852 protein-coding genes, 21 tRNA genes, 16 rRNA genes, 5 pseudogenes, 2 riboswitches and 1 other annotated feature (2 of these 897 cut by a window edge) are annotated in these 922,746 nt (G+C 55.0%); of the genes and pseudogenes, 402 read left to right on the top strand and 492 right to left on the bottom strand.

Annotated elements, in window-relative coordinates; genetic code table 11:
- Positions 1-242, bottom strand: partial view of an NAD(P)H-binding protein gene (locus AM410_RS09910; protein WP_020883547.1) — the 5' end (the start) only. Its footprint begins 403 nt before the window's first position; only the first 242 of its 645 coding nucleotides appear in the window; its start codon is at positions 240-242; its stop codon lies off the left edge, out of view.
- A gap of 130 nt (positions 243-372) precedes the next feature.
- Between AM410_RS09910 and AM410_RS09905 the strand changes: the two genes are divergently transcribed.
- A complete protein-coding gene (locus AM410_RS09905) occupies positions 373-891 on the top strand; it encodes a type 1 glutamine amidotransferase domain-containing protein (RefSeq protein WP_014171767.1) in 519 nt (172 codons plus the stop codon).
- Here AM410_RS09905 and AM410_RS09900 read toward each other — a convergent pair.
- Positions 871-1,305, bottom strand: coding sequence for a YhbP family protein (locus AM410_RS09900; RefSeq protein WP_020883546.1), 435 nt, complete (start codon positions 1,303-1,305; stop codon positions 871-873). The genes AM410_RS09905 and AM410_RS09900 overlap by 21 nt on opposite strands.
- 14 nt (positions 1,306-1,319) lie before the next feature.
- Here AM410_RS09900 and AM410_RS09895 point away from each other — a divergent pair, with 14 nt between their 5' ends.
- Positions 1,320-1,649: a GIY-YIG nuclease family protein gene (locus AM410_RS09895; RefSeq protein ID WP_014171769.1), complete on the top strand. Its 330-nt coding sequence runs from the start codon at positions 1,320-1,322 to the stop codon at positions 1,647-1,649.
- On the opposite strand, the gene AM410_RS09890 is transcribed toward AM410_RS09895, so the two are convergent.
- Together AM410_RS09890 and ubiT are read right to left on the bottom strand one after the other, a co-directional pair.
- Positions 1,636-2,139, bottom strand: coding sequence for a GNAT family N-acetyltransferase (locus AM410_RS09890; protein WP_014171770.1), 504 nt, complete (start codon positions 2,137-2,139; stop codon positions 1,636-1,638). The genes AM410_RS09895 and AM410_RS09890 overlap by 14 nt on opposite strands.
- Positions 2,133-2,657, bottom strand: a complete 525-nt coding sequence (gene ubiT / locus AM410_RS09885; protein ID WP_020883544.1) for a ubiquinone anaerobic biosynthesis accessory factor UbiT — start codon at positions 2,655-2,657, stop codon at positions 2,133-2,135. The genes AM410_RS09890 and ubiT overlap by 7 nt, the downstream gene beginning before the upstream one ends.
- Positions 2,658-2,868: 211 nt before the next feature.
- Between ubiT and ubiU the strand changes: the two genes are divergently transcribed.
- The 3 genes from ubiU to AM410_RS09870 all read left to right on the top strand — a co-directional run bounded on the left by ubiU (position 2,869) and on the right by AM410_RS09870 (position 5,847).
- Positions 2,869-3,864 (top strand): ubiquinone anaerobic biosynthesis protein UbiU, encoded by a 996-nt coding sequence (ubiU, locus tag AM410_RS09880; protein ID WP_047956158.1) that lies wholly within the window; start codon positions 2,869-2,871, stop codon positions 3,862-3,864.
- 7 nt (positions 3,865-3,871) lie between these two features.
- Positions 3,872-4,750 (top strand): U32 family peptidase, encoded by an 879-nt coding sequence (locus AM410_RS09875; protein WP_073396316.1) that lies wholly within the window; start codon positions 3,872-3,874, stop codon positions 4,748-4,750.
- Positions 4,751-4,839: 89 nt separating this feature from the next.
- Positions 4,840-5,847, top strand: coding sequence for a luciferase-like monooxygenase (locus tag AM410_RS09870; protein WP_032679044.1), 1,008 nt, complete (start codon positions 4,840-4,842; stop codon positions 5,845-5,847).
- 45 nt (positions 5,848-5,892) lie between these two features.
- On the opposite strand, the gene mtr is transcribed toward AM410_RS09870, so the two are convergent.
- From mtr to AM410_RS09810, 12 genes are all read right to left on the bottom strand, one after another.
- Positions 5,893-7,137 carry a tryptophan permease gene (gene mtr / locus AM410_RS09865; RefSeq protein ID WP_032681935.1) on the bottom strand — a complete coding sequence of 415 codons (1,245 nt, stop codon included), beginning with the start codon at positions 7,135-7,137 and terminating at the stop codon, positions 5,893-5,895.
- A gap of 142 nt (positions 7,138-7,279) precedes the next feature.
- A complete protein-coding gene (locus tag AM410_RS09860) occupies positions 7,280-9,184 on the bottom strand; it encodes a DEAD/DEAH family ATP-dependent RNA helicase (RefSeq protein WP_020883539.1) in 1,905 nt (634 codons plus the stop codon).
- Complete coding sequence (gene yrbN / locus AM410_RS24335) at positions 9,177-9,257, bottom strand: protein YrbN (RefSeq protein ID WP_100122156.1); 81 nt, start codon at positions 9,255-9,257, stop codon at positions 9,177-9,179. The genes AM410_RS09860 and yrbN overlap by 8 nt, the downstream gene beginning before the upstream one ends.
- Positions 9,258-9,364: 107 nt before the next feature.
- Positions 9,365-10,249: a lipoprotein NlpI gene (gene nlpI, locus AM410_RS09850; RefSeq protein WP_013098912.1), complete on the bottom strand. Its 885-nt coding sequence runs from the start codon at positions 10,247-10,249 to the stop codon at positions 9,365-9,367.
- A gap of 108 nt (positions 10,250-10,357) precedes the next feature.
- Positions 10,358-12,496 carry a polyribonucleotide nucleotidyltransferase gene (gene pnp, locus AM410_RS09845; protein WP_014171780.1) on the bottom strand — a complete coding sequence of 713 codons (2,139 nt, stop codon included), beginning with the start codon at positions 12,494-12,496 and terminating at the stop codon, positions 10,358-10,360.
- A 242-nt stretch (positions 12,497-12,738) separates the two neighbouring features.
- Positions 12,739-13,008, bottom strand: a complete 270-nt coding sequence (gene rpsO / locus AM410_RS09840; protein WP_013098914.1) for a 30S ribosomal protein S15 — start codon at positions 13,006-13,008, stop codon at positions 12,739-12,741.
- Positions 13,009-13,163: 155 nt separating this feature from the next.
- Entirely contained in the window at positions 13,164-14,114 is a 951-nt protein-coding gene (truB, locus tag AM410_RS09835) for a tRNA pseudouridine(55) synthase TruB (protein ID WP_014171782.1), read from the bottom strand.
- Entirely contained in the window at positions 14,114-14,518 is a 405-nt protein-coding gene (gene rbfA, locus AM410_RS09830; protein ID WP_014171783.1) for a 30S ribosome-binding factor RbfA, read from the bottom strand. Before rbfA ends, truB begins: the two co-directional genes overlap by 1 nt.
- A gap of 88 nt (positions 14,519-14,606) precedes the next feature.
- On the bottom strand, positions 14,607-17,294 hold the full coding sequence (gene infB / locus AM410_RS09825; protein ID WP_014171784.1) for a translation initiation factor IF-2: 2,688 nt from the start codon (positions 17,292-17,294) through the stop codon (positions 14,607-14,609).
- 24 nt (positions 17,295-17,318) lie between these two features.
- Positions 17,319-18,821 carry a transcription termination factor NusA gene (gene nusA, locus AM410_RS09820; RefSeq protein WP_014171785.1) on the bottom strand — a complete coding sequence of 501 codons (1,503 nt, stop codon included), beginning with the start codon at positions 18,819-18,821 and terminating at the stop codon, positions 17,319-17,321.
- 28 nt (positions 18,822-18,849) lie between these two features.
- The gene (rimP, locus tag AM410_RS09815; protein ID WP_014833432.1) at positions 18,850-19,302 is read right to left on the bottom strand and encodes a ribosome maturation factor RimP; all 453 of its coding nucleotides are present in this window, start codon (positions 19,300-19,302) and stop codon (positions 18,850-18,852) included.
- Positions 19,303-19,509: 207 nt separating this feature from the next.
- Positions 19,510-19,586: transfer RNA gene (locus AM410_RS09810), tRNA-Met, on the bottom strand.
- 287 nt (positions 19,587-19,873) lie between these two features.
- Between AM410_RS09810 and argG the strand changes: the two genes are divergently transcribed.
- Entirely contained in the window at positions 19,874-21,220 is a 1,347-nt protein-coding gene (gene argG / locus AM410_RS09805; protein ID WP_020883538.1) for an argininosuccinate synthase, read from the top strand.
- A gap of 165 nt (positions 21,221-21,385) precedes the next feature.
- On the opposite strand, the gene AM410_RS09800 is transcribed toward argG, so the two are convergent.
- The 6 genes from AM410_RS09800 to rlmE all read right to left on the bottom strand — a co-directional run bounded on the left by AM410_RS09800 (position 21,386) and on the right by rlmE (position 26,978).
- A tRNA-Leu gene (locus AM410_RS09800) sits at positions 21,386-21,472 on the bottom strand.
- Positions 21,473-21,481: 9 nt separating this feature from the next.
- Positions 21,482-21,814: a preprotein translocase subunit SecG gene (secG, locus tag AM410_RS09795; protein WP_020883537.1), complete on the bottom strand. Its 333-nt coding sequence runs from the start codon at positions 21,812-21,814 to the stop codon at positions 21,482-21,484.
- 223 nt (positions 21,815-22,037) lie between these two features.
- Positions 22,038-23,375, bottom strand: a complete 1,338-nt coding sequence (glmM, locus tag AM410_RS09790; RefSeq protein WP_014171789.1) for a phosphoglucosamine mutase — start codon at positions 23,373-23,375, stop codon at positions 22,038-22,040.
- Positions 23,368-24,216, bottom strand: coding sequence for a dihydropteroate synthase (folP, locus tag AM410_RS09785; RefSeq protein ID WP_020883535.1), 849 nt, complete (start codon positions 24,214-24,216; stop codon positions 23,368-23,370). Before folP ends, glmM begins: the two co-directional genes overlap by 8 nt.
- A 98-nt stretch (positions 24,217-24,314) precedes the next feature.
- A complete protein-coding gene (gene ftsH, locus AM410_RS09780; RefSeq protein WP_025202925.1) occupies positions 24,315-26,249 on the bottom strand; it encodes an ATP-dependent zinc metalloprotease FtsH in 1,935 nt (644 codons plus the stop codon).
- A 102-nt stretch (positions 26,250-26,351) separates the two neighbouring features.
- Positions 26,352-26,978: a 23S rRNA (uridine(2552)-2'-O)-methyltransferase RlmE gene (rlmE, locus tag AM410_RS09775; RefSeq protein WP_014171792.1), complete on the bottom strand. Its 627-nt coding sequence runs from the start codon at positions 26,976-26,978 to the stop codon at positions 26,352-26,354.
- A 127-nt stretch (positions 26,979-27,105) separates the two neighbouring features.
- Here rlmE and yhbY point away from each other — a divergent pair, with 127 nt between their 5' ends.
- A complete protein-coding gene (gene yhbY / locus AM410_RS09770; protein WP_003861814.1) occupies positions 27,106-27,399 on the top strand; it encodes a ribosome assembly RNA-binding protein YhbY in 294 nt (97 codons plus the stop codon).
- A gap of 151 nt (positions 27,400-27,550) precedes the next feature.
- Here the strand turns inward: yhbY and greA are convergent, their stop codons facing one another.
- Entirely contained in the window at positions 27,551-28,027 is a 477-nt protein-coding gene (gene greA, locus AM410_RS09765) for a transcription elongation factor GreA (RefSeq protein WP_014171793.1), read from the bottom strand.
- A gap of 227 nt (positions 28,028-28,254) precedes the next feature.
- Between greA and dacB the strand changes: the two genes are divergently transcribed.
- From dacB to pmrB, 3 genes are read left to right on the top strand one after another with little or no spacing between them, the layout of a single operon-like run.
- Positions 28,255-29,688, top strand: coding sequence for a serine-type D-Ala-D-Ala carboxypeptidase (gene dacB, locus AM410_RS09760; protein ID WP_025202924.1), 1,434 nt, complete (start codon positions 28,255-28,257; stop codon positions 29,686-29,688).
- 2 nt (positions 29,689-29,690) lie between these two features.
- Positions 29,691-30,353: a two-component system response regulator PmrA gene (gene pmrA, locus AM410_RS09755; protein WP_014171795.1), complete on the top strand. Its 663-nt coding sequence runs from the start codon at positions 29,691-29,693 to the stop codon at positions 30,351-30,353.
- On the top strand, positions 30,350-31,393 hold the full coding sequence (gene pmrB / locus AM410_RS09750) for a two-component system sensor histidine kinase PmrB (RefSeq protein WP_014171796.1): 1,044 nt from the start codon (positions 30,350-30,352) through the stop codon (positions 31,391-31,393). Before pmrA ends, pmrB begins: the two co-directional genes overlap by 4 nt.
- Before the next feature lie 32 nt (positions 31,394-31,425).
- Here pmrB and cgtA read toward each other — a convergent pair whose 3' ends face one another.
- The 4 genes from cgtA to rplU form a co-directional block, all read right to left on the bottom strand.
- Positions 31,426-32,598 (bottom strand): Obg family GTPase CgtA, encoded by a 1,173-nt coding sequence (gene cgtA / locus AM410_RS09745; protein WP_014171797.1) that lies wholly within the window; start codon positions 32,596-32,598, stop codon positions 31,426-31,428.
- 15 nt (positions 32,599-32,613) lie between these two features.
- Complete coding sequence (locus AM410_RS09740) at positions 32,614-33,579, bottom strand: DMT family transporter (RefSeq protein ID WP_014171799.1); 966 nt, start codon at positions 33,577-33,579, stop codon at positions 32,614-32,616.
- Positions 33,580-33,675: 96 nt separating this feature from the next.
- Positions 33,676-33,933: a 50S ribosomal protein L27 gene (gene rpmA, locus AM410_RS09735; RefSeq protein ID WP_004385076.1), complete on the bottom strand. Its 258-nt coding sequence runs from the start codon at positions 33,931-33,933 to the stop codon at positions 33,676-33,678.
- Positions 33,934-33,952: 19 nt separating this feature from the next.
- Positions 33,953-34,264, bottom strand: a complete 312-nt coding sequence (gene rplU, locus AM410_RS09730) for a 50S ribosomal protein L21 (protein WP_003025032.1) — start codon at positions 34,262-34,264, stop codon at positions 33,953-33,955.
- A gap of 256 nt (positions 34,265-34,520) precedes the next feature.
- Here rplU and ispB point away from each other — a divergent pair, with 256 nt between their 5' ends.
- Together ispB and sfsB are read left to right on the top strand one after the other, a co-directional pair.
- Entirely contained in the window at positions 34,521-35,492 is a 972-nt protein-coding gene (gene ispB, locus AM410_RS09725) for an octaprenyl diphosphate synthase (RefSeq protein ID WP_020883532.1), read from the top strand.
- 231 nt (positions 35,493-35,723) lie between these two features.
- Entirely contained in the window at positions 35,724-36,011 is a 288-nt protein-coding gene (sfsB, locus tag AM410_RS09720; RefSeq protein ID WP_014171802.1) for a DNA-binding transcriptional regulator SfsB, read from the top strand.
- Between the two features lie 61 nt (positions 36,012-36,072).
- On the opposite strand, the gene murA is transcribed toward sfsB, so the two are convergent.
- The 7 genes from murA to mlaF all read right to left on the bottom strand — a co-directional run bounded on the left by murA (position 36,073) and on the right by mlaF (position 40,866).
- Positions 36,073-37,332, bottom strand: a complete 1,260-nt coding sequence (gene murA, locus AM410_RS09715) for a UDP-N-acetylglucosamine 1-carboxyvinyltransferase (protein WP_020883531.1) — start codon at positions 37,330-37,332, stop codon at positions 36,073-36,075.
- Between the two features lie 50 nt (positions 37,333-37,382).
- Positions 37,383-37,637 carry a BolA family iron metabolism protein IbaG gene (ibaG, locus tag AM410_RS09710; RefSeq protein ID WP_008501458.1) on the bottom strand — a complete coding sequence of 85 codons (255 nt, stop codon included), beginning with the start codon at positions 37,635-37,637 and terminating at the stop codon, positions 37,383-37,385.
- Positions 37,638-37,763: 126 nt separating this feature from the next.
- Entirely contained in the window at positions 37,764-38,057 is a 294-nt protein-coding gene (gene mlaB / locus AM410_RS09705; RefSeq protein ID WP_014171806.1) for a lipid asymmetry maintenance protein MlaB, read from the bottom strand.
- A complete protein-coding gene (gene mlaC, locus AM410_RS09700; RefSeq protein WP_014171807.1) occupies positions 38,057-38,692 on the bottom strand; it encodes a phospholipid-binding protein MlaC in 636 nt (211 codons plus the stop codon). Before mlaC ends, mlaB begins: the two co-directional genes overlap by 1 nt.
- Before the next feature lie 18 nt (positions 38,693-38,710).
- The gene (mlaD, locus tag AM410_RS09695) at positions 38,711-39,259 is read right to left on the bottom strand and encodes an outer membrane lipid asymmetry maintenance protein MlaD (RefSeq protein ID WP_025202923.1); all 549 of its coding nucleotides are present in this window, start codon (positions 39,257-39,259) and stop codon (positions 38,711-38,713) included.
- A 4-nt stretch (positions 39,260-39,263) separates the two neighbouring features.
- Positions 39,264-40,046, bottom strand: coding sequence for a lipid asymmetry maintenance ABC transporter permease subunit MlaE (gene mlaE, locus AM410_RS09690; protein WP_010436044.1), 783 nt, complete (start codon positions 40,044-40,046; stop codon positions 39,264-39,266).
- A gap of 7 nt (positions 40,047-40,053) precedes the next feature.
- Positions 40,054-40,866 carry a phospholipid ABC transporter ATP-binding protein MlaF gene (gene mlaF / locus AM410_RS09685; RefSeq protein WP_073396306.1) on the bottom strand — a complete coding sequence of 271 codons (813 nt, stop codon included), beginning with the start codon at positions 40,864-40,866 and terminating at the stop codon, positions 40,054-40,056.
- 231 nt (positions 40,867-41,097) lie between these two features.
- On the opposite strand from mlaF, the gene AM410_RS09680 reads away from it, so the two are divergent.
- The 11 genes from AM410_RS09680 to npr all read left to right on the top strand — a co-directional run bounded on the left by AM410_RS09680 (position 41,098) and on the right by npr (position 49,017).
- Positions 41,098-42,075 (top strand): calcium/sodium antiporter, encoded by a 978-nt coding sequence (locus AM410_RS09680; RefSeq protein WP_108647761.1) that lies wholly within the window; start codon positions 41,098-41,100, stop codon positions 42,073-42,075.
- A 13-nt stretch (positions 42,076-42,088) separates the two neighbouring features.
- Complete coding sequence (gene kdsD, locus AM410_RS09675) at positions 42,089-43,075, top strand: arabinose-5-phosphate isomerase KdsD (protein ID WP_020883527.1); 987 nt, start codon at positions 42,089-42,091, stop codon at positions 43,073-43,075.
- 14 nt (positions 43,076-43,089) lie between these two features.
- Positions 43,090-43,656, top strand: coding sequence for a 3-deoxy-manno-octulosonate-8-phosphatase KdsC (gene kdsC, locus AM410_RS09670; protein ID WP_014171813.1), 567 nt, complete (start codon positions 43,090-43,092; stop codon positions 43,654-43,656).
- The gene (gene lptC / locus AM410_RS09665; RefSeq protein WP_014171814.1) at positions 43,653-44,228 is read left to right on the top strand and encodes an LPS export ABC transporter periplasmic protein LptC; all 576 of its coding nucleotides are present in this window, start codon (positions 43,653-43,655) and stop codon (positions 44,226-44,228) included. Before kdsC ends, lptC begins: the two co-directional genes overlap by 4 nt.
- Positions 44,197-44,751: a lipopolysaccharide ABC transporter substrate-binding protein LptA gene (gene lptA, locus AM410_RS09660; RefSeq protein ID WP_020883526.1), complete on the top strand. Its 555-nt coding sequence runs from the start codon at positions 44,197-44,199 to the stop codon at positions 44,749-44,751. Before lptC ends, lptA begins: the two co-directional genes overlap by 32 nt.
- Positions 44,752-44,757: 6 nt before the next feature.
- Positions 44,758-45,483 carry an LPS export ABC transporter ATP-binding protein gene (gene lptB / locus AM410_RS09655; protein WP_014171816.1) on the top strand — a complete coding sequence of 242 codons (726 nt, stop codon included), beginning with the start codon at positions 44,758-44,760 and terminating at the stop codon, positions 45,481-45,483.
- Positions 45,484-45,530: 47 nt separating this feature from the next.
- On the top strand, positions 45,531-46,964 hold the full coding sequence (gene rpoN, locus AM410_RS09650; RefSeq protein ID WP_014171817.1) for an RNA polymerase factor sigma-54: 1,434 nt from the start codon (positions 45,531-45,533) through the stop codon (positions 46,962-46,964).
- A 22-nt stretch (positions 46,965-46,986) separates the two neighbouring features.
- Complete coding sequence (gene hpf, locus AM410_RS09645; protein ID WP_014171818.1) at positions 46,987-47,274, top strand: ribosome hibernation promoting factor; 288 nt, start codon at positions 46,987-46,989, stop codon at positions 47,272-47,274.
- Between the two features lie 82 nt (positions 47,275-47,356).
- Positions 47,357-47,848: a PTS IIA-like nitrogen regulatory protein PtsN gene (ptsN, locus tag AM410_RS09640; protein ID WP_014171819.1), complete on the top strand. Its 492-nt coding sequence runs from the start codon at positions 47,357-47,359 to the stop codon at positions 47,846-47,848.
- Positions 47,849-47,893: 45 nt separating this feature from the next.
- Positions 47,894-48,748, top strand: a complete 855-nt coding sequence (rapZ, locus tag AM410_RS09635; protein ID WP_014171820.1) for an RNase adapter RapZ — start codon at positions 47,894-47,896, stop codon at positions 48,746-48,748.
- Positions 48,745-49,017 (top strand): PTS phosphocarrier protein NPr, encoded by a 273-nt coding sequence (gene npr / locus AM410_RS09630; RefSeq protein ID WP_003861872.1) that lies wholly within the window; start codon positions 48,745-48,747, stop codon positions 49,015-49,017. Before rapZ ends, npr begins: the two co-directional genes overlap by 4 nt.
- A 38-nt stretch (positions 49,018-49,055) precedes the next feature.
- Here npr and mtgA read toward each other — a convergent pair whose 3' ends face one another.
- The 5 genes from mtgA to lptF form a co-directional block, all read right to left on the bottom strand.
- Positions 49,056-49,781, bottom strand: a complete 726-nt coding sequence (gene mtgA / locus AM410_RS09625; protein ID WP_073396304.1) for a monofunctional biosynthetic peptidoglycan transglycosylase — start codon at positions 49,779-49,781, stop codon at positions 49,056-49,058.
- On the bottom strand, positions 49,778-50,431 hold the full coding sequence (gene elbB, locus AM410_RS09620; RefSeq protein WP_032670144.1) for an isoprenoid biosynthesis glyoxalase ElbB: 654 nt from the start codon (positions 50,429-50,431) through the stop codon (positions 49,778-49,780). Before elbB ends, mtgA begins: the two co-directional genes overlap by 4 nt.
- A 230-nt stretch (positions 50,432-50,661) precedes the next feature.
- Positions 50,662-52,995, bottom strand: a complete 2,334-nt coding sequence (gene arcB, locus AM410_RS09615; RefSeq protein ID WP_032679053.1) for an aerobic respiration two-component sensor histidine kinase ArcB — start codon at positions 52,993-52,995, stop codon at positions 50,662-50,664.
- A gap of 135 nt (positions 52,996-53,130) precedes the next feature.
- Complete coding sequence (lptG, locus tag AM410_RS09610) at positions 53,131-54,213, bottom strand: LPS export ABC transporter permease LptG (protein WP_020883523.1); 1,083 nt, start codon at positions 54,211-54,213, stop codon at positions 53,131-53,133.
- Positions 54,213-55,313, bottom strand: a complete 1,101-nt coding sequence (lptF, locus tag AM410_RS09605; RefSeq protein WP_014171825.1) for an LPS export ABC transporter permease LptF — start codon at positions 55,311-55,313, stop codon at positions 54,213-54,215. Before lptF ends, lptG begins: the two co-directional genes overlap by 1 nt.
- 266 nt (positions 55,314-55,579) lie before the next feature.
- On the opposite strand from lptF, the gene pepA reads away from it, so the two are divergent.
- The 5 genes from pepA to ahr all read left to right on the top strand — a co-directional run bounded on the left by pepA (position 55,580) and on the right by ahr (position 62,231).
- Entirely contained in the window at positions 55,580-57,091 is a 1,512-nt protein-coding gene (pepA, locus tag AM410_RS09595) for a leucyl aminopeptidase (protein ID WP_014171826.1), read from the top strand.
- A gap of 111 nt (positions 57,092-57,202) precedes the next feature.
- Positions 57,203-57,646, top strand: a complete 444-nt coding sequence (gene holC, locus AM410_RS09590; RefSeq protein ID WP_008502815.1) for a DNA polymerase III subunit chi — start codon at positions 57,203-57,205, stop codon at positions 57,644-57,646.
- Positions 57,646-60,501 carry a valine--tRNA ligase gene (locus AM410_RS09585; protein ID WP_108647759.1) on the top strand — a complete coding sequence of 952 codons (2,856 nt, stop codon included), beginning with the start codon at positions 57,646-57,648 and terminating at the stop codon, positions 60,499-60,501. Before holC ends, AM410_RS09585 begins: the two co-directional genes overlap by 1 nt.
- Positions 60,502-60,624: 123 nt before the next feature.
- Positions 60,625-61,128: a GNAT family N-acetyltransferase gene (locus AM410_RS09580; protein WP_020883521.1), complete on the top strand. Its 504-nt coding sequence runs from the start codon at positions 60,625-60,627 to the stop codon at positions 61,126-61,128.
- Between the two features lie 83 nt (positions 61,129-61,211).
- On the top strand, positions 61,212-62,231 hold the full coding sequence (gene ahr, locus AM410_RS09575; protein WP_020883520.1) for an NADPH-dependent aldehyde reductase Ahr: 1,020 nt from the start codon (positions 61,212-61,214) through the stop codon (positions 62,229-62,231).
- Positions 62,232-62,312: 81 nt separating this feature from the next.
- On the opposite strand, the gene AM410_RS09570 is transcribed toward ahr, so the two are convergent.
- Positions 62,313-63,959, bottom strand: a complete 1,647-nt coding sequence (locus AM410_RS09570) for a glycerone kinase (protein ID WP_032680191.1) — start codon at positions 63,957-63,959, stop codon at positions 62,313-62,315.
- 137 nt (positions 63,960-64,096) lie between these two features.
- Between AM410_RS09570 and AM410_RS09565 the strand changes: the two genes are divergently transcribed.
- Positions 64,097-65,599, top strand: a complete 1,503-nt coding sequence (locus AM410_RS09565) for a helicase HerA-like C-terminal domain-containing protein (protein ID WP_108647757.1) — start codon at positions 64,097-64,099, stop codon at positions 65,597-65,599.
- Here AM410_RS09565 and AM410_RS09560 read toward each other — a convergent pair.
- Positions 65,579-66,520: a TIGR01212 family radical SAM protein gene (locus AM410_RS09560; protein WP_106504349.1), complete on the bottom strand. Its 942-nt coding sequence runs from the start codon at positions 66,518-66,520 to the stop codon at positions 65,579-65,581. The genes AM410_RS09565 and AM410_RS09560 overlap by 21 nt on opposite strands.
- 682 nt (positions 66,521-67,202) lie before the next feature.
- Between AM410_RS09560 and gltB the strand changes: the two genes are divergently transcribed.
- Positions 67,203-71,663 (top strand): glutamate synthase large subunit, encoded by a 4,461-nt coding sequence (gene gltB / locus AM410_RS09555; RefSeq protein WP_032679060.1) that lies wholly within the window; start codon positions 67,203-67,205, stop codon positions 71,661-71,663.
- A gap of 9 nt (positions 71,664-71,672) precedes the next feature.
- The gene (locus AM410_RS09550) at positions 71,673-73,091 is read left to right on the top strand and encodes a glutamate synthase small subunit (RefSeq protein ID WP_014171835.1); all 1,419 of its coding nucleotides are present in this window, start codon (positions 71,673-71,675) and stop codon (positions 73,089-73,091) included.
- Between the two features lie 105 nt (positions 73,092-73,196).
- Here AM410_RS09550 and AM410_RS09545 read toward each other — a convergent pair whose 3' ends face one another.
- From AM410_RS09545 to sspA, 6 genes are all read right to left on the bottom strand, one after another.
- Positions 73,197-73,757, bottom strand: coding sequence for a hypothetical protein (locus AM410_RS09545; RefSeq protein ID WP_108647756.1), 561 nt, complete (start codon positions 73,755-73,757; stop codon positions 73,197-73,199).
- Positions 73,754-76,174, bottom strand: a complete 2,421-nt coding sequence (locus tag AM410_RS09540; protein WP_108647754.1) for a fimbrial biogenesis usher protein — start codon at positions 76,172-76,174, stop codon at positions 73,754-73,756. Before AM410_RS09540 ends, AM410_RS09545 begins: the two co-directional genes overlap by 4 nt.
- 9 nt (positions 76,175-76,183) lie before the next feature.
- Complete coding sequence (locus tag AM410_RS09535; protein WP_032680186.1) at positions 76,184-76,888, bottom strand: fimbria/pilus chaperone family protein; 705 nt, start codon at positions 76,886-76,888, stop codon at positions 76,184-76,186.
- Positions 76,889-77,008: 120 nt separating this feature from the next.
- Positions 77,009-77,692 (bottom strand): DUF1120 domain-containing protein, encoded by a 684-nt coding sequence (locus tag AM410_RS09530; protein WP_020883513.1) that lies wholly within the window; start codon positions 77,690-77,692, stop codon positions 77,009-77,011.
- Between the two features lie 379 nt (positions 77,693-78,071).
- The gene (sspB, locus tag AM410_RS09525; RefSeq protein ID WP_025202910.1) at positions 78,072-78,563 is read right to left on the bottom strand and encodes a ClpXP protease specificity-enhancing factor; all 492 of its coding nucleotides are present in this window, start codon (positions 78,561-78,563) and stop codon (positions 78,072-78,074) included.
- A gap of 5 nt (positions 78,564-78,568) precedes the next feature.
- The gene (gene sspA / locus AM410_RS09520; RefSeq protein ID WP_025202909.1) at positions 78,569-79,207 is read right to left on the bottom strand and encodes a stringent starvation protein SspA; all 639 of its coding nucleotides are present in this window, start codon (positions 79,205-79,207) and stop codon (positions 78,569-78,571) included.
- On the opposite strand from sspA, the gene AM410_RS23885 reads away from it, so the two are divergent.
- On the top strand, positions 79,206-79,508 hold the full coding sequence (locus AM410_RS23885; RefSeq protein WP_136342246.1) for a hypothetical protein: 303 nt from the start codon (positions 79,206-79,208) through the stop codon (positions 79,506-79,508). The two genes, sspA and AM410_RS23885, sit on opposite strands and share 2 nt — an antisense overlap.
- Positions 79,509-79,519: 11 nt before the next feature.
- Here the strand turns inward: AM410_RS23885 and rpsI are convergent, their stop codons facing one another.
- The 3 genes from rpsI to zapE all read right to left on the bottom strand — a co-directional run bounded on the left by rpsI (position 79,520) and on the right by zapE (position 81,770).
- On the bottom strand, positions 79,520-79,912 hold the full coding sequence (gene rpsI / locus AM410_RS09510; RefSeq protein ID WP_003860436.1) for a 30S ribosomal protein S9: 393 nt from the start codon (positions 79,910-79,912) through the stop codon (positions 79,520-79,522).
- A gap of 15 nt (positions 79,913-79,927) precedes the next feature.
- The gene (gene rplM / locus AM410_RS09505) at positions 79,928-80,356 is read right to left on the bottom strand and encodes a 50S ribosomal protein L13 (protein ID WP_003860434.1); all 429 of its coding nucleotides are present in this window, start codon (positions 80,354-80,356) and stop codon (positions 79,928-79,930) included.
- 289 nt (positions 80,357-80,645) lie between these two features.
- Positions 80,646-81,770, bottom strand: coding sequence for a cell division protein ZapE (zapE, locus tag AM410_RS09500; RefSeq protein WP_040018734.1), 1,125 nt, complete (start codon positions 81,768-81,770; stop codon positions 80,646-80,648).
- Positions 81,771-81,959: 189 nt separating this feature from the next.
- Here zapE and zapG point away from each other — a divergent pair, with 189 nt between their 5' ends.
- The 3 genes from zapG (at position 81,960) to degS (ending at position 85,055) form a co-directional block, all read left to right on the top strand.
- Entirely contained in the window at positions 81,960-82,358 is a 399-nt protein-coding gene (gene zapG, locus AM410_RS09495) for a Z-ring associated protein ZapG (protein ID WP_014171843.1), read from the top strand.
- A gap of 169 nt (positions 82,359-82,527) precedes the next feature.
- Positions 82,528-83,895 (top strand): serine endoprotease DegQ, encoded by a 1,368-nt coding sequence (degQ, locus tag AM410_RS09490; RefSeq protein WP_014171844.1) that lies wholly within the window; start codon positions 82,528-82,530, stop codon positions 83,893-83,895.
- Positions 83,896-83,987: 92 nt separating this feature from the next.
- Positions 83,988-85,055, top strand: coding sequence for an outer membrane-stress sensor serine endopeptidase DegS (gene degS / locus AM410_RS09485; protein ID WP_025202907.1), 1,068 nt, complete (start codon positions 83,988-83,990; stop codon positions 85,053-85,055).
- Between the two features lie 83 nt (positions 85,056-85,138).
- Here degS and mdh read toward each other — a convergent pair whose 3' ends face one another.
- Positions 85,139-86,077 carry a malate dehydrogenase gene (gene mdh / locus AM410_RS09480; RefSeq protein ID WP_014171846.1) on the bottom strand — a complete coding sequence of 313 codons (939 nt, stop codon included), beginning with the start codon at positions 86,075-86,077 and terminating at the stop codon, positions 85,139-85,141.
- A gap of 397 nt (positions 86,078-86,474) precedes the next feature.
- Here mdh and argR point away from each other — a divergent pair, with 397 nt between their 5' ends.
- The 3 genes from argR (at position 86,475) to yhcN (AM410_RS09465) (ending at position 87,963) form a co-directional block, all read left to right on the top strand.
- A complete protein-coding gene (argR, locus tag AM410_RS09475; protein WP_014171847.1) occupies positions 86,475-86,945 on the top strand; it encodes a transcriptional regulator ArgR in 471 nt (156 codons plus the stop codon).
- Between the two features lie 377 nt (positions 86,946-87,322).
- Entirely contained in the window at positions 87,323-87,586 is a 264-nt protein-coding gene (yhcN, locus tag AM410_RS09470) for a peroxide/acid stress response protein YhcN (protein WP_014171848.1), read from the top strand.
- A gap of 110 nt (positions 87,587-87,696) precedes the next feature.
- Positions 87,697-87,963 (top strand): peroxide/acid stress response protein YhcN, encoded by a 267-nt coding sequence (yhcN, locus tag AM410_RS09465; RefSeq protein ID WP_014171849.1) that lies wholly within the window; start codon positions 87,697-87,699, stop codon positions 87,961-87,963.
- Positions 87,964-88,030: 67 nt separating this feature from the next.
- Here yhcN (AM410_RS09465) and AM410_RS09460 read toward each other — a convergent pair whose 3' ends face one another.
- The 5 genes from AM410_RS09460 to aaeX all read right to left on the bottom strand — a co-directional run bounded on the left by AM410_RS09460 (position 88,031) and on the right by aaeX (position 93,009).
- Positions 88,031-88,303, bottom strand: a complete 273-nt coding sequence (locus AM410_RS09460) for a barstar family protein (RefSeq protein WP_014171850.1) — start codon at positions 88,301-88,303, stop codon at positions 88,031-88,033.
- A 45-nt stretch (positions 88,304-88,348) separates the two neighbouring features.
- Positions 88,349-89,803, bottom strand: a complete 1,455-nt coding sequence (locus tag AM410_RS09455) for an NAD-dependent succinate-semialdehyde dehydrogenase (protein WP_025202906.1) — start codon at positions 89,801-89,803, stop codon at positions 88,349-88,351.
- Positions 89,804-89,892: 89 nt separating this feature from the next.
- Complete coding sequence (gene aaeB / locus AM410_RS09450) at positions 89,893-91,860, bottom strand: p-hydroxybenzoic acid efflux pump subunit AaeB (protein WP_108647752.1); 1,968 nt, start codon at positions 91,858-91,860, stop codon at positions 89,893-89,895.
- Positions 91,861-91,865: 5 nt separating this feature from the next.
- The gene (gene aaeA / locus AM410_RS09445) at positions 91,866-92,798 is read right to left on the bottom strand and encodes a p-hydroxybenzoic acid efflux pump subunit AaeA (RefSeq protein WP_020883509.1); all 933 of its coding nucleotides are present in this window, start codon (positions 92,796-92,798) and stop codon (positions 91,866-91,868) included.
- A 7-nt stretch (positions 92,799-92,805) separates the two neighbouring features.
- Positions 92,806-93,009, bottom strand: coding sequence for a p-hydroxybenzoic acid efflux pump operon protein AaeX (aaeX, locus tag AM410_RS09440; RefSeq protein ID WP_003860416.1), 204 nt, complete (start codon positions 93,007-93,009; stop codon positions 92,806-92,808).
- 179 nt (positions 93,010-93,188) lie between these two features.
- Here aaeX and aaeR point away from each other — a divergent pair, with 179 nt between their 5' ends.
- Complete coding sequence (gene aaeR / locus AM410_RS09435) at positions 93,189-94,115, top strand: HTH-type transcriptional activator AaeR (protein ID WP_014171854.1); 927 nt, start codon at positions 93,189-93,191, stop codon at positions 94,113-94,115.
- Between the two features lie 218 nt (positions 94,116-94,333).
- Positions 94,334-94,948, top strand: a complete 615-nt coding sequence (locus tag AM410_RS09430) for a YagU family protein (RefSeq protein ID WP_020883508.1) — start codon at positions 94,334-94,336, stop codon at positions 94,946-94,948.
- 51 nt (positions 94,949-94,999) lie between these two features.
- Here the strand turns inward: AM410_RS09430 and tldD are convergent, their stop codons facing one another.
- From tldD to csrD, 8 genes are all read right to left on the bottom strand, one after another.
- Positions 95,000-96,445 carry a metalloprotease TldD gene (gene tldD / locus AM410_RS09425; protein WP_014171856.1) on the bottom strand — a complete coding sequence of 482 codons (1,446 nt, stop codon included), beginning with the start codon at positions 96,443-96,445 and terminating at the stop codon, positions 95,000-95,002.
- 84 nt (positions 96,446-96,529) lie between these two features.
- Positions 96,530-100,330 (bottom strand): AsmA2 domain-containing protein YhdP, encoded by a 3,801-nt coding sequence (gene yhdP, locus AM410_RS09420; protein WP_049021931.1) that lies wholly within the window; start codon positions 100,328-100,330, stop codon positions 96,530-96,532.
- 42 nt (positions 100,331-100,372) lie between these two features.
- Positions 100,373-101,842 carry a ribonuclease G gene (rng, locus tag AM410_RS09415; RefSeq protein WP_014885432.1) on the bottom strand — a complete coding sequence of 490 codons (1,470 nt, stop codon included), beginning with the start codon at positions 101,840-101,842 and terminating at the stop codon, positions 100,373-100,375.
- Entirely contained in the window at positions 101,832-102,425 is a 594-nt protein-coding gene (locus AM410_RS09410) for a Maf family protein (protein WP_014171859.1), read from the bottom strand. The genes rng and AM410_RS09410 overlap by 11 nt, the downstream gene beginning before the upstream one ends.
- A 9-nt stretch (positions 102,426-102,434) precedes the next feature.
- A complete protein-coding gene (gene mreD, locus AM410_RS09405; protein ID WP_014071997.1) occupies positions 102,435-102,923 on the bottom strand; it encodes a rod shape-determining protein MreD in 489 nt (162 codons plus the stop codon).
- Entirely contained in the window at positions 102,923-103,939 is a 1,017-nt protein-coding gene (gene mreC / locus AM410_RS09400) for a rod shape-determining protein MreC (RefSeq protein WP_014171860.1), read from the bottom strand. Before mreC ends, mreD begins: the two co-directional genes overlap by 1 nt.
- A 61-nt stretch (positions 103,940-104,000) precedes the next feature.
- Entirely contained in the window at positions 104,001-105,044 is a 1,044-nt protein-coding gene (gene mreB / locus AM410_RS09395; protein ID WP_000913396.1) for a rod shape-determining protein MreB, read from the bottom strand.
- Positions 105,045-105,325: 281 nt separating this feature from the next.
- Complete coding sequence (csrD, locus tag AM410_RS09390) at positions 105,326-107,266, bottom strand: RNase E specificity factor CsrD (protein ID WP_073396292.1); 1,941 nt, start codon at positions 107,264-107,266, stop codon at positions 105,326-105,328.
- A 182-nt stretch (positions 107,267-107,448) separates the two neighbouring features.
- Here csrD and acuI point away from each other — a divergent pair, with 182 nt between their 5' ends.
- The 14 genes from acuI to AM410_RS09315 all read left to right on the top strand — a co-directional run bounded on the left by acuI (position 107,449) and on the right by AM410_RS09315 (position 120,391).
- On the top strand, positions 107,449-108,423 hold the full coding sequence (gene acuI, locus AM410_RS09385) for an acrylyl-CoA reductase (NADPH) (RefSeq protein WP_073396290.1): 975 nt from the start codon (positions 107,449-107,451) through the stop codon (positions 108,421-108,423).
- Positions 108,424-108,500: 77 nt separating this feature from the next.
- Positions 108,501-109,502 (top strand): protein-methionine-sulfoxide reductase catalytic subunit MsrP, encoded by a 1,002-nt coding sequence (gene msrP / locus AM410_RS09380; RefSeq protein ID WP_020883504.1) that lies wholly within the window; start codon positions 108,501-108,503, stop codon positions 109,500-109,502.
- Positions 109,503-110,102, top strand: a complete 600-nt coding sequence (gene msrQ / locus AM410_RS09375) for a protein-methionine-sulfoxide reductase heme-binding subunit MsrQ (RefSeq protein WP_020883503.1) — start codon at positions 109,503-109,505, stop codon at positions 110,100-110,102.
- A 234-nt stretch (positions 110,103-110,336) separates the two neighbouring features.
- Positions 110,337-110,789 carry a type II 3-dehydroquinate dehydratase gene (gene aroQ / locus AM410_RS09370; protein ID WP_014171865.1) on the top strand — a complete coding sequence of 151 codons (453 nt, stop codon included), beginning with the start codon at positions 110,337-110,339 and terminating at the stop codon, positions 110,787-110,789.
- A 21-nt stretch (positions 110,790-110,810) separates the two neighbouring features.
- Complete coding sequence (gene accB / locus AM410_RS09360) at positions 110,811-111,272, top strand: acetyl-CoA carboxylase biotin carboxyl carrier protein (protein ID WP_014171866.1); 462 nt, start codon at positions 110,811-110,813, stop codon at positions 111,270-111,272.
- Positions 111,273-111,282: 10 nt separating this feature from the next.
- Positions 111,283-112,632 carry an acetyl-CoA carboxylase biotin carboxylase subunit gene (accC, locus tag AM410_RS09355; RefSeq protein ID WP_020883502.1) on the top strand — a complete coding sequence of 450 codons (1,350 nt, stop codon included), beginning with the start codon at positions 111,283-111,285 and terminating at the stop codon, positions 112,630-112,632.
- Positions 112,633-112,742: 110 nt separating this feature from the next.
- Positions 112,743-112,985, top strand: a complete 243-nt coding sequence (locus tag AM410_RS09350; RefSeq protein WP_006178860.1) for a YhdT family protein — start codon at positions 112,743-112,745, stop codon at positions 112,983-112,985.
- Positions 112,975-114,426, top strand: a complete 1,452-nt coding sequence (gene panF, locus AM410_RS09345) for a sodium/pantothenate symporter (RefSeq protein WP_020883501.1) — start codon at positions 112,975-112,977, stop codon at positions 114,424-114,426. Before AM410_RS09350 ends, panF begins: the two co-directional genes overlap by 11 nt.
- An 11-nt stretch (positions 114,427-114,437) precedes the next feature.
- Positions 114,438-115,319, top strand: coding sequence for a 50S ribosomal protein L11 methyltransferase (gene prmA / locus AM410_RS09340; RefSeq protein WP_014171869.1), 882 nt, complete (start codon positions 114,438-114,440; stop codon positions 115,317-115,319).
- A 137-nt stretch (positions 115,320-115,456) separates the two neighbouring features.
- A complete protein-coding gene (locus AM410_RS09335; RefSeq protein WP_108647750.1) occupies positions 115,457-116,197 on the top strand; it encodes a carbonic anhydrase in 741 nt (246 codons plus the stop codon).
- A 330-nt stretch (positions 116,198-116,527) separates the two neighbouring features.
- Positions 116,528-117,493 carry a tRNA dihydrouridine synthase DusB gene (gene dusB, locus AM410_RS09330; RefSeq protein WP_014171871.1) on the top strand — a complete coding sequence of 322 codons (966 nt, stop codon included), beginning with the start codon at positions 116,528-116,530 and terminating at the stop codon, positions 117,491-117,493.
- Between the two features lie 23 nt (positions 117,494-117,516).
- On the top strand, positions 117,517-117,813 hold the full coding sequence (gene fis / locus AM410_RS09325; RefSeq protein WP_000462905.1) for a DNA-binding transcriptional regulator Fis: 297 nt from the start codon (positions 117,517-117,519) through the stop codon (positions 117,811-117,813).
- 180 nt (positions 117,814-117,993) lie between these two features.
- A complete protein-coding gene (locus AM410_RS09320) occupies positions 117,994-118,158 on the top strand; it encodes a DUF2556 family protein (RefSeq protein ID WP_020883498.1) in 165 nt (54 codons plus the stop codon).
- A 139-nt stretch (positions 118,159-118,297) separates the two neighbouring features.
- Positions 118,298-120,391, top strand: coding sequence for a putative bifunctional diguanylate cyclase/phosphodiesterase (locus tag AM410_RS09315; protein ID WP_108647748.1), 2,094 nt, complete (start codon positions 118,298-118,300; stop codon positions 120,389-120,391).
- Here AM410_RS09315 and envR read toward each other — a convergent pair.
- The gene (envR, locus tag AM410_RS09310) at positions 120,295-121,014 is read right to left on the bottom strand and encodes an acrEF/envCD operon transcriptional regulator (RefSeq protein WP_108647746.1); all 720 of its coding nucleotides are present in this window, start codon (positions 121,012-121,014) and stop codon (positions 120,295-120,297) included. The genes AM410_RS09315 and envR overlap by 97 nt on opposite strands.
- Before the next feature lie 383 nt (positions 121,015-121,397).
- Here envR and AM410_RS09305 point away from each other — a divergent pair, with 383 nt between their 5' ends.
- The 7 genes from AM410_RS09305 to AM410_RS09275 all read left to right on the top strand — a co-directional run bounded on the left by AM410_RS09305 (position 121,398) and on the right by AM410_RS09275 (position 130,828).
- On the top strand, positions 121,398-122,537 hold the full coding sequence (locus AM410_RS09305) for an efflux RND transporter periplasmic adaptor subunit (RefSeq protein WP_047355525.1): 1,140 nt from the start codon (positions 121,398-121,400) through the stop codon (positions 122,535-122,537).
- Positions 122,538-122,548: 11 nt separating this feature from the next.
- Positions 122,549-125,662: an efflux RND transporter permease subunit gene (locus AM410_RS09300; protein WP_108647744.1), complete on the top strand. Its 3,114-nt coding sequence runs from the start codon at positions 122,549-122,551 to the stop codon at positions 125,660-125,662.
- Between the two features lie 303 nt (positions 125,663-125,965).
- Complete coding sequence (locus AM410_RS09295; RefSeq protein WP_008502867.1) at positions 125,966-126,187, top strand: lipoprotein; 222 nt, start codon at positions 125,966-125,968, stop codon at positions 126,185-126,187.
- 487 nt (positions 126,188-126,674) lie between these two features.
- The gene (locus tag AM410_RS09290) at positions 126,675-127,700 is read left to right on the top strand and encodes an amino acid ABC transporter substrate-binding protein (protein ID WP_014171877.1); all 1,026 of its coding nucleotides are present in this window, start codon (positions 126,675-126,677) and stop codon (positions 127,698-127,700) included.
- Between the two features lie 67 nt (positions 127,701-127,767).
- A complete protein-coding gene (locus tag AM410_RS09285; protein ID WP_044857902.1) occupies positions 127,768-128,949 on the top strand; it encodes an amino acid ABC transporter permease in 1,182 nt (393 codons plus the stop codon).
- Positions 128,950-128,958: 9 nt separating this feature from the next.
- A complete protein-coding gene (locus tag AM410_RS09280; protein ID WP_047743809.1) occupies positions 128,959-130,062 on the top strand; it encodes an amino acid ABC transporter permease in 1,104 nt (367 codons plus the stop codon).
- Positions 130,063-130,069: 7 nt separating this feature from the next.
- On the top strand, positions 130,070-130,828 hold the full coding sequence (locus AM410_RS09275; RefSeq protein ID WP_047743810.1) for an amino acid ABC transporter ATP-binding protein: 759 nt from the start codon (positions 130,070-130,072) through the stop codon (positions 130,826-130,828).
- A gap of 103 nt (positions 130,829-130,931) precedes the next feature.
- On the opposite strand, the gene rrf (AM410_RS09270) is transcribed toward AM410_RS09275, so the two are convergent.
- The 6 genes from rrf (AM410_RS09270) to AM410_RS09245 all read right to left on the bottom strand — a co-directional run bounded on the left by rrf (AM410_RS09270) (position 130,932) and on the right by AM410_RS09245 (position 136,159).
- Positions 130,932-131,047 (bottom strand): 5S ribosomal RNA (gene rrf / locus AM410_RS09270).
- A 43-nt stretch (positions 131,048-131,090) separates the two neighbouring features.
- A tRNA-Thr gene (locus AM410_RS09265) sits at positions 131,091-131,166 on the bottom strand.
- Positions 131,167-131,180: 14 nt separating this feature from the next.
- A 5S ribosomal RNA gene (gene rrf, locus AM410_RS09260) occupies positions 131,181-131,296 on the bottom strand.
- Positions 131,297-131,360: 64 nt separating this feature from the next.
- A 23S ribosomal RNA gene (locus AM410_RS09255) occupies positions 131,361-134,266 on the bottom strand.
- A gap of 192 nt (positions 134,267-134,458) precedes the next feature.
- A tRNA-Glu gene (locus tag AM410_RS09250) sits at positions 134,459-134,534 on the bottom strand.
- An 85-nt stretch (positions 134,535-134,619) separates the two neighbouring features.
- Positions 134,620-136,159 (bottom strand): 16S ribosomal RNA (locus tag AM410_RS09245).
- Positions 136,160-136,631: 472 nt separating this feature from the next.
- Between AM410_RS09245 and AM410_RS09240 the strand changes: the two genes are divergently transcribed.
- Positions 136,632-137,186 carry a gamma carbonic anhydrase family protein gene (locus AM410_RS09240; RefSeq protein WP_073397841.1) on the top strand — a complete coding sequence of 185 codons (555 nt, stop codon included), beginning with the start codon at positions 136,632-136,634 and terminating at the stop codon, positions 137,184-137,186.
- Here AM410_RS09240 and AM410_RS09235 read toward each other — a convergent pair.
- The 6 genes from AM410_RS09235 to dprA are packed head-to-tail and all read right to left on the bottom strand — an operon-like array spanning position 137,162 to position 140,945.
- Entirely contained in the window at positions 137,162-137,410 is a 249-nt protein-coding gene (locus AM410_RS09235) for a DUF1488 domain-containing protein (RefSeq protein WP_014171883.1), read from the bottom strand. The genes AM410_RS09240 and AM410_RS09235 overlap by 25 nt on opposite strands.
- Positions 137,407-138,225 carry a shikimate dehydrogenase gene (gene aroE / locus AM410_RS09230; RefSeq protein ID WP_073397839.1) on the bottom strand — a complete coding sequence of 273 codons (819 nt, stop codon included), beginning with the start codon at positions 138,223-138,225 and terminating at the stop codon, positions 137,407-137,409. Before aroE ends, AM410_RS09235 begins: the two co-directional genes overlap by 4 nt.
- Before the next feature lie 4 nt (positions 138,226-138,229).
- Positions 138,230-138,802 carry an L-threonylcarbamoyladenylate synthase type 1 TsaC gene (gene tsaC, locus AM410_RS09225; RefSeq protein WP_020882978.1) on the bottom strand — a complete coding sequence of 191 codons (573 nt, stop codon included), beginning with the start codon at positions 138,800-138,802 and terminating at the stop codon, positions 138,230-138,232.
- Positions 138,792-139,349: a DNA topoisomerase family protein gene (locus tag AM410_RS09220; RefSeq protein WP_040018167.1), complete on the bottom strand. Its 558-nt coding sequence runs from the start codon at positions 139,347-139,349 to the stop codon at positions 138,792-138,794. Before AM410_RS09220 ends, tsaC begins: the two co-directional genes overlap by 11 nt.
- A 26-nt stretch (positions 139,350-139,375) precedes the next feature.
- Positions 139,376-139,849 carry a DUF494 family protein Smg gene (smg, locus tag AM410_RS09215; RefSeq protein ID WP_014171887.1) on the bottom strand — a complete coding sequence of 158 codons (474 nt, stop codon included), beginning with the start codon at positions 139,847-139,849 and terminating at the stop codon, positions 139,376-139,378.
- Positions 139,821-140,945 (bottom strand): DNA-protecting protein DprA, encoded by a 1,125-nt coding sequence (dprA, locus tag AM410_RS09210; RefSeq protein ID WP_063157245.1) that lies wholly within the window; start codon positions 140,943-140,945, stop codon positions 139,821-139,823. Before dprA ends, smg begins: the two co-directional genes overlap by 29 nt.
- Before the next feature lie 128 nt (positions 140,946-141,073).
- Here dprA and def point away from each other — a divergent pair, with 128 nt between their 5' ends.
- The 5 genes from def (at position 141,074) to mscL (ending at position 145,854) form a co-directional block, all read left to right on the top strand.
- Complete coding sequence (gene def / locus AM410_RS09205; RefSeq protein ID WP_008503479.1) at positions 141,074-141,583, top strand: peptide deformylase; 510 nt, start codon at positions 141,074-141,076, stop codon at positions 141,581-141,583.
- A gap of 25 nt (positions 141,584-141,608) precedes the next feature.
- Positions 141,609-142,556, top strand: coding sequence for a methionyl-tRNA formyltransferase (fmt, locus tag AM410_RS09200; RefSeq protein ID WP_014171889.1), 948 nt, complete (start codon positions 141,609-141,611; stop codon positions 142,554-142,556).
- A gap of 52 nt (positions 142,557-142,608) precedes the next feature.
- Positions 142,609-143,895 carry a 16S rRNA (cytosine(967)-C(5))-methyltransferase RsmB gene (gene rsmB / locus AM410_RS09195; RefSeq protein ID WP_032680167.1) on the top strand — a complete coding sequence of 429 codons (1,287 nt, stop codon included), beginning with the start codon at positions 142,609-142,611 and terminating at the stop codon, positions 143,893-143,895.
- A 22-nt stretch (positions 143,896-143,917) separates the two neighbouring features.
- Positions 143,918-145,294 carry a Trk system potassium transporter TrkA gene (gene trkA, locus AM410_RS09190; RefSeq protein WP_014171891.1) on the top strand — a complete coding sequence of 459 codons (1,377 nt, stop codon included), beginning with the start codon at positions 143,918-143,920 and terminating at the stop codon, positions 145,292-145,294.
- Between the two features lie 146 nt (positions 145,295-145,440).
- The gene (gene mscL / locus AM410_RS09185; RefSeq protein ID WP_014171892.1) at positions 145,441-145,854 is read left to right on the top strand and encodes a large-conductance mechanosensitive channel protein MscL; all 414 of its coding nucleotides are present in this window, start codon (positions 145,441-145,443) and stop codon (positions 145,852-145,854) included.
- Here mscL and AM410_RS09180 read toward each other — a convergent pair whose 3' ends face one another.
- The 31 genes from AM410_RS09180 to rpsJ form a co-directional block, all read right to left on the bottom strand.
- On the bottom strand, positions 145,855-146,070 hold the full coding sequence (locus AM410_RS09180) for an alternative ribosome-rescue factor A (protein ID WP_014171893.1): 216 nt from the start codon (positions 146,068-146,070) through the stop codon (positions 145,855-145,857). It abuts the gene before it with no gap.
- 57 nt (positions 146,071-146,127) lie between these two features.
- The gene (zntR, locus tag AM410_RS09175) at positions 146,128-146,550 is read right to left on the bottom strand and encodes a Zn(2+)-responsive transcriptional regulator (protein ID WP_014171894.1); all 423 of its coding nucleotides are present in this window, start codon (positions 146,548-146,550) and stop codon (positions 146,128-146,130) included.
- Between the two features lie 2 nt (positions 146,551-146,552).
- Positions 146,553-146,921, bottom strand: a complete 369-nt coding sequence (locus AM410_RS09170) for a DUF1992 domain-containing protein (RefSeq protein ID WP_073397830.1) — start codon at positions 146,919-146,921, stop codon at positions 146,553-146,555.
- A gap of 107 nt (positions 146,922-147,028) precedes the next feature.
- Positions 147,029-147,415 (bottom strand): 50S ribosomal protein L17, encoded by a 387-nt coding sequence (rplQ, locus tag AM410_RS09165; RefSeq protein WP_001216372.1) that lies wholly within the window; start codon positions 147,413-147,415, stop codon positions 147,029-147,031.
- 40 nt (positions 147,416-147,455) lie between these two features.
- Complete coding sequence (locus tag AM410_RS09160; protein WP_002919219.1) at positions 147,456-148,445, bottom strand: DNA-directed RNA polymerase subunit alpha; 990 nt, start codon at positions 148,443-148,445, stop codon at positions 147,456-147,458.
- 25 nt (positions 148,446-148,470) lie between these two features.
- Positions 148,471-149,091, bottom strand: a complete 621-nt coding sequence (gene rpsD / locus AM410_RS09155) for a 30S ribosomal protein S4 (protein ID WP_004868345.1) — start codon at positions 149,089-149,091, stop codon at positions 148,471-148,473.
- 32 nt (positions 149,092-149,123) lie between these two features.
- A complete protein-coding gene (gene rpsK / locus AM410_RS09150; protein ID WP_003863312.1) occupies positions 149,124-149,513 on the bottom strand; it encodes a 30S ribosomal protein S11 in 390 nt (129 codons plus the stop codon).
- A gap of 16 nt (positions 149,514-149,529) precedes the next feature.
- Positions 149,530-149,886, bottom strand: a complete 357-nt coding sequence (gene rpsM, locus AM410_RS09145) for a 30S ribosomal protein S13 (RefSeq protein WP_003863308.1) — start codon at positions 149,884-149,886, stop codon at positions 149,530-149,532.
- A 146-nt stretch (positions 149,887-150,032) separates the two neighbouring features.
- Positions 150,033-150,149 carry a 50S ribosomal protein L36 gene (gene rpmJ, locus AM410_RS09140; RefSeq protein ID WP_000868187.1) on the bottom strand — a complete coding sequence of 39 codons (117 nt, stop codon included), beginning with the start codon at positions 150,147-150,149 and terminating at the stop codon, positions 150,033-150,035.
- 31 nt (positions 150,150-150,180) lie between these two features.
- The gene (gene secY / locus AM410_RS09135) at positions 150,181-151,512 is read right to left on the bottom strand and encodes a preprotein translocase subunit SecY (RefSeq protein WP_014171896.1); all 1,332 of its coding nucleotides are present in this window, start codon (positions 151,510-151,512) and stop codon (positions 150,181-150,183) included.
- Positions 151,513-151,519: 7 nt separating this feature from the next.
- Entirely contained in the window at positions 151,520-151,954 is a 435-nt protein-coding gene (gene rplO / locus AM410_RS09130; protein ID WP_003863304.1) for a 50S ribosomal protein L15, read from the bottom strand.
- A gap of 3 nt (positions 151,955-151,957) precedes the next feature.
- Complete coding sequence (gene rpmD, locus AM410_RS09125; protein WP_003863301.1) at positions 151,958-152,137, bottom strand: 50S ribosomal protein L30; 180 nt, start codon at positions 152,135-152,137, stop codon at positions 151,958-151,960.
- A 6-nt stretch (positions 152,138-152,143) separates the two neighbouring features.
- A complete protein-coding gene (rpsE, locus tag AM410_RS09120; protein WP_003863299.1) occupies positions 152,144-152,644 on the bottom strand; it encodes a 30S ribosomal protein S5 in 501 nt (166 codons plus the stop codon).
- Between the two features lie 14 nt (positions 152,645-152,658).
- On the bottom strand, positions 152,659-153,012 hold the full coding sequence (rplR, locus tag AM410_RS09115; protein ID WP_013099023.1) for a 50S ribosomal protein L18: 354 nt from the start codon (positions 153,010-153,012) through the stop codon (positions 152,659-152,661).
- 9 nt (positions 153,013-153,021) lie between these two features.
- Positions 153,022-153,555, bottom strand: coding sequence for a 50S ribosomal protein L6 (gene rplF / locus AM410_RS09110; RefSeq protein WP_003863296.1), 534 nt, complete (start codon positions 153,553-153,555; stop codon positions 153,022-153,024).
- Between the two features lie 12 nt (positions 153,556-153,567).
- Entirely contained in the window at positions 153,568-153,960 is a 393-nt protein-coding gene (gene rpsH / locus AM410_RS09105; protein ID WP_006178918.1) for a 30S ribosomal protein S8, read from the bottom strand.
- A gap of 30 nt (positions 153,961-153,990) precedes the next feature.
- A complete protein-coding gene (gene rpsN, locus AM410_RS09100) occupies positions 153,991-154,296 on the bottom strand; it encodes a 30S ribosomal protein S14 (protein ID WP_003863291.1) in 306 nt (101 codons plus the stop codon).
- A 14-nt stretch (positions 154,297-154,310) separates the two neighbouring features.
- Complete coding sequence (gene rplE / locus AM410_RS09095) at positions 154,311-154,850, bottom strand: 50S ribosomal protein L5 (RefSeq protein ID WP_001096206.1); 540 nt, start codon at positions 154,848-154,850, stop codon at positions 154,311-154,313.
- A 14-nt stretch (positions 154,851-154,864) separates the two neighbouring features.
- Positions 154,865-155,179, bottom strand: coding sequence for a 50S ribosomal protein L24 (gene rplX / locus AM410_RS09090; protein ID WP_000729185.1), 315 nt, complete (start codon positions 155,177-155,179; stop codon positions 154,865-154,867).
- A gap of 10 nt (positions 155,180-155,189) precedes the next feature.
- Positions 155,190-155,561 (bottom strand): 50S ribosomal protein L14, encoded by a 372-nt coding sequence (rplN, locus tag AM410_RS09085; protein WP_002919748.1) that lies wholly within the window; start codon positions 155,559-155,561, stop codon positions 155,190-155,192.
- Between the two features lie 166 nt (positions 155,562-155,727).
- On the bottom strand, positions 155,728-155,982 hold the full coding sequence (gene rpsQ, locus AM410_RS09080; protein WP_008503489.1) for a 30S ribosomal protein S17: 255 nt from the start codon (positions 155,980-155,982) through the stop codon (positions 155,728-155,730).
- On the bottom strand, positions 155,982-156,173 hold the full coding sequence (rpmC, locus tag AM410_RS09075) for a 50S ribosomal protein L29 (protein WP_003863282.1): 192 nt from the start codon (positions 156,171-156,173) through the stop codon (positions 155,982-155,984). Before rpmC ends, rpsQ begins: the two co-directional genes overlap by 1 nt.
- A complete protein-coding gene (gene rplP, locus AM410_RS09070) occupies positions 156,173-156,583 on the bottom strand; it encodes a 50S ribosomal protein L16 (protein WP_002919759.1) in 411 nt (136 codons plus the stop codon). The genes rpmC and rplP overlap by 1 nt, the downstream gene beginning before the upstream one ends.
- Before the next feature lie 12 nt (positions 156,584-156,595).
- Entirely contained in the window at positions 156,596-157,297 is a 702-nt protein-coding gene (gene rpsC, locus AM410_RS09065; RefSeq protein ID WP_000529945.1) for a 30S ribosomal protein S3, read from the bottom strand.
- Between the two features lie 17 nt (positions 157,298-157,314).
- Complete coding sequence (gene rplV / locus AM410_RS09060) at positions 157,315-157,647, bottom strand: 50S ribosomal protein L22 (protein ID WP_002919773.1); 333 nt, start codon at positions 157,645-157,647, stop codon at positions 157,315-157,317.
- A 14-nt stretch (positions 157,648-157,661) separates the two neighbouring features.
- Complete coding sequence (rpsS, locus tag AM410_RS09055) at positions 157,662-157,940, bottom strand: 30S ribosomal protein S19 (protein ID WP_001138117.1); 279 nt, start codon at positions 157,938-157,940, stop codon at positions 157,662-157,664.
- A 16-nt stretch (positions 157,941-157,956) separates the two neighbouring features.
- Complete coding sequence (gene rplB, locus AM410_RS09050; protein ID WP_000301859.1) at positions 157,957-158,778, bottom strand: 50S ribosomal protein L2; 822 nt, start codon at positions 158,776-158,778, stop codon at positions 157,957-157,959.
- Between the two features lie 17 nt (positions 158,779-158,795).
- Positions 158,796-159,098 carry a 50S ribosomal protein L23 gene (rplW, locus tag AM410_RS09045; RefSeq protein WP_000617546.1) on the bottom strand — a complete coding sequence of 101 codons (303 nt, stop codon included), beginning with the start codon at positions 159,096-159,098 and terminating at the stop codon, positions 158,796-158,798.
- Positions 159,095-159,700: a 50S ribosomal protein L4 gene (gene rplD / locus AM410_RS09040; RefSeq protein WP_000424395.1), complete on the bottom strand. Its 606-nt coding sequence runs from the start codon at positions 159,698-159,700 to the stop codon at positions 159,095-159,097. Before rplD ends, rplW begins: the two co-directional genes overlap by 4 nt.
- A 10-nt stretch (positions 159,701-159,710) precedes the next feature.
- Entirely contained in the window at positions 159,711-160,340 is a 630-nt protein-coding gene (gene rplC / locus AM410_RS09035) for a 50S ribosomal protein L3 (RefSeq protein WP_006178923.1), read from the bottom strand.
- Positions 160,341-160,372: 32 nt separating this feature from the next.
- Positions 160,373-160,684: a 30S ribosomal protein S10 gene (gene rpsJ, locus AM410_RS09030; protein ID WP_001181005.1), complete on the bottom strand. Its 312-nt coding sequence runs from the start codon at positions 160,682-160,684 to the stop codon at positions 160,373-160,375.
- 379 nt (positions 160,685-161,063) lie between these two features.
- On the opposite strand from rpsJ, the gene AM410_RS09025 reads away from it, so the two are divergent.
- Entirely contained in the window at positions 161,064-161,537 is a 474-nt protein-coding gene (locus AM410_RS09025) for a prepilin peptidase (RefSeq protein WP_073397828.1), read from the top strand.
- Here the strand turns inward: AM410_RS09025 and bfr are convergent.
- From bfr to fkpA, 11 genes are all read right to left on the bottom strand, one after another.
- Positions 161,521-161,997, bottom strand: coding sequence for a bacterioferritin (gene bfr / locus AM410_RS09020; protein WP_014171902.1), 477 nt, complete (start codon positions 161,995-161,997; stop codon positions 161,521-161,523). The genes AM410_RS09025 and bfr overlap by 17 nt on opposite strands.
- Before the next feature lie 72 nt (positions 161,998-162,069).
- Positions 162,070-162,264 carry a bacterioferritin-associated ferredoxin gene (gene bfd / locus AM410_RS09015; protein ID WP_008503493.1) on the bottom strand — a complete coding sequence of 65 codons (195 nt, stop codon included), beginning with the start codon at positions 162,262-162,264 and terminating at the stop codon, positions 162,070-162,072.
- 179 nt (positions 162,265-162,443) lie between these two features.
- On the bottom strand, positions 162,444-163,628 hold the full coding sequence (gene tuf / locus AM410_RS09010; RefSeq protein WP_014171903.1) for an elongation factor Tu: 1,185 nt from the start codon (positions 163,626-163,628) through the stop codon (positions 162,444-162,446).
- Positions 163,629-163,697: 69 nt separating this feature from the next.
- A complete protein-coding gene (gene fusA, locus AM410_RS09005) occupies positions 163,698-165,812 on the bottom strand; it encodes an elongation factor G (protein ID WP_014171904.1) in 2,115 nt (704 codons plus the stop codon).
- A gap of 96 nt (positions 165,813-165,908) precedes the next feature.
- Positions 165,909-166,379: a 30S ribosomal protein S7 gene (gene rpsG / locus AM410_RS09000; RefSeq protein WP_003861706.1), complete on the bottom strand. Its 471-nt coding sequence runs from the start codon at positions 166,377-166,379 to the stop codon at positions 165,909-165,911.
- A 96-nt stretch (positions 166,380-166,475) separates the two neighbouring features.
- Entirely contained in the window at positions 166,476-166,850 is a 375-nt protein-coding gene (gene rpsL, locus AM410_RS08995; protein WP_000246815.1) for a 30S ribosomal protein S12, read from the bottom strand.
- A 124-nt stretch (positions 166,851-166,974) separates the two neighbouring features.
- Positions 166,975-167,262 carry a sulfurtransferase complex subunit TusB gene (gene tusB, locus AM410_RS08990; protein ID WP_014171906.1) on the bottom strand — a complete coding sequence of 96 codons (288 nt, stop codon included), beginning with the start codon at positions 167,260-167,262 and terminating at the stop codon, positions 166,975-166,977.
- A 7-nt stretch (positions 167,263-167,269) separates the two neighbouring features.
- Complete coding sequence (gene tusC / locus AM410_RS08985; protein WP_073397611.1) at positions 167,270-167,629, bottom strand: sulfurtransferase complex subunit TusC; 360 nt, start codon at positions 167,627-167,629, stop codon at positions 167,270-167,272.
- Entirely contained in the window at positions 167,629-168,015 is a 387-nt protein-coding gene (tusD, locus tag AM410_RS08980) for a sulfurtransferase complex subunit TusD (RefSeq protein ID WP_014171908.1), read from the bottom strand. The genes tusC and tusD overlap by 1 nt, the downstream gene beginning before the upstream one ends.
- Positions 168,015-168,737, bottom strand: coding sequence for a helix-turn-helix transcriptional regulator (locus AM410_RS08975; protein WP_014171909.1), 723 nt, complete (start codon positions 168,735-168,737; stop codon positions 168,015-168,017). The genes tusD and AM410_RS08975 overlap by 1 nt, the downstream gene beginning before the upstream one ends.
- 166 nt (positions 168,738-168,903) lie before the next feature.
- Complete coding sequence (gene fkpA, locus AM410_RS08970) at positions 168,904-169,725, bottom strand: FKBP-type peptidyl-prolyl cis-trans isomerase (protein ID WP_014171910.1); 822 nt, start codon at positions 169,723-169,725, stop codon at positions 168,904-168,906.
- Positions 169,726-169,962: 237 nt separating this feature from the next.
- On the opposite strand from fkpA, the gene AM410_RS08965 reads away from it, so the two are divergent.
- The gene (locus AM410_RS08965) at positions 169,963-170,181 is read left to right on the top strand and encodes a protein SlyX (protein ID WP_020884603.1); all 219 of its coding nucleotides are present in this window, start codon (positions 169,963-169,965) and stop codon (positions 170,179-170,181) included.
- Between the two features lie 54 nt (positions 170,182-170,235).
- Here AM410_RS08965 and slyD read toward each other — a convergent pair whose 3' ends face one another.
- From slyD to kefG, 4 genes are all read right to left on the bottom strand, one after another.
- Positions 170,236-170,826, bottom strand: coding sequence for a peptidylprolyl isomerase (slyD, locus tag AM410_RS08960; protein WP_014171912.1), 591 nt, complete (start codon positions 170,824-170,826; stop codon positions 170,236-170,238).
- 94 nt (positions 170,827-170,920) lie between these two features.
- Positions 170,921-171,121, bottom strand: a complete 201-nt coding sequence (locus tag AM410_RS08955) for a YheV family putative zinc ribbon protein (protein WP_013099038.1) — start codon at positions 171,119-171,121, stop codon at positions 170,921-170,923.
- Between the two features lie 13 nt (positions 171,122-171,134).
- The gene (gene kefB, locus AM410_RS08950) at positions 171,135-172,940 is read right to left on the bottom strand and encodes a glutathione-regulated potassium-efflux system protein KefB (RefSeq protein WP_020884602.1); all 1,806 of its coding nucleotides are present in this window, start codon (positions 172,938-172,940) and stop codon (positions 171,135-171,137) included.
- On the bottom strand, positions 172,940-173,491 hold the full coding sequence (kefG, locus tag AM410_RS08945; protein WP_020884601.1) for a glutathione-regulated potassium-efflux system ancillary protein KefG: 552 nt from the start codon (positions 173,489-173,491) through the stop codon (positions 172,940-172,942). Before kefG ends, kefB begins: the two co-directional genes overlap by 1 nt.
- A 138-nt stretch (positions 173,492-173,629) precedes the next feature.
- Here kefG and AM410_RS08935 point away from each other — a divergent pair, with 138 nt between their 5' ends.
- Together AM410_RS08935 and AM410_RS08930 are read left to right on the top strand one after the other, a co-directional pair.
- The gene (locus tag AM410_RS08935) at positions 173,630-175,534 is read left to right on the top strand and encodes an ABC transporter ATP-binding protein (protein ID WP_073397612.1); all 1,905 of its coding nucleotides are present in this window, start codon (positions 173,630-173,632) and stop codon (positions 175,532-175,534) included.
- Between the two features lie 15 nt (positions 175,535-175,549).
- On the top strand, positions 175,550-176,500 hold the full coding sequence (locus tag AM410_RS08930) for a LysR family transcriptional regulator (protein WP_014171916.1): 951 nt from the start codon (positions 175,550-175,552) through the stop codon (positions 176,498-176,500).
- Here AM410_RS08930 and mdcH read toward each other — a convergent pair.
- From mdcH to mdcA, 8 genes are all read right to left on the bottom strand, one after another.
- On the bottom strand, positions 176,489-177,385 hold the full coding sequence (gene mdcH / locus AM410_RS08925; RefSeq protein WP_083599694.1) for a malonate decarboxylase subunit epsilon: 897 nt from the start codon (positions 177,383-177,385) through the stop codon (positions 176,489-176,491). The two genes, AM410_RS08930 and mdcH, sit on opposite strands and share 12 nt — an antisense overlap.
- Positions 177,385-178,002 (bottom strand): malonate decarboxylase holo-ACP synthase, encoded by a 618-nt coding sequence (locus AM410_RS08920; protein WP_044857565.1) that lies wholly within the window; start codon positions 178,000-178,002, stop codon positions 177,385-177,387. The genes mdcH and AM410_RS08920 overlap by 1 nt, the downstream gene beginning before the upstream one ends.
- A gap of 2 nt (positions 178,003-178,004) precedes the next feature.
- Entirely contained in the window at positions 178,005-178,964 is a 960-nt protein-coding gene (locus AM410_RS08915; RefSeq protein WP_014171919.1) for an AEC family transporter, read from the bottom strand.
- 122 nt (positions 178,965-179,086) lie between these two features.
- Positions 179,087-179,887: a biotin-independent malonate decarboxylase subunit gamma gene (mdcE, locus tag AM410_RS08910; protein ID WP_032670503.1), complete on the bottom strand. Its 801-nt coding sequence runs from the start codon at positions 179,885-179,887 to the stop codon at positions 179,087-179,089.
- On the bottom strand, positions 179,887-180,720 hold the full coding sequence (locus AM410_RS08905; RefSeq protein ID WP_047954760.1) for a biotin-independent malonate decarboxylase subunit beta: 834 nt from the start codon (positions 180,718-180,720) through the stop codon (positions 179,887-179,889). Before AM410_RS08905 ends, mdcE begins: the two co-directional genes overlap by 1 nt.
- A complete protein-coding gene (gene mdcC, locus AM410_RS08900; RefSeq protein WP_020884595.1) occupies positions 180,713-181,012 on the bottom strand; it encodes a malonate decarboxylase acyl carrier protein in 300 nt (99 codons plus the stop codon). Before mdcC ends, AM410_RS08905 begins: the two co-directional genes overlap by 8 nt.
- A 9-nt stretch (positions 181,013-181,021) precedes the next feature.
- Positions 181,022-181,879 (bottom strand): triphosphoribosyl-dephospho-CoA synthase, encoded by an 858-nt coding sequence (locus AM410_RS08895; RefSeq protein ID WP_041162887.1) that lies wholly within the window; start codon positions 181,877-181,879, stop codon positions 181,022-181,024.
- Positions 181,879-183,534: a malonate decarboxylase subunit alpha gene (gene mdcA / locus AM410_RS08890; RefSeq protein ID WP_014171924.1), complete on the bottom strand. Its 1,656-nt coding sequence runs from the start codon at positions 183,532-183,534 to the stop codon at positions 181,879-181,881. Before mdcA ends, AM410_RS08895 begins: the two co-directional genes overlap by 1 nt.
- Before the next feature lie 228 nt (positions 183,535-183,762).
- Here mdcA and AM410_RS08885 point away from each other — a divergent pair, with 228 nt between their 5' ends.
- The 3 genes from AM410_RS08885 to AM410_RS08875 are packed head-to-tail and all read left to right on the top strand — an operon-like array spanning position 183,763 to position 185,900.
- Positions 183,763-184,785: a hydrolase gene (locus AM410_RS08885; RefSeq protein ID WP_014171925.1), complete on the top strand. Its 1,023-nt coding sequence runs from the start codon at positions 183,763-183,765 to the stop codon at positions 184,783-184,785.
- Entirely contained in the window at positions 184,782-185,000 is a 219-nt protein-coding gene (locus tag AM410_RS08880; RefSeq protein WP_003861664.1) for a YheU family protein, read from the top strand. The genes AM410_RS08885 and AM410_RS08880 overlap by 4 nt, the downstream gene beginning before the upstream one ends.
- 30 nt (positions 185,001-185,030) lie before the next feature.
- Entirely contained in the window at positions 185,031-185,900 is an 870-nt protein-coding gene (locus tag AM410_RS08875; protein ID WP_014171927.1) for a phosphoribulokinase, read from the top strand.
- 66 nt (positions 185,901-185,966) lie between these two features.
- On the opposite strand, the gene AM410_RS08870 is transcribed toward AM410_RS08875, so the two are convergent.
- A complete protein-coding gene (locus AM410_RS08870) occupies positions 185,967-186,371 on the bottom strand; it encodes an OsmC family protein (protein ID WP_025202873.1) in 405 nt (134 codons plus the stop codon).
- 311 nt (positions 186,372-186,682) lie between these two features.
- On the opposite strand from AM410_RS08870, the gene crp reads away from it, so the two are divergent.
- Both crp and AM410_RS08860 read left to right on the top strand, forming a co-directional pair.
- Positions 186,683-187,315 carry a cAMP-activated global transcriptional regulator CRP gene (crp, locus tag AM410_RS08865; protein WP_000242758.1) on the top strand — a complete coding sequence of 211 codons (633 nt, stop codon included), beginning with the start codon at positions 186,683-186,685 and terminating at the stop codon, positions 187,313-187,315.
- 57 nt (positions 187,316-187,372) lie between these two features.
- Positions 187,373-189,460: a YccS/YhfK family putative transporter gene (locus tag AM410_RS08860; RefSeq protein ID WP_073397615.1), complete on the top strand. Its 2,088-nt coding sequence runs from the start codon at positions 187,373-187,375 to the stop codon at positions 189,458-189,460.
- Here AM410_RS08860 and argD read toward each other — a convergent pair.
- The 5 genes from argD to ppiA all read right to left on the bottom strand — a co-directional run bounded on the left by argD (position 189,457) and on the right by ppiA (position 192,797).
- A complete protein-coding gene (argD, locus tag AM410_RS08855) occupies positions 189,457-190,677 on the bottom strand; it encodes a bifunctional acetylornithine/succinyldiaminopimelate transaminase (RefSeq protein ID WP_171032977.1) in 1,221 nt (406 codons plus the stop codon). The two genes, AM410_RS08860 and argD, sit on opposite strands and share 4 nt — an antisense overlap.
- A gap of 86 nt (positions 190,678-190,763) precedes the next feature.
- Positions 190,764-191,327: an aminodeoxychorismate synthase component 2 gene (gene pabA / locus AM410_RS08850; protein ID WP_073397617.1), complete on the bottom strand. Its 564-nt coding sequence runs from the start codon at positions 191,325-191,327 to the stop codon at positions 190,764-190,766.
- 30 nt (positions 191,328-191,357) lie between these two features.
- Positions 191,358-191,960, bottom strand: coding sequence for a putative adenosine monophosphate-protein transferase Fic (locus AM410_RS08845; RefSeq protein WP_025202869.1), 603 nt, complete (start codon positions 191,958-191,960; stop codon positions 191,358-191,360).
- Positions 191,950-192,117, bottom strand: coding sequence for a YhfG family protein (locus AM410_RS08840; RefSeq protein ID WP_014171935.1), 168 nt, complete (start codon positions 192,115-192,117; stop codon positions 191,950-191,952). The genes AM410_RS08845 and AM410_RS08840 overlap by 11 nt, the downstream gene beginning before the upstream one ends.
- Before the next feature lie 107 nt (positions 192,118-192,224).
- Positions 192,225-192,797 (bottom strand): peptidylprolyl isomerase A, encoded by a 573-nt coding sequence (gene ppiA, locus AM410_RS08835; protein ID WP_014171936.1) that lies wholly within the window; start codon positions 192,795-192,797, stop codon positions 192,225-192,227.
- 278 nt (positions 192,798-193,075) lie between these two features.
- On the opposite strand from ppiA, the gene tsgA reads away from it, so the two are divergent.
- Positions 193,076-194,260: an MFS transporter TsgA gene (gene tsgA / locus AM410_RS08830; protein WP_073397619.1), complete on the top strand. Its 1,185-nt coding sequence runs from the start codon at positions 193,076-193,078 to the stop codon at positions 194,258-194,260.
- Between the two features lie 4 nt (positions 194,261-194,264).
- Here tsgA and AM410_RS08825 read toward each other — a convergent pair whose 3' ends face one another.
- Entirely contained in the window at positions 194,265-195,581 is a 1,317-nt protein-coding gene (locus AM410_RS08825; protein ID WP_032679098.1) for a cytosine deaminase, read from the bottom strand.
- Between the two features lie 240 nt (positions 195,582-195,821).
- Between AM410_RS08825 and nirB the strand changes: the two genes are divergently transcribed.
- The 4 genes from nirB (at position 195,822) to AM410_RS08805 (ending at position 200,514) form a co-directional block, all read left to right on the top strand.
- Positions 195,822-198,365, top strand: coding sequence for a nitrite reductase large subunit NirB (gene nirB, locus AM410_RS08820; protein ID WP_073397621.1), 2,544 nt, complete (start codon positions 195,822-195,824; stop codon positions 198,363-198,365).
- Positions 198,362-198,688, top strand: coding sequence for a nitrite reductase small subunit NirD (gene nirD, locus AM410_RS08815; protein WP_020884585.1), 327 nt, complete (start codon positions 198,362-198,364; stop codon positions 198,686-198,688). The genes nirB and nirD overlap by 4 nt, the downstream gene beginning before the upstream one ends.
- Before the next feature lie 136 nt (positions 198,689-198,824).
- Positions 198,825-200,198 (top strand): siroheme synthase CysG, encoded by a 1,374-nt coding sequence (gene cysG / locus AM410_RS08810; protein WP_020884584.1) that lies wholly within the window; start codon positions 198,825-198,827, stop codon positions 200,196-200,198.
- A gap of 145 nt (positions 200,199-200,343) precedes the next feature.
- Complete coding sequence (locus tag AM410_RS08805) at positions 200,344-200,514, top strand: YhfL family protein (RefSeq protein WP_020884583.1); 171 nt, start codon at positions 200,344-200,346, stop codon at positions 200,512-200,514.
- Between the two features lie 100 nt (positions 200,515-200,614).
- Here AM410_RS08805 and trpS read toward each other — a convergent pair whose 3' ends face one another.
- From trpS to AM410_RS08740, 12 genes are all read right to left on the bottom strand, one after another.
- Entirely contained in the window at positions 200,615-201,619 is a 1,005-nt protein-coding gene (gene trpS / locus AM410_RS08800) for a tryptophan--tRNA ligase (protein WP_032680154.1), read from the bottom strand.
- Entirely contained in the window at positions 201,612-202,373 is a 762-nt protein-coding gene (gene gph / locus AM410_RS08795; protein WP_020884582.1) for a phosphoglycolate phosphatase, read from the bottom strand. Before gph ends, trpS begins: the two co-directional genes overlap by 8 nt.
- Positions 202,366-203,043 (bottom strand): ribulose-phosphate 3-epimerase, encoded by a 678-nt coding sequence (gene rpe, locus AM410_RS08790; RefSeq protein ID WP_014885523.1) that lies wholly within the window; start codon positions 203,041-203,043, stop codon positions 202,366-202,368. The genes gph and rpe overlap by 8 nt, the downstream gene beginning before the upstream one ends.
- A gap of 41 nt (positions 203,044-203,084) precedes the next feature.
- A complete protein-coding gene (gene dam, locus AM410_RS08785; protein ID WP_014171946.1) occupies positions 203,085-203,897 on the bottom strand; it encodes an adenine-specific DNA-methyltransferase in 813 nt (270 codons plus the stop codon).
- A 67-nt stretch (positions 203,898-203,964) separates the two neighbouring features.
- Positions 203,965-205,284, bottom strand: coding sequence for a cell division protein DamX (gene damX / locus AM410_RS08780; protein ID WP_032680152.1), 1,320 nt, complete (start codon positions 205,282-205,284; stop codon positions 203,965-203,967).
- A 92-nt stretch (positions 205,285-205,376) separates the two neighbouring features.
- Positions 205,377-206,465 carry a 3-dehydroquinate synthase gene (gene aroB / locus AM410_RS08775; RefSeq protein WP_032680151.1) on the bottom strand — a complete coding sequence of 363 codons (1,089 nt, stop codon included), beginning with the start codon at positions 206,463-206,465 and terminating at the stop codon, positions 205,377-205,379.
- Between the two features lie 57 nt (positions 206,466-206,522).
- The gene (gene aroK, locus AM410_RS08770) at positions 206,523-207,044 is read right to left on the bottom strand and encodes a shikimate kinase AroK (protein WP_003861630.1); all 522 of its coding nucleotides are present in this window, start codon (positions 207,042-207,044) and stop codon (positions 206,523-206,525) included.
- A 286-nt stretch (positions 207,045-207,330) separates the two neighbouring features.
- Entirely contained in the window at positions 207,331-208,569 is a 1,239-nt protein-coding gene (gene hofQ / locus AM410_RS08760; protein WP_032680150.1) for a DNA uptake porin HofQ, read from the bottom strand.
- Positions 208,481-208,885: a HofP DNA utilization family protein gene (locus tag AM410_RS08755; RefSeq protein ID WP_073397627.1), complete on the bottom strand. Its 405-nt coding sequence runs from the start codon at positions 208,883-208,885 to the stop codon at positions 208,481-208,483. Before AM410_RS08755 ends, hofQ begins: the two co-directional genes overlap by 89 nt.
- A complete protein-coding gene (locus AM410_RS08750) occupies positions 208,875-209,336 on the bottom strand; it encodes a HofO family protein (RefSeq protein WP_073397629.1) in 462 nt (153 codons plus the stop codon). Before AM410_RS08750 ends, AM410_RS08755 begins: the two co-directional genes overlap by 11 nt.
- Before the next feature lie 3 nt (positions 209,337-209,339).
- The gene (locus AM410_RS08745) at positions 209,340-209,834 is read right to left on the bottom strand and encodes a PilN domain-containing protein (protein ID WP_073397631.1); all 495 of its coding nucleotides are present in this window, start codon (positions 209,832-209,834) and stop codon (positions 209,340-209,342) included.
- On the bottom strand, positions 209,831-210,607 hold the full coding sequence (locus AM410_RS08740; RefSeq protein WP_032679109.1) for a hypothetical protein: 777 nt from the start codon (positions 210,605-210,607) through the stop codon (positions 209,831-209,833). Before AM410_RS08740 ends, AM410_RS08745 begins: the two co-directional genes overlap by 4 nt.
- A gap of 119 nt (positions 210,608-210,726) precedes the next feature.
- On the opposite strand from AM410_RS08740, the gene mrcA reads away from it, so the two are divergent.
- Complete coding sequence (gene mrcA, locus AM410_RS08735) at positions 210,727-213,279, top strand: peptidoglycan glycosyltransferase/peptidoglycan DD-transpeptidase MrcA (RefSeq protein ID WP_073397632.1); 2,553 nt, start codon at positions 210,727-210,729, stop codon at positions 213,277-213,279.
- A gap of 72 nt (positions 213,280-213,351) precedes the next feature.
- On the opposite strand, the gene nudE is transcribed toward mrcA, so the two are convergent.
- Positions 213,352-213,912 carry an ADP compounds hydrolase NudE gene (gene nudE / locus AM410_RS08730; protein ID WP_014171956.1) on the bottom strand — a complete coding sequence of 187 codons (561 nt, stop codon included), beginning with the start codon at positions 213,910-213,912 and terminating at the stop codon, positions 213,352-213,354.
- Between the two features lie 326 nt (positions 213,913-214,238).
- Here nudE and AM410_RS08720 point away from each other — a divergent pair, with 326 nt between their 5' ends.
- The 5 genes from AM410_RS08720 (at position 214,239) to pckA (ending at position 220,399) form a co-directional block, all read left to right on the top strand.
- Positions 214,239-216,374, top strand: coding sequence for an intracellular growth attenuator family protein (locus AM410_RS08720; RefSeq protein WP_025202859.1), 2,136 nt, complete (start codon positions 214,239-214,241; stop codon positions 216,372-216,374).
- A 67-nt stretch (positions 216,375-216,441) separates the two neighbouring features.
- A complete protein-coding gene (gene yrfG / locus AM410_RS08715; RefSeq protein WP_025202858.1) occupies positions 216,442-217,125 on the top strand; it encodes a GMP/IMP nucleotidase in 684 nt (227 codons plus the stop codon).
- Positions 217,122-217,523, top strand: a complete 402-nt coding sequence (hslR, locus tag AM410_RS08710) for a ribosome-associated heat shock protein Hsp15 (protein ID WP_020884572.1) — start codon at positions 217,122-217,124, stop codon at positions 217,521-217,523. Before yrfG ends, hslR begins: the two co-directional genes overlap by 4 nt.
- A gap of 24 nt (positions 217,524-217,547) precedes the next feature.
- Positions 217,548-218,426 carry an Hsp33 family molecular chaperone HslO gene (hslO, locus tag AM410_RS08705; RefSeq protein WP_014171960.1) on the top strand — a complete coding sequence of 293 codons (879 nt, stop codon included), beginning with the start codon at positions 217,548-217,550 and terminating at the stop codon, positions 218,424-218,426.
- A 353-nt stretch (positions 218,427-218,779) separates the two neighbouring features.
- Positions 218,780-220,399, top strand: coding sequence for a phosphoenolpyruvate carboxykinase (ATP) (gene pckA, locus AM410_RS08700; protein ID WP_014171961.1), 1,620 nt, complete (start codon positions 218,780-218,782; stop codon positions 220,397-220,399).
- A gap of 47 nt (positions 220,400-220,446) precedes the next feature.
- On the opposite strand, the gene envZ is transcribed toward pckA, so the two are convergent.
- Together envZ and ompR are read right to left on the bottom strand one after the other, a co-directional pair.
- Positions 220,447-221,793, bottom strand: a complete 1,347-nt coding sequence (gene envZ, locus AM410_RS08695; protein WP_014171962.1) for a two-component system sensor histidine kinase EnvZ — start codon at positions 221,791-221,793, stop codon at positions 220,447-220,449.
- Positions 221,790-222,509, bottom strand: a complete 720-nt coding sequence (gene ompR, locus AM410_RS08690; protein WP_006177890.1) for an osmolarity response regulator transcription factor OmpR — start codon at positions 222,507-222,509, stop codon at positions 221,790-221,792. The genes envZ and ompR overlap by 4 nt, the downstream gene beginning before the upstream one ends.
- Before the next feature lie 232 nt (positions 222,510-222,741).
- On the opposite strand from ompR, the gene greB reads away from it, so the two are divergent.
- The 5 genes from greB to feoC all read left to right on the top strand — a co-directional run bounded on the left by greB (position 222,742) and on the right by feoC (position 228,753).
- Positions 222,742-223,215 carry a transcription elongation factor GreB gene (greB, locus tag AM410_RS08680; protein ID WP_014171964.1) on the top strand — a complete coding sequence of 158 codons (474 nt, stop codon included), beginning with the start codon at positions 222,742-222,744 and terminating at the stop codon, positions 223,213-223,215.
- An 88-nt stretch (positions 223,216-223,303) separates the two neighbouring features.
- Entirely contained in the window at positions 223,304-225,634 is a 2,331-nt protein-coding gene (locus tag AM410_RS08675) for a Tex family protein (protein ID WP_108647742.1), read from the top strand.
- A 292-nt stretch (positions 225,635-225,926) separates the two neighbouring features.
- Positions 225,927-226,154, top strand: coding sequence for a ferrous iron transporter A (gene feoA, locus AM410_RS08670; RefSeq protein ID WP_020884570.1), 228 nt, complete (start codon positions 225,927-225,929; stop codon positions 226,152-226,154).
- A 30-nt stretch (positions 226,155-226,184) separates the two neighbouring features.
- Positions 226,185-228,503: a Fe(2+) transporter permease subunit FeoB gene (gene feoB, locus AM410_RS08665; RefSeq protein WP_014171967.1), complete on the top strand. Its 2,319-nt coding sequence runs from the start codon at positions 226,185-226,187 to the stop codon at positions 228,501-228,503.
- 10 nt (positions 228,504-228,513) lie between these two features.
- Positions 228,514-228,753 (top strand): [Fe-S]-dependent transcriptional repressor FeoC, encoded by a 240-nt coding sequence (feoC, locus tag AM410_RS08660; RefSeq protein ID WP_014171968.1) that lies wholly within the window; start codon positions 228,514-228,516, stop codon positions 228,751-228,753.
- Positions 228,754-228,783: 30 nt separating this feature from the next.
- On the opposite strand, the gene AM410_RS08655 is transcribed toward feoC, so the two are convergent.
- The gene (locus AM410_RS08655; protein WP_025202855.1) at positions 228,784-229,053 is read right to left on the bottom strand and encodes a YdgH/BhsA/McbA-like domain containing protein; all 270 of its coding nucleotides are present in this window, start codon (positions 229,051-229,053) and stop codon (positions 228,784-228,786) included.
- Positions 229,054-229,164: 111 nt separating this feature from the next.
- A complete protein-coding gene (gene bioH, locus AM410_RS08650; protein WP_020884568.1) occupies positions 229,165-229,938 on the bottom strand; it encodes a pimeloyl-ACP methyl ester esterase BioH in 774 nt (257 codons plus the stop codon).
- Between the two features lie 36 nt (positions 229,939-229,974).
- On the opposite strand from bioH, the gene gntX reads away from it, so the two are divergent.
- The 3 genes from gntX to gntT all read left to right on the top strand — a co-directional run bounded on the left by gntX (position 229,975) and on the right by gntT (position 232,919).
- Entirely contained in the window at positions 229,975-230,658 is a 684-nt protein-coding gene (gntX, locus tag AM410_RS08645; RefSeq protein ID WP_108647741.1) for a DNA utilization protein GntX, read from the top strand.
- 61 nt (positions 230,659-230,719) lie between these two features.
- The gene (nfuA, locus tag AM410_RS08640; RefSeq protein WP_003861601.1) at positions 230,720-231,295 is read left to right on the top strand and encodes a Fe-S biogenesis protein NfuA; all 576 of its coding nucleotides are present in this window, start codon (positions 230,720-230,722) and stop codon (positions 231,293-231,295) included.
- A gap of 307 nt (positions 231,296-231,602) precedes the next feature.
- Positions 231,603-232,919, top strand: coding sequence for a gluconate transporter (gene gntT / locus AM410_RS08635; protein WP_108647738.1), 1,317 nt, complete (start codon positions 231,603-231,605; stop codon positions 232,917-232,919).
- Between the two features lie 52 nt (positions 232,920-232,971).
- Here gntT and malQ read toward each other — a convergent pair whose 3' ends face one another.
- Positions 232,972-235,053: a 4-alpha-glucanotransferase gene (malQ, locus tag AM410_RS08630; protein ID WP_108647737.1), complete on the bottom strand. Its 2,082-nt coding sequence runs from the start codon at positions 235,051-235,053 to the stop codon at positions 232,972-232,974.
- A gap of 9 nt (positions 235,054-235,062) precedes the next feature.
- Positions 235,063-237,456, bottom strand: a complete 2,394-nt coding sequence (malP, locus tag AM410_RS08625; RefSeq protein ID WP_108647735.1) for a maltodextrin phosphorylase — start codon at positions 237,454-237,456, stop codon at positions 235,063-235,065.
- A 585-nt stretch (positions 237,457-238,041) separates the two neighbouring features.
- On the opposite strand from malP, the gene malT reads away from it, so the two are divergent.
- Positions 238,042-240,747: an HTH-type transcriptional regulator MalT gene (malT, locus tag AM410_RS08620; RefSeq protein WP_020884564.1), complete on the top strand. Its 2,706-nt coding sequence runs from the start codon at positions 238,042-238,044 to the stop codon at positions 240,745-240,747.
- Positions 240,748-240,830: 83 nt separating this feature from the next.
- Here malT and AM410_RS08615 read toward each other — a convergent pair whose 3' ends face one another.
- Genes AM410_RS08615 through glpE form a run of 3 tightly spaced genes read right to left on the bottom strand, consistent with a single transcriptional unit; the run spans position 240,831 to position 242,816 of the window.
- Positions 240,831-241,589, bottom strand: coding sequence for a DeoR/GlpR family transcriptional regulator (locus tag AM410_RS08615; RefSeq protein WP_008503060.1), 759 nt, complete (start codon positions 241,587-241,589; stop codon positions 240,831-240,833).
- 16 nt (positions 241,590-241,605) lie between these two features.
- Positions 241,606-242,436, bottom strand: a complete 831-nt coding sequence (gene glpG, locus AM410_RS08610) for a rhomboid family intramembrane serine protease GlpG (protein ID WP_032679123.1) — start codon at positions 242,434-242,436, stop codon at positions 241,606-241,608.
- A 47-nt stretch (positions 242,437-242,483) separates the two neighbouring features.
- Positions 242,484-242,816 carry a thiosulfate sulfurtransferase GlpE gene (gene glpE, locus AM410_RS08605; RefSeq protein ID WP_041162890.1) on the bottom strand — a complete coding sequence of 111 codons (333 nt, stop codon included), beginning with the start codon at positions 242,814-242,816 and terminating at the stop codon, positions 242,484-242,486.
- Positions 242,817-243,068: 252 nt separating this feature from the next.
- Here glpE and glpD point away from each other — a divergent pair, with 252 nt between their 5' ends.
- On the top strand, positions 243,069-244,577 hold the full coding sequence (glpD, locus tag AM410_RS08600; protein ID WP_025202849.1) for a glycerol-3-phosphate dehydrogenase: 1,509 nt from the start codon (positions 243,069-243,071) through the stop codon (positions 244,575-244,577).
- A gap of 87 nt (positions 244,578-244,664) precedes the next feature.
- On the opposite strand, the gene glgP is transcribed toward glpD, so the two are convergent.
- The 6 genes from glgP to asd form a co-directional block, all read right to left on the bottom strand.
- Entirely contained in the window at positions 244,665-247,112 is a 2,448-nt protein-coding gene (gene glgP, locus AM410_RS08595; protein ID WP_014171981.1) for a glycogen phosphorylase, read from the bottom strand.
- Between the two features lie 18 nt (positions 247,113-247,130).
- A complete protein-coding gene (gene glgA / locus AM410_RS08590; RefSeq protein WP_014171982.1) occupies positions 247,131-248,564 on the bottom strand; it encodes a glycogen synthase GlgA in 1,434 nt (477 codons plus the stop codon).
- Positions 248,564-249,859, bottom strand: a complete 1,296-nt coding sequence (gene glgC, locus AM410_RS08585; protein ID WP_020884559.1) for a glucose-1-phosphate adenylyltransferase — start codon at positions 249,857-249,859, stop codon at positions 248,564-248,566. The genes glgA and glgC overlap by 1 nt, the downstream gene beginning before the upstream one ends.
- 17 nt (positions 249,860-249,876) lie before the next feature.
- Complete coding sequence (glgX, locus tag AM410_RS08580; RefSeq protein ID WP_059305702.1) at positions 249,877-251,850, bottom strand: glycogen debranching protein GlgX; 1,974 nt, start codon at positions 251,848-251,850, stop codon at positions 249,877-249,879.
- Positions 251,847-254,033 (bottom strand): 1,4-alpha-glucan branching enzyme, encoded by a 2,187-nt coding sequence (gene glgB / locus AM410_RS08575; protein ID WP_047954779.1) that lies wholly within the window; start codon positions 254,031-254,033, stop codon positions 251,847-251,849. The genes glgX and glgB overlap by 4 nt, the downstream gene beginning before the upstream one ends.
- 231 nt (positions 254,034-254,264) lie before the next feature.
- Positions 254,265-255,368 carry an aspartate-semialdehyde dehydrogenase gene (gene asd / locus AM410_RS08570; RefSeq protein ID WP_014171986.1) on the bottom strand — a complete coding sequence of 368 codons (1,104 nt, stop codon included), beginning with the start codon at positions 255,366-255,368 and terminating at the stop codon, positions 254,265-254,267.
- A gap of 177 nt (positions 255,369-255,545) precedes the next feature.
- On the opposite strand from asd, the gene yhgN reads away from it, so the two are divergent.
- Complete coding sequence (gene yhgN / locus AM410_RS08565; protein WP_003861574.1) at positions 255,546-256,139, top strand: NAAT family transporter YhgN; 594 nt, start codon at positions 255,546-255,548, stop codon at positions 256,137-256,139.
- 50 nt (positions 256,140-256,189) lie between these two features.
- Here the strand turns inward: yhgN and gntU are convergent, their stop codons facing one another.
- The 5 genes from gntU to AM410_RS08540 all read right to left on the bottom strand — a co-directional run bounded on the left by gntU (position 256,190) and on the right by AM410_RS08540 (position 261,139).
- Positions 256,190-257,530, bottom strand: a complete 1,341-nt coding sequence (gene gntU, locus AM410_RS08560; protein ID WP_014171987.1) for a gluconate transporter — start codon at positions 257,528-257,530, stop codon at positions 256,190-256,192.
- Between the two features lie 3 nt (positions 257,531-257,533).
- Entirely contained in the window at positions 257,534-258,061 is a 528-nt protein-coding gene (gntK, locus tag AM410_RS08555) for a gluconokinase (RefSeq protein WP_020884556.1), read from the bottom strand.
- Between the two features lie 126 nt (positions 258,062-258,187).
- Positions 258,188-259,183, bottom strand: a complete 996-nt coding sequence (gntR, locus tag AM410_RS08550; protein WP_014171989.1) for a gluconate operon transcriptional repressor GntR — start codon at positions 259,181-259,183, stop codon at positions 258,188-258,190.
- Positions 259,184-259,283: 100 nt separating this feature from the next.
- Positions 259,284-259,979 (bottom strand): pirin family protein, encoded by a 696-nt coding sequence (locus AM410_RS08545; protein ID WP_014171990.1) that lies wholly within the window; start codon positions 259,977-259,979, stop codon positions 259,284-259,286.
- 122 nt (positions 259,980-260,101) lie between these two features.
- Positions 260,102-261,139 carry an oxidoreductase gene (locus AM410_RS08540; protein WP_073397643.1) on the bottom strand — a complete coding sequence of 346 codons (1,038 nt, stop codon included), beginning with the start codon at positions 261,137-261,139 and terminating at the stop codon, positions 260,102-260,104.
- Positions 261,140-261,447: 308 nt separating this feature from the next.
- Between AM410_RS08540 and yhhY the strand changes: the two genes are divergently transcribed.
- Entirely contained in the window at positions 261,448-261,936 is a 489-nt protein-coding gene (gene yhhY, locus AM410_RS08535; protein WP_014171992.1) for an N-acetyltransferase, read from the top strand.
- A gap of 39 nt (positions 261,937-261,975) precedes the next feature.
- On the opposite strand, the gene ggt is transcribed toward yhhY, so the two are convergent.
- A complete protein-coding gene (gene ggt, locus AM410_RS08530; RefSeq protein ID WP_025202845.1) occupies positions 261,976-263,718 on the bottom strand; it encodes a gamma-glutamyltransferase in 1,743 nt (580 codons plus the stop codon).
- Between the two features lie 126 nt (positions 263,719-263,844).
- Here ggt and AM410_RS08525 point away from each other — a divergent pair, with 126 nt between their 5' ends.
- Positions 263,845-264,231 carry a DUF2756 family protein gene (locus AM410_RS08525; RefSeq protein ID WP_020884553.1) on the top strand — a complete coding sequence of 129 codons (387 nt, stop codon included), beginning with the start codon at positions 263,845-263,847 and terminating at the stop codon, positions 264,229-264,231.
- On the opposite strand, the gene ugpQ is transcribed toward AM410_RS08525, so the two are convergent.
- The 10 genes from ugpQ to livK form a co-directional block, all read right to left on the bottom strand.
- A complete protein-coding gene (gene ugpQ / locus AM410_RS08520; protein ID WP_073397647.1) occupies positions 264,212-264,961 on the bottom strand; it encodes a glycerophosphodiester phosphodiesterase in 750 nt (249 codons plus the stop codon). The genes AM410_RS08525 and ugpQ overlap by 20 nt on opposite strands.
- Entirely contained in the window at positions 264,958-266,028 is a 1,071-nt protein-coding gene (locus AM410_RS08515) for a sn-glycerol-3-phosphate import ATP-binding protein UgpC (protein WP_020884551.1), read from the bottom strand. Before AM410_RS08515 ends, ugpQ begins: the two co-directional genes overlap by 4 nt.
- A 1-nt stretch (position 266,029) precedes the next feature.
- Positions 266,030-266,875, bottom strand: a complete 846-nt coding sequence (ugpE, locus tag AM410_RS08510; protein WP_108647733.1) for a sn-glycerol-3-phosphate ABC transporter permease UgpE — start codon at positions 266,873-266,875, stop codon at positions 266,030-266,032.
- Positions 266,872-267,759, bottom strand: coding sequence for a sn-glycerol-3-phosphate ABC transporter permease UgpA (ugpA, locus tag AM410_RS08505; protein WP_014171998.1), 888 nt, complete (start codon positions 267,757-267,759; stop codon positions 266,872-266,874). Before ugpA ends, ugpE begins: the two co-directional genes overlap by 4 nt.
- Before the next feature lie 73 nt (positions 267,760-267,832).
- Positions 267,833-269,149 carry a sn-glycerol-3-phosphate ABC transporter substrate-binding protein UgpB gene (gene ugpB, locus AM410_RS08500; RefSeq protein WP_025202842.1) on the bottom strand — a complete coding sequence of 439 codons (1,317 nt, stop codon included), beginning with the start codon at positions 269,147-269,149 and terminating at the stop codon, positions 267,833-267,835.
- 227 nt (positions 269,150-269,376) lie between these two features.
- Positions 269,377-270,090 carry a high-affinity branched-chain amino acid ABC transporter ATP-binding protein LivF gene (livF, locus tag AM410_RS08495; protein WP_020884549.1) on the bottom strand — a complete coding sequence of 238 codons (714 nt, stop codon included), beginning with the start codon at positions 270,088-270,090 and terminating at the stop codon, positions 269,377-269,379.
- Between the two features lies 1 nt (position 270,091).
- Positions 270,092-270,859 carry a high-affinity branched-chain amino acid ABC transporter ATP-binding protein LivG gene (livG, locus tag AM410_RS08490; RefSeq protein WP_014172002.1) on the bottom strand — a complete coding sequence of 256 codons (768 nt, stop codon included), beginning with the start codon at positions 270,857-270,859 and terminating at the stop codon, positions 270,092-270,094.
- Positions 270,856-272,133: a branched chain amino acid ABC transporter permease LivM gene (gene livM / locus AM410_RS08485; protein ID WP_014172003.1), complete on the bottom strand. Its 1,278-nt coding sequence runs from the start codon at positions 272,131-272,133 to the stop codon at positions 270,856-270,858. The genes livG and livM overlap by 4 nt, the downstream gene beginning before the upstream one ends.
- Positions 272,130-273,056 carry a high-affinity branched-chain amino acid ABC transporter permease LivH gene (gene livH, locus AM410_RS08480; RefSeq protein ID WP_020884547.1) on the bottom strand — a complete coding sequence of 309 codons (927 nt, stop codon included), beginning with the start codon at positions 273,054-273,056 and terminating at the stop codon, positions 272,130-272,132. The genes livM and livH overlap by 4 nt, the downstream gene beginning before the upstream one ends.
- A gap of 46 nt (positions 273,057-273,102) precedes the next feature.
- A complete protein-coding gene (gene livK, locus AM410_RS08475) occupies positions 273,103-274,212 on the bottom strand; it encodes a high-affinity branched-chain amino acid ABC transporter substrate-binding protein LivK (protein ID WP_020884546.1) in 1,110 nt (369 codons plus the stop codon).
- Positions 274,213-274,636: 424 nt separating this feature from the next.
- On the opposite strand from livK, the gene panM reads away from it, so the two are divergent.
- Positions 274,637-275,029 (top strand): aspartate 1-decarboxylase autocleavage activator PanM, encoded by a 393-nt coding sequence (panM, locus tag AM410_RS08470; protein ID WP_020884545.1) that lies wholly within the window; start codon positions 274,637-274,639, stop codon positions 275,027-275,029.
- An 86-nt stretch (positions 275,030-275,115) separates the two neighbouring features.
- Here the strand turns inward: panM and livJ are convergent, their stop codons facing one another.
- From livJ to ftsY, 6 genes are all read right to left on the bottom strand, one after another.
- Positions 275,116-276,216, bottom strand: a complete 1,101-nt coding sequence (gene livJ, locus AM410_RS08465) for a branched chain amino acid ABC transporter substrate-binding protein LivJ (RefSeq protein WP_072126534.1) — start codon at positions 276,214-276,216, stop codon at positions 275,116-275,118.
- Positions 276,217-276,412: 196 nt separating this feature from the next.
- Positions 276,413-277,678: a 4-aminobutyrate--2-oxoglutarate transaminase gene (locus AM410_RS08460; protein ID WP_032679136.1), complete on the bottom strand. Its 1,266-nt coding sequence runs from the start codon at positions 277,676-277,678 to the stop codon at positions 276,413-276,415.
- Between the two features lie 135 nt (positions 277,679-277,813).
- On the bottom strand, positions 277,814-278,671 hold the full coding sequence (gene rpoH / locus AM410_RS08455; RefSeq protein WP_014172011.1) for an RNA polymerase sigma factor RpoH: 858 nt from the start codon (positions 278,669-278,671) through the stop codon (positions 277,814-277,816).
- A gap of 251 nt (positions 278,672-278,922) precedes the next feature.
- Positions 278,923-279,978, bottom strand: coding sequence for a permease-like cell division protein FtsX (gene ftsX / locus AM410_RS08450; protein WP_014172012.1), 1,056 nt, complete (start codon positions 279,976-279,978; stop codon positions 278,923-278,925).
- On the bottom strand, positions 279,971-280,636 hold the full coding sequence (gene ftsE / locus AM410_RS08445; RefSeq protein ID WP_014172013.1) for a cell division ATP-binding protein FtsE: 666 nt from the start codon (positions 280,634-280,636) through the stop codon (positions 279,971-279,973). The genes ftsX and ftsE overlap by 8 nt, the downstream gene beginning before the upstream one ends.
- A gap of 2 nt (positions 280,637-280,638) precedes the next feature.
- Positions 280,639-282,105 carry a signal recognition particle-docking protein FtsY gene (ftsY, locus tag AM410_RS08440; RefSeq protein ID WP_040018227.1) on the bottom strand — a complete coding sequence of 489 codons (1,467 nt, stop codon included), beginning with the start codon at positions 282,103-282,105 and terminating at the stop codon, positions 280,639-280,641.
- A gap of 127 nt (positions 282,106-282,232) precedes the next feature.
- Here ftsY and rsmD point away from each other — a divergent pair, with 127 nt between their 5' ends.
- Both rsmD and AM410_RS08430 read left to right on the top strand, forming a co-directional pair.
- Positions 282,233-282,835: a 16S rRNA (guanine(966)-N(2))-methyltransferase gene (gene rsmD / locus AM410_RS08435; RefSeq protein WP_020884541.1), complete on the top strand. Its 603-nt coding sequence runs from the start codon at positions 282,233-282,235 to the stop codon at positions 282,833-282,835.
- Positions 282,819-283,100, top strand: coding sequence for a DUF1145 family protein (locus tag AM410_RS08430; RefSeq protein ID WP_014172016.1), 282 nt, complete (start codon positions 282,819-282,821; stop codon positions 283,098-283,100). Before rsmD ends, AM410_RS08430 begins: the two co-directional genes overlap by 17 nt.
- A 47-nt stretch (positions 283,101-283,147) precedes the next feature.
- On the opposite strand, the gene AM410_RS08425 is transcribed toward AM410_RS08430, so the two are convergent.
- Positions 283,148-283,507: a DUF2500 domain-containing protein gene (locus tag AM410_RS08425; RefSeq protein WP_014172017.1), complete on the bottom strand. Its 360-nt coding sequence runs from the start codon at positions 283,505-283,507 to the stop codon at positions 283,148-283,150.
- Between the two features lie 129 nt (positions 283,508-283,636).
- Here AM410_RS08425 and AM410_RS08420 point away from each other — a divergent pair, with 129 nt between their 5' ends.
- A complete protein-coding gene (locus AM410_RS08420; protein WP_014172018.1) occupies positions 283,637-284,263 on the top strand; it encodes a lysoplasmalogenase in 627 nt (208 codons plus the stop codon).
- Positions 284,264-284,339: 76 nt separating this feature from the next.
- Positions 284,340-286,526, top strand: coding sequence for a Zn(II)/Cd(II)/Pb(II) translocating P-type ATPase ZntA (gene zntA, locus AM410_RS08415; RefSeq protein WP_108647731.1), 2,187 nt, complete (start codon positions 284,340-284,342; stop codon positions 286,524-286,526).
- Positions 286,527-286,568: 42 nt separating this feature from the next.
- On the opposite strand, the gene AM410_RS08410 is transcribed toward zntA, so the two are convergent.
- From AM410_RS08410 to tusA, 4 genes are all read right to left on the bottom strand, one after another.
- Positions 286,569-287,855 carry a TRAP transporter large permease gene (locus AM410_RS08410; RefSeq protein ID WP_020884539.1) on the bottom strand — a complete coding sequence of 429 codons (1,287 nt, stop codon included), beginning with the start codon at positions 287,853-287,855 and terminating at the stop codon, positions 286,569-286,571.
- A 10-nt stretch (positions 287,856-287,865) separates the two neighbouring features.
- Positions 287,866-288,375 carry a TRAP transporter small permease gene (locus tag AM410_RS08405; protein ID WP_108647729.1) on the bottom strand — a complete coding sequence of 170 codons (510 nt, stop codon included), beginning with the start codon at positions 288,373-288,375 and terminating at the stop codon, positions 287,866-287,868.
- An 11-nt stretch (positions 288,376-288,386) separates the two neighbouring features.
- A complete protein-coding gene (locus tag AM410_RS08400; protein ID WP_108647727.1) occupies positions 288,387-289,358 on the bottom strand; it encodes a TRAP transporter substrate-binding protein in 972 nt (323 codons plus the stop codon).
- Positions 289,359-289,549: 191 nt separating this feature from the next.
- Positions 289,550-289,792 carry a sulfurtransferase TusA gene (gene tusA / locus AM410_RS08395; protein WP_108647725.1) on the bottom strand — a complete coding sequence of 81 codons (243 nt, stop codon included), beginning with the start codon at positions 289,790-289,792 and terminating at the stop codon, positions 289,550-289,552.
- A 166-nt stretch (positions 289,793-289,958) separates the two neighbouring features.
- On the opposite strand from tusA, the gene AM410_RS08390 reads away from it, so the two are divergent.
- Positions 289,959-290,624, top strand: coding sequence for a 7-cyano-7-deazaguanine/7-aminomethyl-7-deazaguanine transporter (locus tag AM410_RS08390; RefSeq protein WP_020884536.1), 666 nt, complete (start codon positions 289,959-289,961; stop codon positions 290,622-290,624).
- A 72-nt stretch (positions 290,625-290,696) separates the two neighbouring features.
- On the top strand, positions 290,697-291,254 hold the full coding sequence (locus AM410_RS08385) for a DcrB family lipoprotein (RefSeq protein ID WP_014172025.1): 558 nt from the start codon (positions 290,697-290,699) through the stop codon (positions 291,252-291,254).
- 4 nt (positions 291,255-291,258) lie between these two features.
- Here the strand turns inward: AM410_RS08385 and AM410_RS08380 are convergent, their stop codons facing one another.
- Positions 291,259-292,476 carry an MFS transporter gene (locus AM410_RS08380; protein WP_020884535.1) on the bottom strand — a complete coding sequence of 406 codons (1,218 nt, stop codon included), beginning with the start codon at positions 292,474-292,476 and terminating at the stop codon, positions 291,259-291,261.
- A gap of 144 nt (positions 292,477-292,620) precedes the next feature.
- Between AM410_RS08380 and AM410_RS08375 the strand changes: the two genes are divergently transcribed.
- The 20 genes from AM410_RS08375 to acpT all read left to right on the top strand — a co-directional run bounded on the left by AM410_RS08375 (position 292,621) and on the right by acpT (position 309,674).
- Positions 292,621-293,670, top strand: coding sequence for an AI-2E family transporter (locus AM410_RS08375; protein WP_014172027.1), 1,050 nt, complete (start codon positions 292,621-292,623; stop codon positions 293,668-293,670).
- A gap of 323 nt (positions 293,671-293,993) precedes the next feature.
- Positions 293,994-294,383, top strand: coding sequence for an LptM family lipoprotein (locus tag AM410_RS08370; protein WP_032679147.1), 390 nt, complete (start codon positions 293,994-293,996; stop codon positions 294,381-294,383).
- 67 nt (positions 294,384-294,450) lie between these two features.
- A complete protein-coding gene (locus AM410_RS08365) occupies positions 294,451-295,515 on the top strand; it encodes a methyltransferase (RefSeq protein WP_108647723.1) in 1,065 nt (354 codons plus the stop codon).
- 64 nt (positions 295,516-295,579) lie between these two features.
- Positions 295,580-296,302, top strand: a complete 723-nt coding sequence (locus AM410_RS08360) for a beta-ketoacyl synthase chain length factor (protein ID WP_108647721.1) — start codon at positions 295,580-295,582, stop codon at positions 296,300-296,302.
- Positions 296,299-297,114, top strand: coding sequence for a lysophospholipid acyltransferase family protein (locus AM410_RS08355; protein WP_044858006.1), 816 nt, complete (start codon positions 296,299-296,301; stop codon positions 297,112-297,114). Before AM410_RS08360 ends, AM410_RS08355 begins: the two co-directional genes overlap by 4 nt.
- On the top strand, positions 297,095-297,352 hold the full coding sequence (locus tag AM410_RS08350; protein WP_020884530.1) for a phosphopantetheine-binding protein: 258 nt from the start codon (positions 297,095-297,097) through the stop codon (positions 297,350-297,352). Before AM410_RS08355 ends, AM410_RS08350 begins: the two co-directional genes overlap by 20 nt.
- A gap of 13 nt (positions 297,353-297,365) precedes the next feature.
- On the top strand, positions 297,366-297,617 hold the full coding sequence (locus AM410_RS08345; protein WP_014172033.1) for an acyl carrier protein: 252 nt from the start codon (positions 297,366-297,368) through the stop codon (positions 297,615-297,617).
- A gap of 6 nt (positions 297,618-297,623) precedes the next feature.
- Positions 297,624-298,211 carry a hypothetical protein gene (locus AM410_RS08340; RefSeq protein ID WP_108647719.1) on the top strand — a complete coding sequence of 196 codons (588 nt, stop codon included), beginning with the start codon at positions 297,624-297,626 and terminating at the stop codon, positions 298,209-298,211.
- Entirely contained in the window at positions 298,204-299,565 is a 1,362-nt protein-coding gene (locus tag AM410_RS08335) for an acyl-CoA synthetase (RefSeq protein ID WP_108647717.1), read from the top strand. The genes AM410_RS08340 and AM410_RS08335 overlap by 8 nt, the downstream gene beginning before the upstream one ends.
- Positions 299,552-299,905, top strand: a complete 354-nt coding sequence (locus AM410_RS08330) for an ApeI family dehydratase (RefSeq protein WP_020884527.1) — start codon at positions 299,552-299,554, stop codon at positions 299,903-299,905. The genes AM410_RS08335 and AM410_RS08330 overlap by 14 nt, the downstream gene beginning before the upstream one ends.
- The gene (locus tag AM410_RS08325; protein ID WP_108647715.1) at positions 299,896-301,587 is read left to right on the top strand and encodes a glycosyltransferase family 2 protein; all 1,692 of its coding nucleotides are present in this window, start codon (positions 299,896-299,898) and stop codon (positions 301,585-301,587) included. Before AM410_RS08330 ends, AM410_RS08325 begins: the two co-directional genes overlap by 10 nt.
- 3 nt (positions 301,588-301,590) lie before the next feature.
- Positions 301,591-302,013: an acyl-CoA thioesterase gene (locus AM410_RS08320; RefSeq protein ID WP_014172038.1), complete on the top strand. Its 423-nt coding sequence runs from the start codon at positions 301,591-301,593 to the stop codon at positions 302,011-302,013.
- A complete protein-coding gene (locus tag AM410_RS08315) occupies positions 302,010-302,615 on the top strand; it encodes an outer membrane lipoprotein carrier protein LolA (RefSeq protein WP_108647714.1) in 606 nt (201 codons plus the stop codon). Before AM410_RS08320 ends, AM410_RS08315 begins: the two co-directional genes overlap by 4 nt.
- Entirely contained in the window at positions 302,584-304,908 is a 2,325-nt protein-coding gene (locus AM410_RS08310; protein WP_108647712.1) for an MMPL family transporter, read from the top strand. The genes AM410_RS08315 and AM410_RS08310 overlap by 32 nt, the downstream gene beginning before the upstream one ends.
- Positions 304,905-305,483 (top strand): DUF3261 domain-containing protein, encoded by a 579-nt coding sequence (locus AM410_RS08305; RefSeq protein ID WP_014172042.1) that lies wholly within the window; start codon positions 304,905-304,907, stop codon positions 305,481-305,483. The genes AM410_RS08310 and AM410_RS08305 overlap by 4 nt, the downstream gene beginning before the upstream one ends.
- Position 305,484: 1 nt before the next feature.
- Positions 305,485-306,654, top strand: a complete 1,170-nt coding sequence (locus AM410_RS08300) for a beta-ketoacyl-[acyl-carrier-protein] synthase family protein (RefSeq protein WP_108647710.1) — start codon at positions 305,485-305,487, stop codon at positions 306,652-306,654.
- The gene (locus AM410_RS08295) at positions 306,651-307,124 is read left to right on the top strand and encodes an ApeP family dehydratase (RefSeq protein ID WP_020884522.1); all 474 of its coding nucleotides are present in this window, start codon (positions 306,651-306,653) and stop codon (positions 307,122-307,124) included. Before AM410_RS08300 ends, AM410_RS08295 begins: the two co-directional genes overlap by 4 nt.
- Positions 307,121-307,852: a 3-ketoacyl-ACP reductase FabG2 gene (locus AM410_RS08290; RefSeq protein ID WP_020884521.1), complete on the top strand. Its 732-nt coding sequence runs from the start codon at positions 307,121-307,123 to the stop codon at positions 307,850-307,852. Before AM410_RS08295 ends, AM410_RS08290 begins: the two co-directional genes overlap by 4 nt.
- Positions 307,849-309,078, top strand: coding sequence for a beta-ketoacyl-ACP synthase (locus AM410_RS08285; protein ID WP_014172046.1), 1,230 nt, complete (start codon positions 307,849-307,851; stop codon positions 309,076-309,078). The genes AM410_RS08290 and AM410_RS08285 overlap by 4 nt, the downstream gene beginning before the upstream one ends.
- Before the next feature lie 2 nt (positions 309,079-309,080).
- Positions 309,081-309,674 carry a 4'-phosphopantetheinyl transferase AcpT gene (acpT, locus tag AM410_RS08280; RefSeq protein ID WP_014172047.1) on the top strand — a complete coding sequence of 198 codons (594 nt, stop codon included), beginning with the start codon at positions 309,081-309,083 and terminating at the stop codon, positions 309,672-309,674.
- Here acpT and arnF read toward each other — a convergent pair.
- The 8 genes from arnF to AM410_RS08240 form a co-directional block, all read right to left on the bottom strand.
- On the bottom strand, positions 309,631-310,035 hold the full coding sequence (gene arnF, locus AM410_RS08275) for a 4-amino-4-deoxy-L-arabinose-phosphoundecaprenol flippase subunit ArnF (RefSeq protein WP_025202826.1): 405 nt from the start codon (positions 310,033-310,035) through the stop codon (positions 309,631-309,633). The genes acpT and arnF overlap by 44 nt on opposite strands.
- The gene (gene arnE, locus AM410_RS08270; protein WP_014172049.1) at positions 310,032-310,370 is read right to left on the bottom strand and encodes a 4-amino-4-deoxy-L-arabinose-phosphoundecaprenol flippase subunit ArnE; all 339 of its coding nucleotides are present in this window, start codon (positions 310,368-310,370) and stop codon (positions 310,032-310,034) included. The genes arnF and arnE overlap by 4 nt, the downstream gene beginning before the upstream one ends.
- Positions 310,367-312,022, bottom strand: a complete 1,656-nt coding sequence (gene arnT, locus AM410_RS08265; protein ID WP_108647708.1) for a lipid IV(A) 4-amino-4-deoxy-L-arabinosyltransferase — start codon at positions 312,020-312,022, stop codon at positions 310,367-310,369. Before arnT ends, arnE begins: the two co-directional genes overlap by 4 nt.
- The gene (arnD, locus tag AM410_RS08260) at positions 312,019-312,921 is read right to left on the bottom strand and encodes a 4-deoxy-4-formamido-L-arabinose-phosphoundecaprenol deformylase (RefSeq protein ID WP_020884517.1); all 903 of its coding nucleotides are present in this window, start codon (positions 312,919-312,921) and stop codon (positions 312,019-312,021) included. The genes arnT and arnD overlap by 4 nt, the downstream gene beginning before the upstream one ends.
- A complete protein-coding gene (gene arnA, locus AM410_RS08255) occupies positions 312,918-314,900 on the bottom strand; it encodes a bifunctional UDP-4-amino-4-deoxy-L-arabinose formyltransferase/UDP-glucuronic acid oxidase ArnA (RefSeq protein ID WP_047355829.1) in 1,983 nt (660 codons plus the stop codon). Before arnA ends, arnD begins: the two co-directional genes overlap by 4 nt.
- Positions 314,897-315,880: an undecaprenyl-phosphate 4-deoxy-4-formamido-L-arabinose transferase gene (gene arnC, locus AM410_RS08250; protein ID WP_020884516.1), complete on the bottom strand. Its 984-nt coding sequence runs from the start codon at positions 315,878-315,880 to the stop codon at positions 314,897-314,899. Before arnC ends, arnA begins: the two co-directional genes overlap by 4 nt.
- Position 315,881: 1 nt before the next feature.
- Entirely contained in the window at positions 315,882-317,021 is a 1,140-nt protein-coding gene (arnB, locus tag AM410_RS08245) for a UDP-4-amino-4-deoxy-L-arabinose aminotransferase (RefSeq protein WP_041162895.1), read from the bottom strand.
- A 322-nt stretch (positions 317,022-317,343) separates the two neighbouring features.
- Entirely contained in the window at positions 317,344-317,850 is a 507-nt protein-coding gene (locus AM410_RS08240; RefSeq protein ID WP_020884514.1) for a phenolic acid decarboxylase, read from the bottom strand.
- Between the two features lie 99 nt (positions 317,851-317,949).
- Here AM410_RS08240 and AM410_RS08235 point away from each other — a divergent pair, with 99 nt between their 5' ends.
- Together AM410_RS08235 and AM410_RS08230 are read left to right on the top strand one after the other, a co-directional pair.
- Positions 317,950-318,831 (top strand): LysR family transcriptional regulator, encoded by an 882-nt coding sequence (locus tag AM410_RS08235; protein ID WP_020884513.1) that lies wholly within the window; start codon positions 317,950-317,952, stop codon positions 318,829-318,831.
- A 33-nt stretch (positions 318,832-318,864) separates the two neighbouring features.
- The gene (locus tag AM410_RS08230) at positions 318,865-319,659 is read left to right on the top strand and encodes an SDR family NAD(P)-dependent oxidoreductase (RefSeq protein WP_025202822.1); all 795 of its coding nucleotides are present in this window, start codon (positions 318,865-318,867) and stop codon (positions 319,657-319,659) included.
- Positions 319,660-319,663: 4 nt separating this feature from the next.
- Here AM410_RS08230 and AM410_RS08225 read toward each other — a convergent pair whose 3' ends face one another.
- Positions 319,664-320,191, bottom strand: a complete 528-nt coding sequence (locus tag AM410_RS08225) for an NlpC/P60 family protein (RefSeq protein ID WP_073397697.1) — start codon at positions 320,189-320,191, stop codon at positions 319,664-319,666.
- Between the two features lie 240 nt (positions 320,192-320,431).
- Here AM410_RS08225 and AM410_RS08220 point away from each other — a divergent pair, with 240 nt between their 5' ends.
- A complete protein-coding gene (locus AM410_RS08220) occupies positions 320,432-321,094 on the top strand; it encodes an HAD family hydrolase (RefSeq protein WP_014172059.1) in 663 nt (220 codons plus the stop codon).
- A gap of 45 nt (positions 321,095-321,139) precedes the next feature.
- Here AM410_RS08220 and AM410_RS08215 read toward each other — a convergent pair whose 3' ends face one another.
- The gene (locus tag AM410_RS08215; protein WP_025202820.1) at positions 321,140-322,168 is read right to left on the bottom strand and encodes a TerC/Alx family metal homeostasis membrane protein; all 1,029 of its coding nucleotides are present in this window, start codon (positions 322,166-322,168) and stop codon (positions 321,140-321,142) included.
- Between the two features lie 165 nt (positions 322,169-322,333).
- A complete protein-coding gene (locus tag AM410_RS08210) occupies positions 322,334-322,732 on the bottom strand; it encodes a potassium channel family protein (protein WP_020884509.1) in 399 nt (132 codons plus the stop codon).
- Positions 322,733-323,066: 334 nt separating this feature from the next.
- Here AM410_RS08210 and AM410_RS08205 point away from each other — a divergent pair, with 334 nt between their 5' ends.
- Positions 323,067-324,389, top strand: coding sequence for an MFS transporter (locus tag AM410_RS08205; RefSeq protein ID WP_108647706.1), 1,323 nt, complete (start codon positions 323,067-323,069; stop codon positions 324,387-324,389).
- A 37-nt stretch (positions 324,390-324,426) separates the two neighbouring features.
- Here AM410_RS08205 and AM410_RS08200 read toward each other — a convergent pair whose 3' ends face one another.
- Complete coding sequence (locus tag AM410_RS08200; protein ID WP_073397699.1) at positions 324,427-325,164, bottom strand: IclR family transcriptional regulator; 738 nt, start codon at positions 325,162-325,164, stop codon at positions 324,427-324,429.
- Between the two features lie 169 nt (positions 325,165-325,333).
- On the opposite strand from AM410_RS08200, the gene AM410_RS08195 reads away from it, so the two are divergent.
- Both AM410_RS08195 and AM410_RS08190 read left to right on the top strand, forming a co-directional pair.
- The gene (locus tag AM410_RS08195; protein ID WP_025202818.1) at positions 325,334-326,026 is read left to right on the top strand and encodes an RraA family protein; all 693 of its coding nucleotides are present in this window, start codon (positions 325,334-325,336) and stop codon (positions 326,024-326,026) included.
- Complete coding sequence (locus AM410_RS08190) at positions 326,026-326,964, top strand: NAD(P)-dependent oxidoreductase (protein WP_108647704.1); 939 nt, start codon at positions 326,026-326,028, stop codon at positions 326,962-326,964. Before AM410_RS08195 ends, AM410_RS08190 begins: the two co-directional genes overlap by 1 nt.
- A 32-nt stretch (positions 326,965-326,996) precedes the next feature.
- Here the strand turns inward: AM410_RS08190 and AM410_RS08185 are convergent, their stop codons facing one another.
- Entirely contained in the window at positions 326,997-328,193 is a 1,197-nt protein-coding gene (locus AM410_RS08185; protein ID WP_078774787.1) for an NAD(P)/FAD-dependent oxidoreductase, read from the bottom strand.
- Positions 328,194-328,422: 229 nt separating this feature from the next.
- Between AM410_RS08185 and pitA the strand changes: the two genes are divergently transcribed.
- Positions 328,423-329,922 carry an inorganic phosphate transporter PitA gene (gene pitA / locus AM410_RS08180; RefSeq protein WP_014172068.1) on the top strand — a complete coding sequence of 500 codons (1,500 nt, stop codon included), beginning with the start codon at positions 328,423-328,425 and terminating at the stop codon, positions 329,920-329,922.
- Positions 329,923-329,976: 54 nt separating this feature from the next.
- Here the strand turns inward: pitA and uspB are convergent, their stop codons facing one another.
- Positions 329,977-330,312 carry a universal stress protein UspB gene (gene uspB / locus AM410_RS08175; protein ID WP_003861224.1) on the bottom strand — a complete coding sequence of 112 codons (336 nt, stop codon included), beginning with the start codon at positions 330,310-330,312 and terminating at the stop codon, positions 329,977-329,979.
- Positions 330,313-330,595: 283 nt separating this feature from the next.
- Here uspB and uspA point away from each other — a divergent pair, with 283 nt between their 5' ends.
- Positions 330,596-331,033 carry a universal stress protein UspA gene (gene uspA / locus AM410_RS08170; protein WP_003861223.1) on the top strand — a complete coding sequence of 146 codons (438 nt, stop codon included), beginning with the start codon at positions 330,596-330,598 and terminating at the stop codon, positions 331,031-331,033.
- 86 nt (positions 331,034-331,119) lie between these two features.
- On the opposite strand, the gene rsmJ is transcribed toward uspA, so the two are convergent.
- Positions 331,120-331,881, bottom strand: a complete 762-nt coding sequence (rsmJ, locus tag AM410_RS08165; RefSeq protein ID WP_040018266.1) for a 16S rRNA (guanine(1516)-N(2))-methyltransferase RsmJ — start codon at positions 331,879-331,881, stop codon at positions 331,120-331,122.
- 7 nt (positions 331,882-331,888) lie between these two features.
- Positions 331,889-333,931 (bottom strand): oligopeptidase A, encoded by a 2,043-nt coding sequence (gene prlC / locus AM410_RS08160; protein WP_050737714.1) that lies wholly within the window; start codon positions 333,929-333,931, stop codon positions 331,889-331,891.
- Between the two features lie 214 nt (positions 333,932-334,145).
- On the opposite strand from prlC, the gene AM410_RS08155 reads away from it, so the two are divergent.
- The 3 genes from AM410_RS08155 (at position 334,146) to AM410_RS08145 (ending at position 338,333) form a co-directional block, all read left to right on the top strand.
- Entirely contained in the window at positions 334,146-334,988 is an 843-nt protein-coding gene (locus tag AM410_RS08155) for a 23S rRNA (adenine(2030)-N(6))-methyltransferase RlmJ (protein ID WP_020884500.1), read from the top strand.
- 71 nt (positions 334,989-335,059) lie between these two features.
- Positions 335,060-336,412, top strand: a complete 1,353-nt coding sequence (gene gorA / locus AM410_RS08150; protein WP_073397703.1) for a glutathione-disulfide reductase — start codon at positions 335,060-335,062, stop codon at positions 336,410-336,412.
- Positions 336,413-336,683: 271 nt separating this feature from the next.
- Positions 336,684-338,333, top strand: a complete 1,650-nt coding sequence (locus AM410_RS08145; protein WP_020884498.1) for an alpha,alpha-trehalase — start codon at positions 336,684-336,686, stop codon at positions 338,331-338,333.
- A gap of 60 nt (positions 338,334-338,393) precedes the next feature.
- On the opposite strand, the gene AM410_RS08140 is transcribed toward AM410_RS08145, so the two are convergent.
- On the bottom strand, positions 338,394-339,983 hold the full coding sequence (locus AM410_RS08140; RefSeq protein ID WP_014172075.1) for an STY4199 family HEPN domain-containing protein: 1,590 nt from the start codon (positions 339,981-339,983) through the stop codon (positions 338,394-338,396).
- Positions 339,984-340,131: 148 nt separating this feature from the next.
- Here AM410_RS08140 and AM410_RS08135 point away from each other — a divergent pair, with 148 nt between their 5' ends.
- Entirely contained in the window at positions 340,132-340,671 is a 540-nt protein-coding gene (locus tag AM410_RS08135; RefSeq protein WP_063925801.1) for a GNAT family N-acetyltransferase, read from the top strand.
- 71 nt (positions 340,672-340,742) lie between these two features.
- The gene (locus AM410_RS08130; RefSeq protein ID WP_014172077.1) at positions 340,743-341,081 is read left to right on the top strand and encodes a lysozyme; all 339 of its coding nucleotides are present in this window, start codon (positions 340,743-340,745) and stop codon (positions 341,079-341,081) included.
- On the opposite strand, the gene AM410_RS08125 is transcribed toward AM410_RS08130, so the two are convergent.
- Both AM410_RS08125 and AM410_RS08120 read right to left on the bottom strand, forming a co-directional pair.
- Positions 341,060-341,662 carry a response regulator transcription factor gene (locus AM410_RS08125; protein ID WP_032680112.1) on the bottom strand — a complete coding sequence of 201 codons (603 nt, stop codon included), beginning with the start codon at positions 341,660-341,662 and terminating at the stop codon, positions 341,060-341,062. The two genes, AM410_RS08130 and AM410_RS08125, sit on opposite strands and share 22 nt — an antisense overlap.
- Before the next feature lie 173 nt (positions 341,663-341,835).
- A complete protein-coding gene (locus tag AM410_RS08120; protein ID WP_044857220.1) occupies positions 341,836-342,594 on the bottom strand; it encodes an SDR family NAD(P)-dependent oxidoreductase in 759 nt (252 codons plus the stop codon).
- A gap of 119 nt (positions 342,595-342,713) precedes the next feature.
- Here AM410_RS08120 and AM410_RS08115 point away from each other — a divergent pair, with 119 nt between their 5' ends.
- The 3 genes from AM410_RS08115 to AM410_RS08105 all read left to right on the top strand — a co-directional run bounded on the left by AM410_RS08115 (position 342,714) and on the right by AM410_RS08105 (position 346,273).
- Positions 342,714-343,613 carry a LysR family transcriptional regulator gene (locus tag AM410_RS08115; RefSeq protein WP_047954799.1) on the top strand — a complete coding sequence of 300 codons (900 nt, stop codon included), beginning with the start codon at positions 342,714-342,716 and terminating at the stop codon, positions 343,611-343,613.
- Between the two features lie 50 nt (positions 343,614-343,663).
- Positions 343,664-344,689: an inner membrane protein YhjD gene (gene yhjD / locus AM410_RS08110; RefSeq protein WP_020884492.1), complete on the top strand. Its 1,026-nt coding sequence runs from the start codon at positions 343,664-343,666 to the stop codon at positions 344,687-344,689.
- A 261-nt stretch (positions 344,690-344,950) separates the two neighbouring features.
- Positions 344,951-346,273, top strand: a complete 1,323-nt coding sequence (locus tag AM410_RS08105; RefSeq protein WP_108647702.1) for an MFS transporter — start codon at positions 344,951-344,953, stop codon at positions 346,271-346,273.
- A 60-nt stretch (positions 346,274-346,333) separates the two neighbouring features.
- On the opposite strand, the gene AM410_RS08100 is transcribed toward AM410_RS08105, so the two are convergent.
- Together AM410_RS08100 and pdeH are read right to left on the bottom strand one after the other, a co-directional pair.
- Complete coding sequence (locus tag AM410_RS08100) at positions 346,334-348,376, bottom strand: AsmA family protein (protein ID WP_073397706.1); 2,043 nt, start codon at positions 348,374-348,376, stop codon at positions 346,334-346,336.
- Between the two features lie 65 nt (positions 348,377-348,441).
- Positions 348,442-349,215: a cyclic-guanylate-specific phosphodiesterase gene (gene pdeH, locus AM410_RS08095; RefSeq protein WP_020884490.1), complete on the bottom strand. Its 774-nt coding sequence runs from the start codon at positions 349,213-349,215 to the stop codon at positions 348,442-348,444.
- A gap of 228 nt (positions 349,216-349,443) precedes the next feature.
- Between pdeH and AM410_RS08090 the strand changes: the two genes are divergently transcribed.
- Positions 349,444-350,373, top strand: coding sequence for a sugar kinase (locus AM410_RS08090; protein ID WP_047954801.1), 930 nt, complete (start codon positions 349,444-349,446; stop codon positions 350,371-350,373).
- A 45-nt stretch (positions 350,374-350,418) separates the two neighbouring features.
- Here the strand turns inward: AM410_RS08090 and AM410_RS08085 are convergent, their stop codons facing one another.
- From AM410_RS08085 to bcsR, 9 genes are all read right to left on the bottom strand, one after another.
- Positions 350,419-351,912 (bottom strand): M16 family metallopeptidase, encoded by a 1,494-nt coding sequence (locus AM410_RS08085; RefSeq protein WP_014172086.1) that lies wholly within the window; start codon positions 351,910-351,912, stop codon positions 350,419-350,421.
- Positions 351,913-352,138: 226 nt separating this feature from the next.
- Positions 352,139-353,425 carry a dicarboxylate/amino acid:cation symporter gene (locus AM410_RS08080; protein WP_014172087.1) on the bottom strand — a complete coding sequence of 429 codons (1,287 nt, stop codon included), beginning with the start codon at positions 353,423-353,425 and terminating at the stop codon, positions 352,139-352,141.
- Positions 353,426-353,584: 159 nt separating this feature from the next.
- A complete protein-coding gene (gene hmsP / locus AM410_RS08075; RefSeq protein ID WP_025202803.1) occupies positions 353,585-355,591 on the bottom strand; it encodes a biofilm formation regulator HmsP in 2,007 nt (668 codons plus the stop codon).
- Between the two features lie 119 nt (positions 355,592-355,710).
- Positions 355,711-359,193 (bottom strand): cellulose synthase complex outer membrane protein BcsC, encoded by a 3,483-nt coding sequence (gene bcsC / locus AM410_RS08070; protein ID WP_108647700.1) that lies wholly within the window; start codon positions 359,191-359,193, stop codon positions 355,711-355,713.
- On the bottom strand, positions 359,175-360,281 hold the full coding sequence (gene bcsZ / locus AM410_RS08065) for a cellulose synthase complex periplasmic endoglucanase BcsZ (RefSeq protein WP_020884485.1): 1,107 nt from the start codon (positions 360,279-360,281) through the stop codon (positions 359,175-359,177). The genes bcsC and bcsZ overlap by 19 nt, the downstream gene beginning before the upstream one ends.
- Before the next feature lie 6 nt (positions 360,282-360,287).
- Positions 360,288-362,708, bottom strand: coding sequence for a cellulose biosynthesis cyclic di-GMP-binding regulatory protein BcsB (bcsB, locus tag AM410_RS08060; protein ID WP_032670490.1), 2,421 nt, complete (start codon positions 362,706-362,708; stop codon positions 360,288-360,290).
- Positions 362,709-362,718: 10 nt separating this feature from the next.
- Positions 362,719-365,334, bottom strand: coding sequence for a UDP-forming cellulose synthase catalytic subunit (bcsA, locus tag AM410_RS08055; RefSeq protein ID WP_047355815.1), 2,616 nt, complete (start codon positions 365,332-365,334; stop codon positions 362,719-362,721).
- On the bottom strand, positions 365,331-366,083 hold the full coding sequence (gene bcsQ, locus AM410_RS08050) for a cellulose biosynthesis protein BcsQ (RefSeq protein WP_025202798.1): 753 nt from the start codon (positions 366,081-366,083) through the stop codon (positions 365,331-365,333). Before bcsQ ends, bcsA begins: the two co-directional genes overlap by 4 nt.
- An 11-nt stretch (positions 366,084-366,094) precedes the next feature.
- The gene (gene bcsR, locus AM410_RS08045; protein WP_020884481.1) at positions 366,095-366,283 is read right to left on the bottom strand and encodes a cellulose biosynthesis protein BcsR; all 189 of its coding nucleotides are present in this window, start codon (positions 366,281-366,283) and stop codon (positions 366,095-366,097) included.
- A 173-nt stretch (positions 366,284-366,456) separates the two neighbouring features.
- On the opposite strand from bcsR, the gene bcsE reads away from it, so the two are divergent.
- From bcsE to bcsG, 3 genes are read left to right on the top strand one after another with little or no spacing between them, the layout of a single operon-like run.
- A complete protein-coding gene (gene bcsE, locus AM410_RS08040; protein ID WP_020884480.1) occupies positions 366,457-368,019 on the top strand; it encodes a cellulose biosynthesis c-di-GMP-binding protein BcsE in 1,563 nt (520 codons plus the stop codon).
- Positions 368,013-368,210: a cellulose biosynthesis protein BcsF gene (bcsF, locus tag AM410_RS08035; RefSeq protein WP_025202797.1), complete on the top strand. Its 198-nt coding sequence runs from the start codon at positions 368,013-368,015 to the stop codon at positions 368,208-368,210. The genes bcsE and bcsF overlap by 7 nt, the downstream gene beginning before the upstream one ends.
- Positions 368,203-369,882, top strand: coding sequence for a cellulose biosynthesis protein BcsG (gene bcsG / locus AM410_RS08030; RefSeq protein WP_108647698.1), 1,680 nt, complete (start codon positions 368,203-368,205; stop codon positions 369,880-369,882). The genes bcsF and bcsG overlap by 8 nt, the downstream gene beginning before the upstream one ends.
- A 45-nt stretch (positions 369,883-369,927) precedes the next feature.
- Here bcsG and AM410_RS08025 read toward each other — a convergent pair whose 3' ends face one another.
- From AM410_RS08025 to pepQ, 12 genes are all read right to left on the bottom strand, one after another.
- The gene (locus AM410_RS08025; RefSeq protein WP_040018274.1) at positions 369,928-370,923 is read right to left on the bottom strand and encodes a glycosyl hydrolase family 8; all 996 of its coding nucleotides are present in this window, start codon (positions 370,921-370,923) and stop codon (positions 369,928-369,930) included.
- Positions 370,924-370,929: 6 nt separating this feature from the next.
- A complete protein-coding gene (gene birA, locus AM410_RS08020; RefSeq protein WP_032680102.1) occupies positions 370,930-371,892 on the bottom strand; it encodes a bifunctional biotin--[acetyl-CoA-carboxylase] ligase/biotin operon repressor BirA in 963 nt (320 codons plus the stop codon).
- Positions 371,889-372,917 carry a UDP-N-acetylmuramate dehydrogenase gene (gene murB, locus AM410_RS08015; RefSeq protein ID WP_014172099.1) on the bottom strand — a complete coding sequence of 343 codons (1,029 nt, stop codon included), beginning with the start codon at positions 372,915-372,917 and terminating at the stop codon, positions 371,889-371,891. Before murB ends, birA begins: the two co-directional genes overlap by 4 nt.
- Positions 372,918-373,051: 134 nt before the next feature.
- Positions 373,052-373,167: ribosomal RNA gene (rrf, locus tag AM410_RS08010) — 5S ribosomal RNA — on the bottom strand.
- A 63-nt stretch (positions 373,168-373,230) separates the two neighbouring features.
- Positions 373,231-376,137 (bottom strand): 23S ribosomal RNA (locus AM410_RS08005).
- A 180-nt stretch (positions 376,138-376,317) separates the two neighbouring features.
- Positions 376,318-376,393 (bottom strand) — tRNA-Ala (locus tag AM410_RS08000).
- Between the two features lie 38 nt (positions 376,394-376,431).
- A tRNA-Ile gene (locus AM410_RS07995) sits at positions 376,432-376,508 on the bottom strand.
- A gap of 70 nt (positions 376,509-376,578) precedes the next feature.
- Positions 376,579-378,118 (bottom strand): 16S ribosomal RNA (locus AM410_RS07990).
- 381 nt (positions 378,119-378,499) lie between these two features.
- On the bottom strand, positions 378,500-379,045 hold the full coding sequence (gene hemG / locus AM410_RS07980) for a menaquinone-dependent protoporphyrinogen IX dehydrogenase (RefSeq protein ID WP_020882866.1): 546 nt from the start codon (positions 379,043-379,045) through the stop codon (positions 378,500-378,502).
- Positions 379,046-379,055: 10 nt separating this feature from the next.
- On the bottom strand, positions 379,056-380,507 hold the full coding sequence (gene trkH / locus AM410_RS07975) for a Trk system potassium transporter TrkH (RefSeq protein ID WP_025202793.1): 1,452 nt from the start codon (positions 380,505-380,507) through the stop codon (positions 379,056-379,058).
- A gap of 41 nt (positions 380,508-380,548) precedes the next feature.
- On the bottom strand, positions 380,549-381,163 hold the full coding sequence (locus tag AM410_RS07970; RefSeq protein ID WP_020882868.1) for an IMPACT family protein: 615 nt from the start codon (positions 381,161-381,163) through the stop codon (positions 380,549-380,551).
- A complete protein-coding gene (gene pepQ, locus AM410_RS07965) occupies positions 381,163-382,494 on the bottom strand; it encodes a Xaa-Pro dipeptidase (RefSeq protein WP_020882869.1) in 1,332 nt (443 codons plus the stop codon). The genes AM410_RS07970 and pepQ overlap by 1 nt, the downstream gene beginning before the upstream one ends.
- A 190-nt stretch (positions 382,495-382,684) precedes the next feature.
- On the opposite strand from pepQ, the gene fadB reads away from it, so the two are divergent.
- Together fadB and fadA are read left to right on the top strand one after the other, a co-directional pair.
- Positions 382,685-384,874 (top strand): fatty acid oxidation complex subunit alpha FadB, encoded by a 2,190-nt coding sequence (gene fadB, locus AM410_RS07955; RefSeq protein ID WP_073397791.1) that lies wholly within the window; start codon positions 382,685-382,687, stop codon positions 384,872-384,874.
- Between the two features lie 9 nt (positions 384,875-384,883).
- A complete protein-coding gene (gene fadA / locus AM410_RS07950) occupies positions 384,884-386,047 on the top strand; it encodes an acetyl-CoA C-acyltransferase FadA (protein ID WP_108647694.1) in 1,164 nt (387 codons plus the stop codon).
- A 182-nt stretch (positions 386,048-386,229) separates the two neighbouring features.
- Here the strand turns inward: fadA and fre are convergent, their stop codons facing one another.
- Both fre and ubiD read right to left on the bottom strand, forming a co-directional pair.
- Positions 386,230-386,931 carry an NAD(P)H-flavin reductase gene (fre, locus tag AM410_RS07945; RefSeq protein WP_014172106.1) on the bottom strand — a complete coding sequence of 234 codons (702 nt, stop codon included), beginning with the start codon at positions 386,929-386,931 and terminating at the stop codon, positions 386,230-386,232.
- A 30-nt stretch (positions 386,932-386,961) separates the two neighbouring features.
- A complete protein-coding gene (ubiD, locus tag AM410_RS07940; protein WP_181012752.1) occupies positions 386,962-388,467 on the bottom strand; it encodes a 4-hydroxy-3-polyprenylbenzoate decarboxylase in 1,506 nt (501 codons plus the stop codon).
- A 170-nt stretch (positions 388,468-388,637) separates the two neighbouring features.
- Here ubiD and rfaH point away from each other — a divergent pair, with 170 nt between their 5' ends.
- Positions 388,638-389,129 (top strand): transcription/translation regulatory transformer protein RfaH, encoded by a 492-nt coding sequence (rfaH, locus tag AM410_RS07935; RefSeq protein WP_020882871.1) that lies wholly within the window; start codon positions 388,638-388,640, stop codon positions 389,127-389,129.
- On the opposite strand, the gene tatD is transcribed toward rfaH, so the two are convergent.
- The 9 genes from tatD to udp form a co-directional block, all read right to left on the bottom strand.
- On the bottom strand, positions 389,126-389,908 hold the full coding sequence (gene tatD, locus AM410_RS07930; protein ID WP_047742250.1) for a 3'-5' ssDNA/RNA exonuclease TatD: 783 nt from the start codon (positions 389,906-389,908) through the stop codon (positions 389,126-389,128). The two genes, rfaH and tatD, sit on opposite strands and share 4 nt — an antisense overlap.
- A gap of 41 nt (positions 389,909-389,949) precedes the next feature.
- The gene (tatC, locus tag AM410_RS07925) at positions 389,950-390,720 is read right to left on the bottom strand and encodes a Sec-independent protein translocase subunit TatC (protein ID WP_014172110.1); all 771 of its coding nucleotides are present in this window, start codon (positions 390,718-390,720) and stop codon (positions 389,950-389,952) included.
- Between the two features lie 2 nt (positions 390,721-390,722).
- Positions 390,723-391,265, bottom strand: a complete 543-nt coding sequence (gene tatB / locus AM410_RS07920) for a Sec-independent protein translocase protein TatB (RefSeq protein WP_073397794.1) — start codon at positions 391,263-391,265, stop codon at positions 390,723-390,725.
- A gap of 3 nt (positions 391,266-391,268) precedes the next feature.
- The gene (gene tatA, locus AM410_RS07915; RefSeq protein WP_020882874.1) at positions 391,269-391,523 is read right to left on the bottom strand and encodes a Sec-independent protein translocase subunit TatA; all 255 of its coding nucleotides are present in this window, start codon (positions 391,521-391,523) and stop codon (positions 391,269-391,271) included.
- Between the two features lie 76 nt (positions 391,524-391,599).
- Complete coding sequence (gene ubiB, locus AM410_RS07910) at positions 391,600-393,240, bottom strand: ubiquinone biosynthesis regulatory protein kinase UbiB (protein WP_073397796.1); 1,641 nt, start codon at positions 393,238-393,240, stop codon at positions 391,600-391,602.
- On the bottom strand, positions 393,237-393,842 hold the full coding sequence (gene ubiJ, locus AM410_RS07905; RefSeq protein ID WP_073397798.1) for a ubiquinone biosynthesis protein UbiJ: 606 nt from the start codon (positions 393,840-393,842) through the stop codon (positions 393,237-393,239). Before ubiJ ends, ubiB begins: the two co-directional genes overlap by 4 nt.
- A gap of 13 nt (positions 393,843-393,855) precedes the next feature.
- Positions 393,856-394,611, bottom strand: a complete 756-nt coding sequence (ubiE, locus tag AM410_RS07900) for a bifunctional demethylmenaquinone methyltransferase/2-methoxy-6-polyprenyl-1,4-benzoquinol methylase UbiE (protein WP_014172115.1) — start codon at positions 394,609-394,611, stop codon at positions 393,856-393,858.
- Between the two features lie 66 nt (positions 394,612-394,677).
- Positions 394,678-396,135, bottom strand: coding sequence for a DNA recombination protein RmuC (gene rmuC, locus AM410_RS07895; RefSeq protein WP_108647691.1), 1,458 nt, complete (start codon positions 396,133-396,135; stop codon positions 394,678-394,680).
- A 137-nt stretch (positions 396,136-396,272) separates the two neighbouring features.
- Positions 396,273-397,034 carry a uridine phosphorylase gene (gene udp / locus AM410_RS07890; RefSeq protein ID WP_003860792.1) on the bottom strand — a complete coding sequence of 254 codons (762 nt, stop codon included), beginning with the start codon at positions 397,032-397,034 and terminating at the stop codon, positions 396,273-396,275.
- Between the two features lie 255 nt (positions 397,035-397,289).
- Here udp and AM410_RS07885 point away from each other — a divergent pair, with 255 nt between their 5' ends.
- On the top strand, positions 397,290-398,096 hold the full coding sequence (locus AM410_RS07885; protein WP_014172118.1) for a dienelactone hydrolase family protein: 807 nt from the start codon (positions 397,290-397,292) through the stop codon (positions 398,094-398,096).
- A 45-nt stretch (positions 398,097-398,141) separates the two neighbouring features.
- Here AM410_RS07885 and metE read toward each other — a convergent pair whose 3' ends face one another.
- The gene (metE, locus tag AM410_RS07880) at positions 398,142-400,403 is read right to left on the bottom strand and encodes a 5-methyltetrahydropteroyltriglutamate--homocysteine S-methyltransferase (protein WP_073397800.1); all 2,262 of its coding nucleotides are present in this window, start codon (positions 400,401-400,403) and stop codon (positions 398,142-398,144) included.
- 116 nt (positions 400,404-400,519) lie between these two features.
- Between metE and metR the strand changes: the two genes are divergently transcribed.
- The gene (gene metR / locus AM410_RS07875) at positions 400,520-401,473 is read left to right on the top strand and encodes an HTH-type transcriptional regulator MetR (RefSeq protein WP_014172120.1); all 954 of its coding nucleotides are present in this window, start codon (positions 400,520-400,522) and stop codon (positions 401,471-401,473) included.
- Here the strand turns inward: metR and AM410_RS07870 are convergent.
- The 3 genes from AM410_RS07870 to pldB all read right to left on the bottom strand — a co-directional run bounded on the left by AM410_RS07870 (position 401,361) and on the right by pldB (position 404,168).
- Positions 401,361-402,260, bottom strand: coding sequence for a carboxylate/amino acid/amine transporter (locus AM410_RS07870; protein ID WP_014172122.1), 900 nt, complete (start codon positions 402,258-402,260; stop codon positions 401,361-401,363). The genes metR and AM410_RS07870 overlap by 113 nt on opposite strands.
- Positions 402,261-402,342: 82 nt before the next feature.
- Positions 402,343-403,143 carry a sugar/pyridoxal phosphate phosphatase YigL gene (gene yigL / locus AM410_RS07865; RefSeq protein ID WP_020882878.1) on the bottom strand — a complete coding sequence of 267 codons (801 nt, stop codon included), beginning with the start codon at positions 403,141-403,143 and terminating at the stop codon, positions 402,343-402,345.
- Between the two features lie 32 nt (positions 403,144-403,175).
- Entirely contained in the window at positions 403,176-404,168 is a 993-nt protein-coding gene (gene pldB / locus AM410_RS07860; protein ID WP_020882879.1) for a lysophospholipase L2, read from the bottom strand.
- Between the two features lie 109 nt (positions 404,169-404,277).
- Here pldB and rhtB point away from each other — a divergent pair, with 109 nt between their 5' ends.
- Positions 404,278-404,898 (top strand): homoserine/homoserine lactone efflux protein, encoded by a 621-nt coding sequence (rhtB, locus tag AM410_RS07855; RefSeq protein WP_014172125.1) that lies wholly within the window; start codon positions 404,278-404,280, stop codon positions 404,896-404,898.
- Here rhtB and rhtC read toward each other — a convergent pair.
- From rhtC to pldA, 3 genes are all read right to left on the bottom strand, one after another.
- On the bottom strand, positions 404,895-405,515 hold the full coding sequence (rhtC, locus tag AM410_RS07850) for a threonine export protein RhtC (RefSeq protein ID WP_014172126.1): 621 nt from the start codon (positions 405,513-405,515) through the stop codon (positions 404,895-404,897). The genes rhtB and rhtC overlap by 4 nt on opposite strands.
- Positions 405,516-405,576: 61 nt before the next feature.
- Positions 405,577-407,406, bottom strand: coding sequence for an ATP-dependent DNA helicase RecQ (gene recQ / locus AM410_RS07845; protein ID WP_025202782.1), 1,830 nt, complete (start codon positions 407,404-407,406; stop codon positions 405,577-405,579).
- Positions 407,407-407,496: 90 nt separating this feature from the next.
- Positions 407,497-408,366 carry a phospholipase A gene (gene pldA / locus AM410_RS07840; RefSeq protein ID WP_020882880.1) on the bottom strand — a complete coding sequence of 290 codons (870 nt, stop codon included), beginning with the start codon at positions 408,364-408,366 and terminating at the stop codon, positions 407,497-407,499.
- Positions 408,367-408,527: 161 nt separating this feature from the next.
- Here pldA and yigI point away from each other — a divergent pair, with 161 nt between their 5' ends.
- Both yigI and rarD read left to right on the top strand, forming a co-directional pair.
- On the top strand, positions 408,528-408,995 hold the full coding sequence (yigI, locus tag AM410_RS07835; RefSeq protein ID WP_014172129.1) for an acyl-CoA thioesterase YigI: 468 nt from the start codon (positions 408,528-408,530) through the stop codon (positions 408,993-408,995).
- Positions 408,996-409,046: 51 nt separating this feature from the next.
- Entirely contained in the window at positions 409,047-409,943 is an 897-nt protein-coding gene (rarD, locus tag AM410_RS07830; protein ID WP_014172130.1) for an EamA family transporter RarD, read from the top strand.
- A gap of 42 nt (positions 409,944-409,985) precedes the next feature.
- Here the strand turns inward: rarD and corA are convergent, their stop codons facing one another.
- From corA to lptM, 8 genes are all read right to left on the bottom strand, one after another.
- Positions 409,986-410,936: a magnesium/cobalt transporter CorA gene (gene corA, locus AM410_RS07825; protein WP_020882881.1), complete on the bottom strand. Its 951-nt coding sequence runs from the start codon at positions 410,934-410,936 to the stop codon at positions 409,986-409,988.
- A gap of 151 nt (positions 410,937-411,087) precedes the next feature.
- On the bottom strand, positions 411,088-411,144 hold the full coding sequence (gene ysgD / locus AM410_RS24030) for a YsgD/CorL family protein (RefSeq protein ID WP_212743980.1): 57 nt from the start codon (positions 411,142-411,144) through the stop codon (positions 411,088-411,090).
- Positions 411,145-411,293: 149 nt separating this feature from the next.
- A complete protein-coding gene (uvrD, locus tag AM410_RS07815; protein ID WP_020882882.1) occupies positions 411,294-413,456 on the bottom strand; it encodes a DNA helicase II in 2,163 nt (720 codons plus the stop codon).
- 80 nt (positions 413,457-413,536) lie between these two features.
- Positions 413,537-414,253, bottom strand: a complete 717-nt coding sequence (gene yigB / locus AM410_RS07810; protein WP_014172133.1) for a 5-amino-6-(5-phospho-D-ribitylamino)uracil phosphatase YigB — start codon at positions 414,251-414,253, stop codon at positions 413,537-413,539.
- Positions 414,253-415,155, bottom strand: a complete 903-nt coding sequence (gene xerC, locus AM410_RS07805) for a tyrosine recombinase XerC (RefSeq protein ID WP_032679215.1) — start codon at positions 415,153-415,155, stop codon at positions 414,253-414,255. Before xerC ends, yigB begins: the two co-directional genes overlap by 1 nt.
- Entirely contained in the window at positions 415,152-415,859 is a 708-nt protein-coding gene (locus tag AM410_RS07800; RefSeq protein ID WP_014172135.1) for a DUF484 domain-containing protein, read from the bottom strand. Before AM410_RS07800 ends, xerC begins: the two co-directional genes overlap by 4 nt.
- The gene (gene dapF / locus AM410_RS07795; protein ID WP_020882883.1) at positions 415,856-416,680 is read right to left on the bottom strand and encodes a diaminopimelate epimerase; all 825 of its coding nucleotides are present in this window, start codon (positions 416,678-416,680) and stop codon (positions 415,856-415,858) included. Before dapF ends, AM410_RS07800 begins: the two co-directional genes overlap by 4 nt.
- 35 nt (positions 416,681-416,715) lie before the next feature.
- Positions 416,716-416,919: an LPS translocon maturation chaperone LptM gene (lptM, locus tag AM410_RS07790; protein ID WP_025202779.1), complete on the bottom strand. Its 204-nt coding sequence runs from the start codon at positions 416,917-416,919 to the stop codon at positions 416,716-416,718.
- Between the two features lie 135 nt (positions 416,920-417,054).
- On the opposite strand from lptM, the gene cyaY reads away from it, so the two are divergent.
- On the top strand, positions 417,055-417,375 hold the full coding sequence (cyaY, locus tag AM410_RS07785; RefSeq protein WP_014172137.1) for an iron donor protein CyaY: 321 nt from the start codon (positions 417,055-417,057) through the stop codon (positions 417,373-417,375).
- 43 nt (positions 417,376-417,418) lie between these two features.
- On the opposite strand, the gene cyaA is transcribed toward cyaY, so the two are convergent.
- Positions 417,419-419,962, bottom strand: a complete 2,544-nt coding sequence (cyaA, locus tag AM410_RS07780) for a class I adenylate cyclase (protein WP_014172138.1) — start codon at positions 419,960-419,962, stop codon at positions 417,419-417,421.
- A 346-nt stretch (positions 419,963-420,308) separates the two neighbouring features.
- Here cyaA and hemC point away from each other — a divergent pair, with 346 nt between their 5' ends.
- The 5 genes from hemC (at position 420,309) to AM410_RS07750 (ending at position 425,786) form a co-directional block, all read left to right on the top strand.
- Positions 420,309-421,250 carry a hydroxymethylbilane synthase gene (gene hemC, locus AM410_RS07770; protein ID WP_032669623.1) on the top strand — a complete coding sequence of 314 codons (942 nt, stop codon included), beginning with the start codon at positions 420,309-420,311 and terminating at the stop codon, positions 421,248-421,250.
- Positions 421,247-421,987 carry a uroporphyrinogen-III synthase gene (gene hemD / locus AM410_RS07765; protein WP_014172140.1) on the top strand — a complete coding sequence of 247 codons (741 nt, stop codon included), beginning with the start codon at positions 421,247-421,249 and terminating at the stop codon, positions 421,985-421,987. The genes hemC and hemD overlap by 4 nt, the downstream gene beginning before the upstream one ends.
- 21 nt (positions 421,988-422,008) lie before the next feature.
- On the top strand, positions 422,009-423,202 hold the full coding sequence (gene hemX, locus AM410_RS07760) for a uroporphyrinogen-III C-methyltransferase (protein ID WP_108647689.1): 1,194 nt from the start codon (positions 422,009-422,011) through the stop codon (positions 423,200-423,202).
- A 2-nt stretch (positions 423,203-423,204) separates the two neighbouring features.
- The gene (hemY, locus tag AM410_RS07755) at positions 423,205-424,404 is read left to right on the top strand and encodes a protoheme IX biogenesis protein HemY (RefSeq protein WP_073397804.1); all 1,200 of its coding nucleotides are present in this window, start codon (positions 423,205-423,207) and stop codon (positions 424,402-424,404) included.
- 170 nt (positions 424,405-424,574) lie between these two features.
- On the top strand, positions 424,575-425,786 hold the full coding sequence (locus AM410_RS07750; RefSeq protein ID WP_073397806.1) for an MFS transporter: 1,212 nt from the start codon (positions 424,575-424,577) through the stop codon (positions 425,784-425,786).
- A 506-nt stretch (positions 425,787-426,292) separates the two neighbouring features.
- Here the strand turns inward: AM410_RS07750 and AM410_RS07740 are convergent.
- The 17 genes from AM410_RS07740 to trxA all read right to left on the bottom strand — a co-directional run bounded on the left by AM410_RS07740 (position 426,293) and on the right by trxA (position 441,448).
- Positions 426,293-426,369: transfer RNA gene (locus tag AM410_RS07740), tRNA-Pro, on the bottom strand.
- A gap of 44 nt (positions 426,370-426,413) precedes the next feature.
- Positions 426,414-426,500 (bottom strand) — tRNA-Leu (locus AM410_RS07735).
- Between the two features lie 21 nt (positions 426,501-426,521).
- Positions 426,522-426,597, bottom strand: a tRNA-His gene (locus AM410_RS07730).
- Positions 426,598-426,664: 67 nt separating this feature from the next.
- Positions 426,665-426,741 (bottom strand) — tRNA-Arg (locus AM410_RS07725).
- Between the two features lie 102 nt (positions 426,742-426,843).
- A complete protein-coding gene (gene thrP / locus AM410_RS07720; RefSeq protein ID WP_014172144.1) occupies positions 426,844-428,229 on the bottom strand; it encodes a bifunctional threonine/serine APC transporter ThrP in 1,386 nt (461 codons plus the stop codon).
- Positions 428,230-428,426: 197 nt separating this feature from the next.
- A complete protein-coding gene (gene wecG, locus AM410_RS07715) occupies positions 428,427-429,167 on the bottom strand; it encodes a lipopolysaccharide N-acetylmannosaminouronosyltransferase (RefSeq protein WP_020882887.1) in 741 nt (246 codons plus the stop codon).
- 12 nt (positions 429,168-429,179) lie between these two features.
- On the bottom strand, positions 429,180-430,532 hold the full coding sequence (gene wzyE, locus AM410_RS07710) for an ECA oligosaccharide polymerase (RefSeq protein WP_020882888.1): 1,353 nt from the start codon (positions 430,530-430,532) through the stop codon (positions 429,180-429,182).
- The gene (locus tag AM410_RS07705) at positions 430,529-431,608 is read right to left on the bottom strand and encodes a TDP-N-acetylfucosamine:lipid II N-acetylfucosaminyltransferase (protein ID WP_032679220.1); all 1,080 of its coding nucleotides are present in this window, start codon (positions 431,606-431,608) and stop codon (positions 430,529-430,531) included. The genes wzyE and AM410_RS07705 overlap by 4 nt, the downstream gene beginning before the upstream one ends.
- On the bottom strand, positions 431,605-432,855 hold the full coding sequence (gene wzxE / locus AM410_RS07700) for a lipid III flippase WzxE (RefSeq protein ID WP_014172149.1): 1,251 nt from the start codon (positions 432,853-432,855) through the stop codon (positions 431,605-431,607). The genes AM410_RS07705 and wzxE overlap by 4 nt, the downstream gene beginning before the upstream one ends.
- A 1-nt stretch (position 432,856) precedes the next feature.
- On the bottom strand, positions 432,857-433,987 hold the full coding sequence (rffA, locus tag AM410_RS07695) for a dTDP-4-amino-4,6-dideoxygalactose transaminase (protein WP_049023038.1): 1,131 nt from the start codon (positions 433,985-433,987) through the stop codon (positions 432,857-432,859).
- A 4-nt stretch (positions 433,988-433,991) separates the two neighbouring features.
- Positions 433,992-434,669 (bottom strand): dTDP-4-amino-4,6-dideoxy-D-galactose acyltransferase, encoded by a 678-nt coding sequence (rffC, locus tag AM410_RS07690; protein ID WP_049023039.1) that lies wholly within the window; start codon positions 434,667-434,669, stop codon positions 433,992-433,994.
- On the bottom strand, positions 434,666-435,928 hold the full coding sequence (wecC, locus tag AM410_RS07685; protein ID WP_014172152.1) for a UDP-N-acetyl-D-mannosamine dehydrogenase: 1,263 nt from the start codon (positions 435,926-435,928) through the stop codon (positions 434,666-434,668). Before wecC ends, rffC begins: the two co-directional genes overlap by 4 nt.
- Positions 435,925-437,055 carry a non-hydrolyzing UDP-N-acetylglucosamine 2-epimerase gene (wecB, locus tag AM410_RS07680; RefSeq protein WP_014172153.1) on the bottom strand — a complete coding sequence of 377 codons (1,131 nt, stop codon included), beginning with the start codon at positions 437,053-437,055 and terminating at the stop codon, positions 435,925-435,927. The genes wecC and wecB overlap by 4 nt, the downstream gene beginning before the upstream one ends.
- Positions 437,056-437,111: 56 nt before the next feature.
- A complete protein-coding gene (wzzE, locus tag AM410_RS07675; protein WP_020882894.1) occupies positions 437,112-438,158 on the bottom strand; it encodes an ECA polysaccharide chain length modulation protein in 1,047 nt (348 codons plus the stop codon).
- A gap of 13 nt (positions 438,159-438,171) precedes the next feature.
- Positions 438,172-439,275 (bottom strand): UDP-N-acetylglucosamine--undecaprenyl-phosphate N-acetylglucosaminephosphotransferase, encoded by a 1,104-nt coding sequence (wecA, locus tag AM410_RS07670; RefSeq protein WP_014172155.1) that lies wholly within the window; start codon positions 439,273-439,275, stop codon positions 438,172-438,174.
- 242 nt (positions 439,276-439,517) lie between these two features.
- Positions 439,518-440,777 (bottom strand): transcription termination factor Rho, encoded by a 1,260-nt coding sequence (gene rho, locus AM410_RS07665; protein WP_008501566.1) that lies wholly within the window; start codon positions 440,775-440,777, stop codon positions 439,518-439,520.
- Between the two features lie 341 nt (positions 440,778-441,118).
- The gene (gene trxA, locus AM410_RS07660; protein WP_004386384.1) at positions 441,119-441,448 is read right to left on the bottom strand and encodes a thioredoxin TrxA; all 330 of its coding nucleotides are present in this window, start codon (positions 441,446-441,448) and stop codon (positions 441,119-441,121) included.
- A gap of 144 nt (positions 441,449-441,592) precedes the next feature.
- Between trxA and rhlB the strand changes: the two genes are divergently transcribed.
- Both rhlB and gppA read left to right on the top strand, forming a co-directional pair.
- Positions 441,593-442,858: an ATP-dependent RNA helicase RhlB gene (gene rhlB / locus AM410_RS07655; RefSeq protein ID WP_014172158.1), complete on the top strand. Its 1,266-nt coding sequence runs from the start codon at positions 441,593-441,595 to the stop codon at positions 442,856-442,858.
- 6 nt (positions 442,859-442,864) lie between these two features.
- Positions 442,865-444,349 (top strand): guanosine-5'-triphosphate,3'-diphosphate diphosphatase, encoded by a 1,485-nt coding sequence (gene gppA, locus AM410_RS07650; RefSeq protein ID WP_073397810.1) that lies wholly within the window; start codon positions 442,865-442,867, stop codon positions 444,347-444,349.
- 48 nt (positions 444,350-444,397) lie between these two features.
- Here the strand turns inward: gppA and rep are convergent, their stop codons facing one another.
- The gene (gene rep / locus AM410_RS07645) at positions 444,398-446,422 is read right to left on the bottom strand and encodes a DNA helicase Rep (RefSeq protein WP_014172160.1); all 2,025 of its coding nucleotides are present in this window, start codon (positions 446,420-446,422) and stop codon (positions 444,398-444,400) included.
- 85 nt (positions 446,423-446,507) lie between these two features.
- Here rep and ppiC point away from each other — a divergent pair, with 85 nt between their 5' ends.
- The gene (gene ppiC, locus AM410_RS07640) at positions 446,508-446,789 is read left to right on the top strand and encodes a peptidylprolyl isomerase PpiC (RefSeq protein WP_008501570.1); all 282 of its coding nucleotides are present in this window, start codon (positions 446,508-446,510) and stop codon (positions 446,787-446,789) included.
- Between the two features lie 66 nt (positions 446,790-446,855).
- Here the strand turns inward: ppiC and ilvC are convergent, their stop codons facing one another.
- Positions 446,856-448,331 (bottom strand): ketol-acid reductoisomerase, encoded by a 1,476-nt coding sequence (gene ilvC, locus AM410_RS07635; protein ID WP_108647687.1) that lies wholly within the window; start codon positions 448,329-448,331, stop codon positions 446,856-446,858.
- A gap of 153 nt (positions 448,332-448,484) precedes the next feature.
- On the opposite strand from ilvC, the gene ilvY reads away from it, so the two are divergent.
- Positions 448,485-449,375 carry an HTH-type transcriptional activator IlvY gene (gene ilvY / locus AM410_RS07630; RefSeq protein ID WP_108647685.1) on the top strand — a complete coding sequence of 297 codons (891 nt, stop codon included), beginning with the start codon at positions 448,485-448,487 and terminating at the stop codon, positions 449,373-449,375.
- Here the strand turns inward: ilvY and ilvA are convergent.
- From ilvA to ilvL, 7 genes are all read right to left on the bottom strand, one after another.
- Positions 449,372-450,916 carry a threonine ammonia-lyase, biosynthetic gene (gene ilvA, locus AM410_RS07625; protein ID WP_025202773.1) on the bottom strand — a complete coding sequence of 515 codons (1,545 nt, stop codon included), beginning with the start codon at positions 450,914-450,916 and terminating at the stop codon, positions 449,372-449,374. The genes ilvY and ilvA overlap by 4 nt on opposite strands.
- A gap of 2 nt (positions 450,917-450,918) precedes the next feature.
- On the bottom strand, positions 450,919-452,769 hold the full coding sequence (gene ilvD, locus AM410_RS07620; protein WP_014172164.1) for a dihydroxy-acid dehydratase: 1,851 nt from the start codon (positions 452,767-452,769) through the stop codon (positions 450,919-450,921).
- 60 nt (positions 452,770-452,829) lie between these two features.
- Positions 452,830-453,759 (bottom strand): branched-chain-amino-acid transaminase, encoded by a 930-nt coding sequence (gene ilvE / locus AM410_RS07615; protein ID WP_025202772.1) that lies wholly within the window; start codon positions 453,757-453,759, stop codon positions 452,830-452,832.
- An 18-nt stretch (positions 453,760-453,777) separates the two neighbouring features.
- Positions 453,778-454,041, bottom strand: a complete 264-nt coding sequence (gene ilvM / locus AM410_RS07610) for an acetolactate synthase 2 small subunit (RefSeq protein WP_014172166.1) — start codon at positions 454,039-454,041, stop codon at positions 453,778-453,780.
- Positions 454,038-455,684 carry an acetolactate synthase 2 catalytic subunit gene (gene ilvG, locus AM410_RS07605; RefSeq protein ID WP_014172167.1) on the bottom strand — a complete coding sequence of 549 codons (1,647 nt, stop codon included), beginning with the start codon at positions 455,682-455,684 and terminating at the stop codon, positions 454,038-454,040. Before ilvG ends, ilvM begins: the two co-directional genes overlap by 4 nt.
- Positions 455,685-455,686: 2 nt before the next feature.
- A complete protein-coding gene (ilvX, locus tag AM410_RS07600; RefSeq protein ID WP_102046757.1) occupies positions 455,687-455,737 on the bottom strand; it encodes a peptide IlvX in 51 nt (16 codons plus the stop codon).
- Between the two features lie 86 nt (positions 455,738-455,823).
- Positions 455,824-455,922: an ilv operon leader peptide gene (gene ilvL / locus AM410_RS07595; protein WP_001311244.1), complete on the bottom strand. Its 99-nt coding sequence runs from the start codon at positions 455,920-455,922 to the stop codon at positions 455,824-455,826.
- 339 nt (positions 455,923-456,261) lie between these two features.
- Here ilvL and AM410_RS07590 point away from each other — a divergent pair, with 339 nt between their 5' ends.
- Positions 456,262-457,782 carry a YifB family Mg chelatase-like AAA ATPase gene (locus AM410_RS07590; RefSeq protein ID WP_073397814.1) on the top strand — a complete coding sequence of 507 codons (1,521 nt, stop codon included), beginning with the start codon at positions 456,262-456,264 and terminating at the stop codon, positions 457,780-457,782.
- A gap of 27 nt (positions 457,783-457,809) precedes the next feature.
- On the opposite strand, the gene AM410_RS07585 is transcribed toward AM410_RS07590, so the two are convergent.
- Positions 457,810-458,148, bottom strand: a complete 339-nt coding sequence (locus tag AM410_RS07585) for a DUF413 domain-containing protein (RefSeq protein ID WP_014172168.1) — start codon at positions 458,146-458,148, stop codon at positions 457,810-457,812.
- 118 nt (positions 458,149-458,266) lie between these two features.
- Here AM410_RS07585 and hdfR point away from each other — a divergent pair, with 118 nt between their 5' ends.
- Positions 458,267-459,088, top strand: a complete 822-nt coding sequence (hdfR, locus tag AM410_RS07580) for an HTH-type transcriptional regulator HdfR (protein ID WP_014172169.1) — start codon at positions 458,267-458,269, stop codon at positions 459,086-459,088.
- A gap of 97 nt (positions 459,089-459,185) precedes the next feature.
- On the opposite strand, the gene AM410_RS07575 is transcribed toward hdfR, so the two are convergent.
- The 9 genes from AM410_RS07575 to btuB form a co-directional block, all read right to left on the bottom strand.
- A tRNA-Trp gene (locus AM410_RS07575) sits at positions 459,186-459,261 on the bottom strand.
- Positions 459,262-459,314: 53 nt separating this feature from the next.
- Positions 459,315-459,391 (bottom strand) — tRNA-Asp (locus tag AM410_RS07570).
- Between the two features lie 55 nt (positions 459,392-459,446).
- Positions 459,447-459,562: ribosomal RNA gene (gene rrf, locus AM410_RS07565) — 5S ribosomal RNA — on the bottom strand.
- Positions 459,563-459,626: 64 nt separating this feature from the next.
- Positions 459,627-462,533, bottom strand: a 23S ribosomal RNA gene (locus tag AM410_RS07560).
- Positions 462,534-462,713: 180 nt separating this feature from the next.
- A tRNA-Ala gene (locus AM410_RS07555) sits at positions 462,714-462,789 on the bottom strand.
- A 38-nt stretch (positions 462,790-462,827) separates the two neighbouring features.
- Positions 462,828-462,904, bottom strand: a tRNA-Ile gene (locus tag AM410_RS07550).
- Positions 462,905-462,974: 70 nt separating this feature from the next.
- Positions 462,975-464,514, bottom strand: a 16S ribosomal RNA gene (locus tag AM410_RS07545).
- A gap of 383 nt (positions 464,515-464,897) precedes the next feature.
- Positions 464,898-465,749 (bottom strand): glutamate racemase, encoded by an 852-nt coding sequence (gene murI / locus AM410_RS07540; protein WP_020883936.1) that lies wholly within the window; start codon positions 465,747-465,749, stop codon positions 464,898-464,900.
- On the bottom strand, positions 465,694-467,544 hold the full coding sequence (gene btuB, locus AM410_RS07535) for a TonB-dependent vitamin B12 receptor BtuB (protein ID WP_049022990.1): 1,851 nt from the start codon (positions 467,542-467,544) through the stop codon (positions 465,694-465,696). The genes murI and btuB overlap by 56 nt, the downstream gene beginning before the upstream one ends.
- Positions 467,545-467,610: 66 nt before the next feature.
- A riboswitch (cobalamin riboswitch) is annotated at positions 467,611-467,786 on the bottom strand.
- Positions 467,787-467,890: 104 nt separating this feature from the next.
- On the opposite strand from btuB, the gene trmA reads away from it, so the two are divergent.
- Positions 467,891-468,991: a tRNA (uridine(54)-C5)-methyltransferase TrmA gene (gene trmA, locus AM410_RS07530; RefSeq protein ID WP_073397782.1), complete on the top strand. Its 1,101-nt coding sequence runs from the start codon at positions 467,891-467,893 to the stop codon at positions 468,989-468,991.
- Positions 468,992-469,032: 41 nt separating this feature from the next.
- Here trmA and AM410_RS07525 read toward each other — a convergent pair whose 3' ends face one another.
- Entirely contained in the window at positions 469,033-469,392 is a 360-nt protein-coding gene (locus AM410_RS07525) for a YijD family membrane protein (protein WP_020883939.1), read from the bottom strand.
- Positions 469,393-469,401: 9 nt separating this feature from the next.
- Complete coding sequence (gene fabR / locus AM410_RS07520) at positions 469,402-470,040, bottom strand: HTH-type transcriptional repressor FabR (protein ID WP_008501784.1); 639 nt, start codon at positions 470,038-470,040, stop codon at positions 469,402-469,404.
- 196 nt (positions 470,041-470,236) lie between these two features.
- On the opposite strand from fabR, the gene sthA reads away from it, so the two are divergent.
- A complete protein-coding gene (sthA, locus tag AM410_RS07515; protein ID WP_014172175.1) occupies positions 470,237-471,637 on the top strand; it encodes a Si-specific NAD(P)(+) transhydrogenase in 1,401 nt (466 codons plus the stop codon).
- Here sthA and oxyR read toward each other — a convergent pair.
- The 4 genes from oxyR to argC all read right to left on the bottom strand — a co-directional run bounded on the left by oxyR (position 471,620) and on the right by argC (position 476,102).
- A complete protein-coding gene (gene oxyR, locus AM410_RS07510; RefSeq protein ID WP_014172176.1) occupies positions 471,620-472,537 on the bottom strand; it encodes a DNA-binding transcriptional regulator OxyR in 918 nt (305 codons plus the stop codon). The two genes, sthA and oxyR, sit on opposite strands and share 18 nt — an antisense overlap.
- Before the next feature lie 325 nt (positions 472,538-472,862).
- Positions 472,863-474,236, bottom strand: coding sequence for an argininosuccinate lyase (gene argH / locus AM410_RS07505; protein WP_014172177.1), 1,374 nt, complete (start codon positions 474,234-474,236; stop codon positions 472,863-472,865).
- Positions 474,237-474,314: 78 nt separating this feature from the next.
- Complete coding sequence (argB, locus tag AM410_RS07500) at positions 474,315-475,091, bottom strand: acetylglutamate kinase (RefSeq protein WP_086462987.1); 777 nt, start codon at positions 475,089-475,091, stop codon at positions 474,315-474,317.
- A gap of 6 nt (positions 475,092-475,097) precedes the next feature.
- Positions 475,098-476,102, bottom strand: a complete 1,005-nt coding sequence (gene argC, locus AM410_RS07495; RefSeq protein WP_047366313.1) for an N-acetyl-gamma-glutamyl-phosphate reductase — start codon at positions 476,100-476,102, stop codon at positions 475,098-475,100.
- 88 nt (positions 476,103-476,190) lie between these two features.
- On the opposite strand from argC, the gene argE reads away from it, so the two are divergent.
- The 5 genes from argE (at position 476,191) to gldA (ending at position 482,999) form a co-directional block, all read left to right on the top strand.
- The gene (gene argE / locus AM410_RS07490) at positions 476,191-477,342 is read left to right on the top strand and encodes an acetylornithine deacetylase (protein WP_020883942.1); all 1,152 of its coding nucleotides are present in this window, start codon (positions 476,191-476,193) and stop codon (positions 477,340-477,342) included.
- A gap of 270 nt (positions 477,343-477,612) precedes the next feature.
- A complete protein-coding gene (gene ppc / locus AM410_RS07485) occupies positions 477,613-480,264 on the top strand; it encodes a phosphoenolpyruvate carboxylase (RefSeq protein ID WP_014172182.1) in 2,652 nt (883 codons plus the stop codon).
- 63 nt (positions 480,265-480,327) lie between these two features.
- The gene (locus AM410_RS07480) at positions 480,328-481,092 is read left to right on the top strand and encodes a helix-turn-helix transcriptional regulator (RefSeq protein WP_040018280.1); all 765 of its coding nucleotides are present in this window, start codon (positions 480,328-480,330) and stop codon (positions 481,090-481,092) included.
- A 128-nt stretch (positions 481,093-481,220) separates the two neighbouring features.
- Positions 481,221-481,883 (top strand): fructose-6-phosphate aldolase, encoded by a 663-nt coding sequence (gene fsa, locus AM410_RS07475; RefSeq protein WP_032679238.1) that lies wholly within the window; start codon positions 481,221-481,223, stop codon positions 481,881-481,883.
- A 12-nt stretch (positions 481,884-481,895) separates the two neighbouring features.
- Positions 481,896-482,999: a bifunctional L-1,2-propanediol dehydrogenase/glycerol dehydrogenase gene (gene gldA / locus AM410_RS07470; protein ID WP_032680077.1), complete on the top strand. Its 1,104-nt coding sequence runs from the start codon at positions 481,896-481,898 to the stop codon at positions 482,997-482,999.
- Between the two features lie 49 nt (positions 483,000-483,048).
- On the opposite strand, the gene katG is transcribed toward gldA, so the two are convergent.
- From katG to metB, 4 genes are all read right to left on the bottom strand, one after another.
- Positions 483,049-485,229: a catalase/peroxidase HPI gene (gene katG / locus AM410_RS07465; RefSeq protein ID WP_108647683.1), complete on the bottom strand. Its 2,181-nt coding sequence runs from the start codon at positions 485,227-485,229 to the stop codon at positions 483,049-483,051.
- Between the two features lie 209 nt (positions 485,230-485,438).
- A complete protein-coding gene (gene metF, locus AM410_RS07460) occupies positions 485,439-486,329 on the bottom strand; it encodes a methylenetetrahydrofolate reductase (RefSeq protein ID WP_014172187.1) in 891 nt (296 codons plus the stop codon).
- Positions 486,330-486,555: 226 nt separating this feature from the next.
- Positions 486,556-488,988, bottom strand: coding sequence for a bifunctional aspartate kinase/homoserine dehydrogenase II (locus AM410_RS07455; RefSeq protein WP_020883947.1), 2,433 nt, complete (start codon positions 488,986-488,988; stop codon positions 486,556-486,558).
- Between the two features lie 2 nt (positions 488,989-488,990).
- Positions 488,991-490,151, bottom strand: coding sequence for a cystathionine gamma-synthase (gene metB, locus AM410_RS07450; protein WP_014172189.1), 1,161 nt, complete (start codon positions 490,149-490,151; stop codon positions 488,991-488,993).
- A gap of 276 nt (positions 490,152-490,427) precedes the next feature.
- Between metB and metJ the strand changes: the two genes are divergently transcribed.
- On the top strand, positions 490,428-490,745 hold the full coding sequence (gene metJ, locus AM410_RS07440) for a met regulon transcriptional regulator MetJ (RefSeq protein WP_007369220.1): 318 nt from the start codon (positions 490,428-490,430) through the stop codon (positions 490,743-490,745).
- Positions 490,746-490,793: 48 nt separating this feature from the next.
- On the opposite strand, the gene rpmE is transcribed toward metJ, so the two are convergent.
- Entirely contained in the window at positions 490,794-491,006 is a 213-nt protein-coding gene (gene rpmE / locus AM410_RS07435; protein ID WP_003862040.1) for a 50S ribosomal protein L31, read from the bottom strand.
- Between the two features lie 200 nt (positions 491,007-491,206).
- Here rpmE and priA point away from each other — a divergent pair, with 200 nt between their 5' ends.
- The 7 genes from priA (at position 491,207) to rraA (ending at position 499,169) form a co-directional block, all read left to right on the top strand.
- Complete coding sequence (gene priA, locus AM410_RS07430; protein ID WP_106503576.1) at positions 491,207-493,402, top strand: primosomal protein N'; 2,196 nt, start codon at positions 491,207-491,209, stop codon at positions 493,400-493,402.
- 119 nt (positions 493,403-493,521) lie between these two features.
- The gene (gene cytR, locus AM410_RS07425; RefSeq protein ID WP_108647681.1) at positions 493,522-494,547 is read left to right on the top strand and encodes a DNA-binding transcriptional regulator CytR; all 1,026 of its coding nucleotides are present in this window, start codon (positions 493,522-493,524) and stop codon (positions 494,545-494,547) included.
- A 93-nt stretch (positions 494,548-494,640) separates the two neighbouring features.
- Entirely contained in the window at positions 494,641-495,636 is a 996-nt protein-coding gene (gene ftsN / locus AM410_RS07420; RefSeq protein WP_108647680.1) for a cell division protein FtsN, read from the top strand.
- Between the two features lie 94 nt (positions 495,637-495,730).
- Complete coding sequence (hslV, locus tag AM410_RS07415) at positions 495,731-496,261, top strand: ATP-dependent protease subunit HslV (protein ID WP_014172194.1); 531 nt, start codon at positions 495,731-495,733, stop codon at positions 496,259-496,261.
- A 9-nt stretch (positions 496,262-496,270) separates the two neighbouring features.
- Positions 496,271-497,602: an HslU--HslV peptidase ATPase subunit gene (gene hslU / locus AM410_RS07410; RefSeq protein ID WP_014172195.1), complete on the top strand. Its 1,332-nt coding sequence runs from the start codon at positions 496,271-496,273 to the stop codon at positions 497,600-497,602.
- Positions 497,603-497,670: 68 nt separating this feature from the next.
- Complete coding sequence (gene menA / locus AM410_RS07405; RefSeq protein ID WP_014172196.1) at positions 497,671-498,591, top strand: 1,4-dihydroxy-2-naphthoate polyprenyltransferase; 921 nt, start codon at positions 497,671-497,673, stop codon at positions 498,589-498,591.
- 92 nt (positions 498,592-498,683) lie between these two features.
- Entirely contained in the window at positions 498,684-499,169 is a 486-nt protein-coding gene (gene rraA, locus AM410_RS07400) for a ribonuclease E activity regulator RraA (RefSeq protein ID WP_014172197.1), read from the top strand.
- A gap of 60 nt (positions 499,170-499,229) precedes the next feature.
- Here the strand turns inward: rraA and zapB are convergent, their stop codons facing one another.
- Positions 499,230-499,469 (bottom strand): septal ring assembly protein ZapB, encoded by a 240-nt coding sequence (gene zapB, locus AM410_RS07395; protein WP_008501806.1) that lies wholly within the window; start codon positions 499,467-499,469, stop codon positions 499,230-499,232.
- Positions 499,470-499,867: 398 nt separating this feature from the next.
- Here zapB and AM410_RS07390 point away from each other — a divergent pair, with 398 nt between their 5' ends.
- The 4 genes from AM410_RS07390 (at position 499,868) to fpr (ending at position 504,206) form a co-directional block, all read left to right on the top strand.
- Positions 499,868-500,713 carry an MIP/aquaporin family protein gene (locus AM410_RS07390; protein WP_014885705.1) on the top strand — a complete coding sequence of 282 codons (846 nt, stop codon included), beginning with the start codon at positions 499,868-499,870 and terminating at the stop codon, positions 500,711-500,713.
- Positions 500,714-500,734: 21 nt separating this feature from the next.
- Positions 500,735-502,243: a glycerol kinase GlpK gene (gene glpK, locus AM410_RS07385; RefSeq protein WP_014172201.1), complete on the top strand. Its 1,509-nt coding sequence runs from the start codon at positions 500,735-500,737 to the stop codon at positions 502,241-502,243.
- Positions 502,244-502,352: 109 nt separating this feature from the next.
- Positions 502,353-503,363 carry a class II fructose-bisphosphatase gene (gene glpX, locus AM410_RS07380; protein ID WP_047742293.1) on the top strand — a complete coding sequence of 337 codons (1,011 nt, stop codon included), beginning with the start codon at positions 502,353-502,355 and terminating at the stop codon, positions 503,361-503,363.
- 96 nt (positions 503,364-503,459) lie between these two features.
- On the top strand, positions 503,460-504,206 hold the full coding sequence (gene fpr / locus AM410_RS07375) for a ferredoxin--NADP(+) reductase (protein WP_014172203.1): 747 nt from the start codon (positions 503,460-503,462) through the stop codon (positions 504,204-504,206).
- Here fpr and AM410_RS07370 read toward each other — a convergent pair whose 3' ends face one another.
- A complete protein-coding gene (locus AM410_RS07370; RefSeq protein WP_025202755.1) occupies positions 504,207-504,626 on the bottom strand; it encodes a DUF805 domain-containing protein in 420 nt (139 codons plus the stop codon).
- Positions 504,627-504,738: 112 nt separating this feature from the next.
- Between AM410_RS07370 and AM410_RS07365 the strand changes: the two genes are divergently transcribed.
- Together AM410_RS07365 and tpiA are read left to right on the top strand one after the other, a co-directional pair.
- On the top strand, positions 504,739-505,335 hold the full coding sequence (locus tag AM410_RS07365; protein ID WP_041162910.1) for a DUF1454 family protein: 597 nt from the start codon (positions 504,739-504,741) through the stop codon (positions 505,333-505,335).
- A 111-nt stretch (positions 505,336-505,446) separates the two neighbouring features.
- On the top strand, positions 505,447-506,214 hold the full coding sequence (tpiA, locus tag AM410_RS07360) for a triose-phosphate isomerase (RefSeq protein ID WP_014172206.1): 768 nt from the start codon (positions 505,447-505,449) through the stop codon (positions 506,212-506,214).
- Between the two features lie 33 nt (positions 506,215-506,247).
- On the opposite strand, the gene AM410_RS07355 is transcribed toward tpiA, so the two are convergent.
- The 6 genes from AM410_RS07355 to cpxP all read right to left on the bottom strand — a co-directional run bounded on the left by AM410_RS07355 (position 506,248) and on the right by cpxP (position 512,367).
- Positions 506,248-507,552: an SLC13 family permease gene (locus tag AM410_RS07355; RefSeq protein ID WP_108647678.1), complete on the bottom strand. Its 1,305-nt coding sequence runs from the start codon at positions 507,550-507,552 to the stop codon at positions 506,248-506,250.
- A gap of 73 nt (positions 507,553-507,625) precedes the next feature.
- Positions 507,626-508,369, bottom strand: coding sequence for a CDP-diacylglycerol diphosphatase (locus AM410_RS07350; RefSeq protein WP_108647676.1), 744 nt, complete (start codon positions 508,367-508,369; stop codon positions 507,626-507,628).
- Positions 508,370-508,478: 109 nt separating this feature from the next.
- Positions 508,479-509,468 (bottom strand): sulfate ABC transporter substrate-binding protein, encoded by a 990-nt coding sequence (locus tag AM410_RS07345; protein ID WP_032680073.1) that lies wholly within the window; start codon positions 509,466-509,468, stop codon positions 508,479-508,481.
- A gap of 209 nt (positions 509,469-509,677) precedes the next feature.
- The gene (gene pfkA / locus AM410_RS07340) at positions 509,678-510,640 is read right to left on the bottom strand and encodes a 6-phosphofructokinase (protein ID WP_014172210.1); all 963 of its coding nucleotides are present in this window, start codon (positions 510,638-510,640) and stop codon (positions 509,678-509,680) included.
- 173 nt (positions 510,641-510,813) lie between these two features.
- Positions 510,814-511,707, bottom strand: a complete 894-nt coding sequence (gene fieF / locus AM410_RS07335; RefSeq protein ID WP_020883958.1) for a CDF family cation-efflux transporter FieF — start codon at positions 511,705-511,707, stop codon at positions 510,814-510,816.
- Positions 511,708-511,860: 153 nt separating this feature from the next.
- On the bottom strand, positions 511,861-512,367 hold the full coding sequence (cpxP, locus tag AM410_RS07330) for a cell-envelope stress modulator CpxP (RefSeq protein ID WP_108647675.1): 507 nt from the start codon (positions 512,365-512,367) through the stop codon (positions 511,861-511,863).
- A 150-nt stretch (positions 512,368-512,517) separates the two neighbouring features.
- Between cpxP and cpxR the strand changes: the two genes are divergently transcribed.
- Together cpxR and cpxA are read left to right on the top strand one after the other, a co-directional pair.
- Positions 512,518-513,216 (top strand): envelope stress response regulator transcription factor CpxR, encoded by a 699-nt coding sequence (cpxR, locus tag AM410_RS07325; RefSeq protein WP_014172213.1) that lies wholly within the window; start codon positions 512,518-512,520, stop codon positions 513,214-513,216.
- Positions 513,213-514,586 (top strand): envelope stress sensor histidine kinase CpxA, encoded by a 1,374-nt coding sequence (gene cpxA / locus AM410_RS07320; RefSeq protein WP_010436910.1) that lies wholly within the window; start codon positions 513,213-513,215, stop codon positions 514,584-514,586. Before cpxR ends, cpxA begins: the two co-directional genes overlap by 4 nt.
- A gap of 54 nt (positions 514,587-514,640) precedes the next feature.
- Here the strand turns inward: cpxA and yiiM are convergent, their stop codons facing one another.
- Together yiiM and sodA are read right to left on the bottom strand one after the other, a co-directional pair.
- Positions 514,641-515,315, bottom strand: coding sequence for a 6-hydroxyaminopurine reductase (gene yiiM, locus AM410_RS07315; RefSeq protein WP_079231567.1), 675 nt, complete (start codon positions 515,313-515,315; stop codon positions 514,641-514,643).
- Between the two features lie 70 nt (positions 515,316-515,385).
- Complete coding sequence (gene sodA / locus AM410_RS07310) at positions 515,386-516,006, bottom strand: superoxide dismutase [Mn] (protein ID WP_014833772.1); 621 nt, start codon at positions 516,004-516,006, stop codon at positions 515,386-515,388.
- A gap of 289 nt (positions 516,007-516,295) precedes the next feature.
- Here sodA and rhaT point away from each other — a divergent pair, with 289 nt between their 5' ends.
- Entirely contained in the window at positions 516,296-517,330 is a 1,035-nt protein-coding gene (gene rhaT / locus AM410_RS07305) for an L-rhamnose/proton symporter RhaT (protein ID WP_073397766.1), read from the top strand.
- Here rhaT and rhaR read toward each other — a convergent pair whose 3' ends face one another.
- Entirely contained in the window at positions 517,331-518,179 is an 849-nt protein-coding gene (gene rhaR / locus AM410_RS07300; protein WP_073397764.1) for an HTH-type transcriptional activator RhaR, read from the bottom strand.
- Between the two features lie 73 nt (positions 518,180-518,252).
- Positions 518,253-519,089 carry an HTH-type transcriptional activator RhaS gene (rhaS, locus tag AM410_RS07295; protein WP_108647673.1) on the bottom strand — a complete coding sequence of 279 codons (837 nt, stop codon included), beginning with the start codon at positions 519,087-519,089 and terminating at the stop codon, positions 518,253-518,255.
- Between the two features lie 301 nt (positions 519,090-519,390).
- Between rhaS and rhaB the strand changes: the two genes are divergently transcribed.
- From rhaB to rhaM, 4 genes are all read left to right on the top strand, one after another.
- A complete protein-coding gene (gene rhaB, locus AM410_RS07285; protein WP_020883964.1) occupies positions 519,391-520,860 on the top strand; it encodes a rhamnulokinase in 1,470 nt (489 codons plus the stop codon).
- A complete protein-coding gene (gene rhaA / locus AM410_RS07280; protein WP_020883965.1) occupies positions 520,857-522,116 on the top strand; it encodes an L-rhamnose isomerase in 1,260 nt (419 codons plus the stop codon). The genes rhaB and rhaA overlap by 4 nt, the downstream gene beginning before the upstream one ends.
- Before the next feature lie 108 nt (positions 522,117-522,224).
- Positions 522,225-523,055 (top strand): rhamnulose-1-phosphate aldolase, encoded by an 831-nt coding sequence (gene rhaD / locus AM410_RS07275; protein ID WP_047356014.1) that lies wholly within the window; start codon positions 522,225-522,227, stop codon positions 523,053-523,055.
- Positions 523,056-523,082: 27 nt separating this feature from the next.
- Positions 523,083-523,397 (top strand): L-rhamnose mutarotase, encoded by a 315-nt coding sequence (rhaM, locus tag AM410_RS07270; RefSeq protein ID WP_073397762.1) that lies wholly within the window; start codon positions 523,083-523,085, stop codon positions 523,395-523,397.
- A 36-nt stretch (positions 523,398-523,433) separates the two neighbouring features.
- Here the strand turns inward: rhaM and AM410_RS07265 are convergent, their stop codons facing one another.
- The 4 genes from AM410_RS07265 to AM410_RS07250 all read right to left on the bottom strand — a co-directional run bounded on the left by AM410_RS07265 (position 523,434) and on the right by AM410_RS07250 (position 528,533).
- Complete coding sequence (locus AM410_RS07265; RefSeq protein WP_032680067.1) at positions 523,434-524,699, bottom strand: MFS transporter; 1,266 nt, start codon at positions 524,697-524,699, stop codon at positions 523,434-523,436.
- A gap of 44 nt (positions 524,700-524,743) precedes the next feature.
- Positions 524,744-526,867, bottom strand: coding sequence for an alpha-galactosidase (locus AM410_RS07260; protein WP_073397760.1), 2,124 nt, complete (start codon positions 526,865-526,867; stop codon positions 524,744-524,746).
- Positions 526,868-526,971: 104 nt separating this feature from the next.
- Positions 526,972-527,967, bottom strand: coding sequence for a substrate-binding domain-containing protein (locus tag AM410_RS07255; RefSeq protein WP_014172224.1), 996 nt, complete (start codon positions 527,965-527,967; stop codon positions 526,972-526,974).
- A gap of 17 nt (positions 527,968-527,984) precedes the next feature.
- Entirely contained in the window at positions 527,985-528,533 is a 549-nt protein-coding gene (locus AM410_RS07250; protein WP_014172225.1) for a helix-turn-helix domain-containing protein, read from the bottom strand.
- Between the two features lie 104 nt (positions 528,534-528,637).
- On the opposite strand from AM410_RS07250, the gene AM410_RS07245 reads away from it, so the two are divergent.
- Positions 528,638-529,297, top strand: a complete 660-nt coding sequence (locus AM410_RS07245; RefSeq protein ID WP_108647671.1) for an AzlC family ABC transporter permease — start codon at positions 528,638-528,640, stop codon at positions 529,295-529,297.
- Positions 529,297-529,620 carry an AzlD domain-containing protein gene (locus AM410_RS07240; RefSeq protein WP_020883971.1) on the top strand — a complete coding sequence of 108 codons (324 nt, stop codon included), beginning with the start codon at positions 529,297-529,299 and terminating at the stop codon, positions 529,618-529,620. Before AM410_RS07245 ends, AM410_RS07240 begins: the two co-directional genes overlap by 1 nt.
- Positions 529,621-529,660: 40 nt before the next feature.
- On the opposite strand, the gene AM410_RS07235 is transcribed toward AM410_RS07240, so the two are convergent.
- The gene (locus AM410_RS07235; protein WP_008501827.1) at positions 529,661-529,873 is read right to left on the bottom strand and encodes a DUF1471 domain-containing protein; all 213 of its coding nucleotides are present in this window, start codon (positions 529,871-529,873) and stop codon (positions 529,661-529,663) included.
- A gap of 114 nt (positions 529,874-529,987) precedes the next feature.
- A complete protein-coding gene (fdhD, locus tag AM410_RS07230) occupies positions 529,988-530,824 on the bottom strand; it encodes a formate dehydrogenase accessory sulfurtransferase FdhD (protein ID WP_108647670.1) in 837 nt (278 codons plus the stop codon).
- A gap of 383 nt (positions 530,825-531,207) precedes the next feature.
- On the opposite strand from fdhD, the gene fdnG reads away from it, so the two are divergent.
- The 5 genes from fdnG (at position 531,208) to AM410_RS07205 (ending at position 537,911) form a co-directional block, all read left to right on the top strand.
- On the top strand, positions 531,208-534,258 hold the full coding sequence (fdnG, locus tag AM410_RS07225) for a formate dehydrogenase-N subunit alpha (protein WP_088202997.1): 3,051 nt from the start codon (positions 531,208-531,210) through the stop codon (positions 534,256-534,258).
- 12 nt (positions 534,259-534,270) lie between these two features.
- Positions 534,271-535,173, top strand: a complete 903-nt coding sequence (gene fdxH, locus AM410_RS07220; RefSeq protein ID WP_014172231.1) for a formate dehydrogenase subunit beta — start codon at positions 534,271-534,273, stop codon at positions 535,171-535,173.
- A complete protein-coding gene (gene fdoI, locus AM410_RS07215) occupies positions 535,170-535,805 on the top strand; it encodes a formate dehydrogenase cytochrome b556 subunit (RefSeq protein WP_014172232.1) in 636 nt (211 codons plus the stop codon). Before fdxH ends, fdoI begins: the two co-directional genes overlap by 4 nt.
- Positions 535,802-536,731 (top strand): formate dehydrogenase accessory protein FdhE, encoded by a 930-nt coding sequence (gene fdhE / locus AM410_RS07210; RefSeq protein ID WP_014172233.1) that lies wholly within the window; start codon positions 535,802-535,804, stop codon positions 536,729-536,731. The genes fdoI and fdhE overlap by 4 nt, the downstream gene beginning before the upstream one ends.
- 265 nt (positions 536,732-536,996) lie before the next feature.
- Entirely contained in the window at positions 536,997-537,911 is a 915-nt protein-coding gene (locus AM410_RS07205; protein WP_086533035.1) for an alpha/beta hydrolase, read from the top strand.
- A gap of 28 nt (positions 537,912-537,939) precedes the next feature.
- Here AM410_RS07205 and fabY read toward each other — a convergent pair whose 3' ends face one another.
- The 6 genes from fabY to AM410_RS07175 form a co-directional block, all read right to left on the bottom strand.
- Positions 537,940-538,881: a fatty acid biosynthesis protein FabY gene (gene fabY / locus AM410_RS07200; protein ID WP_020883976.1), complete on the bottom strand. Its 942-nt coding sequence runs from the start codon at positions 538,879-538,881 to the stop codon at positions 537,940-537,942.
- A gap of 44 nt (positions 538,882-538,925) precedes the next feature.
- Positions 538,926-539,363, bottom strand: a complete 438-nt coding sequence (gene dtd / locus AM410_RS07195; protein ID WP_020883977.1) for a D-aminoacyl-tRNA deacylase — start codon at positions 539,361-539,363, stop codon at positions 538,926-538,928.
- A complete protein-coding gene (locus tag AM410_RS07190) occupies positions 539,360-540,241 on the bottom strand; it encodes a virulence factor BrkB family protein (RefSeq protein WP_014172237.1) in 882 nt (293 codons plus the stop codon). Before AM410_RS07190 ends, dtd begins: the two co-directional genes overlap by 4 nt.
- The gene (gene yihX / locus AM410_RS07185) at positions 540,235-540,834 is read right to left on the bottom strand and encodes a glucose-1-phosphatase (protein WP_014172238.1); all 600 of its coding nucleotides are present in this window, start codon (positions 540,832-540,834) and stop codon (positions 540,235-540,237) included. Before yihX ends, AM410_RS07190 begins: the two co-directional genes overlap by 7 nt.
- A 122-nt stretch (positions 540,835-540,956) precedes the next feature.
- Positions 540,957-541,757, bottom strand: coding sequence for a DeoR/GlpR family DNA-binding transcription regulator (locus tag AM410_RS07180; protein WP_032679260.1), 801 nt, complete (start codon positions 541,755-541,757; stop codon positions 540,957-540,959).
- A gap of 34 nt (positions 541,758-541,791) precedes the next feature.
- Complete coding sequence (locus tag AM410_RS07175) at positions 541,792-542,688, bottom strand: sugar kinase (protein WP_083599704.1); 897 nt, start codon at positions 542,686-542,688, stop codon at positions 541,792-541,794.
- Positions 542,689-542,843: 155 nt separating this feature from the next.
- Here AM410_RS07175 and yihU point away from each other — a divergent pair, with 155 nt between their 5' ends.
- The 7 genes from yihU (at position 542,844) to ompL (ending at position 551,581) form a co-directional block, all read left to right on the top strand.
- Positions 542,844-543,734, top strand: coding sequence for a sulfolactaldehyde 3-reductase (yihU, locus tag AM410_RS07170; RefSeq protein WP_073397752.1), 891 nt, complete (start codon positions 542,844-542,846; stop codon positions 543,732-543,734).
- 17 nt (positions 543,735-543,751) lie between these two features.
- Entirely contained in the window at positions 543,752-544,627 is an 876-nt protein-coding gene (gene yihT, locus AM410_RS07165; RefSeq protein WP_083599703.1) for a sulfofructosephosphate aldolase, read from the top strand.
- 14 nt (positions 544,628-544,641) lie between these two features.
- On the top strand, positions 544,642-545,883 hold the full coding sequence (gene yihS, locus AM410_RS07160) for a sulfoquinovose isomerase (RefSeq protein ID WP_014172243.1): 1,242 nt from the start codon (positions 544,642-544,644) through the stop codon (positions 545,881-545,883).
- Positions 545,884-545,899: 16 nt separating this feature from the next.
- Positions 545,900-547,924 carry an alpha-glucosidase gene (locus AM410_RS07155; protein ID WP_050737754.1) on the top strand — a complete coding sequence of 675 codons (2,025 nt, stop codon included), beginning with the start codon at positions 545,900-545,902 and terminating at the stop codon, positions 547,922-547,924.
- A 45-nt stretch (positions 547,925-547,969) separates the two neighbouring features.
- On the top strand, positions 547,970-549,352 hold the full coding sequence (locus AM410_RS07150) for an MFS transporter (RefSeq protein ID WP_050737755.1): 1,383 nt from the start codon (positions 547,970-547,972) through the stop codon (positions 549,350-549,352).
- Between the two features lie 43 nt (positions 549,353-549,395).
- Positions 549,396-550,820 (top strand): MFS transporter, encoded by a 1,425-nt coding sequence (locus tag AM410_RS07145; protein ID WP_050737756.1) that lies wholly within the window; start codon positions 549,396-549,398, stop codon positions 550,818-550,820.
- 74 nt (positions 550,821-550,894) lie between these two features.
- Positions 550,895-551,581, top strand: a complete 687-nt coding sequence (gene ompL, locus AM410_RS07140; protein WP_032680058.1) for a porin OmpL — start codon at positions 550,895-550,897, stop codon at positions 551,579-551,581.
- An 83-nt stretch (positions 551,582-551,664) separates the two neighbouring features.
- Here ompL and typA read toward each other — a convergent pair whose 3' ends face one another.
- Positions 551,665-553,488: a ribosome-dependent GTPase TypA gene (gene typA, locus AM410_RS07135; protein ID WP_014172248.1), complete on the bottom strand. Its 1,824-nt coding sequence runs from the start codon at positions 553,486-553,488 to the stop codon at positions 551,665-551,667.
- Positions 553,489-553,875: 387 nt separating this feature from the next.
- Here typA and glnA point away from each other — a divergent pair, with 387 nt between their 5' ends.
- The 4 genes from glnA (at position 553,876) to AM410_RS07105 (ending at position 558,165) form a co-directional block, all read left to right on the top strand.
- Complete coding sequence (gene glnA / locus AM410_RS07125; protein ID WP_014172249.1) at positions 553,876-555,285, top strand: glutamate--ammonia ligase; 1,410 nt, start codon at positions 553,876-553,878, stop codon at positions 555,283-555,285.
- Between the two features lie 185 nt (positions 555,286-555,470).
- A complete protein-coding gene (glnL, locus tag AM410_RS07115; protein ID WP_014172250.1) occupies positions 555,471-556,520 on the top strand; it encodes a nitrogen regulation protein NR(II) in 1,050 nt (349 codons plus the stop codon).
- Positions 556,521-556,531: 11 nt separating this feature from the next.
- Positions 556,532-557,944 (top strand): nitrogen regulation protein NR(I), encoded by a 1,413-nt coding sequence (gene glnG / locus AM410_RS07110; RefSeq protein WP_020883985.1) that lies wholly within the window; start codon positions 556,532-556,534, stop codon positions 557,942-557,944.
- Positions 557,945-558,054: 110 nt separating this feature from the next.
- Positions 558,055-558,165: a YshB family small membrane protein gene (locus AM410_RS07105; protein ID WP_032670298.1), complete on the top strand. Its 111-nt coding sequence runs from the start codon at positions 558,055-558,057 to the stop codon at positions 558,163-558,165.
- Between the two features lie 64 nt (positions 558,166-558,229).
- Here AM410_RS07105 and hemN read toward each other — a convergent pair whose 3' ends face one another.
- A complete protein-coding gene (gene hemN / locus AM410_RS07100; RefSeq protein ID WP_108647668.1) occupies positions 558,230-559,603 on the bottom strand; it encodes an oxygen-independent coproporphyrinogen III oxidase in 1,374 nt (457 codons plus the stop codon).
- Positions 559,604-559,791: 188 nt separating this feature from the next.
- On the bottom strand, positions 559,792-560,307 hold the full coding sequence (yihI, locus tag AM410_RS07090; RefSeq protein WP_014172254.1) for a Der GTPase-activating protein YihI: 516 nt from the start codon (positions 560,305-560,307) through the stop codon (positions 559,792-559,794).
- Between the two features lie 578 nt (positions 560,308-560,885).
- On the opposite strand from yihI, the gene yihA reads away from it, so the two are divergent.
- Positions 560,886-561,515: a ribosome biogenesis GTP-binding protein YihA/YsxC gene (gene yihA / locus AM410_RS07085; RefSeq protein WP_014172255.1), complete on the top strand. Its 630-nt coding sequence runs from the start codon at positions 560,886-560,888 to the stop codon at positions 561,513-561,515.
- A 98-nt stretch (positions 561,516-561,613) separates the two neighbouring features.
- Here the strand turns inward: yihA and AM410_RS24330 are convergent, their stop codons facing one another.
- The 3 genes from AM410_RS24330 to AM410_RS24095 form a co-directional block, all read right to left on the bottom strand.
- Positions 561,614-561,661: a spot 42 RNA, inhibition of DNA synthesis gene (locus tag AM410_RS24330; RefSeq protein ID WP_071892919.1), complete on the bottom strand. Its 48-nt coding sequence runs from the start codon at positions 561,659-561,661 to the stop codon at positions 561,614-561,616.
- A gap of 166 nt (positions 561,662-561,827) precedes the next feature.
- Positions 561,828-564,620, bottom strand: a complete 2,793-nt coding sequence (gene polA, locus AM410_RS07080) for a DNA polymerase I (RefSeq protein ID WP_041162918.1) — start codon at positions 564,618-564,620, stop codon at positions 561,828-561,830.
- Positions 564,621-564,942: 322 nt separating this feature from the next.
- The gene (locus AM410_RS24095; protein WP_226864116.1) at positions 564,943-565,221 is read right to left on the bottom strand and encodes a hypothetical protein; all 279 of its coding nucleotides are present in this window, start codon (positions 565,219-565,221) and stop codon (positions 564,943-564,945) included.
- Between AM410_RS24095 and AM410_RS07075 the strand changes: the two genes are divergently transcribed.
- Positions 565,118-565,969 (top strand): acyltransferase, encoded by an 852-nt coding sequence (locus tag AM410_RS07075; RefSeq protein ID WP_229216791.1) that lies wholly within the window; start codon positions 565,118-565,120, stop codon positions 565,967-565,969. The genes AM410_RS24095 and AM410_RS07075 overlap by 104 nt on opposite strands.
- 24 nt (positions 565,970-565,993) lie before the next feature.
- Here the strand turns inward: AM410_RS07075 and dsbA are convergent, their stop codons facing one another.
- The 3 genes from dsbA to AM410_RS07060 all read right to left on the bottom strand — a co-directional run bounded on the left by dsbA (position 565,994) and on the right by AM410_RS07060 (position 567,976).
- Positions 565,994-566,617, bottom strand: coding sequence for a thiol:disulfide interchange protein DsbA (gene dsbA / locus AM410_RS07070; protein WP_020883990.1), 624 nt, complete (start codon positions 566,615-566,617; stop codon positions 565,994-565,996).
- Positions 566,618-566,644: 27 nt separating this feature from the next.
- Complete coding sequence (locus tag AM410_RS07065; protein ID WP_020883991.1) at positions 566,645-567,631, bottom strand: serine/threonine protein kinase; 987 nt, start codon at positions 567,629-567,631, stop codon at positions 566,645-566,647.
- A 75-nt stretch (positions 567,632-567,706) separates the two neighbouring features.
- The gene (locus tag AM410_RS07060) at positions 567,707-567,976 is read right to left on the bottom strand and encodes a YihD family protein (protein WP_010436801.1); all 270 of its coding nucleotides are present in this window, start codon (positions 567,974-567,976) and stop codon (positions 567,707-567,709) included.
- Between the two features lie 68 nt (positions 567,977-568,044).
- On the opposite strand from AM410_RS07060, the gene mobA reads away from it, so the two are divergent.
- Complete coding sequence (mobA, locus tag AM410_RS07055) at positions 568,045-568,629, top strand: molybdenum cofactor guanylyltransferase MobA (protein ID WP_073397745.1); 585 nt, start codon at positions 568,045-568,047, stop codon at positions 568,627-568,629.
- Complete coding sequence (gene mobB, locus AM410_RS07050; protein ID WP_014172262.1) at positions 568,626-569,129, top strand: molybdopterin-guanine dinucleotide biosynthesis protein MobB; 504 nt, start codon at positions 568,626-568,628, stop codon at positions 569,127-569,129. Before mobA ends, mobB begins: the two co-directional genes overlap by 4 nt.
- A gap of 74 nt (positions 569,130-569,203) precedes the next feature.
- Here mobB and rrf (AM410_RS07045) read toward each other — a convergent pair.
- The 4 genes from rrf (AM410_RS07045) to AM410_RS07030 all read right to left on the bottom strand — a co-directional run bounded on the left by rrf (AM410_RS07045) (position 569,204) and on the right by AM410_RS07030 (position 574,181).
- A 5S ribosomal RNA gene (gene rrf, locus AM410_RS07045) occupies positions 569,204-569,319 on the bottom strand.
- Between the two features lie 63 nt (positions 569,320-569,382).
- Positions 569,383-572,288, bottom strand: a 23S ribosomal RNA gene (locus tag AM410_RS07040).
- A gap of 192 nt (positions 572,289-572,480) precedes the next feature.
- Positions 572,481-572,556, bottom strand: a tRNA-Glu gene (locus AM410_RS07035).
- An 85-nt stretch (positions 572,557-572,641) separates the two neighbouring features.
- Positions 572,642-574,181 (bottom strand): 16S ribosomal RNA (locus AM410_RS07030).
- Positions 574,182-574,634: 453 nt separating this feature from the next.
- Between AM410_RS07030 and AM410_RS07025 the strand changes: the two genes are divergently transcribed.
- Together AM410_RS07025 and mdtD are read left to right on the top strand one after the other, a co-directional pair.
- Entirely contained in the window at positions 574,635-575,342 is a 708-nt protein-coding gene (locus AM410_RS07025; protein ID WP_020882776.1) for a FadR/GntR family transcriptional regulator, read from the top strand.
- Positions 575,339-576,772, top strand: a complete 1,434-nt coding sequence (gene mdtD / locus AM410_RS07020; protein ID WP_049021939.1) for a multidrug transporter subunit MdtD — start codon at positions 575,339-575,341, stop codon at positions 576,770-576,772. Before AM410_RS07025 ends, mdtD begins: the two co-directional genes overlap by 4 nt.
- Here mdtD and rbsR read toward each other — a convergent pair.
- The 7 genes from rbsR to kup form a co-directional block, all read right to left on the bottom strand.
- Complete coding sequence (gene rbsR / locus AM410_RS07015) at positions 576,738-577,730, bottom strand: ribose operon transcriptional repressor RbsR (RefSeq protein WP_072255737.1); 993 nt, start codon at positions 577,728-577,730, stop codon at positions 576,738-576,740. The two genes, mdtD and rbsR, sit on opposite strands and share 35 nt — an antisense overlap.
- A 3-nt stretch (positions 577,731-577,733) precedes the next feature.
- Positions 577,734-578,663, bottom strand: coding sequence for a ribokinase (gene rbsK, locus AM410_RS07010; RefSeq protein WP_083599693.1), 930 nt, complete (start codon positions 578,661-578,663; stop codon positions 577,734-577,736).
- A gap of 107 nt (positions 578,664-578,770) precedes the next feature.
- Positions 578,771-579,661: a ribose ABC transporter substrate-binding protein RbsB gene (gene rbsB, locus AM410_RS07005; protein ID WP_108647666.1), complete on the bottom strand. Its 891-nt coding sequence runs from the start codon at positions 579,659-579,661 to the stop codon at positions 578,771-578,773.
- 27 nt (positions 579,662-579,688) lie between these two features.
- Positions 579,689-580,654 (bottom strand): ribose ABC transporter permease, encoded by a 966-nt coding sequence (rbsC, locus tag AM410_RS07000; RefSeq protein WP_020882772.1) that lies wholly within the window; start codon positions 580,652-580,654, stop codon positions 579,689-579,691.
- 4 nt (positions 580,655-580,658) lie between these two features.
- Entirely contained in the window at positions 580,659-582,164 is a 1,506-nt protein-coding gene (rbsA, locus tag AM410_RS06995) for a ribose ABC transporter ATP-binding protein RbsA (RefSeq protein ID WP_073397481.1), read from the bottom strand.
- Between the two features lie 7 nt (positions 582,165-582,171).
- On the bottom strand, positions 582,172-582,591 hold the full coding sequence (rbsD, locus tag AM410_RS06990) for a D-ribose pyranase (RefSeq protein WP_020882770.1): 420 nt from the start codon (positions 582,589-582,591) through the stop codon (positions 582,172-582,174).
- Between the two features lie 216 nt (positions 582,592-582,807).
- Complete coding sequence (gene kup, locus AM410_RS06985) at positions 582,808-584,676, bottom strand: low affinity potassium transporter Kup (RefSeq protein WP_014172271.1); 1,869 nt, start codon at positions 584,674-584,676, stop codon at positions 582,808-582,810.
- Between the two features lie 222 nt (positions 584,677-584,898).
- Between kup and ravA the strand changes: the two genes are divergently transcribed.
- A complete protein-coding gene (gene ravA, locus AM410_RS06980; protein ID WP_073397483.1) occupies positions 584,899-586,395 on the top strand; it encodes an ATPase RavA in 1,497 nt (498 codons plus the stop codon).
- Positions 586,389-587,840 carry an ATPase RavA stimulator ViaA gene (gene viaA / locus AM410_RS06975; protein WP_014172273.1) on the top strand — a complete coding sequence of 484 codons (1,452 nt, stop codon included), beginning with the start codon at positions 586,389-586,391 and terminating at the stop codon, positions 587,838-587,840. Before ravA ends, viaA begins: the two co-directional genes overlap by 7 nt.
- Here viaA and asnA read toward each other — a convergent pair whose 3' ends face one another.
- A complete protein-coding gene (gene asnA / locus AM410_RS06970; protein ID WP_073397485.1) occupies positions 587,841-588,833 on the bottom strand; it encodes an aspartate--ammonia ligase in 993 nt (330 codons plus the stop codon).
- A gap of 151 nt (positions 588,834-588,984) precedes the next feature.
- Here asnA and asnC point away from each other — a divergent pair, with 151 nt between their 5' ends.
- From asnC to phoU, 20 genes are all read left to right on the top strand, one after another.
- Entirely contained in the window at positions 588,985-589,443 is a 459-nt protein-coding gene (gene asnC / locus AM410_RS06965) for a transcriptional regulator AsnC (protein ID WP_014172275.1), read from the top strand.
- Positions 589,444-589,533: 90 nt separating this feature from the next.
- Positions 589,534-589,983: an FMN-binding protein MioC gene (mioC, locus tag AM410_RS06960; protein WP_020882767.1), complete on the top strand. Its 450-nt coding sequence runs from the start codon at positions 589,534-589,536 to the stop codon at positions 589,981-589,983.
- 374 nt (positions 589,984-590,357) lie between these two features.
- Positions 590,358-592,247, top strand: a complete 1,890-nt coding sequence (mnmG, locus tag AM410_RS06955) for a tRNA uridine-5-carboxymethylaminomethyl(34) synthesis enzyme MnmG (protein ID WP_032679278.1) — start codon at positions 590,358-590,360, stop codon at positions 592,245-592,247.
- A gap of 100 nt (positions 592,248-592,347) precedes the next feature.
- Positions 592,348-592,971, top strand: coding sequence for a 16S rRNA (guanine(527)-N(7))-methyltransferase RsmG (gene rsmG / locus AM410_RS06950; protein WP_032679279.1), 624 nt, complete (start codon positions 592,348-592,350; stop codon positions 592,969-592,971).
- Positions 592,972-593,587: 616 nt separating this feature from the next.
- Entirely contained in the window at positions 593,588-593,968 is a 381-nt protein-coding gene (gene atpI, locus AM410_RS06945; RefSeq protein WP_008500194.1) for a F0F1 ATP synthase subunit I, read from the top strand.
- 8 nt (positions 593,969-593,976) lie between these two features.
- Positions 593,977-594,792: a F0F1 ATP synthase subunit A gene (gene atpB, locus AM410_RS06940; protein WP_014172280.1), complete on the top strand. Its 816-nt coding sequence runs from the start codon at positions 593,977-593,979 to the stop codon at positions 594,790-594,792.
- A 49-nt stretch (positions 594,793-594,841) separates the two neighbouring features.
- Positions 594,842-595,081 (top strand): F0F1 ATP synthase subunit C, encoded by a 240-nt coding sequence (gene atpE, locus AM410_RS06935; protein WP_000429386.1) that lies wholly within the window; start codon positions 594,842-594,844, stop codon positions 595,079-595,081.
- A gap of 48 nt (positions 595,082-595,129) precedes the next feature.
- Positions 595,130-595,600, top strand: coding sequence for a F0F1 ATP synthase subunit B (atpF, locus tag AM410_RS06930; protein ID WP_003862370.1), 471 nt, complete (start codon positions 595,130-595,132; stop codon positions 595,598-595,600).
- Between the two features lie 14 nt (positions 595,601-595,614).
- Positions 595,615-596,148: a F0F1 ATP synthase subunit delta gene (gene atpH / locus AM410_RS06925; protein WP_014172281.1), complete on the top strand. Its 534-nt coding sequence runs from the start codon at positions 595,615-595,617 to the stop codon at positions 596,146-596,148.
- A gap of 12 nt (positions 596,149-596,160) precedes the next feature.
- Entirely contained in the window at positions 596,161-597,702 is a 1,542-nt protein-coding gene (atpA, locus tag AM410_RS06920) for a F0F1 ATP synthase subunit alpha (protein ID WP_014172283.1), read from the top strand.
- Between the two features lie 51 nt (positions 597,703-597,753).
- On the top strand, positions 597,754-598,617 hold the full coding sequence (gene atpG, locus AM410_RS06915) for a F0F1 ATP synthase subunit gamma (protein WP_020882764.1): 864 nt from the start codon (positions 597,754-597,756) through the stop codon (positions 598,615-598,617).
- A gap of 31 nt (positions 598,618-598,648) precedes the next feature.
- Positions 598,649-600,031 carry a F0F1 ATP synthase subunit beta gene (atpD, locus tag AM410_RS06910; RefSeq protein ID WP_006177559.1) on the top strand — a complete coding sequence of 461 codons (1,383 nt, stop codon included), beginning with the start codon at positions 598,649-598,651 and terminating at the stop codon, positions 600,029-600,031.
- 20 nt (positions 600,032-600,051) lie between these two features.
- Complete coding sequence (locus tag AM410_RS06905) at positions 600,052-600,471, top strand: F0F1 ATP synthase subunit epsilon (protein WP_006177560.1); 420 nt, start codon at positions 600,052-600,054, stop codon at positions 600,469-600,471.
- A 305-nt stretch (positions 600,472-600,776) separates the two neighbouring features.
- Positions 600,777-602,147 (top strand): bifunctional UDP-N-acetylglucosamine diphosphorylase/glucosamine-1-phosphate N-acetyltransferase GlmU, encoded by a 1,371-nt coding sequence (gene glmU, locus AM410_RS06900; protein ID WP_073397489.1) that lies wholly within the window; start codon positions 600,777-600,779, stop codon positions 602,145-602,147.
- A 228-nt stretch (positions 602,148-602,375) separates the two neighbouring features.
- Positions 602,376-604,205 carry a glutamine--fructose-6-phosphate transaminase (isomerizing) gene (gene glmS / locus AM410_RS06895; RefSeq protein ID WP_044857050.1) on the top strand — a complete coding sequence of 610 codons (1,830 nt, stop codon included), beginning with the start codon at positions 602,376-602,378 and terminating at the stop codon, positions 604,203-604,205.
- Between the two features lie 321 nt (positions 604,206-604,526).
- On the top strand, positions 604,527-605,567 hold the full coding sequence (gene pstS / locus AM410_RS06890) for a phosphate ABC transporter substrate-binding protein PstS (protein WP_108647664.1): 1,041 nt from the start codon (positions 604,527-604,529) through the stop codon (positions 605,565-605,567).
- An 80-nt stretch (positions 605,568-605,647) separates the two neighbouring features.
- The gene (gene pstC, locus AM410_RS06885; RefSeq protein WP_014172288.1) at positions 605,648-606,607 is read left to right on the top strand and encodes a phosphate ABC transporter permease PstC; all 960 of its coding nucleotides are present in this window, start codon (positions 605,648-605,650) and stop codon (positions 606,605-606,607) included.
- Positions 606,607-607,497, top strand: coding sequence for a phosphate ABC transporter permease PstA (gene pstA / locus AM410_RS06880; protein WP_014172289.1), 891 nt, complete (start codon positions 606,607-606,609; stop codon positions 607,495-607,497). The genes pstC and pstA overlap by 1 nt, the downstream gene beginning before the upstream one ends.
- A gap of 47 nt (positions 607,498-607,544) precedes the next feature.
- Positions 607,545-608,318 carry a phosphate ABC transporter ATP-binding protein PstB gene (pstB, locus tag AM410_RS06875; protein WP_014172291.1) on the top strand — a complete coding sequence of 258 codons (774 nt, stop codon included), beginning with the start codon at positions 607,545-607,547 and terminating at the stop codon, positions 608,316-608,318.
- A gap of 14 nt (positions 608,319-608,332) precedes the next feature.
- Positions 608,333-609,058 (top strand): phosphate signaling complex protein PhoU, encoded by a 726-nt coding sequence (gene phoU / locus AM410_RS06870; RefSeq protein WP_008500182.1) that lies wholly within the window; start codon positions 608,333-608,335, stop codon positions 609,056-609,058.
- Between the two features lie 85 nt (positions 609,059-609,143).
- Here phoU and yieH read toward each other — a convergent pair whose 3' ends face one another.
- Positions 609,144-609,809 (bottom strand): 6-phosphogluconate phosphatase, encoded by a 666-nt coding sequence (gene yieH, locus AM410_RS06865; protein ID WP_073397491.1) that lies wholly within the window; start codon positions 609,807-609,809, stop codon positions 609,144-609,146.
- Between the two features lie 166 nt (positions 609,810-609,975).
- Between yieH and AM410_RS06860 the strand changes: the two genes are divergently transcribed.
- A complete protein-coding gene (locus AM410_RS06860; protein ID WP_138614807.1) occupies positions 609,976-611,313 on the top strand; it encodes an NCS2 family permease in 1,338 nt (445 codons plus the stop codon).
- Positions 611,314-611,400: 87 nt separating this feature from the next.
- Here the strand turns inward: AM410_RS06860 and AM410_RS06855 are convergent, their stop codons facing one another.
- From AM410_RS06855 to rpmH, 9 genes are all read right to left on the bottom strand, one after another.
- Positions 611,401-611,967, bottom strand: a complete 567-nt coding sequence (locus tag AM410_RS06855) for an NADPH-dependent FMN reductase (protein WP_020882759.1) — start codon at positions 611,965-611,967, stop codon at positions 611,401-611,403.
- A gap of 36 nt (positions 611,968-612,003) precedes the next feature.
- Entirely contained in the window at positions 612,004-612,750 is a 747-nt protein-coding gene (locus AM410_RS06850) for a 4'-phosphopantetheinyl transferase family protein (protein WP_014172296.1), read from the bottom strand.
- 122 nt (positions 612,751-612,872) lie between these two features.
- A complete protein-coding gene (gene yidZ / locus AM410_RS06845) occupies positions 612,873-613,844 on the bottom strand; it encodes an HTH-type transcriptional regulator YidZ (RefSeq protein ID WP_040018322.1) in 972 nt (323 codons plus the stop codon).
- Positions 613,813-614,988 (bottom strand): MFS transporter, encoded by a 1,176-nt coding sequence (locus AM410_RS06840; RefSeq protein ID WP_047742678.1) that lies wholly within the window; start codon positions 614,986-614,988, stop codon positions 613,813-613,815. Before AM410_RS06840 ends, yidZ begins: the two co-directional genes overlap by 32 nt.
- A gap of 111 nt (positions 614,989-615,099) precedes the next feature.
- The gene (gene mnmE, locus AM410_RS06835) at positions 615,100-616,464 is read right to left on the bottom strand and encodes a tRNA uridine-5-carboxymethylaminomethyl(34) synthesis GTPase MnmE (RefSeq protein WP_014172299.1); all 1,365 of its coding nucleotides are present in this window, start codon (positions 616,462-616,464) and stop codon (positions 615,100-615,102) included.
- 72 nt (positions 616,465-616,536) lie between these two features.
- On the bottom strand, positions 616,537-618,180 hold the full coding sequence (gene yidC, locus AM410_RS06830) for a membrane protein insertase YidC (protein ID WP_014172300.1): 1,644 nt from the start codon (positions 618,178-618,180) through the stop codon (positions 616,537-616,539).
- Positions 618,181-618,182: 2 nt separating this feature from the next.
- Complete coding sequence (gene yidD / locus AM410_RS06825) at positions 618,183-618,440, bottom strand: membrane protein insertion efficiency factor YidD (RefSeq protein WP_001307474.1); 258 nt, start codon at positions 618,438-618,440, stop codon at positions 618,183-618,185.
- Complete coding sequence (gene rnpA, locus AM410_RS06820) at positions 618,404-618,763, bottom strand: ribonuclease P protein component (protein ID WP_014172301.1); 360 nt, start codon at positions 618,761-618,763, stop codon at positions 618,404-618,406. Before rnpA ends, yidD begins: the two co-directional genes overlap by 37 nt.
- Before the next feature lie 16 nt (positions 618,764-618,779).
- Positions 618,780-618,920: a 50S ribosomal protein L34 gene (gene rpmH, locus AM410_RS06815; RefSeq protein ID WP_000831330.1), complete on the bottom strand. Its 141-nt coding sequence runs from the start codon at positions 618,918-618,920 to the stop codon at positions 618,780-618,782.
- Positions 618,921-619,520: 600 nt separating this feature from the next.
- Here rpmH and dnaA point away from each other — a divergent pair.
- The 4 genes from dnaA to gyrB all read left to right on the top strand — a co-directional run bounded on the left by dnaA (position 619,521) and on the right by gyrB (position 625,684).
- Positions 619,521-620,918 carry a chromosomal replication initiator protein DnaA gene (dnaA, locus tag AM410_RS06805; protein ID WP_020882755.1) on the top strand — a complete coding sequence of 466 codons (1,398 nt, stop codon included), beginning with the start codon at positions 619,521-619,523 and terminating at the stop codon, positions 620,916-620,918.
- 4 nt (positions 620,919-620,922) lie between these two features.
- The gene (gene dnaN / locus AM410_RS06800; protein ID WP_014167956.1) at positions 620,923-622,023 is read left to right on the top strand and encodes a DNA polymerase III subunit beta; all 1,101 of its coding nucleotides are present in this window, start codon (positions 620,923-620,925) and stop codon (positions 622,021-622,023) included.
- Positions 622,024-622,170: 147 nt separating this feature from the next.
- Positions 622,171-623,244 carry a DNA replication/repair protein RecF gene (gene recF / locus AM410_RS06795; RefSeq protein WP_025202644.1) on the top strand — a complete coding sequence of 358 codons (1,074 nt, stop codon included), beginning with the start codon at positions 622,171-622,173 and terminating at the stop codon, positions 623,242-623,244.
- Positions 623,245-623,272: 28 nt separating this feature from the next.
- Positions 623,273-625,684, top strand: a complete 2,412-nt coding sequence (gene gyrB, locus AM410_RS06790; RefSeq protein ID WP_020882753.1) for a DNA topoisomerase (ATP-hydrolyzing) subunit B — start codon at positions 623,273-623,275, stop codon at positions 625,682-625,684.
- A gap of 33 nt (positions 625,685-625,717) precedes the next feature.
- Here gyrB and AM410_RS06785 read toward each other — a convergent pair whose 3' ends face one another.
- Positions 625,718-626,665 carry a LysR family transcriptional regulator gene (locus AM410_RS06785; protein WP_073397493.1) on the bottom strand — a complete coding sequence of 316 codons (948 nt, stop codon included), beginning with the start codon at positions 626,663-626,665 and terminating at the stop codon, positions 625,718-625,720.
- A 109-nt stretch (positions 626,666-626,774) separates the two neighbouring features.
- On the opposite strand from AM410_RS06785, the gene AM410_RS06780 reads away from it, so the two are divergent.
- The 8 genes from AM410_RS06780 to AM410_RS06745 all read left to right on the top strand — a co-directional run bounded on the left by AM410_RS06780 (position 626,775) and on the right by AM410_RS06745 (position 634,956).
- Positions 626,775-627,800, top strand: a complete 1,026-nt coding sequence (locus AM410_RS06780) for a zinc-dependent alcohol dehydrogenase family protein (RefSeq protein WP_073397495.1) — start codon at positions 626,775-626,777, stop codon at positions 627,798-627,800.
- Between the two features lie 113 nt (positions 627,801-627,913).
- Complete coding sequence (gene yidA, locus AM410_RS06775; protein WP_032679289.1) at positions 627,914-628,726, top strand: sugar-phosphatase; 813 nt, start codon at positions 627,914-627,916, stop codon at positions 628,724-628,726.
- Between the two features lie 226 nt (positions 628,727-628,952).
- Positions 628,953-629,642 carry a D-galactonate utilization transcriptional regulator DgoR gene (dgoR, locus tag AM410_RS06770; protein ID WP_006177594.1) on the top strand — a complete coding sequence of 230 codons (690 nt, stop codon included), beginning with the start codon at positions 628,953-628,955 and terminating at the stop codon, positions 629,640-629,642.
- Entirely contained in the window at positions 629,639-630,517 is an 879-nt protein-coding gene (locus AM410_RS06765) for a 2-dehydro-3-deoxygalactonokinase (protein ID WP_073397497.1), read from the top strand. The genes dgoR and AM410_RS06765 overlap by 4 nt, the downstream gene beginning before the upstream one ends.
- Positions 630,501-631,118, top strand: coding sequence for a 2-dehydro-3-deoxy-6-phosphogalactonate aldolase (locus AM410_RS06760; RefSeq protein WP_014167963.1), 618 nt, complete (start codon positions 630,501-630,503; stop codon positions 631,116-631,118). Before AM410_RS06765 ends, AM410_RS06760 begins: the two co-directional genes overlap by 17 nt.
- The gene (gene dgoD / locus AM410_RS06755; protein WP_014167964.1) at positions 631,115-632,263 is read left to right on the top strand and encodes a galactonate dehydratase; all 1,149 of its coding nucleotides are present in this window, start codon (positions 631,115-631,117) and stop codon (positions 632,261-632,263) included. The genes AM410_RS06760 and dgoD overlap by 4 nt, the downstream gene beginning before the upstream one ends.
- 74 nt (positions 632,264-632,337) lie before the next feature.
- A complete protein-coding gene (locus AM410_RS06750; RefSeq protein WP_080271857.1) occupies positions 632,338-633,675 on the top strand; it encodes an MFS transporter in 1,338 nt (445 codons plus the stop codon).
- 51 nt (positions 633,676-633,726) lie between these two features.
- Positions 633,727-634,956: a DUF3748 domain-containing protein gene (locus AM410_RS06745; protein WP_073397608.1), complete on the top strand. Its 1,230-nt coding sequence runs from the start codon at positions 633,727-633,729 to the stop codon at positions 634,954-634,956.
- 10 nt (positions 634,957-634,966) lie between these two features.
- Here the strand turns inward: AM410_RS06745 and AM410_RS06740 are convergent, their stop codons facing one another.
- Positions 634,967-635,284, bottom strand: a complete 318-nt coding sequence (locus AM410_RS06740) for a YceK/YidQ family lipoprotein (RefSeq protein WP_025202651.1) — start codon at positions 635,282-635,284, stop codon at positions 634,967-634,969.
- A 248-nt stretch (positions 635,285-635,532) separates the two neighbouring features.
- Positions 635,533-635,605 (top strand) — a sequence feature (ROSE (Repression Of Heat Shock gene Expression) occurs in the 5'-region of heat shock genes and acts as an RNA thermometer to modulate expression.).
- Here AM410_RS06740 and ibpA point away from each other — a divergent pair.
- The 3 genes from ibpA to AM410_RS06725 all read left to right on the top strand — a co-directional run bounded on the left by ibpA (position 635,599) and on the right by AM410_RS06725 (position 638,388).
- The gene (ibpA, locus tag AM410_RS06735) at positions 635,599-636,009 is read left to right on the top strand and encodes a small heat shock chaperone IbpA (protein ID WP_008500162.1); all 411 of its coding nucleotides are present in this window, start codon (positions 635,599-635,601) and stop codon (positions 636,007-636,009) included. Its footprint overlaps the feature before it by 7 nt.
- Before the next feature lie 136 nt (positions 636,010-636,145).
- Positions 636,146-636,574: a small heat shock chaperone IbpB gene (gene ibpB / locus AM410_RS06730; RefSeq protein WP_025202652.1), complete on the top strand. Its 429-nt coding sequence runs from the start codon at positions 636,146-636,148 to the stop codon at positions 636,572-636,574.
- A gap of 152 nt (positions 636,575-636,726) precedes the next feature.
- A complete protein-coding gene (locus tag AM410_RS06725) occupies positions 636,727-638,388 on the top strand; it encodes a putative transporter (RefSeq protein ID WP_020882744.1) in 1,662 nt (553 codons plus the stop codon).
- On the opposite strand, the gene AM410_RS06720 is transcribed toward AM410_RS06725, so the two are convergent.
- Positions 638,356-639,102 carry a GntR family transcriptional regulator gene (locus AM410_RS06720; protein WP_047742691.1) on the bottom strand — a complete coding sequence of 249 codons (747 nt, stop codon included), beginning with the start codon at positions 639,100-639,102 and terminating at the stop codon, positions 638,356-638,358. The two genes, AM410_RS06725 and AM410_RS06720, sit on opposite strands and share 33 nt — an antisense overlap.
- A gap of 223 nt (positions 639,103-639,325) precedes the next feature.
- On the opposite strand from AM410_RS06720, the gene AM410_RS06715 reads away from it, so the two are divergent.
- From AM410_RS06715 to AM410_RS06700, 4 genes are all read left to right on the top strand, one after another.
- The gene (locus AM410_RS06715) at positions 639,326-640,948 is read left to right on the top strand and encodes an alpha-glucoside-specific PTS transporter subunit IIBC (RefSeq protein ID WP_073397501.1); all 1,623 of its coding nucleotides are present in this window, start codon (positions 639,326-639,328) and stop codon (positions 640,946-640,948) included.
- Entirely contained in the window at positions 640,945-642,267 is a 1,323-nt protein-coding gene (locus tag AM410_RS06710) for a 6-phospho-alpha-glucosidase (RefSeq protein ID WP_108647663.1), read from the top strand. Before AM410_RS06715 ends, AM410_RS06710 begins: the two co-directional genes overlap by 4 nt.
- 91 nt (positions 642,268-642,358) lie before the next feature.
- Positions 642,359-642,706, top strand: a complete 348-nt coding sequence (locus AM410_RS06705; protein WP_020882741.1) for a YidH family protein — start codon at positions 642,359-642,361, stop codon at positions 642,704-642,706.
- Positions 642,696-643,043, top strand: a complete 348-nt coding sequence (locus tag AM410_RS06700; protein WP_014167977.1) for a DUF202 domain-containing protein — start codon at positions 642,696-642,698, stop codon at positions 643,041-643,043. Before AM410_RS06705 ends, AM410_RS06700 begins: the two co-directional genes overlap by 11 nt.
- On the opposite strand, the gene dsdA is transcribed toward AM410_RS06700, so the two are convergent.
- Together dsdA and dsdX are read right to left on the bottom strand one after the other, a co-directional pair.
- Positions 643,027-644,319 carry a D-serine ammonia-lyase gene (dsdA, locus tag AM410_RS06695; protein WP_044867174.1) on the bottom strand — a complete coding sequence of 431 codons (1,293 nt, stop codon included), beginning with the start codon at positions 644,317-644,319 and terminating at the stop codon, positions 643,027-643,029. The two genes, AM410_RS06700 and dsdA, sit on opposite strands and share 17 nt — an antisense overlap.
- A 17-nt stretch (positions 644,320-644,336) precedes the next feature.
- Complete coding sequence (gene dsdX / locus AM410_RS06690; protein ID WP_014167979.1) at positions 644,337-645,674, bottom strand: D-serine transporter DsdX; 1,338 nt, start codon at positions 645,672-645,674, stop codon at positions 644,337-644,339.
- Between the two features lie 204 nt (positions 645,675-645,878).
- Here dsdX and dsdC point away from each other — a divergent pair, with 204 nt between their 5' ends.
- Together dsdC and AM410_RS06680 are read left to right on the top strand one after the other, a co-directional pair.
- Positions 645,879-646,805 (top strand): DNA-binding transcriptional regulator DsdC, encoded by a 927-nt coding sequence (gene dsdC, locus AM410_RS06685; protein ID WP_025206531.1) that lies wholly within the window; start codon positions 645,879-645,881, stop codon positions 646,803-646,805.
- Positions 646,806-646,890: 85 nt separating this feature from the next.
- Positions 646,891-647,979 carry a cellulase family glycosylhydrolase gene (locus tag AM410_RS06680; RefSeq protein ID WP_073397503.1) on the top strand — a complete coding sequence of 363 codons (1,089 nt, stop codon included), beginning with the start codon at positions 646,891-646,893 and terminating at the stop codon, positions 647,977-647,979.
- Here AM410_RS06680 and emrD read toward each other — a convergent pair.
- The 4 genes from emrD to tisB form a co-directional block, all read right to left on the bottom strand.
- Entirely contained in the window at positions 647,882-649,066 is a 1,185-nt protein-coding gene (gene emrD / locus AM410_RS06675; protein WP_020882737.1) for a multidrug efflux MFS transporter EmrD, read from the bottom strand. The two genes, AM410_RS06680 and emrD, sit on opposite strands and share 98 nt — an antisense overlap.
- Positions 649,067-649,241: 175 nt before the next feature.
- The gene (locus tag AM410_RS06670; protein ID WP_073397505.1) at positions 649,242-650,075 is read right to left on the bottom strand and encodes an EamA family transporter; all 834 of its coding nucleotides are present in this window, start codon (positions 650,073-650,075) and stop codon (positions 649,242-649,244) included.
- A gap of 62 nt (positions 650,076-650,137) precedes the next feature.
- Positions 650,138-650,584 carry a GNAT family N-acetyltransferase gene (locus AM410_RS06665; protein ID WP_014167984.1) on the bottom strand — a complete coding sequence of 149 codons (447 nt, stop codon included), beginning with the start codon at positions 650,582-650,584 and terminating at the stop codon, positions 650,138-650,140.
- Between the two features lie 64 nt (positions 650,585-650,648).
- The gene (tisB, locus tag AM410_RS06660; RefSeq protein WP_020684667.1) at positions 650,649-650,738 is read right to left on the bottom strand and encodes a type I toxin-antitoxin system toxin TisB; all 90 of its coding nucleotides are present in this window, start codon (positions 650,736-650,738) and stop codon (positions 650,649-650,651) included.
- A gap of 525 nt (positions 650,739-651,263) precedes the next feature.
- On the opposite strand from tisB, the gene ivbL reads away from it, so the two are divergent.
- From ivbL to AM410_RS06615, 9 genes are all read left to right on the top strand, one after another.
- On the top strand, positions 651,264-651,362 hold the full coding sequence (gene ivbL / locus AM410_RS06655) for an ilvB operon leader peptide IvbL (protein ID WP_071605430.1): 99 nt from the start codon (positions 651,264-651,266) through the stop codon (positions 651,360-651,362).
- Positions 651,363-651,469: 107 nt separating this feature from the next.
- A complete protein-coding gene (ilvB, locus tag AM410_RS06650; RefSeq protein ID WP_041162347.1) occupies positions 651,470-653,158 on the top strand; it encodes an acetolactate synthase large subunit in 1,689 nt (562 codons plus the stop codon).
- Between the two features lie 3 nt (positions 653,159-653,161).
- The gene (ilvN, locus tag AM410_RS06645) at positions 653,162-653,449 is read left to right on the top strand and encodes an acetolactate synthase small subunit (protein WP_014167986.1); all 288 of its coding nucleotides are present in this window, start codon (positions 653,162-653,164) and stop codon (positions 653,447-653,449) included.
- Positions 653,450-653,522: 73 nt separating this feature from the next.
- Positions 653,523-654,116, top strand: a complete 594-nt coding sequence (uhpA, locus tag AM410_RS06640; RefSeq protein WP_014167987.1) for a transcriptional regulator UhpA — start codon at positions 653,523-653,525, stop codon at positions 654,114-654,116.
- Positions 654,113-655,618, top strand: a complete 1,506-nt coding sequence (gene uhpB / locus AM410_RS06635; protein ID WP_025206526.1) for a signal transduction histidine-protein kinase/phosphatase UhpB — start codon at positions 654,113-654,115, stop codon at positions 655,616-655,618. Before uhpA ends, uhpB begins: the two co-directional genes overlap by 4 nt.
- Positions 655,611-656,930 carry an MFS transporter gene (locus tag AM410_RS06630; protein WP_014167989.1) on the top strand — a complete coding sequence of 440 codons (1,320 nt, stop codon included), beginning with the start codon at positions 655,611-655,613 and terminating at the stop codon, positions 656,928-656,930. Before uhpB ends, AM410_RS06630 begins: the two co-directional genes overlap by 8 nt.
- Positions 656,931-657,062: 132 nt before the next feature.
- Entirely contained in the window at positions 657,063-658,454 is a 1,392-nt protein-coding gene (gene uhpT, locus AM410_RS06625) for a hexose-6-phosphate:phosphate antiporter (protein ID WP_020882733.1), read from the top strand.
- Between the two features lie 154 nt (positions 658,455-658,608).
- Positions 658,609-659,613 carry an alpha/beta fold hydrolase gene (locus AM410_RS06620; RefSeq protein ID WP_073397507.1) on the top strand — a complete coding sequence of 335 codons (1,005 nt, stop codon included), beginning with the start codon at positions 658,609-658,611 and terminating at the stop codon, positions 659,611-659,613.
- A gap of 186 nt (positions 659,614-659,799) precedes the next feature.
- A complete protein-coding gene (locus tag AM410_RS06615; RefSeq protein WP_014167992.1) occupies positions 659,800-660,252 on the top strand; it encodes a DUF1198 domain-containing protein in 453 nt (150 codons plus the stop codon).
- On the opposite strand, the gene AM410_RS06610 is transcribed toward AM410_RS06615, so the two are convergent.
- Positions 660,249-661,169: a LysR family transcriptional regulator gene (locus AM410_RS06610; RefSeq protein WP_063925788.1), complete on the bottom strand. Its 921-nt coding sequence runs from the start codon at positions 661,167-661,169 to the stop codon at positions 660,249-660,251. The genes AM410_RS06615 and AM410_RS06610 overlap by 4 nt on opposite strands.
- A 258-nt stretch (positions 661,170-661,427) precedes the next feature.
- Positions 661,428-661,721, bottom strand: coding sequence for a hypothetical protein (locus AM410_RS24025; RefSeq protein ID WP_219822381.1), 294 nt, complete (start codon positions 661,719-661,721; stop codon positions 661,428-661,430).
- Here AM410_RS24025 and AM410_RS06600 point away from each other — a divergent pair.
- From AM410_RS06600 to AM410_RS06575, 6 genes and pseudogenes are all read left to right on the top strand, one after another.
- Positions 661,713-661,922, top strand: coding sequence for a hypothetical protein (locus AM410_RS06600; RefSeq protein ID WP_236900113.1), 210 nt, complete (start codon positions 661,713-661,715; stop codon positions 661,920-661,922). The two genes, AM410_RS24025 and AM410_RS06600, sit on opposite strands and share 9 nt — an antisense overlap.
- A gap of 14 nt (positions 661,923-661,936) precedes the next feature.
- Positions 661,937-662,530 carry an HAD family hydrolase gene (locus AM410_RS06595; RefSeq protein WP_047954854.1) on the top strand — a complete coding sequence of 198 codons (594 nt, stop codon included), beginning with the start codon at positions 661,937-661,939 and terminating at the stop codon, positions 662,528-662,530.
- A 21-nt stretch (positions 662,531-662,551) separates the two neighbouring features.
- Positions 662,552-663,772, top strand: a complete 1,221-nt coding sequence (locus tag AM410_RS06590; protein WP_073397510.1) for an MFS transporter — start codon at positions 662,552-662,554, stop codon at positions 663,770-663,772.
- A complete protein-coding gene (locus AM410_RS06585; RefSeq protein WP_108647661.1) occupies positions 663,759-664,172 on the top strand; it encodes a carboxymuconolactone decarboxylase family protein in 414 nt (137 codons plus the stop codon). Before AM410_RS06590 ends, AM410_RS06585 begins: the two co-directional genes overlap by 14 nt.
- Entirely contained in the window at positions 664,169-664,372 is a 204-nt protein-coding gene (locus AM410_RS06580) for a thiolase (RefSeq protein WP_020882726.1), read from the top strand. The genes AM410_RS06585 and AM410_RS06580 overlap by 4 nt, the downstream gene beginning before the upstream one ends.
- A pseudogene (locus tag AM410_RS06575) lies at positions 664,342-664,497 on the top strand (acetyl-CoA C-acetyltransferase); the annotation flags it as partial. The gene AM410_RS06580 and the pseudogene AM410_RS06575, both read left to right, overlap by 31 nt.
- Positions 664,498-664,562: 65 nt before the next feature.
- On the opposite strand, the gene AM410_RS06570 reads toward AM410_RS06575, so the two are convergent.
- Positions 664,563-665,561, bottom strand: coding sequence for an aldo/keto reductase (locus AM410_RS06570; RefSeq protein ID WP_073397513.1), 999 nt, complete (start codon positions 665,559-665,561; stop codon positions 664,563-664,565).
- 207 nt (positions 665,562-665,768) lie between these two features.
- On the opposite strand from AM410_RS06570, the gene nepI reads away from it, so the two are divergent.
- Positions 665,769-666,959: a purine ribonucleoside efflux pump NepI gene (nepI, locus tag AM410_RS06565; protein ID WP_073397515.1), complete on the top strand. Its 1,191-nt coding sequence runs from the start codon at positions 665,769-665,771 to the stop codon at positions 666,957-666,959.
- 48 nt (positions 666,960-667,007) lie between these two features.
- Here nepI and AM410_RS06560 read toward each other — a convergent pair whose 3' ends face one another.
- The 6 genes from AM410_RS06560 to AM410_RS06535 all read right to left on the bottom strand — a co-directional run bounded on the left by AM410_RS06560 (position 667,008) and on the right by AM410_RS06535 (position 672,937).
- Complete coding sequence (locus AM410_RS06560) at positions 667,008-667,913, bottom strand: DMT family transporter (RefSeq protein ID WP_020882723.1); 906 nt, start codon at positions 667,911-667,913, stop codon at positions 667,008-667,010.
- Between the two features lie 152 nt (positions 667,914-668,065).
- Positions 668,066-669,445, bottom strand: a complete 1,380-nt coding sequence (locus AM410_RS06555; RefSeq protein ID WP_047954859.1) for a carbohydrate porin — start codon at positions 669,443-669,445, stop codon at positions 668,066-668,068.
- 138 nt (positions 669,446-669,583) lie between these two features.
- Positions 669,584-669,886: a PTS lactose/cellobiose transporter subunit IIA gene (locus AM410_RS06550; RefSeq protein WP_014168006.1), complete on the bottom strand. Its 303-nt coding sequence runs from the start codon at positions 669,884-669,886 to the stop codon at positions 669,584-669,586.
- Positions 669,886-671,268, bottom strand: coding sequence for a glycoside hydrolase family 1 protein (locus tag AM410_RS06545; protein ID WP_073397517.1), 1,383 nt, complete (start codon positions 671,266-671,268; stop codon positions 669,886-669,888). The genes AM410_RS06550 and AM410_RS06545 overlap by 1 nt, the downstream gene beginning before the upstream one ends.
- Before the next feature lie 17 nt (positions 671,269-671,285).
- On the bottom strand, positions 671,286-672,611 hold the full coding sequence (locus AM410_RS06540; RefSeq protein WP_073397519.1) for a PTS sugar transporter subunit IIC: 1,326 nt from the start codon (positions 672,609-672,611) through the stop codon (positions 671,286-671,288).
- Positions 672,612-672,622: 11 nt separating this feature from the next.
- Positions 672,623-672,937: a PTS sugar transporter subunit IIB gene (locus AM410_RS06535; RefSeq protein WP_014830072.1), complete on the bottom strand. Its 315-nt coding sequence runs from the start codon at positions 672,935-672,937 to the stop codon at positions 672,623-672,625.
- A 293-nt stretch (positions 672,938-673,230) separates the two neighbouring features.
- On the opposite strand from AM410_RS06535, the gene AM410_RS06530 reads away from it, so the two are divergent.
- Positions 673,231-674,181: a LacI family DNA-binding transcriptional regulator gene (locus tag AM410_RS06530; RefSeq protein ID WP_014168010.1), complete on the top strand. Its 951-nt coding sequence runs from the start codon at positions 673,231-673,233 to the stop codon at positions 674,179-674,181.
- 26 nt (positions 674,182-674,207) lie between these two features.
- Here AM410_RS06530 and AM410_RS06525 read toward each other — a convergent pair whose 3' ends face one another.
- The 5 genes from AM410_RS06525 to AM410_RS06505 all read right to left on the bottom strand — a co-directional run bounded on the left by AM410_RS06525 (position 674,208) and on the right by AM410_RS06505 (position 680,946).
- Entirely contained in the window at positions 674,208-674,504 is a 297-nt protein-coding gene (locus AM410_RS06525; protein WP_020882719.1) for a YicS family protein, read from the bottom strand.
- A gap of 130 nt (positions 674,505-674,634) precedes the next feature.
- A complete protein-coding gene (locus AM410_RS06520) occupies positions 674,635-675,999 on the bottom strand; it encodes an efflux transporter outer membrane subunit (protein WP_108647659.1) in 1,365 nt (454 codons plus the stop codon).
- Positions 675,999-679,109 (bottom strand): efflux RND transporter permease subunit, encoded by a 3,111-nt coding sequence (locus AM410_RS06515; RefSeq protein ID WP_073397524.1) that lies wholly within the window; start codon positions 679,107-679,109, stop codon positions 675,999-676,001. The genes AM410_RS06520 and AM410_RS06515 overlap by 1 nt, the downstream gene beginning before the upstream one ends.
- Positions 679,109-680,230 carry an efflux RND transporter periplasmic adaptor subunit gene (locus AM410_RS06510; RefSeq protein WP_083599692.1) on the bottom strand — a complete coding sequence of 374 codons (1,122 nt, stop codon included), beginning with the start codon at positions 680,228-680,230 and terminating at the stop codon, positions 679,109-679,111. Before AM410_RS06510 ends, AM410_RS06515 begins: the two co-directional genes overlap by 1 nt.
- A 146-nt stretch (positions 680,231-680,376) precedes the next feature.
- On the bottom strand, positions 680,377-680,946 hold the full coding sequence (locus AM410_RS06505) for a TetR/AcrR family transcriptional regulator (RefSeq protein ID WP_073397528.1): 570 nt from the start codon (positions 680,944-680,946) through the stop codon (positions 680,377-680,379).
- 186 nt (positions 680,947-681,132) lie between these two features.
- On the opposite strand from AM410_RS06505, the gene AM410_RS06500 reads away from it, so the two are divergent.
- The gene (locus AM410_RS06500; protein WP_014168016.1) at positions 681,133-681,552 is read left to right on the top strand and encodes a GNAT family N-acetyltransferase; all 420 of its coding nucleotides are present in this window, start codon (positions 681,133-681,135) and stop codon (positions 681,550-681,552) included.
- On the opposite strand, the gene AM410_RS06495 is transcribed toward AM410_RS06500, so the two are convergent.
- On the bottom strand, positions 681,549-682,196 hold the full coding sequence (locus tag AM410_RS06495; protein WP_073397530.1) for a TetR/AcrR family transcriptional regulator: 648 nt from the start codon (positions 682,194-682,196) through the stop codon (positions 681,549-681,551). The two genes, AM410_RS06500 and AM410_RS06495, sit on opposite strands and share 4 nt — an antisense overlap.
- A 78-nt stretch (positions 682,197-682,274) precedes the next feature.
- On the opposite strand from AM410_RS06495, the gene AM410_RS06490 reads away from it, so the two are divergent.
- Together AM410_RS06490 and nlpA are read left to right on the top strand one after the other, a co-directional pair.
- Positions 682,275-683,792, top strand: a complete 1,518-nt coding sequence (locus AM410_RS06490; RefSeq protein WP_073397532.1) for an MDR family MFS transporter — start codon at positions 682,275-682,277, stop codon at positions 683,790-683,792.
- A 108-nt stretch (positions 683,793-683,900) separates the two neighbouring features.
- Complete coding sequence (nlpA, locus tag AM410_RS06485; RefSeq protein WP_020882712.1) at positions 683,901-684,701, top strand: lipoprotein NlpA; 801 nt, start codon at positions 683,901-683,903, stop codon at positions 684,699-684,701.
- Positions 684,702-684,742: 41 nt separating this feature from the next.
- Here the strand turns inward: nlpA and AM410_RS06480 are convergent, their stop codons facing one another.
- Both AM410_RS06480 and AM410_RS06475 read right to left on the bottom strand, forming a co-directional pair.
- On the bottom strand, positions 684,743-685,771 hold the full coding sequence (locus AM410_RS06480; protein WP_032679306.1) for an alpha/beta hydrolase: 1,029 nt from the start codon (positions 685,769-685,771) through the stop codon (positions 684,743-684,745).
- A gap of 2 nt (positions 685,772-685,773) precedes the next feature.
- Positions 685,774-686,970, bottom strand: a complete 1,197-nt coding sequence (locus AM410_RS06475; RefSeq protein ID WP_073397534.1) for an MFS transporter — start codon at positions 686,968-686,970, stop codon at positions 685,774-685,776.
- A gap of 198 nt (positions 686,971-687,168) precedes the next feature.
- Here AM410_RS06475 and AM410_RS06470 point away from each other — a divergent pair, with 198 nt between their 5' ends.
- The 5 genes and pseudogenes from AM410_RS06470 to AM410_RS24280 all read left to right on the top strand — a co-directional run.
- Positions 687,169-688,056 carry a LysR family transcriptional regulator gene (locus AM410_RS06470; RefSeq protein WP_073397535.1) on the top strand — a complete coding sequence of 296 codons (888 nt, stop codon included), beginning with the start codon at positions 687,169-687,171 and terminating at the stop codon, positions 688,054-688,056.
- A gap of 94 nt (positions 688,057-688,150) precedes the next feature.
- Entirely contained in the window at positions 688,151-688,930 is a 780-nt protein-coding gene (locus AM410_RS06465) for an MBL fold metallo-hydrolase (RefSeq protein WP_108647655.1), read from the top strand.
- Between the two features lie 26 nt (positions 688,931-688,956).
- Positions 688,957-689,910, top strand: coding sequence for a GlxA family transcriptional regulator (locus tag AM410_RS06460; RefSeq protein ID WP_073397539.1), 954 nt, complete (start codon positions 688,957-688,959; stop codon positions 689,908-689,910).
- Between the two features lie 5 nt (positions 689,911-689,915).
- Positions 689,916-690,281, top strand: a pseudogene (locus tag AM410_RS06455) (hypothetical protein); the annotation flags it as partial.
- Positions 690,259-691,134, top strand: a pseudogene (locus AM410_RS24280) (VENN motif pre-toxin domain-containing protein); the annotation flags it as partial. The pseudogenes AM410_RS06455 and AM410_RS24280, both read left to right, overlap by 23 nt.
- Positions 691,135-691,243: 109 nt before the next feature.
- On the opposite strand, the gene AM410_RS24020 reads toward AM410_RS24280, so the two are convergent.
- The 5 genes from AM410_RS24020 to AM410_RS06425 all read right to left on the bottom strand — a co-directional run bounded on the left by AM410_RS24020 (position 691,244) and on the right by AM410_RS06425 (position 695,212).
- Positions 691,244-691,453, bottom strand: a complete 210-nt coding sequence (locus AM410_RS24020; protein ID WP_219822380.1) for a hypothetical protein — start codon at positions 691,451-691,453, stop codon at positions 691,244-691,246.
- Between the two features lie 225 nt (positions 691,454-691,678).
- Positions 691,679-692,767 carry an AAA family ATPase gene (locus AM410_RS06440; RefSeq protein ID WP_044867713.1) on the bottom strand — a complete coding sequence of 363 codons (1,089 nt, stop codon included), beginning with the start codon at positions 692,765-692,767 and terminating at the stop codon, positions 691,679-691,681.
- Between the two features lie 147 nt (positions 692,768-692,914).
- On the bottom strand, positions 692,915-693,874 hold the full coding sequence (locus AM410_RS06435) for a YbgA family protein (RefSeq protein ID WP_020882705.1): 960 nt from the start codon (positions 693,872-693,874) through the stop codon (positions 692,915-692,917).
- A gap of 102 nt (positions 693,875-693,976) precedes the next feature.
- Positions 693,977-694,387 (bottom strand): hydroxyisourate hydrolase, encoded by a 411-nt coding sequence (gene uraH / locus AM410_RS06430; RefSeq protein WP_014168029.1) that lies wholly within the window; start codon positions 694,385-694,387, stop codon positions 693,977-693,979.
- A gap of 99 nt (positions 694,388-694,486) precedes the next feature.
- Positions 694,487-695,212, bottom strand: coding sequence for a MerR family transcriptional regulator (locus AM410_RS06425; protein ID WP_014168030.1), 726 nt, complete (start codon positions 695,210-695,212; stop codon positions 694,487-694,489).
- Positions 695,213-695,329: 117 nt separating this feature from the next.
- Here AM410_RS06425 and AM410_RS06420 point away from each other — a divergent pair, with 117 nt between their 5' ends.
- Together AM410_RS06420 and AM410_RS06415 are read left to right on the top strand one after the other, a co-directional pair.
- On the top strand, positions 695,330-695,854 hold the full coding sequence (locus tag AM410_RS06420) for a lipocalin family protein (protein ID WP_108647653.1): 525 nt from the start codon (positions 695,330-695,332) through the stop codon (positions 695,852-695,854).
- A 77-nt stretch (positions 695,855-695,931) separates the two neighbouring features.
- Positions 695,932-696,978, top strand: a complete 1,047-nt coding sequence (locus tag AM410_RS06415) for a class I SAM-dependent methyltransferase (RefSeq protein ID WP_108647651.1) — start codon at positions 695,932-695,934, stop codon at positions 696,976-696,978.
- Between the two features lie 76 nt (positions 696,979-697,054).
- Here AM410_RS06415 and AM410_RS23875 read toward each other — a convergent pair whose 3' ends face one another.
- Complete coding sequence (locus AM410_RS23875; protein WP_154815906.1) at positions 697,055-697,210, bottom strand: hypothetical protein; 156 nt, start codon at positions 697,208-697,210, stop codon at positions 697,055-697,057.
- 62 nt (positions 697,211-697,272) lie between these two features.
- Here AM410_RS23875 and AM410_RS06410 point away from each other — a divergent pair, with 62 nt between their 5' ends.
- Entirely contained in the window at positions 697,273-697,710 is a 438-nt protein-coding gene (locus AM410_RS06410; RefSeq protein WP_073397543.1) for a GNAT family N-acetyltransferase, read from the top strand.
- A gap of 321 nt (positions 697,711-698,031) precedes the next feature.
- Here AM410_RS06410 and AM410_RS06405 read toward each other — a convergent pair.
- Positions 698,032-698,126: transfer RNA gene (locus tag AM410_RS06405), tRNA-Sec, on the bottom strand.
- Positions 698,127-698,412: 286 nt separating this feature from the next.
- On the opposite strand from AM410_RS06405, the gene AM410_RS06400 reads away from it, so the two are divergent.
- Both AM410_RS06400 and yicI read left to right on the top strand, forming a co-directional pair.
- Entirely contained in the window at positions 698,413-699,804 is a 1,392-nt protein-coding gene (locus tag AM410_RS06400) for a glycoside-pentoside-hexuronide family transporter (RefSeq protein WP_073397545.1), read from the top strand.
- Positions 699,805-699,816: 12 nt separating this feature from the next.
- Complete coding sequence (gene yicI, locus AM410_RS06395) at positions 699,817-702,135, top strand: alpha-xylosidase (RefSeq protein WP_073397547.1); 2,319 nt, start codon at positions 699,817-699,819, stop codon at positions 702,133-702,135.
- Between the two features lie 60 nt (positions 702,136-702,195).
- Here the strand turns inward: yicI and AM410_RS06390 are convergent, their stop codons facing one another.
- Together AM410_RS06390 and xanP are read right to left on the bottom strand one after the other, a co-directional pair.
- Entirely contained in the window at positions 702,196-703,899 is a 1,704-nt protein-coding gene (locus tag AM410_RS06390) for an AsmA family protein (protein WP_108647649.1), read from the bottom strand.
- Positions 703,900-704,018: 119 nt separating this feature from the next.
- Positions 704,019-705,410, bottom strand: a complete 1,392-nt coding sequence (xanP, locus tag AM410_RS06385; protein ID WP_032679316.1) for a xanthine/proton symporter XanP — start codon at positions 705,408-705,410, stop codon at positions 704,019-704,021.
- Between the two features lie 225 nt (positions 705,411-705,635).
- Between xanP and gltS the strand changes: the two genes are divergently transcribed.
- Complete coding sequence (gene gltS / locus AM410_RS06380) at positions 705,636-706,838, top strand: sodium/glutamate symporter (protein WP_047954870.1); 1,203 nt, start codon at positions 705,636-705,638, stop codon at positions 706,836-706,838.
- Between the two features lie 2 nt (positions 706,839-706,840).
- Here the strand turns inward: gltS and recG are convergent, their stop codons facing one another.
- The 5 genes from recG to gmk are packed head-to-tail and all read right to left on the bottom strand — an operon-like array spanning position 706,841 to position 712,707.
- A complete protein-coding gene (recG, locus tag AM410_RS06375) occupies positions 706,841-708,922 on the bottom strand; it encodes an ATP-dependent DNA helicase RecG (protein ID WP_108647648.1) in 2,082 nt (693 codons plus the stop codon).
- A 3-nt stretch (positions 708,923-708,925) separates the two neighbouring features.
- Positions 708,926-709,615 carry a tRNA (guanosine(18)-2'-O)-methyltransferase TrmH gene (gene trmH / locus AM410_RS06370; RefSeq protein ID WP_014168042.1) on the bottom strand — a complete coding sequence of 230 codons (690 nt, stop codon included), beginning with the start codon at positions 709,613-709,615 and terminating at the stop codon, positions 708,926-708,928.
- A gap of 4 nt (positions 709,616-709,619) precedes the next feature.
- Positions 709,620-711,734, bottom strand: coding sequence for a bifunctional GTP diphosphokinase/guanosine-3',5'-bis pyrophosphate 3'-pyrophosphohydrolase (gene spoT, locus AM410_RS06365; RefSeq protein WP_014168043.1), 2,115 nt, complete (start codon positions 711,732-711,734; stop codon positions 709,620-709,622).
- Between the two features lie 19 nt (positions 711,735-711,753).
- On the bottom strand, positions 711,754-712,029 hold the full coding sequence (gene rpoZ / locus AM410_RS06360; protein WP_000135058.1) for a DNA-directed RNA polymerase subunit omega: 276 nt from the start codon (positions 712,027-712,029) through the stop codon (positions 711,754-711,756).
- Positions 712,030-712,083: 54 nt separating this feature from the next.
- On the bottom strand, positions 712,084-712,707 hold the full coding sequence (gmk, locus tag AM410_RS06355; RefSeq protein WP_014168044.1) for a guanylate kinase: 624 nt from the start codon (positions 712,705-712,707) through the stop codon (positions 712,084-712,086).
- Between the two features lie 251 nt (positions 712,708-712,958).
- Here gmk and ligB point away from each other — a divergent pair, with 251 nt between their 5' ends.
- A complete protein-coding gene (gene ligB, locus AM410_RS06350) occupies positions 712,959-714,629 on the top strand; it encodes an NAD-dependent DNA ligase LigB (RefSeq protein WP_108647646.1) in 1,671 nt (556 codons plus the stop codon).
- 68 nt (positions 714,630-714,697) lie between these two features.
- Here the strand turns inward: ligB and AM410_RS06345 are convergent, their stop codons facing one another.
- Positions 714,698-715,315: a trimeric intracellular cation channel family protein gene (locus AM410_RS06345; protein WP_020882694.1), complete on the bottom strand. Its 618-nt coding sequence runs from the start codon at positions 715,313-715,315 to the stop codon at positions 714,698-714,700.
- 251 nt (positions 715,316-715,566) lie between these two features.
- On the bottom strand, positions 715,567-716,430 hold the full coding sequence (locus tag AM410_RS06340) for a YicC/YloC family endoribonuclease (RefSeq protein ID WP_020882693.1): 864 nt from the start codon (positions 716,428-716,430) through the stop codon (positions 715,567-715,569).
- Between the two features lie 125 nt (positions 716,431-716,555).
- Here AM410_RS06340 and rph point away from each other — a divergent pair, with 125 nt between their 5' ends.
- Positions 716,556-717,272, top strand: coding sequence for a ribonuclease PH (gene rph / locus AM410_RS06330; RefSeq protein ID WP_013094888.1), 717 nt, complete (start codon positions 716,556-716,558; stop codon positions 717,270-717,272).
- A gap of 68 nt (positions 717,273-717,340) precedes the next feature.
- The gene (gene pyrE / locus AM410_RS06325; protein ID WP_014168048.1) at positions 717,341-717,982 is read left to right on the top strand and encodes an orotate phosphoribosyltransferase; all 642 of its coding nucleotides are present in this window, start codon (positions 717,341-717,343) and stop codon (positions 717,980-717,982) included.
- A 39-nt stretch (positions 717,983-718,021) separates the two neighbouring features.
- Here the strand turns inward: pyrE and slmA are convergent, their stop codons facing one another.
- The 3 genes from slmA to coaBC form a co-directional block, all read right to left on the bottom strand.
- Positions 718,022-718,618, bottom strand: coding sequence for a nucleoid occlusion factor SlmA (gene slmA / locus AM410_RS06320; RefSeq protein ID WP_020882692.1), 597 nt, complete (start codon positions 718,616-718,618; stop codon positions 718,022-718,024).
- A 120-nt stretch (positions 718,619-718,738) separates the two neighbouring features.
- Positions 718,739-719,197 (bottom strand): dUTP diphosphatase, encoded by a 459-nt coding sequence (dut, locus tag AM410_RS06315; RefSeq protein ID WP_014168052.1) that lies wholly within the window; start codon positions 719,195-719,197, stop codon positions 718,739-718,741.
- Positions 719,175-720,386 carry a bifunctional phosphopantothenoylcysteine decarboxylase/phosphopantothenate--cysteine ligase CoaBC gene (gene coaBC / locus AM410_RS06310; RefSeq protein ID WP_108648574.1) on the bottom strand — a complete coding sequence of 404 codons (1,212 nt, stop codon included), beginning with the start codon at positions 720,384-720,386 and terminating at the stop codon, positions 719,175-719,177. Before coaBC ends, dut begins: the two co-directional genes overlap by 23 nt.
- Positions 720,387-720,558: 172 nt before the next feature.
- Between coaBC and radC the strand changes: the two genes are divergently transcribed.
- The 4 genes from radC to mutM all read left to right on the top strand — a co-directional run bounded on the left by radC (position 720,559) and on the right by mutM (position 722,752).
- Positions 720,559-721,224 carry a RadC family protein gene (gene radC, locus AM410_RS06305; RefSeq protein ID WP_020882690.1) on the top strand — a complete coding sequence of 222 codons (666 nt, stop codon included), beginning with the start codon at positions 720,559-720,561 and terminating at the stop codon, positions 721,222-721,224.
- 217 nt (positions 721,225-721,441) lie between these two features.
- Positions 721,442-721,678 (top strand): 50S ribosomal protein L28, encoded by a 237-nt coding sequence (gene rpmB, locus AM410_RS06300; RefSeq protein ID WP_002436699.1) that lies wholly within the window; start codon positions 721,442-721,444, stop codon positions 721,676-721,678.
- A 22-nt stretch (positions 721,679-721,700) separates the two neighbouring features.
- Entirely contained in the window at positions 721,701-721,868 is a 168-nt protein-coding gene (gene rpmG, locus AM410_RS06295) for a 50S ribosomal protein L33 (protein WP_003024094.1), read from the top strand.
- Between the two features lie 74 nt (positions 721,869-721,942).
- Positions 721,943-722,752 (top strand): bifunctional DNA-formamidopyrimidine glycosylase/DNA-(apurinic or apyrimidinic site) lyase, encoded by an 810-nt coding sequence (gene mutM, locus AM410_RS06290; protein WP_032679319.1) that lies wholly within the window; start codon positions 721,943-721,945, stop codon positions 722,750-722,752.
- A gap of 2 nt (positions 722,753-722,754) precedes the next feature.
- Here the strand turns inward: mutM and coaD are convergent, their stop codons facing one another.
- The 7 genes from coaD to rfaQ all read right to left on the bottom strand — a co-directional run bounded on the left by coaD (position 722,755) and on the right by rfaQ (position 729,646).
- Positions 722,755-723,234 carry a pantetheine-phosphate adenylyltransferase gene (gene coaD / locus AM410_RS06285; protein WP_014168056.1) on the bottom strand — a complete coding sequence of 160 codons (480 nt, stop codon included), beginning with the start codon at positions 723,232-723,234 and terminating at the stop codon, positions 722,755-722,757.
- Positions 723,235-723,237: 3 nt separating this feature from the next.
- The gene (locus tag AM410_RS06280; protein WP_032679320.1) at positions 723,238-724,008 is read right to left on the bottom strand and encodes a glycosyltransferase family 2 protein; all 771 of its coding nucleotides are present in this window, start codon (positions 724,006-724,008) and stop codon (positions 723,238-723,240) included.
- Positions 724,008-725,282, bottom strand: a complete 1,275-nt coding sequence (waaA, locus tag AM410_RS06275) for a lipid IV(A) 3-deoxy-D-manno-octulosonic acid transferase (protein WP_014168058.1) — start codon at positions 725,280-725,282, stop codon at positions 724,008-724,010. The genes AM410_RS06280 and waaA overlap by 1 nt, the downstream gene beginning before the upstream one ends.
- 65 nt (positions 725,283-725,347) lie before the next feature.
- Positions 725,348-726,337, bottom strand: coding sequence for a glycosyltransferase (locus AM410_RS06270; RefSeq protein WP_073397556.1), 990 nt, complete (start codon positions 726,335-726,337; stop codon positions 725,348-725,350).
- Positions 726,338-726,351: 14 nt separating this feature from the next.
- A complete protein-coding gene (locus tag AM410_RS06265) occupies positions 726,352-727,449 on the bottom strand; it encodes a glycosyltransferase (protein WP_032679322.1) in 1,098 nt (365 codons plus the stop codon).
- Between the two features lie 2 nt (positions 727,450-727,451).
- The gene (locus tag AM410_RS06260) at positions 727,452-728,579 is read right to left on the bottom strand and encodes a glycosyltransferase family 4 protein (protein ID WP_108647644.1); all 1,128 of its coding nucleotides are present in this window, start codon (positions 728,577-728,579) and stop codon (positions 727,452-727,454) included.
- Entirely contained in the window at positions 728,579-729,646 is a 1,068-nt protein-coding gene (gene rfaQ, locus AM410_RS06255; RefSeq protein ID WP_073397560.1) for a putative lipopolysaccharide heptosyltransferase III, read from the bottom strand. Before rfaQ ends, AM410_RS06260 begins: the two co-directional genes overlap by 1 nt.
- Before the next feature lie 150 nt (positions 729,647-729,796).
- Between rfaQ and AM410_RS06250 the strand changes: the two genes are divergently transcribed.
- Positions 729,797-730,759, top strand: a complete 963-nt coding sequence (locus tag AM410_RS06250; protein ID WP_108647642.1) for a polysaccharide deacetylase family protein — start codon at positions 729,797-729,799, stop codon at positions 730,757-730,759.
- A gap of 14 nt (positions 730,760-730,773) precedes the next feature.
- Here the strand turns inward: AM410_RS06250 and AM410_RS06245 are convergent, their stop codons facing one another.
- From AM410_RS06245 to rfaD, 6 genes are read right to left on the bottom strand one after another with little or no spacing between them, the layout of a single operon-like run.
- On the bottom strand, positions 730,774-731,937 hold the full coding sequence (locus AM410_RS06245) for an O-antigen ligase family protein (protein WP_073397563.1): 1,164 nt from the start codon (positions 731,935-731,937) through the stop codon (positions 730,774-730,776).
- The gene (locus AM410_RS06240) at positions 731,924-732,829 is read right to left on the bottom strand and encodes a sugar glycosyltransferase (protein WP_049023112.1); all 906 of its coding nucleotides are present in this window, start codon (positions 732,827-732,829) and stop codon (positions 731,924-731,926) included. The genes AM410_RS06245 and AM410_RS06240 overlap by 14 nt, the downstream gene beginning before the upstream one ends.
- Position 732,830: 1 nt before the next feature.
- The gene (locus tag AM410_RS06235) at positions 732,831-733,925 is read right to left on the bottom strand and encodes a glycosyltransferase family 9 protein (RefSeq protein WP_049023113.1); all 1,095 of its coding nucleotides are present in this window, start codon (positions 733,923-733,925) and stop codon (positions 732,831-732,833) included.
- Between the two features lie 3 nt (positions 733,926-733,928).
- Complete coding sequence (gene rfaC, locus AM410_RS06230) at positions 733,929-734,912, bottom strand: lipopolysaccharide heptosyltransferase RfaC (RefSeq protein WP_073397565.1); 984 nt, start codon at positions 734,910-734,912, stop codon at positions 733,929-733,931.
- 3 nt (positions 734,913-734,915) lie between these two features.
- Positions 734,916-735,962, bottom strand: coding sequence for an ADP-heptose--LPS heptosyltransferase RfaF (gene rfaF, locus AM410_RS06225; RefSeq protein WP_020882677.1), 1,047 nt, complete (start codon positions 735,960-735,962; stop codon positions 734,916-734,918).
- 2 nt (positions 735,963-735,964) lie between these two features.
- The gene (gene rfaD, locus AM410_RS06220; protein ID WP_008502707.1) at positions 735,965-736,897 is read right to left on the bottom strand and encodes an ADP-glyceromanno-heptose 6-epimerase; all 933 of its coding nucleotides are present in this window, start codon (positions 736,895-736,897) and stop codon (positions 735,965-735,967) included.
- Positions 736,898-737,112: 215 nt separating this feature from the next.
- Here rfaD and kbl point away from each other — a divergent pair, with 215 nt between their 5' ends.
- Both kbl and tdh read left to right on the top strand, forming a co-directional pair.
- The gene (kbl, locus tag AM410_RS06215; RefSeq protein WP_020882676.1) at positions 737,113-738,309 is read left to right on the top strand and encodes a glycine C-acetyltransferase; all 1,197 of its coding nucleotides are present in this window, start codon (positions 737,113-737,115) and stop codon (positions 738,307-738,309) included.
- A gap of 9 nt (positions 738,310-738,318) precedes the next feature.
- Positions 738,319-739,344, top strand: coding sequence for an L-threonine 3-dehydrogenase (gene tdh, locus AM410_RS06210; protein ID WP_020882675.1), 1,026 nt, complete (start codon positions 738,319-738,321; stop codon positions 739,342-739,344).
- A gap of 39 nt (positions 739,345-739,383) precedes the next feature.
- On the opposite strand, the gene AM410_RS06205 is transcribed toward tdh, so the two are convergent.
- Positions 739,384-740,517, bottom strand: coding sequence for a glycosyltransferase family 9 protein (locus AM410_RS06205; protein WP_231106630.1), 1,134 nt, complete (start codon positions 740,515-740,517; stop codon positions 739,384-739,386).
- Positions 740,518-740,841: 324 nt separating this feature from the next.
- Between AM410_RS06205 and AM410_RS06200 the strand changes: the two genes are divergently transcribed.
- On the top strand, positions 740,842-741,600 hold the full coding sequence (locus AM410_RS06200) for a glycosyltransferase family 2 protein (RefSeq protein WP_073397567.1): 759 nt from the start codon (positions 740,842-740,844) through the stop codon (positions 741,598-741,600).
- 69 nt (positions 741,601-741,669) lie between these two features.
- On the opposite strand, the gene AM410_RS06195 is transcribed toward AM410_RS06200, so the two are convergent.
- From AM410_RS06195 to gpmM, 3 genes are read right to left on the bottom strand one after another with little or no spacing between them, the layout of a single operon-like run.
- Positions 741,670-742,602 carry a divergent polysaccharide deacetylase family protein gene (locus AM410_RS06195; RefSeq protein ID WP_044866024.1) on the bottom strand — a complete coding sequence of 311 codons (933 nt, stop codon included), beginning with the start codon at positions 742,600-742,602 and terminating at the stop codon, positions 741,670-741,672.
- A 3-nt stretch (positions 742,603-742,605) separates the two neighbouring features.
- Positions 742,606-743,865, bottom strand: coding sequence for a murein hydrolase activator EnvC (gene envC / locus AM410_RS06190; protein WP_236900120.1), 1,260 nt, complete (start codon positions 743,863-743,865; stop codon positions 742,606-742,608).
- A gap of 33 nt (positions 743,866-743,898) precedes the next feature.
- Entirely contained in the window at positions 743,899-745,443 is a 1,545-nt protein-coding gene (gpmM, locus tag AM410_RS06185) for a 2,3-bisphosphoglycerate-independent phosphoglycerate mutase (protein ID WP_020882671.1), read from the bottom strand.
- A 246-nt stretch (positions 745,444-745,689) separates the two neighbouring features.
- On the opposite strand from gpmM, the gene AM410_RS06180 reads away from it, so the two are divergent.
- The 5 genes from AM410_RS06180 to cysE all read left to right on the top strand — a co-directional run bounded on the left by AM410_RS06180 (position 745,690) and on the right by cysE (position 748,803).
- On the top strand, positions 745,690-746,121 hold the full coding sequence (locus AM410_RS06180) for a rhodanese-like domain-containing protein (RefSeq protein WP_014168077.1): 432 nt from the start codon (positions 745,690-745,692) through the stop codon (positions 746,119-746,121).
- Between the two features lie 11 nt (positions 746,122-746,132).
- Positions 746,133-746,384 carry a glutaredoxin 3 gene (gene grxC / locus AM410_RS06175; RefSeq protein WP_014168078.1) on the top strand — a complete coding sequence of 84 codons (252 nt, stop codon included), beginning with the start codon at positions 746,133-746,135 and terminating at the stop codon, positions 746,382-746,384.
- 32 nt (positions 746,385-746,416) lie between these two features.
- Complete coding sequence (gene secB, locus AM410_RS06170) at positions 746,417-746,884, top strand: protein-export chaperone SecB (protein ID WP_014168079.1); 468 nt, start codon at positions 746,417-746,419, stop codon at positions 746,882-746,884.
- A complete protein-coding gene (gene gpsA / locus AM410_RS06165) occupies positions 746,884-747,903 on the top strand; it encodes an NAD(P)H-dependent glycerol-3-phosphate dehydrogenase (RefSeq protein ID WP_014168080.1) in 1,020 nt (339 codons plus the stop codon). The genes secB and gpsA overlap by 1 nt, the downstream gene beginning before the upstream one ends.
- Positions 747,904-747,981: 78 nt before the next feature.
- A complete protein-coding gene (gene cysE / locus AM410_RS06160) occupies positions 747,982-748,803 on the top strand; it encodes a serine O-acetyltransferase (protein WP_008502718.1) in 822 nt (273 codons plus the stop codon).
- Here cysE and trmL read toward each other — a convergent pair.
- The 9 genes from trmL to AM410_RS06115 all read right to left on the bottom strand — a co-directional run bounded on the left by trmL (position 748,800) and on the right by AM410_RS06115 (position 758,901).
- Positions 748,800-749,273 carry a tRNA (uridine(34)/cytosine(34)/5-carboxymethylaminomethyluridine(34)-2'-O)-methyltransferase TrmL gene (gene trmL, locus AM410_RS06155; protein ID WP_014168081.1) on the bottom strand — a complete coding sequence of 158 codons (474 nt, stop codon included), beginning with the start codon at positions 749,271-749,273 and terminating at the stop codon, positions 748,800-748,802. The two genes, cysE and trmL, sit on opposite strands and share 4 nt — an antisense overlap.
- Before the next feature lie 45 nt (positions 749,274-749,318).
- Positions 749,319-750,659, bottom strand: coding sequence for an MFS transporter (locus AM410_RS06150; protein WP_073397571.1), 1,341 nt, complete (start codon positions 750,657-750,659; stop codon positions 749,319-749,321).
- Between the two features lie 183 nt (positions 750,660-750,842).
- Positions 750,843-752,030, bottom strand: a complete 1,188-nt coding sequence (gene lldD, locus AM410_RS06145) for an FMN-dependent L-lactate dehydrogenase LldD (RefSeq protein ID WP_073397573.1) — start codon at positions 752,028-752,030, stop codon at positions 750,843-750,845.
- On the bottom strand, positions 752,027-752,800 hold the full coding sequence (gene lldR / locus AM410_RS06140; protein WP_014168084.1) for a transcriptional regulator LldR: 774 nt from the start codon (positions 752,798-752,800) through the stop codon (positions 752,027-752,029). The genes lldD and lldR overlap by 4 nt, the downstream gene beginning before the upstream one ends.
- On the bottom strand, positions 752,797-754,452 hold the full coding sequence (gene lldP, locus AM410_RS06135) for an L-lactate permease (RefSeq protein WP_032680001.1): 1,656 nt from the start codon (positions 754,450-754,452) through the stop codon (positions 752,797-752,799). Before lldP ends, lldR begins: the two co-directional genes overlap by 4 nt.
- 285 nt (positions 754,453-754,737) lie before the next feature.
- On the bottom strand, positions 754,738-755,100 hold the full coding sequence (locus AM410_RS06130; RefSeq protein WP_014168086.1) for a YibL family ribosome-associated protein: 363 nt from the start codon (positions 755,098-755,100) through the stop codon (positions 754,738-754,740).
- 58 nt (positions 755,101-755,158) lie between these two features.
- Positions 755,159-755,746, bottom strand: a complete 588-nt coding sequence (gene mtlR / locus AM410_RS06125; protein WP_192879999.1) for a mannitol operon repressor MtlR — start codon at positions 755,744-755,746, stop codon at positions 755,159-755,161.
- Positions 755,746-756,894 (bottom strand): mannitol-1-phosphate 5-dehydrogenase, encoded by a 1,149-nt coding sequence (gene mtlD, locus AM410_RS06120; protein ID WP_020882667.1) that lies wholly within the window; start codon positions 756,892-756,894, stop codon positions 755,746-755,748. Before mtlD ends, mtlR begins: the two co-directional genes overlap by 1 nt.
- 99 nt (positions 756,895-756,993) lie before the next feature.
- Positions 756,994-758,901, bottom strand: a complete 1,908-nt coding sequence (locus AM410_RS06115) for a PTS mannitol transporter subunit IICBA (RefSeq protein ID WP_014168089.1) — start codon at positions 758,899-758,901, stop codon at positions 756,994-756,996.
- Positions 758,902-759,556: 655 nt separating this feature from the next.
- On the opposite strand from AM410_RS06115, the gene AM410_RS06105 reads away from it, so the two are divergent.
- The 6 genes from AM410_RS06105 (at position 759,557) to exaC (ending at position 766,708) form a co-directional block, all read left to right on the top strand.
- A complete protein-coding gene (locus tag AM410_RS06105; protein WP_014168090.1) occupies positions 759,557-759,913 on the top strand; it encodes a DUF3302 domain-containing protein in 357 nt (118 codons plus the stop codon).
- 2 nt (positions 759,914-759,915) lie between these two features.
- Positions 759,916-761,052, top strand: a complete 1,137-nt coding sequence (locus tag AM410_RS06100) for an HlyD family secretion protein (protein ID WP_014168091.1) — start codon at positions 759,916-759,918, stop codon at positions 761,050-761,052.
- A gap of 89 nt (positions 761,053-761,141) precedes the next feature.
- The gene (locus tag AM410_RS06095) at positions 761,142-761,750 is read left to right on the top strand and encodes a glutathione S-transferase (RefSeq protein WP_032679336.1); all 609 of its coding nucleotides are present in this window, start codon (positions 761,142-761,144) and stop codon (positions 761,748-761,750) included.
- A gap of 103 nt (positions 761,751-761,853) precedes the next feature.
- Positions 761,854-763,239 (top strand): L-seryl-tRNA(Sec) selenium transferase, encoded by a 1,386-nt coding sequence (gene selA, locus AM410_RS06090; RefSeq protein ID WP_032679999.1) that lies wholly within the window; start codon positions 761,854-761,856, stop codon positions 763,237-763,239.
- The gene (gene selB, locus AM410_RS06085; protein ID WP_073397576.1) at positions 763,236-765,083 is read left to right on the top strand and encodes a selenocysteine-specific translation elongation factor; all 1,848 of its coding nucleotides are present in this window, start codon (positions 763,236-763,238) and stop codon (positions 765,081-765,083) included. Before selA ends, selB begins: the two co-directional genes overlap by 4 nt.
- An 86-nt stretch (positions 765,084-765,169) precedes the next feature.
- Positions 765,170-766,708, top strand: coding sequence for an acetaldehyde dehydrogenase ExaC (gene exaC, locus AM410_RS06080; protein WP_073397579.1), 1,539 nt, complete (start codon positions 765,170-765,172; stop codon positions 766,706-766,708).
- Here the strand turns inward: exaC and AM410_RS06075 are convergent.
- Positions 766,705-767,670 (bottom strand): LysR family transcriptional regulator, encoded by a 966-nt coding sequence (locus AM410_RS06075; RefSeq protein WP_073397581.1) that lies wholly within the window; start codon positions 767,668-767,670, stop codon positions 766,705-766,707. The two genes, exaC and AM410_RS06075, sit on opposite strands and share 4 nt — an antisense overlap.
- 117 nt (positions 767,671-767,787) lie before the next feature.
- On the opposite strand from AM410_RS06075, the gene AM410_RS06070 reads away from it, so the two are divergent.
- Positions 767,788-768,528, top strand: a complete 741-nt coding sequence (locus AM410_RS06070) for a MipA/OmpV family protein (protein WP_014168097.1) — start codon at positions 767,788-767,790, stop codon at positions 768,526-768,528.
- A 95-nt stretch (positions 768,529-768,623) separates the two neighbouring features.
- Here AM410_RS06070 and AM410_RS06065 read toward each other — a convergent pair whose 3' ends face one another.
- Both AM410_RS06065 and AM410_RS06060 read right to left on the bottom strand, forming a co-directional pair.
- Positions 768,624-770,579: a glycoside hydrolase family 127 protein gene (locus AM410_RS06065; protein WP_047742786.1), complete on the bottom strand. Its 1,956-nt coding sequence runs from the start codon at positions 770,577-770,579 to the stop codon at positions 768,624-768,626.
- A gap of 10 nt (positions 770,580-770,589) precedes the next feature.
- Positions 770,590-771,990, bottom strand: a complete 1,401-nt coding sequence (locus AM410_RS06060; RefSeq protein ID WP_047355987.1) for an MFS transporter — start codon at positions 771,988-771,990, stop codon at positions 770,590-770,592.
- A 224-nt stretch (positions 771,991-772,214) separates the two neighbouring features.
- Between AM410_RS06060 and AM410_RS06055 the strand changes: the two genes are divergently transcribed.
- Entirely contained in the window at positions 772,215-773,033 is an 819-nt protein-coding gene (locus tag AM410_RS06055) for a helix-turn-helix domain-containing protein (RefSeq protein WP_025206441.1), read from the top strand.
- Here AM410_RS06055 and araD read toward each other — a convergent pair whose 3' ends face one another.
- From araD to yiaK, 8 genes are read right to left on the bottom strand one after another with little or no spacing between them, the layout of a single operon-like run.
- Entirely contained in the window at positions 773,034-773,729 is a 696-nt protein-coding gene (gene araD / locus AM410_RS06050; protein WP_047355988.1) for an L-ribulose-5-phosphate 4-epimerase, read from the bottom strand.
- Positions 773,723-774,583, bottom strand: a complete 861-nt coding sequence (locus AM410_RS06045; protein WP_073397584.1) for an L-ribulose-5-phosphate 3-epimerase — start codon at positions 774,581-774,583, stop codon at positions 773,723-773,725. Before AM410_RS06045 ends, araD begins: the two co-directional genes overlap by 7 nt.
- Complete coding sequence (ulaD, locus tag AM410_RS06040) at positions 774,565-775,239, bottom strand: 3-keto-L-gulonate-6-phosphate decarboxylase UlaD (protein WP_040018411.1); 675 nt, start codon at positions 775,237-775,239, stop codon at positions 774,565-774,567. The genes AM410_RS06045 and ulaD overlap by 19 nt, the downstream gene beginning before the upstream one ends.
- Positions 775,236-776,741: an FGGY-family carbohydrate kinase gene (locus AM410_RS06035; RefSeq protein WP_073397586.1), complete on the bottom strand. Its 1,506-nt coding sequence runs from the start codon at positions 776,739-776,741 to the stop codon at positions 775,236-775,238. The genes ulaD and AM410_RS06035 overlap by 4 nt, the downstream gene beginning before the upstream one ends.
- 48 nt (positions 776,742-776,789) lie before the next feature.
- Positions 776,790-778,109: an MFS transporter gene (locus AM410_RS06030; RefSeq protein WP_047742797.1), complete on the bottom strand. Its 1,320-nt coding sequence runs from the start codon at positions 778,107-778,109 to the stop codon at positions 776,790-776,792.
- Between the two features lie 43 nt (positions 778,110-778,152).
- Positions 778,153-779,079 carry a DUF4862 family protein gene (locus tag AM410_RS06025; RefSeq protein WP_108647640.1) on the bottom strand — a complete coding sequence of 309 codons (927 nt, stop codon included), beginning with the start codon at positions 779,077-779,079 and terminating at the stop codon, positions 778,153-778,155.
- Positions 779,080-779,106: 27 nt separating this feature from the next.
- Positions 779,107-779,574, bottom strand: a complete 468-nt coding sequence (locus AM410_RS06020; RefSeq protein ID WP_020882655.1) for a YhcH/YjgK/YiaL family protein — start codon at positions 779,572-779,574, stop codon at positions 779,107-779,109.
- A gap of 10 nt (positions 779,575-779,584) precedes the next feature.
- Positions 779,585-780,583 (bottom strand): 3-dehydro-L-gulonate 2-dehydrogenase, encoded by a 999-nt coding sequence (gene yiaK, locus AM410_RS06015; RefSeq protein WP_014168108.1) that lies wholly within the window; start codon positions 780,581-780,583, stop codon positions 779,585-779,587.
- A gap of 224 nt (positions 780,584-780,807) precedes the next feature.
- Between yiaK and yiaJ the strand changes: the two genes are divergently transcribed.
- Together yiaJ and AM410_RS06005 are read left to right on the top strand one after the other, a co-directional pair.
- A complete protein-coding gene (gene yiaJ, locus AM410_RS06010; protein ID WP_020882654.1) occupies positions 780,808-781,626 on the top strand; it encodes an IclR family transcriptional regulator YiaJ in 819 nt (272 codons plus the stop codon).
- A gap of 3 nt (positions 781,627-781,629) precedes the next feature.
- Entirely contained in the window at positions 781,630-782,085 is a 456-nt protein-coding gene (locus AM410_RS06005; RefSeq protein WP_073397593.1) for a 4Fe-4S binding protein, read from the top strand.
- A gap of 4 nt (positions 782,086-782,089) precedes the next feature.
- Here AM410_RS06005 and avtA read toward each other — a convergent pair whose 3' ends face one another.
- On the bottom strand, positions 782,090-783,346 hold the full coding sequence (avtA, locus tag AM410_RS06000; protein WP_020882652.1) for a valine--pyruvate transaminase: 1,257 nt from the start codon (positions 783,344-783,346) through the stop codon (positions 782,090-782,092).
- 180 nt (positions 783,347-783,526) lie between these two features.
- Entirely contained in the window at positions 783,527-785,557 is a 2,031-nt protein-coding gene (locus AM410_RS05995; protein ID WP_073397595.1) for an alpha-amylase, read from the bottom strand.
- Positions 785,558-785,871: 314 nt separating this feature from the next.
- On the opposite strand from AM410_RS05995, the gene AM410_RS05985 reads away from it, so the two are divergent.
- The gene (locus AM410_RS05985; protein ID WP_020882650.1) at positions 785,872-786,696 is read left to right on the top strand and encodes a protein bax; all 825 of its coding nucleotides are present in this window, start codon (positions 785,872-785,874) and stop codon (positions 786,694-786,696) included.
- A gap of 47 nt (positions 786,697-786,743) precedes the next feature.
- On the opposite strand, the gene xylR is transcribed toward AM410_RS05985, so the two are convergent.
- The 4 genes from xylR to xylF form a co-directional block, all read right to left on the bottom strand.
- Positions 786,744-787,922, bottom strand: a complete 1,179-nt coding sequence (xylR, locus tag AM410_RS05980) for a D-xylose utilization transcriptional activator XylR (RefSeq protein ID WP_020882649.1) — start codon at positions 787,920-787,922, stop codon at positions 786,744-786,746.
- Between the two features lie 33 nt (positions 787,923-787,955).
- The gene (gene xylH, locus AM410_RS05975) at positions 787,956-789,137 is read right to left on the bottom strand and encodes a xylose ABC transporter permease XylH (RefSeq protein WP_014168116.1); all 1,182 of its coding nucleotides are present in this window, start codon (positions 789,135-789,137) and stop codon (positions 787,956-787,958) included.
- On the bottom strand, positions 789,115-790,656 hold the full coding sequence (locus AM410_RS05970) for a xylose ABC transporter ATP-binding protein (protein ID WP_108647638.1): 1,542 nt from the start codon (positions 790,654-790,656) through the stop codon (positions 789,115-789,117). Before AM410_RS05970 ends, xylH begins: the two co-directional genes overlap by 23 nt.
- A gap of 71 nt (positions 790,657-790,727) precedes the next feature.
- Complete coding sequence (xylF, locus tag AM410_RS05965) at positions 790,728-791,720, bottom strand: D-xylose ABC transporter substrate-binding protein (protein WP_032679983.1); 993 nt, start codon at positions 791,718-791,720, stop codon at positions 790,728-790,730.
- 371 nt (positions 791,721-792,091) lie between these two features.
- Here xylF and xylA point away from each other — a divergent pair, with 371 nt between their 5' ends.
- The 4 genes from xylA to AM410_RS05940 all read left to right on the top strand — a co-directional run bounded on the left by xylA (position 792,092) and on the right by AM410_RS05940 (position 796,503).
- Positions 792,092-793,414, top strand: a complete 1,323-nt coding sequence (gene xylA, locus AM410_RS05955; protein WP_086462926.1) for a xylose isomerase — start codon at positions 792,092-792,094, stop codon at positions 793,412-793,414.
- A gap of 71 nt (positions 793,415-793,485) precedes the next feature.
- Entirely contained in the window at positions 793,486-794,940 is a 1,455-nt protein-coding gene (gene xylB, locus AM410_RS05950; protein ID WP_025206427.1) for a xylulokinase, read from the top strand.
- 103 nt (positions 794,941-795,043) lie between these two features.
- Entirely contained in the window at positions 795,044-795,583 is a 540-nt protein-coding gene (locus AM410_RS05945; protein ID WP_108647637.1) for an isochorismatase family protein, read from the top strand.
- Complete coding sequence (locus AM410_RS05940) at positions 795,583-796,503, top strand: GlxA family transcriptional regulator (RefSeq protein WP_108647635.1); 921 nt, start codon at positions 795,583-795,585, stop codon at positions 796,501-796,503. The genes AM410_RS05945 and AM410_RS05940 overlap by 1 nt, the downstream gene beginning before the upstream one ends.
- Here the strand turns inward: AM410_RS05940 and AM410_RS05935 are convergent.
- Positions 796,496-797,491, bottom strand: a complete 996-nt coding sequence (locus tag AM410_RS05935) for an acyltransferase (protein WP_020882643.1) — start codon at positions 797,489-797,491, stop codon at positions 796,496-796,498. The genes AM410_RS05940 and AM410_RS05935 overlap by 8 nt on opposite strands.
- A gap of 184 nt (positions 797,492-797,675) precedes the next feature.
- Here AM410_RS05935 and AM410_RS05930 point away from each other — a divergent pair, with 184 nt between their 5' ends.
- The 4 genes from AM410_RS05930 to AM410_RS05915 all read left to right on the top strand — a co-directional run bounded on the left by AM410_RS05930 (position 797,676) and on the right by AM410_RS05915 (position 803,025).
- On the top strand, positions 797,676-797,981 hold the full coding sequence (locus AM410_RS05930) for a YsaB family lipoprotein (RefSeq protein ID WP_014168124.1): 306 nt from the start codon (positions 797,676-797,678) through the stop codon (positions 797,979-797,981).
- Between the two features lie 161 nt (positions 797,982-798,142).
- Positions 798,143-799,054 (top strand): glycine--tRNA ligase subunit alpha, encoded by a 912-nt coding sequence (glyQ, locus tag AM410_RS05925; protein WP_014168125.1) that lies wholly within the window; start codon positions 798,143-798,145, stop codon positions 799,052-799,054.
- Positions 799,055-799,063: 9 nt separating this feature from the next.
- Positions 799,064-801,133 carry a glycine--tRNA ligase subunit beta gene (gene glyS / locus AM410_RS05920; RefSeq protein ID WP_014168126.1) on the top strand — a complete coding sequence of 690 codons (2,070 nt, stop codon included), beginning with the start codon at positions 799,064-799,066 and terminating at the stop codon, positions 801,131-801,133.
- A gap of 272 nt (positions 801,134-801,405) precedes the next feature.
- A complete protein-coding gene (locus tag AM410_RS05915) occupies positions 801,406-803,025 on the top strand; it encodes an ABC-F family ATP-binding cassette domain-containing protein (RefSeq protein ID WP_047954901.1) in 1,620 nt (539 codons plus the stop codon).
- 46 nt (positions 803,026-803,071) lie between these two features.
- On the opposite strand, the gene AM410_RS05910 is transcribed toward AM410_RS05915, so the two are convergent.
- Positions 803,072-803,359, bottom strand: a complete 288-nt coding sequence (locus tag AM410_RS05910) for an HTH-type transcriptional regulator (RefSeq protein WP_014168128.1) — start codon at positions 803,357-803,359, stop codon at positions 803,072-803,074.
- A gap of 331 nt (positions 803,360-803,690) precedes the next feature.
- Here AM410_RS05910 and AM410_RS05905 point away from each other — a divergent pair, with 331 nt between their 5' ends.
- Both AM410_RS05905 and cspE read left to right on the top strand, forming a co-directional pair.
- Positions 803,691-804,401, top strand: coding sequence for a DUF3053 domain-containing protein (locus tag AM410_RS05905; RefSeq protein WP_020882641.1), 711 nt, complete (start codon positions 803,691-803,693; stop codon positions 804,399-804,401).
- Between the two features lie 245 nt (positions 804,402-804,646).
- Positions 804,647-804,859 carry a transcription antiterminator/RNA stability regulator CspE gene (cspE, locus tag AM410_RS05900; protein ID WP_014168131.1) on the top strand — a complete coding sequence of 71 codons (213 nt, stop codon included), beginning with the start codon at positions 804,647-804,649 and terminating at the stop codon, positions 804,857-804,859.
- Positions 804,860-804,917: 58 nt separating this feature from the next.
- Here cspE and ghrB read toward each other — a convergent pair whose 3' ends face one another.
- From ghrB to AM410_RS05870, 6 genes are all read right to left on the bottom strand, one after another.
- The gene (gene ghrB, locus AM410_RS05895; protein WP_014168132.1) at positions 804,918-805,892 is read right to left on the bottom strand and encodes a glyoxylate/hydroxypyruvate reductase GhrB; all 975 of its coding nucleotides are present in this window, start codon (positions 805,890-805,892) and stop codon (positions 804,918-804,920) included.
- Between the two features lie 26 nt (positions 805,893-805,918).
- Positions 805,919-807,199: an MFS transporter gene (locus tag AM410_RS05890; protein ID WP_020882640.1), complete on the bottom strand. Its 1,281-nt coding sequence runs from the start codon at positions 807,197-807,199 to the stop codon at positions 805,919-805,921.
- 108 nt (positions 807,200-807,307) lie between these two features.
- Entirely contained in the window at positions 807,308-808,246 is a 939-nt protein-coding gene (locus AM410_RS05885; RefSeq protein ID WP_014168134.1) for a sugar kinase, read from the bottom strand.
- A gap of 3 nt (positions 808,247-808,249) precedes the next feature.
- Positions 808,250-808,999, bottom strand: coding sequence for a sugar phosphate isomerase/epimerase family protein (locus AM410_RS05880; RefSeq protein WP_078775036.1), 750 nt, complete (start codon positions 808,997-808,999; stop codon positions 808,250-808,252).
- A 103-nt stretch (positions 809,000-809,102) separates the two neighbouring features.
- Positions 809,103-810,119, bottom strand: coding sequence for a LacI family DNA-binding transcriptional regulator (locus AM410_RS05875; RefSeq protein ID WP_032679356.1), 1,017 nt, complete (start codon positions 810,117-810,119; stop codon positions 809,103-809,105).
- A gap of 123 nt (positions 810,120-810,242) precedes the next feature.
- The gene (locus AM410_RS05870) at positions 810,243-810,905 is read right to left on the bottom strand and encodes an OmpA family lipoprotein (RefSeq protein WP_014168137.1); all 663 of its coding nucleotides are present in this window, start codon (positions 810,903-810,905) and stop codon (positions 810,243-810,245) included.
- Positions 810,906-811,117: 212 nt separating this feature from the next.
- Between AM410_RS05870 and AM410_RS05865 the strand changes: the two genes are divergently transcribed.
- A complete protein-coding gene (locus AM410_RS05865) occupies positions 811,118-813,397 on the top strand; it encodes a molybdopterin guanine dinucleotide-containing S/N-oxide reductase (protein ID WP_236900119.1) in 2,280 nt (759 codons plus the stop codon).
- Here the strand turns inward: AM410_RS05865 and AM410_RS05860 are convergent.
- Both AM410_RS05860 and tag read right to left on the bottom strand, forming a co-directional pair.
- Complete coding sequence (locus tag AM410_RS05860; protein WP_014168139.1) at positions 813,366-813,806, bottom strand: N-acetyltransferase; 441 nt, start codon at positions 813,804-813,806, stop codon at positions 813,366-813,368. The two genes, AM410_RS05865 and AM410_RS05860, sit on opposite strands and share 32 nt — an antisense overlap.
- Complete coding sequence (tag, locus tag AM410_RS05855) at positions 813,784-814,365, bottom strand: DNA-3-methyladenine glycosylase I (RefSeq protein ID WP_014168140.1); 582 nt, start codon at positions 814,363-814,365, stop codon at positions 813,784-813,786. The genes AM410_RS05860 and tag overlap by 23 nt, the downstream gene beginning before the upstream one ends.
- A 162-nt stretch (positions 814,366-814,527) precedes the next feature.
- Between tag and AM410_RS05850 the strand changes: the two genes are divergently transcribed.
- The 9 genes from AM410_RS05850 (at position 814,528) to dppF (ending at position 825,113) form a co-directional block, all read left to right on the top strand.
- Positions 814,528-815,226, top strand: a complete 699-nt coding sequence (locus AM410_RS05850; RefSeq protein ID WP_020882635.1) for an autotransporter domain-containing protein — start codon at positions 814,528-814,530, stop codon at positions 815,224-815,226.
- Positions 815,227-815,464: 238 nt separating this feature from the next.
- Positions 815,465-816,667 (top strand): L-lactate MFS transporter, encoded by a 1,203-nt coding sequence (locus AM410_RS05845; RefSeq protein WP_025206420.1) that lies wholly within the window; start codon positions 815,465-815,467, stop codon positions 816,665-816,667.
- Between the two features lie 261 nt (positions 816,668-816,928).
- Complete coding sequence (gene eptB / locus AM410_RS05840) at positions 816,929-818,620, top strand: kdo(2)-lipid A phosphoethanolamine 7''-transferase (protein ID WP_032679360.1); 1,692 nt, start codon at positions 816,929-816,931, stop codon at positions 818,618-818,620.
- A 91-nt stretch (positions 818,621-818,711) separates the two neighbouring features.
- A tRNA-Pro gene (locus tag AM410_RS05835) sits at positions 818,712-818,788 on the top strand.
- A gap of 620 nt (positions 818,789-819,408) precedes the next feature.
- Positions 819,409-821,016, top strand: a complete 1,608-nt coding sequence (gene dppA / locus AM410_RS05825) for a dipeptide ABC transporter periplasmic-binding protein DppA (RefSeq protein WP_014168145.1) — start codon at positions 819,409-819,411, stop codon at positions 821,014-821,016.
- Positions 821,017-821,177: 161 nt separating this feature from the next.
- A complete protein-coding gene (gene dppB / locus AM410_RS05820; protein ID WP_020882632.1) occupies positions 821,178-822,197 on the top strand; it encodes a dipeptide ABC transporter permease DppB in 1,020 nt (339 codons plus the stop codon).
- A 9-nt stretch (positions 822,198-822,206) separates the two neighbouring features.
- The gene (gene dppC / locus AM410_RS05815) at positions 822,207-823,109 is read left to right on the top strand and encodes a dipeptide ABC transporter permease DppC (protein WP_014168147.1); all 903 of its coding nucleotides are present in this window, start codon (positions 822,207-822,209) and stop codon (positions 823,107-823,109) included.
- 10 nt (positions 823,110-823,119) lie between these two features.
- Positions 823,120-824,103, top strand: coding sequence for a dipeptide ABC transporter ATP-binding protein (dppD, locus tag AM410_RS05810; RefSeq protein WP_014168148.1), 984 nt, complete (start codon positions 823,120-823,122; stop codon positions 824,101-824,103).
- A complete protein-coding gene (dppF, locus tag AM410_RS05805) occupies positions 824,100-825,113 on the top strand; it encodes a dipeptide ABC transporter ATP-binding subunit DppF (RefSeq protein WP_108647632.1) in 1,014 nt (337 codons plus the stop codon). Before dppD ends, dppF begins: the two co-directional genes overlap by 4 nt.
- Before the next feature lie 51 nt (positions 825,114-825,164).
- Here the strand turns inward: dppF and coaA are convergent, their stop codons facing one another.
- Positions 825,165-826,115, bottom strand: coding sequence for a type I pantothenate kinase (coaA, locus tag AM410_RS05800; protein ID WP_025206418.1), 951 nt, complete (start codon positions 826,113-826,115; stop codon positions 825,165-825,167).
- Between the two features lie 315 nt (positions 826,116-826,430).
- Here coaA and AM410_RS05795 point away from each other — a divergent pair.
- From AM410_RS05795 to rpoC, 13 genes are all read left to right on the top strand, one after another.
- Positions 826,431-826,506 (top strand) — tRNA-Thr (locus AM410_RS05795).
- A gap of 8 nt (positions 826,507-826,514) precedes the next feature.
- Positions 826,515-826,599, top strand: a tRNA-Tyr gene (locus AM410_RS05790).
- Between the two features lie 116 nt (positions 826,600-826,715).
- Positions 826,716-826,790: transfer RNA gene (locus tag AM410_RS05785), tRNA-Gly, on the top strand.
- Between the two features lie 6 nt (positions 826,791-826,796).
- Positions 826,797-826,872, top strand: a tRNA-Thr gene (locus AM410_RS05780).
- 118 nt (positions 826,873-826,990) lie between these two features.
- The gene (gene tuf, locus AM410_RS05775; RefSeq protein ID WP_014830236.1) at positions 826,991-828,175 is read left to right on the top strand and encodes an elongation factor Tu; all 1,185 of its coding nucleotides are present in this window, start codon (positions 826,991-826,993) and stop codon (positions 828,173-828,175) included.
- Between the two features lie 229 nt (positions 828,176-828,404).
- A complete protein-coding gene (secE, locus tag AM410_RS05770; RefSeq protein ID WP_003862342.1) occupies positions 828,405-828,788 on the top strand; it encodes a preprotein translocase subunit SecE in 384 nt (127 codons plus the stop codon).
- Position 828,789: 1 nt separating this feature from the next.
- The gene (gene nusG, locus AM410_RS05765; RefSeq protein ID WP_003862341.1) at positions 828,790-829,335 is read left to right on the top strand and encodes a transcription termination/antitermination protein NusG; all 546 of its coding nucleotides are present in this window, start codon (positions 828,790-828,792) and stop codon (positions 829,333-829,335) included.
- Positions 829,336-829,490: 155 nt separating this feature from the next.
- Entirely contained in the window at positions 829,491-829,919 is a 429-nt protein-coding gene (gene rplK / locus AM410_RS05760) for a 50S ribosomal protein L11 (RefSeq protein WP_008808007.1), read from the top strand.
- A 3-nt stretch (positions 829,920-829,922) separates the two neighbouring features.
- On the top strand, positions 829,923-830,627 hold the full coding sequence (gene rplA, locus AM410_RS05755) for a 50S ribosomal protein L1 (protein ID WP_006810530.1): 705 nt from the start codon (positions 829,923-829,925) through the stop codon (positions 830,625-830,627).
- 291 nt (positions 830,628-830,918) lie between these two features.
- Positions 830,919-831,416 (top strand): 50S ribosomal protein L10, encoded by a 498-nt coding sequence (rplJ, locus tag AM410_RS05745; protein WP_004097644.1) that lies wholly within the window; start codon positions 830,919-830,921, stop codon positions 831,414-831,416.
- A gap of 66 nt (positions 831,417-831,482) precedes the next feature.
- Positions 831,483-831,848 (top strand): 50S ribosomal protein L7/L12, encoded by a 366-nt coding sequence (gene rplL, locus AM410_RS05740; RefSeq protein ID WP_014168154.1) that lies wholly within the window; start codon positions 831,483-831,485, stop codon positions 831,846-831,848.
- Positions 831,849-832,167: 319 nt separating this feature from the next.
- The gene (gene rpoB / locus AM410_RS05735) at positions 832,168-836,196 is read left to right on the top strand and encodes a DNA-directed RNA polymerase subunit beta (protein ID WP_020882980.1); all 4,029 of its coding nucleotides are present in this window, start codon (positions 832,168-832,170) and stop codon (positions 836,194-836,196) included.
- A 76-nt stretch (positions 836,197-836,272) separates the two neighbouring features.
- A complete protein-coding gene (gene rpoC, locus AM410_RS05730; RefSeq protein WP_014168156.1) occupies positions 836,273-840,496 on the top strand; it encodes a DNA-directed RNA polymerase subunit beta' in 4,224 nt (1,407 codons plus the stop codon).
- 59 nt (positions 840,497-840,555) lie between these two features.
- Here rpoC and AM410_RS05725 read toward each other — a convergent pair whose 3' ends face one another.
- The 10 genes from AM410_RS05725 to AM410_RS05680 form a co-directional block, all read right to left on the bottom strand.
- Positions 840,556-840,873, bottom strand: coding sequence for a PTS lactose/cellobiose transporter subunit IIA (locus AM410_RS05725; RefSeq protein WP_014168157.1), 318 nt, complete (start codon positions 840,871-840,873; stop codon positions 840,556-840,558).
- A gap of 3 nt (positions 840,874-840,876) precedes the next feature.
- Positions 840,877-841,182 carry a PTS sugar transporter subunit IIB gene (locus AM410_RS05720; RefSeq protein ID WP_014068453.1) on the bottom strand — a complete coding sequence of 102 codons (306 nt, stop codon included), beginning with the start codon at positions 841,180-841,182 and terminating at the stop codon, positions 840,877-840,879.
- A gap of 180 nt (positions 841,183-841,362) precedes the next feature.
- A complete protein-coding gene (locus AM410_RS05715) occupies positions 841,363-842,904 on the bottom strand; it encodes a sensor domain-containing diguanylate cyclase (RefSeq protein ID WP_108647630.1) in 1,542 nt (513 codons plus the stop codon).
- Positions 842,905-843,233: 329 nt separating this feature from the next.
- Positions 843,234-844,367, bottom strand: coding sequence for a 2-iminoacetate synthase ThiH (gene thiH, locus AM410_RS05710; protein ID WP_108647628.1), 1,134 nt, complete (start codon positions 844,365-844,367; stop codon positions 843,234-843,236).
- The gene (gene thiG, locus AM410_RS05705) at positions 844,364-845,134 is read right to left on the bottom strand and encodes a thiazole synthase (protein ID WP_049022680.1); all 771 of its coding nucleotides are present in this window, start codon (positions 845,132-845,134) and stop codon (positions 844,364-844,366) included. The genes thiH and thiG overlap by 4 nt, the downstream gene beginning before the upstream one ends.
- Position 845,135: 1 nt before the next feature.
- Positions 845,136-845,336, bottom strand: coding sequence for a sulfur carrier protein ThiS (gene thiS / locus AM410_RS05700; protein WP_014168161.1), 201 nt, complete (start codon positions 845,334-845,336; stop codon positions 845,136-845,138).
- A complete protein-coding gene (locus AM410_RS05695; protein WP_014168162.1) occupies positions 845,320-846,075 on the bottom strand; it encodes a HesA/MoeB/ThiF family protein in 756 nt (251 codons plus the stop codon). Before AM410_RS05695 ends, thiS begins: the two co-directional genes overlap by 17 nt.
- Positions 846,068-846,703 (bottom strand): thiamine phosphate synthase, encoded by a 636-nt coding sequence (gene thiE / locus AM410_RS05690; RefSeq protein WP_108647626.1) that lies wholly within the window; start codon positions 846,701-846,703, stop codon positions 846,068-846,070. Before thiE ends, AM410_RS05695 begins: the two co-directional genes overlap by 8 nt.
- On the bottom strand, positions 846,703-848,598 hold the full coding sequence (gene thiC, locus AM410_RS05685; protein ID WP_025206413.1) for a phosphomethylpyrimidine synthase ThiC: 1,896 nt from the start codon (positions 848,596-848,598) through the stop codon (positions 846,703-846,705). The genes thiE and thiC overlap by 1 nt, the downstream gene beginning before the upstream one ends.
- A gap of 78 nt (positions 848,599-848,676) precedes the next feature.
- A riboswitch (TPP riboswitch) is annotated at positions 848,677-848,786 on the bottom strand.
- 98 nt (positions 848,787-848,884) lie between these two features.
- A complete protein-coding gene (locus tag AM410_RS05680; protein WP_014168165.1) occupies positions 848,885-849,382 on the bottom strand; it encodes an Rsd/AlgQ family anti-sigma factor in 498 nt (165 codons plus the stop codon).
- A 95-nt stretch (positions 849,383-849,477) separates the two neighbouring features.
- Between AM410_RS05680 and nudC the strand changes: the two are divergent.
- Positions 849,478-850,230: pseudogene (nudC, locus tag AM410_RS05675) on the top strand (NAD(+) diphosphatase); the annotation flags it as partial.
- On the opposite strand, the pseudogene AM410_RS24325 reads toward nudC, so the two are convergent.
- Positions 850,199-850,288: pseudogene (locus tag AM410_RS24325) on the bottom strand (hypothetical protein); the annotation flags it as partial. The pseudogenes nudC and AM410_RS24325 overlap by 32 nt on opposite strands.
- Before the next feature lies 1 nt (position 850,289).
- Between AM410_RS24325 and hemE the strand changes: the two are divergent.
- The 5 genes from hemE (at position 850,290) to AM410_RS05650 (ending at position 853,830) form a co-directional block, all read left to right on the top strand.
- Entirely contained in the window at positions 850,290-851,354 is a 1,065-nt protein-coding gene (hemE, locus tag AM410_RS05670) for a uroporphyrinogen decarboxylase (protein ID WP_108647624.1), read from the top strand.
- Positions 851,355-851,363: 9 nt separating this feature from the next.
- On the top strand, positions 851,364-852,032 hold the full coding sequence (gene nfi / locus AM410_RS05665) for a deoxyribonuclease V (RefSeq protein ID WP_025206412.1): 669 nt from the start codon (positions 851,364-851,366) through the stop codon (positions 852,030-852,032).
- 44 nt (positions 852,033-852,076) lie between these two features.
- The gene (locus tag AM410_RS05660) at positions 852,077-852,667 is read left to right on the top strand and encodes a YjaG family protein (protein WP_014168169.1); all 591 of its coding nucleotides are present in this window, start codon (positions 852,077-852,079) and stop codon (positions 852,665-852,667) included.
- A 186-nt stretch (positions 852,668-852,853) separates the two neighbouring features.
- Entirely contained in the window at positions 852,854-853,126 is a 273-nt protein-coding gene (gene hupA / locus AM410_RS05655) for a nucleoid-associated protein HU-alpha (RefSeq protein WP_002445246.1), read from the top strand.
- An 11-nt stretch (positions 853,127-853,137) separates the two neighbouring features.
- A complete protein-coding gene (locus AM410_RS05650; protein WP_020882988.1) occupies positions 853,138-853,830 on the top strand; it encodes a DUF1481 domain-containing protein in 693 nt (230 codons plus the stop codon).
- Positions 853,831-853,873: 43 nt separating this feature from the next.
- Here the strand turns inward: AM410_RS05650 and purD are convergent, their stop codons facing one another.
- Both purD and purH read right to left on the bottom strand, forming a co-directional pair.
- On the bottom strand, positions 853,874-855,166 hold the full coding sequence (gene purD, locus AM410_RS05645; protein ID WP_020882989.1) for a phosphoribosylamine--glycine ligase: 1,293 nt from the start codon (positions 855,164-855,166) through the stop codon (positions 853,874-853,876).
- A gap of 15 nt (positions 855,167-855,181) precedes the next feature.
- Positions 855,182-856,771: a bifunctional phosphoribosylaminoimidazolecarboxamide formyltransferase/IMP cyclohydrolase gene (purH, locus tag AM410_RS05640; protein ID WP_108647622.1), complete on the bottom strand. Its 1,590-nt coding sequence runs from the start codon at positions 856,769-856,771 to the stop codon at positions 855,182-855,184.
- Between the two features lie 562 nt (positions 856,772-857,333).
- On the opposite strand from purH, the gene AM410_RS05635 reads away from it, so the two are divergent.
- The 7 genes from AM410_RS05635 (at position 857,334) to aceK (ending at position 868,299) form a co-directional block, all read left to right on the top strand.
- Positions 857,334-858,873 (top strand): 16S ribosomal RNA (locus tag AM410_RS05635).
- Positions 858,874-859,081: 208 nt separating this feature from the next.
- A 23S ribosomal RNA gene (locus AM410_RS05630) occupies positions 859,082-861,988 on the top strand.
- Positions 861,989-862,051: 63 nt separating this feature from the next.
- Positions 862,052-862,167, top strand: a 5S ribosomal RNA gene (rrf, locus tag AM410_RS05625).
- A 178-nt stretch (positions 862,168-862,345) separates the two neighbouring features.
- Positions 862,346-863,275 (top strand): homoserine O-acetyltransferase MetA, encoded by a 930-nt coding sequence (gene metA / locus AM410_RS05620; RefSeq protein WP_073397740.1) that lies wholly within the window; start codon positions 862,346-862,348, stop codon positions 863,273-863,275.
- A 270-nt stretch (positions 863,276-863,545) separates the two neighbouring features.
- Entirely contained in the window at positions 863,546-865,147 is a 1,602-nt protein-coding gene (aceB, locus tag AM410_RS05615) for a malate synthase A (RefSeq protein ID WP_073397738.1), read from the top strand.
- 31 nt (positions 865,148-865,178) lie between these two features.
- On the top strand, positions 865,179-866,483 hold the full coding sequence (gene aceA, locus AM410_RS05610) for an isocitrate lyase (protein ID WP_040018675.1): 1,305 nt from the start codon (positions 865,179-865,181) through the stop codon (positions 866,481-866,483).
- 88 nt (positions 866,484-866,571) lie between these two features.
- A complete protein-coding gene (gene aceK, locus AM410_RS05605) occupies positions 866,572-868,299 on the top strand; it encodes a bifunctional isocitrate dehydrogenase kinase/phosphatase (RefSeq protein ID WP_020882863.1) in 1,728 nt (575 codons plus the stop codon).
- A 43-nt stretch (positions 868,300-868,342) separates the two neighbouring features.
- On the opposite strand, the gene iclR is transcribed toward aceK, so the two are convergent.
- Positions 868,343-869,170 (bottom strand): glyoxylate bypass operon transcriptional repressor IclR, encoded by an 828-nt coding sequence (gene iclR, locus AM410_RS05600; protein ID WP_020882862.1) that lies wholly within the window; start codon positions 869,168-869,170, stop codon positions 868,343-868,345.
- A 194-nt stretch (positions 869,171-869,364) separates the two neighbouring features.
- Here iclR and metH point away from each other — a divergent pair, with 194 nt between their 5' ends.
- From metH to rluF, 3 genes are all read left to right on the top strand, one after another.
- Positions 869,365-873,048 carry a methionine synthase gene (gene metH / locus AM410_RS05595; protein WP_073397736.1) on the top strand — a complete coding sequence of 1,228 codons (3,684 nt, stop codon included), beginning with the start codon at positions 869,365-869,367 and terminating at the stop codon, positions 873,046-873,048.
- A 114-nt stretch (positions 873,049-873,162) separates the two neighbouring features.
- Positions 873,163-874,794 carry a Na/Pi cotransporter family protein gene (locus AM410_RS05590; RefSeq protein ID WP_020882860.1) on the top strand — a complete coding sequence of 544 codons (1,632 nt, stop codon included), beginning with the start codon at positions 873,163-873,165 and terminating at the stop codon, positions 874,792-874,794.
- Between the two features lie 134 nt (positions 874,795-874,928).
- Entirely contained in the window at positions 874,929-875,798 is an 870-nt protein-coding gene (rluF, locus tag AM410_RS05585; protein ID WP_025206405.1) for a 23S rRNA pseudouridine(2604) synthase RluF, read from the top strand.
- On the opposite strand, the gene AM410_RS05580 is transcribed toward rluF, so the two are convergent.
- From AM410_RS05580 to lysC, 3 genes are all read right to left on the bottom strand, one after another.
- On the bottom strand, positions 875,799-876,071 hold the full coding sequence (locus tag AM410_RS05580; RefSeq protein ID WP_014168182.1) for a DUF3811 domain-containing protein: 273 nt from the start codon (positions 876,069-876,071) through the stop codon (positions 875,799-875,801).
- Between the two features lie 50 nt (positions 876,072-876,121).
- Positions 876,122-877,066 carry a ketopantoate/pantoate/pantothenate transporter PanS gene (gene panS / locus AM410_RS05575; RefSeq protein ID WP_014168183.1) on the bottom strand — a complete coding sequence of 315 codons (945 nt, stop codon included), beginning with the start codon at positions 877,064-877,066 and terminating at the stop codon, positions 876,122-876,124.
- A gap of 92 nt (positions 877,067-877,158) precedes the next feature.
- Positions 877,159-878,508: a lysine-sensitive aspartokinase 3 gene (gene lysC / locus AM410_RS05570; protein ID WP_014168184.1), complete on the bottom strand. Its 1,350-nt coding sequence runs from the start codon at positions 878,506-878,508 to the stop codon at positions 877,159-877,161.
- 375 nt (positions 878,509-878,883) lie between these two features.
- Between lysC and pgi the strand changes: the two genes are divergently transcribed.
- From pgi to AM410_RS05545, 5 genes are all read left to right on the top strand, one after another.
- Positions 878,884-880,533, top strand: coding sequence for a glucose-6-phosphate isomerase (gene pgi, locus AM410_RS05565; protein ID WP_020882856.1), 1,650 nt, complete (start codon positions 878,884-878,886; stop codon positions 880,531-880,533).
- Between the two features lie 367 nt (positions 880,534-880,900).
- Positions 880,901-881,143 carry an exopolysaccharide production protein YjbE gene (gene yjbE, locus AM410_RS05560; protein WP_014168186.1) on the top strand — a complete coding sequence of 81 codons (243 nt, stop codon included), beginning with the start codon at positions 880,901-880,903 and terminating at the stop codon, positions 881,141-881,143.
- Positions 881,144-881,261: 118 nt separating this feature from the next.
- Positions 881,262-881,900 carry a YjbF family lipoprotein gene (locus AM410_RS05555; RefSeq protein WP_025206403.1) on the top strand — a complete coding sequence of 213 codons (639 nt, stop codon included), beginning with the start codon at positions 881,262-881,264 and terminating at the stop codon, positions 881,898-881,900.
- Complete coding sequence (locus AM410_RS05550; protein ID WP_032679376.1) at positions 881,897-882,634, top strand: capsule biosynthesis GfcC family protein; 738 nt, start codon at positions 881,897-881,899, stop codon at positions 882,632-882,634. The genes AM410_RS05555 and AM410_RS05550 overlap by 4 nt, the downstream gene beginning before the upstream one ends.
- Positions 882,634-884,730 (top strand): YjbH domain-containing protein, encoded by a 2,097-nt coding sequence (locus AM410_RS05545; protein ID WP_014168189.1) that lies wholly within the window; start codon positions 882,634-882,636, stop codon positions 884,728-884,730. The genes AM410_RS05550 and AM410_RS05545 overlap by 1 nt, the downstream gene beginning before the upstream one ends.
- Before the next feature lie 38 nt (positions 884,731-884,768).
- Here AM410_RS05545 and AM410_RS05540 read toward each other — a convergent pair whose 3' ends face one another.
- Both AM410_RS05540 and AM410_RS05535 read right to left on the bottom strand, forming a co-directional pair.
- Positions 884,769-885,224 carry an acyltransferase gene (locus AM410_RS05540; RefSeq protein ID WP_063157172.1) on the bottom strand — a complete coding sequence of 152 codons (456 nt, stop codon included), beginning with the start codon at positions 885,222-885,224 and terminating at the stop codon, positions 884,769-884,771.
- Between the two features lie 8 nt (positions 885,225-885,232).
- Positions 885,233-885,748, bottom strand: a complete 516-nt coding sequence (locus tag AM410_RS05535) for a GNAT family N-acetyltransferase (RefSeq protein ID WP_047366137.1) — start codon at positions 885,746-885,748, stop codon at positions 885,233-885,235.
- A gap of 129 nt (positions 885,749-885,877) precedes the next feature.
- Between AM410_RS05535 and psiE the strand changes: the two genes are divergently transcribed.
- The gene (gene psiE, locus AM410_RS05530) at positions 885,878-886,288 is read left to right on the top strand and encodes a phosphate-starvation-inducible protein PsiE (protein WP_020882851.1); all 411 of its coding nucleotides are present in this window, start codon (positions 885,878-885,880) and stop codon (positions 886,286-886,288) included.
- A gap of 96 nt (positions 886,289-886,384) precedes the next feature.
- On the opposite strand, the gene malG is transcribed toward psiE, so the two are convergent.
- The 3 genes from malG to malE all read right to left on the bottom strand — a co-directional run bounded on the left by malG (position 886,385) and on the right by malE (position 890,091).
- Positions 886,385-887,275: a maltose ABC transporter permease MalG gene (malG, locus tag AM410_RS05525; RefSeq protein ID WP_014168193.1), complete on the bottom strand. Its 891-nt coding sequence runs from the start codon at positions 887,273-887,275 to the stop codon at positions 886,385-886,387.
- 14 nt (positions 887,276-887,289) lie between these two features.
- A complete protein-coding gene (gene malF, locus AM410_RS05520) occupies positions 887,290-888,834 on the bottom strand; it encodes a maltose ABC transporter permease MalF (RefSeq protein ID WP_020882850.1) in 1,545 nt (514 codons plus the stop codon).
- A 66-nt stretch (positions 888,835-888,900) separates the two neighbouring features.
- Positions 888,901-890,091 carry a maltose/maltodextrin ABC transporter substrate-binding protein MalE gene (gene malE, locus AM410_RS05515; RefSeq protein WP_020882849.1) on the bottom strand — a complete coding sequence of 397 codons (1,191 nt, stop codon included), beginning with the start codon at positions 890,089-890,091 and terminating at the stop codon, positions 888,901-888,903.
- Positions 890,092-890,463: 372 nt separating this feature from the next.
- Here malE and malK point away from each other — a divergent pair, with 372 nt between their 5' ends.
- The 5 genes from malK to ubiA all read left to right on the top strand — a co-directional run bounded on the left by malK (position 890,464) and on the right by ubiA (position 895,554).
- Entirely contained in the window at positions 890,464-891,573 is a 1,110-nt protein-coding gene (malK, locus tag AM410_RS05510; protein ID WP_014168196.1) for a maltose/maltodextrin ABC transporter ATP-binding protein MalK, read from the top strand.
- A gap of 42 nt (positions 891,574-891,615) precedes the next feature.
- Positions 891,616-892,926, top strand: coding sequence for a maltoporin (locus tag AM410_RS05505; protein WP_020882848.1), 1,311 nt, complete (start codon positions 891,616-891,618; stop codon positions 892,924-892,926).
- A gap of 114 nt (positions 892,927-893,040) precedes the next feature.
- Entirely contained in the window at positions 893,041-893,994 is a 954-nt protein-coding gene (gene malM, locus AM410_RS05500; protein WP_073397732.1) for a maltose operon protein MalM, read from the top strand.
- Positions 893,995-894,174: 180 nt separating this feature from the next.
- Positions 894,175-894,672: a chorismate lyase gene (gene ubiC, locus AM410_RS05495; protein ID WP_014168199.1), complete on the top strand. Its 498-nt coding sequence runs from the start codon at positions 894,175-894,177 to the stop codon at positions 894,670-894,672.
- A 12-nt stretch (positions 894,673-894,684) separates the two neighbouring features.
- On the top strand, positions 894,685-895,554 hold the full coding sequence (gene ubiA / locus AM410_RS05490; RefSeq protein ID WP_025206398.1) for a 4-hydroxybenzoate octaprenyltransferase: 870 nt from the start codon (positions 894,685-894,687) through the stop codon (positions 895,552-895,554).
- 65 nt (positions 895,555-895,619) lie between these two features.
- Here ubiA and plsB read toward each other — a convergent pair whose 3' ends face one another.
- Entirely contained in the window at positions 895,620-898,040 is a 2,421-nt protein-coding gene (gene plsB / locus AM410_RS05485) for a glycerol-3-phosphate 1-O-acyltransferase PlsB (RefSeq protein ID WP_073397730.1), read from the bottom strand.
- Between the two features lie 154 nt (positions 898,041-898,194).
- On the opposite strand from plsB, the gene AM410_RS05480 reads away from it, so the two are divergent.
- The 4 genes from AM410_RS05480 (at position 898,195) to AM410_RS05465 (ending at position 901,010) form a co-directional block, all read left to right on the top strand.
- Positions 898,195-898,563, top strand: coding sequence for a diacylglycerol kinase (locus AM410_RS05480; protein WP_014168202.1), 369 nt, complete (start codon positions 898,195-898,197; stop codon positions 898,561-898,563).
- Positions 898,564-898,671: 108 nt separating this feature from the next.
- Positions 898,672-899,280 (top strand): transcriptional repressor LexA, encoded by a 609-nt coding sequence (gene lexA, locus AM410_RS05475; RefSeq protein WP_014168203.1) that lies wholly within the window; start codon positions 898,672-898,674, stop codon positions 899,278-899,280.
- Positions 899,281-899,343: 63 nt separating this feature from the next.
- Positions 899,344-900,681, top strand: a complete 1,338-nt coding sequence (dinF, locus tag AM410_RS05470; RefSeq protein ID WP_063925901.1) for an MATE family efflux transporter DinF — start codon at positions 899,344-899,346, stop codon at positions 900,679-900,681.
- Between the two features lie 119 nt (positions 900,682-900,800).
- Entirely contained in the window at positions 900,801-901,010 is a 210-nt protein-coding gene (locus AM410_RS05465; protein WP_014168205.1) for a CsbD family protein, read from the top strand.
- A gap of 48 nt (positions 901,011-901,058) precedes the next feature.
- On the opposite strand, the gene zur is transcribed toward AM410_RS05465, so the two are convergent.
- Positions 901,059-901,571 carry a zinc uptake transcriptional repressor Zur gene (zur, locus tag AM410_RS05460; protein ID WP_014168206.1) on the bottom strand — a complete coding sequence of 171 codons (513 nt, stop codon included), beginning with the start codon at positions 901,569-901,571 and terminating at the stop codon, positions 901,059-901,061.
- Positions 901,572-901,686: 115 nt separating this feature from the next.
- On the opposite strand from zur, the gene AM410_RS05455 reads away from it, so the two are divergent.
- The 4 genes from AM410_RS05455 to pspG all read left to right on the top strand — a co-directional run bounded on the left by AM410_RS05455 (position 901,687) and on the right by pspG (position 905,113).
- A complete protein-coding gene (locus AM410_RS05455; protein WP_020882843.1) occupies positions 901,687-902,175 on the top strand; it encodes a cupin domain-containing protein in 489 nt (162 codons plus the stop codon).
- Positions 902,176-902,396: 221 nt separating this feature from the next.
- The gene (traF, locus tag AM410_RS05450) at positions 902,397-903,656 is read left to right on the top strand and encodes a conjugal transfer protein TraF (RefSeq protein WP_153853120.1); all 1,260 of its coding nucleotides are present in this window, start codon (positions 902,397-902,399) and stop codon (positions 903,654-903,656) included.
- Positions 903,657-903,738: 82 nt separating this feature from the next.
- Positions 903,739-904,734: a tRNA dihydrouridine(20/20a) synthase DusA gene (gene dusA, locus AM410_RS05445; RefSeq protein WP_014168209.1), complete on the top strand. Its 996-nt coding sequence runs from the start codon at positions 903,739-903,741 to the stop codon at positions 904,732-904,734.
- Between the two features lie 136 nt (positions 904,735-904,870).
- Positions 904,871-905,113 carry an envelope stress response protein PspG gene (gene pspG / locus AM410_RS05440; RefSeq protein WP_020882842.1) on the top strand — a complete coding sequence of 81 codons (243 nt, stop codon included), beginning with the start codon at positions 904,871-904,873 and terminating at the stop codon, positions 905,111-905,113.
- Between the two features lie 184 nt (positions 905,114-905,297).
- On the opposite strand, the gene AM410_RS05435 is transcribed toward pspG, so the two are convergent.
- Positions 905,298-906,281: a quinone oxidoreductase gene (locus AM410_RS05435; RefSeq protein ID WP_014168211.1), complete on the bottom strand. Its 984-nt coding sequence runs from the start codon at positions 906,279-906,281 to the stop codon at positions 905,298-905,300.
- A gap of 66 nt (positions 906,282-906,347) precedes the next feature.
- Here AM410_RS05435 and dnaB point away from each other — a divergent pair, with 66 nt between their 5' ends.
- The 8 genes from dnaB to AM410_RS05395 all read left to right on the top strand — a co-directional run bounded on the left by dnaB (position 906,348) and on the right by AM410_RS05395 (position 913,565).
- Positions 906,348-907,760, top strand: a complete 1,413-nt coding sequence (gene dnaB, locus AM410_RS05430; RefSeq protein WP_008503375.1) for a replicative DNA helicase — start codon at positions 906,348-906,350, stop codon at positions 907,758-907,760.
- Positions 907,761-907,776: 16 nt separating this feature from the next.
- Positions 907,777-908,856: an alanine racemase gene (alr, locus tag AM410_RS05425; RefSeq protein WP_050737729.1), complete on the top strand. Its 1,080-nt coding sequence runs from the start codon at positions 907,777-907,779 to the stop codon at positions 908,854-908,856.
- 22 nt (positions 908,857-908,878) lie between these two features.
- Positions 908,879-909,436, top strand: coding sequence for a nicotinamide riboside transporter PnuC (pnuC, locus tag AM410_RS05420; RefSeq protein WP_108647620.1), 558 nt, complete (start codon positions 908,879-908,881; stop codon positions 909,434-909,436).
- The gene (locus AM410_RS05415) at positions 909,433-910,443 is read left to right on the top strand and encodes an AAA family ATPase (RefSeq protein ID WP_025206390.1); all 1,011 of its coding nucleotides are present in this window, start codon (positions 909,433-909,435) and stop codon (positions 910,441-910,443) included. Before pnuC ends, AM410_RS05415 begins: the two co-directional genes overlap by 4 nt.
- A 75-nt stretch (positions 910,444-910,518) precedes the next feature.
- The gene (gene tyrB, locus AM410_RS05410; RefSeq protein WP_108647619.1) at positions 910,519-911,712 is read left to right on the top strand and encodes an aromatic amino acid transaminase; all 1,194 of its coding nucleotides are present in this window, start codon (positions 910,519-910,521) and stop codon (positions 911,710-911,712) included.
- Positions 911,713-911,965: 253 nt separating this feature from the next.
- Positions 911,966-912,679, top strand: coding sequence for an acid phosphatase AphA (gene aphA / locus AM410_RS05405; RefSeq protein ID WP_106503638.1), 714 nt, complete (start codon positions 911,966-911,968; stop codon positions 912,677-912,679).
- 113 nt (positions 912,680-912,792) lie between these two features.
- Positions 912,793-913,209, top strand: coding sequence for a secondary thiamine-phosphate synthase enzyme YjbQ (locus tag AM410_RS05400; RefSeq protein WP_014168218.1), 417 nt, complete (start codon positions 912,793-912,795; stop codon positions 913,207-913,209).
- A gap of 2 nt (positions 913,210-913,211) precedes the next feature.
- On the top strand, positions 913,212-913,565 hold the full coding sequence (locus AM410_RS05395; protein WP_014168219.1) for an MmcQ/YjbR family DNA-binding protein: 354 nt from the start codon (positions 913,212-913,214) through the stop codon (positions 913,563-913,565).
- Positions 913,566-913,568: 3 nt separating this feature from the next.
- Here the strand turns inward: AM410_RS05395 and uvrA are convergent, their stop codons facing one another.
- Positions 913,569-916,391, bottom strand: coding sequence for an excinuclease ABC subunit UvrA (gene uvrA, locus AM410_RS05390; RefSeq protein WP_108647617.1), 2,823 nt, complete (start codon positions 916,389-916,391; stop codon positions 913,569-913,571).
- 251 nt (positions 916,392-916,642) lie between these two features.
- On the opposite strand from uvrA, the gene ssb1 reads away from it, so the two are divergent.
- Complete coding sequence (ssb1, locus tag AM410_RS05380) at positions 916,643-917,170, top strand: single-stranded DNA-binding protein SSB1 (protein ID WP_014168221.1); 528 nt, start codon at positions 916,643-916,645, stop codon at positions 917,168-917,170.
- Positions 917,171-917,233: 63 nt separating this feature from the next.
- Here the strand turns inward: ssb1 and AM410_RS05375 are convergent, their stop codons facing one another.
- Complete coding sequence (locus tag AM410_RS05375; RefSeq protein WP_020882839.1) at positions 917,234-917,515, bottom strand: YjcB family protein; 282 nt, start codon at positions 917,513-917,515, stop codon at positions 917,234-917,236.
- Positions 917,516-918,004: 489 nt separating this feature from the next.
- On the opposite strand from AM410_RS05375, the gene AM410_RS05370 reads away from it, so the two are divergent.
- Both AM410_RS05370 and AM410_RS05365 read left to right on the top strand, forming a co-directional pair.
- On the top strand, positions 918,005-919,405 hold the full coding sequence (locus AM410_RS05370) for a sensor domain-containing diguanylate cyclase (RefSeq protein ID WP_020882838.1): 1,401 nt from the start codon (positions 918,005-918,007) through the stop codon (positions 919,403-919,405).
- 339 nt (positions 919,406-919,744) lie between these two features.
- Entirely contained in the window at positions 919,745-921,310 is a 1,566-nt protein-coding gene (locus AM410_RS05365) for an EAL domain-containing protein (protein ID WP_108647615.1), read from the top strand.
- Between the two features lie 6 nt (positions 921,311-921,316).
- On the opposite strand, the gene soxS is transcribed toward AM410_RS05365, so the two are convergent.
- Positions 921,317-921,643: a superoxide response transcriptional regulator SoxS gene (gene soxS, locus AM410_RS05360; RefSeq protein ID WP_013095071.1), complete on the bottom strand. Its 327-nt coding sequence runs from the start codon at positions 921,641-921,643 to the stop codon at positions 921,317-921,319.
- 98 nt (positions 921,644-921,741) lie between these two features.
- On the opposite strand from soxS, the gene soxR reads away from it, so the two are divergent.
- Together soxR and AM410_RS05350 are read left to right on the top strand one after the other, a co-directional pair.
- Positions 921,742-922,200: a redox-sensitive transcriptional activator SoxR gene (soxR, locus tag AM410_RS05355; RefSeq protein ID WP_014168225.1), complete on the top strand. Its 459-nt coding sequence runs from the start codon at positions 921,742-921,744 to the stop codon at positions 922,198-922,200.
- A 302-nt stretch (positions 922,201-922,502) separates the two neighbouring features.
- Positions 922,503-922,746, top strand: partial view of a glutathione S-transferase family protein gene (locus AM410_RS05350; RefSeq protein WP_020882836.1) — the 5' end (the start) only. The gene runs 428 nt beyond the window's last position; 244 of the gene's 672 nt are visible here — the first part of the coding sequence; its start codon is at positions 922,503-922,505; the stop codon falls past the right edge of the window.

Genomic DNA, 922,746 nt, shown 5'->3' with positions numbered 1-922,746 from the left:
TCTTTACTGCCCGCTTCACGCAGCGTTGTACCGAGGCAGCAAAAGGCGATATCAACAGGATCCTGTACCTGCGCCAGTGCATCGGTAAGCTGCGGGTCGTGGGGGTTAAAGACGCCGGAGATATCCGCGAGAGGCCGACGCGTCGGGGCGGCAATATAGTTAACCCGGTGCTCCTGAAGCAGCAGCCGCAGCAGATGCCCGCCCACCAGCCCGGTCGCGCCGGTAATCAGTACCTGACTCATTTCATCTCCCCTTTACAGAATTGTCCGTTTGCGAACTCAGCGTCGTCGACCACACTTAGAAGTCTGTTACAGGTAAGTATTTACCACAAGCGGAGAAAAATCTGTCTGAAGCCAAAACAACGGAGGAAGCATGGGCAAGAAAATCGCAGTCTTGATCACCGACGAGTTTGAAGATTCAGAATTCACCTCGCCAGCCGAGGCATTTCGCAAGGCAGGACATGAGGTCATCACCATTGAGAAAGAGGCGGGTAAAACGGTGAAAGGCCATAAGGGCGAAGCCAGCGTGACCATCGATGAAACCATCGATAACGTCAGCCCGTCAGATTTCGATGCCCTGCTGTTACCCGGCGGTCATTCACCGGATTCCCTGCGCGGGGATGAACGGTTCGTGACCTTCACGCGAGACTTTGTCTCGACGGGCAAACCGGTCTTTGCCATCTGCCACGGTCCGCAACTGCTCATCAGCGCAGATGTCGTGCGCGGGCGTAAACTCACGGCCGTGAAACCGATCGTTATCGATCTGAAAAATGCGGGGGCTGAGTTTTACGATCAGGAGGTTGTGAACGACAAAGACCAGCTGATCACCAGCAGGACCCCGGACGATCTGCCCGCGTTTAACCGTGAAGCGCTACGCCTGCTCGGCGCGTAGCCAGTGAAGCTTTGTGCCAAAGCCCAGGGTGTTGTCGGTAAATTTCAGCTCATCAAGGCGGATTTCCCACACCGGAGCTTTTAGCGCAATGGCAACCGGAAAGCGGCGCGTGTAGCGTTTTCGCTGCGCGTCGCTCTCTTCTCCGTCCAGGCGGCGGATCTCCCCTTTAAACTGCAGGCCACGAATCAGCGCGACCGTTTTAGGCTGGCCGTTCACCGTGCCCGCCACCTTCGCCTGCGGACCCGACATTTGCGCATGACGGGTTTTATCCTCGCTCAGGACATAAAAGGCGACGCGCTCTGGATCGTAGTAATAAAACGCGTTTGCACACCACATTTCACCTTCGTCATACACGCACCAGGTGACGACATGCTGTTTTGCCAGCCAGCGGTTAATGGTGGTCAGAGTTTCCATTTTCGCTCTCTCTCATGCTAAGGTGCGTTCACCTTAACATACTGAATCTGTTTACCGTGTGCTGGTTTCTCTATCTTGTTCGTACCGCCGATAACGCCCTGTACACCGGGATCACTACCGATGTGGCGCGGCGTTTTCTGCAACATCAAACGGGGAAAGGTGCCAAAGCGCTGCGGGGGAAAGGGGAATTACAGCTCGCCTTTTCGGCGCCCGTTGGCGACAGATCGCTGGCGCTCAGAATGGAATACCGCATTAAGCAACTGACGAAGCGTCAGAAAGAGCGCCTCGTCACCGGAGACGGCTCCTTTGAGGCGCTTCGCGAGAGCCTGATTAAAAGCGATTGAAATGGTCGTGGTACTCAACCAGACCGTTCACGCCGTTAAACGCGTCATCCGCCAGACGGTGCACCTGGAAGGCGGATTCCGTTCCCGGCCAGCGGCAGCGGAGATCGTAATGCGCTGCCGGTTCGAAGCCTAAACGGCCATAGAACGTAGCATCTCCCAGCGTCACCACGGCGGCATAGCCAAATTCGTTGAGCGAGTCCAGCCCTTCGTAAACCAGCTGGCGCGCCAGCCCCTGGCCGCGGTAGTGCTCATCAACCGCCAGCGGTGCCATTCCTACCCACTGTAACTCTTCGCCCTGAACGGTAACCGGGCTGAAGGCAACATAGCCCACCACCTGACCTTCGTCATCGGTGGCAACCAGCCCCAGCGTAATCAGGCCGTCTTCGCGGAGATCGTGGACCAGTTGCGCTTCGTCATCCCGCGCAAAAGAGCGGCGTAACAACGCATCGATACCCGGTGCATCAATCCCAATTTCGACTCGAATCAGCATGGCTCACCTACTGAAGTGTGTTTACTTTCCGGCGGGGTTTTCAGCCCCGCCTCAACGAAGTCTGCCATTTGCATCAACATCACACGCAGCGCTTTCGGCATCTGCTCCAGCTCAATGGCATCCATTAAATTCTTCACGTACAGACCAAGTTCCGTATCGCCTTCGATAACCAGGCGGCGCTGGAAGAAGAGTGTGTCCGGATCCTGCTTACGCGCGGCGATCATCAGCAGATCGCTGGCGCTGGCGCTAAAGCTCACATCCGCGTCGGCGGACTCACGGACGATCAGTTGGTCATTCTCAACAGAGGTAAACCAGCGCAGCCCGATATCGTGGACGTCAATGCTTAACCAGCGCCCTTCCAGGAACGCCAGCTCACCGTCCTGCAGTGCCTGGCGGAATTGCCAGCTCAGCACCTGCTCCAGCACCTGGCGTTTAAGCGCGAACGGGGCCAGTTTTACCGGCACGCTCAGCATTGATGGACCAAATTGTACGAGACGTGAACGCAGTTTATCCAGCACGAGCTTTACTCCCTGATAGCTATAGTCCTGCTATTTTGCCATATCCGAAGCACAACATAGCGGCGTAAATCAACAAACTGTCGTCAGGTGTACCTCATTATTGGTGCCATCAATACGCCATTAGCTGCCTTAAATCAAAAATTGTCGCGTATGGGTTAATTAAAATCCCAGCTCGTTAACAAATTTGCGATCGACTACATCAGGATAAATTATGGAGCTGCTCTGCCCAGCCGGAAATCTTCCGGCGCTTAAGGCGGCCATCGAAAATGGGGCCGATGCGGTCTATATCGGGCTGAAAGATGATACCAACGCCCGCCATTTTGCTGGCCTCAACTTTACGGAGAAAAAGCTTCAGGAAGCCGTTACCTTCGTCCACCAGCACCGCCGCAAACTGCATATCGCCATCAATACCTTCGCCCATCCTGATGGCTACGTCCGCTGGCAACGCGCGGTGGATATGGCAGCACAGCTGGGCGCCGATGCGCTGATCCTCGCCGACCTCGCTATGCTTGAGTATGCGGCAGAACGCTATCCCCATATTGAGCGTCACGTCTCCGTTCAGGCATCTGCCACTAACGAAGAGGCGGTGCGTTTTTATCATCGTCACTTTGATGTTGCCCGCGTGGTGCTGCCACGCGTGCTCTCTATTCATCAGGTTAAGCAACTCGCGCGCGTCACGCCAGTACCACTGGAAGTTTTTGCCTTTGGCAGCCTGTGTATCATGGCCGAAGGCCGTTGCTATCTCTCTTCCTATTTAACCGGCGAATCCCCCAATACCGTTGGGGCCTGCTCGCCCGCCCGCTTTGTTCGCTGGCAACAAACGCCGCAGGGGCTGGAATCGCGCCTGAACGACGTGCTGATTGACCGCTATCAGGATGGCGAAAATGCCGGTTACCCGACGCTGTGCAAAGGCCGCTATCTGGTAGACGGCGAGCGTTACCACGCGCTGGAAGAGCCAACCAGCCTTAATACGCTGGAACTGCTGCCAGAACTGCTGGCCGCCAATATCGCCTCGGTGAAAATTGAGGGCCGCCAGCGCAGCCCGGCGTACGTAAGCCAGGTGGCGAAAGTCTGGCGCCAGGCTATCGATCGCTGCATGGCAGACCCGCAGAACTACGCACCGCAACCGGCGTGGATGGAGACACTCGGTGCGATGTCCGAGGGTACACAAACCACGCTTGGCGCGTATCACCGTAAATGGCAGTGAGATAATCATGAAATATTCATTAGGGCCGGTGCTCTACTACTGGCCAAAAGAGACGCTGGAAGATTTTTACCACCAGGCCGCAACCAGCAGCGCAGATGTGATTTACCTCGGTGAAGCGGTATGCAGCAAGCGCCGCGCCACCAAAGCGGGCGACTGGCTGGATATGGCGAAAAGCCTCGCCGGAAGCGGTAAACAGGTGGTGCTCTCAACGCTCGCCCTCGTCCAGGCCTCCTCCGAACTGGGTGAACTCAAACGCTACGTAGAGAACGGTGAATTCCTGCTGGAAGCCAGCGATCTGGGCGTAGTGAACATGTGCGCCGAACGCAGGCTGCCGTTTGTCGCAGGCCATGCGCTGAACTGCTATAACGCCGTGACGCTGCGCCTGCTGCTTAAACAGGGGATGACGCGCTGGTGCATGCCGGTCGAACTCTCGCGCGACTGGCTGGCTAACCTGCTCAACCAGTGCGAAACGCTGGGCATTCGCAATCAGTTTGAGGTGGAAGTACTGAGCTATGGTCATCTGCCGCTGGCCTATTCTGCCCGCTGCTTCACCGCCCGCTCTGAAGACCGTCCGAAAGACGAGTGTGAAACCTGCTGCATCAAGTACCCGAACGGGCGCAGCATGCTGTCGCAGGAAAATCAGCAGGTGTTCGTCCTGAACGGTATTCAGACCATGAGCGGCTATGTGTATAACCTCGGCAATGAACTGGCGTCGATGAACGGTCTGGTCGACATGGTGCGCCTGTCACCGATGGATACGGGCGTATTCGCCATGCTGGATGCCTTCCGCGCCAATGAAAACGGTGATGCTCCGCTGCCGTTAACCGCTAGCAGCGACTGTAACGGCTACTGGAAACGCCTCCCCGGGCTGGTGTTACAGGGCTGAAGAAGAAATGTAAAAGCTCACTTTGTTAACAACGGTTATTAAATTTTAATGCACTATTAAAAGATTCACCGTCGACAAAGTGAGCTGTTATGACTGATAAAACCATTCCGTTTTCGGTGCTGGATCTGGCGCCGATCCCTCAAGGGTCCTCAGCACGAGAAGCCTTTACCCACTCTCTCGATCTCGCTCGCCTGGCAGAAAAACGCGGTTATCACCGTTACTGGCTGGCTGAGCACCACAATATGGTTGGTATCGCCAGTGCGGCGACCTCCGTGCTGATTGGTTACCTGGCGGCGAACACCACCACGCTGCACCTTGGCTCCGGTGGCGTGATGTTGCCGAACCACGCCCCGCTGGTGATTGCCGAGCAGTTTGGTACGTTGAATACCCTCTATCCTGGCCGTATCGACCTGGGTCTTGGCCGTGCGCCGGGCAGCGACCAGCCGACCATGCGCGCCCTGCGTCGCCATATGAGCGGCGACATCGATAACTTCCCGCGCGATGTGGCTGAACTGGTGGACTGGTTTGACGCGCGTGACCCTAACCCGCACGTGCGCCCGGTGCCAGGCTACGGTGAGAAGATCCCGGTGTGGCTGCTGGGCTCCAGCCTGTACAGCGCGCAGCTTGCCGCGCAGCTGGGGCTGCCGTTCGCCTTTGCCTCACACTTCGCGCCAGATATGCTCCACCAGGCGCTTCACCTCTATCGCACAAACTTCAAACCTTCAGAGCGTCTGGAAAAACCGTATGCGATGGTGTGCATCAACATCGTTGCCGCCGACAGCAATCGCGATGCGGAATTCCTATTCACCTCTATGCAACAGGCTTTTGTGAAGCTGCGTCGCGGTGAGACCGGCCAGCTGCCGCCGCCGGTGGAGAATATGCATCAGCTGTGGTCGGCATCCGAACAGTATGGCGTTCAGCAGGCGTTGAGCATGTCGCTGGTGGGGGATAAGGCAAAAGTGCGTCACGGGCTGGAGGCGGTGCTGCGTGAGACGCAGGCGGATGAAATTATGGTTAACGGCCAGATTTTCGATCATCAGGCACGCTTGCATTCGTTTGACCTGGCGATGCAGGTGAAAGAGGAAGTGTCAGGTTAGCGCGGTTTGTCACCCTCTCCCGTCGGGAGAGGGTGACAGGTGGTGTTACTGATACACCGGCAGCAGGTTAAAACTCGACAGGACATGCACCAGCGCGTTGCCAATACCGAACACCAGAATCAGCGCAATCATCGGCTTTCCGCCCCAGACGCGGAATTTCGGGCTGCCGAAGCGTTTACGTGATTTGCGTGCCAGCAGCGCAGGCACAATCGCCGCCCAGATGGTCGCCGCCAGCCCGGCATAGCCGATGGCATAGAGGAAACCATTCGGCCACAGCAGACCGCCAACAATCGGTGGCAGGAAAGTCAGCAGCGCGGTTTTAAAGCGCCCCATAGCGGAATCATCAAAACCAAACAGATCGGCCAGGTAGTCAAACAGGCCCAGTGTCACGCCGAGGAAAGAGCTCGCGACGGCAAAGTTAGAGAACACCACCAGCAACAGATCCAGACTGCGGCTGTTCAGTACGCCGCTCAACGCCTGTACCAGCACATCAATGTTACCGCCCTTCTGCGCAATGCCGATAAATTCAGGACGCGGGATATTGCCCATCGTCCCCAGCAGCCAAATCACGTACAGCGCCAGCGCCAGCAGCGTGCCGTAGATCAGGCACTTCACAATCGTGCGGGGATCTTTACCGTAATACTTCATCAGGCTCGGCACATTACCGTGGTAACCAAACGATGCGAGACAGAACGGCAGGGTCATCAGCAGGTACGGCGTGTAAGCGGTATTCGTCTCCGCCACGTTGAACAGCGTGGCCGGCGTAACGTGCCCAAGCAGGCTGCCGAAGGTCAGGAAAAAGGTGATCACCTTCGCGCCCAGCACAATCGCCGTCATGCGGCTCACCGCTTTGGTGCTCATCCAGACGATAAACGCGACGCCAAGCGCGAAGCACAAGCCCGCCACTCTTGCCGGCACGTTCAGCGACAACTCCGAGAATGTGTGATGCAGAATGGAGCCACTCGCTGAGATGTACGCGTAAGTCAGGATGTAGAGCACAAAGGCAATGGAGAGGCCGTTTACCAGGTTCCAGCCTTTGCCTAACAGGTCTTTAGTGATGGTGTCGAAGCTGGAGCCAATGCGGTAGTTCAGGTTGGCTTCGAGGATCATCAGCCCGGAATGAAGCATACAGAACCAGGTAAACACCAGTGCCGCCAGCGACCAGAAGAACCACGCACCGGACATAACCACAGGCAGGGAGAACATCCCGGCACCAATGATGGTTCCGCCGATGATCACCACGCCGCCAAGCAGCGAAGGTGACGTTTGGGTGGTGGTAAGTATCGCCATACAGCCTTTTCTCCAGTCAATAATGCGGTTATGCATGTTAATGCGCAGCACTGTACCAGTACAAGAGTACAAAAGAAATAAAAAAAGCCCCGACAGTGTTTATCGGGGCTGTATAGATTACTTTACGTCAGAAACGAAAGGCTTACGCGTCACCGAAACGACGACGAGCGGTACCTTCTTCACGACGTGGGCCGCGGCTTTCGCGACGCTCGCCAGAGAAACGACGACCTTCGCCTGCGCCAGCGCGGTTGCCTTCGCTACGACCGCCTTCACGACGTTCGCCACCGAAACCACGACCACCGCCACGACGTTCGCCACCACGGTCAGTACGTGGCTGGGCATCACCCATCAGCTGCATGTTCATCGGCTTGTTCAGGATGCGGGTGCGAGTAAAGTGCTGCAGTACTTCGCCCGGCATGCCTTTTGGCAGCTCGATAGTAGAGTGAGATGCGAACAGCTTGATGTTACCGATGTAACGGCTGCTGATGTCGCCTTCGTTAGCGATCGCGCCAACGATATGACGAACTTCAACACCATCATCACGGCCCACTTCAATGCGGTACAGTTCCATTTCGCCAGCGTCACGACGCTCACGACGTGGACGCTCTTCGCCACTGCGCTCTGGACGGTCAGCACGTGGACCACGATCGTTACGGTCGCCACGACGTTCGAAACGCTCGTCACGGTCACGGAACTCACGCTTAGGACGCATCGGTGCATCTGGTGGCACGATCAGGGTACGTTCGCCCTGTGCCATTTTCAGCAGTGCTGCGGCCAGCGTTTCCATATCCAGCTCTTCGCCTTCAGCGGTAGGCTGAATCTGTGCCAGCAGCGCACGATACTGGTCCAGGTCGCTGCTTTCCAGCTGCTGCTGTACTTTCGCGGCGAATTTTTCCAGACGGCGTTTGCCCAGCAGTTCTGCATTTGGCAGTTCCGCTTCTGGAATGGTCAGCTTCATGGTGCGTTCAATGTTACGCAGCAGACGACGCTCGCGGTTCTCAACGAACAGCAGAGCACGACCTGCACGACCCGCACGACCGGTACGACCGATACGGTGAACGTAGGACTCGGAGTCCATTGGAATATCGTAGTTCACAACCAGGCTGATACGCTCAACGTCCAGACCACGTGCTGCCACGTCGGTTGCAATCAGGATATCCAGACGACCGTCTTTCAGGCGCTCCAGCGTCTGCTCACGCAGAGCCTGGTTCATGTCACCGTTCAGCGCTGCGCTGTTGTAGCCGCTACGCTCCAGCGCTTCAGCCACTTCCAGGGTCGCGTTTTTGGTACGAACGAAGATAATCGCCGCATCAAAATCTTCCGCTTCCAGGAAACGAACCAGCGCTTCGTTTTTACGCATACCGTATACAGACCAGTAGCTCTGGCTGATGTCCGGGCGAGTGGTCACGCTGGACTGAATGCGCACTTCCTGCGGCTCTTTCATGAAGCGGCGGGTAATGCGACGAATCGCTTCTGGCATGGTTGCAGAGAACAGAGCGGTCTGATGACCTTCCGGGATCTGCGCCATAATCGTTTCTACGTCTTCGATGAAGCCCATACGCAGCATTTCATCTGCTTCATCCAGTACCAGACCGCTCAGTTTAGAGAGGTCAAGGGTACCGCGCTTCAGGTGATCCAGCAGACGGCCCGGCGTACCGACAACAATCTGTGGACCCTGGCGCAGGGCACGTAACTGCACGTCATAACGCTGGCCACCGTACAGGGCCACCACGTTTACGCCGCGCATATGTTTAGAGAAATCAGTCATAGCTTCTGCAACCTGAACAGCCAGTTCACGGGTTGGAGCCAGGACGAGGATCTGCGGTGCACGCAGTTCCGGATCGATGTTGTGCAGCAGCGGCAGCGAGAACGCTGCGGTTTTGCCGCTACCAGTCTGGGCCATGCCCAGCACGTCACGACCAGACAACAGATGTGGGATACATTCTGCCTGGATCGGAGATGGTTTTTCGTAACCCAGATCGGTAAGGGCTTCAAGGATAGGAGCCTTCAGGCCCAGATCTGCAAAAGTGGTTTCGAATTCAGCCATGTAGTACGAGTGCCTCAATGTCAATGGCGGCCAGTCTACTTAGCTCATCGTGAAAATGATTAGCAATTTTCATTGAAAAGTGTGAACCGGCTCAAAGTAGATGTATTGACGAACAACAACGCCCTCACCAGTTAAGGTGATGGCAATCAAAAGATTACGGGCTGATGTTTATGTCGTCAGCTATTGCTGGTCCGATTCTGCCAGGTCGTCTTGCTCCTGGCCCAAGAGCGATAATTCCAACAATGCATAACGGTGCTCAACGAAGTTGTGTACGTTGTTAGCAACCGCTAATTTGAACAGTGCCGTAGCGCTGTCCTTATCCCCCAGACTTAGGTAGTACTTACCTAAATAGAAGTTGGTTTCACTGAGATGCTCAGCGAGCGAGGTGTTATCCGTTGCGTCCGCCTTGAGGCGTTCCATCAGCGTTGCTTCGCTAATGTTGCCCAGGTAGAACTCGACAATGTTCCATCCCCACTGTTCCTTGTCCGATTTATCGAAGCGCTGTTTCAGTGCTTCTTTTGCCTGCTTCTCATCGAGCTTCTGCTCAACGATGTATAACCACAGACTGCGGAAAGGATCATTAGGATCGTCTTGATAAAACGCCAGCAGATCATCTTGCGCTAACTTATCACGACCGCCGTAATACAGGGCGATACCGCGATTCAAGTGCGCGTAGTTGTAAGTTGGATCAAGCTCAAGTACAGAATCAAACGCTTCATAGGCAGCATCAAAATTGCCTGCCTGCGTTAAATAAATGCCTAAGTAATTGAATACTTCAGGCATATCAGGTCGGATTGCCAGCGCTTGTGAGAAATCATTCCGCGCTAATGCCCTCAGACCGAGACTATCATACAACACTCCGCGCTCATATAAAAGCTGTGCGCGTTCGTCATCGGTTAAAGCCCGACTGGCAAGAATTTGTTCCATGCGTGCCAGAATCACTTCCTGCTGCAAAGTCGGTTGCAATGGCACTGCGAGGACTTCGCTCTTACGCCAGGCAGAGTTGCTGCATCCTGCCAGCGTTAAAGCTGTCGCAACGAAACACCAGCGCAAAAAAGGCTTCATTTCCCACTCCCGAAGACAACTATTGGATGAACGTCCTGTCCCCCGGCGGCTTAACAAGGCGTCCTGCCTGATAATAGGCCCTCCGCCGAAGCGGAGGGCAAATGCAACTTACTCGCCTTGCTGTTCTGCTGCCGATGCTTCTGGCGCAGCAGCCGGCTGAGACTGCTCGGTTGCTTCTTTAATGCTCAGACGGATACGGCCCTGGCGGTCAACTTCCAGAACTTTAACCGGGACTTCCTGACCCATCTGCAGGTAATCGGTCACTTTCTCAACGCGCTTGTCAGCGATTTGAGAGATGTGAACCAGACCTTCTTTACCGCCACCGATGGCAACAAACGCGCCAAAGTCAACGATACGGGTCACTTTACCATTGTAGATACGGCCCACTTCGATTTCTGCAGTAATTTCTTCGATGCGACGAATAGCGAATTTCGCTTTCTCGCCGTCGGTCGCTGCAATTTTCACCGTACCGTCATCTTCGATTTCGATAGTGGTGCCAGTCTCTTCGGTCAGAGCACGGATAACGGAACCGCCCTTACCGATAACATCTTTGATCTTGTCTGGATTGATCTTGATGGTGTGGATACGCGGAGCGAACTGAGAAATGTCGCCACGTGGCGCGTTGATCGCCTGTTCCATCACGCCCAGGATGTGCAGACGAGCACCTTTAGCCTGGTTCAGCGCAACCTGCATGATCTCTTTGGTGATACCTTCAATTTTGATATCCATCTGCAGCGCAGAGATACCGTCGCGGGAACCCGCAACTTTGAAGTCCATATCGCCCAGGTGGTCTTCGTCGCCCAGAATGTCAGACAGAACAACAAAGTTCTCGCCTTCTTTCACCAGGCCCATTGCGATACCCGCAACGGCGGCTTTGATTGGCACGCCTGCATCCATCAGCGCCAGAGATGCACCACACACGGAAGCCATGGAAGAAGAACCGTTAGATTCGGTGATTTCAGAAACCACACGAACGGTGTACGGGAATTTGTCAGCATCCGGCATCACTGCCAGCACACCACGCTTCGCCAGACGACCGTGACCAATTTCACGACGCTTAGGCGAACCCACCATACCGGTTTCACCTACGGAGTATGGAGGGAAGTTGTAGTGGAACAGGAAGCTGTCAGTACGCTCGCCCATCAGTTCGTCGATGTTCTGCGCGTCACGTGCTGTCCCCAGGGTCGCGGTAACCAGCGCCTGCGTTTCGCCACGGGTGAACAGTGCAGAACCGTGAGTACGTGGCAGAACGCCAGTACGCACGTCCAGACCACGGATCATGTCTTTTTCGCGGCCATCGATACGCGGCTCACCCGCCAGGACGCGGCTACGAACCACGTTTTTCTCGATAGCGTGCAGAATTTCGCTCAGCTCGTTAGCATCCAGCGTTTCGTCTTCAGCAATCAGCGTTGCGATAGTTTCGTCTTTGATCACGTCAACCTGAGCATAACGCTCCTGTTTGTCGGTGATGCGATAAGCATCGCTCAGACGAGATTCAGCCAGCGCAGCAACGCGTGCATTCAGCGCGTCGTTGACGGCTTCAGGCTGCCAGTCCCAACGTGGTTTGCCCGCTTCTTTAACCAGATCGTTGATGTTCTGAATAACGATCTGCTGCTGATCGTGGCCAAAGACCACCGCGCCCAGCATCTGGTCTTCGCTCAGCAGTTCCGCTTCGGATTCAACCATCAGCACAGCCGCTTCAGTACCAGCAACAACCAGGTCCAGCTTACTTTCTTTCAGCTCTTCCTGCGTTGGGTTCAGCACGTACTGGTCGTTGATGTAACCAACGCGTGCAGCACCGATTGGGCCATTGAATGGAATACCAGACAGTGACAGGGCCGCGGAAGCACCGATCATCGCAACGATATCCGGGTTAACCTGTGGGTTAACGGAAACAACGGTCGCGATAACCTGCACTTCGTTCACGAAGCCTTCCGGGAACAGCGGACGAACCGGGCGGTCAATCAGACGCGCAATCAGGGTTTCGCCTTCGCTTGGACGGCCTTCACGACGGAAGAAGCCACCCGGAATTTTACCGGCAGCGTAGGTACGCTCCTGGTAGTTAACGGTCAGTGGGAAGAAGTCCTGACCTGGTTTTGCTTTTTTCTGGCCAACTACGGTTACGAATACCGCAGTGTCATCCATGCTTACCATAACGGCAGCAGTAGCCTGACGTGCCATCATGCCGGTTTCCAGCGTGACGGTGTGTTGACCATACTGGAATTTACGAACGATCGGATTCAGCAAAGTTCTGTCCTTTCTTAAATGTATGACAGCACACCACCGGTGTGCTGACGTTTTAACCCGACCTTCTTCGCATCCTCGCGACTAATGACAACCAACACCCCCATGGGTGAAGCCTCTCATTAGCCGCGCGAACCTCTGCAATGAAGATCATTTATAGCAACAATACAATAGTTTCCAGTGAATTGCTGCCGTCTGGTTGAAAAAAGGGGCCATCAGGCCCCCTTTTCTGAAACTCGCAAGACTTAGCGACGCAGACCCAGACGCTCGATCAGCGCGGAGTAACGTGCAACATCTTTACGTTTCAGGTAGTCGAGCAGTTTACGACGCTGAGAAACCATACGCAGCAGACCACGACGGCTGTGGTGATCTTTTTTGTGCTCTGCAAAGTGACCCTGCAGGTGGTTAATCTGTGCAGTCAGCAGTGCAACCTGAACTTCGGTAGAACCGCTGTCGTTAGTACCACGACCAAACTCAGAAACGATTTTAGCTTTAGCTTCAACGCTTAGAGACATTTTCAAACTCCAGAATATAAAGAATGTAAGGATGCCGATCTCTAATTCAGCAATCCCAGTATACGTCCCGCAATATGTTAAACAATTTGCCGAACGTTAAGCCGCGATATTCTACTCGTCTCCCCTGCTTATCGCAAGGCGAGCCGTTATCGCTATCAGGCTTCAACCGGATACTCAACGACCAGGCGACGCGGCGCGACGCGCCCTTCGCCATCCATTTCACCCATGCCGATAAACTTACCTTCATCCCCCTCGGTCACGCGTACCAGACCTTCAGAAGGAGCACTGGTGGTACGAACCGGGTTTCCGTTCTTAAAGTAAACGGAGGATGTTAAAGGAAGATTAACAACCGGGAAATCGGCCGCCGGGCTGTCCATTGGCATCAGCAGCGGATCGAGCAAATCGGCCGGCGCAATCTCCTGCGCTTCCGCCTGCTCAACCAACTCGCGCAGATGTTCAAGGGTGACCATTCGCTCAACCGGGTACGTGCTGACAGCCAGGCGACGCAGGTAAATCACGTGCGCACCACAGCCCAGTTTTTCACCCAGGTCGTCAATGATGGTACGAATATAGGTGCCTTTCGAACAGTGTACTTCCAGCTCCAGCTCATCGCCTTCGTGACGAATAAAGAGCAGTTCGTACACGGTAATCGGACGGGGTTCACGAGGAACGTCAATGCCCTGGCGTGCATATTCGTACAGTTTTTTACCCTGGTACTTCAGCGCCGAATACATTGACGGTACCTGCAGCGTGTCGCCACGGAAACTTTCCAGCGCGGCATCAAGTTGCTCTGCGCTGAAGGTCACCGGACGCTCTTCTACCACCTGACCATCGGCATCGGAGGTGTCCGTGCGCTGGCCTAATCGGGCGATGACCCGATAGCGCTTATCGGAGTCCAGTAGGTACTGGGAAAACTTTGTCGCTTCCCCCAGGCAGATCGGCAACATGCCGGTCGCCAGCGGATCGAGCGCGCCCGTGTGGCCCGCACGGTTGGCGTTAAAAATACGCTTAACTTTTTGCAGCACATCGTTGCTGGAAGCGCCCTGGGGTTTATCCAGCAGCAGCACACCATGCACGTCGCGACCGCGACGACGAGGACGACTCATTAGTCCTCCTTGCTGTCGTCCGTTGGGTTAACACGACGTTCGTCGTCATGTTTCACCACGCTGGTCACCAGGTTGGACATGCGCATACCTTCGACCAGAGAGTTGTCGTAGAAGAAGGTCAGCTCAGGCACGATACGCAGACGCATCGCTTTGCCGAGCAGAGAGCGGATGTAGCCAGAGGCTTCCTGCAGCGCTTTAATGCCGTTTTTTACCGCGGCTTCGTCCTGATCGTTCAGGAAGGTCACGAACACTTTGGCATACGCCAGGTCGCGGGACATTTCCACGCCGGACACGGTGGTCATCACACCCACGCGTGGATCTTTAATTTCACGTTGCAGGATGAGGGCGATCTCTTTCTGCATTTCTTGCGCTACGCGCTGCGGGCGACCAAATTCTTTCGCCATAATAAATTCTCCAGACAAAAAAGGGGCAAAAAGCCCCTTTTAAAATTATTACCGGGTGGCGCTTTGCTTACCCGGCCTGCATCGATGATTAAGCAATCGTACGCTGAATTTCGATGATCTCGAACACTTCGATCATGTCGCCAACGCGAACGTCGTTGTAGTTCTTCACGCCGATACCACATTCCATGCCGTTACGGACTTCGTTAACGTCATCTTTGAAGCGGCGCAGGGATTCCAGCTCGCCTTCGTAGATAACCACGTTGTCACGCAGTACGCGGATTGGGTTGTGACGTTTGATGATACCTTCGGTAACCATACAGCCCGCGATCGCACCAAATTTCGGTGATTTGAACACGTCACGCACTTCAGCCAGACCGATGATCTGCTGTTTCAGCTCTGGAGACAGCATGCCGCTCATCGCTGCTTTCACTTCGTCGATCAGGTTATAGATGACGGAGTAGTAACGCAGATCCAGACTTTCAGCATCAATCACTTTACGTGCAGACGCGTCAGCACGTACGTTGAAGCCGACCAGGATTGCATTGGATGCAGCAGCCAGGGTGGCGTCGGTTTCGGTGATCCCCCCTACGCCAGAACCGATGATCTTCACTTTAACTTCGTCAGTAGACAGTTTCAGCAAGGAGTCGGAGATCGCTTCCACAGAACCCTGAACGTCGGCTTTCAGAACGATGTTCACTTCGTGAACTTCGCCTTCGGTCATGTTCGCAAACATGTTCTCGAGTTTAGATTTCTGCTGACGAGCCAGTTTAACTTCACGGAATTTGCCCTGACGATACAGTGCAACTTCGCGCGCTTTCTTCTCGTCACGTACGACGGTCACTTCATCACCCGCAGCCGGCACACCGGACAGGCCCAGGATTTCCACTGGAATGGACGGACCTGCTTCCAGAACTTCCTGGCCCAGTTCGTTACGCATCGCACGAACACGACCGTATTCGAAACCACACAGGACGATATCGCCTTTATGCAGGGTACCTTCACGAACCAGAACAGTTGCAACCGGACCACGACCTTTATCCAGGAAGGATTCGATAACCGCGCCGCTCGCCATACCTTTACGAACCGCTTTCAGCTCCAGAACTTCAGCCTGCAGCAGGATAGCGTTCAGCAGGTCGTCGATACCGGTACCGGCTTTCGCAGATACTGGGATGAACTGCGCTTCACCGCCCCACTCTTCCGGCATAACACCGTACTGGGAGAGTTCGTTTTTAACGCGATCCATGTCAGCTTCTGGCTTATCGATCTTGTTCACTGCAACCACCAGAGGCACCTGCGCCGCTTTCGCGTGCTGGATAGCTTCAATGGTCTGTGGCATCACGCCGTCGTCTGCAGCAACAACCAGTACAACGATATCCGTTGCCTGAGCACCACGAGCACGCATAGAGGTAAACGCTGCGTGGCCCGGGGTATCCAGGAAGGTGATCATGCCGTTGTCGGTTTCTACGTGGTACGCACCGATGTGCTGGGTAATACCACCCGCTTCACCGGAGGCCACTTTCGTCGAACGAATGTAGTCGAGCAGAGAGGTTTTACCGTGGTCAACGTGACCCATGATGGTCACTACAGGCGCGCGCGGTTCTGCCGCTGCGCCGGTGTCACGGTCGCTCATTACTGCTTCTTCCAGCTCGTTTTCACGACGCAGGATAACTTTATGGCCCATCTCTTCGGCTACCAGTTGCGCAGTTTCCTGGTCGATAACCTGGTTGATGGTGGCCATTGCGCCCAGTTTCATCATCGCTTTGATGACCTGAGAACCTTTAACCGCCATTTTGTTGGCCAAATCGCCAACGGTGATGGTTTCACCAATCACTACGTCACGGTTAACAGCCTGAGCTGGCTTCTGGAAGCCCTGCTGCAGTGCGGAACCTTTACGCTTGCCGCCTTTACCACCGCGGATCGCTGCACGTGCTTCTTCACGGTCAGCTTTAGATTCAGCGTGCTTGTTGCCTTTTTTGGCTGGGCGAGCAGCTTTGGTGCTGCGAGTACGGCCACGACCGCCTTCAACTTCACGGTCGTTATCGTCTTCTGCCTGGCGCGCATGCTGAGAAGTGGTGACGTGATAATCGCTGGTGTCTTCAGACGCTTCAGCAGGGTTCACACCGTTCTTCTCGTTTTCTTCAGCCATACGGCGCGCTTCTTCAGCTACACGGCGAGCTTCTTCTTCAAGCTTGCGGCGGGCTTCTTCTTCCGCTTTACGCTTCAGCTCGGCAGCTTCATTTTCACGGCGGGCTTTTTCAGCCTGGGCGGTTTTTGTCATTTCGTCGGTCTGTTGATTGCTCACTTTGTCTTTTTCCGCAGCTTCACGCTTCACTTTATCACTTGCGTCGCGTTTCGCTTTTTCTGCGGCCTCACGTTCAGCTTTTAATTCTGCTTCACGTTTGGCAGTCGCTTCTGCCTCACGCTGAGCTTGTTCTTCCGCTTCACGCTGTGCCTGCTCTTCCGCAGCAAGGCGTTCTGCCTCTTGCGGATCACGTTTTACAAAGGTGCGTGTCTTGCGGACTTCAATTTGTACCGATTTGCTTTTACCACCGGTACCAGGGATATTCAACGTGCTACGCGTTTTGCGCTGCAGCGTCAGCTTGTCAGGCGTCGAACCGTGTTCACGGTTCAGGTGCGCTAACAAGGTTTGTTTTTCTTGCGCGTTCACCGAGTCATCAGCGGACTTCGGGATCCCTGCATCAGCAAATTGCTGTACCAGGCGGTCCACGGAGGTCTGAATCTCGGCAGCCAGCGATTTTACAGTTACATCAGTCATGCTGTTCCTTCCTGCTACAGTTTATTACGCTTCGTCGCCGAACCAGCAAATATTACGTGCGGCCATGATGAGTTCGCCGGCTTTCTCGTCGGTTAAACCTTCGATATCGGCCAGGTCATCAACGCCTTGCTCAGCGAGATCTTCCAGCGTACAAACACCACGGGCAGCCAGCTTGAACGCAATCGCACGATCAAGACCTTCCAGATTCAGCAGGTCATCAGCCGGCTTCTTATCGCCAAGGCTTTCTTCCTGAGCCAGTGCCAGGGTGGTCAGTGCGTTTTTAGCGCGTTCACGCAGGGCTTCAACGGTGGCTTCATCAAGACCGTCGATTTCCAGCAGCTCTTTCATTGGCACATAGGCCAGTTCTTCAAGGGTAGAGAAACCTTCTTCAACCAGAACAGTGGCGAAATCTTCGTCAATATCCAGGTATTTCGTGAAGGTATCGATCGCCGCATGGGCTTCAGCCTGATGCTTAGCCTGCAGGTCATCAACGGTCATTACATTGAGTTCCCAGCCGCTCAGCTGTGACGCCAAGCGTACGTTCTGACCGTTACGGCCGATTGCCTGCGCCAGGTTGCCCGCTTCAACAGCGATATCCATGGTGTGTTTGTCTTCGTCAACAACGATAGACGCCACATCCGCCGGAGCCATTGCGTTAATCACGAATTGCGCCGGGTTGTCGTCCCACAGGACGATATCGATACGCTCACCGCCCAGTTCGGTAGAAACCGCCTGAACACGCGCACCGCGCATACCTACGCAAGCACCGACCGGGTCGATACGCTTGTCGTTGGTTTTCACTGCAATTTTCGCGCGTGAACCCGGATCGCGGGCAGCCGCTTTAATCTCGATAACTTCTTCGCCGATTTCCGGTACTTCGATACGGAACAGTTCAATCAGCATCTCTGGCTTGGAACGGGTCACAAACAGCTGTGCACCACGCGCTTCAGGGCGTACGGCATACAGAACGCCACGAATACGGTCACCCGGGCGGAAGTTTTCACGCGGCAGCATGTCTTCACGCAGGATAACGGCTTCAGCGTTACCTGGCAGCCCTTCAGACTTGATTTCCAGAGAGATGTTGTCGCGGTTTACTTTCTTCACCACGCCGGTAATGATCTCACCTTCCTGATCGCGGAACTGATCGACAACCAGCGCGCGCTCAGCTTCACGGACTTTCTGGACGATAACCTGTTTTGCGGTTTGCGTGGTGATACGGTCGAAGGTGACAGATTCAATCTGGTCTTCAACATAGTCACCCACGTTCAGGCTTTCGTCTTCAAAACGCGCCGCTTCCAGGGTGATCTCTTTCGTCGGCTGGGTCACCTCTTCAACGATTACCCAACGACGGAATGTATCGAAGTCACCGCTTTTACGATCGATTTCTACGCGAACATCGATCTCTTGTTCGTATTTTTTCTTGGTTGCTGTAGCCAGTGCACTTTCCAGCGCTTCGAAAATCTTCTCACGCGGCAGTGATTTCTCGTTGGAGACGGCTTCAACAACAGCCAAAATTTCTTTGTTCATCGCGGGCTTTTCACCTCAATCCAGACTGTTAAAAGTGGGGAACCAGGTTCGCCTTCTGGATATTACTCAGCGCGAACACTTCATCTTTGCCTTCGACTGTAACCGTGATCATTTCACCATCAACGGCTTTGATAATTCCCTGCCATTTACGGCGGTTCTGTACGGCCATACGCAGAACGAGAGCCACTTCTTCACCGGTAAAGCGCACATAGTGCTCGGCCGTGAACATCGGGCGATCGAGGCCGGGTGAGGAAACTTCCAGGTTGTACGCAACGGTAATCGGGTCTTCAACATCAAGAACCGCACTCACCTGGTGGCTAACATCAGCACAATCATCAACATTGATGCCATCTTCACTATCAATATAGATGCGCAGCGTCGATGTACGGCCGCGAACGAATTCGATGCCGACCAGTTCGTAGCCCAGTGCTTCGACCGGTGCAGTAATCATCTCTGTTAATTTTTGCTCTAATGTGGACAAGCCCACCCCCAAGACATAAAAAAAGGGCGTAAAGCCCAGTTATTCTGTAGTCAGATAACAAAAAACCCCGATAAATCGGGGCTTTAGATAACTGAACCCTATAGCCGCAACTGCGGCCTGGAGCACTCTCCGAAAGAATTTTTTCAAATCCAGCTACGAAGGCTCTAAGTCTTCACAGTATATTTGAAAAAGAACTTTATGGGAAAGTGGTTGCGGGGGCCGGATTTGAACCGACGACCTTCGGGTTATGAGCCCGACGAGCTACCAGGCTGCTCCACCCCGCGCCTGAAACGTGGCAAATTCTACGCGTTTTGGAGAGAATTTGCAAATAATGCTGGGATTTGGTACCGAAGACGGGACGTAAAATCGGCGTTTAGTATATTGATAGTGAACCCCACCTGTCAAGCCAGTTTCCGCCAGGTCAAACAAAGGGAAAATTTTACAAAAAACGCACGAGTCTCTTCCGGTCATCGACAAAAGATGATTAAATGAATACTCACTTATTTTGCATAAACATGCATCGAGAGCGAAAGCGGTCTCTTAATCAGTCAATCAAGCAGGGTTTTATTTTATGACGACGATTCTCAAGCATCTTCCGGTAGGACAACGTATTGGCATCGCTTTTTCAGGCGGCCTGGATACCAGCGCTGCACTGCTGTGGATGCGCCAGAAGGGAGCGGTTCCGTATGCATATACTGCGAACCTGGGTCAGCCGGATGAGGACGATTATGATGCAATCCCTCGTCGCGCTAAAGAGTATGGCGCAGAGAACGCGCGCCTGATTGACTGCCGTAAGCAACTGGTCGCTGAAGGTATTGCTGCTATTCAGTGTGGTGCTTTCCATAATACTACCGGCGGCCTGACCTATTTCAATACCACCCCGCTGGGCCGTGCAGTGACCGGTACCATGCTGGTTGCCGCCATGAAAGAAGATGGCGTAAACATCTGGGGTGATGGCAGTACGTATAAAGGAAACGATATCGAACGTTTCTATCGTTATGGCCTGCTGACCAACGCCGAGCTGCAGATTTATAAACCGTGGCTCGATACCGACTTTATCGACGAGCTGGGCGGCCGTCATGAAATGTCCGAGTTTATGATCGCCTGCGGCTTCGACTATAAGATGTCCGTTGAGAAAGCCTACTCTACCGATTCCAATATGCTGGGTGCGACGCACGAAGCGAAGGACCTGGAATTCCTGAATTCCAGCGTGAAGATCGTTAACCCGATCATGGGTGTGAAGTTCTGGGACGAAAACGTCAAAATCCAGGCGGAAGAAGTTACCGTGCGTTTCGAGCGCGGCCATCCGGTTGCCCTGAACGGCAAGACCTTCTCTGACGATGTGGAACTGATGCTGGAAGCTAACCGTATCGGTGGCCGTCACGGTCTGGGCATGAGCGATCAAATTGAAAACCGTATTATCGAAGCAAAAAGCCGTGGCATCTATGAAGCCCCTGGGATGGCGCTGCTGCACATCGCTTATGAGCGTCTGCTGACCGGTATTCACAACGAAGACACCATCGAGCAGTATCACTCTCATGGTCGTCAGCTGGGTAAACTGCTGTACCAGGGCCGTTGGTTCGACCCACAGGCCCTGATGCTGCGTGATGCACTGCAACGTTGGGTGGCAAGCGCGATCACCGGCGAAGTGACGCTGGAGCTGCGTCGCGGGAATGACTACTCGATTCTGAACACCGTGTCCGACAACCTGACTTATAAAGCAGAGCGTCTGACCATGGAGAAAGGTGAATCCGTGTTCTCGCCGGACGATCGTATTGGCCAGCTGACCATGCGTAACCTGGACATCACCGATACCCGTGAGAAGCTGTTCAACTACGTTGAGAATGGCCTGCTCTCCGCAAGCGCCGGTAATGGCCTGCCGCAGGTTGAAAACCTGGAGCACAGCGTTAAGAAGTAATGCTTACGCAGAAATGCAAAAGGCGCCCACTGGGCGCCTTTTTTACGACCGCTACAGAACCGGTCCCGCTGGCACGAACGTACCCGCCGACGAAAACGCCCCTTCTACAGACGAAATCTACAGACGAAAAAAAAGACGTCTTTCGACGTCTTTCTTCTGGAATATTGGTACCGAGGATGGGACTCGAACCCACAAGCCCGTTAGGGCACTACCACCTCAAGGTAGCGTGTCTACCAATTCCACCACCTCGGTACTGAATACTTAGTGCGGGATATCGCTGGTCGGCTTAGCCGGTGCAGCTGGCTGAGTCTGCTCAGTTTTCGCTGGCGCGCTCAGATTTTCCCACTCGCTTCCTTTGCTGGTCTTGTTGCTGTTGATATTGCCAAGCGCCAGACTGATGATGAAGAACAGCGTAGCCAGAATCGCCGTTGTGCGGGTCATGAAGTTCGCAGAACCACTTGAACCAAACAGCGTACCGGAAGCGCCTGCTCCGAAGGAGGCTCCCATATCAGCGCCTTTACCTTGCTGCAGCATGATCAGCGCTACGAGAGCGATGGCTACAATAAGGAAAATAACTAAAAGAGCTTCGTACATAATCAACCTGTTCCTTGCGGATTTGCCGCATACCAATGCTTCGACCAATTAGCAGGATTTTTGTTTCCCACTGAAGCGGGTGTGAATACTAACCAAAGCGAATGTGCTTCGCAAGGGCAATTTTGACGCATTGTATCAACTGCGGAAAAAAACAGCAAAAAGCCATCAATTGCTCACAACAAAGGCGGCAAGCGCCGCCTTTTTAATCACTTAACGTGAAAAACTATGCAGCTTTTACGGCATCCGCAATACGGTGTGCAAATTCATTTACCTGCGCCTCATCTTCGCCTTCCACCATTACGCGGATCAGCGGTTCGGTTCCAGATTTACGCAGCAGAACACGCCCACGGTTGCCCAGGGCTGCTTCAACGTCAGCCATCACCGCTTTCACATTTTCATTTTCCAGCGGATCGCCTTTACCGGCGGTGAAACGCACATTCACCAGGATCTGCGGGAACATTTTCATGCCGCTGCAGAGATCGTGCAGGCTCATATGGTTGCGCGCCATGGCGGCAACAACCTGCAGCGCAGCGACGATACCGTCTCCGGTGGTGGTTTTATCCAGCAGGATCACGTGGCCTGAGTTTTCAGCCCCGATGCGCCAGCCTTTTTCCTGCAGTTTTTCCAGCACATAGCGGTCGCCCACTTTTGCACGGACAAACGGAATACCCAGCTGTTTCAGCGCCAGCTCCAGACCCATGTTGCTCATCAGCGTGCCTACTGCACCACCGCGCAACTGGCCCTGACGCAGACCTTCACGCGCAATGATATAGAGGATCTGGTCGCCGTCGACCTTATTACCTTCGTGATCGACCATGATCACGCGATCGCCGTCGCCATCCAGTGCGATGCCCAGATCGGCTTTTTCCGCCAGAACTCGCGCCTGCAGAGCACGAACGTCAGTCGCCCCCACCTGTTCGTTAATATTCAGGCCATCAGGCTCACAGCCGATGGTAATCACGTTCGCACCCAGTTCGCGGAAAACATTCGGCGCAATGTGATAGGTCGCACCGTTGGCGCAGTCCACCACAATTTTAAGATGGGCCAGGCTCAGTTCGTTCGGGAAAGTACCTTTGCAGAATTCGATGTAACGACCCGCGGCATCGACAATGCGGTTCGCTTTGCCCAGCTCGGCGGAGTCGACACAGGTGATCTCTTTTTCCATCTCTGCTTCGATCGCCTCTTCCACTTCATCCGGCAGCTTGGTGCCATCGATGGAGAAGAATTTAATGCCGTTGTCATAAAACGGGTTATGCGAGGCCGAAATCACAATCCCTGCTTCAGCACGGAAAGTACGCGTCAGATATGCCACAGCAGGCGTTGGCATTGGGCCAGTGAAGGAAGCGGAAAGCCCCGCGGCAGCCAGACCGGCCTCCAGCGCTGACTCCAGCATATACCCGGAGATACGGGTATCTTTACCAATGATGATTTTACGGGAGCCATGACGCGCAAGGACTTTACCCGCTGCCCAGCCCAGTTTCAGTACAAAATCAGGGGTGATTGGCGCATCACCCACGCGCCCACGAATACCATCGGTACCAAAATATTTACGATTACTCATAGCGTTTGTTTTCCTTCGCTGCCAGTGTAGCTTCCACTACACGCATGGCTTCTACTGTTTCTTTAACGTCATGGACACGAATAATGTGCGCGCCCTGCATCGCCGCAATTACAGCGCAGGCCAGACTTCCGCTCAGACGTTCGCTCGGCCCTACATTCAGTAACTGACCAATCATCGACTTTCTCGACATACCAACCAGCAATGGCAGGTCGAAATGATGGAATTCCGATAAGCGCGCAAGCAGCTCATAATTGTGAGAGAGATTTTTACCGAAACCGAACCCCGGGTCGAGCAGCAATTTCTCTTTTGCGATACCCGCACGTTCACAACGTGCAATATGCTCAATAAAGAAGCGATTTACGTCGGCATAAACATCGTCATACTTTGGCGCTTCCTGCATGGTTTTCGGCTGTCCTTGCATGTGCATCAGGCAAACCGGTAGCCCGGTCTCCGCGGCCGCCTCCAGTGCGCCAGGCTCCGTCAGCGAGCGAATATCATTGATGATGTGAGCACCCACTCTCGCGACTTCACGGATCACTTCAGGTTTAGACGTATCGACGGAGATCCACACCTCGAACCGCTGTGCGATAGCTTCAACCACAGGCACCACGCGCGCCAGTTCTTCTTCCACCGAAACGTCTGCCGCCCCAGGGCGCGTCGATTCCCCGCCTACGTCAATGATGGTGGCGCCCGCGTTAATCATCAAATTTGCGTGCTTCACAGCCTCGATAAGCGTGTTATGCGTGCCGCCGTCAGAGAAGGAGTCAGGCGTGACATTCAGGATACCCATCACATGCGGATGTGAGAGATCGAGATGCGAGTCCTGGGCGAATAGTTTCATGGTCAAATCCCTGGTATCAATATGGTTTTACAGAAAAGAAAAACCCCGGAGCAAGCTCCAGGGTTTGAGGTGCAAACATAGATTTCAACAGCAGTGACTTACTTGTCGCCCAACTGTTCTGACATGGTGTTGCCCGGGTTCGGCGTACGCGGTTCATCGACCGGACGCGGCGCACGCGGTGTGCCATTGTTGTCAGAATTGTTGGAAGCGCCTGGGTCTTCCCAACCCGCTGGCGGACGCACTTCGCGGCGAGCCATCAAGTCGTCAATCTGCGGAGCATCGATGGTCTCATATTTCATGAGCGCATCTTTCATCGAATGCAGAATGTCCAGGTTATCGTTCAGGATCTGACGGGCGCGATTGTAGTTACGCTCGATCAGCAGCTTCACTTCCTGGTCAATGATACGTGCGGTTTCATCGGACATGTGTTTCGCTTTCGCCACGGAGCGGCCCAGGAACACTTCGCCTTCTTCTTCCGCATACAGCAGGGGACCCAGCTTCTCGGAGAAGCCCCATTGGGTCACCATGTTACGCGCCAGGTTGGTCGCGACTTTAATGTCGTTGGACGCACCGGTCGAAACATGCTCCGCGCCGTAAATAATCTCTTCAGCCAGACGACCGCCGTAAAGGGTTGAAATCTGACTTTCCAGCTTCTGACGACTGGCGCTGATGGCATCGCCTTCCGGCAGGAAGAACGTCACACCCAGCGCACGACCGCGCGGAATAATCGTCACTTTATGCACCGGATCGTGTTCCGGCACCAGGCGACCGATAATCGCGTGACCGGCTTCGTGGTAAGCCGTGGACTCTTTCTGCGCTTCCGTCATCACCATGGAGCGACGTTCCGCACCCATCATGATTTTGTCTTTCGCTTTCTCGAACTCCACCATCGACACAACGCGTTTGTTACCGCGAGCAGCAAACAGTGCAGCTTCGTTGACCAGGTTTGCCAGGTCAGCACCGGAGAAGCCCGGCGTACCACGCGCGATGATTGCCGCGTCGACATCAGGTGCCAGCGGTACGCGACGCATGTGAACTTTCAGAATCTGTTCACGACCACGTACATCCGGAAGACCAACCACAACCTGACGGTCGAAACGGCCTGGACGCAGCAGCGCAGGGTCAAGAACGTCCGGACGGTTAGTCGCCGCGATAACAATAATACCTTCGTTACCTTCGAAGCCATCCATCTCAACCAGCATCTGGTTCAGCGTCTGTTCACGTTCATCGTGACCACCGCCCAGGCCTGCGCCACGCTGGCGGCCTACGGCGTCGATTTCATCGATGAAGATAATGCACGGTGCTGCCTTCTTGGCCTGCTCGAACATGTCACGCACACGAGATGCACCAACACCCACGAACATTTCAACGAAGTCAGAACCTGAAATAGTAAAGAACGGCACCTTCGCTTCACCCGCGATGGCTTTCGCCAGCAGGGTTTTACCGGTACCCGGAGGCCCCACCATCAGAACGCCTTTCGGGATCTTACCGCCCAGTTTCTGGAAACGGCTCGGCTCGCGCAGGTATTCAACCAGTTCGCCCACTTCTTCTTTTGCTTCGTCGCAACCTGCAACGTCGGCAAATGTGGTCTTGATCTGATCTTCCGTTAGCATACGCGCCTTGCTCTTACCGAACGACATGGCACCTTTGCCACCGCCGCCCTGCATCTGGCGCATAAAGAAGATCCAGACGCCAATAAGAAGCAGCATCGGGAACCAGGAGATGAAGATAGAAGCCAGCAGGCTTGGTTCTTCTGGCGGCTCGCCTACCACCTTGACGTTTTTGGTCAGAAGGTTATCAAGCAGCTTAGGATCGTTCACCGGGATGTAAGTCGTGTAACGGTTACTATCTTTCTTGGTAACGTTGATCTCACGTCCGTTGATACGCGCTTCGCGAACCTGGTCCTGATTGACCTCCTGCAGGAAGGTAGAATAATCCACCTTGCGGCCATTCGACTCGCTGGGCCCAAAGCTCTGGAATACTGACATCAGCACAACGGCAATGACCAGCCAGAGTATTAGGTTTTTCGCCATGTCACTCAAGGGATTAACCTCATATTACAACTGTGTTAAAAACAGCGTCAGGATACTCTATATCCCGTGTCATTCAAACTTTCGTCTGAAAGACGCGGGTTATCATTTTCGCCCGGTCGCTACAATATACACTTCTCGGGAACGGGCCCGGGAAGAGTCCGGCTTACGAACTTTAACCTTCGCAAACAGGGAGCGAATTTCCTTAAGATACTCCTCGAAACCTTCGCCCTGAAACACCTTCACAACAAAACTACCACCAGGCGCTAGTACATCACGACACATTTCTAACGCTAGCTCCACCAAATACATGGCGCGGGGGATATCCACCGCCGGTGTTCCACACATATTTGGTGCCATATCTGACATGACAACCTGGACCTTACTATCACCTACACGCTCAAGTAGCGCTTTCAGCACTAATTCATCACGAAAGTCGCCCTGAAGGAAGTCGACACCGACGATGGGATCCATTGGTAAAAGGTCGCATGCGATGATTCGGCCCGTTCCGCCGATCTGCGTAACCGCATACTGGGACCATCCGCCAGGTGCTGCACCGAGATCGACAACCGTCATTCCCGGCTTAAAAAGTTTGTCACTTTGCTGTATTTCATCAAGTTTAAACCAGGCACGGGAACGCAACCCCTTTTTCTGTGCCTGTTGAACATATTTATCGCTAAAGTGTTCCTGAAGCCAGCGGCTGGAGCTGGCAGAACGCTTTTTACCTGTCATTTAACATTTCCGTCCTGGTTCATCGTTACTTGCCTGTGACGTAAATTTCTACGCAGCTATTTGGCGATATAAGGGAGATGGCGGTAGAATGAACCGTTTTCAATCCCAACGTAAGCAAAAATATACGATGAATCTGAGTACTAAACAAAAACAGCACCTTAAAGGTCTGGCACATCCGCTCAAGCCTGTAGTCATGCTTGGCAACAATGGTTTGACCGAAGGGGTGCTTGCCGAGATTGAACAAGCGCTGGAACACCACGAGCTGATCAAGGTGAAAATCGCCTCTGAAGACCGAGACACTAAAAACCTGATCGTGGAAGCCATCGTGCGTGAAACGGGTGCCTGTAATGTACAGGTCATCGGTAAAACGCTGGTGCTCTATCGCCCATCTAAAGAGCGTAAAATCTCGCTGCCACGCTAAGGATATCCTGAATCGAACACATTTTCTGTGTAAAACGAGGGATTTCTGTCAGCAGGTGAGCAAAATGCCACGCTCCTTGAGTTGATAAAAGGCCGCTATGCGGCCTTTTTCTTTTCTTTACAATGTATCAACATCTTAGTCGAGATGCGAATTACAGGTATTCAACCTTAATAATTTCGTATTCCACTTCGCCACCCGGGGTGCGGATAGTGACAACATCATCCTGCTCTTTGCCAATCAGGCCGCGAGCAATCGGGGAGTTCACCGAAATGAGATTCTGTTTAAAGTCCGCTTCATCATCACCCACGATGCGATAAGTCTGCTCTTCGTCATTGTCCAGGTTCAGCACGGTAACGGTTGAACCAAAAATGACGCGGCCATTGTTAGGCATTTTGGTGATATCGATAACCTGCGCATTGGACAGTTTTGCTTCGATATCTTTAATACGCCCTTCACAGAAGCCCTGCTGCTCACGCGCCGCGTGGTATTCAGCATTCTCTTTCAGGTCGCCATGCTCACGCGCATCCGCGATAGCGGCGATGATTTCAGGGCGACGAACGGATTTCAGAAAATCCAGCTCTTCGCGCAGTTTTTCGGCACCACGTAAGGTCATCGGAATAGCTTGCATTTGTTATACCTCTTAAACATTCCTGTTGGGAGCAGTGTTCCCTGCCCCGGCCCCCATGAGCGGGCCAGAAGCAAAAAGAAAACCGACCCGGGAGCGAAGCCCCAGGTCAGCAACAATTTTCAATTTGATACGCATTTTACCGCGAAGTTCACTATGGGTCATCGTTTACTTTGCAGTGCTATGCACCGTAGTATGACGGTTTGTTTTCGGGTTGTTAGCGCGAGATTATGCGATTTTCCAGATTTATCATCGGATTGACTACCAGTATAGCGTTCAGCGTTCAGGCCGCGAATGTTGATGAGTACATTAATCAGCTACCCGCAGGTGCCAACCTTGCCTTGATGGTGCAGAAGGTCGGGGCGCAGTCGCCAGAGATTGACTATCACAGTCAACAGATGGCGCTGCCTGCCAGTACCCAGAAGGTGATCACCGCACTCGCCGCCCTGCTTCAGCTTGGGCCTGACTTCCGTTTTACCACCACGCTCGAGACCAAAGGCAACATCGAGGGTGGCGAACTGAAAGGCGATCTTATCGCCCGTTTCGGGGGAGATCCTACGTTTAAACGCCAGGATATCCGCAACATGGTCGCGTCGCTGAAAAAATCTGGCGTGCAGAAGATTGATGGCAATGTGTTAATCGACACCTCTATTTTTGCCAGCCACGATAAAGCACCAGGATGGCCGTGGAACGACATGACACAATGCTTTAGCGCTCCGCCAGCCGCCGCGATTGTGGATCGTAACTGCTTCTCCATTTCACTTTACAGCGCGCCAAAACCGGATGATTTAGCGTTTATTCGCGTGGCGTCTTACTACCCGGTGACGATGTTCAGCCAGGTTCGTACCCTCGCAAAAGGCTCCCCGGATGCGCAGTATTGCGAGCTGGACGTGGTGCCAGGCGATCTTAACCGCTTCACGCTGACCGGGTGCCTGACACAGCGCGCCGACCCATTGCCGCTGGCCTTTGCGATACAGGATGGCGCAAGCTATGCGGGTGCCATTCTCAAGGATGAACTGAAGCAAGCGGGAATAACCTATTCCGGTACCCTGCTGCGCCAGACGCAGGTCAATCAACCCGGTACGGTGATCGCCAGCAAACAATCTGCGCCGCTGCACGATTTGCTACGGATTATGCTGAAAAAGTCTGACAACATGATTGCTGACACGGTGTTCCGCATGATTGGTCACGCGCGTTTCGGCGTGCCAGGAACCTGGCGTGCGGGTTCCGACGCCGTACGTCAGATCCTGCGCCAACAGGCGGGGATCGATCTTGGCAACACCATTGCCGTCGATGGCTCTGGGTTATCGCGGCATAATTTGATCTCCCCGGCAACGATGATGCAAGTACTTCAGTACATTGCACAACATGACACTGAGCTAAACTTTATTTCGATGCTGCCACTTGCCGGACATGACGGTTCACTTCAGTACCGTGCCGGCCTTCATGCGGCCGGGGTGGATGGAAAAGTTTCAGCCAAGACAGGTTCACTGCAGGGGGTTTATAACCTTGCAGGCTTCATCACTACCGCCAGCGGGCAACGCATGGCATTCGTGCAGTATCTTTCCGGCTATGCCGTCGAACCGACCGACCAGCGTAATCGTCGTATTCCACTGGTTCGCTTCGAAAGCAGGCTTTATAAGGACATCTACCAGAATAACTAGCGATGAAACTACTCATAGTTGAAGACGATCTGTTATTGCAGGAAGGGCTGGCTCTGGCGCTGGCCAATGAAGGATATGCCCTCGACTGCGCCGCCACGGCGGCTGAGGCGGATGCCCTGATCCAGAGCGGCGAATACAGTCTGGTGATCCTCGATTTAGGCTTACCGGATAAAGACGGCGCTACGCAGTTAAGCCAGTGGCGCCGCCGGGGTATCGCCAATCCGGTATTGATCCTGACAGCACGGGATGCCATTGAAGATCGTATCAACGGCCTCGATTCTGGCGCTGATGATTACCTGGTGAAACCGTTTGCCCTTGCGGAGCTTCAGGCGCGGGTAAGGGCGTTGATTCGTCGTTATCAGGGACACAGCGATAACTTACTGACCGACGGCGATATTACGCTGAATCTGCAAACCCAGCAGGTGCTGTGCCAGTCCCTGCCGGTTGAAGTAACCCCTAAAGAGTTTGCGCTGCTGACGCGCCTGATTATGCGCAGCGGACAAACGGTACACCGCGAAACCCTGCAGCAGGATATTTATTCCTGGCAGGACGATCCCGGCTCAAATACCCTCGAAGTGCATATTCACAATCTGCGTCGCAAACTGGGTAAAGACCGGATTAAAACTGTCCGAGGCGTAGGCTACCGTCTGGAGAGCCAGAAATGAACAGCATGCGTCGGCGATTAATGGTTCTGCTGGCGGTCATTCTGTTATTTTTCCAGCTGATAAGCGTGATCTGGCTCTGGCATGAAAGCCGTGAACAGATTGGTTTTCTGGTCAACGAAACGCTCTCGGCGAAATCGCGCAATAATCATGTCGAGAAAGAGATCCGTGAAGCGATTGCCTCGCTGCTGGTCCCCTCTCTGGTGATGGTCGGTTTTACGCTGTGCTTCTCATTCTGGGCGGTCACCTGGATAACCCGGCCGCTGAATCAACTGCGCGTCAGCCTGGCGAACCGCTCGGCGGATAACTTAACCCCACTCCCTGTCTATTCCGACATGGAAGAAATTGGTGCCGTCACAACCTCGCTCAACCAGCTCCTCGCCCGTTTGGATCACACCATTCAACAGGAACGTCTCTTCACCGCGGACGCCGCTCACGAGCTGCGAACGCCGCTTGCGGGGATCAGACTGCATCTGGAACTGATGGCGCAGTCCGGCTCTCCACAGGCCACGACGTTAATTACCCGTATCGATCAGCTGATGCACACGGTTGAGCAACTGCTGATGTTGTCCCGTGCCGGACAGGCGATGGCGAGCGGTCACTATGAAACCGTCAACTGGACAGACGATATCATCATGCCGCTCGGTCTTGGACATGAAGCCAAAGAGCATACGGTGATATGGCCGGACAAAAGTCCGCTCACGGTGCAGGGTGATGCGGTACTTCTGCGTTTGATGCTGCGCAATCTGCTTGAGAACGCCGGGCGCTACAGTCCGTCAGGCACAACGATTCGCGTGACTCTGGCCGACGTTGACGGGGGGACACAGGTCAGCGTTATCGATCAGGGGCCGGGAATAGATGAAGCGCACCGCCAGTCGATTACTGAACCGTTCCGTCGTCTTGACCAGCGCTATGGTGGCAGCGGCCTGGGGCTGAGCATTGTGCAACGTATCGTGCAGCTCCACCACGGCAAGCTGACGCTGGAGAATGGTGCTGAGGGCGGCTTAATCGCCAGCTGCTGGCTGCCGTCCAGCCTGCAATAAAAAAGCCCCCTTCCGGGGGCTTTAAACTGCGATTAGTGCTTGTAGATGAACTCGACACCTTCTTCGTCGTCTTCATCCCAGTCGTCGTCCCAGTCTTCTTCCTCTTCCACTTCCAGCTCTTCGAGCTGTTGGCGGTGGTAGTCATCCCACATGAATTCGACTTTTTCTGGCTGTTTCGCTTCTTCAGCCTGAACAACCGGGTTCTCGATGATAAAGGTCATCACATCCCAGCACAGATCTTTCACGCCAACCTGGCTTGCCGCGGAGATCAGGTAGTATTTATCTTCCCAGCCCATCGCTTCAGCAATGGCTTTCGCTTTCGCTTCCGCTTCGGCTTTATCCATCAGATCGATCTTGTTAAAGACCAGCCAGCGCGGCTTGTTCGCCAGTTTTTCGCTGTATTTTTCCAGCTCGCCGATAATGATGCGGGCATTTTCTACCGGATCGGAACCGTCGATTGGATCGATATCGATGAGATGCAGCAGTACGCGGCAGCGCTCAAGGTGTTTCAGGAAGCGGATACCCAGACCGGCACCTTCTGCAGCACCTTCAATCAGACCCGGGATATCAGCAACCACAAAGCTCTTCTCGTTATCCATACGGACAACGCCCAGGCTTGGTACCAGCGTGGTAAACGGATAATCCGCCACTTTTGGCTTAGCTGCAGAGACCGCGCGAATAAACGTCGATTTACCGGCGTTTGGCATACCCAGCATCCCGACATCGGCCAGAAGCATCAGCTCCAGCTGCAGATCGCGCTTGTCGCCCGGCGTACCCATCGTTTTCTGACGCGGGGTACGGTTTACGGACGATTTGAAACGGCTGTTACCCAGACCGTGCCAGCCGCCTTTCGCCACCATCAGACGCTGACCGTGTTTGGTCATATCGCCCATGGTTTCGCCCGTCCCCTGGTCAATCACACGCGTACCGACCGGAACCTTAATGGTCACGTCTTTACCGCGTTTGCCCGTACAGTCACGGCTTTGACCGTTCTGACCACGCTCAGCGCGGAAGGATTTTTCGAAACGGTAGTCGATCAGCGTGTTGAGGTTCTCATCCGCCTCCAGCCACACGTCACCGCCGTCCCCACCGTCACCGCCGTCAGGACCGCCACGTGGAATATATTTCTCACGGCGGAAGCTCACGCAACCATTGCCGCCATCACCTGCCACGACCAGGATTGTCGCTTCATCAACAAACTTCATTTTACTCTCCGTAACTCATTCGCCTGAGCGGGGGACTACTACGACCGCTTCATTTTTGCGCCAACGCCCCCAAAGACGATGACCAATGGCGGAATACATCGCGCCCGCAACCACGACAAACGCACCGAGATAGCCCAACATGTTGAGCATCGGTCTGACGAAGACATCGGGCCAGGCCATTGATAACAAATCTGAAAATAACAGCGTAAACAGCGGGGTAAGCGTAATGAGTGCGCTCACCTGTGCTGCCTGCCAGCGCGCCATCGCTTCGGCCAGCGCGCCATAACCGACCAGCGTGTTCAGCCCACAAAAAATGAGGCACGCCAGTTGCCAGTCGCTAAGCTGGGTGATCACACCCGGTTTTGCTAACGGCAATAATGCTATTGTACACAAAGTGTACAGCAAAAAGAGGATCTGCTGTGAGGCCAAACGACGCAATAACACCTTTTGCGCGACGCCATAACTCACCCAAACCGTTGCTGCTCCCACACCGAAGATCACACCCCAGGTGTAATCCGTCAGTCGGGTAAAAATCTCTATCAGACTGGTGTTGAAGAACATCACCAGACCACAGAGCAACATGCTCGCCCCGATAATTTGCGTGCCACGCATCTTCTCCTTGAGGATAAAGACGCTGGCGACCATCATGCCGACCGGTGAAAGCTGACCAATCACCTGCGACGCCGTGGGGCTAAGATACTGCAGGGAAGAACTGAACAGTATGAAGTTACCGAACAGGCCACCCGTCGCGATAGCCAGCAACACCAGCCAGCGCGGTTTACGGAAGATACGCAACGGCGGAAGCTTACCTTTGATCGCGAGGATGGCCCCAAGGCCGATACTTGCCATCAGAAAGCGATAAAACACCACCGTTGGCGGCTCCATCACTTCCAGTACCTGCTTCATTGCAATTGGCAGCGCACCCCAGCACATTGCGGTCGTGAGCGCCAAAAGAATACCAATGCCGGCCTGCTGCTTCATGCCCGTTTTCCCTACAGAAAAAATTACCGGGTTTCCAATGTAAAAAGCCCCGCAACAGGTTGCGGGGCTTTAATCCGTTACCGGACCGAGAAAACCTTACTCAGCAACGATGCTGATGTATTTACGGTTGTTCGGGCCTTTAACTTCAAATTTCACTTTACCGTCTGCTTTAGCAAACAGAGTGTGGTCACGACCGCAACCTACGTTGTTGCCAGCGTGGAATTTGGTGCCACGTTGACGAACAATGATGCTACCCGCCAGAACGGATTCGCCACCGAAACGCTTAACGCCCAGGCGTTTAGCTTCTGAATCGCGACCGTTACGTGTGGAGCCGCCAGCCTTTTTATGTGCCATTTAAATCTCTCCTCAGGTCTTAGGCGCTGATGCCAGTAATTTTCACATCAGTGAACCACTGACGGTGGCCCTGCTGCTTACGGTAGTGTTTACGACGACGAAACTTAACGATTTTAACTTTCTCGCCACGACCGTGAGCAACAACTTCAGCTTTGATAACGCCGCCATCAACGAAAGGAACGCCGATTTTGACTTCTTCACCGTTTGCGATCATCAGAACTTCTGCGAACTCAACAGATTCGCCAGTTGCGATGTCCAGCTTTTCCAGGCGAACGGTCTGACCTTCGCTTACTCGGTGTTGTTTACCACCACTTTGGAAAACCGCGTACATATAAACTCCGCTTCCGCGCACATCCTCGTATGAATCAGAGTGCGCTATAAATATTCACAATAGGGCGCGAATATTACGCAAAACGCGAGCCTTTGACAAGTGCTACCATCAATACATGAAGAAAAAAAACACAACGCGTAAGGTAACGTTTATCTGAGCCGTTTTTTCAGTACAATCAGCACTACTATTGATAAACCTAACCCTTCGTTACCCCATTGAAGATGGGATAAACAGGATAAAAAGCCCGGCTTTTGCGATGAATTTAGAAAAAATCAACGAGTTAACCGCGCAAGATATGGCGGGTGTGAATGCAGCAATCCTGGAGCAACTCAATTCTGACGTTCAGCTGATCAATCAGTTGGGCTATTACATCGTCAGCGGCGGCGGTAAACGCATTCGCCCGATGATTGCCATCCTGGCTGCCCGAGCCGTCGGCTATCAGGGAAATGCTCACGTCACGATCGCGGCACTGATCGAATTTATTCACACTGCGACGCTTCTTCATGATGATGTTGTGGATGAATCAGACATGCGCCGGGGTAAAGCCACCGCCAACGCCGCCTTTGGCAATGCTGCCAGCGTCCTGGTGGGGGATTTTATCTATACCCGTGCCTTCCAGATGATGACCAGCCTGGGTTCGCTGAAAGTGCTGGAGGTCATGTCTGAAGCCGTTAACGTGATTGCTGAGGGCGAAGTGCTTCAGCTGATGAACGTCAACGACCCTGACATCACCGAAGAAAACTACATGCGCGTGATTTACAGCAAAACTGCGCGCCTGTTTGAAGCGGCTGCACAGTGTTCCGGCATTCTGGCTGGCTGTAGCGAAGCCCAGGAAAAAGGGCTGCAGGACTATGGCCGTTATCTGGGTACCGCATTCCAGCTGATTGATGATTTGCTGGATTACAGTGCAGACGGCGAAACGCTCGGCAAAAACGTGGGTGATGACCTGAACGAAGGCAAACCGACGCTGCCGCTACTCCATGCGATGCGCAACGGGTCAGCCGACCAGGCGAAAATGATCCGTGAAGCGATCGAGCAGGGAAATGGTCGTCATCTTCTGGAACCCGTGCTGGAAACAATGGCCATTTGCGGATCGCTGGACTGGACGCGTCAGCGTGCCGAAGAAGAGGCGGATAAAGCCATCGCCGCACTTCAGGTTATCCCGGACAGCCCATGGCGCGATGCGCTCATTGGTCTTGCCCATATCGCCGTTCAGCGCGACCGTTAATCCTGCTCTCCCCTCCCCGCGGCCCTCGCGGGGAGATTCCAGTACACACCTGTATATTCCTCTTTCACGTAAACGCACCGGTTTACAGACCGCATGAATAAAGCCATGCCTTATTCTGAATATCCCTACCAGTAACGCGAACTTTTTAGAACAAGAAATTGAAATGGGTATAGTAAGGCCAGTCGTTTCAGACGAAATGGCGTAAGTGAATCCGAACTTAAGGACAGCGTTATGGACACGAAATTTATCGACTGGCACACAGCAGATATCATTGCGGCACTGCGCAAAAAAGGCACATCACTGGCTGCGGAATCTCGCCGCCATGGCCTGAGTTCTTCAACCCTGGCAAATGCCCTTACGCGCCCCTGGCCGAAGGGAGAGTTGATCATTGCGACGGCGCTGGATACGCATCCGTGGGTGATCTGGCCTTCGCGTTACCACGATCCCATTACCCATGAATTTATCGACAGATCGCGCATGATCCGCCAGAGGAAAGTGAAGAAAGACCCGCAGGAATAGCGGTTTTTTTGACAGGAACAGCAACCCCCCGGTCATTTCTGGCAGGGGGCTGCCGGAACGATTACTCGCCCTTCACACGCTCGATATTCGCACCCAGCGCGCGCAGTTTATCTTCGATACGTTCATAGCCACGATCAATGTGATAAATACGATCAACGACCGTCGTCCCTTCCGCAATACAACCCGCCAGCACCAGGCTTGCAGATGCACGCAGATCGGTTGCCATCACCTGAGCACCAGACAGTTTCTCAACGCCGTGGCAAATCACGGTATTACTCTCGATCTCAGCATGTGCGCCCATACGGATCAGTTCCGGTACGTGCATAAAGCGATTTTCAAAGATGGTCTCGGTAATGAACCCCGTCCCTTCCGCCACCAGGTTTAACAGGGTGAACTGCGCCTGCATATCGGTCGGGAAAGCAGGATGCGGAGCTGTACGCACGTTTACCGCTTTTGGACGGTTGCCGTGCATGTCCAGGCTGATCCAGTCTTCACCGATTTCGATATCAGCGCCTGCGTCACGCAGTTTCGCCAGCACCGCATCCAGGGTATCTGGCTGCGCGTTGCGGCAGGTAATTTTCCCGCCTGAAATCGCGGCAGCAACCAGGAACGTCCCGGTTTCGATACGGTCTGGCAGGACGCGGTACACGCCGCCGCCCAGACGCTCAACGCCTTCGATGGTGATACGGTCGGTGCCCTGGCCGGTGATCTTCGCACCCAGCGCCACGAGGAAGTTCGCGGTATCCACAATCTCCGGTTCACGCGCGGCGTTTTCGATGATGGTAGTACCTTCTGCCAGCGTTGCCGCAGACATGATGGTGACGGTGGCACCAACGCTCACTTTGTCCATGACAATGTGCGCGCCTTTCAGGCGGCCATTCACAGACGCTTTAACATAACCTTCTTCGAGTTTGATCTCGGCGCCCAGTTTCTCCAGGCCAAAGATGTGCAGGTCAACCGGACGTGCGCCGATTGCGCAGCCACCCGGCAGGGAAACCTGACCCTGACCAAAACGTGCCACCAGCGGGCCAAGCGCCCAGATGGATGCACGCATGGTTTTCACCAGATCGTAAGGTGCAGAGAAGTTGTTTACGTTGCTGGCGTCGATCCAGACGGAACCGTTACGCTCAACTTTGGTGCCCAGCTGGCTGAGCAACTTCATGGTGGTGTCGATATCTTTCAGCTTCGGTACGTTCTGAATTTCTACCGGCTCTTCCGCGAGCAGCGCAGCAAAGAGGATGGGCAGCGCGGCATTTTTTGCGCCAGAAATTGTGACTTCGCCCTGGAGACGCGTTGGCCCCTGTACACGAAATTTATCCATTGTGTGCTCTCTTATAAATTCAACCGTGCTGCGGGCGTGTCGCCCACAACTCAAAAACCGTTTAGTTTGCGATCGCGTGCCCACTCTTGAGGGGTGAACGCTTTAATCGACAGGGCGTGGATGCGGTTATCCGCAATGTATTCCATCAGCGGCGCGTATACAGCCTGCTGTTTCTTCACACGGCTCATACCGTCGAACATCTCACCCACAGCAATAACCTGGAAGTGACTGCCATCGCCAGTGACGTGGGCTTCCTGAAGGGAGAGTGCATTCATCAGCACTGTCTGGATTTCATGATTTTCCATGGGTTCTTAATCATCTGATAGTGAAAACAAGCCCAACATCTTAGAGCAAAGTGGCGTCGTCTTAAACAAGCAAAAAGCCCCGACGTTGAATCTGTCAGGGCTTTCAGAAGTAACGCACTGAAAATATTAACGAGGCAGTACGTCCTGAGGGAGATTATAGAGCTGGGCCAGGGTGACCACATTATCGCTCGCCGCGTGCAGCGTAACGCTTGTCCCCTGCTTTTTCCCCACGGCAACAAGATGGGCCAGCAGCGCGACGCCTGCCGTGTCCACCCGTGAAATGCCGCTCAGATCGATAACCGTCACGCCCTGCATCGCTTCAAAACGTTTGTCCCAGAGCGGGTTCAGCAGATCCTGGTCGAGTTCACCCGTCAGCTTCAACGTCTCACCCTCACGCGACCAGCTCAGTTGATCCGACATTACTTCTTCTCGTCCAGAGAGATTTTCTGACGCGAGATAGACTGCAGCTGTGCGGTCAGGCCATCAATGCCTTTGGTGCGCAGCAGGTCACTCCACTCGTTCTGTTTAGTGGTGATCATGCTCACCCCTTCGGCAATCATGTCATAGGCCTGCCAGTGACCGGTCTGGCTGTTTTTACGCCACTGGAAGTCCAGGCGTACTGGCGGACGGCCATTAGGATCGATAATCGTGACGCGGATAGGAATGATAGTCGCGTCGCCCAGCGGCTGCTCTGGCGCAATCTGATAGGTCTGACCGTGATACATCGCCAGTGCCTGACCGTAAGCCTGTTTCAGGTATTCACGGAACGCGGCGAAATAGGCATCGCGCTGCGCCGGGGTCGCGTCTTTGTAATAACGGCCCAGAACCAGCGCACCCGCATATTTGATCTGCACGTACGGCAGCAGCTCTTGATCAACCACGTCGCGCAGATAATCAGGATTGGAACGAATTTTCGGCTGTTCGTTTTTAAGCCGGTCGAAGGTCTTCTTCGCAGCCTCATCCATCAGTTTGTACGGGTTACTCTGATCCGCAGCATGCGCCGCGGTGAGAGGGGCAATGACCAGCATGGCAACCATTAACAGTCGTTTAAACATGAATGACTTCTCCTGAAATTAATTCGTCGTGCCTGGTGTCGGTGCGACACTGGCAGGATCTTCGCTCTGCGCAGGGGCAGCGTCGGACTTCTTATCATCTCCTTTACTGTTATAAAGGAACTGACCAATCATATCCTCCAGTACCATCGCGGACTTCGTATCCTGGATTACGCTACCGTCTTTAAGGATAGTCGTTCCCAGCTCCGGGTCTTCAAAACCGACGTTAAGCGCCAGATATTGCTCACCCAACAGGCCGGAAGTGCGGATAGAAAGCGAGCTGGTGTCCGGGATATGGTTGTAACGCTCTTCAATATCCATCGACACGCGCGGCAGATAGGTTTTCTCATCAAGCGTAATGTCAGAGACACGTCCGATGACCACCCCGCCTATACGTACCGGCGAGCGCGCCTTCAGCCCGCCGATGTTATCAAAGGTCGCATAAATGCGATAAGTCGGCTCGGTGCGCACAGACGTGATATCCGCCGCTCTCAGGCAGATAAACAGCGCGGCCAGCAACGCCAGTAACAGGAACACGCCGACCCAAATTTCATTTTTTCTCGTTTGCATGAACTCAATTCCCAAACATCAGTGCGGTGAGCACAAAATCCAGACCCAGTACGGCCAGCGACGAATGTACGACAGTACGTGTAGTTGCACGGCTGATGCCCGCCGAGGTCGGGATCGCATCATAGCCATTGAACAAGGCGATCCAGGTGACCGTAATGGCAAATACCACGCTTTTAATCAGACAGTTAACCAGATCCATTCGCAGATCGATGGCGTCCTGCATGGCCGACCAGAAGAAGCCCGCATCGATGCCCTTCCAGTGAACGCCAACCAGCGAGCCGCCCCAGATACCCACGGCGACAAAGAGGATCGTCAGGAGCGGTAAGGAAATCACCCCCGCCCAGAAGCGTGGCGAGATCACGCGACGCAGCGGGTCGACCGCCATCATCTCCATGCTGGAAAGCTGCTCGGTCGCACGCATCAGGCCAATTTCAGCGGTCAATGCTGACCCTGCACGCCCGGCGAACAACAGCGCCGCCACCACCGGCCCCAGTTCACGCAGCAGCGACAGCGCCACCAGCATGCCGAGGCTGGTTTCGGCACTGTAGGTCGTCAGAACGAGGTAGCCCTGCAGCCCCAACACCATGCCGATAAACAGACCGGAGACAATGATGATGAGCATCGACAGCACGCCGACATTATAGAGCTGCCGCACCAGTAGCGGTGCATGCTTACGGAATTCCGGCTTGCCGACCAGCGCGTTGAACAACATCAATCCGGCACGCCCGAACGTCCTGATGGTTTTTATGCCACGGTGTCCAAGAGCGGCCAATGCATTTAACAGCATCAGTGGCTTAACTCCCTATTCCCAGTAAATCGTCACGATAGTCGCCCGCCGGGTAGCGGAACGGCACAGGCCCATCCGCAATGCCGTCGAGGAACTGCCGTACACGCGGATCGCCGTTTTCCTGCAACGCCTGAGCGCTGCCATGCGCGACGATCCTTTTGTCTGCCACAATGTAGGCATAGTCGGCGATGCTCAGCACTTCCGGTACATCGTGAGAAACCACTATACAGGTTACACCGAGCGCGCTGTTCAGTTCAGAGATGAGCTTCACCAGCACGCCCATCGTGATAGGGTCCTGCCCGACGAACGGTTCGTCGAACATGATTAAATCGGGTTCTAAGGCGATGGCGCGTGCCAGCGCGGCGCGGCGTGCCATACCGCCGGACAACTCTGAGGGCATCAGTTTTGCAGCCCCTCGCAGCCCCACGGCCTCAAGCTTCATCATTACCGTACTTTTCAGCAGCTCTGGCGGCAGACTGGTGTGCTCGCGCAGCGGATAGGCCACGTTATCGAAGACGTTCATGTCCGTGAACAACGCTCCCGACTGGAAAAGCATACTCATGCGTTTACGAACAGTATACAGGCGCGATCGTGACATCTCGGGGATGTTTTCGCCGTCAAAGAGGATTTCACCGCTATCGGGTGGGATCTGGCCACCAATAAGGCGCAGCAGGGTCGTTTTACCGATCCCGGACGGCCCCATGATGGCAGTGATCTTGCCACGCGGTACGGTCAACGAAATATCATCGAATATCAATCTGTTGGCGCGAGAAAAACTCACACCCCGGACATCAACTAAATTCGCCATAGTGTGGCTCATTTATGGTTCCTTTCTTACCCTGCTCACGTTAAGCATGCAGACTGAATCAGCCCTAAACTCAGCATTTTTACAGAATATTAGCCGTTGAGGTTAGCGAAAGCTGGCATTTGTTTTACTTTTCCGGCGCATAAAGTCAAAATTAGGAATTCGTTACGCCTCAGACTGTATGCAGTCCTGCCATTCCATTCCTGCGCGATGGACCGACGAGTATACCTGAAGAAAGGACTTTTGATGCTTTTAGCAATAGCACTGTTAATAATTGGTTTACTTTTGGTGGTCTACAGTGCTGACCGTTTGGTATTTGCTGCATCTATCCTGTGCCGCCTGACTGGCGTACCGCCTGTCGTCATCGGGATGACCGTGGTCAGTGTCGGCACCTCGCTTCCTGAAATCATCGTCTCTGTCACGGCATCACTGCACGGTCAGTTAGACCTTGCCGTCGGCACCGCGATTGGTTCCAACATCGTCAATATCTTACTGATCCTTGGCCTGGCGGCCCTGCTCCATCCATTTCGCGTGCATTCTGATGTTCTGCGCCGTGAATTGCCGCTAATGTTAATCGTAAGCCTGCTGGCAGGGTGCGTATTTTATGATGGCGTACTGAGCTACGGTGACGGCATTTTCTTGCTGGCGCTGGCCGTTATCTGGCTGCTGTATAGTGTTAAAATCGCCCGTCTGGCAGAAAAACAGGGCCAGGATAGCCTGACGCGAGAGCAGGTCGCCGAACTCCCGCGTGAAGGCACGCTGCCTGTAGCGCTGCTGTGGCTCGGCGTCGCGCTGATCATCATGCCGATGGCCACGCGCATGGTCGTCGATAACGCCACGGTGCTGGCGAACTATTTCGCCATGAGTGAGCTCACCATTGGCCTGACGGTCATTGCCATTGGCACCAGTCTGCCGGAACTTGCCACCGCTATCGCAGGGGCACGTAAAGGTGAAGATGACATTGCCATAGGCAATATTATCGGTTCAAACATTTTTAATATCGCCATCGTGATGGGCCTGCCGGCCCTGATAACGCCCGGGCCTTTTAACCCCCTGGCATTCTCACGCGATTACGGGGTGATGTTGCTGGTCAGCGTCATTTTTGCCCTGCTCTGCTGGCGGCGGCAACGACAGATCGGCAAAGGCGCAGGGGCGCTGCTGACGGGTGGATTTATCGTATGGATGGCGATGCTGTACTGGCTTTCGCCTCTTCTCTCTGGGTAAACGGAAACGCATTATGTCGCAAATAGAATTGCAGCCGGGTTTTGACTTTCAGAAAGCAGGCAAAGAGGTTCTGGAGATTGAACGTGAAGGTCTGGCGCAGTTAGATCAGTACATTAATCAGGATTTTAGTCTGGCATGTGAGAAGATGTTCTACTGTGCCGGTAAAGTCGTGGTGATGGGCATGGGCAAGTCCGGTCACATTGGGCGCAAAATGGCGGCAACGTTTGCCAGCACCGGAACCTCTTCCTTCTTTGTACACCCGGGGGAAGCCGCGCACGGCGATCTGGGCATGGTAACGCCGCAGGATATCGTCATCGCGCTATCGAACTCCGGTGAGTCTAATGAGATCCTGGCGCTGATCCCCGTGCTGAAGCGGCTGCGGGTTCCGCTTATTTGCATGACCAGCCGCCCGGAAAGTAGCATGGCGCGCGCGGCGGATATTCACCTGTGCGTGAAAGTGCCTAAAGAAGCCTGCCCGCTGGGTCTTGCTCCAACGTCCAGCACGACCGCTGCGCTGGTCATGGGCGATGCGCTTGCCGTTGCGTTGCTGGAAGCCCGCGGTTTTACCCCGGAAGATTTCGCGCTTTCCCACCCAGGTGGCGCGCTCGGGCGTAAGCTTCTGCTTCGGGTTAACGATATTATGCACACTGGCGATGAGATCCCTCACGTCAGTAAAGAGGCCTCCCTGCGCGATGCACTGCTGGAGATCACCCGCAAGAATCTGGGTATGACGGTTGTGTGTGACGACCTGATGAAGATCCAGGGGATCTTCACCGATGGCGACCTGCGCCGCGTGTTCGACATGGGTGTTGATGTTCGCACGCTGGGCATCGCTGATGTGATGACGTCCGGCGGTATCCGTGTTCGTCCGGGTACGCTGGCGGTGGATGTGCTGAACCTGATGCAGTCCCGTCATATCACCTCAGTGATGGTTGCCGATGGCGACCAGTTGCTGGGTGTGGTACATATGCATGATCTGCTGCGCGCAGGCGTAGTGTAATGAAGGATAAGACAATGAGTAATGCGGGTGCATCCCTTGCAACCTGTTATGGTCCGGTCAGTACCCATATGATGGCAAAGGCGGAAAACATTCGCCTGCTCATCCTGGATGTGGATGGGGTACTCTCTGATGGCCTGATTTACATGGGCAATAATGGTGAAGAGCTGAAAGCGTTTAACGTTCGCGATGGCTACGGTATTCGTTGTGCGCTCACATCAGGCATCGACGTTGCCATTATCACCGGTCGGAAAGCTAAACTGGTTGAAGACCGTTGTGAAACGTTAGGCATTACCCATCTGTATCAGGGTCAGTCCGATAAGATGGCGGCGTTCAACGATTTACTGGGTAAACTGGCTGTCGCGCCGGAAAACGTGGCCTATGTCGGGGACGATCTGATTGACTGGCCGGTGATGGCTGAAGTCGGTCTGAGTATCGCCGTGGCCGATGCGCATCCGCTGCTGATCCCGCGCGCTGACTATGTCACCCATATCAACGGTGGCCGTGGTGCCGTACGTGAAGTCTGCGATCTGCTTTTGCTGGCGCAGGGCAAGCTTGATGAGGCCAAAGGGCAATCGATATGAGTAAAACCAGACGTTGGGTTATCATTCTGCTTTCGCTTGTCGCACTGGTATTGATTGGCGTGAACCTTGCCGATCGCGACGATACGCAGACGGAAGTGGTCAATACGAGCGAGCCAACCTATAAAAGCGATCACAGTGACACCGTGGTCTACAGCCCGGAAGGTGCGCTGAACTATCGCCTGATTGCCCAGCATGTTGAATATTTTTCAGATGACGGTATTTCGTGGTTTACCCAGCCAGTCATGACCACGTTTGATAAAGACAAAGTGCCGACGTGGTCGATTAAATCTGACCGGGCAAAACTGACGAATGACCGTATGCTTTATCTGTATGGCCACGTTGAAGTCAACGCCCTGACCGCTGACTCACAACTGCGCAAAATCACGACGGATAATGCACAGATCAACCTCGTGACCCAGGACGTGACGTCGCAGGATCTGGTCACACTGTATGGCACAACATTTAATTCCAGCGGTTTAAGAATGCGCGGGAACTTACGCAGCAAAAACGCCGAGCTGATTGAAAAGGTTAGAACCTCCTATGAAATTCAAAACAAACAAACTCAGCCTTAAAGTAATTATCGCCAGTGCGATGCTGGCGACCAGTCTTCCCGCGCTTGCTGTAACGGGCGATACTGACCAGCCTATCCATATCGAGTCCGACACGCAGTCGCTTGATATGCAAGGCAATGTCGTTACCTTTACCGGTAACGTCGTCATGACCCAGGGCACCATTAAAATCAACGCCGACAAAGTGGTCGTTACCCGTCCCGGTGGCGAGCAAGGCAAAGAGATCATTGATGGCTATGGCAACCCGGCAACCTTCTACCAGATGCAGGATAACGGCAAACCCGTGAAAGGCCGCGCCACACATATGCACTATGAGCTGGCGAAGGACCTGGTCATCCTGACCGGTAACGCTTATCTGGAACAGCTGGACAGCAACATCACCGGCGACCAAATCACCTATCTGGTGAAAGAGCAAAAAATGCAGGCCTCCAGCGAGAAAGGCAAACGCGTAACCACCGTGCTGGTTCCGTCGCAGCTGCAGGACAAAGGTAAGGGTCAGGCCCCGGCACAGAAGAAGAGTAACTAATTCGTTATGGCAACATTAACTGCAAAAAATCTCGCGAAGGCCTACAAGGGCCGCCGTGTCGTAGAAGATGTCAGTCTGACCGTCAACTCCGGCGAAATTGTAGGCCTGCTTGGCCCTAACGGTGCGGGCAAAACCACAACTTTCTACATGGTCGTTGGTATCGTGTCGCGCGATGCGGGCAACATCGTCATTGATGATGAAGATATCAGTCTTCTGCCGCTGCATGCGCGTGCGCGTCGCGGTATCGGCTATCTGCCGCAGGAAGCCTCCATTTTCCGCCGCCTGAGCGTCTTCGATAACCTGATGGCCGTCCTGCAAATTCGTGACGATCTGACCAGCGAACAGCGTCAGGACCGGGCTAACGAGCTGATGGAAGAGTTCCATATCGAACATCTTCGCGACAGCCTCGGTCAGGCGCTGTCCGGCGGTGAACGCCGTCGCGTTGAGATTGCGCGTGCGCTGGCTGCAAACCCGAAATTTATCCTTCTGGATGAACCGTTTGCAGGCGTTGACCCCATCTCCGTTATCGACATTAAACGTATCATTGAGCATCTGCGCGACAGCGGGCTTGGCGTACTGATCACTGACCATAACGTCCGTGAAACGCTGGCCGTGTGCGAACGCGCATACATCGTGAGCCAGGGCAATCTGATCGCCCACGGTACGCCGCAGCAGATCCTCGAAGATGATCATGTTAAGCGTGTCTACCTTGGGGAAGACTTCAGACTCTGATAGGGTAGAGGTAATGTAACGCCGAACCGGAGAAAAATGCTCTGAACATGAAGCAAGGTTTGCAATTACGGCTCAGCCAACAACTGGCGATGACGCCGCAGCTACAGCAGGCGATTCGCCTGTTGCAACTGTCCACCTTAGAACTCCAGCAGGAGCTCCAGCAAGCGCTGGATAGCAATCCGTTGCTGGAGCAAGCCGATCTTCATGAAGAGGTAGATACCCAGCAGTCGCAGGATACTGAAGCACTCGACACCGCCGATGCGCTCGAACAAAAAGAGATGCCGGACGAGCTTCCGCTGGATGCCAGCTGGGATGAAATCTACACCGCCGGAACCCCTTCCGGTACGCGTGCAGACTACCAGGACGATGAGCTACCGGTTTATCAGGGTGAAACTACCCAGTCACTGCAGGATTACCTGATGTGGCAGGTGGAACTTACCCCCTTCTCCGATACCGACCGCGCGATCGCGACATCCATTGTCGATGCCGTGGATGACACCGGTTATCTGACCGTCACGCTGGACGAAATTCTGGAAAGCATGGGTGACGAAGAGATTGAACTCGAGGAGATAGAAGCCGTTCTGAAGCGCATTCAGCGTTTCGATCCGGTTGGGGTGGCCGCAAAAGATCTGCGCGACTGCCTGCTTATCCAACTTTCTCAGTTCAGCAAAGAGACGCCATGGCTTGATGAAGCCCGCTTGATCATCAGCGACCATCTGGATCTTCTGGCCAATCACGATTTCCGCAGCCTGATGCGCGTCACGCGCCTGAAAGAAGAGGTGCTGAAAGAGGCGGTCAATCTGATTCAGTCCCTCGATCCGCGCCCCGGTCAGTCCATTCAGACCAGCGAACCCGAGTACGTCATCCCGGATGTGCTGGTCAGAAAACACAATGACCGCTGGGTCGTTGAACTGAACTCGGACAGCATCCCTCGCCTGCAAATCAACCAGCAGTATGCCTCCATGTGCACCAGCGTGCGTAACGACTCCGATAATCAATACATTCGTAGCAATTTGCAGGAAGCGCGATGGTTGATCAAAAGTCTGGAGAGCCGAAATGATACGCTGCTCCGCGTAAGCCGCTGTATTGTCGAACAGCAGCAGGCGTTCTTTGAGCAGGGTGAAGAGTATATGAAACCGATGGTGTTGGCGGATATCGCCCAGGCCGTCGAGATGCATGAATCAACCATTTCCCGCGTGACCACGCAGAAGTATCTGCACAGCCCACGCGGTATTTTTGAGCTTAAGTATTTCTTCTCCAGCCATGTGAATACCGAGGGCGGCGGTGAAGCGTCGTCAACGGCCATTCGCGCCCTGGTGAAGAAGTTGATCGCCGCGGAGAACCCCGCGAAGCCACTGAGCGACAGTAAGTTAACCACCATACTGTCCGACCAGGGTATTATGGTGGCACGCCGAACTGTTGCGAAGTATCGAGAGTCTTTATCCATTCCGCCGTCTAACCAGCGTAAACAGCTGGTCTGACACAACCGATAAGGAAGACACTATGCAGCTCAATATCACAGGACATAACGTCGAGATTACTGAGGCTTTACGTGATTTTGTGAATGCTAAATTCGCGAAACTCGAGCAGTATTTCGAAAGGATCAACCAGGTCTATGTTGTATTGAAAGTGGAGAAAGTGACTCATATCTCGGATGCGACCCTGCATGTCAACGGGGGTGAGCTCCATGCCAGTGCGGAAGGGCAAGACATGTACGCTGCTATCGACGGCTTGATTGATAAGCTTGCACGACAGCTCAATAAACATAAAGACAAACTGAAACAACACTAATTGTCCGGGCAGTTAACGGGTGCAGGAAGGCCTGTTGTGAAACACAACAGGCCGTTTGTACAGTTAGCGCTTAGGTGAAATTATGATGAACAACGATTCCGCTCTTCAACTGAGCAATGTCCTTAACCAGGAATGTACGCGCAGTGCTGTTCACTGCCAGAGCAAAAAACGTGCGCTGGAGATCATCAGTGAACTGGCCGCAAAACAGCTGGGCCTGCCGCCGCAGGTCGTGTTCGAAGCGATCCTGACCCGTGAAAAAATGGGCAGTACCGGCATCGGCAACGGCATCGCGATCCCGCACGGCAAACTGGAAGAGGACACCCTGCGTGCCGTCGGTGTGTTTGTGCAGCTGGAGACGCCTATCGCCTTCGATGCCATCGATAATCAGCCCGTCGATCTCCTCTTCGCGCTGCTGGTGCCTGCCGACCAGACGAAAACCCATTTGCATACGCTTTCGCTGGTCGCAAAACGCCTGGCCGATAAAACCATTTGCCGTCGACTGCGCGCAGCCCAAAGTGATGAAGAGCTATATCAAATTATCACTGAAGCAGAAGGCAATCAGGATGATGCATAACCAGGAGATGGCCTTCACATCTGTTGTCCTGAGGAGAAACGGAACATGGTGCTGATGATTGTCAGTGGCCGTTCAGGGTCCGGGAAATCCGTGGCCCTGCGCGCGCTGGAAGACATGGGGTTTTACTGCGTAGATAACCTGCCGGTCGTGCTGTTGCCCGACCTGGCACGCACGCTTGCGGAGAGGCAAATCTCTGCCGCCGTCAGTATCGACGTTCGTAACATGCCTGAATCGCCAGAAATCTTTGAACAGGCAATGAGCAACCTGCCTGATTCATTCTCGCCTCAGCTGCTGTTCCTCGATGCAGACCGCAATACTCTGATCCGTCGCTACAGCGATACCCGTCGTTTGCACCCGCTTTCCAGCAAGAACCTCTCGCTGGAAAGTGCTATCGACGAAGAGAGCGATCTGCTGGAACCGCTGCGTTCCCGTGCTGACCTGATTGTCGATACGTCCGAAATGTCCGTGCATGAGCTGGCGGAAATGCTGCGTACCCGTTTACTGGGCAAACGCGAGCGTGAACTGACGATGGTGTTCGAGTCATTCGGCTTTAAGCACGGTATTCCTATCGATGCGGATTATGTTTTCGACGTGCGCTTCCTGCCGAACCCGCACTGGGATCCGAAGCTGCGTCCAATGACCGGTCTCGATAAGCCCGTCGCGGCCTTCCTCGACAGACACACAGAAGTTCACAATTTTATCTACCAGACGCGAAGCTACCTTGAGCTATGGTTACCTATGCTGGAGACAAACAATCGTAGCTACCTGACCGTGGCGATTGGCTGTACCGGCGGTAAACATCGTTCGGTCTATATCGCCGAACAGCTGGCCGACTATTTCCGTTCACGCGGAAAGAACGTTCAGTCCCGTCATCGCACGCTGGAAAAACGTAAAACATGACCGTAAAACAAACCGTTGAGATCACCAATAAGCTGGGCATGCATGCACGTCCGGCGATGAAACTGTTTGAGCTGATGCAGGGTTTCGATGCAGAAGTTCTGCTGCGTAACGATGAAGGTACCGAGGCGGAAGCGAACAGCGTAATTGCGCTACTGATGCTGGACTCCGCCAAAGGCCGCCAGATTGAAGTAGAAGCTACCGGTCCACAGGAAGAGGAAGCGCTGGCGGCGGTGATTGCGCTGTTTAACGCCGGGTTTGACGAAGACTAACGCCTCTTTCATGGCGGGTAGCGCTACGCTTACCCGCCTTACATCAATTTATTTCTCGCCATAAACTCTTCTCCTCCCAGCTGCCGCATCTGGCGCATGATCCACGCCTGTCGGTTTCGCACATAGCCTGAGGGGGCATCAGCCTTAAAGCGAATTGGGTTAGGCAAGACCGCGGCCAACAGCGCAGCTTCAGAGAGGCTCAGCCGGCTGGCAGGTTTATTGAAATATCGCTTCGACGCGGCTTCGACACCAAACACGCCATCACCAAACTCGGCAATGTTCAGATAGACCGTCAGAATACGTTTCTTGCTCCAGACCGTTTCCATCCCCAGCGTCAATCCGGCTTCCAGCCCTTTTCGCACCCAGCTGCGGCCATCCCACAAAAACAGGTTTTTGGCCGTCTGTTGTGACAGCGTCGATGCGCCGCGCACGCGGTTTTCATGGCGTTCATTATGGGCGAGCGCTTTCTCGATTGCCGCCACGTCAAACCCCCAGTGCTCCGGGAATTTCTGATCCTCCGCCGCTATCACCGCCAGCCCCATCCACGGGGAGATTTCATCTGTGCTCACCCAGTCAGAGTGGGCAACATAGCTGAAGTCACCGGTGAACCACGCGCTCAGCTGACGCTCAACCATCACGGCAGAAAACGGAACCGGCAGAATGCTGAATAATGCCAGTCCGCCGCCCCAGAACACCGCCAGCACCAGCACGGCACGCCAAAGAATACGTTTTACCCAGGCGCCTGCGGCGAATTGACGCCTCATTCAGTCAGCACCAGCACTCTGGCCACCAGCTTTTCAATGCCTGAAGCGGCTTCCGCGATAGTCTGCGCCAGCATATACGCAGGTGTGGTGACGATTTTATTGTCTTCATCCACCACAATGTCATCCACCGGACAAGGGATGTGCTCGCCTCCCATCTCCTCGATGATTTCCGCTGTATCAATATCGGTCCCGATGGTCAGGCGCAGCGGGAAATCAAAAATTGTGGGAAGCATGGCCGGAGCGATGCAGATAAAGCCCTGCGGTTTACCCGCCGCATGCATGGCCTGTGATAACGCTTTTAAATGCGGATCAACCTGACACCCGGCGCCTTGCGTGGCAAACGTGCTGAGGTTTTTAGCCGCCCCAAACCCGCCCGGCACAATTAACGCATCAAGCTCTGCGGCGTCCGCCTGAATCAGAGGATGAATTTCGCCACGCGCAATACGCGCGGCTTCAATCAGGACGTTACGGGTTTCCGCCATCGGCTCCCCGGTCAGATGATTAATGACATCAGCCTGATTTTTGTCTGGCGCGAAGCAAATGACTTCAGCCCCCTCTCTTGCCAGGGCCAGCAATGTGATGACGGCTTCGTGTATCTCAGAACCATCGTAAACGCCACATCCGCTCAGTACGACACCAATCTTTTTCATCATGACGATCCTTCTCTGCAACTCGCTGAAGCACATAATTAATTTTGATTAAAACGCTATGCTTCACACATTTCACTGATTCCTGTAACAAACCATTTAAGATTTGCTATCTTATTTGCGTGCGGCCTAAATTTTCAGGCGGCGTCCATACGAAAACAACACAAAAAACAGGCGCAGCCACAATTTCCCTGGTGTTGGCGCAGTATTCGCGCACCCCGGTTAAGCCGGGGTCATTTTTTTCTGGCGTCCACCCAGGCTTTAAGCACCGCCACATCGTTCTGCCACTCTTGTTTCATCTCTTCAACCCAATCACCTACGTTATCTTCCCAGGCAGGTAAATCAGGTGACTGAATCTGTTGTCCCAGCTGCTGCAGGTGACGTAAGCCGACCGAGCCGGCCGCACCTTTGATTTTATGTCCTTCTTCCACAATGCCTTTCTGATCCCGCGCTGTCAGATTTGACTCCAGCACGCTCAGATAGCCCGGCATCATTTTTTCAAATACCGCCAGACCGTCGGTAATCAGTTTTGGACCAACCAGATCGATGTACTGCTCCAGCATCGCGGTATCGAGTATCGTTTGGGCTTTCGCGCTATCCACAGACGTCATGGTGTTCTCCTCTTCATCATGGGTATCCCAGAACTTCTTGATCATGGCGGTCAGGGCAGGCACCGCCAGCGGCTTGCTAAGTACATCATCCATACCGGCATCGAGGTACTCTTTTTTATCTTTCAGCACGTTCGCCGTCAACGCCACCAGCGGCGGCAGTTCGTCGGCAGCGTACTGGCTCGTCAGTTCACGGGAAATATCCAGCCCGGTCATGTCCGGCAACTGAATATCCAGCAGAACGAGATCATATTCACCCGGCTTAAACATCTCCAGCGCGGCTTTACCGGTCATCGCCACATCCACGCTGTTGCCCAGTTTTTCCAGGACAGAGCGTGCGACAATTACGTTAAGCTCAATATCTTCCACCAGCAGGACATGCAGCGCAGGCAGCGGCATATCGTCGTTTTCGAAGGTATCTTCCACCTCTTCCGCCACCGCCGGCGCGTGCACCGTCAGCGTGAAGGTTGAGCCTTTGCCCGGATGGCTGGCGACGGTAATATCACCGCCCATGCTCTTCGCAAGGCGTTTAGACACCGCCAGACCAATTCCCGTGCCGGTAGCGGGCTTGCCGCCGTTGCTGTCCTTCACCTGATAGTACATCGCAAAGATTTTGTCCTGCTCTTCCTGCGGAATACCAATGCCGGAGTCTTCCACCTCAAAGTGCAGCATGTCGCCCTGGTCATAGCGGATACGAACCGAGACCTGCCCCTTCTGGGTAAATTTGACCGCATTGCTGATAAGGTTCCACAGGATCTGGCGCAGACGCGTGCCGTCGGTAACGACCTTGTGCGGCAGCGGCAGCGTGGGATCCATGACAAAGCTCAGCCCCTTCTGCTGCGCCTGCAAACCCGACAGGTTTTCCAGATCGGCAAGGAAACCGGTGAAATCAACCGGCTGGTTATCAAGCTGCACTTTGCGGCGTTCCATCTTATCCATATCGATAATATCGTTGAAGATATTCCCCAGCGTGACCGCTGAGACATGGATGGTTTTAAGGTATTTTTCCTGTTCTGCGGTGAGATCGGTGTCCAGCAGAATGCGGCTCAGGCCGACAATTCCGTTAAGTGGCGTACGCAGTTCATGGCTGATGGTGGAGATGAAGGTGGTTTTATCGCGGCTGGCACGTTCAAGGGCATCCTGATAGCGCTTACGCTCGGTGATATCGCGGCCAAACCCCATCAGACCGTGGCGTTTCCCCACGCGGTCGTAGTACGGCACCTTACGGATCTCAAAGCAGGCTTTGCGCCCGTCGGGGTAATCCAGCCACTGTTCATAGGTCAGCGAAACGTTATGACGGAACACTTTTTCGTCCGTCTCCATCACTTTGGCGGCCGCCTCTTCGGAGTATACGTCCTGCGGCTTCAGGTGAATCAGCTGCTTCTCGCTCTTCCCGGTCAGCAGTTCCATCGCCCGGTTACAGCCGGAAAACTCTTTATCTTCATTACGGTAGAAAACCAGATCCGGTGATGCATCAAGGAACGAGCGCAGGAAAGAGGATTGCTGCTCAAGCTGGATCTGCGTCACCTCGCGCTCTTTCATTTCGATTTTCAGTTGCTCCAGCGTCGCCTGGCGCTCAGCCTCCGCCTTCTCACGATCCGAAATCTCCTGGTTCAGTTGGGCGATATTATCCTTTAGCTGAACGTTGAGCTTCAGATCGCGATCGCGCATCTCTTCCAGTTTATCGACCAGTTTTGACAGGCGCTGACGGGACTCCTCCAGTTGTTCAACCACCACGGAGAGGAAATAGACCGCCCAGGGTGTAATCAGCAAGCCAAAGAAGATGGAGCGGATCACGTCGATACTCTCGACCTGACCGTGCAGAACCATGGTTACGGCCATCTGTACGACAATGGCCAGAACGACCAGCGCCAGTGCCAGCAGCATGGAGAAACGCACCAGCCCAAGCTTCATCATCAGATCGACGTAGTACTGGGCCAGCATTCGAATTTGCTTCATAGAGGATCCCTTCACGACTTTATCGCTCAATAATACTCAAATTCGCGGCGGGGCGTTGAAGGTTGTGAGAAAAAGTGCGGGGTGAAACAGGAGATTAGCCTCGCTTCCGGTTCTCCGGAAGCGAGGAGAGGTCTGTCAGGAGCGTTTCAGCATCAGCCAGAGGCTGATCAGGAAGAAGCTGGCGCTCGGCAGCAGCGCGCCGATAACAGGCGGAATACCATAAACCAGCGTCAGCGGGCCGAAGATCTGATCGAGAACGTAGAACACAAAGCCGAAGCTAATCCCGGTCACCACGCGCACGCCCATCGGCACGCTACGCAACGGGCCAAAGATAAACGACAGTGCCATCAGCATCATCACCGCCACGGACAACGGCTGGAAGATTTTGCTCCACATGTTGAGCTGATAACGTCCGGCGTCCTGTCCGCTCGACTTCAGGTATTTCACGTAGTTGTGCAAACCACTGATGGAGAGAGCGTCAGGATCCAGCGCCACCACGCCGAGTTTGTCCGGCGTGAGTTTGGTTTTCCACATGCCCGACACCGTCTGAGAGCCGGAGATCTGTTTTGGATCGGTCAGGTCTGACTCATCCACCTGCGACAACCGCCATTGCTTATGCTCGGCGTCAAACTTGGCCGAAGAGGCGTGACGCACGGAGAGCAAACGACGATCGTCATTGAAGGTGTAAATACTCACGCCCCCCAGTTCGTCATCGCCCTTCACACGTTCGATATAGACGAAGCTGTCACCATCTTTTGCCCACAACCCTTGCTGCGTTGAGAGCAATGAGCCACCGTACATCGCCTGCGCACGATAGTTACGCGCCATCTGCTCACCCTGCGGTGCCACCCACTCGCCAATTGCCATGGTCAACAGAACCAGCGGGATCGCGGTTTTCATCACCGACAGTGCAACCTGCATACGGGTGAAGCCCGAAGCCTGCATAACAACCAGTTCACTGCGCTGTGCCAGCATCCCTAAGCCCAACAGCGCACCCAGCAGGGCCGCCATCGGGAAGAAGATCTGCACATCTTTTGGCACGCTGAGCAGGGTATACATGCCCGCACCCAGCGCGTCATAGCTCCCCTGCCCGGCTTTTTTCAACTGATCGACAAATTTGATAATGCCGGAGAGCGACACCAGCATGAACAACGTCATCATGATGGTGGAAAAAATAGTTTTACCGATATAGCGGTCAAGAACGCCAAACGCCTGCATTAGAGGGCTCCTTTACGCGAGAAGCGGGCACGAATGCGGCGCACAGGCACCGTATCCCACAGGTTGAGTCCCACCGCCAGCAGCAGATACAGACCATTGACCACCCAGGTCCAGACGAATGGGTCAATTTTACCCTTACCACCATTAGACTTAATTGAGGTCTGCAACAGGAAGAACACCAGGTACAGCAGCATGGCTGGCAACATTGACAGCACGCGTCCCTGACGTGGGTTAACCACACTCAGCGGAACGACCATCAGAGCCATCATAAATACGGCGAATACTAGCGTGATACGCCAGTGCAATTCGGCACGCGCACGGTTGTTGTCCGTATTGAACAGGGTACGCATATCCATTTGCTCGGTATCACTTGGATCGAGCGCCACGGTCTGGTGACCAATAATGGCCTGGTAGTTCTGGAAATCGGTGATGCGGAAATCGCGCAGCATCGCAGTGCCTTCGAAGCGCGTGCCTTTATTCAGCGTCACTACCTGAGAGCCATCTTTACGCTGTGACAGTTGACCCGAATCGGCCACCACGACGGAAGGACGGGCATTCCCTTTGGTGCGGAGCTGCGCAAGGAACACATCGTTAAAGCGGCTACCATCCACGCTTTCGATAAAGAGAACAGAATTCCCGTCCGTCGCCTGCTGGAACTGGCCCTGCGCCAGTGCGGCCATACCCGGGTTTGCTTTGGCTTCTGCCAGCACTTCATCCTGGTGACGGGAAGACGTTGGGCCCGCCCACATCACATTCACCGCCGCAACGATACCTGTGAAAAGCGCCAGAACCATAGCGGCTTTCACCAGTACGGCTTTACTCAAGCCGCAGGCGTGCATCACGGTGATTTCACTCTCGGTATAAAGCTTGCCGAGCGTCATGAGCAGACCGAGGAAAAGACTTAGCGGCAGGATAAGCTGCGCCATTTCCGGGATCCCTAAACCAAGCAGGGAAAGCACCAGATTCGTAGGAATTTCGCCGTCAACGGCCGCACCGAGGATCCTGACCAGCTTCTGACAGAAAAAAATCAGCAGCAGGATGAAGAGGATCGCCAGCTGGCTTTTGAGCGTCTCCCGCACCAGATATCTTATGATTATCACTTTAAATACGCCCGTAAAAACCCGTCTCTTTGCTGGAAAATCGCTTGTTTCATGGCTTAAACGTCATTTATTCTCTTGAGTCGTCGAAATCATCGCTAAGATTAAAACATCCGGCGGATTCACGCTTCAGGACTTTTTCTGACGTGTCGAAACCGTAGTAACGTAAGATTAACACGAAGTCACCACAACAGCGGACATGAGTTACGAAAGGTTTCAATTCTATCTGTAGCAGCCGCTGTTGTCTTTAAGATTCAGGAGCGTAGTGCATGGAGTTCAGTGTAAAAAGCGGTAGCCCGGAGAAACAGCGGAGTGCCTGCATCGTTGTGGGCGTCTTTGAACCACGCCGACTCTCCCCGATCGCCGAGCAACTCGATAAGATCAGTGATGGCTACATCAGCGCCCTGCTGCGCCGTGGCGAACTGGAAGGCAAACCTGGGCAGACGCTGTTACTGCACCATGTTCCAAACGTACTGTCCGAACGTATTCTGCTGATTGGCTGCGGTAAAGAGCGCGAGCTGGATGAACGTCAGTATAAGCAGGTTATTCAGAAAACGATTAATACGCTGAATGATACCGGCTCAATGGAAGCCGTTTGCTTCCTGACCGAGCTGCACGTCAAAGGCCGTAACACCTACTGGAAAGTGCGTCAGGCGGTCGAAACGGCAAAAGAGAGCCTGTACAGCTTCGATCAGCTGAAAACCAACAAAAGCGAGCCACGTCGTCCGCTGCGTAAGATGGTCTTTAACGTACCGACCCGTCGCGAGCTGACCAGTGGTGAACGCGCTATCCAGCACGGTCTGGCGATTGCTGCCGGGATTAAAGCCGCAAAAGATCTGGGCAATATGCCGCCTAACATCTGTAACGCAGCCTATCTGGCCTCTCAGGCACGTCAGCTGGCTGACGCCTACAGTAAGAATGTCATCACCCGCGTCATCGGCGAACAGCAGATGAAAGAGCTGGGAATGCACTCCTATCTGGCAGTCGGCAACGGCTCCCAGAATGAGTCGCTGATGTCGGTTATCGAGTACAAAGGTAATCCGTCTGAAGATGCGCGTCCGATTGTGCTGGTTGGTAAGGGTCTGACCTTCGATTCCGGCGGTATCTCCATCAAGCCTGCCGAAGGCATGGACGAGATGAAGTACGACATGTGTGGTGCAGCAGCAGTGTATGGCGTGATGCGTATGGTGGCGGAACTTCAGCTGCCGATTAACGTCATTGGCGTGCTGGCGGGCTGTGAAAACATGCCTGGCGGTCGTGCGTACCGTCCGGGTGACGTTCTGACGACCATGTCCGGCCAGACCGTTGAAGTGCTGAACACCGACGCCGAAGGCCGTCTGGTGCTGTGCGACGTGCTGACCTACGTTGAGCGCTTCGAGCCTGAAGCGGTCATTGACGTGGCCACGCTGACCGGTGCCTGTGTGATTGCGCTGGGCCATCACATCACAGGGCTGATGTCGAACCACAATCCTCTGGCGCACGAGCTGATTGGCGCGTCCGAACAGGCCGGCGACCGCGCATGGCGTCTGCCGCTGGGTGACGAGTACCAGGAACAGCTGGAGTCTAATTTCGCCGATATGGCGAACATCGGCGGTCGTCCTGGCGGGGCAATTACTGCGGGCTGCTTCCTGGCGCGCTTTACCCGTAAGTACAACTGGGCGCATCTGGATATCGCAGGTACCGCCTGGCGTTCCGGTAAGGCCAAAGGCGCAACCGGTCGTCCGGTCGCGTTACTGTCACAGTTCCTGCTCAATCGTGCGGGTTTTAACGGCGAAGAGTAATTGCCGTCAGATGCCCGGTAGCGCTACGCTTACCGGGCCTACGGAAAGATGCCGTTTGTAGGCCGGGTCAGCCCGGCCTTGCATTTAAATCCACAACAAGAAGCCCCATATATGAAGAATGCAACGTTCTACCTTCTGGACAACGACACCCATCAGGACGGCCTCAGCGCAGTTGAACAGCTGGTGTGTGAAATTGCCGCAGAACGTTGGCGCGCAGGTAAACGCGTTCTGATTGCCTGCGAAGATGAGCAGCAGGCCATCCGCCTTGACGAAGCACTCTGGGCACGCCCGCCGGAGAGTTTTGTTCCGCATAATCTGTCTGGCGAAGGCCCTCGTGGCGGCGCACCGGTAGAGATTGCCTGGCCGCAAAAGCGCAACAGCAGCGCGCGCGATATTCTGATTAGCCTGCGGATAGATTTTGCAGATTTTGCCACCGCTTTCACAGAAGTGGTAGACTTTGTCCCTTACGAAGAATCTTTGAAACAACTGGCGCGCGAACGCTATAAAGCGTACCGCCTGGCTGGTTTTAACCTGAATACGGCAACCTGGAAATAATGGAAAAGACATATAACCCACGCGATATCGAACAGCCGCTTTACGAGCACTGGGAACAGCAGGGCTATTTCAAGCCTAACGGCGATGAAAGCAAAGAGTCCTTCTGCATCATGATCCCACCGCCGAACGTCACCGGCAGTTTGCATATGGGTCATGCCTTCCAGCAGACCATCATGGATACCATGATCCGCTACCAGCGCATGCAGGGCAAAAACACCCTGTGGCAGGCGGGGACAGACCACGCGGGTATCGCGACCCAGATGGTGGTTGAGCGTAAAATTGCCGCTGAAGAAGGTAAAACCCGCCACGACTACGGTCGCGACGCGTTCATCGATAAAATCTGGCAGTGGAAAGCAGAATCCGGCGGTACCATCACCCGTCAGATGCGCCGTCTTGGCAACTCCGTGGACTGGGAGCGCGAGCGCTTCACCATGGACGAAGGCCTTTCCAACGCCGTTAAAGAAGTGTTTGTCCGTCTGTACAAAGAAGACCTGATTTACCGTGGCAAGCGCCTGGTAAACTGGGACCCTAAACTGCGCACCGCTATCTCCGACCTGGAAGTGGAAAACCGTGAGTCTAAAGGCTCCATGTGGCATATCCGCTATCCGCTGGCCGACGGCGCTAAAACGGCAGACGGTAAAGATTACCTGGTGGTAGCGACCACCCGTCCGGAAACCCTGCTGGGCGATACCGGCGTGGCCGTTAACCCGGAAGATCCGCGTTATAAAGACCTGATTGGCAAATTTGTGGTGCTGCCGCTGGTTAACCGCCGCATTCCCGTTGTGGGCGATGAACACGCCGACATGGAAAAAGGCACCGGCTGTGTGAAAATCACCCCGGCACACGACTTCAACGACTACGAAGTGGGTCGTCGTCACGCCCTGCCAATGATCAACATTCTGACGTTCGACGGTGATATCCGTGAAAGCGCGGAAGTGTATGACACCAAAGGTAACGAATCCGACGTTTACTCCAGCGACATTCCGGCTGAATTCCAGAAAATGGAACGTTTTGCCGCGCGTAAAGCGATTGTCGCTGCAGTGGATGCACTCGGCCTGCTGGAAGAGATCAAACCTCACGATCTGACCGTGCCGTACGGTGACCGTGGGGGTGTTGTTATCGAGCCAATGCTGACCGACCAGTGGTACGTGCGCGCCGACGTGCTGGCGAAACCGGCTGTTGAAGCGGTTGAGAACGGCGACATCCAGTTCGTGCCGAAGCAGTATGAAAACATGTACTTCTCCTGGATGCGTGATATTCAGGACTGGTGTATCTCCCGTCAGCTGTGGTGGGGCCACCGTATCCCGGCCTGGTACGACAGCGAAGGCAACGTCTATGTTGGCCGCAGCGAAGATGAAGTTCGTCAGGAAAACAACCTGAGTGCCGATGTTGCCCTGCGTCAGGACGAAGACGTACTGGACACCTGGTTCTCCTCCGCACTGTGGACCTTCTCCACGCTGGGCTGGCCGGAGAACACCGACGCGCTGCGTCAGTTCCACCCAACCAGCGTGATGGTGTCCGGCTTCGACATCATCTTCTTCTGGATCGCCCGCATGATCATGATGACCATGCACTTCATCAAAGATGAAAACGGCAAGCCGCAGGTTCCGTTCCATACCGTCTACATGACCGGTCTGATTCGTGACGACGAAGGCCAGAAGATGTCCAAGTCCAAGGGTAACGTTATCGACCCGCTGGACATGGTTGACGGTATCTCCCTCGAAGAGCTGCTGGAAAAACGTACCGGCAACATGATGCAACCGCAGCTGGCAGAGAAGATCCGCAAGCGTACTGAGAAACAGTTCCCGAATGGGATCGAACCTCACGGTACTGACGCCCTGCGTTTCACTTTGGCGGCACTGGCTTCAACCGGTCGTGACATCAACTGGGACATGAAGCGTCTGGAAGGTTACCGTAACTTCTGTAACAAGCTGTGGAACGCCAGCCGCTTCGTGTTGATGAACACGGAAGATCAGGATTGCGGCTTCAACGGCGGCGAGATGACCCTGTCTCTGGCCGATCGCTGGATCCTGGCAGAGTTCAACCAGACGGTGAAAGCCTTCCGCGAAGCGCTGGACAGCTACCGCTTCGATATCGCGGCGGGCATTCTGTATGAATTCACCTGGAACCAGTTCTGTGACTGGTACCTGGAGCTGGCAAAACCGGTAATGAACGGCGGTTCTGAAGCGGAACTGCGCGGTACGCGCAACACGCTGATTACCGTTCTGGAAGGTCTGCTGCGTCTGGCGCACCCGATTATTCCATTCATCACCGAAACCATCTGGCAGCGTGTGAAAGTGATTGCCGGCATCAACGCCGACACCATCATGCTGCAGCCGTTCCCGGAATTCGATGCAGCGAAGGTCGATGAAGCGGCGTCAGCCGATACCGAATGGCTGAAACAGGCGATCGTGGCGGTACGTAATATCCGTGCCGAAATGAACATCGCCCCGGGTAAACCTCTGGAGCTGCTGCTGCGCGGTTGCAGTGAGGCTGCTGTTCGCCGTGTCACCGAGAACAACACCTTCCTGAAAACCATGGCGCGTCTGGAAAGCATCACCGTGCTGCTTGCGGATGACAAAGGTCCGGTATCCGTGACCAAAATCATCGACGGCGCCGAGCTGCTGATCCCGATGGCAGGTCTTATCGACAAAGACGCTGAGCTGGCTCGTCTGGCAAAAGAAGTGGCTAAGGTCGATGTGGAAATTGGCAAAATCGAAAGCAAACTGGCGAATGAAGGCTTTGTTGCCCGCGCGCCGGAAGCGGTTATCGCGAAAGAGCGTGAGCGTCTGGTTGCCTTCGCCGATGCTAAGACCAAACTGATCGAGCAGCAGGCGGTTATTGCAGCCCTGTAATGCTTTTACCCCTTACGCTTCAGGGCGTAAGGGGTATCCTTCCTGAAAACTCCTCGCTTGCGCTCCCTTTACTGCGGTGCTATTAACAGCAGTTGTGTGTCAATTTTTGTAATGAGTAAGACTATGAGCGTGATTACCCCCGTCGCGACGACGATGCGTCGGATCACTGAGCAGGACAACCCGGCTATTGCCGCCGTTATCCGAACGGTTTCCGCAGAGTATGGCCTGACCGCCGACAAAGGTTATACCGTTGCCGACCCGAATCTGGATGAGCTGTTTCAGCTGTACAGCCAGCCGGGCTACGCCTATTGGGTTATTGAGCAGAACGGCCAGGTCGTGGGCGGCGGTGGCGTGGCGCCTTTAAGCTGCAGCGAGCCGGATATCTGCGAACTGCAAAAAATGTATTTCCTGCCGTCGGTACGCGGGCAAGGGCTGGCGAAAAAGCTGGCGCTTATCGCCCTTGAACATGCGCGTACTCAGGGTTTTAAACGCTGTTACCTGGAAACAACCGCCTTCCTCAAAGAGGCCATTGGCCTGTATGAACATCTGGGCTTTACGCATATTGATGCGCCGCTGGGCTGTACCGGCCACGTCGATTGCGAAGTCAGGATGCTGAAAACTCTGTAAAGGGCATTCCTGCCCTCTTCTGTTAAGCGACTGTAAACTGAATGCTCTACACTCTCAGTTCACACCATAACGGGGGAAACACGATGTCGAAGATAAAAAGCTACGCCGCACCGCAGGCGGGTGCAGAACTTGAGCTGTACGAATACGATGCGGGCGACCTAAAAGCAGAAGACGTCGAAGTGCAGGTTGATTACTGCGGGATCTGCCACTCCGATCTCTCCATGATCGACAATGAATGGGGCTTCTCACAGTATCCACTGATTGCCGGCCACGAAGTCATTGGCCGCGTAGTGGCGCTCGGTAGCGCCGCACAGGACAAAGGGCTGAAGGTCGGCCAGCGCGTGGGTATTGGCTGGACGGCGCGCAGCTGTGGTCACTGCGATGCCTGTATCAGCGGTAACCAAATCAACTGCCTCGAAGGCGCAGTCCCTACCATTCTGAACAAAGGCGGTTTCGCCGATAAACTGCGTGCCGACTGGCAATGGGTTATTCCCCTGCCGGACAGCATTGATATCGAATCTGCCGGTCCGCTGCTGTGCGGCGGTATCACCGTATTCAAACCGCTGCTGATGCATCATGTCACCGCCACCAGCCGTGTGGGTGTCATCGGGATTGGTGGTCTGGGCCATATCGCAATTAAACTGCTGCACGCGATGGGCTGTGAAGTCACGGCGTTTAGCTCGAACCCGGCCAAAGAGAAAGAAGTGCTGGCGATGGGGGCGGATAAGGTAGTCAACAGCCGCGATCCGCAAGCGCTCAAATCGCTGGCAGGTCAGTTTGATCTGATCATCAATACCGTTAACGTCGATCTCGACTGGCAACCGTACTTTGAAGCGCTGGCCCACGGCGGTAACTTCCACACCGTCGGTGCGGTGATGAAACCGCTGCCGGTGCCTGCGTTTACGCTGATCGGGGGGGATCGCAGCGTCTCCGGTTCAGCAACCGGTACGCCGTTCGAATTGCGCAAACTGATGAAGTTTGCCGGACGCACTAAAGTGGCGCCCACCACCGAACTGTATCCGATGTCTAAAATCAACGAAGCTATCCAGCATGTGCGTGACGGTAAAGCTCGTTATCGCGTGGTGTTGAAAGCGGATTTTTGATGTGAACTCGCGGGATGCGTGCGGCCTGATTGCACGCATCGCCACCCTCTCCCGTCGGGAGAGGGTGTAATACTCAAAACGCTACCGTTTTGCTGCGGTCATTGCCTTGAACACCTCTGCTACCGCCACGGCCCCCGGGTCGGTCACACCCTCCAGGTTCTCTTTGTTGACATACGACGAACGTCCAGCACCCGCTTTCACCATATTCGCTGTCGCCTCAGCGCCCGCGTTCGCAGCCTGCGCAGCAGCCTGAAGGTCGCCTTTCTGCAATGCCTCCAGCGCCGGTTGCAGGGCATCGATCAAGGTGCGATCGCCAAGATCTGCCCCACCATACTGCTTCATCTGCGCCAGCCCGCTTAAGAGTGCTTCCGGCAACGGCTGACCGTCGTGCAACGTCTGCCCGGCAGCGGTAAAGAAGATCGACATCAGCACACCGCTTGAGCCCCCCATAACCGTTGCCAGCCGCTCGCCAACCAGCAGCAACAGCGTCGACACATCATTTAGCGGAAGCTGTTTCTTCTCCAGACGCTGCGCAATATCCCGCGCCCCTTGCGCAAAGGTAGAGCCCGTATCGCCATCACCCACTTTGGCATCCAGCGCATTGAGGCGGTTTTCCAGCTGGATCAGCGTCTGCGTGACCGTGGAGACGATCTCTGCGACCCGTGGATTATCCGAGGCGGTATATTCCACGCGGTCATGGATCGCGCTATGTTCCTGCACGCGCAGCGGCGCAAACGCCACCGGCTTCTGCCAGCCCAACGTCTCCACCTCTTCATGGAGAGCTTTTTCGAACAGATCGTTAAGCTTCAGCAACGTCAGCGAAAAGCCTTTCATATCCAGGGCACTCACCAGCGGTGCCGGACCAATCAGATAAGCGATATTCTCTTTCAGCGCCGAGTGGGCCAGCTCTTTGGTGAGCAACGCCATCTCCAGCGCCGACACGCCGCCGAGGTTATTGATAAGCACCGCAAAACGCCCGTTACCGGCCTGCGCTTTGAGCGGCTCGACCAGCGTGTCGATAATGGCTTTGCTGTTTTGCGTATCGACAACCGAGGCACCAGGCTCGCCGTGGATCCCGAGCCCCAGCTCCACGTGCCCCTGCTTGATCCGCCCCTCTTCATCATCACTGCCCGGCAGGTTACAGGTTTGCATTGCCACGCCCAGGCTCCAGAGATTATCGCAAGCCTGTTGCGCGATATCGCGCACCTCGGTCAGCGATTTGCCGTGCTCTGCCGCATAGCCCGCAATTTTATGAACCAGTGCCGTACCGGCGATACCGCGCGGCTGCTTGTTATCCGGCAGGGCAATATCATCGGCGACAATGACCATCTCGACCTTCAGGCCATAGCGCTTGGCTTTTTCTGCCGCCAGGCCGAAATTAAGCCGGTCGCCGGTGTAATTTTTCACGATCAGCAGACAACCCCGATCGCCCGTTACCGCCACAATGGCGTTCAGCACCGCATCAACGCTCGGCGAAGCAAAAAGATCACCGCACACCGCTGCCGTGAGCATCCCTTTGCCGACAAACCCGGCGTGTGCAGGTTCGTGACCAGAGCCACCACCTGAAATAACCGCCACCCGGCTTTTATCCCAGTCGCTGCGCGCCACCACCCGAATGGCCGGATCGATATCAAGTTTGACGAGATTAGCGTGTGGTGCCGAAATCAGTATGCCTTCGATGGCGTCGTTGACCAGCTGTTTGCGATCGTTAAAGAAGAATCTGGACATAGTTTTCCAAAATTTTGTGAACCGTATGCAAAAGCATAGTCCGCGCTGGATAATGCGCCGCAAAGTCAGCAATTTACTCAGCCATTTTGCCGTCAGGTTGCCTATACTCGACCGAGGACTAAGAGAGGAAGCGCATTATGAGTACACCATTGTTAATTGCCCGCACGCTGGACAAAGAGCTGTTTTTACTGTCCGCGATGGCCAACCGCCACGGTCTCATCACCGGGGCCACCGGGACGGGGAAAACCGTGACCCTGCAGAAGCTGGCAGAGTCGCTTTCAGAGATCGGCGTACCGGTCTTTATGGCCGATGTAAAAGGCGATTTAACCGGTGTGGCTCAGGAAGGCACTCCGTCCGAAAAACTGCTCGACCGACTCAAAAATATCGGCATCACGGACTGGACACCGCACAACAATCCGGTCGTGTTATGGGATATCTTTGGTGAGAAAGGTCACCCGGTACGTGCAACCGTCTCCGATCTCGGTCCGCTGCTGCTGGCTCGTCTGCTCAACCTCAACGACGTGCAGTCCGGTGTGCTGAACATCATCTTCCGTATTGCCGACGACCAGGGTCTGCTGTTACTTGATTTCAAAGATCTGCGGGCCATTACCCAGTACATCGGTGATAACGCCAAATCGTTCCAGAACCAGTACGGTAATATCAGCAGCGCCTCAGTCGGGGCCATCCAGCGCGGGTTACTGACCCTGGAGCAACAGGGTGCCGAACATTTCTTTGGCGAGCCGATGCTGGATATCAAGGACTGGATGCGCACCGACAGTAACGGGAAAGGCATCATCAATATTCTGAGCTCAGAGAAGCTTTACCAGATGCCGAAGCTCTACGCCGCCAGCCTGCTGTGGATGCTCTCTGAACTGTACGAGCAGTTACCTGAAGCCGGCGATCTCGACAAACCCAAGCTGGTCTTCTTCTTCGACGAGGCGCACCTGCTGTTTAACGATGCGCCTCAGGTTCTGCTGGATAAGATTGAACAGGTGATCCGCCTGATCCGCTCTAAAGGCGTCGGCGTCTGGTTTGTTTCGCAAAACCCGTCCGATATTCCTGACAACGTGCTGGGACAGCTTGGCAACCGCGTACAGCATGCCCTGCGCGCCTTTACGCCGAAAGATCAGAAGGCCGTCAAAGCCGCCGCACAAACCATGCGAGCGAACCCGGCATTTGATACCGAAGCGGCCATCCAGGCGTTGGGCACCGGTGAAGCGCTTATCTCTTTCCTGGATGCAAAAGGCAGCCCGTCCGTTGTGGAGCGCGCAATGGTGATTGCCCCCTGCTCCCGGATGGGGCCCGTGACGGACGATGAACGCAACGGCCTGATTAACCGCTCCCCGCTGTATGGTAAGTATGAGGACGACGTGGATCGCGAGTCGGCATTCGAGATGCTGCAAAAAGGGGTACAGGCCACCACCGAATCCCAGGACGCGCCTGCCGCCAAAGGCCAGTCTGTTGCCGTGGACGACGGCATCCTGGGCGGGCTTAAGGATATCCTGTTTGGTACAACCGGACCACGCGGCGGCAAACGCGATGGCGTCGTGCAGACCATGGCGAAAAGTGCAGCACGGCAGGTCACGAATCAGATTGTACGCGGCATGCTGGGGAGCCTGTTAGGCGGTCGCCGCCGGTAAGCGGGGAACCCAGGGGCGACCAAGCGCCGATCCCTGTACGCCGTGCTCTTGCAGATAACGGTCGATTTCCACCATCCCCGTCCAGCGGTTCTCACACCAGAGCGGTGCAAGAAGCGTTGGACGACGGGCGCTGGCGGAGATGCGGTGGTAGACAATCTCCGGTGGGGTGTGCCGAATCATCTCCCCCGCCGTCATCGTATACGCATCAAGCTCAATACCGGTTAAGCGCCCGGCTTCCCAGGCTTTGGCCATGATACTGCCCTTTACGATGTGCAGTGGATGCAGCTTAATTCCGTCCACACCGGTCTCGACCACCTTTTCCAGTGTCTCAAGACCGTGCTGCTGCCCTTCGCCTGGCAGGCCGACAATCAGGTGCGAGCACACCTTCAGCCCACGCTCACGCGCGAGACGTGTGGTGCGCTGGTAACAGGCAAAATCATGTCCACGGTTGATGCGGTGCAGAGTTTTGTCGTGCGCACTTTGCAGGCCCAGCTCCAGCCAGATCTCATACCCCTGCTCCTTGTACTCGCTAAGCAGGTCCAGTACCGCTTCCGGCACGCAGTCCGGGCGGGTGCCCACACACAGCCCTACGATACTGGCCTGGCTTACCGCCTGCTGATACATGGAACGCAAGACCTGTACTTCCGCCCATGTGCTGGTGTAGGCCTGGAAATAGGCCAGATACTGTTTCGCACGGTTGACCAGACTCGCCTGATGGGACAGCTGTTCGACGATGGAACGATGCTGCTGCGCTTCGTCAGCAAAAGACGCCACATTACAGAAAGTACAGCCACCGCGCCCGATCGTCCCGTCACGGTTCGGGCAGCTAAAACCGCCATGCAGCGTCAGCTTGTGAACCTTTTGCCCATAACGCTGCAAAAGATCCCCACCAAACATATTGACTAATTTCTGTAACTGCATAATCTGATAGACCGTCCCAAAGAAAGGGGACAAGCCTGCCATTTTTAGCCTCTGTCGGCGATGACCTGGATCAATCGCCCTGGACGGCCTTTATCTCTATGAATAAATACTCAAGATTACTGCAATTTCATTCACGCCAGTTGTGATTACTTTTCCTTATGTTCTGATTGTTTTTTTCACTTATAGCGTCAGCACTGAAAAACAGTGACTTTATGCGGGTTTGCATTTCATCGTAGAGAATTATTCTGCTAAAAAACGGCTATTCAGCACGCTACATCGATAATACCGCTTTCATATAGTGAGTCAGATCACACTCCGCTGCGTCTCACCACAGCTTACAAACGTTGTAAATAGAGTTGAATTTCTTTTATATACAAATAGTTAATAGCTCTTTAGCACATTTTTGTATAAATAAGATTGCCATTTGACCTGTGTACCAATTCCCGATAAGTTGGAAATCCGCTGGAAGCTTTCTGGATGAGCAGCCTGCTCATCATATTTATGCAGTAATTGAGATTCCCTCTGAAGCAAGTCCTCAAACTTGTTTACCTGCGCGAAAGGATGAAAAAGAGGGCGAATGCGAGGTACGCGTATGAAACGCAAACCCCGTCGCCATGCTCTTTCTGTGCCTGTGCGCCACGGTTCAGTGGGAAGCCCGACGAGCCTGGGGAGGTTCACTGATATGTTGTACGATAAATCCCTTGAGAAGGATAACTGTGGTTTCGGCCTGATCGCCCACATAGAAGGCGAACCTAGCCACAAGGTAGTGCGTACTGCTATTCACGCACTGGCCCGCATGCAGCACCGTGGTGCCATCCTTGCTGATGGTAAAACCGGCGACGGTTGCGGTCTGCTGCTGCAAAAACCGGATCGTTTCTTCCGTATCGTTGCGGAAGAGCGCGGCTGGCGTTTAGCCAAAAACTACGCTGTCGGTATGCTGTTCCTGAATCAGGATCCTGAAAAAGCTGCCGCCTCACGCCGCATCGTCGAAGAAGAACTTCAACGTGAAACCCTGTCTATTGTTGGCTGGCGCGATGTGCCAACCAACGAAGGGGTACTCGGCGAAATCGCCCTCTCCTCGCTGCCTCGAATTGAACAGATTTTTGTTAATGCCCCTGCGGGCTGGCGTCCGCGTGATATGGAACGCCGTCTGTTTATCGCCCGTCGTCGCATTGAAAAACGTCTCCAGGACGACAAAGAGTTCTACGTCTGTAGCCTCTCTAACCTGGTGAACATCTATAAAGGTCTGTGTATGCCGGCTGACCTGCCGCGCTTCTACCTGGACCTGGCGGACCTGCGTCTGGAATCGGCCATCTGCCTCTTCCACCAGCGCTTCTCCACCAACACCGTCCCTCGCTGGCCGCTGGCACAGCCGTTCCGCTACCTGGCGCACAACGGCGAGATCAATACCATTACCGGTAACCGCCAGTGGGCGCGTGCTCGTACCTATAAGTTCCAGACGCCACTGATCCCTGACCTGCACGATGCCGCGCCGTTCGTTAACGAAACCGGCTCTGACTCCAGCTCCATGGATAACATGCTGGAGCTGCTGCTGGCAGGCGGTATGGATATCGTGCGCGCCATGCGTCTGCTCGTGCCACCGGCATGGCAGAACAACCCGGATATGGATCCAGAGCTGCGCGCGTTCTTCGACTTTAACTCCATGCACATGGAGCCGTGGGATGGCCCGGCGGGCATCGTTATGTCCGACGGTCGCTTTGCTGCCTGTAACCTGGACCGTAACGGTCTGCGTCCGGCACGCTACGTCATCACCAAAGATAAGCTCATCACCTGCGCCTCTGAAGTCGGTATCTGGGATTACCAGCCTGACGAAGTGGTTGAGAAAGGCCGCGTTGGCCCGGGCGAGCTGATGGTTATCGACACCCGCGGTGGGCGCATTCTGCACTCTGCTGAAACCGATAACGATCTGAAGAGCCGCCATCCGTACAAAGAGTGGATGGAGAAAAACGTTCGTCGCCTGGTGCCATTCGAAGATCTGCCGGATGAAGAAGTGGGCAGTCGTGAGCTGGACGACGATACGCTCGCCAGCTTCCAGAAACAGTTTAACTACAGCGCCGAAGAGCTGGATTCCGTGATCCGCGTACTCGGTGAAAATGGCCAGGAAGCGGTCGGCTCCATGGGTGACGATACCCCGTTTGCCGTGCTCTCCAGCCAGCCACGCATCATTTATGATTACTTCCGTCAGCAGTTTGCGCAGGTGACCAACCCGCCAATCGATCCGCTGCGTGAAGCACACGTGATGTCACTGGCCACCAGCATCGGTCGCGAGATGAACGTCTTCTGCGAAGCTGAAGGCCAGGCGCACCGCCTGACCTTTAAATCGCCGATCCTGCTGTACTCTGATTTCAAACAGCTCACCACCCTGAAAGAGGATCACTACCGCGCCGACACGCTCGATATCACTTTCGACGTGACCGAAGCGACCCTCGAAGAGACGGTGAATGCGCTGTGTGACAAAGCGGAACAGATGGTGCGTAACGGTACCGTTCTGCTGGTGCTCTCTGACCGCAATATTGCGAAAAACCGTCTGCCGGTACCGGCCCCAATGGCGGTAGGTGCTATCCAGACGCGTCTGGTCGATAAGAGCCTGCGCTGCGACGCCAACATCATTGTTGAAACCGCCAGCGCCCGCGATCCGCACCACTTTGCCGTGCTGTTAGGCTTTGGTGCGACGGCTATTTACCCGTACCTGGCCTACGAAACGCTGGCGCGTCTCGTGGATACCCGTGCTATCGACAAAGATTACCGCACGGTGATGCTGAACTACCGTAACGGCATCAACAAAGGCCTGTACAAAATCATGTCCAAAATGGGCATCTCGACCATCGCCTCCTACCGCTGCTCGAAGCTGTTTGAAGCGGTCGGTCTGCATGACGACGTGGCGACACTTTGCTTCCAGGGTGTTATCAGCCGTATCGGCGGTGCCGGATTCGCTGACTTCCAGCAGGATCTGATGAACCTGTCGAAACGCGCCTGGCTGGCACGTAAGCCGCTGGATCAAGGTGGTCTGCTGAAGTATGTCCACGGCGGTGAATATCACGCTTATAACCCGGACGTGGTGCGTACGCTGCAACAGGCCGTTCAGAGCGGCGAGTACAGCGATTACCAGCAGTATGCTGAACTGGTGAACAGCCGTCCGGCGGCGACGCTGCGCGACCTGCTGGCGCTGAACCCGGGTGATGAAGCCGTCAGCATTGACGACGTTGAGCCTGCCACTGAACTGTTTAAACGCTTTGACACCGCGGCAATGTCCATCGGTGCGCTCAGCCCGGAAGCTCACGAAGCGCTGGCTGAAGCGATGAACAGCATCGGCGGCAATTCAAACTCCGGTGAAGGTGGTGAAGACCCTGCCCGTTATGGCACCAACAAAGTCTCACGTATCAAGCAGGTTGCATCCGGTCGCTTTGGCGTCACGCCAGCGTATCTGGTTAACGCCGACGTGATTCAGATTAAAGTCGCTCAGGGTGCAAAACCGGGCGAAGGCGGCCAGTTACCGGGTGATAAAGTCACGCCGTATATCGCCAAATTACGCTACTCCGTACCGGGTGTGACGCTGATTTCTCCGCCACCGCATCACGATATTTATTCTATCGAGGATCTGGCGCAGCTGATTTTCGACCTGAAACAGGTCAACCCGAAAGCGATGATCTCCGTGAAGCTGGTTTCCGAACCGGGCGTTGGCACCATCGCGACCGGTGTGGCAAAAGCCTATGCGGACCTGATCACCATCGCCGGTTATGACGGTGGTACCGGGGCAAGCCCACTCTCCTCCGTGAAATACGCGGGCTGTCCGTGGGAGCTTGGCCTGGTGGAAACCCAGCAGGCGCTGGTGGCTAACGGTCTGCGTCATAAGATCCGTCTGCAGGTGGATGGCGGCCTGAAAACCGGCCTCGACATCATCAAGGCGGCGATTCTGGGTGCGGAAAGCTTTGGTTTCGGCACGGGCCCTATGGTCGCGCTCGGCTGTAAATACCTGCGTATTTGCCACCTGAACAACTGTGCTACCGGTGTTGCAACCCAGGACGAGAAGCTGCGTAAGAACCATTACCACGGCCTGCCGTTCAAAGTGACGAACTACTTTGATTTCATCGCCCGCGAAACCCGTGAGCTGATGGCACAGCTGGGCGTGAAACGCCTGGTGGATCTGATTGGCCGTACCGACCTGCTCAAAGAGCTGGAAGGTTTCACAGCCAAACAGCAGAAGCTGGAGCTGTCTAAGTTGCTGGAAACTGCCGAGCCACATCCTGGCAAAGCGGTCTACTGCACCGAGAACAACCCGCCGTTCGACAATGGCGTGCTGAACGCGCAGCTGCTGCAGCAAGCGAAGCCGTATGTGGATGACAAGCAGAGCAAAACGTTCTGGTTTGATATTCGCAACACTGACCGTTCTGTCGGTGCATCGCTTTCCGGTTACATCGCGCAAACGCACGGTGACCAGGGCCTGGCGGCCGACCCGATTACCGCGCACTTCAGCGGTACCGCGGGTCAGAGCTTCGGCGTGTGGAACGCCGGCGGCGTTGAACTGTATCTGACCGGTGATGCCAACGACTATGTCGGTAAAGGCATGGCGGGTGGTCTGCTGGCGGTGCGTCCGCCGGTCGGTTCAGCCTTCCGTAGCTGCGATGCCAGCATCATCGGTAACACCTGTCTGTACGGCGCGACCGGCGGTCGTCTGTTTGCAGCGGGTCGTGCAGGTGAACGTTTTGCCGTACGTAACTCCGGTGCCATCACCGTGGTTGAAGGTATCGGTGATAACGGTTGTGAATACATGACGGGCGGGATTGTGTGCGTCCTGGGTAAAACCGGCGTGAACTTTGGCGCAGGCATGACGGGCGGTTTTGCTTACGTCCTGGATGAAGACGGTGAGTTCCGCAAACGCGTGAACCCTGAACTGGTGGAAGTGCTGGACGTTGAAACGCTGGCTATCCACGAAGAACACCTGCGCGGTTTGATTACCGAACACGTGCAGCATACCGGTTCTTCGCGCGGCGAAGAGATCCTGGCCAACTGGCCGGCGTTCTCTGCGAAATTCGCGCTGGTTAAACCGAAGTCCAGCGATGTTAAAGCCCTGTTGGGTCACCGTAGTCGTAGCGCAGCAGAGCTGCGTGTGCAGGCGCAGTAAGGAATTCAGATGAGCCAGAACGTATACCAGTTTATCGACCTGCAGCGTGTTGATCCGCCAAAGAAACCGCTGAAGATCCGTAAAATTGAATTTGTAGAAATCTATGAGCCGTTTTCAGAAGGCCAGGCCAAAGCACAGGCAGACCGCTGCCTGTCCTGCGGTAACCCTTACTGCGAATGGAAATGTCCGGTCCATAACTACATCCCGAACTGGCTGAAACTGGCCAACGAAGGACGTATTTTTGAAGCTGCCGAGCTGTCTCATCAGACAAACACCCTGCCGGAAGTGTGCGGCCGCGTGTGTCCTCAGGACCGTCTGTGTGAAGGTTCCTGTACGCTGAACGACGAATTTGGCGCGGTGACCATCGGTAATATCGAACGCTATATCAACGATAAAGCCTTCGAAATGGGCTGGCGTCCGGATATGACCGGCGTGAAGCAAACCGACAAGCGTGTGGCGATCATCGGTGCGGGCCCGGCGGGCCTGGCCTGTGCGGACGTTCTGACCCGTAACGGCGTGAAGGCGGTGGTCTTTGACCGCCATCCGGAAATCGGCGGTCTGCTGACCTTCGGTATTCCGGCCTTCAAGCTGGAAAAAGAGGTCATGACCCGCCGCCGTGAAATCTTCACCGGTATGGGCATTGAGTTCAAACTGAATGTGGAAGTGGGTCGCGACGTGCAGCTCGACGACCTGCTGAAGGATTACGACGCCGTCTTCCTGGGCGTGGGAACCTATCAGTCCATGCGCGGTGGTCTGGAAAACGAAGATGCGCCGGGCGTATTCGACGCACTGCCATTCCTGATTGCCAATACCAAACAGATCATGGGCTATGGCGAAACCGCCGATGAGCCGTATGTCAGCATGGAAGGCAAACGCGTGGTGGTGCTGGGCGGGGGTGATACCGCGATGGACTGCGTGCGTACCTCCATTCGCCAGAATGCGGCACACGTGATCTGCGCCTATCGTCGTGACGAAGAGAACATGCCGGGCTCTAAACGCGAAGTGAAAAACGCGCGTGAAGAGGGCGTGGAATTCCAGTTCAACATCCAGCCTCTGGGTATTGAAGTGAATGCCAATGGCAAAGTGAGCGGCGTGAAAATGGCGCGTACTGAGATGGGTGCGCCGGATGCGAAAGGTCGTCGTCGCGCAGAGATCGTGGCAGGCTCCGAGCATGTGATCCCGGCCGATGCCGTAGTAATGGCGTTCGGTTTCCGTCCTCACAGCATGGAGTGGCTGGCGAAGCACAGCGTAGAGCTGGACTCTCAGGGTCGTGTTATTGCGCCGGAAGGCAACGAAAACGCGTTCCAGACCAGCAACCCGAAAATCTTTGCTGGCGGTGATATCGTTCGCGGTTCCGACCTGGTCGTTACCGCGATTGCCGAAGGCCGTAAAGCCGCTGACGGTATTCTGAACTACCTGGAAGTGTAAGAAATAAGCCGGATGGCAAATACCATCCGGCTTTTTTTATGCGGTTAACCGCCTTTGATTTTCCCCCTGCAGCTCCGCTTTTCTGTGGTGCCGCAAAAAGAAGGGTTACTTCGTCAATAAGCTCCAGGTCAAATCACTTTCCAGCGTAGTTTGATCTGTCAGATGGCTGAACGCGCTTTCGTTGAGAACCGGTGAGAGCGTTACGTTGAAACTCATCTGCTGGCCGGAAGGGACCTGGTTATTCTCAAGCGCAATCACCGCCTCGTTATTACGCAGATAGAACGGCGTCGGTGTACCGTTTTCCGGCGTAAAATTCAGCTGATCGACCGTTTTACCCACGGTGTAACTTTTGCCATCGACGGTCATGTTGTCAATTTTGACTGCGACACCGCCGGACTGCCCAAAAAGAAACCGCCCCTTATCTCCCGCTGTACCGCGCAGTATCACCGCCATCTGCTGAGACTGAGGGCAGAAAACGTTTACCGTGATGTCACGATCGGCCATTTTATGCCAGTCCTGCTGCGTCGTTTCGATCGTATCCCGGCGCATCTCATGATAATCCACCACCGGCTGTGAGAGACTGAGCTGGCAATCTTCAGCATGGGTTATTCCTATCACACCGAGCATCAGCAAGGCCACTAAGCCCGATAAGTGTCGACTGTTCATCGGCAGACTCCGTTCACTTCTTCATAGAAGGCATTTTCGTCACGCTTATCAGCCAGGGTGTAATCAATCTTACACAGTCGGTTATTGTCACCGTCTAGCGCGTAGAGCGCGCTCAGCTGATCGGCATCGTTAATAAAGACGTGGCCATCATCAACCGTGGTCACGATATAGTTACCTTTCTCATCAACAATCGAGATCCCTTTACTCAGGGGCTGACCGTCAGCCTGCTTAACGCTTAGCATGACGCGGCGGCTGTTGAGTACTTTGAAATCAATCTCGCTGACCGAGGCATGGCCTGCGGCAATATATTTCGTGCCGTTAGCCAGCGTCATACTCTGCGGCAGCTTATTAGCATCAATTTCTATGCGGGAGTTATGCCATTCGTTGAGTGAAGGTACCACGGCCTGGCCCCATGGATCGGTCCAGACGGTACCTTGCGGAGTGGAGATTTCAACGCCGCTCTTCTTCTCGCTCAGTCTGGCAATCGCGAAGGTGTCCTGAATCGTATACGGCGAGAAAGTCACACCCTCTTTATGCATGGCCACGCCACCCGACAATGTCGCATTGTAGTTCCGCTGATTATCCCCACTGGTTCCGCCCCCCACGCTCAGTTGCGTATAGCGCAGGTTAGTGTTGATGTTGCCGTTGAAGCTGTTGTCTTTCGAATCCTGATCGCGATCGGCTGAGATGTAATAGTTCGTATTGTCTCCCAGCGAGCCGCTGTTAGACGCGCCATAGGAGGTGCTATCACCCTGTTTACGCATATAGGTACTGATGGACTGACTGCCGCCGAGCGGGATGCTCACGTTGACGTAGAACATCTCATTGTCCTGATCGTCATCGACATTACCGACCGCACTTTGCCAGTTCATGGATACTGACGCGTACGTAAAGGTCTTGCCCCATGACAGCAAGAGGTAACGTGAATCTTCACCGTCACCGCTGGTCTGGTTGTAGTTGAACCCTGCGCTAAACACCCCCGCCAGAGGGGAGGAGAAACGAACGTTGCCGGAATAGGTGTTGTCATATCCCTGATAATCATCGTCCATCGCATCAGCCAGTTCGCGATACTCTCCGCTGTAATGCGTAGCACTGCCTGAAAGACCGACGTACTCGTTCAGAATGTAATCACTTTGCAGCTCGGTTTTTACCCCGCTGCTGCTGTCACCAAAGCTCGCATTGCTGACTGCCGCACCCGTTGAAAGGGTCCAGTCATCGCTTACCAGGAACTCTGTCCTGCCGCCTGCCGCCTGGTAGTTTTCCGCAGCGGCACCTGAAGCCAGGAGATTCATCCACGGGGAGACACGCCAGCCGTCAGAGATGTTCATCACCAGCGGATCGTTATAGTCGCTGTCGATGCTGCGCACCTGACCTACAGAAAGGGTTAGACCCTGCGGGCGTGAAAGGTTGCGCGCCCTTACCTGAGACGCCGGGACGATGAAACGGTTAGTTGCGCCGTCGGATTCCACCACCGAGACGTCCAGATCCACATTGTTGCGAACCACGGGCACGTCATCCAGCGTGAAGGGGCCGGCTGGCACAAGGGTACTGAAGACCAGTTGACCGTTCTGGCGGGTTTCGACACGTGCCTGGGAAGACTGGGCAATACCGGAAACGCTCACGCCAGAGCTTGCTCTCGCCAGACCGCTGGTCGGCATAAACTGAACGCCGGTAATCGGCACCCCGCTCAACACGTTGGACATGGCGTTGATTTCACCCACCTGCATCGTCATTTTTTGCGCGGTAAAGACATGCTCTGCATAGGTGTAAATGCTTTCGGCATTCCGGCTACCGTCGTCATCCGTCAGGATATAACGGCTGCGCAGCGCCCAGTCCATCGTGTTGAATCCGGCTTCCAGGCTGGCCTGAGAGTAGCGGCTGCTGTCATTGTCACCATAGTCGTTATGGGTGCTGAACAATGAATAGTTCAGCAGCGCCGCCGTTCCGCCATGCTGGAAGTTTTTGATATCCGACGACAGACTGTTCACCGCTTCAGCTGGCAGATAGAGTTCAACGGCCTCCTGGTTAGGCAAGGCGTTGATGACGGCTTTAGGATAGTTATCCCGAATATCATGACACTCCTCACCGGACTTTATTGACACAGGCATCAGCCCAGCAAACTCCATGAGATCGTTATCAAAGCAAAGCATGCCGTCTTTGTTGAAACGAACTGCAGCCATTCCTCGCTCTTTCCCGTTGACCTTCACCGAAACGGAGTGGGTTCCGGGTAAAAAGCGCGGTGCTTCTGCGAAGTAATGGTTGAGATCTTTATTCAACCCCAGCGTTTGCATTATCCCCGTGTCGAAGGTGACCTCCCTCGCCAGTACGGATGTTGAATCAAGTAACACCAGAGGTAATGTGCCGCAAAGAATGGCGCGGACACAAAGTGCAAGGCGGCTTTGTTTACTCACCGTCATATCCCTATTTTATTTATTTAATTCCGACGTAAAGCTCGGGACCTCAACGCCATAGCGGCTGGCCGGGAAAAACTTAACGCTGCTGTCACCACTGACTTTCTTACTCATATCAGCCGTTAGCGTTTCGCCAGGAAGAATGTAGGTTTTGGACAGAGAGGCACTCACCCCTGAAGGCAGCAGCATCACGTTCTGCCCAAGACGGACCACATATTTGCTGGGATTGTTCACGGTGACGGACGTGCCGTTTGAGGACCACTTCAGGAACTTCCAGGCATCAGTGACCACACCCAGAGATGCCGGTCGAATAAGCACGGGGATATCCTGGCGAATGTTAATGCCAATCTTTATTTTTTTATCATCGTTTTTAGGCGGAATACCGTCGAATGTGACGCGTTTATAATGCTCTACATCCAATGGCTGTTTGTTCTGAAGAATAAAGCGCAGCTGCTGCGTCTGACCTGGCTCAAGACGTACCACCGGCTGCGTTGCAATAAGCTTAAGACCGGTATCGTCCGGCAGGTCAACGACATTTGTATATAAAAGTGAAGGATGCGAATCGGTATTCTTGACGTTAATCGTTCCACTGTGCGTCGCTTCATCAATGATTAACAGACTGGTTTCAGGCACCATGCCTTCTGCATGTACAGCAACACTGGAAGATAATAACGCGGCAGTAATCAGCGTGTTAAATAAAGTGGATTTTAAACAATGCATAATAATATCTCCTTGAAAGCAACAACAGAACAGTCCATGTTTATCGCGCCGTTAAAAAGAGAGTAAATGCAGCGCATTTACTCTCCGGTTAATTAAATTACGTTTACTCGATTAAAAGTCTTACAGATAACGCAGGCTGATAGTCACCTGACCATCAAGCTGGGTGTCATCAGTGATCGCCAGCGTGGTGGTATCCTGGATCGCCAGAGAGGTCACCAGTGGGAAGGTTGCGGTCTGGAACGCCAGTGGAGCCAGGGTGCCAACAGTCGCAACGGTGAAATCACGATAGTTATCGCCCTGAGTTGTACCGTTGGTGCTCTTTGACCAGTTACCGGTAGCATTCTGCTGGTAAATTGGGTCAACTTTAGCGCCGTCAGCCATTACGCTGTCAGTTTTAACGAACAGCGAGTATGTTCCGATGTTCACTGGTGTTGTACCTGTTGTTTTACCTACACCGTAAGTCTGGCTTTCAGACGAATTAGAACCACCACCAAACATGCCATTCTCAACGGTGAGTTTCGCGTTAGAATCAGCGCGATCGTCAATCATATTCCAGGACACTTTTGTTGCTGCGGTGCAGGTAATAGTCAGATCGATGTCTTTCTGGCCCAGCTGGTTAACTGCCGTTGAGCTTAAACCACCCAAACTAACTGTGCCGTAGTCAACCGTTCCGCCGTTGCTTAACTGAGGCGTACAGGCTGAATTAGTCAGCGTACCTTTGACTTTCAGAACGGCAGTCGGGTTAGCCGCAAAAGCGGATGTCACACACAGAGAGAGCGCAGTAGCGAGTAAAACCTTTTTCACTTGTTATTCCTTAACATATGAGTAATTGCAATATTAAATACAGCAGGGATAAATAAATTTACCCCATACTGTTTATCGTCATGCTTGAGAGCATGCGTAGATAATATAATCTTTATAAATACAAGCAATTTAGAAAAATTAATTTATGGATTTAGAATAACGTTATCAATAAGTGATATTTATTTATAAGAGTGTATATAGCTTTAAAACGACATATTATATTCAGCGGAGATATAGCTTGAAATTATCCGAACGGTGGGGGCAAGCAAAAAAGAAGGGATGTATATAATTTACTTTATTAAACGTTTTGACATAAAAAGACATAAAAAAATCCAGCTAGTCTGAATAACTAACTGGATAGTCGATAAAAATGCTTTTACTACTTCACAACGCGCAGTGCCGGACGGCCTCCGCGCGGCGGCGGATCGTCATCAGGATCGTCATTGTGATCGGGCTTGTCACCCTCAATGACCGACATCAGCGTTTCGCTTTCGTTTTCCGAAGCGCCGTTTTCGTCATTCAGGCCGACAACATCCTCGTCATAAGCCGCTTCCGGCTCAAACATGGTGCCTGCACCGTTTTCACGCGCATAAATCGCCAGCACCGCAGCCAGCGGTACAGAAACCTGACGCGGCACACCGCCGAAACGCGCGTTAAAGCGCACTTCGTCGTTGGCCAGTTCAAGGTTACCCACCGCGCGCGGCGCGATGTTCAGTACGATCTGCCCGTCACGTGCATATTCCATAGGAACCTGCACGCCCGGCAACGTCACATCCACAACCAGGTGCGGCGTGAGCTGGTTATCCAGCAGCCATTCATAGAAGGCGCGCAGCAGATACGGACGGCGTGGGGTAAGTTGTGACATTTCCACAGTCATTAGCCTCGGCCGAGACGCATTTCACGTTCCGGTTCAGTTAAAGATGCCAGGAAAGAATCGCGTTCAAATACGCGAGTCATGTAGCCCTTCAGCTCTTTCGCGCCCGGACCGCTGAACTCTACGCCCAGGGTTGGCAGACGCCAGAGCAACGGCGCCAGGTAGCAATCTACCAGACTGAACTCATCGCTCAGGAAGAATGGTTTCTGACCAAACACAGGGGCAATCGCCAGCAGCTCTTCACGCAGTTGCTTACGTGCAGCGTCTGCTTCAGCAGAGGAACCGTTGACGATAACGTTCATCAGCGTGTACCAGTCTTTTTCGATACGCTGCATGTACAGGCGGCTTTCACCACGTGCAACAGGGTAAACAGGCATCAGTGGTGGATGCGGGAAACGCTCATCCAGATATTCCATAATGATACGGGATTCCCACAGGGTCAGCTCGCGATCCACCAGCGTCGGTACGCTTTGGCTCGGGTTGAGATCGATCAGATCCTGAGGTGGGTTATCCTTTTCCACATGCTCGATCTCAAAACTGACACCTTTCTCGGCCAGCACGATACGAACCTGATGGCTATAAATGTCAGTAGGACCAGAAAACAGCGTCATTACCGAACGTTTGTTGGCAGCGACAGCCATGAAAACCTCCAGGTATATTCAGAATTTTTACTGCTACCAGCCCAAACAGGGCCAGCCAGATGTTGTATCGCCCATCCCAGAGAAAACACATTGTTCAAGAATCGAACAAAAAACGAGTATTCACCGATATTTGGGCAGAAAATTGGATGATAGTTTACCAGATTTTGATGGCTTTGTGGTGAGGGGATTCTGGAAATGTGGAAAAAGAGAAGATATATGCAGTGATGCTGTGGATAACCTGCACATTATCCATAAAAAAAAACCCGCCGAAGCGGGTTTTTCGCCAATCGTTTCTGCGTAAGCAGAAAAGGATTAACGTTTGGAGAACTGTGGACGACGACGTGCTTTACGCAGACCCACTTTCTTACGTTCAACCTGACGAGCGTCACGAGTAACGAAGCCAGCTTTACGCAGTTCAGAACGCAGGGATTCGTCGTACTCCATCAGAGCGCGGGTGATACCGTGACGGATCGCACCTGCCTGACCGGAGATACCACCACCTTTAACGGTGATGTACAGATCCAGTTTTTCTACCATATCAACCAGTTCCAGCGGCTGGCGAACTACCATGCGGGCAGTTTCACGACCGAAGTACTGTTCCAGAGAACGTTGGTTGATTACGATTTTACCACTGCCCGGTTTGATGAACACGCGAGCTGCGGAACTTTTGCGGCGACCAGTGCCGTAGTATTGATTTTCAGCCATTGCCTATAATCCCGATTAGATGTCAAGAACTTGCGGTTGCTGTGCCGCGTGGTTGTGCTCGTTACCTGCGTAAACTTTCAGTTTACGGAACATAGCACGACCCAGCGGGCCTTTTGGCAGCATGCCTTTAACCGCGATTTCAATCACACGCTCAGGACGGCGAGCAATCATCTCTTCAAAGGTCGCTTCTTTGATACCACCGATGTGGCCAGTGTGATGGTAGTACATTTTGTCTGTACGCTTGTTGCCGGTTACAGCAACTTTATCTGCGTTCAGAACGATGATGTAATCACCCGTATCAACGTGCGGAGTGTATTCCGCTTTATGCTTACCGCGCAGGCGACGAGCCAGTTCAGTAGCCAGACGGCCCAGAGTTTTACCGGTCGCGTCAACAACATACCAGTCGCGCTGTACGGTTTCTGGTTTAGCTGTAAAAGTTTTCATTAAAAGCTTACCCAAATAATAAGTTACACGTTGGTGAACACCCAAACGTTTAGTCAGTTGAGGTTCACACGACAAAGTCCGGCAAACCTACCCCTTCGAATAGCTAATGCCGACACATAGAAAGTTTCGGGAAAAAAACCTTCTCGTAACGTGGGGTCGCAAGATTATAGAGAAGTTGAGGTCAAAGATCGACCCTTAAATGTGATTCGAGGCGGGTTTTTCGGGGGTAAGGTTTTTGCGGTCTGCCGCCCTCACCCCCAGCCCCTCTCCCACAGGGAGAAGGTCGCATTTATGGCATATGCTGAAGCTTAAGATACTCCTCGCTTTGCATCTCCTGCAGGCGCGACAGACAGCGCTGGAACTCAAACTTCAGCCGCTCGCCTTTATACACCTCATATAAAGGTACCTCGGCGCTGACCACAAGCTTCACGTGACGCTCATAGAACTCATCGACCAGCGCAATGAAGCGGCGCGCTTCGCTTTCCATCAGCGGCGTCATGACCGGCACGTTGAGCAGCATCACGGTATGGAACAAACGCGAGAGCGCGATGTAGTCATGCTGACTGCGGGCATCCACACAGAGCGTTGCAAAGGAGACGGCCAGGGTTTGATTTTCGACACCCAGGGTTTGCAGAGGGCGATGGTTAATCTCGAGCTCAGGGGCATGAGCCCGTTTTGCCCCCGCCAGCGCCAGCCACAGTTTATCCATCTGCTGCGTGGTCTCATCGTTTAAGGGAGAGAGCCACAGATGCGCCTGAGTTAAGGTACGCAGGCGGTAATCCACCCCGGCATCAACATTCATGATGTCGCAGTGCTGTTTGATGGCATCAATAGCGGGCAGGAAACGCGCGCGCTGCAGGCCATTGCGGTAAAGCTCATCCGGCGGGATATTCGAGGTCGCCACCAGCGTTATCCCGCGTGCGAACAGCGCTTTCATCAGGCCACCCAGCAGCATGGCGTCGGTAATATCGGAGACAAAAAACTCGTCAAAACAGAGTACGTCCGTTTCCGCCTTGAACCTGTCGGCCACAATCTCCAGCGGATCGCTTTTGCCCTGCAGTGCCGTCAGCTCTTCGTGAACCCGCAGCATAAAGCGGTGGAAATGCAGACGCTGCTTACGGGTACCCGGCAGGCTCAGATAAAAGAGGTCCATCAGCCAGGTTTTCCCGCGCCCGACGCCGCCCCACATATACAAACCGCGCACCGGCGCATGAGTTTGTGGCTCTTTTTTTCCGAGCAACCGCCCCAGAGCCGCCTTCAACCCACCGCTCTGTTCACCCTCTGCAGGTTTTGCCGTGAGCTCCTGATAAATCGTATCCAGACGATTCACCGCTTCACGCTGAACGTCATCCGGCTGATGTGTACCCTCATTAAGGGCAAGTTGGTATCGCGATGCAGGGGACAGGTTTTGCATAAACGTATTGTTATTCCTTCAAATAATACTCACCAGCAGACGTGACTGATGAAAAAAAGGCCGTTCTACACTACGCGATGATACGTCAGGATTCCACTTCTGCGGAAATAGCGGTTATAGTGGCAATATCAGGCACAGGCAGGAGCCGAGCCAACACCCTACGGAACAACAAGACAACGGGAGAAGTTCATGACCTGGGAATATGCGCTAATCGGTTTAGTCGTCGGCATCGTCATTGGTGCTGTGGCCATGCGTTTCGGTAATCGCAAATTGCGTCAGCAGCAGTCACTGCAGTACGAACTGGAAAAGAACAAAGCCGAACTGGAAGAGTATCGTGAAGAGCTGGTCAGCCACTTTGCCCGTAGCGCCGAGCTGCTGGACAACATGGCGACCGACTATCGTCAGCTCTATCAACATATGGCAAAAAGCTCCAGCAGCCTGCTGCCAGAAATGACCGCGGAATCCAATCCATTCCGTAACCGTCTGGCCGACTCTGAAGCCGGTAACGATCAGGCCCCTGTTCAGATGCCACGCGACTATTCAGATGGCGCGTCTGGCCTGCTGCGCGGCGGTGCAAAACGCGATTAATCGCACAACCTGAATTTATTTTACGGGCGCTGCTATTGCGCCCGTCCTTTCTTCATGACCCCAGCTATTATTGAGTAAGCACTTCATTGTTCAGCGGTTTAAAATTCAATAACATCAACGTGTTTTAGGGCCGTTTTTCCTTTATTCCAGGTTACGAGAGTCAGCATCGATGAAGAAAAAAAACCAGCTGTTGAGCGCTATAGCGTTAAGTGTCGGGTTATCTCTCTCGGCGTCCTTCCCTGCATCTGCCGCCCTGCCTTCACAGGTACCCGGCCAGGCGGCAATTCCAAGTCTTGCGCCAATGCTGGAAAAAGTTCTGCCTGCGGTAGTGAGCGTGCAGGTAGAAGGCACGGCATTACAAAATCAACGCGTACCTGAAGAACTGAAAAAATATTTTGGCGATGAGTCGCCCGACCAGCAGGCGCAGCCTTTTGAAGGTCTGGGTTCTGGCGTCATTATTGATGCGGCCAAAGGTTATATTCTGACCAACAATCATGTTATCAGTCAGGCCGATAAAATCAGCGTACAGCTGAACGATGGGCGTGAGTTTGAGGCCAAACTGATTGGCGGCGATGACCAGAGTGACATCGCGCTGCTGCAGGTGCAAAACCCGAGCAATCTGACTCAGATTGCCATTGCGGACTCCGATAAACTGCGTGTTGGTGATTTTGCTGTCGCCGTGGGAAATCCGTTTGGTTTAGGGCAAACCGCCACCTCCGGGATAATCTCGGCGCTGGGTCGCAGCGGTCTGAATCTGGAAGGCCTGGAAAACTTTATCCAGACCGATGCCTCAATCAACCGCGGGAACTCCGGCGGGGCCTTACTCAACCTCAACGGCGAGCTGATAGGGATTAACACCGCTATCCTGGCGCCGGGCGGCGGCAGTATCGGCATCGGTTTTGCTATCCCCAGCAATATGGCCAAAACGCTGGCGCAGCAGCTCATTCAGTTCGGTGAGGTCAAACGCGGGCTGTTGGGCATCAAAGGGATGGAGATGAGCGCTGACATCGCGAAAGCGTTCAACATCAATGTGCAGCGCGGTGCGTTTGTCAGTGAAGTGCTGCCAAACTCCGGCTCGGCAAAAGCTGGCGTGAAGTCGGGCGATGTGATTGTCAGCCTGAACGATAAACCGCTGAGCAGCTTTGCGGAACTGCGCTCGCGTATTGCCACCACCGAACCGGGTGCCAAAGTGAAGTTAGGCCTGATTCGTGATGGTAAGCCGCTGGATGTCGAAGTGACGCTTGATAAGAGCACCTCATCCTCTGCCAGCGCGGAGCTTATCGCCCCGGCGCTGCAAGGGGCAACGCTGAGCGATGGGCAGCTGAAAGACGGGACGAAAGGGATTAGCGTCGATACCGTCGAGAAGAGCAGCCCTGCCGCGCAGGCCGGATTGCATCAGGATGATGTGATCATCGGAGTGAACCGCAATCGCGTGCAATCCATCGCAGAACTGCGCAAGGTGCTGGAAAGCAAACCGGCGGTCATTGCCCTGCAGGTTATGCGCGGCAACGAGTCTATCTATATTCTGTTGCGCTAAGCATTTGCGATTCCGGACATCACCGCTGCGTGTGATGTCCGGATAACTCATGTTATGCTGCAAATCGTTCCTTTATTAACGACACGCGCATCATGCTTTTAAAGCTCTTTCGTTCAATTGTCATCGGTTTGATTGTTGCCGGCCTGCTGCTGGTCGTCATGCCGTCTTTACGCCAGTTCAATAAGCTGTCGGTGCCTCAGTTCGACAGTGCGGATGAAACGCCTGCGACCTACAACCAGGCCGTTCGCCGTGCCGCGCCTGCCGTGGTTAACGTTTATAACCGTGGCCTCAATAGCTCAGCCCATAACCAGCTGGAGATCCGCACTCTCGGCTCCGGGGTAATTATGGACGAGCGCGGCTACATCATTACCAACAAACACGTGATTAACGATGCCGACCAGATCATCGTTGCCCTGCAGGATGGCCGCGTGTTTGAGGCCCTGCTGGTGGGCTCGGATAGCCTGACCGACCTGGCCGTGCTGAAGATCAACGCCACGGGCGGTTTACCGGTTATTCCTATTAACCGTAAACGAACCCCTCATATTGGCGACGTCGTGCTGGCTATCGGTAACCCTTATAACCTGGGCCAGACGATCACGCAGGGGATTATCAGCGCCACTGGTCGCATTGGCCTCAACCCGTCGGGACGGCAGAACTTCCTGCAAACCGATGCGTCCATCAACCACGGTAACTCCGGCGGTGCGCTGGTCAACTCGCTGGGCGAACTGATGGGTATCAATACCCTCTCGTTCGATAAGAGCAATGACGGTGAGACGCCGGAAGGGATTGGGTTCGCCATTCCATTCCAGCTGGCGACCAAGATCATGGATAAGCTGATCCGCGATGGCCGTGTGATCCGCGGTTATATTGGTATTGGCGGTCGTGAAATTGCGCCTATGCATTCGCAGGGCGGTGGCATCGATCAGATTCAGGGCATCGTGGTCAACGAAGTGTCGCCTGGCGGCCCGGCGGCTAACGCGGGAATTCAGGTTAATGATGTCATCGTGTCGGTCAACGGCATACCAGCGGTATCGGCGCTGGAGACCATGGATCAGGTTGCGGAGATCCGTCCTGGCTCTATCATCCCGGTTGAAGTCATGCGTAACGATAAGAAGCTGACGCTGCAGGTGACGATTCAGGAATACCCGGCCACCAACTGACAGGCATAAAAAAACGGAGCGCATTGCTCCGTTTTTTTTGCCGGGCGGCATGACTGCTTACCCGGCCTGTGGGGACATCCGTTTTACTTGTTAACGAACTCTTCGCCCAGAGTGATATCTTTCTTCAGCGTATCCAGCATGCCTTCCATCGCGTTCTGTTCAAACGCGCTCAGCTTGCCAATCGGCTGATGTTCTTCGATACCGTTTTTACCCAGCAGCAGCGGCTGAGAGAAGAAACGAGCGTGTTCTCCGTCGCCTTCAACATACGCGCATTCAACAACGCCTTTCTCGCCCTGCAGTGCACGAACCAGTGACAGACCAAAACGTGCCGCCGCCTGACCCATAGACAGGGTTGCAGAACCGCCACCCGCCTTCGCTTCCACCACTTCGGTGCCCGCGTTCTGGATGCGTTTGGTCAGGTCAGCCACTTCCTGCTCGGTGAAGCTAACACCAGGGATCTGCGACAGCAGAGGCAGAATGGTGACACCAGAGTGACCGCCGATAACCGGCACTTCAACTTCTGAAGGCTGTTTGCCTTTCAGTTCAGCCACGAAGGTGTTGGAACGGATGATGTCCAGCGTGGTTACGCCGAACAGTTTGTTCTTATCGTAAACACCGGCTTTTTTCAGCACTTCTGCCGCGATAGCAACCGTGGTGTTCACCGGGTTGGTGATGATACCAATGCACGCTTTCGGGCAGGTTTCAGCAATCTGCTGGACCAGGTTTTTCACAATACCCGCGTTGACGTTGAACAGGTCTGAACGATCCATGCCTGGCTTACGCGCCACGCCAGCGGAGATCAGCACCACGTCCGCGCCCTGCAGGGCAGGACGAGCATCTTCACCGGAGAAGCCTTTGATTTTCACAGCTGTCGGGATGTGGCTCAGGTCAACCGCCACACCTGGGGTTACCGGAGCAATATCGTACAGGGAGAGTTCTGAGCCTGAAGGCAGTTGGGTTTTCAGTAGTAGGGCAAGCGCCTGGCCGATACCACCAGCAGCGCCGAGGACTGCGACTTTCATCCTAAACTCCTTATTATGGTTAACTTAAGTATCTGTAACTCCGTTGCGGCGACCATAATTCAGCAGGTAATTAATTACAATTTTCGTCACTAAATAATTTGAGGTCGCGCGACTTTATCTCTCACCAGAAGACTATCTGACGACAGACGACAACGAATTAAGAGGGGGTTACAATACACCCTGCCACGCCACCAAAACAACATCATTTTGATAACATTTAATTTACTTTTAAGCTTATTTGCTTGCCGTGACCCAGGCATGTTTTCTGATAACGAAATCTGATAAAATCACTCCCTTTCATAACATTATTTCAGCCTAACCGCTGGCAGATAATTTGCATAAAAATTCATCCACATGCATAATAATGTTGTTTCTTTCGTCATATTCCGGGTGACTTATGCGAAGCTCGTCTAAGCAAGAAGATTTAGTGAAGGCGTTTAAAGCGCTACTCAAAGAAGAGATATTCAGTTCTCAGGGAGAAATTGTTCAGGCTTTACAGGAACAAGGCTTCGATAACATCAACCAGTCGAAAGTCTCCCGCATGTTAACCAAATTTGGTGCGGTACGTACGCGTAACGCCAAAATGGAGATGGTCTACTGCCTGCCTGCAGAACTTGGCGTGCCAACCACCTCCAGCCCGTTGAAGAATCTGGTTCTCGATATCGATTACAACGATGCCGTTGTTGTGATCCATACCAGCCCGGGTGCTGCACAGTTGATTGCACGTATGCTGGACTCGCTGGGTAAGCCTAAAGGCATCCTTGGGACGATTGCGGGTGACGATACCATCTTCACTACCCCCGCCAATGGCTTCTCAGTGAAAGATCTCTACGAAGCAATTCTGGATCTGTTCGAGCAGGAACTCTGATTACCCTCCCCGTGGCGTCCTGCTACGGGGATCATTCTGCTTCTGCTGCATTTCCCCCTGTTTTATCCCGCCCTTTACTTTAACAAATAGTGCTTTTTACCGCTCATTAACATTCACTTGGTGAATGATAAATCAAAAAATCGCACAAAAAATCAAAAGCTGATATCCATATGATTTTCTTAGATATACAGCCACACACTGAACAATAAACGCACAATTTTATGCCATTAGGTTATAAAAAACAGGCTAGTTAATACGTAATAACAACAGAAATAATTAGTCTGGTATTAATTTTTACCGTTATTAGTGTATACTTGATTTTGTGATGAGGGTCACGAAACAAAGACCCCACTAAAAATTCGACGAGGTAAAGAATCATGAAAATCAAAACTACTGTAGCGGCGCTCAGCGTCCTGTCTGTCCTGTCATTCGGTGCTTTCGCCGCTGACGCTATCAATGCCGAGCAGGCACAATCCCGCCAGGCAATCGGTACGGTTTCTGTCGGCGCAATCGGCACGTCTCCAATGGACATGCATGAGATGCTGAACAAAAAAGCGGAAGAACAAGGTGCGTCATCTTATCGCATCATTGAAGCGCGTTCAGGTGACCACTGGCACGCAACCGCTGAGCTGTACAAATAAGTTTTAGTAATAACTGAAGACCAAAATCTCTACTCAACGGCACCAGGCATAAAAATAGCAGTTCAACCCTTCTCGCCGTTGAGCAAAAACCCTATTCAGGAGCAAAAACTATGAAAACCAAATTCATCATCGCAACCCTCGGTCTGGCATCCGTTCTCTCTTTCGGCGCAAGTGCAGCCGTACAGCAAGTGAACGCTGACCAGGCGCAGAATCTGCAGTCTATGGGGAGTGTGTCTGTGACGTCCGTTACCGGCTCTCCAATGGATATCCGTCAGGCACTGGCCGCTAAAGCTGAAAAAGCAGGCGCCAGCAGCTATCGCGTCACCGAGCTGAACCAGGGTGACCACTGGCATGCAACGGCTCAACTGTATAAATAAACCCTCGTCGTATCTCATCATACGACTTGCCCCTGGCCTTCTGGTCAGGGGCTTTTTTATGGCTTGATCAATGGCGCGCGTTGAAGCGTAGCTGCCCTTCCAGCTCTTCTTCCGCTTCATCAAACAGCAAAATGAGTGCGCCAAACCGTCTGCGCAACTTTTCAGGCAGATGGATAAACTCAATTTCCAGCGGTAACGGCAGCAGGCTGCCGGTCACCACGTCCCACAGCGTGTCCAGATTGGTGACGCTTTCCCGTTCAAGATCAAACACCCGGATAAATTCACGATAGAAGTCATCCTGACTGTCGATCTCGTCAAAATCAAAGGTATAGGTTTTCATTGCCAGTCACCCAGTCCAGGCGAGCGGCCTTCGCCGCCCTGATTATTATAATCCCCCAATATGCAGGGTTTTGACTTCCAGATACTCTTCCAGTCCCAGCACGGACCCTTCACGCCCAAGGCCAGACTCTTTTACCCCACCAAACGGCCCCAGCTCTGTGGAGACGGCACATTCGTTAATTCCTATCATCCCGCTTTCGATGGCCTGCGACACGCGGAAGACACGTGCCAGATTTTGGGTATAGAAGTAAGCCGCCAGGCCATATGGCGTGTTGTTGGCACGCTGGATAACCTCATCTTCCGAGGTAAAACGGAAGCAGGCCGCAACCGGGCCAAACGTCTCTTCTTCAGCCAGTTTCATGCCTTCATGGCAATCGCCCAGGACAGTTGGCATCCAGAAATTGCCGCCAAGCGAATGGGGTTTACCGCCCGCCAGAACGGTCGCCCCCCGGGCCACGGCATCTTCAACGTGTTCACGCACCTTATCGACGGCGGAGGATTCGATCAGCGGCCCCACGATGACGCCCTCTTCGAGACCATTCCCGACCTTCAGGGCCTTCACCGCATCGGCAAGCTTATTCACAAATTTGTCGTAGACGGTTTCCTGGATATAGAAACGGTTAACGCTGACGCAGACCTGGCCGGCATTGCGGAATTTATTGGCGATAGCCCCTTTAACGGCAGCCTCAATATCCGCATCTTCAAAGACGATATACGGCGCATTGCCTCCCAGCTCCATCGACACTTTCTTCATGGTTTCTGCGGCGTTACGCACCAGCGTTTTGCCGACAGAAGTCGAGCCGGTAAAGGAGATTTTCCGCACCTCATGGCTCGCCATAATCGCGTCACTGATTTCATGCGTATTCCCGGCTACGGCGTTGAGTACCCCATCCGGTACACCGGCCTGTTTTGCCAGCGTAAGCAGCGCGAAGGCGCTGAGAGGTGTGTTATTTGCCGGTTTGATTACCCCGGTACACCCTGCCGCCAGCGCCGGACCTAATTTACGGGTGAGCATGGCCATCGGGAAGTTCCACGGCGTAATCGCCGCGACCACGCCGATGGGCTCGCGGGTCGCCAGGATGCGGGAGCCCGGTTTGATCGGTGGAATAATTTCACCGTTCGCGCGCTTGGCCTCTTCGGCGAACCACTGGATAAAACTCGCGGCGTATTCCACCTCGCCTTCCGCTTCTTTCAGGGGCTTGCCCTGTTCGGTGGTCATTAAACGCCCGAGCCAGCTTTTGTTCTCAATGATCAGTTCGTACCAGCGGTAGAGAATTGCCGAACGCGCTTTCGCGGTTTTGGCGCGCCATGCCGGGAAGGCTTTGGCCGCCGCGGCAATGGCGTCTTCGGTTTCTGCTTTGCCGGCTTTGGCTACTCTGGCGATGACCTCACCGGTAGCCGGGTTCAGCACATCAAACGTCGTGTCCAGCGTTTTCCATATGCCGTTGACCAGATAACCGGTCTGAAAAAGGTGATTATCCTGAAGCGCCTGGGTTGTCATGTGTCCTCCCTTCCTGAATGTAAGAGCATGCTGGAATAAGTATAGCCACAAAAAAACCGACGCTTTTGGCGTCGGCTTTTTTACTTCAGTCAGTTATCCGTAAGGGCGTTCTGATAGCGATGCAGCATAAACACCAGCCGTCCTACCGGCTCTGTCACCTGAGGCGGTGCTTCCCAGACTTTCAGCTTCTCCTGGTAGATATCCAGCTCTTCAAGCAGTTGCTTAAAGTAACGACGTCGTTTGTCATCGCTGGAGGCAGAAAGCACGTGGTCGGCCGTCCGACGCAGCTGGCGGTGGAAAGCCGACAGATCGTCATTGATGGGCACGGGGGCATTACGTAAACGCTGGTGCGCGATAATCATGGTCAAGGCCAGACGGAACTTGGCGATGTCACCCGGGAACTTGTTCAGCAGTAAAAACAGCTGCTGATAGAGCGCCGGCAGGTGGTTCTCTTTGCGACGCGCGGTATTGGTGGTCATGGACGACACGGCAGCCGAGACAAACTGATTCAACAGCACGCGGCCCGTCCGTGCCTGAGAGTTATCCCGCACCAGCAGAATGACCATCATCGCCAGGAAACAACCCACCAGCTGACCTAAGGCGCTGTCTAAGAACTGGCTGAAATGGAAGGTTATCGGGTTATCCAGCACAATGATGTTAATCGTACTGGCCAGGGCACCCAATGAACCCAGCCGGCGCTTTTGCACTTCGATTCCGATAAAGAATGCCATCACCGCGAGGCTAATACAGAGCAGTAACATGCTCTGCTGGGTTGAGGGAATGATCACCAGAAAATAGAACGCGCCAATCGGCAGTGCAGCAATTGTGCCGAACAGGAAATCAATGGCCACCATGCGCGGATTCGGAAGACGCATCGCCAACGCGGTAACGACGGCGATCATCACCATCGCGCCGCTGCCGGAGGTCCAGCCGGTCCACAGCCAGAACAGCGTGCCGAGCATACAGGCAAGCGTTGTTCGCCAGAAGTTAACCATTGCGTGATGGCGTTCGGCGGATTCTGCCTTGATCACCACTTCACCCTGCAGCACCTCTTCTTCTACCGCGCTGATTTTGGTGTTACTGATCACACCGCGTTTCAGCAACAGGTAGCGCGTCGCGGCCCCGACCCAGGTATAGATCGTCACTGGCGTATCACGATCCCCGGTCCAGGCAATGACCCGGCGCATGCGTTTAAGCTGTTTGTGTACGTCCTGCACGGTTTCCACCGGCTCAGCAAACAGCTCGCGGAAGGTATCGGTTACCGCGTCCGGGCGGGTGTTTTGGATCAGATAGGTTTCACACGCCTGGGTAATCAGCGTTAAGGAGACGGTGTTGATGGCTTTAAGGCGGCGGTTGGCACGGGCCCAGCGCGAAGACTCCATGTTCAGATTGCTGCGCATTCCTTCCAGCGCCGTGGTGCGGCGCACCAGAGCGCTCCAGGCTTTATCGACCTCTTCGCTGTCACCATGCTTAATACAGAGCTGCATCAACTGATACTGGGCAACAATCAGCGCATCCAGTTCACGATCCACTTCCTGCTTAATGGAGCGAGGAGAGAAAAGCAGGTCAGCGACAATGGCACTGACAATACCGATGACAATCTCACTGCAGCGCTCTACGGCAAACTGTGGGGCAAGCAGCGGTTCGCTTTGAATGGTGATGATAATAATCAGCGCGGTATAACCGGCCAGCCCCCAGGCGTAGGAGTTCTCCACCTTCACCAGTGACGAGAGCCAGGTGCAGAAGCCCGCCCAGATACAGCACACCATCAGCATCAGCAGCGGCGTGCGGATCATCAATATGATGATGGTCAGTGCGGCGAAACAGCCAATAAATGTCCCGATGATGCGCAGCATCCCACGGTAGCGGATCGCCCCGGAGTAAGGTTCCCCGCCCGCAGCAAAGGCAGGCCCTGCCGCGACAATCGCCGCCGTCAGTACGGCCCAGCGGGGGGTTTCCAGCTGAAAGTGGAAGCCGACAAACAGCGCCAGCACAATGGCACACGCCAGCTTAACGGCGAAGCGAATGTGCTGGCTGGCGATGGAAAAGATACCCATAACGATTAACCAAACTCGCGCAGGCGATGGGCAATTTTACGGAAGATGGAGTCCTGGCTGGCGTCACGGTCTTTTTCACCGGTGATCACCACCGTCGCCGTGGTCCCGGCAGGCCACAGATTGCCCTGCTGTTCATCCAGATGGATACGCACCGGCACACGCTGGGCCAGACGTACCCATTCCAGGTTGGAATCCACCGTCGCCATCCCTTTAGTATCGTTAGAGCTGCTGGAGTTAGTGACCCCCGCGGCTACGCTGTCGACGGTGCCTTTCAGCACACGATTGCTGCCAAGCGGCGTAATTTCAGCCCGGAACCCCGGACGCACGCCTTCCAGTTTGGTCTCTTCCATATAGGCGAGCACGTAGAAGGAGTTCTGTTTAACCAGCGCCACGGCGGTTGAGCCGCGGGTGATAAACTCCCCGGCATAAACATTCAGGTTGGTGATCCAGCCGTCGGCAGGTGCGCGGATCACGGTGCGCTCAAGATCGAGCCGGGCAAGATCGCGCGTCGCTTGCGCTTTGGCCAGCTGATGCAACACGGTTTGCAGGACGTTATTGGACTGGTCAATCTCTTCGCGGGACATCGCCTGAACACCCAGTTGGTTACGGCGACCTGCCTCACGGCGTTTCTCGGAAGCCAGCGCCTGATAATAGGCCACATCCGCTTCAGCTTCTTCTAACGCTTTCTGATAACGCGGCTGGTCGATGGTGAAGAGTACCTGATCTTTTTTCACCAGCTGGTTATCGTGGACATTGACCGCAGTGATGAGACCCGCCACGTCGGGGGCGATTGCCACGACATCGGCGCTAAAGCGCGCATCTCGCGTCCACGGTGATTCAGTGTAATAGACCCAGGCGCGGAAAATAGCGATGAACGCGAGGATAACGAGCGCCATGGTGATGGCAGTGCGGGAGATTTTTCTTGTTAGCGTTTTCACATCAACCTCAGACAAACATGCGCGATATCAGGTAAAACAGGCAGCAATACAGCGCGGTATTGAACAATGCAGGATGCCAGACAAAATCGTAGATCCCGGTGGGGACCAGCACCTTGCGCACCAGCCAGAAAATCGCCAGTGATAAAAGAAGCTCGAAAAATATCGGTGGGAACGACAAACCGAACACCACGATAACGGGAAACAGACTCATGTTGACCTTGATTAGAGAGAGTGCAGGCTTCAGACTTTTTTAGCGCACGCCACCGCAGGAGAGCAAGAAACGCCGGGCGAGAATGGCGCAGCCGTTATGTAATTAATAATATATTAACGTAACTGTTATGCTGTTATCTATAATATGTGATCTAAATCACTTTTAAGTCAGAGTTAACAATGGAACGTCTAAAACGGATGTCGGTCTTTGCCAAAGTGGTTGAACTTGGCTCTTTTACCGCCGCTGCACGTCAGCTTCAGATGAGCGTCTCTTCCATCAGCCAGACCGTGTCCAAACTGGAAGATGAGCTGCAGGTCAAGCTACTCAACCGTAGCACCCGCAGCATTGGGCTGACGGAAGCGGGTAAGATTTACTATCAGGGTTGTCGCCGCATGCTGCTCGAAGTGCAGGATGTGCACGAACAACTTTACGCCTTCAACAACACGCCTATCGGTACGCTGCGCATCGGTTGTTCTTCAACTATGGCACAAAATGTTCTCGCCGCCATGACCGCTGACATGCTGAAAGAGTACCCGGGATTAACCGTCAATCTGGTCACGGGCATTCCCGCCCCGGACCTGATTGCCGACGGGCTGGACGTGGTGATCCGCGTGGGGGCATTGCAGGACTCCAGCCTCTTCTCCCGGCGGCTGGGCAGTATGCCAATGGTGGTCTGCGCCTCGAAAAGCTATCTGGCTCAGTACGGGGTGCCGGAGAAACCCGCCGATCTCACCAACCACTCCTGGCTGGAGTACAGCGTTCGCCCCGACAATGAATTTGAGCTGATTGCCCCGGAAGGGATTTCCACCAGACTGCTGCCGGAAGGACGGTTCGTCACCAACGATCCGATGACTATTTCGCGCTGGCTGGTGGCCGGTGCCGGGATCGCGTATGTGCCGTTAATGTGGGTGATCAACGAGATCAACAGCGGTGTACTGGAGATCCTCTTCCCGCGCTATCAATCCGATCCGCGTCCGGTGTACGCGTTGTATACCGAGAAAGACAAACTGCCGCTCAAGGTTCAGGTGTGCATAAACTATCTGACCGAGTATTTTGTGGACGTGGCGGAGTTGTTTCAGGGAATGCGCGAAAGACGAAAGGAATAACCTTTAATTTCCGAAATGTATATTTGTGATGAATATTCCAGGATGATACAGACCGTCATTCAGGAATATTCCTTCACCCCTGCCAGGAATAGCGAATTGACACTGCCGCCATCTGCGCCTTACCTTATAAACAGTCTGACAGTCAGGCTGTTATTAATTTGTTACCGATATGAATAATAAAATGTATTTCTCAGGATGACGTTAAACAAGGAAAAGAAATGAATATATTTGAACAAACACCGCCTTCACGCAGGCGCTATGGACTCGCCGCGTTCATTGGTTTGATTGCAGGGATTGTCTCCGCCTTCGTAAAATGGGGAGCAGAGGTGCCGCTTCCGCCGCGAAGCCCTACCGATTTATTCACCAGCGCATGCGGACCGGAGCAATTAATAAGAGCCGCAGGTCAGATTGATTGTTCCCGCAATTTTTTAAATCCTCCTTATGTATTTTTACGCGACTGGCTGGGCATTGCTGACCCTAACGCCGCGGTTTATACCTTTGCCGGACATATATTTAACGCGGTCGGCGTAACACATATTATTTTCTCTATCGTCTTTGCTGTAGGGTATTGTGTAGTTGCTGAAGTCTTCCCAAAAATTAAACTCTGGCAAGGTTTACTGGCGGGTGCGTTAGCTCAGCTTTTTGTTCACATGATCTCCTTCCCGCTGATGGGGCTGACACCCCCGCTGTTCGAACTGCCCTGGTACGAACACGTCTCAGAGATCGTGGGGCATTTGATCTGGTTCTGGTCGATTGAAATCATTCGTCGTGACCTACGTAACCGCATCACGCACGAGCCCGACCCGGAGATCCCGCTGGGTAACGCACGTTAAAAAAATGGCGCGACTTTTACAGTCGCGCCATTTTTTTCAGATTGGTTCAGGTCAGGCGGTGCCGCCCACCGTCAGGTTATCCACTTTCAGCGTTGGCTGACCGACGCCAACCGGCAGGCTCTGGCCCTCTTTACCGCAAACACCAACGCCGTTATCCAGTTTCAGATCGTTACCGACCATGGAGATCTGCTGCATGGCTTCAATACCGGAGCCAATCAGGGTCGCCCCTTTCACCGCTTTGGTCACTTTGCCTTTCTCAATCAGATACGCTTCTGAAGTGGAGAAGACGAACTTACCAGAGGTGATATCCACCTGACCGCCACCAAAGTTTGGCGCGAAGATGCCGTAATCAACGGACTCGATGATCTCCTGCGGTGTGGATTTACCCGGCAACATGTAGGTGTTCGTCATACGCGGCATCGGCAGATGTGCGTAGGATTCACGACGGCCGTTGCCCGTTGGCGCAACGCCCATCAGACGCGCGTTGAGTTTGTCCTGCATGTAGCCTTTCAGTACGCCATTTTCGATCAGCACGTTGTACTGCCCGGGCGTACCTTCATCGTCGATTGAAATCGAGCCACGGCGATCCTGCATCGTGCCGTCATCAACCACGGTACAGAGTTCAGAAGAGACGCGTTGTCCCATCTGGCCGCTGAATACGGAGGTGCCGCGACGGTTAAAATCGCCTTCCAGGCCGTGGCCCACCGCTTCGTGCAGCAGCACGCCAGGCCAGCCTGCGCCGAGTACCACCGGTAATGTACCGGCGGGTGCCGCCACGGCAGACAGGTTCACCAGCGCCATGCGCACGGCTTCTTTTGCCCACGCGTCAGCGCGTGCTTCACCGTCAACATCGCCCAGGAACCAGTCATAACCAAAACGACCGCCGCCACCACTTGAACCGCGCTCACGTTTACCGTCGTCTTCAACCTGCACGCTGACAGAAAGACGTACCAGCGGACGCACATCCGCTGCCAGCGTGCCGTCTGTCGCCGCGACCAGGATCAGTTCATAGACACCGCTCAGGCTGGCAGAGACTTCCTGCACGCGTTTATCCGCAGCGCGTGCGACTTTATCCACGCGACGCAGGATATCCAGTTTCTCTTCACGGCTCATGCTCTGCAGGGGATCGATACTGGTATAGAGCGCAGAGTGCTGCACTTCGCCCAGCGTCTTCACGCGACCGTCACCGGTTTCGCGCACGATAGTCCGCGCAGCCAGCGCGCTCTGCTCCAGTGCGGCCAGGCTAATCTGGTCGGCATAAGCAAAACCGGTTTTCTCGCCGCTGACGGCACGTACACCGACACCCTGGTCAATGTTATAAGAGCCATCTTTAATGATGCTGTCTTCTAAAACCCAGGATTCGTGATAGCTCGACTGGAAATAGAGATCGCCGTAGTCGAGACGGCGTTCGGTCAGTTGACCAAGAATGGAGAACAGGTCCTGATGGCTCAGGCCGTTCGCTGCGAGCAAATGTTCACTTACCAGGTTCAGACTCATTGTATTGCTACTCGTTCGTTGCCGCCCGTGGCGGTATATAAATCGTATTTATTGAGAGTGAGGCAATTACCTGCCCACGTCAAATCATTGCTGTGCATCTTTGCGCGGCTGGCGCAACACTTCATTAATCTGCGGTTTATCCACCGGCCCGGTGATGCGATAGCGCAGAATAGAGACTTTGCTCCACAGCGGCCCCAGCACTTTACTGGCGGCAAACACCGCCGCACCGACAATCGGGTTCACCACAAAAGCCGCCGCGACGCCGACGGTGGCAGAAATTTCAGGTGCTACCACCGCTTCCATATCCAGTTCGCGGCGCACGAGGTTGACCGAGCCTTTCATCGCAATATCCGCTTCCAGGCCGTCCACCAGCGTATCGTCGGTATGCAGCACCCCGTCTTTGATCCATGCCGTACTGCGGATAGAGTCGTAATAGAAACCTTCGCTGAAGGTATCGCTAAAGTCGAAACGCAGCTTACGCAGCAGTGCATCAAAGCTCAACAGACGCAGTATCTGGCCCGCATGCCCGGTACTCACATCGGCAATTTCACCCTTGCCAAAGCGGGTTTTCAGAATGCCGTTCAGCGAGGCTTCATCCGGCGTCCACGGTGCCGCACGCCAGTGGAGATCGTAATTCACGTCAAATGATGACCCCCGCAGCGGCGTGCTGATGCCAAAGAAGTTAGCCACGGAATCCAGTTTATTGCCCTTGATGTCGCCCTTCAAAGAGGTTCGCTGCTCGCCCGGGTTATTAACCCACTCCCCGGCGGCCCTCAGACGGCCAAAGCCGGTGTCGATAAGCCCGCCCGCAAGGCTCAGCGTATTCCCCTTAATGGCGAAATCGCCGTCAATACGGCCATACTTTTGACCCCAAAGCCAGCACTCAGCACAGCGTAGCTGGAGATCGGGCCAGCCGCTGAAGTCGATACGGGTTGGGTTATTCAACGGCGCCGTATTTGACGGACGATCTTTTCCGCTCGCGGTGGCCGGGTTGTAGTAAAGATAGCGAATCGCCGCCTGCCACGGCGCGTTGTCGCGCATGGTCAGCGTGCCATTGATCTCCCGGCCCTGGGCTTCGACTTTTGAACCGTTCGCCGTCGGCTGCGAAACAATGCTCAGGTTATTCCACTGCTGTCCACCCAGCATCAGCGACGGCGTACGAACAGTAATGCTCTGCGGGAACTGGGCAGCCTCATCAACGTTTTGGCCCACGCCCTTCTGGAACAGGGCCAGCCACTCGGCCCCGTCCATTGGCGGCAGATTAAGCTCAATGCCGGTGTGATCGGGCAGCGGCGGCGTGGTGCGGCTGTCCGTCGTCCAGATGGCTCTGTCGAGCGTGAGCTTACGGTTAAGCAGCCAGCGGCTGTTGAAATGGTTTTTCTCACCCGCACTACCGGTCAGCGCGAAGCTGTTAAGATTGCCATCGACGTTAACCTTTATTGGCAGCGGTTGACCGGACGATTTATCCAGCGGTGCAGGCAACTGGCTCTGAATGTTTTTCAGATCGCCAGTGATATCAACTTTATAGCGCGCACCGGCGTGATAAGGCAGTTCAATTGCCACCTTGCCATTCCAGGAGACTGCACCGTTAACGGACTCCTCAATCGGCTTCGGCAGAACATCCATGCGCGATGGCTGCCAGTTGCCGTCCAGGTTGACGGCTACCTGATAAGCTTTCTCTCCCTCGGTGGTCGAGAAATCGATATTCACAGGCTGATTAAACCAGCTGGCCGTGAGCGGCTCGCTCTTCAGGTTACCGTTCTCAAAGCTAAACTGCCCGCTGAGGTTCTTCAGGGTGCTTTCAAGCGGCTTAATATACAGACTGTTGTTATTGAGACGGACGTCGCCTTTGGCGGTGGTCATTTCACCGTCGAGCGGGATATCAAGATGTAAGCGAGCACTCACATCGCCATCCAGCTGCAGCTGCTGAAGGGTGGCTGCCAGTGACTCTTTCAGCGGCGTGTCTTCAAAATAGGGGCCGACCGCTTTCCCGGGGCCGTTAATGTCGGCATCGATCAAAAGCTTCTCTTTTGAGTAATCCGGAATGTTTGCCGTCAGGTTACTGGCCGTTACGCCGCCCAGCGCCACGTTGTCTGCCTTCATCCATAATCCGTCATTGATAAAATTAAGTTCAATGTCGAGATTTTTCAGCGCAGGCCAACCCGGCTGGAAGGCGAAGGTGGCGTTGTGCAGCGGCACCAGCACCTGGAATTGACCTTCATTGTGCTTGTACGGGAAAAGATGCGGATTACCGCCGTAGACCAGGGTGGCATTATCCGCCTGACCGCCCTGGATCGCGCCGCTCAGATAGTCCACCAGCGCTTTGCCCATCAGGTTCTCGGGGAAGTAGCGCCAGGCCTGAGAACCGTCGTTAGTGCTGATCCCGGCCAGAATACCCAGCCACGGCTCTTCACCTTCAGGCTGCAGATAGCGGAAATCGCCACGCGCATGCACCGCTTTGGCTTTCACATCGATATGGCGCCCATCCAGCTGGAAGCCTTTATCGTTACGCAGCCAGTTGAGCACCGCATTGCCTTGTTCAATTTCCAGCGGCGCACGGAAGACCGTTTCGTAAGGCATTCTGGCGTCATGCATATCGACCGTTAGCCTGCCGTTCTCAACGCTCCCTTCCAGCTTACCGCTGAAGTTTTCCGCGCCCGGTAACATCTTCCACTGCTTCCAGGCCAGACCTTTCCATGCGGCCTGAAAACGGGTCTTTTCCGTGGCCTGAAGCGGGATATCCAGCGCCAGCGAATCTATCTTTCCGCTTGGCTGCGTTGCCAGCCAGATCTCACCCAGGTCCGGAGAGAGCTTGGCGGCCATCGAGCGCAGACCTTCTATTGCGGCCAGATCAAGGTTGCTGGCGCGAATACGCAGCTCGTCACTGCGTTTGCTGGTCGCCCCACCGACATCCTGCTCCGGCATCCAGGCCAGCGTCAGAGCACCGCGCGGCCAGGGTTTGTTATCCATGGTGATGCGTGTGTCCGGAATGGCAAACTGCCAGCCCTCTTTCTCTTTCGTCACGTGCGCGGTGAGGTTATCGACCGAAAGTTGATGCTGCTGTTTTTCGCCCTTCCAGCTTGCGCCACCCTGCTTAAGCCAGATATCGCCGCTGGCAAATACCCCTTTCGTCAGGGTCATCCAGCCTTCAAGGCTAAAACGGGCGGTTTCCAGCTGCATATTTTGCTGTAACCAGTCGCCGAGCCACGGCTTAACATCCACGTCGTCGGCCTGCAGCCATACCTTGCCGTTATTTAACAAACCGTCGTCGTCGCGCAGATCCATACGAACCTGCATCACGCCATGCTGGCCGTTCAGGCTGGAGAGATTCACCTGTCCTTCCGCGCGATGGCGTTCTTTGCCGTTAAGCCAGGTCAGCTGTGGGATCGCCAGTTCAGCGCGCTGCCCGGAGAGGGTAATAAAGCTCACTTCGCTGTCGCGCAGATCGAAATGATCGAACTGACGCAGGAAGAGATCGCTGAAGCGGTTGGTTTCAAGGCTCTGATTGCTATCGCCGCCGGACAGCGGGGTATTGGTCAGAAACTGAAGCTGATAAAAGGTGAGATCGCGGAACTGCCAGCGAAAATGGAGCAGGCTTTGCCAGACATCCAGCGCCAGGGTGACGCGTTTGATTTTCAGATAGCCGCCATCTTTCAGGCTGGCATTGATATCCCGGACATCAAGCGTCGGACCAAAATTCTGCCAGCTGGCGCTTATCTGGCTCACGTCAACCGGGACACCGGTGGTGGATTCGATTTTTGCCAGCAGCTGCGGACGCCAGCTGTCCAGATGCGGTAAAACGAGGCGCAGCCCGCTCACGAGCAACGCGACAATCACGACCAGCGTTGCCCCTGTAAGCAATAAAATCCCCGGCAATCGCCTCACTCATCTCTCCTTGTCAGCTTTGGTCACGCGGCGTACCGCGTCTTACATCATCACGACGTCAAACTGCTCCTGGTTATAGAGCGGTTCGATTTGAACTTTTACCTGTTTGCCGACAAAGATTTCCACTTCCGCCAGCGCGTGCGACTCTTCGCCTTTCAGCGCTTCAGCCACCGCAGGGGAAGCATAGACCAGAAAACGATCGGAGTCGTAGGCATGATGAACGCGAACGATTTCACGCATGATCTCGTAGCAGACGGTCTCAACCGTCTTTACTGTGCCACGTCCGTGGCAGGTTGGGCATTCATTGCACAGCACATGCTCCACGCTTTCGCGGGTACGCTTACGCGTCATTTCCACCAGCCCCAGCTGTGAGAAGCCGTTGATGCTGGTTTTCACGCGATCTTTACTCAGCGCCTGCTCCAGCGAGTGCAGCACACGACGGCGATGGTCTTCATTACTCATATCGATAAAGTCGATGATGATAATGCCACCCAGATTGCGCAGGCGAAGCTGGCGGGCGATGGCCTGCGTGGCTTCGATGTTGGTATTAAAGATGGTGTCATCCAGGTTGCGATGGCCGACAAACGCGCCGGTGTTGATATCCACCGTCGTCATCGCTTCGGTCTGATCGATGATCAGATAGCCGCCAGACTTCAGTTCAACCTTGCGTTCCAGCGCTCGCTGGATCTCATTTTCGACGTCATAGAGATCGAAGATAGGCTGACGCCCCGTGTAATGCTCCAGCAGGCCAGGCATTTCGGGAATGTATTCGGCAGTAAATTCCAGCAGTGCTTCATAGGTCAGGCGGGAATCCACGCGAATTCTGTCGAGCTGTGCATCGGCAAAATCACGCAGGACGCGCTGAGCAAGCGCCAGTTCGCCGTAAAGCTGGTAGCGGGTCTGGTTGCGTTTTTTACGCTCCATGACTTTGGTCCAGACGCGCTTGAGGTAGGCCGCATCAGACGCCAGATCGTCTTCACTGATCCCTTCTGCGGCGGTACGGATGATAAACCCGCCCTGTTCATCGCAGTAAGCGCTGACCACTTTTTTAAGACGCTCGCGCTCGCTTTCGCTCTCAATGCGCTGCGAAACGCCCACGTGCGACGCGCCAGGCATAAAGACCAGATAACGGGAAGGCAAGGTAATGTCGGTAGTCAGACGGGCGCCTTTCGTGCCCAGCGGATCTTTGACGACCTGCACCATCAGATCCTGGCCCTGACGCACCAGTTCGGAGATATCGCGCACGGCAAACTGCTTTTGCTCTTCGCCCGCGACGCACTCGGTATGCGGCATAATGTCGGAGGCATGTAAAAATGCCGCCTTATCCAGTCCAATATCTACAAAAGCCGCCTGCATACCCGGTAGTACACGACTGACACGACCTTTGTAGATATTGCCTACTATTCCGCGCCGCGCTTCACGCTCAATATGAATTTCCTGAAGAATGCCACCATCAATATAGGCCACACGGGTTTCCGATGGCGTTACGTTTACCAACAATTCAGCCGTCATAATTATCCCTTCCCTCACGCAGTGAGTTAAAATTGCTCAGCAACTCATACGTTTCCACCAGCGGTAAGCCGACTACGGCGTGATAGCTGCCATTAATCTTCCTGACAAAACAGCCACCCAGCCCCTGAATACCGTATGCACCTGCCTTATCCATCGGTTCACCGCTGGTGATATAAGCGGCGATCTCGTCGTCGGTAAGTACTCTGAATGTCACGTCCGTCACCACAAGGCAATCCAGCACGTGCTGGCTGTCCGCCAGCGCGACGGCGGTCATTACCTGATGTGTTTGTCCGGACATTTTGCGCAGCATGCGCGCCGCATGTTCAGCGTCGTGCGGTTTCTCAAGCACTTCACCGTTAAGAATAACGATGGTATCTGCCCCCAGCACCGGCAAGTCACGCGGCGTTTGCGCCACGCCTGCCTGCGCTTTCTCACGCGCCAGTCGAGAAACGTACTGCTGGGCACTTTCGCCTTCAGCGCGTTTCTCTTCGATGCCCGTAACGATGCGTTCAAAGGAGACGCCCAGCTGAGTGAGCAACTCCTGACGACGCGGAGAACCAGAAGCAAGATATAGAGACGTCATAGAAACCTTTTATTGCACAGCAAACTGCTGGCGAACCTTACGCATCAGCAGGAACAGCCACGGCCAGAGCACACCATTTACTACACTACTCCAGAACACTTCCGGTCGGAAAGAGACGTTGATCACTAAAAACTCTGCCCAGAAAACAACGATATCCGCAGCAAGCGACAACAACATCACCACCAGCGCCTGTTGCCAGAGCGCGAGGTTACGAAAGAGCTGGAATTTAAGTGCGACGAGGTACGCAATAATACTCATGGACAAGGCGCGCACGCCAAGCGTAGAGCCACTAATGAGATCCAGTATGGCACCCATCACAAAACCTGTGCCGACATTTACGCGGTGCGGCAGGGCAAGGATCCAGTAGAGCAAAATGAGCAATACCCAGTTTGGCCGGAAAACGAGAATGTCGTCCGGCCAGGGCATGATTTGCAGTAACAGCGCAATGAGAAATGAGAGCCAGATAACCCAGCGTCCCTGGCTACGGTAACTTGCCACTACTGCCCTCCCGAGGAGAGTTTAGGCGGTGGCGGTGCATCCGGCAGCGGCTGCGTTAGCCCCGTAGCAGGGGCCGGTACTGGCGCAGGGGGTCCCATGGCATCCGGTGCCGGCAGAACCTGCGGCATCATTTGCATCAGGCGTTCATTCGCGACGCGATGAACATCTTCAGGCGTCATGGGGTTAGCACCATTGCGGTCGGCGCCCCACAGCAGCAGCAGGTAGCGAAGACGCTGTAAACCCGCGGTTGGACGCGCCTGAATCACGGTATAGGCACGCTGCGTATCAAGCTTCACCGAAGAGACAACCGCAACCGGATACCCTTCAGGGAAACGTCCACCCAGACCCGACGTCACCAGAACGTCGCCCACACGAATGTCCGTGTTAGCCGGCAGATGTTCCAGCTGGAGATCGTCGGTACACCCGTTACCGGCCGCGATGACGCGAATGTCATTACGCAGTACCTGAATCGGCAACGCATGCGTGGCATCGCAGATCAGCAGAACGCGGCTGGTCAGTTTGGCCACAGCAACAACCTGGCCTACAACGCCTTTATCACTGATAACAGGCTGACCTTCATACACACCGTTCACGCTTCCTTTGTCGATCACAACCTGATCGCTGTAGGGATCGTTGACGGTGGAGATCACCTGCGTCACCATCTTCTGCTCATCCTGACGCAGCGGCGAGCCAAGCAGCTCACGCAGACGCGCGTTTTCCTGCTTATATTGTCCCAGCATCAGCAGCTCGCTGTTTTTCAACAGCAGTTCCTGACGTAATGCCCGGTTTTCGAGTTCGAGTTGGTCACGTGAAGACAACGTTTGGGAAACGGAGTCGAGCAACTCACGGGGACCATTTGAAATAAAGTAGAAAGGACTGACGGCGGTATCCATGTACGTTCTGATCTGACTGAACGTACCGAGGCGGCTATCGGCAATAATGACCCCAAGCGCAACCAGGACCGCCAGAATGAGGCGAAACTGTAGCGATGGGCCACGGCTAAAAATTGGCTTCATAGGCTATGCGTATTCTCGTGTCAGAGAGAAAGGGTAGCGATACGCTACCCTTTCACAATGACTACTCTTCGCTGAACAAGTCGCCGCCGTGCATGTCGATCATTTCCAGCGCCTTGCCACCACCACGGGCGACGCAAGTCAGTGGATCTTCTGCAACTACGACAGGAATACCTGTCTCTTCCATTAACAGGCGGTCGAGGTTACGCAGCAGCGCACCACCACCGGTCAGAACCATACCGCGCTCGGAGATGTCAGACGCCAGTTCTGGTGGGCACTGTTCCAGAGCAACCATCACTGCGCTCACGATACCGGTCAGAGGTTCCTGCAGCGCTTCCAGAATTTCGTTGGAGTTCAGGGTAAAGCCGCGTGGAACACCTTCAGCCAGGTTACGGCCGCGAACTTCGATTTCACGCACTTCATCGCCCGGGTAAGCGGAACCGATTTCATGCTTGATACGCTCAGCGGTCGCTTCGCCGATCAGGGATCCGTAGTTACGACGCACATAATTAATGATGGCTTCGTCGAAACGATCGCCACCGATACGCACGGAAGAGGAGTACACCACGCCGTTCAGGGAGATAACGGCCACTTCAGTGGTACCACCACCGATATCCACCACCATAGAACCGGTCGCTTCAGAAACAGGCAGACCCGCACCGATTGCCGCCGCCATTGGCTCTTCAATCAGGAACACTTCACGCGCGCCTGCACCCTGGGCTGATTCACGGATTGCGCGACGTTCAACCTGGGTGGCGCCAACCGGCACACACACCAGAACACGCGGGCTTGGGCGCATGAAGCTGTTGCTGTGAACCTGCTTGATGAAGTGCTGAAGCATTTTTTCAGTCACGAAGAAGTCAGCGATAACGCCGTCTTTCATTGGGCGGATTGCGGCGATGTTGCCAGGGGTACGTCCCAGCATCTGCTTCGCGTCATGACCCACAGCGGCTACGCTTTTCGGCGAGCCGGCACGATCCTGACGAATGGCCACAACGGAAGGCTCATTCAATACGATGCCTTGTCCTTTAACGTAAATAAGGGTATTCGCGGTACCCAGGTCAATGGACAGGTCATTGGAAAACATGCCACGAAATTTTTTCAACATACTAAGGGATAATCCTGAAAGCTGGGGCGGAAAACAAAATCCGCTTACTTTACCAACCACACGCAGCAGCGACAAGGCGCAAAAATCATCTGCAGCGGTGAAAATTTGTGCAGTACGTATCCTGATGTTACAAATCTTTCCCTGATTCCCTCAGGGCTGAGTACACAGTAGCGTCCCTCACTGACATTTGTAACCCGCTAAAGGTCGTTCACTGGCTTTTTGCTCGTCATACTCAAAGCTACAGGCGCGATATTCTACGTGAAAACGGATTAAACGGCAGGTCAAACAGAGTATCTTTGCAAATATTTTTTCACATTGGTGTCAAGCGGCTGAGAGGAAGCAAAAAAATCCCCCTGACCGCCCGTCACACCGCGCTCTGTCAACATCTGCCATTCGCTTCTGGAGCGCACGCCCGTGGCAAAGACTTGTGTTCGCGTTCCCTTGCACGCTTCCACCAGACTCTGTACCAGCAGCTGGTTTTCCGTGCGCTTTTCAATGTTCCTTACCAGCCCTGGATGCAGCTTTAATAACTCCACATCCAGTTCCTTAATCCAGTTAGTACTGACCAGCGTTAAACCCGCCTGCGTGACCGCGACACGGGCACCTAGCGCATTAATCAACCGTACTACCGGACGTAACCGGCTGATGTGTTGACCCACATCCGCCTCAGCAAGTTCAAAAATAATGTGTTTGCGTTGCGATTTTTCGCATTGCATTAATGTATCACGCAACCAGCGCTGAAAACGCGGGCGAATTAACGACTCCACGGTAACCTGTAGCGCCAGGTTTTCTTCGGGCCAGAAGGACAAAAACGGCATGAGTCGGGTGATCTGCTGGCGGTCATACTCTTCAGAAAGCCCAAACTGCAGCACCATTGGCAAATATTCCGCGGAGATGACCTCTTCCGTACCGTCAAAAATACGGCACATCAGCTCACGGTGATGAACGTTCCCGTTTTTCATCACCGCCGGTTTTTGATAAATGCGCGGCCCGCCGCGGCTGAGCATTTGCTCTATTAACGTTCTCCAGCGCACATTGCCGCGCCCTTTTTCCGGTAACGAATCGTCGTATACTGCCCAGCCGTTAGCGCCCTGCAACACGGCGTTGCGGGTTGCCGCTTCAGCATGTTCCATCACCTGTTCCGTCGACTGGCCGCCGCGCCAGGCACAGATGCCCATATGAACCATATCGTCCCTGTCGAGCATTTTGCTCTGCGGCAGCGCATCCACCGCTTTCAGCAGCTGGCTGGCGATGCTTTCTGACTCTTTCAGCGTACGGTGAGGCAGCAGCACGGCAAAGTCGCTGCGGTGATAACGGGCCAGCAGCGCACCCGGATAACGCATAATAAAGGTGGAGAGCAGGTTGATCAGCGTAAAGAGATTCTCTTCCGCCACGCGCTGTCCCCAGGTGTCGCGCAGCAGATCGAAATCGGGCAGGCGAATCATCATGACAACACCGTGCGTCCCGACTTTTTCCGGATCGTCCAGCAACGTGGCCAGTTGATTATCAAAGAAAAGACGGTTGTTCAGCCCGGTTTTATTATCCTGCGCAGCGTAAGAGCGGATCAGCGTGTCCATACGGCTGCGCTGGTCGCTGGCGAACTGAATTTCTGAGAGCAGCATATCCAGCGCACTGCTGGCACGTGCAGGCCATTCATGGATCGAGCCACGCACCTGCGGGCCGCGTTCACCGTTCAGTATTCGCACGGAACGCATCTCCAGCAGTTCCTGACCAGAGAGCTGACGGCGCAGCCAGCGAACCGCGAGAAAAATCAGCAGGACAATAAACGCGACGGCGACGGTGAGCGGCGCGGTGGTCATCATCGAGCGGAAGTAGCTGGCCATTGGATCGAGGTAGACCATGTTTATGGTCATGCCCGGGTTTTTAAGGGAGTGCACCGTCACTTCCCGGTACTGGCTTACCACGCCCGCAGGCCGATAGCTGTCCTGCCGGGCATGGCTTAAAACATTATGCTTTCCCTGCAGAATGTCGATTTGGACAATATCGACAGGCACCATCAACTCATCCAGCTCGCGGGACAGCGCCGGCAGCGGGGTGGTGAGGAGACGATTATCAATCACCGACGCGACAGACTGCACCCGATTAACCAGCTTGTCCTGAATGGCGTTATAAAAGCTCAGAGAACAGCCAAGGAGCGTGACAAAAATGGTCAGCCCCGTCAGTAAGGTGATAAAAGCCGAGAACTTCGTCGTTAATCGCATCCTTGAGATAACTCCGTGGGTTGAGGGGTTAGCGAGTAAGCGCTAACTTGCATTTCAAATGCGGCATACTATCAAACCTGGCGTATCTGGCAATTTATTGCGTTAAATCGGCATTGCTTTTCCCTGAGGGAGTATAGTCTTCAGGAGCTATTTTCCAATCATCTGAGTCGTGAGGACCCTGTATGCAGGCTTTGATCTTAGAACAGCAGGACGGCAAAACGCTTGCCTCGGTGCAGGCCGTTGAAGAGAGCCGACTGCCGGCAGGCGAAGTGACCGTCGACATCGACTGGTCCAGTTTAAATTATAAAGATGCGCTGGCTATTACCGGGAAGGGTAAAATCATCCGAAATTTCCCTATGGTGCCAGGTATCGATTTTGCGGGCCGGGTTCATGCGAGCGAAGATCCGCGCTTCCATGCCGGCCAGCAGGTGCTGCTCACGGGCTGGGGCGTGGGTGAAAATCACTGGGGTGGGCTGGCGACACAGGCGCGCGTGAAAGGCGACTGGCTGGTGCCGATGCCACAAGGCCTGGATGGTCGTAAAGCGATGATCATCGGTACCGCAGGCTTTACCGCCATGCTGTGCGTGATGGCGCTGGAAGATGCCGGTATTCGCCCTGAATCGGGTGAGATCGTCGTGACCGGTGCCAGCGGTGGTGTGGGCAGCACGGCGGTGACATTGCTGCACAAACTGGGTTACCAGGTTGCGGCAGTTTCCGGGCGCGAGAACACCCACGCGTACCTGCGTCAGCTCGGCGCTAATCGCATTCTGAGCCGCGACGAGTTTGCCGAAACCCGTCCACTGGAAAAACAGCTCTGGGCAGGTGCGGTAGATACCGTCGGTGACAAAGTGCTGGCAAAAGTGCTGGCGCAGATGAACTACGGCGGCTGCGTGGCAGCCTGTGGTCTGGCGGGCGGTTTTGCCCTGCCCACCACCGTGATGCCCTTTATTCTGCGTAACGTTCGCCTGCAGGGTGTTGATTCCGTGATGACCTCGGCGGCGCGCCGCATTGCAGCCTGGGAACGTCTGCAGCGCGATTTGCCGGACACGTTCTTTACTCAGAGCGCAACCGAAATCACGCTTAGCCAGGCGCCTGAATATGCCAGCAAGATCATGGACAACCAGTTCCACGGCCGCGCGCTGGTGAAAATTGCCTAATCTTCAAATTTTCGTGACATATTCGCGCTAATCCCTCTCCTCCGTCATGCTTAGAAAAACGCATGACGGAGGATGCCATGAAAACCCGAAAACTGACGGAAGCCGACGTAACGTCTGAATCTGTCTTTATGTTACAGCGCCGCCAGATCCTGAAAATGCTTGGCATCAGCGCCACCGCACTGACGCTTTCCCCTGCGGCTCATGCCGACCTGCTCGACTGGTTTAAAGGTAACGATCGCCCCAAAGCCCCTTCTGGCGCCCCACTCACCTTTACGAAGCCCGCTCAGTGGCAAAACACACTGACGCTCACGCCGGAAGACAAAGTGACCGGCTATAACAATTTCTACGAATTTGGTCTCGATAAGGCCGATCCTGCGGCCAACGCGGGGAGTATGAAAACCGATCCGTGGACGCTGAAAATCGACGGTGAAGTGGCAAAACCGCTGACGCTGGACCATCACGATCTCACCACCCGTTTTCCACTGGAAGAGCGTATCTACCGCATGCGCTGCGTGGAAGCCTGGTCGATGGTTGTGCCCTGGGTAGGCTTCCCGCTGCATAAACTGCTGGCGATGGTTGAACCCACCAGCAACGCAAAATATGTCTCTTTCCAGACGCGCTACGCCCCGGACGAGATGCCGGGCCAGAAAGATCGGTTTATCGGCGGTGGGCTTGCGTATCCGTATGTCGAAGGGTTACGGCTCGACGAAGCGATGCATCCTCTTACGCTGCTGACCGTCGGTGTTTACGGCAAAGCACTCCCGCCGCAGAACGGCGCGCCTGTTCGCTTAACGGTGCCGTGGAAGTATGGTTTTAAAGGGATTAAATCTATCGTCAGCATTAAGCTCACCCGCGAACGTCCACCCACGACCTGGAACCTGGCGGCGCCCGACGAATATGGCTTTTTTGCCAATGTGAACCCGCACGTCGATCATCCCCGCTGGTCGCAGGCCACCGAGCGATTTATCGGTTCCGGCGGCGCGCTGGATGTGAAGCGTCAGCCGACACTGCTGTTTAACGGCTACGCTGATGAAGTGGCGTCGCTTTACCGTGGCCTTAATTTACGGGAGAACTTCTGAGTGCGTTTAACGGCAAAACAGATAACCTGGCTGAAAGTGCTGTTGCACTTAGCCGGGTTGCTTCCTTTTATCTGGTTATTCTGGGCCGCCAGCCAGGGGCTTTTTAGCGCTGATCCGGCAAAGGATATCCAGCACTTTACCGGTCGGATGGCTCTGAAATTTTTACTGGCGACCTTGCTGGTGTCACCGTTAGCGCGCTACGCTAAACAGCCATTATTGATACGCACCCGCCGGCTTTTGGGGCTATGGTGTTTTGCCTGGGCGACGCTCCATTTGACCAGCTACGCCTTGCTGGAACTGGGCGTTAACAACCTGGCACTGCTGGGCCGCGAACTGGTTACCCGTCCGTACCTGACGTTAGGTATCGTGAGCTGGCTGGTGTTACTGGCATTAGCACTGACATCAACGCAATATGCACAACGTACATTGGGCAGGCGCTGGCAACTGCTGCACAACTTCGTCTATCTTGTCGCGATCCTCGCACCCATCCATTATCTGTGGTCGGTGAAGATCCTCTCCCCGCAGCCCATACTCTACGCGCTGCTGGCTGTGGCGCTTTTAGCATGGCGTTACAAGAAGTTCCGTCAGTGGTTGCGATAATTCGCGAAACTGTGCGTTTTCCCGCAGAATCCCTGTCAACCGCGAATCTTTTTCGGATAGCGGTTGATAATCTTCCCTGATAAGACCAGTATTTAGCTGCCAAATGCTACGAAATCGTTATAATGTGCGACTTTGGTTTACCCGACAGCGGTTTTAGGCCTCTGAAAAGGTGACAATCGTGCTTCGAAGGTATATTTTGTTTTTTACCGGAGAATCGCAGGAGATAGCGGCACAATGGCTGATAAGTTCCATATCTTAGTTTTAAACGGACCGAACCTGAACATGCTCGGCACCCGCGAGCCCGAGAAGTATGGCTCGCTAACATTGAGTGAAATTGTTAACCGTCTGAGCACGGAAGCAACGTCGCTGAATGTGGATTTGGATCATTTTCAGTCGAACGCGGAGTACGCAATCATCGACCGTATTCATCAGGCTAAAGACACTGTGGACTATATCCTGATCAATCCGGCCGCGTTTACGCACACCAGTGTTGCTATTCGCGACGCACTGCTCGCAGTGAGTATCCCGTTTATCGAGATCCACCTGAGCAACGTGCACGCCCGAGAGCCGTTCCGCCACCATTCCTATCTATCAGATATCGCCGCTGGCGTTATTTGCGGACTGGGCGCTGACGGCTATTCATACGCTTTACAGACAGCGGTAAAACGCTTGTCACAATCACACTAAACAAGAGTACGGAACCCACTCATGGATATTCGTAAGATTAAAAAACTGATCGAGCTGGTTGAAGAATCAGGCATCTCCGAACTGGAAATTTCTGAAGGCGAAGAGTCTGTACGCATCAGCCGTGCAGCCCCAGCCGCTAGCTTCCCGGTAATGCAGCAGGCTTATGCTGCGCCAGTGCAGCAGCCTGCGCTTTCCGCAGCCGTTGCACCAGCAGCTGAAGCCGCACCTGCCGCTGCAGCAGAAATCAGTGGTCACATCGTACGTTCCCCAATGGTTGGTACTTTCTACCGCACCCCGAGCCCGGACGCGAAAGCGTTCATCGAAGTGGGTCAGAAAGTCAACGCAGGCGATACCCTGTGCATCGTTGAAGCGATGAAAATGATGAACCAGATCGAAGCAGACAAATCAGGCACTGTGAAAGCGATTCTGGTCGAAAGTGGTCAGCCGGTTGAATTTGACGAGCCGCTGGTCGTCATCGAGTAACGAGGCGAACATGCTGGATAAAATTGTTATCGCCAACCGCGGCGAGATTGCACTGCGTATTCTTCGTGCCTGTAAAGAACTGGGCATCAAGACCGTCGCTGTGCACTCAAGCGCGGATCGCGATTTAAAACACGTATTGCTGGCGGATGAGACGGTCTGTATTGGCCCGGCTCCGTCCGTAAAAAGCTATCTGAACATCCCGGCTATCATCAGCGCCGCTGAAATCACCGGCGCGGTGGCAATTCATCCGGGTTATGGCTTCCTCTCTGAGAACGCCAACTTTGCTGAGCAGGTTGAGCGCTCTGGCTTTATCTTCATCGGCCCGAAAGCTGACACTATCCGCCTGATGGGCGACAAAGTGTCCGCAATCACCGCGATGAAAAAAGCCGGTGTTCCAACCGTACCGGGCTCTGACGGTCCTCTGACCGACGACATGGATGCTAACCGTGCTCATGCGAAACGCATTGGCTATCCGGTTATCATCAAGGCGTCCGGCGGCGGCGGCGGTCGCGGTATGCGCGTTGTGCGTAGCGATGCTGAACTGGCTCAGTCCATCTCCATGACCAAAGCGGAAGCGAAAGCAGCTTTCAGCAATGACATGGTGTACATGGAAAAATACCTGGAAAACCCACGCCACATCGAAATTCAGGTGCTGGCTGACGGTCAGGGTAACGCTATCTATCTGGCAGAACGTGACTGCTCCATGCAGCGTCGTCACCAGAAAGTGGTTGAAGAAGCGCCAGCACCGGGCATTACGCCGGAACTGCGTCGCTACATCGGCGAGCGTTGTGCTAAAGCCTGTGTCGATATCGGCTATCGCGGTGCGGGTACTTTCGAGTTCCTGTTCGAAAACGGCGAGTTCTACTTCATTGAGATGAATACCCGTATTCAGGTAGAACACCCGGTTACCGAAATGATTACCGGCGTTGACCTGATCAAAGAACAGCTGCGTATCGCTGCGGGTCAGCCTCTGTCCATCAAACAGGAAGAAGTTGTGGTCAAAGGCCATGCGGTGGAATGCCGTATCAACGCCGAAGACCCGAATACCTTCCTGCCAAGCCCGGGTAAAATCACGCGTTTCCACGCGCCGGGTGGCTTTGGTGTGCGTTGGGAGTCTCATATCTACGCGGGTTACACCGTACCGCCGTACTATGACTCCATGATCGGTAAGCTTATCTGCTACGGCGAAAACCGTGACGTGGCAATTGCCCGCATGAAGAACGCCCTGCAGGAGCTGATCATCGACGGTATCAAAACCAACGTTGAACTGCAGATGCGTATCATGAGCGACGAGCACTTCCAGAATGGTGGGACTAACATCCACTATCTGGAGAAAAAACTCGGTCTGCAAGAGAAGTAATCGCGCAGTCACGCCAAAAAGGCCGGATAATCCGGCCTTTTTTTATTTCTGGGGATCGGAAAGCCCCATCATGTACAATCCCCGCTTTATTCATCCACAAGGGACAAAAAATGGACAAGCGTTTTGTTCAGGCCCATAAAGAAGCGCGATGGGCGCTGTGGCTGACCCTTCTCTATCTTGCCGCATGGTTGGTGACCGCTTACTTACCTGACTCGGCTATTGGCATTACCGGCCTGCCTCACTGGTTCGAAATGGCCTGCCTGCTGGTGCCGCTGGTCTTTATCCTGCTGTGCTGGGCAATGGTGAAATTTATCTACCGGGATATCCCGCTGGAGGATGATGATGCAGCTTGAAGTCATTCTGCCGCTGGTCGCGTATCTGGTGGTCGTGTTTGGTTTGTCCGTTTATGCAATGCGTAAGAGAACCACCGGCACTTTCCTGAATGAGTATTTCCTCGGCAGTCGCTCGATGGGCGGTGTCGTGCTGGCCATGACGCTTACCGCCACCTATATCAGCGCCAGCTCGTTTATCGGTGGCCCCGGTGCAGCCTATAAATACGGGTTAGGTTGGGTGCTGCTGGCAATGATTCAGCTGCCTGCCGTCTGGCTCTCGCTGGGTATACTGGGTAAAAAGTTTGCCATTCTGGCACGCCGTTATAACGCCGTGACGCTCAACGATATGCTGTTTGCGCGCTACCAGAGCCGTCTGCTGGTGTGGCTGGCAAGCTTAAGCCTGCTGGTCGCGTTTATTGGTGCAATGACGGTGCAGTTCATCGGCGGGGCACGTCTGCTGGAAACCGCTGCAGGGATCCCCTATGAGACGGGCCTTATCATCTTTGGAGTGAGCATTGCGCTGTATACCGCCTTTGGCGGATTTCGCGCCAGCGTGCTGAACGATACGCTGCAGGGGATGGTGATGCTCGTTGGCACAATCGTTCTGCTGGTGGGAATTGTTCACGCCGCAGGTGGTCTGAGCCATGCCGTTGAAACTCTGGAAGCGATTGACCCGAAACTGATTTCCCCACAGGGTGCGGATGATATCCTTTCGCCAACATTTATGACGTCGTTCTGGGTGCTGGTGTGCTTTGGTGTTATTGGCCTGCCGCATACCGCCGTGCGTTGTATCTCGTATAAAGACAGCAAAGCCGTTCACCGGGGTATTATTATCGGGACGGTCGTTGTTGCAATCCTGATGTTCGGCATGCATCTGGCGGGTGCGTTAGGACGTGCGGTGATCCCCGACCTTACGGTTCCCGATTTGGTGATCCCGACCCTGATGGTCAAAGTGCTTCCGCCTTTTGCCGCGGGGATATTCCTCGCCGCGCCAATGGCCGCCATAATGTCGACCATTAACGCCCAGCTACTGCAGAGTTCCGCTACGATCATTAAAGATCTCTATCTGAACCTGCGTCCTGAGCAGGTTCAAAATGAACGACGCCTGAAGCGTATGTCGGCGGTGATTACGCTCGTTTTAGGCGCGCTGCTGCTGTTAGCCGCATGGCGTCCGCCGGAGATGATCATCTGGCTGAACCTGCTGGCGTTTGGCGGCCTTGAAGCCGTCTTCCTGTGGCCGCTGGTTTTGGGCCTCTATTGGGAGCGCGCCAACGCTGCCGGCGCCCTGAGCGGCATGATTGTCGGCGGTGTGCTGTATGCCGTGCTAGCTACATTTAAAATTCAGTACCTGGGCTTCCATCCTATTGTGCCTTCGTTACTGTTAAGTTTACTGGCGTTTGTGGTCGGGAACCGTTTCGGTCAGCCTGTCCCACAGCCCGCTACGATTTCTACTGATAAATAAAGAGTTTTGCCATGCCGTGGATCCAACTAAAACTGAATACAACCGGCGCTAACGCCGAAGAGCTAAGCGATGCGCTGATGGAAGCCGGTTCGGTCTCCATCACCTTCCAGGACACGCATGACACGCCGGTGTTTGAGCCACTGCCGGGCGAAACCCGCCTGTGGGGTGATACCGACGTTATTGGCCTGTTTGATGCAGAAACTGACATGAAAGAGGTTGTCGCGATCCTGGAAAATCATCCGCTGCTGGGTGCGGGTTTTGCACACAAAATCGAACAGCTGGAAGACAAAGACTGGGAACGTGAGTGGATGGATAACTTCCACCCAATGCAGTTCGGTAAACGTCTGTGGATCTGCCCGAGCTGGCGTGACGTTCCGGATGAAAACGCGGTAAACGTGATGCTGGATCCGGGCCTGGCATTTGGGACCGGTACTCACCCGACGACTTCTCTGTGCCTGCAGTGGCTGGACAGTCTGGATCTGGACGGCAAGACGGTGATCGACTTCGGATGCGGATCCGGGATCCTCGCTATCGCGGCGCTGAAACTGGGCGCGGCCAAAGCCATTGGGATCGATATCGATCCACAGGCTATTCAGGCCAGCCGTGATAACGCTGAACGCAACGGCGTTTCTGACCGCCTTGAACTGTATCTGCCGGATGCGCAGCCAGAAGCCATGAAAGCCGATGTGGTGGTGGCGAACATTCTGGCTGGCCCATTACGCGAACTGGCCCCGTTAATCAGCGTACTGCCCGTTGACGGCGGTCTGCTGGGACTTTCCGGGATCCTGGCAAGCCAGGCTGACAGCGTTTGCGAAGCCTATGCCGATCTTTTCGCCCTCGACCCGGTGGTCGAAAAAGAAGAGTGGTGTCGTATTACGGGCCGTAAAAAGTAAGCCATTGGCGTGGTCATCTGACCACGCCTCTCTTCCTCCGATAATCCTCTCCTCCCGCGCCCTTCTCCGGTAAAATACCCACACAAATCATATTGATAAAAATGGTTTGAACCACAATAATTCACCGGAAGAATACTATGACCCACTTTACTGGCAAGGCTGCGCTCTTTGCGCTGAGCATTATCTCGGCTTCAGCCTGCGCATCACACTGGAGCTACGAAGGCGAAGGCGCACCGGAACACTGGGGCGAACTGGACGAGGCCTACAAAACCTGTCAAAGCGGGATGAACCAGTCCCCCATCAACATTCAATCCACCGCGAACGCGCACCTCTCGCCGCTGCAAACACATTACATTGATGGCCCTGTGACGCTGACGAACAACGGCCACACCATTCAGGCAAGTGAAAAGCCGGAAACCCGCGATACCCTTACCCTCGATAAGCAAACCTGGACCCTGCAACAGTTCCATTTCCACGCGCCGAGCGAAAACACCGTGCATGGCAAGAAATTTGCGATGGAAATGCATCTGGTGCACAAAAACGCGGCCGGTGAGCTGGCGGTGGTGGCGGTCATGTTCGATAAAGGGGCCGCGAACCCGGAACTGAATAAGCTGTGGAGCGTCATGCCTGAGCAGGCCGAACAGAACGTCTCCATTAAGCAGGATCTCAATCTGAACAAGCTGATTCCAAAAGATAAAACGTACTGGCGCTTTAGCGGCTCGCTGACCACACCGCCGTGCTCAGAGGGGGTAACCTGGATTGTACTGAAGCACCCGCTGACCGTCTCTGCAGAGCAGCTTGAGAAATTCTCCCACACGATGCACCACGAAAATAACCGCCCGGTACAACCCCTTCATGGTCGCGTAGTGGTCGAATAATGCGCATTTTTCGCATGCAGATCATGTTCTAAAATGCGACTCAGATCGCAAACAAGCGGGATAATCTGCTGCTAAAAACAGCAGATTATCCCGCTCAAGTGATGCATTTATTCAGAAATGATGAGAAGTTACGGGAAATTGTAAGCGGCTATAAAATAATCATTCCATCATAACTTTATGATTTAACAGGTTTATAATTTTCACCTGAAGGACAGAGCGGCGATTCCTTGATCTACAACAGTGGATTGTTCAAAGTTTGGCCTTTCATCTCGTGCAAAAAATGCGTAATATACGCCGCCTTGCAGTCACAGTATGGTCATTTCTTAACTCATGCGCATCGGACACTACCAGCTCAGAAATCGCCTGATCGCAGCCCCAATGGCAGGTATTACCGACCGGCCGTTCAGGACGCTGTGCTATGAGATGGGGGCAGGTTTAACCGTTTCCGAGATGATGTCGTCTAACCCACAGGTGTGGGAAAGCGATAAGTCCCGCCTTCGGATGGTGCACGTTGATGAACCAGGTATTCGCACCGTGCAAATTGCCGGAAGCGTGCCTGAAGAGATGGCAGATGCCGCGCGGATTAACGTGGAAAGTGGCGCCCAGATTATTGATATCAATATGGGTTGCCCGGCCAAGAAAGTGAATCGCAAGCTTGCAGGTTCAGCCCTTCTGCAATACCCCGACCAGGTGAAGTCTATCCTGACCGCGGTTGTCAGCGCAGTGGACGTTCCTGTTACGTTGAAGATTCGCACGGGTTGGTCGCCGGAACACCGTAACTGTGTAGAGATTGCCCAACTGGCCGAAGACTGTGGCATTCAGGCCCTGACCATCCATGGACGCACTCGCGCCTGTTTGTTCAATGGTGAAGCTGAATACGACAGCATTCGGGCAGTTAAGCAGAAAGTTTCCATTCCGGTTATCGCGAATGGTGACATTACTGACCCGCTTAAAGCCAGAGCTGTGCTCGACTATACGGGAGCTGATGCTCTGATGATAGGACGTGCCGCTCAGGGAAGACCCTGGATCTTTCGGGAAATCCAGCATTATCTGGACACTGGGGAGTTGCTTGCCCCACTGCCACTGGCAGAGGTAAAGCGCTTGCTTTGTTCGCATGTTCGGGAATTGCATGACTTTTATGGTCAGGCAAAAGGGTACCGAATTGCGCGTAAACACGTATCCTGGTATCTCCAGGAGCACGCTCCAAATGACCAGTTTCGGCGCACATTCAACGCCATAGAGGATGCCAGCGTACAGCTGGAGGCGTTGGAGGCATACTTCGAAAATCTTGCGTAATGAAATAAAGAGCTGACAGAACTATGTTCGAACAACGCGTAAATTCTGACGTACTGACCGTTTCTACCGTTAACTCTCAGGATCAGGTAACTCAAAAGCCCCTGCGTGACTCGGTTAAACAGGCACTGAAGAACTATTTTGCTCAACTGAACGGTCAGGATGTTAATGACCTGTATGAGCTGGTACTGGCTGAAGTTGAACAGCCACTGTTGGACATGGTGATGCAATACACCCGCGGTAACCAAACCCGCGCTGCCCTGATGATGGGTATCAACCGTGGTACACTGCGTAAGAAACTGAAAAAATACGGCATGAACTAATTTCGGTTAGCGAAATGCTTGTTTAAAAAGGCGCTACCTGGCATGGGGATGCGCCTTTTTTATTGCCCGCGCCTGTCACCGTCAAGGCTGTGTAAACCTTCGTTTATCCCCCTTTTAAACCGCAACTTTTCGTGTATATTTCCACCACCTCACTGAACCTCTTTACCCGGAATGACACGCATGATTCGTAAATACTGGTGGCTGGTTGTATTTGCTGTCTCGGTTTTCCTCTTCGACGCGCTCCTGATGCAGTGGATTGAACTGATGAGCACTGAAGCCGATAAGTGTCGCAATATGAATTCCGTAAATCCGCTAAAATTAGTGAACTGCTCAGAACTCGACTAACCGCCTGACGCCGCTAAACTCACTGTTATGACCCACTAAAAACGGGGATTTAAATCCCTTTGAGCCGTTACCTTACGATGATAATGTCTCGCCCTTCTCAACCGCGCCTGCGTAACCTCACACTCGAGTAGAACCGATCATGCTGGTTAGCCAATACAACCATATCCTCGTCGTCCTCTCCTTTGTTGTTGCTATCCTTGCTGCCTATACCGCGCTGAATATGGCTGCACGTGTTGCCGGGAGTCAGGGCGTGGCTGCGCGCGTCTGGCTGGCCGGCGGCGGTATTGCCATGGGGATTGGCGTGTGGGCCATGCATTTTATCGGCATGCTGGCGATGGACCTCTCCATGAGCATGCGCTACAACGCGACCCTGACGGTGCTATCCATGGTTATCGCCGTGGGCTCGTCACTGTTTGCGCTGTGGCTCGTTAGCTGTGAGCAGTTACGTTTGCGCCGTCTGCTGCCCGGTGCGTTAGTGATGGGCTGTGGCATTGTGGCGATGCATTACACCGGCATGGCGGCGCTGGAAGTCTCTCCCGGTATTATCTGGGACAAAAAATGGGTGGTCATTTCGGTTGTCATTGCGCTTGCGGCTTCGCTTGCCGCATTATGGCTGACGTTCCGCTTGCGGCATGAAGCATCTCAGGTGTCGCTGATGCGTCTTGCCGCCGCCGTTACGATGGGGATCGCCATTGCCGGTATGCACTATGCCGGGATGAAAGCCGCTCAGTTCCCCATGTCGACCATGACACACCATGAAGGTATTAACGGCAGCTGGCTGGCAGTACTGGTCAGCGTCGTCGCACTCGCCATACTGGGGATCACGCTGCTGGTCTCGATGCTGGATGCCCGCCTTCAGGCACGGACCTCTCTTCTGGCCTCATCCCTTGCAGAAGCGAACCGCGAACTCGCTCAACTGGCTTTGCAGGATACGCTGACGCGTCTGCCGAACCGTGTTTTGCTGGAGGACCGACTCGATCAGGCCATCAGCAAAGCTGACCGTGAAGGCACCCATTTTGCACTGATGTTCATGGATCTCGACGGGTTTAAAACCATCAACGATGCGTACGGCCATGATGTCGGTGACAGACTGCTTGTCGCCGTGACGCAGCGCCTGCTCACGCCCCTGAAGGGTCAGTTCACCCTTGCCCGTATCGGTGGTGATGAGTTTGTTCTGCTGGCTGAAGGAGAAGGTCCGGATGATGCGGCCTCACTGGCCAACTCGCTGGTTCGCGCTATCGATAGCCCATTCAATCTGGATCCCTATGAACTGGTGGTAACCCTTAGCATTGGTATCGCGCTCTATCCCCACGACGGTAAAACCGAGCGCGAGCTGATGTTTAACGCCGATGCGGCGATGTACCACACGAAGCACATGGGCCGAAACGGTTATCATTTTTTCCAGCCCTCCATGAACACCCTGGCGCAGACCCATCTCCAGTTGATGAACGATCTGTGGCTGGCTATCGATCGTAATGAACTGCGCCTGCTTTATCAGCCAAAATTCCACGCACCGGCGGGTCCTGTCCTTGGGTTCGAGGCGCTATTGCGCTGGCAACACCCGAAGCAGGGATTGCTGACGCCAGACCTGTTCCTGCCGCTGGCGGAAAAAACGGGGCTGATCATCCCGATTGGCAACTGGGTACTTAATGAGGCCTGCCGTCAGTTGCGGGAGTGGCACCTTCAGGGGCATCAAAACTGGTCGATGGCGGTGAACCTGTCGACACTGCAGTTTGAACAACCTTCACTGGTTAAAACGGTGCTCGACTGCCTGACGCGTCACAACGTACCGCCGGAGATGCTGATCCTTGAAGTGACGGAAACCACGGCGATGAGCAACCCGGATGAGAGTGTGCGCGTGCTGACAGAGCTGACGGACGCGGGCGTGAAAGCGTCCATTGATGATTTTGGTACCGGTTATTCCAGCCTGCTTTATCTCAAGCGCCTGCCGGCCTGTGAATTGAAAATCGACAGAGCGTTCGTGAAAGAGTTAAGCGGTGAAAGCGAAGACGCCACCATTGTCTCAGCGATTGTGGCCCTGGCAAAAACGCTAAATCTGAAAGTCGTGGCGGAAGGGGTGGAAACCGAAGCACAGCAAACCTTTTTGACGGCGCTGGGCTGCAACACGCTTCAGGGCTATCTGTTGGGCAAACCGGTCAGTGCACAGACCATCGAAACGCTCTGCGCGCAAGGGGAAATGTTACCTGGCGCTGAGCTAAAATCATCCTCATGAGGCGACACCCGCACGACAGGGAGTGTCGCCAGAATGCTATCGACCAGCGCAGGAGCCTGCTGATAAAGATTAAAGCTGCTGTTATTCATTAACCAGTTTTTAATGATTCCGCTGAAAAAACCGTGGAAAACAATCAGGGTCAGATCAACATTTACCTGTGACGAAATGAGGTTCCGCGAAATACAGTCCTGCAACGTGGCACGTAAAGACTCATAATTAAAACCAATACGTTTTCTGATTTCATACTCTGAAATCATATCGCTATTAAATTCACACTTATGATACAAAATTTCCAAAAGAGCGCATTGCCGAGGCTCATGTGCAATATATTGCAACGCAGCAATAAATTGCTCACGAAGCATTAGCAACGGATCGCTGCCCGCAGAAAGAGAAAGTCTGTCACAAATGATGTCACGAAACGGTAATTGCTGTTCCCAGATGGCATTAAATATTTCTGATTTACTGGTAAAATGCCAATAGATGGCACCCCGTGTAACATTTGCTGCATCCGCGATATCCGTCAGCGTCGTGTTCGCCACGCCCCGCGTCGCAAACTGCCCGATAGCCGCTTCAATCAGCTGCTGACGGGTCTGTTGAGCCTCTTCTTTCTTTTTACGCGCCATAAACGACTACTCGTTACTCACAAGGTTTATATTTACACAGATCAGGTACACGAAAGTATTCACTACTTTGCGTTTTAATTTTGCACAAAAAAAGTCAAATCGCTTAATTAATAATTTAGACAAATGCATAGATATAATTAAATTCATGAGATGAATAATTGAGCCACGTTAAATGCCATTTATCTGATTAACCAGCCAGAAGTATATCCCCGCTAACACCAGGTTTGATTCTGATTTTTGCCTTAAGGCCTGTTCATTCGCACTTATAAATTAAAAAACATTAATTACCCTCATTATTATACGCCCTACATTTTATTTTTATCCCTCTGCCCTGCTACCGATTCACGGCAAATATCGGTTCATGGGTATTTAAAGGAACAGTAATGACGAATTATTTCAGACGTTTGCCCTTATCCGGTTTTATTGTCTGCGCGGTACTGCTCGCTGGATGCGATGGTCAGGAAAACCAACCACCACATCCGCAGGCGCCTCAGGTCAGCGTGCATATAGTGAAAAGCGCCCCTCTGGCTGTCACCACCGAACTCCCGGGCAGAACAGATGCCTTTCGCGTTGCGGAGGTTCGTCCTCAGGTGAGCGGCATCATATTGCGTCGTAACTTCACAGAGGGAAGTGATGTAAAAGCCGGCGAGTCACTTTATCAGATCGATCCTGCCACCTATCAGGCCGCGTATGACAACGCGAAAGGTGAACTCGCGAAGGCCCAGGCGGCGGCTAACATTGCGCACCTGACGGTAAAACGTTATCTCACGCTGGTTGGCACGCAGTATGTCAGCAAGCAGGAATACGACCAGGCCGTGGCGACAGCGCAGCAAGCAGATGCCAGCGTCGTTGCCGCACAGGCAGGCGTTGAAAGCGCGCGCATTAATCTTGCCTATACCAAAGTGACGTCTCCCGTCGAGGGTCGCATCGGTAAATCCAGCGTCACCGAAGGCGCACTGGTGACCAACGGGCAAGCCGCAGCCCTGGCAACGGTTCAGCAGCTTGATCCGATGTATGTCGACGTTACCCAGTCCAGCAGTGATTTTATGCGTCTGAAGCAGACGAGCCTGCAAAAAGGAGAGGCCACCAGCACCGTTGAGCTGGTGATGGAGAATGGTCAGCCCTACCCGTTGAAAGGTACGCTACAGTTCTCGGATGTCACGGTCGACGAAAGTACCGGCTCTATCACCTTGCGCGCGATTTTCCCAAACCCACAGCACCTGCTGTTGCCTGGCATGTTTGTCCGGGCCCGCATTGATGAAGGCACACAGCCTGATGCGATTCTGGTCCCACAACAAGGCGTGACCCGCACGCCGCGCGGTGATGCATCCGTTCTGGTGGTTAACGATAAAAACCAGGTTGAGTCACGTACCGTCGTTGCCCCTCAGGCGATTGGCGATCGCTGGCTGGTGACGGAAGGGCTGAAAAATGGCGACCGCGTCATTGTCAGCGGCTTACAAAAAGTCAGACCGGGCGCTACCGTCGTCGCGACGCCTGATACCACCACGACTCCAGCCGGTTAAGGGACGACGACATGGCTAATTTCTTTATCCAACGGCCGGTTTTCGCCTGGGTGCTTGCCATCATTTTGATGATTGCAGGCGGGCTGGCCATTCTCAAACTGCCCATCGCGCAGTATCCGACCATTGCCCCTCCCGCCGTGGCTATCACCGCAACGTATCCGGGTGCTGATGCGCAAACGGTGCAGGATACCGTAACGCAGGTTATCGAACAGAACATGAACGGTATCGATAACCTGATGTATATGTCATCCACCAGCGATTCCGCAGGTAATGTCACCATCACGCTGACCTTCCAGTCCGGAACAGACCCGGACATTGCGCAGGTACAGGTGCAGAACAAACTGCAGCTCGCCATGCCGCTGCTCCCCCAAGAGGTCCAGCAGCAAGGGATCGGTGTTGAGAAGTCCAGCAGCAGCTTCCTGCTGGTCGCAGGCTTTGTTTCCGATAACAAAGACCTCACACAGGATGACATCTCTGACTATGTCGCATCTAACGTGAAAGATGCCATTAGCCGCACCACGGGAGTGGGTGATGTGCAGCTGTTTGGTGCCCAGTATGCGATGCGCATCTGGCTCGACAGCAACGCGATGAACAAATACCAGCTGACGCCACTGGATGTGATTAATCAGCTGAAAACGCAGAACGACCAGATAGCGGCCGGCCAGTTAGGCGGAACGCCGTCAGTACCGGGGCAGCAGTTGAACGCCTCGATCATTGCACAAACGCGTCTGAAATCTCCGGAAGAGTTTGGCCGCGTGACGCTCAAGGTGAACCAGGACGGCTCCATGGTTCATCTGAAAGATGTGGCCCGCATCGAGCTGGGTGGCGAAAACTACAATATGGTCACCAAAATCAACGGGCAAGCGGCAACCGGCCTGGGGATTAAGCTGGCTACCGGTGCAAACGCACTGGACACGGCCGCCGCCATCAAGAGCAAACTGGCCCAGCTCCAGCAGTTCTTCCCGCAGGGGCTGAAGGTTGTCTACCCCTATGACACCACGCCTTTTGTGAAGATCTCTATCCACGAAGTGGTGAAAACGCTATTCGAAGCGATCATTCTCGTCTTCCTGGTGATGTATCTTTTCCTGCAAAACCTGCGGGCGACGCTTATCCCGACAATTGCGGTGCCGGTCGTGCTGTTGGGTACGTTTGCGATTCTGGCGGCGTTCGGTTTCTCCATCAACACCCTTACCATGTTCGGTATGGTGCTGGCGATTGGCCTGCTGGTTGATGACGCCATCGTGGTGGTTGAGAACGTCGAACGCGTCATGGTTGAGGACAAGCTGCCGCCAAAAGAGGCGACGCAGAAGTCGATGGGGCAGATACAGGGCGCACTGGTGGGTATCGCCATGGTGCTCTCGGCGGTCTTTATCCCCATGGCCTTTTTTGGCGGTTCAACGGGAGCCATCTATCGTCAGTTCTCGCTGACCATTGTCTCGGCTATGGCGCTGTCAGTGCTGGTCGCTCTGATTCTGACACCGGCACTGTGCGCCACCTTGCTTAAGCCCGTTTCCAGCGATCACCACGAAAAGAAAGGTGGCTTCTTCGGCTGGTTTAATGCGCTCTTTGACCGGAGCGTGGAGCATTACAGCAACAGCGTAAGCGGCATTTTGCGTAAGACCGGGCGCTATCTGGTGGTATACGTCATCATCGTCGGTGGTATGGCTGTACTGTTCCTGCGCTTACCCACCTCCTTCCTGCCCGAAGAGGATCAGGGGGTATTTATGACTATGGTCCAGCTCCCCGCCGGAGCCACCCAGATGCGTACCCAGCAGGTGCTTGACCAGGTTCAAAATTATTATCTCAACAACGAGAAGGCTAACGTTGATTCGGTGTTTACCGTGAACGGCTTTAGCTTTAGTGGTCAGGGTCAGAACTCCGGTATTGCATTTGTTAGCCTGAAGCCCTGGGAAGCGCGTCCTGACGCAGAAAATAGCGTTGAGGCGATTGTAAGGCGTGCGACAAAGGCCTTCAGTCAGATTAAAGATGGCCTCGTGTTCCCGTTCAACCTGCCTGCGATTATCGAGCTGGGTACCGCAACGGGCTTTGACTTTGAGTTGATTGATCAAGCTAACCTGGGGCATACCCAACTGACCCAGGCGCGTAATCAACTGCTCGGCATGGTGAGAGCGCACCCCGATCTGCTGGTTCGCGTTCGTCCTAACGGTCTGGAAGATACCCCACAGTTCAAACTGGATGTCGACCAGGAGAAGGCACAGGCGTTGGGCGTCAGCCTCTCTGACGTCAACCAGACGATCTCGACGGCATTGGGGGGAACCTATGTGAACGACTTTATCGATCATGGACGCGTGAAAAAAGTGTACGTCCAGGCCGACGCTCACTTCCGTATGTTGCCAGGGGACATCAACAACCTCTACGTGCGCAGCGCGAATGGTGAAATGGTGCCGTTCTCCTCCTTTAGCAGCTCGCACTGGGTGTATGGCTCGCCTCGCCTGGAGCGCTACAACGGAATGCCTTCGATGGAGATCCTCGGTGAGTCCGCGCCGGGTAAAAGTACCGGTGAGGCGATGGCCTTGATGGAGAACCTCGCCGCAAAACTGCCTTCCGGTATCGGCCATGACTGGACGGGAATGTCTTATCAGGAACGACTTTCTGGTAACCAGGCACCTGCACTGTACGCCATTTCATTGATTGTAGTGTTCCTGTGCCTGGCTGCGCTTTATGAAAGCTGGTCTATTCCCTTCTCGGTCATGCTGGTTGTGCCGCTGGGTGTCACGGGCGCGCTTCTCGCCGCATCGATTCGCGGGTTAAACAATGATGTCTATTTCCAGGTCGGCCTGCTGACAACGATTGGTCTGTCGGCGAAAAACGCCATCCTGATCGTCGAGTTTGCTAAGGATCTGATGGATAAAGAAGGTAAAGGGATCATTGAAGCCACACTGGAAGCATCCAGAATGCGTCTTCGACCGATCCTGATGACGTCGCTGGCCTTTATCCTTGGCGTGATGCCGCTGGTCATCAGCAGAGGAGCCGGGAGCGGCGCGCAAAATGCTGTCGGGACAGGCGTTATGGGAGGGATGCTTTCCGCAACGCTTCTGGCAATTTTCTTCGTGCCCGTCTTCTTTGTGGTTGTCCGGCGCCGGTTTACGAAACATAAAGAGTAATGTTTCTCAAAAAAGGCACCTCAGGTGCCTTTTTTATTTTTAGCATAAACAATGAATTAGATATGTCATAATCACAGCATTAATAGTTAACCATTTGCATTAAGTAAAAACGCCGCGTTACGTCTTCATATTTTCTCCATTAATTCATCCTGACAGCGACTTTTCTCCACGATTTTTACAAACAACATAATTTGAGATTATTCCCCGTGCAACGTTGCCTTATCCCGGTGGTAAAATAGTCTCCAGTTCGTTAATAGCCCTCCTGGCTGTATAGCGAATGAGAAATAATACTGAGGTAACATCATGAAAAGATTCATTTCCGTTGCACTACTCGCTGCGCTGCTTGCTGGATGCGCGCACGACTCTCCATGTGTACCGGTATACGACGATCAAGGCCGACTGGTTCATACCAATACCTGTATGAAAGGCACCACTCAGGACAACTGGGAAACAGCAGGTGCTATCGCCGGTGGTGCTGCCGCAGTGGCAGGTTTGACGCTGGGTATCGTTGCTCTGACGAAGTAACATCAGAACGTATCATGTGTGTAGAAAGCGCGGCTCTGTCCGCGCTTTTGCTTTTAAAGAGTGCAGCGTTTTCAGATAAGTAAAAAAATAGCCCTGTCTTTACCCACCTTGTTTATTTCATCCTGCGGACAGTCACATATTTTTAATGCACAGCGTTAAATTACATATTCTATCGTGATGATTTTCACATATTAATTACATTTAATACCCTGCCAATATTCACCCCAGAAACTATATCTTCTTTTTAAGGTATAGCCGCTGAAAGTTTTGCTCCGATTTGTGGCACAGGTTGTAATTTCGCACCGTTTCGGGGCGCTCTATTTATTTAACCCTGTCTACACTCAGCATTATGCGCTCACTGGTCACCTATTTTGTTGAGCGCAAAACCTGGCATTACGTTTGCTTTATAAACGTTGGCCAAAGCCACAGACAGGTAAAGCGTTTAAAACGCCTCTATAACGATAAATTTCGCCACACAGGATGCATTATGAAAAAGACGATGATAGCCAGCCTGGCCGCCGCGGGCATGTTGTTTGCTGTAGCCGGTCAGGCCCATGCGGGTACGACACTGGATGCCGTTAAAAAGAAAGGGTTTGTTCAATGTGGGATCAGTGACGGTTTACCTGGCTTCTCTTATGCCGATGCAAACGGCAAATTTACCGGTATTGATGTCGATGTCTGCCGCGGTGTCGCCGCCGCCGTTTTCGGTGACGACAGTAAAGTAAAATATACCCCGCTGACGGCGAAAGAACGTTTTACTGCATTACAGTCTGGCGAAGTTGACATGCTTTCCCGTAATACCACCTGGACCTCCTCCCGTGATGCAGGCATGGGAATGGCATTTACTGGCGTGACCTATTATGACGGTATCGGTTTCCTGACCCACAATAAAGCGGGCCTGAAAAGCGCCAAAGAGCTGGATGGCGCGACCGTTTGTATCCAGGCCGGTACCGATACCGAGCTGAACGTCGCGGATTATTTCAAAGCAAATAACATGAAATATACCCCTGTGACATTCGATCGCTCCGATGAATCGGCCAAAGCGCTGGAATCCGGTCGTTGCGACACGCTGGCTTCTGACCAGTCACAGCTGTACGCCTTGCGTATTAAGCTGAGCAACCCGGCGGAGTGGATTGTCCTGCCCGAAGTGATCTCCAAGGAGCCTCTTGGACCGGTTGTGCGTCGTGGCGATGAAGACTGGTTCTCCATTGTTCGCTGGACGCTGTTTGCCATGCTGAATGCCGAAGAGATGGGCATCAACTCGAAAAACGTCGACGAGAAAGCCGCTAAACCGTCCACGCCGGATATGGCTCATCTGCTGGGAACAGAGGGCGATTTCGGGAAGGATCTGAAGCTGGATAACAAGTGGGCTTACAACATCATCAAACAGGTGGGTAACTACGCTGAGATCTTTGAGCGCAACGTGGGATCGGAAAGCCCTCTGAAGATCAAACGCGGCCAGAACAATCTCTGGAACAACGGCGGTATTCAGTACGCGCCACCAGTACGTTAAGTCATTGCTGTAACGGGCACTGTTAAGGCAGTGCCCGCCCCAGAGTCATGGTTACCGAGGTTTCTTTATGTCCCATCGCCGCTCAGCCGTAAAAGGATCGCTATCCTTTTCTCATCCCGCGGTCCGCGCCTGGCTATTCCAGGTTATTGCGATTATTGCGGTTGTTCTTATCGCCGTGTATCTCATCCATAACACTATAACCAACCTGAATAATCGCGGTATTACTTCCGGCTTTGCTTTTCTGGATCGCAGCGCGGGGTTTGGCATTGTTCAACACCTTATTGATTATCAGGAAGGCGACACGTATGGACGCGTGTTCGTGGTCGGTTTACTGAATACGCTGCTGGTCTCTGCACTTTGTATTGTTTTTGCCTCCATACTGGGCTTCTTTATTGGTCTGGCACGTTTGTCCGAAAACTGGCTGCTGCGCAAACTGTCTACTTTTTATATTGAGACGTTCCGTAATATCCCGCCGCTGCTGCAGATCTTTTTCTGGTATTTTGCCGTGCTGCGCAACCTGCCGGGGCCACGTCAGGCTATTGATGCTCTTGATCTGTTTTTCCTGAGTAATCGCGGGTTGTATATTCCTTCTCCGCAGTCGGGTGAAGGGTTGTATGCCTTCATTGCCGCCCTTGTAATAGCGCTTGCTCTCTCAGCCGCCATGTTCCGCTATAACCGCAAGCATCAGTTCAAAACCGGGCAGCTTCGTAAAACCTGGCCAACCGCCGCCATCCTTATCATTGGCCTGCCACTTCTGACACACTGGCTGTTTGGGGCCGCCCTTCACTGGGATATTCCGCAGCTGCGTGGCTTTAACTTCCAGGGCGGAATGGTTTTAATTCCTGAGCTGGCAGCACTGACGCTGGCGCTTTCGATTTATACCTCTGCATTTATCGCCGAGATTATTCGTGCGGGGATCCAGGCCGTTCCTTACGGACAACACGAGGCGGCACGCTCGCTGGGATTACCCCATACGGTGACGCTTCGTCAGGTCATTATTCCGCAAGCGTTACGGGTCATCATTCCGCCGCTGACCAGTCAATACCTCAATATTGTCAAAAACTCATCGCTGGCGGCCGCCATTGGTTACCCCGATATGGTGTCGCTGTTTGCCGGAACCGTGCTTAACCAGACCGGACAGGCCATTGAAACTATTGCCATCACAATGTCTGTTTATCTGATCATCAGCCTGGTGATTTCGTTGCTGATGAACCTTTATAACCGTCGTATAGCACTGGTCGAGCGCTAAGGATCTATGATGACAAAAGCGATACTGTCGCACTCCTCGCGCCCTGCCAGTTCGACAGGCGGCCGTTTTATTCTCTGGGCGCGTAAGAATCTGTTCTCCAGCTGGAGTAACAGCCTGCTGACAATTGTATGTTTGTGGCTTATGTGGGAATTAATTCCACCGCTGCTGAACTGGGCTTTTTTACAGGCTAACTGGTCGGGATCCACTCGCGCAGACTGTACAAAAGCAGGGGCCTGCTGGGTGTTTATCCATGAGCGTTTTGGCCAGTTCATGTATGGATTGTATCCGCATGAACAGCGCTGGCGGATTAATCTGGCACTGGCCATCGGGCTGCTCTCCATCGCCGTAATGTTCTGGAAAAAACTGCCTCATCGGGGGCGTTATATTGCCTGTTGGGCAGTGGTGTATCCCATTATTGTTTGGGTGCTGTTGTATGGCGGCTTCCTGGGGCTGGAACGTGTTGAAACACGTCAGTGGGGTGGGTTAACGCTGACGCTGATTATCGCGTCCGTTGGGATAGCCGGCGCACTGCCATGGGGTATTTTGCTCGCGCTTGGGCGGCGCTCAAAAATGCCTGTCGTACGTGTGCTTTCCGTTATTTTCATTGAATTCTGGCGTGGCGTACCGCTTATCACCGTTCTGTTTATGTCTTCGGTCATGTTGCCGCTGTTTATGGCAGAAGGGACAACGATAGACAAACTGATCCGTGCCCTGGTCGGGGTCATCCTTTTCCAGTCCGCTTACGTTGCGGAAGTGGTGCGTGGGGGCCTGCAGGCTCTGCCTAAAGGTCAGTACGAAGCGGCGGAATCACTGGCGCTTGGCTACTGGAAAACGCAGGGACTGGTGATATTGCCACAAGCACTCAAGCTGGTTATCCCGGGCCTGGTCAATACCATCATTGCCCTCTTCAAAGATACCAGCCTGGTGATCATCATCGGGCTGTTCGATCTCTTTAGCAGCGTGCAACAGGCGACCGTTGACCCTGCCTGGCTGGGTATGTCCACCGAGGGATATGTCTTTGCTGCTCTGATCTACTGGATCTTTTGTTTTAGCATGTCGCGCTATAGCCAGCATCTGGAAAAGCGCTTTAACACCGGGCGTACACCGCACTGAGGAAATTATGAGCCAGATTACTATGACACCTGCCGACGCGATGATTACGCTGGAAAACGTGAATAAATGGTACGGGCAGTTTCATGTTTTGAAAGACATTAACCTCAAGGTTAAGCAGGGAGAACGGATCGTTCTTTGTGGCCCTTCCGGGTCCGGAAAATCCACGACCATTCGCTGTATTAACCACCTTGAAGAACATCAGCAGGGGCGTATTGTTGTTGATGGCATCGAGCTGAATGAAGATATTCGTAACATCGAACGGGTGCGCCAGGAAGTGGGAATGGTGTTCCAGCACTTTAACCTGTTTCCCCATCTGACCGTTCTGCAGAACTGTACGCTTGCGCCAATTTGGGTACGAAAGATGCCTAAAAAGGAGGCTGAAGCACTGGCGATGCACTACCTGGAACGGGTACGAATCGCAGAGCACGCCAATAAATTTCCCGGCCAGATATCAGGCGGTCAGCAGCAGCGCGTGGCTATCGCCCGTTCGCTCTGTATGAAACCGAAAATTATGCTTTTTGATGAACCGACATCCGCCCTGGATCCGGAAATGGTGAAAGAGGTACTGGATACCATGATTGGACTGGCGCAGTCCGGGATGACCATGCTGTGTGTGACGCACGAAATGGGGTTTGCCAGAACCGTGGCCGATCGGGTGATCTTTATGGATCGTGGGGAAATCGTTGAGCAGGCACCGCCGGATGAGTTCTTCGCACAACCTAAATCTGAACGTACGCGGGCTTTCCTGTCACAAGTGATCCATTAAGCGTGTCTTAGCCCGGTGGCGTTTCGCTTACCGGGTCTGACTTTTTCCGGGAAACATAACGCAAAAAGGCCATCCTTTCGGATGGCCTCTTCACTTGTTTGATGTCTGGCAGTTCCCTACTCTCACATGGGGAGACCCCACACTACCATCGGCGCTACGGCGTTTCACTTCTGAGTTCGGCATGGGGTCAGGTGGGACCACCGCGCTAAAGCCGCCAGACAAATTCTTTTACTTCTTGCCGAACTTTAACCTAAGTATAAAGTGGTGCTGATACCCAGAGTCGAACTGGGGACCTCACCCTTACCAAGGGTGCGCTCTACCAACTGAGCCATATCAGCACGCTAAATTTGATGCCTGGCAGTTCCCTACTCTCGCATGGGGAGACCCCACACTACCATCGGCGCTACGGCGTTTCACTTCTGAGTTCGGCATGGGGTCAGGTGGGACCACCGCGCTAAAGCCGCCAGGCAAATTCTGTTAATCTGTATCAGCTGAAAATCGTCTCTCATCGCCAAAACATCTTCGGCGTTGTAAGGTTAAGCCTCACGGTTCATTAGTATCGGTTAGCTCAACGCATCGCTGCGCTTACACACCCGACCTATCAACGTCGTAGTCTTCAACGTTCCTTCAGGAGACTTAAAGTCTCAGGGAGAACTCATCTCGGGGCAAGTTTCGTGCTTAGATGCTTTCAGCACTTATCTCTTCCGCATTTAGCTACCGGGCAGTGCCATTGGCATGACAACCCGAACACCAGTGATGCGTCCACTCCGGTCCTCTCGTACTAGGAGCAGCCCCCCTCAATTCTCCAGCGCCCACGGCAGATAGGGACCGAACTGTCTCACGACGTTCTAAACCCAGCTCGCGTACCACTTTAAATGGCGAACAGCCATACCCTTGGGACCTACTTCAGCCCCAGGATGTGATGAGCCGACATCGAGGTGCCAAACACCGCCGTCGATATGAACTCTTGGGCGGTATCAGCCTGTTATCCCCGGAGTACCTTTTATCCGTTGAGCGATGGCCCTTCCATTCAGAACCACCGGATCACTATGACCTGCTTTCGCACCTGCTCGAGCCGTCACTCTCGCAGTCAAGCTAGCTTATGCCATTGCACTAACCTCCTGATGTCCGACCAGGATTAGCTAACCTTCGTGCTCCTCCGTTACTCTTTGGGAGGAGACCGCCCCAGTCAAACTACCCACCAGACACTGTCCGCAACCCGGATTACGGGTCTACGTTAGAACACCAGCCATTAAAGGGTGGTATTTCAAGGTTGGCTCCACGCAGACTGGCGTCCACGCTTCAAAGCCTCCCACCTATCCTACACATCAAGGACCAGTGTTCAGTGTCAAGCTATAGTAAAGGTTCACGGGGTCTTTCCGTCTTGCCGCGGGTACACTGCATCTTCACAGCGAGTTCAATTTCACTGAGTCTCGGGTGGAGACAGCCTGGCCATCATTACGCCATTCGTGCAGGTCGGAACTTACCCGACAAGGAATTTCGCTACCTTAGGACCGTTATAGTTACGGCCGCCGTTTACCGGGGCTTCGATCAAGAGCTTCGCGTTGCCGCTAACCCCATCAATTAACCTTCCGGCACCGGGCAGGCGTCACACCGTATACGTCCACTTTCGTGTTTGCACAGTGCTGTGTTTTTAATAAACAGTTGCAGCCAGCTGGTATCTTCGACTGATTTCAGCTCCACCCGCAGGGGCTTCACCTACATATCAGCGTGCCTTCTCCCGAAGTTACGGCACCATTTTGCCTAGTTCCTTCACCCGAGTTCTCTCAAGCGCCTTGGTATTCTCTACCTGACCACCTGTGTCGGTTTGGGGTACGATTTGATGTTACCTGATGCTTAGAGGCTTTTCCTGGAAGCAGGGCATTTGTTACTTCAGCACCGTAGTGCCTCGTCATCACACCTCAGCGTTAATAAGGTACCGGATTTACCTGGAACCTCCGCCTACATGCTTAAACCGGGACAACCGTCGCCCGGCTAACATAGCCTTCTCCGTCCCCCCTTCGCAGTAACACCAAGTACAGGAATATTAACCTGTTTCCCATCGACTACGCCTTTCGGCCTCGCCTTAGGGGTCGACTCACCCTGCCCCGATTAACGTTGGACAGGAACCCTTGGTCTTCCGGCGAGCGGGCTTTTCACCCGCTTTATCGTTACTTATGTCAGCATTCGCACTTCTGATACCTCCAGCACCCCTCACAGGACACCTTCAACGGCTTACAGAACGCTCCCCTACCCAACAACGCATAAGCGTCGCTGCCGCAGCTTCGGTGCATGGTTTAGCCCCGTTACATCTTCCGCGCAGGCCGACTCGACCAGTGAGCTATTACGCTTTCTTTAAATGATGGCTGCTTCTAAGCCAACATCCTGGCTGTCTGTGCCTTCCCACATCGTTTCCCACTTAACCATGACTTTGGGACCTTAGCTGGCGGTCTGGGTTGTTTCCCTCTTCACGACGGACGTTAGCACCCGCCGTGTGTCTCCCGTGATAACATTCTTCGGTATTCGTAGTTTGCATCGGGTTGGTAAGCCGGGATGGCCCCCTAGCCGAAACAGTGCTCTACCCCCGAAGATGAGTTCACGAGGCGCTACCTAAATAGCTTTCGGGGAGAACCAGCTATCTCCCGGTTTGATTGGCCTTTCACCCCCAGCCACAAGTCATCCGCTAATTTTTCAACATTAGTCGGTTCGGTCCTCCAGTTAGTGTTACCCAACCTTCAACCTGCCCATGGCTAGATCACCGGGTTTCGGGTCTATACCCTGCAACTTAACGCCCAGTTAAGACTCGGTTTCCCTTCGGCTCCCCTATACGGTTAACCTTGCTACAGAATATAAGTCGCTGACCCATTATACAAAAGGTACGCAGTCACCCCATAAAGAGGCTCCCACTGCTTGTACGTACACGGTTTCAGGTTCTTTTTCACTCCCCTCGCCGGGGTTCTTTTCGCCTTTCCCTCACGGTACTGGTTCACTATCGGTCAGTCAGGAGTATTTAGCCTTGGAGGATGGTCCCCCCATATTCAGACAGGATACCACGTGTCCCGCCCTACTCTTCGAGTTCACAGCCTGTGTGCTTTCGTGTACGGGACTGTCACCCTGTACCGTGCGACTTTCCAGACGCTTCCACTAACACACAAGCTGATTCAGACTCTGGGCTGCTCCCCGTTCGCTCGCCGCTACTGGGGGAATCTCGGTTGATTTCTTTTCCTCGGGGTACTTAGATGTTTCAGTTCCCCCGGTTCGCCTCGTTAACCTATGTATTCAGTTAACGATAGTGTGTCGGAACACACTGGGTTTCCCCATTCGGACATCGCCGGGTCAAAGGTTCATATCACCTCGCCGGCGCTTTTCGCAGATTAGCACGTCCTTCATCGCCTCTGACTGCCAGGGCATCCACCGTGTACGCTTAGTCGCTTAACCTCACAACCCGAAGATGTTTCTTTCGATTCATCACCGGTTTGCGAAAATTTGAGAGACTCGAACACACATTAACTGTGTGTCGTTTCAATTTTCAGCTTGATCCAGATTTTTAAAGAGCAAATATCTCAAACGTCACCCTAAGATGAGTTTTGAGATATGTCGGCAGGTGACTTTCACTCACGAACCAGCAAGTGGCGTCCCCTAGGGGATTCGAACCCCTGTTACCGCCGTGAAAGGGCGGTGTCCTGGGCCTCTAGACGAAGGGGACACTGAAGTCTCAATCGCAAGACGCCTTGCTATTTACTTTTCATCAGACAATCTGTGTGGACACTACAAAGGCAGGTTCTTTAAGGTAAGGAGGTGATCCAACCGCAGGTTCCCCTACGGTTACCTTGTTACGACTTCACCCCAGTCATGAATCACAAAGTGGTAAGCGCCCTCCCGAAGGTTAAGCTACCTACTTCTTTTGCAACCCACTCCCATGGTGTGACGGGCGGTGTGTACAAGGCCCGGGAACGTATTCACCGTAGCATTCTGATCTACGATTACTAGCGATTCCGACTTCATGGAGTCGAGTTGCAGACTCCAATCCGGACTACGACGCACTTTATGAGGTCCGCTTGCTCTCGCGAGTTCGCTTCTCTTTGTATGCGCCATTGTAGCACGTGTGTAGCCCTACTCGTAAGGGCCATGATGACTTGACGTCATCCCCACCTTCCTCCAGTTTATCACTGGCAGTCTCCTTTGAGTTCCCGGCCGGACCGCTGGCAACAAAGGATAAGGGTTGCGCTCGTTGCGGGACTTAACCCAACATTTCACAACACGAGCTGACGACAGCCATGCAGCACCTGTCTCAGAGTTCCCGAAGGCACCAATCCATCTCTGGAAAGTTCTCTGGATGTCAAGAGTAGGTAAGGTTCTTCGCGTTGCATCGAATTAAACCACATGCTCCACCGCTTGTGCGGGCCCCCGTCAATTCATTTGAGTTTTAACCTTGCGGCCGTACTCCCCAGGCGGTCGACTTAACGCGTTAGCTCCGGAAGCCACGCCTCAAGGGCACAACCTCCAAGTCGACATCGTTTACGGCGTGGACTACCAGGGTATCTAATCCTGTTTGCTCCCCACGCTTTCGCACCTGAGCGTCAGTCTTTGTCCAGGGGGCCGCCTTCGCCACCGGTATTCCTCCAGATCTCTACGCATTTCACCGCTACACCTGGAATTCTACCCCCCTCTACAAGACTCTAGCCTGCCAGTTTCGAATGCAGTTCCCAGGTTGAGCCCGGGGATTTCACATCCGACTTGACAGACCGCCTGCGTGCGCTTTACGCCCAGTAATTCCGATTAACGCTTGCACCCTCCGTATTACCGCGGCTGCTGGCACGGAGTTAGCCGGTGCTTCTTCTGCGGGTAACGTCAATTGCTGCGGTTATTAACCACAACACCTTCCTCCCCGCTGAAAGTACTTTACAACCCGAAGGCCTTCTTCATACACGCGGCATGGCTGCATCAGGCTTGCGCCCATTGTGCAATATTCCCCACTGCTGCCTCCCGTAGGAGTCTGGACCGTGTCTCAGTTCCAGTGTGGCTGGTCATCCTCTCAGACCAGCTAGGGATCGTCGCCTAGGTGAGCCGTTACCCCACCTACTAGCTAATCCCATCTGGGCACATCTGATGGCAAGAGGCCCGAAGGTCCCCCTCTTTGGTCTTGCGACGTTATGCGGTATTAGCTACCGTTTCCAGTAGTTATCCCCCTCCATCAGGCAGTTTCCCAGACATTACTCACCCGTCCGCCACTCGTCACCCGAGAGCAAGCTCTCTGTGCTACCGTTCGACTTGCATGTGTTAGGCCTGCCGCCAGCGTTCAATCTGAGCCATGATCAAACTCTTCAATTTAAGTTTGATGCTCGTGAATTAAACTTCGTAATGAATTACGTATGTTCACTCAGAGACTTGGTATTCATTTTTTGTCCGAAGACATTAAGAATCCATGTCACTTTGAGTGCCCACACAGATTGTCTGATAAATTGTTAAAGAGCAGTTGCGACGCGGCTTACAGCTCACCGTCGCGAGGTGGCGTATATTACGCTTTCCTCTTTCAGAGTCAACCCTGAAGTTCAGGATTTTTTCTCTTCAACCGACCGGGTTAACTGTGAAGTGATTCACATCCGCCGTGTCGATGGAGGCGCATTATAGGGATCCCAATTTTTAGCACAAGTACTTTTTGGATCTTTTTTTCCAACTGTCGATTTTCCGCGCTTTTCGCTGAAATCCCACCCAATATGCTTAAATATTGACGCTTTTTGCCTTGCCTCGATCCATTAATATGATCAAGTCTTCTATATAGTGCTCATCGTTCGAGGTAGATATGTCCGCAGTATTACGTCCTTATAAAGATCTTCTCCCCCAAAAAGGCGATCGCGTGATGATCGATGCCAGCAGCGTGGTCATCGGCGATGTTCGAATGGCCGATGACGTCAGTATCTGGCCGCTCGTCGCCATTCGGGGGGATGTAAACCATGTGGCCATTGGTGCACGCACCAATATTCAGGACGGTAGCGTTCTGCACGTAACCCACAAATCCTCCTATAACCCCGAGGGCAATCCACTCAGCATTGGAGAAGATGTCACCGTCGGCCATAAAGTGATGCTTCACGGCTGCACTATTGGTAATCGGGTTCTTGTTGGCATGGGGTCGATTTTGCTGGATGGCGTCATTGTAGAAGATGACGTGATGATTGGCGCAGGCAGCCTTGTTCCCCAGAACAAAAGACTGGAGAGCGGCTATCTCTATTTGGGAAGCCCGGTAAAACAGATCCGCCCCCTGAAGGAGGCAGAGATCGAAGGATTAAAATACTCAGCGAATAACTACGTTAAATGGAAGAATGACTATCTGAGTCAGGATACCCAGACCCACCCCTGATCGTCTTCCTGCTGATCGCGGATTAAATCGCTGGCTTCCTCTTCAAGATCCCAGCGATTTTCACAAAACACCTCTAACGGGTCTGAACCACCAAAGCGACGCAACAGCGTTTCCCCACGAATGGCACAGGTAAGTTGCATTCCATGCACCAGCACCGGGAAACAGACCGCCTGTTTACTCTCGTCCCAGCTTTCCCTGTCCGGAAAATGAATTGCCTGATTCACGCCGTGAGCTCCCTTTTCAGCTTTTCAATGACCGGTTCGACCAAAGGCAATACACCGTGCCAGAGCAGCACCGCGTGTGCCGCCTGTCCCACCAGCATTCCCAGCCCATCGGCTACGTGTTTTCCGCCGTGCTGTTCACACCAGTTCAAAAAAGGTGTCTTCCCTTTCTGATAGAACATGTCGTAGAAGTAAATATGGGCACTTACCAGCGAAGCAGGGATCGCCGGCACGTCACCACCGATACCGCTGGAGGTGGCGTTGATGATCAGATCAAACTCACGATCGGCAAGTTCATCCAGGGCGACCGCGCTCACGCTGCCGGTATGTGCGAACAACGCAGCCAGCGCTTCTGCCCGCGAGAAGGTCCTGTTTGTAATGGTCACCGCGCAATCCAGTGACAGCAGAGGCAGCAATACTCCCCGCGACGCTCCGCCCGCACCAATCAGCAGAACCCTGAAACCAGGTTTAATAAACGAGAGCCTTTCCAGATCGCTCAGTAACCCAATTCCGTCAGTGTTATCTCCCAGCAGGCGTCCATCCTCAAGCCGTTTTAAGGTATTCACTGCACCCGCAAGGGAAGCACGCTCGGTGAGTTCATCCGCACGTTCGAAGGCTTCCTCTTTAAACGGTACCGTTACATTCGCACCTTTGCCACCCGCGTTGAAGAAACCCTCCAGCGCAGGAATAAATGCATCAACGGGTGCCATCACGCGGCCATAGGGATGATTTATTTGCAGTTGCTCGGCAAACAGTTGATGGATTAACGGTGACTTGCTGTGTGCTATCGGATTACCAAAAACAGCATAGGTTTCCATTGGATTACCCCTGGCGAAAACGTTCGCCGGTCAAGGCGTCGCGGATTTCAGACGGATTGAGGCGCCCTCCCGTCTCACCGACGGCAACCGGGAAATCATTCCCAAACTGCGCCCGTACTTCGTCGGTTGTGCGGCAAGGTGGCTGCCCGGTCAGATTCGCGCTGGTTGAGACCAGTGGTTTCCCAAAGGCCAGGCAAAGCTCGACCACCAGCGGATGGTCCGTTACGCGCACGGCGAGGGAATCAAAGCGCCCGGTCAACCAGCGCGGCGTTGTCGGCTTCGCCGGGAAAACAAAGGTCACGGGGCCGGGCCATGCTGAGAAAATAGTCTCCCGCTGCTCCGGCGTTAGCATGGAATCATCGATATAAGGCTTAAGCTGCTCATAGTTAGCAGCGATTAAAATAAGCCCTTTTTCGACTGGCCTCTGTTTAAGTGTGAGCAGTCGGCCAACGGCCGTTTCGCTGTCAGGATCGCAACCGACCCCAAAAACAGCTTCAGTTGGATAGGCGATGACTTCTTCATTTTTCAGGACATCCACCGCATGAGCAATGGAGCCTGATGGCAGGTTATTCTTCACTGTTTTGATCCGCCGGAACCGGCTTTCCACATTGTTTACTGGCGCAGAAGCGTTTCAAACCTTGCGCCGCTTTTTTCTCTATAAGTAGCGGATAATTGCAATGAGAGCAGACACCCGCTACCGGTTTGAAATTGATAACAAACTGACATTCAGGATAGCGATCGCAGGAATGAAAGGTCTTACCAAAACGAGAACGGCGCTGCACGAGCTGTCCACGCTGGCATTGAGGACAGGCAATAGCCGTTTCATCAGGTTTATCAATTTGTTCTGTATGTTCACATTCAGGATAGTGGCTACAGCCAATAAACATGCCGAAACGGCCCTGACGTAGCGCTAACTCGCCGCCGCAAAGAGGGCAAAGCTGTCCCTCCAGAATTTTGACGATATGTCCATCCGCCTGGCTTTTCAGGGGACGGACATAATCACATTCCGGATAGTGGGAACAACCGAGAAACGGGCCGTGTTTCCCGGACCGAATAACAAGTTCAGCCCCGCACTGCGGGCAGGGCTCATTTTTATGCACCGTGAATAGTGCTGATTTGGCCATAACAACTCTTGGTGCTGCACATTGAATTAATGCAGCATACCTTCATTCACTTCAAAGAGTAATTCTTCCATTTGCTGATAGGCATTTTCACAGCCTGGAATATTAAACAGAACCATCAGGATGACCCACTTGAGGTCTTCCAGTTCGAAGTCTGCCGTATCCAGCGCCATAACGCGCTCTATCACCATCTCTCTCGTTTCGAGGTTTAGCACCTGAATCTGCTCAAGGAATAAAATGAATCCCCGGCAGCTCGCGTCCAGCCTTTCACACTCTTCAGCTGTGTAGATGCGCACAGACAATGGGTCAGAAGCTAACTGCATCGGTTCGGCGAGGCCTTCCTGATAATCAGCCAGTTTTTCCAGCCACATCAACGCATTATAGATATCTTCCCGCTCAAACCCCGCATCGGTAAGATCCTGTGTCAATTTGTCCTGATCCACTCGCATTTCTGCTTCGTTATGGATGTAAGTCTCAAACAAATACATCAGTACGTCGAACATGGCTTGCCCTCCTTAATCGGACATAGCCGCCGGGTACAGCTGCGATCCATCCTGCTAACTCCAGTTCGAGTAGCTGTGCTACCGTAACTGGCACAGGTTGGCCGGCACGTTCAGCGACAACGTCAACAGGTGTTACCTCATCTCCTACGTTAGCCAGGAGCTTGGGAAATGGCAATGCCACCTTTCCCTGATCTGATGAATAATGTCGCTTTTCGGGATCTTCCTGCAGCCATTGCAATCCATATTGCAAATTTTCAAGAATGTCCCTGACTTCCGTTACCGGTGTTGCACCCTGCTTTATCAGCCAGTGCGGCCCTTCGCATCCCGGGTTACCAATTGGGCCGGGTAAGGCAAACACGTCTCGCCCCTGCTCAAGCGCGCACCGTGCGGTAACAAGCGAACCGCTGCGTACCGCTGCTTCAACCACGAACACCCCCTGACTTAGCCCGCTGATAATTCGATTACGCCGGGGAAAGTGTCCCGGCCGGGGCTGCGCTGATAGCGGAAACTCAGACACTATCGCGCCACCAGAATCGATAAGCCGCGCAGCCAGCGCCTGATGCCGACGAGGATAAATACTAAAGAGACCGTTACCCAGCACCGCAACGCTACGCCCTTTTGCCGATAGCGCAGCGTTGTGGGCGACACCGTCAATACCGCAGGCCAGCCCGCTGGTGATCGTTAAACCACTTTGAGAAAGCTGTTCACAGAGAATTTTTCCCCATCGCTCGCCGTACCATGACGGCGCACGGCTGCCAACAACCGCCAGTTGAACTGCATTCAGTACATTAGGGTTGCCTTTAACAAAGACTGCGCCTGGATAATCCGGGATCGTCCGGAGTAAGGGGGGATAAAGGGGGTGATCCGCCGTGATCAGATAGTTACCCGGCAGCTCAAGCCATAGCAGGCTACTTTCCAGCTCACTTTCTCTGAGCGCAAAGAACCGTGCAGCCTGTTTGACAGACAGACCGGCGTCTCTGACAACAGGACCATCAATGGTTGTCTGGTTGTGCAATCGTGCTGCCGCTTCCAGCATCACATCGCCATAAAGAGAACCGGTGTGTATTAACCGTAGCCATAACTCAGTCGATGTCATCCTTTCCCCTGCCATAAGCGGCCTCCGCAATCATTGCGATTGGTCACTGATGCTGTCAATCGATGGGGGTTTTGTCTAGAATAGGAGATAATATTCTTATCAACTCCTGAACACGACTCTGGAAATTTATGGCAGTTTTGCAAGTGTTACATATTCCGGACGAGCGCCTTCGCATCGTCGCTGAACCGGTAAAAGAAGTGAATGCAGAAATTCAGCGTATCGTTGATGATATGTTCGATACCATGTACGCCGAAGAAGGTATTGGTCTTGCGGCCACTCAGGTCGACATTCACAAGCGTATCATCGTGATCGACGTATCTGAAAATCGCGATGGCCGCCTGGTATTAATCAATCCTGAGCTGCTCGAGAAGAGTGGCGAAACAGGTATTGAGGAAGGTTGTCTGTCTATTCCGGAACAGCGTGCTTTAGTGCCGCGCGCCGAAAAAGTGAAAATTCGCGCCCTGGATCGTGACGGCAATCCGTTCGAACTGGAAGCTGACGACCTGCTGGCGATCTGTATTCAGCATGAGATGGATCATCTGGTCGGTAAACTGTTTATCGATTATCTCTCGCCGCTGAAGCAGCAACGAATTCGTCAGAAAGTAGAGAAACTGGATCGTTTGCGTTCTCGCGCATAACGTCCCCCCGGATACAAGGATCATCGTGTCTAAATCACTACGTATTATCTTCGCGGGAACCCCTGATTTTGCAGCGCGTCATCTTGACGCGCTGTTATCTTCTGGCCACCAGGTTGTTGGCGTGTTTACCCAACCGGATCGCCCGGCTGGCCGTGGTAAAAAACTGATGCCAGGTCCTGTTAAGGTGCTGGCAGAAGAACATGGGTTACCTGTTTTCCAGCCAGCATCCTTGCGCCCTCAGGAAAACCAGCAGCTTGTCGCTGACCTGAATGCCGATGTAATGGTGGTGGTGGCTTATGGTTTAATTCTGCCAAAAGCTGTGCTTGATATGCCTCGCCTGGGTTGCATTAACGTGCATGGTTCTCTGCTTCCACGCTGGCGCGGGGCAGCACCTATTCAGCGCTCTTTATGGGCGGGTGATGCTGAAACGGGCGTCACAATCATGAAGATGGATGTAGGTTTAGACACCGGTGACATGCTTTATAAACTGGCCTGCCCCATTACGGCCGAGGATACCAGTGCCACCTTGTATGACAAGCTGGCAGAGCTTGGCCCGCAAGGGCTGATTGAAACCCTCCAGCAGATTGCGAATAATACGGCGAAACCTGAAGTTCAGGATGAAGCGCTGGTCACTTACGCTGAAAAACTGAGTAAAGAAGAAGCCCGGATTGACTGGTCTCTGTCAGCGGCTCAACTTGAACGCTGCATTCGCGCCTTTAATCCATGGCCGATGAGCTGGATGGTTATCGACGAGCAGCCGGTGAAAGTCTGGAAAGCCTCCCTTATTGACGGTCACACAACGGCTGAGCCCGGTACGATTATCGACGCCAGCAAGAACGGTATTCAGGTAGCTACCGCACAAGGGATCCTGAATCTGGAATCGCTACAACCTGCGGGTAAGAAGGCGATGAGCGCACAGGATTTGTTAAATTCTCGTCGCGAATGGTTTATCCCGGGCAATCGCCTTGCCTGACCTCATTTAATTTTAGCGCCCGGTGTTTCCGGGCATTTTTATTTTTACGGTTATGAAAAAACAAAATTTACGCAGTATGGCGGCTCAGGCCGTTGAGCAGGTTGTCGAGCAGGGCCAGTCATTGAGCAATATCCTGCCAGCTTTGCAGCAAAAAGTGTCCGACAAAGACAAAGCCCTGCTTCAGGAGCTCTGTTTTGGCGTCCTACGCACGCTTTCTCAGCTCGAGTGGCTGGTTAATAAGCTGATGTCACGTCCAATGACCGGCAAGCAGCGCACCGTGCATTATTTGATTATGGTTGGCTTCTACCAGCTTCTTCACACGCGTATCCCGCCTCATGCCGCACTGGCTGAGACAGTGGAAGGTGCCGTTGTGATTAAACGTCCTATGCTGAAAGGGTTGATTAATGGCGTTCTGCGCCAGTTCCAGCGACAGCAGGAAGAGCTTCTGGCTGAGTTCGGACAAAGTGAAGCACGTTATCTGCATCCTGAGTGGCTCCTGAATCGCCTTAAAAAAGCCTGGCCAGAGCAGTGGCAGGCAATTGCCGACGCGAATAATCAGCGTCCGCCGATGTGGTTACGCGTCAACCGTAATCACCATACGCGCGACGCCTGGCTGGCTTTACTGGAAGAGGCTGGAATGAGCGGCTTCACACATGAAGCATATCCTGACGCTGTGCGTTTAGCCTCTCCTGCTCCGGTACATGCTTTACCCGGTTTTGATGAAGGTTGGGTGACCGTACAAGATGCTTCCGCGCAGGGCTGCATGGCCTGGCTGGAACCTAAAAACGGCGAGCACATCCTCGATCTCTGCGCCGCACCAGGCGGCAAGACGACGCATATTCTGGAAGTGGCCCCTCAGGCAAACGTCATGGCCGTGGATATCGATGAGCAGCGTCTTTCACGCGTCTATGACAACCTTAAGCGCCTGGGAATGAAAGCGCAGGTTAAGCAAGGCGATGGCCGCAAACCCGCAGAATGGTGTGGTGAAACGCAATTCGATCGCATCTTGCTGGATGCGCCATGCTCGGCAACCGGCGTTATTCGTCGCCACCCGGATATTAAGTGGTTACGTCGCGATCGCGATATCAAGGAACTGACTCAACTGCAATCCGACATTCTTGATGCCATTTGGCCACACCTGAAGCCAGGAGGCACGCTGGTCTATGCGACCTGTTCGGTCCTTCCGGAAGAAAACAGCCAGCAGATTGCAGCCTTCCTTAAACGTACCCCGGATGCAGTGCTACACGACACGGGCACGCCTGAACGCCCAGGCCTGCAGAATCTGCCGGCCGCTGAAGAAGGTGATGGCTTCTTTTACGCTAAGCTAATCAAAGAGTGATGTTGAGAACAGGTCACGAGATATGAAGATAATCATTCTGGGCGCCGGACAGGTTGGTGGGACGCTGGCTGAAAACCTTGTTGGCGAAAATAATGACATCACGATTGTCGATACCAATGGCGATCGGCTGCGTGTTTTACAGGACAAATTTGACCTTCGCGTCGTGCAAGGTCATGGCTCGCACCCGCGTGTCCTGCGTGAAGCGGGCGCCGACGATGCTGACATGCTGGTTGCGGTGACCAGTTCTGACGAAACCAACATGGTGGCATGTCAGGTGGCCTATTCGCTGTTCAACACGCCGAACCGGATCGCGCGCATCCGCTCCCCGGACTATGTCCGGGATGCAGAGAAGCTGTTTAATTCCGAAGCGGTCCCTATCGACCATCTTATCGCTCCAGAACAGCTGGTTATCGACAATATCTACCGCCTGATCGAATATCCTGGTGCGCTGCAGGTGGTGAACTTCGCCGAAGGTAAAGTGAGCCTGGCGGTCGTTAAGGCCTATTACGGCGGCCCATTGATCGGTAATGCGCTCTCCACCATGCGTGAGCATATGCCGCATATTGATACCCGCGTTGCAGCCATTTTCCGCCATGACAGGCCAATTCGCCCACAGGGTTCAACCATAGTCGAGGCAGGTGATGAAGTCTTCTTCATCGCGGCATCTCAGCATATTCGCGCGGTAATGAGCGAACTGCAGCGTCTCGAAAAACCGTATAAACGCATTATGCTCGTTGGCGGTGGTAATATCGGCGCGGGACTGGCGCACCGGCTGGAAAAAGACTACAGCGTGAAGCTGATCGAGCGCGATCAACAGCGCGCGGCTGAGCTGGCTGAAAAGCTGCAAAACACCATCGTGTTTTATGGCGATGCCTCTGATCAAGAGCTGCTGGCAGAAGAGCATATTGATCAAGTTGATCTGTTTATTGCTGTCACTAACGACGACGAGGCGAACATTATGTCCGCCATGCTCGCCAAACGTATGGGGGCAAAAAAGGTCATGGTGCTTATTCAACGCCGCGCCTATGTTGACCTGGTGCAGGGAAGCGTTATTGATATCGCGATATCACCGCAGCAAGCAACCATTTCTGCCCTGCTGAGCCATGTTCGTAAAGCGGATATTGTTGGCGTATCCTCCCTTCGCCGCGGTGTGGCTGAAGCCATTGAGGCCGTTGCTCATGGTGATGAAACCACATCACGCGTTGTGGGCCGCGCTATCGATGAAATTAAACTGCCACCGGGAACAATTATTGGTGCCGTGGTGCGTGGAAACGACGTGATGATTGCGAATGATAATTTACGTATCGAGCAAGGCGACCACGTCATTATGTTCCTTACCGATAAAAAATTTATTACCGACGTCGAACGTTTATTCCAGCCAAGTCCATTCTTCCTGTAATCAATCAGGTGCTTATAAAAGGGCACCTGATTATTAACCCTCTTATTCCCATGCCTTTTATTTTTCATAACGATTAATTATCCCCAATGGAAATTAACTAATCATTTGTTAAACTTATAATCGTCAGTTGGCTCAAGGAGAAGAAAATGAGTTTAGTTAAAGAATTTCGCGAATTTGCGATGCGCGGGAATGTGGTGGATCTGGCAGTGGGTGTCATTATCGGTGCAGCGTTCGGTAAGATCGTTTCATCATTGGTAGCCGACATTATTATGCCTCCCCTCGGGCTGTTAATCGGGGGCATTGATTTTAAACAGTTTGCCGTGACGCTTCGGGATGCACAGGGTGATGTCCCTGCCGTTGTTATGCATTATGGCGTTTTCATTCAGAACATATTTGATTTCGTGATCGTGGCGTTCGCCATTTTTATGGCTATCAAGCTTATCAATAAGCTTAACCGTAAAAAGGCTGAAGAACCGGCTGCGCCGCCTGCTCCGACAAAAGAAGAAGTGTTATTGACTGAAATTCGCGATCTGTTGAAAGAGCAAAATAACCGCTCTTAATCAGACGTTGAAAAAAGGAAGGCCAGTGGTAAAAAAGCGATTCGCTTGCTTGCCACTGGCCTCCCAGTTACCCCGTTTTGCATGTTTCCCTTTTCGTAAATAACTCCCTTTTCCTTTTTTATTCTTCTCAATACGCTGCCTGAAAAGCGGGTCGTGGAGCAGTGCCTCAATGGCATTATCCTGAATTTGCCCTTTCGTATGCTGATAGCGGCTCATAAATTCTCCTGAGCATGGTGTATGTCGACGGGAGTCTAGTCCCGGATGAAGTAAAAATCAACAGCCCTGGGTTCCACTGGCCCCCTGTTCAAGGGCTTCAAGAATTGAACAATAAATACTGCTATGGGCTGTACCGCAGCAGGCGTCATTCAACCGTTGCAGAGAACGCTGCATGGTCTGCAGTTCCTGTATACGCGCTTCAACTTCATCAAGCCTTGCCTGTACGATGCTCTTCGACTCCTGGCAAGTATGGTGTTCAGGATCGATGCGGATCGAAAGTAACTCGCGGATCGAGTCCAGCGTGAAACCAAGCTGGCGAGCGTAGCGGATAAACCGTAAGCGCTGCAGGTCATGATCGGTATAGAGTCGAAATCCACCTTCAGTACGAACCTCGTGATCAATCATCTGCTGCTTTTCGTAATAGCGGATAGTGTCCGGCGTTACGTTAGCAAGCCTGGCAAGTTCACCGATACGGTACATGGTTATTCCTCATTTATTTTCTGCATTAGCCTGTCACTGTACTCACCGTGCAAAAAGTCTGTGCTCATTCCGGCCTGACGCATTTTGAGTTCGATGAGAGCCAGTCGACGGCTAATTTCACGGTGGCTGGGATCATCCTTGCGAATCCCTTTCAGCAGGTCAGCCAGTTGCATGGCCTCTTTACGCTGCTCCAGTTCCGGTGGTAAACAACCGGCATTTTTGAGTAAGCGATATCCAGCCCGTAATTCAGGGGCAACATACGAATCATCATCAAGCACTAACGGCTCACCGCGTCCCGCAAGGTTATCAAATTCGCCTTTTCGCTGAGCATCGCTGATATGGCGTTCTGCCCACTGGTCGAGCAACCACATGAATAACTCCAGAAGATGAACAGAAAAGATACAGATATTGTAGAGAAGTGGGGATTCAGCGGATATAAAAAAACCCGCCGAAGCGGGTTTTTTTACGTTACTACAGATTACTCTGCAGCAGCTTCTGCTTTAGATTCTGAACGATCAACCAGCTCGATGTAAGCCATCGGAGCGTTGTCGCCTGCACGGAAGCCACACTTCAGAATACGAGTGTAACCACCGGCACGGCTCGCGAAACGCGGACCCAGTTCGTTAAACAGTTTTGCCACGATCTCGTTATCACGAGTACGGGCGAATGCCAGACGACGATTTGCAACGCTGTCAGTCTTGGCAAGAGTAATCAGCGGCTCAACTACGCGACGCAGCTCTTTCGCTTTAGGCAGGGTCGTCTTGATGATTTCATGACGAACCAGTGAACCTGCCATGTTGCGGAACATAGCCTGGCGATGGCTGCTGTTGCGGTTCAGTTGACGACCACTCTTACGATGGCGCATGACCTTATCCTTCTCAGTAAAACCTTAACCTGTGATCCGGTTACTCGTCAGCAATGCTTGCTGGTGGCCAGTTTTCCAGGCGCATGCCCAGAGACAGACCACGTGAAGCCAGCACGTCTTTAATCTCGGTAAGAGATTTTTTACCCAGGTTCGGCGTTTTCAGCAACTCAACCTCGGTACGCTGTACCAGATCACCGATATAGTGGATAGCTTCTGCCTTGAGGCAGTTAGCAGAGCGGACAGTCAATTCGAGATCGTCAACAGGGCGCAGCAGGATCGGATCGAATTCTGGTTTCTCTTCTTTCACTTCCGGCTGACGAACATCACGTAAGTCAACGAAAGCTTCCAGTTGTTCTGCCAGGATGGTTGCCGCACGACGAATCGCCTCTTCAGGATCGATTGTGCCGTTGGTTTCCATTTCGATGACCAGCTTGTCCAGGTCGGTACGCTGTTCTACACGCGCTGCTTCAACATTGTAGGCAATACGCTCTACAGGGCTGTAGCATGCGTCGACCAGCAGACGGCCGATTGGGCGCTCATCTTCTTCCGAATGAATTCGGGCAGAAGCCGGCACATAACCACGACCGCGCTGAACTTTGATACGCATGCTAATCGCTGCGTTCTCATCGGTCAGGTGGCAGATCACGTGCTGCGGCTTGACGATTTCAACATCACCGTCGTGGGTGATGTCGGCTGCAGTCACAGGGCCAATGCCAGATTTATTCAGAGTAAGAATAACTTCATCTTTACCCTGAACTCTCACCGCCAGCCCTTTCAGGTTGAGCAGGATTTCAAGGATATCTTCCTGAACGCCTTCTTTGGTGCTGTACTCATGAAGTACACCATCAATCTCAACCTCGGTCACCGCGCAACCCGGCATCGATGAGAGCAGAATACGGCGCAGTGCGTTACCCAGAGTATGGCCAAAGCCACGCTCTAAAGGCTCAAGGGTCACCTTGGCGTGCGTCGAACTCACTTGCTCGATATCTACCAGGCGCGGTTTTAGAAACTCTGTCACAGAACCCTGCATTGTGTCCTCTCTTTGGTACTAAGCTTTACTTGGAGTAAAGCTCGACGATCAGGTGTTCGTTAATGTCCGCAGACAGATCAGAACGTTCTGGCTGACGCTTGAACGTACCTTCCATCTTGCCAGCATCAACTTCCAGCCAGGTTGGCTTTTCACGCTGCTCAGCCAGCTCCAGAGCGGCTTTCACGCGAGATTGCTTTTTCGCTTTCTCACGAATGCTAACAACGTCATTCGCTTTAACCTGATAAGAAGCGATGTTAACAACACGACCGTTTACCATGATTGCTTTATGGCTAACCAACTGGCGTGATTCAGCACGAGTCGCGCCGAAGCCCATACGGTAAACAACGTTGTCCAGACGACCTTCCAGCAGAGCCAGCAGGTTTTCACCTGTGTTGCCTTTCAGACGTGCTGCTTCTTTATAGTAGTTACGGAACTGACGCTCCAGCACACCGTACATACGGCGAACTTTTTGCTTTTCACGCAACTGCACACCATAGTCAGACAGACGCGGTTTACGCGCACCGTGCTGGCCAGGAGCTTGTTCAATTTTACACTTGGTATCGATCGCGCGAACGCCAGACTTAAGGAATAAGTCGGTGCCCTCACGACGGCTCAGCTTGAGCTTAGGACCCAAATATCTTGCCATTTTCTATCTCCAACTAACCTAAAAAACGAGCGTTATACGCGACGTTTTTTCGGCGGACGACAACCGTTATGAGGGATCGGAGTCACATCAGTAATATTCGTGATGCGGAAACCAGCGGCGTTCAGAGCGCGAACAGTAGATTCACGACCCGGACCCGGACCTTTAACCATAACTTCCAGATTCTTGATGCCGTATTCTTTTACGGCTTCTGCGCAACGCTCTGCTGCAACCTGAGCTGCAAACGGAGTGGATTTGCGAGAACCACGGAAACCGGAACCACCGGCTGTTGCCCAACCCAAAGCGTTACCCTGACGATCAGTAATAGTAACGATGGTGTTGTTGAAAGAAGCATGGATATGAGCCACGCCGTCAGAGACTTGTTTTCTTACACGTTTACGTGCACGAACTGGTGCCTTTGCCATTATTCAATCACCCCGATTATTTCTTGATCGGTTTGCGCGGACCCTTACGGGTACGTGCGTTGGTCTTAGTACGCTGACCGCGCACTGGCAGACCACGACGATGACGCAAACCGCGATAGCAACCAAGATCCATCAGGCGCTTGATGCTCATGCTGATTTCACGGCGCAGATCACCTTCAACGACAAATTTGGCAACTTCGTCACGCAGCGTGTCGATTTGTTCTTCAGACAGCTCACTGATCTTAACATCTTCAGCGATACCCGCTGCAGCCAGAATGGCTTTGGAACGGGTCTTGCCGACGCCATAGATCGAAGTTAATGCGATCACAGCATGTTTCTGATCAGGAATGTTAATGCCTGCTATACGGGCCACTATGCACTCCTACTATTTAATATGTACGCACCATGCTGAAAAGCCCGTTTTCAGGATACTCAAATGGAAACGTACAGACATACAAAAGATTGGCTGGCTAATCTAGCCAGCTCAACCCAACTTTGCAAGAAAAATATGCGAAATAATCAGCCTTGGCGCTGTTTATGCTTCGGCTCGGCACTGCAAATCACACGGATGACACCATCACGCTTAACGATTTTGCAGTTACGGCATAATTTCTTGACGGAAGCACGAACTTTCATTTTTACTCTCCGTAACTTCTCAGGCGACCATTTAGCGGCCGTAGCCTTTCAGGTTCGCCTTCTTCAATGCAGACTCATACTGACTGGACATCATCAGAGTTTGCACTTGAGCCATAAAGTCCATAATCACGACAACAACGATAAGCAGTGAGGTCCCACCGAAGTAGAACGGTACCTTCATTGCATCACGCATGAACTCCGGGATCAGGCAGATAAAAGTAATATAAAGCGCACCAACCAAAGTCAGGCGAGTCATTACTTTATCGATATACTTCGCCGTTTGCTCTCCCGGACGAATTCCTGGTACAAATGCACCGGACTTCTTCAGGTTATCTGCTGTTTCACGCGGGTTGAAAACCAACGCCGTGTAGAAGAAACAGAAGAAGATGATCGCAGACGCATAGAGTAACACATAAAGTGGTTGCCCAGGCTGCAAATACAGCGAAATTGTTGTCAGCCAGTTCCAACCAGTACCGCCCCCGAACCATGACGCGATGGTTGCCGGGAACAGAATAATACTGGAAGCGAAGATAGCCGGGATAACCCCCGCCATGTTCACTTTCAGCGGTAAATGTGTGCTCTGTGCAGCATAGACACGACGACCTTGTTGACGCTTAGCGTAGTTCACCACAATGCGGCGTTGACCACGTTCAACGAAGACAACAAAGAACGTCACTGCAAATACTAATACTGCAACCAACAGCAACAGGAGGAAGTGCAGGTCGCCTTGACGCGCTTGCTCGATAGTGTGGGCAATGGCTGGCGGGAGACCCGCAACAATACCAGCGAAGATAATGATTGAGATACCGTTACCGATACCACGCTCAGTAATCTGTTCGCCGAGCCACATCAGGAACATTGTTCCTGTGACCAGACTTACAACAGCGGTGAAATAGAATGCAAAGCCTGGGTTTAATACCAGGCCCTGCATACCAGGCATATTCGGCAGACCGGTAGCAATACCGATCGACTGGAATATTGCCAGCACCAGAGTGCCGTAACGGGTGTACTGGCTTATCTTACGACGTCCAGACTCCCCTTCTTTCTTCAGTTCTGCCAGGGCCGGATGAACGACCGTCAGCAGCTGGATAATAATCGATGCCGAAATATACGGCATGATACCCAGAGCGAAGATAGAAGCACGGCTGAGAGCACCACCAGAGAACATGTTAAACATTTCAATGATGGTGCCTCGCTGTTGCTCAAGCAGTTTGGCAAGTACAGCGGCATCGATACCAGGGATCGGAATAAAAGAGCCAACACGGAACACAATCAGCGCGCCGATAACAAACAGCAGTCTGCGTTTCAGCTCGCCAAATCCACCTTTGGCACTTTGAAAATCTAATCCCGGTTGCTTAGCCATCTGCTACTTATTCCTCAATTTTACCGCCAGCGGCTTCGATAGCAGCACGAGCACCTTTAGTAACACGCAGGCCACGAACAGTTACCGGAGTAGAAACTTCACCAGCCAGGATCACTTTCGCGAACTCGATCTGGATACCGATAATGTTTGCCGCTTTCAGCGTGTTCAGGTCTACAACGCCGCCTTCAACTTTCGCCAGGTCAGACAGACGGATTTCCGCTGTAATCGCTGCTTTGCGAGAAGTGAAGCCGAACTTCGGCAGACGACGGTACAGTGGCATCTGGCCACCCTCGAAACCGCGACGTACGCCACCGCCAGAACGAGAGTTCTGACCTTTGTGACCACGACCACCGGTTTTGCCGAGGCCAGAACCGATACCACGACCCAGGCGTTTACCCGCCTTTTTAGAGCCTTCGGCCGGAGACAGAGTATTTAAACGCATCTCTTACTCCTCAACTTTAACCATGAAGTAAACCGCGTTGACCATACCACGAACAGCGGGAGTATCCTCGCGCTCAACGGTATGACCAATACGACGCAGACCCAGGCCAAGCAGCGTTGCCTTGTGTTTCGGCAGACGACCGATTGCACTGCGGGTTTGAGTGATTTTAATAGTCTTTGCCATGGTCAATTACCCCAGAATTTCTTCAACGGATTTACCACGCTTGGCAGCGACCATTTCTGGAGAATTCATATTTTCCAGGCCATCAATAGTTGCACGAACCACGTTAATCGGGTTGGTGGAACCGTATGCTTTAGCCAGAACGTTATGAACCCCAGCAACTTCCAGAACGGCGCGCATTGCACCACCGGCGATGATACCGGTACCTTCTGAAGCTGGCTGCATGAATACACGAGAACCCGTGTGAACACCTTTAACTGGGTGCTGCAGGGTACCGTTGTTCAGCGCGACGTTAATCATATTGCGACGGGCTTTTTCCATCGCTTTCTGGATCGCTGCTGGAACTTCACGCGCTTTACCGTAACCAAAACCAACGCGACCGTTACCATCGCCAACTACAGTCAGAGCTGTGAAGGAGAAAATACGACCACCTTTAACGGTTTTAGATACGCGGTTAACCGCGATCAGCTTTTCCTGCAGTTCGCCAGCCTGTTTTTCGATGTGAGCCATCTTACACCTCTACCTTAGAACTGAAGGCCAGCTTCACGGGCAGCATCTGCCAGTGCCTGGACACGACCATGATATTGGAACCCGGAACGGTCAAAGGAAACATTGCTGATGCCTTTTTCCAGAGCGCGTTCTGCAACAGCTTTACCTACAGCTGCAGCGGCGTCTTTGTTACCGGTGTACTTCAATTGCTCTGCAATAGCTTTTTCTACAGTAGAAGCAGCTACCAGAACTTCAGAACCGTTTGGTGCAATGACCTGTGCGTAAATATGACGCGGGGTACGATGTACCACCAGGCGAGTTGCACCCAGCTCTTTGAGCTTGCGGCGTGCGCGGGTCGCACGACGGATACGAGCAGATTTCTTATCCATAGTGTTACCTTACTTCTTCTTAGCCTCTTTGGTACGCACGACTTCGTCGGCGTAACGAACACCCTTGCCTTTATAAGGCTCAGGACGACGGTAGGCGCGCAGATCTGCTGCAACCTGACCGATCAGCTGTTTATCAGCGCCTTTCAGCACGATTTCAGTCTGGGTCGGACATTCTGCAGTGATACCGGCCGGCAGCGGATGCTCAACAGGGTGTGAGAAGCCCAGAGACAGGCCTACTGCATTCCCTTTGATAGCTGCACGATAACCTACACCAACCAGTTGAAGCTTTTTAGTGAAGCCTTCGGTAACACCAACAACCATTGAGTTCAGCAGGGCACGCGCGGTACCAGCCTGAGCCCATCCATCCACGAAACCATCACGTGGACCGAAGGTCAGAGCATTATCTGCATGTTTAACTTCAACAGCTTTGTTGAGGGTACGAGTCAGCTCGCCGTTTTTACCTTTGATCGTAATAACCTGACCGTCGATTTTTACATCAACGCCGGCAGGAATAACGACCGGTGCTTTAGCAACACGAGACATTCTTTCCTCCGATTAGGCTACGTAGCAGATAATTTCGCCACCAAGACCAGCCTGGCGCGCTGCACGATCAGTCATAACACCTTTAGAGGTAGAAACAACTGCGATACCAAGACCAGCCATAACTTTAGGCAGCTCATCTTTTTTCTTATAGATGCGCAGACCTGGGCGGCTGACACGCTGAATGCTTTCTACAACAGCTTTACCCTGGAAATACTTGAGAGTAAGTTCCAGTTCCGGCTTGGTGTCGCCTTCAACTTTAAAATCTTCGATAAAACCTTCTTCCTTCAGCACGTTGGCAATTGCCACTTTCAGCTTGGCGGAAGGCATGGTGACCGCAACTTTGTTCGCGGCCTGACCGTTACGGATACGGGTCAGCATATCCGCGATCGGATCTTGCATGCTCATCTGTCTTTACTCCCGTGATTCAATTGGTAATTACCAGCTAGCCTTTTTCAAGCCTGGTACTTCACCGCGCATGGCGGCTTCACGCAGTTTGATACGGCTCAACCCAAACTTGCCCACATAACCATGTGGACGACCTGTTTGACGACAGCGGTTACGCTGACGAGACGGGCTGGAATCACGCGGCAGAGACTGCAGCTTGAGAACCGCATTCCAACGATCTTCGTCGGAAGCGTTCACATCAGAAATGATCGCTTTCAGTTCAGCGCGTTTAGCGAAGAATTTATCAGCTAAAGCTACGCGTTTTACTTCGCGTGCTTTCATTGATTGCTTAGCCATTCAGTAACCCTACCTTACTTGCGGAACGGGAAGTCAAAGGCAGCCAGCAGAGCACGGCCTTCTTCATCAGATTTCGCAGTAGTGGTAATGGTAATATCCAAACCACGCACGCGGTCGACTTTATCGTAGTCGATCTCTGGGAAGATGATCTGCTCACGGACACCCATGCTGTAGTTACCACGACCGTCGAAAGACTTAGCGGACAAGCCACGGAAGTCACGGATACGTGGTACAGCAATAGTGATCAGGCGCTCAAAGAACTCCCACATGCGTTCGCCACGCAGAGTTACTTTACAGCCGATCGGATAGCCCTGACGGATTTTGAAGCCTGCAACAGATTTGCGTGCTTTGGTGATCAGCGGTTTTTGACCGGAGATTGCTGTCAGGTCAGCTGCTGCGTTATCCAGCAGTTTCTTGTCAGCGATCGCTTCACCAACACCCATGTTCAGGGTGATCTTCTCGACCCGAGGGACTTGCATGACAGAATTGTAGTTAAACTCAGTCATGAGTTTGTTAACTACTTCGTCTTTGTAGTAATCATGCAGTTTCGCCATCGTACTACTCCAAATTACTTGATAGTTTCGCTGTTAGACTTGAAGAAACGGACTTTTTTCCCGTCTTCGAATCTAAAGCCTACACGGTCAGCCTTGCCGGTTGCCGCATTGAAGATTGCAACGTTAGAAACCTGAATAGCAGCTTCTTTTTCAACGATGCCGCCTGGTTGGTTCAGGGCCGGAACCGGCTTCTGATGTTTCTTAACCAGGTTGATACCTTCAACAATGACCTTGCCGGAAGACAGGACATTTTTTACTTTACCGCGTTTACCTTTATCTTTACCGGTTAACACGATAACTTCGTCATCACGACGGATTTTCGCTGCCATGATTCGCTCCTTAGAGTACTTCTGGTGCCAGAGAGATAATTTTCATGAACTTTTCAGTACGAAGTTCACGAGTTACCGGCCCAAAGATACGCGTGCCGATTGGCTGCTCACTGTTATTGTTCAAAATAACGCATGCATTACCATCGAAGCGAATGACAGAACCGTCAGGGCGACGAACACCCTTCTTGGTGCGCACCACTACCGCTTTCAGCACATCACCTTTTTTGACCTTACCACGTGGAATTGCTTCTTTGATGGTGATCTTGATGATGTCGCCTACGCCTGCGTAGCGACGGTGCGAGCCACCCAGAACCTTGATACACATTACGCGACGTGCACCGGAGTTGTCGGCGACGTTCAGCATAGTCTGTTCTTGGATCATTTTAGTGCTCCGCTAATGTCAACTACTACCTGAGACTCTAAAATCAGAGCCGTTAAAAAGCCCCATATCGAGGGCGCGGCATTATAACACCGCTTCTACAATATGGGTAGAAAAAATAAACGGCTCATCGCTGAGCCGTTTATTCGTATTGAGAATGCGTACTCTATTACAGAACCGCTTTCTCTACAACGCGAACCAGCGTCCAGGACTTAGTCTTGGACAGTGGACGGCATTCACGGATTTCAACCTTGTCGCCGATACCACATTCGTTGTTCTCGTCATGTACGTGCAGTTTGGTCGTACGTTTGATGAATTTACCGTAGATCGGGTGTTTCACAATACGTTCGATAGCTACAACGATGGATTTCTCCATTTTGTCGCTAACAACACGACCTTGCAGAGTACGGATTTTATCGGTCATTACGCACCCGCCTTCTGAGTCAGTAAAGTCTTAACGCGCGCAACATTGCGACGCACTTGCTTCAGCAGGTGAGTCTGTTGCAGCTGGCCACTTGCAGCCTGCATACGCAGGTTGAACTGCTCACGCAGCAGGTTCAGCAGCTCAGCGTTCAGCTCTTCAACGCTTTTTTCACGCAGCTCTTTTGCTTTCATTACATCACCGTCTTAGTTACAAAGGTGGTTTTGATAGGCAGTTTCGCTGCTGCCAGGCCGAAGGCTTCACGGGCCAGCTCTTCCGGAACGCCGTCCATTTCATAAAGGACTTTGCCCGGTTGGATCAAGGCAACCCAGTACTCCACGTTACCTTTACCTTTACCCATACGAACTTCCAGCGGCTTCTCGGTGATCGGTTTGTCCGGGAATACACGGATCCAGATCTTACCTTGACGCTTAACTGCACGGGTCATTGCACGACGTGCTGCTTCGATCTGACGTGCAGTCAGACGACCACGGCCAACAGCTTTCAGACCGAAAGTGCCGAAGCTAACATCCGTACCCTGCGCCAGACCACGGTTGCGGCCTTTGTGCACTTTACGGAATTTTGTACGCTTTGGTTGTAACATCAGCGACGCTCCTTATTTACGGCCTTTACGCTGCTGCTTTTTAGGTTGAGCAGCCGGTTTTTCCGGTTGTTCAACAGCAGCCATACCACCCAGGATCTCACCTTTGAAGATCCATACCTTAACGCCGATTACACCGTAAGTGGTGTGCGCTTCAGAGGTGTTGTAGTCGATGTCAGCACGCAGAGTGTGCAGCGGTACGCGACCTTCGCGGTACCATTCGGTACGTGCGATTTCCGCGCCGCCCAGACGGCCGCTAACTTCAACTTTGATACCCTTAGCGCCCAGACGCATTGCGTTCTGTACAGCACGCTTCATAGCACGACGGAACATAACACGACGTTCCAGCTGTGAAGTGATGCTGTCAGCAACCAATTTAGCGTCCAGTTCAGGCTTACGAACTTCAGCGATATTGATCTGTGCAGGAACGCCAGCGATATCCGCTACGACCTTGCGCAGTTTTTCTACGTCTTCGCCTTTCTTACCGATAACGATGCCAGGACGAGCAGTGTGAATGGTTACACGAATGCTCTTAGCTGGACGCTCGATAACGATACGAGATACAGACGCTTTAGCCAGTTCCTTAGTCAGGTACTGACGTACTTTAAAATCGCTGTCCAGGTTGTCAGCGAATTCTTTGGTGTTCGCAAACCAGGTAGAGTTCCATGGTTTTACAATACCCAGGCGAATACCATTAGGATGTACTTTCTGACCCATTGCTAGTCTCCAGAGTCTCAGCGATCGGACACAACCACAGTAATGTGGCTGGTGCGCTTCAGGATGCGATCTGCACGACCTTTCGCACGCGGCATAATGCGCTTCATGCTTGGGCCTTCATCTACGAAAATTTTCGCGACTTTCAGATCGTCGATGTCAGCGCCATCGTTGTGTTCAGCGTTAGCAATGGCAGATTCCAGTACTTTCTTGACCAATACCGCAGCTTTCTTGTTGGTATAGGTCAGGATGTCCAGGGCCTGCGACACTTTCTTACCGCGAATCAGGTCAGCAACAAGGCGAACCTTCTGAGCAGAAGAACGAGCATGGCGATGTTGAGCTAAAGTTTCCATCTCTTCCTCCTACCTTATTTCTTCTTCGCTTTTTTATCAGCAGCGTGGCCGCGATAAGTACGAGTCGGTGCGAATTCACCCAGTTTGTGACCAACCATTTCGTCGGTAACAAAGACTGGAACGTGCTGACGACCATTATGGACAGCGATGGTCAAACCGATCATGTTAGGAAAGATCGTTGAACGACGGGACCAAGTGCGCAGGGGCTTCTTGTCTCCGCTTTCCACCGCTTTCTCTACCTTCTTCAGCAAGTGCAGGTCAATAAAAGGACCTTTCTTGAGAGAACGTGGCATGGCTTATCCTCTAAAATTATTTGCTACGGCGACGTACGATAAATTTATCAGTACGCTTGTTGCTGCGGGTCTTCTTACCTTTGGTCTGAACGCCCCACGGAGTTACCGGGTGCTTACCAAAGTTACGACCTTCACCACCACCATGTGGGTGGTCTACTGGGTTCATCGCAGTACCGCGAACGGTAGGACGAACACCACGCCAGCGTGCAGCACCAGCTTTACCCAGAACGCGCAGCATATGCTCAGCATTGCCAACTTCGCCCAGAGTAGCGCGGCAATCTGCTTCGACTTTACGCATTTCACCAGAACGCAGACGCAGGGTGACATAAGCACCGTCACGAGCAACGATCTGAACGTAAGTACCCGCGGAACGCGCCAGCTGACCGCCTTTACCTGGTTTCATTTCTACGTTATGAACGGTAGAACCAACCGGGATATTGCGCATCGGCAGGGTGTTGCCTGCTTTGATTGCAGCATCAACGCCAGACTGAATCTGGTCGCCAGCTTTCAGGCCTTTAGGGGCCAGGATGTAACGGCGTTCACCGTCTTTGTACAGAACCAGCGCGATGTTCGCGGAACGGTTCGGATCGTACTCAAGACGTTCAACAACTGCTGGGATACCGTCTTTGTTGCGTTTGAAGTCAACAATACGATAAGCCTGCTTGTGGCCACCACCGATGTGACGAGTGGTGATACGGCCATTGTTGTTACGACCACCGGATTTGCTGTTTTTTTCCAGCAACGGAGCAAAAGGTTTGCCCTTGTGCAGCTCAGGGTTAACCACTTTAACTACGTGGCGACGACCCGGAGATGTCGGTTTACATTTAACAACTGCCATTGTATTACTCCTCCGACTTACTCAGCGCCGCCAACGAAGTCCAGGTTCTGGCCTTCTTTAAGGGTGACGTAAGCTTTTTTCCAGTCGCTACGACGACCGATACGCTGTCCGTGACGTTTAACTTTCCCTTTAACAACCAGGGTGTTAACGACTTCGACTTCGACTTCAAACAGTTTCTGCACAGCAGCTTTGATCTCTGCTTTGGTCGCGTCTTTAGCAACTTTGAGAACGATGGTGTTTGTTTTTTCCATCGCAGTAGACGCTTTTTCAGAAACGTGCGGTGCGCGAAGCACCTTCAGCAGACGTTCTTCACGAATCATGCCAGCATCTCCTCAACTTGCTTAACAGCATCAGCAGTCATTACGACTTTGTCGAAGGCGATCAGGCTAACCGGGTCGATACCAGTCGCATCGCGTACGTCAACCTTGTGCAGGTTACGTGCGGCCAGGAACAGGTTCTCGTCCAGCTCACCGGTGATGATCAGCACATCTTCCAGAGCCATGTCTTTCAGTTTCTGTGCCAGCAGCTTAGTTTTAGGCGCTTCTACAGAGAACTTCTCGACAACGATCAGACGATCCTGACGTACCAGTTCGGACAGAATGCTTTTCAGCGCGCCGCGGTACATCTTTTTGTTAACTTTTTGACTGTGGTCCTGTGGACGCGCAGCGAAGGTTACGCCACCTGAACGCCAGATCGGGCTCTTGATAGAACCTGAACGCGCACGGCCGGTACCTTTCTGGCGCCATGGCTTTTTGCCAGAACCAGTTACTTCAGCACGAGTCTTCTGAGCACGAGTACCCTGACGAGCACCAGCTGCATAAGCAACAACAACCTGGTGAACCAGCGCTTCGTTGAAATCACGACCGAAGGTAGTTTCGGAAACAGTCAGCGCGCTCTGCGCGTCTTTCAATACTAATTCCATTGCTATCCCCTTACGCCTTCACAGCTGGTTTAACGATCAGGTCGCTACCGGTAGCACCCGGAACAGCACCCTTAACCAGCAGCAGGTTGCGCTCAGCGTCAACACGTACTACGTCCAGGCTCTGAACGGTTACACGTTCGTTACCCAGCTGACCTGCCATTTTCTTGCCTTTGAACACTTTGCCCGGAGTCTGGTTCTGACCGATAGAACCCGGAACGCGGTGAGACAAGGAGTTACCGTGAGTAGCGTCCTGGGTACGGAAGTTCCAGCGCTTAACGGTACCAGCAAAACCTTTACCTTTAGAGGTACCGGTTACGTCAACTTTTTTAACGTCAGCAAACAGCTCAACGCTAATGTCTTGACCTACGGTGAACTCTTCGCCTTCAGCAAGACGGAATTCCCACAGACCACGGCCAGCTTCAACGCCAGCTTTAGCGAAGTGACCCGCTTCTGGTTTGGTTACACGGTTAGCTTTTTTAGCACCGGTGGTAACCTGAACAGCGCGGTAGCCATCGTTAGCCAGATCTTTAACCTGAGTAACGCGGTTTGCTTCAACTTCGATTACGGTTACTGGGATAGAAACGCCATCTTCAGTGAAGATGCGGGTCATTCCCACTTTTTTACCGACTAAACCAATCATTGTTTCAACCTCTCAATCGCTCGATGACCTGATTAACCCAGGCTGATCTGCACGTCTACACCGGCAGCCAGATCCAGACGCATCAGAGCATCAACGGTTTTCTCAGTTGGCTCAACGATGTCAACCAGACGCTTGTGAGTGCGGATTTCGTACTGATCACGCGCATCTTTGTTAACGTGCGGAGAGATCAGAACGGTAAAGCGCTCTTTGCGGGTCGGCAGCGGGATCGGACCACGGACTTGCGCACCAGTGCGCTTAGCAGTCTCGACGATTTCCGCGGTTGATTGATCGATCAGACGATGATCAAACGCTTTAAGGCGGATACGGATTCTTTGGTTCTGCATGAGACCAGAGCTCCAATTATTTTATAAACGAAAATGATTACTCCTCAAACCCATTACGATTGATGGGAGAGTGTAACCGTTCTTACGTAGCTCCCCGATTGGGAGCATTGTTGAGTAACAAAATTAGCTACTCCGGTTCAGATTGAACCCGCCGTCAACTACGACAAGCCCGCGCATTATACGTAAATCTGAGCAAGACGCAAGTGCCGTTTAGAAATTAAGCGCCAAAGACATGCGATGCGTAGGGCATTCCATTATTTGCAGCAACCTGTCTGCTTTCATCTCTTCTTATGAACCCCTCACGCAATTCCTGTGTACGGACGTTGCTGGCCTTGCATCATGAGAAGAGTATGCACCAAACATCTTTGAGGCTTTGCGTATGCTGATTCCCCTCCCCTTTCTGCTCGTTTACTTCGCACTCTCCGGTTTACTGGTACGTGAAGATATTCGTGCCGGCCTTCTCCCGGATAAATACCTCTGTCCCCTCTTATGGACCGGCCTGCTCTTCCAGCGTTGCCTTCATCCTGACTTTCTTTCGAACGCAGTGGCTGGCGCGATGGCAGGGTATGTGAGCTTTGCGATTATCTACTGGGGCTACCGGCTTCTGACTGGACGTGAAGGGATGGGCTATGGCGATGTGAAATATCTTTCGGCACTGGGGGCGTGGCACGGTTGGCACATATTGCCCGCACTGGTGTTAACCGCCGCATTGTTGGCGCTTCTTTACCAGCTGATTCTCGCTTTACCGGCTCCTGATAAACAGGCATTAAAAAACCCACTGCCTTTTGGGCCATTTCTGGCGGCAGCGGGTTTAAGTGTTGGTTGGCAGACGCTGTTTAGTCAGCCACTTTAATCTGGGATTGAAGATAATTCTGCAGACCAATTTTACTGATGAGATCCAGCTCAGTTTCAAGCCAGTCGATATGCCCTTCTTCATCGGCCAGAATCTGGATCATCATATCGCGGCTGACGTAGTCATGAACACTGTCCGCATAGGCAATGGCTTCGCGGAGATCTTTTGCGCCTTCAAGCTCGAGCCTGAGGTCGGACCGAAGCATCTCTTCAACATCTTCACCGATGCCGAGTTTGCCGAGATCCTGCAGGTTAGGAATGCCTTCAAGGAATAAAATACGCTCGATGTATTTATCGGCATGTTTCATCTCATCGATGGATTCATGGTATTCAACATCGTTGAGGCGCATCAGGCCCCAGTTTTTGAACATTCTCGCATGGAGAAAATACTGATTGATCGCGACAAGCTCATTTCCCAATAATTTATTGAGATAACTTATGATTTTAACATCACCTTTCATTATATAGTCCCTCCGCTTCCACTCATTGAAGCGTAGATCGGGCTACAGGGATGTCAAAAAAAAGATGGGCGCTTACGCAATCTCTTTGTATTCCGGGATCTGCATCAATTCGTCCTGCATGATCTCACGTGCAGCACGTACACATTTACCGCATTGATTTCCCACTGGAACAAATTTGCGAAGCTGCTGGAAGGACTGTGGCTGAAACTGGCGAACGGCCTGACGTATTTTTTTGTCGCTTACACCATTACATAAACAAACGTACATAAAGACTCCCGTTCAAAATATGCGCAAAGTGTAAGTGAGAATGGTTATGATTACAATAGCACAAACACCCGTATACGGGGCGGGAGAGGACGAAAAATGCGAAAATTTGTGACAGACACATAACGGCAGAAAACAAAAAAGGACGCCGAAGCGTCCTTTTTTAATTCAGGGATAAGTAATTAGCCCAGAACTTTAGCAACAACGCCCGCGCCAACGGTACGGCCGCCTTCACGGATTGCGAAACGCAGACCGTCGTCCATCGCGATTGGGTGGATCAGCGTCACAACCATCTTGATGTTGTCGCCTGGCATTACCATCTCAACGCCTTCTGGCAGTTCGATGGTACCGGTCACGTCAGTTGTACGGAAGTAGAACTGTGGACGGTAGCCTTTGAAGAACGGAGTATGACGGCCGCCTTCGTCTTTGGACAGGATATACACTTCAGATTCGAACTTGGTGTGTGGCTTGATTGAGCCTGGCTTAGCCAGTACCTGACCACGTTCGATTTCTTCACGTTTGATACCACGCAGCAGAACACCTACGTTCTCACCAGCACGGCCTTCGTCCAGCAGTTTGCGGAACATTTCAACGCCAGTACAGGTAGACTTAGCAGTCTCTTTGATACCAACGATTTCAACTTCTTCGCCAACTTTGATGATACCGCGCTCAACACGACCGGTAACAACGGTACCACGACCGGAGATGGAGAATACGTCTTCGATTGGCAGCAGGAACGGCTTGTCAATCGCACGCTCTGGTTCTGGGATGTAAGAATCCAGGAAGCCAGCCAGTTCGATGATTTTCTCTTCCCACTCTGCTTCGCCTTCCAGCGCTTTCAGCGCGGAACCACGAACGATTGGGGTGTCGTCGCCTGGGAAATCGTACTGAGACAGCAGTTCACGAACTTCCATCTCTACCAGTTCCAGCAGCTCTTCGTCATCAACCATGTCACATTTGTTCAGGAACACGATGATGTAAGGAACGCCTACCTGACGACCCAGCAGGATGTGCTCACGGGTCTGAGGCATTGGGCCGTCAGTCGCAGCAACAACCAGGATCGCGCCGTCCATCTGCGCAGCACCGGTGATCATGTTTTTAACATAGTCGGCGTGGCCTGGGCAGTCTACGTGTGCGTAGTGGCGAGTCGGGGTGTCATACTCAACGTGAGAGGTGTTGATGGTGATACCACGCGCTTTTTCTTCTGGTGCGTTATCGATCTGGTCGAATGCACGAGCAGCACCGCCGTAGGTTTTAGCCAGTACGGTAGTGATTGCAGCGGTCAGGGTAGTTTTACCATGGTCAACGTGGCCGATAGTACCAACGTTGACGTGCGGTTTTGTACGTTCAAATTTTTCTTTAGACACGGCTATATTCCTTACTATAGTGCTCTCCCCTTCGGAGAGAGCACGGGACTTAGGTTTTAATCCTGTGGATTACTTACCACGGGCTTCGATAACGGCCTGAGCAACGTTGTTAGGCGCATCATCATACTTCAGGAATTCCATGGTGTATGATGCACGACCTTTGGTCAGAGAACGCAGCTGAGTTGCATATCCGAACATTTCAGACAGCGGAACTTCAGCATGGATCTTAACGCCAGTTACTTCGGATTCCTGACCGCGCAGCATACCGCGACGACGGCTCAAGTCACCGATAACGTCACCGGTGTTCTCTTCAGGAGTCTCTACTTCAACCTTCATGATTGGCTCAAGCAGAACTGGTTTTGCTTTCTTAAAGCCTTCTTTAAAGGCAATAGACGCAGCCAGTTTAAACGCCAGTTCAGAGGAGTCAACGTCGTGGTAAGAACCGAAGTGCAGACGGACACCCATGTCAACAACCGGATAGCCAGCCAGAGGGCCCGCTTTCAGCTGTTCCTGGATACCTTTATCAACGGCTGGGATGTATTCGCCAGGAATTACACCACCTTTGATGTCGTTGATGAACTCGTAACCTTTAGGGTTAGAGCCCGGCTCCAGTGGGTACATGTCGATCACAACGTGACCGTACTGACCGCGACCACCAGACTGCTTAGCGTGTTTACCTTCAACATCGGTAACTTTCGCACGAATCGCTTCGCGGTAAGCAACCTGAGGTTTACCCACGTTCGCTTCAACGTTGAATTCACGCTTCATACGGTCAACGATGATGTCCAGGTGCAGTTCACCCATACCAGCGATGATGGTCTGGTTAGATTCTTCATCAGTCCATACGCGGAATGATGGGTCTTCTTTCGCCAGACGGCCCAGAGCCAGACCCATTTTTTCCTGGTCAGCTTTGGTTTTTGGTTCAACCGCGATGGAGATTACCGGCTCAGGGAATTCCATACGCTCCAGAATGATCGGGTGATCCGGGTCACACAGGGTGTCACCAGTAGTCACGTCTTTCAGACCGATTGCTGCAGCGATGTCGCCCGCACGAACTTCTTTGATCTCTTCACGTTTGTTAGCGTGCATCTGTACGATACGGCCAAAACGTTCACGCGCCGTTTTCACGGAGTTCAGGATGGTGTCACCGGAGTTAACCACACCAGAGTAAACGCGGAAGAAGGTCAGGTTACCCACGAATGGGTCGGTAGCAATTTTGAACGCCAGTGCAGAGAACGGCTCTTCGTCGCTTGCGTGACGTTCAGCCGGAGTATCTTTACCGTCGTCCAGGATGCCGTTGATCGCAGGAACGTCAACCGGGGATGGCAGGTAATCAATTACCGCATCCAGCATCGCCTGAACACCTTTGTTCTTGAATGCAGAACCACAGGTTACCAGGATGATTTCGTTGTTCAGAACACGCTGACGCAGAGCTTTTTTGATCTCTTCTTCAGTCAGTTCTTCACCACCCAGGTATTTCTCCATCAGCTCTTCAGAAGCTTCAGCAGCGGATTCGATCAGGTTCTGGTGCCATTCGTCAGCCAGGTCCTGCATCTCAGCTGGGATATCTTCGTATTCGAAGGTAACGCCCTGGTCTGCATCGTTCCAGTTGATGGCTTTCATTTTCACCAGGTCGATAACGCCGGTGAAGCCTTCTTCAGCACCAATTGCCAGCTGCAGCGGAACAGGGTTCGCGCCCAGACGGGATTTGATCTGACCAACAACTTTCAGGAAGTTAGCACCCATACGGTCCATTTTGTTAACGAACGCGATGCGTGGAACTTTATATTTGTTCGCCTGACGCCATACGGTCTCAGACTGTGGCTGAACACCACCAACTGCGCAATAAACCATTACCGCGCCGTCAAGAACACGCATGGAACGTTCTACTTCGATGGTGAAGTCAACGTGCCCTGGGGTGTCGATGATGTTAACGCGATGCGGTTCGTACTGCTTAGCCATACCTGACCAGAATGCAGTAGTCGCTGCGGAGGTGATAGTAATACCACGCTCCTGCTCCTGTTCCATCCAGTCCATGGTGGCTGCGCCGTCATGAACTTCACCGATTTTATGGTTTACACCGGTGTAGAACAGAATACGTTCGGTAGTAGTGGTCTTACCGGCGTCGATGTGCGCACTGATACCAATGTTACGGTAACGTGCGATGGGTGTTGTACGAGCCATTTGATTCCTCGTTTGTTTCTTTAGGCGTTCAGTTAAGTAACCCAGGACGGGCAGCTTCGCTGAAGCGCCCGCCTGGTGACTAATACTCCGAAGGGATTACCAACGGTAGTGTGCGAACGCCTTGTTGGCTTCTGCCATACGGTGAACGTCTTCACGTTTCTTAACTGCAGTACCTTTGTTTTCTGCAGCATCAGAAAGTTCGTTCGCCAGACGCAGAGCCATGGATTTATCACCGCGTTTACGAGCAGCTTCAACGATCCAACGCATTGCCAGAGCATTACGACGAACCGGACGAACTTCAACTGGAACCTGATAAGTAGAACCACCAACGCGGCGAGACTTAACTTCTACAGTCGGGCGCACGTTGTCGAGAGCGACTTCGAAAGCTTCCAGTTCATTTTTACCAGAGCGCTGAGCCAGGGTCTCCAGCGCGCTGTATACGATTGCTTCTGCAGTAGATTTTTTACCATCTACCATCAGGATATTTACAAATTTTGCCAGCAGTTCTGATCCGAATTTCGGATCTGGAAGAATTTTACGCTGACCAATGACGCGACGACGTGGCATGGGAATACTCCGTTGTTAATTCAGGATTGTCCAAAACTCTACGAGTTTAGTTTGACATTAAGATAAATCAGTTTGGCCTTACTTAACGGAGAACCATTAAGCCTTAGGACGCTTCACGCCGTACTTGGAGCGAGCCTGCTTACGGTCTTTAACACCTGAGCAGTCCAGCGCACCACGAACGGTGTGGTAACGAACACCCGGAAGGTCTTTAACACGACCGCCACGGATCAGGATCACGGAGTGCTCCTGCAGGTTGTGACCTTCACCACCGATGTAGGAAGTCACTTCGAAACCGTTAGTCAAACGCACACGGCATACTTTACGCAGTGCGGAGTTTGGTTTTTTAGGAGTGGTGGTATATACACGAGTACATACGCCACGTTTCTGCGGGCAGGCTTCCAGTGCAGGCACGTTGCTTTTTGCAACTTTGCGCGCACGTGGTTTGCGTACCAGCTGGTTAACTGTTGCCATTAAATAGCTCCTGGTTTTAGCTTTTGCTTCGTAAACACGTAATAAAACGACCTCATACAATATGAGGACGCGAAATTTTAGGGCTACGTCGAAAAGGTGTCAAGAAATATACAGCGATCTCGGATCACCAGTTCATTTGACTGGCGTGCGTCACAGTAAGATTGACGAAATCAGTATAGCCAACCACGTCAATTTTGGCTGAAATTTGACCAGAAAGACCTCGCGCCTCAAGATCGTCTTTCAGCGCAGAGACGGATATGGGGGCATTGCTGAGAATTTCAACGAAACGACTTCCTTCAAGCGCAGCCAGTACGCCATCCTGAATCAGCAGCAGGTCATCACCTTCGCGCAGCATACTCAGTAATGCGTCGATATCACAATGCCACGGTGAACGGCTCAGGGTATGGAGCATGTCAGCCTCAGAAATTCAGAACAGTGTCGTAATGGGAAAGTTGGTCGCGCAGCGCGTCGGCCGGGAGGAGTGTTATATCCAGCACGAAAGACGTCTTATCGCGCAGACCGCGCGCAGCCAGAGAATCAGCGCAGACAAAAAAGGTTTCAATGTCGTAAAGCGGCAGCACTTTAAAGGTCGCGATGTAATCCCGCGCCAGAATAGCCTGCGGCTGCTGGCCTGCCAGAAGCTGAAACACGCCATCCCCTAAAAAGAAGACACCGATGTCTTCGGTCAGTGCTGATGTTGCGAGCAACGCATCCAGCCCTTCTCTGCCGGACGCACTACCGTGCGGAGCAGATGAAAAAACAAACGCCACGCGTTTCATCAGAATTGCACCACTCTGTCGCAGGTTAACGCAGCCTGTGCCAGTGCGCCCAGACCGCTCAACGAAAACCCCGGCTGCAGGTTGGCCCCTGGCAAGCCAAGACGTTCAGCTTCGGTGGCATCGGTCACGCCGCGACGCAGGGCTGCCGCCACGCAGATATGCAGCGCAACCCCCCTTGTCTCGTTCAGCGTCTGCCAGGCGCGCACCAGATCAAATTCATCGCTGGCCGGTGAGGTAAACTGGTTGGCGTTATACACCCCTTCCCGATAAAAGAAGACGCTCACCAGCTCATGTCCGGCAGCCAGTAACGCATGCGCAAACTGCAGCGCGCTGCTGGCCTGCTGAGTACCATACGCCGGGCCTGTCACCATCAGCGAAAAACGCATTACTTGTCTTGCCCCTGGAAATCACCGCTTTTGAACTGGCGGATGTAGAGGTAGACCGTATGCTTGGAAATGTTCAGGCGATCGGCCACCTGGTTAATGGCGTCTTTGATGTCAAAAATCCCTTTCTCATAGAGATTCAGCACGATCTGACGATTCTTGGCGTTGTTCGATACGTTGCGATCGGCATTCACCTCTTCGATAGTGAACTCAAGCGTCTGCGTCACCAGATCTTCAACCGAGGAGGCAAAGTTAACTGAGGAGCCAACGTCCGGCGTTTCAGGCGGTATGAAAGTGCTCATGATTTGCGAGAACGGCACATCAAGGTTCATGTTGATGCACAACAGACCGATCACGCGATGCTCGCGATTTCGAATCGCGATGGTTTCTGATTTCATCAGTACGCCGCTTTTGGCGCGAGTGAAATAACATTTGGAGACACTGCTGTCCGCGCCGGTCATGTCATGCAGCATACGCAATGCAAGGTCGGTGATTGGCGAACCAATTTTACGGCCAGTATGCTCACCATTAGCAATGCGGATGGCGGAACACTTAAGATCTTGCAGGGAGTGCAATACGATTTCGCAGTGGGACCCAATGAGCATCGCTAACCCGTCCACTACCGCCTCGTAGGATTTCAGAATATCGAAGTCGGTCTGGTCGAAAGGACGTTGATCCAGTAAATCAAGTTCACTGGTTTCGTTGGTTAAAAGCGACCTGGACATGAAAAAAACACTCCTTTTCAGGAGCCTGTCGTTAGGTTTTCAGGGCAGGCTCATTATCTACACGGACAACTAAATTAATACAGCGTGCATAACGCTTTCCAGTGTTAATTATATCTGCCCCACAATAAAAAAAACCGCCGCCTTAAAGGCGGCGGTTTTCATTCCATTACTTCTTCGCGTCTGTCGCAGCTTTCTGTTCTGCCTGCGCTTCTGGTTTCGCATCAGCTTTCGGTGCTGGCTTGATGTCCAGCAGCTCTACGTCAAAGACCAGGGTAGAGTTAGCAGGGATACCTGGAACGCCGGTTTTGCCATATGCCAGATCCGGTGGAATAACCAGTTTGATCTTGCCACCTTTCTTGATGTTTTTCAGACCTTCAGTCCAGCCTGGGATCACACCATCCAGACGGAAGGAGAGAGGCTCACCACGGGTGTAAGAGTTATCGAACTCTTTACCGTCGATCAGCGTACCTTTGTAGTTAACCACGACAGTATCGCTGTCTTTAGGCGCATCACCGGTACCTTCTTTCTCAACTTTATACACCAGACCCGTAGAGGAGGTTTTCACGCCCTTCTCTTTAGCAAAGGTATCGCGGTAAGCTTTGCCTTTCGCTTCGTTGTCTTTTGCATCCGCTTCCATCTTGGTCTGAGCGGCACCTTTCACACGTGCTTCGAACGCCTGCAGAGTCTGTTCAATTTCCTGGTCAGACAGTTTGCTCTTATCTGCAAATGCGTCCTGAACGCCCGCGATCAGCTGAGCTTTGTCCAGTTTAATGCCCAGTTTCTCTTGTTCTTTCAGAGAGTTTTCCATGTAACGACCCAGAGATGCGCCAAGTGCGTAGGCGGATTTCTGGTCGTCATTTTTGAACGCCGCTTTGCTGTCTGCAGTTGCAGCAGGCTTCGCAGCAGTATCAGCAGCGAAGGACAGCGGCGCGTTCAGCGCAACAGCCATCGTCGTCGCCAGCAGCGTTACTTTAAACAGTGATTTCATCCATATCTCCAGGGCCTGGGGACTCTCACCCCAGCGTTAAACGTAAATGAGTTACGTACTATAAAACGTTGCGGAAGAAATCTACAGACAGACTCTCCCGATTCTCGCCACTTTTCAGACTATTTTTGTTTAAATAAGTTTCTTGCCAAGGGGATAGATACTGAACTTAAGGATAAACTCAGTTAAACTTCGCCGCCGCTGGCCGATTGTGGTTAATGAGATACAACGAGGTGAATGATGAAGGACACAATGTTAGAAGCGAGAATGGCTGAGCTGGAAAGCCGCCTGGCTTTCCAGGACATCACCATCGAAGAGCTAAACCAGACTGTGACCGCACATGAACTGGAAATGGCGAAACTGCGGGATCTCATGCGCCTGCTGACGGACAAACTGAAGGCCACACAGCCGTCACATATTGCCTCTCAGTCAGAAGAGACGCCACCACCTCATTATTGAGGCGTAAAAAAAGCGGGATTATTATCCCGCTTTTTTATTTTCCGCATAACGGAATTAGTGGCAACCGCAGCCGCCGTTACCGCAACCACCTTTACCGTGGTCGTGACCATGGTCGTGATCGTGGCCGTGACCACCGCAGCAGCCGTCGTGGCCGTGATCGTGGTCATGGTCGTGACCGTGCGCACCGTGAACGTGGCCATGAGCCAGCTCTTCTTCGGTCGCTTCACGGATCGCAACAACTTCTACGTTGAATTTCAGGTTCTGGCCAGCCAGCATGTGGTTGCCGTCAACCACAACGTGGTCGTCTTCCACTTCAGTGATTTCAACAGGAACCGGACCCTGGTCAGTTTCCGCCAGGAAGCGCATGCCAACCTGCAGTTCGTCAACGCCCATGAACACGTCTTTAGGAACGCGCTGCACCAGGTTGTCGTCGTACTGACCGTAAGCGTCGTTCGCGCCAACAGCAACGTCGAATTTGTCGCCAACGTCGTGACCTTCCAGCGCGTTTTCCAGGCCGGAAATCAGGGAACCGTGACCATGCAGGTAGTCAAGCGGCGCACTCACCGGAGACTCATCAACCAACACACCGTCTTCTGTACGTACCTGATAGGCCAGGCTGACCACCAGGTCTTTTGCTACTTTCATGATATCTCCTGAGCAAGGGAAAATTGCTGGCGCAGATTGTAGCGGAAATCTGCACCCGTGTACCCTTTAGCTTAAAAAAACTCAGGGCATATCGCTAGTCCGGATGAAAAATCCCGATAACTTGCTCTTCTTTGCGAACATGATCGCGGGCTTCTTTATCCGCCTCGCGCATCTGATGACCGCACTTAACACACTCTACGACATCAATATTATTTTCCCGCCACATCGCCAGCGTATCTTGCGCCTGGCAGCTCGGGCATTTTGCGCCCGCAATAAAGCGTTTACGTACAGCCATCTTTCGTTACCCTTTATTCAAATTCATCCCAGCCATCGAGCTGGCGTCGTTCCTGTTGCATCTCTCGCTGGAAAATTTCTTCCAGCTCGCGACGCGCTTCCCGCACGCGGGAGATCTGCGCCGTATCAGAGTGTACCGGCATTAATTCGCGCAGCATTCGCATGTCCAGCCGGCGAAAATGCATCTGGGCCCGCTGAGCCTGATGGGGATGCATGCCCAGCGAAATCAGCGCTTTACGTCCCAACTCCAGCGCACTGGAAAATGTCTCACGGGAGAAGTGCTTCACACCTGCCTGCAGCAGTTCGTGCGCTTCAACACGTCCACGCGCACGCGCCAGAATATGCAGATGCGGGAAATGCTGCTGGCACAGTTCCACCAGCTTCATCGTATCTTCCGGATCGTTGCAGGTAATCACGATGGATTCTGCTGCTTCTGCCCCCGCTGAACGCAACAGTTCGAGCTGGGTCGCGTCGCCGTAGTAAACCTTGTAGCCGTATTTACGCATCAGGTTCACCGCGCTGATATCGCGCTCCAGTACCGTAATGCGCATTTTGTTCGCCATCAGCAGACGTCCAATCACCTGCCCAAAGCGGCCAAAGCCCACCACAATCACCTGCGGCTTATCATCCTCCACCCACGGCATCTCATCTTCATCCTCTGTCGGATTTAAACGCCGTGAGAGCAGCTTATCCACCAGCCTGATGAGCAGCGGGGTGGTCATCATCGACAGCGTGACCGTCACCAGCAACAGCGCCATCTGATCGTCTTTAAACAGCTTCTGGGAGGAGGCGGTGGAGAACAGCACGAACGCGAACTCTCCGCCCTGACTTAAGACGCTGGCAAACTGCATGCGTTCGGAACTGCGCAGCCCGTATATCCGTGCCATGACGTACAGCACCAGCGTTTTTACCGCCACCAGTACAACAACGCTCATCACCACCCACAGCAAATGGGTATAGAGCACGCCCAGGTTGAGCGCCATTCCCACCGAAATAAAGAACAGCCCTAACAGCAGCCCTTTAAACGGATCGATAGCCGTTTCCAGTTCGTGACGATATTCGCTTTCGGCAAGGAGCACCCCGGCGATAAACGTACCGAGCGCCATCGACAGCCCCAGCGCGTCCATAAACAATGCCGAGCCCAGCACCAGCAGCAGCGTCGCGGCAGTAAACACCTCGCGCACGCCAGAGGCGGCAATAAAACGAAACACCGGCCGCAGCAGGAAACGTCCGCCAATCAGCATGCCGGCGAAGGCCAGCACCTTCATGGAGATTTTGACCCAGTCAAAATGATCGTCACCAGAGCCTGCCAGTAACGGCACCAGTGCCAGCGCCGGGATCACGGCCAGGTCCTGAAACAGCAGTACCGAAAAGCCCAGCTGTCCTGCCTCGTTGCGGTTCATCCCTTTGTCACGCATTAACTGCAGCGCCATCGCTGTCGACGACATCGCAAGACCTATTCCGCCGATCACTGCCGCCTGCCACGAGAAGTTGGTCAGCATTAACAGCCCGGCCAGAATCGCGGCACTGAACAAGACCTGCGCCGCCCCCACGCCAAATATCGATCGCCGGAGCTGCCACAGTTTTGACGGGTTCAGTTCGAGGCCAATGATGAACATCAGGAACACCACGCCCAGTTCAGAGAAGTGGAGAATTTCATCCACATCGCTGATGAACCCCAGCCCCCAGGGGCCAATGGCGATACCGGCCAGCAGGTAGCCCAGCACCGCGCCAATGCCCAGCCGGGCGGCCAGCGGAACCGCCACCACTGCGGCAAATAAAAACAGCACGCCGGCCAGGAGTAAATTCGATCCTTCCATTAGCGACCTCCCGCCGAAATCGGTGATGCCAGCCAATCGCCATACGCTCTGGCGTGGCTCGCCAGCGCTTCAGGCTTCTGGCGACGCGCCCAGTAGACAATAATCGGGCTCATCCAGTGCATGCGGCACATCGCGGCCGTCAGCTCAAACGGTCGCAGGATATCGCTCATGGGATAACGGTTAAGACCGTCGTGGCGGTAAGCGCTCTCTGGCTCACCGGTCGTAATGACACTGCGCCAGTACTTTCCCGCCAGCTGGTTGCCCCCCACCCCGCTGGAGAACCCCCGGCTCAGCACACGGTCCAGCCACTCTTTCAGCAGTGCCGGACAGCTATAGGTATAAAGCGGATGCTGGAACACAATCACGTCATGCTGACGCAGCAGTTCCTGCTCGTAAGGAATATCAATAAAGAAATCAGGATAGTGCGCGTAGAGATCGTGCACCGTCACATTGCTGAGCTGAGTAGCCGGCTTAAGCAGAACCCGGTTTGCCACCGAGTCCTGAGATTCCGGATGGGCATACAGCAGCAGCACTTTCGCTGTCTGAGACATCACTCCCCTCCCGGTTCTGTTTCTGTTTTTGTGTATCGTCGTTGTTTTGGGCTACCATGGCGGCCCGGTGCGGAAAATGGCCCACACCTTACATTATCATAATGACAAATTAACATAGTCGGAACATACGGCGCTTCTATGATTGTTTTCTCCTCGTTACAAATTCGCCGCGGCGTGCGCGTCCTGCTGGATAACGCCTCCGCCACCATCAATCCCGGTCAAAAAGTGGGTCTGGTCGGCAAAAACGGCTGCGGAAAATCGACCCTGCTTGCGCTGCTGAAAAACGAGATTAGCGCTGACGGCGGTAACTTTACCTATCCGGGCAACTGGCAGCTTGCCTGGGTAAACCAGGAGACGCCTGCCCTGAGCGAACCCGCTCTCGACTATGTTATCGACGGCGATCGTGAATACCGTAAGCTGGAAGCTGAACTGAACGCTGCCAACGAGCGTAATGACGGTCATGCTATCGCCACCGTCCACGGTAAGCTGGACGCCATCGACGCATGGACCATTCGCTCCCGCGCCTCCAGCCTGCTGCACGGTCTGGGTTTCAGCAACGAACAGCTTGAACGCCCCGTCAGCGACTTCTCCGGCGGCTGGCGTATGCGCCTTAACCTGGCGCAGGCACTGATTTGCCGTTCCGACCTGCTGCTGCTTGATGAACCCACTAACCACCTCGATCTCGATGCGGTTATTTGGCTGGAGAAGTGGCTCAAGAGCTATCAGGGCACTCTGATTCTGATCTCCCACGACCGCGACTTCCTCGACCCGGTGGTGGATAAAATCATTCATATCGAACAGCAAAACCTGTTTGAATACACCGGCAACTACAGCTCATTCGAGCGCCAGCGCGCGACGCGCCTTGCTCAACAGCAGGCGATGTACGAAAGCCAGCAGCAGCGCGTGGCGCATCTGCAAAGCTTTGTTGACCGCTTCAAGGCAAAAGCCTCTAAAGCCAAGCAGGCCCAGAGCCGCATCAAGATGCTGGAACGCATGGAGATGATCGCCCCGGCGCACGTCGATAACCCGTTCCACTTCAGTTTTCGCGAGCCCGAGAGCCTGCCGAACCCACTGCTGAAGATGGAAAAGGTGAGCGCTGGCTACGGCGATCGCATTATTCTCGACTCCATCAAGCTCAACCTGGTGCCGGGTTCACGTATTGGTCTGCTGGGGCGTAACGGCGCCGGTAAATCGACGCTGATTAAACTACTCGCGGGCGAGCTTAACCCGGTCAGCGGCGAGATCGGCCTGGCAAAAGGCATTAAGCTTGGCTACTTCGCCCAGCATCAGCTGGAATTCTTACGCGCAGATGAATCGCCCATCCAACACCTCGCGCGACTGGCGCCGCAGGAGATGGAGCAGAAGCTGCGCGATTACCTTGGCGGCTTTGGCTTCCAGGGCGATAAAGTCACCGAAAACACCGAACGTTTCTCCGGCGGCGAGAAAGCGCGTCTGGTGCTGGCGCTTATCGTCTGGCAGCGTCCGAACCTGCTGCTGCTCGATGAACCTACAAACCACCTCGATCTCGACATGCGTCAGGCGCTGACCGAAGCGTTAATTGAGTTTGAAGGCGCGCTGGTTGTCGTCTCGCACGATCGTCACCTGATCCGCTCTACAACGGACGATCTCTATTTAGTGCACGATGGCAAAGTCGAGCCGTTCGATGGCGATCTGGAAGACTATCAGCAGTGGCTAACGGACGTGCAGAAGCAGGAAAACCAGCCGGACGACTCGTCGAAAGATAACGCCAACAGCGCCCAGGCGCGTAAAGACCAGAAGCGCCGTGAAGCGGAACTGCGTACTCAAACCCAGCCGCTGCGTAAAGAGATTGCCCGTCTCGAAAAGGAGATGGAGAAACTTAACGCTCTGCTGGCTACCGTTGAAGAGAAGCTGGGCGACAGCGGTCTGTATGACCAGAGCCGTAAGGCAGAACTGACCGACTGCCTGCAGACACAGGCGAAAACGAAATCCAGCCTCGAAGCGTGCGAGATGGCGTGGCTGGACGCCCAGGAACAGCTGGAAGCCATGCTGCAGGCCGACTAAATCCCCGGGAGGGTTATGAGTTTCGATATCACGAGCGACATTACATTTCGTAAACTCAGCATCTTCATGACCTTTATGGAGAAGGGCAATATCGCCCGTACCGCCGAAGCGCTTGGCCTGAGCGGCGTTAGCGTGCACCGCGCGCTGCATACTCTCGAAGAAAATGTGCGCTGCCCGCTCTTTACGCACAAAGGTCGTAATCTCATTGCGCTGCCTTCAGCCTGGACGCTGCTGGAATATTGTCAGGAAGTAATGCAGGTAATGGCGCGCGGGCTGGAAGAAGCGCGCAAAACGGCCGGCGTTGGCCAGGGACGACTGCGCGTCGGCACGCTCTACTCGCTGACGCTGGAAACCGTGCCACGCCTGATTATGGGGATGAAACTGCGCCGTCCGGACCTGGAGATGGACCTGACGATGGGCTCTAACGAGACCCTGTTGCGTATGCTGGACGACGGTTTGCTCGACGCCATCCTCATCTCTATTTCCGAAAGCGATATCGACCGCAACAGTCTGGAAGTGCTCCCCCTGTTCCATGACGACATTTTTCTTGCCGCACCGGCCTCTGCCACGCTGAACACCAGCGGGCCTGCCGACTTACGTGATTACAAAGACCAGAAGTTTGTCGCGCTGTCGGAAGGGTTTGCCACCTACGCCGGGTTTCAGGAGGCGTTTCATATTGCCGGTTTCGAACCGGAAATCGTCACCCGCGTAAATGACATTTTCTCAATGCTGAGTCTGGTGCAGGCGGGCGTGGGCTTTACGCTCATGCCAGGCAGAATGAAGAAAGTGTATGAGAACTCAGTACAGCTACTGAAGCTGGCTCAGCCGTATCAAATGCAGCAGTTGATTGCCATTGTGTTTGCCCGCAACCGCGAGCAAGACCCCAGCCTGCGGGCACTGGCAGCCGAAGGGCGAATGTATGCCCGCAGTATCGCCACCGACCCTGCGCAGACCCTACCTTTGTAGCCGCTTAGCGAGGTGTACCGCCACGTCTACACCACTGCGCTCCAGCGAAACCGACTCCCCTTTCCAGGCCGCCTGACGCGTCAGGCAGGTCAGTACTCCGCCAGGTGGCATTTCAATCGCCAGCCGGGCTTCACGCTCGTTGGCAGAAATCACCGCTTCCTGCCAGCGCACCGTGCGCGCCATATTCATCGCCAGATCGTCCGCGATTTTCTCAGGCGTCCAGAGCACGCGTCCTGTGCTGCCGCTCAGGTAAGCACAGCGCGGGCGTGTGAGCGTGACGGATGTGAATGCCTCCACCAGCTTGTGCGCCGGCTCCGCCAGCAGTCCGCAATGGGAAGGCACGCTGACGGTCAGCCGATGCGCCTTATTAGCCCCTTTTGCCAGCGCGCGTTTCGCCACCTGCGCCATCCCCTCATCGGTGCCGGCGATCACAATCTGCGTTTCCGCGTTCAGATTGGCGATATACGTTCCGGTGCCTTCCAGCAACGCTTCAACCTGAGGCAGGGTCAGCCCCATTATCGCGGTCAGGCCATAACCGTGCGGATAGGCTTGCTCCATGAGATCGCCACGCAGCGCGACCAGCTTCAGCGCGTCGGCAAATTCCAGCGCACCGGCAATGACCGCGGCCGGATACGCGCCAATAGACAGACCGCTGACGATATCCGGTGCCACGCCGCGTTGTTCAAGCTCACGCGCCCAGGCAACACCGGCAATTAACAACGAAAGCTGAACGGCTCGCGTGTGGGTTAACGCTGCCGCGGTATCCAGCGTATCGACTTCGCCACCCAATACCTCGCGGGCCTGCTCCAGCGTCGTGCCAGGCAGGTTTTGCAGCATACCGACATGCTGGGTGCCCTGCCCTGGAAAGGTAAACAGTATTTTCATCACTCCTCCCTGTGCCACGGGTCCGCCACCAGACGTGGCCCACGGCGGGTCTTCAGCAACGTTTTGCCGTCGCGCAGCCACTCCGTCAGCGCAAAGCCGCCTTCAGGGGTGTCGACCTGGGTGTCTGCCCGACATAACGCGCGGCTGAGCTGTGACGCCCAGACACGAAAAGCGTCAGCCGACAGAGGCTGAGGGGCTCGCACCAGCAAATCGAGATCGCTGTCGGCATGAATGACCGGAATACCGGTCGCCAGGGCGTAGCCCGTGCTGCCCGTAATTCCCCACGTCCACGGCCATGCCTGCTGAGAAAGTTGCAACGCCACCTGCACCGGTGGCTGAGTCACAAACGGTGAACGCAGAAGATCGGCGGTCACGCTCAACGCCTCGGGTGAGACCACCCGCACGACGTTGTCTGGCTTCACCCAACCGGCCGCCCGCTGGTCGCGGCGTAAACCGCGTACCCCAACGGGAATACGGCCAGCGTTATCAACATCACGCCGCACGACCACCGGCAAACCGGTATGCCATACCGCATCCACCCAGTCGTCAGTGATGCCTTCCAGCGCGTCACGCGCGTTAAGCCAGATGAGGTCGTGAGGGCGTAATGTTGTGGTCATGATTACATTCCTGAAGTCAGCGAGATAAACAGCGGCAGCGACAGGATACACAGTACCGAGCTTAACAGCAGCACCGCTTCCGCATCCGGAGACTGCACGCCAAAGCGGTTACCGAACACCACGCCGAAGAAACCGGCGGAGAGCGCAATCATCAGGATAGCGGTGATCGCCACGGAGCCGTGCAGACCGAAGATCAGAACGATACCCCAGGCAATCGCAGGCTGGATCAGCAGCTTGGCAACGGTTGAGGTAATCACCATGGTGTTGATCTGCAGCTTACGCGCAGAGAGGATCACCCCGGTCAGGAACAGCGCGGCAGCCGTTGCAGAAAGCCCCAGTGGCTTAATGGCGGCCAGAACAAGTTCAGGCATTTTGATGCCGATAGCAGACAAAATCACACCCAGCAGGGGACCCATCACAATCGGTTTTTTAATCGAGCGCCACATCAGCACCGGCAGCATCGAGAGCGTTGAACCGGAGTTATTGCCTTCGGCACGCGCTTTTTCACGTTCCAGAATCAGCAGGCAGAACGGCGTCATCAATACCGAACCACAGGCAATAGAGACCGCCACGGACAGTGAGGTTGAAGAGCTTTCACCCAGCACGCTGCCCAGAATCGGCAAGCCAAGCGCGGCATAGTTTGGCAGCGCAACCGTCAGCGTAAGCACGGCGGCATCCTGTGGGGATTTTTTAAAGACGCTGGTCGCGAGGAAGTAAATGGCCGCGTAGGTTATCCACATCGCCAGGGTCAGCACCAGAATCAGCGGCGACTGGGCTACGATGCCGGTCCACGGGGTTTGCACCGTGGCGCTGAACAGCGCGGCAGGCAAAGCAAAATCCATGACGAAAATATTGAGCAGGGAGACATTTTTGTTATCGACCATCTTTGCCTTACCGGCCCAGAATCCCAGCAGCATGATGACGAAAATCGGTGCAAGAGCATGAACAATTACGTAAGTCATAATTCACCTGTAGTAAAAAAGTTTAAGCACTGGCGCGATGATTATTATTTTCAGGATGCAGGTTCCCGCGCGGACGTAACGGTTACGTCCGCGGGGAGTGCATCTGGCAGGTCTCTTTTTACTTACCAGCTTGCCCGCATGCGTTCGCGTACGAGGGCAGAGCTGCGGCGATTGTCAGCACCGAGACGGTTTTTCAGGGTGTTGTCCTGACGAGCGTCATGGATGGCCTGTTGCAGCGTGGTTTTCACCTGCGTCAGATCGTTTTCAGAAGGGGCATCCGGGTTGCTGATGTCCAGCAGGTTGGAAAGCAGCCCCAGTGTGGCGTAGTTGCTGATGTCATAGGCCATTGGCGGGATCGTTGCCGCCAGTTTTTCCAGCGCATCCACGGTACGTAGCGTAATACGCGCCGCAGACTCTTTACCCATGGCATGGATCAGCACGCCTTTATCGTTAAAGGCAATCAGGCGGTTTGCCTGGTACCCGTGCGCCAGAAACGCGCCGGACATCGCTTTACCAACGATAAGCCCAATCACCGGATGACCGGCCAGACGCGCGTTAGCATAGGCCGCCGCCGCGCCGGCCAACGCCTGGTGAATACCAAATGCCTCTTCACGACGGCCATAGGCCTGGCTTGGCACGTCAATCACCGCCACGATCGGGCGCTTCACGGCGCTGTTGGCATCGGCGGCAACGGTTTCGCTCACCACTTTCGCCAGCGTCCAGCCTTCCAGCAGACCGACTTCCCCTTTCGCCGCGCGCGGGAAGTGGTTGTTGGCATCCGGTACCACGGCAACAAAACGTACCGTTTCACCGTTAAGTTCACCATCGGCCGCCTGTACGGACGGGCATAACCCTTCCAGGCGTCTGGCGTTCGGCGCGAGCGTTTGCAGCCAGAGTTCGCCACGGCTTACTGAGTTAGTCATCATTTCACCTCCCGGGCAAAGAGCGCTTTAATCTGTTCGGCATCGGCCTGTTTGCGGGTGTCGAAATTCGTCAGACGGTTCAGGTAATCGTCATAGTTATCGGTGCGATGTTTTGCAGGCACGCCTTTGGCAATCGCGTCGTTCATCGCCGCTTTCACCGCATTCACGCCATCGCCAACCAGTGCATCTACCAGGCCGCTTTCATAGCGGACTTCGCCACCGGTCATGCTCCAGATAAACGGACGGTCGCGGGAGTCATACTCGTCAATCCCCGCTTCCTGCTCGATAACCTGAGGACCATTCAGACCGAGACGCGCTTCGCGGGTGACAATCAGGTAGCTGCACAGTGCAGCAGCGATAGACATCCCACCGAAGCAGCCCACGGTCCCGGCCACAATCCCGACCACCGGGGTGTAACGGCGCAGGTCAACAATTGCTGCATGAATATCGGCAATGGCCGCCAGGCCCAGGTTGGCTTCCTGCAGACGCACGCCGCCGGTTTCGAGACACAGTACCGCCTGCGTCGGGATCCCGTTGCGGTTATCTTCTGCCGCCAGCTCCAGCGCGGCCGCCATTTTGGCGCCGGACACTTCGCCCATACTGCCGCCCTGGAACGCACCTTCGATCGCCACCACTACCGCAGGCTGACCGTTGAGGGTGCCTTTGGCGACCACCATGCCGTCATCGGCCTGAGGAACGATGCCCTGCGGCCCCAGCCACGGGGAGATAATGCCTTCAAAAGGATCCAGCAGTTCGCGATAGCTCCCGTCGTCCAGCAATGCCTGCGCACGCTGGCGAGCTTTTAATTCAATAAAACTCCGATCATCACGCATGGCTCACCCCTTCAAAAACCTGTTCGATACGAATGCGTGCCACCCCCGGCGTCGCGCCAAAGTCGTGGATCGTCAGTTTTCCTGCAGGCAGGCTGCTGACGGTGTGCAGGCGGTTGAACAACGCCTCCCAGCGACCGCGGCTGTTGTCGACGGACGTGGTGATATCAATGGTTAACGTCTGGCCCGGTTCGGCGGCAAACAGCACCTCCATATCCCCGGAACCAACAACCCCTGCGAGCGCTTTGCCGCTTAACGCGCGGCTCGCTGGCATGGTTAATGTGATTTTTTCCATAACATCCTCTTAATGCTTTGAATAAGGCGTTTCGATGCGATCGAGAAACAGCGTGGCGGCAAGCAGGTCGGCAGCTCCGCCCGGTGAGGCATTGAGTGCCAGCATGTGACGGTCTAATCTCGCCAGCGCCATCTGGCCTGCGGATGTCGCGCATCCTCCGGCGCTCAGCACCGCACGCGCACCGTTCTGCATGGCCTCCAGCCCCGCCATCCCGGCGCGCGACAGCACGCAGGTGTCGGTAAGCGACGTCATGATGGCCATCAGCGCATCGAGCCTTGCGTACGTTTCGCTGCTGCCGTTAAGACGGCTCAGACGAAGCCGCGGCAGAGCACGCTGCATCACGTGTGGAAATGCCTGCTGAGCCTCTTCACGTGCGCCCGGAACCCGGTAGCGGCGCGTGGCGCGTAGCCCTTTGCTGAACACTTTCGGCGCCGCGTCATCGGGCAGTTTCGCCAGCTGTGCCGCGGTATTCGCTACCGCCTGCGCGCTGGCATCGCCACCGAGCATCGCCACGGCACTGACCAGCAGCCCTAGCGCCCAAATCGCGCCGCGGTGGGTATTTACACCGTCGGTAGCCGCCATCATCTGCTGCTCACCTTCACGGCCGAGTCGCCCTATGGTTTGCCTGAGCGCAATATCCGCCGGACGCTGCCAGCTGTGTTGCGCCAGCGCCTGAAACGTGGGGGTCAGGCTGCGCGCGGAACGCTCCATCAACGCGAGCGACAGATCGTGGTGCGCGCCGTTCCCCCGACTGTCCACCAGACCGGGTTTCGGGCTTAACTGTGCTTCGTCAATCAGACACTGCGTGGCGGTTCGCGCCAGCCATTCGGCACCGCCTTCAACCTGAATCTGGGGCAGAAGTTTCATTACCAGCTCCGGAATTTCGCAGGTGGGTTGTAAAGACCGCCAGACCATTCAACCAGGTCTGACACGCTGCCTGCTGCCAGCAGAGAACGGGTGGCATCGGTGCGGCGAATCCCCATATCTTCCGGGTAAACCACTTTGCCGCTCTGGCGCAACTGCGCCACGCGCTTGGCATCGACGCCCAGACCGATATCGGTGATCCCCGCGACGGCCGCAACCATCGCCCGGCGCTCTTCAAGACTTTCTGCGCGATAGAGGTAAGCAATCCCCTCTTCCGTCAGCACATGTGTCACGTCGTCGCCGTAGATCATGACCGGAGCCAGAGGCATCCCGGACGCTTTCGCAACGTCAACAGCATCGAGTTTTTCCACAAAGGTCGGTTTCACGCCTGCCTGGAAGGTTTCCACCATCTGGACGACGAGTTTTTTACCGCGCTGCATCGGATCAGGTTCGGTGATCATGTTCAGCCAGGCCGGGGTGGCATGACGACGACCATGCGGGTCATGGCCCATGTTTGGCGCACCGCCGAAACCAGAGAGACGACCACGGGTCACGGTTGAGGAGTTGGCATACCCGTCAACCTGCAGGGTTGAGCCGATGAACATATCAACGGCGTACTGGCCTGCCAGCTGACAGAAGGCGCGGTTGGAACGCATAGAGCCGTCGGCACCGGTAAAGAAGATGTCCGGACGTGCACGAATGTACTCTTCCATCCCCAGTTCGCCGCCGAAGCAGTGCACGCTTTCCACCCAGCCGCTTTCAATCGCCGGGATCAGGGTTGGGTGCGGGTTAAGGGTCCAGTGTTTACAGATTTTGCCTTTCAGGCCGAGCTGTTCACCGTAGGTCGGCAGCAGCAGTTCAATCGCCGCGGTATTAAAACCAATCCCGTGGTTCAGGGATTGCACCTGATGTTCCGCATAAATGCCCTTAATGGCCATCATCGCCATCAGGATATGTTCTTGTTTGATGAGACGCGGGTCGCGGGTAAACAGCGGTTCGATAAAGAACGGTTTGTCGGCCACCACCACGAAGTCAATCCAGGAGCCGGGAATATCAACGCGCGGCAGGTCGCATTCGTCGTCCACCAGCTCATTCACCTGTGCGATGACAATGCCGTCATGGAATGCGGCCGCTTCCACCAGCGCGGGGGTATCTTCAGTGCTTGCGCCGGTATAAAGATTACCTTTTCGGTCCGCTTTAAAGCCGGCAATCAGCGCCACGTTTGGCGAGAGATCCACGTACAGACGTGAATAGAGCTCTATGTAGGTATGGATAGCGCCAATTTCGAGCTGACCATCTTCCAGCAGCTGCGAGATACGCAGGCTCTGGGTACCGGAGAAGGAGAAGTCCAGCTTGCGGGCGATACCTTTCTCAAAGATATCCAGATGCTCGCTACGGCCCACGCTTGGCATAATCATGTGCAGGTCATGCACGATTTGCGGGTTCACTTCAGCCAGCGAGCGTGAAAGGAAATCGGCCTGCTTCTGGTTATTACCTTCCAGAACGACTTTGTCGCCAGGCGCGATCAGTTTTTCCAGCATGGCGACAAGATCGCCGGTTGGCAGTACCTTGCCCTGCACCGGTACGGAGGCCAGACGACGCGCTTTCTCGGTGCGTCGTGTGTTCCATTGCCGGGTGGGTGTTTGCCCAGATAACATTATTAACCTCCTGATTCAGCACATCATTCTGATTTGCTTAACGTTGAGTAAAGTGTGCGCTGTGGCGAGGAAGTCATCAATTAAGCGCAGGGCGGAATCATTAGCCTGAGAGTAATAATCAAGGTAAATATTTGTGATCGAGATCAGTTCATGTTTCGGAAAACCAGGCTAAACGGGGTACAATTCGGAAAGAACAGAAAATAACTGACAAGAATTAGCATCGCCGTTATGAGCCAAATCATTCCATCAGACTTCGACATCATCGCCGAAGACAGCACCGAGTTCGTGCCCATGCGCGGCGTGGCCAATTGCCATCTGCAGACCATGCTGCCGCGACTCATCCGCCGTAAGGTTCAGTTCACGCCGCACTGGCAACGGCTGGACTTACCGGACGGTGACTTTCTGGACCTGGCATGGAGCGAAGAGCCAGAACAGGCGCGCCACAAGCCGCGTCTGGTGGTCTTTCACGGTCTGGAAGGCAGTCTGCACAGCCCCTATGCACACGGGCTCATCCAGGCAGCCAAAGCGCGGGGCTGGCTCGGCGTGGTGATGCACTTTCGCGGCTGTAGCGGCGAACCGAATCGCCAGAAGCGCATCTATCACTCGGGTGAAACCGAAGACGGCACCTGGTTTTTACACTGGTTACGGGAAAACTTTGGTACCGTCCCGACAGCGGCCGTGGGCTACTCGCTGGGCGGCAATATGCTGGCCTGCCTGCTGGCAAAAGAGGGCGACACCGTGCCGCTGGATGCGGCCGTCATTGTCTCCGCGCCCTTTATGCTGGAGCAGTGCAGCTACCATATGGAGAAAGGCTTTTCCCGGGTCTATCAGCGTTACCTGCTCAACCTGCTGAAAGCCAACGCGGCGCGCAAGTTGAAGGCCTATCCGGATACGCTGCCGGTGAGCCTGCGTCAGTTGAAAAAGGTCCGTCGCATCCGCGAATTCGACGATCTGATCACCGCCAAAATTCACGGTTTTGCCGATGCGATTGACTACTACCGTCAGTGCAGCGCCATGCCGCTGCTCAGCAAGATCACGCAACCGACGCTTATCATTCATGCCAAAGATGACCCGTTTATGGATCATCACTCTATCCCCGCGCAGGAATTTTTGCCTGCCAACGTTCACTACCAGCTGACAGAGCATGGTGGTCACGTGGGGTTCATCGGTGGAACGTTGCGTCGCCCGAAAATGTGGCTGGAGTCGCGTATTCCTGACTGGCTTACCCCTTATCTGGACGGTGCAAAATGATTATTCCATGGCAGGACCTCTCCCCCGAAACGCTCGATAATCTGATTGAAAGCTTTGTCTTGCGCGAAGGTACCGATTATGGTGAACATGAACGTTCGCTTGAGCAAAAGGTCAACGATGTGAAGCGCCAGCTCAAAAGCGGCGACGTGGTGCTGGTATGGTCTGAACTGCATGAGACGGTCAATATCATGCCCCGCAACGCGTTTCATGGCTGATCTTTAAACCTTTCCAGTCAGGGAGTTGCTATGTCTGCCAGACATCCGGTTATTGCCGTTACGGGTTCGAGTGGTGCGGGAACCACCACGACCAGCCTCGCTTTTCGTAAGATTTTCGCCCAACTGAATCTCCGTGCGGCGGAGGTCGAAGGCGATAGCTTTCACCGCTACACGCGCCCGGAGATGGATATGGCTATCCGCAAGGCGCGCGATCTGGGTAAACACATCAGCTACTTCGGCCCGGAGGCCAATGACTTCGGCCTGCTGGAGCAAACCTTTCAGGAGTACGGCCAGAGCGGCAAGGGGCAGTCACGCAAATATCTGCACACCTACGATGAAGCCGTTCCCTGGAACCAGGTGCCCGGCACCTTTACGCCCTGGCAACCGCTGCCGGAACCAACCGACGTCCTGTTTTACGAAGGGTTGCACGGTGGCGTGGTGACGCCGCAGCATGACGTGGCGCGTCACGTGGATCTGCTGGTTGGCGTGGTGCCCATCGTGAACCTTGAGTGGATCCAGAAGCTGACGCGTGACATCAGCGAGCGCGGCCATTCACGTGAGGCGGTGATGGATTCCGTCGTGCGCTCCATGGAAGACTACATTACTTATCTGACGCCGCAGTTCTCCCGCACGCATATCAACTTCCAGCGCGTACCGACAGTGGACACCTCTAACCCGTTCGCCGCCAAAAGTATCCCGTCGCTGGATGAGAGCTTTGTGGTTATCCACTTCCGCAATCTCGACGGCATTGATTACCCCTGGCTGCTGGCGATGCTGCAGGGCTCGTTTATTTCGCACATGAATACGTTAGTGGTTCCGGGCGGAAAAATGGGGCTGGCAATGGAATTAATTATGATGCCGCTGGTACAGCGGTTGATAGAAGGGAAGAAAATCGCCTGATGATTTCCCTCTCCGCGTGGGAGAGGGTTTCGGTGAGGGCATCAGGGTGAACGATGCCCCCCAATATCAGGCGTCGATCACTTCATACGAATGCGTAATTTTTACCGCTTTCTCGAGCATTAAGGCGACCGAGCAGTATTTCTCCGCTGAAAGATCGACCGCGCGTGAGACCGCCGCGTCTTTCAGTTCTTTCCCGCTGACGATGAAATGCAGGTTAATGTGGGTGAACAGGCGTGGTGCCTCTTCGCGGCGTTCTGAGGTGAGTTTTACTTCGCAGTCGGTCACATCGTGACGGCCTTTTTGCAGGATCGACACCACATCAATTGCGCTGCATCCACCTGCTGCCATCAGCACCATTTCCATTGGGCTTGGTGCTTTATCGCCGGAGTTACCATCCATCAAAATCTGGTGTCCTGAAGCGGACTCGCCCAGGAACGTTAAACCTTCAACCCATTTCACACGCGCTTGCATATTCACTCACTCCAACGTTGCATTTTTGGTGACAGATTACGCGTGCGTTACATTTCTCGCAATGGAAGGCGACCTGCGTCATGCTGAAGCGAGACACCAGGAGACACGCGGCGAAAGCTATGCTAAAACACTCAGGATGCTACAGTAATACATTGACGTTACACATGTATGCAGAGGACATCAAACTTTACTGGCTGCGAAACGTTACGATAGCCGACTTCCCAGGGTATGGGTAAGAATTCGATTGCAACCCCAGAGTCCGGATGCATCTTATGACTCTGGTGACAGCTTATAACAGAGGATAACAGCGCATGGTGCTTGGCAAACCGCAAACAGACCCGACTCTCGAATGGTTCTTGTCTCATTGCCACATTCATAAGTACCCATCGAAGAGCACGCTGATTCACCAGGGTGAAAAAGCGGAAACGTTGTATTACATCGTCAAAGGCTCGGTGGCAGTGCTGATCAAAGATGAAGAAGGGAAAGAGATGATCCTTTCTTATCTGAACCAGGGCGATTTCATCGGTGAACTGGGCCTGTTTGAAGAAGGCCAGGAACGTAGCGCCTGGGTTCGTGCAAAGACAGCATGTGAAGTGGCTGAAATTTCCTACAAGAAATTCCGTCAGTTGATTCAGGTTAACCCTGACATCCTGATGCGTCTTTCTTCGCAGATGGCACGCCGTCTGCAGGTGACATCTGAGAAAGTGGGTAACCTCGCCTTCCTGGACGTGACCGGCCGTATCGCTCAGACCCTGCTGAATCTGGCGAAACAACCCGATGCGATGACTCACCCTGATGGCATGCAAATTAAAATTACCCGTCAGGAAATCGGTCAGATTGTCGGTTGCTCCCGTGAAACTGTGGGCCGTATTCTGAAAATGCTGGAAGATCAGAACCTGATCTCCGCACACGGTAAAACCATCGTGGTTTACGGAACGCGTTAATTCCGCTCAAACGGCGTGCCATCGCAAGGTGTCACGCCGTTTTTGTCTCTATTCCCCATGTGGCGCAGGCTGATTTATCACCCGGAAGTTAACTACGCACTGCGACAAACGCTGGTGTTGTGCCTTCCTGTGGCCGTGGGCCTGATTCTGGGCCATCTTCAGCAAGGTCTGCTCTTCTCTCTCGTTCCCGCCTGCTGCAACATTGCCGGTCTGGATACACCGCATAAGCGCTTTTTCAAACGGCTGATCGTGGGCGGCTCGCTGTTTGCGGGTTGTAGCCTCGCCGTGCAGCTTTTGCTGGCCCGCGATATCCCGCTGCCGCTGATCCTCACCGTCCTGGCGATGACCCTGGGCGTAACCGCTGAAATCAGCTCACTGCACGCGCGTTTGCTTCCCGCGTCGCTGATTGCCGCCATCTTCACGCTGAGCCTTGCGGGCAACATGCCGGTGTGGGAGCCGCTGCTGATCTACGCCCTCGGTACGCTGTGGTACGGGCTGTTTAACTGGTTTTGGTTCTGGCTGTGGCGGGAACAGCCGCTGCGGGAATCCCTGAGCCTGCTCTACGTGCAGCTGGCGGATTACTGTGAAGCCAAATACACCTTGCTCACCCAGCATACCGATCCAGAAAAATCACTGCCGCCGCTGCTGACGCGTCAGCAAAAGGTGGTGGACCTGATAAGCCAGTGTTATCAACAGCTGCATATGCTCGCCGCCAATAAGAACCACGAATATAAGCGGCTGCTGCGCGTCTTCCAGGTGGGGCTGGACTTACAGGAGCATATCTCCGTGAGCCTGCACCAGCCGCAGGAGGTGCAAAAACTGGTCGAGCGCAGCCATGCCGAAGCGGTGATCCGCTGGAACGCGCAAACCGTCTCCGCGCGCCTTCGGGTGCTGGCTGACGATATTCTGTATCACCGCAACCCCACGCGCTTTAACATGGACAAACAGCTCGGCGCGCTGGAGAAGATTGCCCGTCAGCATGAAGACAACCCGGTGGGTCAGTTTGCCGCCTGGCACTTCAGCCGTATCGCCCGCGTGTTACGAACCCAGCGTCCGCTTTATCCGCGCGACCTGATGGCCGACAAACAAAAACGCCTGCCGCTGCTGCCGGCGCTCAGAAGCTACCTCTCCCTTAAATCATCTGCCCTGCGCAACGCCGCGCGAATTAGCGTGATGCTGAGCATTGCCAGCCTGATGGGCATGGCGCTGCATCTGCCCAAACCGTACTGGATTTTAATGACCATCCTGTTTGTCACCCAGAACGGCTATGGCGCGACGCGGGTGCGCATTCTGCACCGGGCAGGCGGAACGATGGCGGGGCTGATCATTGCGGGCGTTACGCTGCACTTTCACGTGCCGGAAGGCTATACGCTGGCAGGGATGCTGGTGATCACGATGGTGAGCTACCTGATCATCCGCAAAAACTACGGCTGGGCGATGGTGGGCTTTACGGTAACGGCGGTGTATACCCTGCAGTTGCTCACGCTCAACGGCGAGCAGTTTATTATCGCCAGGCTGGTCGATACCCTGATTGGCTGCCTGATTGCCTTTGGCGGCATGGTCTGGCTGTGGCCTCAGTGGCAAAGCGGGCTGCTCAGACAGAACGCCCACGATGCGCTGGAGGCCGACCAGCAGGCCATTCGCCTGATCCTGAGTGACGACCCGCAGCCCTCCCCGCTGGCGTATCAGCGGATGAAGGTCAACCAGGCGCATAACGCCCTGTTTAACTCGCTGAATCAGGCAATGCAGGAGCCCGGCTTTAACTCGCACTATCTGGCGGACATGAAGCTCTGGGTGACGCACAGCCAGTTTATCGTTGAGCATATCAACGCCATGACCACGCTGGCGCGGGAACATACGATGCTGACGCCCGATCTGGCGCAGCGCTACCTGCAGTCGTGTGAGATTGCCCTGCAGCGGTGTCAGCAGCGACTCGAGTATGACGCGCCTGGCGAGTCAGGGGATTCGAACATTCTGGAGGCGCCAGAGACGCTCACCCACGGGCCAATGAGTACCCTGGAGCAGCATCTGCAGCGCGTTCTCGGGCATCTGAACACCATGCACACCATTTCGTCGGTAGCATGGCGTCAGCGCCCTCACCATGGGATATGGTTAACCCGTCGCTTAACGCGAACGGAGTCTTAAGCGTTTACGATCTTCGCGACCGCCGCGGCAAAACGGTTTAACCCGTCTTCAATGTCCTGATTTTCGACCACCAGCGACGGCGCAAAGCGCATCACGTCCGGCCCGGCATTGAGCACCATCACCCCTTCATGGGCGGCGGCGTGCAGGAAATCGCGCGCACGGCCTTTGTACTGTGGCTTCAGCTCCGCGCCGATCAGTAACCCCATCCCGCGGATCTCGCTGAAGACGTCATACTGGTCATCAATCTGCTGCAAATGCTTCACGAAAAGCTCACGCTTCGCGTTGACGCCGCTCAGAACCTCAGGGGTGTTGATAATGTCGAACGCGGCACCCGCGACGGCACTCGCCAGCGGGTTACCGCCGTATGTGGAGCCGTGGGAACCCACGTGGAACGCGGAGGCAATCTCCTGCGTCGTTAATACCGCACTGACCGGGAAGCCGCCGCCGAGCGCTTTGGCGCTGGTCAGAATATCCGGCGTCACGCCGTAATGCATGTAGGCAAACAGGGAGCCGGTACGGCCCATCCCGCACTGCACTTCATCAAATACCAGCAGCGCCTGATGCTCATCGCACAGGTCGCGCAGCCCTTTCAGGAACTCAGGCGTGGCAGCCGTTACGCCGCCCTCTCCCTGGATCGGCTCCACCACCACCGCACAGGTGTGGTCATCCATTACCGCTTTTACCGCATGCAGATCGTTAAACGGCACATGGATAATATCGGCCGGTTTTGGTCCAAAACCGTCGGAATACTTTGGCTGTCCACCGACGGAAACGGTAAACAGCGAGCGACCGTGGAAGGCGTTGTGGAAAGCAATGATTTTGGTTTTGTACGGGCTGTGGCGCGTGGAGGCATAGTAGCGCGCCAGTTTGAAGGCGGTTTCGTTCGCTTCGGTACCGGAGTTCATAAACAGCACGCGTTCGGCGAAGGTCGCGCTGATTAACTTGCGGCCCAGACGCAGCGCCGGTTCGTTGGTAAAGACGTTGCTGGTATGCCACAGGGTTTCCCCCTGGGTTTTCAGCGCCTCCACCAGCGCAGGATGGCAATGACCCAGCGCCGTCACCGCAATCCCACCGGCGAAATCAACATACTCTTTCCCCTGCTGATCCCAGACTCGGCTGCCTTTCCCTTTTACCGGGATAAACTCAGCCGGTGCATAAATCGGCAGAATGACTTCATCGAATGTCGCGCGGGTAATTGCAGATTGTTCAGTTGCCATGTCATGACCATCCATTTTATGTCACAGTGATTGTGAAAATATAATCACAAAATATGCATAAAAAATCACAGCAAGGCAACCACTATTCAACGATTGAGGAAATTTGCCAGCAGCTGGTGTCCCTGCTCGCTGAGGATACTCTCCGGGTGGAATTGCACCCCTTCGAGGTCCCATTCACGATGTCGGATCCCCATGATCTCCCGGGTATCGCTCCAGGCGGTAACCTCAAAGCATTCCGGCAGCGTTGACGGGTCAATGACCAGCGAATGGTAGCGCGTCACGGTAAGCGGATTATTAAGCCCCATAAACACGCCCGTGCCGGTATGGGTCACCGGCGCGGTTTTGCCATGCATCACTTTGGCGGCGCGCACAATGGTGGCACCAAACACCTGCCCAATGGCCTGGTGGCCCAGGCAGACGCCAAGAATGGGCAGCTTACCGGCGTAATGATGAATGACATCCAGCGAAATGCCCGATTCCGACGGCGTGCAGGGCCCCGGCGAGATAACGATTTTCTGCGGGGCAAGCGCGTCGATTTCGGCCAGGCTGATGTCGTCGTTGCGGCGGACCACCACCTCTGCACCCAGTTCACAAAAATACTGGTAAAGGTTCCAGGTGAAGGAATCGTAGTTATCAATCAGCAGAATCATGGCGGCTCCAGAAAAACGTGCCGCCCTATTCTACTCAGTTTCCCGCGCTTCGCTCACTACTTTGGCAAAGATGGCGTTCAGGGCCGTTAAATCGCCCATTGCGCCGCTCTGGTTGGCCGCCGCCCATTTGCCCGGGTCGATATCTTTCCAGCTCAGCTGATAGCCTGCATGGATGGCGAGCTGTTCGAAGAAGATCCGCTGAGCGATACCGTTGCCAATCCGGAAGGGATGGAGCACGTTGATCTCACAGTAGTAGTGACTCAGGCGGGCCACAAACTCCTCTTTCTGCAGACCGTTGAGATACCCCTCTTCCTCGAGATCCTGCATCAGGACATTGCCCTCTTTCTCGATGTAGGCGAAGTGGCAGAAGCGGGTGTCGCCCTGATAAATATCGATTTCGCGGATATCGCCCGCCCAGTCAAAAATATCCTGATAAAGGTGGCGGTGGATTGCACAGAGATGCGGCAACCCCGGCGCCGACGGGCCTAAGCCGAGCGTCGCCACCCGCAGCGCGGTGATCTCATAGGATGCCTTTGCAAGACGGTCAGCCTGGCGGATATTCAGACGGTTACGCATCACATTCAGACCCGGGTAGAGATACGGGTCACGATCGTCACCGATTTTATCGCTCATAGTGCCTCCTGAGTTCTTCAAGACGGCTTTGCGCATCCTGGGCGTTTAGCGTAACGAGCGGGCTATCAACCCCCTCAAGGCGGCGGCTGGCCTGGAAATTACTGTTTCGCTGCTGCTCCCAGAGACGGGATTTTTGCTTATCGGTGAGTTTTTTCACTTAACGCCTCCCTGAAGATGTCCGTGTGCCACAAGTATAAGCAGCAAAACGCGCTTTCGCAGGGAGGGGAGCGAAACACGGGCGAGAAGCGCCCGTGTCAAAGAAGGTTACGGCAGAACTTTTGCAGAGAGGATCACAACCGGTTTCGTCGGCACATTCTGGTATGGGCCAACGTCATGGGACTGCACCTGAGAAATCTTGTCAGCCACATCCATCCCTTTCACCACTTTACCGAAGACCGCGTAACCGAAGTCGCGCTGACCGTGGTCGAGGAAGGCGTTATCCGCCACGTTGATAAAGAACTGGCTGGTGGCGCTGTCTTTATCTGCCGTACGCGCCATAGAGATGGTACCGCGGGTGTTGCGCAGGCCGTTATCCGCTTCATTTTTAATCGGTGCGTTAGGCTGCTTTTGCTGCATTTGCTCGTTAAAACCACCGCCCTGCACCATAAAGCCCGGGATCACACGGTGGAATGTGGTGCCGTTATAGAAACCGTTATTCACGTAGTCGAGGAAGTTTTTCACAGAAACCGGAGCTTTCTGGCTATTCAGTTCCAGCTCAATATTCCCGGCGGAGGTGGTCAGCAGAACGTGAGGGTCTCCTTTGGCTGCCAGCGCAGCAGGGGAAACGGCAGAAAGAGCAAACACAGCTGCGACAGCCGCCAGCGTTGATTTGAGCATGAGAATTCCTTAACAAAGCGCAGTATAAAAAGCGAATGGCTTGATTCTAAAGAGCAGTATGAACGGAGACCAGCCTTTTACCTAATTTTACGAAATTGAAACAGTTGTAACCACGCAAACGATTGGTTATGAAGTCTATTGATGTGATCTGAATCACATAAAAACCTGCAATAGTGTTCGAATTTCTCTTAAAAGATATGAATGGATCACTTTAATGTCTAAAATCTGCCCGCTCTCAGCGCCCCTCGGGCGCTTTTCTTTTCCTGAACAGGCCAGACATGACTAACAGCAATCGTATCAAGCTCACATGGATCAGCTTCTTCTCCTACGCCCTGACCGGCGCGTTGGTGATCGTCACCGGGATGGTGATGGGTAATATCGCAGACTACTTCCAGCTGCCCGTTTCCAGCATGAGTAACACCTTTACCTTCCTCAACGCCGGGATCCTGATCTCCATTTTCCTGAATGCCTGGCTGATGGAAATTGTTCCACTGAAAACGCAGCTGCGTTTTGGTTTCGTGCTGATGGTCGCCGCGGTAGCGGGTTTAATGGTGAGCCACAGCATCGCTCTGTTCTCTGCCGCCATGTTTGTGCTGGGTCTGGTGAGCGGTATTACGATGTCCATCGGTACGTTCCTGATTACCCACATGTATGAAGGCCGTCAGCGTGGCGCACGTCTGCTGTTTACCGACTCCTTCTTCAGCATGGCGGGGATGATTTTCCCGATGGTAGCGGCCGTTCTGCTGGCACGCAGCATTGAGTGGTACTGGGTTTATGCCTGTATCGGTCTGGTCTACGTGGCAATCTTTATTCTGACCTTCGGCTGTGAATTCCCGGTTCTGGGCAAAAAAGCGCAATCCACGGACGAGCCGGTCGCGAAAGAGAAATGGGGTATCGGCGTACTGTTCCTCTCCGTTGCCGCACTGTGCTACATCCTCGGTCAGCTGGGCTTTATCTCCTGGGTACCGGAATACGCCAAAAGCCTGGGCATGAGCCTGAACGACGCGGGTAAACTGGTGAGCGATTTCTGGATGTCTTACATGTTCGGCATGTGGGCGTTTAGCTTCATCCTGCGCTTCTTCGACCTGCAGCGCATTCTGACCGTGCTGGCAGGCATGGCAACCGTGCTGATGTACCTGTTCATTAACGGTTCACCGGAGCATATGCCGTGGTTCATCCTGACCCTGGGCTTCTTCTCCAGTGCGATTTACACCTCTATCATTACGCTGGGCTCTCTGCAGACCAAAGTGGCGTCACCGAAACTGGTGAACTTCGTGCTGACCTGCGGCACCATCGGTACCATGCTGACCTTCGTGGTCACCGGCCCGATCGTCGCCCACAGCGGCCCGCTGGCCGCGCTGCATACCGCTAACGGTTTGTACGCGGTGGTGTTTGTGATGTGCCTGGTTCTGGGCTTTGTGACCCGCCACCGCCAGCATAATACGGCAGCGGCGTCCCACTGATCCCCTACGCCCCTTTGCGCTCAGCGAAGGGGCTGTTTTTCGTGAAGATGTGCTCTTCCGCAACGTCGTCCATTTTGATCCACGTCTGCGCAAGCTGCGTCGTGGCAATCACTCGCCCCTCCCGAATCGACCAGCGCGCCGGCACCTGGCAGCGCACCGCCTCAAACCCGCTCTCCGCAGGCAGCACGATCAGGTTAGCCAGATTTCCCGTTTCGATACCGTAATCCGTCAGGCCGAAGGTTCGGGCGCTGTTGTGGGTTATCAGGTTCAAACCGTTGTCGATTTGCGAATACCCCATCATCTGACACACATGCAGCCCCATATGCAGTACCTGCAGCATATTGCCGGTGCCAAGCGGGTACCACGGGTCGAAGACATCATCATGCCCGAAACAGACGTTGATCCCCGCCTCCAGCAGCTCCTTCACTCGGGTAATCCCGCGTCGTTTGGGATAATCGTCAAAGCGTCCCTGTAAATGGATATTCACCAGTGGATTGGCGACAAAGTTGATGCCTGACATCTTCAGCAGGCGGAAAAGCCGCGAGGTGTATGCCCCGTTATAGGAGTGCATCGCCGTGGTATGGCTGGCCGTGACCCGCGGGCCCATCCCTGATTCATAAGCCAGGGTGGCCACCGTTTCCAGAAATCGGGACTGCTCATCGTCAATTTCATCGCAGTGGATATCCAGCGGACGGTCGTATTTCTTCGCCAGTTCAAAGGCAATGTGCAGCGATTGCACGCCATACTCGCGGGTGAATTCAAAATGCGGGATTGCCCCGACCACATCGGCACCTAGCTTCAACGCCTCCTCAAGCAGCGCCGCGCCGTCCGGGTAAGAAAGGATGCCTTCCTGCGGGAACGCCACGATTTGCAGCGTGATCCACGGCGCAACCTCCTGCTTCACCTCCAGCATGGCCTTCAGGGCGGTGAGCGTCGGGTCAGAGACGTCCACGTGGGTGCGCACAAACTGAATACCGTTGGCAATTTGCCCTTTCAGCGTTTTCCAGGCGCGCGCTTTTACATCCTCATGGCTAAGCAGTGCCTTACGCTCCGCCCAGCGCTCAATGCCTTCAAACAGCGTACCGGATTGGTTCCAGCTCGGCTCGCCTGCCGTCTGGGTGGTATCAAGGTGGATATGCGGTTCTATAAACGGGGGGATGGCAAGGCCGCCACGCGCGTTTAAGATTCTTACGTTTTCGTCTTCGGTATCGCCCATCGGCGTTATGCCACCAAAACGACCCTGCTCAATGGCGATTTGCCACAGCCCTTCGCGACCCGGTAAGCGAACATTCTGAATAAGCCCAAGCGGTGTTGTAGACATGCCTTTCCCCTGAAAAACGCGGCTGAAATTTGGGAGTACGCATTTTTGACAACGCGCCCCTTAATTTGTACACAAAATCGGCGACCTCGAAAAGCCAGCGATTTCCACAACTTATAAAAATCCTGACAAATCAGTCATATACCACCTAAGGAGTAGGCGAAGGCGTATTTGATTTGCATCAATAAGTGCCCCTGCTGAATCGTTAAGGTAGGCAGTAATAGAAAAGAAATCGAGGCAAAAATGAGCAAAGTCAGACTCGCTATCATCGGTAACGGCATGGTCGGCCACCGCTTTATTGAGGATCTTCTCGATAAAGCCGATGCTAACCAGTTCGATATTACCGTGTTCTGTGAAGAACCCCGCAAGGCGTACGACCGTGTGCACTTGTCTTCCTACTTCTCCCATCATACCGCTGAAGAGCTCTCTCTGGTGCGCGATGGTTTCTACGAGAAGCATGGCGTGAAAGTGCTGGTGGGCGAACGCGCTATCACCATCAACCGTCAGGAAAAAGTGATCCACTCCAGCGCCGGACGTACGGTTTTTTACGACAAGCTGATCATGGCGACTGGCTCGTACCCGTGGATCCCGCCGATCAAAGGCTCGGAAACGCAGGATTGCTTCGTTTATCGTACCATCGAAGATCTCAATGCGATCGAATCATGTGCACGCCGCAGTAAACGTGGCGCCGTGGTCGGGGGGGGGCTGCTGGGTCTGGAAGCCGCCGGTGCGCTGAAAAACCTCGGTGTTGAAACCCACGTCATCGAATTTGCCCCCATGCTGATGGCAGAGCAGCTTGACCACATGGGTGGTGACCAGCTGCGCCGTAAAATCGAAAGCATGGGCGTGAAGGTTCACACCAGCAAAAATACCAAAGAGATTGTGCAGGAAGGCACCGAAGCGCGGAAAACCATGCGCTTTGCCGATGGCAGCGAACTGGAAGTGGACTTCATCGTCTTCTCTACCGGTATTCGCCCGCGCGACAAGCTGGCCACCCAGTGCGGTCTGGCCGTCGCTCAGCGCGGCGGGATCATGATTAACGATACCTGCCAGACCTCCGACCCGGATATCTACGCCATCGGCGAATGCGCCAGCTGGAACAACCGCGTGTACGGTCTGGTCGCGCCTGGCTACAAAATGGCGCAGGTTGCCGTTGACCATATCCTCGGCAACCAGAACGCCTTCGAAGGGGCTGACCTGAGCGCCAAGCTGAAACTGCTGGGCGTAGACGTAGGCGGTATTGGCGATGCGCATGGCCGCACGCCGGGCGCACGCAGCTATGTTTACCTCGATGAAAGCAAAGAGGTGTACAAACGTCTTATCGTCAGTCAGGACAACAAAACCCTGCTCGGCGCGGTGCTGGTGGGCGATACCAGCGACTACGGTAACCTGCTTCAGCTGGTCTTGAACGCCATCGAACTGCCGGAAAACCCGGACGCGCTGATCCTTCCGGCGCATGCGTCCAGCGGTAAGCCGTCCATCGGCGTGGATAAACTGCCCGACAGCGCGCAGATTTGCTCCTGCTTCGATGTGACCAAAGGCATGCTGATTTCGGCCATCAATAAAGGGTGCCATACCGTCGCGGCCCTGAAGGCAGAAACCAAAGCCGGTACCGGCTGCGGTGGGTGTATCCCGCTGGTCACACAGGTTCTGAACGCAGAACTGGCGAAACAGGGTATCGAAGTCAACAATAACCTGTGCGAGCATTTCGCTTACTCTCGCCAGGAGCTGTACCACCTGATCCGCGTGGAAGGCATCAAATCCTTCGACGAACTGCTGGCGAAACACGGTCAGGGTTATGGCTGTGAAGTGTGTAAACCTACCGTGGGTTCCCTGCTGGCCTCCTGCTGGAACGAGTACGTTCTCAAACCAGAACATACGCCGCTGCAGGATACCAACGATAACTTCCTGGCGAACATTCAGAAAGACGGGACTTACTCCGTCATCCCACGCTCCGCCGGTGGCGAAATCACCCCGGAAGGGCTGATCGCCGTTGGCCGTATCGCGCGCGAATTTAACCTGTATACCAAAATCACCGGCTCTCAGCGTATCGGCCTGTTTGGTGCACAAAAAGATGACCTGCCTGAAATCTGGCGTCAGCTGATTGACGCGGGATTCGAAACCGGCCACGCCTACGCGAAAGCGCTGCGTATGGCAAAAACCTGTGTGGGCAGCACCTGGTGCCGCTACGGCGTAGGCGACAGCGTCGGCTTCGGTGTGGAGCTGGAGAACCGCTACAAAGGCATCCGTACACCGCACAAAATGAAGTTTGGCGTCTCCGGCTGTACCCGCGAATGTGCGGAAGCGCAGGGTAAAGATGTGGGTATCATTGCCACCGAGAAAGGCTGGAACCTGTACGTCTGTGGTAACGGCGGCATGAAACCACGCCATGCAGACCTGCTGGCTGCAGACCTCGACCGCGATACGCTGATTCAGTATCTCGACCGCTTTATGATGTTCTACATCCGTACCGCCGATAAGCTGACCCGTACCGCGTCCTGGCTCGATAACCTGGAAGGCGGCATCGAGTACCTGAAATCGGTCATCATTGACGACAAACTGGGCCTGAACGACCATCTGGAAGCGGAAATGGCGCGCCTGCGCGAGGCGGTGATCTGCGAGTGGACTGAAACCGTCAACACCCCGGCGGCGCAGACTCGCTTCAGACACTTTATCAACAGCACTCAGCGCGACCCGAATGTGCAGGTTGTGGCAGAACGCGAGCAGCATCGTCCGGCGACACCTTATGAACGTATTCCGGTGACTCTGGTGGAGGAAAACGCATGAGCCAGTGGGTAAACATCTGCAACATTAACGACATTCTGCCTGCCACCGGGGTCTGTGCCCTGCTGGGTAACGAGCAGGTCGCGATATTCCGCCCTCGCCATGATGAACAGGTTTTTGCCATCAGCAATATCGACCCGTTCTTTGAGGCCAGTGTCCTGTCCCGGGGATTAATCGCGGAGCATCAGGGTGAACTCTGGGTCGCCAGCCCGTTGAAGAAACAGCGTTTTCGTTTACGCGACGGGTATTGCATGGAAGATGAGCATTATTCCGTGAAGCCCTACGATGTCCGCGTGAAGGACGGTAAGGTGCAGCTGAAAGGCTAATCTCTCGCCTTTTCAATATGAAAAGCTTATGACCCCTTATGGGTAACGGCAGGAAAAACCGTATGTTCTGTACGATTCCTGCTGTTATCCTGACCTCAATTTCTTACCCCCTCCTTGAATGCTGTGAGGTAATGTCGTGGACCACCTGCCGATTTTCTGTCAATTACGCCATCGCGACTGTCTGCTTGTAGGCGGCGGCGATGTGGCTGAACGCAAAGCGCGCTTGCTGTTAGAAGCAGGAGCCCGACTCACCGTTAACGCCCTGGCTTTTGCCCCGCAGTTTGAGGCCTGGGAAAAAGAAGGGATGCTCACGCTGGTGCAGGGGGGGTTTAATGAATCCCTGCTTGATACCTGCTGGCTGACCATTGCCGCCACGGATGACGATGAAGTGAATCAGCGCGTCAGCGACGCCTGTGAAGCGCGCCGCATCTTCTGTAACGTGGTGGATGCTCCGAAGGAAGCCAGCTTTATCATGCCGTCGATCATTGACCGTTCGCCGCTGATGATTGCGGTATCGTCCGGCGGCCGCTCTCCCGTTCTGGCCCGCCTGCTGCGGGAAAAACTGGAAGCCATCCTGCCGCAGCATCTTGGCCAGATTGCCCACTATGCCGGGCAGCTGCGTTCCCGGGTTAAGCAAACCTTCGCGACCGTGGGCGAACGCCGTCGCTTCTGGGAAAAATTCTTTGTGAATGACAGGCTGGCCCAGTCGCTGGCGAATCAGGATCATAAAGCGGTGGAAGAGACGACGGCGCAGTTGCTCTGCGAGCCGCTGGATCATCGTGGTGAAGTGGTGCTGGTGGGTGCCGGCCCGGGCGATGCCGGTTTGCTGACGCTGAAAGGGCTGCAGCAGATCCAGCAGGCGGATATTGTGGTTTATGACCGTCTGGTCTCCGATGAGATAATGAACCTGGTCCGCCGCGATGCTGACCGCGTATTTGTCGGTAAACGTGCCGGGTACCACTGTGTGCCGCAGGAGGAGATTAACCAGATCCTGCTGCGCGAAGCGCAAAAAGGAAAACGCGTGGTGCGCCTCAAGGGTGGCGATCCGTTTATCTTTGGTCGCGGCGGTGAAGAGCTGGAAACGTTGTGCAACGCGGGTATTCCGTTTTCCGTGGTGCCGGGCATCACGGCAGCCTCCGGCTGCTCAGCTTACTCGGGCATTCCGCTGACCCACCGTGACTATGCCCAGAGCGTACGCCTGGTGACGGGACACCTGAAAACCGGCAGTGAGCTGGACTGGCATAACCTGGCCGCCGAAAAACAGACGCTGGTGTTCTATATGGGGTTAAACCAGGCCGCGACCATTCAGGCCAAACTGCTTGAGCACGGCATGGAAGAGGATATGTCCGTCGCGCTGGTGGAAAACGGCACGTCCATTAAGCAGCGCGTGGTGAACGGCGTGCTGACCCAGTTAGGTGAGCTGGCACAGCAGGTTGAAAGCCCGGCGCTGATTATTGTCGGACGCGTGGTGGAGCTGCGCGATAAACTGAATTGGTTCTCGAATCACTAACGCATATTCCCCCTTCCCGGAGTAGTCCTTATGCGGACTACTCCCCTCTTACCGCTCTCGATAACATACCGCCCGCGAAATGGAATTTTTCCATTTATTCCCTCACGTTAGATCCAATTTTCGGTTTTTCAGACAAGGAATGCGTATGTTTAAACTGGCAAAAGCCGCCGTTCTGGTAGGCATGTTATCGACTCTGACCGCCTGCACCGGTCACGTTCAAAATACCAAAAATAACTGCAGCTATGATTACCTGCTGCACCCGGCAATTTCCATTTCTAAGATCATCGGTGGCTGCGGCCCGGCCGCACAGCAGTAAGCGTTTTTCAGGCGTAAAAAAACCGGGAATGTCCCGGTTTTTTGTCTGGCTCAGCGCGTTTTTTGTCGGGGAGCGCTCATGCTTACCCGACAAAACAGGGTTACGGTTTACCCACAAACCCAATCGCCTGGTACACCGCTTTAAGGGTTTCAGACGCGCGGGCACTGGCTTTTTCCGCGCCCTCTTTCATCACTTTCTGCAGGAAAGCTTCGTCGTTACGGTAGCGGTGATAACGCTCCTGCAGCTCGGTCAGCATGCCGGAAACAGCATCCGCCACTTCCCCTTTCAGGTGACCATACATCTTGCCTTCGAAGTGTAGTTCCAGCTCAGGAATGCTCTGACCCGTCACACCGGAGAGGATATCCAGCAGGTTGGAGACGCCCGCTTTGTTCTGCACGTCGTAACGCACAACAGGTGGCTCATCGGAGTCGGTCACCGCACGCTTGAGCTTTTTAACCACCGATTTCGGGTCTTCCAGCAGGCCGATAACGTTGTTGCGGTTATCGTCAGACTTGGACATCTTCTTGGTTGGCTCCAGCAGCGACATTACGCGTGCGCCGGATTTTGGAATGAACGGCTCAGGCACTTTGAACACGTCGCCATACAGCGCGTTAAAGCGCTGGGCGATATCGCGGCTCAGTTCCAGATGCTGTTTCTGATCTTCGCCAACCGGCACCTGGTTGGTCTGGTACAGCAGAATGTCTGCTGCCATCAGTACCGGGTAATCAAACAGACCGGCGTTGATGTTTTCTGAGTAGCGCGCGGATTTATCCTTGAACTGCGTCATGCGGCTCAGTTCGCCGAAGTAGGTGTAGCAGTTTAGCGCCCAGCCCAGCTGCGCATGCTCTGGAACGTGAGACTGAACGAAAATGGTGCTCTTCTCAGGATCAATTCCGCAGGCCAGATACAGCGCCAGGGTGTCCAGGGTGGCTTTACGCAGCTTCTCAGGATCCTGACGTGCAGTGATAGCATGCAGATCTACGATGCAGTAAATGCAATGGTAATCATCCTGCATGCTGACCCACTGACGTAACGCACCCATGTAGTTACCAATGGTCAATTCACCTGACGGCTGTGCGCCACTAAAAACGATGGGCTTAGTCATTATTCAATTCCTGATTATCACTGTGCGAAAGCCCGAGTGCGGGCAACAAATCTTTGAAGTGGTCGAACACGACGTCCGGCTCACTCAGCGTGATGGCCTCACCGTAGTTGTAGCCATAGGTTAATCCCACTGAAGGACAACCCGCCGCCCTGGCAGCCAGAATATCATTGCGGGAATCACCGACAAAGAGCAGCTCCGCGGGCGTTAAGGATAATTTTCCTGCCACCAGCAGTAACGGTTCCGGATGCGGCTTTTTGTTCTGCACATCATCACCGCCAACAATGACGGAAAAATACTTTGCGATGTCCAGCGCTTCCAGCAGAGGGGCGACAAAAGGTGTCGGTTTGTTTGTCACCAGTCCCAGCGGAATGCCGTTGGCATGAAGCGCACTCAGCGTTTCTGCGACATCCGGGAACAGGAAACTGCCCTCTTCGACCGTCTCTTCATAGAAACGATTAAACAATTTACGCAGGATACGCAGCTGTTCTTCCTGCGGGATATCCGCATGATCCACGCTCGGTTTACCCTGTGCGGAACGCTGGGACACACGCTCCTGGCGGGCCCATGTCAACGCGCGCTCCATCAGGACATCGGCGCCATTGCCAATCCACGTGATGACACGCTCTTCGCCCGCAACGGGCAGTTCAAGAGCATACAGCGCCTGGTCTACGGCGCTGGTTAAGCCCGGCGCGCTGTCGACCAGCGTGCCGTCGAGGTCAAATGCGATACCCCGTGTTGCCTGCAATTTATCCATGACTTACCTTCGCCAGTTCACGGCGCATTTCATCAATGACTTTTTTGTAATCCGGTTGGTCGAAAATCGCTGAACCTGCAACGAACATATCCGCGCCCGCTGCCGCAATTTCACCAATGTTATTCACTTTTACGCCACCGTCGACTTCCAGACGAATGTCGTAACCTGACTCATCAATACGACGGCGCACTTCACGCAGTTTATCCAGCGTATGAGGGATAAACGACTGACCGCCAAAGCCCGGGTTAACGGACATCAGCAAAATGACATCCAGCTTATCCATCACATGGTCGAGATAGCTCAGCGGCGTAGCCGGGTTGAAAACCAGACCCGCTTTACAGCCATTCTCTTTGATGAGCTGCAGCGTGCGATCCACATGTTCAGACGCTTCAGGGTGGAAGGTGATGATACTGGCTCCCGCAGCGGCAAAATCAGGCACGATACGGTCAACCGGTTTCACCATCAGATGAACGTCAATCGGCGCGGTAATACCGTAGTTACGCAGCGCTTTAAGCACCATCGGGCCAATGGTCAGATTAGGAACGTAGTGGTTATCCATAACGTCGAAATGGACGACATCCGCGCCCGCCGCGAGTGCTTTTGCAGTGTCTTCACCCAGGCGGGCAAAATCGGCCGACAGAATTGAGGGAGCAATCAAAAACTGTTTCATCCGCATCTCCTTGAAATGTGTTTACCGGCGGGCAAAACGGCTCAGGGGCGATAAAGCGCCAGGAGTTCGTCCACCTTTTTACGTGTGCCGCCGTTGCTGCTTATGCTACGCCGCACTTTAACCTGAAAATGCTTCGCGGCTTTGTACCATTCGCGCGTATCAGGGGTATCGTGATTCGAAATTAACACCGGAATTCTTTTGCTGACCAGCTTTTCCGCCATCTCCGCCAGACGGGCCTGCTCGGCCGGACTGAAGCTGTTGGTGTGATAAGCGGTGAAATTTGCCGTCGCGGACAGCGGTGCGTAAGGCGGGTCGCAATAGACCACCGAGTTTACACCAGCCAGCTCCATGCACTCTTCATAGGAGAGGCAGTGGAATTCGGCATTCTGCGCTTTTTTAGCAAAGTGATACAACTCATCCTGTGGGAAATACGGACGCTTATAACGGCCAAACGGCACGTTAAATTCACCACGAAGATTATACCGGCACAGACCGTTGTAGCCGTGTCGATTGAGATAGAGGAACAACAGCGCCCGGCGGAACGGATCCTGACTCTGATTAAACTCAGTGCGGAACTGGTAGTAAACGTCCGGATTATTGTGCTCGGGTGTAAACAGCTTCCGAGCCTCTTCCACGTACTCGTCGGTCCGCAGCTTGACGATGTTGTAGAGGCTGATGAGGTCGCTGTTGATATCCGCCAGGATATAACGAGAAAAATCGGTATTCAGGAATACCGATCCAGCGCCCACAAAGGGCTCGATAAGACACTCGCCTTTCGGCAGGTGCTTTTTAATATCATCAAGCAGGGGGTATTTCCCCCCTGCCCATTTCAGAAAAGCGCGATTTTTTTTCATGCTGACTAACTGATTACACCTTCTCCGGCTGTGGAGAAAGCTCCGACAGCATCCTGCGCTTTAAACATTACTTCAGATCAGCCTGAACCTGATGAATTGGCTTAGCCCATGGGTTTTTCGCCTGAACGTCGGCTGGCAGCGTTGCGACAGCACGTTTCGCTTCATCTTTTGAAGCATAAACGCCACTTACCAGCACGTACCACGGCTGACCATTACGGGTGGTCTGATAAACCACATAGTTTTTCAGATTCGTTTTCTTCGCCCAACCGTTGAGGTTGTCATAGTTAGACGAACTGCTCAGCTGCAGCGTGTAATTGCTGGACGGGGCTGACTTCAGCGAACCGACGTTACCTGCAGTCTTGCCTGCTGCGGCGCTGGTTGTTGCCGTTGCTGCAGGTGCAGTAGGTGCAGTTGCAGCTGGTGCCGAAGTGGCAGCCGGTGCCGTGGTGGTCGCCGTTGCTTTCGGTGCTGTCTGCGTAACCGGTGCTTTTGCCGGTTCGCTCACCGTGGCCGTTTCAGTACGTTTTGTCTGAGCTGGCGCTTTCACTTCAGGCGCTTTGACGACTGCCTGAGGTTTGGTTTCACGCTTAGGTTCAATCACAGCCTGCTTACGTTCAGGACGGGTCGCAGGTTGCGTCTGGCGCGGTTTGGTTTCGGTTGCAGCCGTTTGCGGCTGAGCGTTACCACCGCGGATCGGTGCAACGGTCGCAGGTTCAGTTGGCAGCGTAGAGTTAACCACGGCATTGTCCACCTGCGCCTGATTTTGCGGCTGCGTCAGGGCATTGTTCAGGTCGCCCTGAACTTCTACACGCTGCTGGCCTTCCGGCGTGGCAGGTGCCTGACCCTGTGCGGGGGTAGAAGAAACTGGCGGCAGAGAAACATCCTGCGGCTGTGTTGTATTTCCGGCAGTCTGCTCGGCGGAGGTGGTACCCGGCGCTGGCTGCGCACCATTCGCCTGATCGGTCGCATCGTTACCAGAGAGGCTGATGCTCTTCTCAGTGGATGCCGCTTGCTCACCGGAAGGGGTCGAAGGCGCTTTTAGCGCAGAACCAATACCGACAATCAGCAGCACGAGCACCAGAACGCCGAGTCCCATCATGATGTACTGGCGGGAGGCGGGTTTCTGCGCAGCGGCTTTTTTACGTTTACGTGGGCGACGCTCTACAGGCTCTTCGTCCATTGAATCTTCTTCGGACTCATAACCCTCTTCTTCTCGCTCATCACGCGCGTTGCGGCTACGCGAAGGGCGACGATCGTCTGCATCCAGATCAACATCGTCAAAGTTGATCTGCGGCTCGTTATCACGTTCTGAAGATTGACGAGAACGACCAGTACGACGATCGCTGGGATCGGGTTTCAGCTCGTCTTCTGGTTTGAATTCATCCATTTAACACCCCACTCAAAGGCTTATGCCAACGACTTTGCATTTCGCCTGAAGCTAAACGACCACCTGTAACAGTGGCCTGACCTTTCTAGTTGTTACGCCTGCTGACAGTCAGCAATAGCGCCAAGAACCACATCATGCGGCACTCCGCCGCGTACTTCACTCTTCCCTATTGCAAGCGGGAGTACAAGACGCATCTCACCTGCCAATACTTTTTTATCGCGCATCATGTGGGGTAAATACGCTTGTGCCGACATCTCTTTCGGCCCGGTTACCGGCAAGCCCGCACGCCCAAGCAGCGTGATGATGCGTGCCGTCTCTTCCGGTTTAAACTGCCCCAGACGTTCAGAAGTTCGGGCAGCCATTACCATTCCGGCAGCGACTGCTTCACCGTGAAGCCAGTTACCGTAACCCATTTCGGCTTCAATCGCGTGACCAAACGTATGCCCAAGATTCAGTAAAGCACGTAAGCCCGTTTCACGCTCGTCTGCAGCGACAACTTCCGCTTTCAGCTCACAACAACGACGAATGCAGTAAGCCAGTTTCGCCTCATCCAGGCGCAGCAACGCATCCATATTCTCTTCCAGCCAGTCAAAGAACTCGCCATCCAGAATAATGCCGTATTTGATCACTTCAGCCAGGCCAGAAGACAGCTCGCGTTTCGGTAGGGTTTTCAGACAGTCGAGATCCACCACCACCGATGCCGGCTGGTAGAACGCGCCAATCATATTTTTACCGAGCGGATGGTTAACGGCCGTTTTGCCGCCGACAGAAGAGTCGACCTGAGACAGTAACGTGGTAGGGATTTGAATAAAACGCACACCACGTTGATAACTTGCAGCCGCAAAGCCCGTCAGATCGCCCACAACACCGCCGCCCAGGGCAAGCAGTGTTGTATCGCGACCATGCGGTTTTTGCAGCAATGCGGTAAAGACGGTATCCAGTACCGCCAGGCTTTTATACTGCTCGCCATCGGGCAGAATCACACTGTCGACTTTAACGCCCGCCTGTTCAAGCAGGTGGCGAACGCAGTCGAGATAAAGCGGAGCCAGCGTCTCATTGGTGACCAGCATCGCCTGATCACCCGCTTTCAGTGGTAAAAAGGAAGCTGGGTCGTTAAACAAACCAGCCGCGATGGTGATTGGGTAACTACGTTCCCCGAGAGTAACTGTAATCCTCTCCATGACGCGACATCCACCTTTAATGCTTTTACCCGCAGGCGATTGTATATAAAGCCAGAATCAGTTGCTTTCCAGCATATGAATAATCTGGTTTGCAACCACTTTAGCGCTCTGATCGTCAGTACGAATGGTCACATCAGCAATCTCTTCGTACAGCGGATTGCGTTCATCGGCCAACGCTTCCAGAACTTCGCGTGGTGGCGTTTCAACCTGCAGCAACGGGCGCTTTTTATCGCGCTGCGTACGTGCCAGCTGTTTTTCGATGGTCGTCTCGAGATAGACCACTACGCCACGGGCGGAGAGACGGTTGCGGGTTTCGCGAGATTTGACAGAGCCACCGCCTGTTGCCAGAACAATGCCCTGCTTTTCCGTGAGTTCGTTGATCACTTTTTCTTCTCGGTCACGGAAACCTTCTTCGCCTTCTACGTCGAAAACCCAGCCCACATCAGCTCCGGTTCGTTTCTCAATCTCTTGATCAGAATCGTAAAATTCCATATTGAGTTGTTGAGCTAACTGACGCCCAATAGTGCTTTTGCCGGCACCCATAGGCCCAACCAGAAAGATATTGCGTTTCTCTGCCATTTTATCGGTACTACTAAGACTATTCGTTAATGGTAATCCCCGCTTCGCAGACACCCGGCGTAGCAGGACATGAACTGAAACCTCATATGCAATAGAGCGAGAGTCAGACTAAAAATTATCTCAATACTCCGGCTTGTTTGGCAACTGATTAAATCACCGCACCAGACGCATAAGGCAATAAGACGTAAGTCCAACTCAAATCGGTACTCCTTGTATGCTAATTCATGCCCCACGTCAAACATCTGCAACAATCTGAATGCAAAATCATTGGGAGGATCGTGACTCTTCAGCGAATACCGACCAGTCGTGGTGTAATAAACACCACTAACTCCCGTCGTTCATTGTCCTTTCCGTCATGGCGAAAAAGCTGTCCAAGCCACGGGATGTTGCCCAGCCCGGGCACGCGATCGCTTCCGGTTTTATTCTTTTGCGAAAAAATTCCGCCCAGCGCCAGCGTTTCTCCACTTTTTACTTCCACCTGGGTTTCAATTTCTTGTTTATCGATGGCGAGCGTTTCACCATCGGCCTGCTGCAGCACCTGTCCTGGCATATTTTCACTGATGTGCAGCTTCAGGCGTACGCGACCGCCGGGCAGCACCACCGGCGTCACCTCCATGCCTAACACCGCCTCTTTAAATTCCACGGAGGTCGCCCCGCTGTCACCGCTGGAGACCTGATATGGGATCTCACTGCCCTGCTTAATACTGGCCGGTTGCATATGCGAGGCCAGCAGTCGCGGGCTGGCGATGATATCGACCTGCTGCTTTTGCTCCAGCGCCGACAACTCCAGATCCAGCAGCCTGCCGTTAATCCGCCCAATGTTAAAACCCACATGGGTGGTGGCGTTTGCCACGGACAGATCGCTGCCAAGCGTTGTGAGTTGCCCGACTTTGCCCGCCTCCGTTGCGTCGGCGAGATTCCACTTCACCCCCAGCTCACGCAGGCTTTTTTCATTGATGGTCACGATATGCGCCGCCAGTTCCACCTGCTCGACAGGGATATCCATCTGTGTCGCCCAGTGCTGCAGCGTATCAAGCACCGCCTGGTTATCCCGTATCAGCAGACGGTTCGTGCGCTTGTCGACAGACAAACTCCCCTTTGGACTGAGCAGTTTTTCCGCCGCTTTTTGCAGCTCCCCGGCGTCAGCGTAAGAAAAAGGTATGCTGTGCGAGACCAGCGGCGCATCAAGCTGTCGGCGTGTCCGCTCCTGCTCTTTGCGCTCCAGCTGTTCACGCTGCCAGGCTGCGGTGTGAACATAAAAAATGCCCCCTTCTTCATGCAGAACAAGCCCGGCGCTGGTGACGACCGTCTGTAGCGCCTGTCGCCAGGGGACGCGTGTCAGATTGAGCGACAGCGTGCCGCTGACATCTGGCGATACCACCAGATTACGGTTCTCCTGTGCGACCAGCGCCTGTAGCACCTGCACCACCGGTACCTCATCCACCACCAGCGTGACCGGCTTTGGCGCGGCGGCCCACAGCGGATGACTGAACGCCAGCAGCCACAGCGTTATCCTTATGTTCATTCTTTTTCGTTCCTTCTCGTTGCCACGTCCATTGTCTGGGTTCACATGCATCCCCCACATCGACGACCAGTTCCCTTTCATTGAGGGCCGTTACCCGCCAGCCCACCGGGAGATGCTGTTGCGGTGTCAGGCGATGCCAGCGCTTTTGCCCGTCCTGTAAAATGCCAGTGTCCTGCGTGCTGCCCACCATCCCGTGGTAATGCCACTGCGCCAGTTGCCCTACCGCACAAGGGTCATCCGGCGGGCGAAAAGGATCCCGCATCCCGGTCACTAACAGGGCGCAACACACCAGCAGGCAACGCGCGCTATTTTGCATGCTGCTCCTCCAGCTCCACCCGCAGGCGTAATGCCGAACCCTGTGCAGAGAGAGCAAAGGCGGCAACCTGAACATCCCACTGCGCCAGCCGGGTGAAAACAGTCGGGATGGCCTGCCATTCAGCATCCAGCGTCAGTTCCCCTCCGTTTTGCAACGGCTTCCAGTGAACCAGTCTTGTACCCGCCCCATGAAACTCGAGTGGCGAAAAAGGCGTCATTACCGTGGCTTCACGGGGGGCGTGACGCCGCGGCACATGACTGGCGGCGGGCCATAGCGAGACATTAGCCTGTGCGGCCTCGCTGACCTGCCGCTGAAGTTCAGCCACCTGCTTTGTTACCGGTCGAATCACCATGCCCCACGTCATACTCCCCAGAAAGAGAACGCTCAGACACCAGCACAGCACCCGCCATCGGGGGCTACTTTCGCACCAGCGTTCGAACAAGATTTCCACGCATTAGCCCTCGCTTCGCAGATGAAAGGTGAACCTCCAGCGCCCCTGGTCGTCCTGCTGTAATTCCCCCGTCGGCCCCGGGGTAAACCCCACCATCTTTCCGAGCCCATCCCGCAGAGCAGAGAGCGCGGGGAGTGTTGCGGCATATCCGGTTAACATCAGTGAAGGGGGCTGATAGCGCAGTTCGGTCAGCCAGACCTGGGATGGCATCATCCCGGCAAAGGACTCCAGCACCGGCTGCCAGGCGCGTCGTTGAGGCGCTGGCGCGGGCGTCGGCGTCTCCGTGCCTGACCTTGTACGAGACACCAGCGCCTGCTGCACGGACTGCATGCCCGCCAGTTGAATATGCAACGCACGCGTCATCACGAGAGGATTCATCCGCAGGCTGAAAACCCCCATCAGTATCAGCAGCCACGTAGCGACAAACAGTACGCCCCAGAATCGCAGGCAGCGCACGCGTCGCTGCCGCCGCCACGGCAGAAAGTTCGTCATGCTCATTCCGGTACCTCACTCATGGCCAGCGCCAGCGCGACGGTATAATCAGCGCCGCACGCCGGCAGAGGAGCATGGCAACGAACCAGCGCGTCCCAGGGGTCTCGCTGACTATCAAAGAGGGCAATGTCCTGCGGCGTGAGGGCCAGCAGTGCCGCGAGATCGGCCACGTTTTCCGCTTCCGTGGTAAAACGCCGTCCCCACTGATGGCGCATCGCCCACAGCCACTGATGCCCATCCCGCCAGGCGACACACTGCGCCGGCGCTACCGCAGGGAGAAGATTCGCCAGCGCACTGGCATCCGGGGTGATCGTCACGAGCCGTAAACGCAACATCTTTGCCAGCGTCAGCAGGGGGTGAATTTCGTTGTTTTGTGCCGCGGTGACATGGAATGTATTGCTGAATGTATCCTGCGCATAATCAAAACAGAGCGTGTCAGCAGCCATCTCCAGTTCACGCGCGAGCGTCGCCCCCAGCCAGGAGAGCTGTTCGCTGTCGCGCAGCGCCACGCCCGGACGGGGGAGCGATCGTTGCAGCGTGCGGGCCGCCGGAAATGAGAGAAACACCCGGTGGGAGTGGGGCAACGTTTTCCGCCAGTCGCGCAGGGCGTCAACCAGTTGTTCAGGCTGGCAAATTTTGCCATCCCGGATAATCCCGTCGGCCAGAGTGATCGCCCACCAGCGGCACAAACGCCAGCCCGACCGCTCCCGGGCCAGCGCCACTATCTGCACCCTATCCTGTTGAATATGAACGCCTGTTTGCCATGTTTTAAAAGCCATGCTTCACGATCTCCTTATCGCCCGTCAGGTGACGGCTATATCAATGAATCAGGCTTGCCTTTATACTACCGCGCGATTGTTTAGAAACTGCCCAAGTGAAACCAAATGGGAAATCTCCGGTGAAGTTCGTAAAGTATTTATTAATCCTTGCAGTCTGTTGCATTCTGCTGGGAGCAGGCTCGATTTATGGTTTGTACAAATATATTGAGCCGCAGCTGCCTGATGTCGCTACGCTTCGCGATGTGCGACTCCAGATCCCGATGCAGGTCTACAGCGCCGATGGCGAGTTAATGGCGCAGTACGGCGAAAAGCGTCGTATCCCGCTGACCTTAAATCAATTTCCGCCCGTAATGGTCAAAGCCTTTATCGCTACCGAGGACAGCCGTTTTTACGAGCACCACGGTGTCGATCCGGTGGGGATTTTCCGTGCTGCAAGTATTGCGCTGTTCTCCGGTCATGCCTCTCAGGGGGCAAGTACCATTACACAGCAGCTGGCGCGTAACTTCTTCCTTAGCCCAGAAAAGACCCTGACCCGTAAGATCAAAGAGGTGTTCCTTGCGATCCGTATTGAGCAGTTGTTAAGCAAAGACGAGATCCTTGAGCTGTACCTCAATAAAATCTACCTCGGCTACCGCGCCTACGGTGTTGGTGCGGCCGCGCAGGTGTACTTTGGTAAACCTGTCGAGCAGCTGACGTTAAGCGAAATGGCGACCATTGCCGGTCTGCCTAAAGCGCCATCGACCTTCAACCCGCTCTACTCGCTTGAACGCGCTACGGCGCGTCGTAACGTCGTTCTGTCACGTATGCTGAGCGAAGGCTATATCAGCCAGAGCGAGTACGAACAGGCGCGCAACGATGTCATCGATGCCAACTACCATGCGCCGGAGATTGCCTTCTCTGCCCCTTATCTCACCGAAATGGTGCGTCAGGAGATGGTGAGCCGCTACGGCGATAAAGCCTACGAAGATGGCTACCGCGTTTACACCACCGTGACCCGCAACGTTCAGCAGGCGGCTCAGGAAGCGGTGCGTAACAACGTGATGGATTACGACATGCGCCACGGTTATCGCGGCCCGTCGAATGTGCTGTGGAAAGTCGGCGAAAGCGCCTGGGACAGCAAAAAAATCACCAGTACGCTGAAAGCGCTGCCCACCTATGGCCCGCTCCTTCCTGCCGTGGTGACTCAGGCCGATCCGCAGGAAGCGGTGGCAACGCTGGCGGATGGAACGTCTGTCTCCCTGCGTATGGACGGGATCCGATGGGCTCGCCCGTACCGCTCAGACACCCTGCAAGGCCCGACGCCGCGTAAAGTGACGGATGTCGTCCAGACCGGACAGCAAATCTGGGTACGCAAGGTGGGCGACAGCTGGTGGCTGGCGCAGGTGCCAGACGTTAACTCGGCCCTGGTGTCTATCAATCCGCAGAACGGTGCCGTGCTGGCCCTGGTCGGTGGGTTCGATTTCAACCAGAGCAAATTTAACCGCGCCACCCAGGCGTTGCGTCAGGTTGGCTCTAACATCAAGCCGTTCCTCTACACCGCAGCCATGGATAAGGGACTGACCCTCGCCAGTATCCTGAACGACGTGCCTATCTCCCGCTGGGATGCCGGTGCCGGTTCTGACTGGCAGCCGAAGAACTCACCGGCGGAATATTCAGGCCCTATTCGTCTTCGTCAGGGTCTTGGGCAGTCGAAAAACGTGGTGATGGTGCGCGCAATGCGTGCGATGGGTGTCGACTATGCCGCGGAATATCTGCAACGCTTCGGTTTCCCGGCTCAGAACATCGTGCGCACCGAATCGCTGGCGTTAGGCTCTGCGTCCTTTACGCCGCTTCAGGTGGCGCGGGGGTACTCGGTGATGGCTAACGGCGGCTTCCTGATTGACCCGTACTTCATCAGTAAAATCGAGAACGACCAGGGTGGCGTGCTGTTTGAAGCGAAGCCGAAAATTGCCTGCCCTGACTGCGATATTCCGGTCATTTACGGCAATACGCCAAAATCTGAAGTGATTGAAAACAAGGACATGGAAGACGTTGCCGTGTCTCAGGAGCAGACGAACCCTGTGTTGCCGCAGCCGCAGCTGGAACAGGCTAACCAGTCGCTGGTGGCGCAGAGCGGGGCACAGGAGTATGCACCGCATGTCATCAACACGCCGCTGTCGTTCCTGATAAAGAGCGCGCTGAACACCAACATCTTCGGCGAACCTGGCTGGCAAGGGACCGGCTGGCGGGCAGGACGTGATTTACAGCGCCATGATATCGGCGGTAAAACGGGGACAACAAACAGCTCGAAAGATGCGTGGTTCTCCGGTTACGGCCCGGGCGTGGTGACGTCAGTCTGGATCGGTTTTGACGATCATCGCCGTGATTTAGGCCGCACCACGGCTTCAGGCGCGATTAAAGATCAGATTTCTGGCTACGAAGGCGGCGCGAAGAGTGCGCAACCGGCCTGGGATGCCTATATGAAATCCGTGCTGGAAGGCGTTCCGGAGCAACCGCTGACGCCACCACCGGGCGTGGTTACCGTCAATATCGACCGCAGCACCGGGCAGCTCGCCAATGGCGGCAATAGCCGTGCAGAGTATTTCATCGAGGGCACGCAGCCGACCACACAGGCGGTGCATGAGGTGGGTACAGAAATCATTGATAACGGCGAAACGCACGAGTTGTTCTAACGGGCAACGTAAAAACGGCAACCTCAGGTTGCCGTTTTTTTTGTTCTGTCATAAGTTGCGGACATCAGGCTGTTATAACCGCCCCTGCCCCTTCAGCCATTCGCGTACCAGGAACAGCGCGCTCACGTTGCGGGCCTCGTTAAAGTCAGGGTCTTCAAGCAGGTCCATCATATGGGCCAGCGGCCAGCGAACCTGTGGCAGTGGCTCCGGCTCGTCCCCTTCCAGCGATTCTGGATAGAGATCCTCAGCAACCACAATGTTCATTTTGCTGGAAAAATAGGAGGGTGCCATGCTCAGTTTTTTCAGGAACGTCAGTTCGTTCGCGCCAAAACCGACCTCTTCTTTCAGCTCGCGATTGGCCGCCTCAAAGACCGTTTCACCCGGATCGATGAGCCCTTTCGAGAACCCAAGTTCGTAAGATTCGGTTCCCACGGCATACTCGCGGATTAAGATCAGATGGTCGTCGACGACAGGAACAATCATCACCGCTTCGCGCGAAGAAGGGCGCATACGTTCGTAAACGCGACGCACACCGTTGCTGAACTCCAGATCCACACTTTCGACATTAAACAGGCGCGATTTTGCGACTGTTTCAACATTCAGAATGGTGGGTTTTTGTAGTGGTTTGCTCATCGTGATGGGGTCTTAGCAGTGGGAACTGGCTTTATTGTGCGATACACCGCACGGTTTCGGCAATGTCAATTGTTCTGTATTTACATTTATGCAACGTAACAGGAATCAATCCTCAATTCAAAACAAATGTCAAGAGGTTGAAATGTTTCCAGGAATTTGCTGATATCGCGCCATAACAGGCTTTGCTATCATCATCGGTCACTGGGATGCGCTTCAGAATGCTCAAGTTCGACTCCATACTTGCCGATAGCCAACCACAGACTCTCATTCAATGTTAAAGGTGCTACTGACTACACCTGTAAGAAGATAAGTAAGATGGGGAAAGCATGAGCACCATTTTGATTGTTCTCGCTGCTATGCTGGCCGGCGCATTGGTTGCAGGGTGGGTATACAGGCGTCGCGTAAGGCGTCGTTACCGGCTGCCCTTTTTAAACGCCTTTGCCGGTGCGACGACGCGTAAACTGACGCAAGAAGAGCGCGATGCAGTAGAAAACTATCTCGAAACACTGAACCGTTCTCAGTTAACACCTGGGCCGACGGGGGCAACTGCTGCGCCGGTGGCGATCAAGTTAAATGCGCAAAGTGACACAGTGCTCAGTGTGACGCGCTCCATCACCCGCTATGGCATCACCACAGACGATCCCAATAAATGGCGCTATTACCTGGATTCGGTTGAAGTGCATCTGCCCCCGTCCTGGGAGCAGTACATTAATGACGAAAACAGCGTAGAGCTGATCCATACCGATTCGTTGCCGCTGGTTATCTCGCTCAACGGCCATACGTTGAATGAATATCTTCAGGAAGCCCCGCGTTTTGCGCTGGAACGCGCAAGCTCAACGCAGGCCTCCATTCGTGGCGAAGAGACAGAGCAGATCGAGCTGTTGAACATTCGCCAGGAGACGCATGAAGAGTACGCCCTGAGCCGCCCTGACGGCATTCGCGAAGCGATTCTGATCGTGGCCGCGTTCCTGCTCTTTTTCATCTGCCTGCTGACGCCGGATGTGTTTGTCCCCTGGCTGGCTGGCGGTGCGGTGCTGTTGCTGGCAGCCGGACTGTGGGGGCTCTTTGCCCCGCCGGCAAAAACCTCGCTACGTGAGATCCACTGCCTGCGCGGTACTCCTAAGCGCTGGGGTCTGTTCGGTGAGAGTGACCAGGAGCACCTCAATAATATCTCGCTCGGTATTATCGATCTTATCTACCCGCGCCACTGGCAGCCGTGGATTGCCCAGGATTTAGGGCAGAAAACCGATATCGATATCTATCTTGACCGCCATGTGGTGCGCCAGGGGCGCTTTTTATCCCTGCATGATGAAGTAAAAAATTTCCCGCTTCAGCACTGGTTACGCAGTGCGGTCATTGCCGGGGGGGCAGCGCTGGTCTTTATCATGCTTCTGCTGTTTGTCCCGCTGGATATGCCCATTAAATTTACCCTGTCATGGATAAAAGGGGCGCAAACCATTGAGGCAACCAGCGTCAACCAACTGGACGAGGCTGGCGTGCGGGTCGGTGATACGCTGCGCCTGAAGGGCACCGGGATGTGTAACATTCATACGCCTGGCGCATGGAATACGCGTCAGAGCTCGCCGTTCATGCCGTTCGATTGCTCGCAAATTATCTGGAATGATGCGCCGCCGCTGCCGCTGCCTGAATCTGAGGTTGTCAATAAAGCCACGTCGCTTACCCAGACGGTCAACCGCCAGCTGCACCCGAAACCCGATGACGACTCACGCGTGAGCCCTGCCCTGCGCTCGGCCATTCAGAAATCGGGGATGGTGCTTCTGGACGACTTTGGTGACATCGTTCTGAAAACGCAGGATTTGTGTTCCGCTCAGGACGAATGCGTACGTCTCAAAAACGCCCTTGTGAACCTGGGTAACAGTAAAGACTGGGATTCGCTGGTGAAACGCGCGGAAGCGGGCCGGCTGGATGGCGTTAACGTGCTGCTGCGTCCGGTCAGCGCCGAGTCGCTGGATAATCTGGTCGCCACGTCAACCGCACCCTTCGTGATGCGCGAAACCACCCGCGCGGCGCAGGCGTTGAACAGCCCGGCACCGGGTGGCTTTGTGATCGTCAGTGATGAAGGGAGCGACCTGGTCGATCAGCCATACCCGCAGGTCGCACTTTATGACTACCCGGCTCAGGAACAATGGGGCCAGTTCCAGCGCCTGGCGCAGATGCTGATGCAGACGCCGTTTAGCGCTGAAGGGATTGTGACGAGTATCTTTACCGATGCCAACGGCACGCGCCACATCGGCCTGCACCGCATGCCGGACAGCGCAGGCCTGTGGCGCTACATCGGCACCTCGCTGCTGATGATTGCGATGCTGGTATGCATTTGCTGGAACGGTTTTATGGCGCTGCGTCGCTATCAGCGCTCACGCACCAGGCTTGCCGACATCCAGCAGTATTACGAAAATTGCCTTAACCCTAAGCTGATCCCCTCCTCTGAGAGCCTGATCTGATAACGTCGATGCGCGACAAGATGTGCTACCCTGTCGCGCACGTTTCTTCAGGCTGGAGTTCCCCCTTATGCATCTTGATATCGCCTGGCAGGAGGTTGATACCGTTCTGCTGGATATGGACGGCACGCTGCTCGATCTCGCCTTTGATAACTATTTCTGGCAAAAGCTGGTTCCGGAAACCTATGGTGAACAGCAGGGGATCTCCCCGGCAGAAGCGCAGGAATTCATTCGTTCGCAATATAGCGCGGTGCAGCATACGCTAAACTGGTACTGTCTTGACTACTGGAGCGAGCGCCTCGGTTTGGATATTTGTGCCATGACCACCGCCCAGGGCCCGCGCGCCGTACTGCGTGAGGATACCGTGCCTTTTCTGGATGCGCTGAAAGCGAGCGGCAAGCGCCGTATCTTGCTGACCAACGCCCATCCTCACAATCTGGCCGTGAAGCTGGAGCATACGGGTCTTGCTTCGCACCTTGATTTATTACTTTCCACCCACACATTTGGTTATCCGAAAGAGGATCAGCGGTTGTGGCATGCGGTGGCGGAAGAGACCGGTTTGCAGCCGGAACGCACGCTGTTTATTGATGACAGCGAGCCTATTCTGGATTCCGCGGCCAGGTTTGGCATTCGCTATTGTCTGGGCGTTACCAATCCTGACTCTGGCCTGGCTGAAAAAAGCTATCTGCGCCATCCGGGGCTGAACGACTATCGCCAGATGATCCCCTCACTGACCGTGAAGGAGAGGCCATGAAAGAAAAACCCTCTGAAGGGGTAAGACTGGATAAATGGCTGTGGGCGGCCCGTTTTTATAAAACGCGCGCCCTTGCCCGCGACATGATCGACGGCGGTAAAGTGCATTACAACGGCCAGCGCAGCAAACCGAGCAAGCTGGTCGAACTGAATGCCACCTTAACGCTGCGTCAGGGCAACGATGAACGTACCGTGGTGATTAAAGCCATTACTGAACAACGACGGCCCGCAACCGAAGCCGTACTGCTGTATGAAGAGACGGCTGAGAGCATTGAAAAACGCGAGAAGACCGCGCTGGCGCGCAAAATGAATGCGCTGACAATGCCCCACCCGGACCGGCGTCCGGATAAAAAAGAGCGCCGCGATCTGATGAAATTTAAACACGGTGAGACCGAGTAACCCTCACCTGCACGAGAGACTATTATGGCCCAACACGACCAATTACACCGCTATCTGTTTGAACAATTCGCCGTGCGCGGCGAGCTGGTCACCGTATCCGAAACCTGGAAACAGATTCTGGAAAACCACAACTACCCGCTGCCGGTGAAAACCCTGTTGGGCGAACTGCTGGTTGCCACCAGCCTGCTGACTGCCACCCTGAAATTTGCCGGGGATATCACCGTGCAATTGCAGGGTGATGGCCCTATGACCCTGGCGGTCATCAACGGTAATAACCAGCAGCAGATGCGTGGCGTGGCGCGCGTACAGGGCGATGTTCCTGAAAACGCGGACCTGAAAACGCTGGTGGGTAATGGCTATCTGGTCATCACCATCTCCCCGGAGGAAGGTGAGCGCTATCAGGGCGTGGTTGGCCTCGAAGGCGATACGCTGGCGGCCTGCCTGGAAGATTACTTCATGCGTTCTGAACAGCTGCCGACGCGTCTGTTCATCCGCACCGGTGAAGTAGACGGTCAGCCTGCTGCTGGCGGTATGCTGCTGCAGGTTCTGCCTGCGCAGGACGCGCAGACCAACGACTTCGAGCACCTCGCGACTCTGACGGAAACCGTCAAAGCAGAAGAGCTGTTCACCCTGTCGGCGACCGATGTCCTGTGGCGTCTTTATCACGAAGAAGAAGTGACGGTTTACGATCCACAGTCGGTGGAATTTAAGTGCACCTGTTCACGTGAACGCTGCGCTGGCGCGCTGAAGACCCTGCCGGATGAAGAGATCGACAGCATCATGGCGGAAGACGGCGAAATCGATATGCACTGTGACTACTGCGGTACGCACTACGTGTTCAATTCGATGGATATTGCTGAGATCCGCAACAACGCCTCCCCGGCGGATCCTCAGGTCCACTAAGCAAAGCCTGCCCTCACTTTGCCCTCTCCCTTTTGCGAGAGGGCAAAGTGCAAAAAAGCCCTCTCTGGCTGAATCGTTTTTAACACTGTAACTCTTACGTAATTTTCTTACGTGTATGCGATTACATTCACATTCCTTCCGATAAAATCACCAGCCATTAACCTTTTCGGAACATTTTCCCCAACCAAAAAGCGATTCCTGCGATAATCCGCCTGCCCTGTGACTGGAGTCGCAGCGTTTTCCGTTAGTAAGGGTTTTGTCCAGATGCGTAAATCTATGAGCCCCGTCGCGGTTAACAACCTCACAAAAACCCTACAATTTCAGACAGTACATATTGGCTAAGGAGCAGTGATATGCGTGTTACTGGTTTAACCCCGCAAGATCTCAAGGCTTATGGTATTCACGACGTCCAGGAAATCGTCTACAACCCCGATTACGATACGCTGTATCAGGAAGAGCTCAATCCAGCACTGGAAGGATACGAGCGAGGTGTGTTGACTAACCTTGGTGCTATCGCCGTCGATACCGGTATCTTTACCGGTCGTTCGCCGAAAGATAAATACATCGTCCGAGACGAGACCACCCGCGACACGCTGTGGTGGGCTGATAAAGGCAAAGGGAAGAACGATAACAAACCGCTCTCTCCGGAAACCTGGCAGCATCTGAAAGGGCTCGTTACCCATCAACTTTCCGGCAAGCGTCTGTTTATCGTTGATGCTTTCTGCGGCGCTAACGCCGACACCCGTCTTTCCGTGCGGTTTATCACTGAAGTGGCCTGGCAGGCGCATTTCGTGAAAAACATGTTTATTCGTCCTGACGACAAAGAGCTGCAGGATTTCACCCCTGACTTCATCGTGATGAACGGGGCGAAATGCACGAACCCACAGTGGAAAGAGCAGGGTCTTAACTCCGAGAACTTCATCGCCTTCAACCTGACCGAGCGTATTCAACTGATCGGCGGTACCTGGTATGGCGGCGAAATGAAGAAAGGGATGTTCTCGGTGATGAACTACCTGCTGCCGCTGCGCGGTATCGCCTCCATGCACTGTTCGGCAAACGTCGGTGAAAAAGGGGATGTGGCGGTGTTCTTCGGCCTGTCCGGCACCGGTAAAACCACCCTTTCTACCGATCCGAAACGTCGTCTGATTGGCGATGACGAGCACGGCTGGGATGATGACGGCGTGTTTAACTTCGAAGGGGGCTGCTACGCGAAGACCATTCGCCTGTCTGAAGAAGCGGAGCCAGATATCTTCCATGCCATCCGCCGCGATGCGCTGCTGGAAAACGTCACCGTGCGTGCCGATGGAACGATCGACTTCGACGATGCTTCGAAAACCGAAAACACCCGCGTGTCTTACCCTATTTACCACATCGACAACATCGTGAAGCCGGTGTCAAAAGCGGGCCACGCGACGAAGGTGATTTTCCTGACGGCAGATGCGTTCGGCGTGTTGCCTCCGGTGTCCCGCCTGACCGCCAGCCAGACGCAGTACCACTTCCTGTCTGGTTTTACCGCCAAACTGGCCGGTACCGAGCGCGGCGTGACGGAGCCAACGCCAACCTTCTCCGCCTGCTTCGGCGCAGCGTTCCTGTCGCTGCACCCGACGCAGTACGCGGAAGTGCTGGTCAAACGCATGCAGGCGTCCGGTGCACAGGCGTACCTGGTGAATACCGGCTGGAACGGCACCGGCAAACGTATCTCCATCAAAGATACCCGCGCCATTATCGACGCCATTCTGGATGGTTCACTCGATAACGCCGAAACCTTCACGCTGCCGATGTTTGATCTGGCAATCCCGACGGCGCTGCCGGGCGTAGAGACCCGTATTCTCGACCCACGCAATACCTACGGCTCACCGGAGCAGTGGCGTGAGAAAGCAGAATCGCTGGCGAAACTGTTTATTGAGAACTTCGAGAAGTATACCGATACCCCGGCAGGTGAAGCGCTGGTGAGTGCGGGACCGAAGCTGTAATACCTGACCCGACCTGCAAAAAAAAGGGTGGCTTTTGCCACCCTTTTTTAACTCTCTCTCACCTGCCCGCGCGTCACCGGCACCGGTAACCATGCGCGAATGCTTAAACCACCCCGCTCACTGGTCCCAATCTCCAGCAAGCCGTTATGGTTATCTACAATACGCTGCACAATCGCCAGGCCTAAGCCGGTTCCGCTGGTACTGCGCGCGCTATCGCCCCGCACAAACGGCTGGAACAGATGCTTACGCTGCTCTGGCTTAATGCCCGGACCGTCATCTTCGACCTGGAACCAGGCGCGGTTGAGCTCAGACCCGCTGCTGACTTTAATCCAGCCATTGCCATAACGGGCCGCGTTAACCACCATATTGGCCACCGCACGTTTAATGGAAAGCGGGTGCATCCGCACCTGAATTTCACCGGCCTGCAGGTCGGTGTCGATTTCTCGCTCGTAGCCGCTTTCCGCCGCGACCACTTCACCGAGTACCGCATTCAGATCGGCCATCTCCATCGGCATCTCCTGCCCGGTGCGCAGGTAGTCAATGAACTGCTCGATGATGGCGTTACACTCTTCGATGTCCTTGTTAATGGACTCCGCAAGATAACCATCCTCTTCGCCCATCATCTCCGTCGCCAGGCGGATACGCGTGAGCGGCGTGCGCAGGTCATGACTCACGCCCGCCATCAGCAGCGTACGGTCGTCTGCCAGCTGCTTCACGCCGGCCGCCATATGGTTAAAGGCCCGCGTCACGGAACGCACTTCCGAGGCGCCGTACTCACGCAGTGGCGGAGGAATAATCCCTTTACCGACCTGCAGCGCAGCGTGCTCCAGGTCGACCAACGGTCGGTTCTGTATACGAATAAACAGCCACGCGCCGCCTATCGCCAGCAGCATAATGGCAAGGGTGTAGCGGAACAGCGGTGAGAAGTCACCCTGGTGAATTTCGGTCAGCGGGACGCGCACCCAGATATTGGGTGACAGCCAGGTTTTCAGCCAGACGACCGGCGAGCTTTTGTTGACCTCAACGCGCACTTCCGTCGGGCCACCTAACTGCTGCGCCATCTGCTGACTGAGGAACTCATAATGCTGCGCCCAGCGCAGGCCAGCGTCTTCTGCCGCTTCGTTGGAGTAAAGCGAAATACCCAGCTCACGGTAGATTTCACGGCGAAACGCCGGGGGAACAACTAACTGCGTGCCGTCCTCCAGTTGCAGTTTATCGGTCATCAGCATACGCACTTCGTATGCCAGAACCTTATTGAACTGCTGGAGGCTCGGCAGGATCGCAAAGTTCAGCACCACCAGATAGGTTGTCACCAGGCTGACGAACAGCAGGGTGACAATCAGTAACAGCGTACGGGCAAATGAGCTTCGCGGAGAGAAGCGCATTCGCCTCATGCTTTAGCGCCGTCCGGGACAAACACGTAGCCCAGACCCCATACGGTCTGAATATAACGAGGATGCGCCGGATCTTCTTCCACCATGCGGCGCAGACGGGAGATCTGCACGTCAATAGAACGTTCCATTGCGGAGTATTCACGGCCGCGCGCCAGGTTCATCAGCTTGTCACGTGAAAGCGGCTCACGCGGGTGGCTGACCAGCGCTTTCAGCACCGCGAACTCACCGCTGGTGAGCGGCATAGGTTCATCTTCACGGAACATCTCACGGGTACCGAGATTCAGCTTGAACTTACCAAACGCAATCACCGCTTCTTCCTGCGACGGTGCGCCAGGCAGTTCGTTCGCCTGACGGCGCAGCACGGCGCGAATACGGGCCAGCAGTTCACGCGGGTTGAACGGTTTTGGAATGTAGTCGTCAGCGCCGATTTCCAGACCAACGATGCGGTCAACCTCTTCCCCTTTCGCCGTCACCATGATGATCGGCATAGGGTTGCTCTGGCTACGCAGACGGCGGCAGATGGAAAGCCCGTCTTCACCAGGCAGCATCAGGTCGAGTACCATAAGATGGAATGATTCGCGGGTCAGCAGACGGTCCATCTGCTCAGCGTTGGCCACGCTACGAACCTGGAAGCCCTGCTCGGTCAGATAACGCTCAAGCAGCGCACGCAGGCGCATGTCGTCATCCACGACCAGAATTTTGTAGTTCTCTTGCATTGTGTGTACTCCCAAAGGTTCGGATAGTCTAATAACAGCGTATTCTAAAAAAGTGCACGTGTTCGACCAGCTAATTCTGGTATAAATTCTAGTCGAAATTGTTACAAAGCATATTTAACAGCAGCTTATCTGCACATTTCATCACATAAATCATTATTAACGTTGTCTGTTAGACTACGTGATACGTAATGTGCGCAAAGAATGCAATGATGTCGAGTCTTAAGGTCACCCCATGAAAACGCCCCTGATCACCCGCGAAGGGTATGAGAAACTCAAAAAAGAGATGGATTACCTGTGGCGCGAAGAGCGTCCTGAAGTGACCAAAAAAGTGACCTGGGCCGCAAGCCTGGGCGATCGCAGTGAAAATGCTGACTACCAGTACAACAAAAAACGGTTACGTGAAATCGACCGCCGGGTCCGCTATCTGACCAAATGCCTTGAGAACCTCAAAATAGTGGATTACTCCCCACAGCAGGAAGGCAAAGTGTTTTTCGGCGCGTGGGTCGAGATTGAGAACGACGATGGCGACACCCTGCGTTTTCGCATCGTCGGCTATGACGAAATTTTTGGTCGTAAGGATTACATCTCTATCGACTCACCAATGGCCCGTGCGCTGCTGAAAAAGGAAGTGGGCGATTTGGCCGTCGTGCAGACCCCTGGCGGCGAAGCCAGCTGGTACGTCAACGAAATTACGTACGTTAAATAGTCCGAGAGCGCCCTCCGCGGCTGGCATTTTGCCGTGTCAGCCCGTATAACTATCCCCTGATTTTTTCGACTCAACAGATGATAAAGCCATGATGAAAGATTCGCTCTGCCGCATTATTGCGGGTGAACTTCAGGCCAGAGCCGAACAGGTAGAAGCTGCCGTTCGCCTGCTTGATGAAGGGAACACCGTGCCGTTTATTGCACGTTATCGTAAGGAAGTCACCGGCGGTCTGGATGACACGCAGCTGCGTAACCTGGAGACCCGTCTCGGTTACCTGCGCGAACTGGAAGACCGTCGTCAGGCGATCCTCAAATCCATCGGCGAACAGGGAAAACTGACCAGCGAGCTGGAAACCGCAATCAACGGCACCCTGAGCAAAACCGAACTCGAAGACCTTTATCTGCCGTACAAACCGAAGCGCCGCACCCGTGGACAGATTGCCATTGAGGCAGGCCTGGAGCCGCTGGCCGAACTGCTGTGGAACGAACCGTCCCACGACCCGGAAACCGAAGCCGCGAAGTTTATCGATGCCGATAAAGGGGTCGCAGACACCAAAGCCGCACTCGACGGCGCGCGCTACATTCTGATGGAGCGCTTCTCCGAAGATGCCGCCCTGCTCGCGAAAGTACGTGACTATCTGTGGAAAAACGCCCACATCGTCTCTAGCGTGGTCAGCGGGAAAGAGGAAGAAGGCGCCAAGTTCCGCGATTATTTCGATCATCACGAACCCATCTCTACCACCCCTTCACACCGCGCGCTGGCGATGTTCCGCGGCCGCAACGAAGGCGTGCTCCAGCTCTCCCTGAATGCCGATCCACAGTTTGACGAGCCACCAAAAGAGAGCCACTGCGAGCAGATCATTATCGACCACCTCGGCCTGCGCCTGAACAACGCGCCGGCAGACAGCTGGCGCAAAGGCGTGGTGAGCTGGACGTGGCGCATCAAGGTGCTGATGCACCTCGAAACCGAACTGATGGGCACCGTGCGTGAACGCGCCGAAGACGAAGCAATCAACGTCTTCGCCCGTAACCTGCACGACCTGCTGATGGCCGCACCTGCCGGCCTGCGCGCCACCATGGGTCTCGATCCGGGTCTGCGTACCGGCGTAAAGGTGGCCGTGGTTGACGGTACCGGCAAGCTGGTGGCTACCGACACCATTTATCCGCATACCGGCCAGGCGGCGAAGGCTGCCGTCGTGGTTGCGGCGCTGTGCGAGAAATACAACGTGGAGCTGGTGGCCATCGGCAACGGTACGGCCTCCCGTGAAACCGAGCGTTTCTACCTCGACGTGCAGAAACAGTTCCCGAAAGTCACCGCACAGAAAGTGATTGTCAGCGAGGCGGGCGCTTCCGTCTATTCGGCGTCTGAACTGGCCGCCCTGGAGTTCCCGGACCTGGACGTTTCGCTGCGCGGTGCAGTTTCTATCGCCCGTCGTCTGCAGGATCCGCTGGCGGAGCTGGTTAAGATCGACCCGAAATCCATCGGCGTCGGCCAGTATCAGCATGACGTGAGCCAGACTCAGCTGGCCCGTAAGCTGGATGCGGTCGTGGAAGACTGCGTAAACGCCGTCGGCGTTGACCTGAACACGGCCTCTGTTCCCCTGCTGACCCGCGTGGCGGGCTTAACCCGCATGATGGCGCAAAACATCGTTGCCTGGCGTGATGAAAACGGCCAGTTCCAGAACCGCCAGCAGTTGCTGAAGGTGAGCCGTCTGGGGCCAAAAGCGTTTGAGCAGTGCGCGGGCTTCCTGCGCATCAACCACGGCGATAACCCTCTGGATGCCTCAACCGTTCACCCGGAAGCGTACCCGGTAGTGGAACGCATTCTGGCCGCAACCCAGCAGGCGCTGAAAGACCTGATGGGCGACAGCAGCGCGCTGCGTAACCTGAAGGCGGTCGATTTTACCGACGAACAGTTCGGGATGCCGACGGTCACGGACATCATCAAAGAGCTGGAAAAACCGGGCCGCGATCCGCGTCCTGAGTTTAAAACCGCGACCTTCGCCGACGGCGTTGAAACCATGAATGACCTGCTTCCGGGCATGGTACTCGAAGGGGCGGTCACTAACGTCACCAACTTTGGCGCGTTTGTCGATATCGGCGTGCACCAGGATGGTCTGGTCCACATCTCTTCCCTTGCCGATAAATTCGTTGAAGATCCGCATACCGTGGTCAAAGCGGGCGACATCGTGAAGGTGAAGGTGATGGAAGTGGATCTGCAGCGTAAGCGTATTGCCCTGACGATGCGTCTGGACGAGCAGCCAGGTGAAACCAGCGCGCGCCGCGGCAGTAACGGCGGCGGACGCGAGCAGCAGCGCCCGGCCGCAAAAGCGGCGAAGCCACGCGGACGTGACGCCCAGCCTGCGGGCAACAGCGCCATGATGGATGCGCTGGCGGCAGCAATGGGTAAGAAACGCTAACCGCATAAAAAAGGCCCGGTGATGCGTCACTCACCGGGCCGATATCCCGCCGAAATTAATTGTAAAATATGAAACCGGTTGTATATCTATATTTCAACCATCAGTGATCACACTATTAACAAATAAGCCTTTCCTCTCCCTGCCGCAGAATCAGTAAATATTGAGCAAGGTCAAACAGGCCGTAAATTAATACCGCAAACAACATTCCGTCACAGTTTTATTATTGCTGATAAAAACTATTCTCATTATCATCCCATAGTAGATATTTTAACCTCTCGTGGAATCAGGCATTATGCAATTCACTCCAGACAGTGCATGGAAAATTACCGGTTTTACCCACGAAATTAGCCCGGCCTATCGACAAAAGCTGCTGTCGCTGGGCATGCTGCCCGGCTCGTCATTTCAGGTCGTGCGCGTCGCCCCGTTAGGTGATCCGGTGCATATCGAAACCCGACGCGTAAATCTGGTATTGCGTAAAAAAGATCTCGCATTAATAGAAGTCGAAGCCTTATCCCGATAACAAGCCAGCGGTTTCAGTGAGTCCAGAAAAATGAAAAAATTAACTATTGGCTTAATTGGCAATCCTAATTCCGGCAAGACAACGCTATTTAACCAGCTCACGGGTGCGCGCCAGCGCGTCGGTAACTGGGCTGGCGTAACGGTTGAACGTAAAGAAGGCCTGTTCTCAACAACAGATCACCAGGTCACGCTGGTTGACCTGCCCGGCACGTACTCCTTAACCACGATCTCCTCGCAAACTTCGCTCGATGAGCAGATTGCCTGCCACTATATTCTTAGCGGCGACGCGGATCTGCTCATCAACGTGGTTGATGCCTCAAACCTTGAGCGTAACCTCTACCTGACGCTGCAGCTGCTGGAGCTGGGCATTCCCTGCATCGTGGCGCTCAACATGCTCGACATTGCTGAGAAACAGAAACTGCGTATCGACGTCGATGCCCTCTCCGCACGGCTGGGGTGCCCGGTCGTTCCGCTGGTGTCGACGCGCGCCCGCGGTATTGATGCCCTGAAACTGGCTATCGATCGCCACGCGGGAAATCGTAACGTTGAGCTGGTGCACTACGCCCAGCCGCTCCTGCGCGAAGCGGATCTGCTGGCGCAAGAGATGGACAAAAGCATGCCCGCAAAACAGCGCCTGTGGCTCGGCCTGCAAATGCTGGAAGGGGATATCTACAGCCGCGCCTATGCTGGTCATGCGGCAGATAAACTGGACGTGGTCCTCGCCCGTCTGAGCGACGAGCTGGATGACCCGGCCCTGCATATCGCTGATGCTCGCTATCAGGCCATCGCCGCGATTTGCGACGTGGTCAGTAACGCCCTGACGGCGGAACCGAGCCGCTTCACCGCTGCCGTGGATAAGGTTGTGCTTAACCGTTTCCTCGGTTTGCCGGTCTTCTTGCTGGTGATGTACCTGATGTTCTTGCTCGCCATTAACATTGGTGGCGCACTCCAGCCGATTTTCGATGCCGGTTCCGTTGCTATCTTTGTTCATGGCATTCAGTGGGTGGGTTACACCCTGCATTTCCCGGAATGGCTGACCATCTTCCTTGCCCAGGGGATTGGCGGTGGTATCAACACCGTACTGCCTCTGGTGCCGCAAATCGGCATGATGTATCTGTTCCTCTCCTTCCTTGAGGATTCCGGTTACATGGCGCGCGCCGCCTTCGTCATGGATCGCCTGATGCAGGCGCTCGGTCTGCCGGGCAAATCCTTCGTGCCGCTGATCGTGGGCTTCGGCTGTAACGTGCCCTCGGTTATGGGTGCCCGTACGCTGGATGCGCCGCGTGAACGTCTGATGACCATTATGATGGCACCGTTTATGTCCTGCGGTGCGCGACTGGCTATCTTCGCGGTCTTTGCCGCGGCCTTCTTTGGGCAGCAGGGGGCGCTGGCGGTCTTCTCGCTGTACGTGCTGGGTATCGTCATGGCCATCCTCACGGGGCTGATGCTGAAACACACCATCATGCGCGGCGAAGCGTCGCCGTTCGTTATGGAACTGCCGGTCTACCACGTCCCCCATCTTAAAAGCCTGGTGATCCAGACCTGGCAGCGCCTGAAAGGCTTCGTCCTGCGTGCCGGTAAAGTGATTGTTATCGTGAGTATTTTCCTGAGCGCGCTGAACAGCTTCACCCTGAGCGGACAGGCTGCGGATAACATCAACGACTCCGCCCTCGCCTCCGTCAGCCGCGTCATAACCCCGGTCTTCAAACCGATCGGCGTCCATGACGATAACTGGCAGGCGACCGTCGGTCTGTTCACCGGTGCGATGGCGAAAGAGGTGGTCGTCGGGACCCTGAATACGCTCTACACCGCGGAGAACATCCAAGAGCAAGCGTTCAATCCGGCAGAGTTTCATCTCGGTAACGAACTGCTGGGCGCCGTCGAAGAGACATGGCAGAGCCTGAAAGACACCTTCAGCCTGAGCGTGCTGGCGAACCCTATCGAGGCCAGTAAAGGTGACGGCGAAATGGCAACGGGTGCCATGGGCGTGATGAGCGAGAAATTTGGCAGCGCCTCTGCGGCCTACAGCTACCTCATCTTTGTTCTGCTCTATATTCCGTGCATCTCCGTCATGGGTGCGATTGCCCGCGAGTCCAGCCGTGGCTGGATGGGCTTCTCCATTCTGTGGGGGCTCAACATCGCGTACTCACTGGCGACGCTCTTTTATCAGACCGTTAACTTTAGCCAGCACCCGCGTTATAGCCTGGTGTGCATCCTGGCGGTTGTGCTGTTTAACGTGCTCGTTCTCGGCCTGCTACGCCGGGCACGCAGCCGGGTTGATATCAACCTGCTGGCAAACCGCAAAACGGCTGCCACCTGCTGCAACAGCCCGGCGGGCGACTGTCACTAAGGGGTAAGCCATGGCATCGTTGATTCAGGTACGTGACCTGCTGGCGTTACAAGGGCGAATGGAGGCGAAACAGCTAAGCCTCACCCTGCATACGCCACAGCCGATGATCGATGCCATGCTGGAAAGACTGGAAGCCATGGGAAAAGCGGTGCGTATTCAGGAAGAGGCGGAGGGCTGCCTGTCCGGCAGTTGTAAAAGCTGCCCGGAAGGAAAAGCCTGCCTCAGAGAGTGGTGGGCACTGCGCGCATAAAGCCGGGCATCGCTGCCCGGCATTATCGTATTACTTATAGACGTCCGCCGTTGCGCGCACGTTTTTGGTCTGTTTTTCTGCACTGGTGACGACGTAGTACTTCCCACCCAGCTCATCCGCTTTCTTAGACAGCTCTTTTTTGGCGTCCATCGGCGCGGTCGTGTCAGACGTAGAAATCTCACCAACTTTGGTCAGATTCATCCCGGCAACTTTATCTTTTTCCAGCTCTTGTGCCGCAAAGGCGCCAAATGAAAGTGACCCAATAACCAGAGAAGTGACGATACCTGTAACAAGTTTCATAGCCTGACTCTCCATAGGATTGTTGTTTTGATTATCGTAGGCAGAACAACCGCAACGACATCTGGAGTATGGTTGCGGTGTGAAACTTTTTCCAGGCTGGATAGAAAATAATCAGTCTAAACGTTGACTTAACGCAACGAGCGCTGAACAAAACTCCGCCGGATGAGAGATAAACGGCGCATGCGCGGCTTTGTTTATCACCAGAGACTCACTTTGTGGCCAGAGTGAATCCAGCACTGGAACCACTTTGCGCGGCACCAGCCCGTCGAGGTAGCCGTAGATACGCAGGTGCGGCATCGCCAGCGCGGCCAGCGGCTCACGCAAATCGACAGTTTTGAGGATCTCAAGCCCCCCGTTAAGCACCTCAACGTCCGGCATCGGCAGGGAAAGCACGGTCTGCTTCAGCGCTCTGGCATCCTGACGCGCGGTGTCGGTTCCCATTGTCTGCAGGGCCAGGAAACGCTCAACGGTCCGCTGGAAGTCTTCGCTCAACTGTTTCTGGAACCCGGCCAGCACATCCGGCTTTATGCCCGGCCAGTCGTCCTTTGCACTGAAGCACGGTGACGAGGCTACCGTGACCAGCGCACGCACGCGCTCGGGATGGGTCAACGCAATCTGGCTCGCCACCAGCCCGCCCAGGCTCCAGCCCAGCCAGATGGCGTGTTGCGGCGCAGCGTCCAGCACCTGCTGCGCCATCTCCTCGACCGACATTGCCCCAAAGCCGCGGCTGCGGCCAAAGCCCGGTAAATCCACCAGATGCAGGGTAAATTGCGAGGCGAGTTCCCCGGTTATGCAATTCCATACTTCGGCATTCAGTCCCCATCCGTGCAGCAGCACAAGATGGCAATTTCCCGTCCCTACGGTCTGCCACCACAGCGTCTTCATCAGTTACTGTTCTCTTTTTTCACATGGAGGTTGCACATGTTAACAGTGCCTGGCTTGTGCTGGCTATGCCGGATGCCGCTTGCCCTCAGCGCATGGGGCGTCTGCTCCGTTTGCACCCGCTCGCTGAAAAGGCAGGCGATGACGTGTCCGCAGTGTGGGCTAGCGGCCACCGGGCGAGACGTTCCCTGCGGCCGCTGCCTGAAAAAAGCGCCGCCGTGGTGTGCCCTGGTGGCTGTGGATGATTATGTTGCGCCGTTAAGCGGCCTTATACATGCGCTGAAGTTTGCCGGCCAGAGTGTGCTGGCGCGTCCCCTCGCCCGCCTGTTACTGCTGGCCGTTTTACAGACGCGACGCACCCGCGGTCTGCCGAACATCGATATGGTGGTCAACGTGCCTTTATACCGTCGCCGATACTGGCGACGCGGCTACAACCAAAGTGACCTGCTCTGCCGCCCGCTCGCCCGATGGCTCGGTTGTCGGTACGACGCCCGTGCGCTCAAACGCGTCCATAACACGGCTATCCAGCATCAGCTCACGGCCCGGCTTCGCAAAAGGAACCTCAAAAATGCCTTTCGTCTTGAATTCCCGGTCAAAGGCCTCCATATCGCGATTGTGGATGATGTCGTCACCACAGGCAGTACCGTTGCTGAACTTTCCCGACTGCTTTTGCAAAGCGGCGCCGCGTCGGTTCAGGTATGGTGTCTGTGCCGTACCTTGTAGCCCTTCTTCAATGGGCGTATGATTATACCCAGGTAATTTAGTCAACTATTAGGCCAAAGCTATGATCCGTATTTCCGATTCTGCACAAGCGCACTTTGCCAAACTGCTGGCAAATCAGGAAGAAGGGACGCAGATCCGCGTGTTTGTGATCAATCCAGGCACTCCGAATGCAGAATGTGGTGTCTCTTATTGTCCTCCGGACGCAGTGGAAGCGACTGACACTGCCCTTAAATTTGAACAGCTCACGGCTTACGTTGATGAGCTGAGCGCACCGTATCTTGAAGATGCGGAGATCGACTTCGTCACCGATCAGCTGGGTTCTCAGCTGACCCTGAAAGCGCCAAACGCCAAAATGCGTAAAGTGTCTGACGATGCCCCCCTGATGGAGCGCGTCGAGTACCTGCTGCAGTCTCAGATCAACCCGCAGCTGGCGGGCCACGGCGGTCGTGTTTCCCTGATGGAAATCACTGAAGACGGCCTGGCGATCCTGCAGTTCGGCGGCGGTTGTAACGGTTGTTCAATGGTTGATGTCACGCTGAAAGAAGGGATCGAGAAGCAGCTGCTGAACGAATTCCCGGAACTGAAAGGTGTGCGCGATCTGACCGAACACCAGCGCGGCGAGCACTCTTACTACTAAGCGTCCGCCTGCTTTTGCCCGGTGGCGCTATGCTTACCGGGCCTGTTTTCCCCTCCCTGCCTTGCCTCCCCATATGTTGACCTGCGTCTCATAATTCAAATTTAGCCCCCTAGGGTGATTCTCAACCACGGCATGTTACCCGTATCATTCTCGTGGGCACTAAGCACCTTCATAACAGCCGACTAAACTTAGTAGTTTCCAAGGCAACAGTATTAGTGCCGTTAACACTCTGTTCCCAGTTGGGACAATCGGAATTTGTCGTTGAAACAATGACGTTACCCATAACAATTCAAAGGCCAGGTAAATCATGCCATTAGTCATCGTTGCTATCGGTGTTGTGTTATTACTGCTCTTGATGATCCGTTTCAAAATGAACGGGTTTATCGCTCTGGTTCTGGTGGCACTTGCAGTCGGTCTGATGCAAGGGATGCCGCTGGTGAAAGTCATCAGCTCCATTAAAGCCGGTGTCGGCGGCACGCTCGGTAGCCTGGCACTGATCATGGGCTTTGGCGCTATGCTCGGCAAAATGCTGGCGGACTGTGGGGGCGCCCAGCGTATTGCCACCACGCTGATTGCCAAATTTGGTAAGAAGAATATCCAGTGGGCAGTTGTGTTAACCGGGTTTACCGTCGGTTTCGCACTGTTCTATGAAGTGGGCTTCGTGCTGATGCTGCCACTGGTGTTCACCATCGCAGCGGCAGCGAACATTCCACTGCTGTATGTCGGTGTACCGATGGCCGCCGCGCTGTCCGTTACGCACGGTTTCCTGCCACCACACCCGGGTCCAACCGCGATCGCCACCATCTTCCATGCCGATATGGGTAAAACCCTGCTGTTCGGTACGATTCTGGCAATCCCGACGGTGATCCTGGCCGGCCCGGTTTATGCCCGCTTCCTGAAAGGGATTGATAAGCCTATCCCGGAAGGTCTGTACAGCGCGAAAACCTTCACGGAAGAAGAGATGCCTGGTTTTGGCGTCAGCGTCTGGACCTCTCTGGTGCCGGTCATCCTGATGGCGATGCGTGCCGTGGCGGAAATGATCCTGCCAAAAGGCCACCCGTTCCTGTCCGTTGCCGAGTTCCTGGGCGACCCGGTGATGGCGACGCTGATTGCGGTGCTGATTGCGATGTTCACCTTCGGCCTGAACCGTGGTCGTTCAATGGATCAGATTAACGACACGCTGACCTCTTCCATCAAAATCATTGCCATGATGCTGCTGATTATCGGTGGTGGCGGTGCGTTCAAGCAGGTGCTGGTCGACAGCGGCGTGGATAAATACATCGCGGCCATGATGCATGAAACCAATGTGTCACCGCTGCTGATGGCGTGGTCTATCGCTGCGGTGCTGCGTATCGCGCTCGGCTCTGCAACCGTTGCGGCAATCACCGCCGGTGGTATCGTTGCGCCGCTGATTGTGACGACGGGCGTGAGCCCTGAGCTGATGGTTATCGCGGTAGGTTCCGGTAGCGTGATTTTCTCTCACGTGAACGATCCGGGCTTCTGGCTGTTCAAGGAATATTTCAACCTGACTATCGGTGAAACCATCAAGTCCTGGTCTGCACTGGAAACCATTATTTCAGTGTGTGGTCTGGTCGGGGTTCTGCTGTTGAACATGGTTATCTGATATCAAAAAGCCGGGTAGCTTGCGCTTACCCGGCTTTCTTCTCTCTGCGAGACTACCGCGTTTTACCCACCGCTTTTCTGCGCTTATCCAAATCCTTAATCAGCCTGTTCACCCCGTCATCGGCAAACATCTTCTCAAGCGTGATGGACAATTTGCGACGCCAGTTCTTGTACTGATAGCTGGTACCCGGAATGTTCACCGGCTCCGCCATATCAATCCAGTCTTCCGGCTGCAGACCCAGCAGGGCACTGTTGCTGTCGGCAATATAGCGCTGCAATCCGCGGTTGAGCGTAGGCGTCATCGACATCAGTGATGCCTTATGCCCGGCGCGTTTCGGCAGGCAGCCATGCTTGTGTAACGCATCAAGCAACCCTTGCTTCGCCAGCTCGCGATCCTGATACAGCCCACGTAAGACCTCTTCATCCGGATACAGACCCAGCGTTTTACCGAGCGTCAGATCGCCGCTTTCCCAATAGCCACGAAGCGTAGGAAGGTCATGCGTCGTCGCGACTGCCATTGACTGTTCAGGGTACGCTTTCGGCGCGCGGAAGGTTTTCTCATGGTCGTTTTCAAAATAGAGCACTTTATAGGAGTAAACGCCGCTGTCGCGGAGCTTACTGACAATCTCAACCGGCACGGTACCGAGATCTTCGCCGATCACCATGCACTGATGACGTTTACTCTCCAGCGCCAGGATCGAGAGCAGATCGTCAACCGGATACTGTACATACGCGCCGTGGTCAGCCGTTTCACCATAAGGGATCCACCACAGACGCAGGACGGACATCACGTGGTCAATTCGCAGCGCGCCGCAGTTTTGCATGTTGGCGCGCAGCAGGTCGATAAACGGCTCGTAAGCCCGCGCAGCCATGACGTGCGGATCCATCGGCGGCAAGCCCCAGTTCTGGCCGAGCGGGCCAAGAATATCCGGCGGTGCGCCCACGGAGGCCTTCAGGCAATAAAGCTCGCGGTCACACCAGGTTTCCGCCCCGCCTTCCGCCACGCCAACGGCCAGATCGCGGTACAGGCCGATCGGCATTTTATAGCCCTGGCTCACCTGCCAGCAGGCGGCAAACTGGCTGTAAGCCAGCCACTGCAGCCAGAGGAAGAAATCCACCTCGTCAGCATATTTTTTGCAGAACGCCTGCACTTCGGGCGTATCGACAGATTGATACGCTTTCGGCCATACCGGCCAGCCCCAGCGCATTTCGTCCTCTTTTACCTGATAAGCATGCAATGCATCGAACGCCGCCTGCCAGTAAAGGCTCTCGCCTTCCTGAGCTACAAACTGGCGGAAAGCCGACATCTGCTCGTCATCACGCTGCGAAAAACCTTTCCACGCCAGACGTAACGCGGCCATTTTCAGTGCGGTGACGGTGGCATAGTCTACCCAGTCCGTCTCGCGCGCCTGCTTCAGCGACTGCTGAGTGGTCGTGAGGTTCCACCACGCCTGCGCCTCTTTGCTGCTTTTGAAATCGTCTAAGGCATTCACGTCAATGTAAATCACGTTCAGCCAGCGACGGGATGATGGGCTGTACGGACTGGCACTTTCCGGGTTCGCCGGATAGAGCGCATGAATGGGGTTGAGGCCGATAAACGCACCGCCGCGCGCGCCCACATCCGCCAGCATCTTTTTCAGGTCGCCAAAATCGCCGATACCCCAGTTGCTGTCAGAGCGCAGCGTGTAGAGCTGCACGCAGGCCCCCCACAGCTTTTTACCCTCGAGCAACGCCTGCGGCTCATAGCAGCGTTTTGGCGCAACAATCACCCGACAATGAAAACGCTGGTCGTCCTGCGTGAGGGTTAACGTGTGATAGCCCTCCGGCAGTTTTGCCGGAAGGTTAAGCGCTTTGCCACCGGTGGCGTGGCCTTTGTGCTGTTGCCCCTCTTCGGTCGTGAGCAGCCAGCTAAATTCGCCGCGCCCGTTTACCGTAAGCGGCATCTTTTTACCGGCGGTAAACACCTTCACGTTCGGCACCGGAGCAACCGACGCTTTCGCGTCGGTCTTGTGCATGGCATCCAGCAAACGTCTTTTGGTGTCGGCGCCAATAGACTGTGGTTTGCCGTGAGCATTAATGTAACTGAGGCTGATCCCCGCCGCCTGCGCGGCACTGTCCAGACGTTTACTCTCCATCGCGCTTCCTTAGCGTTTTGCCTGCCAGATACGAGCCTGATAATCACGGATTGAGCGGTCAGAACTGAACATCCCGCAGCGGGCGGTGTTCAGAATGCACGCCCGGGTCCACGCTTCCTGGTCGCGATACAGCACATCGACCTGTTTTTGCGCGTCCACATAGGCCGTAAAGTCCGCCATGACCAGATACGGGTCACCGCCGTGTTTGTCCATGCTGTGCAGCATCTGGTCAAAGGCATGTTTATCGCCATCGCTGTACTTACCGCTTTCCAGCTCTTTCAGAACCGCATCAAGAACTTTGTCTTTCTTACGCCATTTCACCGGGTCGTAACCTTTGGCCTTGAGGGCTTTCACTTCTTCGACGGTATGGCCGAAGATAAAGATGTTCTCTTCCCCCACCTTTTCGGCGATCTCGACGTTCGCGCCGTCGAGCGTACCGACGGTCAGCGCACCGTTCAGCGCCAGCTTCATGTTGCCGGTACCGGAAGCTTCTTTCCCTGCCGTGGAGATCTGCTCGGAGATATCCGCCGCCGGGATCAGCATCTCAGCTGCAGAGACGCAGTAGTCCGGCAGGAACACCACCTTCAGCTTGTCACCCACTTTCGGATCGTTATTGATGGCCGCGGCCACTTTATTAATGGCGAGGATAATGTTTTTCGCCAGGTAGTAGCCCGGTGCGGCTTTCGCCCCAAACAGGAACACGCGCGGTACGCGGTCAGCCTGCGGGTTCTCGCGGATCTCTTTATACAGCGCCAGAATGTGCAGCAGGTTCAGGTGCTGGCGTTTGTACTCATGCAGACGTTTGATCTGAATATCGAAAATGGCGTTCGGGTTGATCTCAATCCCGGTACGCGCTTTGACAAAATGCGCCAGACGCACTTTGTTTTCGAGCTTAATGGCGCGGTACTGCTCGCGGAATGCCGCGTCGTCGGCATACTTTTCCAGATTGATAAGCTGGTCCAGATCGTTGGTCCACTCTTTCTTCAGGGTTTTGTCCAGCAGGCCGGCCAGCAGCGGGTTGCACTGCTTAATCCAGCGACGCGGCGTGATGCCGTTGGTCACGTTATGGAATTTGGTCGGCCACAGCTGGTGGTATTCCGGGAACAGGTCTTTCACCACCAGATCCGAGTGCAGCGCCGCCACACCGTTCACCGCAAAACCGCTCACCACGCACATGTTCGCCATGCGCACCTGTTTGTCATGTACCACAGCCAGCTTCGCCCACACCGCTTTGTCGCCCGGCCAGGTTTTATCCACTTGCTTTTTAAACGCGTCGTTAATCTTGTTGATGATCTGCATATGACGTGGCAGCAGGGCTTTCACCAGCTTCTCATCCCAGCACTCCAGCGCTTCAGGCATCAGGGTGTGGTTGGTATAGGCAAACGTACGGCTGGTGATCGCCCACGCGTCATCCCAGCTCAGTTGGTGCTCGTCAATCAGCACGCGCAGCAGTTCAGGAATCGCAATCGTCGGGTGCGTATCGTTAAGCTGGATCACTTCGAAGTCCGGCAGCTGCGCCAGCTTGCGGCCCGCCAGGTGATGACGACGCAGAATATCCGCAATGGAACAGGCACACTGGAAGTACTGCTGCATCAGACGCAGTTTCTTGCCCGCCAGATGGTTGTCGTTCGGGTAAAGGACTTTGGTCAGTTTCTCAGCGTCGATCCCCTGCTGCTCGGCACGCAGGAAATCGCCGTCGTTGAATTTGGTCAGGTTGAAGGGATGAGCATGCTTTGCCTGCCACAGACGCAGCGGTTGCGCCACGCCGTTACGGTAGCCCAGCACCGGCAGATCCCAGGCTTCGCCGGTCAGGGTAAACGCAGGCTCCCACAGCCCCTGCTTCGTGACTTTACCACCAATGCCCACCTGCACATCAAGCTGTGCATTGTGGCGGAACCAGGGGTAAGTATTGCGGTGCCAGTCATCCGGCGCTTCCATCTGATGACCATCAGCAAACGACTGACGGAACAGGCCGTACTGGTAGTTCAGACCGTAGCCAATGGCCGACTGACCGACGGTGGCCATCGAGTCAAGGAAACAGGCCGCCAGACGTCCCAGACCACCGTTACCCAGCGCCGGGTCAATCTCTTCTTCCAGCAGGTCAGTCAGGTTAATGTCATGCTCTTTCAGCACATCACCCACCTCCTGATACCAGCCGAGGTTCAGCAGGTTGTTACCTGTCAGACGGCCAATCAGGAACTCCATTGAGATGTAGTTAACGTGGCGCTGGTCTTTCGCCGGTTTTGCCAACGGTTGAGCATTCAGCTGCTCCGCGAGCGCACCGCTCACTGCCTGCCACCACTGGTGAGGCGTCATCTCGTTTGCAGCGTGAAGGCCAAAACGCTGCCACTGACGCGTCAGGGCAGCCTGGAATTGAGCTTTGTTAAAGGTAGGCTGTGACATAGGGAATTGGCATCCTGTAGAGAGAAAACACATGTTGGCGCTAGTGTGCCAGGCTCATTTCGCCTCTTCCTCATCCCGCAGGGGATTAGGCAGGGAGGAGTAGCGGGGATGAGCATAAAAGTGTGATCAAGGCCACTCTGAGAGCATAGTGTGAGTGTGCCAGGAAGAAAAAAAGATAACCGGGGAGAATGTCAAAAAAATGAAATACAGTTTCGGATGAAATTAATCCGCGCCGAAATGATTACTTACGCAGAATAATATTTCTGCAATGGGGCCTTACCTAAGGGGATTATTAATCTCACTCAACTTTACCCGAACTTTATTAAATTTGACGTCACTATACCTTTCTGAAACCAGTTTCAGCGTAACCGTGTGACACTGGGACAAGCCAGCGCTGACGCGGTGTTAAAGCCATTCTGGAAAAGTTCCGGTACTCGCCTGAATGTTTTGTGACAGAGTGCAAATTCAGAGCCACAAAACCCAGACATAACTTGCAATAGTTCTCTTTCTGGCCGACCTTATAGCTATTAATTACGAAGCGCAAAAAAAATAAATTCTCTCGTTCCCCACAGTGAAGTGAAAACTATGTTGATTCCGTCTAAATTAAGTCGCCCGGTTCGTCTTGACCATACAGTGGTCCGCGAGCGTCTGCTGGCTAAACTTTCCGGCGCGCATAATTTCCGACTGGCGCTGGTTACGAGCCCTGCAGGTTATGGAAAAACAACGCTCATTTCGCAATGGGCCGCAGGTAAGAGCGACCTTGGCTGGTACTCCCTTGATGAGGGCGATAACCAGCAAGAGCGTTTTGCCAGCTATCTGATTGCTGCCATTCAGCAGGCAACCAACGGACACTGCGTTGCCAGTGAGGTCATGGTGCAAAAACGCCAGTACGCCAGCCTGTCTTCCCTTTTCTCACAGCTGTTTATCGAACTGGCCGAATGGCATCGCCCGCTGTACGTGGTGATTGATGATTATCATCTCATCACTAACCCGGTTATCCATGAATCGATGCGTTTCTTCCTGCGTCATCAGCCGGAAAACCTGACCCTGGTCGTGCTGTCGCGTAACCTGCCGCAACTGGGCATCGCCAACCTGCGCGTGCGCGATCAGCTGCTGGAAGTCGGCAGCCAGCAGCTGGCCTTTACCCATCAGGAAGCCAAACAGTTTTTTGACTGTCGACTGAACTCGCCAATTGAGGCCTCCGAAAGCAGCCGCCTGTGTGATGATGTCGCCGGCTGGGCGACGGCGCTGCAGCTGATTGCTCTCTCTGCCCGGCAAAATAACAGCCCGACGCACCAGTCTGCGCGTCGCCTGGCGGGGATTAACGCGAGCCATCTTTCTGATTATCTCGTCGACGAAGTGCTGAACAGCGTTGATCCGTCGACCCGAAATTTCCTGCTCAAAAGTTCTCTGCTGCGTTCCATGAACGACGCGCTGATCGTGCGCGTGACCGGCTGTGAAAACGGCCAGCTGCAGCTGGAAGAGATTGAACGCCAGGGCCTGTTCCTGACCCGAATGGACGATCCCGGCGAGTGGTTCAGCTATCACCCACTGTTTGGCAGTTTCCTGCGCCAGCGCTGTCAGTGGGAGCTTGCGACGGAACTGCCGGAAATCCATCGCGCCGCCGCCGAAAGCTGGATGGCACAAGGTTTCCCGAGCGAGGCGATTCACCACGCGCTTGCCGCCGGTGATGCCGGCATGCTGCGCGATATCCTCCTTAACCACGCATGGGGCTTGTTTAACCACAGCGAGCTGACGTTGCTTGAAGAGTCACTGAAAGCCCTGCCGTGGGAGAGCCTGCTGGAGAATCCGCGCCTGGTGCTGCTGCAGGCCTGGCTGATGCAGAGCCAGCATCGCTACAGTGAAGTAAATACCCTGCTGGCACGTGCCGAGCAGGAGATGGAAAGCGATATGGATGCCACCCTGCACGGCGAATTCAACGCCCTGCGGGCGCAGGTGGCGATTAACGACGGTGATCCGGAAGAGGCAGAGCGCCTGGCGATGGTTGCGCTGGATGAACTGCCGCTGGCCAATTTCTACAGCCGTATTGTGGCCACCTCGGTACACGGTGAAGTTCTGCACTGCAAAGGCGAGCTGACGCGCTCCCTTTCGCTCATGCAACAAACTGAACAGATGGCCCGCCGCCACGATGTCTGGCATTACGCGCTGTGGAGCCTGATCCAGCAAAGTGAAATTTTGTTTGCGCAGGGGTTCCTGCAGGCCGCCTGGGAAAATCAGGAAAAGGCCTTCCAGCTGATTCGTGAGCAGCATCTGGAACAGCTGCCGATGCACGAGTTCCTGCTGCGCATTCGTGCACAGCTCCTTTGGGCATGGTCGCGTCTGGATGAAGCGGAAAGCTGCGCCCGTCAGGGTGTGGACGTTCTCTCCAGCTTCCAGCCACAGCAGCAATTGCAGTGTCTGGCACTGCTGGTCCAGTGCTCGCTGGCGCGTGGCGATCTCGATAACGCCCGCAACCACCTTAACCGTCTGGAAAACCTGCTCGGTAACGGTCAGTACCACAGCGACTGGGTGTCCAACGCCGATAAGGTGCGGGTGATTTACTGGCAGATGACCGGCGACAAAAAATCCGCCGCCAACTGGTTACGTCAGACCCCTAAACCGGAATTTGCCAACAACCACTTCCTGCAGAGCCAGTGGCGCAACATTGCCCGCGTCCAGATCCTGCTCGGTGAATTAGAACCTGCCGAAATCGTGCTGGAAGAGCTTAATGAAAACGCCCGCAGCCTGCGGCTAATGAGCGATCTCAACCGCAACCTGCTTCTGCTGAACCAGCTTTACTGGCAGGCGGGCCGCAAAAACGATGCCCAGCGCGTCCTGCTGGAAGCGCTGCAGCTGGCGAACCGCACCGGGTTTATCAGCCACTTTGTCATTGAAGGTGAAGTGATGGCCCAGCAGCTGCGACAGTTGATTCAACTCAATACGCTGCCAGAGCTGGATCAGCATCGTGCCCAGCGTATTCTGCGTGAGATTAACCAGCACCATCGCCATAAGTTTGCGCACTTTGATGAGAACTTTGTTGAACGTCTGCTGAACCATCCGGAAGTACCGGAACTGATCCGCACCAGCCCGCTCACTCAGCGCGAATGGCAAGTGCTGGGGCTGATCTACTCAGGCTACAGCAACGAGCAGATCGCCGGTGAACTGGCGGTGGCGGCGACCACCATCAAAACCCATATCCGCAATCTCTATCAGAAGCTGGGCGTCGCCCATCGTCAGGATGCGGTGCAGCATGCACAGCAGCTGCTGAAGATGATGGGGTACGGCGTGTAATTCTGGTGCGCGTGGGTGCCCTCACCCGGCCTGTTTTGCACAAACTAAAAACGGCAACCTTCGGTTGCCGTTTTGCTTTTACGTCAGCACAGTTCCAGTTGCAGATTATTATCCTTAATCACCTGCATCACGCCTGCCGGCGGCATCACGTCGGTATAAACCGCATCAACCATGCTGATGCTGCCCATATTCACCATCGCGTTACGGCCAAACTTGGAGTGGTCCACCACGAGCATAACGTGGCGTGAATTCTCAATAATCGCGCGCTTGGTGCGGACTTCATGATAATCAAACTCCAGCAGGGAGCCATCGCTGTCGATACCGCTGATCCCGAGAATGCCGAAATCGAGACGGAACTGAGAGATAAAGTCGAGCGTCGCTTCACCGATGATGCCGCCGTCGCGGCTACGTAACTCGCCGCCCGCAAGGATGATGCGGAAATCGTCTTTCTGCATCAGGGTATTCGCGACATTCAGGTTATTGGTCACGACGCGCAGGTTTTCATGATCCAGCAGCGCATGGGCGACCGCTTCCGGCGTGGTGCCAATATCAATAAACAGCGTCGCCCCGTTAGGGATCTGGCTGGCGACTTTCCGCGCAATGCGCTCTTTCTCCGCCGTTTGCGTGGCTTTACGGTCATGCCATGAGGTGTTGACCGAGCTGGACGGCAACGCCGCCCCGCCGTGGTGGCGCAGAATACGGTTTTGATCGGCAAGGTCGTTCAGGTCACGACGAATGGTCTGCGGGCTGACGGCAAACTGCTCGACCAGCTCTTCGGTGCTGACATATCCCTGTTTTTTAACCAGTTCGATAATGGCGTCATGACGTTGTGTTTGTTTCATCAATTATCCCTGAGAATTATGTTCGTTTTCGCGCATGGAGCGTGTCGGCAAACGCCATCGCCAGCCCAACAGCCAGCCCGGTGACGTGTGCACCATTGGCGATAGACATACCAAACAGATCAAACCATCCAGCAATTAGCCATATTAACGCAAAGGTTATTAACCCGCGTTGCAGATAGATGCCACTTTCAGGATCGCGCTCACCTCTGAGCCAGACGTAGCCCATCAGGGCATACACAACACCTGATAATCCGCCAAACCACGGGCCGCTGAATTTGTGCTGCACATAGCCACTCAACAGGGCACTGATGACGGTGATCACAATCAGCTTCCCGCTGCCCAGACGCTTCTCGACGGCACCGCCGAGGTACCACCACCACAGCAGGTTAAAGAGAATATGCATCACCGAGAAGTGCATCAGCGCGTGGGTAAAATAGCGCCAGACGTCAACGTCCAGTGAAGGGTCATAGGGCCATGCCAGGGCGATCATGACGCTCTGGTCGCCGACCACGTTCATCATAATGAACACGATAATGCAGGCCGCCATCAGCAGCAGCGTAAACGGACCCGCGCGTTCGCGCACGGTGGCAAAGAAGGGAAAACGACGATAGTGCAGCCCGCTGCCCGTCTGGCCTGATTGCCAGCTTGCGGCCAGATAGCGCGGGTCGCCGGGGTTCTCAAGGAATCGCGCCAGCTCCTCATTTACCCTCGCGGCCTGGCTCTCGTCGGCCAGCCACACATCGGTCTGATGATGTTGCTGGATGGTCAGAATAACGCCCTGCGTCGCCATATAGTCGACAAACGCCTGGGCGACGCGCGGGTTGGTAAAAGAGGTGATCATCAACATGGGCAGCCGTCGCTTATTTCCACACAAAAGGGGACAGTATAGCGGTATCAGCGCTCAAACGCGTATTCAACTTCTGCCGGGAAATGACGATGCCAGGCATCGAAGCCGCCATCGACGCTGTAAACCGCATCGTAGCCCTGCTGAAGCAGGTACTGCGCTGCACCTTTACTGCTGTTGCCGTGGTAGCACATGACCATCACCGGCGTGTCGAAGTCGTTATCGCGCATAAACGCGGCCAGGGAGTCGTTGGTCAGGTGGAACGCGCCTGGCGTGTGGCCCATCGCAAAGCTCTGTGGATCGCGGATGTCCACCAGCACAGCCGTTCCCTGGTGCATTTTCTGATGGGCTTCTTCTACGTTAATACATTCAAACTGATCCATGGTGCTCTCATCTTATATTCAGGTGTGGTGCGCTTCCTCTCGCCCCCACTCTCTCCTGAAGTGAGACGGTTGGGCGAGGGCATCAAGCGGCACTATTTTACCCCGTAGTGTACGTCCTGGCGGCGGGTAAACGCCATTATGTTATCCATATCACTCTAAATTGTTTTTTTGATGTTACCAAAAGCGCGTTCCTTTGCTATTATGAGCGATATCGAACATTTCTGAGCTTTAACGAAAGTGCGTGAGGGTGTTATGGAAACCAAAGATCTGATTGTGATAGGCGGTGGCATCAACGGTGCCGGGATTGCGGCCGATGCTGCAGGACGCGGTTTATCCGTGCTGATGCTGGAAGCTAACGATCTCGCCTGCGCGACCTCGTCCGCCAGCTCCAAACTGATCCACGGTGGCCTGCGCTACCTGGAACACTACGAATTCCGCCTGGTCAGCGAAGCCCTGGCCGAACGTGAAGTGCTGCTGAAAATGGCCCCGCATCTGGCGATTCCGATGCGCTTTCGCCTGCCCCACCGCCCGCATCTGCGTCCGGCGTGGATGATTCGAATCGGTCTGTTTATGTACGATCATCTGGGCAAACGTACCAGCCTGCCAGGATCGACCGGTTTGCGTTTTGGCTCAGAATCGGTCCTTAAACCTGAAATCGTGCGCGGATTCGAATATTCCGACTGCTGGGTAGACGATGCGCGTCTGGTCCTTGCCAATGCGCAGATGGTGGTGAAAAAAGGCGGCGAGGTGAAAACCCGCACCCGCGCCACGGCTGCCCGTCGTGAAAACGGCCTGTGGATTGTTGAAGCGGAAGACGTGGATACCGGCGAGAAGTTCAGCTGGAAAGCGCGCGGCCTGGTGAACGCCACCGGGCCGTGGGTGAAACAGTTCTTTGATGAGGGAATGCACCTGCCTTCACCGTACGGCATCCGCCTGATCAAAGGCAGCCACATTGTCGTGCCACGCGTGCATACCCAGAAGCAGGCCTATATCCTGCAAAACGAAGATAAACGTATCGTGTTTGTGATCCCGTGGATGGACGAGTTCTCCATCATCGGCACCACCGACGTGGAGTACAAAGGCGATCCGAAAAATGTCGAGATCGACGAAAGTGAAGTCAGCTACCTGCTGAAAGTGTATAACGCGCACTTCAAAAAACAGCTGGCACGCGATGACGTGGTCTGGACCTACTCCGGCGTGCGTCCGCTGTGTGATGACGAATCGGACTCACCGCAGGCCATCACCCGCGATTATACGCTGGATATTCATGACGTGGACGGCCAGGCACCGCTGCTGTCGGTCTTTGGCGGCAAGCTCACTACCTATCGTAAGCTGGCCGAACACGCGCTGGAAAAACTGGTGCCGTACTACAAAGGCATTGGCCCGGCCTGGACTAAAGGTGCCGTATTGCCTGGCGGCGATATCGGGGATAACCGCGATGATTATGCCGCGAAACTGCGCCGTCGCTACCCGTTCATCACCGAAGGGATGGCACGTCACTACGCCCGTACCTACGGCAGTAATACGGAATGGATCCTGGGTGAAGCCAAAACGCTTGCCGACCTGGGTGAACATTTCGGTCACGAACTCTACGAAGCCGAACTGCGCTATCTGGTTGAGAACGAGTGGGTGCGCCGCCTGGATGATGCCATCTGGCGTCGTACCAAAGAAGGGATGTGGCTGGATGCCGAGCAGCAGTCGCGCGTGGCGCAGTGGCTGGCGCAGAACGCGGGAAAGCGTGAGCTGTCATTAGCATCGTGATGTAAAAAAGCCCGGTGGCGTTACGCTTCCCGGGCCTGCAAATCGCACAAGCCGGGTCAGGCGAAGCCGCCACCCGGCTCTGTTTTTTTATAACCGCACGGGATCGATATGCCAGATAGTTTCAGCATATTCTTTGATAGTACGGTCTGATGAGAAATACCCCATATTGGCGATGTTATGCATCGCGGCGCTGGTCCACTTCTCCTGCTGACGGTACAACTCGTCCACGTTGTCCTGGCAGTCGACATAGCTGCGGTAATCCGCCAGCACCTGATAGTGGTCACCAAAGTTAATCAGTGAATCGACCAGATCGCGATAGCGGCTCGGCTCTTCAGGGTTAAACACGCCGGTGGCGATTTGCGTCAACACCTGGCGCAGCTCTTCATCTTCTTCGTAGTACTCGCGCGGCGAGTAGCCCTTCCTGCGAAGCGCCTCCACCTCCTCCGTCGTGTTACCGAAGATAAAGATATTCTCTGCCCCGACATGCTCCAGCATCTCAACGTTCGCGCCATCCAGCGTACCGATGGTCAGTGCGCCATTCAGGGCAAACTTCATATTACTGGTGCCTGAGGCTTCCGTACCGGCCGTGGAAATCTGCTCAGACAGGTCCGCCGCCGGAATGATCAGCTGCGCCAGACTCACACTGTAGTTCGGGACAAAGACCACCTTCAGCTTGTCACCAATATCCGGATCGTTGTTGACCACCTTCGCCACATCATTGATGAGATGAATAATGTGCTTCGCCATGTAGTATGCCGACGCCGCCTTACCGGCAAAGATTTTCACCCGTGGCACCCAGTCGGCCGTTGGGTCGGCTTTGATGCGATTGTAGTGCGTGATGACGTGCAGCACGTTCATGAGCTGTCGCTTGTACTCATGGATACGCTTGATTTGCACATCAAACAACGCTTTCGGGTTGGCCACCACGTTCAGGTGCAGCGCAAGATACACCGACAGCCGCTTCTTGTTCAGAAGCTTGGCTTCACGCACGGCTTTGTTCACCGCCGGGAAATCCAGGTGCTGTTCAAGCTCGCCCAGCTGACTCAAATCGGTACGCCAGGTGCGGCCAATATGTTCGTCCAGGACATCGGAGAGCGGCTGGTTAGCCAGCGCCAGCCAGCGACGCGGGGTAACACCGTTCGTCACGTTGCAAAAACGCGTCGGGAAGATCTTCGCGAAATCAGCAAACAGCGACTGCACCATCAGGTTCGAGTGCAGTCCGGAAACCCCGTTCACCTTGTGGCTGATCACCACCGCCAGCCAGGCCATACGCACGCGGCGACCGTTGGATTCATCAATGATTGAGGCCCGGCTCAGCAGGCCAGTATCGTTTGGATACTGCTCCTGCAGCGTCTTCAGGAAGTAGTCGTTAATCTCAAAGATAATCTGCAGATGGCGCGGCAAAATTTTACCGAGCATGTCGACCGGCCAGGTTTCCAGCGCTTCGCTCATCAGGGTGTGGTTGGTGTACGAGAAGACCTGGCAGGTCACTTCAAACGCATCATCCCAGCTGAACTTGTGCTCGTCGATCAGCAGACGCATGAGCTCGGGGATCGAAAGCACCGGGTGGGTGTCGTTGAGGTGAATCGCGGTTTTTTCCGCCAGGTTGCTGTAGGTTTTGTGCAGCTGATAATGACGGCTCAGGATGTCCTGAATCGTCGCGGACACAAGGAAATACTCCTGACGCAGACGCAGTTCGCGTCCGGAATAGGTCGAGTCGTCCGGATAAAGTACGCGGGAGACGTTTTCAGAGTGGTTTTTATCTTCCACCGCCGCAAAATAGTCGCCCTGGTTGAATTTACCGAGGTTGATTTCGCTACTGGCCTGGGCGCTCCACAGGCGCAGGGTGTTGGTGGCATCGGTGTCGTAGCCGGGGATAATCTGGTCATAGGCCACGGCCAGGATCTCTTCCGTCTCAACCCAGCGGGATTTTTTTCCCTCCTGCTGAATACGGCCACCAAAGCGCACTTTGTAGCGCGTGTTGTGTCGTTTGAATTCCCACGGGTTGCCGTACTCAAGCCAGTAGTCCGGAGACTCTTTCTGTCGGCCTTCCACAATGTTCTGTTTGAACATGCCGTAGTCGTAGCGAATCCCGTAGCCGCGGCCCGGCAGGGCCAGCGTCGCCAGCGAGTCCAGGAAACAGGCGGCCAGACGCCCCAGGCCGCCGTTACCGAGGCCCGGGTCATTCTCTTCGTCAATCAGCTCTTCTAAATCTAACCCCATCTCTTCCAGTGCGGTTTTGACGTCGTCATAGATACCGAGCGACAACAGCGCATTGGACAGCGTGCGGCCAATCAAAAATTCCATCGACAGGTAATAAACCTGCCGCGTTTCCTGCGAGAGCTGGGCGCGGTTAGAGCGCAGCCAGCGTTCCACTAAGCGGTCACGCACGGCAAACAGCGTGGCGTTCAGCCACTCGTGTTTGTTGGCGATGACCGGGTCTTTCCCGATGGTAAACATCAGCTTATAGGCGATAGAGTGCTTTAACGCCTCAACGCTGAGCGTGGGTGAAGAATAGCTAAAAGGAGCATTCATATCAGTAACTTCGCCTCGTTACATCAAGCGTTGATAAAGGTCGCGGTATGACTGCGCCGCAACGTGCCAGCCAAAGTCCAGAGACATCGCCTGACGCTGAACGTAACGCCACAGAGATGGACGGGACCACAAGACGAAAGCACGCCGAATCGCCCGCAGCAGCGACCAGGCATTACTGTCCTCAAAGACAAACCCGCTGGCGATACCGTCCGCAAGGTTTTCCAGAGAACTGTCCGATACGGTATCCGCCAGCCCGCCAGTACGACGTACCAGCGGCAGCGTGCCGTATTTCAGGCCATAGAGCTGCGTCAGGCCACACGGTTCGAAACGGCTCGGCACCAGAATGACGTCAGCACCGCCCATAATCCGGTGCGAAAACGCTTCGTGATAGCCAATCTGCACCCCTACCTGCCCGGGGTGTTCCGCCGCTGCCGCAAGGAAACCTTCCTGCAGCACCGGGTCGCCGGCACCGAGCAGCGCCAGTTGCCCCCCCTGCTCCAGTAAGCCCGGCAGCGCCTCCAGCACTAAATCCAGCCCTTTCTGGCTGGTCAGACGGCTGACGACGGCGAACAGCGGCACTTTATCGTTCACCTTCAGCCCCATCGCAATCTGCAGCTGGCGTTTGTTTTCCGCTTTGTCTTCCACGGAATCGCGGCCATAGCGTGCCGCCAGCAGAAGATCGGTCTCCGGATTCCAGATCTGCTCATCAACGCCGTTGAGGATCCCCGACAGGCGGCCCTCACGATGGCGCTGTCGCAGCAGCCCTTCCAGACCGTTACCAAACTCCGGCTGGGTAATTTCCCGGGCGTAGGTCGGGCTCACGGCCGTAATGTGATCGGCGTAGTAGATGCCGGCTTTCAGGAACGAAATCTGCCCGTTAAACTCCAGCCCGTGCATGTTATAGAACGACCATGGCAGATCGATGTCATTCATGTGATGGGCATAGTACATGCCCTGATACGCCAGGTTGTGAACGGTAAAGACCGATTTCGCCGGGTGGCCGCGCGCCGCCAGATACGCCGGTGCAAGCCCGGCGTGCCAGTCGTGAGCGTGTACCACATTCGGGCGCCAGAACGGATCCAGCCCGGTTGCCATTTCAGCACCGACCCAGCCGAGCAGTGCGAAACGCAGCACGTTGTCGGTATAGGCGAACAGGTTCGTATCGTGATACGGGCTACCCGGTCGATCGTATAAATGCGGCGCATCAATCAGGTAAATGCCTACGCCATTGTAATGTCCAAACAGCAGGGTGATGCGTCCGGCGAAGGTTTCACGACGAGTGACCACCTTTGCATCTGGAATACCACGCCGGATATCCGGAAAAGCGGGCAACAGAACTCGGGTATCTACCCCCCCGGCGATTTGCGCCGCAGGCAATGCGCCAAGAACATCCGCCAGACCGCCCGTTTTTAACAACGGGAACATCTCAGAACATACATGTAAAACCTGCATTATCGCTCCTGTTTGACCTGCAGCTTCCGCAACATTTCCCGTGTTACTAACACGATCCCCTCTTCCGAACGGTAGAAACGACGCGCGTCTTCTTCCGCATTTTCACCAATCACCATGCCTTCAGGTATGACGCAGGCACGGTCGATAACGCAACGGCGCAGACGGCATGAGCGTCCGACCCAGACATCCGGCAGCAGCACCGCCGAATCGATATTACAGAATGAGTTCACGCGCACGCGGGGGAACAGCACCGACTGCACCACCACCGACCCCGAGATAATGCATCCGCCGGACACCAGTGAGTTCAGCGTCATGCCGTGACTGCCGGAGCGGTCCTGAACGAATTTCGCCGGCGGCAGCGATTCCATGTGGGTACGGATTGGCCAGTTCTGGTCGTACATATCCAGTTCAGGCGTCACCGACGCGAGATCGAGGTTTGCCTTCCAGTAGGCCTCAAGCGTTCCGACGTCGCGCCAGTAAGGTTCAGCATTCGGATCAGACTGCACGCAGGACAACGGGAAGGGATGTGCATACGCCATGCCAGCTTTGGTAATTTTCGGAATGATATCTTTGCCGAAGTCGTGGCTGGAGTTTTCGTCTTTGTCGTCTTCTTCCAGCAGCGCGTAAAGATAATCGGCATCAAAGACATAGATCCCCATGCTGGCGAGCGATTTGGTATCGTCCCCTGGCATTGTCGGTGGGTTCGCCGGTTTTTCGACAAAATCGATAATCTTGTCGTCGGCGTCGACGTGCATCACCCCAAATGCCGTCGCCTCAGCAACAGGCACGGGCAAGCATGCCACGGTGCAACGCGCCCCTTTTTCGACGTGGTCGATCAGCATGTGGGAGTAGTCTTGCTTGTAGATATGATCGCCCGCGAGGATCACAATGTATTCCGCGTTATAACGGCGAATAATGTCGAGGTTTTGCGTCACCGCATCCGCCGTCCCGCGATACCAGTTCTCACCGTGAACGCGCTGCTGGGCAGGCAGAAGATCGACAAACTCATTCATCTCTTCACTGAAGAATGACCAGCCGCGCTGGATGTGCTGCACCAGAGTATGCGACTGATACTGCGTAATGACGCCAATGCGGCGAATGCCTGAGTTCAGGCAGTTGGAGAGCGCAAAGTCGATAATACGGAACTTACCACCAAAGTGGACGGCAGGTTTGGCGCGTTTGATGGTCAAATCTTTCAGACGAGTACCACGCCCGCCTGCGAGTATCAGGGCAACAGTTTTTAATGGTAGCTGGCGTGCCAACATTAAGGGATCGTTCTTCTCTAATCTAACCATGACTAACTCCTTTTTTATCATCTTTGGAATACGCACACTCCGTGCGCAGGCCCGTGCCAGACAGCCATTACTACCGGATTATCCGCTCCGGCAAATGGGGGAACAGCGCGCCATTCCCCGTCAGGTAAAACAATCTCAGCGACGTCATCCGTCGCGTTCAGCGTGACCAGCCACCTCTCCGAAAGCAGGATTTGCAGGCGTGGTACGCCGTGTTGCCACTCTTGCGCGCTTAAGGGTTGCGCGTCTTGATTCAGCCAGCGGACATTACCGTCGCCCTCTTCCCACCAGCGATCGGCGGTGAGCGCGGGAATTTGCTGGCGAAGATGGATCAGCGCAGCGGTAAAGTGAATCAACCCGCTGTTCGCTTCACCCCAGTCGAGCCAGGTCAACGTGTTGTCCTGGCAATACGCATTGTTGTTACCATGCTGACTGTGACCATGTTCATCGCCTGCCAGCAGCATCGGCGTGCCCTGCGACAATAACAGCGTTGTCAGCAGCGCATGCACGCTGGCGCGTCGCCGCTCGATAACATCAAGGCTTCCGCCTAACCCTTCTATACCATGATTGAAGCTATGGTTATTGTTAGTACCATCGCGATTCTCCTCACCGTTCGCTTCATTGTGTTTCTGATTGAAACAAACGCAGTCCCGGAGCGTAAAACCGTCGTGCGCCGTCAGCAGGTTGATCGTCGCAGACGGTCGTTTGCCATCGCGCTTAAAAAGATCGCTGGACCCGGCAAAGCGTCCGGCGAACTCCCCCAGCGACAGATTCCGTTCCAGCCAGAAGCGGCGCGCGGCATCGCGATAGTGATCGTTCCACTCGGCAAACAGGGGCGGGAAATTCCCGACCTGATAACCCCCTTCACCGATGTCCCACGGCTCGGCAATGAGCTTAACCTGTGACAGCACCGGACAGTTTTTGATCGCTTCAAACAGCGGCGCCTGCTGGCTGAAGGCCGGCGTACGCCCCATAACCGGTGCCAGATCAAAACGAAAACCGTCGACGTGGAACGTGTCCACCCAGTACTTCAGGCATTCATACGCGAAATGCATGACCGCCGGGTGGCTGAGATTGAGCGTGTTACCGCAACCGGTCCAGTTGAAGTAATCGCCATCGTCCCTGATCCAATAATAGCTACGGTTATCAATTCCGCGCATGGAGAGCGTCGGTCCATCGAGATCGCTTTCCGCACTGTGGTTCAGTACCACGTCCAGAATGACCTCAATACCTGCCGCATGAAGCGCCTTTACCGCATCACGAAACTCGTCCCGCGCCTTGTCCGGATGAGCGGCATAGCGGGGTTCAAGCGCAAACATCGCCAGCGGGTTGTAGCCCCAGTAGTTACTGAGCCCCAGCCGCTGCAGACGAGGTTCACTGGCAAAATGCGCGACGGGCAACAGCTCCAGGGCCGTGATCCCGAGGTGCTTGAGGTAGGCAATCATGGTCGGATGACCGAGCGCCTTATAGGTGCCGCGCATCTCTTTCGGGATCGACGGATGCAGATACGTCAGCCCTTTAACATGCGCCTCGTAGATAACGGTGTTGCCCCACGGCGTGCGCGGCGGGGCATCGTCTTCCCAGTCGTAGAGATCGTTCACCACCACGCTTTTAGGCGCCACGGGGGCGCTGTCGCGGTGGTCGGGTTCACCGTAGCCGACATGGAAAATAGGGTCGTCTTTAAACTCGCCATCCACGCGGTGCGCACACGGATCGATCAGCAGCTTCGCCGGGTTAAACCAGTGCCCCTGCGCAGGTGCCCACGGGCCGTGTACGCGATAGCCGTAGTGCATTCCTGGCCGTCCCCCGGCCAGGTAGCCGTGCCAGGTATCTCCTGTGCGAGACGGCAGGTCGTAACGATGTTCATTACCCTCGCCGTCAAATACGCACAGTTCAACCCGCTCCGCATGGGCAGAAAAGAGCGTGAAATTCACCCCCTTTCCATCAAAATGTGCCCCGAGCGGTTCGGGTTTACCTGCCGTAAGCTGGGTCATTCCCCCTCCCGGATCAGCCAGATGGTACTGAGCGGCGGTAGCGTAAGGCTCAGGGAATTCGGTCGCCCGTGGCTTTCAATGGCATCGCTTTGCACCAGACCACCGTTACCGGCATTGCTGCCGTGGTAGTGCGTGGAATCGGTATTCAGGATTTCACGCCACTTGCCGGCCTGGTTAATCCCGAAGCGATAATGATGGCGCGGTACAGGGGTAAAGTTGCTGGCGACGATAATTTCGTTGCCGGCTTTATCCCGCCGCACAAAGACAAACACCGAGCGCTCATGGTCATCCACCACCAGCCACTCGAAACCGTACGGGTCAAAATCAAGCTCATGCAGAGCTTTGTGGTGACGGTAGGTCAGGTTCAGGTCCCGCACCAGACGCTGTACGCCGTGGTGCCAGTTGTCTCCCCCTTCCAGCAGATGCCAGTCGAGGCTGGTGTCGTGGTTCCACTCGCGCCCCTGGGCGAACTCATTGCCCATAAACAGCAGTTTTTTACCCGGGAAGGCGAACATCCAGCCGTAGTAGGCGCGCAGGTTGGCGAACTTCTGCCATGCATCGCCCGGCATGCGGTCGAGAATGGATTTTTTGCCATGCACCACTTCGTCATGCGACAGCGGCAGCATGAAGTTCTCGGTGTAGTTGTAGAGCAGCCCGAAGGTGAGTTTGTCATGGTGATACTGACGGTAGACAGGATCCAGCTTCATGTAGTCGAGCGTGTCGTGCATCCACCCCAGGTTCCATTTGTACCAGAACCCCAGTCCGCCGGTTGACGGTGGACGGGAGACGCCAGGGAAGTCGGTGGACTCTTCCGCCATCGTCACCGCACCGTCTACCTGCTCGCCGATAATACGGTTGGTGTTGCGCAGAAACTCAATCGCTTCCAGGTTTTCACGGCCGCCATACTCGTTCGGGATCCACTCGCCTTCTTTGCGGCTGTAGTCGCGGTAGATCATCGACGCCACGGCATCAACGCGCAGGGCATCAATGCCAAAGCGCTCAATCCAGTACAGCGCATTGCCCACGAGGTAGTTTGCCACTTCACGACGACCGTAGTTGTAGATCAGCGTGTTCCAGTCCTGGTGATAGCCTTCGCGCGGGTCGCTGTGCTCGTACAGCTTAGTGCCGTCAAACTCTGAAAGACTAAAATCATCGGACGGGAAATGGCCCGGCACCCAGTCGAGGATCACGTTTAACCCGGCGGCGTGCGCGGCATTGATAAAATAGCGGAAGTCATCGCGCGTGCCGAAGCGACGCGTCGGGGCATACATCCCGGTCGGCTGATAACCCCAGCTTCCGTCGAACGGGTGTTCATTAATTGGCAGCAGCTCAAGGTGGGTAAAGCCCATCCATTTCGCGTACGGAACCAGCTGGTCGGCAAGCTCCCGGTAGCTGAGCCAGAAGTTGTTATCAGTATGGCGACGCCAGGAACCGAGATGCACTTCGTAGACGGAAATTGGCGCATCAAAGCGGTTGGCCTGCTTGCGTTCTTCACTCTGGACAACTTTTTCCGGCAGGCCGCAAATCATTGACGCGGTTTCCGGACGCATTTGCGCTTCGAAGGCGTACGGGTCGGACTTAATACGCAGCTTGCCGTGCGCATCGATCATCTCGAATTTATACAGCTGGCCGTTGTGCGCGCCGGGGATAAACAGCTCCCAGATACCGCTTTCACGGCGCAGACGCATCGGGTGACGACGGCCATCCCAGTAGTTGAACTGGCCGACAACGGAGACTCGCTGGGCGTTAGGCGCCCACACGGCAAACCGCGTGCCGGTGATGCCATCCATCGTATCGGCATGGGCACCCAGCGTTTCATAAGGTCGCAGGTGGGTACCTTCAGACAGCAGCCACGCGTCCATCTCCTGTAAAAGAGGCCCAAAACTGTAGGGATCATCGATGAGATTTTGCTGACCATGCCAGATAACGGCAAGCTGATAACGAAAAGGGTTTTTACGACGGGGCATTACGCCCGAAAAGAAGCCACGAGAATCGAGGCATTCCAGATTGCCGACCTTGCGGCCGGTTTTGGGTTCGATAACCCACACTTCTGTGGCATCCGGTAACAGTGCCCGGACTTCCAGCCCGGCCTCGGTACGGTGCATCCCCAGTACGGAAAAGGGGTCGGCAAAATGACCCGCAATAAGCGCATTAATCACGTCTCTATCCACACGATCGGACATGGTATTCATCCTGTTTTTTATGTCGTCCTTTTTTAGCGCCTGGGACGACTTTAATGTGACCTGAACGGGCATCCTCTCAGCCCCGTCCTAACCTCAGGTAAGAAATAACTCTTCCTTAAAGCATAGCCAACGCTCTAAATGACTCCTGATAAAAAATAAGACATATGCGTTTTACTCCATGTAGTACGCGGAAAAGGGGGTGAAAATCACCCCCCGGGGTTTAACAAATTATTACGCCAGCTGGCGCAGCATGCGACGCAGCGGCTCGGCTGCGCCCCACAGAAGCTGGTCGCCGACGGTGAATGCAGAAAGGAACTCCGGCCCCATGTTCAGCTTACGCAGACGACCAACCGGGGTGGTCAGCGTGCCGGTGACGGCAGCCGGGGTCAATTCACGCATGGTGATGTCGCGATCGTTTGGAACCACTTTCGCCCACGGGTTGTGTGCAGCCAGCAGCTCTTCCACGGTCGGAATCGACACATCTTTTTTCAGTTTAATCGTGAAGGCCTGGCTGTGGCAGCGCAGCGCGCCGATACGTACGCACAGACCGTCAACTGGAATGGTGTTCGCGGTATTGAGTATTTTGTTGGTCTCAGCCTGACCTTTCCACTCTTCGCGAGTCTGGCCGTTATCCAGCTGTTTGTCGATCCACGGGATCAGACCACCGGCCAGCGGTACACCAAAGTTATCCACCGGCAGCTCGCCGCTGCGGGTCAGCTCGGTGACTTTACGCTCGATATCGAGAATAGCGGAGGCCGGATTTGCCAGCTCGGTCGCAACGCTGTGGTGCAACTGGCCCATCTGCGTCAGCAGCTCGCGCATATGGCGCGCACCGCCGCCGGACGCGGCCTGGTAAGTCGCCACGGAGACCCACTCCACCAGGTCCTGCGCGAACAGGCCGCCGAGGGACATCAGCATCAGGCTGACGGTGCAGTTACCGCCGACAAAGGTTTTTACGCCGTTGTTCAGGCCGTCGGTGATGACGTCCTGGTTGACCGGGTCGAGAATGATGATGGCATCGTCTTTCATGCGCAGTGAAGACGCCGCATCAATCCAGTAGCCCTGCCAGCCGCTTTCACGCAGCTTTGGATAAATTTCGTTGGTATAATCGCCGCCCTGGCAAGTGACAATAATGTCGAGTGCCTTCAGCGCTTCCAGATCGAAAGCATCCTGCAACGTACCAGTGCTGCCGCCAAAAGAAGGTGCAGCCTGGCCGAGCTGGGAAGTGGAGAAGAAGACCGGGCGGATGGCGTCAAAATCGCGCTCTTCAACCATGCGTTGCATGAGAACAGAGCCGACCATACCGCGCCAGCCGATAAAACCAACGTTTTTCATAGCATTTTTTTCCTGCAGAGGGTGTGTGCTGATTGTGCAAACCAGTATTCAACTGGGATATGCTTCACATTACAAAATGCTGCCAAAGTCGCAAGCGAAATTAATCGATGATGGCCCGCCAATCAGAAATAGCGCTAATCATCATAATAACCATAGAGAGTTTCAGGGATAATTTTAATGAGTGAAATCATATCCGCGGCGGTTTTATTGATCCTGATAATGGATCCTCTGGGCAACCTGCCTATCTTCATGTCGGTGCTGAAGCACACCGAACCCAAACGCCGTCGGGCGATCATGATCCGCGAGCTGCTTATCGCGCTGCTGGTGATGTTCATCTTCCTGTTTGCCGGTGAGAAAATCCTCGCCTTCCTGAATCTGCGTGCCGAAACGGTTTCGATTTCCGGTGGGATTATCCTGTTCCTGATAGCGATTAAGATGATTTTCCCGAGCGCCGAAGGCAGCAGCAGCGGCCTGCCCGCGGGGGAAGAGCCGTTTATTGTGCCGCTGGCGATTCCCCTCGTCGCCGGACCGACGATTCTGGCAACGTTGATGCTGCTGTCGCATCAGTACCCCAATCAGATGAGCCATCTGGTGATTGCCTTGCTGATTGCCTGGGGCGGGACGTTTATCATTCTGCTGCAGTCGTCGTTGTTCCTGCGTCTGCTGGGTGAGAAAGGCGTAAACGCGCTGGAGCGCCTGATGGGGTTGATTCTGGTGATGATGGCGACGCAGATGTTCCTGGACGGGATCCGCGCGTGGATGAAGGGCTAGGTAAAAACAAAAAAGGACAACTCACGTTGTCCTTTTGCTTTTAGCCGGGTTTAACTCAGCAGCGTAAACGCAATCATCCCGACAATGGCACCCGTCGTGCCGAGGATGGTTTCCATCAGCGTCCAGGTTTTCAGGGTTTGCGCTTCGGTCGCACCGGTAAATTTACCGAACAGCCAGAAGCCGGCGTCATTGACGTGTGACACCACAATCGAACCGCCCGCAATACAGATTGAGAGCGCGGCCATCTGGGCACCGGAGTAGTTAAGCTGTTCAATCACCGGCATCACCAGACCCACGGCGGTTAAACATGCCACCGTCGCAGAGCCCTGGATGATACGCACCGCCGCAGCCAGTACGAAACAGGTCACCGCAATGGGCAGCCCCATGCCGGTCAGGGCTTCGCCCAGCGCCGGACCCACGCCGGAATCCACCAGCACCTGTTTGAACACGCCACCGGCACCGATCACCAGCAGAATGATACCCGCAGGCTGCAGCGCATGGCCGCAGATTTCCATCACTTTGTCTTTCGGCATGCCCTGGCGCATCGCCAGGCCGTACATCGCCACCAGACACGCCACCAGGATCGCGGTGAACGGGTGGCCGATAAACTCAAACCATTCGTACGCGGTAGACCCCACCGGCACGAAACGCGCGGCGATGGTTTTCAGCCCCACCAGCACCAGCGGCAGCAGGATCAGCGCCAGGCTGAAGCCGAAGGACGGCATTTTGCCTTCGCCAAGGTGCGGCTCGGTGACGTCATCCGGAATGTGAAGCTCAACGTAACGGCTGATGAAGTTGCCCCACAGCGGGCCGGCAATAATCATTCCCGGGATTGCCGCACACAGGCCAATCAGGATCATCCAGCCAAAATCGGCGTGCATCTGAGAAGCCAGCAGCATCGGCGCAGGCCCAGGCAGCAGGAACGCCGCCGCAGCCGCCACGCCCGCAAACAGCGGAATCACCAGCTTCACGAGGTTAGTGCCGGTATGGCGCGCCATCGAGAACGCCACGCTAATCAGCAGCACCACGGCCACTTCGAAGAACAGCGGCAGCGCACAAATCAGACCGGCGAGGCCAATCGCGTAGTGCGCACGGCTGTGTCCGAAGGATTTGAGCATTTTGACGGCAATCTGGTCGACTGCGCCCGTCTCATGCAGGATCTTGCCAAACATCGCGCCCAGCGCGACCACAATGGCCAGGAAACCCAGCGTGCCTCCCATCCCTTTTTCCATCGTCGCTGCGATCTTATCGAGCGGCATACCGGAAAAGAGACCTGCACCAATAGACACCACCATTAAGGCAACGAAAGCATGCATACGCGCTTTCATCACTAAAAACAGCAGCAGCAATACGGAACCAACTGCTGTTAAAACTAGCGTTAATGTACTCAAAACTTACTGCCTTTTATTAATGACCTCGATGGTGCTGGCAACAACACCCTCCAGTGACTGATCGATATCAACCACTAAGACGTCTTTCTCATCGTCACCCGGCTCCTGCAGCGCTTCGAACTGCGTCACCAGCATCTGGGTTTTGAAGAAGTGGCCTTTACGCGCCTTCAGACGGCTTTCAATCACCTCGAAATCGCCTTTCAGGTAGATGAAAGAGAGGTTCGGGTTGCCGTCACGCAGCAGGTCGCGGTAGGTTTTTTTCAGCGCGGAGCAGACGATCAGGGAAACCTTGTTGGTACGCTGCATCGCGAACGCGGCGTCATTCAGCGCCTGCAACCACGGTTTGCGGTCGTCATCGTTCAGCGGCTCGCCGGAGGCCATTTTCATGATATTGCTGCGCGGATGGAGGAAGTCGCCATCAAGAAACGCCGCATGAAGTTGATGCGCCACTTCGCTGGCCACGGCAGATTTACCGCTACCGGAAACGCCCATCAGGACGTAAACGTGGTGATCATGATTAGTCGTGCTCAAAGGGTGTCCCTCAGTCAATTGTTACGGGTAACAGTTATCGGTAACATTGTCCTGCCGGGGCAAAAGAGAAGCAATATCCAAACGTGCGCGAAGTGAATAAGTGTGACCCACTTCAAATTTGTCAGCTTAAATAGATCCACCCGGTGACAAGGTGAAACCTAAATCTAACATTTTCGGCGTCACCGTCTCGCCACGTATGCGCGCCAGCAGGCGTTCTGCGCCAATACGGCCCATACGTTCACGCGGTGTCAGGACGCTCGCCAGACGGGGTTCCATCACCTGGCCGATGTCGTGGCCGTGGAAACCGGCAATCGCCATGTCTTCAGGGATCTTCAGCCCCAGACGCTGGCATTCGAACGCTGCACCGACCGCAAGGTCATCGTTGGTACAGAAAATACCGTCCAGTTGCGGATACTCGCGTCGTGCCTGACGCATCAGCTCAATACCCGACGTATAGGATGAGGACTGCTCAACCATCACGCTGTACGGTGTTAAACCGGCGTCGAGCATTGCCTGCTCGTATCCCTTCTGTTTGATGATAGTACGTTCATCCAGACGTGCACCCAGGTAGGCAATATGCCGATGGCCGCGGGCGATGATGGCCGCCGTCATCTGGCGCGCCGCTTCGAAGTTATCAAAGCCCACCGCAATATCGAGACACGGCGACTGGCTGTCCATCAGCTCCACCACCGGAATGCCTGCCACTTCAATCATTTTTAGCGTACGGGGGGTGTGAGTACGTTCGGTTAAAATCAGGCCGTCGATGTTCCAGGAGAGCATGGACTCAAGACGTTCTTCTTCCAGTTCCGGCTTGTACCCATAGTGGGCGAGCATGGTCTGATAGCCAAAGGCATCGGTCACGCTTTCAATGCCGCGCAACACCTCGGCAAAAACCTGGTTGGTTAAGGAAGGCAGGAGGACGCCAACCGCGCGGCTGGTCGCATTCGAAAGAATATCGGGGGCGCGGTTAGGGATATACCCCAGTTCATCGAGGGCAGCGGCAATCTTGCCACGCAACGCCACGGAAACCTGTTCCGGGTTACGTAAAAACCGGCTGACCGTCATTTTGGTCACACCGACGCGATCGGCTACATCCTGAAGTACGGGGCGTTTCTTTTTCATCGTCCTGAGAAATCGTAAGTGATAGATTTGCTCAGTTTATCACGGACAAAGCCCATCCTTCCCCTGTCAAAGGGAAGGATGGGCATTTATTTATGATTTATTACACCGGTGGCAGATCAAACAGCAGAATTTCGCTTTCACTGTCGGCATGCACGGACAGTGCCTGCTCATCCCAGATTGCCAGACCATCCGCCGTGGTAGCTTTCGTGCCGTTAATAGACACCTCGCCTTTCACCACTTGGATCCAGACGCGGCGGTTAGCGGCAATCTGATGGACAGACTGTTCGTCTTTTGCCAGCGCCCAGCGGTACAGTTCCATATCCTGGTGCACTTTCAGCGAACCGTCACGCGCATCCGGAGAGAGCACCAGCTGTTTGCCCTGTTTAGCATCAAAGCGGCGCTGTTCGTAGCGCGGGGTGATGCCGGTTTCTTCCGGAATGATCCAGATTTGATACAGGTGCAGTTTTTCCGTTTTGCTTGGGTTGTATTCAGAGTGACGCACCCCGGTACCCGCACTCATAATCTGGAACTCGCCCGCCGGAACCTGCTCTTTGTTGCCCATGCTGTCCTGGTGCTCAACCGCCCCTTCCAGCACATACGTCAGGATTTCCATGTCTTTGTGCGGGTGGGTACCGAAGCCCTGGCCTGCATCAATCACGTCATCGTTAATGACGCGCAGTGCGGAGAAGCCCATAAAGTTCGGGTCGTAGTAGTCAGCAAACGAGAATGAATGCCATGAGTCCAGCCAGCCATGATTCGCGTGACCACGTTCGTTTGCTTTGCGTAAGTAGATCATTGTTTCACCCTCAGTTCGTTTCGATGGAGTAAGTGTGGACGCAAACGGCCTGGGATCATAGAGGGTGAAAATTGACTCCTCTGTTCAAAAATTTAGAACAAGCAAAGAGGAGTTATAATTTCTTATCTGGCGAGGGTTATCGTGGCAGGAGAGGCCTGTTCGAAGGCCCGTTCAAGGAGTTCGAGATTGGTCATAACTTCAGATTCCTTGACGTAATTGGGTACACCGTTAGTCAGGGTCTCATACAGCGCATCGTAAACGCGGCCATAGTCACCCGCTTCGGGTTTCACGTCCTCTTTAACGGTGATGCCCTCTGCGTTGACATACTCCAGCACGCCCACGGAGTCATCCGCCGCAAACCCCGGGTCGCCGGGCATAATGTTCGCCTTCAGGCTGGTCTCCTGCTGGTCGATACCGTACTTGATAAACGAGCCTCTGGTGCCATGCACAATAAATTTCGGGTAGTCAATTTTCACCAGATGGCTGGTTTTGACGATGGCTTTCAGGTCGCCGTAAAACAGCTGGGCTTCGAAGGTGTCATCCGGATTGGCTTTGTTGCGCAGGCTGCGGATGTCGTACGCCATGTGGTCCGGTCGGCCAAACAGAGAGATGATTTGATCGAGCGTATGCACGCCCAGACCATAGAATGAGCCATCCTGCGGCAGGCCGGGATGCGTTTCGGCCACCGGGCGGTAGTAATCAAAGTGGCTTTCAATCTCGACGATGTCACCCAGTTTACCGCTCTCAATCACTTTTTTTGCCGTCAGGAAGCAGCTGTCAAAGCGGCGGTTTTGGTACGGCGTGACGGTCAGCCCTTTGCGCTTCGCCAGGTCAAACAACGTTTTCGCCTCTGCCATTGTCGGGGTAAACGGCTTTTCCACCAGCACGTTTTTGCCCGCCTCCAGCGCGCGTTTTGCGTACTCGAAATGGCTGTCAGCGTGGGTACAGACAATCACAAGTTTGACCTGCGGATCGTTGAGGACCTCATCAAGATCGCAGGTGAAATGAATATGGGAGTACTGGGGAGACTGCTCTTCCGGCTTCGCGCGACGCCGGTAGATATGGGCAACGTGCCAGCTGTCTTTGCGGTTGAGAACATACGGAAGGTGGTAACGCGTGGTGCTTTTGCCAAATCCAATAAATGCGCAATGTAATGTCATGGCTCAGTCCTTTTTAAGGTTACTGAGTGCAACCATAGCGCAAGTTTTGCCCTCACCCCAGCCCTCTTCCACGGGGAGCGGGCGAAAAAAGACAAAAAAAAGCCAGCGAAAAGCTGGCTAAAGTAATACTGGAAGCAATGTGAGCAATGTCGTGCTTTCAGGTTCCCGTAGGGGTCTTCCTGAACGCAGAGCAATAATAATCATTCTCATTCGCACTTGTCCAATCTTTTTTGCAAAAATTAGCAGTTGACTCAAATTTTAATCTCACTGATGTTGGAATGGACGTTTAACTGACTGAGGATGAAGGAATGAGTGAGATTGTGATACGCCATATCGAAGCCCGCGATGCAGAAGCGTTACGTGACATTATGTCGCATCCTGGGGTGTATCACGACACGCTACAACTTCCCCATCCCTCAATGGATATGTGGCATGACCGGGTCGCGACGAAACCGGGAAGACGGCATCTCGTCGCCTGTCTTGACCAGCGAGTGGTTGGCCATATGGCACTCGATGTGATGGAAAATCCCCGCCGCAGCCACGTTGCAACGTTCGGCATTAGCGTGGCCGCTGATGTACAGGGACGCGGTGTGGGTCGTGCGCTCATGCGCGAAATGGTCAATCTCTGCGACAACTGGTTGCGCATTGAACGCATTGAGCTCACGGTTTTTGCGGATAACCCAGCGGCACTGGCGCTGTATAAGAAGTTTGGGTTTGAAATCGAAGGGACCGGCAGGAACTTCGCCCTGCGTAACGGCGACTATGTGGACGCGTATTACATGGCGCGGCTGAAGTGATAAATTGCCCGGTAACGCGACGCTTACCGGGCAATAAAATCAGAACCCCGCCGTCAAATCGTCCACCGAACGCGGATCCGAGGCCCCAAACAGCGTGCCGTCCGGGCCGACCATAATGCTCTGGGTGCTGCCCATTGCCTCTTTCAGCGCCACCTTCTGTCCGCGCTGCTCCAGCAGTTTTAAGGTGTCCGGGCTAAAGCCCTTCTCAACGCGCAGCTCATCCGGCAGCCACTGATGATGGAAACGTGGTGCGTTCGTCGCTTCGGCAACATTCATTCCAAAGTCGATGCTGTTCACCACCATCTGCAGTACCGTGGTGATAATACGGCTGCCGCCAGGGCTACCAGTCACCAGCCAGGTTTTACCGTCTTTGACCACGATGGTAGGCGACATGGACGACAGCGGACGCTTCTTCGGTCCGACCGCATTCGCATCCCCGCCCACCAGCCCGTAGACGTTCGGCACGCCCGGTTTGGCCGAGAAGTCATCCATCTCGTTATTGAGCAGAATCCCGCTGTTGCCTGCCACGATGCCTGTACCAAAGGTGGTGTTGAGGGTATAGGTCACCGCCACCGCGTTACCGTCTTTATCCACCACCGAGAAGTGGGTGGTCTGGTTGCTCTCATACGGTGCCAGCTTGCCCGGGCGGATCTCGCTCGACGGTTTGGCCTTGTTGATGTCAATCTCATCAGCAATCGATTTGGCATAGGCTTTATTGGTCAGCGCCTGCCACGGCACCTTCACGAAGTCCGGGTCGCCCAGGTATTCTGAACGGTCGGCGTAGGCGCGTTTTTCCGCCTCTGCCATCACCTGCATGGCATCCGCGCTGCCGAAGCCGAACTTGTGCATATCGAAGTTTTCAAGAATGTTAAGGATCTGCACGATGTGAATGCCGCCGGAAGACGGAGGCGGCATCGAGAAAACGTCATAGCCGCGATAGCTTCCGTGAATCGGCTCACGCTCGACGGCCTTGTACTCCGCGAGATCCGCTTTGGTGATAAGCCCACCGTTTTTTTGCATCTCTTCGGCAATCTGGTCGGCAATCGCCCCTTTGTAGAACGCATCCGGGCCGTGCTCCGCAATCAGCTCCAGACTTTTCGCCAGGTTCTTCTGCACCAGCTTATCGCCCTTCTTCAGCGGTTCGCCGTCTTTCCAGAAGATAGCCTTGCTGTTTTCGTGATTCGGAATCACTTCGCTGCCATAGGTTTTAAGATCGTCAGCCAGGGCGTCATTCACCACAAAACCTTCGCGGGCGAGCTTAATCGCAGGCTGTACCACTTTGTTGAGCGGCAGGGTGCCATATTTTTCCAGCGCCAGGGAGAAGCCTGCGACGGTGCCCGGCGTACCGGAGGCGAGGTGCGAGGTCAGGGATTTTTTGCTATCCGGGTTGCCTTGATCGTCAAGGAACATATCGCGGGAAGCCTGTCCGGGGGCCATCTCACGGAAGTCGATGGCGGTGGTTTTGCCGTCTTTGGTCCGCAGCATCATAAAGCCGCCGCCGCCCAGGTTCCCCGCCTGCGGATGCGTCACCGCCAGCGCATAGCCCACCGCGACTGCCGCATCCACCGCATTACCGCCCTGCCGGAGAATATCGACGCCCACTTTCGTTGCCAGCGCATCCACCGACGCCACCATCCCCTGCGTTGCCCGCACGGGATGAAAAACATCTTCCTCCACGCCGTACGAAACTGGCGGAGCCGCTGGCGGGTTGGCCGCCACGCTAAATGTGCCGCCTGCCATCAGCGCGGCGATCGCTATCCAGCGCAAAAACGTTGGTTTCATCATTATTGTTCTCCAGGTGAAGAGGGCCATATTCCCCGCTTAAGCCTGGTTCACAACTCCTAAAAAATCATCGTCATGGTGAAATCAGGGTAAACTTAAGAGAAGCCTCAAAAGAAGGAGATGACAATGAAACGCTTACTGATTCTTACGGCGCTGCTTCCGTTTGCCGCGCTCGCACAGCCACTCAATACGATGAACAACCCGAACCAGCAGGGCTACGTCATTCCAAGCCAGCAGCGTATGCAAACGGAGATGATGAGCCAGCAGCAACAGCAGAAAGGGATGCTGAACCAGCAGTTGAAAACGCAGACCCAGATGCAGCAGCAAAGCCTGCAAAACCAGATGAACACCAACACCCAGCGCATACAGCAGGGTCAGGTGCGTGAGCAGCCGCTGCCTAACCCGAACGGCGGAATGCTGGGCGGCATGACCTCGTCGGGCAGCGGACAGCAGCATATGCTGCCGTCCCAGTCACCGTCGAATGGCGGGATGCTTAATTCTTCGCAGAACTAAAGTTCGGGCCGATCGCGTCAATCGCATCGGTACAGATACTGTCCACCCCCCAGCGCAGCAGCTCCGCCGCGCGCTGGGGTTTGTTGACGGTATAGACCAGAATATGCAGCCCCGCCGCTTTCAACATTTTTACCCGTGCCTCATCCAGCAGCGCGTGGTTCAGGTGAATCGACACACACCCTAAACGGCTGGTCAGCTCACGCCAGTCATCACGCCACGTGTCGAGCAGCAGTCCGCGCGGCAACGCCGGAACGGACGCCTGCGCCGCCTCCAGGGCATCAATGTCAAACGACGACAGCAGGGGTGGCGTCATGCCCTCCCACAGCTCACGCGCGGCCAGCGCAATGACTTTACCTGTGAGCGGCCCGGTGCCGGTGGTTGGTTTGATTTCGATATTGGCCATCATGCCGTGCAGGCGACAGCGGTCGGCCACTTCCGCCAGCAGCGGCAGCGGCTCGCCTTTGAACTCGCTGCTGTACCAGCTTCCGGCGTCGACGTTCAGCAGATCGCGCCACGGCAGGTCTCCCGCCACGCCCCAGCCATTGCTGGTGCGTTCGAGGTTGTCATCATGCAGAAGGAAAATCTCGCCGTCTTTCGATAGCTTGGCATCGAACTCGATCATCGTGTGACCGTAATGCGCGCCCATATCGATAGCCGCCAGCGTGTTTTCCGGCGCCAGTTTACCGCCGCCCCGGTGGGCGACGATGTGGGGATAAGGCCAGTTACTCATATACGTTGTCCTGTTTCACCGTCGAATACGTGCAGGTGATTTTCCGGCAGATGCAGCCACAGCGTGCTGCCTGCTTTAGGGCGCTCCTGATGGGCCAGACGCACCACCATTTTTTGTTCACCCCAACGTCCGTGCGCCAGGTTGTCAGCCCCCAGCATCTCCAGCGTGTCCATGACCAGCGGCACGCCGCCTTCCGCCTGTGAGGTTAACCCAATATGTTCCGGGCGGATACCAAGCGTCATCTTACGCCCGGCATAGCCACGATAGTACCCGTTTACGGGCAGCGCCATCCCACTTTCCAGCTCAAAGTGCGTACCGGCGCTGCTGATCCGCCCTTCCAGCAGGTTCATCGCCGGACTGCCAATAAAGCTCGCCACAAAGCGGGAGGCCGGTTTCTCGTATACCTCCACCGGGGTGCCAATCTGTTCGGCGACGCCTTTGTTCATCACCATCACGCGCTGGGCGAGGGTCATCGCTTCCACCTGATCGTGCGTCACATACAGGGAGGTGGTTTTCAGACGACGGTGCAGCTGCTGCAGCTCAAGGCGCATCTGCACGCGCAGCTTGGCATCAAGGTTTGAGAGCGGCTCGTCGAACAGGAACACCGCAGGGTCACGCACAATGGCGCGCCCCATCGCCACGCGCTGGCGCTGTCCGCCGGACAGTTCACGCGGACGTCGCTTGAGCAGGCCATCCAGTTCCAGAATACGCGCCGCCTCTTTCACGCGCTCATCGATATGGCTTTTGCCCATCCCGCGGATTTTCAGCCCCCAGGCCATGTTCTCTTCCACGCTCATGTGCGGGTAAAGGGCGTAGTTCTGAAACACCATCGCGATGCCCCGGTCCTTCGGCTCCATCTCGGTCACGCGCTGGCGATCGATCCAGATATCGCCGCTGGTCACACGTTCAAGCCCGGCAACCATGCGCAGCAGCGTCGATTTTCCGCAGCCTGACGGGCCAACCATCACGATAAATTCCCCGTCCGCCACGTCGAGCGTTAACGGCTGAATGACCTGGGTTTTGTTGTCCCAGCTTTTGGTCACTGCCTGTAATTTTAAACCTGCCATCTTATTTCTCACTGTCCACTAAACCACGCACGAACGCACGCTGCATGGCTAAAACGATAACGACCGGGGGGATAAGGGTGAGCAGCATCGCCGCCATCACCTGGTTCCAGAGCGTGGTGCCTTCACCGGTGGCGATCATGCCTTTGATGCCCGCCACGGCGGTGCCAAGATTGACGTCCTGAATAATCAGCAGCGGCCACAGATACTGGTTCCAGCCGTAGATAAAGGTGATGACAAACAGCGCCGCAAGGTTGGTTTTCGACAGCGGCAGCACGATGTCACGGAAGAAGCGCATCGGCGAGGCTCCGTCAATACGCGCGGCCTCAATCAGCTCGTCCGGCAGGGTCATAAAGAACTGGCGGAACAGGAAGGTGGCGGTGGCCGAGGCCATCAGCGGCAGGGTTAAACCTGCGTAGCTGTCCAGCATCTTCAGGTTGGCGATCACTTCCACCGTCGGGAAGATACGCACTTCTACCGGCAGCATCAGGGTGATGAAGATCATCCAGAAGAACAGGTTACGCAGGGGAAAGCGGAACCAGACGATGGCGAAGGCCGAGAGCATCGACACCGTGATTTTGCCCACCGTAATACCGAACGCCATGATGAAGCTGTTCAGCATCATCAGCCAGAATGGCGCGCTGTTAGCGCCCACGCCCTGGGTCCAGATGGTTTTCATGTTTTCGAAAAGATGCCCGCCTGGGATCAGCGTCATCGGCGTATCAAACACCGCTTTGGTGTCCAGCGTGGCGGCAACGAAGGCCACATATAGCGGCAACAGAATGACGATGATGCCCAAAATCAGCATGGTGTGGCTGAACATCGTCAGCCCGCGACGGTTCTCGATCATTGGTAGCGCACCTTACTTTCGACATAACGGAACTGCACTACCGTGAGAAGGATGACGAGGAACATCAGCACGACCGACTGGGCGGCGGATGCCGAGAGATCCAGACCGGCAAAGCCTTCGCGATAGATCTTATAGATAAGCGTCGTCGTGGCCTGCACCGGGCCACCGGCCGTGGCGGCGTCGATCACCGGGAAGGTGTCGAAGAAGGCGTAAACCAGGTTGACCACCAGCAGGAAGAAACTCACCGGGGCAATCAGCGGCAGCGACAGCCTAAAGAAACGACGGACCGGCCCTGCACCATCAATCGCCGCGGCTTCAACCAGCGAGCGCGGAATAGACTGCAGCGCAGCAAAGAAGAACAGGAAGTTGTAGCTGATCTGTTTCCACACCGACGCGAAGACCACCAGGAACATCGCCTGACCGCTGTTCTGGGCGTGGTTCCAGTCGTAGCCGAACTCCGCCAGGAAATGGGTAATCAGCCCGCGCCCTGGGTTAAACAGGAAGATCCACAGCACGGCGGCGACGGCAGGCGCCACGGCGTAAGGTAGCAGCATCAGCGTCTGATACAGACGGCTGCCGCGCACCACGTAATCCACCAGCGCCGCGAAAAAGAGCGATGCGACAAGGCCGCTGACAGTGACCAGCGCGCTGAACTTCATGGTCGTCCAGAAGGCGTCGAGGTAATAGCTGTCATGGAACAGCGCGGTAAAGTTATCCAGCCCGACAAACTGGCTGGAAAGCCCAAACGGATCGACGCTTTGTACCGAGTACCAGAGCGCCTCGCCCGCAGGCCAGATAAAGAAGATAACGGTGATGACCAGCTGCGGCGCGACCAGCAAATACGGCAGCCAGCGCGAACGGAACACCGGACGGGATGAGGACATAGTTTAGCTCAGCATAGGTAGCCCTCACCCCAGCCCTTCCCGCAGGGAGAGGGACAGGATGAGGGTAAAATGATTAAGACTTTGTTGATTGCTCAAAGCGGCGCAGCAGCTGATTACCGCGCTCTACCGCAGAATCCAGGGCCTGCTGTGGGGTTTTCTTCCCGGTCCACACGCTTTCCAGCTCTTCATCTACGATGGTACGGATCTGCGGCATGTTCCCCAGACGCAGGCCTTTGGTGAACGGCAATGGCGGCTTGTTGAGCATCTGACGCGTCGCGATATCCGCGCCCGGGTTTTTGCTGTAGAAGCCCTGCTCGCGGGTCAGGTCATACGCGGCCGTGGTGATAGGCAGGTAGCCGGTTTTCTGATGCCATTCGGCGGCATTCTCTGGTTTCGCCAGGAAGTCGAGGAACTCGGCCACGCCCTTGTAGGTGCCCTTGTCTTTGCCCTGCATGACCCACAGGCTCGCCCCACCGATGATGGCGTTCTGCGGTGCGCCTTTCACGTCAGCGTCGTAAGGCATCATGCCTACGCCGTAGTTGAATTTTGCGTAATGACGGATATCCGCCAGAGAGCCGGAAGAGGCGGTCGTAATCGCACAGTCACCGTTGTAGAACTTCTCGGTGGATTCGTCTTTACGCCCGAAGTAGCTGAAATCGCCCTTCTTGTTGAGATCGGCAAGCAGAGCGATGTGCTTCACCTGCTCTGGCTTGTTGAACGCCAGTACCGCGTCGGTGCCGTCGAAGCCGTTGTTTTTAGTGGCCACCGGCAGGCCGTGCCAGGCGCTGAAGTTTTCAATCTGGATCCAGCCCTGCCAGCCGCTGGCGTAGCCGCACTTCATCCCCGCCGCTTTCAGCTTAGCGGTGTACGCCGCCAGATCCTGCCAGGTTTTTGGCGGTTGTTCCGGATCTAAACCGGCTTTCTTGAAGGCGTCTTTGTTGTAGTACAGCACCGGCGTGGAGCTGTTAAACGGCTGAGACAGCAGATGACCGGTTTTGGAATCGGTGTAGTAACCCGCCACGGTCGGCACGAACTGCGATTCGTCGAAGTTGATACCTGCGTCTTTAAACACTTCGTAGACCGGTTTAATGGCTTTAGAGGCCATCATGGTCGCAGTACCGACTTCGTAAACCTGAAGCAGCGCAGGTGCATTACCGGTACGGAAAGCGGCAATGCCCGCGCTCAGGCTCTGCTCGTAGTTACCTTTGTACACCGGCACAATTTTGTAATCCGGATGGGTGTCGTTGAAACGCTGCGCCAGGGAGTCAACTTCTTTACCCAACTCCCCTTCCATGGAATGCCAGAACGGAATGGTGGTGACAGCCATTGCGTTCGCCGCAAAAGTCAGCCCCATTGCCAGACCCAAAGCTGTGTGTCGTAACGATGTCATTGTCATCTCTCTTATTGTGCCGGATGCGCGATATCACGCGTTTTTATGCTCGCGAGGTAACATGACATGCTCGAATGACAGAAAAATAACTGTTTCTTTACAGTGAGATGACAACAAAACGTCAGGCGGATGATGGTTGTGTGAAGGCGGTTGGGGTAAGTTCGGTGCGGTCTGGTGCCCTGCATGAAAAAAGGCAACTGACGTTGCCTTTTTGCTTTTGCTTTTATCTAGCCGCCGAGATAGGCACTTCGCACCGCTTCGTTTGCCAGCAGCGCGTCGCCGGTATCGGAGAGCACCACGTGGCCGTTTTCCAGCACGTAGCCGCGGTCGGCGAGCTTCAGCGCCTGGTTGGCGTTCTGCTCGACGAGGAAGATAGTCATCCCCTCTTTACGCAGCTGTTCGATGGTGTCGAAGATTTGCTGAATGATGATCGGCGCAAGACCGAGCGACGGTTCATCCAGCAGCAGCAAACGCGGCTGGCTCATCAGCGCGCGACCAATCGCCAGCATCTGCTGTTCACCACCGGACATCGTGCCGGCCCGCTGAATACGGCGCTCCCACAAACGCGGAAACAGCTCATAGACCCATTTGATGCGGGACTGGTACTGGTCGCGGTCAGCAAAGAAGCCGCCCATCGCAAGGTTCTCTTCCACCGTCATGCGTGAGAAGACGCGACGCCCTTCCGGGACAATCGCTACCGCTTCACGCATGATTCTGGCGGTTTGCCAGTCGGTAATATCTTTGCCATCAAAGACAATCCGCCCGCTGGTGGCGCGCGGGTCGCCGCACAGGGTGCCGAGCAGCGTGGTTTTACCCGCACCGTTCGCGCCAATCAGGGTGACGATTTCGCCCTGATTGATATGCAGGCTGACATCGTGCAGCGCCTGTATCTTGCCGTAGTGAGCATTAACCTTGTCGAACGTTAACATCGCTTTTTCCATCTTATGCCTCACCCAGGTATGCACGGATCACGTCCGGGTTGTTGCGGATCTCTTCCGGCGTCCCGTTTGCCAGCGGCGTGCCCTGGTTCACCACGTAGATACGGTCAGAAATGCCCATCACCAGCTTCATATCATGCTCAATCAGCAGGATGGTGGTGTCGTGATGATCGCGCAGTTCGGCAATCAACTCGTCCAGCTCTTTGGTCTCTTTCGGGTTAAGCCCTGCCGCCGGTTCATCGAGCATCAGGATTTCTGGCTGCGTCACCATGCAGCGCACGATCTCCAGACGACGCTGGTCACCGTAGGCCAGGTTGCTGGCCTGACGGTTCGCATGCTGCAGCAGGCCGATACGGTCGAGCCAGGTGGCAGCGCGGTCGAGCGCTTCATCCTGAGCACGGCGGAAGGCCGGGGTTTTCAGCAGGCCAGAGAAAAGGCCGGTTTTGAGCTGCAGGTGTTGCGCCACCAGCAGGTTCTCTATCACCGTCATCTCGCGGAACAGACGCACGTGCTGGAAGGTACGCACCACCCCCATGCGGGCAATCTGCTGGCCCGGAAGCCCTTCCAGATGCTGGTCGCGCAGCTTGATGGTGCCACCCGTCGGCTTGTAGAAACCGGTCAGGCAGTTAAAGACCGTGGTTTTCCCCGCGCCGTTAGGGCCAATCAGGGAGACAATCTCTTTCTTGTGCAGATCCAGATTCACGTTGTTGACGGCCAGCAGGCCGCCAAAACGCATCATCAGGCCGTTAACGGATAATAATGGCTGGCTCATGCCTGCTCTCCTTTCGCTTGCCCGTTTTTCAGCTTCAGCTGTGGACGGGTCATCGGCAGCAAGCCCTGCGGACGCCAGATCATCATCAGCACCATCAAACCACCCAGCATCAGCATGCTGTATTCGTTAAAGTCGCGCATCAGCTCACGAGAGACCACCAGCAGAATGGCCGCCAGGATAACGGCAAACTGCGAGCCCATACCGCCGAGCACCACAATCGCCAGTACAAAGGCAGATTCAGCAAAGGTAAACGATTCGGGGCTGACAAAGCCCTGACGCGCGGCAAACAGCGTACCGGCAAATCCGGCAAACGCGGCGCTGATGGTAAACGCGGTCAGCTTGATGCGGGTCGGGTTGAGGCCCAGTGAACGGCAGGCGATTTCATCTTCACGCAGCGCTTCCCACGCACGGCCCAGCGGCATACGCAGCAGACGGTTAATCACAAACAGGGTAAGCACCACCAGCAGCAGCGCCACCAGGTAGAGCCAAATCACCCGGTCGGACGGATCGTACTTCACGCCAAAGAAGTTGCTGAAGGTATCCCAGCCCCCTTCGCGAGCCGTACGGCTGAACTCCAGACCAAAGAAGGTCGGTTTCGGGATCTGGCTGATCCCGTTCGGGCCGCCGGTCACTTCGGTGTTGTTGAGCAGCAGGATACGCACGATTTCGCCGAAGCCTAAAGTCACAATCGCCAGGTAGTCACCGCGCAGGCGTAAGACCGGGAAGCCCAGCAGGAAGCCCGCGGCGGCGGAGACCAGGCCCGCCAGCGGCAGACAAGTCCAGAAGCCGAGACCGTAATAGTGGTTCAGCAGCGCGAAGGTATAGGCCCCGATGGCGTAGAAACCACCGTAGCCCAGCACCAGCAGGCCAGACAGCCCCACCACCACGTTCAGGCCCAGACCGAGGATCACGTAGATCATGGTCAGGGTCGCGATATCGACCGTACCGCGAGAGACCACAAACGGCCACGCCACCGCAGCCACCAGCAGCGCCACGAAGAACAGCTTCTGCTTAACGGTTGAGCCGTCGAGAGCCGGCAGAACGAATTTCGGACCGGAGACACTTTTCAGCGTCTTCTGGAACACAGGACGCAGCATCTGGAACAGAAACACGACCGCGGTGCCAATGAATATCCACTGCCAGCGAATGTCGGCGGCGGTATCCACCACCAGTTTTGTGCCGTCCAGCTCTAACTGGACGCCCATAAAGACGCCTGCCAGCACGAAGAACATGGCGGCTGAGAGGAGCGCCATTGCGAAATGCATCGGTTTCATACTTTCTCTACCTCCGGACGACCCAGAATACCGGTAGGCATTACCAGCAGAACCAGAATCAGCAGGGCAAACGACACCACATCTTTATATTCCGTACTCAGATACGCGGAGGAGAGCGCTTCGGCCACGCCCAGGATCAGGCCGCCAATCATCGCGCCTGGAATACTGCCGATACCGCCCAGGACCGCCGCGGTGAAAGCTTTCATCCCGGCCATAAAGCCGATGTACGGGTTGATAACGCCGTAGAACTGCCCCAGCAGGACACCCGCGACCGCCGCCATCGCTGCCCCAATCACAAAGGTCAGGGCGATAACGCGGTCGGTGTTGATGCCAAGCAGGCTCGCCATCTTCAGATCTTCTGCGCAGGCACGGCAGGCGCGTCCCATACGCGAGTAGCGGATAAAGACCGTCAGGGCGAGCATTGCAACGAAGGTCACCACCCAGATCACCAGCTGCATGGTGGTGATAGAGGCAGAGAAGTTCTCGCTGGCACCGACCACCCACTGACCGTTGAACAGGCTTGGCAGCGCCACGTCGCGCGAGCCTTCCGTCAGGCTGACGTAGTTTTGCAGGAAGATCGACATCCCGATGGCGGAGATCAGCGCAATCAGGCGTTTGGAGCTACGCACCGGCCGGTACGCCACGCGTTCAATGCTCCAGCCATAGGCGCTGGCAATAACAATCGCGCCGACAAACCCGGCGGCGACCAGCAGCCAGCTGCTGTCGATACCCATCATCATCAGGGCGGCGATAATCATAAAGGAGACATAGCTACCGATCATGTAGACCTCGCCGTGGGCGAAGTTAATCATGCCGATAATGCCGTAAACCATCGTGTAGCCAATGGCGATCAGCGCGTAGGTGCTTCCCAGCGTGACGCCGTTAAACATCTGCTGCAGGAAATAGAGAAACTGCTCGGACATATGCAAACCTTTTTATACCCGCCCGGCGGTCCGGGCGGTGGGATAATTATTTGGCGACCGAGGACGAACCGTCGGCGTGCCACTTAAAGACACCAAACTCAAATCCCTTCAGATCGCCTTTCTCATCCCAGTTCAGCGGCCCAATCACGGTGTTCGCCCCGTGTGCTTTTAAATCTTTCACCAGATCCAGCGGTTCTTTGCTGCCGGTGCGATCCAGCGCGGTTGCCAGAGACTGCACCGCCGCGTAGGTGATCCAGACGTACGGACCACTTGGATCTTTCTTCTGCGCCTTGAGCGCGTCTACGATAGCCTTGTTCGCAGGATCCTGGTCATAGCGTTTTGGCATCGTCACCAGCATGCCTTCGCCTGCGTCCCCGGCGATGTTCGACAGGGAGGCGTTACCGACGCCTTCTGGCCCCATAAACTGGGTTTTCAGCCCGACCGAACGCGCCTGACGCAGCATCTGACCCATTTCCGGGTAGTAGCCGCCGTAGTAAACAAAATCGATATTCTCTTTTTGCAGGCGGGCGATCAGCGCGGAGAAATCTTTCTCGCCAGCGGTGATGCCATCAAAGAAGACGATATTCGCGCCGCCTTTTTTCAGCCCGTCCTGAACGGAACGCGCCAGGCCTTCGCCGTACTGCTGTTTGTCATGAATAATGGCGATGCGCGTCGGCTTGACGGTATCGAGGATGTATCGGGCGGCGGTTGGTCCCTGAGACGAGTCCAGACCGGCAGTACGCATGATGTGCTGATAACCGCGCTGAGTCAGTTCAGGGTTGGTTGCGCCCGGGGTAATCATCAGAATGCCTTCGTCTTCGTAGATATCAGACGCAGGCTGGGTGGACGACGAGCACAGGTGGCCAATCACGTACTGGATGCCATCGTTCACGATTTTGTTAGCGACCGCGACGGCCTGTTTGGGATCGCAGGCGTCGTCATATTCCACGCCAACCAGCTTGTCGCCTTTGATGCCGCCTTTGGCGTTGATGTCTTTGATTGCCTGGCGAGCACCGTTGAACTCCATGTCCCCCCACTGGGCAACAGGACCGGACATCGCACCCACTACAGCAACCTTAATATCTTCCGCCATGGCTGCATGCGAAATCGCCAATGCAACCATCCCCGCGATTAACGTCTTCGCGTTCCTTTTCATCTCTGAATCCCCATTCGTGATGTCGTGTATATATTTTGTTTTATTATGGTTAAAAAGCATTCTGTACTTTTAATGCACAACGCTATTTTTACCAGCGCCTTTAATGGTTTAGCGCAGTTTTTTCATAAAAACCAGACTAAAATCTCTATTTTTCAGGCGATTAAGCAAAGATAATATTCTGAAACAAGGCAGAGATAAACAAATAAAATTGCAGTTTGCAGCATAAAATAACGGTACAAAGCGCCGAATAATTCACTGCCATTCAGGTTAAAATTCTGCTTATTTTTCGATCCATGTGTTTTCAAACTGCCCTTTGCGCTGCCAAAAAACTAATCACCTGGTGAGCCGGGATAAAAAGAGGAAGCCGCTGAGGGAATAAATTGAGTACACTGCCCCTACTCAATTTGATTTGGACAAGCAGCTAATGAAACTGACTATCGTGCGTCTGGTGACCTTTAGCGACCAGGATCATATCGACCTGGGCAAGATCTGGCCGGAATATTCCCCTTCTTCACTCCGCGTCGATGAGACACACCGCATCTACGCCGCACGCTTTAACGAGCGTCTGCTCGCCGCGGTTCGCGTGACCCTGAGCGGCACCGAAGGGGCGCTGGACTCACTGCGCGTACGTGACGTGACCCGTCGTCGCGGTGTGGGGCAGTATTTAATTGAAGAGATAATCCGTGAAAACCCGAACGTTACCTCCTGGTGGATGGCCGACGTGGGCGTGGAAGACCGCGGCGTGATGGCGGCGTTTATGCAGGCGTTAGGGTTTACGGCGCAGGAGAACGGGTGGGAGAAACGTCAGGTTTGCTGAATGCCGCCTGATGCCCTCACCCCGCCCCTCTCCCACAGGAGAGGGAGCAAATACTAAAACGGCAACCGAAAGGTTGCCGTTTGCTTTTATTTGGCGTCGGTCGCCGTTCCGTTAGCATGCCAGTCAAACACGCCGAACTCGAAGCCTTTCAGATCGCCCTTCGCATCCCAGGAAAGCGGACCCATCACGGTATCGACAGAGTTGGCTTTCAGCCAGGTGGCAATCTCAGCCGGATCGGCTGACTGGTTCAGACCCGCCTGCAGAGACTGCAGCGCAGCGTAGGTGGTCCAGACAAACGCGCCGCTTGGATCCTGTTTCTTCGCCTTGATGGCATCCACGATCGGTTTGTTCGCAGGCACCTGGTCGTAGTTCTTCGGTTTGGTCACCAGCAGGCCTTCAGCAGACTCACCGGCGATGTTAGACAGGGAAACGTTCGCAACCCCTTCCGGGCCCATAAACTGGGTTTTCAGGCCGGCCGCACGTGCCTGACGCAGGATCTGTCCCATTTCAGGGTGATAGCCACCGTAGTAAACGAAATCAATATTCTCTTTCTTCAGACGTGCCACCAGAGTGGAGAAGTCTTTCTCACCGGCGGTGATACCGTCGAAGAAGACCACATTGGCATTGCCTTTCTTCAGACCATCCTGCACGGCACGCGCCAGACCTTCACCGTACTGCTGTTTGTCGTGAACAATCGCGATACGCTTCGGCTTCACGTTGTCCAGAATGTATTTTGCCGCGGTTGGGCCCTGGTCTGAATCCAGACCGGTGGTACGCAGGGTCAGCTTATAGCCACGAGCGGTCAGCTCCGGCGCCGTTGCAGCCGGGGTGATCATCAGAATGCCTTCGTCTTCGTAGATATCAGACGCGGGCTGCGTGGAAGAGGAGCACAGGTGACCGATAACGTATTTGATCCCGTCGTTCACCACTTTGTTCGCCACGGCAACCGCTTGTTTCGGGTCACAGGCATCATCATATTTTACGATCTGCAGTTTTTCGCCCTTGATGCCGCCCTTAGCATTAATGTCTGCAACCGCCTGTTCTGCGCCGGTAAATTCCTGGTCGCCGTACTGTGCTACCGGACCGGACATCGCGCCCACGACAGCCACTTTAATATCGGCCTGTGCCATCGTGCTGAATGCCAACGCAATACATCCTGCCAGTAACGCTTTACCCTTCATATTCATCCTGAGATTCCCCATTATTATGGTTATTACGATTGTCGTGATGTTGTTGTGTAGCGCTTTATTTCAGTTATAGGTATGACAGTCGCGCTTTTTCAGCATACTCTGCTAAAACATACCCCATTTTTATGATTTTGGAATAGCTAATTTGAAATGAATATATGATAAGCCCGGCAGGGATCACCGCCGGGCCAGGGCTTTAACGTGTCAGCGACGCGGAGATAATATCCAGCGCTTTACGGAACTGAACTTCGGGGATGGTAAGCGGATAGAGGAAACGGATAACGTTGCCGTACACGCCGCAGCTCAGCAGCAATAGACCTTCCTGTAACGCACGCTCCTGGACCTGACGCGTGAATTCCGGCGACGGCAGCCCGGTTTGCGGGTCGTTAAACTCCACCGCCACCATTGAGCCCTGGGCACGAATATCAGCGATAAACGGACAGTCGCCCTTCGCTTTGTTCAGCACTTCCACCAGATGATGGCCAAGATGCGCCGCGCGCGTGCAGAGATCCTCTTCATCAATCACATCCAGCACGGCATGGGCTGCGGCAATCGCCAGCGGGTTGCCGGCGTAAGTCCCGCCCAGCCCGCCAGGAGCGGGGGCATCCATCACTTCCGCCCGGCCAGAGACCGCCGAGAGCGGCATCCCGCCGGCCAGGCTTTTCGCCATGGTGATCAAATCCGGCTTCACGCAATGGTGTTCCATCGAGAACAGCTTGCCGGTTCGCGCAAAGCCACTTTGCACTTCATCGGCAATCAGCAAAATTCCGTGCGTATCGCACAGTTCGCGCAGGGCCTGCATAAAATCGGCGGGGGCAATGTTGAATCCCCCCTCCCCCTGAACCGGTTCCAGGATAATGGCCGCCACCTGGTCCGGCGCAATGTCGGCTTTGAAGATGCGTTCGAGGCTTTTTAACGCTTCTGCCGTGCTGACGCCGTACAGATCATTTGGATAGTGTGCGTGATAAACCGATCCGGGAAACGGACCGAAACCGAGTTTGTACGGCGCCACTTTCCCCGTCAACGCCATCGTCATAAAGGTACGGCCGTGGAAGGCACCGCCAAAGGCGATCAGGCCAGGACGACGGGTATACGCGCGGGCAATTTTTACCGCGTTTTCGACCGCCTCTGCTCCCGTAGAGAAGAAAGCCGTTTTGGCAGGCCCATCAACGGGTACACGTTGGTTGATGCGCTCGGCAAGCGCCACATAGCCTTCGTACGGGACAATCTGATATGCCGTATGGGTAAATGCGTGGAGTTGTTTTTCGATGGCGGCAATAACTTTTGGATGCCGATGGCCGGTATTCAGCACCGCAATCCCGGCGGCGAAGTCGATATACTCGTTACCCTCGACGTCCCACACCGTGGCATTTTCGGCTTTATCGGCGTAGAAGTTACACATCACGCCGATACCGCGCGGCGTCGCCTGCAAACGCCGGTCATTCAGTTCACTGTTTTTCACCCTGTCCCCCTGAGAAATTCACCTGCTTAGCGCATCTGTAAGTGTTTGCCAGGGGGAGGGAATTCGCCAGAGCGGGAGATAAAAAAACAAAACCCCCGAATTTGCATTCGAGGGTTATCGGGAACATCGCGGAAATTACGCTTCGATAGCGGCGCGAAGTTTTTTCATGGCGTTCTTTTCAAGCTGACGCACACGTTCAGCGGAGACGCCGTAGCGATCGGCCAGCTCCTGCAGCGTGGACTTGTTGTCTTCGTCCAGCCAGCGGGCGCGGATAATATCCTGGCTACGTTCGTCGAGGCCTTCCATTGCTGAAGTCAGCTTGTTCGCGGCCTGATCTTCCCAGTTATCCTCTTCAATGCCGTCAGCAAAGTTAGAGGTTTTATCCTGCAGATACAGAACCGGTGCCATTGGCTGGCTGTCAGAGCCGTCGTCGTCGGAGGACATATCGAAGGTCATGTCCTGCGCGGCCATACGGGATTCCATCTCACGCACGTCTTTGCTGGATACGCCCAGCTCGCGCGCCACCATTTCAACTTCATCCTGGTTGAACCAGCCCAGACGCTGCTTGGTTTTACGCAGGTTGAAGAACAGTTTACGTTGCGCTTTTGTCGTGGCGACTTTCACGATACGCCAGTTGCGCAGCACGTATTCATGAATTTCTGCTTTGATCCAGTGCACGGCGAAGGAGACCAGTCGCACACCCACTTCCGGGTTGAAGCGACGTACAGCCTTCATCAGACCGATGTTACCTTCCTGAATCAAGTCCGCCTGCGGCAGGCCATAGCCCGCATAATTACGAGCAATGTGAACAACAAAGCGCAGGTGAGACAGGATCAGCTTTTTCGCTGCTTCCAGATCGCCCTGGTAATGCAGCTTTTCAGCAAGCTCCTTTTCTTCCTCGGCCGTTAACATCGGCCAGGTGTTCGCAGCCCGGATATAAGATTCCAGGTTACCAACAGGGGCTAAAGCTAAAGTTTGCATTTCTTTGGTCATTCATTCCTCTCAATGTTTCTTCTGGTCCAGGCTGTCCCCATCAGGCAACAACCATGCCAAAGCGTTTGAGCCACGAGATTAGCATTCACTCTTTTATCAGACAGTGATTTTATCCACAAGTTCCAGGTGCAACGGTGAATAAATTACGCACAAATTGTGACATGGAGATGATAACAGGGGAAGAGACAACAGGGACGCTTTCCCTGCAGAGCGAACATCTCGGTGCAGGGAAAGATTATATCACGCTTTTATTAGTCGGGAGTAAAGTGACGTAAATGTTGCACGGTTGCCAGCCATGCTGCCACCCAGCCGATCATCGAGCACACCAGCAGCAGTAACAGGCACTCATCGAACCCTAAGCCGCTGATATCAAACTTCGTTCCGAAAACCTGCGCCACCTCGGTTACGGCAGAGGACAGCCGCATCACCAAAATTTCTGACAATATCAGTGAAAGAAATGCGCCGGAAAAACCGAGCAATGCGCCGCCGTACAGGAACGGACGCAGGATGAAGCCATCCGTCGCACCAATCAGTTTCTGCACGTTGATGGTGTCGCGACGCGCGAAAATGCTCAGGCGCACGCTGTTACCGATGACGAGGAAGACCGCCGCCACCATCAGCACACCAATCATCGCCGCCACGCGCCCTACCAGCCCGGTCAGCGCAGCAAGACGCGCAAACCAGCTGTCATCCATGCGCACTTCATCAATCCCGTTGATACGGGTGATGCGGTCACGCAGGGTGTTGAGCGAATCGGTCCCCTGGAAATCGAGTTTCGGGATCACCACCGCCACGGCCGGGAGGGGGTTCTCTTCAAGCATGTCCAGCGCACCGCCAAAGCCTGACCAGTTACGGAACTCACCCAGGGCTTCTTCACGAGAGAGATAATTCACTTTCTCTACGCCCTGTTCGGCCTGGATTTGCCCCACAACCTGCGCCGCCGCGTTATCGTCGAGCGCCTTATCCAGATAGACCGTGATCTGCGGAGAAGGATAGTACTGCGACGCCGCCTGGTTAACGTTTTTATAGACCATGTAGCAGACGCTTGGCAGCGTCAGGGAGATGGCAATCACCATCACCGTCAGGAACGTCGCCAGCGGTTTGCTTTTCAGGTCCTGCAACGCACCGTGGAACGCATAACGCACCTGCTCGTTGAACACGTTGGTTTTGCGGGAGTTCGGCTTAGGCGCCGCTTTCGCACGCTTTGGCGCATTACGATTGCCGTCACCGCCGCCCTGCGGCTTACGGAAGCGGTCAAACCGGTTTCCGAACTGCCGAATCTGGTTTATTGCATCACGCTTATTCACCGAGGCCTCCGTGCAAATGACCGTCGCTCAGGGTCAGCATGCGGTACGAACGACGGGAAATCAGCCCGATGTCGTGCGTTGCCATCAATACCGTCACCCCAACGCGGTTAAATTCCTCAAACAGACGCAAAATCCCTTCTGACAGGGCGTCGTCCAGGTTACCGGTCGGTTCATCCGCCAGCAGTACCGCAGGTTTGTTCACCACCGCACGGGCAATCCCCACACGCTGCTGTTCACCGCCAGACAGCTGGATCGGGAAGTTCTTCGCTTTGTCCAGCAGCCCGACTTTATCCAGCGCCGCAGAGACGCGACGACGGATATCATCATAGCTGGCACCGGCAATAATCAGCGGAATGGCCACGTTATCGAAAACGGTGCGATCCATCAGCAGGTGGTGGTCCTGGAAAATCATGCCAATCTGACGACGCAGGAACGGCACCTCACGGTTTTTCAGACGGCTAATATCATGGCCGCTGAACCAGATTTTCCCGGCGCTCGGCCGCTCGATCCCACAGATAAGCTTGAGCAGGGTACTTTTCCCCGCGCCGGAATGGCCGGTCAGGAATGCCATCTCGCCTGGCTGCAGGTGGAATGTCACCCCCTGCAGCGCTTGTCTCCCACCGAGATAGGCCTTGCTGACGTGTTCAAAGCGAATCATTGTTAGTCCTCTCGGGCAAATAGTGCCTCAATAAAGTCGTCCGCTTTAAACGGACGTAAATCCTCAATACGTTCGCCTACACCGATGTAACGGATAGGAATATTGAACTGATCGGCCACGGAGAAGATCACCCCGCCTTTCGCGGTGCCGTCCAGTTTGGTCAGCGTGATCCCGGTCAGCCCTACCGCTTCATGGAACAGCTTCGCCTGGCTAATGGCGTTCTGTCCGGTGCTGGCATCAATGGTCAGCATAATTTCATGCGGTGCCTCTTCGTCCAGCTTCTTCATGACGCGGACGATTTTCTTCAACTCTTCCATCAGGTGCGCTTTGTTCTGCAAACGCCCTGCGGTATCGGCAATCAGCACATCCACGTTACGCGACTTCGCCGCCTGAATAGCGTCAAAGATAACGGAGGCGGAATCCGCACCGGTATGCTGCGCAATCACCGGGATGTTGTTACGCTGGCCCCAGACCTGCAGCTGCTCAACCGCCGCCGCACGGAAGGTATCACCTGCCGCCAGCATCACCGATTTGCCCTGCTGCTCAAACTGTCGCGCCAGCTTGCCGATGGTGGTGGTTTTCCCCACACCGTTCACGCCAACCATCAGAATAACAAATGGCGTTTTGCCTTCAATATTAAGCGGTTCGTCAACTTTTGCGAGGATTTCGCCCATCTCGTCTTTCAGCAGACCGTACAGCGCTTCGGCGTCACGCAACTCCTTGCGGCTCGCCCCTTCGGTCAGACTGGCGATGATCTTACGGGTTGTTTCCACCCCAACGTCGGCGATCAGCAGTTGCTCTTCCAGCTCTTCAAAGAGATCGTCGTCGATCTTCTTGCCGCGGAACAGACTGATAAATCCGGAACCTAAGTTTTCTTTGGTTTTGAGCAGGCTACGCTTCAGGCGGGCGAAGAAACCTTCTTTGGTGGGTTTTTCCTGCTCCTGAGCAACCTCTTCACCCTGCTCTGGTTGCGCTTCCACCGGCACAACGATAACCGCTTCTTCCGCCGCTTCTGCCGCCAGCGCCTGGGCTTCCAGCTCTTCGTCGGTAAGCGCTGGCTCGTCTTGTGCTTCTTCTTCCACCGCCTCAACAATTTCGACGGTTTCTGCCTCGGCCTGCCACTCCTGCGCTGAAACCTCTTCGGCTTTCACCTCTTCCGGCAGCGGCAACGTTTCATGCTCGATAATCGCCTGCGGCGTATCGATAACGTCTTCTACCACAACGGGTTCTGGCTTCTCGCTTTCCTGAACCTGTTCGGTAACTTCCACCACCTCTTCAGCAAAGGCTTCGGTCTCTTCTTTGCTGTGCGCGTGCTCTTCCGCGTCGACAACGGCGGCAGTTTCTACCGGCGTTTCAGGCTGAGACTGCTCTTCAACGGCTTGTTGTTCTTCGGTTTTCTGCTCTGTTTCTTGCTCTTTTTCACCGAAGCCCAGCCAGGAAAAGAAGCCACGTTTTTTTTGTTTTGCCATCTGCGACTACACTCCTCGCGGCGCTATATACATGGAAGCTAAAAAAATGATGAAATAGTCTAACACTTTACTTAATTGACATCACCGCCCGCAATCGCAGGCCAATTGTTAACAGAGCTTTCCAGAGATGAAGAAACCCAACCGCGCCCCAGCCGGTCAAATTCGTATTATCGGCGGCCAGTGGCGAGGCCGGAAATTACCGGTGCCGGATAGCCCCGGACTACGCCCAACCACGGACCGCGTACGCGAAACGCTGTTTAACTGGCTGGCCCCCTCAATGGTGGATGCCCACTGCCTGGACTGCTTCGCGGGCAGCGGCGCGCTGGGTCTGGAGGCGCTGTCGCGCTATGCCGCCAGCGCCACGCTGCTGGAAATGGAGCGCGGCGTTGCGCAGACGTTGCAGCAAAATCTGGCAACGCTGAAAGCGACCAACGCCAAAGTAGTGAATACCAACACACTGAGCTTCCTCGCGCAAAAGGGCACGCCGCACAACGTGGTGTTTGTCGACCCGCCGTTCCGCAAGGGGCTGCTGGAAGAGACGTTATCCCTGCTGGAAAACAACGGCTGGCTGGCGGATGACGCGTTAATCTACGTCGAAAGCGAAGTCGAAAATGGTTTACCGCCGGTCCCGGTACACTGGGATCTGCACCGAGAAAAAGTGGCAGGTCAGGTCGCTTATCGTCTGTATCACCGTCAGGCACAAGGAGAATCCAATGCCAGTACTGATTAATGTGGGACGTTTGTTGATGCTGGGCGTCTGGGCATTTCTGCTCCTCAATCTGGTGCACCCGTTCCCGCGCCCGATGAACATCTTTGTGAACGTGGCCTTTATCTTTACCACCTTCATGCACGCCCTGCAGATGGTGATGCTGAAAAACGGCCTGCCAAAAGACGGTCCGCAGATGACCGGCTGGCAGCAGCTGCGCGTGTTTATTTTTGGCGTATTTGAACTGCTGGTGTGGATGAAGAAATTTAAGGCCCAGGCGAAGAAGTAAGGCGCCTCAAGCCTCAGCTTACCCCTCTCCCTGCGGGAGAGGGAACATTACCGATCTGGCGTAAACCCTTCAAACCGCGACCCTTTGTAACTCAGCATCCCTTTTTCTCCCACCGTCAGTTGATGGTACTGCTGCGCCTCCAGACGGTAGGTCATCTCCAGCCCGCCGGTTTCCGGCTTAAAGCTCGCTTCATAGCGCATGGTGGCTCCCGCCGGCGTAACCTGCTGCTGGCGCGAGCGTCGGTCATTGAGGGCTTTCTCGCGTTTATTGCTTACCACCACGCGTTTTTGCATCAACGGCGCGGCATCGTTGTCCGCCTTCTCACGGCGCTGCTGCACGAAACGAAAGGAGGCGGCAATGACGATAATCGCCACCACGATAACGAAAAAAAGCGGCATCTTGCTCATTCAAAAATCCCATCAGATTATACGGAATTCAGGATACCTTGCCTTCCCCGGCATTGCCAAACGCCTGCCCCCATCACTACACTGAATAAGAAACTGATTATTCAGACTCAACAGTTACAGGGAGTTAATATGCTTTGGTCATTTATCGCTGTCTGTTTTTCCGCATGGCTTTACGTCGATGCATCCTATCGCGGCCCTGCCTGGCAGCGATGGTTGTTTAAACCCGTCACGCTGTTGTTACTCCTGCTGCTTGCCTGGCAAGCGCCCATGTTTAACGCCGTCAGCTATCTGGTTCTTGCCGGTCTGTGTGCGTCCCTGATTGGTGATGCCTTAACCCTGTTGCCGCGACAGCGCCTGCTGTATGCCGTTGGGGCATTTTTCCTGTCGCATCTGCTTTATACCATTTACTTCGCCAGCCAGATGACGCTCTCCTTCTTCTGGCCGCTGCCGCTGGTGCTGCTGGTCATTGGCGCGCTGCTGATCGCGGTGATCTGGACGCGTCTGGAAGAGATGCGCTTGCCTGTCTGCACGTTTATCGCCATGACGCTGGTGATGGTATGGCTGGCGGGTGAACTGTGGTTCTTCCGTCCGACGGCACCGGCAATGTCCGCGTTCTTTGGTGCCACGCTGCTGTTACTCGGGAATATCGTCTGGCTGGGCAGCCACTATCGTCGCCGCTTCCGTGCGGATAACGCGATTGCCGCCGCCTGCTACTTTGCCGGGCACTTCCTGATTGTGCGTTCACTGTATATCTAAATAAGCCTTGACTCTGGAGTCGACTCCAGAGTGTATGCTGCGGTTAATGAGAAAATTATCATTACCGGAGACTGCCATGTCGACTCCAGAAACACCTAAAAAAGTTCCACAATTCTCGGCACTTAAGCTCAGCCCCGTTCCCGCGAAGGACGACTGCTGCTGCGACGGCGCATGCGAAACGCAAAACACGCTGCCGCTCCCGGAAAGCGCAAACTGCTACAGCTGGGTGGTCAACGGTATGGACTGCGCGGCCTGCGCCCGTAAAGTCGAAAACGCGGTAAAACAGGTCCCGGGCGTCAGCCACGTCCAGGTCCTCTTCGCCACCGAAAAGCTGCTGGTCAGCGCCGATAATGACATCAGCACGCTGGTTGAAGCCGCCGTCAGTAAGGCCGGTTACAGCCTGCGCAGCGAAACCGCACCTGTCGAAAAGACGTCAGCCCTGCGAGAAAACCTGCCCATTATCACCCTTGTCATCATGATGGCCCTGAGCTGGGGTCTGGAACAGTTTAACCACCCGTTCGGTAACCTGGCGTTCATCGCCACGACGCTTGTCGGACTGTTCCCGATTGCCCGTCAGGCCGTGCGGCTGATGAAAAGCGGAAGCTGGTTCGCCATCGAAACGCTGATGAGCGTGGCGGCGATCGGCGCGTTGTTTATTGGCGCGACGGCGGAAGCGGCCATGGTGCTGTTGCTGTTCTTAATTGGCGAGCGCCTTGAGGGCTGGGCGGCGAGTCGGGCACGGAAAGGGGTCAGCGCGCTGATGGCGCTGAAACCGGAAACCGCAACGCGGGTGACAGGCAGCGAACGCCAGACGGTGGCAATTAACACGCTGCGCCCGGGTGATGTGATTGAGGTCGCCGCCGGCGGGCGTCTGCCTGCGGACGGTGAACTGCTTACCGCCACGGCGAGTTTCGATGAAAGTGCCCTCACCGGCGAGTCGATTCCGGTTGAACGCTCAGCGGGCGAGAAAGTGCCTGCAGGCGCCACCAGCGTCGATCGTCTGGTACAACTCACGGTCCTCTCCGGACCGGGTGAGAGCGCCATCGACCGCATCCTGAAGCTGATTGAAGAGGCCGAGGAGCGTCGCGCACCCGTTGAGCGCTTTATCGATCGCTTCAGCCGGATCTACACCCCCGCCATCATGCTGGTCGCCCTGCTGGTGACAATTATTCCACCGTTATTCCTGGGCGCAGCCTGGGAAGGCTGGGTTTATAAAGGTCTGACGTTGCTGCTGATTGGTTGCCCGTGCGCGCTGGTGATCTCCACGCCGGCGGCCATTACCTCCGGTCTGGCGGCCGCGGCGCGTCGTGGAGCGCTGATTAAAGGTGGCGCGGCGCTGGAGCAGCTGAGCCAGGTGCAACATATCGCCTTCGATAAAACCGGTACGCTGACGGTGGGTAAACCGCAGGTCACGGGCATTTATCCTCAGGAGGTCAGTGAAAATACGCTGCTCGCCCTGGCCGCTGCCGTCGAACAAGGCTCCACCCACCCGCTGGCACAGGCGATAGTCCGCGAGGCGCAGTCGCGTGGGCTGGACATCCCTGCCGCCACCGCACAGCGGGCGCTGGTCGGGTCCGGGATTGAAGCCGACGTTGAAGGGAATAACGTCCTGATCGTTGCCGCGAATACATTTCCGGCGGCCGGGCTGAGCCAGCCAGTCCAGGCGCTGGAACAGGCCGGGCAAACCGTGGTGATGGTGGTGCAAAACGGCGTGGCGATAGGGATGCTGGCACTGCGTGATACCCTGCGTGACGATGCAAAAGACGCCGTCGCCGCGCTGCATCAACTGGGCGTGCAGGGGGTGATCCTCACCGGGGATAACCCGCGAGCCGCGGCAGCGATTGCCGGTGAACTGGGGCTGGCGTTTAAAGCCGGGTTATTGCCTGCGGATAAAGTGAGCGCCGTAACGGAACTGAACAATCATGCACCACTGGCAATGGTGGGTGACGGAATCAACGATGCCCCGGCGATGAAAGCCGCCACCATTGGCATTGCAATGGGCAGCGGCACCGACGTGGCGCTGGAAACCGCCGACGCGGCGCTCACCCACAACCGCCTGACCGGGCTGGCGCAGATGATTGCTCTGGCGCGCGCCACGCGGGCCAATATCCGTCAGAACATCGGGATTGCGCTGGGCCTGAAGGGGATTTTCCTGGTCACCACGCTGCTCGGTATAACCGGCCTGTGGCTGGCGGTACTGGCGGATACCGGCGCGACGGTACTGGTGACGGCGAACGCGCTCCGCTTATTACGTCGACAATAACACGAGATGCCCTCTCCCACCGGGAGAGGGCGGAAAACGGCGTCACTGCATCCCTAACACGCGCGGCAGCCACAGCGAGATGGCCGGGATGTACGTCACCATCGCCAGCACCACCAGCAGCATGCCGTAAAACGGCAGCATGGCGCGAACCACATGCTCGATTTTCTGTTTACTTACCGCGCTCGCCACAAACAGCACCGAACCGACCGGCGGCGTAATCAGCCCGATCCCCAGGTTCACCATCATGATCATCCCAAAATGCACCGGATCGATGCCCAGCGAATTGGTTACCGGCAACAGCACTGGCGTCAGGATCAGGATGATCGGCGCCATGTCCATTAACGTGCCGATCAGCAGCAGCATGATGTTGAGATACATCAGGATCACGTACTTGTTATCGGAGAGCGAGGTGAAGAACTCGGTGATACGGCTCGGGAGCTGCATGTAGGTCATCACCGCGCCAAACGCCGCCGCAAAGCCAATCAGTATCATCACGATGGTGACGGTTTTCACCGTCCTGCACATCAGCTTCGGCAGTTCGTTCCATTTGTAGTCCCGGTAGATAAACATGGTGACAAAGAACGCCCACAGACAGGCCACGGCAGCGGATTCCGTTGCGGTAAATATCCCGGACAGTATCCCGCCGAGAATAATCACTACAGTCATCAGCCCCCACAGCGCGTCCAGCGTGATTTTCAGCGCCTGCTTAAAGGGAATTTTTTCCCCTTTCGGGTAGCCACGTTTGCGGGCAAAGCCCAGACACATTGCCATCAGGCTTACGCCGAGCAGCAGCCCTGGCAGCACCCCCGCGATAAACAGCGTCGCGATAGAGACCGTCCCGCCTGCCGCGAGGGAATAAATTACCGAGTTGTGGCTGGGCGGGATCAAAATCGCCTGTACCGACCCGCTGGCGGTCACCGCCGCCGCATACTCGCGCGGATAGCCCTTCTTCTCCATCTCCGGGATCATTACGCTGCCAATGGAGGCCGTATCCGCCACCGACGAGCCGGAAATCGCGCCGAAGAACGTGGAGGCCACAATATTCACCAGCGACAGCCCACCGCGAATAAAGCCAACAAACACGTAGGCGAAATTGACCAGCCGTCGGGCAATCCCCCCTTCCGCCATAATCGCACCCGCGAGAATAAAGAAGGGGATCGCCAGCAGCGTGAATTTATTCACCCCGCTGGTTATCTGAATCATCAGCGCCTCGAGGGGTAAATCTATCCACAACGCGCCCGCGACGGCGCTTAGCCCGACGGCAAAAGCCACCGGCATCCCCAGCGCCAGCAAAATGGCGAGGGTGAATAACAAAACGAATGCATCCATTGTTCACCCCTTAACTGTGGTTGCCGATCAGCACGACGGGACGGTTTTCCTGCGAGCCAAACAGCAGGCGCTCAATCACAAACAGGATCAGAACGGCAGAGCCCACCGGCAGCGGCAGATAGCTCTCGCCGGAGGTCAGGACCGGAAATTCGGCGACCGGTTGCTCCCAGAGTTCGACGCACAGCCAGTAGCTGTACCAGAACATCAGGCCAGCGATCAGCAGCATCAGCAGATCAACGGCCCGTGCGCAGACGGTTTTTAACGACCCGGGCAGCCGGTCGGTGAGCATATTCACCGCAATGTGCGAACCGGCACGGTAGCTGACCGCCGCGCCGATAAAGGTGAAGGTCACCATGCAGATGATGGCAACCGGCTCCGGCCAGGATTCACCGCGGTTAAGCACATAGCGCGAAAAGATGCCGATGGGGATCACAATCGTCATCACCAGCAGCGAGATGCCCGCCACGGCCATCGCCAGCAGGTAGAGACGGTCCATCCACTTCAGATAGAGTTCGGACATACGTACTCCGGTTACTTGACGTCAGCGATGGCTTTCATCAGATCCTGATGCTTTTCGCCATACTGGGCGCGCACCGGCTCTGTGGCTTTGATAAATACCGTTTTGTCGATCTCGTGGAACTGCACCCCGCCAGCCTTCATTTTTTCCAGCGCCTGGGCGTTATAGGCTTCCCACAACTTACGTTGTTCAAACTGGGCTTCACGGGCCAGGGTCAGGATCTTTTTCTGCTCGTCGGCGCTGAGTTTGTCCCACTTCACTTTTGAATAGAGCAGCATTTCCGGGGTGATAAAGTGGCCGCTGAGGGTGTAGTTTTTGGCGACCGGCATATAGTTATGCGCGACATAGGTCGGTGGATTATTCTCCGCGCCGTCAATCACGCCGGTTTGCATCCCGCTGTAAACTTCGCTCACCCCCATTGCCACCGCGTTAGCGCCCATATCTTTCAGCGTCGCCAGCGCCACCGGACTGCCCTGTACGCGGATTTTCTTCCCTTTCAGATCGTCGGGTTTAACAATCGGATCTTTGGTGATCAGGTTGCGGGTGCCGGAGTCCATCCAGCCGAGGAACACCAGTCGTGATTTCGGGTTGGCGGTCAGCTTATCGCCAATTTGCTTGCCGATATCCCCGTCGATCACTTTGTGCATGTGGTCTTCATCGCGGAAAACGTAGGGCAGTGTGAAGACTTCGATATCGGGCAGGATGGCCGCCACCGGCGCCATCGAGACGCGGATCATATCGATCGCCCCCATCTGCGCCTGCTCAATCATCTGTTTTTCATCCCCCAGCACGCCGCCGGGGAAGACCTTAATCTCCAGCTTGCCGTCGGTTTGTTGTTTGAGTTTTTCACCCATTTGCTGAACCGCCACCACGTTCGGGTAGCCTTCAGGGTGCACATCGGCGGCTTTGATGGTTTGCGCAGCGACAGAGCAGGCAAAAGCGGAGAGGCACATGGCGGCCAGTAACGGCTTGAGGGTCGTTTTCATCGGGTCAACTCCAGGGTAGTGAGATAAGCGTTAAAACAGTGTTTTATTTTTGTACGCTTAAAAACTAGACTACGGCCGGAAAAGCGGAGGTGAAGCGCCTCACAAAAGCGTGAAATTTTGAAACGATGGTTTAGAAAAGTTTTCTCCCTCTCCCGGTGGGAGAGGGTCGGGGTGAGGCCATCAGGCCGCATTTACCCCTTGCGGATCACATACCGGTACGGCAGCATTTCGGTCTGCTGTGCCACCAGCTCATGTTCCATAAAGGTACAAAAACCGGGAATGTCGCGGGTGGTGGCGGGGTCGTCGGCGATGATCAGCAGCGTCTCACCGGTCTGCATGTTGCGCACGGTTTTACGTACCATCATTACCGGCTCCGGGCAGCGAAGGCCCTGAGCATCAAGGGTGTGGTCTGGGCTGGAAAACAGATCGGTCATGTTCTTCTCGGTCAGGTAAAAACGGCTGTAGTTTACGCCCCATCGTCGGCAATGCAACCAGGTTAACGATTGCGTAAAAACTAACCATTGCAATGTCCGGCCAAAGCAGTATCATGCTGCGGTTTTTATTGGGTTCCCTCACCCCAACGTATAAAAAGGTTACAACATGATGCAGTTTTCTGATTCGCAGCGCGTTAAAGCGTTGTTCTGGCTTTCGCTTTTTCATTTGCTGGTGATTACCTCCAGCAACTATCTGGTGCAACTCCCGATCTCCATCTTTGGTTTTCATACCACGTGGGGCGCGTTCAGTTTCCCGTTTATTTTTCTCGCCACTGATTTGACCGTGCGTATTTTCGGCGCACCGCTGGCTCGCCGCATTATTTTTGCGGTCATGCTGCCGGCGCTGTTCATTTCGTACGTGATCTCTTCCCTGTTTTATATGGGAAGCTGGCAGGGGTTCGAGGCATTAACGCACTTCAACCTGTTTGTCGCCCGTATCGCCTCCGCCAGCTTTATGGCCTACGCGCTGGGGCAGATCCTCGACGTTCACGTGTTTAACCGCCTGCGTCAAAATCATCGCTGGTGGATGGCACCCACGGCGTCCACGCTGTTCGGCAACGTCAGCGACACGCTGGCCTTCTTCTTTATCGCATTCTGGCGTAGCCCGGACGCATTTATGGCCCAGCACTGGATGGAAATCGCCCTTGTGGACTACTGCTTCAAGGTGCTTATCAGCATTGTGTTCTTCCTGCCGATGTACGGCGTCCTGCTGAATATGCTGCTGAAAAGACTCGCAGATAAATCTGAAATCACAGCATTGCAGGCTGGTTAAGGGTTCGCTTTATCAGTTGTGATAAGATGAGCCAATCAGCCGTTATGGCCGTTTATCGAAAGGAAGAAGTTAATGCGCAATCTGGTTAAATATGTCGGGATTGGCCTGCTGGTTGTGGGCCTTGCAGCCTGTGATAACAGCGACACGAAAACGCCTGCTCAGGGCGCGTCTGCAGAGAGCAACGCCACCGGTCAGCCGGTGAGTCTGCTGGACGGTAAACTCAGTTTCTCTCTGCCGGCAGATATGACTGACCAGAGCGGCAAGCTGGGTACCCAGGCGAACAATATGCACGTTTACTCCGATGCAACCGGGCAGAAAGCCGTTATTGTGATTGTGGGCGACGACACCAGCGAAGACCTGGCCGTCATGACCAAACGTCTGGAAGATCAGCAGCGCAGCCGCGATCCGCAGCTGCAGGTCGTGACCAATAAATCTATCGAACTGAAAGGCCACACGCTGCAACAGCTGGACAGCATCATTTCAGCAAAAGGCCAGACCGCTTACTCTTCCGTGGTGCTTGGCAAGGTCGATAACAAACTGCTGACCCTGCAGATCACTCTGCCGGCGGAAAATCAGCAGAAAGCGCAGACAGCTGCTGAAAACATCATTAACACCATCGTGATCCAGTAATTCTTCACGATGATGACGTGGCCTCCGGTGCCTGCACCGGGGGCCATTTTTTTAGCCGCCATGTCAGCATCAATGCGATAACCACCAGACCCGCCGCGGCAAGATAGATTACCGGAACCCCTGCCCACGCCATCACCAGCCCCGCCAGCGGCCCGGTAATGCCCAGCGACATGTCCATAAACACCGTGTAGGTCGCCAGCGCCGACCCCTGGTTCTGCTGCGGCACGGCTTTTACCGCGACCACGCCGAGTGCCGGGAAGACCAGCGAAAAGCCAGCGCCGGCGAGGAAAACGCCCATTTTCGCCATCCACGGTGCGGTGGCAATCCCGGTCAGCACCAGCCCGACAATCTCTACCGCAAAGCAGATCAACGCCACATTCAGTCCCCCCAGACGGTTGATACCGTTCGGGAAGAGCAAACGCGCGCCGACAAACGCACAGCTAAACAGCGTCAGGGCAAAGGCTGCGCCGTCCCAGCCTTTGGCGTCATAGAAGAGAGTGATGAACGTGGCGATCACGCCGAAGCCGGTGGTTGCCAGCGCCAGCGCCATACCATAAGGCCAGACGCGCCCTAACACCGCCCTGAACGGCAGTGGCTTGCCTTTGCTGGCCTTCACCTTCGGGCGCGGCAGGGCAAACAGAATCGCGAGCAGCGCGACGACCATAATGGTGATAGCCAGCCCGGATAGCCCGCCATAGGCATAACAAATCACCCCCAGCGGTGCGCCCAGCGCCATTGCGCCGTAAGTGACGATACCGTTCCAGGAGATCACCCGGCCAATATGGGACGCACCCACCACACCCACGCCCCACAGCGTCGAACCGGTACCCGCCAGACTTTGTCCGATACCCAGAATCACTCGCCCCAGACAGAGCAGCGCCAGGCTGACCAGCGGCCAGTGGCTGGTGGTAGCGGCCAGCAGGTAGCCCAGACCACTCAGAAAACAGCCGCAGAGCCCCACAATGACGATGCGCTTTGGCCCAAACAGATCCGCATAGCGCCCGGCATGCGGGCGGCTCAGGAGCGTGGCGAAATACTGCAGGCTGATGACCAGCCCCGCCCAGAATGCGCTAAAACCCATGACGTCATGGACATAGCCCGGCAACACCGCCAGCGGCAGGCCAATCGTCAGATAACTGGCGAAGTTAAAAATCACAACGGAAACAATGCGCAGATTGAGGCGCAATCCGCTCAGCGCCGGTTCGGCGGCATGCTCTGGCATGGGGTTTAACCTGAATTTTTACAACAGTGTTTCACTATTACCACGGCAGGATAAGAAAATCAGCACTGACTTTCAGATTATCGGCTCCAGACGAAGCGGCCACCGGGCACTACACTTAACGGGCTATCACATTAAGGAACCCGCATGATACCGAACCAGTCCGACAAAGCAGGACTTCACATCTTATTAAAACTCGCCTGCCTGGTGGTTATCCTCGCAGGTATCCATGCTGCCGCTGACATCATTGTCCAGCTCCTGCTGGCGCTCTTTTTTGCCATTGTGCTTAATCCGCTGGTGACCTGGTTTTTGCGCCGGGGCATCAGCCGTCCGGTAGCCATTACTATCGTGGTCATCGTGATGATGATTGCCCTGACGGCGCTTTTCGGCGTGCTGGCGGCGTCGCTCAGTGAATTCTCCACCATGCTTCCACAGTACAACAAAGAGCTGACGCGTAAGATCGTTTCGCTTCAGGAGATGATGCCTTTTCTTAACCTGCATATCTCACCCGAGCGGATGTTACGCCGCATGGATTCAGAGAAGGTCATGACCTACGCCACCACCCTGATGACCGGCCTTTCCGGCGCGATGGCCAGCATCCTGCTGCTGGTGATGACGGTGGTGTTTATGCTGTTCGAGGTCCGCCATGTTCCTTATAAGCTGCGCTTTGCGCTGAATAACCCGCAAATTCATATTGCGGGTTTACACCGGGCCCTGAAGGGCGTGTCCAAATATCTGGCCCTGAAAACGCTGTTAAGCGTCTGGACCGGGGTGATTGTCTGGCTGGGACTGATGCTGATGGGCGTGCAGTTCGCGCTGATGTGGGGCGTACTGGCGTTTCTGCTGAACTACGTACCCAACATCGGCGCGGTGCTTTCCGCCGTGCCGCCGATGATTCAGGCGTTTCTGTTCAATGGCTTTTACGAGTGCATGCTGGTGGGGGCGCTGTTCCTGGTCGTGCATATGGTGCTGGGCAATATCCTTGAGCCGCGCATGATGGGCCACCGTCTCGGAATGTCGACGCTGGTGGTGTTCTTGTCGTTGCTGATCTGGGGATGGCTGCTGGGGCCGGTCGGGATGTTACTGTCAGTCCCGCTGACCAGCGTGTGTAAGATCTGGATGGAAACCACCAAAGGTGGCAGCAAACTGGCGATCCTGTTGGGTCCAGGGCGACCGAAAAGCCGTCTGCCGGGATAACGGGTCCCACAACGCGTAACTGTGCAACACACCGAAAATTACCGCGACGCTCACCGCGCGGTAATTTTCATTTTCGGTAAGGAGGATTTCGCGTTATTTATTCCGCCCTAATAAATGAATCGTCATGCAAATATTTATTTAACGCAAATTACATGGCATATAATTCTCACCCTTTCGTTTCAATGCATTACACCTCCCCTCACGTAAAATAAACACCCACTTTTATATCGACAAAAATTATCTTCATTAGCGATAATACCCCGCCAAAATATAATTTTTTAAAATTTCTGATTTAAATTGTTATTATTGATACGGAGTTGTTGATGAAAAAGATCATTAAATGGTTTGCTACTGTTGCTGTCGTCGGCGCACTGGCCGGTTGCGCGCGTACCGCCCCAATCGATCAGGTTCACGCTACTGTCAGTACAGGCCACACCGCTGAGCAGGTGAAAACCGCCATTCTGAAAGCAGGCCAGAAGCGCGACTGGATCATGAGCGAAGCGGGCCCGGGCGTAATTAAAGGCCGTCTGCAGGCACGCGACCATTCGGTCGAAATCCGTATTCCTTATTCTGCGACAAGCTATTCAATTAATTACGAAAGCAGTATGAACCTGAAAGCCGCCGACGGTAAAATCCACAAGAACTATAACCGCTGGGTTCATAACCTCGACCACGATATTCAGATGAACCTCTCTGCAGGCGCCGCGCTGTAATATTTTCCTCATGTCGGGCCGAAATGGCCCGATAACGTTTTTCTCGGCCTCATAAGGTTACGCACGCATGTACGAAAAGGACACCCTCAACGCGCTGGACGCCATTACCGAAGCGCAACGCATCGCTTTTGCGCCGATGCTGTTTCAGACCGCGCGTTGTCTGCGTAATTCGGGCGTGCTTTCCTGGCTGGATAAAAAAGGGAAAACAGGGGCAAGTCTCGAGGAAATAACCGAAAACAGTACTCTGAGCAATTATAGCGTAAGCGTATTGCTGGATATGGGATTAAGCGGGCGGATCGTTACCTGTAAAGAAGGGCGCTATTTCCTGGCAAAGGTGGGCCATTTCTTATTGCATGACACCATGACCCGCGTGAATATGGATTTCACGCAGGATGTTTGTTACCAGGGGTTATTCCATCTGGCCGATGCCCTGCAGGAAGAAAAACCGGCGGGATTATCCGTGTTTGGCAACTGGCCAACCATCTATCCGGCATTATCACAATTACCCGCGCAGGCAAAAGAGAGCTGGTTCGCTTTTGATCATTACTATTCTGATGCCGCTTTCGACGCGGCGCTGCCATATATATTCGCAAGCTCGCCGACAAAATTGTACGATGTGGGCGGAAATACGGGTAAATGGGCGTTACGCTGCTGCCGCTATGACGACAATGTTGCCGTGACGATCCTTGACCTGCCACAGCAGATAACGCTGGCGCAGGAAAACATCGAAAAAGCAGGTTTATCTCATCGCATTGGCTTCCATGCTGTCGATATGCTTAGTCATGCGACATTGCCGGGCGAAGCAGATATCTGGTGGATGAGCCAGTTCCTGGATTGTTTCTCTCCGGACCAGATTGTCGCCATGTTGACTCGCGTTGCACAGGTTATGAAGCCCGGCGCGCGACTGTGCATCATGGAACTGTTCTGGGATGCCCAAAAATTTGAAGCCGCCTCATTCAGCCTGAATGCTACCTCGCTTTATTTCACCTGTATGGCGAACGGCAACAGCCGGTTTTACAGTGTAGAGAAATTTTATCACTACCTGGAGCGGGCCGGTTTCCACGTAGAACAGCGGCTGGACAACCTTGGGGTAGGCCATACCCTATTGATTTGTCAAAAAATTGAACAATAGAGCAGTTGAACTGCCCGGCAGGCTTGCCTGTCTTTTAATGATGGTTTTCCGCGGACGCGCGTAGATGAAATTTTCACTGAACATAATTGACTGGCAGGCAAGAGCGCCAGGCCTGAGCGATGCCGCAGAGTGGCAGGCGTGGTCACGCCAGCACCTTACCCTCGACCCGGCTGCGCCGCTGCCTAAGCTTACCGAACTGCCAATGATGACCGCGCGCCGCCTCAACTCGGGCAGTAAGCTGGCGGTAGACCTCGGACTCACCCTGCTTCGCCGCCACGCGATTGATGCCGTTGTCTATTCCAGCCGTCATGGCGAACTGGAGCGTAATTTCCGCATCCTGCACTCCCTGGCGACCGGTCAGGCCGTCTCGCCGACAGACTTTGCCATGTCCGTGCACAATTCGGCGGTGGGCAACCTGACGATCACTGCGCGACACCCCATCGTCTCGTCTTCTGTTTCTGCCGGGCTGGACACCTTCCAGCAGGCATTATGTGAAGTGTTGAGCCTGCTTCAGGCGGGCTATTCCCGCGTCTTGCTGGTCGATTTTGACGGCGCCCTGCCCGATTTTTATCATCCGGGTTTACCGCCGCATATGCCTACCTGGCCCTACGCACTGGCCCTGGTGATTGAAGCCGGGAGCACACTGCAGTGCGAAACCCGCAGCGGCAGCACGGGTGAAGAACCTCTCCTGCCGCAGAGCCTGATGTTCCTGCAACGGTACCTCCGCGATGAACGGCAGTTTGTGGTTTCAGGCGAACGTCTGCTGTGGCAATGGACACGCGAATGAGCCGCCTGACTGCCCGTATCAACTGGTTATGGCGTCTGATGATGACCGGCTTCTGCTTCGTGCTGTTTGGCACGGGCGGGTTGCTGCTGTCGCTGGTGTGGTTCAATCTGCTGTTGCTGGTTCAGCGCGACCGCGCCAGACGCCGTCGCCTGGCGCGTCGCAGTATCGCGGCCAGCTTCCGCTTTTTCTTACATGTCGCCCGTGGCACCGGGGTACTGGACTATCGCATTCACAATCTTGACGCCCTTCGCGGGGACCGTGGTTGTCTGGTGGTGGCCAATCACCCGACGCTGATTGATTACGTGATCCTGGCGTCCGTCATGCCCGAAACCGACTGTCTGGTGAAAGGTGCGTTGCTCCGCAATCCCTTTGTCAGCGGCGTCATTCGCGCAGCGGATTACCTGATTAACAGCGAAGCGGAAACGCTCCTCAGTGCAAGCCAGCAGCGTCTGGCCCAGGGCGACACGCTGTTAATCTTCCCGGAAGGCACACGAACCCGGTCGGGAGAGGCAATCTCCCTCCAGCGCGGCGCGGCAAATATTGCCGTGCGCTGCCACAGCGACCTGCGCATCGTGGTGATCCACTGCAGCGAACCTCTGCTGGATAAAAAAAGTCACTGGTACGACGTACCGCCCGTAAAACCTGTTTTCACCGTAGATGTTCGCGATCGCGTGAATATCGACGCTTTTTACGATGCGAAGACACAAGAACCGGCACTGGCGGCAAGGCAGTTAAACCGGCATCTGCAGCATCGATTAACATCAGGCCTTCAATCTTTGTCAGGAATTAATGATGCAAGCGCTTCATCTTGAAATTAAAAATCTCATCATCACCACGCTGAATCTGGACGAGCTTACCGCCGAGGATATCGATACCGATGCTGCGCTGTTTGGTGATGGACTGGGTCTCGACTCTATCGACGCCCTCGAACTTGGCCTGGCCGTGAAAAACCAGTATGGCGTGGTGCTGTCTGCCGAAAGCGAAGAGATGCGTCAGCACTTCTTTTCCGTCGCCACGCTGGCTTCTTTTATCAACGCTCAACGCGCCTGAGATGTGATCCGTTATGACTGAACAAGAAACCATTTATCAGGAAGTCTGCGAACTCCTGGCTACGCTGTTTGAACTCGACCCACAGGAAATCACGCCTGAGGCTCGCCTGTACGAAGATCTGGATCTGGACAGTATCGATGCAGTGGACATGATTGTTCACCTGCAGAAGAAAACGGGGACGAAAATCAAACCGGAAACCTTCAAATCTGTCCGTACCGTGCAGGATGTGGTTGACGCTGTCGCTCAGCTTTTGCGCGACGAGTAAACCACCGTGCCTGGAGGACGAGCGTTTCCGGCGATCCCACTCCTGACGGGAGTCGTGTTGCTGGCGTGGCCATTCCTGATTGGATTGGGGCTGACGCACAACGGTCTGCACTGGCTGTTGCCGCTAATGGCCCTGGTGCTGGTGCTGCGTCTGCATCAGGCGCGGCGAAACGCAGGCCCGATGCGGTATGTGGTGCAGTGCGTTGCGCTGGCAGGCCTGGCGCTCTGCGCGGCGAGCTATCTGCTGAAAGCGCATCAGTGGCTGCTGCTCTATCCGGTGGTGGTTAATCTCGTGATGCTGGCCGTGTTTGGCGGCTCACTGTGGACAACCATGCCGCTGGTTGAACGGCTGGCACGTCTGCGTGAACCGAATTTGCCTCCGGCGGGTGTGCGATATACCCGTAAGGTGACGCTGGTGTGGTGCGGTTTTTTCCTCGGTAACGGTGCGATAGCCCTGTTTACCGTGCTACACGGCGATATGCATGTCTGGACAGTGTGGAACGGTATGGTGGCTTATTTTCTGATGGGCACGCTGATGGCGACAGAGTGGCTGGTGCGTCAACGGGTGATGAAAAAAGAGAAGCTCGATGAATAAACCCCTCCCGCTTGGCCAGTGGTTAAATGCTCCACGCCCTGACGACATGCCGATCGCCTGGCTTGACGATCGCACCTGGACGCTGGGTGAGTTGCGCCACGATGTCACCTTGCTGGTAGAAGCATTGCGACAGCAGGAGGGTGAACGCTGGGCGCTGTGCTTTGAAAACAGCTACCTGTTTATTGTTGCGCTGCTGGCCTCACTGCATGCCGGTAAAACCCCGGTCATTCCAGGCCATAGCCGGGTCTCTCTGCTCGACGAACAGCAGTCGCTGTTTAGCGGTGTCCTGAGCGATAAGACGCTGGATATTCAGGGAAAGGTCATTGTGGTGACCTCCTCCCCCCAGACCGCGCGCCAATGGGCACCGTTGTCCGTCATTGACGACGCGCGCTTTGTTGAGCTTTTTACATCGGGCTCCACGGGCACCCCGCGCCGGGTCATTAAGCACATCGCCAGCCTGGACCGTGAAGCGTGCCTGCTGGCGAACCGTTTTGGCGAACGCCTGGCGGGCTGCAGCATTGTGGCCTCGGTCGTACCACAACATCTCTATGGCCTGACGTTCCGCATCATGTTGCCAATGGCGATGGGGCTTCCGCTGCACGCCGCCATGCTCTATTACGCTGAGCAGCTGGCGGCACTCCCTCACGACAGGCAGTACCTTTTTATCAGCAGTCCGGCGTTCCTGAAACGGCTGGATACCGAGCTGACTGCCCCTCCCGTCGTGATGCTGATCTCCGCCGGGGGAATGCTGCCCTGGTGCGATGTCACGGAGACCCATGGCTGGCTTAACGTCTGGCCGGATGAAATCTACGGCAGCACCGAAACCGGGATCCTCGCCTGGCGGCACCGTCAGGCGGACAGCGTTCCCTGGCTCGCCTTCCCCGGCGTGGTGTTCCAGAGTGAAGGGGAAATCTGCCGCGTGACCTCCCCGCTCATTCACGAAGCCGCAGGGTTAGAGCTGGACGATATCCTGCACTTCGACAGTAACGGTTTTTTTAGCATTGCCGGACGTCGTGGTCGGGTGGTCAAAATCGAAGAAAAGCGTATCTCACTGAACGAGATTGAACGTCGCCTGCTGGAGCTTGAGGGCATATGTGAAGCCGCAGCGTTACCGGTTACTCGCGGAGGTCGTCAGGGTATAGGTGTCCTGCTGGTTCTGGATGAGAAGACCCGTCAGCGCTGGCATCAGCAGGGCAAAAAAACGCAGGAACTGGCCTGGCGCCGCGCCCTGCGGCCCTGGCTTGAACCGGTCGCCGTCCCCCGCTACTGGCGCATTATCGATGAGATGCCGGTAAACAGTATGAATAAGCGTGTCTATGCGCAGTTACAGGAGTTGTTTCATGAAAATTCATGAAATCGAACGCCACCAGGCACAGCCGCAGCACCTGGAAATCGTTTTGCATCTTGACCCCTCCCTGTTCTGGTTCCAGGGGCATTTTGCCGTACAGCCGTTGCTGCCAGGTGTGGCACAGATTGACTGGGTCATGCACTACGCCACCACGCTGCTGGCGCCGGGTTACCGTTTTCACAGCATCCAAAATGTGAAATTCCAGGCCCCTCTGCTGCCGGATACCACGGTCACGCTGGTCCTTAACTGGCATGCCGAACGTCAGATACTGACCTTCAGCTACCAGCGCCATGCCGGTGACGATCGCCATACTGCCAGCAGCGGGAAGATTCGCCTGTGTCAGTAACCTTCCGCCCCTGCGTGCTGATCCCGTGCTACAACCATGGCGCGATGATGGCAAAAGTACTGTCGCGGCTGGCACCGTTCGGCTTGCCCTGTCTGGTGGTCGATGACGGAAGTGACGAGCAGACGCGCCGCATTCTGGAGCGTCTGGCCGCCGGGCAGCCCCAGGTTACGCTGGTACGTCTGGCGCAAAACGCAGGTAAAGGTGCCGCGGTCATTAAGGGGCTGGAAGAGTCTGCCCGCGCGGGCTATACCCACGCCGTACAGGTGGATGCCGACGGCCAGCATGCTATTGAGGATATCCCCAAAATGCTGGCTCTGGCTGAGCGTCACCCGGAGGCGCTGATTTCTGGCCAGCCCATTTACGATGATTCCATTCCGCGCTCCCGCCTCTACGGTCGCTGGATAACGCACGTCTGGGTATGGATTGAAACCCTGTCCCTGCAACTTAAAGACAGCATGTGCGGTTTTCGGGTCTACCCGGTCTCGCCCACGCTGCAGCTGGCCGCACGCGTGCCGCTTGGCAAACGTATGGACTTTGACACCGAAGTGATGGTCCGTCTCTACTGGCAGGGCAATACCAGCTATTTTCTGCCGACCCGCGTTACCTATCCGCCGGACGGGTTATCCCATTTCGACGCGCTCAAAGACAACGTGCGGATCTCGCTGATGCACACCCGGCTGTTCTTCGGCATGCTGCCCCGCATTCCCGCCCTGCTGTTTCGTCGTCGCCGCCAGCACTGGGCGCAGCAGGACGAGGTGAAAGGCCTGTGGGGTATGCGCCTGATGCTGCGCGTCTGGCAGCTGTTTGGCCGCCGGGCCTTTACCGTGCTGCTGTGGCCGGTTATCGGGGTGTACTGGCTTACGGCCCGACCGGCGCGACAGGCTTCACAGCAGTGGACAGCACGAGTGAAGCAGGTGCTGACGCAGCGGAACATGCCTGTTCCGCCACGCCTTAACAGCTTTTTCCATTTTATGCGCTTCGGTAACGCCATGCTGGATAAAGTCGCCAGCTGGCGCGGCGAACTGAAGTTTCATCGTGACGTGGTCTTTGCTCCCGGTGCGTATGACGTGCTGGATGCTGACGCATCGCAAGGCAAACTGCTGCTCGCGTCGCATCTTGGCGATGTGGAAGCCTGCCGGGCACTGGCTCAGCTGGAAGGCAGCAAAGTCATCAACGCGCTGGTCTTTAGCGATAACGCGCAGCGCTTTAAACAGATCATGACCGAGATGGCACCCCAGGCGGGGATTAACCTGATGCCCGTGACGGACATTGGGCCGGATACCGCCATCGCCATCAAAGAGAAGCTTGAGCGCGGTGAATGGGTCGCCATTGTGGGCGATCGCATAGCGGTCACGCCACAGCGCGGCGGCGACTGGCGGGTGATCTGGAGTTCATTTATGGGACAGCCCGCCCCGTTCCCGCAAGGGCCGTTTATTCTCGCCTCCATTCTGCGCTGCCCGGTGGTGCTGATTTACGCCCTGCGTCAGCAGGGTGCGCTCACGATACACTGCGAGCCGTTTGCCGACCCGCTGCTTCTGCCACGCGGGGAGCGCCAGCAGGCGCTGCAACAGGCCGTCGATCGCTATGCACAGCGGCTTGAGCATTACGCCTTAATGTCACCGCTCGACTGGTTTAATTTTTTCGATTTCTGGCACCTGCCGGATGCCAAAGAGAAGGAGTAAAGGGTGCTGACCGATCCCCGCTTTACGACCGAAGTAGAAATCACCGTTCCGTTCCACGACGTCGATATGATGGGCGTGGTCTGGCACGGCAACTATTTCCGCTACTTTGAGATTGCCCGCGAGGCGCTGCTCAACCAGTTTAACTACGGCTATCGACAGATGAAGGCGTCAGGCTATGTCTGGCCGGTAGTCGATACCCGGGTGAAATACCGCGATGCGGTGACCTTTGAGCAGCGCATCCGTGTGCGCGCGCACATCGAAGAGTATGAAAACCGTCTGCGCATCGCCTATCAAATTTTCGACGCGCAAACCGGTAAACGTACCACCACCGGCTATACCATCCAGGTGGCCGTCGAAGAAGCCAGCCGTGAAATGTGCTTTGTCAGCCCGGCTATATTGTTTGAACGAATGGGAGTTACGCCATGAAATGGTTGCCTGTGCTGGCACTGATGATCAGCCCGCTGGTGAGCGCCGTAACGCTGGATGAGCTGCAGCAGCGGTTTACCGGGCAACCTGTCGTGCGTGCGCATTTCGAACAGGTCCGGACGATTAAGGATCTGCCGCAGCCGCTGCGCTCGCAGGGCGAAATGTTGATCGCACGCGACAGCGGCCTGCTGTGGGATCAAAAAGCGCCTTTCCCCATGACGTTGTTGCTGGATGATAAACGGATGATCCAGACGATCAACGGCCAGCCTCCGCAGACCATTACCGCCGACAATAATCCGCAGATGTTCCAGTTCAACCACCTGCTGCGGGCGCTGTTCCAGGCCGACCGCAAGGTGCTGGAAGAGAACTTCCGCATCGATTTTCGCGATCTCGGCGAAGGCCGCTGGTCGCTGGTGCTGACCCCCACAACGACACCGCTGGACAAAATTTTCGCCACCCTCGATCTGGGCGGCGCGACCTACCTTGAGACGATTCGCCTCAACGATAAGCAGGGCGACCGTACCGATATCGTCCTTTCCCGCCACACACTGACGCCCGCCAGACTGACCGATGACGAACGCCAACGCTTTGCCGCACCGTAAATCCCTGCGCCCGGCGCTGCTGTGGGCGACGGTATGCCTGATTCTGTTGGGCGTGTTGCTGTCGCTGCTGCCCGGCGCGCGCCTGAACAGCAGCGTACTGGCTATGCTGCCGAAGCAGACGCTCGGGGCAATCCCGCCGGCACTCAACGACGCGTTTATACAGCGTCTTGACCGCCAGCTTGTCTGGCTGGTCAGTCCCGGTAAAGAACCTGATCCACGGGTGGCGCAGCAGTGGCTGGATCTGTTGAAAAACAGCCATTCGCTCAGGGAGGTTAAAGGCCCGATGGACGCCGCCGGGCAAAAGGCCTGGGGCGAGTTCTTCTGGCAGCATCGCAACGGCCTGATTGATTCGGCCACCCGGGCCCGCCTGCAAAACGGCGGTGAGGCGCAGGCGCAGTGGATTTTATCCCAGCTCTACTCGGCCTTTTCCGGCGTGAGTGGCAAAGAGTTGCAAAACGATCCCCTGATGCTGATGCGCGGCTCGCAGCTGGCGCTGGCGCAAAACAGCCAGAAGCTACGGCTGATGGACGGCTGGCTGGTCACCCAGGATGCCAGTGGAAATTACTGGTATATGCTGCACGGTGAGCTGGCGGGATCATCGTTTGATATGCAGCAAACCCATCAGATGGTAACCACCCTTACCGCCCTGCAGGAGACGCTGAAAACGCGCTTTCCGCAGGCGCAGCTGCTCTCACGCGGTACCGTGTTTTACAGTGATTACGCCAGCCAGCAGGCAAAACGGGACATCTCCACGCTGGGCATCGTCACGATCCTTGGGGTTATCCTGCTGATCGTGGCAGTGTTTCGTTCCCTGAAACCCCTGCTGCTGTGTCTGATTTCCATTGCCACAGGTGCGCTGGCGGGCACGGTGGTGACGCTGCTGCTGTTTGGCGAACTGCATCTGATGACGCTGGTGATGAGCATGAGCATCATCGGAATTTCAGCGGATTACACGCTCTATTACCTCACCGAACGCATGGTGCACGGCGCAGAACATTCCCCGTGGCAAAGCCTGGCCAAAGTGCGTAATGCGCTGCTGCTGGCGCTGCTGACGACCGTTGCCGCCTACCTGATTATGATGCTGGCCCCCTTCCCCGGGATCCGCCAGATGGCGGTGTTTGCCGCGGTGGGGCTGAGCGCCTCCTGCCTGACGGTGATTTTCTGGCATCCCTGGCTGTGCCGTGGTTTGCCGGTGCGTCCGGTTCCGTTTATGGTCCTGATGTTGCGCTGGCTGGCCGCCTGGCGACGCAATAAAAAACTCTCTGTGGGCCTGCCTGTGGTACTGGCGCTGGTCTCGGCTGCCGGGCTTGCCACCCTGAAGGTCAACGACGATATCGCCCAGCTACAGGCGCTGCCCAAAGACATTCTGGCACAGGAGAAAACCATTACCGCCCTGACCGGGCAAGGTGTCGATCAGAAATGGTTTGTGGTGTATGGCGCATCGCCGCAGCAAACGCTGGAACGGCTGGAAGCCTTTACCCCGGCGTTAGCCCAGGCCCAAAAAGCGGGGGATATTACCCGCTGGCGTACCCTTCCCTTAAATTCGCTGGCGCGCCAGAAAAGCGATCTGCTGCTGTTGCAGCAGGCCGCGCCAGCCATAACGAACGCGCTGCGAAACGCGGGACTGAGCACCGTCACACCGAATCTGAATGCCATGCCCGTGAGCGTGGAGGCGTGGCTCGCCAGTCCGGCCAGCGAAGGCTGGCGTCTGCTGTGGCTGACCCTGCCTGACGGCGAAAGCGGTGTGTTAGTGCCGGTGGACAACGCCCGGAACAGCACCGCACTCAGCGAAGTAGCCGCCCGTCATGCGGGCGTCGTCTGGGTCGATCGCAAGGCCAGTTTTGACAGCCTGTTTGCGCTCTACCGCACGCTGTTAACGGGACTCTTGTTTGTCGCGCTGGCGGTGATTGCCTGCGGGGCGATGGTACGCCTCGGCTGGCGAAAAGGGCTTATCAGTCTGGTCCCGTCCGTGCTGTCGCTCAGCTGCGGGCTGGCCGCGCTGGCCGTCACGGGGCATCCGGTAAATCTGTTTTCACTGCTGGCGCTGGTCCTGGTGCTCGGCATTGGCATTAACTACACGCTGTTTTTCGGCAACCCGCGCGGTACGCCGCTGACGTCGATGCTGGCCATCACGCTGGCGATGATGACCACGCTGCTGACGTTAGGCATGCTCGTGTTCAGCGCCACGCAGGCCATCAGCAGCTTCGGTATTGTGCTGGTGAGCGGCATTTTTACCGCCTTCCTGCTGGCGCCGCTGGCGATGCCTGTTAAGAAAGAGAGAAAACGAAAATGAATGCTTTTTACCGCGCAGCCGCGCTGGTCGCGACGCTGCTGCTGGCAGGCTGTAGCCATTCGACCGATACTGAAGGGACACGTCCGCAGGCCTGGCTTCAGCCAGGAACCCGAGTGACGCTGCCGCCGCCCGGTATTACCCCGGCGGTCAGTTCGCAGCAGCTGCTGACCGGAACCTTCAACGGACAAACGCAGTCCCTGCTGGTCATGCTCAACGCGGATGATCACAAAGTGACGCTTGCCGGGCTCTCTTCCGTCGGTATCCGTCTGTTCCTGGCGACTTACGACGACACCGGGATCCACACCGAACAGTCGATCGTTGTGCCGCAGCTGCCTCCCGCCAGCCAGGTACTGGCCGATGTGATGCTCAGCCACTGGCCACTCAGCGCCTGGCAGCCACAACTGCCAAAGGGCTGGACGCTTAAAGACAAGGGCGATCGGCGCGAGCTACGCAATGCCAGCGGCAAGCTGGTGACTGACATTGTCTACCTGCAACGCAAAGGCAAGCGCGTGCCAATCAGCATCGAGCAACACGTCTTTAACTACCACATCACCATTCAATATCTGGGTGACTGAGATGATTTACATTTCTGCTGTTGGCATGGTCAACGCGCTGGGTAACTCGCTGGATGAGATTGCCGCTAACCTGACGGCGGGCGTAGCCCCCGGCATGCATTGTCGGTCCGGGTGGTTGCAGGATGCGCCCGACGCCGTGCTGGGTGGCGTGGAAGGCGAGTTGCCGTCCATTCCGGATACCCTGTCCGCGCACCGCACCCGCAATAACCAGCTGCTGCTGGCCGCGCTGGCACAGATTCAGTCCACCGTTGACGACGCGATTGCCCGGGTCGGCCGCGACCGCGTGGCCGTGGTTTTGGGTACCAGCACCTCCGGCCTCGATGAAGGGGATGAGCACGTACGATTAACGCTCAACGGCGAAGCCAGCACCCGGTGGCAGTATCCGCAACAGGAGCTGGGCGATCCGTCCCGCTTTCTGGCTAACTGGTTACAGCTTGAGGGCCCGGCATATACCCTCTCGACCGCCTGCTCCTCCAGCGCGCGGGCAATTATCAGCGGCCGGCGTCTGATTGATGCCGGGCTGGTGGATATTGCCATTGTGGGCGGCGCAGATACCCTGAGCCGGATGCCCGTCAATGGCTTTCACAGTCTGGAATCGCTTTCTCCAACGCTCTGCGAGCCGTTTGGCCGCGACCGTCGGGGTATCACCATTGGTGAAGCCGCTGCGCTGATGGTGTTGACCCGTGAACCCGCCGGGGTCGCGCTGCTGGGAACAGGCGAGTCCAGCGATGCTTACCATATTTCGGCGCCGCATCCGCAGGGTGAAGGCGCCATTCGCGCCATTACCCAGGCGCTCAATGACGCGGGTCTGCAGCCGGAGGATATTGGCTATATCAACCTGCACGGCACCGCCACACCGCTCAACGATCAGATTGAATCACACGTGGTACACGACCTCTTTGGAGAAAACGTGCCCAGCAGTTCTACTAAACACCTTACCGGCCATACGCTGGGCGCTGCCGGAATCACCGAAGCGGCGTTGAGCTGGCTTATTCTGACGCGTGACCTGCCGTTACCCCCACAGGATTTCGCCCGCTACGCGCCGGACGAAACGCTGTTGCCGTGCGGCGTGCTGCACCAGAGCACCGCGCTGAAAAAACCGGTCATTTTATCTAACTCGTTCGCGTTTGGTGGCAACAACGCCAGCATCCTGCTGGGGAGAGTGTCATGAGCTACTTATCACCCGTCGACTATCTGCCGCACGATGCGCCAATGATGCTGCTGGGATCCGTTGAACGCGTCACCGACGATTCCGCCGTATGCCGTGTCGCGGTCAACGGCCAAAGCGTACTGGCGCCCTTTTTGAATGCCGAGGGCGATTTGCCTGGCTGGTACGCGCTCGAACTGATGGCGCAGACCGTTGGCGTCTGGTCAGGCTGGCATCGCCAGCAGAAAGGGCAAGATCATATTGCGCTGGGCATGGTGCTGGGTGCGCGCGAGTTGGTCTGCGCCAGTGGACATTTCGCAAAAGACGCGACGCTGGACATCACCGTCAGACTGCTGATGCAGGATGAACGCTTCGGCAGTTTTGAATGTACGATCTCCTCAGGTGAGGAGACGCTGGCCACGGGCCGGGTCAATACCTTCCAGCCGAGCGCAGAAGAATTAACATCGCTTTTTAATCAGGGATCCCACGCATGAGTCGTTCCGTACTGGTCACCGGGGCCAGCAAAGGCATTGGTCGTGCCATCGCCTGCCAGCTTGCCGCTGACGGGTTTACCGTAGGCGTACATTACCACCGTGACGCCGCAGGCGCGCAGGCGACGCTGGATACCATCACACAGGCGGGCGGTCAGGGTCGCCTGCTCTCTTTCGATGCAGGTAACCGCGAACAGTGCCGTGACGTGCTGGAGCAGAATATCGAGGCCCACGGCGCATGGTATGGCGTGGTCAGTAATGCCGGTATCACCCGCGACGGTGCGTTTCCGGCCCTCAGCGAAGACGACTGGGACAGCGTCATCCATACCAACCTCGACAGTTTTTATAACGTTATTCAACCCTGCATTATGCCGATGATCGCCACCCGAAAAGGGGGGCGCATTATCACCTTATCCTCCGTGTCCGGCATGATGGGCAACCGCGGTCAGGTGAACTACAGCGCGGCAAAAGCGGGCATTATTGGCGCGACCAAAGCACTGGCAATTGAGCTGGCAAAACGCAACATCACCGTGAACTGCATTGCGCCGGGGCTGATTGATACCGGCATGATTGAAATGGAAGAGGCTGCGCTGAAAGAGGCAATGTCCATCATTCCCATGAAACGGATGGGCCAGGCCGAAGAGGTTGCAGGACTTGCCAGCTATCTGATGTCAGATATTGCAGGCTACGTTACCCGCCAGGTCATTTCCATTAACGGAGGAATGCTATGACGCGTCGCGTGGTGATTACCGGTATGGGCGGCGTTACCGCCTTCGGTGAGGACTGGCAATCCGTTTCCCGCAGGCTGCTGGCGTATGACAACGCGGTACGCAAAATGCCGGAGTGGCAGGTTTACGATGGCCTGCACACCCTGCTGGGCGCGCCGATTGATGATTTCACCCTGCCGGAACACTATACCCGCAAGCGTATTCGCGCCATGGGCCGCGTGTCGTTGATGTCGACCCGCGCCACCGAGCTGGCGCTGGAGCAGGCAGGGCTGATTGGCGAGGCGGTGCTCACGAATGGCCAAACCGGTATCGCCTATGGCTCCTCCACAGGCAGTACCGGGCCGGTCAGCGAATTCGCCACCATGCTCACCGAAAAACACACCCACAACATCACCGGTACGACCTATGTGCAGATGATGCCGCACACGACCGCGGTGAATACCGGCCTGTTCTTTGGCCTTCGGGGTCGCGTTATTCCGACGTCGAGTGCCTGTACGTCGGGCAGTCAGGCCATTGGCTACGCCTGGGAAGCCATTCGTCACGGTTATCAGACCGTGATGGTCGCAGGCGGAGCAGAGGAGCTTTGTCCGTCAGAGGCGGCGGTATTTGACACCTTATTCGCGACCAGCCAGCGCAACGATGCGCCGAAAACCACCCCTTCGCCATTTGATACGCAGCGTGATGGTCTGGTCATTGGGGAAGGCGCAGGCACCCTGATTCTGGAAGAGCTTGAGCATGCCAGAGCACGCGGTGCAACTATCTATGGCGAGATCGTTGGCTTCGCCACCAACTGTGATGCAGCCCATATCACCCAGCCACAGCGAGAAACCATGCAAATTTGTATGGAGCAGTCGCTGGCGTTAGCAGGGTTAAGCGCGCGAGATATGGGGTACATCTCCGCGCACGGTACCGCCACCGATCGCGGTGATATCGCCGAAAGCCAGGCCACCGCCGCCATCTTTGGCGACAACGTGCCAATTTCGTCGCTGAAGAGCTATTTTGGCCACACGTTAGGCGCCTGTGGGGCGCTGGAAGCCTGGATGAGCCTGCAGATGATGCGTGAGGGCTGGTTTGCCCCGACGCTCAATTTAAGACAACCGGATGAGCAATGTGGTGCTTTAGATTATATTATGGGTGAAGCCCGTCAGATTGACTGCGAGTATCTGCAAAGCAATAACTTCGCATTTGGCGGCATCAACACGTCGATAATCATCAAACGCTGGGCGTAACTATGTACCAGTTTATACTGGGAAAGATCTCCACCCTGAGCGCAGACCCGCTGGCGTCGACGCTTGCACATATGGCACCTGCGGGTGCACGAAATGCATCCTGGCTGGCGGGGAGAACCTTGCTCGCCAAAACGCTTTCTCCTTCTCCGTTACCCGAGATCGTCTATGGTGAGCAAGGGAAGCCGACCTTCGTGGATGCGCAGCCCTTCTGGTTTAACCTGAGTCACAGCGGCGATAATATCGCGCTGCTGCTGAGCGACGAAGGCGAAGTGGGGTGTGATATCGAAGTTATCCGCCCACGTGAAAACTGGCAGGCGCTGGCTAACGCCGTCTTCAGCGTGGCGGAACATGCGGAGCTGGAGCGCGAAGACCCGGAGACAAAGCTTTCTGCTTTCTGGGGGATCTGGACGCGTAAAGAGGCCATCGTGAAGCAGCGAGGCGGTAGCGCCTGGCAGATTGTCAGCATCGACAGCACGTCGCAGACGCATTCGGTAAGCCAGCTCCAGTTCGGCTCGCTCAGTCTTGCCGTCTGCACCTCAACGCCTTATACCCTTACCGCCGGGACGATTGCTCACCACGGGATGTCCGTGGCATAAAAATCACCAGCACGCCGAGAATAATCATCCCGACTCCCGCCAGCCCGTGCCAGGAAAAGTGTTCGTTCCAGCCGGGCAACAAAATGGCCGCGGCCCACACCAGAATGTAACTGAGGCTCAGCAAGGCATACGCTTTGCTGAGCGCCATGCGATGCAACGCCAGATACCAGCAGCCCATCGAGGCCACATACCCCATGAGTCCCAGCAGCAGCGCGCCAGTACCGGATGATAAGTGCCAGAGCGCGGAGACAAACGCATAAAGCTCGCTGACTGGCGGCAGAGCCTGCATGGCATAGCGCAGCAGCAGCTGCGCCGCGCTGACCAGCATTACGCTGCATAACGCCCAGAACGTTCCTCTCACAGGCTTCCTCCGAGGATAACAATGCCGATGATGATGAACCCGACGCCCAGCCAGTGATGCAACGCGACTTTTTCATGCCAGAATGCTTTCGCCGCCAGGGTCACCCAGACAAAATTGAGGCTCAGCATAGGGTAGGCAACGCCGACAGGCAGGCGCTGCAGGACCACCAGCCAGACCAGCATGCCGCTGCCCAGCGCCAGCAATGCCAGGCCCAGCCACAGCATAATATGCGCGCCACGCCGCCCGGCTTTCGCCGGACGGGTGGCCTGCTTCTGACACAGCTGCCCTGCGCAGGTCAGCAGGCTTGCCAGTATCAACCAGAGCCAGGTCGTCATTGCGGTAAATACTGCAGCCAGGCCAGACGGCCCTGAATATACAGGCTGTCCGGTTCTGGCAGATGAGCCCGCTTAATATCGTCGTGTTTTGACAGCAGGATCACCAGTGACACGCCCCCCTGCTGGCGATGCGTTGCCAGCCACTGCGCAAAATTATCTTTCTCAACAAACCGGTCTTTCACATCCGGGTACGCTAGCCCGTAGCTCAGCTCGCCGCTCTGACCAAACAGAATGATGTCATTACGCTTAAGCTCCCACGCCAGCCCGGAGGCCACGCCAACATTGTTCGCCAGCACAAACCGGCTGCTCTGAAGCGGGTCACGGATGGTATCCACCAGCGACTGCGGCTGTTTGGAATCTACCACCAGGTTAGGAATGGCAAACCCAATCAGCAGCGCCACGCCAGCAGGACACAACGCCGCCAGCCACCAGCGCTGCGCGCTTTGCCGCACGGTAAACCAGCCGACAGCCGCCCAGACGAGAAACGCCAGCACCGCGCAGAAGACTTTATACAGCTCAACGGATGTCCAGACCGGATGCTTAGCAACCCCCCACGGCGAGACCACCAGCGCCGCTACTACGCCAATCACACCAAACGCCAGGTTAATCCCGCCGTTAATGCGTAACGCTCTGGCCCCTTTGTCCGCCGCGATGCAGGCATAGCGCGCCATCAGGATAGCCAGCGGAGCAAAACACGGCAGGATGTAGGTTGGCAGTTTGCCTTTGGCAATGCTGAAGAACAGCAGCGGCATCACGACCCACCCAAGCAGATAAAAGCCACCGCCCGTGTTGTCTCTTTCGCGCCAGCCCAGCCGAAACGCGCCGGGCAACAGCGCCAGCCACGGCAGACTGCCGGCCAGCAGGAACGGCAGGTAGTACCAGAACGGCGCTTTGTGCTGAGCATCGCTCTGGGCAAAGCGCTGAATATGCTCAACCCAGAAGAAGTAGCGCCAGAAATCAGGCTCTCGGTGCGCAATGGCCAGCGCCCAGGGCAGGACGATCAGCACACAGCTCACGATGGCCATCCAGCCAAAGATCAGCACCTCTTTCCAGCGCTTCTGCGCAATCACCCACGGCAGCACGCCTATTACCGGCACCGCCAGCGCCAGGAATCCTTTGGTCATCACCCCCATGCCGCAGGCAAGCCCGAGCAGCACGTAGCCACCCGCTTTTCCGGCCACGGTTTCAGCCTGCGAGGCCAGCCAGAAGCTGCACATAGCGGCCACCAGCCACAGGGTAATGATGGGATCCAGCACGGCGTACGTACCAATGCCATACACCAGGAACAGGGTCAGGAAGATAAGGCCGGAGAAAATGGCAACGCGCTTATCCCGCCACAGGCGCCACGCCATCCAGATCACCAGCAGAGCCGTCAACCCGGTTGAGAATATGGCGCCGGCGCGCACGGCAAAGTTAGTATGCCCAAACAGCAGTTGCCCGATACTGTTGATCCAGTAGCCCGCAATCGGCTTTTCAAAGTAACGCAGCCCCAGAAAATGCGGGACAATCCAGTCTCCAGACGCCAGCATTTCGCGGCTGATTTCCGCATAGCGCGTTTCATCAGGCTGCCACAGCAGGCGGATATCGATCGGAATGAGGTAGTAAACGATAAACAGTGCGAGAAGCGCTAAGCCATAACGGGCTGCTTTCATGATACCGGACTCACGGTTTGTTGATAGCCAAGCCAGCCTTCCCGGCCAGCCAGTTCATTACGCACAATTTTGCCCACGGGCAGGACGCTAAGATCCTCTGGCAGCAATTCGCTCAATGGACAAAACTGAATGCCCTCCTGAGCGGCCATCGTCAACAGTGCATCGAAATCATGCTGATACGCAATCCCTTCCACTTCCGCGTGGATGGTATAGACGGGCGTACCAGTGTCGCGATGAATGCAGTCCAGAATATAGCGATTGAACCCTCCGGCACTAACCTCGCGCCCAACCACTTCATCCCAGGTGGGAAGCGTGACCGGGATTTGTACCGTCCCCAGGCGATTCTCCCCGATGAGCGGCAAAAAAGGCCCGGTGCCGCGGCAATCGCTGTTGTAGCGAAACGCGAAGGGTTCTTTGGCTTTCACTACGCGTTGGTCGGCACGCCATCCCGCCACGGCGGAGCAGCGAATCGTCTGACCGGTGATGGCCTCCAGCTCCAGCATGCCGCGCTCAACTTCACGCGACAGGCGTGGAATATCCCAGACGCCAGCCCAGGCCTGCCAGGCATGGTGATCCCAGGCATGCAGTCCAACCTCATGGTGCTGCGCCGCGTCGCGGATAACGGCTTCATTACCCGCGCCAATGCGCCTGCCGGGCCATGCGGTTCCGGCCAGCAAAATATCCCAGCCGTAGAGAGAGGCTGCGCGTGAGCGCAGCATTTTGAACAGAAATGCCGGTTTAACCAGACGCCATAAATGACGTCCCATATTGTCAGGCCCCACGCTGAAGAAAATGGATGAGCGCACGTTGTGCTTGCTCAGCAGTTCCAGCAGTTTGGGTACGCCGTCACGCGTCCCCCTGAAGGTGTCGACATCAATGCGTAAACCGACTTTTCTCATGAGACCTGTTCCGACAGCTCCACGGTGCGCAGGAAGAAATCGAGCGTTTCATCAATGGTCTGATCCATCTTCACCGTCGGTGTCCAGTTCAGGCAGCGTTTCGCATTACGAATGCTGGGTTTCCGGTGCTCAACGTCCTGATAACCTTTACCGTAGTAGCTGCTGCTTTCCACTTCACGGAAACCGGCAAACGGCGGGAAGCGATCGCGCAGCGGATGACGTTCAAAGCTTGCCAGCAGCATCTCAGCCAGTTCGCGAATGCTCGCTTCGTTATCCGGGTTACCGATGTTGATGATCTCTCCGTTGCAGCGACCCTCTTTGTTTTCGATGATGCGGAACAGCGCCTCGATACCGTCGCTGATATCCGTAAAGCAGCGTTTTTGTTTACCGCCTTCGATAAGCTTGATGGGCGAGCCTTCCACCAGGTTCAGGATCAGTTGGGTGATGGCACGTGAGCTGCCGATACGCGCCGCGTTAAGGTTATCCAGACGTGGCCCCATCCAGTTAAACGGACGGAACAGCGTAAAGCGCAGACCCGCTTTCTCGCCGTAGGCCCAGATCACGCGGTCGAGCAGCTGCTTGGAGACGGAATAAATCCAGCGCTGTTTGTTGATCGGCCCGACGACCAGGTTAGAAGTGTCTTCGTCGAAGTTTTTGTCAGTACACATGCCGTACACTTCAGAAGTTGACGGGAAGATAATGCGCTTGTCGTATTTCACACAGTCGCGGATGATCTTCAGGTTCTCTTCGAAGTCCAGCTCGAACACGCGCAGCGGGTTACGGGTGTACTCAATCGGCGTGGCAATCGCCACCAGCGGCAGCACCACGTCACATTTTTTAATGTGATATTCAATCCACTCGGAGTGAATGCTGATATCCCCTTCCACAAAGTGGAAACGCGGGTTGTCGAGGAAACGACTGATGGCATCAGCACCGATATCCAGACCATAAATTTCGTAGTTATCGTCTTTCAGCAGACGCTCGGTCAGGTGGTTGCCGATAAAACCGTTGACGCCGAGGATCAGCACGCGGGTGCGGCGTTTGATGGCCACAACCGGTGCGCTGGTGATGAGTGCGCCAGTGACCAGCCCCAGAGACTGAGCCAGCTGCGCGCCCTGAACATAAACGCCGTTATCGGTTTGCCCGGTAACGATCTCCAGCGCCTGCTCGCCGCAGCTGACAATCAGCGGGGAAGCCGAGACAACGGTGCCCGGTTTGGCGGCAGGAATGTCGTCGCGTACGCGGGATTTCCAGACGATAAATTTACTCACGCCGGCAAAGCTGTACGCCCCCGGCCAGGGGTCGGTAACGGCACGCACCAGGTTGTGCAACTGACGAGCCGGCTTGTTCCAGTCCAGGCGACCATCTTCTGGCCGGCGACGGCCAAAACAGCTCGACTGGCTCTCATCCTGCGCGGTCTCGCTGAAGGTGCCGTTAAGGATCGCCGGCAACACATCACGTAGCAGGCTTTGCGCTACGGTGCAGAGCTTCTGATGAAGCTGCAGCGCAGTTTCATCCGCGTCGATAGCCACGCGCTGCTGCGCGATGATGGCACCGGCATCTGCGCGGTGCACCATACGGTGCAGAGTGACGCCGGTTTCCGTTTCACCGTTCACCAGCACCCAGTTCAGCGGTGCGCGGCCACGGTAGGCGGGCAGCAAAGAGCCGTGAAGATTAAATGCCCCTTTTGCGGCCAGACTTAAAATCTCATCGCAAATCAGGTTGCGATAATAGAACGAGAAGATGGCATCAGGCGCGAGCGCCCGGATGCGATCCACCCACAGCGGATGGTTGACATCGTCCGGGGCGTAAACCGGAATACCGCGCTCTGCGGCGATACGCGCCACCGAGCCAAAGAAGTTATTCTCTCCGGCCGTGTCCGGATGCGTGAAGATTGCAGCGATTTCATAGCCCGCTTCCAGCAGGGCCAGCGTGCCCGCACACCCCATATCGTGATAGGCAAAGACAACAGCTTTCATGGGTGAATTTCCTCTTGAGATGCTTTGTGTTCCTGGCGGACAACACGTTGAATAAAGTAGCGCGGACGTGCGCGAACATCGTTATAAATACGGCCAATGTATTCCCCGAGCAGGCCCATCCCGACAAACTGGGCGCCGATGAACATAAACAGCACGGCAAAGAGCATGAAGACCCCTTCCGCCGCCCACTGGGGACCGTAGATCAGGCGGAGTAACACCAGCAGCACGGAGAGCGCGAAGCCGAACACGGCAATGATGCTGCCGAAAACGCTCAACAGGCGCAGCGGCGTGGTGGTCAGGCAGGTGATAAGGTCGTACATCAGGTTGATGAGACGCATAAAGCTGTACTTCGACTCCCCGTGCTCGCGCTCGGCGTGCAGTACCGGGATTTCCGTCGCCTTACGGGCAAAGGTGTTCGCGAGAATGGGAATAAACGTGCTGCGTTCATGGCAGTGCAGCATGGCGTCGACAATATGGCGGCGGTAGGCGCGCAGCATGCAGCCATAATCGCCCATCGCTTTGCCGGTGGTTCGCTGGATCAGACGGTTGATTGTGCGGGAAGCCAGCTTACGGAACAGGCTGTCCTGACGGTTTTGCCGCACCGTGCCGACCACGTCGTACCCTTCATCGGCCTTTGCAACCAGACGCGGGATCTCTTCCGGCGGGTTTTGCAGATCGGCATCAAGCGTAATAATCAGATCGCCCGTCACGTGGCTGAACCCGGCCATAATGGCGGAGTGCTGGCCGTAGTTACGGTTAAGCAGCACGGCAACAATATGGCTGCCCTCGGCCTGCGCGGCTTCGGTCAGCATCAGCGCGGAATTATCGCTACTGCCATCATCCACCAGCAGTATTTCATAGGCTTTGCCGAGCGTGTCGCAGGCGGCCGTCGTGCGGCTGATCAGTTCGGGCAGGCTCTCCTGTTCGTTGTAAACGGGGATTACCACAGAAACTTTTTGTACAGGCGGTGCGCTGAACATATCAATTTCCTGCAAGCTGATGGAGCGCGGTAATGACGCGGGTTGTGTCGTCATGAGTCATGTCCGGGAAAAGGGGGAGAGAACAAATACGCGCGCTATTCCATTCAGAATTCGGGAGCGATACATCAGGAAAACGCTCGCGGTAGTATTTTTGCGTGTGCGCCGCGCGGAAATGCAGGCCGGTGCCAATGCCTTTTTCCTTCAGGGCTGCCATCAGGTTGTCGCGAGAAATCCCGCAGCGGGCTTCATCCACGCGAATGATGAACAGATGCCAGGCGTGGACGTGCGGCCATGAAGGAATACGCAGCGGCTGGAACGGCGTATCGGCAAGCTCGCGCAGATAGCGTTCAGCAATGTCATGACGTCGTGCGTTGGCCTCTTTCAGTTTGCCCAACTGCACCAGCGCCAGCGCGGCGTTGATATCCGCCAGGTTGTATTTGAAGCCGGGCGTGATAACTTCTGCCTGCGGCGCACGACCGTGCGTCTGGCGGTCGTAGGCATCCACACCCAGGCCGTGGAATTTCAGGCTACGGATCCGCTGCGCCAGTTGCGCATCGTCCGTGACCACTAACCCGCCTTCGGCGCAGGTCATGTTTTTAATGGCGTGGAATGAGAAAATCGCGGTGCCCTGCCAGCCCACGTGACGCGAGTGGTAGTACGTGCCGGCTGCATGCGCCGCATCTTCAATGACTGGGATACCGTGACGTTCCCCGATGGCGCGAATGGCGTCGATGTCACACGGCGCGCCGGCATAATGAACCGGAACAATCGCTTTTGTACGTGGCGTAATGGCGGCGTCGACCGCATCCGGCGTGACCATCAACGTATCCCGGTCCACATCAATCATCACCGGGGTTGCGCCCAGCAGCACAATCATATTCAGTGTGGATACCCAGGTCAGGGAGGGGGTAATCACTTCATCGCCTGGACCAATACCCAGCGCCATCAGCGTGACATGCATTCCCGCGGTCGCTGAGCTGACGGCAATCGCATGTTGATTCCCGGTTAGCTGACAGAATGCCTCTTCAAGCGCCTGATTTTTCGGTCCTGTGGTGATCCAGCCGGAGGTTAATACCTCCTGCAACGCCGCTAATTCCTCGCTACCCATGGACGGCCGGGAAAAAGGCAAAAAATCACTCATCATTAATTTCCTTGAAATAAGAATGGCACGCTGTTGATATTAACCAAATGCCGGCTCGTTTATTTCAACGAACCATAAACTTATATCAAGGTAGCTAACATTTCTTAGGGAAAAATTAAGAAAGACATTCCATTCACTTTGCCCACCCATTAACCACTTAAAATACAAAGAGTTAAATTATTATGAATTATTTATTGTGTGATCAAACTCGACCTTTGCCTGCAATTTTTTAAACCTAACATCAACAAACAAAAAAAATCCCGGCTATTTCTTTTAAAAGAATAAATAGCCGGGAACTTTTCTTTTTAGTTAATTGTCGCGCTTATTTTAAATTATCAGGAAAGTTTTTTGGTAACTCGCTCGCCGCACAGGCAATAACGCTTTCATTATTCGCCCCACAGTCGCGAACAAAGGTGATCGTCGCAAATTCATCAATGACTTCAGTGGGGTATGCCGGACCCGCATCACGATACGCATTCATCAATGGAATATGATCGTTCTGGAAGCAGACGGTTTTTTCTGGATTGTTGATCACCCAACGTGGGAAGAAGATGGTGCCGTGGAACAGTTTGTCACCCAGGTTTGCAATCAGGCTCACGTCGGTACCGGTTGGTTCTGTCCAGGAAATTTTATAGATGCTCTCCCCTACGCGAACAATATAAGCCTGCTGATCTTTCACCCAACGGTTCGCCACAATCCCGCTGTGAATACGGTAATCAAGGGTGGTTTCATTTTTGACATAAATCTCGTAGTTCCAGCCATTATCGTAGGTATATACAAGGTGTTTGCCGACGAAGCCGCTTAAGTCATGTTTGTCGAAGGTGTTCATAATGTGTCTCCTTTGTTTTGATGAGACGATCGTACCCCTTCAAAAAATGAATGAATAACGCTATGTTTGAATCAAATTCATCCAAATTTTAGATTAATCATGCATAAGACGACGCTTGAACAATGGTCATTACTGGAAAGAGTGGTCGAGGCAGGTAGCTTTGCCAAAGCAGCGGAAGAGACCAACCGCAGCCAGTCCTCGGTCAGCTATAACCTGTCGCTGCTGCAGGAGCGGCTGGGCGTGGCGCTGCTGGTGCCCGAGGGGCGGCGGGCTGTCTTAACCCCGGCCGGCGAACTCCTGCTCAACCAGGTTAAACCGTTGCTGAAAGCCTTCGCCTATGTTGAGACCCGTGCGGCAAGCCTGCGTAATGGAATGCGCACGCGGTTAGATCTGGTGGTGGACAGCATTTTCCCGCGCCGACGCCTGTTTGCTATTTTGCGTCAGTTCCAGCAGCTGTATCCGCAAACGCAGGTCCGCCTCACCGAAGTGCTGGAAAATAGCCGCACCGATGTCATTAATGATGAAGCCGACGTGATGGTGTTAACCCGCCGCCAGGACATAACCGGTCTTGGCGAATGGCTGATGAATATCGACTTTGTTGCCGTGGCGCATCATCAACATCCCCTCTTTAGCCTCGACGCGCCGCTTAACGACGATATGCTGCGCCCGTGGCCGCTCATTCAGATAGCCGACAGCCAGACCGCCGCGCGTGCGGCCGGTGAGTCGTGGACCTTTTCCACCATTGACGCAGCCATAGAGGCGGTGATGTCCCAGGTCGGCTATGGCTGGCTGCCAGAGGAGCGTATTCAGACCCAGCTTGATCTGGGGGTGCTTAAACGCCTGCCGCTTAGCCATGGCGCACGCCGGGCTACGCCGCTGCACCTGATTGTGAAACGCTCCCTCGGCCCGCTGGATGAACAGGTTGAGACCCTGCTGCGCCTTTTTAGCCAGGAGCCGCCATCCTCACCTGCTACGCTTTAAGGTCCGAACGTTAAACACGATAAGGAGCAGATGATGAAGATCGATTTTACGGGGAAAGTCGCGCTGGTGACCGCCTCTACCGGCGGGATCGGCTTCGCCATAGCCCGAGGGCTGGCTGAAAGCGGTGCGGAAGTGATCATCAATGGCCGTAGCACGGAGTCTGTGAATAAAGGTATCCAGCAGCTACAACAGGTTGTGCCTGGGGTGCAGGTACGCGCTGCGATTGCCGACCTCAGCACGGCTGAAGGGGTGGAATCGCTGCTGAACGTGGCGACCCACGTCGACATCCTGGTCAACAATGCCGGCATTTACGGCCAGCAGGATTTTTATGGCACCGACGATGACACCTGGGAGCGTTACTGGCAGACAAACGTGATGTCCGGCGTGCGTATCTCCCGTGCGTTGCTGCCGGGTATGGTGCAGAAAGGCTGGGGACGCGTGGTGTTTATTTCGTCCGAGTCGGCCTGCAATATTCCGGCAGACATGATCCACTATGGCGTGACCAAAACGGCGCAGCTGTCGCTCGCTCGCGGGCTGGCGAAGTTCGTGGCGGGAAGCGGTGTCACGGTGAACAGCGTATTGCCCGGTCCCACCCTTTCAGACGGTTTTGCCGGCATGATGAAAGACGAGATCGAGAGAACCGGCAAATCGCTGGAGGAACTGGCGAAAGAGTTTGTGATGACTCACCGCCCGAGCTCGGTTATCCAGCGTGCCGCGACGGTGGAAGAAGTCGCCAATATGGTGGTGTATGTCTGCTCGCCCCAGGCCTCCGCCACCTCGGGCGCGGCACTGCGCGTCGATGGCGGCGTGGTGGATGACATCATCTGATCCCTCAGACAGAACGGTCTGTGACCCGTCGGGCAGTAATATAGTGCGCCTGCCAGTAGTCATCAGTCAGGGTTGAAACGGTTACGCCCTGGCTGCGTGAGGCATGAATAAACTGGCTATTGCCGATGTACACGCCCACGTGCCTTCGGTCTGGACCGGTCAGAAAGAAGACCAAATCCCCCGCCTTCAGACGGTATTGCGCCACCTTCACGCCGCGATGGATCTGTTCGCCCGTCGTGCGCGGCAGATTAAGGTGCGCCGCATCGCTGAACAGATGCTGCATCAGCGCGGAGCAGTCCACGCCCCGATGTGTGGTCCCGCCCCACTGATAGTGGGTGCCTTTCCACTTCTGGTATTGATCAAGGATCCGGGTACGCAGTGGTCCTGTTTCCTGGTGCAGCAGCGCGGATTTTGCCGGAGAAAGGGCGAGCTCGCGGTTCATTGACAGCATCGACGCCGGCAGTTGAAAACTCAATGCCGAAAACGAAGCCAGACTTAACGAGAGGATTGAAATAAGCGATCTAAACGTCATATCAAAATAGATTCAGTGAGTGAATATTTTCCTTACCGGTGGGGGCCAACGTTCCCCCGAAATAGCGCTCAATGTGGCGATAATATAGACAGCTCGCTTTTCAACCAATTATTATTGAGACCAAAAATGGACTCACTTTCCGATCGCAAGATCGCGAAAAAAATGCTCAAGACAGAAGGACAGACAGGGTAAAGCAGGTAAACTAATCAACAGAATGTGTATTTTAGCTAAGACGTATTTATGACCAATATGATTGCCGACGAGGCCGTGGCCAAATCCAACGTGCTCTCCGTCTTCGACTTTGATGGAACACTGACGCACCACGACAGCTTTATCCCTTTCCTGCGTTTTGCCTTTGGTAAACGTTACTTCGCGGGCCGCCTGGTGCGTATGGCCTTGCCCACGCTCCACTGCGTGCGTCGTAAGCTGACGCGCGATGAGCTGAAGGAAGTGTTGATTAAAACGTTCCTGACGGGCGTGGATGAACACTGGCTACGCCAGCAGGCGGAAGCGTTTTGCGAAAAATACTGGGACAAGCTGATGCGCCCTGCCGGCGTACTGGCCGTCGCCGCAGAGGTGAATTCCGGTGCGGAAGTGACCATCTGCTCCGCCTCTCCGGCGCTGGTGCTCCAGCCGTGGGCTGACAAGCTGGGGATTAAGCTGATTGGCACACAGCTGGAAGTGAAAGACGGCAAGCTGACCGGGCGTATCACCGGCAACAACTGCCGCTGTGCCCAGAAGGTGGCGAGGCTGGAAAAAGTGTATGGCGATCTGAATAGCTACCACCTGCGCGCGTGGGGCGATACCCGCGGCGACCATGAACTGCTGGCGGCGGCGCAGGATGCACACTGGCGGCACTTCCATCCACCGCGCAAGCGTCGACATTCACCGATTAAGTGTTAGACACTGTCTACCCGAAAACGGCAACCAAAGGTTGCCGTTTTGCTTTTAATGGGCTTCTTTCTTACCCGGGAACATCACGCTGGTGATAATCCCCAGCGCCAGCACGCCAAGCACCACAAACAGGCTTGCCGTGGCACCAATGCTGTAACCGTGGTGCCAGAAGTGATCGGTGGCATTTAATCCGAGCTTGAACGCCACGAAGAACAGCAGCAGCACCACCGCTTTCTCCAGATGCACCAGATACTGCTTCAGCGCTTCCAGCACGAAGTAGAGCGTACGCAAGCCGAGGATGGCGAACATCATTGCGCTGTAAATAATAAGCGGCTCACGGCTGACGGCAATAATGGCCGGCACGGAGTCAAACGCGAACATCACATCAGAGAGTTCCACGACCGCCACGCAAAGCAGCAGCGGCGTTGCGTAGCGTTTCGCCTTCTTCACGCGTCCAACCGTTACGTCCTGGTTTTCAGGTTTCTCCAGCTCCGCGTCCACCTCTTTCTGGGTCAGAATAAAGGCATTGCTGCTGATTTTAGGCCAGACAGGATAGAAGCGTTTCACCAGACGGTAAGCCAGATGGCCGGAGTAATCTTCAACCTCGTCACTCTCTTCATTACGTCTGAGCATCATCACCGCCGTCCAGCCGACGACCAGCGCGAAGATAACCTCGACGTAAGGCCCCAGACTTAACAAGCTGGTCCCAATGGCCACAAAGATACCGCGGAAAACAATCGCCCCCAGCACGCCCCAGTAGAGGACGCGGTGACGATATTTATCCGGCACGCCGAACCAGGCAAAAATCGCCATCATCACAAACAGGTTATCGACGGAGAGCACCTCTTCCAGCGCGTAACCGGTGAGGAACAGGCTCGCCATCTCTGCGCCGTGGTGAACATACAGGAACCCGGCGAAAGCCATGGCCATCATGACCCAGAAGAGGGACCACATGGCAGCGCTTTTCAGCGAGATCGGTTTATCGTGACGGTGCATAAAGAGGTCGATAAACATCGCCCCGACGGCCATCACTACAAAGACAACAACGGTTTCAGTCGGGAAACCGAGATGAGCAGCAGACATACACAACCCTTTTGGCAGACAAAACACAGCACCATGCAAACTGGCGTAAACCAGGAACGGAAAGGGGCAGGCTGTTTACCAGCCTTTAACCCTTAAAGCCGCGGCCTTCCAGGCCCGGCAAAGAGAGGTACTTTACCGCACTCCATGGGGTCGCGCATCTGCCGTTTAGGCGCTCATGCCGCGCAAACGCTGCAGTACGGCCACCAGAACCGCCACTGACCAGCCCACCATCAAGGCGCCGACCAGACCTTCCACACCCCCAATCAGCCGCCAGTGCTGAGGCAACGTGACATCGCCGTATCCCACCGTGGCGTAACTGACCAGCGAAAAGTAGAAGCTGGTGTTCCAGTCGTTAAATGCATCAATAACAAAATAAAACCCGGCGAAGAGACCGGCTTCAAGAAGATGGGCGAAGATCATGGAGATAACGATCCCGACGTTACGCAAAACCACACGCACCGCAGAGTCGACCTCTAAGTTAATGAATTTTAAAACGCAAAACATCCACAGCGAATGGATGACCACCGTAAGGGTAAGCAAAATAATGATGCTGAGTAGCTGCATGAAAGGTGCTCTGACCGGGAAGAAAAATGACCCCGCGAACGCAGCGGGGCACCTGGAGTTGTCTGGCCTGGTCGAAGCTTAGTGGATCGGAGGAAAAAAGTTGGTGCAATAATTGCGCTGCGTGATTATCACCCTTTTAGAGTCTCCTCTTTGCGGCTGGTTCGACTGCTGTGAGCGATATATCTGGAGCGCACTATCTGTGAGTCACCTCTTATTTACATCATTTAAACCTTCCATTAACTGGATAAAAAGAACGCGCCGTCGCTATAGTGGTTTTGTTTAATAAAACTCAGTTGTACCTAATAAAACAAAGAACATACCCTGCGAGGACACAATGACAGAACATTTACGTAACGGTGCTACCGCCACCGAGGACATAGAAAGAGAGACGATGCGGAAGGTGATCTGGCGTATTCTCCCGTTTCTGATTGTCAGTTACCTGGTCTCCATTATCGATCGCGGGAATATCGGCATGGCTTCGCTGCAGATGAATGAGGACCTTGGCCTCAGCAAAGCTGCATTTGGCTTCGCCAGCAGTCTTTATTTCGTGGCCTATTTTCTGTTTGAAGTACCCAGCAACCTGGCCATGCAGAAAGTCGGCGCCCGGCTGTGGATCCCGCGCATTATGATCAGTTGGGGCATCGTCTCCATGTGTATGTCCCTGGTGCAGAACACCACGTCGCTCTATATCGTCCGTTTTCTTCTCGGTGCTGCAGAGGCGGGCTTCTTCCCGGGCGTCGTGCTGTATCTGACCTGGTGGATCCCGTCCCGCTACCGCGCACGCATTATTGCGTCCTTTATGGTCGCCATCCCACTCGCTAACTTCATTGGCTCCCCGCTTTCCGGGTTGATACTGTCACTGGATGGCTGGCTGGGTCTTCGCGGCTGGCATCTGCTGTTCATTATTGAAGGCTTGCCGGCGGTGCTGCTGGGTATTGCCGCCTGGTTTATTCTCCGGGATCGCCCTCATCAGGCGAGCTGGCTTAGCAGTGAACAGAAACAATGGCTGGAAACCACGCTGGAAACCGAGCGCAATCAGCAAAAGAATATCGGACACCAGACCACCTGGCAGTTGTTAAAGCATCGCCAAATCTGGCTGATGGCGCTTATTTACGCGGGTGCATCGTCCGCGGGTACCACCATCAGCGTCTGGTCTCCTCAACTGCTGAAATCCTTCCATCTCGATAATCTTGAGACAGGTCTGCTTAACGCCATTCCTTACGGTCTGGCATCTGTTCTCATGATTGTATGGGGACGGAATTCCGATCGTACCAACGAACGCCGCTGGCATACCGCACTCACGCTATTCATAATTGCCGCCGGCGTGTTCGCCGCCTTTGTGAGCGTTTCGCTGTCTGCCACGATCGTTATCCTCAGCATTATGCTGATAGGCGCCTATTCAATGAAAGGGCCTTTCTGGGCGCTGGCGTCCGGTTGGATGAGCAGTACCTCAGCGGCGGCGGGACTGGCCGCGATTGGTGCCATCGCAAACCTGATAGGCGGGGCGGTGATGGTAAACGCGTACGGCATTATCAATGAGCGTACGGGCAGCTACACGCTGGCGATGCTTCCGCTGGCCGCGCTGTGCGTGGCCGGGGTCATTATGGGCCGACAGGCCCGCAACGCTCAGCTACACGAAAAACAGGTCACGCATTAGCGTTGACAGAAGCGGGACAACTGTCCCGCTTCTGCATTTAAAGATTTTCTTCCGCCGTATCGCTCGTTTCCCCAAAAAACTGCTGACAGAAGAGCTTACTGGCTCCCATTTTCTGCGACAGACGGCTTGCTGCCGCCTTCATCAACTGACCTATCTCCTTCTCACGACGATCTTCCGTCAGCCGTGAGATGGGGCCGGTCAGGGCTAACGCCGCAACCAGCTTGTCGTGAACGCCGAAGACAGGCATCGCAAACGCAGCGGTATGGGGATCGCGTGCACCTGACGTGTAGAAAGGGAGTTCAGCGTCTCCCTCCGGCAGGCTCTCATTGAGCCCCCAATGGCGTAATACCTTACTGATGGCCGAATTATCGAGCGGAAACTGGCTACCGGGAAGATTGCTGTGTCGCAGGCCATGCGACGCTTCAGCGCGAAACAGGCAAAGCCGCTGCCCTCCCTCCAGCACATACCAGCTGGCACTCTCCTGAGACGCCAGGGATAAGGCCTGGAGCTCTGGCTGAACCACTCGGGAAAGATGGAAAGATTGTTCATACAGCTTGCCGAGGTAAAGCAGACGTGGGCCCAGCGCATAATTGCCGTCTTCATGCCTGACGACGTAATTCATCCGTTCAAGAGAATTCATCAAGCGGTAAACCGTGGTTTTGTGATAACCCGATAGCTGTGCCAGCGCGGTCAGCGTCAGGCTCTCATCTCCAGGACGGAAGCAATCCAGTAAAGCCAGCGCTTTTTCAACCGCTACAACGCCTTCATTCCCCATCATTATCTCCTTGTTAGCCCGGCAGTGAGTGTACCTCAAATTTTGTGAGTCACTTCGTGTTTACATCACAAACGCCATCTCGGGTCTGGCTAAAAGGAAAGCAACACCGCTATAGTTGTTTTGCACTGTACACCTACATTTTACTTAGTAAAACAATATGGAGGCATTCATGTCCGTTACTGAAAAAAAACCGATTAATCGCCAGTTTGATCGCGTTTCTGCCGAGGACGTTCGTCGGGCTGCCGAGTATCAGGCCGCTATTCTGGCCGACGTGGCCGGTCGCCGCGGTACGCTTCATGGCCGCATCAAACCGCTGGCCCCACACATGTCCGTTGCGGGTCCGGCCATCACCGTTGAAGTCCGTCCGGGTGATAATCTGGCGATTCATGCCGCGATGGCGGTGGCGCAGCCCGGCGATGTCCTGATCGTCGATGGCAAAGGCGACCTGAGCTGCGCGCTGCTTGGGGAAATCATGGCCACTCAGGCTCAGGCGAGCGGCATTGCGGGCATTATTATTGACGGCGCTGTACGAGACGCCGATACCTTGAGCAAAGGTCACTACCCTGTCTTTTCTGCCGGTCTGAACCCCTGCGGCCCGACAAAGCTAATTTCTGGTCGGGTTAATCATCCCATTTCAGTCGCCGGGGCGACGGTTCAGGCCGGGGATCTGGTTGTCGCGGATATCGACGGCGTGGTAGTCATCCCGCGCGATGAGGTTCAGGAAGTTATCGCGCTGGCAAAAGGAAAGCTGGAGATGGAGACCCGACGCCTTGCCGCCATCCGTGAAGGCGATTTACGTCCACACTGGCTTGATGACGCGCTGCGTAAGGCAGGTATGTTAGATGACGGGGAGACGCTGTGATGGGGGGCAAAGACGTAGTTCTGGTTACCGGAAGCGACCTGGCGGAGCAGGCCATGGTAATGTTGCAGGGCTTTGAGGTGGTGTTTGCGGGCCGCCAGCCCACAGAAGATGAACTGATCGCGCTGTGTGAACGACACAATCCTGTGGCGATTCTGGTACGTTACGGCAAGATTACCGCGAAAGTCATGGATGCCGCCCCCGCTCTGCAGGTTATTTCCAAGCACGGAAGCGGGATCGATGTGATAGACCAGACGGCAGCGGCCGAGCGCAACATCGCCGTCCGCGCTGCGCCAGGTGCAAACGCGGCGGCAGTGGCTGAACATACCTGGGCGCAGATCCTCGCCTGCGCAAAGTCGGTGGTGCCTCTGGACAAGCGCCTGCGAGACGGGCACTGGGATAAGGCGACGCATAAATCCATTGAACTGGAGGGCTTAACGTTAGGGCTCATCGGATTGGGTGCTATCGGCTCGCGTGTGGCACATATTGGCCACGCATTCGGCATGAAGGTGCTGGCTTACGATCCCTATGCTAAGTCCATGCCTGCCCTGTGCGAACGCGCAGAAACGCTGAATGGACTTCTTTCCCGTTCCGATGTCATCTCTTTGTACTGTCCGCTGACCGATGAGAATCGGGGGATGATCAATAGCCAGACGCTCGCACACTGCAAGCGGAACGCAATTCTGGTAAATACGGCACGCGGCGGACTGATCGACGATGAATCGTTACTGGCGGCGCTCAGGGATGGCACGCTGCACAGCGCAGCGCTGGACAGCTTTACCCACGAGCCGCTGACGGCGCCGCACCTCTGGCAGTCCGTAGAAAACGTGGTTATTTCACCGCATATTGGCGGCGTTACCGCAGCGTCATATATCAAGATGGGGACCGTGGCCGCGAGCAATATTCTTGCTGTAACAGACGTAACCATCGTCAGCCCGTAAAGCCATCTGTGACGAGTGGCAGTGCTCTTATGTCACTTGTCTTCTGCCAGCGCCTGAGCGCACGCCCAGGCACTTGCCCATGCCCACTGGAAATTGTACCCGCCGAGCCAGCCGGTCACATCCATCACCTCACCAATAAAATAGAGCCCCGGCACGTTGCGCGCTTCCATGGTGCGTGAGGAGAGTTCATTCGTGTCGACCCCGCCAAGCGTCACTTCCGCCGTGCGGTAGCCTTCGGTGCCGTTGGGCTGCACCCGCCAGGCTGTCAGCGTCTCAACCAGCACCTCCTGTTCGCGGCTGTTAAGCTGCTTGAGCGACACATCGGGGATCTGACCCAGCACCTGCAAACATTCCACCAGACGTTTTGGCAACTGCATGGCCAGCGTGTTTTTCAGGCTTTGATTCGGGTGCGCCGCGCGTTGCTCGTTGAGGAAAGCCTCCAGGTCGCAATCGGGTAGCAGGTTAACCGTGACAAACTCCCCCGGCTGCCAGTAGCTGGAGATTTGCAGTACCGCCGGGCCGGAAAGACCACGGTGGGTAAACAGCAGGTTTTCACGGAACACCGTACCGTCTTCAGCCGTAATGACCGACGGAACCGAGACGCCAGAAAGCGTCTGGAGCTGTTCCAGCAGGGGCTTATGCAGGGTGAACGGTACCAGCCCCGCACGGGTGGGCAGCACGTTCAGGCCAAACTGTTCGGCAATCTTGTAGCCGAATGGTGAAGCACCGAGCCCCGGCATGGAGAGGCCACCGCTGGCAATCACCAGGTTATCGGCGCTGACGCTTTCCCCGTTTAACTGCAGCGTGTAGCCCTGCTCATCGCGGGACACCTCCAGCACTTCCGTGCGCAGGCGCATCACCACGCCGCCCTTCTCACACTCGGCCACCAGCATATCGACAATCTGCTGGGCGGAGTCATCACAGAACAGCTGGCCCAGCGTCTTCTCATGCCATGCGATACCGTGCTTACCCACCAGGTCGATAAAGTCCCACTGGGTGTAACGCGCCAGGGCCGATTTGCAAAAATGACGGTTCTGGCTCAGATAAGCTGCAGGTTCGACATAGAGATTTGTAAAGTTGCAGCGCCCGCCACCGGACATCAGAATTTTACGTCCTGGCTTTTTACCGTTATCCAGCAACAGCACGCGACGACCCGCCTGTCCGGCCATCGCCGCACAAAACATACCCGCCGCACCGGCGCCAATTACCACGGCATCAAACCTTTCCACGTCAAAATCCTCTTCGTTAACTGCCGCGGATTGTAAAGTTTCCTCTGTGGTCACACCAGCGCAATTAACCGAGATATCAGTCATATACTTGAAATATAAAATATATTTCTTTACCTAACGCCAACAAAGCCGAAGTTATATCAAAAAAAAGCTATATTTCACTTTGCCCGCCGCGCATTTGTCCTGGATAATGCGCCGCGTTCATGTCCTCAAAATGGCGTAACGTCCTATGCTACATTTGTTTGCTGGCCTGGATTTACATACCGGGCTTTTATTATTGCTTGCTCTGGTTTTTGTACTGTTTTACGAAGCGATCAACGGCTTCCACGACACTGCAAACGCAGTAGCAACGGTTATCTACACTCGCGCAATGCGATCGCAGCTCGCGGTTGTTATGGCGGCGGTATTTAACTTTTTTGGTGTTCTTCTGGGTGGACTGAGCGTTGCATATGCGATCGTGCATATGTTGCCAACGGATCTGCTTCTCAACGTTAGTTCTGGCCATGGCCTCGCTATGGTGTTCTCAATGCTGCTTGCTGCAATTATCTGGAACCTCGGTACCTGGTATTTCGGCCTGCCTGCATCCAGTTCTCACACCCTCATCGGCGCGATTATCGGTATTGGGTTAACGAATGCCCTCATGACCGGTACCTCGGTTGTTGATGCGTTAAACATCCCGAAAGTGCTGGGAATTTTCGCCTCACTGATTGTCTCCCCTATCGTGGGTCTGGTGGTCGCAGGCGGATTGATTTTCATCCTGCGTCGTTACTGGAGCAATACGAAAAAACGCTCCCGTATTCACCTGACGCCGGCAGAGCGTGAGAAGAAAGACGGCAAGAAAAAGCCGCCATTCTGGACGCGGATTGCCCTGATCCTTTCCGCTATCGGCGTTGCCTTCTCTCACGGCGCGAACGACGGTCAGAAAGGCATTGGTCTGGTAATGCTGGTACTGATTGGCGTCGCACCGGCGGGATTCGTGGTCAACATGAACGCCTCCGGTTACGAAATCACCCGTACCCGTGATGCGGTGAACAACGTTGAAATCTATTTCCAGCAACACCCTGAGCTGCTGAAGAAGGCAACCGGCGTTGACCAGTTGATCCCTTCTCCTGAAGCAGGCGCTACCACTGCGCCGGGCGAATTCCACTGCCATCCGGCAAACGCGATTAACGCGCTGGAACGTGCCAAAGGCATGCTGGGTAATATCGAAAGCTACGACAAACTGTCCGTTGAGCAACGTGGTCAACTGCGTCGCATTATGCTGTGCATCTCTGATGTCACGGATAAAGTGGCGAAGCTGCCAGAAGTGAATGCTGACGACCAGCGTCTGCTGAAGAAACTGAAAGGCGATATGCTCAATACTATTGAGTACGCGCCAATCTGGATCATCATGGCTGTCGCACTGGCTCTCGGTATCGGTACGATGATTGGCTGGCGTCGTGTGGCGACCACCATCGGCGAGAAGATCGGTAAGAAAGGCATGACGTATGCGCAGGGTATGTCCGCGCAGATGACGGCGGCGGTTTCAATCGGTCTGGCGAGCTATACCGGTATGCCAGTTTCGACCACCCACGTACTCTCCTCTTCCGTGGCAGGGACCATGATTGTTGACGGCGGCGGTCTGCAACGCAAAACCGTGACCAACATTCTGATGGCCTGGGTATTTACCCTTCCGGCCTCTATCCTGCTGTCGGGTGGGTTGTACTGGATTTCGCTGAAGCTTATCTAATCGGCAGAACGCGATAAAAAAGCGGGTCCGGAAACTGACCCGCTTTTTTTATGCTCAGTGCCAAATCATCAAGGCAATCATGCTGACCACAACCAGACCACACAGGGCGCTGGTTAAAATGAACTGACGGCGAAGACGCTCGCAACGGCGAATAAACTCTTCATCGTGGTGATCGCGATAGCGCTGGTAATAGATATACCCTACCAGACGCATCTGCTTGCTGGGCTGTCCGTGCGAGGTGAAGAACCCTCCACCGTCCACATACTGATAAAGCAACGGATCGCAACCACGAAGTACCACTAACAGCGCACGTAACGATGAGAAGTAGCGCGCCATATTCACTATGCAAACCACGCATAACGCCCAAAACAATGCGACGGTGCTAATCATACATCCTCCCCGGCGTACGCCCACGAAGCAAGGCCTCTGAGCTACCGCACTCCAGTGCCCTGACAGACAGTTCAGTGAAAGAATGAACAAAAGTCGATCCGGTTCGCGTTTTAATATCCGAACGGCTCATTAAATAGTGTAGGAGATCCGTTAATTTTTTTGCCACAAGGTTAATCGTTATCAACACCAAAGCTTGAAAAATATGTTTTACTGGGCCGTAATGAAAGCATCAGACGACGGCTTTTCCATTTAGTCATCGATAACTTAAGGAAGGAGTAACACTATGGCTTACAAACACATTCTCATCGCGGTAGACCTCTCTCCGGAGAGTAAAGTGCTGGTTGATAAAGCGGTATCCATGGCACGCCCTTACAACGCGAAAGTTTCTCTTATCCACGTTGATGTGAATTACTCCGACCTCTATACCGGTCTGATTGACGTCAATCTCGGTGATATGCAGAAACGCATCTCTGAAGAGACACACCACGCCCTGAGCGAACTGTCCACCAACGCGGGCTACCCTATCACCGAAACCTTAAGCGGCAGCGGCGATCTGGGTCAGGTGCTGGTTGATGCGATTAAGAAATACGATATGGACCTGGTCGTTTGTGGTCACCACCAGGACTTCTGGAGCAAGCTGATGTCTTCCGCGCGTCAGCTGATTAACACCGTTCATGTGGATATGCTGATTGTTCCACTGCGTGACGAAGAAGACGAGTAAGTCTGCTTTCCCTCTCCCAAAGGGAGAGGGAACCGTTCGAGCCTCTTTCCAGCGCGGGTTGGGGTGACAGCATCAAACTGCACACCCTAACCTTCCTGTTCCGGCGTCCCCGAATAAATATCAAACCGGTGCCCTTTGGTAACCACCGCATTGGCCGTGGCCACGTCCGCCAGCGGCGGCGCATAGTCCGGGCGTTTCACCACCACGCGCTTCGTGGCTAGCTGACGAGCAGGCGCCAGCAAACCATCCGCGTCTAAATCCGGTCCGACCAGCGACTGGAACACCCGCATCTCTTTCTTCACCAGCGCGCTTTTCTGCTTATGCGGGAACATCGGGTCGAGGTAGACCACCTGCGGACGCGGAGTGATATCGGTCAGCGCCGTCAGGCTGGAGGCGTGAATCAACTGCAAGCGCGCCTGCAGCCACAGTCCAATCTCCGGGTCGGCATAGCCGCGCGTCAGCCCGTCGTCGAGCAGCGCGGCCACGACCGGATTGCGCTCCAGCATCCGCACGTGACACCCTACCGAGGCCAGGACAAACGCATCGCGCCCTAAACCCGCCGTGGCATCCACCACGTCCGGAAGATAGCTTCCTTTGACGCCAACCGCTTTGGCAACCGCTTCACCGCGACCGCCGCCGAACTTGCGCCGGTGCGCCATGGCGCCCCCCACAAAATCGACAAATATCCCGCCGAGCCTGGGTTCGTCACGCTTACGTAATTCCAGATGCGCCGGCGTCATCACCAGCGCCATCAGGTTTTCATCATCATGCTCCAGCCCCCAGCGGGCGGCCAGAACAGATAAGGCGCCGTCTCCGGCGCCTGTTTCATCGACTAAACAGATCTTCACGTAACGGTTAGCCTTTAATTCCGTAGTGCTCAAGCATCGCATCCAGCTGCGGCTCGCGGCCACGGAAGCGTTTGAACAGCACCATTGGCTCTTCAGAACCGCCGCGCGTCAGGATGTTATCAAGGAACGACTGGCCGGTTTCACGGTTGAAAATGCCCTCTTCTTCAAAGCGAGAGAACGCATCCGCCGCCAGCACGTCGGCCCACAGGTAGCTGTAATAGCCTGCCGCATAGCCGCCCGCGAAGATATGGCTGAACGCGTGCGGGAAGCGGCCCCAGGTTGGGCCAGGAATAACGGCGACCTGCTTTTTAATCTCGGCCAGCGTCTCGAGGATTTTCGCCCCCTGCTCCGGACTAAACTCGGCGTGCAGACGGAAGTCGAACAGGCCGAACTCCAGCTGACGCAGGATAAACATCGCCGCCTGGTAGTTTTTCGCCGCCAGCATTTTATCCAGCAGTTCTTTCGGCAACGGCTCGCCGGTTTCGTAATGGCCGGAGATGAACGCCAGCGCGTCCGGCTCCCAGCACCAGTTTTCCATAAACTGGCTTGGCAGTTCGACCGCATCCCATGGCACACCGCTGATACCGGCAACGCCTGCGGTTTCGATACGGGTCAGCATATGGTGCAGGCCGTGGCCGAACTCGTGGAACAGGGTAATCACTTCGTCATGGGTAAACAGTGCAGGCTTGCCATTCACCGGACGGTTGAAGTTACAGGTCAGGTACGCTACCGGCTTCTGCAGGGAGCCGTCCGCTTTACGCATCTGCCCGACACAATCATCCATCCATGCACCGCCGCGTTTGTTCTCGCGAGCGTACAGATCCAGGTAGAAGCTCCCGCGCAGCTCGTTCTTCTCGTCATACAGTTCGAAGAAGCGCACGTCCGGATGCCAGACGTCGATGTCGGTACGTTCTTTGGCGGTGATCCCGTAAATGCGTTTAACCACTTCAAACAGACCGTTAACGGCTTTGTTTTCCGGGAAGTAAGGACGCAGCTGCTCATCGCTGATGCTGTAAAGGTGCTGTTTCTGTTTTTCACTGTACCAGGCGATATCCCACGGCTGCAGCTCATCGACACCGTATTCCGCTTTCGCGAAGGCGCGCAGCTGTGCCAGCTCTTTCTCGCCCTGCGGACGCGCACGTTTCGCCAGGTCAGTCAGGAAATCGAGGACCTGCTGTGGATTTTCCGCCATTTTGGTGGCGAGGGATTTGGAAGCGTAGCTCTCAAAGCCCAGCAGCTGTGCCAGCTCGTGACGCAGCGCGAGGATTTCAGCCATCACCGGGCTGTTATCCCACTTACCGGCATTCGGACCCTGATCGGAAGCGCGGGTGCTGTACGCACGGTACATCTCTTCGCGCAGCGCCTGATTGTCGCAGTAGGTCATGACCGGCAGGTAGCTCGGGATGTCCAGGGTTAAGAGGAAGCCTTCCTGCTCTTTCGCTTCGGCCTGCGCTTTCGCCGCCGCCAGCGCGCTTTCCGGCATACCGGCCAGCTCGGCTTCGTCGGTAATCAGCTTCGTCCAGCCCATGGTCGCGTCCAGCACGTTGTTGCTGTACTGGTTGCCCAGCTCAGACAGACGGGCCGCAATTTCACCGTAACGGGTCTGTTTCTCTTTCGGCAAACCAATGCCGGAGAGTTCGAAATCACGCAGAGCGTTATCGACCGATTTTTTCTGCGCGGTGTTGAGTTCGGCATAGTGGTCGCCATCGCGCAGGTCGCGATAGGCTTTGTACAGCCCCTCGTGTTGACCAACCCAGGTGCTGTACTCAGAGAGCAACGGCAGGGTTTGTTCATACGCTTCACGGAGTTCCGGGCTGTTTTTCACTGAATTCAGATGGCTTACCGGGGAGAAGAGGCGTCCCAGCACGTCATCCACTTCGGCCAGCGGCTGACACAGATTTTCCCAGGTGTACGGCGCGCCCTGCGCCACCACGCTTTCTACCGCCGCACGGCAGTTGTCCAGCGCCTGTGTTACGGCTGGAACCACATGCTCAGGGAGGATTTTAGAAAACGGTGGCAACGAAAAAGGCGTCAGTAATGGATTGGTCATAAACGCTGTCCTGTTGAATAAGATGAATGAAGCGCGCATCCGGCGCTGTGCATATGCGATCTAGAATGGGGATAAGTGTAGAGGATTTCAATGCCAGACGTTGCGCTTTCGCGGCAGGATAAACTTTTCTGTATACTGTGGCGATACGCTCTATTTTTGCCCGATGGCGCTACGCTTATCAGGCCTACGTTTACTACCTGGAACACATTCATTCATGCTCAGTTATCGCCACAGCTTTCACGCAGGCAACCACGCCGACGTCCTTAAACACACCGTTCAGAGCCTGATCATTGAATCACTCAAAGAGAAAGATAAACCGTTTCTCTATCTGGACACCCACGCGGGCGCGGGACGTTATCAGCTGAGCGGCGAACATGCCGAACGCACCGGGGAATACCTGGAAGGGATCGCCCGCATCTGGCAGCAGGACGACCTGCCGGCAGAGCTGGAGCCCTACATTGGTGTGGTGAATCATTTTAACCGCAACGGCCAGCTGCGCTACTACCCTGGCTCGCCGTTGATTGCCCGCCAGCTGCTGCGCGAGCAGGACAGCCTTCAGCTGACCGAGCTGCACCCAAGCGACTTCCCGCTGCTGCGTTCTGAATTCCAGAAAGACAGCCGCGCCCGTGTGGAAAAGGCGGATGGCTACCAGCAGCTGAAGGCCAAACTGCCGCCGGTATCCCGTCGCGGTCTGGTGCTGATCGACCCGCCTTATGAGATCAAAACCGATTATCAGGCGGTAGTGAGCGGTATTAACGACGGCTACAAACGCTTTGCGACGGGCACCTATGCCCTGTGGTATCCGGTGGTGCTGCGTGCGCAAATTAAACGCATGATCAAAGACCTGGAAGCGACCGGTATCCGCAAAATTCTGCAAATTGAACTGGCCGTGCGCCCGGACAGCGACCAGCGCGGCATGACCGCTTCCGGCATGATTGTGATCAACCCGCCATGGAAGCTCGAAGCGCAGATGAACAACGTGCTGCCGTGGCTGCACAAGACGCTGGTGCCGGCCGGAACGGGCCATGCCACCGTCAGTTGGATCGTGCCGGAGTAATCGCAGTCATCGGTGGAAACTATTGATTTCAGGTATACAATCGCGGCAATTCACGATTAAGGATAAAAGCTATGACTAAGCATTATGACTACATCGCAATCGGCGGCGGCAGCGGCGGCATCGCCTCCATCAACCGCGCGGCCATGTATGGCCAGAAATGTGCGCTGATCGAAGCCAAAGCGCTGGGCGGCACCTGCGTCAACGTGGGTTGTGTACCGAAGAAAGTGATGTGGCATGCGGCCCAGATCCGTGAAGCAATCCATATGTATGGCCCGGATTACGGCTTTGACACCACCCTCAATAACTTTGACTGGAACAAGCTGATCGCCAGCCGTACTGCCTATATCGACCGTATTCATACCTCGTACGACAATGTGCTGGGCAAGAACAACGTCGATGTTATTCATGGTTTTGCGCGCTTTGTTGATGCGAAGACGATAGAAGTTAACGGTGAGACGATCACTGCCGATCACATCCTGATCGCGACCGGCGGGCGTCCGAGCCACCCGGATATTCCCGGTGTGGAATACGGTATCGACTCCGACGGTTTCTTCGAGCTGCCTGCTCTGCCAGAACGTGTTGCCGTGGTGGGCGCGGGATACATCGCCGTAGAACTGGCCGGTGTGATTAATGGCCTGGGCGCAGAAACGCACCTGTTCGTGCGTAAACACGCGCCGCTGCGCAACTTTGACCCGCTGATCGTCGATACGCTGGTCGAAGTGATGAATACCGAAGGCCCAACGCTGCACACCCACGCCGTGCCAAAAGCGGTCGTGAAAAATGCAGACGGTAGCCTGACGCTTGAGCTGGAAGATGGCCGTAGCCAGACTGTGGATTGCCTGATCTGGGCGATTGGTCGTGAACCGGCTAACGACAACTTCAACCTGGCGGCGACGGGCGTTAAAACCGATGAGAAAGGGTATATCGTTGTCGATAAATTCCAGAACACCAGCGTTCCGGGCATTTACGCGGTGGGCGATAACACCGGTGCGGTCGAACTGACGCCGGTTGCGGTTGCCGCGGGCCGTCGCCTCTCTGAGCGTCTGTTTAACAACAAACCGGAAGAGCATCTGGACTACAGTAACATTCCGACCGTGGTCTTCAGCCACCCGCCAATCGGCACAGTGGGCTTAACAGAACCTCAGGCGCGCGAGCAGTATGGCGACGACCAGGTGAAAGTGTATAAATCTGCATTCACCGCGATGTATACCGCCGTCACCTCTCACCGTCAGCCATGCCGCATGAAGCTGGTCTGCGTGGGTCCGGAAGAGAAGATTGTCGGTATCCACGGCATTGGCTTTGGCATGGACGAGATCCTGCAGGGCTTCGCCGTGGCGCTGAAAATGGGTGCCACCAAGAAAGACTTCGATAACACCGTTGCGATCCACCCGACAGCGGCCGAAGAATTTGTCACCATGCGTTAAGCAAAATGCCCCTCTGCGGAGGGGCGTTTGTTTCAGACATAAATCGTTGCACAACGAATGCTCTGAATTATTTGCCCCATAAATCTGTCTAAAAATCCCTTTTAGCCTTTATTTTTCAGCCAATTGCTGTTCTAACTCCGCAAATACCTCGCGTTTAAAAACGTGATCAACCGCACATTTCCCTCAGCCAACACCGAAGCGAATGTCTACGCTTATAAGACGCCCGGAAAAAACTGTTATTTTGAACACACAACCGGAGGTCCTTATCGCCATGTTCAACCAGAAACTACAGGCTGCCGAGAACATCGAGTTCGAGATTGCAGAAGAGCTGCGCTACGAGACCGATCCCTGCGAGTTAAAACTGGATGAAATGATTGAGGCGGAGCCGGAACCCGAAATGATTGAGGGGCTACCCGCCTCTGATGCTCTGACGCCCGCCGATCGCTATCTGGAACTGTTCGAGCACGTGCAGTCGACACGGCTGTTTGCGGACAGCAAAACCTTCCCCGACTGTGCCCCGAAGATGGATCCTCTGGATATTCTGATCCGCTATCGCAAGGTCAGACGCCACCGGGATTTCGACCTGCGCCGGTTCGTGGAGAACCACTTCTGGCTGCCAGAGACCTATACCACGGAATATGTCTCCGACCCCGGCCTGTCGCTAAAAGAGCACATTGACAGCCTGTGGCCCGTGCTGACGCGCGAGCCGCAGGACCACATCCCCTGGTCTTCTCTGCTGGCGCTGCCGCAGGCCTATATCGTGCCCGGCGGGCGTTTTAGCGAGACCTATTACTGGGATTCCTACTTCTCCATGCTGGGTCTGGCAGAGAGCGGACGTAACGATCTGCTGAAATGTATGGCGGATAACTTCGCGTGGTTGATTGAACGCTACGGCCATATCCCGAACGGTAACCGTACCTATTATCTCAGCCGCTCCCAGCCGCCAGTATTTGCCCTGATGGTAGAGCTGTTTGAAGAGGATGGTGTGCGCGGTGCAAAGCGCTACCTTGAACACCTCAAAATGGAGCACGCCTTCTGGATGGACGGGGCGGAATCGCTGCTGCTTAATCAGGCCTATCGCAGCGCGGTGCGTATGCCGGATGGCTCGCTGTTAAACCGCTACTGGGACGACCGTGACACGCCGCGTGATGAATCATGGATTGAGGATGTGGAAACCGCCCGTCACTCTGGCCGTCCGCCGAATGAGGTTTATCGCGATTTGCGCGCAGGCGCGGCCTCCGGCTGGGATTACTCCTCGCGCTGGCTGCGGGAGCCTGGCCGACTTGCCAGCATCCGCACCACGCAGTTTATCCCTATCGATTTGAACGCGTTCCTGTTCAAACTGGAAAGCGCGATCGCCAATATTTCGGCATCGAAAGGGGATAAAGAGACCGCGGAACTGTTCCGCCAGAAAGCCAGCGATCGCCGCGCCGCGGTGAACCGGTATCTGTGGGATGACGAGAATGGCTGTTACCGTGACTACGACTGGCGCCGCGAGGTCATGGCGCTGTTCTCAGCGGCGAGCATTGTGCCGCTGTACGTTGGCATGGCGACCCACGAGCAGGCTGAACGCTTGTCTGATGCGGTAAAAGCACGTCTGCTGACGCCGGGCGGGATTCTGGCCACCGAGTACGAGACCGGCGAGCAGTGGGATAAACCCAACGGCTGGGCGCCGCTGCAGTGGATGGCGATTCAGGGCTTCAAACAGTACGGCAATGACTCGCTGGGCGATGAGATTGCCTGGAGCTGGCTGCAGACGGTGAATCATTTCTATAAAGCCCACCATAAACTGATTGAGAAATATCACATCGCCAGCAGTACGCCGCGCGAAGGGGGCGGGGGTGAGTACCCGCTGCAGGATGGCTTCGGCTGGACTAACGGCGTGGTACGGCGGTTGATTGGGTTGTATGGGGAGCCGTGACCTTCTGCGGTCTGATGCCCGTATCCATCCCTCTCCTCCCGGGAGAGGGAGAAGACAGGATTAACGAATCACTTCATAAATGGCGGTCTGGATGGACTGCCATTTTTTTGTGGTGGCATCCGGCTGTGATTGTGCCCGACGCGTCGCCAAATCCAGATCATGCTGCTGGCGCTTCACCACGGCAGGCACGGTACAAAACGCCTTCAGATACTGTTTACGCATTGACGTCAGGGACTCGCCATTCGACATGGCATGGCTGAGCGTGTTGATAAAGCGCCGGCACGGCTTCTGTTCCACCATGTTCTGTCGGTAGCGCAACATCAGCTCCAGAACGTCGTCATAGTCAGCCGACATCGCCTCTTCCGTCCAGGAGAGCTTCCAGTCCATCCCTCCCTGCAAAAACAGCAGTGCCACCCGGGTATCATTGCGGTTAATCGCCGAGCGGAAATTATTCTCGTCCCAGGTCACGCCCATGCGCGACAGCGTCTCGCGCGAGGAGGGGGTTTCGCGCATCTCCTGAGGCTGGGCCGTTTCTGCAACGTTCCCGGCTGCAGGCTGGGGTTTACTGCTGGTTACCAGCCAGAAGCCGCCCGCCACAATGGCAATCACCATCACGCCAACCGCCCCCCATAACGCGCCGGAAATAAGCTGCTCACGCTGTTCTGGCGTGCGCGGTGCGCGCTGGGTCGGTTTTTCAATCGTGTCACGAACCTCAAAGAGATCCCCGCCGGTCACACGATCCATTTTCTGCGCCTTTTCCCAGAAAGCATGCAGCTCGCTGGCATCCACCGCCATCAGTCCGGCCGGGTTGACGCGGGTTCTCCCCTCTTCAAAAGCACGTTGAACCGGTCGGGTGATCTGCGTGTAGTAGTTATCCAGCAGCTGGATTTGCGCCGAACTTAACGCTTTCTGCACGGTAATATTGTTGCGGATTTGCCGAATATCATCGAGGAAGGTTTGCAGGGTTTTCCGCGGTTCCACCATCAGCGTGAGCATTGACGGATCGTTAAACAGCGAGGCGTAGTAGCGGCTGAACTCTTTTTTATCCACCAGCATCTGTGCCAGCTCACTGAACATCATGCCACTCAGCACATCATTGATGTCACCAAGCTTCAGCCAGCGCCGCACGCGGTCCGCGTTAAACAGGGTTTTAAGATGGTTATTCAGCCGCACCTGATCGGGCCAGGCCTGCTGGATGAGCCCTTTTATCATCAACTCAATCGTACGCACCTGCTTGTGCGCCTGTTGCTGCTGGAGTTCACTGCCAGGCGCCACTTCGGTGCTGTAGGTCAGAAGAGGCTGTTGCAAACGAAGGTGCTCCAGCGTAGTCACAAACCGCATCGCGGCAATCAGCTGGTTTTCACTGACATCCTGACCGCTTTCGTACTGAGGAACACGCTGCTGAAGCAGGCGCAATTGCAGCGTGAATTCGGACATCTCCGCGTCATTCAAATTGAGCGTCTTCGCAACCGCATTCCAGCCCCCCAGGCCTAAACGCGCGCTGTCCAGTTGTTCCAGAAACCAGCGTGGATCTTTTCCCTCAGAAACATGTACATTCAGGAGAAGTAAAATTTCAACCGAGGCCTGGCGAATAACCGCCAGACAGTGTTCGAACTGTTCGCGGATAGGGTGTGCTGTGCTGAGAGTCATTGTTTTCCTTAAGCGACAACGAAGACAACCAGAATGGGCCCGTAATGGCCGTTTTTCTTTTTATTTATACGAGGTTAACCATACCTGACTTTCTGTTGAAATAAAGTGACACCACGAAAATCATTTTAAATGTTTCAGGAGAATCTGAATGCCTGTCTTAACGACATCGCGTCTTATCTGTTCACCGCTGCAAGACCATGACTGGCCCTTTTTCCAGGCGTTACAGCACGACCCCGAGGTGATGCGTTTTGTCGCGGAAGATCGCCCCGTGGAGGCGATCCGCGAGGCGTTCGACTCTCGTCTGACGCCCTGGACGCCGGGCAGCGCGCACTGGCTTTGCCTCGTTGTGCGTGACGCCACCTCCGGCGTACCGCTCGGCGTCACCGGTTATATTCATCGCGATGACGATTGCGCGGAAGTGGGTTTTCTTTTTGCACCTGCGGCCCAGGGGAAAGGTTACGGCTTCGAATCGCTGCAGGCGCTGTGCGGTTACGCCTTTCATCAGGGCGGCATACGCCGCCTCACCGCCACCGTCACGGCGGGGAATATCGCCTCCAGACGCCTGCTGGAAAAAACGGGCTTTCGTCTGGAGGGCGAGTTACGCGAGAGTTATTACCTTGGCGGACAATGGCATAATGACTGGCTGTTCGGTTTATTGAAGCAGGAATATCTCAGCAATTATTCCTGACCTATAGCCATTTGGCGGATATTTCGCGTGTGTCGTTTCCTCTACAATATTGCCATTAAGAGGAAACGAATATGAAAGGTCATGCGCTGAAGATATCTTCTGCCGCCATTGCGTTAATAAAAAAACACCAGGGGCTTTCTCTGGAGAAATATCGTGATGAAAACGGTTTATGGGTTATTGGCTATGGCCATGTTATTCGCCAGGGCGAATGTTTTCAGCGTCTTATCACGCCGCTACAGGCTGAATATTTACTTCACGATGATATTCAGCTGTGCGAAACGCTGCTGCGGGAAAAATTTAAACGCCCGTTAACCCAACAGCAGCACGACGCGCTGGTGTTGATGATGCTCAGTTTCGGTGAGACGACCTCACTCCCGACCGCAATTCTTCAGGCCGTCGCCCGGGTATAGTACATCGCGGCCTGGGTTCTGTTTTTCACCTCCAGGCGGCGGAAAAGCGCTTCCAGGTGCGCTTTCACCGTGGCGGCGCTGATGTTGAGATTGCGTCCGATCTCTTTGTTGGACTCCCCCGCCGCCAGTAATTTCAGGACTTCGCGCTGGCGTTCGCTTAAGGATAATAACGCCTGCGGCGCCGACGGTTGCCTCACCCACTCACCGGGGAAGCACACCATTCCTCGGGAGACCGAATCCAGCACCGCGGAAAAGCGCTCCGGGTGCGCATTGCGGGGAATAATGGCCATCACGTTTCGCTGCAGCAATTGCTCAACCCATCGGGCCTCTTTTTTAGCCAGAACCATTACCACGCGTATCGTCGGAAAACGCTGCATGATCGCTTCCAACCAGGCGATCCCCTCATCCTCAATTAAATTCCCGTCAATCATGACGATAGCCGAGGGTGACGCTGAAATTTGCGCCCGTAAATCTTCTGCCTGACAGCTTCCCGTAATATTTATTTCCGGAATTAATTTCTGAAGACTGTGTATCGCTCCGTGAATAAACAGGGACTGCCTGTCAAACATAATTACCCGCATCGTTTTTCTCCCTCTGAGAGTCGCGAAGGGAGATTCTACAGAGGCATTATTTAAGAAAAAACTCAATGAACGGAGACGTTACAAATCCACCAGTGTTATTTATATCTCCCATTATCTGGACACATTCAATTTGAGGATTTCCTTAAGAGGTTCCATCCCCTTAAGCGAAGGCATCACAGGAACATACCGCCTGATACTTCAATACGCTGCGCATTCATCCAGCCCAGTTTATCGCTGAGCAGCGCCGCAATGGCATCACCGATATCATCCGGCAGCCCTACGCGCCCGAGCGCCGTCTGCGATGCCAGCATCTGGTTAAGCTGCGCGTTGTCACGCACGCGTCCGCCGCCAAAGTCGGTTTCTATCGCACCGGGAGCAATGATATTGACGGAGATACCGCGCGCACCCAGCTCTTTCGCCTGGTAGCGGGTCAGCACTTCCATCGCCCCTTTCATTGCTGCATAGGTGCCGGAACCGGGTTGCGTAAAACGGGCCAGCCCGCTGGAGACGTTCAGGATCCGCCCACCGTCGTTCAGCAAGGGAAGCAAACGCTGCGTCAGGAAAAAAGGCCCTTTGAAATGGATATTCAGCGCCTCATCAAACTGGGCTTCCGTTGTCTCGGCATAGGGCGCGTACAAGCCCGTCCCGGCGTTGTTTAATAAATAATCAAAGGTTTCACGCTGCCATACGGTCTTAAGGATTTCCTGAAGCTGAGCGGCAAAAAGGTCGAAACTGGCAACATCTCCGACGTTGAGCTGCAATGCGGCCGCGTTAACGCCTTTTTGCTGAATTTCGCGCACAACATCCAGCGCGTCCTGTTGGCTTCGGTTATAGGTCAGGATAATTCCCGTTCCGTCTGCTGCCAGCTTTAAGGCCGCGTTTTTACCCAGACCACGGCTACCACCTGTGACTAATGCAATACGTTCAGACATAAGAAACCTCGTTTTGACTGTCGTGGAGATTGAGAAAGAGCTTATTAGGTGATAGAAGATCAATAAAGATGTCGCAGAGCGCTTCACTGTTTCAATTGCAACAACAATGAGCTTCGTCTATGGATAAAATTCACGCAATGCAGCTGTTTGTTCGTGTCGCGGAACTGGAGAGTTTTTCCCGGGCGGCGGAGTCACTGACGCTGCCGAAAGGCAGTGTTTCGCGGCAAATTCAGGCGCTGGAAAACCGACTGGGAACCCAGCTATTGCACCGAACCACGCGTCGCGTAAGCCTGACGCAGGACGGCATGGTGTATTACGAGCGGGCAAAAGATCTTCTGACAAACCTGGATGAACTGGACGGTATGTTCCAGCATGACCCCTCCACCATCAGCGGTCGGTTACGCGTGGATATGCCCGTCAGCGTTGCTCGAAATTTAGTCATCCCCAAACTGCCTGCTTTTCTGCAGCAATATCCGGGCATCGAGCTGGAACTTAGCAGCAGCGATCGCCTGGTGGATGTTATTCGTGAAGGGTTTGATTGTGTGGTACGCGTCGGCGCGCTCAAAGACTCGGGACTTATCGCCCGCCCGCTGGGCAAGCTGTCGGTGATTAACTGCGCCAGCCCGGATTATGTCACGCGTTTTGGCTATCCGGAAACGCTGGAAGATTTGGGTTCACACGCCGTCATTCACTACGCCGCCACGCTGGGAACACGTCCCCAGGGCTTTGAGTTTTATAACGGTACGTCGACGCAGTGGGTGAAGACGGGCGGGGTTTTGACCGTCAACAGCACAGAAACGTATCAGGCGTCGTGCATCGCCGGGCTGGGTATTATCCAGGTGCCGCGCGTTGGCGTGCGTGACGCTCTGCGCACCAGGAAGTTGATTGAAGTTCTCCCACAGTACCGGGCGGAACCGATGCCGGTATCGCTGATTTATCCCCACCGGCGCAATCTCTCCCGTCGGGTACATCTGTTTATGGAGTGGCTGACTGCACTCACAAAAGCTTACGTGGATTAGTCGCAAGCTATAATTCAATAACATCCAGCCAAACGAAAAGGAAAAGTCGCGTGACGCCGGAAAACAACCCGCAACGACCTACCCAACATTTAGATTACGAACCCATCCAGAAGATGGAAACCGGGCCTGAAGAAGTAAAAATGCCAGGCACCGCCAGCAAAGCGCTGGGGACTGTCACCAGCCTGGCAGAGCGGATACAGCAGTTCCCCATGATTGCGCACCTGATACGCGCAACAGAGCGGTTTAATGACCGCATGGGTAACCAGTTTGGTGCTGCCATCACCTATTTCTCTTTTTTATCGATGATCCCGATCCTGATGGTGTCTTTTGCCGCAGCCGGTTTTGTGCTCGCGTCACACCCAACGCTGCTGCAGGATATCTTCAATAAAATCCTGAATAACGTCAGTGATCCGACCCTTGCCACCACGCTCAAAAACACCATTAATACCGCCGTACAGCAACGTACGACGGTCGGTATCGTCGGTCTGTTGATTGCCCTTTACTCCGGGATTAACTGGATGGGCAACCTCCGCGAGGCCATTCGTGCCCAGTCGCGCGAGGTGTGGGAGCGTAAGCCTCAGGACCAGGAGAAAATCTGGGTTAAGTATCTTCGCGACTTTGTTTCGCTGATTGGCCTGCTCGTCGCGCTGATTGTGACGCTCTCCATCACCTCTGTCGCCGGTTCGGCGCAGCAGATGATTATCTCTGCGCTCTATCTGGACTACATCGAGTGGCTGAAGCCCGCATGGCGCGGCATTGGACTGGCTATTTCCATCTTCGCCAACTATCTGCTGTTCTTCTGGATCTTCTGGCGCTTGCCCCGCCATCGTCCGCGTAAGAAGGCGCTGATCCGCGGCACATTGATTGCGGCGATAGGCTTTGAAGTGATCAAAATTGTGATGACTTACACTCTGCCATCGCTGGTGAAATCCCCTTCTGGCGCGGCGTTTGGCTCGGTGCTGGGGCTGATGGCGTTCTTCTACTTCTTCGCCCGCCTGACCTTGTTCTGCGCGGCATGGATTGCCACCGCCGAGTACAAAGACGACCCGCGCATGCCGGGTAAAACACACCGATAACGTCTCTCCCGGGCTGAAACTTCAGCCCGATTCATCATTTCAGCATATAAATCCAGTCCGTAACTTTTATTTAACCAAAAACCAGTTTTATCAGCTGATATTTGAAAACTGTGAAGCATTTCATAGAAGTGTTTTGTCTGGCCTGAACATTATCCGCTTTTTGTTGCTTTTATCACCAGTGCGCGGCTTTGTTACAGATTGAAATGTCGCTTTTGCTGTGCGTAATATGGCCTTTCGTCCGACTAAAAATAAGAAAATATTATGCAAGCAACAGCCACAACACTCGACTCCGGCGCGGAAACCGCGCCGGTTAACTCGCGAAACAAAGTTGTCGTCGCCTCGCTGATTGGCACCGCCATTGAGTTCTTCGACTTTTACATTTATGCCACCGCAGCGGTCATTGTCTTTCCGCATATTTTCTTCCCGCAGGGTGACCCGACGGCAGCCACGCTGCAGTCTCTGGCTACCTTTGCGATCGCGTTTGTTGCGCGTCCGATTGGCTCTGCCCTGTTTGGACACTTCGGCGATCGCATCGGCCGTAAGGTCACGCTGGTGGCCTCGCTGCTGACGATGGGGATCTCCACCGTCGCTATCGGCTTGCTGCCTACCTACGAAACCATTGGTATTCTGGCCCCGATGCTGCTGGCGCTGGCGCGTTTTGGTCAGGGTCTGGGGCTGGGCGGTGAATGGGGGGGTGCGGCGCTGCTGGCCACGGAGAACGCACCGGCACGCAAACGCGCGCTGTACGGTTCATTCCCGCAGCTTGGCGCACCGATTGGCTTCTTCTTTGCGAACGGGACTTTCCTGCTGCTCTCCTGGCTGCTGACGGACGAACAGTTCATGAGCTGGGGCTGGCGTATTCCGTTCGTCTTCTCCGCCGTGCTGGTGCTGATTGGCCTGTATGTCCGCGTGTCGCTTCACGAAACGCCGGTTTTCGCTAAAGTTGCCGCCGCGAAAAAACAGGTAAAAGTGCCGCTGGGTACGCTGCTGACTAAACACGTCCGCGTGACGGTACTGGGCACGTTTATCATGCTCGCGACCTACACGCTGTTCTATATCATGACGGTCTACTCAATGACGTTCAGCGCCGCCGCCGCGCCGGTTGGGCTCGGCCTGCCGCGTAACGAAGTGCTGTGGATGTTGATGATGGCGGTCATTGGGTTTGGCGTCATGGTGCCGATTGCCGGCCTGCTGGCGGATAAGTTTGGTCGTCGCTCAAGCATGATTGTTATCACCACGCTGATCATTCTGTTTGCCCTGTTCGTCTTCCCGCCGCTGCTGGGTTCAGGTAGCCCTGCGCTGGTCATGGCGTACCTGCTCATTGGTCTGAGCCTGATGGGCCTGACCTTCGGCCCGATGGGCGCGCTGCTGCCAGAGCTGTTCCCGACGGAAGTGCGTTATACCGGCGCGTCGTTCTCCTATAACGTTGCCTCTATTCTGGGTGCGTCCGTTGCGCCTTATATCGCCACCTGGCTGCAGGCAAATTATGGCCTGTTCTACGTGGGCGTTTACCTGGCCGCCATGGCAGCACTGACGCTGATTGCCCTGCTGCTGACCCACGAGACGAAGCACCAGTCTCTGTAATTCACCGCGGCCTGATACCCTCTCCCCCAGGGAGAGGGTAAAGGTCCCGAAAGCCGCACGTTATTTTTTCATCTGCGACAAAATGTTCCGGCACTGATTCGCATCCCCTTCTGACGGCGAAATTAACGCCAACAGCGCCGCCGCTGGCGTAACCAGCGTCGCGAGTGCTGCCGCCACCGCGCCGCGCGCAATCAGCGGACCGGGTTTCACACCCGCCTGCGGATTTTTAAAGGTCCCACGCACGTAGAGCGGCGAACGCAGGGTGATGATACGAATCCCCTTACTTTCCGGATCGATGGTTAAATCAAGCTGCTCGGAGGCCATACTGGCGGTACCGGTCACGTTGATAACCGCGTTCTCCGTATCGAAAGCAAAAATCTGCGGGCGCGCCACGCCGTTGACCAGATCCAGGTTGGCCGCCGCACAGTTCACCCGCACCTCATCATCACCGAAGATTTGCCCGATGACGTAGTTCCCGACGTTCAGCCCCAAGATCTCCATCAGGTTACGGCTCACCAGCCCGTCATTCATCAGAAGCTTCAGGTTACCGTTACTGCTCCCGAGCAGTGCAGCCACGGAATTCCCCACGCCGCGGATATCCGCATCGCCGTTCATTTCACCCAGGGTTTTCTGCATCAATTCCACGTTCGGCATCAGCTCTTTCAGTTTGAGCCGGCGGGCCTTAATATCGGCACGCCCCTGCATCGGCTTTTTATCGCCTTCGAGGTGAATGTTCGATGAGATGGTCCCACCCGCCATACCAAACTTCAGCGGCTGCAGGCGTAAATCGGCATTTTTAAGCAGGATATGGGTCGAAAGATTGCTGATCGGCAGCGTACTGCCATGTTCGATTTTGCCCCCTTTAAAGCGAACATCCGCATCCATTACGTCCCACTTATCGGTTTCAAAGCGATCGTAAGGCAGGACTTTCCCCGCCGGCTGGCGATCTTTCTTCACCTCTTTTGATTTTGTGCCTTTACCTGAATCAATCCCGATCAGCGGCCCCAAATCGGCCAGGCGCAGCTGGCGAGACTCCACATCGCCTTCCAGTTTCGGGCGCGGTTTTCCGGTGGTATAGGTCAACGAGCCATGGATATCGCTGTCGCCAATACGGCCATTGAAATCGCGATAATCAAATACCGACGATTTTTCCGTGTCGATTTTTGCCACCAGATGCCCGTCCGTCTCAAACGGTGGCGTATCTGGCAGCAGGACGCCAGTGAGTTCATACAGTTCACCCAGCGAATCACCGGCAAATTTCAGCCGCAGATCAACGCCCCCCATGTTCATAGGGTCGTTGACGGTCCCGGTGAAGGCCACCCGCGTGTTCCCGGAGCGGAAATCCCCCTGCACAGGAAATGGCGTCGAGTCGCTTCGAAGCGCCAGCATGCCGCCAATTTTGCCGGTGCCGGTCAGGGGCTGCCCTTTGTAGCGCCCTTCGGCCTTCAGGCCGAAAACATAATCCCCGGCTTTGGCATTATCGCCCTTCGCTTTTGCGCCGGTCACTTCGATAAACGGCAGCGGTTTGCCCAACGGATCGACCAGGATCTCGATATCAGCTTTGCTGACCTTGTCGTCGATGGCGATCCGCCCGCGATCGAAGAGAATATTGTCGAGACGGAATGACCATGATGAGGGCTGCGCATTGGGATCTTTTTCGTCGCTGCTGGCGAGATCAAACGTCCAGTTGTTGTTCTTTTCGGAAAGGCGGATCAGGCGCGCATCGGGCTGCTGAAGCTTGATCCACGGCAGGTAAACCGTTTTGGTCAGTAGCGCTAACGGGGCCAGCGTGGCTTCTACGCGGGGCAGATGCACCATTGTCACGTCAGGAATATCCGGCGGGTTGCCGAGAATGATGTCGTCGGCGTGGACATGCGGCCAGGGGATCCAGCTTCGCCAGCCGGTCTCCTCTTTCTGGCGTTCCCACACCACCCCGAGATCGCCGCGTATGGCGAAGGGGCGATTGAGTTCGGTGGAGACTTTCTGGTTGATGGTCGGCTTAAGGCGGTTCCAGTCAAACGTCGCGATAATGACGACGGCGACCACGATCAACAACAATAAAATCCCTGCTGTCCAGGCGATTACCCTGGTTGTTTTTGTCATTGTTATCCCCTTTCCTGATGACCTTACCTGTAAAACTATAGTTCAGACAAAGGGAAGCGGGCAGATCAGAGGATCGTTATCACGGAATCGAGGGTATCCATTGGGACCGGACGAGAGAGGAAATAGCCTTGTGCCGCCGCCGCGGGAGAATTTTGCACATCACGCCACTCTTCCAGCGTTTCCACGCCTTCCACTATCACGCCCTGGCAGTAGCGGTTCATCAGCTGTAATAACAGCGTAAACAGATTCCGCCCTTCCGGGGTCTGGCGCAGCATAATGAACAGGTCGCGGGCCACTTTAATGTAGTCGTAACGCACTTCGCTGAGGGCAGAGAAGTTCGCCATCCCGGTGCCAAAGTCATCCAGCCACAGCGGGCCGAATTCGCACATTGAGGCAAATGATGAGTCCTGTGGCAGACGAACATGCTCCACCAGCTCAAAGCGCATCCACGGTAAGGAGGCGATCAGCTCCTGTAATTTCGCGTTCTGGCGCAGCGCCAGCAGGGTGGGTCCATCGACGTTGACCGAGGCGAGGATGGCGTGCTGTTCGAAAAAGGCCTGTTTGGTTGCCAGCATACGGAGCTGTTCTTCCAGCACATCCAGGCGCTGGCGCACGGCAACTTCGGCAAAATAGCGGTCCGGTGCGATACGCTGTGAGGGGTTTGACGGGTGCGTCACGACGGTCAAAATTTCAATAGCCATCAGTCGACCGTCCGTTCGGTAGATCGGCTGATAGGTGTACGCACGCTCACATTGCAGCCAGTAGCGATGCTCCTGCAAGTTCTCAATACTTGCCTCAGGCGTAGTGCTCAGCCGCTGGATAACCTGCTCTGACTTCATTTCAGATGTCCTGTTGTTGGATGGCCTTTCTGGACTCGTCAAAGGGTTATCGGCCCGGCAATTGAGAACTTTATGTTCAATTCACCGGGAAAATGAAATTAAGCGGGCAGAAATTAACAGGAACACGCGCTGGCTCAAATAAAATAATGGAACGTCGTTTTAATATAGTTGACCACATAATTCACTCAGCGCACACTACCGAAAATTACTCTGTTCAGGTTCACGACTATGACCAAGAAAATTGCCGTGATTGGCGAATGCATGATTGAGCTGTCACAAAAAGGCGCGGAAGTCAGCCGCGGTTTTGGTGGCGATACGTTAAACACCTCCGTTTATATTGCCCGTCAGGTTGCCCCTGAGGCCCTTACCGTGAACTACGTCACCGCCCTGGGGACGGACAGTTTCAGCCAGCAAATGCTGGAAGCCTGGCAGAGTGAGCAGGTGGACACCTCGCTGATACAGCGTATGGAAAACCGCCTGCCGGGGCTTTACTACATTGAAACCGACGCTACCGGCGAGCGGACCTTCTACTACTGGCGTAACGAAGCCGCGGCCAAATTCTGGCTGGAGAGCGACGCTGCGGCTGCCATCTGCGAAGCGTTAGCCACCTTTGATTATCTTTATCTGAGCGGGATTAGCCTGGCTATTTTAAGCTCAGCCAGCCGTGAAAAGCTGCTGTCGTTACTGCGTGAATGCCGCGCCAATGGCGGCAAGGTTATTTTCGATAATAACTACCGTCCGCGCCTGTGGGCCAGCCGTGAAGAGACGCAGCAGGTTTATCAGCAGATACTGCAATGCACCGATATCGCCTTCCTGACGCTTGATGATGAAGATGCGCTGTGGGGTGAGAAACCCGTTGATGAGGTGATTGCGCGTACGCAGGCCGCCGGCGTAAGTGAAGTGGTGATTAAGCGCGGGGCTGATTCATGTCTGGTCGCCATCGCAGGTGAAGCCGTCATCGACGTTCCTGCGGTGACGTTGCCGAAAGAGAAAGTGATTGATACGACGGCGGCGGGTGATTCATTCAGTGCGGGCTATCTGGCGGTGCGTTTGACGGGCGGGACGCCAGAAGCGGCGGCCCAGCGTGGACACCTGACGGCGAGCACCGTGATCCAGTATCGCGGGGCAATTATTCCGCGTGAGGCAATGCCACAGTAAAAACAAAACCCTCTCCGACAGGGAGAGGGTTCTGGATGAGGGGCATTACTGCCCCTGCGGGATATCCGTTGCGTCCTGGTGCAAATCATCTGCCGTAGCAGCCTGCGATGGCTGCGGCGCGGAGGCCATAATGGTATTCCAGGTCGACTGAAGTTCCTTCATGTCATATTCCGGCTCGCCTTTCGGCTGCAGAAGAATCAACGCCATTTCCTGCGACAGCTGCTGACGTAAGTCCTGATTCAACATATCGACGGTCAACCCCTCCAGGAAGTCCTGACGAAGCTTCTGGTACTGCTCCGGCGCGATATCCACCACCTGATTCTGCAGTGAGCGAATACGCTGGCTGATCAGAATGTCGGTATCGGCGCGGGCATACGTTGCAAACAGCTTCTGCAGCTCAAGTTTTTTCTGTGCGACCAGCGCATTGAACTCTTCTTCCGACAGACCCTCTTTGCGCACTTTTGCCAGCTCTTTTGCCACCACGCCCAGATTCGCATTCAGCTTATCGCCCGGCGATTCAACGTTAATGGCACACTGTGCACGCTGGAACAGCACGCGGCAGTCAAAGCCGAGACCGATATTCTTCACGTTATTCTTGCTGAGCGTCTGCTGAACGTGCCAGAACAGCGCTTCACGTGCCAGATCGGCACGCCAGTAGCGCAGCAGCGCCGCTGACTCACGGATTGGTTGCCAGGCGTTATCCCACATGACGGAGAGGCGATCCTGACGAACGGTATCCGTCATAATGCTGACAGGCTCTGCACGCAGCGGAGAGAGCGTTGGGACAGGGGCCGGTGTTTCGCGTTTGCCTTTCAGTTCGCCAAACGCTTTGTTGATCTGCTCCACCACCGCACGGCTGTCCACATTCCCCACCACGATAAGCGTCATCGCGTCCGGGGTGTACCATTTCTGGTAGAACGATTTTACCTGCTCAGCGTCCACCGGCTGTTTCAGCGGCTCGGCCGGGTCATGCCCAAGCAGCGTTGAACCCTTCAGGCGGTAACGCCACCAGCCCTCTTTGGTGTCCACAGGCCAGGTGGCAACCATGTCACTGTTGCTCAGCGCATAGTTAACGGTTTCCGGCGTAATCGCCAGATTGCCCGACGCATCGGCGAGATACGTAAGGGCTTCTTTGAGCAGGTCGTTACGGTTATTTGGCAGGCTCAGGTTGAACATGGTGTAGTCATACGAGACCACAGCCGGAGGAAGCGGGCGTTTCGGATCAATGGCCTGTTGCCAGAGCGAACGCACCTGAACTGCTTGTAAACTGCCGCTCTGCGTGAGCGCCAGTCGAGGAATAAAGTGGCTAAAACCGGTTTGCTGAGTGCTTTCCGTGAGGGAGCCGGTATTAACAGACAGACGGATTTCAACACGGTCACTTGGACGTTGTGGGGTGGCTAAAACCTGCCACTGAAAACCGTTCGCTAGTGTCCCTTGTTGCCAGGCCGGGTCTGGCTGGAGCGCATCTGCCTGCACATAACTGGCTGCTGCCATCATCAGCAAACCGCCGGTTAAGAGTCGAATTTTTGTGCCCTGCATGTGAACCCCTGATCAACATTCCTGGTTAAAGAGAGTGTCTCGCGACGCGTTTCACTCTAAAAGATGACGATGAAAACACGTCGATTAGACCGCGTGTTCTACAAAACGTCACGGTCAGAAGTGAAATATACCCAAAAAAAATCTTGTCGAATTATGACAGGTACGAACAGTTATTATGCGCAGGAGCCCGCATCCCGACAAGGGAATGCGGGCATTTGTGACAATATTAAGAGGATAAACCAGGAGTTTTGCTGTCTGACTGGCGATTATTTAACGTATCGTCGAGCTTTTTGTGATCCAGCTCTTTCACCCATTTTGCCACGACTACCGTTGCCACACCGTTACCTACGAGGTTGGTCAAGGCACGGGCTTCAGACATAAAGCGGTCAATACCGAGAATCAGCGCCAGACCCGCCACCGGCAGGTGTCCGACCGCGGAAATGGTGGCTGCCAGCACGATAAAACCACTGCCAGTAACACCTGCGGCCCCTTTAGACGAGAGCAGGAGCACCACCAGCAGGGTAACCTGATGGAAAATGTCCATATGGCTGTTGGTCGCCTGAGCGATAAACACGGCCGCCATTGTCAGGTATATCGAGGTGCCATCAAGGTTGAAGGAGTAGCCCGTCGGGATGACCAGCCCCACCACCGATTTACGGCAGCCCAGCTTTTCCATCTTATCGAGCATGCGCGGCAGGGCCGATTCGGATGAAGAGGTCCCCAGAACAATCAGCAACTCTTCGCGGATATAACGGATAAATTTGAAAATGCTGAACCCTGCCGCGCGGGCGATTGAGCCCAGCACCACCACCACGAACAGAATACAGGTGATATAGAAGCAGATGATGAGCTGACCCAGCTGCACCAGGGTACCCACGCCGTACTTACCGATGGTGAATGCCATCGCACCGAAGGCCCCAATAGGCGCCAGGCGCATGATCATATTGATGATGCCGAAGATGACCTGCGAGAAGCTTTCAATGACGTTAAAGATCAGCTGGCCTTTGTTGCCCAGACGGTGCAGGGCAAAGCCAAACATGACGGCAAACAGCAGCACCTGCAGAATGTTACCGCTGGCAAATGCACCGATGACGCTGCCTGGGATAACGTCCAGCAGGAAGGCCACTACCCCCTGGTCTTTCGCCTGATCGGCATACACCGCGACCGCTTTGGCATCCAGCGTCGACGGGTCAACGTTCATCCCCGCGCCGGGCTGCACCACGTTCACGATGATAAGACCAATAATCAGCGCAAGGGTACTGACCACTTCGAAATAGAGAAGCGCCACTGCACCGGTACGGCCTACCGCCTTCATGCTTTCCATGCCAGCGATGCCCGTCACGACGGTACAGAAGATCACCGGGGCGATGACCATTTTGATGAGCTTAACGAATGCGTCGCCAAGCGGTTTCATTTGTGCGCCAAGTTCAGGGTAATAGTGACCAAGCAAAATACCGATTGCGATGGCTGTCAGGACCTGAAAATAGAGACTTTTGAAGAGTGAGGTTTTCATAGGGTGTCCTTGGGAAGAAAAACCACAGGCTTTGTAAGATTATGGTTAACCTGCGGCTCTAAAATAACACCCGTATAACAGGACAGAAATAAACCCAGTTCAAATTTGAAACACAAATGTTAAGAACTTTGAGCTGGCTCGCACAAGCCAGCAACAAAATTACACGTTTGCGCTATTGTCCCCACCGGAAAGGTAGCGTTGTTCAAAGACATCCGACGGAACAGCCGGTGCAAACAGGAAGCCCTGTCCGCCCTCCACGCCCGCTTCAGCCAGCCAGGTGCGCTGCGCGTCTGTCTCAATCCCTTCGGCAATCAGCTGCAGTTTCAGGCTGCGGGCCAGCTGGATAATGGCCTGGACCATGCTGCTGTCTTCCGGCAACCCTTCAACAAAGGCTTTGTCGATTTTCAGCACATCCACCGGCAGGGTTTTCATATGCTGGAGCTGACGCAGCCCGGCATAACCCATACCGAAATCGTCCAGCGCGATGCGTATACCGGCATTACGCAGCGGTTTCAGAATCGCGACCGCCTCATTAGGATCGTCAATACGCCGGCTTTCCGTGACTTCCAGCGTTAGCGTATCAGGCTTGATCCGGTAACGATGGATCAGCTCCAGCATCTCAGACACCATGGTCGGATGCATCAGCTGCAGGGCGGACAAGTTGACCGACAGCGGGAGCGTCACGCCTCGTTCCTGCCAGGCAGCAAGCTGTCGGCACGACTCCTCCAGCACCCAGTAACCGACGGTGACCATCAGGCCACAGGATTCGATGCGCTCAATGAGCCCTTCCGGCAATTCCCATGAACCATCCGGCTGCTGCACGCGCAGCAGCGCTTCCGCGCTGATCACCTCGCCCGTCAGCAAATTCACCTGCGGCTGGAGCCAGAGGGCAAACTGACGGTTATCCAGCGCGGTCAAAATGTCGCTCTCTTCCGTCAGGCGCTGCTGCGCCCTTTCCATCTGTTCCGGGTCGAAGAACTGGATCTGATTTTTCCCTTTGCGCCGGGCGGTAAACGCCGCCGAGAAAGCACGACGGTAAAGCTGTTCCGCCGTTAAGTCACCGTAGTACATCGCAATACCGATACTGGCGCTTGGACGAAGCTGGATGCCCTGAATGGGCAGCCGCTCATTAATGACAGTGAGTACTTGCTGACCTAACGTGATCGCATGCCACGGCTCTTTCACGCCGTTGGCAATTACCACCAGGTCATACCCGCTGACCTGGGTCAGCACCATGCGCGGGGCCAGCACGGACTTCACTTTCTCCACCAGCGTCAAGAGCAGCATTTCACGCTGGTTCTCTTTGAGCACGCCGGCGGTGTCCTGCAGGGTTTCACAGGCGATCACCATCAGCGCGGTGGTTTGCTGGCGGGCGACAGTCTGTTCCAGCATCGCCATCAGGAAGGCTTTATTGGGCAGCTCCGACACCGGGAAGCGCGTGGCGCTGCTGTTCAGCTCATCCTGCTGGCGCTGCATCCGCTGCTGGTTGAGGTTATAGCTGCGTACCAGCATACCAATCTCGTCATCATGATGAAGACGCGGCAGCGGAAGCTGATGCCCCACCTGGTCCTGCGGTGAAAGCGTGTTCAACTCCCGGGCAATCCGGCGTAGCGGATGCACAATCAGACGGTTAATACACCAGGTCAGCGCCACGCTCAGAATAAGCGTCATAAGTAAGCAAGTGGTCACTAACGTGACAACCCAGCTCATGACGAACTTGTACATGCGGTACGAGTCTGCCTGCAGAACAAGGTAGGCCAACGGCTGTGGATTCGCGGGACGCTCAAGCGAATAGACCGGCAGCGAAATCTGCACCGGCAGTTCAAACAGTCGCATCACCATCATGGGGACCGGGCGCTCGGGGATAAAACTCATCCGCAGCGCCTGAAACTGATTGGGTAACACCACGTCTGCGCGGCTCACGACACCGGCAGGCTGAATGCGTTTTAAAATGGTTTCCGCTTCGGGAATATCCCCTTTCAAAATAGAGGCAGAGAGCGGGCCACGCACCGAGCGGGCAATACTTTCTAATTGCGAAGCCGTGTTATAGCGATTCTGCTGTACGGAATGAAACAGCAAAATTACGCAAAAAAGGAGTACAAACAGCATTGTGACGGCAGAAACCATCGCCATCTGTTTGATAGTTAAGGAACGGCTGACACGCAAAATGACTCTCCACAAAACTCGAAGCGCAGGGCGCACCAGGGTGTAAACCTGGTGCGCCTGAGTATACCCGATTGCTGTACTTTTAAGAGAGACTTACAAATGGATTAAGTTAAATCCGATTACCAGTCCGCGTAAGGGATAAGCGGCTGCGGCGGTAAGTCCATATCGCCCTGCCAGCCTGCAGCAGAGTAGCGTACATAAAGCAGTGCGTGGCTTGGGGTATAATCTTTTGCTTCCTGAATATCCACACCGAGGCCCACAAACCAGTTGGACGTGACCCGGCGCTCGATAATGGCCCGTGCGGTATAACCCGTGCCAGAGGAGCTGCTGCCGGTTTCCATTTCGCCTCTGTCGGTGTAGCGACCGGGCTCATCGGTCGGAATCAGTCCCTGAATGGGGTAGCGCATCACGTCGTTAGTTTTAGAATGAGACCATGACACCGATCCGCCCAGCTCCCAGGACCAGTTCTCGGTACGTTTACGCCAGGTGACAGGCAACGCGAAGGAGACATACTCCTGCGGGCTGTAATAACCGCCCTGACCCAGGGTATAACCGCTCAGATCTTTATCGTAGTGCCAGAGCATGTTGCTCACGCCGACGGTCAGACGCTCATTGTTTTTATTGATGAGCTTGTAGTAGTAACCGGTCATCCAGCGGACGCGCCAGTTATCTTCCACATTTTTACCCGTCAGCGTTTCCGCATTCAGGCTCGACCAGACGCCGTGCGCCTCACCTTTGTCATAACTGATGCTCGCGCCACCGCCGGTTGCGCGCACGCCGCCCCAGGTGGTGCCGGTGTTGGTATCTTTTTGCCCGGCAAAGGCGAGCAGAGAGCTGGAGATCGGGCGACGATGGGCGTTAACGGTATAACCGATTGGCCCCAGGTCGCTGCTGTAGCTTACACCACCGACCACGTCAACAACGTCAAAGCCCATCGGCGTGGTACCAATATCCCACGCCCAGGTTTTGTTCTGCCAGCCCACAGCAATACTCGCGCCATTTGCTGACTGATGCGTGTTGCCACTACACGGCGTTTCGGCACAAGTGCCCCATTTCGGATCGTAGGTACCGTTATCGGTGGAAAAGGACCCGGCATCCATATTGACCAAATCGCTACGCAGGAACATACGGCCATCCGCCAGTGGTGCATCCGCCTGTAACATGGTGGTATGCGCTTTAAGATCGGAATAGCCGCCGGTGCCGCTGGAGCCCCAGTAATCATGCTGCAGCGTGACGTTAACATCCTGCTGACGGTACAAATCACCGGCGTCGCTACGCACGCCGCGTTTCAGCCAGTCGTCTTTTTCGTCGTTACGCGTCAGGCGGGTAAAGCTGTCATTGTCAGCCGGACGTGTCGTCGTGACGCCTGACGACACCATCGCATCTTTATACGTTTCCAGTGCCTGCTGAGGCTGACCATTTTGCGTCTGGAAACGGGCGGCATCACGTAATACCAGCGCGTTTTCCATAGATGCAGGCTGTGATTTCGCCTGAGGAATAATCTTGCTGAACGTCTGCTCTGCGGCGGCGGAATCCCCAAGGCCTGCCTGCGCCATCGCGATCCGGCGCTGCATATTGAGCGACAGCGGCTCTCCGTTTTGCGCAGCAGGCAGTTTTGCCAGCGCGGCACGGGCTGCCTCTTTGTTGCCCTGGGCGCTATACACTTCGGTCAGACCGAGGATCGCATCTTCGTTCTGCGGTTCACGCTCCAGCACGGTGTTGTAAGCCGTTTTCGCGGCCTCCAGATCGCCACGCTGCTGCGCCCAGTCCGCAAGGGTTAAGTCGATACGGGTAGAGGACGGCTGCTGGCGAAGGAGGTTTTCCGCCTCCTGCTCTTTGCCGCTGTCGCGCAGTCGGTTTGCCGTTTCCAGCGTCTGGTTACTCTGCAGGCGGTCGGCAAGCTCCTTAATATTGGCGTTCCACTGGCTGCGCGGAAGCGTCTCCAGATGCGTGAGCGCGGCCCGGTCCTGATCGTTTCCGGAGAGATACAGCCCACTGGCATACACCTGTTCCGGATCGGACGGTTTCTGGCTGGCAAGCTGGCGCATCAGGTTATCCGCCTGGCTGCGCTGGCCCGCGCTATAGAGATCGCGCGACAGACGGTAGGTTATCCAGACGTCGCCCGGAGAGAGTGCCAGACGACGACGCTGAATTTCCGCCGCCTGAGCGTATTGGCCCTGGTTTTCCAGCTGTTCTGCCTGGGCTGACAGCTGCTCGTTGGTCAGGCTGCGTTCAATGTCATCAATGCTTCGGCGCTGGCTGGCAGAGAGCGACTGGATAAACTGCGCGGCCTTTTCCGGGGACTGCGCACGATAAACATTGGCAAGGCCACGAACGGCATTGCTGTTACCGCTGTCCATACGCAGCGCCTGACGGTAATAACGTTCCGCCGCAGCCGTGTCTTTACGCGCCGCTGCGGCATCTCCCAGCCCCAGCACCGCATAACTGTCGGTATTGTCGAGGGTACGCGCCTGCTGGTAATAACGTTCCGCCTGCGCCGTATTGTTCGCTTTCAGGGCGGTATCACCCTGCTGTATCAGCAGCCAGTAGCGGTTAACTTTCAGCAAACTGTCCCATTTGCCGCGGTTATCGCTCTGCGGATCGAGGGCGATCGCCTTTTCAAACTGCGCCACCGCACGGGCGCGATCGCCTTTCTGAGAGTACGCCTGTCCAAGCGCGCCCACGGCTTCGCTGTCGGCATGATTTGCGCTGACCGCTTTTTGCAGATCCGCCACCGCCTTATCGCCCTGCCCGGCATCCACCGCCGCCAGCCCTTGTGCTTTTGCACGGAACGTTGGGTCGGCGAGCTGTTTTTGCTGCGTATCAAGTTGAGTACGCGCCGCCGCTACGCTGTCGCCGTCGCTGAAGACGCTCAGGTATTTTTGCAGCGCGCTGACGCTGGCGTTACTGACAGGCTGATCTTTGATCTGCTCATACCACATATCAGATGCCTGGCTGCGGCCATTGCTGGATTTGGCCATCTCCTGCAACACCGCAAAGCCTTCATCGCGGCGTCCGGTCTGGAACAGCAGCTGGGCCAGTGTACCCTGCAGCTGCGTATTGCCCGGGCTGCTGGCGTTAATTTTCTTCAGTTGGTTAATGGCGACACCACGGCGGGCAGGATCTTTCGCCACAACATTCCAGTATTCCGTCGCCACGTCACCGCCCGGCGGATTACCGTCAAAAAGCTTGTCATAGGCCGCAATGGCCTCCTGAGTATGACCCGTTGTAGCCAGTAACCGGGCCTGCTGTAACTGCTGACGGCCTTCAGGCGTAGAAAGCAGCATCGTATTGCGCGAGGACTGATACGCACTGGAGCGCGGCGCGATCCCTTTCAGACGATCCAGCTCTTTTTGCGCACCGGCGTTATCACCCTGACGAAGCAGGTAACGAAAGCGCGCCGCAATGACGTCGGGGTTGTTCGGGTCAATCAGCTCAAGGCGGTAGAGCGACTGACGAACCAAATCCTCACGCTGCGTCGATTCACCCAGCCGCACCTGTTGCAGCAGCTGTTGCTGCTGCGGGGAGTTAGCGGCCTGAGCCAGCGGCATCAGTGCCAGGCCAAGCGATAAACTGAGTAGATTTACTGTGAAGTTGCGCATTCCTGGCCCCAGTCCGGTATTAATTCACCTTGAGCGGTGAAGCGAAAACGATGCTGATCCCATCCTTGCCCGAAGAGAGTCAGTACGTAGCTGTAATAGGCATTATTATCGGGAAAATTATCTGCAACGCGCTGGCGCTGTACCGCCTGCGCATCACGCTGCTGTAAAAAAGGCAGCATCGCAGCGGAAAAGCCGACCGGCCCCTTGCCCGCAGGCTTCCCGCTCGCCACATCCACTTTTTCCGGCGGTACACCGTGTTTCGTTGTCATTGTCGCCATCGGCCGGAAGCGCGTAAGCAACCGGGCTTTCTGGGCGTCTTTGTCACTCATCATTCCGACCCAGAGGTAGACGCGGATGGCGTCGTAGCCGCCCACCAGCGATTTATCCTGCTGCAAATGCCAGCCTCTGTTTTTCTGATACTGCACCCAGTCCGGCGAAAACCCCTTTGGCGCCGTTTCCAGCAACAAGCGCAGATTGGTTTCACGAAGGGTCGTCCACGGGGCACCAAAGCGCGTGAAATAGCTCGCTATCTGCGGAGGAAGATAGCTGGGGTTAAAGCGCCAGGCTTTCTCCTCGGCAAAACCGACCTTCCCGGGCAGCAGCATGGAGCCGAGTCCCGGTACTTTCACCACTTCCTCATGGGCAATGCGTTTAAGGAGCGCCTTACCCGTGCGGGTATAGTCCGGATGTTTCCACAGCCGACCCGCCTCAAGCAGTGACCAGGCAATCCAGACATCGGCATCCGAGGCGGAGTTGGTATCGATTATCGCCCAGTTGTCGTGGTCTTTCTGACCCCATAGCCAGGCGGGCAAATTATCGTTCAGATTGCCCCCGGCCAGGTTGTCGCGCGTCCACGTCAGCAATTGATCAAAGGCTTTGCGATCGTTCGCGGCCAGGGCAAAGAACAACGCATAGCTTTGCCCTTCCGACGTGGTGATTTTGCGCGTGTCGCTGGGATCAATGACACGCCCGCTCTCACTGATGTAATCCTTTTTAAACTGCTCCCAGGCAGGCCAGGTGCAGGCGGCGCGAAGAGGGATCGCCGCCAGCATCAACGCTGCTAACACACACCAGCGAAACGCTTTCATCACCTGTTACTCATCCGGGTTAAGGCGACGACGGCTGATGATACGCAGCAGACGCCACAGCACCCACGCCAGCAACACCACGCTGACGGCGGCCAGGATAGCCAGCAGAACCGGATGGTTAGCCAGCGCATACCACAGACGCTCGAACCACGGCAGATGGCCCACATAGTACACATCGCCCACGCGCAGGCTATTGACCCCAGACTCGCGGATCACCGCCACCGAACCATACATCGCGGCACGTTTGCCGCTGTCGTTCATCGCGCTGTTGAGTAACGCATACCCACGCGGGCTGTCCGCCAGGAGCGCCACTACGCTACGCTGCTCGTTGTAAGGTGACTGGAAGCCAACCACCGCGGCCATTGGCCCCTGAGACGTAACGGTTGTCTGCACGCTGGCCTGACGATCGTTGATATCCGGCATAATGCTCGGGAACTCGGTCTGACGCAGTGGCGTGTTAACCCAGGACTGGGCTGCTTTGACCAGCAGATCGATACGCTTGTCATCCTTCAGCTTATCCGGGATGTTACCGATCACCATGATGTCCGCGTCTTTGTTTTGGATCTGGCTACCATCGTCAGTCAACGTGACGTTAATTGCCGGTAATCCGGTCTGCGCACCCACGGACGCCATGGTGTCCAGCAGGGTCGTCACCTGGCCCTCATTTGGCGCTTTTGGCATGACGACAATGGATTCAGAGAGATCGGCCATACGGCTGAACGGGAAGCTGGCATTGGCAAATGCACGCAGGTCCGGCATGGCAAGGAAGTGATAATACTTCGAGAAGTCGATGGTTGACTCATCCCCAATCACAACGTGGTTCTGTACTTGCTGGAAGGTGATGCAGTTATCCACCGAGCCGCCGGGCATCGGGTTCATGTACTGGAAATCAAAGCGCAGCTGGTTGATCGCCCCAAGCTTCAGCGCCGGAATAGAGACGTCCGTTTTCCCGTCCAGCAGCCCCTGCAACACCGGCAGACGGAGCATCAGTCGGTTAGTATCCTGCGTGCTTGTCAGACTGAAAGATTGCAGGAACTGGTTGTTCAGGCTGATATCCATGCGCGAGCTGTCTTTGGTTGCCGGCGCGGTGTAACGGTAGCTCAGATTGATATCAATACCGTTGGTGCGCAGCAGGTACAGGTCTGGCGGCAGATTCAGTGACAGACTAATCGGGGCTGGCTCAAGCCCCGTCGCCTGCAGCTGTTCTTCATACGTTTTCAATTCGCCAAACGTGACGGCACGGTCAGTACGCACCCAGTTTGGTGCATCATAAGGTTTACGCGGCAGCAGCGGTTTAACCTCATCCACCACCACGCTGTTTCCACGGAACAGAACGTTACCCTGGGCAATGCCCTTGGCCGCCTGCACCAGGTCTTTATCATCACGCCCGAAGACCACCAGCAGCTTCACGTACGGGTTATCCGGGTGGCTCATCATCTCAATGGTCGGCGCTTTTACGTCCGGGTGATCGCGCAGGAAGGCAGGACGTTTCGCGTTGGTCGCAAACACGATCGCGTTTCTGTCCGGCATTTTGTCGTACATCACCGGGAAGTTCTGCCCGCGCCAGCCGGAACGTGAACCAAACCACGATGCCACAATGGTGGCCGCCAGCTGCTCGGTGACGTCCGGAGACGCCGCAAACACCATTGGCAGCACTAACTGACGATTATCACGCGGATCAAAGAACGGAACCGGGAACGACGAGAGGTCGTTTTTCAGCGCCAGCGACTGGTAGGTCATCTGCAGCGAAGAGTTGCGTCCTACGTCTACCCAAAGGGTATTGCTGGCAGGGTTCTCACAGACGTCACGGTAGTGACCGACAAACTCAAGACGTATGCGGTTAAAGTCGGTGATGAAAAGGGGGTTAATTGGCACCTGGGCCTGTGTTTTCTTACCCAGTTGCTCTTTCGTGACGGGCAGGACGTCCATCAGCTCATCATTCAGGTAAACCTTCAGCTGAGACTGTACCGGCAACAGCGACGGTGATGGCGTGTATTCAAGGTTCAGCATGGCGTGAGAGACAACCTCATCGCTGCGCATACCGAACTCAATGCCGCCGTTAGGGTTAATACCGCGCAGCACCATGCTGCCCGGCGGCGGCGCAATCTGCGCAAAGCTCAGCTTCACGTCCCGTGACGGGGCATCTTCCGCGACAATAGGCGCGTTTGCTCCCTGTACGCCCGGCATCACCTGACCGACGACATTGCTGTCTGCCGGTAGGGTGTTGCCGTCCGTAGGCTGGTTCGGAATGACGTTTTCCGTTTGACCGGGTGCCGCGGTGATAACCGGATCGGTCGCCTGGGCGACCACAGGCACCGTCGGAGCAGGCGTTGCCGCTGCGTTATCGGGTGCTGCGTTAGCCATCGTTGTGGGGAGCGCACTTACCCCCATTGCCACTGCACATAACCAGGAAAGTTTAGTTTTCATCGCGTTATCATCATTGTTGAGCCATAACCGGGTCCGCCTGCTTCGCCTCATCCCGCTCGGGACGACGAGGAACGAACGATACGATCCAGGAAACCAGCGAAGTAAGGGACCGGAAAATTAATTTCACCGACGACGGGGCAAATTCTGCAAGGTGACGATAGCCACGGAACCCCAGCTTCAGAATATCCAGCAGGCTTTCCAGAGGTTTATCTTCCGGGAAGCTGTCCTGCCAGAGAGCCCACGTGTCCGCGCGGGCAAACGTACACTGCACAAAATCAATATGTTGCTTTTTCGTCAGCGGCATCAGTTGCAGACCGACTTCATTACCGGCTACACGCACCACCTGCGTCGGGAAGACGTACTCCTGCTGGCCGCGTTTCAGCAGCAGGTTAACCTTCTGCCCTTCCAGCACCTTCGCCTGACCGTTGATTTTTATCCCCAGACCACCGTCTGAGAAGTCGTGCACGGTACAGGAGAAGAGGTGACCATCTTCACGGGCGATTGCCGCAGGCATGCAGATTTCCACGCGATGCGCACGGCGGACCTGTTTGCTCTCCACCGACACCGCAACCGCGCCGCCGAGGATAATCAGGTTGTAGAACACCCATGCCATACTCACGAACACGGTCAGGATCTCGTTTTCCGGGCCGTAGAAGTAGCGCCAGATACCGGCAATCACGCCCACGATATTCAGCAACACCAGGAAGATGTACGGCCGGGAGATGACCCAGTCGACATACTCCTCTTCCACCAGACCGCCCTTCGCAGTGACGTTGAATTTACCTTTGTGCGGGTTGATCAGCGCCACCATCGTCGGCGGCGCGATGTACCAGGCCAGCACCGTTTCGTAGATTTCACTCCAGAACGAATGGCGGTATTTACCCTGAATCTTCGAGTTCGTCAGGCTCGCGTGAATCATGTGCGGCAGAACGAACAGCGCAATCATCAGCGCAGGCGCGTAGATGATATAGGCGTGAAGAAGCAGGAACGCCAGCGGCGCGGTCAGGAAGATGAGGCGCGGGATACCGGACAGGAAGTGGAACATGGCGTTGACGTAGCACAGACGCTGCGCGAGTTTCAGCCCTTTCCCAATCAGGGGGTTATCGAGACGGAAAATCTGCACCATGCCGCGCGCCCAGCGAATACGCTGGCCGATGTGCGCCGAGAGAGATTCCGTTGCCAGACCCGCGGCCTGCGGAATACGCATATACGCGGAGGTGTAGCCCCGACGGTGCAGGCGCAGCGAGGTATGCGCATCTTCGGTGACCGTTTCGACGGCAATGCCACCGATCTCATCCAGCGGTTTACGACGGATAACCGCACAGGAACCGCAGAAGAAGGTCGCATCCCACATGTCGTTCCCGTCCTGCACCAGGCCATAGAACAGCGTGCCTTCGTTAGGGGTTTTACGGAAACGGCCAAGGTTACGTTCAAATGGATCCGGCGAGAAGAAGTGGTGCGGCGTCTGCATCATCGCCAGCTCTTTCTCCTTCAGGAACCAGCCCATCGTCATCTGCAGGAACGAGCGCGTCGGCACGTGGTCGCAGTCAAAGATTGAGACAAACTCACCTTTGGCATATTTGAGGGCGTTGTTGATGTTCCCGGCCTTGGCGTGTTCATGGGTGGTACGGGCGATGTACTCGACACCCACCTCTTCCGCGAACTGACGGAACGCCGGGCGGCCGCCGTCATCCAGGACCCAGATTTTGAGTTTATCTTTCGGCCAGTCGATACCCAGCGCGGCGTAAATCGTGTTTTTTACCACGCTCAGGTCTTCGTTGTAGGTCGGCACGAAGAGATCGACAGACGGCCATTGTGACGTGTCTTTTGGCAGCGGAACCGGCTGACGGTTGAGCGGCCAGATGACCTGGAAATACCCCAGCACCAGTACAACCCAGGCGTACGTTTCCGCAAACAGCAGAACCAGACCGCACACCAGGCTGACCGGGTCATCCCAGTTAAGCGTTGAGGTGTAACGCCACCAGATGTAGCGACAGGAGACGGTCAGCGACAGCACTATCAGCATCAGGGCGGAGAAGCGTCCCGGAATACGGCGCACCAGCAATGCCACGCCCCACAGCAGGATCAGGAAGGTGAACTGCGCCAGAGGGTTAAAGGGCTGCGTAATACAGACCAGGGCCAGAATGAGCGAGAAAACGACGATTACGCCGAGTATAAAACGCCGCAAGCCCGGGTGCAGATGCCCGAGCTCTTTATGGTTATCCAGATGGCTGGTCTTGTCACCCACGCGGTCAGGCAAACTGTCCAGCCACTGGTGGTAGCGCTCACGTAAATGTTGCACGCGGGAGAAGCTGCGCCAGCGCGGCGCTTTGTGTTCTGAGCGGGACGACGTGGCCACCAGCCAGACAGCCTGAATGATATAACGCGCCGGATCCAACGGCCGCGGGCGGTCGGGATGAATATGCGGATATAACTCACTGTGCTGCGCACGAATGCGCTGCCAGCGCGGGTGTTCGAGGGGAATGAACGTCCAGGCCAGAATCATCCAGAAGCAGCCGAGCGCGGCGCTGAATGCCGAAGCTCCGTGCCGGCGAAAATGCCGGTAATGTTCGCTCAGACGCGAACTGACCGGCGGGATGAGTAACCAGCTGGCGAGACGGCTCATACAGAACTCCCTGCAGGCTCTGCCCCTTTGGCAAAGTGCAGCAGACACCAGTTCGCCAGCGTCAGGATCTCTTCTGCCGCCAGGGAATCGCTGCGGTATTCACCGAGTGGCTGTTTGGAGGCAAGGCATTCCGCCATGCCCTCATCACGATGGATAACAATCGGCAGCAGACGGCGCTGGCTTTGCAGCCAAACCTGATACAGATCGTCCTGGATCTGGCTGCCAATGCGTAAATCGTTAATCAGGATATGACCATTTTCAGGCAACCCTTGCTGATGCAGACGGATATGGCAATTCGCGTCGACGTTCACAATCGACAGCACGCGATCGCACTGCGCCATAAGCTGTCGGGTCAGCGTGCCGGCGCCGTGCGGCAGATCCAGAAGGATCCACTTATAATGGCCTTTTTCTTTCAGCTCCTGCAGCGCGACGGTGAACTGGGAAAACAGACGCTGATAGGCAGCTTCATTTTCACGCTCGGTAGTGGTCAATTGGCCAAAGGGCAGTACATCAAGCTGCGAGGTATAACGCATACCCGCATCGCGCCAGTCTTTATCATCAAGCAGCGCGCGAGCCCAACCCTCTGTACGCGTAAAGTCGACATTAAACGACATGCGCAGCAAATTATCGGCACAGGCGTCAATCACCAATACCGATTCACCTAAAAGCTGTAATGACCACGCCAGCGCCGCGGTAACGGATGTTGTACCTACTCCACCACGGACGCCCTGTAATCCTAGTATGGCCATCAATGGCTCCCTTATTGTTGTTGGGCAAATTCAGCTAATAGCGGCCAACGTTTAATAGCCGCGGCCAACTGTTCCCGCTGGGAAATGTCGGTGTAATCTATTTCAGGTAATGAAAACGCCTGCGTCAGCGCCAGAAAGTCGTTCTGGAATGTGTAACCCAGGGTTGAGTCGACTGGGGTGCCGGGTTCGTTATTATCCATTCTATTCCATCCCTTTGAGTAAAATCGCACAATCAGAAGTAGCGAGGCTTCCTGCCCTATCAAATTTCATTTACATGCTAAATCTGATGTTCTTTAATTTCAATGTTAGGTTTATTTCTACGCTTTCGCTAGTAAACTGAGATACAGAGAAATTAAACGAAAAGAGGGACACCGTGGACTCCATATTTTCTATTGGCATCCAGTCATTATGGGACGAATTGAGCCACATGCCAGTCGGAGGAGTCTGGTGGATTAATACGGATCGTAATGAAGATGCTATCAGTCTGGTAAACAAGACAATTGCCGCTCAGGGCAAGGATTCCCGCGTGGCCGTCGTGAGCATGGGCGAAGAGCCAAAGAAAATTATCACCCTTGAAAACGATCGCGGTCCGCAGACGGTGCGATTATTTTCCATGCCTGCGGAGGCCGATAGTCTATACTTTTTGTCCCGCGACATTCAGTGCTCTATTGATCCGGATCACTATCTGGTGATTCTGAAATGCTCAAATAACGCCCTGCAAAATATCCCTGCTGAAAAACTACTGCCCTGGCTGGAAAAAATCAATAAATGGGCAAAATTTCAAAATTGCACGCTATTGATAGTCAATCCTGGCAGTAATAATGACAAACTGTTTTCCCTTTTAATGGGCGAATATCGCTCCCTGTTTGGTCTGGCGAGTCTTCGGAACCAGGCAGACAGCTATCTCTACGATATTGCGTTCTGGTGTAATGAAAAAGGCGTAAGCGCCAGACAACAGCTCACCCTTAAACATATTGAGGGCGAATGGCACCTGGCGCAGCAGGAAGAAACCGTGGTGCAACCGCGCAGCGATGAAAAACGAATCCTGAGCCATATTGCCGTTTTAGAAGGGGCACCTGCGCTCTCGGAAAATTGGTCGTTGTTTGATTCTAACGAAGCGCTTTTTAATGAAGCTCGCACAACTCAGGCGGCAACCATTGTTTTTTCGCTCATGCAAAATAACCAGATTGAAACGCTGGCGCGACAGATCCACACCTTACGTCGCCAGCGCGGAAGCGCCTTAAAAATAGTGGTGCGCGAAAATAACACCAGCCTTCGCGCCACGGATGAGCGCCTGCTTCTGGGCTGCGGTGCCAATATGGTGATTCCGTGGAATGCGCCGTTATCACGCTGCCTGACGCTTCTCGAAAGCGTTCAGGGTCAGCAGTTCAACCGTCACGTACCGGAAGATATCTCCACCCTGCTCTCCATGACGCAGCCGATGAAGCTGCGTGGATACCAGAAATGGGATACCTTCTGCGACGCCGTCGGCAACATGATGAGCAACACGCTGCTTCCTGCAGACGGGAAAGGGGTGATGGTTGCCCTGCGCCCGGTACCGGGTATCCGCGTTGAACAGGCGCTCACCTTGTGCCGCCCGAACCGCACAGGAGACATCATGACCATCGGCGACAACCGCCTGGTGCTGTTCTTGTCTTTCTGCCGGATAAACGATCTTGATACCGCCCTTAACCATATCTTCCCCCTGCCAACCGGGGATATTTTCTCGAACCGTATGATCTGGTTCGAAGATAATTCTATCAGTGCAGAGCTGGTGCAGATGCGCGCCCTTGAGCCTGAACAATGGGCGAAACCGCTCACCGTGAAGAGCGATGCCAAACCGATTCTCAACGCCCGACATGACGGACACGTCTGGCGGCGAATACCGGAACCCCTTCGCCTGTTAACTGAGAATGGGGAGAACGCACCATCATGAATATCAGCGATATCATTCAACTGGTCGTATTCTGTGCGCTGATCTTTTTCCCGCTTGGCTACTATGCACGCCATTCCATACGCCGTATCCGCGATACGGCCAGAGTGCTGTTTGTAAAACCTCGCTATGTAAAACCAGCCGGAACACTGACACGGGCATCACACGTCAAGGCAGACCGAAAACATGACTAATTCTACCTATACCGCTTCGTCACCATCGCCGCTCTGGCAATACTGGCGCGGCCTTTCCGGCTGGAACTTCTACTTTCTGGTGAAGTTTGGTCTGCTGTGGGCAGGCTATCTGAATTTCCATCCCCTGCTCAACCTGGTGTTTATGGCTTTCCTGCTGATGCCTTTACCCAATATCAGGCTGCATCGCTTGCGTCACTGGATTGCTATCCCTGTCGGCTTTGCTCTGTTCTGGCATGACACCTGGCTGCCGGGACCGGACAGCATTATGAGTCAGGGTTCGCAGGTGGCAGGGTTTAGCGCCAGCTATGTCCTTGACCTGACCGAGCGCTTTATTAACTGGCAAATGATAGGTGCCGTCTTTGTGCTGCTGGTAGCCTGGCTGTTCCTGTCACAATGGATCCGCGTCACGGTATTTGTCGTCGCCATTATGATCTGGCTGAACGTGCTGACGCTTGCAGGTCCAGACTTCTCCCTGTGGCCCGCGGGTCAACCCACGACCACGGTGACCACTACCGGGGGAAGTGCAGCGGCAACCGTCACGACAGCAGGTGATACGCCTGTGGTCGGCGATATCCCGACGCAGACCGCACCGCCGACGTCCACTAACCTGAACGCCTGGCTCTCCAGCTTCTATACCGCGGAAGATAAACGTCAGACCAAATTCCCGGAAGCCCTGCCGGCGGATGCTCAGCCGTTTGAGCTGCTGGTGATCAACATCTGTTCACTCTCCTGGGCTGACGTCGATGCCGCGGGTTTGATGTCTCACCCGCTGTGGTCCCATTTCGATATCCAGTTTAAAGACTTTAACTCTGCCACCTCGTACAGCGGCCCGGCGGCAATTCGCCTGCTTCGTGCAAGCTGCGGTCAGACATCGCATAAGAACCTGTATCAACCCGCCGGCAACCAGTGTTATCTGTTCGATAACCTCTCAAAACTGGGCTTCACGCAGCATCTGATGCTGGGACATAACGGCCAGTTCGGTAACTTCCTGAAAGAGGTGCGCGAACAGGGTGGTATGCAGGCACAGCTGATGGATCAAACCGGACTGCCGGTCACTCTGCTGGGCTTTGACGGTTCACCTGTTTATGACGATACCGCCGTGCTGCAACGCTGGCTGAAGACCATCGAAAAAGACAGTAATCCGCGCAGTGCAACGTTCTACAACACGCTGCCGCTTCACGATGGTAACCACTTCCCTGGCGTGAGCAAAACGGCAGATTATAAAGTTCGTGCGCAGAAATTCTTCGATGAACTGGACGCGTTCTTTACGGTGCTGGATAAATCGGGCCGTAAAGTGATGGTGGTTGTGGTACCTGAACACGGCGCCGCGCTGAAAGGCGACAGAATGCAGGTGTCAGGTCTGCGTGATATCCCTAGCCCGTCTATTACCAACGTACCGGCAGGCATTAAATTCTTTGGTATGAAGGCACCTCATCAGGGCGCACCGATTGAGATCGCTCAGCCAACCAGCTATCTGGCCATTTCAGAACTGGTTGCCCGCGCGGTTGACGGCAAACTGTTTGTGGAAGACAGCGTGAACTGGGATCAGCTCACCAGTAACCTGCCGCAAACTGCCGAAGTCTCTGAGAACGCGAACGCGGTTGTGATTCAGTATCAGAATAAACCGTACGTTCGCCTGAACGGTGGAGACTGGGTACCTTATCCGCAGTAAACCGCATTTCCCTCTCCCCCCAAGGGAGAGGGCTCACCCGTTCCGTTATGGCTGCTCAGCAAGCCATACAAGCATTTTCAGGCTTGCGGAGTAGTAATCATCCTTTGCAGTGATCTCGGGTTCTCCGGATGGCTGTCCCATCGTTAAATCACGTACCGCCAGCAGCCCCCCTTCCATCATGTAAGGCGCATATTCATTGGTCGTCACGTTTACCCATGCGGGAGTTTGTTCGCGGGGGAACTGACCGAACCAGGCTCGCCACGGCGTTAACAGCGGGCTCTTCTTATCAGACCAGGCCAGGTAAAGTGGAATGCGGATCGCGTCGTAGCTCATCCGTGGCGGCCAGGCTTTGGCCGGGGACAGCGTGCCCGTAGAGCCCAGTGAGACCCAGTCCGTGGGAAGTCTGGCTTTACCCGATCCCATTTTTGCCAGCAAGCGATGGCCATCCTGAATCAACTTGCCCCAGACCGGCGAATGGCTGCGGCTGGCAAAGGCCTGCCAGGCCGGGAAGACGAAATAAGAGGGGTTTAGCACGATCTCACCGTCGAGGGTAAACCCCTGAACGCCGGGCAGCATCACGCGGTAACCCGCATAACGGGTCACGGTGTGGCTAATGAGTGCTTTCGTTATCGCATCCGATGCGGCGCTGTACTGTTTGTCATGCCAGCGCGTATCCGCTTTCAACAGCGCCCAGGCAATCAGGACATCGCCATCGGCGGCGTTATTTTTGTCAGCAATCGGGTTGGACTCGGCAGGGTTATAACGCCAGTAAAACAGACCATTTTCTTTGTTCTTCAGCGTACTGTCAGTCCATTTCCAGAGCTTATCAAACGTGGTTTTATCGTCGTTAGCCACCGCCATCAGCATAGCGAAGCCCTGGCCTTCAGTATGCGAAACATTGCCGTTGCCGGTATCGACAATCCGCCCTTCCGGCGTAAAGAAGCGTGCTTTGTAACTCTCCCAGGCCTGGCCCGCCTGAGAGAGGGGGGAGAACAGTAAACTCATCATGACGGCCAGAGCGGCGCATGCGGGTTTTCGCATAATGGGTTATTCCGCGCTGCGCAGTGAAATCTCACCGCCCACCCAGGGTTTAATCACGCCATCCTGTTCCAGGAGCAACGCGCCCTGTGCGTCGATGCCGCGGGAAATACCGTAGATCTCTTTATCACCAATCAGCAATTTCACCGGACGGTTAATAAAGTTATCCAGCTTTTCCCAACGGGACAGGAAGGATGCCAGCCCCTCTTGTTCAAAGAGCGAAAGCGAACTGCGTAATTCTTTAATCATACGCACGGCAAGGGTGTTGCGATCGATGGTGATCCCCGCTTCCTGCAGGTTGGTCCACGCCTGATTCACCACGTCATTTTGTACATTGCGCATCACCATATTGAGGCCGGCACCAATGACAATTTGCGCCGCGTCGCCTGTTTTACCCGTTAATTCAACGAGAATACCGGCAAGTTTACGATCGTTCAGATAAAGATCGTTTGGCCATTTCACCCGCACCTTATCAGCGCCCAGATCGTGCAGCACTTCTGCCATCACAATCCCGATGACCAGACTCAGGCCAACAGCAGCAGCGGGCCCCTGCTCCAGACGCCAGTACATGGAGAGATAGAGGTTGGCACCAAATGGCGAAAACCACTTGCGGCCTCGACGGCCACGCCCGGCCTGCTGGTACTCGGCTACACAGGCATCCCCGGAGGATAATTCGCTGAGTCGATCCATAAGGTACTGGTTGGTCGAATCGATCACCGGCAAGACCGCAACATTGCCATGCTCTACCTGGCTGCGGATCAGCTCTTCATTCAGCAGCTGAATCGGCTCCGGCAGGCTGTAGCCTTTTCCGGGTACCGTAAAGACATCGACACCCCAGTCGCGGAGGGTCTGGATATGCTTATTAATGGCGGCACGGCTCATGCCCAGGTGTTCACCCAGCTGCTCGCCGGAATGGAATTCACCGTCGGCAAGAATGCTTATCAGGGTTAAAGGGATAGTATTGTCCTTCACGCGATAACCTCCACGGCATTCACTTCACCCGTACGGCCAATGAAGCGGACCTCTGGCTCCAGCCAGACGTTAAATTTTTCGCCCACTTGCTGACGGACGTGATGGGCCAACCGGACAACATCCTCGCTGGTCGCATCGTTTTGATTAATCAGCACCAGAGCCTGCTGACGATGAACGGCCGCACCGCCCACGGAGGCGCCTTTTAACTGGCATTGATCGATAAGCCAGCCCGCGGCCAGCTTCACGCTACCATCCGCCTGTGGGTAATGGGGTGCGGCAGGCCAACCTGCAAGAAACGCTTGGGCGTTTTCGCTGCTGATAACCGGGTTTTTGAAGAAGCTTCCCGCATTTCCATTCACTTTAGGATCAGGAAGTTTGGTCGTGCGCATATGGCACACCGAGTCAAAAACATCACGGGCAGTCGCCGTTTCGGGATCGAGACGCGTTAAATCACCGTAGGTCAGCACCGGCTGCCAGTTTTTTGACAGACGCAGGCCTACGGCGACAATCACGTAGCGATCCTGATATTCATGCTTGAAAATACTGTCACGGTAGCCAAAACGGCACTGTTCAGCGGTTAAACGCTGAGCCGCGCCGGTCGCCAGCTCAATACAATCTACGTATTCACAAACGTGTTTCAGTTCGATGCCATAGGCACCGATATTTTGAATGGGGGATGATCCGGCGCAGCCAGGGATAAGGGCAAGGTTTTCCAGTCCTGGCATCCCTTTGTCCAGGGTGTATTGCACCAGATGATGCCAGTTTTCACCGGCGCCAACGTGCAGATGCCAGCTATCGGCGCGCTCTTCCACATCAATTCCCATGATGCGGTTAACGATCACCGTTCCCGCAAAATCATCGAGAAACAGGACATTACTTCCTTCGCCCAGAATCAGTACAGGTTCGTCTTGTTCTGTTGCGCTTTGCCAGGCATCCAGCAGCTGCTGTGCAGTATCGGCACGTACAATTTTATTAGCATTACGTTGAATGCCAAAGGTATTCCAGGGCTTAAGGGAGTGATTCATAGACGCTATCCTGAGACAAAAACCGGGATAGTTTACCGTATATACGGGGGGATAGGTGATTAGTTTAGAGCAACGAGGAAGGGATAAAAACGCAAAAAGGCCATCCTTTCGGATGGCCTCTTCACTTATTTGATGCCTGGCAGTTCCCTACTCTCACATGGGGAGACCCCACACTACCATCGGCGCTACGGCGTTTCACTTCTGAGTTCGGCATGGGGTCAGGTGGGACCACCGCGCTAAAGCCGCCAGGCAAATTCTGTTATCTGTATCAGCTGAAAATCGTCTCTCATCGCCAAAACATCTTCGGCGTTGTAAGGTTAAGCCTCACGGTTCATTAGTATCGGTTAGCTCAACGCATCGCTGCGCTTACACACCCGACCTATCAACGTCGTAGTCTTCAACGTTCCTTCAGGAGACTTAAAGTCTCAGGGAGAACTCATCTCGGGGCAAGTTTCGTGCTTAGATGCTTTCAGCACTTATCTCTTCCGCATTTAGCTACCGGGCAGTGCCATTGGCATGACAACCCGAACACCAGTGATGCGTCCACTCCGGTCCTCTCGTACTAGGAGCAGCCCCCCTCAATTCTCCAGCGCCCACGGCAGATAGGGACCGAACTGTCTCACGACGTTCTAAACCCAGCTCGCGTACCACTTTAAATGGCGAACAGCCATACCCTTGGGACCTACTTCAGCCCCAGGATGTGATGAGCCGACATCGAGGTGCCAAACACCGCCGTCGATATGAACTCTTGGGCGGTATCAGCCTGTTATCCCCGGAGTACCTTTTATCCGTTGAGCGATGGCCCTTCCATTCAGAACCACCGGATCACTATGACCTGCTTTCGCACCTGCTCGAGCCGTCACTCTCGCAGTCAAGCTAGCTTATGCCATTGCACTAACCTCCTGATGTCCGACCAGGATTAGCTAACCTTCGTGCTCCTCCGTTACTCTTTGGGAGGAGACCGCCCCAGTCAAACTACCCACCAGACACTGTCCGCAACCCGGATTACGGGTCTACGTTAGAACACCAGCCATTAAAGGGTGGTATTTCAAGGTTGGCTCCACGCAGACTGGCGTCCACGCTTCAAAGCCTCCCACCTATCCTACACATCAAGGACCAGTGTTCAGTGTCAAGCTATAGTAAAGGTTCACGGGGTCTTTCCGTCTTGCCGCGGGTACACTGCATCTTCACAGCGAGTTCAATTTCACTGAGTCTCGGGTGGAGACAGCCTGGCCATCATTACGCCATTCGTGCAGGTCGGAACTTACCCGACAAGGAATTTCGCTACCTTAGGACCGTTATAGTTACGGCCGCCGTTTACCGGGGCTTCGATCAAGAGCTTCGCGTTGCCGCTAACCCCATCAATTAACCTTCCGGCACCGGGCAGGCGTCACACCGTATACGTCCACTTTCGTGTTTGCACAGTGCTGTGTTTTTAATAAACAGTTGCAGCCAGCTGGTATCTTCGACTGATTTCAGCTCCACCCGCAGGGGCTTCACCTACATATCAGCGTGCCTTCTCCCGAAGTTACGGCACCATTTTGCCTAGTTCCTTCACCCGAGTTCTCTCAAGCGCCTTGGTATTCTCTACCTGACCACCTGTGTCGGTTTGGGGTACGATTTGATGTTACCTGATGCTTAGAGGCTTTTCCTGGAAGCAGGGCATTTGTTACTTCAGCACCGTAGTGCCTCGTCATCACACCTCAGCGTTAATAAGGTACCGGATTTACCTGGAACCTCCGCCTACATGCTTAAACCGGGACAACCGTCGCCCGGCTAACATAGCCTTCTCCGTCCCCCCTTCGCAGTAACACCAAGTACAGGAATATTAACCTGTTTCCCATCGACTACGCCTTTCGGCCTCGCCTTAGGGGTCGACTCACCCTGCCCCGATTAACGTTGGACAGGAACCCTTGGTCTTCCGGCGAGCGGGCTTTTCACCCGCTTTATCGTTACTTATGTCAGCATTCGCACTTCTGATACCTCCAGCACCCCTCACAGGACACCTTCAACGGCTTACAGAACGCTCCCCTACCCAACAACGCATAAGCGTCGCTGCCGCAGCTTCGGTGCATGGTTTAGCCCCGTTACATCTTCCGCGCAGGCCGACTCGACCAGTGAGCTATTACGCTTTCTTTAAATGATGGCTGCTTCTAAGCCAACATCCTGGCTGTCTGTGCCTTCCCACATCGTTTCCCACTTAACCATGACTTTGGGACCTTAGCTGGCGGTCTGGGTTGTTTCCCTCTTCACGACGGACGTTAGCACCCGCCGTGTGTCTCCCGTGATAACATTCTTCGGTATTCGTAGTTTGCATCGGGTTGGTAAGCCGGGATGGCCCCCTAGCCGAAACAGTGCTCTACCCCCGAAGATGAGTTCACGAGGCGCTACCTAAATAGCTTTCGGGGAGAACCAGCTATCTCCCGGTTTGATTGGCCTTTCACCCCCAGCCACAAGTCATCCGCTAATTTTTCAACATTAGTCGGTTCGGTCCTCCAGTTAGTGTTACCCAACCTTCAACCTGCCCATGGCTAGATCACCGGGTTTCGGGTCTATACCCTGCAACTTAACGCCCAGTTAAGACTCGGTTTCCCTTCGGCTCCCCTATACGGTTAACCTTGCTACAGAATATAAGTCGCTGACCCATTATACAAAAGGTACGCAGTCACCCCATAAAAGAGGCTCCCACTGCTTGTACGTACACGGTTTCAGGTTCTTTTTCACTCCCCTCGCCGGGGTTCTTTTCGCCTTTCCCTCACGGTACTGGTTCACTATCGGTCAGTCAGGAGTATTTAGCCTTGGAGGATGGTCCCCCCATATTCAGACAGGATACCACGTGTCCCGCCCTACTCTTCGAGTTCACAGCCTGTGTGCTTTCGTGTACGGGACTTTCACCCTGTACCGTGCGACTTTCCAGACGCTTCCACTAACACACAAGCTGATTCAGACTCTGGGCTGCTCCCCGTTCGCTCGCCGCTACTGGGGGAATCTCGGTTGATTTCTTTTCCTCGGGGTACTTAGATGTTTCAGTTCCCCCGGTTCGCCTCGTTAACCTATGTATTCAGTTAACGATAGTGTGACGGATCACACTAGGTTTCCCCATTCGGACATCGCCGGGTCAAAGGTTCATATCACCTCGCCGGCGCTTTTCGCAGATTAGCACGTCCTTCATCGCCTCTGACTGCCAGGGCATCCACCGTGTACGCTTAGTCGCTTAACCTCACAACCCGAAGATGTTTCTTTCGATTCATCACCGGCTTGCGAAAATTTGAGAGACTCGAACACACATTAACTGTGTGTCGTTTCAATTTTCAGCTTGATCCAGATTTTTAAAGAGCAAAACTTCGCAGTGCACCTTTTCAGGTTCACTCTGAAGTTTTCTTGTTTTCGCAGTAAAAGATGGTGGAGCTATGCGGGATCGAACCGCAGACCTCCTGCGTGCAAAGCAGGCGCTCTCCCAGCTGAGCTATAGCCCCATCGTATGACCAACCTCTTCAAATCTGCATGACAGATTTGGTAGGCCTGAGTGGACTTGAACCACCGACCTCACCCTTATCAGGGGTGCGCTCTAACCACCTGAGCTACAAGCCTGTAGAGGTTTTTTACTGCTGTTTTTCATCAGACAATCTGTGTGAGCACTACAAAGGCAGGTTCTTTAAGGTAAGGAGGTGATCCAACCGCAGGTTCCCCTACGGTTACCTTGTTACGACTTCACCCCAGTCATGAATCACAAAGTGGTAAGCGCCCTCCCGAAGGTTAAGCTACCTACTTCTTTTGCAACCCACTCCCATGGTGTGACGGGCGGTGTGTACAAGGCCCGGGAACGTATTCACCGTAGCATTCTGATCTACGATTACTAGCGATTCCGACTTCATGGAGTCGAGTTGCAGACTCCAATCCGGACTACGACGCACTTTATGAGGTCCGCTTGCTCTCGCGAGTTCGCTTCTCTTTGTATGCGCCATTGTAGCACGTGTGTAGCCCTACTCGTAAGGGCCATGATGACTTGACGTCATCCCCACCTTCCTCCAGTTTATCACTGGCAGTCTCCTTTGAGTTCCCGGCCGGACCGCTGGCAACAAAGGATAAGGGTTGCGCTCGTTGCGGGACTTAACCCAACATTTCACAACACGAGCTGACGACAGCCATGCAGCACCTGTCTCAGAGTTCCCGAAGGCACCAAAGCATCTCTGCTAAGTTCTCTGGATGTCAAGAGTAGGTAAGGTTCTTCGCGTTGCATCGAATTAAACCACATGCTCCACCGCTTGTGCGGGCCCCCGTCAATTCATTTGAGTTTTAACCTTGCGGCCGTACTCCCCAGGCGGTCGACTTAACGCGTTAGCTCCGGAAGCCACGCCTCAAGGGCACAACCTCCAAGTCGACATCGTTTACGGCGTGGACTACCAGGGTATCTAATCCTGTTTGCTCCCCACGCTTTCGCACCTGAGCGTCAGTCTTTGTCCAGGGGGCCGCCTTCGCCACCGGTATTCCTCCAGATCTCTACGCATTTCACCGCTACACCTGGAATTCTACCCCCCTCTACAAGACTCTAGCCTGCCAGTTTCGAATGCAGTTCCCAGGTTGAGCCCGGGGATTTCACATCCGACTTGACAGACCGCCTGCGTGCGCTTTACGCCCAGTAATTCCGATTAACGCTTGCACCCTCCGTATTACCGCGGCTGCTGGCACGGAGTTAGCCGGTGCTTCTTCTGCGGGTAACGTCAATTGCTGCGGTTATTAACCACAACACCTTCCTCCCCGCTGAAAGTACTTTACAACCCGAAGGCCTTCTTCATACACGCGGCATGGCTGCATCAGGCTTGCGCCCATTGTGCAATATTCCCCACTGCTGCCTCCCGTAGGAGTCTGGACCGTGTCTCAGTTCCAGTGTGGCTGGTCATCCTCTCAGACCAGCTAGGGATCGTCGCCTAGGTGAGCCGTTACCCCACCTACTAGCTAATCCCATCTGGGCACATCTGATGGCAAGAGGCCCGAAGGTCCCCCTCTTTGGTCTTGCGACGTTATGCGGTATTAGCTACCGTTTCCAGTAGTTATCCCCCTCCATCAGGCAGTTTCCCAGACATTACTCACCCGTCCGCCACTCGTCACCCGAGAGCAAGCTCTCTGTGCTACCGTTCGACTTGCATGTGTTAGGCCTGCCGCCAGCGTTCAATCTGAGCCATGATCAAACTCTTCAATTTAAGTTTGATGCTCGTGAATTAAACTTCGTAATGAATTACGTATGTTCACTCAGAGACTTGGTATTCATTTAGTGTCCGAAGACATTAAGAATCCATGTCACTTTGAGTGCCCACACAGATTGTCTGATAAATTGTTAAAGAGCAGTTGCGACGCGGCTTACAGCTCACCGTCGCGAGGTCACGTATATTACGTTTTCCTCATTCAGAGTCAAGCATTTATTTTTGCTTTTCTCTGTTGGTGTTCATCTCTGAACCCCGCTAACCCGGCGGCGTGTGTGCCGTTGTTCCGTGTCAGTGGAGGCGCATTATAGGGAGTTATTCTGAAGTGACAAGCACAAAATACAAAAAACTTTTCGTTCGCTCACTTTTCAAACTTCACGCCTATTTAAGCCGCGAATCGCCTGATAAATGTGCGATCTCCCGCGCAAAACTGGCGACCTGCGACCAGTCGGTATACACCACCTCTTTGCGCGTATCGGTTTCGCCACCGGTCATCTTCATAATGAGGCGAATCATAAAGCGGTCATACCAGCGATAGCGCGGATAACGCAGCGCGCCGGCAAAGACGGCGCTGATGTCCGGCTGCCACGGAGAGCTCAACAGAAACTTGCGCGTATAGCTGTTGGTCTGCGGCGTACGTTTCTCAGGTTTACGCGCCACCAGATTGACCGAGTAAAAAGCCCCGGGCAGTTTATTGAGCACTGCCGTATGCTTTTTCACAAAACGATCCAGCGCCGGATGGAAATGCCCGTAACGAATAGACGCGCCAATAACCACACGGTCGTAATCCTGCCAGGCTATCTGCTCCGTGCGGTTCAGGTTCACCACATCAGAGTAAATCCCCAGCTCTTTTAATTCTGAAGCCAGATATGAGGCAATCTCACGCGTTTGCCCATCCCGCGTAGAGAAAAGAATAAGTGTTTTCACCGACGACTCCTTACTCGCGCCAGAATGTTGGGGTGAACAGCACCAGCAGCGTAAAGACCTCCAGACGACCAAACAGCATGTTGGCGATGAGGATCCATTTCGCGACCGGGTTCATACTGGCAAAGTTATCCGCCACAACCCCCAGGCCAGGCCCGAGGTTATTCAACGTTGCAACGACGGAAGCAAAGGCAGAGAAATCATCCACCCCCGTCGCGATAATCGCCAGCATACTGACGATGAAGACCAGCGCATAGGCCGAGAAGAACCCCCACACCGCTTCAAGAATACGTTCCGGCAGGGCACGGTTACCCAGTTTGATGCTGTAAACCGCGTTCGGGTGGACCAGACGTTTAAGTTCACGGTTCCCCTGCTTAAACAACAGCAGAATACGAATCACCTTCAGGCCACCGCCCGTCGACCCCGCACAACCCCCGATGAACGCAGAACACAGCAGCAGTACCGGCAGGAACAGCGGCCAGCGCGCAATACTGTCCGTTGTAAAACCGGCGGTGGTTGCCATCGACACCACCTGGAAGAATGCCTGATTTAACGTAGTCAACGCGGAGTTATAGACATCGTGGAACCACAACACCACGGTACAGATGATGACCAGCGTAAGCTGGACACCAATGAACATGCGAAACTCCGGGTCACGCCAGTACACCTTCAGGCTACGCCCGCTGAGTAAGGAGAAGTGCAGACCGTAGTTACAGCCGGAAATCAGCAGGAAGATGGCAATGATCGTGTTAATGGTGGGGCTGTCGAAGTAACCCACGCTGGCATCGTGGGTCGAGAACCCGCCGATGGCGATCGTCGCAAAGCTGTGCCCGATAGCGTCGAATGCAGGCATCCCGGCAAACCATAACGCTAACGCACAGGCGACCGTCAGTAAGACATAGATAAGCCACAGGGTTTTCGCCGTCTCGGCTATGCGCGGGCGCATCTTGTTATCTTTCAGTGGGCCCGGCATTTCCGCACGGTAGAGCTGCATCCCCCCGACGCCGAGAATAGGCAGGATGGCCACGGCCAGGACGATGATCCCCATCCCCCCGAACCATTGCAGCATCTGGCGATAAAAGAGAATGGCGTGCGGTAAGGAATCTAGCCCGACTAGCGTGGTCGCCCCGGTCGTCGTTAAACCCGAGAACGATTCAAAAAACGCATCCGTGACGGTCAGATTAGGCTGCTCAGAGAAGATAAAGGGTAGCGCACCCACGCTTCCCAGCACTGTCCAGAACAGAACAACAATCAGAAACCCTTCGCGAGATTTCAGCTCACCCTTTTGACGACGGTTTGGCCACCACAGCAGAGAGCCAATCGCCAGCGCGACAAAGAAGGTCTGGGTAAATGCCCGCCCCGCGCCGTCCCGGTAGATAAGCGCTACCAGTCCTGGGAGAATCATCGTCCCGGAAAAAAGTATGACCAGCAGTCCAACGATTCGGGTAATGGCACGAAAATGCATCTCTGCCGCTTCCTTTGGTATTCAAAAAAGTGAGGTGGGGATTATTCTTCAATCGGCAGCAATTGCAACGAACCGCGACTAAAATCCGCCAGCTTTGCTGAAAAAGCAGCCAGTTCCGCCTGCGGAAGCGCCACACGCAGTTGCACCATTGCCTGATAGTCACTGTGCGCGATGACGCCGTTAAACTGCTTTAGCAATGCCTCAATGCCGGATAACTGGCCATAATCGCACAGTAAAGTATATTCGGTGAGCGGCGTTTTGCGGGTGGTAATCAGCATATTCAGTGCCTGCTGAACCCCACCGCCATACGCTTTAACCAGTCCACCCGTGCCTAATAAAATACCGCCGTAGTAGCGAACGACCACGGCGGTGATTTCACCCACGCCGCTGCCCATCAACTGGGAGAGCATGGGTTTACCGGCTGTGCCTGCCGGTTCACCGTCATCGGAAAACCCCAGCTGTTGTGAATCGTTCGGCGGCCCTGCCACCCACGCCACGCAATGGTGACGTGCGTCAGGGTGCTGCGCGCGAACGGACTCAACAAACGCTTTTGCCGCCTCAACGCCGTCGGTATGTGCCAGCAGCGTAATGAATCGACTCTTCTTAATTTCCTCAACAAAGGTGACCGGTTCAGCCGGTATCAGCCAGCTATCCATCAGGCCAGCTTCAGGTCTCGCGTCATATTCTCAATACCGTTTTCGTGGATCACCACGTTATCTTCGATACGAATACCGCCAAACGGTTTCAGCGCTTCAATTTTGTCCCAGTTGAAGTGCTTGCTGAACGGGCCTTCACGCCATGGCGCTAACAGCGATTCGATAAAGTAGATACCCGGCTCGATGGTCAGCACCATACGCGGCTCAAGAATACGCGTGCAGCGCAGGTAAGGATATTTAGACGGCGCGGCCAGGTGCGTACCGGTATCATCCTGCATAAAACCGGCAACATCATGAACCTGCAGACCCAGCGGGTGACCAATACCGTGCGGCATGAACGGCCCGGTCAGATCGTTTTCTACCATCGCCTCTTCGCTCATATCTTTCACGATCTGGTGCTTACGCAGCAGTTTAGCGATGCGCTGATGGAACTGGATGTGGTAATCCACATAGCTGGTTCCCGCTTTCATGGTGCCAATAAGTGCCAGTTGCTCATCGTTAACGTCTTTAATCAACTGTGCAAAATCGGTATCCGCATTTGCCGCCCAGGTGCGGGTCAGGTCGGCCGCATAGCCGTTGTACTCTGCCCCGGCGTCCAACAGGAAGCTGCGCATCTCGGATGGCACCTGGTGATCGAGCCTGGTGTAGTGCAGAACGGACGCATGCTCATTCAGCGCGACGATGTTGCTGTAAGGGACATCAGTGTCACGGTGGCCGGTGGCGGTCAGATACGCCTGGTTAATATCGAACTCGCTCATGCCAGACTGGAACGCTTCATGCGCAGCACGGTGACCATTTACCGCCGTTTTTTGCGCTTCACGCATGCAGTAAAGTTCGTAGTCGGTCTTATAAGCGCGATAGTAGTGCAGATAATCCAGAACCCCTTTCGGATTGAGTTTATCCGCCGGAATATCCAGACCGAGCGCACGCTCGGGAACCGGGCCAATATAAGCAATGTTGCCGCGCCCGGCTGGCAGGAGGCTGCCAATGCCATCGGCTTTTGGTAAAGCGATAACGTCCACTTCTTCCGTCCAGAAGCTGGTCGGCAGCGGCTCAACGTTGTGCCAGTAATCGACAGGCAGATAGAACCACAGTTTCGGCTTGTTCACCCCGTCCACCAGCAACCAGCAATTTGGGACCTGCGTGACCGGCACCCAGGCTTTGAACTGCGGGTTGACCTTAAACGGATACGCATGGTCATCCAGGAAGGTGTTAATCAGCTCTCCGGAGTGGATTAACAGCGCATCCAGCTTAAAGCGCGCCAGTACATCACGGGTACGTTCCTGTAGGGTAACGATATGATTTTTATAAAGCGAAGCCAGTGAGTCCATCTTTCTTCCTTTCATTTTTCTGAGCTCAAGTCATCGCATCTTAGCACACCTGACTCCGACTGCGTGATTTCCACCGACCGTGATCAATGCAGCAATTTCTTAATGAGAAATTTGCATTTTATTAACATAAATCCCACACTCCGTCTCATCTGGTATGACCAGATCCACTTGCTGGATTCAGGAGACTGACATGCTCTACAAAGGCGACACCCTGTACCTCAACTGGCTGGAAGATGGCATTGCCGAACTGGTGTTCGATGCCCCCGGCTCAGTCAACAAGCTTGATACCGCGACGGTGGCCAGTCTTGGCCAGGCGCTGGATGTGCTTGAAAAACAATCTGAATTAAAAGGACTGCTGCTGCGCTCAAACAAAGCGGCTTTTATTGTCGGTGCAGATATCACCGAATTCCTTTCACTGTTCCAGGTCCCGGAAGAACAGCTGAGCCAGTGGCTGCACTTTGCCAACAGCGTCTTTAATCGTCTGGAAGATTTGCCTGTTCCGACAGTCTCCGCCGTTAACGGCTACGCGCTGGGCGGCGGCTGCGAGTGCGTGCTGGCAACCGACTATCGTCTGGCCACGCCAGACCTGCGCATCGGCCTGCCGGAAACAAAGCTGGGCATCATGCCAGGCTTTGGCGGTTCCGTACGTATGCCACGCATGCTGGGTGCCGATAGCGCCCTGGAGATTATCGCCGCCGGTAAAGATGTCGGGGCGGAACAGGCGCAGAAAATAGGCCTGGTGGACGGTGTGGTTAAACCAGAAAAACTGATTGAAGGCTCCCTCGCCATTCTGCATCAGGCCATTAATGGCGACCTCGACTGGAAAGCCAAACGTCAGCCGAAGCTGGAACCGTTGAAACTCAGCAAAATTGAAGCCGCCATGAGCTTCACCATCGCCAAAGGGATGGTGTTGCAGACGGCAGGCAAACACTACCCCGCGCCCATTACCGCCGTTAAAACGATTGAAGCCGCAGCCCGCTTTGGCCGTGATGAAGCGCTGAAACTGGAAAACCAAAGCTTTGTTCCGCTGGCGCACACTAATGAAGCTCGCGCACTGGTGGGCATCTTCCTGAACGATCAATTCGTGAAAGGTAAGGCGAAACAGCTGACCAAAAATGTTGAGACGCCAAAACAGGCGGCGGTACTCGGTGCAGGCATTATGGGCGGCGGCATCGCTTATCAGTCGGCCTGGAAAGGCGTGCCTGTGGTGATGAAAGACATCAACGAGAAATCCCTGACGCTGGGCATGACCGAAGCGGCCAAGCTGCTGAATAAACAGCTGGAACGCGGCAAAATTGACGGTCTGAAACTCTCAGGGGTGATCTCGACAATCCACCCGACCCTGGACTATAGCGGTTTCGACCGTGTGGATGTGGTCGTTGAAGCGGTCGTTGAGAACCCGAAAGTCAAAAAAGCGGTGCTGGCGGAAACCGAAGAGAAGGTTCGTCCTGATACCGTACTGGCCTCAAACACCTCCACCATCCCGATTAGCGAACTGGCAGGCGTTCTGAAGCGCCCGGAAAAGTTCTGCGGTATGCACTTCTTTAACCCGGTGCACCGTATGCCGCTTGTCGAAGTGATCCGTGGGGAAAAAACCTCTGACGAAACGATCGCCAAAGTCGTGGCATGGGCCAGCAAAATGGGCAAAACCCCAATCGTGGTCAACGACTGTCCGGGCTTCTTCGTCAACCGCGTGCTGTTCCCGTACTTCGCCGGTTTCAGCCAGCTCCTGCGCGACGGTGCGGATTTCCGCAAAGTCGACAAAGTGATGGAAAAACAGTTCGGCTGGCCGATGGGTCCGGCGTATCTGCTGGATGTGGTCGGCATTGACACCGCACACCACGCCCAGGCGGTGATGGCGGCAGGCTTCCCGCAGCGCATGCAGAAAGATTACCGCGACGCCATTGACGCCCTGTTTGACGCCAGCCGCTTTGGTCAGAAAAACGGCCTGGGCTTCTGGCGCTATAAAGAAGACAGCAAAGGTAAACCGAAGAAAGAAGAAGACGAGGCGGTGGATGGCCTGCTGGCCGACGTCAGCCAGCCGAAACGTGACTTCACCGACGATGAAATCATCGCCCGAATGATGATTCCAATGATCAACGAAGTGGTGCGTTGCCTGGAAGAAGGCATTATCGCCAGCCCGGCAGAAGCCGATATGGCGCTGGTGTACGGCCTCGGCTTCCCTCCGTTCCACGGCGGCGCGTTCCGCTGGCTGGATACGCTCGGCAGCGCCCGTTATCTCGATATGGCTCAGCAGTACCAGCACCTCGGCCCGCTGTATGACGTGCCGGAAGGTCTGCGTAACAAAGCGCGCCATAACGAACCCTATTACCCAGCAGTTGAGCCAGCCCGTCCGGTTGGCGAGCTGAAAACGGCTTAAGGAGTCACAATGGAAAAGGTTGTCATTGTTGATGCGATTCGCACCCCGATGGGCCGTTCAAAAGGCGGTGCATTCCGTAATGTGCGCGCGGAAGACCTCTCCGCGCACCTGATGCGTAGCCTGCTGGCGCGTAACCCGGCACTGGATCCCGCTGCGCTCGACGATATTTACTGGGGCTGTGTACAGCAAACCCTCGAACAGGGCTTTAACATCGCCCGTAACGCTTCGCTGCTGGCGGAGATCCCGCATTCAGTTCCGGCGGTGACCGTTAACCGTCTGTGTGGTTCGTCAATGCAGGCGCTGCACGACGCGGCACGCATGATCATGACCGGTGATGCGCAGGCCTGTCTGGTCGGCGGCGTGGAGCACATGGGCCACGTGCCGATGAGCCACGGGGTTGATTTCCACCCGGGTATGAGCCGTAACGTGGCGAAAGCGGCGGGAATGATGGGCCTGACCGCTGAGATGCTTTCCCGCCTCCACGGCATCAGCCGCGAAATGCAGGATACCTTTGCCGCGCGCTCCCACGCACGCGCCTGGGCCGCAACGCAGTCCGGCGCATTTAAGCATGAGATCATCCCAACCGGTGGTCACGATGCTGACGGCGTTTTGAAGCAGTTCAGCTACGATGAAGTGATTCGCCCGGAAACCACTGTAGAAACCCTTTCTACGCTGCGCCCGGCGTTTGACCCGGTCACCGGTACGGTAACGGCAGGCACCTCGTCTGCCCTATCTGACGGGGCCGCCGCGATGCTGGTGATGAGTGAAAGCCGTGCCCGCGAGTTAGGCCTGACGTCTCGTGCCCGGGTGCGTTCGATGGCGGTGGTGGGTTGCGATCCGTCCATTATGGGTTACGGTCCGGTGCCGGCCTCGAAGCTGGCGCTGAAAAAAGCAGGCTTAACCACCAGTGATATCGATCTGTTTGAGATGAACGAAGCCTTTGCCGCGCAGATCCTGCCGTGCATCAAAGATCTGGGCCTGATGGATCAGATAGACGACAAGATTAACCTCAATGGCGGCGCGATCGCCCTCGGTCACCCGCTGGGTTGTTCCGGGGCACGCATCAGCACCACGCTGATTAACCTGATGGAACGCAAAGACGCTCAGTTTGGTCTGGCGACGATGTGTATCGGGCTGGGTCAGGGTATCGCGACGGTATTTGAGCGAGTGTAAATCTTCGAGGGGTTCTTACAGCCAGTGTCGCCAGAACACGGCGGCACGCGAGCGGCGCCCGATGCGCTTACGGAAGTAAGGGATTCGGGTGAGCACGCGCAGCCATCGCAGTTATGGCGCCAGTGGCGAAGAGATAAAGTTTAGTTGCCGTTCTTCCCGCCTGTCAGGGGCGGGTTTTTTATTTAAATGAACGCGAACGCATCGCCGAAGAGACGGTCTTCACGCGCGTCACGTTCGTTGCAGAACAGGTCACGGGCAATTTTCGCCATCTCAAAACGGCCAGCAATATAGATATCATGTCCCGCCAGCGTGCCGTGATCCTGCAGCACCGCCGTCAGTACCGTACCGCTGCGCCCACGCCAGCCCTCTTCAGGCTGCTCCACCACCGGCTCAATGCGCAGGTGTGGATGATTGACGCTTAATGCTTCCAGTTCAGAGAGGTCGTAGAGATGTTTCTCTTCGCGGCCGCCCCAGTAGATGGTGATATCGCGATCCGGGTTACGCGCCAGGGCCGTCAGCAGGATAGAGCGCACATAAGAGAAACCCGTTCCCCCCGCAATCAGGATCAGCGGACGGTCTTCATCTTCACGCAGCCAGGCATCACCGTGAGGAATATCCACCACGATTTCACGTTCTTTCAGAATGCGGTCCATGACGGCCATCGCATACAGGTTAAGCTCAGACGCACCAATATGAAGCTCAATAAATTCCTGCTCTGCTGGCGTAGAAGCCATAGAGAAGGGACGCTTATCACGCTCATCCATCACGACCATCAAGTACTGACCGGCGCGGAAAGAGAATGCCGCTTCAGGCACTAAACGGACGCGATATACGGTGTCGGTGATAGCATCTACCGAGGTCACTTTACAGCTTAAGGTTGTCATTCGCTCTCTCTGTCGTGAAGTCTATAGGGCTTAACGGCCTGTTTCAGGTTTACCGTTATTCATTATGGCCAGTTCATCCCAGATCGCGTCAATGCGCGCGGTCACGGCAGGATCTTTTTTGATCGGTCGACCCCATTCACGCTCGGTTTCGCCGGGCCATTTGTTTGTGGCATCCAGTCCCATTTTTGAGCCAAGGCCGGAGACCGGCGAGGCAAAATCCAGATAATCTATCGGCGTGTTTTCGACTAACACCGTATCGCGCGCCGGATCCATTCGCGTAGTAATGGCCCAGATAACGTCATTCCAGTCGCGGGCGTTAACATCATCATCGCAGACAATAACAAATTTGGTATACATAAACTGGCGCAGGAAAGACCATACGCCCATCATCACGCGTTTAGCGTGACCAGGATATTGCTTCTTCATCGTCACCACCGCCAGGCGATACGAACACCCTTCCGGTGGCAGGTAAAAATCAACAATTTCCGGGAACTGCTTTTGCAGGATCGGCACAAACACTTCGTTCAGCGCCACTCCCAGTACCGCCGGTTCATCCGGTGGACGTCCGGTATAGGTGGAGTGGTAAATCGCATCTTCACGCTGGGTGATGTGCGTGACGGTAAACACCGGGAAGTTATCAACTTCGTTGTAATAGCCGGTGTGGTCACCGTATGGCCCTTCCGGTGCCATTTCGCCCTGCTCAAGGTAACCTTCCAGAACGATCTCCGCGCTGGCAGGAACTTCAAGGTCATTAGAAATACACTTCACGACTTCGGTTTTGGTTCCGCGCAGCAGGCCTGCAAAGGCATATTCGGACAGCGTATCCGGCACTGGCGTTACCGCCCCCAGAATCGTGGCCGGATCGGCGCCTAACGCAACGGAAACCGGGAAACGCTCGCCCGGGTGTTCAGCACACCACTCCTGGAAATCCAGGGCGCCGCCACGATGTGACAACCAGCGCATGATGAGCTTATTCTTGCCAATCAGCTGCTGGCGGTAAATACCCAGATTTTGTCGCTCTTTGTGCGGACCACGCGTGACGGTGAGCCCCCAGGTGATAAGCGGCGCAGCATCTTCAGGCCAGCATTGCATGACAGGAATTTTTGTCAGATCCACCGCATCGCCTTCCAGCACTTTCTGCTGACACGGTGCGCCGCGCAGACGTTTGGTTGGCATGTTTAGCACCTGCTTAAACTGCGGCAGTTTATCGAACAGATCGCGGAAACCTTTCGGTGGCTCTGGCTCTTTCAGAAACGCCAGCAGTTTACCCACTTCGCGCAGCGCCGTGACGTCCTCCTGTCCCATCCCCAACGCCACACGGCGCGGTGTACCAAACAGGTTGCATAGCACCGGCATCGAATACCCTTTTGGGTTTTCAAACAGTAAAGCGGGGCCACCGGCACGCAGGGTGCGGTCAGCAATTTCTGTCATTTCCAGATAAGGATCAACAGGAAGTGTAATGTGTTTGAGTTCGCCCTGCTTTTCCAGCAGCGTCAGGAAGTCGCGGAGATCGTGGTATTTCATGCAGTTAGTCATGGCCTCTCTGTAAGCGCTTCATTATACGGCGTAAGCCTGCTTGATGCTGTAATTTTGTTAAATTAGCGTGAACTTATGCATTCTGTTCCCTTTTCCCCCATTATAATCAACTTAGCGATCCCGCCAGGGTTTTGATATGCTTGCGCCCCGAACTAAGGGAAAGAGTGATTATGCAGGCCTGGTATTTACTGTATTGCAAACGCGGGCAACTTCAGCGCGCGCAGGAACATCTTGAACGTCAGTCTGTAAATTGCCTGACACCCGTGATCACGCTTGAAAAAATGCAGCGCGGGAAGCGCACGACCGTCAGTGAGCCATTATTCCCGAACTATCTGTTCGTTGAGTTCGACCCGGAAGTGATTCACACCACGACCATCAGCGCCACACGCGGTGTCAGCCACTTTGTGCGTTTTGGCGCTCACCCGGCCACGGTCCCGTCAACGGTGATTCATCAGCTTTCGGTGTACCAGCAACCTGAAGGCATCACCGATCCGGAAACCCCCTACGCAGGCGACAGCGTCGTCATCACTGAAGGGGCTTTCGAGGGCTTACAGGCGATTTTCGCCGAGCCTGACGGTGAAGCACGCTCCATGCTGTTGCTCAACCTGCTGAATAAGCAAGTATTGCAGAGCGTGAAAAACACCGACTTCCGCAAAGTTTAAACGTCTATCCCGAACAGGCGACGCACGTTGTCATCCGTCTGTGCGCAAAGCCAGTGCGGGTCTTCTCCGCGCCAGCGCGCTACGCTCTCAAGAATATGCCCCAGATAGGCCGGTTCGTTACGTCGAGAAGCCGGTTTGGGTTGCATATCTCGCGGCAGCAGATAAGGTGCGTCGGTTTCAACAAGCAAGCGGTCCGCCGGGATCACCGGCAACAGCTCGCGAAGCTCAAGCCCGCGACGTTCATCGCAAACCCAGCCGGTAATGCCCAGATATAACCCGCGTTCCAGACAATCCAGCGCTTCCTGCCGTGAACCGGTAAAGCAGTGCAGTACCGCACCGGGCAGTTTATCGAGCCAGGGTTCCAGTAAGGCGAGGAAGCGCTCATGCGCGTCACGGCAGTGCATAAACACAGGCATTCCAAGCTCCGCCGCCAGGGCGAGCTGGGCGGTGAAGGCGTTTTCCTGTTCGGCTGGTGTGGAAAAGTTACGGTTGAAATCGAGACCACATTCGCCAATGGCCACGACTTCAGGGGTTTTCGCCAGCCTGTGTATGATTTCAGCGCTCTGCGGCGTCCACTGGCTGCTGTCATGAGGATGCACGCCAGCGGTTGACCAGCAGCGATCATAGCGCTGAGCAAGCTGCTGCGCCTGCTCGCTTTCTTGCAGGTTGGTTCCCGTCAGGAGCAGCCCTTTCACCCCGGCGGCAAAAGCACGCGCGACGACTTCATCGCAGTCTTTCGCAAACTGCGAGCTGGTCAGGTTGAGTCCGATATCAAACATGCGATTCCCCATAGCACAACCGCCCTGACGGGCGGCTGGTTTTACTCTTCAGTGGTCTTTTCCGACGTATCGTCTTCGTCATCCGACCGACGCCCTTTTCCCACGTAGAAACGCGAGAAGAATACGCCGACTTCAAACAGACAATACATCGGTATTGCCAGCAGTGTTTGTGAGAAGACGTCAGGTGGTGTGAGCAGCATGCCAACCACAAACGCGCCGACCAGGATATACGGGCGCTTCTTACGCAGGTCATCAGGGGTCGTCACTCCTACCCAGCAAAGCAGCACAATGGCTACCGGCACTTCGAATGCCACGCCGAACGCCATAAACAGCGCCATCACAAAGCTGAGGTAGCTGGCGATATCCGTCGACACCTGAACCCCTTCCGGCGCGGTATGCGTCAGGAAGCCAAAGGCCAGCGGGAAGACAACAAAGTAGGCGAACGCCATGCCGATATAGAACAGCAGCGAGCTGGATACCAGCAGCGGGATCACCAGCTTGCGTTCATGCTTGTACAGCGCTGGCGCCACAAACGCCCACACCTGATAAAGAATGACCGGCGCAGAGGCAATCAGCGATACCCAGAAGGTGAGCTTAATAGGGGTAAAGAACGGTGATGCAACGTCGGTTGCGATCATCGTTGCCCCCAGCGGCATCTGCTTGATCAGCGGCGCAGAGACAACCTGGTAGATATCATTGGCGAAATAGACCAGGCATAAGAAAATGAGGAAAACCGCGATAATGCAGTTTAACAGGCGCTTACGCAGCTCTATGAGGTGCGTAATCAGCGGTTGGGTATCATCTACTGCCATGTTTACGCTTTATCACTCGACGAGGGGGATGATTCGGAAACAGGCTCGGCAGGCTTAACGTCAGCCGCTTTTACTACCGGTTCTTCCGGCTGCGCCTGTTTTTTCGGTTCAGATTCCTGCGGCGTTTGTTCAGGCGCGGTAGCCTGATGCTCCGCGCTGGCAGGCGTAACGCCCTCGCGCTGCGCTTCGCTGTCCTTCACCACCGGGTTGTGGATGGTGTTGGCTTCATCGCTCGCCTTTTCAGGATCGTTGACGCTGTAGGAGCGCTTCATGGATTCTGCCGCTTCACGCAGTTCATCCATTGAGGCTTTCAGTTCAGGCGTCAGGTTATCCATGCTCGCCTTTTCCACCTTTTTCAGGCTTTCCTGAAACTCCTGCAGCTTAAGTTCCTGCGCCAGCTCATTTTGTACGGTCGAAGCCAGCGATCTCAGCGCGCGTACCCAGCCCACAACGGTTTTCACCGCCACCGGCAGACGCTGGGGTCCTAACACTATCAGGCCAATCACAAAGACCAGCAGCAGCTCACTAAAACCAATGTCGAACACGAATTACACCTGCTCTTTATCGTGGCGTTTAGCGTCTTCTTTTTTCGCCTCTTCCTGCTTGTCGGAGATGGATTTAGCAGTAAAGTCAGCATCCTGGCTGGTTTTATCCTGCTTGCTCTCATCATCGCTCATCGCTTTCTTGAAGCCTTTGATAGACGCGCCCAGATCGGAGCCGATAGAACCGAGCTTTTTCGTGCCAAACAGCAGCACGACGATGACGGCAATGATCAACAATTGCCAGATACTGATACCACCCATACATGTACCTCAGGGATAGATGATTAATGAGTCAGGTCGCATTATACGTAGGCGACCCGTCGATAGCGACGCAAAATCAGCGCGTTTTTCTCCAGCCGGCGAGCCAGACCACAACACCGCCAGCCATCAGCCAGGCGGGCATCATCTGCCAGTCAGGGCGAGTAATCAGCAACAGCGTACCACTCAGCAGCAGCGTTGCTCCAATGCCAAAGAGATAGCGCGACTGCCCCTGTCGAACACGGCTGGACTGAAGCTCGCGGGCGATTTTATCCATGCTGTGCTGAAGGTTCTTGCTCTGACGCAAACTGTCGTAAATCAGTTCAGGAATATCAGGCATTTTTTCTATCCAGAACGGGCCTTTCTCTTTAATAGAGCGCACCAGCGCCGGAATGCCCACCTGATCCTTAATCCAGGATTCAAGGAAAGGTTTCGCAGTCTTCCATAAGTCTAACTGAGGATAGAGCTGTCGACCTACACCTTCAACGTAAAGTAATGTTTTCTGAAGTAAAACTAACTGTGGCTGCACTTCCATGTTGAAGCGGCGTGCCGTGTTAAACAGGTTCAGCAATACGTGTCCGAAGGAAATTTCTGCCAGCGGCTTTTCAAAAATCGGCTCGCAGACGGTACGGATAGCAAACTCAAATTCTTCGACGTTGGTGTCCGGCGGAACCCAGCCAGAATCAACGTGCAGCTCGGCCACCTTGCGGTAATCACGGTTAAAGAAGGCAATAAAGTTCTCAGCGAGATAGCGCTTATCTTCTTTGTTCAGCGAGCCCACAATACCGCAGTCAATACCGATATATTTCGGGTCTTCCGGGTGCTCATAACTGACGAAGATATTCCCCGGGTGCATGTCCGCGTGGAAAAAGCTGTCGCGGAATACCTGGGTAAAGAAGACCTGTACACCACGCTCGGCCAGCAGCTTCATGTTGGTTCCCTGCTTTTCCAGGGCTGCCACATCCGAGACCGGAATACCGTAAATCCGCTCCATTACCATCATGTTCTGGCTGCAGTAGTCCGAATACACTTCCGGCACATAGAGCATCGGGCTGTTTTCAAAGTTCCGGCGCAGCTGGATGGCATTTGCCGATTCACGCAGCAGGTTTAATTCATCAATCAGCGTTTTTTCATACTCCCGCACAACTTCCATTGGGCGCAGACGGCGTCCGTCGGGGAGCAGGCGCGGAACCCAGCGTGCAAGCCGATAGATAAGCTTCATGTCCGCTCGGATTACCGGCAGGATGTCCGGGCGGATCACTTTGATAACCACCTCTTTGCCGTTCTCTTTCAGACGTGCTGTATGCACCTGGGCGATAGAGGCTGAAGCAAGAGGTTCTATTTCGAAATCGTCAAACCAGGTCTCGACAGGAATATTGCCCATCGCCTCTTCGATCTGTTTTTTCGCTCTCACACCGTCAAACGGTGCAACGCGGTCCTGCAGCAGTGCCAGTTCATCGGCAATCTGAGGCGGGAAAAGATCGCGGCGAGTCGAGAGCATTTGCCCGAACTTAATCCATACCGGGCCCAGTTCCTGGAGCGCCAGGCGAAGACGTTCACCCAGCGGCTGATCTTTATGACGATTAGGCATCCAGAACAACATCCGCCGCCAGATGCGAAGCAGCAGCGTGATACGCATTTTGGGGATAAGCTCGTCGAGCCCGTAACTCAAAAAGGTGTGGATGATAAAATAGAGGCGCCGAATTTCACCAGGCGTCATTTGCCCTCCAGTTTTTCCAGCCGTTTGGTTAAGGCATCCACCGCGCGTTCAACCGCTGCGGTCTCTTCCGCAAACCATGCAACTTCAAGCGCGCCAGGGGCCATACGCCACTCTTCAGTCAGCACTTCCGCCGCATAGCGTTGCTGCCGTTGCAGACTCTTGCGAAGGAAAGCCGTACCGCCATGAATGGCTTTACCGATCCCTTCGGCAGCAATGTCGCCAATGAAAGGCGCAAGCAGCTCTGCCGGGTCAAACTCGGCCAGATCGCTGAGCGCAACGAAATTCTGTACGACCTGAATGTCGCCTTCCACTTCCAGCTCACCACTGCGGATAAGCGCCGTAAGCTGCTGACGGTCACGTAATTTTGGCAGCACGCTCATGTGCGTAATCACGGAGCAGTCGGCTTCACCTTCCCACTCACCCAGAACGTCAAGCTGGCGTTCACTGAAAACCAGCACAAGCGGTGTCGAGAACTCTTTCAGAACAACACGCAGCACCTTGCCGTTAAGCCGCTGACGTGCGACTTTTAGCGCCGGTGCGCGGTAAAGAAAGGCATTCAGGACATTCTCGATGCCTGCGGTGACTAAGGGTTTAAAGGGCACGGGAAACCTCCACTCAGAACTTATAACCACGATGCAGCGCGACGACACCTGCCGTCATGTTGAAATACTCAACGTTCTCGAATTCCGCATCCTGCATCATGGCCTTTAAGGTGTCCTGATCCGGGTGCATACGGATAGATTCCGCCAGGTACCGATAGCTTTCCGCGTCGTTTGCCACCAGCTCACCAATGCGCGGCAGCACATGGAATGAGTATGCGTCGTAAGCTTTGCTTAACGGCTCAAGAATCGGTTTGGAGAATTCGAGCACCAGCAGGCGTCCACCCGGCTTTAACACGCGGTACATGGAGCGCAGCGCTTTTTCTTTATCGGTGACGTTACGCAGGCCGAAGGAGATAGTGATGCAGTCAAAGGTATTATCCGGGAAAGGCAGCGCTTCGGCGTTCGCCTGCACATACTCGACATTACCTACCACGCCGATGTTACGCAGCTTCTCACGTCCCATTTTGAGCATTGAGTCGTTAATATCTGCCAGAACAACGCGACCGGTTTCGCCCACCAGACGGGAGAATTTTGCTGTCAAATCGCCTGTACCGCCGGCTAAATCCAGTACCGTTTGTCCACGACGCACACCGCTACAGTCGATGGTGAAGCGCTTCCACAAGCGATGAATGCCGAACGACATCAAGTCATTCATCACATCGTACTTCGCCGCCACGGAATGAAATACGTGGGCCACCATATCAGCTTTCTGCGCTTTGGCGACAGTCTGAAAGCCAAAGTGCGTCGTGTCTTGTGAATCGTCAACCATCTCAGAGCCTGCTTATCAGTAAAATGTTCGTGAAGTGTAACAGATTGGGCGCGTTTGCCCTACGTTTCAACCTTCGCGAAAGAAACGTGCCGGACGCTCGTCTGACGTTAAATCTGTCGCTAACGTATTGTCTTCACTGTTTGTCTTTTGTTCGCCAGCGCCTTCGCGCAGGCGAAACTCTTCATCCTGGGCGGTGGCCTGCTCAACTAATTCCGGATTAATCTCGCGCTTCACCTCCACACCCAGGGAACGAAACGCTTCGGCCTGCGCCAGTAAGTTGCCACGCCCGGAAGAGAGTTTTTTCATCGCCTGGCGATAGTTATCCTGGGCGCGGTCAAGGCTTTGCCCAACCGAGGACATATCATCCACAAAAAGGCGCATTTTGTCGTAAAGCTTGCTGGCACGATCGGCAATCTGCTGCGCATTGCGGCTCTGATGTTCATAGCGCCACAGGTTGGCAATGGTGCGCAATGCCACCAGCAGCGTGGTGGGGCTCACCAGCATAATGTTATTTTTTAGGGCTTCGGTAATCAGTTCAGGCTGTCTGTCGAGCGCCAGCAAGAACGCGGGTTCAACCGGAATAAACATCAGGACGTAATCCAGCGAGCGCAGGCCGGGTAACTGCTGGTAGTCTTTTCTGCCCAGCAGACGAATGTGGTTACGCACGGAGGCGATGTGCTCCTGCAACGCCGACTCGCGGGTGTAGTCATCTTCCGCATTGAAATAGCGCTCATAAGCCACCAGCGTCATTTTGGCGTCTATCACCACATCTTTGCCCTGCGGCAGCCGCACAATCACATCAGGCTGCATACGCGAGCGGGCATCGTTCTCGATACTCACCTGCGTTTCGTATTCATACCCTTCCCGCAGGCCAGAGGCCTCCAGCACGCGGGTCAGCACCACTTCTCCCCAGTTGCCCTGGGTTTTGTTATCGCCCTTCAGCGCACGGGTCAGGTTGACCGCTTCCTGCGCCATTCGCGCATTCAGCTGCTGAAGATTGCGAATTTCATGCGCCAGCGTGTGCCGCTCGCGAGCCTCCTGGCCAAAGCTGTCCTGTACCTGACGACGAAAGCCGTCCAGCTGTTCACGCAGGGGCGTTAGCAGGCTATTCAGGCTTTGGCGGTTTTGTTCGTCTACGCGGCGGTTGCTGTGTTCAAAAATGCGGTTCGCGAGGTTCTCGAACTGCTCGCTGAGGCGTTGCTCGCTGTTCATCATCTGGCGGATTTTATCTTCCGCATGCAGCTGGGTGGATTCGAGGCGGGTAGTCACTTCGCGGAGATCGGCCTCCAGCGAGGTGTTGATATCGCGAAGATTGCGCAGCTCGTTGTTGAGCAGTTCGCATTCGTCACGCCAGTGTTCGCTCAGCGCAACCTGCTGTTTTGCCGCGCTTAAATCGGCGACTATCTCTTCGCGCTCGGCCAGCTGATCGGCCTTTTGTTGCGCGTGCTGGTAGCTGGAAATCAGCCAGCCTGCCCCCACGCCCACCAGCGCAATCACTGCATAAATCAGGATTGAGATATCCACAATGCCCCCTGCATCAACGTATTACCTGCACAAAATAGAATTGTGCTGTATAAACGTCCAGTTTGAAAGGGTTTTCCTGCGAGGCGCTACGCAAAAAAAAGGCCGAACGGGTCGGCCTTTTTTCGTATAACAAGGGATTAGATCAGGCGACGCGCTGCTTCAACCACGATTTTCACAGCATGACTTTCGGTCTGCTTCATGGTTTCCGCGTTCGGGATCTCCTGCTGGGTACGGTTGACGATAACGCCCGCCACCATACCGGCACGCAGACCCTGGCTTGCGCACATGGTCAGCAAGGTTGCAGATTCCATTTCGTAGTTCATTACGCCCATAGACTGCCACTCTTCCATAGAACCTTTGAAACGGCTTACCACGCGGCCGGAGAAGGTGTCATAACGCTCCTGGCCTGGGTAGAAGGTATCAGAAGAGGCGGTCACGCCTACGTGGGTGGTTGCGCCAACGGATTTCGCGGCTTCAACCAGTGCGGTGGTGCATTCGAAATCCGCCACCGCCGGGAATTCCATAGGGGCAAAGTGCAGACTCGCGCCGTCCAGACGCACGGAAGCGGTTGTCACCAGCACGTCGCCAACGTTGATATGCGGCTGAATGGCACCGGTAGTCCCGATACGCAGGAAAGTACGAATGCCCAGCTGCGCCAGCTCTTCAACAGCAATTGAGGTGGACGGGCCACCGATACCGGTAGAACAGACGATCACCGCTTTGCCATCCAGCTCAGCGCGCCAGGTGGTGAATTCACGATGGGCAGCAAGCTTAACCGGCTTATCCATCAGCGCGGCGATCTTTTCCACACGCTCAGGATCGCCCGGGACGATAGCCAGCGTAGCCCCTTGTAAATCGTTTTTAGTGAGGCCGAGATGAAAAACATCAGACTTAGACATAGGTGACTCCTCTGTGGGTCGGTTAGTCAGAAGAAGTAAAAAGGTACTTTACAGAAGCAGTAAGCAGAATTACGTGACACATCTCACCATGAATGAAAATGATTGCAGTAAATTTCCATGAAATAGTGATTCACATCACATTAACAAGTTATATCGTCAGGTGCTGCACAAAAGATAGACCGTTTCAGGCACTGTGAATTGTTAACCTGGTGACTATATTTACCTTTGCGCTAACTCATTGGTACGGAGAATGCCATGACTGAAAAAACCGGTTTTGCACCTGCAGCGGCCCCTCATGCATCAACCATCGTCTCAACACCTGAAGAGGCCATTACGGCAGGTGAGACCTCCATCCCCTCGCAGGGGGAGAATATGCCTGCTTACCACGCGCGGCCAAAATCGGCCGACGGCCCGCTGCCCATCGTGATTGTGGTTCAGGAAATTTTCGGCGTTCACGAACATATTCGCGACCTTTGCCGCCGTCTGGCGCTGGAAGGTTATCTGGCCGTTGCGCCAGAGCTCTATTTCCGTCAGGGCGATCCGAACGACTACAGTGATATACCGACGCTGTTCAGCAACCTGGTCAGCAAAGTGCCGGATGCACAGGTACTGGCCGATCTGGACCACGTGGCCAGTTGGGCTGCGCGCAATGGCGGCGACGCACATCGTCTGATGGTGACGGGTTTCTGCTGGGGAGGACGTATCAGCTGGCTGTATGCCGCACATAATCCGCAGCTTAAAGCCGCCGTTGCCTGGTACGGCAAACTGGTGGGGGAGAAAACGCTGAACTCGCCGAAGCATCCCGTTGATATCGCCACCGAGTTAAATGCCCCAGTCTTAGGGCTGTATGGCGGCCAGGACACCGGGATCCCGCTTGATACGGTAGAGACCATGCGCCATGCGCTCCGTGCAGCCAATGCAAAAGCTGAAATCATCGTTTACCCGGATGCCGGCCACGCCTTTAATGCCGACTATCGTCCGAGCTATCACGCGGAATCGGCTAAAGATGGCTGGCAGCGGATGCTGGCATGGTTCAGCCAGTACGGCGGGAAAAAAGCGTAAAACAAAAGCCCGGTCGCGGCTACGCCTTGCCGGGCTTCGGATTTATCAGGCCTGACGCAAATTCTGCGCCGCCCTGACCATGTTCGCGAGTGCCGCGCGGGTCTCCGGCCAGCCGCGGGTTTTCAGTCCGCAGTCCGGGTTGACCCACAGGCGCTCAGCCGGGATCCGCTGGGCGGCTTTTTTCAGCAGGCTCTCAATCCACTCCACGCTCGGTACGTTCGGGGAGTGGATGTCGTAGACACCCGGCCCAATTTCGTTTGGATACTCGAACGCTTCGAAGGACTCCAGCAGTTCCATGTCTGAACGCGACGTTTCGATGGTGATCACGTCGGCATCCAGCGCGGCAATCGAATCCATAATGTCGTTAAATTCGCAGTAACACATGTGGGTGTGGATCTGCGTGTCGTCTTTCGCGACCGCGGCGTTGAGGCGGAAAGCCTCCACACCCCACTTCAGATAAGCATCCCAGTCACTGCGACGCAGCGGCAAACCTTCGCGTAGCGCCGGTTCATCAATCTGGATGATGCCGATACCCGCCGCTTCCAGATCGGCCACTTCATCACGCAGCGCGAGCGCAATCTGTTTGGCGATGGTTTCACGGGTCACATCTTCACGCGGGAAGGACCAGCAGAGGATCGTCACCGGGCCGGTCAGCATCCCTTTCACCGGTTTGTCGGTCAGGGACTGGGCGAATTTTGCCCACTCTACGGTGATTGCTTGCGGGCGGCTGACGTCACCAATCACCACCGGTGGCTTCACACAGCGGGAACCATAGCTCTGCACCCAACCGTTCTGCGTAAAGACGAAACCGTCCAGATGTTCGCCGAAGTATTCCACCATGTCGTTACGCTCGGCTTCACCGTGTACCAGCACGTCCAGACCTAAACGTTCCTGCTCAACAATCGCCTGTCTGATGTGCTCAGCGATGCCGGTGCGGTAGTGATTCGCATCGAGGTTGCCTTTTTTGAAATCCAGACGCAGGCCGCGGATCTCCGTCGTCTGCGGGAAGGAGCCGATGGTGGTGGTTGGCCACGCTGGCAGGTTGAAGCGGGCACGCTGGGCTTCGGCACGTACCTCATAGGGGCTCTGACGCTGGCTGTCCTGCGCGGTAATGGCCGCCAGACGTTTTTCGACCGCCGGGTTGTGGACGCGTGCCGAATGACGACGCGCCTGAATGGGGGCGCTCCAGTAGGTAATGGCCGTGGTGTCACCGCTATTTAACGCATCACGCAGCAGCGCCAGCTCTTCACATTTTTGCAGCGCAAAGGCAAACCAGCTCTTCACCTCGGGATCAAGGCGGGTTTCCACACTCAGATCGATTGGGCTGTGCAGCAGAGAGCAGGAGGAGGCCACCCACAGCTCACGTTTGCCGACGATATCTTTAATCTGTGCATATTTCTCGGTCAGATCGGCGCGCCAGACGTTACGGCCATTCACCAGTCCGGCCGAAAGCAACCACTCTTCAGGCAGACGTTTGTGCAGTTCGGCCACGTCATCTTTGCCGTGGACCAGGTCAACATGAAGACCCTGAACCGGCAGCGCAGTAATGGTACTCAGGTTCGGCGTCACGCCTTCAAAATAGGTGGTCAGCAATAGCTTCACCTGACCAGTAAGGGCATCGTAAGCGGGTTTAAACGCTTTCAGCCACGCCTGCGGCAGCTCCAGCACCAGCGCAGGCTCATCGATTTGCACCCACTGAATTCCGCGTTTACCCAGTTCAATCAGCACCTGTTTGTAGACCGGCAGAATATCGTTCAGCAGGCTGAGACGGTCAAACTGCTCGCCTTTCACTTTACCCAGCCACAAATACGTTACCGGCCCCAGCAGTACCGGTTTCACCTGGTGGCCCAGCGCCAGCGCTTCATCGACTTCGTCGAGCAACTGGGTCCAGCTCAGTTTGAACTGCTGGCCTTTCACAAATTCCGGCACCATATAGTGATAGTTGGTGTTGAACCACTTGGTCATTTCCGCCGCTGCCGCAGGCTCTCCTGTTGGCGCACGGCCACGGCCAATGCGGAACAGGGTGTCGATATCTACCGATCCATCTTTGTTCTGATGACGAGCCGGCACGTTGCCAAGCAGCAGGCTGGTGGTTAGAACATGGTCGTACCAGGCGAAATCGCCCACGGGCAGCAGGTCAATGCCCGCCTGCTTTTGCTGTTCCCAGTGGCGCGCACGCAGTTCGCGGCCCACGGCCAGCAATTCTTCACGGCCAGAGGTACCTGCCCAGTAACTTTCCTGCGCTTTTTTCAGCTCGCGGCGAAGGCCAACGCGAGGGAAACCGAGAGTGTGATTGCGAATTGTCATGGTGTGTCCCCTGTGAATTTTTCGTATTTAGCCATCCAGATGTTTACACATCCATAATTGGCAGTTACTGTATATTCCTCAAGCGCAAAATGTTCATGGCGAAGTGAAGGACTTTCATGATCGAGATTAAACACCTGAAAACGCTACAAGCGTTGCGAAATTGCGGTTCTCTCGCGGCGGCGGCAGCCACGCTGCACCAGACCCAGTCCGCCCTTTCTCACCAGTTCAGCGATCTGGAACAACGCCTCGGCTTTCGTCTTTTTGTGCGTAAGAGCCAGCCGCTACGCTTTACGCCTCAGGGCGAGATCCTGCTGCAGCTGGCTAATCAGGTGCTGCCGCAAATAGCCAGCGCGCTGCAGTCCTGTAACGAGCCGCAGCAAACCAGGCTGCGTATCGCCATTGAGTGTCACAGCTGTATTCAATGGCTGACACCCGCGCTTGAGAACTTCCGCCAGAGGTGGCCGCAGGTGGAGATGGATTTCAAATCCGGCGTGACGTTCGACCCGCAGCCGTCGCTCCAGCAGGGCGAACTGGATCTGGTGATGACCTCAGACATTCTGCCCCGCAGCGGCCTGCACTATTCACCAATGTTTGATTATGAGGTACGTCTGGTGCTGGCTCCGGATCATCCGCTGGCCAGTAAAACGCGTATCACCCCGGAAGATTTAGCCAGTGAAACGCTGCTGATTTACCCGGTACAGCGCAGTCGGCTGGATATCTGGCGTCACTTCCTGCAGCCGGCCGGCATTAGCCCGCAGCTCAAAAGCGTGGATAACACCCTGCTGTTGATTCAGATGGTTGCCGCCAGAATGGGCATCGCGGCGCTGCCACACTGGGTTGTGGAGAGTTTTGAACGCCAGGGTCTGGTTGTCACCAAAACCCTGGGTGAGGGACTATGGAGCCGGCTGTACGCCGCCGTGCGCGATGGCGAGCAGCGTCAGCCGATTACGGAAGCGTTTATTCGCTCTGCGCGGAACCACGCGTGCGACCATCTTCCGTTTGTGCGGAGCGCGGAGCGACCCAACGGCGATGGACCCACAGCGAAGCCAGAATCACTGCTCCCCCAATAAGGAAGCTCGGCCAGTGAGGCTGCTGCTGCCAGATGGCAAGGTTCACCAGCAGCCCTGCAGGCACATGCACGTTGTTCATGATCCCCAGCGTACCGGCGTCTACCTGCGTAGCGCCGTAGTTCCACATGAAGTAACCCAGCCCCGATGCCACCACGCCCAGCCAGACCAGAACGCCCCACTGCAGGGTTGTCGTCGGGAGCTTTTGCGGGTTACCGAGCATAAACCATGCCGCCACCGCGACGATCGCTGCCCCCATATAGAACCAGGCGAACGCGTTATGCTGTGGCATCGGGCGGGTTTCCATCAGGCGCTTGTACCCGACCATACCGATGGCAAAGCTGAGGTTCGCCAGCTGCACGAACATCAGCCCGGTCCAGAAGTGGTCGCTCACTTTGTCGTAGCGAATAATCGCCGCCCCGATCACCGCCAGCGCCGCGCTCAACAGATATCCCCAGCGCAAACGACGTTTGCTGAGCAGATCGTAAATCAGCGTGATATAGAGCGGCGTAAGCACGGTGAAAAGCAGAAATTCAGAGACAGACAGGTAGACGTAAGCCCGGAAGCTGAACAGGTACATGATGCCGAGCTGCATCGCCCCCACCAGCATGTACAGCAAAATGGTCTTCAGCGATTGCCCGCGTGTACGCAGGAAGGGCAGGAATACCAGCGCCGCCAGCCCCACGCGCATCAGCACCGAGAAGTAGCTGTCGACGTGCCCGGCGAGGTATTCGCCAATCAGGCTAAAAGAGAAGGCCCACAGGATAGTGGTAATAATGAGTAGCGCCACAATGCTTGTCTCTCAGAAAGAAGGACAGGCATTGTAGCGAACTCTTTAGTTGACAACTGAGCAATAAACAATCAAATGAAGATTATTCAAGGAACAGTTTGCGCAGGTATTTTGGTACCGCGTTGTCAGCGTTAGACCCAATCACTTCCAGTTCCGGGTGCAGGTCTTTCAGACGCTGGTGTGCATTCTGCATAATGCAGCCTTTGCCCGCCATAGAGAGCATCTCGGCGTCGTTCATGCCATCACCGAAGGCGATACAGTCTTTCAGTTCGAAGCCAAGACGTTTCGCCACGGCTTCCAGCGCGTGCCCTTTGGAAACACCCCCCGCCATAACTTCCAGACAGGTCAGGGTCGAGAAACTCACGTTGACGCGGTCACCCCAACGCGCATTAATCGCCTGTTCCAGCGGCAGCAACGCTTCGTGGCTTTCGCAGGTAAAGAACACCTTGCTGATCCCTTCCGGCTCCAGCAGGCCTGGCTCGTACAGGGAATAGTTAAATACCGCTTCCTTGAAGAAACGCATTTCATCCGGGCGATGGCGATTCATGAACCAGTCGTCATCGCGATAAACGTTAGTGATAATGTCCGGGTTGTTATGCACTACGCCGAACAGATCGGCGGCAATGTCGCGATCCAGGTTATGCGTAAAGATCAGGTTGCCATCGGTATCGTGCACGCGCGCACCGTTGGAGGTGATCATGTACGATTTGATCTCAAGATTATCGCGGATCTGCCCCACGTCCACGTGGTGGCGGCCGGTGGCAAACACGAAGTTCACCCCGCGGGCGGTCAGAAGCTTTAAGGTCTCTTTCGCGTAAGGCGACAAGGTATGGTCGGGCGAAAGCAGCGTGCCATCTAAATCAGATGCAACAACCTGGTACATAGGGATTTCAACCTCTGGTGGTAAAACAACAATCAATTATGCCTGTCGAAAAATTCAACAATGGCGTTTAGCGCGACTGAGCGCATAGCGTCCTTTTCAAAAAGGATCTCATGGTACGCGCCGTTGATGACCAGCGGTTTACCCCCTTCGCAAGGGTGACCGGCCGCAGCGCGGAGTTCACAAAAGCGGTCATGCATGCGGTTATCCACCACACGCTCTTCTTCAGCCTGAATCAGAAGTGTCGGCGTATCATCTTTACCAACACCAGCAAGCACCTGTTCACCGGCAAGGATCCCTTCCCGCACCCAGTGATATGTCGGGCCACCGACGCGCAGGCGCGGTTCATCGGCATAAAAACGCAGGTTACGGCGATAACGCTGCCGGCTATGGGTCAATACGTTGAGGGCAAACGGCAGCGCGCGCCAGCGCCCTGTCCCAATGGCATACCCTTCACGAATGCGCTGATGGCCCTCAGCCCAGTCGAGAATATGGCGCACCATCCAGTCCGGAAAACGCATGACGATGCCATACATCGGCGCGGTAAGCGCAATGGCATCACACTGGTGGTCATAGCGCTGTAAAAACAGCGTCGAAATCGCCCCACCCATGGAGTGCGCCAGAATATAGCGCTTACGCCATGGGCCCGGCTGAACCTCCTGCTGCCAGAAGGCGGCAAGATCGTCGACGTAATCGCTGAAGTTATCCACATGACCGCGATGCGTGTCCGACAATAAGCGGCCAGAAAGCCCCTGCCCGCGATGGTCGATAATCAACACATCGAAGCCCAGATGGAACAGGTCATAGGCCAGTTCAGCGTATTTGATGTAGCTCTCGATACGTCCCGGACAGACCACGATCACCCGATCGTTTTTCTCATCATGGAAACGCACAAAGCGTACCGGAACATCGCCAACACCCGTAAACTCATCTTCCTCACGCTGACGCCAGAAATCGGTCAGCGGCCCCATAGAGAAAGCAGCAAATGCGTTTTCTCGTGTTTCCCAGTCCTTTTTCTGCTGAAACATCGGGTTTCCACCCCCGTAAGCCAAGGAATATCGTTTTTTCGTCACCGGTCACAAAATGACGTAACAATAGCGTATTGTGGCATAAAAACAGACAATTCGGGAGTTTCAAATGACCTTCGAGTGGTGGTTCGCTTATCTGCTGACATCCATCATCCTTAGCCTTTCCCCAGGTTCAGGCGCCATTAACACCATGACCACCTCCATCAACCACGGCTATCGCGGTGCCGCGGCGTCCATTGCCGGTTTGCAGACCGGTCTGGGCATTCATATCGTGCTGGTGGGCATTGGTCTGGGTACGCTGTTCTCCCGCTCGGTACTGGCCTTTGACGTGCTGAAATGGGCCGGTGCCGCGTATCTGATTTGGCTCGGTATTCAGCAGTGGCGTGCGGCAGGCTCAATTGATCTTAATACGCTCGCCCAGACGCAAACACGCGGGCGCCTGTTTAAACGCGCGGTGTTTGTGAACCTGACCAACCCGAAAAGTATTGTTTTCCTCGCCGCGCTGTTCCCGCAGTTTATCGTCCCGCATCAGCCACAGGTTATGCAGTACGTGGTGCTGGGTGCGACCACCATTGTTGTCGATATCATCGTGATGATTGGTTACGCGACGCTGGCGCAGCGGATTGCGGTGTGGATTAAAGGGCCTAAGCAGATGAAGGCCCTGAACAAAATCTTTGGTTCGCTGTTTATGCTGGTAGGCGCGCTGCTTGCGTCAGCGCGTCATGCTTAGCGAGAAATAATGAGATGAATGCCAAAGCCGGCGAACAACGCGCCGGCGAAGCCGTCAATCCACTTCGCAATACGCTGGTAACCGCGGCGCATCGCCGGTAAGGCAAACAGGCTGGCAACCACGGTAAACCACGCAAAAGTTTCCACCACGATCAGCAGGAAGATGCCCCAACGCGCACCCGCACCCACGTTGTCACCCACAAAAAGGGAGAACACGGAGCCGAAATAGATAATCGCTTTTGGGTTCGCCAGGTTGGTGAGCAGCCCTTTAATAAAACTCCGGCCGCCCGTTGCCAGCTCAACTTTCGGCTCTTCCGGCTTTTTCTCTTCTTTCTTCAACGCCCCGCGCAGCATCTGGTAGCCCATCCAGCAAAGGTAAAGCCCCCCGCCAACCATGATGATGTTGTGCAACCAGGCCATCTTCGCCAGAATCAGGTTCAGACCAAGCAGCGCCACAGCCGCCCAGACCATAACGCCCATGGTGATACCCAGCACCCCCATCATCGCTTCTTTGCGGGAGCGGCTGACGGCGGTTTGGGACACGAAGAAAAAGTCAGGACCCGGGCTCATGAGCGCAACGATGTGCACTAACGCCACGGTAAGAAATAGCATTAACATAATTAACTCGCAGGGAAATAATTAAGTGAGTCACCATCCTGACATTTTTTAGGCTGGCTGACTACTCCTCATCGTCACCGTCGACATGAGCACGGATAAGCGCCATAAACTCTTTGCCAAAGCGTTCCAGCTTGCGCGTACCAACACCGTTGACGCTGAGCATTTCGCTGGCGCTGAGCGGCGTCTGCTCTGCCATCTCGATAAGCGTCGCGTCGTTGAAGACCACGTAGGGCGGAATGTTCTCTTCATCAGCAATGGCTTTACGCAGCTTGCGCAGTTTGGCAAACAGCTTGCGGTCGTAATTGCCGCCGTACGATTTTTGCATCACCCGCGGCTTCAGGGCGACAACGCGCGGAACCGCGAGCTTCAGTTCGATATCCCCGCGCAGCACCGGACGTGCCGCTTCGGTAAGCTGAAGCGCGGAGTGTTGGGCAATGTTTTGCGTGGCAAAGCCCAGGTGAATCAGCTGACGGATGATGCTCACCCAGTGCTCGTGGCTCTGGTCTTTGCCGATACCGTAGACGGGCAGCTTATCGTGTCCCATGTCGCGGATACGCTGGTTATTCGCCCCACGTAACACTTCCACCACGTAGCCCATGCCGAAGCGCTGGTTCACACGATAGATGGTCGAGAGCGCTTTGCGCGCATCCATCAGGCCATCGTATTGCTTTGGTGGGTCAAGACAGATATCGCAGTTGCCGCACGGCTCCTGACGCCCCTCGCCAAAGTAGTTGAGCAGCACCAGACGGCGGCAGGTTTGCGCTTCGGCAAACGCGCCCATCGCGTTGAGCTTGTGACGTTCGATATCCTGCAGTTGGCCCTGCGGTTTCTCTTCCAGACAACGGCGCAGCCACGCCATGTCGGCCGGATCGTAAAACAGCATGGCTTCTGCAGGCAGTCCATCACGCCCGGCGCGGCCGGTTTCCTGGTAGTACGATTCGATATTGCGCGGAATGTCGAAGTGTACGACGAAGCGCACGTTCGGCTTGTTGATCCCCATTCCGAACGCCACCGTCGCCACCACAATCTGCAGGTCATCGCGCTGGAATTTCTCCTGCACATCGGCGCGAACTGCGTTTTCCAGCCCGGCATGGTAGGCGGCGGCGCTAAAACCACGGTTCTGCAGGCGCGCGGCCGTGTCTTCCACCTTCGCGCGGCTGTTGCAGTAGATGATGCCGGACTTCCCGCGCTGCTCCTGCACGTAGCGCAGAAGCTGATCCAGCGGCTTGAATTTTTCCATCAGCATGTAGCGGATGTTCGGGCGGTCGAAGCTGCTGACCTGAATCAGCGGATCGTTCAGCCCCAGCAGCCGGACGATATCCTGACGCGTGGTGTCATCTGCCGTCGCGGTGAGTGCCATAAACGGCAGTTCGGGAAAACGCTGACGGAGCTGGCCGAGCGCCGCATATTCCGGGCGGAAATCATGTCCCCACTGGGAGATACAGTGGGCTTCATCCACCGCCAGCAGGACCGGATTCCAGTGCGACAGATGATCGAGGAAGTTATCCAGCATCAGACGTTCCGGCGCGATATACAGCAGGCGAACCTGCCCGGTACGGCAACCGGCCATAACCTCTTGCTGCTGCTCGCGGGTCTGGCTGGAGTTAAGGCAGGCTGCCGCCACGCCGTTGGCAAGGAGCTGATCGACCTGATCTTTCATCAGGGAAATAAGAGGCGATACCACGACCGTCAGGCCGTTGAGCACCAGCGCGGGCACCTGATAGCAGAGGGATTTACCGCCGCCGGTAGGCATGACCACCAGACAATCGCGGCCTTCCAGCACGGTTTCAATGATGGTTTCCTGGCCAGGGCGGAACTGCTGGTAGCCAAAGGTTTCATGCAAAACCTGTTTAGCCAGCGATTCCTGATTCAATACTTCCGCCTGCGCCACGTTAACCCCATTTGCCAGAAATAAAACAGGCGCTATTTTCAGCGCCTGAGAGAGAAACTTCAACGTTTAACGAAAAAACATTCGAGCTGCCTAGAAAATATCGTTCAGCATCACGCCCACACCTACACGGGTCTGGTTGAAGTTGTAATCGATAAGCGACTCGCCGTAACCGCTGTAAACCTGAGTATAGAGGCGAACGTGCTTGCTCACCGGATAACTGAGACCCAGTTCCGCACCACCGTAACCGGTGTTCCAGTTGTACTGACCTTTGGCGCTCAGCACCGCGTCACCCAACTGATAGCCGATTTTGAGCTGATAGTAACCCATATATTTGGTTATATCCGGGTTGTCGTCGGTATCGCCCACCACAAACCACGGCTTCACTTCCGCCATCCAGTTGCCGTTTTGCGCCATCAGTCGCGTATAGGCACGGTTCCAGCTGCGCGAGGTAGGGTCGGAGCGTCCGTTTGAATCGTGGTTAAAGCCCACCTCAATGTCACGCAGCGTCCAGCCCGCGAATTCATAATCGGTCGCAAAACCGAGGAACAGCTGCGGCTCATAGTTGGTTTCACGGAACGGTGAAGATTCGCCACTGTTGGAAAGCTGCCACCAGGATTTCTGCGTGTAAGAGGCGCCGAGCACCGAATTCGGTCCCAGAATGCCGCGCCAGAACGGGAACGCGAGACTTAACTGGAACTTCACTTCGTCTTTACGCGCATTATCGGACCAGTTATAGGAGCTTATCGCCTCTTTGTTGAGATCGCTGGTCTGCGTGTATATCACGTAGTTGGTGTCATACGGATACAGCGTGAACGGATTATCATGTTCCTGAAGAAGGTTCGCGATAATGCTGCCCTGCACGGCAGGTTGATCGTGAACTTCTTTAATCGTCGCTTCCTGGGCATATGCTGTGAGGGGCAGCGCAACCGCCGCCAGTAACCAGGCCAGATACGTCCGCATCGGTGGTGTTCTCCTGCAAAGAGTTAATTAGTTGAATTGTTATGTGGCGGATATTCTACATACTTCTGCGACAACTGCTGCATCCTCGTTTCTGAAAGTGGAATTCCTTATTGCTGAAGCATAAAATCAACATTTTATTAACAATAAGGATGTGATGCCTCATGTCAGCCATGCTTACCGCCGAAGAAGCGTTAAAACTCGTGGGCGAGATTTTTGTTTACCATATGCCGTTTAACCGTGCACTGGGTCTGGAGCTCGAGCGCTACGAAAAGGCGTTTGCCCAGCTCAGCTTCAACAACCAGCCGATGATGGTAGGCAACTGGGCGCAGAGTATTTTGCACGGCGGGGTGATTGCCTCAGCGCTGGATGTGGCGGCGGGCCTGGTTTGTGTGGGCAGTACGCTGACGCGCCATGACACCATCAATGAAGACGAGTTGCGCCAGCGTTTGTCGCGTATGGGCACCATCGATTTACGCGTCGATTACCTGCGTCCCGGGCGCGGAAACCGTTTTACCGCCACCAGCAGCCTGCTGCGCGCCGGGAATAAGGTTGCCGTCGCCCGCGTTGAATTGCATAACGAAGAGCAGGTCTATATCGCCAGCGCAACTGCCACTTATATGGTGGGTTGAAACCCTAAAATCGGGTAAAATTAATTCACTTTTTTGTAACGGATTATCCCGATGGATGCTAAACAAACGCGGCAGGGCGTACTACTCGCCCTTGCCGCTTATTTTATTTGGGGTATCGCACCGGCGTACTTCAAGTTTATCGCTTACGTACCCGCTGACGAGATCCTCACACACCGTGTGATTTGGTCGTTTTTCTTTATGATCGCGCTGATGAGCGTTAGCCGTCAGTGGTCTGGCGTCAAAACGCTGCTGAAAACGCCGAAAAAGGTGTTCCTGCTGGCCCTCTCAGCCGTGCTGATAGGCGGCAACTGGCTGCTCTTTATCTGGGCAGTCAATAACCATCACATGCTCGAAGCGAGCCTGGGCTATTTTATTAATCCCCTGGTCAACATTGTTCTGGGCATGATTTTTCTGGGCGAGCGTTTCCGTCGTATGCAGTGGCTGGCGGTCATCCTCGCTTTTTGCGGCGTGCTGGTCCAACTGTGGACCTTCGGTTCGCTGCCCGTGATCGCTCTGGGCCTGGCGTTCAGCTTTGCGTTTTACGGGCTGGTCCGGAAGAAAATAGCCGTGGAAGCGCAGACCGGGATGCTGTTTGAAACCCTGTGGCTATTGCCGGTCGCGGCGATTTACCTGTTTGGTATTGCCGACAGCGCAACCAGCCATATGGGCAGTAACCCGTTGTCGTTGAATCTGATGCTGATGGCGGCCGGTGTGGTAACCACCATTCCTCTGCTGTGCTTCACCGGTGCCGCAACGCGCCTGCGTCTCTCCACGCTGGGCTTCTTTCAGTACATCGGTCCGACGCTGATGTTCCTGCTGGCAGTGGTGTTTTACGGCGAAGTACCGGGCGCAGATAAGATGGTGACGTTTGCCTTTATCTGGGTGGCGCTGGCGATTTTTGTTGCAGACGCCCTTTATACCCAGCGCAGAACGCGCAAAGGATTGTAAGCGGTGATGAGGCGGGCAGGCACAACGCCACCCGCCTGAAGTTTACAGCCAGTTACGGCGCTTGAAGTAGAGGTACGGCGCCAGCCCGGCGAGGATCATAAAGATAATCGCGCCAGGGTAGCCAAAGCTCCACTTAAGCTCCGGCATAAACTCAAAGTTCATCCCGTAGCTCGAGGCCACCAGCGTTGGTGGCAGGAAGACCACCGAGACCACCGAGAAGATCTTGATGATGCGGTTCTGCTCGATATTGATAAAGCCCATCGCCGCCTGCATCAGGAAGTTGACCTTCTGGAACAACGATTCATTGTGCGGCAGCAGGGATTCGATATCGCGCAGGATCTCACGCGCCTGCTCCAGCTGACCGCCCGGCAGACGCGCCTTACGCACCAGGAAGTTCAGCGCGCGCTGGGTATCCATCAGACACAAACGCACCTTCCAGCCGATATCTTCCAGCTCTGCCAGCGTCGAGAGCGCTTCGTCGTATTCATCGCCCTGATGACCTTCCATGATGACGCGGCTCAGCTTTTCCAGGTCGCTGTAGATGTTTTCAATTTCATCCGCCAGCTGTTCGATTTTGGTTTCAAACAGGTCCAGCAGCAGTTCGTAGGCATTACCGTCGACCATCGCCTGGCTACGGGCGCGCATGCGGTAGAGACGAAACGCGGGCAGCTCACGTTCGCGCAGGGTAAACAGGCGACCGTCACGAATGGTAAACGCCACGGTGGAGTTACCTGCGTGATCGTCGGCGTCTTCAAAGAAGAAGAAGGAGTGAATATGCAGACCGTCTTCATCTTCAAAAAAACGAGCAGATGCTTCGATGTCTTCCAGTTCCGGGCGGGTTGCCAGGCTTTGCCCCAGCTCAGATTGTACGCGAAGGCGCTCATCGTCGTCCGGCTCGACCAGATCCACCCATACGGCATCAATGAGGGGCTGTGACTCTTCGGCTTCAAGCCGAGTCAGTCGGTTATTTTCGAGTTGAAATGCGCTCAACATGACCGGGACTCCCAATGCAAAAAATATCGGACAGTTCGGTGGGCACACAGAAACAAATTGGGTTTCAGACCATTAAACAGCCTGACTCAGCGCGACGGGAATAATGCAGGTCGCTGACAACCACTAAGGCCATCAGCAAGAGGAGATAGCCTTAGGAGTTGTTCCTGGATGACAGGGAATTGAGCCAGTATCTACTGGGTGTGTCCAAGGCGAATGTCCTCTTAGCGTAATCGTGCGCGCATGTTACGCCAGCAGTAATAGTGGCGTCAACACGCAACGGAACGCTGAAGGGCATTAATTGACCTTCAACGTATAAGGCTAGCAGATTATTACAAAATAATGATATTTTTCTGAAAGTTACACAGTTTCCAGCCTGGCGTAGGCTGCCACCAGCCATTTGATACCTTGCCCCTGGAACGCCACCTGCAGGCGGCTGTGCTCGCCGCTACCTTCCAGATTGACGATGGTGCCTTCACCAAACTTAGCATGACGCACGCGCTGACCCAGCTTGTAGCCGGTGTCCGTTTCAGCAATCGGCGAGCCCATACGCTGATGGCTGACCGGGCGGCTGATACTGGCGCGCAGGCGTACCTCTTCCACGCACTCTTCCGGCAGCTCGCCGATAAAGCGCGACGGACGGTGATACACCTCTTTACCGTACAGGCGTCGGGTTTCGGCATAGGTCAGCGTCAGCTTTTGCATCGCGCGCGTCACGCCAACATAGGCCAGACGACGCTCCTCCTCCAGACGCCCACCTTCATCCAGCGACATCTGGCTCGGGAACATCCCCTCTTCCATCCCGACGATAAACACCTGCGGGAACTCCAGACCTTTGGCGGAGTGCAGGGTCATAAGTTGAACCGCATCCTGCCAGGTGTCTGCCTGCCCTTCGCCCGCTTCCAGCGCCGCGTGGGAGAGGAACGCCTGCAGCGGCATCAAATCTTCGTCTTCTTCGTTGTAGCTGAACTGGCGCGTCGCCGTCACCAGTTCCTCTAAGTTCTCAATACGGGTCTGGCCCTTTTCGCCTTTCTCCTGCTCATACATGGTGCGCAGACCGGAGTCTTTAATCACCCGGTCAGTCTGTACGTGCAGAGGCATATCGGCCGTTTCCTGTGCCAGGGCATCAATCAGCTCCAGGAAGCGTTGTAAGGCGCTGGCTGCACGTCCGGCGAGCGCTTTCTCCTGCAACAGCTCGCGGCACGCCTGCCAGAGTGTCAGCTGGCGATCGCGGGAGGCCTGACGCACCACGTCCAGCGTACGGTCACCGATGCCGCGAGTTGGGGTGTTCACCACGCGCTCAAACGCCGCATCGTCATTACGGTTTGCGATCAGACGCAGATACGAGAGTGCGTCTTTGATCTCCTGACGTTCGAAGAAGCGCATGCCGCCGTAAATACGGTACGGCATACTCACCTGCAGCAACGCCTCTTCCAGCACGCGCGACTGGGCGTTGCTGCGATAGAGAATGGCACACTGCTCCAGCGCGCCGCCGTTGTCCTGCCAGGTTTTAATACGGTTCACCACAAAGCGCGCTTCATCAAGTTCGTTGAATGCGCAGTAGATAGAGATCGGTTCACCGTCAACGCCATCGGTCCACAGCTTTTTACCCAGACGCCCGTTGTTGTTCTCAATCAGGGCGTTGGCGGCGCTCAGAATGTTGCTGGTCGAACGGTAGTTCTGCTCCAGACGGATGGTTTGAGCACCGGGGAAATCATTGAGGAAGCGCTGAATGTTTTCCACCTGCGCCCCACGCCAGCCATAGATAGACTGATCGTCATCACCGACGATCATCACCTTGCCGGTATCACCGGCCAGCAGGCGGATCCATGCATACTGGATGTTGTTGGTATCCTGGAATTCGTCCACCAGAATATTGGTGAAGCGTTCACGATAGTGCTGCAGGATATGCGGTTTGTTGAGCCACAGCTCATGCGCACGCAGCAGCAGCTCAGCAAAGTCCACCAGACCTGCGCGATCGCACGCCTCCTGATAGGCTTTATAAACGTTCTGCCAGGTTTGCTCGACCGGGTTGCCGAAGCTCTGAATATGGTGCGGACGCAGCCCTTCGTCTTTCTGGCCGTTGATGTACCACATTGCCTGACGCGGCGGCCACTGCTTCTCGTCGAGATTCATCGCCTTGATAAGACGCTTCAGCAGACGCAGCTGATCTTCGCTGTCGAGGATCTGGAAATCCTGCGGCAGGTTAGCGTCCATATGGTGCGCCCGCAGCAGGCGATGCGCCAGACCGTGGAAAGTCCCCACCCACATGCCGCCCTGGCTGGTGCCCATCAGCTGTGCGATTCGGTGGCGCATCTCTGCCGCCGCCTTGTTGGTAAACGTCACCGCCATAATGGAGTACGGCGAGCAGTTTTCCACGCTCTGCAGCCACGCAATACGGTGTACCAGCACGCGCGTCTTACCACTGCCCGCCCCAGCCAGCACCAGCATGTTGGTGCGCGAAGCGGCAACCGCGTCACGCTGTTTGTCATTAAGGCTGTCGAGCAGGTAAGAAACGTCCATTGGCACCGTCACGTAATGTCAGGCAGGCGAATGTGATTCCTTCGCCAAAACCCTGTTAATTTATACAGAACAATTGATGATTATATCAGCGTCGTGAGGGATGCCAACCGTGAAATTTCCACGTGCGGCAGAAGACGGCTGTCCGGCGTTGTCATCAGGTCAGCGTTTTCCGGCTTGATCCAGCAGGCCTGCATGCCGCAGCGGATCGCCCCGGCCACGTCCGTGGTCAGGTCATCACCCACATGCAACATTTCGCCGAGCGGCAGGTTCAGTTTTTCCGCCGCCAGGTGATACATATCGTTAAACGGTTTCGAGCGCCCGTGCGGGCCCGCGCGCAGCACAAACTCAAAATAATCGCCAAGACCAAACAGCTCAGGCTGGGCATTGCCATTGGTAATCGCCACCAGCGGCCACTTCTCTGCCAGCGCGGCCAGCGTATCGTGGGTTTCCTGTGGCACATCAATACGGCTGCGCCATTTGGCGAAGTTTTCCATGGACGCTTCAGCCCCTATCGCCGCATCACGCGCGCTCATGCCAACATTCAGCATCGCCTGTTCAACCGCACGTCGACGCCATTCGGTCACGTCATGGTAAATGTCCGGCTCGGTCTCCCGCAGGGACTGACGCAGCTGCTGGAAGTCCTTGTTCTGCATCGTCTTCAGCGCCGGGTGATAGTTCTGCACAAACGCCAGCGACTCCTGCTCGGTACGCAGGATCACCTGGCGGTTATCATAAAGGGTGTCATCAAGGTCAAAGGTAAGGGCTGAAATCTGACCCAGTGGGCGGTAAAAACGCATTATTTCCCCCGTTTGGCGCGTGGATGCGCCGCGTCATACACCGAGGCAAGGTGCTGGAAGTCTAAGTGGGTATAAATTTGGGTGGTGGACAAATTCGCGTGGCCGAGCAGTTCCTGCACGCCGCGCAGATCGCCGCTTGATTCAAGCATATGGGTCGCAAAAGAGTGGCGCAGCTTGTGCGGGTGAACATGGCTGTTCAGCCCCTGTTTAATGCCCCACTCCGCAAAACGCTTCTGCACGTTACGCGCCGAGATCCGCTTGCCGAGTTTCGACAGGAACAGCGCCTCTTCTTCCGCGCCAAACAGCCCGCGCAGGTCAAGCCAGTGCTCAATCCAGGCGACAGCGTTGCGACCAATCGGCAGGCGGCGCTCTTTGCTGCCCTTGCCCATCACCCACACTTCGCCGGTGTCCAGATCGAGATGTTTTATATCGAGATTGACCAGTTCAGACAGACGCAGTCCGGCACCGTACATCACCTCCAGCATCGCGCGGTCACGCACCGCCAGCGGATCGTTAAGATCGATATCCAGCAGGCGATTGACATCATCGACGTCGATATTTTTAGGCAGATGACGCGGTGCTTTTGGCGTGGCAATGCCTTTCGCCGGGTTGGCTTTAAGGCTGCCCTGGCTCACCAGCCAGTCGAAGAAACTGCGCAGGGCAGAGAGCCTGAGCGCCAGACTCGCCGGGCCTAACCCTTTCCTGCGGCTACGCACGACGACGCCACGAACCGTCGCAGCGTCACATTGTTGCCAGCTTTTCAGGCCGATTTCATCGGCAATCTGCATGATGGCATCAAGCTGACGCTGATAGTTCAGCAGCGTTATGGGGCTAAGCTGACGTTCAACCCCCAGGTAGCGCAGAAATCGCGCGACGTCAGTGGCAAGAAGTCCGTCCGTCATACGCGCTCAATCCAGCGCTCCAGCAGCTCAGGCAGCATCAGGGCGATCTCCTGCAACAGGTGCGTACCTTGCCCCTGCTCATAGTGATGCGCGTCGCGACTGGTAAATAACATCACGCCTAAGTCACCATCGCGCCCCATCAGTGACATGGCCACCGAACCAATCGCTTTGGCTTCTGGCAATACCACCAGCAATTCAGGTCCGTTCAGCGGCCCCAGATAGTGATGTTGATGCCCCAGACGCTGAATACGTAGCGGCTCAAACGCCTGACGGCTGAGCGCCAGATGGGTGAAACCAGACGGTGCACCAATGCGCCAGCGGTCGGGGAAGAGACGAAGGGTTGCGCCTGCAAGCCCCAGTTCTCGCGCCCAGCGGTGGAAACGGCTGAGAAACTCGTCAAGGCTGTGGGCCGAGGCCAGACGCGCCTGCAGATGCAGCAGTCGATAGAACAGGCTTTCGTTATTGTTCGCCTGTTCCATGAGCAGCGTCATGTTCTCTTCAAGCTGATTGATGTGGTTGCGCGCGCGGGCCATGTGCCATTCGACCAGCGACACGGTCCCGCGCACCGGATGCGGCACGCGCATCTGTTCGACAAGACGTGCATTGCGAATAAAAAACGCGGGATTGTTCAGCAGATAATCAACAACAGCACTGTCGTCCAGTTCCGTCACCGTTTCCTGCAGTTCTTCCCCTGGTTGCTTCATAGATGGATAAACCCGTCATAGACATGTACCGCCGGGCCAGTCATAAACAGCGGATGACCCGGTCCTTTCCAGGCGATATCAAGACGACCGCCTGGTAACTCCACGCGAACCTCTTCTGCCAGTAACCCCTGAGCGATGCCGACGGCCACTGCCGCGCAGGCACCGCTTCCGCAGGCCTGGGTTTCGCCCGCGCCGCGTTCATACACCCGCAGACGGATGTGTTCACGCTTCACCACCTGCATAAAACCAATGTTCGCGCGTTCCGGGAAGCGTTCATGGCTTTCCAGCACCGGGCCGAGGGTTTCAACGGCGGCGGTCTCCACATCATCAACCTGAATCACGCAGTGCGGGTTTCCCATCGAGACGACGCCACACAATACTGTCTGCTCGGCCGCACGCATAATATAGGTCTTTTCCGCTTTGTTTGCGCGAAACGGCACGGCGGAAGGTTCAAAGTTCGGCTCGCCCATATTCACACGAACCAGATCGTCATCGGTGACGCTGAGCACCATGCGACCATTCGCGGTACTGACGCGGATATCGCGCTTGTTCGTCAGCCCTTTCAGGCGGACAAAGCGGGCAAAACAGCGCGCACCGTTGCCACACTGGGAGACTTCACTACCGTCAGCGTTAAAAATACGGTAGTGGAAATCGAGGTCAGGATCGTACGGCGGCTCAACCACCAGCAGCTGATCGAACCCCACGCCCAGATGCCGATCCGCCAGGCGGCGGATCAGTTCCGGGGAGAAAAAGACATTCTGCGTTACCGCGTCGACGACCATAAAATCGTTGCCAAGGCCATGCATCTTAGAGAACTGCATCATTCGCTCCATTGCGCGGGTACAGAACGTAATCGTCAGAGATTAACCTGAGTCGGACCACCATTATTGCCACGATCGTTCGTGTCTGGCGTGGAAGACTCAATACCGCTTTGCACAGGTTTCGTCGGCGGCGGCGCCGTTTTATCCGCTGGCGGGAAGTAAAGCGGTCCCTTCAGTCCACAGCCCGTCAGACTAAACAGCGTGATGAGAACGGCAAGCGTTCGGAAAACGTTTTTCATTATAAAGTTGCCCGTAAGTTCAAATCTGTTTCTATCATCGCAGGAGAAGACACAAAAGCAAGAGTTTGCCGCTTTCCTGCAACGGGAATTATTTAGCGTTATACTGCCGGCATCACGAAAAACAGGAACAAAACCATGAACGACAGTGAATTCCATCGCCTTGCAGACACCTTATGGATGACCATCGAAGAGCGGCTTGACGACTGGGACGGCGACAGCGATATCGATTGTGAGATCAACGGCGGCATTCTGACCCTGAGCTTCGAAAACGGCAGCAAAATTATTATTAACCGCCAGGAGCCGCTTCACCAGGTCTGGCTGGCCGCCAAACAGGGTGGCTACCATTTCGATCTGAAAGAGGGCGAATGGGTGTGTGACCGTAGCGGCGAAACGTTCTGGGATCTGCTGGAACAGGCGGCGACCGCGCAGGCAGGCGAAGACGTGCGTTTTCGTTGAGTCTGTTTTGCCCGGTGGTGCGCTGCATACCGGGCAAAAACTGTCAGGAGAAATACTGCTGCAACAGCGGGGTAGTGTCCTGGCTGGCGGGAACCGCTGGCGTAACGGCCTGCGTACGGAACGGAATGACCTGCGAACGTCCGTCTACATTCACAATCTGGTAGAACTGCGGCAGGTTAAAGTTGATGAAGCTGGAGCCGTAGGTAAAGCGGTCATGTGAGGACGAATAGAAGCGACTGACGTCGCGCACCAGCTCCTCTTTACTGCCTTCACAGTGGTGATAAACCTCAGCGCGGTTCGTCTCATCCAGGATGTAGATGTTGAAACCGGCATCATCACCCGACTCTTCAAAGAAGAACTGAATAATCCCTTCGCTCGCAAAGCCATCCACGACCTGTGGCAGTTTCACGTGGTTGGTTTCCACCTGCACTGACAGGCCATGCAGCTTGTTGTGCGAAATAGCGCCGTAGAACTCGATGGCGTTTTCCAGCTTCTGTACTGAAACATTCAGGCGCTCGAAGAACAGGCCCCAGGTCTGTCCGGAGACGCGCAGTGCTTTAAAGCGACCGGTTTCCTGACGGGTACTGGAGAGGCGCAGTTCGATGCACTCCGAAACCAGCTGCTGCACACGGGTACGGATCAGACCGCGCAGATGCTGGCTATAGCAGAACACCTCAACGCTGTCCGGCGGCGCAGCGTCCTGATGCATCTTGCCGAGAATCGTTTTCAGCGCTTCGATCATCGCCTGCTCGCCGTTGAAGTGCAGAGTACGCACTTCGTTCCACGAGTTGCGGTACAGCAGGTCTACGCTGCCCACCAGGCAGTTTTGCTGCTCGCCAAAACTAAAGACGTCCAGCTTGCGGAAATCAAAATGGACCACCTGATTGCGGAAGGCCGCTGTCGGGTCATATTCCAGGTTGACGATAATCGCCAGATGGCGAATTTCACACGGGCTGTAGAGCGCTTTTGGCGTCGGCGCCGGCAGACGCAGCGGGAAGTGGTGGGAGACATCCGCCACCATCTCCTGCAGTTTGGCTAAATCGACAACCTCGTTGCCTTTGATAAACAGCCGGGTACGCGAGGTCAGCAGGCCGTTGAACCAGGCCCAGGCCACCAGCTTGTTCAGGTAGCGGTTATATTCCAGCGGCTGATGGCTGATGATCGAGTCCATGCTTGGCGCACGGTTGTACAGGTACCAGCCGGTGCGGTTTGCGCGGCCCGGCGGCACATAGATAAAGGTCAGGTTCGGTTCTGACAGGTCCGGTGAAATCTGCGGGTTAACCAGCGTGACTTTACCCGGCAATGCTTCAAACGCCGCATACAGTTTACGCGTCAACACCCCGATGTCCTGCGGGCTGGCGGAAACGCTGAGATTGTTACGACGCGCAAAGCGGATAAGGTTGCGGTAGCTTTGCATCATGGCGTCGAGCAGTTCGTTGTGCGCTTCACGCACCTGATCGATTTTCCAGTTGGCGCGGTTATCAAGCATCGACAGACGTTCTTCGTCCCATCCCCACTCTTTAACCAACTGACTGACCACTTCACGACGCCAGCCCACGCATGCGCGTTCGCGGCTGAGTTTTTCACAGACTTTGAGGTAGAAACATCGACGCACCAGATCGAGACGCGTGGTGTCATCAATGGCTTTCAGGTATTCGGTGACGCGTTCAAGCATCATGCAGTAAGCATCCAGCCCGTAGGAGACAATTTCTCCGTCGTGCAGACGCTGTTTGATATCTTTCGCCAGCAAACGCGGCGTGGGGTATTCCCAGGAATAGGCTTCCAGCAGCAGGGTTTTCAGCACGGCCTTATACGGCGAATCAATGCTTTTATAGAGCTGCCAGAGGCTCGCGCCAAAGTACTCTTCGGCGGAAAGCGAACTGAGGCCACCCAGATCCAGCCATTCATTTGGTGTCAACACACCCTGGGAGTACAACGACATTACGTAATCGTCGTAATGCTCTTCTTCGTCGCACGGCACCATATTCCACAGAATACGCTTACCGGCCAGGCGTACGGCAGTACGGTAAAACTCGTCCAACAGTAAGATGTGCTGGGTTGAGCCGCAGTCTTCACCACCCAGACTGCCACTTTCGTTATGACGGAAACGGTTTTCATCAATCAGGAAGAAACTGACTTCTACGCCAAGCGACGCGGCCCAGCTTTCCAGCAGGCTGCACTTTCGCTGCAGCAGCTGACGCTCGTCGTTATCGAGCCAGGACTGATGACAGACCCAGATGTCCAGATCCGAAGAACAGCTTTGCCCAACCGAGGAGGTGCTGCCCATGGTGTAAACGCCTGTAATCGGCAGTTCGCCTTTCGGTGATTCCTGCGGCGGCATGCCACGGTAGAGTTCAAGTTCGGTCAGGTAGTGTTGTTGGGTTTCATCAGGCGTGAAAAGACAGATGCCTCTGGGAACGTTACCGTCAAGGTAGCCAGGCATCAGCGGATGGTGATAGTGCAATAATGTCGGCAGAAGACTGTATACCTGCTGGAAAGCAGGGCCCATAGCAGCAAGCGCGCGATCGACACGCAGTTGGTTTATGGCATCCAGTCTCTGTTTCAGAGTCTCAATATAGAGGTACAAGACGTATCGCCTGATGTTTCCGGGTGTCGCACGCTATTCAAAACAGAAATAACAGCGGACCCGCAGTATTACAAAAAGAGAACCGTTACCTTTTTTCGCCCTTATCATTATGGTGGTACCGACGAAAAAATGGTCTAAAACGTGATCAATTTAACACCTTGCCGGTTGACCGTAAAGAAAGATGCGCTACATACAGTGTAGCACCGTTCTGTACGTGTAAATTCCTTAATACGGCTGTGGCTGACGAGAACCCCGCCCTGTCCCTCTCTTCTTCATCACCGTAAAACTGCCATCCCAGAGTCAACAATGTTAGGATGGTTAGCGATTGATAATGACGGTAACAAGCATGTTAGACAATGTTTTGAGAATTGCCACACGCCAAAGCCCTCTTGCGCTCTGGCAGGCACATTATGTTAAGCAGCGCCTTGAAGCCTGCCACAGTGGATTGTGCGTCGAGCTGGTGCCGATGGTCACGCGCGGTGACGTGATCCTTGATACGCCACTGGCTAAAGTGGGCGGCAAGGGCCTGTTTGTCAAAGAACTGGAACTGGCATTGCTTGAGAACCGCGCCGATATCGCCGTACATTCGATGAAAGATGTGCCCGTCGAGTTCCCAGAAGGGCTGGGGCTGGTGACCATTTGCGAGCGTGAAGATCCGCGCGATGCGTTTGTCTCCAATCACTATGATTCGCTCGATGCGTTGCCAGAAGGCAGCGTGGTTGGCACGTCCAGTTTACGTCGTCAGTGTCAGCTGGCAGAACGTCGTCCGGACCTGATCATTCGTTCGCTGCGCGGTAACGTTGGTACGCGTCTGAGCAAGCTGGATAACGGCGATTACGATGCCATTATCCTCGCGGTTGCGGGTCTGAAGCGCCTGGGGCTGACGTCGCGCATTCGCGTCGCGTTGCCGCCTGAGCTGTCGCTGCCGGCTGTGGGTCAGGGTGCCGTCGGCATTGAATGCCGTCTGGATGATGAGCGTACCCGCGCGCTGCTTGCCCCACTGAACCATGATGAGACCGCTATCCGCGTTAACGCCGAGCGCGCCATGAACACCCGCCTCGAAGGAGGGTGTCAGGTGCCGATTGGCAGCTATGCTGAATTAATTAACGGTGAACTGTGGCTGCGAGCGCTGGTTGGCGCACCGGACGGTTCACAGATGGTCCGCGGCGAACGTCGCGGTAAAGCGCAAGATGCCGAACAGCTTGGCGTGTCGCTGGCAGAAGAGCTGCTGGATAACGGCGCCCGTGAGATCCTGGCTGAAGTTTATAATGGAGAACCCCCTGCATGAGTATTCTTGTCACCCGCCCTTCTCCCGCAGGAGAGCAATTAGTGAGCCGTCTGCGCGCACTGGGGCAGGTGGCCTGGAGTTTTCCGCTCATTGAATTCTCCCCCGGTCGGGAGCTGTCCGCGCTTGCCGACCATATGAATACCCTCCAGCAGGGCGACTTGCTGTTTGCGCTGTCGCAACATGCGGTGGAATTTGCCCAGGCGCAGCTACAACAGCAGGGGCTTAACTGGCCAACCGCCCCTCACTATTTTGCGATTGGTCGTACAACGGCACTGGCGTTGCATACCGTAAGCGGAACAGACGTTCGTTACCCGTTAGATCGGGAAATCAGCGAAGTCTTGCTACAATTACCTGAATTACAAACTATTGCCGGAAAGCGTGCACTCATTTTACGCGGTAACGGCGGGCGCGAACTGTTGGGTGAAACGCTGCGGGAACGCGGGGCTGAGGTCACGTTCTGCGAATGCTATCAGCGTTGTGCAAAACATTACGATGGTGCGGAAGAGGCGATGCGCTGGCATATGCGCGGCATTACGACCCTGGTGGTGACCAGCGGTGAAATGCTGCAGCAGCTCTGGTCGCTGGTGCCCCTTTGGTATCGTGAAAACTGGTTACTCCACTGCCGGCTTCTGGTCGTCAGTGAGCGTCTGGCGAACCAGGCCCGGGAACTGGGCTGGCAAGATATTCGGATCGCTGATAACGCTGACAACGATGCGCTGCTGCGCGCATTACAATAACTCTCATAATGGGAAGCCATAATGACGGAACACGATAAATCCTCCGCCGTGGTTGAAGAGACCAGGGAGACTGTGGACATCACGCCGCAGTCAGAAACGACTGAGAAAACCGTTGAGAAGAAGAACGGCAGCAATAAAACCAGCCTCGCGCTGAGCGCGATAGCCATCGCCATTGCGCTGGCCGCAGGCGTTGGCCTCTATGGCCTGGTGAAACAGCAAGGTTCCAGCCAGACGGCGACCAACGACACGCTGGTCAATCAGCTTACCGCCCTGCAAAAAGCGCAGGAGACGCAGAAAACTGAACTGGAAACGGTGATTAAACAGCAGTCCGCGGCGCTCGCTGAGGCGAACAGCAAACAGGAAGATCTGACCAAACAGCTGGACGACGTGCAGCAGAAAGTCGCCACGATTTCCGGTACCGATGCCAAAACCTGGCTGCTCTCGCAGGCCGATTTCCTGGTGAAGCTGGCCGGACGTAAGCTCTGGAGCGATCAGGACGTCACCACCGCCGCCGCGCTGCTGAAAAGCGCTGATGCGAGCCTGGCAGACATGAACGATCCGAGCCTCATTACCGCGCGTCGTGCCATTACCGAAGATATCGCCAGCCTCTCTGCCGTTTCGCAGGTGGACTACGATGGCATCATCCTGAAGGTCAATCAGCTTTCAAACCAGATTGATAACCTGCAGCTGGCGGATAACAACGACGATGACTCCCCGATGGATTCTGACGGCACCGAGCTTTCCAGCTCCCTGAGCGAATGGCGCGTGAATCTGCAAAAAAGCTGGCAGAACTTTATGGATAGCTTCATTACTATCCGCCGCCGCGACGAAACCGCCGTTCCGCTGTTAGCGCCGAATCAGGACATTTATCTGCGCGAAAACATTCGCTCCCGCCTGCTGGTGGCGGCCCAGGCCGTGCCGCGTCATCAGGAAGAGACCTACAAACAGGCGCTTGATAACGTCTCGACATGGGTACGTGCTTACTACAATACCGATGATGCCACGACCACGGCTTTCCTCGATGACATTGATAAACTGAGCCAGCAGAACATCACCATGAACGTGCCGGACAAGCTGGAAAGCCAGCCGATTCTGGAAAAACTGATGCAGACGCGCGTGCGCAACCTGCTGGCGCAGCCGGGCGTTCCGGCAGAACCTCACGCCCAGGCCCCTGCCGCCGCGCCAGCGCCTGAAAGCGCGCCACAAGGAGAGTAATGATGCTTAAAGTACTCTTACTCTTCATCCTGCTGATCGCCGGGATCGTCCTGGGGCCGATGCTTGCCGGTCATCAGGGTTACGTCCTGATCCAGACCGATAACTACAACATCGAAACCAGCGTAACGGGTCTGGTGATCATCCTGATCCTCGGTGTGGTGGTGCTCCTTGCGGTTGAGTGGATCCTGCGCCGAATTTTCCGTACCGGTGCGCATACGCGTGGCTGGTTCGTTGGCCGTAAACGCCGCCGCGCCCGTAAGCAGACTGAGCAGGCACTGCTTAAGCTGGCCGAGGGTGACTATCAGCAGGTTGAAAAGCTGATGTCGAAAAATGCTGACCATGCCGAACAGCCGGTGGTGAACTATCTGCTGGCCGCCGAGGCAGCGCAACAGCGGGGTGACGAAGCCCGCGCCAACCAGCACCTGGAACGCGCGTCAGAACTTTCTCCGAAAGACCCGATTCCCGTTGAGATCACCCGCGTTCGCCTGCAGCTGGCCCGCAACGAAAACCACGCCGCGCGTCACGGTATCGACCGTCTGCTGGAAGTCTCGCCACGCCACCCGGAAGTGCTGCGTCTTGCCGAGCAGGCCTATATTCGCACCGGTGCCTGGGGTTCACTGCTGGATATCATTCCGTCGATGGCCAAAGCCGACGTCGGTGATGATGAGCATCGTGATGAACTCCAGCGTCTGGCATGGATTGGCCTGATGGATCAGGCGCGTGCCGATCTCGGCAGCGATGGTCTGAAAACCTGGTGGAAGAATCAGAGCCGGAAAACGCGTCAGCAGGTTCCGTTGCAGGTTGCGATGGCAGAACATCTGATTGAATGTGACGATCATGACACGGCGCAGGAGATCCTCCTCGACGGACTGAAGCGACAGTATGACGATCGCCTGGTTATGGTGATCCCGCGTCTGAAAACCAATAACCCTGAGCAAATTGAAAAAATGCTGCGTCAGCAGATTAAAGCCGTCGGCGACCGTCCACTGCTGTGGAGTACGCTGGGCCAGTCGCTGATGAAGCACGGTGAATGGCAGGAAGCGAGTCTCGCCTTCCGTGCAGCGCTGAAACAGCGCCCGGACGCGTTTGACTACGCGTGGCTCGCCGATTCGCTGGACAAGCAGCACAAGCCGGAAGAGGCTGCTGCCATGCGCCGCGATGGGCTGTTATTAACGCTGCAAAATAATGGCAACCAGCAATAAATAACAAGGAGGCCAGACGGCCTCCTTTTTTTATTCCCCTTCGCCTGCTACATTCTTTACCACGTCATCTGAAAACGAACCCGCCAATGTAACGACGTCTTTTCATTAACTTTTTTCCATACACGCGACGAGTGCCGCGTGGACTGAATCGTTTTTGAAAGGAAATCGTCATGAACTCCCTTTTGTACGCGCTTATTGAAGCGCTGCGCTGCCACCGCTGGCTGCGCCTGCTGGCCTGTGCCTTTATCTTTACATCACTGGGAAATGGCGTCACCCAGGTGGTGGTCTTCGGCTTACTGTTAGCATGGTCCGCCCCGCCCGCACTGCTTACCCTCGCCTTTCTTTTCGCCACGCTACCTGGCTTTATCGGCAGCCTCATCAGTGAAAAGCTGTGTGTACGCTATTCTCCGATACCCCTGTTGATGCTCACCGAGGGGCTTGGCTTACTGGCCCTGCTCTTTCCCCTTCTCGGCGTGCACTATCACAGTATCCCTGCGTTACTGGCCGTGCAGTCCACCGAAGCACTGCTTAGCGGAATGAGCTGGCCTGCCCTGACGCTGCTCTTTAAACGCGGACTCAGAGAAGCAGAACTGCCTGCCGCAACCTGCCTCGAGAATGTGATTTTTGCCGCTCAGGTTTTGTTAGGCACCGGGTTGGGGATGGTACTTTTCCAGAAGATCGCCATCCTCGCCTTGCTGGCCATTGATGCCATCAGCTTTCTCGGATCGCTGTTCATGCTCTGGCTGGCAGGTCGTGTATTTTTAGCGCCCACACTGGCAGTCCCCACTGAAGAGAAAGCGCCTGCGGCTTTACGCTGGCAGATGTTGACCATCCGGCAGAAACGCAGTTTGCTGATTTTGCCTGCGCTGGCCGCCGTCGGTTCACCGGCCATGGCGCTTCTTCCGGCAATGGCACAGCAGATCCATCCTCAGGATGCGGCCAGCCTTGCTTTGCCACTGCTTTTTGCAAGGAGCATGGGACAACTTTGCGGTCCCCTGCTGCTAAAAAGAGACAGCCTGACGCGTTTTGCAGCACGCACGCCACGGATTTTACTGTGTCTCGGCATCTTCCTTGCTGCGTATGGGATGCTCCCGCTGTTGTCCGGGTGGATGGCATGCGCGCTGGGGATGATATTTGTCGCACACCTGGCCTCAAATGTTCTCTTTGCGGCCGGCACGTTTGCCGTACTCAGCAGTTTTCAAACCACGCACATGGCTTCGGCCAGCAGTAAAGCCTGGCGCTGGCAAACGCTCAGTGCCTCGCTTTTCACCGGTATTGCCGCGATGGCGGCGGCAGGGTTTGGCTCCATACAAGCGCTTTACAGCGTTTCGTCAGCCGCTCTGATACTGGTCGCCCTGATCATGTACGTTTACCGGGAATAAGGCATAAAAAAACGCCTGCTATAAAAGCAGGCGTTAAAACAGGTCTGTAAGACAACATATTTGGTGCTTCACTCAACGTTATGCCCATGGTGTCTGATGAGGCCGAAGCGACATCTGTCAGTGGACGATAAGCACCGTAAATGGCTCTGCGTCATTCCTGAGTTTATGAGGCACTAAGGCGAACATAAGAGATGGAATGAGCATCTACACGTATATTATTGCACGTAACGTGCCAACTTAACACGCAGAACTTTTACATCGCGCAACATTTTAAGATAAAAGGAAATTATGTTGTTGAGCGGTATCTTAGACCCGACAACCTGCTGATAAACACGACGAAATGTCGTCTGGAGGAGACACGAATGCCGCCAAATTATTATATCTTTTACTTTCAGTGTGTTATGTGTCGCTGAATCGCGACAAGGAAGCCGGCTGTTGTCGTGGAATCACTACAGAGGGGGAAAGGCGCAGAAAACAAAAAACCCCGCCGAAGCGGGGTTCAAAATTGGTCGGCGAGAGAGGATTCGAACCTCCGACCCACTGGTCCCAAACCAGTTGCGCTACCAAGCTGCGCTACTCGCCGATGTACTGCTTTTTGAATTTTTAGTTCAATTCATTAAAAAGTCGTGGTGCGAGGGGGGGGACTTGAACCCCCACGTCCGTAAGAACACTAACACCTGAAGCTAGCGCGTCTACCAATTCCGCCACCTTCGCAATTCACAACTCTTTCAATAATGGGGTGGCTAATGGGATTCGAACCCACGACAACTGGAATCACAATCCAGGGCTCTACCAACTGAGCTATAGCCACCACTGTATTCTTTCACGCGGTACTGACTACTTCTCAGACCACCGCAGCTCTAGCGCCGGGACTAAAATGGCGCGCCCGACAGGATTCGAACCTGAGACCTCTGCCTCCGGAGGGCAGCGCTCTATCCAGCTGAGCTACGGGCGCTTAGCGCCGTTGCGGGGCTGGATATTACGTACCTCCGACCCCGCTGTCTAGTGCTTTTTTGAAAAAAATGCGCGTTTGGTTATGGTTTGCACATTTTGCCGCTTATTCCTCCACTTTCTGCGAGGTAGCGCGGCGGCCCAGACCAAAAAGCTTATACGCCGCGGTCACCGCCGCCAGGAAGATCATCCCGACAAACAGCGACATGCGCGTATCTTCATTAAAGTACATTCCGATTAATACGCAAACCAGGAACGCCATCGTCAAATAGTTGGCGTACGGGAACAGAATGGAACGGAACGGATGGCTGGCGATGGCCTTTTTATGTGCCTGACGGAAACGCAGCTGGCTAATCAGGATAACAAACCAGGGCACCATACCTGGCAGCACGCTGGCGCTGTAGACATAAACGAACACGCGCTGCGGATTCGGGATGATGTAGTTCAGGCAGGAGCCAATCAGCAGGATCACAATCGACACCGCCACACCCGCAACCGGTACGCCCGCACGCGAAACTTTCGCCATTGCCGCTGGCAGCTGGTTGTTTCTGGACAGCGCGTAGAGCATACGTCCGCAGCTGTACATCCCGCTGTTGCAACCTGACAACGCCGCCGTCAGAACCACAAAGTTAATGATGCCTGCTGCTGCCGTGATGCCAATCTTCGCGAAGGTCAAGACAAACGGGCTACCGGTCGTGCCAATTTCATTCCACGGGAAGATGGTTACGATAACGAAGATCGCCCCCACATAGAAAATCAGGATACGCCACAGCACCTTGCCTACGGCGCTTCGCAGCGTAACCTGCGGGTTTTTCGCTTCACCCGCGGTAATACCGATAAGCTCGACCCCCTGATAAGAGGCCACAACGATACACAGTGCCGTCAGGAAGCCCTTCCAGCCGCCCGCAAAGAAGCCGCCGTTTTCGGTCAGGTTACCAAAGCCAATGGCGTGCCCGCCGTTGCCAAAGCCGAAGAAGATAACGCCCAGCCCGACCACAATCATCACGATGATGGTGGTGACTTTGATCATCGCAAACCAGAATTCGATTTCACCATAAAGACGAACCGCGGCAAGGTTTGCCAGTGCCACCAGCCCCACGGCAATCAGCGCCGGTATCCACTGGACCATGTCCGGGAACCAGAACTGCACATAGACCCCTATCGCCGTGATTTCAGAGATGCCAACCGCCATCCACATAAACCAGTATGACCATGCCGTCAGGTAGCCAAAGAACGGGCTCATATATCGGTGCGCGTAAACGGCGAAGGAACCCGTGACGGGCTCCATGAAGAGCATTTCGCCCATCGAACGCATGATGAAGAAAACGAACAATCCCGCAATGATATAAGCCAGCAAGACCGAAGGTCCTGCCCATTTGAGCGTGCTTGCGGAGCCCATAAACAGGCCCACGCCGATAGTGCCGCCCAGCGCTATCAGTTCAATATGACGAGCCTCCAGCCCACGCTGTAGCTCCGGTTTTTTCTCTGCCATAGATCCTCGATTGTGTTTGCTGTTTCCCGACTTCAGGCCAGGTATTGTTTTTTAGGGGTACTAAAATACGGGGCGAATGGTTTCTTAAAATGCGGCAAATGGCAAACGATGCATAAAAAAAATGAATGCATTGCACAGATTCGCAGCAGTTTTGCAGGGGAGTTGCAGCGCGAACAGCATATCGCGCTACATTTTGATTACATTTTCCCGGTGTAGTGCCAGGTAAGGTAGCGAAGCAGACGGATCTGTCGTGTAATCCGCGTCGGCTGAGATAGCAGGCGATACAGCCACTCCAGCCCCAGGTTTTGCCAGACTTTGGGCGCACGCTTAACATGGCCGGTAAAGACGTCATACGTTCCGCCAACGCCCATATAAAGGGCATCCGGACACACCTGACGGCAGTCACGCATCAGGATCTCCTGGCGTGGGGAGCCCATCGCCACGGTGATGATTTTCGCTCCACTGTCGCGAACGCGTTCAAACAGCGCCTGCCGGGCCTCTGGTTTGAAGTAGCCATCCTGGCTGCCCACGATGTTAACATTCCATTGACTGCGCAATTTCGCTTCGGTCTGCGCCAGTACCTCCGGCTTACCGCCAATCAGGAATACCGGCGTGCCTTCCGCCCCTGCGCGTGCCATCAGTTGCTCCCAGAGATCGGCCCCTGCCACGCGAGATACATTAGCGCCAGGATACTTTTTGCGGATTGAACGCACCACGCTGATACCGTCGGCATATTTAAATTCAGCCGCTTCTATCAGGCTTCTTACTTCGGCGTTGTCTTCCACCGCCAGCATCTTTTCCGCATTGATGGCGACCAGCGTACCGGATTTCATCTGACCACCAGCGAACAGAAAATCCAGCGCGTGTTGCATATCGCGCCAGCCAATAAGCTGCAGACCGCGCAGCGTATAGCGCGGTGCAGAAGTTTTATCCGTCATGACTTTCCCTACTCACACTTGCGACAGCGTTGTGCTGCCCTGCGGCTCGCGCTTATGCACAAGCCCTGCACTGTCAAACAGCCAGTACAACAGTTTGGCCAGTAACAGGCAGATGCCAAAAACGACCATGAAGAAAACTACGCGCGACACGAATGAATCCAGCCCTTCACGCGCCAGAACGATCATATTGAAAATGGCACCAAAGCAGAAACTGTGCAAAATAGCCGCCTTATAGCGGTTTGTTTCTTCGTTGCCGCGCACGTAGAGCCAGTCAAACCACTTGATGATCAGCCCCACCACCACCGCCCCCGGCAGGATAAACCAGCTTCCCCCCATCACCACCAGCGAGCCAATCAACGTAGGTGAGATCGCAAGGCCTGAGTGGTTGTTCAGCACTTCCCAGGTAAAATAGTTTGCCGTGTTGAGTACGACGCCGGGGCGGTCTGGCCACAGCCAGGTTGGGATAAAGACATAAAAGTCGCGCACAATAGGCGCAAGGCCCTGGAAATCGATTTTGTCGTAGTTTTGCAGCAACAACGCCAGGTTTTCCCACGGCGAGAAGGTGTCGCGCGTGAGATAGAGGAATGTGTAAAACGCCTCGTCACCGGCTACGTTGAGCCCGTAGCGCTTCAGGGCAAGCCAGAACATACCAACAATGCCAAACACCCCAGCAGCCACCAGCATCCATAAAGAGATCCACCCGCGGATGATGCCGATAAACAGGAAGATTGCGAAAGCGATGATGATGTTTGCACGCGTCCCTCCCACAATCATGTAGGTCAGGAAACCGAAGGCGACGGTACTCACCAGGAAAAACAGCCAGGCTTTGCTGTCCTGACGCAGGAAAAAGATCACCAGCATCGCCGGAATGAAGAAGTAGAAGAAGCGCTTAAGCGCCACGCCCGACACTTCGGCAGAAAAAATCTGGCTGTAGGACTGGAGCTTGAACAGCAGAAAACCATTGTGCATGAAGAAGATACCCACGCTTACCAGCGCGATCGTCATCAGCATCACCCACGTCAGGTGCGTCTCCACCCGGTTCATGGTGAAGAGCGCCCGGCGCGGCGCGGTGGATTGCGCTGAACGCAGGCGCGTTTTATAGGTGGCGTAATAGACGGCGTAGAAGCAGGTCGCTGCCAGGATCGCCTGGAGCAGGATCTCGGGTGGGGCAACGCTCACGTCAAACCGGAAGACCAGAATGCTGGTCAGCGGGAATCCGAAAAAGAAGGTCAGAAGAAACAGTAACGAGAAGAAGACGTTAAAGTTAAAACGCACCCGGCGAAACTCGAACCAGGTGAGCGTGGCGATAAATAAAGTGCTCAGAAGCCAAACGATCAGTAAGCCGCTGAATTGCAACTGGCTCATGCTTTGTCTCCTGCAGCGATACGCAGCGCGCGGTGCCACGGCGTGAGGTAGTTCGGGCTAAAGAAGTCGATGGCACTTTTGTCCACCAGCGCCAGTTGTCTCTGCGCTTCGCGGACCACCTCTTCGTTAAGCACATCGGAAGTAAACAGCACCGGCAGATGCTGCTCCGCCATGTCCTGCCAGAATGGGTTTTCGCGATTGAGTACGCAGGGCACACCCGCCTGAATCAGCAGACACAGCGTGCCAATTCCTTGCTGACGCGCAAAGATGAAATAGCCCAGATCGCACCGACGCAGCAGCGCAAGATACTCATCAAATTCCAGCTTATCGTGGAGAATGTGCACATTCGCGGCGCTAAATAACGCGAGTGCCTGCTGGCGGACCTCATTGATATAGGCATCGTTATTGGCCGGATACCCCATCGGCACAATCACATTGACGGTGTCGCCAAACTGCTGATGTACCGCCCTGAGCGCGGCAAGATGTTCATTGCTGCGATCGCCTGAGTTACCCACCAGAATCGTCAGTTTACCCTCGCGCGGCGTATCATTCGCCATGTTGTTCAGCGCCGGGTTCATTCGGGTCGGGAAATAGAGTAGCTCACCGCGTACGTCAGGGTGGCGTTTAGCAAAATAATTGAGATCGCCACGGGTCGCGAAAACGCATCCCACACGCCCCTGCGCCATGCGCCGCAACGGGTAGAAAAGACGGAATTTCCAGCCGCTGGAGACTTCGTAGAGATCGGCTCCCCAGATATGCCAGCTGCACTGCGAAGGTTTGATCCCCCCGCTCAGGAGCGCCAGCCACAGGCCGGTATTAAACTGCCCATGGAAAAAGAAACGTTGCTCACGATCCGCTTTGGCTTTGGCAACAACCGCCTTCGCCAGCGCAGCCTTGTCCGGCCAGAAAGAGAGTGTCAGCGTCGGACACGCCACGCTCAGGCCATTATCCTGACCAGCAACCATAAACTCACGAGCGTCGGGATCCCCCGATGCCAGTTCATCATTGAAGAACCGTAACACGGTCTGGTTATGGTGTGGGATATCCGATCCCAGTATGTGAATCAGTGCAGTCATGCGCGTTTACGCCAAAGTAAAAATACGCCGCAACAGGCAGCGAAATAAACGATATAGGTTGCCATATAGGCCTGAGCCGCCCCCAGCGCACCGTGTGCCGGGATCAACCAGTGTGAGAATGCGGTCAGTAATGCAAACTGGCTGATTTCCGCCAGGATATACAACCGTAGCGAGGCTTTCGCAATCACCAGATAACCAAAAACGTAAGCCCCCACTTTCAGTACATCGCCCACCAGTTGCCAGGCAAACAGATCGCGCATGGCGGTAAACTTCGCGGAGAAGAGCAGCCAGATGGCGACATCGCGCAATAGCCATACGGTTAAACTGGCTGCCGCAACGGCGGGAAGGACAAACCGCAGTGAGCGGGAAATTTCGCGCGTGATATCCTGCCTGGAGGTCAGGCGCGATAAGGTTGGCAGCAAATAGACGCTAAAGGAAGCCGTTATAAATTGGAGGTAGGCATCGGAAATACTGCTCACCCCTTGCCAAATCCCAACTTCGTCCCAGCTGTAATGCGCCGCCAGCAGGTTTCGCATCATCACATAGGCGACGGGGAGCGTGACGGAGGTGATGAGCGCCATCAGGGTAAATTTTCCCAGCTGGCTTGCCAGCACCTTATCCCATTGAGGTTTCAGGTAACTCAACGGAATGGTGCCCCGACGCATTAGCATGAACGCCGCCGGAACGACCACTAATGCCGGTACCAGCGCCAGCCCCAGCAACGCGCCTTCATAGCCGCCCAGCCGATAGCAAAAATAGTAGGCAATCACGCCGATGACGCTGCCGAGGATTAACGCCAGTGCGTTCCCGGCCGCATCACGAAAGCCTTTCATCAGCGCCAACAACAGGTTAGCCCAGGCAATGCCCAGCTGAACCAGCGCGACCAGACGAACCAGCCCCTGATAATGGGTGTGACCAAATAACCCCTGGCTTATGGGTGCCGCTGCCAGCAGGAAAATAACCGCCATCAGGGTCGAAAAGCCGGTGACCATCGCCGAGGATGTACCGACAACACGGCGAAGCTGGGCCGCATCATCATGGTACTGCGCAACGTATTTCGTGACGCCGTTGAAAATCCCTGCGCCGGCCAGTACCCCAAGGACGGTCACAAGCTGACGGAAATTCCCCGCCAGCCCGACGCCTGAAGGGCCGAATGAGACGGCCAGCAGCTTGACGACCAGTAGCCCGGCGCCAATTTTGACAAGTGTGGACGCGGCGGTCCACACCGATGCTTTTGCCAGAGACATATCAGCCGAAATAACTCAGAAGGGTGTTAATCACCGTACGCTGGTTAACAGGCGCGAGGTTGTAGAACAGTGGCAAACGAAGCAAACGCTCACTTTCTTTCGTGGTGTAGCGATCTTCACCCGCGAAGACCCCAAATGCCTCTCCTGCAGGGCTGGAGTGCAGCGGGATATAGTGGAACACCGCCAGAATTTCGGCTTCTTTTAGCCAGGCAATCAACTTGCTGCGATCGTCGTTATCGCGCAGTTTGATATAGAACATATGGGCATTATGGACGCAATCAGCCGGAAGGGTCGGCAACTCAATTCGTCCGGCTTGAGCCAGCGGTTGCAGCGCGTCGTAATAAGTTTGCCACAGGGACAGGCGCTGAAGATTAATGCGGTCCGCTGCCTCCAGTTGCGCCCACAGGTATGCCGCCTGCAGATCGGCCATCAGATAGCTTGAGCCAATATCGCGCCAGGTATATTTGTCTACCTGTCCCCGGAAGAACTGGCTGCGGTTGGTGCCTTTTTCACGGATCACTTCCGCACGCTCGACCAGCGCACGGTCGTTAATCAGCGTCGCACCACCTTCGCCACCGGCGGTATAGTTTTTGGTTTCGTGGAAGCTAAAGCAGCCGATATGGCCGATCGTTCCCAGCGCTCGCCCTTTATAGGTCGACATCACGCCCTGAGCGGCATCTTCAACCACGAACAGGTCATGTTTTTTGGCGATCGCCATGATGGTGTCCATCTCACACGCCACACCCGCGTAGTGAACCGGCACAATCGCACGCGTTTTGTCCGTGATTGCCGCTTCAATCAGCGTCTCATCGATGTTCATGGTATCCGGGCGAATATCCACAAAGACAATTTTCGCACCACGCAGGACAAAGGCATTCGCTGTAGAGACGAAGGTATAGCTCGGCATGATCACTTCATCGTCCGGCTGGATATCCAGCAACAACGCCGCCATTTCCAGCGATGCGGTACAGGACGGGGTCAGCAGGACTTTAGCGCTGTGAAACCGCTGTTCCATCCACTGCTGGCAGCGACGGGTAAAACCACCGTCACCACAGAGTTTGCCGCTGCCCATAGCAGACTGCATATAGTCGAGTTCAGTGCCCACGACGGGTGGTGCGTTAAATGGAATCATCTTGTCACCTGTATAACCAGTAAGCGGTGGCGTCGATGTTGGCACCACTCGCGATATAACGTTTAAGCGCGGCGGTGTTGCCCATCTGGGTTGCCACCCGCAGAGTCAAAAGCTGTTGCTGCTGCGCCCAGTGAAGCGCCGCCTGCATGAGTTTTTCGCCCATGCCGCGCCCGGCTAATAAACCAATACGCCCCTCGTTCGCGTTGAGCTTACGAAGCGAGACAAATCCCTCAATCTGGCCGCCTGCAGTGCGAAACACCAGGCACACATGGTCAAAGGTGCCTTTTACCGCGTTCTCTACCCACTGGGCGTAGAAACGCCCGCTGTCGTCCGGTGCATACCACGGTGCACGAAAGCGGCTCCGGGCAAACGCCTGCGCCGCCATCTGACGCAGCGCGGGGATATCCTGCTCCGTTGCCACTTCCGCACCGGGCGAATCATGGCAGACGAGCGTAATGGACAGATCAACCTCGCCTTCAACCAGCTGAAAACCTTGTTGCTGGAGCGCATCGAGCAGGTCGGCACGGTCTGCGGGGATCCTGGCCTGTACCCGCGGCCAGGCGGTGAAGTCGGCGTCAGTCAGAACCGGCGCATCGTCGCGCAGGCGTACGATGGCTGATGGCAGACCAAAAAAGGCACTCTCCCACTCAAGGGACTCGAGAACCCCCTTCAGGTGGCTCAACGCCAGACACCTTTCGTATCAACCACATACTGTTGGCGTACGGCATCACCGGACGTCGCTTTAAATTCTTTATGATCCACCAGCAGCACCAGCACATTCGCCGTCGCCAGCGCCTCATCCAGCGCGGTCAACGTACAGTGGCCCGCCAGTTTTGCCGGCAGTTCATGAATATTGGGTTCAACCACCAGCGTTTCGCCGGTGTGCCAGCCAGCGATCATCTCTGCAATCTCCATCGCCGGGCTTTCGCGTAAGTCGTCAATATTCGGTTTGAATGCCAGACCAAAGCAGGCAATTTTCAGCTCACTGGCGCGTTTGCCGCTCTCAGCCAGACAGTCCGCTACGGTGGCTTTCACCTGACTGAGCACCCAGTGTGGCTTGCTGTCATTCACTTCACGCGCGGTGCGGATCAGGCGGGCCTGCGCCGGGTTTTGCGCCACAATAAACCACGGGTCGACAGCGATACAGTGACCGCCCACGCCCGGGCCAGGCTGGAGGATATTCACGCGCGGATGGCGATTCGCCAGGCTAATCAACTCCCAGACGTTAATCCCCTGATCGGCGCAAATCAGCGACAGTTCATTCGCGAAGGCGATATTCACGTCCCGGAAACTGTTTTCCGTGAGCTTGCACATTTCGGCGGTGCGGGAGTTGGTCACCACACATTCGCCTTCAAGGAAAATCTTGTAAAGCGCGCTGGCGCGTGCTGAACAGACTGGCGTCATGCCGCCGATCACGCGATCGTTTTTAATCAGCTCTACCATCACCTGACCTGGCAGCACGCGCTCAGGACAGTAAGCAATATTGATATCAGCCTCCTCGCCCGCCTGCTGCGGGAAGCGTAAGTCAGGTCGGGCTTGCGCCAGCCACTGCGCCATCTGTTCGGTAGCGCCGACGGGCGAAGTGGACTCCAGGATCACCAGAGCCCCTTTTTTCAGGACCGGTGCAATCGATTTTGCCGCCGCTTCGACGTAAGCCATGTCGGGCTCATGGTCACCTTTAAAGGGGGTTGGCACCGCAATCAGATATGCATCCGCCTCGACCGGCGTCGTGCTGGCACGCAGGAATCCGCCATCAACCGCCTCTTTCACCACGCGGTCGAGATCGGGCTCCACGATATGAATTTCGCCACGGTTAATGGTTTCCACCGCACGCGCGTTGATATCCACGCCCACAACCTGTTTTTGACGGGAGGCAAACGCTGCCGCTGTGGGCAAGCCAATGTAGCCAAGACCAATGACAGAGATGGTAGTAAAACTCATAGCGATACCCGATTGTGTTTAAGTGCATGCAAAATACGGCCACAAGCCTGCCCATCGCCATACGGGTTATGGGCCCGGCTCATCGCCTGATACTCCTCGTCGTCGTGAAGCAGGCGCGTTACCTCTTCGACGATCAGCTGTGCATTGGTGCCGACCAGACGTACCGTGCCCGCTTTCACCGCTTCCGGGCGTTCGGTCGTTTCACGCATGACCAGCACAGGCTTGCCGAGAGACGGCGCCTCTTCCTGAATACCACCGGAATCGGTCAGGATCAGCCAGGCGTGGTTCATCAGCCAGACAAACGGCAAGTAGTCCTGCGGTTCAATCAGCAGGACGTTTTCTATATGCCCAAGGATACGATTGACCGGCTCGCTGACGTTAGGATTAAGGTGTACCGGGTAGACAATCTGCACATCCTGATTCTGCGCGGCGATTTCCGCCAGGGCATGACAGATTTGCTCAAAACCGCGTCCAAAGCTCTCGCGACGGTGGCCGGTGACCAGAATGGTTTTTTTGCCATTGTTCAGGAAGGGGTAGCGTGCGGCGAGTTCTTTCTGAAGATCGTTGTTTGACAGCACGCGGTCACGAACCCAAATCAGGGCATCAATCACCGTATTCCCGGTGACAAAGATTTTGTTGTCGGCAATATTTTCACGCAGCAGGTTCTGTCGTGAGTTTTCGGTGGGCGCAAAATGGTACATCGCCAGATGGCCGGTGAGTGTGCGGTTGGCCTCTTCGGGCCACGGCGAATAAAGGTTGCCGGTACGCAGACCCGCCTCAACGTGGCCGACAGGAATTCGCTGGTAAAACGCAGCCAGGCTGGTTGCCACCGTGGTGGTGGTATCGCCATGCACCAGAACCACGTCAGGTTTGAAGGACTCCAGAATCGGCTTGAGCTCTTGCAGAATACGGCAGGTTATCTCCGTTAACCCCTGCCCCGGTTTCATAATATTGAGATCGTAATCCGGGACGATAGAAAAGAGAGTTAAGACCTGATCGAGCATCTCACGGTGTTGGGCAGTGACGCACACTTTCGCTTCAATATCAGGATCACTGGCCAGCGCATGAACCAGAGGTGCCATCTTAATGGCCTCCGGCCTGGTGCCAAATACGGTAAGTACTTTCACATCGATTCTCTTCGATTAAACGATGAAGGCCGCAGCCTTCATCGTAGACGGCGTTCTTAGTTAGTGCGACGACGCGTTAACGCCACGCCTGCGCCAGTCAGCGCACCCACAATCCCCCACATGATCATCAGGAATGCGCGGCGCGGACTATCGCGTTTTACAGGTTCTTCAGGCGTTCGCAAATAACGATAGGTCTGAAAACGCGGGTCCATTGTTGGACCGACATTCAGGGTGTTCAGCATCGCGCGGTTTTGATCGTAGTCGAGGTCAAAATCAGGGCCAACGGCCTGGAGGTTTTCCAGTCGAGCCTGCAGCATTGGGCGCCCGAGAAGGAACATTTCTGAATCAGGCAGTTCATCTGCCGGCACGTCCGTCTCGGTGCGGGAAATATTGTGCTGTTCGGCAATTTTCAGCGCCTGCTCAATATTGTGTACACGGCGGGCGAAGATGGCTTTAGCCACCTCTTCCTGACGTTTAACCTGCGCTTTCATCTGTATAGTACGGGCAGCCCAGGCACCTTTCAGCTCTTCATTAAGGTGGCTTGCCGCACGCTGGCTGGCAAAGGCAACGTACTGGCGCAACAGGTTATTGGCATCCGGCGCGGTTTCGGCAATCAGCTTGACGCTGTCGTTGACGTTACGCAGTGCATCTCCCGGCATAAACTGAATGTTGTTAATCATATCATCCAGCAGCGCGGCATCGGCTTTACTGTTGCCCACCATCCGTTGCTTGTAATAATCCGTCTGGCTCCAGAAATCACGGCGCGTATCCCAGGAAGCCAGCTGCATCACAAACTCTTTATAGGCCTCATCCATGACGGAAGCCTGATCTGGGGTGGCCAGATTGGCTTTGATATCCAGGTTACGCAGGAACTGCTGCTGGGAATAGAACCCCCCGAGCATATTAACCGTTGGTTTATCAGTGATTGCCGTAGCGCTCCACTCTTGTTTTGCAAAGAAGGTGTAGGCCAGCGCTAACAATGCAAACCCCAGCGCGATCCCCGCAATCCAAAGTTTGCCTGCCCACAACACGCGAAACAAACCCCGAATATCCAGCTCATTCTCAGTTACCACTGATTTCGCTCCCGCCAACGGTTGAGTCATCATAGTCCCGGTTTTACTTAGTTAATGTTGTATTGTTGCCACTGTTGCGACGCATCCTGCGTTTAAGACGTTTAATAAACCGCGCCACTTTCCATGCGCGCTTAATGCAGTAGCCGTACAGGAAAAACGCTAGCAAGAATAATACCAACATGACCCATTCAGGGATGAAATGAGCATATTCCGCAGCCACCCCAATTGCGGCCAGAATAGCGGCAGCCAGGGTAATCAGCACAAACGCCTGACGTGAAGTAAAACCGGCACGCATGATGAGATGGTGAATATGCTGGCGATCGGGAGAGAAAGGACTCATTCCTTTACGCAGACGACGATACATAATCGCCACCATATCCATTAGCGGAATGGCAATAATCCACAGCGCTGTTACCGGGCTAATCGGGTGAGTTTTACCCTGTGTGGTCTCCAGCAAAATCCAGATAACGGTAAAGCCGATCAGCGTACTGCCCGCATCACCCATAAACACTTTATAGCGACGACCGAGCGCACCGAGATTTAAGAGGATATAAGGCAGAATGGCGGCAATCATGGCAAAACACCACATCGACAGGCTGTACTGACCATCGAACCATAAAATGATGCCGATTGCGGCAAACGAAACCGACGACAATCCACCGAGCAGGCCGTCAATACCATCCACCATGTTGAAAGCATTTATCGCCGCCCAGACGGCAAACAGTGTCAGGAAGAAACCAAAGGGACCCAGTACTAACTCCCAGGGTCCGAACACATAACCGAGGCTTCTCAGGTATAGCCCACCAACGACCATCATGATCACGCCAATGGCGGCCTGGACGGTGGCGCGAATTTTTACCGCGATATCGAACCGATCATCCAGCGCCCCGACTAACACCAGGACACCGGCGCAGGCAAGGTAGAGGGCGGCGTGTGGAATATAATAATCCGCAATACCAAACGTGAAACAGATACCAGCGTAAACAGAAATCCCTCCAACCAGAGGAATAAGTCCCTGATGACGTTTACGAAAATTAGGCTTATCCACCAACCCTATTCTTTTGGCCACCTTACGCGCGATGAACAAAAAACAGGTTGTGAATAAAAAAATACTGATTAGCTCAGTAACGGCGGTGAGTAGATTCACAATGGATTGCTCTCAACAAAAGTTAGTCCCGGAAGTATAACCATGAAGCCCCTGCCTCAGAAGTAATAAAGAAGGCTTCTTACAACTCCCTTTGTATATTTTTCAATCAATTATTTCATTAACTGCACAAACAGTCTTATTGTCGCACTGACTGATCTGAAATGGGAGTCTGCATTAATAGCGTATAAGCCATAAAAGAAAAACGCCACGTAAAAACGTGGCGCTTGCTGGCTTTATTTGCGTTACGAGCGTTTCATCATATCGAAGAAATCGTCGTTAGTTTTGGTCATCGCCAGTTTGTTAATGAGGAACTCCATTGCGTCGATTTCACCCATTGGATGGATGATTTTGCGCAGGATCCACATTTTCTGCAGCTCTTCCTGGGTGGTGAGCAACTCTTCTTTACGGGTACCGGAACGGTTGTAGTCGATTGCCGGGAAGACGCGTTTCTCAGCAATTTTACGAGAGAGGTGCAGCTCCATGTTACCTGTACCTTTAAACTCTTCGTAAATAACTTCGTCCATTTTGGAACCCGTATCGATCAGCGCCGTAGCGATGATGGTCAGGCTGCCGCCCTCTTCCACGTTACGTGCCGCACCGAAGAAGCGTTTTGGACGATGCAGGGCGTTAGCGTCCACACCCCCCGTCAGCACTTTACCGGAAGCCGGAACGACGGTGTTGTAGGCACGCGCCAGACGGGTGATGGAGTCGAGCAGGATGATCACGTCTTTCTTGTGTTCAACCAGGCGTTTCGCCTTCTCGATAACCATTTCCGCAACCTGAACGTGGCGAGATGCGGGTTCGTCAAAGGTAGAAGCAACCACTTCACCTTTAACCAGACGCTGCATCTCGGTCACTTCTTCCGGACGTTCGTCAATCAGCAGTACCATCAGTACGCAGTCTGGGTGGTTATAAGCGATGCTCTGCGCGATATTCTGCAGCAGCATGGTTTTACCCGCTTTTGGCGGTGCGACGATCAGACCACGCTGGCCACGACCGATTGGCGATGCCAGATCCAGGACGCGAGCGGTTAAATCTTCAGTTGAGCCGTTACCACGTTCCATGCGCAGGCGAGAGTTCGCGTGCAGCGGCGTTAAGTTCTCAAACAGGATCTTATTACGGGAGTTTTCCGGTTTGTCGAAGTTAACTTCATTCACTTTCAACAGCGCAAAGTAGCGTTCACCCTCTTTTGGAGGACGAATCTTACCTGAAATGGTGTCACCAGTGCGGAGGTTGAAACGGCGGATTTGGCTAGGGGATACGTAGATGTCGTCAGGGCCGGCGAGGTAGGAGCTGTCTGCAGAGCGGAGGAAACCAAATCCGTCTTGCAATATCTCCAGCACACCGTCGCCAAAGATATCTTCGCCACTCTTAGCGTGCTGCTTCAGGATGGCGAAAATGATGTCCTGCTTGCGCATACGAGCCTGGTTTTCCAGCCCCATATTTTCGCCGAGAGTGATCAGCTCAGAAACCGGCGTATTCTTTAATTCGGTAAGATTCATAATGGTGTGGGTTCTTAAACTCGGGGTGATACTCGAACTTAATGTTGTGAATGGTATGGCAGGGTCATCCATGCCTGTTTAGCGGCCATCAACTCATGTCTGTTCGCTGTCTGGTCACAGGGAAAAAACGCAGAACTGAAACGACAAGACGGATTGAGTGACAAGCCCGGAATTTAGCAACTTCACGCACTGTTTGTGTCAACAACGGGAAGTATCGGGTAAAACAAGATTCAAACAACAAGATATGTTTAAAACGAAGTCATAGCTAACTTAGCACGACTTCAGCCGGGCGTCCAGAGTTCCACATAATTTAGGCGCTCTGGACGCGCAGCAAAGAAACCTTACGCCAGGTTAGCGTCGAGGAACTCTTTCAGTTGACCTTTGGACAGTGCGCCCACTTTGGTCGCTGCCACTTCGCCGTTTTTGAACAGCAGCAGGGTCGGAATGCCACGGATACCGTATTTTGGTGCGGTGCCCGGGTTCTGGTCGATGTTCAGCTTGGCAACGGTCAGTTTGCCCTGATATTCGTCAGCGATCTCATCCAGAATCGGGGCGATCATTTTGCAAGGACCACACCATTCAGCCCAGAAATCGACGAGTGTCAGCCCGTCAGCCTTAAGTACGTCCGTGTCAAAACTGTCGTCAGTCAGGTGAATAATTTTATCGCTCATATATAACTCCACAGGAATAAGCCTGGTGCGTTGGTTTCGCCCTCATCAACGACGTGTTGATGTCGCATTAACCAACTAAAGGTTGACTTTATTTCACCGGATACGCTTTCGTAAAGCAATAGTAAGCTGATATTCTACCACACTATGAGCAAAACACATTTAACAGAACAGAAGTTTTCCGACTTCGCCCTGCACCCAAAAGTCATCGAAGCCCTTGAAAATAAAGGGTTTCATAACTGCACGCCCATTCAGGCTCTCGCCCTGCCGCTGACGCTGGCGGGACGTGACGTAGCAGGACAGGCGCAAACCGGTACTGGCAAAACGATGGCGTTTTTAACGTCAACGTTTCATTATTTACTTTCTCATCCAGCGATTGCAGACCGCAAAGTTAACCAGCCGCGCGCGCTAATTATGGCCCCGACGCGAGAACTGGCGGTACAGATCCACGCAGACGCTGAACCCCTGATGCAGGCTACGGGCCTGAAAATCGGCCTGGCTTATGGCGGCGATGGTTACGATAAGCAGCTGAAAGTGCTGGAAAGCGGTGTGGATATCCTGATCGGTACCACCGGCCGTCTTATCGACTACGCAAAACAGAACCACATTAACCTTGGTGCCATCCAGGTTGTGGTGCTGGATGAAGCTGACCGTATGTACGATCTGGGCTTCATTAAAGATATCCGCTGGCTGTTCCGCCGCATGCCACCCGCGAATCAGCGCCTCAACATGCTGTTCTCTGCGACCCTGTCGTATCGCGTACGCGAACTGGCATTCGAGCAGATGAACAACGCCGAATATGTGGAAGTGGAACCCGAGCAGAAAACCGGCCACCGCATCAAAGAAGAACTCTTCTATCCTTCCAATGAAGAGAAAATGCGTCTGCTGCAAACGCTGATCGAAGAAGAGTGGCCAGACCGCGCCATTATCTTCGCGAACACCAAGCACCGCTGTGAAGATATCTGGGGCCATCTGGCTGCAGACGGTCACCGTGTTGGCCTGCTGACGGGCGATGTTGCGCAGAAAAAACGCCTGCGTATTCTTGAAGAATTCACCCGTGGCGATCTCGATATTCTGGTCGCCACCGACGTCGCAGCGCGCGGCCTGCACATTCCAGCCGTTACGCACGTCTTTAACTATGACCTGCCGGATGACTGCGAAGACTATGTACACCGTATCGGTCGTACCGGTCGTGCGGGTGCAAGCGGCCACTCTATCAGCCTCGCGTGTGAAGAGTATGCGCTGAACCTGCCGGCGATTGAGACGTACATCGGCCATTCTATTCCGGTGAGTAAGTACAACCCGGATGCGCTATTAAGCGAACTGCCGCCGGCTAAGCGCCTTACCCGCGCCCGCTCCGGCAATGGCCCGCGTCGATCTGGCGCGCCGCGTAATCGTCGTCGCTCAGGTTAAACAATTATGCTCAGCTCCACCTCGCTTTATGCGGCAATTGATCTCGGTTCGAATAGTTTTCATATGCTGGTTGTGCGCGAGGTGGCGGGAAGCATACAAACGCTGACGCGCATTAAGCGCAAGGTCCGCCTCGCGGCGGGCCTGAGCAGCGATAATCACCTCTCTCCTGAAGCCATGGAACGTGGCTGGCAGTGCCTGCGACTCTTTGCAGAGCGTCTGCAGGATATCCCGCATTCCCAAATCACCGTCGTCGCCACTGCAACACTCCGCCTGGCGGTTAACGCCGTGGATTTTATTGCCAAAGCGCAGGAAATTCTCGGTTGTCCGGTGCAGGTTATCAGCGGTGAAGAAGAAGCGCGCCTGATTTATCAGGGCGTTGCGCACACCACGGGAGGCGACGATCGTCGTCTGGTTGTGGATATCGGGGGCGCCAGTACCGAACTCGTGACCGGCACCGGTGCGCAGGCAACGTCGCTATTCAGCCTGTCGATGGGTTGCGTAACCTGGCTTGAGCGCTACTTTACTGACCGCAATCTGGGTCAGGAAAACTTCGACGAGGCGGAAACTGCCGCACGCGAGGTGTTACGCCCGGTGATGGACGAACTGCGCTACCACGGCTGGAAAGTCTGCGTGGGGGCCTCCGGTACCGTGCAGGCATTGCAGGAAATTATGATGGCGCAGGGCATGGATGAGCGGATCACGCTTGCCAAGCTTCAGCAGCTTAAACAGCGTGCCATTCAGTGCGGACGTCTGGAAGAGCTGGAAATTGAAGGCCTGACGCTTGAACGCGCGCTGGTATTCCCGAGCGGGCTCGCGATCCTGATCGCCATTTTCACCGAGCTGAACATCACATGTATGACGCTGGCGGGCGGCGCGCTGCGTGAAGGTCTGGTCTACGGGATGTTGCACCTGTCGGTCGATCAGGACATTCGCAGCCGTACCCTGCGAAACGTGCAGCGTCGTTTCCTGGTTGATATCGATCAGGCAGGCCGCGTGGCACAGCTGGCGTCACGCTTCGCCGATCATGTGGCTAATGCCTGGGATCTGGACCCTTTGAGTCGCGATCTGCTGCTAAGTGCCTGTGCACTGCATGAAATCGGGCTGAGCATTGATTTTAAACAGGCTCCGGCTCATGCCGCTTATCTGGTGCGTAACCTCGATTTACCCGGCTATACCCCTGCGCAGAAAAAGTTGCTGGCAACGCTGCTGCTGAACCAGACCAATGCCGTTGACCTCTCCTCTTTGCATCAGCAAAACGCCGTACCGCCGCGCGTAGCCGAGCATATGTGCCGCCTGCTGCGTCTGGCTATTCTGTTTGCCAGCCGCCGCCGCGATGATTTGCTGCCGGCACTCAATCTGGTGGCGGATGACGAGAAACTTTCGCTGACGTTGCCAGAAAACTGGCTGGATAATCATCCGCTTGGGGCGGAGATGGTCGAGCAGGAGTGTCAGTGGCAGAGCTACGTACACTGGGTGCTTGAGGTGAAATAATGGGTCGGACATGCCCGGTAGCGCTACGCTTGCCGGGCGTGTAACAACCTACCCCTTCTCTTTGGCTTTCGCCAGCATGGCGCGGATGTTAGCGACGTTCGCCTGCCCCTTATGCATCCGCTCTTCAGCCGTAATCACTTTACGCTCCTGCTCCCAGATGAGGTCGTCCTGCGGAAGTTCCAGCAGGAAACGGCTCGGCTCCGGGCGCACCAGTTCACCATATTGTCTACGCTCTTTGCACAGCGTGAAGGTCAGCTCTTTCTGAGCGCGCGTGATGCCTACATAGGCCAGACGGCGCTCCTCATCGACGTTATCTTCATCAATGCTGCTCTGGTGCGGCAGTAACCCCTCTTCCATGCCAACCAGATAGACATACGGGAATTCCAGACCTTTTGATGCATGCAGCGTCATCAGCTGAACCTGATCGGCCTCTTCTTCGCTCTCGCCTCGCTCCATCATATCGCGCAGGGTAAAGCGGGTAACCACCTGCGTCAGGGTCATCGGTTCATCAATCTCCGAGCCTTCCAGCATTTCAGTCATCCAGCTGAACAGCTGGTTAACGTTTTTCATGCGCATCTCGGCCGCTTTCGGACTGGCGGAGGTTTCATACAGCCAGGACTCGTAGTCGATACCGTGGATAAGGTCGCGCACGGCGGCGATAGGTTCGCGCTCTGCCAGCCGCTGCACTTCACCAAGCCAGTGTGTAAAGCGGGTTAATGAATCGTAGCCGCGTCCGGTGAGCGTCTGACTCAGCCCCATATCGAAGCTGGCGGTAAACAGACTCTTATTACGCGTCATCGCCCACTCGCCAAGCTTTTGTAGCGTCGCCGGGCCAATTTCTCGTTTCGGGGTATTCACGATACGCAGAAACGCGCTGTCATCATCCGGGTTAGTGAGCACACGCAGGTAGGCCAGAAGATCTTTGATTTCGGGCCGCGAGAAGAAGGAGGTTCCGCCTGAAATTTTGTACGGGATGCGGTTTTGCATCAGCATCTTTTCAAAGACGCGTGACTGGTGGTTGCCGCGATAGAGGATCGCGTAATCTTTGTATTCGGTTTTATTGACGAAGTGGTGGGCTATGAGTTCGCCTGTGACCCGCTCCGCTTCGTGCTCTTCATTGTTGGCGCTGAGCACTTTTAGCTCTGTACCGTAACCCAGTTCGGAGAACAGGCGTTTTTCGAACACGTGCGGGTTGTTGGCGATCAGGATATTCGCGGCTTTAAGGATACGCCCGGAGGAACGGTAGTTCTGCTCCAGTTTGATCACCTGCAGCGCCGGGAAATCTTTACTCAGCAGGACCAGGTTTTGCGGACGCGCACCGCGCCAGGAGTAAATGGACTGATCGTCATCTCCGACCACCGTGAAACGCGCGCGCTGTCCCACCAGCAGTTTCACCAGTTCATACTGGCTGGTATTGGTGTCCTGATACTCATCCACCAGCAGGTAGCGGATTTTATTCTGCCAGCGCTCACGCACCTCTTCATTACGCTGCAGCAGTAGCGTGGGAAGCAGGATCAGGTCGTCGAAATCCAGTACGTTACAGGCTTTCATATGCGCATCGTACAGACCGTAGCAGTGGGCGAAGATCCGATCCCGCTCGCCTTTGGCGATCGCCGCGGCCTGGGCCGGGGTCATCAGATCGTTTTTCCAGTTGGAGATCGTCGAGATCAGCTGTTGCAGCAGAACCTTATCATCTTCGATCAGCCCCTCGGTGAGCTCCTTGAGCAGGGCCACCTGGTCGGTATCGTCAAACAGTGAGAAGTTGGATTTCATCCCCAGCGCGGCGTATTCACGTTTGATGATATCCAGCCCCAGCGTATGGAAGGTGGAAATCATCAGACCGCGCGCCTCTTTACGCCCCAGCGTCTGGCCGACACGCTCTTTCATCTCGCGCGCTGCTTTGTTGGTGAACGTCACCGCCGCGATGTGGCGAGCCTGATACCCGCAGCCGCGGATCAGGTGGGCAATCTTATTGGTAATGACGCGCGTTTTGCCGGATCCCGCGCCCGCCAGCACCAGACAGGGTCCAGTGACAAATTCGACGGCTTGTTGTTGTCCGGGGTTTAAACGCATAAATGATCACTCAATGAAAGTCAGGAGGGGAGAATAACAGCGTGGTAGTATAGCGAGCCTAATCCATACCACTCAAGGCACGATCATGGCAAAAACCGCGGCAGCACTGCATATCCTTGTAAAAGAAGAAAAACTGGCTCTGGATCTTCTCGAGCAGATCAAAAACGGCGCCGACTTCGGCAAACTGGCGAAGAAACACTCTATTTGTCCGTCAGGTAAACGCGGCGGTGATTTAGGTGAATTCCGTCAGGGTCAAATGGTTCCGGCGTTCGATAAAGTGGTCTTTTCCTGCCCGGTGCTGGAACCCACAGGCCCACTGCACACGCAGTTTGGCTACCATGTTATTAAGGTTCTGTACCGCAAATAACAGCAAGGCCTTCTCTCAGAGAAGGCCTTGTACGTTTAGTCAGGTCAGGGCAAGCCCGCCCGGGTATTAACCTGCTACCGCGATACGTTTCATATCGGTCATGTAGCCACGCAGTTTCTGGCCCACTTTCTCGATTTCATGGCCGCGAATGGCTTCGTTTACATCACGCAGCTGCGCGTTATCCACTGCACCTTCCGCAATCGCTTTGCCCAGGTCGCCCGGCTGCAGAGTCGTCATGAACTCTTTCAGCAGCGGTACGCAAGCGTAAGAGAACAGGTAGTTACCGTACTCGGCGGTATCAGAGATAACCACGTTCATTTCGTACAGACGCTTACGGGCGATGGTGTTCGCAATCAGCGGCAGCTCGTGCAGTGATTCATAGTAGGCAGACTCTTCGATGATGCCGGAATCCACCATGGTTTCGAACGCCAGCTCAACGCCAGCTTTCACCATCGCAATCATCAGAACGCCTTTATCGAAGTACTCCTGCTCGCCGATTTTACCTTCAAACTGTGGGGCGGTTTCAAAAGCGGTTTTACCGGTCTCTTCACGCCAGGTCAGCAGTTTCTTATCGTCGTTAGCCCAGTCCGCCATCATGCCGGAAGAGAACTCGCCGGAGATAATGTCGTCCATATGTTTCTGGAACAGCGGTGCCATGATCGTTTTCAGCTGTTCAGACAGCGCGTAAGCACGCAGTTTCGCCGGGTTGGACAGACGGTCCATCATCAGCGTGATACCGCCCTGCTTCAGCGCTTCGGTGATCGTTTCCCAGCCGAACTGAATCAGTTTTTCTGCGTATGCCGGGTCTGTACCCTCTTCCACCAGCTTGTCGAAGCACAGCAGAGAGCCCGCCTGCAGCATACCGCACAGGATGGTTTGCTCACCCATCAGGTCAGATTTAACTTCCGCGACGAAAGACGATTCCAGAACGCCCGCACGGTGGCCACCCGTTGCTGCAGCCCATGCTTTGGCGATCGCCATACCTTCGCCTTTCGGATCGTTTTCCGGGTGAACGGCGATAAGCGTTGGCACGCCGAAGCCACGTTTGTACTCTTCACGTACTTCTGTACCCGGGCACTTCGGCGCCACCATCACAACGGTGATGTCTTTACGGATCTGCTCGCCCACTTCAACGATGTTAAAGCCGTGGGAGTAACCCAACGCCGCACCGTCTTTCATCAGCGGCTGCACAGAACGCACAACGTCAGAGTGCTGTTTGTCTGGCGTCAGGTTAACCACCAGGTCTGCCTGGGGGATCAGTTCTTCGTAGGTACCGACTTTAAAACCATTTTCGGTCGCTTTGCACCAGGACGCACGCTTCTCAGCAATCGCTTCTTTACGCAGGGCGTAGGAGATATCCAGACCGGAGTCACGCATGTTCAGGCCCTGGTTCAGACCCTGGGCGCCGCAGCCGACGATGACCACTTTTTTACCCTGAAGGTAGCTCGCGCCATCGGCAAATTCGTCGCGCGCCATAAAGCGGCATTTGCCCAGCTGCGCCAGCTGCTGGCGCAAATTCAGTGTATTAAAGTAGTTAGCCATAATGGACTCCGTGATGTTGTGTTGTTGTGCTTATTGTTCGGTTCGCTTTTGCGAGAATGAACTTACTATATGACAGGAAATTTATTGCGGAAATTGATATATTCACAACGTCACGTTGCAATATTTGCAATGTAAAAAGGGGGAGTGAAATCAGTGGATTTACGCGATCTGAAAATGTTCCTGCATCTGGCGGAAAGCCGTCACTTTGGGCGCAGCGCCCGGGCGATGCACGTCAGTCCCTCCACGCTTTCGCGCCAGATCCAGCGCCTTGAGGAAGACCTCAGCCAGCCTCTGTTTGTACGCGACAACCGTACCGTCACCCTGACGGAGGCCGGTGAGGAGTTACGGGTCTTTGCCCAACAAACGCTGCTGCAGTATCAACAGCTGCGACACACCATTGACCAGAAAGGGCCATCGCTGTCCGGCGAGCTGCATATTTTCTGCTCCGTGACCGCGGCCTATAGCCATCTGCCGCCGATTCTTGACCGCTTTCGCGCAGAACAACCGTCGGTGGAAATTAAACTCACCACCGGTGATGCCGCCGACGCAATGGAAAAAGTGGTGACAGGCGAGGCGGATCTCGCCATTGCCGGGAAACCCGAAACCCTGCCAGGCGCTGTCGCGTTCTCAATGCTGGAAAACCTGGCGGTCGTGTTGATTGCCCCCGCGTTACCCTGCCCGGTGCGTAATCAGGTGTCGGTGGAAAAACCGGAGTGGTCCACGGTGCCTTTTATCATGGCCGATCAGGGGCCGGTGCGCCGTCGTATTGAGCTCTGGTTTCGTCGCCAGAAGATCAGCAACCCGTCGATTTACGCGACGGTTGGCGGGCATGAGGCGATGGTGTCAATGGTGGCGCTGGGCTGCGGCGTGGCACTGCTGCCGGAGGTGGTCCTGGAGAACAGCCCGGAACCGGTGCGTAATCGCGTGATGATTCTGGAGCGCAGCGACGAAAAAACGCCGTTTGAGCTTGGCGTATGCGCACAAAAAAAGCGGCTGCAGGAGCCGCTTATTGATGCCTTCTGGCAGATACTGCCTAACCACTAGCCCGCCAGGAAGAACCTGAACGCCGGGTTATGGGTTTCATCGTGACACTCATAGCCCAGCTCGTTCAGCCGCGTTTCGAAATCAGGCTCGTGCTCGCCCAGTTCGAAGGCGGCCAGCACGCGTCCATAATCGGTACCGTGGCTGCGGTAGTGGAACAGAGAGATGTTCCAGTGCGTGCCCAGCGTATGCAGGAACTTGAGCAACGCGCCCGGTGACTCCGGGAACTCGAAGCTGTAGAGACGTTCCTGCAGCGGCTTCGACGGACGCCCGCCCACCATATAACGCACGTGCAGTTTCGCCATCTCATCGTCGGAGAGATCCACGACGCTGTAACCACCTTCGTGGAGCAGGTGGAGGATCTCTTTACGCTCTTCCAGACCACGGCTTAACCGTACGCCGACAAAAATGCAGGCATCTCGGGCGTCGGCAAAACGGTAGTTAAACTCCGTGACTGAACGGCCGCCCAACAGCTGACAAAACTTCAGGAAGCTGCCCTTCTCTTCCGGGATGGTAACCGCCAGCAGCGCTTCGCGTTGCTCACCCAGCTCGCAGCGTTCGGAAACATAGCGCAGACCGTGGAAGTTCACGTTGGCACCAGAAAGGACATGCGCCAGACGCTCGCCGCGGATGTTGTGCTGCGCGATGTATTTCTTCATCCCCGCCAGCGCCAGCGCGCCGGAAGGTTCCGCTACCGCACGCACATCTTCGAACAGATCTTTCATTGCGGCGCAAATGGCGTCGCTGTCGACGGTGATAATATCGTCAAGATACTCCTGGCAAAGACGGAAGGTTTCATCGCCAATGCGTTTAACCGCCACGCCTTCAGCAAACAGCCCGACGCGTGGTAAGTCCACCGGATGACCGGCATCCAGCGCCGCTTTCAGACAGGCCGAGTCTTCCGCCTCAACGGCAATCACTTTGATTTGCGGCATCAGCTGTTTGATCAGCACCGCTACGCCCGCCGCGAGGCCGCCACCGCCAACCGGCACGAAGACGCGGTCGAGATGCGCATCCTGCTGCAGCAGCTCAAGCGCCAGCGTCCCCTGCCCGGCAATGACCATCGGATGATCGAACGGCGGCACCCAGGTAAACCCCTGTTGCTGCGCCAGCTCTATCGCTTTTGCTTTGGCTTCGTCAAAGTTTGCGCCGTGGAGCAACACTTCACCGCCGAAACCGCGTACGGCATCCACTTTGATATCGGCAGTAGCAACCGGCATAACAATCAGCGCTTTCAGCCCCAGGCGCGCAGAGGAGAACGCGACGCCCTGCGCGTGGTTGCCCGCAGAGGCGGTAATTACCCCCCGCGCTTTTTGCTCGTCGGTCAACCCGGCCATCATCGCGTAGGCGCCACGCAGCTTGAAGCTGTGTACCGGCTGGCGGTCTTCGCGTTTCACCAGAATCACGTTGTCGAGGCGCGAGGAGAGTTTCTCCATTTTCTGCAGCGGCGTAACCTGCACGGCTTCATAGACCGGTGCACGTAGCACCGCCCTGAGGTATTCCGCCCCCTCAGGGGCGGCGGATAACGGTTGCGACTCGGCCATCATTAGCCCCCAAGTTTCGATTTGTCGCGCACCGCGCCTTTATCTGCACTGGTGGCAAGGCTCGCATAGGCACGCAGGGCGAAGGAGACGTCGCGCTGGCGATCTTTTGGCGTCCAGGCTTTGTCACCGCGAGCTTCCTGGGCTTCACGACGCGCCGCAATATCCTGGTCGCTCAGTTTCAACTGAATACCGCGATTCGGGATATCAATTTCGATCAGATCGCCATCCTCAATAATCGCGATGTTGCCGCCGCTTGCCGCTTCCGGTGACACGTGGCCAATGGAGAGACCAGACGTACCGCCAGAGAAACGTCCGTCGGTGATCAGCGCACAGGCTTTACCGAGGCCCATGGATTTCAGGAAGGTGGTGGGATAGAGCATCTCCTGCATACCCGGCCCGCCTTTCGGCCCTTCATAGCGAATGACAACCACGTCGCCTTCCACCACTTTACCACCGAGAATAGCCTCTACCGCGTCGTCCTGGCTTTCGTACACTTTTGCCGGGCCGGTGAATTTGAGAATGCTGTCATCCACACCTGCGGTTTTTACAATACAGCCGTTTTCTGCAAAGTTACCGTAGAGCACGGCCAGACCGCCGTCCTTGCTGTAGGCATGTTCCAGTGAGCGAATACAGCCTTCTGCACGATCGTCATCCAGCGTGTCCCAGCGGCAATCCTGTGAGAAGGCCTGGGTGGTACGAATACCTGCCGGGCCGGCGCGGAACATCTTTTTCACCGCATCGTCTTTCGTGAGCATGACGTCGTATTTGTCCAGCGACTCCGGCAGCGTCAGGCCGAGCACGTTTTTGACGTTGCGGTTCAGCAGCCCGGCGCGATCCAGTTCACCGAGAATACCCAGTACGCCACCCGCACGGTGGACATCTTCCATGTGGTATTTCTGGGTACTCGGCGCAACTTTACAGAGCTGCGGTACTTTGCGGGACAGCTTGTCGATATCGCTCATGGTGAAGTCGATTTCAGCTTCCTGCGCAGCGGCCAGCAGGTGGAGAACGGTGTTGGTGGAACCGCCCATGGCAATATCCAGCGTCATGGCATTTTCAAACGCGGCTTTGCTGGCGATATTACGCGGCAGCGCGCTTTCATCATCTTGCTCATAGTAGCGTTTGGTCAGCTCAACGATGCGTTTACCGGCATTGAGGAACAGCTGTTTACGGTCGGCGTGGGTCGCCAGCAGCGAGCCGTTGCCCGGCTGAGACAGACCCAGCGCTTCGGTCAGACAGTTCATGGAGTTCGCGGTGAACATACCTGAGCAGGAGCCACAGGTTGGGCACGCAGAACGTTCAACCTGATCGCTTTGCTCATCAGAAACTTTTGGATCCGCGCCCTGAATCATCGCATCGACCAGGTCGAGCTTGATGATTTTATCGGAAAGCTTGGTCTTACCCGCTTCCATTGGACCGCCGGAGACGAAGATCACCGGAATGTTCAGACGCAGGGAAGCCATCAGCATCCCTGGGGTAATTTTGTCGCAGTTGGAGATACAAACCATGGCATCCGCGCAATGGGCGTTCACCATATACTCCACCGAGTCGGCGATCAGCTCACGCGACGGCAGTGAATAGAGCATACCCCCGTGACCCATCGCGATACCGTCATCCACCGCAATGGTGTTGAACTCTTTCGCCACACCGCCGGAGGCTTCGATTTGCTCGGCAACGAGTTTGCCGAGATCGCGCAGGTGCACGTGGCCCGGCACAAACTGGGTGAAGGAGTTCACCACGGCGATAATAGGCTTACCGAAATCGGCGTCGGTCATCCCGGTGGCGCGCCACAGTGCGCGGGCACCCGCCATGTTACGGCCATGAGTGGTGGTGGCGGAACGATACTTAGGCATGCTTTATTTACTCCCGTCTGACTATTGAATGGGACGGTGCGTGCCGTCCCATATTTATGCTTATTGATTAACCTGATCCAGCCAGCCGTATTTATCTTCCGTTTCACCGGTGAAGAGGCCAAAGAAGGCTTGCTGAATACGTTTGGTGACCGGACCACAGCGGCCAGCACCAACCTGAATACCGTCTACGCTACGAACCGGCGTAATTTCTGCCGCGGTACCGGACATGAACACTTCATCGGCCAGGTACAGGGATTCGCGGGACAGGACCTGCTCACGGACTTCGATACCCAAATCTTTTGCCAGCTTGATGATGGCGTCACGGGTAATGCCCGGCAGAGCGGAAGAGGTAAATGGCGGCGTAAACAGAATGCCGTCTTTCACTTCGAACAGGTTTTCACCTGCACCTTCAGAGATATAGCCATTCACGTCCAGCGCGATACCTTCCTGATAACCGTGACGGCGCGCTTCGCTACCGACCAGCAGTGAGGAGAGGTAGTTACCGCCCGCTTTTGCCGCCGTCGGGATCGTGTTTGGTGCCACGCGGTTCCAGGAAGAAACCATTGCGTCGATCCCCTGCTCCAGGGCTTCAGCCCCCAGATAAGCACCCCACGGGAACGCAGCAATGATCACATCGGTGGTATAACCGGCTGGCGGGTTCACGCCCATGCCCACATCACCTACAAACACCAGCGGACGAATATAGGCACTGGTGAGGTTGTTCTTACGAATCACGTCGCGGCAGGCTTCCATCAGCTCATCCACGCTCTGAGAAACCGGGAAACGATAAATTTTGGCTGAGTCATGCAGACGCTGCATGTGTTCGCGATGACGGAACACCACTGGCCCTTTGTGTGAGTCGTAGCAACGGATACCTTCGAAGACAGAGGTACCGTAATGCAGCGCGTGGGACATAACGTGGACTTTCGCGTCCTCCCAGCGAACCATCTCACCATTGAACCAAATGTAATCAGCTTTTTTTGTCGTCATTTTCTCTTCCTGTCGCGCTTAAGCACGGATCTGTTGTGATGTGGTTGTGCTCTGGCAGATAGCAACATGTGCAACGTCTACCAGTTTTGTTAACTGACTAAACAGTAAGTCGACCGACCGCGGGCTGGCAACGGTTAATTCGATACTGATATTTTGAGCATCAGTGGCCGTCTCCATATTCATAGAGCAAATCTGAAAGCCACGGTGACGTACCACACGCAAAACGCGTTCTAATGTCTCTGGATTGAAGCGAGCCTGCACGGCGACCTGATGTTGCATCATGATAATTTCTCCAGCATTTGTGAGTTACTGGCACCTGGCGGTACCAACGGCCAGACATTCTCAAGCTCGTCGATTGAGACATGAAGCAGGTACGGCCCTTCGCTTGACAGCATGGTGTCGAGTGCCGCTTCAACCTGGTCTTTACGGGTGATGTGCTGGCCAGGGATACCAAAGGCGCTGGCCAGAATGAGGAAATCGGGGTTATCCGTCAGGGTAGTCTCACTGTAGCGTTCCTGGAAAAACAGCTGTTGCCACTGACGAACCATTCCTAAACGCTGGTTATCGAGCAAGACGATTTTCAACGGTAACTGCTTGCGCTTAACGGTGCCCAGCTCCTGAACGTTCATCATGAAAGAGCCGTCACCGGAGATACAGATAACCGTATCGTTCGGGCGGGCAACCTGCGCCCCTACCGCGGCAGGGAGACCGAAGCCCATCGTCCCTAAGCCGCTGGAGGTAATGAAGTTTTCCGGGCGCGTGTAAGTCATGTGCTGTGCTGACCACATCTGGTGTTGGCCTACATCCGTCGTGACCACACAGTCTGCCGGTTTACGGTCGGACAATTGCTTTAACAGCAGTGGCGCATAGATGGCGTCACCAGGATGGTCGTAACGCCAGGTATGTTCAACGCGCATATCGGCGGTGTGCTGACGCCATGCGTCGATTTTCAGAGGCTGCTGTAAAGCCGGTAATAACGCGTTGAGATTGCCCTGCAGGGCCACATGCGCCTGACGCAGTTTGTTCATCTCCGCCGGGTCGATATCCATGTGGATCACGTTGGCATTCGGCGCGAAGGTATTCAGCTTGCCGGTGACACGATCATCAAAACGGGCACCTACGGCGATCAGCAAGTCACACGCCTGCACGGCCAGGTTCGCCGCTTTGGTACCGTGCATCCCCAGCATGCCCAGATAGTACGGATAGTCCGCATCTACCGCGCCAAGACCTTTCAACGTACAGGTGGCGGGCATTTGCGTAACCGCGATGAATTCGCGCAGGGCGGGAACGGCCTGTGCCATACCAACCCCACCCCCTACGTACAACATCGGTTGTTTAGCGTGGGCAATCATCTGCCGCGCCTCTTCCACCGCGGCGTGCGGGAATGCATCGTCGCTTTCAACGGTGGAGAAGTGCGGTTCCAGATCGCCCAGAGCAACCTGGATATCTTTCGGGATATCAACCAGAACCGGTCCAGGGCGACCAGAGTTTGCCACCTCAAACGCCTCTGCCATCACACGCGGCAGCTCTTCCAGAGACTGAACGAGGAAGCTGTGTTTGGTGCAGGCCAGTGACAAGCCGAGCACGTCCACTTCCTGGAAGGCATCAGTGCCAATGAGGGGAGAAGCCACCTGACCGGTGATGGCGACAACGGGAACGGAATCAAGCAGTGCATCCGCCAGGCCGGTGATCAGGTTTGTGGCGCCCGGCCCTGAGGTTGCCATGCAGACACCGGTTTTACCGGTGGCACGTGCATAGCCAATGGCGGCCATCGCTGCGCCCTGCTCGTGTCGGCACAAGAGGTGTTCCACGCCGCCGTCATACAATGCATCGTAAATCGGCATTATTGCGCCCCCCGGATAACCGAAGACAGTGTCGACTCCCTGTGCGCGCAACGCATGTACTACCCACTGTGCACCATTCATAGTTAGTTCCCCGTCATAAATCGGGAGAAACAGAATTTTGTGCTATTAGTCATTCTCTGCTCCTCATGTAAGTTTTTTAGTCATAAAAAAACCCCCGGACCTTTCGGTGCGGGGGTCTTAGTTCGTTAAGGCTTGATTTCTAAGCCTTTCCTCGTCCAAGTGCAGCCCCGCACGGTGGGATAATAATCACCACCACGCTAATCACGACCAGGCTAATCACTCGTAGAAGGGCTGTCATTTTCAGTTCTTTTTGCATCTTGTTCGAAGGAATACCTAAAGAGTTATCACAGTTTTTAAATCAAACACAAGATTTATTTATGGCTGGTTTCGATAGCCTGCGAATCATATTTTATGAACGCATTGTTTTATATGAAGAAATTAGATAGTGAATATTTTTCATTTTTTCAGCACGGACAGAGCGGTATATCGCCTGTACATTTTTTTGCGAGCAGGGTTCCGCAGAAAAGAAAAGATTACATCTTGACGTTAAAACCTCGGAAGAGGATGCGTAAATCCGCTAAATGTGGCTAAACATGCATATCGGTCACGGGCATAGTCATCTCCTGAGGAGGTGCTTATGTCACTGTCAGTTGTTTATACCCGAGCGGCCATTGGAGTAAAAGCACCGCTTATTTCGGTAGAAGTTCATCTCAGCAACGGGCTGCCCGGGCTGACGCTGGTTGGATTGCCGGAGACCACGGTAAAGGAAGCCAGAGATCGGGTGCGCAGTGCGATTATTAATAGCGGTTATACCTTTCCGGCAAAGAAAATCACCATCAACCTTGCGCCTGCAGACTTGCCTAAAGAGGGAGGGCGATATGATTTACCTATCGCTATAGCGCTCCTCGCCGCCTCTGAGCAGCTTAACAGCTGCAGACTAGGCGCATATGAGTTCATCGGTGAACTGGCGCTCACAGGCGCGCTGAGGGGCGTTCCTGGTGCCATCTCGGGTGCACTGGAGGCTATTCGCGCAGGTCGACAAATCATTGTTGCCAATGAAAATGGTGCAGAAGTGAGCCTGATAGCCGAGAGAGGATGTCTGCTAGCCGGGCATTTACAGGAAGTGTGCGCGTATCTTGAGGGGCAACATGTGCTGTCAGAGCCGGAAGAATCAGGCGATCCCCTGGCAGAAAGCCCGGACGATCTGAGCGATATTTACGGCCAGGAGCAGGGGAAGCGGGCGCTGGAGATCACCGCTGCCGGCGGACATAACCTGTTGTTGATTGGCCCACCGGGTACAGGAAAAACGATGCTGGCGAGCAGGTTGAATGGTTTACTGCCTCCACTTAATAACCATGAAGCGCTGGAAAGCGCGGCGATATTTAGTCTGGTGAGTTCAGTGTCATTGCAAAAACAGTGGCGACGTCGCCCGTTTCGCTCTCCGCACCACAGTGCCTCACTGGCGGCCATGGTCGGCGGTGGCACCATACCAGGGCCGGGAGAGATCTCTCTGGCGCACAACGGCATCCTGTTTCTGGATGAACTGCCTGAATTTGAACGCCGCGTTCTGGATGCGCTGAGGGAGCCCATCGAATCGGGTGAGATCCACATCTCCCGTACACGCGCCAAAATAAGCTATCCCGCGCGGTTCCAGCTGGTAGCGGCAATGAACCCCAGCCCATCGGGCCATTATCAGGGAAACCACAATCGCTCCACGCCTGAACAGATGCTGCGCTACCTGGGGAAGTTATCTGGTCCTTTCCTGGATCGTTTCGATTTGTCGCTGGAAATCCCCTTGCCTCCTCCCGGCCTGCTCAGCCAGAGCAGCGCCAGAGGAGAGAGTACGGTGGAGGTTCGCGAGCGGGTTATCGCCGCGCAGGCCCGGCAGTATATGCGTCAACATAAGCTGAATGCCCGTCTTGATAACGCTGAGATTCGGCAGTTTTGTCCTCTTAATACTGAAGATTCATGCTGGCTGGAGGATACGTTGACGCGCTTTGGGCTTTCCATTCGCGCATGGCAGCGTCTTATAAAAGTCGCCCGCACTATCGCCGATGTGGAAAAGTGCCCTGACATTGAGAGGCGGCATCTGCAGGAAGCGTTAAGCTATCGTGCGATCGATCGCTTGCTCCTGCACCTGCAAAAGTTACTGGCATAAAAAAAGGGGCCACAGCCCCTTTTCTTGTTAGTCGTCAGACTCAGTGTAGTCTTCAGCACCTTCCATCTGCGGCTTACCGCCAGACAGCGTATGGAAACGCTTTGGACGCTTAATGCGTGCCATATACTTGATCCATACACGTTCTGCTTCAGACTGTGGCTCACGCTCGCCACGGCAGACTGCGACAAACTGTTTTTCGTCTTCAGTTGCAGGCTCACGTTTACCCAGATCCAGCTCGTTAAAGGCATAACCATGACGCTCAAGCATCTGCGCCTCTTTGATGGTGAAATCGCCGTGACGAGAGAACCCGCGTGGATAATTTTTATTGTCGAAAAAACGATTAGTCGTCGTAAAGCTTTCCGCCATCCTACACGCTCCTAATTCTTTGGCCGAGCTATTTATGGCGCGGAGTATTAGTTACGCTTGACAGAGTGTAAAACAAAACATTTAAATCATAACGACAAATTATTTTGCGGAGAAAGATGTGGATACGGAATTGCTAAAAACTTTCCTGGAAGTGAGCAGAACGCGCCACTTTGGGCGAGCAGCGGAAGCCCTTTACCTGACGCAGTCAGCGGTCAGTTTTCGTATTCGACAGCTGGAAAATCAACTGGGTGTGAATCTTTTTACCCGCCACCGCAACAACATACGCCTCACGCCAGCCGGTGAAAAACTGCTGCCGTATGCAGAGACCCTGATGAATACCTGGCAGGCGGCACGTAAAGAGGTTGCGCACACCTCGAGGCATAACGAGTTTTCCATTGGGGCCAGCGCATCGTTGTGGGAATGTATGCTCAGTCAGTGGCTGACCCGGCTCTACCCTTCCCACAACCATTTGCAATTTGAAGCGCGGATTGCGCAACGTCAGTCGCTCGTTAAGCAACTGCACGAGCGCCAGCTGGATCTTCTGATCACGACCGAAGCCCCCAAAATGGACGAATTTAGCAGCCAGATTGTTGGCCAGTTTGGCCTTGCGCTTTATGCCTCCGAGCCTTCAATGATGAAAGCCGACCTGACCTATCTGCGTCTGGAGTGGGGGCCAGATTTCCAGCAACACGAGGCGGGATTGATTGCTCCGGATGATGTGCCACAGTTAACAACCAGCTCTGCGGAGATCGCCTGTCAGCAGCTCTCCTTGCTGAAGGGGTGCACCTGGTTACCTGTTCGCTGGGCAGACACGAAACCCGGGTTGCATACCGTTGTGGACTCCACCACGCTTTCCAGACCGCTGTATGCCATCTGGCTCCAGAACAGCGATAAGCAATCGCAGATAAAAGATCTTCTAAAAATCAACATTATGGATTGATGCATGCGCCAGCAGAAATGCTGGCTGCAACGTCTGAAGAGGGGACTGGCGTCTTTCAGGCAAAAAAAAATCCTTTGCCGAAGCAAAGGATTATATATGGCAGGGGCGGAGAGACTCGAACTCGCGACACCCGGTTTTGGAGACCGGTGCTCTACCAACTGAGCTACGCCCCTAAAGTCTTTTTCCATTAAGCCTGCCGGGTAGGCAGGCTTAATGTCTTAATAAGTGGCGGAACGGACGGGACTCGAACCCGCGACCCCCTGCGTGACAGGCAGGTATTCTAACCGACTGAACTACCGCTCCACCGAAGACTGCTGTAACCACCGGATTTATGCACCGGCTTACTACGTAATTTGATGCCTGGCAGTTCCCTACTCTCACATGGGGAGACCCCACACTACCATCGGCGCTACGGCGTTTCACTTCTGAGTTCGGCATGGGGTCAGGTGGGACCACCGCGCTAAAGCCGCCAGGCAAATTCTGTTAATCTGTATCAGCTGAAAATCGTCTCTCATCGCCAAAACATCTTCGGCGTTGTAAGGTTAAGCCTCACGGTTCATTAGTATCGGTTAGCTCAACGCATCGCTGCGCTTACACACCCGACCTATCAACGTCGTAGTCTTCAACGTTCCTTCAGGAGACTTAAAGTCTCAGGGAGAACTCATCTCGGGGCAAGTTTCGTGCTTAGATGCTTTCAGCACTTATCTCTTCCGCATTTAGCTACCGGGCAGTGCCATTGGCATGACAACCCGAACACCAGTGATGCGTCCACTCCGGTCCTCTCGTACTAGGAGCAGCCCCCCTCAATTCTCCAGCGCCCACGGCAGATAGGGACCGAACTGTCTCACGACGTTCTAAACCCAGCTCGCGTACCACTTTAAATGGCGAACAGCCATACCCTTGGGACCTACTTCAGCCCCAGGATGTGATGAGCCGACATCGAGGTGCCAAACACCGCCGTCGATATGAACTCTTGGGCGGTATCAGCCTGTTATCCCCGGAGTACCTTTTATCCGTTGAGCGATGGCCCTTCCATTCAGAACCACCGGATCACTATGACCTGCTTTCGCACCTGCTCGAGCCGTCACTCTCGCAGTCAAGCTAGCTTATGCCATTGCACTAACCTCCTGATGTCCGACCAGGATTAGCTAACCTTCGTGCTCCTCCGTTACTCTTTGGGAGGAGACCGCCCCAGTCAAACTACCCACCAGACACTGTCCGCAACCCGGATCACGGGTCTACGTTAGAACACCAGCCATTAAAGGGTGGTATTTCAAGGTTGGCTCCACGCAGACTGGCGTCCACGCTTCAAAGCCTCCCACCTATCCTACACATCAAGGACCAGTGTTCAGTGTCAAGCTATAGTAAAGGTTCACGGGGTCTTTCCGTCTTGCCGCGGGTACACTGCATCTTCACAGCGAGTTCAATTTCACTGAGTCTCGGGTGGAGACAGCCTGGCCATCATTACGCCATTCGTGCAGGTCGGAACTTACCCGACAAGGAATTTCGCTACCTTAGGACCGTTATAGTTACGGCCGCCGTTTACCGGGGCTTCGATCAAGAGCTTCGCGTTGCCGCTAACCCCATCAATTAACCTTCCGGCACCGGGCAGGCGTCACACCGTATACGTCCACTTTCGTGTTTGCACAGTGCTGTGTTTTTAATAAACAGTTGCAGCCAGCTGGTATCTTCGACTGATTTCAGCTCCACCCGCAGGGGCTTCACCTACATATCAGCGTGCCTTCTCCCGAAGTTACGGCACCATTTTGCCTAGTTCCTTCACCCGAGTTCTCTCAAGCGCCTTGGTATTCTCTACCTGACCACCTGTGTCGGTTTGGGGTACGATTTGATGTTACCTGATGCTTAGAGGCTTTTCCTGGAAGCAGGGCATTTGTTACTTCAGCACCGTAGTGCCTCGTCATCACACCTCAGCGTTAATAAGGTACCGGATTTACCTGGAACCTCCGCCTACATGCTTAAACCGGGACAACCGTCGCCCGGCTAACATAGCCTTCTCCGTCCCCCCTTCGCAGTAACACCAAGTACAGGAATATTAACCTGTTTCCCATCGACTACGCCTTTCGGCCTCGCCTTAGGGGTCGACTCACCCTGCCCCGATTAACGTTGGACAGGAACCCTTGGTCTTCCGGCGAGCGGGCTTTTCACCCGCTTTATCGTTACTTATGTCAGCATTCGCACTTCTGATACCTCCAGCACCCCTCACAGGACACCTTCAACGGCTTACAGAACGCTCCCCTACCCAACAACGCATAAGCGTCGCTGCCGCAGCTTCGGTGCATGGTTTAGCCCCGTTACATCTTCCGCGCAGGCCGACTCGACCAGTGAGCTATTACGCTTTCTTTAAATGATGGCTGCTTCTAAGCCAACATCCTGGCTGTCTGTGCCTTCCCACATCGTTTCCCACTTAACCATGACTTTGGGACCTTAGCTGGCGGTCTGGGTTGTTTCCCTCTTCACGACGGACGTTAGCACCCGCCGTGTGTCTCCCGTGATAACATTCTTCGGTATTCGTAGTTTGCATCGGGTTGGTAAGCCGGGATGGCCCCCTAGCCGAAACAGTGCTCTACCCCCGAAGATGAGTTCACGAGGCGCTACCTAAATAGCTTTCGGGGAGAACCAGCTATCTCCCGGTTTGATTGGCCTTTCACCCCCAGCCACAAGTCATCCGCTAATTTTTCAACATTAGTCGGTTCGGTCCTCCAGTTAGTGTTACCCAACCTTCAACCTGCCCATGGCTAGATCACCGGGTTTCGGGTCTATACCCTGCAACTTAACGCCCAGTTAAGACTCGGTTTCCCTTCGGCTCCCCTATACGGTTAACCTTGCTACAGAATATAAGTCGCTGACCCATTATACAAAAGGTACGCAGTCACCCCATAAAAGAGGCTCCCACTGCTTGTACGTACACGGTTTCAGGTTCTTTTTCACTCCCCTCGCCGGGGTTCTTTTCGCCTTTCCCTCACGGTACTGGTTCACTATCGGTCAGTCAGGAGTATTTAGCCTTGGAGGATGGTCCCCCCATATTCAGACAGGATACCACGTGTCCCGCCCTACTCTTCGAGTTCACAGCCTGTGTGCTTTCGTGTACGGGACTTTCACCCTGTACCGTGCGACTTTCCAGACGCTTCCACTAACACACAAGCTGATTCAGACTCTGGGCTGCTCCCCGTTCGCTCGCCGCTACTGGGGGAATCTCGGTTGATTTCTTTTCCTCGGGGTACTTAGATGTTTCAGTTCCCCCGGTTCGCCTCGTTAACCTATGTATTCAGTTAACGATAGTGTGACGGATCACACTGGGTTTCCCCATTCGGACATCGCCGGGTCAAAGGTTCATATCACCTCGCCGGCGCTTTTCGCAGATTAGCACGTCCTTCATCGCCTCTGACTGCCAGGGCATCCACCGTGTACGCTTAGTCGCTTAACCTCACAACCCGAAGATGTTTCTTTCGATTCATCACCGGCTTGCGAAAATTTGAGAGACTCGAACACACATTAACTGTGTGTCGTTTCAATTTTCAGCTTGATCCAGATTTTTAAAGAGCAAAACTTCGCAGTGCACCTTTTCAGGTTCACTCTGAAGTTTTCTTGTTTTCGCAGTAAAAGATGGTGGAGCTATGCGGGATCGAACCGCAGACCTCCTGCGTGCAAAGCAGGCGCTCTCCCAGCTGAGCTATAGCCCCATCGTATGACCAACCTCTTCAAATCTGCATGACAGATTTGGTAGGCCTGAGTGGACTTGAACCACCGACCTCACCCTTATCAGGGGTGCGCTCTAACCACCTGAGCTACAAGCCTGTAGAGGTTTTTTACTGCTGTTTTTCATCAGACAATCTGTGTGAGCACTACAAAGGCAGGTTCTTTAAGGTAAGGAGGTGATCCAACCGCAGGTTCCCCTACGGTTACCTTGTTACGACTTCACCCCAGTCATGAATCACAAAGTGGTAAGCGCCCTCCCGAAGGTTAAGCTACCTACTTCTTTTGCAACCCACTCCCATGGTGTGACGGGCGGTGTGTACAAGGCCCGGGAACGTATTCACCGTAGCATTCTGATCTACGATTACTAGCGATTCCGACTTCATGGAGTCGAGTTGCAGACTCCAATCCGGACTACGACGCACTTTATGAGGTCCGCTTGCTCTCGCGAGTTCGCTTCTCTTTGTATGCGCCATTGTAGCACGTGTGTAGCCCTACTCGTAAGGGCCATGATGACTTGACGTCATCCCCACCTTCCTCCAGTTTATCACTGGCAGTCTCCTTTGAGTTCCCGGCCGGACCGCTGGCAACAAAGGATAAGGGTTGCGCTCGTTGCGGGACTTAACCCAACATTTCACAACACGAGCTGACGACAGCCATGCAGCACCTGTCTCAGAGTTCCCGAAGGCACCAAAGCATCTCTGCTAAGTTCTCTGGATGTCAAGAGTAGGTAAGGTTCTTCGCGTTGCATCGAATTAAACCACATGCTCCACCGCTTGTGCGGGCCCCCGTCAATTCATTTGAGTTTTAACCTTGCGGCCGTACTCCCCAGGCGGTCGACTTAACGCGTTAGCTCCGGAAGCCACGCCTCAAGGGCACAACCTCCAAGTCGACATCGTTTACGGCGTGGACTACCAGGGTATCTAATCCTGTTTGCTCCCCACGCTTTCGCACCTGAGCGTCAGTCTTTGTCCAGGGGGCCGCCTTCGCCACCGGTATTCCTCCAGATCTCTACGCATTTCACCGCTACACCTGGAATTCTACCCCCCTCTACAATACTCTAGCCTGCCAGTTTCGAATGCAGTTCCCAGGTTGAGCCCGGGGATTTCACATCCGACTTGACAGACCGCCTGCGTGCGCTTTACGCCCAGTAATTCCGATTAACGCTTGCACCCTCCGTATTACCGCGGCTGCTGGCACGGAGTTAGCCGGTGCTTCTTCTGCGGGTAACGTCAATTGCTGCGGTTATTAACCACAACACCTTCCTCCCCGCTGAAAGTACTTTACAACCCGAAGGCCTTCTTCATACACGCGGCATGGCTGCATCAGGCTTGCGCCCATTGTGCAATATTCCCCACTGCTGCCTCCCGTAGGAGTCTGGACCGTGTCTCAGTTCCAGTGTGGCTGGTCATCCTCTCAGACCAGCTAGGGATCGTCGCCTAGGTGAGCCGTTACCCCACCTACTAGCTAATCCCATCTGGGCACATCTGATGGCAAGAGGCCCGAAGGTCCCCCTCTTTGGTCTTGCGACGTTATGCGGTATTAGCTACCGTTTCCAGTAGTTATCCCCCTCCATCAGGCAGTTTCCCAGACATTACTCACCCGTCCGCCACTCGTCACCCGAGAGCAAGCTCTCTGTGCTACCGTTCGACTTGCATGTGTTAGGCCTGCCGCCAGCGTTCAATCTGAGCCATGATCAAACTCTTCAATTTAAGTTTGATGCTCGTGAATTAAACTTCGTAATGAATTACGTATGTTCACTCAGAGACTTGGTATTCATTTAGTGTCCGAAGACATTAAGAATCCATGTCACTTTGAGTGCCCACACAGATTGTCTGATAAATTGTTAAAGAGCAGTTGCGACGCGGCTTACAGCTCACCGTCGCGAGGTCACGTATATTACGTTTTCCTCATTCAGAGTCAAGCATTTATTTTTGCTTTTCTCTGTTGGTGTTCATCTCTGAACCCCGCTAACCCGGCGGCTTGTAAGCCGTTGTTCCGTGTCAGTGGAGGCGCATTATAGGGAGTTCTCAGACGTTGACAACCCCTCTTTTAAAAAAAACGTTCAACCGTCTCTTTTTTGCTCAAAATCGTGCTACAGCGCCAGTTTTTCGAGCGTTTCAAAGCCATAACGGCGTAAAACGGGCAAAAGTTGCTCGGTCTCGTTGGTGATGGCCATACAAAAAGCGATGTTTGCATCGGCAGATTTTGCATCCGGGGCTTCATGTTCCAGCAACCAGGCCGTACGTCGGGCTATAGCCGCCCCCGAATCCACCAGCCGCGTGCCCTCAGGCAGAACTTCTAATAACTCTTCCTGTAATAGAGGGAAATGGGTACACCCCAGCACAACGGTGTCCGGTGGCTCCGGCATCCGCAGCCACGGGCGGAGAATACGGCGCAACTCTTCAAGCGGCACTGCCTTTCCGTGCAGCTTCGCTTCGGCGATCTCGACCAGTTCCGCCGAACCGAGCATCGCAATCTGGCATTCGTTGGCAAAGCGGTCGATTAACTCGCGCGTATAAGGACGCTTCACCGTGCCTCGCGTTGCCAGTAAACCAACAATGCCATTTGCCGTCAGACGTGCGGCAGGCTTTATTGCAGGAACAACGCCTACAACCGGGAACTGGAATTTTTCGCGCAATGCAGGAAGCGATACTGTACTGGCCGTGTTACAGGCGATGACCGCCAGCGAGAGGGGATAACGCTTTTGTACCGCGGTGACGATTTCAACCACACGCTCAACAATAAAGTCTTCACTCTTTTCCCCATACGGGAACGCGACGTTATCAAAGGCGTAAATGTAATGGAGATCCGGCAGAAGATGTCGGATCTCATCATAGACCGAAAGCCCACCGACGCCGGAATCAAATACCAGCACGGTGGGACGCGGATTAGAAGGTGTAGCTGCCAGACAAGGTGTATTCCCGTCCTGCAGTTTGGTAGCCATAAACTGTCTCGTAATCTTTATCGAACAGGTTGGCTATTTTACCACGAACTGTAAGGTGAGAGGTGACAGGATATGAAACTGCGACATCCCACAGGCTTACGCCGCCCATTTTCACACGTTCTGTAGAATAGGTATTCGGATCGACCGCAACGTCATAGCGTGTACCCAAATAACGATAGGAAACGTTCCAGTCAAGATCCCATACCTGCCAATCAAGCTGATACTTAACCTGTTGCTTAGAACGGCGAGCCAGAACTTCATTGGTTTTGGTGTTACGTGGGTCAACATAGTCATAGGAAATCTGGTGCCCTACCGGACCTGTTTCAAACTGCGCCGTGGCCTCAATGCCTTTGATACGGGCTTCGTCCACATTGTAGTAACGGTAGTTTGCGTCGTAGCCAATGAGGTTATCAATGTCGTTACGATAACCTGTTACGCGCCAGTTAACCGGCCCCGTCAAACCTTCAAAGCCCCCTTCCCACTGTTTACTCTCTTCAGGCTTAAGGTCAGGATTGCCATATTTCTCACTGTGAATCTGGCTCATTGTCGGTGCTTTATAAGCCGTGCCATATGAACCAATAATCCGGTAACCATCGATAAACTCCCACGCAGCACTGGTTTGCCACGTAGCATGATTGCCAAAATTCGAGTTATCATCGTTACGTGCCGCAGCTTCTAGCGTGATGCTATCAAATTGCTGCATCGCCGAGAGAAAGACGCCCGTATTGCGCTGCTCATAGCCGTTATCCATAGTACTAGAACCAGCCTGAGTTTTTTGTTTCTGCCAGTCCAGGCCCGCACCTATATTACCATGACCTACTTCAAGGGAATTTAACCACTGTGTGGTGTACTGCTTCACATCGTCCGTCGTTGCGGAATCTGAATAACGCCCTTTCTTCGGGTCATAGTTCTGATCTTTGCTGCGACCATAACCTATGGCCAACTGCGATTTAAATATCCCCTGACTGTAGCGCAGGCCCGTATCCCAGTTTTGACTGTAGAGTTGGCGCGTATCCGGTCGTCCATCAACGTTAAAGTTAGCATCGTAATGGTCATAGCCGTCGTACGCAGTGCGATTGTCGTAACCAAAGCCGCGGAAAAAACCACTTACGCTATCGGTAATTTGCTGTTCCACAGAACCGTAAAGTGACTTACTCATAAAACCGTCACGATCCGGTTGACGCGGAGCATCTTTCGCACCGATATCGAAACCACGGGTATAAGTGTAATTACCCGCCATGGTGATTTTGGTTTTTTCCAGTACTTGCTGGAAAGAACCATCATAGGTCTGATACCCCTTAGAACCTACGCCTGCAGAAATTTCTGCACCCGGTTTATCTCGCCCTGTGATGATATTGATCACGCCACCAATCGCGTCAGAGCCATACAGCGCAGAACGCGGACCGCGAATATATTCGATGCGTTGAATCAGCGATGTTGGAATTTGGCTAAGGTCAGGAACATTGCTGATCCCTGCATTGTTTAGAGGAATACCATCAATCAATACCAGAACATGACGGGATTCCGTACCGCGAATAAATGTAGAAGAGGTTGCGCCCAAGCCGCCACTTTGCGCGATATCTACCCCGGGTAAACGCGACATCACTTCAACAACACTCTTTGCCTGCCAGCGATCAATATCCTCGCGCGTCACCACAGACGTTGGTGCAAGAACGGTATTAACAGGTTGCTCAAAACGGTTTGCTGTCACCACCAACGAGTCGTCGCTATCCTGCGCCCAGCCCGAAAATGCCGTGACGGACAACGCCGTCAACAGCGATACTTTTTTAATCATTGTTAAAGCATCCACAATATAAGAAGGATGCCGCAGGCTTCATCTATAGCACGCGATGACGAAACCAAATGCGACGTGATCCCGGCAGGTCTTCGGGCTAGGTGGCGTTTTGCGGATGAAGACTTCCCATTTTCACAGTGTCTACAATTCTCATCCCGCCAGTCTTTACCGCTGCGCGTCAGCTCCAGATTTTCACTGGATTCCCTTTTCACTCTCAGGAGACCGGAAACAGAATGCTACAATTAGACACGTATAGATGTCCAGATAGCTATTGGCCATTAAATCTGGACATCCACTGCACAATCCCTACAATCCCCGCGTAATTCTTTATCACTCAGGACGCATCATGACCCCCGAACACCTCCCAACAGAACAGTACGACGCACAGCTGGCAGAGAAAGTTGTCCGCCTGCAAAGTATGATGACGCCTTTCAACGCGCCCGTTCCTGAGGTGTTCCGCTCGCCCGTTAGCCACTACCGCATGCGTGCGGAATTCCGCATCTGGCACGAAGGTGACGACCTGTACCACATCATTTTCGATCAGCAGACGAAGTCCCGCATTCGGGTTGACAGTTTCCCGGCGGCGAGTGAACTCATCAACCAGCTCATGACGCTGATGATCGACGGCGTACGCAACAACCCTGTGCTGCGCCACAAGCTGTTCCAGATTGATTATCTGACCACACAAAGCAACCAGGCGATTGTCTCTCTGCTGTATCACAAAGCGCTGAATGACGAATGGCGCGAGCAGGCAGAAGCGCTGCGCGATGCCCTGCGCGCGCAGAACATCAACATTCACCTGATTGGTCGTGCGACAAAAACCAAAATCATGCTGGATCAGGATTTCATCGACGAACGTCTGTCGGTGGCGGGAAAAGAGATGGTGTACCGCCAGGTTGAGAACAGCTTTACCCAGCCAAACGCAGCAATGAACGTACAGATGCTGGACTGGGCGCTGAAGGCGACCGAAGGGTCAAAGGGCGATCTGCTTGAGCTGTACTGCGGGAACGGCAACTTCTCCCTGGCGCTGGCGCGTAACTTTGAGCGCGTCCTGGCGACGGAGATTGCCAAGCCGTCCGTTGCCGCTGCACAGTACAACATTGCCGCCAATCACATCGACAATGTGCAGATCATCCGTATGTCTGCAGAAGAGTTCACGCAGGCCATGAATGGCGTACGTCAGTTTAATCGCCTGGAGGGGATCGATCTGAAGAGCTACCAGTGTGAGACGATTTTTGTCGATCCGCCGCGCAGTGGCCTGGACAGCGAAACCGAGAAGATGGTGCAGGCGTACCCGCGTATTTTGTACATATCCTGTAACCCGGAAACGCTGTGCAAGAATCTCGAAACATTAAGCCAGACGCACAATGTTGAACGTCTGGCTCTCTTCGATCAGTTCCCGTATACGCACCATATGGAGTGCGGCGTACTTCTCACCGCGAAGTAACGTGATGGCAGGCAGGTCAACCTGCCTGCAACCCCACTCTCTTACTCCGGCAGCTCGTGCTTGCGGCTACGCATGCGCGAGCCAATCCAGAACACCAGCGCCACGGAAAGTACCGCCGGCAGGAAGTTAGAACCGATATCCGGATACTCTGCACGCACCACGGTGCTATACAGCAACACGCCAAGAATAAAGCAGGCCGCGGCCAGCCCAGGCAACCCGACCGGCATGGTGCGGTTCAGGTAACGCTGATGCAGACAGTACACCGTCAGCACCAGCGCAATGAGCGGGAAAATAGAAAATGGAACGATCGAGCTGAACACAGCCGCAAACGTGCCATTAATTGATAAGCCAGCGATCAATGCCAGCAACAGCGTACCCTTATCCTGACCTGACTGTTTCATTACTCACCTTCACTCTTCGGTTTGATGTGCCAGTTTCTCTTGTTCACGGCGATACCAGTAGTACGCGCCTTTGGAGATCATCCTGAGCTGTAATACCAGTCGCTCTTCGAGCTGCTTGCGTTGTTCGATGCTGACATCCAGCGCTTCGGCACCCGCGCTGAAAACAATCGTCACCATCGCCTCAGCCTGTGCTTCAGTGAACGCACGCGGCATATGGTTTTCGAGTTCAAGATAATCGGCAAGTTCCGCGATAAAATGCTGAATTTCACGCGCCACAGCGGCACGGAACGCGGCTGATGTTCCGGAACGTTCCCGCAACAGCAGGCGAAACGCGTTGGGGTTATTGCCAATAAATTCCATAAAGGTCGACACAGAGGTGCGGATCACGCTCCCCCCTTTAGCAATACGCTGCCGCGCCTGGCGCATAAGCTGACGCAGCATCAGCCCGCTCTCGTCGACCATGGTCAGACCCAGTTCATCCACATCACGGAAATGACGATAGAAGGACGTTGGCGCAATCCCGGCCTCGCGCGCAACTTCACGCAGGCTTAAACTGGCAAAACTACGCTCGGCACTCAGTTGACTGAATGCGGCTTCCACCAGCGAACGCCGGGTTTTCTCTTTTTGTTGTGCTCTTACGCCCATCACGATAGTTGAATCCTTCCAAAGGCCTGATGGCACTATACCAGAGAATAAAATTAATCTGTTTGCCTGGCTTTGTGAATGATTGTTTACGTACGGTTTGTGCTCCACTGCCGGAAAAAAGCACAACGATAATTGGGTTACTCGGGCAATGATGTTATGATTCTGTTGCTTTTATGTATAAGAACAGGTAAGCCTTACCATGCCACATTCCTACGATTACGACGCAATTGTGATAGGTTCCGGCCCCGGCGGCGAAGGCGCTGCTATGGGACTGGTGAAACAGGGAGCCAGAGTAGCGGTGATAGAGCGCTACCATAACGTTGGCGGTGGTTGCACCCATTGGGGCACCATCCCTTCCAAAGCCCTCCGCCATGCCGTTAGCCGCATTATTGAATTTAACCAGAACCCTCTTTACAGCGACCACTCCCGACTTCTTCGTTCCTCCTTTGCTGACATCCTGAATCATGCGGATACCGTTATTAACCAGCAGACACGGATGCGCCAGGGGTTTTATGAGCGTAACCACTGTGAAATTTTGCAGGGCAATGCGCACTTTGTTGATGAACACACCCTGGCACTCGAATGCCACGACGGGTCGGTCGAAACCATCACGGCGGAAAAATTTGTCATCGCCTGTGGTTCACGCCCGTACCATCCGGCAGACGTGGACTTCTCCCACCCGCGCATTTACGACAGCGACTCCATCCTGAGCCTGCACCACGAACCCCGTCATGTGATTATCTATGGCGCAGGGGTGATTGGCTGCGAATATGCGTCGATCTTCCGGGGTATGGACGTGAAAGTTGACCTGATCAACACCCGCGACCGCCTGCTGGCCTTCCTCGATCAGGAAATGTCAGACTCGCTCTCTTACCACTTCTGGAACAGCGGCGTGGTGATTCGCCACAACGAAGAGTACGAGAAAATTGAAGGCTGCGACGACGGTGTGATCATGCATCTGAAATCGGGCAAGAAGCTGAAAGCAGACTGCCTGCTGTACGCCAACGGCCGTACCGGTAACACTGATTCTCTGGCTCTGGAAAATATCGGGCTCGAAACCGACAGCCGCGGTCAGCTGAAGGTGAACAGCATGTACCAGACAGCCCTGCCGCATGTGTATGCTGTCGGTGATGTTATCGGTTATCCAAGCCTGGCTTCTGCAGCATACGATCAGGGACGCATCGCGGCGCAGGCGCTGGTGAAAGGCGAAGCGACGGCACATCTGATCGAAGATATTCCGACAGGTATTTATACTATCCCGGAAATCAGCTCCGTCGGGAAAACCGAGCAGCAGCTGACGTCAATGAAGGTGCCTTACGAGGTGGGTCGCGCACAGTTTAAACATCTGGCGAGGGCGCAAATCGTGGGAATGAGCGTGGGTACGCTGAAGATCCTGTTCCATCGCGAGACGAAAGAGATCCTCGGTATTCACTGCTTTGGTGAACGCGCGGCGGAGATTATTCATATCGGCCAGGCGATCATGGAGCAAAAAGGTGGTGGTAACACCATCGAGTACTTCGTTAACACCACCTTCAACTACCCGACCATGGCGGAAGCCTATCGGGTCGCGGCACTGAACGGCTTAAACCGCCTGTTTTAACGCATTGTCAAAATGGCCATCCATCGAACCACGGATGGCCTCTGCCAGCTGCTCATAGCGGCTGCGCAGCGGTGAACCCGGACGATAAACCAGACCAATGGTACGACGTGGCTCTGGTTTAATGCATGGCAGATAAACCACGCCGTCACGTTTACGTTCGCGCGGCACGGCCAGTGCCGGCAGCAATGTGATCCCACTGCCCGCCGCCACCATATTCCGCAGCGTTTCAAGGCTGGTTGCGCGGAAATGGGTATCCTCGTCAGCACCCGCTTCGAAGCAGAAGCCCATCGCCTGATCGCGCAGGCAGTGACCATCTTCCAGCATCAGCAGTTTTTCACCGGCCAGATCGGCCATCGGCACGCGATCGCGGTTCGCCCACGGGTGATCTTCATAGATCGCCAGCATCATGGGCTCATCAAACAGCGGCACTTCGATAAAAGCTTCGCTCTCTTTGACCAGCGCCAGAATGGCACAGTCGAGCTTGCCGCTGTCTAACTGCGCCAGCAGCTGATGGGTTTGCGCTTCATGCAGATACATTTCGAGTTTCGGGAACGTCTGATGCAGCATTGGAATGATGTGCGGTAACAGGTACGGGCCAACGGTTGGGATCAGGCCAATATGCAACGGGCCGGACATCGCCTCCCCCTGCTGGCTTGCCATTTCCTTGAGCACTTTGACCTCGCGCAGCACGGTGCGCGCCTGATCCACCAGCAGCAGACCTGCCTGGGTGAACAGTACCTTACGACTGGTGCGCTCCAGCAGCATCACGCCCAGCTCGTCTTCCAGCTTGCGGATCTGGCCGCTCAGGGTAGGCTGGCTGACGTGGCAGGAATCTGCCGCGCGGCGAAAATGGCGGTGCTCGGCTAACGCTACCAGGTATTCAAGATCACGAATATTCATTATTCATCCTCCGTCGCCACGATAGTTCATGGCGATAGATAGCATAGCAACGAACGATTATCCCTATCAAGCCTTCTGTTGAATAATACACCACATAGACGAGGCGGAACGTGTTTGACCCTTGACGTCCCCGCACCGTCAGCGAGTTTCTCTCAAAACTCGAACAACTAAAGCCAACGTGAACTTTTGCGGACCCCGTGGTCCGCATTTTTTTTGCGTAAAAAGGCCGGGGATAAAAGCAAAATGGCAACCGAAGTTGCCATTTTTAGTGTTTACGCCCTCTCCCCGTGGGAGAGGGCGGGGTGAGGGCACCAGCCCGCACTCATCAAACCAGCCGGTTTTTCGCATCCGCAATCGCCTGCGCGACCTGCTTCGGTGACACGCCGCCTTTCGCTGCACGCTTATCCAGACAAGACTGCAACGCCAGAATCGGATACACATCATCACCGATAACAGCACTGAATTTCTGCAGGTCGGTCAGCGGCAACGCTTCCAGCGCCTTACCCTGACGAATGGCTTCAACCACCGCTTCACCGACAATATGGTGCGCTTCACGGAACGGTACGCCTTTCGCCACCAGGTAATCGGCAAGCTCGGTCGAGTTTGCATAGCCCTGCTGCGCCGCTTCCTGACAACGCGGGCGTTTCACCTGAATGCCATCCAGCACCAGCGCGCCCATATGCAGGCAGTCCAGCCAGGTATCGAGCGCGTCGAACAGCCCTTCTTTGTCTTCCTGCATATCTTTGTTATACGCCAGCGGCAGCCCTTTCAGGGTCATCATCATGCCGGTCAGCGCGCCCTGCACACGGCCACACTTACCGCGGATAAGCTCCAGCGCATCCGGGTTTTTCTTCTGTGGCATCAGGGAGGAGCCTGACGTCACGCGGTCAGACAGCTCAACAAACCCGGCTTCACCGGAGTTGAAGAAAATCAGGTCTTCGGCAAAGCGCGACAGATGCACCATGCCGATAGACGCATTGGAAAGCAGCTCCAGCACGTGATCACGGTCAGAGACACTGTCCAGGCTGTTACGGGTGGCTGAAGCAAAGCCCAGCCAGCCTGCCAGCTGATCACGGTCGATTTCATAGGCCGTCCCTGCCAGCGCACCGCTGCCCAGCGGGCTCACGTCCAGACGCTTCAGGGTATCCTGCAGACGGCTTTCATCACGCGCCAGCATCTCAACGTAGGCCAGACACCAGTGCGCAAAGGTTACCGGCTGCGCACGCTGCAGGTGGGTATAACCCGGCATCACCGCATCCTGGTTGTTCTGCGCGGTTTCCACCAGCGCGCCCTGCAGCTGACGGTTGGCTGCCAGCAGTTCACCAACGGTATCTTTACACCACAATTTCAGATCAGTCGCGACCTGGTCGTTACGGCTACGCCCGGTATGCAGTTTTTTACCCAGTTGGCCGACTTTATCGATGAGTTTCCCTTCCACCCAGCTGTGAATATCTTCCGCATCGCTGGCGAGGATCTGCTGCGGGTCAAGACGCACCTCTTCCAGCAGGTTATTCAGCGCCTCTTCCAGCTGCAGCTGTTCGTCTGCGGTCAGAACGCCCACGGTGACCAGCGCTTTGGACCAGGCCACAGAGCCGACGATATCCTGCTCGGCCAGGCGGTAGTCGAAGCGCAAAGAGTCGTTGAACTGTTTGAACCGTTGATCCGCTGCCTGTGTAAAACGCCCACCCCAAAGTGCCATAACATGCTTCCTTAATATCTTTGAATTTCATTGCCCGGCTGCGCTGCGCTGACCGGGCCTGCAGAATCGGTAAATTGCTTACGCCAGAATACGCGTGCCAATCGGCGTGCCGTTAAACAACGCCGGGAGTTGCTCCGCGTGGCGCCAGGAGGCGATGTCCACCGGACGTCCGAGCGTACGCGCAGCATCCAGCGCCGCATTGACTTTGACGATCATGCCGTCGGTAATAATGCCCTGCTCGATAAGCTGTTCGGCTTTCGCTGCGGTCATTTCCGCAATACGCTGGCCTTTGCCGTCGAGAATACCGCTTACGTCAGAGAGCAGAATCAGGTCCGCGCCCAGCGTAGCCGCCAGAGCCGTTGCCGCCTGGTCTGCATTGACGTTCATCAGCTCGCCCTCTTCGGTCACCCCGATAGAGCTCACCACCGGCAGAAATCCTCCTTCCAGCAGCATGTTAATCAGCTTAGGCGAACCAGGCTGTGCCAGTCCAACGTGTCCGAGCTCTTCGTCGAGCTGGGTCACTTTTACGCTGTCACCATCGCCCAGGCACAGACCGACTGAGGCGATATGGTGTTTCTTCGCCCACGCCAGCAGCGTTTTGTTCGCCGTCCCCGCCAGGGCACCGGTAATAATATCAATCTGGTCAGCAGGCGTGACGCGCAGGCCATTTTTCTTTTTCACCGGCAGGTTGAGCCCTTTCATCAGCTCATCAACCACGCAGCCGCCGCCGTGCACAATCACCAGCGGACGTTGGTGTGATTCGCGATAGTTCACCAGCGCGGTAAAAAGACGCTCCAGCGCTTCTTCGCTGTCCAGCAGTACACCACCGAGTTTGATAATTAATGGGTTCATCATCACACCTTAAATAAGAGCCTGGGTTTCCGGGAAACCGAAACGAATATTTGCACACTGCATTGCCTGCGCGGCAGCGCCTTTAAGTAAGTTATCTTCCGCAGCCACCACAATCAGGTGCTCACCCTGCACGGCAAAGCCAATGTCGCAGAATGGCAGGCCAACCACGTTTTTCAGCGCCGGCACGCCTTTGTCGTACAGGCGCACCAGCGGTTTGTCCGCATAGGCCTGCGTAAAGGCTTCGCTCACCTGTTCGTGGGTCACGCCGGGTTTCAGGCGGCAGGTGATGGTTTCGAGGATCCCACGCGGGAAGCTGCCCAGATGCGGCGTGAAGATGACATCCGCACCCAGATGCGTCGTGATTTCAGGGTGATGGCGGTGATTGAACACGCCATACGGCTGAAGGCTCACTTCGCAGAAGCTGTTGGCAATAGCGGCTTTACGCCCCGCGCCGCTGACACCACTGGTGGCGTTGATCACCGGCCACTGGTTCAGATCCAGCAGGTCTGCGTCGATCAGCGGCTTCAGAGAAAGCTGTGCCGCCGTCGGATAACAGCCCGGCACGGCAACCAGATCCGCTTCCTTCAGTTTATCTGTGCTCCACTCCGCCAGGCCGTATACCGCTTTTTCCAGCAGCTCAGGGTGTTGATGGGTGAAACCGTAATATTTTTCGTAGAACGCGCCGTCATTCACACGGAAGGCGCCGGAGAGGTCGAACACCACACAGCCGGCCACCAGACAGTGCGGAACCAGGTCGTGGCTGACTTCGTGCGCGGTAGCTAAAAACACCACGTCAACGCCGTCGGTGAACGCGCGGATGTCAGACATTGGCTGCAGCGGCAGATCAACAATGCCTTTAAGTTGCGGATGCAAATCGGAAATTAACTTTCCTGCATCATTGCTTTGCGCTGACACGGTCAAAGCGGTTATGGTCATATGAGGATGGCGATTCACGTAGCTTACAAGCTCTGCGCCCGCATAACCGCTAGCGCCTACAATCAGCGTATTCAACATCGGGTTCCTTTATGCTCAACGTTAATGTATTTTTATTCACATTTATTGCATGAATATTGATACTATCACGACCTAAGGTGTGTCAACAATGAAAATGAACTTACCGCCATTTATCGAGATTTACCGCGCCCTGATTGCCACACCCTCCATCAGTGCGACCGAAGAAGCGCTGGATCAGAGCAATGAGTCTTTAATCAATCTGCTGGCAGGTTGGTTTAGCGATATTGGGTTTAACGTTGAGGTTCAGCCCGTTCCCGGAACACGCCATAAATTTAACCTGCTCGCCAGTACCGGACAGGGTGCCGGCGGCCTGCTGCTGGCCGGTCATACCGATACCGTTCCCTTTGACGATGGCCGCTGGACGCGCGATCCGTTCACCCTGACCGAGCATGACAACAAGCTTTACGGTCTGGGCACCGCCGACATGAAAGGCTTTTTTGCTTTTATCCTCGATGCGCTGCGTGACGTGGACGTGACAACGCTGAAGAAACCGCTCTACATTCTGGCCACTGCCGATGAAGAGACCAGCATGGCCGGCGCGCGCTACTTCTCTGAAAACACCTCAATTCGCCCGGATTGCGCCATTATTGGTGAACCAACGTCACTGCAGCCAATCCGCGCCCACAAAGGCCATATCTCCACGGCGGTGCGCGTGCTGGGCCAGTCAGGCCACTCCAGCGATCCGGCGCGCGGCGTCAACGCCATCGAACTGATGCACGACGCCATCGGCCGCATCATGCAGTTGCGCGACTCGCTGAAAGAGCGTTATCACTACGACGCATTCACCGTGCCTTACCCGACGCTGAACCTCGGCAGCCTGCACGGTGGCGATGCATCCAACCGTATCTGCGCCTGCTGCGAACTGCATATGGATATCCGTCCGCTGCCGGGCATGACGCTGAGCGATCTCGACGGCCTGTTGACCGAAGCGCTGGCGCCGGTCAGCGAGCGCTGGCCGGGCCGCCTGACGGTCTCCGAGCTTCATCCGCCGATCCCTGGCTACGAATGTCCGCCGGATCATCAACTGGTTGAAGTCGTGGAAAAGCTGCTCGGCGAGAAAACCGACGTGGTGAACTATTGCACCGAAGCACCGTTTATTCAGACCCTGTGTCCTACGCTGGTGCTTGGCCCGGGTTCCATCAACCAGGCTCACCAGCCGGATGAATATCTGGAAACGCGCTTTATCAAACCGACCCGTGAACTGATTACCCAGGTCGTGCATCACTTCTGCTGGCATTAAAATGCCCCTGAGGGTTCCCTCTCCCGGTGGGAGAGGGTCAGGGTAAGGGCAACAAATCCCGCGATCTTCGTCACATTCCCATAAGCATCTCTTATCTGACGCAAAGCGAATTAAATTTCGTAAATTACCCACATTTATTCGTTTGCTGAACCGTTTTCGCAGCAATTGACGACGGGGGTTTTACGTGGCTTTATAAAGGGAGATGACAAAATATTGTCCAAAAGATTTTCGATTGGGCATAAACAAAAATGATGGGGTGACTGGGTTTTTATGAACGAACAATATTCCGCGTTGCGTAGTAATGTCAGTATGCTCGGCAAAGTGCTTGGAGATACCATCAAAGATGCGTTGGGGGAAAACATCCTCGACCGCGTTGAAACCATCCGCAAGCTGTCAAAATCTTCCCGTGCAGGTAACGAGGCCAGTCGTCAGGAGCTGCTCACCACCTTGCAGAACCTTTCTAACGATGAGCTGCTGCCCGTTGCCCGCGCCTTCAGCCAGTTTCTGAACCTGGCAAACACCGCTGAGCAATACCACAGCATTTCGCCGAATGGCGAAGCTGCCAGCAACCCGGAAGTCATTGCCCGTACGCTTCGTAAACTGAAAGACCAGCCAGACCTCAACGAAGACATCATCAAAAAAGCGGTGGAGTCCCTTTCGCTGGAGCTGGTTCTGACCGCTCACCCAACCGAAATCACTCGCCGCACCCTGATCCACAAAATGGTGGAAGTGAACAACTGCCTCAAACAGCTGGATAACAAAGACATTGCTGACTACGAGCGCAACCAGCTGATGCGCCGTCTGCGCCAGCTGATTGCCCAGTCCTGGCACACCGATGAAATTCGTAAGCATCGTCCAAGCCCGGTCGACGAAGCCAAATGGGGCTTTGCGGTGGTGGAAAATAGCCTGTGGGAAGGGGTGCCGAACTACCTGCGTGAGCTGAACGAGCAGCTGGAAGCGAATCTGGATTACCGCCTGCCGGTCGATTTTGTGCCGGTACGCTTCACCTCCTGGATGGGCGGCGACCGTGACGGCAACCCGAACGTCACCGCGGAAATTACCCGCCACGTGCTCCTGTTGAGCCGCTGGAAAGCAACCGACCTGTTCCTGAAAGATATTCAGGTATTGATCTCCGAGCTGTCGATGGTAGAGGCCACGCCTGAACTGCGCGCGCTGGCCGGCGAAGAAGGTGCCAGCGAGCCGTATCGTTTCCTGATGAAAAAACTGCGTGGCCAACTGATGGCGACGCAGGCCTGGCTGGAAGCGCGTCTGAAAGGCCAGCGCCTGCCGAAGCCGGAAGGCCTGCTGAGCCAGAACGAGCAGCTCTGGGAGCCGCTGTATGCCTGCTATAAATCACTGCAGGCCTGCGGAATGGGCATCATCGCGAATGGCGAACTGCTCGACACCCTGCGTCGCGTGAAGTGTTTCGGCGTGCCGCTGGTGCGTATTGACGTCCGTCAGGAAAGCACCCGTCATACCGAAGCGCTGGGCGAACTGACCCGCTATCTCGGCATCGGCGACTATGAAAGCTGGTCCGAAGCGGACAAACAAGCCTTCCTGATCCGCGAACTGAACTCCAAGCGTCCCCTGCTGCCACGTAACTGGGAGCCAAGCAACGAAACCCGCGAGGTGCTCAACACCTGTAAAGCGATCGTTGATGCGCCGAAAGGATCGGTGGCTGCCTATGTGATCTCCATGGCGAAAACGCCGTCTGACGTGCTGGGCGTTCACCTTCTGCTCAAAGAAGCCGGTATCGACTATGCCCTTCCGGTTGCACCGCTGTTTGAAACCCTTGATGACCTGAACAACGCCAACGACGTCATGACGCAGCTGCTGAATATCGACTGGTACCGCGGCTTTATTCAGGGCAAACAGATGGTGATGATTGGCTATTCCGACTCCGCAAAAGACGCGGGCGTCATGGCGGCATCCTGGGCGCAGTATCAGGCACAGGATGCGTTGATCAAAACCTGTGAAAAAGCGGGCATCGAACTGACGCTGTTCCACGGACGCGGCGGCTCGATTGGCCGTGGTGGCGCGCCAGCGCATGCGGCACTGCTGTCACAACCGCCGGGAAGCCTGAAAGGCGGCCTGCGCGTGACCGAACAGGGCGAGATGATCCGCTTCAAGTACGGCCTGCCGGAAGTGACCATCAGCAGCCTGTCGCTCTATACCAGTGCAATTCTGGAAGCGAACCTGCTGCCACCACCAGAGCCGAAAGAGTCCTGGTGCCATATCATGGACGAGCTGTCAGATATCTCCTGCGATCTGTACCGCGGCTATGTGCGTGAAAACAAAGATTTTGTGCCTTACTTCCGTTCAGCTACCCCTGAGCAGGAGCTGGGTAAACTGCCGCTGGGTTCACGCCCGGCTAAACGCCGCCCGACCGGTGGTGTAGAGTCTCTGCGTGCCATCCCGTGGATCTTCGCCTGGACCCAGAACCGTCTGATGCTGCCCGCCTGGCTGGGCGCAGGCGCGGCGCTGCAGAAAGTGGTGGAAGATGGCAAACAGAACGAACTGGAAACCATGTGCCGCGACTGGCCATTCTTCTCCACCCGTCTGGGTATGCTGGAGATGGTCTTCTCGAAAGCAGACCTGTGGCTGGCGGAATACTACGATCAGCGTCTGGTGAAGCCTGAGCTGTGGACGCTGGGTAAAGAGCTGCGCGAACTGCTGGAAGACGACATCAAAGTGGTGCTGGACATTGCTAACGACTCGCACCTGATGGCGGATCTGCCGTGGATTGCCGAGTCCATCCAGCTGCGTAACATCTACACCGACCCCCTGAACGTCCTGCAGGCGGAGCTGCTGCACCGTTCACGTCTGGCGGAAGAAGAAGGTAAAGAGCCGGATCCACGCGTCGAACAGGCGTTGATGGTGACGATTGCAGGCGTTGCGGCAGGTATGCGTAACACAGGCTAATCCATTGGCTTCATACAGGCCCGGCAGCGCTAACGCTGCCGGGCGATATCCGGTATTCACGCCATGCACCACGACATCAGCACCCTTCTGACCGACCTCATTAATGGCACCGTCGCGCTACGTGACGTACGGTTTGTCGCCCCGCCCGACCCACACTCCCGCACAACGCCTTGCCTGGTCATTAACCTCGATAATGCCTGCGAAGCGTGGTTTTCTTCCTCTGCGGAGGGGTTACTTCATACCGGTCACGCGCTCAGCATCAGCTTCGGTAAACAGCAGCTGTCGCTTCGTCTTTATCGGGATAACGTGCTTATACAGCACCAGCAGGTTGCCCGGCGCGGCCCCCGAACCGGAGCGTTTCTCCTGCAAACGCTGGCCGAGCTGCAGATGCAGCCTGATGAACAGGAAACGGCCAGACTGGTGGTACTGAGTATGCTCAGCCACTGTCGCGATCTTCTTGGCAGCGACATTCATACTGACAGCCGCAGTCGTGCTTTGTTTGAAGCCATCCGGCGCTATCTCGATGAACATCACGCCTCACCGCTGACCCGCGATTCCGTGGCGCGGGCGTTTTATATTTCACCCAACTACCTTTCACATCTGTTTCAGAAGACCGGGAACGTGGGGTTCAATGAATACCTGACCCAAACGCGTCTGGAACACGCGCGCCAGTTGCTCAAGGGTTATGATCTAAAAATCAAAGACATTGCCGCCCGCTGCGGCTTTACAGACAGCAACTACTTCTGCCGCCTCTTTCGTAAACATACCGAACGCTCCCCTTCCGAGTACCGCCGCCAGTATCACAGCCAGCTGACTGCCAAAAACTAGCATTGTGATCGCCCTCTCACTTCACTAAGCACATTACATTTGTCCAGTATTTGGCAAAATTGACCTGTATCCCCGGCCAGCAGCCCCACCTTATCCTTAAGTTAACCCTTCTGACTTAAGGAAAAATAATGGAACTGTATCTGGATACCGCCAACGTGGCAGAGGTTGAGCGCCTGGCGCGCATTTTTCCGATTGCCGGCGTCACCACCAACCCGAGCATTGTAGCCGCCAGCGGCGAAACCCTCTGGAACGTACTGCCGCGTCTGCAAAACGCCATCGGGCCACAGGGTACGCTGTTTGCCCAGACCATGAGCCGTGAAGCCGAAGGGATGGTGGCAGAAGCCAAACGCCTGAGTAACGCCATTCCTGACATCGTGGTGAAAATCCCGGTGACCGCGCAGGGCCTTATAGCGATAAAAATGCTGAAAAAAGAGGGCATAACCACGTTGGGCACGGCCGTTTACAGCGCCGCTCAGGGTTTACTAGCCGCGCTGGCGGGAGCGAAATATGTCGCACCGTATGTTAACCGCGTCGACGCTCAGGGCGGGGACGGCATTCGTATGGTACAGGAGCTGCAATCCCTGCTCGAACGGCACGCCCCAGAAAGCAGCGTACTGGCCGCCAGCTTCAAAACACCACGTCAGGCGCTGGACTGCCTGCTCGCCGGATGTGAAGCAATCACGCTTCCTTTAGATGTAGCGCAACAAATGCTCGGCACCCCGGCGGTAGAGTCAGCCATAGAGAAGTTTGAGCACGACTGGAAAAACGCGTTTGGTAACCTCAACCTCTAAGGGAGATCTGTTATGGACCGTATCATTCAATCGCCGGGGAAATATATCCAGGGCGCTGATGTTCTCACCCGTCTCGGCGACTATCTGAAACCACTGGCAACACGCTGGCTGGTTGTGGGTGATAAGTTTGTGCTGGGTTTTGCACAAGAGACCTTGCTTGAGAGTTTCAAAAAAGCGGAAATTCATGCTGAAATCGTGCCCTTCGGGGGCGAATGTTCGCAAAACGAAATCGATCGCCTGAAAAAACGGGCCGACGGCGCCGACTGTATGGCGGTGCTCGGTATCGGCGGCGGGAAAACGCTGGATACCGCCAAAGCGCTGGCGCATTTTATGGACGTACCCGTTGCCATCGCCCCGACTATCGCCTCCACCGACGCCCCGTGCAGCGCCCTTTCCGTCATTTATACCGACAGCGGTGAATTCGATCGCTACCTGATGCTGCCGCATAACCCGAACATGGTGATTGTCGACACCCGGGTGGTGGCTGGCGCTCCGCCGCGTCTGCTGGCCGCCGGGATAGGCGATGCCCTTGCCACCTGGTTTGAAGCGCGCGCCTGTTCCCGTAGCGGCGCAATCACGATGGCGGGCGGAAAATGTACCCAGGCTGCGCTAGCCCTCGCCGAGCTGTGCTACAACACGTTAATTGAAGAGGGTGAGAAAGCGATGCTCGCGGCCGGGCAGCACGTGGTCACACCGGCGCTGGAGCGCATCATTGAAGCCAATACCTATCTGAGCGGCGTTGGATTTGAAAGCGGTGGACTGGCGGCCGCACACGCCATTCACAACGGAATGACCGCCGTGCCGGAGGCACATTCGTTCTATCACGGTGAAAAAGTGGCGTTTGGGACGCTGACGCAACTGGTGCTGGAAAATGCCCCGGTAGAGGAAATTGAAACCGTCGCGGCGCTGTGTCACAGCGTAGGTTTGCCCATCACGCTGGCACAACTGAATATTAAAGAGGATATTCCGCTTAAAATGCGGCTGATTGCCGAGGCTGCCTGCGCAGAGGGGGAAACCATTCACAACATGCCAGGCGGGGTGTCACCTGATCAGGTTTACGCGGCGCTGCTGGTGGCCGATCAGTACGGGCAACGGTTCCTGCGGGAGTGGGCGTAACCGGTATGGCCGGATAATAAAAAAATCCCCGCCGAAGCGGGGATTGTATTTACTGCAGATCAAACCGATCCAAATCCATCACCTTCGCCCAAGCGGCAACAAAGTCGCGGACGAATTTCTCATGGGCGTCGCTGCTGGCGTAAACCTCGGCCAGCGCGCGCAGCACGGCGTTCGAACCGAATACCAGATCGGCACGCGTGGCGGTGTATTTCACTTCACCGCTGGCGCGATCGCTGCCGGCAAACAGCTCGTTTGATTCATTGGTCGCTTTCCACTGGGTATTCATGTCCAGCAGGTTCACGAAGAAATCGTTACTCAGCACGCCTTCACGATGGGTGAACACGCCGTTCTGACTGCCATCGAAGTTCGCCCCCAGTACGCGCAGACCGCCAATCAGCACAGTCAGTTCTGGTGCAGTGAGCGTCAGCTGCTGGGCCTTATCAATCAACAGAGACTCGGTAGTGGAGGCATCAACCTGTGCACGGTAGTTACGGAAGCCATCGGCAATCGGTTCGAGCAGGTTAAACATCTCGATATCCGTCTGATCCTGGCGCGCATCAACGCGGCCCGGCGTGAACGGTACATTGACGTAAACGCCGGCCTCTTTCGCCGCCTGTTCAACACCCACCACACCTGCCAGCACGATGATATCGGCCAGTGACGCTTTATTCGTGGTACGCTGAATAGCTTCCAGAGCGGGTAACGCGCGAACCGCTGCGGCGTTAACTTCCCAGTCGCGCTGAGGTGCCAGTGCCAGACGCGCACCGTTGGCGCCGCCACGCTTATCGCCACCGCGGAAGGTCGATGCAGACGCCCAGGCAACGGAAACCATGTCGCTCACGGACAGACCCGAGGCAATGATTTCCGCTTTCAGACTCTCTATGTCCTCTTTGGTCGGGTTGAACACCGCCTGCGGCAGTGGATCCTGCCAGATGAGATCTTCTTTCGGCACTTCCGGACCAATGTAACGCGCTTTTGGCCCCATATCACGGTGGGTCAGCTTGAACCACGCGCGCGCAAAGGCTTCGTTAAAGGCCTGCGGATCGTTCAGGAAGCGGCGGGAGATTTTCTCGAACTCGGGGTCAAAACGCAGCGTCAGATCGGTGACCAGCATCGTCGGTTTGCGCTTTTTCGACGGGTCGAACGGATCAGGCATAATGTCTGGTGCATCCACGGCTTCGAACTGAATCGCACCCGCCGGGCTGCGGGTCTGCACCCACTCGTATTTGAACAGGTTCTCGAAGAAGTAGTTACTCCACTGGGTCGGCGTTTGTGACCAGATGACTTCCAGCCCGGAGGTGATCGCATCTGCGCCAACGCCGGTACCGTGCGTACTGGTCCAGCCCAGACCCTGCGCTTCAATTGGCGCGGCTTCCGGGTCGGCGCCGACATGGGTCGCCTCACCTGCACCGTGGGTTTTACCGAGGGTATGACCGCCTGCAATCAACGCAACGGTCTCTTCGTCGTTCATCCCCATGTTGCCAAAGGTGGCACGGATCGCCGCGGCCGCTGACAGCGGTTCACCGCTGGCGTTTGGCCCTTCCGGGTTAACGTAAATCAGCCCCATTTCGGTGGCTGCCAGTGGGCGCTTCGCCAGTGCTTCCGGGTCACGGTGGGTGAGCCAGGCTTTTTCATCACCCCAGTTCACGTCCATATCCGGCTCCCAGACATCTTCACGCCCGGCCCCAAAACCAAAGGTACGGAAGCCAGAGTTCTCCAGCGCCACGTTACCGGCAAGGATGAAGAGGTCAGCCCAGGAAATTTTTTGACCGTATTTTTGCTTGATAGGCCACAGGAGACGGCGCGCTTTATCCAGACTTACGTTATCTGGCCAGGAGTTCAGGGGGGCAAAGCGCTGTTGACCGCGCCCTGCGCCACCGCGACCGTCAACGGAGCGATAGGTACCTGCGCCGTGCCAGGCCATACGGATAAACAGGCCCGCATAGCTGCCCCAGTCGGCTGGCCACCACGGCTGAGAGTCGGTCAGAAGTGCTTTGAGATCGCCCTTGAGCGCTGAGTAATCGAGTTTGCTGAATTCTTTGCGGTAGTCAAAGTCTTCACCCAGAGGGTTAGAACGGTTGGAATGTTGATTAAGAAGATCGACGCGGAGTTGTTTTGGCCACCAGTCGCGGCTGCCTGTGCCTGCCCCCGCGCTGTGATCGACGCTGCCCTGATGGAACGGGCACTTGCCGATTGATGCCGCATTATTGCTGTCGTCTGACGTGCTCATCGCTATGCTCCCTTTTACAGTGTTACGGTTACGATATACGCCCTTGTTGATAAGGTATAGTTGAGATAACCCACAGATTCGATAGTTAATTCCGTTTAATTTCCCATTGAAAGTATGTGCGTTCTGTACGTCAAAGGCAGCATTGCTGATATGGCGGGTAAATAAAACCCTTATAAATCAAAAAACCCTCCGAAGAGGGCTTCTATTTGTTATGCGCCAGGCCGAACACCCAGCGTATGGCAAATGGCGTAACTCATTTCCGCGCGGTTGAGCGTATAGAAGTGGAAATCCTTCACCCCTTCACGACTCAAGATCTTCACCATGTCCATCGCGATGTTTGCGCCCACCAGCTTGCGTGTTTCCGGGTCATCGTCCAGCCCTTCGTACATTTTAGACATCCAGTGCGGAATGCGCACATTGGTCATATCGGCAAATTTCTTCGCCTGTTTGAAGTTAGAGACCGGCAAAATTCCCGGGATAATTTCGACGTCGATGCCCGCGGACACACAGCGGTCACGAAAGCGCAGGTAGCTTTCCACATCAAAGAAGAACTGGGTAATGGCGCGGTTCGCACCGGCGTCAACTTTACGCTTCAGGTTAAGCAGATCCGCCTGGGCGCTTTTCGCTTCCGGGTGAACTTCAGGGTAAGCGGCAACGGAAATGTCGAAGTCTGCGACCTCTTTCAGCAGCGCGACCAGATCGGTAGCGTACATGTCCGGTTTACCGCTCCCCGGCGGCAGGTCACCGCGCAGGGCGACGATATGGCGAATACCGTTGTTCCAGTAGTCCTGGGCAATGGCACGCAACTCATCGCGCGTCGCGTCGATACAGGTCAGGTGCGGAGCCGCTTCCAGACCCGTACGGTCCTTAATGCCTTTAATGATGCTGTGCGTACGGTCACGCTCACCGGAGTTGGCACCGTAGGTGACGGAGACAAACTTCGGTTTCAGGCTGCTCAGGCGATCGATAGAGCTCCAGAGGGTTTGCTCCATTTCACTGGTGCGCGGCGGGAAAAATTCAAAAGAGACGTTAATCTGACCATTTACTTCGGCCAGGCTCTGATTCAGGGCTTCCCGCTGGTTGGCGTGAAAAAAGCTCATACCTTACCTCATCAATCGCGTGTCATTGTGTGTTGTGTTTCGAACTTCTATACGTTTAGACGTCCAGATGTAAAAATGACGGAAAAGCGGAGGGACGTCAACAGAAATAATCGCCAGGAATGGTGAGGAATGCTCAGGGAAGATGAAGGGAGTTCATGATGGCGGGTGAGTGCGGTCTGATGCCCTCACCCTGTCCCTCTCCCACCGGGAGAGGGAACAAGAAAGATTACAGCAGTTTAGCCAGACGGTTAATGTCGGACTGGATAGCCCCGGCGGTCACATCGCGCCCCGCACCCGGGCCACGGATCACCAGTGGGTTATCACGGTACCAGCGGCTTTCAATGGCGAAAACATTATCGCACGGCAGCAGTGCCGCCAGCGGATGTTCAGGACGAACCGCCTCGACACCCACACGTGCTTTTCCGTTCGCTTCGAAACGCGCCACGTAGCGCAGCACCAGCCCCATCTCGTTTGCCGCTTCCAGACGTTGCACCATCTGCTCGTTCAGCTCTTCGCCGTTCTCGAAGAAATGGTCGACAGAGTCGTCCTCACAGCCAGCAGGCACCAGCGACTCAACGCGGACGGCATCAGGTTCGATGTCATAACCGGCTTCACGCGCCAGGATCACCAGCTTACGCATAACGTCTTTACCGGAGAGGTCAACGCGTGGGTCAGGCTCCGTTAAGCCCTGCTGCCATGCCTGATCCACCAGGTCAGTGAACGGTACGGTGCCATCAAACTGCAGGAACAGCCAGGAGAGCGTGCCGGAGAAGATGCCACTCAGCGCCAGAATGCTGTCGCCGCTTTCAATCAAATCACGCACGGTATGGTTAACCGGCAAGCCAGCGCCCACCGTGGCGTTATACAGCCAGTGACGGCCTGTCTTTTCAAACGCGTCGTGGATTTGACGGTACTTGTCCGTGCTGCTCGCCCCCGCCAGCTTATTGGCGCTAATAACATGGAAACCGTGGCTGGCAAAATCAAGATACTGATCGGCAAGCTGTTCACTGGCGGTCACGTCCAGTACCACCAGATCGTCATACGGGTGCGCGCGCATCCAGAGGAACAGCGACTCTTCGTCCTGTTCAACCGCTTCATCGTTAAAGAAGGCCAGCGCCCGGCTGGCGTCCAGCCCTTCGTAGTTCAACAGGCTGCGGCGGCTGTCCACCACGCCCGCGAGAATAAATTCAAACCCGGTACGCGCTGAGAGGGTCACCTGCTCGCGAGCGAACAGCTCCAGCCAGCGTGAGCCGATGTTTCCTTTGCCAAACAGCACCAGTCCAATGCGTTTCTCCGCACGGAACAGAGAGGTATGCAGCCCCTGAATCAGACTCTCGGTGGGTCCTTTACGCAGTACGGCCACCAGGCTGATGCCCTCTTCCGACTGCCAGGTGAATTCAACCGGCTGGCCTTTCAGCTGCTGCCAGAAACGGTGGCAGTGCAGCGGGTTGCGGGTAACGCCCGCCCCCACCATCGCCACCAGCGCCAGACCCTGACGCAGGCGAAGCTCGCCCGGCAGGCCCGCTTCATCAAGAATTTTCAGGGCGCTGTCCGCCACTTCAGCGGTGTAGCAGAACTGCAGCAGCTGGCGATCGTTATGCACGCCAACGGCGAGCGGACGCACCTGGGCGCGTTTGAGGATCAGGTCGATGTCTTTGTGTGCCAGTTTGAAATCCTGGCCCGCCGGGACCTGGAACTCAATCAGGCAGATGTCGTCATGGCTGGTCACAATTCGCGCCCCCGTACCGGACGCCAGGACGCGTTCGATACGGGTAGAGCCTTGATCCGGGGTGTAACTACAGCGCAGCTGCAGGTCGATGTCGCTCCCGGAAACGGGCTGTAGCGTGCGCGCATGCAGAACCGGTGCCGCCAGGCGGGCCAGCTCGCTGGCCTCGTCCAGACGCAGCAGCGGCAACAGGCAGGCATCTTTCACTTTACGCGGGTCAGCACTGTAGACACCGGCCACGTCGCTCCAGATGGTGACGCGGGAAACGCCTGCCAGCGCACCAATTTGCGTCGCTGAGTAGTCAGAGCCGTTACGTCCCAGCAGCACGGTTTCACCGGCACTGCTGCGGCTGATAAAGCCGGTCACCACAATACGTTTGCCCGGATGCTGAACCAGCAGCTGTTGCAGCAGCGGATATGACAAGCCTTCATCCACCTGCGGCTGAGCGGCGCGTTCGGCGCGCAGGAAGTCGCGCGCGTCAAGCCAGGCCGCATCCACGCCCAGGTGTTGTAGCACGGCCGCCATCAGGCGCGCAGACCACACTTCACCGTGACCGACCACCTCGGCATACACCGCGTCGGTAATACCGCTGTCCAGCAGGGCAGCCAGACGCTCAAGGTCATGCGTAAAGGCGCTAATCAACCCGTCCGCGACGTCCGCTGGCAGTAAGCCGGCAATCAGCTCACTCTGGTAACGACGTAAGGACTGTTGCACCTGATGCGCAGAAAGGCGATCGGTCTGACTCAGTTTGAGCCAGCTAATCAACTGGTTGGTGGTGCTGCCAGCCGCGGAGACAACCATCATGTCCCCCGGCTGCGAATACTCTGTCATGATCCCTGCGACACGCAGGTAACACTTCACATCAGCAAGACTACTACCACCAAACTTGTGCAGTTGACGACCCTTCGCCCCTGCCTGCGCTATCACACTCATGATTACCCCTTGGCTGCGACCCGGAAGCCATTTTCCAGATCGGCAATTAAATCTTCAGAATCTTCAATACCGGTCGAGATACGCAGCAGCGTCTCAGAAATACCGGCGGCGGCACGTGCTTCTGGTGCCATACCTGCGTGCGTCATGGTCGCGGCGTGGGAGATCAAGCTTTCAACCCCACCTAATGATTCCGCCAGCGTAAACAATGACAGCCCGCTCAGGAAGCGACGCAGCGTTTGCTCGTCACCGTCCAGTTCAAAACTTAACATCGCGCCAAATCCCTTTTGTTGACGCGCGGCAATCTCGTGCCCCTGGTTTTCCGGCAGCGACGGGTGATAGAGCTTTTTCACCAGCGGCTGGGTCTTCAGGAAATCGACAATCGCCTGAGCATTGCGCTGCGCCACTTCCATGCGCGGCGACAGCGTGCGGATACCGCGCAACAACAGGTAGCTGTCGAAAGCGCTCGCAGTGACGCCAATGTTATTGGCCCACCATGCCAGTTCGGTGACAACGTCGGGATCTTTTGCAATCACCACGCCCGCTACCACATCAGAATGACCGTTCAGATATTTTGTGCATGAATGCAATACCAGATCGGCACCCAGCGCAAGCGGGTTCTGAAGGGCCGGACTGAGGAAGGTATTATCCACTACACTTATCGCTCCCGCATCCCTTGCGCGCTGACAAATTTTCGCAATATCGACGACACGCAACAATGGATTGCTTGGACTTTCCACCAGCACCAGCTTCGGTTTCTCTGCCAGCGCCTGTTTCAGCGCCTGTTCGTCGTTTTGATCGACAAACAGCACGCGGTAGCACCCGCGTTTTGCGAGGCTGTCAAACAGACGATAGCTACCACCGTAACAGTCGTGCGGTGCCACCAGCAGGTCGCCCGGCTTCAGAAATACCGTCGTCACCAGGTGAATCGCAGACATCCCGGTGTTGGTTAACACGGCGCCTGCACCGCCTTCCAGCTCCGCCAGCGTGCGCTGGGTTACGTCACGCGTCGGGTTGCCGCGACGGGAGTAGTCATGCGCACGGGGTTCATTAAAACCGGTAAAATTGTAAGTACTGGAAAGATGAATTGGCGGGACAACACAGCCGTACTGCTCGTCATCATTTAATCCGCTACGCACTGCGATGGTGGCCTGTTTACGCGTCATGGTGAAGGCTTCCTGGCTAAAAGAGGTGAAAAGTCAGGCACCAGAGTAAACACTGAAAGTATGGACGTCAATACATCTGGACATCTAAACTTCTTTGCGTATAGATTGAGCAATGCGCAAATAGCCGTTAAAATTATATGCTTTAGTGCACGCTGCAGCGGCAATATCCGTGCCACGGTATCGTCTCTACGGTAAACTACGCTGGATTACGGTCAAAACTGGCGATGACGGGTTTTGCACCTTTAGATTAATGACTGAGAGGATTAAAGGTATCTCATGGCTGAATGGAGCGGCGAATATATCAGCCCATACGCTGAGCACGGTAAGAAGAGTGAGCAAGTAAAGAAAATTACGGTTTCCATTCCTCTGAAGGTGTTGAAGATCCTCACCGATGAACGTACGCGTCGTCAGGTGAACAACCTGCGCCACGCGACCAACAGCGAACTGCTGTGCGAAGCGTTTCTGCATGCGTTTACCGGTCAACCGTTGCCAAACGATGAAGATCTGCGCAAAGAGCGTAGTGATGAAATTCCGGAAGAGGCGAAGGTGATCATGCGTGAACTGGGTATCGACCCGGATACGTGGGAATACTGAGAAGCGGATACAAAAAAGGCACCTTGCGGTGCCTTTTTTTCGGGAAACTTACTTAGCGCCCGGGATGCTGAAACGCTTGTTGAAGCGGTCAACACGGCCACCGGTTGCAACATCACGCTGCTTACCAGTGTAGAACGGGTGGCATTTGCCGCACACGTCCAGGTTCAGATCGTGACCCACGGTAGAGCGGATCTGGATAGAGTTACCGCAAGAACAGTTTGCAGTAATCATTTCGTATTTCGGGTGAATATCTTTTTTCATGGGAGAACCTCAGTTAAGGCCGCGTCGCTCTTCCAGCCCTAACGCCAGACACCACGCGATGTTGAATGTAAGTTCTTTGGCGTAAAGTACACCAAAGGCGGCGAATCATACAGAATTTGACCAACGTATGCAAACTGATCCGCACGCCGCTTTCACTAATGTGTATACTAACGCGCCACTTTTCAAGTCAGGAAGATTCGATGCCCGTCGCTCACGTTGCCCTGCCCGTTCCGCTTCCCCGCACCTTTGACTATCTGCTGCCTGACAGCATGAGCGCCAAAGCGGGCTGTCGCGTGACCGTGCCATTTGGCAAACAGCAGCGTATTGGGATTGTGGTGTCGGTAAGCGATAAGAGCGAATTGCCGCTCAATGAGCTGAAAGCCGTCGCGGAGGTACTGGACAGCGAGCCCGTTTTCTCCACCAGCATCTGGCGGCTCCTGCTGTGGGCGGCAGATTACTACCATCACCCCATCGGCGATGTCCTGTTCCACGCCCTGCCTATTATGCTTCGTCAGGGTAAAAGTGCCAGCCACGCTCCCCTGTGGTACTGGTTTGCCACTGAAGAGGGTCAGGCGGTCGATATCAATAGCCTGAAACGCTCGCAGAAACAGCAGCAGGCGCTGGCGGCCTTGCGTCAGGGGAAAATCTGGCGACATCAGGTTGACGAGCTTGAGGTGAGCGAAACGGCGCTACAGGCCCTGCGCAAAAAAGGGCTGAGCGAACTGGCAAGCGAGGCGCCTGCCCTTTATGACTGGCGGGACAGTTTCTCCGTTTCAGGGGATCGTCTGCGACTCAACACCGAGCAGGCCACCGCCGTAGGAGCCATTCACAGCGCCTCCGATCATTTCTCCGCCTGGCTACTGGCAGGGGTCACCGGCTCCGGCAAAACAGAAGTGTATCTCAGCGTACTGGAAAACGTGCTTGCGCAGGGTAAACAGGCGCTGGTGATGGTTCCGGAAATCGGCCTTACACCACAAACCATCGCCCGTTTTCGCGAGCGGTTTAATGCGCCGGTTGAAGTGTTACATTCGGGCCTGAACGACAGCGAGCGCCTCAGCGCCTGGCTGAAAGCCAAAAACGGCGAAGCGGCGATTGTGATTGGCACCCGTTCCTCGCTGTTTACGCCGTTTAAAAACCTCGGCGTTATCGTCATCGATGAAGAGCATGACAGCTCCTATAAGCAACAGGAAGGCTGGCGCTATCACGCCCGCGATCTGGCCGTTTATCGCGCCCACAGCGAGCAAATCCCGATTATTCTTGGCTCCGCGACGCCCGCCCTCGAAACGCTGCATAACGTTCGCCAGCGTAAATACCACATGCTGCGCCTGACGCGGCGCGCAGGGAACGCGCGCCCTGCTATTCAGCATGTGCTGGATCTAAAAGGCCAGCAGGTGCAGGCGGGGTTAGCGCCTGCGCTTATCACCCGGATGCGCCAGCATTTGCAGGCCGGTAATCAGGTCATTTTATTCCTTAACCGCCGCGGGTTTGCCCCGGCGCTGTTGTGTCACGACTGCGGCTGGATTGCCGAATGCCCGCGCTGCGACCACTACTACACGTTCCATCAGGCCCAGCGCCATTTGCGCTGCCACCACTGCGACAGCCAGCGGCCGGTACCACGCCAGTGTCCGTCATGTGGCTCAACGCATATCGTGCCGGTCGGCCTGGGGACGGAGCAACTGGAAGAGGCCCTTAAGCCTTTCTTCCCTGACGTTCCTCTTTCCCGCATCGACCGTGACACCACCAGCCGCAAAGGGGCGCTGGAACAGCAGCTGGCGGAAGTGCATCGCGGTGGCGCACGCATTCTGATTGGCACGCAGATGCTGGCCAAAGGGCACCACTTCCCGGACGTAACGCTGGTCGCCCTGCTGGACGTAGACGGCGCGCTGTTTTCGGCCGATTTCCGCTCTGCAGAACGTTTTGCCCAGCTTTATACCCAGGTTGCCGGACGTGCCGGTCGCGCAGGCAAACAGGGTGAGGTGGTTTTACAGACCCACCATCCTGAACATCCGTTACTGCAAACCCTGCTGCATAAAGGCTATGACGCGTTTGCGGAGCAGGCGCTGGCAGAACGCCAGACGATGCAGCTTCCGCCGTGGACCAGCCACGTCATCATTCGCGCAGAAGATCACAACAACCAGCAGGCACCGCTTTTCCTGCAGCAGCTGAGAAACCTCCTGCAGGCCAGTCCGCTGGTGGATAACCCGCTGTGGATACTGGGGCCGGTGCCGGCGCTGGCACCAAAGCGTGGTGGACGTTTCCGCTGGCAGATTTTGCTCCAGCACCCTTCGCGCATCCGCCTGCAACATATCGTCAGCGGCGCGCTGGTGCTGATCAATACCCTACCGGAAGCGCGCAAAGTGAAGTGGGTGCTGGACGTTGATCCTATCGAAGGCTGAAGACGGATCGAAAAATTTAACGCTCCTCACACTTTTTATGAAAATTCTGTAACCGATTCCATTAACTATCTGTAAAAATGGTGGCGTCAGAAGTTCGGTGTTCAGGCGAGGAGAAGACGTTGAAGTCCAGGAAAGAGGTTGCCACGGCGACCATGAAAGACGTTGCCCAGAAAGCACAAGTCTCTACGGCAACCGTGTCCCGCGCATTAATGAACCCGGATAAAGTCTCCCAGGCGACCCGTAACCGGGTAGAGCAGGCTGCGCTGGAAGTGGGCTATTTCCCGCAGGCGATGGGACGAAACGTTAAACGCAATGAGTCGCGCACCATCCTGGTGATTGTGCCGGACATCTGCGATCCCTTCTTCAGCGAGATTATTCGCGGTATCGAAGTGACGGCCGCAGAGCAAGGTTATCTGGTGCTGATTGGCGACTGTGCTCACCAGAACCAGCAGGAAAAAACCTTTATCGACCTCATTATCACCAAGCAGATCGACGGCATGTTGCTGCTTGGGTCTCGCCTGCCGTTTGATGCCAGCATTGAAGAGCAGCGCAATTTACCGCCGATGGTGATGGCCAACGAGTTTGCACCCGAGCTGAAGCTGCCGACGGTACATATTGATAACCTGACCGCCGCGTTCAACGCCGTCAACTATCTTCAGGAGCTGGGGCACAAGCGTATTGGCTGCATTGCCGGGCCGGAAGAGATGCCATTGTGCCACTACCGCCTGCAGGGCTACGTTCAGGCGCTGCGCCGTACCGGTGTCACCGTCGACCCGCACTACATTGCTCGCGGGGATTTCACCTTTGAAGCCGGTGGACAGGCGCTGGAGAAGCTGCTGGATCTGCCTGAGCCGCCGACCGCGGTGTTCTGTCACAGCGATGTGATGGCACTGGGGGCATTATCGTATGCGAAGCGCCGCGGCCTGCGCATACCGAAAGATTTGTCGATCATCGGATTCGATAATATTTCGCTGTCAGAATTTTGCGATCCTCCACTCTCGACCGTGGCGCAGCCGCGCTATGATATTGGGCGTGAAGCGATGCTTCTTCTGCTGGATCAGCTGCATGGTCAAACAGTTAACAGCGGCTCGCGGTTGCTGGACTGTGAATTGATTGTGCGCGGTTCTACCCAGGCATTGACTTAAAGTAAATGTCTTTCAGACACCCTTATCTGGTCAAAGCCCCGCCGCTTAAGTAACATGGCGGGCTGACGAACGAATAAATACAGCGAAACGATAGTGGCACAACGAGATTATGTACGTCGCGGCCAGCCGGCACCTTCGCGACGCAAAAAGAGTAGCTCAAGGAAAAAGCAACGTAACCTGCCTGCTGTCTCGCCAGCGATGGTCGCTATTGCTGCGGCTGTAGTCGTGGCCTTTATTGGTGGTCTGTACTTCATCACGCACCATAAAAAAGAAGAGTCCGAGGCGCTTCAGGCCAGCAAGGTTGCCGGAAACGGCCTTCCGCCGAAGCCTGAAGAGCGCTGGCGCTATATCAAAGAGCTGGAAAGCCGTCAGCCTGGCGTACGTGCGCCGACCGAACCTTCAGCGGGTGGTGAAGTGCAAAATGCCAGCCAGTTGACGGATGAACAGCGTCAGTTGCTGGCACAAATGCAGGCCGATATGCGCCAGCAGCCTACGCAGCTGAATGAAGTGCCGTGGAACGAGCAGACGCCGGAACAGCGTCAGCAAACGCTGCAGCGTCGTCAGGCGCAGCAGCAGCTCCAACAGCAGCAACAACAGCAGTGGGCGCAAACCCAGCCAGTGCAGCAGCCTAAAACGCAGCCGCGGGTGACGGAACAGCCGTATCAGCAGCAAACGCGAACGGCGCAGTCCCAGCCAGTGCAGCAACCGCCGAAGGCCCAGCCGCAGAAGCAGGCGGCTCAGCCGTATCAGGATCTGCTGCAGACGCCGGCGCATACCACTGCGCAGCAGCCGAAAATGCAGCAGGCCGCACCGGTAACCAAAGAGACCGATGCGCCGAAACAGACTGCTGAGAAAAAAGACGAACGCCGCTGGATGGTGCAATGTGGTTCATTCAAAGGTGCTGAGCAGGCGGAAACGGTGCGCGCACAGCTGGCTTTTGAAGGGTTTGATTCACGCATTACCACCAATAACGGCTGGAATCGCGTGGTGATTGGCCCGGTCAAAGGCAAAGAAAATGCCGACGGAACCATTTCCCGTTTGAAAGTGGCGGGACACACAAACTGCATTCGACTCGCTACCGGGGGTTGAAACCCCCAAATTCCCCCCCATCTATCATTCTATTCAGCCCTGAGCACAGGCTCAGGGCTTCTGTTTCCCGATTCTGTAACCAGGGGGTCTGCTCGTGACAACAATAGTAAGTGTACGCCGTAACGGCCACGTGGTAATCGCCGGTGATGGCCAGGCCACGCTGGGTAATACCGTAATGAAAGGCAACGTGAAGAAAGTTCGTCGTTTATACAACGACAAAGTGATCGCCGGTTTTGCAGGCGGCACGGCTGACGCCTTCACGCTGTTCGAACTGTTTGAACGCAAACTGGAAATGCACCAGGGTCACCTGGTGAAAGCCGCCGTTGAGCTGGCGAAAGACTGGCGTACCGATCGCATGCTGCGCAAACTTGAAGCGCTGCTGGCGGTGGCCGATGAAACCGCTTCGCTTATCATCACCGGTAACGGTGACGTTATTCAGCCTGAAAACGATCTGATTGCTATTGGCTCTGGTGGCCCGTACGCCCAGGCTGCAGCCCGTGCGCTGTTGGAAAATACCGACATGAACGCGCGCGATATCGCGGTGAAGGCGTTGGATATTGCAGGTGATATCTGCATCTATACCAACCACAACCACACCATCGAAGAATTACCGTCTAAAGCGTAAGGATCTCCCATGTCTGAAATGACCCCACGCGAAATTGTCAGCGAACTGGACAAACATATTATCGGCCAGGACAACGCCAAGCGTTCCGTGGCTATTGCCCTGCGTAACCGCTGGCGCCGCATGCAGCTCGAAGAAGAGCTGCGCCATGAAGTGACGCCAAAAAACATTCTGATGATCGGCCCGACCGGTGTCGGTAAAACCGAAATCGCCCGTCGTCTGGCGAAACTGGCTAACGCCCCGTTCATCAAAGTCGAAGCCACCAAGTTCACCGAAGTGGGCTATGTGGGTAAAGAAGTGGACTCCATCATTCGCGATCTGACCGACTCGGCGATTAAAATGGTGCGCGTCCAGGCGATTGAGAAAAACCGCTACCGCGCCGAAGAGATGGCGGAAGAGCGCATTCTTGACGTCCTGATCCCACCGGCGAAGAACAACTGGGGCCAGGCTGAACAGCAGGCTGAGCCGTCAGCGGCGCGTCAGGCGTTCCGCAAAAAACTGCGTGAAGGCGAGCTGGACGACAAAGAGATTGAGATCGATCTTGCTGCTGCCCCTATGGGTGTGGAAATCATGGCACCGCCTGGCATGGAAGAGATGACCAGCCAGCTGCAGTCCATGTTCCAGAACCTGGGCGGCCAGAAGCAGAAAGCGCGTAAGCTGAAAATCAAAGACGCCATGAAGCTGCTGATCGAAGAAGAAGCGGCGAAACTGGTGAACCCGGAAGAGCTGAAGCAGGATGCTATCGACGCGGTTGAGCAGCACGGTATCGTGTTTATCGACGAAATCGACAAAATCTGTAAGCGTGGCGAATCCTCAGGCCCGGATGTCTCCCGTGAAGGCGTTCAGCGCGACCTGCTGCCGCTGGTTGAAGGCTGCACCGTCTCCACTAAACACGGTATGGTCAAAACGGACCACATCCTGTTTATCGCCTCTGGCGCATTCCAGGTGGCGAAACCGTCTGACCTGATCCCGGAACTGCAGGGTCGTCTGCCGATTCGCGTGGAGCTGCAGGCGCTGACCACTGAAGATTTCGAACGCATCCTGACCGAGCCAAATGCCTCTGTGACCGTACAGTACAAAGCGCTGATGGCAACCGAAGGTGTGAACATCGAGTTCACTGAAGACGGTATCAAACGCATCGCCCAGGCCGCCTGGCAGGTCAACGAAACCACCGAGAACATCGGTGCCCGTCGTCTGCACACCGTGCTGGAGCGCCTGATGGAAGATATCTCTTATGATGCGAGCGACCTGAACGGTCAAAGCATTACCATTGACGCAGAATATGTGGGTAAACACCTGGATGCGTTAGTGGCAGATGAAGATCTGAGCCGTTTTATCCTATAATCGCGGTTACTGCATTCTCATCACGTTTAATGGGGGCTAAAGCCCCCATTTTTATTGGCTAAATTACTATGACTGACATCAGCCGTACTCAGGCGTGGCTCGAAAGTCTGCGCCCTAAAACTCTTCCTCTGGCCTTTGCCGCCATTATCGTCGGTACGGCGCTTGCCTGGTGGCAAGGCTATTTCGATCCGCTGGTTGCCGGGCTGGCACTGATTACCGCCGGTCTGCTGCAAATTCTCTCCAATCTCGCCAACGACTATGGCGATGCGGTTAAAGGCAGCGACAAACCCGACCGTATCGGGCCACTGCGCGGTATGCAGAAAGGGGTCATTACCCAGGCGCAGATGAAGCGCGCGCTGATCATCACCGTGGCGCTGATTTGTCTTTCCGGCCTGGCGCTGGTAACGGTGGCGTCTAAAACCCCCAGCGATTTCATTGGGTTCCTGGTACTGGGTCTGCTCGCCATTATTGCCGCCATTACCTATACCGTCGGTACCCGCCCTTATGGGTATATTGGGCTGGGTGATATCTCCGTGCTGGTGTTCTTCGGCTGGCTGAGCGTGATGGGGAGTGGGTACTTACAGGCACATACCCTGATCCCGGCCCTGTTCCTGCCGGCAACCGCCTGCGGCATGCTGGCGACGGCGGTGCTTAACATCAACAACCTGCGCGATATCGACAGCGACCGTGAGAACGGCAAAAACACGCTGGCCGTGCGTCTGGGGCCCGTTAATGCACGCCGTTATCATGCGTGTCTGCTGCTGGGCGCTCTGCTGTGCCTGGCGCTGTTTAACGTTATCTCGCTGCACAGCATATGGGGCTGGCTGTTTGTACTCGCCGCACCGCTGCTGATTAAGCAGGCGCGATTCGTCATGCGTGAACTCAGCCCTGCGGCCATGCCGCCAATGCTGGAGCGTACGGTAAAAGGGGCGCTGCTGACTAACCTGTTGTTCGTCATCGGGATTGTCTTAAGTCAGACGCTGGGTTAACTGACAAATATCAATTAACAATTGATGATTTTGCCAACAACGCATTTAGCACGATATACTGAACACATTCGCAGCAACTGAGCGTTAAACCTATGAAATACGATACCTCCGAGCTTTGTGACATCTACCAGGAAGATGTCAACGTCGTTGAACCGCTGTTCTCCAACTTTGGTGGGCGGTCGTCGTTTGGCGGACAAATCGTCACGGTGAAATGTTTCGAGGATAACGGGTTGCTCTATGATCTGCTCGAACAGAACGGCCGTGGCCGCGTTCTGCTGGTTGATGGCGGGGGCTCCGTACGTCGTGCCCTCATTGATGCTGAGCTCGCCCGTCTTGCCGTACAGAACGAGTGGGAAGGCATTGTGGTGTATGGCTCAGTGCGCCAGGTGGACGATCTCGAAGACCTGGACATTGGCATTCAGGCTATCGCGGCCATTCCGGTGGGTGCTGCGGGTGAAGGTATCGGCGAAAGCGACGTGCGCGTCAATTTCGGCGGCGTGACCTTCTTCTCCGGTGACCATCTCTATGCCGATAACACCGGGATTATCCTTTCCGAAGATCCGCTGGATATCGAGTAATAAAAAAAGCCGGGTGGCGGCGACGCCTTACCCGGCCTGTTCTGCATTTCCCGAAAGAAATTACACTTCTTCCATACGCCCCAGCAGCGCCTGCAGACGATCCTGCCAGCCATTCTGCTGTTCACGCAGCTGGTTGTTTTCGCGCTCCAGTTCTTCACGGCTGTGCTGGGCGTTCTGAACTTCCTGCGCCAGGCTGTTGTTCTTCTCTTTCAGCTCTTCAATTTCCATCTGCAGCAGCGTGATGGTGTCAATCGCCTGCTGTACTTTCGATTCCAGTTTCTCAAACACTTCTAAAGACATGATCCTACCTCTCCTGAATTGCAAGGCGACGCTTTAACGTAAACGCGCACAACAGATATGCCGATTGTATGAAGCCCCGTCGCCCCTGTCCAGCGGCAGACCGCGCAGATCGTGGTTTGCAACACTTTTCGGCCTCGTCCTGGTGCGTTCGCGGCATATACCCCTAAATTGTTAACTGATTCGTTAATGAAATGATTCAGCTCACATTTTGCTATTGGTGTAAAAATGCGCTTTATGGCGCGAAAACGCTCATTTTATTGACGCAGACCACACATTTTGATTTCGATATTTCTCGTTTTTGCTCGTTAACGATAAATTAACACTATGTCTACAGGGCATCGTGGCTGTCACGGGCGGTCATGCTAACAATAAACATCAATTTCTTCAGGATTCCGATTATGAGTCAGACATCAACCTTAAAAGGCCAGTGCATTGCCGAGTTCCTTGGTACCGGGTTGTTGATATTCTTCGGAGTGGGCTGTGTTGCTGCACTGAAAGTGGCGGGTGCCAGTTTCGGTCAGTGGGAAATCAGTATTATCTGGGGTCTGGGCGTGGCGATGGCCATCTACCTGACCGCAGGGGTTTCCGGCGCACATCTTAACCCGGCGGTGACCATCGCGCTGTGGCTGTTCGCGTGCTTCGACGGACGCAAAGTTGTTCCCTTCATCCTTTCTCAGTTTGCCGGCGCGTTTTGCGCAGCGGCGTTAGTTTACGGGCTTTATTACAATCTTTTCATCGACTTCGAACAGACACATCATATGGTGCGTGGCAGTGTCGAAAGTCTGGATCTGGCAGGCATTTTCTCAACCTATCCCAACCCGCATATCAATTTTGTGCAGGCGTTCGCAGTTGAAATGGTGATTACCGCTATTCTGATGGGCGTTATCCTGGCGCTGACCGACGACGGAAACGGCATTCCGCGCGGCCCGCTGGCACCGCTGCTGATTGGCTTGCTGATTGCGGTGATCGGTGCATCCATGGGCCCGCTGACCGGGTTTGCGATGAACCCGGCGCGTGATATCGGACCTAAAGCTTTTGCCTTTATCGCAGGATGGGGCGACGTGGCCTTCACCGGCGGTAAAGATATCCCTTACTTCCTGGTACCGCTGTTTGCACCGGTTGTCGGGGCTGCGCTGGGTGCATTTAGCTACCGCAAATTAATTGGTCGCCATTTACCGTGCGACACCTGTGTGGAAGAGGAGAAGGAAACGACTTCTACCGCACAACAAAAAGCTTCGCTGTAATCTGACTACGGGACACATACCATGACCGAAAAAAAATATATCGTTGCGCTCGACCAGGGCACTACCAGCTCCCGCGCTGTCGTAATGGATCATGACGCGAATATCGTCAGCGTGTCACAGCGCGAATTTGAGCAAATCTATCCTCGTCCAGGCTGGGTCGAACACGATCCTATGGAGATCTGGGCTTCTCAAAGCTCCACGCTGGTAGAAGTGCTGGCGAAAGCCGATATCAGTTCCGACGAGATTGCCGCTATCGGTATTACCAACCAGCGTGAAACCACTATCGTCTGGGAGCGCGAAACCGGTAAGCCCATTTACAATGCCATCGTCTGGCAGTGCCGCCGTACATCAGAAATCTGCGAACAGCTGAAGCGCGACGGTATGGAAGACTATGTGCGTAGCGCAACCGGTCTGGTCGTTGACCCGTATTTCTCCGGTACCAAAGTGAAATGGATCCTCGACCACGTTGAGGGTTCACGTGAACGTGCAAAACGCGGTGAGCTGCTGTTCGGTACCGTCGACACCTGGCTTATCTGGAAGATGACCCAGGGGCGTGTCCACGTCACTGATTATACCAACGCCTCGCGCACCATGCTGTTCAACATCAATACCCTGGAGTGGGATGACAAGATGCTGGACGCGCTGGATATCCCGCGCGCGATGTTGCCAGAAGTCCGCAAATCTTCTGAAGTTTACGGTCAGACCAATATCGGCGGTAAAGGCGGCACGCGTATTCCAATTGCCGGTATTGCCGGTGACCAGCAGGCGGCGCTGTTTGGCCAGCTGTGCGTTAAGGAAGGGATGGCGAAAAATACCTACGGTACCGGCTGCTTTATGCTGATGAACACCGGTGAGAAAGCGGTGAAATCAGAAAACGGCTTGCTGACCACCATCGCCTGCGGCCCACGCGGTGAAGTGAACTATGCGCTGGAGGGTGCGGTGTTCATGGCAGGTGCGTCTATTCAGTGGCTGCGTGACGAGATGAAACTCATCAGCGATGCGTTTGACTCCGAGTATTTCGCAACCAAAGTGAAGGACACCAACGGCGTGTATGTGGTTCCGGCCTTTACCGGTCTGGGCGCCCCCTACTGGGACCCGTATGCACGCGGCGCGATTTTCGGCCTGACCCGTGGGGTAAACTCGAACCACATTATCCGCGCGACGCTGGAATCCATCGCTTATCAGACGCGCGACGTACTGGAAGCAATGCAGGCTGACTCCGGCATTCGTCTGCACGCCCTGCGCGTGGACGGCGGCGCCGTTGCCAACAACTTCCTGATGCAGTTCCAGTCCGACATTCTGGGCACCCGCGTAGAGCGCCCGGAAGTACGTGAAGTCACCGCGCTGGGTGCGGCGTATCTCGCAGGTCTGGCTGTCGGCTTCTGGCAGAATCTGGATGAACTGCAGGAAAAAGCGGTTATCGAACGCGAATTCCGCCCTGGCATCGAAACCACTGAGCGTAACTATCGCTACAGCGGCTGGAAGAAAGCGGTGAAACGCGCCCTGGCGTGGGAAGAGCACGAGCAGTAATTTCTCCCCTCACCCTTCCCCTCTCCCCGCCGGGGAGAGGGGACCGACCGCACCCACTCCCACTCTGTGATAAACTTCGTGCAATTCCTTTTGATTGCACGAGTACCTCATGAAACGTGAACTGGCTATCGAGTTTTCCCGCGTCACCGAAGCTGCCGCACTGGCGGGCTATAAATGGCTCGGCCGTGGCGACAAAAATACCGCAGACGGTGCGGCTGTCCATGCCATGCGCATTGTGCTTAACCAGGTCAATATCGATGGCACCATCGTCATTGGCGAAGGCGAGATCGACGAAGCGCCAATGCTCTATATCGGTGAGAAAGTGGGCACCGGCAAAGGTGATGCCGTGGATATCGCCGTCGACCCGATTGAGGGTACCCGCATGACGGCAATGGGCCAGGCCAACGCGCTGGCCGTGCTGGCGGTAGGGGACAAAGGCTGTTTCCTCAACGCACCGGATATGTACATGGAAAAGCTGATTGTCGGCCCCGGAGCCAAAGGGGCTATCGACCTGAGCCTGCCGCTGGAAGAGAATCTGCGTAACGTTGCCAGGGCGCTGGAAAAACCGCTTAGCGCGCTCACCGTGACCATTCTGGCGAAACCGCGCCACGATGCCACCATTGCCCAGTTGCAACAACTCGGCGTGCGCGTCTTTGCCATCCCGGATGGCGACGTGGCAGCATCTATCCTGACCTGCATGCCAGACAGCGAAGTGGATGTGCTTTACGGCATCGGCGGCGCACCGGAAGGTGTGGTCTCCGCCGCGGTGATCCGCGCTCTGGATGGCGACATGCAGGCCCGTCTGTTGCCCCGTCACGAAGTCAAAGGCGACAGCGAAGAGAATCGCCGTATTGGCGAAGAAGAGCTGAAACGCTGCGAAGCGATGGGTATTGAAGCCAACAAGGTGCTTGCGCTGGATGACATGGCGCGCAGCGACAACGTTGTCTTCTCCGCAACCGGCATCACCAAAGGTGACCTGCTGGATGGCATCACCCGTAAGGGCAATATGGCCACCACCGAAACCCTGCTGATCCGCGGTAAATCGCGCACCATTCGCCGCATTCGGTCTGTTCACTATCTGGATCGTAAAGACCCTGACGTGCAGGCGCACATTCTGTAAAACCGTTTGATCGATAGAGCTTTCCGGCCCAAATGGGCTGGAAATCTTCACCACAAGTCCGGAAGATAGACCAGAGAAAAAGCACAGGAGAAGATCATGGCGGACTGGGTAACAGGTAAAGTCACAAAAATACAGTTCTGGACCGATGCGCTATTTAGTCTCACCCTGCATGCTCCCGTCCACCCGTTTACGGCCGGGCAATTTGCGAAGCTGGGGCTGGATGTTGACGGCGAGCGCGTGCAGCGCGCCTATTCCTACGTTAATGCCCCCGATAACCCGGATCTCGAGTTCTATCTGGTTACCGTCCCGGACGGCAAACTCAGCCCACGCCTTGCCGCGCTTAAGCCCGGTGACGATGTGCAAATTGTGAGTGAAGCGGCCGGTTTCTTCGTGCTGGACGAAATCCCGGACTGCGACACCCTCTGGATGCTGGCAACTGGCACGGCCATTGGCCCCTATCTCTCTATTTTGCAGTACGGCAAAGACCTTGAGCGCTTTAAAAATATCGTGCTGGTTCACGCCGCGCGCTATGCCGCAGACTTGAGCTATCTTCCGCAGATGCAGGCGCTGGAAAAGCAGTACGGCGGGAAACTGAAAATTCAGACCGTGGTCAGCCGCGAAACCGCAGCAGGTTCACTGACGGGCCGCGTACCGGCATTGATTGAGAGTGGTGCACTGGAAGACGCAATTGGCCTGCCGATGAGCGCTGAAACCAGCCACGTCATGCTGTGTGGCAACCCGCAGATGGTTCGCGACACGCAGCAGCTTCTGAAGGATACCCGGCAGATGACGAAACATCTTCGCCGCCGGCCGGGCCATATGACCGCCGAACACTACTGGTGATCAGCGGTATTTCACCTCAAGGGTGTCTTTGCCGTATTTGTTTTCGCTCTGGGTGCCGATAAACGCGCCCAGATCGACCACCATCATGACAAAAATAATGGTTGGTAGCAGTCTGCCCACCACCCAGGGAAGGATGGACGGAAGTATCGACCAGTTCCCGGCCACCAGCATCCACGCCAGAATAATCAGAAAAGCCCACGCGCCGGAACGGCCGCGATCGTGCAGACGTTTCACCACCACGGCCGCGGTTGGCCACAGTAAACAGACCAGCGCAAACGCCGCCGTTTGTGTGCTGAGCCATGCGTTGAAGGCCACGAAAAACAGAAGCAGCATGGCAACGATCCACGTCGCCATCCAGATCCAGAAGTCACGGCGTCCAATACGCCCTTTGAATGAAAACAACCACTGCTGTATGGTCATGTAAGGTTCCTTATTATCATATAGCGCGCATTTTACCCTGGAGTTGTGACCTTTTGACAAGCCGACCAGATATCGATTTAATCATGAACACTTACGGCCAGGGGCAATGTTGATGAAAAGTTCGGCACGTTCTCTTTTCCTGTGTTTAGCGATGCTCATCGCGGGTGTTCCCCTGCACGCCGCCGAAACCACTGCCCCGACGACAGCCCCCTATCTGCTGGCAGGTGCGCCCTCGTTCGATCAGTCAATCAGCCAGTTTCGTGAAACCTTCAATAAAACCAACCCCACGCTACCGCTGGATGAATTCCGCGCCATTGACAGCTCCCGGGATACGCCAACCCTGACCCGGGCTGCGAGCAAGATTAACGAGAATTTATATGCCTCCACTGCGCTGGAGCGCGGCACGCTAAAAATCAAAAGCATGCAGATAACCTGGCTGCCGATTCAGGGGCCAGAGCAGAAAGCCGCTAAGGCAAAAGCGCTCGAGTACATGAGCGCGATACTGCAGGCTTTTACGCCCGCACTGACCAAAAAGCAAAGCCAGCAAAAGCTGCAAAAACTTCTCACCGCCGGTAAAAACAAGCGTTACTACGCCGATACCGAAGGGGCCATACGCTATGTGGTGGCAGATAACGGCGAAAAAGGACTGACCTTCGCTGTTGAACCGATTAAGCTGGCACTATCAGACACACTCGGCGGGTCGAATTAATGACAAAAAGCAAAGCCTTTCGAGGGAAAATCTCTATACTGATTCACAGACCATGCTGCCCGACAGGGCGGCCATATTCCTTAATTCGCTAATTTAGCGTGGAGAATTGAAATGCGACATCCTTTAGTGATGGGTAACTGGAAACTGAACGGCAGCCGCCACATGGTAAACGAACTGGTTGCGAACCTGCGTAAAGAGCTGGCGGGCGTGACGGGCTGCGCGGTTGCTATCGCTCCGCCGGATATGTACCTGGATCTGGCTAAACATGCCGCTGATGGCAGCCACATCATTCTGGGCGCACAGAACGTTGACGTTAACCTGTCAGGCGCATTCACCGGTGAAACCTCTGCTGAAATGCTGAAAGATATCGGCGCGAAATACATCATCATCGGCCACTCTGAGCGTCGCACTTACCACAAAGAATCCGACGAATTTATCGCGAAGAAATTCGCGGTGCTGAAAGAGCAGGGTCTGATCCCGGTTCTGTGCATCGGTGAAACCGAAGCCGAAAACGAAGCAGGCAAAACGGAAGAAGTGTGTGCTCGTCAGATCGACGCCGTGCTGAAAACGCAGGGTGCTGCAGCATTCGAAGGCGCGGTTATCGCGTACGAACCAGTCTGGGCGATCGGTACCGGCAAATCAGCGACCCCTGCGCAGGCGCAGGCGGTTCACAAATTTATCCGTGACCACATTGCTAAAGCGGACGCGAAAGTGGCTGAGCAGGTAATTATTCAGTACGGCGGTTCCGTTAACGCATCCAACGCTGCTGAGCTGTTCACCCAGCCAGACATCGATGGCGCGCTGGTTGGCGGCGCATCCCTGAAAGCTGACGCTTTCGCGGTGATCGTTAAAGCAGCAGAAGCGGCTAAACAGGCGTAAAAACCGACTTCCCTCCCCCACCGGGGAGGGAAATTACACTTTCCCCAGCACGCTAAACCACAGATAATCCAGCGGCAGCAGCACCAGATACGTTGCAATCGCCAGCGCCAGACAGAGCAACATCCCCGCCTTTGCAGGCACCTTCCCTAAACCCATTGCCACCACAATCGGCGACGCCTGATACGGCAGCAGCGGCGTGGAATACCCCAGTACCTGAATCATGATCACCGACAACAGCGGGAAACCGGTGGCGTCCGAAAAACTCTGTGCCAGCGTGGTGTACAACGCCGGTACACCGTTCGCGGTCATAATGAAGTTGAGCGCCGTGGTAATACCGGTAAGCGCCAGGAAGCTGGTGAACGGTCTGTTGGCATCAAGCGGCATAATCCGCAATAACGCCTCCCCCACCGCGGAACCGATACCCGTTTGGGTCACTACAATCGCCAGCCCGAGAATCCCCGCCACGTAAATGCAGGTGCGCATGTTCACTCCCGCAGAAAACTCTTCACCGGTGATAAACCCGACGCGTGGCAGCATGACGATGACCGACGCCGCAAGACCCGTCCACGCCGGTCCAATGCCATGCCAGCTCTCTGTCACCCACATCCCCAGCACCACCGCCAGCAGCCAGGCGAGACGCTTTTCATCCCGGCCCATCGGTTCAGGCGGCGTAAGATCGGTGGCCGGTTTCGGGTTGCCGGGGAACAACCAGCAGATCAGGCCGATCAGAATGCCCCCTTTCAGGATCCCGAGGACGGGTGTATGCAGCAGCAGATACGGGACATAGTTCAGATGGATCCCGTACGAGCCCTCCGCGGCGCCACTCATCACCAGATTCGGCACGTTGGCAGGCAGGATGGTCGCCGAGAGCTGGAAGGTTCCGAACCCGACGGCCAGCGCCAGGCCATACCACGCGCGGGAACCGTCGGGGATGGCGGCCCTTTTGGCCATGGCGGCGACAATCGGCATCAGCAGCGCGATACGGCCCATATTCGACGGCATCACAAACGCCAGCGCGTAGCTCAGCCCCACCACGCTTGCCACCATCAATACCCACGAATCAGTGAGTTTTGCCGACAACGCCCGTGCGGCCCTGTCCGCCAGACCGGTTTTACGGATTGCCACCCCCAGCACGAAGCCGCTAAACACTAACCAGAATGCAGACGAGGCAAAACCACCAAAAATCACCTCCGCCGGGGCGATTCTGGCGGCCATCGCCGCCGTGAAAAACAGCAGCGCGGTGATAAATTCCGGCAATAGCGACGTCGCCCACAGCACGATGGTGACGCCGACTATCAATGAGGGCACAAACAGAGGATGCGTTAACCAGAGCGACATTCCTGTCTCCTGTCGTTTTTTTCAGCAAGTCTACGGCGACAGGCAGGACGAGTAAACGCTATTTATGGTGATGTCACTTCAGGATATCGCATTGATGATCCTGCAATTCCTCAGCCGACGCGCGATTCAGGGTCAGCAAGTTACGTTCGGTCGCCAGTAAGACAAACGATCCATCCGACTGCTGCGCCATGGCCAGCGCGAAGCGCCCCATATGGTCACGCGCTTCCGGCAGCTCTTCAGCCAGCATCATAAACGGACTGCGCTGTACCAGCTCATTTTCCGTCACGCGACGGGCGAGGTACTCATGCCCTTCCAGCCCGCCCGGGAACGGTAACCACTGGGTACTGATTTGCCCCTGCGCAGCATTAAGCTTCTCGCGCACGTCCGGGCGCAGGCAGGAGATATGGATATGAAAATGGTTCTGCGTACGGCCTGTCGGGGAGTTAATGGCGAGCGAAATTGCACTGTCCGGCACCTCGGCCCCGCGCTTCATGCTCATAAAGTTGCGTGACTGCCAGGCCAGCCAGAAGAAGTTGGGCGTATTCGGCTCGGTCAACAGCGGGCTTTCGGTTCCTTTGATACGGTAAGTCGGCATCAGGAGATACTGCAGCGGCCCGTTGCGGTCTTTAAACACCACATAACCCGCATCAGGCTTCACCTGCGCGCACGGGGCCGGGTTACGGTGCTGGAGTTGATTCGGCAGACACTGGTCGAGAACGATATGACGCAACGCATTCGGATTACCCGCTTTCATCCAGTACCAGCCACCCGCGGCAAGAATGATGACAACCAGAATCAGTAATAGTATTTTTTTCACAATGCGTTCCCTGTTTTCGATAGTGGCGAAAGAGTAACGCAAAATGATGACCAAATAAAAAACCCGGCGGATTTCTCGCGCCGGGTCACCGGGTCTGTCCTGCTAACGTTTAGCGCTTGCTGATCTGGTCGAAAGTTCCGCCGTTAGAGAAGTGCTCTTTCTGCGCTTTCGCCCAGCCGCCGAACTCTTCATCAATGGTGAAAAGCTTCAGTTTCGGGAAGACGCTTTCATATTTCTTCGCCACTGCCGGATCGCGTGGACGATAGTAGTTTTTCGCCGCAATTTCCTGGCCTTCTGGCGAGTAGAGATACTTCAGGTACGCTTCCGCCACCGCTTTGGTCTCTTTCTTCTCAACCACTTTATCAACCACAGAAACGGTAGGTTCGGCGAGGATAGATTCGCCTGGCGTAACGATCTCGAACTTGTCTTTACCCAGTTCGTGGGTGGCGAGCAGGGCTTCGTTTTCCCATGCGATCAGCACGTCGCCAATCCCACGCTCAACGAAGGTGTTCGTGGCACCACGTGCGCCAGAGTCCAGCACCTCAACGTTTTTATACAGCGCTTTCACGAACGCCTGGGCTTTCGCCTGGTCACCGTTGTTGTGATGCAGCGCGTAGCCCCAGGCCGCCAGGTAGTTCCAGCGTGCGCCACCCGAGCTTTTCGGGTTCGGGGTGATAATGGAAACGCCCGGCTTAACCAGATCGTTCCAGTCATGAATTTGTTTTGGGTTGCCCTTACGCACCAGGAAAACAATGGTCGAGGTGTAAGGCGCTGAGTTGTCTGGCAGGCGTTTGATCCAGTTTTTATCGATACGCCCACGCTCGGCGATGGCGTCGACGTCATAGGCCAGCGCCAGGGTAACCACGTCGGCTTCAATCCCGTTGATGACTGAAGTCGCCTGCTTACCGGAGCCACCATGCGACTGACGCACCACCACGTTGTCGCCGGTTTCCTGTTTCCAGTGTGCCGCGAAGGCTTTGTTGTACTGCTCGTACAGCTCACGCGTCGGGTCGTATGACACGTTCAGTAACTGGATGTCCTTAGCCAGAACGCTGGTCGATGCCAGCAATAATGTTAACCCCACGCCCCATTTATTCATCGCCCGGATCTCTTGTGTAGTGTTTTGATGCTTGCAGCGTGCCAGAAAGCTAACCAATGATTAAAGAATAAAAAAAGATTGGCTATAACGTAGAGGAATAAAAAACGAGCAGGCATAAAAAAACCGGGCGGCGATATCGCCTTACCCGGCCTTTATGAGCGTGGACTGCGGACCCGGTTAACTCAGCGCGACCGGGGGAAAGTCACCGCTCAGTACAGTTTTTTTGCGCAGTCCAGCCAGTCACCCTTGAACGGACGCTTCATGTTTTCAATGGCGTCGATGATGTCATGGTGAACCAGTTTTTCGTTCTGAATACCGACGCAACGACCGCCATGACCCTGCAGCAGCAGTTCAATGGCGTATGCACCCATACGTGATGCCAGGATGCGGTCGTATGGACCCGGGGAACCCCCACGCTGGATGTGGCCCAGAACGGTAGCGCGCGTTTCACGTTTGGTTTCGGTTTCGATGTACTTCGCCAGCTCGTCAACGTCACAGATATGCTCGGTGATGGCTACGATGGCGTGTTTCTTGCCTTTTGCGATACCCGCTTTGATTTCAGCCACCAGATCTTCACGGCTGAATTCCACTTCCGGAACCACCACGAACTCACAACCGCCGGCGATGGCCGCAGCCAGCGTCAGATCACCACAGTAACGGCCCATCACTTCCACGATGGAGATACGCTGGTGGGAAGAAGAGGTGTCGCGCAGGCGGTCAATCGCTTCAACAACGGTGCCCAGTGCGGTGAAATAACCGATGGTGTAGTCAGTGCCTTTGATGTCGTTGTCGATCGTACCCGGCAGACCGATGCACGGGAAGCCCATTTCAGTCAGACGTTTTGCACCCATGTACGAGCCGTCACCACCAATAACAACCAGTGCGTCGAGGCCACGTTTTTTCATGTTCTCAATAGCCACTTCACGGACGTGTTCATCACGGAATTCCGGGAAGCGCGCAGAACCGAGGAAGGTACCGCCACGGTTGATCATGTCGGACACGCTGTAACGGTCGAGCTGAACCATGCGATCTTCATACAGGCCCAGATAACCATCATAGATACCAAAAACTTCCAGGCCTTCCGTCAGCGCTGAACGGACAACCCCACGAATTGCCGCGTTCATGCCCGGCGCATCACCGCCGCTTGTCAACACACCGATTTTCTTAATCATGACTACCTCTGAACTTAGGAATGCAAAATTGAAATCTGTTGCCGGAAGAATTTATCGACCAACGAATACTGCAAATAGTATATCAATCACTTCCAGCTGAATTGATTCAGGTCAGACCAAATGGCGGTAATTTATACACAAAATGCTGGCCTGGCTCACTTTTTTACAACCAATTACGAAAGCTCAACATGTCCGGGTACAACCGAGCAGGGATCCTGGTGAATAATGACGTCTGAACCAGGAAAACGCTGCAAAATCGCCTGCTCGACCTGCTCAGCAATAACGTGAGCCTGAACCAGTGGCAGGTTGTCTTCCATTTCAATATGAATCTGAATAAAGCGGGTCGGCCCTGACTGCCGCGTTCGAAGATCGTGTGCACCTCTGACACCAGGCCAGGAGGTCACGATAGAAAAAATTTCATTACGTTCTGAGTCCGGGAGGGCGCGGTCCAGAAGCGATTGCACCGCTTCATACCCCATCCGTAAGGCGCTATATAAAATATAGATGCCAATCCCTAACGCAAACAACGCATCGGCCCGATGCCAGCCATACCAGGCCAGACCGAGCGCAATAAGAATAGCGCCATTCATCATAACATCAGATTGATAATGAAGCATATCCGCCCGTACAGCCTGGCTTTGCGTTTTGCGAACAACCCAGCGCTGGAACGTTACCAGAACAAGTGTGCATATAAGTGCCACAATCGTCACGACCACGCCCACGCCGGGATCGTTCATCGGTGACGGCGAGACGAGATGCTGAATACCGGTTAAAAACAGAAACAGCGCGGAGCCGGAAATAAACATGCTTTGCGCCAGCGCGGCCAGCGATTCGGCTTTCCCGTGCCCAAACGTGTGTTCTTCATCCGCCGGTTGCAGCGAGTAACGCACAACCAGCAGGTTCGTCAGCGAGGCGGCAATATCCATCAACGAGTCCACCAACGCCGCGAGAATACTGACTGAGCCGGTATACCACCACGCAAAAATTTTAATCACTAACAGGCTTGAAGCCACGATGGTCGCTGCAATCGCTGCCCGACTTACCAGTCTTCCATAGGATTGATTCATAAACGCTCCTGTCATGTCATGCCGCTAGTATAACGGAAGCATGGGGAGTCAAAGGATGAATAAACGGTTAACAAAGCAGAATGAAGGGCAAAAAAAACCCCCACATCATGTGGGGGAAGACAGGGATGGTGTCTATGGCAAGGAAAACAGGGTTTACTGGTTACTACGGGTACTGCTATTGCTACTGAAAAACGTTGTTTCTGAGCTTCGCTGCATCCGTGCAACCTCACGCAACTGGTCCATTCGCTGCTGATGTCTTGTGTTCAAAACCGCTTGCTGCTCGGCCGTTAGCAGGTGGAACATCTGGTTGCGGACCTTCGCCATCTCTACCTGGCGGGCAACCTGCTCCTGTGCCATTTTTTCGGCCTGAGCGCGTACAGCGCTTTCGTCAAATTTTTCTGCGGTGACAAGGCGGTGCATTGTCTCCATTTCGCTAACATTAACAGGGGGCTGGTCGTGTCGTGCCCTCTGCATCAGATCTCGCATCTGTTGACGCTGATGTTCGGTTAAACTTATGCCATCAAACATATGGCTTTGGCTGCTGTGCTGCGTTGCCCCCTCCGTTGAGGGCCCGTTATCGCCGGGGATAGCTACAGCGGCCTGGCTTAATGTACTGAACGCCAGCGTTGAGGCCATGACGGCAGCGGTAACTTTGCGCATCACTTGCTCCCAAAATCTTTCGTGTCGCGATTCAACGAGAGACAGTCTACGATTCAGGCTGCAAACATGCGTCAGGGGGTGTAAAACAACGTAAAGTCATGGATTAGATAGCCTTGATGTCGTAATTTCTGCCTCGGAGGTATTTAAACAATGAATAAAATCCTGTTAGTTGATGATGACCGAGAGCTCACATCCCTTTTAAAGGAGTTGCTCGACATGGAAGGTTTCAACGTTCTGGTTGCCCATGATGGCGAGCAGGCGCTGAGTCTCCTTGACGACAGCATCGATTTACTTTTGCTCGACGTTATGATGCCGAAGAAAAACGGCATTGATACGTTGAAAGAGCTTCGCCAGACACACCAGACGCCCGTAATTATGCTGACCGCTCGCGGCAGCGAACTTGACCGTGTACTTGGCCTTGAGCTGGGCGCGGATGACTATTTACCAAAGCCGTTTAACGACCGTGAACTGGTTGCCCGTATTCGCGCTATCCTGCGTCGTTCTCACTGGAGCGAACAGCAGCAGAACAGCGACAACAGTTCACCGACGCTGGAAGTCGACTCCCTGAGCCTGAATCCGGGCCGTCAGGAAGCGAGTTTTGACGGTGAAACGCTGGAACTGACTGGCACCGAGTTCACCCTGCTGTATCTGCTGGCCCAGCACCTCGGCCAGGTGGTATCGCGTGAACATTTGAGCCAGGAAGTGCTCGGCAAACGCCTCACCCCGTTTGATCGCGCCATCGATATGCATATCTCGAACCTGCGCCGCAAGCTGCCGGAACGCAAGGACGGGCACCCGTGGTTTAAAACCCTGCGTGGTCGCGGTTATCTGATGGTTTCCGCTTCATGATAGGAAGCTTAACAGCCCGCATCTTCGCCATTTTCTGGCTGACGCTGGCACTGGTTTTAATGCTGGTTTTGATGTTGCCAAAACTCGACTCACGCCAGATGACGGAGCTTCTCGACAGCGAGCAACGTCAGGGCGTGATGATCGAGCAGCACGTGGAAGCCGAGCTGGCAAACGACCCGCCGAACGATTTAATGTGGTGGCGCAGGCTGTTTCGCGCTATCGACAAATGGGCACCGCCAGGACAGCGCCTGTTGCTGGTGACCAGCGAAGGGCGCGTGATTGGCGCCGATCGCAATGAAATGCAGATCATCCGTAACTTCATTGGTCAGGCGGATAACGCCGACCATCCTCAGAAGAAAAAATACGGTCGGGTTGAGATGGTGGGCCCCTTCTCCGTCAGAGATGGCGAGGATAATTACCAGCTTTACCTGATCCGCCCGGCGAGCAACTCCCAGTCCGATTTCATCAACCTGCTGTTTGACCGTCCGCTTCTGCTGCTGATTGTCACCATGCTGGTTAGCTCACCGCTGCTGCTGTGGCTGGCGTGGAGTCTGGCGAAACCGGCGCGTAAGCTGAAAAACGCGGCGGACGAAGTGGCGCAGGGTAACCTGCGACAACACCCTGAACTGGAAGCCGGTCCGCAGGAGTTCCTTGCCGCCGGGACCAGTTTTAACCAGATGGTGAGCGCCCTCGACCGCATGATGACGGCACAGCAACGCCTGCTGTCGGATATCTCGCACGAGCTGCGCACGCCGCTCACGCGCTTACAGCTCGGCACCGCGCTGCTGCGTCGCCGCAGCGGTGAGAGCAAAGAGCTGGAACGTATTGAAACGGAAGCGCATCGTCTGGACAGCATGATTAACGACCTGCTGGTCATGTCGCGCAATCAGCAGAAAAACGCGCTGGTGAGCGAAACGGTGAAAGCCAACCACCTGTGGCATGAAGTGCTGGATAACGCGGCGTTCGAAGCGGAGCAGATGGGGAAATCCTTTACCGTCAACTTCCCGCCAGGGCCATGGCCGCTGTACGGTAACCCCAACACGCTGGAAAGCGCGCTGGAGAACATCGTGCGTAACGCCCTGCGCTATTCGCACACGAAGATTGAAGTAGCCTTCTCGGTGGATAAAGACGGGATCACCATCATCGTTGATGACGATGGTCCTGGGGTAAGCCCGGAAGACCGCGAACAGATTTTCCGTCCGTTCTACCGTACCGACGAGGCGCGTGACCGTGAATCTGGCGGCACGGGGTTGGGTCTGGCGATTGTGGAAACCGCCATGCAGCAGCATCGCGGCTGGGTGAAAGCCGACGACAGCCCGCTGGGTGGGTTGCGGTTAACGCTGTGGCTGCCGTTGTATAAACGTTCGTAGCCGTTTAGCCGGGCGGCGGTATCGCTGACCCGGCTTGCCTCTTCTGCGGGGAAACTATTTCCCCCACAATCTCCGCGAATTATCTTCGATCTTGCTACTTAAACGGCGTTTCTGCATCGTTCGGGTCCAGCTCGTGGACAGCCCTGCAGCGGACAAAAGCCGATGGTACTGGTCGTCATCAAACGGCATATGCCAGGCGATCGCGCAGGCGTCATATACCGAGACATCACTCAGGCGCGATGCCAGCACCAGCGGCGCATCTGCCGATACCTGTCCTGCCAGCACCACCCGATATAACCAGCCCGTTTTACCCGCGCTCTGTAGCCGGGCAGACATGTCGCTGATGCCGAAATGATAGTTTAGTTTGAAGCACGGCGAGCGCGGCTGCGTCACCTGAATCAGGGCATCGCCCCAGCGGTAGATATCGCCGATAAAGACGTTTTTCTCGGTCAGCCCTTCCGTTGAGAGATTCTCACCAAACGCTGGCGCGACAAACATATCCGCCTGTTCGGGAAACTCGGTTATCCAGTGCTGATAGTGTTCCCGCGGATAGTGGCACAGCGCGCGGTCAGGCCCGCCATGGATTTTCTTTTCGGCCTGCTCATCGCCCGCCAGCCCGAGGTCGGTTAACGTCAACTCGCCGTCGACCTGAATTTTGGCGATGGCGCTCGGGCGGCTGCCGTCGTACTCCCTTACCTTGCCTGTAAAGACATTCACCGGAAAATGCATCGCTGCTCCTTTCTGCAGATACAAAAAAAGCGAGTCATCAGACTCGCTTCTCACAGGCGTCAATGCAACCTTATTTTTTCGCGGCGAAACGCGCTGCTGCTTCGTCCCAGTTCACCACGTCCCAGAAGGCTTTGATGTAGTCCGGGCGACGGTTCTGGAATTTCAGGTAGTAAGCGTGTTCCCACACGTCCAGACCCAGGATAGGGAAACCGGATGCGCCAGAGATTGCTTCACCCATCAGCGGGGAGTCCTGGTTAGCCGTTGAAACAACCGCCAGTTTGTCACCTTTCAGAACCAGCCACGCCCAGCCAGAGCCGAAACGGGTCGCAGCGGCTTTTTCGAATTCCGCTTTGAAGTTGTCTACAGAACCGAAATCGCGCTCGATAGCCGCTTTCAGGTCGCCCTGCAGGGTGGTACCGGTTTTCAGGCCTTTCCAGAACAGGCTGTGGTTAGCGTGACCACCTGCGTTGTTACGCAGAACGGTTTTCTTGTCAGCTGGCAGCTGGTCCAGTTTGGTGATCAGCTCTTCAACAGGCAGGCTAGCGAACTCTGGCAGGCTTTCCAGCGCGGCGTTCGCGTTGTTCACATAGGTCTGGTGGTGTTTAGTGTGATGGATTTCCATCGTCTGCTTGTCGAAATGCGGTTCCAGTGCGTCGTAGGCATACGGCAGGGATGGCAGTGTATAACTCATAATCCTCTCCATTATTGTCGGGCGGCACAGCTGTTAATGCCGCGTAAGCAGTTGGTTCATTATAGTTAATTAAATGATATTGAAAATGATTATCAATGCCGTAGTTTTTATAAGGTTATTCGGTTTTCGATTATTGCTGAAATTGTGAGTCTGCTCACCCGGTTAACGCGTTGATTGCCATTCAAAACCAAAGTGCGGCAACCTTCCGAAGGTTACCCGACTGCTTAATTTTTACACTCATCGGGTTGGTGGGAAGCCACCGGCATATAAAAACGATGAGGATGTAAACATGAATCATGCGATTACGATGGGTATTTTCTGGCATCTGATAGGCGCGGCCAGTGCAGCCTGTTTCTATGCCCCGTTTAAACAGGTCAAACAGTGGTCATGGGAAACCATGTGGTCCGTCGGCGGTGTGGTCTCGTGGATAATTCTTCCCTGGACCATCAGCGCCATGCTGCTCCCGGATTTCTGGGGCTACTTCTCCTCCTTTAACGCCTCCACCCTGCTGCCGGTCTTTCTCTTTGGCGCCATGTGGGGCGTCGGTAACATTAACTATGGCCTCACCATGCGCTACCTCGGCATGTCGATGGGCATTGGCATCGCGATTGGTATTACGCTGATTGTCGGCACTCTGATGACGCCAATCCTCAACGGCAACGTTGACGTGCTGATCAACACCAAAGGCGGCCAGATGACGCTGCTGGGCGTGCTGGTGGCCGTTATTGGCGTGGGCATTGTCACCCGCGCAGGGCAGCTGAAAGAGCGCAAAATGGGCATCAGAGCCGAAGAGTTCAACCTGAAGAAAGGCCTGCTGCTGGCGGTGATGTGCGGGATCTTCTCCGCAGGCATGTCATTCGCGATGAACGCCGCCAAACCGATGCATGAAGCCGCTGCCGCACTGGGCGTCGACCCGCTGTACGTGGCACTGCCAAGCTACGTGGTGATCATGGGTGGCGGAGCGGTGGTTAACCTCGGTTTCTGTTTTTTCCGTCTGGCAACCGTGAAGACCTTGTCACTGAAAGCCGACTTCTCGCTGGCTAAACAGATGATTATCGGGAACGTGCTGCTCTCGGCGCTCGGTGGGCTGATGTGGTATCTCCAGTTCTTCTTCTACGCGTGGGGTCACGCCAGTATTCCGGCGCAGTATGACTATATGAGCTGGATGCTGCACATGAGCTTCTACGTGCTGTGCGGTGGGCTGGTGGGTCTGCTTCTGAAAGAGTGGAACAACGCCGGGCGTCGCCCGGTGGGCGTGCTGAGTCTGGGGTGCGTGGTGATCATTATTGCAGCCAACATTGTGGGCCTCGGCATGGCGAACTGATTACGCCGCTTTACGACTGCGATGACGCCACTGAACCGGCGTCATCCCCACCTCGCGGTTAAAGACCACCGAAAAATAGTTACTGTCCTCAAAGCCGCAGCGCATCGCCACATCGCTAACCATCAGTTCCGTATGCTGAAGCAGGTACTGGGCATGGCAGATGCGCAGCTGGCGCAGATAGTGGTTCACCGTCATCCCGGTCTGGGTGCGGAATTGCTGGCGCAACGCGCGCTCGCTGCACTGCGCCTGCTCGCAGAATTTCTCCAGCACAAAGCTTTTGTTAAGGCTGCCCGCCAGGGTGGTAATGAGCTTATCGAGCAGGGCTTCCTGCGCGGTAGCCGACGGGTTATCAATGGCGTAGCGATGGCGCGTCAACGTCATGACCAGCTGGGCGAAAAGCAGTTCTGCCATCTGATGAGCCTCAGGATCGCTTTTCTGGCTCTCCTGCTCCAGCTGAGAAATCACCTGTCGCACCTGCGTCATGCCGTTACTGCTCAGTCGCCAGTGCGCCGCGCACTTCGTATCATTAAAACCCGGAATGTAAGCCGCCCAGTCGACGTTGAGTTTCAGCCTGTCAGGGCAGTAAATCACGTTCTGCAGGACCAGGTCGTTGACCGAAGCGTAGGCGTGTTTGTCTTCAGCACGGATGTAAAACAGATCCCCACGCGTAATGCGGTAGGGCCGATCGTTGAGGATATGCAAGCCATTGCCCCGCCACACCAGCACCAGCTCGCAGAACTCATGGGTGTGCTCGGCAAAGACGTTTTGCGGATAGCGATCCGCCACCGCGACGGCCTGGCCGGCGGAGGCAAAAAAATCCACTTTGCGAAGCATTAGCTGAGCAACCACGACACAACCTCGACAGCAAATAACCTGACATTATTAGCGTTTTTGCCCACGGGAAACGGTGACAACCCTCGCGTTACTGCAGTGACGCGTCCTTTCCCTGGCGAATATCGCGCGGTGACCAGCTAAATTCCCGGCGAAACAGGGTCGAAAAGTGGTTACTGTCGCCGAAGCCGCAACGATAGGCGATATCCGTGACGCTCTCATCGGTATGACGCAGCAGATGGCGCGCTTTAATCAGGCGCAGACGGTTCAGATAGCGCTGGGGCGTCAGTCCGGTTTGTTGCTTCAGCTGACGATGCAAGGTCCGGAGCGACAGCGAAAAATCATCCGCCAGCGTTTCCCAGCAGACATCCTCGGCGAAATGGTACTCCAGCCAGGCCATCAGTTGAGTCAAACGCGCATCGTTATTCTCCAGCCCGGCCACCATGCTACTGCGGCGCAGCAGCACCAGCAGCTGCATAAACAACAGCTCACGCGTGGCGATGACGTGGGTCTCCTGTCCCTCGTCGCGCTGTTCCATCTGGCTCACCAGCTGACGCACCTGCTGCAGCGTGGACTGATTCACCCGCCAGTGCGAAGGATAGATGCCGTCCTTCTCCTGCGGCAGGAGATGGTTCAGCCCGGACAGGAACTGGAACGCATCGGGCGAACGGTAGAGCACGTTAGTCAGGCACAGGTTGTCGGTATGTTCATATAAGTGCCGGTCATGATCGCGCACAAAGCAGACCGTCCCACCACTGATGGTATACGGCTGGCCGTTAAACACATGGATCCCCGTTCCGTGTTCAACAATCACAATTTCGTGAAAATCATGATGATGCTCAGGAAACGCCACCTGAGGGAGTCGCGGTTCAATCGCGACAGACGACCCACCCGAAGGAAAAAAATCCACGCTGTGCAGTACGGTCATAACGGCCCCCACCAATGAGAAATGTTCTCAAAATAGTAATTAAGGCCCCGTCCCCTCACCTTAAATTTTCGACCGTAAACCTCGCAAAAACTGTCCGTTTTTCAAGAAACAGGCTGAAAGATCAGGAAATGCGGTAAGCGTCACACTGCCTGCAAACCCCGTCACGCCTGGAAACTGTGAACTCCCTCACGTTCACCTTTGCTTTCTTGCCAGCCCCGGAAAACCGCTGTCACTGGCGAGAAGGTGGTGATGGGTTCCTTTTTTTACACTCACCGCTAATGACTTTAAGAAGGACACAACCATGACTTTTCGCCATTGCGTGGCTGTCGATCTCGGCGCATCCAGCGGCCGTGTAATGCTGGCCACTTATGACGGCAAGCGGCAGACGCTTTCGCTTCGCGAGATGCACCGCTTTGTTAACTGCCTGCAAAAGCAGGACGGCTGTGAGGTATGGGATATCGACAGCCTTGAGGCAGCGATCCGCACCGGACTGCAGAAGGTCTGCGATGCGGGGATCCGTATCGACAGTATCGGCATCGATACCTGGGGCGTCGATTACGTACTGCTGGACAGCAACGGTGAACGCGTTGGTTTGCCGATAGCCTATCGCGACAGCCGCACCGACGGCCTGATGGCGCGTGCGATTGCCGGGCTTGGCAAAGAGAATATTTATGGCCGCAGCGGCATTCAGTTCCTGCCATTCAATACCCTCTATCAACTGCGCGCGCTGGTCGAACAGCAGCCGGCGCTGGTTCCCCGCGTGGCGCATGCACTGCTGATCCCGGACTACTTCAGCTACCGCCTGACCGGCAACATGAACTGGGAATACACCAACGCCACCACCACGCAACTGGTGAACATCAACTCCGATAACTGGGATGAACACCTGCTGGCCTGGACCGGGGCTTCACCCTCCTGGTTCGGTACGCCGACGCATCCTGGCAATGTGATCGGGCAATGGATGTGCCCGCAGGGTAATGCGATCCCGGTGGTGGCGGTTGCGAGTCACGATACCGCCAGCGCCGTCATTGCGTCACCGCTTGCCGGTAACGACGCGGCCTACCTCTCTTCCGGGACCTGGTCGCTGATGGGCTTTGAGAGCAAAACCCCCTACACCAGCGATGCCGCGCTGGCCGCGAACATCACCAACGAAGGCGGTGCCGAAGGGCGCTACCGCGTGCTGAAGAACATCATGGGTCTGTGGCTGCTCCAGCGCGTGCTTAAAGAGCAGAACATTACCGACCTGCCCGCGCTTATTGCCGACACGGAAAGACTGAAAGCCTGCAGTTTCCTGATCAATCCCAATGATGACCGCTTTATCAACCCGGCGGACATGAGCGCCGAAATCCAGGCCGCCTGCGTCGACGCCGGGCAGCCCGTGCCATCGAAACCGGCAGAGCTGGCACGCTGTATTTTCGACAGCCTCGCCCTGCTGTATGCCGAGATCCTGAGCGAGCTGGCCGACCTTCGTGGCCGGCCGTTCACTCAGCTGCATATTGTCGGCGGCGGCTGCCAGAACCAGCTTCTGAACCAGCTCTGCGCCGATGCCTGCGGGATCACCGTGGTGGCGGGCCCGATTGAAGCGTCGACGCTCGGCAATATTGGCATTCAGCTCATGACCCTGGACGAACTCGCCAGCGTGGACGATTTCCGCACGGTGGTGTCGGCGAACGCCACGCTGACCACGTTCATTCCCAATCCCTGCCATGAAATTGCCCGCTATCGGGCGCAGTTTCAGCAAAACCGACTGACTAAGGAGCTTTGCGCATGACCACTCAACTTGAACAAGCCTGGGACCTGGCTAAACAGCGTTACGCCGCCGTCGGCGTGGATGTCGATGAGGCGCTGCGCCAGCTCGATCGTCTGCCGGTCTCCATGCACTGCTGGCAGGGCGACGACGTTGCCGGTTTCGAGAACCCGGGCGGCTCGCTGACGGGGGGCATTCAGGCCACCGGCAACTATCCGGGCAAAGCGCGTAACGCCACCGAACTGCGCGCCGACCTGGAGCTGGCGCTGAGCCTGATCCCGGGGCCTAAGCGGCTGAACCTGCATGCTATCTATCTGGAATCTGACACGCCGGTCGCGCGTAACGAGATCAAACCTGCGCATTTTAAAAACTGGGTGGCGTGGGCGAAAGCCAACCAGCTGGGCCTGGATTTCAACCCATCCTGCTTCTCGCACCCGTTGAGCGCCGACGGTTTTACCCTTGCCCACGCGAACGACGATATCCGCCAGTTCTGGATTGACCACGTAAAAGCCAGCCGCCGCGTCTCCGCGTACTTTGGCGAGCAGCTCGGCACGCCGTCGGTGATGAACATCTGGATCCCGGACGGCATGAAAGACATCACCGTTGACCGTCTGGCCCCGCGTCAGCGCCTGCTGGCGGCGCTGGATGAAGCCATCAGCGAAAAACTGAACCCGGCGCACCACATCGACGCCGTAGAGAGCAAGCTGTTCGGTATTGGTGCGGAAAGTTACACCGTTGGCTCGAACGAGTTTTACATGGGTTACGCCACCAGCCGCCAGACCGCGCTGTGCCTGGATGCCGGCCACTTCCACCCGACGGAGGTGATCTCCGACAAAATCTCCGCCGCCATGCTCTACGTACCCCGCCTGCTGCTGCACGTGAGCCGTCCCGTACGCTGGGACAGCGACCATGTGGTGCTGCTGGATGACGAAACCCAGGCCATTGCCAGCGAAATCATTCGCCACGATCTGTTTGACCGCGTGCACATTGGCCTCGACTTCTTTGACGCCTCCATCAACCGCATCGCGGCCTGGGTGATTGGCACCCGCAACATGAAAAAAGCCCTGCTGCGTGCGCTGCTGGAGCCCACCAGCGCCCTGAAGCAGCTGGAAGAGAACGGCGATTACACCGCGCGCCTGGTGCTGCTGGAAGAGCAGAAAACCCTGCCGTGGCAGGCGGTGTGGGAGATGTACTGCCAGCGTAACGACACCCCAGCGGGCAGTCAGTGGCTGGATAACGTGCGGATGTATGAGAAAGACGTGCTGAGTCAGCGCGGATAAATATGCCCTCACCCTCTTTCTGTAGAAGAGGCCACTTTTACCCCCTCTCCCTGTGGGAGAGGGCGGGGTGAGGGAAACGCTCACCACGATCACGGGAAATGAAACACTATGCAGACCATCACTAACGCCTGGTTCGTCCAGGGCATGATTAAAGCCACCTCCGACGCCTGGCTGAAAGGCTGGGACGAGCGCAATGGCGGTAACCTGACGCTGCGCCTGGATGATGCCGACATTGAACCGTTCGCCGCCGAGTTCCATCAGAAGCCGCGCTATATCGCCCTGAGCCAGCCAATGCCGCAGCTCGCCAGTACGCCGTTTATCGTCACCGGTTCCGGTAAATTCTTCCGTAACGTGCAGCTCGACCCGCAGGCCAACCTCGGGGTGGTGAGAGTGGACAGCGACGGCGCAGGCTATCACATCCTCTGGGGGCTGACGGACGATGCAGTGCCCACGTCTGAACTCCCGGCGCACTTCCTCTCTCACTGTGAGCGTATCAAGGCAACCCACGGCAAAGACCGGGTGATCATGCACTGTCACGCCACTAACCTGATAGCCCTGACCTACGTGCTGGAAAACAGTAGCGATTACCTCACGCGAAAGCTGTGGGAAGGCAGCACCGAATGTCTGGTGGTCTTCCCTGACGGGGTCGGCATTCTGCCGTGGATGGTGCCGGGTACCGACGAAATCGGCCAGGCCACCGCCATCGAAATGCAGTCCCACTCCCTGGTGCTGTGGCCGTTCCACGGGGTATTCGGCAGCGGGCCGACGCTCGACGAAACGTTTGGTCTGATTGATACCGCCGAGAAGTCCGCCGAGGTGCTGGTGAAGGTCCTGTCGATGGGCGGCATGAAGCAGACCATCACCCGGGAAGAGCTGATTGCACTCGGTAAACGCTTTGGCGTCACGCCGATGCTGTCGGCACTGGATTTGTACCCATAGCGGCCCGCGAAAGCGGCTGGAGGCATGATGATCCGCAAAGCATTTGTGATGCAGGTGAACCCTGACGCGCACGACGAGTACGCGCGTCGCCATAACCCCATCTGGCCAGAGCTGGAGGCGGTATTAAAAGACCACGGTGCGCACCACTACGCTATCTATCTCGATGAGGCGCGTAACCTGCTGTTTGCGAGCGTTGAAATTGAATCGGAAGCGCGCTGGAACGCGGTGGCAACGACCGACGTTTGTCAGCGCTGGTGGAAATACATGGGTGAGGTAATGCCCTCGAACCCCGACAACAGCCCCGTGAGTGCCGAACTGAAAGCGGTGTTTTACCTGCCCTAAGCGTTAATGCTGCCGCATCCGCGGCAGCGTCCTGCGTTAGTTTGCCTCCACCGCAGCGCGGCGCGCCGCAATCTCCTGCTTACTGCTCAGCGTAAAGGCCGAGACCACCGTAATCGCCAGTACAAAACACCCCAGCATCAGGTAGGTCTCCTGGAAACCGATCCGGTCATACATATTCCCGGCAAAAGCAGAGAGGAAAATCGCCGCCGACTGTTTGGCAAACTGGAAGCCAATCAGATAGATAGTGGCCGACAGACGGGTATCGAACACGCCAGTGATGTATTTGAACGCCCCCACCAGCAGGAACGGAACCTCCAGCGCGTGCAGCATCTTCAGGGCAATGACCTCCACCGCGGTGGTGGCGAACGACGAGCCGATAATGCGCGTCGCCATAATCAGCCCGGCAATCAGCAGCGTATTCTTCGCGCCGATACGGTTGATGATCCACGGCGAGCAGAACATGATGATCGCGTTGCAAATTTCCCCCGCCGTGGTGGCAAAACCAAAGGCTCGCGTTCCCTCCTGCGGCGTTGCGAAGAAGGTTTTAAAGAAGGTGGCAAACTGCTGGTCAAAAACGTCATACACGCAGGCCACACCGATGACGTACAGAATGAACATCCACATTCTGCGCTGACGGAACAGGTTAAAGACCGTCCTGGCGGTGATCTGCGGCTGGTTAGCCCCCAGCGCATTCATCACCTGCGCAGTCTGGTTTGGCTTCGGTTTCGCAACCACCAGCAACAGCATCAGCAGCAGCGCAGCCGCTGATCCCATCCAGAAGACATACGACGGGTCGATGCCAAACAGAATACCGCCCGTTGAAGCGCACAGCCCCCAGCCGAGACAGCCGAACATGCGCGCCTTGCCGTATTCAAACACGCTGTTACGGCTCACGCGTTCGATGTAGGCCTCAATCGCGCCTGAACCTGCGGAGAAGACAAAACCGATATACAGACCACCGCTCAATGCCCCCAGCCAGATACTGCTTTTCAGCAGTGGCGCAAAGACATACAGGAAGAACGGCGCGAACAGAAACAGCAGCACCGTGATAATCCACAGCAGGTGTTTTTTCAGCCCCAGCTTATCCGAAATGACCCCAAGCACGGGCTGGAAGGCGATGGCCGAAAGCGAGATACAGGAGAATACGATCCCGGTATGGGTTTTGTTCAGGCCAATGACATCCGACAGCCAGATCGGCAGAAACGGAAAGCAGGTGGCCATAATGAAGAAGTAGAGAAAGAAGAACAGCCCGAAGATCCAGAAGTTAGGGTTGTCTTTGTGGGTACAGGTTGTTGTGTTCATTATTTTTATCCTCAACGGAGGGCCAGTCTCCCGGCCCATCACCCTTACACGCGTTCAACGCCAATCAGAATGGCGGTTTCCGGGTCCAGAATCGGCAGTGCGATCCCCGCCTGCATCAGCCACTCACCGCTGGCCGTCTGGGACGTTTCCATCCACGCCGGCAGCTTGCGCATGGTGTGCCCGCCCTCACCGGTGAGTCGAATGTTGGGGTGATCGAGCAGCGTGATGCGGTACTGCGCCTGCGCGTCGAGCCCCGGCATGCGCAGCGGCATCATGAGCGTGTAATCCGGCATGGCCAGTTGGCTGACCATAAACAACCCCTGCGTTTTGTCTTCGCTCACTATACCCTGCGCCAGCGTGCTGGCATCCGGCATATCCACGCGCCACTGGGTACCGTGATGGATGACTTCCCGCCACTGCTTGTGCAGCGCGGCGTAATGGCGATAGCCTTCACGCTCCTGAGCATCGACGGTGAGCGGATCAAGCTCCAGTCCCATGTGGCCAAACAGTGCCGTCAGGCCGCGGAAAGCAATGCTGTGCTGGCGGAAGGTGGCGTGACATTTATGATGACCGATATGCGCGCCCATCACTTCCGGCGGGAAGAAGTAGCTCATGCCACGCTGGATGGTATTGCGCTCCAGCGCGTCGTTGTTGTCAGAGGCCCAGAAGCGGTGACTGCGGGTCAGGACTTCATAATCGATACGCCCACCGCCCGAGGAGCAGGACTCAAATTCAATGTGCGGGAAACGCTCGCCCAGCACGTCTAACAGACGATAAAACTGCCGCGTCTGCGCATCCGCGGCGGCTTTGCCGTGGTGCCCGGGCTGTACCAGTTCGCGGTTCATATCCCACTTAACGTAGTCGATGGCATGTTCGCCCAGCAGCCAGCTCATGCGCTCGACCAGATATTCAAAAGCCTGCGGAATATTCAGGTTGAGCACCAGTTGATGACGGCCCGTTGCCTGGGTGTAGCCCGGCAGCGCCAGAATCCAGTCGGGATGGGCACGATACAGATCCGAGTCCGGGTTAATCATCTCCGGCTCAATCCAGATACCAAATTCCATGCCGCGCTTTTTCACATGGTTAATCACCGGCGTCAGCCCGTCCGGGTATTTTTTCTCGTCCAGGTACCAGTCACCCAGCGCCGCGTGGTCATCGTTACGGCCTTTGAACCAGCCGTCGTCGATGATAAAACGCTCTACGCCCAGCGCCGCAGCCTCATCGGCCATGCGCATGATGTACGCCGGGTCATGGCTGAAGTAGATCCCCTCCCAGGTATTGAGATGTACCGGGCGCGGTTTGTTTTCAGGGAAGCGGATAACGTTCTCGCGCAGATACCGGTGGAACGACTGGCTCATGCCGTTCAGACCCCGTGCGGAGTAGCTCGCATACAGGCGCGGTGTCCAGAGCGTTTCCCCCTCTTCAATCGCCATTTCTCCCGGCAGGTAGAGGGCTTCGGCCTGCAGATAGCGGCGTCCGTCGGTTTTGACTTCCGCACGCAGGCGGTGGTTGCCGCTCCAGCCCAGATGCACGCCCCAGACGTCGCCGTGCATTTCGTTAAATGAGGACGTACCGGCGATCAGCGCCGGGAAGTGTTCGTGAGAGGTCCTGCCGCGGCGGTTTTCAATCACAACGCTGTCGTGTTCAAGCTTCACGCGATGCGGCTGGAACTCACGGATCCAGCGTCCGTGGAACGCCATCACGTCCTGCGCGCGTTCGGCGACCGGTAGCGTCACGGCGAAACGATCAACCTGCCACGCCTGCGCCCGCAGGTTAGTTAAACCGTGACGCACCACCAGAACCCCGCTTGCATCAAGTGCCAGCTCGCTGGTCAGACGCAACCCGGCATGTTCATCTTCCGCCGTTAACGTCAGGGTTTGCCCCTGGTGCTGCACATGGGTAGTTTTAAAGACAGGCGACCCGTCCAGCCCCTGGCGGTGCCCTTCAATACCGGGCGAACCAAACAGACCGTGTCCCAGCTCCGCCATCAGCGTCACCGGGGCGTCAACGTCGAGCCTGCCGTTCGCCACCGGACGAGCAAGACTTACCACATCTTGCGGTGAAAAGTGGTTAAGGTGCGGCCCCCAGTAGAGAATTTCGGCGAACGGGTGCGTGGTGATCACCAGGTCAACCGCCTTACTTTCGAGTCGAAAAATGGAATCGTGCATCAGACCTCTCCTGTCATCGGGATGATCTGAGTGTTGATCCGAAACGTTTCGGATACAAACCAAAACGTTTCGGATCTGTGATCGGCTTTGGAATTTTGCTGTGTTTAGGCCGTCTGGCCCGGGAAGAACTCTGGCTGCCAGAGCACCTGTAGCTGAGCGATATCGTCGCCGTTAATCAACTGACGCACCATGTCAGCGATCTGTTTCCCGACGCCCTGGCGGGTGGACTGAATAACCGCCGCCACATCAACATCGACAATGCTGTCCTGCGGTAAGCCGTCGTAAACCACCAGCGAAACGGCGTTTTCACCGCAGAGAAGACCCCGCTGCGCCAGCGCCATGGCCGCGCCGTCGCCGTGAGTGTTGCAGTCGGTAATGATGGCCGTGGGGGGCTGCGGCAGCGAGAGAAGTTCATTCGTCGTGGCGTAACCCACGCGGCGCGAAGGCGGCATGGCGCGCAGCCATTCGCTGGATAACCCGGCTTCGCGTAGCGCATCCAGATAACCCTGGCGGCGCTGGGTGATGAAGGCCTGATTGTTGCTTTCACCCAGCAAAGCGATGCGGCGATGTCCCTTTTCAATCAGCCAGCGGGTGGCATTGTACGTGCCGGCATAGTTGTCAAAATCAAACCACGCATAGGGCTGCGGCAGCTGGCTGCGCCCGAGCGCGAGAAAGGGAAAACCGGCGGCCTGAAGCTGTTCCAGCCGCGGGTCATGATCCAGCGTGTGCGCCACAATCAGCGCATCCACGCGACGACTTTGCACCATACGCATATAGCTGTGCTTGTCCGCCAGATCGTCATCGGCAATCAGCAGGAGATCGATTTCATGTCGCGCCAGTTCGTGGCTAATTTCGCCGACCATGTCCATAAAGACGCTGTTATTGAGCGGAACAGGATGCACCGGAAAAACCAGACCCACGGCGTCGATTTTGCCCATCTTCAGGCGACGCGCGAAGGTGTTTGGCCGGTAGCCACGGCGCTGAGCCTCCGCTTCGACGCGGGCGCGCGTCTCGCGGGAGACATCGTCATACCCGTTAAGGGCGCGGCTGACGGTGGTAACAGACAGCCCCAGTTCTTTGGCAATGGCTTTAAGCGACATGATTTTCCGTATCTGCGTTAATTTTGTTCAGCCACCAGAAGCGCGTGCGTATCCGGCTCCAGGGCCTTAAAGATATGCGGCTGGTCAGCGGGATAGCAAATGTAATCCCCCGGGCCAAGCTCTTCCGCCGCGTCGATCAGACCAACCAGCGCTCTACCCTGCGTCACAATAATATGCTCCACTGAGCCTGCCGGATGTGGCTGAGAAATGCGGTCGGCACCCGGCTGGGTGAGTAACAGGTAGATGTCACGACGCGCGCCCGGCGGGCACGCCGCCAGCAAAATGGCTTCATAATTGGCCTGTCCGGCAACCACCTTCGTTCCTTCTCCACGGCGGATCACCTGAGTGGTCGGCTGCTGCGGTTCAAGCAAACGGGCAAAAGGAATGTCCAGCGCCACACAGAGTGACCAGAGCGTCTCCAGGCTGGGATTCCCGTTGCCGGATTCCAGCTGCGACAGCGTGGATTTAGCGATCCCGGCACGGCGCGCGATTTCCGCCAGTGAAAGTCCGGTTCGCAGGCGTTCTCGCACCAGACTTTTAGCGATCACGCTGATTGGCTGCGTCATAAAAACGGCCCCTTTGTTCTATAAATCGAACGAATCGTTCGTCTTGAAAAACGGCTCTGATGCGTTCATTATAATGGAAATACGTTCGATATGGCTAAAATAGTATGAAGCATCCTCTCTCCACCCTGAAAGGCGACACGATAAAAGCAATCATCCTGGTGTGTCTCGCGGTAGGCGTCGTCGGGATGTCCTATGGCTCGCTGGCAATGGCCTACGGTTTCCCGGTCTGGGTCCCGTTTTTACTCTCTATTACCGTGCTGGCAGGTGCCTCTGAATTTATGTTCATCGGCATTGTGGCAAGCGGCGGTAACCCTCTGGCGGCGGCAGCTGCCGGATTACTGGTTAATGCACGTCATGTACCGTTTGGAGTGACGGTGCGTGAACTGGTGGGTAAACGTGGCCTGAGTTTTCTGGGTTGCCACATTATGAACGACGAAAGCGTGGTGTTCGGGTTGTCGCAAAAAACGCCCGAACAGCGTAAGGCGGCATACTGGTTATGCGGTTTAGGCGTGGCGATCGTCTGGCCGCTGGGTACATTGCTGGGCACCATAGTTGGCAAACTGTTGCCGGACCTTGAAACCATCGGGCTGGATGCGGTATTCCCGGCGATTTTACTGGCGTTAGTGGTGCCGGCTTTTAAAAATCGCACCACCCTGATCCGCGCCTGCAGCGGTGCTGCATTGTCACTGGCCGCCGTGCCGTTTGCCCCGGTGGGTTTACCGGTTCTGCTCTCTTTACTGGGTCTTGCTGCGAGGAAAAAATAATGGGGAATATGACGGTCTTTATTCTCGGTATCGCCCTTCTTTCTGTGGGAACCTATTTAATGCGTCTCGGCGGGGCAAAACTCGGCAACCGACTGGCGCTGTCAGACCGCTCTCAGGCTCTGCTTTCAGATGCGGCAACGGTTTTGCTGTTTTCCGTCGCGCTGGCGACCACTTTCTATGAAGGTGAGCATTTTGCCGGTATGGCGCGCGTACTGGGCGTGGCGTTTGCAGTATTTCTGGCATGGCGAAAAATGCCATTAATTGTGGTGATCGTGGCGGCAGCGGTCGTGACTGCATTGCTGCGCCTGGCGGGTATCCAATAAAAAAAGCGCCCCGGGGGCGCTCTTTCGACGGTGTGGCAGCTTATTTGTTCAGTTCAGCGGTCATGTGTACGCGGTTACCGGTAAACGCCTGCGTAATTTTGTAAGATGACGCGCCCGCTTCCTGAGCCTGTGCAGCAATTTTCGCTTCTGCGCCATCAATGGTAGAGGCGGTTGCGGTCACAGTCTGTGCAGCGAAAGAACCGAAAGATGTAGCCAGAGCGATTACTGCGACAAAAGTTTTGATGCTTTTCATGATATAAACCCTTTCAATTAGTTGTTTGTTTAAGGCACCGTGCCTTGATGAGATAAATAGTAGACCTCATCATGAACAACTAAAAGCGGAAGGATTTGCTATTCTTTTTCAAATTTACTGATCAACTATTAATCGCTGCGGATGGGTATAAATCGTCGCCCTTCCCGGCTTACAGAACCCCACCAGCGTCAGGTTACAGCGCTCCGCCACTTCCACCGCCAGCGTGGTCGCGGCCGATACGGCAAAAAGGATTTCAACGCCGCACATCGCCGACTTTTGCACCATCTCGTAGCTGGCGCGGCTGGAGACCAGTGCCGCCCCCTGCTGCCAGAGTTCGCTTTCGCGCGCCCGGCGGCCCATCAGTTTATCCAGCGCCACATGGCGGCCGACATCCTCATGCCCCCCGGCAATATCGCCCGATGGCAGAACCCATGCCGCCGCATGCGTGCATCCGCTCAGCTGGCCGACAGGTTGCACGTCATTCAGATGTTCAAGGGCATGGTCGAGATGGGCCAGATTGAAGGTCTGGGTAAACGGCAGAGGTGCGACAGGCTTACCGATATCATTGAGCTGCTCTACCCCGCAAACCCCACATCCGGTACGCCCGGCCAGCGCGCGTCGCCGCTCTTTGAGCCCCATAAAGCGGCGGCTTGAGAGTTCGATTTGCACTTCAAGGCCGTTGCAGGCCTTCACCACATCCATACCGTAAATTTCTTGCGGGTGCTCAATGATGCCTTCCGAGAGGGAAAAACCAATCGCGAACAGCTCCAGATCTTTCGGCGAGGCCATCATCACCACATGGGAAATACCGTTGTAAACCAGAGCAACGGGCACTTCCTCCGCCAGAAAATCAGGCGTGGTGTGGGTAATGTGGGGCGGTCTGTGTACCGACAGTTCCACGATACCGGCAGGCAGTGGCGACGAGTGGGTAACACGGTTTTGTTTAGACACAGCGGTATTCCTGAACAACCACGGAGGTGAGCCTGCTATTGCATCACAAACCGCAGGCCATACGCATAGTATGGATCAACTTTTCAGCACCCATCCTCATCAAGTTTACCTACTCATTTGGGAGAGGCGCAACCGAGGCGGTGATACAGCCCTTTAACATGCCGGGGCAATAATGTGACTCGTGTCACACTTTATAATCAACACAGTGATAATACGTTCACTTTGTATTAACGCCATTGGAACAGGCGTACCGACATTGTGGTATTCTGATGATATCCCTCGTAGAACTGAGGGATTAACGCAAATTTTTCTCCTTTGCGGTCACCGTTCAACCGCGAAGTCAAAACTACATATGTAAGCAATGTCGAAACAAGGAGTGACCCATGCAGGTCAGCAGAAGGCAGTTCTTTAAGATCTGCGCTGGCGGTATGGCAGGCACCACGGCGGCGGCACTGGGTTTTGCACCCGGTGTAGCGCTGGCGGAGACGCGGCAATATAAACTGCTGCGCACCCGTGAAACCCGTAATACCTGTACGTACTGCTCTGTCGGTTGCGGGCTGTTGATGTATAGCCTCGGCGACGGTGCTAAAAACGCCAAAGCGTCTATCTTCCATATCGAAGGTGACCCGGACCATCCGGTCAACCGCGGCGCGCTGTGCCCGAAAGGTGCCGGCCTGGTTGACTTTATCCACTCCGAAAGCCGCCTCAAATTCCCTGAATATCGTGCGCCAGGTTCCGATAAATGGCAGCAAATCAGCTGGGAAGACGCATTTGACCGCATCGCTAAACTGATTAAAGAAGACCGCGATGCCAACTTTATTGCGAAGAACGCTGAAGGCGTCACCGTCAACCGCTGGCTCTCCACCGGGATGCTGTGTGCCTCTGCTTCCAGTAACGAAACCGGCTATTTAACCCAGAAATTTACGCGTGCACTCGGTATGCTCGCGGTCGACAACCAGGCGCGTGTCTGACACGGACCAACGGTAGCAAGTCTTGCTCCAACATTTGGTCGCGGTGCGATGACCAACCACTGGGTCGACATCAAGAACGCCAACCTTATTGTGGTGATGGGTGGTAACGCCGCTGAAGCGCACCCTGTCGGGTTCCGCTGGGCGATGGAAGCCAAAATCCACAACGGTGCGAAACTGATTGTGATCGATCCCCGCTTTACGCGTACTGCGTCAGTGGCGGATTTCTACACCCCTATTCGTTCAGGTACTGACATCACTTTCCTGTCAGGCGTATTGCTGTACCTGATGACCAACGAAAAATATAACCGCGAATACACCGAAGCCTATACCAACGCCAGCCTGATCGTGCGTGAGGATTACCACTTCGAAGATGGACTGTTCAGCGGTTATGACGCCGAAAAACGCAAATACGACAAGACCAGCTGGAACTATGAGCTGGACGAGAAAGGCTTTGCGAAGCGTGATACGACGCTGCAGCATCCGCGCTGCGTGTGGAACCTGCTGAAAGAGCACGTCTCCCGCTACACGCCGGACGTTGTTGAAAACATCTGTGGTACGCCAAAGGAAGACTTCCTGAAGGTGTGCGAGCTTATCGCCGAAACCAGCGCGAAAGACAAAACGGCGTCGTTCCTCTACGCGCTCGGCTGGACCCAACACTCTGTCGGCGCGCAGAACATCCGTACCATGGCGATGGTTCAACTGCTGCTCGGCAACATGGGGATGGCTGGCGGCGGCGTGAACGCCCTGCGTGGTCACTCCAACATTCAGGGTCTGACCGACCTTGGTCTGCTGTCTCAAAGCCTGCCAGGTTACATGAACCTGCCAAGCGAAAAACAGACCGACCTGCAAACCTACCTCACAGCCAGCACGCCTAAACCACTGCTCGAAGGTCAGGTGAACTACTGGGGCAACTATCCGAAGTTCTTCGTCTCGATGATGAAAGCCTTCTTCGGTGACAAAGCGACAGCGGAAAACAGCTGGGGCTTTGACTGGCTGCCGAAGTGGGACAAAGGTTACGACGTTCTGCAGTACTTCGAGATGATGCATCAGGGCAAGGTGAATGGCTATCTGTGCCAGGGCTTTAACCCGGTCGCCTCATTCCCGAACAAGAACAAGGTGGTTGAATCGCTGTCGAAACTGAAGTTCCTGGTGACGATTGACCCACTCAACACCGAGACGTCGACCTTCTGGCAGAACCACGGTGAGTCGAATGACGTTGACCCATCGAAGATTCAGACTGAAGTGTTCCGTCTGCCTTCTACCTGCTTCGCGGAAGAGAACGGTTCCATCGTGAACTCCGGCCGCTGGCTGCAGTGGCACTGGAAAGGTGCGGACGCCCCGGGCATCGCCATGAACGACGGCGAGATCCTGGCCGGTATCTTCTTACGCCTGCGTAAGATGTATGCGGCAGAAGGCGGTGCGAACCCGGAACCGGTGCTGAACATGACCTGGAACTACTCGACGCCGGAAAACCCAGCGCCGGAAGAAGTGGCGATGGAGAGCAACGGTAAAGCGCTGGCAGATGTTATCGACCCGGCCACCGGGACGGTGCTGGCGAAGAAAGGCGATCAGCTCAGTACCTTCGCGCACCTGCGTGATGACGGCACGACCGCCAGTGGCTGCTGGATCTTTGCCGGTAGCTGGACGCCGAAAGGTAACCAGATGGCCAACCGCGATAATGCTGACCCGTCAGGCCTCGGCAATACGCTGGGCTGGGCCTGGGCATGGCCGCTGAACCGCCGCATTCTCTACAACCGTGCTTCCGCTGACCCGCAGGGTAATCCGTGGGATCCGAAGCGTCAGTTGCTGAAATGGGACGGCGCGAAATGGGGCGGTGTGGATATTCCGGACTACAGTACTGCCCCTCCAGGCAGCGATGTCGGGCCGTTTATCATGCAGCCTGAAGGGATGGGACGCCTGTTTGCTATCGATAAGATGGCGGAAGGGCCATTCCCGGAACACTACGAGCCGTTTGAGACGCCGCTGGGCACCAACCCGCTGCACCCGAACGTGGTCTCTAACCCGGCAGCCCGCATCTTTAAGGGCGATTTCGACGCGCTGGGTAAAAAAGACAAGTTCCCGTATGTGGGCACCACTTACCGTCTGACCGAACACTTCCACTACTGGACCAAGCACGCGCTGCTTAACGCTATCGCGCAGCCGGAACAGTTTGTGGAGATCGGCGAGAAGCTGGCGAACAAGCTCGGCATTGCCCATGGCGATACCGTGAAGGTCTCTTCTAACCGTGGCTACATCAAGGCCAAGGCGGTGGTGACCAAGCGTATTCGCACGCTGAACGTTCACGGTCAGCAGGTGGATACCATCGGTATTCCGATTCACTGGGGTTATGAGGGCGTGGCGAAGAAAGGGTTCATTGCGAACACCCTGACGCCGTTCGTCGGTGATGCGAACACGCAGACGCCGGAGTTTAAGGCCTTCCTCGTGAACGTGGAAAAGGTGTAACGGAGACGACTTATGGCTTATCAATCTCAAGACATTATCCGTCGTTCCGCGACTAACGGTTTCACGCCCGCGCCTCAGGCGCGGGACCACCAGCAGGAAGTGGCGAAGCTTATCGACGTGACCACCTGTATCGGCTGTAAAGCCTGCCAGGTGGCCTGTTCTGAGTGGAACGACCTCCGTGATGAAGTGGGTCACAACGTCGGGGTGTACGACAACCCGGCTGACCTGACCGCCAAGTCCTGGACGGTGATGCGTTTCTCGGAAGTGGAACAGAACGACAAACTGGAATGGCTTATCCGCAAAGACGGCTGTATGCACTGTGCGGATCCGGGCTGCCTGAAGGCATGTCCGTCAGAAGGGGCTATCATTCAGTATGCTAACGGTATCGTCGACTTCCAGTCCGAACAGTGCATTGGCTGCGGCTACTGCATAGCGGGCTGCCCGTTCGATGTCCCTCGCATGAACCCGGAAGACAACCGCGTCTACAAATGCACGCTGTGCGTAGACCGCGTAAACGTCGGCCAGGAGCCTGCGTGCGTGAAAACCTGTCCGACGGGCGCTATCCACTTTGGTTCCAAAGAGGATATGAAAACGCTGGCGGCTGAACGCGTGGGCGAACTGAAAACCCGTGGCTACGACAACGCAGGCCTGTACGATCCGGCCGGCGTGGGCGGCACGCACGTGATGTATGTGCTGCACCACGCAGACAAGCCGAATCTGTATCACGGCCTGCCGGAGAACCCGGAAATCAGCGCGACCGTGAAGTTCTGGAAAGGCATCTGGAAACCACTGGCAGCGGTGGGTTTTGCTGCCACCTTCGCAGCGAGCATCTTCCACTATGTCGGTGTCGGTCCGAACCGCGCGGAAGAGGAAGACGACAACCTGCATGAAGAGAAAGACGAGGTGCGCAAATGAAAAAACGTGACACCATCGTGCGCTATACCGCGCCGGAACGCATCAACCACTGGGTCACCGCCTTCTGCTTCATGCTGGCGGCGATAAGCGGGCTGGGGTTCTTCTTCCCCTCCTTCAACTGGCTGATGCAGATCATGGGGACACCACAGCTGGCGCGTATACTGCACCCGTTTGTTGGCGTCATCATGTTCGCGTCGTTCATCATCATGTTTTTCCGATACTGGCACCATAACCTAATCAATCGGGATGATATCTTTTGGGCGAAGAATATTCGTAAGATCGTCGTCAACGAGGAAGTGGGTGATACCGGGCGTTATAACTTCGGCCAGAAGTGCGTATTCTGGGCGGCGATTATCTTCCTGGTCCTGTTGCTGGTGAGCGGCGTGATCATCTGGCGTCCGTATTTTGCGCCTGCTTTCTCAATCCCGGTGATCCGATTCGCGCTGATGCTGCATTCATTTGCCGCAGTGGCGTTAATTGTGGTTATCATGGTGCATATTTACGCCGCCCTCTGGGTGAAAGGCACCATTACCGCGATGGTGGAAGGCTGGGTAACCAGTACGTGGGCGAAGAAACATCACCCGCGCTGGTACCGAGAGGTCCGCCAGAAACAGGAAAAGTCATCTGAATGAGTATTCGCATAATCCCGCAAGATGAGCTGGGTTCGAGCGAGAAACGCACGGCGGATTATATTCCGCCGTTGTTATTCCCCAGACTCAAGAACCTCTATAACCGCCGCGCAGAGCGTCTGCGCGAGCTGGCAGAGAACAACCCACTGGGCGATTTTCTGCGTTTTGCCGCGCTGGTTGCCCATGCGCAGGAAGTGGTGCTATACGACCACCCGCTGCAAATTGACCTGACCGCGCGCATCAAAGAGGCCAGCGAGCAGGGTAAGCCTCCGCTGGATATCCACGTTCTGCCGCGCGATAAGCACTGGCATACGCTGCTGCACTCCCTGATTGCCGAGCTGAAACCCGAGATGAGCGGTACCGCGCTGGCGGTCATTGAGAATCTGGAAAAAGCCTCCGATCAGGAGCTGGAAGAGATGGCGAGCGCGCTGTTTGCGTCCGATTTCTCCCTGGTCAGCAGCGACAAAGCGCCGTTCATCTGGGCGGCGTTGTCGCTTTACTGGGCGCAAATGGCCAGCCTGATCCCGGGTAAAGCCCGCGCCGAATACGGTGAAGCGCGTCAATTCTGCCCGGTATGCGGCTCAATGCCGGTGTCCAGCATGGTGCAGATCGGTACCACTCAAGGGCTGCGTTATCTGCACTGCAACCTGTGTGAAACCGAGTGGCACGTGGTGCGCATTAAATGCAGCAACTGCGAGCAGACGCGCGATCTCAACTACTGGTCGCTGGAAAATGAAGACGCGGCGGTCAAAGCTGAAAGCTGCGGCGACTGCGGTACCTACCTGAAGATCCTTTATCAGGAAAAAGACCCGAAAGTCGAAGCCGTCGCCGACGATCTCGCCTCGCTGATTCTGGACGCCAAAATGGAGCAAGAGGGCTTTGCCCGCAGCTCTATTAACCCGTTCCTGTTCCCGGGTGAAGGGGAGTAATCCCCACTCACAGTGCCGGGCAACGTTGGTTTGCCCGGCCTGTATCTGGTTGACTGCAACATCCTCGCCTTCCTCTCGCATATCTTCCAGCATCACTGTGCAGGCAAACTACACGTGCGTTATTCAGGACTAAAGCCAAATTTAATATCCATGTTTACTTTTGCGAGCCGCTTTCCAGAATCGTTTTCAGCCTCGTTTTCCCTGTTTCACTCGACAACAAACTGAGTTATAACACTGTATATTCATACAGATTAAAGGGACCCACATGGCACTCGAAAAAGGGATTGATACGCTGGTTCAGGCGTTCATCGCAGCAGGACGTCCTTCTGCGCGTAGCCAAAGTATTGATGACCGGAGAGCAGGCTATATTGCCAGCACGGCGCTTGCCGGTGAGACAGAAACGCGCGTTGACGTAGAGACGCTGAACCTCGAAGGCATCACATATCGCGTCTTCTCTCCGCCAGATGCTGCTGAAAAGCTGCCGACCGTTATTTACTACCATGGGGGATGCTTTATCAGCGGCGGCTTCGATACTCACGATAATCAACTGCGCCAGTTAGCGTTTTATGGCAACTGCCGCGTCATTGCGATCCAGTACAGACTTGCTCCTGAACATACCTACCCTGCCGCCCATGATGATGCAGAAAGAGGCGCACATCTGATCTGGCAATACGCGGATATGTTTGGCGTGGATAAAAACCGTATCACCCTGTGCGGGGACAGCGCGGGAGGCCATCTGGCACTGGTGACGGCTCTGCGGCTCACGTCTTCCGGACTCTGGCAGCCTGCTCAGCTCATTCTTATCTACCCGATGCTGGATGCCACGGCCTCTTTTGAAAGCTATACCCGTAATGGCGCGGATTACGTCATCACCCGCGATACGCTGCTGAGCGGATATGAGCTCTATCTGGCCAACACGGAACGCCAGCATCCTGAAGCGAGCCCGCTCTGGCGAAAGGATTTTAGCGGCCTGCCTCCCGTGCACATCATTACTGCCGAGTTTGATCCGCTTTGCGACGAAGGTGAGGCGCTATATCAGCGCCTGACTGAGCAAGGCGTCACGTGTACGGCTCAGCGGTGGCTGGGGGTTATCCATGGATTTTTCCAGCTTGGCGGGGTCAGCCCGTCTGCGCGCGATCTTCTGAGGGATATTGCCAGACGGATCGGCGCGGGGAATTAGCCCGGCAATCATGCCGGGACGCCGGAGCCTACTCTTCTTCGTTTCCACCCTCTTCAAACGCGCCAAACGGCTTCGCAGGAAGAACGATGTAGGTACCTTCAAAGACGGCACCCGGCGTTTCATCGCCGAACAGCTCAACGCGCATCTGTACGCGCGCTTTACGCCCGCGCGCCAGGCGGTCGAGATCGCCCCCAAGTGCGCCCAAATCGGCAACGGCGCTCGGCTTACCACTGATCGGCGCGCTGTAACGAATATGGGCATCGGCCAGAATAATGGTGCCGCCAAGATGGCGTTCGCGGAGCATCAGCCAGATTAGCCCCCAGCCGGTCAGCGTGGCGAGTGAAAACAGGCTGCCGGCAAACAGGGTGTGATGGGGGTTCTGATTGCCGATTTCCGGCATGGTGGTAATGAATTTTTGCCCGGTGTACTGCTGAATACGCACGCCCATTTTTTCACTCAGGGGAATGTGCTGATACCAGGCCTGCTGGAGCTGCCCACACCAGTCGGCGCGATGGAGAATATCATCCAGCGTAGCGATGGGTTTGATCATCAAAAAGTGACGAATCGGCGTGGTTTGCGGGGCGGTGATTTCCCCCTGGTTAACAAAACCGAGTTTGGCGAAGAATTCGACGGCGTCTTCGCGGGCACTACAGGTGACGCGCTTAACCCCTTCCTGACGGGCGACGGACTCAAGGGTCATCGCCATCAAGGTGCCGAGGCCTTTATCCTGCACGGAAGGATGAACCGCCATAAAGCGGATTGAAGCTTCGTTATCGGCATTGATGTACAAACGCCCGACGGCGACGAGGTTACCCTCTTCGTCCATCACCATCTGGTGATGGGCCATCGCATCCCAGGCGTCGCGCTCAGACCCTTTTGGCTGATGTAATGGCTTGCGTAACATTTCCCAGCGGAACTGGTAATAGGCTTCTAACTCTTCTTCCGTTTGCGGTACTCGAAGGTGATACATAGCTGTACTCTCTCTTGTTACCCGCGGCCACGCCGCCAGTTGGCTCATACCTGGAGCCAGAATGTGACGGGGCCATCGTTCACCAGCGATACCTGCATATCTGCAGCGAATCGTCCGGTTTGCGTATTCATGTCCTGTTGACGACAACGCGCCACAAAGTACTCGTAAAGGGCTTCTGCACGATCCGGTGCGGCACCTTTAGAGAAACCCGGGCGCATGCCGCGCTCGGTATCGGCCGCCAGCGTAAACTGGGAGACCACCAGCACGCTGCCACCCGCCTGCTGAACGTTCAGGTTCATCTTACCTTCCGCATCGCTGAAAATGCGGTAGCCCAGCACGCGCTCGCACAAGCGGTTGGCTTTCTGTTCGTCATCATCCTTTTCGACACCTAACAACACTAAAAGTCCTGGGCCAATTTCACCCGTCACCTCTCCCTCCACGGTGACGCTGGCACGGGTTACGCGCTGTATCAATGCAATCATGGTTGGTCTGCTTCTTGTTGTTTTTCAGCTTCTGCTGCTTTTTTAAGTTCGCGGTATACGCCGAGAGTGACAGTTATTTCGGCACCAAGCAAGACGATACACCAGGTCCAGTAGACCCAGACAAATAAAATGGGGATCACCGCCAGCACGCCGTAAATCAGCTGATAAGACGGGAACATGGTGATGTAAAGGGCAAACCCTTTTTTGCCCAGTTCAAAGAGCAATGCCGCGACCAGCGCGCCCACGACCGCATCGCGGTTAGGCACGCGCGTGGTCGGTACCACGCTGTAAAGCAGCCAGAAAGAGAGCCACGATAAAATCAGCGGGAAGATACGCAACAGGTTATCGATAACGCCGTTGAGATCGCTGGCCCAGCGCAGCGAAAGCAGATACGAACTGATAGCCAGACTCGCTCCGGCCAGCAAGGGCCCCAGCGTTAAGATCATCCAGTACACCGCAAAGGAATAAACCTTGGGCCGCGCCTTTTTACTCCGCCAGATGGCATTCAGCGCGTTATCTATGGCGTACATCAATAACAGCGCCGTGACGATCAGGCCACACGCCCCAACCGCCGTCATTTTGCTGGAGTTAGCGACAAACTGTTCAATGTAGTTCTGTATGACGTCCCCGGTGGCGGGAATAAAATTCGCAAAGACAAAGTGGCGAAGCTGCAGGCTGACATCTGCAAACATTGGAAAAGCGGAAAATAGCGCAAAAATGACGGCCACCAGCGGCACAAGCGAGAGCAGTGACACGTAGGCGAGGTTACCCGCTAGCGTGGTCATGTTGTCCTCATCAATGCGATGCCAGAGCAGTTTCAGCCACGCCCTGAGCGGACGAGTATGATGCGTGGCTTTTTGATGAACGGTTTTTAGCATAACTGCTTCGCAAAATAGTTTGGTATCGTCTCCTTTCCGGTCACCAGAATTGACGTGATACCCAACTGGTTAGCTCCCTCTATATTATCGGCATTGTCGTCGAAAAAGACCGCATCGGCCGCGGTGAATCCTTCCGCCTGCAGAACCGCCTGATAGATACGCGCTTCGGGTTTACGCATCCCCATCTCCTGGGAGAGGTAGATTTTATCGGCCGCCGCCTGCACCTCAGGATACTCGTCAGGCCAGAACGTGGTATGCAGACGGTTAGTATTCGACAGCACCACAACCCGATGCCCCTGCTCGCGGAGTTTATGCATAATGGCGATCACGTCCGGGCGGATCGCGACGAATACTGCCTGCCAGCCATGGGAAAACTGCTCGTAACTTAACGGCACATCCATTTCATGACACAGACGTTCAGCAAATTCTTCATCGCTAATTTCGCCGCGCTCGTGCTGATGGAAGGTCTCGCCCATGGCGAAACTCTGCTTTAACGTCGCCAGCGGGACACGGCTAAAGTCGCTCCATGCGCCCAGCACCCGATTAAAATCGATATCGACGATTACATTTCCTAAGTCAAAGATATAAAGCATTTTTTATCTCCTGCTCGCCGTGGAAAAGTAACTGTAGCGGGAAAGATAAGGTTTGGCTATGCGCCAGATTCAGCTTACAGAAAGGAAAGGCCCGAGCCTGAATATCGGGCCATTAAGAAGGGTTAGCCTGCCTGCTGTTCGTCGCCTGAATTCACCTCAACGACTTCAACCTTGCTGGATTTGAGATGATTGTGCAGCGCAGATCCCGGTAGCTCATCGGTGAAGAGCGCGGTTGCCTGCGACACGTTACCAATTTCAACGGCAGCAGAGGCGTGGTATTTCGTATGATCGGCCGCCAGTAAAATATGTCGCGCGTGGGCCATCATGGTTTTCACCACGCTGGCTTCATTAACGTCAAACTCCATCATCGCGCCGTCGTGTTCAATTGCTCCGACGCTGGTCACCAGGTAATCGGCACGGAAGCCTGACACGAACGCCGTCGCTGCAGGCCCGATAATGCCTCCGTTATGCGGACGCAGCGTACCGCCAGGCACCATCACTTCAAAGCGCGGGTTCTTATACAGAATATGCGCCACCCGCAGGCTGTTGGTGATGATGCGCAGATGATTATGGTTGAGCAGCGCCCGGGCAACGTGCTCCACCGTCGTCCCGATAGTAATGAAGATGGTTGAACCATCGGGAATGTAGTCGGCAATCGCTTCGGCAATGGCCCGCTTCTCTTCGGTCAAGGAGACTTCACGTTGCTCAAATGCGGTGTTCACCACGCTGGATGCCCTGCCCGCGCCGCCATGATGACGCGTGATCAGCCCCTGCTCACTCAGCTTGCGGATATCCCGGCGCACGGTTTGCGTTGAGACGTCCAGCAGTTGCGCCAGTTCATCAATGTTCATATAGCCGCGGTCAGCAATCAACGTAAGCAGTTGATCGTGCCGCGGGTTGCCGGTCAGTTCGGTAAGGCTCATGGGCTGTCCTCTGAAAACCATCACGCCCCGCATTTTATACAAAAAGTGACAAAAAAGAGCGGATTTGATCACAGTCAGGTATACCCGCCCGTCCGCCGGGCCGGGTACATTTCAGTGCCGCAACCGCGCTCGCGAAACGTACCGCGTCTGGTGACGCCCCCTGCTGCGCCAGACTCACCGCCAGCGCGCCGTGAAAGACATCCCCTGCACCTGTGGTATCCACCACGTCGACCGCAAATCCCGGCTGATGACGAAGCGCGCCCTGCTCCAGCCAGTAACACCCTTCACGCCCTTGCGTGACGTAGACATGTCCATTTGTGAGCGTTTGTGCTTTTCTCAGCGCGTTTTCCGTATCGTCCAGCTGGCTTAAACGCCGCAAACCCGGCGCGGAGAAGGCCGCGTGATCGCTTAAGGCGACCAGTTCAGCAATGTCCTGCGGGGTGACATCGGCATCAAGCAGCGTGCTGACGCCCTGCTGGCGGGCAAGGGTGAACGCCTGTTTAGCCCCTTCGTGCCAGCGCACGTCGGCTAATACGATATCCCATTGCGAAAAATCGATATCCTGCAACCATGCCGCTGTAGTCGGGAGATCGGGGCTGGGGTAGTTAGCAATAACACGCTCCCCGTGGCCATCCACCAGCACGGCCGATTGCGATGAACGGGCTCCTTTCACCATCCGCGTATAGCGCGTGTTTACCCCCAGGGACTCCAGCTCCGCGAGCAGTCTTCTGCCGGTATCGTCATCACCCACCCGGCCAATAAAGTCCACCTCAGCCCCCAGTTTCGCTGCCGCCACCGCCGCAGTCGCCGCTGGACCGCCGCCCACCTCCGTATAGTCTTTTGCGACATATTTGCCACCTTCTTTCGGTAAATCATCGAGATACCAGATGCGATCCAGCACGGTAATGCCGACACAAACGATGCGAGTCATGGTGATTCCTTCTGCGTTTTCTGATGCTCTCATTTTAATTTCACGAAATGTTTAAAAAGTGACCCCTGTCAATTTTTTGACTATAAATTACAAATACGATCAAAAACAGACAACACAAACGCTCAATAATTGACACGATGTGACAGGAGAGAAGCATGTCAGCAATTGCCTTTATCGGGTTAGGACAGATGGGTGCGCCTATGGCAACGAATCTGCTTAAACAGGGCCACCAGCTTCACGTTTTTGATGTAAACCCACAGGCGATACAGGCCCCGGTGGCGCGTGGAGCCCTGGCTGCAGCCACGCCTGCACAGGCAGTAAAGGAGGCCGAATTTGTCATCACCATGCTGCCAAACGGAGACCTGGTTCGCACAGTCTTGTTTGGTGAGCAGGGCGTCTGCGAAGGGTTATCCCGCGAAGCGCTGGTCATTGATATGTCCACCATTCACCCGCTACAGACCGATGCCCTGATCCACGACATGGCTGAACGTGGTTTCAGCATGATGGATGTGCCTGTCGGACGCACATCGGACCATGCCGTCGCCGGAACATTACTCCTTCTGGCTGGCGGCACCGCGCAGCAGGTTGAACGTGCCACGCCGGTGTTGATGGCGATGGGCAATGAACTGATAAACGCAGGTGGGCCAGGCATGGGCATCCGCGTGAAGCTTATTAACAACTACATGAGCATTGCCCTGAACGCGCTGTCCGCTGAAGCCGCCGTGCTGTGTGAAGCCCTCGGCCTCTCTTTCGATGTGGCGCTCAGCGTTATGAGCGGTACGCCAGCAGGCAAAGGCCACTTCACCACCTCATGGCCTAACAAGGTGCTCAAAGGCGATCTTACACCGGCCTTTATGATCGACCTCGCGCATAAAGATCTGGGGATCGCGCTGGACGTGGCAAACCAGCTCCACATCCCGATGCCGCTGGGCGCGGCCTCCCGTGAAGTCTACAACCAGGCGCGGGCCGCCGGACGCGGGCGCGAAGACTGGACAGCCATTCTTGAACAAGTTCGCGCATCCGCCGGGCTGAAAAAAACACACTGATACGAAAGGACTGAGGAATGACGATGTACACCCTGAAAGATATCACCCGACCTTCCGGCGGTTTTGCGATGCTGGCCGTTGACCAGCGCGAAGCGATGCGCCTGATGTTTGCTGCGGCGGGCGCACCGGTGCCGGTCACCGATCGGCATCTCACCGACTTTAAGGTCAACGCGGCCAAAATTCTGTCGCCGTATGCCTCCGCCATTCTTGTCGATCAGCAGTTTTGCTACCAGCAGATCGTAGAGCAACAGGCCGTTGCCAAAAACTGCGCGATGATTGTGGCAGCAGACGAATTTATTCCGGGGAACGGGATCCCCGTTGACAGCGTCGTCATCGATAAAAACGTTGATGCCCAGGCGGTCAGGCGCGATGGCGGTAAAGCGCTGAAGCTACTGGTGCTGTGGCGTAGCGACGAAGATCCGCAGCAGCGTCTGGAGATGGTGAAGGCGTTCAATCAGCTGTGCCATAACAATGGACTGCTCAGCATTATTGAGCCGGTAGTCCGCCCGCCGCGTCGCGGCGCGACGTTTAATCGTGAACAGGCCATTATCGACGCGGCAAAAGAGCTGGGAGACAGCGGAGCTGACCTTTACAAAGTGGAGATGCCCCTGTTCGGCAAAGGCTCTCAGCAGGAATTGCTGACTGCCTCGCAAAAACTGAACGAGAACATCGCCATGCCGTGGGTGATCCTCTCATCCGGCGTGGACGATAAGTTGTTCCCAAGGGCGGTGCGTGTTGCGATGCAGGCGGGTGCATCCGGCTTTTTAGCCGGCCGCGCCGTCTGGTCATCAGTGATTGGCCTGCCGGACACGGAACTGATGCTCCGTGATATTTCTGTGCCGAAACTGCAGCGTTTGGGTGAGATCGTCGACGAAATGATGGCTCGCCGTTAAAAAAGGACCCGAACATGAAATGGTTTAACACCCTGAGCCATAACCGCTGGCTTGAACAAGAGACTGACCGCATTCTCGATTTCGGTAAAAACGCCGCCGTGCCGACCGGCTTTGGCTGGCTGGGCAATAACGGTCAGGTGCGCAGCGATATGGGCACGCATCTGTGGATCACCGCCCGTATGCTGCACGTTTATGCCGTGGCGGCAAACATGGGGCGTCCCGGCGCATATGCCCTGGTGGAGCATGGCATCAACGCCCTGAATGGTCCGCTGCGTGACCCGCAATATGGCGGCTGGTACGCCTGTATTAACGATGAAGGCGTTATGGATGCCTCCAAGCAGGGCTATCAGCACTTCTTTGTTTTGCTGGGCGCGGCCAGCGCCGTCACCACCGGCCATCCGCAGGCTCGCAAGTTACTGGACGATGCCATTGAGGTGATTGAGCGTTATTTCTGGAGCGAACAGGAACAGATGTGCCTGGAATCCTGGGATGAGGCCTTCAGCAAAACCGAAGAGTACCGTGGCGGCAACGCCAATATGCACGCTGTCGAAGCCTTCCTGATTGTGTATGACGTGACGCATGACCGTAAATGGCTCGACCGCGCCCTGCGCATTGCCTCGGTGATCATTCACGACGTGGCACGCAAGGGCGAGTACCGGGTTAATGAGCATTTCGATACACAGTGGAACCCCATCCGCGATTACAACATTGATAACCCCGCTCACCGTTTTCGCGCCTACGGCGGTACGCCAGGCCACTGGATCGAGTGGGGCCGCCTGATGCTGCACCTGCGCGCTGCGCTGGAAGCGCGTTTTGAAACACCACCCGCATGGCTGCTGGAAGATGCAAAAGGGTTGTTCCACGCCACAATCCGCGACGCCTGGGCACCCGATGGTGCCGACGGTTTTGTCTATTCCGTTGGCTGGGACGGTAAACCCATCGTTCGCGAGCGCGTGCGCTGGCCGATTGTCGAAGCGATGGGAACGGCCTATGCGCTCTATACCGTCACCGGCGAGGCGCAGTACGAAGCCTGGTATCAGAAATGGTGGGATTACTGCATCAAATACCTGATCGACTACGAGAACGGTTCATGGTGGCAGGAGCTGGATATCCATAACGAAGTGACCACCAAAGTCTGGGACGGCAAGCAGGATATTTATCATCTGCTGCATTGCCTGGTGATCCCTCGCTTACCGCTGGCGCCAGGGTTAGCCCCGGCCGTTGCCGCCGGATTACTGGATAGCCAGGCCAAATAATAAAAACGGAGATCTTATGCGTACCCTACACAATATTATTCTTAAAAGCAGTGAACATGGTTTCACCCTGAGCTGGCAGGATCGTCTGATTCTGTCCCACACCGCCGACACCCCGTGCCTGTGGATCGGCGCAGGTGAAGCCGATATCGAGATGTTTCGCGGCAACTTCAGCATCAAAGACAAACTTAATGAAAAAATTGCCCTGACCGAGGCCACCGTCGCGCCGCAAAATGCGGGCTGGGCGATTCGCTTTACCCGGGGTGACGCCGTCAGCGCCACGCTACTGGTGGGTGTGGATGCCGAAGGACGCCTGGAGCTGAAACTCAAAAATGATGCCACCTGCCATAACCGCATCTGGCTGCGGCTGGCGGCCCAGCCCGAGGATCATATCTATGGTTGCGGAGAGCAGTTCTCCTACTTCGACCTGCGCGGCAAGCCGTTCCCGTTGTGGACCAGCGAGCAGGGCGTGGGCCGTAATAAGCAGACCTACGTCACCTGGCAGGCAGACTGCAAAGAGAACGCGGGCGGCGATTACTACTGGACCTTCTTCCCGCAACCCACCTTTGTGAGTACCCAGAAGTACTACTGCCACGTGGATAACAGCTGTTATATGAATTTCGACTTCAGCGCGCCGGGGTTCCACGAGCTGGCCTTCTGGGAGGATAACGCCACGCTGCGCTTCGAATGCGCGCAATCGTATGTCGATCTGCTGGAAAAACTGACCGGGTTACTGGGTCGTCAGCCCGAACTGCCGGACTGGGTTTACGACGGGGTAACGCTGGGCGTTCAGGGCGGCACCGACGTGTGCCAGCAAAAGCTCGACACCATGCGCAACGGCGGAGTGAAGGTGAACGGTATCTGGGCGCAGGACTGGTCCGGCATCCGGATGACCTCCTTTGGCAAACGCGTGATGTGGAACTGGAAGTGGAACAGCGATCTGTATCCGCAGCTGGATACACGTATCCCGCAGTGGAAGCAGGAAGGCGTGCAGTTCCTCTCCTATATCAACCCTTACGTGGCCAGCGACAGAGACCTCTGTGAAGAGGCGGCGAAACGCGGCTATCTGACCAAAAACGCCGACGGGCAGGACTATCACGTCGAGTTCGGCGAGTTCTACGCGGGCGTTATCGACCTGACGAATCCGGAAGCCTACGACTGGTACAAAGAGGTCATCAAAAAGAACCTGATAGCGCTGGGCTGTGGCGGCTGGATGGCTGATTTTGGTGAATATTTGCCGACTGATACCTTCCTGCACAACGGCGTGAGCGCGGAAATCATGCACAACGCCTGGCCTGCGCTATGGGCGAAATGTAACTACGAGGCGCTGGAAGAGACCGGCAAGCTCGGCGAGATCCTGTTCTTTATGCGCGCGGGTTATACCGGCAGCCAGAAACACTCGGTGATGATGTGGGCCGGCGATCAGAACGTCGACTGGAGCCTGGACGACGGTCTGGCGTCAGTGGTTCCTGCGGCACTCTCACTGGCAATGACCGGGCACGGGCTGCATCACAGCGACATCGGCGGTTATACCACGCTGTTTGAGATGAAACGCAGCAAAGAGCTGCTGCTGCGCTGGTGCGACTTCAGCGCCTTCACACCGATGATGCGTACCCACGAGGGCAACCGCCCTGGCGATAACTGGCAGTTTGATGGCGACGGCGAAACCATCGCCCACTTTGCGCGTATGACGACCGTCTTCACTACCCTGAAGCCCTACATCAAAGCCGCCGTTGCGCAGAACGCGAAAAGCGGCCTGCCGGTGATGCGTCCGCTGTTCCTGCATTACGAAAACGATGCGCGCAGCTACACGCTGAAATACCAGTATCTGTTTGGCCGCGATCTGCTGGTGGCACCGGTCCATGAAGAAGGCCGTCGTGACTGGACGCTCTATTTGCCTGAGGACACCTGGGTGAATGCCTGGACGGGTGAAACGCATGAGGGCGGTGACATCACCGTTGACGCTCCGCTCGGCAAACCGCCGGTGTTTTATCGCCAGCAAAGCGAATGGGCAGACCTGTTTAGCACCTTACGTCATATCTGATAAGGCTCGCCCGCGGGGAAACCTGCGGGCAGATGGAGAACAATAATGCGTCAACACGCTTCCGATCCGGCAACGCTACGCCTGCCGTTTAAAGAGAAACTCGCCTACGGGATGGGCGATCTCGGCTCTAACATCCTTCTGGATATCGGCACGTTGTATCTGCTGAAGTTCTACACCGACGTTCTTGGCCTGCCTGGTACCTACGGCGGGATCATCTTCCTGATTGCCAAGTTCTTCACCGCCTTCACCGATATGGGCACGGGTATCATACTCGATTCCCGACGCAAGATCGGTCCTAAGGGCAAATTCCGCCCGTTCGTGCTGTATGCGGCGTTCCCGGTGACGTTACTGGCCATCGCAAACTTTGTCGGCACGCCGTTTGAAATCACCGGCAAAACGGTGATGGCGACCGTGCTGTTCATGCTTTACGGCCTGTTCTTCAGCATGATGAACTGCTCCTACGGTGCGATGGTGCCGGCCATTACCAAAAACCCGGACGAGCGCGCTTCGCTGGCCGCCTGGCGTCAGGGCGGCGCCACGCTTGGCCTGCTGCTCTGTACCGTCGGGTTTGTGCCGGTAATGAACCTGATTGAAGGCAATGACCAGCTTGGGTATATCTTTGCCGCGACCCTCTTCTCTCTGTTCGGGCTGTTCTTTATGTGGTGGTGCTATAAGGGCGTGACCGAGCGTTACGTTGAGATGCAGCCCGCCAATCCAGCCCAGAAGCCCGGCCTGCTGCAGTCGTTTCGCGCCATCGCCGGTAACCGACCGCTGTTTATTCTCTGCATCGCCAATCTGTGCACGCTGGGGGCCTTTAACGTCAAGCTCGCCATTCAGGTTTACTACACGCAGTACGTGCTGAACGACCCTATTCTGTTGTCCTACATGGGCTTTTTCAGCATGGGCTGCATTTTTATCGGCGTCTTTATGATGCCCGGCGCGGTGCGTCGCTTCGGCAAGAAAAAGGTCTATATCAGCGGGCTGCTGATTTGGGTGGCAGGCGACCTGCTCAACTACTTCTTTGGCGGTGGTTCGGTGAGCTTTGTGGCGTTCTCCTGTCTGGCCTTCTTCGGCTCAGCCTTTGTGAACAGCCTCAACTGGGCGCTGGTGTCCGATACCGTGGAGTACGGCGAGTGGCGTACCGGCGTGCGATCCGAAGGGACGGTCTATACCGGCTTTACCTTCTTCCGGAAGGTCTCACAGGCGCTGGCCGGCTTCTTCCCCGGCATCATGCTCACGCAAATCGGCTATGTGCCAAACGTGGTGCAATCCGCCGGAACGGTTGAAGGGCTGCGGCAACTGATATTTATCTACCCCAGTCTGCTGGCCGTCATCACCATCGTGGCGATGGGCTGTTTCTACAACCTCAACGAGAAGATGTATGTGCGCATCGTGGAAGAAATTGAACTGCGCAAACGTACAGCATAACTGACTTGAGAGAGCGCCCTGCGGGGCGCTGTGAGGATCGACCATGACACACAAGAGTGATCCGTTAATCCTGAAGCTGAGCCTGCGCGAAAAGTGCGCCTACGGGATGGGCGATTTTGGCTCTAACCTGATGCTCTGTATTGGCACGCTGTATCTGCTGAAGTTTTATACTGATGAACTGGGCATGCCCGCTTTTTATGGCGGCATTATTTTCCTGGTGGCGAAGTTCTTTACCGCATTCACCGACATGCTGACCGGGGTGTTGCTGGATTCGCGGCGTAACATCGGTGCCAGAGGCAAATTCAGGCCGTTTATTCTTTATGCCTCGGTGCCGGTTGCCCTGGTGGCCACGGCGCAGTTTGTGGCCACCGATTTTAGCCTGACGGTGAAAACCGCTATTGCCACCCTGCTCTTCATGATGTTTGGCCTCTGTTATAGCCTGATGAACTGCTCTTACGGCGCGATGGTTCCCGCCATCACTAAAAATCCGAACGAGCGGGCGCAGCTTGCGGCCTGGCGCCAGGGCGGCGCAACGGTTGGTTTATTGCTCTGTACCGTGGGGTTTATGCCAATCCAGGCGCTGTTTGTCAGCCAGCCCTCTCTCGGCTATCTGGTGGCCGCACTGGTGTTCGTCACCGGCGGTCTGTTCTGCATGTGGTGGTGCTACAGCGGTGTGAAAGAGCGCTATGTGGAGGTTACGCCCGATCATCATAAGCCCGGCATCCTGAAATCCTTCTGTGCCATTTTCCGCAACCCGCCGTTGCTGGTGTTGTGTATCGCCAACCTCTGCACCCTCGCTGCGTTTAATATCAAACTGGCGATTCAGGTCTACTACACCCAGTACGTGCTAAACGATCTGCATCTGCTGTCGTGGATGGGTTTTTTCAGTATGGGCTGCATTCTGGTTGGCGTGTTTCTGGTGCCTGGCGCGGTTAAGCGCTTCGGCAAGAAGCCGGTCTACCTTGGCGGGCTGACGCTGTGGGCCGTGGGCGACGTGATGAACTTCCTCTGGGGAACCAGCTCCCTGCTCTTTGTGCTCTTTTCCTGCATGGCCTTTTTCGGTACGGCATTCGTAAACAGCCTCAACTGGGCGCTGGTGCCCGATACCGTGGATTATGGCGAGTGGAAAACAGGCATTCGCGCCGAAGGGTCGGTTTATACCGGTTATACCTTCTCGCGCAAAATCTCCGCCGCCCTCGCCGGTTTCCTGCCGGGCATTATGTTGACGCAGATTGGCTACATTCCACATGCCGTGCAGAGTCCGGGCACGCTACTGGGGCTCCGTCAGCTAATTTTTCTCTGGCCGTGCGGCCTGGCGATCGTTGCCGCGATAACCATGGGACTCTTTTATAAACTCAACGAAGCACGCTTCGCCTTTATTATTGAGGAGATTGGAAAACGGAAAAAACAACCCGCAAAACCCCCTGAGTTAACCACCAACAATAAAGCGTCAGCAGTCACTTTATAACAATAAATCCGGCCCTGATTCCCTTCCTGTGTAACAGGAGGGGGGCCTTTCTGTACCTCATACATGGACTGATTATGAAAAGAATCGTTACTGCACTGGTTGTGTCGTCTGTGTCCTGCTCGGCAGTTGCCAGCGCCTATGTCGAAACGCGCGAAGCCTATAATACGGCCTCTGAACTGCACGAAGTGATCCTGCGTGCCGGCTATAACTTCGATAACGGCGCGGGGCTGATGTTCACTAACGCCTATAACGTGGGCAAATGGGACGAACTTAAGCACAGCTATAACGAAATTGAAGGGTGGTATCCGCTTTTTAAACCGACCGATAAACTCACCTTTCAGCCTGGCGGTTTACTGAATGACAGCAGCGCCGGGTCCGGAGGCGCTATCTATCTGGATACCAATTATAAATTTCTCGACTGGTTTAACCTGACCTTCCGTTATCGCTATAACCACAACAATTACGATACGCCGGACTACAATGGCCAGATGGATAAAAACGACACCCACGAATTCGCTAACTACTGGAATTTCAAGGTCACGGATGCGTTTTTCTATACCTTTGAACCGCATTTTTTCCAGCGCGTGAACGATTACCACAGCAAAAATGGCAAAGACCATCACTGGGAAATCACCCACAAATTTAGCTATAAAATCGATAAAAACTGGCTGCCCTATCTCGAGCTTCAGTGGCTGGACAGATGGAATGATTACAACCGCGAGCAGTACCGTATCCGCCTGGGGTTAAGGTATTCGTTCTGATAATAAAAAAAGCCGCTGATCGCTCAGCGGCTTTTTACGTGCCGGGTGGCGCATGCGCTTACCCGGCCTACGGATTGACCGTATTACTCTTCTTTCGCACCGCGCATTGCACGTTTACGATCGTTCTCGGTCAGGTGACGTTTACGGATACGGATAGACAGTGGGGTCACTTCTACCAGTTCGTCGTCATCGATGAACTCCAGAGCTTGCTCCAGGGTCATCTTGATCGGTGGAACCAGAACCGTTGCTTCGTCAGTACCGGACGCACGCATGTTGGTCAGTTTCTTACCGGTCAGGCAGTTTACAGTCAGGTCGTTAGAACGACTGTGAATACCGATGATCTGGCCTTCATAAACTTCAGCACCGTGACCCAGGAACAGCTTACCGCGATCCTGCAGACCGAACAGCGCAAACGCAACCGCTTTACCCTGACCGTTGGAGATCAGAACGCCGTTGTTACGCTGACCAACTTCACCCGGACGCACGTCGTCGTAGTGGCTGAAGGTGGAGTACAGCAGACCGGTACCGGACGTCATGGTCATGAACTCTGAACGGAAACCGATCAGACCACGGCTTGGGATCACGTAGTCGAGACGTACGCGGCCTTTGCCATCTGGATTCATGTTTTTCAGGTCGCCTTTACGCTCACCCAGAGCCTGCATAACAGAACCCTGATGCTGCTCTTCAACGTCCAGCGTTACGTTCTCGAACGGCTCTTGTTTACGGCCGTCGATTTCGCGGAAGATAACTTTCGGACGGGAAACCGCCATTTCGAAACCTTCACGACGCATGTTTTCGATCAGAACAGACAGGTGCAGCTCACCACGACCAGAAACGCGGAATGCGTCAGCATCCTGAGTTTCTTCAACGCGCAGCGCAACGTTGTGCACCAGCTCTTTGTTCAGGCGGTCAAGGATCTGACGAGAGGTAACGAATTTACCTTCTTTGCCACAGAACGGAGAGGTGTTGACGTTGAAGAACATGGTTACCGTTGGTTCATCAACGGACAGGGCTGGCAGCGCTTCCACATTCTGCGGGTCGCAGATGGTGTCAGAGATGTTCAGCTCGCCCAGACCGGTAATCGCGATGATGTCGCCCGCTTCAGCCAGTTCGCTGTCGATACGCTCCAGACCCAGGTGAGTCAGCACTTTGCCCACTTTACCGTTACGGGTTTTGCCTTCGCTATCGATGATAGTAACCTGCTGGTTCGGCTTCACTTTACCGCGTTTGATGCGGCCGATACCGATAACGCCAACGTAGTTGTTGTAGTCCAGCTGGGAGATCTGCATCTGCAGCGGACCATCAAGATCAACATCCGGAGCCGGTACGTGATCGACAATCGCCTGATACAGCGGAGTCATGTCTTCCGCCATATTTTCGTGATCCAGACCCGCGATACCATTCAGCGCCGAAGCGTAAATGATAGGGAAGTCCAGCTGCTCGTCGGTCGCGTCGAGGTTAACGAACAGGTCGAACACCTGATCAACAACCCAGTCAGGACGCGCGCCCGGACGGTCAACCTTGTTGATAACAACAATAGGTTTCAGGCCATGGGCAAATGCTTTTTTGGTCACGAAGCGCGTTTGCGGCATTGGGCCGTCAAATGCGTCAACCACCAGCAGCACGGAATCCACCATGGACATCACGCGCTCAACTTCACCACCGAAGTCGGCGTGCCCTGGGGTATCAACGATGTTGATACGGTAGTCATTCCATTTGATAGCGGTGTTTTTCGCGAGGATAGTAATCCCACGCTCTTTCTCCAAATCGTTGGAGTCCATCACACGCTCTTGAGTTTCGGCACGAGCATCAAACGTACCGGACTGCTGCAGCAGCTTATCAACCAGGGTGGTTTTACCATGGTCGACGTGCGCGATGATGGCGATGTTACGCAAATTTTCGATCACAACTTTGCCTCAGGCATTAGAAATAGCGCGTTATTGTACACGGATTAATCGCACTACAAAACAGGATCACAAACATCCCCCGCAAACAAGTATTGCAGAGATGCTTTGTGATCGCTTTCACGGAGCGTAAAAAGGGCACTTTAACGAAAATTGCACCAATATGGTGCTCAGTGTTCACACTGAAGCACTATACTGGTGCAACATAACCATTGTGGTGCAGCACTTTTGCACTATGGTGCGCATGATAACGCCTTTTTGGGGTGTTTTAAAAGTTGGCACAGATTTCGCTTTATAAAAATACGGCAAAAAAATGGCACACAGCCAGCCCAAGACAGAAATTGAAGACCTCGTTACCACGACGACAATGACCAATCTGGAGAGTTAAGTATGTCCGCTGAACACGTTTTGACGATGCTGAACGAACATGAAGTGAAGTTTGTTGATCTGCGCTTCACCGATACCAAAGGTAAAGAACAGCACGTCACTATTCCTGCTCATCAGGTAAACGCCGAATTCTTTGAAGAAGGCAAAATGTTTGACGGCTCCTCCATTGGCGGCTGGAAAGGTATCAACGAATCTGACATGGTTCTGATGCCTGACGCTTCCACTGCGGTCATTGATCCGTTCTTCGAAGAACCAACCCTGATCATCCGTTGCGACATCCTCGAGCCAGGCACACTGCAGGGCTACGACCGCGACCCACGCTCCATCGCGAAACGCGCTGAAGAGTACCTGCGTTCAACCGGTATCGCAGACACCGTACTGTTCGGGCCAGAGCCAGAATTCTTCCTGTTTGATGACATCCGTTTCGGTGCCTCTATTTCTGGCTCCCACGTTGCCATCGACGATATCGAAGGTGCATGGAACTCCTCCACCAAATACGAAGGTGGTAACAAAGGTCACCGTCCTGGCGTTAAAGGCGGTTACTTCCCGGTTCCTCCGGTCGACTCCGCTCAGGACATCCGTTCCACCATGTGTCTGGTTATGGAAGAGATGGGCCTGGTGGTTGAAGCTCACCACCACGAAGTGGCGACTGCGGGTCAGAACGAAGTGGCAACCCGCTTCAACACCATGACCAAAAAAGCAGACGAAATTCAGATCTACAAATACGTTGTGCACAACGTTGCGCACCGTTTCGGTAAAACCGCGACCTTCATGCCAAAACCAATGTTTGGCGATAACGGTTCCGGTATGCACTGCCACATGTCTCTGTCCAAGAACGGAACCAACCTGTTCTCTGGCGACAAATATGCCGGTCTGTCTGAGCAGGCTCTGTATTACATTGGCGGCGTAATCAAACACGCTAAAGCGATCAACGCCCTGGCGAACCCAACCACTAACTCCTACAAGCGTCTGGTCCCAGGCTACGAAGCACCGGTAATGCTGGCGTACTCTGCGCGTAACCGTTCTGCTTCTATCCGTATCCCTGTGGTAGCGTCTCCTAAAGCGCGTCGTATCGAAGTTCGCTTCCCGGATCCAGCTGCTAACCCATACCTGTGCTTCGCAGCACTGCTGATGGCGGGTCTGGACGGTATCAAGAACAAGATCCACCCAGGCGAAGCCATGGACAAAAACCTGTACGACCTGCCGCCAGAAGAAGCGAAAGAGATCCCACAGGTTGCAGGCTCTCTGGAAGAAGCCCTGCAGGCGCTGGACGCAGACCGCGAGTTCCTGACTGCGGGTGGCGTGTTCACTGACGACGCTATCGATGCTTACATCGCCCTGCGTACTGAAGAGAACGACCGTGTGCGTATGACGCCACACCCGGTTGAGTTCGAACTGTACTACAGCGTTTAAGTTTCAATGAGTTTCGCGCGCCCTTTTACGCGCGATCTCACAAGCTTTTATTTGTTGCCGTGGAAACTTTCAGCCCATCTCCGGATGGGCTTTTTTCTCCACCAACAAACTGATTTCACGCGCTTTTTACGACGAAAAAGCTATACTGCACTAAATTAGTGCAACCAACTCCAGGAGACTGCTGAATGGCAACTGGCACGCTGCCCGATGCTGGGCAGATCCTCAATTCTTTAATTAACAGTATTTTGCTGGTCGACGACGAGCTGGCCGTACATTACGCCAACCCGGCGGCGCAGCAGCTGCTCGCCCAGAGCTCACGCAAACTGTTTGGCACCCCGCTTCCGGAATTATTGAGCTATTTCTCGCTGAATATTGGCCTGATGCAGGAAAGTCTGCAGGCCGGTCAGGGCTTTACCGATAACGAAGTCACGCTGGTGATCGACGGGCGCTCACATATTTTATCGCTTACCGCACAACGGCTTCCAGAAGGGCTGATCCTGCTTGAAATGGCGCCGATGGATAATCAGCGCCGCCTGAGCCAGGAACAACTTCAGCATGCTCAGCAAATTGCCGCCCGTGACCTGGTGCGAGGCCTGGCGCATGAAATCAAGAACCCGCTGGGTGGCTTACGCGGTGCGGCACAACTCCTGACCAAAGCGCTGCCCGACCCTGCGCTGGCGGAGTACACCAACGTCATTATTGAGCAGGCAGACCGCCTGCGTAACCTGGTTGACCGTCTGCTCGGGCCACAACAGCCCGGCATGCATGTCTCAGAAAGTATTCATAAAGTAGCTGAGCGGGTTGTGAAACTCGTCTCGATGGAGCTGCCGGAGAACGTCACGCTGGTCCGTGACTACGACCCAAGCCTGCCGGAACTGGCGCACGACCCGGATCAGATTGAGCAGGTCTTGCTGAATATTGTGCGTAATGCCCTGCAGGCGCTGGGGCCGGAAGGGGGCGAAATTATTTTGCGCACCCGCACCGCGTTCCAGCTCACACTGCACGGCGTGCGCTATCGTCTGGCTGCTCGCATCGACGTTGAGGACAACGGGCCGGGTATTCCGTCGCATCTTCAGGACACCCTGTTCTACCCGATGGTCAGCGGTCGCGAAGGCGGTACCGGCCTGGGGTTATCCATTGCCCGTAGTTTGATCGATCAACACTCTGGAAAAATTGAATTTACCAGTTGGCCGGGACATACCGAGTTTTCGGTTTTCCTGCCGATTAAAAAATAAAGGTGACGTTTATGCAACGAGGGATAGTCTGGGTAGTCGATGACGATAGCTCCATCCGTTGGGTGCTTGAACGCGCGCTCACAGGGGCAGGATTAAGCTGCACGACGTTTGAGAGCGGCAGCGAAGTGCTCGACGCACTCACCACCAAAACGCCGGATGTGCTGCTTTCGGATATTCGCATGCCGGGAATGGACGGGCTGGCGCTTTTAAAGCAGATCAAACAACGCCATCCTATGCTTCCGGTCATCATAATGACGGCGCATTCCGATCTGGACGCCGCGGTGAGCGCCTATCAGCAAGGGGCGTTCGATTACCTGCCCAAACCGTTTGATATCGACGAAGCGGTCGCCCTGGTTGAGCGCGCGATCAGCCACTACCAGGAGCAGCAGCAGCCTCGTCACACGCCTGACTTCGGGCCCACGACGGACATCATTGGCGAAGCGCCAGCCATGCAGGATGTGTTTCGTATCATTGGCCGTCTGTCACGCTCGTCCATCAGCGTACTGATTAACGGTGAATCGGGAACCGGTAAAGAGCTGGTAGCGCATGCCTTACATCGCCACAGCCCGCGGGCAAAAGCACCGTTTATCGCTCTAAATATGGCCGCCATCCCAAAGGATTTAATTGAATCCGAACTGTTTGGCCATGAGAAAGGGGCTTTTACCGGCGCGAATACCATTCGCCAGGGTCGCTTCGAACAGGCTGACGGTGGAACACTCTTCCTGGATGAAATCGGCGATATGCCGCTGGATGTCCAGACCCGTTTGCTGCGCGTGTTGGCCGACGGACAGTTTTATCGCGTAGGTGGCTATGCGCCGGTGAAGGTCGATGTACGCATTATTGCCGCGACGCACCAGAATCTGGAGCAGCGCGTCCAGGAAGGTAAATTCCGTGAGGATTTATTCCATCGCCTGAACGTGATCCGCGTTCATTTGCCACCGCTACGTGAACGCCGTGAAGATATTCCCCGCCTGGCGCGCCATTTTCTGCAGGTCGCTGCCCGCGAGCTGGGCGTGGAAGCCAAGCAGCTGCACCCGGAAACCGATGCCGCCCTCACCCGCCTGGCATGGCCGGGCAACGTGCGTCAGCTGGAAAACACCTGTCGCTGGTTGACCGTAATGGCCGCCGGACAGGAAGTCCTGATTCAGGATTTACCGGCTGAACTGTTTGAAGCGACTGCGCCAGAAAGCAGCACCGGACATGCATTGCCGGACAGCTGGGCGACGCTGCTGGCACAGTGGGCCGATCGCGCGCTGCGTTCCGGTCATCAAAACTTGCTGTCTGAAGCCCAGCCCGAGATGGAGCGCACGCTGTTGACCACCGCACTCCGCCATACACAGGGCCATAAGCAGGAAGCGGCACGCCTGCTGGGATGGGGACGTAATACCCTGACGCGTAAGCTGAAAGAGCTGGGCATGGAGTGATCTTTACCCTTGTGTAAAGGTTATTAATTGAGAGCAAATTGCTGCTATTTTGCGCTTTACTGTATCAATGATTTTTGTATGATCGTGCCCGGAAAGTGAGGGTAATCATCATGCTGGAAACATTAGTGAATATGCTCTCAAGTGGAGCAGCTGAAAGCCACACGCCACAAACAGCCGTTGCTGCTGTGCTGTGCGCGGCGCTGGTTGGGCTGTTTAGCTAGAGAGTCGCTAACAAAAAAGCCGGGTAGCGGCTTCGCCTTACCCGGCCAAATATGTTGGCACGTCTTAAATGACGCGTGAGAACTGCTGCAGACGCGCTTTCTGACGCAGATAGGCGTCGAAGCACATGCAGATATTACGAATCAACAGGCGCCCTTTGGGTGTCACGTCAATTGCACGTTCTGAAACATCCACCAGCCCATCTTTTGCCAGAGGCGCTAACAGCTTCAGGTCATCAGCAAAGTAATCGCTGAAATGCAGATCCCATTGCGCTTCCACCTCGCTGAAATCAAGACGGAAGTTACAGATGAGCGCCTTAATCACGTCACGACGGATGCAGTCATCGCGCGTTAACGCGATACCGCGCCACAGCGCGTTGCCCGCGTCATCTACCTGCTGATAGTAAAGCTTCAGCTCTTTCTGGTTCTGCGCGTAGCAGTCACCGATCATGCTGATGGCGGAGACGCCCATCCCCAGCAAATCGGTGTCGCCCTGGGTGGTGTAGCCCTGGAAATTTCGATGCAGTACGCCTTCGCGCTGGGCAATAGCCAGCTCGTCATCCGGACGAGCAAAGTGATCCATGCCGATGAACTGATAACCGGCTTCGGTCAGCGAGGCGATGGTTTCCTGCAGAATATCCAGCTTCTGTTGGGCAGAAGGCAGGTCGGCATCTTTGATTTTGCGCTGAGCGGCAAACAGCGTCGGCAGATGCGCATAGTTAAAGACGCTCAGGCGGTCCGGGTTGAGTTCGGCCACGCGTTTCAGCGTGAAGGCGAAGCTCTCCGGCGTTTGCTTAGGCAGGCCGTAAATCAGGTCGATATTGGTCGACGTAAAGCCGATATCGCGGGCGTGGTTGAGTAAGGCAAAGATAAACTCCTCATCCTGCTCACGGTTCACCAGCCGCTGCACCTCTTTGTTGAAGTCCTGCACGCCCATGCTCAGGCGATTGAAACCTTCAGCGCGTAAGTGATCCAGTACATCCAGCTCAATTTCGCGCGGATCGACCTCGATCGAGATTTCAGCATCGTCGTTAAAACGGAAGTTGTTGCGCAGGAGCGTCATTAAACGGCTGATCTGCGCTTTATTCAGATACGTTGGCGTCCCCCCACCCCAGTGAAGCTGGCTGACGTGACGGCCGGCAAACAGTGGGGCACGGTGCAGAATTTCCTGCTCCAGCGCATCCAGATACTGATCGGCTTTATGTTGCTGACGGGTAACGATTTTATTGCAGCCGCAGAAGTAGCAGAGCTTGTGGCAGAACGGAATATGGACATAGAGCGACAGCGGACGCTCATGGTAGCGTGCGACAGCCTGCTGAAACGCCGCTTCGCCGAAACTATCGGAGAACTCCAGCGCGGTGGGGTATGACGTATAACGCGGCCCGGAATAGTTATATTTCTGGATTAGGGCCAAATCCCAGTCGATAGTTGGTACAGACATGCTCACTCCTTCCGTTGGTGTCGCGTTCGCATACGGCGGCCCGTTCTGGCCCCATCGCGGGCCATCACTCGGGTGCGCAGCCACTTCTGTCGCCGCGACAACCGCCGTAGTTTAACGAATAACCACACCAGATAACATATAACCGGAAGGGTTATTAGCAGGACTATCGTCCCTGCCGGATGCAAATGTTAGTTTCCACCCTTCAGAAGACGCATCATATCTTCCTGCTTTTCGTCTTCTTCTTCGTCTTCGTCATCGTCGTAAGACAGACCCAGCTTCTGCATCAGCTCATCAATGCGGTCCAGTTTGGCATCAACCCATGACTGCTCTTCGGCGGTCAGGGTTTCACCCTCTTCAAGACGTTCCAGCAGCGCGTCCAGGCGCTCATCGTTCTCCAGCAAATCCAGCTCAGCCTGCGGTGAAAGCATAGGTTTCTCGCTCTTTGGTTTGTGCTGCTTAGTGACCGGGGTGTCTGTCACGCCCAGTGGAACAGGTGTTTTACTGCCAATACGTGGGTCTTTCTGCTGCTTGTTTTTCGCAGAAGCGCCAGAAGCATCACCACCGTTTGCACGGCTACCCGCAGCATGACCGCGATGTTTTTTATCGCGTTTGCGATCGCGCGATTCCTGGTTCAGTTCTTCGCGCGTTTTGCGGTGTGCTTTTGCAGGGCGTTTAGCGCCCGCAGCGGAGGTCGGTTTTTTCATGATGTTTTATCTTTAAGTCGTTTTCTTCAGTATAGAATTGCGGCGAAATCTAGCAGAAAGCAAGCAAAGAAAAAAGGCGACAGAGCAATCTGTCGCCTTTTTTCCTGACTCACAACCCTTAACGGGTCAGACATTCCGTGTTTGCCAACAACAAACCCTGTTTATCCCTTGGCTAATACCGTCCATGATACGGTTCCGTTTCCTGTTAAAACGCCTCCAGGCGTTGGTCATCCTGACAATCCTGCGTCTTCGCCTCCTGGCGCTCCTGACCCTAATCCTTAAGTCTGTTTCCTGTTGGCTTCCTCGCCCTGACGCACACTTTACCCTGTTCAGTTAAACTGACAAGCAACGAAACGGCACAAAAACGGATTTTCAGATAATTACCCGAGAATAAGCTTATGATTTAAAACAATTTGGCTTTTTTAACGCCTGCGAATTCTCTGAAATCTCCCATAGTATTCATAGCCAATCTCTCACAACCGCCAGGGTTTTAACCTACAGGCACTGTGCAATCAAAAAAGTCTTTTGCCGGCATTCAGGTATAATCCCCCTCAGATTACGATTTTGGAGACGACCACGTGACTACCTGGAACTACCAACAGACGCATTTTGTCACCAGTGCGCCCGATATCCGCCACCTTCCTTCTGATACTGGCATTGAAGTGGCTTTTGCTGGCCGCTCTAACGCGGGGAAATCCAGCGCCCTGAATACGCTGACCAATCAGAAGAGCCTGGCGCGTACCTCAAAAACACCTGGCCGTACTCAGCTGATTAACCTGTTTGAAGTGGCAGAAGGCAAACGCCTGGTCGACTTACCGGGATATGGTTACGCGCAAGTACCGGAAGAGATGAAGATCAAATGGCAGCGCGCGCTGGGTGAATACCTGGAAAAACGCCAGTGCCTGAAAGGTCTGGTGGTGCTGATGGATATCCGCCATCCCCTGAAAGATCTTGATCAGCAGATGATCGACTGGGCTGTCTCAAGTGAGATAGCCGTGCTGGTACTGCTGACTAAAGCGGATAAACTGGCGAGCGGCGCGCGTAAAGCGCAGGTGAATATGGTTCGCGAAGCGGTGCTGGCTTTTAACGGCGACGTACAGGTGGAGCCGTTCTCCTCGCTGAAAAAGCAGGGTGTCGACAAGCTGCGTCAGAAGCTCGATAGCTGGTTCAACGAGCTGGAACCCGCGACGGAAGCGGAAGAAGAGTAATATCGAGCGCGGCGATGTCCGCGCTTTTTTTTGCCTGGATTTTTCTTTGCCGCAATAAAAAACGCCCCAGTCATTACTGACTGGGGCGGCTAAAATATTCAGCCAAATCCGATTACGTGAAGTAAAAGGTCTGAAAGATAGAACATCTTACCTCTGTACCCTACGCGAATAACTCTACCCCTTTTTTTGCTGTAGAAAAAGCACTTTTTGTAGTTTTTTTTCATTCTTTACATAGGGAATTCTAATGATCATCACAAAACGCACTTTGTTATGTTGCTAACTTACATAAAAAGCGCGTTATTGGCAGAACCCTTAGTGAGCTTGATCCCAGTTTTCACCGCTGCCCACTTCCACCAGCAACGGCACGTCAAGCGTCATGCTGCTTTCCATCAGTTCGTGGATCTTCTTCGACACAGCGTCCAGATCATCTTTGTGGACTTCGAATACCAGTTCATCGTGTACCTGCATGATCATCTTCACGCGTGGCTTCTCTTTTTCCAGCCACGCATCAACCGCAATCATCGCGCGCTTAATAATATCTGCCGCCGTCCCCTGCATCGGGGCGTTGATGGCAGCACGTTCTGCACCGGCACGACGTGCGGCGTTGCTTGATTTGATGTCCGGCAGATAAAGGCGACGACCATCCAGGGTTTCGACGTAGCCTTTCTCCTTCGCCTGTGCGCGGGTGCGTTCCATATATTCCAGCACGCCCGGATAACGCTCGAAGTAGAGATCCATATACTTCTGCGACTCTTTACGCGGAATGTTGAGCTGGCGCGAAAGGCCAAAGGCGCTCATGCCGTAGATCAGACCGAAGTTGATCGCCTTCGCACTGCGACGTTGCTCGTGAGTCACGCTGTCCAGCGGCAGCCCAAAGACTTCAGCCGCCGTTGCACGGTGGATATCTTTTCCTTCCGCAAAGGCCGTCAGCAGCCCCTTGTCGCGTGACAGGTGCGCCATAATACGCAACTCAATTTGCGAGTAGTCGGCCGAGACGATCAGGTAGTCGTCTGGCGCGATAAACGCCTGACGGATACGACGGCCTTCTTCATTGCGTACCGGGATGTTCTGCAGGTTTGGATCGGTCGAGGAGAGACGACCGGTCGCCGCCACAGCCTGATGATACGAGGTATGCACGCGGCCCGTTTTAGGGTTGATCATCAACGGCAGTTTATCGGTATAGGTAGACTTCAGCTTCGCCAGACCACGGTACTGGAGAATCACTTTTGGCAGCGGGTAATCCAGCGCCAGTTCCTCAAGCACTTCTTCAGACGTTGATGGCGCGCCGCCAGGGGTTTTCTTCAGCGGCTTAATTCCCTGTTTTTCAAACAGGATGGTCTGAAGCTGTTTCGGAGACGAAAGGTTAAACGGTTCGCCGGCAAGCTCATGCGCCTTCTGCTCAAGCTCGGTCAACCGCTGCGCCAGTTCTCCGGAGTGGTTATGCAGCACCGTCGGATCAATTTTTACGCCATTGCGCTCAATGCGCGAGAGCACAGGTACCAGCGGCATCTCAATGTGCTGGAACACGTTCAGCGGACCTTCGTGCTTCTGCAGTTTTGGCCACATCTTCAGGTGCAGTTGCAGCGTGACATCGGCGTCTTCGGCCGCGTAGCGACCCGCTTCTTCCAGGGCAATCTGATTGAAGGTGAGCTGGTTTTTACCTTTTCCGGCAATCTCTTCAAAGGTAATGGTCTTATGCTTAAGCCAACGGTCGGATAAAGAGTCCATATCATGACGACCCGCCACGCTGTCGAGAATGTAAGATTCCAGCATGGTATCGAATGCAATGCCGCGCAGCTCAATGCCATAGTTTTGCAGAATGCCGCGATCATATTTGAGGTTTTGCCCGACCTTAAGCGCCTTGTCATCTTCCAGAATCGGCTTCAACAGCTCCAGCACACGCTCACGCGGGATCTGATCAGGCGCATCGAGGTAATCATGTGCAACGGGCACATAGGCCGCCATTCCCGGCTCCGTCGCAAATGACAGGCCGACCATATTGGCGGAGATGTTATCGAGGCTGTCGGTTTCCGTGTCGAAGGCAAAGAACGGCGCTTTTTTGAGTTTCTCAATCCACGCCACCAGCTGTGACTCTTCAAGGAGGGTTTCGTAGTTGTCGAAAGAGAGCGCGATGGCCTCTTCTTCTGCCAGCTCTTCGGCATCAACGACAATCGTCTCCTTTGGCTTAGCGGCCGGTTTGGCCCCTTTTGCCTGCAGCCATTTACCGGCTTCCACGTCCGTGGTCCAGCGCTTGAATTCGTATTTCTTAAACAGGCTTAGCAGTTCGTCTGCGGAAGGCTGCTGCACTTCAAGCTGCTCACAACCCAGTTCCAGTTCAACATCGGTTTTAATGGTTGCCAGCTTATAGGAGAGATAAGCCACCTCTTTGTTCTCTTCCAGCTTTCCGGCCATGGTTTTTGCACCACGGAAGGAGAGGCCGGCGATTTTTTCCGGCTCCGCGTACAGTGTATCCAGCCCGCCCAATCCCTGAAGCAGCGCCTGGGCGGTCTTTTCACCCACGCCAGGGACACCTGGGATGTTATCCGAGGAGTCGCCCATCAGCGCGAGGAAGTCGATAATCAGCTCTGGCGGCACGCCATATTTTGTAACCACCTCTTCAGGCCCAAGGATGGTGTTGGTCATGGTGTTAATCAGGGTGATACCTGGCGTTACCAGCTGCGCCATATCTTTATCCCCTGTACTGATCAGTACCGGACGACCCATTTTTTCTGCTTCACGTGCCAGCGTGCCTATTACGTCATCGGCTTCGACCCCAGAGACGGCCAGCAGCGGCAAGCCCATCGCTTTTACCATCGCGTGCAGCGGTTCAATCTGCGCACGCAGATCGTCAGGCATTGGCGGACGGTGAGATTTGTAATGCTCAAAAAGCTCGTCGCGGAAGGTTTTACCTTTCGCATCAAACACCACTGCCGCATGGGTTGGCTGGTACTGAAGGATCAGGCTGCGCAGCATGTTTAGCACGCCGTACATTGCGCCGGTAGGTTCCCCTGCGCTATTGGTCAGAGGAGGAAACGCATGATACGCCCGATACAGGTAAGAAGAGCCGTCGACGAGAATAAGAGGGTTTTCTGGGATCTGAACCATAATGTCCGTGCCTTTAATCAATTTATGCGTAAAGGATGCCACAGAAGGATGAAAACATCAGTTATTAGCGCCAGATACAGGAAAAGATTTTGCGATCGTGAGGATCGCTCGCAAAAATAAATCTGTGGATAAGTTTGTGCATACTTTTACGTCATAGGAATAACAGACGCTAAAAGTACATACCTCATAATAAATAGATGCTATATATCATAGAGTTATTATGTTTCATTTGATCTTTATGGCCAATTGATGACAATTTAGTCTATGTGGATATAAGCCCAGGGCCGCATGCCGTTATAGCGAAATCTTCTGCTCCCGGGCGTTATCCCGCAACGCCTGGCATGAAAGCACCCTTATTTTGTCTGATTTCTGATAAAATCAGCGCCCTGCACCGGATAGCCGGCCGCTCACTTACAGCTAACCATCTGAAAAAGCTCATCATGTCGAGATTGCTCGCAGCAATAACATTACCTTTAAGCATCATTTTAACTATTCTGGTGACTGTCGCCTGTTCTGTGCCGATCATTGTTGCCGGCATCATTAAGTTGCTGCTGCCCGTGCCCGTGGTATGGCGAGCCGTATCCGCATTTTGTAATTTCATGATGTACTGCTGGTGTGAAGGACTGGCGTTCCTGTTGTACCTGAACCCACACCTGAAGTGGGATGTGGAAGGGCTTGAAGGCCTCAACAAAAAGAACTGGTACCTGCTTATCTGCAACCACCACAGCTGGGCAGACATCGTGGTGTTATGCGTGCTTTTCCGCAAACATATCCCGATGAACAAATACTTCCTGAAACAGCAGCTCGCCTGGGTGCCTTTTATCGGTCTGGCCTGCTGGGCGCTCGATATGCCGTTTATGAAACGCTATTCGCGCAGCTATTTGCTTCGTCATCCGGAGCGTCGTGGTAAAGATGTGGAAACCACGCGCCGTTCCTGCGAAAAATTTCGCGCGCATCCGACAACCATTGTGAACTTCGTGGAAGGCTCGCGCTTTACGGAAGAGAAGCGTCAACAAACTCGCTCTCCTTATCAGCACCTGCTGCCGCCCAAGGCTGCGGGCATTGCGATGGCGCTTAACGTGTTGGGCGCGCAGTTCGATAAATTACTCAACGTCACGCTCTGCTATCCGGAAAACGACAGGACACCGTTCTTCGATATGCTCAGCGGCAAGCTGACGCGGATCGTTGTACGTATCGAGCTGGTGCCGGTTGATGACGGGTTGCACGGGGATTACGTTAACGATAAGAATTTCAAACGTCTTTTCCAGCGTTGGCTGAATACGCTCTGGAATGAGAAAGATGAACAGATAGAAAAGATTAAATCTTCATACAAAAACGCCGGTCAGTGACCGGCGTTTTTTTCTTTATTGATCTTACTTCTTCTCGACCAGATATTTCACGGTATCCGCGTACTGCTGTACGAAGATATCCATGCTGCTGGTGTCCATGCCCTGCGTGTTCAGCTGATATTTGCCGTTAACATACATCGCCGGAACGCCCTGCAACTGAAGGTCTGCGGCGGCTTTTTCCTGCTGGGCTACCAGAGATTTCACCACAAAGCTGTTCCATGCCGCGTCGTATTCTTCACCTTTCACACCGGCATCCACGAAGACTTTACGGATATCTGCAGTCGTCTGAACTGTCTGGGTTTTCTGGACTGCTTCAAACATTGGTGCAGTGATCTTATCTTCCACGCCCAGCGCGATAGCTACCGCCCACGCCTGAGTCAGGTCTTTACCCAATGGGCCCAGGAACTCAACGTGATACTTGGTCATTTTGGTGCCTTCTGGAAGCTTTTTCTTCACGTTATCGGAAACATGCAGCACCTGCTCGAACTGATAGCAATGTGGGCAATAAAACGAGAAGAACTCCAGAACCTGTGGCTCGCCAGCGACTGGCTTTTCCAGTGTCGTATACTGTTTGCCGTCGGTAAACTGCGCAGCAGAAGCGCTAAATGCCAGAATCATACCTGCCAGCGCCAGCCAAATTTTTTTCATGATTAACTCTCTCCTGGGTGTGTCCAATTAATACATCGGCGTTAATTGCAGAGGGGGCTCCTTAAGAACCTTAACCTGCTCAGTAAATGTGGATATCTGGCTGCGCCAGTAATCCTCTCCGGTAAGCCACGGGAAATTACGGGGAAATGCAGGATCGTCCCAACGCCTGATTAACCATGCGAGATAATAAACAAAACGCATCGCGCGTAAAGGTTCAATCAGGACAATTTCGTCTGAATTAAAAGGGCTAAACTCTTCATAGGCCTCAATAATCGTTTCAAGCTGCATCCGTTGCTCAGCTTTATCGCCATTGAGCAGCATCCACAGGTCCTGAACCGCTGGCCCCATACGTGCATCATCGAGATCGACGAACAGCGGGCCATCACGCCAGAGAATATTACCAGCGTGACAATCGCCGTGCAGACGCAAAACGGAAATATCATCGCGCCAGCAGGTTTTCACCGCATCAATAAGTTTATCGGTCGCGTTGAGGAAATTATCCTTAAGCGCTTTGGGGATTAGCGCCGAGGTTTCAAATACCTGACGAGGTTCAAGCAGGTATTCCTGAATACCGATTGTCGGACGGGCAATAAAGTCTTCTTTGCGTCCCGTCTGGTGAATGCGTCCCAGATATCGGGCAACCCACTCCATCTGATCGATATTATCCGCTTCAAACTGGCGGCCCCCCAGGCTTGGGAATACGGCGTAGTAAAACCCTTCGTGGGTGAGCAGCGTTTGGTTATTAAATTTAAGCGGCGCGGCAACGGGAACATCATCATCCAGCAGATCGTGAGCAAACTGGTGCTCTTCCTGAATTTGTTCTGCGGACCAACGTTGAGGGCGATAGAACTTTACGACGAAGCGCTGACGATCCTCGTCCTGAAACTGATAGACGCGGTTTTCGTAGCTATTTAAGGGGGTTAGCCCGGAATCCACCCGAATACCCTGTTCAAACAGCGCATCCATAATGGTATCCGGGTGTAATGTCTGGAAAGTAAAAGCCTGGTCGTTCATCCGATCATCCGGAAATTATACGAATGATTCAGGATATCATCTTGTGGCGATTTCGGTGCCGCCGCTTACAAGCTTTTACTCTTTAATTACGCCACGTGCGCGCAGCAACGCGGTTTTAAAATCTTCCTCATAATCTTTCTGAATACCAGGAATAACAGCGTCTTTGGCAGAGTCGCGCATTTTGAGATGGTAGATCAGGATATCGTCAGAAAGGTCTGTCAGTTCGCCGTCAAAACCTGACTCTTTCGCCAGTTTCTGTAAAAATTGCATCAGATTAAGCTCTGGTTCTTTTTGCCAGGCCGGCTGGAGGAGTTCAATGACTTCATTCAGACGTTTACATTTCATGGTGGTGCTCCTTTCATTGAGAGTGACACGTTAGCAGGGTCAATCCCACAATAAAAGAGGCGATATTCATGAATCATGGCCAACAAATAATCGGCGTTGTTCTGGCGGGTGGCAAGGCAACCCGAATGGGGGGGAAAGATAAAGGTCTTCAGCTCCTTAACGGTAAGCCACTCTGGCAGCATGTCGCTGATACGCTTGCGGGCCAGGTCATGACAATGGCCATCAGCGCTAACAGGCATAGAGATGTTTATCAGCGTAGCGGGTATCCCGTTTACGAGGATACCCAGGAGAATTACCCCGGGCCGCTGGCCGGTATACTTTCGGTTATGCAGCAGTCGCACGGGGAGTGGTTTATCTTCTGTCCGTGTGATACCCCGTTTATTCCGTCTTGTCTTGTCGAACGCATGGTACGGCTTCGTGGTAGCGCACCCGTTGTCTGGGCTCATGACGGTGAACGCGACCACCCTGCTGTTGCGTTGATCCACCGTTCGTTAGTTCCGGCGTTACAGGAGTACCTGACGGCAGGAGAGCGCAGGGTGATGACTTTTATGCGCCAGTCAGGCGGCCATCCCGTTGATTTTAGCGATTTGAAGTCGGCGTTTATGAACGTCAATACCACAGAAGATTTGCAGATGATGCAGGAGAAAAAATGATACCTGTTTTGGCCATTTCAGCCTGGAGTGGTACCGGGAAAACGACGCTGCTGAAAAAACTGATCCCTGCGCTTTGCGCTAAAGGTGTTCGCCCCGGATTAATTAAGCATACGCATCACAATATGGATGTCGATAAGCCGGGAAAAGACAGCTATGAGCTGCGTAAGGCGGGAGCAGCCCAAACGATGGTGGCGAGTGATCAGCGCTGGGCATTGATGACTGAAACACCGGATGAAGCGCCGCTGGATCTCATGTATCTGGTTAGCCGGATGGATCTCTCTACTCTGGATCTGGTGCTGGTTGAGGGGTTTAAGCATGACGCGGTGGCGAAGATCCTGCTGTTCAGAAGCCATGCCGGGCATGATGTTCACGAGCTGACGCTCGATGAGCATGTAATTGCAGTCGCCAGTGACGTAGCCCTGGATCTGGAGATACCGGTACTGGATTTGAATAACGTTGAGGAGATCGCCGCGTTTATTTTGAATTGGTGTGCAGTCTGATGCCGCCTTCGGCGACGGAAAAAAACAAAAGCAAAAAACCCCGCACCATACGGTACGGGGTTCTTTTAATTGATGCCTGGCAGTTCCCTACTCTCGCATGGGGAGACCCCACACTACCATCGGCGCTACGGCGTTTCACTTCTGAGTTCGGCATGGGGTCAGGTGGGACCACCGCGCTAAAGCCGCCAGGCAAATTCTGTTAATCTGTATCAGCTGAAAATCTCTCTCATCGCCAAAACATCTTCGGCGTTGTAAGGTTAAGCCTCACGGTTCATTAGTATCGGTTAGCTCAACGCATCGCTGCGCTTACACACCCGACCTATCAACGTCGTAGTCTTCAACGTTCCTTCAGGAGACTTAAAGTCTCAGGGAGAACTCATCTCGGGGCAAGTTTCGTGCTTAGATGCTTTCAGCACTTATCTCTTCCGCATTTAGCTACCGGGCAGTGCCATTGGCATGACAACCCGAACACCAGTGATGCGTCCACTCCGGTCCTCTCGTACTAGGAGCAGCCCCCCTCAATTCTCCAGCGCCCACGGCAGATAGGGACCGAACTGTCTCACGACGTTCTAAACCCAGCTCGCGTACCACTTTAAATGGCGAACAGCCATACCCTTGGGACCTACTTCAGCCCCAGGATGTGATGAGCCGACATCGAGGTGCCAAACACCGCCGTCGATATGAACTCTTGGGCGGTATCAGCCTGTTATCCCCGGAGTACCTTTTATCCGTTGAGCGATGGCCCTTCCATTCAGAACCACCGGATCACTATGACCTGCTTTCGCACCTGCTCGAGCCGTCACTCTCGCAGTCAAGCTAGCTTATGCCATTGCACTAACCTCCTGATGTCCGACCAGGATTAGCTAACCTTCGTGCTCCTCCGTTACTCTTTGGGAGGAGACCGCCCCAGTCAAACTACCCACCAGACACTGTCCGCAACCCGGATTACGGGTCTACGTTAGAACACCAGCCATTAAAGGGTGGTATTTCAAGGTTGGCTCCACGCAGACTGGCGTCCACGCTTCAAAGCCTCCCACCTATCCTACACATCAAGGACCAGTGTTCAGTGTCAAGCTATAGTAAAGGTTCACGGGGTCTTTCCGTCTTGCCGCGGGTACACTGCATCTTCACAGCGAGTTCAATTTCACTGAGTCTCGGGTGGAGACAGCCTGGCCATCATTACGCCATTCGTGCAGGTCGGAACTTACCCGACAAGGAATTTCGCTACCTTAGGACCGTTATAGTTACGGCCGCCGTTTACCGGGGCTTCGATCAAGAGCTTCGCGTTGCCGCTAACCCCATCAATTAACCTTCCGGCACCGGGCAGGCGTCACACCGTATACGTCCACTTTCGTGTTTGCACAGTGCTGTGTTTTTAATAAACAGTTGCAGCCAGCTGGTATCTTCGACTGATTTCAGCTCCACCCGCAGGGGCTTCACCTACATATCAGCGTGCCTTCTCCCGAAGTTACGGCACCATTTTGCCTAGTTCCTTCACCCGAGTTCTCTCAAGCGCCTTGGTATTCTCTACCTGACCACCTGTGTCGGTTTGGGGTACGATTTGATGTTACCTGATGCTTAGAGGCTTTTCCTGGAAGCAGGGCATTTGTTACTTCAGCACCGTAGTGCCTCGTCATCACACCTCAGCGTTAATAAGGTACCGGATTTACCTGGAACCTCCGCCTACATGCTTAAACCGGGACAACCGTCGCCCGGCTAACATAGCCTTCTCCGTCCCCCCTTCGCAGTAACACCAAGTACAGGAATATTAACCTGTTTCCCATCGACTACGCCTTTCGGCCTCGCCTTAGGGGTCGACTCACCCTGCCCCGATTAACGTTGGACAGGAACCCTTGGTCTTCCGGCGAGCGGGCTTTTCACCCGCTTTATCGTTACTTATGTCAGCATTCGCACTTCTGATACCTCCAGCACCCCTCACAGGACACCTTCAACGGCTTACAGAACGCTCCCCTACCCAACAACGCATAAGCGTCGCTGCCGCAGCTTCGGTGCATGGTTTAGCCCCGTTACATCTTCCGCGCAGGCCGACTCGACCAGTGAGCTATTACGCTTTCTTTAAATGATGGCTGCTTCTAAGCCAACATCCTGGCTGTCTGTGCCTTCCCACATCGTTTCCCACTTAACCATGACTTTGGGACCTTAGCTGGCGGTCTGGGTTGTTTCCCTCTTCACGACGGACGTTAGCACCCGCCGTGTGTCTCCCGTGATAACATTCTTCGGTATTCGTAGTTTGCATCGGGTTGGTAAGCCGGGATGGCCCCCTAGCCGAAACAGTGCTCTACCCCCGAAGATGAGTTCACGAGGCGCTACCTAAATAGCTTTCGGGGAGAACCAGCTATCTCCCGGTTTGATTGGCCTTTCACCCCCAGCCACAAGTCATCCGCTAATTTTTCAACATTAGTCGGTTCGGTCCTCCAGTTAGTGTTACCCAACCTTCAACCTGCCCATGGCTAGATCACCGGGTTTCGGGTCTATACCCTGCAACTTAACGCCCAGTTAAGACTCGGTTTCCCTTCGGCTCCCCTATACGGTTAACCTTGCTACAGAATATAAGTCGCTGACCCATTATACAAAAGGTACGCAGTCACCCCATAAAGAGGCTCCCACTGCTTGTACGTACACGGTTTCAGGTTCTTTTTCACTCCCCTCGCCGGGGTTCTTTTCGCCTTTCCCTCACGGTACTGGTTCACTATCGGTCAGTCAGGAGTATTTAGCCTTGGAGGATGGTCCCCCCATATTCAGACAGGATACCACGTGTCCCGCCCTACTCTTCGAGTTCACAGCCTGTGTGCTTTCGTGTACGGGACTGTCACCCTGTACCGTGCGACTTTCCAGACGCTTCCACTAACACACAAGCTGATTCAGACTCTGGGCTGCTCCCCGTTCGCTCGCCGCTACTGGGGGAATCTCGGTTGATTTCTTTTCCTCGGGGTACTTAGATGTTTCAGTTCCCCCGGTTCGCCTCGTTAACCTATGTATTCAGTTAACGATAGTGTGTCGGAACACACTGGGTTTCCCCATTCGGACATCGCCGGGTCAAAGGTTCATATCACCTCGCCGGCGCTTTTCGCAGATTAGCACGTCCTTCATCGCCTCTGACTGCCAGGGCATCCACCGTGTACGCTTAGTCGCTTAACCTCACAACCCGAAGATGTTTCTTTCGATTCATCACCGGTTTGCGAAAATTTGAGAGACTCGAACACACATTAACTGTGTGTCGTTTCAATTTTCAGCTTGATCCAGATTTTTAAAGAGCAAATATCTCAAACGTCACCCTAAGATGAGTTTTGAGATATGTCGGCAGGTGACTTTCACTCACGAACCAGCAAGTGGCGTCCCCTAGGGGATTCGAACCCCTGTTACCGCCGTGAAAGGGCGGTGTCCTGGGCCTCTAGACGAAGGGGACACTGAAGTCTCAATCGCAAGACGCCTTGCTATTTACTTTTCATCAGACAATCTGTGTGGACACTACAAAGGCAGGTTCTTTAAGGTAAGGAGGTGATCCAACCGCAGGTTCCCCTACGGTTACCTTGTTACGACTTCACCCCAGTCATGAATCACAAAGTGGTAAGCGCCCTCCCGAAGGTTAAGCTACCTACTTCTTTTGCAACCCACTCCCATGGTGTGACGGGCGGTGTGTACAAGGCCCGGGAACGTATTCACCGTAGCATTCTGATCTACGATTACTAGCGATTCCGACTTCATGGAGTCGAGTTGCAGACTCCAATCCGGACTACGACGCACTTTATGAGGTCCGCTTGCTCTCGCGAGTTCGCTTCTCTTTGTATGCGCCATTGTAGCACGTGTGTAGCCCTACTCGTAAGGGCCATGATGACTTGACGTCATCCCCACCTTCCTCCAGTTTATCACTGGCAGTCTCCTTTGAGTTCCCGGCCGGACCGCTGGCAACAAAGGATAAGGGTTGCGCTCGTTGCGGGACTTAACCCAACATTTCACAACACGAGCTGACGACAGCCATGCAGCACCTGTCTCAGAGTTCCCGAAGGCACCAATCCATCTCTGGAAAGTTCTCTGGATGTCAAGAGTAGGTAAGGTTCTTCGCGTTGCATCGAATTAAACCACATGCTCCACCGCTTGTGCGGGCCCCCGTCAATTCATTTGAGTTTTAACCTTGCGGCCGTACTCCCCAGGCGGTCGACTTAACGCGTTAGCTCCGGAAGCCACGCCTCAAGGGCACAACCTCCAAGTCGACATCGTTTACGGCGTGGACTACCAGGGTATCTAATCCTGTTTGCTCCCCACGCTTTCGCACCTGAGCGTCAGTCTTTGTCCAGGGGGCCGCCTTCGCCACCGGTATTCCTCCAGATCTCTACGCATTTCACCGCTACACCTGGAATTCTACCCCCCTCTACAAGACTCTAGCCTGCCAGTTTCGAATGCAGTTCCCAGGTTGAGCCCGGGGATTTCACATCCGACTTGACAGACCGCCTGCGTGCGCTTTACGCCCAGTAATTCCGATTAACGCTTGCACCCTCCGTATTACCGCGGCTGCTGGCACGGAGTTAGCCGGTGCTTCTTCTGCGGGTAACGTCAATTGCTGTGGTTATTAACCACAACACCTTCCTCCCCGCTGAAAGTACTTTACAACCCGAAGGCCTTCTTCATACACGCGGCATGGCTGCATCAGGCTTGCGCCCATTGTGCAATATTCCCCACTGCTGCCTCCCGTAGGAGTCTGGACCGTGTCTCAGTTCCAGTGTGGCTGGTCATCCTCTCAGACCAGCTAGGGATCGTCGCCTAGGTGAGCCATTACCCCACCTACTAGCTAATCCCATCTGGGCACATCTGATGGCAAGAGGCCCGAAGGTCCCCCTCTTTGGTCTTGCGACGTTATGCGGTATTAGCTACCGTTTCCAGTAGTTATCCCCCTCCATCAGGCAGTTTCCCAGACATTACTCACCCGTCCGCCACTCGTCACCCGAGAGCAAGCTCTCTGTGCTACCGTTCGACTTGCATGTGTTAGGCCTGCCGCCAGCGTTCAATCTGAGCCATGATCAAACTCTTCAATTTAAGTTTGATGCTCGTGAATTAAACTTCGTAATGAATTACGTATGTTCACTCAGAGACTTGGTATTCATTTTTTGTCCGAAGACATTAAGAATCCATGTCACTTTGAGTGCCCACACAGATTGTCTGATAAATTGTTAAAGAGCAGTGCCGCTTCGTTTTCGCTGCGGCGCGGGGTGTGCATATTACGCTTTCCCGCTTCAGAGTCAAGCATTTATTTTCGCTTATCTCTGCTGACCCGGCGGCGTGTGTGCCGTTGTTCCGTGTCAGTGGAGGCGCATTATAGGGAGTTATTCTGAAGTGACAAGAGGAAATTCAAAAAAAGTTTCTGTCCGTGTTTTTTTTCACCAACAGGGGTGAAATCAAGCTACAAATTGTTCTATTTGATGTATCTGCAACCACAATAACACCCGAGGTGGCATAATTATCAGCATGAATCTTTAAGGAATAAACGCGATGCCATTAAGCGCACAACAACTGGCTGCCCAAAAAAACCTGTCGTATGTGCTGGCAGAAAAACTGGCTCAGCTGATTTTAGCGGGTAAATATGCCCCGGGGAGCATCCTGCCGGGTGAAATGGAGTTGGGTGAGCAGTTTGGGGTGAGCCGTACCGCCGTTCGCGAAGCGGTGAAAACCTTAACGGCAAAAGGCATGGTGCTTCCGCGTCCTCGCATTGGTACGCGTGTGATGCCACAGAGCAACTGGAACTTCCTCGATCAGGAACTGCTCTCATGGTGGATGACGGAAGATAACTTTCATCAGGTCGTCGATCACTTCCTGGTGATGCGCAGCAGTCTTGAACCTCAGGCCTGCCTCCTTGCCGCCACGCTCGGGACGGCAGAACAGAAAGCGCAGCTCAATGCCCTGATGGAAGAGATGGTGTTCCTGAAAAAACACTTCAATCGCGAACGCTGGATTGAGGTTGATATGGCCTGGCATGAACACATCTATATGATGAGCGCCAATCCGTTCCTGACATCCTTTGCCTCTTTATTCCATTCGGTATACCACACCTACTTTACCTCTATTACACAAGACGAAGTGGTAAAGCTGGATTTGCACCAGGCGATTGTTGATGCCATTCAGGAGAGCGACGGGCAGCGAGCCCAGGATGCATGCCAGGCATTGCTGGCCGCGCCAACCCACCAGCAGGTACATAAATGAGAGAGAAAAAAGCGCGCAGCATGGCCGGATTGCCGTGGATTGCAGCCATGGCGTTCTTTATGCAGGCACTGGATGCCACCATCCTCAACACAGCGCTACCCGCGATTGCACAAAGCCTTAACCGATCCCCGCTGGCGATGCAGTCCGCCATCATCAGTTATACCCTGACTGTCGCGATGCTCATTCCGGTGAGCGGCTGGCTGGCTGACCGCTTCGGCACCCGCAAAATATTCATGCTGGCCGTGACGCTCTTTACGCTCGGCTCTCTGGCCTGTGCGCTGTCAACGTCTCTTACAGAGCTGGTCATCTTCCGTGTTCTTCAGGGCGTTGGCGGGGCAATGATGATGCCCGTGGCGCGTCTGGCGTTACTGCGCGCCTATCCGCGCAGCGAACTGCTTCCTGTGCTCAACTTTGTCACGATGCCCGGCCTGGTCGGCCCCATACTGGGTCCGGTTCTCGGCGGGGTATTCGTCACCTGGGCAAGCTGGCACTGGATCTTCCTGATTAATATTCCCATTGGCGTCGCGGGGCTGCTTTATGCCCGCAAATATATGCCGAACTTCACCACCCCAAGACGCCGTTTCGATATGCGTGGTTTTTTCCTGTTTGGCCTGAGCCTGGTGCTCTTCTCCAGTGGGATGGAGCTGTTTGGTGAGAAGATCGTGGCGACATGGATTGCACTCTCCGTCATCCTCGGCGGTATTTTGCTGTTCCTTCTTTATATACGTCATGCACGCCATCACCCTACGCCGTTAATTTCTCTGTCGCTGTTTAACACCCGAACGTTTTCCGTGGGGATTGCGGGCAACATTGCCTCACGCCTGGGGACGGGCTGCGTGCCGTTCCTGATGCCATTGATGCTGCAGGTGGGTTTCGGCTACCCGGCTCTGATTGCCGGTTGCATGATGGCACCCACGGCGATGGGCTCTATTCTGGCCAAATCAACCGTCACGCAGGTGTTGCGCTGGTTTGGCTATCGTAAGACGCTGGTAGGTGTAACGGTCTTTATCGGGCTGATGATCGCGCAGTTCTCCCTGCAATCCGCCTCTTTACCGGTCTGGATGCTGATCCTGCCCCTGTTTGTGCTGGGAATGGCAATGTCGACACAGTTCACGTCGATGAACACCATCACCCTCGCCGACCTGACCGACGATAACGCCAGTAGCGGCAACAGCGTGCTGGCAGTGACTCAGCAGTTGTCGATCAGTCTGGGGGTGGCCGTCAGTGCGGCGGTACTGCGGTTTTATGAAGGTTTTGACAGCGCGAACACCGTCGAACAGTTCCACTATACCTTTATTACCATGGGCGCACTCACCGTCGTGTCGGCGTTGGTCTTTATGCTGTTAAAACCCAAAGATGGCCGCAACCTGATCAAAGAGCGCCACAAAGCAAAGGCTAAACCGAACCCCGTTCCATCAGAACAGGAGTAAGCTGCAGACGTTGCTGCTGAAGGCCGGGCTCGGCCATTCGGTGGATAAGCACATCGATGGCCAGCTCGCCCAGTTCATCTTTTGGCTGATGAATCGTGGTGAGCGGCGGCGTCATGTAGCGGGCCAGTTCAATGTCATCGTAACCAATCACCGCCATATCGTGTGGAACACGCAGTCCCGCCTGATATAACGCCTGATACGCGCCAAACGCCATCGCATCGTTGCCGATAAACACAGCCTGCGGACGCTGCGCTTGCGACAGCAGTTTCTGCATAGCTTCAAAGCCGCCGTTAAATTCGAAATCACCGGTAATACGGTAGCCATCCGGAACAGTAAGCCCCGCCCGCGCCATCGCAGAAAGATACCCCTCAAGACGCAAACGCGCCGGGGTTTTATCCAGGGGGCCGGTAATGCAGGCGATGCGGGTATAGCCTTTATCGATCAGATACTGGGTGGCCATGTCACCTCCCAGCAGCGAGTTATCCTGAATGAGATCGCTGGTACCGTCGAACGGCGCCCAGTCCATCATCACCGTGGGAATAGAAGGGTAGCGCTGAATAATCTCTTTCGAGGGCTGATGTGTTTCGGTACACAGTAGCAGTAACCCGTCGACGCGTTTTTGCATCAGCGTCTCCAGGTTGCGGTTCATTCGCTGCTCATCCCCTTCGGTATTGCACAGCACCAGGCTGTAACCACGCTCGAAGCAGCTGCGTTCGACACCGCGAACAAGTTCAGAATAAAAGGGGTTGGTACTGGCGGTGATCAGCATGCCGATGGTGCGCGTCTGGTTGAGCTTGAGGCTGCGCGCCAGCGCGGACGGCGCATAGTTGAGATCTTTAACCGCGGCTTCGACTTTTTCCCGAATAGCCTCGCTAACGAAGCGATCGTTATTAATGACGTGGGAGACTGTCGACGTAGAAACGCCCGCCTGGCGGGCGACATCTTTCATTGTGGCCAAGCGTTACCCCTGCTGACTTAAGAATTCATCAATCTCTTTACGCCACGGAACGGAAGGCTGGGCACCTTTGCGCGTTACGGCAATCGCCGCGGCGGCATGGGCAAAGCGGATAGCATCATCCATTCTCTTGCCTTCCAGCAGCGCAGTCACCAATGCACCGTTAAAGGTATCTCCCGCCGCGATGGTATCAATCGCCTTAACCTTAAAGCCCGGCACGCGACGGCCTTCCCCGTTTACGCTGGCCCACACTCCACGGCTGCCAAGGGTAATGATAACGGTGCCGATGCCTTTATCGTGCAGCACTTTCGCCGCCCGCGCGGCGTCGTCATCATTTTCAACGCGAACGCCTGTCAGTTTCTCCGCTTCAGTTTCGTTCGGGGTAATGATATCCACCAGCGCCAGCAGCTCGTCTGATAATACCCGCGCAGGCGCAGGATTGAGTACGACAGTGGTATGATTTTGATGCGCTATCTCTGCGGCCGCCAGGACGCTTTCAACGGGTGATTCCAGCTGCATCAGAAGCGCTTCGGCATTCGCGATGATCTCGCGCTGTGCGTCCACCCGCTCAGTGGTCAGCGCGGCGTTAGCCCCCGCATGAATACCGATGACATTCTCACCTTCCGCGTTGACGAAAATCAGCGCCACGCCGGTTGATTCCCCTTCGACAACGCTGACAGGCGCAATATCAATGTTATCGCTGGCCAGCTGTTTGCGTACGCGCTCACCGGTATCGTCATCACCCGTGCAGGCAATAAAGGCGATCTTCGCCCCACTGCGTCCTGCGGCGACGGCCTGGTTGGCGCCCTTACCGCCGAATGCCACCTGATACTGATTACCGGTGACGGTTTCGCCCGGTGTCGGGAACGATTCAAGGTTAAGAATGTGATCGGCATTGATACTGCCAAGGACGACAAGATTGCCTGCGGTTTTCATGGTTGAGGTGTCCATCTGAGAGCGCCACCGGTGTGACCCGGTGGCGTATGCCACACTTTTCTTTATAGGGTGTCCCTCAGGCAGCCAGCGACTGCCTGATTCGCCTTTTACTGCTTGATGACCAGTTTCAGGTCAACAGGATATTTGGCCTGAACTTTTTCGCCCTTCAGCACTTTATCAGCAGTCTGCACGCCCGTTGCGCCGATCTGCTCAGGCAGCTGAGCGATGGTCGCCGCCAGTTTGCCATCTTTTACTGCTTTTTCACCATCCGGCGTGCCGTCAAATCCGACAACCATCACATCAGATTTACCTGCGGTCTGCAGAGCACGCAGCGCGCCCAGCGCCATTTCGTCGTTCTGTGCAAACACAGCCTGCACGTCAGGGTGCGCGGTCAGCAGGTTCTGCATCACGTTCAGACCTTTCGTGCGGTCGAAGTCAGCAGGCTGGCTGGCCAGTACGTTAAATTTGTGCGCTGCAACAGCCTGCTGGAAGCCTTCACCACGCTCACGCGCCGCTGACGTACCGGCAATACCCTGCAGTTCGATAACTTTCGCGCCTTCACCCGCTTTCTTCGCGATGTAGTCACCCGCGATTTTGCCACCCAGAACGTTATCAGAAGCGATGTGGCTGACTACGTCGCCTTTCGTCGCCTGACGGTCAAGGGTGATGACCGGGATCTTCGCCTGGTTTGCCATCTTCAAGGCGTTACCCACAGCGTCAGAATCCGTTGGGTTGATCAGCAGGATTTTGGTGCCACGTACGGTTAAGTCCTGAACGTTTGCCAGCTCTTTCGCCGGGTTGTTCTGAGAGTCCAGCACCACCAGGTTGTAGCCCAGTTTGTCAGCTTCTTTCTGTGCACCGTCCTTCAGAGAGACGAAGAACGGGTTGTTCAGCGTGGAGATAACCAGCGCGATGGTGTCTTTCGCCATTGCGTTAGCACTTACGGTTGCGCTCAGCGCGACAGCAGAAACCAGGGTAGCCAGTTTTTTCATGTTCATATCTAAGATGTCCTGTAGTGTCGTCAGTTACTGTTTTTTGTTGTCTACCAGAACCGCCAGCAAAATCACCACTGCTTTAACGATCATCTGGTAATAGGAGGAAACACCTAATAAATTCAAACCATTATTCAGGAAACCAAGGATCAGTGCGCCGATCAATGTCCCAACAATGCGACCTTTACCGCCCGCAAGACTCGTACCGCCCAGAACGACTGCCGCAATGGCATCCAGCTCATACCCCGTCCCCGCCGTTGGCTGCGCAGAAGAGAGGCGCGCCACTTCGATGATGCCTGCCAGAGAGGCCAGCAGACCACACAGCGAATAGACGATGATTTTGACTTTATTGACGCTGATCCCGGACAGACGCGTTGCCGCTTCGTTACCGCCCAGCGCATAGATATAACGACCCAGACGGGTGTGATGCAGCATGTACCACGCCGCGAGGAAAACGATAGCCATGATCCAGACCGGCGTCGGGATACCCAGCGGACGACCAATACCGAACCAGCCAAACAGATCGGCGTTATCCGTAAAGCCGGTATTTACCGGACTGCCGTTGGTGTAAACCATGGTGACACCGCGCAGCAAGAGCATCATGACCAGCGTCGCAATGAACGCCTGAACGCGACCTTTCGCCACAATCACACCGGTCACGGCACCAATTGCCGCCCCAAGTGCCAGCGCAGCTGCAACGGCCACCAGCGCGTTGACCTCAATCCCTACAATTGAAGCCGCAACCGCACCGGTGAGCGCCAGCAGGGAACCGACGGACAGATCGATACCCGACGTCAAAATCACCAGCGTCATCCCTACCGCCATAATGGCGTTAACCGACGTCTGCTGAAGAATATTGAACAGGTTATTAACGGTAAAAAAGTTTGGGCTCATGGTCGAAACAATCGCGATCAACACCAGCAGGGCAATCAGCGATTTTTGTTCCAGCAGCCATGCCTTTGTGAAATAACGGCGACCAGAAACAGCCTGGGTAGTCATCTTCTTACTCCTGATTCACGCGATTAAGCTTGCCCACAGCGGCAGCCATCAGAACTTCCTGGGTGGCCTGCTCGCGAGTGAATTCACCACCGAGATGCCCTTCATGCATGACGATAATGCGATCGCTCATGCCTAATACTTCTGGCATCTCGGAAGAGACCAGAATGATGCTCAGGCCGTCGGCCTTGAACTGGTTAATCAGCTGATAGATCTCTTTCTTGGCCCCCACGTCCACGCCGCGGGTTGGCTCATCAAGGATCAGCACTTTCGGGCGCGTCATCAGACCGCGTGCAATGGCCACTTTTTGCTGATTACCACCGGACAACAGACCAATCGCCTGCTCCATCGACGGCGTTTTAACGTTGAAGAGACGGATAAAATCGCTGACCGCCTGCTGTTCATCTTTGTGCTTCAGGCTGCCACCGCTGCGGCTGAAATAGCGCAGGGCAGTAAGCGACATGTTCTCTTTTACCGACATCCCCAGCACTAAGCCGTCACGCTTGCGGTCTTCAGAGATATAGACGATGCCGTTTGCCAGGCCATCCTGTGGAGAGCGAGTCACTACCTCATGACCGTCGAGCGTGACATAACCGCTGGTACGCGGCAGTGCGCCATAGAGCACTTTCATCAGCTCGGTACGGCCTGCCCCCATTAACCCCGCCACGCCAAGGATCTCCCCCTGGCGCAGGGTAAAGGTGACATCGTTCACGCCCGGGCCACAGAGGTTATCCACCTTAAGGCGGATCTCACCCGGTGCTTTGTCCAGATGCGGATACTGGTCTTCGAGCTTACGTCCCACCATCATTTCGATAAGGGTATCTTCGGTCAGCGTGGCGACTTCGCGCTCGGCAATGAATTGCCCGTCGCGGAAGACCGTTACGTCGTCGCAGATCTCGAAAATCTCTTTCATACGGTGAGAGATATAGACAATCCCGCGTCCCTGCGATTTCAGCTCGCGGATAACGAGGAATAAAGATTCGGTTTCGGTATCGGTCAGCGCGTCCGTCGGTTCATCCATAATGATGACCTTCGACTCAAAGCTCAGCACCTTCGCGATTTCAACCATCTGCTGATCGCCAATGGAGAGGTCGCCCACCAGACGGTCGCTCTTGAAGCGCAGGTTTAGCTTCGCTAGCAGTTTGTCCGCTTCGGCATACATCGTTTTCCAGTCGATTTTGCCAAACCGGTTAACGAACTCACGTCCGAGGAAGATGTTTTCCGCAATGCTGAGCTGCGGGATCAGGTTCAGCTCCTGGTGGATAATACCGATACCCGCATCCTGGGAGGATTTCGGGCCGTTGAACGTGGTCTCTTTACCCAGCCACAGCAGCGAGCCGGCATCGCGTTGATAGATACCGGTCAGCACTTTCATCATGGTGGATTTGCCGGCCCCGTTTTCGCCCACCAGCGCCATTACGCGTCCGGGATAAACGTTCAGAGCCGCGCCAGAGAGGGCTTTTACGCCCGGGAACGCTTTATCGATCCCTTTCAGTTGCAGTAATGCGTCCATGATGGCCTCAGAAGGTGACGCCAGCACAGAGAATGATATTCGCATACGGGGAACACTCCCCGCTGCGAATCACCGCCTGACTGTCTGCGGTTTGTTGTTTGAATTGCTCGTGCGTTGTGTAACGAATTTCTATGGTGTTTCCCTGGTGTTGTTGCAGTTGCTCAATGTGGCTGAGCAGCGTTTCGTGGAGTTGCGGATTATGGTGTTTAATTTCCGTCGCGAGAATGGCCGCCTCAACCTGCATCTCCGCCGTCACCACGTCCAGTACCTGCATAAACGAGGGCACGCCCTGCGTTAACGCCATATCAATACGGGTTGTGCTGCGCGGAACCGGTAAGCCTGCATCGCAAACCACCAGCGTATCGGTATGTCCAAGACGGGAAATAACCGATGAGATTTCTGCGTTAAGAACGGTGCCTTTCTTCATTTTCTTGCTCCACTAGCGAAACGTTTCGCTGAAATCAGTTTAGTCTTAACGGTGTTCAGAAAACCACCATGACATAACAGATTTGTGATCGGCGTCGAAACGTTTCGCTACGTGAAATGAGAAGGCGATAAATGCAAAAACGGTAACCCTTTGGTTACCGCTTTTTTAGGGTTGCACCCTCTCCATCCGGGAGAGGGCATCAGGCCACACGAGGACCTAGATTTCGACCTGCGTTCCCAGCTCAATCACACGGTTAGGCGGGATCTCAAACTGGTCAGGCGCGCGAAGGGCGTTACGCTGCAGGATAAGGTACAACTTGCCGCGCAGACGCAAATACCAGGGGCGCTTGCCAATAATCAGCGACTCGTGGGACATAAAGAACGAGGTCTCCATCATGCGACAGCTCAGACCTTCCAGACCGCAGCGATGGAATACCTCTTCGACGTTTGGTGTCTCACGCCAGCCGTAGCTTGCCACGACGCGCCAGAAGGTCGGCGACAGTTGCTCGATTTGCACGCGGCGGACATTGTGGACGTACGGGGCATCTTCGGTGCGCAGGGTCAGCAGGATCACGCGCTCGTGCAGCACTTTGTTGTGCTTGAGGTTATGCATCAGCGCAAACGGGATAACGTTCAGCGCACGCGACATATACACCGCGGTGCCCGGCACGCGGACCGGCGGCGATTTCTCCAGCGAGGCAATCATAGCCTCCAGGGAGTTACCGTGCTCATGCATACGGCGCAGAAGGCGGAAACGTTCGCTTTTCCACGTGGTCATGACAATGAACATCACCAGACCGAGCGTCAACGGCAGCCAGCCACCGGAGACAATCTTGTCGAGGTTGGCGGAGAACAGCGGCACGTCAATGCACAGGAAGCCGACCAGAATCATCATCACGAGGAATTTGTTCCAGTGCCAGTTTCGGTACGCTACCGTGGTGGAGAGCAGCGAGGTCAGTACCATCGTACCGGTTACCGCAATACCGTACGCCGCCGCCAGGTTGCTGGAGTGCTCGAAGCTGACGATGACAATCACCACGGCGAAATAGAGCAGCCAGTTGATGAACGGAATGTAAATCTGGCCCGACTCCATCTCGGAGGTATGGATAATGCGCATAGGCGAGAGATACCCCAGACGCACGGCCTGACGTGTCAGAGAGAACACGCCTGAAATTACCGCCTGCGAGGCAATAACGGTCGCCAGCGTCGCCAGAATCAGCATGGGCACCAGCGCCCAGTCCGGAGCCAGCAGGAAGAATGGGTTCTTAATCGCCTCCGGGTTTTGCAGCAGCAGCGCACCCTGACCGAAATAGTTCAGCACCAGCGACGGCAGGACCACTAAAAACCACGCCACGCGGATAGGCAGTTTCCCGAAGTGCCCCATATCGGCATACAGCGCCTCAACACCGGTGATGGAGAGCACGACGGCACCGAGCGCGACGAAGGAAACCACTTTGTATTCAAGGAAGAAATGCACGGCCCAGTAAGGGTTCAGCGCATGCAGCACATCCGGGTTAGCAATAATGCTGCGTAAACCGAGTGCCGCCAGGACCAGGAACCAGGCCAGCATAATCGGAGCGAACAGCTTGCCCACCAGCCCGGTGCCGTGCTTCTGGATGATGAACAGCAGCGTCAGGACAAGGATCGCCAGCGGAACAACCCACGAATCAAGCTGTGGCGCGATAATTTCCAGCCCCTCTATCGCCGAGAGAACCGAAATCGCGGGCGTAATGACGACTTCCCCATAGAAGAAGCTGCCGCCAATCAGGCCGATAATGACCAGCACCGACGTCATTCTGGCGGAGGTATTCCGCCCGGCAAGGGACATCAGAGTCAGGATCCCCCCTTCACCGGCGTTATCTGCACGCATAACGAAGGAGAGGTATTTCACTGAAACCACCAGGATCAGCAGCCAGAAGATGAGGGACAGGAAGCCAAAGACGGCATCGCGCTCAACACCAAAACCAAACTGACCGGACAGACATTCACGAAGCGTATAAAGCGGGCTGGTGCCGATATCACCGTAGACAACCCCGATCGCCGCAAGCGTTATTGCGGGTAATGATTGCTTATTATCAGTGCTCATAGACTAGTCTTTTCGTTTAAATAACAAATGTGTGCTTAGTCCCTTGGCCCACAAAAAGCGCACAGTATGCACGATTCAATGCAAAATCGTACCCCTAAATGCAACCGCATTAATGTAGCGCAAAGAAAATAGCGCCGCACTTCAGTCTATTACCAGCCCTGACTGAAACGTCTATACTCGCTTCAATTGGCCGCCACGACGGCGAAAGGATGCAAAACTATTATGGCTCACTCACATTTAATAGCAGAAAGAATTTCCCGCCTCAGCGGCGCGCTGGAAAAAGGCCTTTTCGAGCGTAGCCACGCCATTCGCCTCTGTTTACTGGCGGCATTGAGCGGTGAAAGCGTCTTTCTGCTTGGTCCTCCGGGCATCGCCAAAAGCCTGATTGCCCGCCGGCTGAAATTTGCCTTTCAGAACGCCCGCGCTTTCGAATACCTGATGACCCGCTTTTCCACCCCAGAAGAAGTTTTCGGCCCGCTTTCCATTCAGGCGCTGAAAGATGAGGGGCGCTATCAGCGCCTGACTGAGGGGTATCTTCCGGAAGCGGAAATTGTTTTTCTTGATGAGATCTGGAAAGCAGGGCCGGCAATTCTGAACACCCTGCTCACGGCGATAAACGAACGCCGATTCCGCAACGGTGCCAGCGAAGAGAAAATCCCGATGCGCCTGCTGGTGGCGGCCTCTAACGAACTCCCGGAAGCCGACAGCAGCCTTGAAGCGCTGTATGACCGCATGCTGATCCGCCTGTGGCTCGACAAAGTGCAGGATAAATCCAACTTCCGCTCGATGCTGGTCAGCCAGCAGGATGAGAATGAAAACCCGGTCCCCGCTTCGCTGCAGGTCACGGATGAGGAGTATTACCAGTGGCAGGAGGATATCGGCAAAATCACACTGCCGGATTCGGTGTTTGAGCTGATCTATCTGCTGCGCCAGCAGCTCGATTTACTGCCTTCTGCGCCGTATGTCTCCGACCGTCGCTGGAAAAAAGCGATCCGCCTGCTGCAGGCCAGCGCCCTGTTCAGCGGCCGCGATGCCGTTGCGCCAATCGATCTGATCCTTTTAAAAGATTGCCTCTGGCACGATGCGGAAGGCATGAACCTGATGCAGCAGCAGCTTGACGTATTGATGACCGGACACGCCTGGGGCCAGCAGTCGATGCTCAACCAGCTCGGGGCAATTGCCCAACGGCGTATTCAGCTGCAGCAACAACAAAGCGACAAAACAGCGCTGAAAGTAAACCGCCTTGGCGGCATGTTCGCCCGCAAAGCGCATTATGAGCTGCCGTCCGAACTGACCAGTACAACGCTGACGCTCCTGCTTCAGCAGCCCCTTAAGCTGCATGATATGCAGGTGGTCCATATCACCGTGGAACGAGAACCACTGGCTCAGTGGCTTGATAAGGGCGGGGAGATCCGCGGCAAACTTAACGGCATCGGTTTTGCCCAGCCGCTGACCCTGGAAGTGGACAGCAGCCAGCATCTGGTGATCCGCGACGTCAGCCTGCAGGGATCGCGTCTTGCGCTTCCGGGAACCGCCTCTGACAGCGTGCCGGAAGAGATTAAACACCAGCTTGAAGCGCTGGATACGGAATGGCACCAGCAACATACGCGCTTCAGCGAGCAGCAAAAATGCCTCTTTATTCATAGCGACTGGTTAGGTCGCATCGAAGCCAGCCTGCAGGATGTCAGCGCGCAGATCAAACAGGCTCGTCAATGCTAACGCTGGATACGCTTAACGTCATGCTGGCCGTCAGCGAAGAGGGGTTGATCGAAGAGGTGGTCATCACCCTTCTGGCCTCCCCGCAGCTGGCGGCTTTTTTTGAAAAATTCCCGCGGCTCAAAAAGGCGATGACCGACGATCTCCCGCGCTGGCGCGAAAACCTGCGTCAGCGGTTCAAAGAGACCGAAGTCCCCCCTGAATTAACTGACGAGGTGGCCTGCTATCAGCAGTGCCAGCGGCTCTCTACGTCACAGTTTATCGCCCAGCTCCCGCAAACCCTGACGTTACTCGACACGGTACACTCTCCGTTTGCCAGCCAGGCGCGAGCGCTGGTCACGGATAACGCCACGTTTACCCCCGCGCTACACACCCTCTTTTTACAACGCTGGCGCCTCAGCCTGGTGGTGCAGGCCACAACGTTGAACCAGCAGTTGCTGGATGAGGAGCGTGAACAGCTGCTTAGCGAAGTGCAGGAACGCATGACCTTAAGCGGTCAGCTGGAGCAGGTGCTGGTGGAAAATGAAAACGCCGCCGGGCGTCTTTGGGATATGAGCGCTGGTCAGCTGCGGCGCGGAGATTACCAGCTCATCGTCAAGTACGGCGATTTTCTGGCACAGCAGCCAGAGCTGATGAAGCTTGCCGAACAGCTGGGTCGCTCACGGGAGGCAAAATCGGTCCCAAAGAAAGATGCCCCAATGGAGACCTTCCGCACCCTGGTCCGTGAACCGGCCACCGTGCCTGAGCAGGTGGATGGGCTCCAGCAAAGCGACGATATTTTGCGCCTGCTGCCCACGGAGCTGAGTACGCTGGGGATGACCGAGCTTGAGTACGAGTTTTATCGCCGGCTGGTGGAAAAACAGCTTCTGACCTACCGGTTGCATGGCGAAGCCTGGCGTGAAAAGCTCAGCCAGCGCCCGGTCATCCATCAGGATTTTGACGAACAGCCGCGCGGGCCTTTTATTGTGTGCGTGGATACGTCCGGCTCGATGGGAGGGTTTAACGAACAGTGCGCGAAAGCGTTCTGCCTGGCTCTGATGCGCGTGGCGCTCGCCGATCGACGTCGCTGCTTCATCATGCTCTTTTCCAGCGAAGTTGTGGGGTATGAACTGACACATCAGCAGGGTATTGAGCAGGCGATCCGCTTTTTAAGCCAGCGCTTTCGTGGCGGTACCGATCTGGCCAGCTGTTTTCGAAGCATCGTTGAGCGGATGCAGGGCGGAGACTGGTATGACGCTGACGCCGTGGTCATCTCCGATTTTATTGCCCAGCGGCTACCGGATGACGTGGTGAATAAAGTGAAGGAGCTACAGCGAGTGCACCAGCACCGTTTCCATGCTGTGGCGATGTCTGCCCATGGAAAGCCCGGCATCATGCGCATCTTCGATCATATCTGGCGCTTTGATACCGGGTTACGTAGCCGCCTGCTAAGACGCTGGCAGCGCTAATTACAGAAGAGATTCAACGCGATCGCGTACCTGTTGTGGCCAGACACCGCACTGCACCTGACCAATATGAGGCAGCTGCAACAGCAGCATGGTCAGACGAGACTGGCCAATACCGCCGCCAATGGTCTGCGGCATCTCTCCGCGCAGCAACGCCTGGTGCCACTCCAGCGTGAGGCGATCTTCATCCCCGGTAAGTGCCAGCTGACGCTTCAGGGCGTCAGCATCCACGCGGATCCCCATTGAAGAGAGCTCGAACGCATCTTCCAGCACCGGGTTCCAGACCAGAATATCGCCGTTCAGACCGGCGCGTTCGCCCTCACCCGTCGTGCTCCAGTCATCATAATCCGGCGCACGCACATCATGGCGTTTACCGTCAGACAATTTGCCGCCAATCCCGATCAGGAACACAGCACCCAATTCTTTGGCGATCGCACGCTCACGGCCTTTGGCATCCAGATCGGGATAACGGCTCAGCAGTTCCTGACTGTGGACAAAGTGGATCGATTCCGGCAGGAACGGTGCCAGACCAAACTCTTTGCTCACTGCCGCTTCGGTCGCTTTGATCCCGGCGTAGATCGCCTCTACGGTGGATTTCAGCGTACCGACGTGACGCTCGCCATCGCCCATGACACGCTCCCAGTCCCATTGATCGACGTAGACGGAGTGCATTGGCGTAAGACGGTCTTCATCGGGGCGAAGGGCTTTCATGTGCGTGTAAAGCCCTTCGCCCGCGCTGAAGTCGTGTTGTCCCAGGGTTTGACGTTTCCACTTCGCAAGGGAATGCACCACTTCGAACTGGGAGTCTGGCAGTGTTTTCACTTTCACCTGTACCGCTTTTTCGCATCCAGAAAGGTTGTCCTGCGTCCCGTCACCCACGCGGCTGAGAATGGGCGCCTGGACTTCGATCAGACCAAGCTTGTCTTCCAGCTGACGTGAAAAATGGGATTTAACGAAGCTGATCTGGCGTTGTTTTGCGATGTAAGCGGTTTTCATTATTTATACTCCTGCGTCCTGTTGATAGAGATTAAGCAACAGAAATGGCCTGTTATTCAATAACCCATCAACAAAAAGCCACCTTCACTTTTGATTCATTAAAATAAGGCGCTAGAATAGAGAGATTCATTAATGTTCATAAGAAAAATCTATGGAAAATTATCAGATCGATAATCTGGACCGCGGCATCCTGGAGGCCTTAATGGCCAATGCACGTACTGCCTACGCGGAACTGGCGAAACAGTTTGGCGTCAGTCCGGGCACAATCCACGTCCGCGTGGAAAAGATGAAACAGGCGGGGATTATTACCGGCGCACGTATCGACGTCAGCCCTAAGCAGCTGGGTTATGACGTCTGCTGCTTTATTGGCATTATTCTCAAAAGCGCCAAAGACTATCCGTCAGCCCTGGCGAAGCTCAACGCGCTTGAAGAAGTCACAGAGGCGTACTACACCACCGGGCACTACAGTATCTTTATAAAGGTGATGTGCCGCTCTATTGATGCCCTCCAGCAGGTACTTATCAACAAGATCCAAACAATTGATGAAATTCAGTCCACTGAAACATTGATCTCCCTGCAGAACCCGATCATGCGTACCATCCGCCCCTGATCGGGCAAATTCATTCCCACATTTTCCACAGGTAGATCCCAGCTCGTTCACAGCGTACAATGAGCCCCTCTTTATTTGAGCGAGCGATCAATGGCGGACATTACCCTTATCAGTGGCAGCACCCTGGGCGGCGCGGAATACGTTGCGGAACATCTGGCTGAGAAGCTGGAAGACGCGGGCTTTTCCACCGAAACACTGCACGGCCCGTTGCTTGACGATCTCCCGACTGATGGGGTCTGGCTACTGATCACCTCGACGCACGGCGCAGGCGATCTGCCGGATAATCTGCAACCTTTATATGACGAACTGCTGGAACAGCAGCCTGACCTGTCAAACGTCCGTTTTGGCGCGGTGGGTATCGGCAGTCGTGAATATGACACCTTTTGCGGTGCAATAGAGAAAGTCGAAGCCGCTGTGACTGCCTGTGGGGCAAAACAGCTGGGTGAAACACTGAAGATCAACATCCTCGATCATGACATTCCGGAAGATCCAGCGGAGATCTGGCTGGGTGAATGGAAAAATTTACTCAAAAACGATTAAAGATCGCGCGAACAGATGTGGATAACTCTGGTTAAAAGCTCGTATTAAGCGGTAGTTATCCAAGTTATAACTCTGAGGCTGTTTTGGGCCTGTGTATAAAGTCGCGATCTGATCCCAGCTTATACTGGCCAGGATCACCGATCATTCACAGCAAACGATCCTTTCTAACTGCATGATCTTCATCGTGAGATCGGGCTTATCCACAGAGGTACTCGATCCTAATAAGAGATCACAATAGAACAGATCTCTAAATAAAAAGATCTTCTTTTTAATAGCCCAGGATCCCAATGCTTTCTCGAAAGACTAAAGTTGAGTAGAATCCACGGCCCGGGCTTCAATCCATTTTCATACCGCTTTACGCGAGGCAGACCACCATGTTTTATCAGGATCCTTTTGACGTCATCATCATTGGCGGGGGTCATGCAGGCACTGAGGCCGCAATGGCCGCAGCGCGAATGGGTCAGCAGACCCTGCTTTTGACACACAATATCGACACGCTGGGACAAATGTCCTGTAATCCGGCGATTGGCGGCATTGGGAAAGGACACCTGGTAAAAGAAGTGGATGCACTTGGCGGCCTGATGGCGAAAGCGATCGATCATGCCGGCATCCAGTTTAGGATACTAAACGCGAGCAAAGGTCCCGCTGTGCGCGCTACTCGTGCTCAGGCAGACCGCGTGCTTTACCGTCAGGCGGTACGTACTGCCCTGGAGAATCAGCCAAACCTGATGATCTTCCAGCAGGCGGTAGAAGATCTTATCGTTGAAAACGATCGCGTTGTGGGTGCCGTAACCCAGATGGGCCTCAAGTTCCGCGCGAAAGCCGTCGTACTGACTGTCGGGACCTTCCTGGATGGCAAAATCCATATCGGTCTGGATAACTACAGCGGTGGCCGTGCTGGCGATCCGCCGTCCATTCCGCTGTCTCGTCGTCTGCGTGAACTTCCACTGCGCGTCAGTCGCCTGAAAACAGGCACGCCACCGCGTATTGATGCGCGCACCATTGATTTCAGCGTGCTGGCACAACAGCACGGTGATAACCCCATGCCGGTGTTCTCGTTCATGGGCAATGCGGCTCAACATCCGCAGCAGGTACCGTGCTACATCACGCATACCAACGAAAAAACCCATGACGTGATCCGCAATAACCTTGACCGCAGCCCAATGTACGCTGGCGTGATCGAAGGGATCGGCCCGCGTTACTGTCCGTCGATCGAAGACAAAGTGATGCGCTTTGCCGATCGTAACCAGCACCAGATCTTCCTGGAGCCGGAAGGACTGACGTCAAATGAAATTTACCCGAACGGCATCTCCACCAGCCTGCCGTTCGATGTGCAGATGCAAATTGTTCGCTCAATGCAGGGTATGGAGAACGCGAAAATCGTTCGTCCTGGCTACGCTATTGAGTACGATTTCTTCGATCCGCGTGACCTGAAGCCAACCCTGGAGAGCAAATTCATCCACGGTCTGTTCTTCGCCGGCCAGATTAACGGCACGACCGGTTACGAAGAAGCTGCCGCTCAGGGTCTGCTTGCCGGTCTGAACGCAGCACGCTTCTCTGCGGAGAAAGAGGGCTGGGCACCTGCGCGTTCTCAGGCTTATCTGGGCGTGCTGGTCGACGATCTTTGCACCCTGGGTACCAAAGAACCGTACCGTATGTTTACCTCTCGCGCGGAATATCGCCTGATGCTGCGCGAAGATAACGCCGACCTGCGTCTGACCGAAGTGGGTCGTGAACTGGGTCTGGTGGATGACGAACGCTGGGCGCGCTATAACGAAAAACTGGAACGCATTGAGCAGGAACGTCAGCGCCTGAAAACCACCTGGGTGAATCCACAGGCGGAAACCGCTGCAGAAGTGAATGCTCACTTAACTGCGCCGCTTTCGCGCGAAGCCAGCGGCGAAGACTTGCTGCGTCGCCCTGAAGTGACCTACGAGAACCTGGTGAAACTGACCGCGTTTGCGCCTGGCCTTGAAGACGCTGAAGCGGCTGAACAGGTTGAGATCCAGGTCAAATACGAAGGTTACATCGCGCGTCAGCAGGATGAGATTGAAAAACAGCAGCGCAACGAAAATACGCTGCTGCCGGAAATGCTGGACTACCGTCAGGTGACGGGGCTTTCCAATGAAGTGATCGCCAAGCTGAACGATCACAAGCCTGTGTCGATCGGTCAGGCGTCCCGTATCTCCGGTGTCACACCTGCCGCGATTTCGATTCTGCTGGTGTGGCTGAAAAAGCAAGGTATGCTGCGCCGTAGCGCATAATATCCAGTGCTTTTGGCGGGTGGCGCTTCGCTACCCGCCCTGCTAATTCGTAGGCCCGGTAAGCGCCACCGGGCAATTTATGTCTAAACAGGTACCCACTGTGCTCAATAAACTCTCTCGTCTGCTGGAACAGGCAGGTATTTCGCTCACCGATCACCAGAAAACTCAGCTGGTGGCCTATGTCGATATGCTGAACAAATGGAATAAAGCGTACAACCTGACGTCTGTTCGCGACCCCAACGAGATGCTGGTTCGTCATATCCTCGATAGCATCGTGGTTGCGCCGTATCTCAAAGGGGAGCGCTTTATCGATGTGGGCACAGGTCCTGGCCTGCCGGGGATCCCGCTGTCGATTGTCCGCCCTGAGAGCCATTTCACGCTGCTGGATAGCCTTGGCAAACGCGTCCGTTTTTTACGTCAGGTCCAGCATGAGCTGAAGCTGGAGAACATCGCCCCTGTACAGAGCAGGGTAGAGGCGTTCCCTGCGGAGCCGCCGTTTGACGGTGTTATCAGCCGCGCGTTTGCGTCGCTCAATGATATGGTGAGCTGGTGTAAGCACTTGCCTGCACAAGATGGCCGCTTTTATGCCCTGAAAGGGCAGTTGCCGGGCGATGAAATTGAACAGCTTCCGGAAGGTTTTGCTGTCGAATCCGTTGAGAAATTAAACATTCCTCAGCTTGAGGGTGAACGTCATCTGGTGATAATTAAGCCAAACAATTTTTAAATATTTAATAAAAATTGTGGAATTCGTGCTGTTCTGACCATGTTAAATAACAGCACTAATTCTCGGGTTTTACCGAGGAGAGTTTAACCTCTGTGTTACTAAGGTTTTTCTAACGGTTAACGTAACAGCCATTGTTCAGCATGAAGATAGTCAACATCGAAAATATCAGCCTGCTAAAAGTGGAATACGGCAACCAGAATCGAATGTTAAATATTTATTAAGAATGTCAATAAAAGGTTTTTATTATATACCGGGCTGTTTTGAAAATAGTTACGATAATTTGTCTTTAATTTCATAAAGATGAAATAAACCGATTTGCGTCTTTGATAAATACACCCTTATCGCAAATGTGTGTTTTGTGATCTCGTGCACGCTTTGTAGCCAACGTTTTCGCGCTGTTTGCAGTTTTGGTCGAAGGTCGTGGCTTTCAGGAAAAGTTAAAAAATAGCGGCGGGGAAAAATATTTAAACATTTATTCACCTTTTCGCTACTTAATGTTTGAAATCACGGGTGCGCACCGTATAATTTGACCGCTTTTTGATGCTTGACTCTGAGCCTTAAAGGACGTTTTATACGACACGCGGCATACCTCGAAGGGAGCAGGAGTAAAAACGTGATGTCTGTGTCGCTCTTGAGTAGAAACGTTGCTCGTAAGCTTCTGTTCATTCAGTTTCTGGCTGTGATAGCAAGTGGACTGCTGTTTAGCCTCAAAGACCCCTTCTGGGGCATCTCCGCCGTGTGCGGGGGTTTGGCGGTTGTTCTGCCAAACGTATTGTTTATGATTTTTGCCTGGCGTCATCAGGCGCATACACCCGCCAAAGGCCGTGTGGCCTGGTCCTTCGCTCTCGGTGAAGTGTGTAAGGTGTTGCTGACCTTTGCTCTACTGGTGATGGCGCTGGCGGTTTTGAAAGTGGTATTCATGCCGCTGATAGCAACGTGGGTTTTGGTGCTGGTGGTACAAGTTCTGGCTCCAGCTGTAATCAACAACAAAGGGTAAAAGGCATCATGGCTTCAGAAAATATGACGCCGCAGGATTACATAGGTCACCATCTGAATAACCTTCAGCTGGACCTGCGTACATTCTCGCTGGTGGATCCGCATAACCCCCCGGCCACCTTCTGGACGATCAACATCGACTCCATGTTCTTCTCGGTCGTTTTGGGTCTTCTGTTCCTGGCCATGTTCCGCGGTGTTGCGAAAAGAGCGACCAGCGGTGTTCCAGGGAAATTCCAGACGTTCATCGAAATGATCATCGGCTTCGTCCATGGCAGCGTCAAAGACATGTACCATGGTAAGAGCAAGCTGATTGCTCCGCTGGCCCTGACCGTGTTCGTTTGGGTATTCCTGATGAACCTGATGGACCTGCTGCCAATCGATTTCCTGCCGTGGATTGGCGAACATGTCCTCGGTCTGCCAGCACTGCGCGTGGTGCCGTCCGCTGACGTGAACATCACCCTGTCGATGGCGTTGGGCGTGTTTATCCTGATTCTTTTCTACAGCATCAAAATGAAAGGCGTAAGCGGCTTCGTGAAAGAGCTTACCTTGCAGCCGTTCAACCACTGGGCGTTTATTCCGGTCAACCTGATCCTGGAAGGCGTTAGCCTGCTGTCCAAACCTGTTTCACTGGGTCTGCGACTGTTCGGCAACATGTATGCGGGTGAGCTGATTTTCATTCTGATCGCGGGTCTTCTGCCGTGGTGGTCACAGTGGATTCTGAATGTGCCTTGGGCCATTTTCCACATCCTGATCATTACGCTGCAAGCCTTTATCTTCATGGTTCTGACGATCGTCTATCTGTCGATGGCGTCTGAAGAGCACTGATTTTTTACCAACACTACTACGTTTTAATTGAAACAAACTGGAGACTGTCATGGAAAACCTGAATATGGATCTGCTGTACATGGCTGCCGCTGTGATGATGGGTCTGGCGGCTATCGGTGCTGCGATCGGTATCGGCATCCTCGGGGGCAAATTCCTGGAAGGCGCAGCGCGTCAACCTGATCTGATTCCTCTGCTGCGTACTCAGTTCTTTATCGTTATGGGTCTGGTGGATGCTATCCCAATGATCGCTGTAGGTCTGGGTCTGTACGTGATGTTTGCTGTCGCGTAGTAGTAGTTTTAAAACCCTAAGCCACAGATATTAAAGAGGTATTGTGCTGTGAACATGAACGCAACAATCCTCGGCCAGGCCATCGCGTTTATTCTCTTTGTCTGGTTCTGCATGAAGTATGTATGGCCGCCTTTAATGGCTGCCATCGAAAAACGTCAGAAAGAAATTGCTGACGGTCTGGCTTCTGCAGAACGCGCTAAGAAAGATTTGGACCTTGCACAGGCCAACGCGACAGACCAGCTGAAAAAAGCGAAAGCGGAAGCTCAGGTTATCATCGAACAGGCTAACAAACGCCGTTCGCAGATCCTGGACGAAGCCAAAGCTGAAGCAGAACAGGAACGTACTAAGATCGTGACACAAGCTCAGGCTGAAATTGAAGCTGAGCGTAAACGTGCTCGCGAAGAACTGCGTAAGCAGGTTGCGATTCTGGCTGTTGCTGGCGCCGAGAAGATCATCGAACGTTCCGTGGATGAAGCTGCTAACAGCGACATCGTGGACAAACTTGTCGCTGAACTGTAAGGAGGGAGGGGCTGATGTCTGAATTTGTTACGGTAGCTCGCCCCTACGCCAAAGCAGCTTTTGACTTTGCTGTCGAACACCAAAATGTCGATCGCTGGCAGGATATGCTGGCGTTTGCCGCTGAGGTGACGAAAAACGAACAAATGGCCGAGTTGCTTTCTGGTGCGTTAGCGCCTGAAACTCTCGCCGCGTCGTTTATCGCCGTGTGCGGAGAGCAACTGGATGCCAATGGTCAGAACCTGATTAAGGTAATGGCAGAAAATGGTCGTCTCCGTGTGCTCCCGGATGTTCTCGAGCAGTTTGAGCACTTACGTGCCCTTAGTGAAGCTACCGCTGAAGTCGAAGTGACTTCTGCGACTGAACTGAGTGATGAACAGCTTGCGAAAATTACCGCCGCGATGGAAAAACGTCTGTCACGCAAAGTTAAGCTGAATTGCAAAATCGATAAGTCTGTAATGGCAGGCGTAATCATCCGTTCGGGTGATATGGTCATTGATGGCAGCGTACGCGGCCGTCTTGAACGCCTTGCAGACGTCTTGCAGTCTTAAGGGGACTGGAGCATGCAACTGAATTCCACCGAAATCAGCGAACTGATCAAGCAGCGCATTGCTCAGTTCAGTGTTGTGAGCGAAGCTCACAACGAAGGTACTATTGTTTCTGTAAGTGACGGTGTTATCCGCATCCACGGCCTGGCCGATTGTATGCAGGGTGAGATGATTTCCCTGCCGGGTAACCGTTACGCTATCGCACTGAACCTGGAGCGCGACTCCGTAGGTGCAGTTGTGATGGGTCCATACGCTGACCTCGCCGAAGGCATGAAGGTTAAGTGTACTGGCCGTATTCTGGAAGTGCCGGTTGGCCGTGGCCTGCTGGGTCGCGTTGTTAACACCCTGGGTGCGCCAATCGACGGTAAAGGTCCGGTTGAGCACGATGGCTTCTCCCCAATCGAAGTTATCGCACCAGGCGTTATTGACCGTCAGTCCGTTGATCAGCCAGTGCAGACTGGTTATAAGTCCGTTGATGCCATGATTCCAATCGGTCGTGGCCAGCGTGAACTGATCATCGGTGACCGTCAGACCGGTAAAACCGCGATGGCTATCGACGCCATCATCAACCAGCGTGACTCCGGCATCAAATGTGTGTACGTGGCTATCGGCCAGAAAGCGTCCACCATTTCTAACGTGGTTCGTAAACTGGAAGAGCACGGCGCGCTGTCTAACACCATCGTTGTTGTGGCGACCGCTTCTGAATCTGCTGCACTGCAATACCTGGCACCATACGCCGGTTGCGCAATGGGCGAATACTTCCGTGACCGTGGTGAAGATGCGCTGATCGTATACGATGACCTGTCTAAACAGGCCGTTGCATATCGTCAGGTTTCCCTGCTGCTCCGTCGTCCACCTGGACGTGAAGCGTTCCCTGGCGACGTATTCTACCTCCACTCTCGTCTGCTGGAGCGTGCTTCCCGCGTTAACGCGGAATACGTCGAGAACTTCACCAAAGGTGAAGTGAAGGGTAAAACCGGCTCTCTGACCGCGCTGCCAATCATTGAAACCCAGGCGGGTGACGTTTCTGCGTTCGTTCCGACCAACGTAATCTCCATTACCGATGGTCAGATCTTCCTGGAAACCAACCTGTTTAACTCCGGTATTCGTCCGGCAGTTAACCCGGGTATCTCCGTATCCCGTGTGGGTGGTGCTGCTCAGACCAAGATCATCAAGAAACTGTCCGGTGGTATTCGTACCGCGCTGGCACAGTATCGTGAACTGGCTGCGTTCTCTCAGTTCGCATCCGATCTGGACGAAGCAACCCGTAAACAGCTGAGCCACGGTCAGAAAGTGACCGAGCTGCTGAAGCAAAAACAGTACGCACCAATGTCTGTTGCTCAGCAGGGCCTGGTTCTGTTCGCGGCTGAACGCGGTTACCTCGAAGATGTGGAACTGGCGAAAATCGGTAGCTTCGAAGCCGCTCTGCTGGCTTACGTCGACCGTGATCACGCTCCGCTGATGCAAGAGATCAACCAGTCCGGTGGCTATAACGACGAAATCGAAGGCAAGCTGAAAGCTATCCTCGATTCCTTCAAAGCAACCCAATCCTGGTAATCGTCCGGCGGCTTGTCTCAGGACAAGCCGCCTGGCATTGAGGAGAAGCTCATGGCCGGCGCAAAAGAGATACGTAGTAAGATCGCAAGCGTCCAGAACACGCAAAAGATCACTAAAGCGATGGAGATGGTCGCCGCTTCCAAAATGCGTAAATCGCAGGATCGCATGGCGGCCAGCCGTCCTTATGCAGAAACCATGCGCAAAGTGATTGGTCACCTTGCAAACGGTAATCTGGAATATAAGCACCCTTACCTGGAAGAACGCGACGTTAAGCGCGTGGGCTACCTGGTGGTGTCGACCGACCGTGGTCTGTGTGGCGGCTTGAACATTAACCTGTTCAAAAAACTGCTGGCGGATATGAAAGCATGGTCTGAAAAAGGCGTTCAGTGCGATATCGCAATGATCGGCTCTAAAGGCGTCTCTTTCTTTAACTCCGTTGGTGGCAACATTGTCGCTCAGGTGACGGGTATGGGTGATAACCCTTCCCTGTCCGAGCTGATCGGCCCGGTTAAAGTGATGTTGCAGGCTTACGATGAAGGCCGTCTGGACAGACTGTACGTTGTCAGCAACAAATTTATTAACACCATGTCTCAGGTTCCAACGCTCACTCAGATGCTGCCTTTACCGGCATCAGAAGATGACGAGCTGAAGCAAAAATCCTGGGATTACCTGTATGAACCCGATCCGAAACCGCTGTTGGATACCCTGCTGCGTCGTTACGTTGAATCTCAGGTTTATCAGGGCGTTGTAGAAAACCTGGCCAGCGAGCAGGCCGCACGAATGGTGGCGATGAAAGCCGCGACCGATAATGGCGGCAGCCTGATTAAAGAGCTGCAGTTGGTTTACAACAAAGCTCGTCAGGCCAGCATTACTCAGGAACTCACCGAGATCGTCTCGGGGGCCGCCGCGGTTTAACCAGGTTTACGAATTACGTAGAGGATTCAAGATGGCTACTGGAAAGATTGTCCAGGTAATCGGCGCCGTGGTGGACGTCGAGTTCCCTCAGGACGCCGTACCACGCGTGTACGACGCGCTTGAGGTACAGAATGGTAACGAGAGCCTGGTGCTGGAAGTTCAGCAGCAGCTCGGCGGCGGTATCGTGCGTACCATCGCGATGGGTTCTTCCGACGGTCTGCGTCGTGGTCTGGAAGTTAAAGACCTTGAGCACCCGATCGAAGTCCCGGTAGGTAAAGCAACACTGGGTCGTATCATGAACGTATTGGGTCAACCAATCGACATGAAAGGCGACATCGGTGAAGAAGAGCGTTGGGCTATCCACCGCGCAGCACCTTCCTACGAAGAGCTGTCCAGCTCTCAGGAACTGCTGGAAACCGGCATCAAAGTTATCGACCTGATGTGTCCGTTTGCGAAGGGCGGTAAAGTTGGTCTGTTCGGTGGTGCGGGTGTAGGTAAAACCGTAAACATGATGGAGCTGATCCGTAACATCGCGATCGAGCACTCTGGTTACTCCGTATTTGCGGGCGTAGGTGAACGTACTCGTGAGGGTAACGACTTCTACCACGAAATGACCGACTCCAACGTTCTGGACAAAGTATCCCTGGTTTACGGCCAGATGAACGAGCCACCAGGAAACCGTCTGCGCGTTGCGCTGACTGGCCTGACTATGGCTGAGAAGTTCCGTGACGAAGGCCGTGACGTTCTGCTGTTCGTTGATAACATCTATCGTTACACCCTGGCCGGTACTGAAGTATCTGCACTGCTGGGTCGTATGCCTTCAGCGGTAGGTTATCAGCCGACGCTGGCGGAAGAGATGGGTGTTCTTCAGGAACGTATCACCTCAACCAAAACCGGTTCTATCACCTCCGTTCAGGCGGTATACGTACCTGCGGATGACTTGACTGACCCATCCCCAGCCACCACCTTTGCGCACCTTGACGCAACCGTGGTACTGAGCCGTCAGATCGCGTCTCTGGGTATTTACCCGGCCGTTGACCCGCTGGACTCCACCAGCCGTCAGCTGGATCCACTGGTTGTGGGTCAGGAACACTACGACACCGCGCGTGGCGTACAGTCCCTGCTGCAGCGTTACCAGGAACTGAAAGACATCATCGCCATCCTGGGTATGGATGAGCTGTCTGAAGAAGACAAACTGGTGGTAGCACGTGCGCGTAAGATCCAGCGCTTCCTGTCCCAGCCGTTCTTCGTTGCGGAAGTATTCACCGGTTCTCCGGGTAAATACGTTTCCCTGAAAGACACCATCCGTGGCTTTAAAGGCATCATGGAAGGCGAATACGATCACCTGCCGGAGCAGGCGTTCTATATGGTTGGTTCCATCGACGAAGCCGTGGAAAAAGCCAAAAAACTTTAACGCCTTAATCGGAGGGTGATATGGCAATGACTTACCACCTGGACGTCGTCAGCGCAGAGCAACAAATGTTCTCTGGTCTGGTCGAGAAAATCCAGGTAACGGGTAGTGAAGGTGAACTGGGTATTTTCCCGGGTCACGCACCGCTGCTCACCGCCATTAAGCCTGGTATGATCCGCATCGTTAAACAGTTCGGTCATGAAGAGTTTATCTATCTGTCCGGCGGCATTCTTGAAGTGCAGCCTGGCAGCGTGACCGTTCTGGCCGATACCGCTATTCGTGGCCAGGATCTCGACGAAGCACGAGCCCTGGAATCGAAGCGTAAGGCTGAAGAGCACATTAGCAGCTCTCATGGTGACGTGGATTACGCTCAGGCGTCTGCGGAGCTGGCCAAAGCGATCGCGAAACTGCGCGTTATCGAGTTGACCAAAAAAGCGATGTAACACCGGCTTGAAAAGCACAAAGCCAGTCTGGTTTCCAGGCTGGCTTTTTTTATGGTTTCGTATCACACCGATCTTTATTCATGATCCAAAAGAATAGCTAAGCTATTGTGTGTGCTAGCGACTTATCGCGAGAAGGCTATTTTCCAGAGGAAAAGGGGTTTACTCTGCCCCTAAAAATCGCCTCAAATAGCCATTATTGACTGATGTTGAACGTTTTAACGCCATTCCATTTTATGACGCAAAATATGTAGAATTTTCAACGTCAACGGGTTTAACTTCTTACTCAAATTACAGTCAGGACGCGTATGTTGAACAATACAATGAGCGTGGTCATCCTTGCCGCCGGTAAAGGTACCCGCATGTATTCCGATCTTCCAAAGGTACTGCACACGCTGGCAGGAAAGCCGATGGTGCAGCATGTCATTGATGCCGCTAATGAACTGGGTGCCCGTCAGGTCCATCTGGTCTATGGTCACGGCGGCGATCTGCTTAAAAAGACGCTGAACGATGACAAACTCAACTGGGTGCTTCAGGCAGAACAGTTGGGGACCGGACACGCCATGCAGCAGGCCGCCCCGTTCTTTGCGGATGACGAAGATATTCTGATGCTTTACGGCGACGTCCCGCTGATCTCTGTCGACACCCTTGCCCGCCTGCGTGAAGCTAAACCGCAGGGTGGCATCGGGTTGTTAACCGTCGTACTTGACGATCCGACCGGCTATGGCCGCATTACCCGCGAAAACGGTAACGTAACGGGTATCGTTGAGCATAAAGATGCCAGCGACGCACAGCGTCAGATTCAGGAGATCAACACCGGTATCCTGATTGCCAATGGCGCGGACCTGAAGCGCTGGCTGTCGAAGCTCACCAACAATAATGCGCAGGGTGAGTACTACATCACCGACATCATCGCGATGGCCTATCAGGAAGGGCGTGAGATTGCGGCGGTTCATCCGGCACGCATTAGCGAAACCGAAGGGGTGAATAACCGCCTTCAGCTTTCCCGCCTGGAACGCGTTTATCAGTCCGAACAGGCTGAAAAACTGCTCCTGGCAGGCGTTATGCTGCGCGACCCGGCGCGTTTCGATCTGCGCGGGACCTTATCTCACGGGCGCGACGTTGAAATCGATACTAACGTTATCTTTGAAGGCAACGTCACGCTTGGCCACCGCGTCAAAATTGGTGCCGGTTGTGTTATCAAAAACAGCGTCATCGGTGACGACTGCGACATTAGCCCGTACAGCGTGGTTGAAGATGCACATCTGGACGCGGCATGCACCATTGGGCCGTTCGCACGCCTGCGCCCTGGCGCTGAATTGCTCGAAGGCGCCCATGTTGGCAACTTCGTTGAGATGAAAAAAGCGCGTCTGGGCAAAGGTTCCAAAGCCGGCCATTTAACCTACCTGGGCGATGCAGAAATTGGCGATAACGTGAACATTGGTGCAGGAACAATCACCTGCAACTATGACGGTGCCAACAAGTTTAAAACCATCATCGGTGATGATGTGTTTGTCGGTTCTGATACACAGCTGGTGGCACCGGTGACGGTCGGGAACGGGGTAACCATTGCCGCTGGGACGACCGTGACGCGCGATGTTGCCGACAATGAGCTGGTGCTGAGCCGCGTGCCGCAGGTTCACAAGCAGGGCTGGAAACGCCCGGTGAAGAAAAAGTAACGACCTGCACCCTGCTCTCTCCCGCGAGGAGAGAGTTCGTTCGGTGCGGTGTTTTTTGCCCTCGCCCCTCTGGGGAGAGGGATGGGGTGAGGGGATAACATAATCCTCCCCCCAAAGGCAGTACTTATAACAATAACCCCACTCTCTACAAGGCTCGGGGTGCCCGGAAAGGGCAAATACAGGTCAGCGACAACGCATGGCATAACGCCATAATCAGGAAATTAAACTATGTGTGGAATTGTTGGCGCAGTTGCGCAGCGTGATATTGCTGAAATCCTTCTCGAAGGTTTACGTCGTCTGGAATACCGTGGTTACGACTCTGCCGGTCTGGCAGTTGTGGATGCAGAAGGGCATATGACCCGTCTGCGTCGTCTCGGTAAAGTGCAGATGCTGGCCCAGGCTGCGGAAGATCATCCGCTGCACGGTGGTACGGGTATTGCGCACACCCGCTGGGCGACCCACGGCGAACCGTCTGAAGGCAATGCGCACCCGCATGTGTCCGAACACATCGTGGTCGTGCATAACGGCATTATCGAAAACCACGAACCGCTGCGCGAAGAACTTAAAGCGCGCGGCTATACCTTCGTCTCTGAAACCGACACCGAAGTTATTGCTCACCTGGTTCACTGGGAGCTGGAGCAGGGCGGTACACTGCGTGAAGCGGTGCTGCGCGCGATCCCTCAGCTGCGCGGTGCGTACGGTACGGTAATCATGGATTCACGCGATCCGTCCACGCTGCTGGCCGCACGTTCCGGTAGCCCAATGGTTATCGGTCTGGGCATGGGCGAGAACTTTATCGCCTCTGACCAGCTGGCACTTCTGCCGGTTACCCGTCGCTTTATCTTCCTGGAAGAGGGTGATATCGCGGAAGTGACGCGTCGCAGCGTGACGGTATTCGATACCAAAGGCGAGCAGGTGAAACGCCCGGAGATCGAATCCAATCTGCAGTACGACGCAGGCGACAAAGGCGCTTACCGTCACTACATGCAGAAAGAAATTTACGAGCAGCCGAACGCCATCAAAAACACCCTGACCGGGCGCATCAGCCACGGCGAGGTGGACCTGAGCGAACTGGGTGCCAACGCCAATGAGCTGCTCGGTAAGGTTGAGCATATTCAGATCGTGGCCTGCGGTACCTCCTACAACTCCGGTATGGTCTCCCGCTACTGGTTTGAATCCCTGGCCGGTGTTCCGTGTGACGTCGAAATCGCTTCAGAATTCCGCTACCGCAAATCCGCGGTGCGTCGTAATAGCCTGATGATCACCCTTTCCCAGTCTGGCGAAACGGCGGACACCCTGGCGGCGCTGCGTCTCTCTAAAGAGCTGGGCTATCTGGGCTCTCTGGCCATCTGTAACGTGCCGGGTTCTTCGCTGGTTCGTGAATCCGATCTGGCGCTGATGACCAACGCAGGCACGGAAATCGGCGTGGCCTCCACCAAAGCGTTTACCACTCAGCTGACCGTTCTGCTGATGCTGGTGGCGAAACTGGCGCGTCTGAAAGGGCAGGATGCGGCTGTTGAGCATGACATCGTTCATGGCCTGCAGGCGCTGCCAAGCCGTATTGAGCAGATGCTGTCTCAGGACAAACGCATTGAAGCGCTGGCGGAAGATTTCTCTGACAAACATCACGCCCTGTTCCTCGGCCGTGGCGATCAGTATCCAATTGCGCTGGAAGGCGCGTTGAAGCTGAAAGAGATCTCCTACATCCACGCGGAAGCTTACGCAGCAGGCGAGCTGAAACACGGCCCGCTGGCGCTGATTGACGCAGACATGCCGGTCATCGTTGTAGCACCTAACAACGAACTGCTGGAAAAACTGAAGTCCAATATCGAAGAAGTCCGCGCCCGCGGTGGTGTACTGTACGTCTTCGCCGATAAAGACGCCGGCTTTGCGAGCAGCGACAATATGCACATCATCGAGATGCCGCATGTGGAAGAGGTGATTGCCCCTATCTTCTACACCGTTCCGCTGCAGTTGCTGGCCTATCACGTCGCGCTGATCAAAGGCACTGACGTTGACCAGCCACGTAACCTGGCGAAATCGGTCACCGTAGAATAATCCCCTCAGGCTCCACCTTCGGGTGGAGCTTTTTTACCCTTCCTGGTTTGTTTTTAATCAACCCATCCGCATTTTTATTTATGACAATCTGTCATCTTCAGCTACTTTTTTCAGTGTCACATAAAGAAAATATTTCTGAAAACTTGCTGTCATGTAAGTGGTTAACTAGATGATAATTAAATGAATTTTTACTGATATTTAAGCTAAATTTCCATTGTCATAAAACTGTCATAATTCGTACATTTATCTGTCACCTGTTTGTCCTATTTTGCTCATCGTAGCCACTAAACAACGATTTACGAAAATCTTGCAGGAGACATTATGAAAGTTATGCGTACCACTGTCGCAACTGTTGTCGCCGCGACCTTATCTCTGAGCGCGTTCTCTGTATTTGCAGAAGCAAGCCTGACTGGCGCTGGTGCAACCTTCCCTGCGCCGGTGTATGCCAAATGGGCGGATACCTACCAGAAAGAAACCGGTAACAAGGTTAACTATCAGGGTATCGGCTCCTCCGGTGGCGTAAAACAAATTACCGCGAATACCGTTGATTTCGGCGCATCAGACGCTCCACTGTCTGATGACAAACTGGCGCAGGAAGGCCTGTTCCAGTTCCCGACCGTTATCGGTGGTGTTGTGCTGGCCGTTAACATTCCAGGCCTGAAATCAGGCGAGCTGGTCCTGGACGGCAAAACCCTGGGTGACATCTACCTCGGTAAAATCAAAAAATGGGATGACGAAGCCATCACCAAACTGAACCCGGGTGTCAAACTGCCTTCGCAGAACATCGCAGTGGTTCGTCGTGCAGATGGTTCCGGTACCTCTTTCGTTTTCACCAGCTACCTGGCGAAAGTGAACGAAGAGTGGAAATCTAAAGTCGGTTCCGGCTCTACCGTTAACTGGCCAACCGGTCTGGGTGGTAAAGGCAACGACGGTATCGCCGCGTTCGTACAGCGTCTGCCTGGTTCTATCGGCTATGTAGAGTATGCGTACGCTAAGCAGAACAACCTGTCCTACACCAAACTGGTTTCTGCCGATGGCAAGCCAGTCAGCCCAACTGAAGAGAACTTTGCTAACGCTGCAAAAGGCGCTGACTGGAGCAAATCCTTCGCTCAGGATCTGACTAACCAGAAAGGCGACGGTGCGTGGCCAATCACCTCTACCACCTTCATTCTGGTTCACAATGAGCAGAAGAAACCTGAGCAGGGCGCTGAAGTGTTGAAGTTCTTTGACTGGGCGTACAAAAACGGCGGCAAACAGGCTAACGCGCTGGATTACGCCACCCTGCCGGACAACGTGGTTGAGCAGATTCGCGCTGCATGGAAAACCAACGTGAAAGACAGCAGCGGTAAAGCATTGTATTAATTTAGTATTCTGACGAAAATGGCGGGTGGCGCTCGCGCTACCCGCCGATTTCGTAAACGCGTTTAACAGAAGAGTGATTTATGGCTGCAACAAAGCCTGCATTTAACCCTCCGGGTAAAAAAGGTGACATGATTTTCAGCGCGCTGGTCAAACTGGCTGCGCTGATTGTGCTATTGCTGCTGGGCGGCATTATCGTGTCCCTGATTTTCTCCTCCTGGCCGAGCATCCAGAAATTCGGTTTCTCTTTCCTGTGGACCAAAGAGTGGGATGCGCCGAACGATATCTACGGTGCGCTGGTGCCGATTTACGGCACGCTGGTGACGTCGTTTATCGCCCTGCTGATTGCGGTGCCGGTGAGCTTTGGTATCGCCCTGTTCCTGACGGAACTGGCGCCGGGCTGGCTGCGTCGTCCACTGGGTATCGCCATTGAACTGCTGGCCGCTATTCCAAGTATCGTATACGGCATGTGGGGCCTGTTTATCTTTGCTCCCCTGTTCGCAACGTACTTCCAGGAACCGGTGGGTAATGTTCTCTCTGCCATTCCGTTTGTCGGCACCCTGTTCTCTGGCCCGGCTTTCGGTATCGGTATTCTGGCTGCGGGGGTGATCCTCGCCATTATGATTATTCCGTACATTGCGGCGGTAATGCGCGATGTCTTCGAACAAACCCCGGTGATGATGAAAGAGTCGGCCTACGGCATCGGCTGCACCACCTGGGAAGTTATCTGGCGCATCGTCCTTCCGTTCACCAAAAATGGGGTGATTGGCGGCGTCATGCTGGGGTTAGGCCGTGCTTTGGGTGAAACCATGGCGGTGACCTTTATTATCGGTAACACCTACCAGCTCGATAGCGCCTCCCTCTATATGCCGGGTAACAGTATTACTTCCGCACTGGCGAATGAATTTGCCGAAGCGGAATCCGGGCTGCACGTCGCGGCGCTGATGGAACTGGGCCTGATCCTGTTTGTGATTACCTTCATTGTGCTGGCGATCTCCAAGCTGATGATCCTGCGTCTCGCAAAAAATGAGGGGGCACGCTAATGGCAACTCTCGAAATGCAAAGCACCACTGCGCTGGCGGAATCCCGTCGCAAAATGCAGGCGAAGCGTCGTTTCAAAAACCGCGTTGCGTTGACGCTCTCAATGGCAACGATGGCGTTCGGTCTGTTCTGGCTGGTCTGGATCCTGTTCTCAACCGTTGTACGCGGCATCGACGGGATGTCGCTGTCACTGTTCACCGAGATGACGCCGCCGCCAAATACGGCGGGCGGCGGCCTGGCGAATGCCCTGGCGGGAAGCGGTTTGCTGATCCTCTGGGCGACGGTAGTTGGTACACCGCTTGGCATTATGGCGGGGATTTATCTGGCGGAGTACGGGCGTAAATCCTGGCTGGCAGAGGTGATTCGTTTCATTAACGACATCCTGCTGTCAGCGCCGTCTATCGTGGTCGGTCTGTTTGTTTACACCATTGTGGTGGCGCAGATGGAACACTTCTCCGGCTGGGCCGGCGTGATTGCGCTGGCGCTGCTGCAGGTACCTATCGTCATTCGTACCACCGAGAACATGTTGAAACTGGTGCCGGATAGCCTGCGTGAAGCGGCTTACGCGCTGGGCACGCCGAAGTGGAAAATGATCTCCGCGATTACGCTGAAAGCCTCCGTCTCCGGGATCATGACCGGTATCCTGCTGGCCATTGCCCGTATTGCAGGCGAAACGGCGCCGCTGCTGTTTACTGCCCTCTCCAACCAGTTCTGGAGTACGGACATGATGCAGCCGATCGCCAACCTGCCGGTGACGATTTTTAAATTTGCGATGAGCCCATTCGCGGAATGGCAGCAGCTGGCCTGGGCCGGGGTGCTGATCATTACCCTTTGCGTACTGTTGCTGAACATTCTGGCGCGCGTCATTTTCGCGAAGCAGAAACACGGTTAAATTTTTACGGCGCGGCAGATCGCGGCGCCGAATGAGGAAATGAGTCAATGAGTATGGTTGATACTGCCCCGGGTAAGATTCAGGTTCGTGATTTGAACTTCTACTACGGCAAATTCCATGCCCTGAAGAACATCAACCTGGATATCGCCAGGAACCAGGTCACGGCATTTATCGGTCCGTCTGGCTGTGGTAAATCCACGCTGCTGCGTACCTTTAACAAAATGTATTCGCTCTATCCGGAGCAGCGTGCCGAAGGTGAAATTATCCTGGACGGCGATAACATTCTGACCAACAGCCAGGATATCGCCCTGCTGCGTGCGAAAGTCGGGATGGTGTTCCAGAAACCGACGCCGTTCCCGATGTCCATCTATGACAACATCGCCTTTGGCGTACGTCTGTTTGAAAAGCTCTCCCGTACGGATATGGATGAGCGCGTTCAGTGGGCTTTGACCAAGGCCGCATTATGGAACGAAACCAAAGATAAGTTGCACCAGAGCGGTTACTCTCTCTCCGGTGGTCAGCAGCAGCGTCTGTGCATTGCGCGTGGTATCGCCATTCGCCCGGAAGTGTTGTTGCTGGATGAGCCGTGTTCAGCTCTGGACCCGATCTCAACCGGCCGTATTGAAGAGTTGATCACCGAGCTGAAGCAGGATTACACCGTGGTTATCGTGACCCACAACATGCAGCAGGCTGCGCGTTGTTCCGATTACACGGCGTTTATGTACCTGGGCGAGTTGATTGAGTTCAGTAATACGGACGATCTGTTCACCAAGCCCGCTAAAAAGCAAACAGAAGACTATATCACCGGTCGTTACGGTTGATTCAGGAGCGCGCTATGGACAATCTCAATCTTAACAAACACATTTCAGGCCAGTTCAACGCAGAGCTGGAAAGTATTCGCACTCAGGTGATGACCATGGGTGGCATGGTTGAGCAGCAGCTTTCCGATGCCATTACCGCGATGCACAACCAGGACAGCGAGCTGGCGAAGCGCGTTATCGAAGGTGATAAAAACGTCAATATGATGGAAGTCGCCATTGATGAAGCCTGCGTGCGTATTATCGCCAAGCGTCAGCCAACGGCGAGCGACCTGCGTCTGGTTATGGCGATCATCAAAACCATCGCCGAGCTGGAGCGTATTGGTGACGTTGCAGATAAAATCTGCCGCACCGCGCTGGAGAAATTCTCTCAGCAGCACCAGCCACTGCTGGTGAGCCTCGAGTCGCTGGGTCGTCATACCGTGCAGATGCTGCATGACGTACTGGATGCCTTTGCGCGAATGGATCTGGACGAAGCGGTACGTATCTACCGTGAAGACAAAAAGGTCGACCAGGAGTATGAAGGCATCGTGCGTCAGCTGATGACCTACATGATGGAAGACTCCCGTACGATCCCAAGCGTCCTGACCGCGCTGTTCTGCGCGCGCTCAATCGAGCGTATCGGTGACCGTTGCCAGAACATTTGCGAATACATCTTCTACTTCGTGAAAGGACAGGATTTCCGTCACGTTGGTGGCGATGAGCTGGACAAGCTGCTGGCGGGTAAAGATCCGAAAGAGTGATGCGCTAACATGCCCGGTGCTGCTGCGCTTACCGGGCCTGCGAATCTTATAGGCCGGATAAGCGTCAGCGCTATCCGGCTTTTTTTCAGCGAGTAATATTCCACCCGCGAGCCTTCCACAATTCTGGCAGCTGCGCCAGATCGGTGAAGGTCGTCACTTTTGGATGATCGATCGGTTTGTTGTGCGGATCGGCGCAGAAGTAAAACACCTCCATACCCGCATCAATCCCCGACTGCGCTCCCGCAGAAGAGTCATCCACCAGAATGCAGTTCTCCACGTTAACGTTCATCGCTTTTGCTGCATGGAACATCAACGCCGGGTCTGGCTTCCAGCGCTGGATATCGTAGCCGCTGAACAGTTTTTCCGGGAAGTGGTGCAACATTTCAAGCTTACCCAGCGAGTGCTGCATTTTGCTGACCGGACCGTTCGAGACCACGCAGATGGGCACCGTCATCGCATCCAGAAGCGCATTCGCCCCGGCAATGACCTCCAGCTCGGAGTCGAAGAGGCGTGCGACCTCGGCGCGGTAGACCGGCTCCAGATCTGCTTTTGCCAGATCCACACCGTGCTCTTCGTTAATGATGTCGATGATCTCGTAGAGCTTCACGCCCTTAAAGCGTTTAAACACCTCTTCGAGATCCAGCGTAATGCCAAATTCCCTGAACATGGTCACATACGCGCGGGAACAAATGACCTCACTGTCGACCAGCGTACCGTCGCAGTCGAAAAATACCGCTTCAATTCCGGACATGCCTTTCCCTTTTTACAAGTTTAACGTTTACGTACGGCAGTTTAATGAGACGCAATCGTTGCCGTATAAGCAAAATCAATGAAAAAATGTCTCTCGTAACCGCCACTATTGTCGCATTTTGGTATAGGATAGCGACGAATTTTCCCTCCTTGTTCGGAAATTGATGATGAGTCAACAACACACTACCCAGACATCTGGTCAGGGTCTGCTTGAGCGCGTGTTTAAACTGCGTGAGCACGGCACAACGGCACGCACCGAAGTGATCGCCGGTTTCACCACCTTCCTGACGATGGTCTATATCGTTTTTGTTAACCCACAAATTCTGGGCGTTGCTGGCATGGACACCAGCGCCGTCTTCGTGACCACCTGTCTGATCGCTGCGCTGGGCAGTATCCTGATGGGTGTGTTCGCTAACCTGCCCGTGGCGCTGGCCCCGGCAATGGGTCTAAACGCTTTCTTCGCGTTCGTGGTCGTCCAGGCGATGGGTCTGCCATGGCAGGTCGGCATGGGCGCTATCTTCTGGGGCGCGGTTGGCCTGCTGTTGCTGACCATTTTCCGCGTACGTTACTGGATGATAGCCAATATTCCGGTGAGCCTGCGCGTGGGGATTACCAGCGGTATTGGTCTGTTTATCGGCATGATGGGTCTGAAAAACGCAGGCGTTATCGTGGCTAACCCGGACACGCTGGTGAGCATCGGTCACCTGACCTCGCACAACGTGCTGCTGGGCGTGCTGGGCTTCTTTATCATCGCTATCCTGGCTTCGCGCAATATTCATGCGGCCGTGCTGGTTTCCATCGTGGTCACCACGCTACTGGGCTGGATGCTGGGCGATGTGCAGTACAAAGGGATTGTCTCCGCGCCACCGAGCGTGTCTACCGTCATTGGGCACGTCGATCTGGCAGGCTCCCTGAACCTGGGTCTGGCGGGCGTGATTTTCTCCTTCATGCTGGTTAACCTGTTTGACTCCTCCGGTACGCTGATTGGCGTGACCGACAAAGCCGGCCTGGCGGATGAGAATGGGAAATTCCCGCGCATGAAGCAGGCGCTGTTTGTTGACAGTGTCTCCTCTGTCACCGGTGCGTTTATCGGTACATCGTCTGTTACCGCTTACATTGAATCCTCTTCAGGTGTCTCTGTGGGTGGCCGTACCGGTCTGACGGCGGTTGTGGTGGGTATCCTGTTCCTGCTGGTGATCTTCCTGTCGCCGCTGGCGGGCATGGTGCCTCCGTATGCAGCAGCCGGCGCGCTGATCTACGTGGGGGTGTTAATGACCTCCAGCCTGTCGCGTGTGAAGTGGGATGATTTAACCGAAGCGGTGCCTGCGTTTATTACCGCGGTGATGATGCCGTTTAGCTTCTCGATCACCGAAGGTATCGCGCTGGGCTTTATCTCCTACTGCGTCATGAAGATTGGTACCGGTCGCTTCCGCGACCTCAGCCCGTGCGTCATCATTGTGGCGCTGCTGTTTGTGCTGAAGATTGTTTTTATTGATGCCAAATAAACAGAAAGCCCTTTTCGTCGAAAAGGGCTTTTGTGTTTGCGCCCTCTCCCTGTGGGAGAGGGCCAGAGTGAGGGGGTCAGGCTACGTTTAAGCTTTCACTCGCTTAATATAATCACCAAACGCGGTCAGTTGGCCAGAAAGATGGTCACGCGTACTTTGATCCACCACTTCACCCGTCTGCGGGTCGACCTTGTTCTGAATCACGCCCCCCATAAATTCCGGTTTGTTCATTACCATCGCATCCAGGAAGACCAGGATCTGACGCAGATGGTACTGGCAGCGTGCCCCGCCAATCGCGCCCATAGAGCTGGTCTGGATCAGCACCGGTTTACCCGACAGCGGCTGCTCCGGGAGACGGGATAACCAGTCAATGGCGTTCTTCAGGCCACCCGGGACGGAGTAGTTATATTCAGGCGTAACAATCACCACGCCGTCTGCCTGGCGGATCTGCTCTGCAAGCGCTTCTACGCTCTGTGGAAACCCTTCTTCCTGCTGCACGTCCGCGTCGTAAAGCGGAATGTCGCCAATCGATGGCAGGGCGCTAATGTCCATACCTGCCGGTGCCAGCTGAGGCAGCGTGCGGGCAACCATCCCGTTAAATGAACCTTTGCGCAGGCTTCCCAGTAACGTAACAACTTTCAACGTATCAGACATGATTACTCCTGTTTCATCATGATGACCCTGAATGGATCAGCTAAGGGTATATGCTTTTTCTGCCGGTAAACTGGTTAATCTCATCAGGCGCGCGGCGGGTTCGTTGGCTCGCTCGGGCACATCCGGAAGGCTACTCCATCCGTGTTGACTGTCAAATTCCCAGATTTTCAATCGTTCGATGGCGGGAGTCACCGCGATGGACCAAATCAGTACGTCTTCAGCATCGCTGAGCGCCTCTACCAGCGTGGCTTTAGCGGAACGCAGGCGTCCGGAGCCTGGAAGCAATTGCAGCAGGCTGGCGTCGTCTGATGCACAGCCACAGAGCTTTCGAATGCTCTGGCGTAAGGTAATGAGCTGAGCTCTGGCCTCGATGGGATCGTTCTGGTTACGCACCCACAGCTTTTCATTACTGGAAAGCGGGTAGTCATCGTGCGGGTTCGCGCCGTGGAAGCCGCGGGTTGCGTGCTGAAGCTCCATGTCCAGGCCGCAATCCCCTTCAGTGGTGAGCGCGACGCCAATGATATTGCCCGTGTAGGCAATGGAGAAACGCGGCAGCTCCGGGTCGGCAAAGACCGGGCGGCCTTCAGGTTGGGTGAGGATATCCGGCAGTTCACTGGTGCCGTACAGCATGAACATCAGCTCAGCGAGAAGCGCGCGGGATGCCAAAAACCGCGTCCGGCGATGCTCCGGCAGTTTACGTGCTTCCTGGTGACACGCGGATGAAATTCTGGCCGATACGAGATGTCCCTCTGTCAGTATCCCTCTTGCAAAGTGCGTTGCCATTTTTCGCTCCTTGATAATGGTCGTATTCGGTTAAACGGTTACATGATTATCGCTTAACTTGCCTTCTGTTTTAATCAGTAAATGGGAGTAAGAGAAGCCTGAGGACCCAACTTTACATTTTCTTAGGCAAAAATAAGCGCTGGAGCGGCATATAGCGCTTTGATTGTCTCACGGAGCCAGAGGATTTTCGGATTATGGCTGTTTCGTTTATGCCAGATCAGCGTGAAAGGAACGGTCAGTTTTTCAGCCTGGGCTTCATCAATGGGAATGGGCAGGGCGATCAGCTTACGCTGGTGGAGTTGATTATAGTGATGGCAGTAGTGTGGCGCCGTGGCGATGTAGTTATGGCCTGGCTGCGCCGCCATAAACATCGACTGTTCGAAACCGGGCAGGCTCATGGCGATATTGCGCTCACGTCCCATCTCTCTGAGCACCTCATCAAGCGCCCAGGTGTCGCTGCGCTCCCAGAAGATGCTGATATGCGGATAGCGCAGGAAAGTCTCCAGGTTCCACTCCTCCTGAAGAGCCGGATGATCTTCGCGCAAATAGACGCAGGGACGGTCGCTGAACAGAATTTCGTAGTCGATAAACCACGGCATGAGCTTCAACAGCTCGCGGGAGCGCGGATGCGTTTCACGGCCCGTGAAGCCAAGATCGACTTCTCCGCGCGTAATGGCATCCACCGAGTCGTAATCCCAGTGGCGCATCTTTACCGTGGCCTGTGGATAGCGCTGATTGACCTGCTCGAGCAGGGCATTAAAACGGATCAACATCAGAGGCGTTTCCGCGGCCAGCACGAACGTCAGCCCGCCCGGGGAGTCATGATGGAATTTATCGAGGATCTGATTGCCAATCTGCATCCAGTCGGCCAGATCCTGCTCCAGGCTCATCGTCAGCGGTGTCGGCAGCAGGCCTAACGGTGTTTTCACAAACAGCGGATCGTCAAACCAGTCGCGCAGTTTCGCCAGCGATTTACTTACCGCGGACGGGGTTACGTTCATCCGTTTCGCGGCTTTGGTTACGCTGCGCTCCTGCAGCAAAAGCTGCAGACACAACAACAGGTTAAGATCGAGACTGCTGATTGGCTTCTTCATAATGGGCCGCGGGCTGGATGACCATAAGTAAGGTGATGCAGAGCATGCTACAACCAATCAGAATCCCGATCAGCATATTGAGCGCATTAAGGCCGATGACCGCCGCCAGCCATATCCACAGCGACGAACCGCAGACCTGTGCAATACCCAGCACCGAGCTTGCCACACCCGCGCGCAGCGAGAACGGGCCAAGCGCCTGACTCATCGCCACGCCAAAGCCGACGGAGAAGCCGGCGCAAATCAGCGTAATCCCTACCAGCATCAGCGCATGTGTGCTGGTGGTCGCCAGAATCCCCCCCGCAGCGAGGAACAGCACCTGAGAGGTTAGCATGAGTGTGCGCTGACGGAAGATATTCAGTGCGAACGGCGTCGAGAACGAGACGGCCATACTGACCATCGCGGTAAGTGCCATCACGGTGGAATACTCACCGCGATCAAACCCCATGGTCTCCATCAGCAACACCGGGGAAACGTTTACATACGTCAGGATCACCGCCACGCTCAGTGTGGTAATGGCCAGGCGACTCAGGAAAAAGCGGTTTAGCAGCGTCTCGGCCGGATGAAGGGTTGCCGTATGGCCTGTGTTTTGCGAGCCTGGATGGGTCTCTTTCAACACCGTGATCGAGAGGATAAAGACCAGCGCACCCATGGCCGCCATCGTCCAGAACAGGCTCTGCCACGGGAATTTCAGCATGATCAGATAGCCCACCACCGGCGCCATCACCGGAATGATGCAGGTAATACCGTTGAGCATGGAAAGCACTTTGGCACGGCGCTGAGCGCTTAAGGTATCGCGCAGGATGGCGAAGGCCACTACATAACAGCCACCGGCACCTATTCCCTGGATAAAGCGTCCTGTCAGGAACAGAGTACTGTCCTGGGCCAGGGAGCAGAGCATTGACGCCAGCGCGAAGATGATGGCACAGGTAATGGCCACGGGCTGACGACCCGCTTTGTCTGCGATTTTCCCGGCAAATACCATCGATGATGCCATCCCGGCGAGATAGGCCGAAAACGCAATATGCAGCTGCGCCTCGCTGGCACCCAGATCGCGGGCAATGTGCGGCAGCCCCACCAGATACATATCAATACCCGATGGATAAAGCAGAACCAGCGCAAAACTACAAAACAGAAAACGAGCCATAAACCCCCCATAGATGCAGGCAAGCAGAATAGGGGGATAAAAGGGATTAGGCGAGTTGCCATTTGGACAAAGGTGATTTCCCGGGAGGAAATCACCCTTCATCAGCGGTAATTACTTGCCGATACAGAAGCTCGAGAAAATCCGTCCCAGCAGATCGTCCGAGGTAAATTCGCCGGTTATCTCACTCAGATTTTGCTGCGCCAGACGCAGCTCTTCCGCCAGCAGTTCACCCGCCCATGCGCCAAGCAGCTGCGCTTTCCCCTGATCGAGGTGGCGTGCCGCGTCTTCCAGCGCCTGAAGGTGACGACGGCGCGCAAGGAAGCCGCCTTCCATACTGGTATCAAAGCCCATGCTCTGTTTGAGATGGTTGCGCAGGTCGTCAACGCCTTCACCGGTACGGGCCGACAGGCGAATAAGTGAGTGGCCATTCACTTCACTGATACCCAGCGTTTCGCCGGTTACATCCGCTTTGTTACGCACCACGGTGATCGGCAGTTTTGCCGGCAGGCGGGCAATAAAGTCGGGCCAGATGTCCGCCGGATCAACGGCATCGGTCGTGGTACCGTCCACCATAAACAGCACGCGGTCAGCCTGCTCAATCTCTTGCCAGGCACGTTCGATACCGATGCGCTCTACTTCGTCACTGGCGTCGCGAAGACCTGCCGTGTCGATGATGTGCAGCGGCATGCCGTCGATATGAATATGCTCACGCAGCACGTCGCGGGTGGTACCGGCGATGTCGGTGACGATCGCCGCTTCACGGCCCGCCAGGGCGTTGAGCAGGCTCGATTTACCGGCGTTAGGGCGGCCCGCAATCACGACCTTCATCCCCTCGCGCAGCAGGCTACCCTGACGTGCTTCGGCACGCACCGCGTCGAGATCGGCCATCACGCTATTGAGCTGAGCTTCAATTTTACCGTCAGAGAGGAAGTCGATCTCCTCATCCGGGAAATCGATAGCCGCTTCGACATAGATGCGCAGGTGAGTAAGTGCTTCCACAAGATGATTCACGCGCGCCGAGAACGCGCCCTGAAGCGAGTTCAGTGCGGAGCGGGCTGCCTGCTCGGAGCTGGCGTCGATCAGGTCAGCAATTGCTTCTGCCTGTGCGAGGTCAAGCTTATCGTTCAGGAAGGCACGCTCGGAGAACTCACCTGGCTTTGCAATGCGCAGGCCCGGCAGCGTCAGAATGCGTTTTAACAGCAGGTCGAGGATGACCGGGCCACCGTGGCCCTGCAGCTCCAGCACGTCTTCTCCGGTAAAGGAGTTCGGGCCCGGGAACCACAGCGCAATGCCCTGGTCCAGCGGCGTGCCGTCAGTGTCTTTAAACGGCAGATAATCAGCGTAGCGCGGCTTTGGCAGTTTACCCAGCACCGCTTCGGCGACCTCGCGGGCCTTCAGGCCGGAGATACGCAGAATGCCTACACCACCGCGTCCCGGTGGGGTTGCCTGGGCGACGATAGTGTCGTTATGGCTCATGGTTGGTCTCGTTCAATACAAATAAAAAAGGCGGTCAATCGACCGCCCTTATTTTAGCGTTAACTTACCGAATCAGGACTTTTTCTTTTCGCGGCTATGCAGGCCACGTTTTTCCAGACCACGGTAAATCAGCTGCTGCTGGATAATGGTCACCAGGTTGCTGACGATATAGTACAGCACCAGACCTGACGGGAACCACAGGAAGAACACGGTGAAGATGACCGGCATAAAGGTCATGATCTTCTGCTGCATCGGGTCGGTCACGGTGGTCGGCGACATCTTCTGGATGAAGAACATCGTTACGCCCATCAGGATCGGCAGGATGTAGTACGGGTCCTGTGCAGACAGGTCATGGATCCACAGGGCGAACGGCGCGTGGCGCAGCTCAACGGAACCCATCAGCATGTAGTACAGCGCAAGGAAGATTGGCATCTGAATCAGCAGCGGGAAGCAACCACCCAGTGGGTTCACTTTCTCTGCTTTATACAGGGCCATCATCTCCTGGCTCTGACGCTGTTTGTCATCGCCCAGACGCTCACGCATTGCCTGAATCTTAGGCTGCAGCATACGCATCTTCGCCATGGAGGTGTACTGCGCTTTAGTCAGCGGGTACATGATGCCACGTACGATGAAGGTGATAACGATGATGGAGAAGCCCCAGTTACCCAGGAAGCTGTGGATGAACTTCAGCAGCTTAAACAGCGGCTGAGAGATGAACCACAACCAGCCGTAGTCCACGGTCAGATCCAGGTGCGGCGCAACGGCAGCCATTTTGTCCTGGATTTCCGGACCGACCCACAGGGTGCTTGCCAGCTTACCGGTTTGACCCGGCTGTACCAGAACCGGCTGAGATTTGTAGCCAATGGCTGCAAGACCGTTACCCAGGTTCGCGGTATAGAAGTTGTTAGTACCGTCGTTCGTTGGCACCCACGCAGTGGCGAAATACTGCTGCAGCATTGCCACCCAACCGCCTTTAGCGCTGACGTTCAGGTTTTCGTTATCGGCAATGGTGTCGAATTTGTATTTCTCGTACTTCGCATCAGGCGTGGAGTACGCCGCGCCACGGAAGGTATGCAGCGCAAAGTTGCTGCTTCCGGTGTCACGGTGAGACGGCAGATTGATGGACTGCTTCAGCTGACCAAAGGTCGACAGTTCCAGCGGTTTCGCACCGGTGTTCTGAACGCTGTAGCCCACGTTCACCGCATATTCACCGCGTTTCAGGGTGAAGGTTTTGGTGAAGGTGTTGCCCGCGGCGTCGGTGTAGGTCATCGGGATAGCGATTTCGTTCTGACCATCAGCCAGTACGAAGGTCTCTTTCTCGACGTTGTACAGTGGACGCGCACCGTTAGCCGGGTTATCCGGGCCATCACGACCGGTCAGGCCGCTCTGGGCCTGGTAGATAAACTCAGGCGTGGTTTCCAGTAACTGGAACGGTTCGTTAGACTTCAGCTCTTTTGGGTAGGTCAACAGCAGCGCCTGCTCAACATCACCACCACGGGTGTTGATAGTCAGCTCAAGCACATCGGTCTTAACCGTAATCTGTTTCCCCTGGCCACTGGCCGGTACGCCCTGGTCGGCGGCGCTACCCGCTGCGGTGGTCGTAGTCTGCGTGGTCTGCTGCTGGGGTTGAGGATTTTTATCCTGCTCCCATGCCTGCCAGATCATGAAAGACACGAACAACAAAGCGATGATAAGAAGATTGCGTTGCGAATCCATCGTTAGTGTTCTCTGGTATCAAAGGGTCCTGGCGGGACGGGATCGTCTCCACCTGGGTGTAAAGGGTGGCATTTTAATACGCGTTTCACCGTCAACCAACTGCCTTTTATCACTCCAAACCTGCGCAATGCCTCAATTCCGTAGCTTGAGCATGTTGGCGTGAAACGGCAGTGCGGCCCGAGTAGCGGACTAATCAGGCGTTGATAGACCCGAATGAGGGCTATCAGGACCCGCGAGCCAGGCGACAATGGCGGCGCCATAATTTTTCCAACGCTTCCGAGAGAGCACGGTTATCGAGGTCGGCAACCCCTTTTTTAGCCACCACCACGAAATCCATTGAAGGCAGTTCGTGCTGACGTAAACGGAAGCTTTCACGCGTCAGACGTTTAATCCGATTGCGTTCATGCGCACGCTTAACGTTTTTCTTGGCGACAGTAAGACCGATGCGGGGATGCCCCAGCGAATTCAGGCGGCCGAGGATGGTGATTTGCGGCGTGCCAGCCCGTTGTGGCTGCTGGAAGACGAAAGTGAAATGAGTGGGAGTTAACAAACGTAACTCCCTGGGAAATGCTAGCTTAACCACTCAGGGGTTAGCTTTATTACTTGGAAACGGTCAGACGAGCGCGGCCTTTAGCACGACGACGTGCCAGAACCTGACGACCATTTTTAGTAGCCATACGAGCACGGAAGCCGTGAGAACGGTTGCGCTTCAGTACAGACGGTTGAAAAGTGCGTTTCATGGCGATTTCTACCTAAACTTGAATAAATTCACTGACTTTTGCGTATACCCGAACGAGTTTCGAACGACTAACGCCTCAGCGTGGGTGATTAAAGAGGCCGGATTGTAATAATTGTACACTCCGGAGTCAATTCTCTTTCCTTATTTCCCGCGTATTTCCGCACGTTTTCGCGTGGAAAATGAGCAACGGACGACGCAGGAAGATGAGCATCACGCGCCGGGTCGAGGATTATACGGCCTCCCAAACAAAGCGCAAGGATCGTCCCGGATCTTCGTTAGATCATTTAAGCAAGAAATTGTCTGTGCTCATTAATTTTTCCAATATGCGGGCTAAATCGTAGGGTACTCGCCCCAGGATCGTTTACACTTACCCGGTTTCCGATCTTCCTGTGGATAAATCGGGAAGAATCTGTGAGAAACAGAAGATCTCTGGCTCAGTTTAGGCTATGATCCGCGGTCCCGATCGGGATCCAGCGATCCTGGCCGGGTATAACCGCAGATAGCGGTTCGCACATCACCCTTTTGCACAGGGTCATGTCGATGTGCGCCAACAATCATGAATATTCAATAGTTTTCTTTTATTGTTCGAGTGGAGTCCGCCGTGTCACTTTCGCTTTGGCAGCAGTGTCTTGCCCGATTGCAGGATGAGTTACCAGCCACAGAATTCAGTATGTGGATCCGCCCCTTGCAGGCGGAACTGAGCGATAACACGCTGGCTTTGTATGCGCCAAACCGTTTTGTGCTCGATTGGGTAAGGGATAAATACCTTAATAACATCAATGGACTGCTGAATGATTTCTGCGGATCCGATGCGCCACAGCTACGCTTTGAAGTGGGAACAAAACCGGTCACGCAGACCGTGCGTGAAACGGTAAATGTGGCAATACCTGCTCAGGCAGCCCCCGCGCCGGCACCGCGCGCCCTTCCGGCGACCCGTTCGGGCTGGGACAACGTGCCTGCTCCGGCAGAGCAAACCTACCGTTCTAACGTCAATGTTAAACACACGTTCGATAACTTCGTTGAAGGTAAATCGAACCAGCTGGCGCGCGCGGCGGCACGCCAGGTTGCAGATAACCCCGGTGGTGCCTACAACCCGCTGTTCCTTTATGGCGGCACGGGTTTGGGTAAAACGCACCTTCTGCATGCGGTAGGCAACGGCATTATGGCGCGTAAGCCAAATGCGAAAGTGGTGTATATGCACTCCGAGCGCTTCGTTCAGGACATGGTAAAAGCCCTGCAAAACAATGCGATCGAAGAGTTTAAACGCTACTACCGTTCTGTTGACGCACTGCTTATCGATGACATCCAGTTCTTTGCCAACAAAGAACGATCCCAGGAAGAGTTTTTCCACACCTTTAATGCGCTGCTGGAAGGTAATCAGCAGATCATTTTGACGTCGGATCGTTATCCAAAAGAGATCAACGGCGTTGAAGATCGTCTGAAATCCCGTTTTGGCTGGGGCCTGACCGTGGCGATCGAGCCACCGGAACTGGAAACCCGCGTCGCGATCCTGATGAAGAAAGCCGATGAAAACGACATTCGCCTGCCGGGTGAAGTGGCGTTCTTTATTGCCAAGCGTCTGCGCTCCAACGTCCGTGAGCTTGAAGGGGCACTGAACCGCGTGATTGCCAATGCCAACTTCACCGGCCGTGCGATCACCATCGATTTTGTGCGTGAAGCGCTGCGCGATTTGCTGGCACTGCAGGAAAAATTGGTCACTATCGACAATATTCAAAAGACGGTGGCCGAGTACTACAAAATCAAAGTGGCAGATTTGCTGTCTAAACGTCGTTCCCGCTCGGTGGCGCGTCCGCGTCAGATGGCGATGGCGCTGGCAAAGGAGTTAACCAACCACAGTCTGCCGGAGATCGGCGATGCGTTTGGTGGCCGTGACCATACGACCGTGCTGCACGCTTGTCGTAAGATTGAGCAGTTACGCGAAGAAAGCCACGACATAAAAGAAGATTTTTCCAATTTAATCAGAACATTATCATCGTGACGCTATGAAATTTACCGTTGAACGTGAACATTTATTAAAACCGCTGCAACAGGTGAGTGGCCCATTAGGTGGCCGCCCAACGCTGCCAATTCTCGGAAACCTGCTGCTTCAGGTCGCGGACGGTACGCTGTCGCTGACCGGCACAGATCTGGAAATGGAAATGATCGCGCGCGTTACGCTGTCTCAGCCGCATGAAGCGGGCGCGACCACTGTTCCGGCACGTAAATTCTTTGATATCTGCCGCGGGCTGCCGGAAGGCGCTGAAATTGCCGTGCAGCTGGAAGGCGACCGTATGCTGGTGCGCTCTGGCCGCAGCCGTTTCTCGCTTTCCACGCTGCCAGCCGCGGACTTCCCGAACCTGGACGACTGGCAGAGTGAAGTTGAATTCACCCTGCCGCAGGCAACGATGAAGCGTCTGATTGAAGCCACGCAGTTCTCAATGGCGCATCAGGACGTTCGTTACTACTTAAACGGCATGCTGTTCGAAACCGAAGGTGAAGAGCTGCGTACCGTGGCTACCGACGGTCACCGACTGGCAGTCTGTTCTATGCCCATTGGCGACTCGCTGCCAAACCATTCGGTGATCGTACCGCGTAAAGGGGTGATTGAGCTGATGCGTATGCTCGACGGTGGTGATACGCCACTGCGCGTGCAGATCGGCAGCAATAACATCCGTGCTCACGTGGGTGATTTTGTCTTCACATCGAAGCTGGTTGACGGTCGTTTCCCGGATTATCGCCGCGTATTGCCGAAGAACCCGGACAAAACGCTGGAAGCCGGTTGCGACAGCCTCAAGCAGGCCTTTGCCCGCGCCGCGATTCTCTCTAACGAGAAATTCCGCGGGGTGCGTCTGTATGTGAGCGAAAATCAGATCAAAATCACCGCCAACAACCCGGAGCAGGAAGAGGCAGAAGAGATTCTGGACGTCACCTATGCCGGGACTGAGATGGAAATCGGCTTTAACGTCAGTTATGTGCTGGATGTACTGAACGCGCTTAAATGCGAGAACGTTCGCATTCTGCTGACCGACTCCGTTTCGAGTGTACAGATTGAAGATGCGGCCAGCCAAAGTGCGGCTTACGTTGTCATGCCGATGAGGCTGTAGTGAACGCTATCGGGCTATCTTACTTGCCTTTTTCAACCCGGGCTGTGCTCGCCCCTGTCTCGTACTTCGTGTACGCACCAGGGTCTGCGTGCAGTCCGCGTTGAAACGGGCTGAGCCGATTACGCCCTGGCCCGAAGAAATCCAGATATGTCACTGACGCGCCTTTTAATTAAAGATTTCCGCAATATCGAAAACGCGGATCTCGCTTTATCCCCTGGCTTTAATTTCCTGGTTGGCGCGAACGGCAGCGGTAAAACCAGCGTGCTTGAGGCCATCTACACGCTCGGCCACGGACGGGCGTTTCGCAGTCTGCAAATTGGCCGCGTCATTCGCCACGAACAGGAAGCCTTTGTTCTGCACGGGCGTTTGCAGGGCGAGGAGCGTGAAACGGCCATCGGTCTGACCAAAGACAAGCAGGGCGACAGCAAGGTTCGTATCGACGGTACTGACGGCCACAAAGTGGCTGAGCTCGCGCTGCTGATGCCAATGCAGCTGATTACGCCGGAGGGGTTTACTTTACTCAATGGCGGCCCCAAATACAGAAGAGCCTTCCTTGACTGGGGATGCTTTCACAACGAAGCCGGTTTCTTTAACGCCTGGAGCAACCTGAAGCGCCTGCTTAAGCAGCGTAACGCTGCACTGCGCCAGGTGACACGCTACGCCCAGCTGCGCCCGTGGGACAAGGAATTAATTCCCCTTGCGGAACAAATCAGCTGCTGGCGTGCCGAATACAGCGCGGGTATCGCCGACGATATGGCCGACACCTGCAAACAGTTTTTACCTGAATTCTCTCTCACCTTCTCCTTCCAGCGCGGCTGGGAGAAAGAGACAGATTATGCCGAAGTGTTAGAGAGAAATTTCGAGCGCGACCGCATGCTGACCTACACCGCACATGGCCCGCACAAGGCGGATTTCCGCATTCGTGCCGACGGTGCGCCGGTGGAAGACACGCTGTCGCGTGGGCAGCTCAAGCTTTTGATGTGTGCGCTGCGCCTGGCGCAGGGAGAGTTTTTGACCCGCGAGAGCGGGCGACGCTGCCTGTACCTGATAGATGATTTTGCCTCGGAACTTGACGACGCGCGGCGCGGGCTGCTTGCCAGCCGCTTAAAAGCCACGCAGTCACAGGTTTTCGTCAGTGCGATTAGCGCTGAACACGTTATAGACATGTCGGACGAAAATTCGAAGATGTTTACCGTGGAAAAGGGTAAAATAACGGATTAACCCAAGTTGAAATGAGCGAGAAACGTTGATGTCGAATTCTTATGACTCCTCCAGTATCAAAGTCCTGAAAGGGCTGGATGCGGTGCGTAAGCGCCCGGGTATGTATATCGGCGACACGGATGACGGCACCGGTCTGCACCACATGGTATTCGAGGTGGTAGATAACGCTATCGACGAAGCGCTCGCGGGTCACTGTAAAGACATCGTGGTCACGATCCATGCGGACAACTCCGTCTCCGTCACCGATGACGGTCGTGGCATCCCAACCGGTATTCACCCGGAAGAGGGCGTATCGGCTGCGGAAGTTATCATGACCGTTCTGCACGCAGGCGGTAAGTTCGATGATAACTCCTATAAAGTTTCCGGCGGTCTGCACGGTGTAGGTGTGTCCGTGGTTAACGCCCTGTCGCAGAAACTGGAGCTGGTTATCCAGCGCGAAGGCAAAATTCACCGTCAGCTGTATACGCACGGCGTGCCGCAGGCACCGCTGGCTGTTACGGGTGACACCGACAAAACCGGTACCATGGTGCGTTTCTGGCCGAGCCTTGAAACGTTCACCAACGTTACCGAGTTCGAATATGAGATTCTGGCGAAACGCCTGCGTGAACTGTCGTTCCTGAACTCCGGCGTCTCGATTCGTCTGCGTGACAAACGCGACAACAGAGAAGACCACTTCCACTACGAAGGCGGTATCCGGGCGTTCGTTGAGTATCTGAACAAGAACAAAACGCCCATTCACCCGAATATCTTCTACTTCTCTACCGAAAAAGACGGTATTGGCGTGGAAGTGGCGCTGCAGTGGAACGACGGTTTCCAGGAAAATATCTACTGCTTCACCAACAACATTCCACAGCGTGACGGCGGTACTCACCTTGCGGGCTTCCGTGCGGCAATGACCCGTACCCTGAATGCCTACATGGACAAAGAAGGCTACAGCAAGAAAGCGAAAGTCAGCGCCACCGGTGATGATGCCCGTGAAGGCCTGATTGCGGTTGTCTCCGTGAAGGTACCGGATCCGAAGTTCTCCTCTCAGACTAAAGACAAGCTGGTCTCTTCTGAGGTGAAATCGGCGGTTGAACAGCAGATGAACGAACTGCTGAGCGAATACCTGCTGGAAAACCCGTCAGACGCGAAAATCGTGGTTGGCAAAATTATCGATGCGGCACGTGCCCGTGAAGCGGCGCGTAAAGCCCGTGAAATGACCCGTCGTAAAGGCGCGCTGGATTTAGCTGGCCTGCCAGGCAAACTGGCTGACTGCCAGGAACGCGACCCGGCGCTGTCCGAACTGTACCTTGTGGAAGGGGACTCCGCGGGCGGTTCTGCGAAGCAGGGCCGTAACCGTAAGAATCAGGCTATCCTGCCGCTGAAGGGTAAAATCCTCAACGTAGAGAAGGCCCGTTTCGACAAGATGCTCTCTTCTCAGGAAGTGGCAACGCTGATCACCGCGCTCGGTTGCGGCATCGGCCGTGACGAGTACAACCCGGACAAACTGCGCTACCACAGCATCATCATCATGACCGATGCGGACGTCGACGGCTCGCACATCCGTACGCTGCTGTTGACCTTCTTCTATCGTCAGATGCCAGAAATTGTTGAACGTGGCCACGTCTACATTGCACAGCCACCGCTGTACAAAGTGAAGAAAGGCAAACAGGAACAGTACATCAAAGACGACGAAGCGATGGATCAGTACCAAATCGCGATCGCGCTTGATGGTGCGACCCTGCATGCGAACTCTCACGCCCCTGCACTGGCCGGTGAGCCGCTGGAGCGTCTGGTGTCCGAGTTTAACGCGGCGCAGAAAATGATTGGTCGTATGGAGCGTCGTTATCCTAAATCGCTGCTGAAGGCGCTGATTTATCAGCCAACCCTGACGGAAGCCGATCTGAGCGATGAACAGGTTGTGACCCGCTGGGTGAACACCCTGGTAACCGAGCTGAACGAGAAAGAGCAGCACGGCAGCCAGTGGAAGTTTGATGTCCAGCAGAACGCTCAGCAGCAGTTCGAACCGATTGTGCGCGTGCGTACTCACGGCGTAGATACCGATTACCCTCTGGAGCACGAGTTTGTGACCGGTCCGGAATATCGCCGTATCTGTACGCTGGGTGAGAAGCTCCGTGGTCTTATCGAAGACGATGCGTTTATCGAACGTGGTGAACGTCGTCAGCCGGTAGCAAGCTTCGAGCAGGCGCTGGAATGGCTGGTGAAAGAGTCCCGTCGTGGTCTGTCTATTCAGCGTTATAAAGGTCTGGGTGAAATGAACCCGGATCAGCTGTGGGAAACCACCATGGATCCGGAAAGCCGTCGTATGCTGCGCGTGACCGTTAAAGACGCGATTGCAGCCGATCAGCTGTTCACAACCCTGATGGGCGATGCGGTTGAACCACGTCGTGCCTTTATCGAAGAGAACGCCCTGAAAGCGGCGAATATCGATATCTAAGGGTGGTTACACCGCAAGTCAGAGGCCGTGCGTTTAGCACGGCTTTTTTGTGGGCGCAGAATTATCAACATCCAGTTCCAGCGACAGGACTGACGGTAACCGGCTGACCAGCATGTCGACCGCAATCCTGACTCGCAGGGGCAGATGCGGCGTCTGCTGCCAGACCGCGTGAACGTCGAAACGCACATCCGGTGCCTGTTTTAAGAGTGGGATGAGCCTTCCATTCTGCAGCTCTTTGCGCACCATCCAGCAGGGTAACCATGCAATACCATGCCCGGCCAGCGCTGCGTCGCAGATAGCCTGCAGATCGTCCATATTGAGGGATGAGCGGGGAATTAGGGTGTGCTGCGTGCCTTCGTGGTCCGCCAGTTCCCACGGTAACACCCTGCCGGCACGCAGGTAGTTAATGGCCTTATGCTGGCGTAAATCGGCAACGGTTTCAGGCTGGCCGTTATTTCTCAGGTATTCCGGCGCGGCGCACAGCACCATTCGGTGTTCCCCCAGGCGTCTGGCGACCAGCATGGTGCTGTCCGGCAGTGCGCCGTTTCGCACCGCCATATCAAACCCTTCCTCGACGATATCCACTACGCGATCGCTGAATGACATTTCCAGCTCAAGGGCAGGATGCTCCTGCGTCAAGGCTATCAGCAGCGGGGCGATGCACTGGCGACCAAACAGCACCGGCATGGCAACACGCAGACGGCCACTCACCTGATGTTTCCCTGTTTCCAGCAGCGACTCCGCGCCACGGATTTCCTGGAGTGCTCGCAGGCAACGTTCATAAAAAAGGGCACCGTTATCGGTCAGGCTTTGGCTACGCGTTGTGCGCTGAAACAGGCGTACTCCCAGCCGCGCTTCAAGGCGAGCAATGCTTTTCCCTACCGCCGAGCGCGACAAATGCAAACGCACCGCGGCCTGAGCAAAACTGCCTGCCTCTACGGCGGCGACAAAAACGGGAATATCCTTCAGCGTATCGGTCATGGATTGTCGTTCTTCAGGAATCAATGGTGGGAAAAGGTATCGCCACTGGCGACCATGAGTCAACGTTAGACTGTCAGTACTGAAGTGCATTTGATAACAGGAGAATAAGATGACAGAGATGATGCAATGCTGGTCAATGGACGCCCTTGGGCGTGAAAACCTCAGACTCACTCAGGCGCCTGTACCCCAGCCGGGCCCGGGTGAAGTGCGCGTGCGGGTGAACGCTGTCGCGCTCAACTATCGCGATAAAATGGTCATCGAAGGCAACATGCCGATCGCGCTCACCTTCCCGTTTACCCCGGCATCTGACATGGCAGGCGTGGTGGACAGTACGGGTGAAGGCGTTACCCGCTTTAAACCCGGAGCTCGCGTCATCTCCACCTTCTCTCCGGAGTGGGTAGACGGTAAACCGAAAGGCGACGCCCGCAATTTGCCCTACCAGACGCTGGGCGGTTATTTTCAGGGGATGCTGTCTGAATACGTGATCATGCGTGAAAACTGGCTGGTGGCCGCCCCGGAAACGCTGGATGACGCAGAGGCCAGCACCTTACCCTGCGCGGGGCTTACCGCATGGTTTGCACTGGTGGAGCGCGGACAGTTACGTGCCGGACAGTCGGTGCTGGTGCAAGGCACTGGCGGTGTCGCAATCTTCGCGTTGCAAATCGCCAAAGCACACGGTGCAGAAGTTTTTGTGACGTCGGGCAGTGATGAAAAACTGGCGCTGGCTAAAACGCTCGGTGCCGATCGGGGCATCAACCGGCTTAAAGGGAACTGGGCTGACGAGATTTACGCGCTGACGCAGGATCGCGGTATCGACCATATTATTGAAACCGTTGGCGGGGAGAACCTGAGACATTCCCTGCGGGCCGTTGCCGTTCACGGGCGCATATCCGTCATTGGCGTGTTGGCCGGGAGTGAAATCTCGCTGCCTGCCAGCGAACTCTTGCTGAAATCACCTGTGATTCAGGGGATTGGTGTCGGGCACCGCCGTGCGCTGGAAGATTTTGTCCGCGCAGTCGATGTCACGGGGCTGAAACCGGTGATTGAACACCGCTACCGTTTTAACCAGCTTGAAGAGGCGCTTGTACACCTCGACCGCGGTGCTTTTGGCAAAATAGTCCTCACCCGCGAGTAAGCCGTTATCCCCGGGACAGGCGTAAAAGGGGGCTTTTGTTGCGCAATGTAGCTCTATTTTTGTGGGCTTAATCGCGTTAGCATGAGGCAGCACTCATTTATCCCGGGGACCCTATGGCTATCAAACTTATTGCTATCGACATGGACGGCACGCTGTTGCTGCCAGACCACACTATTTCTCCAGCCGTTAAAAACGCGATTGCCGCTGCGCGCGCAAAAGGCGTGAATGTGGTACTGACCACCGGTCGTCCGTATGCGGGCGTGCACAGCTACCTGAAAGAGCTGCACATGAATCAGCCGGGCGATTACTGCATTACCTATAACGGTGCGCTGGTACAGAAGGCGGCGGATGGCAGCACGGTGGCGCAAACCGCGCTGAACTATGACGATTACCTGTTCCTGGAAAAACTGTCCCGCGAGGTCGGTTCCCATTTCCACGCGCTCGATCGCAATACGCTCTATACCGCTAACCGTGATATCAGCTATTACACCGTACATGAATCCTATGTCGCGACGATCCCACTGGTGTTCTGCGAAGCTGAGAAAATGGATCCGAGCACCCAGTTCCTGAAAGTGATGATGATTGATGAGCCTGACATCCTGGACAAAGCGATAGCGCGCATTCCGGCTGAGGTAAAAGAGAAATACACCGTGCTGAAAAGTGCGCCGTACTTCCTCGAAATCCTGGATAAACGCGTCAATAAAGGCACCGGTGTGAAATCGCTGGCAGATACGCTGGGCATCAAACCGGACGAGATCATGGCGCTGGGCGATCAGGAAAACGACATTGCGATGATTGAATATGCGGGCATGGGTGTGGCAATGGACAATGCGATCCCGTCGGTGAAAGACGTGGCCAATTTCGTGACCAAATCTAACCTCGAAGACGGCGTTGCCTACGCGATCGAGAAATTTGTTCTGCAGTAACAGCGTTTCACGCTCATCAGCCTCGGTTATCAACCGGGGCTTTTTTTTGCGCTGAATTTATCGAATTGTTCTTTTTGTGATCTGGATTGTAGTACAACATTAATTGATTGTACTACATTACAGCCACGGTAATGACGAAAGGCGTCACGTTTGTACTGCAAAAGTGAGGCGAAATTCAGCGGTCGAGGTAAAGTAGTCCTGAACATACAGAGCATAAGGACTCTCCATGACTCTCAATAAAACCGATCGCATCGTCATCACGCTGGGCACCCAGATCGTGGGTGGAAAGTACGTTCCCGGTTCACCGCTGCCTGCTGAGGCAGAGCTGTGTGAGGAGTTTGAAACCTCGCGCAACATCATTCGGGAAGTGTTTCGCTCGCTCATGGCAAAGCGGCTGATTGAAATGAAGCGCTACCGCGGCGCCTTTGTCGCCCCGCGTAATCAGTGGAACTACCTCGACACCGATGTCCTGCAGTGGGTGCTGGAAAACGACTACGACCCAAGGCTGATTGGCGCGATGAGTGAGGTACGAAACCTGGTAGAGCCGGCCATTGCCCGTTGGGCTGCGGAACGTGCAACGTCAGGAGACCTGGCTCAGATTGAGTCCGCCCTGAACGACATGATTGCCAATAACCAGAACCGGGATGCGTTCAACGAAGCGGACATCCGCTATCACGAAGCGGTGCTGCAGTCGGTTCATAACCCGGTATTACAGCAGCTTAGCGTTGCCATCAGCTCGCTACAGCGCGCGGTATTTGAACGAACCTGGATGGGCGATGAGGCCAACATGCCAAAAACGCTCCAGGAACATAAAGCGCTGTTCGATGCTATCCGGCATCAGGACGGCGATGCGGCAGAGCAGGCGGCACTCACGATGATCGCCAGCTCGACACGAAGGTTGAAGGAAATCACATGACATCTCGCTACATCGCTATTGACTGGGGATCGACCAATCTGCGCGCCTGGCTGTATCAGGGCGAGCAGTGCCTGGAAAGCAGGCAATCAGAAGCAGGCGTGACGCGCCTGAACGGTAAATCCCCCGAGGCGGTGTTAGCAGAGGTGACACACAACTGGCGCGAGGGCGCCACGCCGGTGGTCATGGCGGGCATGGTGGGCAGTAACGTGGGCTGGAAGATCGCGCCTTATCTGCCCGTACCTGCCGCGTTCGCTGCCATTGGCGAGCAGTTAACGTCCGTTGGTGACAATATCTGGATTATTCCAGGATTGTGCGTTTCCCGGAACGATAACCACAATGTGATGCGCGGCGAAGAGACCCAGCTCCTTGGCGCGCGCACGCTCTCTCCTTCTTCTGTCTACGTCATGCCCGGCACGCACTGTAAATGGGTGCAGGCCGACGCTGAGCACATCCACGATTTTCGCACCGTGATGACCGGTGAGCTGCACCACTTGCTGCTGACGCACTCGCTGGTGGGCGCGGGGTTGCCGGAGCAGGACGCTTCGCCCGAGGCCTTTGCCGCCGGGCTGGAGCGGGGTATCGCCAGCCCTGCCGTTTTGCCGCAACTTTTTGAAGTTCGCGCTTCGCATGTACTGGGCACGCTTCCCCGTACGCAGGTCAGCGAATTTTTATCGGGCCTGTTGATTGGCGCGGAAGTCGCCAGCCTGAGCGAGCAGTTCGCCGGGCAACAGACCATCACCCTCGTCGCGGGTTCATCGCTGACCTCTCGCTACCGCCAGGCGTTCAATGCCATCGGGCGGGACGTGGCGGCGGTAGAGGGCGACACGGCATTTCAGGCAGGAATAAGGAGCATCGCTCATGCAGTGGCAAACTAATCTTCCCCTCATCGCTATCCTGCGCGGCGTCACGCCCGACGAGGTTTTAGCGCACGTAGGCGCAGCGATCGACGCCGGTTTTGACGCCGTGGAAATACCGCTTAATTCCCCAGAGTGGGAAAAGAGCATCCCGGCGGTTGTGGACGCGTTTGGTGATAAGGCGCTGATTGGCGCTGGCACCGTTCTGCAACCGGAGCAGGTGGACCAGCTTGCGCAGATGGGCTGCAGGCTGATTGTGACGCCGAATATTCACCCTGAGGTGATCCGCCGCGCAGTGGGCTACGGCATGACCGTCTGCCCGGGATGCGCAACGGCAACAGAAGCGTTCGCGGCTCTCGATGCGGGCGCGCAGTCGCTCAAAATTTTCCCGTCATCGGCTTTTGGTCCGGCCTATATCAGCGCGCTGAAAGCGGTATTGCCCGCCAGCGTACCGGTCTTTGCCGTGGGGGGCGTGACGCCAGAAAACCTGGCGCAGTGGATCAACGCAGGTTGTGTCGGGGCGGGTCTGGGCAGCGATCTCTATCGCGCCGGGCAATCCGTCGAACGTACCGCACAGCAGGCGGCCGCATTTGTGAAAGCGTATCGAGAGGCAGTGAAATGAAAATAACCAAACTCACCACGTACCGTTTACCGCCGCGTTGGCTGTTCCTGAAAATCGAAACCGATGAAGGCGTGGTCGGCTGGGGCGAACCGGTCATTGAAGGGCGTGCGCGTACCGTGGAAGCGGCGGTGCATGAGCTGGGCGAGTACCTGACAGGACAAGATCCTGCCCGCATCAACGACCTGTGGCAGGTGATGTACCGCGCGGGTTTCTACCGGGGCGGACCGGTTCTGATGAGCGCCATCGCCGGTATCGACCAGGCGTTATGGGACATCAAAGGCAAAGTGCTGAATGCCCCGGTCTGGCAGCTGATGGGCGGCCTGGTGCGCGACAAAATCAAAGCGTACAGCTGGGTGGGCGGCGACCGTCCCGCGGAGGTAATCGACGGTATCAGGCAGTTGCGCAATATTGGTTTTGACACCTTTAAACTGAACGGCTGCGAAGAGATGGGCGTCATCGACAACGCACGGGCGGTAGACCGCGCGGTAAATACCGTGGCGCAGATCCGTGAAGCGTTCGGCAACGAGATTGAGTTTGGCCTGGACTTCCACGGTCGTGTCAGCGCGCCGATGGCCAAAGTGCTGATTAAAGAGCTGGAGCCGTACCGTCCGCTGTTTATCGAAGAGCCGGTGTTGGCCGAGCAGGCGGAGTACTACCCGAAACTGGCCGCACAGACGCATATCCCGATTGCCGCCGGTGAGCGCATGTTCTCGCGCTTCGAGTTCAAACGCGTGCTGGAAGCTGGCGGCCTGGCGATATTGCAGCCGGATCTGTCGCATGCCGGCGGCATCACGGAATGCTACAAAATCGCCGGGATGGCGGAAGCCTACGACGTGGCGCTGGCACCGCATTGTCCGCTGGGGCCGATCGCACTGGCAGCCTGTCTGCACGTCGACTTTGTCTCGCGCAACGCGGTATTCCAGGAACAGAGCATGGGCATTCACTATAACAAGGGCGCGGAACTGCTCGACTTTGTGAAAAACAAAGATGATTTCAGCATGGAAGGCGGTTTCTTTAAACCGTTAACGAAGCCGGGCCTTGGCGTGGATATCGACGAAGCCAAAGTCATTGAGCTGAGTAAAAACGCGCCTGACTGGCGCAACCCGTTATGGCGTCATGAAGATGGCTCTGTCGCTGAGTGGTAATTCAGCCAAAGCACATCGCCACTAAAAAGTAATTTCAACAATAACAAACACACACCCTCTGTAAATTACAGGGCATGGTGAGCGGCTTCGCTATGCCCAAAATCTGGAGACAGATTGCGATGGATATTCCTGTTACTGCTGCAAAAACCGGGCGTCGGCGCTACCTGACGCTGGTCATGATCTTTATTACTGTGGTCATCTGTTACGTTGACCGCGCCAACCTTGCCGTGGCTTCAGCCCATATTCAGGAGGAGTTTGGGATCAGCAAAGCGGAAATGGGCTACGTCTTTTCGGCGTTTGCCTGGCTGTATACGCTGTGCCAGATCCCCGGCGGCTGGTTCCTTGACCGCGTCGGCTCGCGCCTGACCTATTTCATTGCCATCTTCGGCTGGTCGGTGGCGACCCTGTTCCAGGGCTTTGCCACCGGGCTGATGTCGCTGATTGGCCTGCGTGCGATCACCGGGATTTTCGAAGCCCCGGCGTTTCCGACCAATAACCGCATGGTGACCAGCTGGTTCCCGGAGCATGAACGCGCCTCGGCCGTTGGATTCTACACCTCCGGGCAGTTTGTCGGCCTGGCGTTCCTGACGCCGCTGCTGATCTGGATCCAGGAACTGCTGAGCTGGCACTGGGTCTTTATTGTGACCGGGGGGATCGGCATTATCTGGTCGTTGATCTGGTTCAAGGTCTATCAACCGCCGCGTCTCACCAAAAGTATCAGCAAAGCTGAACTGGACTATATCCGCGACGGTGGCGGCCTGGTGGATGGCGATGCGCCGGTGAAAAAAGAGGCGCGTCAGCCGCTGACCAAAGCCGACTGGAAGCTGGTTTTCCACCGCAAGCTGGTGGGGGTTTATCTGGGGCAGTTCGCGGTGACCTCCACGCTGTGGTTCTTCCTGACCTGGTTCCCGAACTATCTGACCCAGGAAAAAGGCATCACCGCGCTGAAGGCGGGCTTTATGACCACCGTACCGTTCCTGGCGGCCTTCTTTGGTGTGCTGCTTTCCGGCTGGCTGGCGGACAGGCTGGTGAAAAAAGGGTTCTCGCTGGGTGTCGCGCGTAAAACGCCTATTATCTGCGGGTTGCTGATCTCCACCTGCATCATGGGCGCAAACTACACCAACGATCCGGTCTGGATTATGACGCTGATGGCGATTGCGTTCTTCGGTAACGGTTTTGCCTCCATCACCTGGTCACTGGTCTCCTCGCTGGCCCCGATGCGCCTGATTGGTCTGACCGGGGGCGTGTTCAACTTTGTCGGTGGACTGGGGGGGATCACGGTTCCGCTGGTCATCGGTTATCTGGCTCAGGACTATGGCTTTGGCCCGGCACTGATCTATATCTCCGCGGTGGCCTTGCTCGGTGCGCTCTCCTACATCCTGCTGGTGGGTGACGTCAAACGTGTAGGCTAATTCCCCGCAATGTTTTACCCTGATGCGATAACTGCGCATCAGGGTAACGCCATGAAACAAATCACCTTCGCCTCCCGTCATCACCAGCTTACCAATATCAATACCTGGACGCCGGACAGCCAGTGGCTGGCCTACGATGTGCGTCCATCCGGCGCATCGTTCACCGGTGAAACCATTGAGCGGGTCAATGTCATTACGGGTGACGTCGAGGTGATCTATCGCGCCAGTCACGGTGCGCATGTTGGCGTGGTGACCGTTCATCCGCAGCAGGACAAATATGTCTTTATCCACGGCCCGGAAAACCCGGATGCAGACTGGCACTACGATTTTCATCATCGTCAGGGCGTGGTTGTACACAACGGTCAGGTGAGTAACCTGGATGCCATGGATATCACGCCGCCTTATACCGCAGGCGCGCTGCGTGGCGGCAGCCACGTGCACGTTTTTAGCCCTGACGGACAGTTCGTGAGCTTTACCTACAACGACCATGTATTGCATGAGCGTGACCCGAAGCTCGATTTACGCAACGTCGGCGTCGCAGCGCCTTTTGGCCCGGTGACGCCGCAAGGGACGCATCCACGTGAATATTCCGGCACCTTCTGGAGCGTGCTGGTGAGCCGCACGACGCCCGCACCTCAGCCCGGCAGCGATGAGATCAACCGAGCCTATGAAGAGGGTTGGGTGGGCAATGACAGGCTGGCGTTTATCGGCGATACCGTGTCTGCGACAGGCGAGAAAGTGCCAGAACTGTTTATTGTGGATCTGCCCAACGACGAGCAGGGATGGAAACGCGCGGGCGATGCGCCGCTGCAGGGGACTCCTGAGACGCTGCCTGCGCCCCCGGCGGGTGTCATGCAGCGCCGGCTGACCTTTACCCACCAGCGGGCATTCCCGGGGCTGGTAAACGTGCCGCGTCACTGGGTGCGCTGCAACCCGCAGGGGACGCAGATTGCGTTTCTGATGCGTGATGATAAGGGCATTGTGCAGCTGTGGCTTATCGCTCCAGAAGGCGGCGAACCACGCCAGTTGACGCATAACGAAAGTGACATTCAGTCGGCATTTACCTGGCACCCAGCCGGTCACTGTCTGGGATTTGTGCTGGAAGAGCGGATTGCCTGCTGTGATGCGCAAACCGGAGAGGTGACGTTTTTGACGTCCGATCACGGCAATCCACCGTCTGGTGATGCGGTCGTGTTTTCCCCGGACGGGCGTTTTATTGCATGGATGGAAGAGACAGAAGGTTTCCGTCAGCTTTGGCTAACGGAAACCGGGCAGCGTTAACGCGTTGGCGTTAAGCGGGTGGAATGACGGAATTGGTGGCCAGATTTTGCTGCTCGCTTTTCTCTACCCGCGAGCGCACGGAGCTGTCCTTACGGAACATATCCCACGGCAGCAAAAGCGTATCGGCCACAGCCGTAAACGGCATATCCAGGATGACCAGGGATTTTGTGCCCCAGTTGGTATCGTCATCGGAGATCATCTCAGCGCTGGCACGCGTCCCCGGATATGTTCCTTCTTTACCGCCGGTGTGAGACATCACGCTCGAACACCCGCAAAGTAAAACAACCCCGCTGAACGTCGTCAGCTTTATCAGAACATTTTTCATCATCACTCAGTCATCGTTAATGGCACTGCATAAACCTGCAACTCAGGGTTATAGCGAGCCTCGTTCAAAATGGATAGCCCGATAACCCCGCACTGTGGCAGCCATCGCAATTTAACCCTTTGTGCTGTTGTCCCAGTCTAAGCGAGATGCACGAAAGTGCAAAAAAAAGTGCGCCCGCTGCGCTTGAAAAGACCGGTTCCAGACCCATTTTAAGAATGTGACCCGATAACGAACACGCCTGCGGGGTGTTCAGGGGCACACTGGCCTGTCCATGGTGGAAGGCTACAATTTCTCGCTGATTTCAGGAGCTTTTATTTATGCGTAACTTCGATCTTTCCCCGCTATACCGTTCTGCAATTGGTTTTGACCGCCTGTTTAACCATTTAGAAAATAACCAAAGCCAGAGCAACGGCTACCCTCCATACAATGTTGAACTGGTTGATGAAAACCACTACCGCATCGCCATTGCCGTCGCCGGTTTTGCAGAGAACGAACTGGAGATCACCGCGCAGGACAACCTGCTGGTGGTGAAAGGTTCACATACGGCCGAGCAGAAAGAACGCACCTACCTTTATCAGGGTATCGCCGAGCGCAACTTTGAACGCAAGTTCCAGTTAGCCGAGAACATTCACGTGAAAGGCGCGAACCTGGTCAACGGCCTGCTGTTTATCGAACTGGAACGTGTGATTCCGGAAGAGAAAAAACCGCGCCGTATCGAGATCAACTGATTATGCGGGTCGCGCGAGCGGCCCACCCAGAATTGCTTGCCGTAATGGGAGCATATGTGAATCCATGAGGATTTGCAGGAACAACTGCGCACAAAAATAAACTGTGCCGAACTCGCTTCTCAGAAGGAGATTTAGTATGCGTAACTACGATTTATCCCCCCTGCTGCGTCAGTGGATTGGTTTTGACAAACTGGCTAATGCCCTGCAAAGCACCACCGAGCAACAGACGTTTCCGCCGTACAACATCGAAAAAAGCGATGACAACCACTATCGCATCACCCTTGCGCTGGCCGGGTTCCGCCAGGACGATCTGGATATTCAGCTCGAAGGCACGCGCCTGACCGTGAAAGGTACGCCGGAAAAACAAGAAACCGAGACCAAATGGCTGCACCAGGGCCTGGTTAATCAGCCGTTTAGCCTGAGCTTTACTCTGGCTGACCATATGGAAGTGTCCGGCGCGACATTTACCAACGGGCTGCTGCATATCGACCTGACCCGCAACGTGCCGGAAGCCATTGCACCGCAGCGTATCGCCATTAGCGAGCGTCCTGCGCTGAACAGTTAACCCTCTGCGGGTTGTTGCCTCTCCCACAGGGAGAGGATGAAAAGATAAAGCCCTGCCCCGGCAGGGCTTTTTTGTGCGCCATCGCCCATACAACCGCGTGCGGCTCTGAGAGAATCCTTAGCATAACTAAGGTTATGCACAGGAAGTGGATCATGAGTGATATCGCGTTAACCGTTAGCGTGTTGGCCCTGGTCGCAGTGGTGGGTCTGTGGATTGGCAATGTTAAAATCCGCGGCGTCGGATTTGGGATAGGCGGGGTGCTGTTCGGCGGGATTTTTGTCGGCCATTTTGCCGACCAGCTTGGGCTGGTGCTCAGCGCCGAAATGCTCCATTTCATCCAGGAATTCGGTCTGATCCTCTTCGTCTACACCATCGGTATTCAGGTGGGGCCTGGCTTTTTCGCTTCCCTTCGGGTCTCCGGATTACGGCTGAACCTGTTTGCCTTCGGCATTGTGGTGATGGGAGGGCTGGTCACCGCCATTCTGCATAAGCTCTTCGATATTCCGCTGCCGGTGGTGCTGGGTATTTTCTCCGGGGCGGTCACCAATACGCCTGCACTGGGTGCGGGTCAGCAAATTCTGCGCGATCTTGGCATCTCTCCCGGTATTGTCGACCAGATGGGGATGAGCTACGCCATGGCCTATCCGTTTGGGATTTGCGGCATTTTGCTCTCCATGTGGCTGGTGCGGGTACTCTTTCGCATTAACGTCGAAAACGAGGCGAAAGACCACGAAACCACGCTCACCAACGGTCATATGCCGATCAAAACCATCAACATTCGCGTCGATAACCCCAACCTTAACAATATGGCGATTCAGGATGTGCCGATCCTGAACAGCGCCAATATTATCTGCTCACGCCTTAAACGTGACGATATGCTGATGGTACCTGCGCCCGGGACCATTATTCAGCAGGGTGACCTGCTGCACCTGGTCGGACAGCCCGGGGATTTAAACAACGCGCGGCTGGTGATTGGTCAGGAGGTGGAGACCTCGCTCTCCACGCGCGGCACCGATATGCGTGTAGAGCGCGTCGTGGTGACCAACGAGCACGTGCTTGGCAAGAAAATACGCGATTTGCAGGTTAAGGAGCGCTATGACGTCGTGATCTCCCGTCTTAACCGTGCTGGGGTGGAACTGGTCGCCAGCCCGGAAGCCAGCCTGCAGTTCGGCGATATCCTGAACCTGGTTGGGCGCCCGTCATCCATTGATGCGGTAGCGGACATGGTGGGTAACGCCCAGCAAAAACTGCAGCAGGTGCAGATGTTGCCGGTCTTTATCGGTATCGGGCTGGGAGTGCTGCTTGGCTCCATTCCGCTGTATGTCCCGGGTTTTCCGGTTGCGCTCAAGCTGGGCCTGGCGGGTGGACCGCTGATTATGGCACTGATCCTCGGGCGTATCGGCTGTATCGGTAAACTCTACTGGTTTATGCCGCCAAGCGCCAACCTGGCGCTGCGCGAGCTGGGAATTGTGCTGTTTCTGGCGGTGGTCGGCCTGAAATCCGGGGGCGATTTTATCGATACCCTGGTGAAGGGCGAGGGGATGAGCTGGGTTGGCTACGGGATATTTATCACGGCGATTCCGCTCCTGACGATGGGGATCCTGGCGCGGATGTTCGCCAAAATGAACTATCTGACGCTCTGCGGCATGCTCGCCGGATCAATGACTGACCCACCCGCACTGGCCTTTGCCAACAACCTGCACGCCACCAGCGGCGCGGCGGCGCTGTCATACGCCACGGTCTACCCGCTGGTGATGTTCCTGCGCATTATTACCCCGCAGCTACTGGCGGTGCTGTTCTGGGGGATGAGTTAGCAGGTCTTCCGGGTGGATGCGCCGCAGATGGTAGTCCACCTGGTAATCACGGGTATTACGGAACATCACGGAATAATTGAGAAATTCGCCGCTGTCGCTGTAGGAGAGAGACGTTATCCGCAGCAGCGGCGTCTGTTCCGGCAGGTTCAGGTAACCGGCGAGCTGTTTATCTGCCAGCACCGGCGTCAGGCTCTCGTAGTTGCCGCTGATGGTTATTCCGCACTCCTTCTCGATGTAATCAAACTTCGACCCCTCCAGATGTGCCAGTGAAAGCGTGCGGAACAGCTTCACGGGCATAAAGCTGTCCTCCAGCATCAGGGGTTTTCCGTCGACATAACGCACCCGGCGCGAGAAGTAGATGCGCTCATCCACCTGAATGCGGAGCTGGCTGGCGATAGCGGGCGGGGCGGGCATCACTTCGAACTGTAGCACCTTGCTCTGCACCTCTTTTCCCTGCTGGCGCAGCACCTCCACCAGCCCGGTCAGATTGGTGGTTTCGTGGTGGACATCTTTACGCGCCACGAATGTCCCGCTACCGTGTCGGCGTTCAACCAGCCCCCAGTTCACCAGCAGATCCAGCGCCTTTCGAATGGTCATCCGCGCCACGCCAAACTCCTGCGCCAGCGCTTTCTCACCCGGCAGCGGACTCCCGATATTGTAGTCCGACGAATTTAGCCGCAGCCGCAACCTGTCAGCGATAGATTTGTAGATCACCAGTAGACCTCTCTGCCCGTATTAACGCGTGGCTTGCGTCCTGACATGTCCATATTAAGCACGAAAAGTAGACCTGATTGGTCAAAATAAAACCATGAATGCGATCACGAATCGCAGCGGCACGTCATGTTCGCCCATGGGTAAATTCTTATGCTCACTTCAGGCCCAGCAAAAAATCATAAAGGCCTCTACCCCCTACAGGTTGTTACGTGAGGATTTAAAAATGCTCAGTCAAATACAACGTTTTGGCGGCGCCATGTTTACCCCGGTGTTGTTATTTCCCTTTGCCGGGATCGTGGTCGGGATCGCCATCATGCTTCGCAACCCGCTGTTTGTGGGCGAGGCCTTAACCGCCCCCGATAATCTGTTCGCGCAAATTGTTCACATCATTGAAGAGGGCGGCTGGGCGGTGTTTCGCAATATGCCGCTGATTTTTGCCGTGGGTTTACCGATTGGTCTGGCGAAGCAGGCGCAGGGACGTGCCTGTCTGGCGGTGCTAATCAGTTTTCTGACCTGGAACTACTTTATCAATGCGATGGGGATGACATGGGGTCATTTCTTTGGCGTCGACTTCGCCGCTGAGCCCACTGCCGGCAGCGGACTGGCCATGATTGCCGGTATCAAAACGCTCGATACCAGCATCATTGGGGCGATTGTGATTTCGGGGATTGTCACCGCCATCCACAACCGCTATTTCGACAAGCAGTTGCCTGTTTTCCTGGGGATTTTTCAGGGCACCTCGTTTGTCGTTATCCTCGCGTTCTTTGTGATGATCCCCTGCGCCTGGCTGACGCTGCTGGGCTGGCCGAAAGTGCAGCTGGGCATTGAGTCCCTGCAGGCCTTTTTACGCTCTGCCGGTGCGCTGGGGGTGTGGGTTTATACCTTCCTGGAACGCATTCTGATCCCTACCGGATTACACCACTTTGTCTACGGTCCGTTTATCTTTGGCCCGGCAGCGGTCGAGGGCGGCATCCTGGTTTATTGGGCGCAGCATCTTCAGGAATTTAGCCAAAGCACGCTGCCGCTGAAAACCCTGTTCCCGGAAGGCGGTTTTGCGCTTCATGGCAACGCCAAAGTGTTTGGCTCTGTCGGGATTGCGCTGGCGCTCTGGTACACCGCGTCACCGGAAAACCGCGTCAAAGTGGCAGGCCTGCTGATCCCGGCCACGCTGACCGCCGTGCTGGTGGGCATTACCGAGCCGCTGGAATTCACCTTCCTGTTCATTTCGCCGCTGCTGTTTGCCGTCCACGCCGTTCTGGCCGCCACGATGGCGACGGTGATGTACATCTTCGGCGTCGTGGGCAACATGGGCGGCGGACTGCTGGACCAGTTTCTGCCGCAAAACTGGATCCCCATGTTCCACAACCACGCCTCGACGGTATTCACCCAGATGGGTATCGGTCTTTGCTTCACCGGCCTCTATTTCGTGGTCTTCAAAACGCTGATTGAACGGCTGAACCTTAAAACCCCGGGCCGTGAAGAGAGCGAAGTCAAACTTTACAGCAAGGCGGATTATAAAGCGGCGCGCGGGCAAACCACCGCACCGGCTGCCGCCAGCCAGCAGGTTGGGCAAGCCGCCGGATTCCTGCAGGCGCTGGGCGGCGCGGCCAATATCGAAAGCATTAATAACTGCGCCACCCGCTTACGTATCGCGCTGGTCGACATGGCGCAAACCCAAAGCGACGACGTCTTTAAGGCCCTGGGTGCACACGGTGTGGTGCGACGCGGCAACGGCATTCAGGTGATTGTTGGACTGCACGTCCCTCAGGTGCGAGACCAGCTTGAATCGCTGATGAAAACCCCTTCAACAAACGAACAAACTACCCTGACAGAGGCTATATCATGAAAAAATTCTCAGTTGTCATTGCAGGCGGCGGCAGTACCTTCACGCCGGGGATCGTCCTGATGCTGTTAGCCAACCGCGACCGTTTTCCGCTGCGCGCGCTGAAATTCTATGACAACGACGGCGCACGTCAGGAGACCATCGCCGAGGCGTGCAAGATCATCCTTAAAGAGCAGGCTCCGGAGATTGAGTTTAGCTACACCACCGATCCTGACGCGGCCTTTACCGACGTCGATTTTGTGATGGCACATATCCGCGTGGGGAAATACCCGATGCGTGAAAAAGACGAGAAAATCCCCCTGCGTCACGGTGTGCTGGGTCAGGAGACCTGCGGACCCGGCGGGATCGCCTACGGCATGCGCTCTATTGGCGGCGTGCTGGAGCTGGTCGATTACATGACACAATACTCCCCGAATGCGTGGATGCTGAACTACTCGAACCCGGCGGCCATCGTGGCTGAAGCGACCCGTCGCCTGCGACCCAACGCCAAAATCCTCAACATCTGCGATATGCCCATCGGCATAGAAGGGCGTATGGCGCAGATAGTCGGCCTTAAAGACCGTAAAGAGATGCGCGTGCGTTACTACGGACTGAACCACTTCGGATGGTGGACATCCATTGAAGATGCAAACGGCAATGATTTAATGCCGAAACTGCGCGAATATGTCGCGAAAAATGGCTATGTGCCGCCCTCTGACAATGCCCATACCGAAGCCAGCTGGAACGACACGTTCGCGAAGGCAAAAGATGTGCAGGCGCTGGATCCGGACACCATGCCAAACACCTATTTGAAATACTACCTGTTCCCGGACTACGTGGTCGCGCACTCCAATCCGGAACGCACGCGCGCTAACGAGGTGATGGATCACCGTGAGAAGCATGTGTTCAGCGCCTGCCGGGCGATTATCGAAGCCGGTGTATCGTCCGCCGGGGAGCTGGAAATCGACGAACATGCGTCGTACATCGTCGATCTGGCGACTGCGATTGCCTTCAACACTCAGGAGCGCATGCTGCTGATTGTGCCCAACAACGGTGCCATTCATAACTTTGATGCCGACGCGATGGTAGAAATTCCGTGCCTGGTCGGTCATAACGGGCCGGAGCCGTTAACGGTGGGCGATATTCCACACTTCCAGAAAGGGTTGATGAGCCAACAGGTAGCGGTGGAAAAACTGGTAGTGGATGCCTGGGAGCAGCGCTCGTACCAGAAATTGTGGCAGGCGATTACGCTGTCGAAAACGGTGCCGAGCGCCTCCGTTGCGAAAGCGATTCTGGATGACCTGATCGAGGCCAACAAAGCGTACTGGCCAGCGCTGCATTAATCGTCCTGACCGGCATCGCCCGATGCCGGTCTCCTTGTCCTTGTCGATTTACGCTATGCTGGAACCTGCCTGTAGCAGACAAGGAATCTTCATGAAAATTTCCCGCCTCGGTGAAGCCCCTGACTACCGCTTCTCGCTGGCTAATGAGCGTACGTTCCTCGCATGGATCCGCACCGCGTTGGGCTTTCTCGCCGCGGGTGTGGGGCTTGACCAGCTCGCGCCTGATTTTGCCACGCCGCTGATCCGCGAAGTGCTGGCGTTGCTGCTGTGCCTGTTTGCCGGCGTGCTGGCCATATACGGCTACCTGCGCTGGCTGCGTAACGAAAAGGCGATGCGGCTTAAGCAGGATCTTCCCTATACGCGTGGGTTACTCATCATCAGCATGATTTTGCTGGCGGTAGCGGGCGTGGTGATGGTGCTGGTGTTGTATGGTGGATAACCGCAAAGCGCGACGCGAAGCCGACCCCGGCCTGCAGCCGGAGCGGACGTCGCTGGCCTGGCTGCGTACGTTACTGGGGTATGGCGCGCTGATTGCCCTCGCCATCAAGCACAACTGGCATCGCACAGGCGTGCCATTCTGGATCTCACTGGTCGTGCTGGCGCTTGTGGCGATCGTTTTGTGGCGCTATACCCGCAGTCGCAACGTAATGGATGTGACGCAGGACGATTTTGTACAGCCGAAGGCGGTGCGCGATAAGTTCCTGATCGCCCTCGCGGTGCTGTCGTTGTCACTGCTGTTTGCGGTCACCCATCTGCAGTTTATTTTTTCCCTTTAGCCAGGTACTTCGCCATCTCGTCTTCCGGCACCATTCCGCCGCCGGTTGCCCAGACCAGATGGGTCGCGTTCGCGGATGCGACAGGAACACGCAGCGGCCCGGCCATGCCCGCCAGCGCCGACGGCTCAAGGCGAATGCCTTCTTCCTGCGCCAGCCAGCCGAGCATGTCGTACATGCTTTGATCGGAAAGGGTATAGAACCCGTCAAGCAGCCGCTCCATCGCCCGGCCCACAAAGCCAGACGCGCGTCCAACCGCTAGCCCGTCGGCGGCCGTCACGTTGTCGATACCCAGATCCTGCACGGCGATGGCATCATGCAGCCCGGTGTAGACCCCCAGCAGCATGCACGGGGAGTGCGTCGGCTCGGCGAAGAAACAGTGTACGTTGTCGCCAAAGGCCAGCTTCAGGCCAAACGCCACGCCGCCAGGACCGCCACCGACGCCACAGGGCAAATAGACGTACAGCGGATGTTCCGCATCCACCACGCGACCCTGTGCGGCAAACTGCGCTTTTAGCCGCTCGCCTGCCACCGCATAGCCGAGGAACAGCGTGCGGGAGTTCTCATCGTCGATAAAGAAACAGTTCGGATCGCTCTCCGCGGCCTTACGTCCTTGCTCCACCGCCACGCCGTAATCCTGCTCATATTCCACGACGATCACACCGTGGCTGCGCAGTTTGGCTTTTTTCCACTCACGGGCATCGGCAGACATGTGCACCGTAACCTGAAAGCCGATGCGCGCGCTCATGATGCCAATGGACATCCCGAGGTTGCCGGTGGATCCCACCGCGATACTGTACTGGCTGAAGAACGTTTTAAAACGCGGTTCCAGCAGGATGCTGTAATCGTCTTCGACGCTTAGCAACCCTGCTTCCAGCGCCAGTTTCTCGGCGTGAGTCAGCACTTCATAGATGCCCCCGCGCGCTTTGATGGAGCCAGAGATAGGCAGATGACTGTCTTTTTTCAGCAGCAGCGTGCCGGGAATGGCCACCCCCGATTCGTTCTCCAGCCTTTTCTGCATCGCCGGGATAGCCACCAGTTCGGACTCGATAATCCCCTGCGTGGCCGCCGTTTCGGGGAACGCTTTTGCCAGATACGGCGCAAAGCGGTTAAGGCGTGCATGCGCGTCGTCCACATCGGCTTTGCTCAGCCCGACATACGGCAACCCTTCAGCAAGCGAGGTGGTGCGTGGGTTTAGCCAGGTGGTCTCTTTCAGGGCAATCAGATCCTCAATCAGAGGGAACTGTGCGGTTAAGGTGCTGATAGTTGCGTTTTCCATAGTACGTCTCTTCGCGCTCAGATAATGAAAGAAAGCAGGAATGTGCTGCCAAGTGCAAGTACCGAGGCGATAAACGTCGCCGTCGTATAGTACTTCAGGGTCTCGTTCAGGCTGGCACCGCAGTACTGCTTCACCAGCCAGAAGAGGGAATCGGTCACGATCGTGCAGCCAATGGCACCGGAACCGATGGCAATGGTGATGATCTCCGGACTGACGTTAGGATAGAGCGGCAGCATGGGTGCGACGATGGCAGTTGCGCCCATCATCGCCACCGTTGCCGACCCCACCGCCGCGTGCAGAACCAGCGCCACCAGCCACGCGAGCAGGATCGGGTGCATATTCAGGTTCGACAGAATGTGCGCCAGGGTATCGGCCAGGCCGCTGGTTTTGAGGATGGCGTTAAACGCGCCGCCCGCGCCGATAATCAACAGAATGTTGGCGATGGCGCCAAAGCCATGCTCGGTATGGGTCAGCATCGTACCCATCCCCATATGCTGGCGCAGCCCCAGCAGGTAATAGGCGACGAACACGGCGATGAACATGGCGGTGATCGGGTTACCGATAAATTCCAGCAGCGTATACAGCGTGCCTTCTCTTGCCATATTCAGCTCGGCGAGGGTCTTCACCAGCATCAGGCCAATGGGCAGCAGCACGGTAAACAGCGTGGCTCCCAGCGAGGGCAGCGTATGTTCTTCACGAACATTGAGGTCAGAAAATTCAGCCGGGACGGCTTTGAAGGGCAGGCGATCGCCCAGCAATTTCAGGAACAGCGGGCCGCCAACCAGCGAGGCCAGCAGGCCAACCATCAGACCGTAGACGATAACCGTCCCCACGTCCGCCCCCAGCTTATTCGTGACAAACAGGGCCGCCGGGTGCGGCGGAACCACGCAGTGCACCGCCATCAGCGCGGTACAGAGGGGAATGGCCAGCTTCAGCAGCGAGGTATGGGTCTTTTTGGCGATGGAGAAGGCCAGCGGGATAAGCAGGACGACGCCGACTTCAACAAACAGCGTAATGCCGCAGATAAGCCCCACCAGTACCATGATGACATCAGCTGACAGCCAGCGGCAACGCTGAAGCGCTATCCCAATGCGTTCTGCCGCACCGGACACTTCCATCATCTTGCCGAGGATGGTGCCAAGCCCGATCACCGCCGCCAGGAAGCCGAGCGTGCCGCCAATACCGCTTTCAATGGCATTCACCATGTCCAGCGGGCGCATTCCCATCATGGCACCGACAAAAAAGCTCGCCAGCAGCAGCGCCAGGAACGGGTGAAACTTCAGTTTTACGATAGTTAATACGATTAACGCGATGCTGATGAGCAGCGTCGCCACAACCCAGACCTGAGCACCCATATCTCACCTCACCCTTATGTTATTTACGGGTATTGGACGAAAAATCAGCGGGTGCTGACAAACGATATAAATTGCCTTTCAGATGAGCCAGATTGGATCAAACGCGTGACTGGACTCAAAAAAGCGCACTTAATGCGTATTTGGTTCACATAAATTCAACTTTGAGCGGTATTCTGAGCAGCAAAAGTCTGTGTGAGAAGTGCGATGAATGACGCAAATGAAGGCCGAAACCGGCTGTTAAACGGCTGGCAGCTGTCAAAAATGTATACGTTTGAAGTGGCCGCCCGCCACGAGTCCTTCGCGCTGGCGGCGGAGGAGCTGTCGCTCAGCCCCAGTGCGGTGAGTCACCGTATCAACCTGCTGGAAGAGGAGTTAGGGATAGCGCTGTTTGTCCGCTCCCACCGTAAAGTGGAGCTGACGCAGGAGGGGAAACGCGTCTACTGGACGCTGAAATCGTCGCTGGATACGTTGAACCAGGAGATCCTGGATATCAAGAATCAGGCGCTGTCCGGCACGTTGACGGTTTACTCTCGCCCGTCGATTGCCCAGTGCTGGCTGGTGCCTATGCTCGGAGATTTCACCCGGCGTTATCCCGCGATCTCGCTGACCATCCTGACCGGCAATGAAAACGTCAATATGCAGCGAACCGGTATCGATCTGGCGCTCTATTTCGACGATACGCCGCCAGCCAATTTGACGCATCACTTCCTGATGGACGAGGCGATTTTACCCGTCTGCTCGCCGGCGTATGCCCGGGAACATGACCTGCTGAAAAATCCCGCCCACCTCAGCCACTGTACGCTCCTGCACGATCGCCAGGCCTGGAGCAACGATTCCGGTACCGACGAATGGCTCAGCTGGGCGGCACATTTTGCAGTGAACATGCCATCATCATCGGGCATTGGCTTCGATCGTTCTGATTTAGCGATTGTCGCGGCAATGAACCATGTCGGGGTCGCGATGGGGCGAAAACGGCTGGTACAAAAGCGGCTCGAACGCGGTGAGTTGATTGCACCGTTTGGGGAGAAAACGCTTAAATGCCATCAGCATTACTACATGTCGACCCTGCCAGGACGACAGTGGCCGAAAATAGATGCCTTTATTAGCTGGCTGAGAGAACTGGCTGGCTGAAGAATTATTACGCTTTGGCGCTACACCAAATGTGAAAAAGCGTGCTAAATACAGGTAATGCTTTTGATTTCTCGCAAGGTACACCGTGTTAAAGCCTTTGATTGCCACTGCGTTACTGTTCTCTTCCGGCTGGGTGATTGCCGCTGAGCCACCGCTGACGGCTGCGCTTTATGCGCAAAAGCTGGGCGTGGGGATGGACGTAGACTGGGCGCGCACCGAGCGCGGCATTCGGGAGTTCGATCCGCTGGTGGTTCGCGATTTTCGTGCGAAGGGTATCAGCCATGTGCGTATCCGCGTGGCCGATGAACCGACGGAGGCGCGGCTGATTCATCTGCGTAAGCTGGTGGAAGCCTGCGAGCAATACGGGGTGATCCCGATTATCGCTTATCAGGCCGATGAATATAAAAACGACCCGAAAGCCGAGACGGAAAAAGAGGTGATTAACTGGTGGATTGCCGTGGCGCACTACTTCGGCCAAAGCTATCCCCTGCTGGGTTTTGACCTGATTTATGAACCGGCGGACAAGCTCAACCATAACGCCGCGTCGCTTAACCGGGTTTACGAGAAAACTGTCAAAGACATTCATGCAATTGATGCTAATCGCATGATCTTCATCGCGCCACGTCTGCGGGCTGCGCCAGAAGACCTCTCCAGCCTGAAACTCCCGGCGCACAGCCAAAATTATCTGCTGGCGGAGTGGCACATTTTCCCGTGGGGTCCGCTAAAGAGTAACGGTAAATATCCGTGGACGTCCGGGACGGTGGCGGAGAAAGCGGCTATCCATAATCGTATTGCGACCGCGCTGCACTGGCAGCAAAAAACCGGTCACGTCAGCTGGGTGGGCGGCTGGGGCGTGGGTGAATCAACTCACTTCACCCCCACCGCATCGCAAATGGCGTTTGCCTCGTTTATGGCCTGCGAACTGCAAAAGGCCAAAATTCCCTACGCTATCAACGCGGATATTCAGTTTTACGACGGGGAAGAGGGCGCCTGGCGTCCTGCGCCAGAGCCGCTGCTGCAGGCCATGATCGCGCCTGTTTGTGAAAAGCCCGGCGAGAAGCCGGGCCATCATGCGGTTAAACCGGCTGCTCGTGATGGGGAACACGCGACGCCAGCGGCAGCCAGCACAGTAAAATCAGCAGCCCCATCAGCGTCATCAGCAAACCCAGACTAGCCTGGCCAGTTTGCGGCATCATCGCCGAGAGCCAGGCCAGCGCGCCGGAACCGATGTTCTGCAGTCCCCCCACCAGTGCGCCCGCCGTGCCTGCGAGGAACGGGAACGGCTCCATTGCGCCGCTGGTGGCGAGCGGGAACAGCATCCCCGCGCCGAAGAAGAACAGCGCTGCCGGGATCAGGAGCGTCCAGACGGTCATCACGCCAAACAGCCCCGGGATCCACATCATCAGACCTGCCAGCAGGCAGCTGATCACCGACTGCCACATCAGCGTTGAGAAACGCTTGTTCTGACGGCCGGCAAACCAGGCACCAAAGAACGCGGCCGGGATGGGCAGAATAAACAGGATACTGACCACCATGCTGCTCAGGCCAAGCCCGGCACCCAGCAGCACGCCGGAGCAGGCTTCAAACACGGCAATACCCGCCAGGCCACCAACCAGCATCAGCAGATAACAGGTAAACGCGCCGTTGCCGAACAGCGTTTTATAGCTGGTGATAAGGCGGGTGCGTGGCGCGTCCGTTGGGCGGGTTTCCGGCATCCACCGCGCCATGCTGAAGGTCACAATTACGCACAGCACCAGCAGGAAAGCGTAGCAGGCACGCCAGGACCACATCGTATCGAGCAGGCCACCAATCAGCGGCGCCAGCAGCGGGCTAACCAGAATGCCCATATTTAACAAACTGTTGGCATGGCGGAGCTGGGTGCCCTGATAGAGATCGCGTGGCAGGGTTCGCGCCATCACCCCACCGACGCCGGTGCCGACACCCTGCAGGGCGCTGGCGGCAATCAATATGGTCAGGTTATGGGTGGTAATGGCAATCACCGTCGCCACCATGAAAATGGACATACCCACCAGAATCACCGGGCGACGCCCGACGCGGTCAGACAGCGGTCCATAGAACAGCTGCGAAACGCCATAGGTCAGCAGATAAGCTGCCATTACGCTCTGTACTGCGCCCTCGCGGACGTTAAGTTCCTTTGCCATATCGGCGATCGCCGGAATGTAGATGGTTTGCGCCATCTGACCGACGGCCACCAGTAACACCAGCATCAACAATAAGTTAACGTTCCTGTGTTTTTTCATGTCGCTGAATACTTTTGCCAAAAGAGAGAAATAAAGAATAAGTGACTACGCATTCCCATAAATGCGCGAGGAATCTACCACAGAGAGATGACAAATTAAGCATTCCTGTGATGAATGTCAGAAGGGGTAAAGGCAGGATTTGTAAACAAGATCGGCAACTAATGTTGCCAGTGATTTATGCCAGGCGCAGCAGGATCGCCCCGCCCGCAATTCCCACTGCGGCCGCGATACGCAGTCCCGCAACCTTCTCTTTTAACAGCACAAATGCGATCAGCGCCCCGAAGAGGATGGATGTTTCACGCAGGGCGGCGACCACGGCCAGCGGAGCCTGGGTCATCGCCCAGAGCGCCAGCCCGTAAGAGCCCATGGTGCCGATACCCCCGAGCAGCCCTTTTTTCCAGTGCGTACGCAGGTATCTGGAAGCTTCGCGTCGGCGCGCCAACATCGCCCAGAAGAGCAGGCAGAAACCATTCATAAAGAAGGTCCATAGCGTATAGCCCAGCGCGGTGTCTGATAACCGCACGCCGGTGCCATCGACCAGCGTATACCCGGCGATAAAGCAGGCATTGAGCAGGGCAAGCCAGACCCCCTTACGCGACGTCATGCGGCCGTTCATGGCCATAGCCAGAATCGACAGGCAGATCACGGCGATGCCGGACCACGCGAGCCATGACAGGCTATCTCCCAGCACCAGCACGCTTATCAATGCCACCAGCAGCGGTGCCGTACCGCGCATCAGCGGATAGGTCTGGCTCATATCGGAGACCTGGTAGGTCTTTGCAACCAGCACCGTGTACACCACCTGCAGCGCGCAGGAGACCCCTAAAAACGGCCAGCTGGCAGCAGACGGCTGTGGGGAGAAGGGCAGTAATACCAGGGCGATAAACGCGGCGGAACCGCTAACGCTGATTGCTGAATAGAGCTTGTCTGTACCGGCTTTAACAATGGCGTTCCAGCTGGCATGCAGCAGCGCGGCGAACAGTAAAATGCAGAAGACGGTAATGGTCATGGCGTATCTGGCGGTGAATTGTCACTCAACTGTAACATTCACCACCTGATGCTGCCAGCCGGTCACACCGCGCAAAACAGACGGTGTGTGACCCGTGGTTCATCCGAGACCAGCGTAAAGCCCGCCTGATGATAAAACCCGTATGCAGCGTCCGGCGCGTGGGTGTTGAGAAAATCAAACCAGATGCTGGCATCGGCCATTACCACGGTCAGAAGCTGCTTACCAATGCCCAGCCCGCGGCACTTCTCGCTGACGTAGAGATGACGAATGCGGCCGGCGCGCGGTTGCTGGCTGAAGGGATCGCGGTTAAGACCGCATACGCCCACCAGCTTGCCGTTCAAAAAGGCGCCCAGCAGCTTTTCGCCCGGTGCGTTAAAACGGTTTTCACCGCGCTGCCAGTTCTCTTCCAGCCGGCGCAGCATGTTGAAATTCGATGCGATACTTTCGGCCTTTAAGGCGATATAGCCAGGTTCTTCTGGCGTGACAGGCTCAATTAACAGACGCGACATAGCATTCCCTCGTTATTAAAGAGGGGCGGTTGCCCGCCCCTCTCAGGTGCGACTTGAACCTGAATCACCGAAGGTATTTCAGGACAGCATCAAGTAGTTGCAGTACAGCAACAATGAGTTTGAGGATAAGTATCACCATATCCACTACGCTCATACGCGTCTCCTTTTGGTTAAAAGGAGCACGATGCTGGCGTACCTTTCCGCCGCCTGTGACCAGCACCTGGATTGACGTAACACAGTGTGCTCACTTCAGGGGGTTAAGGCACTGACGGCACCACCCGTTTCAGCCAGGACTTCGTTGCGCCGGTAGAACTGCGGCCCCCTCGCTCACTGCGAACACCCTCAGTATAGATAAATACTGTATGCATGAACAGTATTTTTTGGACAAAATTCAGAAGGCGGTCCATACTCAAAAACGTCAAAATCCGTGCCTGAATTGCGCGTTCGTCTTCGATCGCGTATACTTTTTGCGTTGACGTAACACAGTGTGTTCTGCGGCGACCAACCGCAAAACCTCTGAAAAAAAACCTCGCTCAGGCGAGGTTTTTTGTTTTCTGCACGCAACAAACGAAACGTGATCTTCGACGCATTTTTGCGCAGATGAAAATATTTCCATTGTCATGCCCGAAAAGCTGTGTTTGTATAAATTCTATCAATAGATTCCAAACACAGGTCCCCAATGACAGCATCCATGTTCACCTCGACCCTACTAGCAACTGCGCAACCAGCCGCAGTGGTCGTCGTGCGTGTGGTGGTGGTCGTCGGCAATGCGCCGTAGGGACTGGATCAACACACGAATCCAAAACCCCGCCGGCGCAAACCGGGCGGGGTTTTTCGTTTAAGGACCCTCCCCGGAAAGTCGGCTCAGAAGAAAAGGACTGGAGCATGGCAAGTTCGGGCACAACATCCACCAAAACGCGTTTCACGGGCGCGCAGTTAATCGTTCATTTGCTGGAACGACAGGGCATCACCACGGTTGCGGGGATCCCGGGCGGCACCGTGCTGCCGCTGTATGATGCGTTAAGCCAAAGCACGCAGATTCGTCACGTTCTGGCGCGTCACGAGCAGGGCGCGGGTTTCATCGCTCAGGGCATGGCGCGTACGCAGGGCAAACCCGCGGTCTGTATGGCCTGCAGTGGCCCGGGTGCGACTAACCTGGTCACCGCTATCGCCGACGCGCGCCTGGACTCAATTCCACTGATCTGCATCACCGGCCAGGTGCCGTCCTCCATGATCGGTACCGATGCGTTTCAGGAAGTGGATACCTACGGCATCTCTATCCCCATCACTAAACATAACTATTTAGTTCGCGATATCGCCGAGCTTCCTCAGGTTATCAGCGATGCGTTTCGTATTGCGCAATCCGGCCGTCCCGGCCCGGTGTGGATAGACATTCCTAAGGATGTTCAGACCGCAGAGATCGAGATTGACGTGCTGCCGGAGCCGGGTGAACGTGCGCCAGCGCCGCAATTCCGCGCAGAGAGCGTGCAGGCTGCAGCGGCGATGATTAACGCCGCCAGACGCCCGGTGCTTTATCTGGGTGGCGGGGCGATTAATGCCTCCGACGCGGTACGCCAGCTCGCAGAGAAAGCCAGCCTGCCCACCACCATGACCCTGATGGCGCTGGGTATGTTGCCAAAAGCGCACCCGCTGTCGCTGGGTATGCTGGGGATGCACGGCGCGCGCAGCACGAACTATATTCTGCAAGAAGCGGATTTGCTGATTGTTCTGGGTGCACGTTTTGATGACCGGGCGATTGGCAAGACCGAGCAGTTCTGCCCGAACGCCAAAATCATCCATGTGGATATCGACCGTGCCGAGCTGGGTAAAATCAAGCAGCCGCATGTGGCGATTCAGGGTGATGTTGCCGAGGTGCTGGCGCAGTTGATTCCGCAAACGGACGCTTCCGATCGCGCCGACTGGCGTCAGCTGGTTGCCGATCTGCAAAAAGAGTTCCCGGGCGCTATCCCAACCGAGGGGGACCCGCTGAGCCATTACGGGCTGATTAACGCCGTGGCCGCCTGCGTTGATGACAGCGCGATTATCACCACCGACGTGGGCCAGCACCAGATGTGGACCGCCCAGGCCTACCCGCTGAACCGTCCGCGTCAGTGGCTGACCTCGGGTGGGCTGGGGACCATGGGCTTTGGCCTGCCGGCGGCAGTGGGCGCGGCGCTGGCCAATCCCGATCGCAAGGTGATCTGCTTCTCCGGTGACGGTAGCCTGATGATGAACATTCAGGAAATGGCGACGGCAGCCGAAAACCAGTTAGACGTGAAAATCATCCTGATGAACAACCAGGCGCTGGGGCTGGTGCACCAGCAGCAGAGTCTGTTCTATACGCAGGGCGTGTTTGCCGCGACCTATCCAGGCACGATTAACTTTATGCAGATTGCCGCCGGTTTTGGCCTGCATACCTGCGATTTGAACGCCGAAGCGGACCCTCATGCGGCGCTGCAGGCGGCGATTTCTCGTCCTGGCCCGGCGCTGATCCACGTGCGTATCGATCCTGAACAAAAAGTGTACCCGATGGTGCCGCCAGGTGCGGCAAATACTGAGATGGTGGGGGAATAAGCCATGCAGAAACAACATGATAACGTCATTCTGGAACTCACCGTCCGCAACCACCCTGGCGTGATGACGCACGTCTGTGGGCTTTTTGCCCGCCGCGCGTTTAACGTGGAAGGTATCCTCTGTCTGCCCATTCAGGGCAGCGAGCACAGCCGCATCTGGCTACTGGTGAATGACGATCAGCGTCTGGAGCAAATGATTGCGCAGATCGACAAGCTGGAAGATGTCGAGAAAGTGGTGCGCAACCAGTCCGATCCCACCATGTTTAACAAAATTGCGGTGTTCTTCGAGTAAATAGCGCAAAGCTTGAACCCCCACGCGCTTATCGTTAAGGTAAGCGCGTTTTTTAACCCGCCAGGAACGCGCCATGACCACCATCGCCCTTATCGACGACCACCTCATCGTCCGCTCCGGATTTGCCCAGCTGCTGAACCTTGAGCCTGATTTTCAGGTGGTGGCGGAGTTCGGCTCCGGTCGCGAGGCGCTGGCTGGTTTGCCCGGGCGCGGTGTCCAGGTCTGTATCTGCGATATCTCGATGCCGGATCTCTCCGGACTCGAGCTGCTGAGCCAGTTACCGAAAGGGATGGCGATCGTGATGCTCTCGGTCCATGACAGCCCGGCGCTGGTTGAGCAGGCACTGAACGCAGGCGCACGTGGATTTCTTTCCAAGCGCTGCAGCCCGGACGAACTGATCGCTGCCGTGCGCACGGTCTCCACCGGCGGGTGCTACCTGACGCCGGATATCGCCATCAAGCTGGCGGCAGGGCGACAGGACCCACTCACCCGACGCGAACGTCAGGTGGCAGAAAAACTGGCACAGGGGATGTCGGTGAAAGAGATTGCCGTGGACCTGGGGCTGTCGCCAAAAACCGTTCACGTTCACCGCGCTAATCTGATGGAAAAACTCGGCGTCAGTAATGACGTTGAGCTGGCGCGCCGCATGTTCGACAGCTGGCAATGAACCCGCTGTTTTCACGGCTGATCGCCGTTGCTGCCAGTTTTTCCATTTTCTCCGCCGCCTGGTTCTGCCTGTGGAGCATCAGCCTGCATCTGGTTGAACGCCCGGAGCTGGCGGTGCTGCTTTTCCCGTTTGGCCTGCGTCTGGGGCTGATGCTGCAATGCCCGCGCGGTTTTTGGCCGGTACTGCTGGGCGCCGAATGGCTGATGCTGGTCTGGCTGGCGCAGGAGGTGGCGCTGGCGCACTTGCCTTTACTGGTGACGGGGAGCGTACTCACGCTGATCCCGGTGGCGCTGATCTCCCGTTATCGTCACCAGCGCGACTGGCGCACGCTGCTGCGTCAGGGGGCTGCGCTGATTGCCGCCGCGCTGTTGCAGTCCCTGCCGTGGACCGGCGAGGAGGAGATGCTTAACGCCCTTCTGCTGACGCTGACCGGCGGTCTGACGCTGGCTCCCACCTGCCTGGTTATCTGGCACTACCTCACCAGTACCGTCTGGCAGCCGCTCGGACCGGCGCTGGTCTCTCAGCCGGTAAACTGGCGCGCCCGGCATCTTATCTGGTATCTGCTGCTGTTTGCGATCAGCCTGTGGCTGCAGCTTGGCCTGCCCGATGAGCTGTCGCGCTTTACCCCGTTTTGCCTGGCGTTGCCGATTATTGCCCTTGCGTGGCACTACGGCTGGCAGGGCGCGCTGATTGCCACCCTGATGAACGCTATCGCGCTGATTGCCAGCCAGACCTGGCACGATCACCCCGTCGATTTACTGCTCTCCCTGCTGGCCCAGAGCCTGACCGGGCTGCTGCTGGGGGCAGGGATTCAGCGCCTGCGTGAACTTAACCACTCATTACAAACCGAGCTGGCGCGTAATCGCCGTCTGGCAGAACGCCTGCTGGAAACGGAAGAGAGCGTCCGGCAGGAGGTGGCCCGCGAGTTGCACGATGACATCGGCCAGACCATTACCGCCATTCGCACTCAGGCGGGCATCGTTCAGCGTCTGGCGGCCGAAAACGCCGGGGTAAAGCAGGGCGGGGCACATATCGAACAGCTCTCTCTTGGCGTGTATGACTCGGTGCGGCGACTGCTTGGCAGGCTGCGACCGCGCCAGCTGGACGATCTTACGCTTGAGCAGGCGGTACGGTCTCTGATGCGCGAGATGGAGCTGGAAAGCCGCGGGATCGTCAGCCATCTTGACTGGCGCATCAATGAATCTTTGCTGAGCGAGGGCCAGCGCGTCACGCTGTTCCGCGTCTGTCAGGAAGGGCTGAATAATATTGTTAAGCACGCCAGCGCCAGCGCGGTAACGCTGCAGGGATGGCAACAGGATGAACGCCTGATGCTGGTGATTGAAGATGATGGCTGCGGTCTGCCGCCGGGCTCCGGCCAGCTGGGTTTTGGCCTGGCGGGCATGCGTGAGCGCGTCAAGGCGTTGGGCGGCACCCTGACGATCTCCTGCACCCACGGCACGCGCGTCAGCGTCAGTTTACCGCTGAGGAGTCAGCATGTTTAAAACCCCGGCGAATGCCGCCCCGCTAAACGATAAACGTGAAATTGACGCCCGCTATCGTTACTGGCGTCGCCATATCCTGATCACCATCTGGCTGGGGTATGCGCTTTTTTACTTTACCCGCAAAAGTTTCAACGCCGCCGCGCCGGAAATCCTCGCCAGCGGGGTGATGACACGCACCGATATTGGCCTGCTGGCGACGCTGTTTTACATCACCTACGGCCTGTCGAAGTTCTTCTCCGGTATCGTCAGCGACCGCTCGAATGCCCGTTATTTTATGGGCTCTGGACTCATTGCCACCGGGGTGGTGAACATTCTGTTTGGCTTCTCCACCTCGCTCTGGGCCTTTGCGCTGCTGTGGGCGTTGAACGCCTTTTTCCAGGGATGGGGCGCGCCGGTGTGTGCCCGTCTGCTCACCGCCTGGTACTCGCGCAACGAGCGTGGCGGCTGGTGGGCTATCTGGAACACGGCGCATAACGTCGGGGGGGCGCTTATTCCGATGGTGGTCGGGGCGGCGGCGCTGCACTACGGCTGGCGCACGGGAATGATGATTGCCGGCGGGCTGGCGATCGTTGCCGGGCTGTTTCTTTGCTGGCGACTGCGTGACAGGCCACAAACCGTGGGCCTGCCCGCGGTAGGCGACTGGCGGCACGACGAGATGGAAGTCGCTCAACAGCAGGAAGGTGCAGGGCTGACGCGTAAAGAGATCCTCACCAAATATGTGCTGTTAAATCCCTATATCTGGTTACTCTCCCTCTGCTACGTGCTGGTCTACGTGGTGCGTGCGGCGATCAACGACTGGGGCAATCTGTATATGTCCGAAACCCTGGGCGTCGATCTGGTGACCGCCAACTCGGCGGTGACGATGTTCGAGCTGGGCGGCTTTATCGGCGCGCTGGTGGCGGGATGGGGCTCGGATAAGCTCTTCAACGGTAACCGCGGGCCGATGAACCTGATCTTCGCCGCCGGGATTTTGCTTTCCGTTGGTTCGCTATGGCTGATGCCGTTTGCCAGCTACGTGATGCAGGCGGCGTGTTTCTTCACCACCGGCTTTTTCGTCTTTGGCCCGCAGATGCTGATCGGCATGGCGGCGGCGGAGTGTTCACACAAAGACGCCGCGGGGGCCGCGACGGGCTTTGTCGGGCTGTTTGCTTACCTTGGCGCTTCGCTCTCCGGCTGGCCGCTGGCGCGGGTGATCGACGTCTGGCACTGGAGCGGTTTCTTCGCCGTGATCGCCATCGCGGCAGGAATTTCGGCCCTGCTGCTGCTGCCGTTCCTGCATGCGCAGGCACCGCGCGAGGCACACGAAGCGTGATGTGCTTCACCTTTTCATCCCGAATGGCGCAAAACTAAGAAATTTTCCTGGTTTCACCTGGACGCTGTCTCAGGCGTCGCTCCCGGCTGGTTTTTACAATGCTGCAAAAATCAGCTCAGGAGTAAACCAATCATGCTGGCCTTCTTAAATCAGGTGCGCAAACCGACCCTGGATCTGCCGCTCGATGTGCGGCGTAAAATGTGGTTCAAACCGTTCATGCAGTCTTACCTGGTGGTCTTTATCGGCTACCTGACCATGTACCTGATCCGCAAAAACTTTAACATCGCGCAGAACGACATGATCTCAACCTACGGGCTGAGCATGACGCAGCTGGGCATGATTGGCCTGGGCTTCTCCATCACTTACGGCGTGGGTAAAACCGTCGTTTCCTACTACGCGGACGGCAAAAACACCAAGCAGTTCCTGCCGTTTATGCTGATCCTCTCCGCCATCTGTATGCTCGGCTTCAGCGCCAGCATGGGCGCGGGCTCCGTCAGCCTGTTTATGATGATCGCCTTCTACGCTCTGAGCGGTTTCTTCCAGAGTACCGGCGGGTCGTGCAGTTACTCCACCATCACTAAATGGACCCCTCGCCGCAAGCGTGGTTCGTACCTCGGCATGTGGAACATCTCCCACAACCTCGGTGGGGCAGGTGCGGCAGGCGTGGCGCTGTTCGGCGCGAACTACCTGTTCGACGGCCACGTGATCGGCATGTTTATCTTCCCGTCGATTATCGCCCTGATTGTCGGCTTTATTGGCCTGCGCTACGGCAGCGACTCCCCGGAATCGTATGGCCTCGGCAAAGCCGAAGAGCTGTTCGGCGAGGAGATCAGCGAAGAGGACAAAGAGACCGAAGAAAACGAGATGTCCAAATGGCAGATCTTTGTTGAGTACGTGCTGAAAAACAAAGTGATCTGGCTGCTCTGTTTCTCCAACATCTTCCTGTACGTGGTGCGTATCGGTATCGACCAGTGGTCCACCGTGTATGCCTTCCAGGAGCTGAAGCTCTCCAAAGAAGTTGCGATTCAGGGCTTCACCCTGTTCGAAGTGGGCGCGCTGGTCGGCACGCTGCTGTGGGGCTGGCTCTCGGACCTCGCCAATGGTCGCCGTGCGCTGGTGGCCTGCGTCGCGCTGGCGCTGATTATCGCCACGCTCGGCGTCTACCAGCACGCCAGCAACCAGTACGTTTACCTGGCGTCCCTGTTCGCGCTCGGCTTCCTGGTGTTTGGTCCACAGCTGCTGATCGGCGTGGCAGCAGTCGGCTTCGTACCGAAAAAAGCGATCGGCGCTGCCGATGGAATTAAAGGCACCTTCGCCTACCTGATCGGTGACAGCTTCGCCAAGCTGGGTCTGGGTATGATCGCCGACGGCACGCCGATTTTCGGCCTCACCGGCTGGGCGGGCACCTTTGCCGCGCTGGATGCCGCCGCCATCGGCTGTATCGTCCTGATGGCGATGGTCGCGGTGCTGGAAGAACGTAAGATCCGCCGTGAAAATCGGATGCAGAAATTAAAAGTAGCCTGAGTGTGCAGGTAACTTCTTTGCCCGGTTGACCGCCGGGCTTTTTTTTACATCCCACCTTTACCCCCCTTTACAGACCCGCTCCCTGCAATGCTCTACATTTTAATTTTGCTGCCGCACCCCGCGGCTTTTGTCCGTTTTGTTATGGAGAGCTTGCATGGTAAACCGACGACTATCCTGTCTTGCGCTATTGGTGGCGCTTGCCTCCCCCGCCCTGGCGGCGGATGCGCCGACGTACGGTGAGAAGCTGGAGGGGTTTGATTACGCCTGGCCGGTTAAGCATTTCACCTTTACCTCGCAACATCAGCCGCTTGATATGGCCTATCTGGACGTTAAGCCAGAAAAACCCAACGGCCGCACCGTGATGCTGATGCACGGTAAAAACTTCTGCGCCGGAACGTGGGAGGGGACTATCCGCGCACTTTCCGCCAGCGGATACCGCGTGGTGGCACCAGACCAGATTGGTTTTTGTAAATCCACCAAACCCGAGCATTACCAGTACACCTTCCAGCAGTTGGCGGATAACACCCACGCGTTGCTTAAGCAGCTCGGCGTCGATCGCGTGACGGTTATTGGGCACTCGACCGGCGGCATGCTGGCGACCCGCTACGCGCTCATGTGGCCACAGGAAGTGGAACAGCTGGTGATGGTTAACCCGATTGGTTTAGAAGACTGGAAAGCCCGCGGCGTACCGCATATTACGGTCGATCAGTGGTATCAGCGTGAACTTAAAACCAGCGCCGATGGTATTCGTCAGTACGAGAAAAATACCTACTATGCCGGGGAGTGGAAGCCGGAGTATGAGCGTTGGGTGACGATGCTGGCCGGGCTGAACAATGGGCCGGGCAAAACGCGTGTCGCCTGGAACTCAGCCCTGCTCTACGACATGATTTATACCCAACCGGTGATCTACGAATTTGGTGAACTGAAGATGCCGGTATTATTGATGATCGGCACCAAAGACAACACCGCCATCGGGAAAGACCTCGCCCCGCCGGCGATCCGCAAGACGCTGGGCAACTATGCAGTACTGGGTAAGGAGACGGAAAAACGCATTCCGCATGCGACGCTGGTTGAGTTTAACGACATGGGTCATGCGCCACAGATGCAGGACCCTCAGCGCTTCCATGACGCGCTGCTGAAAGGGCTGCAGGTACGCTGACCGGTCTAAAGCAACAGCCCCGCAGCCCGTTCTGCGCGGGCTGTCTTCCGCACACTACTCGCCAGCATACCTGGCGCTGCCCTCATAACGATTTTCCACCTTTTTTCACTGCACTATTATGGCCTTGACCGCTGTCGACGCCGCGCGTTTCCCGCTATGATGAGCGGCTGACGTAGAGGAGAACGCATGGTCTGGATAATGCTGGCAACGCTTGCCGTGGTGTTTGTGGTGGGATTTCGGGTCCTGACCTCAGATTCACGTCGCGCAATTAAACGCCTGAGCGAGCGGCTGGGGATCACCCCGGTTCCTGTGGAATCGATGATCGATCAGTTCGGAAAAACGCCCGGCAATGAGTTTATCCGCTACCTTGAACGCCCGGACGAAGCGCATTTGCAAAATGCCGCCCAGGTGCTGCTGATCTGGCAGGTCTGCATTGTCGATGGCAGTGAAGAGAATTTGCTTGCCTGGCATCGCATGCTGCGTAAAGCCCGTCTGGCCGCGCCGATCACGGACGCGCAGGTCCGTCTGACGCTGGGTTTTATGCGTGAAATGGAGCCCGATCCGCAGGAGCTAAACGCCTTCCAGTTACGCTATAACCAGCTTTTCCTGCCGGAAGAGGGCGTGTTTTACCTGCATTAAGCCGTTTTCCCGCATAACACATTCTGTGCGTTAAGGATCTCCTCTCTATTTTCATTGAGGCGAGTGGCGGCATAGATATCTATGTTTAACCTTTTTGCCTCGGCGTCCGTGAGTTCACGGTAGCAAAGTCCTTCCTGATTAAAGGTGCATTTCGACTGAGGCAGCAGCGCAAATCCTTTCCCTCTTGCGATACGGCTTAGCATCACAAGGGTATCATCCGGCTCTTTTATCCGCTTCAGAGGCGTTTTCAGCGTATCAAAGTAGCTTTCGCATTTGTCGTAAAATGACGGGTTGGCACTTCTGGAAAACCAGAAAATGGGAAGATCGCTAATATCCTCCAGCGCGACTTTCTCTTTCAGGCTGGCAGGGTGTAAAGAGGGCATTGCGATGAGCAACGGTTCCTGGCAGACCCAGCGGTATTGAACAATGTCTTCGTGACCCGTTCCTTTTTCACCGGTCAGCACCAGATCCAGCATGTTTTTAGACAAGCTTTGCAGCAGTTGGGCTGACGTCAGGTCCGGCGTTTCGACATCATCTCCCGCGTTCATTTTTTGAAGCTGGGAATTCACGGGTTCAATATATTCAAAATTAAGGGTCCGCGTGAGTCCAATACGCAGGCTCGTTTCAGAAGAGAGAGGATCTACTTTTAGGTTACTGATGTCTTTGAGTATTTTTTCAGCCTGAACAACCAGCGCACGGCCTGCTTCTGTGAGGCTAACGTCATGCGTGTTGCGGCTGAACAACTGACGTTTCAGAACCGCTTCAAGGCATTTTATCTGACGCGTCAATGGCGGTTGAGTCATGCGTAGGCGTTCGGCAGCCTTACGGAAGTTCAGTTCATGTGCGACAGCGAGAAAGCATTGTAATTGTTTGATACTGGGCAGGTTATTGCTGATTAAATGTTCTGCTGTGGCCATACGTGGGTCCTGAATGCGAAAAGGTATTTCGTCTTTTTTCCATTTCGATATTACACGCTAAATGCGGGCAGTAAACCCATTTCAACAGTAATACCAAAAATATATTACAAATTTAACAATTCCAATTGTTTCCTATATTGATAAATTTCTACCCGAATCCTCACTCAATCAATATTCGGAGTAATTATGTCATCTAAATATGTACTGGTATCACGCTTCCCGTTAAAAAATACTTTTACAGAGAAAGATTTTATCTCCTTAAAAATCAATGAAAACGTTCGCTAGTTTTCCTGTGAAGAAAACGGTGTTAATGAACTGCTGGAACTGCTGGAACTGCTGGAACTGCTGGAACTGCTGGAACTGCTGGAACTGCTGGAACTGCTGGAACTGCTGGAACTGCTGGAACTGCTGGAACTGCTGGAACTGCTGGAACTGCTGGAACTGCTGGAACTGCTGGAACTGCTGGAACTGCTGGAACTGCTGGAACTGCGCGCTGTCAATGACATTAAAGAAATTGCGTGTGCTGAGAGTGAAATGGAATCCATGTTCCATCGTTTCTCTGTTGTTCTTTCTGCCGATATTCGTCGCGAACTGCTTAAGTTTGTTGAATCCTCTATCGATAATAAAAAGAGTTTACCCGAATCAAATTATATTCAGCTTCGTCACGTTGAGGTGCCCGCCCATAACTATCAGCAGTATCGTCAGGGGCGCGATGAAACCACGCCGCATTTTTTGACGTTGATGAGACGCTAATAAATATTAAAAGTATGTTTGATTTCTATGACTTCTGGTGCAGGGAAAATAATCAAAACGATCGTCTTCAACGCTATATGTCTCGTTTTCGCGTCGACGTAAAAAACGGTGTGCCAAGGGAGACGCTGAACAGAGAGTATTATCGCCAGTTTAAAGGTGTGTCTTGTCGTTATCTGGAAGAAATGGGCGATGAATGGTTCAGGCGTAAGCCAGAAAACGAATTTTTTATTGAGAGTGCCGTTTCAGCACTTAAAAGTCATCAGAGACAGAACATGTACACCGTATTTATATCGGGCTCTATGCTTCCGATTCTGTCACCCATTGCGAAATATCTTGGGGTAACGGACATACTCTGTGCTCCGTTAATAATAAATGACGCAGGCGAGTTGACGGGGGAAATCGGCCTGCCCGAAACAATTGGAGCGGGTAAAAAAGACGCCCTGATGACGTTTTGCCGGGATAAGGAGATTAATCCAGCGGATTGTTATGCCTACGGTGACGATCTTTCGGATATTCCAATGCTCGAAGCCATTGGGCATCCCGTCTGTGTGGGGGAGCATTCCGCGCTTACCCGATATGCAGCAGAAAAAAATTGGCACATTATTTAAACCATTATTGAGGTAAGTAGTATGACTTCAGAACTCTCTCCGCAAAATATGACGTTAAGGTCATGGCTTGCGTTATTCATTCTGGCTATTTCAACGTTTACTATTGTCACTACCGAACTGGCGCCGGTCGGATTATTAACGCCAATCGCAGAGGGATTACGGTCTTCGGAATCCGCGGTGGGCATGACCGTGTCGCTTTATGCCTGGGTGGGGGCGTTGAGTGCGCTGTTTGCCTCCGTCTTTTTAGGCAATGTGGCTAAGAAGCGGCTTTTACTCGTGCTCACCGTGGTGCTTCTGATCTCTAACGTCATGGCCGCGACGGTAAACACCTACGGAATGCTGCTTAGTGCCCGCGTGCTGGGCGCGCTTGCTCACGGTGCATTCTGGGCGATGATCGGCGCAACGGCGGTTGCCATGGTTCCTGCCAGATATATTGGTGCGGCGACGTCAATCGTATTTGGTGGCGTTTCCGCAGCAAGCGTTTTTGGCGTACCGGTTTCCAACTACATTGGTATCCACTTCGGCTGGCGGCAGGCATTTTGGCTGATGGCCGCGCTGAGCGTAATTGCCTTTGTGGGTATTAGCGTGCTTGTTCCCCAGATCGCCAGCAAAAGCGCGCTTGGCCTGGATGCGCTTAAGGGCGTGCTGAAATCGTCTACCCTATGGAAAATTTACTCAGCAACCCTGCTGGCTGTTACGGCGCACTTTGCCGCCTTTACGTACATTGAACCCTGGCTTCACACGCAGAGTTTACTGTCCACCGCCTTTATTCCCGCCGTGCTTTTTGTTTACGGCATCGCGGGTCTGGCCGGTAATTTCCTGACCGGCGTGATGATTGATAAGTATCTCAAGCTGACGGTTTCGCTGTCTGTACTGCTGATCTGTGCAGTGCTGCTGTTCCTGGGCCTGTCAGGTTCCTCGCTCTCTGCTGCGCTGATATTCACCAGCATGATTATCTGGGGCGTTGCCGTGTCAGGAATATTTGTCGGCTTCCAGACGTGGGTTTTACGTATGGCTGAAGATAAAGCCTTCCCGGCCTCCGCAATCTACGTTTCGTTTTTCAATACCGCCATTGGTATCGGCGCGTCGATCGGTGCCTGGATGGTTTCATCATTTTCAATGCCTCTCCTGTATATCGTCGCCGGCACGGCTATCGGCCTGTCCGTTCTGCTTGTCGCGGTTATTCCTGCAACCTTGACCGCAAAACAATCCCGTATGGAGAAATCTTATGAGTCAAATTAATGACCGCACGCGCTATGGCAGAGAGATCATGGACCGTCTTGAAGCAGGGCTCGCGGATAAAGTCACCCGCCGCCTGAGCGAACTGGACCTGGGCCTGCCTGCCCTGATAACCGACTATGCGTTCGGGGATGTGGTGGGACGTCCGGGACTGGAACTCAAAACGCGCGAAATGCTGACTGTCGCCTCGCTTGTGACGCTGGGTAATGCTATGCCGCAGCTGGAACTGCACATGAGAGGCGCGCTCAACACCGGCGTGACGCCGGAAGAGCTGCTTGAAATTGTGATACAGATGGCGGTGTATGCCGGCGTTCCCGCCTGTATGAACGGTCTTACCGCCTACCGCGCGGCAATCGCTGCGACGGGTCATACGTTGCCGGGACTGAAAGGGAGTCATGCATGAGCGAGGTTGTCATTATTGCAGCCCGCCGCACGGCGACGGGCGCATTTCTGGGCGCGCTTGCGGAACATTCCGCCGCTGACCTGGGAAGCCGGGTCATTCAGGCGCTCCTGAAAGAATCTGGCGTAGAGGCCAGTAATATCTCTCAGGTCATTATGGGTCAGGTTCTTACGGCGGGGCAATCGCGCTTGGGCATGCGATAGGCGCATCCGGCTGCCGGATTTTGATGACGCTGGTTCATGCCCTGGTCCGTAATGACGGCAAGTGTGGCGTCGCCGCGCTGTGTGTAGGCGGTGGGGAAGGCGTCGCGTTGAGCGTTTATCGCTAACGGCACGGCGTATCCGATATAAAAAAACCGGGAAAACCCGGTTTTTTTATTTTCATGATGAGGTATCAGGCGTTCACGCCCTTCATACCCTCGGCAGAATAGCGATCGCCTTTAATCTCTATACGGCGATGCAGGTTGTTCAATGATTCAATATCGCTCTTCTCAAGCTCAATGTTGGCAGCGCGCGCGTTCTCGGCCAGATAGCCGGTGTGCTTAGTGCCCGGGATGGGAACCAGCCGATCGTATTGCGCTAACAGCCAGGCAAGGGCAATCTGACCCGCGGTACAGCCGTATTTCGCCGCCAGCGGGTGGATGACATCGAGCAGCTGGCGATTATGATCGAGGCTGGACTGCATAAAGCGCTCGTTATTTTTACGGAAATCACCCTCTGAAAATTCGCTATTGTTCAGGTATTTTCCCGTCAGGAAGCCTCTGCCAAGAGGCGAGTAGGGCACCAGACCAATGCCTAACGCTTTCACGACCGGCAGAATGCTTTCCTCGATATCGCGTGTCCACAGAGAATATTCCGTTTGCAGCGCGGTGACCGGATGTACCGCATGGGCCCGTTGCAGCGTTGACGCCGACACTTCGCAAAGGCCTATGTGGTTGATCTTGCCCTCTTTCACAAGGGTGCGCAGACAATCCATACTCTCTTCGACCGGGGTGGTGTTACTCAGTCTGTGTAGATAAAAGAGGTCGATTCGCTCCACGCCAAGCCGCTTGAGGGACTCATTACAGCAGCGGATGATATAGTCAGGCGTATTGTTGATGGTGCGGGCATAAGACTCGTCGGGAGAGCGATCGATGCCGCATTTCGTGGCTATTTTGAACTGCTCGCGAGTGCTTTTATCCAGCCCGGCAAGAAAATGACCGATTAGTCTTTCATTATGACCACGGCCATATAAATTTGCGGTATCAATAAACGTCACGTTCAGATCGATGAGGCTATGCAATACCCGCAGCGAGGCGTTGTCATCAGTCTGGCCATAAAATTCACTCAGACCCATGGCACCGTAGCCGACGGCACTGACGGTAAGATTTTGAGATAAATTACGTGTTTTCATAGTTTCTCCTTTTCAGACGCTATGATTGTTTCACCTCAAATGTGGATACTGAATTTTCATTTTCGTTATGCAGAAAAGGTATCAGTCGACGACGCGCTCTCTTCAGGCTCATTAAAAACGACAAAAGTTGTCAAATCGTTAAATCCGTCACACTTTTGATGATAAACTGCGCGACTTTTCCGCACGTTTTTATCTTCAGGTGACGCCATGACAGAACACATTCAGCCCACACCCAGACCGCAGACCCAGGAGGTCACTCGCCCCAACTGGTCGGCGGTTTTCTCCGTGGCATTTTGCGTTGCCTGCCTGATTACCGTTGAGTTTCTGCCGGTGAGCCTGCTGACGCCGATGGCGCAGGATCTGGGCATTTCCGAAGGGGTGGCGGGGCAGTCCGTCACTGTGACCGCCTTTGTGGCGATGTTCGCGAGCCTGTTTATTACCCAGGTGATCGGCGCCATCGACCGCCGCAAAGTGGTCATTCTGTTCAGCGTGCTGCTGACGCTCTCCTGCCTGCTGGTCTCTTTTGCCAATAACTTCACCCTGTTGCTGCTGGGTCGCGCCTGTCTGGGGCTGGGATTAGGCGGCTTCTGGGCGATGTCGGCCTCGCTCACCATGCGTCTGGTTCCCGCGCGCACCGTGCCGAAAGCCCTCTCCGTGATCTTTGGTGCTGTTTCGATCGCGCTGGTCATTGCTGCGCCGTTGGGCAGTTTCCTTGGCGGGATCATCGGCTGGCGTAACGTCTTTAACGCTGCCGCGGTGATGGGGGTGCTTTGCATTCTCTGGGTCTGGAAAGCGCTGCCGTCCTTACCGGGGGAAGCGGCACACCATAAACAGAATATGTTCAGCCTGCTGAAGCGCCCGGGCGTGCTGGCGGGGATGACCGCCATCTTTATGGCATTTGCCGGACAGTTTGCCTTCTTCACCTATATCCGCCCGGTATTCATGAACATGGCCGGGTTTGATGTGGATGGCCTGACGCTGGTGCTCCTGAGCTTCGGTATCGCCAGCTTTGTCGGCACCTCGCTGTCGTCCGCGTTCCTGAAGCGTTCTCTGAAAGTGGCGCTGGCGGGCGCGCCGCTGGTGCTGGCAATTAGCGCTGCGGTGCTGGTGCTGTGGGGCAGCGATAAGTGGGTTGCGTCGGCGATTGCGATTATCTGGGGCTTTGCTTTTGCGCTGGTGCCGGTGGGCTGGTCGACGTGGATCACCCGCTCGCTCGCCGATCAGGCGGAAAAAGCCGGGTCGATTCAGGTCGCGGTGATCCAGCTGGCGAACACCTGCGGTGCGGCGATCGGCGGCGTTGCGCTGGACCATCTGGGGCTGACGTCACCGCTGGTGATTTCAGGAACCCTGATGCTGCTGACGGCGCTGCTGGTGGCGGGGAAGGTTAAGGCGAAGTAATGCTTTTCTCCCTCTCCCGTGGGAGAGGGATGGGGTGAGGGCATCAGGCTACGCCGATGTCTGAACCCGTCTTCTCGAATCCATCGAAATCAGCACCACCGACGACACAATCAGCAGCGTGCCCAGCCAGTCCGGCAGCGTAAACGCCACCCCAAGCAAAATCACCGACAGCAGGGCGCTGCTCAGCGGCTCGGCACAGCTCAGAATGCTCGCCTTCGGCCCGCCAATCATCTGTGCGCCTTTCAGATACAGGCTGAACGTCAGCGCCGTGCCAATCACCACCAGATAGAAAAACGCCAGCAGCAGGCTGCCATCAATCACGAAGGTGGTCCCGCGTCCGGCGTAGAACGGCGTCAGCACGACCCCCGCGATTAACATACTCCAGCCAACAATCGGCAGCGTGCCGTAGCGGGCGATAAGCGTCGACGGGTAGGTTGTATAAAACGCGGCGGCAAAGGCCGAGGCGATACCGAAGAACAGGGCGGCAGGGGAGATGGAGAGCGAGGTTGGATCACCGTGGGTGACCAGCAGGAAGGTGCCGACAAGTGACGTCAAAATGGCGGATAAAACAAACACGCCGGGACGTTTTTTCCTCGCCAGCGCGAACCAGGCGACGATGATCGTTGGCGAGAGAAACTGCAGCACGGTGGCCGTCGCCGCGTTGGATTTTTCAATCGTCAGCAGGAAGGTGAGCTGGACGGTGAGCGCACCAACCAGCGAGAAAAACAGCAGGCTGAGGGCGTCTTTACGATGTTTGATGACTGAGAAAATCTTGTCGCCATGAACGAAGGAGAGGGTCAGCAAGATGACGCCGGTAAACAGCAGGCGAATCATCGTCAGGTAAGGGGACGAGATCTGGCTTTTCTCCATGATGTACTGTGCGCAAACCCCTGAGCTGCCCCATAAAACGGCGGCGATCAGAACGTTGAGCATTCCTTTACGTGTGGAACCCATGTTCTCCCCTGTTATGTTGGTTTTTGTGTAGCATAACATGGGTCTTGCCGGGTGCGGTGTGGCCTGATGCCCTCACCCCGACCCTCTCCCACAGGGAGAGGGTGCAAACACGAAAAACGGCAACGTGCGTTGCCGTTTTGCTTTTACCTTGCTTAGAACCACGCTTCCCACATCGCGCCGACGTTGAAATCATCCAGCGTCTCATCTTTTGTACCGTTCACACGGGCGGTGCGTTCGTTATCCACTTTGCCGCCGGTCACGTAGAAGCGCAGCATTGGGCGGAACTCTGGCCCCATGGCGATAGACATGTTCTGCGACAGGGTCAGCTTCCAGCCTTTGTTATCACCGCCATTGTCGTAATCCACGTGCTGCCAGCCTGCTTCCAGCCAGGTGGAGTGAACGTCGTTCCACCAGTGCATCGGACGCACGATGGCGTTGTAGTTCTTACGGTTGTCGGTTTTATCGCGGCTGTTGTCGTAGTCGTGGAAGGCGAGGATGTACTCCACCTGCGTGGCCTGGGTGAATTTGTACAGCCCTTCGAAGCTGGCGTAGACCGTGGTCAGATCTTCGGTTTTGTTGAATACGCTGTTGTCCGCGTTATCAGAATAACGGGCAATCACCTTATTCACGCCGCTGTCGTTGGTGTGGCTCAGCACCACGCCGCCCTGCCAGGCCTTCAGACGCTCTTCACTCTCAATGGCTTTGGAGTCAAAACCGTAGTTCGCGTACAGCTCCAGATCCAGCGGGCCGACTTTCATGCCGTGGATTTTTGAGGTCGCAGCATAGTTACCCTTGTCGCCCGTGCCGGAACCGCCGGTACAGGTAATGCGCGACGGGTTCGCCTCATCTTCCATCACTTCTGGGCTACAGGATTCCACCGCGGCCACCGCGGCAACGTCAAACTGCACGCCGCCGATGTCGAAGTTCTTCACCCCGGCACCCTGGCCGTCGTGGTTCATCCAGAAGTAATCGTTGATACCCTGCTGTGGACGCTGGTGGAAGTCACGGCCAGCCCAGAAGTAGGCGTTCGGGTTGGAGGCCATAATGTTGGTCACACCGGCATAGGCTTTTTTCAGGTTAACCTCGTCGCCCCAGTGGTCGATCATCACGTTGATGTCCCAGATGGCACCGTTGTCGCCCTTGAAGGCTTTGGAGAGCTGGAATTCACCGCCGTTGCCTTCGTTACCCAGACGACCGATTGCGGATGCGCCGTTATAGGAACCGTCTACCGCCACGTATTTCTGATCGGCTGCCTGGAAGTGCGCGCCGTAGCGGGCATAGCCGGTAAATTTAACCCCAAACGGAATCGCGAGGTCCGGTGATTGCGCCGCGCTTTGCGGTTCGGTGACCACGTCCGCTTTTTTCGCGACGGCGGCGTCCATTTTGGCCTGCCGTTCGGCTAGCGCTTTGTCTACCGCTTTCGCCACGATGGCGTCGATTTGCTCTTGCGTAAATTCTTGTGCGAGTACAGAAATTGGGCAAAGCGCGGCGATAACCGCCATGGTTAATGGAAGTTTTTTAATATAATTCATGGTTATCTCAATATAGTTTAATTTTATTCAGACAATAACCATCCCGCTCCGATCTGACAGAGTTTGTCGCTATCATCAGAACAAGTGGATTTCTATTTTAGGTACAGAGTGATTACATTAACGTTTTTTCGCCATACATTATCTCTGATATAAATGGATTATTTCTTCGGATAATTCACGTGCCAGCAGGGAATTCATTAAATGATCCTGCGCGTGAACCATTATTAAGGTCATCGGCTGGCGGGCTTCGCCCGCATCCTGTTCGATCAGTTTGGTCTGCATTTTGTGCGCCTGGCGCGCGTAGCCATCGGCTTCGCGCAGCAGGCTTTTGGCTTCGTCAAGGTTGCCCTGACGCGCCGCGTGCAGGGCTTCAAAACACAGGCTACGCGACTGACCGGCGTTGACGATAATTTCCATTACGGCTTCTTCTAATGCGATCATTACGCTGACTCTCTGTCAAAACTGTTATTTAATGCGGTGGCGGCAAACCACTCGCCGCTTTTCTTGATGGTGCGCTGCTGGGTAGTTAAATCGAGCTGGATAAATCCGTAGCGATTTTTATACGCATTACACCACGACCAGTTATCAATAAAGGTCCACATATGGTAGCCAAGACACTGGCACCCTTCGCTAATACCTTTATGCAGCCAGGCCAAATGTTCGGAAATAAAATCGATGCGGTATTGATCGTTTATCTGACCATTCTCAATAAAGCGCTGTTCATTTTCGACACCCATACCGTTCTCAGAAATAAAACAGCGTGGGTTACCGTAATTGTCGCGCAGGTTAATCAGAATATCGTAAATACCCGGCTCATAAATTTCCCAGCCACGGTATGGATTCATCTTGCGACCAGGCATTTCGTAATTATCAAAGAACCACTCCGGCATAAACGGTGCCTGTGGGTTCACCGCACTGTCACGGCATTTCACGCGACGCGGCTGATAATAGTTAATGCCGAGCAGGTCGATTTTTCCTTCCGCAATCAGGAAACTGTCTTCCGGTTTGCAGGCGGGGAGCTGATCGTAAGATTTCAGCAACGCCACCAGGTCCGCCGGGTATTCGCCGCGCAGGACGGGGTCAAGGAAGCTGCGGTTAAACATCAGGTCCGCAATGTGTGCCGCTTTGACGTCAGCCGGGTTTTGCGAGCGCGGATAGGACGGCGTCAGGTTCAGTACGATACCGATCTCCCCGGCGTAGTGCCCGGCACGGTAAGCGCGTACCGCCTGCGCATGCGCCAGCACGGTGTGATACGCCACGGTGGCCGCACGACGAAAATCCACCACGTTGGGATAGTGGAAATCGTACAGATAGCCGCCTTCCACCGGCACAATCGGCTCGTTGAAGGTAAACCAGTGCAGCACGCGATCGCCAAACAGATCGAAGCAAATCTGCGCATAACGGGCGTAAGCGTCCACCACGTTGCGGTTTTCCCAGCCGCCAATCTCCTGCATCGCCATCGGCATGTCGAAGTGGAACAGGGTGATAAACGGGGTAATACCCTGTTCAATCAGCTCATCAATGACCTGATGATAAAAATCGACCGCTTCCGGGTTCACTTCACCGATACCGTCGGGGATCAGGCGCGCCCAGCTAATCGAGGTGCGAAAGCTGTTGTGGTTCAGCTGCTTTAACAGCTGAATGTCCGTTTTCCAGTGTTGATAAAACGTGGAGGTGTGCTGCGGTCCCACGCCATTATGAAAACGGTTTGGCTCGCGGGCAAACCAGTAATCCCAGGTGGTTTCACCCTCTCGTGTCCCTTCGGTCTGGAGGGCGGAGCTTGCGCTGCCCCACCAGAAATTATCGGGAAATGCGTATTTCATGACCTTTCCTCTTTGACTTAATGACTTGCTGTTTCAGCGGCACCGACGGTTGCCTGGGCTTTCTGCTCTTCGTTTTTCATCAACGTACGCTCGTAAGCACGCAGGAACGGCAGGTACATCAGCGCTGACATCACCATACACACCAGACACATCACCACCGGGCTCAACGCCCAGTTTGCCGCCCACGATGCGCCAATAGGGGCCGGGGTCGTCCACGGGGTTAACGACACCACCTGTGCCAGCCAGCCCATTTTGGTGGCGCCGTACGCCAGGCAGGCGTTCACCAGCGGAACAAACACGAACGGGATAAACAGCATCGGGTTCATGATGATTGGCGCGCCGAACAGAATCGGTTCGTTGATGTTAAAGAAGCTGGGCACAACGCCCATTTTGCCGATGGTGCGCAGGTGTGTGACGCGGCTGCGCAGCAGCAGGAAGGCCAGCGGAAGCGTGGAGCCGACGCCGCCAATGAGCAGGTAGTGGTCCCAGAAACCCTGCAGGTAAACGTGTGGCAGCGCTGCGCCAGCCGCCAGTGCCGCCTGGTTTGCGGACAGGTTGGCCATCCAGAACGGGTTCATGATGCCGGTGACAATCAGCGAGCCGTGGATACCGGCAAACCAGAAGATCTGGCACAGCAGCACGGAGAGCAGAACGGCAGGCAGGGAGTCAGACGCAGAGACCAGCGGTTCCAGCAGGTGCATAATCGCCTGCGGGATAATCATCCCGGTTTGTGCTTCGATAAACAGGTTCAGCGGGTGCAGGGTACCGATCACCACCATGACCGGGATCAGGATCTCAAACGAACGCGCCACACCGGTCGGCACTTCTTTCGGCAGACGGATGGTCACGTTGTTCTGCTTCAGCCACGCATACACGCGGGTGGAGTAGATGGCGGTGATCAGCGCGGTGAAAATCCCCTGGCCGGAGAGGTACTGGGTCGAGATCTTGCCGTCGGCATACGGAGCCGCCACCAGCAGGAAGGCCATAAAGGCCAGCAGACCGGACATCACCGGATCGAGGTTAAACTGACGCCCCAGGCTTGCACCAATCCCCACCGAAATGAAGAACGTCATCACGCCCATGCTGAGGTTGAACGGCAGCATCAGCTGTTCACGGTAAGTCTGGGAGAAATCCAGCCAGCCGCGGGCAAAGCTGTTCGTCGTATCCGCGGAGAAGGGCGGGAAGATGAACACCAGCATAAACGAGCCGATGATCATAAACGGCAGCGCGGCGGTAAAGCCGTCGCGGATGGCAATCACATACTTTTGCTGGCCGAGCTTCGCGGCCAGCGGGGTAATTGACTGCTCAATAACCGCGACCATTGATTGATATAACGAACTCATGTGAACACCTTTTAGTGTGCCGCTTCGATGAGCGACAGAGCATAGTCCAGTACTTTATCGCCACGTTGCATACCGTAATCCATCATGTCGATGGGTTGGACCGGGATGCCCTTTGTAGCCGCCTTGTCTGAGAGTGTCTGTAACATGTACTTCACCTGGGGTCCGAGAAGGACAACCTGGTACTGCGGAAACTGCGTATCAAATTCGGAAACGCCATACGCGTCTATTTTTACCGGCAACCCGCGCTCTTTCGCGACATCGACCATTTTGCTGACCAGCAGGCTGGTGGACATCCCGGCAGAGCAACACAGCATAATCTTGAACATCGACAACCATCCTCTAAATGTAAAAAGTTATTGCGAGGATGATTGGACATTATACGGAAACCGGTTTCCATTTATAAAAGACAGAAGTGTGACAACCATCAAGATCCACTACTTATGACGCTAATTAAACAGATGCATGTCACATAATTTGCGCGTTTTGACATCATTTTGAGTTGAAATGGAAAATCGGTTTCCATGAAAAACGGAAAAGGATATACTCCATTCTGGCTATAATATGAGCCGTAGCGGTGATGGAATTTGCAGGTGCGAAGTAAGCCTGCCAGGGGAAAGAGATGTCGACAATCAATGATGTATCACGTCTTGCCGGGGTGTCTAAAGCCACGGTATCGCGAGTGTTGAGTGGGTCGCGTGGCGTAAAGGAAGCCAGCCGCCAGGCCGTTTTAAAAGCGGTTGATGAACTGAACTACCGGCCCAATGTAATTGCGCAGTCGCTGCTGAGCCAGTCGACGGGGTGTATTGGGGTGATTTGCGCGCAGGAGAATATTAACCAGACCACCGGTTATCTTTACGCGCTGGAAAAGCACCTCAGCCAGCATCAAAAACATCTGCTGTTGCGCTTCGCGCATACCAAAGCGGAAGTGATGCACGCCCTGGAAGAACTTTCCTGTGGGTTATGTGATGACATCCTGGTGATTGGCGCGCGTTTCCCGCTGGACGTCGAGATGGACAATGTCATCCTCGTTGACTGCATGGAGTCCGATAATTCCAACAGCATCCAGTTCGATCACGCCTTTGCCGCCGAAACCGCCTGTAACTATCTGACCAGCCAGGGGCGACGCCAGATAGCCCTGATCCATCCGCAAGGCAGCGGTTTCGCCGACCAGGTGTTGCTGGGCTATAAACACGCGCTGGAGAAAAATTTCCTGCCCTTTAATCGCAACCTCGTCTTTATGGATGCCACCTCCTCATCCGTTGCGCTGCAGGAGTTGCTTAACAATGCGAGCACGCTGAATTTTAACGCGCTGCTGGTGGCGGACGAACAGGAAGCTCAGCGGGTGATCCCGCAGCTGCAGGCGTTTAATAAATCCGTGCCGGACGACATTATGGTCTTTAGCCTTGCCGGATCGCTGCATCTGCCGGGTATCCCGGTGATCCCGGCCATTGAATACTCAATGGATGCTATGGCGGCACGTATTGTGGGCTGGCTGACGGAGAAAACGCAGATGCTGGGGTCCTATGTTCTGCGCGGGGATTTGATTATTCCGGATGTACGAAAGCGCTAAAAAAAGCGTGAAGCCCGGCTTCACGCTTAATAATCTTCCATACAATCTACCTGACTGACCGCGTCCCAGTAAGCATCCAGATTGTCGCGCTTCACGGCCGTGATGGCGTTTTTGATCAACAGTTGATTGGCCTCAGACGACAAAATCATCGCCTGCCAGGCTTTATCGCTCTGCTTTTTCTGGGGCGTGCAGGCCTTCTTCACATCTTTAAGGATCTGCTGCTTTATCTGGGCCTCTTTCACGGGATCGTCTTTTTCCTGGGCATGGACAAACGCGGCGAAGAGCAGACAAACGAGCAGGCAAACCAGGTGTGCAGCTTTCATCAAAATCCCCTTTAGACGTCACAGGCTTCCCATGAAATATATCGTTACATTCAGTGTAGCGACGCCAGCCGAAAGTATGAATTTTTGTCTTCCTGCGTATGAGAACCCTGACCCGGACCGGCACCGGCGGTTATTGAATCCCTCCGCCCAGCGACTGCCACAGCGTAATACGGTTTTCAAAGTCGGTCTGCTGCAGGGCAATCAATGATGCCCGTGCCGACCACAGGGCGCGCTGCGCGGTGAGAACGGTCAGGTAATCACCCGCCCCCACCTGATAGCTGCGCGTTGCCACATCCAGCGTTTTTTGCTCTGCCGCCACGTATTCACTTTGCGCGTCAAGCTCTTCACTCAGGGTTTCGCGGCGCGCCAGCGCATCGGCTACATCTTTGAACGCGCTCTGGATGGTTTTCTCATAGGTGGCAATCAGCCCTTTTTTCTCCGCTTCGGCATAGCGCAGTTGCGCCATGTTATTGCCGCCGCTGAACAGCGGCAGGGAGATGGACGGCGCGAACGACCAGACCTTCATGCCGTGGCTGAACAATGACGAGAGCGAATCGCTGCCGACCCCGGCGCTGGCGGTAAGCGACATCGTCGGGAAGAAGTTGGCGCGCGCAGCACCGATGTTGGCATTAGCGCTCAACAGGTTATGTTCAGCCTCCTGAATATCCGGGCGACGCAGCAGCGTGGCGGAGCTAACGCCCGCCGGGATCAGGGTGATGGCGTTATCGCTCAGGCTCTCCAGCGTACCGGGTAGCAGGTTTTCCGGTACCGTCTCGCCCGCCAGCAAATTCAGGGCGTTTTTGTCCTGCATCACCAGCGTCTGATAGCTGGCGACGCTTGCGCGGGCCTGCTGATAAACCGCCATTGCTTCGCTGACATCCGTTGCGGCGGCGACCCCGACGTCCTGCTGACGCTGCACAATCTTGAGCGAGTTCGCTGCGCTCTCCTGAGTGGATTTTGCCAGCGCCAGATTGCTGTTATCTGCCGCCAGAGTAATCCAGGCGGTGGTCAGCTCGCTGACCATTGTCAGGCGCGTGTTCTGCGCCGTGAACTCGCTGGCAAGCCAGGTTTCACGCGCGGCGCGCGAGAGGCTCTGGTTACGACCAAACAGATCCAGCTCGAAGCTGGAGACGGCGCCGTTAGCCTCATCGCTGGTGCTCACGCCGCTGGCCAGCGTGCGGCTGCGGGTATGGCTCAGGCTGGCATCCACCGACGGGAACAGAGACGAGCGCGTCTCACCATACTGGGCGCGGGCGGCGTCGATATCAGCAATCGCTTTTTGCACATCGCGGTTGCTGGTGAGTGCCATTGTTACCACCTTGTTCAGGCGGTGATCGTTCATCACCTGCTGCCACTGGCTGACCACGGCGGTGGCTTCGCCATGGGTGCCCGGCAACGTGGCCGGGACGGGCGCGTCAGGACGCTGGTAGGTAGGGTCTAACGAAACACAGCCTGCGCTCAGCAGCGCTAACACTAAAACAGATACACGAAACATTATGACCTCCGGTTTGCGTGCTTACCGGAGAAGAGACGTTTCACCAGTACGAAGAATAATGGAACAAAGAAGATGGCCAGCATCGTTGCCGCGAGCGTCCCGCCGATGATGCCGGTCCCAATCGCCACGCGGCTGTTGGCGCCTGCACCGGTGGCGACGGCCAGCGGTGTTACCCCGGCGATAAACGCCAGCGACGTCATGATGATCGGACGCAGTCGCGTCTGAGCCGCACGCAGCGCGGCACGCGTCAGGGAGTAACCTTCCGCGACTTTCGCCTCCGCAAACTCAACGATCAAAATGGCGTTTTTCGACGACAGGCCGATGGTGGTCAGCAGTGCCACCTGGAAATAGACGTCGTTGCTCAGCTCGCGCAGCGAGGCGGCCAGCGCCGCACCCAGCACCCCAAGCGGGATCACCAGAATGACTGAAATCGGCACCGACCAGCTCTCATACAGCGCGGCCAGGCACAGGAATACCACCAGGATGGAGAGGGCATACAAGCTCATCGCCTGGCCGCTCGCCAGTTTCTCCTGTAACGACAACCCGCTCCACGCCCAGGTTGTGCCGGCCGGCAGGTTGTTCGCCAGCTGTTCCATCCGGGTCATCGCCGTACCGGAGCTGGCACCACTGGCGTTCTCGCCCTGAATTTCATAGGCCGCCGAGCCGTTGTAGCGCACCAGACTCTCCGGGCCATATTCCCAGCGCGTGGTGGCGAAAGCGGAGAACGGCGTCATGGTGCTGTCGCTGCCGCGCACGTACCATTTGTTGAGATCGGAAGGCACGGCGCGGTAATCGCTGTCTCCCTGGATGTAGACTTTTTTCACGCGGCCCCGATCGATAAAGTCATTCACGTAGGTTCCGCCCCAGGCGCTGGAGAGGGTATCGGTGACGTCGCTCAGGGAAAGCCCCAGCGATACGGCTTTGTTGTTGTCGATATCCACCTGCAGCTGCGGCATCTGCGGCAAATCATTGGCGCGAACGGCATGCAGGGAGGTGTCCTGATTCGCCTGGCCGATCAGCTGATTACGCATCTTCAGTAACGTGTCGCGATCGGTGCTACCGCTGGCCATGAGCTCGAAGGTAAAACCGTTGCTCTGGCCGAGGCCGTCTACGGCCGGGGGCGTCATGGCAAAGACGGTGGCATCGCGAAGGGAGCCGAGTTCCTGAGTGGCGCGCAGGGCAATCGCCTGAGCGGTGTTCTCATCGCCTTTACGCTCGGACCAGTTTTTCAGGGAGACAAACGCCATCCCGGCATTCTGGCCGCTGCCGCTAAAGCTAAAGCCCTCGACCGTAAAAATCACATCGGTGTTGGCTTTCTCTTTAGTGAGGAACCACTCGCGAACCTGGCGACTGATCTCCGCGGTACGTACTGCTGTCGCACCGGCAGGCAGGGTGTACTGCACCATGATTTCACCCTGGTCCTCCGTGGGCAGGAAGCTGCCGGGCAGCTTCAGCATTGCCACGGCCATCGCGCCACAGAGCAGGGCGTAGACCACCAGCATGCCCGCGGAGCGGCGCAGCGCGCGCAGGACTTTATTCTGGTAGCCATGCTCGGTCTTACTGTAGAAGCGGTTAAACGCGCCGAAAAACCCTTTTTTGTGAGGAGGCGTATGGCGCAGTACCGAGCCGCAGAGCGCGGGTGTCAGGGTCAGCGCCACCACCACCGAGAGGATCATCGCTGAGATAATGGTGACCGAAAACTGGCGGTAGATGACGCCGGTTGAGCCGCCGAAGAAGGCCATCGGCAGAAACACGGCGGAAAGCACCAGCGCAATGGCGACCAGCGCACCGGAAATTTCGCCCATCGATTTTTCGGTGGCTTCGCGGGCGGGCAGACCTTCATCGCGCATAATGCGCTCGACGTTTTCCACTACCACGATGGCGTCATCGACCAGCAGACCTATCGCCAGCACCATCGCAAACAGCGTCAGGGTATTGATGGAATAACCGAACAGCGCCAGCACACCAAAGGTGCCTAACAGAACCACCGGCACCGCCAGCGCGGGGATGAGCGTGGCGCGAATGTTCTGCAGAAACAGATACATCACCACCACCACGAGGATAATGGCCTCAAACAGCGTCTGAATCACATCTTCCACCGAGATCTTAATGAACTCGGTGCTGTCTTTCGGATAGGCCACGTCATAACCTTCCGGCATTGCCCGTTTGAATTCGGCAATTTTAGCTTTCACCGCGGTAGCGGTATTGAGCGCATTTGCGCCCGGCGAGAGCATCACCGCCATACCGGCTGCCGGGTGGCCATTCAGCCTGGCGGTAGCCGTGTAATCCTCGCTGCCCATCTCCACGCGCGCCACGTCGCCGATACGCACCACTGCGCCGCTGGACTGGCTCTTAACGATGATATTTTTAAACTGATCGACCGTCTGCAGGCGCGACTGGGCACGCACGGTGGCGGTCAACTGCTGGGTACCGGACGCGGGTAACGCGCCGATTTTACCGGCGGAAACCTGCACGTTCTGCGCTTCAATGGCGCTCTGAACGTCGGATGGCATCAGCGAGTACGACGCCAGCTTTGCCGGGTCAAGCCAGATGCGCATGGCGTATTCCGCACCAAACACCTGCAGGCTGCCGACGCCTTCTACGCGTGCCAGCGGATCCTGCATATTACTCACCAGCCAGTCGGCGATATCCGAACTGCTGGCATGGTCGGTTTTATCGTACACGCCCATGATCAGCAGGAAGTTACTCTGCGATTTTTGCACCGTAATGCCGGCCTGCTGTACCTCGGTCGGCAAGCGCGACTCGGCCTGCTGCACTTTGTTCTGCACCTGAACCTGCGCGGTATCCGGGTCAGTTCCCTGTTCGAACGTGACGGTGATGCTTACCGAGCCGTCCGAACTGCTGGTGGAGGTAAAATAGAGCAGGTTATCCAGCCCGGTCAGCTGTTGCTCAATGACCTGGGTGACGCTGTTTTCCAGAGTCTGTGCCGACGCGCCAGTGTAGGTGGCAGAGATTTTGATCGACGGCGGGGCGACGTCGGGATACTGCGCGACGGGCAGGGTACGGATCGCCAGCACCCCGGCGAGCATAATCAGAATAGCAATCACCCAGGCAAAAACCGGGCGACGCACGAAGAAGCGGGAAAACATCAGGCGTTTCCTCCCGCGGTTTTCATCTCTTCGGCGTTAACTTGCTGACCGGCGGTCACTTTATCGGTGCCCTCCACAATCAGCTTATCGCCAGCCTTCAGCCCACTCAGCACCAGCCATTTGTCACCGTAGGTGTCACCCGTTTCCAGCTGACGTTGTTCCACCTTATTGCCGGCCCCCACCACCAACGCGGTGGCGTTGCCTTTGGCATCACGGGTAATTCCCTGCTGCGGGGCGAGGATGGCCTCGCTCATTACCCCTTCATCCACTCTGGCGCGAACAAACATCCCGGGCAGAAGCTGATGCTGCGGGTTGGGGAAGACGGCGCGCAGTGTGACCGACCCGGTGGATTCGTCCACTGCCACTTCAGTCAGGGCCAGACGGCCTTTTTCCTGATAGGTGCTGCCATCTTCAAGGATCAACGACACGCTCAATGTCTCGCTGTTGCTGGCAAGCGTTTGTTTGCGTAATCGCAGAAGATCGGCGCTGGAGCGGGTTAAATCGACGTACATATTGTCCAGGCCGCGAATGGTGGCGAGTGCGGTCTCTTGCTGGGCAGTGACCAGTGCGCCGGGGGTGACCGAAGAGATGCCAATACGTCCGGCAATCGGGGCGGTCACCGTGGTCCAGTTGAGGTTAATGCGCGCGCTTTCCTGGGCTGCTTTTTTCGACTCCACGCTGGCCTTGTCCTGCGCGCAGGTGGACTTTGCATCTTCGGCATCCTGACGCGATACACCGTCGTCTTTCACCAGTTGTGTATAGCGTTGAGCTTTTTGGCAATCGGCCTGCACCAGCGCCTGCGCCTGTTTCAGGGCTGCGGCGGCCTCATCGTAGGCGGCGCGGTAGCTGGAAGGGTCAATTTGATACAGCGCCTGTCCGGCTTGCACGGTATCGCCTTCGGTAAAGAGCCGTTTCTGAATAATGCCGCCCACCTGAGGACGCACTTCCGCGCTCATGGCGGCCGTGGTGCGTCCGGTCAGTTCACTGACCACGGAAACGGGTTGGCTCAGGAGCGTAACAATCCCCACTTGCGGGAGGGGATGTTGAGGAGCAGTTGGTTGTGCATTATCGCACCCCGTCAGGAGGAATAATGCTGCGATGGAGGTTGTTATGGTTTTCATAATTTTTTCCAGGGTGAACGATGCCTGCCCTGTTAATGGCTTAACAAGGAAGGGGGCTATTTAAAGGCACAGCGATACCGCATCTCCGGCAGAGCCGGAAATGTTAATAAGGGAATAACGTCTTCCCGCTAATTATTCACATGCGATTACTTCGCAGAGAAAAGCATATTTAAAATATTTTGATAAAGAGGCTCTAATTGTTCAGAGGGTACGTTTAAGGGGGTGAGTCGACGGTAAATAGACCCCTCAATCATTACCGCGGTAATCTCCACGCAGCAGCGAATATGATCATCACTCAGGTGGGGAAACTGTTTTTTCAGGTGTGCGCAGGCATTAGCAAACATCCGCTGTTCCGCTTCGACCAGCATGGCCGCCACCTGGGGATTACGCGTGGCTTCAGCCGACATCTCAAGCATCAGCGCATCGTCATCTTCATTCAGGGTCTGTCGCCAGGCGAGCGCCTGAGGCATCCCCTCGACCAGCGTTTTACCCTGAATCTCTTCGATGCGTGAGTCGATGATACGGCGAATCATCTCTTCAATAATCGCATCTTTGTTACTGAAATAACGGTAGATTTGCCCGACGCTGAGCTTTGCCTCGCTGGCGATCTGCGACATGCTGGCCGCATGAAAACCGCTGGTGCGAAAGCACTGACGCGCGGCAGCGATGATGTCGTCCTGACGCTGTTTTTGGCGTTCTTCCAGTTTTGTGCTCATCGTCGGTTACCCTATAAAAGTGAGAATGATCGTTCTCATTATACGTTTCAGGTGCGTATTGGAAAGACTTTTTTTAAGTACTTATTGAATGAATATTTCAATGTTTAAAGAATGGAGAAAAAAAGGAGTTTTGATGAAGGAAAGGCTGTGCAATATTAATATTGCACAGAAAATAAGGAGAAAAATATGCATCTGAGCACGACGGATAACGTCACACACGATGAAAAAGAAGAATTATTAACAGGACTTCGCGCCTACAACGGACAATTTTTAGATCTCTCAAACTTTAGCGGCGACATTGGCGTTTATGTGCGAGACGATAAGGGCGTGATGCTGGGTGGGTTAATTGGCGTGCGCAAAGGCGACTGGCTAAACATCGATTTTCTGTGGGTCAGCGACACCGTGCGGGGATCGGGCGTCGGCAGCCAGCTTATCAAAACGGCGGAAGACGAAGCCCGACGCAAAGGCTGCACCCATGCGCTGGTGGATACGGTCAGCTTCCAGGCACGTCCATTCTATGAAAAGCAGGGCTATCAGCTGCAGATGTCGTTGCCGGATTACCCGTACCCGGGTATGCAAAGGCATTATCTGACCAAATCCCTTTAACCGCCGATGCCGTTGCCCATCACGGCCAGCGCATGACGCACAATGATCTCTGGCGAGAGGGCGTGTAGCCTCTCGTCGTTGCGCATTCTTGAGAACGGCACCAGCACCAGGCTTAGCAGCGTGGTGAACAGCAGTTCTGGCGCGAGTGCCCGGTTCAGTTGCCCTTCCTGCTGCCAGCGTTTAAGGGTGGCGAGCGTTGCCTGGTATTTGTCGTCACCGAACCGCGCGTGCAGATGCGTGCGCAGTACAGGCATCTCCCCGATGACCTCCTGCATCCACAGCGGGGCAAACCAGCGGTGCTGCTCCGCCAGCTCGGCCAGTACTTTCACCATTTGCGTTAATGCGTTGACCGGCGAGTCGGGGTTTTCGGCGAAAATTGCGCCGATCCGATTACGTAAGGGCAGGAAGCGCTCCTCAATCATCGCGTCGAGCAATTGTTCTCGTGAAGTGAAGTAGTAATGCAGCATCGCTGGCGTTACGCCCGCTTCTTTGGCGATGGCGTTCAGCGAGGTTTGAGCGATCCCCTGGCGGGAAAAGAGGCTCAACGCAATATCCAGCAGCTGTTCGCGGCTGGCGGTTGCCCGCTTTCCGCCGCGTGGTCGACCGGGGCGGCGCGGTTCAGAATTGTCCTTATGTGCTGGCATAGTCGCAGGATCTCTTGATCTTATTCATCACTTACTTAAATATTAATTATCCAGTTAATTAATTTCAAGCGATCTCTTATGGAGTCCGACGTAATGACTCAACCTGCGCAAAACGCGCCGTCGATAAAGCTGCTGTTCAGCGCGCTGCTGCTGGTGATGCTGCTTTCGGCGCTGGACCAGACGATTGTTTCCACGGCGTTGCCCACCATTGTTGGGGAACTGGGTGGCCTGGATAAACTCTCCTGGGTGGTGACGGCCTATATTCTCAGCTCGACCATTGTGGTGCCGCTGTACGGAAAATTCGGCGATCTGTTTGGGCGTAAAATCGTCCTTCAAATCGCTATTGTGCTGTTTCTGGCAGGGTCGGTGCTCTGTGGTCTGGCGCAAAACATGACCCAACTGGTGCTGATGCGCGGCCTGCAGGGGCTGGGCGGCGGCGGTCTGATGGTCATCAGCATGGCCGCCGTGGCGGACGTTATTCCGCCTGCGGAGCGTGGCCGCTATCAGGGGCTGTTTGGCGGCGTGTTTGGTCTGGCGACGGTGATCGGGCCGCTTATCGGCGGGTTTATCGTACAGCACGCCTCCTGGCGCTGGATTTTTTATATCAACCTGCCGCTTGGCCTCTTTGCCCTGCTGGTGATAGGCGCGGTGTTCCACGGCAGCGCACGGCGCAACAAGCACGAGATTGATTATCTGGGGGCGATTTACCTCAGCATGGCGCTGCTGTGTATCATCCTGTTTACCACTGAAGGCGGGACGATACGCCAGTGGAACGACCCGCAGCTGTGGTGCATTCTGGCCTTTGGCCTGACGGGTATCGCCGGGTTTATCTATGAGGAGCGTCTGGCCTGGGAGCCGATCATTCCGCTCTCGCTGTTCCGCGATCGCAGCTTTCTGCTCTGCAGCCTGATTGGCTTTATTATCGGGATGTCGCTCTTTGGCTCGGTCACCTTCCTGCCGCTCTATCTGCAGGTTGTGAAAGACGCCACGCCGACTCAGGCCGGTCTGCAGCTGATCCCGCTGATGGGCGGACTGCTGCTGACCTCGATCATCAGCGGGCGGATTATCAGCCGTACCGGAAAATACCGTCTGTTTCCGATCGCCGGTACGCTGCTTGGCGTGGTGGGCATGGTGCTGCTGACGCGTATCTCGATCCACTCGCCGACCTGGCAGCTGTACATTTTTACCGGCGTGCTGGGGATGGGTCTGGGGCTGGTCATGCAGGTACTGGTGCTGGCCGTGCAGAACAGCGTCTCTGCCGATCAATACGGGGTAGCGACTTCCGGGGTCACGCTGTTTCGTTCCATTGGCGGGGCCATCGGCGTCGCGCTGTTTGGCGCGGTCTTCACCCACGTTTTGCAATCGGGTCTGATGGACCGTTTACCGCAAGGGGCGGAGTTACCGCATGAGCTCAATCCTGCGGCCATTCACCGGCTGCCAGAGACCCTGCGGCTCGATTACCTTGATGCGTTTGGCTCAGCCATTCACGCGGTGTTCCTGCTGGCGGCAAGCATTATGGTGCTGGCGTTTGTACTGTCGTGGTTTTTACGTGAAACGCCGTTACGCCGTGCGGGCATGCTCAGGTCGGATCAATAGCGCCCCCGCACATATAACTTATCCGTCTTATTGATGCTTTTTCGTTTTTTAGCCAGCCGTACCGTTGTCGATATAGTCACTGAAACGTTTATCAAAAGGATATGTCTCGTGAAACTTCGATTGGGTGCTCTGGTTCTCGCGGGCCTGCTGCTGGCAGGTTGCGATCAAGGCGGCAGCGATGCCAAACACATCAAAGTCGGCGTGATTAACGGCGCGGAGCAGGACGTGGCGGAAGTCGCTAAAAAAGTGGCGAAAGAGAAATACGGTCTGGATGTGGAACTGGTGGGGTTCAGCGGCTCGCTGTTGCCCAATGATGCCACCAGTCAGGGCGATCTTGATGCCAATGTCTTCCAGCATCGCCCGTTCCTGGCAGAAGATAATAAGGCGCATCACTACAAGCTGGTTGCTGTAGCGAATACCTTTGTTTTCCCGATGGCCGGCTACTCCCGCAAGATCAAATCCGTGTCTGAGCTGAAGGACGGCGCGACCATCGCCATTCCAAACGATCCGACCAACCTTGGCCGCGCACTGCTGCTGTTGCAAAAAGAGAAGCTGATTACCCTGAAGCCGGACGTTGGCCTGCTGCCGACGGCGCTGGATATCACCGCCAATCCGAAGCATTTGAACATTATGGAGCTGGAAGGGGCGCAACTGCCGCGCGTGCTGGATGATCCGAAAGTGGATGTTGCCATTATCAGCACCACCTATCTCCAGCAAACCGGGCTGTCGCCGGTGCATGACAGCGTGTTTATTGAAGATAAAAACTCGCCGTATGTGAATATCGTGGTGACGCGGGAAGACAACAAAGACGCGGAAAACGTGAAGGAATTTATCCAGTCGTATCAGTCGCCGGAAGTGGCGAAGGCCGCAGAGACCCTCTTTAACGGTGGCGCGGTGCCGGGCTGGTAGTCAGGACAAAGGCGTATAACAGTGTTATACGCCTTACCGGGTTATTTCAGGTTGGCTTTAAAGAACGAGGCCAGTTTTGCAAACGGGATCAGATCCGTGCGGTCATACAGGTCAACGTGGCCTGCATTCGGCACGATATACAGCTCTTTCGGTTCACCGGCGCGTTTATAGGCGTCTTCGCTAAACTCTTTCGAATGCGCTTTATCACCCGTGATAAACAGCATCGGACGCGGTGAAATGGTTTCGATATCGTTGAACGGGTAGAAGTTCATAAACTTGCCGATGCTGCTCATCATCGGTTTCGTCGTCAGCGCCTCTTTCTCGCCCTGTGGCGTGTACCCGCCGCGTTCGGTGCGATAGAAATCGAAGAACTCACGCTGGATAGCCGGCGTAGAATCATCCAGCTTATTTACCGTCCCGGGAATGTAGGCTGTCTCTGCACCCTGATACTCTTTCAGACGCTGCTCAGCGGCAGAGGCAATCATCGCTTTACGCTGTTCAACCGTCACGGAATGGTTGAGACCGTTGCGGAAGGCGGAGCCCATGTCATACATGCTGACGGTGGCGATCGCTTTCATGCGCGGGTCAATTTTCGCCGCGCTAATAACGAAGCTGCCGCTGCCGCAAATGCCCAGCACCCCGATGCGCTGCGGATCGACAAAGGACTGAGTGCTCAGATAATCCACGGCCGCGCTGAAATCATCGGAATAGATTTCTGGTGAGATCAGATGCCCCGGTTTACCTTCGCTTTCCCCCCAGAATGAGAGATCAATCGCCAGGGTGACAAAGCCCTGTTCCGCGAGCTTTTGCGCATAGAGACTGGCGCTTTGCTCTTTCACCGCGCCCATCGGATGGCCAACCACGATCGCCGGCAGTCTGGCGTTTTTATCCGCCTCTTTTGGCCGATACAGATTGCCGACGACGTTCATCTGATACTGGTTTTTAAAGGTCACCTTCTGCTGCGTAACCTTATCGCTTTTATAGAAATTATCTGCGCCCCGGGACATATCGGCAGCGCTGGCGGCGAAGGCGCTAACTAACAGCCCGAGCGCCATAGTGAATCTTCTCATGATTAACTCCTGTGAAGTGTGTCGTTGTGTGAGGTGTGAAACGTGAACATGGCAGCGGCGATAAGCAGTACACCGCTGAGTGCAAAGGTGCTTTGCCAACCGCTGTGGTCAAAGGCCAGGCCACCGAGCGTGGAGCCGAGCGCAATGGAGAGCTGCACCATTGCCACCATCAGTCCGCCACCCGCTTCGGCATTTTCAGGAAGCGTTCTGGCAACCCAGGTCCACCAGCCGACGGGGGCGGCCGTCGCGACCAGTCCCCAGAGGCCGAGCAGGGCGGTGACGGCGGCAAGGTGATGGCCGAAGGCCATCAGTGCCGCGGCAATCAGCGCCATCACCACGGGAATGGCGACCAGCGTGGTGTAAAATCCGCGGCGCAGAAACGTGCCGATCAGCAGGGTGCCGATAAAACCCGCCACGCCAATCACCAGCAGGATTAACGATAACTGCGTCGCGCTGGCGAAAGTCACGGTTTCCAGGAACGGACGCACGTAGGTAAACAGCGCGAACTGCCCCATGAAAAAGACGCCGCACGCGACCATTCCTTTTGCCACCAGTGGTTTTTTCAGCAGGCCGAAGGCGCTGGTGGACGACGCGGTGCGCTTTTCCACGGACATGGAAGGCAGGCTGAACCACTGCCAGATAAACGCGAGCAGGCTGACGGGCACCAGGCAGTAAAAGGCACCGCGCCAGCCGATTGTCTCCCCCAGCCAGCTGCCGAGCGGAGCCGCAACGACGGTCGCCAGGGCGTTGCCACCGTTAAAAATGGCCAGCGCACGTTGAACCTGATGCGGTGGCACAAGGCGAATTGCGGTCGCCGCGGAGAGCGACCAGAAGCCGCCAATGGCCACGCCAAGCAGTGCGCGTCCCAGCATATAAAGGGGATAGCTCTCAGCCACGGCGATAATCAGACCGGAGACGGCCATCAATGCCGTCAGGCCCAGCAGCAGCGATTTGCGGTTAATGCCTCCCGCAAGAGAAGAGAGAAACAGGCTGGTCAATACGGCCAGCGCGCCGGATATCGCGATCCCGAGGCCCGCCAGGCCTTCGCTGACGGCGAGATCCCGCGAGACGGGCGTCAGCAGACTTACAGGCATAAATTCTGAGGCGACCAGCGTAAAAGCGCAGAGGGTCATTGCCAGCACGCCGCTCCAGCAGGCACGGGACTGGCGCGCTGATGTTTCGTTCACCATAGCGGACATCGTGTTTACCTTGTTATTCGTTCGGCCAGATTCGGACAAGCCGGGGCCGGGCGCTATTCACGGGAATAACGCATGCAGATGAAGGGTTGGAATGTGGTTGACGTCAGGTCACAGTGAAAATTTTACACGGCGGGTGTATTCTGACTAGCTAATCAATGCTTAATGGGCTTATAAGTATGGCTTATAAATGAGGGTGTGATGAAGCGTAACCTGAACGATCTTTTTGCTTTTGTCACCGTGGCGCGTGAGGGCAGTTTTACCCGTGCCGCGGCACAGTTGGGCGTGACCCAGCCCGCGTTAAGCCAGGCCATAACCGGGCTGGAGAACCGGATGCAGATCCGCCTGCTGACCCGCACCACCCGCAGCGTTTCCCCCACCGCAGCCGGTGAACGCTTGCTTAACGCGATTGGCAACCGTTTCGATGAAATCGAAGCGGAGCTGGACATGTTGACGGAGCTTCGCGACAAGCCCGCCGGCACGGTGAGGATCACCTGTGGACCCGATGTGTTATCGCGTACTCTGTTACCTAAGTTGACGCCACTTTTGCGGCAATACCCCGACATTCACATCGAGTTCGACGCCAATCACGGTTTTCGCGATATCGTTGCCGACCGCTTCGATGCGGGCGTTCGTATGGGAGATACCATCGATAAAGACATGATTGCGTTGCCGATAGGCCCGCAGTTGCGTATGGCCGCGGTCGCCTCGCCGGACTACTTCGCCCGTCATCCTGTTCCGCAAACGCCGCATGAGCTGACGCAGCACCAGTGCATTAACCAGAGGATGATTAAATCCGGCGGGATTTACGTCTGGGATTTTGATCATGACGGTGGCGATCTGAACGTGCGCGTGAATGGCCAGCTGACCTTTAATACTTCCTGGCATATTGTCGAAGCTGCCCTGGCGGGATTCGGGATTGCTTTCCTGCCCGAAGACGAGTTTGGCGATCATATTGCTGAAGGCCGGTTAATCCGCGTGCTGGAACCCTGGTGTCTGCCCTTCCCGGGGTATTATCTCTACTACCCGAGCCGAAAGCAGCCGTCGCCGGCCTTTTCGCTGGTGGTGGATGCGTTGCGGATGCGATAACGTTGACCCGATTTCATCGATCATCGCCCTGTGGCCCACATCGTTACGCGCGGCATCGGGCTATTCTCCTCTTCACACTATGAGGAGAATACCCATGAACATCACCCAGATTCGTAATGCCACTCAGCTGATTACCTACGCCGGGAAACGCTTTTTAATCGACCCAATGCTGGCCCCGAAGGGCGCTTATCCGGGCTTCCCCGGCACGGCGCATGCGGAGATCCGCAACCCGATGGTCGAGCTTCCCGTTGACGTCAACACGTTGCTGGAGGCGGATGCCGTGATCGTCACCCATACCCATGACGATCACTGGGATCGCGCCGCAGTCGAACTGATCGGCAAAGATAAACCTGTCTTTGTGCAAAACGACAGCGACGCCGCGCTGCTGCGCAGCCAGGGATTTACCCACCTGACGGTAATGACCGAGGAGACGGGGTTTGGCGATATCCGGATCGCGAAAACCCGCGGCGGCCAGCACGGTACCGATCGTGCTTACGCCGTGCCGGAGCTGGCGGAACGGCTGGGTGAAGCCTGTGGCGTGGTTTTACGTCATCCTGATGAGAAGACGCTCTACATTGTCGGGGATACCATCTGGCGTGATGAAGTGGCAGCCGATCTGCAAAAGCATCAGCCGGATGTGGTGGTGCTTAACGCGGGCTATGCTCACGTCATCGGGTTTGGGCCGATTATCATGGGCCAGGAAGATGTGCTCAACGTCCACTTACTGCTGCCGCAGGCGAAAATTGTGGCGACCCATATGGAGGCCATCAACCACTGTCTGTTGACCCGCCATGCGCTGCGTGAGTACGTTGACGCGAACCTGATTGGAGATGCGGTGAGCATTCCCGAGGATGGTGAAACCGTTATATTCTGAGCATCATCAGGGGAAAGGAGAGATACATGGCGCTAATCAACGTCGCGATTGTTGCAGTAGACGGGTTCAGCCCATTCCACTACTCCGTTCCCTGCATTTTGTTCGGTGATACGGTATCCGGCGAAAAGCGCTTTAGTGTGTTGATCTGCGCCGAAAAACCGGGATTATTGACATCCACAGACGGGTTTGCGCTTAACGCGACTCACGATTTCTCCGCCATCGGCCAGGCAGATATCGTCGTGGTGCCTTACTGGCAGCATGTCCAGCAACGCCCGCCCCAGACGCTTCTCGACAGCCTGGTCCAGGCCAGAGACAACGGGGCGGAGATCGTCGGGCTTTGTCTGGGGTCGTTTGTGCTGGGTTATGCGGGCATTCTCGACGGTAAACGCGCGGCCACGCACTGGGAGTTTGAACATCAGTTTCAGACGCTTTTCCCGGACGTAAAGCTGGATATCAATGCGCTCTACGTCGATGACGGCAATATCATCACCTCTGCGGGTACCGCTGCCGCGCTTGACTGCTGCCTGTACATCATCCGCCAGCGCTTTGGCAGCGTGGTCGCTAACCAGATTGCCCGCCGTATGATCGTACCGCCACACCGCGAGGGGGGGCAGGCACAGTTTATTGCCCAGCCGGTACCGAAAGATACCCGTGACGGACGAATTAACTATCTGATTGACTATCTCCAGCAGCACATTGCCGAACCGCATAATCTGGACTCGCTGGCAGAGGTGGTATCGATGAGCCGCCGCACGCTTACCCGCCATTTTGTAAAAGCCACCGGAATGAGCGTGGCTGACTGGCTGACCACCGAGCGCCTGCGGCGCAGCCAGATATTGTTAGAAGCCGGAAATATGCCCATTGAAAGCGTGGCAGAGCTGGTAGGGTTTAACTCTGCGGTGACCTGGCGCCAGCAATTTAAGGCGCGTTTTGGCGTGAGTCCGGCAGAGTGGCGTAAGACTTTTCGGCTTCGTCATTAATTTATTACTGCTTCCTCGGCGATGCGGCGTTCGATACCCGCTATGTTTCCAACGTAGTACTCGACCAGACCGATAACCGCTACCTGAACGGTATCGGCTCCGATCTGGATCTGATGGATAACGCCGCGGCGGCGCAGCAGTCGCTGGGCCTGCAGTTTGGCGTCTCGCTGACTGCGGATCAGATTGCTGCGCTCGACCACAGCTTACTGTGGTGGGAGAAGGACGCCGTCAACGGCGAAACGGTGATGGTGCCGAAGCTTTACCTGTCGCCGAAGGACGTTACCGTCAATAACGGCAGCGTGATTGCGGGCAACAACGTCACCCTGAAGGGGGGAAGCATCACCAACAGCAGGCGCTGTGGGGGCGGCATCCGGCGAACTGATTGCGACAGCGATTGCCAGACAGCTCTATCCGGACACAGACCCGTCGACGCTGACGGAAGGGCAGAAGCAGACCGTGAGTACGCTGGCATCTGTTTCAGCGGGCATAGCTGGCGGGCTGGCCGGGGGAAATACGGCTGGTGCGGCGGCCGGGGCCAGTGCAGGGAAGAATAGTGTTGAGAATAATTTATTCGACGGTAGTGAAGAGGCTCAGGCAGCGTGGATACGCCAGCACGGCGTCGATATGACGACCTGTTCCGATAATCCGAGTGGGGCCGCATGTCAGAAAGCAATGAATGAACGTGATGCCGTAGGGGTGGCGCTTGCAACAGGCAGTGTAGCTCTCTTACCCGGTAGCGCTCAGGTCTTATGGGGATTAGGCGCAGGTGCTAATGCTGGTATCAACTATCTAGCTGATGGAACTATAGACCCAACAACAGCTATTATTGGTGGCTGGGTTAATGTGATCAGTGCCGGAAATGGTATTGGAGGAACAGTTGGCTGGAATGCGGCCGGAGGTGCATTAGGAAACTGGCTTGAAGGTAAAGATCCAATATCTGGTGCGTTAGTAAATGGTGCAGGTTCCGTTGTGGGTTATGGCACTGGCAATGGCCTTAAATGGGGAGTTAACGCTGGTGCTAACTGGTGGAAAGGTGGTTGGGATCCCTAGTTTAACACTGACCTAAGACAGTTTACTGAAATAAAAGGGGATTATGGTCTTTCAAAAGAAATGAAACCAAGCAATGTGCCAAGCTCAATTGGTGACATTGGTGGTAGTATTTCTTCAGAAGTTGGAGGTAAATATACAGAGTATAAAATGAAGCAAGTAGGAGATGGTAGATGAAAATACTAAAATATACTCTTCCTCTGGTTTTTTTTATAGTATTTAGTATGGTTTCAATTTTTCTGACAGGGATCGTTTTATATGCATGCGGAGAGGTTTTTTTCTTAGTTTATAAAGGAATACCAATATCTTTTTCACCGAGTATTATTTTGTTTTTAGGTAAAATAAGTATATACATTGGTAGTTTTGCTGGAGTAATGTTATTGATCGCTAACGTGCTAAAAAAATGATAAAAATCGGCAAGTTGTAGCAAAAAATAATGGGCTGGATCTGAGGCATAATTACTGTGATACAACATTTCAGTGTCTTGATTACCCATAAAAAATAAAAATACATATGGTATATTGGTATATCTGAGAAAAGAGTAAAACTAAGATCTCGGTTACTGAACCGGGATCTTAGTCATTCACATATCTTTGGCTGGTCAATACTGACGACGCTCAGCCCTTCAGCCCTTCAGCGCATCCCCGCAGTTCACTGGTGGTTGGTCGAAGGCGTTGTCACTTATTAATCACTCAATTTGATGAAGCAAGAAGACAAAAAACTACCCCAGCCTCTCCACCCGCGTCTCTCCCTCCGCCATCGACAGCTCATACAATGAAAACGACCGCTGCTTCTCAATCAACTTCGCCAGCTCCGGCGAGTGGCTGGTGAGCCAGATCTGCGAGTAGCGGCTGGCCTCGGCGATTAAGCTCGCCAGCGCGGGCAGCATCTGCGGGTGCAGGCTGTTTTCCGGTTCGTTCAACGCGATAAAGGCCGGTGGGCGCGGGCTTAACAGCGCTACCGCCAGGCACAGGAAGCGCAGCGTGCCGTCGGAAAACTCCGCCGGTTCCAGCGGCCTGCTCAGCCCCTCGCGCTGCATCATCATGCGAAAGCGGCCGCCGGTGTTGTCGCTGTAAAACTCGCAGCCGGGGAAGGCCTGGTCGAGAATGCGCATCAGCAACATTTCATCACCAATCTCGACAATGGTCTGAAATGCGGCCGCCAGGTTGGCGCCGTCGCTGGCCAGTACCGGGGAGCGGAAACCGACCTGCGGGGCACGCATCGCCGAGCCGGATGAGACGGAAAATTCATGATAAAAGCGCCAGTTACGCAGGGACTCGCGCATCTGCGACACTTCCGGGTAGAGATGCGGTTCGCCGAGCTGCCCGAACACCGATTCGTTTTCATACAGCGTGCCGCTGTGAGTCACTTTTTCGTGGTGCACGTTGTTGAGAAATACCGCCTGATTCCTGCGCTTCATCAGCTGTGATGAAGGGCGACGGCGCTGACCGGTAAGCCAGATGGACTCTTCTTTAATGACCGGATCGAGCTGAAACTGGGAGGGATAGGGCAGTTGCTCGACAAAGCCCACCTGCAGCTCGTACTCGTAAGTGTCCGTTTCCACCGCAAGATTCATCCGCCGGAGCTGGTCGCTACGGGTCTTACCTGCCCAGAACACCTTCAGAATACCGCCTTCATTTGCCAGCGCCTGGGAGAACTGCCCCTGCGCCGCGCTGTGCATCAGGTGTATCGCCTTGTAGATATTCGATTTCCCGGTACCGTTGGGGCCGAAGACGATATTGAGCGCTTCCAGCTCCAGCGACATGTCGCGAATCGAGCGGTAGTTTTGGATGTGCAGGCTTTTGATCACAGGCAGGCTCCTTTTTTGCACTGTAGCCTGTATATAATTACAGTCTTTAAGGTTAAATGCAAAAAAAGAGACGACAGTGAGGGTGTCGTCTAAACGGGGTACTGCTTTGGGCCTCTGAGGGTCAATGGGGCCTTCGCATTTTTATGATCACTTGACTGCCAGACGCAGACCCAAATCATCAGGATAGGGATCAAAGTAGTTTTGCGTCATCAGATACCGGTCAGGGTATTCGGCCAGGTAGTGCTTCAGCAGCGTGATCGGCGCGAGGATGGGCAACTGCCCGTTACGGTAGTGCAGGATCACGTCGCGAAGTTCGCCGCGCTGGCGGCTGTTTAGCTGGTTACGGAAATACCCCTGAATATGCATCAGCACGTTGGTGTGGTTCTTCCGCGAGGCGGGTTTTTTCAGGATGGTCATCAGCTTTTCGCGGTACGCCACAAAGAAGGCGTCCAGATCTTCCCACTCGTGCAGCGTGGCAACGAACGGGCCGATTTCACGATATCCCGCCTGATGGTGCGCCAGCAGCTGAAGTTTGTAGCGGCTGTGGAAATCTAATAGCGCACGGCGCGTCAGACCCTGGGCGCGCAGTGTGTTCAGTTCATGAAGCGCGAAAACACGCTCAACAAAGTTTTCCCGCAACACCGGATCGTGCAGGCGGCCATCTTCTTCCACGGGTAACCATGGCAGGGTTTCAAGGAGGGTGGCAGTGAACAGCCCGACACCCTCCTTGCGGCCCCGGTTGCCGTTTTCATCATACAGCCGCACGCGTTCCATGCCGCAGCTGGGGGATTTCGCACAGACGATAAAGCCCGCCAGATCGCCGATTTTAGGCAGATAATCTGCCGTAAAGTCAGCCATCTTTTGCGTAACGTCTTCGTGCGGGGCGTGGCTAAAACGCATCTGGGTTTCACCGCTGTCCGTCACGATAAGACGCAGTGCAGGGCGTGGCGTCGGCAAGCCGATGGCCATCTCAGGGCAGACGGGCCTGAAATTCACCCACTGGGCCAGTTCGTCCATGACAAAGCCCATACGCTTATGTCCGCCGTCGAAGCGAACGGCGGAACCGGTCAAACATCCGCTAATACCGATTACAGGTTTCATTGTCATGGTGTGTGTCTCCAGTTCGTATATCTAAAACTTACACAACATGAGTAATTTGTCCAAGTATTGGCGGAGTTATTTTTTATTATCCTTTAAAATCAATGCGGCTTAACTGCCCTTATAGGTCGAGTAGCCGTACTGGCTCAGCAGAAGCGGGATGTGAAGTTTCTCGTTGGTTCGGGTCACGGTAAATAGCACTGGGATCTCCGGGAAGAAGGTGTCCAGCTTTTTGCCGTGGAAGTAATCAGCGGTTTTAAAGGTAACTTTATACACGCCTGGCTGCATGTCCTGATCCTGCGGATAGAGTGATTTGATACGTCCGTCGTGGTCGGTTTTGCCGCTGGCAATCTGGGTCCATGTGTTCTGCTGCTGCTTCTCCAGCGTGACGGTAACGTCAGATGGCGGCATCCCGGTTTGCTGGTCGAGAATATGTACGCTCAGGGTGCCGGCAGGGGCGCTAAACGCGGCAGGGGTAAAGGCCATGGCGGCCAGCATCAGCAGAGGGGTTGTTTTTTTCATTGTGTTTTCCTGTGGGGTTGTCAGTCACAGGAAAACGTTAGCATTTGCGGGACGGAAAAATATTCAACTTTTCGTGAAGTTTACCGCAGGAGAAAATAATCAGAGGATAATCACTTCAAGGGATACCTGCTGCTGCCACTGCGCCACCTGCTTTTTCCGGGCGGCGGTCAGTTTACCGCTGGTCACCAGAAGCCATTTGCGCTCGGGGAAAATCTCAGGCGCCAGTGACGTGGAGGGGGTTGGCAAAATATCGATACGGTGCCCTTGTCCGGTACGCGTCAGGGCCTCGAGCCAGATTTCACACGGGTCATTCAGGTACCAGCCACTGAGCAGGATGTTATCACCCGGCGCTTTTTTGTCGCCCTCAAGGCAGAACGAGGCATAGGCGATGATAATGCCGTCGAGGATCTCGCGCAGGGTCATGGCGGCAGGGATGTTGGCTGACATCTGGCTGCGCAACGGACGCAGCACATTTGCAACCAGCTCTGGCCTGGGGTATTCGCGGCCGGCGTCGTAAATCATCTGGCGCAGGGACTCAATTTTCCCGTCCTGCAGGCGTTGCAGCATGGTCTCAAGCAACGTTTGCCAGTTGTTGGTCCGGCGCGGGACGGGGCGTTCCAGTAGCGGTTTGACCTGGCCGATGGGCACGCCTTTTTTCACCCAGTCGAGGATTTTCAGTGCCTGCTGGACGTCCTCATCACTGTACTGGCGATGGCCGCCCTCCGTGCGCTGTGGCTTGAGTAAACCATAGCGACGCTGCCATGCCCGCAGCGTCGTGGCGGTGATCCCGCTGAGTCTGGCGAATTCGCCGATGGAGTAAGCCATGTCCGTGTCCAGAGTGGAGGAATACTCTCAATATACTACGAATTTTCCCTCACGGGATGAAGCGCCGTAACGGTGCACTACACTTTACTTCCAACCGTGCAAATGAAAGGAATTCTCATGAAACTATGGCCTGTTGTGACGGGTGTCGCCATTGCCCTGACTCTGGTGGCCTGTAAATCCCCTACGCCACCGAAAGGCGTAAAGCCCATTTCAAATTTTGAAGCCAGCCGCTATCTCGGCAAGTGGTATGAAGTTGCCCGCCTGAAAAACCGCTTCGAACGGGGTCTGGAGCAGGTGACCGCCACCTATGGCGAGCGCAGCGACGGTGGCATCAGCGTGCTTAACCGGGGTTTCGACCCGGTCAAAAACAAGTGGAATGAGAGTGAAGGCAAAGCGTACTTTACCGGCGAACCGACGACGGCAGCGCTGAAGGTGTCGTTCTTCGGCCCCTTCTACGGCGGCTATAACGTGATCAAGCTGGACGATAAGTACCAGTATGCGCTGGTGAGCGGCCCGAACCGGGATTATCTGTGGATTTTGTCACGCACACCGACCATCCCAGATGCGGTGAAGCAGGATTACCTGAACACCGCGCGCAGTCTGGGCTTCAAGGTTGATCAGCTGGTGTGGGTTAAGCAGTAAAGATCGTGCTTTCTTCGTAGGGTTTTACTGGCTCGCCTGGATAGACTTCCGTTAAAAGCTCAACGGGAGACGACGACATGAACTGGCAGCCTTTTCGCGGCGACGCACCGGAAAATATGACCATTTTCAGTGCGTCATTTCCGGATATTAGCGACCAGTGGCCGATGAAGGACGACACTGCCCGTGAGATCAATTCGATTAATCGGGCGTTGAAAGCCGACCCGGCGCTTCGTCCTCCGTTGATTGAATACGAAGAGGGGGGACAGGCCGTGCTTATCCCACAGAACCGTTATTCCGGGCAAGCCTACCGCAATCGTCCGGCGCTCACCGCGTGGCGTACCCGGCTGGTTCCCTCTGCGCTGGCGCTTTTTGTGGTGCAAAACCCGCTGGAGGAGCGCCTGCCAGACGGAACCCGAATGGACAGCGACAGCCGCCAGTGGTTTATCCATGCGAACGATGCCATTGGTGTGCGCTCCCGCGCAAAAGTACTGGCTGCGATGGTGGATAAATACATCCGCAACGGGAACGATAACAATTGGGTGAGCCTGGCGAGCGGGGCTGCAATCCCCGTGCTGGAGGCGCTGCGCGAGGCGAAGCTCGACGGCCAGCAGGTGTATCTGACGCTGGTGGATAAAGACCCAGTGGCGCTCAGTTGGGCCGAAACCATGGCGGCGCAGGAAGGCATTATCGTGGGTGAACAGCTGACCCTGCTCAGGCGCAACTTGCTCCATACGCTGGTGCGTAACGAAGATTTACTGCATGAGCTGGGCGAGCATCAGGCCGAACTGGTGGATGCGCTGGGGATTTTCGACTATTTCAACGATGCCGATGCGGTGATTTTTCTCCAGCGTGCGCTGCGGCTGATAAAGCCCGGCGGGGCGGTGATTGTCTCGAATATGCTGGCCAGCAGCCCACAAATCGATTTTATTTTGCGCTGTATCGGCTGGGAGGATATTTACCCGCGGACGCTCCGGCAGCTGCAGGATATTCATATCGCGGCAGGCGTGCCGGTGGAAAACGTCACCGTGGTCGTGCCTAAAGACGGGGTATATGCAGTGATGGAGATTAAGGTGGGGGATGACAAACCGCACGGCCAGTTCCCTCTAACGGAGGGAGAGGGCTAGGGTGAGGGGGGACAGGGCGCTATAATATTTACCGTTCCTCAGTTGTTCGGTTTACCCGAACAACTACCATGAAGGATTAGCTGGTTTCTTTATTCTCAATGTCTGTTGGGGATTCTTGCTTTTCATGCTCTATCTGCTGACCAGTCTCCTGCACCAACTTCCGGGCCATTTCCTTGATACGCTCTCGACTTTCACAGTTTCGAGAGTTTATTACTTCATTTAAGGTCTTCATTTTATTGCCTCCATGCTTCTGGATACTTGATTTAATCGCTGCGCTCTATAATGATCCCCCTCATGAAAATCGAAACCGCACACCCCTCACACTTCGAACGTCTCGTCACAGTCTGGGAGTCTTCCGTTCGTGCCACCCACCATTTTTTGCAGGAAAGTGATATTGCGACCCTGCGCCCGTTATTGCTCAATGCCTATCTGCCCAATCTCAAGGTTATGATTGCCCGCGATGAAGCGGGTGTTATTCATGGCTTTTTAGGCGTCGATGAAAACCGCATTGAAATGCTGTTTGTGGATGATGCGAGCCGGGGGAAGGGCGTAGGGAAATTGCTGCTGAACTATGCCATTGCGCATTTTGGTGCGAATGAAGTGGATGTAAACGAGCAAAACCCGCAGGGCGTTGCGTTTTATCAGCATATGGGATTTGTGGAGGTGGGGCGCTCAGAACGCGACGGACAGGGGAATGCGTTTCCGTTGTTGCATATGCGGTTGGGTGAGTGAATGATAACTTAACGCAGATATCCTACTCGTTAGATATGAAATGCAACGCGTTTTGTCGTTCAGGAATTATACCTCACGATTAAAGTTTGGCTATTATGATATTCGTAATATAACCGAACAAATAAACATCAACGTAATTAATTATTTGAAACACATGGGTAAAGTTTAATGCCTGAATATTTGTGGGTGAAAAAACGAAAAAGGATGACTTAAAAATTACTGAAAAGCAGAAGAGTCACATAAAAATTTTAGTGAATAGATTTAATTATTATTTGAGTTTAATGGTGAAACAAATATGAGAAAAATCTATTCAAAGAATTTTGGCGGAAGATCACAGGAGTCGAACCTGCCCGGGAACGCTGGCGTCCCCAACTGGATTTGAAGTCCAGCCACCTCACCGGAGATGACGATCTTCCGCGCCTGCATTGCTACATGGAGGCGGGGCGCATTATAGCTACTTTCAGGCATTTACCACATACCCCGGCACACTTTTTTCACCTCTCTTTTGACCTTAACACCCCTGTTTCAGTTAATTCCTAAGAAAATCCTCAGGTTAGCATTTCGTGCTCGTCAATATTTACCGCGATCACAAAAAACAAGAAACGTAACCAGCTAACCAGAAAACGCAATACCCGCTCCTGAAACAATGGTTTAAAAATCTGTAACCGGTCTCAGCGCCCCCTACAGCGTGAAGGATAAAAAATGAGCGACGTATTGTCAGTAAAAGAGAAGATTGGCTACGGCATGGGTGACGCCGCCAGCCACATCATCTTCGATAACGTTATGTTGTACATGATGTTTTTCTATACCGATATCTTCGGCATTCCTGCCGGGTTTGTCGGCACGATGTTCCTGCTGGCACGTGCGCTGGATGCGATTTCGGACCCGTGCATGGGCCTGATCGCTGACCGCACCCGCAGCCGCTGGGGTAAATTCCGGCCGTGGATACTGTTCGGTGCTATCCCGTTCGGCATTGTCTGCGTGCTGGCCTACACCACGCCGGACCTCAGCCTCAACGGCAAAATGATTTATGCCGCCATTACCTACACGCTGCTGACGCTGCTCTATACCGTGGTTAACATCCCTTATTGCGCCCTGGGCGGTGTGATCACCAACGACCCGACGCAGCGTATCTCCCTGCAGTCCTGGCGCTTTGTGCTGGCGACCGCGGGCGGCATGCTCTCGACGGTACTGATGATGCCGCTGGTTAACCTGATTGGTGGCGATGACAAAGCGTTCGGTTTCCAGGGCGGGATCGCCGTGCTGTCGGTGGTCGCGTTTCTGATGCTGGCGTTCTGCTTCTTCACCACCAAAGAGCGCATCCAGGTGCCGCCGAGCACCACCTCCATGCGCGAAGACCTGCGAGATATCTGGCACAACGACCAGTGGCGTATTGTTGGTGTGCTGACCATTCTCAATATCCTCGCCGTCTGCGTGCGTGGCGGCGCGATGATGTACTACTGCACCTGGATCATGGGCTCGCCGGAAATCTTTGTCGCGTTCCTCACCACCTACTGTGTCGGCAACCTGATTGGCTCTGCGCTGGCGAAACCGCTCACCGACTGGAAATGCAAGGTCAGCATCTTCTGGTGGACCAACGCCGCCCTGGCAGCGGTCAGCGTGGCGATGTTCTTCGTTCCCATGCATGCCACGGTGGTGATGTTCACCTTCATCTTTGTGATTGGGGTGTTGCATCAGCTGGTGACGCCGATCCAGTGGGTCATGATGTCCGATACCGTCGACTACGGCGAATGGACCAACGGCAAGCGTCTTACCGGCATCAGCTTCGCGGGCACGCTGTTTGTGTTGAAACTCGGCCTGGCGCTGGGCGGTGCGATGATCGGCTGGATGCTGGCAGGAGGTGGTTATGACGCCGCAGCTAAAACCCAGAACAGCGCGACCATCAGCATCATTATCGGCCTGTTCACCCTGGCCCCGGCGGTTTGCTATGTACTGAGCGCCATCATCGCCAAACGCTACTACATCCTGAAAACGCCTTTCCTGACCAAAATCATGAGCGAGCTGGCACACGGCGCGCGCCGCAATCAGCAGGAGTTTGACAACCTGCCAGTCAGTAAAGAATTACAGAACTAAGAGGACGAAAGCATGAAAATCAGTGATGGAAACTGGCTTATTCAACCGGGTCTGAACGTGACGTATCCGGTACAGGTGTTCGACGTGGAGCAGCAGGGCAATGACCTGGTGGTGTACGTGGCGCCGCGCGACGTGCGTGAGCGCACCTGGCAGCTCGATACCCTGATGTTCACCGTCCGTCTTTTCTCCCCGCAGGAAGGGATTGTTGGCGTGCGTATCGAGCACTTCCAGGGCGCGCTGAACAACGGTCCGCACTATCCTCTGAATGTCATCAAAGAGATGAACGTTGAGATTGAAAACAATGCCGAATTTGCTGAGCTGAAAAGCGGTCACCTCAGCGTACGCGTCACCAAAGGCGAGTGCTGGGCGCTGGATTTTCTGCGCAACGGCCAGCGTATTACCGGCAGTCAGCTGAAAAACAACGGTTACGTGCAGGATATCCGTACCGATCGTAATTATGTTTTTGAGCGTCTGGATCTGGGCGTAGGTGAAACGGTCTACGGTCTGGGCGAGCGCTTTACCGCCCTGGTGCGCAACGGCCAGACGGTCGAAACGTGGAACCGCGACGGCGGCACCAGTACCGAGCAGTCATACAAAAATATCCCGTTCTATCTGACCAACCGCGGCTACGGGTTGCTGGTGAACCACCCGGAAAACGTGTCGTTCGAAGTGGGTTCGGAGAAAGTCTCCAAAGTGCAGTTCAGCGTCGAAGGGGAGTATCTGGAGTACTTCGTGATCGACGGCCCGACGCCAAAAGAGGTCCTGAACCGTTATACGCGCTTCACCGGGCGTCCGGCACTCCCCCCGGCATGGTCCTTTGGCCTGTGGCTCACGACTTCGTTTACCACTAACTACGATGAAACCACGGTGAACAGCTTTATCGACGGCATGGCCGAGCGCGATCTGCCGCTGCATGTCTTCCACTTCGACTGCTTCTGGATGAAGGCCTTCCAGTGGTGTGATTTTGAGTGGGACCCGGTGACCTTCCCGGATCCGGAAGGGATGATCCGCCGCCTGAAGGAGAAAGGGCTGAAGGTTTGCGTGTGGATTAACCCGTACATCGGCCAGAAGTCGCCGGTATTTCGCGAACTGAAAGAGAAGGGCTACCTGCTCAAGCGCCCGGACGGTTCCCTGTGGCAGTGGGACAAATGGCAGCCGGGCCTGGCGATTTATGACTTCACTAACCCGGACGCGTGCCGGTGGTATGCCGACAAGCTGAAAGGCCTGGTGGATATTGGCGTCGACTGCTTTAAGACCGACTTTGGCGAGCGCATCCCGACGGATGTCCAGTGGTTTGACGGTTCAGATCCGCAGAAGATGCACAACCACTACGCATACCTTTATAACGAACTGGTGTGGAACGTACTGAAAGAAACGGTGGGCGCGGATGAGGCGGTGCTGTTTGCCCGCTCGGCGTCGGTAGGTGCGCAACAATTCCCGGTGCACTGGGGTGGCGACTGTTACGCCAACTACGAATCGATGGCGGAAAGCCTGCGCGGCGGGCTGTCGATTGGTCTGTCCGGTTTTGGCTTCTGGAGCCATGACATCGGTGGGTTTGAGAACACCGCGCCGGCACACGTCTACAAACGCTGGTGCGCGTTTGGGCTGTTATCCAGCCACAGCCGCCTGCATGGCAGCAAATCTTACCGCGTACCGTGGGCGTACGATGATGAGTCCTGTGATGTGGTGCGTCACTTCACTCAGCTGAAATGTCAGATGATGCCGTATCTCTATCGCCAGGCTGCCCTGGCTCGCGAGTATGGCACACCGATGCTGCGGGCGATGATGCTGGAGTTCCCGGACGATCCGGCATGCGATTACCTCGACCGTCAGTACATGCTGGGGGAGTCGGTGATGGTAGCCCCGGTGTTTTCTGAGGCCGGTGACGTGCAGTTTTATCTGCCGGAAGGGCGCTGGACCCATCTCTGGCATAACGATGAAATCGAGGGCAGCCGCTGGCATAAACAGCAGCATGATTTCCGCAGCCTGCCGGTCTATGTGCGCGATAACACCCTGCTGGCGTTGGGCAACAATCAACAGAAACCGGACTACGCCTGGAACGAGGGGACAGCTTTCCAGCTGTTTAACCTGGGCGATGGCGCGATGGCGGTGAGCGAAGTGCCTGCGGCGGACGGTTCTGTGGCATTTACGCTGAAAGCCACACGCAGTGGCGACACCGTGACCATTACCGGCACAGGTGACGCACGAAACTGGTCGGTCTGCTTGCGCAACGTGCAGAAACTGAGTGGTGTAAAAGGCGGCTCAGAGGCCGGGAGCGAGTGGGGCGTGGTGGTGAAAGCGGAGGGTAATGAGGTGGTGGTACACCTTTAATTTTCCTCACCCTAACCCTCTCCCCAACGGGGGGAGGGAAGGGTTTGCTTCTTCTTCCTTTCAGGGAGAGGGCTGGGGCGAGGATAGTGTCGACACCTCTCCCCCCGTCATCGTCTGTTGCACCTGCTGTTTATCCATATTTACCGCATTCAGTTTCCCGTTAACCGTCGGCTTCAGCGGTGCGTTGGCCTGCACGCTGCCGCTGGCGGTTAGCTGGATATTGCCATCACCGCCAATGGGCAGCGCCGGCCAGCCCCACGCCTGCAGCACGTTGAGCGGCACGCCGCGTCCGTTCAGGCTGATTGTCGTCTGCCGTGGCGGAAGCTGTGATACCGTCGCCGTGGCTTCCAGAATGCCTTTTTCGGTGAAAGCGCTCAGGTCGGTAATGTTTACCGTTGAGGCGTTAGCGTTCAGCGCCAGCGACGGACGACGCACGTCCACGCGGTTAAAGGTCGCCGCCGCGCCGTTCAGCGTTGCGCTGCCACCCCATACGCCCCACTGGCGATCTTTCGCCAGCTGCAGGTTCGCACCATAGCCATCAAGAGAGGTGATTTGCCACGGGAAGGCCGGGTCGATATCGATAACCAGGTTGCGGCTCAGGCCGAATTTTTTCAGCGTCAGGCTGTTCAGCCATTCCGGTAACGGCTCCATCCACAGCGTTTTCCAGTTCTGCGGCAGGGTGTATTCCAGCCCGGCGATGGCGACATCGTCCAGCACCAGCGCGTTACCCTCGCGCAGCCAGTTGCCGGAAGCGCGTACCATGCCGCCCTCCCAGCGGGAGGTAAACTGGCGCAGCGCCACGCCTTGCGGGGAGAACTCCGCATTCATGATCGGGTCGAACAGATGCAGAGAGCCATAAATAAACTCGCTGGCGTTCATGGACAAACGCCCCTCCTGACTTTGCCAGTCGCCTTTGCTGAGTGTCAGGTTGCGCAGGCTTAAATCGAGATCGGTCACCGCCCAGTCCGGCCCCTGCAGGCGTGCGTCAGTCACTTCCAGACGGCCAATCTGCAGCGAGGGAATGGTGGTCAGAGGCGCGAAGAAATCCACCAGCGACTTATCGCTTTGCAGGCGGATCTCATTCAGACGCATAGTGTCGATAATCCAGCTGCCGTCAGCGTTGCGCAGGGCGGACCCGGTGAGCGAACCGCGCGCCATATCGGCACCAATGGTGTTCAGCACCACCTCTTTGCCGTTGAGTTGTCCCTGGATCAGCACGTTGGTGGTCGGCACGCCGTTCAGGGTAAGCGAGCCTGCGCTCACCTGGATCTGTGCGTTTTTACCCAGCACATTGCCTGCTTCTGGCTGCCACGGGCTGACGCCGCCCGTCACTTTTTGTGCGCTGAGATCCCATTCCGTATTGGGGCTGTTAAAGGCCATGTTGTTTAACTGCAAACGGTCCGCCTGGAACGGGAGCGGTGCCGTCTGAGGAGAAAGATTAAGCGTGCCATCGAACAGGGTAATGGTGTCCATGTGCAGCGGATCGGTGACCTGTCGGCTACTCAGACCAATATCGACTTTCCTGGCCACCAGCGTGGCGGGTTTACCGTCGCGGCCAAACGTGACGTTTTCCAGAATGATGTGGGAAGGTGACGAAAAGCGGTGATCCATCAGGTCGAAATTGAGTTCGTAATCGGTATTCACCGTTATCCAGTTGCTGGCCTGAGATGCTCCCCAGCGGGTCTGGAGCAGAATATAGAGCGCCAGCACCACAATGAGCAGGGCCACCAGAAGATAGACGAGTACCTTTCCAATAAATTTCATGGTCTTCCATCCCGCGAAACGCACATAAGGGAGTTATGCACGATTTATGCGCAATGCTCAAGGCGGGAATGGTGTAAAGAGATGTCACGGCAGGCGTTGACAGCCTGCCGTGAGGGCGATCAATTTTTCTCAGGCGGGAAAACGAGGTTCAGAACAATCGCGGTGATACCGCCTGCCGCAATGCCGGAAGAGAGCAGGTTTTTCACCCAGTCCGGGGCAAACTGCAGGATCAGCGGTTGCTGTGAAACACCCAGACCCACGGCCAGCGACAGGGCAATGATCATGATGGCGCGGCGGTTCAGCGGTTCGCGGGAGACGATACGTACGCCGGAAGCCGCGATGGTCCCGAACATCACCAGCGTTGCGCCGCCCAGCACCGGTTCAGGTATATGCTGCACAAAACCGCTTACCGCCGGGAACAGGCCGAGGACGATCAGCATCAGTGCCACCACAAAACCGACGTAGCGGCTGGCAACGCCAGTCAGCTGGATCACGCCGTTGTTCTGGCCGAAGCAGGAGTTCGGGAAGGTGTTGAAGACCGCAGAGACAAACGAGTTCAGGCCGTTCGCCAGTACGCCGCCTTTCAGGCGTTTCATATACAGCGGGCCGGAGACCGGCTGCTCGGAGACATCAGACGTGGCGGTGATATCGCCAATCGTCTCCAGCGAGGTGATCATAAAGACCAGCATCAGCGGCAGCAGCAGACCCCAGTCAATGCCCAGGCCGTAGTACAGCGGCGTTGGAATGGTGATCAGCGCACTGTTGGTCTGCGGGGTGTTCTCCGGTAGCATACCCAGCGCCCAGGCCAGCAGATAACCGGCCGCCATGGCGATCACCAGCGATGCCACACGCAGATACGGGTTACGCTGACGGTTAAGCAGAATAATGATTGCCAGTACCACGCCGGCCAGCAGCAGGTTTTTCGGTGCACCAAAAGTGTGGTCGCTCATTGCCGCATAACCGCCACCGATGGAGGTCAGGCCAACCTGAATCAGCGACAGGCCGATGATCATCACCACCACGCCGGATACCAGCGGCGTGATCACGCGACGCGCCAGGTGCAGTACCCGGGAGATCACCATCTCGGTGCAACTGGCCAGCATCAGCGTGCCAAACAGCGCCGCCATCATGGTCGGAACATCCGCGCCGCCGGTTTTGAGGGCTGTACCGCCCATGATCAGCGGTGCGACGAAGTTAAAACTGGTGCCCTGGATCGACAACAATCCAGACCCCACCGGGCCCCACGCTTTAATTTGAATAATGGACGCTACGCCGGAGGCAAAGAGGGACATACTGATGATGTGCTGTGTATCCTGAGCCGGTAAACCAAGCGCCTGGCAGATCAGCAGCGCCGGGGTGATCACCGCAACGAACATAGCCAGCAGGTGTTGGCAGGCGGCAAAGAGCGTCTGAGGAAGAGGCGGACGGTCTTCAAGGCGGTAAATCAGTTCGCTATTTTGCTTCTGCGCAATCGGTTGCGCATCGGGAGACTCAAGGGTGTTAACGGACATCGGCGGCAATCCCACGGTGGAAAAGCGGGCATTTTATCTGACCACCTGGTAAAAGCAAACGATTGCCAACAAAAAAAGACAAGAAAATCTGCTGCTGTGAGCAGGTTTTCTACAACCCATGGGGAAAAAAAATTACACTTTTTGCGCCGGCGGCTCATGAGGAGCGCAAGCCGGCCCAGGATAACGCCGCGTGTGTATGGAACACGCGCATAACAGGAGCCTTTTATGATTCATCTCGATACGTTGTCGACCCTTGTTGCCGCAACGCTGGTCTTACTGCTTGGCCGTAAGCTCGTACACAGCGTTTCCCTTCTGAAGAAATACACCATTCCTGAACCTGTTGCCGGCGGACTGCTGGTGGCGCTGGCCCTGCTGGTGCTGAAGAAAAGCATGGGCTGGGAAATTGATTTTGATATGTCCCTGAAAGATCCGCTGATGCTGGCCTTCTTTGCCACCATTGGCCTGAATGCCAACCTGGCGAGCCTGCGGGCGGGTGGCAAAGTGCTCGGCGTATTTCTGATCGTGGTGGTAGGGCTGCTAGTGATGCAAAACGCCATTGGTATCGGGATGGCCACGCTGCTGGGGCTGGATCCGCTGATGGGGCTGCTGGCCGGATCAATCACCCTCTCTGGTGGCCACGGTACCGGGGCGGCGTGGAGCAAGCTGTTTACTGAGCGCTACGGCTTTGAAAACGCCACCGAAGTGGCGATGGCCTGCGCCACCTTCGGTCTGGTGCTGGGCGGCCTGATCGGCGGGCCGGTGGCGCGGTATCTGGTGAAGCACTCTGGTACGCCAGACGGAAGACCGGACGATGAGCTGGTGCCCACTGCCTTTGAAAAACCCGACGTCGGACGCACCATCACTTCGCTGGTGTTGATTGAAACTATCGCGATGATTGCCATCTGTCTGACGGTGGGCAAAGTGGTTGCGCAATGGCTGGCAGGTTCAGCGTTCGAGCTCCCGACGTTTGTGTGCGTGCTGTTTGTTGGGGTGCTGCTGAGTAACGGTCTGGCGCTGATGGGCTTCTACCGCGTATTTGAACGTGCCGTATCGGTGCTTGGCAACGTCTGCCTGTCGCTGTTCCTGGCGATGGCCCTGATGAGCCTCAAGCTCTGGGAGCTGGCCTCACTGGCGCTGCCGATGGTGGCTATTCTGGCCGTTCAGGCGCTGTTTATGGCGTTCTACGCCATGTTTGTGACCTGGCGCATGATGGGCAAAAACTACGATGCAGCAGTGCTGGCGGCGGGGCATTGTGGGTTTGGTCTGGGGGCAACGCCGACGGCTATCGCCAACATGCAGGCGATCACAGAACGTTTTGGGCCTTCGCATATGGCGTTTCTGGTGGTTCCGATGGTCGGGGCGTTCTTCATTGATATCGTCAACGCGCTGGTGATTAAGCTTTACCTGATGCTGCCGATGTTTGCCTGAGATCAGGCGTTGGAATAGCGTTCAGTTTCCGGCATCCAGCGCTCAATTAACGCTGCCGCCTGTTCGGGGTAGCGCTCATGAATATGGCGTGCGAGGCGCTGAACTTCGGGGATCATGGCCTGATCGCGCAGTAAATCCGCCACTTTGAATTCGGCATTACCCGTCTGACGCGTGCCCAGCAGTTCGCCTGGGCCGCGGATCTCCAGGTCTTTTTGTGCAATCACAAAACCGTCGTTACTGTCGCGCAGCACCTGCAAACGCATCTGTGCGGTTTTCGAGAGCGGTGCTTTGTAGAGCAGCACGCAGTGAGAGGCGACAGCACCGCGGCCAACGCGGCCGCGCAGCTGATGGAGTTGCGCAAGGCCAAGACGTTCCGGGTTTTCGATGATCATCAGGCTGGAATTGGGCACGTCTACGCCGACTTCAATCACCGTTGTGGCAACCAGCAAATGCAGTTCACCCTGTTTGAACGACTGCATCACCGCCTGTTTCTCAGTAGGCTTCATCCGCCCGTGAACCAGACCCACGTTCAGCTCGGGCAGCGCCAGCTTCAGCTCTTCCCACGTCGCTTCCGCGGCCTGCGCTTCAAGCAGTTCAGACTCTTCAATTAACGTGCAGACCCAGTAGGCCTGACGGCCTTCGTGAGTGCAGGCGTTGCGCACGCGGTCGATGATATCGCTGCGGCGTGTGTCCGGAATGGCGACCGTGGTGACCGGTGTACGGCCCGGCGGCAGTTCGTCGATGGTCGATGTATCGAGATCGGCGTAGGCGGTCATTGCCAGGGTGCGCGGGATAGGTGTGGCAGTCATGATCAGCTGATGCGGGTGGAAGCCCTGCTGCAGCCCTTTCTCCCACAGCGCCAGACGCTGGTGTACACCGAAGCGGTGTTGTTCGTCGATAATCACCAGGGCAAGACCATTAAACTGCACCTGCTCCTGGAAAATCGCGTGCGTGCCGACAATCATCTGTACCTGACCGCTGGCAATGGCGTCCTGTTGTGCCTGACGTGCTTTACCTTTTTGCTTCCCGGCAAGCCAGCCCACTTCAATCCCAAGCGGGGCAAACCACGCGCGGAAGTTATTAGCGTGCTGTTCAGCCAGCAGTTCGGTGGGGGCCATTAGCGCCACCTGCCTGCCATGGGCAATTGCGCGCAGGGCAGCCAGGGCTGCAACCAGCGTTTTACCGGACCCCACATCCCCCTGAACCAGGCGCATCATGGGCACATCAAGCGCCATATCGCGTTCAATCTCGGCCGTGACGCGTGCCTGTGCACCGGTAGGTTTAAACGGCAGTGAGGCCAGCAGCTTATCTTTGAGTTCATCTCGCGGGCTTAAGGGCTGGGCATGAAAACGCTGCGCGCCCGCCCTTACCGCCAGCATGCTCAGGTTATGAGCCAGTAATTCCTCAAGGATAAGACGCCGTTGAGCGGGGTGTTTGCCGCTTTCCAGGTCACTAAGCTGCAGGGTTGGCGGCGGGCGGTGCAGGGTGCGCAGCGCCTCGGGCAGACTCATCATGCCCTGAGCCAGCTCAGGCGGCAGTAGCTCGGTAATGGCGCAGGTATCCAGCAGTTCCAGCGCCTGGTCGGTGAGTTTACGCAGCGTTGCCTGCTTGATGCCTTCGGTCGTCGGATAAACCGGGGTCAGGGTCTCCTGCAGCTCCGGCGTGCTCAGATCTCCCTGAACGCGATACTCCGGGTGGATCATCTCTGCGCCGTATTTCCCGCGCTTGGCTTCACCATAGGCCAGTACCCTGCGACCGGTCGCAAGGCTGTTTTTCATGGCCGCATTGAAGTTGAAAAAGCGCATGGTGAGAATGCCGGTGCCGTCGCTGATCTGACAGGTCATCATCCGGCGTCCGCCAAAGGTGATATTGCAGTTCAGTACTTCGCCTTCAACGGTGGCGTAAATGGCAGGCAGCAGATCGCCAATCTTATAGAGTTGGGTGCGGTCTTCATAACGCAGGGGGAGATGGAGCAGGAGATCCTGCACGGTATGCAGGCCAATTTTTGCCAGTTTACTGCTTTGCGCCGCACCTACGCCCGTCAGGCTATTGAGCGATATGGCATCCAGCAGACGGCCTTTCATCGGTTATCCTGCGTACTGCATGGTGGCCCACCACTCGGCATCGGCTTCAATTTCGCCCTGCGCGTTGACGTGGGGGTAAGGCAGTTTTTTCTGTTTCGCGACGCGAGCCAGCACCGGGTAACCACCTTCGAACAGCAGGCGCTGCTGCTCCTCTTCCGGCAGCATGCTGTTGCTGCGCTTGTACATGCCCGCGTTCTGACGCTGGCGCTGCGCTTCATAGAGAATGAGCGCAGAGGCCACGGAGACATTGAGAGACTGCACCATGCCGATCATGGGGATGATGATATCCTGATCCGCCAGATCCAGCGCTTCCTGGGTGATCCCGGTTTTCTCCTGACCCATCAAAATACAGGTCGGGCGGGTGTAGTCGATCTCACGAAAATCGACGGCTTTTGCGGACAGGTTAGTGGCCAGGACCTGCATACCGCGACCTTTCAGGTGCGATACGGCTTCGCCAATAGTCTGGTGGGTTTTGACGGACACCCAGCTGTTACTGCCTGCGGCAGTTGAAGCCATGGTTCGCATGCGAGCACCCGGCCAGACGGCGTGCACTTCATGCACGCCTACGGCGTCTGCGGTACGGACAATTGCAGAGACGTTATGAGGTTTGTGGACCTGCTCCATGCAGACCGTCAGGTCAGGCTGACGCCTGGCGAGCATTTCGCAGATACGCTCGTAACGTTTTGAATTCATAAGTCTAGTTTCGGTTACGGGTGACTTTAATCACGTCCGGCATCACGCGGATCTTGCGCATAATGTTCGCCAGATGCACGCGGTCACGGGCGGTCAGACGAATAAAGGCGCTGTAGACGCGGCCATCTTTCTCTTCCGTATTAAGGCTCTGAATGTTGGAAGAGGCCGTATTGATTGCTGCCGTCAGGTTCGCCAGGGCACCCTGGTGGTTGAACATATCCACCTTAATTTCGGTGATAAATTCCTGTGCCGTCTCTTTATCCCACTCGACTGCCATGAACTTCTCCGCCTCTTTTTGATAGCCGCGGATGTTACGACAGGATTCGTGGTGGATAACCAGCCCTTTACCCGGACTGACGTGCGCAATAATCGGGTCACCCGGGATAGGACGGCAACATTTCGCGAAGGTGATAAGTACGCCGTCCGCGCCTTTGATCGGCAGATGACCGTGGCTTTGCGTCGTCGTCGGGATCGCCGTGGTATCACCCTGCTGCAGGTTCTTCGCCACGACCACGCTCATGGCGTTGCCGAGACCGATTTCTGCCAGCAGGTCATCAAGCGAGGCGAGCTTCATGCGCTCCAGCTCACGCTGAATGTTCTCTTTCGGGATCTCAGCCAGCTTACGGCTACCACCCAACGCATGGTTGAGCAGACGACGCCCCAGGCTGACGGAATCATCGCGCTTGAGGTTTTTCAGCAACTGGCGGATTTTGGCGCGTGCTTTGGAACTCACGACAAAGTTCAGCCAGGCCGCGTTCGGACGTGCGCCCGGTGCGGTAATAATTTCCACCGTCTGGCCGCTGGAAAGCGGCTGAGAGAGCGGATAAGGCTGCCTGTCGACGCGCGCGCCCACGCAGGCGTGGCCGATATCGGTATGCACGGCGTAAGCAAAGTCGACCGGCGTAGCGCCTGCAGGTAGTTCGACAATGCGGCCTTCTGGGGTGAAAACGTAAATCTCATCCGGGAAGAGATCGGATTTAACGCTCTCGATAAATTCAAACGAGCTACCCGCACTCTGCTGCAGCTCCAGCAGGCTTTGCATCCAGCGCTGGGCGCGGATTTGTGCGGTTGTACTGCTTTCACCACCGTGCTCTTTATAAGCCCAGTGTGCAGCCACACCCATCTCCGCCATCTGGTCCATGTCTTCGGTGCGGATCTGCACTTCAACAGGCACGCCGTGTGGACCGATCATCGAGGTGTGCAAAGATTGATAGCCGTTCGCTTTTGGAATGGCGATATAATCTTTCATGCGTCCTGGACGCGGTTTGTACAGGCTGTGCATCTGGCCCAGCACGCGGTAGCAGGTATCAGAGTCGTGGACGATCACGCGGAACGCGTAAATATCCATGATCGAATGAAAACGCTGCTCTTTGAGCACCATTTTGCAGTAGATGGAGTACAGATGTTTTTCGCGACCGCTGACGCGGCACGGAATTCCCGCTTCCTGTAAACGCCCTTCAATTTCAGAGAGGATCTTTTGAATCATCTCTTTACGGTTGCCGCGTGCGGCTTTCACCACCTCTTTAATCACGCGATAGCGGTTCGGGTATAACGCTTCAAAACCCAGCTCTTCCAGCTCGGTTTTAATGTGGTGGATACCTAAACGGTGCGCCAGCGGACTGTAGATTTCGAGGGTTTCACGGGCAATGCGGCGACGTTTGTCCGGGCGAAGTGAGCCCAGCGTGCGCATATTGTGGGTACGGTCAGCAAGTTTGATAAGAATGACGCGGATATCCTGCACCATCGCCATAATCATCTTGCGAAAGTTTTCGGCTTGCGCCTCTTTCTTGTCGCGGAATTTCAGCTTATCAAGCTTAGAGACCCCTTCCACCAGCTCGGCAACGCTTTTGCCAAACAGCTGTTCCATATCCTGGTAGGTGGCAGGGGTATCTTCGATCACATCATGCAGCAGGGCGGCCATCAGCGTTTCGTAGTCGAGTTTCATCTCGGCCAGAATACAGGCCACCGCTACCGGGTGCGTGATATAGGGTTCACCGCTTGAACGTGCCTGGCCCTCGTGAGCGTCACGTGCAACGAGATACGCCTGCTGGAGACGCTTAATCTGGTCTTCAGGCAGGTAAGTTTGAATCAGTTGATTCAGGCTTTCAAACAGATACAAGGGCGACCCGCAGGTTTAATTAACGACGACCTTCAGCAATGGCGGTTACGGCCTGCAGTTCTGCGGCTTCCTGCTCTTGCTGCTCCTGGCGCTCACGTACGTCGAGGATCTGATTGTTGATCAGACCTTCTTCGATTTCGCGAAGTGCAATAACGGTAGTTTTATCGTTTTCTTCCGGTACCAGCGGATCTTTACCGCCTACCTGCATCTGACGAGCGCGACGCGCGGCGACCAGCACCAGGTCAAAACGGTTACCAATTTTCTCTACAGCGTCCTGAACAGTTACGCGTGCCATACTTAAAATGCTCCACAGGTGAAGAAATGACTGGGCATGATACTGAAAGTGGGTTCAGTCTGCCAACAGTTTGGTGATTAATGCGTCATGTCGCTGCTTCTGGCGGCTCATACGCAAGCGTTCTGCGCGAAGAATGGTTTTGAGATCGCTCAGCGCGGCATCAAAATCATCATTCACAATAAGGTAATCATATTCCGCGTAATGGCTCATTTCTGCAACTGCCTGCTCCATACGCCGGGCGATCACTTCCTCGCTGTCCTGACCGCGGCCACGCAGTCGGCGATCCAGCTCATCTTTCGATGGCGGTAAAATAAAGATACTGCGTGAATCAGGCATTTTCTTGCGAATCTGCTGTGCGCCCTGCCAGTCGATATCCAGGAACACATTTACGCCCGTGGCCAGAACCTGCTCAATGGTTTCACGCGAAGTGCCGTAGTAGTTACCGAAAACTTCTGCGTGTTCAAGAAACGCGTCTCTGCCAATCATCGCTCTGAATTCATCGTGATCAACAAAGAAATAGTGTTCACCGTGCACTTCACCCGGACGCGGTTTACGCGTGGTGTGAGAAACAGAAACCTGTGTGTCGTACAACGGTTGGGTTTTTAACAGTGCCTGAATAAGGCTGGATTTACCCGCGCCACTAGGGGCAGAAACAATATAAAGCGTGCCTTGAGCCATGAGAGTCTTTTGTATGTGTTAACGAAGAAGTCCTACATACGGGCTTATTATACACGTCGCCGCTGTGTGACGTAGCCTTTGTCACACTTTTTCCCCTGCATTATTGAATTTTGCGCGCCGTTTTCAGGTTTTACAGCTGTTTTGCAGCAATAAAAATAAACGTCTGACAACGCCTCGCAGAGTGAAAGATTGCCATTAGCACGGTTTTCCGCGTCGGGTTATACCTCCACCAACGCAAAGGAGGGGTGGCGATGTGGCGATGGATGAGCGGATTAATGCTGTTGTGGTGCGGCTACGGTGCGGCGGTGTGTCCCGTGTGGTCTCAGGCAAAAGCAGAGAAAGAGATTGCGACATTGAGTGCGCAAGTCAAACGCTGGGATGATGCCTACTGGAAGCAGGGCGTGAGCGAGGTGAATGACGACGTCTATGACCAGCTCAATGGCCGCTTAAAGCAGTGGCAGCGCTGCTTCGGCGATATACCTTCTGAGGCGACCTTACCGGTTCTTACGGGGAGCGTAAGACATCCTGTTGCCCATACGGGAGTGCATAAAGCGGCCAGTAAAGAAGAGCTACGCCAGTGGATGCGTGGTCGTGACACTCTCTGGATGCAGCCAAAAGTCGACGGGGTAGCCGTGACGCTGGTGTATCGCGACGGAAAGTTAACCCAGGCTATCAGTCGTGGTGATGGGCTTAAAGGTGAAGACTGGACTGCACAAGTGTATTTAATTCCCGCAGTGCCCAAAAAAGTGACCGGAGCGCTGGCCAACAGCGTCTTACAGGGAGAGCTTTTTTGGTTACGCGACAACCATCTTCAGCGACAGATGGGGGGAATGAACGCACGGGCAAAAGTGGCGGGCGCGATGATGCGGCAAAAGGACAGTCCGCTTCTGAGCCAGACAGGGATATTTATCTGGGCCTGGCCGGATGGGCCGAAAGTGATGTCGAGTGCGCTGTCTGAGTTATCTCAAGCCGGCTTTTCCCTGACGGCCCGTTATACTCTGCCTGTACAGACTGTTGATGCAGTCGAGAAACAGCGCTCGACGTGGCACAACACGGCATTACCCTTTGCCACGGACGGCATTGTGGTGCGGTCCGCGGATGCTCCTCCCGGCGAAAACTGGTTGCCCGGAGAAGGCAGCTGGGTCGTCGCATGGAAATACCCCCCGGTCGCACAGATCGCCGAAGTAAGAGATATTCATTTTGCCGTGGGGCGCACGGGAAAAATCTCGGTCGTGGCGGCGCTGGTCCCTGTCCTGCTGGATGATAAGCAGGTACAACGGGTCAGTCTTGGGTCCGTTGAACGCTGGCAAAGGCTGGATATTGCGACGGGTGATCAGATACAGGTCAGTCTGGCCGGGCAGGGTATCCCGCGGTTCGATAAGGTGGTCTGGCGGGGGGAAGAGAGACAAAAGCCTACACCCCCGGCCTCGCATTATCATGCGCAGAGCTGTTTTTACGCCTCGCCGGCGTGTATGGAGCAGTTCTTTGCCCGCCTGAAATGGCTCAGTTCAAAGCACGTGCTGAATATTGAAGGAGTCGGTGAGTCAGGCTGGCGGGCGCTGCATCAGGCGCATCATTTTGAACATATCTTCTCATGGCTGACATTAACGCAGGCGCAGCTGCAGTCTACCCCGGGGTTTTCCGCAGCACGCGGGCAGGCGCTCTGGCATCGCTTTAATCTGGTACGGGAGCGACCCTTTATTCGTTGGATCATGGCATTGGGTGTTCCGCTGACGCAGGCCTCGCTAAACGCTATGGGAGACCTGACGTGGCAGAAAATGCGTGAGCGTAACGCAGCAGACTGGCAGGCACTTCCCGGCACAGGAAAGGAGAAAGCCCGGCAGCTCGTTGCGTTTATTCATGATCCTGGCATTGCCGGCCTGGTTGCCTGGCTCGGCAAGCAGGGAGTGCAAGGATTCTGACGTGAGCTTGCTGTCGCTTATGGCTGATAAACGCCGCTATCTTATTGGGGAGAATAGATAGCGGCCAGTCAGTGGGTGTCCTGAGTGTAATGAAACACGGGCAGTCCCAGTTTCAAGCGCAGCGCAAGCAAGCGAGCCGTGAAGCCAAATAACAAGGTGGCGATGACCACGACGTCATGGCTGGAAACATAATGCTGTAAAGCGATATACAGAACGGCTGATGCAAAGGATATCCCGGCGTAGAGCTCTTTTTGAAACACCAGGGGAATGCGTTTGCAGAACATATCGCGCAGTACGCCGCCAAATACGCCCGTCACGACTGCGGCAATAGTGGCAATCACCGGGCTTTCGCCCATATCCAGCGCAATTTGTGCCCCGATGATGGAGAACACGACCAGGCCCAGAGCATCAAGCACTAAAAACAAACGTCGAAGATGGGGCATTACAGGAGCAAGGATAGTGGTCAGCACTGCGGCGACAGCCACAATGATGATGTACTCGGGGTGCTTAACCCAGCCGAGAGGGTAATGCCCCAGCAGGATATCGCGTACCGATCCGCCTCCCAGCGCGGTGGCGGTAGCAATAATGATGACCCCAAACGTATCCATACGACGGCGTCCGGCAGCGAGTGCACCGGTCATGGCTTCGGCAGTGATCCCGACGAGATAAAGGATATGTAGCAGCATGTGTTCCCCCGATAGTGAGGGCAACAGGGTAGCGTTTTGTGCGGTCTGTCACGATTTAGTTTTTCTTGTGTGAGGACGTTAGCCTTATTTTTGGTAATGACTGAACGTTGTTTGGCCGGGTGTGATGGCGATAAACGGTAATTTTCACATTACAATTATTCATGTTATAGGCGTTTGCCGCCGATAGCCTGTTCCGATAAAAAAATGGCCCCTGAACGGGGCCATGATGAGAAAGCGGCTTGAATAAAGCGTTACTCGATATTCTGGATCTGCTCGCGCATCTGCTCAATCAGCACTTTCAGTTCAATGGCGGAGTTGGTCACTTCAGCATTGATCGACTTAGAGGCCAGGGTGTTCGACTCGCGGTTGAACTCCTGCATCATAAAGTCGAGACGACGCCCTACGGCTTCTTTCTTCTTCAGGATGTTGTAAGTCTCTTTAACGTGCGCTTCCAGACGATCCAGCTCTTCGGCGACGTCAATGCGCTGTGCCATCAGCACCAGCTCTTGTTCCAGACGGGTATTTTCCAGCTGAACTTCCGCTTCTTCCAGTTTGGCCACCAGGCGCTCACGCTGCCATTGCAGGACCGCAGGCATATGGGTACGGACTTTAGCCACTTCGGTGGTCACGCCTTCCAGACGCTGCTCAATCATCGCTTTGAGGGCCTGGCCTTCAGTTTCGCGGGCAATGATAAAGTCATCCAGCGTGCTGTCGAGGGCACTGAGAATTTCAGCGGCAATCGTGTCCAGATCCTGCTCACCGGCGGCCATGACGCCAGGCCAGCGCAGAATATCGACCGGGTTGATTTCCCCTTCATCGCTTTGCATCTTGACCCAGTTCGCTGCAGTGACTAGCTGTTTCGCCAGTTTTTCGTTGAGGATCAGCTCACCCTGGGCGCTGGCATCAGGCTCAAAACGCAGGTTACATTCCACTTTACCGCGCGTCAGACGAGCACGGATACGCTCGCGCACAACAGGTTCAAGGCTGCGGAACTGCTCCGGCATACGGAAATACGTTTCCAGGTAGCGCTGGTTTACCGAGCGCATTTCCCATGTGGCGCTACCCCAGCTACCCTTGATTTCACGCCGGGCGTAGGCGGTCATACTGCGGATCATAGACATTCCCGTTTTTAAAGGAGAGATGGGGGGATTATAGCTTTCGGGGGCTTCTCAGGATAGGAATAAGCGTCCTTTATCCGTATAATGCGCAGCCACATTCGTTTCAAGCCGGAGATTTCATCATGCGTCCAGCAGGTCGTAGCGCCAATCAGGTGCGTCCCGTCACCCTGACCCGTAACTATACAAAACACGCAGAAGGCTCCGTACTGGTTGAGTTTGGTGACACCAAAGTGCTGTGCACCGCGTCCATCGAAGAGGGCGTTCCACGCTTCCTGAAAGGTCAGGGCCAGGGCTGGATCACTGCGGAATATGGCATGTTGCCGCGTGCAACCCATACCCGAAACGCCCGCGAAGCGGCAAAAGGCAAGCAGGGCGGCCGTACCATGGAAATCCAGCGTCTGATCGCACGTGCGCTGCGCGCCGCCGTTGATCTGAAAACACTGGGTGAATTTACCATTACTCTGGACTGCGACGTCATTCAGGCAGACGGTGGTACGCGTACGGCGTCGATTACCGGTGCATGTGTGGCGCTGGCTGATGCCCTGAATAAGCTGGTTGCAGCCGGTAAGCTGAAAACGAATCCGATGAAAGGGATGGTCGCGGCTGTTTCCGTGGGTATCGTTAACGGTGAAGCGCTTTGCGATCTGGAATACGTCGAAGATTCCGCTGCTGAGACTGACATGAACGTGGTGATGACTGAAGACGGTCGCATCATTGAGGTGCAGGGCACGGCAGAAGGTGAGCCGTTTACCCATGAAGAACTTCTTACCTTGCTGGCGTTGGCCCGAGGGGGAATTGAATCTATCGTAACGACGCAGAAGGCGGCGTTAGAAAATTGATTTTAAAGGCGACTGATGAGTCGCCTTTTTTTTGTTCGTACAAAAGCAAAAGTCGGAGGAGTAAGCCCATGAAATCCTGGCAGCGTGAGTTTATTGAGTTTGCGCTTAACAAGCAGGTCCTGAAATTTGGCGAGTTTACGCTGAAATCCGGGCGTAAGAGCCCCTATTTCTTCAACGCCGGACTGTTTAATACCGGGCGCGATCTGGCATTGTTAGGCCGTTTCTATGCCGAAGCGCTGGTGGACTCCGGCATTGATTTTGACCTGCTGTTTGGCCCGGCCTATAAAGGCATTCCGATTGCCACTACCACCGCGGTTGCGCTGGCGGAACACCACGACCGCGACGTACCGTACTGCTTTAACCGTAAAGAGGCTAAAACCCACGGTGAAGGCGGTAATCTGGTAGGCAGCGCGCTGCAGGGTCGCGTGATGCTGGTGGACGATGTGATCACCGCTGGTACCGCTATTCGCGAATCGATGGAGATTATTCAGGCCAACGGCGCTACGCTTGCTGGCGTGCTGATCTCTTTGGATCGTCAGGAACGCGGGCGTGGCGAAATCTCTGCTATCCAGGAAGTTGAGCGCGATTACGGCTGTAAAGTGACCTCAATCATCACCCTGAAAGACCTGATTGCGTATCTGGAAGAGAAGCCTGAGATGGCGGATCATCTGGCTGCGGTACGTGGGTATCGCGAAGCTTTCGGCGTGTAATATCAAGCCCGGTGGCGTTCTGCTTACCGGGCCTGAAGATTATTGCAGCTGTGCCGCCACTAACGGCCAACGGGCGTCAAAATCGTCCGTTGGACGGTATTTAAACTCGCTGCGAACAAAGCGGGAGAGCATGCCTTCGCAAAATGACAGGATCTGACTTGCCAGCAGCGTTTCATCGGTGCTGTAACCTTCACCCTCACGCATTTTTTTCTCGCGCAGTACCTGGCGCAGTTGTGCTTCAATACGCTCGAAGAGCTGGTTAATACGGCCCTGCAATCGGTCCTGCTCGAACATCAGCGCGTGGCCAGTCAGGATACGGGTTAAGCCCGGATTGCGCTCACCAAAGCCCAGAATGAGCTGCACAATCAGACGCAAACGCGCAGTCGTGTCTTTTTCGTCTTTTAGAATCAGGTTGATGCGAGTGATCAGACTGTCTTCGATAAATTCGATCAGACTGTCAAACATCCGGGTTTTGCTCGGAAAATGACGATACAACGCCGCTTCAGACACGCCCACGGAGGCGGCCAGTTTTGCGGTGGTGATGCGTTGACTACCATCGCTGGATTCAAGCATCAGCGCCAGAGATTGAAGTATTTCTTCGCGACGGTTCCTTTTCGCGGTTTGTTTTTCTGCCATGTTACAAAATACCCCTGAAAATAAGCACTTGCCAGGCTGGCATCCACACAGCGACCGCAAACTGACGTTTGCGGTTTGTTATTGCATTATGGCGCTGTGAGATACGTGTCGGTCGGGCGGTTATTTGCGCCCGGAATGGCCGAAGCCGCCTTCGCCACGGTCGGTGGCGTCAAAGTCTTCCACCAGGTTAAATTCTGCCTGAACCACCGGTACAAAGACCATCTGTGCGATACGCTCGCCCGGTTCAATGGTGAAGCTGTCCTGACCACGGTTCCAGACGGAAACCATCAGTTGACCCTGGTAGTCAGAGTCGATCAGGCCGACCAGGTTACCCAGTACCACTCCATGCTTATGACCCAGACCAGAACGCGGCAGGATCACCGCTGCCAGAGACGGGTCAGCAATGTGGATTGCCAGGCCGGTTGGGATCAGGGTGGTTGCACCCGGAGCCAGCTCTACGGCGTCATCGAGACAGGCGCGCAGGTCAAGACCGGCAGAGCCGGAGGTGGCATAGGTTGGCAGCGCAAATTGCTTACCAACACGCGGGTCCAGAATCTTAACGTCGATTTTTTTCATCATAACGGGTAACGATCTCGTCCAGTAATTGTTGGCCCAGGAGTTCCTTGCGCTCAAGCGGTAAGACTTTATCTCCATCCTGCCAGAAAAGGTGCAGTGCGTTGCTGTCGCTGTTAAATCCTTGCGTAGCCAGCGATACGTCGTTCGCGCAAATCAAATCGAGGTTTTTGCGGGTACGTTTTTGCCGGGCATATTCTTCCACATTATTTGTTTCTGCGGCAAACCCAACAACGTAAGGACGATGGCTTTTCAGTGCGGCGACACCCGCAACAATGTCCGGATTTTTCACCATTTTTAGTGTTAATTCATCGCCTTGCTTTTTAATTTTTGACCCGGAAATGGTTTCGGCACGGTAATCTGCAACAGCCGCGCAGCCGATAAAGATCTGCTGGTTCTGCGCATGCGCCTGTACGGCGGCGTCCATCTCCAGGGCGGTGGTGACATCAATACGCTGCACGAACGGCGGTGTCGGTAACGAGACCGGGCCGCTCACCAGCGTGACCTTTGCACCGCGTTTTGCCGCTGCGGCAGCAATCGCAAAGCCCATTTTACCGGAGCTATGGTTGGTAATGTAACGCACCGGGTCCAGCGGCTCGCGCGTTGGACCCGCGGTAATCATGATGTTGAGATGTTGCAGATCGTTGACAGGCGAAAAATGGCCGGCGGCCAGCTCAACGATGGTCAGCGGGTCAAGCATACGACCAGGACCCACATCACCACACGCCTGGCTACCGCTGTCCGGCCCCCAGATGAGCCGGCCGCGTGAGGCCAGCGTCGTCAGATTATGTTGGGTGGCGGCGTTGCGGTACATCTGCTGGTTCATCGCGGGGACGACGGCAACAGGTGCGGGCGTGGCCAGGCAAATGGTCGAGACCAGATCGTTTGCCATGCCGGCTGCTACGCGGGCAATTAAATCTGCTGTGGCGGGGGCAAGGATAACCAGGTCTGCCCATTTTCCCAACTCAATATGGCCCATCGCGGCTTCGGCGGCCGGATCAAGGAGGCTGTCAGAGACGGGGTACCCTGAAACGGCCTGCAGGCTCAGAGGCGTGATAAAGGCTTTGCCGCCTTCCGTTATCGCGACCCGCACATCCGCCCCGCGCTCGCGCAAACGACGCACCAGCTCCGGCGCTTTATAGGCAGCAATACCGCCGCTCACGCCAAGAACGATTTTTTTACCGGCCAGGCTCATCATGATTCTTTCCTGTTGGGTTTCACCAGAGAGCGGGCATTTTATCACAATCCCAAAAAGGGGGTGATTTTGTCCTTCGGCCAGTTTGCGAGGCGTTACGCAGGAATGAAAAGTGGGCGTCGAGCGCCGGGGGTGGCTGTGGCAGCATGATGGCAAACCGAAGGAGACAGGCATGGAAGAGACTGAACTGCTGCTACCGCGTGAAAAAATGCTGCGCTATGGCGTCACGTTGTTAAAGGACGACGAGTTGCTGGCACTCTTTTTACGCACCGGAACGCCCGGCAAAACGGTATTTACGCTGGCAAAGGAGCTCATCGACCATTTTGGTTCGCTGTATGGCTTATTGACGGCGGATCTGACGGAATTCAGGCACGTCGAAGGAATTGGCGTGGCGAAGTTCGCCCAACTGAGGGGGATTGCTGAGCTGGCCCGCCGTTTTTACGACGTCCGTATGGAAGAGGAAGATCCCATACTCACCCCGGATATGACACGCGTATTTCTCCAGAGCCAGCTATCAGATTTGGAGCGCGAGATCTTTATGGTGATCTTTCTTGATAACAGGAACCGGGTACTAAAACATAGCCGTCTTTTTTCCGGAACACTGAGCCACGTTGAGGTTCATCCGCGAGAAATTGTGCGGGAAGCGATAAAAGTGAATGCAGCCGGCGTGATACTCGCGCATAATCACCCCTCTGGCTGTGCAGAACCAAGCAGAGCTGACAAAGAGATGACCGAACGCATTATCAAATGCTGTCAATTCATGGACATTCGTGTGCTCGACCATCTGATAATTGGTCGCGGCGAGTACATTTCTTTTGCAGAACATGGCTGGATTTAGGCTATTTCTCGCGATCCATCGGGATCTTTGTCTGTTCGGGACTTGAGCACACCGCCGAGTCAGCGTATACTACGCCACCTTTGAGAATCTCGGGTTTGGCATTTGGGCCTGGCAATCGAGAGTTCAATAGAACTATGCGATGACCGGGCTGTAAAGCCTGACGAGGCGCCGATACCCCATACGAAGCTCGAGCTAATTTGATTTTTGGAGAATAGACATGTCCCGAGTCTGCCAAGTTACTGGCAAGCGTCCGGTGACCGGTAACAACCGTTCCCACGCACTGAACGCGACTAAACGCCGTTTCCTGCCGAACCTGCACTCTCACCGTTTCTGGGTTGAGAGCGAGAAGCGTTTTGTCACCCTGCGCGTATCTGCTAAAGGTATGCGTGTAATCGATAAGAAAGGCATTGATACAGTTCTGTCCGAACTGCGTGCCCGTGGCGAAAAGTACTAAGTACTTAAAGAGGAAATAAATCATGGCTAAAGGTATTCGCGAGAAAATCAAGCTGGTTTCTTCTGCTGGTACAGGTCACTTCTACACCACCACGAAGAACAAACGTACTAAGCCGGAAAAACTGGAACTGAAAAAATTCGATCCAGTTGTACGCCAGCACGTACTGTACAAAGAAGCTAAAATCAAATAATTTTAGCCTCCTTGTATTGAAAAACCCCGCAACTGCGGGGTTTTTTGCATTCTGCATCTTACTCCGGAGGAACCATGCCTGAATTACCTGAGGTAGAGACCAGCCGCCGCGGTATTGAGCCGCATCTGGTCGGCGCGACTATTCTTCATGCTATCGTTCGCAACGGTCGCCTGCGTTGGCCGGTATCCGATGAAATCCATGCGTTAAGCGATAAACCGATTCTCAGCGTCCAGCGTCGCGCCAAATATCTGCTGCTGGAGCTGCCCGACGGCTGGATTATCATCCATCTCGGTATGTCCGGTAGTCTGCGCATCCTTACCGAAGAACTGCCCGCGGAAAAGCATGACCATGTCGATCTGGTGATGAGCAATGGTAAAGTGCTGCGTTACACCGACCCACGACGCTTTGGCGCATGGCTGTGGACCAAAGAGCTTGAAGGACACAGCGTTCTGGCGCATCTGGGGCCAGAGCCGCTTTCTGAGGCGTTTAACGCGGAATACCTGAAAGCGAAGTGTGCAAAGAAGAAAACCCCGATCAAACCGTGGCTGATGGACAATAAGCTGGTGGTGGGAGTAGGGAATATTTATGCCAGCGAATCGCTGTTTGCCGCCGGGATCCATCCCGATCGGCTGGCCTCGTCGCTGTCATCCCAGGAGTGTGAACTGCTGGTCCGGGTGATTAAAGCGGTGCTGTTGCGTTCTATTGAGCAAGGGGGGACCACCCTGAAGGACTTCCTGCAGAGCGACGGTAAACCAGGCTATTTTGCTCAGGAGCTGCAGGTATATGGCCGTAAGGGTGAGCCGTGCAGAGTCTGTGGGACACCGATTATTGCAACGAAGCACGCCCAGCGCGCCACGTTCTATTGCCGTCAGTGCCAGAAATAGGGCTACTTTAATTTTTCCATCAACGCCTGATGGACGTTAGCCGGCAGGAAATGGGTCACGTCACCATGATGACGCGCCACCTCTTTGACCAGCGAGGAAGAGATAAACGACCACTCTTTTGAGGGCATCAGGAACACGCTCTCCAGCTCTGGCATCAGGTGGCGGTTCATGTGCGCCAGCTGCATTTCGTATTCGAAGTCAGCCACCGCGCGTAACCCACGGATCAAAATGTTAGCCTGCCGGGCACGGGCGAAGTTGGCCATCAGATCGCTGAAGCCCACCACCTCGACGTTTGGCAGATGTGAGATAGCGTCAGTGGCAAGTGCAACGCGCTCATTGAGATCGAACATGGGTTTCTTACTGGGGCTGGCGGCGATCGCCAGAATCACCTTATCAAACATGCATGCCGCACGGGTGATGATGTCAAGATGACCGTTGGTGATGGGATCAAAGGTACCCGGATAAATCGCTTTTGTGCTCATGGCTCACGTTTTCTCTGAGTAGCCGCGGCAGAGCGCCCACAGCTCGGTGTATTTGTTGAAAGTATACTGGGCATTCACCACCGCCAGTAACCACCCCTGTTTACCGTCCAGCACGCCGCCTCGCAGCAGCAGTGTTTTCAGAAATGCCCCCAGCGTGTGGGTGAAAATTCCGGTCAGCGTGGCCTTCTTGCCGCGCAGGTGGCGCTCCTGTGCCCATGCGGTGGCATAGTTAAGCTGTTTGCGCTGGAAGCTGGCGAAATCCCGGCAGGTCAGATGCAGCAGATCGCCCGTCAGAGGAATGACGGGGGCGCTGTCGCATGCCAGGGATTCATGGACCAGATTATCGTTGTACTGATATCGCTCACGCTCGTAGAGGCGCATTACGCGGTCTGGATACCAGCCGCTGTGGCGCATAAAGCGGCCAAGAAAATAGTTGCGACGTGCAATGCTGTATACCGCGCCAGGCTGAGGTGCTGCCAGCACCGCCTGAATGGCCTGGCGGAGCTCTGGTGTAATGCGCTCGTCAGTGTCCAGCATCAGCACGTAATCGCCAGTAGCATAGCGCTGCGCGCGCTGTCGCTGGATGCCGTAGCCTTGCCAGTCGGTATCGATAAAGACCTTTGCACCCGCGGCACGGGCGACATCCACCGTGTTGTCCTCACTGCCGGAGTCGAGAAGGACAATTTCGTCAGCCCAGGCGACGGAGGCCAGGCAGTCCGGAAGCAGGTCGGCGGCGTTTTTGGCGATCATCACGACCGACAGACGCGTTGACATTAGTGGCTCCGCTGAGGCAGATAAGGTTGCAGAAGTTGCAGCAGACGAGTGAGTGCGCCCTGGTTCTGATGCAGCACTTCGACAGCATGGCGACCATACCAGAGGCGGTAGTCTTCGTCGGTCAGAAGGGTTGAGACCTCTTTGACCACCGAGTCCGCGTCGGTCACGGTAATTAACCCGTCGGCTTGCTGCAATTTAGCGCAGATATCTTTGAAGTTAAACGTGTGTGGGCCCATCAGCACCGGAATGGCGTGTGCGGCCGGCTCAAGCGGATTATGGCCGCCGCGCTCCACAAGGCTGCCGCCGACAAAAGCCAGATCGGCAATGCCGTAAAGCAGCATCAGCTCGCCCATTGTATCGCCAATCACCACCTGAGTGCTGCCGGAGGGGATCTCACCGCTGCTGCGCAGGGTAAAGCTGAAGCCGCCTTTCTGCACCATCTCACGCGCATCTTTAAAACGTTCGGGGTGACGGGGGACCAGAATCAGCAGCAAATCGGGGAATTTTTCCAGCAGCTTACGATGGGCCTGCAGGATAATGGCTTCTTCGCCGTCATGGGTGCTGGTTGCAATCCACACCTGACGACGCGGTGCCCACTGGCGACGCAGCGTAATCGCACGGGCGGCGAGTTCAGGCGTGACGGAGATATCGAACTTCAGGCTACCCGTCACCGCAAGCTGGTTGCGCTTCAGGCCCAGAGCAAGAAAGCGCGCCGCGTCTTCTTCGTTCTGCGCGGCAATCAGCGTAATTCGGCTGAGCAGGCGGCGCATAAATTTACCTAACTTGCCGTAACCTTTCGCCGAGCGCTCTGAAAGGCGCGCGTTGGCAATCACCAGCGGAATTTTACGGGCATGCAGGGCGGAAATCATATTTGGCCACAGCTCGGTTTCCATGACGATCACCAGTTTCGGGCGAACGGTATTCAGGAAGCGATTCATGGCGCAAGGCAGGTCGTAAGGCAAATAGACGTGTTGAACGTCTTTACCGAACGCCGATAATGCGCGTTCAGACCCCGTCGGCGTCATGGTCGTGACCGTGATCGGCAGTGACGGATAGCGGTGACGAAGGGCGCGAACCAGCGGGATCGCCGCCAGCGTTTCGCCCACAGAAACGGAATGCAGCAAAATACCGTCCGGCACGACTTTATTGCGGCAGTAACCATAGCGTTCAGCCCAGCGTTTACGATACGCAGGCGCTTTACGGCTACGAAGCAACAGTCGCAGCCACACCAGTGGCTGAATGATGTAGAGCAGGGCGGTATACAACAATTCCAAGCGATTATCCGTTTTTTAGTTTCGGCGGGGAAATTCTAAGCATTTAAGCCGGGTAAAGCTATCTCTTATGCCAGATACCGTTTTAAACGGAAGTAGCGTCGGCCCAGGCGCCAGCGCAAACGGGGGCTTTTGGCACTTTTCCAGATAAGCCTCCAGATACCCGTGTCGAAGAACTCTTTTATTATCATCGACTTCTTCTGCACATCCTTCATATTGTCGAAGGTATGAATGATCCCAAGCCCCTCTTTGGCGATTTGCCAGTGGCAGGCGGGGATATCTTTCACTTTTTCCGGGTAACGCTGGTTGATGGCATCCAGCATCTGCAGAATTTTCATGTAATGGCGCGCCGAGCGAATCAGCGTGTCATCATTGTCCGGCATATGGGAAACCGATGCGGAGTGAATGTAATAGTCGTAAAAACGTTCACTGGTGTACTGCACGCGGTCAGCTGCGAGCAAGACTTCGGTAGTCCATGGGATATCCTGATGACGCAGGCCGGGCTCAAAACGAAAACCGTTCTGACGAATAAAGTCGTGGCGATAGATATTCAGCCAGGTCACATGCAGAAACTTGCGTGAGTCGAGCGCTTTTTTTAACCAGGCCGCACCGGTCATGACGCCTGTCGAGGCCAGCTTGTCTTCCGGGAAAATCGGCCGTGAAGGCTTCTTATTGTTTTCCCAGACGTAGTTTCCGTTGCAGGTGGCGACATCCAGATTCTGCGTGATGGCCATATCAAGCAAGCGCTGATACATGCCGGGCTTAAAGACATCATCAATATCCGGGAAAGAGAGATATTGGCCGGTAGCGACGGCCAGACCGGTATTGCGCGCAATGGATACACCCTGATTTTCCTGTTCGATAACCTGCATTTGCGGCAGTTTTTCACGCCAGGTTTCGACTATCTGCATCGAACTGTCCGTGGAGCCATCATTGACGATGATGACTTCCATACTGTCGATCTGTTGATTCGCAAGGCAGGTAAAGAACTGATCCAGGAAAGCTTCGCCGTTATAAACGGCAACCACCACGCTTAATAATGGCGCTGAATTTTGCATAAGAAACCTGATTATTATTGATTGTCTACCAACGCAACATATTGCTGGCAAATGGCATTTATCCCGAACGACGCGATCGTTGCGCTATCAACGACAGGCGGGGAGGTATAGAGATCGGCCAGTGTTTTCGCCAGTGATTCGTCATTCATCTCCGACAGCCCGCGCGCCAGCGTACCCGTGAGGATTTCAGCGGGCCCGCCAGGACAGTTCGTACTGACAGGCGGCGTCTGGCAGATGATGGATTCTACCAGTACGTTACCAAAACCTTCACAGTCAGAACTTAACACTAAAAGCCGTGCGCCTTTAATCCACGGATAAGGGTTGGACTCGAAGGGGCGGAAAATAACCTTGTCTTCGATCCCGAGTTCTTTCGCTAACTGTTTAAGCTGTTGAATTTTGGTGTCAGAACCGTTGCCCATCATCACCAGCGATGCGTCTATTTTGCTCTGCGCATAGGCACGCAGAAGGCGGTCGTGGCGTTTATGTTCATGAAAACGACCCACGTGAATAATATAATCCTGCCCCTGCATCTCAAAAGGCGCATCCGCCAGACGCTGGATTTCAGGAATATCAAAGGGATTATGGATAACCGCTTTGCGACGAAGGTCGATGGACAGCGTCTCTGAGAGATCTTTCAGCACGGCGGCGGAGACGGCGACAACGTTTCGGTTTTCGTAGGTATGACGAATTTTGTAATGTTTAAACCAGCGTGAAAGGCCGTGGCGATGACGCAGGTAGGAGAATGAGAACATGCCATGCACGCAGAACCAGACCTTATCGCGATCCAGCGCACGACTGTGCGCCACAATACGATCGGTTTTATGCAGGTGCGAGAATATGACGTCGAACTTCCCGCTGCGCTCAGCCTGCTCAATGGCATTGTCCAGCAGCTGCGCCCGGCGCGGGATCTCGGTGAGCTTTCTCCAGGGCTTTTTACACGTATCCTGAATGACCTGATAATCAATGCCTGCCGGGATGGCGTAGTCGCACACCTTTCGCAGGGAGAAAAGGGAGACCTGATGCCCCATTTCTATCAATCCGCTGGAGAGGGTGAGAACCGTTTTTTCGGCTCCTCCACCGGGCAAACCATCAATAATCATTAGGATGCGCATTTTTAATCCAGTAATTTTTGATAAAGCGAAATAAGCTGACTTGATAATTTTTCTGGGGTCGCTTCTTTTACGCGCTCACGCGCTACCCGCCCCATATCGTTATTCTTATCCAAAGATGGAAGGGTCATGACTGCCTCCTTCAATCTGCTGATATCAAGTGCATCACAGTAAAAGCCATTCTGACCTTGCTCAATAAATTCTGCACCACCGCAACTCACTGAAGTAATGACGGGCAAACCGCAGGCCATCGCTTCAAGAATGACGTTTGGAAAAGGATCATACAGCGTTGGCAGCAGTAATCCATCGGATACCTGGTAAAATGGCAGTGTCTCTTTTTGCATCCCCAGGAAGCGAATTTGCCCCTCACAGCCCAATGAACGGGCGAGGTCACGGTAACGACTTTCTGCTTTATCCTGTCCAACCACAATCAGCCACGCGGGTGTGCCCGCAATAGCGCGGATAGCGCTGGCCAGTCCCTTACGTTCAAAACCTGACCCGACGAAACACAACACCACGGCATCGACAGGCAATCCGAGTTGCCGACGCAGTGCAGCGCGCAGTCCTTCGGTTGCCGGAACGAAGCGGCTGGAATCTATTGAATTATAAATCACATGTATCTTTTTTGCGTCAATATCAAAGTCTTCGATGATTTCGCGTTTGATCATCTCCGCATTGCAGATAACGGCTTTCAATTCAGGAGCCTGATACATTTCACGTTCAGCGTGCATGACGTAGCGATGGTAGCGATCGTGCATCAAAAGTTGTGCACGCCAGGCAGGTAGAATGCGCGCACGCTGCAGCAGCCAACGCCGGTGCACGCCATCCCCTGCGCGGTAAATATCGCAGCCAGGAATACGCTCGTGGCTCTGCACAATGTCAAACTGCTGCTGTTCCCACAGCGCACGCGCGGCATGTGCAAACCCGCGTTCGCGACTGATTCGGCCCCATTTACGCGGGTCGCAAATATGGATATGCCAGTCGTCCTGCTTCTCCCCCTGCCACTCACGCGTGATGACGTTGAGCTCCAGGTTTTGGTTGCTCAGTGCGGTAAGTGCGCGGGAAACGAAGCGTTCCGCCCCGCCATCAGGACGATATTTTTGGCGAACAATCGCCAGACGATGGTGTTTCATTACAGGTATCTCCTGGCGGCGGAGATCACGACATCAACGGGAATGGCGTCGAGATAGCGTTCAGTTGTTTTGGTATCAATGGCGTCCGGGTCGGGAAGTGGGCCAAAATCGCCAGCCCAGATGACTTCACCGTTGACCTGCCATGGCGACCAGAACACCCGTTTTGACGGGCCGAAGAGAGCAATGCACGGCGTCTGAAGCGCGGCGGCCATGTGCATCGGAACGGAATCGACGCCAATAAAGAGGTGCGCATGATCGATAAGTGATGCCAGCTGGCGCAACGTGAGTTGACCGGCCAGAGAGACTACGCCCGTTTTTGGCGCCGCGGCGAGAATGCGGTCTATCATCGCCAGCTCTTTTTTATCCGGGCCAGCGGTGAGAACTACAGTGTGGCCATCCTGCTGGAGTGCCGTGATGGTTTGCGCCATCTTGCCTTCGTCCCAGCATTTAAAGAACCAGCGTGACGTGGGCTGGATCACCACGTAGTTATCAGCCACACCCTGTTGTGTCAGTAGCTGGCGCGCGCGATCCCAGTCCTCTGCGCGATAGGCCATAGTGACGGCTGGCTGAGCCGGGACGGGCAACGGTGAAAGAATAGAAAGATTTTGCTCAACGGTATGGAGCGACGGGTGATTGGCGACAGAAACCAAATCGGTATGACAAAAACGCCAGAACGCGTTTTTTCGCTTGTTAAACGCGAACCCAAGGCGTACTGGCGCGCCGGTGAAACGGGTAACAATGGCGCTGCGCCACTGATCGGCAAGGTTAATCACCAGATGATAACGCTGCGCTCTTAAGGCACAGAGTAACTGCCACTCTTTTTGCAGATGTTTCAGGGTGCCGAGCTGCTTCCATTTACGATCTATACCGTAGATGGTGCCGATCGCCGGATGCGCGGCGAGCATATCGCGTGTCTCTTCATAAAGAAGAACATCGATTTGCGCCGTGGGCCATTTTTGACGTAACGAATTAATGACCGGAGTTGTGAGTAACATGTCGCCATGATGTCGAAGTTTGATAAGTAAAATACGTAAATCAGGCGTGTCGAGTAGGTTAATCATCATGATCTTATCAGCGGTATACTGTCAGCAATTCTAATAGACCTGATGGCGACTTGCACTCTTTCTCCATAATGTCAGGAATTTCCCTGGAAGGGTTTACTCCTCCTTCGCAGAGTGCGTAACATAGCCCTCACTCTTACGTCTTACGGACTCATTATGAAAAAACCAGCGTTTATCATCACCATTGATACAGAAGGCGATAATCTCTGGCAAAACCACCGTGTTATCAAAACGGAAAACGCACGCTACCTGGCACGATTTCAGGCGCTATGCGAGCGTTTTGGTTTTAAGCCGGTCTGGCTGACCAACTATGAGATGGCGATCGAACCGGTTTTCATTGAGTTCGCAAAAGACGTGATTGCCCGCGGCCAGGGCGAGGTTGGCATGCATCTTCATGCGTGGAACAGCCCACCTGAACATGACCTCACCGGTGATGACTGGCGCTGGCAACCTTATCTGATTGAGTTTTCAGATGAAATTATGCGCGAGAAAGTGCTTTTTATGACGCACTTGCTGGAAGAGACCTTCCAGACCAAAATGCTGAGCCACCGTGCCGGGCGTTGGGCGTTTGATCGTCGCTACGCAAACTTGCTGATAGAGCTGGGTTATCAGGTTGACTGTTCCGTCACCCCACGGGTGAACTGGCGAAATGCCAAAGGGGCGCCGCAGGGTCACGGAGGAACGAATTATCAGCATTTCCCTGACCATGCCTACTTTATCGATACAGAGGATATTTCCCGCCCGGGAAATAGCCCTCTGCTCGAAGTGCCGATGAGTATTCAGTATAAACACCCGGCCTGGCTGAATACCGTTAAACAGGGCTACGATCGGCTGCGTGGGAAATACCGTTCCCCGTCAGTTAACTGGCTGCGTCCGTCCGGTGGAAATGCGTCTGAGATGATTAAGGTCGCACAACAGTGCTTGTCGCAGGGCAATGATTATGTGGAGTTTATGCTCCATTCTTCAGAATTTATGCCCGGCGGAAGTCCTACGTTCAAAGATGATGCGGCCATTGAAGGGTTGTACCAGGATTTGGAACAGTTGTTTACATGGCTGTCGGACAAGACGGTGGGGATGACGCTGGCGGAGTTTTATCGGAGTAAAAGAAGCGCCGGTTAACCGGCGCCTAAAGATTATCTCTGAACGGTTTTTTTCACGGGTGTACTAAATATGATGGCTAATGGTATCCAGAATAACACCCAGTATTCGCGCGGATTACTGATAACGAACATCCCCTGAGTGGAATAAAATACGAGAGCGAAAATCAGTACCGCAACCTCGGCTTTGTGGTCTACAGCAAGGTGTCTCAGGCATTGCCTGAATGCGTAGGCAATCATCGCTAAAAACAGCGTTAGCCCTACGATTCCGCCCTTAAGAAAGGCACCGAAGTAGAGGCTGTGTGTAGTCGTCACATGCTGTTTATAACCATTAATGAATGACAGATCTTTATTAAATCCCCAGCCAAATACTAATCTTTCTTTTGTTACTTCAAAAGCATGCTGCCAGATGCCAAAACGAACGGAGCCAGCCTGGTTAGAATCTTCAAACCGCTTTATAAGCAGGTCGTAAAAGCCGCTGTAATAAAGTGTAATGCCCAGTATAAGCAGAGTGGCCAGGGACAAGAACACAAATTTCTTGTTCCATTTTGGTTTAATACAGAATACGACAGCTGTTGCTATCATTAACGCCAATAATGGTCCACGGCTTTGCGTCAGTAATAAGCCACTCAACAACAACGGAACCGGAACATAATACCAAAGGCTGCGGGTTTCTCGCACGAGAATCGCACTTAAAATAATCCCCAATGCCATATATCCGCCCAGGTCAATGACGTTGTCGGGTGCATAGGGAAAAGCAAGTCTTAGGCGTCCGATAAGTAGATGTGTTTTATTAACATAGACTAATGTCAGTAAAGTCAGTGTAACAATTCCAAAATAAGCTGAACCAATCAGGTATTTCTTCTTGTTTTCAAGCTCACATTGCCGGTACAGGCAGAAGAAAATAAGGATGTAAAATGAATGGGTAAGAGCAGAACTTAAGTGTGATGTCTCGGCCCAAAGGTTCGAGAGTGAAAAATAAAGGACAAATAGGGTTAGTAGCCCAAGTGCTGGAAGAAATTCTTTGTCATGTATAAACCGCTCTCTGGCGCTTTTTACCATCATTATGGTGATAAGAAAAAGGGCCAGGGAAACGTGGAAAAGAATATTTACCTTAGACACCCCACAGAATATCATGCTTAAAAACATAAATGCTACAAAAGGGTAAAATGTAATACGCGGCAGTCTATTTAAAAACATCCGTAAAATCCTTTCTGACAAAAACAGAAGAAGGTATAGCACTTTGAGGGGAAAGATTAATCACCTCTTTGTTTGCAGAAGCAAAAATCTTACTTGCAAGAGAGAGTGCAGGAAGAACAATATCCTGTACTTTATCTTCCAGAAACGAAGGCAGCATGGTTTCGGCTTTCTCATAAAATCGCGGTTGAGAGAAGTGTGTCATATCCAGTCCAGCAATATAGATTTTTGAGAACCCCATGTAATATAAGACCTGCAATGCCCAGTAAACCACTGTACCGGCATCAACGATACCCTGACAAATATCGAGGCTAAAAGCGCTATTTGGCGTATTTTCAGAAAAAACGATCCCAGGACGATCCTTGAGGGTATCAAAAAGCGCTTCGCGTTTGATTGAGGGTTTATACGTTTCGTAGCAAATATCTTCGATTATGGCTATCTGGCAGTGGATATTTTCGTATGAAAAACGGTCAATAAGCTTAACCACCCCCATAGCCGTTGTAAACAGAAGCAAATTTTTATTGGCTACGATACGCTTTAACAACGCTGTTTGCCGGTCAATAAAAGTCATGTCAACAATAAAGTAATGGCTAAAATTAAGCTGGTTATGAAGATGCCATGCCCCATTTACCCCCGTACGAATGACATCTACGGGTAATGTTGAAAAATCTATTTTTTTGACTGAGGGGCCAGTGGCGGTAATTAACACTTCTCCGCTAAATGCATTTTTGAGAGAAGTAAGGGCTGTAAGTTGAACGGGCTGACCACGATAGACAAAATCAGAAATCTCGCCGCTTTCATTTCGCGCAATCTTCACATACGGCCACAAATTTTCATTGTGACGCATGTTTCTTTTATGGGTATAACGGTAAAACTGCTTAGTCAGAGAGCCCATCTTAAGCCTTCTCGATTTCACTATTTTTATGCGCAACAGTAGACAACAAATGACTGATTCTCGCCAAATCTTCGTCTGTCACCTCAAAGAGCTCTTCTTTCGGCTGGCTGAAGTAGTAACGCGTTTCAAAGACGTAAGAGTTTATATTTTCATCATTCCCAATCAGCAATACCTTGCCAAGCGGACGTTGTTCATAATGGCAGCAAGGGCCAAACAGCAACACCACCGGGACGCCCACCGCATCGGCAATGTAGATATTCCCTGAATCTGACGCAATATAACAATCCATTTTGGATATCGCCCACGGGAGCTCTTCGAGCGATATTTTTCCAATGAGGTTGATAAAATTGGGAATTTCACCGTAAGCGCGGGTGATGTCATCCATCCACGGCTGTTCGTTCGGTGCACCAAAAACATAAAACTCGCAGGGCAGGTCGGCAAGGTGATCGACAATACGCTTCCAGATAACCGGGGGAACCGTCTTTGCTTTATTGCCTGCAGAAATGCTGATACCAATTCGGATAACCCCGGGTTTATCGAGAATTTGCGGGTAAACCGCAGGCTTGAACAGGGGCTTTGTGGCGTGCTTGGGTGAGTCCTGCCAGGTGAGCGCGCGATCGGCGAGCTTGAGATAGTTAGTGACGGACAGCGTCTTTTTGGCATGCTCAACGGTACCATCAGCCGTGGCATAAAAAATTCCGTGATACCATCTGCGCGTATAAGTGCTTAAAAATTGTTTGTTTTGTGCATTACAGGCTGAGGCGAAAAAGAGATTCACACTGTTGGGCTGCAGCAGATAGACATTGTCGTAGCGATTCATGATCCGGCAGGCGAAGCAGAGCTTACGCCACAGGTTGCGCTTTTGCTGCTCCACAAAAAAGATCTCTTCGATACTGTCGTCATGCTGAGCCAATGCGTTAACGCTGCGGCTGATCAGCACATCGCTTTTTTGCAGATACGCCAGTAGAGGCGTTGCATTGATAAAGTCACCGATTTTGGCTGTCTGAATGACAAGGTTTCTGCCCGTGTCTTTGCGAAACAGCTTCCGGATGAGTTTCACCGGAAAAAGTAAAATCAGCAGAAATACATAACTCATGGGTTAAATATCCCTGTTAGAAAGCCGATGGCTGCCCTGTAAAAACGAAAAAATCGCATCTGCGGTAATGTCTCTCATCTGCTGCGTCGGACTGACCATTTGATGCTGGTTTTTACCGTACCCCCCGATCAGCCCCGGGTCGGTCGGACCGAAAAGGGTGATATTGGGGCGGTCCAGCGCTGCGGTTAAATGGCTTAATCCGGTATCCACGGATACGACGGCGCTGGCGCCTGCCAGTTGCGCGGCAACCTGAGCCAGCGTGAGTTTAGGTAACACTTCCACATTTGAAAAACCCGCGGCCAAACGCTCTGCGCGTTGCCTTTCGTGTTCTGCGCCCCACGGGAGTTTAATATGGATGCCGGTCGGTTGCATTAGCTCAATGAGTCTTCGCCAGTGTGATTCCGGCCAGTGCTTATCATCGCGCGTTGTGGCATGCAGAAAGACCAGATAGGGCGGTGTGTGCGTCTTCGCATCGCGCAAAAAATGCTGCGCAATAGCGTAATCACCCTGCGTGTCCGGTTTTGCATAGCCGAGGCTTTTCGCAAACAGCTCGCGGGTGCGCTCCACGGCGTGCTGCTGTTTCGCGATATGGTGGCGGCGATTATAGAACAGGCTCGCAAGCGGCTCGCGGGCGGTTTGCCAGTCCATACCGTGCTTTACGCCATGTGCCAGACGCGTGACCAGCGCGGCGCTTTTGACCAGACCCTGTGCGTCAATAATGGCATCGTAACGCTGCGTTTGCACCGCATCACGGAAGGCTTGACGTTCAGCCTTAATCGGTGCTGAGAACCACGCTTTACGCCAGCGGCGGATAGCAACCGGGATCACGCGGTCTACTGCTTCATGCCAGGTGGGGATCTGTGCGAAGCCCTCCTCCACCACCCAGTCAAAACGAATGCCGGGAATGGCCTGCATGGCGTCGGTGAGCGACGGCAGAGTATGCAGGACATCGCCCATGGAAGAGGTTTTAACGATCAATACCCGCATCCGTTATCCTTCTTCACTCAACAGCAGCTCGTTGAGCTCTTCAAGGACACGCTCGGGCGTGATGTCGATCAGGCTCTGGTGATAGCCTTCAGCCGCATCGCCTTTTCGCACCTTGTGATAACCGCTGATCAGACGTATGACGCGCGCTTTATGAGAAAGCGGTGGCGTAAAGTCAGGGCTGCTGGGGCCATACAGAGCAACCAGCGGCCGGTTGAGCGCAGCGGCGACGTGCATCAGGCCTGAGTCGTTGGTGACGACGGCTTTACAGGCGGCAAGTAAAACTACCGCCTGTTCCAGCTGGGTTTCCCCTGCCAGATTACGGCACCATGCCTGCTGTTCTGTATTCAGCGAAGCCAGAATTTCGTTACCCGCCTCGTGGTCTTTCGCCGAGCCAAACAACACGACCTGATTACCTTCATCGATCAGCTGTTTTGCCAGCTCAGCGTAATGATAATGCGGCCAGCGTTTTGCCGGGCCGAACTCTGCTCCTGGGCAGAAACCGATCATGGGGCGTTCTGATGAAATTCCAAACGCGTTGCAGGTGTGGGATTTCTCACCGTCGTTGACCTGGAGCTGGGGCCAGAGCAGCGGTTGCGGCAGATCTTTTGCGCTGCGCATCACGCCTTTGTCATAGGCCAGCGCGACGTAGCGCTCGACCATAAGTGGCCAGGCGTCTTTATCAAGCACGCGCGCGTCGTTCAGCAGACCGTAGCGCATTTCTCCACGCCAGCCGGTGCGATGGGGGACGCCCGCAAAGAAGGGTACCAGGGCGGATTTAAAGGAGTTAGGCAGGACATAGGCGCGGTCATAGCGCTTTTCGCGCAGGCTATGGCCGAGCTTGCGACGCTCACCAATTTCCAGCGCGCCGTGGCCGAGCGGCATTGGGATCGCCTCGTTAACTTCCGGCATACGCGATAACAACGGACGGCACCAGGCAGGTGCCATCACATCAATTATCGCCTGGGGATAACGCGCCTTGAGCGTGCGATAGAGACTTTGCGACATCATCATGTCGCCCACCCATGACGGGCCGATCACCAGAATTTTCATACTTACGCGTCGCGGTTCAGCCAGGCCATATATTCCGTTACGCCTTCGGCAACGGTCTTAAACGGTTTGTCGTAACCCGCTGCACGCAGGTTGGTCAAATCCGCCTGCGTGAAGGCCTGGTAACGACCTTTCAGTTTGTCCGGGAACGGAATGTATTCAATGCTGCCTTTTTTGTGGTACGCCAGGGTGGCGTCCGCCACGGCCTGGAAGGATTCCGCACGGCCTGTCCCCAGGTTAAAGATACCGGAGACGCCGTTTTCCCAGAACCACAGGTTCACTGCCGCCACGTCGCCTACGTAGACGAAGTCACGCTTGAAGCCGTCACTGCCTTCAAACAGTTTCGGGCTTTCGCCATTGTTCAGCTGCGTGTTCAGGTGGAACGCGACGCTCGCCATGCTCCCTTTGTGGCCTTCGCGCGGTCCGTACACGTTGAAGTAACGGAAACCCACAATCTGGGAATTGGCTTCAGGCAGAACCTGACGCACGTATTCATCGAACAGGAATTTGGAGTAGCCATAGACGTTCAGCGGCTGCTCATATTCGCGGGATTCGATGAAGTCTGACGTACGGCCACCGTAGGTTGCTGCAGAAGAGGCGTACAGGAACGGAATTTCACGCTCCAGGCAGTAATGCAGGATCTCTTTGGAGTACTGATAGTTATTGTCCATCATGTACTTGCCGTCCCACTCGGTGGTGGAAGAGCATGCACCTTCGTGGAAGATGGCTTCGATCTCGCCGAACTCTTCACCTGCCATAATCTGGATAAGGAAGTCTTCTTTATCCATATAGTCAGCGATGTTCAGATCCACCAGGTTTACAAACTTGGTGCCGTCTTTCAGGTTGTCCACCACCAGAATGTCGGTGATGCCTTTGTCATTGAGGGCCTTAACAATGTTGCTGCCGATAAAGCCCGCGCCGCCGGTAACGATGATCATAACTGTAACCTTTGAAGTGTGGAGTCCGGGGACAATCCCGGACGCTAATGTTCTTATCATATCATTAGTATGGCTGCCCTTCAGCCATTCACCGACATAGCGCAAGGGTACACGTGATTTATGCTGCAAAAACGAGAAGAGATAATGTGTCATCTCGTCATGGCGGCCAGGGTTGGGTAATATGTGCCAAAATTTGCCGAGTCTGGAGAATTGCAATGCGTGGTGATTTTTACAAACAGTTAAACAGCGACCTCGACACCGCACGTGCGGAAGGGTTGTTCAAAGAAGAGCGTATTATCACGTCTGCTCAGCAGGCGGACATCACCGTTGCCGATGGCAGCCATGTGATCAACTTTTGTGCGAACAACTACTTAGGTCTTGCGAATCACCCTGAGCTGATTGCCGCGGCAAAACAAGGCATGGACACCCACGGTTTCGGTATGGCCTCCGTACGCTTTATCTGCGGTACGCAGGACAGCCATAAGCAGCTTGAGAAAAAGCTGGCGGACTTCCTGGGGATGGAAGATGCGATCCTGTACTCCTCGTGCTTCGACGCCAACGGTGGTCTGTTTGAGACGCTGCTCGGCGCAGAAGATGCCATTATCTCCGACGCCCTGAACCACGCTTCTATCATTGACGGTGTGCGCCTGTGTAAAGCGAAGCGCTTCCGCTACGCCAACAACGACATGGTTGAACTGGAAGCGCGCCTGAAAGAAGCGCGTGAAGCAGGTGCCCGCCATGTGCTGATCGCCACCGACGGCGTGTTCTCTATGGATGGCGTGATTGCCAACCTGAAGGGCGTGTGCGACCTGGCAGACAAATACGATGCGCTGGTGATGGTTGATGATTCACACGCCGTCGGTTTTGTTGGTGAGAACGGCCGTGGATCTCACGAATACTGTGACGTAATGGGTCGCGTGGACATTATCACCGGTACGCTGGGTAAAGCGCTCGGCGGCGCGTCAGGGGGTTATACTGCTGCGCGTAAAGAGGTGGTTGAGTGGCTGCGCCAGCGTTCCCGTCCATACCTGTTCTCCAACTCGCTGGCGCCGGCGATCGTTGCCGCATCCATTAAAGTTCTGGAAATGGTGGAGTCTGGCGCTGAGCTGCGTGACCGTCTGTGGTCAAACGCCCGCCTGTTCCGTGAAAAAATGGGTGCCGCAGGGTTTACGCTCGCCGGTGCCGATCACGCCATTATCCCGGTGATGCTGGGCGATGCGGTTGTGGCGCAGAATTTTGCCCGCGAGCTGCAGAAAGAAGGAATTTACGTTACCGGGTTCTTCTTCCCGGTGGTACCAAAAGGCCAGGCGCGTATCCGCACCCAGATGTCTGCGGCGCATTCGCCTGAACAAATTGAACGTGCGGTGGAAGCCTTTACCCGCATCGGCAAACAGCTGGGCGTAATTGCCTGAGGACGTGTGATGAAAGCGTTATCCAAACTGAAAGCGGAAGAAGGGATTTGGATGACCGACGTGCCGGAGCCGGAAGTCGGTCATAACGATCTGCTGATCAAAATTCGTAAAACCGCCATTTGCGGCACTGACGTTCATATCTACAACTGGGACCAGTGGTCGCAGAAAACCATTCCGGTACCGATGGTCGTGGGCCACGAATATGTCGGCGAAGTGGTGGGCATGGGTCAGGAAGTAAAAGGCTTCAACATTGGCGACCGCGTCTCGGGTGAAGGTCATATTACCTGTGGTCACTGCCGTAACTGCCGCGGTGGACGCACGCACCTGTGCCGCAACACAATCGGCGTGGGCGTGAACCGTCCGGGCTGCTTCGCAGAATACCTGGTGATCCCGGCGTTTAACGCGTTCAAAATCCCGGACAACATTTCTGACGATCTGGCCTCTATCTTTGATCCCTTCGGCAACGCGGTACACACGGCGCTCTCTTTCGACCTGGTCGGTGAAGATGTACTGGTTTCCGGCGCGGGTCCCATCGGGATTATGGCGGCCGCGGTGGCGAAGCACGTTGGTGCCCGCAATGTGGTGATTACCGATGTGAACGAGTATCGCCTGTCGCTGGCGCGCAAAATGGGTGTGACCCGCGCGGTGGATGTCTCTAAAGAGAGCCTGAGCGACGTGATGGAAGAGCTGGGCATGACCGAAGGTTTTGACGTGGGTCTTGAGATGTCCGGTGCACCACCGGCGTTTCGCACCATGCTGGACACCATGAACCACGGCGGGCGTATTGCGATGCTGGGCATTCCACCGTCTGATATGTCTATCGACTGGAACAAGGTTATCTTCAAGGGGCTGTTCATCAAAGGTATCTACGGCCGCGAGATGTTCGAAACCTGGTACAAGATGGCGGCACTGATCCAGTCTGGTCTGGATCTGTCTCCGATTATCACCCATCGCTTCTCCATTGATGAGTTCCAGGAAGGCTTTGACGCGATGCGCTCTGGCCAGTCCGGGAAGGTTATCCTGAGCTGGGATTGAGAGTAAAAGCCGGCCGGATTTAAATCCGGCCGGCTTTCATCACAGGTATTTATCTTTTTCTTCTATAACGCATTTGCCATCTAAAATATTCTTGGCTTCAGTGGCAATTAAATTTATGTCGATTTTTCTATCGTATTTATTGAAAATAAGTTGTTTTGCATTTTCGCCTATCGGGCCGAATATTTTATTGCCTTCGTAATTCTTATTATGATCAAGAAGCATTGAGTAATATATAGCTACGAGCTTTTTATCTAAAGCGCAGGCAATATGGACAATAGCGGTATCCACTGAAATGACAAGGTCTGCCTGCTTGATTAGCGCAACGGTGTCCCATAATGACGGGAAAATAGATACGGAAACTGCAGGATCCTGAATGTTTAATTTTTCAGTCTTTTTTCTTTCACCAACAATGAAAATATGATTATTTTTTGGTTCTGAAATTTTTGAAATCAGGCTTACTAATTGCTCGCGACTAAGACTTCGCTCATCTACACTGGCAAAGGGGTTGATTACGATCCACTTTTTTCCTTTAAAAGGAAGAAGATACTCATTAATAGTCTCTTCGTGGCTCGGTAAAGCTGGTAAAGAGTAAGATAAGTGTTTTGTGTGAATATTTAATGCAGTAAGCATCTTTTTCTGTGGATCAGTAATGTGAAAGTCTCCCTCCGCTGGCAGTTGTAAATTGTAGGGCTTATTAAGCCAGCCACCAAAACTCATCGCATATTTATATTGCGTTTTCTGCAGCAGTTGTACACTAAAGAGCTCTTTTCTTTTCATCCATGCATAAGGATTAATGATCAGGTCAGTCTCTATTTGTGAGATGGAGTTTAACTCATTGATATCAATGATAAAAATCTCATCAATATCAACGATTTTTTCAAATAAAGCCCTGTTTCTTTCTTCTGCCGCGATCTGGACAATATACCCAGCCTTTTTCAGTTCTCTCCACATTCCGGTATGACAAACGGCATCACCAATCCCTAAATCTAAAAAAGGAAAGAGGATCCGCTTTACTGAGGAACTATCGAAAGGTTTGCCTCTTTTATCGGGAATGTTTTTAGATAATTTATAGAGTTTAAGCCGACGTTTTAATTCATGAGTCTTATGATTTCGTTGACGATTAAGTGCTTTAAAATAAAGGATGATTTTTTTCATTTGTTTGACAAACCACATTTTAAACATTCTGCTAACAGTATAAGCATAATGATAAGTAATGTGAACATCTATTTTAATGAGGAATTAATTTTTTGTTTAATAATTTCAATGGGTTAGAATGCTTGGCGCACTGTGCAGGTCACTCTCTACTGGTCAAACAGTACTTTTTAGTGCCTGGATAAAGGCAAAAGTATGTTTACAGGCCTACTTTAAGGAATGAAGAGTATGGAATGGATGTCACAAAAGACGATTTTATTTATTATTTGCTGATTGTTTCGATATTCACTTAAATACACTTTCCCTGCTACAATTGTGTAGGTCATTTTCGAAAAGAGTAAGGGAATGTTCAAGTTAACTGTTTGTTTACTCACCTGCAATTCAGCCAGGGTTCTTAACCATGTTCTGCCTCCTCTTCTTAAAATTGCAGATGAAATGATTGTTGTTGATTCCGGAAGTAAAGATAACACGCTATCCATTTGTGAAAGTTATAATTTAAGCCCTATCTATAGACAATATACGATGCATGGGGACCAAATGAACTATGCGGTGAGTCTTGCATCTCATGATTGGGTGTTATGCATGGATAGCGATGAAATCCTGGATGACCTGACTGTATCCTTTATTCTGAATCTGAAGAGTGGGGCTGAGCCTCCACCAGATCATGCCTGGCGTATTGCTCGATACTGGTACGTACTCGGAAAAGAAGTTCGTACTATCTATCCAGTATCGTCGCCAGATTTCCCTGTACGTCTTTTTAATCGCACCTGTGCAAGATTTAATCTCCGACCAGTTGATGACAAGGTGGAAGGTGAACTTAATGCTTTCATCATGGCTGGGCAAGTACGCCATGATACCTTTTATGACCTGAATGAAGTGTTTAATAAGCTCAATAGCTATACAACAAGGTTGGTCAAATATCAGAAGATCCGCCCTTCAATTGGACGAGGCCTTATTAGTGCCATTGGGGCGTTTTTTAAATGGTATCTTTTCAGTGGTGCCTGGCGGCAGGGGAAAGTGGGCGTCGTGACGGGACTCTATGCAACGCTATACAGTTTTCTCAAATATTTCAAAGCCTGGTATCAGTTTGAGGATAAAAAATAGCCCGCATGCAGGAAGTATACGGGCGCTCATCTCGTTGCCATGCTCTGCCCGCCTGCGTTGGCGGGCCAATTATGCTTTTTTACCCCAGCCTTGCCATTGATGCTGCATATATTTCACTAAGGAACTTTGGCTGATACTTTCCCCTATCACGGTAAAGAATCGAGTAGCATATACAGGCTCTGGTGACTGCTTAGGCTTGCAAATTTTCACACCCCTGAATGGATTGCGCGGCTGCGTTACCGGTGGCTGTGCATTGCCAGGACGCGACGTATCAACCTGTGGCTCATTCAGCAGATCGCCAGGACGAACCAGCGTAATATCAGACGGCAATGTCGGCAGCATCTGCTGCAGAACGCGAACGGTAGACGGATGCGGGTGGCCGATAGCAATAGCCGAGCCATTGCGTCGTGCTAGCTGTACGGCGCGATTGAACTGCCCGCGGATATCCGCGTCGTTCTGGGTGTCATCGAGGAACACCTTGCGCTTTATTACCTTCACGCCTGTACCCTGCGCGGCACGCATCGCCTGGCTGTTGCCGATGGTCATGCTGTCGAGGAAATAGAGGTTATAGCGCTCCAGCGACTGCATCACTTTGAGCATCCCGTACAGGCTGGAGGTCATCGCGCTACCCATGTGGTTGTTCAGCCCGACGGCGTACGGCACTTTATTGTAAGCATCGCGAATGATGCGATCGATCTCATCGCTGCTCATATCAGGACGCAAAGTATCTTTTTCCAGCGGCTGCTTGCTGAGCGGTGCCATCGGCAGATGGATGAGAACCTGATGGCCGCTGTTATGCGCTTTGATCGCCATTTCACGCGCGTGCGGCGCATTCGGGAGGACGGCGACAGAGATGGCGGCCGGCATCGCCAGTACCTGATTCTCGGTGTGCGGACGATAACCGAAGTCATCAATCACTATCGCGAGTTTGCCAGCGTAGACCGGTGCTGCCAGCGCCAGTGCACTGGCGAAGGAGAGAACAATTCGACGAAATTGAAGCAAAACTTATCTTCCCAACCACGGCTGTGGATTGACCGCCTGACCCTGGCGACGAATTTCGAAATAGAGTGACGGGCGGCCCTGACCGCCACTGCTGCCCACGAGGGCGATGGGTTGGCCGGCGCGCACCTGAGTACCAACGCTGACCAGTGCGCTCTGGTTGTAGCCGTAAAGGCTCATATCGCCTTTACCGTGTTCCACCACTACCACAAGCCCGTAACCCTGCAGCCAGTCGGCCAGAATCACACGGCCATCGGCGATGGCTTTTACTTCGCTACCTTCAGACGCACCGATAACTATCCCTTTCCAACGTAGTTCACCCTGCAGCTGTTCGCCATAGCGATGCAGAATTGTACCGCGCACGGGCCAGTAAGCCTGACCACGAGGGGAGCCTAAACCGCCGGTACGTGACATCAGGGAGCGTTCGCTTTCGCTTGGCTTGTAGGTCGTACCTTTGCGTGAGGCTTCCTGCTGTTTGTCGCGTACGGCCTGTGCTTCGCGGGCCTCTTTTTCGGCGCGCGCTTTCGCCGCCGCTTCCGCGCGGGCGATACTGTTACGCAGTTTCGATTCGTTGGCGCGCATTTCGCTCAGCTGGCTTTGGCCTTGCTGAATAGAGGACTCGAGACCGGAAAGGGTTTTCTTGCGCTCGTTGCGGGCCTGCTCAAGCTTCGCTTGTTGCGCCTGCTGTTCGTAGAGCAGCGTCTGTTGCTGGCTCTGCTTCTCTTCGAGCTCGGCTTTTTGCGTGTTGACCTCTTCGCGCGTCTGTTTCAGCTGTGCGATAGTTTCCTGACGTGCCTGGTTCAGATAACCAAAGTAGGCCTGCAGACGCTGACCGCGCTGGCTCTCTTCACCGCTGAGGATCAACTGAAGGCCCGTGTGCTCTCCCTGGCGGAAAGCAGCATCAAGCTGCGCGGCAAGGTTGCGTTCCTGGGCATCACGCTGGCGTTCCAGTTTGGCAATCGACGCGTTCATTTCGTCGATCTGTTTATTCAACTGGGCGAGGGTGTTTTGCGTTTCACGTAATTTACGTGCGGCAGCGGAGATGGCTTCTTCCTGCTGCTTAAGCTGAGCGAGCAGAGCAGAGCGTTGCTGCTGTTGCTGGCGTACCGCACGCTCTTTCGCGGCGATATCGGCCTGAATGGATTTCAGCTGGTCACGGTCATCCGCGTGGGCGGATGCGGCGCACAGCAATACGCCAGCGCTGAGTGCGCTGGCGCAAAGCAGAGGTCTGACTGATAACCTAAGCGGCTTCACGACCCATGTGATTGAAAAAATCGCCTTTCCCCTCATGGGGAGCGATTATTCCACGATGAACAGCGGCTTACCAGTCATCTCTTCAGGGATCTCCATGCCCATCAGCGACAACATGGTTGGCGCGATGTCGGAAAGCTTGCCGCCTTCCACTGCTTTCAGTGATTTATCACCCACATAAATCAGCGGAACAGGCAGGTTGGTGTGAGCGGTGTGCGCCTGGCCGGTTGCCGGGTCGCGCATCTGTTCTGCGTTACCGTGGTCAGCGGTGATGAGCAGCTGGCCACCAACGGATTCAACCGCTTTCGCGACCTGCTCAACACAGTGATCCAGCGCTTCAACCGCTTTTACGGCGGCTTCCATCACGCCGGTATGACCCACCATGTCGCCGTTCGGGTAGTTACAGATGATGGTGTCGTATTTGCCGCTTTCGATTGCCGCAACCAGTTTTTCAGTCAGCTCGGCAGAGCTCATTTCTGGCTGCAGATCGTAGGTAGCTACTTTGGGTGAGTTAATCAGAATGCGATCTTCGCCTTTGAACGGCTCTTCAACACCGCCGTTAAAGAAGAAGGTGACGTGGGCATATTTCTCGGTTTCGGAGATACGCAACTGTGTCTTGTCGTTCTTCGCCATCCACTCGCCGAAGGTATTGGCCAGTGAAGCGGGTGGATAAGCGCATGGCGCATTGATGTCAGCGGCGTATTCGGTCAGCTGAATAAAGTCGATCTTCACCACTTTCTTACGGGTGAAACCGTCGAAATCACTGTTCACGAACGCACGGGTGATTTCACGCGCGCGGTCAGCACGGAAGTTCATGAAGATCAGCGCATCGCCGTCTTCCATGGCGGCATCAGCCTGGCCTTCAGCACGAATGACGGTTGCTTTCACGAATTCATCGTTTTCATCACGCGCGTAAGCGGCTTCCAGACCTTCCACCGCGGTCGCGAACTGGAATTCACCTTTTGCCAGCGTCATCAGGTCATAGGCCTGTTCAACGCGATCCCAACGGTTGTCGCGGTCCATTGCGTAGTAGCGCCCGATGATGGAGGCCACACGTCCTTTGCCAAGCGCGGCGAATTTGTTTTCAAAGGAGGCCAGTGAACCTTTTGCGCTGCGTGGTGGCGTATCACGACCGTCCAGGAAAGCGTGCAGATAGATTTTTTCTGCGCCGCGCTCAGCCGCCAGTTCAACCATCGCCATGATGTGATCTTCGTGGCTGTGTACGCCACCGGCGGAGAGCAGACCCATGATATGAACTGCTTTACCGGCCGCCACGGCTCTGTCCACCGCGCCGCAAAGTACTGGATTGTTGAAGAAGGTACGTTCTTTGATTTCAACGTCCAGACGCGTCAGGTCCTGATACACGATACGACCTGCACCCAGGTTTACGTGGCCAACTTCGGAGTTGCCCATCTGACGATCTGGCAGACCCACTTCCAGCCCGGACGCATCAATCAGGGTGTGGGGACGTTTTGCCCACAGCGCGTCCATCACCGGCGTTTTGGCGTTGAAAATGGCGTTATCCTGTTGATCTTCACGGTAGCCATAGCCATCCAGAATCACCAGTACCATAGGTTTTTTAGAAACCGACATTGCGACAACCTCATGCTCAAGAGTCAAAATTTGCGTAATTTTACTACAGCTGAATCGATCAAATAGCCGCAGAAGATCAAAGAAAGCGCAGGGGCAAGGTGCTTAGCGGACGCTTTTGAGGCAATTTTTTAGGTGGCAGGCCTCAGAAAATGGATTAGGTTATGGTCGCTGGCTGTATTTGCCACAACGCACAGGTATACTCCTGTCCTGGTTTTTTTAATCACTAAGTCGGAGTAGTTACCCTCCATGCAAGAAATTATGCAATTCGTTAGCCGCCATCCGGTTCTGAGCATCGCGTGGATTGGCCTGCTGGCTGCTGTGCTGTTCACCACATTTAAAGGCCTGACGTCTAAGATTAAGGTTATCACCCGTGGTGAAGCGACGCGTCTGATTAACAAAGAAGATGCCGTCGTGGTCGATCTGCGTCAGCGTGACGATTTCCGTAAAGGTCACATTGCTGGTGCTATCAACCTGTTACCTGCTGAAATCAAAGCGAACAACGTTGGCGAGCTTGAGAAACATAAAGCCCAGCCGATTATCGTTGTTGACGCGACCGGTATGCAGGCGCAGGAATCTGCCAGCGCGCTGCATAAAGCAGGCTTCGAAAACGTAACGGTTCTGAAAGAAGGTATTTCCGGCTGGAGCGGGGAAAATCTTCCTTTGGTTCGCGGTAAATAAGGAGTTCAGTAATGGCCAATATCGAGATCTACACCAAAGCAACGTGCCCGTTCTGCCACCGTGCAAAAGCGCTTCTGAACAGCAAAGGCGTAGCGTTCAAAGAACTGCCGATTGACGGTGACGCGATTAAACGCGAAGAGATGATCCAACGTAGTGGTCGTACGACGGTTCCGCAGATTTTTATTGATGCGCAGCACATTGGCGGCTGTGATGACTTGTATGCGCTCGATGCCCGTGGTGGACTCGATCCGCTGCTGAGCTAAGAGACTTTAGGACAATTAAAAAGGGTTTTTCCATGTCAGAACAAAACAACACCGAAATGACTTTCCAGATCCAGCGTATCTACACCAAGGATGTCTCTTTCGAAGCGCCAAATGCGCCACACGTTTTCCAGAAAGATTGGCAGCCAGAGGTTAAACTTGATCTTGATACCGCATCTACCCAACTGGCGGATGACGTGTATGAAGTCGTACTGCGTGTGACTGTTACTGCCTCTCTGGGCGAAGAGACTGCATTCCTGTGTGAAGTTCAGCAGGGCGGCATCTTCTCCATCGGCGGCATCGAAGGCAACCAGATGGCGCACTGCCTGGGTGCATACTGCCCGAACATTCTATTCCCGTATGCTCGCGAATGCATCACCAGCCTGGTTTCTCGCGGTACATTCCCGCAACTGAACCTTGCGCCAGTTAACTTTGATGCGCTGTTCATGAACTATCTGCAGCAGCAAGCTGGCGAAGGTACTGAACAACATCAGGATGCCTGATGAGCACTCTTAATGCGTCAATGACTGTGATCGGTGCCGGCTCATACGGCACCGCTCTTGCCATCACGCTGGCAAGAAATGGTCACGAAGTGGTTCTCTGGGGCCACGACCCAAAACATATCGCGACGCTGCAACGCGACCGTTGCAACGTGGCGTTCCTCCCGGACGTTCCGTTCCCAGACTCCCTGCACCTTGAAAGTGACCTTGCGACCGCGCTGGCGGCCAGCCGCAACATTCTGATTGTGGTGCCGAGCCATGTGTTTGGCGAAGTGCTGCGTCAGATCAAGCCGCTGATGCGCCCTGATGCGCGCATTGTATGGGCCACCAAAGGGCTGGAAGCCGAAACCGGACGCCTGTTGCAGGATGTCGCCCGCGAAGCGCTGGGTGATGACATCCCGCTGGCGGTTATCTCGGGGCCGACGTTTGCTAAAGAGCTGGCCGCTGGCCTGCCGACGGCGATCTCACTGGCATCAACCGATCAGGCCTTCTCCGACGATCTTCAGCATCTGCTGCACTGCGGTAAAAGCTTCCGCGTTTACAGCAACCCCGATTTTATCGGCGTACAGCTGGGCGGTGCGGTGAAGAACGTGATTGCGATCGGCGCCGGAATGTCCGATGGGATTGGCTTTGGTGCCAACGCACGTACCGCACTGATTACGCGCGGCTTAACCGAGATGTCCCGCCTTGGCGCAGCACTGGGTGCCGATCCGACCACCTTCATGGGCATGGCGGGCCTGGGCGATCTGGTGCTGACCTGTACCGACAACCAGTCCCGTAACCGCCGCTTTGGCATGATGCTCGGTGAGGGCATGGATGTGAAAGGCGCGCAGGAGAAGATTGGTCAGGTGGTTGAAGGCTATCGCAATACCAAAGAAGTTCGCGAATTGGCGCACCGTTTTGGTGTCGAAATGCCAATAACCGAGGAAATTTATCAGGTATTGTATTGCGGAAAAAATGCGCGCGAGGCAGCATTGACCTTATTAGGTCGTTCGCGCAAGGATGAGCGCAGCAGTAACTAGTCGCAGGGATTCTTGTTAGCACTATGACCCGGCCAGCACAGAACTGGCCGGTCATTAACATGTCGTCTGGAGTAAGCAATGCCGTGTGAAGAACTGGATATCGTCTGGAACAATATTAAAGCTGAAGCCCGGGCTTTGGCTGACTGCGAGCCAATGCTGGCCAGTTTCTATCATGCGACGCTACTCAAGCACGAAAACCTCGGCAGCGCCCTGAGCTATATGCTCGCCAATAAACTGGCTTCCTCGATTATGCCCGCCATCGCCATTCGTGAAGTGGTGGAAGAGGCCTATGCCGCTGACCCTGAAATGATCGCTTCTGCTGCCTGTGATATCCAGGCCGTGCGCACGCGTGACCCGGCGGTGGACAAATACTCTACGCCGTTGCTGTATCTGAAGGGCTTTCATGCCTTGCAGGCTTATCGCATCGGCCACTGGCTGTGGAATGAAGGCCGCCGCGCGCTGGCTATCTTCCTGCAAAACCAGGTTTCCGTGACCTTCCAGGTGGATATTCACCCGGCCGCGAAAATTGGCCGCGGGATCATGCTTGACCATGCCACCGGCATTGTCGTCGGTGAAACCGCGGTGATTGAAGATGACGTTTCGATTCTGCAGTCGGTCACGTTAGGCGGCACCGGTAAAACCAGCGGCGATCGCCATCCGAAAATCCGTGAAGGGGTGATGATTGGCGCGGGCGCCAAGATCCTCGGCAACATCGAAGTGGGTCGTGGTGCGAAGATTGGCGCCGGTTCGGTTGTTCTGCAGCCTGTTCCGCCGCACACGACCGCCGCTGGCGTACCGGCTCGTATTGTCGGTAAACCAGACAGCGACAAACCGTCGATGGATATGGATCAGCACTTCAACGGTATTCACCATACGTTTGAGTATGGTGACGGTATTTAACTTCTGAGAATGGCGCCCGGGTATCCCAGCTGGCGCCATGCTTCATACACCACCACCGACACCGCATTTGACAGGTTCATGCTGCGGCTGTCCGGCATCATCGGAATACGAATCTTCTGCTCAGCGGGCAGAGCATCAAGAATGGTGGCCGGCAGGCCGCGCGTTTCCGGGCCAAACATCAGATAATCACCGTCCTGATAGCGCACGGCGCTATGTGCCGGCGTACCTTTGGTGGTCAGGGCGAACATGCGCTGTGGGTTTTCGCTTTCCAGAAACGCGGCGTAATCATGATGGCGAACCACGGCCGTAAATTCATGATAATCCAGCCCCGCGCGGCGCAGACGTTTGTCGTCCCACGTAAAACCCATCGGCTCGATGATATGCAGACGAAAACCGGTGTTGGCGCACAGGCGGATAATATTGCCGGTATTCGGCGGAATTTCTGGTTCGAATAAAACGATGTTAAGCATGCTGCCCCCTTAATTGCGGGGGCAGAATAGCAGAAACCGGGCCGCTTATGCGACGCCGAGATCCTGCGAGCGGCAACGCAGCATTTTGTAGAAGGTTGCCGCGGCCGCCAGCAGGGCGGGCAGGCTAAGGATCATCAAAATACTGTCTGCCTGCCACTGCATTGAGAGAAGCTGCGCGCTGGTCATGGTGCCCGCCACGCCACCAAAGCGGCCAATGCCCTGCATCCAGGCAATGCCCGTTGCGCGACACTCGGTAGGATAAAAGGTGGCTGCCAGCGTCTGCATTCCCGATTGCGCGCCGTTCATCGCGATCCCCATCAGGAAAATCAAGCCGCCAAACAGGGCGATATGGTTATGTTCAATGCCGAGCGCCAGAATGAGCAGCATGGTCAGGACAAAGCCACCTGCGACCACTTTGTGTGCCTCCCAGCGATCCATCATCCAGCCCGCGAGAAGGATGCCTGCGGTACCGCCGAAGGTGAACAGCGAGGTGAGCCATGCGGATTCCGCGAGGGGATAGCCCATCCCCAGCATCAGTGTCGGCATCCAGCTAAGCAGAACGTAATAAATCACCAGCCCCATAAAATAGGTTACCCATAGCATCAGGGTACCAGGCAGCCAGGGCTGTGAAAACAGCTGTGCTACGCTCCCTTTTTTGGCGGCGACCCGATCCTCTGCGAGGAAGAAACCGGTGACGCCATCGAGGGTCGTGCGGGCGAAACGGCTGGCGATACGGCGGATCTGCATCACGTCTGTCCCGCGCTGCACCAGGTATTTCACCGATTCCGGTAAAAAAAGCATCAGCAGCAGCGTTAATATCAGCGGTGCTATCGCGCCGGTCAGCAGTACGCTTCGCCAGCCATGATGCGGGATAAGCCAGGACGATATCGCCCCACCGCCGGCCGCGCCCAGCGGGAAGCCGCAGTACATGGTATTAATCGCCATGGCGCGACAGCGCTGAGGGGCAAACTCTGAGATGAGGGTGATGGCGTTCGGCATGGCGGCACCCAGCCCCAGGCCCGTCAGAAACCGCCATAGCGTCAGGGTGTTAAGGCTTTGTGCCCAGGCCGTCCCCAGGCTTGAAAGGCCGAAGAACAGACAAGAAAAGACCAGTACGCGCTTGCGGCCTATCCGGTCCGATACCGGGCCTGCGACCAGCGCTCCCAGCGACAGCCCGAGCAGTGCTGCGCTCAGTACCGGTCCCAGATCCTGTTTGTGTATGCCCCATTCCGCCGACAGCGTGGGCGCAATGTAGCCCATTGCTGCGGTATCGAAACCATCGATCGCCAGCACCAGAAAGCCCAGCACGATGAGCACCCAGTGAAACCCGGAAAAGGGACTGTCGTCGATCACCTGCTGAATATCCACCTGACCTGAATATCTCATACGCTCCCCTCTGATGTGATGGTGTTTTTGTGTTCTTGTATTTGCTTGTCTATACAATTGCGTGCGGCACAGGTATGTCAAATTTTCTTATCCAATATGTTACCTAGATGTTATTTTTGACAAAAAAAAGCGCCCGAGGGGAGTTCGGACGCGAGGAGAGGGGGAAGGGGTATCAGACGGGCGTCAGGCTGCGTCACCCTGGGCAAGCGGTGCCAGTGCGACGGGTAATTTACCCAACTCCTGCACCAGGGAGTCCTTGCTGATTTCGCGAATCGTTTTTGCGCCGGTCAACGTCATCGCCACTTTCATCTCTTTTTCGATCAGGTTGAGCAGATTCGCCACCCCTGCCTGACCAGCCGTAGCCAGTGCATAAAGATATGCGCGTCCGAGCAATACGCTGTCTGCGCCAAGGGCAATCATACGCACCACGTCAAGCCCGTTGCGGATACCGCTGTCGGCGAGGATAGCGATATCACCTTTCACCGCATCGGCAATCGCCGGCAGTGCGCGTGCGGAAGAGAGTACCCCATCAAGCTGACGTCCGCCGTGGTTAGAGACCACAATACCGTCAGCGCCAAAGCGCACGGCATCGCGGGCATCTTCCGGGTCGAGGATCCCTTTGATCACCATCGGGCCGTCCCAGAATTCGCGGATCCACTCCAGGTCTTTCCACGAGATGGACGGATCGAAATTATTCGCCAGCCAGCCGATGTAATCTTCCAGCCCGGTGGGTTTACCGAGATAGGCCGAGATATTCCCCAGATCGTGCGGGCGACCATTCACACCGACATCCCAGGCCCATTGCGGGTGCGTTACCGCCTGCCAGTAGCGACGCAGGGCAGCATTTGGGCCGCTCATCCCGGAGTGGGCATCACGGTAACGGGCGCCAGGCGTCGGCATATCAACGGTAAAGACCAACGTTGAACAGCCCGCGGCTTTGGCACGCTCCAGCGCATTGCGCATAAAGCCGCGATCGCGCAGGACGTACAGCTGGAACCACATCGGACGCTGGAGGGTCGGGGCCACTTCTTCAATCGGGCAGACGGAGACGGTGGAGAGGGTAAACGGAATACCTTTGGCATCCGCCGCCGCTGCCGCCTGGACTTCACCCCGGCGGGCGTACATGCCGCACAAACCGACTGGTGCAAGGGCCACCGGCATGGAAAGCGTTTCGTTAAACAGCGTTGTCTCAAGGCTCAGCTCAGACATATCTTTCAGCACGCGCTGGCGCAGCGCTACTTCCGACAGATCTTCCACGTTGCGGCGCAGGGTGTATTCGGCATATGCCCCACCGTCGATATAGTGGAACAGGAACGGCGGCAAAATGCGCTGCGCCGCGGCGCGATAGTCACTGGCTGCTGAAATAATCATGCTTTGTTCTCCCTGGAAATATCACTGTCGCCAGGCAGACGGGTAATACGCGCCTGTCGGGCCTGATCTTCATCGAATCGTTTTATGGTGGTGTGCACGAACCCCAGATGCGCCATCATCGCTTTGCGCGCGGCCTCAGCATCTCCGGCCAGAATGGCGTTGAGTACCGCCTCGTGCTGTTCGGTCAGTTGGGCAAATACCGGCGGGACCAGATACATACGCTGGCGGCTCTGCTTCACGGAGGATTGCAGCAGGTCGAAGAAACCGCGCATGGTCTGGAGCAGAACGACGTTGTGCGACGCTTCGGCAATCGCCAGATGAAACCGCACGTCCGCCTGCGAGGCGATGTCCGGGTCGCTGCTTTGGGTGGCGTCAAAGCAGGCTTTGAGCTTCTCTTTGTCGGCTTCAGTGGCCCGCATGGCCGCATGCCAGGCGGTACTGGTTTCGATGGCGTGCCGCGCTTCAATGATGTCGAAGCTGTAGTCCGGGTCGTTTTCCATCAGCGTTTTAAGCGGCTGCACGATGTTTTGCTCGGACCAGTCATCGTGCTGCCAGCGGACAAAGGTGCCGCCGCCCCGACGGCTTACCAGTACCCCTTCGCTGACCAGCGTCGCCAGCGCCTCACGCAGGGAGTTACGAGATACACCCAGTTGGGCGGCGAGCTGGCGCTCGGCGGGCAATTTCATGCCCGCTTCCAGCTGTTGTTCTTCAATCAGCGCCCGTACGCGAGAGGCAATCTCGTCGGACAGGCGTCTGGGCATGACTATCATGGGATCATCCAGGTTAAGACATAGGCCTGCAGGGTCGTGATCACCCCGACCATACAGGTGAATATCAGGCTGTGTTTCACGGTAAAGCGGAACAGGTCCGACTCTTTACCGACCAGTCCCACCGCCGCACAGGCAATGGCGATGGATTGCGGTGAGATCATCTTGCCGGTCACGCCGCCGGTAGTATTGGCGGCCACCAGAAGGATGTCCGACACGCCAATCTGCTGGGCTGCCGTCGCCTGCAGGGCCGCAAACAGGGCGTTAGATGAGGTATCTGAACCGGTCAGGAACACCCCCAGCCAGCCGAGGAACGGCGAGAAGAACGTGAAGGCGTGGCCGGTATGCGCCAGCGCAAGCGCCAGTGTCGATGACAGGCCGGAATAGTTCGAGATAAACGCGAACGCCAGCACCATGCCGATGGAGTAGATCGGCAGCATCAGCTCCTTAATGGTAGCCGCAAAAGTCTGTACTGCAGCCGCTGGCTTCATGCGTAACCACACCACAGACAGGATAGCGGCAAACAGGATTGCGGTGCCGGTTGCTGAGAACCAGTCAAATTTATACACCGCGGCATACGGCGTGGCGGCGTGCACCACGGGCGGCATGCGGGCGACCATCTTGTCGAGGAACGGCACGGAGATGTTAATGACCATCTCATACAGTGCGCCACCCGGTGCGAACAGGGCCTTAAACGGTGGAATACTCCAGAGCGTAACCGTGGCGGTCAGGAACAGGAACGGAGACCATGCGCGAATGATTTGTCCCGCGGTATAACCGGTACGTGCCAGGGTTTGATCGACGTGTGAAGCACCCATATCGGCGAAACGGAAGATGCGTACCGGCTGCCAGCGTTTCAGGAACAGCGTCAGGCAGACCAGCGACACCAGTGAAGAGATAATGTCCGGCAATTCGGGGCCGAGGAAATTCGAGCTGAGATACTGGGCAATGGCAAACGAGCCGCCAGCGACGACCACCGCAGGCCATGTCTCTTTCACGCCGCGCCAGCCATCCATAATCGCCATGATCCAGAACAGCACGATGATGGTCAGGAACGGCAGCTGACGGCCAACCATCTGGCCAATTTCAAAGCTGTCCAGACCGGTGACCTGCCCGGCGACCAGAATCGGGATCCCCATCGCACCAAACGCCACCGGCGCGGTGTTAACGATCAGACAAAGACCTGCGGCGTAAAGCGGGTTGAACCCCAGCCCGACTAACAGCGCCGCGGTGATGGCAACTGGTGCGCCAAACCCGGCCGCCCCTTCCAGAAAAGCCCCGAAGGAGAAACCGACAATCAGCATCTGCAAACGCTGGTCCGGGGTAATGGAAAGTATCGATGAGCGGATAATGTCGAACTGCCCGGTTTTCACCGAGATTTTGTAGACAAAGACCGCCGCGATGATGATCCACGCAATCGGCCACAGGCCGTAGAAGAAACCATAGACGACGGAGGCCAGCGCGCGATCAACCGGCATTTTATAGAAGAACAGTGCCACCATCAGCGCAATGGCAACGGTGTACGTCGCGGCCAGGTATCCCTTCAGCTTGAGCTTAATCAGCGCAAAGAAGAAGAACAGGATCGGAAGCGATGCGATCAGGCTCGACAGCCAGATATTGCCAGCCGGATCGTAGTTTTGTTGCCAGAGGCTCATGCAGGTCTCCTGAGGACCAGACAGTCTGCGTAGCGGGTGAGTCTCCGCTCATCTCTGCGTCACAAACTGTGTAAAAGTGGTCCTGCCAATATTGTGTTGTAGGGTGAATGACAATAAATGGTTAACCAGTTGTTATGAGTCAGCAATGATTTTGTGAGGGGAATTAGTGGAATTGTGAACCAGGAAAGTGATTACCGGGAGATTGGTTGGGCCAATTTTAAGCGGTGAGGGGGGCGACGCGGTATGGTTTTCGCCCTCTCGCCTGGGAGAGAGGGCAGGGGACGATCAAAACGCGGTCTTACAAAAACCCGTCATCTCTTTCAGACCCATTTCGCGACCAAGCTCGGTCATGGGATGAACCACCACCAGGCCACGGACGCTTTTCTTCAGCTTGCCCATGTCGGCCTGCTCTTTTTTAGTGATGGCGCGACGGTGCGGCATGCTCAACAGCTTTTGGGCTTCGTTGCTCAGCTTCTGGCCTTTGACTTCGCGCAGACGCTCGATTTCCGCTTCAAGCTTCTCACTCTCTTTCTCCAGCTCGGCATACTTCTCGGCGGACTCAACCAGTGAGAGACCAGCCATCTGGTGGCGGATCAGATCCAGGCGGTCGCTCAGGCGTTTAATTTCGTTCTTTTCGACTTCTTTCATGACAAATAACTCTGAAAACGGGGAATTTACAGGGAAGGATACACCAATGTGAGCAGGCTTACTTCTGAAACGCTTTTTTTAAGCTGATTCGGGAAATCAGCTCAGTCAGGGAAAGGACCATTGTGGAACGGACAACCTGTTGATAACGCAGCTTTTGCATCGCGTACAGCTCAGGGTCACTGTTATCAAAATGGGGAGCAGGGGGAAGCGCGGAGACGCAGTGTAGCTCGCCGAAGGGGCCAAGGATCTCATCATCGGTAAAGGTGTACTCATTACCGTCATGATTTAACTCTTCGCGCAGTGCCATCAGCAGCTCGGCATCTTCATACTCTTGTCGGTTCAACACGCCAAGACCATAAATCAGCTTCAGACGTACCGATAAATCGCCCAGCGGTCCGTCTCCGTCCAGTAACGGTTCTACAGCATATTTTACCGCGTAGTCGTCTTTGCGAAACACCTGAAGTACCAGAATATTCACCGCCTCGGTTAGCAACTCGACGGCGGCAATCAGGAAACTTCGTACGGTTTTGCCAGCATTCAGACGCTCAAGCACACGATTTTCAAAGGCCTGGGTTTGTTCCATTATTGCCTGCATATCTGACAATCTGTTATTTGGGCGCAGGCTATCCTGCGCCGCACTCTGCATCATTTGATTGCGTTGTAAGCGTTCACCGCCTCCACAACCACGTCGCTGTTGGCATCCAGACCAGAGATCTGCGCCAGCGCACCCTGCGGGCCTTTATCGTTAATCAGCTGAGCCAGCTCCTGCGCCTGTGGATCCTGTTCGCTGCGGTAATGCATCGCGGCGGCAATCCCTTTCACCAGGTTGGCGTGCGCAAGACCATACTCCAGCGTGCCCAGCAGCGGTTTAATCAGGCGATCGCCCGCGCTCAGTTTACGCAGTGGCTGACGGCCTACGCGCTCAACGTCATCTTTCAGATACGGGTTTTCAAAACGACCGAGGATTTTCTGGATGTATGCTGCATGTTTCTCAGCATCAAAACCGTAGCGTTTGATCAGCACCGCGCCGCTCTCTTCCATTGCCCCTTTAACCACCGCACGGATGCTCTCATCGAGGATCGCGTCACGAATGGTCTGATGACCGGCCAATTTTCCGAGGTACGCGGTTATAGCATGCCCGGTGTTCAGCGTGAAGAGTTTACGTTCGACAAAGGCCATCAGGTTATCGGTTAATTCCATCCCCGGAATGGTTGGCAGCGCGCCTTTAAACTGGGTTTTATCGACGATCCACTCGCTGAAGGTTTCCACGGTCACTTCCAGCGGATCGTGGGTGGCGGATTCTGACGGCGGAACGATACGGTCAACGGCGGAATCCACAAAGCCGACGTGCGCTTCCACCCAGGCTTTATCTTCGTCCGCGACGGCGGCGAGCACATGGCCTTTCAGCTGCGTGGTGCCGCGCACCATGTTTTCACAGGCGATGATGTTCAGCGGTGTGTCGATGCCCTGCGCTTTACGTTTTGCCAGGCCTTTCGCCACCGCAGGGGCAATGCGCTCAAGCACCACCGGACCAACGGCCGTGGTCACCAGATCGACACTGGCGATGAGGTCGATAACGTCTTCGCCAATGCTGCTTACCGCATTAACGCCAGACACCGTCTCAACCTGCTCGTTTTCGCCTACCACGTGTACCTGATAGCTATGACGGGCATTCAGGGCATCCAGGACTACCTGATTCACATCGGCGAATGTCAGCGTAATGCCTGCGTCTGCCAGCAGTTTACCGATAAAGCCACGACCGATATTACCTGCGCCAAAATGTAATGCTTTCATAGTATTAACCTTAATCAATGTTTTTACCCGAGAGGGCTGGGGTGAGGCTTTGCCCTCACCCTAACCCTCTCCCCACAGGGGGAGAGGGAAGAGGTTCCGTTACTTGTTCAACAGCGCCAGCACTTCTTCCACGCTGGTGGTGTTGGCCAGACGTTCAATGACAGAGTCGTCATCCAGCGCGTTGGTCAGGCTGGTAATCACCTGGATGTGCTCGTTGTTGCGAGCGGCGATACCAATCACCAGGCGGGCGATGTCGTCTTCTTCTTCACCGAAGCGTACACCATCCGGATACTGACAGAACACCACGCCGGTTTTCAGTACGCGGTCTTTCGCTTCAACCGTACCGTGTGGAACCGCAATGGATTCACCCAGATAGGTTGGGGTCAGCTTTTCACGCTCCAGCATCGCGTCAACGTATTCAGGCTGCACGTAGCCGCCTTTCACCAGCTGTTCACCGGCAAAGCGAATCGCCTCTTCCTTGTGGGACGCCGTGCGGCCCAGGAAGATGTTTTCTGCGCCCAGGCGGAACAGGTGGCTGTCGTTCGCGTCAAAGCTGTCTTTCAGGCTGTCGCGGACTTTGACTTCGTTATCTTCATGACGCTGCGCGGCCACCAGACGTTCGGTCAGGTTGGTGTACAGGCCGCTGTCCAGGAAGTTGGTCAGCGAAATGTGCTGTGCCTGAGGAACCTGACGCATCGCACGTTCGGTCAGATCGCGGTGCGTAATCACCAGGTCAACATCTGCAGGCAGGCTGTTGATGGCGCTGTTGGTGACGGAGATGTTGGTCAGACCCGCATCCTGCACTTTCTTACGCAGCACGCCGGCACCCATGGCGCTGGAACCCATACCCGCGTCACAGGCCACGATGATTTTACGTACGTGGCTCAGGTCGTTAGAGACATCGCCCGCCGCCAGCGGCGTTGCGCCTTTTGATTCGGCTTTCATGTCATGCATACGACGGGTTGCCGCTTCGATATCGTCATCTTCTTTCACTTTGCTGGTTTTCAGCAGGATAGAAGAGACCACGAAGGAGACGGCCATTGCCGCACAGATGGCTGCGATGTTAGCGAAATAGGCACCTTTCGGGGTCATCGCCAGGACCGCCAGGATGGAGCCTGGAGAGGCCGGAGAAACCAGACCACCGCCCAGCACGCTCAGGGTGAACACGCCCGTCATACCGCCGAGGATAACGGCCAGGATCAGACGTGGGTTCATCAGCACGTAAGGGAAGTAAATTTCGTGGATACCGCCCAGGAAGTGGATGATAGCCGCACCGCCCGCAGACTGTTTCGCACTGCCGCGTCCAAAGAACATGTACGCCAGCAGAACACCCATGCCCGGGCCCGGGTTGGCTTCAATCAGGAAGAAGATGGACTTGCCGAGGTCATGAGACTGCTGAATGCCCAGCGGTGAGAAGATACCGTGGTTAATGGCGTTGTTGAGGAACAGGATTTTCGCCGGTTCAACAAAGATAGACGCCAGCGGCAGCATGTCGTGCGCAACCATGAAGTTAACGCCTGCCGCCAGAACTTTGGACAGCACTTCAACCGCAGGGCCAATGCCGAGGAACGCCAGAATCGCGAGGATCATACCGATGATGCCCGCAGAGAAGTTGTTCACCAGCATTTCGAAGCCGGATTTGATCTTACCATCAACCCAGACGTCGAATTTCTTAATTGCCCAGCCGCCCAGAGGGCCAGCAATCATTGCACCGAGGAACATCGGCATATCCGCACCGACGATAACCCCCATCGTCGTGATGGCACCCACAACGCCACCACGGTCTCCACCCACCAGACGACCCCCGGTAAACCCGATAAGCAGCGGCAGCAGGTAGGTAATCATTGGGCCAACAAGTTTCGCCAGCGTTTCGTTAGGCAACCACCCTGTCGGAATGAACAACGCAGTGATGATACCCCACGCGATAAACGCGCCGATATTTGGCATCACCATATTGCTGAGGAAACGACCAAAGCTTTGAACTTTGATCTTGAAATCGGATGACATAAAACACCCCTTCTTCTGTTTACGCTTAGGCTTGCGGCCCGAGGTTTATTGTTAATGAGGCGGCAGAGGTAGCCGGGCCCTGTTCTGATGCTGTGAAATCTGGCACTGAATCGTTCAACTGTCCAGACGACGGAAATTTGTGTGATATGAATCACGTAAATGTAGGGGGTGCAGATATGAATGAAGTGATCTTCGTCACAAAAATGGTGGATAAAAAAAATACGATGGCGATAAATAAAGCAAAAACCACCCACTTCTGTGATGTAAATCACATTTGGTTGTCGTGAGTTTGTTTCTGGATTGTGACTAATTTCACAAAAAATTTTTATGCAGAATTCTCCGGATGTGATCGGCGACAAATTCTGCCTGGCGATTCAACGCCAGGATGTCATGAAGTCACACATAAAGCTAAAAAATGACTTTTCATGTGTGGTATGGCGAAAAGCAATAAGGTACGTTACGCTCATATTGTAAGGTTAAGTCTATTATTATTCAGGATATATTTTGACACGCTTATAAACTTGCATGGAGATATTATAAAAAACGATACTCCCCGGCTCTGAAATATAAGTACACCTCGTATTTATAAAAAATTAATTAGGTTGCGTACCGTTTTATTAATTTAATGAGTTGACGTTGTTTAAGTGAGGAGAATATGTTTCTCAACTATTTTGCGCTGGGCGTATTGATTTTTGTATTTCTGGTTCTTTTTTACGGAATCATCGCCATCCATGATATTCCTTATAATATGGCCAAAAAACGGAATCATCCCCATGCGGATGCCATTCATACGGCGGGATGGATTAGCCTGTTTACGCTCCATGCGATTTGGCCGTTCCTGTGGATTTGGGCCACGTTGTACCGCGAAGATCGCGGCTGGGGGATGCAGAACCACATCTCAAAACCTGATGAGGTCCCGGGTATGGATGCTCTGACTAAACGTGTGGCCGAATTAGAACAAAAACTGGCAGCGGTACCTCCCACGGCTGACAAGAACACGCTGGAGCACTAATCATGGATCTGCTGATTATTTTGACCTATGTGGCCTTTGCCTGGGCCATTTTTAAAATATTCCGTATTCCGGTAAACCAGTGGACCCTCGCGACCGCAACATTAGGCGGGGTGTTTATTGTCGCCGGGCTTATCCTGTTGATGAACTATAACCATCCCTATACCTTTACGGCGCAAAAAGCGGTTATTTCCATTCCGATTACGCCGCAGGTTACTGGGGTAGTGAGTGAAGTTACCGATAAAAATAACCAGCTAATTAAAAAAGGCGAAGTGTTATTTAAACTTGATCCGGGCCGCTATCAGGCGCGCGTTGACAGACTGCAGGCCGACCTGGTCACCGCCACGCACAATATCGACAATCTCAAAGCGCAGCTTGCGGAAGCGGTCGCCAATACCACGCGCGTGTCCGCTGAACGTGACCGCCTGTATAAAGATTACCAGCGCTACCTGAAAGGCAGCCGGGCAAAGGTTAACCCGTTCTCTGAAAGCGATATCGACAACGCACGGCAAAACTATCTGGCGCAGGATGCGCTGGTAAAAGGCTCGGTGGCTGAACAGACGCAAATACAAAGTCAGTTAGACAGTATGGTCAACGGTGAGCAATCCCAGGTTGCTTCCCTGCGTGCTCAGCTTGCTGAAGCGAAATACAACCTGGATCAGACCGTGGTGCGTGCGCCGAGCAATGGCTATATCACGCAGGTGCTTATTCGTCCGGGGACCTATGCTGCCGCGCTGCCGCTGCGCCCGGTCATGGTCTTTATTCCTGAACAGAAACGCCAGATTGTGGCCCAGTTCCGTCAGAACTCGCTGCTGCGTCTGAAGCCGGGCGACGAAGCGGAAGTGGTCTTCAACGCGCTGCCGGGCCAGGTCTTCTCCGGCAAGCTCACCAGTATTCTGCCGGTGGTGCCGGGGGGGTCATACCAGGCGCAGGGTGCGCTGCAGTCACTGACCGTGATCCCTGGCACCGATGGCGTATTAGGCACTATCGAGCTGGAGCCGAATGCTGATGTCGATGCGCTGCCCGACGGCATTTATGCTCAGGTGGCGGTCTATTCGGATCACTTTGCTCACGTCTCGGTAATGCGTAAGGTGCTGCTGCGTATGACCAGCTGGATGCACTACCTCTATCTCGATCACTAACCCCTTCAGGGCAGGAATGCGACACGCATACCTGCCCTTTTTTCATCGCTTGATCCATACTGACTTTTTTCGGCATCAAGGATCAGGCAATGAAACTTATCGGCAGCTACACCAGTCCCTTCGTGCGAAAAATCTCGATTCTCCTGCTGGAGAAAGGGATTGAATTCGAGTTCGTCAATGAACAGCCTTATCACGCTGAAAACGGTGTGGCACAGTACAACCCGCTGGGAAAAGTGCCGGCGCTGGTAACAGACGAAGGCCAGTACTGGTTTGATTCCCCCATTATTGCGGAGTACATCGAGCTGCTCGGCGTGGCCCCGGCGATGTTACCGGCCGATCCAAACGCGGCCCTGGCAATGAAGCAAATTGAAGCGCTGGCCGACGGTATTATGGATGCGGCGTTAACGTCCGTGCGCGAGCAGGCAAGACCCGCCGCCCAGCAGTCTGAAACGGAACTGTTACGCCAGCGTGAAAAAATCAGCCGCAGCCTGGACTGGTGCGAACAGCTTATCCGGGAGGGAAAAATTCAACCCGATAGCCTGAACCTGGCAACGATAGCCATTGCCTGCGCCATCGGTTATCTCAATTTCCGCCGCGTTTCCCCCGGCTGGTGCGTCGACCGTCCATTGCTGGTGAAGCTTGCAGAAACACTCTTTCAGCGCGAGAGCTTTGCCCGTACCGAACCGCCAAAGGCTTGATGCGGGTTATAACACTTCGCAGCAGGAGGCGGTACAATCCCTTCTTATGTTGACTCCCTCTCCCGTCGGGAGGGGGGATGATATTTACTCGCCAGGCGCTTTCATGACAACTCATCACTCCCTGTACAGCCAGATCCCTGCAACCGACCGTCTTCTTCGCGAGCCGCGCGTGCATGCTGCCGTTGCGCGGTTCGGCCATACTGCGACGGTTGAAATATTACGTCTGCTTCAGGACGAAGCCCGCAGCCATATTCAGACAGAAAATGCATTGCCGGACTGGTGTGCGGCGTGGGGGCAGGAAGTGGAGCTGAGGCTCGAGGAGAAAGCACAAAGCGCGTTACGCCCGGTCATCAACCTGACGGGAACCGTGCTGCACACCAACCTTGGTCGCGCTCAACAGGCAGAAGAGGCCGTCGCTGCGGTCGTGCAGGCCATGCGTTCCCCCGTGACGCTTGAGTACGATCTGGACGGCGCAGGGCGCGGACATCGCGATCGGGCGCTGGCGGACCTGCTCTGCGAGCTGACCGGCGCGGAAGATGCCTGCATCGTGAATAACAACGCGGCGGCGGTACTGTTAATGCTGGCAGCGACCGCCAGCGGTAAAGAGGTGGTGGTTTCCCGTGGCGAGCTGGTCGAGATTGGCGGTGCGTTTCGCATTCCGGATGTTATGCGCCAGGCGGGCTGTACCCTGCATGAAGTGGGCACCACCAACCGCACGCATGCAAAAGATTATCGCGCGGCAGTAAATGAAAATACCGGGCTGCTGATGAAGGTCCACACCAGTAATTACCAGATAGCCGGATTCACAAAAACCGTTGAAGAGGCGGAGCTGGCGGAGCTGGGCCGTGAGCTGGGTGTGCCAGTGGTGGCCGACCTCGGTAGCGGTTCGCTGGTCGATCTGAGCCAGTACGGTCTGCCAAAAGAGCCCATGCCGCAGGAGATGATTGCGGCGGGCGTCAGTCTCGTGAGTTTCTCCGGCGACAAACTGCTTGGCGGCCCGCAGGCGGGGATTATCGTGGGTAAACGTGCGCTTATTGCGAAGCTGCAGCAGCACCCGCTCAAGCGTGCACTGCGAGCCGATAAAATGACGCTTGCTGCGCTGGAAGCGACGCTGCGCCTTTATCTCCACCCGGAAAAACTGGCTGAACGTCTGCCCACGCTGCGCCTGCTGGCCCGTGATGCCGCCTCAATTCGCGCCCAGGGTGAACTGCTCTTGCCACACGTTGCGCCGCACTACCCCGATTTTGACGTGCGCCTTGAAGCTTGTCAGTCGCAGATCGGCAGCGGTTCACTGCCGGTGGACAGGCTGCCCAGCGCGGCGCTCACATTTACACCCCGTGACGGACGCGGCAGCCAGCTTGACGCTTTGTCGGCGCGCTGGCGTGCCTTGCCAGCACCGGTTATCGGGCGCATTTACGATGGCCGAATGTGGCTGGATCTACGCTGTCTTGAAGATGAAGCGCGATTTCTGGAGATGCTGTTGAAATGATTATTGCCACCGCCGGTCACGTCGACCACGGAAAAACCACCTTATTACAGGCCCTGACCGGGGTGAATGCCGATCGTCTGCCGGAAGAGAAAAAACGCGGCATGACCATCGATCTGGGCTATGCCTACTGGCCTCAGCCTGATGGCCCGGTGCTGGGTTTTATTGATGTACCGGGACACGAGAAGTTTCTTTCTAACATGCTGGCGGGCGTCGGTGGCATCGATCATGCTCTGCTGGTGGTGGCTTGTGATGACGGCGTGATGGCGCAAACGCGTGAACATCTGGCAATTTTACAGCTGACGGGCAACCCGCAGCTGACCGTTGCGCTGACCAAAGCTGACCGCGTCGATGAGGCGCGACTCAACGCGGTGCGTGAAACCGTGCAGGCGACCTTGCGGGAGTATGGATTTGCCGATGCGCCATTGTTCGTCACCGTGGCGACAGAAGGGCGCGGTATTGACGAACTTCGCCACCATTTGCAGCAGCTTACTTCACGCGAGCATGCCAGCCATCATCGTTTCCGTCTGGCGATCGACCGGGCCTTTACCGTTAAAGGCGCGGGGCTGGTGGTCACCGGTACCGCGCTGAGCGGTGAAGTGAACGTGGGCGATACCTTATGGCTCACGGGTGCCAACGCCCCGATGCGAGTGCGCGGTTTGCATGCGCAGAACCAGCCCGTAGAGCATGCCCATGCCGGGCAGCGGATCGCGCTCAATATTGCGGGCGATGCGGAAAAAGAGAAGCTTAACCGTGGCGACTGGCTGCTGGCCGGTGTACCGCCAGAGCCTTCTGAGCGGGCGATCGTCGCCCTGCAGACGCATGTGCCGCTGACCCAATGGCAGCCGCTGCATATCCACCACGCGGCCAGCCATATCACCGGGCGCGTGTCACTGCTGGAAAACGACTTTGCCGAACTGGTTTTCGATTCGCCACTGTGGCTCGCGGATAATGACCGTCTGGTACTGCGTGACATTTCGGCCCGGGAGACGCTGGCCGGGGCGCGGGTAGTAGCGCTCAACCCGCCGCGTCGCGGCAAGCGCAAGCCGGAGTATCTGCAATGGCTGGGAGCGCTGGCGCAGGCCGCGGATGATAAAGCCGCGTTGCTTGTTCATCTTGAGCGCGGTGCCGTCAATCTGAGCGATTTCGCATGGGCTCGTCAGCTCAGCGCGGAAGGATTACGCCTGCTGACCCAGGAGCCCGGTTTTATTCAGGCGGGTAACAATTTACTGAATGCCCCGGTCGCAGCATGCTGGCAGCGCAAGGTACTGACCACGCTCGCCACTTACCATGAACAGCATCAGGATGAACCCGGCCCGGGACGTGAACGCCTGCGACGCATGGCGTTGCCGATGGAAAACGATGCGCTGGTGCTGCTGCTGATTGAAAACATGCGCGAAAGTGGGCTGATAAAAAGCCACCACGGCTGGCTGCATCTGCCGGATCACAAAGCCGGGTTCAACGCCGGGCAAGAGGCGATATGGCAGAAAGTGGCCCCGCTGTTTGGCGACGAGCCGTGGTGGGTTCGCGATCTCGCACGTGAAACGAATACCGACGAACAGGTGATGCGCCAGGTGTTGCGCCATGCGGCGCAGCAGGGATTAATCGTCGCGATCGTGAAAGATCGTTATTACCGTAACGATCGCATTGTGGCGTTTGCTAACCTGATCCGCGAGCTGGATCAGGCGCGAGGCACGACCTGCGCAGCAGATTTCCGCGATCGGCTGAACGTCGGGCGCAAGCTGGCGATCCAGATCCTGGAATATTTCAACCGCATCGGCTTTACCCGTCGTCGTGGCAACGATCATTTATTGCGGGATTCGTTATTATTTCCTGAAACTCCGTGACCCCCGTCGTAAACACCGTTACCGGCTGGCGAGAAAATCGCCAGCCGGTACTACCCTTGTTGTACACCAACAGCAAGGAGACGATCATGACAAACAATCCTCCCTCATCGCGTATCCAGCCTGGCGAGTATGGTTTTCCCCTCAAGCTGAAGCCCCGTTATGAAAACTTTATCGGCGGCGACTGGGTTGCACCCGTCGGCGGCGAATACTATTCCAATCTGACGCCCGTTACCGGCCAGCCGCTGTGTGAAATAGCCAGCTCCGGCAAGGGGGATATCGACCTGGCACTGGACGCCGCGCACAAAGCCAAAGACAAATGGGGGCATACCTCTGTTCAGGACAGAGCGGCGATATTGTTTAAAATCGCTGACCGGATGGAACAGAACCTGGAGCTGCTGGCAACGGCGGAAACCTGGGATAACGGTAAGCCAATCCGTGAAACGATGGCGGCAGACGTGCCGCTGGCCATTGACCACTTCCGCTATTTTGCCTCCTGTATTCGCGCTCAGGAGGGCGGAATTAGCGAGGTAGACAGCGACACCGTGGCCTACCACTTCCACGAACCGCTGGGCGTGGTGGGGCAGATCATTCCGTGGAACTTCCCGTTGCTGATGGCGAGCTGGAAAATGGCTCCCGCCCTGGCGGCGGGTAACTGCATTGTGCTCAAACCGGCCCGCCTGACCCCGCTGTCAGTTCTGCTGCTGATGGAAGTCATTGGCGACCTTCTCCCGCCAGGCGTGATTAACGTGGTGAACGGGGCGGGGGGTGAGATAGGGGAATATCTGGCGACCTCAAAACGGATCGCCAAAGTCGCGTTTACCGGGTCGACGGAAGTGGGTCAGCAGATCATGCAGTACGCGACCCAGAACATCATTCCAGTGACCCTGGAGCTGGGCGGTAAATCGCCGAACATTTTCTTCGCCGACGTCATGGAGGAAGAGGATGCCTTCTTCGATAAAGCCCTGGAAGGCTTTGCGCTGTTTGCTTTTAACCAGGGTGAAGTCTGTACCTGCCCAAGCCGCGCGCTGGTGCAGGAGTCTATCTATGAGCGCTTTATGGAGCGAGCCATTCGCCGCGTCGAGTCTATCCGCAGCGGTAACCCGCTTGATAACGTGACCCAGATGGGCGCGCAGGTCTCGCACGGGCAGATGGACACTATCCTCAACTACATTGATATTGGCAAGAAAGAAGGGGCGGATGTCCTGACCGGCGGTCGGCGTAAAATGCTGGGCGGCGATCTGCAGGACGGATATTACCTGGAGCCGACGATCCTGTTCGGCAAAAACAACATGCGCGTCTTCCAGGAGGAAATTTTCGGACCGGTGCTGGCCGTCACCACCTTCAAAACGATGGAAGAGGCGCAGGAGATCGCTAACGATACGCCGTATGGCCTCGGGGCTGGCGTCTGGAGCCGCAACGGTAATCTGGCTTACAAAATGGGGCGGGGCATTCAGGCCGGGCGCGTGTGGACCAACTGCTACCACGCTTATCCGGCGCACGCGGCTTTTGGGGGCTATAAGCAGTCGGGCATCGGGCGTGAAACCCACAAGATGATGCTGGAGCATTACCAGCAGACGAAATGCCTGCTGGTGAGTTATTCCGATAAACCACTGGGGCTGTTCTAATTCTCCAGCTCAGGTTGCCCCTGGGCAGCCTGAGCAATTTGCTGACGCAGGCAGTTCAGTACGCCGTCCAGAATGTACTGCACGCGCCAGGGCTGGTATTCACGTTTGCGGAATATCGCCGTCAGGTCGAGCCACCACTCTTCCTGATGGGGGAAGCAGGGAACCAGAGAACCACTCTTAAGCTCTTTTTTCAGGCTTTCTTTCGGCGCAAAAACAATACCGAGATTATTTCGTGCCAGTTCCAGCGCCGTCTGCGTATTGTCGCAAATATAATTCCCGGTCACTCTGTAATCATATACGGTCTCGCTGCCGTGGACGCGAAAACGCCAGATGTTCGCCTCATCCACCAGCATCGAGTCTATTAAAATACAGGAGTGATTCATTAAATCTTCAGGTCCGGTTAAGGGGTGGTTTTTCAAATATTCTTCAGTGGCAAATGCCGTGACGGAATATTTCGTTAACACACTGGCGACCAGACTTTCATCTTTCGGCTGAGCATAGGTAATGAGAATATCGCAATCATCGGGGAACGAGACCCCTTCGGAATATTCATTACGATCCAGGTTGTACGTTTTTAACGAGATACGGATATCACCGATGTCCTCAATCTGATGGATCACGTGTCTCGCCAGATACATCACGATACCCGTTGGGGCGTAAATGGTCACTTTTCCGCGCTTCTCATGCTTATAATCAGCAATGAAATTAATGAGCTGGCTATTTTTATCCAGCGTGGCGTCAATGTAGGGGAGTAACGCTTCGCCAAACTGGGTTAGCGCCAGCTGACGGGTCGTGCGCTCAAATACTTTTAGACCGACACGCGTTTCAAAATCAGAAAGGTATTTACTGACGTTAGCCTGTGCCATGCCCAGCAGGGCTGCGGCATCGCCAATACTGTGGGTGGCTGCGATGACGGAAATAATTTTTAACTCGCGTGGTTTTAGCTGGAACTTATTCATCATGCGCACCCATCTATATGTTTTTATATATAATATTATATAAACTGCAGCGTTGCATTGGCAAATTTGTAACCATTATTATTCGCCTCGCTTGTTTGGCGTCTAAATGGATTACATGTAATGACTATTAAATACAATTTACTCATCGCAGCCACGTTATTTGCAACATCATCTGCAATGGCTGGTGATTTTTCACTTGGGGCGGGGGCTGTATTTAATGAGTCGCCTTATAAAGGATATAACGAAAATACCACGGCGGTACCGTTAATTAGCTATGAAGGCGACCGGTTTTATATTCGCCAGACCACCGGCGGATGGATCCTGTGGAAAGACGAAAAAAATGAATTCAGCATGACCGCATCGTGGATGCCACTGCGATTTGATCCTGAAGATAACGACGACGCTCAGATGAAACACCTCGATGAGCGTAAAGCATCAGCGTTTCTCGGCGGGGCGTACTACCGCCATGAACACTGGGGCTCGCTGAAAGTGGCGGTCTCGGGTGATGCGATGGATGAGAGCGGCGGCGTGATCGGTGAAATCTCATACTTCCGTCCGGTTCGGATGGAACGTCTGACGCTGACGCCATCGGTAGGTATTTTCTACAGCGACGAAAGCTATAACGATTACTACTACGGTGTATCCGGCAATGAGTCTCGCCGCTCAGGCCTCAATGAATACACCGCAGGTGATAGCTGGACGCCGTATGTGGGTCTCGCGGCTAAATATCAGTTAACCCAGAATCTGTTTATCAACGCCAGCGCGGTCTATACCGTGTTACCTGACGACGTGAAGAACAGTCCGATGATCGACCGCGAAGACAGTTTCGCGCTGATGACCGGCATGTCCTGGCGTTTCTGATCTAAAGCCGGGTGGCGATTGCCTTACCCGGCCTCGGTTTTTATCTCCCGCGCCTGTGGGAGAGGGTTGGGGTGAGGCTGACAGGACAGATACCTTCAGGCCTCATCCACCCAAATCCGCATTTCCCCTTCTCCCCGGTTTGCCCAGCTGAACCACGGAATAAAGGTCAACGTCCGGGGCTGGCGCTGCACCGGGGCGCGATCGTACTGCCACAGTGCCTGCGTGCCTTCCTCATCAGCGTGACGCGCGATGCCCTCCGCCTGAATCAGTATCTTGTGCGCAAAGATCCCTTTTCCTTCAAAGACCCGAAATTCGCTCTGCTCAGGCAGGGAGAGGTTATGCAGGTTCGCGCCATTGTCGGCCTCTTCCAGGCAGTAGACCAGCGGGCCACGCTGCAGCGCGACTTTACCGGCCTGCTGGCGTACCAGCGGGTTACCGTACACGCGGCGGACCGGCATGGGTAAGGTCAGCGTAAGGGTATCTCCCTCCTGCCAGCGGCGGGTGAGGTACAGATACCCCCGGGAGACATCACCCGTGACCCTTTCGCCGTTCAGTGACACGGCCGGGCTTGTGCACCAGTCTGGTAAACGTAGTGCCAGCGTGTGGGTCACCGGGGCAGGTGAGGTGATCTCGATGTTGACCTCTTCCTGCCATGGATAATCACCGCTAATCCGTAGCTGTAAGGTGCCCTCATCTACCGGTATGGCGACGTCGTTCCCCACATAGAGGTTGATAAAGAGCGCGTTCTGACGAACGGTATAGAGATAGTGGCCCAGCGAAGTGAGCACGCGGGCGATATTGGGCGGGCAACAGGCGCAGCCGAACCAGCGCTGGCGAACCGGCTTAACGTGGTCGTAGACATGATTAAATGCCAGTGTTTTAGGGTGTACCTCCAGCGGGTTCACATAGAAGAAATGTTTACCGTCCAGCGCCATGCCGCCCAGTACCGTGTTGTATAAGGCACGCTCCATCACGTCGGCGTACTGGCTGTCCGCTTCCATCTCCAGCATCCGGCGGGCAAACATCATCAGGCCAATGGAGGCGCAGCTTTCGGCATATACCGTATCGTTAGGCAAATCGTAATCGCTGCTGAAGGCTTCGCCACTGCTTTGCGAGCCGATCCCGCCGGTAATATAGAGCTGTCGCTGGGCCATGTTATTCCACAGTCGCAGGCAGTCCTGGCGTTTACCCTCGTCATGACTCAGGCGAGCAAGATGCGCCATGCCCGCCATCAGATAGACAAATCGAACCGCGTGGCCGATGGCGGTGTGTTGTTCGGCAAGCGGTTGATGCGCCTGGCTATAGGCTTTGTCCTTGACCATCCACGCCGGGCCGTACGTGTTCCAGTACGATGTCCGGCCCCGTTTCTCATATTCGATATCGTAGAAATGAGGCTGTGTGCCGCGCGTGTCGATAAAATATTTCACAAGGGCCAGGTAACGCGGTTCCTGAGTGACGTCGTAAAGCCGCATAAGCGCCAGCTCAATTTCCGGATGGCCCGGATAACCGTGAAGCTGCTCCTCGCCGGGGCCAAAGACCCGGTCGATATGGTCCGCCAGTTTGCATACCACCTCCAGCAGACGGCGTTTTCCGGTCCCCTGAAAATAGGCCACGCCAGCTTCAATCATATGTCCGGCGCAGTACAATTCGTGGCATTCGGCGAGATTCGTCCAGCGCTCACCGGGTGCTTTCACCGTGAAGTAGGTGTTGAGATAGCCATCGTCACACTGCGCCGCCGCAATCAGCTCAATCACCTCATCGGCGGTTTTTTCACGTTCCGGGTCGGGCTTCTGGCACAACGACCACGCGACGGCTTCCAGCCATTTCGCCACGTCGCTGTCCTGAAACACCATCCCATAGAACTCCCCCTGTTCCAGCCCTGCCGCAATGCGGAAGTTGGTGATGGCGTGACTCGGTTCGGCTTCGGTAACGCGATCGTTTAGCGCATCCCACTGGTAGGGGATCACCACATCACGCACCAGCCGCTGATACTGACCGAGAAACGGGTCGTTGATGTTCAGTGTGTGCAGGTCGGCTTCCATTATGGACATGTCATTCTCCTCAGGACGATACGTGACGCTGGCGCAGATCGGTGGCAATGCGCGACATCATGGGATTGTTGAGTCTGCACCAGCGGATTGAGACCGCCAGCAGCAGGTGGAAAAGGGCGGGGAGCAGCGTCTCCATCGCAGTAATTCCCTGTAACGAGGCTGGTGTCTGGTTGCCCGCGCCCGGCTGGTAGGCGACGGCGATAAACACCAGGCTGATGATCCCGGCGCTGGACGCCCAGGCGAGCTTGATGAAAAACAGATTGAAAGCGAAGTTCATGCCAGATGAACGTACCCCGTTTTTCCACTCACCATAGTCATCTGCAAATGCCATCAGCGAGAAGTGCAGGGGCAGGGTAAAACCGAGAATGACGCCGTTACTCAGAATAACGATCAGCCAGAGCGTCTGATGAGCCGGACCGCCTGGCAGAAACCACATTCCTGCCGCGAGCGCGGCCAGCACGAGGTTGGTGTAGTAATAGAGTTTGACGGTATCAATCCGGCGAGAAAGGGGATTCACGATCACCGCGCCGAGAATGGCGGCAAAGGTCACCATCGTGAAGAACAGCGAGGTATAAGCGGTACTGCCCTGGAGCACGTAGGTGATGAAGTACATGTAGCCGCCGCCACGGATGTTGAAGACGTTGATCAGCAGGAATGACATCACCAGCATCAGCAGGAGCTGATCGTTGTTGCGCAGGCCGGCCAGGTGCTCGCGTAAGGTGAATTTGCCCATCAGCGCCAGCGGGACGCGCTCACGCACCCAGAAGAAGCAGCAGAGGAACATCACCACGGCGATGGCGCACAACACCCCAACGCCGAGCTGATAGCCTCGCGCGGCGTTGCCCTCGCCCAGCGCTGCGACCAGCCACGGCAGGCCAACAGAGACCAAAAAGCCCGCCACACCGCACAGCACAAAGCGCCATGACTGGCAGGAGATGACCTCGCTGTGGCGGGTGGTCATGGTGTTGATCAGCGCGCAGTAGGGCACGTTGATGGCGGTATAGCCCACTGACAACAGCAGATAGGTACCAAACGCCCAGGCGATTTTCACCCCCATGCTGGCGTCAGGCACGGTGAAGGTCAGTACACCGATAACCCCGACAGGAAGCGCCACCCACAGCTGCCACGGGCGAAAACGCCCCCAACGGCTTTGTGTTCGGTCGGCAATCACCCCCATCACCGGATCGGAAATGGCATCAAACACGCGCAGGGCAATAAACAGCGTGCCAACGAGCGCAGGCGTCAGACCAAAAACGTCGGTGTAGAAGAAGGTAAGAAAATTCATGATCAGGCAGGTAATGACCGTGCCACCCGCGTCACCCAGGCCGTAGCCTATTTTTTCGCGGACTGACAGGCGGTCATCCATAGCCCCTTGTACGACCTGTGATTCTGTAATCGGTGTGGAAGTCATGAGGTAACTCCTCGGTAATCGATTTTTATCGTATTTATGCAAGGTACCCCATTCATTCTGCACCGAACGCTCAGGCCAACAAGGGAAGGGAAAAGTATAAAAAGGTGACGATTCCGACCTGATGATAAATTTGTGATTTCGATCGGGAAGGCAGGAAGATATTCATTAATAATCAAAGCATAAGATGAATATTAATGGCAATCAGAGCGGAATGGTGAATATCCATGCTTGAATTATCCATAGCGCTTCCGATTAAAGTGCAAAATGGTGGGCTCTTTATTTCCCGGGGCGTGGGCCGGCATCCGGCGCGCAAATTAACCTCGTGGGAGATTATCTTCGTCGAAAAAGGGACATTAACGATCCAGGAAGAAAACACGCTCTTTGAGGTGAAAGCGGGAGAGAGCTTACTGCTCTGGCCGGCGCGTCGACACGTGGGGACAGAAGATTTCCCGGCGGACCTGCGGTTCTACTGGCTGCATTTTGAGGTCGAAGCGCAATCGTCGCCTTTGCCACATGCTTTTCCGGTGGCCATTGAACAACATTGCTGCGTGCGCGATGCTCAATATGTGATTGCGCTATTCCGGCAATTCCTGAGTGAGCAGGAAAAATTACAGCGAAGCGTGGCGCTGGAAATGATTTTGCTGCTGATTTTACAGCAAGTGTCGATCTCCTCAGGTTATGAAGACAGAGCCGATGAAGCCGGCGCGGCCATGGCATGGAAGGCAAAACAGCTTATTCGCACGCAGTTTCATCTGCCGCTTTCCACATCGCAACTGGCAAAAGCCTTGCACTGCAATGCCGATTATCTGGGACGCGTATTTCGCCGGACCTTTCACTTAACCCTGACGGAAGCGATCCATCGCCAGCGCGTCAGGGCGGCAGAAAAGCTGTTGCTGAACGACTCCGCGTCCCTGACCGAAGTGGCAACCCGCTGCGGTTTTAATGATGTCGGGTATTTCCGGCAGATATTTTCAAAGCATACCGGCTTAACGCCCGCCGTCTGGAAACGGCGGTACTGTAAGGAGCATATTAATTCCGGGTGATCACTGGCCGTAGTAGGCATTTGCTCCATGCTTGCGCAGGTAATGTTTATCGAGCAATTCCTGCTGCATCGTCGGTAGCTGTGGCGCAAGCTGGCGTGAAAACAGCCCCATAAAGGCGCACTCTTCCAGCACCACAGCGTTATGTACCGCATCGGCCGCATTTTTTCCCCAGGTGAACGGGCCGTGAGAATGCACCAGCACCGCCGGGATCTGCATCGGGTTTACGTCGCGCTCCTCAAAGGTTTTGATGATCACTTCACCGGTCTGGTATTCGTATTCACCCGCAATTTCAGCCGGGGTCATCAACCGCGTGCAGGGGATCGCACCATAAAAATAGTCAGCGTGAGTGGTACCCCATGCCGGTAAATCCTGCCCTGCCTGCGCCCAGACAGTGGCGTGGCGGGAATGGGTATGCACAATGCCGCCAATTTCAGGGTAACGGCGATACAGCGCCAGGTGGGTTGGCGTGTCGGAAGAGGGTTTTTTAACCCCCTCGACCACCTGGCTCGTGGCAATGTCCACCACCACCATATCCTCTGCGGACATCACGTCATACTCCACGCCGGAGGGTTTAATCACCATCAGGCCGCGTTCACGATCCACCGCACTGACGTTGCCCCAGGTGAAAGTCACCAGCTGGTGGGCGGGCAGCGCCAGGTTTGCCGCCAGGACCTCGGCTTTGAGTTGTTCTAACATGTCATCCCTCCTTCCTGCATCCGGGCTTCAATCCAGCGGCGTGCCTGGATGATTTCCAGTACCGGTTCTTTGGCTTTTTCAGTCCACATTTCAATCAGAAATGCGCCGCGATAATTGAGCTGATTCAGCGTGTTAAATATGCCCACGAAATCGACGCACCCCTCGCCGAACGGTACGTCACGAAACTGTCCGGGGCTTTGTTCAGTCACGGGCTGGGTATCTTTCAGGTGGATGGCGGCGATGCGATCGATGCCCAGCGTCAGCTCGGCGGCCACATCGTTACCCCACGCGCTCAGGTTGCCGACGTCCGGATAAACGCTGAACCATGGCGAAGCGAGCATTTCGTCCCACTTTTTCCATTTGCTGATGGAGTTCATAAACGCGGTATCCATGATCTCCACTGCCAGCATGACCTGCGCGGCGGCGGCCTGCTCCACGGCCCATGCCAGCCCTTCGGCAAAGCGTTGCCGGGTACCTTCGTCATGTTCTTCGTAATAGACGTCATACCCGGCAAGCTGGATGGTGCGAATACCGAGATCGCGCGCCAGACGGATGGCTTTGGTCATGATGGCGCGTGCGCGCTCGCGGGCGGTCTCGTCCCGGCTACCAAACGGGAAACGGCGGTGGGCAGACAGACACATCGACGGGATCGCGACCCCGGTTTCCAGCATCGCCTCAACCAGAGAGGCGCGCTGCGCGGTGTTCCACTCAAGGCGGGACAGGCGCTCATCGGTTTCATCGATCGACATCTCGACAAAATCAAATCCGCAGCTTTTTGCCAGCACCAGGCGCTCTGGCCAGGTGAGCGCTTTCGGCAGCGCTTTTTCGTAGATACCTAACGGATGCTGACGCATGGTGACTCCCCCCAGATGTCGCGGATGTGTGAATGGAATGCATGGGCCACCTGCGGTGGGTTAGCAGTGCCTGTCAGTGCCCGTCCGGCAATAAACGCTTTCACATTGATCTGCTTAAACAGCGGCAGGTCGGCGGGGGTAATGCCGCCGGTGATCGAGAGCTGCAGGCCGATATCCGAGAGGGCTTTCATGCTGGCGAGATCCGCCTCGCCCCACTGCTGGCCGCTGGCCTGTGCGTCGCGCCCACGGTGATAAATGGCCTGTGTGACCCCGATACGGTGCCATTCTCGCGCATCATCCAGCGTCCAGTGACCAAACAGCTCCATCTGAATTTCCCCGCCGCAGCGCAGAGCCACCTCGTGACCCTTCTCGACGGTTGCCAGCGGCGCGGCGCAGATAATGGTCATCCAGTTCGCGCCTGCGCCAAACGCCTGTTCAGCCAGCGTTTCTCCGGCATCGGCCACTTTCCAGTCAGCCACGATCGTTTTTTTCGGACACTGCTGGCGCAGTGCGCGCACGGCATTAAGCCCTTCGGTGAGACACAAAATGGTGCCTGCTTCGATAATATCGACGTGATCCGCAAGCCGCTCGACGTCGCGCTGTGCGGCCTGAAGTGAGGTATGGTCGAGCGCCAGCTGCAGTAATGGTCGGCTCATAGGTCGTGCTCCTTAACATGGGCGTGATAGCCCTGTAGTGCTGAAATCAGTAGCTGGTAGCGCTGATACTTGCGCTGGTAGGCCGCATGGGCATGCTTGTCGGGTGTGATGACGCGAATGTGATGTCTGACAGCCTGCTGCGCGGTGCGGAAATCGGGATAAACGCCGGTACCCACCAGCGCGGCCAGCGCCGCGCCGGAACAGCCGGTCTCTTCGACCTGTGGCAGTTCTATTGCCAGACCGCTGACGTCCGCGAGCATTTGCATCCACACATCTGAATGGGCAGGGCCGCCGGTTACGCGCAATGCCTGCACGTGCGTGAAGCGCGCTAGCATGCGGTTAAGATGGGTCATGTGGCTGAAGACCACACCTTCATAGACCGCCTGCAACAGATGCGCGCGGGTGTGCAGGGCCTGCATGCCGTAAAACCCGCAGGTCATCTCCAGCCCGGCGTTGCTGCCATAGAGGAACGGCAGGAAGAGCAGATCGCTTCCGGCTTTCGGCAGGCTGGCCACGGCCTGGTTGATCGCATCGAATGACATGTCGCCCCACTGTGTGGTTAGCCATTCGAGGTTACCGGACGAGGTGGGGCTGGCTTCGTGAACGATGTAGTGCTGCGGATGAACGTAGCGCCCATACACATAGGGATACGGCTCGTTATGGCCTATACCGTTGGCGATCCCGCTGGTGACAGCCCAGGTGCCCATCACGGCGTTGAGCGTGCTGTCGTCATGTAACCCGGCGCAGATCGCGGTGGAAACCACATCAAACAGCCCCCCCACAACGGGTGTACCCGCTGCGAGACCGGTCAGGGCGGCGGCCTGAGCGGTGATTTCCCCGCACATTTCTGCTGAACCGACGATCGGCGGCAGCGCGCCGTCAATTTCGTCGATGCCGAGCCAGCGTGTGAGCTGCGGGTCGTACTGCCCGGTGTTCATGTTGTAGAGATTGGATTCAGAGATGTTGCTCTCTTCACACCCTTTAACGCCGGTGAGGCACCAGCGCAGGTAGTCGTGCGCCATCATCACACAGCCAATCTGCTGATAACGGTGCGGTTCATTCTCTTTCACCCAGCGCAGGAGGGAGGCGGGATGCCCCGTCCATAGCGTCTGGCGCGTATGCGGATAAAGCTTTTCAGGAATACCGTCCTGCTGCCAGCGCTGTACAATCTCCAGCGCCCGGCGGTCAGAGGAGAGCATGGCGTTGCCGAGCGGCTGGTCATACTTGTCCAGTAAAAACAGTCCTTTACCCTGAGCTGATATCCCGACGCCTTTGATTTGTGCGCCGCCGATGCCGGCCTTCTTAAGCAGCAGGGCGACGGTGGCGTGGCACTGCTGCCAGAGTTGGTGCATATCCCGCTCAGCGTGGCCTGCGTGTGGGCTGAGTGTGGCAACCGCGCGGCGCTCAATACAGACTTCCTGGCCCTGGCGGGTGTACAGACCGGCTTTCAGATACGTTCCGCCACAATCGATACCCAGCCAGAAGGGCTCTTTTTCACTCATCGTTGACTCTCTTGTCTTACGCCCTCTCTTCAGGAGAGGGCGGGGGGATCAGGCTGCGTGCTTATGCGGGTTCACGCCGGGGTTGGGTTCCGCTCCGGCATCGCATTTCGCCGGTAGCATCAGGGCGAGCAGCGAGGCCAGCGCCAGCGAAACCGCGAGGCAGTACACCCCGGCATCTTTGCTGTAGAGGGTGATCAGCACGCCCACCGCGTAAGGGCCGCAGAACCCACCGAGGTTACCCAGGGCGTTAATCACGCCGCGAGCGCCACCGGCCATCTCTGCGCTGAACAGGCGCGCCGGAATCGTCCAGAACACACCCGCAGCGGACTGCAGGAAGAAGCCACAGCCCACCAGCGCGGCATAGGCCAGCCAGATGTTCTCTTTCAACGCCACGGAGAGGAACATGCAGAGCGCGAAGCCAATCAGCGGCAGGGAGACGAACAGCTTGCGCTTGCCGGTACGGTCAGACAGTGAGGAGAACAGGAACATGCCCGCAATGGCGCCGACATAAGGCAGGATGGCGAGCATTCCCACCTGGCCGATGCTGGTATGCGTCAGCTCTTTGAGAATGGTCGGCAGCCAGAGGGTGTAACCGTAAATCCCGGTCTGGTAGAAGAAGTTCAGGGCAATCAGCTGCCACATGGTTTTGTCGGACAGAACCGCCCTCAGCGAGGCATTTTTCACCGCTTTTCCGGCAATAGCCTGCTGTTCTGCGGCCAGCGTTTGTATCAGATAATTTTTCTCGGCCTCGGAGATCCAGCGAGCCTCCTGCGGGCGGTCGTAGACGGTGAATACCCAGAGCACCAGCACCACAATGGACATCAGCCCTTCAATGATGAACAGCCAGCGCCAGTCGAGTGCGGTGATAATCCAGCCCGACAGGGGCGCGGTGATGATCCCCGCAATGGGAACAAACATGATGACAATCGCATTGGCGCGGCCGCGTTCGGCGTCCGGGAACCAGTTACTGATCATCGTGAGCACCACAGGCAGCATCCCGCCTTCTGCCACACCGAGTAAGAAGCGCAGTGCCAGCAGTTGATACTGGTTGGTCACAACGCCGGTCAGGACCGAAATCACCGCCCAGGCAACCAGTGACCAGCCAATAAACTTCTTACCGCTGCCATGCACGGCAATCTTGCCGCCGGGCACCTGCAGGAACAGATAACCGATAAAGAAGATCCCACCCGCCAGGCCTGCCATGGTGGCAGAGATACCTAACTCTTCATCCATACCGCCTGGCATCGCAAATGCGATATTCACGCGGTCCATATATGAAATAATACAGGCGATAAGAATAGGCGGAATGATTCTTAACCAGCGCTGGCGCGGAATATCCGCTTGTAGAGCATGAGTAGAAATATTCATATTTAATATCTCAGTGAATGTAACCGGAATAAGATTTTTATTGTTATTGCGTTGCTTTTTTCATTTCACTAATGCCGTCGCGCAAAATAGCGATACGATGGCTGACGTTAGCATTAGCATTTATTTCCAGTAATTTAATACCGGAGAATTTCAATGTTGCGGCGCTCGCCGCAGTAAAAAGTGCGTTTACCTGTTCGGTGGTCATTAAACTGTCGGCGCAGAACGGGGAAAATGGCGCGTGCAGATCCTGCCATTCGCCGTACGCTCCGCGGACGGAGGTCCCGGAGAACATCAGTGCGCCCAGCTTCCCGGCCTCAAGTGCGGCTTTAACATGTTCAGGCGGCAGCGTGGTATTGCGTCCTTCGATAGCCGACCGCGCCCAGTTAATGCATACGCTGATATCCGTTTCTTTCACCACCTCAAGCACCTGCGCTAAGGGCAAAAACCCCTTTCGTGGCGCGGGGCCGGTCATGGCATCGCAGTGTTCAAGCACCAGGTCGCATGACCAGTCCCATGAGGTGATTTCATGTACAGAACGGGAAAACGCAGCGGTAGCTTGTTCAACAGACGGGTTTCCCGCCTGCGGCGCGGCTTGCATCTCCAGGGCAATAATTTTGCCTGGAAAGCGAGTATTGATGGCATCAATCTTTCGCAGCAGATGGCGGTAATAGTCAACGCAGGCTTTGCGCTGTTCTTCATCGGCAGAGGCCAGGCCAAACGCGCCATTTGTGCCGCGGCGGCGCATGGTTTCCATCACCGCGGTAACCACCATTTGCCAGTCTCCCGGCGTATGGCGGAACAGCCATTCGTCACCCAACGGATGGAGATCCTCAAGACACGGTTGCTCCAGCCCGCGAATATCTGGCGTATCGGAAAGCGCTCGCCAGAAGTCCCGCTCTTCTTGTTCCCCTTGCTGGTGAAACGAGGGTGCGCAGGGGTACGCACCAATTATAAAACCGGTGTTAGTCATTTCGCATTCCCAATAGAGTTCAGAAAATTAATCTATTTCGCTGATTGCTACTTTCACCACAATTTTACGAATTGCCGATACCTTATTTTTAATGCAGGCAGGACGGTGAACATCCTGCGGAAAAAATATGGCGTACGTGCCGGGCGTCATTTCTATAAATGATTCATTTTCGCTGCCGTGATAAAAAATAATATCCCGCTGTTCCAGCAGCGATTCGCTTATTTCGTTATTGCCGGTATCAATGGCGACACCGATTTTCTCTTCACCCCATGCCAGAAACTGTATGTCCAGATAGCGACGGTGCACTTCGGGACGGTTCTCATCCCACGTCCGGGTGGTGAGGTCGAGCACCTGAGCAAAGATGTTACGTCCGTCAATGTCCACCACGCCAGGTGCCAGCGCCGTGAAATCCGTGGTGCGCAGAAAATCGAGTGCTTTCTCTATCGCCCGCGGCAGGCGACACGGATTTGGCTGCGATATATGTCCTAAAATCATGGCCCACTCCTTACAGAGACTGGATTTTCGCCCACACGCTGTCGTCAATGGTGATGCCGTTGCGGCGGTTCTCTTCGAGCAGACGTGTGAATTCATGACCCGGCAGTCGAACCGCGACGTTGTCATCAGCCCGCTCGGCGTTGATGATAAAGTCCATGATGCGCTGCAGTTTGGCATCGCGGGTGGGTCCGTCGATCAAACGATCGACCTCGATGGCGATAAAGATTTGTGACACGCCATATTCGTCGCTGTTGTCCTGGGTCACTTCCGCAACGGAGGATCCGTTGGAGAGCAGGGTTGCGATCATGTCGAGGACGATGGATAAGCCCGATCCTTTCCAGTAGCCCATCGGCAGAATGCGGCGGTTTTTCTCGATCACACCAGGTTCTCTGGTGAGATGCCCTTCATCGTCAAAGCCCCCATCCACCGGCAACGTGCGTCCGGCCAGGCGATTCACTTCCAGCATGCCGTAGGAGAACATTGACATCGACATATCGACCATTGTGATCGGCGTAGACGGAATCGCCACGATCAGAGGGTTAGTGCCGATGCAGCACGCTTTCGAGCCCCAGGCTGGCATGACGGCAATGGAGTTAGTCCAGCAGATCCCGATGTACCCCTTCTCTGCGGCCTGCCAGCCGTAGCTGCCACCGCGCATCCAGTGGTTGGCGTTTCGCAGTGCCACCAGGCCGATACCGTGGTCGGCGGCCAGTTCGGTGGCGCGATCCATCATCTTTTTCGCCGTCAGGTTGCCAATGGAACGTCGGGCATCCCACTGTTCGATGGCACCTAGCGAGGTCACCCGTGTTGGCTGGGCATCAGGAATGATGTCGCCGGCATCAAGCTGCTGAATGAAGCGAGGGAAGCGGTTAACCCCGTGTGAATAGACGCCCGATTCCGTGGTGCGGGCAAACATCTCCGCGCAGGCGTCGGCGGTGTCCGCTTTTACGCCGCGATCGACCAGGACCCGCCTGAACGCCGCTTTTAACTCTTCAAAGGTCACTTTCATCCCTGTTCTCCTGTTTTTGTCGGGGCAAGTGCGAGTGCTTTTTTATCGCTAAATTTCACTATGCGAAATCTGATTTCAAATATAGCGTTCAAATTTTGCCAGATCAACGACATTCATGATTTTCAAAATCGATTAAAATCAAATGGTTGTGTTTTTTCTGTTGAGATCGTGAACTGAACCACACTTTGCGCTACCATCAGGACGCGATAAAAAGGAGCCATTGGATGAGCACGAAAGAGAGCGAAATGACGCAAGAAAAAGAGAGGCCAGCAGGTAGCCAGAGCTTGTTTCGCGGCCTGATGCTGATTGAGATCCTCAGCAACTACCCGAACGGGTGTCCGTTGGCCCATTTATCGGAACTGGCAGGGCTGAATAAAAGCACCGTGCACCGCTTACTGCAGGGATTACAGTCGTGCGGGTATGTTACCCCGGCGCCTGCGGCGGGCAGCTACCGCCTGACCACCAAATTTATCGCCGTCGGGCAAAAGGCGCTGTCGTCGCTGAATATCATTCACGTGGCGGCCCCGCACCTTGAGACGCTGAATATCGCCACCGGTGAGACGGTGAACTTCTCAAGCCGCGAGGACGATCACGCCATTCTGATTTATAAGCTGGAGCCCACAACCGGTATGCTGCGCACGCGTGCTTACATCGGTCAGCATATGCCGCTCTATTGTTCGGCGATGGGCAAAATCTACATGGCGTTTGGTCATCAGGACTATGTGGCGAGCTACTGGCAGAGCCATCAGGAGCAGATCCAGCCGCTCACCCGCAACACGATTACCGAACTGAGCGCGATGTATGACGAGCTGGCGGAAATCCGCGAGCACAGCATGGCGATGGATAAAGAAGAGAACGAGCTGGGCGTCTCCTGTCTTGCCGTACCGGTGTTTGATATTCATGGCCGCGTGCCGTACGCGATCTCCATTTCGCTCTCGACGTCCCGCATGAAGCAAATTGGTGAAAAAAACCTGCTGAAACCGCTGCGGGAAACGGCAGAGGCTATCTCAAAAGAGCTGGGTTTTAACGTGCGCGGAGCGTGACAGATGAACCGATTTATCCTGGCTGATACGGAAAAATGCATTGGCTGCCGTACCTGCGAAGTGGCCTGCGTGGTGTCGCATCAGGGAATGCTTTCTGCAGGCGCGTTTGCGCCCCGCATTCGGGTGGTCAAAGGCGGTGCATTCACTACAGCTGTGGGCTGCCATCAGTGTGAAGATGCCCCTTGTGCCACTGTTTGTCCGACACAGGCGATTCGCCACACCGCGGGTGCCTGGCGGGTGGAGCCGGCGCGCTGTATTGGCTGTAAAAGTTGTGTGGTAGCGTGCCCGTTTGGGGCAATGCAGGTTCAGCGAGTGGGGAACCGCGTTCAGGCGATGAAATGTGATTTGTGCGCAGATCGCGAGGCTGGACCTGCCTGTGTGGAGGCGTGCCCAACCCACGCGCTGCGCTGCGTTGACCCCGCCAGATTACGCACCGAACGGCTGCATAATCTGGCGTAACGCGTTACTGGCTATCTTCGCGCCAGGCGTACTCAATCTCTTCGGCGAGAATTTTCACGCCCGCTTCGATTTTTTCCGGATCGGGCACGTAGTTCATGCGCATGCACTGATGCGTATGCGGCCACGGCTTATCCAGACCCGGGAAGAAGTAATCACCCGGCACCATCAACACGCCGCGCTTTTTCAGGCGCTGGTAGAGAAGCTCGGTGGTGATCGGCAGATCCTTAAACCACAGCCACAGGAAAATTGCCCCTTCAGGTTTGTGGATCAGGCAGCGTTCTTCCGGTAAGTAGCGGCGAAGAATGGCGATCGTTTCCTGTACCCGCTGGTAATAGAACGGCTTGATAACCTCGTTCGACAGGCGCAGCAGGTCATTACGTTTGATCATTTCACACATCATCGCCGGGCCGATTCCCCCCGGGGAAAGGCTGATAATGCCGTTCATGTTGGTAATGGCGGTGATGATTTTTTCATTGGCGATGATGATCCCGCAACGGCTGCCCGGCAGACCCAGCTTGGAAAGGCTCATACACAGGACGATGTTAGGGTTCCACAGCGGACGTGCTTCGCTGAAGATGATCCCCGGGAACGGCACGCCATAAGCGTTATCAATCACCAGCGGGATGTCGTGCTGATTCGCCAGCGCATCCAGCTTCATCAGTTCGTCGTCGGTGATGACGTTGCCCGTAGGGTTGGTTGGACGTGATACGCAGATCATGCCCGTCTCTTCACCAATATGCAGATGTTCAAAGTCGACGTGATATTTGAACTGGCCTTCTGGCAGCAGCTCAATGTTCGGGCGCGCCGAGACGAACAGATCCTCTTCGAGGCCGGAATCGGCATAGCCGATGTACTCTGGCGCCAGCGGGAACAGCACTTTTTTGGTGGTGCCGTCGGCGCGACGGCCTGCGAACAGATTAAACAAGTAGAAAAATGCGCTTTGACTGCCGTTTGTCAGTGCAATATTCTGTGGTTCGATATCCCAACCCAGCTCTTTGCGCAGCATTTCAGCAAGCAGTGTCAGCAGTTCGGTTTTACCCTGCGGGCCGTCGTAGTTGCAAAGCGCATCGGTTGCTTTCCCGCTTTCCAGCATCTGAGCCAGCAGCGTCTGAAAATAGGTGTTCATCTCCGGGATTTGAGCCGGGTTTCCGCCGCCGAGCATGATGGCGCCTGGTGTGCGCAGCCCGTCGTTGAGGTCCTCCATCAGGCGAGTAATGCCTGAATGGCGGGTGAATTTGTCGCCGAAAAGTGAAAACGTCATAGCAGGTGATCTGTCGAGCTTATTTTGAAAGTGGGTAACCATAACGCTAGCACCGTGCTGGTGCAAATCGAGAGATGCGGTCGGGATTGTTGTTTTATGTGGTGGGAAGGTATTTAGGTAGTGGATTGTTCTGGTGAAATATCCCTCTCCCGGAGGGGGAGAGGGAACCGGTTGGCGTCGTTATTGACTACCCGCCCACACCACCATGACCTTATCGCCATTGTGCTCGCGAACGAAGCCGTAGCCTTCTTTCAGCGACAGCGTGGTTTGTTTGCCTTCACCTATTGCGGGATGACGGGCGCGGAACTGGCCCAGAACCTGCCAGTGGGCGACGGTTAAGGCCTGCTTGCCCGTCACGTCCTGCCAGTTCATATCCGAGCGGGTGCCCTGTAATGGATCGGACCCTGTCGGTCCGAATGGCCGCTCGGATTCATCGCCGTAGTAAATTTGTACGCTGCCCGGGGCGAGCAGGAGCAGCTCTGCGGCACGCTGGCCGCCTTCACGGAAAAGGCGTGTGTCATGCGACGAGAGATAGCTCAGGACATTGAAGCTTTGCAGTTTTTCCGCCATCTGCTGCCAGGTCAGGTCGATGTCCGCCAGACAACCGACCGCTTTTGCTGCCTGCTCCTGATAATCAAAGTTGATCATCGCGTCAAACCCGTGGCGGTAATAATCGCTTTGCATCACGCCGTGGCCCCATGACTCGCCGGTCATCCAGAACGGGGTATTGTCGAGTTTTTTGTCGGGGTTCGCGCCTTTCCAGGCTGCCAGCGCCTGGCTTGCCTGATCTTTCAACTGCTGCCAGGCCTCGAGTTCCACGTGTTTTGCCGTATCCACACGGAAACCGTCAATGCCATAGTCACGTACCCACTGGCTGAGCCAGTGGGTCAGGTAATCACGCGGGGTGTAGCCCGAAATGGCCTTCGCGTGGGTATCAGGTTTATGTTGGTAGAAGTTGGGTAAACCGGAAGGGGTCGTCGACTCCGTTTTCAGGTCCGGCAGGAATGCCAGCGACAGGGTTAAATCGTCGAAGCCGGGATTGTCATAATCACCAATGTCGGTGCGGATCCACTTTTTACCCCACCATTTTTCCCAGGCGGCTTTGTCGCTGAAGTTGATGTAATCGTTGAAGCTGTGCCAGCTTTGGCCTGCTCCCGGCTTCCAGTCCGTCCAGTGCTCGCCCAGCGTTTTTTTCAGTTCATCACCCTGCAGATAAAGGGCCCCAAACTGGAACGCCTGCATGTCTGCGAGCGTCGCGTAACCCGTGTGGTTCATGACGATATCAAACAGGATGCGGATCCCGCGTTTATGCGCTTCATCGACAAGGTGGCGTAAATCATCTTCGGTGCCCATGTTGGCATCAATCGTGGTCCAGTCCTGGGTGTAGTAGCCATGATAGGCGTAGTGGGGGAAGTCACCTTTGGTGCCACCGCCAACCCAGCCGTGGATCTGCTCCAGCGGGGAGCTTATCCAGAGCGCATTCACGCCCAGCTGCTGTAAATAATCGAGCCGGGTTGTAAGCCCCTTGAGATCGCCACCGTGGAAGGTGCCGATCTCCTGCATGCCATCTTTGTGGCGTCCATAGCTGTTATCGTTAGAGGGATCGCCGTTGACGAAGCGATCAGTCAGCACGAAATAGACGGTGGCGTTTTGCCAGCTAAACGGCGCAGGTTTGTCGGTTTCGGCGCGTTCAAGCAGCAGCAGGCCGTTGCTGTTGGCGGCGGGTTGCAGGGTGATTTTTCCATTCTGCACTGTTGCAGTCTGTTTGCTGTAGAAATCACGGACCACCGATCCTTCCGGGAAATCGTTGCCAACTTCAAGCGTCAGGGGCTTACCGTCCCACTTCGGACACTGGCGGGTAACGTTTGCAACCGACGGTTCCGCTGTGCTCTGAATAGTCAGCATCAGTGTGGGCGTACCGGAGCGGGTATCGACACGCATCTGGTACTCGCCGTCGCGGAACAGTCGCCACTGCGGCGGCGTGCCGTCACATTTTTTAAGCGACAGCATCTCATTGAGTTTTATTGCATCCGTTGGCTGCCAGCACGTGTTGTCAAAACTCAGCGTAAGAGGGCGAGTACCCTTCGCAAGCTTTGCTTGGCTGGTAAATATCCCGGTACCTTCGGCGCTAAAGGCGTTGAAACCCGGTGATGACCAGTCAGCATGAGCCAGTACGGGTAACATCAGAAAAGCTAATGCGGTGCGTTTCATTCCATTTTCCTGTCGCGGCATTTTTGACCAGTGTGCCATCAGGTGTGGGGTAAAAACTCATCCCCCGGGGCTTTCTGCAAGGATGACGCGTGAGGATGAGTGATCCCGCGCAAAATTAGGAAGTTATCTGCGAGTTCGCGCACAATTTTTCAGAATTGATGCTTATGTGAGCAGGTTTCAGGTGACATAGTTTCGGAATTGGACTATTTCTATACGTGCTCTTGCAGTCTATTTTTGTTATGATTTGAGATTCCGCTCTCAAATTTGTGAAAAAAATAAGGTGTTGGAATGTTTATATCCGACCAGGAGACCTAATGATATCGACTCCCATTCGACGATATGGGGCCGCGATACTCATGTTACTCACCATGGCATTTTCGGGTGAGGTGCTTGCGAAGACGCACACGGATACAACGAGTAAGAAAGCCCACGTAATAAAGACGACAAGTAGTAAGGTTAGCAGTAAACAAGAGTATTCTCGCAATAGTGCAAAGAGTAGTTCACTTCCTGATTTGCGAAAATACCCTTCCGGAACACCAAGGAAAAAAGCGTTTCTCCGGACGGTAATGCCTTACATCACAAGTCAAAACGCCGCGATTACTGCGGATCGTAACTGGTTGATTGCCAAACAGTACGATAGCCGTTGGTCGCCATCAGAACGCGCGCGCCTGAAAGATATCACCAAACGCTACAAGGTGAGCTGGAACGGTAACACGCGCCGTGTGCCATGGAACTCTCTCTTAGAGCGTGTCGACATTATCCCGGGGAGCATGGTTGCGACCATGGCTGCAGCCGAAAGTGGCTGGGGTACCTCGAAACTGGCGCGTAATAACAACAACCTGTTTGGTATGAAATGTATCAAGGGGCGTTGTAACAATGCACCAGGTAAGGTGAAAGGCTATTCTCAGTTTGAATCGGTGAAAGATTCCGTGAATGCCTACGTGGTGAATCTGAACACGCATCCGGCCTACTCATCGTTCCGTAAATCGCGCGCTCAGCTGCGTAAAGCGGATCAGGAAGTGACGGCCAGCACGATGATCCACAAGCTGAAAGGTTATTCGACCAAGGGACAGAGCTATAACAACTATCTGTTCGCGATGTACCAGGATAACCAGCGCTTAATCGCCGCACATATGTAATTCAAAAAAACGCCTTCCATCGGAAGGCGTTTTTTTTTCTCTTTTTTCTACATCATCACTTCGCTGTGACGCTCCCGGTACTCTTTTGGCGTACTTTCATACTCCTTTCGGAACACCGAATAAAAATATTGCAGCGACGGGTAACCGCACATCTGTGAGATTTCGTTGATCGACAATGAGGTGGAGATCAGCAGGCTGCGCGCTTTCTCCAGTTTCTCGGCGTGGATGACCGCATGAATGGTTTCGCCCACTTCTTCTTTAAACCGCTTCTCCAGATTCGAACGGGAAATGCCCACCGAGTCCAGCACCTGATCGACCTTAATCCCTTTGCAGGCGTTGTTGCGAATGTAGTGCATGGCCTGAATAACTGCCGGGTCGCTTAAGGAGCGGTAATCCGTTGAACGGCGTTCGACTACACGGACAGGGGGAACCAGTAAGCGCTGAAGCGGCAACGCTTCTTTATCCAGCAGACGATGCAGTAACTTCGCCGCCTGATAACCCATCTGACGCGTACCCTGTGCAACGGACGAGAGCGCCACGCGAGAGAGGTAACGCGTCAGCTCCTCGTTATCGATGCCAATGACGCACAGTTTTTCCGGCACCGGAATGTGTAAATGTTCGCAGACCTGCAAGACGTGGCGGGCACGAGCATCCGTAACGGCAATGATGCCGGTTTGCGGCGGCAGGGTTTGCAGCCAGTCCGCCAGTCGGTTTTGCGCGTGCTGCCAGTTTTCCGGCGCGGTCTCCAGCCCCTGATAAACCACGCCGCGGTACTTCTCCTGCGCGACAAGCTGGCAGAAAGCATGTTCGCGCTCAACTGCCCAGCGCTTGCCGCTGGTTGACGGTAGACCATAAAACGCGAAGCGATGGACGCCTTTCTCTTTCAAATGCAGGAAGGCGGTCTCAACCAGCGCATGGTTATCGGTGGCGATATAGTGGACCGGCGGATAGTGCTCGGGCGCATGGTAAGACCCGCCGACGCCAACAATCGGAACGTCGACGTCAGTCAGCAATTGCTCAATGACGGGGTCGTCGTAGTCAGCGATGACCCCATCGCCCAGCCACTCTTTGATGTTTTCGAGACGGGTTCGGAAATCTTCTTCGATAAAAATATCCCACTCGGATTGCGACGCCTGCAAATATTCACCAACGCCCTCCACCACCTGACGGTCGTAGGCTTTGTTGGCATTGAATAACAACGTGATGCGGTGACGCTTTTCAAACATGGCTAACTTCCCAAATAAGTCACAATATTGTTATCAGGCTCGTCGCTTGGTTGCAGAGTCCATCCAGACTGCCAGCAAAAGAATGGCTCCCTTGACGATATACTGCCAAAACGTCGGGACGTCCATCATACTCATCCCGTTATCCAACGAAGCCATAATAAATGCCCCCATCACCGCGCCTGCCACGCTGCCGACACCGCCTGCGAGGCTGGTGCCGCCAATGACGCAGGCGGCGATAGCATCCAGCTCGGCGATGTTCCCGGCCGAGGGAGAACCCGCCCCCAGACGCGAGCTGAGGATCAACCCGGCGATAGCAACCATCAGGCCGTTAATGGCGAAGACGGCGAGTTTGGTGCGCTCGACGTTGATCCCTGAAAGGCGGGCAGCCTCAAGGTTGCCGCCGATGGCATAAATACGGCGACCAAACGCGGTACGCGTGGCCATAAACATCCCGGCCAGCAGCAACAGTGCCAGCAGCAATACCGGCGTCGGGACACCGCGATAGTCGTTCAGAAGCCAGATTGCGCCCAGTACAATGACCGCAGTGAGTGCCTGACGACCGACTGTGGACGTTGACGCTGGCGATGCCAGACCCAACGCCTGACGGCGCATTCGTCCACGCCACTGCCAGGCCACAAACGCCAGCAACCCAATCACACCGAACGTAAAGCCGACGCTATCGGCGAGGTAGCTCTGACCAATTTGTGACATGGCTGCGCTGGTAGGGGAGACGGTGGTGCCGTTGGTAATGCCAATTAAGATCCCGCGGAAGGCCAGCATCCCCGCCAGCGTGACAATGAACGACGGGACTTTACGGTAGGCAACCCACCAGCCGTTCCAGGCGCCCAGCAGCAGACCCAGCACCAGCGTAACCGCAATGGTCAGCGGCAGTGGCCAGCCAAGCCAGACGTCAAAAATGGCCGCCACGCCACCAAGCAGACCCATCATCGACCCCACCGACAGGTCGATTTCCGCCGAGATAATCACGAATACCATGCCCACCGCGAGGATGCCGGTAATGGCAGTCTGACGCAGCAGGTTAGAGACGTTACGCGCGCTTAAGTACGAGCCATCGGTCATCCAGGTAAAGAACAACATGATGGCAATAATCGCCGCGATCATCACGAAAACCTGCAGGTTCAGCGCTTTTAGCCCGGCAAACGCGCCGGGCGTCGGAACAGCGACTTTAATATCAGACGGATTGCTTTTCGACATGACGTTCGCTCCTTAAAGCGGCTTCCATCACCTGCTCCTGCGTCAGGTTCTGGTTAATCAGATTGGCTTTCAGTTTTCCCTCGTGCATGACCAGCACGCGATCGCTCAGGCCGAGCACTTCGGGTAACTCAGACGAGATGACAATGACGGCAATCCCTTGCTGTACAAGCTGATTAATCAGTTTGTAGATTTCGTACTTGGCGCCGATATCGATCCCACGCGTCGGCTCGTCCAGGATCAATATGCGTGGGTTGAGAAGCAGGCAGCGCGCCAGGATTGCCTTCTGCTGGTTGCCCCCGCTCAGACGTCCAATGGCCAGTTCCGGGGAGGATGTTTTGACCTTGAGTCTGGCGAGCGACTGGAGAATGCACTGCTGCTCAGCAGCATCATCGAGGCTGCTCAGCGTACCGGAGAACCTATCGAGCGCGGCAAGCGTGATGTTTTTACCCACTGCCATGACCGGGACGATGCCATCTTTCTTGCGATCCTCCGGCACCATGGCGATACCGTGGGCAATCGCCTGCTGGCAGTTCTCGATTTTTACCGGCTGTCCGTCGATAAAAATACGGCCTTCCCAGCGGCCCGGCCATACGCCAAACAGGCACTGGACGGCTTCAGTTCGCCCGGCCCCGACTAACCCCGCAATACCGAGGATTTCGCCGCTGTGAAGGGAAAACGAGACGTCATTAACGCGCTTGATGTGGCGGTTAACGGGATGCCACGCGGTGAGGTTTTCCACCCGTAACACTTCGTCACCCGTGGTGTGCGGTTCGTTTGGATAGAGCGCCGTGAGCTCGCGCCCCACCATCATGGTGATAATGTCATCTTCACTCATGCCGGCAGCTTCACGTGTGCCGATGTGCTGACCGTCGCGGATCACAGAGATGGTGTCCGAAATGGCTTTTACCTCATTGAGCTTGTGTGAAATGTAGATGCACGCAATGCCGTGGTTTTGCAGATCGCGAATGATATTGAGCAGGACGGCCGTTTCCTGCTCGGTGAGGGAGGCCGTTGGCTCATCGAGGATCAGCAGCCTTACCTGTTTGTTCAGCGCCTTGGCGATTTCAACCAGCTGTTGTTGCCCGAGGCCAAGATCACCGACGCGCGTATCCGGGGAAATCGCGAGACTTACCTGGGCCAGCAGTTTTTCACAGCGTAGCGTCATGGTGTCGTAATCCAGAACGCCATGACGTGAAATTTCGGCCCCCAGAAAAATGTTCTCCAGCACGGTGAGGTGCTTCACCAGCGCCAGCTCCTGGTGGATGATGGCGATGCCTTTGCGTTCGGTATCGCGAATGTGTGTCGCCTGAATCACTTCACCGGCAAAGACAATTTCGCCTTCGTAACTGCCGTGCGGGTAGATCCCACACAACACTTTCATCAACGTCGATTTGCCCGATCCGTTTTCGCCACACAGCGAGACCACTTCGCCGGGATTGAGCCGCAGACTGACGTTGTCGACCGCTTTCACCGCGCCAAAGCGCTTGGTGATGCTTTTCATTTCAAGTAAATAAGGCATAACTGCTCCACATGACCCGAGGGAAGAACAGTACAACTCGATGCGCCCCCGCAGAGCAGGGGCGCGCTGGATTACAGTTCACTCTTCTTGTGGAAACCGTCTTTAATGACGGTGGCGTCAATGTTGTCTTTATTGACTTCAATGGGGGTGAGCAGACGAGCCGGAACATCTTTAAGCCCGTTATTCAGCGTCGCGTCTGCCTTAGGTTGCTTACCATTTCCCAGCTCCACGGCAATTTCCGCCGCCGTATTCGCAAGCTGGGTAATCGGTTTGTAGACGGTCATGGTTTGTGTGCCTGCCATGATGCGTTTGACGCCCGCGAGGTCGGCATCCTGACCCGAAATAGCCACTTTTCCTGCCAGCCCCTGGGCGCTGAGTGCCTGGATTGCGCCCCCTGCGGTGGCATCGTTGGATGCGACGACAGCATCGATTTTATTGTTGTTGGCGGTTAAGGCGTTTTCCATGATTTTCAGCGCGTTTTCTGGCAGCCAGCCATCCGCCCACTGATCGCCGACCACTTTAATCTTACCGCTGTCGATATACGGCTTCAGGACTTTCATTTGCCCTTCGCGGAACAGCTTGGCGTTGTTATCAACCGGCGAGCCGCCCATCAGGAAATAATTGCCCTGAGGTACTTTGTCGATCAGGCTTTTAGCCTGTAATTCACCCACTTTTTCATTGTCGAACGAAATATAATAATCGATATCCGCATTATTAATCATGCGGTCATAGGCTAAGACTTTTATGCCTTCTTGTTTGGCTTCTTTAACGACGTTACTTAATACCTGGCCGTTATAAGGGATAATGACCAGCACATCGACGCCGCGGTTGATCATATTCTCAATTTGCGACATTTGCGTTTCTTCGTTGCCGTTCGCGGATTGCACAAACACATTCGCGCCAAGTGATTCCGCTTTTTTCACAAAAATATCGCGATCTTTCTGCCAGCGTTCAAGACGCAGATCGTCAATCGCCATGCCAATTTTGACTTCCTTGGCATGTCCGGCAAAGCTTGCAAGGAGGAGCGTAGTGCAGAGAGTAAGGGACAGGTTCTTTATCTTCATAATTATAGGGCCTTTTTGTAGGGTTATGTGTTGCTGAGATAAAAGAAACATTCACTGCTGGGACGCAGCAAATTTTTAACGGGGAAAGGCGGGCTGGCAATTACAGATTTTTATCTTCGCATTATGATATTTGGTTTATTTCTGAATTTATGACCGCGATCGAATTTTAAAATACGTAACGTCTTAATTACATTTGATTATGGAAGAGGGAGCGAAAAATAGTTTGCCTGCACATTATTTTGCGAGCCAGCGCACAGTTGTGCATTCTCTCAATAGCAGTGTGAAATAACGTAATTGAGCAAGCCAAAATGTCTATTCACTATTACTCCTGTATCAACGACTCGCCGCATACCCTGATTATGGAGCTCAATATGCAAGCTTATTTCGACCAACTCGATCGTGTTCGTTACGAAGGCCCGAAAACAACCAATCCTTTAGCATTTCGTCACTACAACCCGGATGAGCTGGTGCTGGGTAAGCGCATGGAAGATCATTTGCGCTTTGCCGCCTGTTACTGGCATACCTTCTGCTGGAACGGAGCCGATATGTTCGGCGTGGGTTCCTTTGACCGTCCATGGCAGCAGCCGGGTGAGGCCATCGAGCTGGCGAAGCGTAAAGCCGATGTCGCCTTTGAATTCTTCCACAAACTGAACGTGCCCTACTACTGCTTCCATGACGTGGATGTGTCGCCGGAAGGCGCCTCACTGAAAGAGTATCTGAACAATTTCGCGCAGATGGTGGATGTGCTGGCGGCTAAACAGCAGCAAAGCGGCGTGAAGCTGCTGTGGGGCACGGCCAACTGCTTTACCAACCCACGCTATGGCGCGGGTGCGGCAACCAATCCGGATCCGGAAGTGTTTAGCTGGGCGGCAACGCAGGTGGTTACCGCAATGAACGCCACGCATCAGCTGGGCGGCGAAAACTATGTGCTGTGGGGCGGTCGTGAAGGCTATGAAACCCTGCTCAACACCGACCTGCGTCAGGAGCGCGAGCAGATTGGCCGCTTTATGCAGATGGTGGTCGACCATAAACACAAAATCGGTTTCCGCGGTACGCTGCTGATCGAACCGAAGCCTCAGGAACCTACTAAGCACCAGTACGACTACGACGTTGCTACCGTGTACGGCTTCCTGAAACAGTTCGGCCTGGAAAAAGAGATCAAAGTTAACATTGAAGCCAACCATGCCACGCTGGCCGGCCACTCTTTCCATCACGAGATCGCGTCTGCTATCGCGCTGGGTATCTTCGGTTCTGTTGATGCTAACCGCGGCGATGCGCAACTGGGTTGGGATACCGACCAGTTCCCGAACAGCGTGGAAGAGAATGCGCTGGTGATGTATGAAATTATCAAAGCGGGTGGTTTCACCACCGGCGGGCTGAACTTCGATGCCAAAGTGCGCCGTCAGAGCACCGACAAATACGACCTGTTCTACGGCCATATTGGCGCAATGGATACCATGGCGCTGGCGCTCAAAGTCGCCGCCCGTATGATTGAAGACGGTGAACTGGATAAACGTGTCGCGAAGCGTTATAGCGGCTGGAACAGTGAGCTGGGTCAGCAAATTTTGAAAGGCCAGTTATCGCTTGCGGACGTCGCGAAGTACGCTGAACAACATCAACTGGCACCGCAGCATCAGAGCGGGCATCAGGAGCTGCTGGAAAACCTGGTTAATCACTACCTGTTCGATAAATAACAGTGAGTAGATAATAACGTAAGCCCGGTAAGCGTCGCGCCACCGGGCATTTCTGTTAAAGGAGTCACCGAATGTATATCGGGATTGATCTTGGCACATCGGGTGTGAAAGCCATCCTGTTAAGCGAGCAGGGCGACGTGTTAGCAACGCAGACAGAAAAGCTGCAGGTCTCACGTCCGCATCCGCTATGGTCGGAACAGGATCCGGAGCAGTGGTGGCTGGCAACGGATCGTGCAATCAAAGCGCTAGGTGAACAGCACAGTCTGCGTGACGTCAAAGCCCTCGGCATTGCCGGGCAAATGCACGGCGCGACGTTACTGGACAGTCAGCATCACGTCCTGCGACCGGCCATTCTCTGGAACGATGGTCGCTGTGCAGAAGAGTGCGCACTCCTTGAAGAGCGAGTACCCACCTCCCGCAGTATTACCGGCAACCTGATGATGCCCGGTTTTACCGCACCAAAGTTACTGTGGGTACACCGCCATGAGCCGGAAATTTTCCGTCAGGTGGCGAAAGTTTTACTGCCAAAAGATTATCTGCGTTTTCGCATGACGGGTGATTTCGCCAGCGACATGTCCGACGCTGCCGGCACGATGTGGCTCGACGTGGCCAAACGTGACTGGAGCGAGGCCATGCTCGATGCCTGCCACCTGACTCGCGAACATATGCCAGCGCTCTATGAGGGCAGTGAGATAACGGGTACCTTACAGCCTGCCGTCGCAGAACGCTGGAATATGCCTGCTGTCCCGGTGGTGGCCGGTGGCGGTGACAACGCGGCGGGTGCCGTGGGGGTCGGGATGGTGGAAGCCGGGCAGGCGATGCTTTCGCTGGGAACGTCTGGCGTCTATTTTGCGGTCAGCGAGGGTTATCGCAGTAATCCTGAAAGTGCCGTTCACAGTTTCTGCCATGCGCTGCCGGGAAAATGGCATCTGATGTCGGTTATGTTGAGCGCCGCCTCTTGCCTTGACTGGGCCGCGAAACTGACCGGGATGGCTGATGTTCCGGCACTGATTGCTGCTGCACAGCAGGCGGATGAAAGTGCGGGTACCGTCTGGTTTTTACCCTATCTTTCCGGCGAGCGCACGCCGCATAACAACCCGGAAGCGAAAGGGGTATTCTTTGGGTTAACCCATCAGCATGGTCCGGCGGAACTGGCTCGTGCCGTTCTGGAAGGCGTGGGATATGCCCTGGCGGACGGAATGGACGTGGTACATGACTGCGGTGTGACGCCGGCGAGTATCACCCTGATTGGCGGCGGTGCGCGTAGCAGCTACTGGCGCCAGATGCTGTCTGATATCAGCGGACTGCAGCTCGATTTTCGTACCGGTGGTGATGTGGGGCCTGCGCTCGGTGCAGCGCGACTGGCGCAGATTGCTATGAACCCGGAAACGCCGCTTTCTCAGCTGTTACCGCAGCTTCAACTGGAACAGGCGCATCTGCCTGACGCGGCACGTCATGCGCGTTATGCGCAAAGACGCGAGGTCTTTCGCAAAATCTACCAACAGCTGCTGCCGCTGATGTCGTAAATACGGTTGTCTGTCAGAGGCACGAGGTTGTCCTTTTTTGGTCTGTGCGGGCCTTTATTTCCTTGCCAGTATGGTGTCATACCCACTGGCGAGGAGATTCAACATGTCACGTACTGCATTAATCAACATCGATACTCAGCAGTCTTTTCATCATCGTCATTACTGGCAGGAGGACGAGATTCCTGCCTTTCAGCAGGCGATGCTGGGGCTGATTGAGGGCTGCCAGGCGCGTGGCATTCCTGTCGTTGATATTTTCCATGTAGATGAAGACGGTCCGTTCACACTGCAAAGCGGCTATGTCAAACCGATGGCCTTTTTACGTCATCAGCCGGACGTGGTCTTCCAGAAACACGTCCATAATGCGTTCACGGATACCGGGCTTGACCGCTGGCTGCGTGAGCGAGACATTAATCAGCTCATCGTGTGCGGCATTCGCACGGAGCAATGCTGTGAAACCACTGCGCGGGTGGCATCCGATCTGGGCTATGCTGTGACCTTCGTTAGCGAGGCAACGCTCACGTTTCCAATGACGCACAAGGGGATAACCCTGAGCGCAGAGGAACTGCGCCATCGTACCGAGACGGTTCTGGCCGGGCGGTTTGCCGACATTAAAACGGTTGCGGAGACGCTGGAGTTACTGTAATGAGCATCGACGTCTGGTTTGTGATGTTGCCCGGGGTGCTGTCATTAGACATGACGGGCCCGGCAGAGACCTTTGTGCTGGCAGGAGACGCGTTTCGCCTGCATTACATTGGTCCGCAGGCAGAGGTTCCGACGTCGATTGGTCTGATGATGGGCGGTATTCAGCCGCTGCCGGAAAGCTTGTCTGAGGGCAGTTTGCTGGTGCTGCCGGGGGTAAGCGACTCCCGCTTTCAGTTCTCAACGCCGCAGGCGCAGCTGATCCAGCACTGGTTAATGCGCCTGCAGCCAAAAATTCATCGTCAGGATATCACCGTCATGTGCGTCTGTTCAGGGGCGTTGCTGGCGGCAAAATCGGGCTTGCTGAACCACCGGCAGTGCACAACGCATCATGACGTTATAAGCCGTTTACGTACGGCGGATCCGACGGCAATCATCAAAGAAAACCGGATCTTCGTGCAGGATGAGAATATCTGGACCAGCGCCGGCATCACCTCGGGCATCGACCTGGCGCTGCATATGATTAACCGTCTGTGTGGCGCAGAAAAAGCGCTGGCCGTGGCGCGCGAAATGGTGGTCTGGTTTCGTCGCTCCGGGGACGATCCCCAGCTGTCGCCATGGTTACGCTACCGCAATCATCTTCACCCGGCCATTCATCGTGCGCAGGATGCGCTTACCACCGAGCCGCACAAAGCCTGGGTTTTACCCGAGATTGCCGCTCTGGCGCATGTCAGCCCGCGCCATTTAACGCGGCTTTTTCAGACGCATTTAGGGATAAGCGTTCGCGACTATCTGGAGCAGTTGCGTCTGGCGGTGGCTGAACAGTGGCTGTTGCAAGGGCGTGGCGTGGAACAGGCCTCACTGGCCGCGGGGTTTTCCTCCCCGCGCCAGTATCATCGTGCCCGACAGCGCAGCGTTAACTGACGAAGCGGCGGGTGTCGACCTTCTGCAGCAGCATTGACAGCAGCAGGCTCGCCATCAGCGTGACGGTGAAAATCCACAGGATATCCAGCACCGGCCAGCTTTTGAACTCGACCCCTCTCGTTCTCAGGGCGTGGATCACCAGCGCGTGAAAACCGTATATACCGAGCGAGTGCCGGGAGATAACGCTCAGCACCGGAAGAGGGCGTGCGTTCAGGGTGTTTTTGACGAGCGTAAGCAGGGATACGGCACAGATGAAGACCATCGGGCCGCAATACAGGTACCAGGTATCGGCAAAATTGCCGCGCCATTGCAGTTCATGCAGCGTTCCACGCGAAATCACGATCACGCCGATGATAAACAACGCTGCACATAGCCCGTTCATGCCGCGTTTTTGGGTGTCCATCATCCCGATAGCTCGCCCCAGCATGCCGTAGAGCACGTAGTAAAAGGTATCGCCGTTGATATAGAGATTGACCGGTAACCATTCAAAACCATCAATTTTCTGCGAGACCGTATTCGGGTTAGCTATGATGCCAATGACCACCATCAGCGCCAGCAGCATTTTCCCGCTCACGGTTTTCACCTGAATCAGTGGGGAAACCAGATAGATAACGATAATGGCGAAGAAAAACCACAGATGGTAGAAGACGGGTTTTTGCAGAAGGTATTTGAGAGATAGCCCGGCGTTAATCGAGGTGAACAGGGTGATATAGAGCAAGGCCACGGCGCTGTAGAAGCCCAGGCAGGCGGCGATACGGATAAAATGCCGCGGTTGCGCGCTACGCTCGCCAAAAAAGAGAAAGCCGGAAATCATAAAGAACAACGGCACACTGACCCGCGACGCGGAGTTAAGAATATTGGCTATATCCCAGTTAACAGGGCTGATACTGTGCGCATTGGTGACATACCAGGTCGTCGTGTGGATCATGACCACCATCAGACACGCTATTCCTCGCAGATTATCAATCCAGCTAATTTTTGACGACATCAGTTCCTCATCATCCCTTGTAAATTCAGTGTGACTGCGATTGTATTGAAGCCTCTCTCTGGAAAATTCTGAGTTTTATTGAGCAGCCTTGTTTGAAAGCCGCGAGGTTCGCAGAATGCCAGGGCATAATCTATAAAAGCTTTGCTACTAAAAATAACAGCCACTGAACAGGGCGGTAATAAAAATGATGATGAAGCGTGCGGCGTCACTCTTTCTGCTGTTTATCCTGGCAGGATGCAGTACGCCACCCTCTGCACCCGTGCAAAAAGCACAGCAGGGAAAAATCAGCCCGGAACGCTCCCTGAATATGGAGCAGTTCTGTAAGGATCAGGCTGCGCGCCGCTATAACTCGGATGCGCAGAACATTGATGTCACCGGATTTGAGCGATTCCAGGGGAGTTATGAGCTGAAAGGCCATACGTCCCGTAAAGAGGGCTTTGTCTGTTCGTTTGACGCAGACGGTCAGTTTTTACATCTCTCCATGCGCTAAGCCGCTCGCATAATCAACAGCCAGACGCCGGCAGCTGCCTGGCGTGGTGGCTTATTTCCCCAATTTTCCCTAAACAAACCCGTTTCGTACTGTATATCTTGCAGGCAGCGGGTATACTGGTCCCTTCCATTTAAAACCACACGTATCCAGCACGACATACTATGCAAAAGTTTGATACCAAGACCTTCCAGGGCCTGATCCTGACCTTACAGGATTACTGGGCTCGTCAGGGCTGTACCATTGTTCAACCTTTGGACATGGAAGTAGGCGCAGGCACTTCACACCCAATGACCAGCTTACGCGCGTTGGGGCCGGAGCCAATGGCGACTGCTTATGTGCAACCTTCACGTCGTCCGACCGATGGCCGTTACGGCGAAAACCCGAACCGTCTGCAGCATTACTATCAGTTCCAGGTGGTGATTAAGCCATCGCCAGACAACATTCAGGAACTGTACCTCGGGTCACTGAAAGAGCTGGGTATGGATCCAACCATTCACGATATCCGTTTCGTGGAAGATAACTGGGAGAACCCAACGCTGGGTGCCTGGGGTCTGGGTTGGGAAGTGTGGCTGAACGGTATGGAAGTGACGCAGTTCACTTACTTCCAGCAGGTTGGCGGTCTGGAATGTAAACCGATTACCGGCGAAATCACCTACGGTCTGGAACGTCTGGCCATGTATATTCAGGGCGTAGACAGCGTTTACGACCTGGTCTGGAGCGACGGCCCGCTGGGTAAAACCACCTACGGCGACGTGTTCCATCAGAACGAAGTGGAGCAATCCACTTATAACTTCGAATACGCGGATGTGGACTTCCTGTTCACCTGCTTCGAGCAGTACGAGAAAGAAGCGCAGCAGTTGTTGGCGCTGGAGTCTCCGCTGCCGCTGCCTGCTTACGAGCGTATTCTGAAGGCCGCCCACAGCTTCAACCTGCTGGACGCCCGCAAAGCCATCTCCGTGACTGAACGTCAGCGCTACATTCTGCGTATTCGTACCCTGACCAAAGCCGTTGCAGAAGCGTACTATGCGTCCCGTGAAGCCCTTGGCTTCCCGATGTGCAACCGAAACAAATAAGAGGCGGCCATGTCTGAGAAAACTTTCCTGGTGGAAATTGGCACCGAAGAGCTGCCACCAAAAGCCCTGCGCAGCCTGGCTGAATCTTTTGCTGCGAACGTGACTGCTGAGCTGGATAACGCTGGCCTGGCACACGGTAAAATTGAATGGTTTGCTGCTCCGCGTCGTCTGGCGCTGAAAGTGGCGAACCTGGCGGCGTCTCAGCCGGATCGTGAAGTTGAAAAACGTGGCCCGGCGATTGCTCAGGCGTTTGATGCTGAAGGCAAGCCAAGCAAAGCGGCTGAAGGCTGGGCGCGTGGTTGTGGTATCACCGTCGATCAGGCTGAGCGTCTGACCACCGATAAAGGCGAGTGGCTGCTGTACCGTGCACATGTGAAAGGTGAAAGTGCGCAAGCGCTGCTGCCTGACATGATTGCCACGTCGCTGGCCAGGCTGCCGATTCCAAAACTGATGCGCTGGGGCGCAAGCGACGTGCACTTCGTGCGTCCTGTGCACACCGTGACGCTGCTGCTGGGCGATACCGTTATTCCGGCCACCATCCTGGGTGTGGCGTCCGATCGCGTGATCCGTGGGCACCGCTTCATGGGCGAGCCTGAGTTCACCATCGACAATGCTGACCAGTATCCGCAGATCCTGCTGGAGCGCGGTAAAGTTATTGCTGACTACGAACAGCGTAAAGCCAAAATCAAGGCGGATGCGGAAGACGCGGCGCGTAAGATTGGCGGTAAAGCGGATCTGAGCGACAGCCTGCTGGAAGAAGTAACCTCTCTGGTTGAATGGCCAGTGGTACTGACCGCGAAGTTCGAAGAGAAATTCCTGGCCGTGCCGGCTGAAGCGCTGGTGTACACCATGAAGGGTGACCAGAAGTACTTCCCGGTTTACGCCAACGACGGCAAGCTGCTGCCAAACTTCATCTTCGTGGCGAACATTGAATCAAAAGATCCGATCCAGATTATCTCCGGTAACGAGAAAGTGGTGCGTCCACGTCTGGCGGATGCCGAGTTCTTCTTCAACACCGACCGTAAAAAGCGTCTTGAAGATCACCTGCCACGTCTGCAGACCGTGCTGTTCCAGCAACAGCTGGGTACGCTGCGCGACAAGACTGACCGTATTGCGGAGCTGTCTGGCTGGATCGCACGTGAAATCGGTGCGGATGTGAACCACGCAACGCGCGCGGGTTTACTGTCCAAGTGTGACCTGATGACCAATATGGTGTTCGAATTTACCGACACCCAGGGTGTGATGGGGATGCACTACGCGCGTCACGACGGTGAAGCGGAAGATGTGGCCGTGGCCCTGAACGAGCAGTATCAGCCGCGCTTCGCGGGTGACGCGCTGCCGTCTAATCCGGTGGCCTGTGCGGTCGCGATTGCCGATAAGATGGACACCCTTGCAGGTATCTTTGGCATCGGCCAGCATCCAAAAGGCGACAAAGACCCGTTTGCGCTGCGTCGTGCTGCCCTGGGCGTGCTGCGTATCATCGTTGAAAAGAACCTGAACCTGGATCTGCAGACCCTGACTGAAGAAGCGGTACGTCTGTACGGTGATAAGCTGACCAACGCCAACGTGGTCGACGATGTGATCGACTTTATGCTTGGTCGCTTCCGTGCGTGGTATCAGGACGAAGGTTACACCGTCGATACCATTCAGGCGGTACTGGCACGTCGTCCAACCCGTCCGGCAGATTTCGATGCGCGTATGAAGGCGGTTTCCCACTTCCGTACGCTGGAAGCTGCATCCGCACTGGCCGCGGCTAACAAGCGTGTCTCTAACATTCTGGCGAAATCCGACGAAACGCTGAACGAGCGTGTCAACGCTGCGACGCTGAAAGAGCCAGAAGAGATCGCCCTGGCGATGCAGGTTGTGGTACTGCGTGACAAGCTGGAGCCGTATTTCGCCGAAGGCCGCTACCAGGAAGCCCTGGTGGAGCTGGCGGAACTGCGTGATGTCATCGATGCCTTCTTCGAGAAAGTGATGGTGAACGTGGAAGATAAAGAGCTGCGTATCAACCGTCTCTCTATGCTCGAAAAACTGCGTGAGCTGTTCCTGCGCGTGGCGGATATTTCGCTGCTGCAGTAACGTGCATGTGCCCGGTGACGGGCCAGCAGATGAGAAAAAACCCGCTTCGGCGGGTTTTTTTATGTCTCGTTTTTTGTGAGCCAGGTAAGCGCAGTGCAATCGCCTAAAAATTCACCTTGAAATGGTCAGCAAATTACCGTTATCCTGTTTCTCGTTATATTTCTCCCTCTGGAGCGCATCCCGAAAATGAACAAACACGACTGATGAATTTCGATCCTTGCTAAACGCGACCGCGTCGGCAGGGGATGTTTTGATTTCATTCAGGAGTGCTTATGGCTCATTTTGCGCAATCCCCTTCTTTTATTTTGCATCAGGTGACCTGTCAGTTTGCGACGGGCGATACCCTTTTTGGTCCGCTGAATCTTTCTCTGGCGCCGTCACTGTGCGCGCTGGTTGGCCGCAACGGCAGCGGTAAAACACGTCTGCTACGTTTGCTGGCAGGGTGTGATGAACCTGCCAGCGGTCATATCGAACGTTTTGCAACGCACGCTTATGTGGCACAACAGCCCGATATCTCCCCGCGAACCACGCTTGCTGAGCTGCTGGGGTATGAGGCGATTTTTGCGGCGCGTAAGCGCATCGACAGCGGTGACTACCAGCCCGATGATTTGGCGTTACTCGACGGACACTGGGATGTAGCAGAACGTCTGAGCGAGGCGTTTTTCCACGCAAAACTTCCACCATTTGACCCGGATAAATCAGCCATGGAACTCAGCGGCGGCGAGCGCATTCGCGCGTTGCTCTGTGGCGCGTTTACGGCTGATGCGGATTATCTGCTGCTGGACGAACCCACCAACCATCTCGACCGGCAGGGACGTGAGTGGTTCTACGACCAGCTCGCCCGTTATCAGGGGGGCGTGCTGGTGGCCTCCCACGACCGTGAACTGCTGGCGAAGGTACCGCGTATTCTTGAACTGAGCGCCTCGGGTCTTCGCCACTACGGTGGCAGTTACGACGACTATACGCATCAGCGGGACGCCGAACAGCAGGCAGCCCGTGCGGCACTGGAACATGCGGCAACAGAACGCAAACGCACCCGCGCGCGGATGCAAAAAGAGCACGACGAAAGCCAGCGGCGTTCGGCGAAGACGTTACGTACGGTCGATAACCTTAATATCGCCTCGTTCGAGCGGGTCAGATACAAAATGGCCGCCAAAGAGCGCATTGGCACCTGGAAAAAACAGCATGGCGATCAACATGAAGCGCTGAATGCCGCGGTGAACAAGGCCCGGGAGCGAGTTGAAGAGGAGAATCCGGTGATGTTCACGTTGCCTGGAAGCCAGATTGCTGAGGGGAAACAGGTGCTGGTGATGGAGGGGCTGGTGCTGCCACACGTCACTCTCCCGCCGACGAACTGGCGAATGGACGGACCGATGCGCGTGGCGCTAAAAGGACCGAACGGCTGCGGTAAATCGACGCTTTTAAAAGCCATTCTCGGCGAAGTGGCTCCGCTCTCAGGAACGTGTAAGGTATCGGTAAACTGCGCTTATCTCGATCAACATCTGTCGCAGCTCGATCTTTCGCAGTCGGTGATGGCGCATCTCAATCTGAGTCATACACCTCTGGAAGAGGGTGTGCTGCGAACCCGTTTAGCGCAGCTTCAGCTGGGCGCCGACAAAGTGGCGCTTCCGCTGGCTGAGCTGAGCGGCGGGGAACGTCTCAAGGCTGCACTGGCCTGTGTTTTGTGGCGCGAAGACGCTACGCAGCTTTTACTGCTGGATGAACCGACCAACCATCTGGATCTGGCCTCGGTCGAGGCGATTGAAGCCGCACTGGCCGGTTTCCCCGGGGCATTGCTGGTGGTTTCTCACGATGAGGCTTTTTTGCGGGGGTTAGCATTGACGCATGAACTGGTCTGGGAAGAGGCGGGTTGGCGGTGTGCCCCCCTTTAAAACACAAGCCCCCGCAAAGGCGGGGGCGGTAACTCACTTTACTGCATCATGCTATATGCTTGCTGAGTGCAGGGTTGGCCTGAATCAGGCGCATCAGCTTTAGCTCGGTTGGAGTGGGTTTTTCGCGTTTTGACTCCCACTCCTGCACCATAGCCACGCTGACACCCATCGCTCTGGCGAATTCTTCAGTTTTTAATCCAGTCCCTTTGCGCAATTGCTCATATTCTTTAAAGGGATTGGATCTTTGTTGCAGGGTTAACGTCTGCGGTACATCTTTAAAAATAATCTGTTCCAGGCTGCTCAGCAGCTCAAGCTCAGGATCTTTATATTCCATTGAGGACTCCTCTTAAATCACATACCGGGATCAAGAACATCAGAGAGCCTGTTAAGAATAGTCCCTAATACAAACGACGGATCGTCACGGATGTGATTAATCGTGCGGTAACGATCGCTTTATGCGTTTCAGCCGTTGCCAGGGTGAGACTAATTACCTGATTACGCTTATGTCGGCTTCGCCAGGTATTTTTTTGTAAATAGTAAGAAATAAAACGGCAATAGCCGTTTTGCATGAAAAGAGTATCTTGCAGGGCTGACCTGGACTATCCTTGTCAGCGTCGGGCACGCATGTGCCGGTGTGCGCTTTTTTGGGTGAAAGGAGTAATGAAATGGCGACAGGAAAGTCCTGCTCTCGCTGGTTTGCGCCTATTGCGGCGTTGTTGATGGTTGTTAGCCTGAGTGGGTGTTTTGATAAAGAAGGCGATCAGCGCAAAGCGTTTATCGATTTTCTACAGAATACGGTGATGCGCAGCGGTGAACGGTTGCCGACGCTGACTGCGGATCAGAAAAAACAGTTTGGCCCCTTCGTGTCTGATTACGCCATTCTTTATGGTTATTCACAGCAGGTGAGCCAGGCGATGGATTCCGGTATCCGTCCGGTTGTGGATAGCGTGAACGCTATTCGCGTCCCGCAGGATTACATGACGCAACGTGAACCGCTGCGCCAGTCCAACGGTGCGCTCGGCGTGCTGAGCCAACAGCTGCAGAATGCGAAAATGCAGGCGGACGCGTCACGTTCCGCGCTGAAGCAGGGCGACGATCTCAAACCGGTCTTCGACAAAGTGTATGAGAAAGTGGTGTCGAAACCTTCTGAAGCGATGCAACCGCTGATCCCAGCCGCGCAAATTTTCACGCAGCAGCTGGTTCAGGTGGGGGACTTCATCTCCCAGCAGGGCACTCAGGTGAGCTTTGTGGCCAACGGTATTCAGTTCCCGACCTCGCAGCAGGCAAGCCAGTATAATGCGCTGATTGGGCCACTGGCCTCCCAGCACCAGGCCTTTAGTCAGGCGTGGAGTGCAGCGGTCGCTGCCACAGAATAAATCGGAAAACCCCGCCTCAGGCGGGGTTTTTTATTCCGGGCGAAAATAACGCTTGTTATTCTTCTACCACATCGGTATAACTATACAGGTCGGTTTGTTACACAGACCTAAAGCAGTTTAGTAAAGCAGTCCAGATTGTTATCCATAGATACCCTTCGTAGTGACCCTTCCTTCATCGCTTAAAAATCTGTAACACAATCCATCAAGCCGGAAGGCACAATATATTTGTTAATTAAGGTAATTCTATGTCTGCTAAAATGACTGGTCTGGTAAAATGGTTCAACGCTGATAAAGGTTTCGGCTTCATCACTCCTGACGATGGCTCTAAAGACGTGTTCGTACACTTCTCTGCTATCCAGAACGAAGGCTACAAATCTCTGGATGAAGGTCAGAAAGTTTCCTTCACCATCGAAAGCGGCGCTAAAGGCCCAGCAGCTGGTAACGTTGTAAGCCTGTAAGCTTCCAACCCAGTAGCACAAATTTTAAAAACCCGCCTTCTGGCGGGTTTTTTCATTTCTATCGCTGAACCTGCGGGTTAACGCAGTTGATTTCCACCTTTCCGCTGAGGGCAGCGATCAGGTTGTCTACCGCGGTTGCAGCCATATTGTAGCGTGTTTCATGGGTTGCTGAGCCGATGTGGGGCAGGGCCACCACGTTGGGCAATGAAAGCAACGGGGAGTCCACCGGCAGCGGTTCCTGTTCAAACACGTCAAGACCGGCAGCGTGGATCTCACCCTGTTGCAGAGCCTCAATCAACGCCTTCTCATCCACCACCGGGCCACGACCCGCGTTGATGAAAATGGCCGTTTTCTTCATTTTTTCAAACGCCTCTTTACCGATAAGATGACGGGTTTCGTCCGTCAGCGGCAGGATCAGACAGACAAAATCGGCTTCCTGCAGCAGCGTATCCAGCTCGCAGTAGCGGGCGTTAAAACGTTCTTCGGCTTCACTGTGATGACGACGCGCGTTATACAGAATCGGCATGTTAAAACCAAAATGTGCACGCTGCGCCAGGGCCAGGCCAATACGGCCCATGCCAACGATGCCCAGCGTTTTGCCATGAACATCCACCCCAAACCAGTCCGGACCAATGCTTTTTGTCCATTCGCCAGCTTTAACGCGATCGGCCACTTCGACCACACGACGCGCCGTGCTGAGGACCAGCGCCATCAGCGTGTCGGCCACGGTCTCCGTCAGCGCATGTGGCGTATGCATCAACAGGATCTTGCGGGCGTTAAGGGCATCCACGTCGAAGTTGTCATAGCCCACGGAAACGGTAGAGGTAGCACGAAGCTTCGGCATTTTCTCCAGCAGGGCGACATCCACTTTTTCGCTTGAACCCAGCAAACCTTCGGCGCTGGCGAACGCATCGGCGTGCTGTGCCACGGTTTCCGGGCTGAGGTTCTTCACCTGGGTAACGGTGAAGTGTTCCTCAAGGCGTTTCTGCAGATCTTCCGGCAGTGCTTTATACAAAATGACGGACGGCTTCATGCTAATCTCCGTTGATTTTTAAGGATTCAGGCGTGGCGTGCGCCGACAGGTAATTGTTGATTATTAGCAGGCTTAACAATCAGAGTAAGCCACACGGAGGCGAAAAGCGCTACCCCCATAAATATGTACGATGCGGATGGGCTGCCGGTTGCTCCGTTCAGGTAACCCACAAACCAGGAGCCGCAGAACGAGCCCAGCGCCCCCATACTGTTAATCAGTGCCATCGCGCCGCCTGCCACGTTACGCGGCAGCATCTCCGGGATGATCGCAAAGAACGGTCCATAAGGGGCGTACATTGCCGCGCCCGCAATCACCAGCAGGGTGTAAGAGACCCAGAAATGGTTCGCGCCGACGGCCCAGGAACCAATGAAGGCAAAGGCAGCGATCAGCAGCAGCGGCCAGACAAACAGCTTACGGTTCTGCATTTTGTCCGATGCCCATGACGCAATGATCATGGCGATTGTGGCTGCGAGGTAAGGCACGGACGACAGCCAGCCCACTTCCACCATGCCAAGGTTTTCACCGGCATTGCGGAGAATCGATGGCAGCCACAGTACGAAACCGTACACGCCAATGCTCCAGGTGAAATACTGGGCGCAGAGCAAAATCACATTACGCGAGCGGAATGCTTCGCCGTAGTTACGCACCGCTTTCAGGCCTTGCTGTTCTTTATCCAGCTGCGCCTGCAGAGCTGCTTTTTCATCTTCGGAGAGCCATTTCGCCTGCGCAGGTTTGTCTTTTACCAGCATCCACCAGCAGAATGCCCAGATAACCGCCGGCACCCCTTCGATAATGAACATTTCGCGCCAGCCGAAGGACTGGATCAGGTAGCCAGAAACCACCGACATCCACAGCACGGTGACCGGGTTACCGAGGATCAGGAAAGTATTGGCTCGTGAGCGCTCGGATTTTGTAAACCAGTTGCTGATATAAATCAGCATCGCGGGCATTACCGCTGCCTCAACGACCCCAAGAATAAAGCGAATGGCTGCCAGAGCAGGAATATTATTCACCACGCCGGTCAGTGAGGCGCAGGCACCCCACAGGATCAGGCAAACGAAAATCAATTTGCGGACGCTGCGACGCTCCGCATAGATAGCGCCGGGGATCTGGAAGAAGAAGTAGCCCAGGAAGAAAAGGGCACCCAGCAACGAAGAGATACCTTTGGTGATCCCCAGGTCTTCGGTGATCCCTGCCGCGGACGCGAAACTGAAGTTGGCACGATCAAGGTACGCCAGGCTGTACGTGATAAACACGATTGGCATGATGTACCACCAGCGTTTTACTGCATTGGTCGAACTGTTCATAGGCTTGCCTCTGTTGTTGAGGTTTGTACCGCCGTTGTATGTAGGGTACACGGTGGTTTGTTTTGTTTCCCCCTGACCTACCTGAGGAGAGGGGGAGGGAAACGGAATTTATTCGTTCAGCTGTGCGCGGGTCGGTAATCCTTCACTGTCGCCCTGCACCTGGATTGCCAGCGAGCCAATTTTATTGCCCCGGGCGACGGCCTGCTGCAGCGGTTTGCCTTCCAGCAGGGCACTAATGACTCCCACGGCAAAACCATCGCCAGCGCCGACGGTATCAACCACGTTATCAACCTTCACGGCCGCGACTGCGCCTTGCTCGCCGTTAGCCGTTTTAAACCAGGCGCCATCGGCGCCGGTTTTCAGCACCACCGCTTTTACCCCTTTGTTAAGGTAAAAATCGGCAATCCCTTCAGGGGTGTTTTTACCGGTCAGGATCATGCCTTCTTTCACGCCCGGCAGAACCCAGTCAGCCTGAAACGCCAGACGATTCAGCTTCTCGACCATTTCCGCTTCGCTTTTCCACAGTACCGGGCGCAGGTTAGGATCGAATGAGATCGTTTTCCCCTGAGCCTTCATGGTGGTTGCGGCATGATCCAGTAATGCATACGAGCTGGCAGAAAGCGCGGCCGCCACGCCGCTCAGATGCAGATGGCGTGCGGAGGCGAAATAGTGGGCGTGGTAATCCTCGACTGAGAGGTGGCTCGCCGCAGACCCTTTACGGAAATACTCCACAATGGGATCGGTTCCATTTTCGACTTTCGATTTAAGCTGGAAACCGGTCGGGAAGCGTCCATCGAGGGTGACGCCGGAAGCATCAATGCCCTCTTTTTTCAACGAATCGAGAACGAAATGGCCAAAGCTGTCATCACCCACGCGGCTGACCCAGCCGACATTCAGACCCAGGCGCGCCAGGCCGGTCGCGACGTTCAGCTCAGCCCCCGCCACGCGTTTGATAAAGTGCTCCACCGTACTCAGGTCGCCCGTTTCGGTGGCGACAAACATCGCCATGGCTTCGCCGATAGTGATCACATCCAGCGTCTTGTGCATGGTTTACTCCTCACGCAGCAGGTTTACGTAATGACGGGTGACGGCGGTTAAATCCGCCCCTTCCAGCGGGAACTCGATACCACGCGGGGCATCGGCGGGCAGCTGACAAAGCAGATCCAGCCAGCGCGCATCGGCCCGATCCGGCGCCACGGCGCGGAAATTTTCTTTATGCGGCACGGCGGCTTTAACGTGGATATAGCTCACTGCGGAGGCCAGATGGCGCGCGGCTTCTTCCGGGGAGTCGCCCACCCACAGCCAGTTGCCCATGTCGAACGTCAGCGTGACGGGCAGCGCCATGTCCCGGCAGGCGGCTTTGAAGCGCTGCATCGGCGCAAGCTGGCCGCAGTCGGTCTGGTCGTTTTCCACCACCAGGGCCATACCGCTTTCATCGAGCAGGGCACGCAGGGCGTGAAGCGGCTGGGTGTCGCTGAAATGACCCAGCGAGACCTTGAGCCACAGCGCATTCAGGGTACTGGCTTCGCTGAGATAACGGGGCAGGTCAGGGTTGAGGGCGCCATCGGGCATAAACAGGGCCGCAGGGGCGGAGTAGCATGCCAGCAGGCCCAGCAGCTCAATGGATTCACCCAGCGCGGGCAGCGCCAGCAGCTCTTCGCTGTTGAACAGCTCGCGGCGGATCTCGACGCCGTCGGCACCCGCGCCCGCAATGACGGGCAGCATTGCCCGTTGACCACCTGCCTGTCGCACCTGTTCCGCGCCATACGCGGCGGTGACCACCATGATTTTTCTGCCCATCGTCGGACTCCATCGCAATACATCAATACTATTACGCTAGATGGAACCGGTTCCAAAGAAAAGGTCAGGATGTTGAATTTATGATCGGTATCACAAGGGAAAATTAACGGGCGGTGGAGCCGCGAACAATCAACTCGCCGGAAAATACCTGTTCGCGAACGGCATCGCTGGTGCCTTCAATACGACGAACCACTTGTTCAACAGCGGCATAGCCAATCTGCCAGGTGGGTTGTTTGAGGGTGGTGATCCCGACGCCAGCCAGTTCTGCCCACTCGAGTTCGTCGAACCCCAGCAGACCGATATCGCTTCCCCAGTGCAGGCCGATGCGCTTAAGCGAGCGGGCGACCTGCAGGGTCAGCGCCCCGTTGGCAGAGATAACGGCTTTACGCATTCCGCGATGGCGGGTGTGGAACTGCCGCAGGGTATTGTCGAGCTGATCGGCTTCGTGGAGGGGCGTTTCGGCATTCTCGGCAATCACGCCGGGGTAACGCTCCAGCGTGGCACGAAACGCGCTCAGTCGCTCACGACGGGTGTTGACCATGCCCAGAGGTTCGCTCAGAAACAGGATGGCTTCAAAGCCCTGTTCAATCAGATGCTCAGTGGCGGTTGTCGCCGCCTGAGTGTTATCCAGCCCGACGACATCGCAGGCGAATTCCGGGATTTTGCGGTCGATGAGAACCATCGGCAGGGAGGATTGCTGCAGGCGGTTTAAGCCCTCTTCACGCATGCCCACGGCATTCACCACAATCCCTTCGACCTGATAGCTGCGCAGCAGATCCAGGTAATGCAGCTCCTGATCGACTTCGTTGTTGGTGTTACAGACCAGCGGCGTAAAGCCCTTTTCGCGACAGGCGGCTTCAATTCCGCTCAATACGTTAACGGAGTAGGGATTGGTGATATCGGCGATGATAAGCCCGATAAGACGGGTACGACCCCGTTTGAGCCCGCGCGCCATAAGGCTCGGGCGGTAGTCGAGATCGGCAATAGCCTGTTCAATACGAGCGAGCAACGCATCGGACAGCAGATGTTTCTCGCCGTTGAGGTAGCGTGAAATGCTGGTTTTACCGGTTTTGGCGGCTTTCGCCACGTCGCTGATTGTGGCCCGTGTTGGTTTGCTCATCGCTGAATTCCCTGAAGTGAGTGAGAACACCTTAGCGGGAAAATTAGCGATGGCAAGCGGTTCATGCCGACGTGGCGGCATGATGCCCTATCCCCCTCTCCCCCTGGAAGAGGGGGGCAGCCCTTACTGAATTGGGCTTAAGGTAATCTCAACGCGACGGTTCTGCGCTTTGCCTTCCGCCGTGCTGTTGCTGGCGATAGGGTTTGCAGGGCCCATGCCGCTGGTACGGATGCGGTTTGCTGCAACGCCCTGCGTGATCAGCGAGCTGGCCACAGAATCGGCACGCTGCTGAGACAGGCGCATATTCAGATCCTGGCTGCCGGTGCTGTCGGTATAACCGATCACATTCACCGCGGTCTTGTTGTACTCTTTCAGCACCATTGCCACGCCGGTCAGGGTGTTCGCCCCTGCTGGTTTCAGCGTTGCGCTGCTGCTGTCGAAGGTGACGTTGTTTGGCATATTCAGGATGATGTTATCGCCGCTGCGCGTCACGCTCACGCCGGTGCCTTTCATTTTGTCGCGCAGTTTTGCTTCCTGCACATCCATGTAATAACCCACGCCGCCGCCCAGGGCTGCACCTGCCGCTGCGCCAATTAACGCGCCTTTGCCGCGGTCTTTCTTGGAGGAGGAGAGTGCGCCCACACCGGCCCCTACCAGCGAGCCGAGACCCGCGCCGATGCCGGATTTACCTGCTTCGCTTTCACCGGTGTAAGGGTTTGTTGTGCAGCCAGAAACAGCCAGTGCACCGCTCACCAGAGCGGCAATAACGAATACGCGTTTTTTCATCTTATTTCCTTAATCCTTTTTATTCTTTGCCACGACGCGCGTGGCAGTTGATTATGACGTCCAGATACGGAGAAAATTCCGGGTATAACTCTGAAATTTGTGACAAACCATAAACTGCCTCACTAAGAAGGCCGTAAAACCTGCACGCAACCAGGAGCGCACGCTTGAGCACCTCAACAAAAACGATTCTGACCGCCGCCCACTGGGGGCCGATGCTGGTCGAAACCGATGGCGAAAATGTTCTGTCGTCTCGCGGGGCATTGCCAACGCAACATCCCAACTCTTTACAGACCGTCGTTCGCGATCAGGTGCACAGCAAAACGCGCGTGCGCTGGCCGATGGTGCGTAAAGGATTTCTGGCGTCGCCAGACAAGCCGCAGGGTATTCGTGGTCAGGATGAGTTTGTCCGGGTGAGCTGGGATGACGCGCTGGCGCTGATCCATGCGCAGCACAAACGTATTCGCGACACGTATGGCCCGTCGTCCATTTTTGCCGGATCTTACGGCTGGCGTTCAAATGGCGTGCTGCATAAGGCTTCGACGTTACTGCAGCGCTATATGAGTCTGGCCGGGGGGTATACCGGGCATCTTGGGGATTACTCCACCGGCGCAGCGCAGGCGATCATGCCCTACGTGGTGGGCGGTAACGAAGTGTATCAGCAGCAGACCAGCTGGCCGCTGGTGCTGGAGCACACCGATGTGGTGGTGCTGTGGAGCGCCAACCCGCTCAACACCCTGAAAATCGCGTGGAATGCCAGTGACGAGCAGGGGATCCCGTATTTCGATGCGCTGCGTAAAAGCGGCAAGCGCATTATCTGCATTGACCCGATGCGCTCTGAAACCATGGACTTCTTCGGCGACAGCGCCGAGTGGATTGCCCCGCATATGGGCACCGACGTGGCGATGATGCTGGGCATTGCCCATACGCTGGTGGAGAACGGCTGGCACGATACCGGGTTCCTCGCACGCTGTACCACCGGTTTTGACAACTTCGCCGACTATCTGACGGGCAATACAGACGGTATGGCCAAAACGGCAGAGTGGGCGGCAGAGATTTGTGGGGTTCCTGCGGCCAAACTGCGTGAACTGGCAGCGTTATTCCACCAAAACACCACGATGTTAATGTCCGGATGGGGGATGCAGCGCCAGCAGTTCGGTGAGCAGAAACACTGGATGCTCGTGACGCTGGCCGCCATGCTCGGGCAGATTGGTACGCCGGGCGGTGGGTTTGGTCTCTCTTATCACTTCGCCAATGGCGGCAACCCGACCCGCAAAGCGGCAGTGCTGGCTTCTCTGCAGGGCTCGGTTCAGGGCGGTGTAGATGCCGTGGATAAAATCCCGGTGGCGCGCATTGTTGAAGCCCTGGAAAACCCGGGCGGGTTTTATCAGCATAACGGTCTGGATCGCCACTTTCCGGATATCCGGTTTGTCTGGTGGGCCGGCGGCGCGAACTTTACTCATCACCAGGACACGAATCGCCTGATCCGCGCCTGGCAGAAGCCAGAACTGGTGGTTATCTCAGAATGCTTCTGGACCGCCTCAGCCAAACATGCCGATATTGTGCTGCCGGCGACCACCTCGTTTGAGCGTAACGACCTCACTATGACCGGTGACTACAGCAATCAGCATATGGTACCGATGAAGCGCGTCGTGGCGCCGCGTGATGAGGCGCGTGATGATTTTGAGGTGTTTGCTGAGCTGAGCGAGTTGTGGGAAACGGGGGGGCGCGAGCGTTTTACCGAGGGCAAAACGGATTTGCAGTGGCTGGAGACGTTCTACCAGATTGCAGGTCAGCGCGGGGCCCCGCAGGGCGTGACGCTGCCGCCATTTGCACAGTTCTGGGAAGCGAACCAGATTATTGAGATGCCGGAGAGCGAACAGAATGCGCAGTTTGTTCGCTTCGCCGATTTCCGCCGCGACCCGGAGAACCATCCGCTGAAAACCGAGAGCGGGAAGATTGTGATCTACAGCGAGCGTATCGCCCAATTTAAGTATGCCGACTGTCCGGCGCATCCAACGTGGCTTGAGCCGGACGAGTGGCACGGTAATGCCCAGCCGGAACAACTGCAGGTGTTATCGGCCCATCCTGCCCATCGCCTGCACAGCCAGCTTAACTATTCATCACTGCGCGAGCGGTATGCGGTTGCCGGGCGAGAGCCCGTGACCCTGAACAGCGAAGATGCGCGCGCGCGTGGGATCGTTGACGGTGACGTGGTTCGCGTCTGGAATCAGCGTGGCCAGGTGCTGGCAGGGGCGGTAGTGAGCGACGGGATTAAACCTGGCGTTATCTGCATTCACCAGGGGGCATGGCCAGACCTGGAGCCGAGCGAAGGCGGTATTTGTAAAAACGGTGCAGTAAACGTTCTGACCAAAGATCTCCCCAGCTCGAAGCTGGGGAATGGCTGCGCGGGGAACACGGCGCTGGCCTGGGTCGAGAAATATCAGGGACCCGAGCTTACGCTCACGGCGTTTGATCCGCCTGCCAGCTCATGATCCACGTTGGGTGCTGAGTGTCATCCTGCCAGGCGCTGTCTTCAATGCGAAAACCCTGTGCATGATAGAAATTCACCGCCCGGACATTTTTCTGGTAGACCTCCAGGCTTAAATACGGGAAGCGCTGTTGAACATGGTTCAGCAGCGCACGCCCAATCCCCCGACCAATAAAGTCAGTTGAGACAAACAGCGCGCCCACAAACTGGGACTGCATGACGCTGATAAAGCCGCGCAGCATTCCATTTTCTTCCCATACCCAGGTTTCGGCGGCGGGCAGGTAAACATCCCGCACCATACCTTCGTTCTCTTTCCAGTAGCTTGCGCTGATAAACGGGTGCGCCTCCGTGGTGCTTTCAAGCCACAGACTCAGGAGTGGCCCGGCATTATCACTTTCCCATTTGCGGATCATGGTGCCTCCCTGGATGACAGACGCAGCCGGTAACGTGGTCGTTGACCAGGCCACAGGCCTGCATAAAGGCGTAACAGATGGTGGAGCCGACAAATTTAAAGCCGCGTTTTTTCAGCGCCTTAGAGAGCGCATCCGACGCCGGGGTGGAGGCCGGGATTTCCGCGAGCGTGGCGGCCTGGGTAATTTGCGGCGTATTGTTCACAAACGTCCAGACAAATTCTGAGAACGGTTCTCCGTTTTGCTCCATCGCCAGATAAGCGCGCGCGTTACCAATGATGGCCTGGATCTTACCGCGATGGCGGATGATGCCTGCATCCTGGACCAGCCGTTCCACATCATCCTCGGTCATGGCAGCGACGGCGACCGGATCGAACTGATGGAAAGCATTACGATAGTTTTCCCGTTTCTTAAGCACCGTAATCCATGACAAGCCCGCCTGTTGACCTTCCAGGCAGATCATCTCAAAAAGCTTTTTCCCTTCTGTCTCCGGTACGCCCCATTCCCGATCGTGATAGTCGATATAAAGCTGATCCTGGCTTACCCAACCGCAACGCTGCATCGGTTATCTCCCTTAATGAAACGGTTATCGCAAAATTTTCATTCTGTCAGGCTTGACGTGTCTACTATAAAGACAATAGTTAATACAGGGCCATATGCCCGCAAAACTCTTCCTAAACAATGACAAATATCGCCGAATTCGGCTCTCTCTGGAGTCGCTTTGATGATGATAAAAAAAATCAGTGGTCGCCATGCTGTTTCTGGCCTGGCGGGGATTTCAGCCTGTCTGTTTTTTTGTAATACAGCATTTGCCTGGCAACAGGAATATATCGTTTCAGACGCCCAAAGTAATACGGCGGAACGCTATACATGGGATGCGGATCACCAACCGCGTTATGAGGATATTCTCGCCGAGCGGATTCAGTCCTCACAAAATGCCCCTGGACTTGCGCTGAGTTTACCGTCGGGTTCCACGCCGGCAGGGGCCATGAGCGTGGGCTGGAACATTCCGGTGTCAGGGCGTATCACGACCGGTCCGGTGATGGCATGGCGTTATGACGGCACGGCACCGATGATGATCAACGAATTTGGTGACAGCGCGACGACGCAGGGGCTTACCGACCCACTCTGGCATGCCAGTGTCAGCACGCTCGGCTGGCGCGTGGATACACAGTACGGCGAGCTTCGCCCGTGGGCGCAGATAAGCTATAACCAGCAGTTTGGTGAAAACCAGTGGAAATCCCAGTTTGGGATGCCACAGACGCCGGCACCGACGCAAAGCGGCAACTGGATGGATGTAACCGTCGGAACGGATATTCCGTTTAACACGCATATGGCGGCCTATGCGTCGTTGGCACAAGGGGAATACACCACCACGGGTGAGGAGTTTATGTACACCCTGGGCGTGAGCGCTAATTTTTAAGGTTGTTACTTTTTTAAACGTGCCGATAACATCCTGAATACAATAGCCGTGGGGGTTGTAGAGATAGCAGTCACTAACATGCTGTCGCTTCATTCCCCGGCAAGGTCATTCATTCCCGATTTATGGCATTTCATTCCATTCCTCCTGCATTTCATGCCGTTTTACCCCAGGCATATTAAGGTTTTGTTTATCGTTGTCCTCAGCGAATTCCCTTACTTTCTCTTGCAGGACAACTGCCATGAACACATCAACTTACAACCGTACGCGCTGGCTAACGCTTTTTGGCACCATCGTGACCCAGTTTGCGCTGGGGTCGGTCTATACCTGGAGCCTGTTTAACAGTGCACTTTCCGATAAGCTTGGTGCACCGGTCAGCCAGGTGGCGTTCTCCTTCGGCTTGCTGAGCCTCGGGCTGGCGCTTTCATCTTCCGTCGCGGGAAAATTGCAGGAGCGATTCGGCGTGAAGCGGGTGACGATGGCATCCGGTATCTTGTTGGGCGTGGGCTTTTTCCTGACGGCGCATTCCAGCAACCTGATGATGCTGTGGCTGAGCGCCGGGGTGCTGGTGGGACTTGCCGACGGTGCAGGTTATCTGCTGACCCTGTCAAACTGTGTGAAGTGGTTCCCGGAACGTAAAGGTTTAATCTCTGCGTTTGCCATCGGGTCCTATGGCCTGGGGAGCCTCGGTTTTAAATTTATCGATTCCCACCTGCTTGCTTCCGTGGGGCTCGAAAAAACGTTCATGATCTGGGGCGCTATCGTTCTGGTCATGATCCTGTTCGGCGCCACGCTGATGAAAGATGCGCCGCAGCAGGAAGTGAAAACCGTTAACGGTGTGGTGGAGAATGATTTCACCCTCGCGCAGTCTATGCGTCAACCACAGTACTGGATGCTGGCGGTCATGTTTCTGACAGCCTGCATGAGCGGTCTGTATGTGATTGGGGTGGCGAAAGATATTGCTCAGGGAATGGTGAAACTGGATGCGGCAACAGCGGCGAATGCGGTCACCGTCATCTCCATTGCCAACCTCTCTGGCCGTCTGGTGCTCGGGATTCTGTCTGACAAAATTGCCCGTATCCGCGTGATTACCATCGGGCAGGTTGTCTCGCTGGTGGGGATGGCGGCGCTGTTGTTTGCCCCACTGAACGAAGCCACGTTCTTCGCCGCAATTGCCTGTGTGGCCTTTAATTTCGGCGGCACGATTACAGTCTTCCCGTCGCTGGTCAGTGAGTTCTTCGGCCTGAACAATCTGGCGAAAAACTACGGTGTTATCTATCTGGGCTTTGGCATCGGCAGTATTTGCGGCTCGTTAATCGCCTCGCTGTTCGGTGGGTTCTATGTAACCTTCTGCGTGATATTTGCTTTGCTGATAATCTCGCTGGCCTTGTCGACCACCATTCGCCAGCCGCAGCGTGAAGTCTTTAACGAAGCGCATGCCTGACGACAACAAAAAAAGGCCGGTTATCCGGCCTTTTTATTATCTTAAAAACTGAGGCTTAGATGAAAACGTCGGTTTCAGGATTTGCTTTTTTGTAAATAACTGCACCGATCACATTCTCTGTTGCCACTTTTTCCCATCCCTGTGGTCTACTTACCACGCTTGTAGACGTTTCTGATTAACGATCCCCTGAGCGTATATCTAATCTGCCTACTTTTAATACCGAGTGGGCGGTGGTACCGTCCCTTTTTCCGGGTAGCTTGCATGAAATACATTAAATCGATGGCGCAACAAAAGCTCTGCTTTTTGCTGGCGTTGTACATCGGCCTGTTTATGAATGGCGCTGTTTTTTTCCGTCGGTTTGACGGATACGCGCACGATTTTACCGTCTGGAAAGGAGTTGCAGCGGTTGTCGAATTGGTCGCTGCTGTACTGGTCACCTTCTTTTTATTCCGGGTTCTCACCCTGTTTGGCCGCCGCGTATGGCGAGTACTGGCAACGTTTATTGTGCTGTGCTCCGCTGGTGCCAGTTATTACATGACTTTTATGAACGTTGTCATTGGCTACGGCATTATTGCTTCGGTGATGACGACGGATATAGATCTCTCTAAAGAGGTCGTTGGTCTGCACTTTATTCTCTGGCTGGTGGCAGTCAGTACCTTGCCTCTGCTGCTCATCTGGAGCAACCGCTGCCGGTACACGCTGGTACACCAGATTCGCACGCCGGGGAAACGTTTCAGAAGTGTCGCGATTGTGCTGCTCGCTGGGTTGATGGTCTGGGGGCCGATTCGCCTGCTGGAAGTGAAGCAGAAAAATTATGAGCGTACGTCTGGCGTGGACATGCCAAGCTACGGTGGTGTGGTTGCAAATTCTTATTTGCCGTCAAACTGGATTTCCGCTCTGGGGCTGTATGCCTGGGCACAGGTGGACGAATCCTCTGATAACAAATCGTTGTTGAACCCGGCAAAGAAATTTACCTATGACGCGCCAAAAGATATCGATGATACCTATGTCGTCTTTATCATTGGTGAAACGACACGCTGGGATCATATGGGCATTCTGGGTTATGACCGTGATACCACGCCTAAACTGGCTCAGGAGAAAAACCTGGTTGCCTATCGCGGTTACTCCTGTGATACCGCCACCAAGCTCTCCTTACGCTGCATGTTTGTGCGCGAGGGTGGAGCGAGCGATAACCCGCAGCGAACACTGAAAGAGCAAAATGTCTTCTCGGTGCTTCACCAGCTCGGCTTTACTTCCGCTCTGTATGCAATGCAAAGCGAGATGTGGTTCTACAGTAACACCATGGCGCAGAACATTGCCTATCGTGAGCAAATCGGTGCGGAACCACGTAACCGTGGCAAGTCTGTCGATGATATGTTGCTGATTGATGAGATGAAGCTCTCTCTTAATGGAAATCCTGATGGTAAGCATATGATTATTCTGCATACCAAGGGATCGCACTTTAATTACACCCAACGTTATCCGCGTAGCTTTGCCAGGTGGACGCCGGAATGTATTGGTGTGGATAAAGACTGTACTAAAGACCAGTTGATTAACTCTTTCGATAACTCAGTGTTGTATGTGGATCACTTTATCGATTCGGTGATTGACCAGGTACGCGATAAGAAAGCGATTGTGTTCTATGCAGCGGATCACGGTGAGTCAATTAATGAATTTGAGCACCTGCATGGTACGCCACGTAATATGGCTCCTCCGGAACAGTTCCGCGTGCCCATGATGGTGTGGATGTCGGACAAGTACCTCGAAGATCCGGAGAAAGCGAAGATGTTTGCCCACCTGAAAAAAGAGGCAGACATGAAGGTGCCGCGTCGTCACGTTGAACTGTACGACACCATTTTGGGTTGCCTGGGTTACACCTCTCCTGACGGCGGTATCAACGAAAATAACAACTGGTGCAAACTCCCTGATAGCAAGGCGAAAGCCGCGCAGTAACGCGTCTGGCGAGAATATCGCCAGTTGAAGGGCTTTTTTAATTTAAGGGATTGACGGGGGCGCACCTCAGCAGTAAGATGCGCTCCGCATTCGGCGAGTAGCGCAGCTTGGTAGCGCAACTGGTTTGGGACCAGTGGGTCGGAGGTTCGAATCCTCTCTCGCCGACCACATTTAAAGAAGGGCTAACCGCAAGGTTAGCCCTTTTTGCATTAGCAGCTTACTCATCCTGATTCACCAAAACGCCCCTTATCCCGCCTTCTTCCTGTCTGTTAACGATTTTGTGACATAATCCATTGTATTTTTTTATATATAGATTGATCTTTTTTCGCGTTGCTTATGGATAACCTCAGCATTTTTCGCTGTGCGTTTTAACGTTCGCGGTATTTAGTGCTCAGATAATCACCGTTCTGCAAGAAAATTTACCCGATCTGAATAAAAGTTAATCACTGATTGTTGCGAAATATGAAGATAATTGTGCTGCAACATAGCGAGTAGCATAAATTTCCCTGCTGAAAACTGGCATACATAGTTTTTTTAATCTTTGTTTGCGGTTTCTCACACTCAGCGTAAATCCCCGTCACCTGTATTGACGTTTTCACATTCTGTTGACAGATTGTAGGGCATGAGGGGCATTTCAGGGACGATCTGCGCTGCAACTCAAACGCTCTTCTGAAAGGATTCTCCATCCCTTAAACGCCTTCGGGCATCACCGACCGGACCGGGTAAAAAATAAATAAAGGTCTGGCGGCGTAACACAACAAAGCAAAACATCACATTGGAGCAGAATAATGAGTATTTCCTTGAAGAAGTCAGGGATGCTGAAGCTTGGTCTGAGCCTGGTGGCTATGACCGTGGCAGCAAGCGTACAGGCAAAAACCCTGGTTTACTGTTCTGAAGGCTCGCCGGAAGGCTTTAACCCACAGCTCTTTACCTCTGGTACGACTTACGACGCAAGCTCTGTGCCTATCTATAACCGTCTGGTTGAATTCAAAACCGGTACCACGGAAGTGATCCCAGGTCTGGCGGAGAAGTGGGACGTCAGCGAAGACGGTAAGACCTATACCTTCCACCTGCGCCAGGGCGTGAAGTGGCAGGACAACAAAGAATTCAAACCAACGCGCGATTTTAACGCCGATGACGTTGTGTTCTCCTTCGACCGTCAGAAAAACGCTCAGAACCCGTATCACAAAGTGTCTGGCGGCAGCTATGAATACTTCGAAGGGATGGGCCTGCAGGACCTGATCGCTGAAGTGAAAAAAGTGGACGATAAAACCGTTCAGTTCGTGCTGACGCGTCCGGAAGCACCATTCCTGGCTGACCTGGCCATGGACTTCGCCTCTATTCTGTCTAAAGAGTACGCGGACAACATGCTGAAAGCCGGCACCCCGGAGAAAGTGGACCTGAACCCAATCGGTACCGGTCCGTTCCAGCTTCTGCAGTACCAGAAAGATTCCCGTATTCTGTATAAAGCCTTCCCGGGCTTCTGGGGCACCAAGCCGCAGATCGACCGTCTGGTCTTCTCCATCACGCCTGATGCTTCTGTGCGTTACGCAAAACTGCAGAAAAATGAATGCCAGGTCATGCCATACCCGAACCCGGCTGACATCGCGCGCATGAAGCAGGATAAAAACATCAACCTGCTGGAGCAGGCTGGTCTGAACGTGGGTTACCTCTCCTTCAACACCGAGAAGAAACCGTTTGATGACGTGAAAGTCCGTCAGGCGCTGACCTATGCGGTGAATAAAGAAGCGATCATTAAAGCGGTCTATCAGGGCGCGGGTGTTGCCGCCAAGAACCTGATCCCACCAACCATGTGGGGCTATAACGACGACGTTAAAGACTACACCTACGATCCTGAGAAAGCGAAAGCGCTGCTGAAAGAAGCAGGCCAGGAGAAAGGCTTTACCGTTGAGCTGTGGGCGATGCCAGTACAGCGTCCGTATAACCCGAACGCACGCCGTATGGCTGAAATGGTTCAGGCTGACTGGGCTAAAGTGGGCGTTCAGGCCAAGATTGTGACCTATGAGTGGGGCGAGTATCTGAAGCGTGCCAAAGCGGGTGAGCATCAGGCGGTGATGATGGGCTGGACCGGTGACAATGGGGATCCGGACAACTTCTTCGCTACCCTGTTCAGCTGTGCAGCTGCGAAAGACGGTTCTAACTACTCTCGCTGGTGCTATAAGCCGTTTGAAGACCTGATCCAGCCGGCGCGTGCGACCGACGATCACAACAAACGTATCGAGCTGTACAAACAGGCTCAGGTTGTGATGCACGATCAGGCTCCGGCTCTGATTGTGGCTCACTCCACCGTGTACGAACCAGTGCGTAAAGAAGTGAAGGGCTACGTGGTTGATCCACTGGGCAAACACCACTTCGAAAACGTCTCTGTTGAATAATAAGTAGGGTGTTCTCCCTCTCCTTTACGGAGAGGGCAGGGGTGAGGGCGTGCATGCATTCCCTCACCCTAATCCTCTCCTGAAGAGAGAGGGAATTTACATTTGTGAGCAATACAGACGTCACGCCAACTGGTTGTACGTCATCAGAGAGAATCCGGGTTATGTTGCAGTTCATCCTCCGACGTCTGGGACTTGTTATCCCCACGTTTATCGGTATCACCCTTCTCACTTTTGCCTTCGTCCATATGATCCCCGGCGACCCGGTAATGATTATGGCGGGCGAGCGTGGTATTTCACCTGAACGCCATGCACAGCTGCTGGCTGAGCTTGGCCTGAACAAACCACTGTGGCAGCAATACCTCAACTATATCTGGGGCGTGTTGCACGGTGATTTAGGGATTTCGCTGAAAAGCCGTCTTCCGGTGTGGGACGAGTTCGTGCCGCGTTTTAAAGCGACACTGGAGCTTGGTGTCTGCGCCATGATTTTCGCCACTGCGGTGGGTATCCCTGTTGGGGTCCTGGCCGCCGTGAAACGTGGCTCTATTTTCGACCATACGGCTGTTGGCCTGGCGCTGACAGGTTACTCCATGCCTATCTTCTGGTGGGGCATGATGCTGATCATGCTGGTCTCGGTGCAGCTAAACCTGACGCCGGTCTCCGGACGCGTCAGCGATATGGTCTTCCTGGATGATACGAATCCTCTGACCGGTTTCATGCTGATCGATACGGCTATCTGGGGCGAAGAGGGTAACTTCATTGATGCGGTGGCACATATGATCCTGCCTGCGATGGTGCTCGGTACCATTCCTCTGGCGGTTATCGTGCGTATGACCCGTTCTTCAATGCTGGAAGTGTTGGGTGAGGATTACATTCGCACCGCACGCGCCAAAGGTCTGACGCGTATGCGCGTCATTATCGTTCACGCCCTGCGTAACGCCATGCTGCCGGTGGTGACCGTTATTGGACTGCAGGTGGGGACGTTGCTGGCGGGGGCGATCCTGACCGAAACCATCTTCTCCTGGCCGGGCCTCGGACGCTGGCTGATTGACGCACTGCAGCGCCGTGATTATCCGGTAGTGCAGGGCGGGGTATTGCTGGTCGCGACGATGATTATTCTCGTCAACCTGCTGGTCGATTTGCTCTACGGCGTGGTGAACCCGCGTATTCGTCATAAGAAGTAAGGGGCCATCATGTCACACGTTTCTGAAAATAAAGTGGTTACTGCACCGGTTCCCATGACGCCGCTGCAGGAATTCTGGCACTACTTCAAGCGCAACAAAGGCGCGGTGGTGGGACTGGTTTATGTCTCTGTCATGATCCTGATTGCGGTGTTTGCCAACGTGCTTGCACCGTATAACCCGGCGGATCAGTTCCGTGATGCGTTGCTGGCACCGCCAGCATGGCAGGACGGCGGTAGCCTGTCGCACCTGCTGGGTACCGATGACGTGGGCCGCGATGTGCTGTCGCGTCTGATGTACGGTGCGCGTCTGTCGCTGCTGGTCGGCTGCCTGGTGGTCGTGTTGTCGCTGGTTATGGGGATCGTACTCGGTCTGGTTGCCGGCTACTTCGGCGGCATTATCGATAACATCATCATGCGTATCGTCGATATCATGCTGGCGCTGCCCAGCTTGCTGTTGGCGCTGGTACTGGTAGCGATTTTTGGTCCGTCTATCAGTAACGCCGCGCTGGCATTAACCTTCGTGGCGCTTCCCCACTATGTGCGACTCACACGTGCGGCGGTGCTGGTGGAAGTAAACCGCGACTACGTAACGGCCTCCCGCGTGGCGGGTGCTGGCGCGATGCGTCAAATGTTCGTCAACATCTTCCCGAACTGCCTGGCGCCGCTGATTGTTCAGGCGTCGCTCGGTTTCTCTAACGCCATTCTTGATATGGCCGCTCTTGGCTTCCTGGGCATGGGTGCGCAGCCGCCAACACCGGAGTGGGGCACCATGCTCTCCGATGTGTTGCAGTTCGCCCAAAGCGCCTGGTGGGTTGTGACCTTCCCGGGTCTGGCAATCCTGCTGACGGTGCTGGCATTTAACCTGATGGGTGATGGCCTGCGTGATGCACTTGATCCCAAACTGAAGCAGTAAGAGGCACGAGATGGCGTTATTAAATGTAGATAAATTATCGGTGCACTTCGGTGACGAAGGCACTCCGTTTCGCGCCGTGGACCGCATCAGCTACAGCGTAAATCAGGGCGAAGTGGTCGGCATTGTGGGTGAGTCGGGGTCCGGTAAGTCGGTCAGTTCACTGGCCATCATGGGGCTGATTGATTATCCCGGCCGTGTGATGGCCGAAAGTCTGGAGTTTAACGGTCAGGACCTGCAGCGTATCTCCGAAAAGCAGCGCCGCCAGCTGGTCGGTGCGGAAGTGGCGATGATCTTCCAGGACCCAATGACCAGCCTGAACCCTTGTTACACCGTGGGATTCCAGATTATGGAAGCCATCAAGGTGCACCAGGGCGGGAATAAGAAGACCCGGCGTCAGCGTGCGATCGATCTGCTAAATCAGGTCGGTATCCCTGACCCGGCATCGCGTCTGGACGTTTACCCGCACCAGCTCTCCGGTGGGATGAGCCAGCGTGTGATGATCGCTATGGCGATTGCCTGTCGGCCAAAACTGCTGATTGCGGATGAACCGACAACGGCACTGGACGTGACTATCCAGGCGCAGATCATCGAGCTGCTGCTGGAACTGCAGCAGAAAGAGAACATGGCGCTGGTGCTGATTACGCATGACCTGGCGCTGGTGGCCGAAGCGGCGCACAAAATTATCGTGATGTATGCAGGGCAGGTGGTCGAGACTGGACATTCGCACGATATTTTCCGCGCGCCGCGTCACCCGTATACGCAGGCGCTTTTGCGTGCGTTGCCGGAGTTTGCCCAGGACAAAGCGCGCCTGGCATCACTTCCGGGCGTCGTACCGGGTAAATATGACCGACCGCAGGGCTGCCTGCTTAATCCGCGTTGTCCGTATGCCACAGACAAATGTCGTGCAGAAGAGCCAGAGCTCAACCTGCTTGCTGACGGTCGTCAGTCGAAATGCCACTACCCACTCGATGATGCCGGGAGGCCAACACTATGAGTACGCAACAGGCCACCAAGCAACAACCGCTGTTGCAGGCTATCGACCTGAAAAAATACTATCCGGTGAAGAAGGGGCTGTTTGCGCCTGAACGCCTGGTGAAAGCGCTGGATGGCGTCTCCTTTACCCTTGAACGCGGCAAAACGCTGGCGGTGGTCGGTGAGTCAGGCTGTGGCAAATCGACGCTGGGTCGTTTGCTGACGATGATTGAAGTCCCCACCGGCGGTGAGCTCTATTATCAGGGACAGGACCTGCTCAAGCACGATCCGCAGGCGCAGAAACTGCGCCGTCAGAAAATCCAGATTGTGTTCCAGAACCCGTACGGATCGTTGAATCCGCGTAAAAAAGTGGGACAGATTCTGGAAGAGCCCCTGCTGATTAACAGCAATCTGAACAAAGAGCAGCGTCGTGAAAAAGCGCTGGCGATGATGGCGAAAGTGGGCCTGAAGACCGAGCATTACGATCGTTATCCACATATGTTCTCTGGCGGCCAGCGCCAGCGTATCGCAATTGCGCGTGGTTTGATGCTCGACCCTGACGTGGTCATCGCCGATGAGCCGGTATCTGCCCTCGACGTTTCTGTGCGTGCGCAGGTGTTGAACCTGATGATGGATCTGCAGCAGGACATGGGGCTGTCGTACGTGTTTATTTCGCACGACCTGTCGGTTGTGGAGCACATTGCCGACGAAGTGATGGTGATGTATCTGGGGCGCTGCGTGGAGAAGGGGACAAAAGAGCAGATCTTTACTCATCCTCGTCACCCGTACACCCAGGCGCTGCTGTCTGCGACCCCGCGCCTGAACCCTGACGATCGTCGCGAGCGTATCAAGCTGACGGGTGAATTGCCCAGCCCGTTGAATCCGCCTCCAGGCTGTGCATTCAACGCCCGCTGCAGTCGCCGCTTTGGCCCGTGCACCCAGTTGCAGCCACAGCTCAAGGATTATGGCGGTCAGCTGGTTGCCTGCTTCGCGGTCGATCAGGATGAGAATGGCGAAAAGCCGATGGCGTAATCCATCAATAAAAAAACCGGCGCTAAGCCGGTTTTTTTTATGTCTGCGTGATTACTTGCGCAGACGGATCTGGTCGACAGCGTGTTTCTCACTCTTGGTGAGGATCAGGCTGGCGCGCTCACGGGTGGGCAGGATGTTCTCTTTCAGGTTCACGTAGTTGATCTCATTCCACAGCCCTCGCGCCACATTAATGGCTTCTTCTTCAGAAAGCTGGGCGTAGTGGTGGAAATAGGAGTCAGGATCGGTGAACGCGCCTTCACGGAACTTCAGGAAGCGGTTGATATACCAGTTCTGCAGCAAGTCTTCCGGCGCATCGACATAAATAGAGAAATCGACGAAGTCAGAGACAAACACATGATGGGGATCGTGAGGATAATCCATCCCGCTTTGCAGAACGTTTAATCCTTCGAGGATCAGGATATCCGGCTGAACCACCGTTTTGTCTCCACCCGGGATGCGATCGTAGATCAGGTGCGAATAGACCGGAGCCGTCACGTTAGGCGCGCCCGATTTCAGGTCAGAGACAAACTTCACCAGACGGTGCATATCATAAGAGAGCGGGAAGCCCTTCTTCTTCATTAGCCCGCGTTCCTTTAACACCTCATTCGGGTGCAGGAAACCGTCAGTGGTGATGAGCTCCACGCTGCGGTGTTCTGGCCAGCGGCTCAGTAACGCCTGCAATACGCGTGCGGTGGTACTTTTACCGACGGCCACGCTGCCTGCAATGCTGATGATATAAGGAATGCGTTGGCCGTTCGTCCCGAGGAACTGCTCCAGCACCGCCTGACGGCGCAGGTTGGAGCTGATATAGAAGTTAAGCAAGCGCGAGAGTGGTAAATAGATTTCTGCCACTTCTTCCAGCGACAGATCTTCGTTTATCCCCTTTAACCGTGCGATTTCGCCTTCCGTCAGCGTCATCGGGACGGAGTCACGCAGTGCAGCCCACTGGCTACGGTTAAACTGAAGATAAGGTGTCATTAACGTTTGCTCTTTTTTGCTCATAAGCATGCTTCAGTGAGCCAGCACAACACAGCGCGTCCGGGCTCAACATAGTTAATTTTGGACAATGGGCAGGAGGTTAACACCAGATGACAGGAATAATAAGAAAAAATATGGGGAAGCGATGCTTTACGCGGGAGTCATCACGATACGGTATAAGTGGTGTAAATCGGGCGTAGATGTTGAATTTTTGACCTTGAGTGGATGAATTTACAGCGGTTAACCCTGGTTTCGAATAAAATGTGAGCGAAAGAACGTTTTATGCAATTTTTTAGTTGCATGACTGCGCATGTCTCCATAGAATGCGCGCTACTTGATGCCGACTTAGCTCAGTAGGTAGAGCAACTGACTTGTAATCAGTAGGTCACCAGTTCGATTCCGGTAGTCGGCACCATCAAGTCCGGTGGGGTTCCCGAGCGGCCAAAGGGAGCAGACTGTAAATCTGCCGTCACAGACTTCGAAGGTTCGAATCCTTCCCCCACCACCACTTTCTGGCAGCGTTAAGCCGCCGGAGCTGGTTTGAAAATTGAATCAGCTCGAACCTAAAAAGAGAGAAATCTCTTTTTTTGTTACAGAAAGAACTGGGTAGCCGAGTTTCAGGATGCGGGCATCGTATAATGGCTATTACCTCAGCCTTCCAAGCTGATGATGCGGGTTCGATTCCCGCTGCCCGCTCCAATACGTGCTGATATGGCTCAGTTGGTAGAGCGCACCCTTGGTAAGGGTGAGGTCCCCAGTTCGACTCTGGGTATCAGCACCACTTCACTTCTCCTTCCCGTTTCTCTCTGTTTCAATTTTACTGTATTCAACAATTCAGGCATTTCGCCTGGTTGATGTGGTGATATCACCGATTTATCCGTGTCTTAGAGGGACAATCGATGTCTAAAGAAAAGTTTGAACGTACAAAACCGCACGTTAACGTCGGTACTATCGGCCACGTTGACCATGGTAAAACAACGCTGACCGCTGCAATCACTACCGTTCTGGCTAAAACCTACGGTGGTTCTGCTCGTGCATTCGACCAGATCGATAACGCGCCAGAAGAAAAAGCTCGTGGTATCACCATCAACACCTCTCACGTTGAGTACGACACCCCGACTCGCCACTACGCGCACGTAGACTGCCCAGGCCACGCCGACTATGTTAAAAACATGATCACCGGTGCTGCGCAGATGGACGGCGCGATCCTGGTTGTTGCTGCGACTGACGGCCCAATGCCTCAGACTCGTGAGCACATCCTGCTGGGTCGTCAGGTAGGCGTTCCTTACATCATCGTGTTCCTGAACAAATGTGACATGGTTGATGACGAAGAGCTGCTGGAACTGGTAGAGATGGAAGTTCGTGAACTGCTGTCTCAGTACGATTTCCCAGGCGACGACACCCCAATCGTTCGTGGTTCCGCGCTGAAAGCGCTGGAAGGCGACGCTGAGTGGGAAGCGAAAATCATCGAACTGGCTGGCTTCCTGGATTCTTACATCCCAGAACCAGAGCGTGCGATTGATAAGCCGTTCCTGCTGCCAATCGAAGACGTATTCTCCATCTCCGGTCGTGGTACCGTTGTTACCGGTCGTGTTGAGCGCGGTATCATCAAAGTTGGCGAAGAAGTTGAAATCGTTGGTATCAAAGAGACTGCTAAGTCTACCTGTACTGGCGTTGAAATGTTCCGCAAACTGCTGGACGAAGGCCGTGCTGGTGAGAACGTAGGTGTTCTGCTGCGTGGTATCAAACGTGAAGAAATCGAACGTGGTCAGGTACTGGCTAAGCCAGGCTCAATCAAGCCACACACCAAGTTCGAATCTGAAGTGTATATCCTGTCTAAAGACGAAGGCGGCCGTCATACTCCGTTCTTCAAAGGCTACCGTCCACAGTTCTACTTCCGTACAACTGACGTGACCGGTACCATCGAACTGCCAGAAGGCGTTGAGATGGTAATGCCAGGCGACAACATCAAGATGGTTGTGACGCTGATCCACCCAATCGCGATGGACGACGGTCTGCGTTTCGCAATCCGTGAAGGTGGCCGTACCGTTGGCGCGGGCGTGGTTGCTAAAGTTCTCGGCTAATTGCTGATAACATTTGACGCAATGCGCAATAAAAGGGCATCATTTGATGCCCTTTTTGCACGCTTTCAGATCAGAACCTGGCTCATCAGTGATTAAATTTGTCATAATCATTGCTGAGACAGGCTCTGCAGAGAGCGTATAATCCGAAAAGCGAATTAGCATTTCGATTTGGTTTGCCTCGCAATCGCGGGGTGAAAATGTTTGTAGAATACTTCTGACAGGTTGGTTTATGAGTGCGAATACCGAAGCTCAAGGGAGCGGGCGCGGCCTGGAAGCGATGAAATGGGTAGTCGTAGCCGTGCTGCTGATTGTAGCGATTGTCGGCAACTACCTTTATCGTGACATGATGCTGCCGCTACGCGCGCTTGCAGTGGTAATTCTGATTGCTGCAGCGGGTGGTGTCGCGCTGTTGACGACAAAAGGCAAAGCGACTGTCGCTTTTGCTCGCGAAGCGCGTACCGAAGTCCGCAAGGTAATTTGGCCGACTCGCCAGGAAACATTGCACACCACGCTGATCGTAGCGGCGGTTACCGCTGTAATGTCACTGATCCTATGGGGACTGGATGGTATTCTGGTTCGCCTGGTATCCTTTATCACTGGCCTGAGGTTCTGAGATGTCTGAAGCCCCTAAAAAGCGCTGGTACGTCGTTCAGGCGTTTTCCGGTTTTGAAGGCCGCGTAGCAACGTCGCTGCGTGAGCATATCAAATTACACAACATGGAAGAGTTATTTGGCGAAGTTATGGTTCCGACCGAAGAAGTGGTCGAGATCCGTGGCGGCCAACGTCGCAAAAGCGAGCGTAAATTCTTCCCGGGTTACGTGCTGGTTCAGATGGTTATGAACGACGCGAGCTGGCACCTGGTGCGCAGCGTACCGCGCGTGATGGGCTTTATCGGCGGCACGTCTGACCGTCCGGCACCAATCAGCGACAAAGAAGTTGATGCGATTATGAACCGCCTGCAGCAGGTGGGTGATAAGCCGCGTCCGAAAACGCTGTTTGAACCGGGTGAAATGGTTCGTGTTAATGACGGTCCGTTTGCTGACTTTAATGGCGTGGTTGAAGAAGTGGACTACGAAAAGTCCCGCCTGAAAGTGTCCGTTTCTATCTTCGGTCGTGCGACCCCGGTAGAACTGGACTTTGCCCAGGTAGAAAAAGCCTAAGCAGCGATCAAAAAAGCGACGATTTAATCGTTGCACAAGGCGCGAGATTGGAATACAATTTCGCGCCTTTTGTTTTTATGGGCTGCGGCCTGTAAAACGATTTTATTCACGGGGAGCCTCCTTGAGGCGTTATCACCCAATCAGAGGATTTTAGAATGGCTAAGAAAGTACAAGCCTACGTCAAGCTGCAGGTTGCAGCAGGTATGGCGAACCCAAGTCCACCAGTTGGTCCAGCTCTGGGTCAGCAGGGTGTGAACATCATGGAATTCTGTAAAGCGTTCAACGCCAAAACCGAATCCATGGAAAAAGGTCTGCCAATCCCAGTTGTTATCACTGTATACGCTGACCGTTCTTTCACTTTCGTTACCAAAACCCCTCCAGCAGCAGTTCTGCTGAAGAAAGCGGCGGGTATCAAGTCTGGTTCCGGTAAACCGAACAAAGACAAAGTGGGTAAAATTTCCCGCGCTCAGCTGCAGGAAATCGCGCAGACCAAAGCTGCCGACATGACTGGTGCCGACATTGAAGCGATGACTCGCTCAATCGAAGGTACTGCACGTTCCATGGGCCTGGTAGTGGAGGACTAAGAAATGGCTAAACTGACCAAGCGCATGTCCGTGATCCGTGACAAAGTTGATGCGACCAAACAGTACGACATCAACGAAGCTATCGCTCTGCTGAAAGAACTGGCTACCGCTAAGTTCGTTGAAAGCGTTGACGTTGCTGTTAACCTGGGCATCGATGCTCGTAAATCTGATCAGAACGTTCGCGGTGCAACTGTACTGCCACACGGTACTGGCCGTTCCGTACGCGTAGCTGTATTTGCTCAGGGTGCAAACGCTGAAGCGGCTAAAGCTGCCGGCGCTGAACTGGTAGGTATGGAAGATCTGGCTGACCAGATCAAGAAAGGCGAAATGAACTTTGACGTTGTTATTGCTTCTCCAGATGCAATGCGCGTTGTTGGCCAGCTGGGCCAGGTTCTGGGTCCACGCGGCCTGATGCCAAACCCGAAAGTGGGTACTGTAACCCCTAACGTTGCTGAAGCTGTTAAGAACGCTAAAGCAGGTCAGGTTCGTTATCGTAACGACAAAAACGGCATCATCCACACCACCATCGGTAAAGTGGACTTTGACGCTGACAAACTGAAAGAAAACCTGGAAGCTCTGCTGGTAGCGCTGAAAAAAGCAAAACCAACTCAGGCGAAAGGCGTGTACATCAAGAAAGTTAGCATCTCCACCACCATGGGTGCAGGTGTTGCAGTTGACCAGGCTGGCTTGAGCGCTGCTGCAAACTAATGCCTTTACGTGGGCGGTGATTTTGTCTACAATCTTACCCCCACGTTTGCTAACAAAAGTTAGCGGCTAAAAGATTTGTTCGTTGGAGCCTGGCCTAATCCAGGCCTCCGTCGAAGACCGCAGGTGTTTCGCAAGAAACTTAATGCCCTGCGTAGACGGTGACAGAACGCTAAGATTATTTTTGGATACTCTGGCTTGTTTCTGCTCACCGTATTAAGACGCTCTTTCCGTTGGGGAGAGTGAAGTGAGTTCCGGAACATGAGTTCCGGCAAACATCCAGGAGCAAAGCTAATGGCTTTAAATCTTCAAGACAAACAAGCGATTGTTGCTGAAGTCAGCGAAGTAGCCAAAGGCGCGCTGTCTGCAGTAGTTGCGGATTCCCGTGGCGTTACTGTAGACAAAATGACTGAACTGCGTAAAGCAGGTCGTGAAGCTGGCGTATACATGCGTGTTGTTCGTAACACCCTGCTGCGTCGCGTAGTTGAAGGTACTCCTTTCGAGTGCCTGAAAGACACGTTTGTTGGTCCGACCCTTATTGCATACTCTATGGAACACCCGGGCGCTGCTGCTCGTCTGTTCAAAGAGTTCGCGAAAGCGAATGCAAAATTTGAGGTCAAAGCTGCAGCCTTTGAAGGTGAGTTGATCCCGGCATCGCAAATCGATCGCCTGGCAACCCTGCCGACCTACGAAGAAGCAATTGCACGCCTGATGGCAACCATGAAAGAAGCTTCGGCTGGCAAACTGGTTCGCACTCTGGCTGCTGTTCGCGATGCAAAAGAAGCTGCTTAATCGCAGTTATCTTTATAAAGCATTTGCTTACGTATAAACTTATTCTGATTTTCAGGAACAATTTAAATGTCTATCACTAAAGATCAAATCATTGAAGCAGTTGCAGCTATGTCCGTAATGGACGTTGTAGAACTGATCTCTGCAATGGAAGAAAAATTCGGTGTTTCCGCTGCTGCTGCTGTAGCTGTAGCTGCTGGCCCGGTTGAAGCTGCTGAAGAAAAAACTGAATTCGACGTAATTCTGAAAGCTGCTGGCGCTAACAAAGTTGCTGTTATCAAAGCAGTACGTGGCGCAACTGGCCTGGGTCTGAAAGAAGCTAAAGACCTGGTAGAAGCTGCTCCAGCTGCGCTGAAAGAAGGCGTGAGCAAAGACGACGCAGAAGCACTGAAAAAATCTCTGGAAGAAGCTGGCGCTGAAGTTGAAGTTAAATAAGCCAACTTTTCTGGTTGCAGCCTAAGTCATTAGGCTGATGGCTGGTGACTTTTTAGTCACCAGCCTTTTTGCGCTGTAAGGCATCAGTAGCATTTCACACTGTTTGACTACTGGTTGTCCTGACAATGCATGTTTCTATCGACGACTTAATATATTGCGACAGGGTGCGCGCTCTGTGTAAATCGCGACGAAATGATTTAAGCGTGATAGCAACAGGTATTGCGGAAAGTATTCAATTTTCCGGTCCACAAAATGGTGTTGCACAAACTGTCCCTTCGTCGGACAGATGGGTCGACTTGTCAGCGAGCTGAGGAACCCTATGGTTTACTCCTATACCGAGAAAAAACGTATTCGTAAGGATTTTGGTAAACGTCCACAAGTTCTGGACATTCCATATCTCCTTTCTATCCAGCTTGACTCGTTCCAGAAGTTTATCGAGCAAGATCCTGAAGGGCAGTACGGCCTGGAAGCAGCCTTCCGTTCCGTGTTCCCGATTCAGAGCTACAGCGGTAACTCCGAGCTGCAGTACGTCAGCTACCGCCTTGGCGAACCGGTGTTTGACGTTCAGGAATGTCAGATCCGTGGCGTGACCTATTCCGCACCGCTGCGCGTAAAACTGCGTCTGGTGATCTATGAGCGCGAAGCGCCAGAAGGCACCGTAAAAGACATTAAAGAACAAGAAGTCTACATGGGTGAAATTCCACTCATGACAGACAACGGTACTTTCGTCATCAACGGTACTGAGCGTGTTATCGTTTCCCAGCTGCATCGTAGCCCGGGTGTCTTCTTCGACAGCGATAAAGGTAAAACACACTCATCCGGTAAAGTACTGTATAACGCGCGTATCATTCCTTACCGTGGTTCCTGGCTGGACTTCGAGTTCGATCCTAAAGACAACTTGTTTGTCCGTATCGACCGTCGTCGTAAACTGCCTGCGACCATCATTTTGCGTGCGCTGCAATACACCACTGAACAGATCCTGGACCTGTTCTTTGAGAAAGTAATCTTTGAAATCCGCGACAACAAGTTGCAGATGGAGCTGGTGCCAGAGCGTCTGCGTGGTGAGACCGCGTCGTTCGACATCGAAGCCGACGGCAAAGTGTATGTGGAAAAAGGCCGCCGTATTACCGCGCGCCACATCCGTCAGCTGGAAAAAGATGATATCAAACTCATCGAAGTTCCGGTTGAATACATTGCTGGAAAAGTAGCCGCGAAAGATTACGTTGATGAATCAACTGGCGAGCTGATCTGCCCGGCGAACATGGAGCTGAGCCTGGATCTGCTGGCTAAGCTGAGCCAGTCTGGCCACAAACGCATCGAAACGCTGTTCACCAACGATCTGGACCACGGTCCTTATATCTCTGAGACTATCCGCGTCGATCCAACGACCGATCGTCTGAGCGCGCTGGTAGAAATCTACCGCATGATGCGCCCTGGTGAACCACCAACTCGCGAAGCGGCTGAAAGCCTGTTCGAGAACCTGTTCTTCTCCGAAGACCGCTACGATCTGTCCGCGGTTGGTCGTATGAAGTTCAACCGTTCTCTGCTGCGTGATGAGATCGAAGGTTCCGGTATCCTGAGCAAAGACGACATCATCGAAGTGATGAAGAAGCTCATCGATATCCGTAACGGCAAAGGCGAAGTGGACGATATCGACCACCTCGGCAACCGTCGTATCCGTTCCGTAGGCGAAATGGCGGAAAACCAGTTCCGCGTTGGCCTGGTACGTGTTGAGCGTGCGGTGAAAGAGCGTCTGTCTCTGGGCGATCTGGATACCCTGATGCCTCAGGATATGATCAACGCCAAGCCGATTTCTGCAGCAGTGAAAGAGTTCTTCGGTTCCAGCCAGCTGTCTCAGTTCATGGACCAGAACAACCCGCTGTCTGAGATCACGCACAAACGTCGTATCTCTGCACTCGGCCCAGGCGGTCTGACCCGTGAACGTGCAGGCTTCGAAGTTCGAGACGTACACCCGACTCACTACGGTCGCGTATGTCCAATCGAAACGCCTGAAGGTCCAAACATCGGTCTGATCAACTCCCTGTCCGTGTACGCACAGACTAACGAATACGGTTTCCTTGAGACGCCGTACCGTAAAGTGACCGACGGTGTTGTAACTGACGAAATTCACTACCTGTCTGCTATCGAAGAAGGCAACTACGTTATCGCTCAGGCGAACTCCAACCTGGATGACGAAGGCCACTTTGTAGAAGATCTGGTTACCTGCCGTAGCAAAGGCGAATCCAGCTTGTTCAGCCGCGACCAGGTTGACTACATGGACGTATCCACCCAGCAGGTGGTATCCGTCGGTGCGTCCCTGATCCCGTTCCTGGAACACGATGACGCCAACCGTGCATTGATGGGTGCGAACATGCAACGTCAGGCCGTTCCAACTCTGCGTGCTGATAAGCCGCTGGTTGGTACCGGTATGGAACGTGCTGTTGCCGTTGACTCCGGTGTTACTGCGGTGGCTAAACGTGGCGGTACTGTTCAGTACGTGGATGCTTCCCGTATCGTTATCAAAGTTAACGAAGACGAGATGTACCCGGGCGAAGCAGGTATCGACATTTATAACCTGACCAAATACACCCGTTCTAACCAGAACACCTGTATCAACCAGATGCCTTGTGTGTCTCTGGGTGAGCCCGTTGAGCGCGGCGACGTGCTGGCAGACGGTCCGTCCACTGACCTCGGTGAACTGGCGCTCGGTCAGAACATGCGCGTAGCGTTCATGCCGTGGAACGGTTACAACTTCGAAGACTCCATCCTCGTCTCCGAACGTGTGGTTCAGGAAGATCGTTTCACTACCATCCACATTCAGGAACTGGCATGTGTGTCCCGTGACACCAAGCTGGGGCCAGAAGAGATCACCGCTGACATCCCTAACGTGGGTGAAGCTGCGCTCTCCAAACTGGATGAATCCGGTATCGTTTACATCGGTGCAGAAGTGACCGGCGGCGACATTCTGGTTGGTAAGGTAACGCCGAAAGGTGAAACCCAGCTGACGCCAGAAGAGAAACTGCTGCGTGCTATCTTCGGTGAGAAAGCGTCTGACGTTAAAGACTCTTCTCTGCGCGTACCAAACGGTGTTTCCGGTACGGTTATCGATGTTCAGGTCTTCACCCGTGACGGCGTTGAGAAAGATAAGCGTGCGCTGGAAATCGAAGAGATGCAGCTCAAACAGGCTAAGAAAGACCTGTCTGAAGAACTGCAAATCCTCGAAGCGGGTCTGTTCAGCCGTATCTATGCGGTGCTGGTTGCCGGTGGCGTTGAAGCTGAGAAGCTCGACAAACTGCCACGCGATCGCTGGCTGGAACTGGGCCTGACCGACGAAGAGAAACAAAATCAGCTGGAACAGCTGGCTGAGCAGTATGACGAACTGAAACACGAGTTCGAGAAAAAACTCGAAGCGAAACGCCGTAAAATCACTCAGGGCGACGATCTGGCACCAGGCGTGCTGAAGATTGTTAAGGTGTATCTGGCTGTTAAACGTCAGATCCAGCCTGGTGATAAGATGGCAGGTCGTCACGGTAACAAGGGTGTTATCTCTAAGATCAACCCGATCGAAGATATGCCGCACGATGCTAACGGTACGCCGGTAGATATCGTACTGAACCCACTGGGCGTACCGTCTCGTATGAACATCGGTCAGATTCTGGAAACCCACCTGGGTATGGCTGCGAAAGGTATCGGCGATAAGATCAACGCCATGCTGAAACAGCAGGAAGAAGTCGCGAAACTGCGCGAATTCATCCAGCGTGCCTACGATCTGGGTACCGACGTTCGTCAGAAAGTCGACCTGAGCACCTTCAGCGATGAAGAAGTGCTGCGTCTGGCAGAGAACCTGCGCAAAGGTATGCCGATTGCAACGCCGGTATTCGACGGTGCAAAAGAAGCTGAAATCAAAGAGCTGCTGCAACTGGGTGGTCTGCCAACGTCTGGTCAGATTACGCTGTTTGATGGCCGTACCGGTGAACAGTTCGAGCGTCCGGTAACCGTAGGTTACATGTACATGCTGAAACTGAACCACCTGGTCGACGACAAGATGCACGCTCGTTCTACCGGTTCTTACAGCCTGGTTACTCAGCAGCCGCTGGGTGGTAAGGCGCAGTTCGGTGGTCAGCGCTTCGGGGAGATGGAAGTGTGGGCGCTGGAAGCATACGGCGCAGCATACACCCTGCAGGAAATGCTCACCGTTAAGTCTGATGACGTGAACGGTCGTACCAAGATGTATAAAAACATCGTGGACGGCAATCATCAGATGGAACCGGGCATGCCAGAGTCCTTCAACGTACTGTTGAAAGAGATTCGTTCGCTGGGTATCAACATCGAACTGGAAGACGAGTAATTCTCGCTCAAACAGGTCACTGGTGTCGGGCTAACCCCCGACACCAGATTGTGCTAACTCCGACGGGAGCAAATCCGTGAAAGATTTATTAAAGTTTCTGAAAGCGCAGACTAAAACCGAAGAGTTTGATGCGATCAAAATTGCTCTGGCTTCGCCAGACATGATCCGTTCATGGTCTTTCGGTGAAGTTAAAAAGCCGGAAACCATCAACTACCGTACGTTCAAGCCTGAGCGTGACGGCCTTTTCTGTGCACGAATTTTCGGGCCAGTAAAAGACTACGAGTGCCTGTGCGGTAAGTACAAGCGCCTGAAACACCGTGGTGTGATCTGTGAGAAGTGCGGCGTTGAAGTGACCCAGACCAAAGTGCGCCGTGAGCGCATGGGCCACATCGAACTGGCATCTCCAACTGCGCACATCTGGTTCCTGAAATCTCTGCCGTCCCGTATCGGCCTGCTGCTGGATATGCCGCTGCGCGATATCGAACGTGTTCTGTACTTCGAATCTTATGTGGTTATCGAAGGCGGTATGACGAACCTGGAACGCCACCAGATTCTGACCGAAGAACAGTATCTGGACGCGCTGGAAGAGTTCGGTGACGAATTCGACGCCAAGATGGGTGCGGAAGCTATTCAGGCCCTGCTGAAAAGCATGGACCTGGAGCAAGAGTGCGAGCAGCTGCGTGAAGAGCTGAACGAAACCAACTCCGAAACCAAGCGTAAAAAGCTGACCAAGCGTATCAAACTGCTGGAAGCGTTCGTTCAGTCTGGTAACAAACCAGAGTGGATGATCCTGACCGTTCTGCCGGTTCTGCCGCCAGATCTGCGTCCGCTGGTTCCGCTGGATGGTGGTCGTTTCGCAACGTCGGATCTGAACGATCTGTATCGTCGCGTTATCAACCGTAACAACCGTCTGAAACGTCTGCTGGATCTGGCTGCGCCGGACATCATCGTACGTAACGAAAAACGTATGCTGCAGGAAGCGGTAGATGCCCTGTTGGATAACGGTCGTCGCGGTCGTGCGATCACCGGTTCTAACAAACGTCCTCTGAAATCTTTGGCCGATATGATCAAAGGTAAACAGGGTCGTTTCCGTCAGAACCTGCTCGGTAAGCGTGTTGACTACTCCGGTCGTTCTGTTATCACCGTAGGTCCATACCTGCGTCTGCATCAGTGCGGTCTGCCGAAGAAAATGGCACTGGAGCTGTTCAAACCGTTCATCTACGGCAAGCTGGAACTGCGTGGCCTGGCCACCACCATCAAAGCCGCTAAGAAAATGGTTGAGCGTGAAGAAGCTGTCGTTTGGGATATCCTGGACGAAGTTATCCGCGAACACCCGGTACTGCTGAACCGTGCACCAACACTGCACCGTCTGGGTATCCAGGCATTTGAACCGGTACTGATCGAAGGTAAAGCTATCCAGCTGCACCCGCTGGTTTGTGCGGCATATAACGCCGACTTCGATGGTGACCAGATGGCTGTTCACGTACCGCTGACGCTGGAAGCCCAGCTCGAAGCGCGTGCGCTGATGATGTCTACTAACAACATCCTGTCTCCAGCGAACGGTGAACCAATCATCGTTCCTTCTCAGGACGTTGTATTGGGTCTGTACTACATGACCCGCGACTGTGTTAACGCCAAAGGCGAAGGCATGGTGCTGACTGGCCCTAAAGAAGCTGAGCGTATCTATCGCGCTGGCCTGGCCTCTCTGCATGCGCGTGTCAAAGTGCGTATCACTGAATATGAAAAAGATGCTAACGGCGAATTCGTTGCGAAAACCAGCCTGAAAGACACGACCGTTGGCCGTGCCATTCTGTGGATGATCGTGCCGAAAGGTCTGCCTTTCTCCATCGTCAACCAGGCGCTGGGTAAGAAAGCGATCTCCAAAATGCTGAACACCTGTTACCGCATTCTGGGTCTGAAGCCGACGGTTATCTTCGCTGACCAGACAATGTACACCGGCTTTGCATATGCAGCGCGTTCAGGTGCATCTGTTGGTATCGATGACATGGTTATCCCAGAGAAGAAACACGAGATCATCTCTGAAGCGGAAGCCGAAGTTGCTGAGATCCAGGAGCAGTTCCAGTCTGGTCTGGTTACCGCGGGCGAACGCTATAACAAAGTTATCGATATCTGGGCTGCGGCGAACGATCGTGTATCCAAAGCGATGATGGATAACCTGCAAACCGAAACCGTGATTAACCGTGACGGCGTAGAAGAGCAGCAGGTTTCCTTCAACAGCATTTACATGATGGCCGACTCCGGTGCGCGTGGTTCTGCAGCACAGATTCGTCAGCTGGCAGGTATGCGTGGTCTGATGGCGAAGCCAGATGGCTCCATCATCGAAACGCCAATCACCGCGAACTTCCGTGAAGGTCTGAACGTACTCCAGTACTTCATCTCTACTCACGGTGCGCGTAAAGGTCTGGCGGATACCGCACTGAAAACAGCGAACTCCGGTTATCTGACGCGTCGTCTGGTTGACGTTGCGCAGGATCTGGTTGTGACCGAAGACGATTGTGGCACCCTCGAAGGTATCACCATGACCCCGGTTATCGAGGGTGGTGATGTTAAAGAGCCGCTGCGCGATCGCGTACTGGGTCGTGTAACCGCGGAAGACATTCTGAAGCCGGGTACCGCAGACATTCTGGTTCCACGCAACACGCTGCTGCACGAACAGTGGTGTGACCTGCTGGAAGCGAACTCTGTTGACTCTGTGAAAGTTCGTTCCGTTGTATCTTGTGACACCGATTTCGGTGTATGTGCGCACTGCTATGGTCGTGACCTGGCGCGTGGCCACATCATCAACAAAGGTGAAGCAATCGGTGTTATCGCGGCACAGTCCATCGGTGAACCGGGTACACAGCTGACGATGCGTACGTTCCACATCGGTGGTGCGGCATCTCGTGCGGCTGCTGAATCCAGCATCCAGGTGAAAAACAAAGGTAGCATCAAGCTCAGCAACGCGAAGTCTGTTGTTAACTCCGCAGGCAAGCTGGTTGTGACCTCTCGTAACACCGAGCTGAAGCTGATCGACGAATTCGGTCGTACCAAAGAGAGCTATAAAGTGCCTTACGGTGCTGTTATGGCGAAAGGTGATGGCGAGCAGGTTGCCGGCGGTGAAACCGTTGCAAACTGGGATCCACACACCATGCCGGTTATCACCGAAGTAAGTGGTTTCATCCGCTTCACTGACATGATCGACGGCCAGACCATTACTCGTCAGACCGACGAGCTGACCGGTCTGTCTTCTCTGGTCGTTCTGGACTCTGCTGAGCGTACTGCCGGTGGTAAAGATCTGCGTCCTGCACTGAAAATCGTTGATGCTCAGGGTAACGACGTTCTGATCCCTGGTACCGATATGCCTGCGCAGTACTTCCTGCCGGGTAAAGCGATTGTACAGCTGGAAGATGGCGTACAGATCAGTTCTGGTGACACCCTGGCGCGTATTCCTCAGGAATCCGGCGGTACCAAGGACATCACCGGTGGTCTGCCACGCGTTGCGGATCTGTTCGAAGCACGTCGTCCGAAAGAGCCTGCAATCCTGGCTGAAATCAGCGGTATCATCTCCTTCGGTAAAGAGACCAAAGGTAAACGCCGTCTGGTTATCACCCCAGTAGATGGCAGCGAGCCGTACGAAGAGATGATTCCTAAATGGCGTCAGCTCAACGTGTTCGAAGGTGAACGTGTAGAACGTGGTGACGTGGTTTCCGACGGTCCAGAAGCGCCGCACGACATCCTGCGTCTGCGTGGTGTGCATGCTGTTACTCGTTACATCGTTAACGAAGTACAGGACGTATACCGTCTGCAGGGCGTTAAGATTAACGATAAACACATCGAAGTTATCGTTCGTCAGATGCTGCGTAAAGCAACCATCGATAGCGCAGGCAGCTCTGAGTTCCTGGAAGGCGAGCAGGTTGAATACTCACGCGTCAAGATCGCTAACCGCGATCTGGAAGCGAACGGCAAAATCGCTGCGACCTTCTCGCGCGATCTGCTGGGTATCACCAAAGCGTCTCTGGCAACCGAGTCCTTCATCTCTGCAGCATCGTTCCAGGAGACCACGCGTGTCCTGACCGAAGCCGCTGTAGCAGGTAAGCGTGATGAACTGCGCGGTCTGAAAGAGAACGTTATCGTGGGTCGTCTGATCCCGGCTGGTACCGGTTATGCGTACCATCAGGATCGTATGCGTCGTCGTGCTGCAGGCGAACTGCCAGCTGCACCGCAGGTAACTGCTGAAGATGCATCCGCGAGCCTGGCAGAACTGCTGAACGCAGGTCTGGGTGGTTCTGACAACGAGTAATCGTTGATTCAGCAAATAAAAAACCCGCTTCGGCGGGTTTTTTTATGTCTGCATATTTTTCAGTTTATCAGCGGTAGCCGACGATACAGCTCAATCATATCGCCCGCCAGGTCCTGAATGACCATCGCGTTCATCAGGTGATCCTGAGAGTGGACGGTGATCAGGTTAACCGGCAGCTTTCCGGTCCCTTCATCAAGACCAATCAGCTGCGTCTGGATGGTGTGGGCATGTTTCACGTATTCACGCGACTCTTCCATCGCCTTTTCGGCTTCGTCAAAGTCACCTTTACGGGCCATCTGCAACGCCGTAAGGGCAGCACTGCGCGCTGCTCCCGCGTTGACCAGCAGTTCCATGATCGTTGTTTCTAAATCTTCCACGGGTCACTCCAGTAATTTAAGCGCTTTTTCCAGGACGACATCACCTTTCATCATGCCGTAATCCATCATGTCGATAACCGCGACCTTTTTACCCAGCGGATCGGCCTGCGCCTGAAGTTTAGCCTGCTCGTATTTAACCTGTGGCCCCAGCAATACGATGTCAGCCGTCGCGATATTATCTTTAAACTCCGCAACCGGAACGGCTTTAATGGTGACTTCAACCCCTTTTTTCTGCGCGGCGTCTTTCATACGTTGAACCAGCATGCTGGTTGACATTCCCGCTGCACAGCATAAAACGATGTTCTTCATAATCAGCCTCGATCTACATGTGTTTATTGATAATTATCCCGTGCAGACCGCTTCAACAACCGCTTTACCGCGATTGTGTGTCAGGCATCACAAAGAAATGGGTGATTTTCTGAAACCGGTTACAATTTTGCATGAAAGCGCACGCTGCCCGTCGAAACGGACAGCGTGGGAGGGAAGAAATTAACGGATGGAGGTCCGAAGGATACGGTTTTTACCCTGCTGTTTTGCGCTGTAAAGTGCGTTATCCACGCTCCCGACAAATTGCTCCAGCGGTTCGAAATGCCATTCCCCCAGGCCTGCACTGAACGTGACCTGTAGGTTTTCTTCCCGCCAGACGCGTTTTTCAATGGTGGTACGCCATGCTTCCAGCAACGAGATTGCATCAGCAATTTGCGTAGCCTGGAAGACCACCGCAAACTCTTCTCCACCATACCGGTACACCGAGATGTGGTGCGGTTGCATGATCTGGATCCCTTCACGCGCCACGTTACGCAGGACAATATCGCCGCTAAGGTGGCCCCAGGTATCGTTGATTGATTTGAAGTTATCGATGTCCACCAGCGCCAGTGCGAAAGGCTGTTGAGCCGCCATTAACTCTTCCACATCGGTATCGAACGCGCGGCGGTTTTTGCAGCCTGTTAGCGCATCGTGGGTTGCCTGGCGGACATATGCCATCTCACGCTCTTTATTCGACTGGATGGTATGACTCAGCATCGCTTCCAGACGCGGTGCCTGGCTGACGTCGCCAGTTTTGATGGCGTTGATAATATGCATCAGCACGGTACGCGAGGCATGGCGAAGGTACAAACCGAAGAGAATGATAATAATCGCCGCCAGTGCAAATCCCCAGCCAACGATAGTGGTTTCGTGGCGGGTAATATCCGTCAGGGTCGCGCCAGAGACCCGGTAGATGACAAACCAATCCGGGTTAGTGAAGGAGTAGTAGTAATACCAGGTTTTACTTTTCCGGTCGTATAAATGCCCCTCGCCGCTGGTCATTTTGTCCATCAGCGCTTCGCTCACGTATTTTTTGAACAGCGCGCCCGTGTCAGGATGAAGCACCACGGTTCCGTCGCGCTCGACGACGAAGAATTCCCCTTGTACAGGGGCCACCATCTGTCGAAGGGTATACCCCATCGACGCCAAATCAAGATGAAAGGCGAGGGTTCCCTTGAGTCTGCCTTCTGTTGAAATCAATGGCTTATAAAGCGTGACCGTTGGATGCCCGGTAAAGTAGTCCATATAAGGGTGGGTATAATGGCTGAAAATACTGGCTTCCGCGTAGGCGACAAACCACGGGCGAGTCCGCGGATCGGCGTTTTTACTCTTTTCCGTGGGAGGCGCTTCTGGAACGTGCAAATAATGCCCTTCCGTGTCGGCCAGCGAGATGGATGACACGGTCGGCATCAGGTTTTGCAAATGCATCAACATCTGCAACCCTTGCGTCGGGTTGATGTTCAGCGTCTCATTCAGTATTTCGTTGCGGGAAAAGTACATCGCAGAACGACCAAGAATATAGTCGTTTTCACGCAACATTGATTCGGTATAGTTAACCGCCAGATTATGCGTGAAATTACCATTAATTTTATGATAATCCTCAAGAAAATCCTTTCGTTGCGAAAGCGTAACCACGACAGCGATCAGTGCAAAACTGCACAGTATCCCCGCGAAGCTGGCCATTATTGGCCGGGTAAAAGAGAGTTTTTTGCTGTGAAGTGCCATGAGTTGTACATCATTCCTGAGGGTGAATGCTTTTCGTCTGCCGATATCCTCTCAGCATAGTCGCAGTCCTGCGGTTAGCTGTGAATTATACGGAACACGATTTCAGACGAGATGATTTATCTTAAGAATGGCTAAGAAATTACTCATAAAATCAGAAATTCAGTGTGCACGATAAGTCAGAGGCAGGGCGAAACGAGGAAGAAGCTTTTCGCCCTGGTCAGCGTCCGTTGCTGACCACATGACAATAAAAAACCGGACGATAGCTGACAATCATCCGGTTGTGACTCTCCGTGCCGCCTCGTTTTATTTCTGCGGAGTTGCAGTATGTTTCAGCGTAATTGCGAGGCTCTTCCCAGCCAGCGGTCCCAGTCTTTCCAGACCGGCTGCAGCCCCTGCGCGCTCAGGGCCGCGGCGACCGCTTCCGGACGTCGTCCATCATGCGGGGCAAACTGCTCCAGTTCAGGGTGATCATCGGCGTAACCGCCCGGCTGTGTTTTGGAAAATGCGCTCACGTTGTTTATCGCAAGCGGGATCACGCGGTCGCGGAACGCCGGTGATTCACGTGTTGAGAGCGATAATTCAACCTCCGGGGCAAGCAGGCGAAACGCGCAGATCGTTTGTACCAGCTGGCGCTCGTCCATGAGTGAGGCCGGTTCAATCCCGCCAGCACACGGGCGCAGCCGGGGGAAGGAGATGGAGTAGCGGCTCTGCCAGTAGTGCTGCTGAAGCCACAACAGATGTTCCGCCACCATATAGCAATCCACGCGCCAGCTATCGGAAAGCCCAATCAGCGCACCAAGGCCAATTTTGTCGATCCCGGCACGTCCGAGCCTGTCCGGCGTTTCAAGGCGGAAGAAGAAGTCCTGTTTCTTGCCCTTCAGGTGATGCCGTGCGTAGGTCGCTTCGTGGTACGTTTCCTGATAGACCATCACTCCATCCAGTCCGAGCGTTTTGAGCTCCGCATACTCATCCTGCGACAGGGGCTGCACTTCCATTTGCAACGAGGCGAACTGACGACGAATGGCAGGAAGGTGCTGGCGGAAGTAGTCCATCCCGACTTTGCCCTGGTGTTCACCGGTGACCAGCAGGAGATGCTCGAAGCCCATTTCCCGGATGGCCGCACACTCGCGCGCGATCTCCTCCTCATCAAGCGTCTTACGCTTAATGCGGTTGCTCATGGAGAAGCCGCAGTAGGTACAGTCATTGGCGCACAGGTTTGAGAGATAGAGCGGGACGTAAAAGCTTACCGTGTTGCCAAAGCGCTGTCGGGTGAGACGCTGGGCGCGCTGGGCCATCGGCTCCAGATAAGCGCTGGCCGCAGGGGAGAGCAGGGCCATTAAATCGTCGCGGGTCAGATGGCGTGCATTCAGTGCGCGCTCGACGTCGACCGGCGTTTTGCTGTTGATGCGCAGGGCAATGTCGTCCCAGTTAAGCTGCCGCCAGCGGTCGGTAAAGGTGGTCATGAGATTGCCTCCAGAAAACCGGTCAGCGGGCTGGTGGCCTGCGCCTGAAAACTGCGTGAGCCAGGGCCTGATTGCCGTGCCAGCAGGCCAGCCTCCACCGCCATGCGAAACGCGCGCGCCATCATGACCGGATCGTCGGCAACCGCGATGGCCGTGTTCACCAACACCGCATCCGCCCCCATCTCCAGCGCCTGCGCGGCATGGCTTGGTACGCCAATACCCGCATCCACCACCACCGGAACGGTGGCCTGCTCAATGATGATCTCCAGCATCGCCCGGGTTTCCAGCCCCTGGTTGGAGCCAATAGGTGCGCCCAGCGGCATAACGGCGGCGCAGCCAACGTCTTCCAGACGTTTGCAGAGTACCGGATCGGCACCGCAGTAAGGCAGAACGATGAACCCTTGTTGTACCAGCTTTTCTGCCGCTTTCAGCGTCTCGATCGGGTCGGGCAACAGCCAGCGAGCATCCGGGTGAATTTCCAGCTTCAGCCAGCGTGTGCCGAGCGCTTCACGCGCCAGTTGGGCGGCGAAAATGGCCTCTTCGGCCGTTTTCGCGCCGGAAGTATTTGGCAGTAGCGTGACGCCAGTTTCCAGTAAAGGCGCCAGAATGGCATCACTGTGATGGCGCAGATCCACGCGTTTTAACGCCAGCGTGACCAGCTGGCTGCCGCTTTCACGGATGGCATCGACCATCAGCTGGGGTGATGCGAATTTCCCGGTTCCGGTAAACAGATGTGAATCAAAGACTTTATCGGCAATACGTAACATCTCAGCCCCCTGCAATAACCTGAAACAGCAGGATCTGGTCGCCTTCACTGACCTGCTGATGTTCCCACTGCTCGCGCGGCAGGATCTGTTGATTGAGCGCCAGCGCCGTTCCCGGCTTGAGCTGGCGCAGTTTATCGAGCAGCACGGCAACGGTGAGCCCGTCCTCGCATTTCATCGGCTCATCGTTAAACAGAATGCGCATTGCCGCCTCCACATACCGGGCAGTGGCTGGCGCGGTGTAACGCCAGATGACGCCAGCCGCTGGAGCGGGCGTCAAATAACCGCAACGTGTTGCGCTCGGTCTCCATACCGCTGAGCAGCTTGATGGCCTCGAGCGCCTGCAGGGTACCCATCACCCCCACAACCGGGCCAAGAATGCCCGCGGTGCGACAGTTACGCTCTGGCTCAGCATCGTCTGGCCACAGACAGCGATAGCAGCCCTGCGCCCACGGCGGTGTCAGGACCATCATCTGCCCGCCGAATCCCACCGCGCTGGCGGTGATAAGCGGCGTATTTTTTGCGACACAGGCGGCGTTGATCGCCTGGCGGGTTGCCATATTGTCGGTGCAGTCCAGCACCACGTCGGCCAGGGCGACTTCTCGGAGCAGATTGTCGCCGCTGAGCCGCTCCTGACACGCAATGAGCTCAATATCCGGGTTCAGCTGGTTCAGGCGCTGGCGGGTAATGTGTACTTTGGGCTGGTTGATATCCTCGGTGGTAAAGAGGATTTGACGCTGCAGGTTGCTAAGATGCACCTCGTCGTCATCGGCCAGTACCAGCGTGCCCACGCCTGCACCGGCCAGATAGAGCGCGGCAGGCGCGCCTAATCCGCCCAGCCCGACAATCAAAACCCGGCTGGCGAGCAGCTTTTGCTGCCCGTCGATGGCGATATCCTCCAGCAGGAGCTGGCGGCTATAGCGCATAAAGTCACGATCATTCATCGCCTGCTCCTGCCAGTTGTAAGAGCTGCCGGGTGGCGGCCTGCCAGTCTGCGGCCTGAGTGATGGCACTGACGACGGCGATACTGCCGACACCGGTATCCAGCACGGCCGAAGCGCGTTCAAGGCTAATCCCGCCGATGGCCACGGTCGGGTACTGCGCAAGACGCTTCACGTGAGCCGCCAGCTGTGCCAGCCCTTGTGGCGCGGAGGGCATCTGTTTAGTTTGCGTCGGGAAGACGTGTCCAAGCGCAATGTACGAAGGGCGAGCCGCCAGCGCCACGTCAATCTCCATATCGTCATGGGTCGAGACACCCAGGCGCAAACCGGCTTCCCGGATGGCATTCAGGTCTGTGGTCTCCAGGTCCTCCTGACCCAGATGCACGCCGTAGGCCTGGTGCTTTATCGCCAGTCGCCAGTAGTCGTTGATAAACAGGCGGGCGTTATACCGACGCCCCAGCGTGATGGCGGCGGCGACATCGTTCTCCACCTCCTCATCGCGTTTATCTTTGATGCGTAGCTGCAGCGTGCGTACACCTGCCTCCAGCAGGCGGGCAATCCACTCCACGCTGTCCACCACCGGGTAGAGCCCCAAACGAAAGGGCACGGGTGGGAAATCGGGCTGGTACATTACGCCTCCTCTTTTTTGAGGTAGATTTCGCCGCCTTTCGCGCGGAAGGTTTCTGACATATCCGCCATGCCCACTTCAATGGTTTGCGCGGCGGCGTAGTCACGCACCTCCTGGCTGATCTTCATCGAGCAGAATTTTGGCCCACACATGGAGCAGAAATGGGCCACTTTGCCGGACTCCTGCGGCAGGGTTTCGTCGTGATAGGCGCGGGCGGTAAACGGGTCGAGCGCGAGGTTAAACTGATCTTCCCAGCGGAATTCAAAGCGGGCCTTCGACATCGCGTTATCGCGAATTTGCGCGCCTGGATGGCCTTTCGCCAGGTCCGCAGCATGGGCGGCAATTTTGTAGGTGATAAGCCCCTGCTTCACGTCCTCTTTGTTGGGCAGACCGAGGTGCTCTTTTGGCGTCACATAGCAGAGCATGGCGCAACCGAACCAGCCGATCATTGCCGCACCAATTCCGGAGGTGAAGTGGTCGTAACCCGGGGCAATATCGGTGGTCAACGGCCCCAGGGTATAGAATGGTGCTTCATGGCAGTGCTCCAGCTCTTCCGTCATATTGCGGCGGATCATCTGCATGGGGACATGGCCCGGGCCTTCAATCATCACCTGCACGTCATACTCCCAGGCGATTTTGGTCAGCTCGCCCAGCGTGTGCAGCTCGGCAAACTGCGCTTCGTCATTGGCATCACGAATGGAACCAGGGCGCAGGCCGTCGCCCAGCGACAGCGAGACGTCGTAAGCGGCACAGATTTCGCAGATCTCGCGGAAGTGTTCGTAGAGGAAGTTTTCCTGATGATGAGACAGACACCACTTCGCCATGATTGAGCCCCCGCGCGAGACAATGCCGGTCAGACGCTTCGCGGTCATCGGCACGTAGCGCAGCAGCACCCCCGCGTGGATGGTGAAGTAGTCTACACCCTGTTCAGCCTGCTCCAGCAGCGTGTCGCGGAACGCTTCCCAGGTGAGGTTTTCAGCGATACCGTTCACTTTCTCCAGCGCCTGATAGACCGGCACCGTTCCGATAGGCACCGGGCTGTTACGCAGGATCCACTCGCGGGTTTCGTGGATATAACGCCCGGTGGAGAGATCCATTACCGTGTCCGCACCCCAGCGCGTTGACCAGACCAGCTTCTCGACCTCTTCTTCGATGGAGGAGGTGACCGCGGAGTTACCGATATTAGCGTTGACCTTCACCAGGAAGTTGCGGCCGATAATCATCGGTTCGGATTCCGGGTGATTGATGTTGGCGGGGATAATCGCGCGGCCAGCGGCCACTTCATCGCGCACAAACTCCGGGGTGATGTTTTCCGGCAGGCGGGCACCGAAACCTTCGCCCGGATGCTGGTGGCGCAGCACTTCGCTACGGATGCGCTCACGGCCCATGTTTTCACGGATGGCGATAAACTCCATCTCCGGGGTGACGATCCCCTGACGCGCATAGTGCAGCTGGGTAACGCATTTGCCCGCTTTCGCACGTTTCGGCGTCAGCAGGCCCGCGAAGCGCAGTTCGTCCAGGCCGTCGTCGGCCAGACGCTCTTTGGTGTAGGCAGAGCTGCGAACCGTCAGTTCTTCGCAGTCGTTACGCGCGTCAATCCAGCGCTGGCGCAGTTTTGCCAGACCCTGCTGCACGTTAATGGCCACATCAGGATCGCCGTACGGGCCAGACGTGTCATACACCGGCACGGCTTCGTTGTCTTCATACTGCGGGTTTTCTTTGCTGCCGCCAAGAAGCGTCGGGCTAAGCTGGATTTCGCGCATCGGAACGCGGATATCCGCCTGAGAGCCGGTGATGTAAATACGCTTAGAGTTCGGGAAAGCGGTGCCTTCCAGGGTGTCGATGAAGTGTTGGGCTTGTGCGCGCTGTTCGCGGCGGGTCAGTTTAGTAGTAGACATAGCTCATTCCAAAAGTGAAGGACATGGCTTGTCAGACGACGGATGAAGCAAGAGGAGATCGCCCGGGGGCGATACTACAGCAGTTTTACTCTTGTTCCCTTCGCAGGTATTAGCCTGATCAGGTTCCGCGGATCCCGAATTAACGGTCTCAGCCCGTGCTTTCACACTGGGCACTCCGACAAGAAATTTACACGCCATCGTTCACGCTATCGCATGAATGATTTCGTGTAATACCCCCTCCTGAGAGGGGCGAATGTTTGTAAACTACTCGTTAACGATTAAGAACTCAAGCAGGCCGCGCGATGTTATCTTCGTTGCTGGCCTTAGAATCGTTATCCAGTACGAGGGCGATCAGCTTATCCTCCAGCGAGAATCGCTCTTCCAGCGCTTCGCCGAGATCGGACAGCGCCTGTTGAAACTCAAGGTAGTTGTCGTGATCGATGGCGTTCTCGAGGGTGGAATCGTAGTAATTCATGATCTGCTGGGTATTGGCTTCCAGCAGCGGGTAGAGTTTGGATGCCGTTAAATACGGGCTAGTGCCTTCCATTTCGCGGATAATGCGTTCATAAATATTGAAATGGCCGTCGGACAGGTAGTCGACCAGGCTCTGACAAAAATCATCCAGCGCTTTTTCATTCAGCCGCATAAACGATTCTTTGCCAGGCTTAATACCGACCAGATTGTAATAAGCCACGAGTAGATGCTTGCGCACATGTAGCCAGCGATCCACCAGTTTGTTACTTCCTCTAACGCGCTCAGTCAGGCTTTCTAGCTGGTTTAACATGTTCGACTCCGCAAGGTTTAGAATTGATTCTGCTTATCCAAAATGTAACCACAATGCTAACAACATGTCAGTGAAGCGAAGGTAGTGCAATAGATATGGATCGTATTATTGAAAAATCAGATCTGGGTTGGTGGATTGTCAGTCACGAACAAAAATTATGGCTGCCCGGTGGGGAAATACCCTATGGCACTGCCGATCGTTTCGATCTCGTTGGTCAGCCTGCGCTGAAGATCGGCGAGTGGCAAGGGGAGCCGGTGTGGTTGATCCAGCAGCCTCGCCGCCAGGACATGGGATCCGTTCGTCAGGTGCTGGATCTCGATGTGGGCCTGTTCCAGCTGGCAGGCCGTGGCGTGCAGCTGGCCGAGTTTTACCGATCGCATAAATACTGCGGCTACTGCGGGCATACCATGCACCCGAGCAAAACCGAGTGGGCCATGCTCTGCAGCCACTGCCGTGAACGCTATTATCCGCAGATTGCGCCGTGCATTATCGTCGCTATCCGGCGTGACGATTCCATCCTGCTGGCGCAACATACCCGCCATCGCAACGGCATTCATACAGTTCTTGCCGGGTTCGTTGAAGTGGGCGAAACGCTGGAGCAGGCGGTGGCGCGTGAAGTGATGGAAGAGAGCGGGATCCGGGTGAAGAACCTGCGTTACGTAACGTCTCAGCCGTGGCCGTTCCCGCAGTCGCTGATGACGGCGTTTATGGCCGAATACGATAGCGGTGAGATTGTTATCGACCAGAAAGAGCTGCTGGACGCGAACTGGTACCGTTATGACGATTTGCCACTGTTACCCCCGCCGGGAACGGTAGCCCGTCGGCTGATAGAAGATACCGTGGCAATGTGTCGGGCCGAGTATGAGTAGTGTTACACTCACGGACTGACGCAATAAGGAACTGCAAAATGACCGAACTGAAGAACGATCGTTATCTGCGTGCGCTGCTGCGCCAGCCCGTTGATGTCACCCCGGTGTGGATGATGCGCCAGGCGGGGCGCTATCTGCCAGAGTACAAAGCCACGCGTGCGCAGGCGGGTGATTTTATGTCGCTGTGCAAAAATGCCGAGCTGGCCTGCGAAGTGACGCTCCAGCCGCTGCGACGCTACCCGCTGGATGCCGCTATTCTCTTTTCGGACATTCTGACCATTCCGGATGCCATGGGCCTTGGGCTCTATTTCGAAACCGGTGAAGGTCCGCGTTTCACCTCCCCGATCAAAAGCAAAGCCGACGTTGATAAGCTGCCGGTACCGGATCCTGAGCAGGAGCTGGGGTATGTGATGAACGCCGTGCGCACAATTCGCCGTGAACTGAAAGGCGAAGTGCCGCTGATTGGCTTCTCAGGCAGCCCGTGGACGCTGGCGACCTATATGGTAGAAGGTGGCAGCAGCAAAGCCTTTACCGTCATTAAAAAGATGATGTACGCGGAGCCACAGGTGCTGCATACGCTGCTCGACAAGCTGGCGAAGAGCGTCACACTCTATCTTAACGCGCAGATTAAAGCAGGCGCGCAGTCGGTGATGATTTTCGATACCTGGGGCGGCGTGCTGACCGGGCGCGATTACCAGCAGTTCTCGCTGTATTACATGCATAAAATCGTCGATGGCCTGCTGCGTGAAAACGAAGGTCGCCGGGTGCCGGTGACGCTGTTCACCAAAGGCGGCGGGCAGTGGCTGGAAGCCATGGCCGCAACCGGCTGTGACGCGCTGGGTCTCGACTGGACAACCGATATTGCCGATGCGCGCCGTCGCGTGGGTGACAAAGTGGCGCTGCAGGGCAACATGGACCCGTCTATGCTCTATGCTCAGCCTGCCCGTATTGAGGAAGAGGTGGCCTCCATTCTTGCTGGTTTCGGCCAGGGCGAAGGACACGTGTTCAACCTCGGGCACGGTATTCATCAGGATGTACCGCCAGAACATGCTGGCGCGTTTGTGGAGGCGGTGCACCGACTTTCTGCACATTATCATCAGTAAGGAGTGGTTATGGATCTCGCGTCATTACGCGCTCAACAGATAGAACTGGCCTCATCCGTGATCCGCGAGGATCGTCTGGACACAGACCCGCCGCAGTACATTGGCGGAGCAGATGTGGGGTTTGAGCAGGGAGGTGAAGTGACGCGGGCGGCAATGGTGCTGCTGAAGTATCCCTCGCTGGAACTGGTGGAGTACAAGGTGGCGCGTATCGCCACCACCATGCCGTACATTCCTGGCTTTCTCTCATTCCGTGAATATCCCGCGCTGCTGGCAGCGTGGGAGCAACTCTCGCAAAAACCCGACCTGCTGTTTGTCGACGGCCATGGTATCTCTCATCCGCGCCGCTTAGGCGTCGCCAGCCATTTTGGGCTGCTGGTGGATGTCCCCACCATCGGTGTGGCTAAAAAACGCCTGTGCGGTGCGTTTGAGCCGCTCTCCGCCGAGCCAGGCGCGCTGGCACCTCTCATCGATAAGGGTGAGCAACTGGCGTGGGTCTGGCGCAGTAAAGCGCGTTGTAACCCCCTGTTTATCGCCACCGGGCATCGGGTGAGCACGGACAGTGCGCTGGCGTGGGTGCAGCGCTGCATGAAAGGGTATCGCTTACCGGAGCCCACCCGCTGGGCTGATGCCGTAGCGTCAGGGCGTCCGGCTTTTACGCGTTGGCAAGAAATTCAGTGATGATTCAGGTAAACTGCGGCTAATTTTCGATTCGAGACCTCATCATGCTACAAAACCCGATTCATCTGCGCCTTGAGAAGCTGGAAAGCTGGCAGCACGTGACTTTTATGGCTTGCCTGTGCGAGCGCATGTATCCCAACTATGCCGCGTTCTGCAAGCAGACAGGCTTTGGTGAAGGGCAGATTTATCGCCGCATCCTGGATTTAATCTGGGAGACGCTGACGGTCAAAGACGCTAAGGTGAACTTCGACTCTCAGCTTGAAAAGCTTGAAGAGGCGATCCCGGCTGCGGATGACTACGACCTGTATGGTGTCTATCCGGCCATTGATGCCTGCGTGGCATTAAGCGAACTGATTCATTCCCGTCTGAGCGGTGAAACCCTGGAGCATGCTATCGAAGTCAGCAAGGCATCCATTACGACCGTCGCGATGCTGGAAATGACCCAGGAAGGTCGGGAAATGACCGACGAAGAGCTGCGAGTGAACCCCGCGGTTGAGCAGGAATGGGATATCCAGTGGGAAATTTTCCGCCTGCTGGCAGAGTGTGAAGAACGTGATATTGAGCTGATAAAAGGGCTCCGTGCGGACTTACGTGAGGCTGGTGAGAGCAATATTGGTATAATTTTTAACCAATGAGACAACAAAACTTGATATAACGCTCGTTTTGTCGCTCCTCGACTCTTCCCTTTCGCCCCTTGTCTGGTCTACATTTGGGGGGCGAAAAAAAGTGGCTATCGGTGCGTGTATGCAGGAGAGTGCTTTTTTGGCATTTTCGTCGCACTCGATGCTTAGCAAGCGATAAACACATTGAAAGGATAACTTATGAACAAGACTCAACTGATTGATGTAATTGCGGACAAGGCTGATCTGTCTAAAGTGCAGGCTAAAGCTGCTCTGGAATCTACCCTGGCTGCTATTACTGAGTCTCTGAAAGAAGGTGATGCTGTACAACTGGTTGGTTTCGGTACCTTCAAAGTGAACCACCGCGCTGAGCGTACTGGCCGCAACCCGCAGACCGGTAAAGAAATCAAAATCGCCGCAGCTAACGTGCCGGCATTTGTTTCTGGTAAAGCACTGAAAGACGCTGTTAAGTAAGACGCGTGGCAGTGAACAGTTTTAACGAAGGGGCGGCAACGCCCCTTTTGTCTGTCTGGCGTGGTCTTTTCGCGCTGGCGGGCGTGATGTTTCTGTCCGCCTGTAGCCACGACACCTCTCTGCCACCGTTTACCGCCAGCGGCTACGCTGACAACCAGGGTGCGGTGAGGATCTGGCGCAAAGATTCTGGCGGCGAAGTGCATCTGCTTTCTGCTTTCAGTCCGTGGCATAACGGCAATACGTCGACCGCGGAGTATCGCTGGCAGGGCGATGACCTGTCGCTGATAGAACTGAATGTCTACAGCAAGACCCCCGAACATGTGAAAGTGCGTTTTGATGACCATGGCGAGCTGAGCTTTATGCAGCGGGAAGTCAGCGGTCAAAAGCAGCAGCTTTCCAGCGATCAAGTCGCACTCTATCGTTATCGTGCCGAACAAATCCGCCAGACCAGCGATGCGCTGCGTCAGGGACGCGTTGTGCTGCGCCAGGGGCGGTGGCATGCCGATGGCACGGTAACAACCTGCGAAGGGCAAACCGTTAAGCCTGAGCTTGAAGCCTGGGCAACCGAACATATTGAGCGCCGTCAGCGGCATTCATCAATGGAAGTGAGTGTGGCGTGGCTGGAAGCGCCGGAAGGTTCTCAACTGCTGCTGGTCGCGAACGAAGACTTCTGCACCTGGCAGCCGACAGAAAAGAGTTTTTGAGTGACGTCCCCTCTCCCTGACGGGAGAGGGGCTGGCTGAAGAATTACTCGCCCTGCTCACGCGCAATTGCGCGATAGCCGATATCCTGGCGGCTAAAGCTACCGTTCCAGTGAATATCTGCCATCAGCGCATAGGCACGCTTCTGTGCTTCTGCAACGGTGTGACCCAGCGCGGTCGCACACAGTACACGGCCGCCATTAGTAAGCACACGATCGTCGTCAGACAGCTTCGTGCCGGCGTGGAATACCTTCGCGCCTTCTACTTCTTCCAGCGGTAAACCGTGGATCTCATCACCGGTATTGTAATTACCCGGATAACCCCCCGCAGCAATCACCACGCCCAGAGAAGCACGTTCATCCCACTCAGACGTTTTCTCATCCAGCTTACCTTCACAGGCGGCAAGACACAGTTCCACCAGGTCAGATTTCATGCGCAGCATGATTGGCTGTGTTTCCGGATCGCCGAAGCGGCAGTTGAACTCAATCACCTTCGGATTGCCCTGCTTGTCGATCATCAGGCCTGCATAGAGGAAACCGGTGTAAGTGTTACCTTCGGCAGCCATGCCTTTGACGGTTGGCCAGATAATGCGGTCCATGGTGCGCTGATGCACTTCGTCAGTGACCACAGGGGCAGGGGAGTAAGCGCCCATACCGCCGGTGTTCGGCCCGGTATCTGCATTGCCAACGCGTTTATGATCCTGGCTGGTGGCCATCGGCAGAACATGCTCGCCGTCGACCATCACGATAAAGCTCGCCTCTTCACCGTCAAGGAACTCTTCAATCACGATGCGATGGCCCGCATCGCCAAAGGCGTTGCCTGCCAGCATATCCTGAACCGCGGCTTCGGCTTCCTCGAGCGTCATCGCCACGATAACGCCTTTACCGGCGGCCAGACCGTCGGCTTTGATAACGATAGGCGCACCTTTTTCACGTAAGTAAGCCAGGGCTGGCTCTACTTCGGTGAAATTCTGATATTCCGCCGTCGGGATGTTATGACGTGCGAGGAAATCTTTGGTGAAGGCTTTCGAACCTTCCAGCTGTGCAGCCCCTTCCGTTGGGCCGAAGATTTGCAGGCCAGCAGCCCGGAAGGCGTCAACGACGCCAATCACCAGCGGCGCTTCCGGACCCACGATGGTCAGATCGATTTTCTCCTGCTGAGCAAAGCTCAACAGGGCCGGGATATCGGTCACGCCGATAGCGACGTTCTGTAACGTGGGTTCCAGCGCAGTACCGGCATTACCCGGTGCCACAAAGACGGTTTTTACCTGCGGCGACTGGGCCGCTTTCCACGCCAGAGCGTGCTCGCGCCCGCCATTACCAATGACTAATACTTTCATTTTCTGCTCCGTGGATTAATGGCGGAAGTGACGCATGTCGGTGAAGATCATCGCAATGCCGTGTTCGTCAGCAGCGGCAATGACTTCGTCGTCACGGATTGAGCCGCCAGGCTGGATAACACAGGTAATGCCCACAGCAGCAGCAGCGTCGATACCGTCACGGAACGGGAAGAAGGCGTCAGAGGCCATTGCCGAGCCTTTCACTTCCAGACCTTCATCAGCCGCTTTGATACCGGCAATTTTCGCGGAGTAAACGCGGCTCATCTGGCCTGCGCCTATTCCGATGGTCATGTTCTCTTTTGCATAGACAATCGCGTTGGATTTCACGAACTTCGCAACCTTCCAGCAGAACAGCGCGTCACGCAGTTCCTGCTCGGTAGGCTGGCGTTTCGTCACGACGCGCAGATCGCCCGCGGTGACCATGCCCAGATCGCGATCCTGAACCAGCAGACCGCCGTTCACGCGTTTGAAGTCCAGACCCGGTACGCGCTCAGCCCAGTGGCCGCACACCAGTACGCGCACGTTCTGTTTTGCCGCGGTAATTTTCAGGGCTTCGTCGGATGCAGAAGGAGCGATGATCACTTCGACAAACTGACGGGAGATGATGGCCTGTGCTGTGTCAGCGTCCAGCTCGCGGTTGAAGGCGATAATGCCGCCGAATGCGGAGGTTGGGTCGGTTTTATAGGCGCGATCATAGGCGTCAAGAATGGAGGTGCTTACCGCTACGCCACATGGGTTCGCGTGCTTCACGATTACGCAGGCGGGTTCACTGAACGCTTTCACGCACTCGAGCGCTGCATCGGTGTCAGCGATGTTGTTATAGGAGAGTGCCTTGCCCTGAACCTGCTGTGCGGTCGCAACAGAGGCTTCTTTTACCGCTTCTTCTATATAGAAGGCAGCCTGCTGGTGGCTGTTCTCACCGTAACGCATATCCTGCTTCTTAATGAAGTTCAGGTTCAGCGTACGCGGGAAGCGGCCGGAAGGTTCAGTGCTTTCGCCATGATAAGCAGGCACCAGGCTACCGAAGTAGTTGGCGATCATGCTGTCGTACGCGGCGGTGTGCTCGAATGCTTTGATGGCGAGGTCGAAACGCGTCTCCAGCGTCAGCGACCCTTCGTTGGCATCCATCTCATTAATAATGGTGTTGTAGTCGCTGCTCTTCACCACGATGGCAACATCTTTATGGTTCTTAGCCGCTGAGCGCACCATGGTTGGGCCGCCGATATCAATGTTTTCGACGGCGTCTTCCAGAGAGCAGCCTTCGCGGGCAACGGTCTGCGCGAACGGGTAGAGGTTAACGACGACCATGTCGATTGGCGCGATATCATGCTTTTCCATAATGCCGTCGTCCTGGCCGCGACGACCAAGAATACCGCCGTGGACCTTCGGGTGCAGGGTCTTGACGCGTCCATCCATCATTTCCGGAAAACCGGTGTAATCGGACACTTCGGTTACCGGCAGACCTTTCTCTGCTAACAGGCGAGCGGTACCACCTGTAGAAAGCAGCTCCACACCGCGTGCAGAAAGTGCCTGAGCGAATTCGACGATACCGGCTTTATCAGAAACACTGAGCAGAGCGCGGCGGACTGGACGACGTTGTTGCATGGTAAATCCCCTGGATTTCACGATTACAGAGAGCGTTAGATGAATTTTCCAGCGAAAAACTCATCTAACACACCTGACGAGGCATCCTTGTTAAGCGCGAGCATTTTAACGAAAACGTTTGCGCAACGCTCGCGAATTTTCACTTTTTCGTATCTCTGTGGATAAGTCTGTGTGTAAAAGGGTATAAGGCGGGGTTTTGCTGGGGAATGCAGCAGTCAGTCATTTTTCTGTCATTTAGCGGTTGCGGCCTGCTGAGAACTCCCTATAATGCGCCTCCATCGACACGGCAGATGTGAATCACTTCACAGTTAACCCGGTCGGTTGAAGAGAAAAAATCCTGAATTTCAGGGTTGACTCTGAAAGAGGAAAGCGTAATATACGCCACCTCGCGACGGTGAGCTGTAAGCCGCGTCGCAACTGCTCTTTAACAATTTATCAGACAATCTGTGTGGGCACTCAAAGTGACATGGATTCTTAATGTCTTCGGACAAAAAATGAATACCAAGTCTCTGAGTGAACATACGTAATTCATTACGAAGTTTAATTCACGAGCATCAAACTTAAATTGAAGAGTTTGATCATGGCTCAGATTGAACGCTGGCGGCAGGCCTAACACATGCAAGTCGAACGGTAGCACAGAGAGCTTGCTCTCGGGTGACGAGTGGCGGACGGGTGAGTAATGTCTGGGAAACTGCCTGATGGAGGGGGATAACTACTGGAAACGGTAGCTAATACCGCATAACGTCGCAAGACCAAAGAGGGGGACCTTCGGGCCTCTTGCCATCAGATGTGCCCAGATGGGATTAGCTAGTAGGTGGGGTAACGGCTCACCTAGGCGACGATCCCTAGCTGGTCTGAGAGGATGACCAGCCACACTGGAACTGAGACACGGTCCAGACTCCTACGGGAGGCAGCAGTGGGGAATATTGCACAATGGGCGCAAGCCTGATGCAGCCATGCCGCGTGTATGAAGAAGGCCTTCGGGTTGTAAAGTACTTTCAGCGGGGAGGAAGGTGTTGTGGTTAATAACCGCAGCAATTGACGTTACCCGCAGAAGAAGCACCGGCTAACTCCGTGCCAGCAGCCGCGGTAATACGGAGGGTGCAAGCGTTAATCGGAATTACTGGGCGTAAAGCGCACGCAGGCGGTCTGTCAAGTCGGATGTGAAATCCCCGGGCTCAACCTGGGAACTGCATTCGAAACTGGCAGGCTAGAGTCTTGTAGAGGGGGGTAGAATTCCAGGTGTAGCGGTGAAATGCGTAGAGATCTGGAGGAATACCGGTGGCGAAGGCGGCCCCCTGGACAAAGACTGACGCTCAGGTGCGAAAGCGTGGGGAGCAAACAGGATTAGATACCCTGGTAGTCCACGCCGTAAACGATGTCGACTTGGAGGTTGTGCCCTTGAGGCGTGGCTTCCGGAGCTAACGCGTTAAGTCGACCGCCTGGGGAGTACGGCCGCAAGGTTAAAACTCAAATGAATTGACGGGGGCCCGCACAAGCGGTGGAGCATGTGGTTTAATTCGATGCAACGCGAAGAACCTTACCTACTCTTGACATCCAGAGAACTTAGCAGAGATGCTTTGGTGCCTTCGGGAACTCTGAGACAGGTGCTGCATGGCTGTCGTCAGCTCGTGTTGTGAAATGTTGGGTTAAGTCCCGCAACGAGCGCAACCCTTATCCTTTGTTGCCAGCGGTCCGGCCGGGAACTCAAAGGAGACTGCCAGTGATAAACTGGAGGAAGGTGGGGATGACGTCAAGTCATCATGGCCCTTACGAGTAGGGCTACACACGTGCTACAATGGCGCATACAAAGAGAAGCGAACTCGCGAGAGCAAGCGGACCTCATAAAGTGCGTCGTAGTCCGGATTGGAGTCTGCAACTCGACTCCATGAAGTCGGAATCGCTAGTAATCGTAGATCAGAATGCTACGGTGAATACGTTCCCGGGCCTTGTACACACCGCCCGTCACACCATGGGAGTGGGTTGCAAAAGAAGTAGGTAGCTTAACCTTCGGGAGGGCGCTTACCACTTTGTGATTCATGACTGGGGTGAAGTCGTAACAAGGTAACCGTAGGGGAACCTGCGGTTGGATCACCTCCTTACCTTAAAGAACCTGCCTTTGTAGTGTCCACACAGATTGTCTGATGAATGATAAATTTCAAAATGTACTGCGAAGTGCATTGTGAAATTTTGCTCTTTAAAAATCTGGATCAAGCTGAAAATTGAAACGACACACAGTTAATGTGTGTTCGAGTCTCTCAAATTTTCGCAAACTGATGATGAATCGAAAGAAACATCTTCGGGTTGTGAGGTTAAGCGACTAAGCGTACACGGTGGATGCCCTGGCAGTCAGAGGCGATGAAGGACGTGCTAATCTGCGAAAAGCGCCGGCGAGGTGATATGAACCTTTGACCCGGCGATGTCCGAATGGGGAAACCCAGTGTGATCCGTCACACTATCGTTAACTGAATACATAGGTTAACGAGGCGAACCGGGGGAACTGAAACATCTAAGTACCCCGAGGAAAAGAAATCAACCGAGATTCCCCCAGTAGCGGCGAGCGAACGGGGAGCAGCCCAGAGTCTGAATCAGCTTGTGTGTTAGTGGAAGCGTCTGGAAAGTCGCACGGTACAGGGTGAAAGTCCCGTACACGAAAGCACACAGGCTGTGAACTCGAAGAGTAGGGCGGGACACGTGGTATCCTGTCTGAATATGGGGGGACCATCCTCCAAGGCTAAATACTCCTGACTGACCGATAGTGAACCAGTACCGTGAGGGAAAGGCGAAAAGAACCCCGGCGAGGGGAGTGAAAAAGAACCTGAAACCGTGTACGTACAAGCAGTGGGAGCCTCTTTTATGGGGTGACTGCGTACCTTTTGTATAATGGGTCAGCGACTTATATTCTGTAGCAAGGTTAACCGTATAGGGGAGCCGAAGGGAAACCGAGTCTTAACTGGGCGTTAAGTTGCAGGGTATAGACCCGAAACCCGGTGATCTAGCCATGGGCAGGTTGAAGGTTGGGTAACACTAACTGGAGGACCGAACCGACTAATGTTGAAAAATTAGCGGATGACTTGTGGCTGGGGGTGAAAGGCCAATCAAACCGGGAGATAGCTGGTTCTCCCCGAAAGCTATTTAGGTAGCGCCTCGTGAACTCATCTTCGGGGGTAGAGCACTGTTTCGGCTAGGGGGCCATCCCGGCTTACCAACCCGATGCAAACTACGAATACCGAAGAATGTTATCACGGGAGACACACGGCGGGTGCTAACGTCCGTCGTGAAGAGGGAAACAACCCAGACCGCCAGCTAAGGTCCCAAAGTCATGGTTAAGTGGGAAACGATGTGGGAAGGCACAGACAGCCAGGATGTTGGCTTAGAAGCAGCCATCATTTAAAGAAAGCGTAATAGCTCACTGGTCGAGTCGGCCTGCGCGGAAGATGTAACGGGGCTAAACCATGCACCGAAGCTGCGGCAGCGACGCTTATGCGTTGTTGGGTAGGGGAGCGTTCTGTAAGCCGTTGAAGGTGTCCTGTGAGGGGTGCTGGAGGTATCAGAAGTGCGAATGCTGACATAAGTAACGATAAAGCGGGTGAAAAGCCCGCTCGCCGGAAGACCAAGGGTTCCTGTCCAACGTTAATCGGGGCAGGGTGAGTCGACCCCTAAGGCGAGGCCGAAAGGCGTAGTCGATGGGAAACAGGTTAATATTCCTGTACTTGGTGTTACTGCGAAGGGGGGACGGAGAAGGCTATGTTAGCCGGGCGACGGTTGTCCCGGTTTAAGCATGTAGGCGGAGGTTCCAGGTAAATCCGGTACCTTATTAACGCTGAGGTGTGATGACGAGGCACTACGGTGCTGAAGTAACAAATGCCCTGCTTCCAGGAAAAGCCTCTAAGCATCAGGTAACATCAAATCGTACCCCAAACCGACACAGGTGGTCAGGTAGAGAATACCAAGGCGCTTGAGAGAACTCGGGTGAAGGAACTAGGCAAAATGGTGCCGTAACTTCGGGAGAAGGCACGCTGATATGTAGGTGAAGCCCCTGCGGGTGGAGCTGAAATCAGTCGAAGATACCAGCTGGCTGCAACTGTTTATTAAAAACACAGCACTGTGCAAACACGAAAGTGGACGTATACGGTGTGACGCCTGCCCGGTGCCGGAAGGTTAATTGATGGGGTTAGCGGCAACGCGAAGCTCTTGATCGAAGCCCCGGTAAACGGCGGCCGTAACTATAACGGTCCTAAGGTAGCGAAATTCCTTGTCGGGTAAGTTCCGACCTGCACGAATGGCGTAATGATGGCCAGGCTGTCTCCACCCGAGACTCAGTGAAATTGAACTCGCTGTGAAGATGCAGTGTACCCGCGGCAAGACGGAAAGACCCCGTGAACCTTTACTATAGCTTGACACTGAACACTGGTCCTTGATGTGTAGGATAGGTGGGAGGCTTTGAAGCGTGGACGCCAGTCTGCGTGGAGCCAACCTTGAAATACCACCCTTTAATGGCTGGTGTTCTAACGTAGACCCGTAATCCGGGTTGCGGACAGTGTCTGGTGGGTAGTTTGACTGGGGCGGTCTCCTCCCAAAGAGTAACGGAGGAGCACGAAGGTTAGCTAATCCTGGTCGGACATCAGGAGGTTAGTGCAATGGCATAAGCTAGCTTGACTGCGAGAGTGACGGCTCGAGCAGGTGCGAAAGCAGGTCATAGTGATCCGGTGGTTCTGAATGGAAGGGCCATCGCTCAACGGATAAAAGGTACTCCGGGGATAACAGGCTGATACCGCCCAAGAGTTCATATCGACGGCGGTGTTTGGCACCTCGATGTCGGCTCATCACATCCTGGGGCTGAAGTAGGTCCCAAGGGTATGGCTGTTCGCCATTTAAAGTGGTACGCGAGCTGGGTTTAGAACGTCGTGAGACAGTTCGGTCCCTATCTGCCGTGGGCGCTGGAGAATTGAGGGGGGCTGCTCCTAGTACGAGAGGACCGGAGTGGACGCATCACTGGTGTTCGGGTTGTCATGCCAATGGCACTGCCCGGTAGCTAAATGCGGAAGAGATAAGTGCTGAAAGCATCTAAGCACGAAACTTGCCCCGAGATGAGTTCTCCCTGAGACTTTAAGTCTCCTGAAGGAACGTTGAAGACTACGACGTTGATAGGTCGGGTGTGTAAGCGCAGCGATGCGTTGAGCTAACCGATACTAATGAACCGTGAGGCTTAACCTTACAACGCCGAAGATGTTTTGGCGATGAGAGACGATTTTCAGCTGATACAGATAACAGAATTTGCCTGGCGGCTTTAGCGCGGTGGTCCCACCTGACCCCATGCCGAACTCAGAAGTGAAACGCCGTAGCGCCGATGGTAGTGTGGGGTCTCCCCATGTGAGAGTAGGGAACTGCCAGGCATCAATTAAAAGAACCCCGTACCGTATGGTGCGGGGTTTTTTGCTTTTTGGGCTTCTTACTTCCTCCTTGAAACTTTCTCACCTTCCGCTTGCAGACTCGACATTCAGCCTGTTTCTGGGTATCGTTAGCTGTCTGGATGTCTAAACGTTTATACGTATGCTGTGAGGATATGAGGTTATGCCGATTCGGGTGCAGGACGAGCTACCAGCCGTCAATTTCTTACGTGATGAAAACGTCTTTGTGATGACGACTTCACGCGCTACAGGTCAGGAAATTCGCCCACTGAAGGTGCTTATTCTCAATCTGATGCCGAAAAAGATCGAAACAGAAAACCAGTTCCTGCGTTTGCTTTCGAACTCGCCGCTGCAGGTTGATATCCAGCTGCTGCGAATCGATGCCCGTGAGTCGCGAAATACGCCTTCTGAGCATCTGAATAACTTTTACTGTAACTTCGACGACATTCGCGACGAAAACTTCGACGGGCTGATTGTGACCGGTGCACCGCTGGGCCTGGTCGAATTTAATGATGTTGCCTACTGGCCGCAGATCAAACAGGTACTGGAGTGGGCTAAAGAGCACGTCACGTCCACGCTGTTTGTTTGTTGGGCGGTACAAGCCGCCCTGAATATCCTCTATGGGATCCCCAAACAAACCCGCACTGAGAAGCTTTCAGGTGTTTACGAGCACCACCTTGTCCTGCCTCACGCCCTGTTGACGCGCGGGTTCGATGACTCCTTCCTGGCCCCACACTCGCGCTACGCCGATTTCCCGGCGCAGCTGATTCGTGATTACACCGATCTCGATATCCTGGCCGAAACCGAAGACGGGGATGCTTACCTGTTTGCCAGTAAAGACAAGCGCATTGCCTTTGTTACCGGCCATCCTGAGTACGATCCGAACACCCTCGCGTCGGAGTATTTCCGTGACGTTGAAGCCGGTCTGAATCCGGCCGTTCCGTACAACTATTTCCCCAAAAACGATCCACAGAACAAACCGAGAGCCACCTGGCGTAGCCACGGGAATTTGCTGTTTACGAACTGGCTCAACTATTACGTCTACCAGATCACACCATACGATCTGCGCCACATGAATCCAACGCTGGAGTAATCTTCTGCACTAAACGATCCTAAAGCGTTTCAGCTATTCACATCAGGCACCTTCGGGTGCCTTTTTCATTTCCGAAATACCACTCAACAAACAATAAAACTTTAATTTCATATTAATCAATGTGTTAAGTTCATTTAATAATTAAAATGGAAATTGTTTTTGATTTTGGGAAAAATATAGATAGTCTTAATTCTGCTGAGCGAAAACTACACAACGATCTTTCGTTCGCATCGGGGGCGTGATTTTGGATCTTTGATGAGGAGCAGAGTAATGACTCAACAGGCAACGACGGTCGATGAACTGGCCTTTACCCAGCCGCATGGCGAGCAAGAACAGCAAATTTTGACAGCAGACGCTGTCGAATTCCTGACCGAACTGGTGACCCGCTTTACGCCAACGCGCAATAAGCTGCTGGCGGCACGCATTCATCAGCAGCAGGAAATTGATGATGGCAAGTTGCCTGGGTTTATTTCGGAAACCGCTTCCATTCGCCGTGGTGAGTGGAAAATCCGCGGCATTCCGGATGATTTACAGGATCGGCGCGTCGAAATCACCGGCCCGGTGGAGCGCAAAATGGTGATCAACGCCATGAACGCGAACGTAAAAGTCTTTATGGCAGATTTTGAGGACTCACTGGCGCCGGACTGGTATAAGGTTATCGACGGGCAAATCAATCTGCGCGATGCCGTAAATGGCACCATCAGCTATACCAACGAAGCCGGCAAAATCTATCAACTGAAACCCAATCCGGCGGTTCTGATCTGTCGCGTACGTGGACTGCATCTGCCTGAAAAGCATGTCACCTGGCGCGGCGAAGCCATTCCGGGCAGTCTGTTTGACTTCGCCCTCTATTTCTTCCACAACCACAAGAATCTGCTGGCAAAAGGCAGCGGCCCCTATTTCTATCTGCCGAAAACACAGGCCTGGCAGGAAGCGGCCTGGTGGAGTGAAGTGTTTAGCTACACGGAAGATCGTTTCAACCTGCCGCGTGGCACCATTAAAGCCACCCTGCTGATTGAAACGCTGCCTGCCGTGTTCCAGATGAACGAAATTCTGCATGCGCTGCGCGACCATATTGTTGGGCTGAACTGTGGACGCTGGGATTACATCTTCAGCTACATCAAAACCCTGAAAAATCATCCCGATCGTGTACTGCCGGATCGCCAGGTGGTCACCATGGATAAACCGTTCCTGAGTGCCTACTCACGCCTGTTGATTAAGACCTGCCACAAGCGTGGGGCCTTTGCGATGGGGGGAATGGCGGCATTTATCCCAAGCAAAGATGCTGAACGTAACAATCAGGTGCTCAACAAGGTGAGAGCCGATAAAGAGCTTGAAGCACGAAATGGCCATGACGGAACGTGGATCGCGCATCCGGGTCTGGCGGATACGGCAATGGACGTCTTCAACCGCGTACTCGGTGAGAACAAAAACCAGCTGTTTGTGACGCGTGATGAGGATGCCCCAACGGCTGAAGAACACCTGCTGGCACCGTGTGCGGGCGAGCGTACGGAAGAGGGCATGCGCGCCAATATCCGCGTAGCCGTCCAGTACATTGAAGCGTGGATCTCCGGTAACGGCTGCGTGCCGATCTACGGCCTGATGGAAGATGCCGCTACCGCCGAAATCTCTCGTACCTCAATCTGGCAGTGGATCCACCATCAAAAAACGCTCAGCAACGGCAAGCCGGTGACCAAATCCCTGTTCCGTCAGATGCTGGCCGAAGAGATGCGGGTGATCCAGGACGAACTGGGTGAACACCGCTTCAGCAGCGGACGTTTTGATGACGCCGCACGCCTGATGGAGCAAATCACCACATCCGATGACTTAATCGACTTCCTGACCCTGCCGGGCTACCGCTTCCTGGCGTAATTCACCCCACAACAATATGGAGCATCTGCACATGAAAACCCGTACCCAACAAATCGAAGAATTGAAGAAAGAGTGGACCCAACCTCGCTGGGAAGGCATCCGCCGCCCGTATAGCGCGGAAGAGGTGGTGAAATTGCGTGGCTCGGTCAATCCGGAATGTACCCTGGCGCAGCGCGGCGCGGCGAAAATGTGGGAGCTGCTGCACGGCGGTGCCAAAAAAGGTTACATCAATAGCCTCGGCGCGCTGACTGGCGGCCAGGCCCTGCAGCAGGCGAAAGCCGGCATCGAAGCCATCTATCTTTCCGGCTGGCAGGTTGCGGCGGACGCCAACCTGGCCTCCAGCATGTATCCGGATCAGTCGCTCTATCCGGCAAACTCGGTACCAACCGTGGTGGATCGGATCAACAACACCTTCCGCCGTGCGGATCAGATCCAGTGGGCGGCAGGCATTGAGCCAAACGATCCGCGTTTTATTGACTATTTCCTGCCAATCGTCGCGGATGCGGAAGCGGGATTCGGCGGCGTGCTGAACGCCTTTGAGCTGATGAAATCGATGATTGAGGCCGGTGCAGCGGCCGTTCACTTCGAAGACCAGCTGGCGTCAGTGAAGAAATGCGGACACATGGGCGGGAAAGTCCTTGTCCCAACCCAGGAAGCGATTCAGAAGCTGGTTGCGGCGCGTCTGGCGGCTGACGTGCTCGGCGTACCCACGCTGGTGATTGCCCGTACCGATGCGGATGCGGCTGACCTGATCACCTCTGACTGCGATCCTTACGACAGCGAGTTCATTACCGGTGAACGCACCAGCGAAGGGTTTTATCGTACCCATGCTGGCATTGAACAGGCGATCAGCCGTGGGCTGGCATATGCACCGTATGCGGACCTGGTCTGGTGCGAAACCTCCACGCCGGACCTGGCGCTGGCAAAACGCTTTGCAGATGCTATCCACGCCAAATATCCGGGCAAACTGCTGGCCTATAACTGCTCGCCGTCCTTCAACTGGCAGAAGAAACTGGATGATAAAACCATCGCCAGCTTCCAGCAGCAGCTGTCCGACATGGGCTACAAGTATCAGTTCATCACGCTGGCTGGCATTCACAGCATGTGGTTCAACATGTTCGACCTGGCGCATGCCTACGCGCAGGGTGAAGGCATGAAGCATTACGTTGAGAAGGTGCAGCAGCCGGAATTTGCTGCCGGTAAAGAGGGCTATACCTTCGTTTCGCATCAGCAGGAGGTCGGGACCGGTTACTTCGATAACGTGACCACTATCATCCAGGGGGGCACCTCCTCCGTCACCGCCTTAACGGGATCGACGGAAGAAGCCCAGTTCTGAGCCGTGTAACGCCCGGTGGCACGCTACCGGGCCTGTGAACATACTCCCTCTCCCGTCGGGAGGGGGCCGGGGTGAGGGAGCATGAACAATGTCGCGTGGTCTGGAATTACTGATTGCCCAAACTATTCTGCAGGGCTTCGATGCCCAGTACGGACGTTTCCTGGAAGTCACATCCGGCGCGCAGCAGCGTTTTGAGCACGCCGACTGGCATGCGGTTCAGCAGGCCATGAAGCAGCGAATCCACCTTTACGATCACCATGTGGGTCTGGTGGTGGAGCAGTTGCGCTGCATTACCGACGGCAAAATCCCTGACGCGGAGTTTTTACTGCGCGTGAAGGAGCATTACACCCATCTGTTACCTGATTACCCGCGCTTCGAGATTGCGGAGAGCTTTTTCAACTCCGTCTATTGCCGGTTATTTGACCACCGCTCATTATCTCCTGAGCGGTTATTTATCTTCAGCTCCCAGCCGGAGCGCCGCTTTCGCACTATTCCGCGTCCGCTGGCGAAGGATTTCTTTCCCGATCGCGGCTGGGAAAAGCTCCTGCATCGCGTATTAACGGATTTGCCGCTGCGTTTGCCCTGGGAGAATAAAACCCGTGATATCGGCTATATCTCTGCGCATCTCAAGGAGACCTTTGGCGAAGAGGTGCTCGGGCAAAGCCATTTGCAGGTTGCCAATGAGCTTTTTTACCGTAATAAGGCCGCCTGGCTGGTCGGTAAACTGATGACACCGTCGGCCATTGTGCCGTTTCTGTTACCCATCCATCGTACCGATGACGGTGAACTGTTTGTTGATACCTGCCTGACAACCAGCGCCGAGGCCAGCATTGTCTTTGGTTTCGCCCGCTCCTACTTTATGGTGTATGCCCCGCTGCCTGCTGCTCTGGTGGAGTGGTTGCGCGAGATCCTGCCGGGGAAAACCACCGCCGAGCTGTACATGGCCATTGGCTGTCAGAAACACGCCAAGACGGAAAGCTATCGGGAATATCTGCGCTATGTCACCACGGCAGATGAGCAATTTATCGAAGCCCCCGGTATTCGCGGCATGGTGATGCTGGTCTTTACCCTGCCGGGTTTTGATCGGGTGTTTAAGGTCATCAAAGATACGTTCGCGCCGCAGAAGGAGATGACCGCTGCTCACGTCCGCGCCTGCTACCAGCTGGTTAAAGAGCACGATCGCGTCGGGCGAATGGCGGACACCCAGGAGTTCGAGAACTTTGTGCTGGATAAGCAGCAGATCGATCCGGCATTAATGGCGTTATTACTGCAGGAAGCGCCGGCGAAAATCACCGACCTGGGTGACAAAATTGCCATCAGCCATCTCTATATCGAACGCCGCATGATCCCACTCAATATCTGGCTGGAGCAGTCCGAAGGTCAGGCACTGCGTGATGCCATTGAAGAATACGGCAACGCTATCCGTCAGCTTGCCGCTGCGAATATCTTCCCGGGCGACATGCTGTTTAAAAACTTCGGGGTCACCCGTCACGGGCGGGTGGTGTTCTACGATTATGATGAAATTTGCTATATGACTGAGGTGAATTTCCGCGATATACCGCAGCCCCGCTATCCGGAAGATGAACTGTCCGGCGAGCCGTGGTACAGCATCTCACCGGGAGATGTCTTTCCTGAGGAGTTTCGCCACTGGCTGTGCGCTGACCCGCGCATCAGGCCACTGTTTGAAGAGATGCATGATGACCTGTTTCGTGCCAGCTACTGGCGGGGCCTGCAGACGCGCATCAAGAATGGGCATGTGGAAGATGTGTATGCCTATCGCCGCAAACAACGGTTTTGTATCCGGTATGCGGTGTAATGCCCCCTCTCCCGACGGGAGAGGGATTCAGGTGCTCCCGATGTTATCGAATCCCGCCATACGCCAGCGTGACCTCTTTCGCCGCCTTAATCACCAGCGCACCTAACTCCGTGACGCGGTCATCGGTCATACGGGAAATCGGTCCGGAGATCGAAATGGCGGCAAACGGCTCGCGGTGCTCGTCAAAGATGCAGGCCGCAATGCAGCGCAGGCCTAACGCATGCTCCTCGTCATCAAACGAATAGCCGCGCTTGCGGGTCAGGGCCAGATCTTCTTTCAGATGTACCGGTGAGACCAGCGTGGCGTGGGTGTAGGCGTGCAGCCCTTTACGGTGCAGCAGCCCGGTGACCTGCTCTTCGCTGAGCTGCGACAGAAACGCTTTCCCCGCCCCGGAGGCATGCATCGGCAGCTTGCCGCCAATCGGTGCCGACATACGCATTAGCTGCGTGCACTGTACCTGGTCGATGATAATGGCCTGATGGTCGCTCTGGTCGAGCACGGCCAGGTTTACCGTCTCGCCGGAATCTTCCATCAGCTTACGCAGAATAGGGTGCACAATCGCCAGCAGGTTGCGGCTCTGCAGGAAGCTGCTGCCGACGATAAACGCATGTGCGCCCACTGCCCAGTGTCCCAGCTCGCCCACCTGGCGCACAAAGCCCAGCTGCTGCATCGTGGTCAACAGTCGATGGGTCGTTGAGTTCGGCAGGCCAGCCTGCTGTGCCAGCTCTGTCAGGGCCACGCTGCTGTGCGACTCGGCTATCCATTCCAGCAGCTTCAAACCGCGCGTGAGCGATTGAACCTGTCCGCCCTGAGAGGCGGCGGTGGTGGCAGCAGGTTTTCTGCCGCGTTTAGCGGGAACGGTCGTGACCATGACGAACTCCTTTTTCTGTATCGTGGAAATCATTTTCGTTTTATTTGGTGATTTTGCAACCGTTATCCTGACTGATCGGATGAGTGATAGTGAACATGTCTCATGTTACCGCTGTGTGACTTTTACACCCTGCGAGATTGTGCCAGTATGGACTGCTGGCCTTTTGGCCTGGTTGAGCGTTGTCGGGAGCAAGTGTGAGCAGCAAAGTAGAGCAACTGCGTGCGCAGTTAAATAAACGAATTCTGGTGCTGGACGGCGGCATGGGTACCATGATCCAGAGCTATCGTCTGAGTGAAGACGATTTCCGCGGCGAGCGTTTCGCCGACTGGCCATGCGACCTCAAAGGTAACAACGACCTTCTGGTGCTCAGCAAACCGCAGGTCATTTCGGCGATCCACAACGCGTATTTCGAGGCGGGTGCGGATATCGTCGAAACCAACACCTTTAACTCGACAACCATCGCCATGGCGGATTACCAGATGGAATCCCTGTCGGCGGAGATAAACCTTGCCGCGGCAAAGCTGGCCCGCGCCTGCGCTGATGAATGGACAGCCCGTACACCGGACAAACCGCGCTACGTGGCCGGGGTGCTTGGCCCGACCAACCGCACCGCGTCGATTTCACCCGATGTGAACGACCCGGCCTTTCGTAACATCAGCTTTGATCAGCTGGTGGCGGCGTATCGTGAATCGACCAAAGCGCTGGTGGAAGGCGGTTCCGATCTGATCCTGATTGAAACGGTATTCGACACCCTCAATGCCAAAGCCGCGATTTACGCGGTGAAAGAGGAGTTCGAGGCGCTGGGCGTCGACCTGCCGATCATGATTTCCGGTACCATCACCGACGCCTCTGGTCGTACCCTCTCCGGCCAGACCACAGAAGCTTTTTACAACTCCCTGCGTCACGCTGAAGCGCTCTCTTTCGGCCTGAACTGCGCGCTGGGTCCTGATGAGCTGCGCCAGTATGTGCAGGAACTTTCGCGCATCGCTGAATGCTATGTCACCGCACACCCGAACGCCGGCCTGCCGAACGCCTTTGGTGAATACGATCTGGATGCAGACACCATGGCGGCGCAAATCCGCGAGTGGGCCGAATCCGGTTTTCTGAATATCGTCGGTGGTTGCTGCGGTACCACGCCAGAGCATATTGCCGCGATGAGCAATGCGGTGGCGGGTCTGCCGCCGCGTCAACTGCCTACGCTGCCGGTTGCCTGCCGTTTGGCCGGCCTTGAGCCGTTGACCATCGGTGACGATAGCCTGTTTGTGAACGTCGGGGAGCGGACTAACGTGACCGGTTCGGCGAAATTCAAACGGCTGATTAAAGAAGAGAAGTACAGTGAAGCGCTGGACGTGGCCCGCCAGCAGGTTGAGAGCGGCGCCCAGATCATCGACATCAATATGGATGAGGGGATGCTCGACGCCGAAGCGGCGATGGTGCGCTTCCTCAACCTGATTGCCGGTGAGCCGGACATTGCCCGGGTGCCGATCATGATTGACTCCTCTAAGTGGGAAGTCATCGAGAAAGGGCTGAAGTGTATTCAGGGTAAAGGCATTGTTAACTCCATCTCGATGAAAGAAGGCGTTGATACCTTTATCCACCACGCGAAGATGGTGCGCCGTTATGGTGCCGCCGTGGTGGTGATGGCCTTCGATGAAATGGGCCAGGCCGATACCCGGGCGCGTAAAATTGAGATTTGCCGCCGCGCATACAAAATTCTGACCGAAGAGGTGGGCTTCCCGCCGGAAGACATCATCTTCGACCCGAACATCTTCGCGGTTGCCACCGGCATTGAAGAGCACAATAACTACGCGCAGGACTTTATCGGCGCGTGTGAAGACATCAAACGCGAGCTGCCGCATGCACTGATCTCCGGCGGCGTATCGAACGTGTCATTCTCCTTCCGCGGTAACGATCCGGTGCGTGAAGCTATCCACGCCGTGTTCCTCTATTACGCTATCCGTAACGGTATGGACATGGGGATCGTTAACGCCGGACAGCTGGCCATTTACGACGACCTGCCGGCGGAACTGCGCGACGCCGTAGAAGACGTGGTCCTCAACCGGCGTTATGACGCCACCGAGCGCATGCTGGATCTGGCCGAGAAATACCGCGGCAGTAAATCCGATGCATCGGTAAACATTCAGCAGGCGGAGTGGCGTGCCTGGGACGTGAAAAAACGTCTGGAATACTCACTCGTTAAGGGAATTACCGAGTTTATTGAACAGGACACCGAAGAAGCACGTCAGCAATCCACGCGCCCGATTGAAGTGATTGAAGGGCCGCTGATGGACGGCATGAACGTGGTCGGCGATCTGTTTGGCGAAGGCAAAATGTTCCTGCCGCAGGTGGTGAAATCCGCACGCGTCATGAAGCAGGCGGTGGCCTATCTCGAACCCTTTATCGAAGCCAGCAAAGAGAAAGGCTCCAGCAACGGTAAAATGGTGATCGCCACCGTGAAGGGCGACGTGCATGACATCGGTAAGAACATTGTGGGCGTCGTACTGCAGTGTAATAACTACGAGATTATCGATCTTGGCGTGATGGTGCCGGCGGATAAAATCCTCAAAACCGCGCGCGAAGTGAATGCTGACCTGATTGGACTTTCCGGGCTGATTACCCCGTCGCTGGACGAGATGGTCAACGTAGCGAAAGAGATGGAGCGTCAGGGCTTTACCATTCCACTGCTGATTGGCGGGGCGACAACGTCCAAAGCGCACACGGCGGTGAAAATCGAGCAGAACTACAGTGGCCCGACGGTTTATGTGCAAAACGCCTCGCGTACCGTGGGCGTCGTGTCGGCATTGTTGTCTGCCACCCAGCGTGATGATTTTGTCGCGCGTACCCGCAAAGAGTACGAGACCGTGCGTATTCAGCATGGCCGTAAGAAACCGCGGACGCCGCCGGTGACACTCCAGGCCGCGCGCGATAACGATCTGGCGTTTGACTGGGCCAGCTATACGCCCCCTGTGGCGCATCGTCTGGGCGTTCAGGACGTCACTGCCAGCATCGAGACGCTGCGTAACTACATCGACTGGACACCGTTCTTCATGACCTGGTCACTGGCGGGTAAATATCCCCGCATCCTTGAAGATGAGGTGGTCGGGGAAGAAGCCAAACGCCTGTTCAACGACGCCAACGAAATGCTTGACCAGTTGAGTGCGCAGAAAAGCCTCAACCCGCGCGGCGTGGTGGGCCTGTTCCCGGCGAACCGTGTGGGCGACGACATCGAAATTTATCGCGACGAGACCCGCACGCACGTGCTGGCAGTAAGTCGCCATCTGCGCCAGCAAACCGAGAAAGTGGGCTTTGCTAACTACTGCCTGGCCGATTTCGTTGCACCGAAGCTTTCCGGGAAAGCGGATTATATCGGGGCGTTTGCCGTGACCGGGGGTCTTGAGGAAGATGCGCTGGCGGAGGCGTTCGACGCGCAGCACGATGATTACAATAAAATCATGGTGAAAGCGATTGCCGATCGTCTGGCGGAAGCCTTCGCTGAGTATCTCCACGAGCGCGTGCGCAAGGTACACTGGGGCTACGCGGCCAATGAGAACCTCAGCAACGAGGAGCTGATCCGCGAAAACTACCAGGGGATTCGTCCGGCTCCGGGCTATCCAGCCTGCCCGGAACACACCGAAAAGGGCACTATCTGGACATTGCTGGATGTAGAAGCCCATACCGGCATGAAGCTCACCGAGTCTTTCGCCATGTGGCCTGGGGCATCGGTGTCCGGCTGGTATTTCAGCCATCCCGACAGCAAATACTTCGCCGTCGCGCAGCTGCAGCGCGATCAGATTGAAGATTACGCCCTGCGCAAAGGCATGAGTGTCTCAGAGGTTGAACGCTGGCTGGCACCCAATTTAGGCTACGACGCTGACTAACGTCACTTTTCCTTACAACAAACAGGGCGCTCATTGGGCGCCCTGTCTCTTTCTTACGTTTAAACCCTTATACTGAATCATAAAAACGTAGAACGATAAGGAGGAGAACCTTCCGTGCTGACCCTGTTACACTTGCTTTCCGCAGTAGCACTGCTGGTATGGGGCACGCATATTGTCCGTACCGGCGTTATGCGCGTCTTTGGCGCGCGCTTACGCACCGTTCTCAGCAGCAGCGTTGAGAAGAAGCCGCTCGCCTTCTGCGCGGGCATCGGCGTGACGGCACTGGTGCAGAGCAGTAATGCGACGACCCTGCTCGTGACCTCGTTTGTGGCGCAGGATCTGGTGGCGCTGGCACCCGCGCTGGTCATTGTGCTGGGCGCTGACGTGGGTACCGCGCTGATGGCGCGTATCCTGACCTTCGATCTCTCCTGGCTGTCGCCGCTGCTGATTTTTATCGGTGTCATCTTCTTCCTTGGCCGTAAGCAGACGCGTGCCGGACAGCTTGGCCGCGTGGGGATTGGCCTTGGGTTGATCCTGCTGGCGCTGGAGCTGATTGTGCAGGCGGTGACCCCCATCACCGAGGCCAACGGCGTTCAGGTCATCTTTGCCTCGCTGACCGGGGACATCATGCTGGATGCGTTGATCGGCGCGGTATTTGCCATCGTCAGTTACTCCAGCCTGGCCGCTGTGCTGCTGACGGCGACGTTAACCGCCGCGGGGGCGATCTCTTTCCCGGTCGCGCTGTGTCTGGTGATCGGGGCCAACCTTGGATCTGGCCTGCTGGCGATGCTCAATAACAGCGCCGCAAACGCTGCTGCCCGGCGCGTGGCGCTTGGAAGCCTGCTGTTTAAGCTGGTGGGCAGCCTGATTATTCTGCCGTTTGTCTATCCGCTGGCTAACCTGATGGACAATCTCCCGTTACCGAAGGCTGAGCTTGTTATCTATTTCCACGTGTTTTACAACCTGGTGCGTTGCCTGGCGATGGTGCCTTTTGCTGAACCCATGGCCCGCTTCTGCGAACGGCTTATCCGGGATGAACCGGAGCTGGATGCGCGTCTGAAACCTAAGCATCTGGATACCTCCGCGCTGGATACCCCGGCACTGGCGCTGGCTAATGCCGCGCGCGAGACGCTGCGCATGGGCGATGCCATGGAAACGATGCTTGAAGGGCTGCAAAAGGTCATGCACGGAGAGCCGCGAGAAGAGAAAGAGCTGCGCAGGCTGGCGGACGATATCAACGTGCTCTATACCGCCATCAAGCTCTACCTGGCGCGTATTCCGCAGGATGAACTGGCAGAGGAAGAGTCCCGCCGCTGGGCGGAAATCATCGAAATGTCGCTTAACCTCGAGCAGGCCTCGGATATCGTGGAGCGTATGGGAAGTGAAATTGCTGACAAATCCCTTGCCGCGCGCCGCGCCTTCTCGGTTGAAGGCCTGAAGGAGCTGGAGGCGCTGCACGAGCAGTTGCTGAGCAACCTGAAGCTGGCGATGCTGGTCTTCTTCTCCAGCGACGTACCGAGCGCACGCCGTTTGCGTCGTAACAAACATCGCTTCCGTATCCTCAACCGGCGCTACTCGCACGCCCACGTTGAACGACTGCACCAGCAGAACGTCCAGAGCATTGAAACCAGCTCCCTGCACCTGGGGTTGCTGGGGGACATGAAGCGTCTCAACTCGTTATTCTGCGCGGTCGCTTATAGCGTCATGGAGCAGCCGGATGAAGACGACGATCGAGATGAATATTAATCTCTGAAAGCGCCTTTATAAGGTGGTTAACCTGAAAACCTGCAGGTTTACGCCGGGCATGATGCCCGGTAACCGTCGGCTAATCTTTTTACCAGCCCAAACCTAAGGTATATTTCGCCTTTACAGGAGAAACTATGCTGCCAACTCAATCAACACGATTAAACAAATACATTAGCGAGAGCGGGATCTGCTCACGTCGCGAGGCGGACCGTTACATTGAACAGGGTAACGTGTTCCTCAACGGCAAACGCGCCACCATCGGTGATCAGGTCGTCCCCGGTGACGTGGTCAAAGTGAATGGTCAGCTCATTGAACCGCGTGATGCGGAAGACCTGGTATTTATCGCGTTGAATAAGCCGGTTGGCATCGTCAGTACCACGGAAGACGGCGAGCGGGACAACATTGTTGATTTCGTTAATCACAGCAGCCGTATCTTCCCGATTGGCCGCCTTGATAAAGACTCACAGGGGCTGATTTTCCTGACCAACCACGGCGATTTGGTGAACAAAATTCTGCGTGCCGGTAACGACCACGAGAAAGAGTACATCGTCACGGTCAATAAGCCGGTCACGGACGACTTTATCCGCGGTATGGGCGCAGGTGTGCCGATTCTGGGGACCGTCACGAAGAAGTGCAAGGTGAAGAAAGAGGCGCCGTTTGCTTTCCGCATTACCCTTGTGCAGGGCTTAAACCGTCAGATCCGCCGGATGTGCGAGCACTTCGGTTATGACGTGGTGAAGCTCGAACGTACGCGCATTATGAACGTGAGTCTGTCCGGTATTCCACTGGGCGAGTGGCGTGATTTAACGGATGACGAACTGATTGAGCTGTTCAGGCTCATCGAGAATTCATCGTCTGAAGCGAAGCCAAAAACGAAAGCCAAACCGAAAACCCAGGCCATTAAGCGCCCGGTGGTGAAAGCGCCGCCATCAGAAGAGAAAAGCCGCGGCAAGCCTGCGGGCAAACGCTTCGTCCAGCCGGGCCGTAAAAAGAAAGGGCGCTAATTAGCGCCTTCCACGGGGTGAGGTATTGGCTGACCAGGAAAAGGTCGCTTCTTTATCGGGTTTATATGCCTGCTCTTTTTTCAGCTTGCGGGCTTGTTTCGCCTCAGTTTCACGCTGAGCCATCAATTTATCGATGTACTCTTTTTTAACCTGATTGGTTTCGGCGTTAGTCAGCGTGCGGCCATGGGCGATACGAGCGCGGTCGAGGAGCGTTTTCAGTTCGCGCTGCTCAGCTTCCGTCATGTCTTTCTGGGTCAAACGTGGTGTAGCCATTGCTGAAGCCTCCTGAAGGGGAGGCTCCAGTGTAAAGCAAGCGAAGGAAATTAACCCTGTTTCACTGCATCTTTTTTCGCGGGCTCATTAATGGGTTTGCCTGACCAGTAGCCTGCCAGCAGCGAGCCGGACAGATTATGCCAGACGGAGAACAGCGCACCCGGCAGGGCTGCCAGCGGCGAGAAGTAGATCTTGCCCAGTGCTGCGGCCAGCCCCGAGTTTTGCATCCCCACTTCGATTGCCAGCGTACGACAGGTAGATTCGTCGAAACCAAACAGCTTCCCGCCCCAGTAACCGCCCAAAAGACCAAGGGTGTTATGCAACACCACCGCGATGATCACCACAAAGCCCACTGAGGCAATGTGCGATGCAGAGCCGGCAACCACGGCGCTGATGATAGCCAGAATGCAGACCATCGAGAAGGCAGGCAGGTACGGTTCAACGGCTTTGACCACGCGTGGGAACAGATGGTGAATCACCAGGCCCAGCGCAATCGGGATCACCACAATCTGCAGAATACTGAGCAGCATCCCCATGACGTCTACCTGAATCTGCGCATCCACATACAGACGCGTTAACAGCGGCGTGGCAATCACGCCCACCAGCGTTGAAACGGAAGAGATGGTCACCGAGAGCGCCACATCACCTTTTGCCAGGTAAATCATCACATTGGATGCCGTGCCGCTGGCCACGCTGCCGACCAGCACCATACCGGCGGATAAATCTGGCGGCATTTTAAAGGCCATGGCCAGCAGCCACGCCGCAAGCGGCATGACCAGGTAGTGCAGGAAAATTCCTGCCGCTACGGGGGCTGGGCGCGACAGAACGCGTTTGAAGTCGTCAATTTTCAGGTGTACGCCCATGCCGAGCATAATTAGCATCAGCAGCGTCGTGACCCACGGGCCAATGCCCGTAAAGTGGGTGGGAGTGTAATACGCGAGTACGGAAAGCAGCAGTGCCCACAACGGGAACAGCCGGGTGATGGCGGATAACATAGATAGTCCTTGCAGTATTGTCGTGTTGTTTAGTTATAAAAAAGCCGGGTCTGTGCCCGGCTTATAGGTATTGTTTATCGTGCTAACGAATTTTATTCAAACAAATTCTGATGAAGTTTTTGCACGACCTGCTCGGCCTGATCGGCTGGCACCAGGAAGCAGAGGTTGTAGCTGGAGGCGCCGTAGCAAATCATACGAATGCTGAACGGGTCGAGTACGCCGAAGACCTCTTTGCCCACGCCGCAGGCACGCGACAGCTTGTTGCCGATGATGGCAACCAGCGCCAGATCTTCTTCCACTTCCACGCGGCACAACTCAGAGAGTTCGATCAGCAACGACTGCGTCAGCAGGGTGTCGCCGGTTGACGTGGAGCCAGTGGTGTCCAGCGTCAGCGCGATGCTCACTTCGGATGTGGTGATCAAATCCACGGAGATATTATGGCGCGCGAGGATGCCAAACACTTCCGCCAGGAAACCGCGAGAATGCAGCATATTGTGGCTGTGCAGCGTCACCAGCGTCTGGCGGCGGCGCAGGGCCAGCGCTCGGAACAATGGCGGGTTTTCGGTTTTCTTGCACACCAGCGTACCGCCTGCTTTGGGATCCTTACTGGAGCCAACGAAGACCGGGATATCGCTGCGCACGGCCGGCAACAGCGTCGCCGGGTGCAATACTTTCGCGCCGAAGGTGGCCATTTCGGCCGCCTCTTCAAACGCGATCACATCAATGCGTTTCGCCGCAGAGACCACGCGCGGGTCGGTGGTGTAAATACCCGGCACGTCAGTCCAGATATCCACACGGGTGGCATGCAGCGCTTCGCCGAGCAGGGCTGCCGTATAGTCACTGCCGCCGCGGCCAAGCGTTGTTGTACGGCCTTTGGCTTCGCTACCGATAAAGCCCTGAGTGATCACCATCCCTTCTGCCAGGCGCGGAGCCAGCTGCTGCTGGGTCAGCTCGGCCAGCATTTCAACATCCGGCTCGGCACGGCCAAAGCGATCGCTGGTGCGCATGACTTTACGCACGTCAAACCATTGGGCATGGACGTTACGCTCGCGGAGGATCTCCACGAACAGCAGCGTGGACATCAGCTCGCCGTGGCTGACCAGTTCATCGGTCAGCGCGGTGGAGGTCGCCAGAGAGGCGGCTTCAGCCAGGGTAGTGATATTTTCCAGCAGGCGTTCCACTTCCTCACGGATCACGTTCGGATTCTGCAGACGTTCAAGGATGTTGAACTGAATTTTGCGCAGTGCGTCCAGCTTAACGAAACGTTCGGTTGCTTCCAGTCCTTCAGACAGAGAAACCAGCAGGTTCGTCACGCCAGCAGAGGCGGAAAGCACCACCAGGCGGGTATTCGGATCGGCCAGCACCACATCGGCGCTGCGGTTCATGGCATCGTAATCGGCCACACTGGTGCCGCCAAATTTGGCGACCACAAAACTCGTCATAACAACCTCGTGTCAGGGAATGAATAAAGCGACCTTGGCACAAGAATGAAACGAGAACAGGTGCAGGCGCAAAATACGGCCCTATAAATAAAATGTGGGGGAGGTCCTGTCAATGCTGGGATTATGCGGATTTTTTATGGGGGGGTACCCCTCAGTAACAGGACTTATAACAGGGCCATATTTTATGCTCCTTTTTACCGCCTTTTGACCGACATTTCGCCGCCCCTGAAGGGCGTTTCAGCAGCTATACTTTTCGGGTCTTTTCACCTGTGTTTGATGCAGGCCAGGGCAATGGCATAAAAACCATCACAATTTTTATTTGCAGGCGCTACAATCGACCGCAGTCACAATTCTCAAATCAGAAGAGTATTGCTAATGAAAAACATCAACCCAACGCAGACCGCTGCCTGGCAGGCACTACAGAAACATTATGATGAAATGAAAGACGTCACCATCGCGGACCTGTTCGCGAAAGATGCCGATCGTTTCAATAAGTTCTCCGCGACCTTCGATGACCTGATGCTGGTGGATTTCTCCAAAAACCGCATTACCGAAGAAACGCTGGCGAAGCTGCAGGATCTGGCGAAAGAGACTGAGCTGGCCGACGCCATCAAATCCATGTTCTCCGGTGAGAAGATCAACCGCACCGAAGACCGTGCCGTGCTGCACGTGGCGCTGCGTAACCGTAGCAATACTCCGATTATCGTTGACGGCAAAGATGTGATGCCGGAAGTGAACGCGGTGCTGGAAAAGATGAAAGCTTTCTCTGAAGCGATCATCTCCGGAAGCTGGAAAGGCTACACCGGCAAACCGATTACGGATGTCGTTAACATCGGTATCGGCGGGTCTGACCTCGGCCCATTCATGGTCACCGAAGCGCTGCGCCCATACAAAAACCACCTCAACATGCACTTTGTTTCTAACGTCGATGGTACCCACATCGCCGAGGTGCTGAAGAACGTGAATCCGGAAACGACCCTGTTCCTGGTCGCGTCTAAAACCTTCACCACTCAGGAAACCATGACCAACGCCCACAGCGCGCGCGACTGGTTCCTGAAAACCGCAGGCGACAACAAGCACGTGGCGAAACACTTCGCCGCGCTGTCGACCAACGGGAAAGCCGTTAGCGAGTTCGGTATCGACACCGCGAACATGTTCGAGTTCTGGGACTGGGTGGGCGGTCGTTACTCTCTGTGGTCCGCTATCGGCCTGTCGATCATCCTCTCCGTCGGCTTCGACAACTTTGTTGAGCTGCTCTCCGGCGCGCATGCGATGGATAAACACTTCTCCACCACTGCACCTGAGAAAAACCTGCCTGTGCTGCTGGCGCTGATTGGTATCTGGTACAACAACTTCTTCGGGGCTGAAACCGAAGCGATTCTGCCATACGACCAGTACATGCACCGTTTTGCGGCCTACTTCCAGCAGGGCAACATGGAATCCAACGGTAAATACGTTGACCGTAACGGTAACGCTGTGGATTACCAGACTGGCCCAATCATCTGGGGCGAGCCAGGCACTAACGGCCAGCATGCGTTCTATCAGCTGATCCACCAAGGCACCAAAATGGTTCCGTGCGATTTCATCGCCCCGGCCATTACCCATAACCCGCTGTCAGACCACCATCCGAAGCTGCTGTCTAACTTCTTCGCACAGACTGAAGCGCTGGCGTTCGGTAAGTCTCGTGACGTGGTTGAGCAGGAATACCGCGACCAGGGTAAAGATCCGGCCACGCTGGACCACGTTGTGCCGTTCAAAGTGTTCGAAGGCAACCGTCCAACCAACTCCATCCTGCTGCGCGAAATTACGCCGTTCAGCCTGGGTGCGCTGATTGCCCTGTACGAGCATAAGATCTTCACTCAGGGCGCTATCCTGAACATCTTCACCTTTGACCAGTGGGGCGTTGAGCTGGGTAAACAGCTGGCAAACCGTATCCTGCCTGAACTGGGTGACGATAACGCGATTAACAGCCACGACAGCTCCACAAATGGTCTGATCAACCGTTATAAAGCATGGCGCGCGTAATTAAAGTGTCATGAAAAAGTGCCGGCGAAATGCCGGCATTTTTTTATCGGATAATTCCTGATGTCTGTTATTAAACTCAAATTCCTGTAGTGAGTTTAATCTGAAAATAGCTGTTAACCTGTTAATTGCTGCGGTTTATTTTAGGAAAATACGGATAATTACCGTCACGGAATATAATTCTATTTCATTGATTTATATAAGTTATATTATTATCTAATCGTCCTTTTGTTTCCATTTTATCCAATTGTCCGAAAACCCTTCTTCTATTTACCCCTACGGCAAACCCTCACCTTTAGTTGTGTATACTCGAATCCGCCTGAAATTCTTTTTGGGCAAATCTCCATTCATTAAATGAAGGGAAATTCTTATGAAGAAAGTACTGTATGGCATTTTCGCCATATCTGCGCTTGCGGCGACATCTGTTAATGCGGCTCCGGTTCAGGTCGGAGAAGCGGCAGGTTCGGCTGCGACGTCTGCGTCTGCGGGGATTTCTACCGCGTCCAGCGCCAGCACCGTAAGTTCAGCCGTGGGTGTCGCCCTGGCGGCAACCGGTGGCGGTGATGGCTCCAATACCGGAACCACGACCACCACGACCACCAGCACCCAGTAATAACGGGTGTTTTAATCATAACCACACTTCGGTGTGGTTATTCTGGCTTTTCAGTAGCCTTCGGGACCTGTAGACCGGGTAAGCGCAGCATCACCCGGCAATAATGCGGAGAAGAGTCGTGAAGCGACCTGGGATCATCCTGATTTGTCTGCTTTTGCAGGCGTGCTCGGCCACCACCAAAGGGCTGGGCCATTCACTGTGGGAAAGCATGTTCGGTACGCCGGGCGTGCATCTGACCGATGACGAACTTCAGAACATGCCCTATGCCAGTCAGTACATGCAGCTCAACGATGGCCCACAGCTGTTTGTGGTGCTCGCTTTCGATGAAAACGGGCAGCAGAAATGGGTGACGCAGGATCAGGCCACCATCGTAACGCAGCATAGCCGTATCGTGAAAACCCTGCTCGGGGGCGACAACCTGCTTGAAGTCAACAATCTCGCCGCCGATCCGCTGAACAAGCCGAACCAGATAACCGACGGGGCAAGCTGGACCCGCACGATGGGCTGGACCGAACACAAGCAGGTTCGCTATGCCACCGCCCGCTCCACCTTCCGCTGGGATGGCACGGACAGCGTCAATGTGGGCAGCGACGAAACTCGGGTTCGCGTGCTGGATGAAGAGGTCACTACCGATCAGGCAACCTGGCATAACCGCTTCTGGGTGGACGATGACGGCCAGATACGCCAGTCGTTACAGTATCTGGGGGCCGGATTCTTCCCGGTCAAAACCACGCTGATCAAGGCCGCGAAATCATGAAAACACTAATTCGCGTTGCGCTGATCGCAAGCTTTGCTACGCCGCTCGCATGGTCTGCCGGGACGGTGAAAGTCTATACGCAGGACAATACGAAGCCTAAAACATTGACCAACGCCGGACACTTGATCGATCTCGTCGGCCAGCCAAGGCTGGCGAACAGCTGGTGGCCGGGTGCGGTCATCAGTGAACGACAGGCGACGGTGGTGGCGGAGCAACAACATAACGCGCTGCTCGCCAGGCTAACAGGGCTGGCGGAGCAGGAAGAGGGTGACGACGCGGCGGCCATTAACAGCCTTCGCCAGCAGCTTAAGGCGCTAAAGGTCACCGGACGGTTGCCGGTCAATCTCGATCCGGACCACGTTCGCGTCGCGGAAACGGCTAACCCGTCACTGGAAGGCGAGTACACGCTCTGGCTACCTGTTCAGCCTTCTACCATTACCGTGTTCGGGCTTGTCAGCAGTCCGGGTGACAAGCCGTTTATGCCGGGTCGCGATGTGGCGAGCTATCTCGATGAACAAAATTTGTTGAGCGGTGCGGATAAGAGCTACGCATGGGTGGTGTACCCGGACGGCCAAACGCAAAAAGCACCGGTAGCCTACTGGAATAAACGCCATATCGAACCGATGCCAGGCAGCGTCATTTTTGTCGGTTTTGCCGACCATTTCTGGACGAAGGCATATGACGGGCTGAACGCCGATATCCTTCACTCCCTGAAACAGCGGATACCGGAATAATGAAAAGAACCTATCTCTATAGCATGCTGGCGTTGTGCGTGAGTGCCGCCTGCCATGCAGAAACGTATCCGGCACCCATTGGCCCGTCTCAGTCAGACTTCGGCGGCGTCGGTTTACTGCAAACGCCTACCGCGCGCATGGCGCGGGAAGGGGAAATCAGCCTCAACTACCGCGATAACGATCAGTATCGCTACTACTCCGCCGCTGTACAGCTGTTTCCGTGGCTCGAAACCACGCTGCGCTACACTGACGTGCGCACCAAACGGTACAGCAGCGTCGAGTCCTTCTCCGGCGATCAGACCTACAAAGATAAAGCGTTCGACGTGAAGCTGCGTCTGTGGGAAGAGAGTTACTGGATGCCGCAGGTCTCCGTTGGTGCCAGGGATATCGGCGGTACCGGTCTGTTTGATGCGGAATACGTGGTGGCCAGCAAAGCCTGGGGACCGTTTGATTTCTCGCTCGGTCTCGGCTGGGGGTATCTGGGCACCAGCGGCAACGTGAAAAACCCGTTCTGCTCCTACAGCGACAAATATTGCTATCGCGATAATAGCTATCAGAAAGCGGGCTCCATCAACGGCGACCAGATGTTCCACGGCCCGGCCTCGCTGTTTGGCGGCGTAGAGTACCAGACGCCCTGGCAGCCGCTGCGCCTGAAGCTGGAATACGAAGGGAATGACTATTCACAGGATTTCGCCGGCAAGATTGAGCAGAAGAGCAAATTTAACGTCGGTGCCATTTACCGTGTGGCTGACTGGGCTGACGTTAACCTCAGCTATGAGCGTGGCAATACCGTGATGTTTGGCGTGACGCTGCGTACCAACTTTAACGATATGCGGCCACACTACAACGACAACGCGCGCCCTGCCTACCAGCCGGAGCCGCAGGATGCCATTCTGCAGCACTCCGTCGTGGCGAACCAGCTGACACTGCTGAAATACAACGCCGGTCTGGCGGATCCGAAGATTCAGGTGAAAGGTGATACGCTGTACGTGACCGGCGAGCAGGTGAAATACCGCGACTCGCGGGAAGGGATCGAACGCGCCAACCGGATCATCATGAACGATCTACCGGACGGGATCAGCACGATCCGCGTGACCGAAAACCGTCTGAACATGCCGCAGGTTACGACGGAAACGGATGTCGCCAGCCTTAAGCGCCATCTGGAAGGCGAACCGCTGGGGCATGAAACCGAACTGGTGCAAAAACGCGTTGAGCCAGTGGTGCCAGACACCACCGAGCAGGGCTGGTATATCGATAAGTCGCGCTTTGATTTCCATATCGATCCGGTATTGAACCAGTCTGTTGGTGGGCCAGAAAACTTCTACATGTATCAGTTGGGCGTCATGGCGACGGCGGATCTGTGGGTCACCGACCACCTGCTGACCACCGGCAGCCTGTTCGGTAACCTTGCCAACAACTACGACAAGTTCAACTATACCAACCCGCCGAACGACTCGAAACTGCCGCGCGTGCGTACTCGCGTACGTGAATATGTGCAGAACGACGCTTACGTAAACAACCTGCAGGCCAACTACTTCCAGTACTTTGGTAACGGTTTCTACGGCCAGGTTTACGGCGGTTATCTGGAAACGATGTTTGGCGGCGCGGGGGCTGAAGTGCTCTACCGTCCGGTAGACAGCAACTGGGCGTTCGGTCTTGATGCCAACTACGTCAAACAGCGTGACTGGCGCAGCGCGCAGGACATGATGAAGTTCACCGATTACAGCGTTAAAACCGGCCATCTGACGGCCTACTGGACGCCGTCGTTTGCCCCGGACGTACTGGTGAAAGCCAGCGTTGGTCAGTATCTGGCGGGGGATAAAGGCGGCACGCTGGATATCTCTAAACACTTCGACAGCGGTGTGGTGGTCGGTGGCTATGCCACGATCACTAACGTCTCGCCGGACGAGTACGGGGAAGGGGACTTCACCAAAGGCGTGTACGTTTCCATTCCGCTGGATCTGTTCTCGTCAGGCCCAACCCGCAGCCGTGCGGCAATTGGCTGGACGCCGCTGACGCGTGACGGTGGTCAGCAGCTGGGTCGTAAATTCCAGCTGTACGACATGACCAGCGATAAGAACATCAACTTCAGATGATGCGTGAGTGCCCGGTAGCGTTACGCCTGCCGGGCACATTACAAACGCCGCAACAGCCTCGCCGGGTTGCCGGCGTAAACCCCTTTCTCGGTGATGGACTTTGTCACCACGCTTCCCGCCCCAATCACCGTCCCATCGCAAATTGAGACAGCCAGAATGGTGGCCCCGCTGCCGATTGAAACGTCGTTGCCCACGCGAATGTGTCCCCAGCTGCGCCGGTCGGCATTGGGTTTACCGTCGCGGAACATATCGTTGGCGAACATCACCCCATGGCCAATGAAACAGCGCTCACCGACGGTGACGTACTCGCAGATGAAGGTATGGGACTGAATTTTGCTGTCAGCACCGATGTGCGAGTTAGCCTGGATTTCAACAAACGGGCCGATAAAGACGTTATCGCCCAGCGAACACTCATAAAGATTCGCGGGTTCGTAAATGACGACGTTTTCGCCGCAGACAACATGACGAATAGCCGCCTGGCGTTGCTCTGGCATACATCTCCTTAGACTGGCATCGACATAATATGGAGGGTGCTGGTTTGCGCCGCAGTGACGAAGAGGGTGTCTTTGACATGTTTCAGCCCCTGCGCTTCGTAAAACCGGCGTGCGCGAGGGTTCTTTTCGAGGACTTCCAGCCACAGCAGATTTTCCGAACAGGCTTTTGCCTGGCGAATCACTTCCGCAAGGAGTTGCTCGCCGTAGCGGTGTCCTGTGGCATCCGGCAATAAATAGAGTTTATGCAGGAGCGTACCCGACAGCCCCTCGGGCTCGATGGTCTGCTGGGTTGAGAATTTTGCGAATCCGACTGGTATTTGTGCGCTGGCAATGAGCCAGTAAGTGCCCGGCTGCATCAGGCTGTCTGCTATCGCCTGCGGTGCGTATTCCTGCTCAAGAAAGGCGGCAAGCTCTGTCTGGCTTTCCCATAGATGCCCAAAGTGATGCCGGTAGCTGGCATACCCCATTTCACTCAGCTGTTTTGCATCATCCACGGTGGCGCGTTGAATGGTTAATTTCATCATCCCTTCGTCGAAATAAGCGTGTCACAGTGCAACATGCCACAGCGCTGAACATAATATAAACAAAAAATATAGATCACCGTCACATTTTTGCGTTATACAGGAACCTCGCCCTGGAGAATGAGGTGCTCTATGACATCCCTGACTCGCCCGCGTGTTGAGTTTATCTCAACAATCCTCCAGACCGTGCTGAACCTCGGTCTGCTGAGCCTTGGCCTGATACTGGTCGTCTTTTTGGGAAAAGAGACGGTGCATCTGGCGGATGTGCTGTTCGCCCCTGAACAAACCAGCAAATATGAGCTGGTGGAAGGCCTGGTGGTCTACTTTCTCTACTTTGAATTTATCGCGCTGATTGTGAAGTATTTCCAGTCGGGCTTTCACTTCCCGCTACGCTATTTTGTTTACATCGGGATCACCGCGATTGTGCGGCTGATCATCGTGGATCATACCTCCCCGCTCGACGTACTGATCTATTCGGCGGCGATCCTGCTGCTGGTGATCACGCTCTGGCTGTGCAATTCGAAACGGCTGAAACGGGAATAAAAAAATGGCGGCCCGGAGGCCGCCTAACAACAGTCACAAGTTGGGTCAATACAATACGTCTAAAGTTGAGGGTTGCAGTGGCATAACAAATGAAACTTAACCTTTCACACCGCCCGCCGTCAGGCCATTCACCAGCCAGCGCTGCGCCAGCAGGAACACGACAGTGATAGGGATGGCGGAGAGTACAGCCGCCGCAGCAAAGTCGCCCCACAAATAGTTCTGCGGATTGAGGTATTGCTGCATACCGACGGCCAGCGTATAGCTGTTGACATCACGCAGTAACAGGGAAGCGACCGGCACTTCGGTGATGGCTGCGATAAACGACAGGATAAAGACCACCGCCAGGATCGGCACCGACAGCGGCAGAAGCACCAGACGGAATGCCTGCCACGGGGTCGCGCCATCCAGCGCCGCCGCTTCTTCCAGCGAGCCGTCGATGGTTTCGAAATACCCTTTGATGGTCCACACATGCAGCGCGATACCGCCAAGATAGGCGAAGATGACGCCACCGTGGGTGTTCAGGCCGATAAACGGCACGTACTGGCCCAGTCGGTCAAACAAGGCATACAACGCCACCAGTGACAGTACTGCCGGGAACATCTGGAAAATCAGCATCCCTTTCAGCAGCGTGGCTTTACCCGGGAAACGCATACGGGCAAAGGCGTAAGCACAGGTCGTGGAGAGTGCGACAATTCCAATCGCGGTAATCCCGGCAATTTTCACCGAGTTCCACAGCCATAACAGCACCGGGAACGGCGGTGGCGTGACGCGGCCATCCGCGTGTTCAACGCTGAAGCCCAGCGCTAACTTCCAGTGCTCCCAGGAGATTTCATCCGGGATCAGGCTCCCGGTCGCGAAGTTACCGGCACGCAGGGAGATGGCGATGACCATCAGCAGCGGGAACATGATTGCCGCGATAAAAATCAGCAGCCCTAAATGCGTCGCGAAGAGGCGCAGTTTCTGAGATTTGGGTTGGACCATAGACATATTTTGTGCCCTCCTTAGTCGAATTTCATGCGTGTTGCTTTCAGGTTCACAATCGCCAGAGCGCCAACCAGCAGGAAGATCAGGGTGGCAATCGCTGCCGCCAGACCGAAGTCCTGACCGCCGCCGCCTTCGAAGGCGATACGGTAGGTGTAGCTGACGAGCAGGTCGGTATAGCCTGCCGGCGTGGTGGTGCCAAGACGGTCAGGCCCACCGTTGGTCAACAGCTGAATCAGCACGAAGTTGTTAAAGTTGAAGGCAAAGCTGGCAATCATCAGCGGCGTCAGCGGCTTAATGAGCAGCGGCAGCGTAATCTTAAAGAAATTCTGGAACGGACCCGCGCCATCCATTGCCGAGGCTTCGTACAAATCGTCCGGAATCGCCTTCAGCAGGCCCATGCACAGGATCATCATGTACGGATAACCGAGCCAGGTGTTCACGATGATAATCATCGAGCGGGCGGTGATGGGGTCGCTGAACCAGGCCGGTTTGATGCCGAACAGCGCGCTCAGCATCATGTTGATTTCACCGAAGCTCTGGTTAAACAGCCCTTTGAAAATCAGAATCGAGATAAACGACGGGACGGCATACGGCAGAATAAGCAGCACGCGGTAAATGGCTTTCCCTTTCAGAGATTCCCACTGCACCAGACACGCCAGCACCATGCCCACGGCAACGGTCAGGATCACCGTCAGTATGGAGAACACTACGGTCCAGACAAAGATGGCGAAGAACGGTTTCTGGATCCCTTCATCGGTGAAGACGCGGGTGAAGTTGTCCCAGCCTATCGTCACGGTGTAGCCCGGGCTGAGCTTGTCATCACCCCATTTGCCATCAGCCGTAATGGACTGGTAGAAACCAATGTCGTTGTTTGGACGGTACTTTACGCCGCTCTGGTTGTTGGTCAGCGTGCCGTCGTCCGCCAGCGTATAAAGCGGTTGTGTCCCGGAGAACTGGCGCAGTGAACTCATGGTCACTTTGCTTTCGTCCGGCAGTTGGGCGGTAAGCTGCGTCAGTGCCTGACGGTTCTGCGTAATGATGCGCAGGTTAGCGCGTTCGCCTTCCGGCAGGGCCGCAGCCTCTTTTAAGGCCAGCTTCTGCTCGCCGCCAAATTTGAAAGCGTCGGAGACATAATTTTTGCCGGTTTCTTCGTCAGTGAGTGCTAACTTCCACTCGCTGCCCGCAGGATACAGGCCGAAGTTAAAGGTTTTGCCCGCCTGATAAGAGCGGTCCATCAGCACCTGTTGGGCGCGCTCCTGAGCAAGCTGGTTGGTGCTGCTGTAGTTGGTGAACGCGATAGCAATGGTACAAATCAGCGGGAACAGGACAAACAGACCCATCCCGGCCACGCCCGGGTAAACATATCGCCAGGCATAGGCTTTACGGTTGGCGAAAATATACAGGCCAGCAGAGCTTAAAATCAGCGTCATGATGGCGAACAGATATTCCCCTTGTACGTACATTAAAACAACAAGGTAACCCACCAGCAGACACAGCAGACCCATTACAGACCACTTCAGGGCAGAGCTTTGCCACCAGTGTTTCTTTTTAATGACATCCATGGGGTTCTTCCTCTACAACACATTTTGTTCTCCCTCTCTCCGCAGGGGAGAGAGGGGATAAAAGCCTTACTTCGTGATACGACCCTGAGCATCTTTCAGCGCAGCATCAACCGTCTGACGACCGCTTGCTGCGTTGATGACGGCGGTACGGGTGGCGTACCAGAACGCTGCCATTTGTGGGATGTTCGGCATGATTTCGCCTTTCTGCGCGTTATCCATGGTTGCCGCGATACGTGGGTCTTTCGCCAGCTGATCCTGGAAGGATTTCAGCGCAACCGCGCCCAGCGGTTTGTCCTTGTTCACTTCATCCAGACCCTGATCGGTCAGCAGGTAGTTTTCCAGGAACTCTTTCGCCAGCTCTTTGTTCGGGCTGGCAGCGTTAATACCTGCGCTCAGCACGCCAACAAACGGTTTAGACGGCTTGCCTTTAAAGGTTGGCAGCAGGGTTACGCCGTAGTTGATTTTGCTCTTGTCGATGTTGGTCCAGGCCCACGGACCGTTGATGGTCATCGCGGTTTCGCCTTTGTTGAACGCCGCTTCTGCGATGGAGTAGTCGGTATCCGCGTTCATGTGTTTGTTCTTAATGAGGTCAACCAGGAAGGTCAGGCCTGCTTTCGCGCCAGCGTTGTCCACGCCCACGTCTTTCACGTCATATTTGCCGTTTTCAAATTTGAACGCGTAACCGCCGTCGGCAGCAATCAGCGGCCAGGTGAAGTACGGTTCCTGCAGGTTGAACATCAGCGCGCTCTTACCTTTCGCCTTCAGCTCTTTATCCAGTTTCGGGATCTCTTCCCAGGTTTTCGGTGGGTTGGGTACCAGGTCTTTGTTGTAAATCAGAGACAGCGCTTCTACCGCGATTGGGTAAGCGATGATCTTGCCGTTATAGCGAACGGCATCCCAGGTGAACGGGTACAGTTTGTCCTGGAAAGCTTTGTCCGGCGTCACTTCAGCCAGCAGACCCGACTGGGCGTAGCCACCGAAACGGTCATGTGCCCAGAAGATGATGTCCGGACCGTCACCCGTTGCAGCCACCTGCGGGAATTTCTCTTCCAGTTTGTCCGGGTGTTCAATGGTAACTTTGATACCGGTGTCTTTCTCGAATTTCTTGCCCACTTCGGCCAGGCCGTTATAGCCTTTATCGCCGTTAATCCAGATAACCAGCTTACCTTCTTCAATTTTGGCGAGAGCCGGTGCGGAAATCATCATTGCTGCAAGGGCGGACAATGCGAAAACGCGTGCGCCAGTCTTGATCTTCATATCTGCCATCCTTTTTTGGTGATGTGCTCGTGGATACACTGAGGTGGTTCAACGTGACTCAGTCTCCTTATTTGACATCCTCTTTCCATCCTCCCAACCCCTACGCCCCACCCCCCGTTTGTGTGATCTCCGTTACATAAATTTAAGTTATGAGTGCTGGCGCACATAAAAACACAGTGAATTTTGCAGGTGGCTTCACGAATTTCGCCTCAGCCCTCCAGCGGCGGTCGCAGAGCCTGCTCTCTCATCCTCCCGCCTCCTCCCCCATAAAAAAGCCGGGGGGTGGAGGATTCACGAAAGTAATGGATACCCCATAGTGAACTTATCTTGAATGTTTCTGTCGGTGACAGGTTGTAACGAAGGGAGAAGGGCATGGCGAGCGTACAGCTGCGTAATGTAACGAAAGCCTGGGGTGACGTTGTGGTGTCGAAAGACATCAATCTGGACATCCACGAAGGTGAATTCGTGGTATTTGTCGGCCCATCTGGCTGCGGTAAATCAACTCTGCTGCGTATGATTGCCGGTCTTGAAACCATCACCAGCGGCGATTTGCTGATTGGTGATACCCGAATGAATGACATTCCGCCTGCCGAACGTGGCGTCGGCATGGTTTTCCAGTCTTATGCACTCTATCCCCACCTTTCCGTAGCCGAGAACATGTCCTTCGGTCTGAAGCTGGCGGGCGCGAAAAAAGAGGTGATTAACCAGCGCGTCACGCAGGTGGCGGAAGTGTTACAGCTGGCACACCTGCTTGAGCGTAAACCAAAAGCCCTCTCCGGTGGTCAGCGTCAGCGTGTGGCAATTGGCCGTACGCTGGTCGCCGAACCGCGTGTGTTCCTGCTCGATGAACCGCTTTCTAACCTGGATGCCGCCCTGCGCGTCCAGATGCGTATCGAAATCTCCCGTCTGCACAAACGTCTTGGCCGCACGATGATTTACGTCACCCACGATCAGGTCGAAGCGATGACGCTGGCCGACAAAATTGTGGTGCTGGACGCCGGTCGCGTGGCGCAGGTGGGTAAACCGCTGGAGCTTTATCACTACCCGGCAGACCGCTTTGTTGCGGGCTTTATTGGCTCGCCAAAGATGAACTTCCTGCCCGTCAAAGTGACCGCGACAGCCATTGAACAGGTACAGGTGGAGCTGCCAAACCGTCAGCAAGTGTGGCTGCCGGTCGACAGCGCCAACGTACAGGTGGGGGCCAATATGTCCCTCGGTATTCGTCCTGAGCATTTACTGCCGAGCCACATCGCCGATGTGACGCTGGAAGGTGACGTTCAGGTCGTCGAACAACTTGGTCACGAAACACAGATTCATATCCAGATCCCCGCCATCCGTCAGAACCTGGTCTACCGCCAGAATGACGTGGTGTTGGTAGAAGAGGGTGCCACATTCGCTATCGGTTTGCCGCCAGAGCGTTGCCATCTGTTCCGTGAGGATGGCACCGCATGTCGTCGGTTGCACAAAGAGCCAGGCGTTTAAGCATTCCAATTACAAAGAAAAGCAATGATCTCAGGAGATAGAATGATGATTACTCTGCGCAAACTTCCTCTGGCAATCGCCGTGACGGCAGGCATTTTGTCTGCACACGCGGGTGCCGTGGACTTTAAAGGTTATGCTCGTTCTGGCATTGGCTGGACCGGGAGTGGCGGTGAACAACAATGTTTCCAGGCAACCGGTGCACAAAGTAAATACCGTCTCGGTAACGAATGTGAAACCTACGCCGAACTGAAACTGGGTCAGGAAGTGTGGAAAGAGGGCGATAAGAGCTTCTATTTCGACACTAACGTTGCGTATTCCGTTTCTCAGCAGAATGACTGGGAATCCACCAGCCCGGCCTTCCGTGAAGCAAACGTGCAGGGTAAAAACCTGATTGAATGGCTGCCAGGCTCCACCATCTGGGCCGGTAAGCGTTTCTATCAGCGTCATGACGTCCACATGATCGACTTCTACTACTGGGATATCTCTGGTCCTGGTGCGGGTATCGAAAACATCGATCTGGGCTTCGGTAAACTGTCTCTGGCCGCGACCCGTTCTTCTGAGTCCGGCGGTTCTGCAACCTTCGCCGATCGTGATGCGAACGGCGATCGTATTTATGACAACGTAGTACCAAACGATGTCTTCGACGTCCGTCTGGCCGGCCTGGAAACCAACCCGGGTGGTACACTGGAACTGGGTGTTGACTATGGTCACACCAACATTCCTGACGACTACTATCTGCAGCCTGGCGCCTCTAAAGATGGCTGGCTGTTCACCGCTGAACACACCCAGAGCATGTTGAAAGGCTTCAACAAGTTCGTGCTGCAGTACGGTACGGACTCCATGACCTCTAACGGCAAAGGTATTCCGCAGGGCGGTAGCATTGATAACGACGGTTCCATGTGGCGTGTGCTGGACCACGGTGCAATCACCCTGGCAGACCGTTGGGACCTGATGTACGTCGGTATGTACCAGAATATCGATCGTGACAACAACAATGGTACAGAGTGGTGGACTGTCGGCGTGCGTCCAATGTTCAAATGGACGCCAATCATGAGCACCCTGCTTGAAGTGGGCTACGACAACGTTAAGTCTCAGAAAACTGACGAGAAAAACAGCCAATACAAAATCACCCTGGCACAGCAATGGCAGGCAGGCGACAGCATCTGGTCTCGCCCGGCTATCCGTGTCTTCGCAACCTACGCGAAGTGGGATGAGAAATGGGGCTATGCGAACAACGACTCAGGCGCAGGTTACACCTCTGGCGTAGCGTATAGCGACACTTCCGCGAAAACCTTCAGCCGTGGCGACTCCGACGAGTGGACCTTCGGTGCCCAGATGGAAATCTGGTGGTAATTCGGTAGACCTGACGTAATGACCTAAAAAGAGGGGCGTAAGCCCCTCTATCCTTAGGGTGCTGCGCGCTATTGCCTGGCCACCGCAGTGCTCACGCTATCAGAGGTAATAACAATGAAAATGAAGAAAAGTCTCGTCGCGCTGTGCCTCTCTGCGGGGCTGCTGGCCTGTGTTCCGGCGATCACCTTCGCAGATGTCAATTTCGTGCCACAAAATACCAGCGCTGCGCCTGCCATCCCGGCGGCGGCGCTCCAGCAATTGACCTGGATGCCGGTTGACCAATCCAAAACCCAGTCAACCCAACTTTCTGCGGCAGGCCAACAGCTTAACGTGCCGGGGATTGCCGGTCCGGTTGCCGCTTTCAGCGTCCCGGCCAATATTGGTGAGCTGACCCTGACGCTGACCAGCGAAGTAAGCAAGCAGACCAGCGTATTTGCACCTAACGTCCTGATTCTGGACCAAAATCTGACGCCATCCGCCTTCTTCCCGAGCGACTATTTTGGTTACCAGGAACCTGGCGTCATGAGCGCTGACCGCCTCGAAGGCAAAATGCGCCTGACGCCTGCTCTGGGACAGCAGAAGATTTATGTCCTGGTCTTCACCACGGACAAAGATTTGCAGCAGACCACTAAGCTCACCGATCCGGCAAAAGCCTATGCCAAAGGAACCGGTAACTCTGTTCCGGATATCCCGGATCCGTTAGCGCGTCATGTCACCGACGGGTTGCTGAAGCTGAAAGTCTCAACAAACAGTGCTTCCAGCGTACTGGTTGGCCCTCTGTTTGGTTCATCCGGTACAGGCCCGGTCACGGTGGGGAACACTGCTGCGCCTGTGTATGCCGCACCCGTTGCTACGGCGGCCGCTCCGGCTGCAACCGCAGCCCCAGCTCCGGCGAAGAAAGCCGAGCCGGTACTGAACGACACCGAAGAATACTTCAATAACGCCATTAAGCAGGCGGTGAAGCGCGGCGATGTCGACAAAGCGCTGAAACTGCTTGATGAAGCCGAACGTTTAGGTTCAACCACTGCCCGTTCCACCTTTATCAGCAGTGTAAAAGGCAAGGGGTAACCGTTTCCCCACAGTGCTGATTTGTTAGTAGTTTAGTGCGCCTGAGTGGGCGCACTTTTTTTGGTGTCACACGGGCTGTTGCGCTCTTGTTGCGATCGTGATCGTTAAATAACGTTTGGCCCCCCTCAATCCGCTTTTCTGCGATACAATGCCATTACGTTATGTATCGGAGAGTCTGGCATGTCACACCCCGCGCTAACGCAACTGCGTGCGCTGCGCTATTTCGACCAAATACCTGCGCTTGACCCGGAGCAACTGGACTGGCTGCTGCTGGAAGATTCCATGACTAAACGTTTCGAGCAGCAGGGCAAAACCGTTACGGTGACCCTGGTTCAGGAAGGGTTTGTCTCTTGCGCTGAGATCGCCTCTGAGCTGCCCCTGTTGCCGCAGGAAGAACGCTACTGGCTGCGCGAAATTTTACTCTGTGCAGACGGTGAGCCATGGCTTGCCGGACGAACGGTCGTTCCCGAGTCCACCCTTTCCGGGCCAGAGCTGGCGCTACAACGGCTGGGGAATACGCCGCTGGGGCGTTATCTTTTCACGTCATCCGAGCTTACCCGGGATTTTATTGAGATTGGTCGCGATGCCGAACTGTGGGGGCGTCGTTCCCGCCTTCGCCTGAGCGGTAAGCCGTTAATACTGACGGAGCTTTTTTTACCGGCATCGCCGTTGTACTAAGAGGAAGAAAAAATGGAGTGGAGCCTGACGCAGAATAAGCTGTTGGCTTATCACCGCTTGATGCGTACAGATAAACCCATCGGCGCGCTGCTGCTGCTGTGGCCGACCCTTTGGGCGCTATGGGTAGCAACACCAGGGGTACCGCCGCTGTGGATCCTGGGGGTGTTCATTGCAGGCGTCTGGCTGATGCGTGCGGCGGGCTGCGTGGTCAATGACTATGCGGATCGTAAATTCGACGGGCACGTAAAACGTACGGCCCATCGTCCGTTGCCCAGCGGGCAAGTGACCGAAAAAGAGGCCCGTACGCTGTTTATCGTACTGGTGCTGCTCTCTTTCCTGCTGGTGTTAACCCTGAACACCATGACCATTCTGCTTTCAGTCGCGGCCCTGGCTCTGGCCTGGGTTTATCCGTTCATGAAGCGCTACACCCACCTGCCTCAGGTGGTGCTGGGCGCGGCGTTTGGCTGGTCGATCCCGATGGCGTTTGCGGCGGTGAGTGAGTCCGTCCCGTTAAGCTGCTGGCTGATGTTCCTGGCGAACATTCTCTGGGCCGTGGCATACGACACGCAATACGCGATGGTAGACCGCGACGATGACCTGAAGATTGGCATTAAATCGACGGCGATCCTCTTCGGACGTCATGACAAGCTGATCATCGGTATCCTGCAGGTTGCGGTGCTGGCGTTGATGGTGACGATGGGTTACCTGAACGGGCTCAACTGGGCGTTTTACTGGGCCGTGCTGGTGGCGGGAATGCTGTTTGTCTACCAGCAGAAGCTGATTGCGAAACGGGAGCGTGAAGCCTGCTTCAAGGCGTTTATGAATAACAACTATGTCGGTCTGGTGCTGTTTTTAGGGCTGGCGATGAGCTACTTTTCGTAAAAAAAACGGCAGCCAGAAGGCTGCCGTTTTTGTTTTCATCGCAGGTCATCAGACCGCTGCACGCTTCACTCGCCTTGCGTCGCACTTTCAATCGTTAAACGCACATCAGACGTGATCAGTTCGGCCAGCATCTGGTACACCTTCAGCGTCTCTTCCGGCTCGGCATCGCCCGTATCACTGATAAACCCTTCATCACGCAGCGTCAGCACCAGAGAGCTGAAGACCGCTTTGTCGAAGAATTCCGGGGCGTTAATCCCGTGCAGAACAGACAAGCGCTGTGCCAGCGTCCGGCTCTCTTTCTCGAGCGTACCGCGGTTAATGGACGGATTCGCGCTCAGCAACCAGAAGGTGATGGCGTAGCGCTGCAGCGTTTCGCGCGCGCCCGCCGCCAGCAGTTGCAGGGTACGGGACCGTGACGGATTGATATGCAGCTCGTCGTTCGTGACGGTAATCAGCCCCTGACGACGCAGCTCTTCGGTCAGTTTATTCAGCTCAGTCGCCAGTTCGTCCTTGTCCCAGCGCAGGAACAGCTCCGCTTTCAGCATTGGATAGAGCGTTTCAACATGACGCAACAGCTCCTGACGCGAGATGCGACGATGCTGGGTGATGATGGCCGCCATGAGCGAGGGCAGCATCAGCATATGCGCGATGTTGTTGCGATAGTAAGTCATCAGCACCGCCTGCTCGCGCGGGAGAATGATGATGTCGCCGATGGTGTCCTTTTCGACTTCAAACTTGTTCATCTGCAGGGCATGCTCGATAAGCTCGCTTGCCGTGCTTACCGGTACGGTCGAATCCACCGAGTACGGCACGTTGCGCATCATATCCAGATAGCAATCCAGCTGCTCCGTAAGCTGTTCACGGGTCAGTGAACGCTGACGAGAGGCCAGAAGCGCCGTACAGCACAGGTTCATGGCGTTTGCCGCACCGGCGTTGTTAATACGCACCATCAGTTCAGAGGCGATGCTGTTGACCGTAGGCGTCAGCCAGGCCGGGCGAATCGCTTCGATAGGATCGATAGACTCGCGCCACTCCGGAACATGGTTGTTCAGGTAGGTCATCAGCGGCATCGGCTCGCCAAAGTTGACGTAGCCCTGGCCAAGGTTGCGTAACTTGCTCAGGCCGCGCAGCATCTGCGGCAGGCTCTCTTTCTCTTTGGTCGCACCGCGCAGCTCTTTGGCGTAGGTGCCCACTTCCATCACGTGCTCGTAGCCAATGTAGATGGGTACCAGCGTGATCGGGCGGGTTCCCCCGCGCAGCATCGCCTGAATGGTCATCGACAGTGTGCCGGTTTTAGGATCGAGCAGACGACCGGTACGGGAGCGACCCCCTTCCACGAAGTATTCAACGGAATAACCGCGGCTGAACAGCTCGCCAAGATATTCACGGAATACGGTGGAGTAGAGCTTGTTGCCCTTAAAGGTACGACGGATAAAGAACGCCCCCAGGCGGCGGAAAATCGGGCCGGCTGGCCAGAAGTTCAGGTTAATGCCGGCAGCGATGTGCGGCGGTACCAGACCCTGGTGATAGAGCACATAGGAGAGGAGCAGATAGTCCATGTGGCTGCGGTGGCAGGGGACATAGACAATCTCATGGCCATCATGGGCCAGCTGGCGTACGCGCTCGGCGTTATGAACGTTGATGCCCTGATAGAGGCGGTTCCACGTAAAGCCCAGGATACGATCGGAAAGACGAATCATCTCGTAAGAGAAGTTCGCGGCAATCTCTTCCATCAGCGCAATAGCGTTCTGCTGTGCTTTCTCATGGGAAATCTTTTTGCTGCGCGCTTCGTCTTCAACGGCCCTGGCAATCGCTTTGGAGGCCAGCAGCTTGTTGAACAGGTCCTGACGTGCAGGAAGACGCGGGCCGACGGCAGCCAGACGCTGACGGGCGAAGTGCATACGCGCCACGCGCGCCAGTTTCTGCGCGATAATCTTGTCGGTGCCGTGTTCGTCCGCCATACGGCGCAGCGAAACGGACGGGGAGAAACGCACGAAGCTGTCACGTCCCAGCCAGGAGACCGCGAAGAATTTCTGAATGCCGTTAAGCATGCGCAGCGGTGGGTTCTCTTCACCTTTCTCTCTGCCCGGGCGACGACCAAACATCACCGATACCGGCACCATCTGCACATCCAGACTCGGATTGCTGCGGTGCAGGTCGAGATAGTCGTGGAAAAGCTTGATGGACTCTTCCTTTGGCGTGTAATAGGTAAACACGCGCGGCCCGCCGTGAATGAACACATAGCGCGGCAGCAGAGTGCCGTCGACTTCGAGGGGTTCAAGCGGGTCAGGTAAATCATGCGCCAGACACTGGGCGCGAAGCGTCAGTAGGTCTGCCTTCGAGTTATAAGGCAAAACGTACATAATTGGGCGTGACGTATCGAGCCCCAATTCCAGCGCGGGTTCCGCTGGGATAGACTTGCTTTTTACCAGGACGCTTAATGGTAAATTAAGTAATTTGTAGTAAATTCGTGGCCAGCCGGACATAAACGATGTAAAGCCTCTGGTTAATAATGCAATTGCGGCGCAAGGATAACAGAAAGCGCGCAAAATTTCTGTTGTTACCCGTCATACTTCAGGCAGCAGCGAAACACGCTGCGCCTACGGTTACTGACGCTATTTTAATTAAAAGGTTCTTTTAATGGCCAATAATACCACTGGGTTAACCCGAATCATCAAAGCCGCCGGCTATTCATGGAAAGGTTTCCGTGCCGCGTGGGTCAATGAAGCCGCGTTTCGCCAGGAGGGCGTCGCCGCTATCATCGCGGTGATTATCGCCTGTTTCCTTGATGTTGATGCGATTACCCGCGTTTTGTTGATCGGCTCCGTGCTGTTGGTGATGATAGTGGAAATTCTCAATAGCGCTATTGAGGCCGTGGTGGACCGTATCGGCTCTGATTTCCATGAGCTCTCCGGCCGGGCGAAAGACATGGGGTCCGCTGCCGTATTGCTGGCGATTATCACTGCGGTCATCACCTGGGTCACGCTGCTTTGGTCACATTTCCGGTAAGCCTCGAGAAATAATTAAGTCCCTGGTTTTTTGTGCAGTTTTTGGTTCCAAAATCGCCTTTGACTGTATATACTCACAGCATAACTGTATATACACCCAGGGGGCGGAATGAAAGCGTTAACGACCAGGCAGCAAGAGGTGTTTGATCTCATCCGGGATCATATCGGCCAGACGGGTATGCCACCCACGCGTGCGGAGATCGCTCAGCGTCTGGGTTTCCGTTCTCCGAATGCTGCCGAAGAACACCTGAAAGCGCTGGCGCGTAAAGGCGTCATTGAGATTGTATCGGGCGCTTCACGTGGCATCCGTCTGCTGGTGGAAGAAGAGACAGGCATTCCGCTGGTGGGCCGTGTCGCGGCAGGTGAACCTTTGCTGGCACAACAGCATATTGAAGGTCACTACCAGGTTGACCCAGGCATGTTTAAACCGAGCGCAGATTTCCTGCTGCGCGTCAGCGGCATGTCGATGAAAGATATCGGTATTCTGGACGGCGATCTGCTCGCAGTTCATAAAACCCAGGACGTGCGCAACGGGCAAGTTGTGGTCGCGCGTATTGACGATGAAGTTACCGTTAAGCGTCTGAAAAAGCAGGGTAACACCGTCCAGTTACTGCCTGAAAACAACGAGTTCTCCCCGATTGTGGTGGATCTCCGCGAACATAACTTCTCTATTGAAGGGCTGGCTGTTGGGGTTATCCGCAACGGTGAATGGCTGTAATCATGTCATAACAGGCTACGGACCTGCCGTAGCCTGATTCAATCTCCACTGCCGGTATTTTTCATGTCACTGCTGACGACATCAGATAAGGCATTGTGGCGTCTTGCACTGCCAATGATTTTTTCCAATATCACCGTCCCTCTGCTGGGACTGGTAGACACGGCTGTTATTGGTCATCTGGATTCCCCCGTTTATCTGGGCGGCGTCGCGATCGGCGCGACGGCAACCAGCTTCCTTTTCATGCTGCTGCTCTTTTTGCGTATGAGTACCACCGGGCTTACGGCTCAGGCGTACGGCGCAAAAGATCCGTTGCGTCTGGCGCGTGCGCTGGTACAACCCTTGATCCTTGCCCTGGGCGCGGGTGCGCTGATCGTGGTGTTGCGCACGCCACTGATTGATCTGGCGCTGCATGTCGTTGGCGGTAGCGAGGCGGTACTTGAGCAGGCGCGGCGCTTCCTTGAAATTCGCTGGCTCAGCGCGCCTGCATCACTGGCGAACCTGGTTCTGCTTGGCTGGTTACTCGGCGTGCAGTATGCCCGTGCGCCAGTCATTCTGCTGGTGGCAGGCAATCTTCTCAACATCGTGCTTGATGTCTGGCTGGTGATGGGTCTGCATATGAACGTGCAGGGCGCCGCGCTGGCGACGGCAATTGCAGAATACGGTACCTTTTTCATCGGCCTGTGGATGGTCTGGCGCGTGCTGGCCCTGCGCGGTATCTCGCTTGCGATGCTCAAAACCGCGTGGCGCGGTAATATCCGCACGCTGCTGGCGCTTAACCGCGACATTATGCTGCGCTCGTTACTGCTTCAGCTCTGCTTTGGCGCGCTGACGGTCTTTGGGGCGCGACTTGGGCCGGAGATCGTCGCGGTTAATGCGGTCCTGATGACGCTGCTCACCTTTACCGCGTATGCGCTGGATGGCTTTGCCTATGCCGTTGAAGCCCATTCCGGACAAGCGTATGGTGCACGCGAAAGCGGCCAGCTCCGCGAGGTGTGGCGGGCCGCCTGTCGTCAGTCAGGCCTGGTGGCGCTGGTGTTTGCACTCATTTACGCCTGTCTGGGTGAACAGATCGTTGCTTTACTCACCTCCCTCCCATCGCTGCGCGAACTGGCGAGTCACTATCTCTTCTGGCAGGCAATCTTACCGGTGGTGGGCGTGTGGTGTTATCTGCTGGACGGCATGTTTATTGGCGCGACGCGAGGTGCGGAGATGCGCAATAGCATGGCGGTCGCTGCGGCGGGATTTGGTCTGACGTTGCTGACGCTGCCGTATCTGGGCAACCACGGTTTGTGGCTGGCTCTGGCGGTTTTCCTCGCGTTACGTGGTCTATCGCTGGCCTTTATCTGGCATCGTCACTGGCGAAATAACACCTGGCTGCCTTCCCGCCACGATATATCGTGACGGTTAAAGATTCCGAATATAAAAACAACTGCCGGATCCTTAACTACAATAATAATCACGTCCAGCAGAAAAGAACGAAGCGGACGAAACCTACAGACGCTTAACACGAGGACACGATTATGAATAAAGACGAAATCGGCGGCAACTGGAAGCAGTTCAAAGGTAAAGCGAAAGAACAGTGGGGTAAGCTGACGGATGATGATATGACCATCATCGAAGGTAAACGCGATCAGCTGGTGGGTAAAATTCAGGAACGTTACGGCTACGAGAAAGATCGTGCTGAAAACGAAGTGAAAGACTGGGAAACCCGTAACGATTATCGCTGGTAATCCTTTACTCCCCCTGAGGGCGGCTTCGGGCCGCCTTTTCTTTTGCCGTTAACGCGGCTTTTTCTTCACCAGTACCGAATGGTCGTGCTGGCACTCATCCTGGTGACGACAGGCTTCTACCTCTACGCAGGCTGAGCACAGGCCGTGCGCTTCAATCACGTTATGACGCAACGCAAAGCCCATTTTGGCTGCCAGCGTATGCATAATATCTTCAACGCCTTCCGCACCTTCTTCCTTCACGCTGCCGCAGCGATCGCAGATAAACATGGCCGACGTATGGGTTGGCTGATCGAACAGATGGCACAGCACATAGCTGTTTGTCGATTCAACTTTATGCACAAAGCCCTGTTCCAGCAGGAAATCCAGCGCGCGGTACACCGTTGGCGGTTTAGCCTGTGGCTCGCTTTCGCGCAGCAGATCAAGCAGATCGTACGCGCTGATCGCGCCCTGCTGCAGGCTCATCAAACGTAATACTTCAAGGCGCTGCGGAGTCAGGCGCACATTGCGTTGCACGCACAGCTTTTCTGCCTGCGCTAACAGCTCTTTTGTGGACTTATCCATTTAGCACCCCGGATGTTATAGGCTGGAAAACCCCCACTTTATCATGTTCTGCTAAAAACACCGAGATCCGCCAGGCTGTGCTATACCTGACGCAACGCAATCCGGGGAATAAACGATGAAAAGACCTGACTGTATTCGACACTGGCGCGACATAGAAGGCGCAGATGACTCAACCTATCCCGACAGTAGTGAACGTTTTTCCATTGGCGCACCGCTGGCGCGTAAGCTCGGTCTTGGACGCATTGGTATACACCATGAGCGTTTACCGCCAGGCCGACGGACCTCTTATCCACATGCTGAAAGCGACGAAGAAGAGTTTATCTACGTGCTTGAAGGCTACCCTGAAGCCTGGATTAACGGATATTTATGGAAACTTGAACCTGGCGACAGCGTGGGCTTTCCCGCCGGAACCGGGGTCTGTCATACCTTCATCAACAACACCGGCGAAGAGGTACGGCTTCTGGTGGTCGGTGAGGCCAACAAGAAGCATAACCGTATCTATTACCCGCTTAATCCGGAGTACGCCGCCACGCGCGAAGATCGCTGGGTAGACCACCCTCCTCAGTTTTTCGGACCGCACGATGGAAAACCTGGGAAAAAATAATTTCCTCTTCTATAAATATTGAGGGCCGTCACAAATAACAACAGGCCTGGCGGGAATTTAACTTAAGGAAATAGCGGGTCTTTTTGCACTTATTCACAGCAATAGTTCGTTCCTGTTTGGGAGATAACAGACAGGGGTTATTTAATAACAGACTATAAGACGAGCATACTGTGAAAAAACATTTTAAATTTTCGGTGGTTAGCATCGCTGTCTCCTTGTTTATGGCAAATCAGGCGGGAGCAGCCAATACCTGGACAGAATCACGTAGCGACGCCATGGGGGGCACGGGTGTCGCGGCCGGAAACTATGGCAGCGGGGCGTTAATCAACCCTGCGCTACTGGCGAAGGCGAAACCGGACGACGATGTGACGGTCATTTTACCGTCCGCTGGCGTGCAGGTGACCGATGAAGACAATCTTCAGGATGAGATTGATACCATCAACGATAAAATCAACCATTACAAAGACGTGGTTGATAACCTTACACCGATTGAGATCATTACCAACCCGTTAGGTTCCATCAACCAGTTCCAGGGCGCGGCGAAAGATCTCGCCGATGAGCTGGATTATCTCAAGGGCAAAACGGCACGCGCCACGGCGGGTGCGGGGATAGCCGTCAGTATTCCTAACGATGTCCTTTCCGTGGCCTTTATGGCTAAAGGCTATGCCCACGGACGCGTCAGTTCTTCTATTGATCAGCAAGATATTGATTACCTGCGCGGTATTCAACGCAGCGATGCGGTGGCTGCCGGCGTTGCACTGGACGCTGCGCTGAACGGCACCGATCAAATCACGAAAAACCTCAACTCAACGGCGTCTGGCCGGGCGGCAATTGTCTCCGACTATGGTATCGCGGTGGCGCGTCAGTTCGAGCTTGGCGGTGTTCCGGTGTCTGTTGGCGTGACTCCAAAACTGCAAAAGACCTGGGTCTATAACTACACCACCTCCATTTACGATTATGACAGCAACAAGTGGAACGACAGCCGCTACCGTACTGACGACACCGGCTTTAACGTTGATGCCGGTATCGCGGCCGATTTTGGTGAGCACTGGACGGTCGGCGTGAGCGGACAAAACCTGATGTCACGCGATATCGACACCAAAGACATTCGCATCCGCAACGGGCGCACGGGTGAGGTGGTGAGCTATAAAGACACCTACCAGATCCGCCCTCTGGTTACCGCGGGTGCCGCCTGGCATAACGATCTGGTGACGTTAACCGCCGATGGCGATCTGACGGAAACCAAAGGCTTCAAAAGCGAAGACACTTCTCAGTATGTTGGCGTAGGCGCCGAAGTGACGCCGCTGAACTGGCTGGCGGTGCGTGCGGGTTTCCGTGCTGACATGAAAGGTAACGACAGCAATGTCTTTACTGGCGGTGTCGGTTTTGCACCGTTTAACACGGTCCATGTCGACCTGATGGGCCTGTACGGTGAAGACGAGACCTGGGGCGCAGGCGCCCAGCTGAGCATGACCTTCTAAAGTGCACCGGAGGCGCTGCGCCTCCGGCTTTTCTTTATGCTATAGTAGCGCCCCCTTTTCACCAGATGCTTAAAACTTCGCCATGTCGTCAGAATTACAGACTGCTTTCCCTGCACACCGTTTCTCCATTGCGCCGATGCTCGACTGGACGGACAGACACTGTCGCTACTTCCTGCGTCAGCTCTCCCGCCATACGCTGCTGTACACCGAAATGGTGACCACCGGAGCAATTATTCACGGAAAGGGCGACTATCTGGCCTACAGCGAAGAAGAGCATCCGGTTGCGCTGCAGCTTGGCGGTAGCGATCCCGCTGCGCTGGCGCAGTGTGCGAAGCTTGCAGAAGCGCGCGGCTATGACGAGATTAACCTTAACGTTGGCTGTCCGTCCGATCGTGTGCAGAACGGCATGTTCGGCGCGTGTCTGATGGGCAATGCATCCCTGGTGGCAGACTGCATCAAGGCGATGCGCGATGTGGTTTCCATTCCGGTGACGGTCAAGACCCGTATCGGCATTGACGACCAGGACAGCTACGAATTTCTCTGCGATTTTATCAATACGGTCTCCGGGAAAGGCGAGTGCGAGATGTTTATCATCCATGCGCGTAAAGCCTGGCTCTCCGGACTTAGCCCGAAAGAGAACCGTGAAATCCCGCCGCTGGACTACCCGCGCGTGTACCAGCTAAAACGTGACTTCCCGCAGCTCACGATGTCGATCAACGGCGGCATTAAATCGCTGGAAGAGGCCAAAACACACCTGGAGCATATGGATGGCGTAATGGTCGGGCGCGAGGCGTATCAAAATCCAGGCATTCTGGCGACGGTCGACAGGGAAATCTTTGGCGTTGAAGGCGCAGATACCGACCCGGTGGCCGTGGTACGCGCCATGTATCCCTACATTGAGCGTGAGCTGAGTAACGGGACGTATCTTGGTCATATCACCCGTCATATGCTGGGCCTGTTCCAGGGGATCCCGGGAGCACGCCAGTGGCGTCGCTACCTTAGCGAGAACGCGCATAAAGCCGGTGCAGACATCGAGGTGCTGGAACACGCGCTACGTCTGGTCGCTGATAAGCGATAATTTTCGCTAAAAGATCGTCAAATTCACCACGCCTCGCACACCCGTGCGGGGCGTTTTGCTTTAAGAACAGCGGGTTATGGTTGGCATGATTCTTGTAATGATCGCGGTATCATTCGGGAACGCGTGGGAGAGCACCATGTTAGAACTACTTTTTGTGATTGGCTTTTTTGTCATGCTGATGATGACGGGGATTTCCCTGCTCGGGATTCTGGCGGCTATCGTCGTGGCGACGGTGGTCATGTTTATCGGGGGATTATTTGCCCTGACGCTGAAGCTCCTGCCGTGGCTGCTGCTGGCCATTGCCGTGGTGTGGGTAATACGGGCGATTAAATCACCAAAACTGCCCACTTATCAGCGCAATAACCGTTTTCGTTACTAAGGTATTGAGGTGTTCGTCACATACCTGCAACTTTTCCAGCAGCATTGCTTAGAACAGAATAGGATTTACTTATCGAATCTGTCACTATGACTGCCGCTAAAGAATTCATCGAGCTGTACCCTACATACAGCCGAACTAAAAAAAGAAAGGGCTTCCCACGGGAAGCCCAATTTCTTTTTAGGGGTCAGGGAATTAACAGACTTGAACCCTGTGTCGCTCTGCTCTCCAGCACCTCATGTGCTCGCCTGGCATCGGTTAGCGCGTATTTCTGCGCCTCCGCCACATCCACTTTAATCACGCCGCTGGCGATCAGCGAAAAGAGCTCGTTGCTGGCCTCGATCAGCTCTTCCCGGTTAGTGATATACCCCTGCAGGGAAGGGCGAGTCACATACAGCGACCCTTTCTGGTTGAGAATGCCAAGATTAATGCCGGTCACAGCGCCCGAGGCGTTGCCAAAGCTCACCATCAGCCCGCGACGCTGCAGACAATCCAGCGACGCCTCCCAGGTATCTTTACCCACCGAGTCATAAACCACGCGCACCTTTTTGCCGTTGGTTATCTCTTTGAGGCGCTCAGCAATGCTCTCTTCACGGTAGTTAATCACCTGCCAGGCGCCGGCCTGAAGCGCGCGCTGGGCTTTTTGTGCACTGCCCACCGTACCGATAAGTTTTGCACCGAGCGCTTTGGCCCACTGACAGGCGATCAGCCCCACGCCGCCCGCCGCGGCATGAAACAGGAACTGCTCGTCAGGTTTGATCTCATAGGTTTTGCGCAGCAGATAATAGACCGTGAGCCCTTTCAGGAATGAGGCGGCCGCTTGTTCAAACGAGATGGCATTTGGCAGAAGGGCGGCTTTATCGGCCGGCACGTTGTGCACGGAGCTGTAGGCACCCAGCGCGGATTGCGCGTACACCACGCGATCGCCCTCTTTAATATGCTTAACGGCGCTGCCCACTTTGAGCACGACGCCTGCCGCTTCCGTTCCCAGTCCGCTTGGCATGGAGGGAGGCGGATAGAGACCGCCGCGAATATAGGTGTCGATGTAGTTAATGCCGATGGCTTTGTTTTCAACCTGAACTTCGTTTTCACCAGGCGCTGCGGGGGTAAACTCCACCGCGTTTAACACTTCAGGCCCACCATGTTTCTGGAATTCAATGCGCGTTGCCATGCTCCCTCCGTCAGAAAAATATGGTAATCTTTCGACCCACTCTTTATCTCGGTAACTCCATTCACTATGGCAGGAAACAAACCCTTCAACAAACAGACTGAACCTCGCGAGCGTGATTTCCAGGTCGCAGGATTAAAAGTCCCGCCGCACTCGATTGAAGCGGAACAGTCGGTGTTGGGCGGTTTAATGCTGGATAACGAACGCTGGGACGACGTCGCCGAGCGCGTGGTGTCCGAGGATTTCTATACCCGTCCGCACCGTCATATCTTTACCGAAATGGCACGTCTGCAGGAGTCGGGCAGCCCGATTGACCTTATCACGCTCGCGGAATCGCTGGAGCGTCAGGGGCAACTGGACAGCGTGGGTGGGTTTGCTTACCTGGCGGAACTGTCAAAAAACACACCAAGTGCGGCGAATATCAGCGCTTATGCCGATATTGTGCGCGAACGTGCGGTTGTTCGTGAGATGATCTCGGTGGCGAATGAGATCGCCGAAGCCGGTTTTGATCCGCAGGGGCGTACCAGCGAAGACCTGCTTGATCTCGCCGAGTCCCGCGTCTTTAAAATCGCGGAAAGCCGGGCAAATAAAGACGAAGGCCCGAAAAATATCGCTGATGTGCTTGATGCTACCGTCGCGCGTATTGAGCAACTGTTCCAGCAGCCGCACGACGGTGTCACCGGCGTGAACACCGGCTATGACGATCTCAATAAGAAAACCGCGGGTCTGCAGCCGTCGGATTTGATTATCGTCGCGGCGCGTCCCTCCATGGGTAAAACGACATTTGCGATGAACCTCGTCGAAAATGCGGCGATGTTGCAGGACAAGCCGGTTCTTATCTTCAGTCTTGAGATGCCATCAGAACAGATCATGATGCGTTCTCTGGCGTCGCTGTCGCGCGTGGATCAGACCCGTATCCGTACCGGCCAGCTCGACGATGAGGACTGGGCGCGTATCTCCGGCACCATGGGTATCCTGCTGGAAAAACGGAATATTTATATCGATGACTCCTCCGGCCTGACGCCGACGGAAGTGCGCTCCCGTGCGCGCCGTATCGCCCGTGAACATGGCGGCATTGGCCTTATCATGATTGACTACCTTCAGCTGATGCGCGTGCCGTCGCTGTCCGACAACCGTACGCTGGAAATCGCGGAGATTTCCCGCTCGCTCAAGGCGTTAGCCAAAGAGTTGCATGTGCCCGTGGTGGCGCTGTCGCAGCTTAACCGCTCCCTTGAACAACGTGCTGATAAGCGCCCGGTCAACTCCGACCTGCGTGAATCGGGCTCCATCGAGCAGGATGCCGACTTAATCATGTTCATCTACCGTGATGAGGTTTATCACGAGAACAGCGACCTGAAAGGGATCGCCGAAATTATTATTGGTAAACAACGTAACGGCCCTATTGGTACGGTACGTCTGACCTTTAACGGACAGTGGTCGCGTTTCGACAACTACGCCGGTCCTCAATATGATGATGAGTAATTTCTAAGGAATTCAAATGCAAGCGGCAACTGTAGTCATTAACCGCCGCGCTCTGCGACACAACCTGCAACGTCTGCGTGAACTGGCTCCCGCCAGTAAACTCGTTGCAGTCGTGAAAGCGAACGCTTACGGACACGGTCTTATTGAGACCGCGCGAACGCTCCCCGATGCCGACGCCTTTGGCGTCGCCCGTCTTGAAGAAGCCATCCGCCTGCGCGCGGGTGGGATCACTCAACCGATTTTGCTGCTGGAAGGCTTTTTTGAAGCGGCAGATCTGCCGACCATTGCTGACCAGCATCTGCACACCGCGGTACATAACGAAGAACAACTCGCGGCGCTGGAAACCGCCGAGCTGAGTGAGCCTGTCACCGTCTGGATGAAGCTCGATACCGGCATGCACCGTCTGGGCGTGCGCCCGGAAAAGGCGGACGCGTTTTATCAGCGTCTGTGTCAGTGCAAAAACGTCCGTCAGCCGGTGAATATCGTGAGCCACTTTGCCCGTGCCGATGAGCCCGAGTGTGGCGCGACCGAGCAGCAGCTGGATATTTTTAATACTTTCTGCGAAGGCAAGCCAGGAATGCGCTCCATTGCCGCGTCTGGCGGTATTTTGCTGTGGCCGCAGTCGCACTTCGACTGGGCGCGTCCTGGCATTATTCTTTACGGCGTCTCTCCGCTGGAGAACAGACCCTGGGGGCCGGATTTTGGTTTCCAGCCGGTAATGTCCCTTGTGTCCAACCTGATTGCCGTGCGCGATCACAAAGCGGGTGAACCCGTGGGCTACGGCGGAACCTGGATCAGCGAGCGCGACACACGCCTTGGCGTGGTGGCGATGGGCTATGGCGATGGTTATCCTCGCGCCGCGCCGTCCGGCACGCCGGTACTGGTCAATGGCCGTGAAGCGAACATCGTGGGCCGCGTGGCGATGGACATGATCTGCATTGACCTCGGGCCAGATGCCCAGGATAAACCGGGTGATGACGTGGTGATGTGGGGTGAGGGTTTACCTGTTGAACGCATCGCTGAAATCACAAAAGTGAGTGCTTACGAACTTATCACGCGCCTGACATCAAGGGTTGCGATGAAGTACATCGACTAACAGACCTTTCCAGGGAGGGGTAATGTCACCATCCGAAATGGCCGCTTGTCTGGCTTATGCCCTCTCGGTCTGGCTGGCTGCCAGAAACAGTATTCACACGTGGTGGATAGGCATCATCGGCAGTGGGCTTTATGGCTGGGTCTTTTATTCGGTTCAGCTTTACGCTGACGTTACCCTGCAGCTCTTTTTCATCATCACCAGCATCACCGGCTGGGTGCACTGGCTCAAAGGTCATCGCGGGGAGGTATTGCCCGTTCGGCGTACCCGGCCCAGACATTTCTTTATCCTGCTCGCCTGCGCCCTGCTGGTGGCCGCGGGTTATGGCCTGATCTTGCATCGCTACACTAACGCCTGGGCCCCCTGGATGGACTCCGTTATTTTGACATTCAGCGTGCTTGCACAGTTTATGTTAATGGGGCGACGCCTGGAGAACTGGTACGTCTGGCTGGCTGTAAACACGCTGGCGGTACCGTTATATGCGATGAGAGGTCTGCATTTGACCGCGGGTTTATATCTGGTGTTTTGGTTTAATGCCTGGCACGGTTTATATCAGTGGCGTAAGGAGATTCGCGCCCAGTGAAGCCTTATCGCGACGGTCTGGTTGTGGGCAAATTCGCGCCATTACACGTGGGGCATGAAGCGCTGATAAACGCTGCGCTGGCCCAGTGTGAGACGGTCTATATCATCAGTTATTCGCGTCCGGAAATTCCGGGTTATGACCCCGACAAGCGCCTTCACTGGTTAAGCGCGCGCTTCCCGCAATGTCATCACCTTGTGCTGACGCCGGAGGTCATCGCGACCCATGCGCTTGAACCACTGCCGCATAATGATGCGGATGCCGATCTTCACCGGCATTACGTGGCAACGCTGTGTGAAAAAATACTTCACTGCCAGCCACAGGCCGTATTTACCGCCGAAGACTACGGCGACGGATTTGCGGCGGTGTTAAGCCAGCGTTTTGGCAAGCAGGTTACGCATGTCCGCCTCCAGCGTCCGAAGGGGCCTGATGCGCCCTCGGGAACCCTGATACGTTCTGACGTCCATCGCTACCGCACGATGATGTCCCCGGAGGTCTACCGTAGCTTTGTCTTTCGGATTTGTTTATTAGGGGGCGAATCGACAGGAAAAAGCACGCTTTCCCGCGCACTGGCGACGACGCTCAACGCCCCATTTGTCGCCGAGTTTGGCCGAGAATACTGGGAAGAGAAGAACGGCGTGCTGGGATGCGACGATCTGCTGCATATTGCCCGCGAGCAGGTGCGTCGTGAAGCGATGGCCAGCACGGCTCCCTTCCTGGTTTGCGATACCTCGCCCTTAACCACGCTGTTTTATATGCTCGACCAGTTTGGCAGCGCGCCACGCGAGCTAGAGGAATTAGCCGGGCGTGCATATTCTCTGGTGGTGCTCTGTGGCGATGAGTTTCCTTTTGTTCAGGATGGTACCCGTCAGGGGGCTGCATTCCGCCAGCGACAACAGGCATGGTACATCCGCGCGTTAACAGACAGAAATATCCCCTATCTGCCTGTTTCTGGTTCGCTCGCTGAACGCATTGAACAGATTCGACGACATCTGCAGGAACGGATCTGATATCGCTCTCGATCTTCTGTCATATCCGGTTTATTGTTGAAATCCCTGCCTCATCGAATTCCGGAGAATCATCGCGTGTTTCAGAAAGTTGACGCCTATGCCGGCGACCCCATTCTCTCCTTAATGGAGCGTTTCAAAGAAGATCCTCGCAGCGACAAAGTCAACCTCAGTATTGGTTTGTATTACAACGAGGAGGGCATTATTCCTCAGCTGCAAGCCGTGGCAGAAGCGGAAGCGCGTCTTAACGCCGTCCCGCACGGGGCCTCGCTCTATCTGCCAATGGAAGGGTTAAACAGCTACCGCAATACCATTGCGCCGCTGCTGTTTGGTGCCGATCACGCCGTGCTGACACAAAAACGGGTGGCGACCATCCAGACGCTGGGTGGCTCGGGCGCATTAAAAGTTGGCGCTGACTTTCTGAAAAAATACTTCCCGGATTCTGGCGTGTGGGTCAGTGACCCGACGTGGGAAAACCACGTGGCGATTTTTGAGGGCGCGGGCTTTACGGTGCAGACCTATCCGTGGTTTGACAGCGAAACCAATGGCGTGCGTTTTGACGCGCTGCTGGAAAAACTGAATACGCTGCCGGAGCGCAGTATTGTTCTGCTGCATCCGTGCTGCCATAACCCGACCGGTGCAGACCTGACTAATGCCCAGTGGGATGCGGTAATCGACGTGCTGAAGACGCGTAACCTGATCCCTTTCCTCGACATCGCCTATCAGGGCTTTGGCGCGGGCATGGAAGAAGATGCCTACGCTATCCGCGCCGTTGCCAGCGCCGGACTGCCTGCGCTGGTCAGCAACTCGTTCTCAAAAATCTTCTCCCTGTACGGTGAGCGCGTCGGCGGCCTGTCAGTGGTCTGTGAGGACCCTGAAGCGGCCGGGCGTGTGCTCGGACAGCTGAAGGCGACCGTGCGCCGCATTTACTCCAGCCCGCCAAACTTTGGTGCGCAGGTAGTCGCCACGGTGCTGGGTGACGATCGGCTGAAAGCGTCGTGGCTCGCCGAAGTAGAATCTATGCGCAAGCGCATCCTGACGATGCGTCAGGAGCTGGTCGACGTGCTGAAAGAGGCCGTCCCAGGGCATAATTTTGACTATCTGCTTAAGCAGCGTGGGATGTTCAGCTACACCGGCCTCAGCGCGGCTCAGGTCGATCGCCTGCGTGAAGAGTTCGGCGTCTACCTGATTTCCAGCGGCCGTATGTGCGTGGCGGGGCTTAATGCCAGCAACGTTCATCGTGTTGCGCAGGCGTTTGCTGCAGTAATGTAAGCACTCACTATCATCCCTCTCTCCCTGCGGGAGAGGGCCGAGTGAGAGCATCAGGACGCACAAAAATCTTGCCCGGTGGCGCTGCGTCTACCGGGCCTTCAGACCTCATCCGCGCTTTGTGATCTTCTTCTTTTTATTCAGCTTCATAAGTAAAAACTCCTTCCCTTCATCTCCCCCCGGGGTTATGGTCGGATAGTTTTTTGACCATTCACTCAAAATAAAACGATAACAAACTGAATATTCAGGGGAAAACATGCGCAAGATCACACTGGCGCTCAGCGCCGCCTGCTTATTGTTCTCGCTAAATAGTGCCGTCGTGGCGCGCGCTTCCGCACCGACGCCACTTTACACCGGCACAACAGCCGCCATGCTTGCCGAGCAGGCACCTGTTCACTGGGTATCCGTAGCCCAAATCGAAAATAGCCTGTTGGGGCGCCCGCCAATGGCTGTAGGCTTTGATATCGACGATACGGTCCTGTTTTCCAGCCCGGGATTCTGGCGGGGCAAAAAAAACTACTCACCGGACAGCGAAGCGTATCTGAAGAACCCCGAGTTCTGGGAAAAGATGAATAACGGCTGGGACGAGTTCAGCATTCCTAAAGAGGTGGCGCGCGCGCTTATCGCCATGCACGTTAAACGCGGTGACAGCATTTACTTTGTGACCGGACGCAGCCAGACCAAAACCGAAACCGTCTCTAAAACGCTGCAGGATGATTTTCAGATCCCGGCTTCCAGCATGAATCCGGTTATTTTTGCCGGCGACAAACCTGGCCAAAACACCAAAACCCAATGGCTGGAACAGAAGAACATCAAAGTCTTCTATGGCGATTCAGATAACGATATCACCGCCGCGCATGACGTCGGAGCCAGAGGGATCAGGGTGTTACGCGCCTCAAACTCTACGTACCGACCGTTGCCCATGGCCGGAAAGTTTGGCGAAGAAGTGATTGTTAATTCTGAGTATTAACCGCCGGGCGGCGAGGTTGCCTCTTTTTTAATCAAATCTCGTCGCTGTGGGTTTTACCTTTCGCTTTCTTGCTGCACACTTAGAAAGATTCATCTTTCATAACGGAGCAGCACATGTGGTATCAACAGACCCTGACCTTAAGCGCGAAACCTCGTGGATTTCATCTGGTGACTGATGAAGTCATTGGGCAAATTCGCGACCTCTCGCGCATCAGGACGGGGTTACTGCATCTGCTGCTTCAGCACACGTCAGCCTCTCTCACGCTTAATGAAAATTGCGATCCCACCGTCCGGTCTGACATGGAGCAGCATTTTCTCAAAACCGTTCCGGACAACGCCCCTTATGAACACGACTATGAGGGAGCAGATGACATGCCGTCGCATATCAAATCCTCTCTGCTGGGCGTATCGCTGATGCTGCCGGTGCACAATGGTCGGTTACTGCTGGGAACGTGGCAAGGGATCTGGCTGGGAGAACATCGTATTCACGGTGGTTCGCGTAAAATTATCGCAACGCTACAAGGGGAATAAAGATGACAATTTCGGAGCTACTTCAGTACTGCATGAGTAAACCTGGCGCGGAGCAGAGCGTTCACAGCGACTGGAAAGCCACGCAGATTAAAGTGGGGGATATTCTGTTTGCGATGGTGAAAGAGGTTGAGGGTCGCCCGGCGGCGTCACTGAAAACCAGCCCGGAACTGGCGGAGCTGTTACGCCAGCAGCACCATGACGTCCGGCCAAGCAAGCATCTCAACAAAGCGCACTGGAGCACCGTTTATCTCGACGGTTCACTGCCGGGTTCGCAAATTTACTATCTGGTGGACGCGTCTTATCAGCAGGCGGTAGAGCTGCTGCCGGAAGCGACCCGACAGCAACTCTCCGTGTGACAATTACAGCAACGGTTTGAGGAAGCGCGCGGTGTGCGAGGCTTCGCACTCTGCCACGGTCTCTGGCGTACCGGAGACGAGGATTTCACCGCCGCCGCTGCCGCCTTCCGGGCCGAGATCGACAATCCAGTCCGCGGTTTTAATCACGTCCAGGTTGTGTTCAATGACCACAATTGTGTTGCCCTGATCGCGAAGCTGATGCAGAACATCAAGCAGCTGCTGGATATCGGCAAAGTGCAGACCGGTGGTCGGCTCATCGAGAATGTACATCGTCTGGCCGGTACCGCGTTTGGAGAGCTCACGCGCCAGCTTCACGCGCTGTGCTTCACCGCCAGACAGCGTGGTGGCAGACTGCCCCAGACGAATATAGGTCAGGCCCACATCCATCAGCGTCTGCAGCTTACGCGCCAGCGCAGGGACCGCGTCAAAGAACTCACGCGCCTCTTCGATGGTCATATCCAGCACTTCGTGGATGGTTTTGCCTTTGTACTTAATCTCCAGCGTTTCGCGGTTATAGCGTTTGCCTTTGCACTGGTCGCACGGCACGTAAATATCCGGCAGGAAGTGCATCTCAACCTTGATAACCCCGTCGCCCTGGCACGCTTCACAGCGTCCGCCGCGCACGTTAAAGCTGAAACGTCCTGGCGTATACCCGCGTGAACGCGCTTCCGGCACACCTGCAAACAGTTCACGTACGGGTGTGAACACGCCCGTATAGGTGGCAGGGTTGGAACGCGGAGTCCGCCCGATTGGACTCTGATCGATATCGATCACTTTATCGAAATGCTCCAGCCCCTGGATGTCACGGTACGGCGCCGGTTCGGCCAGCGTCGCGCCGTTCAGCTGCGTCTGCGCAATCGGGAACAGCGTATCGTTGATCAGCGTCGACTTACCGGAACCGGATACGCCGGTGATACAGGTAAACAGACCAACCGGCAGCGTCAGCGTCACATCTTTCAGGTTGTTGCCGCGCGCACCGGTCAGCTTCAGCACTTTTTCCGGGTTCGCCGGTACACGCTGTTTCGGCACTTCAATCTTGCGCTTGCCGCTCATGTACTGGCCGGTCAATGACTCCGGCACCGCCATAATATCTTTCAACGTTCCTTCCGCGACCACCTGACCGCCGTGTACGCCAGCGCCCGGGCCGATATCGATAACGTGGTCAGCGGCGCGGATCGCGTCTTCATCATGCTCAACCACAATCACCGTGTTACCGAGATTACGCAGGTGGACAAGCGTGCCGAGCAGACGCTCGTTGTCACGCTGGTGCAGGCCGATTGAGGGTTCATCCAGCACATACATCACGCCGACGAGGCCTGCGCCAATCTGGCTCGCGAGGCGGATACGCTGAGCTTCGCCACCGGAGAGGGTCTCTGCGGAGCGGGAAAGCGTCAGGTAATTCAGGCCGACGTTCACCAGGAACTTCAGACGATCGCCGATCTCTTTCAGGACTTTTTCCGCGATTTTCGCGCGCTGGCCGGAGAGCTTCAGGTTGTTGAAGAAGTCCATCGCGTGACCGATGCTCATGTCTGAGATGGTCGGCAGCGCCGTGTTTTCAACAAACACATGGCGAGCTTCACGGCGCAGACGCGTACCTTCACAGGTCGCACAGGAACGGTTGCTGATAAACTTCGCCAGCTCCTCGCGAACCGCGCTGGATTCGGTCTCTTTGTAGCGGCGCTCCATATTGTGCAGCACCCCTTCAAACGGGTGACGGCGCACGGAGGTATCACCGCGATCGTTCATGTACTTGAACTCGATGTTCTCTTTGCCGGAACCGAACAGCACCACTTTGTGCACGTTCGGGTTCAGGCTGGCCCACGGGGCTTCGACGTCGAATTTATAGTGCTCTGCCAGCGACTTCAGCATCTGGAAATAGTAGAAGTTGCGGCGATCCCATCCGCGGATCGCACCGCCAGCCAGCGACAGCTCCGGGTTTTGGATCACGCGGTCCGGATCAAAATATTGCTGTACGCCCAGTCCGTCACACGTCGGACAGGCACCCGCCGGGTTGTTGAACGAGAACAGACGCGGCTCCAGCTCGCGCATGCTGTAACCACAAATCGGACAGGCAAAGTTGGCGGAGAAGAGCAGCTCTTCCGCTTTCGGGTTGTCCATATCGGAGACCACGGCCGTACCGCCAGAGAGTTCCAGCGCGGTTTCGAAGGATTCGGCCAGGCGGGTCGCCAGATCGTCACGGACTTTGAAACGGTCAATCACCACTTCGATGGTGTGCTTCTTCTGCAGCTCCAGCTTAGGCGGATCCGACAGGTCACACACTTCGCCGTCGATACGGGCGCGGATATAGCCCTGGCTTGCCAGGTTCTCCAGCGTTTTGGTGTGCTCGCCCTTACGCTCTTTAATGATGGGCGCCAGCAGCATCAGGCGTTTGCCTTCCGGCTGCGACAGCACGTTATCCACCATCTGGCTTACGGTCTGCGCGGCCAGCGGGACGTCGTGATCCGGGCAGCGCGGCTCACCCACGCGTGCATACAGCAGACGCAGGTAGTCATGAATTTCGGTAATCGTACCAACCGTTGAACGCGGGTTATGCGAGGTGGATTTCTGCTCAATGGAGATAGCAGGTGATAACCCTTCAATATGGTCTACATCCGGTTTTTCCATCAGTGACAGGAACTGACGTGCGTATGCAGAGAGTGACTCCACGTAACGACGCTGTCCTTCGGCATATAAAGTGTCGAAAGCCAGTGAGGATTTGCCAGACCCCGAAAGCCCGGTCACGACGATGAGTTTGTCGCGAGGGATTATGAGGTTGATATTCTTGAGATTGTGGGTGCGGGCGCCCCGAACTTCGATCTTATCCATTCACCTTTCCCGGTTGGAACACGGATTGCCTGGTTTGTTTGAAGGACAAACGGCTGTCAGAAACGGCTAATTATGACACAAAATGACCTGTTTGAATATACAGTATTGGAATGCATTTTCTGATTCACTGTGTAACAATGTCGAGTTCGCGGGAGATTTCGGAACCGACTACGCAACTATGCAAATTGCAGCGTGGAAATGGTACACTCGCGCGTTTACACTATTAAGAAACGTATTCAGGAGACACGAACATGGCCAGCAGAGGCGTAAATAAGGTGATTCTCGTCGGTAATCTGGGCCAGGACCCGGAAGTACGCTACATGCCGAGTGGTGGCGCAGTTGCCAACATTACGCTGGCTACTTCCGAATCCTGGCGTGATAAAGCGACCGGTGAGATGAAAGAGCAGACCGAATGGCACCGCGTTGTGCTGTTTGGCAAACTGGCGGAAGTGGCTGGTGAGTATCTGCGTAAAGGTTCACAGGTTTATATTGAAGGCCAGCTGCGTACCCGCAAATGGACCGATCAAGCCGGCGCTGAGAAGTACACCACGGAAGTTGTGGTCAACGTGGGTGGCACCATGCAGATGCTCGGTGGCCGTCAGGGCGGTGGCGCACCAGCAGGTGGCGGTCAGCAGCAGCAGGGCAGTTGGGGTCAGCCTCAGCAGCCACAGGGCGGCAACCAGTTCAGCGGTGGCGCGCAGTCTCGCCCACAGCAGCAGTCCGCGCCAGCACCGTCTAACGAACCCCCAATGGACTTCGACGACGATATTCCTTTCTGATATCCGACGGTTTAAAACAAAAAACCCAGACCTCGGTCTGGGTTTTTTTCTTCATCTCAGGGATCAGGTAATCACCATCGGCCAGTCTGGCGGGGTATGGCTCATGGCTTCCACCATGACCACTTTAATATTTTCCCAGACGGCAGCGAGATCCAGCAGGGTGATGCCAAGCAGGCCCGTTGCGAACCAGCATGCCGCGCCCAACCCCAACAGGGTGCTGATGACAGCAAGGCCAGCATAGTCAGATTTACGAAACTGAATGTTTAGCGTGCTGGCCAGGAACATCAGCACCGCACTTAACAAAGGCCAGCGCAGGAGAACCATGCTGGTAGTAATGGTTGCCATAAAACCCATCCTCAACAAAGCAGACGAACTGAATGAAACAGTGTTTCTCGTTACACAATATGTGTGAACTATATCACATTTGTTGATTTATTCGCCAGCCTCAGACGGGTGAAAAAAGCAGGAATTATCACAGCCAGGCGTCGCACGAGGATTGAGGGGAAAATATATCTTTGCACGCTAATGACCCCCTTTTATCGCTTCCAGGTAATAAATTCATTGAGATAACAAAACCTCTGCAAATTGAGGTGTGCTGTAGAACGTTTACAGCAACAACCCTTTGGATTATGCTTGAGTGGATAAATAAATTTACTCGCATTCTATAATTCAGGTTTTTGAATTTTATTGGGTTTTTTCTCTTTGTACGTTTTTAATTACACACAACGTCTCGCACTCCAGCTGTGCTGATATTCAGCATCCTGCTCTGGCTCGCCGATTTTTGAATCTGAAGAAAGTTGCGTCCGGTTTAACGCTTAATAATCTGCGAAAAAAATGAAAGAAAAACGACGTGAGATTGTTAATGACAGCCTGCGGGCGTTGCATGCGCTGGCAGATCTGATGCCCCAGCTTCACGCCCATTGTTCGCTGGGCGAGATGCTTGAGACGATCAACCGGGCCTTCGGGGCAAGCCTGGCCTGGATTAGCGTTGATACTGACGGGCTGCAGCGCGTGGTCTGTGCCGGTGAAGTGACCTGTCACTCATTTGAGGTGGCCGATTTTCTTGCCGGTACCCTGCTGGAGAAGCATCACCGCGCGTGGCGGGTCGTCTACTGGAAAGAGAATATCGGCCGCGCATTATTCTCCGCTCATCATCCTGGCTATTCGCAATTGCAAAGCGGGGTGTTATGTAAGCTTTCAACCCATAACGGACAAGGCAGCGGCTATTTCTTTCTGGCGTTTGCTGAGCCGTTATATTCTCTGGCCATCCTGAAAAGTATTGTTGCGGTGCTGGTCGAAAAATTAAAAGACTATTTTTCAGAAATTATCGTTCGTGAAAAAACAGCGCAGGAAATGCAGCGTGTGGTGACCCAATATAAAACCCTGTTTGAACGAGCGCCTGTTTTAATGAACTCATTCGATAAATTTAACCGCTGCGTGCTGTGGAATGCTGAGTGTGAAAAAGTGTTTGGCTGGACAATGGCGGAGATCAGCGCCCATGCCGATCCGCTCTCACTGTTTTACCCCGACCCGGAAGAGCGGCGACGGGTCAGGGAGTCGGTAAATGTCTCGCCGCTAAAGGATATGTACGAGTGGCATCCACTGCGTAAAGACGGTACGCCGTTGACGGTTTTGTGGTCAAACATTCTGCTGCCGGACAGCTCAGTCCTGAATATCGGGCTTGATATTACCGAGCGTAAAAAAGCCGAACAGCAGCTGGAAGTGAAAGCCACCACGGACGATCTTACCGGGTGTTTTAACCGTTCAACCATTTTACAGCAGCTAGAATCCGCGCTGGCGGCAAATGCCAGGCAGGATGCTGACAGCCATTTTTGCGTGCTCATGTTTGACCTGGATTTTTTCAAACAGATCAACGATCGGTGGGGGCATCAGGTGGGCGATCGGGCGCTTATCCACTTTTGCCAGGCTATCCGTGAGTTAAGCCCCGAGAACGCTGCGCTTGGCCGTGTGGGCGGCGAGGAGTTTTTACTCCTGCTGGCGCGAACCGACGGCAACGCGGGCGCCCTTTTTTCGGCGAGGCTACGTACTGCCCTCAAAACCAACCCGCTGGTGGTGGGAGAGAAAAAGCTGGTGCTGTCATTCAGCGCCGGGGCGGTGGAGGTCTGCCAGGGCCAACGCGATACTTCAGGATTACTGATGCGTGCCGATAAAGCATTATATGACGCCAAGCGTACGGGTCGGGGGAAAACGGTGGTGGCTGCTGATTATTTATAAATCAAAAACTAAAATACGCGCGAGTAAATAGCATAAAATGTCATGTTGCCGTTGTTGTTTTTTCACACTGTCAGAAGTTTGGCTTAATCAACGATCCTCTGTTGTGTTATCTTAAAACCTCCCGTACCCGCTGGATAATTATTTTCCTTAATTGAAACGGAACGAATACTTACAGTTTAGCTTACGGGAAAATATTATCGTCATAACGAAAATTAAGATTTTTAATACTAAAAGTCAGTTGCTAACTTCGCATGATTCATGCAACGTAATCACCTGTTAAACAAAGCATCCGGCCTTCATTACTACAGGCGTACAACATGCAGGGATATAGGGCGGGAAATGAATCGTAGCGCGCGGCGCAAGATGCTCAGGGTGGTAGGGATCATCATGGTAGTTATGCTGCCGGTGATGCTTGCGCTATGGTTTGCCCAGATAAGAGCCGTGTCGGAAACAAGCGCCCAACTACGCACCTTTGCTGAACTGGCGTTAGACAAAACAGAGCTGGTAATTCAACAGGTTGATCTGGCCCGCGACGAGGCTGAAAAATATCAGGGTGAGCGTTGTACACCAGAACATCGCCAATATATGTTGAACGTTGTTCGGGGTCGTCTGTTTGTTGCGGATTTAATTTATGCAGAAGGTCAGAGTTTTCTTTGTTCGACCGTTTTTACACCCGCCAATCCTTATCTGATATCCACTGCTAATTACACGCGTAAACCTGACGTTGCTATCTATTATTATCGCGATACGCCATTTTTTACTGGCTATAAAATGACATATATGCAGCGCGGAAATTATGTTGTGGTGGTCAATCCGCTTTCCTACAGCGAAGTAATGTCGACAGATCATTCCCTTTCGTGGGGGGTATACGACACGGTAACGAATGCATTCTTTTCCGTCAGTCAGCGCGCGAATGTTTCTTTATTAAGTTCGATGATTCGGGATAAGGAATCGGTATTTCAAAAAGATAACCGTTTTTATACGGTCGTCAAATCCCCAAAACGGCCTATTGCCGCTATCGTGTCGACGTCGAATAAACGTTTTTATGAAATGCTTTATCACCAGGCGACGTTGACGCTACCGCTGGGGATGATCTGCAGCATAATTATTTTGCTGGTGTGGTCTCGCACCCATCGTGAACTCAATTCTCCCGGGCGGTTACTGCAGCGAGCGCTCAATAAACGCCAGCTTTGTGTCCACTATCAGCCGATTATTGATATCAAGAACAACCAGTGCGTGGGAGCCGAGGCGTTATTACGCTGGCCTGGCTTTAACGGGCCGGTCATGAGCCCGGCTGAATTTATTCCGCTGGCGGAAAAAGAGGGCATGAGCGAGCGAATTACGGATTATGTTGTCGAAGAGGTATTCAGCGATCTGGGCACATTCCTGGCAATGCATCCGCATCTCTATATTTCGATTAACCTGTCGGCCACGGATTTCCACTCTTCACGGCTGATCGCCATGATTTCGGACAAGGCCCGACACTACGCCGTGCGTGCGCAGCAAATTAAAATCGAAGTCACGGAGCGCGGTTTTATTGATGTCCCTAAAACCACTCCGGTTATTCAGGCGTTCCGTCAGGCGGGTTACGAAGTGGCGATTGATGATTTTGGAACGGGTTACTCTAACCTGCACAACCTTTATTCGCTGAATGTCGATATTCTGAAAATCGACAAATCCTTTATCGACACCCTAACAACCAACAGCACCAGCCACCTTATCGCCGAGCATATTATTGAGATGGCACAAAGCCTGCGGCTTAAAACCATTGCGGAAGGGGTGGAAACGGCAGAGCAGGTGAGCTGGTTGTTGAAGCGTGGCGTTCAGTTCTGTCAGGGATGGCATTTCGCGAAAGCGATGCCGCCCCAGGAGTTTATGACCTGGCAGCAGCAACCTTTGCATTGAGAGCCATTAATTCAACTGGTGGCGATAGTCGCTCGGTGTGCGGTCAAACTCGCGGCGAAACACGCGGGAAAAGGTTTGTTGCGACACATATCCCAGATCCATCGCGATATCAAAAATGGGCCGCTGCGTTGAGCGTAAGGCCTGCGCCGCCAGCAGCAGTCTGCGCTGACGAATGTACTCACCCAGCGTCTGGTGCATAACGGTACGGAACATTCTCTGTAAATACCATTTCGAATAGCCGGATTTTTTAGCGACCACATCAATGTTCAACGGTTGGTCGATATGTTCATCAATCCATTCAATAAGTGTCTGAATAATTTGCTGATGCGACATAAGGTTGCCCCTCTGTAGATACAACTGCCCTGGTTGATTCGTCGTTTTCTCTGCGGGCGAGTATAATTCCTCAAGTTAACTTGAGGTAAAGAGGTTTTATGGAAAAGAGATTGCCGCGAATTAAAGCGTTGTTAACCCCCGGCGAAGTGGCGAAGCGAAGCGGCGTTGCGGTGTCGGCGCTCCACTTCTATGAAAGCAAAGGGTTAATTAAAAGCATCCGAAACGCCGGAAACCAGCGACGCTACACGCGTGATGTGCTCCGTTATGTCGCGATTATCAAAATTGCCCAACGAATCGGAATCCCCCTGGCCACCATCGGCGATGCGTTCGGCGTGCTGCCGGAAGGGCACTCTCTCAGCCCGAAAGAGTGGAAAGAGCTTTCCTCTCAGTGGCGTGAAGAGCTGGATCGACGCATTCACACGCTAGTAGCGCTGCGTGATGAACTGGACGGATGTATTGGCTGCGGCTGTTTGTCGCGCAGTGATTGTCCATTGCGTAACCCGGGCGACAGGCTGGGTGAGCAGGGGACAGGGGCGCGGTTGCTGGAGGAAGACTGAGATCCGGCGGAAAACCGCACCTCATACCGCACCTCATAAAGAACTAAAGCGCCACAAAAGGGCGCTTTAGTTTTTCCCGGTCTTTGTCTTTCACTCTATCCCGCTGGTTCACGGGAGGGTTTCCCCCGACATCAGCACCCCTCATGTCGAGCGTGTTGGGGAGGTTCCGGATTGTGCTGACACTTTAATTCTATGCAAGACCCGTCTTTTCGCCAGTCGGTCAGGCCATTTTTTAGGCGAATTTTTTTCGCGGTGTTGTTCGATTTTCTATAGTTAAAAAGTATGAATAAAAGGAGAACACAATGCTCACGGTACACCACCTGAACCAGTCCCGCTCACACCGTGTGATCTGGGCGCTGGAAGAACTTTCCCTGCCCTATGAGATTGTTCGTTACCAGCGCGAAAAGAGCATGCTGGCGCCTGAGTCGCTCAAAAAAGTGCACCCGTTGGGCAAATCGCCGGTTATTGAAGATAACGGCCTGATCCTCGCCGAGTCGGGGGCCATCCTCGAATATCTTCAGGAAACCTACGATCCGGAGTCGCGGC

Origin of the sequence: Enterobacter cloacae complex sp. FDA-CDC-AR_0164, from assembly GCF_003071645.1 — a bacterium.
GTDB lineage: Bacteria > Pseudomonadota > Gammaproteobacteria > Enterobacterales > Enterobacteriaceae > Enterobacter > Enterobacter ludwigii.
This window is presented reverse-complemented; position numbering and strand designations above follow the sequence as displayed.

Excerpts from the sequence above, each read along its gene's own strand:
- AM410_RS09905 (WP_014171767.1), top strand. The coding sequence starts at position 373 with ATGGGCAAGAAAATCGCAGTCTTGATCACCGACGAGTTTGAAGATTCA.
- AM410_RS09900 (WP_020883546.1), bottom strand. The coding sequence starts at position 1,305 with ATGGAAACTCTGACCACCATTAACCGCTGGCTGGCAAAACAGCATGTC.
- AM410_RS09895 (WP_014171769.1), top strand. The coding sequence starts at position 1,320 with ATGCTAAGGTGCGTTCACCTTAACATACTGAATCTGTTTACCGTGTGC.
- AM410_RS09890 (WP_014171770.1), bottom strand. The coding sequence starts at position 2,139 with ATGCTGATTCGAGTCGAAATTGGGATTGATGCACCGGGTATCGATGCG.
- ubiU (WP_047956158.1), top strand. The coding sequence starts at position 2,869 with ATGGAGCTGCTCTGCCCAGCCGGAAATCTTCCGGCGCTTAAGGCGGCC.
- AM410_RS09875 (WP_073396316.1), top strand. The coding sequence starts at position 3,872 with ATGAAATATTCATTAGGGCCGGTGCTCTACTACTGGCCAAAAGAGACG.
- AM410_RS09870 (WP_032679044.1), top strand. The coding sequence starts at position 4,840 with ATGACTGATAAAACCATTCCGTTTTCGGTGCTGGATCTGGCGCCGATC.
- mtr (WP_032681935.1), bottom strand. The coding sequence starts at position 7,137 with ATGGCGATACTTACCACCACCCAAACGTCACCTTCGCTGCTTGGCGGC.
- AM410_RS09860 (WP_020883539.1), bottom strand. The coding sequence starts at position 9,184 with ATGGCTGAATTCGAAACCACTTTTGCAGATCTGGGCCTGAAGGCTCCT.
- yrbN (WP_100122156.1), bottom strand. The coding sequence starts at position 9,257 with ATGAAAATTGCTAATCATTTTCACGATGAGCTAAGTAGACTGGCCGCC.
- nlpI (WP_013098912.1), bottom strand. The coding sequence starts at position 10,249 with ATGAAGCCTTTTTTGCGCTGGTGTTTCGTTGCGACAGCTTTAACGCTG.
- rpsO (WP_013098914.1), bottom strand. The coding sequence starts at position 13,008 with ATGTCTCTAAGCGTTGAAGCTAAAGCTAAAATCGTTTCTGAGTTTGGT.
- truB (WP_014171782.1), bottom strand. The coding sequence starts at position 14,114 with ATGAGTCGTCCTCGTCGTCGCGGTCGCGACGTGCATGGTGTGCTGCTG.
- rbfA (WP_014171783.1), bottom strand. The coding sequence starts at position 14,518 with ATGGCGAAAGAATTTGGTCGCCCGCAGCGCGTAGCGCAAGAAATGCAG.
- infB (WP_014171784.1), bottom strand. The coding sequence starts at position 17,294 with ATGACTGATGTAACTGTAAAATCGCTGGCTGCCGAGATTCAGACCTCC.
- nusA (WP_014171785.1), bottom strand. The coding sequence starts at position 18,821 with ATGAACAAAGAAATTTTGGCTGTTGTTGAAGCCGTCTCCAACGAGAAA.
- argG (WP_020883538.1), top strand. The coding sequence starts at position 19,874 with ATGACGACGATTCTCAAGCATCTTCCGGTAGGACAACGTATTGGCATC.
- secG (WP_020883537.1), bottom strand. The coding sequence starts at position 21,814 with ATGTACGAAGCTCTTTTAGTTATTTTCCTTATTGTAGCCATCGCTCTC.
- glmM (WP_014171789.1), bottom strand. The coding sequence starts at position 23,375 with ATGAGTAATCGTAAATATTTTGGTACCGATGGTATTCGTGGGCGCGTG.
- folP (WP_020883535.1), bottom strand. The coding sequence starts at position 24,216 with ATGAAACTATTCGCCCAGGACTCGCATCTCGATCTCTCACATCCGCAT.
- ftsH (WP_025202925.1), bottom strand. The coding sequence starts at position 26,249 with ATGGCGAAAAACCTAATACTCTGGCTGGTCATTGCCGTTGTGCTGATG.
- rlmE (WP_014171792.1), bottom strand. The coding sequence starts at position 26,978 with ATGACAGGTAAAAAGCGTTCTGCCAGCTCCAGCCGCTGGCTTCAGGAA.
- yhbY (WP_003861814.1), top strand. The coding sequence starts at position 27,106 with ATGAATCTGAGTACTAAACAAAAACAGCACCTTAAAGGTCTGGCACAT.
- greA (WP_014171793.1), bottom strand. The coding sequence starts at position 28,027 with ATGCAAGCTATTCCGATGACCTTACGTGGTGCCGAAAAACTGCGCGAA.
- dacB (WP_025202924.1), top strand. The coding sequence starts at position 28,255 with ATGCGATTTTCCAGATTTATCATCGGATTGACTACCAGTATAGCGTTC.
- pmrA (WP_014171795.1), top strand. The coding sequence starts at position 29,691 with ATGAAACTACTCATAGTTGAAGACGATCTGTTATTGCAGGAAGGGCTG.
- pmrB (WP_014171796.1), top strand. The coding sequence starts at position 30,350 with ATGAACAGCATGCGTCGGCGATTAATGGTTCTGCTGGCGGTCATTCTG.
- cgtA (WP_014171797.1), bottom strand. The coding sequence starts at position 32,598 with ATGAAGTTTGTTGATGAAGCGACAATCCTGGTCGTGGCAGGTGATGGC.
- AM410_RS09740 (WP_014171799.1), bottom strand. The coding sequence starts at position 33,579 with ATGAAGCAGCAGGCCGGCATTGGTATTCTTTTGGCGCTCACGACCGCA.
- rpmA (WP_004385076.1), bottom strand. The coding sequence starts at position 33,933 with ATGGCACATAAAAAGGCTGGCGGCTCCACACGTAACGGTCGCGATTCA.
- rplU (WP_003025032.1), bottom strand. The coding sequence starts at position 34,264 with ATGTACGCGGTTTTCCAAAGTGGTGGTAAACAACACCGAGTAAGCGAA.
- ispB (WP_020883532.1), top strand. The coding sequence starts at position 34,521 with ATGAATTTAGAAAAAATCAACGAGTTAACCGCGCAAGATATGGCGGGT.
- sfsB (WP_014171802.1), top strand. The coding sequence starts at position 35,724 with ATGGACACGAAATTTATCGACTGGCACACAGCAGATATCATTGCGGCA.
- murA (WP_020883531.1), bottom strand. The coding sequence starts at position 37,332 with ATGGATAAATTTCGTGTACAGGGGCCAACGCGTCTCCAGGGCGAAGTC.
- ibaG (WP_008501458.1), bottom strand. The coding sequence starts at position 37,637 with ATGGAAAATCATGAAATCCAGACAGTGCTGATGAATGCACTCTCCCTT.
- mlaB (WP_014171806.1), bottom strand. The coding sequence starts at position 38,057 with ATGTCGGATCAACTGAGCTGGTCGCGTGAGGGTGAGACGTTGAAGCTG.
- mlaC (WP_014171807.1), bottom strand. The coding sequence starts at position 38,692 with ATGTTTAAACGACTGTTAATGGTTGCCATGCTGGTCATTGCCCCTCTC.
- mlaD (WP_025202923.1), bottom strand. The coding sequence starts at position 39,259 with ATGCAAACGAGAAAAAATGAAATTTGGGTCGGCGTGTTCCTGTTACTG.
- mlaE (WP_010436044.1), bottom strand. The coding sequence starts at position 40,046 with ATGCTGTTAAATGCATTGGCCGCTCTTGGACACCGTGGCATAAAAACC.
- mlaF (WP_073396306.1), bottom strand. The coding sequence starts at position 40,866 with ATGAGCCACACTATGGCGAATTTAGTTGATGTCCGGGGTGTGAGTTTT.
- AM410_RS09680 (WP_108647761.1), top strand. The coding sequence starts at position 41,098 with ATGCTTTTAGCAATAGCACTGTTAATAATTGGTTTACTTTTGGTGGTC.
- kdsD (WP_020883527.1), top strand. The coding sequence starts at position 42,089 with ATGTCGCAAATAGAATTGCAGCCGGGTTTTGACTTTCAGAAAGCAGGC.
- kdsC (WP_014171813.1), top strand. The coding sequence starts at position 43,090 with ATGAGTAATGCGGGTGCATCCCTTGCAACCTGTTATGGTCCGGTCAGT.
- lptC (WP_014171814.1), top strand. The coding sequence starts at position 43,653 with ATGAGTAAAACCAGACGTTGGGTTATCATTCTGCTTTCGCTTGTCGCA.
- lptA (WP_020883526.1), top strand. The coding sequence starts at position 44,197 with ATGAAATTCAAAACAAACAAACTCAGCCTTAAAGTAATTATCGCCAGT.
- lptB (WP_014171816.1), top strand. The coding sequence starts at position 44,758 with ATGGCAACATTAACTGCAAAAAATCTCGCGAAGGCCTACAAGGGCCGC.
- rpoN (WP_014171817.1), top strand. The coding sequence starts at position 45,531 with ATGAAGCAAGGTTTGCAATTACGGCTCAGCCAACAACTGGCGATGACG.
- hpf (WP_014171818.1), top strand. The coding sequence starts at position 46,987 with ATGCAGCTCAATATCACAGGACATAACGTCGAGATTACTGAGGCTTTA.
- ptsN (WP_014171819.1), top strand. The coding sequence starts at position 47,357 with ATGATGAACAACGATTCCGCTCTTCAACTGAGCAATGTCCTTAACCAG.
- rapZ (WP_014171820.1), top strand. The coding sequence starts at position 47,894 with ATGGTGCTGATGATTGTCAGTGGCCGTTCAGGGTCCGGGAAATCCGTG.
- npr (WP_003861872.1), top strand. The coding sequence starts at position 48,745 with ATGACCGTAAAACAAACCGTTGAGATCACCAATAAGCTGGGCATGCAT.
- mtgA (WP_073396304.1), bottom strand. The coding sequence starts at position 49,781 with ATGAGGCGTCAATTCGCCGCAGGCGCCTGGGTAAAACGTATTCTTTGG.
- elbB (WP_032670144.1), bottom strand. The coding sequence starts at position 50,431 with ATGAAAAAGATTGGTGTCGTACTGAGCGGATGTGGCGTTTACGATGGT.
- arcB (WP_032679053.1), bottom strand. The coding sequence starts at position 52,995 with ATGAAGCAAATTCGAATGCTGGCCCAGTACTACGTCGATCTGATGATG.
- lptG (WP_020883523.1), bottom strand. The coding sequence starts at position 54,213 with ATGCAGGCGTTTGGCGTTCTTGACCGCTATATCGGTAAAACTATTTTT.
- pepA (WP_014171826.1), top strand. The coding sequence starts at position 55,580 with ATGGAGTTCAGTGTAAAAAGCGGTAGCCCGGAGAAACAGCGGAGTGCC.
- holC (WP_008502815.1), top strand. The coding sequence starts at position 57,203 with ATGAAGAATGCAACGTTCTACCTTCTGGACAACGACACCCATCAGGAC.
- AM410_RS09585 (WP_108647759.1), top strand. The coding sequence starts at position 57,646 with ATGGAAAAGACATATAACCCACGCGATATCGAACAGCCGCTTTACGAG.
- AM410_RS09580 (WP_020883521.1), top strand. The coding sequence starts at position 60,625 with ATGAGCGTGATTACCCCCGTCGCGACGACGATGCGTCGGATCACTGAG.
- ahr (WP_020883520.1), top strand. The coding sequence starts at position 61,212 with ATGTCGAAGATAAAAAGCTACGCCGCACCGCAGGCGGGTGCAGAACTT.
- AM410_RS09570 (WP_032680191.1), bottom strand. The coding sequence starts at position 63,959 with ATGTCCAGATTCTTCTTTAACGATCGCAAACAGCTGGTCAACGACGCC.
- AM410_RS09565 (WP_108647757.1), top strand. The coding sequence starts at position 64,097 with ATGAGTACACCATTGTTAATTGCCCGCACGCTGGACAAAGAGCTGTTT.
- AM410_RS09560 (WP_106504349.1), bottom strand. The coding sequence starts at position 66,520 with ATGCAGTTACAGAAATTAGTCAATATGTTTGGTGGGGATCTTTTGCAG.
- gltB (WP_032679060.1), top strand. The coding sequence starts at position 67,203 with ATGTTGTACGATAAATCCCTTGAGAAGGATAACTGTGGTTTCGGCCTG.
- AM410_RS09550 (WP_014171835.1), top strand. The coding sequence starts at position 71,673 with ATGAGCCAGAACGTATACCAGTTTATCGACCTGCAGCGTGTTGATCCG.
- AM410_RS09545 (WP_108647756.1), bottom strand. The coding sequence starts at position 73,757 with ATGAACAGTCGACACTTATCGGGCTTAGTGGCCTTGCTGATGCTCGGT.
- AM410_RS09540 (WP_108647754.1), bottom strand. The coding sequence starts at position 76,174 with ATGACGGTGAGTAAACAAAGCCGCCTTGCACTTTGTGTCCGCGCCATT.
- AM410_RS09535 (WP_032680186.1), bottom strand. The coding sequence starts at position 76,888 with ATGCATTGTTTAAAATCCACTTTATTTAACACGCTGATTACTGCCGCG.
- AM410_RS23885 (WP_136342246.1), top strand. The coding sequence starts at position 79,206 with ATGAAAACCTCCAGGTATATTCAGAATTTTTACTGCTACCAGCCCAAA.
- sspA (WP_025202909.1), bottom strand. The coding sequence starts at position 79,207 with ATGGCTGTCGCTGCCAACAAACGTTCGGTAATGACGCTGTTTTCTGGT.
- rpsI (WP_003860436.1), bottom strand. The coding sequence starts at position 79,912 with ATGGCTGAAAATCAATACTACGGCACTGGTCGCCGCAAAAGTTCCGCA.
- rplM (WP_003860434.1), bottom strand. The coding sequence starts at position 80,356 with ATGAAAACTTTTACAGCTAAACCAGAAACCGTACAGCGCGACTGGTAT.
- zapE (WP_040018734.1), bottom strand. The coding sequence starts at position 81,770 with ATGCAAAACCTGTCCCCTGCATCGCGATACCAACTTGCCCTTAATGAG.
- zapG (WP_014171843.1), top strand. The coding sequence starts at position 81,960 with ATGACCTGGGAATATGCGCTAATCGGTTTAGTCGTCGGCATCGTCATT.
- degQ (WP_014171844.1), top strand. The coding sequence starts at position 82,528 with ATGAAGAAAAAAAACCAGCTGTTGAGCGCTATAGCGTTAAGTGTCGGG.
- degS (WP_025202907.1), top strand. The coding sequence starts at position 83,988 with ATGCTTTTAAAGCTCTTTCGTTCAATTGTCATCGGTTTGATTGTTGCC.
- mdh (WP_014171846.1), bottom strand. The coding sequence starts at position 86,077 with ATGAAAGTCGCAGTCCTCGGCGCTGCTGGTGGTATCGGCCAGGCGCTT.
- argR (WP_014171847.1), top strand. The coding sequence starts at position 86,475 with ATGCGAAGCTCGTCTAAGCAAGAAGATTTAGTGAAGGCGTTTAAAGCG.
- yhcN (WP_014171848.1), top strand. The coding sequence starts at position 87,323 with ATGAAAATCAAAACTACTGTAGCGGCGCTCAGCGTCCTGTCTGTCCTG.
- yhcN (WP_014171849.1), top strand. The coding sequence starts at position 87,697 with ATGAAAACCAAATTCATCATCGCAACCCTCGGTCTGGCATCCGTTCTC.
- AM410_RS09460 (WP_014171850.1), bottom strand. The coding sequence starts at position 88,303 with ATGAAAACCTATACCTTTGATTTTGACGAGATCGACAGTCAGGATGAC.
- AM410_RS09455 (WP_025202906.1), bottom strand. The coding sequence starts at position 89,803 with ATGACAACCCAGGCGCTTCAGGATAATCACCTTTTTCAGACCGGTTAT.
- aaeB (WP_108647752.1), bottom strand. The coding sequence starts at position 91,860 with ATGGGTATCTTTTCCATCGCCAGCCAGCACATTCGCTTCGCCGTTAAG.
- aaeX (WP_003860416.1), bottom strand. The coding sequence starts at position 93,009 with ATGAGTCTGTTTCCCGTTATCGTGGTGTTCGGTTTGTCGTTCCCACCG.
- aaeR (WP_014171854.1), top strand. The coding sequence starts at position 93,189 with ATGGAACGTCTAAAACGGATGTCGGTCTTTGCCAAAGTGGTTGAACTT.
- AM410_RS09430 (WP_020883508.1), top strand. The coding sequence starts at position 94,334 with ATGAATATATTTGAACAAACACCGCCTTCACGCAGGCGCTATGGACTC.
- tldD (WP_014171856.1), bottom strand. The coding sequence starts at position 96,445 with ATGAGTCTGAACCTGGTAAGTGAACATTTGCTCGCAGCGAACGGCCTG.
- rng (WP_014885432.1), bottom strand. The coding sequence starts at position 101,842 with ATGACGGCTGAATTGTTGGTAAACGTAACGCCATCGGAAACCCGTGTG.
- AM410_RS09410 (WP_014171859.1), bottom strand. The coding sequence starts at position 102,425 with ATGACGTCTCTATATCTTGCTTCTGGTTCTCCGCGTCGTCAGGAGTTG.
- mreC (WP_014171860.1), bottom strand. The coding sequence starts at position 103,939 with ATGAAGCCAATTTTTAGCCGTGGCCCATCGCTACAGTTTCGCCTCATT.
- mreB (WP_000913396.1), bottom strand. The coding sequence starts at position 105,044 with ATGTTGAAAAAATTTCGTGGCATGTTTTCCAATGACCTGTCCATTGAC.
- csrD (WP_073396292.1), bottom strand. The coding sequence starts at position 107,266 with ATGCGATTAACGACGAAGTTCTCGGCTTTTATCACCTTACTGACGGGG.
- acuI (WP_073396290.1), top strand. The coding sequence starts at position 107,449 with ATGCAGGCTTTGATCTTAGAACAGCAGGACGGCAAAACGCTTGCCTCG.
- msrP (WP_020883504.1), top strand. The coding sequence starts at position 108,501 with ATGAAAACCCGAAAACTGACGGAAGCCGACGTAACGTCTGAATCTGTC.
- aroQ (WP_014171865.1), top strand. The coding sequence starts at position 110,337 with ATGGCTGATAAGTTCCATATCTTAGTTTTAAACGGACCGAACCTGAAC.
- accB (WP_014171866.1), top strand. The coding sequence starts at position 110,811 with ATGGATATTCGTAAGATTAAAAAACTGATCGAGCTGGTTGAAGAATCA.
- accC (WP_020883502.1), top strand. The coding sequence starts at position 111,283 with ATGCTGGATAAAATTGTTATCGCCAACCGCGGCGAGATTGCACTGCGT.
- AM410_RS09350 (WP_006178860.1), top strand. The coding sequence starts at position 112,743 with ATGGACAAGCGTTTTGTTCAGGCCCATAAAGAAGCGCGATGGGCGCTG.
- panF (WP_020883501.1), top strand. The coding sequence starts at position 112,975 with ATGCAGCTTGAAGTCATTCTGCCGCTGGTCGCGTATCTGGTGGTCGTG.
- prmA (WP_014171869.1), top strand. The coding sequence starts at position 114,438 with ATGCCGTGGATCCAACTAAAACTGAATACAACCGGCGCTAACGCCGAA.
- AM410_RS09335 (WP_108647750.1), top strand. The coding sequence starts at position 115,457 with ATGACCCACTTTACTGGCAAGGCTGCGCTCTTTGCGCTGAGCATTATC.
- dusB (WP_014171871.1), top strand. The coding sequence starts at position 116,528 with ATGCGCATCGGACACTACCAGCTCAGAAATCGCCTGATCGCAGCCCCA.
- fis (WP_000462905.1), top strand. The coding sequence starts at position 117,517 with ATGTTCGAACAACGCGTAAATTCTGACGTACTGACCGTTTCTACCGTT.
- AM410_RS09320 (WP_020883498.1), top strand. The coding sequence starts at position 117,994 with ATGATTCGTAAATACTGGTGGCTGGTTGTATTTGCTGTCTCGGTTTTC.
- AM410_RS09315 (WP_108647748.1), top strand. The coding sequence starts at position 118,298 with ATGCTGGTTAGCCAATACAACCATATCCTCGTCGTCCTCTCCTTTGTT.
- envR (WP_108647746.1), bottom strand. The coding sequence starts at position 121,014 with ATGGCGCGTAAAAAGAAAGAAGAGGCTCAACAGACCCGTCAGCAGCTG.
- AM410_RS09305 (WP_047355525.1), top strand. The coding sequence starts at position 121,398 with ATGACGAATTATTTCAGACGTTTGCCCTTATCCGGTTTTATTGTCTGC.
- AM410_RS09300 (WP_108647744.1), top strand. The coding sequence starts at position 122,549 with ATGGCTAATTTCTTTATCCAACGGCCGGTTTTCGCCTGGGTGCTTGCC.
- AM410_RS09295 (WP_008502867.1), top strand. The coding sequence starts at position 125,966 with ATGAAAAGATTCATTTCCGTTGCACTACTCGCTGCGCTGCTTGCTGGA.
- AM410_RS09290 (WP_014171877.1), top strand. The coding sequence starts at position 126,675 with ATGAAAAAGACGATGATAGCCAGCCTGGCCGCCGCGGGCATGTTGTTT.
- AM410_RS09285 (WP_044857902.1), top strand. The coding sequence starts at position 127,768 with ATGTCCCATCGCCGCTCAGCCGTAAAAGGATCGCTATCCTTTTCTCAT.
- AM410_RS09280 (WP_047743809.1), top strand. The coding sequence starts at position 128,959 with ATGACAAAAGCGATACTGTCGCACTCCTCGCGCCCTGCCAGTTCGACA.
- AM410_RS09275 (WP_047743810.1), top strand. The coding sequence starts at position 130,070 with ATGAGCCAGATTACTATGACACCTGCCGACGCGATGATTACGCTGGAA.
- AM410_RS09240 (WP_073397841.1), top strand. The coding sequence starts at position 136,632 with ATGTCCGCAGTATTACGTCCTTATAAAGATCTTCTCCCCCAAAAAGGC.
- aroE (WP_073397839.1), bottom strand. The coding sequence starts at position 138,225 with ATGGAAACCTATGCTGTTTTTGGTAATCCGATAGCACACAGCAAGTCA.
- AM410_RS09220 (WP_040018167.1), bottom strand. The coding sequence starts at position 139,349 with ATGGCCAAATCAGCACTATTCACGGTGCATAAAAATGAGCCCTGCCCG.
- smg (WP_014171887.1), bottom strand. The coding sequence starts at position 139,849 with ATGTTCGACGTACTGATGTATTTGTTTGAGACTTACATCCATAACGAA.
- dprA (WP_063157245.1), bottom strand. The coding sequence starts at position 140,945 with ATGACATCGACTGAGTTATGGCTACGGTTAATACACACCGGTTCTCTT.
- def (WP_008503479.1), top strand. The coding sequence starts at position 141,074 with ATGGCAGTTTTGCAAGTGTTACATATTCCGGACGAGCGCCTTCGCATC.
- rsmB (WP_032680167.1), top strand. The coding sequence starts at position 142,609 with ATGAAAAAACAAAATTTACGCAGTATGGCGGCTCAGGCCGTTGAGCAG.
- trkA (WP_014171891.1), top strand. The coding sequence starts at position 143,918 with ATGAAGATAATCATTCTGGGCGCCGGACAGGTTGGTGGGACGCTGGCT.
- mscL (WP_014171892.1), top strand. The coding sequence starts at position 145,441 with ATGAGTTTAGTTAAAGAATTTCGCGAATTTGCGATGCGCGGGAATGTG.
- AM410_RS09180 (WP_014171893.1), bottom strand. The coding sequence starts at position 146,070 with ATGAGCCGCTATCAGCATACGAAAGGGCAAATTCAGGATAATGCCATT.
- zntR (WP_014171894.1), bottom strand. The coding sequence starts at position 146,550 with ATGTACCGTATCGGTGAACTTGCCAGGCTTGCTAACGTAACGCCGGAC.
- AM410_RS09170 (WP_073397830.1), bottom strand. The coding sequence starts at position 146,921 with ATGTGGTTGCTCGACCAGTGGGCAGAACGCCATATCAGCGATGCTCAG.
- rplQ (WP_001216372.1), bottom strand. The coding sequence starts at position 147,415 with ATGCGCCATCGTAAGAGTGGTCGTCAACTGAACCGCAACAGCAGCCAT.
- AM410_RS09160 (WP_002919219.1), bottom strand. The coding sequence starts at position 148,445 with ATGCAGGGTTCTGTGACAGAGTTTCTAAAACCGCGCCTGGTAGATATC.
- rpsD (WP_004868345.1), bottom strand. The coding sequence starts at position 149,091 with ATGGCAAGATATTTGGGTCCTAAGCTCAAGCTGAGCCGTCGTGAGGGC.
- rpsK (WP_003863312.1), bottom strand. The coding sequence starts at position 149,513 with ATGGCAAAGGCACCAGTTCGTGCACGTAAACGTGTAAGAAAACAAGTC.
- rpmJ (WP_000868187.1), bottom strand. The coding sequence starts at position 150,149 with ATGAAAGTTCGTGCTTCCGTCAAGAAATTATGCCGTAACTGCAAAATC.
- secY (WP_014171896.1), bottom strand. The coding sequence starts at position 151,512 with ATGGCTAAGCAACCGGGATTAGATTTTCAAAGTGCCAAAGGTGGATTT.
- rplO (WP_003863304.1), bottom strand. The coding sequence starts at position 151,954 with ATGCGTTTAAATACTCTGTCTCCGGCCGAAGGCTCTAAAAAGGCGGGT.
- rpmD (WP_003863301.1), bottom strand. The coding sequence starts at position 152,137 with ATGGCAAAGACTATTAAAATCACTCAAACCCGCAGTGCAATCGGTCGT.
- rpsE (WP_003863299.1), bottom strand. The coding sequence starts at position 152,644 with ATGGCTCACATCGAAAAACAGGCTGGCGAACTGCAGGAAAAGCTGATC.
- rplR (WP_013099023.1), bottom strand. The coding sequence starts at position 153,012 with ATGGATAAGAAATCTGCTCGTATCCGTCGTGCGACCCGCGCACGCCGC.
- rplF (WP_003863296.1), bottom strand. The coding sequence starts at position 153,555 with ATGTCTCGTGTTGCTAAAGCACCGGTCGTTATTCCTGCCGGCGTTGAT.
- rpsH (WP_006178918.1), bottom strand. The coding sequence starts at position 153,960 with ATGAGCATGCAAGATCCGATCGCGGATATGCTGACCCGTATCCGTAAC.
- rpsN (WP_003863291.1), bottom strand. The coding sequence starts at position 154,296 with ATGGCTAAGCAATCAATGAAAGCACGCGAAGTAAAACGCGTAGCTTTA.
- rplE (WP_001096206.1), bottom strand. The coding sequence starts at position 154,850 with ATGGCGAAACTGCATGATTACTACAAAGACGAAGTAGTTAACAAACTC.
- rplX (WP_000729185.1), bottom strand. The coding sequence starts at position 155,179 with ATGGCAGCGAAAATCCGTCGTGATGACGAAGTTATCGTGTTAACCGGT.
- rplN (WP_002919748.1), bottom strand. The coding sequence starts at position 155,561 with ATGATCCAAGAACAGACTATGCTGAACGTCGCCGACAACTCCGGTGCA.
- rpsQ (WP_008503489.1), bottom strand. The coding sequence starts at position 155,982 with ATGACCGATAAAATCCGTACTCTGCAAGGTCGTGTTGTTAGCGACAAA.
- rpmC (WP_003863282.1), bottom strand. The coding sequence starts at position 156,173 with ATGAAAGCAAAAGAGCTGCGTGAAAAAAGCGTTGAAGAGCTGAACGCT.
- rplP (WP_002919759.1), bottom strand. The coding sequence starts at position 156,583 with ATGTTACAACCAAAGCGTACAAAATTCCGTAAAGTGCACAAAGGCCGC.
- rpsC (WP_000529945.1), bottom strand. The coding sequence starts at position 157,297 with ATGGGTCAGAAAGTACATCCTAATGGTATTCGCCTGGGTATTGTAAAA.
- rplV (WP_002919773.1), bottom strand. The coding sequence starts at position 157,647 with ATGGAAACTTTAGCTCAACATCGCCATGCTCGTTCTTCTGCTCAGAAG.
- rpsS (WP_001138117.1), bottom strand. The coding sequence starts at position 157,940 with ATGCCACGTTCTCTCAAGAAAGGTCCTTTTATTGACCTGCACTTGCTG.
- rplB (WP_000301859.1), bottom strand. The coding sequence starts at position 158,778 with ATGGCAGTTGTTAAATGTAAACCGACATCTCCGGGTCGTCGCCACGTA.
- rplW (WP_000617546.1), bottom strand. The coding sequence starts at position 159,098 with ATGATTCGTGAAGAACGTCTGCTGAAGGTGCTTCGCGCACCGCACGTT.
- rplD (WP_000424395.1), bottom strand. The coding sequence starts at position 159,700 with ATGGAATTAGTATTGAAAGACGCGCAGAGCGCGCTGACTGTTTCCGAA.
- rplC (WP_006178923.1), bottom strand. The coding sequence starts at position 160,340 with ATGATTGGTTTAGTCGGTAAAAAAGTGGGAATGACCCGCATCTTCACT.
- rpsJ (WP_001181005.1), bottom strand. The coding sequence starts at position 160,684 with ATGCAGAACCAAAGAATCCGTATCCGCCTTAAAGCGTTTGATCATCGT.
- AM410_RS09025 (WP_073397828.1), top strand. The coding sequence starts at position 161,064 with ATGCTGATTCCCCTCCCCTTTCTGCTCGTTTACTTCGCACTCTCCGGT.
- bfr (WP_014171902.1), bottom strand. The coding sequence starts at position 161,997 with ATGAAAGGTGATGTTAAAATCATAAGTTATCTCAATAAATTATTGGGA.
- bfd (WP_008503493.1), bottom strand. The coding sequence starts at position 162,264 with ATGTACGTTTGTTTATGTAATGGTGTAAGCGACAAAAAAATACGTCAG.
- fusA (WP_014171904.1), bottom strand. The coding sequence starts at position 165,812 with ATGGCTCGTACAACACCCATCGCACGTTACCGTAACATTGGTATCAGT.
- rpsG (WP_003861706.1), bottom strand. The coding sequence starts at position 166,379 with ATGCCACGTCGTCGCGTCATTGGTCAGCGTAAAATTCTTCCAGATCCG.
- rpsL (WP_000246815.1), bottom strand. The coding sequence starts at position 166,850 with ATGGCAACAGTTAACCAGCTGGTACGCAAACCACGTGCGCGCAAAGTT.
- tusB (WP_014171906.1), bottom strand. The coding sequence starts at position 167,262 with ATGCTCCATACCCTGAGCCGTTCACCGTGGCATTGTGATATCGACGCA.
- tusC (WP_073397611.1), bottom strand. The coding sequence starts at position 167,629 with ATGAAACGCGTGGCGTTTGTTTTTTCATCTGCTCCGCACGGTAGTGCG.
- tusD (WP_014171908.1), bottom strand. The coding sequence starts at position 168,015 with ATGCGTTTTTCGCTGATGGTGACAGGCCCGGCGTATGGTACTCAGCAG.
- AM410_RS08975 (WP_014171909.1), bottom strand. The coding sequence starts at position 168,737 with ATGTCCAGGTCGCTTTTAACCAACGAAACCAGTGAACTTGATTTACTG.
- fkpA (WP_014171910.1), bottom strand. The coding sequence starts at position 169,725 with ATGAAATCACTGTTTAAAGTAACGCTGCTGGCGACGACGATGGCTGTT.
- AM410_RS08965 (WP_020884603.1), top strand. The coding sequence starts at position 169,963 with ATGAAGGACACAATGTTAGAAGCGAGAATGGCTGAGCTGGAAAGCCGC.
- slyD (WP_014171912.1), bottom strand. The coding sequence starts at position 170,826 with ATGAAAGTAGCAAAAGACCTGGTGGTCAGCCTGGCCTATCAGGTACGT.
- AM410_RS08955 (WP_013099038.1), bottom strand. The coding sequence starts at position 171,121 with ATGGCTGTACGTAAACGCTTTATTGCGGGCGCAAAATGCCCGAGCTGC.
- kefB (WP_020884602.1), bottom strand. The coding sequence starts at position 172,940 with ATGGAAGGATCGAATTTACTCCTGGCCGGCGTGCTGTTTTTATTTGCC.
- kefG (WP_020884601.1), bottom strand. The coding sequence starts at position 173,491 with ATGTCTCAGACAGCGAAAGTGCTGCTGCTGTATGCCCATCCGGAATCT.
- AM410_RS08935 (WP_073397612.1), top strand. The coding sequence starts at position 173,630 with ATGATTGTTTTCTCCTCGTTACAAATTCGCCGCGGCGTGCGCGTCCTG.
- AM410_RS08930 (WP_014171916.1), top strand. The coding sequence starts at position 175,550 with ATGAGTTTCGATATCACGAGCGACATTACATTTCGTAAACTCAGCATC.
- mdcH (WP_083599694.1), bottom strand. The coding sequence starts at position 177,385 with ATGAAAATACTGTTTACCTTTCCAGGGCAGGGCACCCAGCATGTCGGT.
- AM410_RS08920 (WP_044857565.1), bottom strand. The coding sequence starts at position 178,002 with ATGACCACAACATTACGCCCTCACGACCTCATCTGGCTTAACGCGCGT.
- AM410_RS08915 (WP_014171919.1), bottom strand. The coding sequence starts at position 178,964 with ATGACTTACGTAATTGTTCATGCTCTTGCACCGATTTTCGTCATCATG.
- mdcE (WP_032670503.1), bottom strand. The coding sequence starts at position 179,887 with ATGACTAACTCAGTAAGCCGTGGCGAACTCTGGCTGCAAACGCTCGCG.
- AM410_RS08905 (WP_047954760.1), bottom strand. The coding sequence starts at position 180,720 with ATGCGTGATGATCGGAGTTTTATTGAATTAAAAGCTCGCCAGCGTGCG.
- mdcC (WP_020884595.1), bottom strand. The coding sequence starts at position 181,012 with ATGGAAAAAATCACATTAACCATGCCAGCGAGCCGCGCGTTAAGCGGC.
- AM410_RS08895 (WP_041162887.1), bottom strand. The coding sequence starts at position 181,879 with ATGAAACTTCTGCCCCAGATTCAGGTTGAAGGCGGTGCCGAATGGCTG.
- mdcA (WP_014171924.1), bottom strand. The coding sequence starts at position 183,534 with ATGTTATCTGGGCAAACACCCACCCGGCAATGGAACACACGACGCACC.
- AM410_RS08885 (WP_014171925.1), top strand. The coding sequence starts at position 183,763 with ATGAGCCAAATCATTCCATCAGACTTCGACATCATCGCCGAAGACAGC.
- AM410_RS08880 (WP_003861664.1), top strand. The coding sequence starts at position 184,782 with ATGATTATTCCATGGCAGGACCTCTCCCCCGAAACGCTCGATAATCTG.
- AM410_RS08875 (WP_014171927.1), top strand. The coding sequence starts at position 185,031 with ATGTCTGCCAGACATCCGGTTATTGCCGTTACGGGTTCGAGTGGTGCG.
- AM410_RS08870 (WP_025202873.1), bottom strand. The coding sequence starts at position 186,371 with ATGCAAGCGCGTGTGAAATGGGTTGAAGGTTTAACGTTCCTGGGCGAG.
- crp (WP_000242758.1), top strand. The coding sequence starts at position 186,683 with ATGGTGCTTGGCAAACCGCAAACAGACCCGACTCTCGAATGGTTCTTG.
- AM410_RS08860 (WP_073397615.1), top strand. The coding sequence starts at position 187,373 with ATGTGGCGCAGGCTGATTTATCACCCGGAAGTTAACTACGCACTGCGA.
- argD (WP_171032977.1), bottom strand. The coding sequence starts at position 190,677 with ATGGCAACTGAACAATCTGCAATTACCCGCGCGACATTCGATGAAGTC.
- pabA (WP_073397617.1), bottom strand. The coding sequence starts at position 191,327 with ATGATTCTGCTGATTGATAACTACGATTCCTTCACCTGGAACCTTTAC.
- AM410_RS08845 (WP_025202869.1), bottom strand. The coding sequence starts at position 191,960 with ATGAGCGATAAAATCGGTGACGATCGTGACCCGTATCTCTACCCGGGT.
- ppiA (WP_014171936.1), bottom strand. The coding sequence starts at position 192,797 with ATGCTCAAATCAACGCTGGCGGCTGTCGCAGCTGTGTTTGCTCTTTCT.
- tsgA (WP_073397619.1), top strand. The coding sequence starts at position 193,076 with ATGACTAACAGCAATCGTATCAAGCTCACATGGATCAGCTTCTTCTCC.
- AM410_RS08825 (WP_032679098.1), bottom strand. The coding sequence starts at position 195,581 with ATGTCTACAACACCGCTTGGGCTTATTCAGAATGTTCGCTTACCGGGT.
- nirB (WP_073397621.1), top strand. The coding sequence starts at position 195,822 with ATGAGCAAAGTCAGACTCGCTATCATCGGTAACGGCATGGTCGGCCAC.
- nirD (WP_020884585.1), top strand. The coding sequence starts at position 198,362 with ATGAGCCAGTGGGTAAACATCTGCAACATTAACGACATTCTGCCTGCC.
- AM410_RS08805 (WP_020884583.1), top strand. The coding sequence starts at position 200,344 with ATGTTTAAACTGGCAAAAGCCGCCGTTCTGGTAGGCATGTTATCGACT.
- trpS (WP_032680154.1), bottom strand. The coding sequence starts at position 201,619 with ATGACTAAGCCCATCGTTTTTAGTGGCGCACAGCCGTCAGGTGAATTG.
- gph (WP_020884582.1), bottom strand. The coding sequence starts at position 202,373 with ATGGATAAATTGCAGGCAACACGGGGTATCGCATTTGACCTCGACGGC.
- rpe (WP_014885523.1), bottom strand. The coding sequence starts at position 203,043 with ATGAAACAGTTTTTGATTGCTCCCTCAATTCTGTCGGCCGATTTTGCC.
- dam (WP_014171946.1), bottom strand. The coding sequence starts at position 203,897 with ATGAAAAAAAATCGCGCTTTTCTGAAATGGGCAGGGGGGAAATACCCC.
- damX (WP_032680152.1), bottom strand. The coding sequence starts at position 205,284 with ATGGATGAATTCAAACCAGAAGACGAGCTGAAACCCGATCCCAGCGAT.
- aroB (WP_032680151.1), bottom strand. The coding sequence starts at position 206,465 with ATGGAGAGGATTACAGTTACTCTCGGGGAACGTAGTTACCCAATCACC.
- aroK (WP_003861630.1), bottom strand. The coding sequence starts at position 207,044 with ATGGCAGAGAAACGCAATATCTTTCTGGTTGGGCCTATGGGTGCCGGC.
- hofQ (WP_032680150.1), bottom strand. The coding sequence starts at position 208,569 with ATGAACATAAGGATAACGCTGTGGCTGCTGGCGTTCAGTCATCCGCTG.
- AM410_RS08755 (WP_073397627.1), bottom strand. The coding sequence starts at position 208,885 with ATGCAAAATAGCGCGCGTTGCCTGCTGGTGTGTTGCGCCCTGTTAGTG.
- AM410_RS08745 (WP_073397631.1), bottom strand. The coding sequence starts at position 209,834 with ATGAGCATGACGAACTTTCTGCCGTGGCGGCGGCAGCGACGCGTGCGC.
- AM410_RS08740 (WP_032679109.1), bottom strand. The coding sequence starts at position 210,607 with ATGGCTTTTAAAACATGGCAAACAGGCGTTCATATTCAACAGGATAGG.
- nudE (WP_014171956.1), bottom strand. The coding sequence starts at position 213,912 with ATGAGCAAACCACTACAAAAACCCACCATTCTGAATGTTGAAACAGTC.
- AM410_RS08720 (WP_025202859.1), top strand. The coding sequence starts at position 214,239 with ATGAGCACCATTTTGATTGTTCTCGCTGCTATGCTGGCCGGCGCATTG.
- yrfG (WP_025202858.1), top strand. The coding sequence starts at position 216,442 with ATGCATCTTGATATCGCCTGGCAGGAGGTTGATACCGTTCTGCTGGAT.
- hslR (WP_020884572.1), top strand. The coding sequence starts at position 217,122 with ATGAAAGAAAAACCCTCTGAAGGGGTAAGACTGGATAAATGGCTGTGG.
- hslO (WP_014171960.1), top strand. The coding sequence starts at position 217,548 with ATGGCCCAACACGACCAATTACACCGCTATCTGTTTGAACAATTCGCC.
- pckA (WP_014171961.1), top strand. The coding sequence starts at position 218,780 with ATGCGTGTTACTGGTTTAACCCCGCAAGATCTCAAGGCTTATGGTATT.
- envZ (WP_014171962.1), bottom strand. The coding sequence starts at position 221,793 with ATGAGGCGAATGCGCTTCTCTCCGCGAAGCTCATTTGCCCGTACGCTG.
- ompR (WP_006177890.1), bottom strand. The coding sequence starts at position 222,509 with ATGCAAGAGAACTACAAAATTCTGGTCGTGGATGACGACATGCGCCTG.
- greB (WP_014171964.1), top strand. The coding sequence starts at position 222,742 with ATGAAAACGCCCCTGATCACCCGCGAAGGGTATGAGAAACTCAAAAAA.
- AM410_RS08675 (WP_108647742.1), top strand. The coding sequence starts at position 223,304 with ATGATGAAAGATTCGCTCTGCCGCATTATTGCGGGTGAACTTCAGGCC.
- feoA (WP_020884570.1), top strand. The coding sequence starts at position 225,927 with ATGCAATTCACTCCAGACAGTGCATGGAAAATTACCGGTTTTACCCAC.
- feoB (WP_014171967.1), top strand. The coding sequence starts at position 226,185 with ATGAAAAAATTAACTATTGGCTTAATTGGCAATCCTAATTCCGGCAAG.
- feoC (WP_014171968.1), top strand. The coding sequence starts at position 228,514 with ATGGCATCGTTGATTCAGGTACGTGACCTGCTGGCGTTACAAGGGCGA.
- AM410_RS08655 (WP_025202855.1), bottom strand. The coding sequence starts at position 229,053 with ATGAAACTTGTTACAGGTATCGTCACTTCTCTGGTTATTGGGTCACTT.
- bioH (WP_020884568.1), bottom strand. The coding sequence starts at position 229,938 with ATGAAGACGCTGTGGTGGCAGACCGTAGGGACGGGAAATTGCCATCTT.
- gntX (WP_108647741.1), top strand. The coding sequence starts at position 229,975 with ATGTTAACAGTGCCTGGCTTGTGCTGGCTATGCCGGATGCCGCTTGCC.
- nfuA (WP_003861601.1), top strand. The coding sequence starts at position 230,720 with ATGATCCGTATTTCCGATTCTGCACAAGCGCACTTTGCCAAACTGCTG.
- gntT (WP_108647738.1), top strand. The coding sequence starts at position 231,603 with ATGCCATTAGTCATCGTTGCTATCGGTGTTGTGTTATTACTGCTCTTG.
- malQ (WP_108647737.1), bottom strand. The coding sequence starts at position 235,053 with ATGGAGAGTAAACGTCTGGACAGTGCCGCGCAGGCGGCGGGGATCAGC.
- malP (WP_108647735.1), bottom strand. The coding sequence starts at position 237,456 with ATGTCACAGCCTACCTTTAACAAAGCTCAATTCCAGGCTGCCCTGACG.
- malT (WP_020884564.1), top strand. The coding sequence starts at position 238,042 with ATGTTGATTCCGTCTAAATTAAGTCGCCCGGTTCGTCTTGACCATACA.
- AM410_RS08615 (WP_008503060.1), bottom strand. The coding sequence starts at position 241,589 with ATGAAACAAACACAACGTCATGACGCCATTATCGAACTGGTTAAAAAA.
- glpG (WP_032679123.1), bottom strand. The coding sequence starts at position 242,436 with ATGTTGATGATCACCTCTTTTACCAACCCGCGCGTCGCCCAGGCGTTT.
- glpE (WP_041162890.1), bottom strand. The coding sequence starts at position 242,816 with ATGGATCAGTTTGAATGTATTAACGTAGAAGAAGCCCATCAGAAAATG.
- glpD (WP_025202849.1), top strand. The coding sequence starts at position 243,069 with ATGGAAACCAAAGATCTGATTGTGATAGGCGGTGGCATCAACGGTGCC.
- glgP (WP_014171981.1), bottom strand. The coding sequence starts at position 247,112 with ATGAATGCTCCTTTTAGCTATTCTTCACCCACGCTCAGCGTTGAGGCG.
- glgA (WP_014171982.1), bottom strand. The coding sequence starts at position 248,564 with ATGCAGGTTTTACATGTATGTTCTGAGATGTTCCCGTTGTTAAAAACG.
- glgC (WP_020884559.1), bottom strand. The coding sequence starts at position 249,859 with ATGGTTAGATTAGAGAAGAACGATCCCTTAATGTTGGCACGCCAGCTA.
- glgX (WP_059305702.1), bottom strand. The coding sequence starts at position 251,850 with ATGACCCAGCTTACGGCAGGTAAACCCGAACCGCTCGGGGCACATTTT.
- glgB (WP_047954779.1), bottom strand. The coding sequence starts at position 254,033 with ATGTCCGATCGTGTGGATAGAGACGTGATTAATGCGCTTATTGCGGGT.
- asd (WP_014171986.1), bottom strand. The coding sequence starts at position 255,368 with ATGAAAAACGTTGGTTTTATCGGCTGGCGCGGTATGGTCGGCTCTGTT.
- yhgN (WP_003861574.1), top strand. The coding sequence starts at position 255,546 with ATGAGTGAAATCATATCCGCGGCGGTTTTATTGATCCTGATAATGGAT.
- gntR (WP_014171989.1), bottom strand. The coding sequence starts at position 259,183 with ATGAAAAAGAAACGCCCCGTACTTCAGGATGTAGCCGATCGCGTCGGT.
- AM410_RS08545 (WP_014171990.1), bottom strand. The coding sequence starts at position 259,979 with ATGATCTACTTACGCAAAGCAAACGAACGTGGTCACGCGAATCATGGC.
- AM410_RS08540 (WP_073397643.1), bottom strand. The coding sequence starts at position 261,139 with ATGACATTACATTGCGCATTTATTGGATTTGGCAAAAGCACCACGCGT.
- yhhY (WP_014171992.1), top strand. The coding sequence starts at position 261,448 with ATGAGTGAGATTGTGATACGCCATATCGAAGCCCGCGATGCAGAAGCG.
- ggt (WP_025202845.1), bottom strand. The coding sequence starts at position 263,718 with ATGAAACCAACGTTTTTGCGCTGGATAGCGATCGCCGCGCTGATGGCA.
- AM410_RS08525 (WP_020884553.1), top strand. The coding sequence starts at position 263,845 with ATGAAACGCTTACTGATTCTTACGGCGCTGCTTCCGTTTGCCGCGCTC.
- ugpQ (WP_073397647.1), bottom strand. The coding sequence starts at position 264,961 with ATGAGTAACTGGCCTTATCCCCACATCGTCGCCCACCGGGGCGGCGGT.
- AM410_RS08515 (WP_020884551.1), bottom strand. The coding sequence starts at position 266,028 with ATGGCAGGTTTAAAATTACAGGCAGTGACCAAAAGCTGGGACAACAAA.
- ugpE (WP_108647733.1), bottom strand. The coding sequence starts at position 266,875 with ATGATCGAGAACCGTCGCGGGCTGACGATGTTCAGCCACACCATGCTG.
- ugpA (WP_014171998.1), bottom strand. The coding sequence starts at position 267,759 with ATGTCCTCATCCCGTCCGGTGTTCCGTTCGCGCTGGCTGCCGTATTTG.
- ugpB (WP_025202842.1), bottom strand. The coding sequence starts at position 269,149 with ATGACATCGTTACGACACACAGCTTTGGGTCTGGCAATGGGGCTGACT.
- livF (WP_020884549.1), bottom strand. The coding sequence starts at position 270,090 with ATGGAAAAAGCGATGTTAACGTTCGACAAGGTTAATGCTCACTACGGC.
- livG (WP_014172002.1), bottom strand. The coding sequence starts at position 270,859 with ATGAGCCAGCCATTATTATCCGTTAACGGCCTGATGATGCGTTTTGGC.
- livM (WP_014172003.1), bottom strand. The coding sequence starts at position 272,133 with ATGAAACCGATGCATTTCGCAATGGCGCTCCTCTCAGCCGCCATGTTC.
- livH (WP_020884547.1), bottom strand. The coding sequence starts at position 273,056 with ATGTCCGAGCAGTTTCTCTATTTCCTGCAGCAGATGTTTAACGGCGTC.
- livK (WP_020884546.1), bottom strand. The coding sequence starts at position 274,212 with ATGAAAAGGAACGCGAAGACGTTAATCGCGGGGATGGTTGCATTGGCG.
- panM (WP_020884545.1), top strand. The coding sequence starts at position 274,637 with ATGAAACTGACTATCGTGCGTCTGGTGACCTTTAGCGACCAGGATCAT.
- livJ (WP_072126534.1), bottom strand. The coding sequence starts at position 276,216 with ATGAATATGAAGGGTAAAGCGTTACTGGCAGGATGTATTGCGTTGGCA.
- rpoH (WP_014172011.1), bottom strand. The coding sequence starts at position 278,671 with ATGACCAAAGAAATGCAAACTTTAGCTTTAGCCCCTGTTGGTAACCTG.
- ftsE (WP_014172013.1), bottom strand. The coding sequence starts at position 280,636 with ATGATTCGCTTTGAACACGTCAGCAAGGCCTATCTCGGTGGGAGACAA.
- ftsY (WP_040018227.1), bottom strand. The coding sequence starts at position 282,105 with ATGGCAAAACAAAAAAAACGTGGCTTCTTTTCCTGGCTGGGCTTCGGT.
- rsmD (WP_020884541.1), top strand. The coding sequence starts at position 282,233 with ATGAAGAAACCCAACCGCGCCCCAGCCGGTCAAATTCGTATTATCGGC.
- AM410_RS08430 (WP_014172016.1), top strand. The coding sequence starts at position 282,819 with ATGCCAGTACTGATTAATGTGGGACGTTTGTTGATGCTGGGCGTCTGG.
- AM410_RS08425 (WP_014172017.1), bottom strand. The coding sequence starts at position 283,507 with ATGAGCAAGATGCCGCTTTTTTTCGTTATCGTGGTGGCGATTATCGTC.
- AM410_RS08420 (WP_014172018.1), top strand. The coding sequence starts at position 283,637 with ATGCTTTGGTCATTTATCGCTGTCTGTTTTTCCGCATGGCTTTACGTC.
- zntA (WP_108647731.1), top strand. The coding sequence starts at position 284,340 with ATGTCGACTCCAGAAACACCTAAAAAAGTTCCACAATTCTCGGCACTT.
- AM410_RS08410 (WP_020884539.1), bottom strand. The coding sequence starts at position 287,855 with ATGGATGCATTCGTTTTGTTATTCACCCTCGCCATTTTGCTGGCGCTG.
- AM410_RS08405 (WP_108647729.1), bottom strand. The coding sequence starts at position 288,375 with ATGTCCGAACTCTATCTGAAGTGGATGGACCGTCTCTACCTGCTGGCG.
- AM410_RS08400 (WP_108647727.1), bottom strand. The coding sequence starts at position 289,358 with ATGAAAACGACCCTCAAGCCGTTACTGGCCGCCATGTGCCTCTCCGCT.
- tusA (WP_108647725.1), bottom strand. The coding sequence starts at position 289,792 with ATGACCGATCTGTTTTCCAGCCCAGACCACACCCTTGATGCTCAGGGC.
- AM410_RS08390 (WP_020884536.1), top strand. The coding sequence starts at position 289,959 with ATGATGCAGTTTTCTGATTCGCAGCGCGTTAAAGCGTTGTTCTGGCTT.
- AM410_RS08385 (WP_014172025.1), top strand. The coding sequence starts at position 290,697 with ATGCGCAATCTGGTTAAATATGTCGGGATTGGCCTGCTGGTTGTGGGC.
- AM410_RS08380 (WP_020884535.1), bottom strand. The coding sequence starts at position 292,476 with ATGCCAGAGCATGCCGCCGAACCGGCGCTGAGCGGATTGCGCCTCAAT.
- AM410_RS08375 (WP_014172027.1), top strand. The coding sequence starts at position 292,621 with ATGATACCGAACCAGTCCGACAAAGCAGGACTTCACATCTTATTAAAA.
- AM410_RS08370 (WP_032679147.1), top strand. The coding sequence starts at position 293,994 with ATGAAAAAGATCATTAAATGGTTTGCTACTGTTGCTGTCGTCGGCGCA.
- AM410_RS08365 (WP_108647723.1), top strand. The coding sequence starts at position 294,451 with ATGTACGAAAAGGACACCCTCAACGCGCTGGACGCCATTACCGAAGCG.
- AM410_RS08360 (WP_108647721.1), top strand. The coding sequence starts at position 295,580 with ATGAAATTTTCACTGAACATAATTGACTGGCAGGCAAGAGCGCCAGGC.
- AM410_RS08355 (WP_044858006.1), top strand. The coding sequence starts at position 296,299 with ATGAGCCGCCTGACTGCCCGTATCAACTGGTTATGGCGTCTGATGATG.
- AM410_RS08350 (WP_020884530.1), top strand. The coding sequence starts at position 297,095 with ATGCAAGCGCTTCATCTTGAAATTAAAAATCTCATCATCACCACGCTG.
- AM410_RS08345 (WP_014172033.1), top strand. The coding sequence starts at position 297,366 with ATGACTGAACAAGAAACCATTTATCAGGAAGTCTGCGAACTCCTGGCT.
- AM410_RS08335 (WP_108647717.1), top strand. The coding sequence starts at position 298,204 with ATGAATAAACCCCTCCCGCTTGGCCAGTGGTTAAATGCTCCACGCCCT.
- AM410_RS08330 (WP_020884527.1), top strand. The coding sequence starts at position 299,552 with ATGAAAATTCATGAAATCGAACGCCACCAGGCACAGCCGCAGCACCTG.
- AM410_RS08315 (WP_108647714.1), top strand. The coding sequence starts at position 302,010 with ATGAAATGGTTGCCTGTGCTGGCACTGATGATCAGCCCGCTGGTGAGC.
- AM410_RS08310 (WP_108647712.1), top strand. The coding sequence starts at position 302,584 with ATGACGAACGCCAACGCTTTGCCGCACCGTAAATCCCTGCGCCCGGCG.
- AM410_RS08305 (WP_014172042.1), top strand. The coding sequence starts at position 304,905 with ATGAATGCTTTTTACCGCGCAGCCGCGCTGGTCGCGACGCTGCTGCTG.
- AM410_RS08300 (WP_108647710.1), top strand. The coding sequence starts at position 305,485 with ATGATTTACATTTCTGCTGTTGGCATGGTCAACGCGCTGGGTAACTCG.
- AM410_RS08295 (WP_020884522.1), top strand. The coding sequence starts at position 306,651 with ATGAGCTACTTATCACCCGTCGACTATCTGCCGCACGATGCGCCAATG.
- AM410_RS08290 (WP_020884521.1), top strand. The coding sequence starts at position 307,121 with ATGAGTCGTTCCGTACTGGTCACCGGGGCCAGCAAAGGCATTGGTCGT.
- AM410_RS08285 (WP_014172046.1), top strand. The coding sequence starts at position 307,849 with ATGACGCGTCGCGTGGTGATTACCGGTATGGGCGGCGTTACCGCCTTC.
- acpT (WP_014172047.1), top strand. The coding sequence starts at position 309,081 with ATGTACCAGTTTATACTGGGAAAGATCTCCACCCTGAGCGCAGACCCG.
- arnE (WP_014172049.1), bottom strand. The coding sequence starts at position 310,370 with ATGACGACCTGGCTCTGGTTGATACTGGCAAGCCTGCTGACCTGCGCA.
- arnT (WP_108647708.1), bottom strand. The coding sequence starts at position 312,022 with ATGAAAGCAGCCCGTTATGGCTTAGCGCTTCTCGCACTGTTTATCGTT.
- arnD (WP_020884517.1), bottom strand. The coding sequence starts at position 312,921 with ATGAGAAAAGTCGGTTTACGCATTGATGTCGACACCTTCAGGGGGACG.
- arnA (WP_047355829.1), bottom strand. The coding sequence starts at position 314,900 with ATGAAAGCTGTTGTCTTTGCCTATCACGATATGGGGTGTGCGGGCACG.
- arnC (WP_020884516.1), bottom strand. The coding sequence starts at position 315,880 with ATGTTCAGCGCACCGCCTGTACAAAAAGTTTCTGTGGTAATCCCCGTT.
- arnB (WP_041162895.1), bottom strand. The coding sequence starts at position 317,021 with ATGAGTGATTTTTTGCCTTTTTCCCGGCCGTCCATGGGTAGCGAGGAA.
- AM410_RS08240 (WP_020884514.1), bottom strand. The coding sequence starts at position 317,850 with ATGAACACCTTCGACAAACATGACTTAAGCGGCTTCGTCGGCAAACAC.
- AM410_RS08235 (WP_020884513.1), top strand. The coding sequence starts at position 317,950 with ATGCATAAGACGACGCTTGAACAATGGTCATTACTGGAAAGAGTGGTC.
- AM410_RS08230 (WP_025202822.1), top strand. The coding sequence starts at position 318,865 with ATGAAGATCGATTTTACGGGGAAAGTCGCGCTGGTGACCGCCTCTACC.
- AM410_RS08225 (WP_073397697.1), bottom strand. The coding sequence starts at position 320,191 with ATGACGTTTAGATCGCTTATTTCAATCCTCTCGTTAAGTCTGGCTTCG.
- AM410_RS08220 (WP_014172059.1), top strand. The coding sequence starts at position 320,432 with ATGACCAATATGATTGCCGACGAGGCCGTGGCCAAATCCAACGTGCTC.
- AM410_RS08215 (WP_025202820.1), bottom strand. The coding sequence starts at position 322,168 with ATGTCTGCTGCTCATCTCGGTTTCCCGACTGAAACCGTTGTTGTCTTT.
- AM410_RS08210 (WP_020884509.1), bottom strand. The coding sequence starts at position 322,732 with ATGCAGCTACTCAGCATCATTATTTTGCTTACCCTTACGGTGGTCATC.
- AM410_RS08205 (WP_108647706.1), top strand. The coding sequence starts at position 323,067 with ATGACAGAACATTTACGTAACGGTGCTACCGCCACCGAGGACATAGAA.
- AM410_RS08200 (WP_073397699.1), bottom strand. The coding sequence starts at position 325,164 with ATGGGGAATGAAGGCGTTGTAGCGGTTGAAAAAGCGCTGGCTTTACTG.
- AM410_RS08195 (WP_025202818.1), top strand. The coding sequence starts at position 325,334 with ATGTCCGTTACTGAAAAAAAACCGATTAATCGCCAGTTTGATCGCGTT.
- AM410_RS08190 (WP_108647704.1), top strand. The coding sequence starts at position 326,026 with ATGGGGGGCAAAGACGTAGTTCTGGTTACCGGAAGCGACCTGGCGGAG.
- pitA (WP_014172068.1), top strand. The coding sequence starts at position 328,423 with ATGCTACATTTGTTTGCTGGCCTGGATTTACATACCGGGCTTTTATTA.
- uspB (WP_003861224.1), bottom strand. The coding sequence starts at position 330,312 with ATGATTAGCACCGTCGCATTGTTTTGGGCGTTATGCGTGGTTTGCATA.
- uspA (WP_003861223.1), top strand. The coding sequence starts at position 330,596 with ATGGCTTACAAACACATTCTCATCGCGGTAGACCTCTCTCCGGAGAGT.
- prlC (WP_050737714.1), bottom strand. The coding sequence starts at position 333,931 with ATGACCAATCCATTACTGACGCCTTTTTCGTTGCCACCGTTTTCTAAA.
- AM410_RS08155 (WP_020884500.1), top strand. The coding sequence starts at position 334,146 with ATGCTCAGTTATCGCCACAGCTTTCACGCAGGCAACCACGCCGACGTC.
- gorA (WP_073397703.1), top strand. The coding sequence starts at position 335,060 with ATGACTAAGCATTATGACTACATCGCAATCGGCGGCGGCAGCGGCGGC.
- AM410_RS08145 (WP_020884498.1), top strand. The coding sequence starts at position 336,684 with ATGTTCAACCAGAAACTACAGGCTGCCGAGAACATCGAGTTCGAGATT.
- AM410_RS08140 (WP_014172075.1), bottom strand. The coding sequence starts at position 339,983 with ATGACTCTCAGCACAGCACACCCTATCCGCGAACAGTTCGAACACTGT.
- AM410_RS08135 (WP_063925801.1), top strand. The coding sequence starts at position 340,132 with ATGCCTGTCTTAACGACATCGCGTCTTATCTGTTCACCGCTGCAAGAC.
- AM410_RS08130 (WP_014172077.1), top strand. The coding sequence starts at position 340,743 with ATGAAAGGTCATGCGCTGAAGATATCTTCTGCCGCCATTGCGTTAATA.
- AM410_RS08125 (WP_032680112.1), bottom strand. The coding sequence starts at position 341,662 with ATGCGGGTAATTATGTTTGACAGGCAGTCCCTGTTTATTCACGGAGCG.
- AM410_RS08120 (WP_044857220.1), bottom strand. The coding sequence starts at position 342,594 with ATGTCTGAACGTATTGCATTAGTCACAGGTGGTAGCCGTGGTCTGGGT.
- AM410_RS08115 (WP_047954799.1), top strand. The coding sequence starts at position 342,714 with ATGGATAAAATTCACGCAATGCAGCTGTTTGTTCGTGTCGCGGAACTG.
- AM410_RS08105 (WP_108647702.1), top strand. The coding sequence starts at position 344,951 with ATGCAAGCAACAGCCACAACACTCGACTCCGGCGCGGAAACCGCGCCG.
- AM410_RS08100 (WP_073397706.1), bottom strand. The coding sequence starts at position 348,376 with ATGACAAAAACAACCAGGGTAATCGCCTGGACAGCAGGGATTTTATTG.
- pdeH (WP_020884490.1), bottom strand. The coding sequence starts at position 349,215 with ATGAAGTCAGAGCAGGTTATCCAGCGGCTGAGCACTACGCCTGAGGCA.
- AM410_RS08090 (WP_047954801.1), top strand. The coding sequence starts at position 349,444 with ATGACCAAGAAAATTGCCGTGATTGGCGAATGCATGATTGAGCTGTCA.
- AM410_RS08085 (WP_014172086.1), bottom strand. The coding sequence starts at position 351,912 with ATGCAGGGCACAAAAATTCGACTCTTAACCGGCGGTTTGCTGATGATG.
- AM410_RS08080 (WP_014172087.1), bottom strand. The coding sequence starts at position 353,425 with ATGAAAACCTCACTCTTCAAAAGTCTCTATTTTCAGGTCCTGACAGCC.
- bcsC (WP_108647700.1), bottom strand. The coding sequence starts at position 359,193 with ATGCGCAACTTCACAGTAAATCTACTCAGTTTATCGCTTGGCCTGGCA.
- bcsZ (WP_020884485.1), bottom strand. The coding sequence starts at position 360,281 with ATGAAAGCGTTTCGCTGGTGTGTGTTAGCAGCGTTGATGCTGGCGGCG.
- bcsB (WP_032670490.1), bottom strand. The coding sequence starts at position 362,708 with ATGAAAACTAAACTTTCCTGGTTATGTGCAGTGGCAATGGGGGTAAGT.
- bcsA (WP_047355815.1), bottom strand. The coding sequence starts at position 365,334 with ATGAGCCGTCTCGCCAGCTGGTTACTCATCCCGCCGGTCAGTTCGCGT.
- bcsQ (WP_025202798.1), bottom strand. The coding sequence starts at position 366,083 with ATGGCCATACTAGGATTACAGGGCGTCCGTGGTGGAGTAGGTACAACA.
- bcsR (WP_020884481.1), bottom strand. The coding sequence starts at position 366,283 with ATGGATAATAACGAACCCGGCACCCCAGTCGACTCAACCCTGGGTTAC.
- bcsG (WP_108647698.1), top strand. The coding sequence starts at position 368,203 with ATGACTAATTCTACCTATACCGCTTCGTCACCATCGCCGCTCTGGCAA.
- AM410_RS08025 (WP_040018274.1), bottom strand. The coding sequence starts at position 370,923 with ATGCGAAAACCCGCATGCGCCGCTCTGGCCGTCATGATGAGTTTACTG.
- murB (WP_014172099.1), bottom strand. The coding sequence starts at position 372,917 with ATGAATCACTCCCTTAAGCCCTGGAATACCTTTGGCATTCAACGTAAT.
- trkH (WP_025202793.1), bottom strand. The coding sequence starts at position 380,507 with ATGCATTTTCGTGCCATTACCCGAATCGTTGGACTGCTGGTCATACTT.
- AM410_RS07970 (WP_020882868.1), bottom strand. The coding sequence starts at position 381,163 with ATGGATAGCTGGCTGATACCGGCTGAACCGGTCACCTTTGTTGAGGAA.
- pepQ (WP_020882869.1), bottom strand. The coding sequence starts at position 382,494 with ATGGACTCACTGGCTTCGCTTTATAAAAATCATATCGTTACCCTACAG.
- fadB (WP_073397791.1), top strand. The coding sequence starts at position 382,685 with ATGCTCTACAAAGGCGACACCCTGTACCTCAACTGGCTGGAAGATGGC.
- fadA (WP_108647694.1), top strand. The coding sequence starts at position 384,884 with ATGGAAAAGGTTGTCATTGTTGATGCGATTCGCACCCCGATGGGCCGT.
- fre (WP_014172106.1), bottom strand. The coding sequence starts at position 386,931 with ATGACAACCTTAAGCTGTAAAGTGACCTCGGTAGATGCTATCACCGAC.
- ubiD (WP_181012752.1), bottom strand. The coding sequence starts at position 388,467 with ATGACTAACTGCATGAAATACCACGATCTCCGCGACTTCCTGACGCTG.
- rfaH (WP_020882871.1), top strand. The coding sequence starts at position 388,638 with ATGCAGGCCTGGTATTTACTGTATTGCAAACGCGGGCAACTTCAGCGC.
- tatD (WP_047742250.1), bottom strand. The coding sequence starts at position 389,908 with ATGTTTGATATCGGACTCAACCTGACCAGCTCGCAGTTTGCGAAAGAC.
- tatC (WP_014172110.1), bottom strand. The coding sequence starts at position 390,720 with ATGGCAGTAGATGATACCCAACCGCTGATTACGCACCTCATAGAGCTG.
- tatA (WP_020882874.1), bottom strand. The coding sequence starts at position 391,523 with ATGGGTGGTATCAGTATCTGGCAATTGTTGATCATTGCCGTCATCGTC.
- ubiB (WP_073397796.1), bottom strand. The coding sequence starts at position 393,240 with ATGACGCCTGGTGAAATTCGGCGCCTCTATTTTATCATCCACACCTTT.
- ubiE (WP_014172115.1), bottom strand. The coding sequence starts at position 394,611 with ATGGTTGACGATTCACAAGACACGACGCACTTTGGCTTTCAGACTGTC.
- udp (WP_003860792.1), bottom strand. The coding sequence starts at position 397,034 with ATGTCTAAGTCTGATGTTTTTCATCTCGGCCTCACTAAAAACGATTTA.
- AM410_RS07885 (WP_014172118.1), top strand. The coding sequence starts at position 397,290 with ATGACTGAAAAAACCGGTTTTGCACCTGCAGCGGCCCCTCATGCATCA.
- metE (WP_073397800.1), bottom strand. The coding sequence starts at position 400,403 with ATGACAATTCGCAATCACACTCTCGGTTTCCCTCGCGTTGGCCTTCGC.
- metR (WP_014172120.1), top strand. The coding sequence starts at position 400,520 with ATGATCGAGATTAAACACCTGAAAACGCTACAAGCGTTGCGAAATTGC.
- yigL (WP_020882878.1), bottom strand. The coding sequence starts at position 403,143 with ATGTACCAGGTTGTTGCATCTGATTTAGATGGCACGCTGCTTTCGCCC.
- pldB (WP_020882879.1), bottom strand. The coding sequence starts at position 404,168 with ATGTTTCAGCAGAAAAAGGACTGGGAAACACGAGAAAACGCATTTGCT.
- rhtB (WP_014172125.1), top strand. The coding sequence starts at position 404,278 with ATGACCTTCGAGTGGTGGTTCGCTTATCTGCTGACATCCATCATCCTT.
- rhtC (WP_014172126.1), bottom strand. The coding sequence starts at position 405,515 with ATGTTAATGCTATTTCTTACCGTGGCGTTAGTGCACATCGTTGCGCTC.
- pldA (WP_020882880.1), bottom strand. The coding sequence starts at position 408,366 with ATGCGGACGTATCTGGCCTGGTTACTGGCGGCGGTTGCGCTGCCCCTC.
- yigI (WP_014172129.1), top strand. The coding sequence starts at position 408,528 with ATGTCAGCCATGCTTACCGCCGAAGAAGCGTTAAAACTCGTGGGCGAG.
- rarD (WP_014172130.1), top strand. The coding sequence starts at position 409,047 with ATGGATGCTAAACAAACGCGGCAGGGCGTACTACTCGCCCTTGCCGCT.
- corA (WP_020882881.1), bottom strand. The coding sequence starts at position 410,936 with ATGTTGAGCGCATTTCAACTCGAAAATAACCGACTGACTCGGCTTGAA.
- uvrD (WP_020882882.1), bottom strand. The coding sequence starts at position 413,456 with ATGGACGTTTCTTACCTGCTCGACAGCCTTAATGACAAACAGCGTGAC.
- yigB (WP_014172133.1), bottom strand. The coding sequence starts at position 414,253 with ATGCGTTTTTACCGCCCACTGGGTCAGATTTCAGCCCTTACCTTTGAC.
- xerC (WP_032679215.1), bottom strand. The coding sequence starts at position 415,155 with ATGACGGACGGACTTCTTGCCACTGACGTCGCGCGATTTCTGCGCTAC.
- AM410_RS07800 (WP_014172135.1), bottom strand. The coding sequence starts at position 415,859 with ATGAAGCAACCAGGGGAAGAACTGCAGGAAACGGTGACGGAACTGGAC.
- dapF (WP_020882883.1), bottom strand. The coding sequence starts at position 416,680 with ATGCAGTTCTCTAAGATGCATGGCCTTGGCAACGATTTTATGGTCGTC.
- lptM (WP_025202779.1), bottom strand. The coding sequence starts at position 416,919 with ATGAAAAACGTTTTCCGAACGCTTGCCGTTCTCATCACGCTGTTTAGT.
- cyaY (WP_014172137.1), top strand. The coding sequence starts at position 417,055 with ATGAACGACAGTGAATTCCATCGCCTTGCAGACACCTTATGGATGACC.
- hemC (WP_032669623.1), top strand. The coding sequence starts at position 420,309 with ATGTTAGACAATGTTTTGAGAATTGCCACACGCCAAAGCCCTCTTGCG.
- hemD (WP_014172140.1), top strand. The coding sequence starts at position 421,247 with ATGAGTATTCTTGTCACCCGCCCTTCTCCCGCAGGAGAGCAATTAGTG.
- hemX (WP_108647689.1), top strand. The coding sequence starts at position 422,009 with ATGACGGAACACGATAAATCCTCCGCCGTGGTTGAAGAGACCAGGGAG.
- hemY (WP_073397804.1), top strand. The coding sequence starts at position 423,205 with ATGCTTAAAGTACTCTTACTCTTCATCCTGCTGATCGCCGGGATCGTC.
- AM410_RS07750 (WP_073397806.1), top strand. The coding sequence starts at position 424,575 with ATGAACTCCCTTTTGTACGCGCTTATTGAAGCGCTGCGCTGCCACCGC.
- thrP (WP_014172144.1), bottom strand. The coding sequence starts at position 428,229 with ATGGCAGAGAAAAAACCGGAGCTACAGCGTGGGCTGGAGGCTCGTCAT.
- wecG (WP_020882887.1), bottom strand. The coding sequence starts at position 429,167 with ATGACGGATAAAACTTCTGCACCGCGCTATACGCTGCGCGGTCTGCAG.
- wzyE (WP_020882888.1), bottom strand. The coding sequence starts at position 430,532 with ATGAGCCAGTTGCAATTCAGCGGCTTACTGATCGTTTGGCTTCTGAGC.
- AM410_RS07705 (WP_032679220.1), bottom strand. The coding sequence starts at position 431,608 with ATGACTGCACTGATTCACATACTGGGATCGGATATCCCACACCATAAC.
- wzxE (WP_014172149.1), bottom strand. The coding sequence starts at position 432,855 with ATGTCTCTGGCAAAAGCATCGGTGTGGACCGCCGCGTCCACACTTGTC.
- rffA (WP_049023038.1), bottom strand. The coding sequence starts at position 433,987 with ATGATTCCATTTAACGCACCACCCGTCGTGGGCACTGAACTCGACTAT.
- wecC (WP_014172152.1), bottom strand. The coding sequence starts at position 435,928 with ATGAGTTTTACTACCATCTCTGTCATTGGTCTTGGCTACATTGGCTTG.
- wzzE (WP_020882894.1), bottom strand. The coding sequence starts at position 438,158 with ATGACTCAACCGTTGGCGGGAGCGAAATCAGTGGTAACTGAGAATGAG.
- rho (WP_008501566.1), bottom strand. The coding sequence starts at position 440,777 with ATGAATCTTACCGAATTAAAGAATACGCCGGTTTCTGAGCTGATCACT.
- trxA (WP_004386384.1), bottom strand. The coding sequence starts at position 441,448 with ATGAGCGATAAAATTATTCACCTGACTGACGACAGTTTTGACACGGAC.
- rhlB (WP_014172158.1), top strand. The coding sequence starts at position 441,593 with ATGAGCAAAACACATTTAACAGAACAGAAGTTTTCCGACTTCGCCCTG.
- gppA (WP_073397810.1), top strand. The coding sequence starts at position 442,865 with ATGCTCAGCTCCACCTCGCTTTATGCGGCAATTGATCTCGGTTCGAAT.
- rep (WP_014172160.1), bottom strand. The coding sequence starts at position 446,422 with ATGCGTTTAAACCCCGGACAACAACAAGCCGTCGAATTTGTCACTGGA.
- ppiC (WP_008501570.1), top strand. The coding sequence starts at position 446,508 with ATGGCAAAAACCGCGGCAGCACTGCATATCCTTGTAAAAGAAGAAAAA.
- ilvC (WP_108647687.1), bottom strand. The coding sequence starts at position 448,331 with ATGGCTAACTACTTTAATACACTGAATTTGCGCCAGCAGCTGGCGCAG.
- ilvA (WP_025202773.1), bottom strand. The coding sequence starts at position 450,916 with ATGGCCGAGTCGCAACCGTTATCCGCCGCCCCTGAGGGGGCGGAATAC.
- ilvD (WP_014172164.1), bottom strand. The coding sequence starts at position 452,769 with ATGCCTAAGTATCGTTCCGCCACCACCACTCATGGCCGTAACATGGCG.
- ilvE (WP_025202772.1), bottom strand. The coding sequence starts at position 453,759 with ATGACGACAAAAAAAGCTGATTACATTTGGTTCAATGGTGAGATGGTT.
- ilvM (WP_014172166.1), bottom strand. The coding sequence starts at position 454,041 with ATGATGCAACATCAGGTCGCCGTGCAGGCTCGCTTCAATCCAGAGACA.
- ilvG (WP_014172167.1), bottom strand. The coding sequence starts at position 455,684 with ATGAATGGTGCACAGTGGGTAGTACATGCGTTGCGCGCACAGGGAGTC.
- ilvL (WP_001311244.1), bottom strand. The coding sequence starts at position 455,922 with ATGACAGCCCTTCTACGAGTGATTAGCCTGGTCGTGATTAGCGTGGTG.
- AM410_RS07590 (WP_073397814.1), top strand. The coding sequence starts at position 456,262 with ATGTCACTGTCAGTTGTTTATACCCGAGCGGCCATTGGAGTAAAAGCA.
- AM410_RS07585 (WP_014172168.1), bottom strand. The coding sequence starts at position 458,148 with ATGGCGGAAAGCTTTACGACGACTAATCGTTTTTTCGACAATAAAAAT.
- murI (WP_020883936.1), bottom strand. The coding sequence starts at position 465,749 with ATGGCTACCAAACTGCAGGACGGGAATACACCTTGTCTGGCAGCTACA.
- btuB (WP_049022990.1), bottom strand. The coding sequence starts at position 467,544 with ATGATTAAAAAAGTATCGCTGTTGACGGCGTTGTCCGTCACGGCATTT.
- trmA (WP_073397782.1), top strand. The coding sequence starts at position 467,891 with ATGACCCCCGAACACCTCCCAACAGAACAGTACGACGCACAGCTGGCA.
- AM410_RS07525 (WP_020883939.1), bottom strand. The coding sequence starts at position 469,392 with ATGAAACAGTCAGGTCAGGATAAGGGTACGCTGTTGCTGGCATTGATC.
- sthA (WP_014172175.1), top strand. The coding sequence starts at position 470,237 with ATGCCACATTCCTACGATTACGACGCAATTGTGATAGGTTCCGGCCCC.
- oxyR (WP_014172176.1), bottom strand. The coding sequence starts at position 472,537 with ATGAATATTCGTGATCTTGAATACCTGGTAGCGTTAGCCGAGCACCGC.
- argH (WP_014172177.1), bottom strand. The coding sequence starts at position 474,236 with ATGGCACTTTGGGGTGGGCGTTTTACACAGGCAGCGGATCAACGGTTC.
- argB (WP_086462987.1), bottom strand. The coding sequence starts at position 475,091 with ATGATGAACCCATTAATTATCAAACTCGGTGGTGTACTGCTGGACAGC.
- argC (WP_047366313.1), bottom strand. The coding sequence starts at position 476,102 with ATGTTGAATACGCTGATTGTAGGCGCTAGCGGTTATGCGGGCGCAGAG.
- argE (WP_020883942.1), top strand. The coding sequence starts at position 476,191 with ATGAAAATGAACTTACCGCCATTTATCGAGATTTACCGCGCCCTGATT.
- ppc (WP_014172182.1), top strand. The coding sequence starts at position 477,613 with ATGAACGAACAATATTCCGCGTTGCGTAGTAATGTCAGTATGCTCGGC.
- AM410_RS07480 (WP_040018280.1), top strand. The coding sequence starts at position 480,328 with ATGCACCACGACATCAGCACCCTTCTGACCGACCTCATTAATGGCACC.
- fsa (WP_032679238.1), top strand. The coding sequence starts at position 481,221 with ATGGAACTGTATCTGGATACCGCCAACGTGGCAGAGGTTGAGCGCCTG.
- gldA (WP_032680077.1), top strand. The coding sequence starts at position 481,896 with ATGGACCGTATCATTCAATCGCCGGGGAAATATATCCAGGGCGCTGAT.
- katG (WP_108647683.1), bottom strand. The coding sequence starts at position 485,229 with ATGAGCACGTCAGACGACAGCAATAATGCGGCATCAATCGGCAAGTGC.
- metF (WP_014172187.1), bottom strand. The coding sequence starts at position 486,329 with ATGAGCTTTTTTCACGCCAACCAGCGGGAAGCCCTGAATCAGAGCCTG.
- AM410_RS07455 (WP_020883947.1), bottom strand. The coding sequence starts at position 488,988 with ATGAGTGTGATAGCGCAGGCAGGGGCGAAGGGTCGTCAACTGCACAAG.
- metB (WP_014172189.1), bottom strand. The coding sequence starts at position 490,151 with ATGACGCGTAAACAGGCCACCATCGCAGTGCGTAGCGGATTAAATGAT.
- metJ (WP_007369220.1), top strand. The coding sequence starts at position 490,428 with ATGGCTGAATGGAGCGGCGAATATATCAGCCCATACGCTGAGCACGGT.
- rpmE (WP_003862040.1), bottom strand. The coding sequence starts at position 491,006 with ATGAAAAAAGATATTCACCCGAAATACGAAATGATTACTGCAAACTGT.
- priA (WP_106503576.1), top strand. The coding sequence starts at position 491,207 with ATGCCCGTCGCTCACGTTGCCCTGCCCGTTCCGCTTCCCCGCACCTTT.
- hslU (WP_014172195.1), top strand. The coding sequence starts at position 496,271 with ATGTCTGAAATGACCCCACGCGAAATTGTCAGCGAACTGGACAAACAT.
- menA (WP_014172196.1), top strand. The coding sequence starts at position 497,671 with ATGACTGACATCAGCCGTACTCAGGCGTGGCTCGAAAGTCTGCGCCCT.
- rraA (WP_014172197.1), top strand. The coding sequence starts at position 498,684 with ATGAAATACGATACCTCCGAGCTTTGTGACATCTACCAGGAAGATGTC.
- zapB (WP_008501806.1), bottom strand. The coding sequence starts at position 499,469 with ATGTCTTTAGAAGTGTTTGAGAAACTGGAATCGAAAGTACAGCAGGCG.
- AM410_RS07390 (WP_014885705.1), top strand. The coding sequence starts at position 499,868 with ATGAGTCAGACATCAACCTTAAAAGGCCAGTGCATTGCCGAGTTCCTT.
- glpK (WP_014172201.1), top strand. The coding sequence starts at position 500,735 with ATGACCGAAAAAAAATATATCGTTGCGCTCGACCAGGGCACTACCAGC.
- glpX (WP_047742293.1), top strand. The coding sequence starts at position 502,353 with ATGAAACGTGAACTGGCTATCGAGTTTTCCCGCGTCACCGAAGCTGCC.
- fpr (WP_014172203.1), top strand. The coding sequence starts at position 503,460 with ATGGCGGACTGGGTAACAGGTAAAGTCACAAAAATACAGTTCTGGACC.
- AM410_RS07370 (WP_025202755.1), bottom strand. The coding sequence starts at position 504,626 with ATGACCATACAGCAGTGGTTGTTTTCATTCAAAGGGCGTATTGGACGC.
- AM410_RS07365 (WP_041162910.1), top strand. The coding sequence starts at position 504,739 with ATGAAAAGTTCGGCACGTTCTCTTTTCCTGTGTTTAGCGATGCTCATC.
- tpiA (WP_014172206.1), top strand. The coding sequence starts at position 505,447 with ATGCGACATCCTTTAGTGATGGGTAACTGGAAACTGAACGGCAGCCGC.
- AM410_RS07355 (WP_108647678.1), bottom strand. The coding sequence starts at position 507,552 with ATGTCGCTCTGGTTAACGCATCCTCTGTTTGTGCCCTCATTGATAGTC.
- AM410_RS07345 (WP_032680073.1), bottom strand. The coding sequence starts at position 509,468 with ATGAATAAATGGGGCGTGGGGTTAACATTATTGCTGGCATCGACCAGC.
- pfkA (WP_014172210.1), bottom strand. The coding sequence starts at position 510,640 with ATGATTAAGAAAATCGGTGTGTTGACAAGCGGCGGTGATGCGCCGGGC.
- fieF (WP_020883958.1), bottom strand. The coding sequence starts at position 511,707 with ATGAATCAATCCTATGGAAGACTGGTAAGTCGGGCAGCGATTGCAGCG.
- cpxP (WP_108647675.1), bottom strand. The coding sequence starts at position 512,367 with ATGCGCAAAGTTACCGCTGCCGTCATGGCCTCAACGCTGGCGTTCAGT.
- cpxR (WP_014172213.1), top strand. The coding sequence starts at position 512,518 with ATGAATAAAATCCTGTTAGTTGATGATGACCGAGAGCTCACATCCCTT.
- cpxA (WP_010436910.1), top strand. The coding sequence starts at position 513,213 with ATGATAGGAAGCTTAACAGCCCGCATCTTCGCCATTTTCTGGCTGACG.
- yiiM (WP_079231567.1), bottom strand. The coding sequence starts at position 515,315 with ATGCATTTTCCGGTGAATGTCTTTACAGGCAAGGTAAGGGAGTACGAC.
- sodA (WP_014833772.1), bottom strand. The coding sequence starts at position 516,006 with ATGAGTTATACACTGCCATCCCTGCCGTATGCCTACGACGCACTGGAA.
- rhaT (WP_073397766.1), top strand. The coding sequence starts at position 516,296 with ATGAATCATGCGATTACGATGGGTATTTTCTGGCATCTGATAGGCGCG.
- rhaS (WP_108647673.1), bottom strand. The coding sequence starts at position 519,089 with ATGACCGTACTGCACAGCGTGGATTTTTTTCCTTCGGGTGGGTCGTCT.
- rhaB (WP_020883964.1), top strand. The coding sequence starts at position 519,391 with ATGACTTTTCGCCATTGCGTGGCTGTCGATCTCGGCGCATCCAGCGGC.
- rhaA (WP_020883965.1), top strand. The coding sequence starts at position 520,857 with ATGACCACTCAACTTGAACAAGCCTGGGACCTGGCTAAACAGCGTTAC.
- rhaD (WP_047356014.1), top strand. The coding sequence starts at position 522,225 with ATGCAGACCATCACTAACGCCTGGTTCGTCCAGGGCATGATTAAAGCC.
- rhaM (WP_073397762.1), top strand. The coding sequence starts at position 523,083 with ATGATCCGCAAAGCATTTGTGATGCAGGTGAACCCTGACGCGCACGAC.
- AM410_RS07265 (WP_032680067.1), bottom strand. The coding sequence starts at position 524,699 with ATGAACACAACAACCTGTACCCACAAAGACAACCCTAACTTCTGGATC.
- AM410_RS07260 (WP_073397760.1), bottom strand. The coding sequence starts at position 526,867 with ATGCACGATTCCATTTTTCGACTCGAAAGTAAGGCGGTTGACCTGGTG.
- AM410_RS07255 (WP_014172224.1), bottom strand. The coding sequence starts at position 527,967 with ATGTCGCTTAAAGCCATTGCCAAAGAACTGGGGCTGTCTGTTACCACC.
- AM410_RS07250 (WP_014172225.1), bottom strand. The coding sequence starts at position 528,533 with ATGACGCAGCCAATCAGCGTGATCGCTAAAAGTCTGGTGCGAGAACGC.
- AM410_RS07245 (WP_108647671.1), top strand. The coding sequence starts at position 528,638 with ATGAAGCATCCTCTCTCCACCCTGAAAGGCGACACGATAAAAGCAATC.
- AM410_RS07240 (WP_020883971.1), top strand. The coding sequence starts at position 529,297 with ATGGGGAATATGACGGTCTTTATTCTCGGTATCGCCCTTCTTTCTGTG.
- AM410_RS07235 (WP_008501827.1), bottom strand. The coding sequence starts at position 529,873 with ATGAAAAGCATCAAAACTTTTGTCGCAGTAATCGCTCTGGCTACATCT.
- fdxH (WP_014172231.1), top strand. The coding sequence starts at position 534,271 with ATGGCTTATCAATCTCAAGACATTATCCGTCGTTCCGCGACTAACGGT.
- fdoI (WP_014172232.1), top strand. The coding sequence starts at position 535,170 with ATGAAAAAACGTGACACCATCGTGCGCTATACCGCGCCGGAACGCATC.
- fdhE (WP_014172233.1), top strand. The coding sequence starts at position 535,802 with ATGAGTATTCGCATAATCCCGCAAGATGAGCTGGGTTCGAGCGAGAAA.
- AM410_RS07205 (WP_086533035.1), top strand. The coding sequence starts at position 536,997 with ATGGCACTCGAAAAAGGGATTGATACGCTGGTTCAGGCGTTCATCGCA.
- fabY (WP_020883976.1), bottom strand. The coding sequence starts at position 538,881 with ATGTATCACCTTCGAGTACCGCAAACGGAAGAAGAGTTAGAAGCCTAT.
- dtd (WP_020883977.1), bottom strand. The coding sequence starts at position 539,363 with ATGATTGCATTGATACAGCGCGTAACCCGTGCCAGCGTCACCGTGGAG.
- AM410_RS07190 (WP_014172237.1), bottom strand. The coding sequence starts at position 540,241 with ATGCTAAAAACCGTTCATCAAAAAGCCACGCATCATACTCGTCCGCTC.
- yihX (WP_014172238.1), bottom strand. The coding sequence starts at position 540,834 with ATGCTTTATATCTTTGACTTAGGAAATGTAATCGTCGATATCGATTTT.
- AM410_RS07180 (WP_032679260.1), bottom strand. The coding sequence starts at position 541,757 with ATGAGCCTTACCGAACTGACCGGCAACCCGCGGCACGATCAACTGCTT.
- AM410_RS07175 (WP_083599704.1), bottom strand. The coding sequence starts at position 542,688 with ATGACTCGCATCGTTTGTGTCGGCATTACCGTGCTGGATCGCATCTGG.
- yihU (WP_073397752.1), top strand. The coding sequence starts at position 542,844 with ATGTCAGCAATTGCCTTTATCGGGTTAGGACAGATGGGTGCGCCTATG.
- yihT (WP_083599703.1), top strand. The coding sequence starts at position 543,752 with ATGACGATGTACACCCTGAAAGATATCACCCGACCTTCCGGCGGTTTT.
- yihS (WP_014172243.1), top strand. The coding sequence starts at position 544,642 with ATGAAATGGTTTAACACCCTGAGCCATAACCGCTGGCTTGAACAAGAG.
- AM410_RS07155 (WP_050737754.1), top strand. The coding sequence starts at position 545,900 with ATGCGTACCCTACACAATATTATTCTTAAAAGCAGTGAACATGGTTTC.
- AM410_RS07150 (WP_050737755.1), top strand. The coding sequence starts at position 547,970 with ATGCGTCAACACGCTTCCGATCCGGCAACGCTACGCCTGCCGTTTAAA.
- AM410_RS07145 (WP_050737756.1), top strand. The coding sequence starts at position 549,396 with ATGACACACAAGAGTGATCCGTTAATCCTGAAGCTGAGCCTGCGCGAA.
- ompL (WP_032680058.1), top strand. The coding sequence starts at position 550,895 with ATGAAAAGAATCGTTACTGCACTGGTTGTGTCGTCTGTGTCCTGCTCG.
- glnA (WP_014172249.1), top strand. The coding sequence starts at position 553,876 with ATGTCCGCTGAACACGTTTTGACGATGCTGAACGAACATGAAGTGAAG.
- glnL (WP_014172250.1), top strand. The coding sequence starts at position 555,471 with ATGGCAACTGGCACGCTGCCCGATGCTGGGCAGATCCTCAATTCTTTA.
- glnG (WP_020883985.1), top strand. The coding sequence starts at position 556,532 with ATGCAACGAGGGATAGTCTGGGTAGTCGATGACGATAGCTCCATCCGT.
- AM410_RS07105 (WP_032670298.1), top strand. The coding sequence starts at position 558,055 with ATGCTGGAAACATTAGTGAATATGCTCTCAAGTGGAGCAGCTGAAAGC.
- hemN (WP_108647668.1), bottom strand. The coding sequence starts at position 559,603 with ATGTCTGTACCAACTATCGACTGGGATTTGGCCCTAATCCAGAAATAT.
- yihI (WP_014172254.1), bottom strand. The coding sequence starts at position 560,307 with ATGAAAAAACCGACCTCCGCTGCGGGCGCTAAACGCCCTGCAAAAGCA.
- polA (WP_041162918.1), bottom strand. The coding sequence starts at position 564,620 with ATGGTTCAGATCCCAGAAAACCCTCTTATTCTCGTCGACGGCTCTTCT.
- AM410_RS24095 (WP_226864116.1), bottom strand. The coding sequence starts at position 565,221 with ATGAAATTACAAAATGCGGATACGGCTCGCCATACCACGGGCACGGGC.
- dsbA (WP_020883990.1), bottom strand. The coding sequence starts at position 566,617 with ATGAAAAAAATTTGGCTGGCGCTGGCAGGTATGATTCTGGCATTTAGC.
- AM410_RS07065 (WP_020883991.1), bottom strand. The coding sequence starts at position 567,631 with ATGAACGACCAGGCTTTTACTTTCCAGACATTACACCCGGATACCATT.
- AM410_RS07060 (WP_010436801.1), bottom strand. The coding sequence starts at position 567,976 with ATGAAATGTAAACGTCTGAATGAAGTCATTGAACTCCTCCAGCCGGCC.
- mobA (WP_073397745.1), top strand. The coding sequence starts at position 568,045 with ATGAATCATGGCCAACAAATAATCGGCGTTGTTCTGGCGGGTGGCAAG.
- mobB (WP_014172262.1), top strand. The coding sequence starts at position 568,626 with ATGATACCTGTTTTGGCCATTTCAGCCTGGAGTGGTACCGGGAAAACG.
- AM410_RS07025 (WP_020882776.1), top strand. The coding sequence starts at position 574,635 with ATGCCATTAAGCGCACAACAACTGGCTGCCCAAAAAAACCTGTCGTAT.
- mdtD (WP_049021939.1), top strand. The coding sequence starts at position 575,339 with ATGAGAGAGAAAAAAGCGCGCAGCATGGCCGGATTGCCGTGGATTGCA.
- rbsK (WP_083599693.1), bottom strand. The coding sequence starts at position 578,663 with ATGAAAACCGCAGGCAATCTTGTCGTCCTTGGCAGTATCAATGCCGAT.
- rbsB (WP_108647666.1), bottom strand. The coding sequence starts at position 579,661 with ATGAACATGAAAAAACTGGCTACCCTGGTTTCTGCTGTCGCGCTGAGC.
- rbsC (WP_020882772.1), bottom strand. The coding sequence starts at position 580,654 with ATGACTACCCAGGCTGTTTCTGGTCGCCGTTATTTCACAAAGGCATGG.
- rbsA (WP_073397481.1), bottom strand. The coding sequence starts at position 582,164 with ATGGACGCATTACTGCAACTGAAAGGGATCGATAAAGCGTTCCCGGGC.
- rbsD (WP_020882770.1), bottom strand. The coding sequence starts at position 582,591 with ATGAAGAAAGGCACCGTTCTTAACGCAGAAATCTCATCGGTTATTTCC.
- kup (WP_014172271.1), bottom strand. The coding sequence starts at position 584,676 with ATGAGCACTGATAATAAGCAATCATTACCCGCAATAACGCTTGCGGCG.
- ravA (WP_073397483.1), top strand. The coding sequence starts at position 584,899 with ATGGCTCACTCACATTTAATAGCAGAAAGAATTTCCCGCCTCAGCGGC.
- viaA (WP_014172273.1), top strand. The coding sequence starts at position 586,389 with ATGCTAACGCTGGATACGCTTAACGTCATGCTGGCCGTCAGCGAAGAG.
- asnA (WP_073397485.1), bottom strand. The coding sequence starts at position 588,833 with ATGAAAACCGCTTACATCGCAAAACAACGCCAGATCAGCTTCGTTAAA.
- asnC (WP_014172275.1), top strand. The coding sequence starts at position 588,985 with ATGGAAAATTATCAGATCGATAATCTGGACCGCGGCATCCTGGAGGCC.
- mioC (WP_020882767.1), top strand. The coding sequence starts at position 589,534 with ATGGCGGACATTACCCTTATCAGTGGCAGCACCCTGGGCGGCGCGGAA.
- mnmG (WP_032679278.1), top strand. The coding sequence starts at position 590,358 with ATGTTTTATCAGGATCCTTTTGACGTCATCATCATTGGCGGGGGTCAT.
- atpI (WP_008500194.1), top strand. The coding sequence starts at position 593,588 with ATGTCTGTGTCGCTCTTGAGTAGAAACGTTGCTCGTAAGCTTCTGTTC.
- atpB (WP_014172280.1), top strand. The coding sequence starts at position 593,977 with ATGGCTTCAGAAAATATGACGCCGCAGGATTACATAGGTCACCATCTG.
- atpE (WP_000429386.1), top strand. The coding sequence starts at position 594,842 with ATGGAAAACCTGAATATGGATCTGCTGTACATGGCTGCCGCTGTGATG.
- atpH (WP_014172281.1), top strand. The coding sequence starts at position 595,615 with ATGTCTGAATTTGTTACGGTAGCTCGCCCCTACGCCAAAGCAGCTTTT.
- atpA (WP_014172283.1), top strand. The coding sequence starts at position 596,161 with ATGCAACTGAATTCCACCGAAATCAGCGAACTGATCAAGCAGCGCATT.
- atpG (WP_020882764.1), top strand. The coding sequence starts at position 597,754 with ATGGCCGGCGCAAAAGAGATACGTAGTAAGATCGCAAGCGTCCAGAAC.
- atpD (WP_006177559.1), top strand. The coding sequence starts at position 598,649 with ATGGCTACTGGAAAGATTGTCCAGGTAATCGGCGCCGTGGTGGACGTC.
- AM410_RS06905 (WP_006177560.1), top strand. The coding sequence starts at position 600,052 with ATGGCAATGACTTACCACCTGGACGTCGTCAGCGCAGAGCAACAAATG.
- glmU (WP_073397489.1), top strand. The coding sequence starts at position 600,777 with ATGTTGAACAATACAATGAGCGTGGTCATCCTTGCCGCCGGTAAAGGT.
- glmS (WP_044857050.1), top strand. The coding sequence starts at position 602,376 with ATGTGTGGAATTGTTGGCGCAGTTGCGCAGCGTGATATTGCTGAAATC.
- pstS (WP_108647664.1), top strand. The coding sequence starts at position 604,527 with ATGAAAGTTATGCGTACCACTGTCGCAACTGTTGTCGCCGCGACCTTA.
- pstC (WP_014172288.1), top strand. The coding sequence starts at position 605,648 with ATGGCTGCAACAAAGCCTGCATTTAACCCTCCGGGTAAAAAAGGTGAC.
- pstA (WP_014172289.1), top strand. The coding sequence starts at position 606,607 with ATGGCAACTCTCGAAATGCAAAGCACCACTGCGCTGGCGGAATCCCGT.
- pstB (WP_014172291.1), top strand. The coding sequence starts at position 607,545 with ATGAGTATGGTTGATACTGCCCCGGGTAAGATTCAGGTTCGTGATTTG.
- phoU (WP_008500182.1), top strand. The coding sequence starts at position 608,333 with ATGGACAATCTCAATCTTAACAAACACATTTCAGGCCAGTTCAACGCA.
- yieH (WP_073397491.1), bottom strand. The coding sequence starts at position 609,809 with ATGTCCGGAATTGAAGCGGTATTTTTCGACTGCGACGGTACGCTGGTC.
- AM410_RS06860 (WP_138614807.1), top strand. The coding sequence starts at position 609,976 with ATGAGTCAACAACACACTACCCAGACATCTGGTCAGGGTCTGCTTGAG.
- AM410_RS06855 (WP_020882759.1), bottom strand. The coding sequence starts at position 611,967 with ATGTCTGATACGTTGAAAGTTGTTACGTTACTGGGAAGCCTGCGCAAA.
- AM410_RS06850 (WP_014172296.1), bottom strand. The coding sequence starts at position 612,750 with ATGGCAACGCACTTTGCAAGAGGGATACTGACAGAGGGACATCTCGTA.
- yidZ (WP_040018322.1), bottom strand. The coding sequence starts at position 613,844 with ATGAAGAAGCCAATCAGCAGTCTCGATCTTAACCTGTTGTTGTGTCTG.
- AM410_RS06840 (WP_047742678.1), bottom strand. The coding sequence starts at position 614,988 with ATGGCTCGTTTTCTGTTTTGTAGTTTTGCGCTGGTTCTGCTTTATCCA.
- mnmE (WP_014172299.1), bottom strand. The coding sequence starts at position 616,464 with ATGAGCCATAACGACACTATCGTCGCCCAGGCAACCCCACCGGGACGC.
- yidC (WP_014172300.1), bottom strand. The coding sequence starts at position 618,180 with ATGGATTCGCAACGCAATCTTCTTATCATCGCTTTGTTGTTCGTGTCT.
- yidD (WP_001307474.1), bottom strand. The coding sequence starts at position 618,440 with ATGGCGCCGCCATTGTCGCCTGGCTCGCGGGTCCTGATAGCCCTCATT.
- rpmH (WP_000831330.1), bottom strand. The coding sequence starts at position 618,920 with ATGAAACGCACTTTTCAACCGTCTGTACTGAAGCGCAACCGTTCTCAC.
- dnaN (WP_014167956.1), top strand. The coding sequence starts at position 620,923 with ATGAAATTTACCGTTGAACGTGAACATTTATTAAAACCGCTGCAACAG.
- recF (WP_025202644.1), top strand. The coding sequence starts at position 622,171 with ATGTCACTGACGCGCCTTTTAATTAAAGATTTCCGCAATATCGAAAAC.
- gyrB (WP_020882753.1), top strand. The coding sequence starts at position 623,273 with ATGTCGAATTCTTATGACTCCTCCAGTATCAAAGTCCTGAAAGGGCTG.
- AM410_RS06785 (WP_073397493.1), bottom strand. The coding sequence starts at position 626,665 with ATGACCGATACGCTGAAGGATATTCCCGTTTTTGTCGCCGCCGTAGAG.
- AM410_RS06780 (WP_073397495.1), top strand. The coding sequence starts at position 626,775 with ATGACAGAGATGATGCAATGCTGGTCAATGGACGCCCTTGGGCGTGAA.
- yidA (WP_032679289.1), top strand. The coding sequence starts at position 627,914 with ATGGCTATCAAACTTATTGCTATCGACATGGACGGCACGCTGTTGCTG.
- dgoR (WP_006177594.1), top strand. The coding sequence starts at position 628,953 with ATGACTCTCAATAAAACCGATCGCATCGTCATCACGCTGGGCACCCAG.
- AM410_RS06765 (WP_073397497.1), top strand. The coding sequence starts at position 629,639 with ATGACATCTCGCTACATCGCTATTGACTGGGGATCGACCAATCTGCGC.
- AM410_RS06760 (WP_014167963.1), top strand. The coding sequence starts at position 630,501 with ATGCAGTGGCAAACTAATCTTCCCCTCATCGCTATCCTGCGCGGCGTC.
- dgoD (WP_014167964.1), top strand. The coding sequence starts at position 631,115 with ATGAAAATAACCAAACTCACCACGTACCGTTTACCGCCGCGTTGGCTG.
- AM410_RS06750 (WP_080271857.1), top strand. The coding sequence starts at position 632,338 with ATGGTGAGCGGCTTCGCTATGCCCAAAATCTGGAGACAGATTGCGATG.
- AM410_RS06745 (WP_073397608.1), top strand. The coding sequence starts at position 633,727 with ATGAAACAAATCACCTTCGCCTCCCGTCATCACCAGCTTACCAATATC.
- AM410_RS06740 (WP_025202651.1), bottom strand. The coding sequence starts at position 635,284 with ATGATGAAAAATGTTCTGATAAAGCTGACGACGTTCAGCGGGGTTGTT.
- ibpA (WP_008500162.1), top strand. The coding sequence starts at position 635,599 with ATGCGTAACTTCGATCTTTCCCCGCTATACCGTTCTGCAATTGGTTTT.
- ibpB (WP_025202652.1), top strand. The coding sequence starts at position 636,146 with ATGCGTAACTACGATTTATCCCCCCTGCTGCGTCAGTGGATTGGTTTT.
- AM410_RS06725 (WP_020882744.1), top strand. The coding sequence starts at position 636,727 with ATGAGTGATATCGCGTTAACCGTTAGCGTGTTGGCCCTGGTCGCAGTG.
- AM410_RS06715 (WP_073397501.1), top strand. The coding sequence starts at position 639,326 with ATGCTCAGTCAAATACAACGTTTTGGCGGCGCCATGTTTACCCCGGTG.
- AM410_RS06710 (WP_108647663.1), top strand. The coding sequence starts at position 640,945 with ATGAAAAAATTCTCAGTTGTCATTGCAGGCGGCGGCAGTACCTTCACG.
- AM410_RS06705 (WP_020882741.1), top strand. The coding sequence starts at position 642,359 with ATGAAAATTTCCCGCCTCGGTGAAGCCCCTGACTACCGCTTCTCGCTG.
- AM410_RS06700 (WP_014167977.1), top strand. The coding sequence starts at position 642,696 with ATGGTGGATAACCGCAAAGCGCGACGCGAAGCCGACCCCGGCCTGCAG.
- dsdA (WP_044867174.1), bottom strand. The coding sequence starts at position 644,319 with ATGGAAAACGCAACTATCAGCACCTTAACCGCACAGTTCCCTCTGATT.
- dsdX (WP_014167979.1), bottom strand. The coding sequence starts at position 645,674 with ATGGGTGCTCAGGTCTGGGTTGTGGCGACGCTGCTCATCAGCATCGCG.
- dsdC (WP_025206531.1), top strand. The coding sequence starts at position 645,879 with ATGAATGACGCAAATGAAGGCCGAAACCGGCTGTTAAACGGCTGGCAG.
- emrD (WP_020882737.1), bottom strand. The coding sequence starts at position 649,066 with ATGAAAAAACACAGGAACGTTAACTTATTGTTGATGCTGGTGTTACTG.
- AM410_RS06670 (WP_073397505.1), bottom strand. The coding sequence starts at position 650,075 with ATGACCATTACCGTCTTCTGCATTTTACTGTTCGCCGCGCTGCTGCAT.
- AM410_RS06665 (WP_014167984.1), bottom strand. The coding sequence starts at position 650,584 with ATGTCGCGTCTGTTAATTGAGCCTGTCACGCCAGAAGAACCTGGCTAT.
- tisB (WP_020684667.1), bottom strand. The coding sequence starts at position 650,738 with ATGAGCGTAGTGGATATGGTGATACTTATCCTCAAACTCATTGTTGCT.
- ivbL (WP_071605430.1), top strand. The coding sequence starts at position 651,264 with ATGACAGCATCCATGTTCACCTCGACCCTACTAGCAACTGCGCAACCA.
- ilvB (WP_041162347.1), top strand. The coding sequence starts at position 651,470 with ATGGCAAGTTCGGGCACAACATCCACCAAAACGCGTTTCACGGGCGCG.
- ilvN (WP_014167986.1), top strand. The coding sequence starts at position 653,162 with ATGCAGAAACAACATGATAACGTCATTCTGGAACTCACCGTCCGCAAC.
- uhpA (WP_014167987.1), top strand. The coding sequence starts at position 653,523 with ATGACCACCATCGCCCTTATCGACGACCACCTCATCGTCCGCTCCGGA.
- uhpB (WP_025206526.1), top strand. The coding sequence starts at position 654,113 with ATGAACCCGCTGTTTTCACGGCTGATCGCCGTTGCTGCCAGTTTTTCC.
- AM410_RS06630 (WP_014167989.1), top strand. The coding sequence starts at position 655,611 with ATGTTTAAAACCCCGGCGAATGCCGCCCCGCTAAACGATAAACGTGAA.
- uhpT (WP_020882733.1), top strand. The coding sequence starts at position 657,063 with ATGCTGGCCTTCTTAAATCAGGTGCGCAAACCGACCCTGGATCTGCCG.
- AM410_RS06620 (WP_073397507.1), top strand. The coding sequence starts at position 658,609 with ATGGTAAACCGACGACTATCCTGTCTTGCGCTATTGGTGGCGCTTGCC.
- AM410_RS06615 (WP_014167992.1), top strand. The coding sequence starts at position 659,800 with ATGGTCTGGATAATGCTGGCAACGCTTGCCGTGGTGTTTGTGGTGGGA.
- AM410_RS06610 (WP_063925788.1), bottom strand. The coding sequence starts at position 661,169 with ATGGCCACAGCAGAACATTTAATCAGCAATAACCTGCCCAGTATCAAA.
- AM410_RS06600 (WP_236900113.1), top strand. The coding sequence starts at position 661,713 with ATGTTCCATCGTTTCTCTGTTGTTCTTTCTGCCGATATTCGTCGCGAA.
- AM410_RS24025 (WP_219822381.1), bottom strand. The coding sequence starts at position 661,721 with ATGGAACATGGATTCCATTTCACTCTCAGCACACGCAATTTCTTTAAT.
- AM410_RS06595 (WP_047954854.1), top strand. The coding sequence starts at position 661,937 with ATGTTTGATTTCTATGACTTCTGGTGCAGGGAAAATAATCAAAACGAT.
- AM410_RS06590 (WP_073397510.1), top strand. The coding sequence starts at position 662,552 with ATGACTTCAGAACTCTCTCCGCAAAATATGACGTTAAGGTCATGGCTT.
- AM410_RS06585 (WP_108647661.1), top strand. The coding sequence starts at position 663,759 with ATGAGTCAAATTAATGACCGCACGCGCTATGGCAGAGAGATCATGGAC.
- AM410_RS06580 (WP_020882726.1), top strand. The coding sequence starts at position 664,169 with ATGAGCGAGGTTGTCATTATTGCAGCCCGCCGCACGGCGACGGGCGCA.
- AM410_RS06570 (WP_073397513.1), bottom strand. The coding sequence starts at position 665,561 with ATGAAAACACGTAATTTATCTCAAAATCTTACCGTCAGTGCCGTCGGC.
- nepI (WP_073397515.1), top strand. The coding sequence starts at position 665,769 with ATGACAGAACACATTCAGCCCACACCCAGACCGCAGACCCAGGAGGTC.
- AM410_RS06560 (WP_020882723.1), bottom strand. The coding sequence starts at position 667,913 with ATGGGTTCCACACGTAAAGGAATGCTCAACGTTCTGATCGCCGCCGTT.
- AM410_RS06555 (WP_047954859.1), bottom strand. The coding sequence starts at position 669,445 with ATGAATTATATTAAAAAACTTCCATTAACCATGGCGGTTATCGCCGCG.
- AM410_RS06550 (WP_014168006.1), bottom strand. The coding sequence starts at position 669,886 with ATGATCGCATTAGAAGAAGCCGTAATGGAAATTATCGTCAACGCCGGT.
- AM410_RS06545 (WP_073397517.1), bottom strand. The coding sequence starts at position 671,268 with ATGAAATACGCATTTCCCGATAATTTCTGGTGGGGCAGCGCAAGCTCC.
- AM410_RS06540 (WP_073397519.1), bottom strand. The coding sequence starts at position 672,611 with ATGAGTTCGTTATATCAATCAATGGTCGCGGTTATTGAGCAGTCAATT.
- AM410_RS06535 (WP_014830072.1), bottom strand. The coding sequence starts at position 672,937 with ATGTTCAAGATTATGCTGTGTTGCTCTGCCGGGATGTCCACCAGCCTG.
- AM410_RS06530 (WP_014168010.1), top strand. The coding sequence starts at position 673,231 with ATGTCGACAATCAATGATGTATCACGTCTTGCCGGGGTGTCTAAAGCC.
- AM410_RS06525 (WP_020882719.1), bottom strand. The coding sequence starts at position 674,504 with ATGAAAGCTGCACACCTGGTTTGCCTGCTCGTTTGTCTGCTCTTCGCC.
- AM410_RS06520 (WP_108647659.1), bottom strand. The coding sequence starts at position 675,999 with ATGTTTCGTGTATCTGTTTTAGTGTTAGCGCTGCTGAGCGCAGGCTGT.
- AM410_RS06515 (WP_073397524.1), bottom strand. The coding sequence starts at position 679,109 with ATGTTTTCCCGCTTCTTCGTGCGTCGCCCGGTTTTTGCCTGGGTGATT.
- AM410_RS06510 (WP_083599692.1), bottom strand. The coding sequence starts at position 680,230 with ATGAAAACCATAACAACCTCCATCGCAGCATTATTCCTCCTGACGGGG.
- AM410_RS06505 (WP_073397528.1), bottom strand. The coding sequence starts at position 680,946 with ATGAGCACAAAACTGGAAGAACGCCAAAAACAGCGTCAGGACGACATC.
- AM410_RS06500 (WP_014168016.1), top strand. The coding sequence starts at position 681,133 with ATGCATCTGAGCACGACGGATAACGTCACACACGATGAAAAAGAAGAA.
- AM410_RS06495 (WP_073397530.1), bottom strand. The coding sequence starts at position 682,196 with ATGCCAGCACATAAGGACAATTCTGAACCGCGCCGCCCCGGTCGACCA.
- AM410_RS06490 (WP_073397532.1), top strand. The coding sequence starts at position 682,275 with ATGGAGTCCGACGTAATGACTCAACCTGCGCAAAACGCGCCGTCGATA.
- AM410_RS06480 (WP_032679306.1), bottom strand. The coding sequence starts at position 685,771 with ATGAGAAGATTCACTATGGCGCTCGGGCTGTTAGTTAGCGCCTTCGCC.
- AM410_RS06475 (WP_073397534.1), bottom strand. The coding sequence starts at position 686,970 with ATGTCCGCTATGGTGAACGAAACATCAGCGCGCCAGTCCCGTGCCTGC.
- AM410_RS06470 (WP_073397535.1), top strand. The coding sequence starts at position 687,169 with ATGAAGCGTAACCTGAACGATCTTTTTGCTTTTGTCACCGTGGCGCGT.
- AM410_RS06465 (WP_108647655.1), top strand. The coding sequence starts at position 688,151 with ATGAACATCACCCAGATTCGTAATGCCACTCAGCTGATTACCTACGCC.
- AM410_RS06460 (WP_073397539.1), top strand. The coding sequence starts at position 688,957 with ATGGCGCTAATCAACGTCGCGATTGTTGCAGTAGACGGGTTCAGCCCA.
- AM410_RS24020 (WP_219822380.1), bottom strand. The coding sequence starts at position 691,453 with ATGGGTAATCAAGACACTGAAATGTTGTATCACAGTAATTATGCCTCA.
- AM410_RS06435 (WP_020882705.1), bottom strand. The coding sequence starts at position 693,874 with ATGACAATGAAACCTGTAATCGGTATTAGCGGATGTTTGACCGGTTCC.
- uraH (WP_014168029.1), bottom strand. The coding sequence starts at position 694,387 with ATGAAAAAAACAACCCCTCTGCTGATGCTGGCCGCCATGGCCTTTACC.
- AM410_RS06425 (WP_014168030.1), bottom strand. The coding sequence starts at position 695,212 with ATGGCTTACTCCATCGGCGAATTCGCCAGACTCAGCGGGATCACCGCC.
- AM410_RS06420 (WP_108647653.1), top strand. The coding sequence starts at position 695,330 with ATGAAACTATGGCCTGTTGTGACGGGTGTCGCCATTGCCCTGACTCTG.
- AM410_RS06415 (WP_108647651.1), top strand. The coding sequence starts at position 695,932 with ATGAACTGGCAGCCTTTTCGCGGCGACGCACCGGAAAATATGACCATT.
- AM410_RS23875 (WP_154815906.1), bottom strand. The coding sequence starts at position 697,210 with ATGAAGACCTTAAATGAAGTAATAAACTCTCGAAACTGTGAAAGTCGA.
- AM410_RS06410 (WP_073397543.1), top strand. The coding sequence starts at position 697,273 with ATGAAAATCGAAACCGCACACCCCTCACACTTCGAACGTCTCGTCACA.
- AM410_RS06400 (WP_073397545.1), top strand. The coding sequence starts at position 698,413 with ATGAGCGACGTATTGTCAGTAAAAGAGAAGATTGGCTACGGCATGGGT.
- yicI (WP_073397547.1), top strand. The coding sequence starts at position 699,817 with ATGAAAATCAGTGATGGAAACTGGCTTATTCAACCGGGTCTGAACGTG.
- AM410_RS06390 (WP_108647649.1), bottom strand. The coding sequence starts at position 703,899 with ATGAAATTTATTGGAAAGGTACTCGTCTATCTTCTGGTGGCCCTGCTC.
- xanP (WP_032679316.1), bottom strand. The coding sequence starts at position 705,410 with ATGTCCGTTAACACCCTTGAGTCTCCCGATGCGCAACCGATTGCGCAG.
- gltS (WP_047954870.1), top strand. The coding sequence starts at position 705,636 with ATGATTCATCTCGATACGTTGTCGACCCTTGTTGCCGCAACGCTGGTC.
- recG (WP_108647648.1), bottom strand. The coding sequence starts at position 708,922 with ATGAAAGGCCGTCTGCTGGATGCCATATCGCTCAATAGCCTGACGGGC.
- trmH (WP_014168042.1), bottom strand. The coding sequence starts at position 709,615 with ATGAATTCAAAACGTTACGAGCGTATCTGCGAAATGCTCGCCAGGCGT.
- rpoZ (WP_000135058.1), bottom strand. The coding sequence starts at position 712,029 with ATGGCACGCGTAACTGTTCAGGACGCTGTAGAGAAAATTGGTAACCGT.
- gmk (WP_014168044.1), bottom strand. The coding sequence starts at position 712,707 with ATGGCTCAAGGCACGCTTTATATTGTTTCTGCCCCTAGTGGCGCGGGT.
- ligB (WP_108647646.1), top strand. The coding sequence starts at position 712,959 with ATGTGGCGATGGATGAGCGGATTAATGCTGTTGTGGTGCGGCTACGGT.
- AM410_RS06345 (WP_020882694.1), bottom strand. The coding sequence starts at position 715,315 with ATGCTGCTACATATCCTTTATCTCGTCGGGATCACTGCCGAAGCCATG.
- AM410_RS06340 (WP_020882693.1), bottom strand. The coding sequence starts at position 716,430 with ATGATCCGCAGTATGACCGCCTACGCCCGGCGTGAAATCAAGGGTAGC.
- rph (WP_013094888.1), top strand. The coding sequence starts at position 716,556 with ATGCGTCCAGCAGGTCGTAGCGCCAATCAGGTGCGTCCCGTCACCCTG.
- pyrE (WP_014168048.1), top strand. The coding sequence starts at position 717,341 with ATGAAATCCTGGCAGCGTGAGTTTATTGAGTTTGCGCTTAACAAGCAG.
- slmA (WP_020882692.1), bottom strand. The coding sequence starts at position 718,618 with ATGGCAGAAAAACAAACCGCGAAAAGGAACCGTCGCGAAGAAATACTT.
- dut (WP_014168052.1), bottom strand. The coding sequence starts at position 719,197 with ATGATGAAAAAAATCGACGTTAAGATTCTGGACCCGCGTGTTGGTAAG.
- coaBC (WP_108648574.1), bottom strand. The coding sequence starts at position 720,386 with ATGAGCCTGGCCGGTAAAAAAATCGTTCTTGGCGTGAGCGGCGGTATT.
- radC (WP_020882690.1), top strand. The coding sequence starts at position 720,559 with ATGGAAGAGACTGAACTGCTGCTACCGCGTGAAAAAATGCTGCGCTAT.
- rpmB (WP_002436699.1), top strand. The coding sequence starts at position 721,442 with ATGTCCCGAGTCTGCCAAGTTACTGGCAAGCGTCCGGTGACCGGTAAC.
- rpmG (WP_003024094.1), top strand. The coding sequence starts at position 721,701 with ATGGCTAAAGGTATTCGCGAGAAAATCAAGCTGGTTTCTTCTGCTGGT.
- mutM (WP_032679319.1), top strand. The coding sequence starts at position 721,943 with ATGCCTGAATTACCTGAGGTAGAGACCAGCCGCCGCGGTATTGAGCCG.
- coaD (WP_014168056.1), bottom strand. The coding sequence starts at position 723,234 with ATGAGCACAAAAGCGATTTATCCGGGTACCTTTGATCCCATCACCAAC.
- AM410_RS06280 (WP_032679320.1), bottom strand. The coding sequence starts at position 724,008 with ATGTCAACGCGTCTGTCGGTCGTGATGATCGCCAAAAACGCCGCCGAC.
- AM410_RS06270 (WP_073397556.1), bottom strand. The coding sequence starts at position 726,337 with ATGCAAAATTCAGCGCCATTATTAAGCGTGGTGGTTGCCGTTTATAAC.
- AM410_RS06265 (WP_032679322.1), bottom strand. The coding sequence starts at position 727,449 with ATGCGCATCCTAATGATTATTGATGGTTTGCCCGGTGGAGGAGCCGAA.
- AM410_RS06260 (WP_108647644.1), bottom strand. The coding sequence starts at position 728,579 with ATGAAACACCATCGTCTGGCGATTGTTCGCCAAAAATATCGTCCTGAT.
- AM410_RS06250 (WP_108647642.1), top strand. The coding sequence starts at position 729,797 with ATGAAAAAACCAGCGTTTATCATCACCATTGATACAGAAGGCGATAAT.
- AM410_RS06245 (WP_073397563.1), bottom strand. The coding sequence starts at position 731,937 with ATGTTTTTAAATAGACTGCCGCGTATTACATTTTACCCTTTTGTAGCA.
- AM410_RS06240 (WP_049023112.1), bottom strand. The coding sequence starts at position 732,829 with ATGGGCTCTCTGACTAAGCAGTTTTACCGTTATACCCATAAAAGAAAC.
- AM410_RS06235 (WP_049023113.1), bottom strand. The coding sequence starts at position 733,925 with ATGAGTTATGTATTTCTGCTGATTTTACTTTTTCCGGTGAAACTCATC.
- rfaC (WP_073397565.1), bottom strand. The coding sequence starts at position 734,912 with ATGCGGGTATTGATCGTTAAAACCTCTTCCATGGGCGATGTCCTGCAT.
- rfaF (WP_020882677.1), bottom strand. The coding sequence starts at position 735,962 with ATGAAAATTCTGGTGATCGGCCCGTCATGGGTGGGCGACATGATGATG.
- rfaD (WP_008502707.1), bottom strand. The coding sequence starts at position 736,897 with ATGATCATCGTTACCGGCGGCGCGGGCTTTATCGGCAGCAACATTGTT.
- kbl (WP_020882676.1), top strand. The coding sequence starts at position 737,113 with ATGCGTGGTGATTTTTACAAACAGTTAAACAGCGACCTCGACACCGCA.
- tdh (WP_020882675.1), top strand. The coding sequence starts at position 738,319 with ATGAAAGCGTTATCCAAACTGAAAGCGGAAGAAGGGATTTGGATGACC.
- AM410_RS06205 (WP_231106630.1), bottom strand. The coding sequence starts at position 740,517 with ATGTGGTTTGTCAAACAAATGAAAAAAATCATCCTTTATTTTAAAGCA.
- AM410_RS06200 (WP_073397567.1), top strand. The coding sequence starts at position 740,842 with ATGTTCAAGTTAACTGTTTGTTTACTCACCTGCAATTCAGCCAGGGTT.
- gpmM (WP_020882671.1), bottom strand. The coding sequence starts at position 745,443 with ATGTCGGTTTCTAAAAAACCTATGGTACTGGTGATTCTGGATGGCTAT.
- AM410_RS06180 (WP_014168077.1), top strand. The coding sequence starts at position 745,690 with ATGCAAGAAATTATGCAATTCGTTAGCCGCCATCCGGTTCTGAGCATC.
- grxC (WP_014168078.1), top strand. The coding sequence starts at position 746,133 with ATGGCCAATATCGAGATCTACACCAAAGCAACGTGCCCGTTCTGCCAC.
- secB (WP_014168079.1), top strand. The coding sequence starts at position 746,417 with ATGTCAGAACAAAACAACACCGAAATGACTTTCCAGATCCAGCGTATC.
- gpsA (WP_014168080.1), top strand. The coding sequence starts at position 746,884 with ATGAGCACTCTTAATGCGTCAATGACTGTGATCGGTGCCGGCTCATAC.
- cysE (WP_008502718.1), top strand. The coding sequence starts at position 747,982 with ATGCCGTGTGAAGAACTGGATATCGTCTGGAACAATATTAAAGCTGAA.
- trmL (WP_014168081.1), bottom strand. The coding sequence starts at position 749,273 with ATGCTTAACATCGTTTTATTCGAACCAGAAATTCCGCCGAATACCGGC.
- AM410_RS06150 (WP_073397571.1), bottom strand. The coding sequence starts at position 750,659 with ATGAGATATTCAGGTCAGGTGGATATTCAGCAGGTGATCGACGACAGT.
- lldD (WP_073397573.1), bottom strand. The coding sequence starts at position 752,030 with ATGATTATTTCAGCAGCCAGTGACTATCGCGCCGCGGCGCAGCGCATT.
- lldR (WP_014168084.1), bottom strand. The coding sequence starts at position 752,800 with ATGATAGTCATGCCCAGACGCCTGTCCGACGAGATTGCCTCTCGCGTA.
- lldP (WP_032680001.1), bottom strand. The coding sequence starts at position 754,452 with ATGAGCCTCTGGCAACAAAACTACGATCCGGCTGGCAATATCTGGCTG.
- AM410_RS06130 (WP_014168086.1), bottom strand. The coding sequence starts at position 755,100 with ATGAAAGAAGTCGAAAAGAACGAAATTAAACGCCTGAGCGACCGCCTG.
- mtlR (WP_192879999.1), bottom strand. The coding sequence starts at position 755,746 with ATGCAGAGTGCGGCGCAGGATAGCCTGCGCCCAAATAACAGATTGTCA.
- mtlD (WP_020882667.1), bottom strand. The coding sequence starts at position 756,894 with ATGAAAGCATTACATTTTGGCGCAGGTAATATCGGTCGTGGCTTTATC.
- AM410_RS06115 (WP_014168089.1), bottom strand. The coding sequence starts at position 758,901 with ATGTCATCCGATTTCAAGATCAAAGTTCAAAGCTTTGGTCGTTTCCTC.
- AM410_RS06105 (WP_014168090.1), top strand. The coding sequence starts at position 759,557 with ATGTTTCTCAACTATTTTGCGCTGGGCGTATTGATTTTTGTATTTCTG.
- AM410_RS06100 (WP_014168091.1), top strand. The coding sequence starts at position 759,916 with ATGGATCTGCTGATTATTTTGACCTATGTGGCCTTTGCCTGGGCCATT.
- AM410_RS06095 (WP_032679336.1), top strand. The coding sequence starts at position 761,142 with ATGAAACTTATCGGCAGCTACACCAGTCCCTTCGTGCGAAAAATCTCG.
- selA (WP_032679999.1), top strand. The coding sequence starts at position 761,854 with ATGACAACTCATCACTCCCTGTACAGCCAGATCCCTGCAACCGACCGT.
- selB (WP_073397576.1), top strand. The coding sequence starts at position 763,236 with ATGATTATTGCCACCGCCGGTCACGTCGACCACGGAAAAACCACCTTA.
- exaC (WP_073397579.1), top strand. The coding sequence starts at position 765,170 with ATGACAAACAATCCTCCCTCATCGCGTATCCAGCCTGGCGAGTATGGT.
- AM410_RS06075 (WP_073397581.1), bottom strand. The coding sequence starts at position 767,670 with ATGATGAATAAGTTCCAGCTAAAACCACGCGAGTTAAAAATTATTTCC.
- AM410_RS06070 (WP_014168097.1), top strand. The coding sequence starts at position 767,788 with ATGACTATTAAATACAATTTACTCATCGCAGCCACGTTATTTGCAACA.
- AM410_RS06065 (WP_047742786.1), bottom strand. The coding sequence starts at position 770,579 with ATGTCCATAATGGAAGCCGACCTGCACACACTGAACATCAACGACCCG.
- AM410_RS06060 (WP_047355987.1), bottom strand. The coding sequence starts at position 771,990 with ATGACTTCCACACCGATTACAGAATCACAGGTCGTACAAGGGGCTATG.
- AM410_RS06055 (WP_025206441.1), top strand. The coding sequence starts at position 772,215 with ATGCTTGAATTATCCATAGCGCTTCCGATTAAAGTGCAAAATGGTGGG.
- araD (WP_047355988.1), bottom strand. The coding sequence starts at position 773,729 with ATGTTAGAACAACTCAAAGCCGAGGTCCTGGCGGCAAACCTGGCGCTG.
- AM410_RS06045 (WP_073397584.1), bottom strand. The coding sequence starts at position 774,583 with ATGCGTCAGCATCCGTTAGGTATCTACGAAAAAGCGCTGCCGAAAGCG.
- ulaD (WP_040018411.1), bottom strand. The coding sequence starts at position 775,239 with ATGAGCCGACCATTACTGCAGCTGGCGCTCGACCATACCTCACTTCAG.
- AM410_RS06035 (WP_073397586.1), bottom strand. The coding sequence starts at position 776,741 with ATGAGTGAAAAAGAGCCCTTCTGGCTGGGTATCGATTGTGGCGGAACG.
- AM410_RS06030 (WP_047742797.1), bottom strand. The coding sequence starts at position 778,109 with ATGAATATTTCTACTCATGCTCTACAAGCGGATATTCCGCGCCAGCGC.
- AM410_RS06025 (WP_108647640.1), bottom strand. The coding sequence starts at position 779,079 with ATGACTAACACCGGTTTTATAATTGGTGCGTACCCCTGCGCACCCTCG.
- AM410_RS06020 (WP_020882655.1), bottom strand. The coding sequence starts at position 779,574 with ATGATTTTAGGACATATATCGCAGCCAAATCCGTGTCGCCTGCCGCGG.
- yiaK (WP_014168108.1), bottom strand. The coding sequence starts at position 780,583 with ATGAAAGTGACCTTTGAAGAGTTAAAAGCGGCGTTCAGGCGGGTCCTG.
- yiaJ (WP_020882654.1), top strand. The coding sequence starts at position 780,808 with ATGAGCACGAAAGAGAGCGAAATGACGCAAGAAAAAGAGAGGCCAGCA.
- AM410_RS06005 (WP_073397593.1), top strand. The coding sequence starts at position 781,630 with ATGAACCGATTTATCCTGGCTGATACGGAAAAATGCATTGGCTGCCGT.
- avtA (WP_020882652.1), bottom strand. The coding sequence starts at position 783,346 with ATGACGTTTTCACTTTTCGGCGACAAATTCACCCGCCATTCAGGCATT.
- AM410_RS05995 (WP_073397595.1), bottom strand. The coding sequence starts at position 785,557 with ATGAAACGCACCGCATTAGCTTTTCTGATGTTACCCGTACTGGCTCAT.
- AM410_RS05985 (WP_020882650.1), top strand. The coding sequence starts at position 785,872 with ATGATATCGACTCCCATTCGACGATATGGGGCCGCGATACTCATGTTA.
- xylR (WP_020882649.1), bottom strand. The coding sequence starts at position 787,922 with ATGTTTGAAAAGCGTCACCGCATCACGTTGTTATTCAATGCCAACAAA.
- xylH (WP_014168116.1), bottom strand. The coding sequence starts at position 789,137 with ATGTCGAAAAGCAATCCGTCTGATATTAAAGTCGCTGTTCCGACGCCC.
- AM410_RS05970 (WP_108647638.1), bottom strand. The coding sequence starts at position 790,656 with ATGCCTTATTTACTTGAAATGAAAAGCATCACCAAGCGCTTTGGCGCG.
- xylF (WP_032679983.1), bottom strand. The coding sequence starts at position 791,720 with ATGAAGATAAAGAACCTGTCCCTTACTCTCTGCACTACGCTCCTCCTT.
- xylA (WP_086462926.1), top strand. The coding sequence starts at position 792,092 with ATGCAAGCTTATTTCGACCAACTCGATCGTGTTCGTTACGAAGGCCCG.
- xylB (WP_025206427.1), top strand. The coding sequence starts at position 793,486 with ATGTATATCGGGATTGATCTTGGCACATCGGGTGTGAAAGCCATCCTG.
- AM410_RS05945 (WP_108647637.1), top strand. The coding sequence starts at position 795,044 with ATGTCACGTACTGCATTAATCAACATCGATACTCAGCAGTCTTTTCAT.
- AM410_RS05940 (WP_108647635.1), top strand. The coding sequence starts at position 795,583 with ATGAGCATCGACGTCTGGTTTGTGATGTTGCCCGGGGTGCTGTCATTA.
- AM410_RS05935 (WP_020882643.1), bottom strand. The coding sequence starts at position 797,491 with ATGTCGTCAAAAATTAGCTGGATTGATAATCTGCGAGGAATAGCGTGT.
- AM410_RS05930 (WP_014168124.1), top strand. The coding sequence starts at position 797,676 with ATGATGATGAAGCGTGCGGCGTCACTCTTTCTGCTGTTTATCCTGGCA.
- glyQ (WP_014168125.1), top strand. The coding sequence starts at position 798,143 with ATGCAAAAGTTTGATACCAAGACCTTCCAGGGCCTGATCCTGACCTTA.
- glyS (WP_014168126.1), top strand. The coding sequence starts at position 799,064 with ATGTCTGAGAAAACTTTCCTGGTGGAAATTGGCACCGAAGAGCTGCCA.
- AM410_RS05915 (WP_047954901.1), top strand. The coding sequence starts at position 801,406 with ATGGCTCATTTTGCGCAATCCCCTTCTTTTATTTTGCATCAGGTGACC.
- AM410_RS05910 (WP_014168128.1), bottom strand. The coding sequence starts at position 803,359 with ATGGAATATAAAGATCCTGAGCTTGAGCTGCTGAGCAGCCTGGAACAG.
- AM410_RS05905 (WP_020882641.1), top strand. The coding sequence starts at position 803,691 with ATGGCGACAGGAAAGTCCTGCTCTCGCTGGTTTGCGCCTATTGCGGCG.
- cspE (WP_014168131.1), top strand. The coding sequence starts at position 804,647 with ATGTCTGCTAAAATGACTGGTCTGGTAAAATGGTTCAACGCTGATAAA.
- ghrB (WP_014168132.1), bottom strand. The coding sequence starts at position 805,892 with ATGAAGCCGTCCGTCATTTTGTATAAAGCACTGCCGGAAGATCTGCAG.
- AM410_RS05890 (WP_020882640.1), bottom strand. The coding sequence starts at position 807,199 with ATGAACAGTTCGACCAATGCAGTAAAACGCTGGTGGTACATCATGCCA.
- AM410_RS05885 (WP_014168134.1), bottom strand. The coding sequence starts at position 808,246 with ATGCACAAGACGCTGGATGTGATCACTATCGGCGAAGCCATGGCGATG.
- AM410_RS05880 (WP_078775036.1), bottom strand. The coding sequence starts at position 808,999 with ATGGGCAGAAAAATCATGGTGGTCACCGCCGCGTATGGCGCGGAACAG.
- AM410_RS05875 (WP_032679356.1), bottom strand. The coding sequence starts at position 810,119 with ATGAGCAAACCAACACGGGCCACAATCAGCGACGTGGCGAAAGCCGCC.
- AM410_RS05870 (WP_014168137.1), bottom strand. The coding sequence starts at position 810,905 with ATGAAAAAACGCGTATTCGTTATTGCCGCTCTGGTGAGCGGTGCACTG.
- AM410_RS05865 (WP_236900119.1), top strand. The coding sequence starts at position 811,118 with ATGCTGGTCGAAACCGATGGCGAAAATGTTCTGTCGTCTCGCGGGGCA.
- AM410_RS05860 (WP_014168139.1), bottom strand. The coding sequence starts at position 813,806 with ATGATCCGCAAATGGGAAAGTGATAATGCCGGGCCACTCCTGAGTCTG.
- tag (WP_014168140.1), bottom strand. The coding sequence starts at position 814,365 with ATGCAGCGTTGCGGTTGGGTAAGCCAGGATCAGCTTTATATCGACTAT.
- AM410_RS05850 (WP_020882635.1), top strand. The coding sequence starts at position 814,528 with ATGATGATAAAAAAAATCAGTGGTCGCCATGCTGTTTCTGGCCTGGCG.
- AM410_RS05845 (WP_025206420.1), top strand. The coding sequence starts at position 815,465 with ATGAACACATCAACTTACAACCGTACGCGCTGGCTAACGCTTTTTGGC.
- eptB (WP_032679360.1), top strand. The coding sequence starts at position 816,929 with ATGAAATACATTAAATCGATGGCGCAACAAAAGCTCTGCTTTTTGCTG.
- dppA (WP_014168145.1), top strand. The coding sequence starts at position 819,409 with ATGAGTATTTCCTTGAAGAAGTCAGGGATGCTGAAGCTTGGTCTGAGC.
- dppB (WP_020882632.1), top strand. The coding sequence starts at position 821,178 with ATGTTGCAGTTCATCCTCCGACGTCTGGGACTTGTTATCCCCACGTTT.
- dppC (WP_014168147.1), top strand. The coding sequence starts at position 822,207 with ATGTCACACGTTTCTGAAAATAAAGTGGTTACTGCACCGGTTCCCATG.
- dppD (WP_014168148.1), top strand. The coding sequence starts at position 823,120 with ATGGCGTTATTAAATGTAGATAAATTATCGGTGCACTTCGGTGACGAA.
- dppF (WP_108647632.1), top strand. The coding sequence starts at position 824,100 with ATGAGTACGCAACAGGCCACCAAGCAACAACCGCTGTTGCAGGCTATC.
- coaA (WP_025206418.1), bottom strand. The coding sequence starts at position 826,115 with ATGAGCAAAAAAGAGCAAACGTTAATGACACCTTATCTTCAGTTTAAC.
- tuf (WP_014830236.1), top strand. The coding sequence starts at position 826,991 with ATGTCTAAAGAAAAGTTTGAACGTACAAAACCGCACGTTAACGTCGGT.
- secE (WP_003862342.1), top strand. The coding sequence starts at position 828,405 with ATGAGTGCGAATACCGAAGCTCAAGGGAGCGGGCGCGGCCTGGAAGCG.
- nusG (WP_003862341.1), top strand. The coding sequence starts at position 828,790 with ATGTCTGAAGCCCCTAAAAAGCGCTGGTACGTCGTTCAGGCGTTTTCC.
- rplK (WP_008808007.1), top strand. The coding sequence starts at position 829,491 with ATGGCTAAGAAAGTACAAGCCTACGTCAAGCTGCAGGTTGCAGCAGGT.
- rplA (WP_006810530.1), top strand. The coding sequence starts at position 829,923 with ATGGCTAAACTGACCAAGCGCATGTCCGTGATCCGTGACAAAGTTGAT.
- rplJ (WP_004097644.1), top strand. The coding sequence starts at position 830,919 with ATGGCTTTAAATCTTCAAGACAAACAAGCGATTGTTGCTGAAGTCAGC.
- rplL (WP_014168154.1), top strand. The coding sequence starts at position 831,483 with ATGTCTATCACTAAAGATCAAATCATTGAAGCAGTTGCAGCTATGTCC.
- rpoB (WP_020882980.1), top strand. The coding sequence starts at position 832,168 with ATGGTTTACTCCTATACCGAGAAAAAACGTATTCGTAAGGATTTTGGT.
- AM410_RS05720 (WP_014068453.1), bottom strand. The coding sequence starts at position 841,182 with ATGAAGAACATCGTTTTATGCTGTGCAGCGGGAATGTCAACCAGCATG.
- AM410_RS05715 (WP_108647630.1), bottom strand. The coding sequence starts at position 842,904 with ATGGCACTTCACAGCAAAAAACTCTCTTTTACCCGGCCAATAATGGCC.
- thiH (WP_108647628.1), bottom strand. The coding sequence starts at position 844,367 with ATGACCACCTTTACCGACCGCTGGCGGCAGCTTAACTGGGACGACATT.
- thiG (WP_049022680.1), bottom strand. The coding sequence starts at position 845,134 with ATGTTACGTATTGCCGATAAAGTCTTTGATTCACATCTGTTTACCGGA.
- thiS (WP_014168161.1), bottom strand. The coding sequence starts at position 845,336 with ATGCGCATTCTGTTTAACGATGAGCCGATGAAATGCGAGGACGGGCTC.
- AM410_RS05695 (WP_014168162.1), bottom strand. The coding sequence starts at position 846,075 with ATGAATGATCGTGACTTTATGCGCTATAGCCGCCAGCTCCTGCTGGAG.
- thiE (WP_108647626.1), bottom strand. The coding sequence starts at position 846,703 with ATGTACCAGCCCGATTTCCCACCCGTGCCCTTTCGTTTGGGGCTCTAC.
- thiC (WP_025206413.1), bottom strand. The coding sequence starts at position 848,598 with ATGTCTACTACTAAACTGACCCGCCGCGAACAGCGCGCACAAGCCCAA.
- AM410_RS05680 (WP_014168165.1), bottom strand. The coding sequence starts at position 849,382 with ATGTTAAACCAGCTAGAAAGCCTGACTGAGCGCGTTAGAGGAAGTAAC.
- hemE (WP_108647624.1), top strand. The coding sequence starts at position 850,290 with ATGACCGAACTGAAGAACGATCGTTATCTGCGTGCGCTGCTGCGCCAG.
- nfi (WP_025206412.1), top strand. The coding sequence starts at position 851,364 with ATGGATCTCGCGTCATTACGCGCTCAACAGATAGAACTGGCCTCATCC.
- AM410_RS05660 (WP_014168169.1), top strand. The coding sequence starts at position 852,077 with ATGCTACAAAACCCGATTCATCTGCGCCTTGAGAAGCTGGAAAGCTGG.
- hupA (WP_002445246.1), top strand. The coding sequence starts at position 852,854 with ATGAACAAGACTCAACTGATTGATGTAATTGCGGACAAGGCTGATCTG.
- purD (WP_020882989.1), bottom strand. The coding sequence starts at position 855,166 with ATGAAAGTATTAGTCATTGGTAATGGCGGGCGCGAGCACGCTCTGGCG.
- purH (WP_108647622.1), bottom strand. The coding sequence starts at position 856,771 with ATGCAACAACGTCGTCCAGTCCGCCGCGCTCTGCTCAGTGTTTCTGAT.
- metA (WP_073397740.1), top strand. The coding sequence starts at position 862,346 with ATGCCGATTCGGGTGCAGGACGAGCTACCAGCCGTCAATTTCTTACGT.
- aceB (WP_073397738.1), top strand. The coding sequence starts at position 863,546 with ATGACTCAACAGGCAACGACGGTCGATGAACTGGCCTTTACCCAGCCG.
- aceA (WP_040018675.1), top strand. The coding sequence starts at position 865,179 with ATGAAAACCCGTACCCAACAAATCGAAGAATTGAAGAAAGAGTGGACC.
- aceK (WP_020882863.1), top strand. The coding sequence starts at position 866,572 with ATGTCGCGTGGTCTGGAATTACTGATTGCCCAAACTATTCTGCAGGGC.
- iclR (WP_020882862.1), bottom strand. The coding sequence starts at position 869,170 with ATGGTCACGACCGTTCCCGCTAAACGCGGCAGAAAACCTGCTGCCACC.
- rluF (WP_025206405.1), top strand. The coding sequence starts at position 874,929 with ATGCTGCCAACTCAATCAACACGATTAAACAAATACATTAGCGAGAGC.
- AM410_RS05580 (WP_014168182.1), bottom strand. The coding sequence starts at position 876,071 with ATGGCTACACCACGTTTGACCCAGAAAGACATGACGGAAGCTGAGCAG.
- panS (WP_014168183.1), bottom strand. The coding sequence starts at position 877,066 with ATGTTATCCGCCATCACCCGGCTGTTCCCGTTGTGGGCACTGCTGCTT.
- lysC (WP_014168184.1), bottom strand. The coding sequence starts at position 878,508 with ATGACGAGTTTTGTGGTCGCCAAATTTGGCGGCACCAGTGTGGCCGAT.
- pgi (WP_020882856.1), top strand. The coding sequence starts at position 878,884 with ATGAAAAACATCAACCCAACGCAGACCGCTGCCTGGCAGGCACTACAG.
- yjbE (WP_014168186.1), top strand. The coding sequence starts at position 880,901 with ATGAAGAAAGTACTGTATGGCATTTTCGCCATATCTGCGCTTGCGGCG.
- AM410_RS05550 (WP_032679376.1), top strand. The coding sequence starts at position 881,897 with ATGAAAACACTAATTCGCGTTGCGCTGATCGCAAGCTTTGCTACGCCG.
- AM410_RS05545 (WP_014168189.1), top strand. The coding sequence starts at position 882,634 with ATGAAAAGAACCTATCTCTATAGCATGCTGGCGTTGTGCGTGAGTGCC.
- AM410_RS05540 (WP_063157172.1), bottom strand. The coding sequence starts at position 885,224 with ATGCCAGAGCAACGCCAGGCGGCTATTCGTCATGTTGTCTGCGGCGAA.
- AM410_RS05535 (WP_047366137.1), bottom strand. The coding sequence starts at position 885,748 with ATGATGAAATTAACCATTCAACGCGCCACCGTGGATGATGCAAAACAG.
- psiE (WP_020882851.1), top strand. The coding sequence starts at position 885,878 with ATGACATCCCTGACTCGCCCGCGTGTTGAGTTTATCTCAACAATCCTC.
- malG (WP_014168193.1), bottom strand. The coding sequence starts at position 887,275 with ATGTCTATGGTCCAACCCAAATCTCAGAAACTGCGCCTCTTCGCGACG.
- malF (WP_020882850.1), bottom strand. The coding sequence starts at position 888,834 with ATGGATGTCATTAAAAAGAAACACTGGTGGCAAAGCTCTGCCCTGAAG.
- malE (WP_020882849.1), bottom strand. The coding sequence starts at position 890,091 with ATGAAGATCAAGACTGGCGCACGCGTTTTCGCATTGTCCGCCCTTGCA.
- malK (WP_014168196.1), top strand. The coding sequence starts at position 890,464 with ATGGCGAGCGTACAGCTGCGTAATGTAACGAAAGCCTGGGGTGACGTT.
- AM410_RS05505 (WP_020882848.1), top strand. The coding sequence starts at position 891,616 with ATGATGATTACTCTGCGCAAACTTCCTCTGGCAATCGCCGTGACGGCA.
- malM (WP_073397732.1), top strand. The coding sequence starts at position 893,041 with ATGAAAATGAAGAAAAGTCTCGTCGCGCTGTGCCTCTCTGCGGGGCTG.
- ubiC (WP_014168199.1), top strand. The coding sequence starts at position 894,175 with ATGTCACACCCCGCGCTAACGCAACTGCGTGCGCTGCGCTATTTCGAC.
- ubiA (WP_025206398.1), top strand. The coding sequence starts at position 894,685 with ATGGAGTGGAGCCTGACGCAGAATAAGCTGTTGGCTTATCACCGCTTG.
- plsB (WP_073397730.1), bottom strand. The coding sequence starts at position 898,040 with ATGTCCGGCTGGCCACGAATTTACTACAAATTACTTAATTTACCATTA.
- AM410_RS05480 (WP_014168202.1), top strand. The coding sequence starts at position 898,195 with ATGGCCAATAATACCACTGGGTTAACCCGAATCATCAAAGCCGCCGGC.
- lexA (WP_014168203.1), top strand. The coding sequence starts at position 898,672 with ATGAAAGCGTTAACGACCAGGCAGCAAGAGGTGTTTGATCTCATCCGG.
- dinF (WP_063925901.1), top strand. The coding sequence starts at position 899,344 with ATGTCACTGCTGACGACATCAGATAAGGCATTGTGGCGTCTTGCACTG.
- AM410_RS05465 (WP_014168205.1), top strand. The coding sequence starts at position 900,801 with ATGAATAAAGACGAAATCGGCGGCAACTGGAAGCAGTTCAAAGGTAAA.
- zur (WP_014168206.1), bottom strand. The coding sequence starts at position 901,571 with ATGGATAAGTCCACAAAAGAGCTGTTAGCGCAGGCAGAAAAGCTGTGC.
- AM410_RS05455 (WP_020882843.1), top strand. The coding sequence starts at position 901,687 with ATGAAAAGACCTGACTGTATTCGACACTGGCGCGACATAGAAGGCGCA.
- traF (WP_153853120.1), top strand. The coding sequence starts at position 902,397 with ATGGCAAATCAGGCGGGAGCAGCCAATACCTGGACAGAATCACGTAGC.
- dusA (WP_014168209.1), top strand. The coding sequence starts at position 903,739 with ATGTCGTCAGAATTACAGACTGCTTTCCCTGCACACCGTTTCTCCATT.
- pspG (WP_020882842.1), top strand. The coding sequence starts at position 904,871 with ATGTTAGAACTACTTTTTGTGATTGGCTTTTTTGTCATGCTGATGATG.
- AM410_RS05435 (WP_014168211.1), bottom strand. The coding sequence starts at position 906,281 with ATGGCAACGCGCATTGAATTCCAGAAACATGGTGGGCCTGAAGTGTTA.
- dnaB (WP_008503375.1), top strand. The coding sequence starts at position 906,348 with ATGGCAGGAAACAAACCCTTCAACAAACAGACTGAACCTCGCGAGCGT.
- alr (WP_050737729.1), top strand. The coding sequence starts at position 907,777 with ATGCAAGCGGCAACTGTAGTCATTAACCGCCGCGCTCTGCGACACAAC.
- pnuC (WP_108647620.1), top strand. The coding sequence starts at position 908,879 with ATGTCACCATCCGAAATGGCCGCTTGTCTGGCTTATGCCCTCTCGGTC.
- aphA (WP_106503638.1), top strand. The coding sequence starts at position 911,966 with ATGCGCAAGATCACACTGGCGCTCAGCGCCGCCTGCTTATTGTTCTCG.
- AM410_RS05400 (WP_014168218.1), top strand. The coding sequence starts at position 912,793 with ATGTGGTATCAACAGACCCTGACCTTAAGCGCGAAACCTCGTGGATTT.
- AM410_RS05395 (WP_014168219.1), top strand. The coding sequence starts at position 913,212 with ATGACAATTTCGGAGCTACTTCAGTACTGCATGAGTAAACCTGGCGCG.
- uvrA (WP_108647617.1), bottom strand. The coding sequence starts at position 916,391 with ATGGATAAGATCGAAGTTCGGGGCGCCCGCACCCACAATCTCAAGAAT.
- ssb1 (WP_014168221.1), top strand. The coding sequence starts at position 916,643 with ATGGCCAGCAGAGGCGTAAATAAGGTGATTCTCGTCGGTAATCTGGGC.
- AM410_RS05375 (WP_020882839.1), bottom strand. The coding sequence starts at position 917,515 with ATGGCAACCATTACTACCAGCATGGTTCTCCTGCGCTGGCCTTTGTTA.
- AM410_RS05370 (WP_020882838.1), top strand. The coding sequence starts at position 918,005 with ATGAAAGAAAAACGACGTGAGATTGTTAATGACAGCCTGCGGGCGTTG.
- AM410_RS05365 (WP_108647615.1), top strand. The coding sequence starts at position 919,745 with ATGAATCGTAGCGCGCGGCGCAAGATGCTCAGGGTGGTAGGGATCATC.
- soxS (WP_013095071.1), bottom strand. The coding sequence starts at position 921,643 with ATGTCGCATCAGCAAATTATTCAGACACTTATTGAATGGATTGATGAA.
- soxR (WP_014168225.1), top strand. The coding sequence starts at position 921,742 with ATGGAAAAGAGATTGCCGCGAATTAAAGCGTTGTTAACCCCCGGCGAA.